The organism is Luteibacter aegosomaticola (assembly GCF_023078475.1).
Lineage (GTDB): Bacteria > Pseudomonadota > Gammaproteobacteria > Xanthomonadales > Rhodanobacteraceae > Luteibacter > Luteibacter aegosomaticola.
In genome coordinates this window covers 338,623-1,261,368 of record NZ_CP095741.1, presented here as the reverse complement: position 1 = coordinate 1,261,368, position 922,746 = coordinate 338,623, and the positions used below count along the sequence as shown (strand labels likewise).

Sequence of the window (922,746 nt, the reverse complement as noted above, 5' to 3'; positions counted from 1 at the left end):
CGAGCGTGGCGATCTTTTCGTTCGCCAGCTGGCGGACGTGGCGCGCAGTAATACGCTTGCCGGCTTCGACCAGCACCTTGCCGTCGACCACGAGGTCGAACGAGAGGGTTTCACCGCGCAGGCGCTCGGCGACGAGATCGAGCGTGACAGCGCCCTTCTTGCCCAGGTGGAACACGTTGTGCTCGAAGAAGATGCTGAGCATTTCTTCGTTGTTGTAGCCGAGCGCGCGCAGCAGCACCGTGACCGGCAGCTTGCGGCGGCGGTCGATACGGGTGAACAGCGCATCCTTCGGGTCGAACTCGAAATCGAGCCACGAACCACGGTAAGGAATGACGCGGGCGGAGAACAGGAGCTTGCCCGAGCTGTGGGTCTTGCCACGATCGTGGTCGAAGAACACACCCGGCGAACGGTGGAGCTGCGAGACGATGACGCGCTCGGTACCGTTGATGATGAAGGTGCCGGTGTCGGTCATGAGCGGAATTTCGCCCATGTAGACTTCCTGCTCCTTCACGTACTTCACGGCCTTCTTCGAGGCCGGGCTGTCCTTGTCGTAGATGACCAGGCGCACGGTAGCGCGCAGCGGCGCACCGAAGGTCATGCCACGGTTGCGGCACTCGCGCTCGTCGAAGGCCGGCTCGCCGAGGCGATAGTCGACGTATTCGAGGGCGGCATTGCCGGAATAGCTGGAAATCGGGAACACCGACTTCAGGGCGGCGTGCAGGCCGCGCTCTTCACGTGCCTTCGGGTTGGTGTGCTCCTGAAGGAACTCTTTGTACGAGTCGGTCTGGATCGTCAGCAGGTTGGGCACGCCCAGCACGGGCGGGCGCTTGCCGAAATCCTTGCGGATGCGCTTCTTCTCGGTGAACGAGTAGGTCATGTGTGTTACCGCCTCGGTAGTGCCACCGTCTCGCGGACGGCAGCTGAAGGTGAATCGAAAATCGGAGATCGGGATTCGAACCGCGGAGCCCTGTGGAGGCGGCTCTCGAATCGCGATGTCCCATTTGCGACAGGTTGGAACAACGCACTAACTCTGGAACGGCCAAAGCCCGGGGGCTTTCGCCCCCAGGCCTGGCGTGACGCTAAATCAAACTCGGGGCGCGCAAGGCGCCAATTACTTGAGTTCGACCGTGGCGCCAGCAGCTTCGAGATCCTTCTTGAACTTGGCAGCGTCGTCCTTCGACGCAGCTTCCTTCACGACGCCACCGGCTTCGGTGAGGTCCTTGGCTTCCTTCAGGCCCAGGCCGGTGATGGCGCGGACGGCCTTGATCACGTCGACCTTCTTGTCGCCAGCGGACTTGAGGATGACGTCGAACTCGGTCTGCTCTTCAGCAGCCGGGCCGGCAGCGGCCGGGCCAGCAACGGCAACCGGGGCAGCAGCGGAGACGCCGAAGGTGTCTTCGATCGACTTCACCAGTTCCATGATTTCCGTCAGGGACTTGGCCTTGATGGCTTCAACGATCTGTTCGGTGGTCAGGGTGGACATTGTTTCTTACCTTCTGAAATGGGTTTCGATGAGAAAAGAGTCAGCGAGATCAGGCTTCAGCCGGGGCTTCGGCAGCGACTTCAGCGCCACCACCCTGCTTGTCCGCAACGGCCTTGACGGCGCGAGCGAACATCGTGACCGGCTCGGCCAGCACGCGGGCCAGCATGGCCAGGGCTTCTTCGCGGGTCGGCAGCGAGGCCAGCACTTCAACGTGCCCGGCACCGAACAGCTTGCCCTCGATGGAAACGACCTTCGGCTTGAGCTTGTCGTTGGTCTTCGCGAATTCCTTGATCAGGCGGCCAGCGGCGCCCGGTTCCTCGGTCGAGAAAGCGTAAAGCAGCGGACCGGTCAGGGCGTCGGAGACGACCTCGAACTCGGTACCAGCCACAGCGCGGGCAGCAAGCGTGTTCTTGACAACTTTCAGGAACACGCCCGACTCGCGGGCCTTCTTGCGCATCGCGGTCATCTGAGAGACCGTGGTGCCTGCGTATTCGGCAGCGACCAAGGAGTGTGCCTTCGCGGCAACCTCAGCGAGCTCGGCGACTACTTCTTGCTTCTGAGAAAGATTGAGAGCCATTGCACTCCTCCAATTGAATTCCGCTTACGACTCCTGCCGCTTGCGGTCCTGGGCGACATCATCCTGACGTCGGGGACGGGATACGTCCCGGGGGTGGTGGCCATTCCAGAGTCGAAACGATTCCAGAAGGGGCTGCACCATCTACGCCGGCTGGGCCTTGGGACCCGATTAAGCGAACCCGCTAGCGATGACGGCGGTTCCTTGCCAACACGAGCTCCCTGCTCGTCGCCATCGCGCGCTGATCGCGCCTGCGGTCTTTGACGGCTGCCTGGTGTTTCAACCGGGCTGCCCTCAAAAACGTGCCCCCGCCGGCAAGCCGGCGGGGGTCGTAACACTTACTTGGCCGAGGTGTTCACGGTCGAGGTATCGACCGGCACGCCCACGCCCATGGTGCTCGACAGCGCAACCTTCTGGATGTACTGGCCCTTCGCGGCGGCCGGCTTGGCCTTCACGAGGTCGCCCAGCAGGGCATTCAGGTTGTCGGCAAGCTGGGCAGCGTCGAAGCTGGCCTTGCCGATGGTGGCGTGGATGATGCCACCCTTGTCGTTGCGGAACTTGACCTGGCCGGCCTTGGCGTTCTTGACGGCCGTGGCGACGTCGGCGGTGACCGAGCCGTCCTTCGGGTTCGGCATGAGGCCGCGGGGACCGAGGACCTGGCCGAGCTTACCGACGACGCGCATGGCGTCCGGCGTAGCGATGACGCGGCCGTAGTTCAGGTCGCCAGCCGCCATCTTCTCGGCGAGGTCGTCCATACCGACGGCGTCGGCGCCAGCGGCGAGCGCGGCGTCAGCCTTTTCACCCGCCGGCACGAACACGGCGACGCGGACGGTCTTGCCGGTGCCGTGAGGCAGCAGCGAGGAACCGCGGACGCCCTGGTCCGACTTCTTGGCGTCGATGCCGAGGCGGATGGACACGTCCACCGACTCAGCGAACTTGGCCTTGGCGTTGTCCTTGACGATCTTGAGAGCTTCGTCGAGGCCGTAGGTCTTGCCCGGCTGGACGGCGGCCGATGCGGCCTTCATACGCTTGGTGATCTTTGCCATGTCTTAACCCTCCACCACCAGACCCATGGAACGCGCGCTGCCTGCGATGGTACGCACGGCGGCATCGAGATCAGCAGCCGTGAGATCCGGCTCCTTCTGCTTCGCGATTTCCTCGAGCTGGGCGCGGGTGACCTTGCCCACCTTATCGGTGTTCGGCTTCTGCGAGCCCTTGGCCACGCCCGTGATCTTCTTGAGGAGGATCGAGGCCGGCGGGGTCTTCGTGATGAAGGTGAAGGTACGGTCCGAGTAGGCCGTGATCACGACCGGGATCGGGAGACCCGGCTCGAGCTTCTGCGTGGCGGCATTGAACGCCTTGCAGAATTCCATGATGTTCAGGCCGCGCTGACCGAGGGCGGGACCCACCGGCGGCGACGGGTTGGCCTGACCGGCCTTCACCTGCAACTTGATGTAACCAATGACTTTCTTTGCCATTTTAGTTTCCTTGCGAGTGCTGACGCCTTGCGGCTCCTCGCTGTTGGCCATCCCTGGGAATGATGGAGTCCGCGCCTGCGGACCCCTTAAACACGGGCACGCCGGAGCACAAAGCTCCAGCGTGAACCGGGCATTATAGGCACTTCACACGGCTTATGCAAACGCCGTGCCGGTCGGGAGAGGCTTAGGCCTTCTCGACCTGGCCGAACTCGAGCTCGACCGGGGTGGAGCGACCGAAAATGAGCACCGCGACGCGCAGGCGGCTCTTTTCGTAGTTCACTTCCTCGACCACGCCGTTGAAGTCGTTGAACGGGCCCTCGGTGACACGGACCATCTCGCCTGGCTCGAAGAGAACCTTCGGGCGGGGCTTTTCAACACCTTCGCGCACGCGGCTCAGGATGTTATCGGCCTCGGAGTCCCGGATCGGGTGCGGGCGATCGGCGGTGCCGCCGATGAAACCCATGACCTTCGGGGTCTCCTTGACCAGGTGCCAGCACTCGTCGTCGATACGCGGCGTCTTGCCGTTGGTATCGGTTTCGATCTGGACCAGGACATAACCAGGGAAGAACTTGCGCTCGCTGCGGCGCTTCTGGCCGCCGCGCATCTCGATGACTTCCTCGGTCGGAACCAGGATTTCACCGAACTTCTCTTCCATGCCCTCGCGCTTGACGCGCTCTTCGAGGGCCTTGCGAACCTGCTGCTCGAACCCCGAATAGGCGTGAACGACGTACCAGCGTTTGCTCATGCCTTACCTCAATGTCCGATCTTGAGCAGCCAATCGAGCACGATCGACTTCAACAGCCAGTCGATGAGCCCCATCAGCAGCGAAAGAATGATGACGACCACGATGATGATACCGGTGGTCTTCAGCGTTTCGTCGCGCGACGGCCAGACGACCTTGCGCAACTCGAACTGCGACTCCGCAAGGAAGCTACGCAGCTTACGGCCCGGAGCCGTAAATGCACCGATCGCCAGGGCGGCGACAACGGCAACGACGACACCCACGCCACGGGCAAGGCCCGGAACGTTCGGGTTATCGGCGTAATAGTAGAAGCCGACAATGCCGGCCGCGAGAACGATGAAGGCAAGCAGGAGCTTGCCGATGTCGGCCGGGCTGGTGCCCTTGGCTTCTTGTGCCTTCGTGTTCATGCGCGCTCGAAAGTGGCACGCCAGGAGGGACTCGAACCCCCAACCTGCGGTTTTGGAGACCGCTGCTCTGCCAATTGAGCTACTGGCGTACAGGTGAAACGGTTGTACCACGAGGGCGGCCAGTCATGGACTGAGCCGCCCCGTAGCGGGAGGCCGACCCAGGAGGGCCGGCTTCACGGATCTTACTTGATGATCTTGGCAACCACGCCGGCGCCGACGGTGCGGCCACCTTCGCGGATAGCGAAGCGCAGGCCTTCGTCCATGGCGATCGGGAAGCCCAGGGTCACCGAGATCTTCACGTTGTCGCCCGGCATCACCATCTCGGTGCCTTCCGGCAGCTTGATGGAGCCCGTCACGTCCGTGGTACGGAAGTAGAACTGCGGACGGTAGTTGCTGAAGAACGGGGTGTGACGGCCGCCTTCGTCCTTCGACAGGACGTAGATCTCGCCCTCGAATTCCGTGTGCGGGGTGACCGAACCCGGCTTGGCCAGGACCTGGCCACGCTCGACGTCTTCACGCTTCAGACCACGGACCAGCACGCCGACGTTGTCACCGGCCTGACCCTGATCCAGCAGCTTGCGGAACATTTCGACGCCCGTGACCGTGGTGTTCTGCGTGTCGCGGAGACCGACGACTTCAGCAGCATCACCCACCTTGATCACGCCGCGCTCGATACGGCCCGTGACGACGGTGCCGCGACCCGAGATCGAGAACACGTCTTCGACCGGCAGCAGGTACGGCTTGTCGATTTCGCGAACCGGCTCCGGGATCCAGGTGTCAAGCGCGTCAACGAGCTTGATGATGGCCGGCACGCCGATGTCGGACTGGTCGCCGTCGAGGGCGAGACGGGCCGAACCGGAGATGATCGGGGTATCGTCGCCCGGGAACTCGTACTTCGACAGCAGTTCGCGAACTTCCATCTCGACGAGCTCAAGGAGCTCGGCGTCGTCGACCATGTCGGCCTTGTTCAGGAACACGACGATGTACGGCACGCCGACCTGACGCGAGAGCAGGATGTGCTCACGGGTCTGCGGCATCGGGCCGTCAGCGGCCGAGCAGACGAGGATCGCGCCGTCCATCTGGGCGGCACCGGTGATCATGTTCTTGACGTAGTCAGCATGGCCCGGGCAATCGACGTGACCGTAGTGACGGGTCGGCGATTCGTATTCCACGTGGGCGGTCGAGATCGTGATACCGCGCGCCTTCTCTTCCGGCGCTGCGTCGATCGAACCGTAGTCCTTGAACTCACCACCGAAACGCTCTGCACCGACCTTCGTCAGCGCGGCGGTCAGCGTGGTCTTGCCGTGGTCGACGTGACCGATGGTGCCGACGTTGACGTGCGGCTTGGTGCGCTCGAACTTACCCTTTGCCATGAGACCTAAACTCCCGTTGGAGTCAAATTGAAGAAAGAAAGGAACCGTCGCGGACGACGAAAGTGGTGCTCATGACTGGAATCGAACCAGCGACCTCTTCCTTACCAAGGAAGTGCTCTACCGACTGAGCTACATGAGCACATAACGTAGTTTGCGGAGATTCAATGGAGCGGGAGACGGGAATCGAACCCGCACAATCAGCTTGGAAGGCTGAAGTTCTACCATTGAACTACTCCCGCACTACGCGGAACTCGTATGGTGGAGGAAGGTGGATTCGAACCACCGAAGGCGTAAGCCAGCAGATTTACAGTCTGCCCCCGTTGGCCGCTTGGGTATTCCTCCAACAAAGAACGCCTATTGTCGCGAGCACCCCGGAAACTGTCAACAACTTCCGCACATTTCAAACACGTGCGATGACAGCCTGGGAGGCCCTGACAACACCGCCAGTACGGGTGGCTGGCAGGTGGGCCGCGAACTATACAAGGGTGTTACCCCTTTGTGAAGCGCACTCGTCAGATTTCGCGCGTTTTCTGCACCAGAGGCTCCATCGCACGGGACATTTCCATCAGCTTGAGCGCGTATTCCTGCAGGCGCAGGTCACGCTCCTCCACCGGCACCCACGCGGGCACCGGCGTGGGCTTGCCGCCATCAGGCTTGTCCATGGCCACGAACACCATGACGCAACTGGTGGCCAGGCGCGGCTCGCCGCTACGGAGGTCCTTCGCAAGGACGTCCACCGCGAGGTGCATGCTGGAGGTACCGGTATGGATCAACCGGGCGCGGACGGTGACCAGGTCGCCGATATGGATGGGCGCCAGGAACTGGATGCCACTGACCGAGACAGTGACGCAGTACGCCCCGCTCCAACCCACCGCGCAGGCATAACCGGCCTGGTCGATCCATTTCATCACCATCCCGCCATGGACCTTGCCGCCGAAGTTCACATCGGTGGGCTGGGCCAGGAATCGGAATTCAACGTCACGCTGGGTACCGGGCATGCCCTTACCTTGCTAGGGGAAAGCGCACATTATGCGGCCCGGACAGCTTGTCGCGGGGGCCGCGCAGGCATAGATTCAAGCTAACCCACCCCCGGAGCCGTCGCCCCATGGTCCTTCGCAGCATCGCCTCGCGACTGGCCCTTGGCGTCCTGGTGGGCTCGGCCATCGTGCTGGTCGTGACCGGCGGCCTGCTCCTGAACCATACGCGGGACCAGATGCTGGGCCAGACCCGGCAGGAAGCCGAGGCTGTCGCCGATGCTGCGGCCACCCGTATCCAGGGGCGGATCGACGCCGTAGCCAAGGTGGCGCAGGTGGTGGCTGGCGTGCTCAGCACCCGCCGCGAGCAAGCCCCGGGCGTCATCCACGACGTCCTCGCCGTCAATCCCGAACTGGTCGATGTCAGCGCGGTCTTCATTCCCCGCGACGTGAACCACCTTCGCCCGGAGGACGCGCCGGTCGCCCGCCGCCAGGCCGATGGCAGCCTCGTCGCAGACGACCGCCTGGGTGATCCGGAACCCTACTGGAGCTCCACCTGGTTCGTTCGCGGCCTGAACTGCGACCACGGCTGCTGGCAGCCGCCCTTCCGCCGTGCCGGGCGCGACGACACACTGATCGGCTATTCCGTCGCGATCCCGGGCAAGGACGTGCCGGTCATCGGCGTCGCCGACGCCACGATCAGCCTGGGCTGGCTCCAGCAGCTGCTGGGCGAGCTCGCCAAGCCCGAGCACGCCTCCGCGTTCGTCGCGGATGCCAACGGCGATTTCCTGGCCCACGACTGGCGCTCCTACATCGGCACGCGCGGCAGCAAACCCCTGCTCGATGCGATCGCCCGCAACCAGAACCCGGTGCGGATCACCCCCGAGGACGGCGGCCGGGTCAGCGAGCCCGTATGGGTCTACTTCGTACCCATCAGGGGCACGCACTGGACCTTCGGCCTCTCGATGCCGGAGCGGCAGGTGTTGGCCGATCTTCGCCGCACTTATCTCGTCGATGTGCTGCTCGGCGTCTTCGCCCTGGTGGCCGTCTCGCTTATCACGCTCATCATCACCCGCCGGCTCATGGCGCCGTTGACCGTGCTGGCGGATCGCGCGGAAAACGTCTCGCGCGGCGATCTGGACTTCGAACTACCGAAGGTAACCCGCGACGACGATGTCGGCCGGCTGACCCGCGCCTTCGACCAGATGCGCCACCAGCTGGCCGGGCATATCGACACGGCACAGCGCATCGCCCGCGACCAGGCGCGCATGACCAGCGAGCTGGAGATCGCCGGGCAAATCCAGCTTGCCCTGATCCCCGATCCACACTGGATCGCGGATGACGGACGCCTCGAAGTGCATGCCGCGCTACGTCCCGCCAGCGCGGTGGGTGGCGATCTGTACATGTACTTCGCGCTTGGTGCGAAGCACGTCTGCGTCATGGTGGGCGACGTCTCGGACAAGGGCATCCCCGCCGCGCTGTTCATGGCGCGCACCATCACCCTCGCCCGCACCATCGCCACCCATGCGCGCTCGCCCAGCGACATCCTGGGCACGCTCAATCGCGAACTGTGCAAGGGTAACGACACCTGCATGTTCGTCACCCTGCTCTGCGGCGTGATCGAAACCGAAACCGGCCTGCTTTCCCTGGCCAGCGCCGGCCACGAGCAACCGGTGCTGCATGCTGGCGGCAGCGCCATCCTCGTCGATGTGGAAACCGGCCCCGCACTCGGCCTCGACCGCGAAGCGCGCTACCCTGTACGCGTACTTACGCTGCTGGGGGGCGATACCTTGCTCATGTACACCGATGGCGTCAGCGAAGCCCACGCGGGCAACCAGCGCCTGTACGGCACGCACGCACTGCTGGACAGCGTCGCGCGGGTCGATGAAGGCGCGCACCCGGAGACCTACGTGGAACGCGTGCTCGAGGACGTCGATGCCTATACCGCGGGTGCACCCGCTTACGACGACATCGCGCTGCTTGCGCTGACATGGCACGACACCGGCGTGGAAGGAGCGCGGATCCATGCGGTTGTGCATTCCTAACCGTCTGGAGGACGTGTTCACGGCGCTGGAGCACGCCGAGACCACGCTCGGCCGCGCCGACATCGATGATGCCTGCCGCGCGGACGTACGCCTGGTGCTCGAAGAGCTGCTCGTAAACACGGTACGCCACGGGTACCCCGATGGCCGCCACGGCACCATCGAGATCAAGCTGGAAGCGTGCACCGACGTCGTTCGCCTGGAATTGCGCGATGACGCGCAGCCATTCAACCCACTGGAACACGATCCACCCGATCTTCCGGGCGACCTCGCCGATCGCGAGGTCGGCGGTCTCGGCCTGCACCTGGCCCGCAGCATCGCCAGCGATTTCGAGTATGCACGCGACGCACACGGCAACCGTGTCGTGATTCGCTTCGACCCCACCCTGTCCGACGAGCCCTCCCCATGACCCTCATCGTCCGCAGCGAAAGCCCCACGCCGGCGCGCAGTACCGTCTGGCTCGAAGGGCGGCTGGATGCCAATACCTTCACCGATCTCGATGAGGCCCTCAGCGATATCACGCCGATGGTCGACAACGGCGGCACGCTCGTCCTGGATCTCTCGCAGCTCGATTACATCAGCAGCGCCGGCCTTCGCAGCCTGGCGCAGCTACGCAAGAAGATGAATGACCGCGGCGGCCGCACGCTGCTGCTCAACCCGCAGCCGCAGGTGAAAAAGGTCTTCGATATCGTGAAAGCAGTGCCGGTAAAAGAGGTGTTCGCGAGCATCAACGAGCTCGACCAATACCTCGACCACATCCAGCGCACGGTAACCGGCCAGCACTAACCGCCCTTGTAGGAGCGCGCTTGCGCGCGACATCTTTCGTCTCACGGTCACAGGCCCTGAGGCGTTCCGGCCGCACCCATCGCGCGCAAGCGCGCTCCTACAGGGCTTCGGCCTTACTTCGTGCTATCGGCCAAGTTGCCGCGCAACATCTCGAGCTGCTGCTTCAACGAGCCCAACGTCTCGATATCGCAACTCATCGCGCAAAACAGATCGACAGGCACATCAGCCGCCTTCGCCTGCAGCGCCCTGCCCTCATCCGTCAGCGTCACGATGACCTGGCGCTCGTCCGAGGTGCTGCGGTTACGCGCCACCAGACCCGCCGCCTGAAGGCGCTTGAGCAATGGCGTAAGCGTGGCGGAATCCAGGAACAGGCGATCGCCCAGTTCCGACACAGTCACCCCATCGCGCTCCCACAGCACCAGCATCACCAGGTACTGCGGATAGGTCAGGTCCAGCTTCGCCAGCAACTGGCGGTACACCTTCCCCATGGCCAGATTGGCCGAATACAGGGCAAAGCAAAGCTGCCCGTCCAGCGTACGCGGGGGCTGCAGGCCTTCGGTGGAGGATTTCTCGCTCATGGCCGGAATGTAGGGTCGCGACTATTCAATTGCAAGCGATTGAATTGCGTAACCGGCTGATGCCCAGACAAGTCTGGCACGATCGCCCAAAAGGGGGGGCGCATGAACCTATCGGATGGATTCTACGGCTGGACGGACCTCGTCGACGTGATCAATAGCGTGGTGCGTGCTGTGCCGGCCGCGCTCACGCTCCCCATCGTCTTCATCATCGTCCAGGCGCTGATGACTGTGGGCGACGCCCACGACCTTGGCAACGCACCCGCCATCCGTGCCACCCTGCATGGCGCCCACATGGATGCACACGGCCTGGCATGGTCACTCGGCATAGCGACGTTCCTGACACTCTGGGGCGTACTTGCGCGGCGCCTGCACAGGGACTGACGCGGCCACGAGTACATGGCACCATCACCTGACAACACGCAGGGAAGCCATGCATGATCAGCAATGACGTTAGGGAAGAAGTAGCGCGCCGACTCCGCCGCGCCGAAGAGGAACACGACGTCAAAGTGCTCCTGGCTGTCGAATCCGGTAGCCGCGCCTGGGGCTTCGCCTCACCCAACAGCGACTACGACGCCCGCTTCATCTACGTGCACCGCCCCGAGTGGTACCTCTCGGTCTCGCTGGAAGAGCAGCGCGACGTCATCGAGTACCCAATCGTCGACGAGATGGACATCAACGGCTGGGATGTGCGCAAGGCGCTGCGGCTCTTCCGCCGCTCGAACCCGGGCTTCGTCGAGTGGATCCAGTCACCCATCATCTACGAGCGCAGCGGCCCGTTTCACGACGAAGCCAGGGCACTCCTGGGTGAGGTCTACTCCGTGGAGCGCGGTACCTACCACTACCGCAGCATGGCGAAGACCAACTACCGCGGCTATCTGCGCGATGAACTGGTGCCGTTGAAAAAGTACTTCTACGTCCTGCGTCCATTGCTCGCCGTACGCTGGCTGGAACGCTACGGCAAACCGGCACCCATCGAATTCGAGACCCTGCGTACCGTGATCGACCCAGGCACATCGCTGCAAAAGGCAATCGACGATTTGCTGGCGGTCAAACGCGAATCCCCTGAAATGGGACTCTCACCGCGCATTCCCCCGATCCAGTCATTCATCGAAGACGAACTGGAACGACTGGAGCACACCGTGCCACCGCATCAGGTACGCCTATCGGGTAGCAAGGAAGATACGGCGCTGTCGTCACTGTTCCGACGCGTGCTGCGCGATACCTGGGCCTGAATCCGCGACTGGCAGCCCCCAAGGGCCTGACCGTCTCCGACCCCAGCGGACATCCAGCCTAAGGCGACGCAAGCCGCTCAGTACATGCATTCGCGCCAGCGAATGAACCGACCCAACAGCGCGTGGTGCAGCGGATGGTCCCGGAAATGCGTGTAGAACCAAAAAAAGCCCCGGCATGGCCGGGGCTTTTTTTGATCAGACGTTAAAGCGGAAGTGCAGCACATCGCCTTCTTTCACGATGTACTCCTTGCCTTCCAATCGCAGGCGCCCGGCTTCCTTGGCGCCCTGCTCGCCCTTGAACTTGATGAAGTCGTCGAAGGCGACGGTTTCTGCGCGGATGAAGCCGCGCTCGAAATCGGTGTGGATGACACCTGCGGCCTGCGGCGCGGTGGAGCCGGCGCGGACCTGCCAGGCACGGACTTCCTTCTCGCCGGCGGTGAAGTAGGTCTGCAGGCCGAGCAGCTTGTAGCCAGCGCGGATCACGCGATTCAGGCCCGGCTCGTCGAAGCCCATTTCCTTCAGGAATTCGTCGCGGTCGGCGTCGTCCATCTGCGAAAGTTCTTCTTCGATAGCGGCGCACACCGGCACCACCTCGGCACCCTCTTCCACCGCGCGGGCGCGGACGGCATCGAGGTGCGGGTTATTTTCGAAGCCATTTTCCGCCACGTTGGCGATGTACATCAGCGGCTTCATGGTGATCAGGAACATGTCGCGGACGAGCGCCTTTTCCTCGGCATCGAGGCCAGCGGAACGCGCGCTGCGGCCCTGGTCGAGCACCTTGGCAAGCTTCTCGAGCACCGGCTTGCGGGCCATGGCGTCCTTGTCGTTGGCCTTGGCCGAGCGCGTGGCTCGGTCGAGCGCCTTCAGCACGGCTTCCAGGTCGGCCAGCGCCAGCTCGGTATCGATGGTTTCGATATCGGAGATCGGATCGACCTTGTTGGCGACGTGGATGATGTTGTCATCCTCGAAGCAACGCACGACATGGGCGATGGCATCGGTTTCGCGGATGTGCGCGAGGAACTTGTTGCCCAGGCCCTCACCCTTCGAGGCGCCAGCCACCAGGCCCGCGATATCCACGAATTCCATGGTGGTCGGGATGATCTTCTGCGGCTTGACGATCGCCGAGAGCTCATTGAGGCGCGGGTCCGGCACGGGGACGATGCCGGTGTTCGGCTCGATCGTGCAGAACGGGAAATTGGCCGACGCGATGCCCGCCTTGGTGAGCGCGTTGAACAGGGTGGACTTGCCGACGTTAGGCAGGCCGACGATGCCGCATTTGATGCCCATGGCGAACTCTGTATCCGGTAGGTATTTGAAAGAGGTCAGGCGACCGTGTGCAGGCGTTTCATCGCCTCTTCGAACTTGCCTTCCTGCGCCAGCGGCAGCACGTCGAACGCGCGCCCGATGCCGTGCATGATGGCGTCTTCGTCAGCCGCGTTGGGCCGGCCGAGCACCCACGGGGTGACCTTGTCGCGGTGCCCCGGGTGGCCGATGCCGACCCGCAGGCGGTGGAACTTGCCGTGGCCCAGATGGGCCATGATGTCGCGCAATCCGTTCTGGCCGCCGTGGCCACCATCGAACTTCATGCGGACGGTGCCGGGCGAGAGATCCAGCTCGTCGTGGGCGACGAGGCACTCATCCGGCTCGATCTTGTAGTAGCGCAGCGCGGAAACCACCGCGATGCCGCTCTTGTTCATGAACGTGGCCGGCTTCAACAGCCAGACAGCCTCGCCGCCGATGCGCACCTTGCAGGTTTCGCCGTGCAGCTTGCCATCGAACGACCAGCACTCGCCCTGCTCATGGGCCAGGGCATCCACACACCAGAACCCGGCATTGTGCCGGGTCCTGACGTATTCGGCCCCGGGGTTACCGAGGCCGACGATAAGACGTAGTGACGCCATGCGAAGTAAACGTGCCACCCGCGGCGCGAGGCGCCGCGGGTGGCAAGCCGATTACTTGGCTTCGTCCGAAGCGCCCTCGGCGCCTTCGGCCGTCGGGTCCACTTCTTCCTGGATCGAGGCGACGGTGACGACAGCGACGTCGTGCTCCTTGCCCAGGCCCAGTTCCGGCACTTCCACGCCCTTCGGCAGCTTGAGGTCCGAGAGGTGGATGATGTCGCCGGCGGCGAGCTTGGCGAGGTCGAGTTCGATGAACTCCGGCAGGTCCTTCGGCAGGCACGACACGGTGACTTCCGTGAGGTTGTGCGAGATGACCAGACCAGCGGTCTTGCCAGCCGGGCTCTTTTCCTGGTTCAGGAAGTGGAGCGGCACGGCGACGCGAACGGCTTCGTTCTCGTTAACGCGCTGGAAGTCCATGTGCAGCATGAGCTGCTTGAACGGGTGCTTCTGCCAGTCCTTGATCAGGACCTTCTGAGCCTTGCCGTCGACGGTCAGTTCGATGACCGAGGAGTAGAACGACTCGAAACGCGAACCGAGCAGGATGTCGTTGTGCAGGACCTGGATGGCCTGCGGCTCGGCGCCTGCGCCGTAGACGATAGCCGGCACGTAGCCCGCGGTACGAAGGCGGCGGCTCGCACCCTTCCCTTCGATCTTGCGGCTCGTGGCGGTGAGCTTGTGATTGGTAGCCATGATGGTGTTGCCTCAAGTAAACCGCCTCGCGGCGGTGGTAAAGGTCTTCCCCGCGACCAGGGAAGACCGAAAAACGGTGGATCAGTCGATGTAGAGCGAGCTCACCGATTCGCCATAGGCGATGCGGCGGATCGTCTCCGCGAGCAGTTCCGCGACCGACAACTGGCGGATTTTCGCACAGTTACGGGCGTTATCGCGCAGCGGCAGCGTGTTCGTGACCACCAACTGGTCGAGCTGGGAGTTCTCGATATTGGTAATCGCGGCGCCCGAGAGCACCGGATGCACGCAGTACGCGACGACCTTGCGGGCGCCCTTTTCCTTCAGTGCCGCCGCGGCGGCGCAGAGCGTACCGGCGGTGTCGACGATGTCGTCCACCAGCACGCAGGTCTTGCCGTCCACGTCGCCGATGATGTTCATGACCGTAGCCACGTTCGCCTTCGGGCGGCGCTTGTCGATGATGGCCAGGTCCGCGTCGTCCAGGCGCTTGGCGAGCGCACGCGCACGCACCACGCCGCCGACGTCCGGGCTGACCACGATCAGGTCGTCCATGCTGTGGTGACGCCAGATGTCGGCCAGGAGCACCGGCGAGGCGTACACGTTGTCGACCGGGATATCGAAGAAGCCCTGGATCTGGTCGGCGTGCAGGTCAATCGTGAGCACGCGATCAGCGCCAGCCGTCGCAATCATCTTGGCCGCGAGCTTCGCCGTGATCGGCACGCGCGCGGAGCGCGGGCGGCGATCCTGGCGGGCGTAGCCGAAATACGGCATCACCGCGGTGACACTGCCGGCCGAGGCGCGCTTGAGCGCATCCACCAGCACCAGCAGGTCGAAAAGATTCTCCGCGCTGGGTGCGCCCGTCGGCTGAATGACGAACACCTCCTGCTTACGGACGTTCTCCTCGATCTCGATCTGTGCCTCGCCATCGCTGAAGCGGCCGATGAGGGCCTTACCCAGCGGGATGCCAAGGCGTGCGGCGACATCGTCGGCAAGCGCGCGGTGCGCGTTACCGGTGAAAAGCATCGGGGTGGACGTATCCACGAGGACTCCTAGGGGAACAGTTAGGTTGAAATCGGCGCAGTGCCATCCGGTGTGGATGGCTGGGGCGGCAGGATTCGAACCTGCGCATGCGGGAATCAAAATCCCGTGCCTTAACCAGCTTGGCGACGCCCCAACAATTTCGTGATCACATGCCGCAGCCCGCGGCCCTTTCCGTCCTTAACTACACGAAGCCCCTTGTCCCGATCCTTGCGCGCATAGCCAGCAGCGGCGATGGATCGATACCCGCCGCCACGTGGGCCGTAAAGCCTGACGGGCAGCGCGAAGCGACCGCGAGGGCCGCTTCGAAGGTTCTCGTTTCCAGGAAGACGCAGCCACCACTGCCGGAAAGGCGGGCCAGGCCGAAGCCTGCCAACCAGTCCAACGCTGCGGCCACCCGCGGGTGGCGCGCTCGGACTACCGGTTCGAAGGCGTTCTCCGCCGAATCCCCGGAAACAAAGGCCGAAATTGTCGCCCGAGGGGCATTTCGAGTCAATTCGGGTGCGGCGAACAGCGCCGGGGTGGGCACATGCTCGGCCGGGTCGACCACCACGTACCAGCGCCGCGGCAGCTTGATCGCCTCGAGTCGCTCGCCCACGCCCTCGGCCCAGGCCGAGCGGCCGCGGACGAAGACCGGCACGTCGGCACCCAGCTTCAGGCCCAGCGCGGCCAGGGCGTCTTCGTCGAGCCCGGTGTCCCAAAGCACGTTGAGACCGACCAGCACACTGGCCGCATCGGAGCTGCCACCGCCCAGGCCGCCGCCCATCGGGATGCGCTTGGCCACTTCGATTTCCGCACCGAGCCGGGTGCCCGTGGCCTCGGCCAGCAGGCGCGCCGCACGCACGGTCAGGTCAGTGTCTTCCGGAACGCCGGGGATGTCCTTCGGCCGGGTGATCTGTCCATCGTCACGGACGCGCAGGCGGATCTCATCGCCCCAGTCGAGCAGGCGGAAGACCGTCTGCAGCTCGTGGTAGCCATCGGCGCGGCGGCCGACGATGCGCAGGAACAGGTTGAGCTTGGCCGGGGCCGGCCAGACGGTCCAGTCGCCCCGGGCCAGCGGCGCCAGCGTGCGGCTCATGAACACGCGCAGGTGGTCAGGAAAGCCGTTGTCGCGATCGCGGGCCAGCGCCTCCGCGAATTCGGGTGCGCGCTTATCGACCACCGCGAAGCCGTGCTTCGCATAGAACGGGGCGTTCCACGGCACATCGGCCAGGGTGCCCAGATCGACCCGGGCGTACCCGGCTTCCCGGGCCCAGGCGCAGGCGTGCTCAAGCAGAGCGGCGCCGATACCGCGGCCACCGAAGGCCGGCAGCACGTCGATCTCAGCGATACCGATGGCGCCTGGATTGCCGTCGGTATCCAGGCAGACGAAGCCGACGACATCGCCCTCGACCACCGCCACCCAACACAGGCCACGGGTGATCAGCTGGCGGACCATGTCCGCAGGCAACGCCATGCCGGAGTACGACGGCCACGCCTCATGCCCACGGAAGAGCTCCACCGCCTCGCGCTCAATCGCGCAGAGGCGCTCGGCGTCGTCAGGATGGGCGCGGGAGATCGTGAAATGCATCGCGTGGCCGGTGAAAGCGCGAAAGGGGCGCATTATCGGGGATGGGCGCCCCCGCGTCACGGTTGCATACGCGTCACGCCCGCATACACGTCACCGGTGCCTGCGCGTCACGTCTGCATACACGTCACCGGTGCCTGGGTGCTGCAGGTAGGAGCCCACCCTGTGGGCGACGCCGTTCGCGGAAGCGCACAAGGTCATATACCGAGGCGAAAGATGTCGCCCACAGGGTGGGCTCCTACTGACCCAGCTACGCCGTTCGCGGAAGCGCCGCAAGGTTACGTACCGAGGCGAAAGATGTCGCCCACAGGGTGGGCTCCTACTGACCTAACTGCCAGGACTCGATGGCGAGGCGCACCTTGTACGGCGGCTTCTCGGCGAACACCTTGCTCGGCATGGCCGGCTGGCGCGTGGCGTCCCACGCCTTGTAATCGACGGTCCAGCCATCCTGTACCAGCTGCGACGGCAGCCGGTCGTCGCCGAAGCGGATGTCGGCCGGGCCGGCGTCGGCACGCAGGCCCAGCACCCAGCTCTTTAGCTCCGCCATCGGCAACTGCCAGCCCACCGTCTGCGCCATCAGCGTTTCGGCGTTGGGGCCACGGCGCGGGCCGCCATCAAGGCCATCCAGCTCGGCGCCATCCGGGCCGCCCGTCAGGCGAAAGCTGCGCCCCGTGACCGGCGCACGGATCGTGAACTCATAACGGTCGCCGTCCTGTTTCCAGGTAAGGCCGCCGGAATGGTTGTCGTTACCGTCGGACACCGAGAGCTTGCCCTGCAGGGTCCAGTGGTTCGTGTCAGCGAGCACACGCTCACGATCCGCCTGCTGTCCCAGGGTGACGCCATCACCCTCGTGGTGCGTAACGGGCCGCGTCGTGGCGCAGGCCGAAAGAAGAACCACCGAAACCAGGCCAAGCCCGCGAAACCAACCAGTCATACAGAATCCATGTCATCGGAGCAGGCCCGGCAAGATCAGGGCCAGCCCCTTGTAGGAGCGCGCTTGCGCGCGATCGGGCGAAGCGAAGAGGTGAAGCGACCGTGTGGCCCAATCGCGTGCAAGCACGCTCCTACACGGGCCTCGGATGTCAGGGTTTGAGCTTCTGTTCCGTCTTCAGCAGCGAAGCGTTCTTCGGATCGATACGGCGCACTTCGTTGAGCACCTTACGCGCCTCATCGTGTTCACCGCGCTGCCAGAGCACTTCGGCCAGATGCACGCCGATATCGCCATCCTTCTGCTTCGCCCATGCGCCACGCAGGGTGCTCTCAGCCTGGTCGAGCTGGCCCTGGCGGAATTTCAGCCAGCCCCAGGAGTCCGCCACGGAGGGGTCATCCGGGCGGGCTGAGCGGGCGGCTTGCAGCAGGGTCTGCGCTTCGGCGAGATCGCGGTCGTTGTCGGCCAGGGTGAAACCGAGGGCGTTGCTGGCCTCGATATCGCCGGGCTTCAGCTCAAGCACCTTGCGGAAATCGGCCACGGCCTGGTCCACCTGGTTGGCTTCGGCGTAGGCCAGCCCGCGGCCGTAGAGCATGTCGGTGTCATCCGGCTTCACCCGCAGCGCCTTGTCATAGGCGGCCGCGGCGGCATCGAAGCGGCGCGCGTCCATATACAGCTCGGCATCTACCGCGAACGCCTTCATCAGCGCCTCGGGGCGGTCGGCATAGGTCGTCTGCAGGTCGGCCACGATCTGGTGGGCATCGTCGTCCTTGCCCTGCAGGTGCAGGATCACGGCGCTGCGCACCGAGGCGTCGAAGATGTGCGGATCGTCATCGCCCACGGCCGCGTACCAGTCGAGCGCGTCTTCCTTCTTGTCGAGCAGTTCGGCGATCTGGCCCAGGGTGAAGGCGTTGTCGGCCTGGACATCGTCGGATTGGCGGCGCATCTCGGCGTAGAGCCGTGCCAGCGCGGCCTTGTCAGCCGAGCGCGCGGCAAGCGTCATCCGCATGTTGTAGGTATCGGCATCCTGCGGGCCCACGGCCACCACGGCAGCCGCGGCCTTCTCGTCGCCACCCTGGGCCAGCACGCTGGCGTAGGCCAGGCGAAGACGCGGATTCTTCGGATCCTTCTGAACCGCTTTGGCGAACAACGCCTTCGCGCCGGCCTTGTCACCCGCGCGGAACGCCTTCTGGGCGGCCCAGGCGTAGGTGGCACCGTCGTGGAAACGCTTCTGCGCCTCATCGCCGATGCGCTGGGCGTAGTCGTGACGGCCGAGGTTCTCACCCAGCTCGGCCATGGCCAGCCACGCGGTCGCCTCGTTGGGGAGCCGCTGCGGGGTAGCGATGCGTTCGAGCAGCACGCCGGCCTGGGCGGCGTCACGGGCCTGCACCAGGGTACGGCCGAAGGCGCGCCAGGCGTCCTTGTCACCCGAGGCCACGAGAAGCTCCAGCTGGTGCTGGGCATCGGCGGTGTCGCCGCGGTCCAGCGCCATCCGCGCCCGGCCCTCGGCCAGTTCGGCGGGCTTGGCGCCCAGTGCGGCCCAACGCTCCAGCGCCTTCCCGGCGGCGGCCTGGTCATGGATGGCAAGCGCCAGTTCGGCGGCCCGGCTGGCCACGGTCGGGTCGTCGCTCAACCAGGCGGCTTTGCCGTACGCGTCTGACGCGGTCTTGAGATCGTTCGCGGCAATGGCAAAATCGCCCGCCATGACCTGGGCCTCCAGGTCGCGTTCGGGCGGCACGATAGCCACCTGCAGGCGGTCGAGCGGCTGCACGCCGGTACGCACCTGCTTGGGTTGCTGGCCAGCCTGGGGCGCGGTGGTGGCACAACCCGCGATGGCCATGACGGCACCCACCATGACCACAAAATGCCGCACTTGCTTGAACTTGGACCCACCGGTCAGCACACTACTCTCCGTTGTTTTTCCGCTACGGACAGGCCCGTGCAAGCGCCCGAAGCCTTGTCAGCGCACAATGCGCCCTTAGCTTAGCCGACGCCACCCCTGCCGAGCGCAGCCGACGACATGCCACTGATCGCCCTTGGGCTCAACCACCTCACCGCGCCGGTCAGCCTGCGCGAGCAGGTTGCGTTCGACGCTGCGGTGGCGCCCGAGGCGTTGGGCGACCTCACCCGGCAGCCGGGCGTGGAAGAGGCCATGATCCTCTCGACCTGTAACCGCACCGAGCTCTACGTGAGCGTGGCCGACGGTTTCCAGGCCGTACCGGGGCAATGGCTCTCCCGGCAGCACCGATTGACCCCGCAACGGCTCGATGAGTTCCTTTACCGGCACGACGAGCAGGAAGCCGTGCGGCACATGTTCCGCGTGGCCACCGGCCTGGACTCGATGGTGCTGGGCGAGCCGCAGATCCTCGGCCAGGTGAAGGACGCCTACCAGCAGGCCCGCGGCGCCAACGCGCTGAAGGCCCCGATGGAGCGCCTGCTCCAGCACACCTTCGCCGTGGCCAAGCGCGTGCGCACCGATACCCGGATCGGCGCCCACACCGTCTCCGTGGCCTACACCGCGGTACGTCTGGCGGAACAGGTCTTCACCGACCTGCGCCAGGCCTGTGTGCTGCTGATCGGCGCGGGCGAGACGATCGAACTGGCCGCCCGTCACCTCGCCGACAAGCAGGTGCGCCGGCTGATCGTGGCCAACCGCACGCTCGAGAACGCCCAGGAACTGGCCGGCCGCTACAGCGGTTACGCCATCGCCCTGGCCGATCTGCCCCGCCACCTGGCGGAAGCCGACATCGTCATCAGCTCCACCGCCTCGCGCCAGCCGGTCGTCACGAAAGCCATGGTGGCCGACGCCATCGCCCAGCGCCGACGCCGCCCGATGTTCATGGTGGATATCGCCGTGCCGCGCGATATCGAAGCCGAGGTGGCGCAGCTCAACGACGTTTACCTCTACGGCATCGACGACCTGAAGCAGGTCATCGACGAAAACCGGCGCTCCCGCGAGCTCGCTGCCCGCGAGGCCGATGCCATCATCGATCTCCAGGTCGAACGCTACATGTCGTGGCGGCGCGCCCTCACCCTGCGCAACCCGGCCGTAGACATGCGCGTAGCCGCCGAAGCGCAGCGCGACGAGGTGCTGGCCAAGGCCCAGGCCATGCTGGCCAAGGGCCGCAGCGCCGAGGAAGCCCTGGCCTTCCTGGCCAATACGCTCACCAACAAGCTGCTCCACGCCCCCAGCGCACGCCTGCGCGATGCCGCCCTTTCCGGCGACCTGGACCTGCTCCACGCGGCTGGCCGCCTTTATGGACTGGACCCGGACGACGACGTTTCCGCATGATGTACGGCTTGAGCCGTCCTTCGTGCCCCTAGATGACCCCGTCGATCCGCCGCAAACTCGAAGCCCTCGCCGAACGCCATGAAGAGGTGGGCCTGCTGCTGGCCCAGCCCGAGGTGCTCGCCGATGGCAACCGCTTCCGCGATCTCTCGCGTGAATACGCCCAGCTGGAACCCGTCGCCGCCTCGCTGAAAGAGCACGACCAGGCCGAGCGCGAACTGGCCGAAACGAAGGCCATGCTTGACGACCCCGACATGCGAGAGATGGCGGCCGATGACATCGAGCGGATCGAAAACCGCCTGACGGAACTCGATGGCGAGCTGCAGATCCTGCTGCTGCCGAAGGACCCGCGCGACGAAGGCAACCTGTTCCTTGAAGTACGCGCCGGCACGGGCGGCGACGAGGCGGCGATCTTCGCCGGCGACCTCTTCCGCATGTACGCCCGCTATGCCGAGCGCCAGCGCTGGCACGTAGAGATCCTCAACGCCAACGAAGGCGAACACGGCGGCTACAAGGAAATCGTGGCCCGTATCGAGGGCCGCGGCGCGTATTCGCGGCTGAAGTTCGAATCGGGCACCCACCGCGTCCAGCGCGTACCGGAAACGGAATCGCAGGGCCGCATCCACACCTCCGCCGCCACGGTAGCGATCCTCCCCGAACAGGATGAAGTCGGCGAGATCGAGATCCGCGACGGCGACCTGAAGGTGGATACCTTCCGCGCCTCCGGCGCCGGCGGCCAGCACGTGAACAAGACCGATTCGGCCATCCGCATCACCCACCTGCCCACGGGCACGGTGGTGGAATGCCAGGATGAGCGCAGCCAGCACAAGAACCGTGCCCGCGCGATGAGCCTGCTGAAAGCCCGCCTGCTCGACGCCGAGCGCAGCAAGCAGAGCGCCGCCCAGGCCGAGGAGCGCCGCCTGCAGGTGGGCTCGGGCGACCGTAGCCAGCGCATCCGCACGTACAACTTCCCGCAGGGCCGCATCACCGACCACCGGATCAACCTCACCCTCTACCGCCTGCTCGAGGTGATGCAGGGCGATCTCGATGAACTGGTCGACACGCTCACCCGCGAAAACCAGGCCGACGAGCTGCAAAGCCTGACCGCCGGCTAACCGTAGGAGCCCACCCTGCGGGCGACGCCGTTCGCGATAACGCCACAGGGCCTGTAGCGGTGGGACGAAAGATGTCGCCCACAGGGTGGGCTCCTACTTGTGGTGAGGCGAAAGATGTCGCCCACAGGGTGGGCTCCTACCACGGTGTCGTGACGCGGTCTGGTGCATGATGGCTGCCTGTTCCCAAGGAAGCCGCCCCATGGGCAAGAAGAAAAAGCAGTACGAACACGACCTCGCCGACCTGCAGGTCGAACTCGTCGGTCTTACGCGCTGGCTGCGCCGCACCGGCAAGCGCATGCTGGTGATCTTCGAAGGCCGCGACGCCGCCGGCAAGGGCGGCACCATCAAAGCCATCACCGACAAGCTGGATACGCGTTCCTCACGCGTGGTGGCCCTGGGCAAGCCCACGCCGGACGAGGAAACCCAGTGGTATTTCCAGCGCTATGTCGAGCACCTGCCCCACGCCGGCGAACTCGTGCTGTTCGACCGCAGCTGGTACAACCGCGCCATCGTTGAACCCGCCATGGGCTTCTGCACGCAGGCGCAGTACGACGCCTTCATGAAGGCCGTGCCTGCCTTCGAAAAGCTGCTGACCGATGACGGCATCATCCTGCTCAAGTACTGGCTGGCCGTGGATCAGGCCGAACAGGAAGAGCGCTTCGCCGAACGTGCGGCCGATCCGCTGAAGCGCTGGAAGCTCTCCCCCGTGGACATCAAGGGGCGGCAGAAATACGAGGAAATGGGCGACCTGCGCGACGCCATGATCCAGCACACGCATACCGACGATGCGCCGTGGTTCGTTGCCAACTTCAACGATCAGAAGGCCGGACGGCTCGACCTGATCCGCCACCTGCTCGACCAGATCCCCGACAAGCTCGTGCCGGATGAGGAGATCGACCTGCCGAAGCTGAAGGGCAAGCCGCAGAAGGAACGGATCACCGCTAAGGCGGTGAAGGTACCGAAGGTCTACTGACCCGGCGCACCGGCGGCGGCCGCTTCGGCAGCCGCCCCGTGCGCGACAGGCGCAGCCACTGGCGCATCGCCAGCAAGCCACCAATCGATTCGATGATCGCCGCGGGCACCCACATGATCACGCCGCCGATCAGCTGGCCGGTCAGCACGTTCATGGTGAACGCCCGGCCACACACTTCGAAGATCGGATAAAGATCCGCCTTCGAGAACGTGACGATGGCGCCGGCCACGATTTGCGGCGTCATGGTCAGTGCCGGCGAAAGCACGCGGATGCCCGGGGTCATCCGCCCAGGCGGCTTCGGCCGGTGGTCGAGCACGAGCCACCAATACGCCAGGCCCGATAAGATCATCGACCAATTCATGAAGCGATAGATGCGCCAGTCCAGCATGGCCAGCGTCTGCATGTCCGGGATCAGCCACACCACGATCAGGCCGACGAACGACAGGGTGACGAACGCCGGATTCAGCAACACCGCCGCCAACGCACGGCACGCAATGCCACGCCCGATCCTGCGCAGGCGCACGCGCCAGCGCAACGGCAGGCCCGCGCGCAACACCGTGCCCGGATAAGACGCCACGATAAGCAGGGGCGCCAGGTGGTGCAGCAGCACCTGCTGGATCCGGTGCATGAAGAACTCATGTTCGAAGAAGTAATCGAGGTACGTGTGCAACGACACGTAGACGATGGCCATGCCTGTCCAGAAGGCGGCCTGGCGCCCCCACGGCACATGCAGGCGACGGGTACCCGAGACGTAGAGCCACGCGGCGGCCACGAAGAGGGCCAGGAAGCTCCACGAGAACTCCCACGGCACGATCCACTTCAGCAGCCCCCCGGCCAGCATGCTAGAGCTCCTGGCGGACGCGGCGCGTGCGCCGCCAGCCGAACACGAGGCCGACGATCGCCACGAGCAAGGGCACGAGCACGATATTGATGAACTTCAGCCGCATACCCAGTGCATCGATCTCCGCATTGAGCTGATGCTGCACATCGCGCAGCTCCTTGCCGATCGCCAGCTTGCGCTGCAGGTACTGCTCCACTTCCTTGCGCTGCTGCGTCGTCAGGGTGGTGGGTGCGGTTGCCGAGCCCTTGGCGGGCTGCAATTCAGCCAGACGGCGCTGGGTTTCGTAGAGCTCATTCTCCAGCTCGCGCTTCTTCACGATGAACTTCCGGTCGGCGGCCGCCTGCATCGCACGGACGCGCGTGAACGGCCGCTGCAGGTTGGCGCGGCCGCGGATCGAAAGCAGCGCGGTGGAGCCGCCCAGGTTGTCGACGATATTGGCGATGAAGTCGCCGTTGTTCGCGAACGGCGTGAGTTGCTGCTGGCCCAGCAGCGGCTGCACGTCGAGCCAGAGCCGATCGGAGAGCAGGTCGGTATCGCCCACCAGGATCACCTCACCCGGTGCGGCGGCCACATCGAGGTGCCCCTTGCCCTTGCGCTCGGGAAACGCCGTATGGAACGTATCGCGCAGGCGTGCGGCGAGCACATAGCGATCGTGGCTGGGTTCGTAGTTCTCAAGCAGGGTCGACGGATCGGCGACCGCATCGCGCACGCGCTGCGACGGGACCACCATCGCCTCATCCGAGGTCTGCACCAGCGGAAGCATGCGGGCCTTGGTATTCGGCGATAGCTCAAAGAATCCGGCGCTGGAGAAATTGATCCGCTGCAGGCTCGCCGTCACCACGTCATCGTGGTTAAGGTCCTGCATCGAAAGCCCCAGCATCGCCGGATGCGGCACGCTGTTGCCATTCAACTCGATAGTGAGGGCCTGCGAACGGTCGAGCACCACCTTCGTCGGGTCATATTCGACACCCCATGCCTCGAACAGGCGGCGCAGGTCAGAATCGTGATCGTCCACGGTGCCGCTGGAGTCGATGAGCGGCGCGGTATCCAGCTCGGCATCCGGGTCGACGAACACCACCAGGTGGCCGCCGTGCAGCACGTACTGATCGATCGCGTACTGCGCGTCCTCCGGCAGCTTCTTCGGGTGGATAAGCAGCAGGACGTTGATCGACGGATCCACCTGCTTGAGCGTATCGCCATCCAGGCTGGTGACGTTGGCCAGCTGGTCAAGCTGGCGAATCACGGCCCACGGCTGCTCGCCGATCACCATGTTGCCCTCGACGGGCAACGAACTCAGCACGCCGATCCGCGGCTTGCGCGGCGCACCCAACTCGTAGAAGAGCTTGGCGATGTCGTATTCCACGAACGCCTCGCGGGCCGGATCGAAGAACGGAATCGCCTGCGACGTAGCGGCCTCGCCCGTGCCAGTGGTGCCGACCAGGCCGAAGAACACGCGTTCGCCGTTGCTGCCGCCACTCGCCGGTGTCAGCCCGTAGCTCTCCGCGGCATCCTCGTCATCGGAATACGGCACCGGATCGATCACGCGGAAGCGGATGCGGCCGTGGGCACGTACGGCGATCTCGCGCAGCATCTCCTGCACGCGCTGCTCGTAGCTACGCAGCTGGGGCAGTTCGCGCGTGGCATGCTCGGAGAAATAGAGGGTCACGGTCATCGGCTTCGCCAGGCCGTCCACGATCTCCTGCGTGCCGGGGGTAAGCGTATAGATCCGGTCTTCGGTGAGATCGACGCGCGCCGTGCGCAGCGAAAGCGAGCTCAGTCCGATCACCGCCATGAACAGGACGGCGATCGCGGCCAGGCCGACACGGAGGCGATTGGCACGCGAAAGCGAAAAAGACAGCCGCTTCATCAGCGCGTCCTCTTCAAGTCGAGCACAAGCACCGCCGCGCCCAGCCACGCCACGATCATGGCGCCGAAATACATCAGGTCGCGCAGGTCGAGCACCCCTCGCGCGATCGCATTAGCGTGGCGCACGATCGAAAGCTGACCCATGGCGCCAATGAGCTTCGGTGGCACCGCATCCTGGAAGAAATCGAGCACCTGCGATTGCCCGATAAGAAGCAGCACGAAGCACACCGAGGCAGTGAGGATGAACGCGATGACCTGGCTGCGCGTCGCCGTGGACATGCACGCGCCGACGGCCAGGAACGCACCGGCCATCAGCCAGCTGCCGATGTAACCGGAGATCACCACGCCGTTGTCGGGGTTGCCGAGATAATTGACCGTGATCCAGATCGGGAAGGTCAGGACCAGGCAGATGCCAATGAACCCCCAGGCGGCGAGGAACTTGCCCAGCACCGCTTGGGAAATGCTGACAGGCAACGAAAACAGCAGCTCCAGCGTCCCCGAGGCGCGTTCCTCGGCCCACATGGACATCGTCACCGCAGGCACCAGCACGAGGTACAGCCACGGATGCATATCGAAGAACGGCTGCAGATCAGCGAGTCCACGGTCGTAGAAATCACCCGTGTAGAAGGTGAGCACGCCGGCCATGACCAGGAAGATCACCATGAACACGTACGCTACCGGCGTGACGAAGTAGGAACGCAGCTCGCGACGAGCGATGGCGGATACCGCGCTCATGCGTTACCCCCGCGCGGCTGCGTCGTGATCTGCCGGAACACCTCGTCGAGGCGCCCCTGCTCCAGCTGGATCTCGGTGATACGCAGGTTCTGCTCACGCAGCAGCGCCTGCACGTCGTCCAGGATCGCCTGCCCGGGCTTGGGGAAGACCGTGACACGCCCATCGAGCGGGTCGACCTCGGTCATCGACACGCCCGGGATGCGCGCGAGCATCTCCCGTGACACGCCGCTGCCTTGCGCACTGAACGACACCGCGCCGTGGTAGCGCGAACGCGCCTCAAGCTCCGCGGGCGTCGCGTCGGCCAGTAGCTTGCCGTTGGCGATGATCGCCACGCGGTTGCACAGCGCATGCACTTCTTCGAGCAGGTGGGTGGAAATGAGGATGGTGCGTTCGCGCGCCATGGCGTCGATGAGCATGCGCACGGAGTGCTTCTGATTGGGGTCGAGACCGTCGGTGGGCTCATCGAGCATGAGGACCGGCGGGTCGTGCAGGATGGCCTGGGCGAGGCCGACGCGGCGGCGCAGGCCTTTGGAGAGCGTACCGATGGGCGCTTCGAGAACTTCGTCGAGTTCGAGGCGCATGACGACTTCGTCGAAGCGGCGCCGGGCGATGTCGCGGTCGAGGTTGCGTACGCGGATCATGAACGTGAGGAATTCCCTGACGGTCATTTCGGCGTAGCTGGGGGCGCCTTCGGGGAGGTAGCCGAGGGCGCGTTTGGCGGCGAGCGGTTCGCGGCGGATGTCGTGGCCGCAGACGCGGGCGGTGCCGGAGGTGGGGGTGAGGAAGCCGGCGATCATGCGCATGGCGGTGGATTTGCCGGCGCCGTTGGGGCCCAACAGCCCGACGACCTGCCCTGGCTCGGCGCGCAGGGTGAGCGAGTCGACCGCGATCAGCGGGCCATAGCAACGGGTGAGTCGTTCGGTCTCGATCATGTCCACTCATTAACGCACGGGGGCCGTCCCGCGTTCCACCCTGACGGGCTGCGTGCCTTAGGCAGCGTGGCTTTGCATCGGTTCACTATCGAGACGGCTCGCCTTCGGCTTCGCGTTGCTCGGCTTCGCCATCGCGTTTGCGCTCGGACGTCTCCGGAAAGAGCCCTTGGCGCCCACCCTCGCTGCTCAGACAAGTCTCCAACGTTCGACAGGGATGCCCCTCCGGGGCCATGTATCTGATTGGCCTACGGCCGCGAACCGGCGTGCGGACGGGGGTTTGAAACTCGCCTTCCCTGGCTCGGTTTCAAACGACCGGCCATCCATGGCCGGCCCCGCCTGCGGCGGCTGTTCCCGTCCACCCGCCTCGTCTCCGACAACTCGCCTCGAGGGTGGGCGCCAAGGCCTCTCGGACACACTGAGGCAAACCGATGGGAAAGCCACCGCCAGCAACACGGCCGCCCTCGCGGCACCTCACACCTGACAAACGGCCGTAGGAGCCCACCCTGTGGGCGACATCTTTCGCCTCAGCGCTCAGGCCCTCTCGTACGGCACGATCGATCAAGAGCCAAGCGCCGCAAGACCTGGAATGTGCCGCGAACGGCGTCGCCCACAGGGTGGGCTCCTACAGGAACGTCGCGAGCACGTCGGTGGGTTTGTACCTCGGGCGACAAGGTCGGCCGCTACGACCACGGTGCTGGCTCTCCCATCACGCGCCCTCAGTGCCTCGGAGAGCCCTCGGCGCCCACCCTCGAGGCGAGTTTCGCAGGCGAGGGCGACGGGCGGGAACAGCCGCCACAGGCGGGAGCGGCCATGGAGGGCCGCTCGTTTGAAACCGAGCCAGGATGGCGAGTTTCAAACCCCCGCCCGGCGACCGGTTCGCGGCCGTAGGCCAAATAAGTACATGGGCCGCGCAGCGGCCAACCTTTTCGAACGACGAGGACCTGTCTGAGCAGCGAGGGTGGGCGCCGAGGGCTCTTTCCAGAGACGTCCGAGCGCTACCGCGATGGCCAAAGGCCGAGCCAGCCCAACGCGATGCCGAAGGCGAGCCTTATCGAGCAAGCACAAAAAAGGCCGCGATTGCTCGCGGCCTTTTTTGGTGCCCTAAGCCAGGTGGCTTAGTTGGCGGCGGTGCTGGCCGGGGCCGGGGCGGTGCCCGCGGCGGCCGGGGCAGCGGCCGTGGAGGAAGCGGCCGGAGCCGAATCATCCAGGCCAGGCTGCTTCATGCCAGCTTCCTGCTCCGGGGTCTGGTCCGGGAGGTTGTCGCCCTGCAGCGGCAGGTAGATCTCGAACTTCTGCTCGTCGTAACCCTCGATGGTGCCGTGGTTGTTCACCGGCGCCTTCGTCTGGATGTCGTACGGGCGGAACACCACGTCGTCGAACTTGTAGCCGTGGGTCTGCGAGTAGGCAGCCATCATCTGGCGAGTCTGCGGCAGGCCTGCGCCGGTACCGCTCCACTCAGCCTTGAGGGCCTTGCCACCGAAAGCGAGGACCGCCTTAACGTTGCCATCGACCACGACGCGACCCAGCTTGTCCTTGCTGCCCGGAGCAGCGGCATCGGCCGGAGCAGCCGGAGCGGCGGAGGTCGAAGCCTCGGCCGGAGCGGCGGCATCGAGCGACGGGCGCTGGGCGGCGGTCAGTTCAACGTCCTGACCATTGATCTTCAGCGTGGTGGCGTCGATCTCGGCAGCCACGTCGAACGTGTAGTTCTGATCACCCCAGTTGGTGGTGAACGTGATGCGCGGGCTGACGATGTTCACGCCCAGCTTCTTCGCGGCAGCCTGGATCTCGGCCATGGCCTTGTCCGAAGCGGTGTCGACGTCGTCGAGCGTGCGCGGAGCCGTGGTGGAGACGAACAGGATGGGCTTGGCCGGCTGGTCGACAATCGACGGAACCATCTTGCTGTAGTCGATGTTGGGGATCGACGCCATCAGGTTCTGCAGGTTCGACAGGCTGAACTGGATCAGGGAATCCGGATCGCCGTGGATATAGAGGTTGCTGAAGCGGTCAACCAGGTTGAAGCCGTAGTCGACGTCGTAAGCCCAGACCACGTTCACCAGCTTCTGGCTACGGCCAGTGCGGGCGAGGGTGATCGTGAACTTCTTGTCGTGGCCGCGCCAGTTGTTCTCGAGGTTCCAGACGATGGTGCCCTTGCCAGCATCGCTGATGGCGGCAAAGCCCGGATCGATCGAGGCGATTTCGAGGGAGCCGTCACCCGTCTTCGGGTCGGTCGAGGTCCAGGAAATCTTGGCGCCCGGGCCGTAGGCCTTGCCGGACAGTTCGTACTTGAGCTGCGGGTCCAGCGTACGCTGGACGCTGAAGTCCGGGTAACGACGGAAGTTACTGAAGACGTCGTAGACCTGGCGCAAATCCTTGCTGATCACCAACGGGCGCTCGACGTGTCCGGTCGAGGGCATGGCCACGCCAACCACGACGCCAAGGACGGCGACGATGACGATAGCGACAAGAAATTCTAACAGACGCGTCATTCCACGGTTCTCCGAACGTCTTTGAACAGGCAACCCCCGGCTGTGGAGTCCGCGCGGTCACCCCTGAATAATCGGCCCGTGACATGGGTATGCCAGTGCCGAAAGAACCGATGGTAGCCGGTCATGGCGCCGAGCGCCATTGGGTCCCCTGCCCTTTTTCGCAAGCGGGCACAACCCGAAAAATTCCGGGTCGAAATGCCGCGGTCAGCCAGCTGTCAGACGATTCCCAGTTCCAGGGCCTTGAGAACGGCCCGGGTACGGTCGCGAACGCCCAGTTTGGAGAGGATATTGGACACGTGGTTTTTCACCGTGCCCTCGGCCACGCGCAGGGAATTGGCGATTTCCTTGTTGCTATAGCCCCCGGAAAGCAGGCGCAGGATCTCCGTCTCCCGCTCCGTGAGCGGATCCGGCTGTTCCAGGCTGGAAAACTGGTTCTGGATACGGCCCACGCCGGCCAGCAAGCGCTGCGTGACCATGGGCGCCACCAGGGAGCCACCGGCGGCCACCGTGCGCACCGCCTCGACCAGCTGGTCGAGCGACACATCCTTGAGCAGATAGCCCCGGGCACCGGCCTTCAGGCCCGAAAGCACGAGCTGGTCGTCGTCGAAGGTGGTCAGGATGATGGTCGGGGGCAGCTCATTGCGGCCACCCAGGGCCTGGAGCACCTCGAGGCCGCTCATATTGGGCATGCGCAGGTCCAGCAGGACCACGTCGGGGCGCACCTGCGGGATCATCTGGACCGCCTGGGCGCCATCCGCGCATTCGGCCACCACGCGGATATCCCCGGCGAGGTCGAGCAGTGAGCGGATGCCCTGGCGAACCAGGTTCTGATCGTCAACAAGGCAGACGGAGATCATGAAGGATCCTCGGAAGGAACGGGGATGGTGGCATGGAGAGGCGGCAGCGGGCTATCGGCCAGCGCCTGACGTGTGGGTGCGTGTGCCAGGACCTGCGCCTCGCCCAGGGGCAGGCGCGCAGTGAGGGCGAAGCCCCCTTCGGGCACATCGCGGAAATCAACGGTGCCGCCGAACTCGGCCAGGCGCTCGCGCATGCCGTTCAGGCCATTGCCGGGGCGGAAGGTGCCGGTGACGCTGGCAATGCCACGGCCATCGTCGCGCGCGTCGAGGCAGAGCTCATCCGGGCCGGAATGGCGGAAGGTGAGCCAGAGGTTGCGAGCGTTGGCGTGGCGGACCGTGTTGGTCAGGATTTCCTGCACGCAGCGCAGCAGCATCTGCGCACGGCGCGGGTCTTCCACGCCAAAACGCGGCGGAATCGCCAGATGGACGTTGAGGCCCGGCACACCCTCGGTCAGGCTGCGCAGGGCCTGGGTCAGGTCGATCGCATCGTCCTGGCGCAGTTCGCTCACTACCTCGCGCACATCGGCCAGCAAGAGCTTGGCCGTGCTCTGCCCTTTCAATACGTGTTCGCGCGCCACGTCGTTGGTGAGGTGGCTGGCCACTTCGAGGTTCAGGGTGAGCGCCGTGAGGTGGTGCCCGACCAGGTCATGCAGGTCGCGGGCGATGCGCATGCGTTCGGCGATGCGGGTGGATTCGGCGAGCAGGGCCCGCGTGGCGCGGAGCTCCGAGTTCAGCTGGCGCAGCTCCTCGCGCTCATCCGCCTGCTGGCTCGCCACCATGGAGGTGATGAACATCAGCGCCGAGAAGCCGAAATACAGGCAGGCCTGCATGATCGAGTAAATCAGGCCGAAGGCAGGCAACTGCATGAGCACGGGGATGAGCGCGAGATGCGCCACCACCATCCACACCATGCCCACCGGAAGGCTGACCAGCCAGGGGACCACGGCCGCCACGATGACCAGCAGCAGCGCCGAGAGACCGCTTTTGCTGAGGACGCCGATAGCCAGCGCCGTCCCGGTGAGGATCACCAGCACGGTCACCCGGGTCGGGCCATCCACGCGCGAGCCCAGGCTGCGTGTCAGCAGCCAGTAGACCAGGCCAAACAGGAGGTAACAGCCGGTCCAGGCCAGCAGGGCCACATTCGGAATCTGGCCCGGCTCCGAGCCGGCCCGTTGCAGCGAGAGCGGGAGGCCGACACACAGGTACACGAAGTACGTGGCGTACCGGAGCAGGCGGACGTGGTTGAACTGGACCTTGGACATGCACGCATCATAGGCCTTCATGGCTCGCGCACCACCTGACTGAAGTCATGAGGGCGCACACGGCAAGCACCGGCTTTACAACGGTTTTACATCCGCACGAACGCCCCCGGCCGGGGCCGGGCGTGTCATAATCCGCGCGTCGGGCGGCCCGGGGGCTGCCCTCCTTGAAACACATGGATCGGAGTAACGAATGGCCCTTGCCATCCGCGACGTGCGCGAGCACGACCTGGATGCCGTGCTGGCGCTGAATAATGAAGCGGGCACCGGCATTCTCGCCACCGATCGCGCCCGGTTGCGCCACCTGTACGAGATCGCGCACTACTTCCGCGTCGCCGAGCAGGATGGGCGCATCGTCGGTTTCCTGATCGCCATGCGCCCGGAAGCCGATTACCAGAGCCCCAATTTCCGCTGGTTCCAGACCCATTACGAGTCCTTCGTGTATATCGATCGCATCGTGATCGAACACGATTTCCGCGGGCATGGCCTGGGCCGGATTTTTTACTGTGATGTGCAAAGTTATGCCGAGGTACGCGTGCCGCTCCTGACCTGCGAAGTTTTCCTTGAACCCCGCAACGACCAGACCGTGCTGTTCCACGGCACCATGGGGTTCCAGGAAGTGGGCCAGCAGCAGATGGGCGAAGACGGCCCCAAGGTGAGCCTGCTCGCCCGTGAACTGCCGAGCTTCCCGTTCGTGCGCGAGCGTTATCTCGAGCAGGGCGGCCTCCCGGCCGTTGCGTGGCTCGCCGAGCGCGACCGCCCGGCCGATCGTGGGGTGGCCGCATGAACGCCCGCGCCGAATCCCTCGAAGCCGCCTGCGACCTGCGCTTTGGCCAGGTTGGTATCGCCTGCGTGCGCGTGCGCCGCGTCGATGCCGCCGCCCTGGTGGAAGAACTCGAGCGCCGCGTGCGCTCTGCCCCGCAGATGTTCAACCGCGCTGCCGTGGTGCTCGATCTCTCGCACCTGCCCAAACTGCCGGACGACGGCATGGTCGATGCCCTGCTCGAAGCCATCCGTAGCGCCGGCATGATGCCGGTAGGCATCGCCTACGGCACCAGCGAGACCGAAGCGCTTGCCGAGCGGATGAACCTCCCACTCATCGCTAAGTTCCGCGCCCAGTACGAGCCGGGCCAGGGCGAATCCGCGCCGGCCGCCCCGGCCCCGGCGGCGCCCGCGATGTCGCGTGCGGAACCGGCTGCCAGCCTGGAAACCGGCGCGACCATCACCGCGCAGCAGCACACCGGTAGCGCCGTACGCTCCGGCCAGCAGATCTACGCCCGCGAGCGCGACCTCGTCGTCGCCGCCGCGGTGGCCAACGGCGCCGAAGTCATCGCCGACGGCTCCATCCACGTCTACGGCACCCTGCGCGGTCGCGCGATGGCCGGCGCACAGGGTGATGAGACTGCACGCATTTTCTGCTCCGATTTCCGCGCCGAACTCGTCGCGATCGCGGGGCATTACCGGGTGTTCGAGGACATCCCGAAGGAATTCGAAGGCCAGGCCGTGCAATGCTGGCTCGATAATGGAAAACTCATGATCGCGCGCCTCTGACGCCGGTCCCAACCGTTTTTTGCGGAGACATCTCTTGACTGAAATCATCGTCGTCACCTCCGGCAAGGGCGGAGTCGGCAAGACCACCACCAGTGCCTCCCTCGCGACCGGCCTCGCCATCGAGGGCAAGAAGGTCGCCGTCATCGACTTCGACGTCGGCCTGCGCAACCTCGACCTGATCATGGGCTGCGAGCGCCGCGTGGTGTACGACTTCGTCAACGTCGTGCACGGCGAGGCAACGCTCAAGCAGGCCCTTATCAAGGATAAGCGCCACGAAAACCTGTACGTGCTCGCCGCGTCGCAGACGCGCGACAAGGATGCGCTGACCCAGGAAGGCGTGGAGAAGGTGCTCGACGAACTGACGAAGGAAAACTTCGACTTCGTCGTGTGCGATTCGCCCGCCGGTATCGAAAAGGGCGCGCACCTGGCCATGTACTTCGCCGACCACGCTGTCGTCGTCGTGAACCCGGAGGTTTCCTCCGTGCGCGATTCCGATCGCATCCTCGGCCTGCTCTCCAGCAAGACCCGCCGCGCCGAAAAGGGCGAAGCGCCGATCAAGCAGCACCTGCTGCTGACGCGCTACAACCCGAACCGCGTCGAAGCCGGTGAAATGCTCAGCGTGAAGGACGTCGAGGACATCCTCGGCATCTCGGTCGTGGGCGTTATCCCGGAGTCGGAGAACGTGCTGGCAGCGTCGAACGCGGGCGTGCCGGTTATCCTCGATGACAACTCGAACGCTGGCCACGCCTACAAGGACACCGTCGCCCGCATCCTGGGCAACGAGCGCCCGCTGCGCTTCCTCGAGCCGGTCAAGAAGGGCTTCCTCAAGCGCGTGTTCGGAGGTTAAGCATGGGTATCCTCGATTTCCTGAAGCGGAAGCCCGAGCCGAGCGCGGGCGTGGCCAAGGAGCGCCTGCGCATCATCGTGGCGCAGGAACGCTCTACGCGTGGCGCGCCTGATTACCTGCCGCTGCTGCGCAATGAGCTGCTGGAGGTCATCCGCAAGTACGTGAACGTCGATGTCGATGCGGTAAACATCAACCTCGAGCGTGATAGCGGCCACGAGATCCTGGAACTCTCCGTCGCCCTGCCCGACGGCAAGCCCGCGTCGGCATGAGCGCGCCCGATCCCGCCGACGCGGTGCTCCGCGTCGGCGACATCGGCTTTGACGAACCCCGTTCCCTGCTCGCGACGTTCGGCCTCGCCCTGATCCCGGTGGCCGATGGCGAGGCGATCCCTGGAAGCTTCTGGGGCGATACCGAGGCGGGCATCATTGGTACGACGGTTTATGCACGGGCGGATACGCCGGTGCATTCGCTGTTGCATGAGGCTTGTCACCTGATCGTGTTGCCGGAAGAGAAGCGCGCGCTGGTGCATACCGATGCGACGGATTCGATCGAGGAGGAAGATGCGACCTGCTATCTGCAGATCGTGTTGGCGGGGCACCTGCCTTCGGTGGGTTCGTTGCGCCTGATGGAGGACATGGATCGCTGGGGGTATACGTACCGCCTGGGCTCCACCCGTGCCTGGTTCGAGCAGGATGCGCCTGAAGCACGCGCCTTCCTCGAAGCTCGCGGTTTGCCGGTCGGCTGACGCGTCGATAGGGCTCGCCTTCGGCCTCGCGGGGCTCGGCCTTTGGCCATCGCGTTGGCGCTCGGACGTTTCCGGAAAGAGGCCTTGGCGCCCACCCTCGCTGCTCAGACAAGTCTCCAACGTTCGAAAAGGATGCCCCTCCGGGGCCATGTATCTGATTGGCCTACGGCCGCGAACCGGCGTGCGGACGGGGGTTTGAAACTCGCCTTCCTGGCTCGGTTTCAAACGACCGGCCATCCATGGCCGGCCCCGCCTGTGGCGGCTGTTCCCGTCCGCCCGCCTCGTCTCCGACAACTCGCCTCGAGGGTGGGCGCCAAGGCCTCTCGGCCACACTGAGGCGGATCGATGGGAAAGCCACCGCCGACAACACGGCCGACCTCGCGACGCCCCACACCTGACAAACGACCGTAGGAGCCCACCCTGTGGGCGACATCTTTCGCCTCAACGCTCAGGCCCTGTCGCACGGCACGATCGATCAAGAGCCAGACGCCGCAAGACCCGGACTCTGCCGCGAACGGCGTCGCCCACAGGGTGGGCTCCTACGCGGCCCTTGCATGCGCTTTGTCCTGCCAACCACTGCGTGTGCCAGCTGTTGCTGCGGTACGCGATCCCCGGATACCTCACCGCTCGTTCTGATCACTCGCTGTCTGCTGACTACCATGCGGCCGAAACGTGCCGTGGCAGAATGCGCCTTTCGGGTTGGACCTGATGCCGTGGACACTTTGATTTCCCTCGCTGATCTAGGCCCACGCATTTGCGTGCTGGGCCCATCGAACAGTGGGAAATCGACGCTGGCGGATGCAATCGGGAGGCCGCTTGGTCTGCCTGTCGTGCATCTCGATCAGCTGCATCATCTGCCGCACACCGCCTGGAAGCCACGCCCGCGCGAAGAGTTTCATGCGTTGCACGATGAGGCGATCGAGGGAGAGCGCTGGGTCATCGAGGGCAACTATTCATCGTGCATGCCTCAGCGATTCGCGCGCGCGACGGGCGTAATCCTTCTCGACGTATCGACATTCACAAGCCTGCAGCGCTACGTACGCCGTACGTTGTTTGATCGCCAGCGTATCGGCGGCCTCGAGGGCGCGCGTGAGCGGATCCACTGGGCAATGCTGCGTCACATCGTCGTGGCAACCCCCGCAAACCGAAAGCGCTACGCGGCGCTGGTCGAGACCCTGGCAATGCCGAAAGTGAGTCTGACATCAGCTCAAGCTCTGCAAGACGCATACAAAGCCTGGTCTTTAGCAAACCCGCAGCTGTAGGAGCCCACCCTGTGGGCGACGCCGTTCGCGGCAGATTGCGGATCTTGCGGCGTTTGGCCCTTGATCGATCGTGCCGTACGACAGGGCCTGAGCGTTTGGGCGAAAGATGTCGCCCACAGGGTGGGCTCCTACGATTGCGGTTGTGTTGTCGGGCGGTGGCTTTCCGACCGATCAACCTCAGTGTGTCCGAGAGCCCTTGGCGCCCACCCTCGAGGCGAGTTGTCGGAGACGAGGCGGGCGGACGTGAACAGCCGCCGAAGGCGGGAGCGGCCATGGATGGCCGGTCGTTTGAAACCGAGCCAGGATGGCGAGTTTCAAACCCCCGTCCGCACGCCGGTTCGCGGCCGTAGGCCAATCAGGTACATGGCCCCGAAGGGGCATCCTTGTCGAACGTTGGAGACTTGTCTGAGCAGCGAGGGTGGGCGCCAAGGGCTCTTTCCGGAGACGCCCGAGCGCTAGCGCGATGGCCAAAGGCCGAGCCCCGCGAAGCCGAAGGCGAGCCGTCTCGACGCCTTAGCCGACCGCGCGCAAAGAACAGTCAGCCTGGCTCGTTGCGCTCGATCTGCGAAACGACTTCCGTAGCCGCGGCGGCCGGCGTAAGCGCCACACGGCGCCGCTCCATCGAGCGATACCACAGCCAGCCCACCAGGCCCACGCCACACAACGACGTCGCGCCCAGCGCCAGGAACAGCATGCTCGACGACAACATCGGCGACAGCACACCCGCCACCAACGCCGTCATGATCAAGCTACCAAACGCCTGCACCGACGACACACCACCACGCTGCTCCGGAAAACGATCCAGCAACAGGATCGTCAACGTCGGGAACGCCAGCTGCACGCCACAGCCATAAAGCGCCAGCGGCAAGGTAGACCACGGCACCCGCGGCGCATCCAGCACCAACGCAAAGAACAAGCTAAACGCGCAGCTCGAAAGCATGCACACATAACCCCAACCCACCGTCCGCGCCGCGCTCACCCGCCCCGCCACGCGCCCCGAAATAAACGCACCCGTCACCATGCCCGACACCGTCGGCACGAACAGCCACGGAAAACCATCCGCCCCCAGATGCAACACATCACGAATCAGATGCGGCGCCGACGCGATATACAGGAACAAACCCGAAAAATTCACCGAGCTCGCGATGGCCAGCGGCCAGAACGGCAGGTCACGCGCAATCGCCATATAACCGCGCAACAGCGGACGCGGCCGGAACACCGTCCGCTTCTCCACCGGATGGGACTCCACCAGGAACCGCACGATGCCCGCCACCAGCAACACGGTAAACGCCGTAAGTGCCCAGAAAATACCGCGCCAGCCATCGATACCCAGCAACCACGCACCCACGATCGGCGCGATCGCCGGCGCGATCCCGAAGATCATCATCACCTTCGACATCATCCGCTGCGCATCCTCGCCATGCATGGTGTCGCGCACGATGGCACGGCCCACGACGATACCCGCGCCGCCGCACAAGCCCTGGACCACGCGGCAGGCCAGGAGAAAACCAAAGCTCGGCGCCAGCGCCGCGCCCATCGAGGCCAACGCGTAGATACCCATGGCCACCACGATCACCGGCTTGCGCCCGTAAGCGTCCGAGATGGCCCCATGGAACAGGCTCATCACGGCATAGGCCAGCAGGTACACACTGAGCAGCTGCTGCAACGCCACCTCGCCCACGCCGAAGGCATGGCCGATATCCGGGAAGCCGGGGAAGATGGCATCGATCGAGAACGGCCCGATCATGCTCAGGGCCGCGAGGATCAACGGAAGATGGCGCCGCGGGTCGCGGGTCGCGGAGGTCATGGACCTTCAGTCTGTACCGGGGGAGACGATCAGTATAGCTGTAAGTGGTGCTTGCCCTTGGGCCTCGCCCGGTGCCCATAATCGGGCCGGAGGCAGCGCCACGCCGCGCGGGGCGGCGAGCAGGGTCACCGGAACCGCACATGAGCCACGATACAGCTTCGCTGAAGGCACGCGCTCAAGGCCTGCTCGAACAGGCAGGTATCACGATCAACGGCAAACGCGCCACGGACCTCACCGTCCACGACGAACGCACCTACGCCCGGGTCTTCGCCCACGGCTCGCTCGGCCTGGGCGAAGCCTATATGGATGGCTGGTGGGATTGTCCGGACCTGGCCGGCCTCATGTCCCGCCTGCTCAGCTCACGCGTCGACGATTCGCTGCGTACCGTCGACACCCTGCTGGCCCACCTCAAGGCACGCTTCTTCAACCTGCAGCGCGGCGACCATGCGTGGGATGTGGGGCGCCAGCACTACGACCTGGGTAACGATCTGTTCGAAGCCATGCTCGGCAAGCGCATGGTGTACTCCTGTGGCTACTGGGCCGACGCCTGGAACCTGGATGACGCCCAGGAGGCCAAACTCGACCTGATCTGCCGGAAGCTCCGCCTCACGCGGGGGCAGCGCATCCTCGACATCGGCTGCGGCTGGGGCGAGGCGCTGAAGTTCGCTGCGGAACGCTATGGGGTCAGCGGCGTGGGCATCACGATCTCGAAGGAACAGGCCGAATACGCCCGCGAACTCTGCCGTGGGCTGCCCATCGAGATCCGCCTGCAGGATTACCACGAGGTGGACGAGCGCTTCGATGCCATCCTGTCCGTGGGCATGTTCGAACACGTGGGCGGGAAGAATTACCGCCCCTGGTTCGACGTCGCGCGCCGCTGCGTACGCCCCGAAGGACTCGTGCTCCTGCACTGCATCGGCAGCAACGGACCGCCGTCGCGGCCGGATCCGTGGATCCAGAAATACATCTTCCCCAACTCGGTCATACCCGCGATGAGCCAGGTCGCCACCGCGCTGGAGAACCTCTTCGTCGTGGAGGACTGGCACAACCTCGGTGCCGATTACGACCGTACGCTGATGGCGTGGCAGGCCAACATCGATGCCGCGTGGCCCGAGCTGTCGGCGCGCTACGACGAGCGCTTCCGGCGCATGTGGCGCTTTTATCTCGGCTGTTCGGCCGGTATCTTCCGCAGCCGGCGCGACCAGCTGTGGCAACTGACGCTCTCGCCGCAAGGCGTCCCCGGCGGGCTGCGCGTACCGCGGTAGACAAAACGACGACCTCCCGGCCCGTAGGGTCGGGGGATGAGTGGCCCCCGCGACGCCATCGTCGAGACCGACGTGCCCGCCCGCCTTGATCGGCTCCGCTGGGGCCGCTTCCACACGCTGGTCGTGGTAGCGCTGGGCATCACCTGGATCCTCGACGGCCTGGAAGTGACCATTACCGGCTCGATCGCCGGCGCGCTGAAATCGAGCCCGGTGCTTCACCTCAGCGATACGCAGGTGGGCCTGGCCGGGAGCGTGTACCTGGCCGGCGCCGTACTGGGTGCGCTGTTCTTCGGCTGGCTCACGGACAAACTGGGGCGGAAGAAGCTGTTCACGCTGACGCTCGGCCTTTACCTTGCCGCGACGGCCGCCACGGCGCTCTCGCCCAACTTCGCCGTGTTCGCGCTGTTCCGCCTGCTGACGGGCGCAGGCATCGGCGGCGAGTACGCCGCCATCAACTCAGCCATCCAGGAGCTGATCCCCGCGCGCTACCGCGGCCATACCGACCTGGTGATCAACGGCAGTTTCTGGATCGGCGCGGCGCTGGGCGCGTTGGCTGCCGTGGCTTTGCTGGATACGGGCTGGTTCACCCCGGAGATCGGCTGGCGGCTCAGCTTCGGTCTCGGCGCGATCCTGGGGCTGGGCATCCTGTTGCTGCGCCGCTGGATCCCGGAGAGCCCACGCTGGCTCATGCTGCACGGGCGCGTCGCCGAAGCCGAGGTCGTCATCGCCAGCATCGAACAACGGCTGGGCGTGCCGCCACCCAGCGCGCCCCTGCCCCGCCTGCGCCTCCAGCCGCGCGCCCTCAGCATGGCCGACGTCGGGCGCACGCTGTTCCGCGACTACCCGAAACGCACGGTGCTCGGCCTGGTGCTCATGGCGACCCAGGCGTTCTTCTACAACGCGATCTTCTTCACCTACGCACTCGTGCTGGGGCACTTCTATGGCGTGGCGGATGCCGACGTCGGCCTCTACCTGCTGCCGTTCGCCGCGGGCAACTTCCTCGGCCCGCTGTTGTTGGGACGTCTATTCGACACGGTAGGCCGCCGCCCGATGATCGCGCTGACCTATGCGATGTCGGGTCTGCTGCTTTTCGCCACCGCGTGGCTGTTCGTCCACGGCGTGCTCGATGCGCGCACGCAAACCATGGCCTGGAGCGTGGTGTTCTTCTTCGCCTCGGCCGCCGCCAGCTCCGCGTACCTCACGGTAAGCGAGAGCTTCCCGCTGGAACTGCGCGCGCTGGCGATCGCCTTGTTTTACGCCTTTGGTACCGCGCTGGGTGGCGTCGTGGGTCCGTGGCTGTTCGGCACCCTCATTGGCACGGGCGGTCGCGAACCCATCGGCTGGGGTTATGCGTTTGGCGCGGCACTGATGCTGGTGGGCGCGGTGGCCGCCCTACTGCTTGGCATCGCCGCCGAGCGGCGGCCCCTTGAGGACGTGGCCCGCCCCCTCGCCCGCGTCGACTGACCGCCCGAAGCGCTTACGCCACAGGCAGCGGATCGCGTGTAGCGCCGGCTTGGGGTCATCCATGCGGAACACGTGCAGATCCGCCTGAAACCATTGGCCGATGAGGCCGAACACGGGCACCGGTTGCCGGCGGGTGCTTGCGATATCGTGATAGAGATCGACGCACAAGGCGCCATCGTCGTAGGTGCGTGGCGCGTGCGGTACCGGCATACCCTGCGCGTCGCGCCACGCCATCTCGCACACGTTCACACCGTGGCGTGCGGCAAACTCCACGTAGGTCCAGGCGCGCGTGTTCACCTCGATGATGCGGAACGTGCCATCACGGGGATCGCGCTTGAACTCGGCGCTGAAGATGCCGCGGTAATCCAGGCCATCGAGCAGGCGGCACACGTCGCGCACCGCGTCGGGCACGCTCGCGAGAGGCACCGCCTGCGAGCACGAACTATTGCCGAAATCCGGCGGCGACATGCGCAGGCGCTGCCGGGCGAACAGGCCGGTATACGCCCCACGGCCGTCGCGGAAACCGTCCACGAAGAAGTGCCCGGACGCGGGACCGGGTACGTACTCCTGCGCCATGACGGAAAAACCCTGGGCATGGAAACGCGCCCACGTATCACGCAGCGCCTCCCGGCTGGCAACCCAAACGCCCTTGGCACCCACCACATCGCTGAACCGCTGCGAGTTCACCGGTTTGATGAAGATCCGGCCAAGCTGTGACATCGGTACGGCGGCGACATCCGCCAGGTTACCCAGCCGGAAGGTACGCGGGTGCGGGATGTGCTCGGCGGCGAGATGCGCGGCAAACACCGACTTGTCCTGCAGCAGCTCCTGCGTGGCACGCGACGCCGTGCTGACAAGGAAACGCTGACCGAGATCGCTGGCAGGCAGATCCGTGAGCCACATAGCGGCATCGTCGGCGCCGGGGATGATGACGGCGCGTTCCAGCGGCATGGCGCGCAGCGCCTCGAGCGCTTGCGGGCCGGGCTTGCCATCCCACGGCACGCCAGGGGGCGGACGGAACCAACGTGAATGCGCCGCAAGGTCATCGGCTGGGCAGGCGACATACGCCGGGATGCCGGCAAGCACCAGGCTACGGAGGATGCCAAGCGCGGTCGGCCCACGCCCCATCACGATAGCCGGGATCCGGCCCGCTTCGACGTCCACCATCGCGTTCCCCTGCCAGGAGGAGGACACCCCGATGGTGGCCTCGTACGCCTATCTGAGCGTACGCAGGCCATGCCGCCTAGCCGAACGGACGGCCTATGCGCTTTGCCTGCGGATGGCGAAAGGCGTACGAAAGCTCAGGGGGTCTCGTGCCCACGCTGTTCCGCAAGCGCGGCATCGATGGCCGCATCCATCGACAGCGCGTTGGCACGGGCCGCCGCGTTATCCAGCATATCGAGCACATTGGCGACCGCGGCATCGGTGACGGCATCAGCAACCGGCGCTGCCACCGTCGGTGCCACGGCGGGCGCCGCCTGCATCGCATCGGCGCTCATCTCCACGGCGTATTTCATGATCTTCACCGGCCGGCCATCGGCGTCGAAGATGGGGTTATAGGTCGCCTGGATCCAGACCACGCACTGGCCCTTGCCCAACCGGCGGTACACGCCCGCATCGTGCAAGCCCGAGCGCAGGCGCCGCCAGAAGCCCATATAGGTATCCGACTGGCTTTCGCGTTCGTCGACGAACAGGCTGTGGTGCTTACCCTGGATCTCGTCCAGCCGGTAGCCCGTGATCTTGAGGAACGCGGGATTGGCGTGGAGGATCATGCCGTCGAGCGAGAACTCGACCACGCCCTGGGTTTCGTCCGCGTTCTGCTGGCGCTGGCCCACGCCCGCCGCCCGGCTACGCTCAGCGGTGATATCCACACCGTAAACCACGACGGCATCCAGCCGGTTGCCACGTCCCATGCGCGGAACGTAGACCGCCTGCAGCCAGCTGTCCTGCGTGGCACCCTTGATACGGACCACGTCGGCCACCTCGTCGCCGCGTGCAAGGGCGCGCCAGAGATGCTCGGCATCGTCCACGGCAAAGACCGCCTGGAACGGCTGGCCCACAACGGCCACCCCGCCCTGGCCCAGCGCGGCAAGGAACGCCTTATTGGCCGAACGCACGGTGCCATCGGCCGCCAGCTCGGCCACGGCGAAACGCCGCTCCAGCGCGGCAAGCGTCGATTGCGCCAGGCGGGCTGCACGCCCACCCCAGAAACCCATGCCCATCGACACGCCCTGCCCTTCATCAGATTCAGTGGAGTTTATCGGCCGGGGCATGGCCGGGCTTTAGTCCGGGCGAAACCTACGTCACGCCTTTTTCTTCACGCCCCGGCTAAACTTGCCGCACGCAATCATCCGGTAGTCAGGGGATCCACGCCGTGCAGGCACGCAATTTTGAAGTATCCGTCGTCCAGCCCAACGGCAAGGCCGCGGTCGAGATCACGTTCAACGAAAAGGTGCTCGGCCTGTCGGGCGATACCCTGTGGCTGTCCCTGGACGATGCCGCCAGCGTCGAGGACGCCGAGGCGCTGCGCACGCTGCTCGAGCGCGTGGGCCACCGCCTTACGGTCACCAACGTCCGCTGATCAGCGGGCGCTTCGAACCCCGGGCGCGGCACCGTCGGTGACCGCGACCTGGAGGGGCACCACGCGTGCGGCCACCTGGTGGTTCACGCCATGCACCTTGCCGCAGCCCAGGCACGGCCGCACGCGGCCCAGCCCACCCCGTCCCGTGCGGGCTGGCGCCAGCAAGCACCCACACACGTAGCACGAAGCGAGCGCACCCCGCTCCCATAGCCGCACGCGCAACGCCTGGACCGCCGTGATCGCGAGCCCCGCGCACACGCTCGCGACCAGCAGCCAGCGGGGAAGATGCGAATACAGCGAGAAGTTGCCCACGTCGCCCGGGAATTCCTGGGCGGCACGCATGGCGGCGGCCGCGACCGAGCCCGTGCCGAGGGCGAGCAGGCCCGGCGTAAACATGCGCAGATACATGCGACCCACATAAGACATGGCTGCTTCCCTCCCCTGGCCGGCGCACCCGGCAGCAGGGGAAGGTTGTCCGTAGACGGGTCTACCCGCCGTGAACGCACGGCGGGTAAGCGTTTTCAGAAGGTCATGTTGAGCGACACCCGGCCGCCATGGTCCGCCACCTTGCCGGCAAACTGGCCGGCATAACTGGCATCCAGACGCAGCGTCGGGGTGAGCCGGACGACCAGACCGGCATCGAGCAACCCGGCCTGACGGGCCAGCGGTGCGCCAGCAACATCGAACATCGGGCCGCCTTCGGCAAAACGCACGCGGGCCTCCGGCGCTACGTCGCCCCACCCCCGCTGCCATGCCAGCGTCGCCTGCAGGCCGAACCGCGCATCGCGGTCCAATGCCGTGCCCAGGTGCACGCCGACGCGGCCGGCCGTCGTATGCGCCTCGTTGCCATCGATCACCAGCACGCCGGTACCCCCGCGCTCACTCGCCTTATCACCGCTCCAGTACACCGCGGCCGCCTGCACGAAGGGCTCGACCTTCCACACGCCAGTACGCCCGAAGTCGTGGCCCAGCTCGACGAAGCCCTGCGTCGTGTCTGCATCGCGGCTTGCGTATGCCCGCGTCGAGTCCATCCCGATCGTGATATCGCGGCGCGTGTCGATCGCGTGGTGGGCACGTACCACGCCACCCGAAAGATGCAACGCATCGAACGCCATGTCGGCATAAAGGCCGAACTGGTTGCCTTTCACGTCGGCCGACCCAGCGGACGCCCGCTCGTGGATGGTCTCCTTCATATGACCCAGTACGGCGCCGATCCGAGCGCCGTCGCCCACGGCAAGATCAGCACCCAACAGGATGCCGCTGTCACTGCTATTGACCTTCGCGGCATCCGCGTTTCCGTCGTAGTTCGCATCGCGGCCCAGAACACTCAGCCACGTCGATACACGGCCGTTATCGGCACGCTGCCCGCCTGGCAGGTCGGCGTCGCCAAGGTGGCGCATCACCGCATCGCGCACCTGCCGCTGGCTATCCATGACGACTCCCTGCACGCTTGCGTGCAGCGTGCCAGCGAGCGAATCGAACGCCCGCTGCCCTGACCCGGCGTCGAGCGTAATCAGCCGATCATAGACGGCGTGGCCGGCGCCCAGGCCCTCGGCAGCGGAAGCCACCGCACGCTGATTGGCCGTCACCGCGACCTCTTCAAGGGCCACGGCATTACGCTTCAGGATCAGGCTGATGTTACCGCTCGCGCTGTAGGCGATGAGCGTGTTGAGGAACGCGAAGTTGCTGTTGGCGGCGGCGAAGGTGCCGCTCACGCCACCGACTGCCGTGAGCAGGTCGTATTTCTGCTCCGCCACCCAGCGTGAACCATGCGCATCAACGACGAGGCGCGCGCCCGGCGCGATTGTCACCGCCCCGCCCACTGCGAGCCGCGCGGCCGACGAATCACTCGTATCGACCATCAGCGCACTGCCGCTTTCAAAAGCCACGTTGCCGTTAACGGTCAACACATCGCCAGGGGAGGCCGGCAGCACATAGCCCTGCACGGAGACGTCACCCAGAAGGATTCCGTTGCCTGCGAGCGTAGCGCCCGGTAGCACGTCGATATGGCCACCCAGCCTGGCGCGGCCGCCGGAGTCCGCGCCAACGACGAGCGTGCCGGCCTCGACACGGGTGGTCCCCGCCAGGCTAGAGCCATCGCCCCTGTAAGTCAGGGTACCGGCCCCTCGCTTCGCGAAGGTGCCGGCGCCGCGTAGCGGACTCGTCATCGTGTTGTCGCGGTCCACATCGATGGCCAGGATGCCATCGATCGAAACGGAGCTCAGATAGAGCGCCATCGGGTCGGCAACCAGCGTTCCCCCTCGCACCCATAAATCGCCGGAGAAAGATGCCTGGCTGCCACGCAACGCCAGCGTGCCCGCACCGTCCTTGATGAATTGCCCGGTACCGGAAAGGGCGCCCTGGCCGATGGAGAAGGTGTTATTCGCATCGGCCACATCGATGCCGCCGGCGTTGACGATCGCAAAGTGGTTCTGCAATCCATGCAGATCCGTGCCCGTCACCTGAAGCAGGCCATTGGCCAGACGGACATCCCCAAGGCCGATGTTGTAAGCCGCTGAGATCGAAAGCTTGCCGCCGCTGATCGTGGTCCCGCCGGTCCAGCGGTTGTGGCCACTGAGCACCAACGTGCCACCGTCGCTCTTTTCGAAGCCGTTATCACTGGTGAGGTCGTTCGCAATGGCTACGGTCAGGTTCACCGGCGTCGCCGAATCACCCACGCGAATCGTCGGCGTCGCGTCGAAGACGGACGCGAGGTGGATCGCCGAACCATCAAGCGTATAAGGGCTGAGGAATTGCATGCCGGTGACATCGATGGCACCGGTACTGTTATCGACGTGCACGCTACCCGCCTGCCCGGCAAAGACCACGAATGCAGGGCGTGGCCCCATCGGAGCGGCAGCGACACCATCCTTGTTTGCCCAGTTGTGCGCAGCTGTGGTCCACGTACCGGATCCACCACCAGGCGTGCTGCCGCTGGCCTGGCCGTTCCCGTTCCATAGGTTGAATCCGCCGTCGAACCAGACCGGCGTGTACAGCAGGTCGATGCTCTTCTTCGCTACGTCGCGGATAAGGGTGTAAGTCAACGGGCTATCGGTCTGCAGGCCCCCGCCCGTTTCGAAGAGGGAGCCGCCATAGCCGAGCACGTGATAGAAACCTGGCGTGAAATAGCCCTGGTGCGAAGGATCGATACCGAGTGTCACGGGGCCATTGAAGTGCACATCGCCCGCGACGGTAATGCTATCGCTCTGGCCGTAGGTATCCAGCGTTGGCGCTGCCGTGTCGAGGCTGTAGCTAAGCGTGCTACCGCCATCCATCGAAAGACTCCCCACGGAAAGGCTACCGATTCCGTTGCCGGGTGAAAGCCTTGCACCGGAAGCCACGTTCACCGCACCGTCAATCATGGCGTTGCCACTCAGCGATCCCGCCGGATTGACGGCCACGTTAGCGCGGACGTGTTGCGCCGCCGAGGTACCGTCGCCAAGCACGAGCTGGCCGCCGTCCACGCGGATATCGATCCCATCGATCTCGCCGTTGAGGACCAGTGTGGTCGGCCCCGCCTGAACCAGGGTGCCCGTGCCGCGAATCGCGTTGTTCAGCCACGGCACCTGCGTCTGTGCCGATGCAAAGGTGAGCGTACCCTGCATATCGATCGCACCGGGCAGCGGCCCGATGTTCGTCCACACGATGTGGCCGCGGGTCTTGAGCAGCGGCGTCGTGATCCAGCTGTCCGCCGTAAGGACCGAGTCGGGATCGGCACCCGAATCAAGCAGCACGCTGTTGGCACCGCTCAGGAAGCCCACCGTCTGCCTGCCGTTCAGCTGGATCCGAACGTCGCGACCAAAGATATCGGTGCGGTCCGTGAGCGAACCGCTGAGCCACACATCGCCGCTACCCGCGACGATGTGGACGGCGCCGCCGAAGTCGCCCGCTAGCTCGACGCGGCCACTATCGGTGCGGAGATTGGTATCGCCGCGGACCACCAGCGAGGTGTCCACGCCCACGAGATTGTCGATATCGCCCGTGGCGGTCACCGATAGGTTATCGGCATCGATATCCACCAGATGGACCGTACCGCCATTCACCAGCGATACGTTCCGCCCGGTCGCCGACAGTGCGCTGATCCGATTGTCTGCGCCCGTGAGGTTGATGTCATGCCCAACGGCGCGCACCTTCATCCAGTCCGAAACGACGACGTTCGCGCCGCTGATGTCCTTGCTGTTTTCGAGCGTGACCAGGGCCGCGTTCAGGCCGTTGAGCGCGCCTATTTGGTTCTGCCGTCCCCACAGCGCGTACTCATCGGCTGTGCCGCCCAGTGAGTCGGTGATGATCGCGCTACCGTACGGTTGCTGCGTCTGGGCGAAGCGCCAACCCACCAGTTCCACGCGAGGCGCGACGATGGTGCCCAGCAGGTCCGCCGACGAATTCGGTGACTCAAGGCGGACCTTGCCGGTGGCGGTGAGCAGCGCACCGTACTGCTCGACCATCCACGAGTTGGCGTGCAGGAGCAGATCGGCCACTGGCCCACCCTGGGTGCCGGCCCGCAGGATCGTGTCGCGGTAGATATCGTTCCCGGTACCCACCATGATGCCGGTGCCCGACACCTTGATACTTCCGTCGGCGGCCACATCGCTATAAATGCCCACGGATGCTCCAGCGTACAGGTCGAGCCCTCCGTGCACGCCATTGAGCGTCTGTGCTGCCACTGCGGAGGCAAAGTTCACCGGCAACGTACCCGTCTCCGGGTCCATGACCGACGTGACCGTATCCGATACATACATGTCCGAGCGGGTGCTCAGGTGCAACGTACCGCCCAAGCCCGAACCCAGGTCGATCTGGCCGCCCACGAAGAGATAGTTATCGGCTGAGAGCGTAACGTCGCCACCTTGCGTCGCGATGCTTCCGGTGAAGGCAAGGGCGTTGCCCGCGTGGAGGGAAAGCGAGCTGCGCGCCCCGCCGATACCGGCGTAGGCACCCGCCATGCCGATGCTGCCGGCACGCTGGTCAAACGCCACGGTACCCGTGCCTAGCCACGTGCCATCCAGGCGGGAGATGCCGCCGCTGGCCACCGCGTGGTTCGACGTGGCGCTGCCGGGAAGATTGAACACCAGGGTACCGCCCGGACCGATCGCGAACGTGGCCCAGTCGATGGAAGCAGCCTGGCTCGTCTGATCGACGGTGAGCGTATCGGCGCCCGGCGTGACGGTCGCCAGACCGCTGAGCACCGAAGGACCGGTCGGGAGCACAGCCGCAGCCTGTGCGCTGCTCATGATGGCCATGGCGATGGCGGCGGCAAGCGCCTGCCGCACGCAGGTGCGCGCGTACGAACGAGTCATCCGGATTGTCCCCCGACCGTCTCCCTGGGGCGGGGGCTATCCTCGCCCTCCCTGACGGATCAGCCGCGACAATACACGAACCTCGCAATTTCTTGCCATGTGCGGTGCGGCATAGGCCGGGCCACACGGCACGGGTGCTGCCAGACAGGAGCGCAGCCGCGCTCCTGTCTGGCATCCCGCCGGAGCGGAAGGTCAGATGCCTGGGCTGGCAATGTAGCTGGCCCAGTTCTGATCGACCGTCGAGCCGGTGATCTGAACCCAGGTCTGGTCGGTGTAGCTGCGCCCGCGTAGCGCCGCATCGAAGCGCTGGACCGCGCCCGGGTGGTGTTCTTCGATCCAGACCAGGAACCGTGCGGTCACCCGGTAGCTGTCGGTGTAATTCTGGCCCGACTGGTAGGCGGGCAACGACCAGCCTGCTGCCGCGTTGTTCACTCCATACCGGTAGCGCGCGTAGTCCGCGATGCCCTCGACCAGCCAGCCCGGGATGTTCTGCTGGCCGTAGTCCTGCACGATGTGCATGGATTCATGGGTCACGGTATCCGTATCGGCCGGGTTCGATTTCAGGTAGTTCGCGCTATAGGTCTCGGTGGCGTTCGCCGTGGCAGCGACGCCGTCGTATGCCGGGTCGAGGATGATGTTCACCGTCTTCGAGGCATCCGGGTTGAAGTCGCGCGACTCCTCCGGGTAAATGGTGAAGAACGTGCTGACCATCGTATCCACCGTGGACTGCGCCACGCCGGAGTTCTTGTCCGTGACGTTGAGGGTGTAGCCGTTGGATTGGTAACTGACGGTGGTATCGGCCAGGGCCGGGCCCGCGACGGTGAGCGAGAGGGCGATGAGCGCGAGGGCGCCTTGGCGCGTCACATGCTGCATGGGCATTGCTCCTGCTGTGGTTGGGGTCCATCGATGGTGGACCCCATGGCCGCAGGATTTTGCAAGCCACGTCACATAGCTAATAGCCGTCTAGACGGCTATTACGCAAAAACCGAGTGGCATGCAGGTACACGAAAGGACCGGCCAGATTCCGGCAGATCAAAAGACAAGGGCGGCCTAAGCCGCCCTCTTCCTTATGCCTTGGCTTGCGCGCCGAAGCTCGGCGGGCGGTCTTCCGGGGCCTTGCCGAAGGCTTCGTTCGGCTGGGCGCCCATGGTGAACACCAGGGTGCCACCGGCCGTGATGTCCTTGTGGCTGATCCAGCTCTTCGTCCAGGGCTGGCCATTCCAGGTCACCGACTGGATATACGGCTTGCCTTCGCCATTGCCCGTGGTTTCGATCGTCAGCACCTTGCCACCGCCGACGTGCACCTGGGCGCGGTCGAGGATGGGGCTGCCGAACACGTAGTTCGTGCTGATCGGATCCACCGGGTACAGGCCCATGGAGCTCATGATGTACCACGCGCTCATCTGGCCGCAGTCCTCATTGCCCGGCAGGCCATCCGGTTCCGGCAGGTACATCGTATCGAGCATCAGGCGGACCTTTTCGGCCGTCTTGTGGTGCGATCCGGTGTACGCGTACAGGTACGGCATGTGGTGGCAGGGCTCGTTACCGAAGGCGCACTGGCCGACCATGCCCGCGATATCCGGCGGGGCGTTGTCCGGCAGCTTCGGATCGGCGGTGAAGAACGCATCGAGCTTCTTCTCGAAGCCTGCCACGCCACCGAACAGATCCATGTAGTTGTACACGTCGTGCTGGTTCAGGAACGTAGCCTGCCACGCATTCGATTCGGTGAAGTCGCGCCACTTCTTCGAATGGCCGATCTGGATCGGATCGAACGGCTGCAGCCACTCACCATCGTCGCCCTTCGGGCGCATGAACTGCGTGTCCTTGTCGAACACGTTGCGGTAGTTCTGCGAGCGCGCACGCAGGGCCTTGGCCTCGTCGGCGTGACCCAGGTGCTCGGCCATGCTGGCCATCGCCCAGTCGTCGTAGGCGTATTCAAGCGTCTTGCTGACCGCCTCGCCTTCCTTGTCGCTGGGGATGTAGCCCTTGGCGCGGTAGTACGGCAGGCCGAAGTAATCATCCTGCATGGCGCGGCGACGGAACACCGGCCAGCCCTTCTGGTAATCGATGCCAGTGAAGCCCTTGGCCTGGGCCTCGGCGACGACAACGGCGGAGTGGTAACCGATCATGCAGACCGTTTCGATACCCTGCAGCGGCCACACCGGCGCGCCGCTCGGGCTTTCCGAGGCGAGGCGCACGATACCGTCGACCAGGTCGGGGACGCGATCCGGCTGGTACAGCGTGTACAGCGGGTGCGCGGCGCGGTAGGTATCCCACAGCGAGTAGGTGCTGTAGTTGTGGCGGCCTTCCGGCAGCGTGTGCACCGCCTTGTCCATGCCGCGGTAACGGCCATCGATGTCGCTGAAGACGGTCGGCGCGAGCATGGTGTGGTACAGCGAGCTGTAGAAGGTGCGCTTGATCTTGTCCGAGGTGCTGTCGATCTGGATCTTCGACAGCTCGGTGTTCCACTCGGCCTCGGCGGCCGCACGGATACCGTCGAAATCCCATGCCGGCATTTCGCTATCGAGGTTGCGCATGGCGCCATCGATGTCGACGCCGGAGATGCCGACCTTCACCAGCAGCGGTTCGCTGTTGGCCTTGTCCAGGTGCAGCGCCGCCTTGAGGTTGATGCCCTTGGCTTCGGTGGTGCCCTTCGGCAGCGCCTTGTCATCGGAGTACAGCGTGATGTCCGACGCCGGACGCGAAAGCTTCATCGCGAAGTAGATGACGCGGCCCGAAGCCCACTGCCATACGCGACGGCCACCCACGAGGGTGTCGTTGCCAACCACGCGCAGCTCGACGTCGGTGACGCGGCAGTTTTCCTTCGGGCTATCGGAGTAGCCGTGGGCCAGGTCGAGCAGGACGTGCGAATCGCCCGCCTTGTTGAAGGTGTAGCGGTGCATGCCGGCGCGCAGCGTCGCGGTGAGCTCGGCCAGGATGTCGTGCTTGGTCAGGCGGGCGGTATAGTAGCCCGGGTGCGCCTGCTCGGCGGTGTAGTGCGAGCGGTAGCCCTTGATCCCGGTCTTGTAGCCCTTCGGGGCCTTCTCGCCGCTGATCTTCTGCGCATCGAAACGCGACACGTAGTTCACGCCGTCGAAATCGCGATCGCCCGGCTGCAGCAGCACCTCGCCCATCGAGGGCATCACCAGGAAATCGAGCATGTCGGCCGCGCCGGTGCCCGAGAGGTGGGTGTGCGAGAAGCCCATGATCGAGCCATCGCCCTGGTGGTAACCGGACGAGCCGTCCCACTGGGCGTTATAGGTATCCGGGCTGAGCTGCACCATGCCGAACGGCCGCGTCGCACCCGGGTAGGTGTGGCCGTGGCCGCCGGTACCGACAAAGACGTCGACGTAACGCAGGACGCCATCCGGGGTGGTGCCGCCACCCGTGGTTGGCGTTTCAAGACCGTGCTTGACGCCCGCGGCCATCGCGGAGAGGGTGCCGAGCTGACCAACAGCCGTTGCGGCGGCCATGCCCTGCAGAAAACGTCGACGTGTAACCATGGAAAACTCCGGCAGGCGGCGGGTCCTTAGACCCGGCGCAGTGAATCAGGATTTTTGTCTGCGAGGTGGACAACCAGCTCGCCGAACAAGGTGTTGGCCCAGGCGAACCACGAACGGGTGAAGTTCTTCGGATCGTCCTGGTCAAATGCTTCGTGCATGAAGCCCGTACCGCCGTGGGTGGTCTTCAGCATGTGCAGGCACTGGCGCTGCTCGGCCACGTCGGTGGTGGTAAAGGCCTTCATCATGATCGACATCGGCCAGATGTAGCGCAGGCCTTCGTGCGGACCACCGATGCCTTCGCCGGCCGTGCCCTTGAAGAAGTAAGGGTTCTTGTTGCTCCAGACCAGCTCACGGGTGCGTGCGTAGCGCTTGTCGTAGCCGACGGTCTCGAGATACGGGAGGGCCAGCAGGCTCGGGACGTTCGCGTCGTCCATGAACAGCTGGTTGCCGTAACCATCCACTTCGTAGGCCCAGTATTCGTCCTGGCCGTTGCGGATGACGCCGTACTGCTCGACGGCCGCGGCGACTTCGTCAGCGAATGCCTGGCATTCGGCAGCGAAAGTCTGGTCGCCGTAGAAGGTGCCGTGCATCTGGGCGAGGCGACGCAGGGTCACCACCGCGAACAGGTTGCCCGGGATGTTGAACGGCAGCGTGGTGGCATCGTCCGAGGGGCGGAATTCCTGAACGATCATGCCGACCGGCTTGGCCGGCGGACCGAAGCCGTGCAGCATCTGGCTATCGGTCGGGTTCAGCGCCGGGCGCTGGAAGTGATACGGGCCCAGACCATCCTTGCGCTGCTGCTCACGGAAGGTCTTTACGATCAGCTTGGTCGCCTCGCGCCAGCTATCGTCGAACGGCTCGCGATCACCCGTAGCCTGCCAGTAACCGTGCGCCAGACGCACCGGATAGCAGAGCGAATCGATTTCCCACTTGCGCTCGGCCACGCCGGGCTTCATGTCGGTCTGGTCCTGCTGCGACCAATCCATGTTGCTCTTGGCCTTCGGGTCGGGCATGAAGGCGTTGGCGTACGGATCGATCGAGATGCAGCGGGCCTGGCGACGGATCAGGCCGCGGAACAGCTTGCGCAGGGCTTCATCCTTCGCGACCAGGGGCAGGTACGGCCACACCTGGGCGGAGGAATCACGCAGCCACATGGCGTCGATATCGCCGGTGAGCACGAAGGTGTCTTCGAAGCCGTCGAGCTTGCCGACTTCCACCGTGGTATCCAGCGTGTTCGGGAAGCAGTTCTCAAACAGCCAGGCCAGCTCGGGGTCGGCGATCTTCTTCTTGGTCGAAACGATCAGCTTTTCGACAGCTTCGCTGGTGAATTTGCGCTTGCCCACCGGCGGGCGCTTGCTCTCGAAGCGCTTGGCCGCAAACGCGGCGGTGCTAACGCCTCCGGCCAGCGCGACGCCAGGTGCCAGGGACAGCCACTTGATAAGGTTGCGGCGGCTCGGGTTCACGGATGGGTCTCCTTCAGGGCGTCGACGAGCGACATGGCCGTCACAGCATGACGGAGCGTTGCGACATCCACCTTACCAGTGACGACGACGTCACGACTTTCGCCAGGCAGCAGATCGAACGCGTTGTCGGCGAGGCGCACGTCCACATCGCCGGTGTCGATCCACACGGCGCGCGCCAGGCGCTTCGCGGTCACGGTGATCACCGCGCCATCGGCGGTTTCACGGACGCTGGTGGTGAGTTCGGGCTTGGCCGGCAGGGCAAGGTCCTTCGCCGCGCCGAAGTACAGCAGGTGGTGAGCCAGGGTGTTGCCGCCTTCCACCAGGTCGAAGGCGACCACGGTGTGCTTCGGATCAGCACCCTTCAGCAAGGTGGCGTCATCGGCCTTGAGCACGGAGGTGCTCGTCAGCGCAGCGGCCTTCACCGGCTGACTGGTTTCACGCAGCAGCTTGCCGTCCATCGCATACACGCGGGTGCGCAGCGTGGCGTCGAAGTCCTTCACGCGATCCGAGACCGCGAATACCTCAGTGTGGCCATCGCGACGCAGCGGCACCACGTCCACCGGCGCGTAGAAGCGCTTGGCGTGGAACTGCAGGGCCTTCCAGCGGTTGAAGTAATCGACGCTGGCCCAGGACGCGCCCGGCCACACGTCGTTGAGCTGCCAGTACAGCGTGCCCATGTTGCGCGGGCGGGCGCTGCGCAGGTGCTCGGCCGCCAGCTCGATGCCTTCGGCCTGCATGACCTGGCTCAGGTACACGAACGACGGGAAATCCTTCGGTTCACCGTAACCCGCACGGATGTAGAGCAGCAGGCGCTGGTTACCGTCGCCGTTGGCGAACTTCTGGTGCGCACGCATCACCTTCGATTCCGGCTGCATGTCACCCGGCTCGGCGAAGGCCTTGATCGTGGCCATCACCGGGAACGACTGCAGGCCGTACTCCGACTGGAAGCGCGGGGTCATGTCCAGGTAATGGTCGATCGGCTCGGAGCCGGACCACACCTTCCAGTAATGGAAGTCGCCGTCGTTCTCGACGTTGGCCGGGCCTTCGTAATCCGTGCTGGGCGAGCTGGCCCAGTACGGCACGTTCGGCGAAAGATCCTTCACCACGGTACGCAGCGTCTTGCCAAACAGCTCGCGCATGCCGTCGTCGATCTTCTTCACTTCATCGGCGTTGACGAACTTGCGGAAGTCCTGGCGATCCGGCCAGTCGTCCCAGCCGGTCTGCACTTCGTTGTTGCCCGCCCACAGCACGATCGACGGATGGTCACGCAGGCGGGTGACCTGCTCGATCGCTTCGATGCGGGCGGTGTCGTTGAAGGCCTTGTCGTACGGGGTGATCGCACCGCCATACATGAAGTCCTGCCAGACCATGATGCCCATGCGGTCGGCCGCGGCGTAGAAGGCATCGGGCTGGTAGGTGCCGCCGCCCCACATGCGCAACATGTTCATGTTGGCGTCGCGGGCCGACTGCAGGATCGCTTCCATCTTCGCCGTGGTGACACGGGTCGGGAAGCTGTCGAACGGAATGAGGTTGGCGCCCTTGGCGAAGATGGGCACGCCATTGACGACGAAGGCGAAGCCCCTGCCCCACTGATCCTTCTCGCGGCGCAGCTCGACGCTGCGCAGGCCGGTGTCCTTGTCGGCGGACGCGACAGGCGCGCCATTGGCCGCGACATCAGCGTGGAAGTGATAGAGGTTGGCGTCGCCGTAGCCGACCGGCCACCAGCGCTGCGGATGGGCGATATTCACCGGCACGGCGAGGTGGTTCTCACCCTTGGCCAGCGTGACGGCACGCTCTTCATGGCCCTTCGTGCCATCGGGCGCGGTCCACTCGACCTTCAGCTGGGCGGCACCGGCCTTGTCGGCGCGCACATCGAACTGCGCCTGCAGGTTCGCGGCGTCAGCGTCGACGTGGTCCTGGGCGACATGGAAATCGGCCAGGCGCAGGTCATCCCACGCTTCGAGCCGCACCGGCTGCCAGATACCGGCGGTGAGGTAGCGCGGACCCCAATCCCAGCCGTACTGGTAATTGGATTTGCGCACGTAGTTGGAGGTCTGCTTGCCCTTCGGCTCATCGCCGAACGAGGAATCGAACTCGCCGGGCAGCGAGTACGGCTGCTTCATCAGCCAGGGCAGGAGCTTGCCCACCGGCGAGGCGAAGCGGACCGCCAGAGTGTTCTTGCCCGGCTTGAGGGCGCCCTTCGCGGGCAGGCGCCACTGGCGGAACATGTTGTTCGCGCGAAGCACTTCCTTGCCGTTGAGGCTGACGTCCGCGAAGGTATCGAGGCCGTCGAAAACGAGGTCGACGTGGCCGCGCGCGAGCATCGCGGCGTCCACGTCGAAGTCCAGCTGGTAATCCCAATCCGCCAGCCCGATCCATTGCAGGCTGGCTTCGTTGTCACGCCAGAACGGGTCCTGGACCCGTCCGAGCGCAAGCAGGTCGGTCTGGACGGCACCCGGCACGGTGGCCGGCTGCCAGTCTTTTGCTTCGGGATGCGCGTCGCTGCCCGCCGCGCCAGGGGCGAGGCGGAACCGCCAGCCGGCGGAGAGATCCTTCTCCGCGGGCGTCGCGGCACTGGCCGCTCCCGCGGCGAGCAGGAGGGCGAGGGCCAGCGACGCGCGGCGCATCACAGCTTGAAGCCCAGGGTCACGGTGTAGGTGCGACCGTTCTTGTAGGAGTTCAGCGGCTCGGCCGGGGTGTTGTTGTAGACGAAGTAGGTTTCGTTCAACAGGTTGGTCCCATCCAGTGATACGCGGATATGGTCGTTGATCTGGTAACCGATCGACGCATCCAGTTCGCGGAAGATGCCCGTGATCTGCTGCGACTGCAGCTGGGCGATGGAGGTGAAGTACGACGAACGCCAGCTGTAGGTCAAGCGCGCGCTCAGCGGGCCCTGCTCGTAGAACGGCGAGATGGTGAACGCGTTCTTCGAGTTGTACGGCAGCGGGAAGTCGTTGCTGGTGTCCGCATCGGAGTACGTGTAGTTCGCCAGCATGCCGAAGCCGAGGCCGAAGTTCTGCTGGTAGCTCAGCGAAGCGCCCTTCACCTTGGCCACGCCTGCGTTGATCGGCACCTGCATCTGGTACACGTCGTCACGCTGGTTGGTCAGGTTGTAGTGCGTCTCGGCCACATTGGTGTTGAGGATGTAGCCCGAGATGCGGCGGAAGAAGAACTCCGCGGCCAGCACGCTGTTTTCCGAGAAGTACCACTCGGCCGAGGCGTCGTAGTTGGTCGACTTGTACGGGCTCAGGTCGGTGTTGCCACGCGAACCGGTGAGGGTACGGTCATCCAGCGCCACGTACGGGGTCATCTGCTGGTAGCGCGGGCGGGCGATCGTCTTGGCGGCGGCGAAGCGCAGCGTCAGGCTATCGGTCGCGTCGTACGCGAAGTTAAACGACGGCAGCCAGTCGTGGTACGTGCTGCGCTTGTTCACCGGGTCGTACTGGTTGTTGCCGACGAACTGGTAGCCGTTCACCGTGTCGCGGGTGCGGAAGTAGCGCACGCCCAGGTTGCCGCGGTAATCGTCACCGGCGAAATCACCCTGGATGTAGAACGCGCGGTTCTGCTCGGCAACGCTGTACGTGGCCTTCGGGTCGAGCGAGACGGTGCCGTCCTTGATGCTCTGGATGTAAGCCTTCATGAGGCCCGGATCGATCGTCGTCCAGTCACCCATGTTGCCCGACGCGCTCAGGCCGTTGAGGAAGCCGCTGGGCGTGCCGCCGTTGGCGAAGTTCGCCAGCGAGAGGCCGTTGCCGTCCTGGGTCGGCAGGGTGGCCTGGTAACCATCCTGGCCGTCGATGTGGTTCGTCGCCTTGATACCCACTTCGATCTGGTTCAGCGGGCCCCACTGCACGTCGTGCGCGAAGTCAGCCTGGAAGTAACGCTCGCGATCGTAGCTCGGTGCGTAGCTGTAGCCCGCGCCGTGCGCCAGCATCGCCGACGGGTTATCCGGCGTGTTGTAGTTGATCTGCGGGTGCTGGCCATCGAGGTTGTAGTTGAAACCACCGAAGCCCTGGAACTGCATGTTGTAGATGCCGTCCGAACCACCCGTCGAGCCGGTGTAGCCAATCTGCGACGACGCGGTCCAGCCATCACCGAACCAATCGGCGCGCAGCTGGGCGACACCGGTGTTCACGGTCGAGTCGCGCTCGTAGCCGTCGAGGTAGGTGCTGGTGTTGGCGTTGTAGCTACCGCTGGTCGCCACGCCGTTGTTGAAGCCCAGCGCGGTGGCGTTGGCGGCCGAACCCGACCACTCGCCGTAATGGCTCTGGTTGAAGTTGTTGAACTTCTCGGTGACGTACAGGCCGGTGAAGTTCAGCTCGAACGCATCGTTCGGCTTCCACTGCAGGCCGGTCGACACGCCATCACGCGTACGGCGCTGCTGGAACCATGCCGTGTTCACGGCGGTCGGGTACACGCCCTGCTGGTTCGGCGAGACGACACTCGGGTTGAACTGGTGATCCGGGTTGGTATCGGTCGGATCGTTGACGCGCTGGTAACCGAAGATCTCGGTGCCCTGGCGGTCGATGATGCGGTCGGAGTGCATCAGCGAGCCGATGACACCGAAGGTGCTGTCCTTGTTCTTCCAGCTGTACAGCACGGAAGCGTTCGGCTTGCCCTTGTCAGCGTTGTCGTTATAGCCGTAGCTGACGCTGCCCGTGAGCGTGTTCGCCGGGAGGTCGAGCGGGCGACGGGTGTTCACGATGACCGTGCCACCGATCGAGCCTTCGTCGATGTTCGCCTGCGGGGTCTTGTAGACCTGGGCGTTACCGATGATTTCCGAAGCCAGCAGGCTGTAGTTGAACGAGCGGCTATCCGGGTTGTTCGGATCCGAGGTCCAGTTGGTCGACGCCACGGTCTGGCCGTTGAGCATCAGGCGGTTCAGCGCCGGGTCGGTGCCCAGGATGCTGACCTTGTCGCCTTCGCCGAAGTTACGGTCCACCGAGAGGCCCGGCAGGTGCGAGAGCGATTCGGCGACGTTGGTGTCCGGGAACTTGCCCACGTCTTCGGCCGAGATGGCGTCGACGATGGAATCGGAGTTGCGCTTGAGGTCGAGCGACTTCTGCAGCGAGGCACGGATACCGGTGACGGTCACGCCCTGCAGGTTGGCGGCATCCTGCGCGTTCGCGTCGGTGGTGGCCTGGTCGGTCTTCTTGGTGGTCTTGGCCGGCGGGGTCGCCGTGGCCGCGTCCTGCGCCATCACGCTGCCGGTGGCAAAGAGCCCGGTCAGGATGGCGAGGGAAAGCGCGCTGATACGGTGGTTCACATCGAACTCCTGGGGGATACGGATAGAGGCTTGGGGAAGCCTTTTTGCAGGACGCACGCCGCCGCACGGGCTTGCGCCCGCGTTCGTCAGTCGTTCGGCCTACGGAGTTTTTTTATTGCCCTGCGCCCTGCCGCGGCGGCGGTGTTTCGCCGTGTCGTCGAACCGCGTCGTGTTCGCTGTTGCAGCTGTATTACTCGATGGATTTTTAGGGCCGCTGACAACGATGTCAACGCTTTTTTTAACTCGATCTAAAGACAACCATTGAGACCTACATCACTGTTTTTACTTGTAAATCACAAAAAACCAGTTTCGTGCAGTGCGGAAAATTCTCAAGGCCATTTGGATCGATCCACTAGAAAGCTGCCGCGTACCCTGAAGTCGCTAACCCACGGCGATAACGAGGTTTTTTTCCTTGCATCCCCCGGCGACCGCCATCCCAACCAACGGTTGCCAATGTTTGCTGCACTGCAACGCAAAATTCCCGTGTAGGAGCGCGCTCGCGTGCGACCTCCTTCCGCCGGGCGCAGCGGGGTCGCGAGCTCTTCCGCCGCCCCCGATCGCACGCAAGCGCGCTCCTACAAGTGCGTGGAATCGCAGGGTTTTGCGAAGTCCAACGCGCAGGTAAACGCGGTTTGGCGAGGGCCGTTGCAGACAGCGGGCAGTAAGCGACCACGCGAGAAGCTCGGCCCACACAACCAAGGAAAGGCATCCCCGATGTCGCGAACATTCCTCAACGTTTCCCTCAAGACCCTGCTCTCGGCCGCCATCGTCACGGCCCTCGCGGCCTGCAACCGCGAAGCGCCTCCCGCTACGGCGGATGCGCCAGCGGCTGCGGCGAGTGCGCCGGATGTGCAGGCCGCGCCGTATCAACGGCCGACCGCCGACCAGTTATATGCGCTGGTCGCCCCGATCGCCCTGTTCCCCGATAACCTCGTGGCGCAGACCCTCGCGGCATCGACGCACCCCGATCAGGTCGACGACGCCCGCCAGTTCGTGCAGGGCAATCGCAATCTTACGGGCGCGGCCCTCATCGACGCCGCTGACGGCCAGCCCTGGGATCCCAGCGTGAAATCGCTGGTGGCGTTCCCGGCCGTGCTCGACCAGATGGCGAACAACGGCGAGTGGACCGACGCGCTGGGCCAGGCGTATGCCAACGAACCGTCCGACGTGATGAACGCCATCCAGGTGATGCGCTCGCGTGCGCAGGCGAAGGGCAACCTGAAGACCACCGCCCAACAGAAGGTGCAGGTGGTCGATCGCGGCGAACCCGTCTCGCAGACCACGGTGGTCGAGCAGGACGAGATCGTCGGCCCACCGGCGCAGACCATCGAGATCGAGCCCGCCGACCCGGGCGTGGTGTATGTACCGGACTACGACCCTGACGTGGTCTACGGCGAGCCGGTGTATTCGAGTGTGTACGAAACGCGCTACGTCGAACGCGGCCCCGATTACCACGACGCCATCGTGGCCGGTGCCATCGGCTTCGGTGCGGGCATCGTGGTGGCCGAGTTGTTCGCACACCATGAACACCACGACCGGCCGTGGGGCTGGGATAGCTGGCATGCCTCGTGGGGTGGCCACCGCGACGGCGGCCGGCCCGCTGTCGTGTACGACAACCATCCGTATGTCGTGAACCGCACGGTGGTGAACAACCGCTACGTCGATCGCTCCGTGCACATCGACAACCGGCATAACTTCGGCAACACCTATAACCGCCCCGGCCCGCCGCCTCCGGGCCAGGGGCCGCGCCCCGGCTTCGGCCCGCAAGGTGCGGGCGGCCCGCCACAGCGCCCGGCCCAACCGGATTACGCGCACATGCAGCGGCCGAACTTCACCCCGGGCGCCATGCATGCGACCGCGCCGAATGCGCATCCCGACCTGCCGCCGCCGCGGCCGGGGCAGCCGAATGTGGCGCAGGGCGGGCGGCCGTTCCCGGGTGCACCGGGGCAGCCGGGTCATGAGGGTCAGCCGCCCGGCGGAAATCCGGGCGCTGGCGGACGGCCTTCGTTCGCGAACGCACCGCAGGGCCAACGGCCTGGCGAGAACCATGTGCCGCTGCAAGGCCGCCCCGCTGCGGCGCAGCCAGCCGCTGCGGGACAACCGCCCCATCCGACGGCGCAGGTGCCTCACGAGAATCCCCAGCAGCGTCCGGGTTCGTCGTTTGCCAATGCGCCGCAGGGCGCCCACAACGATCCGCAGCGGCACGACGCGTCGCGCTTCCAGCCGTCGCCGCAGAACGCGCCGCGGCCTACGCCTCAGCCCGAGCAGCAGCATGCCCAGGCCCCACGGCCGCAGCCGCAGCCTGAACAGCACTTCCAGGCACCGCGCCCACAGCCTCAGCCCGAACAGCACTTCCAGGCGCCGCGTCCGCAGCCCCAGCCCGAACAGCACTTCCAGGCACCACGTCCGCAGCCCCAACCGGAGCAGCACTTCCAGCAGCCCCGCGAGATGCCGCGTCCCCAGCCGCAACAGCGGCCGGAACCGCAGCGTCCGCAGCCGCAGGAACACCACGAACAGGCGCGTCCCGCTCCCCAGCAACAGCACCACGACGACCACAAGAAGCACGACAACTAACGGCCTTGCGCCCCGCCTCGCCTTGAAATGATAATTATTCTTATCTATTGACGGGCGAAGGCGGGCTACGTGGGGGTGGGAAGCGGTTTGCAGGAGGAAGCGCCGGCGGTGCAGGGCCCTGCCCCGCTCCTGCGTGTCCTGCAGCACCATTACGAACCACTGCGCCGCTTTGTCGAGCGGCGCATGCGTTCGCCCGAGATCGCCGCCGACATCATCCAGGAGACCTGCGTGAAGGTCGCCATGCTGGATGAGCGCACCGTCATCCAGAACCCGCTGGCCTTCCTCTACCGCATCGCCGGCAATCTCTCGCTGGACTGGCTGCGCGAGCGCGAGGTCCGCGAGCGCCATATCGAAAGTGGCGAACTGCCTGAGGTGGCCGACGGCGCTCCGGATAGCGAAGCGCATATCGCTGGCCACCAACGCCTGCGCATCCTGGCCGATGCGGTGGCCGAACTACCGCCGCGCTGTGGCGAAGTGTTTCGCCTGCGCAAGATTGAGCACCTCGAGCCCCAGGAGATCGCCGACCGCCTGGGCATCAGCCGCAACATGGTGGAGAAGCACCTGCGCAAGGCCCTGACCCACTGCCAGGCACGCCTCGACGAGGCGGGGGCATAATGCGCCCTCCTCGCCACCGGCTCGCCGCGACCGCCATGCCGTCATCCACTTACAGCGCAGACGCACGCCAACAGGCGGCCGGCTGGGTCATCCGGCTCGATGCCGGCGACCTGACGGCGCCCGAGCGTGCCGCGTTCGATGCGTGGCTGGCGGCAGACCCCACCCATGGGGCTGCACTCGAGCGCGCGCGAACGACGTGGCGCGAACTCGACCTGCTCGCGAGCGGTTTGAACGACATGGAAAGCGTCGGTCACGTAACGCCTGCTCCTGGCGGCGCGAAGGGCACACGCCCACGGGCGGTCCACGCTGGCGGTAGGACACCACGCAAGCGGCGGCATCCCGCCTTGATTGCGGCATGCGCACTACTCGTCGTGGCGATCAGCGCATGGCAATACCCGCGCGTCAGCATCGCGCTGCGCGCCGATGCCCGCACCGCCGTGGGCGAAACCCAGCGCATCGCGCTCGTCGGCGGTGGCGTGGCCCAACTCGATTCCGGCAGCGCCATCAGCCTGCACGACGACGCCCAGTGGCGCGATGTGCAGGTGCTCAGCGGTGCCGTCTCCTTCGAGGTCGGCCACGACGATCCGCGCCCGTTCCGCGTGCGCGCCGGGCGTGTCGTGGTCACCGACGTCGGCACCACGTTCCAGCTCAGGCTGGATGGCGATGCCACCGACGTGGTCGTCGCCAGCGGCGAAGTGGAAGTCGCGGCGCCCGGTGGCAAGGTCGCCGTGCACTCTGGCGAAAGCGCTAGCCTGGCCAACGACAACAAGGCGCCTTCCGTGTCGCCCGTCGACGCCGATGCCGCCATGGCCTGGACCCGCGGCCGCCTGATGTTCGTCGACCGCCCGCTCAAGGACGTGATCGCCGAACTCAACCGCTACTACCCCGGCCACATCGTGCTGGCCGACGACGCCGCAGGAGACCGTCGCGTCAGCGGCGTCTTCCGCACCAACGATCCCCTGGCCGCCCTGCGCGCCATCGAAGCCAACCTGGGCCTCCACGCCACCCACGTCGCCCCCGGCCTGATCCTGCTCTAATCCACCCCTCGCTCGTCCCCTTCAGAAAAAAATTCTCACAACGACATCCTCATCTGCGCGGCTCATCCGTCATAGGAATGAGATTGATCCTCATTTCTTATATCGGACAACCCCATGCCCTCTCGCTTCACCGGCTCACCGGCCGCTCCTTCGCCCCGCCTGCGCCGCCTTAGCCTCGCCCTCGGCCTGCTCCTCCCGCTGTCGGCCATCGCCGCCGCCCCGGCATCGCTCCAGGCAACGCATGATTTCCACATCAGCGCCGGCCCCCTTGCCCAGGCGCTGAACCGCCTGGCCGAACAGAGCGATACCGTGCTGGTGTACGACGCCTCGCTCACTGCGGGCCTGCAGGCGCCGGCTGTAGATGGCTCGCTGGCGACCGGTGATGCGCTCAAGCGCGTCCTGGCCAACTCGGGCCTGGCAGTGCAGGCTGGCAACGACGGCTCGGTACGCCTCGTACGCAACGGGTTCTCGCGGAGCTCGGCTCCGGCCGCTGCCGCCACCGCCACGCCGCGCGCACCGCGCCGACGTAGCGCCGGCGACAACAAGGTGGAAGACCTCGAAAGCGTCAACGTGCACGGGGTGACCGAAGGTTATGCCGCCAACGAAGTCTCGTTCGGCAAGCTCGCCCTCTCCCCACGCGAAATGCCCAGCTCCGTCTCGGTGGTGACCCGCCAGCGCATGGACGACCAGAACATGGTCAGCGTGTACGACGTGCTTAACCGCACCACCGGCATTACGGCCGTGCCGTACGGCGTCGGCACCTCGTACTTCCAGTCCCGCGGCTACCAGCCGGATGTGCAGTTCGACGGCATCGCCGCGAACAACGGCCTCGAGTACCAGTCGCAGTTCGACCTCGCGATGTACGATCGCCTGGAAATCTTCCGCGGCCCCGCCGGCATCCTGCAGGGCCAGGGCAGCCCAGGCGGCACGGTGAACCTCGTGCGCAAGCGTCCGCTGGAACAGGCCGGCTGGGGTGGCAGCGTGTCCGCCGGTTCGTGGAACACGTACCAGGCCACGCTCGATGGCAGCACGCCGTTAAACGCCGAAGGCACCATCCGCGGCCGCGCGGTGATCTCCGCGCAGGATCACGATTACTTCTACGACAAGGCGAACTCGCGCCACCAGTTCTTCTACGGCGTAGTGGAGTTCGATCTCTCGCCGGATACGATGCTGACGCTCTCGACGGCGTACCAGCACGAACACAACGGCCCGCTCGACTGGGGCCAGTCGGTCTATGCGATCCCGCCGCACGGCCAGGTGCTCAATGCGCCGCGCTCGCAGTTCTATGGCACGGACTGGAGCTACGACAAACCGAACCTCAACGACTACTACGCCGAGCTCGACCATGACTTCGGCAACGACTGGCACGGCAAGGTCAACATCGACCGCCGCTCGACCACCGATGCCTCGAAGTACGGCTATATCGACGGCCTCGTCAGCCCCAACAACCAGGCGGAATACTGGCTGCAGCGCCAGTACACCGATGGCACCTGGACCGGCGCCGATCTGAATATCTCGGGCCCGTATGAACTCTTCGGCCGCACCCAGCAGCTCATCGTCGGCTTCAACTACGCACGGCAGACCGCCGATAGCTGGAGCGGCGGCGGCGACGTGCCGGGCGGCGTGGATGTGATGGACCTCGGTGGCATCGCCTACCCCGACATCCCGTTCGACAACCGCAGCCTCACCGAGACCACGCAGTACGGCTTGTACGCCGCGACGCGTATCCATCCGGCGGAAAACTGGAGCGTGCTACTCGGCAGCCAGTTCACCTACTACCGCAGCAAGAGCCGTGTCGGCGCACCCATCCCGCTGGGCGAATGGACCGACGCGCCCGATGTAAACCACAAGGCATCGCCTTACCTCGGCGTGGTGTACGACATCAACAGCTGGCTTTCGGCGTACGCCAGCTACACCACGGTGTTCGTACCGCAGAGCAACCTCACCTTCAGCGGCACGCCGTTGAAGCCGCGCACCGGCAAACAATATGAGACCGGCCTGAAGGCGGAGTTCCTCGACGGCCGCCTGACCGCCTCGTTCGCCGCGTTCCGCCTCCGCGACGAGAACCGCGCCTACGACGACCCGAACCACCCGAACTACTACATCGCCGCGGGCAAGGCACAAAGCCAGGGCTGGGAAACCGAAGTCAGCGGGCGCCTCGCTGCGGGCTGGGATCTGCAGGCCGGCTATACCTATCTGCTCACCCGTTACCTGAAGGACCCGAGCAACCAGGGCCAGGTGTTCGACGCGGAAGAGCCGAAGAAGACCTTCAAGCTGTGGAGCGTGTACCGCTTCGAAGGCGATAACCCGCACGGCTTCCGCGTGGGCGGCGGCGCGCGCGTGCTGAGCAGCACCACGCGCGGCACGATCACGCAGAAGGGTTACGCGGTGTTCGATGGCCAGGTGGGTTACCAGTTCGATCGCGACTGGCTGCTGACGCTCACCGTCAACAACGTATTCGACCGCAAGTACTTCGCCCGCGTACCTGCGTCGTACTTCGGCATCTACGGAGACCCGCGCAACACCATGCTCACGATCCGCAAATCGCTGTGACCCGCCCGCGCCGCGCGTTATCCGCCACCGCCCTCCGGCGGTGGCGTGCCGTGCACACGTGGTCGAGCCTCGTATGCACGGTGTTCCTGCTGGTGTTGTGCCTGACTGGCCTGCCGCTGATCTTCCAGGATGAGATCGGTGACGCGCTGGGTACGCCGCATTCGGCGGAAGTCGTGGCGGGCACGCCTGCCCTGCCGCTGGATACCCTGCTCGCCTCGGCGCAGGCAAGGTATCCCGGCGATGCGACCAACTTCATCGCGCTGCCGGATGACGATCCGGGCATGGCGACGGTTGGCTTGATCGACCATGCGGGCGGTGCGTTTCATTGGGTGAAGTACGACCGGCACACGGGCACGGTGATCGACGACCAGCGCCAGGGTGGTGCGCAGAAGATCTCGTTCATGGATGTGATGCTTGCGATCCATGGCAGCCTCACCGTGGGTCTACCCGGTACGTTACTGCTCGGCGTGATGGGACTGTTGTTCGTCGCGGCGCTGGTCTCCGGCGTGATGCTCTATGGACCGTTCACACCGCGCACGGGCGCGGGGTCGCTACGCCTGCGTGGGAATCGCCGCCTGCGTTGGCTCGATTTGCACAACGTCATCGGCACGGTGCTGCTGGCGTGGCTCGGCGTGGTCGGCCTGACTGGCGTGATCAACACGCTCGAAAAGCCGTTGTTCGGCCTATGGCAGGCTACCGACGTCGCGAAGCTGCTTGCAGACACCGCGTCGTCGAAGGGCCCCGTTGCCCACGCTGCATCCATGGGATCGCCGCTCAACGACGCGACGTCAACGGCACAGCGCGGTAAATCAACGCAACCCGTCCAGGACGCCATCAACGAAGCGCTCAAACGCCACCCGAACGAAACGGTCGCCAGCATTCTGTTCCCTAGTGAAGCGCGGCATCATCCGCACCACTACCTCGTCTGGCTACACGGCGATAAGCCACTCACCCGCGAGCTGCTGGTACCGGTACTGATCGATGCCACATCGGGTGCGGTACTCGACGGCGCGAAGTTACCCGGCTACCTCACCGCGCTGGAAGTCTCTCGCCCACTGCACTTCGGCGACTACGGCGGCCTGCCGCTGAAGCTGCTATGGCTCGCCTTCGACCTCGGCGCCATCCTCGTGCTGATTACTGGCGTCTACCTGTGGATCAGCCGCCGCCGCACGCGCACCGCGCCTGCCGTCACTGAGGTGATCACATGAGCGCGCGTCCGAGAGGGCTTATCACGCTGCCGCTAGGCATGGCCGCCTGCCTGCTAGCGGGCCTGCTGCTCGCGTTGCTAGCCGGGCCGGCATGGCAGATCGCTGCGTGGGCCCTGCTCGCCGTACCCGTCGTCACGATCGCCCTCCTGATCCGCAAAGCGCTCCTGTAGGAGCGAGCTCCTACAACGGCCTGCGTGCAATCACCCGTCGGTCGAAACCGTCAGCGCTTCCCACTCACGAACAGACGCTTCCGTCGCCGCCAGCTTGTCACGCACCAGCTTCAACGCATCACTACCCAGCAACAGATGCGCAGGCGGATTCGGCGCATCGATCACCGCCAGCATCGCCTTCGCCGCCTTGGCCGGATCACCCAACTGCTTGCCGCTCTTCTCCTCCCGCGCCTGGCGGATCGGATCGAACAGCGCGTCGTAGTCGGCGATCGAGCGCGGCGTACGCGCCATCGAACGCCCCGCCCAATCGGTACGGAACGACCCGGGTGCCACGGCTGTCACGGCGATACCGAGTGGCGCGACTTCTTTACCTAGCGTCTCGGAAATGCCTTCGAGCGCGAACTTGCTACCGCAGTAATACGCGATACCCGGCATCGTGATGTAGCCACCCATCGAGGTGATGTTGAGGATGTGCCCGCGTCGGCGCCCGCGCATGAACGGCAACACGGCCTTCATCATCGCCACGGCACCAAACACGTTCACGTCGAACTGGTGGCGCATCGCGCTGAGCGGCGATTCCTCCATGATGCCTTCGTGCCCATAGCCCGCGTTATTCACGAGCACATCGACAGGCCCGACGTTCTGCTCGATCTCCGCTACGACACCGTCGATCGCATCGAAGTCGGTGACATCCAGCACGCGGCCAAACGCCGCCTGCGGCGCCAGCGCCTCGAACTCAGTTTTCGCCGCCGCGCTACGCACCGTACCCACGACGGTGTGCCCCTGGGCCAGGGCCTCCTGCGCCAGGGCACGACCGAAGCCGCTGCTCACACCGGTGATAAGGATGATTTTCTGGGTTGCCATCGGGATCTCCCTTCAGAGGACGAGGAGTGCATAATCCACCCATACGCCTCAGCAGATAAGCTCCGATAGGCTCATTTTCTTGCCTATTCCTATGACCAAGAAGAAACCCAGCCAACTCGCCGGATCCGCCCCCGTGCCAGCCCAGGCCCGCACGGTTGAGCTACTGCGCGGGCTCGCCCCGGATGAGGGCTACAACCTCACCGCCATCCCCAGCGTCCGCATCCTGCGCTCCGATCGCGCGCTCGCCCGTACCCCGGTGCTCTACGACCCCGGCATCGTCATCGTCTGCCAGGGCCGCAAACGCGGCTACTTCGGCGACGAGCTCTACCTCTACGACGAACACCAATACCTCGCCGTCTCGGTCCCCGTGCCCTTCACCATGGAAACCGACGCCACGCCCGAACGGCCGCTCCTCGCGCTTTACCTGCACCTGGATTTCGCGCTCGCCGCCGAGGTCGCAGAACAGATCGACCGTGAAGGCACGGCCGAACCCGTGCAACCGCCCCGCAGCATGATGTCCACGCCGATGGACGACGCCATGCAGAGCTCGGTCCTGCGCTTCCTCGAAGCCCTGCAACGTCCTCTCGACGCCGCGGTACTCGGCCCCGCCCTGCTCCGCGAGCTCTATTTCCGCGTACTCACCGGCGCGCAAGGCAGCGCCATGCGCAACGCCCTCGCCCTGCGCGGCCAATTCGGCCGGATCAGCCAGGCACTGCGGCTCATCCACGCCTCCTACGCCGAGCCCCTCGACGTCGCGCAGCTCGCCAGCGAAGCCGGCATGAGCGCCCCCAGCTTCCATAGTCATTTCAAAGCGATCACCCAGGTCTCGCCCATGCAGTACGTCAAATCGACGCGACTGCATCAAGCGCGGCTACTCATGGTCCGGCAATCCCTAACTGCCGAAGCCGCCAGCCACGCCGTCGGCTACACCAGCCCCTCCCAATTCAGCCGCGAATTCCGCCGCCTCTTCGGCACCACGCCCGCGGCAGAAGCACGCCGCATGCGCGAAAGCTTCGCCCTCCCCGAAGCCTTCGCCGACGCCATCTACGTCTCCTCCCACTAACCCGCCGCTCGCCCGCCCCGTACACGAACCCCATGTAGGAGCGCGCTTGCGCGCGATCAGGTCTTGAGGTATCCGTGAATCGCGCGCAAGCGCGCTCCTACAGGCGACTGATGAGAACCTTTCCGCTGACCAAGGCCGGCAAGACATTTGCCTTCGAGATAGAGCACACGTACGTCTCGCGACGGGCGGTTGCAAAGCTTTTGAAGCAAGCGGAGGACGTCACGGACGTTCGCCTGCGCAGGCGCTTCGGGAGTTCCGACGATGTGCGCGTCGACTTCAACTACCTCGGTTCCACCTATGTCGTCTGGGAACCCTTTGGTGACAACAGCCGGTACTGGATTGGACCGAAGGAACCAGGGCCGCGCGATCCAGATATCCGTTGCCTCGAAGCCCTGTTCGACGGATATCAGCCGTGGCTGCTTCGCTCGTTGGTAGGCGATGTATTGACCTTGAATCTGTTCAAGCGCCTGGTGCGGCGGCGTTGATGGGGGTGGCTGGATCGCGCGCAAGCGCGCTCCTACGACGTGCGTGCGTCCGCGTAGGTCGAAAACAGGTCTCCGTCTTGAATGGCTTCTAGCGCCAATCGCACATAGGGCACCGTGTTCGCGGGCAACGTGTCGACTGCGAACCACTCAACAGCCGCGTGCTTCTCAGGCTCTATCACCGCGGGTGAACCCGTGACGTCAGACGCTTCGAAGTAAAGACCCAGCCATTCATCGCCGTGGGTGAAGTTCTGCTGCGTGTGCGCCAGGGCCAGCGCTCCGGACGCCGCCACAAGCGACACCTCTTCCCTCAGCTCCCTCGCCGCGGCAACCGACGCCACTTCACCGCCGTCCATCGCACCTGCAGGCAAGCTCCAGTAGCCATCCATCCAACCCGTACCGGAACGAAGAAGCATCAATACCCGATCGTTCCGACGAACGATGGCGAACACAGACACCGAAGCCTTGAAACGATCGCGCATGACATGAGTTCCATGATTGGCCAATGCCAAGCGATACCGGAATATACACGTCGAGCTACCGTCGCTCTCACCATCAAGCCACCGAACCGTCCGCAGCCGTGACCGCCAAGGCCCTTGGTGGGCGCGGCTTCCCAAGGCGTACGAGCGCGAGGCAACGGTAGCCGCATTCGGCATGCACTCGCCGCCGAAGCACGCCGCATGCGCGAAAGCTTCGCCCTACCCGAGCCCTTCGCCGACGCGATCTACGTCTCCTCACACTGACACAAGGCCCCCGTGTAGGAGCCCACCCTGTGGGCGACGCCGTTCGCGACAAAGCCTGAAGAACTGTTGTGGTGAGGCGAAACATGTCGCCCACAGGGTGGGCTCCTACGAAAGAAGAAGGGGCCCCGGAGGGCCCCTTTGGCTTATTTCTTCGTGGTGCGTTTCTTGGTGGCTGCCTTGCGGACTGCCGTTTTCTTCGCGGGCGTTTTCTTGGCCGCGACGACCTTCTTCACCGCCGCTTTCTTCACGGTCGCCTTCTTGGCAGGTGCAGCCTTCTTCACCGACGCCGCGCGCAATACCTTCTTCGCCGCTGCACGCTTCGTGCGCGTCGGCTTTGCCGGCTCCTTAGCCGCCGCCACTGGTGCGGAACCCGCTTCAGCCTTCTGACGCGCCGCGCGGCGTGCCGGCTCGGTGCCGGTGTTCAGCGGACGCCACGAACGGCCGCCCATCGCCAGCAACGTATCCGACGACGCCGGACCCGCGCTGCCCGAGGCATAGTTCGGGAAATCCGCCGGCGTGCGCTGGTGCCAGTCATCGATGACCGGCTGCACCGCGCGCCAGCATGCCTCAACCATGTCCGCGCGCTGGAACAGCGTCGCATCGCCGGTCATGCAATCGTAAAGCAGGGTCTCGTAGCCCACGTTCGGCTCCGCGCGGAACCAGTCGGCGTACTTGAAATCCATGCGCACGGGAGCGAGCTCCACGCGCGGGCCGGGGCGCTTCACGTCGAACTGCAGCGAGATGCCCTCATCCGGCTGGATCTGCAGCACCAACCAGTCCGGCCCGAACGCATCCATGCCCGTGCCGCGGAACGGCGCCATCGGGGCGGACTTGAAGCGGATCGCGATCTCGGTGGTGCGACGGCCCATGTGCTTGCCGGTGCGCAGGTAGAACGGCACGCCCGACCAGCGCCAGGTGTCGATCGAAAGCTTCATGGCCACGAAGGTTTCCGTGACCGAATCCGGCGCCACGTCCGGCTCGTCGCGATACGCGCGGGCCAGCTGGCCATTCACCGCGCCCGGGCCGTACTGGCCCCGCACGGCATCTTCCGGTGCGATCGGGCGGATCGCCTCGATCACCTCGGCCTTGCGCGTGCGCACGGCTTCGGCATCGAACGAGGTCGGCGGCTCCATCGCCACCATGGCCAGCAGCTGGAACAGATGGTTCGGCACCATGTCGCGCATGGCACCGGTCTGCTCGTAGAACGAGCCACGGCGCTCGACGCCCACGGTCTCGGCCACGGTGATCTGCACGTGGTCGATGCGGTCGCGGTTCCAGATGGGCTCGAACAGGCCGTTCGCAAAGCGGAAGGCCATGATGTTCTGCACCGTTTCCTTACCCAGGAAGTGGTCGATGCGGTAGATCTGGTCTTCGCGCAGCACCTTCAGGATGCGCTCGTTCAGCGCCTGGGCCGAGGCCAGGTCGTGGCCGAACGGCTTCTCGATGATGACGCGGCGCCAGTGGTCGCCATCCACGCCGCCATCGTCGGTGAGGCCGGCCTTGCGCAGCTGCTCGATTACATCGCCGAAGAAACGCTCCGGCGTGGCCAGGTAGAACAGGACATTGCCCTGGGTGCCACGGCGGCGATCGATGTCCTTCAGCTTGGTGGCAAGCGAGTGGAACGACGCGGCATCGTCGAAATCGCCGGCGAAGTAGGTCATCTGGCTGCTCAGCCAGCCCCAGGCCTCTTCATCGAGGCGCTGGCCCGCACCGGAGACGTAGCGCTCCAGCGAGGTATGCAGGTTTTTCTTCCAGGCGTTGTCGGACATCTTGCCGTGGTTGAAACCCACGATGGAGAAGTTATCCGAGAGCAGGCCGGTACGGCGCATGTTGTACAGCGCGGGGACGACGAGGCGGCTGGTGAGGTCACCGGCGGCGCCGAAGATCACGACGGTACACGGGTCGGCCGGATGAGCGCGGGAGGTCGCGCGCTTCGGTTGGGCTTGGCTCATGCACTGACTCCTTGGGGAACGTTGGATTCGGGGGATGCGTGGATATCGGCTGTCGCGCTGTATCCGTGCGCCAGGCTAAAGGCGGCATTAACCAACGCGACGTGCGAAAAGGCTTGTGGGAAATTGCCCAGGAGCCGTTTCGAACGGGGATCGTACTCCTCCGAGAGCAGCCCGAGGTCATTCGTGAGTGCGGCAAGGCGTTCGAAGAGCGCCCGCGCTTCGTCCATCCGGCCCAGCATCACGTAATTTTCGACGAGCCAGAAGCTGCACGGCAGGAACTCGCCCTCGCCCGGCGGCAGGCCATCGACGCCCGAGCGGGTGTCATAACGGCGGACAAAGCCCTCGACCAGCAGATCTTCTTCGATGGCGCGCACGGTGGCGATGATGCGCGGATCGTCCGGCGGGAGGAAATCGGTAAGGGTCACCAGCAGCAGGCTCGCATCGAGCTCTTTGGACCCGTAGGACTGGGTGAAGCAGCCACGCTCGGGATCGACGCCCTTGGCCAGGATATCGGCCTTGATCTCATCGGCGATGCTTCGCCAGCGCTTTACATAATGCGGGTCCAGGCCCTCGCGCTGCTGCTCGGCCGCGCGGGCAAACGCCAGCCAGGCCATGACCTTGGAATGGACGAAGTGGCGTGATTCGCCACGGATTTCCCAGATGCCCTCGTCGGGGTGGCGCCAGATCTCGGCCAGGTGGTCGAGGAACACGGCCTGGACGTTGTCGGCCTCCGGATGCAGCACCACGCCGTGTTTCATCGCATGCGAGAACGCGCCGACCAGTTCACCGAAGATATCCAGCTGGAACTGGTTGGAAGCGGCGTTGCCGACGCGAACCGGGCGTGCGCCCTCGTAGCCTTTCAGCCAGGTGAGTTCGTATTCCTCGAGCCGGCGTTCGCCCGCCAGGCCGTACATCACCTGCAACTGGCCGGGGGAGCCGGCCACCGCGCGGCGGACCCAGTCGCGCCAGGCGCTGGCTTCGTCGTGGTAGCCCGCGTTCACCAACGCGGAGAGCACGAAGGTGGCATCGCGTGCCCAGCAGAAACGGTAATCCCAGTTGCGTTCGCCACCGAACTGTTCCGGCAACGACGTCGTCGGAGCGGCGACGATGCCGCCCGTGGGTTCGTAGCTCAGCCCTTTCAGCACGATGAGCGAGCGGCGGACGAGATCGCTCCACTCACCGCTGCCATTGCATCGGTTGGACCAGGCTTCCCAGTAGTCCAGCGAATCCTTCAAGGCCTTCCGCGGATCCAGGGGTTCGGGTGGCGGCAGGTGCGACGGGCCCCAGGCGAAGACGAAGGGGGCGGATTCACCGGCCGCCACCTGGAAGCGGCCAACGCTTTCCATGCCCTCGCCTTCCATCTCGACCGGCGTGCGCAACGCCACCATGTCGGGGCCGGCCACGGCGGTCAGGGTGCCGTCGTCGCAGGTCGTGACCCAGGGCAACGCGTTGCCGTAATCGAAGCGGACCGTGAGGCGGCTTTCGAAGTCGACGCGGCCTTCCAGCCCCTCGACGATCCGGGTGATGCCGACCTGGTCGCCGGCGAACGGCATGAAATCGATGACCCTGGCTTTGCCAGTAGCCGTGGTCCACACCGTCTCCAGAACCAGGCTGCCATCGATGTACTGGCGTGTACTCGTGGCGTCGGGGTCGGCCGGGGCCAGTGACCAGCGGCCATTGCCTTCGTCGCCCAGCAGGGCGGCAAAACAGGCGGACGAGTCGAAGCGTGGCAGGCAGAGCCAGTCGACGGAGCCGTTGCGCCCCACCAGGGCCGCGCTCCGGCAGTTGCCGAGCATGGCGTAATCTTCGATCCGGGATGCCATCGTGCCTCCGTTTTCGCTAGTGCTAACCCGTTAACGGTAGCCAGCGAAACGTTAGGGCGATGTGTCCGGCAATGTCTTGCGAATGCGCGCCGCCGCTGTTGTAGGAGCGCGCTTGCGCGCGATGGAGCTGGCGGCAGCGTGGATCGCGCGCAAGCGCGCTCCTACAAGAGCTATGGGGTTAGCGGGGTTCGGGGAAGATGGGTTTGCCCCTCGGGTCCCAGCTCAGTGGCTGGGCGTGGGGTGCGCGGCGGGCGGTGCATTTCCAGTCGGGGCCGCCGTTGGCGTGGTAGATGATCCAGTCGGTCTTGCCGTCGGGCGATTTGAAGAAGCCGTTGTGGCCCGGGGCGTAGACGTTGTTTCGCGGCGAGCTGGCCATGACCGGCTTCGGGGACTTCACCCAGGTGGCGGACGCAAGCAGGTTCGCTCCCTTTGCCGCGGTCAGCAGGCCGATCGAGTAACCATCGGCCCAGCATGCGCTACCGGAGTAGCTCAGGTAGGCCGTGCCATCGGGGCCTTCGATGAACTCGGGGCCCTCGAGGATCTTTCGACCCCCCTGCATTTCCCAGGTGAAAGTCGGCGTGGCGATATCCACCTGGGGTTTGCCAAGGGTCCACGGGTTCGGCATAGGCGCGAGGACCAGGTCGCTGTGGTCGCCCACATAGGCCGAGTACGCGAAGTAGCGGTTGCCCTGGTACTCGAACACCGTACCGTCGATGCCGTTGAGATGCGTCGCCAGCATGCCCTTGTCGACCCACGTCCCCGTGGTCGGATCTGCTGCGGCGTTCTCCAGCACGAAGATGTGCCGATGGGCGTCATCGTTGTGTTGCTTGTCGGCGGCCGTGTAGTACAGGTACCACTTGCCGTCGAGGTAGTGCAGCTCCGGTGCCCAGACGGCCGCCGAATTCGGGCCGGAAGCCGGCGGCGTCCAGACGGTGACCGGCGGCGCATCCCTCAGCTTCTGCAGGTCCGTCGTCTTCCGGATCGCGATGCGGTCACCCATCGTGTTCATGTAGTAATACACGCCATCGCGCTGCGCGACCCACGGATCGGGACCGGAAGGCAGCAGCGCCTGTGCGCGGACGGAGGCACCTCCCGCCATCACCCCAGCCGCCACAAGCAATGCGCCGATCAGCGGCCGCATCAGGGACTCACCTGCAGGAAATCGATATCCAGCACGTGCGCGCCGCCATCGATATCGATGGTGTTGCTACCTGGCAACAGCTTCACCCGCGTCTCCAGCATCGACCATCCATCATGGTCATCGCGCACTGTACCTGCTGGCTGGCGAGCGCCGTTGACGGCGAGCGCCGGCACGCCCGGCAAGCCGACGGTCTGGAAGCGAACGCGCAGCGTGCGCTCACCGGCCCCGGTATTCACGTCAAACGTCAGCCGGCCATCGCGGCCCGCACCGAGCCGCGCCTTGCGCCCGTTCGACGCCTTCGGATCAGGGATGGCAACACTGCCTTCCCGCGCGGCGTCTTCCGCTTCAAACCGCTCGAAATCCAGCGCGGCCGATTGATAGAGCACTTCATTCGCCCATTCGGAGGTGGGCTCGGTGGGCGACGACGAGGTCGTCACATGCAGGAAACGCCCATCCGCACGGCGAATCAACGCCTGTGTCCAGCCAGCGTGGATGTTGCCGGTGCGCTTCTGCACCGGAGCCGGTGCTTCCCACCACGGCCCGCGACCTGAAGCGTTGTTCCAGTACAGCGAACGTCCACCTTCATCGCCACCACCGCCCGCGCGCTCGGCGGAGATCACCAGCGTGCCCTCCGGGCCACCGATCGGGAACCACTGCACGACAGGGCATGCCGACGGCCACGCGCCCGAAGCGGTCGCCACCGGCAGGCCATGCCGTTGCGGATCACCCCAGTCGAGGCCATCGCGGCTGAACTTGATGTGCACCTGGCCATTGTTCGGGCCGTCGATGTTTTCGTAGGTCATGGCATAGCGGCCATCGCCGAGGCGCGTGACAACGGCCATGCCTGGCCGCTCGACGCCACCCGGAATGGCCACATCCAGTACTTCGTTGCCCCAGGTCTTGCCGCCGTCGGTGGACAGCTTGTGCCCGAGCGCCTGGTTATAGCCTTCAGCCTTGTGCTGCTCGGTGGAGTAATACGCCACCATGCGGCCATCATCGAGGATGTGGATGTTGGTCTCCCACACTCCCTTGTTGTCCTTGTCCTCGGGTTTGCCGCCGCCACGAATGACCGAGCCGCGGTAATGCCACGTCGCGCCCTGGTCGGTGGAGGCGTAGACCTGCAGATCCTCCGACGACACCCTGCCCTCGGCGTTATTGCCTGTGGCATTCGCCGAAAGAATCAACGTGCCCGCGGGCAGGCCGCCACTGGCGCGCGGCATCCGCATCAGGTGCGGCTGCCAGCGCAACTGCCATGCCGGGTCCTTGTGCACCTGGTCGGTGACGTTGCCCACCGATTGCCAGTGGTCACCACCATCATCGCTACGCCACAGCGCGATACCCGCCATGCCTTTCTGCTCGAATGCCATCAGCAGGCGGTCGGTGCCCTCGCCGATGGGCGTGACGGTGACATAACCCGAACCGTCGGCGAGATGCGTACCGACCACCTCCGGCATGGCCGGCGCCGCGCAGGCACCGGTGGTGACGGAAAGCAGGGCCAGGGCGAGCGCGTGGCGCTTGAACGACATCATGATCGTGTTATCCCTCGTGAAAAAAAGAAGCGTATCGGGACGCAATGCCCGATACGCCAGGGAAGAAAACGTCAGAGCTTGAGACGGATACCCACGCCGACGCTACGATCCTGGTAGCGGATATCGCGCGGGCGGCTGGTGCCGTCACCGAAGTACTGGTGCAGGTTGGCGCCAAGGATATTGGTGGCGTTGAACACACCCGTCAGGTTCTTGGTGAAGTCATAAGCCAGCGAGAAATCGACCTGGTTGGCGGGCTTGATCCAGTCGTTCACACCGGCGACGTTCACCGCGTTGAAGCCATCGATGTAGTGGCTGCGGTAGTTGTAAGCGAGACGAGCCGACACGCCGTACTTTTCATACATCAGCACGGCGTTGCCGTTGTTCTTCGACACGTTCTGCAGCGGCGCGGCCACCACCGGGCCACCGATGTACTGCGGCGAACGCGTGCTGCCTTCGATGTACGTGTAGTTCAGCTGCACGCCCAGGCCATTGAACGCACCCGGCAGGAAATCGAAGAACTGCTGGTAGGCGACTTCGGCACCATCGAGGTGGCCGGAACCCGCACTCTGCGGCGACGACAGCTGGTACGGCAGGCCGCCGATCGTCACGTCCGTCACGTAGTTCTGGATGTAGCCCTTGATGTCGCGATAGAACGCGTTCGCGCTCACATAGCTCGACTGACCGAAGTAGTACTCCAGCGAGGCGTCGTAGTTGGTGGACTTGATCGGCGTGAGGTTCGGGTTACCGCTGGCGGCCGCACCGGCACGATTGATCGTCGGCGGGTTCAGCGAGATCGACGGATTCAGCTGGCCGAAGTCCGGGTACGTGATGGTCTTGGCCGCGACCAGGCGCAACTGCAGCTGGTCGGTCATGTGCAGGTTGAAGCTCAGATTCGGCAGGTACACCGGCGCATTCGTGCCGGCGCTGATCGGCGTGTAGATGTTGGTATCGGCGTTATAGGAGTACGCATTCAGGCGACGCAGGTTGCGCTCCATGCGGAAACCCATCAGGCCGTCGAACGGCATGCCGAACAGATCGTTGCCATAGGCCACCTGCAGGTAGCCGGCGATCGCCTGCTCCTTGATCTGGTAGTAACGGCCCGGATTCTCGGGCGCCAGGCCGGTCGGCAGGCCGTACAGCGCGCGCAGGGCGTCGGCATTGTTGGTCAGGTAGCTATACGAACCCGTCAGCCAGTTCGTCGGCAGCGCCGAGGTGCTGGGCATGGCCGTGAAGTAATCGCTCGGGAAGCGCGCGACCACCTGGTTGGCCGGGTTCGGATTGGCCGGGATGTCACCCGTACCACCCGGCGGCGGCGTGGAGATTTCCACGCTGCCGACGTACTGCGCCTTGTGGTTCGAATAGCGCAGGCCGAAATCCGCGTACTGGAAGAAATCGCCAGCAAAATCGTAGTTACCGTCGGCGCGCCAGGCGAACTGCTTGGCCTTCTGGTTATTCCAGGTCTGGAACAGGCCGTTGAGGTAGAAGTTCGACGGATTCGTTTCGGGATTTCCGGCCAGGCCCCAGTTGGTGTGATCGCCCTGGTTACCGCTCCACACCGTCGTGATCGGCCCCTTCAGGAAGGTATCGATGATGAAGGTCTGCTCGTTGAACGAGGTAGAGTTCCACGAGAAATCCGTGGAGAGGCTCAGCTTGTCCTCATGCCACTTCGCACCGATCGAGTTCTGGATATCGTGGCCCCGTTCCTGGTGGGCCTGGGTGCTAGTCGCCGCGTAGCTGTTGCCGCTCCATGTGGCGCTGGTGGCATCGCAGATGCGCTGGCCGTAATAGGCCGAGCCGGTCTGCTGGTTGGCGTAGCAGTTGTTGCCGACGGTCACCGAACTCGGGTCGATGGCACCGGTGGGGAAGCTGAAGAAGAACGGCTGGTTGTACTGGTCGTTCATCCAGTCATACAGGCCTTCCACGTAGAACTCGGTGTTGTCGTTCGGCTTCCACTGCAGCGCGTAGTTCGCTTCCTGGCGCTTGCGCTTGCCGAGGTTGTAGTCGGCGCCGAAGCCGTTCGGTGCCGAGATCAGGTCGCCGCCACTGGAACGGATCGGGTCGCCGTTGGCGCCCGTCAGCACCTTGGGATAGTCGGCCCAGACGGCGTTGTAGTCGTAGTGTTGCTCGCTCGCGCCTACGTTGAGCAGCGCGCCGAATTCACCGGCATCGGTGTGCCAGCGGTTGCTCAGCAGCAAGCTGCCCTGCGGGTCGTTCTTGTCGGCGTAATGGCTATGGGTTTCGTTGAAGGTCGCCGAGACGCGCGAACCGTCGAAATCCAGCGGGCGGTACAGCTGCATGTCGACCACGCCGGCGATGCCGCCGTCGATCATGCTGGCTTCGCTCGACTTGTAGACGTTCAGCGCCTTCACCGCCGTGGCCGGCAGGTTCTGGAACGCGAAGGCGCGGCCGACGCCGGAGAAGATCTCGCGGCCGTTAAGCGTGGTGGCCACATTGGGCAGGCCGCGGATCACCACCGAGGTGGTTTCGCCCTGGAAGCCCTGCGCCACCTGCACACCGGTGATGCGCTGGAGCGCATCGGCCACGCTGTTGTCGGGCAGCTTGCCCACGTCTTCCGCCACGATCGAATCGACGACCATGCGCGAGTCCTGCTTGATCTGCTGCGCGCTGGAAAGGCTCTCGCGCAGGGCCTGCACGGTCACGCCATTAAGGTTCACCGCGTTCGCGGCCGCATCGCGCTGCGCCGTGGCGGCGGGCTTCTTGCCGTCCTTACCGGCCGCCTGGTCGGCAGCCTGGTCGGTGGTTTGCGGGGCGGGCGTGGCGGTCTGGGCGACAACACCGGCGGGTGCCTGGGCAGTGGAAGCAGCCGGGGCGTCGGCGGCGTACACCGGCGACAAGGCAGCAGCGATCATCGACGCGAGCAGCGTCGTTGGGATGGACAAGCGCTTCATGGAAATCTCCCCTCAGAGATTAGGTATCAGCGAACGTTCTTGACGGCTTGGAGCGGATACGACACGGCGTCTGGCGGCACCACACCCCGTGGCGAGGTCGAAAGCAGGCGGACAATCTCGACTTCACGCTGGCGGTACGGCGTGCCGTCGGTATGCAGCAGGTCGTGGAACCAGAGCACGGGCGGCTTGGTCACGTAAGGCTTGTCCCAGGAATCCCAGGGCATGGTGGTCTGCGTCTTCCCCTCGACGAAACCCCACTGGATCATGCCGACATCCAGCTTCTTGCCCAGCGGCAGGATGCCGTCGATGGTGGAACCGGCGCCGCGGGCCATGTATTCCGTACAGATCATCGGACGGCCGTACGGCTTCAGCTGCGCGACACGGGAGACGAACGTCTCCGGCCAGTCGTAGCTGTGGAAAGTGATGATGTCGGAGCGCTCGAGCTGGGTGGTCTCCACCGCGTTGAGCTTCGCACCCGGCGCCCAGTTATCGTCATGCCATACGCCGCTGGTGAGTGGCTGCGTGGGTGCCGCACTGCGCGCCCAATCGAACACCTGGGGCAGCAACTGGGCGACGCGATCAAACTTGTCCTTCGGGTTGGTGGTGTAGTTGCCACCGCCGGGGTTATCCGGTTCGTTCCACACGTCCCACGCGAGGATGCGCGGATCCTTCGCGAAGGTTTTGACGATATCGACGGTGTAGTCCTTCAGCCGGGGATACTGGCTGGGATCGTCCATCGCTACGCCAGGGCCCTGAACCCAGCCGGAGTTGTGCACACCCGGCACCGGCGCGTGCTGCTTGCCGAGCTTCGGCGTGGGATCCCAGCAGGAATCGAACAGGACCAGCACGGGCTTGATGCCGTGACGGGCGGCGATGGCAAGGAAGGTATCGATGCGCTTCTTGAAGCCTGCGGCGTCCTGCTGCCAGAGCTGGTCGTGCAGGAACACACGCATGGTGGTCATGCCAAGCTTCTGGGCCCAGCCAAGCTCTTTGTCGATACGGGCGGCATCGAAGGTATCGGCCTGCCACATCTCGAACTGGTTGATCGCATCGGCGGGGATGTAGTTGCTACCGACAGGCCATGCCTGCTTCGCGTACCAGGCGTTCGCCTGGGCGGGCGTCCAGCGCGCCGCGTCAGTCGCCGAAACCATCGGCGCCACCAGCGCGATCGCCAGCCCCACTGCCTGTGCCCAACATGCCTTCGCCATGCTGCCCTTCCCTCAATGGCCGCGCTTTTTGTCAGCGCGGGCATGCCTTCCCCATGGGCGGCCTGACAGGTCACCCGCTCGTCGCTTGTGTTGTCCCCACACCCGCCTGACTCGGCGGAACATCAGTCAAACATATTGTCCTACAAAGTCGCAAGTGTCCGATTTTACTTAGGTTCTTTTGCCGCACTGCGGCAAAAGAAGGTTTGAGTGAGAAAGTTCGGAGAATGCGACGCGTTTTCGTCGATGCGGGACGTTAGGTGATGTAATGCGCGGGCCTCCCTGTCGCAGCGCCGCACGAAAAGCACCGATGGCGCTTACGAAACTCGCCGGGAAGACGTCCACCATCTGGCGGTATTCGTCCCGATCTGCATATAGTCCGTTTATATGACTAAGTGCATGTCACAGGGCGGCCTTCAGTGAAAAAACCAGGTACGGCGCGCAACCTGCACGGCCATGTCGTGCAGGAGCTTGGACAGCGCATTGTCGGCGGCAAAGTGCGGCCAGGCGAGATCTTTCCCCGCGAGGAAACACTGGCGGAGAGCCTGCATGTCAGCCGCACCGCGTTGCGCGAAGCGCTGAAAGTGTTGTCGGCAAAGGGCCTCATCGAATCCCGCTCGGGCGTTGGCGCGCGCGTGCTCGACGAGCGCTACTGGAACCAGCTCGACCCCGACGTGCTCGCGTGGCGTTGCGCCTCGATGCCGACGGATGACTTCGTCCACAAGCTGGTGCAGATGCGCAAGATTATCGAACCGGCCGCCGCGGCCGCCGCAGCGAGTCACCGCAGCGAGGAACAACTGGCGAGCATCGAAGCCGCGCTCGGCCTGATGGAAGCATCGACCACGCTCGACGAGTGGGCCGATGCCGACCTGAAGTTCCACGATGCGGTACTGCGCGCCACGGGCAATGAATTACTTTCATCGCTCTTTACCGTGATCGAAACCGCGCTGGGCACGTTTTTCGTGCTGTCCGCGCGCACGACGGCGAATTTCAAATACTCACTGCCGTACCACCAGCAGGCATTCCACGCGATCCGCGATAGCGACCCGAAGGCGGCGAGCGACGCCATGCTGGCGATGATCAACGATTCGGAGAAAAACCTGCAGCCCAGCGCGGCGGCACGCCAGGCCTGAAACACCTGGCGCTACGCCGGGCACAGCACGTCGGGCCTAGCGTCGATCGCACTCAGTGACCGCCGTGCCCCGCGGCTGCGACCTTGGGCTGAGCGGCTTCGAACATGCTGTGGGCCAGTTCCTGCTCGCCATAGATCACCTCGCTGGCACCCAGGCCCGCCAGGTGGCTCACGCATTCGGGTGAGTGGGCGCGGGCTACGATCGGCAGATCGGGACGCACGGCACGCGCCGCACGCACGACCTGGCCGCCTTCAAACGGATCGGGCACCGCGACGATCAGCGCACGCGCCGAATTGAGGTTGGCCTCGGCCAGTACCGGTGCTGCGGCCGCGTTGCCGATCACGATATCCGCCCCGCCCTGTTCGCGAAGATCGCGCACCGCGTCTTCGTCGGTCTCGATCACCAGGATGGGCGACCCCGCCGCGCTCAGCTCCGCGAACACACGACGACCGACGCGGCCAAAGCCCACGAGCACCGTGTGGCCACGCATGTTCGGGTGCTCTTCCGGCGCGTCGGCATCGTGTTTCGCCACCCAGCGATCGAGGGCGACGAACAGCAAGGGGTTCACCAGGATCGAAACGATGGCAGCGGCGAGCAGGATGTCGCGCGCTTCTTCACTGAGCAGGCCGAGCGACACGCCGAGGCCTGCCAGGATGAAGGAGAACTCGCCGATCTGCGCAAGGCTGGTAGCGATGGTCAGCGCGGTCTTCTTCGGCCGGCCGAACATCCGCACGATGAAGAACGCAGCGGCCGACTTACCGACGATGATGATGAGGCACGCGGCAAGGACGAGCCACGGCTGCGAGATGAGGATGTGCGGATTGAACAGCATGCCGATCGAGACGAAGAACAGCACCGCGAACGCATCGCGTAGCGGCAGCGTTTCTTCCGCCGCCTGCTGCGAGAGTTTCGACTCGCCCATCATCATGCCGGCGAAGAACGCGCCCAGCTCGAACGACACGTCGAACAGATGCGCAGCGCCGAACGCCACGCCCAGTGCAATGGCGAGCACGGCGAGCCGGAACAGCTCGCGCGAGCCGGTACCCGACACTGCCTGCAGCATCCACGGAATGGCGCGCTTACCGATGATCAGCATGACGGCGACGAAGAGGACCACTTTGCCGATGGTCATGGCGACGGTCTGCACGAGTTCGCCCATGCCCGGCGCCGGACCTTCGTGGCCTTCGCCCAGGAAACCGGCCAGCGCGGGGAGCAGCACGAGCGCAAGCACCATCGCGAGATCTTCCACGATGAGCCAGCCGACCGCGATGCGACCGCGGTCGCTATCAAGCAGGCGGCGTTCCTCCATCGCACGCAGCAGCACCACGGTGCTTGCGACCGACAATGCCAGGCCGAACACGAAGCCCTGCGCCATGGGCCAGCCGAGCGCCCAGCCCAGCAACATGCCAAGCCCCGTCGCCACGCCCATCTGCACGGCGGCACCGGGGATCGAGATGTTCTTTACCGCGAGCAGGTCTTTCAGCGAGAAGTGCAGGCCCACGCCAAACATGAGCAGGATGACACCAAGGTCCGCGAGTTCCTGCGCGATATGCGCGTCCGCGACGTAGCCCGGCGTGAACGGCCCGGCCACGACGCCCGCGACCAGGTAGCCGGCGATGACCGGCAGGCGGATGCGATTGGCGATGGCCCCGAAGATGAAGGCGAGGACGAGTCCACCGACGATGGTGGCGATGAGTGGCGTGGCGTCGTGCATGGGCGGCTCCCTGAGTCGTCGTTAGCCGCGGCGGCGCGCCGCGGCATGCACCCTCGTCTCGTCACGTCGGCGAACGTATCGATGTGGGGCTAGCCCCTAAGGTTTGGGGACACCACCCCTGCGATGCAAGCGTTTCGGCCGGATTTTTTTCAACGCTGGCGCGGGTTTGAGAATACTCTCAAACCCGCGCCAGCCAACCCATCTCATTCGGCGGCCGTGAGGACCGCAAGGAAATCCTTGCCATAGCGCTTGAGCTTGCTTTCGCCCACGCCACTGATGGCCGAGAGCTCATCCTCATCCTGCGGCAGCGCACGCAGCATGGCGAGGAGCGTGGCATCGTGGAAGATGACGTACGCCGGCACGCCGTGTGCCTTGGCCAGCTCCGCGCGAACACGGCGCAGGTCGTTCCACAAGGGTTCTTCCGTCGCCTCGATACCAAGCGTACTGCCCGCGGCGGGCGCCGAGCCTTTCGTGCGCCGGCCTTTTGCAGGGCGGGCATCCTCGCGCAGTTGTACGGTGCGCTCGCCCTTCAACACCGGCCCGCTCTGCGCCGACAGACGTAGCGTGCCGTACCCCTCCGGATCGGCCTCGATCAACCCCGCTGCAAGCAACTGGCGGAAGACGGAACGCCACTGCGTGGCATCCATGTCGGCGCCGACACCGAAGACACTGAGCTTGTCGTGGCCCAGGTCGCGTACGCGCTCACCGGCCTCGCCGCGCAGGATTTCGATCAGATGACCCGCGCCGTAGCGCTGGCCGCTTCGGTAAATGGCCGACATCGCTTTTTGCGCGGCGAGCGTGGCATCCCAGGTCTTTGGAGGGACGAGGCAGTTATCGCAGTTGCCGCAGTTTCCACCATGGCTCTCCGCGAAGGCTTCGAGCAAGAGCTGGCGGCGGCAGCGTGTCGCTTCCGCATAACCGAGCAGGTTATCGAGCTTGAGCCGCTCGATGCGCTTGCGATCGTCGCCCGATTCGGACTGCGCGATCATCTGGCTCATCGTCACTACGTCGCCCAAGCCGTAAACCATCCAGGCTTCGGCAGGCAGGCCATCGCGACCGGCGCGGCCGGTCTCCTGGTAGTAGCCCTCCATGCTGCGCGGCAGGTCGAGGTGTGCGACGAAGCGTACGTCGGGTTTATCGATACCCATGCCGAACGCGACGGTGGCGACCATGACGATGCCATCCTCCCGCAGGAAACGCTGCTGGTGGCGCTGGCGGGTCTCCTGGTCGAGGCCGGCGTGGTATGGCAATGCATCGACACCCGCTTCCGCGAGCCATGCCGCGGTTTCATCGACCTTGCGCCGGCTCAGGCAATACACGATGCCTGCGTCGCCGCGGTGCGCGTCGAGCAGATCGAGCAGCTGGCGGCGTGCGTTCTGCCGAGGTGCCACGCGATAGCGGATGTTGGGGCGATCGAAGCTGGAAACGAAGCGTTTGGCCTCGCCCAGGCGCAGCCGGTCAACGATTTCCTCGCGGGTCCGCTCATCGGCGGTAGCGGTGAGCGCAATGCGCGGCACTTCCGGGAAGCGCTCGTGCAACAACGTGAGCTCGCGGTACTCCGGGCGGAAGTCGTGGCCCCACTGCGAGACGCAGTGGGCTTCGTCGATGGCGAACAACGCGATGGGAATACGATCGAGCAGCGCGAGGAACCGGCCCGTCAGCAGTCGCTCGGGCGCGACATAGAGCATGTCGATCTCGCCGGCGAGCAACTGGTCTTCCACTTCGCGCTGGGTCAGCGCATCGAGGCTGGAGTTGAGATAACGCGCCCTGACGCCTGCTTCGAGCAGGGCATCGACCTGATCCTGCATGAGCGCGATGAGCGGCGATACCACGATGCCGGTGCCATAACGCATGAGCGCCGGGATCTGGTAGCAGAGCGATTTGCCGCCGCCCGTAGGCATGAGCACGAGCGCGTCGCCGCCACCGGCGACTTCCTCGACGATGGCTTGCTGCTGGCCGCGGAACGCGGGGTACCCGAAAACGGAATTTAGGATGTCAGAGGCGGAAGACTGCATGCGCCCATGCTAACAAACCGGGTCCTCCGGCCTGAACGGGAACCCTCCCAAATCAGCGTAGGCCTACACCGTATTCAGCCGTAAGCGCTTGTCCCGTCTGCTGGCGAAGGCGCGTAATGGACGTGGGCTAAGTGCCCGCCAGCCACCGGCTTTTTCCGGGCACCCAAGGGGACGACATCATGCGCACCGTATTGCCCTTCCTGACGCTGCTCGCCTGCACAGCGTCACCCGTTCTGGCCGCCGACGGCGGTGCGATCCGCTTCTCCGGCGCGATCCTGGAGCCCACCTGCCCTGCTGGCGACCCCGCGACCGCCTGCGAACGCCAGGCGGCTGTCGAAACCACGACACGGTCCACAGCAAGCCTGGCCCGTGTGCCGCTATTCGCATACGCCATGGAACGAGATCCCGCCACGCGCTGGCGCCTCCTTGAGGTGGTGTACCGCTAAGCGCCCGGGAAACCCCAGATCGCGCGATCCAGATCATGGTCGAGGCCGAAGGCACTCATGGGCACACGGCCGTCCTTCACCGTGACGCCTTCGGCTTTCAATCGGCGGCACTGCTCCCGGTAGCCCTGGGTGCCTGCGGGGATGCCAATGCGGCCATCGGCGCGCAGCACGCGGTGCCACGGCAGGTCGAGGCGGCCTGGCGCCTCGCCCAGCACCCGCCCGATCAGGCGCGCGCGTCCCGGGTAGCCGGCGCGTGCGGCAATCGCACCGTAGCTTGCGACCCGGCCACGGGGTATTGCGGCGACGGCCGCGATGATGCGCTGGGCGCGCAGGGCGCGGGCTTCGTCGTCGTCGAGTTCTTCAGCCATGGTGGATTCGTGCATGCCAAACGAAACATGGTGAGCGTACCATCGGGGGTCCAAGTTAGAGCCCAGGGCAAGACCATGCGTCACTTCGAGGCGATCCGCTCCCATGTCGGCGGCATCCACAAGCTGCGGCAGAATGAGCCTTACGTCATCAGCTTCGATCTGGAGCTGCCGGATGGCCGCCATCAGGGCATTTACCTGGCTGAGCTTGAGGATGGCGATGGCCAGCGGTTCCTACGCCTTTCGACGCCGATTGGGCCGCTTTCGGGCCTGGATGCGCGGCGTTGCCTGCGTTTCAACTGGGAGCAGCGTACGGGTTATCTGGCGGAGGCCGATCTGGATGGCTCGCCGTATCTGCACCTTTGTGAGAACCGGCCTTACGACTACCTGGATGAGCGCGAGTTGGCGCGGATCATCGAGGAGCTGGGCGCCACGGGTGACCAGCTGGAGCAGGTCGTGAATGGTGAGGCTGACGCGCTGTAGGGGTTCTACGGCTCGCCTTCGGCATCGCGTGGCTCGGCTTTCGCCATCGCGTTCGCGCTCGGACGTCTCCGGAAAGAGCCCTTGGCGCCCACCCTCGCTGCTCAGACAAGTCTCCAACGTTCGAAAAGGATGCCCCTCCGGGGCCATGTACCTGATTGCCCTACGGGCGCGAACCGGCGTGCGGACGGGGGTTTGAAACTCGCCATCCATGGCTCGGTTTCAAACGACCGGCCATCCATGGCCGGCCCCGCCTGCGGCGGCTGTTCCCGTCCGCCCACCTCGTCTCCGACAACTCGCCTCGAGGGTGGGCGCCAAGGGCTCTCGGACACACTGAGGCAAACCGATGGGAAAGCCACCGCCAGCAACACGGCCGCCCTCGCGGCACCCCACACCTGACAAACGGCCGTAGGAGCCCACCCTGTGGGCGACATCTTTCGCCTCAGCGCTCAGGCCCTCTCGTACGGCACGATCGATCAAGAGCCAAGCGCCGCAAGACCCGGAATGTGCCGCGAACGGCGTCGCCCACAGGGTGGGCTCCTACAGGAACGTCGCGGGCACGTCGGTGGGTTTGTGCCTCGGGCGACAAGGCCGGCCGCCACGACCATGGTGCCGGCGGTCCCATCACACATCCTCGGTGCCTCGGAGAGTCCTCGGCGCCCACCCTCGAGGCGAGTTTCGCAGGCGAGGGCGACGGGCGGGAACAGCCGCCGAAGGCGGGAGCGGCCATGGAGGGCCGCTCGTTTGAAACCGAGCCAGGATGGCGAGTTTCAAACCCCCGCCCGGCGACCGGTTCGCGGCCGTAGGCCAATCAAATACATGGCCCCGGAGGGGCATCCTTGTCGAACGACGAGGACCTGTCTGAGCAGCGAGGGTGGGCGCCGAGGGCTCTTTCCAGAGACGTCTGAGCGCTAAAGCGATGGCGTAAGCCGAGCCCGCGATGCCGAAGGCGAGCCGTCCAGGCTTGTTAGAACAAATGTCCGAGCTTGACGAGGCCGTAGCCGATGCCCGCGGTGATCGGCAGGGTCAGGATCCATGCCCACACCATGCGCTCCACCACCGACCAGCGGATCGCATTGAAACGCTTCGCCGCACCCACGCCCATGATCGACGCCGACACGTTATGCGTCGTCGACACCGGGATACCCAGCACCGACGCCGTCAGGATCACCGCCGCCGAACTGCCCTCCGCCGCGAAGCCATTGATCGGATGCAGCTTCACCATCTTGTGGCCCAGCGTCTTGATGATGCGCCAGCCACCACCCGCGGTACCGCCAGCCATCGTCAGCGCGCAAACCACCTTCACCCACACCGGGATCGGGAAACCACCCGGCGCCGACGGATCGTGCTCAATACGCAGGAACGAAAGGAACGCCGGCAGGTGGTCGAAGTGGCCCGCCGCCGTCGCACCCGCCAGGGCCAGGGCGATGATGCCCATGCTCTTCTGCGCATCGTTCATACCGTGCGACAGACCCATGGCGCTGGCCGACACGATCTGAGCCTTGCCGAAGAAGCTGTTTACGAACGGCGTACGGCCGAAACGGTGCAGGTAACCCTTCTGGCTCGAGAACCAGCCCAGCAGCGCGTACAGCGCGCCCATCAGCAGGAAGCCGATGACGAAGCCCAGGAACGGCGAGACGATCATCGGGACGATGACCTTGGGGACGACGCCCTTGCCCAGCCACCAGTGCGCCCCACCCTGCCACCAGATGATCGAATGGATGTTTTCCTGCGAGGCCGCCAGAGCAGCGCCCACAAGGCCACCCACCAGGGCGTGGCTGGAGCTGGACGGCAGGCCCAGCCACCAGGTGATCAGGTTCCAGATCGTGGCGCCCAGCAGCGCGCTGATCAGCAGCTGCGAGCCCACTTCCACCACACCGGTATCGATCAGGCCCGAGGCGATGGTCGCCGCCACCGCCGTGCCCCACAGGGCGCCCGCGAGGTTGGTAACCGCCGCCAGCAGCACGGCCTGGCCTGGGGTAAGGACCTTGGTAGCGACCACGGTGGCGATGGAGTTCGCCGTATCGTGGAAGCCGTTGATATAGGTAAAGGCAAGGGCGATCAGGACGACCGCAATAACCATGCTCATGGGACGCCTGCCGTCAGGAGTTCTTGAGGACGATGGCGTAGACGACGTTGCCCACGTCGCGGCACTTGTCCACCGCCTTCTCGATCAGTTCGAACAGGTCCTTGGTGAGGATGGCGCGCAGCGGATCCGAGCCCTCGGCGTAAAGCGTGCGGTAGGGATCGAGCAGGAGGCGGTCGGCCTCGGCTTCCAGCGCATGCAGCTGGTCGCGCAGCTTCTTCACGGGACCGATCTTCAGGCCCTGGCGGAGCTGGGCGATCATGTCGACCACGACATCGGCGGACTGCTCGAGCAGCACGGCGCGCTGGCCGAAATCGACGCCCTGGAGGCGATCAGCGACGATAACGTAGCGTTCGGCGAACTTCTCGATGGTCTTGGGGATCTTGTAGAGCGCCGAGTTCAGCGCCTCGATGTCTTCACGGTCCAGGGCGGTGACGAAGGTGTTGACCAGTTCTTCGCCGATCTGGGCGTGCAGCGCCTTCTCGCGGGCCCGGGTGGTGGTGAAGGCGGCCATGACCGGGGAGCGGTCGGCGCGGGTCACCAGCTGGTGCATGGCTTTCGCGCTCTCGCGGGCGGCTTCGGCGCTTTCTTCGAGCAGGCCGTAGAACTTGTCGCCCTTACCGAACATGGTCTGGAGTGAAAACATGGGGTTGCCTGGGGGATCATCGGGGAATATGACGCTTATGTTACCGGACCTCGGCCCACCCTTGGTGCATCCGCCCGGCAAGACCTTACTGGCCGTGTCTGGTATATAGCCCTGCACATGCTCACCGAACTCCTGCTCGTCTTCGTCCTTTCCCTCGGCAACGCGTTTTTCGCCTTGTCCGAGATGTCCGTGGTGGCTTCGCGCAAGAGCCGCCTGAAACAGATGGCCCGCGACAGCCGGCGTGCCCGGGTGGCGCTCCAGCTGGCCGAAGCGCCGGAGCAGTTCCTCTCGACCGTTCAGGTCGGCATGACCCTGATCATCCTGATCACGGGCGCCCTGGCCGGCGACCAGCTGGCCGAGCACTTCGCCGAGCTGATCCACGGCGACGGCCCCCAGTGGCTGGAGCCCTACATGCGGGTGCTCGGCTGGCTGATTGGCTTCCTGCTGATGTCCCTGATCCAGATCATCGTGGGCGAACTGGTGCCCAAGCGCGCCGCCCTCACCGCGCCCGAGCGGATCGCCAGCCAGATCGCCATGCCGATGCTGGTGGTATCGCGGATCACCCTGCCCCTCGTATGGCTGCTCAACCACGTGTCCACCGGGATCCTGCGGGTGCTCGGCCTGCACCGGAAGGGCGCGAACGCGGCGACGGAAGAAGAAATCCGCCTGCTGGTGGCCGAAAGTGCCGAACAGGGCATCCTGGACAGCGACGAGCGCAACATGGTGAACCGCGTGCTGCGCCTGGGCGACCGCACCGTTGGCTCGGTGATGACCCCGCGCATGAAGATCGCGTGGCTGGATATCGCCGCGCCGCGCGAGGACAACCTCGAGGTCCTCCGCCAGACGCCGTTCTCGCGCTACCCGGTGTACCGCCGTGACGAAAGCGAGGTGATCGGCACGGTAGAGGTCAAATCGCTCATCCGTTTCCTCCAGACCGGCGACGTCGACCTGTTCGCCCATGTGGCCCGGCCACTGTTCGTGCCGGCCACGGCACGTGCCCTCGACCTGCTGGAGTCGTTCCGTGACGCGGATACCCAGCTGGCGCTGGCCGTGGACGAATACGGCGATATCGAGGGCCTGGTGACGCTGAACGACCTGCTCTCCGCGGTGGTCGGCGCGACCGCGCCCGCGGTGGACGACGCGGCCCAGGACGGCCCGATCATCCGCCGCGACGACGGCAGCTGGCTGCTCGACGGGGCGCTGCCGGCCGATGACCTGCGTGAACTGCTCCAGCTGGATCGCCTGCCCAACGAAGAAGAGCACGACTTCCGCACCGTGGCGGGCATGGTCACCACGGCGTTCGGGCACATCCCGCACGCGGGCGAATCCTTCGCCTGGCAAGGCCACCGCTTCGAGGTCGTGGACATGGATGGCGCGCGCATCGACAAGGTGCTGGTCAGCAGCGTGCCCGACGAAACGGTGGTCGAGGAGTAACCGCTCATCCTCGGTTCAAGGCCCGCTGGCAACGCTCGGGCCATGACCGACAAAGAGCCCCGCGAAGAAAAGACCGCCGCCCTGCTCCGGGCGGCTGCGCTTTCCGCGCCGGGCGAGCGGATCACCGTCGAGCAGTTGCTCGAACCCTTGAAGCGGCGCGCGTTCGGCTTCCTGCTGCTCCTGCTCGCCATCCCCAACTTCATTCCGGTACCCGTGGGCATCGGCGGCATCATGGGCGTGCTGGTCGTCGGGCTGGGTCTGGAGATGCTGATCGGGCTGGAACAGCCGTGGATTCCGGGATTTCTCAAACGACGCACGATGTCGAGAGACGGGCTTCTGCGCTTCCTTGACCGCATCGCGCCCTTCAGCGGGCGGCTGGAGAAGGCCTGCAAGCCGCGACTGCAGCGGCTCACCCGTCGGCCTTTCACCTTCATTTCGGGCGCGGTGATGATCCTGATCGGGCTCCTGCTCGCGCTACCGATCCCCTTCACCAACTACCTGTTCGGCGGCATGTTGGTGGCGTTCGCGTTTGCGCTGGTGGAGCGGGATGGGGCTCTGCTGCTGGCAGTGTGGGCCTCGACCCTGGCGGCCGTGGCACTTTCGGCCACCTTCAGCCACGCGCTACTGAAATTCTTCCGCGACCTGGTGTGACCTGCCCCTGATGCGAAGCGTCAGTCGCCCTTCTTATGGGCCATATCGGCCATGCGCTGGGCGTCGGCCAGGATGCCGTGGAGGATGCGCAGCTCGCGCAGTTCCGGGCGGGCGCGGAGGAACAGCTTGCGCAGCTTGAGCATGATGGTGGTCGGCGAGCGGCCCTTGTGGAACTCGATGTCGTCCAGCGTCTCGCCCAGGTGGGTGAAGAAGCGTTCGACCTGTTCGGCGTCGGCCGGCACTTCATCTGGATCGACCTCAGCCGGCTCTGCCACCGGCGCAGCCTGCGCCTGCTCCGCCAGCAACGCCGTACGGATCTCGTAGGCCACGACCTGGACCGCCTGTGAGAGGTTCAGCGAGCTGAAGTCGTCCACGCTCGGGATGCGCACCATGGCGTGGCAGCGCGAAAGCTCATCGTTCTCCAGGCCGGTACGCTCGTTGCCGAACACCAGGGCCACCTGCTCGCCCCGGCGTGCGGCGGCGATCGCCTGGGCAGCGCCCTCGCGCGGATCCAGCTCAGGAATGTTCACCCCGCGGCGGCGCGCCGACAGGCCCAGGGCGAAGGTCGTGCCGGCCAGGCCGCCGACCACGTCATCGACCACCACGGCGTTGGCCAGGACATCGTCCGCACCGGCCGCCAGCGCGGTGGCTTCGGGGTCGGGGAAGCGATTCGGCGCCACCAGGGTCAGCCGATCGAAGCCCATGGTGCGGATGGCGCGGGCGGCCGAGCCGATATTGCCCGAATGCGAGGTGCGGACGAGGACGAAGCGGAAGTGGTCGTAGGGCGTGGGGGCCATGGGCGCCAGCTGGGAATCATCAGGACCGGAAAGTCTACACCGGCCCGTGACTTGGGCGGGACGGCCCCCGGTGGTAGACTCCCCGGCCGACGCGGCTTTCGACCGCCTCCCCTGTTCTTTTGCCAAGCCGATCCCCATGCCAAGACCCGCCGTCAACGTCGCGGCGCGCGCCGCGCGCTCCGCAGGAAACATCATCCTGCGCTACATGAACCGCATCGAAGGCCTCGCGGTCGTCGAGAAGCAGCGGATGGACTTCGCCTCCGAGGTCGATCGCCTCGCCGAAGCCGAGATCGTCAAGGAACTCCGCCGCGCCTACCCCACCCACGCCATCGTGGGCGAGGAATCCGGCCAGACCGGCAAGGGCCCGCTGGTGTGGGTCATCGATCCGCTCGATGGCACGCATAACTACCTGCGCGGCATCCCGCACTTCTCCGTCTCCATCGCGCTGCTCGACAAGGGCGAGCCGGTGTACGGCGTGGTGTTCGACCCGCTGCGCGATGAGCTCTTCACCGCCAGCAAGGGCGATGGCGCGTACCTCAACGACCGTCGCATCCGCGTCGGCCGCCGCGATAGCCTCAACGGCGCCCTGCTCGGCACGGGTTACCCCTATCGCGTGCGCAACCACCTCGAATCGCAGCTGGGCATGACCCAGGCACTGCTCCGCGAGGCGGAAGATATCCGCCGCATGGGCTCGGCCGCGCTCGACCTGGCCTACGTCGCCGCCGGCCGCCTCGATGGTTACTTCGAGCCGGGCCTGCAGCCGTGGGACATGGCCGCTGGCGCCCTGCTCGTTCGCGAGGCGGGTGGCGTCTACAACGATTTCGCCGGGCGCGAAGGCCTGCCCGAGAGCGGCAACATCATTGCCGGTAACCACAAGGTCGCCGCCGCGATGACGGAAGTGATCACGGCCAACGCGACCCCGCGCCTGCTCGGCACCGAGTAAGCGTCAGCTTTACCTGACACGGAATGAGGGCATTACCCTCATTCCGTATCGGCCATTCCCTCGCTAACGTGTCAGTCGCGGCCTATACCTCGCCGCGCCCTCTCAATGACACAAGGAATGTGCCATGCGCCAACGCGCCACCCGCCGCCTGCTTGCGGCCACCCTTCTCTTCACCGGCTTCGCCACGGCCCACGCTGAAACGCCGGCCATCATGGTGGTCACCTCCGATCCACAATACCCGTGGACCGACGAGACCGACCGCGGAGGCGATACGGATAACGCACGCGCCGAAGCGCTGGTGCGCGAGCAGTACGAAAGCATCGCCCGCTTCCGCGAGGCGCACCCCTTCCAGCGCATTCCCGTCATCGTCAATGGCGACCTGACCTCGCACGGGTTCGTATGGGAGCACCAGAAGATGGATGAGCTGCTGCGCATCCTGGGCGACAACGTCTACCTGGGCTTGGGCAACCACGACTACCAGAACAACCTGAGCAACAACGTTCCGTGCAGGATCCTCACCTGCGCCATGGAATCGCTGGACCTGCTGTCAGCTCACGTGCGCGGCCACCAGATGCAAAACCGCGTGCTGGGCATGGATCAGCGCACATACGACGCGGGCGGTGGTGCCATCGGCAAACAGGGTAGCTGGGCATACGGCTTCGTCCCCGATGGATGGAGCCGCGTCGTGAACATCCAGCTCAACAACTCCCCCACGTACAGCGCCGACATCTTTTCCGCGCGTTATGAGTACCACGTGACTCCGTCAGTCCCCTGGCTCGCCCAGAAGCTCCCGGAATGGGACCAGCCCACCACGGCGGACTTCGTGCTGCTGCACGCCCACAAGCCGTCGTACTGGACGAATCCGCCATCGGCCGAGCTGGTGGAGCTGATCGGCAAGCACAGGGTAAAGGCCGTGTTTGCGGGCCATTTTCACCGTGACATGGGCGTGGAGGTCCTCCCGTCCTTTTGGAGTTTCGTCCCTGTGTTTAACAGCGGCTCGGCATCGCAACGCACCTATCTCATCGTCGAGCACTGGCCCGAATCGCGACGACTGAAGGTCTACGGCGTGCGCGACAACGATTGGCAAAGCAAGGAGCTGCTGAAGGAGATCGAGGTCTAATCGGGCTTCAACAGGTTCTTCAGGAACGGGATCGTCACGCGACGCTGGGCAGCCAGCGTCGCACGGTCCAGCGTATCCAGCAGATCCAGCAAGGCACCAAGATCACGTGCGTGGTGCGCGAATAGCCAGTCGAGGACGTTGTCGTCCAGCTCGATGGCACGGCTGGCGGCATGGTCCTTCAGCGCCTTGCGGCGCTCCGCATCGTCCAGGGGCTTCAACACGGCCTGGGTCAGCGAGCCGAGCCGCGAGCGCAGGTCGGGCAAAGCGATACCCAACGCAGAGGGCGCCACGTTGGCAGCGAACAGCAAGGTGCAGCCATCCGCCTTGTAGCTGTTGAACGTGTCGAACAGCGCATGCTCGCCGTCGGGGTCGCCCGCGATCGAATCGAGATCGTCGATCGCCAGCAGGTCGCTGCCCGCGAGGCCGCGAATCGCCGCGGCACGGGTTCCACGCAGGCCTGCCAGGGGCAGGTACTGCGCGCTGCGCCCGGCATCGATCGCCGCCTGGCAGGCGGCCACGAGCAGGTGCGTACGGCCGCTACCGAGCGGGCCCGAGACGTAAACCCACGGTGCGGCAGCGTCGAGAGCCGCTGCATGCAGGGCCTCCACGGCCACTGCGTTCTCGCTGGCATGGAAATGTTCGAAGCGCTGGCGACGGGGCCAGCGCAGCGCGAGGGGAAGCTGGGTACTCATGGACCGTTGCCGGGTATCCGTGGCGAGCCTGGGTGGGTATTCACCGTCACATCGACATCCACGTCGACATCAAGCGCCTGGCGTTCGGCCTCGGGCGCGGGCCTCTTGTACAAGTCGCTTTCGCGGTAGCGCGCGAAGACGTAGCGCAACAGCACGACGACGACCGAGGCGGCGGGCAGTGCCAGCAGCACGCCGAGGAAGCCGAACAGATGGCCGCCTGCCAGGACGGCGAAGATGACCGCCACCGGGTGCAGACCGATCTTGCCGCCAACGAGGCGCGGGACGAGCACGTAACCTTCGAGCAGCTGGCCGACGGTAAACACGCCGCACACCAGCAACACGTGGGTCCAGTCACCGTACTGCACCAGCGCAGCGACCAGCGCGGCCACGAAGCCGATCATGAAGCCGAGGTACGGCACAAAGCTGAGCAGGCCGGCGACCATGCCGATGAGCGGGCCGATCGAGATGCCGACGAGCGTGAGCGCCAGGCCGTAGAAGACGCCAAGCGCCAGCATCACCAGCAGCTGGCCGCGCACGAAGGCACCGAGAACCTGGTCGGATTCACGCGACAGGCGCACCACGGTCGGCTCGATCGAGCGCGGGATGAGGCGCTGGATGTGCGCGATCATCGTGTCCCAATCGCGCAACAGGTAGAACGCAACGACCGGGATCAGCACGGCATTGGTCATCCACGTGATGATGCCCATGCCCGACTGGGTCACGCGGGTAATGGCGCGCGCGGCGATGCTGCCGATCGAGCCGATGTGCTCGCGGATCGTGGCCAGTACCTTGTCCGTATCGAAGGTATCCGGCTCGAGATGTAGACGCTGCTGCACCCATGGCAGGGCCACGGTGCGTGCCCACTCCACGTAGTGCGGGAGGTTATCGATCAGATTGCTCACCTGGCGCTGGATCAGCGGCACCAGCAGCAGCATCACGCCCACGAGGATCACGGTGATCACGGTAAACACGATGCTCACCGCCCAGCTGCGACCCATGCCCAGGCGTTGCAGGCGGTCGGCCAGCGGATCGCCCAGGTAGGCCAGCATGGCGGCCAGCGCGAACGGCATGAGCACCGGCGCGAGCCCCCAGATCACGAAAATGACGACGGCGGCCAGCGCCAGCATCTGCCAACGGCGCGAAGTGTCCTGGGTCATGCGTCAGGGCACCCAGCGCACGGCCAGGTCGGCCCCGTCGTGCGCGTCGGCGGCCAGCACGTGGCCACCCGCCGCGTAACCCGCGACAAGGCGCGCGAGAGGGGCACCGGCGCTGACATTGAAAAGCACGCCATCGGGCGTGGCGCTGACGGGCACCACCGACTTCACCGACGGATCGTTCTGGAACGTGGCGAGCAGGCCCGCGTAGTCCGTGGCCGAGCGCAGGCCCGAGACCCACACCTTGCCGCTGGTGCTGCCGCCCGCGTTTACCGCGAACGAGCGATCCAGCTTATCGGCCATGGCGTTGGCGCCATTGCTGAGCAGCGCCGCACGGGCTTCGCCGCTATCGGACCAGTTCGAGGTCCGGCCCGCGTTGACGAGCGTCCACTCGGTGCCGTCGTCGCGCACAGTGCCCACGAGCACGGTGGCGGTGTTGTACTGGCGGGCCACGTTGGCCACGGCCGAGGTGTCGCCGCCAGCGATAGCCTTGGCATCCACCGGCGTATCGGCCTTCGGGGTCACGATCTGGTAGCCGCGGGTGTCGGCCATCTGGGCCAGCGGTGCCAGGTCCTGCATGTTGAGGATTTTGCCGGTGGCGTCATGGGCGATCACCAGGACGGGCGGCTTCGGTGCCGCCGCGGCGGCGTCGCCGACGGCCAGCACGCGGCGGATAGCGCCCGGGTCGAAGGTGATCTCAAGCGCCAGCGGGGCCCCATTGGCGCCGCCGGTGCGCTGGTACTGGTACTGCTGGACGAGCCCACCCGGCTGCTTCATGGCATCGGCGTAACCCGGCTTGGTCCGGGGGTCCGCGCCGTTCGTCGCGCGGGCCAATACCTGGGTCAGGCCGTTGGAAAAGGCCTGATCGCGGACCGCCGCGCTGGTGTCGGGCACGGGTACGGAAACCGTATACATCGCGGTCTGCGCCGCTGCCGGGCCGATGGCGGCCAGCAGGAAAAGCATCGAGAGGGCGAGGGCACGGGCTGCGCGCATGGGCATGGCATCGCTACTGTGAAGGCGGGAAGTCTGCCCAAACCTTGGCATAACGTCCATCCAGACCGTGTGCAGGGCCGGTTCGGGGGCGGGCTTGCTGCTATCATTACGCGTTTCCAATCAGCGCCGGAACCACGTATGTCCTCCGACCAGGGCTCCCTCACCTACCGCGACGCGGGCGTCGACATCGATGCCGGCAATGCCCTCGTCGAGCGCATCAAGCCGATGGTCAAGCGCACCCTCCGCCCCGAAGTCATGGGCGGGCTGGGCGGCTTTGGCGGCCTTTTCGACCTTTCGGGCCGCTATAAGGAGCCCGTGCTGGTCTCGGGCACCGACGGCGTGGGCACCAAGCTCAAGCTTGCCCACACCCTGGGCCGCCACGACACGATCGGCATCGACCTGGTGGGCATGTGCGTCAACGACGTCCTGGTCCAGGGCGCGGAGCCGCTGTTCTTCCTCGATTATTTCGCCACCGGCAAGCTCGATGTCGACACGGCCGCATCGGTCGTCGGCGGCATCGCCAAGGGCTGCGAACTGGCAGGCTGTGCCCTGATCGGCGGCGAAACCGCTGAAATGCCGGACATGTACGCGCCGGGCGAATACGACCTGGCCGGCTTCACCGTTGCCGCGGTTGAAAAGTCCGAGATGAACGACGGCTCGAAGATCGTGGCCGGCGACGTCATCCTGGGCGTGGCTTCCTCGGGCCCGCATTCGAACGGCTACTCGCTGATCCGCAAGATCCTCGAGCGCGCCGGTTCGCCGCTCGACACCGACGTGGGCGGCGTGAAGCTGGCCGATGCACTGATGGCACCGACCACGCTTTACGTGAAGCCGGTCCTCGAGCTGCTGAAGAAGGTGGATGTGCATGGCATGGCCCACATCACCGGTGGCGGCCTGAAGGAAAACATCATCCGCGTCGTGCCCGATGGCCTCGGCCTGTCGATCGATGCCTCGTCGTGGGAACTGCCGCCGGTGTTCCAGTGGCTGCAGCGCGAAGGCAACGTGGCCCGCGAAGAAATGTGGCGCACCTTCAACTGCGGTATCGGCTTCACCGTGCTGCTGGACAAGGGCCAGGTTGAAGCGGCCAAGGCCGTCCTCGCAGCCCATGGCCTTGATACGTGGGTGATCGGTTCGGTCGTTGCCGCCAGCGGCGACGAGCGCGTCCACATCGCCTGAGCCACCCCGTGGATCGTCCCCTGCGTGTCGCCGTGCTCGCCTCCGGGCGCGGCAGCAACCTGGCTGCGCTGATCGCTGCCAGATTGCCCGTGGAGTTCGTTCTGGTCGGCAGCGACAAGAGCAAGGCCGGTGCCCTCCAGGTTGCCCGCGATGCCGGCATTCCCACCGTGGCGATGAGCCCGAAGGATTTCCCGGACCGCGTGTCGTTCGATCGCGCGCTGTTTGGCGCGGTGGCCGAGGCGACGCCCGACCTGCTCGTGCTTGCGGGCTACATGCGGATCATCGATGCGTCGGTGGTGTCGGCCTGGGAAGGTCGCGCGATCAACATCCACCCTTCGCTGCTGCCGAAGTACCAGGGGCTGCACACCCACCGCCGCTGCCTTGAGGCAGGCGATGCCGAGCATGGCGCCAGCGTGCATTTCGTCACCGCTGAGCTCGATGGTGGCCCGGTCGTGGCGCAGGCACGTATCAACGTGGGCCCTGCCGATACGGAAGAAACCCTGGCCACGCGCCTCCTCGCGGAAGAACATGCGCTTCTGCCTGCCGTCGTCCGCGCCATCGCCATGGGCCGCCTGCGCTGGGACGACGCACCGCTCTTCGACAACCACCGCCTAACCTCGCCCCTGACGCTCGCACACCTGTAGGAGCCCACCCTGTGGGCGACGCCGTTCGCGAAAACAGCACAAAGCCCCGCTGCCTCGAGGCGAAAGATGTCGCCCACAGGGTGGGCTCCTACGGGGTTGACGCGCGGTTCCATGACGTTTGACCCCGCATTCAGCCGCCGGGTTTAAACTCGGTGGCATGAAGACCACCCTCCTCCGCGCCAGCCTTGGCCTGGCCCTCGCCCTGCCCGCCGCCGCGTTCGCCGCGGACGTGCCGCAGTCCTTCACCGCCACCTACAACGTGCTGCAAGGCGGCTCGCCGCTGGGCAATGCCACGCTTACGCTCAAGCCGGCGGGCAATGGCCAGTTCGAATACAGCAATAAGATCACCGGCACGTCCGGCCTCGCCGCCGCCATTGGCGCCAGCAGCTCCGAAGTGTCGCGCTTCACCTGGTCCGGCAAGGTGCCGCAGGCCGTCTCGTACAAGTACGACCTGCAGTCGGCCTTCAAGCCGAAGAGCCGCACGCTCACCGTCAACGGCAACACCGTGCAGGTCCAGGACAACAGCAAGTCGTTCTCCTACACCGCCCAGCCGGGCATGGTCGATCGCAACACCCTGCCGCTTGCCCTGGGCATCGCGCTGCACGGCGGGGCGAAGGAAGCCACGTTCCCGGTTGGCGTCAAGCAGGCCGTGGAGACCCAGACCTTCAAGGTGGCCGCGAACGAAAAGGTGAACGTGCCCGCTGGCGCGTTCGATGCCGTGCGCGTCGACCGCACCGATCAGGACCGCGGCTTCAATGCCTGGTACGTCCCGGCGAAGTACCCGGTCCCGGTCAAGCTCGCCCAGAAGGATGGCGGCGACCTGACCCTCGAACTGGTCAAGTTCGAAGGCAAATGAGCCGATGAAGCCCGCCCTTTGTGGCGGGCTTCGCGTTTGCGGCAACTGGCGCCGTTAGCATCGCCTTCACCGGCGATCAGTACGCTACGCTTCCGGCTTCATGCCCCTAAGGAAGATGTCATGCTCTTGATGCGAGCTGCCCCCGCCGTGCTCCTGCTTGCCTGCCTTGTTGGCACAGCGCATGCCAGCCCTGCCGAAGCCATCAATGGCGTGGCCATCATGCCGGGCGTGGAACGCCTGTCTTACATTTCGACGAAGTATTACGGCGTGCGTCCGGCTTACGACAGCTGCGTGGCCGCCACGCAGGGCCGCGTACCCGCGCAGGGTGATTGCGCGGATGAGGAATTCAAGTTCCAGGACGCCCGCCTGAACAAGGCTTACAAGGCGCTGCTCGGGCAATTGGCTGGCGATAAGCAAGCTATCGGCGACACTCAGGCCGCGCAACGCGCCTGGCTCGCCTTCATTCAAAAGGACTGCGCCGCTCGTGCCGATCGATTCGGTTCCGACGCCGCGCCGGCCACCCAATCGATCTGCATGATGGAAGTCACGGCACAACGCGCGCAGCAGTTGGAAGACTGGCACACGTCGCTGGGAAACCGTAAGGCAGATTGACACCACGCGGCGCATGAGAGCCAGCGATCGATGGCTCAATAAAAAAAACCGCCTCACGAGGCGGTTTTTTTATCTCCTACAAAATGCGGCTTAGCTAGCGAGGCGGCGGATGCGGGCACCCAGTACGCCGAGCTTTTCCTCGATGTTCTCGTAGCCGCGATCGATGTGGTAGACGCGATCGACCGTGGTATCGCCTTCGGCCACGAGGCCGGCAAGCACGAGGCACGCCGAGGCACGCAGGTCGGTGGCCATGATCGGCGCGCCGCTCATCTTCGGCACGCCGGTGATGATCGCCGTGTTGCCTTCCAGACGGATATCCGCACCGAGGCGCTGCAGTTCCAGCGCGTGCATGAAGCGATTTTCGAACACCGTCTCGGTGATCACGCCCACGCCTTCGGCCACGCAGTTCAGCGCGGTGAACTGCGCCTGCATGTCGGTGGGGAACGCCGGGTACGGTGCCGTTACCAGGTTCACGGCCTTCGGGCGGCGGCCCTGCATGTCGAGCTCGATCCAGTCGCTACCGGTGCTGATGTGCGCACCGGCTTCTTCGAGCTTCTGCAGCACGGCATCCAGCGTATCGGCACGCGCGCCGCGCGCGCGCACCTTGCCACCGGTCATGGCGGCACCGACGAGGAAGGTGCCGGTCTCGATGCGATCCGGCAGCACTTCGTAATGCGCGCCGTGCAGGCGTTCGACGCCTTCCACGACCAGCGTGGAGGTGCCCACGCCCTCGATCTTCGCGCCCATCGCCATCAGGCAGTGGGCCAGGTCGACCACTTCGGGTTCCTGCGCGGCGTTTTCGATAATCGTGGTGCCCGAGGCGAGCGTGGCCGCCATCAGGATGTTCTCGGTACCGGTGACGGTGACCATATCCATGACGATGCGGGCGCCCTTCAGGCGGCCGGCCTTCGCCTTGATGAAGCCGTTCTCTACCGTGATCTCGGCGCCCAGCGCCTGCAGGCCACGGATGTGCTGGTCGACCGGGCGCGAGCCGATGGCGCAGCCACCGGGCAGCGAGACCTCGGCCTTGCCATAGCGCGCGACGAGCGGGCCAAGCACGAGGATCGAAGCACGCATGGTGCGGACCAGTTCGTACGGCGCGACGCAGCTGTTTTCCGGGCGCGGGTCGATGTGCATTTTCATGCGGTCGTCGAGGACGACGCGCACACCCATGCGGCCCAGCAGTTCAATAAAGGTGGTGACGTCGTGCAGGTGCGGCACGTTGCCGATGCTGACCGGCTCGTCGGCCAGGAGGCAGGAAGCAAGGATGGGGAGCACGGCGTTCTTGGCGCCGCTGATGCTCACCTCACCGTTAAGCGGCACACCGCCGCTGATAAGGATCTTGGCCATGGATTTCTTGGATGCCTTCGAAATGCGGAATAAGGGGCGCGGCGCGATCAGGGGCGGCCGGCGGCTTCTTCCGGGGTAAGGGTTTTGAGGCCGAGCGCGTGGATGGCGCCGCCCATCAGGTCGCCAAGGGTGGCGTAAACAAGGCGATGGCGGGCTAGCGGCAGCTTGCCGGCGAACTGGGCCGAGATGACCTCAGCCTCAAAGTGGACGCCGTCGTCACCGCGAACGTCCACCCGGGCGCCGGGCAGGCCGGCTTCAATCAATGCCTGGATGCGGGCAGCGTCCATGGATTCTCCGTGGGAAAGGGGTCGCCGCGGCCCAGGGTTCCGAAACGGTCCCTGAATCACCACTCGATGGCAGCGACGATAAAATGAGAATATGTAATGGTAATGGAAATCCGGTGTCGCAGAAATGGACATCCCGGGTCATCCAGGGACAGCCCCCACCCGGACCCAAGGCCCGCATGAACGCCCGCACCGCCCCGCCCACCGGCCCCATGCTCGTGAACGCCGATACCGTCGTGCGCAGCGCGCGCACGGTTATCGCCACCGAGGCCGCCGCGATCCGGGCGCTCGAACGCCGCGTCGACGCCTCGTTCGTCCGCGCCTGCCAGATGATCCTGGACTGCAAGGGCCGCGTGGTCGTCTCCGGCATGGGCAAATCGGGCCATATTGCCCGGAAGATCGCCGCCACCCTGGCCTCCACCGGCACGCCCTCCTTCTTTGTTCACCCGGGCGAAGCCAGCCACGGCGACCTGGGCATGATCCAGCCCTCGGATATCGTCCTGGCCATCTCGTACTCCGGTGAAACGGACGAACTGCTGTTCATCCTGCCGGCGATCAAGCGCCAGGGCATCCCCCTTATCGCGATCACCGGCAACCCGAAATCCTCGCTGGCCAGCCAGGCGGATGTGAATATCGACGGCAACGTGGCCTCCGAAGCCTGCCCCCACGGGCTGGCTCCGACGGCCAGCACCACGGCGGCCCTGGTCCTGGGCGATGCCCTTGCCGTGGCGCTGCTGGATGCCCGCGGCTTCACCTCCGATGATTTCGCCCGTTCCCACCCGGCCGGCAGCCTTGGCCGCCGCCTGCTCCTGCACATCGCCGACGTGATGCACAGCGGCGACGACGTGCCCCGGGTCCCGATCACGGCTTCGCTCAGCGAAGCGCTGGTCGAGATGACCCGCAAGCACCTGGGCATGACGGCCGTGGTCGAACCCGATGGCAAGCTCATCGGCGTGTTCACCGACGGTGACCTCCGCCGCGCGCTCGACGACGACGGCGTGGACTTGCGTGGCGCCACCGTGGCCCAGCTGATGACCCGCGGCCCCAAGACCATCGGTTCGGACAAGCTGGCCGTCGAGGCCGCCCAGATCATGGAAAAGCACCAGATCCACGCCCTGCTGGTCACCGACGCCGACGGCTGCGTGGTCGGTGCCCTGAACATCCACGACCTGCTACGCGCACGCGTCGTCTGACGCGCCCGCCCGGCGCGCCGCACCGCGCCGGAGCCGCCCCTGTATCCTTCACGCCATGGCCTATACCCACTACACCGAGATTCCCGCCGACGTCCTCGCCCGCGCCGCACGCATCCGCGTGGTCGTGTTCGACGTGGATGGCACGCTGACCGACGGGCGCCTCTGGTACGCCGAGGACGGCCGTGAGACCAAGGTCTTCCACGTCCATGATGGCCTGGGCCTCAAGCGGCTGCAGGAGAACGGCATCAAGGTCGCCATCATCACGGCCCGCATCAGCCACCCTGTGTCGCTGCGCGCCGAGGAACTGGGTATCCAGCACGTTTACCAGGGCCAGAAGGACAAGCGCGCCACCCTTAACGCCCTGCTCGAAGCCCTGCACCTGGAGCCGGCCGAGGCTGCGTTCGTCGGCGACGACCTGCCCGACCTGCCCGCGATGGGGATCAGCGGCCTGGCCGTCGCCGTGGCCAACGCCCACCCCTGGGTCGCCGAGCGCGCGCACTGGCGCACCCGCCTGACCGGCGGCTATGGCGCCGCCCGCGAAGTGGCTGACATGATCCTGGCCGCGCAGGGCAAGGCCGAAGCCGAGCGGGATCGCTGGCTGTGAGTGTCTTCAACCTGTTCAAAGACCGCAGCGCCGCCGGGACGCTGGGCATCCTGGCCGTCGCGCTGGGCGCCAGCACCCTCCTCTATTACTGGGTCGCCCCCGAGAAGAAGGTCGATGATTTCATCGGCCCGCCGCGCTCGGGCTACGTCCTGACCAACTTCGACCTGGACTCGTACAACGAGGAAGGCCAGGCTGCCTTCAAGCTCATCGCGCCCCATCTGGAGCGGCGCGAAGGCGACGAATCGCTGTATATCAACGCTCCGAAGTTCGTGCTGCCGCCGACCAAGGACACCACGGCGCCGCCGTGGACGGGCCACTCCGAGTACGGCTGGGTCAACAAGGACGGCACGCTGCTCAAGCTGCAGGGCCTGGTCCATATGGACCGCGTGGCGTTCGATACCAACCCGCCGGCCAGCATCGATACCTCCGAGGTCACGGCGTGGCCTAAGGAAAACCGGCTAGAGACCGCCGAGGCAGCCCGCATTGTGCAGGGAACCTCTACAATGAACGGCATTGGCATGCGCGCCAACCTCGATACCAAGCACCTGGAGCTCCTCGATGCAGTCCACACCCAGTACCAGCCACGCAAGCGCTAAGGCACTGTTCGCGGCCTGCGGCGTGGCGCTCCTCGCGCTTGCCACCCCGGCCATGGCGAAACAATCCGATCGCCAGCAGATCATGGACGTGACGGCCAAGAGCTTCGATGGCCGCCAGCAGCCCCAGGGCATCGCGATTTACACCACCAATGTGGTGATCACCCAGGGCACGCTGAAGGTCACGGGCGCGAAGGCCACGGTGTATTTCGACGACCAGAACCAGGTGACGCGTGCGGTCATCGACGGCAGCCCGGCGACGGTGCAGCAGCAGGACGATGACGGCAACTGGATGCACGGCCATGCCAAGAACATCGATTACCACAACGATACGGGCATCGCGATCCTGACCACCAATGCCCACATCGACCAGCCCACCAAGGGCACGGCCGATGGCGACAAGCTCACCTACAACACCAACGACAGCACGATGACGGGCGAGAGCAACGGTGAAGCCACCGTGCACATGACCTTCCAGCCGAAGACCCAGCCAGGCGCCGCACCGGCCGCCAAGCCGGGCGCACCGGCTGCACCGGCCACGCCGCCCGCCGCCCCTGCCGACACCCAGAAGAAGCCCTGACCCGATGCTTTCAGCCCAAGGCCTGCAGAAGCGGTTCCGCGCCCGCCAGGTAGTGCGTGATTTCGCTTTTTCCATTCGCGAAGGCGAAGTCGTGGGCCTGCTTGGCCCCAACGGCGCCGGCAAGACCACCTGCTTCTACATGGTGGTGGGCCTGATCCAGGCCGACGCGGGCCAGATCAAGCTCGATCAGCAGGACATCACCGGCCTGCCGATGCACTCGCGCGCCAAGCTCGGCATCGGTTACCTGCCGCAGGAAGCCTCGGTGTTCCGCCGCCTCAGCGTGTCCGACAACATCCTGGCCGTGCTGGAACTGCGCGACAACATGACGCAGAAGCAGCGCGAGGATGAACTCGAAAGCCTGCTCGACGAACTCAAGATCTCGCACATCGCCGAACAGAAGGGCATCAGCCTTTCAGGTGGCGAGCGCCGACGCGTGGAAATCGCACGCGCCCTCGCCGCGCGTCCGCGCTACATGCTCCTCGACGAGCCGTTCGCAGGCGTCGACCCCATCTCGGTGGGCGAGATCCAGCGCATCGTGCGCCACCTTAAGGAACGTGGCATCGGCGTGCTCATCACCGATCACAACGTCCGCGAAACGCTCGGCATCTGCGACCGCGCCTACATCCTCAACGATGGTGAAGTGCTTTCGCGCGGCACGCCCCAGCACATCCTGGCTGACGAAAAAGTCCGCGAGGTGTACCTGGGCCGTGAATTCCGGATTTAACGCGCGGCACAGGTTGCGCAGAATCGGCCAGCTGGCCTAGACATGCGGGGCGCTGGTTTCAAAGGGCCGCGTGGGGTTACGATGGGTTGTAACCCGATCTTGCGAAGGTAATGAAACCTGGACTTCAGTTTCGCCTGCATCAGCAGCTCACGCTGACGCCACAGCTCCAGCAGGCCATCCGCCTGCTGCAGTTGTCGCAGCTGGAGCTTGAGGCCGAACTCCGCCAGATAGCGGAAAGCAACCCACTCCTCGAGTTCGCGGAAGATGCCGAATCCGAGCCCGAGGCTGCGGAAGAATCCGCCAGCTTCGACGAGGCCATGGAATACCGGGCCCGCGACGAGCAGCCCGCCAAGGCCACCCGCGAGGAAGAATCCACCGCGTCGCCTTCCGAGGATCTCGCCCCTGAATGGGACGACGACCGTTTCCACGGCGAGGCGGGGGATTACGCCGGCGCGCCGTCGCGTAACGGCGGCGGCGATGAAGAAGGCTTCGAGCCCCAGAACGCCGCGCCGGAAAGCCTCCAGCAACACCTGGAATGGCAGCTCAACCTCTCGCAGTTCACGCCGCGCGACCATGCGATCGCCACCGCGATCATCCACGTGCTGGATGAGGACGGGTACCTGCGTGACGGCCTGGAGGCGGTGCAGAGCGCCCTGCGCGAGTTCCATTGCGACCTCGACGAGATCGAGGCGGTGCGCAAGCGCATCCAGCGCTTCGACCCCACGGGCATTGCCAGCCTCGACCTGCGCGATTGCCTGCTCTGCCAGCTGAGCCAGTTCTCGGACGAGACGCCCCAGCGCAACCTGGCGGTACGCATCGTCACCGACGAAATCGAGTTGCTGGCCCGCAACGACACCAGCAAGATCGCCCGGCGCCTGAAGGCGGCCGAGGCCGATGTCGCCGTGGCCGCCTCGCTCATCCGCAGCCTCGATCCCCGCCCGGGCGCGGCGCTTGACGCCACCCCGGTGGAATACGTGGCGCCCGATGTCTACGCGCGGCGTGAGAACGGCCGCTGGCGGGTCAGCCTGAATCCCGATGCCCAGCCCCGGCTAGGCCTCAACCAGCATTACTGCAACCTGATCGCCCGTGCCCGCGGCGATGACGCCACGTGGATGAAGGGCCAGCTGCAGGAGGCCCGCTGGCTCCTGAAGAGCCTGCAGTCGCGCGCCGAGACCCTGACCAAGGTCGCCGAGGTCATCGTCCGTCGGCAGAGCGCCTTCCTCGATTACGGCCCCGAAGCCATGCACCCCCTGGTCCTGCGCGAGGTGGCGGAGGAAGTGGGCATGCATGAATCGACCATTTCCAGGGTAACCACGCGCAAGTACATGCATACGCCGCGCGGTACCTTCGAGCTCAAGCACTTCTTCTCAAGCGGCGTCGCTACGGAAGACGGTGGCAGCGCGTCTGCCACGGCCATCCAGGCCATGCTGCGCAAACTGGTCACGGCGGAGGATCCGCGCCGCCCGCTGTCCGACCAGGCGCTCGCGGAGGAATTCCATCGACGCGGTATTCAGGTCGCACGCCGTACGGTGGCCAAGTACCGCGAGGCGATGCGGATCCCCAGTTCCAGTGAACGCGTGCGAGCCGGTTAAGCCACACGCGGAACCCCATCGGAGGATCACGGTCCCACGTTTGAAAGGTTCAGGAGCGGCAATCGCCACTCCCCTCTCGCCGCCCCAGCGGCGGCACCCTCAGTAAGAAGGAGGCGTCATGCAAATCCAGATCAGCGGCCAGCACATCCAGATCACCCCTGCCCTGCGCGAGCGCGTGGAACAGCAAATTGGCCGCTTCGAACGCCTTTTCGACAACATCACCGCCCTGGACGTCGTGTTATCCGTGGACAAGGCCGAGCATAAGGCCGGCGGCACGCTCCACTGTTCGGGCACCCGCCTCCACGCCGAGGGCCTGGCCCGCCAGCAGGACGGCACGATCAGCGACCGCATGTATGCCGCGATCGACGAAATGATCACAAAGCTGGCCGACCAGCTGAAGAAGCATAAGGAAAAGCTCAAGGATCACCACAACAGCGAGGTCCGCGAGGCCCGCGCCGCCACCTGAAGCCCCTGAGCGGGCCTGTGGCACAATATAAGCAAGCCGGCACCCCCGTGTGCCGGCTTTCTTTTTGACAGGAACCCCCGCGTGGATCGGCTTACCGCCCGACAACTCTTCGACGGCGTCCATGAACGCATGGCTTTGCGCTGGGTCGCAGGCATGCGGGGCGAATCCCGTGTCCTGGAGCCGAATACCAAGCAGAGCCGCCGCCCGTCCCTGGTCGGCTACCTCAACGTGATCTACCCCAACAAGGTGCAGATCATCGGTACCGAGGAGCTCAACTACCTCGACGGCCTGGATTCGCGCCAGCGCTGGGAGGCCATCCACAAGATCGCCGCCTACCAACCGGCTGCACTCATCGTCACGAAGGACCAGGCGATCCCGCCGGATCTTCGCGAGGTGGCTGAAGAAACCGATACCCCACTCTGGCAAAGCACCAAGCGCGGCCACGAGCTGCTCACCTACCTGCAATACCACCTGGCACGCACGCTTGCCCCGCGGGTCACCCTGCACGGCGTGTTCCTCGAGGTGTTCTCCATCGGCGTGCTGATTACCGGCGACCCGGGCTCGGGCAAGAGCGAGCTGGCGCTGGAACTCATCAGCCGCGGCCACCGGCTCGTCGCCGACGATGCCACCGAGTTCACCCTGATCGCCCCGGATGTCATCGACGGCGCCTGCCCCGAGCTGTTGCAGGACCTGCTCGAAGTGCGCGGCCTCGGCGTCCTCAACATCCGCGAGATGTTCGGCCATACCGCCGTCAAACCATCGAAGTACCTGCGCCTGGTCATCCATCTCAAACCGATGAAGGATGGCGAGGAAACCGACGCCATGACCCGCCTCACCGGCGATGTCAGCCGGCGCAACGTGCTGGACGTGGACGTGCCCAAGATCACCATCCCCGTGGCACCTGGTCGCAACCTGGCGGTGCTTGTGGAGGCGGCCGTGCGCAACCATGTACTGAAGAGCAAGGGCATCGATCCTGCCCAGACCTTCATCGACCGGCAGGCGCACCAGATGCGCCGCTTCTCTCCATGGTGAGTGCGGTGAACAACGAGCTACCCAAAGGCCCCATCGTCGAAGCCGGCGCCATCCACCTCGTCGTCCTCACCGGCATGTCCGGCGGCGGCAAGACGGTGGCCCTGCGTGCGCTGGAGGACCTCGAGTTCTACTGCGTCGACAACATGCCCGCGGAGCTCATCCCGCAGCTGGTCGCCGCCGTCAGCCAGGGTGAACACGGCCCGCGCCGACGCATCGCCGTGGGCGTGGATGTGCGCAACCGGCGCTCCGACCTGGAGCGGATGCCGCATGTGCTGTCCGAGCTCTCGAGCGCTGGCGTACACGTACACCTGATCTTCCTGGATAGCCGCGATGACGTGCTCATCAAGCGCTATTCGGAAACGCGCCGCCGCCACCCGCTGGCCGCCGAGCGCCTTTCCCTGGCGGATTCCATCGCCGAAGAGCGCCGCCTGCTCCGCCCGCTGGTCTCGATCGCCGAAAAGGTGATCGACACCTCCGAGCTCAATGTGCACCAGCTGCGCCGCCTGTTCGCCACCGGCTATGCGGCCGCCAGCGATGGCACCACGCTCCTATTCGAATCGTTTGCCTACCGGCGCGGCCTGCCCTCGGATGCGGATTTCGTGTTCGATGCGCGCTGCCTGCCCAACCCGCACTGGGACCCGCGCCTGCGCCCGTTCTCAGGCAAGGACCAGCCGGTTCGCGAATATCTCGACGCGCAGCCCATCGTGGGCGAGTACTATGCCGACGTGGCGCGCTGGCTGGACACCTGGCTGCCGCGCTTTGAGGGCGAGGACCGCAGCTATGTCACGGTCTCCATCGGTTGCACGGGCGGTCGCCACCGCTCGGTGTACCTGGTGGAGCGCCTGGCCCGGCATTTCCGCGAGGGACGCGGCAACGTACTCACTTTCCACCGCGAGCTCGAATGAGCAACCTAGCTACCCCCATCCATCCGAGGCACCTGTCATGAGCGTTGGCGTGCTCCTGATGACGCACGAAGCCGTAGGCCAGGCACTGGTCTCCGCCGCGCGTCATGTCATGCCCAAGCTGCCGCTCACGGTCGATGCCGTGGAGGTACCTCCCGGCGCCGATCCCGACATCATGCGTTCGCTGACCGCGAAGCATGCGCGCGAGCTGGATACCGGTGACGGCGTGCTGGTGCTGGCCGACCTCTATGGCGCGACCCCCTGCAATATCGGGCTCTCGCTGGGCGCGCTGGGCGTAAAGCTCCGCTGCGTCTCCGGGCTGAACCTGCCGATGCTGCTGCGGGTCCTCAACTACTCTGAAAAATCGCTGCCCGAACTGGCGGAAGTCGCCGCCACCGGGGGCCGCGGAGGGATCTTCATCGATCATGCTTGAACAGGAAATCACGGTATCGAACCGGCTCGGGCTGCACGCCCGCGCATCTGCCAAGCTCGTCCAGCTGGTGAGCAGTTTCAAGTCCACCGTGCACCTGATCAGCAAGGGTCGCGAAGTGAACGCGCAGAGCATCATGGGAGTCATGATGCTAGCCGCAGGCATGGGTACCCAGCTGGTGGTGCGCGCCGAAGGCGATGATGAAGCGGCCGCGCTGGCCGCCGTCATCGCCCTCTTCAACAACAAGTTCGACGAAGGGCAGTAACAGCATGGGCGCCAGGGGGGCGATGTACGCATGAGGTATCAACTGACCGGCAACGCCGCATCCCGGGGCATGGCCCTGGGCCGGGCGCGTCTGGTCCAGCCGAGCTTGTATACGGCTGACATGCGCATGCTCGAGGACGCCGAGATCGCTCCCGAGCTCGACCGCCTGCACAAGGCCCTGGACAACGCCCGCGCCGAGCTGCGCGAATTGCGCGGCAAGCTGCACGGCGCGCTCGCCCGCGAAGTAGGCGATTTCATCGATGCGCATAGCCTGCTGCTCGATGACGAAGAGCTGCTGCGCGGCCTCGATGAACTGATTTCCGTCGGCCATTACACCGCCAGCGCCGCGCTCAAGATGCAGCGCGATCGGCTCGCGGCGGTGTTCGATGCCATGAACGACCCGTACCTGAAGAGCCGCGGCGAAGATATCGACCAGGTCATCGGCCGGGTCATGTCCGCCCTCTTCCAGCAATCCAGCCGCGAGGAGCGCAAGCTCGCCGCGCGCGTGGGCGAGATCATCGTCAGCGACACCGTCGCGCCCGCCGACATGGCCAGCCTCGCTGGGCAGGGCATGCTCGGCGTCGTCGCCAGCGCCGGCAGCATCTATTCGCACAGCGCCATCCTGGCCCGTAGCTTCAACCTGCCGATGCTGGTGGGCACGAAGGATGCGCTCGCCACCATCAACGATGACGACCTCGTCCTGATCGATGCCGAACACGGCGAGGTCATCGTCCACCCGACCGCGCAGGACCTGGCCCGCTATCGCCAGTGGCAGCGCCAGGCCGCCGCGGAAGGCCGCCGCCTTGCCGCGCTGGCCTCCGCCCGCACCCTCACCCGCGATGGCGCCCACGTGCGCCTGTACGCGAATGCCGAGCTGCCGGGCGATGTCACGCTGGCCCGCGCACGCGGTGCCGACGGCGTCGGCCTTTACCGTTCCGAATTCCTGTTCCTGCGCCAGCGCGGGCTGCCGAGCGAAGACGAACAGTTCGCGGCCTACCGCGACGTCGTTCTTGGCATGGGCGGCCTGCCCGTCACCATCCGCACGCTCGACCTCGGCGCCGACAAGGCCGACGCCGCCGGCCTCGCCATCCGTGGTGAAGAGAACCCGGCGCTCGGCGTGCGCGGCATCCGCCTTTCGCTGCGCTATCCCGATATTTTCCTGGTGCAGCTGCGCGCCATCCTGCGCGCTGCGTGCTACGGGCCGGTGCGCGTGCTCGTGCCCATGGTCACGCACCTCGGCGAACTCACCGAAGTCCGCCGCCTGATTAAGAAGGCCCGCGAGCAGCTCTCGCTCGAAGGCCACGAACTACCCGAGCGCCTCGATATCGGCGCCATGATCGAAGTCCCCGCCGCCGCCATCGGCGTCACCTCGATCCTGCAGAAAGCCGACTTCCTCGCCATCGGCACCAACGATCTCGCCCAGTACACGCTGGCCGCCGACCGCAACAACGACGCACTGGAAGGCATCTACGACCCGTTGCAGCCGGCCTTCCTGCGCCTGATCGCCCACGTGATCAGCTCGGCCCGCCGCGCGAAAAAGCCGGTAAGCCTCTGCGGCGAAATCGCTGGCGACACCCAGTTCACCGCACTGCTGCTCGCTATGGGCCTCGAAGAATTCTCGATGCACCCTGGGCAGCTACTGCAGGTCCGCGACCGGCTGACCACCCTCGACTGCGCCGCGCTACGCCGGGCCGCGCCGCACCTGTTCCGCGCACATACGCGGGATCAGGTGGAAGAGCGGTTGCTGGCGGTTGTGGCGAAGCAGGATGGGTGCGCGGGCGCGGCCTAGAACTCGTCGCGTCCTCCGAACAGACATCGCATGGTGGCGGTTACATTTCGTTTCTCGAGCACCATGATCAGCGTGTTATGCACGTAATGACACACTCCGGTGTCGTCGGGCATGCTGTATGGCTCCACGCGTCCATCGAAGTCAACGACCATTTCGCCCCGAGCCACGTCCAGCTTCAGCGTCGCACCGATGGGCCACGGGTAATCCTCAAGTATCCGATGATTGGCCAGCAAATCATCCATGTCCTGCCGCATGACATCCAACATCGCTTGCCGCTCCACAGGAGTCATCATGGCAAGGGTCTTCGGAGGCACCCCGTCGGCTAAAGCAAGTTGAGCCATGGTTAGGCTGGCGACTGCAAGGATTGAAGACACGCTGCTTCTGAAAACTCTCCGCTTCATCGACTCATTCCTACGACGCCGCGCATCGCGGCCATGAAATGATCGAGGCACACGGAATCGAGTTCAGTCACCGAAGCCCGCGACAGTCCGAAAGCCGCATCGGCCGCTACATGTCAGCGTCGACTGACAACGACGTAGGGCTTGCACGCCTCAGCGATCGAATCGACGGACCGCAAGCATGACGCAAGGGGAGCACGTTACAAGACACACCGCCAGCATCTTCAAGTCAATCACATGTCGGAAGCGGGCATGGATGCCCGAGATTCCGAGGGTGATTCCGCAGTGCGATAGCCCGAGCAAACAGCTAGAAAGATCGCCGCATTCGCAAGCCCGAAGATGGCCCCGTAAGCGGTACCCGTCCACGAAAGAGCGAGCATCCCCGCAACTGCACCGTAACCACACACCGGTGCCCAGCGAAGCGCATTTCGACGGCGCAACCAAAGCGCAAACGGCAAGCCAACGACCAGCGTAACGAAGGCCGACACAAACCACGCGAAACAAAAGAACAACAGCAAGGGATAGAAACTGTCACGCCAGGGATAAGGAAAAAGCGCCGTTACATAGGCCAACGCAAGAAGGGGCGATGCAAAGGAGCACGCCGCAGCGGCATGCGACAGGTGGCGTTCGGGGATGGAGTTCGCTGGTTTCGACATTTCCAGCAAGGTAGCCGACAGGTATGGCATGAAGGGCTACGCATTGTGGCGTGATCAGGGCGAACTAGCTGTCGGCTGCGGACATCGCGTGGCGCGCTGCCATGGCACAACCGACGTGACTTCCAATCATGCCGCGCGAAGATGGAAACCCAGCGCGCGCATCACACGCATTACCGTGGCGAATTCGGGATTCCCATCCGTCGCCAAAGCTCGATAGAGTCCCTCGCGAGAGATCCCGGCGGCCCGGGACACCGAACTCATGCCACGGGCTCGGGCGATATCACCTAATGCAGCACGGACGAGGCTCCCGTCACCGGGGTCTTCCTCCAGGCATGCATTTAGGTACGCAACCTGATTGGTCTCCGTATGAAGATGATCGACGGGATCCCAACGCGTAAATTTTTCTTTCATCAGCTCTCGCCCCATGAGTTAGCGATGTCATGCGCCTTGCGGATGTCCTGCTGCTGGGTCGACTTGTCGCCCCCACATAGCAGAATGATCAAATCGCCGCGCCGCTGCATGTAGTACAGGCGATACCCGGGGCCGCAATCGATCCGCGCTTCTCGAACACCCCCACCGACATGCTTGACGTCACCAAAGTGACCGAGCGCCATACGACGAAGTCGCGCATCAATGCGCAGCATGGCGAAGGGGTCCCGGACTCTGGCGTGCCAACGCCTGAACGTCGTGGATTGTTTGATTGCGTACATTCCGCAACCGTAACCCATAGATTACGCCTGTGACCCATGGACTACAACGGCCGCGCACGATCCTTACGAAACGTGGGGGCGGCCGGAACAGGCCACTATCTGTGTGCGGCGAGGGCGAGGCCAAGACATCGTTCGGCAGGCGAAACATCCACCGGAAACAAAAAAGGGCCGGCGATTAAGCCGGCCCTTCCCGTCACTCAGCTATCGAACGCCATCAAGCCGCGCGCGACGCTTCCATCTTCTCCGCCTTGGCGGCAACGCCCGCCTTCAGCTCATCGCTATCGAAGTCATCCACCGAGATGAACTCGGCGACGGCATCGCGCACGCGCTGCAGCAGCTCGCGCTCGGCAGCGGTGATAGCACCGAGCTTCTCGGCCTCCGCCAGCTGCTCGTTGTAGGTGTGAGCGTGGAGCTGGCCACCCTTGAACGCCTTGAGGAACTTGCGCTCCACCGGCTCAGCCGCGATCACATCCGGCAGCACCGCGTTCATGCGGCCCACGGTGTTGTTCGCCGTCGGGGTCAGGTAGCTCCACGTCGTCAGGCGATCACGCGCTTCGCTCGGCGCGGTGATCAGCGCAGCGACGCGGCGGCCCAGGCGATCGGACGGCGGCACTTCGCGGCGGCCGAACGGGAACACCAGCGCGCGGAGCAACCACGCCACCGGGCGGGCCGGGAAGTTACGAATGACGCCATCGAGCGCCATCTGCATGCGCCACACGCACTCGTGGAACGCCCAGGCCAGCAGCGGACGATCCGCTTCCGGGCGACCGGTGTCTTCATAACGCTTCAGCATGGCGCTGGCGATATAGAGGAACGACAGGGTATCGCCCAGGCGAGCCGAGAGCTTTTCCTTGAACTTCAGCTTGCCACCCAGCACGCCCATCGAGACGTCCGCGCACAGCGCCAGCGCCGCCGAGTAGCGGTTTAGCTTGCGGTAGTAACGGCGGGTGTACGCATCGCCCGGGGCATCACCGATGCGCGCGGCGGTCAGGCCGAGCACGAAGCTGCGCACCGCGTTCGAGAAGCCGAAACCGATGTGGCCGAACAGGGCCTTATCAAAGGTCTTCAGGCGCTCACGGTAATCCGAGATGTTCAGCGCCTGCATTTCCTTGAGCACATAAGGATGGCAGCGGATCGCACCCTGGCCGAAGATCATGAGGCTGCGCGTCATGATGTTCGCGCCTTCCACCGTGATCGCGATCGGCACGCTCTGCCAGCCGCGACCCATGTAGTTCTTCGGGCCGAGGATCACGCCCTTGCCACCGTGCACGTCCATCGCATCGGAAGCGATCTGACGGCACCATTCGGTAGCGTGGTACTTGGCGATGGCCGACGGCACCGCCGGCTTCTCACCGCGATCTACCGCAGCCGCCGTGGCACGCGACAGCGCCTGCGTGGCGTAGGTCAGGCCGCCGATACGGGCCAGCGCTTCTTCCACACCCTCAAAGCGGCCGATAGCCAGGCCGAACTGCTTACGCATACGAGCGTAGGCGCCGGTGGCGGCGACGGCCATGCGCGACGCGCCGGTGGCGTTCGACGGCAACGAGATGGCGCGGCCCACGGAGAGGCACTCGACCAGCATGCGCCAGCCCTGGCCAGCCATGTGCGGGCCGCCGATCAGCACGGACAGCGGGACGAACATGTCCTTGGCGTGGATCGGGCCGTTCTGGAACGGCGTGTTGAGCGGGAAATGGCGGCGGCCGATTTCCATCCCCGGGGTTTCGCGCGGCAGCAGCGCCAGCGTGATGCCCAGGTCTTCCTTGTCGCCCAGCAGCTTGTCCGGGTCGTACATGCGGAACGCGAGGCCGACGATCGTGGCGACCGGAGCCAGCGTGATGTAGCGCTTGTCGAAGGTCAGGCGGATACCCACTGTCTCTTCGCCGTTGTGCATGCCTTTGGTGACGATGCCGAAGTCCGGAATCGACGTCGCATCCGAACCAGCGTACGGACCCGTGAGGGCGAAGCACGGTACTTCGCGGCCGTCGGCCAGGCGCGGCAGGTAGTGGTTCTTCTGCTCATCGCTGCCGTAGTGCATCAGCAGCTCGCCTGGGCCGAGCGAGTTGGGCACGGCCACGGTGGAAGCCAGCGTCTGCGACATGCTGGAGAGCTTCTGCAGCACGGCCGAGTGGGCCAGCGCGGAGAAGCCCAGGCCGCCGTAGCTCTTCGGGATGATCATGCCGAAGAATTTGTTCTTCTTGATGAAGTCCCACACTTCCGGCGGCAGGTCGGCCAGCTCGTGGGTGATCTGCCAGTCGTCGATCATGCCGCAGAGTTCTTCGACGGGGCCGTCAAGGAAGGCCTGCTCTTCCACCGACAGTTCCGGCTTCGGCTGCTTAAGCAGCTCCGACCACTTCGGCATGCCCGAGAACAGCTCGCCTTCGAACCCGACGGTGCCGGCTTCCAGCGCGGTCTGCTCGGTTTCCGAGAGCTTGGGCGTGACCTTCGCGAACATGGAGAGCAGCGGCGCGCTGATCTTCTTGCGGCGGAAATCGACCATGAGCAGCGGCACGGCGACGAGCGCCAGCAGCACCAGGAGGATGACGGTGGTGACCGGCGCACCGGCGAGGAAGCCGACGACCAGGGTCGTGGCCGCCGTGGCGATGGCCCACGTCTTCAGGGACGTGCGGTGGTAGGCACATGCACCAGAGGCAATCAGTGCCGCCAGTACAACCAGGATCGCAGACATGGGTATCACCTCGTAACGTCGTCGTAGTGCTTAAGGGGTGTTGCTTAAAGGGTTTGCATGAACGCTGCGATTTCGCGTGTGAACGCGTCGTTCGCATCGCCGGCGACCATGTGCGTGGCATCGGCGAGCGATACGTGGCGCGCATGGGGAACCAGGCGGAGGAATTCTTCAACGGTGTGGCTGGAGACCACATCGCTGTGGGCGCCAGAAAGCAGCAGCACCGGCACCTGCACGCGCGCGGCGGCGGCGAACAGGCGGGGCTGGTAGCGCTCGCTTTCTTCGACCAGGCCATCGAGCAGGGCCGGGTCCCAGTGCCAGCGCAGGCGGCCGTCGGCTCCCTGGCGCAGTAGCGGCTTCAACTGGTCTTCGGTCTTGCGCTCACGGCGCTGCGGCAGGTACGCCCCGATCGCCGAGGCGGCCTCGTCGTAGCTGGCGAAACCGTCGGGGTGGGCGCGCATGAAACCGAGGATACGTTCCACGCCGCGGGTTTCCCATCGCGGCGTGATATCCACCAGCACGAGTGCCGAGAACGGGCATTCGCCATCCGCTTCGCCCGCCGCGACGAGCGAAAGCAGGCCGCCCATCGAAGCACCGACCACGACCGGACGCGGGCCACCATCAGGGGTGGCCTCCTCGGTGACAGTCAGGAGATCGGTGACGAACTGCTCCATGTGGTAATCGCCGCGCGGCTCGCGCTCGCTTTCACCGTGGCCACGGGCGTCGAACGTAACCGCCGAAAAGCCCTGCGCCGCGAGCGCCCGCGCGCTACCCGCCCAGGCGTGGCGGGTCTGGCCGAAGCCGTGGGCGAACACCAGCGCGGGCTGGCGCTCGCCTTCCCAGCGCTCACCAGCCAGCAACAGGCCGTCCAGCGCGGTTAGCCGGAGGGGCGAGGAAAGGGCGATAGTGGGCTCTGCAACCATACGGGCGAGTATGTGTGGGTCAGGAGGCTGCGTCAATACGGCTCCGTACGGTCACGTAACGCACGGAAAGTCAAGGTCTTACGCAGCACGTACGGGAGCGGATGGATTGCAAATAAGCCACTACCGGCTACCATGCGGCGATGAACGATGCCAAGAACGAACGAGTCCGCCTCTCCGCTGAAGATTGGGAGGATGGCGCGCTGGCCTTGATCGCCGAGCAGGGCGTGGGTGCACTGGCCGTAGAAGCGCTCGCCCGCCGCCTCGGCGTGACCAAGGGTAGCTTTTACTGGCACTTCCGCACCCGCGAGGCCCTGCTCCAGGCCGCGCTGGAACGCTGGGAGGAATTCGGGGAGCGCGAGGTGCTGGCGGAGATCGAGCGCATTGTCGATCCGCGCAAGCGCCTGCCGGAATTGTTCCGCCGCGTCGCCCACGAGCTCCAGCCGCACCGTGTCTATGCGGCCCTGCTGAAGGCGCTGGACCATCCGCAGGTCGTGCCGGTCATGGCCCGCGTTTCGCAGCGGCGCATGGAATTCCTGACCCGCATGTACGAGGAAGCAGGCCTGGAGCCCGTCACCGCCCTACACCGTGCACGCCTTACCTATGCGGCGTACGTCGGCTTCCTGCAGCTCAATTTCACGCTGGGCCTGCCGCGCCTGTCCCACGAGGAGTTCGATGCCTACGTGGAACACGTGATCAGCACGCTGACGCCCGACAAGCCCGCGGAATGACCTGAACGGCGCCGCAAATTTGCTGCGCCGTGCCTTGTAAATACCACGAACCGCAAACTACTGTCTCTACAGGCAATTACGTGGAGACCACACCGGTATGGGTTCGCAAGGCAGTTCACTGGAAGCACTGAATCGATGGGTTGATGATGTCGCACGCCTGACGGAGCCCGCCTCCGTCGTGTGGTGCGATGGCTCCGATGCGGAGTACGCCCGCCTCGTCGAAACCATGCTCGCCAGCGGTGATCTTCTCCCGCTCAACGAGAAGACCAACCCACGCAGCTACCTGCACCGTTCGCACCCGTCGGATGTGGCGCGCGTGGAGCACCTGACCTTCGTGTGCACGCCGGAGGAAGACGACGCCGGCCCGAACAACCACTGGATGGCCCCGGCCGACGGCCACGCGAAGATGGACGCCCTGTTCGAAGGCGCCATGCGCGGGCGCACCATGTACGTGATCCCCTACTGCATGGGTCCGATCGATTCGCCGATCGCCCGTTGCGGCGTCGAGATCACCGACAGCCCGTACGTCGTCGCCAACATGCGCATCATGACCCGCATGGGCGCAGCGGCGCTGGCGCGCATCGAGCGCGAAGGTGTATTCGTGAAGGGCCTGCACTCCACCGGCGAACTCGATCCGGAACGCCGCTTCATCATGCATTTCCCCGAAGAGCTCTCGATCAAGTCGTACGGCTCGGGCTACGGCGGCAATGCGCTGCTCGGCAAGAAGTGCCACGCGCTGCGCATCGCCAGCTACCAGGCGCGCAAGGAAGGCTGGCTCGCCGAGCACATGCTTATCGTCGGCATCGAGAATCCGCAGGGCGAGAAACACTACATCGCCGCCGCATTCCCCTCGGCCTGCGGTAAGACCAACCTGGCCATGCTCATCCCCACCGGCGGTTACAAGAAGGACGGCTGGAAGGTGTGGACGGTCGGCGACGACATCTGCTGGATGACCCCGGGTGCCGATGGGCGCCTGTGGGCGATCAACCCGGAAGCCGGCTATTTCGGCGTGGCGCCGGGCACCGGTGCGGGCACCAACCCGGCCGCACTCGCCACGCTCGGCCACGATGCCATATTCACCAACACGGCCATCACGGCCGATGGCCGCCCCTGGTGGCAAGGCCTGGGTGAAGGCGAACCGGTGACCGACTGGCAGGGTCGCCCGTTCGATGCCGCCAACGGCCCCGCCGCACATCCGAACTCGCGCTTCACTGTCTCCGCAAAGCAGTGCCCCAGCTGGGCACCGGAATCGGAAGACGCTAGCGGCGTTCCCCTCTCCGCCATCGTGTTCGGCGGCCGCCGGCCCTCGCTCGTACCGCTGGTCTTCGAGGCGAAGGACTGGGCGCATGGCGTCCTGGTCGGCGCTTCGATGGGTTCCGAAACGACGGCCGCGGCGACCGGGGCCGTCGGCGTACTGCGCCGCGACTCCATGGCGATGAAGCCGTTCTGCGGCTACAACTTCGCGGACTACTTCGCCCACTGGCTGTCGTTCGACAAGCCCGGTGCGAAGCTCCCCCGCATCTTCCACGTGAACTGGTTCCGCAAGGATGCCGACGGCCGCTTCATGTGGCCCGGCTACGGCGAAAACCTCCGCGTACTCGACTGGATGATCCAGCGCGTCGCAGGCCACGCCACGGGCAAGGCCACACCCATTGGCGTCGTGCCGGCCAAGGGCGAGCTCAACACCGACGGACTGGACGTCAGCCCCGCGGTGGTCGATGAGCTGCTCCATGTGGATGTCGACGGCTGGGTCGAGGAGCTGAATGCCATCGGCACCTACCTCGACGGTTTCGGCACCCGCATGCCCGAGCGCCTGAAGGCCGAACGGGCCCGGGTCAGCGAGGCCCTGGAAGCCGCCGTGGAGCGCCGCGGCGAACGGGTAGCCTGACGCCCTTGCCCCTGTAGGAGCGCGCTAGCGCGCTCCTACAGGGGCCCCGGTCACATGGCGGTCTCGTGACCGATTAAACCGTTTTACCCGTGGCGGCATCCAAGCTGGCAAGATGAACGCCCTATGCCTCGCCGCCACTTCCTTCATGCAGCCTGAGCTGCCCGTCGCCACGACGTCGGATGACGACACTGTGCGCGCGGCGAAGGCCGGCGACCGCAAGGCCTTCGAAATCCTGTACCGCCGCCACGCCGATCGCGTGTACGGCGCCGTGCTCCGCCTGGCCGCCTTCGACCACGCCCGCGCGGAAGACCTCACCCAGGAAGCCTTCATCCGCGCCTGGCAGAAGCTGGACAGCTTCCGCTTCGAGAGCGCGTTCGGCACCTGGGTTTACCGGCTGGCGGTCAACGTGGCGCTCATGTCCATACGCGCCCGCAACGCCGATCCCGTCAGCATCGTCGACGACGAACATCTGCCGGACATCACCGACCCCGATCATCCGCTGCGCGCCATCGAGCGCGATGAACTGGAAAAGGCCATTGCGGGTTTACCCCCGCGGGCCCGCGCCGTCCTCGTGCTGCATGACGTGGAAGGCTGGAAGCACGAGGAGATCGCCATCGAACTGGAGATGGCGGTCGGTTCCTCAAAAGCACAGTTACACCGTGCGCGCGGCCTGCTCCGCCGCGTGCTGGGAGAAAGGCCATGAACGAACTCGATTACCTGCGCCAGATGCGCTCACTCAACCGCCCTGCCGCGCCCCGACGCGACCTATGGGCGGATATCGAAGCCCGGCTCGATGAAGCCCCGGTGGCCACGGCACCGTCGCGACACCGACGTGCACAGCCCTGGCTGATGGCAGCCGCCATCGCGGCGGTCGCCGTCATCAGCGGCGGCATCGGCCTGCATCTGGCGCCCGGCGGCAGCGATGCCATCGCCGAGGCCCACACGAACTGGAAGCCCGCCGATCCGCGCCTTACGGGTGCCGCGGTGGAACTGGATGCCGCTCGCATGGAGCTCACCCAGGCCATGCAGGATTCCCCGCAGTCCGCCGCACTCCAGCGGCTGCTGCAGAAAACCGAACGCCAGCGCGATCGCCTGCGCAACATCGATAAGCAGGCCGGCTAAAACCGCGACCAACGCCAGGATCCATCCCCATGAAAACGCTCTACCTCACTCCCCTGCTGCTGGCGCTGTCGATCGGTCAGGCGTATGCCTCGACACCGATCAACCTGTCGAAAGATATCCGGCCCACGGCAAAGATCAGCATCGACAACACCAAGGGTGAAGTCACGGTCACCGCCTGGGACAAGAACCAGGTGCAGGTCACCGGCACCCTCGGCGATGGCGCGAAACCGCTCGAACTGGAAGGCGACGGCGGCAACATCGATATCCGCGTAGAAACCGGCAGCGGCAAGAACGGCTGGTTCGGCAGCTGGGGCAATGACACCCGCATGCAGCCCACCGTCCTGAACGTGCGCGTGCCGCGCTCCGTGCAGATCGACATCAACGTGGTCAGCGCGCCCGTCAGCATCGACGGGCTCGACGGCGGCAAGGTCTCGGTCGATTCCGTAAGCGGGCGCATCCGCGCCAACGTGCGCTCACCGGATGTCAGCATGCAGACGGTCAGCGGCACGATCGACCTGGCCGGCAAGGCTGGCAAGGCCGATCTGCAGACGGTGTCTGGCGACATCACCGCACCGTCGATCAGCGACAAGATCGAGGCGCAGACCGTGTCGGGCCGCATGACGATCGGCGGCGGTCCGTGGAAGGATGCGAACTTCAGCACCGTATCGGGCGACACCAAGATCCTCGGCGGCATCAGCGATGGCGGCAAACTCACGGTGGATTCCATGAGTGGCGATGTGGAACTCGGCCTGCCGGGCAACACCTCGGCGCGCCTGGAAGCCTCCACCTTCAGCGGCGACCTGCGCAGCGATTTCGGCACCCCGACCAAGGGTGATGATGGTCCGGGCAAAGAGCTGAAGACGACGATCGGTAGCGGTGCCGGCAACATCCACCTGGAGGCGTTCAGTGGGGATGTGAAGGTTCGGCGGAACGGGAACTGAGGGGATCGCCACCAAAAAAAGCCGCGAATCTCGCGGCTTTTTTTTATAGATCCTGGTGGTACTGCACGTACGGCGTACGTGACTGATCGGGCTCACGCAAGTTGGGCCCGGCGGCGGGCTCACCCGAACCCGAGGACCACACGTTCTGCGCACCGACCGACAGCTCACCGCGCCACGGCAGGCGGAAGGTGACACCCAGGTCGATGGCGTTCCAGCGACGGTCGCCATTGAGGGCGTTTACCGTACCGGCTTCCGGCTGCATGGTGCGGCCGGTGATGGCGCCATACAGCGGACCACGATCAACACCGAGGCTAAGCGACTTCTGGTCGACGGCCCCCATGCCAAGCAGGTTGCCTGGCACCAGGCGGACCCGGCCCACGCTGGCGCCAAGATCGATGCCACTGCGCGTACCCAGTTCGAGGCGGCCGTGGGCATTGAGTTCGGTGCTCGAGGAAAGTGCACTGAACGGCAGGCCCGACGCGGTGGTGAGGCCCGGCACGACGCGCGGAAGCGCGGCGCCCGCACCCGTGGGGCGCGACGAACCCACGCCGATACCGACGCTGTAGCCGGCACCGCTGTACGTGGCACCGACTTCGCTACCGACGATACGCGGCGGCGTACCCGGCGTGCTGCAGCGATCGCCGCTGCGCGCGGCGGCAGCCGGCGTACCACAGGATTCCGACGAATTGATCCAGCTCTGCCCGCTGACGTTGGCGTGCGCGGAAACGCGCGGGCCGAGATCGTACTGGAGGCCGCTGGACAGGAACGGGCCCGACTGCACGGGGCGTACGCCCAGCGGATTGGTCGTATCGGGGCGGCTTTCCGTCGTCGCGGAAAGCGTGCGGCCGTCATCCGAACGCCACAGCGGCACGTTGCTCTGGCCGGCATCGCCCTCCACGGGCGCCGCCAACAGGCGGGCCGGCGAGGTATCCGAACCCACAGGCACGACCTGCCCTGCCGCGGCGAGCGGCATGAACAGCAACGTGGTGAGCAAGGACTTACGCATGGCGACCGTAATCAACCGTATCTACAAGGGTGGCTGGCTTTCCCCGTTCCCCCCGCACCAGCCATGGCGGGATGGCGTCAGCATACCCCATTTTACTTTTTACTAACACCCAATCAGGGGCCTCTTAAGAAAAAAGCTGGGCTGCCGTTTATGCAGATAAGGGGAGAAGCCACGGGGGTGGCGCAGGCGCCGTGAGACTGGCGCCCCGGCGCCCCGTCGCGCCTTGGCCTGAACGCATATAGACTCAACCGACCACGACCGGAAACCACGCAGGCGATGACCATCGCTCCATCACAAAGCCCCTCGTTGCAGGCGCCCGGTCACGGCGAGATCGAGCCCTTGCACGATGCCGTGGAGCGCCTGTTGCGGGCCGCGGACGCCGAGAGCGTGCGCAATGAATGCGAAGCGTTTGCCCGCTGCCTGCTGCCGGAGGCCCGTATCGCCTGGCGCGATGCCGCCGGCGCCGGGCTGGAGCAGGGCCCGCAGGCCGTCGAGCTGGGGAGCGATCCGCAAACCGAGCGTTTCCTCGAACTGCATACCACCGAGCAGGATGCCGCGCCCTGGGCCGACATGATCGGCTGGCTCGGCCGCCTGGCCACGGCCCGGCTGCGTCAGCTGGCGGAAACCGCGAACCTTTACGAAGCGATCTCGCGCCTGGCCCTGGCCGAGCGGCTCCAGCGTGCGCTCTACGCCATTGCCGAACAGGCAGGCGCCGAGCACAACATGAACGACATGATGAGCGCCCTCCACGGCATCGTGGGCAGCCTCATGTACGCCGAAAATTTCTTCATCGTGCTGTACGACGCGCAGAACCGCACGGTGCGCTTTCCCTACTTCGTCGATTCGGTCGATCCGGATATCCCGGATCCTGAAGGTATCCGCCCCATCGAGGCCATCGAGAACACGCTCACCTGGCATGTGCTGAAGAGCGGCAAATCGATGATGGGCGCCAGCACCGAGCTGGAGAAGAACCTGCCGGGTCCCCGCGTGCCGATCGGGCCGCCCAGCGACGACTGGCTCGGCGTGCCGATGAAGCGCGGTGACGATGTGGTCGGGGCGCTGGTGGTACAGAGCTACCGCCCGGATACCCGCTATACGCAGAATGATCGCGAGCTGCTCACCTACGTGGCGCAGCATGTGCAGACCGCACTGGAGCGCCGCCAGGCCCACGAAGAGCTGGAGCGTCGCGTCACCACGCGCACGGCCGCCCTGCGCGAGGCCAACCGCGTGCTGCGCCAGCAGGTGCTCCAGCGCCAGCGCGGCGAACGTCTCCAGGCCGCACTTTTCCGCATCGCCGAGCTGGCCAATACCTCGGACAGCATCGAGAATTTCTACGCCGCCGTGCATCGCGTCATCGGTGGCCTGCTCTATGCGCGCAACTTCTACATCGCCCTGCTCTCCGAAGACCAGAACAAGCTGACCTTCCCGTATTCCGTCGATGAACTCGATGGTGTGCGCGAACCGCGCGAACTGGGCCGGGGCCTCACGGAATACGTGCTGCGCAATGGCAAGGCGCTACTGGCGGATCGGGAGGAGATCGATCGCCTCAATCGTGAGCAGGTGCTCCAGGCCAGCGGCGCGCGTTCACTGCACTGGCTGGGCGTGCCGCTCATCTGGAACGAGAAATCGATGGGCGTGCTCGCCGTGCAGAGCTACACGCCCGAGCACACCTACAGCGCACGCGACCAGGAGCTGCTCACGTTCGTGAGCTACCACATCGCGAACGCCCTGCAGCGCAAGTACACGACCGAATCGCTGAAGCAGGCCTACGCCAGCCTCGAACGCCGCGTCACCGAGCGCACCCGCGCGCTGGCCCTGGCGAACCGCGACCTGCGCGAGCAGATCGCCGAGCGCGAGCGCGTCGAGCGCCGCCTCAAGTACGAAACCCTGCACGATTCGCTCACCGGCCTGCCCAACCGCACGCTGCTCCTGCAGCGGCTCGAGCAGGCGCTGAACCACTACCGCGAAACCCCGACGGATCTTTTCGCCGTCCTGTTCATCGACCTCGACCGCTTCAAGGTGATCAACGATTCGGTTGGCCACCTCGTTGGCGACGATCTGCTTTTCCAGGTGGGTGGCCGTGTGCGCGCCTGCCTCAAGACGCGCGACGTGGTCGCACGCCTGGGCGGTGATGAGTTCGCCGTGCTGGTGGAAGGTATTACCGATCCGGCGGCCGCCACGCATATCGCCGAGCGCATCATCGCGCAGCTGCAGACCCCGTTCCGCCTGGGTGCGAAGGAAATCTTCACCTCGGCGTCGATCGGCATCGCATTGCCCACCCCGGATTACACCCGGCCGGAAGAGCTGCTGCGCGATGCGGATTCGGCCATGTACCGCGCGAAGGCTGAAGGTCGCCATCGCGCCGCCGTGTTCGATGACCGCCTGCGCCGCGAGGCGTTGCTGTTGCTCGAGCTCGAGGGTGACCTGCGCCGGGCGATCGCCCGCAATGAGTTCGTACCGTTCTTCCAGCCCATCGTGGACCTGGAAGAAAACCGCGTGGTGGGCTACGAGGCGCTGCTGCGCTGGCGCCACCCGGAACGCGGCCTGCTACCGCCTGCAGAGTTCCTGGCCGTGGCCGAAGACACCGGCTGCGCCGAAGCCATCGACTGGCAGATCTTCGAGCAGGTCGCCCGCCAGGCACGGGCGCTCACGCGCGACGAAGGCTTCATCAGCATCAACGTGAGCGGTAGCCATTTCCGCTCGCCAAACCTCGACCAGCGCCTGCTCGATCTTTTCGCCGAGCATCAGGTGCCGGCACGCTGCATCCGCGTCGAGGTCACCGAACGCGCCCTGCTCGAGAACCCGGCCCAGGTGAAGCGGATCCTGGAAAACCTGCGCCACCATGGTGTCGGCGTCGCGCTCGACGATTTCGGCACGGGCTATTCGTCGCTGAGCTACCTGCACCAATACCCGATCGAGACGCTCAAGATCGATCGCTCGTTCGTGATCGAGCTGCCCGCCGAGGAAAGCGAGGGTCACAGCACGGCCGTCGTCCGCGCCATCCAGGCACTGGCCAACTCGCTGCGGATGCAGGTGATCGCGGAAGGCATCGAGACGGAATCGCAGATGCGCGCCCTGCGCCGCATCGGCTGCCGGTTTGGGCAGGGCTTCCTGTTCGCCCAGCCGGCGCCGGCGAGCAAGTGGCTGGGCTCGCCGCTCTCGTTGGACGCCTAGCGGGGATCGCGCGCAAGCGCGATCACGCCGCCACGGCGGCCGTTATTGCAGGGTCTGCGGCGCCGGCGGTGTATCCGGGCCAGCGAGCAGTTGCTCCGCATCGACGCGGTCGAACGCGTAGCGCGTGGCGCAGAACTCGCAGATCACTTCGATTTCGCCGTCGCGATCCTTCAGGGCGGCCTCGACTTCCTCGCGGCCCAGCGCACGCAGCATGCCTTCCACGCGCTCGCGCGAGCAGGTGCAGCCGAACGCCAGCGGCCTCGGGTCGTACACGAGCACGCCTTCTTCGTGGAACAGGCGGTACATCAGCTCTTCCGGACGCGTCGAGAGCATCTCCTGCGCACCCAGGGTCGCCGTGAGGTGGCCCACCCGCTCCCACGCGTCGTCGTCCGCATCCGCCGCGCTGTGGCCACCCTCGCCCGGTACGGGCTGGAGCATCAGGCCCACGGCATGCTCACCGTCCGCAGCCAGCAGGATACGGGCAGGCAACTGCTCCGAGCGTTCGAAGTAGCCCTCCAGCGCGTCACGCAGCGAGGACGTGTCGTCCAGCGTCACCACACCCTGGTAACGCCCTTTTTCAGCGTGGCCCACGGTGATCGCCAGCATCGCCTCATCGAGCGAGACGAGATCGACCTTGTCGCCCAGGGTCTTCGCATCGCGCAGGGCTTCCGCGTTGAAGCGCGCCAGGCCGCGCACGCGGCCCTTGTCGGTGGTTTCGGCGAACAGCAGGCGCACGGCGCCCTGGCTCTTGAACTCCAGCGACAACGAGCCCTCGAACTTGATATTGCCCGTGAGCAGCGCACTGGCCGCCACAGCCTCGCCCAGCGTATTCCGCAGGGCTTCCGGGTATTCAACGCGTGATGAGATCTCCTGCCAGCTGTGGCCCAGGCGCACGAGCACGCCGCGCACGCCCGCCTTTTCGAGCATGAAGCGGTGCAGCACGTCGTCGGAAACGAGGGTTTCGACAAGGGAATCGGTCACGATGGTCTCCTGATGATCCGACGGAACATGGGGGCATGGCACATCACCGACAAGCCCGCCGTCGTTGCCCCTTATACTGCGCCATCCTTCGCCACCGCGCCGCCATGCCCTCGACGCCCCGCTCGCTGCCCCGCCGCATCGTCCGCCTCGTCGCCATCCTGGCCGTCGGCTGGCTGGCCCTCTCGTGGCTGGTCGTACTGGTGCTTCGCTTCGTTCCACCGTGGACCAGCGCGTTCATGATGGAGCGCCGTATCGAAGCCCTCTTCTCCGGCGAGAAGGATTTCACGCTACGCCATCGCTGGGTCGCCTGGGACGACATATCCCCACAGGTCGGCATCGCGATGGTCGCGGGCGAGGACCAGAAATTTCCGTTCCACCATGGCTTCGACGTCGATGCCATCCAGGATGCGATCGACGCCGCCGATGAGGGCAAGCGCCTGCGCGGTGCCAGCACCATCAGCCAGCAGACCGCCAAGAACCTGTTCCTGTGGAACGGTCGCAGTTTCATTCGCAAAGGCCTCGAGGCCTACTTCACCGTGCTGATCGAGGCCACCTGGCCCAAACGCCGCATCCTCGAGGTGTACATGAACACCGTTGAGCTGGGTGATGGCGTGTACGGCGTGGGCGCGGCAAGCGATACCTTCTACCACGTGCCACCGTCACGCCTGAGCGCGGCCCAGGCAGCCCGGCTCGCTGCGGTCCTGCCGAACCCACGCCGGTTTCGCGTCGATGCGCCAAGTGCTTACGTCATGCGCCGGACCGCATGGATCACGCAACAGATGGGCCAGCTGGGTGGCCCGTCGTACCTTAGCCGCCCGGCACCCGAGGCCCGGCGCGCCCGATGAGTACCCCTATGCCGTATTCGCTCGCCGTCATCGTCCCTGCCTACAACGAGACCGATGTGCTCGAACGCTTTCATGCGCGTCTTGCGGCGGTGTTCGACAGCATGGCCCTGTCCGCCTCCGTCCTGTACGTGGACGACGGCAGCGCGGACGATACGTGGGCGATCATCGACCGGCTGTCGCAGGCCGATGCACGCGTCACCGGACTGCGCCTGTCACGCAACTTCGGCAAGGAAGCCGCGATGACCGCCGGCCTGGACGCGGTCGACGCCGACGCCGTGGTGGTGATCGATGCCGACCTCCAGGATCCGCCCGAACTGATCCCTGAGCTCGTCGCCCGCCTGCGCGAAGGCAATGACGTGGTCTACGCCACCCGTGCCGACCGCGCCGGTGAAACGCGCCTCAAGAAATTCACCTCGGCCGCCTTCTACCGGGTGATGGAGCGTCTCTCGGACAACCCCATGCCCCGCGATACCGGTGACTTCCGCGCGCTCTCGCGTCGCGCGGTGGACGCCTTGCGCGAACTGCGCGAACGCCAGCGCTTCATGAAGGGGCTGTTCGCCTGGATCGGCTACCGCCAGGTCTCGCTCCGCTATCAGCGTGACCCGCGCCTGGCCGGCGAGACTAAGTGGAACTACTGGCGGCTCACCAACCTGGCGGTGGAGGGCATCACCTCGTTCTCGGCCGCGCCGTTGCGCATGGCGACATGGCTGGGCCTGTGCGCCGCCGTGGTTTCCTTCCTCTACGGGATGTGGGTGTTCCTGAAAGCCCTGGTCTGGGGCGATCCCGTACCCGGTTTCCCGACGCTGATGATCGTTATTGTGTTCCTGGGCGGCGCGCAGTTGCTCGCGCTGGGCGTGATCGGTGAATACGTGGGCCGTACCTACGCGGAAACGAAGCGGCGTCCGCTTTACTACGTGGAAGACCGCCGTGGCGCGGCCAGTCCTTCACCGAAGCATGACCCCCATCGGCCCGGGCCGGCGTAGACTGCAGGTATCGCGGCGACCCGCGCCGCGCCCATCCGGGGAGTCGAGCATGCAGCAGGTCAAGCATCTCCTGGGAACGAAAGGCAGGGAAGTGTTCGCCGTGGCGCCCGATGCGCCCGTCATCGATGCGATCCGGCAAATGGCCGACAAAAACGTCGGCGCCCTCGTCGTCATGAAGGGGAGCGAACTCGTCGGCATCATCTCCGAGCGTGACTACGCGCGAAAGGTGATCCTGAAAGACCGCTCATCGCGCGACACGCCCGTCGCCGACATCATGACCGCCAGTGTCGTCACCGTCGCGACCGATGCCACCGTGGACGAGTGCATGCGCCTGTGCACGGATGGGCGCCTGCGCCACCTGCCGGTGATCGACGGCGGCCGCGTGGTGGGCGTCGTCTCCATCGGCGACCTGGTCAAGGCCACCATCAGCGAGCAGAAGGAGACGATCAACCAGCTCGAGGCTTACATCACGAGCTAGTTGTCCTGGTTCTCCGGCAGCAGGTCGGGCGAGGTTGCCGCCCGCCGTGCCACTTCGGTGGCTACGGCCGCCAGGCCGGCGCATACCAGGCCAATGGCGGCAATGCCCACGCCCGCGCTACGCGCGGCGGTCAGCGAGGTCGTGACCACCAGGTCGCCGAAGCGCCACACCGCCGTCTCGATGAAGTTCTTGCCCTTGTAGCGCGCCTCTCGAGGCATGCGTGTGTAGAGCGAATCGGAGGCGGGCTTGGTCATGCCGTAGGTCATGCCGCGGGTACCGATCATCACGAGCGCGATAAGCGGCACGGCATGCCCGGCCAGTCCGATATCCACCGGGCCCAGCCACGCCAGCAAGGCGAGCAGGATGAAGTTCGCCAGGCTAGGCAGCACCATGGCCCAGACCACGCCCGCGCCACGCAGGATCAACGGCGTGAGGGTTAGCTGCAGCACCGCGCCAATGCCGTTCACCCACAGATCCAGGTCCGCATAGAACGCGGTACGCGCCGCGTTGTCGATGAAATGCACCTTGGCGTAGTCCGCCACCAGCGCGTACGCCAGCGTGCCAATGCCGTCGCTGAGCAGCATGAGCACGGCCATGTAGCGAAGGAACGGCTGGGCAAAGGCTGACTTCGCGCCCTCGAGGATGGAACCACCGACCGGCTCGTCCGGCGCCGCCCCGGCTTCCGACGGGCGTGACGACAGCGCAAGCAAGGCACCGAGCGCCAGCAGCAGGCCCGTGGCGGAAATCACCAGCATGGCCGGCACGCCCAGGCGCTGTACCAGCAGCCGGGTGATCAGCGGCCCGAGCAGTGCGCCCCCCATCCCGCCGAACGCGATAAACGGAAACACGAGGCGCGCCTGCGCGCTCCGGTAGATGTCCGCCATGTAGCTCCAGAACAGCGACACCACGAACAGGTTGAACACGCTGGCCCAGACGTAGAAGACCCTGCCCAGCGCCACGGCACCGATCCGGTCCTGCGCTGCGAATGCCGGGACGAACGCCAGCAGGCCGGCGATGAAGAAGAGATAGCTCACACCCACCACGCGCTTGCGCGGGAAGCGCGCCACAAGCCACCCGAAGACGGGTGTAAGCACCAACATGACCACGAGCACGATGGCGTAGAAACCCGGTAGCGACGACGACCCTGCGGCGCCCACGAGCTGGTCGCGAACAGGCCGGAGCAGGTAATACGAGGTCATCACGAAGAAAAAAGCGATGACCGAGAGCGCGAGGGTCATGCCCTCGCCGGGGGCGGGTCGGCGTGCGTTCACGTTGGCCGGTGGTTCCGGAGGAGGCGCGACAAAGCCTAGCACGGCTTTCGTGCCGTTCTTGCGGATGTGATGGCCTTCACATCCGCGTTGTGGATGTGGGGGAAGTACACGACAATGCGGGAAGGTTGCCTGCAGTACGATCCACCAAGCCGCGAGATCCGCATGCCGTTCCGTCCCACCTCCCTGCTCGCCTGCGCGCTTGCCGCCGCCCTTGCCACCCCGCTCGCCTACGCGGCCCCGCCGCCCAAGCCCCCGGTGGTGCACGTGGATCCGGCGTCCGCCAAGATCCCCGCCGATCGCGTCAAGCAAACCGTCGATGATTACAAACGCTGGCTCGATGCCGCCGAAGAGCGCGATGCCGCTCCCGCCATCGTCACGGCCATCATCGTGGACGACAAGGTGGTCTACGAGCGCGCGATTGGCTATGCCAACGCAAAAACGAAAGAGCCTGCGACGCCGGAGACCGTCTTCCGCCTGGCGTCCCTTTCCAAAGCGTTCGCCACCGGTGTCACGGCCGTGCTCGTCCGTGATGGCTTCCTCAGCTGGGATACCAAGCTGAGCGACACCCTGCCGTACTTCAAGCTGAAGGACGCCCAGGCCGGCGAGCAGGCGACGGTACGCGACATTCTGGGCCAGCGCCTGGGCTTGCCGCGCAACACCTACGACGCCATGCTCGAAGCCGATGCGCCCTACGAAGAGCTCGTCCGCAAGCTCGACGAAGTGGACATGTCGTGCAAGGTCGGCGCCTGCTACGGCTACCAGAACGTCGCTTTCAGCATGATCGGCGATGTCATCTATGCCACCACCGGTGATTATTTCTTCCGCCAGGTGGAGCGCCGCATTTTCGGCCCGCTAGGCATGAATACCGCCAGCTACGGCCGCGACGCCCTGGAATCCAGCAAGAGCTGGGCCCGTCCGCACCGCGGTGGCCCGCATAACTGGATTCCTTACGAACCGAACGACGCCTACTACCGCGTCGCTCCCGCGGCCGGCGTGAACGCGAGCCTGCGCGACATGGAACAGTGGCTCATGGCACAGATGGGCGGCCGCCCCGACGTGCTGCCGACGCCGTCGCTCGATGTGCTGCACGCGCCAGGCGTGCCGACACCCGGTGAAGAACACTCACAGCCGTGGCGCCGCGCGCGCGTCACCGATGCGCACTATGCGCTGGGCTGGCGCGTCTTCACCTATGCCAACGAAGACCTGGTCTACCACGCAGGTGCCGTATCCGGTTACCGCACCATGATCGGCTTCTTCCCCAAGTACCACGCGGGCGTGGTGACGATGTGGAACGCGGCCGCCCCGATCCCCGCCGGCCTCATGCCGATGGTGTTTGACGACCTGCTCGGCCTGCCGCACGTGGACTGGGCCGGCGTGGAAGGCCCCGTCCACGCGGCGCCGGCGGCGAAGGCAGCACCGGCAAAGTCGAAGGCCAAACCGAAGGCCGCCCCCGCCAAGAAGAAAGCCGCGACCAAGAAGAAGTGACGCCCCGACAAACGCAGCGCAGAAAAAAGGCCCCGTGAGGGGCCTTTTTCTTTAGCGACCGAGGTTGAACTGCAACCGTCGGCGCAGGGTCACGGTCATGGGTTCGCCGTTGCGCATGGCCGGCTTGAACTCCCATTTGCTCACCGCGTCGATCGCCGAACGGTCGAAGATATGCTTCGGCTGCGCATCGACCACGTTCACATTGCTCACCACACCGTCGGCACCCACCGTCAGCTCGACATCCACCCAGCCTTCCTGGTTGGAGCGCATGGCTGCCGTCGGGTAGCGCGGGTTCACCTGACGGACCAGTACGGCGTCGGTGATCGCTTCACCGTCGTTGCGGGCTGCCGCAGCCGGCTTGGCCACCGCGGCCGGCGCCTGTGCCGCCTGCTGCTGTGCCACGCGAGCTGCCTGGTCGCGAGCCGCCTGCTGGCGCTGCGCTTCCGCCGCAGCGGCCGTTGCCTGCTGTTCGGCCTGGAGCTTGGCAGCCGCTGCGGCGTTCTGCTGGGCCAACTGCGCCTTCTGCGCATCCTGGGCCTGTTGCTGCTCACGATCGAGCGTCTTACGCTGTGCGTCGAGCTTGGAGCGGAGAATGGTCAGGGTGTAGTTCGCGGGATCGGCTTTGGCGAGCAGGTCGATTTCGCGCTGGGCTTCATTGAAGTCGCGGCTGTTGATCGTCTGCTCGGTGGCTGCCGCACCGTACGAGAACGTTTCGCGCAGCGCATCGGCCGCGACAGCGTTGCCCGGCTGCTTCTGCAGCACCTTCATGTAGAACTCGAACGCATTGTTGCCGGCAGGCGCGACCAGGCGTTGGTCGTTCATGGCCGTACGCGCCTCGGCGAGCAGCTGGTCCACGCTTAGCGCGTCGACGTTGGCCGGCGGCGCTTCGCGGGAGGCGCCCTGCTTGGGCGTACCGGCGGCACTCTGCTGGGCCAGGTCCACGTTGGCATCGTGGTAGGGCTTGATGATGAGGAAATACGCAGCCACGCCAAGTGCCACCACGATGGCAAGGACGACGAGGGTGACGGGATTGACGGCACCACGCATGCGGTGGCGCATCGGGATGCGATGACGGGTATCCATGGCGGCAGGACGACTCCGGATGAACGCGCGCCCCCTGATGGCTTGACGCGCGGGACCCCCCGTCCCACGCAGCGCGTGGCCTGAAAGGTAACCGTAATGGCCGTGTGAATCCAGCCTGCAGGCCTAGGAGCTTTTCCCGGACGTGAACTACGGCCCGTAAAAATGAATAACCCCGGCCAGGCCGGGGTCAAGTTTCGAAGTGGCTCCCTGCGCTGGGCACCGCAGGGAGCTAATTCGCAAACAGCTTTCTTATTAGAAGGTAACGCGTACTTAGACCTTGGCGGCCTTCGGTGCGCGCGGGGCCTTCACGGCCTTGGGGGCCTTGGCAGCCTTGGTCGCACGAACGACCTTGGCAGCAGCAACCTTCTTGGTCGCAGCCTTGCGCGGAGCAGCCTTGCGGGCAGTCTTCTTAACGGCAGCCTTGCGGGCAGTCTTCTTGACCGCAGCCTTCTTCGGCGCAGCCTTGCGGACGGCCTTCTTGACGGCCTTCTTGGCAGCGACCTTACGGGTCGAAGCCTTCTTCACCGCAGTCTTGCGGGCAGTCTTCTTGACCGCAGCCTTACGGGCGGTCTTCTTCACTGCGGCCTTGCGGGCGGCAGTCTTCTTCGCCGGTGCCTTGCGGGCAGCCGTGCGCTTCACGGTGGACTTCTTGGTCGCCTTTTTGGCGGCCGACTTCTTGGCAGTGGCTTTCTTGGCAGTGGCCATGGTTCGTCTCAGCTCCTCATCAGTTGGCAGTGGTTGCCCAGTAAAAGCATGTAGGAACGCTTCAACCAGCAAGTCGCTGTTCGTCGCGTGCCTTAAATTGTTCACCTGTCGGCGGGTTCTTTCATCGGAAAGCAGGCGGAGGATGTGCAGCGGAATCGATACCGTGATCTTGCGTACCGCTCCCGCTTTTGAACCGTGCTCCACATACGGTCGGACGAATTCTGGTGTTTCCATTTCCGGGTTCCCCGTCAATTGACGCAAAAGCTATTCCTGAACAAATCCGCTGTCAATAAATTTTGGCTCTAAATTGAAGACGTTGCGGGTAGATCACACCACCCCGGCGGACGCTCCGACATAACCGGGGGGGCGATTTTCCGAGCTCCCGATTTCGATTTTCGGATTCATCGCGAATCATTTTTCGCGATTCACTGCGTTAAGAAAACATCTTAAATAAAGGCATTTCGTGAACCGTTTTCCGATTTGCGTATGGACCCGCACGCGTGATATCGCGCGGCCGAACGACGCACCGCGGGGCAGCCCGAAGGGGTGTTCGCGGGGATGAACGGCACTCGACTGAGGGCCAAAAAAAAATTTCCCCAAAGGGGGTGTCGCGGACAAAAAAATGCCGGTCGAGGACGACCGGCACAGGTTGAAGCGATCCGAACGGGTGTCAGTGATCTTCGTTTTCGATCAGTTCGGCATACGCGTCGGGCGTCAAAAGTTCGTCGACTTCGTTCCGGTCGCTGTACTTGATCTTGAAGATCCAGCCACCTTCGTACGGCTCCGAGTTGATCGTCTCCGGCGCGTCCGACAGCGCGTCGTTCACGGCGACCACTTCGCCCGACATCGGCGAGTAGATATCCGACGCGGCCTTCACGGATTCGACAACGGCGACGCCCTTGCCGTCGCCCGCCTCGACGCTGCTACCCACTTCCGGCAACTCGACGTACACCAGATCGCCCAGTGCGCCCTGCGCGTGGTCGGAAATGCCGACCGTAGCCGTGCCGTCGTCGTTGATGCGCACCCACTCGTGGGACTTGAGGAAGTGCAGGTCGCCTGGGATTTCGTTGCTCATGGGGTAGGCCTCGTAAGGGAGTGGGCGGTGGTGACCCGGTGATTGTACCGGTCCGCGCGCGGCGCGTAAGCCTGCCCTCTTTCACAGGCGCCGCCTGAGCGCCATCGGCAGCACACCGATACAAACGCCGCGCGATTCCGACGCGTTGTGTAGGCATCCGGCGACGCAGCCCGCCACCGGCCCTTTCTAACCTATGCAGGCCGGCACCAGGACGGTGGCGGCGCCCTCCCCCAACGAAAAGGACGCACAATGAATACCCCCACCATCACCCAGACCCAGGGCAACGAAGAACTCACCATCATCCAGAACATCCGGGTCGAGGACATCCGCGAATCCTTCCCAAAGGGCAAGGCCGAGGTCGTTGCGATCGTCTCTGGCATCGGCCTCGACGGCGCGCCGAAGCTGGATATCCGCTCGCTGCCCTTCCTCACGAAGGCGGGCGAACTGCGAACCCCGAACATGGATATCGTGAACTGGACCCAGTTCGCATCCAAGTACGTGAACATCGAGTTCTGGGAACTCGATGGTGACCTGGACTTCAACTACCTCGTCCGCGGGCTCGTCGATTCGATCGGCGACATCCGCGAGCTGGTGGCGCCCGGCGCGATCAAGCCCGGCACGCCAGCGGCCGAAGCCGAACAGCTCATGGCGATCGTGACGGCGCGCTCCAAGGCGGCCGTCTCCGTCATCACCAAGCTCAGCGAAGCTGTGCTGAAGACGATGGGAAGCGGTAGCTGGCTGAAGGACGACCACGACTACCTGGACACCTTCTATACGATCGAGCGCGGCGAGTACTACCGCGACCGCCTCGGCGCCAACCGTAATGTCCGGATGACGCTCAAGGTCCAGTAACGCCCTGGGTTAGTCCGCGATGCCCGGCATCGGCTGGCCATCGCGGACGAACGGGAACTTGACCACGCGGACCGGCACTTCCTTGCCGCGGATGTCGACGCGGACATCGCCCGGCTCACCCGCCGGGATACGGGCAAAGGCAATGGACTTGCCCAGCGTCGGCGCGAAGCCGCCGGAGAGGATTTCGCCCTCGCCATTCGCCGTGAGAACTTTCTGGCCGTGGCGCAGCACGCCCTTGTCGTCCATGACCAGGCCGACCATGACGCGCTTCACGCCATCGGCCTTGTGCTGTTCCAGTGCGGCGCGGCCGATGAAGTCACGGCCTTCGTCCAGAGAAATGGTCCAGGCCAGCGCGGCCTCCCACGGCGACACGGTTTCATCCATGTCCTGGCCGTAGAGGTTCATGCCGGCTTCGAGGCGCAGCGTATCGCGCGCACCCAGGCCGGCCGGCGCGACGCCCGCGGCGTGCAGGTGCTTCCAGAGCTCCACCACGCGGCTGTTCGGCACGACCACTTCGAAGCCGTCTTCACCGGTGTAGCCGGTGCGGGCGAGGAACAGCGGCATGCCATCCGGGCCTTCGGTTTCGATCGCGGCAAACTTGCCGAGCTTGCGTGCCTTCTCCTGCACCTCGGCCGGAAGCAGGCCGATCAGCTTCTCGCGGGCATTGGGGCCCTGCACGGCGATCATGCCGAACTCCGGACGCTCGCGGACGCTGACGCCGAATGCCGCGGCCTGCTTTTCGATCCAGGCCAGGTCCTTCACGCGGGTCGCGGCGTTCACCACCAGGCGGAAGAAATCCTCGCGCAGGAAATAAACGATGAGGTCGTCGATGACCCCGCCCTTCTCGTCCAGCATGCAGGTGTAGAGGGCCTTGCCCGACTTGGCCAGCTTGTCGACGTTGTTGGCGACCAGGTGACGCAGGAACGCGCGGGTGTTCTCACCGGTGAGGTCCACGACCGTCATGTGCGAGACGTCGAACATGCCGGCGTCCTTGCGGACGGCATGGTGCTCCTCGATCTGGGAGCCGTAGGCGATGGGCATGTCCCAGCCACCGAAATCGACCATGCGGGCGCCGAGCTCGCGGTGGGTGGCGTTGAGTTCGGTCTTATCGGTCATCGTCGTACCTTCATGGGGATAGGGCATGGGGCCAGCCCGTCATTATCCCGGCAGCGAGCGCCAAGTCCAAGCGCGCCGCAACATCTTCCTGCTAGCCTTCCGATCCATGGCGACCCCCTCCCTGCCCGGCACGGCCACCCTTACCCGCGATTCGGGCGGCGAGCGTCTCGTGCTGCGCGGCGACTGGACCCTCGTTTACTACGAGGCGCTGCAGAAACGCGCCAACGAGATGGCCGGGGCGATCGGCGCCGGCGTCACCGTCGACATCCACGATATCCAGGCGATGGACACCTCCGGGGCGTTCGTTATCGCCGAACTGCTGGGCAGTTCGCGCACGCAGGCGCTTGCCCAGGACGAGGCCCTGCCTGCCGCCCGCCGCGCCCTGCTGAAGACCGTGGGCGATGCGATCGACACGTACTGCAAGGGCGTGCGGCGCAAACGTGATGCTGGCTTCGTGGTCATGCTGGAACGCATCGGCCGCGCCATGTCCTCGTTCTGGAAACAGACGCTCAAGCTCCTGGCCTTCATCGGGATCACACTGCAGGGGTTTGCGACGACGGCCTGGCGGCCATCGCGCTGGCGGGTCACCTCACTGGTGTCGCACCTGGAGCAGACCGGCCTGGATGCGGTGCCCATCCTGGCCTTGTTGTCGTTCATGGTCGGCGCGGTCGTCGCCTTCCTCGGTTCAACCGCACTAGCCGCCTACGGCGCCAGTGTCTTCACGGTCGACCTGGTGGGCTTTGCCTTCCTGCGCGAGTTCGGTGTGCTCCTCACCGCCATCCTGCTCGCCGGCCGCACCGCCAGCGCGTTCACCGCGCAGATCGGCTCGATGAAGGCCCGTGAGGAAATCGATGCCATCCGTACCCTCGGGCTCGATCCCGTAGAACTACTGGTGCTGCCGCGCGTGCTGGCCCTGCTGATCGCCCTGCCCTTGCTCACCTTCGTCGCCATGATCGCGGGCATCACTGGCGGCGGCGTGGTCTGCCTGGCCACGCTGAAGATGTCGCCCTCGATGTTCCTCACCATGTTCCAGGCCGACATGCAGCTGCGCCAGTTCCTCGTCGGCATCGCCAAGGCCCCGGTGTTCGCCTTCATGATCTCGGTCATTGGCTGCATGGAAGGCTTCAAGGTGTCGGGCAGCGCCCAGTCGGTGGGCGAACACACCACCTCGGCCGTCGTGCAATCCATCTTCGTGGTGATCCTGCTCGACGCGGTCGCCGCCCTCTTCTATATGGAGATGGGCTGGTGAACGCCGAAACCGTCATCCAGGTCAAAGGCCTGACCAACCGCTTTGGCACGCAGACCGTCCACGAGAACCTGGACCTGGACGTACGCCGCGGCGAGATCATCGGGATCGTCGGCGGTTCCGGCACGGGCAAATCCGTCCTGCTGCGTACCATCATCGGTCTCGTGCGGCCGGTGGCTGGCGAGGTGCGCGTCTTCGGCGAAAACCTGCTTTCGCTGCCGGAAGAAAAGCGCTCGCTCGTGGAGCGACGCTTCGGCGTGCTGTTCCAGAGCGGCGCACTGTTCTCGTCGCTTACCGTGGCCGAGAACGTCGCCCTGCCGCTGGTGGAGCACGCGAAGCTCGACCGCGCCGATGCCACCCGACTGGCGGGGGTGAAGCTGGCACTGTCCGGCCTGCCGGTGGATGCCGGGCGCAAATGGCCGTCGGAACTTTCCGGCGGCATGATCAAGCGTGCCGCACTGGCCCGCGCGCGCGCGCTCGATCCGGAAATCCTCTTCCTCGATGAGCCGACCGCCGGCCTGGATCCGATCAGCGCCGCGGCGTTCGATAGCCTGATCGTGACCCTGCGCGATGCGCTGGGGCTTACCGTGTTCCTCGTCACCCATGACCTCGACACCTTGTATTCCACCTGCGACCGCGTCGCGGTGCTTTCCCAGCGCCGCGTACTGGCCGTAGGCCCGATCGACGAAGTGGCCCGCACCGACGATCCCTGGGTGCAGGCGTACTTCAACGGACCGCGCGGCCGCGCGGCCACCTTCGCCGCCCACCAAGGCAAGGACTGATACCCATGGAAACCCGAGCCCACCACATCCTTATCGGCCTGTTCACCGTCATCATCGTCGTCGGCGGCCTGCTCTTCGGCGTCTGGCTGGCCAAGGCCCACTCCGACCAGGAGTGGAACTACTACGACGTGGTCTTCAACGAGGCGGTCACGGGCCTCTCGCGAGGCTCGGCGGTCCAGTACAACGGCATCCGGCTGGGCGACGTGAACCTGTTGCGTCTGGATCCGAACGATCCGCGCCGCGTGCTCGCCCGCATCCGGGTCAGTGGGGATACCCCGCTCCGCAAGGATACCCACGCGAAACTCGCGCTCACCGGCGTCACCGGGGTCGCGATCATCCAGCTGTCGGGTGGGTCCCCGGATAGCCCGCTGCTGGTGGGGCACGACGGCGAGGTGCCGATCATCACCGCGGATACCTCACAGCTCGCCAAGCTGTTATCCAACAGCGAAGACCTGATCACCAACATCAACCAGGCCGCCGCGCATGCGAGCGAGCTCCTCTCGCCTGAAAACGTGCACCGTATCGAGCGGACGCTGGATCACCTGGATAAGACCACGGGCGTCATCGCTGACGAACGCGAGGACATACGCTCGTTGATCAAGCAACTCGATATCGCGACGAAGCAGGCGAATGAAACGCTGGCCGAAAGCAAGACGCTGGTTCATAACGCCAACGGCCTGGTCGAAGGCCAGGGCAAGGCCACGCTGGAAAGTGCCCAGCGCGCCATGGCCTCGCTGGAACATTCGATGGCGTCGATCGATCGCCTCATCAACGACAACAGCGATGCGTTGAACGGCGGCGCGGCCAGCCTGGGCGACCTCGCGCCGGCCCTGCGCGAACTGCGCGATACGCTTTCATCGCTGCGCTCGATCACCCGGCGCCTGGATGAAAACCCCAGCGGCTACCTGTTTGGACGCGAGAAAACCAAGGAGTTCACCCCATGAGCCGCGCACGGTTCGTCCTTCCCTTTGTATTCGCCGCCCTTGCGGGTTGCTCGATCCTGCCGAAGGCGGAACAGCCGAGCGTGTACACCTTGCCCGCGTCGCCGGGTGGGCGGCCGATGGCCACTGCGCCGGTGCCGTGGGCGCTGCGCATCGCGACGCCCAATGCGCCCCGTTCGATCGATAACGCGCGGATCGCCGTCGTGCCTTCCAGCAACACGATCACGGTGTACGCCGGCGCACGCTGGAACGACAGCGCGCCGCACCTGTTCCGCGACCGTCTGGCCGACGCGTTCCGCGACAGCGGCCGGGTGCCCGCGCTCAGTACGGACGACAGTAACCTCGCGGCGGATTACGAGCTGGGCGGGAACCTGGCCGATTTCCAGACCGACTATGCCGACGGCAAGCCGGTCGTCGTCGTCCGCTTTGACGCGATGCTCGCCAACTCGCGCAAGCACGCGATCGTCGCGAGCCAGCGCTTCGAGGTACGCGAGCCCGTCGATGGGAAAGAGGTCCCGCAGGTGGTCCAGGCCTTTGGCCGCGCCATGGACAAGCTCTCGCGGGATATCGTGCAGTGGACCTATACCGCCGCACCGTCGCCTTGAGGCGCTTACAGCCCCTGTAGGATCTTTATTTGGGTTCTACGGGGTAGCTCGGCTCGGCGTCCAGGGACGAGGCGCACACCGCTGCCAGTTCGAGCAGGCGCAGATCGGAACCGCGGGCACCCACGAGCTGCATGCCGATGGGCATACCGTTGGGTAGCGTGCCCATGGGGATGCTTACCGCCGGACAACCGGCAAGACTTGCGAAGCTGCACAAATCGGCCTGCGAGGCCGGCGCGGGCTGGTCGAGCGGGAACGCACCCTGTGACGTCGTGGGCAACACGAGCACATCCACCTGGGCGAACAACCTACGCATTTTCAGGGTGGCGGCGTCCAGCACGAGATCCGCTGCCACATAGTCGGCCGCCGACTTCTTCGCAGCGAAGTCCACCATCTGGCGGAAAGCCGGGGAGACCGGGTAGGCCTCGTCGGCCAGTTCGTCGGCGAAGGTGTTGAGCATCTCCGCTTCCATCAGGAGCAAGCCCGCGCGCCGCGTCCGCGCGAAATCCCAATCGGAGAAATCGACGGTACGGCGTTCGCCCAACTCGCCCTTCAGCTGCGACAGCGCGTTTTCGAACACGTCAATCACATCACGCTCCACGCCCACGCCCGCCAGATCAGGCAGGAAGCCCGTGCGCAGGTTGCCCGGCTCCCAGTCCGGCGGCTGGAACGCGACGCGGCGACGGCGTGAACGGGCATCGTCGGCGTCATACCCCGCCAGCGTCTGGAGCAGGACGGTCAGGTCGTCAACGCCGCGCGCCAGCAAGCCGACCGCATCAAGGCGACGCGCGGCGGGGACAAGGCCCCGCGCGGAGATCTCGCCATGGGTCGGCTTGAGCGCGTATACCCCGCAGTAACTGGCGGGCACCCGCACCGAACCGAGCGTGTCCGAACCGATGGCCGCCACGGCCAGACCGGCGGCCACGGCGGCTGCGGCTCCACCGGACGAACCGCCCGCTGTGTAGCCGAGTCGGTGAGGATTGTGCGTTGCGCCATGGAACGGGTTGTTCGTCGCGAGGCCGAGCGCACCTTCATCCATATTGGTTTTGCCAAGTAGCACCGCGCCGGAGGCTCGCAGCCGTGCAACGGCATGCGCGTCCTGCTCTGGTACGACGGTGCGCCGCCGCATACCCGCGCGCGTCGGCACACCCGCGACGTCGAAATTATCCTTGATGGCGATCGGCAGGCCATCGAGACGCCCCATGACGCCATCGCGCCGGCGCCGGTCGGCGGCCAGGGCCTGCTCCTGGATCAACGACACGCTGACGTCGGTGTAGGCGTTCAGAACGGGGTTCAGGCGCTCGATCGCGTCCTGGTACACGTCCGAAAGGGCCTGCGGCTGCGCCCGGCCTATCGCCAGCCAGTGCATGATCTGCAGGAGGCTGGCCCGGCGCATGTCCGTGGCGGAGACAGGCAACATCGTATTCATGGAATCTCCTAGCGCTTGGAGACGACTATAAACCCCCTATGTGAAAGCCGTGCAACCCCGGCGCACATTGTTTCAAACGGCGATTTGCCCGGTATGGGGGGAAACGGGACAATAGCCGACTGATCCTGCCAGCCAGACTCGAGAGCCAGCGATGAGCGAACGCGAAACCATGGAATACGATCTCGTCGTCGTCGGGGCAGGCCCCGCCGGCCTCGCGTTCGCGATTCGTACGAAACAGCTCAATCCGGACGTTTCTGTCTGCGTGATCGAGAAGGCCTCGACCATCGGCGCACAGATTCTCTCCGGTGCCGTGATTGAGACCGCCCCGCTCGATCGCCTGCTCCCGGAATGGCGCAAGGCCCCGCCGCCGGTCTGCGTGCCGGTAACCAGGGACGAATTCTGGTGGCTGCGCGATCACCAGTCGGGTATCAAGGCCCCGGTGGCTCCGCCGCAGATGAACAACCACGGCAACGTGATCGTCAGCCTGGGCGCCATGTGCGCGTGGCTGGCCCCGCAGGCCGAAGCCCTTGGCGTGGACGTGTTCCCGGGCTACGCAGCGGCCGAAGCGCTGTTCGACGAAAGCGGTGCGGTGAACGGCGTGCGCATTGGCGACATGGGCATCGCTCGCGATGGCACCCACAAGCCCGGCTACACCGAAGGCATCGATATCCGCGCCAAAGTCACCGTGCTGGCCGAGGGCTGCCGTGGCCATATCAGCAAGGCGCTGATCAAGCAGTTCGATCTCGACGCGAACAGCGATCCGCAGACCTACGGCATCGGCATCAAGGAGCTGTGGCAGCTACCCGCCGGCCGCGGTGAGCCGGGCAAGGTGGTGCACACCACCGGCTGGCCGCTCGCCAACGATACCTATGGCGGCAGTTTCCTCTATCACCTGGATAACGATCGCGTGGCGGTCGGCTTCGTCGTGGGCCTGGATTACCCCGATCCGAACTTCTCGCCGTTCGAGGCGTTCCAGCAGTTCAAGCACCACCCGAACGTGAAGGGCCTGCTCGAAGGCGGCAATATCGTCTCGGCCGGCGCGCGCGCCATTATCGAAGGCGGCTTCCAGTCGCTGCCGAAGGTGGAGATGCCCGGCGCCATCCTGATCGGCGATTCCGCCGGCCTCGTGAACGTGCCGAAGATCAAGGGCACGCACCAGGCCATCGCCTCGGGCATGCTCGCGGCCGAGCACCTCGTGGCCACGCAGCTAAATCCGGCGGGGTGGGATGCGAAGCTGCGCGACTCCGCCGTCGTCGCCGAACTGAAGAAGGTGCGAAACATCCGCCCCGGCTTCAACAAGGGCCTGTGGCGCGGCCTGATCAATGCGGCCTGGGAGACGCTCACGGGCGGCGCATCGCCGTGGACCCTGAAGAATCACGCCGACTGGTCATCGCTGGCGAAGCTGGGCAAGTACGAAGCGCCGAAGAAGGATTACGTGGACCGCACGCTCGCACCGCGCGACCGCCTGGCATCCGTATATTTTGCAGCCACCGAACACGACGAAGACCAGCCGGTGCACCTGAAGGTGGCCGATACGTCGATTTGCGTGGATCGTTGCACCACCGAGTACGGCAACCCCTGCCAGCGCTTCTGCCCGGCCGGCGTGTACGAAATGGTCGAGGATGAGGGAGGCCGCCGGCTGCAGATCAACTCGGCGAACTGCGTGCATTGCAAGACGTGTGATATCAAGGACCCTTACCAGATCATTACCTGGGTTACGCCTGAGGGCGGGTCTGGGCCGAATTACCAGGGATTGTGATGGAGCTTGGCTGGAGGCTACGGCGGCTGGCTCGCCTTGCGCAGCGGGTGAAAGGCAGCATTGCGATCCGGGGATGGAGCGGCACTTTCCGGCGTGCACTGCGGCCGCGGACCGAGAGTGGCGCCGCTCCAGCCGACGTTACCGTGCGCGAGCTGGCTACGAGCTTGCCGCGCCGACGCATCCTTGTCATCGAGACGATGACCCCGGATCCATCGCGCGATTCCGGCTCGGTACGGCTCTCGCAGATTTTCGCCCTGCTCCATGCCGATGGCTGGCAGATCGATTTCCTGGCCGACGATGGCGACGCATCGGTGGCCGACGCGGTTCGGCTGGGAGCGCTCGGTGTCCGCATCGTGCGCGAGCCGGCCCTACGCTGGCTCTCCCGCGAGGGGGCTACGCTTGATGCCGTGATGTTGTGCCGCCTGCCTGTTGCGGATCAGTACATCGATGTAGTCCGCCGCTTCGCGCCACGCGCACGCACGGTTTTCGATACCGTCGACCTGCACTTCATTCGGGAGCGTCGTGCTGCCGATCTTACCGGCAACCCTACGTTGATGCGCCAGGCCAACCGTTCGCGCGAGCGCGAACTGGCGATGGTCGCGCGCTGCGACATCACACTGGTCGTAAGCGAGGAGGAGCGCGACGTACTCGCCCGTGAGGCCCCCGCAGCCAATGTCGAGGTTCTCAGCAATATCCATGATGCCCATGGACGGAGACATGGTTTCGGTGGACGCCACGGCATGCTCTTCGTTGGCGGCTTTGGGCACCCGCCCAACGAAGATGCCGTGCGCTGGTTTGTCACCGAGGTGCTGCCGCGCGTGCGCGGCCACCTTCCACACATGCAACTGCACGTGGTCGGCGATATCGACCCAAGCGCGCGGCGAGCGATTGAGAGCGATGCCGTGATCGTTCACGGGCGCGTTGCCGACCTCGCCCCCTTACACGAACAAGCCTTGGTTTCCATCGCTCCACTGCGCTTCGGCGCAGGGGTGAAGGGTAAGGTTAACCAAGCCATGAGCCATGGCCTGCCCGTCGTCCTGACCACGATCGCCGCCGAAGGCATGCATTTACGTGATGGCATCGATGCCTTGGTTGCCGACACCCCCGAGGCATTCGCAGCTGCCATTATCCGGCTGTCCAGCAATGAAGCGATCTGGTCCGCGATGTCGGATGCCAGCGTAGAAAACGTACGCCGACATTTCTCCGTCGAGAACGCTCGCCACGCCCTTCGCCATGCCCTGGGTGCGATCGCATGACGAAAACGCCGCGAAGGCTGCTCCGATACCTGCTGGGCAGTGTCGCGCGCCATCCACGCGTGAAGCGAGCCCTGGTCGACATGGCGTATCGCATTCCCTGGATGGATACGCGTTTGCGCAACCTGGCTTACCGTGTTGAACACCCTGAGGCAATGCTCGACGTGGACCCCGCGCAACTGGCCGAGGGAAGTCGGCGATCCCTGGCACGCATGCGTGCACGGGCACCGCGATGAAGATCCAGATCGATATGCAAGGGGTGCAGACCGCCAGCCGCCATCGCGGCATTGGCAGGTACACCCGGGCCACGACGCTCGCATTCCTGAGGCTTGCCGAAGACCGCCACCAGGTAGAACTGCTGTTCAACGCAGCGCTTGACGGCGTGGACGACATGCTCGATGGCCTTGCCGATGCTGGCCTGCGTCCACATCGACGGGCCTACGGTCCGCTGCGGGACACCTCCGCCGACAAGGCAGGGAACGATACGCGGCGAGAGGCGGCCGAGCGCGTGTTCGCGCACGCGCTGGACGTAGGCGGCGCGGACGTGGTCTGGCTGAGCAGCTTGATCGAAGGGTTCGGTAGCGATGCGCTCATGCCCCACAGCCTCCCGCGCCAGTTCACGGTTGCCACGCTCTACGACCTGATTCCCCTGCACGAACCTGCGCAGCTTGGCCAGTCACGCGCGCGGGACTGGTACATGCGCCGCATCGAGGCGCTACGCACCTGCGATCTCCTGCTCGCGATATCCGAGTGGGTTCGTAAGGACGCGATCGAGCGCTTGGGCATCGACCCATCGCGCATCGTCACGGTCGGCGCTGGCGTCGATGTCCAGTTCCAGCCCAGCGCGGCGGAAGCGGGATACTGCGACGGCCTGGATCGCCCACTGGGCATCGACCGCCCGTTTATCCTCTACACCGGCGGCACGGATTCGCGAAAGAACGTGGAGAAGCTGTTCCCGGCGTTCGCGCAACTGCCGCAGGCGATGCGTGAGCGGTATCAACTCGTCATCGCCGGTAGTCTGGATGACACTACGCGGATCCGCCTCGACATTGCCATTCGCGACGCGGGGCTGCAGCCAAACGAGGTCCGCTTCACGGGTTTCGTGGCCGACGCGGACCTGATACGCCTCTACCAGACATGCGATCTATTTGTCTTCCCGTCCGCGCGCGAGGGCTTCGGCCTTCCGCCACTGGAGGCCATGGCCTGCGGCGCACCGGTCATCGCGAACAATGCCACCAGCCTGCCGGAAGTCATTGGTAACCCTGCGGCGTTGTTTGACGCGGAGGATCCCGCCTCACTGAGCGACGCTATGCATCGAGTCCTCAATGACCCGGCATTCGCTGCGACCTTAAGGGAGTCAGGACGGACACGCGCCGGTTACTTCACATGGGCGAAGGTCGCCGAACGGGCACTTGCTGCCATCGAACAGGCAGCCATTCGACAAGGACACCCGCGCCCCCGGCAGGTACCAGCCTGGCGAGCGACCACGCCCGACATCGCCCCTGCGGAGGAAGCACAGGTGCCGGTGTACCTCGCGGAAGCGGCGACCGTCGGTGCACTGCAAACCCGCCTTCGCGACTGGCCGGGGCTGGTCGAGTGGCAAGGCCCACCCGCCCCCGCAAGCGCCGTGAGTGCGCTTGATGCCTACCGGGCTTTCGGCTGGCACGCGGTCGCTGCGCCCGATTCGGTTGATTGGGCGAATGCCTGGGCTACCGAAGCCATCGGCGTTAGGTCGGTACCAACACATGCCGACGGCGAGCCATCCCGAGCCACATGGATAGCCGGCTTTGCCGACCATCCGATGGTATGCCAGAGAGTGGTCGAGGACACGATCGCCACGCGACTTGCCGCCCAACTTGGTGACGACGACCTGGCACGTATCGCAGATGCGCTGGACCGCGCACGGCCGCGAACAGGTCAACGCTGGCTCGTCGATGTCACGCACATCTCGCGGCACGACCTCAAGACGGGCGTGCAGCGGGTTGTGCGCAACATCCTCACCCGATGGCTGGTTTCCCCTCCATCGGGCGTACGCATCGAACCCATTGCGTTCCGCGACGGACGCTATGAACATGCGCACGCCTATGCTGCGGCACTGCTCGATATCGAGGTGCCGAATGGCCTTTCTACGGAGACGGTGGCTGTCACGGGCAGTGACGTGTTTGTCGGTCTCGATTGGGCCATGGAAAGCCTGCCATCGAGCGCCCCGCTGCTGCAAACGTGGCGCCGCGCCGGCGTAGCGATGCATTTCATCGCGAACGATTTGCTACCGGTAACCCTGCCTGAGGCGTTCCATCCGCAAACGCGTGAGGCCTTCCTGCGTTGGCTACAGGCCATGGCAAACCTGGCAGATGTAGTGCACTGCATATCGCAGAGCACGGCAGATGATTTCGCTCACTGGTTCAGTACGGAACACCCAGGCCATCCGCCGCGCCTCGGCGTTTTCCCACTGGGTGTCTCACCGGTGCTGCCACTTGCGCACGGCGCTTTGCCGAGTACGACGGAAGAGGCCTTTGCCGCACGGCCGACCCTACTCATGGTCGGTACGATCGAGCCGCGCAAGGGCCACGAACAGGCCCTCGATGCCGTCGAACTACTCTGGGCATCCAATGCCGACCTGAACCTTGCAATCGTCGGAAAGCGCGGCTGGCTGGTCGGCCCACTCATCGAACGCATCGAGCGGCACAACGAACGCGGTAAACGCCTTTTCTGGTTCGAGGGCTGTGACGATGCCACGCTGGATGCCGTCTACGACGCCAGCACGGCGCTCCTGGCAGCTTCGCTCGGTGAAGGCTTTGGCCTGCCGGTGATCGAGGCCGCGCAACGAGGGAAGCCAGTCATCGCCCGATCGTTGAAGGTATTTCGGGAAGTCGCAGGCGACTACCCCTCGTACTTCACCGGCACGTCGGCCGCGACGCTTGCCACTTACATTGCACGATGGCTCACCGAGCGCACCATGCAAACGCCTCGCACGGATTGGCCTGGATGGGACCAATCCGCCACCATACTCGCGCAGCATATCATCGACGACCGCGATTAGCGGGCGATCACGTTGATCCGGGTCAACGACACGCCAAGTACACGCGCATCAACGCTCATCCCCAGTGCGGCCGGCGATGTAGCGCCATCCACTTCAAGGGTGAGCGACACCGCATCCTGCCCAACCGGCAAGGGCACATTTACGACGTGGGGCACGTCATCCACGAACCGCACGGGGGACGTAGCATCCGCTGTTGACCCCGTGGCAGAGATTCGGAGCGTGACTGGCCGTGCCGTGTTCGCGGCAAACGCGGCCAGCGTCAATTGGGCTACGCAACCGGTAAGACGGCACGCTTCCGGCTCTGGCAGCGAAAGCGTCGCACGCCCTGTCGACCATCGGCTCAGCGGCTCGCGATGATGCCAACCAAGGCCGAAGATGCGATCCGCCATATCCTGCTGAGTCGCGACATCCACGGGAAGCGTGATGCCAGCGACGCGAAGTGCCAGCGCATGCGCACGTCCATTGACCCCACGCCCCTTGGGCAGCAGCTTAATCACAGCAAACAGTGGCGTCTCGGTAATCGCCAGCATCGGATCAGCATGCAATGCCGCCATGGCCGGGGCAAACCCAGCTCGGATCTCGGCTGGGCAAAGGAAATCCGCGCGTGACTCGAACAAGGCCAGCGTCCCAGCGGAATAACCTTTCGCCTCGGCGAGGCAGGGCCACACATGAGCCGCATACAGCGAGTTGAAGTAAGGCACGATAATGGCATCGACATCCCCGCTAAAGAGCAGCTCGCGCGCTGCCGGCACGTCGTCGACGGTAAACCGGTTAAGGCTGAAAGACGCCATGCTGAGCGGCCATGCTGCACTGGCGATCTTGAGCTGTTTGTCGCCGCCCACGTTGTAGCTGGTCACATGTAGCTTCGGGCTGAGGTAATTTGCCATGACATCGTTGTTCCATGGCATGAAGAAGACCCGCGAACCAGCGGATACTTGCGCGGAAAGGGGTTCGGCCAGCTCACTGTCGATTCGTTTGAACGCGGTACGGAACGTGCGGTAATCCCCCCATTGCGTGCCAAGGTGCGGAAGCAGTGCCGCGATGATCGCAATGTACGTCGCCGCCCACAGCCCTCGCCGCGGCGAGCGCGCGGCACCGAGTGCCACGATGGCCCACAAGCCAAGGAACGTGAGGGCTTCCCAGCGATACGTAGCGCGCATGCTCTTGAAGCCAGGAATGTGCGCGTAGATGAACGCATTTCCGGTCGGAATCCGGCCTTCGCTCACCGGCATGTTCTGATTGAGCGTAGCCGTCGGCTTCGTGCTGCCCGCCTTCAGCGTCGGGCCAAACGCCATGTACAAGCCGAACACGGCAATCGCCAACAGCGGCCAAACGCGCCGATCCCTCCGGCCGAGCACGAGCACACTGATGCCACTCGCCAGCAGTAGCGGCAGGATGAAGCTTGTGTTCCAGACTGATGCATCACCGTAGAACAACGTTTCATTGCGTACGCCATGCCACCCCAATGCATCCCATAACCAGAACTCCCCGGTAGGTGGTTTACCGAGGAAGAGCACGTCGAGCCCCCAACCACGGAAGAAGTCCAACGGTGCCGGCTCGAACGCCGACACTCCCATGAATCGCGTATAGATGAAGTACGCACCGCCGAAACCGACCAGATACACCGGAAGGGTGTACCTCAATGCACTGCCTCGAGTGGAGGCGGCGGCGACGCGTGAAATCCAGAGTAGCCCCGCAACCACCGCGAACATCATGAAGGTATAGCCATCCATGAAGAGGGCAAGACTGCATGTTGCGAGAAACAACGCCGCCACGCTCATTTGGTATCGACGCGTCGGCCCGATCACGCCGCCCGCCAAGACGGCTGTCCACGTGTAAAAGGGCAACATCGCCATACCAAGCGCTAATGACGAATAGCCCTGGTGTGCCCATACCATGGGCGTACTCAACCAGGTGGCGGCCGCCAGAATTGACAGCCCGGCGCGGAGACCGAGGCGCATAGCGAGTTTCCACGCGCCGAAAAAGGCTACAACGAGCCAAAAGGCAATCGTCGCCGCATACGCGTCGGCCGCATAGAACCCAAAGCGCAGGAACCAGCCCGCTACCCATGCAAGTGGCAAGCCAGTGGCAAGGGACATGGGCACTGGGTAGCCAAACGATCGCGCGTGAATCGCGTACCAATGCTGGTCGGCGAAGGCCTGAGCGTACCCCATCATGGACATCGCCTGGCCGAGGGTCGGCGTGCCGACGCCGGGCACAGCGCCATTCACCATGAGGCTCCACAACACGCCAGCGAGCAGGCCGACGAGGATCAGCAGACGCCGGCCGGCGCTCTGCGTGAGATTAGGTTGCATCATGCGTACCCCTGGTTTTCGATGTATTCCTTGCCCTGCCCCGGGCACGCGCAAGCCACCCCAACGCAAAGGCAATCACGTCCGCCGCAATCGCACCGAGGCGCAAGGTGATTCCCAGTGCGATAGCGGTCGACTCGCCATACATGGGCGAAAACAGCACGAGCATCAAGCCCTCACGCACGCCCAGTCCAGCCGGGGCGCCAGGCAGGAGATATCCGGCCAGCCAGGCCATTGCACAGAAGCCACTGGCTTCCAATAACGGTATGTCAGGTGCGCCGTAGAACACCTTCGCCTGTAGCGACAGGGCCATCCCCATGCACAGGTAGTTGGCCAGATAAAGTGAGGAGACACGAATCGCCGTCCCCCAGCCCGGTGGACGCAATTCACTCGAGGCGAAGACACGAGCCACCAAGCCCGGAAAAACGCGGCGCAACAAGGTGATACCAATCCACGGGGCGGCAAGCAAGGCAAGAAATCCGAGACCTAAGCCAGCAGTGTCCAGCCATGGCGGAAAAGCCGTCAGCTTGTTGCCAACGAACAGGTAGATAGCCAGCGCGGATAATCCAAGGCCGGTGCCGACGTTCCACAACACTTCGGTCAGCATGGTGGCGAGCGTCGCGGGGATGGCGATGCCGATGTCACGCGCCATGACGACGCGGCCGATGAACTGCCCGACATTCCCGGGAAGATACTTACCGAACTGGGACACGGTGAAAAGTGCAAAAACGTCGCGGTTTCGACGCACAATTCCCTGGTCGCGCAGAAGCAGCTGCCAGATGACAGCCGAAAGGTAGACGACGATGAGCGGCAAAATAACCGTGGCTGTCGCAGTGGCGCCGGCTGCCGCATCCCAACGAATGTGCGGTATATGTGCGGCGTTGGAGACCGCGCGCTGGACAAAAAATACGATGGCGACGGTGGCAACAAGCCAGCCAAGTAAACGCCGGATCCAAACTGTGCGTGTCGTGCTCAAGCGACCGCCCGCGTTGACTCGTAAGCCGCCAACGTCCGTTCGGCGACGACTGGCCACGCATAGTGGTCGCCGATCGCCGCCTGACAGGATGCGATGAACCGTGCCCTGCGTGTCAGCTCCCAGGCTGCGACCTCCAGGATCTTGCCCACCCAGGCACTCGCATCACCTGCTGGCAACAGGAAACCCGTCGTGCCATCGATCACCGCATCCACGATGCCTTCGATACCACTGGCGAGGAGGACGCCCCCATCCGCACCCGCTTCCACGGCGGTCAGGCCGAACCCTTCGACGTCCGTACCTCCCGAAGGGATGTTAGGCATCACGACAACCGTTGCCGAACGACGCAAGGCGAATAGTTCGGCCGAACTTACGACTTCGCGGTAGTCCACCCGCGAACTTTCCCGCAGCGCAGCCACCTCATCCGGATCCCAATCCTTTCCCACTACCAACAGACCCATGGCATCGGGCAGCAGCGGGAGTACCTCGCGAATGAACCATGCCGCCCCTTTCCGACGCACCAGACGGCCAACGAAAAGAATGAATGGGCCGGGCGCTTCATCGGGCGGAGGCGCGGACGTCGGCAAATCAACGCCCAGGGTGACAACGACGACATCGGCGAAGCCGGCGTCCCGGCACAAACGCGCCGTCTCTTGGGAGATGGCAATAATGCGCACGCGCTGGCCGATCAGACGGACGCCGAGGGCAAGGTACGTGGCGTAGATCCTCGGCAGCAGACCCTTGCGCTGACCATAGATCACGTCCAGGCCATAGGCGGTAATAGCCACGCGAGGCGCACTGCGGAACCAGCGTGCCGCGAGCGCAAGCGGCCAAAGCACCAGATCGCCGACATGCACGACGTCGGCGCGGCGCCGGAAAAGGAAGCCGATCGATCCAATGAGAAAAATCGTAAGGCGAAATAGCGTTGGCGGCACCCCGTGTGCACGGCCCGGCAATACGCGCGTTAGAAGAGAGCAGCGTGGCGCGAGACCTTCGCAGAGTTTGAGGGCATAGGTCTCCATGCCTCCAATAGCAGGGGGCCACTTCCGCGAGATAAAAAGTACACGCCGCATGCCTTCTCCGTACGACAACAGGATGACAATCCCCTGCGCCAATCTAATATAGTCATGTTTGTTATTTTCGGACCCGGGATTTTACACACCGGATAGCGTGGCCGAGCCGAGGGGCGCCCGTCACGAGGAGTATGGACCTTGAAACTGATCATTCAGATCCCCTGCCTAAACGAAGCCGAGACCCTCGGCATTGCCTTGAGTGATCTGCCGCGCGCGGTAGAGGGGTTCGACAGCGTGGAATGGCTCATCATCGATGACGGGTCGACTGACGATACCGCCATGATCGCCCGCAAGTTGGGGGTGGACCATATCGTCCGCCATCCGGTAAACCGAGGCTTGGCCGAAGCCTTCATGACTGGCATCGAGACTTCCCTGCTTCTGGGAGCGGATGTCATCGTCAACACCGATGCCGACAACCAATACTTCGGTGGGGACATCGCCACGATCACGACCCCTATCCTCGCGAGTGAGGCTGAGATCGTGATCGGCGCCCGTCCGATCGCCGAGACTGAACACTTCTCCTGGATCAAAAAGCAGCTTCAACGGCTTGGCAGCTGGGCAGTCCGTGTTGCCAGCCAGACCGACGTGGCCGACGCACCCAGCGGCTTCCGCGCCATTTCCCGCGAAGCAGCCATGCGTCTGCATTGCTTCAACGGTTACACGTACACGCTGGAGACGATCATCCAAGCCGGCCAGAGCAACATGCGTGTTCTTTCGGTACCGGTCCGGACCAATGCCGACCTGCGCCCCTCGCGCCTGGTCAAGAGTATCTCGAGCTACGTGAAGCGCTCTCTGCTGACCATCCTGCGCATGTTCGTGGTCTACCGACCGCTCGCTTTCTTCAGCTGGATCGGCGGCGTGTTCCTGGCGGCGGGCTTCATCGCAGGCATCCGCTTCCTGTTCTTCTATGTCACCGAATCCGGCGAGGGCCATGTCCAGTCGGTGATCTTCAGCGCCCTTTGCATCATCGTCGGCCTGTTGCTGACAATGATGGGCCTGATCGGCGACCTGATCGCGACTAACCGCAAGCTACTCGAGCGCATCGAGGTCCGCCTTCAGCGGATCGAACGCTGGAAGAAATAGCCGTCACACGCTCTTGGACGTGACCTAAGCCGTCTCGCTCGCGACGGACGGTCGTCGCGTACATATAACTCACTGTTTTTCATAACATTCTCGTGATTGTCGTAAAACTGTCATGTTTGCTTTATGCTTAGTGAATGCTTAGTGAATGCTTAGCTTGGGCTTAGCGCACTGCATTTGCGCAACTCTAAAGTTGTGAAGTGCATCACAGGGGACAACACGGATGATGGTTTTGAACAACCTTCGGTGGACGCTACTGGCGTCCGCCGTTTCTTTTGCTTTCGCTTCGCCGGCCATGGCCGTGGACACGACCATTACGGCAACCTCCGGAAATACGACGCCCTTAAGCGTCGGGGGCACCGATCACGTGGTCGTCGACGCCGACGCGGTGTGGGAGGCTGATGACACCGTCATCAAATGGAAAAACCCGTCGACAGCGCTTGTCATCGACAACGCGGGGGTTATCCGCTCCACAGAGGATGATGGCCGGGCCTTCAATGCGAGTGGCGATGGCACAGCCACGCGCTATCTGATCTTGAACAACCTCGCCGGCGCCACGATCGAAGCGCAGAATGACGCTTTCCGTATCAACACCGACTTCACCGAGGGCACGGTGGTCGTCAATAACGCCGGCACCGTCCAATCGACGGTCGATGGCCAGGCATTGGATTTCGATGCGTTCTACGGCAACGGTACGTCCAGCGCCAGCATTACGATCAACAACCTCTCGGGCGGGGTGATTCGTTCGGCCGACGCGGATGCCATCCGCCCCGGCGAAGGTGCCGTCATCAATAATGCAGGCACCATCTACGCCAACGGCAACGCGGGCGAGAAGAATGATGGCATCGATTTCCAGGCACACGCAGGTACTGTGGTGAATCTGGCTGGCGGCCTGATCTCGGGCCAGCGACATGGCATCACCTCAGATACCAACGTTGACGTGTACAACGCGGCCGGCGCAACCATCATCGGCCGCAATGGTTCAGGCGTTGGTTCCGATGGCAATGGGAAGGTCGTCAATTATGGAACCATTACCGGTGCTTACGACGGCTCCGGCACAGGTGATGGTGATGGCGTCGACATCGATTATTACGGCGAAGTCGAGAACTGGGGGCTGATCCAGGGTACCGGCGCCGCAGGCTACGACTCCACCGGTAATGCCAACATTTCCGAGGGAATCGTCATTACGGTGGGCGGCAAGATCTACAACCACGCATCGGGCGTTATCACCGGCATTCGCGATGGCATTACCGCGTTCAACACGTTCGAGATCACGAATGAGGGTCGTATTGACGGAGGCAACGCCGGAATCGCTTTTATCGGCAATAGCACGTTGACCAACTCCGGTACGATCACGTCCGATAACGAAGCCGTCTGGTACGGTGCCGGGAGCACTGCAACACTGATCAATTCCGGCGTGATCTCCGGCACGAACTACGCCGTGCACTTCGCCGAAGGCAACGACACACTGGTGATCGACCAGGGATCGTCCATCAAGGGTCTGGTAGACGGCGGCGATGGGTACGACACACTCTGGCTCCGCGGCGGAACGTTCGATAGTGCACGTAACTTCGAGTACCTGCATGTCACCGGCTCGGCCGTACTCGCGGGCGACAACGAGTTTTCAACGACCCTGCTGGAAGGCACCCTACAGTTGGGAACCGGGGGCTCGACAGGCTCACTGGGCAACGGCAACGTCGTCGACAACGGCCTGCTAAGGGTCAACCGTGCCGACACCATGACCTTGGCCAACAACATTTCCGGTACCGGAGGTGTCGAGCAGATCGGCGCCGGAACGACGGTACTGACGGGAATCAATACCTACACAGGACCCACCAGGGTGCTTGGTGGCAGTCTGGTCATCGGCGTGAATGGCCAGGGATCGATCACCGGCGACGCCGTGGTTGGATCCGGTGCCGCGGTACGCGGCACCGGATCGATCGGCGGCAACCTTGCCGTGCAAACGGGTGGCACCCTCGTAAGCGGCAATGCCGCTGAAACCGGAGCGCTGCGGGTCGGCGGGAACGTCGATTTGCAGACGGGCGCTACCGTTCGTATTGACTCAGCGGAGGATGGCGTCCGTGCATCAGGCCGGATGACCATCGCCAGCGGGACCATGCTTGCCATTGCCAGCGCAACAGCCGTGCCTATTGGCGCCGAGTTTGCAGCACTTTCGGCCGAGCAGGGCGTTACAGGCCAGTTCGACGGCATCGTGGTCAATGGCACCTCGCTTCATTTCCTGACGCCCGACGTGACGTACGATTCCCACAATGTAATCGTTGACCTTAAGCGAAATGACGTCGCCCTGGCTTCCGTGGCAACTACCCACGACGAACGCGCTACCGCGAACGCTATTGACGCGCTCGCCCTGACGAATCCTGTCGCCACAGCGGTACTGCAAAAGGACGCCGCGGCGGCCCAAAAGGCCGTCTCGGAACTATCAGGCACCCAGTTTGCGGATACCCGCTCCGCGATCATCAATGACAGCCGGGCACTCCGATCCTCGATCGATCGCCACATGATGGGCTTCGACGACATCAGCTCGGGCGGCCGCGCGGTGGCACGCCAAGATGTCACCACATGGACAAGCGCTTACGGATTGGACCGTTCAGAGTCACGCGGTACCTCCCCGCACCTCACGAGTAGCGCGACCGGGCTGATCGTCGGTGCCGACCTGGCCCTCGAAGATAGTCACTTAGGCGCCGTGATCGGCCGCGAACAAGGGAATGCACGGATCCGAAGCCTGGCGTCATCGTCGCAGCAGACCCGCACCGATGTCGGCATTTACGGGGATACCCTCCTAGACCATTGGCGGGTACGCGGCGCCGTTACCTACTCCGGGCTAGACGTAGACACGACCCGCCACGTCGAGATCGACACCACCCCATCGCGCCTGACGAGCAAATTCGATGCAAACGTGACCCAGGCATTCGTGGAGGCGGGTTACCACATCGATCTTGGCCCACGCCAATGGCTCGAGCCATTTGCAACGGTGAGTCGCGTGCGTCTTGATACAGACCGGGCATCCGAGGGGAACGCCACGGGAGCGCTCGACATCGCTGGACGCGCTAGCACCGTGAACAGCCTCAGCCTTGGCCTCCACCACGCCATTGCTCTGGGGGCGTCGGGTCGTACCCAAGTTCATGGGAGCATCGCGTGGCAGGGTACTTCGGGCGATACGGATACGGAGTCGGTCCAGCGATTCGCTGGAGCGAGCGGTGAGTTCACCGTCCTGGGTACACCGATAGCACGGCAGGCCGCCGCGATCGAGGCGGGGCTAGACGTGGCGCTGTCCGCCCGGAGCTCGTTGGGCGCGAGTTACACCGGCCTTTTCGCCAGCCACGCCAGGGAACAGGGCGGACGTATCCAGCTTACGGTCCAGCTTTAAGCAAACGGGCCGGCCCTGCTGAACGGGCCGGCCTTGTCCCCGCGGCGCACCATGCGCCCACGGACAGTTTGGTTAGAATAGGGGGTCATCCCGGAGCATGCCGCTTGATACCGGCTGCCCATCGAACAGGAACCCCTGAATGAAGATTCTGGTCGGCTACAAGCGCGTCGTGGACTATAACGTCCGCATCCAGGTGAAGCCGGACGGCACGGGCGTCGTCACCGACGGCGTCAAGCTCTCCGCCAACCCCTTCGACGATATCGCCCTCGAGGAGGCTCTGCGCCTGCGCGAGAAGGGCGTGGCGGAAGAGGTCATCGTGGTCGGCATCGGCCCGGCGGATCTCACTGCCCACCTGCGCAATGGCCTGGCCATGGGCGCCAACCGCGCGATCCACGTGCAGACCGCCGATGCGGTCTCGCCGCTCACCGCGGCGCGCACGTTCCTCAAGCTGGTCGAAAAAGAACAGCCGGGCCTGGTGATCCTGGGCAAGCAGGCCATCGACGACGACGCAAACCAGACCGGCCAGATGCTGGCTGCCCTGTGGGATCGCCCGCAGGCCACCTTCGCCAGCAAGGTCGAGATCGCAGACGGCAAGGCCACGGTCACCCGCGAGGTCGATGCCGGCCTGGAAACGATCGAAGCCGACCTGCCGGCCGTCATCACGACCGACCTGCGCCTCAACGAGCCGCGCTTCATCAAGCTGCCGGACATCATGAAGGCCAAGTCCAAACCCATCGATGTGATCGAACTGGGGGCGCTGGGCGTCGATGCCGCTGATCACGTGAAGACCACCCATTTCGCCGCGCCGGCAAAGCGCAGCAAGGGCGTGATGGTCAACGATGCCGCTGAACTGGTCGCGGCCCTCAAGCAGAAGGGCCTGCTGTAAGGCAGCCGCACAGGAGCACTTAACATGAGCAAGATCCTCGTTATCGCCGAGCACCTCGACGGCAAGCTCAACGCCGCGACCGCCCGTGCCGTGAGCGCCGCCGCTGCCGTGAAGGCGGATGCCATCGACGTCATCGTCCTGTCCGATGCCCCGGACGCCATCGCCGCCGAAGCCGCGAAGATCGACGGTGTCAGCAAGGTGCTGGCCGTTGCTCGCCCGGAGAACGCGCACGCCCTGGCTGCCATCCTGGCGCCGCAGGTGGCCAAGGCCGCCGCAGGCTACTCGCACGTCTTCGCCCCCTCGACCACCTTCGGCAAGGACCTCGCCCCGCGCGTCGCCGCCCTCCTGGGTGTGTCACAGGTCAGCGACGTCATGACCGTGGAAGGTCCGCACAGCTTCAAGCGCCCGATCTACGCCGGCAATGCCATCGTCACGGTCGAAGTGGATGCAGGCTCGATCGTCGTTGCCACGATTCGTACCGCTTCCTGGTCCGCGGCGGCGAGCAACGGCAATGCGCCGGTCGAAGCACTCTCGCTCGACGTCACCCTGCCCTCGCACACCCGCTTCGTGAACCTGCAGCAGGGCAAGAGCGATCGCCCGGATCTCCAGGGCGCCGCCAAGGTCGTGTCCGGCGGCCGCGGCGTCGGCTCGAAGGAGAACTTCGAGGTCATCTACCGCTTTGCCGACAAGATCGGCGCCGGTGTCGGTGCATCGCGTGCCGCCGTCGATGCTGGCTATGTCCCGAACGAGATGCAGGTCGGCCAGACCGGCAAGATCATTGCGCCGGAGCTGTACATCGCCGTGGGGATCTCGGGCGCCATCCAGCATCTGACCGGCATCAAGGATGCAGGCACCATCGTTGCAATCAACAAGGACGGCGAGGCGCCGATCTTTGAAATCGCGGACATCGGGCTGGTAGGGGATCTGTTCAAGATCCTGCCAGAGCTGGAAGCCGCACTTTGATATTGGCTTTGAACGAGACGGTCGTTAGCGACCGTCTATTGAAGGGGAGCTAGGCATCACATGGAGACCGCACGTCCCCTATGCATCGATCTCGACGGGACACTTGTCCATACCGACCTGCTCGTCGAATCGGCACTTGCACTCCTGCACCGCAATCCGCTTTATGCGTTCTGTTTCATCGCGTGGCTGTTGCGCGGAAAGGCACGCCTGAAAGCCGAGATTGCAAAGCGCGTTGTCCTCGACGTGTCTTTGCTCCCATACAATCATGCGCTCACTGAATGGATCGCCGAGCATGGCAAGGGCAGGCAGGTCACCCTCGTCACGGCTTCGGACGCGACCCTCGCCAAAGCGGTAGCCGGGCACCTCGGCATTTTTTCGACGGTGATGGCGAGTGATGGCACGCTCAATCTCGCCGGGAAGCGAAAGGCCCAGGCCTTGGTCGAACACTTCGGCGAACGAGGCTTTGATTACGCTGGCAACCACCGCGTCGATCTCGACGTCTGGAAACATGCGCACACGGCCATCGTGGTGTCATCCTCGCATACGCTTGCCGGCCAGGCCGGCAAGGTCGCACAAGCGACGATAGCGCTGCCTACCCTGCGCCCCACGTTGCGCACGTGGGCCAAGGCGTTGCGCGTGCACCAATGGTTGAAGAACACGCTGGTGTTCATCCCCTGGCTTGCTTCACATCGCCTTTTTGACACGGCTGCCGCGACCCACGCGATCGCGGCGTTCTTTTGCTTCAGCTTCTGCGCTTCCGGTGTGTACCTGCTGAATGACCTGCTCGACCTGGATGCCGACCGCGCGCACCGCAGCAAGAAGCACCGGCCATTCGCCGCAGGGCGGCTTAGTCTGGTCTACGGGCTGGTGGGCGTTCCCGTGCTTACCGTGGCCGCATTCGTCCTGGCCATCCTGGCCACGCCACCTGCATTCGCCATCGTTCTCGCGGCGTACCTTGCCGTGACCTTGCTTTACTCGTTCAAGGCGAAGGCTATCGCCGGCCTTGATGTGATGTTGCTTGCCGGCCTCTACACCGTGCGGATCGTTGGCGGCACGTTCGCCATTATCAGCCCACTCTCCTTCTGGCTGCTCGCCTTTTCTATGTTCATCTTCCTCAGCCTCGCCATCCTGAAACGGTGCGTGGAACTAGGCGCGCTGGTAGCGTCGGGGAAGGAAAAGGCGAAAGGACGCGGCTACGTGGCCAGCGACCTCGCATTGATCCTGCCCATGGGCGTGGCCAGTGGCTACCTCAGCGTGCTGGTGCTTGCCCTTTACATCAACAGTAACGCCAGCATGGCGCTCTACCGCAAGCCGGAGTTCCTCTGGCTTGCCTGTCCGTGCCTGCTGTACTGGGTAACACGAGCATGGCTCGTCGCCCATCGCGGCAAGATGCAGGATGATCCCATCGTTTTCGCCGTGACCGATCGCGTTAGCCAGATCACCCTGGCTATCGCTGGCGTCCTGGTTTTGCTCGCCGTATAACCCGACTGCCATGCCCTTGAGCGCCACCATCATCCTTCTGTTTTGCGCAGCCGTTGTCTTGCCGCTTCTCGGCTATCCCCTGGCCATGGCGACATTCCGCGAGCCGAGTGCTCGCCGGCTACTTTGGTCGTACCCACTCGGGCTCGCGCTCCTGCTTGTCGTCGCGCGCACCTGCGCGACGCTCTCGTCGATGCAGGCCGCAGCGTGGCCGGCCTGGCTGGCCATGGCCGCGTGGGCCGTCGTAACGTGGCGCAGCCCGCGCGTGCGTACGGCGTTTGCGAACGATGCCTCACGCATGCCACCGCTCTCCGCGGTTGTGATCCTCGTCCTCGTCGTCATTGCCGCCTGGGGCTCCGTATTCCCGCTGGCTCACCACGGCATGATCCTTTTCGAAGGCACGCCCAATCACGACAGCATCTATTACGTCTCCAACGCGCGCTGGCTGGTCGGGCATGCCGTGGGGGAGCCCCTCGTATATTCGCCAGCATCCCCTGCGATGTCGGTCTCTGCCCTTGCGTTCGGGCCCCACGCGAAACTAGGGCGGCTAGGTAGCGAAGCACTGCTGGCACTCATCTCAGCCATGTTCCGCCGCGACCCGGTATACCTTTACAACGCGGTACAAACCCTAGGCATTGCGGTAGCATCGGTCACTGCGCTGTGCGTGCTGCCGCGTCGCGTCCTTGGCGAACGCGCGCACCTCTCCCCACGCGTACTTCTGGTCATGGTCGCCACCATGTTGGCACCGCAGATACTCCAGATGGCGGTGAACTCGAACTTCGCAAGCCTATTTGGCACGGTCTGCCTCGCGGTTCTCGTCGGCGCGAGCTTCCAGGCGCGAGACCGCTGGCTAAACCCAGCGGTGTTTATCGGTAGTGCCGGTGCAATTGCCTCGTACGTGGAAGAAGTGCCGATCGCTCTGGGTGTCGTCGGTGCGGTGTGCCTGGTCGCGTGGGTGGCTCGTGAGCGCAACTTCCGGGAGAGCGTACTGGATGGCTGCCGCTGCGGTGCCAGCGTGCTCGCGGCAGCCGTGCTGTTACCGTGGATCTCGCTTCCCGGCCTGGCCGTGCTGAAATCTGCGTATTTCGAAATATCTTCGAACGGTGCGGCATGGCGCGACCTGTACGCCCCCTTCAGCGGCGCCCGCTATGCATATGCCTACCTGACGACCAGCGGGAACACCGCAGCACACCTGCCCGCGTGGTCGATTTATCTCGGCGCCATCGCACTTTGCGTGGGAATCGCTGCCGCAAGACGCCGGCGCCACGATACGGTCTTTGCCGCAGGCATCATGCTGGGCTTCGGTGTCCTGACGATCCTGATGTTTGCCACGAGCTACAACTACGGCAAGCTGAAGATCGTCGAGTACTTTGCCATGGTGCTCTCGCCCGCGATCGCCGCACTGGCTTTCCACGACAACGATGAGGTCCGCTCACCGTGGCGGAGCGGGCTATCCGGGCTGGCGCTACTAACGCTTTGCGGGTTCAATCTGGCTGGGTTTGCCGGTCTCTGCTTCGATAGTGCTCATTTTGCCCACCACAAGCGGATCACCCGCGATTTCGTGAAGCTGGCGCACGACACCTCCGCCGTGGCAGGAGATAAGGCCGTCGCTGTGCGATTCACGGAAAGCCCGTACTTCTTCTCCATGTGGTATGCGTATTTCTCCACCTCGCCAGTAGTGTTTTCACCTGAGTTTGGTGCGGGCGGCTACATACAGAGCTACTCCATTCCGCACCCGTTTGCCCCGTTCGAGTCGGCACCGTTTGGCGTGAGCGAGACCACCACCTGGCAGGGCGTCAGCCACGCGTTCAAGCCATTGGTACGGCGCGGCAGTTACGCCGCAGTGCGGATGGAAGATGTCCAATCCATCTCATTCGAGGGCAACTACGGCAATGAAGGCACGTGGTTCTGGATGGGACCGGAACTGCGGATCAATGTCTCGGCCCGTGGCGCACGGCAGATCCGGGTAAGCGTACGCGACCGCTTCGCGCCCACCACCCCGAACGAGAACGTCCGGATTTCGCTTGATCACGCGTCCTGTGTGGTCAGCGTTCCATCGCAGCACGCAGACCTCATCATCGATCTTCCGAGTACACCGAAGCAGACCCTGGTCATCGACCCGACGGGACCCGCGCGCTCGCCGCTGGACGTCGGGCTTTCGGGCGATACCCGCAAGCTCACATACCGGGTTTCCGATGTCTCCCTCGCCGCCCCAGGCACCCTGGGCCACCCCACCTGCGAGCTCCATTGACCATGCCCATTACCGTTCTCCTGCCCATCGTGTTCCTGGGTGCCCTGCTCAGCGCTATCGGCGGCATCTTGCTCAAGCTTGGCGCGGTGCTCTTACCGCCCATCCATGACCTTCGCAGCCTGCTTGCCATCGCTCTCAACTGGCGGATCATGGCCGGCCTTTGCATGTACTTCATCCCTGCGGTCATGTGGATCATCCTGCTTCGCAAGGTCGAGCTCAGCCTCCTGCAGCCGCTCATGTCGATGGTTTACGTGATCACGCCGGTCATGGCCATTTTCATGTTGAACGAACAGGTTTCCCCGCAGCGTTGGGCCGGCATCGCCGTGATCGTACTTGGCGTCATCATCATCTCGAGGTCGTGATGCGTCGTTATCGGGTCCTGATTGTCCTTAGCTACTACCACCCCTACATCAGTGGGGTGTCGGAGTACGCCAAGCACCTGGGCGAGCTACTCGCGCCGCATTGCGACGTCACGGTACTCACGGGCCGGCACGACCCAGCACTGCCCGAGCACGAGGTGCTGAACGGCGTGACGGTACGTCGCGCTCCCGCCAGCATCTTTCTTCACAAGGGCTACCTCAGCGCGGCCCTGGCGCGCGACTTCCGCGAACTCGTCCGCCAACACGATGTCGTCAACTTCCATCTACCCATGCTTGACGCTGCGTGGCTGACATCGCTTATACCGCGTAGCACCCCGGTTATTTCCACGTACCAGTGTGACGTACAGCCCGTCGGGGGCCTGCTGGACCGTGTTGCCGTGGCAGCCGTCAACGTCGCCTCACGGCGCATCCTCCGTCGCTCGGACCGGATCGTCGTGCTGTCACTGGATTACGCCGGAGGCTCGCGCATCCTTCGGGGGTTTGAGCACCGCCTGATGGAAGGCTACGCACCTATCCGCGACACCGGCGCATCGCATCGCACACCCAACGCTTCACCCGTGATTGGTTTTCTGGGCCGATTCGTCGAAGAGAAAGGCATTGGCGTGCTGGTCGACGCATTCGCCAAGGTGCTCCACCGCTTCCCGGATGCCACCCTGCGACTAGCTGGCGATTACGCCAACGTCGCGGGTGGCTCAATCTACCCACAGATCCGTCCCGCCATCGATGCACTGGGCCCCCGGGTCGAACTGCTGGGCAGGGTGGACGACGAAGGCATCGCTCGCTTCTACGCCGGGCTGGACGTCTTCGTGCTACCAAGCATCAACGCCTACGAAGCCTTCGGCATGGTCCAGGTCGAGGCCATGCTGGCGGGCGTGCCGGTGGTAGCTAGTGACATGCGCGGCGTACGCGTGCCGGTCGAGAAGACAGGCAACGGCTGGCTCAGCCCGCCGGGAGATTCCGATGCCCTGGCTAGCACCCTGGTGGCAGCGCTCGAAGCCCGGGGCAGCCGTGCCCCCGAAACGATCCGTCAGGCCGCGCTGGATGCCTTCGCGAATGACGTATTTATAGCCAAGTACCTCGGCATGGTGCAGCAGCTGGCTAGCTGAACGCCGGTTAGGCCTTTGCTGGGGCAAAGTTAGCTAAAATGGCCGCCTGCCCCGCCCGATAAGGGCGGCATGGGGCCACCAAGTACTCTTTAAGGAGCTGGACATGCTTATTCCTGTGATTCTAAGCGGCGGCAGTGGCACGCGGCTGTGGCCACTTTCCCGCAAGAACCGGCCTAAGCAGTTCCTTGCGCTGATGGGCGAGAATACGCTCTTCCAGCAGACGGTCTTGCGGACGACCAAGCTCGACCAGGCGCAAGCACCGATCATCGTTTGCAGCGAGGATCACCGCTTCACCGTCGCCGAACAGTTGCAGGAGCTACGGGTCGGTGGGGCGTCAATCCTGCTCGAGCCCGCCGCGCGGAATACTGCGCCAGCCATCGCCCTGGCGGCCATGCAGGCCGCTTCGTCCGACCCTGAAGCACTGCTGCTCGTCCTCCCCGCCGACCACCTTATCGGCGACGAGGCCAGCTTCACGGATGCCGTGCGCCGCGCCGCACCACTCGCCGCCGATGGCTGGCTGGTGACCTTTGGCATCCGCCCCGAGGCGCCGGAGACGGGCTTTGGCTATATCAAGCGCGCCGAGTCCGTGTCGCCGGATGGTTTCAAGGTGGCTCAGTTCGTCGAGAAGCCCGATTCCGCCACCGCAGAGCGATACGTCGCGAGTGGAGAGTTCGACTGGAACTCGGGCATGTTCCTGTTCAAGGCCGGGCGCTTCCTCGACGAGCTAAAGGCCTGTTCCCCCGCGATCCATGATGCCGTCGCCAGCGTATACGCAACGGCCAAACCGGACCTGGACTTCGTTCGCTTCGACAAGACAGCGATGGCAGCCGTGCCCGAAGATTCGATCGACTACGCGGTGATGGAGAAGACCAAGCACGCCGCCGTGGTGCCCGTCAGCTGCCGGTGGAGCGATATCGGCTCCTGGTCCGCGCTCTGGGACGCCTCTGAAAAGGACGCCGACGGCAATGCAACGCAGGGTGATGTTGTCACCTACGACACCCGTAACACACTCGTTCGCTCGCATGACCGCCACATGGTCGCAACCATCGGCCTCGATGACGTGGTCGTTATTTCGACACCGGATGCCACGCTAGTTGCCAGCCGCGACAAGGTCCAACACGTGAAGCAGGTGGTCGACGGCCTGAACCGCGCGGGGCGATCCGAGCACCTTGCCCATCGCCAGGTGTACCGCCCCTGGGGTAGCTACGACTCGATCGACATGGGCGAGCGCTTCCAGGTCAAGCGAATTGTCGTCAAGCCGGGTTCGGTACTCAGCCTGCAGATGCACCATCACCGCGCGGAACATTGGATCGTCGTATCCGGTACCGCCGAGGTCACCTGCGGCGAAAAGGTGTTCCTGCTGACCGAAAACCAGAGCACCTACATTCCGCTCGGCGTTACGCACCGTCTTCGCAACGTAGGCAAGGTGCCCCTTGAGCTGATCGAAGTGCAGTCCGGCAGCTACCTGGGCGAGGACGACATCGTCCGGTTCGAAGACGTCTACGGGCGCGCCTGAGGTCAATCGACGGCGCCGCAACGCTCCGTGGCAGGTCGGCCACGGAGCGCGTTACGAAAGAGATGAATCAAGCGGCCAGACGGTGCTCGTAGCGCGCGTGGAAAGCCGCGAGTGCTGCCGTATCGAATGAGCCGACCAATGTAACGTAACGCATGTGCAGGATGTGCTGGTACATCACCGCATAACTCTCATTAGGGTCATGCAGATTAAGATACGTACTACCTTCCACCGCATAAAGTGTCGGAAAGACTGCACGTAGGTAGTCGAAGAAGTCAGGGACGCTCGTCCGCTGGAATGCGTTGAGGCACCAGTGATTCAACTCGAGGGCAACGACGGGGCGCGCGGCAGCAAGGGTGCGCTCGCCGCCACGGATCACGCTCCCCTCGAACCCCTCGACGTCGATTTTGATGAAGTCAATATTGCTGCCGACCAGCGACGGCGCGACATCATCGAGGGTCCGGATCTCGATCTTCTCCACGGTGTGGCCCGCACTTGCCTGCGTCTGGTTCGACACAAAGCCACCTGAGCGATTGGTAGGCGCGAAGGTCAGTTCGAATGCACCCGCCGCATCGCCTAGACCGTAGTTGTGCCGTTGCACGTTGCCGACGACTGACGTGTTCGTAGCCAGTAATTCAAAGGTGGATGGCGAGGGTTCGAAGGCATGGACGATATCAGCCATGCCTGAGAATGCGAGTGCAGTACAGCCGATATTGGCCCCGATATCGAGAACCGTCCCCTTTGCAAAACACTCGAACAGCCTGACCATTTCCGGCTCGAACGTCGCACCTAATGCCCCCAGGTACGCGTCATCGGACGTCAGCGTGAACTGACGCCCGGCAATATTGACATCGGCTTCCATCGCATCCCCGCGCATCGTGTCTATCCCCGAATCGTGCCATAGATTCGGCAGACTTAGCTAGCGCGAGGAGACGGACGTTTCAGGCAGACGCGCCCCCGATCAGCGCGCGAAGTTCGTCGGTTTTTGCGGACATCAGTGCAGCATCGCCTCGCGCCTCGACATTAAGACGAAGCAGCGGCTCTGTGTTCGACGAACGCAGGTTGAACCGCCAGTTTCCGAACGACATGCTCACACCATCGACGTTTTCGATGTTATCCGCCGATGCCCGGAAGTGCTCGACGATTCGTGCCACCGTGGACGCTGCATCGTCCACGCGGAAATTGATCTCACCGCTGCACGGAAAAGCCGCCAGACGTTCGGCAAGCATGTCGGTCAGCGACGTACCCGTCTTCCCGATGCGTTCCGCCACAAGCAACCAGGGAATCATCCCTGAATCACAATAGGCAAAATCCCTGAAATAATGGTGCGCACTCATTTCACCGCCATAAACGGCGTCTTCAGCGCGCATCCGCTCCTTGATGAAGGCATGGCCGGTCTTGCTTTGCACGGGAATGCCACCCGCCGACGCCACCATCTCCACCGTGTTCCAGGTGAGCCGCGGGTCATGAATGATGCGTGCACCCTTGTGCTTTTCGAGCATCTGCGCAGCCAGAAGGCCTACGATGTAGTAGCCCTCGATAAACTCACCACGCGCGTCGAACAGGAAGCAACGATCGAAATCGCCATCCCACGCGATGCCCATGTCTGCCCCAGACGCAACGACCGCACGTGCCGTGGCATCGCGGTTCTCCGGAAGCAGCGGATTGGGGATCCCGTTGGGGAAGTGGCCATCCGGTTCATGGTTAATGCGCACGAATGTGAAGGGAAGATGGGGTTCCAGCAGATCGATGATAGCGCCGGCCCCGCCGTTGCCGGCGTTGACGACGATCTTTAACGGCTTCAGCGCAGCGACGTCGATATAGCCCAGTAAATGCTCGATATACGCCGACTTGTCGTGATCGCGGCGCAGCTCGCCGCGCCCAGTTACCGGCTCGCCGAACGCATCGTCTTCAACCATGCGTTCGATATCACGCAGGCCGGTATCGCCGCTGATTGGGCGCGCGTTCTCACGAACCAGCTTCATGCCGTTGTAGTCGATCGGGTTGTGGCTGGCTGTGACCATGATGCCGCCGGCGACACCACGATGGGCCGTCTGGAAGTAGACCTCTTCAGTGCCGCAAAGACCGATATCGATGGCGTTTCGCCCTTCGTCCATCAACCCTCTCGCCACTTCCGCGGCAAATGCTGGGCTATCAAGGCGGATGTCATAGCCGACCACGACATCACCGGCACCGACCGCCCGCGCGAAGGCGCGACCGATACGGTAGGCGATATCAGCATTTAACTCGTCAGGCATCCGGCCCCGGATGTCGTAGGCCTTGAAACACTTCATGGTGTGGATCCTTGGCGCCTCAACGCGCCAGCGTGTGGTTTTCGTACATCCATTCCAACGTAGCACGCAGCGGAATGATATCGAGCGGCCCGATGAGCGAGCGGAGAAGACGGTTGTCGCCGGTGAGGCGTGCCACCTCATTGCCACGAATGAATGCCGGATTCACGCGGACTTCAATCTCGTAACCCGCGATGTCCTGCATCATCCCGATGACCTCCATCAACGAAACCGAGGTTCCTGAGCATAAGTTCACCGTTGCACCAGCGGCATCCGCGGCAAGCAAACGGGTATATGCATCAGCGACGAAGCGCACGTCCTGGAAATCGCGCGCCACATCGATATTACCCAACTCGATGACGTCGGCCCGGCGCTGAAAATGCGACACGATCTTAGGCAGCAGGAAGTTTTCGGCCTGGCCAACACCGGTGTAATTGAACGGCCGTGCCAGGGTGATCGGCAAGCGATCTGTCCACAGCTTGGCCATGTATTCCATTGCGAGCTTGCTCACAGCGTAGTCGTTAGCTGGTGAGGCTACGACACGCTCATCAAGCAATTCGACATCACTGTTGCCATAGACGTTGGCGCTGCTCGCCAGCAGGACGGCGCGGGGTGCTTGCGCCTGTGCCGCGAGCGCTTCAAGCAGGTTACGCGTCCCGACGACGTTGGTCCGGTACATCTCTTCGGCATCGCCATGCGCAACGAAAGCAATGGCGGCCAGGTGCACGACCGCATCAGGCCGTGCGTCGTCCACCGCGCGGCGCACGGCCGCACGATCAAGGAGATCGACACCCGGCGCAGTGAGGTCAGCCGGCTGCGTGGAGAGGCCGAGCACGTCGTAACCGGCCGCGTGTAGCGCGGCCGTCACGTAATGACCTGTGAACCCCCGATGGCCGGTGACCAGTACCCGACCGGGGGCGCCATCAGAACGAAGCGTCACGTTCATTTCGGCGCAGGTCGGACTCCACCATCATCTTGCACAGCTGCTCAAGCGTGGTATCCGGCTTCCAGCCGAGCTTCTCGAACGCCTTGGCGGGATCGCCGATCAGCAGCTCCACTTCGGCCGGACGGTAGAACTTGGGGTTGATACGCACGAGGGTCTTGCCGGAGGCCTTGTCGACGCCCGTCTCGCCCTCTTCCTTGCCCTTCCACTCGATCTCGATATCCACGGCCTTGAACGCAAGGGTGACGAAATCGCGCACCGTCTCGGTGCGATTGGTGGCAAGCACGAAGGTATCCGGCTCATCAGCCTGCAGCATGCGCCACATGCCTTCCACGTATTCCTTGGCGAAGCCCCAGTCGCGCTTGGCATCGAGGTTGCCCAGCTCGAGCGTCTCGAGCTTGCCCAGCTTGATCTTGGCGACGGCGTCGGTGATCTTGCGGGTGACGAACTCACGGCCACGCAGCGGCGATTCGTGGTTGAACAGGATGCCGCTCGAACCAAAGATGCCGTACGACTCACGGTAGTTAACCGTAATCCAGTGGGCGTAAAGCTTGGCAACGCCGTACGGGCTACGCGGGTAGAACGGCGTGTCTTCCTTCTGCGGCACGGCCTGCACCTTGCCGAACATCTCCGAGGTCGATGCCTGGTAGAAGCGGATCTTCGGGTTGACGATACGAATGGCCTCGAGCAGGTGCAGTGCACCGACGCCGGTGATAGCCGCGGTGGTCGCCGGCTGATCGAACGACACGCCCACGAAGCTCTGCGCCGCAAGGTTGTACACCTCGGTGGCGCCCGTCTGCTGCAGGAGACGGATGGCGGAACCGCCGTCGGTCAGATCGAACTCGACCAGCTCGAGGTTGGGGTGGTTCTGGATGCCCAGCTCCTCGATGCGCCAGAAATTGACCGAACTGGTGCGCCGGTAGGTACCGTATACACGGTACCCCTTGTTAAGCAGGAGCTCGGCAAGGTAGGCGCCGTCCTGGCCCGAGATTCCGGTGATCAGTGCTGTCTTCATCGTATCCGTCACTTCAAATGGTTGTTTATTCTAGCAAAGCTTTGGGCCTGCGGTACGGAATATCCCGAGCTCAGGTTGGCATGGCAGGGCCGTCCCATGGCGAAATTTCGAGGCTTTCGAAGACGAGGTCCGTGTCGGCGTCGACCATGAGCCGAAGCTGGAGATCCTCCACATCCTGGTGCAAGGCCACCCGCATGTGAGCAAGGACACCTCCATCCCCCTTGAGGTCGTTCGATGCCACGCGCCAGCGCCCTTGCTGGGCGACCACATCGAGCCAGCCGCCGTTCACCGGGCCGTGGTGACCACGGACAGTGATCCGGTAATCGCCACGTGCCAGCGGAAACGCCACCGAACCATAGAGCATGCCGGGCACGCCACTGGTGAGCAGACGGCCCTTGCTAAACACTCCCGTCGTCGTGTCGGCACGATAGTCGGTCGCCAGGAAGCACCTGCGCGAATTGGACGACCAGGCATCCCTCCAGTCGCCCAACGCGACGACATCCATGAGTTGCTGCGTGGCCTGCTGCCACGTAATCCACGGCATACCCGCTGAGCGGGGGTGGGCTGAAGCAACGAATAGATCCACCCAGGCGTCGACCGCATCTGCCAGGTCTCGCGGCTCGAAACCCGAGAAATACGCGGCGTGCTCGCCAGCCACCTCGCGGAACACGGGTAGGTCGCGCGCGATAATCGGGAGACCGTACTGGGCCGCCTCGATCAGGGGCAGGCCGAACCCCTCCCCCTCGGACGCCGCAAGTAGAGCCGACGCACTGCCGTACATGGCGACGAGCTGGTGATCGTCTGCCTTTTCCATCCAGAACAGCCGGCGCCCCGCTTCGGCATGGCCGCGCAGACGCGACATCAACGTCTCGGTCCGCCAACCAGGCTTGCCGATGATCACGAGGTTCACGTCGCGCCCGCGGCTCCACAAGTCCTCGAACGCAGCAAGTACCTGGGCGTGCCCCTTGCGCGGCTCAATGGTGCCGACCATAAGAAATGTCGGACGACTCCCTAAGGACGGCAAAACCACCTCTGCAACCTCGCCCGCGGGCGCTGCCGGCACGAGATCGGCTCCGAGGTGGAACCAACCCAACCGCAACGGCCGGTCACGACGTGGCGCACTCTGGTCTAGCCAGGCTTTGAATTCATCTGAAACCGTGCGCGAAATCGAGACGATTCCGTCGGCGAGTTCGGCGATAGCCTCATACCACGCGCGAAACACCGGCAAGTGGATGGCGTCAAAACAATCGGGGCGCAGCAGCGGGAGCAAATCATAGACAACGAACGATACTGCGACGCCACGCGCGCGCATGCCGACGAACGCCTCCCTGAAGGCCGGTACAAGGTGCGCCGCAAGGTCCAGCCCAAGAAAAATGTCCCCAGGGCGAAAATCGACCGGCTCGTCGTCGGCAGGCGCAACATCGGGATAGAAGCGCTCGGTGGTAAATGTCCGGGCGTAGCGAAAGACCTCGTGCGCACGGATGTAGATTGGCTCAATTCGGAATCCGTCGGGAGGGCTAGCCAGAAGCTCAGTGAGTACATGCCGCACGACGCGCTGAATGCCGGTCTTGGCATCCGTCATGACGAGGTTCGACACATCAACATAAAGGGCGCGCTGCGGCGCGCGCTTAGGCAAATTGCCGGCTACCGCTGCGGCGAGCTGCGTAAGATCGTTGGTACCCCACGACTTTACCCCCGGCAGCTCGATCAATTCGCCCACCAGTACCTCTGCCGACCGGCGCTGAAGTGGCGTGCTTGCTTCGTGTAGCGTCCAATGGGCAGAACCAAACGCCAATACACTGACCGGCGTCGCGGCGAGCAGCGCATCGTCCTCCAACCGCGCCAGCGCGGCGTAGCCACCCCACCCGTACAGCATCTGCGCGAGCAGGTGCCTATCGAGCACCCGCAGCCGTTGGCCCAATTCGCCAATGACCTCGTCGCCAGCAACAATGAGCGCACGACTACTACGCAAGGCGGTCAACAAGGGCGCCGTCGCCACCAGGCCAGCCGCGTCCACGATGACAACATCAAATGCGCGCGGATCCAGCCCGGATAGGGGTCGCCACGACCAGCCACCAGGCAGCGCCATCGACTCAGGCGTGCGGGCTGCCGGCGTGAACATCGTCACGGCCGCGCCTTCGCAAAGCGTCGCGATCGCAGCGGGCAAAGTGTCCCGCCCACTCAGCACCGCAAGCTTACGTCGGGCATGGGCGGACGAACGCTCGACACCCAGCACGCGCGGAGGGTGCGCGTGCGCCGCTTCAATTGCCCTCCAGGCGGCGTCGGCGCTCATTTCCCATGAAAAAAGCTTGACCTGCTCGACCGCATGGGAACGCATGGCGTCACGGAACGTGTCGTCGACCAACCCCTGAAGAAGCTTACGCGCGATCGCCTGAGGGTCATAAGGCGAGAACAGCGCCTCCGGCGCCCCAATGACTTCCGGCAGACTGGTCGTGTTCGAGCCGACGACCACAGCGCCACATGCCATGGCCTCTAATGCGGGCAGGCCAAACCCCTCATGTGTCGAGGGAAACGCGTAAAGCGCGCAGGCATTGTAGAGATTTACCAACTCATCGTCGGACACGAACCCCGTGAAGACGAGATCGTCTGGGGAGAGACCATGGGATGCGCTTACCTGCTCAAGAGCACCCCGCTCGACCGAACCAATGCCGCCGACCAGAACCAGTTGGTGCGCATCGCGAACTTCGGCCGGCAGGAGCGCAAACGCCTCGATCAGTCGAGCCAGGTTCTTGCGGGGATCGAACCCACCGGCATACATCACGAAAGGACGGGAGATACCGTGTTTACGCACGGAAGATGCAGCATGCACGTCACCGAGATTCCGGAACTCGGGTCCAACTGCCGCGGAAATGTTTACAACCCGCGCCGGATCAACGCCAAGGATCTCGGAAGCCTCGCGACTGGTAAACTCGGAGATACCGAGCAGCAGATCGCACTGGCGCAGGTGTTGCAACTTTCCTGCATACCAATCGGCTACACCCTGCCTTGCCAGATATACCTCAGGCATGAGAAACGGGATGAAATCAAACGCGATAGCGACCTGGAGCGCGGAGGAACCCGCACGAACGGACGTTACAACAGAGTCCGCGTAGCCATCGATCATGCTCATGGTCAGCACGACGTCGGCGCCGACCTCGTCGAAGAAGGACTCGCGCAGGTGTTCGGCGACACGGTTACGCTCAAGGTTCCCGTCATCCATCGATGCCGTCGGGCCGATGCTTTCCCACATCAGCACCCGTTCGTCAGGCAGGAGATCGCGGAAGGTGTCGCGAATATGGGCCACGGATGCGGGCATGGCACCGTTAACCGCGATGACCACCTCATGGCCACGATCCTGACGGATCATGGCCTCGGCCAAAGCAAGGCAGTAGCGCCCAACACCGCGTACGCGGCCACTAGGGGATTGACACGCCTGCAGATCAATAAGAATTCGCATCCCCCGACCCTCCATCTACCTTAGCCTTCCGTACGTCTGTTTATCATTCGTTTCAGCAATACTTCCATTGCCTGACCCTGCTCCGTCAGCGCCTCCGGTGCGACAAATGTTGCATCACCCGGGTGTGGGGCTGGCGCAAAGAAAGCGCGAATACGGCGACCGATCCGGGTATGCGGTCCAAGGGCCCTCGCCACGACGGGCCGTACCCCTGGGATCCGGAGCATCGCGCGCATCGCCGGAATCGCGGCACGCACCACACGGACCACGACAGGCCGCACTAGCCGCCAGCTACCCCTCGCCACCTTATTGGCCACCAGCCTGATGCCACGCCAGGGTGCAGTGATTCGCCAAGACGAGCTCGTGAGCAACGAGTGGATATAGTCATCCCGACGAGAAACTTCTGCGTGGAAAGCCGCCTCCCGCGCCCGCAGGTCCGCGATCGTCCGTTCCGCCTTACGGCGTTCAGCATCCATATGATCGGCTCCAGTCTCCACACGCAGGAGCGCCATGGCATGCTCGAGGTCAGTGACCCGCGCCGACGCGGAGGCTGCCTGCTCGGCCAGGGAGTCGAGCCCTGATCGCAGATCGGCCTCCTTAGCCACCGCAAGTGCAATACGCTCGTCGTGTTGGCGGTTGGCGGCATCAAGGCTGGCGGCAAGCTGCGCGACGGTCGGGCGCAGGCTCGTCAGCTCCTGCACCATGTCGTGCGCACGGAAGTGCAAATCGTGCAGGGCGTCATGTGCCGCCTGATCCCTCGCGCGAATGAAATCGTCGAACACGTTGGGAGGCGCCGCGAACGATGCCAGGAGCGCATCACGCTCGCGCGGCACATAGTAACGGTTCAATCCGTCGTAATACGCGAGGATGTAAGCGTGATCGAGCAGGATATCTTCCCACTTCTCCTCGTTCCCGATCTGGCTATTAGGCTCAGTGGCCTCGACGACCACCACCCACGGCCGCACCCTATCGAACGAAAACGACGCTAGCGCCGCACGCTCAGCACCTTCACAGTCAACCTTGAGGAAGTGCACTTCGTCGACACCGTGCTCCGCTAGCACGCTGTCCAGGGTGACCGCAGGGACGACGTGCTCGAACACTTCCTTACCGCTAGCCTGATAGCGTGCAGCAAGCTCAGCATCGGTCGTGGACAGGCCCGTACCCTGCACCTCGAACAAGCGCAATTCACCCTTCTCACCAATAGCGACGTTCAGATTGAGGTCGTGCGGCCGGTCTGATACCAACATATCGAACCACTGCCGCACCGGCTCGATGTTGATTCCACGCCATCCGGCGACCGAGAACGCCTTTGTAACTGAATCATCAATCGGGTGCTGCGCTCCGATATCAACATAGAAACCGCGGGCAACGTGACCCAGGACGCGATGAAGCATCACGTCCTCGAAGTTCTGGGCGTAACTAATGAATGTCATGGCAGGCGCCTCGATTCGATAATTGGCGGGATCCAAGCGCTACCCACGAAGTGCGGGTGCGAGTGGTTGCCCACGGTGAAGATCAAAGCGAGGTCGCGCCACTCATAGTTATCCACCAGATGGGTATCCGTACTCACCAGAGCCGTCGAGATCGAATAGGAGCCCGCGCCAATGTTCATCGGGAACCTGGCCGTGTAAGAGACGATGGAACCGGCGGCCACATCAGTGACGACCTGCTTTGTATGAAAGGTGTTGGTGCCAAAAACCGGTTGCCCAAGACGGTCTTTGATCATGTAGCCCAACACGAGGCGCGGGATGTCAATTCGAGCCTCGACATCAATCCGCAACTCAACGTCCTGTCCGACGTCGACAAACTCGACCGGCTCGCCAGCTGGCCCGTAGAGACGAATATCCTTGACGACGGCCTCGAACGTCCCGGAAATGGTCTGGACTTGACCGGAATCCAGGCGCTCGACCCTCATGGTCGTATTCTCACGCTCGGCAATCAGTGCATTGTACGCATCCATGACCTCGACCGGGTCGCCATCCTTCAGCACCCGGCCCGCTTGAAGCAGGATGGCACGATCGCACATATTCTGAATGGCGCCGCTATCGTGCGACACGATTAGCAAGCTGGTGCCCAGCTCACGAAATTCCTTGATGCGCTTGAAGCACTTGTGCTGGAAGTAGGCATCGCCCACCGAAAGCGCTTCGTCCACGATCAGAATGTCGGGACGAAAAGCCGTAGCGACACTGAAAGCCACACGCATCTGCATCCCGCTCGAGTACGTGCGGACATACTCATCAAAGTATTCGCCAATCTCGGCAAACGCCTCGATATCGGGCATAGCCGAATCAATTTGCTCTCGCGAAAAGCCCATGAGGCCCGCCGCGTGATAAACGTTCTGGCGACCGGTCAGATCGGGGCTGAATCCCATACCAAGCTCAAGGATGGCCGCAATCCGTCCATGGACAGCGATGAAACCTTCGCTAGGCATGAGCGTCCGCGTGATGAGCTTCAACAGCGTGCTCTTGCCTGCGCCATTCTGCCCCACGATCCCAATAGCTTCGCCTCTTCCGACTTGAAACGAAATACCGCGCAATACCCAATGTTCTTCGCGCGGCTTGACGCGCAAGCCAAACCAGGTGGCGATGCGCTTCAATTCGCTGCCATAGTCCCTGAAGGCCTTGCCCACACCGCTCACTTCCAACATGACCGACATCAGAGCACATCCACCATTTCGGGAGCCGCACGACGAAACAGGAAAAATGCGAGCGCTAGCACTGCAAACGATCCGATCGCCGTAATAGCCAGTGGCAACAGTTCGGGCGCCTTTCCAAACAGGAGAACTGATTGATAGCTCGATACGATGTAATACATAGGATTAGCGCGAATGATGCCGCCAAACCCCGAAGGAAGAATGCTCGGCATGTAGACGATGGGTGTGACCCAGAACCACAACTGCAGAACGACGTTCATGACCTGACCTACGTCACGTACGAACACGTTGACCACACCAAGCAGCAAGCCGATGCCGAGCGAGAAAACGATCGTCACGCCCATCAGAAACGGTATCCACAGCACCGCGGAGCTCGGCATATGGCCGGCAATGCCGAAGATGAGCAGCGTCGCAATAAAAAGAAGGACGCTACTGACCAGCGCCGAGCCAACGGCGATAAACGGAAGGGTAGCCCTCGGGAAGAAAATCTTCTTCATGAGGTTTCCGTTATCAACAAACAACGTGAGCGACCGCGTGACAATTTCGAGGAACAATGACCAGGCAAGCATGCCCGACATCAGATAAATCGAGTAGGCGTACTGATTGGTCGTGCCGGGCAATTTCGCGCCCATGACACGCGACAGCACCAACGAGTAAATCGCCACCTGCGCCAATGGCTGCAGCACCATCCAGGCTGCACCCAAACGGCTTCTGGCGACGCGCGCCTTCAGGTCGTTTTTGACGGACGATACGATAAAATGCCGGTAGCTCCACACAGCACGGACGAGTTCACTCATCTTCGTGCCTGCTCAGCGCTTGAGCGCGGAGTCGAGTTCCGCACGCAAATCTTCGATGTCTTCCACACCCACCGACAGCCGGATCAGGCTATCGCTGATACCCAGCCGCTTGCGCGTCGCCGGCGGGATCGACGCGTGGGTCATGATCGCCGGATGCTCGATCAGGCTCTCCACGCCGCCGAGCGACTCGGCCAACGCGAACAGCTCGCAGCGCTCGAGCATTTTGCGCGCGGCGCGCAGGCCGCCCTTCACTTCCGCCGAGATGATGCCGCCGAAGCCATCCATCTGGCGGCGGGCGAGCGCGTGCTGGGGATGGGATTTGAGGCCCGGGTAGATCACGCGATCGATGCCGGGATGCTTTTCCAGCCAGCGCGCGATATCCAGCGCCGACTCGCAGTGGCCCTTCATGCGCAGATGCAGGGTCTTCAGGCCACGCATCGCCAGGAACGAATCGAACGGGCCGGATACGGCGCCGACGGAGTTCTGCAGGAAGGCCATCTGCTCGGCCATCTCCTTGTTTGCAGCCACCACGATGCCGCCCACCATGTCCGAATGGCCATTCAGGTATTTCGTGGCCGAATGCAGAACCAGGTCGGCGCCGTACTCGATCGGGCGCTGCAGGATCGGCGAGCAGAAGGTGTTGTCCACGACCAGGATGAGGCCGTGCTTCTTCGCGAACGCCGAGAGCTTGGCCAGGTCGACCAGCTTCAGCATGGGGTTCGTGGGCGTCTCGGCCCAGATCATGCGGGTGTTCGGCTTCAGCGCCGCCTTGAGGGCCGCTGTGTCGTTGAGATCGACGAACGAGAAATCGAGGCCTGCCGAGCGGCGGCGGACCCGTTCGAACAACCGGTAGGTACCGCCATAGAGGTCGTCCATGGCAATGACGTGGCTACCGGTATCGAGCATGTCGAGCACCGTAGCGGCGCCAGCGAGACCAGAACCGAAGGCGAACCCGGCGACACCGCCCTCGAGCGCCGCGACGCAGGCCTCGTACGCCATGCGGGTCGGGTTCTGGGTACGGGAATATTCGTAGCCCTTATGAACACCGGGGCTCGACTGCACGTAGGTCGATGTCGCATAGATCGGGGTCATGATCGCCCCGGTGGACGGATCCGGGTGCTGGCCGGCATGAATGGCGAGGGTACCCAGGCCATACGCACGAGGTGTCTTTTTGGAAGCCATTGTTTTTCCCGCAATTCCAGACCAAACCCCCGGATAGGGGGCGGAGCAAAGCGACCTATATTACCGTTTCGCCGCGCTGGAATTTCGCGAACGGCTGAAGCCGCATTCATCTAGGGCGTGCGTCATAATCCCTGCGCTCCTCGCCGCAATGACGTGGCCAGGCCATAAGGTTTTCCATGCATACTTTGCTTGTCACCGGCGGCGCCGGCTTTATCGGCGGAAACTTCGTCCATTTAGCGGTTAACGCCGGCCATCATGTCGTCAATTTGGATAAATTGACCTACGCAGGCAACCTTGCGACCCTTGCGGGTCTCAGTGGCCCGGGAGACCATCGGTTCGTCCATGGCGATATCGGCGACAAGGCCCTCGTCGCCAGCCTGCTGCGCGAGCACCGCCCCACGGCGATCATCAACTTCGCCGCCGAATCGCACGTCGACCGGTCGATCGACGGGCCGGCCGCCTTTGTCGAAACGAACGTCACCGGCACCCTTGCCCTGCTGGAGGCGGCACGCGAGTACCTGGCTTCGCTCCCAGCTGCAGAGGCCGCGCTATTCCGGTTCCTGCACGTCTCCACCGATGAGGTTTATGGCTCGCTAGGCAACGAGGGACGCTTCAGCGAACACACACCGTACGCGCCTAACTCTCCCTACTCGGCGAGCAAGGCCGCGTCGGATCACCTGGTCCGCGCCTTCCACCACACCTATGGATTGCCGACCTTGACCACCAACTGCTCGAACAACTACGGCCCCTGGCAGTTTCCCGAGAAGCTGATTCCCCTGGTCGTTCAGAAAGCATTGGCCGGAGAAGCGCTCCCGGTTTACGGCGATGGCCGAAATATTCGCGACTGGCTGTTCGTGGAGGATCACTGCGAGGCGATTTTCGCGGTGCTCGCCGGCGGCCGCCCTGGTGAAACCTACAACGTCGGCGGAGACAGCGAGCGGATGAATATCGATGTGGTCCATGCGATCTGCGACCTGCTCGACGAACGCATGCCCGCCGAACGCCCCCGGCGTGAGCTCGTGCGCTTCGTGCGCGACCGTCCGGGCCACGACCGCCGCTACGCGATCGATGCCAGCAAGCTCCAGACGGAACTTGGCTGGCGGCCTCGCCACGATTTCACCCAGGGGCTAGCGCGCACCATCGACTGGTACCTGGCAAACCAGCCCTGGGTCGCAAGCATTCTCGACGGCAGCTATCGCATGGAGCGTTTAGGCGCATGAAGGCACGCAAAGGCATCATCCTGGCTGGTGGCGCAGGTACCCGGCTGCATCCGATCACGCAAGCAGTAAGCAAACAGCTTCTGCCCGTGTACGACAAGCCCATGATCTATTACCCGCTGGGCACGCTGATGTTGGCGGGCATTCGCGACATCCTCATCATCAACACCCCGCATGAGCAGCATCTGTTCCAGCGACTGCTTGGCGATGGCTCGCAGTGGGGCATTGCCATCCGTTACGAAGTGCAGCCCTCGCCGGACGGACTCGCCCAGGCGCTCCTTATCGGCCGCGACTTCCTCGACGGCGCGCCGAGCGCCCTGGTGCTTGGCGACAATATCTTCTACGGCGATGGCCTTGTGGAGCGCATGCGCCGCGCTTCGGCGCGCGATACGGGCGCCACGGTCTTCGGCTACCAGGTGAAAGACCCCGAACGTTACGGCGTCGCCTCGTTCGATGCCGAAGGCCGGGTCACCGATATCGTCGAAAAGCCAACGCAACCGCGCTCGAATTTCGCAGTCACCGGGCTGTATTTCTATGATGAGCACGCGTCGGATTACGCTGCGGAGCTCACGCCATCGCCCCGCGGCGAGCTGGAAATCACCGACCTCAACCGGCGCTATCTTCGCGACGGCAAACTCAACATGGAGCAGCTTGGCCGCGGCCATGCGTGGCTCGACACAGGTACGCACGAATCCCTCATGGAAGCCGGCAATTACATCCAGACGATCGAGAATCGCCAGGGCCTGAAGATTTGCTGCCCCGAGGAAATCGCCTTCATCCACGGCTGGATCGACCGGCAGCAGCTCGAGGCACTGGCGGCGCCGCTTGCCAAGATCGGCTACGGGCAATATCTGCTCCGGCTGGCCGAGCAGGGGCCGGGCCGATGAAATGCCATGACACCGAACTGCCGGGCGTCATCCTGATCGAGCCTGCAGTCTTTGGCGACGAACGCGGTTTTTTCTACGAGGCATTCAACCAGGCGCGCTTCGCCGCGGCAGGCATCGATGCCACCTTCGTCCAATCGAACGTATCGCGCTCAAGCCGCGGCGTGTTGCGCGGGCTGCACTACCAGTGGCCAAACCCGCAGGGCAAGCTAGTCAGTGTGCTCGAGGGCGAGGTGTACGACGTGGCCGTGGATATCTGCCCCGATTCGCCAACGTTCGGGCGCTACGTCGGCGCCATGCTTTCGGCGGACAACAAGCGCCACCTGTGGATTCCGCCGGGGTATGCGCACGGCTTCTGTGTGGTATCCGAGTTCGCCACGTTCACCTACCAATGCACCACCGCCTACGATAGGGCAGCTGACGCCGCCATCCGCTGGGACGATGCCAGGTTCGCGATCGACTGGCCATTGAGCCACCCGGAGCTTTCGGAAAAGGATCGCCGCGCGCCGTTCTTCGATGACGTGCCGCGTGATCGCTTGCCGGATTACATCGCGTGACGATCCTGCTCCTAGGGGCCGACGGACAGCTTGGGGGATACCTTCGATCCACTCTCGCCCCTTTGGGAAGGGTGGTTGCCGTTACACGGCGCGGGGCTGGCGGCAGTGACATTGCCTGCGACCTCACCGATCGCAACGCGGTCCGCGAACTGCTGCTAGCCGAACGCCCGTCACTGGTCGTGAACGCGTCGGCGTATACGGCGGTCGATGCGGCGGAACACGACATCGAAGCAGCCCGGGCAATGAATGCAACGCTGCCCGGGCTGCTGGGCGAGATAGGTCGCACCGTCGGAGCAGGCATCATCCACTACTCCACCGACTATGTCTTCGCGGGCGACGCCCGGCACTCCTATCGCGAAGCGGACGTAACGGTTCCAGTGAATGTCTATGGGCAAACCAAGCTCGAGGGCGAGCAATCACTCGCCGCATCGGGCGCTGATCACCTCATCCTGCGAACCGCATGGGTGTATAGCCTGCAAGGCCGCAATTTCCTGACAACCATGCTCCGGCTCGCACGCGAGCGCGGTGAGCTGAGCGTGGTGGCAGACCAGCATGGAAGCCCCACAAGTGCGCCCTTGCTAGCTCGCAGCACGGCACACATCGTCAAAAACTGGCACCCTGGACGTGGGCGCCAGCAAGGCGTTTACCACCTGACAGCGAGCGGTAGCACGACCTGGCACGGCTTCGCCGAGGCTATCATCGCGAACGCCGTAGCCGTTGGCGCGCTATCCCACCCCGTGCCCGTGAAGGCCATCACCACGTCAGCGTTCCCTACTCCGGCACGGCGCCCCGCGTGGTCGCTATTGGATACGCATCGTATTAAAGCCGACTTTGCACTCGCTTTGCCGCGCTGGGAGGACGATCTCGCGGAAGTGATGGCACCGCTGCCTAGCCGTGCCTGAACACCCAGAACTTCGCGCCGACGAAATTGAAGACCATGCCGACCCCGACACCAGCAGCCACGGCGACCAACGGCGCCCATACGGCATGCGGAAGCACCAGGATAGCGGCGCTGTAGACGCCGTAATTGGCGACCGCACCGATAGAACTGGCGGCCAGGTAGTGTGCAAACTCGGATAGCAGACCTCGGCCCTCCGGAGGACGAAAGGTAATCGTACGGTTGATTACCCAGGTCGTGATAATCGCGCACAGAAACGATATCGAACGTCCCCAAAACGGCCCGAACCCACACGCGAGCGCGGCGTACAACACACCGGTATCGACCAGGAAACCGGCCACGCCGGCCACCGCGAACCCGGCAAGCTGCCGCCTCAACCCCGACGCTCCGAATCGACGTGCAACATCATTTCGCCTTTATCGGCCGACTCAGGCCACATAGCGCACGATACGCGCAGGGTTTCCTACCACGACAGCCCGCGGCGGCACGGATCGCGTCACAACCGCCCCCGCGCCCACCATCGCGCCCTCACCAATCTCGATACCGGGAAGGATCGTCGCATTGGCACCGATGGATGCCCCCCGGTGCACGATCGTTTCCAGAAACCCTTCCTCCGGATACACGCGCGAGCGCGGATGCCGGTCGTTGGTAAACGTCGCATTGGGGCCGATGAACACATCGTCGCCCACGCGTAAACCATCCCACAGTTGCACACCACTTTTCACGGTGACCCGATCCCCCACCACGACATCGTTTTCGATGAAGCAGTGGGAACAGATATTGCAATCCGCCCCGATCACGGCGCCGCGCAGGATAACGACGAACTGCCAGACGCGCGTGCCGTTGCCGATGGCAGACGACTGCACATCGGCCGAAGGGTGAATGCCCGGGCCTGTCACTCCACCGTCACCGATTTCGCCAGGTTACGCGGCTGATCCACATCGGTGCCGCGCAAGACCGCCACGTGGTACGCCAGCAGCTGCATCGGCACGGTAAACACGGCCGGGGCGATCAGGTCGCCACCACCATCGACCAGGACCGTGGCCAGGCGCTCCGTATCGGTATCCAGGTCCGCGCGTTCGTCGGCAAAGACGATCAGCTCGCCGCCACGCGCCCGCACTTCCTGCAGGTTCGATTTCAGCTTGTCGAGCAGCGGGCCGTTCGGTGCCACGGCGACGATCGGCATGTTCTCATCCACCAGTGCCAGCGGGCCATGCTTGAGCTCGCCTGCCGGGTAGGCTTCGGCGTGGATATAGGAGATTTCCTTAAGCTTGAGCGAGCCTTCCAACGCCACCGGGAACTGTGCGCCACGGCCCAGGAACAGGGCGTGCTGCTTGGCGACGAAGTGGTCGGCGATGGCGACGATCTGGTCTTCGCTCTTAAGCGCGTTCTCGATGTAGCGCGGCAGCGACTGCAGTTCCTGGCAGTGTGCCAGGTAAGCGGCACGATCCAGCCCACGGCGGCGGCCCAGGTCGAGCGCCAGCAGAGCGAACGCCGTGAGCTGGGTAGTGAACGCCTTGGTCGACGCCACGCCGATCTCCGGGCCCGCGCGCGTCATCAGGCGCAGGTCGGATTCGCGCACGACCGACGATTCCGGCACGTTGCAGATCGCAAACGTGGCGAGGTAGCCACGGCGGCGCGATTCGCGCATGGCGGCCAGGGTGTCGGCGGTTTCGCCTGACTGGGACACCGCCACGAACAACGTATCGTCCGGCACCACGACGTCACGGTAGCGATATTCGCTGGCCACTTCGACCACGACGGGGATACGAGCCAGTTCTTCGATCCAGTACTTCGCCACCATGCCCGCGTGGTAACTGGTGCCGCAAGCCACGATATGGATGGCGCGAGCCTTGTCCAGGATGGGGTCCGCGTCGATACCAAAAATATTCGGCAGCACGCCGTGGGGGCCAATCCGGCCTTCCAGCGTATCGGCCACGGCACGCGGCTGCTCGAAGATTTCTTTCTGCATGTAGTGGCGGTATTCGCCACGCTCTACCGAGTCGGCGCTGATCTCGCTTTCGTGCGCGGCGCGATCCACCGGGTTGCCGTGGATATCGAACACCTGCACGTCGTTGCGGGTGATCTCGACGATGTCGTCTTCTTCCAGGTACATCATGCGGTTGGTGACCTTGATGAGCGCCTGGGCATCGGAGCCCAGGAAGTGCTCACCAATGCCGATGCCCACCAACAAGGGGCAACCGCGGCGCGCGCCGACGATGCGGCCCGGCTCGTCCAGGCTCATCACCGCAATGGCGTAGGCACCTTCCAGCTCGCGCACGGCGGCCGTGACCGCATCGCGGAGCGACTTGCCTGCCTGCACGTGCTCATCGATGACCGCACCCATCACCTCGGTGTCGGTTTGCGAATGGAACGTGCGGCCCTTGGCCTGCAGCCCTTCGCGCAGGCTGGCGTAGTTCTCGATGATGCCGTTATGGACGATGGCGATGCGGCCCTGCACGTGCGGGTGCGCGTTCACCTCGCTGGGGACACCGTGGGTCGCCCAGCGCGTGTGCGCGATACCCGTGCCGCCCGGGATCGGATCGGCGTCGTAAAGGGCCTCCATTTCGCGGACCTTGCCCTTGGCACGGACGCGGCGGATTTCGCCTTCATCCGCAATGGCCATGCCTGCGGAATCATAGCCGCGGTATTCGAGGGCCTTGAGGCCCGCAATCAGGATGGGCGCGATATCACGCTGTGCAACGGCAGCAACGATTCCACACATGGTCTTTCCCCTTGATCCTTAATTGACCTTGCGACGCAGGTAGTTGAGCAAGTCGATGCGGGTAATGAGGCCGAGGAACTGCTCGCCATTGACGACGATGGCGACGTGCCCCTTTTCGAACACTGACATCAGCGATTCGATCGACGAGGTGACCTGGATCATCTCGGGCGAGGCGATCATCGCGGTCTCGACCCTGTCACGGAACCGCGATTCATCGGCATGGACATGCAGCAGCACATCCGATTCATCGAGGATGCCGACGATACGGTCGCCCTCCATGACCGGCAGCTGGGAGACGTCGTACAGCTTCATGCGGTTGTACGCGGTGACCAGCAGGTCATCCGGTTTGACCACCACGGTGTCGCGCTGGGCGTACGGACGCAGGATGAGATCGCGCAGATCGCCGTAGTGCTCACGCTCGATGAAGCCGTTATCGAGCATCCAGTAATCGTTGTACATCTTCGACAGGTACTTGTTACCCGTATCGCAGACCAGCGTGACCACTCGCTTGGGCGTGGTCTGTTCGCGGCAGTACTTGAGTGCGGCAGCCAGCAGGGTGCCTGTCGAGGAGCCGCCGAGCACGCCCTCTTTCGAGAGCAGCTCGCGCGCGGCGAGGAAGCTTTCCTTGTCGGAGATGGCGAACGCCTTCTCCACCATCGAAAAATCGCTGATCGACGGGAGGAAATCCTCGCCGATGCCTTCGACCATCCACGAGCCCGACTTCTCGGAAAGCGTGCCTTCGTTGATGTACTGGGCCAGGATCGAACCGACCGGGTCGGCGAGAACGATCTTCGTATCCGGCGAATGCTCGCGAAGGTAAGCGGTGAGGCCGCTCATGGTGCCCGAGGAACCACAGCCCACGACGATGGCGTCAACCTTGCCATCAAGCTGGTCGAGGATCTCCGGGCCGGTGGTCTGCACGTGGGCGGCGGGGTTATCCGGGTTGCCGAACTGATTGATGAAGTACGCGCCCGGCGTTTCGCGGGCGATGCGCTCCGCCATGTCCTGGTAGTACTCCGGGTGGCCCTTGGCCACGTCCGATCGGGTAAGCACCACTTCGGCGCCCATGGCCTTCAGGTTGAAAATCTTCTCGCGGCTCATCTTGTCGGGTACGACCAGGATCAGGCGGTAGCCTTTCTGCTGGGCGACCAGGGCAAGGCCCAGGCCCGTGTTGCCGGCCGTACCTTCGACCAGGGTGTCACCCGGCTTGATCTTCCCGGCGCGCTCGGCGCCCTCGATCATGGACATGCCGATGCGGTCCTTCACCGAACCGCCCGGGTTGGCGCTTTCCAGTTTCAGGAACAGCTCGCAACAGCCGGTATCCAGGTGCTGGGCCCGCACCATGGGTGTGCGGCCGATCAGATCGAGGACGCTGTCATGAACCTTCATTGGAACTCCGTAGGTGTGCTGGCGGGGCCCCTTCGACCCTGCCCGATGGGCGCCCATGATAGTGGGTGCCGCGACCGTTCGAGCCCCCGCTGTTCAGGCTACGGCGAAACGATGTATGCGAGACCTCTCATTCGGCACACGGTTCCTTATGCGGCGCAACAAAAAGGGCGCGACATGCGCGCCCTTCCTTTACCTGTTGTTCGACTCAGTGCGGCCGTGAGGCCTGCCAGGAATCCCACATTCGTTCGAGTTTTTCCTTGGCGTGCAGCTTATCCCGCTTCATCTGGGTGAGGTCCCGGTCGCTGAGCGGAAGACATCCGCGACCCGCTTCCTCAAGCTTCTTGTTCAGTTCCTGATGTTGGGAATAAAGACGACGGGTTTCGACGCTGGCATGGATGAATTTCTCGACGTCGTCACGCTGCTGGTTTTCGAACATTGCAGATCTCCTCGCGGTGGGGCCGGCCCATGGCATGGGGCGGTCGTGAGGGGAGCCATGCGGGCACGCTGTGGCATCGGAAGCGGAATGGTTCGCGATGGGCGGGCCTATGAACTTCAACGCATGCTCCGGCAGGAACCCGACACGTGAATTCTGGGTGTCGGGAGATCCAACCTACTCCGCTGTCCGGAGGGCTGCAAGGGAGAATTTTCGCAAAAACGCGCGCAAAAACGGTTGCACTGGCAACGGCTTACGCGGCAGGCAAAGGGCCGGGCGTTGCGGCAGGCGGGCGGCCGCCCTTGGCGGCCATCGCGTGCAAGCACGCTCCTACATAGGTGTCGCTGGCTTGTAGGAGCGCGCTTGTGCGCGGCGGGGCGTCAGTTACCGCCCGAGGCCTTCTTCTTGGACGAACCGGTGGCCGGCGTGTTGGCCGGGGCACCGCCGTCCGAGGAGTTCAGATCACGCATGGCGCGCGCGGCCGATTCGGCCAGGGCGGCCTGCTTCTTGGCGGCGTTGGCGACGCGAGCCTGCGCGGCGGCGACCTGACGGGCCTTGTCGCCCTCGGCCTTGGCCTGTTCCAGCGCCTGGGAATACTCCACGCCCTGCTGCTGCAGGCGGGCGGCTTCTTCCTGGATCATCTGGTTCTGCTGGCGCTGCTGCTCGAGCTGGCGACGGGCCATCTCGGTATCGAGGCGGCTGGCTTCCAGCAGGATGGCGTCGTGCTCGCGGTCAAGCTGAGCGCTCTTGGCCTGGGCGTCCTGAAGCTGGGCCATCGCCTTGGCGATGTCGACCCGGCGCTCGGCCACGTACTGGTAGTGGGCGTGCTCCTTGTCCTTCGGCTTGAACTGGGCCATCTGGTTGATGGCTTCGCGGGCCCGGGCCTGCTCGGCCTGGGCGTAGCTGCCAAGGGTCGGATCGCTCGAGAGCTGGTCCAGGCTGGTGTTCAGGCGGCGCACGTCGAGGTCATCGGTGGCGGCCACGGCCACGCCGGCCGAAAAGGCCAGCGCGAGGGCGGAGAGGAGGATCGTGTAGCGCTTCATCACTGGCCTCCCTGGTTATTCGGCTGCGGCTGGTTGTTCTGCGGCTGGATGTAACCGCCACCATTGTCGTTCAGCGGCTGGGTCTGGCCGCCCACGGGCGGCGGGGTGCTATCCGTGGCTTCCGGCAGGACGGATTCCGTCTCCTGCACGTTGTTCGGGATGGGCACCGTATCGTTCTGGTGGTTGTCGATCATTTCGACGCGCATCTGCGCGTTTTCCTTGCTCTTGGCAGAGTTCTGGGCGCGGGCGGCACCCAGGCGGGCCTTGGCGCGGGCCAGTTCGCTATCCGCGCGCGACTCATCGGCGAGCACCGACGCATCGTCGTACTTCTTCGACGCCATCGCCGCCTGTGCCTGGCGGAACTTGCTTTGGGCATAATCGAGATCGACCGGCGCGTAATCGGCAGCGCCGGCATCGCGAGCGGCCTGTAACTGGGCCAGGGCCTGGTTCATGGGACCATCCGGCGGCGGCGTGCTTGCGCAGCCAGCCAGGGTGGCGAAAGCCAGGGCCAGAGCGGCCTGGGCAAGGAGCCGGCGGCCCTTCGGCAGGGCGTTCGACGGCAAGTTGTGCACCATCACTCGTTCCTCTTACAGCTTTGCGAGATATTGTCGATATAGAAAGTCGGGAGACCGTCGTCTCGATTGTAATGCGAACCAACGGGGGTTTAGGTGGATATCGGTTATTTCCTGAAACTGATGGTGGACAAGGGCGCGTCGGACATGTTCCTGACGACCGGTGCCCCTGTGAACATCAAGGTGGAAGGCAAGCTTTACCCGCTTGGTAACACGGGCCTGCCCAGCGGCATGGTCAAGAAGATCGCCTATTCCCTGATGGACGAGGGCCAGGTTCCCCAGTTCGAGCGCGATCTCGAGCTGAACATGGCGCTGGCGGTGAAGGAAGCCGGCCGTTTCCGTATCAACGTTTTCAAGCAGCGTGGCGAGATCGGCATGGTTATCCGTGCCATCAAGAGCGAGATCCCGTCCCTGGAAGAGCTCCAGTTGCCGGGTATTTTCCGCGACCTGATCATGGAGCCGCGCGGCCTTATCCTGGTCGTCGGCGCCACCGGCTCGGGCAAGTCCACCACCCTGGCGGCCATGCTCGACCACCGCAATACCAATAGCTCGGGCCATATCCTCACGATCGAGGACCCCATCGAGTACCTGCACCGCCACAAGCGCTCCATCGTGAACCAGCGCGAAGTGGGCCTGGATACGCACAGCTATCACGAGGCGTTGAAGAACGCGATGCGTGAAGCGCCCGATGTGATCATGATCGGCGAAATTCGCGACACGGAGACGATGGAAGCCGCCATCGCCTTCTCGGAAACCGGCCACCTGTGCCTGGCGACCCTGCACTCTAACAATGCGGACCAGACCCTCGAGCGCATCCTGAACTTCTTCCCGGAATCGGCACACAAGAACGTGCTGATGAACCTGGCCCTGAACCTGCGCTCGGTGATCAGCCAGCGCCTGGTGCTGGGCAAGGACGGCCGCCGCATGCCGGCGACCGAAGTGCTGCTGAACACCCCGCTCATCCGCGACATGATCCGCCGTGGCCAGATCCACGAGGTGAAGGACGCCATGGATCGCAGCCTGCAGGAAGGCATGCAGACCTTCGACCAGTCGCTCTACCGCCTGTACAAGGAAGGCCGGATCACGCTCGAGGAATGCCTGAACAAAGCAGATTCGCGTGATGGCCTGGCCCTGAAGATCCGCCTGTCCGAGGGCGCGACCGGTAACGAGTTCGCTTCGAGCGATCCGTACGGGATCGGCGTTTAATTCGTAGCGCCTCGCGGATCGCGCGCGAGCGCGCTCCTACAAGAGCCTTCGCAGGTCTTTTGTAGGAGGGCGTCTGCGCGCGATGCCTTCAGGTCCGCGGCGCGTCGGCCTGCACCTCGGGCGCCGCCGCCTGGAACGCCTCAAGCGCCTGGCAGTTAGCCACCACCCGGCGGATCAGCGGGTACGGACCCAGGTCGAGTTCCCAGCGCACCGCGTTGTAGTACTGCGGCACAAGGCACGCATCGGCGATCGTCGGCGTATCGCCCCAACAGAACGTGCCGCGCGGCCCCTGCGCCAGCAGGGCCTCGATACCGTCGAAGCCATGCCCGATCCAGCGCCGGGACCACGCGGCCTTGGCCGCCTGATCCGCCCCGAACCGTGCTTCGAGCTCCTTCAGCACCCGCAGATTGCCCAGCGGGTGGATATCCGTGCCCACAGCGAGCGCCAGCTCACGGACGCGCGCACGGTGGCGCGGATCGGCAGGCAGCAAGGAAGGCGTCGGGCGAGTCTCTTCCAGATACTCCAGGATGGCCATCGACTGGCGAACGACAAAGTCGCCATCCACCAGGGTCGGGAGCTGGCCCTGCGGCGAAACCTCGCGATAACCCGGCTTCAGATGGTCGCCCCCCTCGTTCACCAGGCTGATGAACCTCGATTCATAGGCCAGGCCCTTCAGGTTCAGGGCGATGCGGATCCGGTAAGCGGCGCTGGAACGCCAGTACGTATAGAGAGCAAGGGCCATGGGACTTCCTTCTGTGGTCCGCCGATTCTAGCGGGGACGCTACAATCAGGGTTTTCCTGACATCCCCAGCTGGAGTCCCACCGTGTCCGTCATCCGCATGCAAGACCTCGACCTGCGCGGCAAGCGCGTCCTGATCCGCGAAGACCTGAACGTGCCGGTCGAGAACGGCAAGATCACCTCCACCCAGCGCCTGGATGCCTCCCTGCCCACGATCGTCGCCGCCCGCGACGCCGGTGCGAAGGTCATGGTCATCTCCCACCTGGGCCGCCCGAAGGAAGGTGAATTCGACGAGGCCTCCTCGCTCAAGCCGGTGGCCGAGTGGCTGGCCCATAAGCTGGGCAACGAGGTGCGCCTGGTGCGTGACTACCTCGACGGTGTCGATGTCGCCGATGGCGAAGTGGTCGTCCTCGAGAATTGCCGCATGAACGTCGGCGAGGGCAAGGATGACGAAGCCCTGTCGAAGAAGTACGCCGCCCTGTGCGACGTGTTCGTCATGGATGCCTTCGGTACCGCGCACCGCGCGCAGGCCTCGACCCACGGCGTGATCCGCTTTGCCCCCATCGCCGCCGCCGGTCCGCTGCTGGCGAAGGAGCTCGACGCGCTGGGCAAGGCCCTCGAGAATCCGCAGCGCCCCCTGCTCGCCATCGTCGCCGGCTCCAAGGTGTCCACCAAGCTCGAGCTTCTGCAGAACCTGGTCGGCGGTGTCGAACAGTTGATCGTCGGCGGCGGTATCGCCAACACCTTCATCCTCGCTTCCGGTTACAAGGTCGGTAAGTCGCTCGTGGAAGCCGACCTGCTCGACACCGCGAAGAAGATCATGGCCGACGCCAAGGCGCGCGGCGCCGACGTGCCTGTGCCGACCGACGTGGTCGTCGCCACCGAGTTCTCGGCCTCAGCCAAGGCCACGGTGAAGGCCGTCGACCAGGTGGCGGACGACGAGATGATCCTGGACATCGGCCCGGACACCGCAAAGCGCTATGCCGACCTGATCGCGAAGGCCGGCACGGTCGTGTGGAACGGCCCGGTCGGCGTGTTCGAGTTCGACGCGTTCGGCAAGGGCACCGAAACGCTCGCACGTGCCATCGCCGCCTCGAAGGCGTTCTCGATCGCCGGCGGCGGCGACACGCTCGCCGCCGTCGACAAGTACGGCATCGAAGACGGCGTGTCCTACATCTCGACCGGCGGCGGTGCGTTCCTGGAATTCCTCGAAGGCAAGGAACTCCCGGCCGTCGCTGCGCTCAAGGCCCGGGCGGACAAGAAGTAATGCTTTTTCTCTTCGATCTCGATGGCACGCTCATCGATTCCGAGGTCGGCATCCTCGCCGGCATCCGCCACTCCATGGCGGCTGTCGGCGCCGAGCCGCCCGACCACGCCACGATGCGCTCGTGGATCGGCCCTCCCCTGCGCGTGAGCTTCGGCGCGGTTCTCGATGGCGATAGCGAACGCGTTGAAGCGGCCGTCGCCGCCTATACCGAGCGGTTCCACGAAGTGGGCTGGTCCGAGCACACCGTTTACGATGGCATCCCTGAGCTGATCGCCGGCCTCGCTGCTCGAGGTCATCAGCTTGCCGTCGTGACGAGCAAGACCCGCGCACACGCCGAACGCATCCTCGCCAACCTGCCGTTCGCAGCGGCATTCGAACGCGTTTACGCACCAGGCCCGCTCAGTGCGCACAGCGAGAAGGCCGAGATGGTCGCCGCGGCGCTCGCCGACTTCGGCCACGTGGAGTCGGAGACCTTCATGATCGGCGACCGCCGTTACGACATGGATGGTGCCGTCGCCAACAGCGTGCGCGGCATCGGCGTGCTGTGGGGCTTTGGTGACCGGGCCGAGCTGGAAGCGGCCGGTGCGTGGAAGGTCGTCGAGACGCCTGCGGAGATTCTTGCGCTGGCGTAACCAACAAGGGCGTTATCCACAGCGAATGTGGATACGCCCTGCATAACCGTGTGGATAACCCGGACCAGACCTTTTCCTGCAATGACTTAGGTCATGCTGGTCACGACGCGACCACGGCACTTTCGTTCGCGCCCTTCCCGAGCTACCGTTACGGCATGCTGCATCGCGACTGTCACGGAGGAAATATGCGCGCTGTCCTGTTTCTGTCGGCACTCTCCGCCGCCTCGTTGCTCCCCGCTCATGCCGCCGAAAGTCAGGCGACTCCAGGGAGTTGGACGCCCCCACTTCATAGCGTCGATACGAGCACGCCGCCATCGGCAAAATCGCCTTTTGCGGACGGATTTGCTGCGAAGAAGCTGGGTCCGGGCGCGCGGCTGCTCACCGCGGCCACCGTCATGGCTCTACAAAGCACCAGCTTTGCTCACATCGAGGTCGTCGACCAGTCGAACGTCATGGGCTACGGACCCTCCGGCAACCCCGGCCGCTCCGGTGACCGCAGCTTTGTGGGAGACAAGTCGATGGATAAGGGCATTCGCTGAGCCTCAGCGTAAGAGCCTTTGGCGATCGTCTGGAAGTCGAACCCGCCGGCGCATTTCGAAGAGCCGAGGCATCTGCGGATGTTGTGTGCATCATCACCAAGTGGCGTTATCCACAGCGAATGTGGATACGCCCTGCACAAACCTGTGGATAAGCGAGAGAAGCCCCTTCGCCTCAGCGACTTAGCTTTCGCTGATTAATGATTGCCCACACTGCTCGCCGCCTGGCGCATCGCCTCAGTGAAAGGCCCAAGCAACAAGCGATCGCCAAACGCGCTGACGTGGTCGCCATCGAAGAACAGCGGCTTGCCGTCCCTGAAGCCCTCGCATACGGCGCTATCCGGGCACATCACAGGAAACGGGTCGAATACGCTTGTGCGCGGAAGCCCCTGCGTTGCTGTCGCGATAGTCTTCAACATGGGCGCGCGAAGCCGCTCGATCTCGTTTCGATCGACGGCAGGGCCACCGCGGCACATCGGGTTGCTTTGGGTCCACGGGTCAGCGCAACGATAGAGCGGTGCGTTAAGCAGGAGGTTGGGTGCCTCCATGACGATCGAAGCGCCCGTTTTCGCCAACAGGTCGAGGCTTTCCCTGCCCTCTACGGCGGCCTTCGCTCTGGTTGCGGATGCGCTATCCGAGAGCCAGGCCGAGATGACATCTGCGTGCGGATAACGGACCCATTGGTCGACAAAGCGCGGCATGCGTAACGACGGCAGGAAGACGACATCGCCTGCCTTCAGCCGTGGCACCAAGTCCGCGACGACGGCCTGGATGCTCGCCTGGCAGCGCGGCGTGCTTTCCACACCCCCCTGGAAAGCAAGGAAGGAGCAACCTGCATTGTTGTAGAGCGTCACCGTGGCGCCCGTGTCACGAGTGTAGTCGGCGAACATCGAGCCGAACGCCATGGCATGGGAATCACCTACGACGAAGACCGCGGGAGCCGATATCGGGCTCGCACACGCGGCGCGCGTGTAGGTAATTCGCACGCCTTCGGCGACACGATCTACCGTAGGCGCACCCACCCCGCAAGCTGGCGGCGCTGTCTTACGCACCAGTTTCGTGGGATACCAGTCATCCGCGTGACGGGCCACCGTGCTCAACGACCATTCGGGTTGCTTATGGTCGATGCCGCGGAAAACGTGGGTTCCGGCGTAAAGGCCCAACAGGCCACACGCCACGACGGCGATGCGCGGGAGATTCCGCACCCTGGCCGAACGGCGCACGGGATTCTCGACAAACCGCCAGGAGAGCACGGCCAGGATCAGCGACAGAGCAATAACCGCGATCTGGTGACTTGGCTGGTCCAGACCAACCGTCCAGCGGAACAGGACGACGACAGGCCAATGCCAAAGGTAGAGCGAGTAGGAGATGGCGCCGACGGCTCGCACTGGCCGCAGCGTCAACAGTCGCACCAGTGGCGACGCCACAGGCTGCTGGTGAAGGGCCCCGAGGAGAAGCAACGTACCGGCTACGGCAGCGAATGCATCGGGTATGGGGAATCGCTCCGTTTTCGCAGAGACCAGCGCGAACACCACAAGCGCCAGGCCCACAGCTCCCAGCACGGTCCGCCACGGGTGATGGCGCTGCGTCGCTTCGTGGTCGAAGCGCTTCCCGCTTAACGCCATCAGCTGGTAAAGGAGTACGCCTGCACCCAGTTCCCAGAGCCGCGCGGGAAGCAGATAGAACGCATGCAGCGGCGCCACCGGCTGTACATGCACCGCATATCCGAGCGACGCGACTATCGCCACGACCGCCAGGGAGACGGCCAGATGCCGCCAGCGGCCGCCCAGCGTCCACACCCAGCACAGCAGGGGAAACAGCAGATAGAACTGCTCTTCGACGCCAAGTGACCAGGTATGCGTGTAGGGGTTGTACTCAGCCGTCGGCGAGAAGTAGCTATTGGCATTACGCGACAGGATCAGGTTGCTGAACCCGAAGAACGCATACCTGCCCGTTTCCTGGCTGTTCTCGCTTAGCCACGCGTCCGGGATAAACAACGTCGCCGCGAGGCAGGTGACCAGCAGGCAGACGACGAGGGCCGGCGCAATGCGCTGGATGCGACGGGAGAGGAAATACAGGAAAAAACGGTGCGGAGGACCCGGCGGCCGCTGTCCCACCGATGCACTGACGACAAACCCTGAGATGACGAAGAACACATCCACACCCGCGAACCCACCCGGCAGCCAGGCGCTGTTGAGGTGGTACGCCAGCACCGACAGCACCGCGATGGCACGGAGGCCATCGATATACGGGAAATAGGCGTGTCGCTCGCGGCGCGGGTGGCTCATGGGGCTCGGGTCATCCATGGAAACCGGAAGATTAGCAGGCAGGCGGTCCCCGCGCCCGTCAGCCAAGGCCTACACGCAACAGGCCTTAGCGCCGACACAAGGACCCGCCAAACCCTCTCGGAGATTTCCTGACCCCTCACTAAGCTTTGGCGACACCAATGGGGTGCCATGGAAGGACACCGTGTGATGGACACACACCGCAATCGCTGCCGCATCTTATTCGCTGGACTTCTTCTCGCCGGGACCGCCGCCGATGCGGCAGTCTTGGGGCCAGGCCAGATCATGACCGCTGGTGATCGGCTGTACTCCTCGAACGAGCTCTACTACGCCATGCTCAATGCCGAAGGCGAGTTCGCCGTCTATCGCCGCGACGGCACGCGCACCTGGACCGCAGGTACGCGGGGAAGCGGCGTCATCCGTGCAGCCATGCAACGTGATGGCCACTTTGTGCTTCAAGACCTCGCCGGGCATATCGTGTGGTCGACCGACACGCATGGCCGCCATCGCGTCTTCGGTGTGAACTCCTGGGGAGCGGCCGTCGTCATCAACGCCCGTCGTTGGAAGCCACGCGACAAGCGAGCAGAACCCCTTGTCGAAGAGATGCTGCGTCGCCGCGCCAAGCTTGACTGGGTCTCGCCGACCTTCGATAGCGCTGCCAATCACCAACGCCGCCGCTAGCGACTCATCCGTGGTTATCCACACGCCATGTGGATACCGCCTGCATAAGCGTGTGGATAAGTCCGTTCCACACAACGCCACCAATGACTTAGCTCACGATGCTTAAAAACTAAGCACTGCAGCAAGACAACAAAGCCGTTATCCACAGCCCGTGTGGATACGCGCTGCATAACGCTGTGCATAAGTCCCATCTCCGCCATGGAGACAACGACTTATGTTCGGGCGATCAATCGCTAGCCAACAAAGGAAGAGACAACATGAAACGGAGAATCACGAACAACGGCTCGTTTGCCGCCGCCATAGCGGCGATAGCACTTCTTGCCACGACCGTCTCAGAGGCCGCCGTGCTACATCCAGGCCACAATCTAACCGCCGGTCAGGCACTCCCCTCCTCCAGCGGTCGCTATCACGCGGTTATGCAGCACGACGGGAACCTTGTCGTCTATCGCAACGATGGCGCCGCCATCTGGGCAACGTGGACACAAGGATCCGGTGCGGTCACGGCGAACATGCAAGCGGACGGCAATTTCGTTCTCTACACCGGCAATGGCCACCCGGTTTGGTCAACGGGTACACACGGGAGAGACAGCATTTTCACCGTCGACGACTGGGGGCGGGCAATGGTGCTTAAGGTCAAGAAGTGGGACGCAAGCGGAAATGTCGAAGTGCTGCTGCGAAAGGGTGCAAAGCGTTCATGGGTCGCTCCTCAATGGGATGCTCCGCCGCCTCGGGGGCGGCCCGGAACTCCGCACTGCATCGGCGACCCGAAGGTTTGCGGAGGAATAGCACAGGGCCGCTACCTGGGCCGCGACTTCAAGACGCCGTTGCCTTGACGCACGCGGCCTTCTTGTGAACTACTTAAAACTCGCACTCCTGACTTCATTTGCATGGCTCGATGAACGCGTAAATCACACTGCGCCGAACGCTTACAATGCCCCCGACTGGACATCGCCACTCTTCCCTGCCTCCGCAGAGCAAGGTGGCCGCCGGAGGCCGGCCTCACCCCTAGCGTTTCGTCAAGCTATTCCGGATTCACGCGTCTACTGGGCACTCTGGACAGCAACAGCTGCACTTGCCACCAAGGGCTACGGCGGCATGACCTGTATAGAAGAACCCCTTGCCCGGGACGAGAGAAAACGATCTCGTTTCTATTCATCCGCTCATCCCGGCGTCTGCGGCGACTAGGTCTCCTCTTCACGCCGAAACAAAAAAAGCCCCGGGTTCCCACCCGGGGCTTTTTTTCATTCCGTACAACCAGACGCTGACTTACTTCGCGACAGCCTTCACCGCATCGATCACCGCATGCGCGGTGATACCGAAGTGCTCGTAGAGCACCTTGATGGGAGCCGAGGCGCCGAACGTGGTCATGCCCACGACCTTGCCGTCGAGGCCGACGTACTTGTACCAGAAGTCCACGGCAGCGGCTTCGACCGCCACGCGGGCGCGGCACCACGACGGCAGCACGCCTTCGCGGTATTCCGGCGACTGTGCGTCGAACTCTTCCGTGCAGGGCATGGAGACCACGCGGGTCGGCGTGCCCTGGTCGCCCAGTGCCTTCGCCGCTTCCACCGCCAGGCCCACTTCCGAACCGGTGGCGATGATGATGGCCTTGAACTTCTCGCTCGGCTCGAACAGGACGTAACCGCCCTTCTCGATGTTGGCGACCTGCTCTTCCGTGCGCGGGTTATGTTCGAGGTTCTGGCGCGAGAAGATCAGCACCGACGGGTTGCCGGCGCGCTCGATGGCCTTCTTCCACGACACGGCGGATTCCACGGCATCGGCCGGGCGCCACACGCGATTGTTCGGGATGAGGCGCAGCGAAGCGAGGTGCTCCACCGGCTGGTGGGTCGGGCCGTCTTCGCCCAGGCCGATCGAATCGTGCGTGTACACGTGGATGGCATGCGCCGGGATCAGGCACGACATACGCACGGCGTTGCGCGCGTAATCCGAGAACACCAGGAAGGTCGCGTCGTACGGGATGAAGCCGCCGTGCAGCGCGATGCCGTTCGAGATGGCCGACATGCCGAACTCGCGCACGCCGTAGTGAATGTAGTTACCCTGGTCGCCACCCGTGGAAATGTTCTTCGAACCCTTCCAGATGGTGAGGTTCGACGGGGCAAGGTCAGCCGAGCCGCCGATCAGTTCCGGCAGCAGCGGGCCGAACGCGTCGAGCGACATCTGCGAGGCCTTGCGCGAAGCAACGACCGGACCTTCGGCCTGCAGCTTCTTGATGAAGGCGGCGGCGCCGTCCTTCCACGAGGCCGGCAGTTCGCCGGAGAGGCGACGCTTCAGCTCGCCAGCCAGTTCCGGGAAAGCCTTGGCGTACGCATCGAACTTTTCGTTCCATGCCTTCTCAGCCTTGCCACCGGCATCCTTCGCGTTCCACGAGCTGTAGATCTCTTCCGGAATCACGAACGGCGGGTAGTTCCAGCCGAGGCGCTCACGGGTGAGGGCCACTTCCTTCTCGCCGAGCGCAGCGCCGTGGGACTCTTCCTTGCCTTCCTTGTTCGGCGAACCGAAGCCGATGATCGTCTTGCAGATGACCAGGCTCGGCTTTTCGCTCTGCGCGGTGGCCGATGCGATGGCGGTCTTGATCGCTTCCGGGTCGTGGCCATCGACGGGCTTGCCGTCGGTGCCGACCACCACGTTCCAACCGTAGGCGCGGAAACGCTCGGCGGTGTCATCGGTGAACCAGTCGTGGACTTCGCCGTCGATCGAAATGCCGTTGTCGTCGTAGATGGCGACAAGCTTGCCGAGCTTTAGCGTACCGGCGAGCGAGGACACTTCGTGCGAGATGCCTTCCATGAGGCAGCCGTCGCCGACGAACACGTAGGTGTGGTGGTCGACCACGTCGTGGCCCGGACGGTTGAAGCGCTCAGCGAGCACCTTCTCGGCGATAGCGAAACCGACGGCGTTGGCAAGGCCCTGGCCCAGCGGGCCGGTGGTGGTCTCGACACCCGGGGTGTGGCCGTATTCCGGATGGCCAGCGGTGTGGTGGTCGAGCTGACGGAAATTCTTCAGGTCCTCGATCGGCAGGTTGTAGCCGGTGAGGTGCAGCAGCGCGTACTGCAGCATGGAGCCGTGGCCGTTCGACAGGATGAAGCGGTCGCGGTTGGGCCAGTGCGGGTTCGTGGGGTTGTGGTGGAGGAAATCACCCCACAGCACTTCAGCGATATCGGCCATGCCCATCGGCATGCCCGGGTGGCCCGAATTGGCAGCTTGCACACCATCCATGGCCAGGGCGCGGATCGCATTGGCGCGTTCGCGGCGTGTCGTCATCGGCGTTCTCCAGTTCACAAGGGCGGGTGAAAGCGCCCATTGTCGCCTATCGCGTATCACGTTGTCGTGGACGTTCATGCCGCAGCCGCGAAGTTAACCCCGCCTTAATCTTTTGGCTTCGATTTTTGAATCTCTTCAGGTTCGGATCGCTCTAATGGACCAAGGCAACCGACATCCCCCACTTCCCCGTGGTCGGTCGCCCGCCCCGAAAATAAGAGGAACACTCCCATGAAGAAGGCAATCCTTGCCCTTGCAGTTTCTTGCGTCTCGTTTGCGGCCGTTCCGGCCTTTGCACAGGACAACACCGCGGTTTCCGGCAACTACCAGCCGAGCCAGTCCGTCGGTAGCGGCAACTGGTTCATCGGCGCCAACGTCGGCCGTACCAACGGCAGCGACACCGGCGGTTTCGGTAGCGATACCAACGGTTTCAACTTCCTGCACGGCGAAAAGGGCCGTCGCACCGGCTACGGCCTGCTGGGCGGTTACCGCTGGAAGGTCGGCCCGGATCTGGGCATGGGCCTTGAAGCGGGCTACACCGACCTCGGCAACTACCGGGTCAAGAACGTCTTCGAATCCGGCCAGGACGTCGATCAGAAGAGCCAGCGTGATGCGCTGCGCGGCTGGATGCTCGGTGCCAACATGAAGCTCAACCTCGTGCCGCAGTGGTACATCACCATGCACGGCGGTTACTTCCGCGCCAACGACAATGGCCGCAGCTACAACAACTCGGTGGGCCAGGATCTTGGCTTCTCGAGCGGCGGTCGCCCGAACCGCGGCAGCTGGTACGCCGGTATCGGTACCGGTTGGGATATCAACGAGCACTTCGGCGTCGGCGTCACCTACGACTACTTCCACGCCAATGCCGGCAAGATCGTCGACAACACCACCGGCACGACGCAGCCGGACCTGAAGCGCTCGACGGGCCTGCTCTCGCTGGCCGGCGAATACCGCTTCTAAGCCTCCCCCTTCAACGGGCAAGTCTCGGTGCCCCGGGCGCCGAGACTTAACTTCGGCTTAATACTGAACTAATCGGTATTGAATCTATCCGAAGGCGCCATATCTAGGTATTCGAGCACGACACCCCCGCCGTGCGGAGCACGAGGCCGATTCCCCCATGCGGCCCGTGCCACAAAAATAAAAAGCAGGAGAGTTCCACCATGAAGAAGACCCTTATCGCCCTTGCCCTTGTTGCCGCTGGCGTCGTTGCCGCCCCGGCCTTTGCGCAGGACGTGAACCCGGCCGCAGGCTGGTTCGTGAATGGCAACGTTGGCCGTACCTCGGTCGACAAGGGCAAGTACGACGGTCATGACACCGGCTACGCGCTCAACGGCGGTTACCGCTGGGGCGTGACCCCGTGGGCCGCGCTGGGTGTTGAGGTGGGCTACAACGACCTCGGCAATATCCACGCGAAGAATTTCTTCAATGACAATCGCGTGGTGGATCGCCGCAAGTCCGAGCTGCACGGCTGGACTGCCGGCGTGAACGGCAAGTTCAACATCGATCCGCAGTGGTATGTCAGCGCTCGCGCTGGCCTGTACGCCTGGAAGGGCCACGGCACCAGCAACGATGACATCACCCGCAGCAACCTCGACAAGACCAGCTGGTACGGTGGCGTCGGCGTCGGCTACGACTTCACGAACAACTGGAGCCTGGGCCTGAACTTCGACCACTACGATGCGAAGAAGGACAACCTCAACCTGTCGACCAACATGACGTCGGTGCAGGCTGAGTACCGCTTCTAAGCAAGCACGTTGTTGAGTACGTAGCTGTAAAAAAACCGGGCGCCCTAGGGCGCCCGGTTTTTTTGTGCCTTTCTGTAGGAGCGCGCTTGCGCGCGATTGGGTGCTTGCCGCATCCGTGAATCGCGCGCAAGCGCGCTCCTACAAGAGCGGGGCTTACTTCTTTTTCCAGCTGCCCTGGGCGGCGAGGCTGTTTTCCTTCGCGCGCTCGACCACGGTCTTCTGGGCCGCGTCGTAGTTGCCCTTCTGGTCCTTGGCCCAGGTTTCCAGCGCGGCCGAGACCAGCGCACGGCCGTACGAGAAGCTGATCGGCCAGGGATGCGGGCCGAGCTTGTTGATCTCGTTGAGGTTCTCGGTCGCCTGCTGATCGCCCTGGCCACCGGAAAGGAACACGATGCCCGCGACGGCGGCCGGCACGGCGTACTGGAACACGCTGACCGTCGCGTTGGCGATGTCTTCGGCGTCGACCTGGTCTTCCTTCGGCGCGTACTTGCCCGGAATGACCATGCTGACCTTCAGGATCAGCGCCTTGAGCTCAACGTTGTGCAGCTCGAGCTGCGCGAACAGGCTCTGCAGGACTTCCTTGTGCACGGTGAAGCTCGTGTCCAGGTCCTGCACGCTGTCCTTGTCGTCCATCAGGATTTCGGGCTCGACCATCGGGACGAGGCCGGCTTCCTGGCAAAGCGCCGCGTAGCGCGCGAGGGCATGCGTGTTGGATTCCACCGCGGTGGAGGTCGGCGTGTCGTCGGTGATCTTGATGACCGCGCGCCACTTGGCGAACTTGGCGCCGAGCTTCGCGTACTCCTGCAGGCGCTCACGCAAGCCATCGAGGCCCTCGGTGACCACTTCGCCCGGGCAGCCGGCCAGCGGGTGCGTGCCCTTGTCCACCTTGATGCCCGGCAGGATGCCGGCGGCATTCATGGCCTCGACCATGCTGCGGCCATCGTCGGTCTTCTGGCGGATGGTTTCGTCGAACAGGATGGCACCGGAGATGTATTCGCCCAGGCCCGGCGCCGTCAGCAGCAGCTGGCGGTACTTGCGGCGGTTTTCCTCGTTGTTCTCCAGGCCCACGGCCTCGATGCGCTTCTTGATGGTCGTGGCGGATTCGTCGACGGCGATGATGCCCTTACCCGGGGCGACCATCGCCTGCGCGATCTGTTCGAGGTCTTCGATGCTCATGGGAACTCCAATGGAAGTAGTGGTATTGCCAGGCCTTGCGGCGGGGCGAGTGCAAAAAACCGGCGAAGTATAGGGCTATACCTCGGGAAAGGCGTTGTGCGGCGCGGTCAGCCGATCAAGTGGTCTGGTAACCCGGGAGGGCGCACTGCTTGAGGATCGCGTCTTTGCGTGCGCGGTCTTCCGGCAGGTTGAAGCCCACGACGTAATAGGTCACCACGGGCTCCTGCGCGCGGTTGACGCCCGATGCGGCATAGCGGAAGTCCTTCACGGCGCTGACGGCGACCTGGGCGAGATCGCCCCGCGGCAACGTCTTGGCGGCCACCACGTTCTGCGGCAGGCCGTTCGAGCCGATCATGTAGGTGACCGCGACGCAACCTGGCTGGTCGAGATTCTTGCCCGTGTTCGGCACATCGGCGTTGACCGAGGTGTTGGTCAGCGTCCAGTAGTAAGGCAGGCGGTCGGGGGCGACCTTGCGGGTGGTCTGCGCCGCGGCGGGGCCGGCGGCGAGGAGGAGGACGGCGGCGGCGATGGCGCCGGCGTGGAAGGCTGTTCGGATCATGACGTCCTCATGGGTTTGCCAGGGCGAAGAGTGTACCGCCACGGACGTAAGCCGGGCGTGTGGAATCGTGCGCGGCCGATTTTGTATGAGCGGACCCTCTGCGACGTTAGCGCACCCCGGGGGGCCACCCGCGCGGTTCTCCGCCCCTCTCGGGCAGACTACAATCCATGGCTGCGGCGAACCCGCCGAAAGGTACAAGGACCTCCATGAAAGTCACGATCTTCGGCACCGGCTACGTCGGCCTCGTCACCGGCACCTGCCTGGCGGAAATGGGTAACCACGTCGTGTGCGTCGATGTCGACGCCGGCAAGGTCGAGCGCCTGACGAAGGGCGAGATTCCCATCTACGAGCCGGGCCTGGAGCCCATGGTCCTCAGGAATCATGCCGACGGCCGCCTCGATTTCACGACGGATGCCGCACCGGCCATCGCCCATGCCGATATCGTGTTCATCGCGGTGGGCACTCCGCCGGATGAAGATGGCAGCGCCGATCTCCAGTATGTATTGGCGGTGGCACGCACCATCGGCGACCACATCGATCGCTATACGGTGGTCGTCAACAAATCGACCGTCCCCGTCGGCACGGCTGACCGGGTCCGGGCGGCCGTGGCGGAACGCCTCCAGGCCCGTGGTGTCGACGTGCCCTTCGATATCGTTTCCAATCCCGAATTCCTGAAGGAAGGCGATGCCGTCGAGGATTGCATGCGCCCGGATCGCATCATCGTAGGCGCGTCCAGCCAGCGTGCCATCGGTGTGCTGCGCAAGCTCTACGCACCGTTCAACCGCAACCACGACCGCATGGTGGTGATGGATGAGCGCTCGGCGGAGCTCACCAAGTACGCCGCCAATGCGATGCTGGCGACGAAGATCAGCTTCATGAACGAGATCGCCAACATCGCCGAACACGTAGGCGCCGATGTGGAGCTGGTTCGCCAGGGCATCGGCGCGGATCCGCGCATTGGCTACCACTTCATTTACCCGGGTGCCGGGTACGGCGGCTCATGCTTCCCCAAGGATGTGCAGGCACTGGCTCGCACGGCGCACGCCGTCGGCTATGACGCCAAGCTGCTGAACTCGGTCGAAGCGGTGAACGATGCGCAGAAATCGCGCCTTTTCGCGTTGCTGTCGAAGCATTTCGACGGAAAGCTGAAGGGCCTGACCGTTGCCGTCTGGGGCCTGGCGTTCAAGCCAAATACGGATGACATGCGCGAAGCGTCGAGCCGCCGCCTGATGGAACAGCTGTGGGATGCCGGTGCCAAGGTCCGCGCCTTCGACCCGGAAGCAGCGGAGGAGACGCACCGCATCTACGGTGACCGCCCTGACCTCGCCCTCGTCGGCCGCCCTTATGAAGCACTGGAAGGTGCCGATGCGCTGGTGATCGTCACGGAGTGGAAGGCGTTCCGCAGCCCCGATTTTGCCCGCGTGAAATCGCTGCTCAGCACGCCGGTGATCTTCGATGGCCGCAACCTGTACGACCCGGCAGCCGTCGAAGAAGCCGGCCTGGCCTACTACGGCATCGGCCGCGGCCGCAGCCTGGCCGGCAAGCACTAACAAAACGGTAGGAGCGCGCTTGCGCGCGCTCCTACAAGAGCGATTACAGGTCGCGCAGGCTATCCGGGATGCCGTCGTCGCCGATCACCAGCAGCTTCAGCGTGTTGGTACCGCCGTGGCGGCCGATATGGTCACCGTGGGTCAGGACCACGCGATCGCCCTTGGCCAGCTTGCCCAGCGAGAAGAGGTGCTGGAGCGCCGCGCGCGCCGTGTGTGCCGGATCGAGGTTGCCGGTTTCGAAGGCCACCGGCTGCACGTCGCGCAGCATGAGCATGCGGCGGCGGGCGACGTCGGACGGGCTCATCGCGTAGATGGGCACGGCGAAACGGTAACGGGACAGCCACTGGGCGGTGGCGCCCGATTCGGTCAGCGACACGATGGCGCGAACGCCGACCTGCGAGGCCAGCTGCATGGCGGCCAGGGCAATCGCCTGATCGGTGCGATCGAGCGTGGCGGCGTTCGGACGCAGGTCGTCACGCGGCTCGAACTGACGCTCGGCACCCAGGCAGATGCGGCGCATGGCGGCCACGGCCTTATCCGGGTGGGCGCCCGCGGCGCTTTCTTCCGAGAGCATCACGGCATCGGTACCGTCGATGACGGCGTTAGCCACGTCGAGCACTTCGGCGCGGGTCGGGATCGGTGCGCGCACCATCGACTGCAGCATCTGCGTCGCGGTGATCACCGAGCGGTTGCGCATGACCGACTCGCGAATGATCTTCTTCTGCAGGCCCGGCAGCTCGGCATCGCCGATTTCCACGCCGAGGTCGCCACGAGCCACCATCACGACGTCGGAGGCGTCGATGATTTCGCCGAGGACCGGGATCGCGTCCGCGCGCTCGATCTTCGAGACGATGGCGGCATCGCCACCGGCTTCGCGGAGCAGGCGGCGGGCTTCGTGCAGGTCTTCGGCCGTACGGACGAACGAGACGGCGAGGAAGTCGGCGCCCATTTCAGCCGCCAGCTTGATGTCGTTCTTGTCCTTATCGGACAGGGCCGACACGCTGAGGCCACCGCCCTGGCGGTTGAGGCCCTTGCGGTTCGAGAGGCGGCCGCCGATGACCACGCGGGTGTGGATCTCGCTGCCCGCCACGTCGATCACGGAGAGCGCCACCAGGCCATCGTCGAGCAGCAGGATGTCGCCGGCGACCACGTCCTTCGGCAGGTCGTAGTAGCTCACGCCCACGCGTGTGTGGTTGCCATCCGGCGCATCCGGGCGGCAATCGAGCACGAAGCTGTCGCCCGGCAGGAGGTCGATCGGGCCATCGACGAACTTCTCGATGCGGATCTTCGGGCCCTGCAGGTCGGCGAGGATGCCAACTTCGCGGCCGACGGCCAGCGCGGCGGCGCGCACGGCGTTAGCGCGGGCACGGTGGTCATCCGGCGTACCGTGGGAAAGGTTCAGGCGAACGATATCCACGCCCTCCTCCAGGATCTTCTCGAGCATGCCCGGCGCGTCGGTGGCGGGGCCGAGGGTGGCAACGATCTTGGTGCGGCGTACCTGGATTTCGGTCATCTCTCTCTACCTTGGTCTGTGTTCTCGAAAGGGGGACGAGCGCTGGGGATCAGTCCAGCGTCTTGTTCAGCAGGTCGGCCAGGCGCTTGCCGGCTTCGCGAAGGCGCAGCTCGGCGGTCGGCAGGTTCTTCGCGACGTAGGCGTCGTCGACCTTGTGGTTATCGGGGTAGAAGCCCGGCTGGGCGACGACCTGGCAGGATTCCTCCGCCCACTGGGCGTACGGGTTATCCAGCGGCGCGATGGGCTTGGGCAGGGTCACCGGGCCTTCGGCGGCCAGCTTGTCGGCGTAGGCGTCCCACTTGAGGTTGCTGGTGTAAAGCAGCTTGGAATCCCACACGCTGTGCAGGTTGGTGCCCTTGCCGTCGAACTGCACCTGGTATTCGTTGCCACCCTTGTCGTCGCGGTTACCGGCGTGGAGCGGCTGGTGCACGTCACCCACGAAGTGGACGACGAACTTCAGCGCTTCGGCACGCTCGGCGTTGGACTTGTGCCGGTCTCCCAGGATGGCGACGTACTTTTCCAGGCCGCCGATCACGCACTTGCCGTCGGCGCAATCCACCGGCGGGTTGTAGTGGCACTTGGGGTCGTGGAAGTCGGCGTAATGCAGCGGGCCGGTGGCCTTGCCCAGATCCCGGGTCTCCGGGTTGTCGCGCAGGCGGTCCGGCCAGCTGGCGATGTCCGGGAGGGAATCGTCCCCATCCGCCTTCAGCAGGCGCTCCACCTCGGCCTTGGCCGACGGGTCGAGCTGGCGCCAGGCCAGGTCAGCGACGATACGGTGGCCAATATCGCCCCAGGCACCGGCCGTACCGGCCATGGCGGTGAGGGACAGGGCCACGAGGGTGGCGATGGTGCGGCGCTTATGGGGCGTCTTCATGGGACAGTAAACGTTTCCGGGGCGGGCCAACGGCCAAGTGTGCCACACCCGGGCTGAGGCACGAATGACAAATCGCGGCATTGCAGCAAGCAGGGCCCTGCGACCTTCCGTTACCATGGAGGTTTAGGCCCCTAGCCCTCACCTCATCCGCAATTCCCACCCGGAGGCTGCACATGACCATCAAGGTCGCCATCAACGGTTACGGTCGTATCGGTCGCAATGTCCTGCGATCGCTGTATGAGTCGAAGAAGAATGGCCAGGATATCCAGATCGTCGCGATCAACGATCTCGGCGATGCCGAGACCAACGCGCACCTGACCCAGTACGACACGGCCCACGGCCGGTTCCCGGGCGAAGTGTCGGTGGACGGCGGCGACCTGATCGTCAACGGCGACCGCATCAAGGTGTTCGCCGAGCGCGACCCGGCCAAGCTGCCCTGGGGCGAGCATGGCGTCGACGTGGTCCTGGAGTGCACCGGCTTCTTCACCTCCAAGGCCAAGGCCAGCGCGCATATCGCCGGCGGCGCCAAGAAGGTGATCATCTCGGCCCCGGGCGACAAGGACGTGGATGGCACGTTCGTCATCGGCGTCAACGACGACAAGCTGCACTCGGGCCTGCAGGTCATCTCCAACGCCTCGTGCACCACCAACTGCCTGGCCCCGCTGGCCAAGGTGCTCCACGAGAAGGTCGGCATCGTCCATGGTCTGATGACCACGATCCATGCCTACACCAACGACCAGGTGCTGACGGACGTCTACCACTCCGACCTGCGCCGCGCCCGTAGCGCCACGCACAGCCAGATCCCGACCAAGACCGGCGCCGCCGCCGCGGTGGGCCTGGTGCTGCCGGAGCTCAACGGCAAGCTCGATGGTTTCGCCATGCGCGTGCCGACGATCAATGTCTCGGTGGTCGACCTGACCTTCACGGCCGCCCGTGAAACCACCAAGGAAGAGATCGACGCCGCCATCAACGAAGCCGCCAACGGCAAGCTGAAGGGCATCCTGGGCGTGAACACCAAGCCGCTGGTGTCGATCGACTTCAACCACAACTCGCACTCGTCGATCTACGACGCGACGCAGACCCGCGTCATGGGCGGCACGCTGGTGAAGGTCCTCTCGTGGTACGACAACGAGTGGGGCTTCTCGAACCGCATGCTCGACATGGCCAAGGCCCTGATGGCTGCGAAGTAATCGCACCCTTGTAGGAGCGTGCTTGCACGCGATCAACCTACAACGCGATAAAGAAAAAGGGCCCGCTGCGAAGCGGGCCCTTTTTTTATTGCCTGATTTTCCAGCTCATCCCACCGCTCGTCGCGTGCAAGCACACTCCTACAAGAGCAACGCAGGTCACGTGTAGGAGCACGCTTGCGCGCGATGGACGTTACGACGAACTCAAGCCTTCTGGATCGCCTGCTCGATCGACCCAAAGATCGAGCGCCCTTCCTTGTCGGTAACGTCAATGCGGATCGTGTCACCGAACTTCAGGAACGGCGTAGTCGGCTTACCATCGCGCAGGGTTTCCACCGTGCGCTGCTCGGCCAGGCACGACGCACCCTTGCCGGTATCTTCGTTGGCGATGGTGCCCGAGCCGACGATGGTTCCTGCGGTGAGCGGGCGCGTCTTCGCCGCGTGGGCCACGAGCTGGGCGAAGTTGAACTGCATATCGACGCCGCATTCGGCTTCGCCGAACCACTGGCCGTTGATCCACGTGCGCATGGGCAGGTGCAGTTTGTCGTCCTGCCACACGTCGCCAAGCTCATCCGGGGTCACGAACACCGGCGAGAGCGCTGAGCGCGGCTTGGACTGCAGGAAGCCAAAGCCCTTGGCCAGCTCGTTCGGAATCAGCCCGCGAAGCGAGACGTCGTTGATCAGGCCGACCAGCTGGATGTGGTTCGACGCGGTGGCCGCATCAGCAGCCATCGGCACGTCATCGGTGATGACGACCACTTCGGCTTCCAGGTCGATACCGTATTCCTCGCTCGGCACCACGACCGGATCGCGCGGCGCGAGAAAGCCGGCGCTGGTGGCCTGGTACATGAGCGGGTCGGTGTAGAACGAGGCCGGCACTTCCGCACCGCGGGCGCGGCGCACGCGCTCCACGTGCGGCAGGTAGGCGCTGCCGTCGACGAATTCGAAGGCACGCGGCAACGGAGCGGCGAGCTTGCCGATGTCGAGCGCGAAGGCGCCCTCGGCCTTGCCGGCTTCCAGGTCCTCGGCCAGCGCATTCAAGCGCGGTGCGGCGACGTGCCAGTCATCCAGCGCCGCCTGCATGGTGCTGGCGATACCGGTGGCCTTGACGGCCTTCGTCAGGTCGCGGCTGACCACGACGAGCGTACCGTCGCGACCACCTTCCTTCAGCGAAGCGAGTTTCATGCGTTTCCTTGGTCGATCAGGCGGCGTTCGGGTCGAAGTGCTTCTTCAGCCCGCGCCAGCATTCGTAGTAATTGCCCTGCAAGGCTTCCGAGGCCAGCGCCTGCTGGCTGGCATGGATGACCTTGCGGGTTTCGAACATGAAAGCCATCGTACCGGTGATGTGGTCCGGCTTGCTCACGTCCGCGCTGGAGGCTTTTTCGAAACTCGCGTTATCCGGGCCGTGGCCGCTCATGCAGTTATGCAGGCTGGAACCACCCGGCACGAACCCGCCGGCCTTGGCGTCGTACGCACCCGTAATCAGGCCCATGAACTCGCTGGCCACATTGCGGTGGAAGTACGGCGGGCGGAAGGTGTGCTCGGCCACGAGCCAGCGCGGCGGGAAGATCACGAAATCCATGTTCGCCACGCCCGGCGTATCGCTGGCCGAGGTCAGCACGGTGAAGATGCTGGGATCCGGATGGTCCACGGCGATCGAGCCGATCGTATTGAAGCGGCGCAGGTCGTACTTGTACGGCGCGTAATTGCCGTGCCACGCCACCACATCCAGCGGCGAGTGGTTGATATCGGCCTGCCACAGCTGGCCCTGGAACTTGGCGATCAGGGCGAAATCACCGTCGAGATCTTCGTAGGCCGCGACCGGCGTGAGGAAGTCACGCGGATGGGCCAGGCCGTTGGCACCAATAGGACCCAGGTCCGGCAGATGCAGCGGCGCGCCGAAGTTCTCGGCGATATAGCCGCGCGCCTCGCCATCCGGCAATTCCACGAGAAAGCGGATGCCACGCGGGACGACAGCGATCTCCAGCGGCTCGACCTCGACCACACCCAGTTCGGTGCGGATGCGCAGGCGGCCGTGCTGCGGAACGATCAGCAGCTCGCCATCGGCGTTGTAGAAGTAGCGGCCCGCCATATCGCGGTTGGCCAGGTACTGGTGGATGCCCACGCCACCCTGCTCCGCCGGGCCGCCATTGCCGCCCATGGTGAACAAGCCATCGATGAAATCCGTGCCAGCCGGCGGCATCGGTAGCGGATCCCAGCGCATCTGGTTCGGCGTGGGCGGTGCGTCGTTGAAGCGGTTGTGGAACGTGGCGTGCGCGAGTTCGCGGAACGGCGAGTGCTGCGCCGCTGGCAGGATCCGGTACAGCCAGCTACGCAGGTTGCGATGGCGCGGCGCGGTGAACGCGCTGCCGCTCAGCTGCTCGGCGTAGAGGCCCTTACCCACTTTCTGCGGCGAGTTCTGGCCCGTCGGCAGCACGCCCGGCACGGCCTCCGTGGCGAACTCGTTGCCGAAGCCGGTCTGGTAGCCGTTGGTGTCGTCGGTGTGGCTCATCGTGAAATCCCGAAGCGATGCCAGCCTAATGATGCCGTAGGAGCCCACCCTGTGGGCGACATCTTTTCGCGAAAGAGCCACAGGTCGTGTGGCGTTTGTACGAAAGGCGTCGCCCACAGGGTGGGCTCCTACGGTGGGGGCCCGGCGTCATGGGAGCCGGGCGTTCGAGCTTAGATCACGCCGCGGCGCATCTGGTCGCGTTCGATCGACTCGAACAGCGCCTGGAAGTTGCCGTTGCCGAAGCCTTCGTTGCCCTTGCGCTGGATGATCTCGAAGAAGATCGGCCCGATGTTGTTCTGCGTGAAGATCTGCAGCAGCAACTTCTTGTGCGTTTCCGGGTCCGCGTCGATCAGCAGCTTGTTCTTCTGCAGGCGCGGCACGTCTTCGCCGTGGTTCGGGATGCGGACATCGATCACCTCGAAATACGTATCAGGCGTATCCAGGAAGGCCACGTCCTTCTCACGCATGGCTTCCACGGTGTCGTAGATGTTGTCCGTGAACAGGGCGATATGCTGGATGCCTTCGCCGTTGTATTCGCGGATGTATTCGTTGATCTGCGAACCGTGGTCCGAGCTCTCGTTCAACGGGATACGGACCATGCCATCCGGCGCGGTCATCGCCTTCGAGACCAGGCCGGTCTTCGCGCCCTTGATGTCGAAGTAGCGGATCTCGCGGAAGTTGAACAGGCGCTCGTAGTAATCCGACCACTTCTGCATGTTGCCGAAGTGCAGATTGTGGGTCAGGTGGTCAATGAACGTGAGGCCAAAACCCTTCGGGTGGCGATCAACGCCAGCGAAGAAATCGTACTCGGCATCGAAGCAATCGCCCTTCGCGCCGTAGGTATCGATCAGGTACAGGCAGGCGTCGCCAATGCCCTTGATGGTCGGGACATTCAGGGCCAGCGTATCGGTCAGGCTATCGAGCAGCTCCGCGCCGTTCGAGAGCGCGGTCTTCTGCACGTCGGTGGCCGGGCGGTTGAAGCGGATAGCGAAGCCGCAGGCCGAGGGGCCATGCTTCGACACGAAATCGGCAGCGAAGGAGTTCGGCTCCTCGTTGACCAGGAAGTTGCATTCGCCCTGGCGGTACAGGGTGATGGCCTTGGTCTTATGCTTGGCCACGGCGGTAAAGCCAAGGCGGGGGAACAGATCGTGGAGCAGCTTCGCCTCCGGCGCGGCAAACTCGACGAACTCGAAGCCATCGACACCCTGCGGGTTTTCGAAGGTGGTGACTTCCATACCGATATTGGGCTGGGCGCTCATAAGCGATACTCCTGGCTGGGGGGCGGCTTGCGCCGTCTACCGGCACCTTATAGTTTCACTTGTAACCATTTGCAAGGATCGGCGCAGCAATGACCCTCGAACCCGTCCCCGCCCACGCCCCGCTGGAGCTGGAACACTTCCTGCCCTATCGCCTGTCGATCCTTTCGAACACGGTCAGCCAGTCGATCGCGGACGAGTACCAGGGCCGATTCCAGCTCAGCATGACGGAATGGCGCGTGATGACGATCCTGGCCCGGTTCCCGGCCAGTTCGGCGACCCAGGTGGTCGAGCGCACCCGCATGGACAAGGTGGCGGTGAGCCGCGCCGTGGCGCGCTTGGTGGAAGCCGGCCGAATCGACCGGGGCACCTTCGACGGCGACAAGCGCCGCTCGGTGCTGAACCTTTCCGAGGCCGGCTGGGCCATCCACGACGAAGTGGCCCCCCTCGCCCGCGCCCATGAGCGCGAATTGCTGGAAAAGCTCAGCGAGGACGAAAAAGCCTGGCTAGAGAAAATCCTCGACAAGCTACTGGGCCCGTAGGAGCCCACCCTGTGGGCGACATCTTTCGCCCCAGCGCAACAGGCCCTGCGGCGTCACCGCGAACGGCGTCGCCCACAGGGTGGGCTCCTACGGGAAAGCCATCCGCAGGCGCGGGTGGATTTCGATCATTTGATCCCGTGCATCAGCTTGTTGATCAGCGGGGCGATCAGGAACAGCACCACGCCCGCGCCGAGCAGCAGCTCGAAGCTGAAGGTGAAGCCGGATAGGGCCGAGGCCACCGTCATGCCGCTGTCGCCACTGATGTGGCCCGCGAGCAAGCCCGAGAGGTTGTTGCCAATGGCGGTGGAAAGGAACCAGCCGCCCATGGCCAGGCCCACCACGCGCAGCGGCGCCAGCTTGGTCACCATCGACAGGCCGATCGGCGAGAGGCACAGCTCACCGATGGTCTGGGCCACGTAGCAGGCCGCCAGCGGCCAGAACGGGATGAGGCCGTGGCCATCCACCAGGCTTTTCAGCGCATACATCAGCACCAGGAAGCCGATGCCGTTGAAGAGCAGGCCCAGGCCAAACTTGCGCGGAATCGACGGCTCGGCGCGCACCTTCGCCAACAGGCCCCACGCCAGCGCCACGACCGGCGCGCAGACGAGGATGGCGGCGGAGTTCACCGACTGGAACCAGCCGGTGGGGAATTCCCAGCCGAACATCTGGCGATCGACGAGGTTTTCCGCGAGGAAGTTGAACGAACTGCCGGCCTGTTCGAAGAACATCCAGAACAGCACGTTGAACGCGAACAACAACAGCATGGCGATGACGCGATGGATCTGGATCGTGTCGTGGCGCACGGCCTCAAGCACCAGCATTACCGCCACGCCGATGAACAGCACGCCGAGCAGCCATGCGATGACGATGGCGCCCGCCTTGGCCATGAGCAGGTAAACCAGCGGCACGGCGATGATGATGCCGATGATGACCGCGAGCAGGCTCTTGCCCTCGTGGCGCTCCGGCGGCGGCACGCCCACGCCCTTGAGCTGACGCTTGCCGATCAGGAACCAGATGAAGCAGATGACCATGCCGACGCCCGTGGAGGCGAAGACGGCGCGATAGTTCTGCTGCAGCGGGGTGTCGGTCATTACCGACGCGACCCAGCCGGTAAGCAGCGGCGCAAGGAAGCCACCGAGGTTGATGCCCATGTAGAAGATGGTGAATCCGCGGTCGCGGCGGTCATCGCCCACCGGGTAAATCTGACCCACAAGCGACGAGATATTCGGCTTGAACAGGCCGTTGCCGACGATCACCGTAGCGAGACCGGCAAGGAAAATATCCTGCTGCGGCACCATCACCATGAAAAGGCCCAGGCCCATCACAGCCGCACCGACCAGGATGGACCGCTGGTAACCCAACACGCGATCGGCCACATAGCCACCGAAGATGGCCGATGCGTACACCAGCGCGAGGTACGCGCCATAGGTACGGCTGGCATAACCCTGACCGGACGCCTCACCGTTGAAGAACTCGGCGACGATATACAGCGTGAGCGCCCAACGCATGCCGTAAAAGGCAAAGCGCTCCCAGAATTCCGTCATGAACAACATCCACAACGGACGCGGGTGGCCCATGGTCTGCGGGTAATCGGGCACGGGCCGTGCCTGGCTGGGGGCGGATGAAGTCATGGCTTCCCTTGGCGTAGATCGATGTGGGTGTTTAGCGGGCGCGGCCCATGGCGTCAATCGTGCAGTGCCGTATGGTGCGCCGCCTGTAGGAGCGCGCTTGCGCGCGATGGCTCTTGCCGCGAGCACCCATCGCGCGCAAGCGCGCTCCTACAGGGCGGGCGTCGCGGGTCAGGTGCCCAGCAGCGTGCGAACTTCGATGAGTTCGGGGAAAAAGCTCTGTTCCAGCGCCTTGCGCAGGAAGGCGACGCCGGAGGAGCCGCCCGTGCCGGGCTTGAAACCGATGATGCGCTCCACCGTTTTCATGTGGCGGAACCGCCAGAGCTGGAAGTTCTCTTCGATGTCGACCAGCAGCTCACTGAGATGATACTCAGACCAGTACGCGGCCGTATCTTCGTAAATGCGCTTGAAGATGGGCAGCAACGCCGGCTGGCTTCGCCAGGGCTGGGTGACATCGCGCTCCAGCAATTCTACCGGCACCGGATGGCCGCGGCGGGCCAGGAAGCGCAGGTACTCGTCGTACAGGCCGGGCGCTTCGAAGACGGCTTTCAACCGGGCGTGATCCGCCGGATCGTGTTCGAACACCGCCAACATGCTGCCGAGCTTATTGCCGAGCATGAATTCCACGATGCGGTACTGCAGCGACTGGAAACCCGAGGACGGCCCCAGCACATCGCGGAATTCCAGGTATTCGGCCGGAGTGAGCGTTTCCAGCACCGCCCACTGCTCATAGAGCTGCCGCTGAATCTGCTTGACGCGGGCAAGCACTTTCTGGGTGCCACCCAGGTCGTCGGCGCGCAGGCGCGCCAGGGCGGCATCCAGCTCATGGATCATCAGCTTCAGCCACAGCTCGGAGGTCTGGTGCTGGATGATGAAGAGCATTTCGTCGTGGTGCTGGGGCTCGGTCAGCGGGTGCTGGGCCGACAGCACCTGGTCCAGGCGGAGGTACGAACCGTAGGTCACCCGCCCTTCCAGGTCGGTGTGGATACCGGGTTCGAGGTCGCGCTGGGGATGGGCCATGGGCGTCTTCACATAGTGGGTGGATAGCGCAGGAACCGCGCCACAAAGCCATTTGAGGGGCCTGAGACGTTTTGGTCATGCTGCGGCGTGCCTTGCCGCGCCATAATACCCCTGATATCTAGTCCGGCTCGCAAGACCTGATAAGCCGTTCGTGCCCCGCTGGATGGGCCGGCCGCTTCCCCCATCGTGCGTGTCGTTTCTAACCTTCCCCTGGGAGCGAGTCGTGTCCATCGCCGCCAAGTTTGAAATTGAATACCTGCAGTACCTTGACCAGGATGGCAAGGAAACCGGCAAGGAAATGCCCGCCTTCGCCAAGGATCTCGACCACATGGTCGAGCTCTACAAGCTCATGGTCTCCACCCGCGTGTTCGACGCCAAGTCGATCGCCCTGCAGCGTACCGGCAAGCTCGGCACGTATGCCTCGTGCCTAGGCCATGAAGCCGCGCACGTCGGCATCGGCAGCGCCATGCGCCGCGAAGATTCGCTGGCGGTCTCCTACCGCGAATACGGCGCCCAGCTGTACCGCGGCGTGAAGCCGCGCGAGGTCTACACCTACTGGGGTGGCGACGAGCGCGGTAACGACTTCAAGGATGCCCCGGCGCACGATTTTGCCTGGTGCGTTCCTATCGGCACGCAGTGCCTGCACGCCGCCGGCTCGGCGCTGGCGTTCAAGATCCGCAAGGAACCGCGCGTGGCCGTGTGCACCATCGGTGATGGCGGCTCGTCCAAGGGCGACTTCTACGGCGCGATCAACGTCACCGGTGCGCAGAACCTGCCGCTGGTCGCCGTCATCGTGAACAACCAGTGGGCCATCTCGGTCCCGCGCCGCATCCAGAGCGGTTCCGGCACGCTGGCCCAGAAGGGCATCGCGGCCGGCCTGTTCTGCATCCAGGTCGACGGCAACGACATCATCGCCGTGCGCAAGGCCATGGAAGACGCGCTCGAGCGCGCCCGTTCCGGCCAGGGCGGCACGGTGATCGAAGCGGTGACCTACCGCCTCGGCGACCACACCACCGCCGACGATGCCCGCCGCTACCGCGGCGAGCAGGAAGTGAAGGACGCCTGGGAACGTGACCCGGTGCCGCGCCTGCGCAAGTGGCTCGAAGCCAAGGGCAAGTGGGACGACGCGAAGGAAGAGGCCTGGAAGGCCGAGTGCGACGACTGGATGGATAACGAGGTCAACGCGTACCTGGAGACGAAGAACCAGCCGGCAACGGCGATGTTCGATTACCTGTACGCCGAAGTCCCGGCCGACCTCGAAGCGCAGCGCGAGCTCGTCGCTTCCCTCGATCGCAAGTCGTAAGGAGCCCTTCCCATGGCACAAATCACTCTTATCGAAGCCGTGACCCAGGCGCTCGCCTACGAAATGCGCAACGACGATAGCGTCGTGGTGCTCGGCGAAGACGTCGGCGTCAACGGTGGCGTGTTCCGCGCTACCCAGGGCCTGCAGGAACAGTTCGGCGAAGAGCGCGTCATCGACACGCCGCTGGACGAAGGCACCATCGCCGGCCTGACCATCGGTCTCGCCGTGCAGGGCATGAAGCCGGTCGCCGAAGCGCAGTTCGAAGGCTTCATCTACCCGATGATGGAGCACATCGCCTGCCACGCCGCGCGCATGCGCAACCGTACCCGCGGCCGCATGACCGTGCCGGCCGTGTGGCGCGCCCCGTGGGGCGGCGGCATTCGCGCACCGGAGCATCACTCCGAGGCGAACGAGCACCTGTTCACCAACATCCCGGGCCTGCGCGTGGTCATGCCGTCGTCGCCGGCGCGTGCCTACGGCCTGCTGCTCGCCGCCATCCGTGACCCGGATCCGGTGATCTTCTTCGAGCCGAAGCGCATCTACCGCCAGTACAAGGAAGAAGTGCCCGATGACGGCGAGGCGCTGCCGCTCGACGTCTGCTTCGTCCTGCGCGACGGTACCGACGTCACCCTCGTCACCTGGGGTGCGCAGGTCAAGGAATGCCTTGAAGCCGCCGATGAACTCGCCCAGCAGGGCATCAGCGCCGAAGTCATCGACGTCGCCACGCTGACCCCGCTCGATTTCGACACGATCGCCGAATCGGTCACCAAGACCGGCCGTTGCGTCATCGTGCACGAAGCGCCGAAGACCGCTGGTTTCGGTGCGGAAATCGCTGCCCGTCTGTCGGAAGAATGCCTGTACAGCCTGCTCGCGCCGGTCGAGCGCGTCACCGGCTTCGATACGCACATCCCGCTGTTCCGCCTGGAAATGAAGTACCTGCCCAGCGTCGAACGCATCGTCGAAGCCGCCCAGCGCACGCTGGCTGCCTCCTGAGGAACCTCTAGACATGGCCGATATCAAGACCTTTTTCCTGCCGGACCTCGGCGAAGGCCTGCCCGACGCGACCGTCGTCGAGTGGCACGTCAAGGAAGGCGACACGATCAAGCTCGACGCCCCGCTGGTGTCGATGGAAACCGCGAAGGCCGTCGTTGACGTGCCCTCGCCGTACTCCGGCACCGTGAAGAAGCTGCACGGTGGCGTGGGCGACATCATCGAGACCGGCGCCTCGCTGGCCGATTTCGAGATCGACCCGAATGCCCGCCAGCGTGCCGAAGCGGAATCCACCGGCCACCATCACGGCCCGAAGAAGGGCGTCGGTTCGCCGGCTACGGATGATCCGTCGAAGGTCGTCGCTTCCGATGACGGTGGCGAGATCGATCCGCCGAAGGCTTCGGCCGATCGCGAAGACGAAGGCACCGTCGTGGGCGCCATGGTCAGCGGCAATGCCGTGCACACCGAGCAGGTCTCCAGCGCCGGTGGCGTCAAGGCCGTGCCGGCAGTGCGTGCCGCTGCCAAGAAGCTCAAGGTGGACCTCACCCGCGTGCAGCCGACCGGCGCCGGTGGCGTCATCACCATGGCTGACGTGAAGAACGCGGCCGCCAATGGTTCGGCTGCCGTGGGCGCTGCCCCGGCCCGCTCCGCTGCCGCCCAGCACCTCGCGCCGTCGCTGCCGGAACCGGGCCCCGCCCCGACCCGCACGCCGGTGTCGCTGGCTGGCAAGGCCGTTCGCACCGCGCCCCCGGGCAAGGAAGCGATGGGCCAGCCGGAACAGCTGAAGGGCGTTCGCCGCAACATGGCGCGCGTCATGGCCGATGCGCATGCCCAGGTCGTGCCGACCACCATCGTGGACGACGCCGACCTGCACGCCTGGATCGGCAAGCAGGACATCACCGCCCGCCTGATCCGCGCGATCGTCGTGGCCTGCAAGGCCGTGCCGGCGCTCAACGCATGGTTCAACGGAAAGGACCTGACCCGCACGCTGCATCCGCATGTGGATATCGGTATCGCGGTAGATACGGAAGACGGTCTGTTCGTGCCGGCCCTGCGTAACGCCGACGTGCTCGACGGTGCCGGCGTCCGCGCTGCCATCAAGCGCCTGCGCGCTTCGGTGGAAGACCGCAGCATCCCGGCCTCGGAGCTTTCGGGCTACACGATCAGCCTGAGCAACTTCGGCATGTTCGCCGGCCGTTACGCCACCCCGGTGGTCGTGCCGCCGACCGTCGCCATCATCGGCGCCGGCAAGCTCAGCCACGATGTGGTCGCCGTCATGGGCGGTATCGAAGTGCACCGCCGCATGCCGCTGTCGCTCACCTTCGACCACCGCGCCGCCACCGGCGGTGAGGCTGCGCGCTTCCTGAAGGCCATGATCGACGACCTGGGCCTGCCGAACTAAGGCCTGATTTTTGGTTGAAAAGCGAACGCCGCCCCCAAAAAGGGCGGCGTTCTGCTGTCGTAGGAGCCCACCCTGTGGGCGACATCTTTCGCAGAAGAGCAGCAGGGCCACTAGCGGTACCGCAAAAGATGTCGCCCACAGGGTGGGCTCCTACCGTGGTTTGGGGGTTTTGGCGGTATCCTTGGCGCCATGCTGAACAACGATACCCTGCGTAGCATTCGCTACATGCTCGACCTGGGCGACGTCCACGTCGTCGAGATCCTTGCGCTTACTGGCCACAAGGCGACCCGCGAAGAGGTCGAGGCCTGGCTGAAGAAGGACGAGGAAGATCCCGGCTTCGCCGCCATGCCGGATCTGGTCATGGCCCATTTCCTCGACGGCCTGATCATCCACCGTCGTGGCCGCGACGAGAGCCAGCCGGCCCGTCCGGTCGAGGCGCGCATCAACAACAACACCGTGCTGAAGAAGCTGCGCGTCGCCTTCGAACTGAAGGAAGACGACATCATCGCGATCATGGCCGATGCCGGTTTCAAAGTGTCCAAGGGCGAAGTAAACGCCCTCTTCCGCCAGCCCAAGCACAGCAACTTCCGCACCTGCGGCGATCAGTTCCTGCGCAACTTCCTCAAGGGCCTGACGCAGCGGCTGCGCGGCGCCAAATAACAGGCTCGCGTAGGAGCGCGCGCGCGCGCGATGTACTTGCGATAACGTGCCGCCTGCCGGCGGATCGCGCGCAAGCGCGCTCCTACAACATGCTTCGTATCTGGCCTGGCCTGGCCCGGGCCCGGGAATCGCGCGCAAGCGCGCTCCTACAGCGGGCGGCGTTTCCAGATGAGGTGGCGGGCTACCAGGGCTACGGCCAGTACCGCCACGAACGCGCCGTAGCCGTATAGCGCGGGCACGACCTGCTGCCAGATCGCGCCGCTTTTCGGGCCGAACTCGTCGGCTGCGGGGAGCTCTACCGCGTCGTACGCAACGAGCGCGGCCTGGATGGAGAGGATGACCGATGCCACCAGTGCCAACGCGTCGAAGGCGCGCCGCGCGGCGGTGCGCGGCAACGTCTTCGGGTAATGCCAATACGCCCAGCCAAGCACGATGAGCCACGGAGCGAGCAACATCAGTGCGAGGTAGCGCATGGGCGTTTAGTCCTGGGCGGCGGCCAGCGCGTCGAGGGCGGCGCGCAGTCGGAGGATGGCGGCCGCGCGGGCCACCTCGTCGGGATAGGGCTGGCCGTTGGCGACGATCTCGCCATTCACCAGCAACGCCACGTGATCACCCTGCGATTCGATCAGCGCAGCCGTGCCACCCAGCGTCGAGAGCACCTGGCGTGCCGTACCGGCCGCCTTCGGGTCCGCGTAGGCCACCGACAGCAACAATTCTTCGCCATCGGCGCCGAACAGGCGGAAGCGGAAGCTGCCATCGGCCTCGCGGAAGCTGGCGAAGCGCGGTGGCTTGGCCTTCGACGCCGGCTTGGCCGCTGCGGGCTCAGCCTTGACGGCCGGGCGGAACGTGCGCAGGCCCACCGCATCACGCAGCTGCTCGAGCAGCGGCACGGCGATCGCACGGGCCTTGGCCGCACCGGCAAGCAGGATGTCTTCCATATCGTCCGGGCGCGCCATCAGGGCGTCGTAGCGCTCACGCATCGGTGCCACGTCGGCTTCGATGCGCTCAAACAGCACCTGCTTGGCTTCACCCCAACCCAGGCCGCCGTGCAGCGCATCGGCGAAAGCAGCCGTTTCGGCCGGCGAGGCGAAGGCCTTGAAGATGGTGAACAGCGCGGAATCGTCCGTGTCCTTCGGCTCACCCGGCGCGCGTGAATCGGTCACGATCTTCATGATCGAGTCGCGCAACGCCTTCGAACCGCCGTCGAACAGCGGAATGGTGTTGTCGTAGCTCTTGGACATCTTGCGGCCATCGAGGCCGGGCAACGTGGCTACCTGCTCTTCGATCTGCACCGCCGGCAGCACGAAGAAGTCGCGGCCGTAGATGTGATTGAAGCGCTGGGCGATGTCGCGCGCCATTTCGATGTGCTGGATCTGGTCGCGGCCCACCGGCACCTTGTTGGCGTTGAAGGCCAGGATGTCGGCCGCCATCAGCACGGGGTACATGTACAGGCCTGCGGTCACGCCGGCATCGGCGTCTTCCTGCTCGGCGACGTTCTTGTCCACCGCGGCCTTATAGGCATGGGCGCGGTTCAACAGGCCCTTGGCGGTGACACAGGTCAGCAGCCACATCAGCTCAGGCACTTCCGGGATGTCGGACTGGCGATAGATCGTCGCGGTGGTCGGGTCCAGGCCACCAGCCAGCCAGGTGGCCGTGATCTTCATGCGCGAGGCAGCCACGCGGTCGGCGTCATCCGCCTTGATCAGCGCGTGGTAGTCGGCCATGAAGTAGAAGGCATCCACGTTGGGATCCTTGCTGGCGACGATGGCGGGACGGATCGCCCCGGCGTAATTGCCGAGGTGCGGCGTGCCGGTGGTGGTAATGCCGGTAAGGACGCGGGTACGCATGAGGGCCTTGATACGAAACGGACGAAAACCATCCGAGTGTAGCCCGCGCCCCCGCCCCCGGCGACCCCCTGCTGTTGTGGGAGCGCGCTTGCGCGCGATCCCCTCACCGCATGAGGGTCGACTTCCCGAACAGGGACTCCACCAGCTCCACCGCCAGCTTCGCCGTCTGGTTTCGCTTATCGAACGCCGGGTTCAGCTCGACGATATCCAGCGAGCCCACCCGGCCGGTATCGGCGATCATCTCCATCACCAGCTGGGCCTCGCGGTAGTTCGGGCCGCCCCGCACCGTGGTACCGACGCCCGGCGCGATGCTCGGGTCCAGGAAGTCCACGTCGAAGCTCACGTGCAGGTGGGTGTCTTCATCGACGCCGGCCAGCGCTTCTTCCATCGCCGCCTTGATGCCGATCTCGTCGATATAACGCATATCGTAGATATCGATACCCACCTCATGGACCAGGCGCTTTTCGCCCTCATCCACCGAGCGGATGCCGATCTGGCGGATCATGTCCGGGGAAATGGCCGGCACCGTGCCCCCGATGCTGGTCAGCTCGCTCGGCCCGTGGCCGCACAGGCAGGCCACCGGCATGCCGTGGATGTTGCCCGACGGGGTGATATTGCTCGTGTTGAAGTCCGCGTGGGCGTCGAGCCAGAGAATGCGCAGATTCTTGCCCTTCTCGCGGCAATGCCGCGCGACAGCCGAAATCGACCCGATGGCCAGGCAGTGGTCACCGCCCAGCATGATCGGCAGGTGCCCGTCGTTCAGAGCCGAGTAGATGGCCTCATGCGTCGCGGTGTTCCAGGCCACTGCCTCGGGCAGGTGGCGGTAGCCGTTGGTCGGCGGCTGCCATGGATTCAGCGGACCAGCGACATTGCCGCGATCCACGACCAGCATGCCGCGCTTCTCCAGACGCTCCGCCAAACGGGCGACACGCAGGGCCTCGGGGCCCATGGAACTGCCGCGGTGGCCGGCGCCGATATCGGTGGGGACGCCAACCAGGGCGACCGAACGGGTGGTAGGGCTCATGGGGTCAGGCTCAGTGATTCGGGCTTTCTTTCACCAGCGGGCGGCCATCGGCGCGCCAGGCGTCGGCACTGCCTTCCAGCAGGTGCACGTTGGTGTAGCCCAGGGATTGCAGGGTGTCGCGGGCGCGCGCGGCGCGCTTGCCCGATTTGCAGTACACGACCAGCTCCTGATCGCGCTTCACGCCGATGGCACCGTTGCGGGCACCCACCTCGTCCACCGGCACGTTCAGGGCGCCAGCAAGGTGGCCGTCGCGGTATTCGGCGGGAGTACGCACATCGAGCAGCACCGGAGCGTCATGCGCGGCCATACGGGCCGCCATGGCATCGCGGGACACATCCTGCGCCCAGGCCGCCAGCGGCAGGGACAACAGGGCGCACACAAACGACACGCGGAAAGTTCTCATTCCGCAAGTTTACACCGGGGTGGATCACAGCCACGTTGCACTGCGGCAGGGGACTTCCCTGACATTGTTCGCGGCCGACGCCTACGACGGGAGACTCCCGGCGCTGATTCACATCCAACCCCGTGAATCAGACCATAGGCGTGCGTCAGCAACACCCCTCAATGACAGGTAAAGCCTGGGATCACCGCGATACCCATGAAGGCGTCGTAAGCGCGCTGCAAGCGCGGCGGCCCCAGGGTCTGTCACCTTTCTTCTTGGTCAACCGCAGATTCATCAGTCTTCTCAACACACGTGCTGTATATACGCGAAGGAAACGAAGCAGCAACCTCTTGAGGTTCCTCAAGCAACGGCATCGACCAAAGAGCGGGCCGATTCACTCCGTAATCGCCCGTTCGCCCGAAGTGCCACCCTCAGACCGCGATGGGATCACAAGCCCAATGCGAACACCCGGAAAATCTTCACGAATCATCCGAAGCGCAGGCGAGAGGTCCGAGTCGTTCGACACAAGAATGATCTGATCGACCAGGCCCAGCGCGACATCTCGATACATAGAAACGGCAAGACTCACATCCGTTTCCTTCTCTTCAAGGCGCCATGTAGCCACTCGCTTATCAGCCCTAGGCGGCCTGCAGAAGCGCATCGCCCTGAACTTCACAGCCGTATATCTGCCAAGTGTCACATGCACATCCGGCTGCGCATCCAGCGCTCGCAAATAGGCCAGCTGAGCAGCTTCGGATTTGGTTCCATGCGGACTGAATTTAGGCATTACTCGCGACGTGAAGTAACGAGTACCTAGAAGCGTCGACGCCGGGTCCTGCACACGCAAGATACCTCGAAGAAGCTCGCCAAGATCAAGCCACTTGAATAACGAACCACGCAAGCATCCATAGAACAGGTTGTAGCCATCAACATACGCAAACGTCCTCAAGCCCTGACCTCCATGTCGGGAACGTACAAATGAAAACACCGGCGCGATGGCCGGTGTTTTCGCCCTGAGCGCGGTTGCGAACTTAATCGTCCGAGCAAAGGGTGAGTCGTGGGGCGGACGTTAGTGTTGCCAGCGCGCACTGTCAACCGGTGTTGTCACGAATTTGCGGCCGAGCCGCACCCTGCCATTGTCTTAGCTACCCAAGTCGTCAAGAGGAGCACATCGCCAAGTGCTTCCATCGGGTCGCGCTGATACGAACTTTCGTACCACTGATCTACTCTCGCAGCGCCGCACACATCTGCTCGCTCGAAAGCATCGTGTTGTGGCCAGCATCAACGTGCAGCCAGGCCGTGGGCGCTTGCGGCAACGCGCGCACCAGTTGCTCCGTGCGAGCTGCCGGAATCTCTTCATCATGGTTCGCCTGAAGGATCAGCGTAGGCACACCGCTCAGCTGCCGTGCGGCCGCTTCGCTATCGAACGCATCACGCATGATCAGGCTTACCGGCAACCCGCCCATCGTGTCGTTCGCGACACGCGTTAGCTTGTCGTACGGCGTCACCAACCAGAGTCGATCGGGCTTGCGTGCCACAGCCACCTGCGTCGCCACGCCCGTGCCAATACTGATGCCAAGGATCCCGACACGCGCGTGCTTCTTCCGCGCCTCATCGACCAGCGCGATGCCGTCCGCGACGAAATCGCGTTCGTGTGGCTTGCCCATCTGACCCTCGTAGCCGCGATAAGGCATGAGGTAAATCGCGCGGCTGGAGCAGGCAGCAAGATGCGGTGCGTAGCGGGAGAGGCTCATGGCATTGCCACCGAACACGATAAGGGCATCCTCAGCTTCCGGGTGGATCACCCAGCCGCGCATCACGCCATCGGGCCGCTCAACACGAAGATCGCCAAAGGGCATGGTCGCCTGGGCGCCGGGATACAGGAGCTGGTCCTGCGCGACGTAGAGCGAAACGCCCGCGAGCGAAACGGTGAGGCCGAGAAAGGCCAAAAGCAGCACGAACCAGCGAACCGCGCGTTTCATATCACCCCTCCCTGACACGAAAAAAGCCCGCATCACTGCGGGCTTTTTTCGTTGTTTGGTGCCGGCACCCGGCACCGAAAAGCAAACCTAACTGCATGACCAATATAATTAAAGACCACCAAAAAGCCTCCCCGTACCGACCTGTGTACCCCTTCCAAGTTGAAGGCCGATTTTGCAGTAGCTAGCTACGCATTGAGTCATGTTCAAGATACCGCCGTCTGGCCGATAGACCGTAAGATGATCCCGACTTCCTTCTAGTCGCCACTTTTTCACGAGCATGTTCATCTGCTCAACTTCAATCCCACCCCCCGCCACAAATCGCAGGCTTAGGGCAATCTCCCTCGCAGCCGAACGAATGGTCAGACGGTCAGCCACTAGCTCAACGTCCCAGTGCTTCATCGATGGCCGCCACTCATTTCGGTCAATTGTGAGCGCTAATCGGCCTTGATCGTCGTAGAACGTAGCGGATATTTGGTGCGGTGCGCCAGGTTGTTCGGGCGGGTCAATCCGCATGAGCGGTTGATCTTCGACCTGGACGGGAATGGGGGTGTTGTGGGTAGTCAGGCCGGCAAAAACGATGTAGGGATGTGCCTCGCCCGGGTCGAGCGTCTCAAAAGAGAAACCTTCTCTCTTGCAAAATGGATCTGCCGACGCACGAGCGATGCGATCTTTTGACCAAAGCTTGCGAGTAACTTTACCGTGGCAAGACGGGCACAGCGTTGCCATACAGTCTGGGTCATGTCGTTGCGCCTCAGCGTAGGTCGGCTCAATGTGTTCATATTCGTAAACACTTGACCCGCAGACAACGCAGCCGAAGCCACATCGTTGTCTGATCGCACGCTTCACATCCGCGGGAATCGACCTGCGTAATCCGAATCTATTCAATTGCGCCACTCCCCTGTATCCGTTGGCAGGCAAGGGCTTTAGATTATTTGGCCGTATGGCATTAATCAAAGAGAGGATTTTTTCTCTCCATGAGAGGACGGTCGGCTTCCAAGTCGAGGGCCCAAGGATTGCCCCCCTCCCCTCCCACGAGAAAGCCCCGAGGGGCGATCCCTCGGAGCTTGGGTTGCTCGGTCACCACGCCACTCTCCGCCCGTGGCGGCCCCCTACGCGGGGTTGGCACTGCTCGAGCTGACGTGGTTGTTGCGGACACTCACGCCTTGTCCGTGCCCACCGGCGAACGCGGGCCGCTCGATTAACCGCCAGCCTCGATCGTGCCCAGGCTGAACTTGTGCACTGCGTTCATATCCAGCACCTCGAGGCCGGCGCGCAGCTCGCCCAGCAGCGCCACGAGGTTGCGTACGAAGTAGTCGGCATGCGAGTCGGACGCCACCACGCTCGTCTGCTCGCGGTCGAGCACGGTGGTGAACGACGTATCGATGGTCAGCGCCGAGCCAGGCGACACGCTCGGCGTGGTGACGATGGACGTGTTCCACAGCGCGGGCGGCACGGGCACGGTCGGCGACCCGAACACGTATTCCTCGTCGTCTTCGCTCCACATTCGCCAGCTGCCATTCGATGACACCGGGCGGCCAGCCGAGCTCGTTCAACCTGGTGCTGGCCAGTGCGCGGAAGCCGTGCCCAGTCATCACCTCCTTGTCGTATCCCAGGTTGCGCAGTGCAGCGTTGACGGTGTTCTCACTCATGAAGGCTGAGGCGCCGCGAATGCTGGGGAACAGGTATCGCCCCGGGCGCATATCCGAAGGACCTGTGACTAGACGTAGATCGGCCAAGGCGACGAGCGCCTGTCGAGACAGCGGCACGATGTGCTCGGCTTTCATCTTCATCTTGGCGGCGGGTATCCGCCACTCGCCGGCAGCGACGTCGATCTCCGCCCATTCGGCGCTGCGAAGCTCACCCGGGCGAACGAACGTAAGTGCCGCCAACTGCAGGGCTGCGCGCGTGATCGGGCTACCCTTGTAGGTGTCGAGGTGGTGCAGCAGCTACGCCACCTGGGCAGGATCCGTCACGGCTGATCGGCTCCGCGTCACCAGCGGGGCCAGCGCGCCGCGAAGGTCACTTGCCGGGTTTGTGGTGGCTAGGCCCGACGCAATCGCGTAACGGTACACTTGGCTGACCCGTTGTATGAGCCGGTGAGCGGTCTCGATCGTGCCCCGCTCTTCTACCTTGCGGACAGCGGCGAGGACGACTGCCGGCGTCACCTCGGTTAGCGGAAGCTTGCCGAACCGAGGGAACGCCAACTCGCGAAGGCGTCCATTTGGCCTTCTCGAACGTCGATGCGGCCAGTGCCGGCAGCTGCTGCTCGAGCCAGGCAAGCGCGACGGACTCAAATGTGGTCAGGCTGACCAGCTGGGCACGCGCCCGCGATGCCTGACGCCCCCCCCCCCGGGATCACGACCATCCCGCATTTGTCGCCGGGCCTCCTGGTGACGCGTGCGGACTTCCGCAGCGGTGACCTCGGGGAACCGACCATAGCTGAGCGATTTCTCCTTACCGGCGATGCGGTACCTGTGGACCCAGCGCATCGACCCATCTGGTCGAACGAGGAGGTACAGCGCGTTGCCATCGGCCACACGATACGGCTTCTCGCACGGCTTAGGCGCCTTGATGGCGACCTGGGTAAGCATGGGTACTCCGGTGTGCGTACTGGGCGAGCAAATTGGGCACCGAATGGGTGAGTACCCACTCCATTACCCAATACTGCTCCGCGCTGCCATGCTATGACGTGTTAGGTCAGGACACAAAAAAGCCCGCTGCGAAGCGGGCTTTAGGGTATTTCTGCGTCATCATGCGACGGTATGAAATGAGGCTCTGGTGCCGGCACCCGGATTCGAACTGGGGACCTACCGCTTACAAGGCGGTTGCTCTACCAACTGAGCTATGCCGGCGAAGGCGGGGAGTTTATCAGAAGCAGCCCGTGGGTCGAGCCGTAGCGCCCGGGGTGCGAACGGCGCGCCGGATCTCGCTGTTGGCGTCGTCCGGGACCACAACGTCCAGCCACCAGACCGGTGTGGTTTCGGTGCGCTCGCTCATGCGCGCAGGGAAGCCGGCAGCGATGACTTCATCGCGGCGCTTACGCGCATTGGCCGGGTCGTGGAACAGGCCGAGTGCCACGGAGTTCTGCAGCTCGCCCTGCGCGCTGACCACGAAATAATCCTTGATGCCCTTGGCTTCCAGGCGCTTGGCCTGGGCCAGTGCCTGTTCACGCGTCTCCTGCGCAGGGAGAAAGACGCGCCAGCCATGGGATTCGGTCGTCTGCTCCTGACGCTGGCGGCTACGCACGGTATGTGCGGCCAGCGCGGCGCGGGTGTTACGGAGATCCACCTGGGTGGGAAAGGGACCGACGGCAAGGCAGCGATAGCTGCGCTTGGCGGGTGGAAGCTCAGGTGCGGACGGCGGGGCTGCCTCCGCCACGGCCTTGGGAGGCGGTGATGCGGCGGCCGTCTCGGCGGGATGCTTAGCGGCAGCCGCCGGTTCCGCGGAGGCCAACGTCGTCTTCGGTGCCACGGCCGTGCTCGCCTGGGCCGGCTTTGCCGCCACGCCAACCGACGAGGGCACCGGCAGCGCAGCCGTTGTCGCGGCCACCGGCAGCTCGGTCAGCAGCTTCAGTTCCGGCACGCCCTTATCCGCCGCTTCCACTGCATGCGAGCCGCTTTCGCCAAGCAGCAGCCAGGCGGCCACCGCAATATTGAGGGCGATCAGCAGTACGAACAGCAAACGCAGCAGCATGGTGGCCTTGGCTCGTGAAGTGGGCCTGCGCGCGTTCCCCTGTAAGAACCGGCAGCGACTGGATTCTAGGGGATTTCGGCGGTCCCGGCGTACGTCCGGGCCCACACGGCGAGACCGCGCAGCACGGCGTCCGGCACGATGCTGACCTCGTGCTCAAGCAGGGGCGCCAGCAATTCGGCGTCGCCGCCGCCGAGGGTGATAGCCGGCGCGCCCCCCAGTTGCGGGGCAGCGCGGCGGACGAAACGATCCACCAGCGCGGCGCTGGCCTGCCAGCAGCCGGAGGCGAGACCATCGGCCGTGTTATCTGCCAGATCGCGGACGGCGCCCGCCTGGGTGGGGCGCACCTGCACGGTGGCACCCAACACGGATTGCTGCATCAGCAGGGGGCCCGGCGCGATCCAGCCACCAAGATGGCGGCCTTCGGCATCCAGGGCATCAAGCGTGAGGGCCGTACCGACACTGGCAAGCACGCACGGTGCCCTGCCCGCATCCCACGCATCGACAAGGGCGAGGAAACGATCGACACCCAGACGGCCGGGCTCGGCGTACGCGTTGCGCACGCCACAGGCCTCCGCCGGGGTGCGCACCCAAACGGGCTCGCAACCAAATGCCTTACCCGCGGCGACTGAAACCGCCGTCTCGCGGGCGCCGTCAACCACGGACGCACCCACGACCCGCTCAGGCCGCGGCCAGGTCGCCCACAGGGTGGCCAGTTCGTGCGCGATATCCGCATCCCATGCGAACGCACCCCGATGGGTGAACTCGGCGCCGTCGCACAGCGCAAATTTCAGACGGGTATTACCGAGGTCGAGCAGCAGGATCATGCGCCACTCCGGCGCACGGAGACTTCCGCGCTATCCACCGTGACCGCCTCGCCATCGGCGCGGCGCACACGAAGCGCGCCGCGTTCGTCCACGCCCTCGCCTGTCGCGAGGTATTCGCCGCGCGGATCGATAATCCGCAGCGGCTGGCCGTGCAGAAGATCACTGGCCGCATATTCCTTGGCGAATGCCGCGAAGCCCTGGCGTTCGAACAACCGCAAGCCTTCCGCGAGCTCGCCCACCACCGCCGCGGCGACCACGTTACGGTCCGGCGGCTGGCCACCGGAAAGCGCGGCGAGGTCGGTGATCGGCTGGCCGGCCCGCTCATGCAGGCTATCGGGGAGGCGGATGTTGAGACCCACCCCGATCACGGCCGCGCACGGGCCGGAATATTCGCCGGAAAGCTCGACCAGGATCCCCGCCAGTTTGGCATTGCCCGCCAGCACATCGTTGGGCCACTTCAGGCCTGCCGTGCGGATACCGACCTTATCGAGCGCACGCATCAGCATCACGCCAACCGCCAGCGACAAGCCGGACAAGGAAGCGAAACCGCTGTCGAAGCGCTTCAGCACCGACAGATAGAGGTTCATGCCCGGTGGCGAGAGCCACGTGCGGCCACGGCGACCGCGCCCGGCGGACTGGGTCTCGGCCAGCACAAACGACAGGTCGTCCAACACGGGATTGCGCCGCGCCAGCTCGCTAGAGGTCGAATCGATCTCCCAATGCACTTCGAGCATGCCGATATGCGGCACGATCTCGGGCGCACAGGTCGAGCGGATGGTCGGGCCATCGAGCAGTTGGGTCGGCCAGGGCAGGCGGTAACCGCCCCCCACCTTGGCTTCCACGGGCACGCCTTTCAGGCGCAGGGCTTCCATCTGTTTCCAGACAGCGGCGCGGGTGACGCCCGCCTGGCGGGCCAGGGAGGCACCGGACACGGCGTCGCCGCCGGCAAGGGCTTCGAGGAGGTCGCGTGCGAGCATGGCTACCGTCAGGCCGTCAGGCGGCCCCTGCCGGGGATGGGGGAAACGGGGACATGTGCTGATTCTAGGGCAGCCGGAAGGATTTCGCCCGGGTTCCTGCGCCACGATCTCGCGGGCCGACGAAACACACTGGCGCCCCCGTGAATTTTCTGCGAGGATCGGTCGTCCCCCCGTATCGTCTGGGGGTTTTTGGGGTTTACCGATGAACGCCAGACCATACATCCTCGGATGTCTGTGCCTCGTCGGTGCCACCGGCACCGCCGCCGCTTCCGACATCGCCCTGACCTCCGGCCTGTTTTCCATGGGCGGGGTTGCGTCGTCGTCGTTTGAAGGGTCCAGCGGCCGGTCCCAGGGCGGCAGTTCGCACGAAAGCAGCACCACTGGCGGCGATGTCATGTCCACCCGCCCCGGCAATTCGTCCAGCCGCTCCAGCGGCGGCTCGTCGGGCTCCTCGTCGCCGACGGTCGATGGCGACGATCCGAACCGCGAGGGCGCGGCACCCGTCCGTGCACCGGCACCGAGCTGGCAGTCGCTGCTCCCGGGGTCCATGCTCTGATTTTTCGCGGTTGGCCGTCGTTCCTGGCGCGGTTCCGTGCGCCCGTCCCGCCGATCGATGACGCTCGCTGGAAAGAAGCCGTGGCCCGCGTGCCACTTGCCCGCGCGCTCGATGCCCCACGGCTGCACTACCTGCGCCAGCTGGCCGCCCTGTTCCTGCATACCAAGCGCTTCCACGCGCTCAATGGCGCTGTGCTGGACGACTTCTGGATGCTGGTGATCGCCATGCAGGCCAGCCTTCCTGCGCTGCCCCGTGGCCCGAAAGCGTTCAAGGGCTGGACGAATGTCCTGGTGTACCCCGGCGAATTCAACGTCCGCCGCAGCCATTACGATGCGCACAGCGGCGTCGTGTCCGAGAGCGACGACACCCTCATCGGCGAAGCCTGGGACCGCGGTCCCATGGTGCTCTCGCTGGCTGATGTGAAGCTCGATGTGGAAGCGCCGTGGGATGGCTTCAACGTTGTCATCCACGAGATGGCACACAAGCTCGACATGCTTGCGGCACCCGCCAATGGCGTGCCGCCACTGCTTTCCGGCATGAACCGGCGTGAGTGGATCGCGACCATGCAGGCGGGCTTCGATCGCCTCGTGAAGCAAGCCGAACGTGGCCGGGAGACGGCGATCGATCCTTACGGTGCCGAGGCACCTGAAGAATATTTCGCGGTAACGAGCGAGCTCCACTTTTCACGACCTGCGCTATTGCGCCAGGCCGAACCGAAAGTGGCCGCGCTGCTCGATGCTTTCTACGGCCCCTCACCCGCCGCCGCTTAACCCGGCGGGATCGTCACGCTAAAGCGCGCGCCGCCGAGCTCCTCGGAATGGTCGACGTGCAAGGTGCCCTGGTAGGCCTTGATGATGTCCTGCACGATCGACAGGCCGATGCCATGGCCCTGCACGCGTTCGTCGCCACGCACGCCACGCTGCAGGATCTTTTCGATCTTCTCATCGGGAATGCCCGGGCCATCGTCTTCCACGATCAGCTCCAGGCCACTCCGGCCGTTCTTACCCTGGCGCTGCGCGCGCGCGGTAAGCAGCACACGGTGCGACGCCCACTTGAACGCGTTTTCCACCAGGTTACCCATGAGTTCAAGCAGGTCACCCTGCTCACCCGGAAACGCTACGCCATCTTCCAGCTCGAACTCGCACAACACGTTCTTCGCGGCGTAGACCTTCTCGAGGCTCTGCACGAGATCCTCGGCGTGGCCGGCAATCGGTTCCACCGAAGCGATGGTGCGGCGGCCCGAGGTCGCGGCACGCGAAAGCTGGTAAGCGACGATCTCGTCCATCTTGCGCACCTGGTCGAGGATATCGCCGCGCAGGTTGCTCGCGTCGCCACTGATTTCCAGCTGCGAGCGAATCACCGCCAGCGGCGTTTTCAGGCTGTGTGCGAGGTCGGCCAGGGTATCGCGGTAACGCGTGCGCTGTTCGCGCTCGCTATCGATAAAGCCATTGAGGCGCCGCGTCAGCACGGTGAGTTCCACCGGGTACGGACCATCGAGATGGTCCCGCGTGCCGCGTTCGATGTGGGCCAGGTCGCTGGATACGCGGCGCAGCGGCAGCAGGCTCCAGCGCAGCAGGAACAGCTGGAGCAGCATGAGCATCATGCCGAGCATGGCCAGCCACAGGAACTGCGTGCGGCGATAGGTGGCCACCTGGCGCTCGAACTGGTCTTCCGTCTGGGCGACGGCGAAGGTCAGCGGAACGCTGCGTTTCTCCGTGCTATCCAGCGATACGCCGTAGCTGAAAACGTACAGTTTGCCGCTGCGTGTCTCGACCGGCTCGAACGCTGTCTCGCCCGGCGACAACATTCGCACGAAATCGAAGTCGCGACCCAGGGCCGAGGATGATTCCCAGCGAAAGCCGTCGTTTCCGAGCACGATGGCATAGAGCCCCGAGCCTGGCCGCGAGAAGTCGGGATTGGGCTGGCTATCGGGCGTCGTGACCTTGCCCGCACGGGTGATGTCGGTGCCGGTGATGTACGCGATCGCGTAATTGTGCAGCCGGTCGTGCATGGCTGACAGCTCGGAAGCGTAGTTCGCCTTGTTCTGGGCAAGGCCGGTCAGGCCGAGGAACGCCGCCAGCGCAAAGCCGGTGGCGAGCGCCGCGCGCGCGGCCAGCGACAGGGGGCGGCGCTTGGTCGGGGCAGCGGTTTCCATGCTTCGTAACGATACCTTCGGGGCGGCGAGGCGTCGTGCCACGCCGCCACGATAGTCTTAGTCTTCGTCCGCTTCGTTGCGCGGGATCGCGAAACGGTAGCCACGGCCGCGCACGGTTTCGATCGGCTTGAGCGCGCTCTCTGGGTCGAGCTTACGGCGCAGCCGGCCGATGAACACTTCCAGCACGTTCGAATCGCGGTCGAAATCCTGCTGGTAGATGTGTTCGGTAAGGTCGGCCTTCGATACCAGCTCGCCGGCGTGGAGCATCAGGTACTCAAGCACCTTGTACTCGTAGCTGGTGAGGTCCACCTGGCGGCCTTCGACGGTAACCGTCTGAGCCGTGGTATCCAGCTTGATGGGACCACAGGCCAGCACCGGCTTGGACCAGCCGCTCGCGCGGCGGACCAGGGCATTGATGCGCGCCAACAGTTCCTCGACGTGGAACGGCTTCACCAGGTAGTCGTCGGCACCGTGCTTCAGGCCCTCAACCTTGTCCTGCCAGCTGCCGCGGGCGGTAAGGATAAGGATGGGGTAGCGCTGGCCGTGCTCACGCAGGGCCTTCACCAGGTCCATGCCGGAAAGCTTCGGCAGGCCCAGGTCGATAATGGCCAGGTCGAACGGGACCTCGCGGCCGAGATAGAGACCTTCTTCGCCATCCTGGGCGGCATCGACGGCGAAGCCATCACGCTTCAGGCGTGCGGCGAGGGTCTCGCGCAGCGGGGCCTCGTCCTCAACGAGCAGGATTCGCATTAATGTCTCTCCTTGGTATCCCCGGCGGTAGCGTCCAGGGGTTTGGCGGTTTCAGTTCGTAGGGGCACCACTTTCACGTGCCCGTCCAGGGTGAGGACCTTGACCCGGTATTCGGTGATGCGGCCGCGCTCAACAAGGCGGGTATCCGCTGAAAGCACCTTCCCCCCGGTATCCTTCTGCACCTTGGCCACCGCCTGTTCCAGCGTCATCGACTGCTGGGCCAGGGCGGCAAATGGCGCGCCGGCGCAGATGGCGGCGAAAATTAGCGGGCGGAACGTGATTTTCATGTCAGGCGCGGTGTCATGCGAGTCGGCCGATCATGCCGACCCCCTCCCCGCCCGAAGCTGAACGAAACTTAGGCCGCCCGGCGGAGGGGGGCCATGGCGGCTTCGATCAGGGCCCAATCGGCCCCCGGAAGGTGGGCACCCTCGCTCAGCTGGCGGCGGAAACCCCGCGCGCCGGCCTCGCCCTGGTACAGGCCGAGGATGTGCCGGGTGATGTGCTTCAGCGCCGTGCCTCGGGCCAGCTCGGCCTCGATATAGATACGCATCCGCTCCAGAACGTCGTTGCGATCGGCCAGAGGCGCGCCGTAAAGCGCGGTTTCCAGCTGAGCCAGGACGAACGGATCGTGGTAGGCGGCGCGGCCGAGCATCACCCCATCCACATGGGCCAGGTGCTCCTGGACCGCCTCGACCGTGGTGATACCGCCATTGATGACGATGGTGAGGTCGGGGAACTCCTGCTTCAGCCGGTAGACGCGGCTGTAGTCGAGCGGGGGGATCTCGCGGTTCTCCTTGGGGCTGAGGCCCTCGAGCCATGCCTTGCGGGCATGGACGATAAGGATCTTCACCCCGGCCTGCACCATCACCTGGGTGAAGTGCTGGAGGTCGGCGTATTCATCCTGGTTATCGACGCCGATGCGGCACTTCACCGTCACGGGCACGTCCACCACCTCGGCCATGGCGCGAACGCACTCCCCGACCAGCTCCGGCTCCCGCATCAGGCAGGCGCCGAATTTGCCTGACTGGACGCGATCCGAGGGGCAGCCCACGTTGAGGTTGATCTCGTCGTAACCCGCCTGGGCACCCAGGATGGCCGCCTTGGCCAATTCCGCCGGATCGCTACCGCCCAGCTGGAGGGCCACCGGATGCTCCTCGTGGCTGTGCTCCAGCAGCCGCACCTGCCCACCCCGCACCAGCGCGGCACTGGTCACCATCTCGGTATACAGGCGCGCATGCGGCGACAGCAGACGATGGAAGTACCGGCAATGCCGGTCCGTCCAATCCATCATGGGGGCTACGGTGAGGCGAAAGGCTGAGGGGTCAATGGGTTGCATCGGGGTATTTTAGCAACCCCGGTGAGGGCGCGCTTGTCCGTCGCTCCCCCCAATGGCAGCCGCATCATTTTGCGAGCACACTCATGAGACGGCCGCAACGGTAGCGGCCGGCCGTCCAATCGCAAGGGAGAGTCATGGTGCGCACATTGATCGTTGCAGGACTGCTTTGCCTGGGGCTTCCCACCCTCGTATCCGCTGGGGAACCCGTCACCCGTACCTCGCCGACCACCAGCTTCAGCACAACACGCAGCCCCGACGCGTTTGTCGCGTGCCTGCTGCCCGTGGTCCAGAAGACGTACCCACAGAGCAGCGCCGCCGCGAAAGGCGACGACCGCGAGATGCACGTAGTGGATTCGTCCACGCCCGGCAACCTGGCGGAGATTGATGTCCGAAACGATGGACGCCTGAGGTCCCTGGTGCTCATTCGGACAGAGTCGCCGCAAGCGGCGACCGGCCGTCGCCTCATTACCGCAGCCCGCCAGTGCAGCTAGCCGTCCGTTGAATTCGTTCAAGGCGCGGGGCGACTGCTAGTACTCGACCTGAATTCGTGCAGGTAGGCGCGCCTTCAGCTGGTTGAAGCAATCCCGGAAGCCCGGGATCTGGTTTGAGAACGCTACGCGACGCCCGCCTTCCTCATAAACCCTGACCACCGATGATCGCGTACCAAGGAAATACGTGACGCGCACAATGTCTTTGAACTCCACCGCTTTAAGCCTGTAGGCACCCACTTTGACGGAGACGTCGCTGATCACGACGCGATAGAGACTGGTGTAATTCAGCATGACGGCGAAAACGCATGCGAATACCGCAATCTCGATGTTCGACCCGAGCGGGTGTCGAATTTTTGGCGTTGCGGTGGCAAGGAGGATGCCTGGCACCGATGAAAAAACCAGGAGTGTGACGACGGTGCTTTTTGCGTAGCCAAAGACACTACGGCCGTCGATAGGAAGCCTTTGTATGTTGCGCTGGATGAACCGAAGAATCAGGTACATGCCTGCGGCCGCACCAAGGTAGACAAGCAGGCTGATCACACTGATCACCACAACATCTCCTCCCTCATCCTACGCATGGTCATGTTCAGTGCGCCAGCCAGGCAGCGGCAGCCACGACGCCCACTGCCAGTGTCCCCAGCGACGCAACGATCATTCGACTCAGAGCCGGACACTGGTTCACCGGCTATGCAGGTGCTTTAACTCCAAAGTCGCCAACTCAAACCACTGGTAGAAAACATCACCGTACGCCTCATCGTCGCACTCAGCCGACGCGAGGGCATTCAGTGCCTCTAGGTGATTATCTGCTGCGAACGCGGCAAGCTTTTCCAAAGCCTCCGGATACAACTCGGTCATCGGGAAAAGGGTTCCAGAGTTGCGCACGGAATAGTCAACCACCCACATGGCATAGATGGCCACTTCAATAGTTGACAGGCCATCGAGTCCAACGTTGGCCTTCTTTTGAATGACGTAGTCACCCACCTCTATTAGCCAGTCTTCCATATCATCAGTCATGCGGCATGTCCTGGCGAATCTTCGGCGACAGCAACAACTATCGTAACCTTCGGCATCCCATATTTCCGACTTGCCCCACTCCCGCCAAGCCAAACCTCCTTTTTCATTGTTCGAGTCCCCGGCCCATCATCCGCACCAGTGGCTTCGCCACGAAGATCACCAGAAGGCCGAAGACCATATAGCCAACATTGCCGATCACCGTGTGCAGGGGATAGTGCTGGACTTCGACACCCAGGGCAGTTTCGACCAGATAGACACTCCATACAAAGACGAAGAACAACGTCCAGAGTGCACCAATAAGCCGAAGAATCAGTGCGGCGATTCGCTGATGGTTTGTCATGGGCCTACTCGACGCTTTGACATGGCGGGGTCCGCAGCGACGGGCTTCACGACCTTGCCATCGGCATCTGAACGCTGATCTGATTGAGCGCCGAACATGAACTCCTCCCTGTTTGATTATCCGCCTGCGGGCGGTTCCCAAAGCTCCACCTTGTTCCCCTCGGCGTCGATCACCCAGGCGAACTTGCCGAACTCGGATTCGTCGATCTTCTCGAGGACGTTGCAACCCTCTTCGCGCAGGGCCTTCACCAGGGCGTGCACATCGGCCACCCGGTAATTGACCATGAAGTTGGCGGTGCCCGGGTCGTAGGGGCCTTCATCCAGCGAGCCGATGAACCAGGCCGTGGTCCCCCCGACGGGGTTGCCGTCGTCATCCTTCCAATCGAATGTCGCGCCACCCCAAGACTGCACATCGACACCCAGGTGGGTCTTGTACCAGGCCTGCAGTGCCTTGGGGTCTTTCGCCTTGAAGAAAATACCGCCAATACCGGTGACACGCTTCATGGGACAACCTCCGGCGGGAAGGATGGGAGGTGCAAGCGTAGCGCAAGGCGGCGGCGTTTCGGTGACCACCGATACCTAGGTGCAATCGATGCAGGTTGCCAGGACTGAGATCCTACCCGACGCCCCAGAAGAAACCCGGAGCCCGGTCATGAAACACCTCCCTTCGCTTGCATTGCTGGCCGGCCTCGCGGCCATGGCTGTGCATGGGCACGCCCGTGCGGGTGCGGCTCCCCCGTTCGACGGGGCAACGGGTTGGCTCAATGCCCAGCCCGTTGCCAGCGCAGACCTGCGCGGGAAAGTGGTCGTGGTGAATTTCTGGACGTACTCCTGCATTAACTCACTCCGCCAGGTGCCCTATGTACGCGCCTGGGCGGAGAAGTACCGGAAACAGGGACTGGTCGTCATCGGCGTGCACTCCCCGGAATTCGGCTTCGAGCGCGACCCAGCCAACATCCGTCGTGCGCTGGCTCGCTATACGGTGAATTATCCCGTCGCTATCGATAGCGACCACAAGGTATGGGACGCCTTTAACAACGAGTACTGGCCTGCCCTCTACTTCATCGACGCCGCCGGCAAGGTGCGCCACGTGGAGTTCGGCGAAGGAAATTACGATAAGTCAGAGCTTGTGATCCGCAAGCTGCTCGAGGAAGCGGGAAATGCGCCGAGCGATGGGCCACTTGTCGATCCCACAGGCGTCGGCGCCGAGGCCCCGGCGGACGTGGACGACGAACACTCGCCGGAAACCTACACGGGATACGCCCGCACCGAGCGCTTCGCGTCACCCGGCGGTGTGGTCCGGGACCAGGCCCATCGCTACGAAGCGCCAGCCCGTCTGGGGCTGAACGACTGGGCGCTCAGTGGCGGCTGGTCGATCGCGCGCGAGGCCGCCACCTCGACCGAGGCCAGCGGGAAGATCCGCTACACGTTCCACTCGCGCGACCTGCATCTGGTTCTCGGCCCGGCGAACCCGGGGAAGCCGATACGCTTTCGCGTCACGATCGACGGCAAGCCGCCCGGCGCTGCCCATGGAGTGGACACCGACGCGAACGGCATCGGCAGGCTCGACGAGCCGCGCATGTACCAGCTGATCCGCCAGACGCCGCCCATTGGCGATCACGTGTTCCAGATCGAATTCCTCGATCAGGGTGCGCAGGCGTACTCATTTACGTTTGGCTGAGCGCGGCGCCGATCAACATTTTGGCGCAGGTTGCTGACGATGCCGCAATCTCGTCGACCATTCTGTCGACAACTGGGTGATGCATATCGTCCTGCGCGACAGCTTGTGCGACCTGTGATGCGAGATCAGGCAATCCTTCAGCAACACCTTCCAATATTGCTCGGCACTCCTCCTCATCGACACCCATGAGGTCAGCCTGGTTGATCCAGTCGGCGAGGCGTATGTCGTGCCAACGGTAGGCAGAGCCAATTTTCATCGCGAGCTTCATCTTTCGGCGATTGATCGTCGGGTAAGGAAGCGAGCTTGAAATGTCATAGAGCGGTGCCAGTCGCGCGGTTTGTTGCGCACCCAGGAGCAACGAGTAATTCTTGGCGTGCGCATCGGATCCCCCAATGAGCCAGTTGAACACCAGGGCAGAGAAGAACGCGAGCCGGTCTTCGTCTTGCTCCACGGAATAATTCCGGAGAAGGTGGTCGATATCCTGAGGCGAGGGGCCTCCTTCGTTTTGATATTTTGCCTCGGGCCTTACGCCGAGCGCCTGGCACATATCTTCCTGATGCAGGCGCTGCCACCGGCCGCCGACGAAGTTGCGGTCATACCGTTCAACGCATATGGCTAACTCATCTTCAGCGCGCAGGATGCTGGAACGGCACGTACGAAAGCCCACGGCAGTAGCAAGCTGGAGACAGAAATGTTCGTTTTGGGCATAGCCCAGGTAGGCACCCGTGGGAGGCTTGAGAATATGCGTCGTTGGGATTCGTCCCGAGGGGATACCCCACTGCCCATCCTGACCGAGCAGCGCCATTTTCGGCTGGGCGCCTGGCAGGCTGAACTGGCCCTGGTCGGTGCTGCGACGCATGGCACCGGCATCATCACGCAAGAGGCGTAGACGCTCGGCCAGTTCAGATTCAGTCAACCAATGAATACCGTCCTGACGACCTTCCAGCACGGCGTCGAGACGCGCGGTCGGGATGAACTGGACCGCTCCGGCGCAGTCTTCGCCGACATGTGACAGCAACGCCACCGCATTGCGCGGGGAAACATGGAACTGCCTGCCCCACGATTGCAGCACGCGCTCGTTATCAGGCAAGAGGCCCCAGATAACAGCCTCGACGGTACGCCACGCGTGTTCTCGTGAGGCAAGTGGGAGGCTCAACGAAAGTGGGATCGCGTCATCACGCTGTCGCCATGCTTCGTCGTACGCGAAGTGAGCATGCCCTTCGCGGTCCGTCGAAAGATGGCCGACGGTGGAATCGCGCAGCAAAACGACGAGCGCCATTATTTGTCCTTACGGCGGGCGACCGCCAAGCGCTTTAGGATCGGCAAAGGCGAATCACCCTGGGTCTCCCCCGCGGCATCGAACCTACGTACGATCTCGTTTGCGGTAGCCAGAGGCTCGGCATCTTTGCGGCTAGCGAGGTTTGGCGCCCGCGTCCCCTCGACCATGACCGTAAGCCCGACGGCATGAAGCGCTCGCATGACGAGCTCCAACTCAGCGCGCGGCTTACCCTTCTCAATATCAATGACCCACTGGCGGGAAACGCCGATCCGCCGGGCGAGCGTCGCTTGATCCCATTTAAGGGCGCGACGGCCGCTGCGCAAAGCTAGACCAAGGTCCGAAGGGGTGCGGACGGCAGGCATGGGAATCCTATGTCAACGATCGGCGACATTACTAGAATGTCACTGTTCGCTGACATTGTCCATATGTCTCCGAACGCCAACATATTTAAAATGTCAACGAACATTGACATATTACGTCGAATGAGCGAGCAGGCGACCAGCTACCTCGACAAACGAGGCGCCAATCCGCTGCAGCGTGCTGGACCGGACCGCCGCACACTGCCAGTAAAGCGGGACATCCAGCGTCCGGTGCTTGTCCACAATGACGACCTCGCCCGCCTGCAGCGCAGGCTGGAACAACGAGTCGGTCGCCAGACACCAGCCGAGCCCACGCGCCGCCGCTTCGACGAAGCCCGTTGACGTGGGTAGATAGTGAATAGGCGGCGCAAGTTGCGCCCTGGTCACGCGACGCACGTAGCGCCACTGCAGCTCGTCCTTTCGGTTAAACACGATCATGGGAGCCGTCGCAAGCGATTCTGCGTCCATCCCCTCTCGAAAGTGCTTTCGCGCAAAGCTGGGCGAGGCAATCGCGTGGTAGCGCATACGCCCCAGCGGATAGACGTTACAGCCCTGCAACGGCTTGCGCTCGGACGTGATGGCACCGAGCACGCTGCCTTGCCGCAGGTGATCCAACGTATGGTCCTGGTCATCGACGCGCACGTCGAAGAAGTATCCGTACCGGTCGTGTAGGGCGGCCAGCGCCGTGAGCACCCACGTATGCAGCGAATCGTCGTTCACTGCGATTGCGATGGGCCGTGATACAGATTCGCGAGCCTCCTCCGGCAGGAAATCCACCATCGCTTCAGCTTCCAGCGCCTGCATGGGGCGCAGGCGAAGCAGCAGGCGCTCACCAGCCGCCGTGGGCTTGCACGGGGCCTGCCGCACGACCAGCACCTGGCCAAGGCGGTCTTCCAGCGCCTTGATTCTCTGAGAGACCGCCGAGGGGGTAACGGCCAGCCGGCGTGCTGCCGCCTCGAAGGTACCTTCTTCGATGATGGCGGCGAAGGCCGAAAGCTGGGGGTGCAGGAGATCCATGACCCGAGGTTAGCAAAGCTAACGTGGCGTAAGGATCTTTAGTTTGTCTAATGCCATGCCATCCCCCACCATTTGGCCATCCGTTTCCTGGAAGCACCTTCATGTACCTCACCACCGCTCTCGCCGGCTTCCTGGCCAGCGCCGGACTCATCATGGCCATCGGCGCCCAGAACGCCTTTGTCCTGCGCCAGGGCCTGCAACGCTCGCACGTCGGTGTCATCGTGGCGATCTGTGCCACCAGCGACCTGTTGCTCATCCTGCTTGGCGTCGCCGGTATCGGTGCACTCGTGGAGCGTGCGCCATGGCTACTCCAGGGCCTGCGCTTCGGCGGCGCAGCCTTTCTTGCCGTCTATGCACTCATGGCCGCCCAGCGCGCCTGGCGCGGTGGCGGTGGCATGGCCCCGGACGGGAGCAGCCAGCCGGCCTGGTACAAGGCCGCCCTCGCCTGCCTCGCCTTTACCTTTCTCAATCCACACGTCTACCTCGACACCATGATCCTGCTCGGCAGCCTGTCGACGGGCTATCCCGGCGCGCTGCGCTGGGTCTTCGCGGCCGGGGCCTGCGCGGCGAGCATCACCTGGTTCCTCGCCCTCGGTTACGGCGCACGGCTGCTGACGCCCGTGTTCCGCAACCCCACCGCGTGGCGAGTCATGGATGCGGCAGTCGCCCTTTTCATGCTGTTGCTCTGTGTCGTCCTGCTCGTTCGCCCACTGCACTGAGATTCGGCTACATTCCAGCATCCGCGGCCCCATGGCCGCCCGGGGGGAACGGGATGAAGAAAGCAGCGATGCTGGGGGCACTGTGCATTGCCCTTGCGAACGTGGCACCCATGGCACACGCCAATAGCGACGTGCCGCTTGCGGCCGCGTGCAAAGGCAAACCCGGCAAGGTCGACAGTGCGGAATTCATACGTATCGGCGGCATCGAGCAGTGGGTCACCGCCAAAGGCGACAGTTGCGCCAACCCCGTCGTCCTCTTCATCAGCGGGGGCCCCGGCAATCCGCTCAGCCCGCTTTCCGATGCGATGTACGGCGCGTGGTCGAAAGACTTCATCGTCGTCCAGTGGGACCAGCGCGGCGCGGGTATGACCTACGGCCGCAGCCCGCCGGCAGAGGGCGAAACGCTCACCATCGAGAAGATGGCGCAGGATGGTAACGAGCTGGCCGAATACCTTGCCCACCGATACGGCAAGCCCAAGGTCATCCTGTGGGGTAGCTCATGGGGCTCGATCCTCGGCGTCTACATGGCGAAGGCCCGTCCGGATCTCTTCTACGCGTATGTCGGCACATCGCAAGTAGTGAACTCACTGGAGAACCAGGCCGAGAGCTACAAGCAGCTCATGGCCCTGGCATTGGCGGCGCACGACCAGCCTTCGCTGGATGTGCTTAAGCAAGTGGGCACGCCGCCGTGGACGGACCCGCGTAGCTTCGGCAAGGTGCGCCGCGTCATCCGCGCGTACGAGGCCAAGGTCACCACGCCGCCCCCCGCACACTGGACGATCGCGCCGGAATACGCGACGCCGAAGGCGCAGGAGGATTACACGAACGGTGAGGACTATTCCTTCATCAACTTCGTGGGCCTGCATGGCGATGGCATGCTGGCCCACGCGAACCTGCCGGCACTCGGCACCGAATTCGCCATCCCGGTCTTCCTGATCGAGGGCAAGCACGATCTCCTTGCGACCACCGATGTGGCGCGACGCTATTACGATCAGATCAAAGCACCGGAAAAAGGCTGGGTGCTGGTCGAACACGCGGGCCACGACCCGAACCAGGATGTCGTGGATGCGGAATACAAGGTACTGCGTGAGCGCGTCCTGCCACTCACCCGGAAAAACTAGGTAGAACGACTGATGTACACGCCGCCGCTTTTCGTCGAGACCCAGGCCAGCGAACTGACAACCCTGCTGCGCGCGAATCCACTGGGCATTCTCGTCACCCATGCCGGTGGCGGGCTCGATGCCAACCACATCCCGTTCCTCATCGATGAGGAGCGGGGCCCTGCCGGGATGCTCGTCGCCCATGTGGCGCGAGCGAATCCGGTCTGGCAGAAGGTGGTCGAAGGCGACGACGTGCTCGTCATTTTCCGCGGCGCCAACGGCTATGTCTCGCCGAACTGGTACCCCAGCAAGCAAGTGACGCATCGGCACGTGCCCACGTGGAACTACGAGGTCGTCCACGCGCACGGCCGCATCCGGGTGATCGACGACGAAAAGTACGTGCGTGGCGTGGTTGCCCGGCTTACCCGCGAGCACGAAGCACGGTTGCCCGAGCCCTGGAAGATGACCGACGCGCCTGCGGATTACCTGGCGGAAGAGCTGGCCCATATCGTCGGCATCGAGGTGGAGATCACCCGGCTCGAAGGGAAGCGAAAGCTGAGCCAGAACCGCACGGCGGAAGATTTCGAGGGCGCGGTGCGCGGGGTAGAGGGGAGCGGAAACCCTGCCCTGGCCGAGGCGATGCGGCGGACGCGTTAAACCTTTAGCCACCGCCATGCGTCGAAGCCGGACTTCATTGCGTGTGGGGCGGCCATGCTTAAGCGATTCCTCTTCCGATGCCTCGGCGTGGGGCTGCTGTGCCTCACGGGCAGCGCGACGGCGGAGGAATGTACTGCCTGCGCCCATGCCGCCCAAACCTTCGCGTCAGCCGAACATTTCAACGGCGTGGTACTGGTCGGCCGGGGAGGCGCCCCTGATTACGCCGAAGCCTTCGGCGTCGCTGACGTAACGCGGCGAACGCCGCTGACAACAGCCACCCGTTTCGACACGGGGTCGATCAGCAAGTGGATCGCCGCCATCGTCGTGATGCGCCTCGTCCAGCAGGGCGAGCTCTCGCTCGATGAGCCTATTACCACCTACCTGCCGGACTACCGCCACGACACCGGCAGCAAGCTTACCCTGCGCCTACTCATAAGCCACTCGAGCGGCGTACCCAACCAGATCGATGAAGCCATCAAACGCGATCCGAGTACACGGAACGAGTCCCTCGACAACACGACGGCGGTGAAGCGGTATGCCAGTGGCGACCTGCGTTTCGAGCCGGGCAGCGAGTGGGATTACTCCCACTCCAACTGGCTGATCGTCAAAGCCATCACCGAGAAGGTCTCGCAGCGCACCTATGCGCAGCTCGTCGAGGATTTCATCGTGAAGCCGCTCGGTCTGCACGACACCGGAACATGGACCGGGCCGTCGTTGAGCGTGCCTGGCATGGCCATCGGCTATAGCCTGCTATCGCCACCCACGCCGATCGAAAAGGCATCGCCCGATTTCATGATCATGGCCGGCGGGTTCTACACGAGCGCCAACGACATGCTGCAGCTGCTAGATGGGTTGTTCGGTGGCAAGGTACTGACGCCACCCACGCTGGCCACCCTACTGAAGGTTGAGCGGCCAGCTCAGAACTATGCCCTGGGTGGCCGCACGCGCGTGATGGAAATCGCCGGGAAGAAACGGACGGTGGCATGGGAGTACGGTTCCAATGGCGCGTTCCGCGTACTGGCCTGGCGTGTTGTTAATGACGGGCACACCGTGATCATCATGAACAACACGAGTTTCGATCATATGAAGATCGGGGCGTTGGCTACGCAGTTGTTGGAGGCTTCGTATCCTTGATCGCGCGCAAGCGCGCTCCTACAGGGGCGCTTTTCGCGTGGATTTTGCCGTGACCTTCTTCGTGGCCGCCTTCTTCGCGGCCGTTTTCCTGGGGGCCACTTTCTTTGACGCAGCATTCTTCACGGTCGCCTTTGTCGACGCGGCCTTTTTAGCTGCCGGCCTCTTCGTCGCGTTGAGTGCTGCCGCGGCTTTGATGAGCGCTTTGAACTTCGTCGCGTCAACCTTCTCGCCTTCGAAGATATCCAGCGCACGGCGCGCGTTGCCATCGAGGCTGGAGTTGAAGAGCTTGCCCGGGTCCGGTAACGATGCGCCCTTGGCGAACGTGAGCTTCACCTTGTCCTTGTAGCTTTCGCCGGTACAGAGGATGCCGCCGTGCTCCCATACCGGCGTGCCCATCCACTTCCACGTCTCGATCACATCCGGCAGCGCCTCGTGGATGAGCTTGCGCATGCGCGCCAGCGTTTCGCCGCGCCAGTCATCGAGACTCTCGATGCGCGCGTCGATAAGGACCGAGGGATCGACCGCTACTGCTGTGCCGTTTGTCGCTTTCATACCTGGCTTCCGTGGCTTAGTGGGGTGAACCAATGTTCGTGCCGATGCGCCAGAGCACACCGGACGGATCCGCGATAACGAAGTCCCGGATCGCCCAGGGCCGATCGGCCGGTGGATCCGCACGGACGCCGTACTTCGCGACGAGACCCGACTCCACGACATGCTGCCACCACGCATCCACGTCGGCCACCAGCATGTGCATCATGAAGTTTTCGGCGTGCTCCTTCACGTAGAAGGCTTGCAGCAGGAAGGCGCATTCACCCGCCTTCAGGTAGGCCATGTCATCGGATGAGAAGCCCACCTCAAATCCAAGATCGATGTAGAACGCCTTGGACAATCCAAAGTCCCGGGCAGGGACAAATGCCTTGATCTCGACGGTTTCCATGTTCATCCGAACGGCTTCCTCGAAAAAGGGAGCGGGGCTGCTACCATCCGGCAACTCCGCACAGGGAAGCGTAGCGATGGCAGTGACCGCTGAACAGCCCATGGTTCGCAAACGGCGCCCATGGATCGTACATACGGTATGGGCCCTCGTGGCCCTCGGCTGCCTGGCCGGTGGTGTAGCCCTTGGATTTCGCTGGTGTGGCCAAGCGTTGGCCGGACTCACTTCGACGAACCGTCAAAGCGCGAGCTTCGCACGCATTCGGATCACACTTGCCGCCATTGAAAGCGACGACCCCGTGAAGCTTCGGCATGCGAACGCCGTCCTTCTCTATGAAGCTGTCGACACCCTCGGTTATCTGCCCCGATACACTGAGTGTCGACCGTCGGACCGCGGGCAATTGGCGCATGCCATCGCATGGCTCGATAGCCACCCGGTCGGTTATGGGGATACGTTCAAGGACCTGCGCAAGATGGCAGCGACGTTCTGCGACAAGCCGCCATCTGAGGTCAACCTTCCCTGACATATCAAGGTTTCCGGCCGTGGTCGCTGCACATGAGACCCGCAGGCACTAGAATGCGCGGCCGCCCGTCCGCTACTGCGTCCAGTCCATGCATATCGTTGTCAACGAAGACCTCAAGGCCTATATCGACCCCCTCACCCCGGATGAGCACGAGGCGCTGGAGCGCAGCCTGCTGACCGAGGGTTGCCGCGATGCGCTGGTGCTGTGGGGCGATACGCTGGTGGACGGGCACAACCGCTACGGCATCTGCAAGAAGCACGATATCCCGTTCAACACGGTGCAGAACGAGCGTTTCCAGTCCATGGACGACGTGCACCTGTGGATGATCGAGCAGCACCTGGGCCGGCGCAGCGTCTCGGATTTCCAGCGCGGCGTGCTCGCCCTGCGCAAGCGCGAGATCCTCTCGGCCCGCCGGGCCGGCGAGGAGCCGGCCAAGGACGAGAACGACCTGCCGTTCGACGCCGAAGGCTCGGCCCCGGCCAAGCCCAAGGCCCCGCGCCCGAACCCGAACGAAAGCCGCAAGGAAATCGCCCGCGAAGCCCGGATCAGCGCCAACCAGGTGGGCATGATCGAAAAGATCCGCAAGGAAGCCGCTCCCGAGGTGGTCGCCGCGGTGAAATCCGGCACCCTCTCCATCAGCGCGGGTGCGGCCGTGGCCTCCCTGCCCGAGGACGAGCAGCGCGCCGCTGCCACCGCAGGCGACCAGGAACTCAAGGACGCCGCCAAGCGGGTGCGTGAATCCAAGCGCAAGCCGCGCGAGAAGCCCTCGGGCGACGTCGTGGCCCTGCGCGAGCAGGTCGCCGAGCTGGAAGCCGAGAACCGCAACCTGCGCCGCGAGATCGACGCCCTGCGCGCCCGCCTGGGCGAGCCGCCGCTCAGCGAGCCCGAAGAGGGCTGAGCGCGGCCCGGGGGCGTCCCAGGGAACTCCACCCTGAACGTGCGATCCAAGCCCGGTACACCCGACGCTCCCCAAAAGCGTTAAATGGCACGTCCCCCGGAGCGCTCCATGAAGTCCTTCCTCGCCTTTACCGCCCTTTCCCTGCTTGCCGGCGCCGCCATGGCGCAGGATGCCGGCAAGCCGCTCAACCTCAACCTGCCCGCGAATTACGTGCCGGCCCCCGCCAGCACGGCCCCGGCGCCCGCCAAGGCCGCTGACGTGGCCGACAGTGGCTCGAAGAACGGCACCACCTCGATGAACCACGCAGGGCCAGCGCCAGCCCCCGCTGCCGCAAACGGCAAGGAAAGCGTCGCCGTCACCCCGTCCCGCGCCAAGGACCCGCCGGGTACCTACTACGGCGACACCAGCGGTCAGATCGCGGGCGCGGATGTCGAGGACGATGGCCCGCATTGCGACGACGCTACCTACAACCAACCGCAGGTGCACGGCAGCGTGACCACCGGCGTGGTCAGCGCCAGCCACGGTGGCAGTGGTAGCTACCAGGGCGGCGCCGTGAGCCTTTCGCAGGCGTTTGGCAGCTGTGAGCATCCGACCGGGGGCGTGAGCATTTCGGTGGGTGGTGCTACGGGGCGGTTCCACGGGCGGTGATCGCGCGCAAGCGCGCTCCTACACGGAGTTGAAGATCACGATGCGGTCCGCCGCTTCGGGCTCGGCACCGTCGGCCTGAAGCCATGGCTGGCGGGCGAAGGTGCGGGTGCACGGGCCGAGGGCCACGACGCGTATCGGCCTTTGCCTGGCTTCCGCCTCGATGCGGGCGACCACATCGCGCAGGACGGTACCGATGAAGGGTGTGAACAGGTAAAAGACGTTCGCCGTGGCGTAGTCGGCCTCGCGGGCATCACCGCAGGCGAAGGCCACGTCATGCAGCCCAAGCGATTCGGCGGCGGCCACTGCGCTGGATACATACGCCGGCTCCCGTTCCACTCCCGACACACGGGCATCGCTCAGTATCCGGACGAGGAGCGGCACGTGCCCAAGCCCCGAACCGAGATCCAGCACATGGTCATTCGCCGACAACGCCGTGCGGCGCACCGCATCAACGATGTGCCGCGCGGGCGTGGGCTGGTAGAAAACCATATCGGTCGGCGGCCGCGGATCGTCGGGCATGGGCTCTTCGATACCGAGCACGCCCGCCAGTAGCGCATCCAGCGCATCGTAGTGCGCACCCACCGGCTCGCCGATCTCCAGCCACGGCGCCAGCACGGTTCTCCCCTGTCCCGATCGAATCGCAGCCCGCATCGAAGCAAACAAGGCGTCGTCGGCCGCCGCCATGGCCTCGAACAGCGCGTCGGCCCGCTGCCGTTGCCGCGCATCGGCCATCGTCAACGCCAGCAAATCGAGCCGGTCGGCCGCATCAGCGCGCCAGCGAAACGCGCCGGGCTCACGCCAGGAAGCCTCGGTTTCCAGAAAATCGAGAAAGTCGGAAGTGACGTCGGTCATGGCCGCCATGGTAATGGGCGTTTGCGTTGACGCGGTTCTCACGCTGGCCGCGTCTTCCTTGAGCGGCCGCGCAAGGCTGTGGAATGCTCGGCGTCCCGGCCCATCCGCTCCAGGAGCCCCCATGCACACGCCGCACCGACTCGCCGCCGCCCTCATCACCGCGTTCGTCGCCGTGCCGGCCTTCGCCACGCCACCCCTGGCCACCGTCGTCTTCCGCGATGGTGGCCGCCCCGTCCTGAGTGTCACCGACCCGCAAGGGCAGACGCTGGTCGATGCGACGCTCGGCCTACGTACGGCGGGCAGCGACCTCACCCACGACCTGCACCTGATCGGCACCACCCAGCGCAACCTCAACGAAAACTACCGGATGACGACGGGCAAACGCCTTGTCCGCAACGCGAACCTCGCCGAGACGCGCTACGCCCTGCAGAACGATAAAGGCGAGAAGCTCGATGTCGTCGTACGTGTCGCCAACGATGGCATTGCGTTCCGCTACGAGCTGCCTGGCGCCACGCAGGCGACGGTCACCGGCGAGGCGACGAGCTACAGCCTGCCCGCGAATGCGCGAGCGTGGCTCCTCCCGTACGACCCCAGCAACGAGAAGGAACGTATCGAGACCACGGCGGCCACGGCGCCGGGTGGCGATTACGGCTACCCGTCGCTGTTCCTCGCCGGCCAGAGTTACGTGCTGATCACCGAGGCCAATGCCGACGGGCGTTACGACGGCAGCCGGCTCACGCACGCGGCCAACAGCCCGGCCTATCAACTCACCCTCGCTGACAGCCGTGTCGACAGCACAGGCGTGACACCGTGGCGCACCGTGATCACCGGCGATCTCGCCACCGTCACGCAATCGACCCTTGTGGATGATCTCGCGGACCCATCGAAGCTCACCGACACCTCGTGGATCCACCCAGGTCGCGTCGCCTGGTCGTGGATCAGCGACCACGACAGCCCGAAGAGCTTTGAACGGCAGAAGGCCTTCGTGGATTTCGCCGCTGCCAACCGCATGCCGTTCATCCTGCTGGACGAGGGCTGGAGCGAGACATGGGCACCGCAGCTCATCGCCTATGCGAACGCGAAGCACGTGGACGTGCTGATGTGGTTCCCCTGGACAAAACTCGACACAGCCGCCAAACGCCAGGCATGGCTTACGCGCGTCAAGGGCTGGGGCGCTAAGGGCGTCAAGATCGATTTCATGGGCTCCGATAGCCAGGCGCGCTTCCGCTGGTACGACGACACCCTCGCCGATACCGCGCGCCTCCAGCTGATGGTGAATTTCCACGGCGGCACGATCCCGCACGGCCTCGCACGCACGTGGCCTCACCTGATGACGATGGAAGGCGTGCGCGGTGCGGAGAACGACCCGCCACCGGTCGGCAATACCATCCAGCCATTCACGCGTAACGTCGTCGGTTCGATGGATTACACACCGGTGGCCTTCGACGTCGGCCGCCAGGAGGCAACGATCGCGCATGAAGTCGCGCTGCCCATCGTCTTCGAATCGGGCTGGACGCATCTCGCGGATAGCCCCGAGGCGTACCAGCGCCGGCCGAACGCGCTCACGTTCCTCGATCAGATCCCGACGGTGTGGGACGAAACGAAGCTGATCGCCGGCACGCCTGGGCAAGAAGCCATCTTCGCGCGGCGCAGCGGCGATCGCTGGTTTATCGGCGCGATTGCCGCTGGGCCCGCGCGCCGGCTGAGCGTGCCCCTGGCGTCGCTGGGTGTCGGCCCATGGCGCGCAGACATCATCCGCGACGGCAGCGGCCGCGGCGATGTGGCCCGCTCGACGCAGAACGTCACGGCGGATGGGACGCTTTCGTTCGACGTGCCCGCCAACGGCGGTTTCGCCGCCATTCTGTGCCCCCTCGCGAAGGGCCAGTTCACGTATGGGTGTTACCGCTAGCCCTCACGCATCCAGCGCCGCCACCAGGCGGGCAAGGGCATGACTCTGGCGAGCGGTACGTGCACGACCACCTGCGTGCCGCTCGCCGGGGACGACGTAATGGTCGTGGTCCCGCCCATGTTCTCGGCGCGCTCACGCATGCCGCGCAGGCCCCAGTGACCCGGGCGCCCACTGGCGAGTATGGCCGGCGCGATGCCCTGGCCATCGTCGTGGATGCCCAGGACCACGTCGGGGCCTTCCCGGTAGAGGGCGACGCGGATGCGGCTCGCTTCGGCGTGGGCCACCGCGTTGTGCACGGCTTCACGCGCGATGCCATACAGCTCGTCACGCGCCAGCGGATCCATCCCACGCCAGACAGGCGCCGCGTCGACGGTCACGGGCACGGTGTGTTCATCGGCGTAGGCGCGCGCGAGTTCAAGTAAACCCACGTCAAGCGCCACGGTATCGCCCAGGTGGTCGCGCAGGTCACGGACCCGGTCGCGCGCCTCCACGAGGGCAAGCTCGGCACGGTCCAGCGCACGCTCCATCGATGTGCGCAACGGATCGTCCTGGGATACGCGGTTGGCGACCGCCTGGAAGCGCATCATCAGGCCCTGGATGCTTTGCAGCAGCGTATCGTGCAGTTCGCGAGCGATCCGCTCGCGTTCCGCGTGGCGCTCGTGCAAGCGCTCGCGTAACTGATGTTCGATACGGTGGATACGCATGACCACCAGCATCCACACGATGCCCGCAACGAAGATCGCAAGCAGCACCGCGAACCAGGCCGTCTGGTAGAACGCCGGCGCCACGTCGATACGCAATGAGGCGCCCTGTTCGTTCCAGACGCCATCTTCATTCGCGGCGGAAACGCGGAACACGTAATGGCCGGGCGGCGGATCGGTATACACCGCTTCGCGGTCGGTCCCCGCATCGCGCCAGCGTGTATCGATGCCATCCATGCGGTAGCGAAAGCGCACCCGTTCCGGCATCGAAAGGCTGGTCGCCGTGTAGACCACACGCAGGCGCTCGGTCTTGGCCGGCAGCTGGACGGGCGCCATGGCATCGAACCAGCCCGAGTCGGTCGCCACACCGTGGATGTTCACGGGGGGCGGCAAGGTGTTGTGTGGCACGTCGGCGGGATCGATCGACACGACGCCGCTGGTGGTCGCGAACCATAGGCGGCCATCATCCGCGGCGACGGCCGTTGGCAAGGGCCTGAATTGCGCCGGCGTACCTGGCAAACCATCCAGCGAATCGAAGAGCGTGACCGGTACGCGGAACCCGGCATCGGTGCGCGCATGGGCAACATCGGCCGCGCGCAGTCGGACGATGCCCTGCGATGCATTCGCCCAGTAATCGCCGCTGCGATCACGCACGATGCCCGACACACCGCGCAGATCCATCTGCAGGGCGAGCGGGTAAACGCGCCCCCGCTGCACGAGGTTGATCCCGCGTTCGCCGCCCACCCACATGACCTCGCCATCGGCGAACAGCGCCGTCACGTTGCCGACATCAAGCCCTTCCCGGGCACCCAGCACCGTATCCCGGCCTCCCTCGTCGCGGACGATCAGGGTTTCCCGTGCAAAGCCCATCCAGAGCCGGTTGGCGCGGTCGCGTACGAGCACCAGCGGAGAAGGATCGTTAGCGACGGCGGGCAACAGTTCGCGATGCCAGCCGCCCTGGCTGAAGTGATACACGCCGGGGCGATTGATCGATACCCACGCACCGCCATGGCCATCGCCGGTAATTGCCTGCACGCCGGTGAAATCCTGCACGGGCAACGGCGCGAACAACCGGGGCGTGTCACCCTCGAGCGTCCAGACGCCGTTGGGGCCGCCAAACCACGTGGTCGTTCCGTCACGGGTAGCCGCTGTGATCGCCTGCGGAAATTGCACTGCCGACGCGCCAGCGACATCCACGCGCATCAGCGGGCGATTCTTGGTGCCGATCCAGATGCCCTTCCCCACAGCCGGCACGATCGCGAAATCGGTGGCACCGGAAGGCGTAGGTGCCGGAAGGAGGCGACTCGCGCGGAACCGATCCAGGCCCCGGCTTCCTCCCACCCAGATGTTCCCTTCGCGGTCCTGGAGGATCGCGGTGATGGCATCGGAGGTGAGCCCATCCCTCTCGACAAAGCTCTGTGCCGCGCTACCGTCCGCGTCGATGATCTGCCGCGGGAGTTCGTCCACGCGCGGCACCCGTCGTAGCCCGTCACCCAGCGTGGGGACCCAAAGCGCGCCGTCGCGGTCGAATAGCAAACCCGACGATGAAACGCGCACATTTGGCCCGGCCGCCGCCGGGTCACCGGTTGCCCGCCAGGCGGGCAACACACCGCGGTCGACATCGGCTACCCACACGGTACCGTCGGGCGCTTCGGCGATCCGGTTGATCTTGCCGACATCGCGCGTCGCCACGTGGAAGCGATCACCGCCCGGCGGCAACCACGAAAGCGCAACGTCCGAAGCGACCCACAGCCGGCCCTCGCGGTCCACGGCAAGGTTCCGAGCACGGGCGCCCGGCAGGCCCATGTCGGCGCCCACGAGATGCCACCGGCCGCCACGAAGCTCCACGAGGCCATTGAAGGTCGCGCCCCACAACCGTCCATCCGGTGTACCGGCGATCGCGTAGACCGTCGCAGTCGGCAACCCCGACGCAGCGCCATAGTGCGTCGCGTGATCACCCTCGATAAAGCTGGCGAAGCCATAGCGGAAGCCCACCCACAAGCCCCCCTCGGGTGGCGCATAAAGCGAAGCCACGCTGGACGCCGGGAAGTCGCCGCCGCTACGGGGACGGAAGCGCTCGAAGCGCACGCCATCAAATCGATAAAGGCCCGTCTGCGTACCCAGCCAGAGGTAACCATCGGCGGTCTGGGCAAGCGCGGTCACCTGCCCGGGCGCGCCTTCGCGCACGGTCCAGGCCGTGTGATAGAACTGGCCGATGCTGCGGTCGCGGGTATCCGTGCCCCATGCAGCGCCTGCAAGCGCCACCCAGCCAACCAAGGCCCACATTACCGCGCGCATCACGGCGATCGCCCGTTCGAACCGCATCCCCACCCCGTCGTATCCAGGCTGCAAAGATAACGGTTACGCGCGGCCGCGTCGCTGCGACCTATGGCCGATGACGCTAGCGAGCGAGGCCGTGCCCGGCAAGGAACGCCTGCGCATCGGCCAGCACCCGTTGCGCAGCTGGCGAACGGTACGGGTTCGCAAGAACGTGTGCGGCATGGTCGTAGGCGATGAAGCGGCGCTGGTCGGGCAACGTGCCCAGCCAGCCGAAAGCCTCACGCATCGCCGCCACCGACGTCAGCGTATCGCTATCACCGGGGCCGCCATCCCAGGCACCGACCAGGACCGGGCAGCGCACCCGGCTCAGATTCGCCGGCTGCATGCGCTCGATAAACAGACGGGCGATGGCCCGGTAAGCATCCGAGTGCACCACCGACGACCAGTACTGGCGCTGGTAAGCCGTGCGCTCGCCCGGGGGAACGACCGGCCCTTCGAGCAGCGTCGCCGCGCGGAGCTGTTCCTCGTCGAAAACACGGATGCCCGGTGACCAGACGACGACGGCCGCCACGGTGTCGGGATGCGCCGCAGCGAGATCCAACGCGAGCGATGCGCCCATGGAGGTACCGACGAGAACGATGCGCTCACCCAGCGCGAGCCCCGTCTGGAATGCGGCCGCCACATCCTCGCGCCACGCCTGTGGCGAAGCACCTGCCATGGCCATCGGCTCATCGGTGCCGTGGTCGTGGAGGCGGTTGACGTAGAGGTGCGCGGAGCAGGCCGTCGCAAGGGCGCGGTGAGCCGGATCACCCTCCGCCTGGCTCGCCGTAAACCCATGCAGGTAAACCATGGCCAGCGGGCGGCGCTCGCGCGCAACTCCGTCAAGGAAGATGACGCGCGCTTCGTTATCGGGTTTCAGGCCTGGTGTAGCGCGCTCGCGCTGTTCGATATCGCGCGCCAGCGCCTCGAGCGATGTCACGCAGCGCTATCCGCCGGCACGCCCGCCTGGCGCCGTTGCAGCCGGACATAGTGGCCGACCGACCGGCACAAGGCATCCAGCTCCGCCACGGCGGGGCGCATGTCACCACCGGCATCGATAAGCACACCGAGGTCATCGCATACACGGCTCGCCCCCGGCACCCCAAGGTTGCCGAGCACATTGCGCAACGCGTGCAAGGATTCTGATGCACCCGCGATATCACTGGTCAGCATCGCGTCGCGAAGGGCGTCCACGTGCCCGTCGGAAGCCACCGAACACAGGTCAAGGAAAGTCGCGAACTCCGCGGGGCTCGCCAGTACGCGCATTTCATCCAGCGGCGTCGTTTGTGTGCCGCGCGGCTCCATGCCCGGCAGCTCCGGCTGCCACGCTTTCGCGGCCGTCGCCAGCGAGCGCTCCGCGGCGATGGTCTCGATGATATCGAGCAAGCGTTGCGCGGCGATGGGCTTGGTCAGGTACGCACGCGCACCCGCCTTGAACGCGATACGCACCGCATCCTGGCTCGAATCCGCGCTGAGCATCACGATGGGCGGCACCGCCTGGGTACGGCGCAGGCCTTCAATCCGGCCCAGCACATCCCATCCGGAACTACCCGGCATGTGCAGGTCCATGAAGATCAGGTCGAACGTGCCACGATCCATCCGCGCAAGGGCTTCGTCGCCACTCGCACTGAACACGCAGTGGTGCCCTGCACGTTCCAGGATCCGCCCGACGATTTCGCGGTTAGCGGCGTTGTCGTCGACCACGAGGCACGCCTGCGGTGCGACGCGGAGGCGATGCGCATCGAGCATTTCCACCAGCGGCACATCCGCCATGCTGCGCGCGCCCTGGGCAGCGCGCGGCATGGGGAAGCGCCAGGTAAAGACCGACCCACCCAAGGGGTTGTCGGTCACCTCGAGGTGGCCATCCATCTGGCCTGAAACGTTGCGCACGATGTAGAGCCCAAGGCCCACGCCTTCCTGGCGGCGGCTCTCACCCACGCTCACCTGCTGGAACGGATCGAAGATGCGTTGCTTATCGGCATCGGCGATACCGATGCCGGTATCCGTCACCGTGCAGGTGATGATGGGATCGCGGCCACCGACGGCCTCGGTCAGTTCCACGCGCACGTCCACGCTGCCGCCGGGCGGTGTGAATTTCAGGGCGTTCGAGGCGAGATTCGACAGCACCTGCTCGATGCGCCCCGGATCCCCGGTGAATACGCCTTCCACCGACGCATCGCGCGAAACGCTGAAGCCGATGCGCTTCTCGGCCGCCGAGGGGCGGCAAACCGCGCCGACGGTGGCAAGGACTTCATCGAAAGCGAAGGTGTGCTGGCGGAGCATGAAGCTGCCACCGGCGAACGAGGCCACGTCGAGCACGGCGTTCACGCGGTGAAGGAGCGCGTTGGCGCTGGTCGAAAGCAGCGCCACCAGCCGGCGCTGGTCATCGTTCATGACCGAGGTATCGATCAGTGACGCGGCGTGGATCACTGTGCTCAGCGGCGTCCGCATCTCATGGCTCATCATGGAGATGAAGCGGTGCTGCGCCTCGCGGGACGCGATGGCTTCCGCGGAGACCTCGCGCAAGGCATCGATCATGCGATAGAGCGTCATCGGCAGGACGACCGTCAACGCCAGGGCATACAGCGCGTACGCCGGGCGGCTGACCCAGTAACCATCCGGCGCGGCGACCGCCAGGATCACCACCGAGGCCACGACGCTCGCGGCGAAGGCGCGCCGGCTATAGCGCATGCCCACGGCCACCGAGAGGAAGGGCAAGACGGTCGTCACGGTGATGACGAGCATGAAGCCCGCCTTCAGCAGCAGGGCCGCCATCACGAAGTTCGCTACCTGGCCCACCGTGTCCAGCCTGGGGGTGACCTTCATCCACCCGGCACGCAGGAACAGCATCCAGAACGTACTGGCGACAAACAGGATGAGGGCGAGCGGGAAGACGGCGCGCGACTCACGCGCCATGGCCAGCGGACCGTGGAGCCAAGCCGCGGTCCACACGACGATGAAGCCGAGCAGGACCGTGCGCACGAGCGATACGTGATGCTCGCGGAAGCTCGCCACGATGCGGTCGATGCGCGGATTGCGCAACCGCTCGGCGACCTCGCTGAGCATCACCGGCCCGGCACGCTTGCCGCTACCGCGATCGATCTTCATGCCAGGCTGACTTCCACTACTCCCCCAATACCGGCCTAGTCTATGTTCTGCGGCGAGACTGGCAAGTGCGCCGCTGCGTAAGCTTTCGAATGGCCGAAACCGACTTGCGCCTGCTTACGCAGGCCTTCATCAAGTGGTTTTCGTACCCAGGATCTCTTTCGATTCACCAAGACACCCCTGCCGGGGCACGAAAACGCACCTAGTTTTCGCAGCATCTCACGCCGCACGGTCAATTCTACCCGGACAGTATGACATCTGTCGCATGTTACGTGAGATTTGACACGATCCAAATGTGGATGAAATGGGTGTCTGGAGACGGGTCCAGATGGCGCCATCGAAATTATCTTTCGGTGTTTTCCATGCATGGACGTAATCGTTTTCACGCGGCAGTTTTCGCAGCATGAAAATACACAAATACCCATAGTTACACGCGTTTCTGCTGCGACGCACCAATGCATTCAGACGGCTATACGGCCAGGCATGCATCGATGAAAGGCGCTGGACATCACCCAGCCCCTGCGGTAAACCTTTCGATCAACCCATTTGGATCGAGGCAAATGGGTTTTTTGCGATGGAGCGCGGGGAGGGCCTTCTGCATGGCTCCAGCAAACGAAAGTCGTGGGCATTGCACCCGCGGCTGCGGCCCCGTGTTGCCGTCATTTTTGATTTTGATCATTTCGGGGAAGCCATGAAGCACCAGTTTCTGATTCGCAGGACCGCCCTGGCGTTAGCCTTGGGCACATGCCTGGGTGGCGTCGGTAGCGCATACGCGCAGTCGACCACCGGTAACCTCAACGGCTCCGTGCCGGCGGGTGGCAACCAGACCATCGTCGTCGACAGCACCAATGGCCTCCATCGCGAAACCGCCGTGGACGACCGCGGCCACTACTCCCTCACCCAGCTCCCGCTCGGTACGTACACCGTCACGCTCATGCGCGATGGCGCCGTCGTGGATTCGCGGAAGAACGTGCAGCTGCGCGTCGGCGCCAGCACGGATATTTCGTTCGCCGCGCCGGCCGCCGCCACCGCTGCCGATGCCACGTCGCTTAGCGGCGTGACCGTGACCGGCACGGCGATCCCGCCGATCGACGTCACCTCGGTCGATTCGCGTACCGTCATCACCTCCGAACAGCTTGCCAAGCTGCCCCTCGGCCGCAGCGCCGAAGCGGTAGCCCGCCTGGCTCCCGGCGTCGTGAACAACGGCGGCGGTTTCACCAGCGATACCGGCCGCTCGCTCGCCAGCTTCGGCGGCGCCGCTTCCAACGAGAACGCGTATTACGTCAACGGCTTCAACACCACCGACCCGCTCAACGCGGCCGGCGGCATCCAGTTGCCCTACGGCGCGATCGACCAGCAGGAAATCTATACGGGCGGCTACAGCGCCAAGTACGGCCGCTCCGATGGCGGCGTGATCAACCAGGTCGGTAAGCGCGGCACGAACGAATGGCATTTCGGCGCGCAGATCCTGTGGGAGCCGAACTGGGCCCGCGCCTCCGGCCCGAACCTGCACTACAACAACACGCCGTCGTCGGCACCGGCCGGCGATCTCTACCAGCCGAAGAGCCAGAACGATAAGTGGGCGACCACCGTCAGTGCGTATGCCGGCGGCCCGCTGATCAAGGACAAGCTGTTCTTCTTCGCGGCGGCCGAGTTCGAGAAGGACGGCCTGCGCAACGTCAACGCCGTCGACAACAGCACGCCTGCCTCGACCAACACCTACGAGAACCCGCGCTGGTACACCAAGCTCGACTGGAACATCACCGATAACCACATCCTCGAGTTCACCGATGTCGGTGACAAGCGCTCGGGCAGCGGCACGCGCTACGGCTATGACTACGTCAACATGTCGCGCACCAACACCATCGGCCCGGTGAACAACACCAAGGTCGGCGGCGATTTCTGGAACGCCAAGTACACCGGTTACATCACCGATAACCTGACCATCAGCGCCCAGTACGGCAAGATGTCGGTGAAGAACTATGACCAGGCCGGCAACTACGATACGGATCTCGCCCGCGTCGATGGCTCGGGCAACCAGAACCCGGCACTGAACGGCGGCAGCGCGATCAAGAATTCGCAGGTCGCTGACATCAGCTCGCCCGGTCGCGGCAACAAGACGAACAACCTCCGCTTCGACGTGCAGTACATCGCGGGCGACCACACGCTGTCGGCCGGTATCGATAACGTCAAGTCGCAGGTGCTCGATTTCGGTACCTTCAGCCCGGGTCCGGGCTACAGCTGGAACTACGGTTTCCAGAAGGATCCGAACGAAGAGATCAACAGCACCCCGGGCCGTAACTACGTGCCGGCGCCTGCACAGTTCGCCAATGGCCAGAGTGGCTACTGGGTGAGCCGCAACATCAACTACAACCTGGTCAACGTGCGTTCCGACCAGAAGGCGCAGTACATCGAAGACAAGTGGCAGGTCAGCGACCGCTGGCTGGTCACGATCGGCCTGCGCAACGACCAGTTCACCGACTACAACCAGTTCGGCAAGCCGTTCATCGAGCAGACCCGTCCGCAGTGGGCGCCGCGCCTGGGTGCAGCGTGGGATGTGAATGGCGATGGCAGCTTCAAGATCTACGCCAACGCGGGCCGCTACTACCTCGGCCTGCCGCTTAACCCGGCCACGGGTGCGGCTGCCGGCTATATCGCGACCCAGCAGTACTACACCTACTCGGGCATCAATCCCGATGGCTCGCCGCAGGGCCTCACCCAGATGAGCGGTGTGGTCTCGGGCAACAACTCGTACGGCATCCCGCCTGACCCGCGCACCGTCGCTGGCAAGAACCTGAAGGCGGAAAACCAGGACGAATACATCCTCGGCTTCGACAAGCTGCTGGGTGAGAACTGGTCGTACGGTGCCAAGCTGACCTACCGCAAGCTCAATACCGTCATCGACGACTTCTGCGATATCGACCTTGTGACGTCGAAGGCCGAGGCTGAAGGCCACACGGTTGGTTCGACCAACAGCTGCTACCTGGTCAATGGCGGGCACGCCAACACGTTCACCCTGCTCGACCCGTCGGGCAACCCGTTCACCGTCGATCTCTCGCGCAAGGAAATGGGCATGCCCGCGACCAAGCGTAAGTACTACAGCGCCGAGCTCTACATGGAGCACCAGTTCGACGGCACGTGGTACGGCAAGTTCGACTACGTGTTCTCGCACTCCTACGGCAACACCGAAGGCCAGTCGCGTACCGACTCGCGCCAGAACGGCGCCGCCGGCAGCATGGACTGGGATAACAGCTATGTGATGGATTACGCGAACGGCCCGCTGGGCAATGACCACCCGCACGTGTTCAAGGCGTTCGGTTACTGGCAGTTCGCGCCGGAATGGCAGCTCTCGAGCAACTTCCAGATCGCCTCGGGCGCGCCGGAAGTCTGCCTTGGCTACTACGGCCCGGGCCAGACCGATCCGGCCGGTTACGGCAGCGCGTACCACTGGTGCGATGGCCAGCCGTCGCCCCCGGGTGACAAGGGCCGCCTGCCGTGGACCTACCAGTGGGATCTGGGCCTGACCTGGCGTCCGAGCTGGGGCAACGACCGCCTCGCGTTCGCCGCTAACGTGTTCAACGTGACCAACCAGCAGCGCGCGGTGTTCCGTTACCCGACCGAGTGGCAGTCGCGCGGCACGCCGAACGCGATTTATCGCGTGCCGCTGATCACCCAGGACCCGCGTTACGCCCGCCTCTCGGTGTCGTACGACTTCTAAAACCGTTTTACCGATCCCTGTGTGACGCTTGCGCCCGCCTCCCGAAACCGGCACCTCCCCTGCCGGCTTCGGGGGGACAGGGCGCTCTTTTTTTGCCTGGCGTTATTTTTCGCCTGACGCGGCCACGACCTTTTCGATGTAGCCGAGGATCTCGGCCACGGGGATGTCGAAGACACCGGCGTCGCCGCGATCGTAGGCGTGGCGCCATACCTCGTAGCCATCCATCCAGGCCTCGTCTTCGTTGCCTTCACCCACGCAGTCGAGCAGGCTCTGGTCGAGCGTCGCCCGGGCCACGGCCGCGTGGTGCATGGCGTGCTGGATGCCACCGTCGACCCGGTGGTTACGCAGCCGGGCATCGAGGATAGAGATATGGAAGACCTCGCCATCCTCGGGCTCGATGTCTTTCTTGCGGATAACGACGCGCGAGGCTTCCTCACCGGGTCGCGTGCGATAGGTCCAGGCCTGGCCCGGGGTGTACTCGGGTCGAGTCATCGGTGGAAGATCCGTCGGTGAATGAGCCCCGATCTTAGACCACGGCGAGACTCCTTGTAGGAGCGCGCTTGCGCGCGATAGGTGCTCGCGGTAACCCCGATCGCGCAGGCGCGCTCCTGCAGGGGCTCCGGCGCGAAATCGCGGGATGCCGTATCCTTATATGCCTGAGCCCGCACCCACCCCATGGGGAGCGGCGCCACGCGCCAGGCAGCGCGGCCCGCGGGTCGCTTCCCCAGCTGATTCCAAGGCTTGCCGCGCGGGGCGCGGTGGCTTCGTCCCTATTTGTTCAGAGGCAACGCACACCATGGTGGCACTGGCGACCGAGCACGTCATCGACGTACATCACTGGAACGACTCGCTTTTCAGTTTCCGTACCACGCGCGATCCCGGCTTCCGCTTCGAAAGCGGGCATTTCGTGATGATCGGCCTGGAAGTCGATGGCCGCCCGCTCATGCGCGCGTATTCGATCGCGAGCGCGCATTACGAAGAGCATCTGGAATTCTTCAGCATCAAGGTCCAGGACGGCCCGCTGACCTCGCGCCTGCAGCACCTGAAGCCCGGTGACCCGATCATCGTCAGCCGCAAGCCCACCGGCACCCTGGTCCTTAACGACCTGAAGCCGGGCAAGCGCCTGTACCTGCTGGGCACCGGCACCGGCCTGGCCCCGTTCCTGTCGATCATCCGCGACCCGGAAACCTACGAGCGCTTCGACAAGATCATCCTGGCCCACGGCGTGCGCCATGTGAACGACCTCGCCTACTCGGATTACATCGAGAAGGAACTGCCGAACCACGAGTACCTGGGCGAGCTGGTGCGCGAGAAGCTCGTCTACTACCCGACGGTCACCCGCGAGGAATTCCGTAACCGGGGCCGCATCACCGATGCGATCGCCGACGGCGAGATGGCCCGCGCCACCGGCCTGCCCCAGCTGAACCCGGCTGAAGACCGCGTCATGCTGTGTGGCAGCCCCTCAATGCTGGACGACATCTGCGTCCTGCTCGATGGCGAAGGCTTCCAGGCCTCCCCGCGCACCCGCGAGCCGGGCGATTACGTCATCGAACGCGCCTTCGTCGAAAAATAACCCCCGCGCCGCTGTAGGAGCCCACCCTGTGGGCGACGCCGTTCGCGATAACACCACAGGACCTGTAGCGGTGAGGCGAAAGATGTCGCCCACAGGGTGGGCTCCTACCTATGGTGAGGCAAAGGATGTCGCCCACAGGATGGGCTCCTACCTGCGGATGCGGCCCTGGCCTTCGTTGTCCCAGTAGCCGAAGATCCTGCGGGCGATCAGTTTGTACAGGCGTTTGCCGGTAGCCCGCCACAGCCGTGAATGCGGCGCGGGCTGGGCGAGGATGTTGCGCTGCCTCACGCTGAGCCGATCGGCTGCGTAAGTCCGCTTGTGCTTCAGCAGGTGGCGCAGGTCCTCCCGCGCCAGCAGGCGGAATAGCGCGCCACGACGGCCTCGCGTCCAGGCGATCTGGAAATCCACCAGGCCCGGGCTGCCATCTTCGCGCACGAGCCAGTTGGGCTCTTTGGCCAGATCGTTGTGGACGATGCCGCGGCGGTGCAACACCGCCAGCAGGCGCAGCGCATCGCGGTAGTACGCCGGGTCCAGAGGGCGGCCTACCTGCATCGGTTCGCCAGCCATATAGCTGCGTTCCAGCACGTTCCCATCCCACGCCAGCAGGCGCGGCACGCCGTCGATGCCATCCAGCCGCGCCAGCGCACGTGCTTCACGGGCCGCGGCACGGCGCGCAAACGCGCGCGCCCACCAGCGCGCCGCTGCGATATCACGGCGGATGAGCGCGGTGCCGCCCCGCTCCACGCGTTCGATGCGGCCGAGCTCATCGGCCTTGAGCAGGGTGACGGTTTCCGTCATCGCCTTGTGCACGCTATTCCTTCGTTACGTTGACGTCCTCTGCGCCATGCGATGTCTACGCTAAGATGCGAGCCTTGCAGGGAGAGAATGCCGAAATGCTGGTGCGACACATCCTGTCGCTGGTTATCGCTACCGCCGGGCTTGCCGCCTGCCGCGACGGCGCCGACCGGACGAACGGCGGACAGACGCCACCGCCCACGCGGGCGAGTGCCGACAAGGATAACCGTTCCGGCCAGGATGGCCTCTATACCATGGAGCTCTCACTCCCCCAGCTGCCCGCCAGGGCCGACCCGCTGCGCCACGCGATCGACCGCTACGTCGACGGGCAGAAACGCGCCTTCCTGGATAGCCTGGACGCACCGGGTGCACGTGCCCGCGCTCGAGAAATCCCATGGGATCTGAACCTCCATATCGCCATCTCCGCCCGTACCGATCGTTTCATCAACGTGCAGGTCGATGGCCAGGCCTTCACCGGCGGCGCCCACCCCGCGCCCATCGTGGACAGTTTCACCTTCGACAAGGACGCAGACCGCGTGGTGGGCATCCGTGAGCTATTCAGCGACCCCGAAGCGGCCGAACGCGCCTTCGCCTCGGAGGCACGCCGCCAGCTCATTACCCAGCTGGATGACCAGGATGAGCCGCTGGCCTCGGATACGCGGCTTATCGAGGAAGGCACCGCGCCAGGCAAGGACCATTACCGGGTTTTCAGCCTGCTGACCGGCCCCGATGACAAGGTGCACGGCCTGACCTTTATCTTCCCGCCTTACCAGGTGGCGGCGTACGTCGCAGGCCCGCAGGCCGTCGACGTGCCCAGCGAGGCGTTCTCCGCCTACCTCAAGCCGGAATACCGCGAGGCGTTCCGCTGATGGAGTTCGCCCTCTACCTGCTCGCCGCCGCGCTCATCGTGGGCGGCGTCGCGGGGGCGATCCTGCCTTTCCTGCCGGGCATCCCCATGATCTTCGGCGGCATCTGGCTTGCCGCGGCCGTCGACGAGTACCACCACCTTGGCTGGGGCTGGCTCGTCGCGATCGGCATCGTGGGCTCGTTCGGCGTGGCGCTGGATTTCATCTCGGCCTCGCTCGGGGCGAAGAAGATCGGCGCGACACCACGCGCCCTCTGGGGTGCCGGGGTCGGCACGACCGTCGGCATGTTTTTCGGCATCCCCGGGCTTGTCATCGGCCCCTTCGCCGGTGCGGTGGTGGGTGAGCTTTGCTCCGGCAAGAGCATCCTGCGCTCCGCGCATGTCGGTGTAAGCACGTGGGTCGGCATGCTGGCCGGCATGCTGGCCAAGGTGGTCATCTCGTTCCTCATGCTCGGCATGGCGGGCGTGGCGCTGCTGTTCGCCTGACCCATCCGGTGGCACATGGCGCCTTCGAGGCGTCCGGGCTAGTCTCCGGGCACTGACCTGGGGAGATGCACATGTTCCGACGACTGACCCTCGCCGCCGCGATCACGTTCGCGGTGGGCAGCCTGCATGCCGAAGCGGCCCAACCGGCACAACCCGCCTGGATCGCACGCAGCAATGCCGACGCCCAGCTGCTGCTGGATGTCACCGCCCGCTTCAGCCCGGAATCGGCCACCGATATCGGCGTGAAGGGCTACGACGAAAAGACCGCGGACCTCGGTCCCGATGTGGACAAACGCCAGCGCGATGCGCTCGTGGAGGTGCGCGGCAAGTTGCAGAAGCGCCTCGCCGAAGAAAAGGACCCCAACGTCCACCAGGACCTGCAGATCCTCCTCAAGCAGATCGATGGCAACATCAAAGGCATCGACCTCAACGACAAGTACCTGCTGCCGTGGTTCGATGCGGGCCAGATGATCTTCAGCGGTGAATTCTCGCTGCTCAATGCAGAAAGCACGCCGGAGCAGAACCAGGCCGCACTGAGCCGCCTCAAGTGCTACACCGGCCTCACCAAGGGCTGCGCTGCGCTGGTCGACCAGGCGAAGGCGCGCACCACCGAACGGCTGGGCGATAAGCAACTGCTCGGCCCGGTCAAGGCGGATGTGGAGCAGAAGCTTGGCAACACGCAGCGCTACGTCGACGGTATCCGCAAGCTCTTCGCGGAAAAGAAGATCAGCGGCAGCGACGAGGCCATGGCCACGCTCGATAAGCAGCTCAAGGATTACAACGCCTGGGTAAAGAAGACCGTGCTGCCGCGCGCACGCACCGATTTCCGCCTGCCCGAGCCGCTATACGCCTATAACCTCGAGCAGGTCGGCCTCGATATCGCGCCGCGCGATCTCATCGGCCGTGCCGAACTCGAGTTCATGGAAACCTCGTACGCGCTTCAGCAGCTCGCACCCGTGGTCGCGAAAGCCGAAGGCCTGCCCGATGGCGATTACCGCGATGTGCTGAAGGCGCTGAAGAAGAAGCAGCTGCCGAAGGACAAGGTCGTCCCGACCTACCACGAGGTCATCGGCAAGATCGAAGACACCATCCGCAAGCAGCGCATCGCCGAACTGCCCAAGCGCGAACTGGCCATGCGTCTTGCGTCGGAAGCCGAGAACGCGCGCACGCCGGCGCCGCACATGGATCCCCCGCCCTTCATCAACAATACCGGGCAGCGCGGCACGTTCGTGCTCACCACGGGTAACCCGCCGACCAACGGCGATGCGTCGCAGGTGTATGACGATTTCACGTTCGAAGCCGCCGCATGGACGCTGACCGCGCATGAAGGCCGCCCGGGCCACGAACTGCAGTTCGCCGCGATGGTGGAACAGGGCGTGTCGCTTACGCGCAGCCTGTTCGCGTTCAACAGCGTGAACGTCGAAGGCTGGGCGCTCTACGCTGAAGCGGAGATGGTGCCGTACGAGCCGCCGGCGGGTCAGTTCATCGCACTGCAGTTCCGCCTGCTGCGTGCCGCCCGCGCGTTCCTCGATCCCATGCTCAACCTCGGCATGGTCACGCGTGAGCGCGCGCACGAAATCCTCGTCCATGACGTAGGCCTTTCCGAGCCGATGGCACGCCAGGAGCTGGATCGCTACACGCTCAATTCACCGGGCCAGGCCACGGCGTATTTCTATGGCTATTCGCGGATCTTGCAGCTGCGTGCGGAAACGCAGGTACAGCTCGGCGACAAGTTCGATCGCAAGGCCTTCAACGATTTCCTGATCGCCCAGGGCCTGCTGCCACCTGACCTGCTCGCCGAAGCCGTGCGCACCCGCTTCATCCCGGAACAACAGAAAAAGAAGTAACCCGTAGGAGCCCACCCTGTGGGCGACATCTTTCGCGATAACGCTACAGGGCCTGTAGCGGTGAGGCGAAAGATGTCGCCCACAGGGTGGGCTCCTACCGGCGGGATGCGGATCAGTGCGGGGCGTCGGGGATGACGTAGAGCAGGATCGCGAGGTAGTGCAGCACGCTGCCTGCCAGCACGAAGAGATGCCATATGGCGTGCCCGTACGGCATCTTCCGCGAGATGTAGAAAGGCACGCCGCCGGTATACGCAAGGCCACCGGCGAACAGCAGCACGAGCCCACCGGTCTCGACGTTTTCACGGAGTGGCTCGATCGCCACGATCGCGACCCAGCCCATCAGCACGTACATGACGACGGCGGCTTTGCGGTAGCGCTTCAGCAAGCCGAGTTCAGCCGCGCTGCCCAGGATCGCCAGGCCCCAGATGGTGCCGAACAGGCCCCAGCCCCACGCACCCGGGAGCGCCAGCAGGGTGAACGGCGTATAGGTACCGGCGATCAGCAGGAAGATCGCGATGTGGTCGAGCGTGCGGAACACACGCTTGGCGACCCCGCCCGGCGGCACCGAGTGGTACAGCGTGGAGGCGGTGTAGAGCAGGATGAGCGTGGCGCCAAACACGGAACTGGCCACGACCGTACGCGTACCGCCGTACATCGCCGAAAACGCCACCAGCACGGCCAGCCCGACGATGCTGAGCACGATTCCCAGGCCATGGATCACGCTGCTCGCCACTTCTTCGGCGAAACCGTAGCGCGGCTGGGCGCCTTCGAGGGTCATGATGCTTCCGCAGTGCACAAAGTAGCCTCCGAGGGTACCCCATGCCACGCCCCGATGCGACGCATTCGCAACTGGGGCTTGCCTCAGGGCACCGGGCGGTGTTCCATGCGGGGTATGACCCTCGAACTCCTCCTCCATGTCCCGCGCCTGCCGTTGCAGGGCGCCGGCCTGCGTGCCGCGCTCGCCATGGCCGAACGGATCGGTGCACGTCTCGATGCCATGCACGTCGTCGACATGCCCGCTGCCGCGTTCACGGTCCCGGAAGCCGTACCCATGCAGCTCGACGCGGTGCGCCAGCGGGTCACCGACGCACGCGCGGTGGGCAACGACTGGGGCGATCTGCTCGGCACCAAGGGCCTCAAGGGCAAATGGCGCGTAGGCAACGGGGATACCGTCACTTTGCTTACCCACGCCTCCGCGGGTTACGACCTGGTGGTGATGGAACGGTCGTCAGCCATGCGCGGCGATGCACCCATCGGCTTCGGCGTGGTCTCGCGCACGGTATTCGGCGCCAGCCGCGGTGTGCTGGTCGTACCCGATACGGCACCGGTCGAGACGCTGGGCGAGAACGTGCTGGTCGCATGGAGCGGCAGCCGTGAATCGGCGCTGGCCCTGCGCTCTGCCCTGCCCTTGCTACGCAAGGCCGGCAAGGTCACGGTCATCGACGGCAGCCGGGATGAAGATATTGGCACCTGCGCGCTGCCTGACACGGATATCTGCGGCTGGCTGGACACGCATGGCGTGAAGGCTGACGTGCGCAAGCTCGACGAGGGTGCGCTGTCATCACCGGGACCGGAGCTGTTAAAGATCGCCCATGAAGCGGGGGCTGATCTGATCGTGATGGGCGCATGGGGGCGTTCGCGGTTATCCGAACTGGTCTTGGGCGGGACGACCCGGTACCTGTTCATGCAGTCCGACGTGCCGATGCTTGTCGCGCATTGAGGCGCTGATCGGTCAGCGCTGACCAAAATAGAAGGCCAAATGAAACTATTGCAAGTTTCTTCGAACCCTGCCTAATCTGAACCCGGACCTGAACACGATCCCCGCCAGTCCCCACTGGCCGTGCTCCCGGCCCACACAACACGCAACCACTACGCAGCACCTTCACCCACATCGAAGGAGGTCGCTCATGTCGTTCGCTCGCCCGCAGGCCCTGTCCGGGATCCATCCGGATGCTGTTCGCATTGCCGCCATGAGTGCGGCCATCGCCCTCAACACCGCCGCGCTCATCGCCGTCATGCGGCCCATGGTGGCCGAGATGGCCACGTTCGTACCCACGGCCCAACCGATCACGATCATCGATCACCCCACGCCACCGAAACCGGTGCCCGTGCCGGATATCGAACTGAAGCCATTACCGAAAGCCGTGCCCAGAACCCCGGTCACGGTGCACGACGTGGCACCACATCCTCCAGTGGAAACGGCACCGCCAACGGACGAGGGAACCATCCAGGCACCGCCTGTCGTGCAGGCACCGGCCACGCCCGCGCCAGCGGCGGATGCCGCTCCCGTTGAAACCACCCTGGCCTATGTCGCCGCGCCCGCGCCCAAATACCCGACGCAAGCCATCCGCGGCCGCATGCAGGGTACGGTCACGCTACGCGTACTCGTTGATGAAGCAGGCAAGCCGCTCGATGTGGTTATCGAATCAAGCAGCGGCCACAAGGTGCTCGATGACGCGGCCAGGAGCCAGGTGCTGGCGAGCTGGCGTTTTCAACCGGCGGTGCAGAACGGCCAGCACGTAAAAGCGTGGGCAAGGATCCCGGTCACGTTCGACCTTCATTCCCTTTAACCAGAGGCGGTTCGATCGAACTGTAGGAGCGAGCTTGCTCGCGATGGGTGCTTGTCGTATCCCCCATCGCGCGCAAGCGCGCTCCTACAAAGACATGGCGGCACTGGCTTAACGCGGAGCCGGCATCACCACGACGTCGGGCTTGCGGGTCGCGCGGGCGATGAGCCACACCAGGCCGACCACGAAGGCCACCGGGATGAGCACTGGCAGCAACGCAAGTGCCACGACCGGTGCGACGGCCAGCATCAGCACACCGCCGACGAGGGCGCCGACCAGGCTGGCGACGATATGGAAGACGCCGCCGATAATGCCGAACACCAGCTTGAGCAGAGCGCCCACGAGGGCGAACGCCAGCCAGAAACCAGCGAAGAGGACGACGAGCGAGGTCAGGACGATCATGGTGTGTCTCCGTGCATCGGCCGCCAGGTGGGCGGTGCACAGGTTCGATGCGGGGATTCTCAAAAGGGTTTAACGCCTATCTGAAAGACCGGGGTTACGCCTGTTTAACAGGTGCCATGGTCCACTGGCGCCAGTCGATTTACCGGGCGGCCCGCTCCATGGGTAAGCGTTCAACCATCATCAAAACCTTGCGAGACATCGCGTTCGATCATTCGGATGCCGGTGTCCCCGATCTCGCCTCCATGGGGCGGGAGCTCGGTAGTGCGCTGCACGCCCGGCACGATGAAGTCACCGAAGCGCTCGGCGCCCTGCGCGAGCGCCGCCGTGGCTTCGAGCGCTGGATGCTGGCCGAGCGCGCCAAGCCAGCCGTCAGCGTACTGGTCCTGGCCTGGCCCCCCGGCTACGCCACTCCGGTTCACGACCACGGCGGCTTGTGGGGTCTCGAAGCCACCATTGCGGGCGCCATCGAAGTTGAGTCGTTCCTCAAGGATGGCACCGACGAAACCCTGCGCAGCATCGGCCGCACCTGGCTGGGCCCAGGGGATGCCACGTGGTTCGAGGGCGCCGGTGACCACGCCCACCGCTGCCGCAATTTGTCGCGGCATGACACGGCCCTCACGCTTCACGTGTACGGTGGTGATCTGGCACAGTACCTCGCGTATGAGCAGCCCGGTCCTTCGGGACACTGGATCGCACGACCGAGGCAATCGATCATCGCGGGACGCCTGACGGCCTGACGGTCTCACGGCCCTCACCCCAACCTACGGGCGAAGGACCACTACACATGTTTCAGAAAGTCGCCATCATCGGCGGTGGCGCGGCAGCGGCGACGCTGGTGAGCGAGCTCCTCGAACGCAGGACGCCGAAGCCACTGCATCTCACCTGGTTCGCGGGCAGCGCAGAGCCCGGCCGTGGCGTCGCCTATGGCACGCCCTCCGATCGCCACCTGCTCAACGTCCGCGCGGCATCCATGGGCATGTTCGTCAGCAAGCCCGGTGGGTTCCTCGAGTTTGCCCAGGCCGCCAACCCCGCGGTGAAGGGCTCCGATTTCCTGCCGCGCCGGCTGTATGGCGATTTCCTGCGCACGCGCGTGGATGCCGCCATCGCTGGCGCACGCCAGCTGGGCCACGACATCAACCTCGTGCCCTTCTGTGCCCAATCCGTGGTGCCTTCCAGTGAAGGCGTCACCATCGGTTATGGCGAGGGCGAAGAAGCCCACGCCGAGGCCGCCGTGCTCGCCATCGGTTCGCTGCCGCCCCGTCCGCTCTCGGGTGTACAGGATGCCGCGTTGGCGAGCGGCCGCTATGTCACCGATCCCTGGCCCTACCTTGCCGCTGCCGAGGGCGATGATCGCCCCTTGCGCGTGCTGGTGATCGGCCTTGGCCTTACCGCGGTCGATGTGGTGCTTGAGCTTTCGGCGCGCTGGCCCAACGCTCATTTCACCGCGCTCTCGCGGCATGGCCACCTGCCCGAACCGCATCTCGCGGCCGCCTCCGCGCCCAGCGACGACGGCAACGACCTTGCCGAACAGATGCGCGACGACCCGAACATCCGCACCTGGCTGCACCGCCTGCGTGAAGCCACCGAGGGCGCCGACGATTGGCGCACCGTGGTCGACAGCATGCGCCCGCATACCCAGGGGCTCTGGCAGGAGCTGCCCGACGCCGAGCGTTCGCGTTTCCTTCGCCATGCCCGTTGGGCCTGGGAGCGTGCTCGCCACCGCATGCCGCCACAGGTGGCAGGCAGCGTCGGGAAGCTGGAGAAGGCCGGCAAGCTGCATCGCCTGCGCGGCCGCATGCAATCCGTGTCGCTGCGCATGGATGGCGATCTCGATGTCGTGCGCCGCGAAACCGGTACCCACGATACGGTGACGGAGACCTACGACATCGTCATCCAGACGGTGGGCCTCAACACCGATACGCTGCGCACCGACCACACCTTGATGCGCCAGTTGGTCATCGACGATCTGGTGACGCCCGACCGCATGGGCCTGGGCCTCGCCGCCCAGCCCGATGGCCACCTGCTCGATGGCGAGGGCAAACCGCGCGGCAACCTGTTCGCCATCGGTAGCCTGTTGCGCGGTGCGCTGTGGGAATCCACCGCCATTCCGGAAATCCGCAAACAGGCGCAGTCGCTGGCGAATCTGCTGGTCAAATAGAAACCTGTAGGAGCGCGCTTGCGCGCGATGGGGGTTGCGGCACTGCCCATCGCGCGCAAGCGCGCTCCTACAACGGCATTAGAAGCCTTCTAGTACCAGCTTGCCGATGGCGGTGCCGCTTTCCAGGATCTCGTGGGCGCGGCGCACGTTCGCTGCATGGATCGCGCCCAGGTTCTCGCGCAACGTCGTGCGGATCACACCCGCATCCACGAGGTTCGCGACTTCATCCAGCAGATGGCCCTGCTCACCCATGTCGTCGGTATGGAAGGCCGAACGCGTGAACATCGATTCCCAATGCAGTGAAATGCTCTTCACCTTGAGCAGGCGTACGTCGATGGGTTCCGCCGGATCGTCGATGAGGCCGATCTTGCCCTGCGGCTTCATCAGCTTGGGGAAGGCGGCGAAATGTTGTTCGGTCTTGGTCAGGCTCAGCACGTAGTCCACGCCCTCCGGCGCCACCGCCAGCACTTCGCCATCCAGCGGCCTCGCGTGGTCCACCACGTGGTGCGCCCCCATGGCCTGCACCCATTCGCGCGTCTCGGGGCGTGAGGCCGTAGCGATGACGGTCAGGCCGGTAAGCCGCCGCGCGAGCTGTACCGCCATCGAACCCACACCACCTGCCGCACCAACGACCAGCAACGTCGCGGGCCGGCCCGAGGTGCCGCGCGGTATGTCCAGCCGGTCGAACAGCAGTTCCCATGCGGTAATCGTGGTCAGCGGCATCGCCGCTGCCTCGGCCATGCCCAACGTGGAGGGTTTGCGCCCCACGAGACGTTCGTCGACGACGTGGTATTCACTGTTGGCACCGGGACGGTTGCGGTCACCGGCATACCACACTGCGTCGCCGACCTTGAACCTGCGCACTTCCGGGCCTACGGCGACGACCGTACCGGTGGCATCCCAGCCCAACACGTGATCCGCACCTTGGGGGTCCACCCGCTGGCGCACCTTGGTATCCACGGGGTTGACCGAAATCGCCGCCACCTTCACCAGCAAGTCACGGCCCACTGCCTCAGGGCGTGGAAGGTCCACATCGAGCAGGCTGTGCACATCATCGATCGGCAGGGGTTTGCGGTACGCGACAGCTTTCATGGGCACAACTCCACAGGAGACGGGACGATGACGAACCCATAGGATAGGCTGCCAAGAGGACCACCGGAGCGCTTTGGGCATGATCACCACCTTCATCGCGATCGCGGCGTTGGCCTTGCACGCCGCGGGCGTCATGGCGGCCATGCATGCGGTGATGAATACCCGCACAGCCCAGGGGGCTTTCGCGTGGGTGCTGGGGCTCGTGCTCGTACCCTACGTCACCCTCGTGCCCTACCTGTTCCTGGGCGCCAGCCGCTTTGGCGGCTACGTGGATCTCCACCGCCAGCGCCAGGCCCGGTTCTTCACGCTGCATGCCGAGGCTGAACACGCCGCGCGTCCGGGCGTGACGCCCCACCCCCAGCCTGTCCATGATCCGCGTTACGCCCCCATCGGCCACATGCTGAAAACGGCCATGCACGCTGGCAACAACCTCTCGCTGCATATCGACGGGGAAGCGGCGTTCGAAGCGATGTTCGCGGCGATGTCGCGCGCCGAACACTACGTGCTGGTGCAGTTCTTCATCATCCACGACGATGGCCTGGGCCGCCGCCTTCGCGATGCCCTGCTCGAATGTGCCCAACGTGGCGTGCACGTTTGCCTGCTGTACGACAGCATCGGCAGCCACGCGCTGCCGGATGCGTACGTCGACACCCTGCGCAACGGCGGCGTCTGGGTTCGCCGCTTCGCGACACGGCGCTTCCGCAATCGCCTGCAGCTCAATTTTCGCAACCATCGCAAGGTAGTCGTGGTCGATGGCGTGCGTGGTTTCGTCGGTGGCCTTAATGCGGGTGATGAATATCTCGGCCTGAAGCCACCGCTCGCGCCGTGGCGCGATACGCACATGCAGATCGAGGGACCGGCCGTCGCGGATCTGCAACGCGTGTTCGGCGAAGACTGGTACTGGGTAACCGGCGAACGCCCGCCCTCGCTGCCGCCGCCGGAACGTTGCGGCCGCGCCAGCACCATGATCGTTGCAACCGGCCCGGCCGATCGCCAGGAAAGCTGCTCGTTGTTCTTCACCCAGGCCATCCACGCCGCGCAGAAAAGGGTTTGGATCACCAGTCCCTACTTCGTGCCCGACCAGGCCGTGTTCGGCGCGTTGCGCCTGGCGGTCTTCCGCGGCGTGGACGTGCGCATCCTGATTCCTTCGCGCCCCGACCACCGCACGGTGTACATGGCCTCCACGCTGTATGCGCACGACGCCACCATCGCTGGCATCCGCATGTTCCGCTACCTGCCGGGCTTCATTCACCAGAAGGTGATGCTGATCGACCACGACACGGCCGTGGTGGGCAGCATGAACCTCGACAACCGCAGCTTCCGCCTGAATTTCGAAATCTCCGCACTCAACATCGACCCGCTGTTCGCCGCCGAGGTGGAAACGATGCTGAAGGACGACTTCGCCCAGGCCGATGAAGTGAACCCCAACGACTACCGCCGCCTGCCCTACCTGAAACGCGTCGCGCTCCATGTCGCCCGCCTCTTCGACCCCGTGCTCTGAAGCCACTTGCCGTAACACGGTTACTCCGCTCCACTCCAGCGTTACCAAGACCCTGTAGGAGCGCGCTCGCGCGCGACATCTTTCGCCTCGACGCACAGGCCCCCTGGCCTCTTGCGCACGGCGGATCGCGCCCAACGCGCTCCTACACTTACACAGGAGATGTATCGCGATGCTCCGTACCCTCGCTTTCGTTACCGCCGCCATGCTGGCGGGCACGGCCAGTGCCGCGCCGGCGCAGTTCGCCGAACGCACCGTCGACCTGCACGGCAAGACCTACCGCTACCAGGTGTTCATCCCGGCGGATATCAAGCCGCACCCCGCCGTCGTGCTGTTCCTGCATGGCAGCGGCGAGCGCGGTAGCGATAACCAGAAGCAGCTAAGCCAGGGCCTGCCGCCGTGGCTGAAGGAGCACATGGATTTCCCGGCCGTCGTCGTGATCCCGCAGGCACCGGATGACACCGAGTGGACGGACCCGGATGACGCGAACATGGCCCTGGCCGCGCTGGAAAAGAGCGTGAAAGAGTTCCATGGCGACCGCAAGCGCCTGTACCTCACCGGCCTGTCCATGGGCGGTTATGGTTCGTGGCAGCTGGCCGTCGACTTCCCCGACAAGTTCGCCGCGGCCGCGATCATCTGTGGCGGCATTACCCAGTTACCGGATCCGGAAGGCCGCCGGCTGTTCCTGCAGGGTGTCCCCGCCGGCAAGGATCCGTTCGCGTGGGCGGCAGAGAAGATCGGCAAGACGCCGGTGTGGATCTTCCACGGCGGTGACGACAACGTGGTGCCCACCGAGCAATCGCGGAAAATGAACGCGGCGCTGGTGAAGCGCGGCGCCGAGGTGAAGTACACCGAATTCCCGGGCGTGAACCACGGATCGTGGATGAAGGCCTACGCCACGCCCGACCTGTGGGAGTGGATGTTCCAACACCACCGCTGACCCGTAGGAGCCCACCCTGTGGGCGACATCTTTCGCCTCACCGCTACAGGCCCTGTGGCGTTATCGCGAACGGCGTCGCCCACAGGGTGGGCTCCTACAAGTGCTGTGGCGTTATCGCGAACGGCGTCGCCCACAGGGTGGGCTCCTACGGGTTGCGGATATGGCCGATGAGGTCTTTCAGGCCGCCTGAGAACGTCGCCCAACCGGCGAATGCGCCCACCAGCGCACCGAGCATCTCGAACAGCACGCGCAGGCCCATCGAATCCGGATCGTGCACCGCGGCCAGCTTCACCCGCAGCAGCTGCGGCGACTGGATCGGCACGAAGTTGAAGTAGAACGAATTCCAGATGTCCTCGCCGCCGGCGAGAAAGAAGGCAACGAGCACGGCAACGGTCAGCTCAATGCCATGGCTCCAGCCGTTAGCCTTGCCAATCAGGCGCACCACAAGGTAAGCAACGATGCCGGCCAGCAGCGCGATGCCGCCGACCTGCAAGGCACCTTCGATGCCATAACCCATCCAGCTGCGATCAAAAGGCATGGTGCCGACTCATGGGGATCAAGCCCGCATTATGCCCGTGCGTCGGCTCGTTCGGTGCGGGGAATGCGGCCATGGCGCGCATACAGCACGAAGGAAAGTACGGCGGCCGCCATGGATGCGCCGCTAGCCGCAAGGAAGATAGCCGGGTAGTCGTAATGTCCCGCGATCCAGCCACCGACCGGGCCGGTGAGGCCAAGCGCGACATCGAGGAAGACCGAGTACGCGCCCAGCGCCGCACCGCGGTTATGGTTGCTGACGCGGCTGACCGCTTCGACGCCCAGCGCGGGAAACACCAGGGCGAAGCCCGAGCCCGTCAATGCCGCGCCCGCCAGCGAGGCTTCCGGCGTGGTGCCAAACCAGAGCAACAGCAGGCCCATGGCCTCGACCACCAGCGACACGATGGCCACGCGGTAGCCACCGAACTTGTCGATGGCATTGCCGAAGACCAGGCGGATACCGATGAAGCAGCCGCCGAACAGCGATAGCGAAAGCGCGGCGTCCTGCCAGCCGCGGCTTGCGTAGTAGAGGGCGACGAAGGTGGAAAGGGAACCGAAGCCGATTGAGCCCAGCGCCAGCCCGATGCCGTACGACGACACCCGCGACAGCACGCTCTTGAAAGGCAGGCGTTCGCCATGGCTCGGTGCCACGCGGGCCTTCATCATGGCCAGCGGCAGCGCCACGGCGCCCAGGACAAAGCCGACCACGCCCAGTGAAATCAGGCCAAAGTGCTGCGACAGGGCAACGCCGAGCGGCGCCCCGAGCGCGATGCCGCCGTAGGTCGCGATACCGTTCCAGGAAATGACCCGCGCGGTGTGCTCCCCGCCGATCCCGCCGATACCCCAGGTGATCGAACCCGTGCTGACCCAGCTCTCGGCAAAGCCGAGGCCAAGGCGGCTCATCAGGATCAGCGCCAGCGAGAGCGCCGGCATATGTGGCACCAGTGCGCCGAGCGCCAGGAACAGGCCCGATAGCGCCAGCACGATCAAGCCGGCGATCACGGTGCGCTTCGGGCCCATGGCATCGGCCATGCGCCCCGCATGCGGCCGGCTCAGCAGCGTCGCAAGATACTGCGCGCTGACCGCAAGGCCCGCGAGGACGGTGGTGTAGCCCAGGTCGTTGTGCACGAAGCCCGGCAACACCGCGAGCGGTATGCCGATGCTGAGGTAGCAAACGAACGAAAAGACGACCGCGGAAAGGATCCGGGCGGTGACGGCGAAGCGCCGCCCACGATGGGGGACAAGGGATGGCAAGGACATGGCACGCTCATTATAGACGCTGATGCTGCACTGCGGCATCGCGCCGCATGAAGCCTTTTTCATCCAGGCACCCCGTAGGAGCCCACCCTGTGGGCGACGCCGTTCGCGATAACGCCACAGGGCCTGTTGCGGTGAGGCGAAAGATGTCGCCCACAGGGTGGGCTCCTACCGGGCGGTGGTTAGCCCAGGAACACGGGCTGGCCGGATTGCTGGGATTCGCGGAGGGCTACCGCGATGCGCGTGGCTTCCACCGCATCGTCCATGGTCAGGTCGAACGGCGTGTCGTCGAGCACGGCATCCACGAAGTGCTTTGCCTGGGTCACGAAGGCCGGAGCGAAGCGCTCGTAGAACGACGGCACCACGGCATTGCGCACGCCCGCGGCGTCCGAGATCTCCACGCGATCGGCGCGCGGATTGCGGCCGACGCTCACCTTGCCGCCCGTGCCGGTCACATCGGTATGCGTATCGTGCCCATGAGCCTGCGTGCGCGAGGCGTAGAACATCGCCATCTGGCCACCTTCGAATTCAACGATGGCGATGCCGTTATCCACGTCCTTGATCGCTTCCAACGGCGGATACATGGCGACCGTGCCGGTGGCATACACCTTCTTCGCCTTCGGCCGGCCCAGTAACCAACGGGCGAGATCCACATCGTGCACGCTGCAGTCGAGGAAGATGCCGCCGCTGGTGGGGGCGAACTTCAGGAACGCACCCGTCGGGTCCGCCAGATCCGTCGTCTGCGAATACACCAGGAACGGCCGTCCGATACCGCCGGCCTCGATGTGCATGAATGCATGCCGGTAGCTTTCGTCAAAGCGGCGAACGAAGCCAACCATCGCGCGTTTGGACGACTTTGCCGCATGCGCAGCGGCGCGGCGGCAGTCCTCCAGCTCCAGCGACAGCGGCTTCTCGCAGAACACGTGCTTGCCGGCATCCAGCGCCTGCTCGATCTGCGCGGCATGCAGGGACGTTGGCGTCACCAGCACCACCGCATCGATATCCGGCGCCGCCAGCATCTGCTCATAGGTGTCGTAAACCGTGGTGATGCCCAGGGATTCACGCGCCCAGGCACGCTCGCTTTCCACGGGGCTGCACACTGCCACCAGCTCCGCACGGGGTACCGCACGGGCGAGGTTTTCCGCGTAGCGCTGGCCCAGCCGGCCGAGGCCGGCCAGCCCGATACGTAGCTTGCTCATGGCTCAGTGCTCCGTCAGATGTTCACGGCCACGGCCTGGCCTTCGCGCCACGACCGCGCGGCAGCCTCGGCCAGTTCCAGCGCCTTGATGCCGTCGGCAATGGTCGTGCGCACCGGCGTACCAGCGGCAAGTGCATCGAAGAAGTGCGCGATCTCCGCAGCGTACGCCTCGCGGTAACGCTCGAGGAAGAAATGCTCCGGCAGGTCGTGCGCGATATTGGCCGCGGTATGCGAAACCACCTGCGTCGGCGTGACATTGCCCGCCTGCAACATGCCCTTGCTACCGAGCACTTCGAAGCGCTGGTCGTAACCATAGGCCGCGCGGCGCGAGGTATTGATCTGGCAGAGCTTGCCGCTCTTCGTCCGGATCGTGACGGCCGTGGTATCGATATCGCCCGCGCCTTCGATGGCTGGGTCGGTGAGACAGCTACCGGCAGCATGCACGCTCACCGCCTCCTCGCCGAGGATCCAGCGGAAGATATCGAAATCGTGGATCAGCATGTCCTTGAACACGCCGCCCGAGCTCTTGATGTAGTTCACCGGCGGCGCGCCCGGATCGCGGCTGGTCACGATCAGCACTTCGGGTGTACCAACTTCGCCCGCATCAAGGCGCTTCTTCAGCGACGAGAACGTCGGATCAAAGCGGCGCTGGAACGCGATCATGCAGACCACGCCCGCCTTCTCGACCGCGGCATGGCAGGAGCGCGCACGCTCCACGTCCAGATCCACCGGCTTCTCGCAGAAGATCGCCTTGCCCGCCGCCGCAGCGCGGTGGATCAGATCGGCGTGGGTATCGGTGCTCGAACCGATCACGACGGCACCCACCGCCGGATCGTTCAACGCCTCCTCGACACTGGCCACCTTCGCGCCGTGCTTCGCTGCCAGTTCCTTTGCCGAGGGTTCATGCACATCCACCACGTAGCGCAAGCGCGCTTCCGGGTGGCGCGCCACATTGCCTGCGTGGATCTTGCCGATGCGACCGGCACCAAAGACCGCGACTTCAATCATCGTATTCTCCTCGGGGAAGCGTTTCTTCGACGGTTAGTTCGAGCTTGTAGGCGAGCGCGACGAATAGCGCCTGGCATAGGCACATCGTGCTGGTGAGGCCACGGAAGGCGAACGCGCTGCCCTCCTTCACCTTCAACAGCACATCGGAATGCCGGGCCAGGGGGCCCAGGTCGCTTTCGGTAATGGCCAGCACCTTCGCGTGGTGTTGCTGCGCGACGCGCATGGCGTAGAGGGTTTCCTTGCCGAACGGCGGGAAGCTGATGGCGATGAGTGCATCGCCCTTGCCGATGCTGCGCAGCTGCTCGCGGAACATGCCGCCGAGCCCACTCACAAGATGCACGCGCTTCTGCGTGTGCTGCAGCGCATAGGCGATATACGTGGCGATGGCGAATGAGCGGCGCACGCCGATCACGTAGATGTTTTCCGCCGCGGCGAGCGTGTCCACCGCGGTCTGGAAGCGTGCCTCATCGATCTCCGCGGCGAGTTCGTCGAGACCCATGCGACTGGCGTCGATAAAGCGCGAGGCGATCTCCGCGGCAGGCACGCCACCGGAGCGGTTTTCGATGACGGTACGGATGCGCTGCTGGTAGCTGCGCGACGGGGCCGCCTGCGCGGTGAACGCATCGCGGAACACGGCCTGCATTTCGCTGAAGCCGGAATAGCCAAAGCGCTGGGCGAACCGGACCACCGCCGACGCATGCACGCCCGCGCCTTCGGCAATCTCACCGACGCGCTGGACCATGATCGAACTGCGATGTTCCTCAAGGTACCGGGCCACCCCCTGCAACTGGCGTGGGAGGGCCTCGAATTCCTCGGCGATGCGGGTCATCAGGGCATCGGCTTCGCTGCGTTTAGCCATCGGTGGCTCCAGGAGGGGTCCGGCGGCATTGAAGCACCCATGGAACATATTTTCCATTTATTTCGATGTTGCAATGCAAGTTGCAACCGTGGAACGGCAGGTCCATGCTCGGCCCGCTTTTCGGCAAAACAGCGGCCGCCAGGCCGTTATCGCTCAGACCGTCACCCATCCCGACCGGCCAGGCCGGTCACACGTGGAGGCAATATGCGATTCAAACCGTTCCAAGCCGCGCTGGCCGCCGCACTCGCCCTTGGCCTTGGGCTTGCCGCCCCCGCCTCCCAGGCGGCCCCCGGCGACCGATATGTCCTCGTCACCCACGCCGCCGATTCGGACTCGTGGTGGAACACCATCAAGAACTCGATCAAGCAGGCCGGTGAAGACTTTGGCGTTGCCGTCGATTACCGGGGCTCCGGCAATGGCGACCTGGCCGAGATGGCCCGCCAGCTCGAATCCGCCGCGGCCCGCAACTACAAGGGCGTGGCCTTCGATATCGCCAACTTCGACCAGTTGAAGGGGCCGGCTGCCAAGGTCTCGGCCAAGGGCATCCCCATCGTCACGATCAACTCCGGTACGCCGGATGAGAGCAAGAAAATCGGCGCGATCATGCATGTCGGCCAGGGTGAGTACGACGCGGGCAAAGCCGCCGGCGATCGTGCCAAGGCCGCCGGGATCAAGAGCTTCGTGTGCGTGAACCACTACGCCACCAACAACGCCTCGTTCGAGCGCTGCCAGGGCTTTGCCGATGCCATCGGCGTGAAGGACTGGCGCCAGACCTCGATGATCGATACCGGCATGGACCCGACCGTGGTCTCGTCCAAGCTCACCGCTTACCTGCGCGCTCACCCGAAGACCCAGGCCATCCTGGCACTCGGTCCGAACGCTGCCGAACCGGCCATCAAGGTGGTGGAAGACCTGCACCTGAAGGGCGCCATCAACTTCGGCACCTTCGATCTTTCGCCCGCGATCATCGAAGGCATCAAGTCCGGGACCATCCAGTACGCGATCGATCAGCAGCCGTACCTGCAGGGCTACATGGGTATCGCCGCGCTGGTGATCGCGCATGACCAGAACACCAAGGACCCGGCCAAGATCATTGCCGCGCTCAAGGCCAACCCGAAGTTCCAGGCGCGCCTGAAGGAATACGACCTCAAGCCCATCTACACCGCCAACGGCGTGAGCTCGGGCCCGGCCTTCGTCACGAAGGACAACGTCGCCACCGTCGAGAAGTACGCCGGCCAGTATCGCTGACCGCCGGGAGTAAACCATGAGCGCCATCAACGAGAGCGTTACCAACATGATCCAGCGTCAGCGCGCGAATGCGCAGGAAGCCGCCAAACCCACGGATGAACGCGTCCGGAAGATTTCCCCGTGGCGCGTATTGCTCGATCGGCCCGAACTGGGCTCCATCGCCGGCACCATCCTGGTGTTTGTCTTCTTCGCCTTCACTGCGGGCGATTCGGGCATGTTCGCCCTCGATGGCGTCATCAACTGGGCGAAGGTGGCGGCGTACCTCGGCATCCTTGCCGTGGGCGCCTGCCTCCTGATGATCGCCGGCGAATTCGATCTCTCCATCGGTTCCATGATCGGTTTCGCCGGCGTCGTCGTCGCCATCCCACCCATGTACCTGGGCTGGCCGTTGTGGGCCTCGGTCATCGCGGCCTTCGTGGTCTGCATGGCACTAGGCGCCCTTAACGGCTATCTGGTCATCCGCACCAAGCTGCCGTCGTTCATCGTCACCCTCGCCTTCATGTTCATCCTGCGCGGGCTTACCCTCGTGCTCTCCACCACCTTCGCCAACAGCACGATCGTCAGTGGCGTGGGCAGCAAGTTCGAAGCCTCGCCGCTGGTTTCCGGGTTGTTCTCCGGCACCACGCTGCATGGCCTCTTCGCCTTCCTCGCCTCGCACGGCATCATCGAATCGTTCCCCAACGGTGAACCCGTGGTCGGCGGGATTCCCAAGGTGTTGCTGTGGTGGGTCGCCCTCGCCGTCGTCGCCGGATTCGTCCTGGCTCGCACCCGCTTCGGCAACTGGATCTACACCGTGGGCGGCGATGCCAACGCGGCGAAGAACGTGGGCGTACCCGTACGCCGGGTGAAGATCTCGCTGTTCGTGCTCACCGCCTTCTGCGCCTGCCTGTTCGGCGTGCTCCAGGTCGCCGAGTTTGGCTCCGCCGCCTCCGATCGCGGCCTGCAGAAAGAGTTCGAAGCCATCATCGCCGTGGTGATCGGCGGCACGCTGCTCACCGGCGGCTTCGGCTCCGTGATCGGCGCGTGCTTCGGCGCCATCATCTTCGGCGTGGTGCAGATCGGCATCTCTTACACCAACATCGATTCGGATTGGTATCGCGTCTTCCTCGGCGGCATGCTGCTGATCGCGGTGCTGTTCAACCACTACATCCGCAGCCGCGCTGCGAATACGAAGTGAGGAGCGCCCCCATGGCCGACGATTACATCCTCGAACTCGATAACGTCAGCAAGTTCTTCGGCACGGTGATCGCCCTGCAAGGCGTGACCCTGCGCCTGAAGCGCGGCGAAGTGCATTGCCTGCTGGGCGATAACGGCGCGGGCAAGTCCACGCTCATCAAGACGCTTGCCGGCGTACACCAGCCGAGCAGCGGCGACTATCGCGTGGACGGCGAATCGGTGAAGTTCGCTTCGCCGCGCCAGGCGCTGGACCGCGGCATCGCCACCGTGTACCAGGACCTCGCCCTGGTGCCGCTGATGAGCGTGGCACGCAACTTCTTCGCAGGCCGCGAGCCGCGCCGCCGCTTCCTCGGTGTGCTCAATGTCATCGACATGAAGTACGCGAACGAGACGGCACGCGACAAGCTGGCCGAGATGGGTATCAACGTGCGTGACGCTAGCCAGCCGGTCGGCACCATGTCCGGCGGTGAACGGCAGTGCCTCGCCATCGCCCGCGCCATCCATTTCGGCGCCAAGGTGCTCATCCTCGACGAACCTACGGCGGCGCTTGGCGTCAAGCAGAGCTGCAACGTGCTCAAGCTGATCCACAAGGCACGCGAGCGCGGCATCTCGGTGATCTTCATCACCCATAACGTCCACCACGCCTACCCCATCGCGGATAGCTTCACCCTCCTCAACCGCGGCCAGTCCATGGGCACCTTCGCCAAGAGCGATATCACGAAGGAAGAAGTGCTCGACATGATGGCCGGCGGCACCGAGATCCAGAGCCTCGTCGATGAACTGGAAGGCCGCGCGGCCTGAAGAACACACATACCTATGCGCACTCCCCAGCCCCGCTCCACTTCCCGCCCCATCGACGTCGCCTGCCTCGGCCGGCTCGCGGTGGATCTCTATGCCCAGCAGATCGGCGCGCGCCTGGAAGATGTCACCAGCTTCGCCAAGTACCTCGGCGGCTCGTCGGCCAACGTGGCCTTCGGCACCGCGCGGCTCGGCCTGCACTCGGCGATGCTCTCGCGCGTGGGTGATGACCAGATGGGTACCTTCCTTCTGGAAACGCTAAGCAACGAAGGCTGCGATGTCAGCCAGGTGAAGGTCGACCACGAGCGGCTTACCGCCCTGGCCATCCTCGGGATCAAGGACAGCACCAGTTTCCCGCTGCTGTTCTATCGCGAGAACTGCGCAGACATGGCCTTGCAGGCCGACGATATCCACGAGGCGTTCGTCGCCCGCTGCCGCGCGCTCGCCATCACCGGCACGCACCTCTCGCAGCCCGGCGTTCTGGCGGCAAGCCAGCGCGCCCTCGAGCTTGCCCGCAAGCACGATGTGCGCACCGTGCTCGATATCGATTACCGCCCTGTGCTGTGGGGCCTGACCGGTCGTGGCAACGGCGAGCAGCGCTTCGTCGCCGCCGAGCATGTGACGCAGCACCTCCAGGCCATCCTTCCTTCGTTCGACCTGATCGTGGGCACCGAGGAAGAGTTCGCCATTGCTGGCGGCAGCGAGGATCTGCTCACGGCGCTACGCGCGGTACGCGCGGTCACCTCGGCGGCACTCGTCGTCAAACGCGGTCCGCTCGGATGCTCCTTCATCGAAGGCGCGATCCCGGCCAACATCGACGATGCACCCACTTACCAGGGCGCACGCGTCGAGGTGCTCAACGTGCTTGGTGCGGGCGACGCGTTCCTCTCGGGTTTCCTGGCGGGCTGGCTCAGCGGCGAATCCATTGAGCGCGCCTTCGCATGGGCGAATGCGAGCGGCGCCATCGTCGTGTCGCGGCATGCCTGCGCACCCTCCATGCCCGGGCGCGCGGAACTCGATGCCTTCCTCGGCCGCGAGGGCAGCATCACGCGGCCGGATCTCGATGCCGAGCTCGCGCACCTGCACCGCACCGCGGTGCCGCGCAAGGCGTGGAACGAACTTTATGTGTTCGCCTTCGACCACCGCACGCCGTTCTTCGAGCTGGCCCGTGAGGCCGGTGCCGACGAATCGCGCATCCCGCGCCTGAAGACCCTGCTCGTCGAGGCCGTCGCCGCTACCGAGCGCGCCAACCAGCTCGAAGGCCATATCGGCCTGCTGCTCGATGACCGCTACGGCCAGGACGCCCTCAATGCCGCCACCGGCCGTGGCTGGTGGATCGGCCGTCCCGTGGAGGTGCCCGGCTCCAACCCGCTGGAATTCGAGCGCGGCCGTTCCATCGGCAGCCAGCTCGTCAGCTGGCCGCGTGAGCATGTCATCAAGTGCCTCGTGCAGTTCGATCCGGATGCCGAACCGCTGCACCGCGTGGAGCAGGAGACCCAGCTGCTCGCCCTGTACGACGCCGCGAAACTCAGCGGCCACGAGTTGTTGCTGGAAGTCATTCCCCCGGGCTGCACCAGTCAAGGCCAGCGCGATGACCTCGTGCTGCGATCCATGAAACGCATCTACAACCTCGGGATCAAGCCCGACTGGTGGAAGCTGTGCCCGCCGCGCAACGAGGCATGGGCCGCCATCGATGCGCTCATCGCCGAGCGCGATCCGTTTTGCCGCGGCGTGCTGCTGCTTGGCCTCAACGCACCGGCGGACTCCCTCGCCGCCGGCTTTGCGGAAGCGGCCAACAGCAGCACGTGCCGTGGCTTCGCTGTCGGCCGCACGCTGTTCAGCGAACCGGCAAAGGCATGGCTGGCCGGGAGCATCGACGATGCGACCCTCATCGACCAGGCACGCAGCGCGTTCGAGGCCATGATCCGCGCATGGCAAAAAGGTGCGCGCCACACACAGGGCAACCCGGTAAAGGAAGGCGCCGCCGCATGAGCGAGACGATCCGCCTAACCACCGCCCAGGCCCTGGTGCGCTACCTGCAGGCGCTGTACGCCCGCGACGCGGATTCGGATGAAGCCGAGCCGCTCTTCGGCGGCATCTTCGCGATCTTCGGTCACGGCAACGTGGCCGGCCTCGGCGAAGCGCTGTACGAAGTGCGCGAGACCTTCCCGACGTTCCGTGCACACAACGAGCAGGCGATGGCGCATGCCGCCATCGCGTACGCCAAGGCGAGCATGCGCCGCCGGATGATGGCGGTGACCACCTCGATCGGCCCCGGCGCCACCAACCTGGTGACCGCCGCGGCGCTCGCGCATGTGAACCGCCTGCCCGTGCTGCTCCTGCCCGGCGATATCTTCGTTTCGCGCGCACCGGACCCCGTGCTCCAGCAACTCGAGGATTTCAGCGACGGCACGGTATCGGTGAACGACTGCTTCCGGCCTGTATCGCGCTACTTCGACCGTATCGTACGGCCGGAGCAGTTGCTTACCGCGCTGCCGCGTGCAGTGCGCGCACTTACCGATCCCGCGCTGTGCGGTCCGGTAACGCTCGCCCTGCCGCAGGATGTCCAGGCCGAAGCGTATGACTGGCCGCTGGCGTTCTTCGAGCCACGTGAAATCGTCTTCCGTGCGCCGCAACCCACCGACGACGAACTGATGGCGGCCCTCGACGCCATCGAGGCCTCGGAGCGCCCGGTGATCATCGCTGGCGGCGGCGCGTTGTATGCGAAGGCCACCCCCGAGTTGCTGGCATTCGCCGACAAGCACGGCGTTCCCGTCTGCGAGACCCAGGCCGGCAAGGGCGCCATGCCCTGGAACCATCCGCTCCAACTGGGCCCCGCGGGCGTTTGCGGTTCGACCGCGGCCAACGCCCTCCTCCGCGAGGCCGACCTGATCATTGCCGTCGGCACACGGCTGCAGGATTTTACGACCGGCTCGAACGCGCTGTTCCGGCACGTGCCGATCCTGTCGGTGAACGTCAACAGCTTCGACGCGCTCAAAGGCGATGGCCTCGAAGTGATCGGCGACGCGGCCCAGGTGCTCGACGACCTGAGCTTCGCGCTCGAAGAATGGGCCGCGCCGGAAAGCTGGACCCAACGTGCCAGCGAAGCGGCGCTTGGCTGGGTGGACATCGTCTCGCAGATCACGTCGCAGCGTGCACCACCCCCGGGCCGCTTGCCCTACGACGGCGAAATCATCGGTGCCGTGCAACGCTCGTCCGCCACCTCCGCCATGAGCGACATCGTGGTCTGCGCGGCAGGCACGCTCCCGGCGGAACTGGAAAAGCTGTGGCGCACGGAGACGCCGGGCGGCTACCACATGGAATACGGCTATTCGTGCATGGGCTATGAGATCGCCGGCGGTCTCGGCGTAAAGATGGCCGAGCCCGACCGCGAGGTCATCGTGATGGTGGGCGATGGCAGCTACCTGATGATGAACTCGGAGATCGCCACTTCGGTGATGCTCGATGCGAAGCTGATCATCGTGCTGCTCGACAACCGCGGCTATGGCTGCATCAACCGCCTGCAGCAGGCCACGGGCAGTGCGCCGTTCAACAACATGTTCGACAACTGCCTGCAGGGCCCGCACGGCGCGCCACCGATCGACTTTGCCGCGCACGCCCGCGCACTCGGTGCCATCGCCGAACACGTCGCCGACATCCATGGGCTGGAAGCCGCCCTGGAACGCGCCCGTGCCGCCGACCGCACCTATCTCATCAGCATCGATACCGACCACACACGCACCACCGAGCAAGGCGGCGTATGGTGGGATGTGGCGGTGCCGGAAGTCTCCACGCGGGATGCCGTACGCGATGCTCGCGCCGGCTATGAAACCGCCATCGTGGGCCGCAAGGCCGGGAACACGCTAGCATGAAGAACGATCCCATCCGCATCGGCATCAACCCGATCTCGTGGAGCAACGACGACCTGCCCTCCCTGGGCGGCGAGACCCCGTTGTCCACGGCGCTCAGCGAAGGCAAGGCCATCGGCTACGAAGGCTTCGAGCTGGGCAACAAGTTCCCGAAGGAACCGGCCGCCCTGCGTGAGCTCATGGCTGGCTACGGGCTCGACGTGGTCAGCGGCTGGTATTCCGGCCGTGCCGCGGCCCGGCCTGCGAAGGAAGAAATCGTTGCCGTCGGCAAGCATCTGCGCCTGCTCGCGGAGAATGGTTGCAAGGTGATGGTGTACGGCGAAGTGGCCAATGCCATCCAGGGCGAACCGCAGCCGCTGCACAAGCGCCCGCGCTTCCGCACGCCGGACGAGTGGAAGCGTTACGGCGAGAACCTCACCGAGTTCGCGAAGTTCACGCTCTCGCATGGCGTGCGCCTGGCCTACCATCACCATATGGGCGCGTACGTCGAATCGCCCGATGATGTCGATCAGTTGATGGCGCATACCGGCGATGAAGTCGGCCTGCTCTTCGATAGCGGCCACACGTATTTCGGCGGCGGCGATCCCGTGGCCGTGCTTGAGAAGCACATCGGCCGCATCTGCCACGTGCATTGCAAGGATGTGCGGCCAGGCGTCGTTCGCCTCGCGCGCAACCGGCACTGGACGTTCCTTGAATCGGTACTCAACGGCGCGTTCACCGTACCGGGCGATGGCGTGATCGACTTCGCCGGCATCATCGACCGGCTCAAGGCGCATGGTTACCAGGGCTGGCTGGTCGTCGAGGCCGAGCAGGATCCGGCCGTGGCACCCAGCTACGCGTTCGCCGAAAAGGGCTACCAGACGCTGCGGTCGCTGCTCGATCGCCAGCCGGTGAAGGAGGTCGCATGAGCCTGCTCGTGAAGGCCGCGGCGCAGGGCCCGGCTATCGTCACCGTCACGCCGGAATCCGCGCACTGGAAGCACGTCGGCTTCGAAGCACGCCGGGTCAAGGCTGGCGAAACGGCCACGCTCACGCTGCCGGCCGATCGCGAAGGCTGCCTCGTCGTGCTTACCGGCACCGTGGATATCCGCGTTGGCGAACACGCATGGAACGGCCTCGGCGGCCGCACCAGCGTCTTCGATGACCGCTCGCCGCACGCGGTGTACGCGCCACCCGGCTCGGTCTATACCGTCACCGCGCATGACGACGCCGAGCTCGCCCTGGCGTCCGCGCCAGCGTCGGGCCGCTTCGCCGTACGCCTGATCGAACCACAGAGCATGAAGCGCTCGGTGCGTGGCACCGGCGCGAACACGCGCTACGTCTGCGACATTCTCCCGGAGACGGAAGAAGCCGAATCGCTGCTGGTCGTCGAAGTACTCACGCCTGCCGGGCATTCTTCCAGCTACCCGCCGCACAAGCACGACACCGACAACCTGCCGGAAGAGAGCGTGCTTGAAGAAACCTACTACCACCGCGTCGATCCACCGCAGGGCTTCGCCTTCCAGCGCGTGTATACCGACGAGCGCGACATCGATGAATCGATGGCCGTGGGCAATCACGATGTCGTGATGGTGCCGCGCGGTTACCACCCGGTGGTGATGCCGCATGGCTATCGCGGCTACTACCTCAATGTCATGGCCGGCCCGCGCCGCGAATGGCACTTCCGTAACGATCCCGCCCACGAATGGATGATCGCGCGCTAAGCGCGCGTCCGGAGAAAGACGAACCATGTCCGCCCAGCCCGAAAACAGCACCGTTTACCGCATTGGCCACTTCATCGCCGGCGCCACCTACGCGGGTTCGCCGAGCGGCACCGCACCGGTGTACAACCCCGCGACCGGCCGTGTCGCCGCCGAAGTGGATCTCGCCTCCGTCGCAGACGTCGATACGGCCGTTCAGGCCGCCCATGCCGCATTTCGTGCGTGGTCGGAGACGCCGCCGCTCAAGCGCGCCCGCGTCATGTTCCGCTTCAAGGAACTGATCGAACGCGATATGGACAAGCTGGCACGCGTCATTGTCGCCGAGCACGGCAAGGTGCTCTCCGATGCGAAGGGCGAAATCGTACGCGGCCTCGAAGTGGTCGAGTACGCGTGCGGTATCCCCGAGCTGCTCAAGGGCGAGTACACCGAGCAGATCGCCAACGGCATCGATGCCTGGACGATGCGCCAGGCCATCGGCGTATGCGCGGGCATCACGCCGTTCAATTTTCCGGCGATGGTGCCCATGTGGATGTTCCCCATGGCGATCGCCTGCGGCAACACCTTCGTGCTCAAGCCTTCCGAGCGCGATCCGTCGCTAGCGATCGAGCTGGCCGTACTTCTCAAAGAGGCTGGTTTGCCGAACGGTGTGTTCAACGTGGTGAACGGTGACAAGACGGCGGTGGATGCCTTGCTCGACCATCCGCTGGTCCGCGCCGTCAGTTTTGTTGGTTCCACGCCCATCGCGGAGTACATCTATGCCCGCGGCACCGCCAAGGGCAAGCGCGTCCAAGCCTTGGGTGGGGCGAAGAATCATATGATCGTCATGCCCGATGCCGATCTCGACAAAACCGCCGATGCCCTCATGGGCGCAGGTTATGGCGCCGCTGGCGAGCGTTGCATGGCCATTTCGGTGGCCGTGGCCGTCGGCGAAGCGACCGCGGATGCGCTGGTTGCGCGCCTGAAGCCGCGCGTGAAAGCGCTGCGTATCGGCCAGGGCCTCGATGAGACCGTGGAGATGGGCCCCGTGGTAACGGGCGCGCATCGCGATCGCATCACCGGTTATATCGATGCAGGTGAAGCTGCGGGCGCGGAGCTGGTTGTAGATGGCCGCGGCTATCAGGTTGCAGGTTGCGAACAGGGATTTTTCGTAGGCGGAACCTTGTTCGATCGTGTTACACCCGCCATGACGATCTACAAGGAAGAGATCTTCGGACCCGTGCTTTGTGTGGTCCGCGTCGCAGATTTTGCAAGCGCCCTGAAGCTTGTGGATGAGCACGAATATGGCAACGGAACCGCGATCTTCACGCGGGATGGACAGGTCGCGCGCGAATTTGCGCATCGGGTTCAGGTAGGCATGATCGGTATCAATGTGCCCATTCCTGTACCGATGGCGTTCCACAGCTTTGGTGGCTGGAAGAAGAGCCTCATGGGTGATCACCACGCGCACGGACCTGAATCCGTACGTTTCTACACCCGACAGAAAGCCGTTACACAGCGTTGGCTGAACCACGATGAAAGCGCTGGCGCCGAATTCGCGATGCCCACGCATTAGTATGACAAAACGTATATATTGCGTCGGTTGTGTGCACGGAAAATGTTGTGCATCGCAACTGAGATAAACAAAAACCAAGTACGAAAAAGCGTAATTTTTTTTCAGGGAGAAGGGTTCATGCTTACGAATCTGATCAAGCGTCCACTCGCCGCAGTCATGCTGGCGGGCATCGCGTTCGCCGGCACTGCCCACGCCGACGACGCATCCAGCAGCAAATATCTCTTCGGCGACTGGAACGGGGAGCGTACCCGGCTCGCAGAGAAGGGCATCACGTTTGACTTCGGCTACGGCTTCGAAGCCGCACACAACTACTCGGGTGGCGATCGCAATCTCACCCGTTACACCGATCAGTGGAAGTTCGGCGCAACATTTGATCTCGACAAGCTCTGGGGTTGGAACGGCGCGAAGTTCAACATCATGATCACCGATCGCAACGGCCGCAATCTCGGTGCTGACGCGAACATCGGCAACAACCAGCTCATCCAGGAAGTGTACGGTCGCGGCCAGACCTGGCACCTCACGGTCCTCTCGCTCGAACAGAAGTTCTTCGACGGCCGCCTCACCTGGAAACTCGGCCGCCTGCCGGTCGGCGAGGACATCAACAACTTCTCGTGCGACTTCATGAACCTGTCGTTCTGCGGTGCGCAGCCGGGTAACGTGGTTGGCGACTACTGGATCAACTGGCCGACCAGCCAGTGGGCGACGGTGCTGAAGTACAACACGTCCGACGACACCTTCGTGCAGTTGGCCGGTTACCAGGTGAACCCGAAGTACGCCGACGACGGCTACGCCGAACGCAACGGCTGGAAGCCGGGCTTCCCGGGCGGCACCACCGGTGCGCTTATCCCGCTGGAATTCGGCTGGAAGCCCAGCCTTGGCGGCCTGCCGGGTTCGTACCGCGTCGGCGTCTGGTACAACACCTCGCACGGCGATGACCTGTACCTCAACACCGATCACCAGCCGCTGGTCGAGTTCGGCGGCACGCCGCTGCAGCACGATTCCCGCCAGGGTGCGTGGATCACGTTCCAGCAGCAGGTCACCGGTGTGGCCGGCGGCGAAGGCATGACGGTGTTCCTGAATGCCACCGCGGCGGATCATTCCACCTCGGCGACGCAGAACCAGGTCTCGGTCGGCATGGAGTACAAGGGGATCTTCAATCGCCCGAACGACATGGTCGGCGCTGCATTCGCTTCCACGCACGCCAACGGCCTCACCGCCCGCGCGCAGCGCCTGCAGAACGAGCTCAACCCTGCCGACCCCGTGTTCGTGAACTCGGGTTCGGAAAAGGTAGCTGAAGTGTTCTACAGCTGGTCGCCGATCCCCTCGATCGCGATCCGCCCGAACCTGCAGTACATCAAGGATCCGGGTGGCAGCAAGCAGCGTGATGACGCGTTTGTCCTGGGCCTGAAGACCAGCTTCGCGTTCTAAGCAAGCTCTTGTAGGAGCGCGCTTGCGCGCGATCGGATCTCGCGCAAGCACCCATCGCGTGCAAGCACGCTCCTACAGTTCGATCGGTCAGCCGTCGTTTTCGGCGAAGGCGGTGAGGTCGAAGGTGTCATCCCCCTCGTCCACCACCAGTCGCATCACGATGGGGCGGCAGCACACCTGGCAGTCTTCCGTGTAAGTCTGGCTACCGGCCGAGGTGTCCACGGCCACCTCGATGGTTTCCCCGCAATAGGGGCAAGCGATATCAGTGAATTCGTACATGGCGTTATCCTAGCGCGGTACGAGACACGAGATTCCTCCATGATCGACCTTATCGGCTTCGACGGCGACGATACCCTCTGGCACAGCCAGGAGTTCTACGACCGGGCGCAGGACGCCTTCGAGGCTATCCTGGGCAAGTACATCGACCTGGAAAGCGGCGGCCTGCGCGATAGCCTGCTGGCCACGGAACGCGGCAACATCGCCCTGTTCGGCTACGGCGCCAAGGGCATGGCTCTCTCCATGATCGAATCCGCCATCGAACTCACCGACGGCCGGATCGAGGCCCGCGATATCCACAAGATCGTACGATTGGGCAAGGACGTGCTGTCCCACCCCGTCGAACTGCTCCCGGGCATCCGCGAGGCCGTGGAACGCGTGGCGGAGAGCCACCGCGTGGTGCTGATCACCAAGGGCGACCTTTTCCACCAGGAATACAAGGTGGCGCGCTGCGGGCTGGCCGACGTCTTCCACCGCATCGAAATCGTCTCCGAGAAGGACCCTGCCGCCTACGAGCGCCTGTTCCGCGAGTTCGAGATCCCGCCGGGCCGCTTTGCCATGGTCGGTAATTCGCTGAAATCCGACATCGCACCCGTGATCGAGCTGGGTGGCTGGGGGGTCTACATGCCGTACCACAGCACCTGGGCCCACGAGGTCGTCACGGGCTTCAACATGACCGACCGGGTCATCGAGGTCCGCGGTGCCGAGGGCATCCCGGCCGCCATCGAGCGGATGGATCTCGCAGCCTGAGGGCGCCAGTCCACGTTTTTTTCGCACGGCACCGCCCACCCTGTCCCTGATTGAACGAAAGGAGCCCCGGTGGACCGCAGGATCAACCTCGGCTGGCAAGTGGTGCGGACCACGGCCAAAGGCTTCAGCGACGACGAGCTGATGACCCGCGCGGCCGCCCTCGCCTTCTATTCCGCCCTGTCCTTCGCGCCCTTGCTGGTACTCCTGCTTTGGGTAGTGGCCTCGCTGCGCCCCGAATGGCAGGCCCAGCTCGTGGACGGCCTGAACGGACTGGTCGGCTCCCGCGCCTCCGACGCCGTGAAGCTGGTGATCGAGAACGCCAAGCAACGGCCCAGCGTGGGCAGCGTGGCCGGGCTGATCGGCCTTGGGATCACCCTGGTGGGTGCTTCGGCCGTGTTCGCCCAGCTGCAGGGCGCCCTCAACCGGGTGTGGAGCCTGCAACCGCGGCCGGGCAACACCAGCCGCGCGATCCTGGGCTGGCTAAGGGCACGCCTGCATGCGCTGGGCCTGCTGCTGTCACTGGCCTTCCTGCTGGTCATCTCGTTCTCGGCCAGCGCCCTGATCGCCGTGTTCGTCCGCGGTGGCACGATGGGCTGGCACATCCTGGAGATGGTGATCTCGTTCGGCGTGTTCATCCTGATCTTCGGCGCCATCTATAAGGTGTTGCCGGACGCCATCATCGAGTGGCGCGATGCGTTCATAGGGGCCTCGCTCACGGCCCTGCTCTTCGTCATCGGCAAATACGCCATTGGCATCTACCTGGAACGCAGCAACGTCGGCGGCCCATATGGCCCGGCCGGTGGCGTCGTGGTGCTACTGGTCTGGGTGTACTACTCCGCACTGATCCTGCTGCTCGGCGCTGAACTGACCGAGGCGGTCGCCGAGGCTCGTGGCACGCCGATTAAACCGCGCCCATACGCCATGTCGACCCGCACGCCACTGACGCCCCCTGTTGACCCCTCCATCACGACACCGGCGGTATCCCTGAAAGCCGTCGATACGCCGTCTGAGAAGGAGGAGCGATCATGAAGAAGCCTCTCATTGCGCTGGCCACCCTGGCCGTGACCCTGGGGGTTGCCGCGCCGGCCTTCGCCCGCCACGAGGTGTGCGAGGACGTCCAGGTCAAGCAGATCAATTCGAAGGATGACAACCGCCTGATCGGCACCGGCGTGGGCGCCGTGGCCGGCGGCCTGCTGGGCCACCAGGTGGGTGGCGGCAAGGGCAAGACCCTGGCCACCGTGGGCGGCGCCGTCGCGGGTGGTGTCGTGGGCAACCAGGTGCAGAAGAGCCACCAGGACAAGAATGCGACGTATCACACCGAACGGCGTTGCCATTGGGTGGATGACTGAGGGGATCGCGCGCAAGCAGAACGGGTGTAAGGCACGGGCGCCTGGCCCGGTCTTTTGGGAAGGGTGCCTTGGGCGCCCTTTCCTGCTTCCGGAGGTTCCATGCGTAGCAATGATCCTGATCGCCGGCGGTTCCTGGCCGTGTTCGCCGCCACGGCGGCCGCGTCGATCTCCCTGCCGTTCATCTTCAAGGCCACCCAGCCGGTCATGGCGGCCGATGCGCCCAAGCCCATCCAGCCAGGGAATGTCACCCTCGACTGCTACGCGCCGGACAAGAAGCCGCTTGGCACCTGCGTGGAGCCGAAAGTGGTGCTCACTGACGAGCAATGGAAGGCGAAACTGGACTCGCGCTCGTATTACGTGACGCGCCACGAAGGCACCGAGCCGCCGTATACCGGCCCTGGCTGGAACCGCCACGACAACGGGCTATACCGCTGCATCGGCTGCGACACCGCGCTGTTCGATTCGGCGACGAAGTTTGATTCCGGCACGGGCTGGCCGAGCTTCTACCAGCCGCTGTCCAAGCGGAACATCGTGCAGACCGACGACACGAGCCTGATCGAAGACCGTACGGCGGTGAGTTGCGCCCGTTGCGGTGCGCACCTGGGGCACGTGTTCGACGACGGCCCGGATCCGACGGGGTTGCGTTACTGCATGAACGCGGTGGCGATGCACTTCGTGCCGGTCCCCGGCGTGCACATCACGCTTTCCTGAACCCAAAAACGTCGTAGGAGCCCACCCTGTGGGCGACGCCGTTCGCGAAAGAGCCACAGGGCCTGAGGCGTTCTGGCGAAAGATGTCGCCCACAGGGTGGGCTCCTACGACAGCGGCGCGCGTTAGTGCGTCGCGTCCAGCGGGGTCAGCTTGAACTCTTTCGGCGGGGTGCCGCCGGCGAGGTAACGCACGAAGTAATCCCAGCGGCGGCGCGTCATGTACTGCGTGGCGGCACCGTAGCCGTGGTGGGCGTTGGGGATCAGGACCAGGTCGAAATCCTTGTTGGCCTTGATCAGCGCATCCACCACCAGCAGGGTTTCGTACGGCGGCACGTTATCGTCGAAGGTACCGTGCGCCATCATCAGGTGGCCCTTCAGGCCATCCACCCACTTCTGGTTCGCCTGGTCGTCGTAGTTGGACTTGCCGTCCTTGTCCTTGACCAGCAGGCCCTGCCACTTCTCCGCCCAATCGTCTTCGTAGTTGCGGTTGTCGTGGTTGCCCGATTCCGAGATACCGACCTTGAAGGTATCGCCATAGCGGAACATGGCCGTGGCCGTGGCATTACCGCCACCGGAATGGCCCCAGATACCGACGCGGTCGCCATCGATCCACGCATTCTGCTTCACCAGCTGCTTCACCGCGGCGACCTGGTCGGGCAGCGTGTTGTCGCCGATGTTCTGGAAATACGCATCGTGGAACGCCTTCGAACGCAGCGGCGTGCCCATGCCGTCGACAGCCACCACGATAAAGCCGAGTTCGGCCAACGCCTGGTTATCGCCATGCGAAGGCGTGAAGCTGCGCGTGCGCACCGAACCCACCTGCGGACCCGGGTAGATGTAGACGACCAGCGGGTACTTCTTCGAGGCATCGAACTTCGACGGCTTGAACATCTGGCCGTAGAGGTCCGTCTTGCCGTCACGCGCCTTCACGGTGAACGACGTCGGAGCGACCCAACCCGCGGCCTTCAGGCGCGAGATATCGGCCTTGGCGACTTCCTTCACCACGGCGCCGGTGTCGCTACGGCGAACCACGGACACGGGCGGCGTATCGATCGTGCTGTAGGTATCGAAGAAGTAGGTGCCGTCCTTCGACATGCTCACGTTGTGGTCGAGCTTCTCCGGGGTCAGCAGGGTGAGGTTCGAACCATCGAAGTTCACCTTGTAGAACGACGAGTAGTACGGATCGACGCCCTTCTCACGGCCGACGCCACGGAACCAGATGGCCTTGGCTTTCGGATCCACATGCAGCACCTGGGTGACGTTCCAGTCGCCCTTGGTGATCTGGTGCTCCAGCTTGCCGGTCTTCAGGCTGTACATGTACAGGTGGCCCCAGTTGCTCCGTTCGGAGAACCAGATCACCTCGTCGGTTTCGGGCACGTACTGCCAGTTAGCCTTCTCGAAACCACCTTCGAAATAGGTCTTGGCCTTTTCGTCGAACACGGTGCGCACGTCACCGGTCTCCGGGTTGGCGATGCGCACCCATTCCTGCGTGTGGTCACGCGCGGTGGAGACGAAAGCGATGCTCTTGTTATCGGCCGACCAGCGGACGTCATCCCACACGCCGGGGCTGCACGACACGTCATCGCACACCGTCGAACGGTGCTGGTCCGGCTGCATCTTGAAGCGAACCATTTTCTTAGTCGGCACGTCGATCACGACGCGCTCGATCATGGTCACGTCCTTATCGCCCGGCAGCGGGTACTTCCACGTGTCCACCTTCGGGTGGCCCACGTTGGTGCTGACCAGGGTCATTTCGCCGGTCTTTCGCTGGTCCTGCTGGAACGTGGCGATCTTCTTCGAGTCCGGCGACCACACCGCGATCGCGTCGTCGGTGTGCTTCCAGCCGGCGTTATCGGTGGCGTAGCCGTAATCCTTGATGCCGTCGGTAGTCAGCTGCGTTTCGGCACCCGTGGCGACGTCGCGCACCCACAGGTTCCAATCGCGCACGAAGGCCTCGGACTTGCCATCCGGCGAGGCCAGGCCCGGCTCGTCGCCGTACGCCTTGCCGTTCGCGTCCTTCTTCGCGGCAACGGCTTCGCACTTCGCAGCGGCGCTGTCGCAGAGGTAATGCTTGCCACCCGACGTGATATCCAGACCGCCGTTCGCCGTGGTGGTGAAGTCGGTCACCGGCAGCTTGGCCGGGTCGACCTTCTTGCCCGTCGCATCGGTGAGCGCCTTGGCCACCTTATCGCGATCGAACGCGCGCGTGGCCTGGCCGGTGCTGGCATCCATCACCAGGAACTGATCGCCATCCTTGTCATGGTCGCGATACCAGAAGTGGGTATCGTCGATCCACTTCACCCGCTGGACCGAGTGGTCCACCAGCGGCATGGTGTTGTTCGCCAGCATGGAATCAGCGCGGCGGTAGTCCTCGGTGCTGACCGACTGGGCCGAAGCGGCCCCGGCCAGGCCGAGGAAGATGGCACCGGCCAGGGCCGGGTAGTGCTTATACATGGGAAACCCCTTGGCGGAACGCGTCGGCGCGGAGGGCGCCGCGAACCGGACGAGGCTAGCCCCCGGCATCGCCCCCGGCGTATGCCAGAGGTCATGGTCAGCCCTGGCCGGCCGGCCCCGCCCCGCCGTGCACCCGGAACCGGCGGCCCTGGCGCTCGGTCAGGGCCAGGCCCACCCGATCGGGCAGGAGCTTGAAGAGCGACTTGATGAACCCGTTCACCCGGCCGTTCACATAGACCGGCGTGCCCGCCTCCACCGCGTCCAGGCCCTGGCGGGCCACCGTCGCGGCATCCATCCACATGAAGCCCGGCATCTTCGAGACCAGCGGCCGCGCGCCATTCACATCGTGGAATTCGGAATAGGTGAAGCCCGGGCAAAGCGCCGTGACATTCACACCCGTGCCCTTCGTTTCCAGCGCCAGCGATTGCGAAAACTTGATGAGGTAGGCCTTGGACGCTGCGTACAGCGTGTGCCCGGCCGAACCCGGCACGTGTCCGGCAAGCGAGGCCACGTTGATGACCCGCCCGTACCCACGAGCCTTCATACCGGGGAGCAGGCGCCAGGCCAGCTCGGTGGGCGCGGTCATGAGCACCTGGATAAAGGCGGCGTGCGCAGGCCAGGGCTGCTCATCGAAGTAGCCGGTGAGGCCGTAACCGGCATTATTCACCAGCAGATCGATGTGCAGGCCTTGCTCGTCCAATGCGCCGACGAGCGCTTCGGCGGCGTCCGGCCGGGCGAGGTCGAGCGGTGCCACGACCGCCTCGATCGCATGGCGCTCGCGCAGTTCCGTCGCGAGCGCTTCGAGACGGTCGGCGCGCCGGGCCGTAAGGACCAGGTCGAAACCACGGCGCGCGAGCTCCCGCGCGAAGGCTTCGCCGATGCCGGCAGAGGCGCCGGTGACCAGGGCACGACGATTCGAAGCCATGGGACTACTCCTGTAAGAAAACGTGACGGTTGAGTATGCCTGCCGCGAGCATGAACGCGCGCTTCGTGTGGTGATGCACCCGACACGATGTTCACGGAATGCACCCGCCCACGAACGCGATGCTGGCCCCTCACCCACCCAGGAGCCACGCCCATGACTGCCACGACCGAACACGACATCAAGGTGCTCAACAACCTGATCGAAACCACGATCGATAGCGCCGAGGGCTATGGTGAAGCCGCGAAGGATGCGCACAACACGCGCTACGCCGCATCGTTCCAGCAGCGCGCTTCCGAACGCCGTCTCGTCGCCCAGCGCCTGCAGCAACAGGTCCGCTCGCTCGGTGGCAACCCGGAAGATGACGGCACCGTCCTCGCCAAGGCCCACCGCATGTTCGTCGAACTGCGCGCAAAGATGGGTTCGAAGGATGACGTGGCGATCGTCGACGAAGTCGAACGCGGCGAAGACCACATCAAGGCGAAGTACGAGCACGCCCTGAAGGATAACGACGTCACCGCCGGCACCCGGTCACTCATCAACGAGTCGTATGTATCGGTGAAGACCGGCCATGACCAGATGCGCGACCTGAAGCACGCGCTTCACGGTACGAACTGATCGTGTGTTGAGGCGATAAAAAAGGCCCCGGTCTCGCGACCGGGGCCTTTTTTATCGAACCACTGTAGGAGCCCACCCTGTGGGCGACATCTTTCGCGGAAGAGCCACAGACCCTGTGGCGGCTGTACGAAAGACGTCGCCCACAGGGTGGGCTCCTACGATGTTATTTAGCGGCGCCGTCGTCTTCGCTCATCAGCTGGTTGATCTTGGCCTTGTGCGTCTCGTAGAAGGCCACGTTCTTCTGGTTCACCTTCGACTGGTCGACGTACTGCGCCATCTGCGGGTTGTTCTTCGCTTCGGAGGCGATGGCGGCGTTGGTCAACGCAAGGTTCGCCAGCATGAAATCACGCGGGGTGAAGCCATTCTTCTGGATCAGCGGCGCGATGCGCGGATCGGAATCGGTCACCGTCTTCGCAAGATCATCCAGCGAATGGATCTTGGAGAAATCGGCCTGCGCATCCTTCGGCTTGATGCCCTGCTTCTTCGCTTCCTGCGAGACCGCAACCAGGCGGTTGAACACATCGTCACTCAGGTTGTAGTTCTGGATCGCGGCGCGATCGGCCGCAGGGATCTGCGAGGCCGGGTTCGCGGCCGGCGCGGGCTGCTGTGCAGCGGCCGCCTGGGCGAAAGCGCCCGGAGCGATCGAAGCGGTGGCCAGCAGCGCGGCGAGGATATAACGAGACTTCACGGGCATCTCCTTGGGTCGGTCCGTGGCTGGACGGTGAGCCAGCATAAAGGGCCAAATGTTAGCTATGTGTCTGCGTAGTCACGTTTTCTTCAGGAACTTTGGGCACGTTCCAGCCCATCGCGTTGTATAGGTGGTAACGCCACACGCCCACGTATTCGTGCAGCGCGAAGTCGGCGAAGAAGAGGTTTTCGGTGCCCGGCAGCCAGTCGTAGCGGGCGCGGACATAATCGCCACGCACCGCCTCGCCGCGGATGCCGAAGTGGGCGAAATACAGTACCGCGCGCTTCAGGTGGATCGCGGACGACACGATCACCACCTTATCGGCATGGTACGCATCGAGCAGCGGCCGGCTGTTCTGCGCGTTCTGGAACGTGTTCATGCTGCGCGATTCGAGGATCATGTCGGGGCGTGGCACGCCAAGCCGATCAAGCGTCAGCGCGTAGGTATCGGCTTCCGCATGGCCGTTATGCATCGGATCCCCACCGCTCACCTCAAGCTTGCAATCCGCACCGGTGGCCTTGCATGCGCGGTACAGCGATACCGAGGTCAGGATCCGGCCGTTGGCGTAGAGACTCGGCTCCACGCTGCCATTGCCGCCGCGCACCGTGCCGGCACCCAGCAGGATGATGACGTTGCGCTGGCCCCAGCCGGTGACATCCGGCGCGAACCCGGACTGCAGGTTGCCGAGTAACAGGCTGGTCAGGGGGCCACAGCCCGCGAAGAAAAGCCACGCGATGGCGAGGACTGTGAAGGTGCCGGCGGCGGCACGACGACGGCGCCAGCCGAACAGCAGCGCCACGACGAGAAGGATCAGGAAGAGGGTCAGGATCATGGGGCCGGAGCGTATCAGACCCCGATGAAAAGCATGCTACCGGGCGGCCAGTGCACGCTCCAGGCAACTGGCGAGCGCATCGCCGGCGAACGGTTTGCCGAGATAGCAGAAGGCTCCTGCCGCCATCACGCTGTTGCGCACGGCATCGTCCAGGAAGCCAGAGACAAACACGATGGGATACGTGCGCCCACGCTCGAGCAACTTCCGCTGCAGGTCGGTGCCATCGATGCCCGGCATATGCACATCCGTCACCAGGCAATCGACGCCCTCGTCGCCACCGGGGCGGAGGAAATCTTCCGCGGAGGCGAAGCCCCGTGCGTCGTGTCCCAGCGACCTGACCAGGCTTACGGTGGCCTGGCGCACCGCGTCGTCATCGTCAACGATCGCCACAATCCTGTTCGCGGCCAAACCTGTGATCCTCGTCACGCGCCTTAGCGGTGTGGTCTTACAGTGCGCCCGCGCCCACGGGATGGGAATCATACGGAGGTGTGCGGTCCCGGGCGCCGTTCAGGCGGGGTCGCCGAGCGCCTCGGCCTGGCGCACAAGATCTGCCAGCGAGCGAACACCCATCTTGCGCATGACGTTCCCGCGGTGGATCTTGACGGTGATTTCCGACAGGCCAAGCAGCGCGCCCACCTGCTTGTTCATCAGCCCGGCGGTCACGTGGCGCATCACCTCGCGTTCGCGTGGCGTCAACGAGGCATAGGCGGTGCGTACCGTTGAGAGCGCATCGGCATCGCGGCGTCCCGCGGCGTCCCGTTCGATCGCCGCGGAGACCGCGTCGAGCATGTCCTGGTCGCGAAAGGGTTTGGCAAGGAAATCAAGCGCCCCGGCCTTCATGGCGCGAACGGACATCGGGATATCGCCGTGCCCGGTCATGAACACGATAGGCAGCCGGTTCTCCATGCCGGAAAGCTGGGCCTGGAAATCCAGCCCGCTTACCCCGGGAAGCCGCACATCGAGCACCAGGCAACCGGGCGCATCGGCGTTATCACGGGCAAGGAAATCCGCCGTGCTCCCGAACGTAGCGACCGTCAGGCCCACGGACCGAAAGAGCGAACCCAACGCCTCGCGCACGGCCTGGTCATCGTCGACGACACAGACGATCGGCGCCTGGACGACGGCGTGCAACGGTCGATTCATGCGCGGGCCTCCTCGGCCACCGTCACGGGCAGCGTGAAATGGAAGGTCGCTCCCCCCTCAGGGCGATTGGTCGCCCAGAGGCGCCCGCCATGAGATTCCACGGTCGAACGGCAGATGGCAAGCCCCATGCCCATGCCACCACCGCGGCTGGTCACGAACGCATCGAAAAGGCTGGCAGCGATATCGTCGGGGATACCCGTTCCGGTGTCTTCCACTTCAATCAGCAAGGTCTCCTGGGAGGCTTCGCGTGCCCGCAACGTCAGTTCGCGGCGGCCCGGTACGCTGCCCATCGCGCGGATCGCATTGCCCATCAGGTTCATGACCACCTGCTGCAGCTGGACGCGATCACCCCGTGGAAACGGCGCATCGCGATCGATATCGATGGTAAGGCCGACGCGATGGCGCGCCATCTCGCCATCGAGCAGCAGCGCGCACTCGTCCGCCAGGGCACGCAGATCGAAGCGAACGTGCTGGCGGGGTTCCTTGCTGGCCAGGCTGCGCACCCGGTTCACCACATCGCTGGCTCGGCGCGCATCGCGCACTAGCCGCTCGATGCCGTCGCAGGCCTCGCCCAGGTCCGGTTCGCCACGGCGCAGCCAGCGCAGGGCCGCCTCGCCGTGGGTCACGATGGCGGCGAGCGGCTGGTTCACCTCGTGCGCGATCGTGGCGCTCATCTCGCCCAGCGCCGTGACACGTGCGGCCTGCGCCAACTCGGCCTGCATCGCCATCAGCGCGTGTTCGGCGCGCTTGCGGTCGGTGATATCCACGACGCTGACGAGCACGCGGTCGTAGCGCGAGGCGCCGAGCGGCATGCTCAGGGCGAACAACACGTTGAGGCGTTCGCCCTTCAGGTTGACGAGACTCGTTTCCCCTTCCGCCGCACCCGTTCCTTCGAACACGGTGAGCAGCACGTTGGCGAAGGTACGGTCACTGCCTGGCAGGAAGCGGTCCAGGGGGCCCAGCAGGTCTTCGCGACGTTGCGCGCCCAGCATGCGCACGGTCGCCGCGTTCACGTCGGTCACCAGGGTCAGCGAACAGGCATCGCGCACGAACGATGGATGCTTCTTCAGGTAGGCCGCGAGGTCCACGACGCCCTGCTGGCGAAGCGCCACGATGCGCTCCATCACCAGGGTGTAATCCTCCTCCCAGAACGAAAACCGGGCGCTTTCGAAGATCGCCCGGTAACGGCGCTCGCTTTCAGCCAGCGCGGCGTCGGCCGCACGGCGGGCGGTGATATCGGTGCCGGCTTCAAGGATCTGCTGCGCGCGACCCGAGGCATCACGCAGGAGCGCACAGCGTGCTTCGACCAGCACGATGCGCCCATCCCGGTGTTGCTGGATGAGTTCGCCTTCCCAGCGGCCCTCGGAAAACAGCTGGGCATCCATGTCGGCGCGATGGCCGGTGAACGCGGTGGCGAGCAACTCGCTGGCCCGGCGACCGAGCGCCTCACGCGCCGTCCAGCCATACAAGGCCTCCGCGCCACCGTTCCACTCCACGATCACATCGTCGGTATCGCGAACGTAGATCGAATCGTGGGTGAGGTTGATCAGGCTCGCCTGGCGGATGATCGTGGCCATGCGCTCACGCGCGCGCAGCGAGAGCACGCCGGTAACGACGATAGCGGCCAGGCTGACCACGCAACGCAGGAGCGCCGCATCCGGCTCGGGCCAGCCGTGCCCGCGCACGTACGAGGCGACGGTGAGCAGGCTGCAGCCTGCGACGGCCCCCATGATCCCGGTGCGGCTCCCGGAAGCGGCAACCAGCAGGACCACGACCAGGTAGACAACGGCCACCGCACCCTGGAGTGGGGTGAAGGTATCCACGACGAATACCGCCACGGACAGTAACGCACCCGCGAGCGCTAACCAGCCGGACGCGCGGCGCGACCCGATAAGGGGTGCGGCACTCGCGTGGCTGAAAGGTGTCGTCGGTGGCATCGATGGCTCGCGCGTCAGCAGACTGGTGCAGATTCGGCCAGAATCGTGTCTAAACACGTCATGGCAGTCTTGCACGCCGGTGATGGTTTTTGACCGTTACGGCATGACCGTTACAAGAAAGGTGTCAAACCTCCAAATCATCCTTAGGTATGGGCTCCCAGAGCCCTACGTAGAATTCAGTCCACCCCCGCATCGCGCATAGGCTGCGATGGTGGGCGCGCTGCCCATGTCCCTGCCCCCCTGCGGAGCCAGACCATGCGCTACGAATCGAATGCCTACGCCACGCCCGTCCCGACCGCCGAGGCGGTGCATGCCCTCAACACGTTTACCGTGACCTCCCCCGCGGACGAGCCGACGGTAGCCCGTCTGCTCGAGCAGGCCCTCACGGCCGTGGAAACCGACCTCGCTACCACGCGCGCCTGCGTGGCTCGAGTGGCTGCCTTGCTTGAGCAGGCCGAAACACCCGCCTTGCCGGTGCCCAGTGTGGTCGCTCGCCGGCGCGTAGGTGCCGGGCTGGCACCGTGGCAGGCACGCCGTGTCGCCGCACACGTCGACGAGAACCTCGGCTTCCCGATCACGATCGACCACCTGTCGACACTGGCCGGCCTTTCCAGCAGTTACTTCTGCCGCGCCTTCAAGGACACCTTCGGCGAGCCGCCGCATGCGTTCATCATGCGTAAGCGCGTCGAGCGTGCCCAGCAGTTGATGCTGCAGACACGTGAGCCGCTCAGCCAGATCGCGCTGGCCTGCGGGCTCTCGGACCAGGCGCACCTGTGCAACCTGTTCCGCCGGCTTGTGGGCCAGAGCCCCAGCCACTGGCGCCGTTCGCAGTGGCAAGAAGCCTGAGCATGGCTTGATCAGCGCGCCTGAAAGGGTCGGGACAGGGAAAGCAGGCAGTTTGCCCTCGAGGTCATCCGTGGACCGAGGTTATCCGTATGTCATTCGCCCCGATTATCGCTTTCCCTCCGGCGACGCTGGCGCCAGCCACCAAGGCGCATGCATGGCAGGTGCTGCGCGAGGCATCGCGCATCGAACCGGATGAGGCCGCGCGCATCGCGTGGTATCGCGACGAGCCGATCGTGGCGCTCGATCGTCACACCGCTGAAACGCTGGTGACGATGGGGCGCTATGTCGAGGTACTGGCCTTCCTGCGCGGTGTGCGCATGGACCTGGGGCTCGAACCCTCCCATGGCTTCGGCGCATTCTAGGTAGGAGCCCACCCTGTGGGCGGCGCCGTTCGCGAAGGCGTCAGAGAGCTTGCTGCCACGAGGCGAAAGATGTCGCCCACAGGGTGGGCTCCTACGGAAATACCTGCTGCGATATCCTGCGGGCATGTCGATCGACGAAGCCCTGCTGCCCGACAGCGATGAACGCCTGAGCGCAGAACGCGCCTACGAGCTGTATTGGGCCGAACTCCTTGGCGAGGAGCCACGCTTCACCTGCGTGGGCACCGGCTGCCATGCGCCGCTCACCTGCGCATGCCTGAAGAAGCCCGAGCAGACCCTGCTTATCCGCCCGTATTACCGCTCGCACCGGCTGGAGGACCACGCCGATACCTGCGAAGTCGTCCATGGCCGCGGCGAGGCCCGGCCCGCGAAGGGTGCGGATATCTTCGAAGCGGAACGTCCCGCCAACCATTTCCGGCGCGAGCCTGGTACCCGCGTGCCCGGCGCGCCACCCGCGCCACCCGCGCCACCCGTGGAGCGTAGTGCGCCGACGTTGGGGGGCGGGACGCCGCCCTCGGCTCAGAGTGCACCGGCACCGAGAGGCGGTACGTCACCTGCCGCGCCGCGGCCCAGCCACTTCTATCGCCTGTCGTCGCTCGTGCAGAAGTTCCTCGAGCACCGCCGCGACAAGGATCTCGCCGACGCACCGGTCACCATCGGCGGCGATACCACCACCTACGAGGCGCTGTTCCGCAACGTCTACCGGCAGAAGGTCGCCGACCATTTGCAAACGCGTGCGGTCTGGTGGGGTACGGCCTCGTTGCGGGCGACGAAGGAAGGCGGCTACTACCTGCGTTTTACGCGCCCGTTCCGCCACGGCGATGAGCTGCTGAAGCCGACGATCACGCTCTCCGCGAAGGATATTGACGCCTACCCCGTGCGCAAACTGCTGCGCGCCCGCCTCGACAAGCTCATCGCGGAGCACGAGGGATACTGCGTGGTGTTCGCCTGGGCCCGACCCTGGATGCCAAAGGATGCGGAGAAGCCTTTTGTCCGCTTCTACATCGATAACCTCGACCACATCGACGTGCGCGGCCCGGACATCCTCGAAGAACTGAAGAACACGTCGCGCGTCACGTCCTCTGATCACTAACCGCCGCCATGCCTCGTAAACGCCGCCTGCGCCTCCCCTTTATTCGCCACCCCCACGATGCCTCGCACGAGTTCGACGATGCGAGTTACGACGGCGGGGTCTCCGGCGGTCCCTATGCGCGGCATCTGGTGGTGGGCGCGCTCGTGGTCATCGTGATCCTGGCACTTTGGCGCTGGGTGCTATAAGCGGCATCCCTGTGTGATACCGAATCTGGTTAATTCGGTTACCTAGGAAATTGTCCCGCGACAAAATGCAATCGATTGCACATTTCACATGACGTATACCCCTTTAGGGGGTAGGCGCAGATCCTTGCGTGCGCAATGCTTCAATCTTCATCCGATACCGAGAGGGTCGGCCATGTACCGCGCCGAGACTGCCTGCTCCGTCAGAATCCCGCGCACGCCCACGCTTGTGATCGACCTCGCGCAGCGTTCGGCCGCGCTCGACAGGCCGTCCGAGGTCACCCAGGTACAGGCATGGCGGGATCGCCTGGCATTAACCGAAATCGTGATCGGCCCCGACGACGGTGCCGATGACGACCTGTTGCTCGTCTACCGCACGGTGGGCGCGGCAGATCCCGGGGCGGGCGCCATTCTGTTTCGTCGCGCGCCGGACAGCAGCGATATCGTGCACCCACCCGCCGTGCGCAGCCTGGCGCAGGTGCTGTTCGATACGCTGCGTGCCGAACAGCCCAACGCTCCCCTCATGGCGCATGTGGCGCTGGCCTTGCGCGCCATCCTGCCCGCCCCCCAGCGCGAGGATGCCGGTGCCATCCGCGGTGGCCTGGCGAACTGGCAGGAACGTCGCGCGCTCGCCTTCATGGAGCAGCGGCTGGACCAGAGCTTTCCCGTCTCGGATGTCGCCGATGCATGCGGCCTGTCGGTGAACCACTTCTCGCGCGCCTTCCGCCGCAGCCTCGGCAAGCCGCCGCACCGCTGGCTGCTCGAGCGGCGGATCGGCCGGGCCCGTGAACTGCTGCAGACCACGGAGCTTTCGCTCGCCGATATCGCGCTGGCCTGTGGCTTCGCCGAGCAGAGCCATTTCACCCGGGTATTCACCCGGCTGGTAGGGATGCCGCCCGGCGCCTGGCGGCGCGCGGCGGAGTAAAAAGTTCAAACACCGCCGGTTATTTGCAAAGACAACCGGTTTCAGTCAATTCCCTCTGCCCCCGGGCTGCGTATGATGGCCGCCATACCATCGGCAGGAACCACCCCATGAGCGGCGAATCCGCCACCCCCGCCGCGACGCTGCATCTCGGCCGCGACCTGATGCTTGCCGGTTCGCGCCTGCGCGATGCGGTGGGCCGTCGCGCCCAGCGGGAGTTCGGTATCACCGCCCTGCAGGGCGACATGCTCCTGTTGCTCGCTGTCCACGGCAGCATGATCTCGACGGAGCTGGCGGGTACCTGCGGCGTGAATGCGAGCACGGTGACCCACGCGGTGGATGCGGGGATCGAGCGCGGGCTGATGAAGCGCACGCGCAACAATGCCGACCGCCGGCTGGTGGATATCGGCCTGACCCCGGCAGGCAAGCGCATGGCCGAGCGGGTCCGTGCGCTCATCGCCGACGTGGCCCGCAACGCCCTCGAAGGCGTCGGTGCCCCGCATCTCCTGGTCCTGGCCGAGAGCCTGGCCCAGGTCAGCCGGAACCTCGACCGCGATTAGACCGCGCGGCGACCCAGGATCAGATGGAGGCCGAACAGGGTGAAGATCGCTCCCGCCCCGCCATCGATCCAGCGGCTTGCGCGGACGTAGCCGCGGCGCATGGCCGGCATGGCGAAGATCGCCGCGACCACGCCGAACCACAGCACCGTCTCGGCCGTCACCATGGCCCACAGGCCCCAGCGCGCGCCGGCGTCCACGCCATCGCCAATGAAGGCCGAGAAGATCGAAGCGAAATAAATGGCGGCCTTGGGGTTGGCCAGGTTGGTCAACAGGCCACGGAGCAACGCCCTTCCCGGGCTGGAATCGCGCACGTCGACGACAGGGACCGCCGCATCGGGTTTTGCCTTCCAGGAGGCCCGGAGCATCTGGAAACCCATCCAGCAGAGATAGGCGCCGCCGGCCACGGCGATGCCCCGCTCCAGCCAGGCCAGGCGGTGCAGCAGGAGCTGCAGGCCCAGCAGGGCCAGCGCGGCCCAAACAGCCACGCCCAGAGCGATACCCACCACGCCCGCGGCGGCCTCGCGCCGGGAGCGGCTCGCCGCCAGTTGGCTGACGAAGAAGAAATCGGGGCCGGGGGTGACCAGGGCCACCAGCTGGACCACGGCCAGGGTCAGGAAGATATGTGCCATGCCCCTAGCTTAGGCAGGACGGCGCCCGCGCGCGAGCCCCTCCCGGCCCGGATTTCACGTCTTTTTCGCAGCGCGCCTTGCCCCCACGCCCCCCGTCCCGTAACCTCCCGTTTTTTAAGCGGTCACGGGGCGACCCCCGGGCTTTAAAGGGGTACGTCACGATGCTCGATCTGCTGGGCCACATTCTGTTTGGCCTGTTCGGTTTGGCGGTGCTCGTGGGCATCGCGTTCTGCTTCTCCAACAACAAGCGCTCGGTTGACTGGAAGCTGGTCGCCACCGGCATCACCCTGCAGATCGCTTTTGCCGCCATCGTGCTGAAGGTGCCGCTGGGCCGCGACGTGTTCGACGCGATAGCGACCGGCTTCGTGCGCCTGCTCGATTACGTGGAAGTGGGTTCGCGCTTCATCTTCGGCAGCCTGCTCGATACCGACAAGTTCGGCGTGATCTTCGCCGTGAAGGTCCTCCCCACCATCATCTTCTTCGCCTCGCTCACCGGCGTGCTGTACCACCTGGGCGTGATGCAGCAGATCGTAAAGGGCATGGCGTGGGTCATCACCAAGGTGATGCGCGTCTCCGGCGCGGAGACCACCAGCGTCTGCGCCAGCGTGTTCATCGGCCAGACCGAGGCGCCACTCACGATCAAGCCGTACCTCGAGCGCATGACCCAGGCCGAGCTCATGACCGTCATGATCGGCGGCATGGCGCACATCGCCGGCTCGGTCATGGCCGCCTACGTGGCCATGCTCGGCGGCGACGATCCGGCTTCGCGCATGTTCTACGCGAAGCACCTGCTCACCGCTTCGGTGATGGCGGCTCCGGCCACCATGGTGCTGGCCAAGATCCTCGTCCCGGAAACCCAGGAACCGCTCACCCGCGGTACCGTCAAGATCGAAGTCGAGAAGACCACGGCCAACGTGATCGACGCCGCCGCCACCGGCGCGGGCGATGGCCTGAAGCTGGCGCTCAACGTCGGCGCCATGCTGCTGGCCTTCATCGCGCTGATCGCGCTCATCAACGGCCCGGTGCAGTGGATCGGCACGATCGGCGGCGAGCACAGCATCAACGCTTACCTCTCGGCCAATGCCGGCCATGCGGTCACCTTCAGCCTCGAAACGATCTTCGGCTGGGTGCTGGCCCCGATCGCCTGGCTGATCGGCGTGCCCTGGCACGATGCGACCGTGGTCGGTAGCTTCATCGGCGAGAAGGTCGTCATCAACGAGTTCGTCGCCTACGCCGACCTCGCGAAGCACCTGCCGGACCTGATGCCGGAAAGCCGCCTGATCGCGACCTATGCGCTCTGCGGTTTCGCCAACTTCTCGTCCATCGCCATCCAGATTGGCGGTATCGGCGGCCTCGCCCCGAACCGTCGTGCCGACCTCGCACGCCTCGGCCTGCGCGCCGTGCTCGGCGGCTCCATCGCCACCTTCATGACGGCGACCATCGCCGGCGTGCTGGAGCGCTTCTGATCCATGACGGGTATCCGCCTGCTGGTCGTTGGCGGGTATAGCGAGGAAGAACGCTGGCGCGTGCCGCGCCTTCCTCGCGCCGGCGAGCCTGTACACGCCGAGTCGTTTGAACGGCGGCCCGGCGGCAAGGCCTTCCACCAGGCCGTCGCCGCCGCCCACACCGGCACGGGCACCGGCCTGATCGCCGCCATCGGCGACGACATCATCGACCCTTCGGGGCTGCCGCCGCTGGTGGACGCGCGCTGGCAGGTGGTGTCCGGCACGCGTACCGGGCGCACCGGTCTGTTCGAAGAACCGCGCGGGCAGTCGCTCGCCGTCCTCTCCTCCGGCGCCAACGAACACCTCGACGCGGCCTTCGTCGCCGCACAGGGCGACCTGTTCGATGAGGCTTCGGTGCTGTTGGCCTCCGCGGAGGCCAACATCGATACCATCGCCGCTGCGCTGGAATTTGCGGGCGCCAAGCGCCTGCTGCGCATCCTCGATCCCGGCCCGTTGCCGCCGCGCCTTTCCGTTCGCGAGTTCGCGAGCACCGATGTGCTCCTGCTCGGACTGCACGAGTTCGCCCACGCCTGCGGGCGTTTCCTCAATATCGATGTCACCGCCCAGGCGGTGACAGGCATGGGCGACGCCACGATCAACGCCCTGGCCCGCCGGCTATGTGCCGGCACGGTCGTGATCTCCCTGGAAAAGAGCTGCCTCGTCTCGCATGGCGCTGACCGCCACGACGATCCCACCGACCTCTACCGCCTGCCCGCCTGCGGCCACGGCGATGCCTTCAAGGGCACGCTGGCCGCACGCCTGACCACACCCGGCAGCTTCAAGGAAGCACTAACCGCCGCCTGCGAGCGCACCCCGCCCTTGTAGGAGCCCACCCTGTGGGCGACATCTTTCGCGATGTTGTAGGAGCCCACCCTGTGGGCGACGCCGTTCGCGAGAACGTCACAGGGCCTGCAGCGGTGAGGCGAAAGATGTCGCCCACAGGGTGGGCTCCTACAGCTTTCAGGGTTTGATCTTGATTTCGTAGAGGTTCGACCAGCGCTTGCCGGTGATGAACAGGCGGTCGTGTTTGGCATCGTAGGCGATGCCGTTGAGCACGGCATCGGGATCGTTACCGACGTGCTGCTCCTTGACCAACGGGGCCAGTTCAATCCAGTCGATGACCTTGCCGGTCTTCGGGTCGATGCGGGCGATACGGCTGGTCTGCCACACGTTGGCGTAGATCGCGCCCTTCACCCACTCCAGCTCATTCACCATCTGGACCGGCACGCCGTCGTCGGTGACGGTGATGCTGCCGGTCTGCTTGAACGTATCGGGGTCCAGCACGCGGATCACCGGCGTGCCATCGCTCATGTAGAGATGCGTGGCGTCGCGGGTGAGCGCCCAGCCTTCGCCGCTGTAGCGCAGCGTGCCCTTCAGCTCGAAAGAGCTGCGGTCGTAGAGGAAGCCGACGCCCTGTCGCCAGGTGAGCTGGAGCAGGTAGGGGCCGGCGAACACGATGCCTTCGCCAAAGTATCCCTGCGGCACATCGCGCTGCTGCACCACCTTGCCGGTGTCGAGTTCCACCTTGCGCACGCCGGCGCCGTCGTACTCGCCCGTGCTTTCGTAGAGGAACCCGTCTTCGTAGAAGAGGCCTTCGGTGAAGGCCTTCGGATCATGCGGGTAGCGGTGCACGACGGTGTAACCGCGTACGGGCGTGGCTTCCCTGGCACAGGCGGGCAGTACAGCGGCGGCCGCGAGAAGGAAGACCAGGTGTCGTAAGTTTCGCATCGTAAGAATTCATGCAGGAGCGCGCTTGCGCGCGATGGGGCTTGTCGCAACCCCTATCGCGCGCAAGCGCGCTCCTACAGGGGCCCGAAGGCCCCTTACCTTACCGCATCAGCCGTTCTTCTTGAGCCATGCGTCCACGGCCGGGAGGCGCTGGTCGCGGACCATCATGCGGTACGTGATGCTGCTGACCGTGGTCTCCGCATCGCGACGCGAGCCTTCGGCGATGTACTTGGCCGAGAACGCGTTGATCTTGTCGATCGTCGCCTTCTGCATCGACATGCCAGCGATCGCCGGGTAGTAGCGCGCCGTGGAGGTCGAGTCGACGAACTTGTCGACCTGGTCCTTGTGGGCGACGGCGAAGTCGAAGGCCAGTTCCGGGTGCAGGCGCGACACGCCGCGGATAAGGCCAGCGCTGTTGGTCGCACCCGGCTCGTCGGTCAGGGCGAGGTCAAGCGCGCGCTGGGCGAGCGCATTGTCGCGGGCGGCCGCGAGCATGCCGTACAGGCGATCCTTCACCAGCGGGGTCTTCTCCGCCTTGGCCTGCTCGTGCAGCTTGTCCCACGTCGCAGCATCGGCGTTGGTCGCCACGACGCCCAGGATGGTCTTGCGCAGTTCCGGCGGCATGCTGTTCTTTTCGAAGCGGCTACGCGCTTCCGCCACCACCTTGGCGTCGCCAAGGAAGCCGAGCGTGCCGATCAGCGAAGAACGCAGGATCGCGACCGGCACTTCCTCGCCCTGCTTCGCTTCCCAGCCCACCTGGTCGAGCTTGGGCGAGAGACGGCTGATGGCGAACTTGCGGAATACCGCCTGGCGCGCCGCGTCACCCTGGTAATAGGTATCGAGCATGGCCAGGTTGCCGGCCACTTCCTGCCACAACTGCGGCGAAGCATCGAGCGGCGTGGCCTTGATCAGGTCGAGCCCATCGGAGGTCGGCTGCAGGCCCACCATGCCCTGCGCCCAGGTATCGCTCATCACGCCGAGCTGGTCGATCGGATCGAGCTTGGTGAACGCGCCCAGCAGCTGCTTGACCAGTGCCGGGGTGTACTGCGTGCGGTAGTAGCCGGTCTGGCCGGCGTTGACGATGACCGGGCCGCAACCCGCGACGGTGAGCGTTCCCTTGCCGTCGAGCAGGGTGGAAGCAGGTGCGCCACCCAGCGTCTTCGCGATCACCGGCACGTTCCAGTGCAGCGGCTTCTTGTCCGGGCGATCGCGGGTGAACTCACCCTGCGACAGGGTCAGCGTGGTCGAACCATTCGCACACGACACCGACTCCACCTTCACCAGCGGGATACCCGGCTGCAGTGTGAAATCATGCGCGATCTGCGTGACCGGCTTGCCAGCGGCCGCATCGATTTCCTTCCACAGGTCGTCGGACACCGTGTTGCCGTATGCGTGGGCCTTGATATACGCCTGCACGCCCTTGCGCCATGCATCCGGACCCACGTAGGCCTCGAGCATGCGGATGACGGACTCACCCTTGGCGTAAGTAATCGAGTCAAACGCCTGGCTGGCCTGCTCCACCGTGGCCACGCGCTGCACCACCGGGTGGGTGGTGACGACGCTGTCGCGGGCCATCGCGCTTTCGCGCGTGCCGACGTTTTCAAGATTGGTGTGCCATTCCGGATGCAGGCGCTCGGTGGTGCGCGCGGCGAGCCAAGAGGCGAAGCCTTCGTTGAGCCACAGGTCGTCCCACCACTGCATGGTCACCAGGTCGCCGAACCACTGGTGCGCCATTTCATGCGCCGCCGTGTTGAACACTTCCTGCTTGTCGGCCTGGGTGGAAATGGTCGGGTCGAGCAGCAGCGCGTATTCGAAGGTGTAGATCGCGCCCCAGTTTTCCATGGCGGCGAAGAACTGGCTCTGGCCCGGGCTGGCGATGTTATCGAGCTTCGGCAGCGGGTACGGCACGCCGAAGTAGTTGTTGTATTCCTTCAGCACGGCGCTGCCGGAGTCCAGCGTGAACTGCGCCTGCGAGGTCAGGCCCTTCTGGGTGATGACGCCGATCTCGACGCCTTCGCTCTTGGTGGTGATGCGGTCGAACTCGCCCGCACCAAAAAACACCAGGTAGGTCGACATCTTCGGCGACTGGCCGAAGCTCCACTTCACCATGCCATGGCCCACATCCTTCTTCGATGCGGCGGGCATGTTGCTCACGGCCATATCGGCGGACGGCACGGTGGCGTCGAGGGTGAAGGTAGCCTTGTAGTTCGGCTCATCCCATGACGGAATGAAACGGCGGGCATCGGAATTTTCGAACTGCGTGTACAGCGCGCGCTTCTTGCCCGAGGCCTTGGTGTCGTAATCGATCGCGAACAGGCCGTTGGCCTGGGTGCCGATCTTGCCGGTGTAATCCATCGACAGGCGGTACGCGCCAGCGGCCAGCGGCTTGGCGAACGTGAACGTCGCGGTCTGGTTTTCCGCATCGATCGAGACCTTCGGCGCACCGAAGCCGGCCTTGCCCTTCGCGGCGGCCAGCGTCACGTTGGCGAAGCTCATGTCGATCGCGTTCAGCGTGATCGTTGCCGTGGGTTCCAGGACCTCGATATCAATGCCGACCTTGCCATCGAAGGTGAGCTTGTCGGCGTGCGGTACCACCGAGACGTCGTAATGCGACGGGCGCACGGTGCGCGGCAGCTGGGTGGTCGCCTGCTGGGCGGCGGCGACGGTGGACAGGCCGGCGAGCGCCACGGCGATCGCGCTGACGAGAGTTTTACGCATGGGAAACCCCTGGTGGTGGACCCGCCGATGGTCCGCCCGCAGGGGTGGGGTTAGCTAGCGCCGGAAGTCACGCTTGCGCGGACCCTGGCGGCGGGTTACCAGAACCGCCACCACTGGCGCTTCTCGAGCCTTTTCAGGGCCTTGAGGTGCCCGCGGGAGGCTGCCTTGCGATACCAGGCACGGGCAATGGCGGTGTTGGGTTGCACGCCATCCCCCTCCTCGTGCAGGCGACCCAGTTCGTACTGGGCCTCGGGCAAACCTTGCCCGGCAGCCAGGCGGAGCAGGCGCAGCACTTCCTCGATATTGCGCTGGACGCCGCGGCCGCCATCGATCATCCGGGCGAGCGCGTGCTGGGCCTGGGGATGACCCTTTTCCGCGGCCAGCGCCAGCCAGCGCACCGCGTCCGGGTCGTTGCGGGCCACGCCATCGCCGGTAGCCAGGCGCATGCCCAGCTGGTACTGACCCGCCGCGTCCTGCGGGCCGCTGGCCGCCTGGCGGGCGGAGACTTGCTCGGGTTCATAGCCTTCCGCATCCAGTTCCGCAAGGCGCTGCTTCGCTTCGTTATCGCCCTGCTCGGCCGCCCGGCCAAACCAGTAGCGTGCCTGCTCGCGATCAGCGGCGAGGCCGCTGGCTTCGAGGTACATCTTGCCCAGGGTGAACTGGGCGATGCTGTTGCCCAGTTCCGCGGCGCGACGGTAATGGTGGGCGCCCATGGCGGCATCGGCGTGCACGCCAATCCCGTCGACGTACATGTGCGCGACGCTGCACAGGGCGTCGGCATAGCCACGGCTGGTGGGGTCGCCGCGCTCGATCGCCTTGTTGTAGAAGGCGAACGCCAGCTCGGCGTCACGCGGCACGCCACGGCCGAAATAATGCGACACCCCCAGGTTGACGCAGGCCTGGGCATGGCCCTGGTCGGCGGCCATGCCCCACCAGTGCAGCGCCTGCTGGCGGTCCGCGGCCACACCGTGGCCACGCGCATACAAGGTGCCCAGCGCGCATTGCGCCTCGGCGTGGCCGACTTCCGCGGCCCGGCGCAGCCACTCGGCCGCTTCGGCAGGGTCCCGAAGCACGCCATGGCCTTCGGCGTACTGCATGGCCAGGCGGAACTGCCCGTCAAGATGGCCCTGTTCGGCGGCGCGGCGCAGCCAGTGGGCCGACCGCGTGCGGTCCTGCGCGACGTGTTCGCCGTCGAAATACATGACGCCGACGCGAAACTGCGCCTGCGCGTCGCCTAGCTGCGCATCTTTCTCCAGCCGGCCGAATTTCTGTAATGCGTCCATCTCGGCGACAAACCGATGGTCGCCGAGGACGCCGCCCCGTGTTCCTTCCGACATCCCGTTCCCCTGAAAACGCCTGTCGTCGTTGTAGGCCGCATCATAAGTGGTTGCGGGGCCGGGGGATATCGGCAATTTCGGATAGCTTGCTAGCCCAGCGCGCCACGCACGCGGTCCAGCAGCGTCCCCACTTCGAACGGCTTCAGCAGGATCTCCATGCCCGGGCCGAGGAACCGGCTGGGGTCGGCGGCATTTTCCGCGTACCCCGTCATGAACAGGACGGGCAGCTCCGGCCGCCAGGCGCGCGCGGTCCTGGCGAGTTCACGCCCGTCCATGTCAGGCATGCCCACGTCGGTGAGCAGCAGATCGATGGGATCGTCGCCACGCAGCATCCGGAGTGCTTCGCCGATATCGCCCGTCTCGGTGCACGCGTAGCCCGCCGATACCAACGCCGCACAGGCCAGTTCGCGCAGCGCATCGGTATCTTCCACGATGAGTACCCGCTCGCCGTGCCCGCCTTCGGAGCGCGCGCGCCGCGGCTTCACGGGCTCGATATCGCCCTCGTCCACCGGTAGCCACAGGGAGACTTCCGTGCCTTTCCCCACTTCGCTGGCGATGCGCACGCCACCGCCAGACTGCCGGGCGAAGCCATAGATCATGGACAGGCCGAGCCCCGTACCCTTGCCGATGGGCTTGGTGGTGAAGAATGGCTCGAACACCTTTTCCAGCAGCGCGGGCTCGATGCCCGTCCCCGTATCCGAAACACCTAGCACCACATAGGCACCGGGCTGCAACTCGTCATTCGTGCCGACCGTCTCGAGCCGCGTCGACACCGTGATGGTGCCTCCAACGGTCATCGCATCACGCGCGTTGATCACGAGATTGAGTAACGCGTTATCGAGCTGGTTGCCGTCCACGCTGGCCACCATGCGGCCATAGGCCAGGTGGGCCTGCAAGGTCACGGCCTCACCAAGCGTCCGGCGCAACATGTCTTCCATCGCGCTCACGCGCTCGTTCACATCGATGGCCTTCGCATCCAGCGGCTGTTGCCGCGCGAACGCCAGCAGCCGATGGGTGAGCGCCGCGGCACGACGCGCGGCGCCCATGGCCGCATCCGCGAAACGTTCGACCCCTTCCGGCTTACCCGAACCCACCTGGCGGTTGATCAGGTCAATGCCCGTGATGATGCTGGTCAGCAGGTTGTTGAAGTCGTGGGCGATGCCGCCGGTGAGCTTGCCCAGCGCATCCATCTTCTGCGCCTGGAGCAGCTGCGACTCGGCACGCTCGCGCACGGCGACTTCCGCGGCAAGCTGGGTCGCTGCTGTATCGATCTGTTCAAGCTGATCGCGCTCGCGACGGCGCTGTTCGGTCACGTCTTCGACAGAGACCATGCCCGCACCATCGCGATAAGGCGTGACGCGCCATTCGGTCTCACGCACCATGCCGCTGGAGCGGATGGACAACAGACCGCGCCAGCGTCGTTTGCCGCCCAGGGCGATACGCATCGCCTCGATCGTTTCGTGCTGGCCGGGCTCGAACCACGCATCGAGCGCCTGCCCTTCCATGCGTCCATCAAGAAGACGGGCAAATGCATCGTTGCTTTCATTGACGTGCAGGTCGCCATCGACGACCGCCATGGGCGCGGCGATCGTGGTGAAGATCTCGCGCACACGCGCCTCGGCATCGCGTAGCGCACGCTCTGCATCGCGTACACGTAGCAAGGTACGTATCGTCGCCAGCAAGATACCGGGCTCGGTCTGCTGCGAAAGATAGGCATCGGCGCCGTTATCCAGACCTGCGACGATCTCCGCGGTATCGACCGCCGCGGCAGATACGAGCACGACAGGCAGCAACTGCGTTTCGGAATGGGCGCGCACATCACGGACGATGTCGAAGCCAGTCACATCCGGCAGGTTCACATCGAGGATCAACGCATCGATAGCGCTTCGCGAAAGAAGCCGCATGCCTTCCGCGCCCGTTCCCGCCTCCATCACCTGGTAGCCGGCGTGCTCCAGGGGCGCGCGAAAGGCCTCCCTGATCGCCGCGTCATCATTCACGACGAGTAACGTGTCACGCCTTGCCACGTGTCATCCCCGCTGCAAATGGCGACCTGCCCGCGCTTCTTTCCTTTGATTCCGACATAGGCGGCGCGACTTTCCCAAGGGTCTGGAAAACCCTATGATGCGGCGCGTGACGCAGCAATGGAATAGCATGCGCATGCACGCACCCCTTGACGGCGCCTTCACGCTGCGCACGTTATTTGCCTCGCCGATTCCCTGCGAAACCTGAGCCATGACCACACGCCCCCTGGTCGTCCTGCTTGTCGAGGACGATGACGCCATCCGCGAGATTTCCGCCATGATCCTGGAGGGCGAAGGGCATACCGTGCACACCGCACCAAACGGCGACGAAGCCGAACGCTGGCTCGAAAACGGCACGGCAGATGTTCTTTTCACCGACGTACGCATGCCGGGCACGGTATCTGGCCAGGAACTCGCGACGCGACATGCCGACATGCGCGTGCTGGTAGCGTCGGGTGAGATGCGTGAACAGCACGACTGGCTGCTGCCGCGCATGGAATACCTGGCCAAGCCGTATGACCGCAAGAGCCTGCTGGCCGCGGTGGCACGCCTGGCGAACTAAACGCTCAGGCGCGGTCAATCACCTTGCAGATCTTGCCGTGCGGGGCGAAACCGAATTCGGTGGTGCCCTGCATCTCGATAATGGTGCCTGCGCGCGGGCCTTCGGGAATGTCTTCGGCGATCTCGCCGTGGAAATCGATGGTGGCCACGATGTCGCTGCCACGCTCCTCGAGCTCGACGATTTTCTGTTCGCGAGCGGCGAATAACTGAGCGCCCACGCGCGCCAGCTTCTCCAGGTCGGCCTTGCCGTCGGTGGCCACGCTCAGCTCGCCACCCTGATGGTGTTCGAAACGCACGTCGTCGGTGAGCGCGCCGAGCATGCCGGGGATATCGAAGTGATTGTACGCGGCAAGGTAGATCTCGATCAGTTGCCGGCGTGCGGGGTCGATCATGACGGTCTCCATGGGCGCTTACGTGGCGTGGCGCTGGCGCAGGAAATCGATGAACACGCGAAGCTTCCTGGGCATGTGCACACGGCTTGGATAGTACAGGTGGAAGGCGCCGAAAGTTGGCCAGTAGTCCGTTAGTACCGGTACCAGCGTTCCAGCGGCGAGATCGGCCGCGACGATCCCCTCCATGTGGCAGGCCACCCCCAGGCCTTCGCGGGCCGCGGCCAGCAACAGGTCGCCATCGTTGCTGATGACGGCCGCGCCCACCTCGATCTCGATATACCGGCCATCCACCGTGTAGTCCCAGCGGGCCACGCTGCGCTCAGGGTCCAGGCGGATGCACAGGCAACGATGGTGCAGCAGGTCGGCCGGCGTCTGCGGCGCGCCGTGCGCGGCAAGGTAGGCAGGCGATGCAAACGTGGCGATGCGGAGCGGCTCGCCAATCGGCACGGCGACCACGTCGTTGGCCAGGCTCTCGCCCAGGCGGAAGCCGGCGTCGAAGCCCATGGCGACCAGATCGATGAAGCGGTTTTCGCAGTGCAGTTCGACGGTGACGTCCGGGTAGGCCTTCGCGAAGTCCGCCAGGTGCGGAATCACGGCGATATCGGCGACGGACTTGGGCAGGTTCAGCCGCAGCAGGCCCGCGGGCGCTTCGCGTGAATCAGTCACCGCCTCCACGGCGCGGCCGATAGCGCCCAGGCCGGCCTGCGCTTCCTCGAGAAAGCGCTGGCCTATCTCGGTCACGCCCACCCGGCGCGTGCTCCGGTCAAGCAGGCGCACGCCCAATCGGGCTTCCAGGCTGCGCACGTTCTGCGACAGCGCCGAAGGCGACACACCAAGTTCCCGGGCGGCCCGGGTAAAGCTCGCATGGTGCGCCACGCGGGCAAATGCCGCGATGGCGGGCAAGAGGTCGTTCTGCATCCGGCGCATCCATTATGAAGCCACACTTCAAAGCGTATGCGCCCAAGGTCGATTTATCCAGCACTATCCCGGCGCCTAAGGTAGCCCCATTCCCTCCCACACCTGAGGCACACCCCATGGCTCTGCACCTGGATAGCTACACCACCCTCGGCCGTTCCGGCCTGCGCGTCAGCCCGGTCTCGCTGGGCACCATGACCTTCGGCGAGACCTGGGGCTGGGGCTCCGGCGAAGCCGAATCGCGCACGATCCTGGATACCTACCTGGAACGCGGCGGCAACTTCATCGACACCGCCAATTTCTATACCGGTGGCACCTCCGAGACCCTGCTGGGCAAGTTCCTGGAAGGCCGCCGCGACCGCGCGGTGATCGCCACCAAGTACAGCCTCAATACCGAGCCGGGCAACGTGAACACCGGCGGCAACCACCGCCGCAACATGGTGCGCGCGGTCGAAGCGAGCCTTAAACGCCTGAATACCGACTACATCGACCTGTACTACCTGCACGTGTGGGACTACACCACGCCGGTCGACGAAATCATGCGTGGCTTCGACGACCTCGTCCGCTCGGGCAAGATCGTGTATGCCGGCATTTCCGATGCCCCGGCCTGGCAGGTCTCGCGCATGCAGATGCTCGCCGAGCTGCGTGGCTGGGCGCCGTTCGTCGCCCTGCAGATCGAATACAGCCTGATCGAACGCACGGTGGAGCACGATCTGCTGCCCATGGCGGACGCACTCGATCTCGGCGTGCTCGCCTGGTCGCCGCTGGGCAGCGGCGTGCTCTCCGGCAAGTACAGCCGCGCGGATATCGAGGCCAACAAGGGCAAGGACATGTTCAACGGTGGCCGTGCGGCCGTTGCGGCGGGTACGGGCGCGCTGAGCGAGCACAATCTCGATATCGTCGATGCGCTGAAGCAGGTCGCGGAAGACGTGGGCCATTCGCCCGCGCAAACCGCCATTGCCTGGCTGCTCGCCAGGCAGGCGCCCCGCGTCATTCCGATCCTGGGCGCGCGTACCGCGAAGCAGTTTGAAGAGAACCTGGCCGCTCTCGAGGTGAGCTTCACGCCCGAGCAGATCCAGCGCCTCGACGCCGCCAGCGCCATCGACCCGATCTTCCCGCACCGCTTCCTGCCCATGGTGCAGGCCTCGGTGAGCGGCGGCTCGAGCATCACCCGCGGCTGGTAAGCCCAAACCCCGGCGGTTTGCTGGATGGGGGGAAGGCGTCTATGGTGCTGCCTTCCGTCCCACCGCGAGCCGCTGTCCGATGAGCCATCCGCAGGAATCGAACCCCGACCACCTCAGGCGTAGCCTGTCCAACCGCCACCTGCAGCTCATCGCGATCGGCGGTGCCATCGGCACCGGCCTGTTCATGGGTTCGGGCAAGACGATCAGCCTCGCGGGGCCGTCCATCCTGTTCGTTTACCTGATCATCGGCGTGATGCTGTTTTTCGTCATGCGTGCGATGGGCGAGCTGCTCCTCTCGAACCTGGACTACAAGTCGTTCATCGATTTCTCCACCGACCTGCTCGGCCCCTGGGCCGGCTTCTTCTGCGGGTGGACGTACTGGTTCTGCTGGATCATCACCGCGATCGCGGACGTCATCGCCATCGCGAACTACGCCCAGTTCTGGTTCCCATCGCTGGCACCGTGGATTCCCGCGGTGCTGTGCGTGCTTTTGCTGCTCACCCTGAACCTGACGACGGTACGCCTCTTCGGCGAACTCGAATTCTGGTTCGCACTGATCAAGATCATCGCGATCTGCGCGCTCGTCGTGACGGGCTTTGGCATGGTGGCATGGGCGTTCCGTTCGCCCGATGGACACGTGGCGTCACTCGCCAACCTCTGGAATGACGGTGGCATGTTCCCCATGGGCATCGGCGGGTTCTTCGCTGGCTTCCAGATCGCGGTGTTCGCCTTCGTCGGTATCGAACTGGTCGGTACGACCGCCGCGGAAACGGCGGACCCGGAGCGCAACCTGCCCAAGGCGATCAACTCGATCCCCGTGCGCATCATCGTGTTCTACGTGCTCGCGCTCATCGTGATCATGTCGGTGACACCGTGGCGCCAGGTGCTCCCGGGCAAGAGCCCGTTCGTGGAATTGTTCGTGCTGGCGGGCATCCCTGCCGCCGCGAGCCTCATCAACTTCGTGGTGCTCACCTCGGCAACGTCATCCGCCAACAGCGGCATCTTCTCCACCAGCCGCATGCTGTTCGGCCTGGCCGAAGAGAACCACGCACCTTCCGCGTTCAAGCGCCTGTCGAAGGCCGCCGTGCCCTCGCGTGGCCTGCTGTTTTCGTGCGCGTGCCTGCTGGGCGGCGCGATGCTGGTTTATGTCGTGCCTAACCTCGTCACCGCGTTCACCCTCGTGACCACGCTCTCCGCGATCCTCTTCATGTTCGTGTGGTCGCTGATCCTGTGCTCGTACATGGCGTACCGGAAGAAGCGGCCCGAGCTGCACGCCGTGTCGTCCTACAAGATGCCGGGCGGCGTGTTCATGTGCTGGGTGTGCCTCGCGTTCTTCGCCTTCGTGCTGGTGCTGCTCACCCTGCAGGCGGATACCCGCCAGGCGCTGATCGCCAGCCCCGTGTGGTTCGCGATCCTGGGCGTAGCCTACCTGGCCCGCCGCAAGCGAGCCTGAAAGCTCCTACAACGGCGGTTGGCCTTCACGGGTGTGAAGGCCTTCACATCCGCTGGCACAGGCATTGCTGCGTTCCCCGGTATGGGAAGCCCGCGTCGGTTTCCCACCGCATCACACCGGGAACCCAGCGCCCATGCCCTTTCCGTGCCCTGCCGCGTCGCGGCCAAAAGTGTCCCTCCTCGCCACCCTCGCGGCAGGTATCGCCCTGCTCGCGGCTCATCCGGCGCAGGCTGCCAATGACCACCCGGGCCACCCCAGCTGGGTAGCGGGCGCCCCGGTGAGCGATGGCTGGCAATACCGGAGTTCAGCCGTCTCGGAGTCGGCGGACGATGGCGCGCACGCCACTAAGTCCTGGCTGGCTAGCCAGGACTACCATTTCTCCGTTGCGCGTGGGCCGAGCTACCCGAATACGTTCGGTGGCGGCGCCAAGGACCAGGCGGTGCGAATGAGCCTCACCGTGAAGTGGTGAGGCTCCGGATCAACGCCGGCCGCGGCTGGCGATCGTCACATTCAACGCCTGGTGCACGGCCGGCAGGCCCGCCAGGTTGTACGTGTACGGGAAGAACGACGGCGCCCGCATGTGCAGCACGGGGTGGCTCGCCAACAGCGCTTCAAACACCTGGCGGGTCGGCGTGCTGCGCGGCACGAAGGTAAACGTGCCATTGACGCATTCGCGGCGGAAATTCAGCCGCTGCCCTTCGATATCGAACGTGGCACTCCGGCCGATCGAGCCAGCGGCGCAGTTGGAGCGCTGCGGCAGTTCGCGGAATCCGTAGGACACGCGGTGCGTCGGGCGGTCGACATACGCGACCAGCCCAAGCTGGGCACCATGCTCATCGGGCAGGACATAAACGCCGCGACTCTGGTCCCAACCCTGGGTTTCCGTAGCGAAGCTCGCGGTGGCGAAGGTGCAGAGCGCCAGCGCGCCTGCGACGAGGGGGAACATCCGTGAAGCACGTGCCATGGTGTCGGCTCCTGCCGGTGGGGATATTTCGTGTATACCACCGAGCCGCAATTTCTTGCTACCTCGCCCCAGCCTAGTTCGAAAGCAGCGCCCCCTCGCCAACAGCCGCAGCGATAAAGGCCTGCGGATCATCCAACGAAACCACGACGGCGCGGCCACTCGGTGGCTGGATGACCACACCGTGGTCGCGATGGCGCGCCGCCACTTTCACCATGCCGAGGCGGCGCGAGTAGAACAGCCCGTCGAACGCGAAGAACCCGCCGTTGCCGATCACGCGTACAAGGCCCTTGAAAGCCTCGCTATCCGGACGGATGACCGCGCCGCGCAGCTCGACCGTCGAGCGCCCCACCTGGCGGCGGATGACCAGGCGGCCACCGCCGATCTCATAACGTAGCGGCGAGATGCCGTAGGCCAGGGCAAGCGCCAGAGCGAGCACACCCGCGAGCGGCACGCCGATGGTCGCCGGTGCGTCCCGGTTCATCACGATCGCAATGGCGACCACGGTGATCATGACGGTGGAGATGCCGATCCAGCGAGCGGCATTCGACATGCTGGTAGCAAAGGTGTGCATGGCGCGCGTTATCTCAGTGGGTTTCGGCCGGCGGCTCGGGTACGGGTGCCGCCAGGAGGAGCTTGTCACGGTTGACCGAGATATACGCCGCCGCAGCCGCTTCCGGCTTTCCGTTCTTCAGGCGCCAGGCAGCCACCAGCCAGTCGTTGTTCTCGCGCCAACCCACGTGGCCGTGGTCGATCAGGCCGAGCAGGGTTTCGCCACGGAACACCAGCGGGAACACCTCGGCATCGCTGCTGAAGCCGGCCATCTTGCCGGTGTCTTCCAGCAAGGGGAGTTCCGGCGGCTGGCCATCCTTTTCGAGGGGGCCGCCGGGCCCGCGCGCCGCTTTGACCAGGGCGGCATACGCCGCCTTGTCATAAGGCGCGAAGGCGGTGTCGAGCACGCCCTTCTGCGGGCTGCGGTCGTAGCGGGTTGCCGCCGACATCGCCAGCTTCGCGAAGTCGTCGCACGCGCCCTTGCTGCCCGCACACGCGCTGCCGTCGATTGTCAGCACATGATCAAAGCGCATCACGAGCTGCTTGCCCGGATCGAACGCCTTGCCATTCCATACGGCCGCATCGAGCGTCACTTCATCGGCGCGGCCATCGCCGACCACGTACGCGACGTACTGGCCAGCGATGTGCGCGATGCCGTGATCCGTCATGCAATCGCCGTCGCCCCACACCGTCGGCGAGTCCACCGCGATGGCCTTCTTGCCCTCGATGCGGAACGGCACCTCGGTCCAGCAATGCGCCGTGCCGCCGAGCGACCACACCGAACTAATCGGCGAGCCTGCCAGCTTGCGGTAACCGCCGTAGCTCTCGAGATCCTTCAGGCCGTCGCGGACATTCGCGTCCGCTTGCCAGGGGAACGCATCCGCTTTCTCCAGAGGCACATCCTCGGAGAGCGTGATATCGACACCCGCCTTCGCGAAGTCAGCAGGGATTTTCACACCCGACGTGGGCAGCTTCGCCAGCGCAGGACGCAGGGCATCAAAGGGCTTGGGCCACGTCGTGTCATCCAGGCCGCGAAGGAAATTCATGCGCGCCTTGTAGAGCGCGAGAACGCCGGATTCCGCTTCCTTCACCGAAGGGTACGCAGACAACGTCGCATCACGCTCCGCCAGCCAATGCCGCTGGTCCAGCTTCAGCAGCTCGGCCTGGCCAGGATGGTTCTTCAGCGCCGCACGGAACACGTCGCCCAGCTGCCCATCCAGCGCCGACACCTTCGGCGACGCGCAGATCGCTTTCTCCACGCCGGTGCCTGCCTTCGCGCAATCGAACCCCGCGCCGTGCGCCCATGGCGCCACCAGGGCCAGCACCAGCCCGAATCCTGCCTTGCTCTTCCGCACACCGTTCTCCTTCTTCGCCTGGGGAATGGCGAACCCGGGCATTGTACGAAGCCTTGGCTTTATCGGCCCCTGATTTCACGGATCCTTCGCGTTTTTGAAGGAGTTGTCCGTTTGTGTGTAGGCGTTGGACTACAGCAATGTGGCCGAATACCCGCTAGATTCAGGCGGACCGTCAGACCCGGCGCGGGGGCGCCAGCGGACGGCATACAGGGGAATCGTCATGGAAGTCGTCCGGGGTGCCGGTGGGCACCGTGTATCACTGTTCCGCCGACAGGCGAACGCCGCGTGAGCGCGGCCTTCAAACCTGTCCAGCATCGTTACGACGACGCGCTCAGCCGGGTGTCGTGGCGTGAATTCCAGCAGCGCATCGCGGGGCATTTCGAAGCCGCCGGCTTTGCCGTGGAATGTTCGGGTGTCGGCGATAACGCCGAGCGGGGCATCGACCTGATCCTTCGCCGCGGCGACGAGATCATCGTGGCCACGTGCCGGCACTGGACCGCGTTCCAGGTGCCGCATAGCGATGTTCACCGGCTGATCGGGCAGATGCCCGCCGTCGGTGCGACCGGTGCCGTGGTCATCACGTCCGGGGAGTTCACTCGCCAGGCCGTCGATGCCGCCGCGCGTTTCCGTCACATCAGGCTCGTGGATGGCCGTGCGCTGAGGGCCCTGCTTGGCCCGATCGAAGACCCGCAGGATACGAGGCCCGCGTCGGCCGAGCCCAGCTTATGGACACCCCTCGCCGCGGCGGGCGTGATCGCTGAGGGCGCCGCCGACGGTCGCCAGACAAGCCGTGCCGCCGCCATCGCCGCCGTCGCGGCGGTACTGGTCATGGCGCTGGCCATGCTGACCCTCTACACCTGGTACATCCGCGATATCCACGCCGCGCGCGTGGGTAGCACGGCGCACGCGGGCGACGTTTACAGGCACGCCGGCGCCCTCCCCGCACCGCCGCCCTTTGCCCAGGCCGAGGCGCAGGCGAAACCCAGGGACCTATCACTTTCGGGCACTAGCGGAGCGCCCTGAAGCCACTTACGATCCGCACGTCCGCCCATGCCGCGGATCTCAGGGGACAATGTATGGATAGCCAGCGCAGTACCGCGCAGGACACGGATCGCCCGACGGCCGGCCACCCGCACGTGGGCAGGCACCGGCGCGCCCGCGCCGAGCGCGCGCTCACCGAAACCGGTTCAGCACGCCGTCCCCGCCGCCTTTCGGCCAAGGTTCGGCGCTACCTCTGGTACACCGTGATCGCAGCGGGCATCTACCTTGCCAGCCTGGCCTACGCGCACCTCGAAGAGGCTTCGCACGCGGCGGTTCAGGCGACAAACACCGCCCACTGACGGCCGAACCGGGGGAACCCACGCTTTCATGCGAAAATCCCCGGTATGAACACCTTTACCCAGCTCCCCCTCTCCCCCGCGCTCCTGGCCGCCGTCGAAACCATCGGCTATACCGAGATGACGCCCGTGCAGGCCGAAAGCCTGCCGCCCATCCTCGCCGGCCGCGATGTGCTCGCCGAGGCGCGCACCGGCAGCGGTAAGACCGCGGCCTTCGGCCTGGGCCTGCTGCAACGCCTGGACCCGTCGGAGATCCGCCTGCAGGCGCTGGTGCTCTGCCCCACCCGCGAGCTGGCCGACCAGGTCGCCAAGTCGATCCGACGCCTTGCCACGAACATCCCGAACGTGAAGCTGCTCACCCTGTGCGGTGGCATGCCGCTCGGCCCGCAGCTCGCGTCGCTGGAGCACGACCCGCACATCGTCGTCGGCACGCCCGGCCGCGTGCAGGAGCACCTGAAGCGCGGCAGCCTGCACGGTGGTGGCATCAACACCTTCGTGCTCGATGAAGCCGACCGCATGCTCGACATGGGGTTCGAGGAAGCGATCGACGACATCATCAAGCGCATTTCGAAGCATCATCAGACGCTGCTGTTCTCTGCTACGTATCCGGACGAAATCCGTGCCGTGAGTGGCCGGGTGCAGAAGGATCCGGTGCTGGTGACGATCGACGAGCCGCATACCGAGAGCACGATCGAGCAGCGCCTGGTGGAAGTGGAGCCGCCACTTAAGGTGGACGTGCTTGCACGCATCCTGCACCACGAGAAGCCGGAATCGGTGCTGGTGTTCTGCAATATGCGCAAGGATACCGATGAGCTGGCGGCGGCCCTCGATAAGCTGGGCTTCAGCGCACTGGCGTTGCACGGTGACCTGGAACAGCGTGATCGCGACGAGGCACTGGTGAGGTTTGCGAACCGCAGTTGCAACGTACTGGTGGCGACAGACGTCGCGGCACGCGGTCTGGATATCGCCGGCCTGCCGATGGTGGTGAGCTTCGACGTGGCACACGATCCCGATACGCATACGCACCGTAGTGGCCGTACGGGCCGTGCGGGCGCCAGCGGCCTGGCGATCACCCTTGCGGGTTCGCGTGAACTGAACAAGGTGCGGGCGATCGAGGAGCGTTTCGGCAAGCCGTTTGCGCGTTACCCCGCCAAGCCCGGCGATGGCCGCAAGGTACTAAACCTCGCACCGATGAAGACGCTGGTCATCGACGCAGGCCGCAAGGACAAACTGCGCCCGGGCGACATCCTCGGCGCGCTCACCGGCGACGCCGGCCTCCAAGGCAACGACATCGGCAAGATCGACGTCTATGCGACCCGCGCCTATGTCGCGATCAAGCGCGACCTCGCCAACAAGGCGTTGAACCGTTTGCGCGAGGGCAAGATCAAAGGCCGCAACTTCCGCGTTCGGTCACTTTGATTGCGATCGCATGCGCGCTCCTACAGCGAGGTTAGGCGTTCGGCGGCTTCGAGGGACGCTTTGTCGCGGTTGACGGTGGCTACGGCGAGTTCGCGGCCGTTTTTCTTGTAGCGGACTTCGGCGTCCTTGTTCGCAATGGAGCCCAGTACTTCGATCTCGTCCCACGCTAACGCATGGCCTACGTAGCGTATGCTCGTGTCGTAATGCATGCTCCAGAAGAACGGCGCTTCGTTGTAAATTTCATCGAAGCCCAGCATCGCAGCCGCCGCCACCTGCCCCTGCCGCTCCGCCACTACCCAATGCTCCACGCGCTGACGCGAATCATCCAGGCCGGGGAAACGCGCGATATCACCCGCCGCGTAAATATCCTCATCCGAGGTACGCATCGTCGCATCCACCAGCACGCCGTTATCGATCTGCAGGCCCGCCGCCTCGGCAAGATCCGTCCGCGGATGCACACCGATACCCAGCACCACCTTGGCCGCGCGCACCTTGTCACCGTTATCCAGCGTTACGTGGCCATCCACGTAACCCGTCGCCTTGCGTCCGAGGTGAAAGCGCACCCCGCGCGCTTCGTGCAAACCGCGGATCATCGTGCCGAACTCCTCACCCAGCACGCGCTTCAACGGCACCGTATCGGGACTCACGACGTGCACCTCGACCTTGCGCTCGCGCAACGCCGCCGCGACCTCCATGCCGATAAAGCTGCTGCCGATCACCGCCACCGGTCCGCCATTTTCAATCGCCGCGATGATCGCCTGCGCGTCTTGCATCGTGCGCACGGTGAAGACCTCGGCATCATCGAAGCCAGGACCATCAGGACGGATCGGCTCCGCGCCCGTGCACAGCAACAACGTGTCGTAATCGAGCCGGTCACCGGTATCCAACGTCACCGTACGATGCTCGGCGTTGACGTGATCCACGGTGACATCCAGGCGAAGGTCGATCCGGTTATCCGCGTAGAACGCCTTGTCCTTCAGCGGCATCCACTCGGGCTGCGCTGTACCGGCCAGGTAATCCTTGGACACATTCGGGCGGTCATACGGCGCATCGGGATCGTCACTGATCATCGTAAGCAAGCCGTCGAAACCGAGGTCGCGCAGACGCTGCGCGGCGGCGAAGCCAGCCGCACCGCCGCCGACGATCACGATATGCCGTTCAGGGGTATCCGTGGGCTCGGCTGGCTCGGGTGCGGGGAGCTTCTCCTGGATGAACACCTTGCCGTCGCGCTCATCCACCCGCCAGCGATCCACGGGGGATAGCGCAGGGGCTCGCAGCGCGCGGCCCGTGAGCAGGTCGAAGCAGGCGTGATGCAGCGGACAGTGCACGGCGTTATCCACGCGCAACCCTTCGCTGAGATCGCCACCGTAGTGGCTGCATGATGCACTGATCGCCGCGAAGCCGCCCGCGATACGACCGATAATGACCGCGTCGTCACCGACGCGTCCCTTCAGCACGCCCTCGGCGGGGATGTCGCCCACGGGCACGCCCTGGGTGAAATCAGGGCCAGTGGGCTTCTCGGACGACTCGGACATGGCGGGCTCCTGGGGGCGCTGCGACGCCCGAAGCGGCTGGTGTCGAAAAAAATACGGCGCCGCCGAGTCTGGCTAAGCCGGGGCGCCGGGGATTGAAGGAATCCGGCGTCCACTATGACCGCCCGCGCGTGTGCGATTCGTTAGCGCCTAGAGAACGACGCAGGTATTACGGCCGGCTCGCTTGGCCGCATAGAGGGCCCGGTCCGCACGGTCGAAGGCGGCAGCGGCGCGCTCATCCGCACCGAAGCGGGTGAGGCCGCCCGACATGGTGACCTTCACCGGTTTCTGGCTTGCGTGGAATGCCAGGCCCTCGACCGTGGCGACGAGTTCGCGGGCAAGCACGAGCGCCTCGTCAACCGTGAGCCCGGCAAAGACCACGGCAAACTCTTCACCGCCGTAGCGGGCGACGAACGCCCGGCCTTCCAACGCCTTGGCGAGCGTGTTGCCGACAATGCGCAGCACGGCGTCGCCTGCGGCATGGCCGTAGGTATCGTTGATCGTCTTGAAGTGGTCGATATCGAACGCACCGATGCAGGCCTGTGTGCTGCCCTCACGCACGTCGGCTTCCAGCTCGGCCATGCGCCGTTCGTAGGCCAGGCGGTTGGGCAGCGCGGTCAGCGGATCGGTCAACGCCAGCTCGTGCTCGCGGCGGAGCGAATCCTGCAGCGTCGTGGTCTGCGTCTCGAGTTCTTCGACGCGATCGCGCATGCGTTCCGCACGCTCGCGGTACGAGGCCGTGCGGGCGTCTTCGCGCTCGCGGTAATCGCGGAAATGCTGGTCGATGACCGCCAGGCGCGCCGTCACCTGGTCGCGCAACGCGGAAACATCGCTCGCTTCCAGGGTCTGCGCCGCGAGTTGGCGCATCTCTTCACTCACCTGCTCACCCAGCGTCCGGCCTGGGTCACTGGCCGCCGTAGCGTCTTCGAGTTCGGCGACGAGATAGCGGGTCATATCACCCAGCCGGCCGCTGACTTCGGCCAGGAGGTTTTGCAGCTTCGCCACATCGGTGCGCAGCGCCGCGATGGCTTCGGCGTCTTCTGCCGAAGGCACCGCCTCGACGACAGCAGGAGCCGGTTCGTCAGCGGGAATGGCAGCGATGGCCGCCGTCGGCGCTTCCACCAGGCGCGGTTCCAGCGCGGCGACGGCTTCCGCCAGGCCATCAAGCAGAGGCTCCAGCGCTTCCGGCGAACACGCTTCGCGCAGGCCTTCGCCAAGCTGATCGAGCAGGCGATCGGCCGCATCGCTCTGGCCGCGGGCCAGCGCGGACAGGCGCAAAACGAGACGGCGCAGGCTCTCCTCGATGGCGCGGAAGTCGCGCTCATCGCGCTCCATCCGCTCCAGGGCGAGGTTGTATTTGCGCTCCCAGATGTCCAGCTCCACGCGATGCCTCGGTCTCAGCGATGTGGCTCGGGCGGGTGCCCGCGGCGCCACGATAAAGGGTGTGCGGTCAGTACAACAACCGCGCCAGTAGTTGCACCTGGTTGCCCCGCTCGCGGGGTGCCAGGCCGAAGTCCAAACGACCCGCCCGGCTCGCGTCCACGCGAAGCCATTCGGCGGTCAGGCGCAGCCAGTCCAGTGGCCGCCAGTTCAACGCCGCGGTGAGCGCGTGCCCACGCTCGCCGTCGGCCCAGGTGCGGAAGGTTTCGTAGCGCAAAGTCGGGCGCCACGCGCCCCGGTTCCAGCCGGCCAGCAGGAAGGCGGACTGGAAGCGGTAGCGAAAACAGCGATACGGCGGGCAGGCCTCGGTATCGCCATCCATGTCCTGGGCGATCCAGGTGACCGGACCGGTCTCCAGCTCGGCGCCGAGCGACCAGAAATGGGTACGCCACGCGTACAGGTGCTCGTCGCCGTTATACAGTCGGGAGGCTGCGGGATCGGCCCGGTTCTCGTAGCGGAGCACGCGCAGCTGGAAGCCGCGAGGCGAGGCCCAGCCGGCGTCGGCGTACCACCCGGTGCGCCCGCCGACGGACTGGTACGGCGCGTAACGTTCGTGGCCGCCTTCATCGTCCGGCTCGGGCAACCGGCCGCCGAGGCCCAGCGTGACATCGCTCAGCGACCAGCCACGTGCCGCGAGCGCCTGGCCCGCGACATCGTTATGCCGCACCAGGCCACCACCAAACGTCGCCGTGCCGGTTTCGCCGCGCCACTCCTCGTGGGCATCCACGCCGATGCCGCGAATCTCTTCGCCCACCCAGCTGTTGATCGCGGACGGCGTGATGGTCCACGGACTGGTCCAGCCGATGCCATCGTTCTCCAGCGAAATGGGCAGGAAGTAGACGCCTCCCTTTAGCGCGAAACGCCAGGCGCTGAGCGACAGCGGCCGGTAGCGCACGTAGACCTCGGGCACCTGCCAGTCGTTGTGGTCGGTGCGCTGCACCTGCACGTCGGCCAGGGCGAATACGGCGGGCGTGATCTGCGCGGTCACGACGATGCCGGCCGCGCCGAAGCGCAGGCCGTGCGCGTCATCGCCATAGCGTGTGCGGCCGGGGCCGCTATCGATGAAGCTGGTGTCGTCCGGTGCATCGACCAGACGCGCATCGGCGAACGCATGCACCTTCACCTCCTGCGCGTGGGCGAGGGAGGCAAAGCCGAGGGTGATGGCGAGCGCGAAGAGGTACGACCGCCTGGTCACGCCCCACCCGGCCCCCGCGCTCCCAGGCGCGCCACGAAGGAAGCAAAATCCGTCGGGCGGCCGATATGGAATCCCTGGGCGTGGTCGCACCCCGCCGCAGCGAGGAAGGCCATGCTCTCCGCATCCTCGACACCTTCGGCCGTCACCTGGTACCCCAGGCGATGGCCGAGCTCCACCAGCGAACGCACGATGGTCCGGTCGGTGGGGTCGGTGGCGAGGTGCTGGACAAACATCTTATCGATCTTCAGTTCACGGACGGGCAGCCGGCGCAGGTAAGCGAACGAGGTCTGGCCGATGCCAAAATCGTCGATCGCCATCTCAATACCCATATCGGCGAGCCGGCGGAGGACTTGAAGGGCGGCTTCGGGTTCACCGATGACGGCGCTTTCGGTCACCTCGAGCGCGATGGCCGTGGGCGGGACCCCGTGCGCGTGCAGCAACTCCGCCACCCGGTCGGGCAGCGTCGGATCGCCGATATCGCGGGCACTCAGGTTCAGCGACACGCGCACGGCGTGGCCGGCGTGGGCCAGCTCGGCCGCGTGGGCGATGCCGTGGGCCAGGACCCAGCGGGTGAGCCGGCCGATGTTGCCCGTCTCCTCGGCCACGGTAATGAACAGCTCGGGCGGCACCATGCCGCGGCCCGGGCGGTGCCAGCGAATCAGCGCCTCGGCGGCATCCACCCGGCCGTCGGACAGATGGAGCTTGGGCTGGAACCAGAGTTCGAGCGCATCGGCGTCGATGGCCGCCCTCAGCTCGCTCATGAGCGACAGCCGCTCGGGCCGGTGCGGATCCGATTGCGGGTCATACACATCGACGCCGCGCGTTGAGCGCAACGCCGCGAACTCCGCGACCTCGGCACGCCGGAGCAACGGGGCCGCGCGCTCACCGTGCGCCGGAGCCAGCGCAATGCCCACCGCCGGCCCCATGTCCATGCTCACATCGGCTTCCTGGTACGGCTGGCCCAGCGCATCCACCATGCGGAACGCCGCGGCGATCGCTTCGGCACGATCGGCACCGCGCAGCCACACCGCGAACTGGGTGTCCGTGGCGCGGCCGACGAACTGCTGGCCGGCCACGTGGCACAGGCGCTCACCGGCGTCGCGCATAAGCCGGTCGGCTAGCGCATGGCCTACGGTTTTTACGATGTCCGGCAGACGGGTCACACCGACAATCAGGAGCGCCCCCGTTTCACCCGGCGCGGAGGCGAGGTCGCTGTCGATCGCGTCCTCGGCCGCCGCGCGGTTGGGCAGGCCAGTGACGTCGTCGTGCAGGGCCTGATGGCGAATGCGCAATTCGCGTTCGCGAACGGCGTCGCCCATCGTGCGGAACGCCGTCGCGAGCTCACCGATCTCGTCACGCCGGCGCACATCCGGCGCATCATGGTAATCGCCGCCGGCAATGCGCCGCGCCGACGCGGCCAGGGCCTCCACGGGCCGCGACACGCCGCGGGCCACCAGCCATGCCACGAGCAAACCCGCACCGAGCGCCAACAGGAACAAGGCCAGCCACGCGTTCCACACCGGCTGGAACGGATGCAAGGCATCATCGAGCGAATAACCGAGCACGGCGTACACCGCGCCGCCCCCACGCGGTTGCGAGAGGGGCTGCGCCAGCACGAGGTATTCACGGCCCGCGATGCGGGCAAGGCGCGGTTCGGACGGCAGGTGTAGCCCCGCGCCCTGGTACTGCGCCGTCAGCTCGGAATGCGAGCTGCCACGCGCGATCACCGTATAGCCGTCCGTCACCGGTGTCGCCAGTTCCACGTCGCGCGGCAACGCGGAAAGCTGTTGCATGTGCGCGATGAGCGCGTCATCGACCGGAATGCTTGCCACCACGAGCCCCACGGGCTGCGGCGCATACACCGGCACGACGACGATCCACGAGGCTTTGCCGCCCGACACCACGATCGCCGCGGTGCGTTCATCGTACGCACGCGCGAGCAGGTCGGGCCATGTGAATGGCTTGCCCTCGTCAGCACCCGCGGTATCTACCTGCACCGTCCCGTCCAGGTGCAGCAGCTGCATGCGCGACGCGCCCACGCGGCGGCCATGGTTGCGCAGCACGGAAAGGATGGTGTCGCGATCGCTGGCCGCGATCGCAGAGCGCAAGCCGTAATCCAGCGACATGATCTGCACGCCGCTGGCCACGCTGGCGGAGAGGTCGTTCATCTGCGCGACGAAGGCCCGAGCGTTCGCCGCGAGCTGCCGGCCGCCTTCCTGCACCAGCTCCTGGCGCGCGACCGTATAGCCGAGCACGGCCGTGACGCCTTGCACGAAGACGAGGGTGGCGACGAAGAACAACGCCAGCCGCGTGCGGAAACCGGGCACCCGCATGGGCGGCTCAGTACCCGATGTGCTCGCGATCCATGGGCCCGCGCGGGTTTGGCAACAACGCAAGCACGAAACGCAGCGTGGTCGGCGAGCCTTCCGCCACCGTCACGCCCTGGATGGGCAGCGTGATACCGGGGCGTAGCTGCGGGTGCCATGCGTGCGCCGTGTACGGACCAGCAGCCACGCCATCGATACTTGCCCTGCCCTTCGCGTCGGTCACCGCGATCTCCTGGTCTTTCGTGACATAGAGGTATGTGAGCATGTGGTCATGAATGTTGCAGCCGACGGCGGCATTACCGGGATTCTTCATCACCAGCGGCGTCGAGCTTTCCCCCGGCGCGAGCATGTATTCGAATTTCTCGAGTGCCGAGAACGAGTACACGTGGTGCCGGGTGATGTCGCTGTTACGGAACACCACGCTGTCGCCCGTGCGCATCGCCGTCACGTACGGGATGAAGGTTTCGTCTTTCTGGTCGACGTAGCGTGTTTCCGCCGCCGGTGACCGGGCGGGCGTGCCGGCGTTCGGCGCGAGCGTCACCACCGCATCGGGGATGGGCTTGCCCGCGGGGTCGACCACCTCGATGGCGATGCGGCCCGCGAACGCGGGCATGGCGGTAAACATCGATAGCGTTGCGACAGCGAGCAGGCAGCGCATAGGGACTCCCCAGGTGATGGGGACCTAGCCTAGCCCACTTGGGGGGCTAACTTCTGACGGGACGCAGCATCCGGCAGATCCCCGCGATGGGTCGATAGGGGCCGCAGGGGTCGCTATGCCAGGGATCGGGGCGGTGACGTGCCGCGAGCGTATCGAACGAGGGCTGGCCGAGCCCACCGGCCGCGCCACAGGCCAGCGCGAGCGCCATGCCCGTGAAAAGAGTACAGATCGTGTGCCTGGCTACCATGTCGGCGGTCCCCCCCGCTGTCGTCGCCACCGACGTTAGGCCGGCCGGCGTGAAGGAACAATAGTCCGAATGGGAGGGAGCGTCTCTACGTTCGCCCGATCGCCGAGCACGTTCACATGCACATCGGCCAGGGCCGCCACCGCATCGCGGTGAGCCACCACCACGATCACCGCGCCCGGCAGGCTTGCCCGCACGCCGGCCAGCACGGCCAGTTCTGCTGCGGCATCCAGCGCGCTGGTAGCTTCATCCAGCACCGCCAGCACCGGCCGGCGCAGGATGACCTGGGCGAGCATCAGGCGTTGCAGCTCGCCGCCGGAGAGGCGGCTATCAGCGCCCTGCACCGCAAGGTCGAGACCCTGTCCTGACGCGTCGACCCGCTGATCCAGGCCCACCGTGCGCAGGACTTCATGGAGCGTGGTTTCGGAAGCGTCGGGATCCGCCCAGGCCAGCACGTCGCGCACGGTGTGCTGCCAGGGACGCACGCCCTGGCTCACATACGCGCCGCGGGCCACGTGTGCCTGCCACGCGGCGAAGGCCAGTGGTGCGCCATCGCGCGTCGCCGTGAACGCTTCCGGTACCGCCATGCCCGACAAGGCATCGACCAGGCTGCTCTTGCCGATGCCGGAGGCACCGGTGACGAGGATGAGTTCGCCGGGGCGCAGTCGCAGTCCCTCCAGCGTGAGGCCTTCGCGCGGCGGCTTCACGCGCAGATGATGGATCACCACCTCGCCGTTTGCGTCCTCAAGGGGAACGGGTGGTGTGCGTGCATCGAGCGCCATGTAGCGCTGCCACAGCGCGAGCGCCGGCTCCGCGGAACGCAGTTGCTGGAAACCTTGCCGAGTGGAAACGAGATACGGCAGGAGGCGCGCCAGAAGCAGACCGACCGCGATAAGGGCGGCGCTGTCCACGCCATGCCAGCGCTGTGCAAGGACGAATACCGCCGGGATACCCAGCGCCGCGCCGAGCTCCAGCACCATGCGGCTCGAGGCCACCAGCTCGAGCTGGCGCCGGTATCCCTCGCCAAGCCGGGCCGACACGTCGCCGTAGCTTGCCCGCTCCGCCGCCTCGCGACCGAACGAACGCACATGGCGCAGGCGCCGCGGGAAATCCTCGCTGTGCCAGAACAGACCGGTCATGTCGGTAACGTAGCGGCGACTTACGTCGGCGAATTCGCGACCCGCGATACGCGACGTGATGAGGATGGCCAGCAGGAGCGCCGGTATGGCGAGCATTAGCGTCGGCGATATCCACAGCGCGAAGGCGATGCTCACCAAGGCCGTGAGTACCGCTACCGCCAGCTGTTGCATCGCGCTGAAACCCTGCACGAGAAGCTCGCTGTTGTAGGTGAGCACGTTGGCGATCTCCGCCGAGCTCGAACCCGCGAGCCCCGGCAGCGTCGCCCCCAGCAAGTGCGCGTGCACATCGCGGCGCAAACGCACGGCGAATCGGGCAACCTGCGCCGCGCCCAGCCGGGCGGCCTGCCAACGCAGAAGCGCGAAGAGCACGCCGCTCACGGCGAACCAGCCCGCGTTCGTGAGAACGTCATCGCTCGCGAAGGGCACCGCATGGCCGGGTTGCACGAGGGGAACGAGCAGTACGGCGGAGACACTGCCACATACCGCCGCACCCGCCGATAGCAACGCATACGCCACGATGGAGTAACGCTCGCCCTGCGGCAGCAACGCCAGCAGCCCACGCCAGGCCGTCGGCATGCGCATACCTAGCCCACCGCTTCCTGCAAGCTGAGCCACGAGGCAAGCGCCTCGAGGGTCGCCCGCGGATCGGCACCGCGACGCAGTACCCACACACCACGCAGCAACGCCGTGTCCACGAAGCGGCGCCACCCCGGCTGCCGGGCCGCATAAGGCTGGTCGGCGGCGAGCTTCACCATCGCATCGTCGCGTGCGATCGGTTCGAGCAAGGGGCCATCGGTGCGTTGCGCGGAGAGCAGGATGGTGGCGACGATGTCCAGCGGTTCGGGCGCGGGGCGTAGTGCGCCTGCGCGCAGGTCGATCTCGAATTTCTCCACGCCACTGCGGCGCTGGATACGCGGCGACGCCATGACCATACGGCGTGCGGCCGGATCCAGCCAGCGCAGACTCTCGTCAGTGACATGCAGGTAATTGGGCACGCCCGTCGCGCGCAGCCGCTTCGGCTCCACGAAGACGCCGTCTTCGGCCATCACGTCGTAGCCATCGAGCGCGGCCTGCAGTGTGAGCGTGGATTTGCCAGCACCCGATGGCCCTAGCAGCAAGACACCACGGCCTTCGCCGCCAATGCAGGCCGCGTGCAGCGAAACAAGGTCCTGGCCACGTGCGGCCAGCAGGTACACCGCGAATTCGATCAGCTCGTAACGCACGTGGTAGGGATAGGCGAGGCGATCCTCGGAGACCGTGACCACGGCGCGTCGCTGCGCGGGCGAGACGATCACATGGTTCGATGCGTCGACCATACCCATGACCATGCCGCCACCGGACGAGGTCTGCACCGGCCCAGGCTCGCCATGGCTCCCGCTGGCGGAGGCCGGAACGAGCCGTAGCTCGATATGGAACACAGGCGGTACCGGCGCCAGGCGGTGGGCCGGGAGGCCGTCGTAGGCCGCGGCGGCAAGCGCAAGCAGCGCCTCGCTGTTGCTGGCGAAGACGAATGAAGCGCCCAGCACGGGCCAGCTCCGGGCGTAAGCCAGGCGCATCCGTTCGCCGAACGGGTCGGCGGCGAACTCGGGGGTATCGAATGGATCAGGGATGGCCATGGTCGAGATCGCCGGGATAACCGCCGTAGGTGCCGGCGGGCCCGGCGAAGGTTGTGCCGCCGCGCCCGGCAACCTGCCCACCGCAGCGCGGCACTCACGCCTAACCCGCATGACGCGAAAGGCGTTTACCCCATGCTGAATATCCTCGTTGGCCACTCCTACTTCCTGCGCTACGACCGCAAGCAGTGGGACCGCGGCAAGCCCTACCCGCCGCTGGCCACCCTGCAGATCGCCGCCCTGCTGCGCCGCATGGGCCACGCGGTGGGCTTGTTCGATGCCATGCTGGCCGAGGGCGTGGAAGAGTTTGCGCCGGTGGCCCGCGCCCAGCGCCCCGCTCTCGTGGTGTTTTACGAGGACAACTTCAACTTCCTGACCAAGATGTGCCTGGGCAACATGCGCGAGGCCGCGTGCCGGATGATCGCCGAGGCCAAGGCCGATGGTGCCCGCGTACTGGTTGCCGGCTCGGATGCCTCGGATCATCCGGAGGCTTTCCTCGATGCCGGCGCAGACGCCGTGCTTACGGGTGAAGGTATCGGCGCGCTGATCGAGTTGGCCAATCGGCTGGAACGCGATCCGCTAATCAGCTCTGAAGCATGGACGGATGGCCTGCCCGGTATCGCTACGCATTCGCCCACGGGCCCACGCGTGACGCGCCTTGGCATCGTCCCGCCCGATCCGCGAATCACCGGCCTGCCGGCGTGGGATCTGGTCGATATCCCGCGCTACCGCGAGTTCTGGATGGAGCGCCACGGCTACTTCAGCCTGAACATGGCCGCTTCACGTGGCTGCCCGTTCCGCTGCAACTGGTGCGCCAAGCCGATCTGGGGCAACCACTACAACCAGCGCTCACCGCTGGATGTCGCGGCGGAGATGACCTACCTGAAGCGCACGTACGCGCCCGACCATATCTGGATGGCCGACGATATTTTCGGATTCCACATCGATTGGGTGAGCGCGTTCGCGGATGAACTGCAGGCCACGAACGGCTCCATCCCCTTCATGATCCAGACCCGCGCCGACCTTGCCAGTGATCGCATGGCCAACGCGCTCGCGCAGGCGGGCTGCGTCGAAGCGTGGATCGGCGCAGAGAGCGGCAGCCAGCGCGTGCTCGACCGCATGACGAAGGGGACGAAGGTGCCCGATCTCATCGCCGCGCGGCAGCGCCTCGGTGCGCGCGGCATCCGCGTGGGCTTCTTCATCCAGCTGGGCTATCTGGGCGAAGAACTCGATGACCTGTTGGCGACACGTACGCTCGTGCAGGCCGCAGCACCCGACGACATCGGCGTCAGCGTGTCCTACCCGCTGCCCGGCACGAAGTTCTTTGAGGAGGTGCGCGCGCAACTGGGGCGCAAGACGCACTGGGACGACAGCGGCGATCTCGCCATGATGTTCCAGGGCGCCTATGACACGACGTTCTACCGCGAAGTCCGCGACCTGCTGCACCGCGAAGTGACCGACCCGGGCCATGCGCTCGATGATGACTGGTGCGAGCTCCTGGCGCGCGAGCACATGCACCGTAACGCCGAGCCCACGCAGGCCGCCTGGGCCCGCCGCGCAACCGGAGGGTGCTGACCATGTTGCCGCCGCTGCCTGTCCTGAAACGTGGCCTGGCCCTCACCACCGAGGCGCTGGCGGCGGAACTCGCGCTGGGCCGTTCCGGCACGGCACAGCCCGCGTGGAGCGAGCTCGAGTGGCGCCTCGCTGGCGCCGCCGCCGTAGCGCACGGCGTGTCACCGTTGCTGGCGGGCTTCTCCACCTGGGCGCCCGACGGCTGGCAGGATTTCCTCGCTACCCAGCGCGAGCATGTCGAGGTTCGCCAGCAGCGCATCGCCGCGTTGCTTAACGCGATCGATGAGCTCGCGCGGCGCATGGCGTTGCCGCTCGTGGCACTGAAGGGCGCCACGTTGCACGGGCTTGGCATCTACGTGGCGGGTGAGCGGCCCATGGCCGATATCGACCTGCTGGTACGCCCGCGCGACGTGCCCGTGGTGCAGGCGCTGCTCGGCGAACTCGGTTATGAGGAATCGTTCCGGCAGTGGAAACATCGCGTGTTCAAGCCGCGCGATGGCGTGACCGTACGCGGTCTCGGCGAACACCGGGATACGCCGGTGAATATCGAAGTGCATACGCGCATCCAGGAGCGGTTGCCCGTACGCACCGTGGATATCACCGAACAGATCTGGCCCGCCGACGCGCAGCCAGGCATCAATCCTTACCCTAACCGCGGTGCGCTGATGGCCCACTTGCTGTTGCATGCCGCGGGTAACGTGTGCGGGCGCAGCCTGCGATTGCTTCATCTGCACGATATCGCGCAGCTGGCACGGCGCATGCCGCGCGATGAATGGGCCACCTTGTGGCAAGGGAGCGAACTACCGTGGTGGGCGTGGCCGCCGCTGCGCCTCGCTGCGCGCTATTTCCCCGGCACCGTGCCGCGCAGCGTGCTCCGCCACCTGCGTCGCACCAGCCCGCCACTGCTCCGCCTTGCGGCACGCCGACAGACGATCACCAGCGTCTCGTGCTCGCATCTGTGGCTCAACCTGCTCCCCGGCGCGGAATGGTCACGCACGCCCGGCGACCTCACACGGCTGCTCGTCCAGCGCATCCGCCCCACCCAGGAAAGCCGCGAAGAGCGCGCCGACATGCTCCGCACGCAGGTATGGCTACAAGGCCAGGCGTGGGTCCGCCGCAACCACCTCACCCGCCTCATCACCGGCCTAACCCGCCCGGTACCGCGCATGGACACCCTCTACGTCGTCCGCGCCGCCCTGGGCGAACTCGCCTAGCCAGACACCCTTGCCGGAACACCCGTTGTAGGAGCGCGCTTGCGCGCGACATCTTTCGCCTCACGGCCCAGGCCCTCAGCTCTTCCGAGGACATCACCACGCAGGCAACCCCAGGCAACGCGCATTCACCAATTCCGAAGAATCTCAGCCTCTCTTGAAGAAACGGCGAAGCGCCGAACTGACGAAGAATTTGAGAACTCAGGACATCCGAACTCCAGCTCACGCGTAAGTTCGTGATCTACCTCTGGCACGCCTCTTAACATTCTCAATCCATCGATTTGAGAATCCGCGTGCTAGAAACGAAGCGCTCGAATACGCCCTAGACTCCGCGCCCTTTCGTACAACGGGCGAGGAGTACACATGCCAAGGAAACTAAGAAACTACGTCGGGATTTCCGCGCTTGCGGTGGCCGTGCCGAGTACGGCCACCGCCGTCGACATCCGACCGTATCTAGAGTACGAAGTCCCACGAAAAGGGCTGCCGACGCTTTGGTATACCGATGTGACCGAAGCCGGCACTGCCCTGGCAGAACAGGCGTGCCAGGAACGCGGCTGGACCGGTTGCACGCTAACAAGAACCTGGTACTTCAATTCACTCTACTTCGCCGAATACAGGTACACGAATGCCCAGGGTCGCGAACTGACTGAATCAAAGTATGCCTATCACTACTTCACCTGCGACGCACCTCCATCCTTGTACGTCATCAAAGGCAATCAAGAATGGGGCCCTTATCCCAACAGAAACCTCGCGCCTCCTTATCCAGCCTGGGGCGATAAGATCGTCTGTCGAGTCTCGTGGGACGCTGAGCAGGCCGCGGAGCGCCAGTCGGAACTGGGGTCAGGCGACTGCCTGACCCGTCCAAGCGTCGGAAACCCGATCAATGCCGGGCTGAACAACAAGTATCAAGAAGTCCTCGACATTGGCGCGAGCGGAGGTTCCGCTCTTGGCTTTACTCGCTACTACAACAGCGGCGCGGTTCTCGATGACGCGTCCAACCCAGACCTCGACCGGAAGACGATCCCAGCCACGGCCCGTCTGGGAGCCCACTGGCGTGGCACCTACGACCGTTCGGTTTTCGTGGCAGATGACGGCACATCCGTACGCCTGCTTCGTCATACGGGTGAACGCATACCGTTCGTGCTGAAAGATGGACGCTATCAGAGTAGCGTCGATGCACGCGGCCGCCTTGAGCGGATGGCCGATGGTTGGATGTATTACGGCAAGAATGGCCTGGTCGAACACTACAGCGCCCAGGGTCTTCTTACGGACATAAATCCCGGTGTTAGAGATCACATCCGCCTGCAATATGCTGCCGATTCACTTCAAGCATTCGATACTCAGGGCCGATCACTACGATTCACCTACGACGCCGTCGGCCGAATTGTCTCTGTGCATGACGATGCGGGCGTAGCTGTTTCGTACACCTATTCGAGCCCCGGCGATCTCCGCAGCGATTTGGTCGAAGCGACCTACGCGGACGGAAAATCCCAGCGATACACGTACAACGAGACGTCCTACGTCGGCGCAGACCTCCCTCATGCCCTCACCGGGATCTTTGACGAATCACTTCTTCGCTTCGCCACCTTCCGATACGACAAGGTGGGTCGCGCCGTTGGTAGCGAGCACAGCAATGGTATAGACCGATTCTTCCTCGCGCGACAGGCAAGCGGCGACGTGAAAGTCACCGATGCCCTCAATACTGAGCGCATCTACCGCTACGCCGACGTCAAGGGGGTCCGCCGCCTGGTAGGCGTCGACCAGCCTGGCGGTGCCGGCTGCGGCGCGGCGTTCTCCAAACTGGAATATGACGATCAGGGCGCGCCGAGTCGCACCACCGACTTCGACGGTCGCATTACCCAATATACGCACGATGAAGACGGCCGACAGACCAGCCGCACCGAAGGCGCGGGCACACCGCTTGCGCGGACCATACGCACGGAGTGGCACTCGACCTTCATGCTTCCCGCGCGGATTACATATCCCGGCCGAGAGGAGCGTTTGACCTATGACGACTCGGGCAATCTGACGCGCCGCGAGCTATGGGCGGCCATCGACCCGGCGCAGAAGGATGCCCCACTCACGCTCTCGCGGACCTGGAAATTCACTTACGATCCCGAAGGACGCCTCCTACAAGAGGAAGGTCCGCGCAGTGATGCCGCGGGTATGGCGGTGCTCCGGCGCTACAATTACCGTACCGCGCCGGCCGCCAACTGTGGCGCTTCTGGCCCGTGTGACTACCGCAAGGGCGATCTTGCTTCCATCGAGAATGCCCTCGGGCACAAGGACGAGGTCCTGCGTTATGACCCGGCGGGCCGCGTTCTTGCCAGGCGCTTGGCGAACGGCACGCTGATTGAAGACGAGTACACCAAGCGTGGGTGGCTCGCTGCGACGAGAGAGGCGCGCGCTGACGGCACCATCGCTACCACGTCCCTGACTTACGATGAACGCGGAAACATCACGTCCGTCAGCGACCCCGATGGCGTGACCCTTCGCTTCGAGTACGACGCCGCCAACCGGCTGGTGAAGTTGTTCAACCCGTCCAACCACAAGCTCTTCATCGAGCTGGATAAGGCGGGGAATCCCACCACCGAAACAGCGTACGACAGCTTCTTCCAACAGGCACAACTCAAGCGAACGTTCGATGCCCTCGGTCGCATGGCGACCGAGCAAAGGGCCGATGCCGGCCTGGAAAGCTTCGCCTACGATGAGGTGGGTCGCCCCACCGGTGCCACCGACGGTGATGGCCTGCGTAGCAGCGCGCGTTACGACGCACTTGGCCGGCTTCAGGAGACAATCGGTGACCTGGATGGCCGCAAGGCCACCATCAAAGCCACCCATGATCCGCTCGATCAGGTGAGCTCACTCGCTGACCCGGATGGCTTGACCACCCGCTACCTCACCACAGGGCTGGGTGACCTGGCGCACGTCGACAGCCCCGACGGCGGCGAGGGCTACGATGAGTACGATGCCGCCGGATTGATATCCCGGCACGAGGGTCCCGCCGGCGTCGGCAGCTTCCGCGTGTCCCGTGATGCACTCGGCCGGCCATTGACGCTCCGCTACTCCGATGCCACGTTGGATACCACCTTCATATACGACACACCTGACGCCGCATGCCCCGGCGACAAGCGGCATGGGCTCGGCATGCTCTCCTCGATGCGAACAAGCCGGGCGAGCACCGTGTTCTGCTACGACGCGGCGGGAAACATCAGTCGCAAGATCCAGCAATGGGGCACCGTGCGCAAGGGAATCGCCTATAGCTACACGGCTGCAGGTCGTCTCGCTACCATGAGCGTGGAGGGCGGCGCCACGGTGATCTATCGGTACGACATCGATGGAAAGGTCAATGGCGTGTCTGTCGATCAATCTGGCAACCGCCAGGACTTGATCACCCAGGTCGCCTATCGACCGTTCGACACCATCGAAAGCTGGACGTACGCGAATGGCTGGTATCTCTCAAACAGCCACGACAAGGGCGGCCGGCTCACGGGCTGGGGCGCTATCAATCCCAAGGGCTCGTCGTACTGGCTTGATCCATCGCCAGGCGGTCGTCTTCGAAAGGACGCTTCTCGACCGTATGCCTATGCTTTTGACTACGACGGATTGAACTACCTCAATGAAGTCTTGGACGACAAGACCGGGAAAAGCTTGCGTGCGTTCGACTACAACTTGAGTGGCGACCGCCTCGCCGTCCGGGCCAACGGCTTGACCGACGCCTATGCCTATCAGCCGGGCTCCCATCGCCTGACGCGCGCCGACGGAAAGGCACGGGAATACGACGCCGCTGGCAATTTGACGAAGATCGGGAGCGCCGTCCTAACCTACGATGCCACCGGTCGCCTAGCCTCGGCCAGCGAGCAGGGGAAGCTTCTCGTCAGCTACGGCTATGACGGCAAAGGCAACCGCATCGCTCGAAAGGTGGCCTCGACGACCAAGACCACCCTCACGCTTTTCGACGAGACCGGGCAGTGGATCGCCGACTACGACGAAGCCGGCAACGTCACGCAGCAAGCCATATGGATGGGCGACATGCCTGTGGGCCTCGTGAATGGAGGTAAGCTTTTCTACGTCGGTCCGGGCCACCTCGGCTCGCCCCGCGAGGTGCTTGATCCCGTGCGGAACGAGGTCGTATGGAATTGGTATCACAACGCCGACCCGTTCGGCTCAACACCTCCCAATGAGGATCCGGACGGTGATGGGAAGACTTTCGTGCTCGATATGCGATTCCCTGGCCAGCGGTTTGACAACCTGACGGGGCTGCATGCGAATGGGGCGCGTGATTACGATCCGGTGACTGGGCGATATATTCAGGTCGATCCTATCGGACTAGCGGGAGGTCCCAATCCTTACCTCTATGCAAAGGCTCAGCCACTCTTATATATCGACCCGTCGGGCAGAAATCCTGCAGTCTTCGCGCTCGTGATGGCAGCCGTAGGCGCCACTACGGCTGCCGCTGGCGACGCAGCGATCCAACTCGTCGGCATGTACCGGAGCAAATGGTGTAAACGGTTCAGTTGGCGCGAACTAGGTATTGCGACAGCGGGTGGCGCTTTATCGGGGGCAGCGCTCCCGATGTTTGCCTCCACGAGTCCTGTAGTAGCGGCTGCGGGTGCTGCGGGCGTGGGAGCGACGAGCAACTACGCTGTTCACGTCGCAAACGGAGGAGAGTCACTCGACAGGACCGCCGCGTGGGCAGTAGGGACTGGCGCGCTCGGCGGCGCGATCGCCGGACCCGCAGTCAGATTCTTTCCATACGGGACGGCGGGGACCGCGGCCTCGGCTCAAATGGTTGCAAGAAGTAACGCCGCAGCAGACATCCGGCTAAACGTAACCGTCGGCAACACGATACGCGGCGTCGGCGGCGCTACTGCTTCCGGGGCACCAGGCCCGTCCGGGACGTCGAATCCCGATTGCGGCTGCGAGAACTGACGCAATGAGTCATCGAATGGAACGCTCAACTGCTTTGCCCCAGCCGAGCCGGATTCTCGGCATTATTTTTCTGGGTATCATTTCCGTGCTCGCTGGAATTCCGCTCTGGGGCATCGCAACTGGAGAATCAAACATACCATATGTTCGTTATTTCGCCGCAGGCGCGGTCATTATTTTTATTACATGGATGTCAATCAAATGGGCGATCACGTTCTCAACGAGATTTTCTGACGACTCCATTGCACAACATCAGTTCTCCTGGCGCTCTTTCCCACCCCTGAAGAGAAAGACAATCTGTTGGGTTGATGTCACCTCGGTAGAGCTCGCTGGAATACTTCTCATAGTAAACGCGCGAGATAGAAAGATCGTCGTCAATTTATCTGCCTATCTACGATCAAACGACGTCACAAAGTTCGTCGATGAACGCTTCTCGGCCGCGAATTCAAACCCGGATCGACCGCATTGACTACTGAAACCACGCGGGTCGAGCTAATCCCGTGTTGGGAGCGTAGCCGACGACACCAAGATGGATCTCACACATACGATAGCCACTGTCTATCCGTTGGTCGTCGCTCCAAACGTCAGCTGTTCGCGGGTTACATCGATCGCGTCGCACGGTAGGCGAAGCGACCTCGGCCGGGATAGTTCTTGTTCTGCCGAACGGCACAGAGCCGAGCATCCTTTAAAGGTCGATCTACCGATTCCGATGTCAGGTATTAACAAAAACGAACGGGCCGGTCGCTAGTGAATATGAGCCACATGAAAGAAGCTGGGCGGACAAACATTTCTCCGAGCAAGATCTCGATGCTGGTAGTGAGCGCATCCAGCCTCGCGTTTCTTGCCGGAGGGTTATGGCTTCACGCCGTAGCGATCACCGCCAAAGCGCCACTGCTTCACGCAATTGGCCTTGTTTGCCTTGGCCTCCCGCTGTCAGCCATCAAGAAGTCAGTGGAGGCTTACTCCGTGGAAATTACAGCCTCCGGAATCAGTCAGCTATCAATTTCCATTCGACACCTAAGGATCATTAAGTTGAAGGTGGTTTGGTCGGACGTCATCCGCGCACAGCGAGACAATGAATACTTCTCTATCTCATCGCGCTCGACGACCTTAAAGATTGACATGACAGAATTCTGGAACGCACGCCTCGTAGAAACGTACATCACAGATCAACTCGGCTCGGCAGGGGTTCTCGTTGAAAGTACGTAGTCGGCTCTTGCAGCCAGACAACCGGCGTCCTTTGACTGAGAGGCTCGCAATGACGCTACCACGGTGGGTAACGGAATAATGAGGAGGGTATGGATCTACACGGCATTCGCCACCCCGTTGTGCTTCGCTAGCTACTGGCTCGAACACAAACTCGGTACGCTCGCACTATTCGCTCTGGCGGTCCCCTATCTCATCTTCTCACGTTGGATAGCGAATCGATCTGGGAGGTGATCCCGTACCTTCTCGACGCCCCCTGTACGAGCGCGCTTGCGCGCAACATCTTTTGCGGAAGAGCTCAGGGCCTGAGCCGTGAGGCGAAAGATGTCGCGCGCAAGCGCGCTCCTACAGAAGATCTGCGTTGGTGGTGGCGGCTTTTTGGGGGCGGGGGCTGGCGTACTGGCGGATGAAGGCGGCAGCTGTGGCGTCGGCGTCCTCTGTTTGGGCGCGGTAGTGGGCGGCCGTCGCGAGGCGTTGGCGTAGGGGTTCGTCGTGGGCGATACGTGCGATCGCGTCGGCGAGGGCGTGGGCGTCGCCCGGTGGCGCGGTGAGTGCCGCGTGGGGTGCCCATTCCACGTAGTGCCCGACAGCGGTGCCTACGGAGGGAACCCCGAGGACGGCGGCTTCGAGTAGGACCAGCGGGCCGGCTTCATGCCGGGACGACATGACGAGCAGGTCGGCATCGGCCAGCAACGGGCGTAGCGCGGACTGCGTGCGGAAGCCGATGAAATGAACGCAGGCGGCGAGGCCGAGGTCTTCCGCCAGCCGCTGGATCCGTCCGTTGAGGGTATCGACGCCCACGACGGTCATGTCGAAGCGCACGCCCTTCCCTTTCAGCAAGGCAAGAGCGTGCAGCAGCGTCGTCTGGTCCTTCACCGGGTTGAGGCTGGCTACGTGGATGAGTTTGATGGCGTCTTGCGTGCGTGGGCGTGGCGCAAGCGGTCGCCAGCGGTCGAGGTCGACGCCCAGCGGAATCCGTGTGGCGTGGATGCCGAGCTTATGCAGCGACTCGAGGATCGGCGTGCTTGCGGCGGTGACGCCACCCGCGCCACGTAGCACCGCGGCTTCGCTTACGCGGCTACGCACACGGCGGCGGCCGCCGTAGCCGATGTCGTTGAGCGCGACCAGTTCGCCGCCTGCGATATGCACGTGGTACGGGATGCGCAGCAAGGTGCCAGCGATGGCGGCGACCTGGCCGCAGGTGCCGGAGAAGAGGGACTGCATGGCATTGAAGGGGGCGGTGCGGTGTTCCTTGAGGATCGCTAAGGTGGTGCGTAGGCGGAGCCAGCCGGTGGGGCGTCTCCACCTCGGAGGTTGATCGCGCGCAAGCGCGCTCCTACCAGGAGCGCTCGGCCAGTGGTCGCCTATGTTGTGGATATGGGCGCCGCGGAGCATCCAGCGGGCGGGCTCCGGTTCCTGGTGGAAGACGAAGACGTGTACCTCGTGTTCGCGGGCCAGGCGTTCGATGAGCGCGAGGAAAGCAGGGATCACGCGCTCTTCGCCGCTGCGATCCACGCCGCCTGGCAGGATGATGCCCAACTTCATGCGCGCACCGGTTCGGCGGATGCGAGCTGCGCATAGGCAGAGGCCCAGCGGCGGCCGAGGGCGCGAAACGAAAGGTGGGACTGGAAATGGTCGCGGATGAGTTCGCGCGGTGAAGGGCTTCGCGCAAGCGAGAGCAGCGCATCCCCGCAGCGCGCGGCGTCGGCCACCGGGTATAGCCGGCCTACGGCGCCATTCCCGGTAAGTTCGCGAAACGACGGAATATCGGTCACGACGGGCGCTGTCCCGCAGGCGAGCGCCTCGAGCAACGCGAAGCCGCAGCTTTCAGCGTGGCTACCGCTGACGTAGATATCCGCCGCCCGCATCCAGGTCTCCACGGCTGCATGCGGTACCGGACCCACCAGCGACACGCGATCGCGGAGAAGGTCGTCGCCATCGACGCGCGCCTGCACGGATTCGCGCAGCGGGGCACTGCCGAAGAGCAGGCAGAGCCGTGCCGCCGGCACCCGAGCCGCAAGGCGCGCAAATCCTTCCAACACGGTTAAAGGATCCTTGTTCTCGTTGAGGTGGCCCACCCAAACCACGAGCGGCGCACCGCTGGCACCGGCAGCCTCTCGTGCGATTTCGCGGCTCCCTGGCGTGAAACGGCAGCTGGACTCGGGGATGGCGAAGACACGCATCGTCGGCGGAAAGAGCCCGGCGACGTCGAAGCGTTGCGCGAGCGACGGTGCGGTGAATGCCACGGCGTCTACGCTACGCAACCAGCGACGCCATGCGGGGCGCCGCCACCACGCCGGCACGCGGTCGGCATGATCCTGCAACACGAGAGGTAACGACGGCATCGCCTGGGCGATCACGTAAGCCTCTTCCGCACAGGCGAGGCTATGGATATGCAGCACGTCCGGCACGCCGGTACGCAACAGCTCGACGACGCGCCGGGCGCGCGCATGCGCTGTCGCGAGACCCCCGACCGGAAAGAAGTGGTAGTCGACGCCGTGGCGGCTGAAGCGTGCTTCGTCGTGCGCAGCTTGCAGCACCGTGACGCGTGCCCCTCCCTCGGCCACGGCTTCGGGAATATCCGCGAGCGAGGGCCAGCGCACGAACAGTTCCGCCGGCGACACGCCAGCGGGCGCGGTGTGCAGGTTGAGCTGGGTGACGCGCACGCCCCACCCCACCTAGATACCGGAGACTTGCGGCAGGCGCAGCTTCACGAGGCGATTGGCCAGGTTCAGCTCCCAAGGCTTGTCGTAACGACGGCGCTGGTAGCGCCAGGCGGCCAACGCGCTCAAGCCACGCTTGGCCCACGTCGGTGAGCGCATGTCCTGCACGGTCGGGAACCGGCAGCGCAGCACGGTGACGAAATCCTGGATATGCCGGCGCAGGTCGTCGGTAAGCCACGGGGCATCCGCATGGCACGCGTAATCGACCCAGCGCTTTTCGGTCCATTCTTCCGGCGAAGACGGAAACACCATCGGCTCACCATTCAGATCCAGCAACGGCATCGACGCGCGCTTGCCACGATCCTTCTCGTGCTTGCTGCTCTCCGGAAGCGGCGTGTAGATGTAAACAATGATTTCAGACGCCGGATTGATCCGCTTCAATTCGCGGATGAACTCGAACGTGTGCTCGGTTTCTTCCTCGGTGTTCTCGGGCGGGGCGACCATGAACGAGAGTTCCGGAATCACGCCGTGACGCCGGCACAGCTCGGCCACTTCGAGCGTCTGGTCCGGGCGCGTGCCCTTGCGGATCTCCTTCAGCATCGCGCCGCTCGGGGATTCCGCCCCGATGTACGCCATCTTCAGCCGGCTCTTGCGCACCAGCTTCCAGCTGCTCTCGGAGAGCTTCAACAGCGCGTCCGAACGCGCATAGCACCACCACGGCATTTCCATCTTCGCCATGACCTCCAGCAACGGCACCATCTCTTCCTCGCGATCGAAGAAGTTGTGGTCGAAGTACTGGATGGAATCCGCGCCGAGTTGATGCTTCAGGTAAGAGAGATCGCGCTCCAGGCGTGCCGCCGCGGGAAGCTGCGTGGTGCCGCCGAACATGGCTGCCACACCGCAGAAGGTGCATCGGAAGCGGCAACCGATCGCCGCCTGGTGCGCGGCGGTACGCCGACCGAGAAAGGTGCGGGCCAGGTAACGGCGGGGGTCGCCCAGCTTGTCGTACGGCAGCACCACGCCCGGGTCGGTGAGATGGAACTTGCGGTTCGGGTTGTGCACGACGTTCCCCTCCGCATCCTTCCATGACATGCCCGCAATGCGCGAGACGTCGCGATCCGGCCGCGCCAGCGCGGCGATGAGGTCAGGCATGGTTTCCTCGCCCTGCCCGCGCACGGCGTAATCCACGTACGGGGCTGATAGCGCGGTATCGGTGTATAGCGTGGGAAAGTAGCCGCCCCAGATGATCGGCAGGTGCGGGAAATGCTCGCGCACCGCCTTCGACACCTCGATGGAAGGCGCCATCTGCGGACCGCCCATGACACTAATACCTACGGCATCCACACGCTGGGTGGCGATGGCGCGCAGCGTGGCATCGACGACATCGCGGTCGACATTGCCATCGACGATCGTGCTCTGGCCGTGGCGATCCAGCGCGGACGACAGGTTCAGCAACGCGAGCGGAAAGCGCGCGCCCTGGCGGGAGGTGATCGTCGGGTTGACCAGCAGGGTATGGGACATGGTGTCGTTCGGTTAATCAGGCAGGCGGCGCAGGCGAAACACCAGCGCTACGGGAACATCCAGCGCCACAGGATCGAAACGGGCGCCCGGCGGGATATCCGCCGGGTCGAGCATGGGCTCGGCGACCGCGTCGATGGCCAGGCCCACGCGGGCGCAGGCCGTATGCCAGTGGCTGTAGTAGTGAGTGGCATGGCGGACGGCATAACGTTGCCCTTCCGCGCGGAAATCGCGCTGCCAGCCCAGCGCGGCACCCACGGGATGGAAGTCGCTGACCACCAGGGTGGCGCCCGGCCGCGTCACCCGGGCGAATTCGCGAAGCACCGGCTCAAGCTGCGGCACGTGGCCCACGGCCAGCCCGCACAACAGCACATCGGCGCTCGCATCCGGCAGCGGCAATGCCGTGAGATCCCCTTGCGCAAGGGCGATGCGCGCCATCGCCGGCGCGTGTTCGAACAGCGCGGTGGCGCGCGCAAGCATCGGCGCCGAGAGGTCGACACCCACCAGGGTGGTGGCACCGCGCGCCATCGCATGGCGTAGATAACGGCCGCTACCGCAGCCAGCATCCACGACGCGCTCGCCATCCAGGCTCGGCGGCATGAGGGCGAGCATCGCGCGCTCTTCCGCATGCATGACCGGGTTGTGCGCCTGCGCGGGGTACGAGGCAGCCCAGAGCGCATAGGCCGGCGCGGGATCGAGCGTGGGGATGGCGGTATCCATCTCAGTGCACCTTGCTTGTCACGCGCTCGAGGCCTGGCTCAAGGGCCATGAGCGCCGGGTCGGCGAGCGCCGCGGCGATGAGCTTGGGGCGGCCGTCGAGCGTGACGGCGATCGATTCCACACCGGTGGCGTCGAACCAGGGAGCAAAGTCGGGGTCGGCGATACAGGGACGGCCGGCACGGACCACGGCGCGGAGGTCGGCGCGGCGGAGGTGGTCGAGGAGCGTGGCGTGGTCGCTAGGGCGACCGCGCGCAAGCGCGCTCCTACAGACGATGAAATCGGCGTGGGCGCCGGGGTTCAGGGTGCCGCGGCCTTCGAGGCGGAAGATGCGGGCGGCGTCGGTGGTGACGAGGCCGAGTAATGTGGATGCCGGGAGTTCATCGCGCTCGCGGATGCCGCAGAGTTCGTCGAGGAGATCGCGGGCACCAGAGAGGCGCGAATCACTGCCTAGCGTCAGGCGGCCCGCCGCGGCGAGCGCGCGCGGGTCGAGCGTCGTGCCCAGCAGGTTGCGGTTGCTTGATGGGCACCAGACCACGGCGGCGCCGCGGTCGATCACGCGCGCGACGCCGGAAGCATCCAGCCCCACGGCGTGAACGAGCACGCTGTTCGCGCCGAGGCAGCCCATCGCATCCAGTACATCGAGTTCGCCGTGCGCGACGGCGTCGCTGCCCTCGGCCAGGTGGATGATCCACGGCGCGTCCGCAGGCGTGGCGGCGTAGCTCTCACGCACCGGTGGGCCGAAGGCCGGACCACCCAGTGCGTAGCTCCACCCGTGGTCCCGCAGCAGCGCGACAGGGAAATCCGGGGTGTCCAGCTCCGCGTGCCATGGATCGTGATGAACGACGCAGGTCGTGCCGGCCAACAGGTTCTTCAACGCACCGTGGCGCATCCGTAGAGCCTTCGGCACCGCGAGCGCGGCCTGCACGTCAGGCGCGTCGAAGTGTGCCTGGAACGCATCGATCCAGGCGTAGCTGTTCGGGAATACCTGCCCGCCGGGCAAGGGTGGCACGCCATTCACCTGCAGGTGCTCGTGCCCGTTGATAAAGGCAGGCACCACCACGTGGCCACGCAGGTCGATCTCCACGGCGCGGCGTGGCGGCCGGTCCGCGAAGTACGCCCCATCGATCGCGGGCGCATGTGGATGCAGCCCACGGGACGTCAACGCCATCGCGCCGCGTAGTACCGCACCCGTGGCATGCCGCCCGCTCAACGGCGGTGCATCACGATCAGGAAGTGGTCGCCCATGTCGCGTAGCAGCGGCAAGCCACCCCAACGATCATCCGCGCGACCCAGGCGTTCGTAGAACGCAGGCCGCCGGCGCACGCGATCCACCATGTACGGCGGCGGCAGGAACAGGCTGAGCGCACGATAGCGGCTCAGCGTGAAGTGCTCGGAGAACGCCGCGTAAAATTCGCGTGGCAGGTAGTACCACGTCCAGATCGTGTGTTTGTTCATCCCCACCGGGGTAACCCCACGCGCACCGCGCACGAGCGCGCGGCGGAAGCGGCCGCGCATGGCGTAATGGCCTACTTCCCACGGGACGATCCGGCCCATCACCGAGAACACCAGCGACCCACCGGGACGTACCAGGCGCGCGCATTCGGCAGCTACGCGGCGCAGGTCGGGCGCGCAGTTCAATGGACCGAAGTTCGAATAGATGCCGTCGAACTCGCCCTCGATCTGGTCGAGTTCCTGGATACCGACGTGTACGGCGTTGAGTCGCGCGGAGACACCTGCCGCTTCGGCACGCTCACGCGCGCGCTCCACCATCCGTGGCGACCAGTCGCTCGCCGTCACCTGGAAACGGCTGCGGGCAAACTCCACCGCATCAATGCCGGTACCGCAGCCGAGATCGAGCAGGCGCGACCCCGCCGGGAGTTCCTCGCGCACCGTCGACCACAAGGTCTGGCGCATACGCTGGATCAGTTCGTTGTTTCCACGTGGGCCGTCGTAGTCAGCGGCCACGCTATCGAAGGCTAGCTGGGTTTCATGCAGGCGTATGTCGAGCGGCGTCCGCGCTGCCGTGTCGTGCCTCGTAGTCATCGCGTTCTCCGCCGTACGGGTTATCTGCCCAGTGAGTGCCCTCTGCGGGCCCGGCGGTTGAACGGCGGCGTGCATCCGCAGCGATCGACACCAGCACGCCTGCCAACAGGCCACCCAGTACGCCCAGGCCTGCGACCAGCGGGATCATCGGCACCACGGGCGCCTCCGAAACCTGCACCGGCCAGGGCATGGAGGTGTCGAAGGTGTAGTTGCCTTCCAGCCGTGTACGGATCTCACCGCGGGCCTGCTGCAGGTCACGGATGCCTGCGTCGGTGCCGGCTAGCGAGAAGCTGGCAAGCGCGCCATCGCCATGCCCGACACCCAGCTCACCGCGCAGACGCTCACGGTCAGCCAGCGCCGCGTCCAGCTCGCCGTCGATTTCCTGCAAGCGCTTTTGCGCCGTGGCTAGTGGAACGACACCGAGCGACTTGTGGATCCCACGCAGATGATCCACGGTGGCGATCGCCAGCTGGCGCGCATCGCCGGGGGAATAAGCACGCACGGTGATGTGCATGAGGTTGGCGTAGGGCTGGGCCTCGAGCTTCATGCTGCCCCGGTACAAGCGGGCTTCAGGGCTCTTCAGGGGAATACCGATGCCAGCGAGCACTTCGTTCTTGAAGCCATTCGTCTTCAGCCGCTCCATCACGCGGATCAGCGATTCAAGCTTCGGGTCCTGTCCCACGGGTGCCGTGCCGTTCTGCCCCACCTGCACCCAGGCATCCACTTCCCACTGACGCTTCGCCGTGGCGAGGTAGCCCACGACGAGCGCAAGCACGATCACGAAGACGCCAAGGAACCACCAGCGTTGCCTGCTCAGCAGCCGCCACATGTCGATAAGGTAGATCTCGTCCTGTTGCATGGGGATATCGTCGTCAGTGAGTGAGGGTAAGGTCGTGCGGTTCGGCCCGTGCCCGCGAGGGCAGCCAGGCCGCGACCACCTGCAGGACAAGGCACAGCCCGAGGAAGCCGAAGTTCATCCAGATGAACGCCTGGGGCGCGAACGGCGCCATCACGCAGACGTAGGCCATGCGCAGGAAGACCAGCAGGGCGAACAGCGAGTGGGATCGCGTGAACCGGCGTACGCTCCAGCACATCAGCGCATAGAGCACGGCCATCGCCGCGAGCGCGCCGCCGGGGCCCCAGGCCACGAGGAATGGCATGAATTCGCTGCCGACGTTGACGTTGGAGGCATCCAGCGGCAGCAGCACGGTCGCCGCGGCACCTGCCCCCGGCACCATCTGGGCGAGCAGGATGTCGGCATTCTGGAAGCCCTTCGCCATCATGGAAGCGAAGTTGTAGGGGCCCGCGCTGATATACAGGAGCAACCATTGAATCCCGGCTGGCGCGGCGCGGTAGACCTTGCCGAATGGCAGGTCGACGGTATCGACGGAGCCGGAACGCAGGATGCCGAGGAGCGAAAATGCCGTGGCGCCAGCCAGACCAAGGACCAGCATGGAACGCCATGGCAGCGGCCGCTTCGGATCGCGGCGGAACATCGTCACCATGGCCAGCCCAATGACCGCGGCGAACAGACGGTTACGGTCCACGACGAGGATGGGAAAGGCGAATCCCGCAAGGATGAGCGCATAGCGAAGCGGCCGGTGGTGCGTGCAGAGCATGCCGACGACGGGAAGGATCCAGCACATATCGGCGATGCGCCGAATGTGTTCGTGGCCGCCTTCCATCGTGGCGTACAGCGAAGGATCGTGGATCAGCGCCACCGGAAACAGCGTGACATCAAGCAGGCAGAAGCCCAGCACGCCCATGGCGAGCGCGAGCGCCACGAAGCCCTCACGCGTCCCCGCATAGTCGACCGCGACGGCACCCGCCCATGCGGGCAACCGGTCGGTGCCAAAGGCATCGGCGATCAAGGAGCCGGTCGCGCCGAGCGCGAGCGACACCAACCCATCGCCATAGCCTGCGGGCAAGTCATAGATGGCCGCCGTCACCGCGCACGCGACCAGCATCGGCCACGCGATGTACGTGGAAGGCAGCCGGAGCAAGCGTCTCATGCGCGTTCCGCATGGGGGTGGACGGCCACCGGCCGGACCGCTGCCCAGGCTCGCAACAACGCATAGCAGGCGAGCCGCAGCGCGACGGTGGCGAGTTTGCCCTGGAGGTAGGCCACCTTCGCACCGATGTAATGCACCTGCGCGCGCAGCAAGGTGCGCGAGGGTTCATCGAACAAGACCATCCGCTGGATGGCGACCTGGCGCGATTCCTCGAGATTCACGATGCGCGTGGCGCGGTGTCGCGTCTTGCTGAAGTTCGCGCCATGCAGCCGGTAGGCACATACCGGCACGTCGATGAAACCCAGCGCATCGTGCGCAGCCAGGCGCAGGAACAGATCCCAGTCATCGATGCGCAGGCCTTCGGTCCAGCGTGCGACCGTTTCCAGGGCGGTGCGGCGCAGCAGCGTGACAGGACCGCCTACGGCCCAATGGGTAATCACCGCACGGCGGATACCCTGGTCCGTGGCGTACTGCCGCTTGTCCGCATGGTGAAGCTCGGTCATCCCGCTCGCATGCAGGCGGTGCCCGTCGCGATCGACCACGATGGAATCGCCAATGACGGCTCCCTTGTGCGGGTGCGCCAGGAGGTACGCCATCTGCGCATCCAGCCCGCCAGGCAACAGGTAATCATCACTCGCGCCCAGGCGGTAGAACTCACCATGCGCACGCGCCGCCAGCTCGTTGAGCGTGGCCGTGATGCCCTTGTGCTCGCGCTGGGCGAACTCAATGCTGATCTCATGGCCATGCCGGTCGATCCACGCGAGGATCCGCTCACTGGTCTTGTCGGTGGAGCCGTCATCGATGATGACGATCTCCTTGGCCGGATAGCCATCCTCCAGCACGCTGTCGAGACAGCGCTCCACGAAGGCTTCGTGGTTATAGGCGGGGATGAGGATGGATACGAGTGGCGGCGTCCTCATGCAGGCAGCCCTCCGAGATAACGTCGCGCGACGATCAGGTTGAAAACAAGGTAGGCGAGATAATTCAGCGCAAACGCGATCATCGCGCCCGGCAGTCCGTAAGCCGCCGTGGCCACGTAGACCAGGCCGAGGTAACTCATGGCGAAGACGCACTCGGACACGATGTAAAGCCCCGTCATCGCCTTGGCCAGCATGATGTACGACAGTACGAACGCCGCGATCTTCATCACGTCGCCCACGAGCTGGGCCGCGTAAAGGTCATTCGCCGGACCGAAGTCGGCACTGAAAAGGAGCCCGGTGATCCAGGCGCGAAGCAGGTAAACCAGTAGCGCGCTCACAACCACCGCGGGGAGCAGCACGCGCGCCGCGGCTTTCAGCTCATCCATCAGCGCGGTGCGATCATGCGTGGAGGCGAGCCGCGGCAGGTAATAGATGTTGATCGCGGTGACGAAGAACAGCAGGTAGGCATCGGAAACGCGCGTCACCGCCTGCCAGTAACCCACGTGATCCCAGCCGAAGTTCGCCGCGAGGTGGTCGCGCACGGCGATGTTCACCAGCGGCGAGAGCAATGCCGAGGCGAGACTCATGGCCGAGAAAGCGGCGAGCCGTTTCACCATGGCCGCATCGAAGCGCATGCGCAGCATGCCGGTACGGAAATACGGGCTACGCCACCATGCGGGCAATCCGACGACCAGCCAGAGCAACTGCCCGGCCACAACGGCGAGCAACACGCCATACAGCGCCAGCCAGTGTGCCAGCCACAGCGCCATCACGACGCTCAGGAACGAACCCAGCACCTGTACCAGCGCCAGCCGGCGCACGTCCATGAACCCGTTGATCACGGCGAGGATGTAGTTGGCCAGCGCGATGCCAAACTGCGCGCACGCCAGGAGACGTACCAGGCTGGCGTACGCCGGATCACCCAGCAGGGCGACCGCCAGCGGCCGGGAAAAGCACAGGGCCGCGACCGCCATGATGCATGACGCGACCATCGCGTAGCCGAGGGCGGACGCGAGCAGGCGTGAAAGCCGCTCCGGGTCGTCACGGTACTCGGCCACGTATTTCACGACGCCAGCGCTGATACCGCCACCCGCAAGCACCGCAAGAATGGAGACGAGGCTCATGAACTGACCCAGCCGACCGACGCCAGCCGGCCCGGCGGTTGCAGCAACCAGCTTGACCAGGACGAGAGCCGCACCCAGCCGTGCCGCCGTACCCAACGCCGACCATGCACCCGCCCGCACGATATTCATGCGGACTGCTCCGGGAACGTGTTGCAGGCATCGATCACCTGCTGTACCTGCGCATCGGTGAGCACCGGGCTCATGGGCAGGCTCAACACCTCGCGATGCATCTGCTCGGTCAGGGGCAGGGAGCGATGGGCCAGTTCGGCGTAAGCCGCCTGGTGATGCGGCGGCACGGGGTAATGCACCTGGCTCTGGACACCCTGGTCACGCAGGTGCGCCTGCAGCGCATCGCGTGCCGCACAGCGCACAACAAAGAGGTGCCACGCGTGGGCTTCCCCGGGCACAAGCTCAGGCAAGGCAATGCCTGGGTGCACGATCCCCTGCTGGTAGTGCCGGGCGATCTCGCGCCGGCGGTTCGTGTCCGCATCGACATGAGGCAGCTTCACCCGCAGCAGCGCGGCCTGGAGTTCGTCGAGGCGGGAATTGACGCCGCGCATCGGGTGGTCGTATTTCACCTCGGAGCCGTAGTTACGCAAGGCCGTGACATACGCCGCAAGCTGGTCGTCATCGGTGACCACCGCCCCGGCATCACCCAACGCGCCAAGGTTCTTGCCGGGATAGAAACTGAACGCCGCGGCATGACCAAACGCGCCGGCACGCACACCGTGTTCGCGCGCGCCGTGTGCCTGCGCCGCATCCTCGAGCAGGAGCAGGCCGCGGCGGCCAGCGATCTCGCCCAGTGCGGCCATGTCGGCCAGGCGGCCGTAGAGGTGTACCGGCATGATCACCCGCGTTCGCGGCCCCACGGCCGCATCCACGCGTGCCGGATCGAGCGTGAACGTCACGGGATCGGGCTCCACGGGTACCGGCTGCAAGCCATTCGCACTGATGGCAAGGAAACTGGCGATGAACGTGTTCGCCGGAACGATCACCTCGTCACCTTCGACGAGCTCGCCCATCTCACGCCACGCACGCAGGACGAGCGCCAGCGCATCCAGCCCGTTGCCCGTGCCCACCGCGTGACGCGTGCCGCAGTACGCGGCGAATTCGGTCTCGAAGGCCGCGACCTCGTCCCCAAGCACATAGCGCCCCGAGTCGATCACGCGTGCCGCTGCGGCCTTTAGCTGGTCGGCGTAACGTGCGTTCACCTCGCGCAGGCTGAGGAACGGCACATCCTCCCGGCTGACCGGGCTGAGCATGTTCAGCGCCGTGGCCATGCACCGGCGACCTCGTGACGGGCTGGCGACTGGACCTCGCGCAGGAACTGCTCGTAGTCCCCGATGTAATCGGTCGGGTCGTACCACTGGTCGGCCAGCACCATCACAACGCAGTCTTCGCTGAAGTGATGCAGCTCGCGCCAGACCATGGGACCGATCAGGACGCCACTGGTCGGATCGTCGAGCGTCACCTCGGCGGGGCCGGTCCCGTCATCCAGCAGGAAGGTCACCGAGCCGCGCACGGCGACAGCAAGCTGCGTGAGCGAACGGTGCGCATGCTGGCCACGCCGGACGGCGTCCTGGGTGGCAAAGATGTAGTACACGCGGCGGATCTCGAACGGCACATCCCGCGCGCCTTCAAGGGCGACGAGCATGCCTCGGCTGTCGCCGTGGGTCTGGAACGGTATACGAGCAATATCCATGGCGAATCCCGGCGTGCCGCGGTGGTCATGGATGAGTGCGGGCCATCCCTGAAAAAGGTTGCGCAGGGGAGGGGCGCAACCTTTCGGCACCCGCCCGGGCACTCATGGTCACGCGTCGCCCGGCTGGCGGGCGCCCTGGGGAATGCCCTGCATGGCCTGGAACACCCAAGACGATCGTCCGGTAGCGTGGCCGCGCTCTTTGCGCGTGCTGCACTGGCTCACCGTACTGTGCGTCATCGGCGCCGCCGCGCTGATTCTGCTCCGCGATGAAGTGTCGGGCCGCGCGCTGCGCATGTGGCTGCTGGAAGGCCACCGCCATTTCGGCCTGCTGGTGCTTGTCCTGTTCGTCGTCCGCGTCGTCCTGCGCCTGCGTACCGCGCGGCTACCGCCCAGCCCCATGCCGCGCGTGATGCATATCGCCGCCGTGGCAACCCATGTGGCGCTTTACCTGTTGCTGCTGGCGATGCCCCTGATTGGCTGGGCGATGAGCGGCGCCGGCGACCACGACGTCCACTTCTTCGGCCTGACCCTGCCGCGCCTGCTCGCGCCGGACGACGACCTGGCAGATCGCCTGGAGGCCCTGCATATCGACGCCGCGTGGGCCCTGCTCGGCCTGGTCTGCCTGCATATCGGCGCCGCGCTCTTCCATCACTTTGGCCGTCGCGACGGCTTGCTGCACCGGATGTGGCCACGCAAGGGCGCCTGAGCGCCTGCCGCCACCTTAACCCCAAGGAGTTCCATCCCATGCCACTGTTACCGTTCCGACGTCGACCGCGCGCCTCCGGCCACGCCGCGTGGTGTGCGGCTCTTATGCTCGTCTTGTCGTTCGTGAGCCACACCGCGCAGGCGATCCCCGCGTACGCGCGGCAGACCGGCTCGGCATGCGCCGATTGCCACGCTGGCGCCTATGGCCCGGCGCTCACGCCCTACGGCATGCGCTTCAAGATGAACGGCTATACGGATACCGACGGCCAGGGCACCAAGATCCCTGTCGCGGTGCAGCTCACCGAAAGCCATGTGAATCCGAAGACCGGCCCGAGCGATACCACGCTCAGCGAAGGCGATCTTTATCTCGCGGGCCGCCTGACCGACAACATCGGCGGCTACGTCAAAGTGGAAGCGGATCACACCGGCCACAACACGTACAACACGCGGCTCAGCAATGTCGACCTGCGCTATGTCGCGAAGGAACTGAAGATCGCCGGGAAGGACACGATCGTCGGTGTCACCGTGAACAACAGCCCGGGCTTCACTGACCCGCTTAGCGTGCTCCCCAATGCGTCATTCCTGGCACCAGGTGGTGCCACGGGCACCCTGCTGAGCCCCGGCGCGCCCAACACGCTCACGAATCGCGTGATCGGCGCGAGCGTGTACGCCCTGTACGACAAGAACTGGTACGCCGAAGCCGGCACCTACCGCTCGTTCCAACGCGGCACGCAGGATGATCTCGGCTATTCGCTGGGCGGCGACCCCGGCAAGCTCAGTGGCACCGGTTATTTCCGCTTCGCGTACATGAAGGACATGCGCACGCAGTTCTTCTCGGCCGGCGTGGTGGGGCTGACCACGAAGCGCGAGCTGCCGCGCGGCGCACCGAAGGACAACATCAACGACTTCGGTTACGACCTGACCTACCAGTACCTCGGCAACCGCGAGCACATCGTGCAAGCGAGCTACGTGAACATCTACGAGCGCCGCAAGTACGGCCAGGCCCTGCTCAACCCGCTCGTACCCGGCTCGCTCGCGTCGAACCGTGGCTCGGCACGCGACCAGGTCGGCTCGGTCACCTACACGTTCAAGCAGACGTACGGCATCCAGGTCTCGCAGCTGAAGAGCACCGGCGATAACGACAACGTGCGCTTCCCGCCATTCGGTAACCCGGATAGCACCATCAATCTCTTTACGCTGTTCTGGGCGCCGTTCGGCAAGGACGATAGCTGGATCACCAAGGGCAACCTGAAGCTGGCCGCCACGTGGTTCCGCGTCACCCGCTTCAACGGCCGCAGCTCCAACGTGTTCGGTGCGCCACCGGGCGTGCGCGGCACCAATGCGTCCGACCTCAACGCTTTCACGCTCTCCGCGAGCATCGCCTTCTAGCCATGCAGGAAACCGACGAGTGACTCCCCCACACCTCCCCACCCTGCCCGCGCGCCTGATCGCCGCGGGCCTCCTCACCGGCTGGTTGCTGGCTCCCCTGCCCGCCACCGCCGGTGATGCCAAGGCAGGCCAGGACGTCTTCAAATCCGAATGCGCCGAATGCCATAGCGTCGCCGAGGGCCGCAACAAGAAGGGTCCCAGCCTGTTTGGCATCGTGGGCCGGAAATCCGGCAGCCTCCCCGACTACAGCTATTCCGATGCCCTGAAGAACATCGGCTGGACGTGGACGCCGGAACAGTTGCATACGTATCTATCGCAGCCTGCCAAACAGGCGAATCCCGGCACCAAGATGAAATACGATGGCCTCGACAACGCAAAGGACCTCGACGACCTGTTGTCTTACCTGGCCACGCTGCACTAAGGAAGGAACGAGCGCGGCGCCGGTGCGAAGGCGTGCGATGCGCAAGACGAACTGATGCCAGACAACCTGCCCTCCCACGAGCCAGGCACGGCCGAGGCCCGCCGCGACGTCGCCACGCCGCGACGCCGGCTGGCCGTGCTCGTGGCGCTTTCCGCGGCAGGCGCCCTGCCCGCGCATGCCGGCGACTGGACCGGCACCGTGGCCGTAAGCTCGCAACTGGTGGATCGCGGCGTCGCCGTGACCCCGCCGGCGCCCATCGCGCAGGGTGCGGTCAGTTGGGTGTCGCGCAATGGCTGGTCGCTGGGCGTTTCCGCCAGCTACCAGACCCGTGACCCGGGCCGGCTGGCGGAGACCCTGGCCCAGGTGGCGAAGTCCTGGACCCTTTCCGACGACTGGCAGGTCCAGGCCGGCCTCCTCGATTACCGCTACCCCGGCGGTGGCACCGGCGTACGCACCTACGACCGCACCGAGCTCGGCGCCAGCCTGATCTGGCGCGACGTGCTCACGGCCAGCGTCTCGGCCATCAAGCTCGCCCACCGCAGTGGCGGCCTGCGTGGCGCCGCCGATCTCGGCTTTCGCTGGCCATTGGCGTGGCATGTCTCAGCCACCGGTGGGATCGGCCTGGCCCAGTACCTGGCCCCGCTCAGCCAGTACTATCCCAACCGCCCCAACCGCTACAGCTACGGCCATGGCGGGCTGGTCTGGCAGGCGGATGGCTGGCGTGTCGAGCTGATCCATGTGTTCACGAACCGCGAGCGAAACCGCGGGGAACAGCGGGTTTCCCCCTGGACGGCCACGGTAGCGCTAACCTTCTGAGGCCATGGCAACCATTGGCGCCTTCGAGCGCACTTACGGTCCAGGCAACCGAACGTAACACCCAGACCATGCCCCAGGCCGATACCGACGCCCAAGATCGCCAGCTGCTGCAGCGGATGTCCGCAGGAGACCGCGCGGCCCTTTCGGTGATGTACCGCGGCTACCACGGCCGGCTCACCCGGTTCCTGGCCCGCCTGACCCGCCGCCCCGACATCATCGAAGAAGTGATCAACGACTGCTTCTGGATCGTCTGGCAGAAGGCGGCGAGCTTCCAGGGTGAATCCCGGGTCTCCACCTGGATCATGGGCATCGCCTACCGTTGCGGCCTCAAATCCCTGCGCCAGCACGGCAGCGAGCCAGTGGATGAGGATAGCGTCCCCGAGGAGCGTGTTCCCTCGCACGATCCCGGTGACGACCGTGAGCTGCGCGACTGGCTGGGCCGGGGCATGGAGCGCCTTTCGGCCGACCAGCGCGTAGTGGTGGAACTGGTTTACGGGATCGGGCATTCACTCGATGACGTGGCGGCGATCATGCAATGCCCCGTCGGTACCGTGAAGGCACGCCTTTTCCACGCGCGCGTGAAGCTGCGCAACGTACTACCGGGCCTGGCGGGTGAAGCCGCCATGTCCAAGGAGAAACTGCCATGACCCGCCCCACCCCAGCCGGCAGGGACTGTGCCCGCGCCTGGGAAGCGATGCCCTGGATCCTCCAGGCCACCGCCAGCCGCGAACAGGAAGCCTGGCTCAACAGCCACCTGGCCACCTGCGACAACTGCAGCGCCGAGTTCGAGCAGCAGCAGAAGCTCGCTCGCGCCGTGCAGCTGCCGCCCGAACTTGAACTCGATGCCGAACAGGGCCTGCAACGCCTGTTCGCGCGCCTCGATGTCGATGACCCGCAGCAGGCCGCGCCACCCGAGCGCCCCGCCAGCCACGGCTGGCTGCTGCGCAGCCTGGCTGCGGCCGTGGTGTTGCAGGCCATCGGCCTCGGTGCGCTGGGCCTGAAATTGTGGGCGACGCCGGAGCACGCCGCGCCGGCCGCCTACCGCACGCTCAGTAACGATGCACCGGCCGCGCCGGCCGGCGCGATCCACGTGGTGCCGGACAAGAGCATGAACATGTCGGCATGGAATGCACTGCTCCAGGCGCAGCACCTGCGCGTGGTGGATGGCCCGAACGGCGTGGGCGCCTTCACCGTCGTGTCTGAAGATGCATCGATCACGGCGAAGCAGGCCTCCGATCGTCTGCGTACCAGCGCCGGCATCCGCTTCGCCGAGCCGGTCACCGGGACGCCATGAAGAAAAGCGTGCTCCTGTTGATGCTGGGCGCGGCGGCACTCGCGGGCTGCGCCAGCACCCGGCCCGCCGGCGCGGCGTCGACCACGCCCACGCAGGCGGCAGCGCAGGATCCGGCCACGGTGGCCGCCAGCATGGATAGCTCGCGCGATATCGTGCTGGCCGTGTCCAATCCCCTGGAACCGGCGGCGACGCACGCGGGCTCCAGCTTGCTTGGCTACGCACCCGCGCCGAATTACGGTGCCGGGCAGCGTGCGCGTTCCCTCCTCTCCGACCTGCGCCACCAGTACGGGTGGAACGAAGTGGGTGGTTGGCCGATCCGCGCGCTCGGCGTGTACTGCATCGTGCTGCGCCCGCCGGCAGGCATGGATCGCGATACGCTGATCGCTGCGCTCTCGAAAGACCAGCGCGTGGAGCTTGCCCAGCCGCTGCAGGAATACGCGGTGTATTCGTCGCCACCGCAAGCGCAAACGACCGACGAAGAACACTACAACGACCCGTACACCGATCTGCAGCGTGGTTTCGTTGAAACGCACGCGGCGGAAGCGCACGCGGTAACCCAGGGCGATGGCGTGCAGGTAGCCGTCGTCGACACGGGCGTCGATACCTCGCACCCCGATCTGAAGGGCCATCTCGCCGGGATTCGCGACGAAGTTTCCGACAACGACAAGGCCTTTGGCACCGACCGCCACGGCACGGAAGTCGCGGGCATCATCGCGGCGGTTGGCAACAACCACCAGGGCATGGTGGGCATGGCGCCGAAGGCGAGTGTCAGCGTCTACAAGGCCTGCTGGTACGCCGATGGCAGCAACGCTGCGCGCTGCAATTCCTTCACGCTGGCCAAGGCGCTCGCGGCGGTGAACGACACCGATGCGCGCATCGTGAACCTCAGCCTCGGCGGCCCCGCTGATCCGCTGTTAGGCCGTTTGCTTGCGCAGCTACTATCGCAGGGCCGCATTGTCATCGCCGCCCTGCCGCCGGATGGCAAGGTGGGTGGCTTTCCGGACAGCGCACCCGGCGTCATCGTGGTCCGCAGCAGCGCCAACGGACCCGCGCCACCGGGCGTGGTGAGCGCGCCCGGCAACGACATCCTCACCACCCAGCCGGGCGGCGGCTACGACTTCACCTCCGGCTCCTCGATGGCCACGGCCCACGTCAGCGGGATCGTGGCCTTGCTGCTTTCGGTCGCCCCGGGCCTGGACGCCAACGGCGTCCGCGACATCCTGCTACGCACCAGCGCCCCGACCAACGGTCTGGTCCAGGTCGACGCGGCCGCCGCCGTAGACGCCATCCCCAAAAAATCCCTGGCCAAGCGCTGAGGCCCTTGCAGGAGCGCGCTTGCGCGCGATCCAGGGCCGCCGCAAGCCCCCATCGCGCGCAAGCGCGCTCTTACGGGGGTAAAATGGCCGGATCATGCGTATCGGCCCCTATTCCATCGCGCCCGCCGTGGTCCTCGCGCCCATGGCCGGTGTCACCGACAAGCCGTTCCGGCTCCTGTGCAAGCGCATGGGGGCCGGTCTCGCCGTGTCCGAGATGACCACCGCCGACCCGCGCCTGTGGAATACCCGCAAGTCGCTGCGGCGCATGGATCACGATGGTGAGCCGGAGCCGGTGAGCGTCCAGATCGCCGGCTACGACCCGGGCATGCTCGCCGACGCCGCCCGCTACAACGCCGATAACGGCGCGCAGATCGTCGACATCAACATGGGTTGCCCGGCCAAGAAGGTGTGCAACGTGTGGTCGGGTTCGGCGCTGCTGCAGGACGAGCCGCTGGTCGCGCGCATCCTCGATGCCGTGGTGAAAGCCGTGGATATCCCGGTGACACTGAAGATCCGCACCGGCTGGGATCGCGATAACCGCAATGCACTGACCATCGCACGCATCGCGGAAGACGCCGGTATCGCCGCGCTCGCCGTCCATGGCCGCACGCGCGCGGACAAATACGAAGGCGATGCGGAATACGCCACCATCGCGGCGGTGAAGGCGAGCGTCTCGATTCCCGTCCTGGCAAACGGCGATATCACCACGCCGGACAAAGCGCGCGAAGTGCTTGCCGCCACCGGCGCCGATGCCGTCATGGTCGGCCGCGGTGCGCAGGGGCGTCCGTGGATTTTCCGCGAGATTGCCCACCATCTTGCCACCGGCGGCTATCTTGCCGAGCCCACGCCCGACGAAGTGCGCGACATCCTCGTCGGCCATCTGGAACATCTCTACGCTTTTTACGGCGAAGTGATGGGCGTGCGCATCGCGCGCAAGCACCTCGGCTGGTACGCAAAGGATCGCCCGGAAAACGCTGCGTTCCGCCACGTGGTGAACCGCGCCGAAGACGCCGCTACCCAGCTCAGCCTCACCCGCGATTACTTCGACGCGCTGGCCACCGGCACCTCGCTGGCCGCCTGACCGCCCACACCGCTCCCCGCCCTTTTTCCTCACACCGCTCCCCGCCCCTTTTTTGTAGGAGCCCACCCTGTGGGCGACGCCGTTCGCGAAAAAGCCGCAGGGTCTTCAGCGCCGTCGCGAAAGATGTCGCCCACAGGGTGGGCTCCTACAGGGCGGTGCGAACGAGCTGTGAGGTTCTGCGCGTCAGGTCGGGAGGCGTGCGAGCCAGCGCGCGATGTTTTCCGCGTAGAGGCGGATGGAGCGCTGTGCTTCGGGTGAGCCCGCAATACCGTCACCGGGCGCTTCGCTCACGAAGCTTGGGCAGCCGAGCGACGGGTCCCAGTTGTAGTCGGCGAAGTGATGGAACGTGGATTCGGCAATCGCAGGGCCGTTGCCATCATGCGGCTCGAAAGCGACGGCGATGTTGAAGCGCCGACCGCTCACCTGGCTTCGCCCGGTCGCGATGACGCGTGCGGTGGCGTCGTTGTCCGGCTTCCCCACCGCGCCTTCGTGCGGATGCGCAGGAAGGAGCCGCAGCGCGCCATCTGCCGCGGCGCTATCACGCAACACGGGATGCACCGGCCCGTCCACTTCGATCGTCTGGAAATCGCCGTTGGCGCCCGAGTGGTAATTGGGCCAGGAGATATTCGTGGTCACGGTATCGTCGATCTGATGCCGCGATGGATCAGGCTCCTGGTTCCTTGAATGGAAAAAGTGCGCGGCGCCAATGCCACCCAGCGTGCACACGGAGCTCCCCAGGTCCATGTGATCGCGGGCGACGAACAGGCCGCCGCCACGCTGCCGGAAGCGACCGATCGCTTCGCAATCCTCGGGGCTCAAGCCATCCCCGACATCCACGGCGAAGAGCCACACCTGGTCGTAGCCTGATGTATCGAGCGTGGCGAGCACCGGATCCGGCGCGTCGACCGGCCCCCGATCGCGCGCGGTGACGTCGAACAATGCCTGGCCGTCCTCGCCGCGGATGCTCGCCAGCGTCTCGCGCAACAGCGAGAAGCGTCCGATATGCCAGTCGTCGGCCGTCGTGGGAATGGTGGACTGCAGGAGGATGCGTTTCATGGGCCCGTACTCGCTACCAATGAGCCCGAGCGTACTCGGATTCGTGCAGCCAGGTCGCGAAGCCGACCGTACATGTTTGTGCCGCTGCGCAGGGAACCAGGGAGGATTCTTCCAAGACGGCGCCGAAATACGGCTCCGCCGCGTCGACGACCACCTCGTAGGGTGATTCGATGTCTTCCAGAAAGCGCTTTACGATGACCGACAATCGCTCGCGCTCGGGGCCGGCCAGCTCAACCGTGGCATTCAGCGGCCGCCCACACGCGATCTGCGCCAGCGCTTCCGCGACATCCCGCGATGCCACCGGCTGGATATACGCGGGCGAGAGCCGCAACGCCTGCGCAGCCACTCCACTGGCCTCGATGATCGCCAGCAGGAATTCATAGAACTGCGTCGCGTGCAAGATGGTGTACGGGACGCCGGACGCGCGGATCATGTCTTCGGCCGCCGCCTTGCCACGGAAGTACGGACTCGAACGCAGGCGATCGGTGCCTACCACGGAAATCGACACGTGGTGCCGCACACCGGCCTGTGCTTCGGCCGCCAATAAGTGGCGAGCACCTGCGCTGAAGAACGCATAGGAAGACTCGCCATAAGGCGCTTCCGAATTGCTTGCGTCGATCACCACCTGCGCGCCGCGCAGGACCTCGTGCAAGCCGACACCGGTGACGATGTCCACACCCGTCGCACGGGATGCCGCGATGGCTTCGTGGCCCCGTGCGGCCAGGAGCGCAACGACCTGCCGGCCGACCAGGCCGGTACCGCCTATCACGACGATTCTCATGGGGGGCTTACCTGTTGCGTAGTCGCGGATCGCGCGCAAGCGCGCTCCTACAACGGCAGGTTAGGCCCTTACCGCACGGCGGCGGTAGCCTCGGGAGGGGACATAGGGTGTTGCCTGTGAAGCGACAATGGGCCCGCCGGCCCTGCCATTCCCCTGTAGGAGCGCGCTTGCGCGCGATCGCCTCACGAAGCGGTGAGGCGGCGGGTGATCGCGCGCAAGCGCGCTCCTACAAGGGCGAAGATCAGGCTTTCTTCAGGGCCGCGGCGAGCTTCTCGCGGTCGAGTTCTTTTTCCCACGCGCAGACCACGATCGCTGCCACGCCGTTGCCGACGAGATTGGTCATGGCCAGCCCGGTGCCGAGGAAGCGGTGGATGCCGAGGATCAGCACCATGCCGGCGACCGGGACGACCGGTACCACGCTGAGCGTGGAGGCGAGCATCACCAGCGCCGCGCCGGCCACGCCGGAAGCGCCTTTCGAGGTGAGCATGCCCACGATGGCCACGGTGATCTGCTGCTCGATGGTCAGGTCGATGTTCAGCGCCTGGGCAATGAACAGGATCGACATCGTCAGGTAGATGTTCGTGCCATCAAGGTTGAACGAGTAGCCGGTCGGGACGACCAGGCCCACCGTTTCCTTCGGGCAACCGGCTTCTTCCATCTTGCGCATGAGCGGGGCCAGCACCACTTCGGACGACGACGTGCCCAGCACGATCAGCAGTTCGTCCCGGATGTAACCGCAGAAGCGAATGATGCTGAACCCGCAGATACGCCCGACGATGCCGAGGATCAGTACCACGAAGATGATGCACACGACGTAGAAGCTGCCGATCAGCTCCATGAGCGGCACGAGTGCGACCACGCCGTACTTGCCGATCGTAAAGGCAATGGCACCGAACGCACCGATCGACGACACCGCCGTGATGTAGTGGACGATCTTGAAGAACACCTGCGCGCCGGCTTCGATCACGTCATAGACCGGCTTGCCCCGCTCACCCGTAGCGGCCAGTGCGCAGCCGAACAGCACGGAAATCAGCAGGATCGACAGCACATCGCCCTTGGCGAACGCGTTAACAAACGTCGTAGGGATGATGCTGAGCAGGAAATCGATTGATTCGATGTTGTGGCCCTGGGCCACGAACGAAGCGACTTCATTCGACTTCAGCGTGGAGGGATCGACGTTGAAACTCGAGCCAGGATGAAAGATGTGACCCGCCACCAGGCCGAAGAACAGCGCCACCGTCGAGATAACCTCGAAATACAGCAGCGCCTTGCCTCCCACACGGCCGACCTTGCGCATATCGCGCATGCCGGCGATACCGGTGACCACCGTGCAGAAGATGATCGGGCCAATCACCATCCGGATCAGCGCGATGAACGCATCACCGAAGGGCTTCATGGCCACGGCGTACTTCGGCGAGAGGTAACCGAGGATGACGCCAATGACCACCGCCACCAGCACCTGCACGTAGAGCTGGCGATAGAGCGGCTTGCGCGGGCGCGCTGGCGGGAGGGCGGTGGTATTGGGCATGGTCACGCTCTTCAGGCGAAGTCGTACAGGCGCGCGGGGTTATCCACGAGCAGGCGGTGGCGCAGGGCCTCGTCGGGGCAGAAGCGGAACATCAGGTCCACGAGGCCACCATCGTTCGGCATATCCTTGGAAATGTTCGGATGCGGGAAATCGGTACCCCACAGCACGCGATCCGGTGCCGCCTCGATCAAGGCCTGGGCGAACGGGATGGCATCATCGAACGGGCGCTTGCCTACCGAGACGCGCTCGGCGCCGCACACCTTGACCCAGGCCAGCGGATTATCGCGCATAAGCGCCAGCAGCAGGCGGAACGGCTCCTGCTCCACGCCCTTCGCGGCCTGCACGCGGCCCATGTGGTCGATGACGAAGGGTACACGGATCTTCGCCAGCACATCCTGCAGTTCCACGATGTCCTGCGCATCCAGGTGCAGCACCACGTGCCAGCCCATCTCGGCCACGCGGTCGAGCACGCGCCAGAACACCTTCATGTCCGGGCGGCCACCCAGGTGCTGGACGAAGTTGAAACGCACGGCCCGCACGCCGCCGTCGTTGAGCACCGCGAGGCCCTTCTCGTCGATACCGTCATCGACGATGGCCACGCCCTTGTAGCGGCCGTTGCTGCGCGCGATGGCGTCGAGCATCGCCGTGTTATCGGTACCATGGCAGCTCGCCTGCACGATCACACCGCGGTCGAAGCCGAGGAAATCGTGCAAGGCCACGAGGTGTTCGTACGGTGCGTCCGGCGGCGTGTAGCTGCGATCCGGGGCGTACGGGAAGCGATCGGCCGGACCGAACACATGGCAGTGCGCGTCGCACGATTTCGGCGGCATCGCCTGCAGCGGCCTGGTCGGGTTCGGGTCGGGCGGCAGGCAGCCCTTGAGCGGATTATTCATTCGGCAGGTCGTCCACATAGCGCAGGCCGGCTTCCGCCAGGCGCGGGCGCATTTCGTAAATATCCAGGCCCAGCTCGCCCGCCGCAAGGCGTTCGCGCTTGGCTTCTTCGTTGAGCACGCGCTTGCGCGAGGCCGCGATGGCGCGTTCGACCGAGGCGTGCGGCACCACGACGACGCCATCATCATCGGCCACGATCGCATCGCCGGCCTTCACAAGCTGGCCGCCGATCACCACCGGCACATTCACCGAGCCGAGCGTCGCCTTGACGGTGCCACGCGCATGCACGGCTTTGGCCCACACGGGGAAGCCCATGCGGCGCAGCTCGGCGCTATCGCGCACACCCGCATCGATCACCAGGCCGACGACCCCGCGCGCCATCAGTGAGGTGGCGAGCAGGTCCCCGAACATGCCATCGGTGTTCTCGGTGGTGCAGGCCACGACGAGCACATCGCCGGGACGGCACTGCTCCACCGCCACGTGCAGCATCCAGTTATCGCCCGGCTGGGCCAGCACGGTGACGGCCGAGCCGGCGATGGCGCGATCCTGCTGGATCGGCGTGATCGGCGGCAGGAACAGCCCCACGCGGCCCTGGGCCTCGTGCACGGTAGCCACGCCCATGGAGGCGAGCGTATCGGCCTGTTCCGGCGTGATGGAGGGACGGTTGCGAACCACGACGCCCATCATGCCAGCGTGCCCTGGGTCACGTGCGGGAACACGCGCTGGAACGCCTCGGCGTACTTGATCTTGAAATCGGAGTTACGCGTCGCCTGGGCGCCGCGCTGGAGGCCTACGCGGGTGTAGTACTCCCACAGGTGCTCCTGGGCACGCATGGTTTCGAACGCGGCCTGCTTCTTTTCCCACACCGAGCTGATGTCGAGGAACAGCTCCGGCTTCCACTCGCACTGCTCCGGCTGGTGCGGCTCGAACAGGTACACCGGCGGCGCGCCGATCACCGGCACTTCGGGATCGTGGCCGTGCGCCTGCGCGACGACGCGTGCTTCCTGGGCGATATGCGTGGCGAGCGGGTGGTCGAAGTTGTACGGGTCCTTCAGCGAATGGCTGAGCACGAACGAGGGGCGCAGTTCGCGGTAGACCTTCGCCAGGTGGAAGACAACATCGAGATCGGCGCGCATCGGGTAGTCGCCGATATCGAGGAACTCCACGCTCGCGCCGAGGATGCCTGCGGCTTCCTGCGCTTCGGCGCGGCGGTCGGTCTTCACCTTGTCCATCGTCATGCCAGGCTGGCGCCACAGCTTCGCGGATTCACCGCGCTCGCCGAACGAGAGGCAGACGATATGCACTTTCCAGCCTTGCTCGGCATGCAGGGCGATAGCACCGCCGGCGCGCCAGACGAAGTCAGCGGAATGGGCGCTGACGATCAGCGCAGTCTTGTTCTCGGACATGGGGATAGAACTCCGTGGGAGGGTATCAGCCGGCGGGGCCGGACCAGATCGAAGGGGAAACCGGCACCGTGCCGCGCATGAGCAGGCGGGCGGTGCGGAGCAAGGCGGCGCGGACGACACGGCCGTTTTCCAGGCCGAGTTCCACGCTGAATTCGCCGGTGGGGTGTTCGATGGACAAGGTGCGTGCGTCGCCCTGCCCGGCCACCGCGACATCGGCGGCGACGGTGCCAGGCATCACCGCGGCGGTTGCCACGGTGACCGCACCAAGAACGCCGATCGACGTGTGGCAATCGTGCGGAATGAACGTGCGCGTACCGAGCGCGCCGCCGTGGCGCGGCTTCGATACCAGGGTAATTTTGGGCACCGGCTTGCCGGAGACATCGCCGAGGTTCATCAGCGGACCGGCTTTAAGGCGCAGCGCTTCGATGCGCGCTTTGAGCGCGGCGTCCGCATCGAGGTCGGCCGGCTTTTCTTCACCTGTGATGCCGAGGTCGGCGGCAGCGATCAGCATCACCGGCATGCCGTTATCGATCAGCGTGACTTCGACGCCATCGAGGATGTCGCGCAGGTTGCCCGTGGGCAGCAGCGCGCCGGCGAGCGAGCCCTCGGTGTCGAGGAACCCACAGGTCACCGGTGCGGACGGACGCGGTACGCCATCGATACGCGCGTCGCCGTCATAGACCGGGCGACGGCCGGGGGTCTGGATCGTGATCTCGGCGATCACCCCGGTGTTGACGGTGCGGACCCGGCGGGTGGTCGTGCCTTCATCGGCTTCGAGAAGCCCGGCTTCGATGGCTGCCGGCAGCGCCGCCGCAAGCATGTTGCCGCAGTTCGGCGTGGTATCCACCTTGCCCTCGGCGATACCCACCTGGCCGAACAGGAAATCGAGATCGGCCGCGCCATCGGTCGGGATCGAGAGGATGCCGGTCTTGCTGGTCAGCGGCTTGGCGCCGCCGAGGCCATCGATCTGGCGCTCATCGGGAGAGCCCATCGCGGCGAGGATCACGGCATCGCGGGTTGCGGTATCGGCGGGAAGGTCGGCGGCGCGGAAGAACGGCCCCTTGGAGGTGCCGCCGCGCATGTACCAGCAGGGAATTTCGTGCGACATCGGGTTTGCATCACGCTATGCCAGGAACAGGGACGATGGTCCTCACCCCGGGCTGCCCGAACAACGCGATACGCCGCCTTTCAGTTATGCGTGAATTGCATGCCTTTGCCTATCGCATGCAATTGTTGCATTGCACAACCTAGCGACCGGGGTTGAGCCGGCCTTCGCTGATCAGCTCGTCGACGATCTCCAACGCCTTTTCGGTAATGGCGCTGGTCGGGCGCTGGGTGGGCGTGGCCACCACGAGACGGGTACTGATCTGCGGCATGACGATGGGCGCCGCACGCAGGTCGTGCTCGCCACGGCGGCTGAGCAATGCGTTGCGCGAAAGCACGCCGTAGCCCACGCCCCGCTCCACCAGATCGAGCAACGAGCGCACGGAATCGATTTCCAGGCGGATATCGAGTGCCACACCGTAACGCGCGGCATCGGCTTCGATGAGCTGGCGTACCGAATGCAGCGGCGAAGGGATAATCAGCGGGTACTGGCCCAGCGTGCCCAGCGGTACCGCGTCGGGCAGCGTCCGCCCGTCGCGCGTGGTGCCGATGAGGTTGAGTTCTTCGGAATGCACGTGGCGGAAACGCATGTTCGCGTTCACCGCGGGGTTGTAGAGCAGTGCGCAATCCAGGCGGCCCAGCTGCAGCCATTCCAGCAAGCTCGCGCTGAGCGCTTCGACCACGCTGATCTGGGCCTGCGGATAGCGCTCGCGGAAGCGCATCACCAGTTCGACGGTCAGTGCGGAGCCCACGCTGGGGGGCAGGCCGATGGCCAGCTTGCCGGCGTAGACGCCGCGGCTCTGGCCCAGCGAAAGCCGGGCCACCTCCACCTGGCGCAGGATGCCGCGGCCATGCTCCACGAGTTCACGTCCCGCTTCGGTGGGCACCACGCCGCGTCCGTTGCGCTCCAGCAGGTGGGTGCCCAGCTCGATTTCGAGCTGGCGCACCTGGCGGCTGAGCAGCGATTGCGAGACATCGAGGGTCGCCGCGGCACGCGTGAGGCTGCCGAATTCGACGATACGGATGAAGCTCTGGAGATGTTTCAGATCCAAGGTCACGGCGCGCGGCAGCCTGGGTCACTCGATTATGGGGGTTTTACTGGCTGCCGGGGCCGCCAAGCCAAAGCATGACGCGCAGGCCGATCACCAGCGCATTCGCCGGTACGCGCTTGACGCCCACCGTATTGCCCAGGACATCGGGGTGCACGATGTACTGCAGGTTCGGCGTGATCCGCAGCGCTGGGGTTAGCTTGTAGGTGTAATTGAGCTCGGTCATCAGCTCATCGCGCTTGAAGTGCCCGTCACCCTTGTTCCTGGTGATCAGGTCATCCTCGAAACCCACCGCCTTGCGGCTGAAACGGAACCAGGTGGCCTGGAGGCCAATAGAGTCGGTCGGGCGGGCGCTCGACAGGCCGGTCCAGAGGAAACCACCCGTCGACTGCAGCGTGTAGTTTTCCGCGTTATCCAGCGGGCCGGTGGCGGAAGCGAAAACGGCGAGGTTACGCGTATCGCTGTTTGGGTCGGGCTTGTACACCACCTTGTCGGCGAGCACATACACGCCGTAACGGCCGCCGTCGTAGCTTCGCGCGGTACCGCCCACGAGGCCGCGGTGCAGGCCCTTCGTGTTGAGTTCCGGATCGGTGAACGGTGCGGAGTTGTACCAGCCACCAATCTTCAGGTGCTTCGGATACGGGTCGGTCTTGAAGCTGGTTTCGTAACCCACTTCGACGGGGATCAGCACGCCGGTGGAATCGTTGAGGCCGAAGTTCAGGCCGTTGTTGTTACGGCGCTCCGGGTTGATCTCGAACGCGCCGATCGACACATAGCGCGCATCCGGCTGGTATTTCACGCGCGCGCCCCAGTTCACGTACGGGAAGCCGGTGAAACCGCCCGAGGTGTTGGTGAGCTGGTACGGGCAATCCGGTGCGCTCACGAAGCGGCAACCGTACGTCGAGCGGCCGAACTGCCAGGTGGCATTGATCCGACCGGCCAGCACATTGATGTGGCTCGCCTTGAAGTCCTGTTCCCAGGTCAGCTGGGCCAGTTCCCACTGGCGTTTGGGATACCAGTAGCCCTGGATCTTCTGCAGCACGCCGATATCGTCGGCGGCGACGCTGTGGCCGTAATAGCGCGAAAAGGTGAGGTGGATCTTGCCGCCTTCGATACCGGCAAGCTTGGCCATATCGAAATCGGCACCGCCGACGGCGCCACCGCCATTGGTCGCACCGAGTCGCTCGCCACCGCGCACGCTGGCTGCCCAATCGTTCGCCCAGACAAAGCGAAGCGAAATACCTTCGTCGCGAAGCTTGTCGACGGGGCCTTGCTTACCCTTCGGCGCGTCCGGCGTGGCCGGCGTGGCCTGGCGCGGCGCCTGGGTATCGTTATCGGGCGTGGTCTGCGCGACGGCGCCGGAAGCGGCGAGCGCGGCAAGAAGGGCGAGCGTGGTGCGGCGTAGCGTCATCGAATCAGGTCCCCATGCCGTTGAATCGGCGAAAGCGGGGGCGATGCTGGCGGCCCCGCCCCGTGGGAACAACGCGATACGCCGCCTTTCAGGTATGCACGTTATGCATGTTTCGGCTTACGCCATGCATTTTGTGCATTGCACAATGGATTCTTGCGCCTCGGCGGCGGCGCGGAGGACGTCCGGGAGGCCTAGTGTGCCGTAGCGCAGCACGTAAGCCTCGAGCGTCTGGCGGAACAGCGCATCGGACGACCAGCGGTCGTGAACACTGCCTTCCGTACCATAGGCCTGGACCAGCAAGGCCGCGCACTCGCCGCGGTAGCCCAGCGCAAGGAAGGTGGCCGCGGCCCGGGTGGCGTTGCCCAGGGGGGCGGGCATGAAGCCGGCCACGCCCGGCTCGTCGGCATGGAACGTGCCCTCGCCGAAGGCAAGCTTCAGCCCCAGCGCGTCACGCAGGCGCTGATCGAAATCCTCGCCCTTGTAACGGCAGCGGTCGCTCCACCAGGTCCAGTAATGAATGGTCTCGCCCAGCGCATGCAGGGCGGTCGCGGAAAGCGCAGGGCCGCCTTCCAGCGGCGTGCCGCTGATGACGAAGGCGACGCTTTCGCCCGCCGCCAGGCGCACGTGCGTGGCGACCACGTCGGCGCCCGTGCCCAGCGGCCGGGAGCTCGCGAGATACCAGCCATCGACCGCCTGGGCCTCGTGCTTGCCCGCCGAGGCGAGTTGCGCCGCGCAGACGAGGCGGAACGAGGCCTCGCCTTCGGTGCAGGTGATGATGCGGACGAAACGGCCCGCCGCCACGGCCTCGGCCTGGCCCGGCCGGCCCTCGGCCACGGCCATGAAGTCGGCCACGCGCAGTTCGGCGCCCTCGGCGTGGCCCACGGTCTCCAGCACGTTCGTGCCGGGCACATAAGCACTCACCCAATGCACATCCCCATCCATCTGCAGGCTCAGCAACGCCCGCTCCGGATGGGATGGGCGCAGCAGCCCCGCCTGACGATCGAGTGCCAGCGAGGCAAGCGCGGCATCAGCGGTCACCCGCCCATGGCCACGCATATCGCCAATGGCAAGGCCGCGCGGGGCCGGGGCGCACGCGTGGACGGCCGCAAGCCGGGACTGTGGCATGGACATAGCGAGGGTTCCGTGGCGCCTGGGGAGGGACGCCGAGCGGCGCGGAGGTTGGGGGTTCAAGCGAAAAATCCGCGTGAATCTTTTGTTCTTTCCTTACGCGGCTGTTTATTTCGCCCCGAGCGCCCGGCGTAGAATGGCGGCACACCAGAACCTCTTGTGAATCAGGCCCATGAGCGACAAGCGCGTCCCCGGCATCGACGATTACGACGGCCCTGCTGGCGGGTGGGGTGCCCTCGGCGCCGTGGCCCGTGCCCTGAGTGGGCAAATGGCGATCGCGCGCGAATCCATCGCCCTGCACAAGGTGAACCAGCCGCATGGTTTCGACTGCCCCGGCTGCGCGTGGCCCGATCCGAAAGAGACCTCGTCGTTCGAGTTCTGCGAGAACGGTGCCAAGGCCGTGTCGTGGGAAGCCACCGCCAAGCGTGTGCGCCCGGAGTTCTTCGCAAAGAACACCGTGGCCGAGCTGTGGAAGCTCAGCGATTACACGCTCGAGGGCCTGGGCCGCCTGACCCATCCCATGGCCTACGACGCGGGCTCGGATACCTTCCAGCCGATCGCATGGGAAGAAGCCTTCCGCCGTATCGGCGCCGCGCTGCAGGCGCTGCCCAATCCGAACATGGCCGAGTTCTACACCTCGGGCCGTGCATCGAACGAAGCGGCCTTCCTCTACCAGCTGTTCGTTCGCGAGTACGGCACCAACAACTTCCCCGATTGCTCGAACATGTGCCACGAGGCCACCAGCGTCGGTCTGCCCAAGTCGCTGGGCTCGGGCAAGGGCACGGTGTTGCTCGAAGACTTCGACCACTGCGATGCCATCTTCTGCATCGGCCACAACCCCGGCACCAACCACCCGCGCATGCTTTCCACGCTGCGTGAAGCGTCCCTGCGCGGCGTCCCCATCGTGGTCATGAACCCGATGCCCGAGCGTGGCCTCGAACGCTTCACCTCGCCGCAGCACGCGTCCGAGATGCTCACGGGCAAATCGGTACGCATCGCCTCCACCTACTACAAGGTGAAGATCGGCGGTGATGTGGCCGTGCTCAAGGGCATGATGAAGTACCTCGTGGAGGAGGACACCATCGCTCGCGACGCCGGGCTTCCTCCGGTGATCGACCACGCGTTCATCGCGGAAAACACCGAAGGCTTCGATGCGCTGGTCGCGGACGTGAGCGGCACGGAGTGGGCCGATATCGAGCGCACGAGTGGCCTGACCCGCGGCGAAATCGAATACGCCGCCTCCATCTATGCGAAGGCCAAGGCAGTGATCGTGTGCTACGGCATGGGCATCACCCAGCACCAGCACGGTACCGAGAACGTCCAGCAGATCGCGAACCTGCTGCTCATGCGCGGCAATATCGGCCGCCAGGGCGCAGGCATCTGCCCGCTGCGTGGGCATAGCAACGTGCAGGGCGATCGCACGGTGGGTATCACCGAGAAGCCGAACGCCGATCTCAACGAAGGCATTCGCCGCACGTACGGTTTCGAACCACCGGTTGAACACGGCCACGATGCGGTCGCGTCGCTCCTCGCCATCCGCGATGGTCGCTCGAAGGCGATGATCGCACTGGGCGGCAACCTCGCCGTCGCCATGCCGGATACCGAAGAAACCTTCCAGGCGATGCGCAAGCTCGATCTCGCCGTGCACGTGGCGACCAAGCTCAATCGCTCGCACCTGCTGCTGGCGAAGGAATCCTTCATCCTGCCCTGCCTGGGCCGTACCGAACTGGACGAACAGGCCACCGGCCCGCAGGCCGTCACGGTGGAAGATTCCATGTCGATGGTGCACGCCTCGGCCGGCACGCTCACGCCTGCCTCTGAGCACCTGCGTTCTGAACCGTGGATCGTCGCCGGGATCGCAAAGGCTGCTCTTCCGCACACCCGTGTGGCATGGGACACGCTGGTGGGCGATTACAACCTGATTCGCGACGATATCGAGAAGGTCTTCCCGATCTTCTTTGACTTCAACAAGCGCGTGAACGTGCCGGGTGGCTTTCGCCTGCGTGTCGCCGCCAGTGAGCGCGACTGGGCGACGCCGAGCAAGAAGGCCCAGTTCCTGCTGGCGCGGGGCCTCGATGAAGACGACCGCGTGGAGGAAGGCGGGCTCATGCTCACTACCATCCGCTCGCACGACCAGTACAACACCACGATCTATAGCCTCAACGATCGCTACCGCGGTGTCACCGGCCGGCGCGATGTCGTGTTCATGCACGCCAGCGACCTCGCGGCGCGCGGCCTGAAGCATGGCGACCGCATCGATATCTTCGCCACCGGGCGCAACACCGCGGATGGCCGCCAACGCGCGGTGCGCGGCTTCACCGCCGTCGCTTACGACATCGCCGAAGGCTCGGTCGCCATGTACTACCCGGAAGGCAACGCGCTTATCTCGCTGGAGAACCACGATAGCCATTCCGGCACGCCCACCTACAAGTCGGTACCGGTGCGCATCGTGGCATCGACGGAGCCAGCCGGCTCACCGCGGCGGAAGAAGGCCACCCATGCAGCATGACCTGACCCCACCCGCCGGTAGCGCACGGCGCACCGTCACGCGCTACGAGCGCGGCCGTCGCGTCGAGGACCAGGACCGCCTGGCGGAAGAGGTGCCGGTGGCCCTGCACTTCGACGGCAAGCCCTTCGCGGTGATGATGGCGTCGCCGGTCGACCTTGAGGATTTCGCCCGCGGTTTCGCGCTGACGGAAAGCCGCGTCGACGATGTGCGCGATATCGAATCGATCGAGATCCACGAGATGCTCGAGGGTATTTCGATCGATGTGCGAACCCGCGCTCCGACGGATGCCAGCGTCGCTGCAGCCAACATGGCGGCCGTTGAACGCATGGCCGCCGAAGCGGGGTCCATGGCCGATACGGCCGTGGCCATCGAAGCGGCGGCTGACGAGGCCTCCTCGTTCGGCGCGCGTGAGATGACTGGACGTAGTGGCTGCGGCATCTGTGGCACGCGTGAACTCGAAGATGTGATTCGCCGCCCTCGGCCGGTTGCCGCGGGCACGAGCGTGTCACCGGACGCGATCGAACGCGCCCTCGAAGCGCTCCGGGCGGAGCAGCCGATCAACGCGTTCACCGGCTCGGTACACGCCGCGGCATGGGCTCGGGCCGATGGGTCGCTGATGGTCGTGCGCGAAGACGTGGGCCGGCATAACGCACTGGATAAGCTGATTGGCGCCATGACCCGGCGCGGCATCGATCCGCGCGAAGGTTTCGCCCTGATCACCAGCCGCGCGAGCTACGAGATGGTGACCAAGGCCGCCGTGGCGGGCATGACCGTACTGGTTGCGATCTCCGCCCCCACCGCTCTGGCCGTCAGCCTGGCCACCGAATGCGGCCTTACCCTGGTCGGTTTCGCCCGGCCCGGCCGCTTCAACGTCTATAGCCGCCCCGAACGCATCTATTCCCCCCCGCTTTGATGTAAACCGCCCTTGTAGGAGCGCGCTTGCGCGCGATCGGGGGCTTGCCGCAAGCACCCATCGCGCGCAAGCGCGCTCCTACAAGGGTGCGGCGTTGTCCGGGGTGCGGCGGCGTCAGGGGTTACGGCGGCGTTTGATGCTGTCTTTGACGTCGACGTCGAAGAGGACGGTGGTCGCGACGGTGTCGTGGCCGGGGATGTCGAAGACGAGGCCGTCCTTGCTGGGAAGGCGTGCCTTGAGGTCGAGGAGCTGGGCGCGCGGCACGGCGAGGCGCCACTCATGCGCATCGCCCTCCAGCGCGCAATGGCCCGCATCGGTAGCGTCGATCGCATAGCGCATGGTGAAGGCGCGGCCGAACGCCGTGGAACCGAGCAAGGCGACATCGCCGAGCAGTTCGGCCAGTTCATCCTCATCGATGCGGACACGGATCGTGTCGTTCTCCAGTTGCACTCTCATGGATTCGCCTCACGCCATTCATCGGGGGTGTTGCAGTTGGCCAGCGCCGTCGTGTCGACCTGGTCTAGGGAAAGCGTGGCGACGCCGATGCGTGCCTGCAAGGCAGAAACGGAACACGCCCTGCCCTCGAGCTCCACGAACTCGGCCAGGACCGCGCGCGTGGTGCCATCCAGCCTGAGCCGCATAGGCAGCGGATGACCCGCCCAACGCGTGGCGCGCATGCGCCGCTCATCGCGTAGCGGCGCGAGCGTGGCGGCATCCAGGTGCGGCATGTCGACCGGGACCACGAGCAGTTCGTCATCAATCAGCTCGGCGACCACGCTGGCGATGCCGCCGATGGGACCTTTATCTGGCCAGCGGTCGGCGATGCCATCGTGCGCTGCACCGCTGATCACGACGGCACCCGCGCCAGCTTCCAGCAACACGTCCCGCGTGCGCTCGAGCAACGTGCGCTCACCGACGCGCAACAGCGCTTTGTCTTCGCCCATGCGCGACGAACGGCCGCCGGCGAGGATCACCCCGATCACGGCGCGTGCGCCGGGTCGAGCGGCCAGGCATCGACGACCTCGCCAAAGGCACTGTCCGCCGTCAGCCACGCGTTGGCCTGCGTGAACGGCACGATGCGGTAAGCGGCCTGGTTGCGCTGCACGCGGGCGACCTGGCGGCCCGCTTCGTCGGCCTCGAGCCGGCCCAGCGCGAAGTGCTGCAGGCCGGGACGTACGTCGTGGCTCTCGGCGAGACGCACGCGGCTGGGTACCTCGGGTGGTAGCGCGGCCATCGCGCGCAGCACGGGCGCCACGAAGAAGCGGTGGCCGACGGCGACGGCAATGGGATTGCCGGGCAAGCCCAGCACCAGCGGGCCGCCGTCGAAACGCGCCGCGAGGATCGGTTTACCCGGACGGATGGCTACCTTGTGGAAGAGCTCGCGTGCGCCCATCGCGGCCAGCGCCGAAGGCACGAAATCAAAGCGGCCCGCTGAAACGGCACCCGTGCTGAGAATGAGATCGGCACCGCTGGCGCGCATGGATTCGACCGCTATGCGGAAGGCATCGCCTGTATCCGGAACCCGGTGGCGTGCGAGGAGTTCGACGCCCCACGTGGCCAGCATCGCTTCAAGGAACGGCCCGTTCGAATCGTGGATGCCGCCTTCCGGCAAGGGACCGCTCGCGTGCAGTTCGCTGCCGGTGTTGATGATGGCCACGCGCGGGCGGCGCCGCACGAGCACCGTCTCGATGCCTAAGGCGGCCAGCAGCATGATGGCCGCCGCGTCGATACGCCGGCCGGCGGGAAGCGCCGTGTCGCCCTGCCCGACGTCACCTCCGGCTGCGCGGATGTTCTGGCCACGCTTTTCCGCCTGCAGCAGGCGAACGCGTTCACCATCGCGCTCGCAGCGCTCGACGGGGATCACGGTATCGAAGCCATCCGGTACGCGGGCACCCGTGGCGATTTCGCATGCCTCGGCGCCTGGGTAGGCGGTGGTGTGGTCACCCGCGGCCTGCATGCCGGCGATGGTGAAGACCGCGCCGACCGGGAGGTCGCCCTCGCCCTGGCGAATCGCGAAGCCATCCATCGCAGCGTTATCGAAGGAAGGCAGTGAAAGCGGGCTGCGCACCGGTTCGGCGAGGATCCGGCCCATGGACACGGAAAGGCCCACCCGCTCGGTCTCGAGCGGGTGGGCCTCGTTCATCAGTACGGCAAGTGCTTCGGCATAGGTAAGCATGTTGCCAAGCCTACCCTGTAGGAGCCCACCCTGTGGGCGACATCTTTCGCCTCAACCCGCCGCGGGCCCTGTGGCGGCGTCGCGAACGGCGTCGCTCACAGGGTGAGCTCCTACAAGTGCGCCTTTAGGCTTGCTTGCGGGCTTCTTGGACCGTGGCCGGGCGGTAGGCGTGGAACGCTACCGTCGCGGCGGCGCGGCCCTGGCTCAGGCTACGCAGCGCGGTGCTGTACCCGTCGAGCTGGGCCAGCGGCACATCGGCTTCGATCTCCGTGCGTTCCTGCTTGTCGGTCAGGTTCACGATCTGGCCGCCACGGCGCTGCAGGTCGCCCAGCACATCGCCCACCGCCACACCCGGCGCGGTCACCGATACGCGCATCACCGGTTCGAGCAGCACGGTACCGGTCGCCTCGAGGGCAGCCTTCACCGCGATCTGCGCGGCACGATGGAACGCGCCTTCGTTCGAGTCCACGGCATGCGCCTGGCCATCGAGGACGAGCACTTCCGCGCCCACCACCGGGAAGCCACGCGGGCCTTCCAGCAGGGCCTGTTCCGCACCCTTCTGCACCGCCGACTGGAACTGCTTCGGGATCACGCCACCCGTGGTGCGATCCTCGTAGCGGTTCGCATCGCCTTCTACCGGCGATACCGACAGCACCACTCGCGCGTACTGGCCGCTACCACCGGTCTGCTTCGCGAGCTTGCCTTCGATCGGACCCGACGGACGGGCCGGCGTCTCCTGATAAGCCACGCGCGGCGAACCCGTTCGCACCTGCACACCCCATTCGCGGCGCAGGCGCTCCACCATCACTTCCAGATGGAGTTCGCCCATGCCCCAGACGAGGGTTTCGCCGGTTTCCGGATCGGTGCTGACGCGGAAGGACGGATCCTCCTGCGCCAGGCGCGCCAGCCCGTTGCCGAGCTTGAGCAGGTCGGCCGAACGTTCCGGCGAGAGCCGCCACGACAACACCGCGGGCTGGGCCTGGATGGTTTCCAGGCGCAGTTCATGGTGCGGATCGGCGAGCGTTTCACCGGTAGCCACGTCCTTCCAGCCCATGATCGCGACGATGTCGCCCGCCTCGGCGATGTCCACCGCTTCGGTGTCGTCAGCGCGCACGACTGCCAGGCGGCCGATGCGCTGCGTGCGATCGGTGCCGCTATGCCACACGGCGTCGCCCACATGCAGGCGCCCCGAATACACGCGGAGGAAGGCCAGCGGACCATGCGACTGGTTCACCACCTTGAACACGAGTGCCGCGAACGGGGCGTTCGCATCGGGCGCGACCTGCACATCACCCTTGTCGGTGTGTGCGACCACGGACGGACGATCCACCGGTGAAGGCAGATACGCGACGAACGCATCCAGCAGCGGCTCGATACCGACGTTGCGGAACGCCGAGCCCGGCAGCACCGGCTGACCGATGCCCGCCAGCGTCCCGCGGCGCAGGGCTGCCGTCAGCGTGGCCGCATCAATGGGTTGTTCCGCCAGCCAGAGTTCCGCCAGGGCTTCGTCCTTGTCGGCCACGGCCGCTACGAGTTCCGCGCGCGCATTCGCATGCATCGCACGTTCCGCGTCGGTCCACGGCGTGATCACCGGCGTGCCCTTTTCGTCGAACAGCCAGGTGCGCTCCGCGACGAGGTCGTAGAGGCCCACGATGTGTTCACCCTCGATCACCGGCTGGGCGACGACCCACGGGTTGGCGCCGAGCTTCTCGCGCATCTGTTCGAGCGTCGCGTCGAAATCCGCGCCGGGGCGATCCATCTTGTTGACGAACGCCATCAGCGGCACGCCATGCCGGCGCGCCTGGTGCCATACGGTTTCGGATTGCGGCTGCACGCCGGCCACGCCGGAGAACACGACCACGGCGCCGTCGAGTACGCGCAGCGAACGTTCCACTTCGATCGCGAAATCGATGTGTCCCGGGGTGTCGATCAGCGTCAGGCGATGCGGCAGGCCACCTTCCGGCGTCCAGTTCGCGCGCACGGCGGCGGCGCCGATCGTGATGCCACGCTCGCGCTCGAGTTCCATGTGGTCGGTGGTGGTCGCGCCATCGTGCACCTCACCGGTGCGATGGATCGTGCCGGTCTTATAGAGGAGGCGCTCGGTGAGCGTGGTTTTACCAGCGTCGACGTGGGCGATGATGCCGAGGTTGCGCCAACGGCCGACGGGGATGGTGGTTTCGCGGGTACTCATGGTTAAACGGTTCCATTCAGGGCGCCAGGGGCTCGACGTCATGTCTTCGAGCGAGGCATTCCCCGAGGCTTTCCCGTCGCCCCTGGCGTGGATGGGGACGGGTCAGGATCGGGGATCGCGGCAGTTCTTCATGGCACGGTGCTCCGGTAACGGGCTTGGAAATTCGGGGTTCGGGAAAATTCGGGACAAAAAAAAAGCACCCTTGCGGGTGCTTTTGGTGTTGCTGCGAGGTCCGGCGCCTTACGGCGTACGGCCTGCCACGGCGCGCGCGCACCCGCGACGCGCCCATGGGGCGTTCGTAGTCAGGTGGATCAATGCGTGCTTGCAGGCAGACATGGCGGATCTCGGTGAATTGGGGGCGGATCGTACGCCTGGGCCCGTGGGGCTGCAAGCGCTCCCTGTCAGGTGGGGTTGGGGTTCGTGGTTTCAAGGGCCATGTACGCTATGCAACATCCTTTGATGACCCACACGGAGTTCCCCCATGCAATACGTGAAGTTGGGCAAGACCGGGCTTGATATTTCGCCGGTGATCCTTGGCTGCATGACCTATGGTGTGGCCGAGCGCGGCAACCATGCCTGGACGCTCGACGAAGAGCAGAGCCGGCCTTTCATCCGCAAGGCGCTCGATCTCGGCATCAACACCTTCGACACTGCGAACATGTATTCCGATGGCACGTCGGAAGAGATCGTGGGCCGCGCACTGAAAGATTTTGCGAGGCGCGATGAGCTGGTGATCGCCACCAAGACGTTCTACCCGTGGCGCAAGGCGCCGAACACGGGAGGCCTCTCGCGCAAGGCGATTTTCCAGTCGGTCGATGATTCACTGGGCCGCCTCGGCACGGATTACATCGACCTGCTGCAGATCCATCGCTTTGACCCGCATACGCCGATCGAGGAGACACTCGAGGCGCTGCACGATGTCGTGAAGGCCGGAAAGGCTCGTTACATCGGCGCATCATCGATGCACGCGTGGCAGTTCGTGAAGATGGTTTACACCTCACGCCTGCACGGCTGGACAGAGTTCGTCAGCATGCAGGACCACTACAACCTGATCCAGCGCGAAGAAGAGCGCGAGATGATTCCGTTCTGCCAGGACCAGGGTATCGGCGTGATTCCGTGGAGCCCGCTGGCACGTGGCCGTCTTACCCGCGATTGGGATGAGTCGAGCGAACGGCAAGAGAAGGATGTGTTCGGCGGCACGTTGTATAAGGCGACGGAAGATTCCGATCGCGCGATCGTGGCGGCGGTGAAGAAGCTCGCCGATGAGCGTGGCGTGCCGCGCGCGCAGGTGGCGCTGGCGTGGGTGGCGCAGCGGCCGGGGATTACCGCGCCGATCGTCGGCGCCTCGAAGGCGCATCATCTCGATGATGCTGTCGCGGCATTGAGCCTGAAGCTGACGGCGGATGAGATGAAGGTGTTGGAAGAGGCGTACGCGCCGCACCCGATTGCTGGATTCGCGTAAAACCAAGCCCTTGTAGGAGCGCGCTTGCGCGTTCCTACAGAGGGTTTCTGCGTTCCATGGCGTTTTCGATCGTATCGGCGGCCACGCGGGCGCCGTGTTCGGCGCGGAGCGATGCGCCGATGGCGGCGGCGCGGGTGGCATATGCCGCGTCATCGAGCAGAACGCGCAGCTTCGCCGCGGCGCGGTTTGCGTCGTAGCGTCGCGCGGGAAGGATCTCTCCTACGCCAAGGCGTTTCACGCGTGCAGCGTTATCGGGTTGGTCGAAGCCGTGGGGCACAACGAGTGCCGGACGGCCTGCGCGCAGTGCTTCGTGGGTGGTGCCGATGCCTCCGTGGTGCACGACGGCGCAAGCTCGCGAGAACAGCGCGCCGTGGGGTGCGTAATCCACAGCCAAGATGTCATCGTCCAAAGGCCCCAGCTTCTCGCGCAACACAGGTGAACCGGTGAGCAGGACGGCGCGACGTCCCAGTTGCCGCACCGCGGCCATGCTCTCGCGGAGAAAGGTCTCGCCGGCGTGCACGGCCGCCGAGCCCAGGGTGAAGACGACGGGGAGCGCCCCCTCATCAAGCCAACGCGCCAATCCCGCCTCGAGCGTATCTGCCGATGGGAGATAGCGGCACTGCCCCGTCATGATCGTCCCCGCAGGGGCATCCGGCGGCAACGCGCCCAGCACGGGCGAATACATCGCGAGCACCCCATCACGCCCGTGCTGCCCTCGATGGAAGGGATCGCCACCGGCGGCAACCGGTGGCAACCCCAGATGGCGGCGAAAAGCACGCACATCGGCCGTCCACGGGCTCGTCACCGTCTCGACCAGACGCACCAGCCCGCGCGCCCGCATCGGCGACACACGTAACCAGCGATCAAGCCACGCCACACCCGTAGCCGGTGGATCAAACGGCGACAGGAACACCGACGGCGAAAGCACCGCCGAGAACCACGCCACGGGCAAGGTCTCGCCCAGGATCTGGCCCGCGAACGCCAGCGTCGTCGTGACGACGGCATCCGCTTCGCCGCAGAAGGTTTTCAGTGCGTGATAGCTCGCCGCCACATCGGCCGCCGCCAGGTCACGCACCACGAAGCGCGGTCCGCGCCACGGATGGAATGCCCGCGCCGCGAACGCCGCCTTGTCCTCCGGCTCGGCGATGCCGCTGGCCATGACGAAGTCCAGCCCGGCATCCAGCACCGCATCGCGATGGATCGCATGGGCACCCACGGTCACGCGGTGGCCGCGCGCGACCAGCTCCTGGCCCACGGCCAGCAGGGGGAACAGGTCGCCCTGTGACCCCACCGTCGCGAACACGATGTGCCGTTCCGCCATGCCTGCCTCCGCCCGATGCCTGCCGCCATGGTGGCGCATTTGGCCCCAGCGTAGCGTTAGTCATGAGAATCAATAATTTAGGACAATCACAACGACGCAATGGGGATGAAATCTTGCCCGATCCGGCGCAGCACCCCACCCGCCCGGAGGAGGCACGTTCGCGGGCGACGGGGCTGAATGTCCATGCAATCGTCACCCTCGGGGCGTACCCTTGCCGCTGCAAACCGGCACAGGTGCGTGTATCATGGCGCGCTCTTTTATCTCTTTATCCGTAAAGAAGGATATATACCCGCGATGAGCAACTACCTCTTCACCTCCGAGTCGGTCTCCGAAGGCCATCCGGACAAAATCGCCGACCAGATCTCCGACGCCGTCCTCGACGCCATTCTGGCGCAGGATCCGCGCGCTCGCGTGGCCTGCGAAACGCTGGTGAAGACCGGCGTGGCCATCGTCGCGGGTGAGATCACCACCAGCGCCTGGATCGACCTCGAAGCGCTCACCCGCAAGGTCATCCTCGACATCGGCTATGACTCCTCGGAAGTCGGCTTCGACGGCGAGACCTGCGGCGTGCTGAACCTGATCGGCAAGCAGTCGCCGGACATCAACCAGGGCGTGGACCGCAAGAAGCCGGAAGAACAGGGCGCTGGCGACCAGGGCCTGATGTTCGGCTACGCCACCAACGAAACCAGCGAGTTCATGCCGGCCGCCATCCACCTGAGCCACCGCCTGGTGGAACAGCAGGCGAAGATCCGCAAGAAGAAGAACTCGCCGCTGCCGTGGCTGCGTCCGGACGCGAAGAGCCAGGTCACCCTGCGCTACAACGAAGCCGGTGAAGCCATCGCCATCGACGCCGTCGTGCTCTCCACCCAGCACGATCCGGGCGTGAAGCAGAAGGACCTGATCGAAGGCGTGCGCGAGCTTATCCTGAAGCCGGTGCTGCCGGCGAAGCTCCTGCACAAGGACACCAAGTTCCACATCAATCCGACCGGCAAGTTCGTGATCGGTGGCCCGGTGGGCGATTGCGGCCTGACCGGCCGCAAGATCATCGTCGACACCTACGGCGGCTGGGCCCGTCACGGTGGTGGCGCGTTCTCGGGTAAGGATCCGTCGAAGGTCGATCGTTCGGCGGCCTATGCCGCGCGTTACGTCGCCAAGAACATCGTGGCTGCCGGCCTGGCCGATCGCTGCGAAATCCAGGTCAGCTACGCCATCGGCGTGGCCGAGCCGACCTCGATCTCGGTGACCACCTTCGGCACCGGCAAGATCTCGGACGACAAGATCGAGAAGCTGGTCCGCAAGCACTTCGACCTGCGCCCGTTCGGCATTATCAAGATGCTCGACCTCGTACACCCGATGTACCAGGCGACGGCATCCTACGGCCACTTCGGCCGCAAGCCGTACGAAGTGAAGGCCGCCGATGGCAGCACCTTCACCGCCTTCTCGTGGGAAAAGACCGACCGCGCCGAGCTCCTCCGCGACGCGGCTGGTCTGGGTGGCAAGGCTGCACGCAAGGCCTAAAAGGCCTGCCGGGTAGGAGCTCACCCTGTGAGCGACGCCGTTCGCGATAGACCCACAAGACGTGTGGGGCTAGTGGCGAAAGATGTCGCCCACAGGGTGGGCTCCTACAGTAAATAGCGATTCAGACGGGCGCCCGCGAGGGTGCCCGTTTTCGTTTCATACCCGCGCAGGTCACGGCAGTTTCATCGGCAGGATGAGACACCGGGGGTCGTTCCACACGGAGACATCCCCATGGCCATTCGCCTCCCGCGCCTGCTGCTCGCGGCCAGCTTCGCTGCCACCCTGCCCTTCGCCGCGCTAGCCGCGCCCCAGGAGAAGGACAGCCAGGGCGGCACGCCCACCGATGCGGCGTTCTACCAGAACGCGACAGGCGCCAACGTCAGCGAGATCGCGCTCAGCCAGCTTGCGGTGAAGCAAGCCTCGTCGGCCAAGGTGAAGGCGTTCGCGCAGAAGATGGTCGATGACCACACCAAGGCCAATGACAAGCTGGTAAGCCTGCGCAATGGCGACAAGGGCTACAGCACCACGACCGAACCCGTGCCGGATGCGCAGAAGGAGCTCAACGCGCTGAAGCTGCTCAACGGGACGGACTTCGACCGTGAGTATGCGAAGACGATGGTCGCCGACCACGAGAAGGCCGTGGCGATGTTCGAGGTAGAAGCCGAGAAAGGCTCCAACCCCGCACTGAAAGCCTTCGCAAAAGAAACGCTACCGACCATCAAGGAACACTACAAGATGGCCAAGGCCCTACCCAAGAAGTAGCCCGCCACCCGTAGGAGCCCACCCTGTGGGCGACATCTTTCGCGAAAACGTCACAGGCCCTGTGGCGATATCGCGAACGGCGTCGCCCACAGGGTGGGCTCCTACGATTAGTTGTGGGGGATCAGGCGTTGCGGTTGCTGCCGGAGAGCACGTCGACCCATACGGCGAGTACCAGGATCACGCCCTTGATGATCATCTGCCACGAGTTGTCGACGTCCATCAGCTGCATGCCGCTGTCGAGGCTGGCCATGACCAGCGCACCAATCAGCGCGCCGTAGACCGTGCCGGAACCGCCACGCATGGAGGTGCCGCCGATGAAGCACGCCGAGATGGCATCCAGCTCACCGCCCGTGCCGGCCGAGGGTGAACCGGAACCCGTACGCGCCACGGTGATGATGCCAGCGAAGGCGCACATCAGGCCCATGATCGCGAAGACCACCAGCTTCACCCGGGCGACGTTCACGCCCGAGAGGCGCGTCGCCTCCATGTTGCCGCCCACTGCATAGATGTGGCGGCCAAACACGGTCTGCGTGGAAACGTAGGTAAACACGGCGAGCAACGCCAGCAGGATCATCACCGGGATGGGGATGCCGTTGGCATCATTGAGCATGCGGATGAAGCCAAAGATCACGGCCCCGATCACGACAAGACGGACGACATCGATCCAGAGCGCAGCCTGCTGCAGTCCCAGCTTCGTGCGGCGCATGCGGCGGCGCACCGTGATGGCCACCATGGCGAGGAAGATCAGGCCGCCCACCCACTGCGACAGACCCACCGGAACGAAGCCCTGGCCCAGCTGCACCAGGTCGTCCGGCGCCGGCGCGATCGTTGAGCTACCCGTGATGTAAAGCACGATGCCGCGGAAGGCGAGCATGCCACCCAGGCCGACGATGAAGGATGGCACCCGCATCTTCGTGACCACGAAGCCGTTGAACGCGCCGATCAGCATGCCCAGCACCAACACCGCGCCGATGGATGGCCAGGTGCCCCAGCCCATGTTCACGGTGAGGATGGCGACGACGCCACCGAGCAACCCGAGCTGCGAGCCGATCGACAGGTCGATCTCGCCGGCGATAATGATGAACACCATGCCGCAAGCCAGCATGCCGGTGATCGCCATCTGGCGGAACAGGTTGGAAAGATTGTTCGGGGTGATGAATGCCTGGTCGGTCTTCACATGGAAGAAGACCCAGATCACCGCCACCGCGATAAGCAGGGCGAGGATCTTGTAACGAACGAAGAGTTGCTGGATTTTCTGGGACTGCATGGAAGGCTTCCCTGGTGACGCGTGGAATGGTGGAATGGATCAGGCCGCGTGCGCGGGCCCTTCGGCGGCATGCGAAATCGCTGCCGCAAGGACCTGCTCCTGGGTCAGGCCAACGTTCTTGAAATCGCCGCGCAGCTTGCCTTCGCCCACGACCAGCACGCGATCGCTCACGCCCAGCACCTCGGGCATTTCCGACGAGACCATGATGATGGCCACGCCCTTCGCGGCCAGCTCGAACATCAGCGTGTAGATGTCGTACTTGGAGCCGACATCGACGCCACGGGTCGGCTCATCGAGGATCAGCACTTTCGGCTCGGGCAACAGCATCTTGGTAAGCACGGCCTTCTGCTGGTTGCCACCCGACAGCCCCTGGATGGCGAGTTCGGGGCTGGCCGTCTTCACCCGCAGGCGCTTGATCTCCTGGTCGACCACCTGCATTTCTGCCTGGCGGTCGATCTGGCCCGCGTGCGCATAGTGCGAAAGCGTGGCGAGCGTGATGTTGTCACCCACGCCGAGCAACGGAACGATGCCCTGGCGCTTGCGATCTTCCGGCACCAGCGAGAGGCCCGCCTTGATCGCCTGCTCGGGGTTCTTCACCTTGATCGGCTTACCCTCGAGTACGAGCTCCGCCTCGTAGCGGCCCGGGTAAGCGCCGAAGATGGCCGAAACCAGCTCGGTTCGCCCTGCCCCGACGAGGCCCGCGATACCCAGGATCTCGCCGCGTCGCACCTGGAACGAGATGTCGTCCACGCGCTTGCGGTTCGGGTTGGCGACATCCCAGCAGGTGACATGCTTTGCTTCGAAGATGACCTCACCGATATCGTGCTCCATCTTCGGGAACAGGTTTTCGATTTCCCGGCCAACCATCGCGGTGATGATGGTGTGCGTCGTCATCTCGCTCATCGGCTTGGTCACGATGTGCTTGCCATCGCGAATCACCGTGACGGTATCGCAGACACGCGCCACCTCGTCGAGCTTATGCGAGATATAGACGCAGGCAACGCCGTCGCGCTTAAGATCTTCGATGATTGACAGCAGCGTATCCGTCTCGGACGAGGTCAACGACGACGAGGGCTCATCCAGGATCAGCAACCGGGCATTCTTCACCAGTGCCTTCGCGATCTCGAAGAGCTGCTGGTAGCCGCCGCCGTAGTTCATGACGGGCGCAGCGACGTTCACGTCTTTCAGCTTCAGCCGGGCCAGCAGCGCCTCGGCCTTCGCGTACATCGCGTCGTAATCCATGACGCCGCCGAACTTGCGGATTTCATTGCCGAGGAAGATGTTCTCGGCAACGGAAAGCTGCGGCACCAACATCAGCTCCTGATGGATGATGACGATGCCGGCATCTTCGCTATCGCGCACCGAGTGCGCTTTCAGCGGCTTGCCATCGAACAGGATCTCGCCTTCCCACGTGCCGTACGGGTATACGCCGGAAAGGACTTTCATGAGGGTGGATTTGCCGGCACCATTTTCGCCGCACAGGCCCACGCACTCGCCTGGCCGCACGGCCAGGTTGATGCCATTGAGCGCGCGCACGCCGGAGAACTCCTTGACGATGTTGCGCATCTCGAACAGGTATTCGCTCACCTGGATACTTCCTCAGCTACGCGACCAGCCCACTGTGGTAGGAGCCCACCCTGTGGGCGACGCCTTTCGCGAAAGAGCAACAGGGCCTGTTGCGGTTGGGCGAAGGGCGTCGCCCACAGGGTGGGCTCCTACGGGGGAGTTCGCTTTAGTTACCGACCTGCGCCTGGGTGTAGAAGCCGTCCTTCACCACGAGGTCGACGTTCTGCTTGGTCAGCAGGGTCGGGGTGAGCAGGATGGTGTTGATGTCCTTCGAACCGTTGTTCATCTTCGACGTGAACTTCGGGGTCTCACCCTTGGCGAACTGGACGGCCAGATTCGCTGCATCGGTGGCGATGGTCTTGATCGGCTTGTACACCGTCATGGCCTGGGTGCCTGCCTTGATGCGCTTGACCGCGGCAAGATCGGCATCCTGGCCCGAGACCGCCACCTTGCCGGCGAGCTTCTGGCCGTTCAGCGCGGCGATGGCGCCGCCGGCCGTACCGTCGTTGGAAGCCACGATGCCCTGGATGTTGTTCTTGTTGGCCGTGAGCGCGTTTTCGATGATCGACTGCGCCTTCGATGCCAGCCACTCATCGGTCCACTGCTGGCCGACGATCTTGATGGCGCCGCTCTTCACCAGCGGATCGAGGACCTTCATCTGGCCCTCGCGCAGGATCTTGGCGTTGTTATCGGTCGGCGCGCCGCCGAGCAGGAAGAAGTTGCCCTTGCCGCCGGTGGCATCGACCACGCCCTTCGCCTGCATTTCGCCCACCTTCTCGTTATCGAACGAGATGTAGGCATCGACGTCGGCGTTGAGGATGAGGCGATCGTAGGAAATCACCTTGATGCCCGCCTTCTTCGCCTCGGCCACGACCGTGGTGAGCGTCTTGGCGTTGAACGGCACGATGACGATCACATCGACCTTGCGCGAGATGAGGTTCTCGATCTGCTGGATCTGTTTCTGCTCGTTCGCATCGGCCGATTGCACCGAAACGGTGCCACCCTTGGCCTCGACGGCCGCCTTGAAGTAATCGCGGTCGCGGGTCCAGCGCTCGACGCGCAGATCGTCGATCGAGAAGCCGATGACCGGCTTGTCCTTGCTTGCGTGGGCCTGCGGCGCGAAGACGCCTGCGGCCACCATCGATACGGCCAGCAACGTGTGTAGGGCCTTTTGCTTCATGCTGTTCTCCATCTTCTTATGGATCGCCCTTTCAGGACGGGCGGAATGCGTCGCCAAGGGCGGCGTCGATATACAGCGGCTTGAGTTGTTCGTAGGAGCGACGGAACAGAGGGTGGCGCGTTTGCAGGAAATAAGCATGACGCGCTGCATCGGGCTCACGCACGGCTAACGTTTCCGGCATGGGGCAGACCTCGTCCAGCGAGGCATCGGGCTCTACGGCCAGCCGCGCCAGGCGAGCAGCGCCCAATGCAGGCCCCACCTCGCCGCCGGCACGCAGCACCAGCGGCTTGCCGAGGATATCGGCCAGCATCTGGGTCCAGTAATGGCTGCGCGAGCCACCGCCGATCACGGTGATCTGATCCGACACCAGCCCCGTGCCCTCCACCGCCAGGAGGCCATCGAGAAGGCCCAGGCCCACGCCTTCGAGCGTGGCATGGGCAAGGTCGGTGCGTTCGGTATCCGGGCCCAGGTTCGTGAACGAGCCGCGGGCATGGGCGTCGTTGTGCGGCGTGCGCTCGCCGGTGAGGTACGGCAGGAACAACGGGCCATCCTGGCGCCAGCCGGTCCGTTCAGCGTCAGCGAGCAACGCCGGCACATCCGCATACCCCGTAAGGCGCGCGGTGAAGTCGAGGCAGCTTGCCGCATTCAACATCACCGACATGAGGTGCCAGGTCGACGGCAGCGCATGGCAGAAACTGTGCACCGCCGTTTCAGGGCTGGCCCGGAAGCCGTCCGACACCGCGAAGTACACCCCGGACGTGCCGAGCGAAAGCATGGCCTGGCCGTGGCGGACGATGCCAACGCCCACGGCACCCGCCGCGTTATCGCCACCACCGGCGGCGACCGGGACGGGACGCATACCCCACCGTTCGGCCAGTTCCTTGCGCAGGCGTCCGGCGGGCTGGCTACCCTCGAGCACCTCGGGCATGTGCGAGCGATCCAGCCCCGTCGCGGCAAGCATGGCGTCGCTCCACTGACGCTTGCGCACGTCCAGCCACAATGTGCCGGCGGCATCCGACGCGTCGGTCATGTAGTCGCCGGTGAGCCTGAGCCGCAGGTAATCCTTCGGCAGGAGCACCTTCGCCACGCGGGCGAAGATGTCCGGCTCGTGCTTGCGTACCCACGCCAGCTTCGGCGCGGTGAAGCCGGGCATGGCGAGGTTACCGGTGACCTCGCGGAAGCCGGGCACCTTTTCCAGCTCGGCGCATTCCACGTCCGAACGACCATCATTCCAGAGGATGGCCGGGCGGAGGACCGTATCGGAGGCATCGAGCAGCGTCGCGCCGTGCATCTGGCCCGAAAGGCCAATGGCGGCGACGTGCTGCGCATTGACGCCCTTGAGCACCTCACCCACCGCGGCTTCCGTGGCTGCCCACCATGCAGCGGGATCCTGTTCGGACCAACGCGGCCTGGGGTGGGAAACGGTAAGCGGAGAGGAGGCGCTGGCGCACACAGCGCCAGCGTCGTCGACGAGTACGGCCTTGACCGAGGAGGTGCCGAGATCGATGCCCAGGTACAAGCGTGCTTCCATGACGGGTTTCATATCACCCATAGATATAACGGTTGACGATATTTTCGAGCAACTCCTGCTGGCCCGAGACGTGCTTCGGGTGCAGATCGCGCGCAATAGCCTCATCGCTTAACGAAGCGAGCGTGAAGCCGCCGTTGAGGATCTTCGTACCGAAGTCCGCATCCCACCCGGCATAACGCTTTGCCTTCAACTCGGCGAGGGTGTCTTTCTCAATCATCTTCACCGCGCGTTCCAGGCTCAGCGCCAGCGTGTCGATGGCACCGATGTGGCCGTGGAAAAGATCGGCCGCGTCGTGGCTCTGGCGGCGGACCTTGGTATCGAAGTTATAACCACCCGTGGTGAAACCGCCGGCCTTGAGGATCTCGTAAGTGACCAGGGTCATTTCTTCCACGCTGTTCGGGAACTGGTCGGTATCCCAGCCATTTTGCGGATCACCGCGGTTGGCATCGATGGAACCGAAAATACCGAGGGCAATGGAGGTGGCCACTTCGTGCTGGAACGAATGCCCGGCCAGGGTCGCGTGGTTGGCCTCAAGGTTGGTCTTTACTTCGTTTTCCAGACCGTAGGCCTTGAGGAAGCTGTAGACCGTGGCGGAATCGTAATCGTACTGGTGCTTGGTGGGCTCCTGCGGCTTGGGCTCAATGAGGATCGTGCCCTTGAAACCGATCTTGTGCTTGTGCTCCACGACCATCTGGAAGAAACGGCCGAGCTGGGCACGCTCGCGTTTCAGGTCGGTATTGAGCAGCGTGTCATAGCCCTCGCGGCCGCCCCACAGGACGTAGTTCGCGCCACCCAGGCGGTGGGTGGCTTCCATCGCGTGGCGCACCTGCGTGGCCGCATAAGCGAAGACTTCCGGCTGCGGGTTGGTCGCGGCACCCGCGGCATAACGCGGGTTGCTGAACACATTGGCCGTACCCCACAGCAGCTTCACGCCCGTTTCGGCCTGCTTCTTTTCCAGCACATCGACCATGGCCGCGAAGTTATTGCGGTAATCAGCGAGGCTGTTGCCCTCCGGCGCGACGTCGGTGTCATGGAAGGTGTAATAAGGCGCGCCAAGACGGGAGAAGAAATCGAAAGCGGCATCGGCTTTTTCGCGGGCCTTGCCCATCGGATCGCCCGCCTGCTGCCATGGGCGCTCAAACGTACCCGCACCGAACACATCAGAGCCCGGCCACACGAACGTGTGCCAATAGCAGACCGCCAGGCGCAGGTGCTCGGCCATGGTCTTGCCCAGCAGGGTGCGATTGGCGTCGTAATGGTGGAACGCCAGCGGGTTATCAGACCCCGGACCTTCGTAGCTGATCTTCGGGATGCTGGAGAAGTACGACATAACGATTCCTTGACGAACGAGGGGACGAAGCCCACTGATGCTCGCCAGCGGCGCGTTTTGGCGCAATTGCGATTTCCGTTGAGCCTGCCTGCCTTTTTCCTGCCGCGTTGCGTCATGGCCTCCAGCGCCATTCTTTGCTAGTTTTCCTGTTCATGGCACCGCATCGCATCGCACTGCTGTTCAATGCCAACAAGGTCTATGACCGTCAGGTCATCGCGGGTATTGGGCATTACCTCAATAGCACCCGTGTGGAGTGGGATCTCTTCCTCGAAGAGGATTTCCGCAGCCGCATGCGCGACATCCACCAGTTCAAAGGTGATGGGGTCATCGCTGATTTCGACGACCCCGAAGCCGAGGAAGCGCTGCGCGAGCTGCACATCCCGGTGGTCGCCGTCGGCGGTTCCTACCACGATCCATCGCATTACCCGGTGGGCGTCCCGTATATCGCCACCGATAACGCGCGCCTCGTGCGCCTGGCCTATGATCACCTGATCGAGCAGGGCCTTAGCCGGTTCGCGCTCTACGGGATCCCGACCACCACGGCGAGCCGCTGGGCCCAGGAACGCGAGCACGCGTTTCGCCACATCGTGGCCGCCGAGAATGTCGAGGGGATCCTCTACGAGGGCTCGCCCACCAGCGCGGGTGGCTGGGGCGAAGCCGTGGAGCACCTCGTCGAATGGCTGGCCGGCCTGCCCAAGCCCATCGGCATCATTGCCGTCACCGATGCCCGGGCGCGCCAGCTCCTGCAGGCCTGCGTGATGGGAGGCATCGCCGTCCCCGAGCAGGTGGCCATCGTCGGCATCGACAACGACCCTATGGCGCAGCTGCTCAACCGGATCCCGCTCACCTCGGTGATCCAGGGCGCGGAAGAAATGGGCCGCACGGCCGCCCATGTGCTGCACCAGATGTTGCGCGGCATGGATTGCTCGACCACGCGGGTGATCGTGCCGCCGGTCGGTATCAACGTGCAGACCTCCAGCCGGTTCCAGCCCATGCGCAGCCCGCACGTGATGCGAGCCAGCCACTACATCCGCCAGTACGGCTGCCTGGGTATCAAGACCGAGCAGGTGGCCGATTACGTAGGCGTCTCGCGCACCGTGCTCGAAGAGCACTTCAAGCGCGAACTGAAGCAGACCGTGCACCAGGCCATCCTGAAGCACAAGCTCGATACCGCCTGCGACCTCATCGTGCACGGCGATACCACGCTCGCGGATATTGCCGTGCGCTGTGGTTTCACCTCGCTGCAATACATGTATGCGGTATTCCGTCGTGAGTACGACTGCACGCCGCGCCAATACCTTGAAACCCACCGAACGACGACGGCCGACACCTGAACGACGGCCGGCACGGAACGCTTTCCCCGATGCCTATCTCTGAACCCACCGCCTGGGGCCAACTGCCCGACGGACGCCCCCTCCATCGCTGGACCCTGCGCAATGCGCGCGGTGCGCGCCTCGATATCACCGACCTCGGCGCCACCCTGCTTTCGTGGCAGGCACCTGATCGCCAGGGCGTCTTCGGCGAGGTGCTCCTCGGCCATCCCGACGCCGCCCATTACCTCGCGGCGAACGCGTTCATGGGCGGGATCGTCGGCCGCTGGGCCAACCGGATCCGTGGCGGCCGTTTCACGCTTGATGGCATCGACTACAAGATCGACCGCAACGATGGCGACAACCACCTGCACGGCGGCCACGACGGCTTCCATGCGCGCCGCTGGGATGTGGAGCCCGAGGGCGATGCGTTGTTGCTGCGGCTTACCTCGCCCGAAGGCGACGGCGGCTTTCCGGGTGAAGTGCAGGTGCAGCTGCGCGTGGCGCTGGACGATGACGGTGCGCTCGACCTGCGCTATGCAGCGACCACCGATGCCCCGACCCCGCTCAGTCTTACCGCCCATCCGTATTTCAACCTGAACGACCGCCGGGCTGATATCCGCGATCACGTGATCCGTATCGATGCCGAGGAATTCCTCGCGACCGACGAGCAGGCGATCCCCACCGATCGCCAGCATGTGTCGGGGACGGCCTTCGACTTCCGCGAAGCGGCGCCGATCGGCTCCCGGCTGCACTGGCCCGATACGCAGTTGCGCGCAGCCGGTGGGTTCGACCACTGCTATATCCCGCGTGGGCCGTCGAATGCCGCGCCACGCGTCGTAGCGGTGGTGACCGAGCCGTCGAGCGGGCGCCGCCTCACCGTGGCCAGCGACCGACCGGGCCTGCAGTTCTACAGCGGGCAGAAGCTGGCCGGCCAGGTGAATCGCGAAGGGCGGCCGTACAGCGCCTTCGCCGGCTTCGCCCTGGAGGCCGAGGCGTTCCCCGACCAGGTGAACATGCCCGAGGCGGAAGGGGCCATCCTGCGCCCCGGTTCCACCTACCACCAAACGACCCGATACCTGCTGGACACCCTGTAGGAGCGCGCTTGCGCGCGATGGGGCCCGCGGCAAGCCCCGATCGCGCGCAAGCGCGCTCCTACGAGAACCGACGCGCGTTTGGGTCCCGGGCCGGGTAAAATGCCCGGATGTCTCTTATCCAGATCCTTGGCCTCGACTACAGCGTCGGCGGCCCCCTCCTGCTTGAACACGTCGATCTCTCGCTCGACCTGGGCGAGCGCGTCTGTATCGTCGGCCGCAACGGCGCCGGCAAATCCACGCTGATGAAGCTGATTGCGGGCGAGCTGAAGCCCGACGACGGCGAAATCCGGCTCCAGGGCGGCACGCGCGTGGCGCGACTTACCCAGGAAGTGCCCCAGGACACAGCAGGCACCGTGTTCGACGTGGTGGCCGAGGGCCTGGGCGAGCTGGGCCACCTGCTGGCCCGCTACCACCACATGCTCGACGCAGGCGATATGGACGGCCTGGGAGAGGTGCAGTCGCAGATCGAGGCCCATAACGCCTGGGATCTCGATGCCCGCGTCGAAGCCATCATCGAGAAGCTGGAACTGCCGGGCCACACCGACTTCGCCGACCTCTCCGGCGGCATGAAGCGCCGCGTGCTGTTGGGCCAGGCCCTCGTGCGCGACCCGAACCTGCTCCTGCTCGACGAGCCCACCAACCACCTCGATATCGAGGCCATTGCGTGGCTGGAAGGCTTCCTGAAGAGCTTCAGCGGCGCCATCGTGTTCATCACCCACGATCGAAGCTTCCTGCGCGCGCTGGCCACCCGTATCGTCGAGATCGACCGCGGTGCGGTTTCCAGCTGGCCGGGCGATTACGACAATTACCTGCGCCGCCGCGAAGAGCGCCTGCACGCGGAAGCCCAGGCCAACGCGCACTTCGACCGCAAGCTGGCCCAGGAAGAAGTGTGGATCCGCCAGGGTATCAAGGCGCGCCGCACCCGTAACGAAGGCCGCGTACGCGCGCTGAAGGCGATGCGCAACGAGCGCTCCGAGCGCCGTGAAGGCCAGGGCAACGCCAAGATGACCATGGCCAACGCGCAGGCGTCGGGCCGCAAGGTCATCGAAACGAAGCACGTGACCCAGGCCTACGATGGCCGCACGCTGATTCGCGACTTCTCGACCACGATCATGCGCGGCGACCGCGTGGGCATCATGGGGCCGAACGGCGCCGGCAAGTCCACCCTGCTGAAGATCATGCTGGGCCAGCTCGCACCTCAGGAAGGTACCGTGGTGCTGGGCACCGGCCTGGAAATCGCGTACTTCGACCAGCATCGCATCGCGCTGGACGATCGCATGAACGCGCTCGATAACGTGGCCGAAGGCCGCGAATACATCGAGCTCAACGGCCAGCGCAAGCACATCATCGGTTACCTGCAGGACTTTCTGTTCTCGCCGGAGCGCGCCCGCGCGCCGATCACCCGCCTCTCCGGCGGTGAGCGCAATCGCCTGTTGCTGGCCAAGCTGTTTGCCCAGCCATCCAACCTGCTGGTGATGGACGAACCGACCAACGACCTCGATGTGGAAACGCTGGAGCTGCTCGAAGAGCTGCTCGGCGAGTACACCGGTACGTTGTTGCTCGTGTCCCACGACCGTGACTTCATCGATAACGTCGTGACCAGCACGCTCGTGCTCGAAGGCGAGGGCGAGATCGGCGAGTACATCGGCGGCTATAGCGACTGGCTGCGGCAGAAGCCGGTGGTCGCGGCAGCGAAGGCCGCGGCGGCTGCGACGGCGAAGCCCGTGGCAGCACCCGCGCCGGCACCTGCTGCGGCACCTGCCCCGGCGAAGAAGAAGCTCTCGTTCAAGGAGCAGCGCGAGCTGGATTTGCTGCCGGCGAAGCTTGAAGAGCTGGAGACCGCGATCGCAAAGCGCACCGAAGCGATGAACGATCCGAAGTATTACCAGCAGGATGCCGCGGCGATTACGCGGGCCAACGATGAGCTGGCGAAGTTGCAGGCTGAGCTTGATACGGCGTTCGCACGATGGGAGGAGCTCGAGGGCTGATTGCCCTCGCGGCTGCCTCGCTTCGTTGGCTTATCGCGCGCAAGCGCGCTCCTACAAGAGATCTGCGGTGTTTTTGTAGGAGTGTGCTTGCACGCGATCGATGTACCTCAACGCCAATTAAAGGCGGAACACTTCCACCACGCGCGCCAGCTCGGCCGCCTGGTCCTCCAGGCTCTTCGCCGCTGCCGCGGCTTCTTCGACCAGGGCCGAATTCTGCTGGGTGGAATCGTCCATCCGCGCGACAGCCTGGTTAATCCTGCCGATCTGGTCGGACTGATCGGTCGATGCGCGGCTGATATCGCCCATGAGGTCCGCCACGTCGCGGATGCGCCCGATGACCGCCTGCATGTTGTGGCCCGCTTCGGTGACCAGGCCATGGCCCGCGTCCACCTGCGCAACGGATTCAGTGATCAGCGCTTCAATCTCCTTCGCCGCCGTGGCGCTGCGCTGCGCCAGGTTGCGCACCTCTTCCGCCACCACCGCAAAGCCCCTACCCTGCTCGCCGGCGCGCGCCGCTTCCACGGCCGCGTTCAACGCCAGGATGTTCGTCTGGAACGCGATGCCGTTGATGATCCCGATGACGTCAGCGATGCGCTGCGCCGAGGCCTGGATACCGTTCATCGAGGCCACCGCCTCCGCCATCGCGCCGGCTTCCTGCTGCACGGCCACGCTCGCACCCTCCGCCAGTTCGCTCGCGCGCGAGGCGTTGTCGGCGTTGTCACGTACCGTGCGGGTGAGCAGGTCGAGGCTGGCGGCGGTCATCTGCAGCTCGGCGGCCTGGCGCTCCGTACGCATGGAAAGATCGGTATTACCCGCCGCGATCTCCGAGGTGCTGCTGGTCATGCTGCCGGTGGCGCGACGTACCGAAAGGGCGATCGAACCCAGCCCATCGCCGATCCCGTCGATGGCGTTCATGAGCTGGCCGATCTCGTCGCCACGGGTTGAGCCAAGGCGGGCCGTGAGGTCGCCTTCGGCCAGGCGGCTGGCCGCCTGCACTGCCGCCGATAGCGGACGCGTGATCCGCACACGGATGGCAATGAACAACAGCACGCAAAGCACGGCGATGATCACGACGCTGCTGATGATGGCCGCGTTTCGCAGGTGGCGCACAGGCGCATACAGTTCATCGGTATCGACCGTGCCTGCGACCATCCAGTGCCATGACGGATCGGTAGCAAAGACCGCAAGCCGTTCGACCTCGTTGCCATCCATCACCATGCGATAGCGCGCCTCGCCCTTGCCGCCGGTGAGCATCGGCGCGTACACCGGCTTGCCATCCACGCCCAGCACCTTGAGCGCGGCACCGTCGGCCTTCGCGGCAGGATCGGCGAGCGCAGGGTCGACGATATACGAGCCATAACGCTTGCCGGCGCTCGCGTCGAGCACCGAATAGTGCCCCGTCTCGCCAATGCGGATGGACGAGATCTGTTGGCGCAGCGCGTCCATTTCCTTGCTGATTTCCACGCCGACGAACCACGCGCCGATCACGTTGCCGGCGGCATCGCGGATGGGCTCGTACCGCGTGATGTAGGGCTTGTCGAAGAGAATGGCCGGGCCGCCGTAGCCCTTGCCGGACAGCAGCAGGGGGAAGGCGGGGTGGGCGTGGTCGATCGAGGTGCCGACGGCACGCGAACCATCCTGCTTCTTCAGCGACGTGGTGACGCGGATGAAGTCCTGGCCATCGCGGACGAACATCGTGGCCACGACGTGCGCGCGGTCGGAAAACTCGTCCACGACCGTGAAATCGCCATTGATCGGCTTGCCACCGAGCGACATCGTCGGCACGGTGCGGTCACCCATCTTCACCCGGTGCATGGTGTCGGTGGCGAGCTTTTCGGCGGGGAAATAGGTTTCGAAGACGGCGAGGAAGCGATCGGATTCCGCCAGCAAGGCGCCGCTGAAGGTATTCACCATGGCGATGATGGACTGGCTGCCGCGACCGAGGTCATCACGCGAGCGGGTCTCCAGTTCACGTGAGACCTTCGTGGTAACGAGCACGGTCAGCAGCGCAATACCTAGGGAAACGATGGCCACGACCAAAAGCGTGAGGCGTGCGCCCACGCTGAGGCCGCGCCAGCGGGCACGACTGAGGGTGTCTTTCATGATGAGCCTGCGGAAAGCTGAGGGCCCGCAAATTTCGGGCATGTAAACCCGTTTTCGGCAAGGTTTTACCCAGCTTTAATCGCATGGCGCCGTGAGACGCGTATCGCGCGCGGATGCGTATCGCACACATATAGGAGCCCACCCTGTGGGCGACGCCGTTCGCGTAGGAGCCCACCCTGTGGGCGACGCCGTTCGCGAAAGAGCCACAGGGCCTGCGGCGTTATCGCGAAAGATGTCGCCCACAGGGTGGGCTCCTACGGGCGACCCAGCGACCCAACAATGCAACCCGGCGACCCGGCGACCCAGTGACCCAGCAATGCAACCCGACAAGCCGGCAACCGGGCAACTGGTGCGTAGGGTTAACCGGTGTTCTGCAGGCCCTGCGAAACGCCATTGACGCAGGCCACCAGGGCACTGAGCAGCGCGTCGTCCTTGCCGCCGGTGGCGCGCCAGCGCTTGAGCAGATCGACCTGGAGCAGGCTCATCGGGTCGACATACGGGTTGCGCAGGCGAATGGAGGTGGCCAGGCGCGGCTCGCGCTGGAGCAGTTCGTCCGCCCCCTTCAGCTTCAGCACCCAGCGCACCGTGCGCTCGAACTCCTCGCGGATCTTCGGGAAGAACCGCTGGTGCAGCGGCCCGGCCAGTTCCGAGAACGCCTCGGCAATCGCGATATCCGCCTTGGCCAGCACCATCTCGACGTCGTCGAGCATGGTGGCGAAGAACGGCCACTCATGGGCCATGCGTGCCAGCACATCCTCGCCGCTTTCCTTCGCCACGGTGTCCAGGGCGCTACCGAGGCCGTACCAGCCGGTGAGTACCGCGCGGCACTGAGTCCACGAGAACACCCAGGGGATCGCGCGCAGGTCTTCCACACCCTTCATGCTGCGGCGGCGTGCCGGGCGCGAGCCCAGGGTCATACGTTCGATCACGTCGATGGGCGTGGCACCGCGGAAATAATCGACGAAGCCATCCATGTCGACGAACGCACGGTAGGCCTTGCGGCTTTCATCGGAGAGCCGGACCATCACGTCCTTCCACCCTGACTCGCGCACCTCGGCGACACGTGGGCGCAGCGAAGCGCGCATCACGGCCCCGAGCGTCTGCTCCAGGTTGCGCACGGCGAGCGCGCGAATGCCGTACTTGCGGTGAATCACTTCGCCCTGCTCGGTCACGCGCAGCACGCCGCCTACCGAACCACGCGGCGAAGCCATCAGTGCTGGGGTAATACGCGAACCACCACGGCTCGCCGAGCCGCCACGGCCATGGAAGAACGCCACGCGAATGCCCGCCTTGGCCGCCACCTCGAGCAGTTCCACCTGCGCGCGTTGCAGGCTCCACTTGGAAGCGACCGTGCCGCCATCCTTGCCGCTATCGGAATAGCCCAGCATCACCCACTGGCGATCGCCGCGGGCCTTCAGGTGCGCGCGATACACAGGGTCATCCAGCAGCGCCTGCAGGGTGGCCGGGCCGCCCTTCAGGTCGTCGATCGTTTCGAACAGCGGCGCCACGTCGAGCGGCACGCGGCCGTCTTCGAGCAGGCCGCCGCGGCGGGCAAGGGCCAGCACGGCGAGCACATCGGCTGCGGTCTCGGCCATGCTGATGATGTAGAGCCCGGTCGCTTCGGTGCCGTAGCGCTTGCGCGCATCCGCCAGCGTGCCGAAGACACCGCGCAACATGCCGGCCGCTTCGTTCCCTTCCCCGGCCACGAAACTGCGCTCACCCGCGGCGAACGGGCGGAGCGTCTTCACCCGTGCATCGACATCGCGATCGGCCCAGCCGGCATCGTCGAGCAATGCCGCCAGCGCCTCGTCGTGCACGCGCGCATCCTGTCGCACATCCAGCCGCGCGAGATGGAAGCCAAACGTGCGGGCCCGCCACAACAGGCGACCCACCGCGTAAGCGCCCGCGTGGCGGCCGCCGTGGTCGAGCAGGCTCTTTTCGACCAACGCAATGTCGTCGATGAACTCGCCCGCCGATGCGTAAGCATCGTCGTCCTCATGCAGCGTGGCATCGAGACGCGCCGCCACGAAGGTGAGGAACGCGCGATACGGCATATCCGCATGCCGTGGGCGGATGCGCGCGGCCGCGTCGGGTAGCCGCTCGCGGTAGTCATCGAGGCGGCGGCCCAGCTTGTCGTCGAGCTTCACGCGGTCGCTGGTCTGGCTCAGCAGGCGGCCCAGTTCGTTTACGCCCTCGGTGTAGCGCTCAAGCACCAACGCGCGCTGCGCGGCGAGCGTGGCGGCGATGGTATCGGCGTTGACGTTCGGGTTGCCGTCCATGTCGCCGCCCACCCAGGTGGCAAAGCGCAGCACGCGCGGCACGGCGACGTCATCGCCGTAATGCTCGGCGATGGCCTGCTCCAGCGCTTCGTACAAGGCGGGCAGCACGCGGTAGATCGGGCGGGCAATGTAGAAGCCGACATGGTCGAACTCGTCGGAGACGCTGGGCCGCACCGGCGACGCTTCGGCCGTCTGCCAACCCGCGGAGAGCGCCATCAGGATACGGGCATCGTCATCGCGCAGTTCCTGCGGGGTGCGCGTCGGGTCGAACTCATCGACGAGGGCGCGGACGATCTCCTGCTCTTTCTCGAGCAGCGAGCGGCGCACGGCCTCCGTAGGGTGGGCGGTGAAGACGGGCTCCACATCGAGCTTGCCCAACAGGGTAGCCAGCTCGTCGCGGGTAACCCCCTCGGCCTTGAGCTGGCCGAGCACGGCGGAAAGCGACTCGGGCTGGGGCGCCTGGCCTTCGCGCTGGTAATCGCGGCGGCGGCGGATCCGGTGGACGCGCTCGGCCGTGTTCACCGCCTGGAAGTAGGTGGCGAAGGCCCGGGCCAGGGCCTCGGCATCGCCGGCACCCAGGCCAGTCAACGTACCCGCCAGGGCGTCTACGGCCGCGCCGCTGCGGCGGCGGTGGATGGCGGCGGTGCGGACGGCTTCGACCCGCTCGAAAAAGGCTTGCCCGCCCTGCTCGGCCAGCATCTGGCCTACCAGGGCGCCCAGGCGGCGTACGTCCTCGCGCAGGGGGCCGTCGTGGGGGAGGAATTCGGGATCGCGTGCGGCTTCCATCAGTCACTCTGCTGGGGGACGAACCCCGAGAGTACATAAAAAAATGTATTCATCTGATCATCCGGATTCCGAGATATACTCAGGGACTGTTCTTGCCCGCCGAGGGGCGCTGCGACCGGAGGGGTTTTCCCCCTGTGGCCAGGCTCGGCACGGCTTCCCGTAGAACGGCGCCCCCGTAACCATCCGGAGCTACGCCACCATGAACGCTGTCACCAAAGACAACGCCTCGCAGGACTTCAAGGTCCGCGATTATTCCCTCGCTGACCTCGGCCGCCGCCGCATCCGCATGGCGGAAGAGGAAATGCCGGGCCTGATGCAGATCCGCGCCCGCTACGCCGCCGAGAAGCCGCTCAAGGGCGTGCGCCTCTCCGGCTCGCTGCACGTCACCAAGGAAACCGCCGTGCTGGCGGAGACCCTGCGTGAGCTGGGCGCCTCGGTCCGCTGGGCTTCGTGCAACATCTTCTCCACCCAGGACGACGTCGCCGCCGCCCTGGCCGCTGGCGGCCTGCCGGTGTTCGCCTGGAAGGGCGAGTCGCTGGAAGAGTATTGGGACTGCACGCTCGACATGCTGACCCACCCGGGTGAGCTCGGCCCGCAGCTCATCGTGGACGACGGTGGCGATGCCACCCTGTTCATCCACAAGGGCGTCGAGCTCGAAGACGGCAGCGACTGGGTCAACACCCCGAGCGGCAACCACGAAGAGCAGGTCATCAAGGATCTGGTCAAGAAGACCGCCGCCGCCCGTCCGGGCTGGTTCAAGAAGATCGCCGCTGAGTGGAAGGGCGTCTCCGAAGAGACCACCACCGGCGTGCACCGCCTGTACCAGCTCGCCGAAGCCGGCAAGCTGCTGGTCCCGGCCATCAACGTCAACGACTCGGTCACCAAGTCGAAGTTCGACAACCTCTACGGCTGCCGCGAATCGCTGGCCGACGGCATCAAGCGCGCTACCGACCTCATGGTCGCCGGCAAGGTCGCTGTCGTCTGCGGCTACGGTGACGTGGGCAAGGGCTGCGCGCACTCGCTGAAGGGCTTCGGTGCCCGCGTGATCGTGACCGAGATCGATCCGATCAACGCCCTGCAGGCCGCGATGGAAGGCTTCCAGGTCACCACGATCGAAGACACGCTGGGCCTCGGCGATATCTACGTGACCACCACGGGCAACAAGGACATCATCACGCTGGAACACATGGCGAAGATGAAGAACAACGCCCTGGTCTGCAACATCGGCCACTTCGATAACGAGATCCAGATGGATCGCCTGAACGCTTCGAAGGATGCGACCCGCGAGAACATCAAGCCGCAGGTCGATCGCTACACCTTCGCTTCGACGGGTAACAGCATCTACATGCTGGCCGAAGGCCGCCTGGTGAACCTGGGCTGCGCCCACGGCCACCCGAGCTTCGTCATGTCGAACAGCTTCTCGAACCAGACCCTCGCCCAGCTCGACCTGTGGGCGAACAAGGACAAGTACGAGAACACCGTATACCGCCTGCCGAAGAAGCTGGACGAAGAAGTCGCCCGCCTGCACCTCGCGCAGATCGGCGTGAAGCTCACCGTGCTGACCCAGGACCAGGCCGATTACATCGGCGTGCCGGTGGAAGGCCCGTACAAGCCGGACCACTACCGCTACTAAGCGGTACGGCAAGGCTCGATACGAAGAGGCGCCCCATGGGGGCGCCTCTTTTTTTGTGCGTTATCGCAGCGCGTATCGCGTGCTTGTACGGCCCTACAGTTGGCCGGGCGGGACGGGGCCACCAGTGTGCGAGAGCGGGGATTGTTCGAAGGGGATGGGTGCTGCGCCTTCGCCGCACAGGTGACCTTGCAGACCGGTGCGCAGGACCAGCTTGCCGAAGGTGACTTCGACGGCTGTCGCGTCGACGCAGCGCCCCTGGTCATAGACGTCGCCCGATACCCAGCGCAATGACATGCGCGCCGTCGCGCCTGGCTCAAGGCGGACAGGTACGACCACCGGCCCGGGATGCATGCCGACCGGTGCCTGGCGCTTCACCGGCAGCACGAGGCCCTTCGTGTCCTTCATCGCCACCATGGGCAGGCCGATCAACGTGCAGGCCTGGCTGCCGCGGTTAGCCACCACCAGCCAGGTGCCGCTGTGGGACATGCCGTTGAAGTCGCCCTCGCTGGCGTCGACAGACAAGCTGACCATGGCCTGGGTGCAGGGCGGAACGGCAGGAGTAAACGCGGGCATGGGCATTCCAGGGGATTCGTGGCGATACCCGCATCTTGCCTTGCGCGGCTGAATCCCCGATTAGCCATCTTTCCATCTGGATGGAAAGATATATACTCAACGCATCGCTTCCAGGTGCCTCGCCATGCCCGCCGTCAGCTTCGAATTCTTCCCGCCCAAGACCGACGAACAGCGCGACCAGCTCAACAAAGCCGTGGAACGGCTAAAGAGCCACGCGCCTGACTACGTTTCGGTCACCTTCGGTGCGGGCGGTTCGACGCTGAGCTACACCGGCGAAACCGTGCGCCAGCTACGCGCGGACCACGGCCTGTCGGTCGCGCCGCACCTTTCCTGCATGGGCGGCAGCAAGGCCGAGATCCGCACCCTCCTCGATGAGTACAAGGCACGTGGCTGCCGCCGCATCGTGGCGCTGCGTGGCGACCTGCCCTCGGGCATGGCCACGCCGGGCGATTTCCGCTACGCCGCCGAGCTGGTCGCCTTCATCCGCGAGCACAGCGGGGACCACTTCCACATCGAAGTGGCCGCCTACCCGGAAACCCATCCCCAGGCCGAGAACGCACTGGATGACCTGCGCCACTTCAAGGCGAAGTGCGATGCCGGCGCCGATGGTGCGATTACCCAGTACTTCTTCAATCCCGATGCCTATTTCCGCTTTGTCGACGACGTGACCCGGCTCGGCGTGAAGCTGCCGATCGTCCCGGGCATCATGCCCATCGCCAACTTCAGCCAGCTGCGCCGGTTCTCCGAACAGTGCGGCGCGGAAATCCCCCGCTGGATCGTGAAGCGCATGCAGGCCCACGGCGACGACGCCGCCGCAGTACGCGAGCTGGGTGCCGATGTCGTGGCAGAGCTTTGCCGCCGGCTGCTCGATGGCGGCGCCCCGGGCCTGCACTTCTACACGATCAACCGTGCCCGGGCGACGACGGCGGTCCTCGAGCGCCTGGCGTGATCGCGTGACGGCAAACGTGCGCGCCGTCACCTATCGCTAAGCTCCGCTCGCGGATGATGGCGGCTCGTGCCACCACCTGCCGCCACCGTGAACCGCGCCGCCCTCCTGCTCCTATCGCTCATCCTGCTGTTCACCGCCCTGCCCGCCGCCGCCCAGACCGAGGTCCACCGTTGCGTGGGCAAGGACGGCAGCCCGGTGTTCACCGACCAGCCGTGCAGCAACCTGGGAGCGCGCTCGATCGCCCCTCCAGCCGCCTCCAGCACGGCGGCGCCCGAAGGCACCGCACCCAGCACTGGGCTACTTTGCGCCCAGGACATGGCGACTCTCCGAGTGGCGGTGGCTGAGGCGTTTAACCGGCGCGACGCCAACCGCATCGGTGGGCTGACACTGTGGAATGGCTACGGCAGCGACGGCGCGGTCGACAACATCCGCACCCTGGACGCCCTCGTGAAGCAGACCCTGCTCTCCCTGGAGGGCGATGAAGCCTCGGGTATCGAAGCCGTCACCCGCGTCCCCGGAGGGGGCGGCGCCTCCCGCCATGTCCACTTCAGCGTGACCCGGGAATCGGGCTGCCTCTGGCTGCGCCCACCGGCCTGAGGCCCGATGGCGCGATGCGCCATGTAGGCGGCCCCGCTAGCCGTTATCATGGGCGGTCCCCACCGGAGCGCTCCCATGTCGCAGAACTACCCCGAATGGATCTGGCAGAACGGGCAGATCAAGCCCTGGGCTGAAGCCACGACCCATGTCATGGCCCATGCCCTGCACTACGGCTCGTCCGTCTTTGAAGGCATCCGTAGCTACGAGACGCCCGACGGCGCGGCGATCTTCCGCCTCACCGATCATCTCAATCGCCTCTTCCTGTCGGCCAAGATCTACGACATGGAGCTGCCGTACACCGTCGACGAGCTGGCTGAGGCCTGCCGCGCGGTCATCAAGAAGAACAACCAGCGCGCCTCGTACCTGCGCCCGGTGGCTTACCGTGGCCTGGGCGGCTTTGGCCTTTCGGCGGAAACCCCGATCGACGTGGCCGTGGCCACCTGGCCGATGGGCCCGTACCTCGGCCCCGAGGCCCTGCAGAACGGCATCGACGCTTGCGTATCGAGCTGGCAGCGTTTCGCTCCCAACACCATCCCGGCGGGCGCGAAGGCCGGCGGCAACTACCTCTCCGGCCAGCTGATCGCGCGTGAAGCGCGCCGCCTGGGCTTCGGCGAGGGCATCGCCCTGGCCTCCACGGGCCTGCTCAGCGAGGGCGCCGGCGAGAACCTGTTCCTCGTGTTCGACGGCGTACTGCACACCACCCCGGCCAGCGCATCGATCCTCACCGGCATCACCCGCCACACGCTGATGACGCTGGCTCGTGAGGAAGGTATCGAGGTGGTCGAACGCGACCTCCCGCGCGAGTACCTGTACCTCGCCGACGAAATCCTGATGTGCGGCACCGCCGCCGAGGTCACCCCGATCCGCTCGGTGGATGGCAAGAAGGTCGGCACCGGCAAGGGCGGCCCGATCACCCGCCGCCTGCAGGATCTGTACTTCGGCCTGTTCAATGGCAAGACCCAGGATCGTTGGGGCTGGCTCGAACCGGTCTGACCCCTTGTGCCCCTCCCCCGGCGCCGCGTTACGATGCGCGCGCCAGGGGAAAGCCAACCAGGACTGGCTAACAGGGGAGTCAAACCATGAAACGTACCTTTTTCGCCGCCGCGGCCCTCGCGGTGGCGCTTCTCGTGAGCGGCTGTGCCAGCGTGCAAAAGGCCAGCGAGGCCGATAGCGAACACGCCAAGGTGTTCAGCCCGATCGCCGACAAGGCGGTCCTCTACATTTACCGCGACGAGAGCTTCGGATCTGCCATCAAGATGCCTGTCTCGGTCGACGGCGTGATCGTTGGTGAGACCGGACCGAAGTCGTTCCTCGAACTAGCCGTCGCACCCGGCCACCACACCATCATGTCGCACACGGAGACCAACCCGACCCTCGACATCGATGCCGAGGCGGGAAAGGCGTACTACGTCTGGCAGGAAGTGAAGATGGGCATGTGGGCCGCGCGTAGCCTGCTGCATCGCATGTCCGACAGCGAAGGCAAGGTCGGCGTAGACAAGTGCGAGCTGCTCAAGACCATGGCGCCCGCCATGAAGATGAACGCCGCCGCCGCGGCGCCAGCTGTCGAAGCACCCGCGCGTGATGCCGAGCCCGCACCTGTAGCCGCGACAGCGCCTGCTACCGCGTCCGCGACGGTCGCTCCGCCTGCGCCCGCAGAGGAACCCGCGACCGCCGCCGCGACGCCTGCCCCGGTCGCTGAGCCCGCCGTGGCTGCAGCGCCGGCCCCGGCTGACGAGAGCACCACCGCACCGGCGACCCAGCCGGCATCGGGTGGCATCGCCGCCCTGGACGATCGCGTCAGCAAGCCGATGTTCGACGCGGCCCAGGATCTTGCTTCGATGCACCAGTGCGAGCGCCTGCTGCACGTGCGCAGCATTGTGGGTGATGAGGCACATTTCTACAGTGCCTGCCCGGGCACCAGCACGCCGATTGAGATCGCGTGCCATGCGGCCGCGTGCACCGAGGCCGCGCCGCACGGTTGAGCGCTGATCGCGCGCAAGCGCGCTCCTGCAAGAGCGTGCTTGCGTGCGATGCTCCTACGTTACTGGCAGAACCCGTTCGGGTACGCCGACGACTTGTACGCGTAAAGCCAGCTGGTCTTGCCACCATCGTTGGCAAGGTTCCAGCCATTGCCGATCGAACCGATCGCCTGGTTCAGCACCTGCGAACGCTGGAGCACTGGCGTGGTGAAGTACTTGTCTGAATCCGCCTCCACGCGGAACGACAGCTCCGCGAGCGTCGGCGTGCTGGCGCCGTCCACATACCAAAGCGTGAGCGTGAACTCCGCTTCCGACTGACCGATATCGGACGTCGGGCCATCATATTCCTGCTGGGTAACGCTGACGCCTGCGACTTTCGACAACGCGCTTCCCGAGAGATCCGAAAGCGCCGACGCGCCCGGGAACTGCTTGATCAGGTCGGCTACCGTCGCCGGCGTGGTGGTCGCATCCTGCTTCGTCGAATGGGCCAGCACCAGGTTACCCGGCGTCACGTCCGTCTCGAGCTTAGTGGACTTGTTCTTGCCCGCACCCGACACATCCGTCCAGTACGAGAGCTCCTCATCCGGGTGACGGAACTTGAACTGGATATCGTTGTGGTCACCGGCGCGCGTGCGCACGGAATAGCCGCGGCTCATCAGCTGGCAGGTATGCGGCGTATCGATATAGGTAAGCGTGTCGCGATCGCCCGCGCTGAACGAGCCGGTGATCGTCTTGTCGAAGCCCAGGGTCGAAAGGCGCGCCGACAGGTTGCTCAGCAGCGTCGCCGCGGCGCTCGACGGGTTGGAGGCAAAGCGCGAGGGATCAATGAGCGTCTTGTATTCCTTGCTGTCGACATACGCCGGTGAATTGGCATGCGCGGCGGCCGAGCCGAGCAGGAGCGCGGCGGCAAGGAGGGACGGAAGCTTACGTTTCATCATGCGCGGAACCCTTTTCAGTGGTGGGGAGCGGTGGTGGAACGCATGCCCGGCAAGGTCAGCCGGTACACGAGGAGCCGGTTGTCGTTATCGATGGGCGAATCGCAAGGCTGGCCTTCCATGACGCAGTGCTTCGCGATGAAATCGTTGTCGTTGCCGACGATCAGGAACCAGTCGTCGGGATGCGCGTCGTCGAGCACGGGCAGCAGGTCCATCGCCTCCCATTTCTCGGAGAGCTGGGCAAGGCCTTCACGGCCCGGCTCCAGCGCGACACCCGCGCGCGCGAGATCGGCCGGGTCGAGCAGGTTCACCAACGGCTTCCACGTCGCGGCATGGATCCCTGCGCGGAGCACCCTGCCCTCGCCCAGCACAGACTTCGTGGTGGTCTCGTAGGGCGTGCCAGCCAAATTGGTCGCGCCGTCGGTATCGACGATGACAATGCTCTTGAAGACGATCGGCTTGCCGCCATCCGCACCCCAGCCGTTGCCATCGCGCGTAAGCATGATGAAACGATGGTTATCGAGCACGCGGATCTCGCTCTGCGCCGCGGTGCGCGTCGGTGCGCCGCCCTTACCCATGTCGTCGTACACGGGGAGCTGCACCACGTAGTGGCCCACCGGCTTGGCCGGCGTCTTGTTGCGGCTGACGTCGTACACAAGCACGCGGGTCAGCGCCCGGCCAACGCCTTCCTTACCGTAGGAGTCCTGCAGCAAGGCGCTTTGCAACATCACGAAAAGGCGCGTGCCATCCGGCGACAGCGCCATGCCTTCGACGCCCTGGTTATTGCGCCGGCCGGTGACCGGCGGCTTGAGCGAGGTGAAATAGGCCTTGCCGTCCTTGTCGACCGGACGCACGGCCTTGGGCGGAACGAGGATGCCTTTGAGCTTGCCCGAGGCGTCGAAGCGATAGACGTTCGCCGCGTATTCGTCGCCGATGTAGAAGCCACCGCCGGGCAGGAATTGCAGGGATTCCGCGTCGAGCGAAATCTTGCCTGCGCCGATGCCTTCCGCCGGGGACGGAAGCAGGACACCGTGCTGGGTCAGCGTGCCGGCGGCGGGTTCGGCACCGGTGAAGGGCTTGCCGGTAATGTCCTTGAGTTCGATGCCGCCGTCGGGGGTCAGGGTGATCTGGCCGGGACCGGGTGACAGCTTCATCGTGAACTGCATACGGTTCACGCGGCCGGCGTAGTCGTAGAACAGGTTGTGTTCGGGATCGTTGCGGCCGCGATCCGGAAGTGTCCACAGCACGCCGGTATAGGTGTCACCTTCGCGCTTCCAGGTGCCTGGCTCGATCATCAACGAGGAGAACGAACCCAGCGTGTCACCCAGAAAATCGACGGTGCCGGCAGGCAGCGTGCCGGACGCCACCAGCCCATGATCGACATAGGTGGTGCCACCCACCTCGACGCTGCGTGGCAGCGCCGAGGTGGCGATATCCGGCTGGCGCACCTCGAGGGACTGCGCGACGGCGCTCCCTACCAGGCACGCCGCGACCAGCCCTGCGAGGGACGCGCGCATCAGAATCGGACGTCCAGGTTGGCGAAGTACTGGCGCGGCGCCGACGCGTGGAACACGTAGATCGAACCGGTCGGATCGCTAGGCGCGAACACGCTGTTGTCGAAGTTGCTGGCGTAGCGCTTGTCGGTGAGGTTGGTGACGTTGACCGACAGACGGATATCCTCGGCGAACCATGCCTTGCCGAAGTCGTAGCCGCCGGAAAGATCCCACGTGGTGAAGCCACCAAAGCCACGATCGTTGGTGTACGTGTAGTAGCGCTTGCCGGTGTACTTGCCGCGCAGCGAGGCGAACCACGGACCCTGGTTCCAGTCGATCTGCGTAGCAAACATCTTGGTCGGCGTATCGGTCTGGATCTTGCCCTTGGTGTGCTGCACCACGCCGGCCTGGGTGTAATCGCTCGCGTAGGTCGAGCGGTTGTACGAGGCCGAGTTGTACCAGCGCAGGCTGTCGATCGGGGTCCACACCAGGGTCAGCTCGACACCGTGGCTATCGACGCCGCCCACGTTATAGAAGCGGTTGCCGCAGGTCGGTCCGACCGGGCTGCGCGAATCGCACGGGTTGTACTGAAGCAGGCGGTTATCGAAGCGCACGGTGTACGCGGCAGCCGACGCCGCGATCGAGCCGGCTTCGATGCGGTAGCCTGCCTCGAGGCTACGGGACTTCTCGGGCTTCAGCGAACCCTGCGAATCCCACGTCGCCTGGCTGACGGCCTGCGGGCCTAGCTTGAAGCCGCCCTGGAACATGGCGATGTTCTTGGCGAAGCTGGCGAACACTTCCTGCTTATCGTCCAGCTTGTAGCGCACGCCCACCTGCGGCAGGAGTGCCTTGCTAGCGCTGAGCTTGCCGGTCGCGAACTGATTGTTCGAGCTGGCGGCGATCGGCTTCTTGGCATCACCCGGCAACGCGCTGGCGTCGGAGGTGACGTGCGGGCTCTTCACACCCACGTCCACGGTGAGGCGATCATCCATGAAGTTCATGGTGTCCTGCAGGAAGGCCTGACGCGTGTTCCACACCGTGCGCTGGTCGAAAACGCCGAGGTCGGGCTGCGTATCGATCGGCGCGCTGAGATCGCGCGGGCCACTCACATAGCTGCTGTAGCGCGAGGCGGACGAGATATTGTGCTCGTACCACACGCCACCTTCGATATGGTGGTTGCCGATATCCCAGCCAGCGGAGAGGATCGCGCCGCTGCGGTTGATGGTGTAAAGCGTGTTGCGGAAGATGATCGGCAGCTGCTGCGCCGTACCCGGGTACGAGTACGTGCCGCTGTTCCAGTTGTGACCTTCGCCCGCATCCTCGTGGTGATAGGCCATCGCATGGATGGTCACGGCGTCGCTGGGGAAGAAGTCACCCGCGAGGTAGTAGAGGTCGTCGTTGCGCAGGATCTGGCCGGCGGTGAAGGCGCCATCTGCGTCGGTATCGGCGCCTGAGCGGTCACAGAGCTTCGCGTTGAACGTACCCGAGTTGCAGTAGGCCTTGCCGACGGCACGGTTCCAGTCCGGCGCGTAGCCACCCCAGTCCCAGCCAAGACCACGGGCCATTTCACTCTTCGACAGGTAGAAGTCATCGGCCTGGCTGGTGCGCGAAGTATCCGCGAAGCCGGTGATGCGCGCCCAGTCGAAATCCCACACGGCCTTGCCGTTGAACTGCTTGGTGGTCGACTTGTTGTAAGCCGACTGGTCGTTCCACAGATCCGACTCGGTACGGGCACCGGAGAGATACATCGAGAAGCCGTTGTACTCGCCCGTATCGAATCGCGCGAAGGTGCGGCGGTTCGAGTCGCTGCCCACGCTCTGCACAACGCGGCCGCCCATCTTCTTCAGCGGGTCATTGGAGGTGTAGCCGATGGTGCCGCCCAGGTTGCTGGTCGACGGCGTACCGAGATTGCCGATGCCTTCGGAAAGCTCGGCACCAGCGAAGTTTTCGGAGATCAACGCGCGGTTGATCGAAAGACCGTTGTAGTTGTTGTAAGCACTATCGCCGAGCGGCATGCCGTCGAGCGTGTAGCCCAGGCGCGTGCCGCTGAAGCCGCGCAGGCTGAGCGTCATCGACTGTTCGTTCGCGCCGAGCGCATCGATCGACTGCGCGTTCACGCCGGGTAGCGTGTTCAGCACCTTCTGCAGGCTGGTGCCGGGCGGCAACGACTTCTGGTCCTGCGGCCGCGAACGCTGCACCTGGCGCGATTCGCCTGTGCCGATCACCGAGACCGCATCGAGGTCCTGGGCTTTCTCGCGCTTGCTCGCGGTGGTGGTATCTACCGCATCGGTGGCCGCGGTGTCCGTCGCATGGACGACGGGAGAGAGGGCCATGGCTAGCGCCATGACCAGGACGGTCTGCTTCAACAAGGCTCTGCATCCTTTCAATGCAGGCGCATCGCGGCCAGCCTCCCCTGAGGCGACCCATCACGCGCCGTGGAAGCCCGTGATATTCAGACGGCTAAATGAAGTCTTTATGACAACTGAGACTACAATCGCGAAAACGTGCGCTGCGGCACGCGGGAATCGCGCGCGAGCGCGTTCCTACACGGACACTGCGCTAGCGTGGCGAATGAGAATTATCGGAAATCGATGGTAGAGATGGCGCCAGCCATTTCAGCTCGCGGGCGCAGCGACACGTCCCAGCCGTACAGCTCGCAGAGACGGCGCACGATGGCCAGGCCCAGGCCCGCGCCACCGCCGGTGGCGCTTTCGCCACGGATACCGCGCTGGAACAATTTCTCGGCATCCTCGGGCTTGATGCCCGGGCCGGTGTCGAGCACATCGATACGGCCATCGAGGACACGGACCGTGACCTGCCCTTCCATCGTGTACTTGATGGCATTGCCGATCAGATTGGTAAGCGCCACCGAAAGCACGGACGCAGGTGCATTCACCGCCACCGTGCCATCGGAGATGAGTTCGATCTCGATGGGCTTGCCGCCCATCTGCGGTCGCTGGCTCTCGATGACATCGCTCGCCACCTTGGCCACGTCGGTGACTTCGCCACGCGTGGGACCACGACGCTCAGCACGCGAGAGCAGCAGCAGCGCCTCGATCAGCTCGGTGGCCTGGCGCGAGGCACGCTCGATGCGCTTCAGGCGCTCGCGCAGCTTGTCGGTGAGGTCCGGCGACCCCTGCAGCAATTCGGTGGTGCTCGCGATAACCGCAAGCGGCGTACGCAGTTCGTGGCTCACATCGGAATTGAATTCGCGATCACGCTCCACCACGCCGGTGAGGCGTGTGGCGTATTCATCGAGGGCAACCGCCAGCTCGCCCACTTCGTCATCGGCGAAATGCGGTGCCAGCGCCTCGGCCTTGCCGACGCGGCGGAAATCGCGCAGCCGCCGCGCCAGGTCGGTGACCGGACGCAGAACGCGCGAGGAGAGCCACACGCCAAGCACGAGCGACAGCAGACCGAAGAGGAACACGGCCGCGATAACGCTGGTGAGCAGCTGGCGCTTACCCAGCTCGTCGCGCGACACATCGAACTGCAGGAAGTTGATGATGCCGCCTTCCCGGCGGACCGCCACCTTGTAGTGGTGGGGCTTGTCGTCCTTCCCATCCTCAAAGATGTCGTGGACGCCGGTATCAAGGTTCTGCCAGGCCAACGGCGCCTTGTAGATCGTCCGGTCACTGAAGGTCGCCGCCTTGACGATCTCGATCGCCGGCGGCTCGTTGGGGTTGGCCCGGACCTTCTGGTTGATCGAATCCACCTCGTCCTGGAGCGCTGAGTTGATCAGCTGCTCCTCGACGCGGGTACGGATATTCAGTGCCGCGAACGCGAACAGCGCACTCAGGCTGAACCCGAACAGCGTGAACGTGACGACCAGGCGAAAGCGAAGCTTACGTCGGGACCGCATCCGGGTCGACCATGCGATACCCGATACCGTGGCGGGTGTGGATCAACGGCTTCTCGAACGGTTTGTCGATAGCGGCGCGCAGGCCGTGGATGTGGACTCGCAGCGAATCCGAATCGGGCAGTTCCTCGCCCCACACGCGCTGCTCGAGATCCTGGCGCGTCACCACGGACGGGCTGGCCTCCATCAACGCCTGGAGCAACTTCAGGCCGATCGGGTTCAGCTGGATGGACTTGCCTTCACGGGTCACCGTGAGGGTATCCAGGTTGTAGGTAAGGCCGCCCACCTTGAGCACGCGGCTCTGCGGGCCCTTGCCGCGGCGTGCCAGCACTTCGAGGCGGGCCGCCAGTTCCTGCAGGGCGAACGGCTTGGTCATGTAATCGTCCGCGCCGGACTCGAAGCCGGTGAGCTTGTGCTCCAGCGAGTCGCGGGCGGTGAGCATGAGTACCGGGGTCTGCTTGTGGGCTTCGTGGCGCAGTTTCTTCGCGACATCGAGCCCATCCATACCCGGCAGGGTAAGGTCGAGCACGATCACGTCGAAATCGTGGACCACGGCCAGGTGCAGGCCGGTAACGCCGTCGCCGGCAAAATCGACGACATGGCCCCTGTCCTCGAGGTAGTCCCCGATGTTGGTGGCGATGTCGGTGTTGTCTTCGATGACCAGGACGCGCATTGCGGCACTCCGTTGTGCTGTCGCAAGAGTATTGCGACAACAAGCTTAACGGGGAATCTGTGAACCGGACAGCATTAAAAGAAAGGCCCGGGCGGAAACCCGCCCGGGCCGAAAGAACTACTGCCCCGATACCGTCACTCCGTCTCGCGGAATCACAGTGGGATCTTTATAGGGGGTAAGCGTTTAAATCGCTGTTAACCCCTTGGGAGACCTGGCCTTGCGGGCCTTCGGGGTCACCGGCCGGGCGGCGTGGCGGGCTTCGCAATGGGCGATGATGGCCCCGGCCACGTCCACCCCGGTGCTGCCCTCGATCCCTTCCAGGCCCGGCGAGGCATTGACCTCGAGCAGGAGCGGGCCACGCGAGGAGCGCAGCAGGTCCACGCCGGCCACTTCCAGGCCGAGGGCCGAGGCGGCCTCGATCGCTACCCGGCGCTCCTCGTCGGAGAGCTCCACCGACGCGGCGCTGCCACCCCGGTGCAGGTTGGCCCGGAACTCACCCGGGGCCGACGACCGCTGCATGGAGGCCACCACCTCGTTGCCGACCACGAAGCAGCGCAGGTCGCTGCCGTTGGCCTCGCGAATGAACTCCTGGACCAGGAAGTTGGCGTACAGGCCGCGGAAGGCCTCGATCACGCTCTGGGAGGCCGAGCGCTTCTCTGCGAGGACCACGCCGGTGCCCTGGGTACCCTCGTTGAGCTTGATGATGTGCGGCGGCTCACCGAGCATCGCCAGCAAGTCGCTCGTGTCGTCCGGGTTATCGCCAAACGCGGTCAGCGGCATGTCGATACCGCGGGTGGCCAGTATCTGCAGGCAACGCAGCTTGTCACGGGCGCGCAGCACGGCATCGGAGGGGTTGGGCGTCATCACCCCCATCAGCTCGAGCTGGCGAAGCACGGCCGTCCCGTAGAAGGTGCTCGAGGCCCCGATGCGCGGGATCACGCAATCGATGGGGCCAAGCGGCTTGCCCTTGAAGTGGATGGCAAACGACTGCGGCGCGATGCTCATGTAGCAGCGCAGCGGATCAAGCACCTTCACCGTGTGCTTGCGCTTGCGCGCCGCCTCGACGAGGCGCTGCGTGGAATACAGCCGCGCGTTACGCGACAGGATGGCGATCTTCATGTGGGTTCCCGGACGGCGCGGCGCGACGTCTGCGAGTAAGAGAGCGAGGGGTCGACCTGGAAGCGCCCTAACAACGCGGTCCGGCCAAGCAAAAGGGGGAAGAGCATGTGCCGGCGATCGGTCAGGTTCACCTCGGCCAGGAAACGCTGGCCGGCCAGTTCGATCTCGGCTTCGATAAACCACCGCTGGGTCGTGTGCCCACCCGAATCCGTGACCGCCCGACGGCCCAGGGCACGCGCCTCGCACGGCGCGGAGACCCCACCCTTGCGGGTGGTGCGCACCTGGAAGCGCAGCCACGTGCCGTCCTCACGCTCGTCCACTTCCAACCACTCGACGTGCAACGACGACGAGCGCGCGCCCGTATCGAGTTTGGCCTTGAGAACGGAAACCCCTAGCGACGGAAGAGCGAGCCGTTCGCGCCAGCCGAGGGTGATGACAGCGGTCATGGGTCTGGTGCGCGTGGGGGTGGGGGAACGACAAGCCGTGGGGTACCGGCGGGTTACGTTGCGAAGCATGCCGAACGCCCAGCGCTGAATGCAACTACCCCCGGGTGACGGCCCCGCCACAGGCCGTCACGCCGATGAAGCACCCGTGAAACCGGGGGCGGTCTCAGTCGAGGAAAAAGCGCCGGCGGGTGGTCAGGAGATAGACGCCACAGCCGATGCCGACCAGGGCGACAGCCCCCACGTAATGCGCCGGGCCAAGGCCACCGGCCGACTTGGCCAGGAAGCCGACCAGCAGCGGTGTCGCCGCGCCGCAGATGGCGTAGGCGATGTTGTAGGACAACGAGATGCCGGAGAAGCGGATAGCCGGTGGGAACGCCGCCACGAGGACAGCCGGGATGATGCCGGCCACGCCAGCGAACAGGCCCGCCAGCGGGTACAGCAGCATAAGGTTGGCCCCGCCCGCGCGCAGGTCGAAATAGAGGGCGTATGTGGATACCGCCAGGCCGATCGAGCCGACGAGCATGGCCAGGCCACGCCCCACCTTGTCGACCAGCAAGCCGCCAAAGAAGCAACCGAAGCACAGCGCCAGCGCGGCCAGGCTGCCACCGCTGAATGCACGCGCCTGCTCCACCTTGAAGGCCGTCTGCATCAGGGTCGGGGTCATGAGGATATCGACGACGATAGCGGCCGTGAGCACCCAGGTGACCAGCATCGACAGGATGGTGCCCGCGCGGTGGTCGCGGAGCACGACCCACGCCGGTAGCTCAGCGCTCAGCTCTTTACGCTCCCGCATACGAGCGAATACCGGGGTTTCGCTCAACCAGCGGCGCACGTACACGGCGAAGAAGCCAAAGATGCCGCCAAGCACGAACGCGATGCGCCAGCCGTACGAAAGCATGTCTTCCGGGGCAAGCCGCGCGCTGAGCCCGGCCGCCACGAGCGAGCCAATGAGGATGCCGGCGGTGAGGCCCGAGGTGAGGCTGGCGCAGGCCAGGCCCACGCGATTCGGTGGCACGTGCTCCGCCACGAAGACCCAGGCGCCCGGGATTTCGCCACCGATGGCCAGGCCCTGAACGACACGGAACAGCGTAAGGAGGATCGGTGCGAGCAGGCCGATGCTCTCGTACGTGGGCAGCAGGCCGATGAGCAACGTAGGCACGGCCATAAGGAACACGCTGAGCGTGAACATGCGCTTGCGGCCCACGCGATCGCCGAAGTGCGCCATCACGATGCCACCAAGTGGTCGTGCGAGATACGCCACCGCAAACAGCCCGAAGCCCTGCAACTGCGCGATGAAATCCGATGCGCCCGCAGGGAAGAACAGATGGCCAATAGTCTTCGCGAAGTAGACGAAGATCACAAAATCATAGAATTCCAGCGCGCCGCCAAGGGCCGCAAGAACCAGCGTTTTCGCATCGCTGCGGCCGAGGGGACGGTGGTCGGCGAGATCGGTATCGAGGGTTGCGCTCATGGGGAGTAGATAAGAAACCTGCGTGGATGGGCCGGCTATTGGACCAAGGTATTAGGGTTCGGACGTCCAGACGGCCTTGCATGCAATATAGCTGTCATGACTAGAATGCAGTCAAGTATTCGATGGAACCACTGATGCATTCACGTTGTCGCCTGCTCGCCATGGTGTCGTTCGCGGCACTCTCGTCTTCCGCCCTGCATGCTACGGACTTTACCCTTGCAGACGGCGAGGTGAAAGGAACTCTCAAGACGCGCGTGGTGGCCGGTGCCGGCGTCCGCCTGAACGACCCGTCGAAACATCTTGTAGGCAAGGGTTTCCGCTCCGATGGCAAGCCCAAGGGCGGCGATGGCGCGGATACCGCCGACGACGGCAACCTGAACTACGGCAAGGGCGATGTGTATTCCAGCCTGTTCAAGGTCGTGAGCCAGCTCGATCTCTCGTACCGCAACGTCGGCATCGTCGCCAGCGCCCGCACCTGGTACGACAACACCCTCGAGAACAAGGACGTGCCCCAGGGCAGCGGCGCGAGTGGCTTTGCCGCGAACCAGCCGCTGGATGACCACGGTTTGTCGAAGTCCAACCATTTCTCCGGCTTCATGTGGCTCAATGCGTACGCGTACGGCCACTTCGCGATGGGCGACGAGAGTGCGCTGGATGTCCGCGTGGGCAAGCAGACGGTGAAATGGGGCGAGGGCCTGTTCCTGCAGGGCATCAACCAGGTGAACCCCACCGATTACACCACCCTGCACCGCCCCGGTACCGATCCGGTCACCGAAGCGCAGCTGCCGGTGGAAATGCTCTGGGGCAAGATGACCTTCAGCGAGCACTGGAGCGCCGAGGCGTTCTGGCAGTGGAAATGGCGGCCTTCCGAACTGGATCCGTGCGGCACCTTCTTCGCCGGCACCGATCTCGGTATCGACCCGGGCTGCGGTGGCATCGAGAGCAATGCGTACTACCCGATCAACGCCTACAGCCCCGGCGCTGGCCAGTGGCTGAGCGATGGCTACCAGTATTCGGTGGGCGGCGTGTTGCCGCGTTACGCGAACATCCAGGGCAAGAACAGCGGCCAGTATGGCGCCACGCTGCGCTACACCTTCGATCGCCCGGCCACGTACCTCGCCGCGTATTACATGCGTTACAACTCACGCAACCCGATCCTCGACGCCACGACAATCGATCCGGCGATCCAGAACAACAACGTTGTGCCGCTACTGGTCGCCGCAGGCGCGCCGCTGAGCGATGCGCAGCTCTCGGCCCGCCTGTCGTCGATCCACGTGCTGTGGGAATACCCGAACGATATCCGCCTGTGGGGCCTCTCGGGCAGCACCACGGTAGGCGGCTGGAAGATCGGCGGCGAACTGAGCTACACACAGGATCTGCCCGTGCAGATCAACACCGCAGACATGTTCGCGGCACTGACGCGCAGCGGTGGGCCGATCGGTGTGCGCAATACGCTGATCGCGCCGGGTGGCATCCTCTACGGTTACGATCGCTATGACCGTACGCAGTTGCTGATCAACACCACGCACGCCTTCAAGGATGTGCTTGGCGCCGATACCGCCACACTCGCCGCCGAAGCCGTCTACAACCACACGGACCTGCCCAGCCTTGGCGACGTGCGTTATGGCCGCGGCTTCCACTGGGGCTTCTCGACCGAATTGAACGGCGGCGGTTGCCCGGCAATCCAGAATCCCGCAGGCTGCCGCAACGGCGGCTTCTACACGAGGGATGCGTGGGGCTGGCGTGCCAAGGGCACCCTGAACTATGCCGTCGGCCGCTGGGCCCTCAGCCCCTCGCTCGGCCTGGGCCAGGATGTGCATGGTTACTCGGTAGACGGCCAGCTCGTTGGCGGACGCAAGCAGGCCAGCCTGGGTTTCATCGCCACGCTGGACAAAACCTGGTTCGCCAACCTCACCTACACCAACTACCTCGGCCACCAGACCTACGACAACCTCGCCGACCACGACTTCGCGACCCTGTCGTTCGGAGCGAACTTCTAACCAACGCAAAGCCCGCTGTTGTAGGAGCGCGCTTGCGCGCGATTCGGGGGTGCGGCTAGCACCCATCGCGCGCAAGCGCGCTCCTACAGGGGCTGTTAGCTGTCGAGCAGGTCGGCTACCGAGTTGAGGATCTCTGCGGGGCGGAAGGGGTAGCGTTCCACTTCTTCGCGCGTGGCGATGCCGCTGAGGACCAGCACGGTGTGCAGGCCGGCTTCGATGCCTGCGACCACGTCGGTATCCATGCGGTCGCCGATCATGCCGGTGTTGTGCGAATGCGCGCCGAGCTTGTTCATCGCAGAACGGAACATCATCGGGTTCGGCTTGCCGACCACGTACGGCTCGCGGCCTGTGCACTTGGTGATGAGCGCCGCGACGGCGCCCGTCGCCGGCAGCGGGCCTTCCGAGCTCGGGCTGGTGGCGTCGGGGTTGGTGCAGATGAAGCGGGCGCCGTTGCCGATCAGGCGGATGGCCTTGGTGATGGCCGCGAACGAATAGGTACGCGTTTCGCCGAGCACCACATAGTCAGGCGCCGTGTCGGTCATGATGAAGCCCGCCTCATGCATGGCGGTCGTGAGGCCAGCCTCGCCCATCACGAAGGCCGAGCCGCCCGGCGACTGGTCCTTCAGGAAGGCTGCCGTAGCCAGCGCCGAGGTCCAGAGCTGCTCTTCGGGTACGTCCAGCCCCGAGCGGCGCAGGCGGGCGCTGAGGTCGCGCGGCGTGAAAATGGAATTGTTGGTGAGTACCAGGAACGGTGTGCCACCGTCGCGCCACTGGCGGATCAGTTCGGGGGCACCGGCCAGCGCCTTGTTTTCATGAACGAGCACGCCGTCCATGTCCGTCAGCCAGCAGGTAATGTCTTTGCGGTCGACCACGGGAACTCCTTGGGGAAAGTGAGGCCTTCGATCCGGAAGCATAACGCCATCACCCCTCTGCAACCTTGGCCGGACGCGTCCTTGCACACGAAAAGATCTCAGGTGTGGTAAAGGTGGCCTCCGCGGCCCCGGGGGGAGCCGCATCCATGGCCCGCCTCCAGGGCGGGCACCGGAACCAGCAGGGGCTTCATGGCAGATCTAGCATCGCGCCAATCCATCCGCCTGATTCGCACGGCGGGCATCGTCGTGGGCGTCGCGCTCGGCCTCGTACTGGCGACGGTGCTGATCCATGACCACACCCGGCGCACGGCGGCTGCGCGCAGCCAGAGCCTGGCCCTGGCCCGTGGAGCCCAACGGCTTCTCATGGCGCAGCTCCACGGCTTGCAGCTGGCGATGCAGGGAATTGCTCGCGACGCCCAGGATATCGACCGCACCGCCCCCGCGCAGGCCGTCCAGCTCATCGCCCAAAACATCGCCGGAGTCAGCGCGCGCAAAGCCGAGCTAAGCGACCTCATGCTGGTGGATGCCAGCGGCCACGCGATCACCACCGGCCTCCCCGACCCCCACCTTGCTGAATGGGCCACGACCCAGCCGGCCTCGTCCGGCGCTCTGGCCATGGGGCCGCTGGTACGCGACGCCGACGGCCGCTGGAACATGCCGATCGCGGTCCCGGTCGCGTCGGGGGGCTGGGTCTTCGCCCGGCTACGCCAGGCCCAGTTCCAGGATGTCGTCGATCACGTGGATGCGGGGCGCCACGGGGTCATCGCCATCATCGACCGCTTCAACACCATCGTGGCCCGGTCCGCCGACACGGACCGCGTCATCGGCCAGCCATCGAGCATGCTCTGGACCCCCTCCAGGCCTGGCGCCGACATCGGCACCAGCAAGATCGATCACACGGAACGGCTGGTGGCGTCGTCGCCCTGGGGCGAATATCCGATCGGGGTGGGCGTGGGGATCGCCGTGCGCGATTACATGGGCCCGTGGTACAGCTTCCTCGGCGTAAGCATCGCCGTGTGGGTGTTGTACTGGCTGGGATTTGCTTTTCTCATCCGGCGCGTTAGCGACGCGAACGTCGCGGAGCGCCGGCATGTGGCTGAGCTTACCGATGCCACGGAACGCTGGCGGCAAGCGCAGGTGCTCGGCAACACGGGCACCTGGCGTGCCGACGCACGGCGTAACCGGCTCACATGGGATACCCAGGTGGAAGCCATGCTGGGCCTGGCGGCTCGCGGTGAGGGCGTCGACGACACGACGTTCTACAGCCATATCCATCCCGATGACGTGGAACGCGCCCGCACGGCTTTCGTCGGCGCCTGGAAGAGCGGCGCCACCCTGAACCTCGACTTCCGCTGGCTACGCCCGGACGGTACGCAACGCTGGATCTCGGGCACGGGTGCCATCACCAGCACCGATGGCGAAAAGGCGATGACGGGCACCGTCGTCGACGCCACCGACCGCATCGAAACCCAGCGCCAGCTCGCAGAGGCCGAACAGCGCTTCCGCCTCATGTTCGAACGAACCCCGCTACCCTCGTGGGTGTTCGATATCGACAGTCTTGAGTTCCTCGAAGTCAACGCCGCCGCCGTGCGCAACTACGGCTACTCGCGAGCGGAATTCCTGCGCATGGCGGTCATCGATATCCGCCCCGAATCGGAAGTGGCGCCGCTGCAGCACGCGCTCGCCACCCAGGACACGGCCACGATGATGAGCCGCACCTGGGTCCACCGGCGCAAGGACGGTAGCCTGCTCGATGTGCGCATCCACACGACCCCGCTGGAATTCATGGGCCACCATGCACGGCTGGTGCTGGCCGAGGACGTGACGGAACGCAGCCGGGCCGAGCGCGACCTCGCGTGGCGTGCGACTCACGACCTGCTGACGGGCCTGGCCAATACCGAAGCCCTGACCGATTTCCTCGACCGCCGGTTTGGCACGCGGCGCTGGTATGAGGTGATCTACGTACACCTGCGCGGGCTCGACCTGATCGCCGATACCTACGGCCTCGAAGCCGGCCGCACTGTCCTGCAGCAGGTCGGCCGCCGCTTCGCCACGCTAGGCACCGATTTCGGCATGGCAGCACACCGCCCCAGCGAACGCTTCCTGCTGGCCGTGATGCATCCGGACAAACGCCAACGCGCGATCGAGGCGCTCACCGCGGCAGTCACCGAGCCCGTCCTGCTCGACGGTACGTGGCATGCGCTTGATCCAGAGATCGGCGTGGCCACGCACCCCACCGATGGCACGAGCGCGGAGCAGATCATCGCCAGCGCAGCCATGGCGGCACACTTCCATGGCGAGAGCTCGGGCCTGCCCCGCCCTTTCGAGGCTTCGATGGCCGAGCGGTCGATCGAGCGTCTGCGCATGGCTTCGCGGATCCGCCAGGGTATCGAGCAGAATGAATTCGTACTGCACTTCCAACCCATTCTCGATGCGACGACGGGCCGCGTGCAGAAGCTCGAAGCCTTGCTGCGCTGGCCCGGTGCGGATGGCATTTTCGTGCCGCCCGAGGACTTCATTCCGCTGAGCGAAGAAACCGGGCTGATCGTCGATATCGGCCGCTGGGTGTTCGATGAGGCGGCGCAATGCCATGTCGCCCTCGCCCGTGCCGGTTACGGTGAACTCGCGATCGCCGTGAACGTATCCGCCGTGCAGTTCCAAAGGACGGACGTGGCGACCGACGTCGGTGCCGTCATCGCTCGGTACGAGCTACCGCGAGGCGCGCTGGCGATCGAGCTGACCGAGAGCAGCCTCATGGCCAACCGCCGCTCGGCCATGGCGGCCATGCGCCGGCTTAGCGCCCAGGGCACGCATGTGTCCCTCGACGACTTCGGTACGGGCTTCTCCAGCATGGCCTACCTACGCGACCTGCCGATCGATTCGCTGAAGATCGATCGGGTGTTTGTCAGCGACGTGGCAACGCACGAACGTTCGGCATCGATCTGCCGGGCCATCATCACGCTGGCCCATACCCTGGGGATGACGGTCGTAGCCGAGGGCGTGGAAACGCAGGCTCAACTCAACTGGCTGGTCACTGCGGGGTGCGACAGCGTGCAGGGATTCCATCGCGCCGTACCGATGGCATTTGATGCGCTGGTGGATTTCCTGCGTGCGCGGCCCACTGGAAACGCCGCATTGACGAACTGATCAGGCCTGCAACGTACTACGTTCGCGCATGCCGGCCGCCACGCGGTTGCGGCCCTCCCGCTTGGCAACATAGAGCGCAGAGTCCGCGTCGCTACGCAGCTGCTTCAAGCTGTAGCCGGAGTACTGCGTCGATGAAACACCCGCACTGGTCAGGCAGGAAACAACCTGACCGTCGACGTGCGCACTGCTCTGAGCCAGCGCCTCGCGCATGTCCTCTGCGATCCTCATACCCTCATCGGGCGTACAGTCGGGCAGCAGAACGCCGAACTCTTCGCCACCGAGGCGCCCGAGAAGATCTCCGCGACGAAGGCATGCGCGGCAAACCTCAACCACGTGCTGCAACACCGCATCACCTACCGCGTGCCCGTAGCGATCGTTTACCAGCTTGAAGTGATCAAGGTCGAGGAGGATCACGCAGCCAGGCGCCCTCCTTCGCGCCAGATCCGCCAACGCCGCCTCGAGCTCCACCATGAAGTGCTGGTGGTTGGCGATTCCGGTCAGGCCATCGTGGTGCGCCAGCCATTCGAAACGGCGCCTCGACCGACGGACACGGAACAACCAGAGCACGACGGAAAGCACCACGATGACGAGCAAGGCAATATAGAGGCGGCCGATCTCAAGCGACTTGGTCGCCAGCTTCTGCTCGGCGCGTAGCACATCGTTCTTCCGGGAGAGGTTCTCCGATTCGACCTTGTCTACCAGCTTGCGCTGCTGCACGGTCTGATAGGCGAGCGCACGGGCGCGCTCGTCGTCCAGGTGGCCGTGATCCTGCTCGGAGAACTTCTCGAAATAATCAAGCGCCGCGGAGGCATCGCCGCGCTTCTTGGCCACGTTGTAGAGAATCTCGTAGGCATCGCGCAGCCACCCGTCGATGTCGGCATTACCGTACATGCTCAACACGTTGAGCGCAGCCAATCGTGCTTCTTCGTCACGGCCCAGCGCATAAAGCGCCTGCGCGCGCGTCTCCGTGAGCGATGTGAGCGCCGCGTGGAAGTTCGTCTTGACGATGGACGGAGCGATACGGTCGAGAATGGCCAGCCCTTCGGCCGGCTTGTGCTGTTCGATCGCAAGGGCACTCTTGGTAAGCAAGATCATGTTGGTGAAAACAGGATCCTTCTTGCTTTCGCACGCGTCGATGCCGCGCTTGAAAAGAGGATCGTCCCAACTAAACGTGTGCGTGCTGTACTGCGCAGCGATCTCGGTTGCGATCGGCACGCACATGTTGTCGCCCTCCGGATCCACATCGGCCATCATCCGCGCATAGCGGATGGCGATCTCGGGCTGGCCCGAGAAATTCAGCGACTGCGACAGATCGGTGAGCAGCGCGAACCGGGCGACAGGATCCTGGGTGTGGTCCAGCACGGCGACCGCTCTCTCTGCCAGGGAAAAGACATCCTCGTAGCGCTTGTTGAACGCATAACCCGAAAGCATCTTGCCCATCGCCCTGGCGGCCAGGGTCGGGTCACCCGAGTGATCCAGGATATCCTGGTAGATGACCAACGCTTCCGAATAACGACCGTTATAGCTGTTTTCCCAGGCATCGAGGTAGCGCAGCTGCCAACGCTGGGTTTCGGTCAGGACGGGGTTATCCGCGTGAATCTTTGCCAACAGGGCGGCGAAGCGCGGATGATCCGCAAGCTGGATGTTCTTCGCGGTGGCGATGAACGCATCCACCGATCCCTCGGTCGACGAGGTGCCCGCGGCGACCAGCGCCAGCAGCACAGCCAGCACCCTGCAGAGCACGGTTCGCTCGCGATCGGACAGCAAGAACAGCCTCACGCGCTAACGAGCCCGATATCCTGGAAATCGGTCATCACGCGGTTGCGCCCCATGCTTTTTGCGCGATAGAGCGCGGCGTCCGCTTCACGACGGATGTGTTGCAATGCGTATCCCGAGATCCGCGTGCACGCTACGCCGATACTTGCGGAGTATTGCACCACGTGGCCATCGACCGTGACCGGCGCCGCTTCCATCGCGGCGCGGATGCAGTTCGCGATGACGAGACCCTGCTCCCCCTGGCAGCCGGGCAACAGGATGCCGAACTCCTCACCTCCGAGGCGGCCGAAGATATCTACCGGTCGCAGCTGCTGACGGCAGGTGGCCGTAGCGCGTTTCAGCACCGCATCGCCGATGGCATGGCCGTAGGTATCGTTGACGAGCTTGAAATGATCGAGATCGAGCAACACGAGACACGCGGGCGTAGCGTGCCGTTCAAGATCATGCAGCTCTCGCTCGAGCTCGGTCATGAAGTACTGATGATTAAACACGCCGGTCAACCCGTCTTGCGACGAAAGGCGCTTGAAGCGCAGCTGCGAACGCTTGGTACGGACGAGCCAAAGTAAAACGGAGGCCAGGAGCAGGACGAGGAGGACGATATAGAGCCGCCCTGTTTCCATAGCTTTGGCTGTCAGCGCCTGTTCCAGCTGCAGCAAGCTGTTCTGGTGGGCAAGCTTCTCTGATTCGATGCCTTGCAGGAGTGCGCGCTGCTGTACGGTCTCGTAGGCCAGGGTGCGCGCCGTCATGTCATTGAGGTTATCGCGTTCCTGGTCCGTGTACTGCTGGTAGTACGCAAGCGCGACGGTATCCCGCTTAGCGCGCTTCTCCACTTCGTAGAGGACGTGGTAAGCGTCCATGAGGAAGTTATCGATATCGCCAGGATGGAACAGCGCTACCGTCGCGAGCGCCGCCTTCCGCGCATCGGCGTCTCGATTCATGGCGAGGTAGGCATCGGCACGCACGCTGTACAACGATGCCTTGGCCGAAAAATAGCCGACTTTCTCGATGGATGCCGCGACGCTGTCGAGAAGAGCCAGGCCGGCAGCCGGCTTGCCTTCTTCGACCAGGCGTGTCGCCTTTGTCAGCGCCAGCATGTTGCTCATTACCGCGACGCCATGGGCATTACATGCGTCAATCGCCGTTGCAAGCCGGGGGCTATCGGACGGCAACGCCTTCTGCATATAAAGGGCGGCGATTTCATCGGTCATGGACAGACACGGAGAGTCGCCCGGCGCAAGATCGGCGCGCATCATCGCCGCATACTGGATGGCGATCTCGGGGTGGCCTGCGAACGTCATGGACTGCGAAAGCATATCCAGCAGGGCCCGGCGAGCGACGGGGTCCTTCACCGAAGGCAGCAACGGAACGGCGCGCCGCGCGATCGTGAACACTTCCTCGTAGCGGTGGGTCGTGCTCAGAAGCTTCATGAGCTTGCCCATGGCCAACGCAATCATCCCGGGGTGCCCGGAATGATCAATGATGTCGCGAAGGCCCTTCTCTGCCTCCGGGTAGTGCCCGGTAAACTGCGCCTGGGCCGCATCCAGGTAGCGCAGGCGCCACCGCTGGAGTGGCGTCATCGGTGGCTGTTCCGCATGTACCTGCGCGAGCATCGCAGCAAAACGCGCGTTATCCGTCAAACGGATGGCATCAGCTTGATCAAGGAAGGTAGTGACATCCGTGATCGCCACCGCGGCACAGACAGGCACAACCCACATCGCCAGAATGGCCCCGGCGAACCACGCTATAGCGTACTTGCGAAGGGCCATCAGCATGCTCGTACCTCAATGTACTCGTTCTAGAGCCGGCAGGCTTTGCTGCGGGGCATCGTCCTCCCCCTCATCGTCCTGATCTTCACCAGGCGAGGGGACCTTGAGCGGTTTCGGTGCTTCGCGGAACGGCGAGTCTGTGCCGTTCGGGTGGTACATGACGCGGACGCCAAACTCCTCGCAGAGAAGATTGCTATCGCGTGCCTCGGCAGCTCGTGCAAGCACGTCGGAGGCACCCGCCTCCTTAAGCCGGCGAGCGAGTTCATCCGGACGCAGCCGACGCAACGATGCGTCGCGGCCAATGGCTTCGAGGAAATCGATCGAATCGGACATCTGTTTGTACCCCTGGAACGCGGAAGGCCCCCTGCCCCCCTTGCGCTTTGCCGATTATGTCACGATTGCGTGACGGTCTCCCCTTCCTTATCCAAGGCCTCTACACGAGCCCATACCTCCGGAAGCCGGCGCATTTCCCGCGCTGGCGGCAAGACAACGGTGTCGGCGACGCTCAGGTCCGCTTGCGGCAGGTCGGCCAGCGCAAGGTACTCGATCCGCGGATCCTGGATAGGCAAGGTCGCCCCTCGGTAAATGATCACCTGATGGTCTAGCGGATAGTCCTTGGCCAGGCGGTCGACGAGCACTTGCCGATACGCCGCCCCGGTTGAACTTAACCGCGCCAGCGTGGTGTCGCCCGCGAGAGCGACTTGCCACAACACGACGTAGCCCGCGTTATCGAGCTGGCGGTCGTAAAGGATGAACTGACTCGCCTCGAAATGCTGGCAGCCATAGCGGCCCGGGTCGATGCCAAGATCGGCATAGAGACAGTCCTCCGAGGACACCCCGGGCTCCATATGCGCCGCGAACCCCTCGGCACGCGCCGTGGCGATGGCTTTATGAGGAGTCCAGGCAAAAATGCCGGGGTGGCCGTAGAACACCGTACACACCTGCCTGCCCGCACGCACCTCGGCCATGATGAGATCAAGCCACTCCCAATAGGTGTCCATGCGTGACTTACCTTCAGCGTAGTAGCCCTGCAGGCTGCGCACGTCGGGGTTCATCCGCATCAGCCATTCCTCGACCAGGTTGTCGGAGAGTGCCGCGAAGACGACGTCCGCCTGCTCGATATAACTGCGCGAAATGGGGGTCAGATGGGAGCCCAGGGTCATGCCCATGCCAACCACGGCAAGGCTACCGACCTTCTGGCTCGTTTGAGTGGACGTTTCCATCCCGGGATCGTAGGACAAATTCGGCGACAGCCCTATAGGCCATTTACATAGGCCATTCTTCATGTTCCCAAGATGCCGGGTTGGCGATCCTTTGGCAGATATCGCTCCATCGATAGAGCCAGCCTCTTGTCATCATAAGATCAATCAATTTCTGCAATGTTCAAACGGCGCCTATGATCGAGCTATTGCGTTAGTCACGAGCCGTGGCCCTGCCCGCGGCTCCGAAGCCAACCCCAGTGGAGAAACGCGATGTCGAACGAATCGAAATGCCCGTTCAACCATGCCGCGGGCGGCGGCCAGACCAACCAGGACTGGTGGCCCAACCGGCTGAGGGTGGATCTGCTTAACCAGCATTCGTCTCGCTCCAACCCCCTCGACGAGGATTTCGATTACGCCAAGGCGTTCGGGTCGCTGGATTACAAGGCGCTAAAGAAAGACCTCGAAGCGCTTATGACCGATTCGCAGCCCTGGTGGCCGGCCGACTTCGGCCACTACGGCGGCCTCTTTATCCGCATGGCCTGGCATAGCGCCGGCACCTACCGCATCGGCGATGGCCGTGGCGGCGGTGGCCGCGGCCAGCAACGCTTCGCCCCGCTGAACAGCTGGCCCGATAACGTCAGCCTGGACAAGGCGCGCCGCCTGCTCTGGCCGATCAAGCAGAAGTACGGCAACAAGATCTCCTGGGCCGACCTGCTCATCCTGACCGGCAACGTCGCCCTGGAGAGCATGGGCTTCAAGACGTTCGGCTTTGCCGGCGGCCGTGAAGACACCTGGGAACCCGATCACGACGTGTATTGGGGCGCCGAGACCGAGTGGCTGGGTGGCGATAACCGCTATGGCAAGGTCACCCCGAAGGACGATGGCGTCCTGGTGGCCGACCCGCACCTGCACGGCAAGGAAGAGGACCGCACCGAAGGGGGCCGCAACCTCGAGAACCCGCTCGGCGCCGTCCAGATGGGCCTGATCTACGTGAACCCGGAAGGCCCCGAGGGCAACCCGGACCCGATCGCCGCGGCGCACGACATCCGCGAGACCTTTGCCCGCATGGCCATGAACGACGAAGAGACCGTGGCGCTGATCGCCGGCGGCCACTCCTTCGGCAAAACACACGGTGCGGGTGATGCGAAAAACGTGCAGGCGGAGCCCGAAGCCGGATACCTGGAACAACAGGGCCTGGGCTGGCACAACGAGCTGCGCAGCGGCGTCGGCGCCGATGCCATCACCAGCGGCCTGGAGGTCACCTGGACTCAGACCCCCACGAAATGGAGCAACCTGTTCTTCGAGAACCTGTTCGGCTTCGAGTGGGAGCTGACCAAGAGCCCGGCTGGCGCGAACCAGTGGGTGGCCAAGGATGCGGAAGCTTCCGTGCCTCACGCCTTCGACAAGAGCAAGAAGCAGCGGCCCACCATGCTGACGACCGATCTGTCGCTGCGGATGGACCCGGCTTACGAAAAGATCTCCCGCCGCTTCCTCGAGCACCCGGAGCAGTTCGCCGACGCCTTTGCTCGCGCCTGGTTCAAGCTGACCCATCGCGACATGGGCCCGCGCGCCCGCTACCTGGGCCCGGAAGTACCCCAGGAAGTACTGATCTGGCAGGACCCGCTACCGAAGGCCGAGCACGGCCCGCTCAGCGACAGCGATACCAAAGCCCTCAAGGAAAAGGTGCTCGCCTCCGGGCTTTCGGTCGGTGAGCTGGTGTCGACCGCATGGGCTTCGGCTTCCACCTTCCGCGGTGGCGACAAGCGCGGCGGAGCAAATGGCGCCCGCGTCCGTCTCTTCCCGCAGAAGGAATGGCGCGCGAACAACCCCGCCCAACTGGCAAAGGTGCTCGATAAACTCGAAGGCATCCGCAAGGACACCGGCGGCAAGATATCGCTGGCGGACCTGATCGTGCTGGCTGGCGGCGCGGCGATCGAGAAGGCGGCGAAGGACGCGGGCCACGACATCACGGTGCCTTTCTCGCCGGGCCGCACCGATGCGACCCAGGAACAGACCGACGTTGAATCGTTCGAGTCGATGGAACCGATCGCCGACGGCTTCCGCAACTACGTGAAGGGGCACTACAGCGTGCCGGCGGAAGCGCTCCTTATCGATAAAGCCCAGCTCCTGACCCTTACCGCGCCGGAGATGACGGCACTCGTGGGTGGTTTGCGCGTGCTCGGTGCCAACTTCGATGGCGGCTCCACCGGCGTACTCACCGATCGCCCGGGCCAGCTCACCAACGACTTCTTCCGCAACCTGCTGGATATGCGGTTCGAATGGAAGCCCACCTCGCCCGCCCGGCATGAGTTCACCGGCAGCGAGCGTGGCGGCGGCAAGTCCCGCTGGACAGCAAGCCGCGTCGACCTGGTATTTGGTTCCAACTCGATCCTGCGCGCCCTCTCGGAGGTCTATGCGCAGGACGATGCCGGCAAGAAATTCGTGGGTGATTTCGTGGCGGCGTGGGCCAAGGTGATGGACCTCGACCGGTACGACCTGAAGCGATAACCCGGAAACACGTACGGCACGAAAGGGCCGCCCGGTGAAGGCACCGGGCGGCCTGCAAAAGCTACCTAAGCTGCTATTCCGGCAGCATAGGCGCAGATTCGGCACAGCTTTCCAGAAGTGCGGGATCGACCGCGTTTTCGCAGGATTTTCTTCCCCGGTTCATGGCACGCTTGGCACGTAACGACACTCATTGGGAGTAGACGTGAACGGAAGCACGGCTAACAGGGCTACCTGGGGACAGCTTTTCGCCATCGCAGCGGCCTATGCGGCCTGCTATGAGCTGGCGCGTTATTTCACGAACTCCCACTGGGCACTCACCGCGGGCCTGCGCCTTGCCTGCCTATTCCTGGTACCTCGCCGGTTCTGGCTCGCCCTGGTCATTGGCGAGACCCTGCCCTCGATCGAAAACGCCCTGCTGCATGGCCCCCAGTTCGGGGCCGCATGGGCGTTGGCTGCCGCAGTGCCGATGGTGCTGCTGTGGATCCCCGTGGTGGGCCCCCTGCGCCGGCGCTGGCCCTTGCGGGCACCGGACGGGAGCCTGCGGGTCGGTGTGCTGCTTACCGCCACATTGGGCTGCGCGATCGTCACTGCCGTGTCCACCACGATGCAGTTGGAGGCCGCGCTGATGTCCAACCCCGGCGCATGGCCGGAGATTTCCGCGTACGCCTATTTCTGGTCCTACCTGCTCGGCGCGTTCCTGGGCGCGCTCACGCTGACGCCAACGGTGCTGGCCATGCACGAGCGCGTCAGCGCCGCAGCCGCCCTTAGCCTGGCCCAGTTGTGGCGTAGCCCACTCGCCCGCGATCTGGCGGCGTGGGCCGCACCGATGCTTGTCGGCCTTGCCTGGGTAGCGTTCGCCACCGATCAGGACATGCTCCGCCAGACGGCGAGGCTCTCCCTCGTGCTTCCCATGTTTGGCCTGGCATGGCGCCACGGATGGCACGGATCCGCTGTCGGCGGCATGCTGGCCAGCATCGCACTGGCCATGACAGGCGGCGAGCTCCTCGATGCATCGGTTATCCGTTGCCAGGCCGTATTGGCGCTCTGCATCTCGGGCACGCTGCTGATGGGCGCCCGCTGGCGCCACCGCCACGCCATCGCACCACCGGCCGCTCACGCGAACCGGTGATGCAGGAAGCAGTGGCAACGGGATGGGTTAGTTCCCCTTGGTGCTGCACTCAGCCGGATTCTTGCAGTTGACCGGCAGGTCGAACGCCTGCGCGTGGTGAACACCCGAGGCATGAGCGGTGACGGCCAGCGCGTTGCCGGCGGCGAAGGTCATGGCGATGGCGACGAAAGCAACAGCCGAACGGACGAAAGTACGCATGGTGGATCTCCTGCTTCATGGTGGGTGGAGACCCTAGCGTAGCGCTCGTTTCAAGCGGATTGGTCACGTTTTGACCAGCCCGGAATGAGCGTATTCGGCAGACGATGAGTATGCGACTGCCGCCGCTGGCGAGAACGTTTACGCCGTCACGGAGGTGCGCGCGCGAATGTCGCTTACCACCCGGCCCGACTCCAGCTTTACGACGCGATCGGCGAGAGGAAAGTAGCGGTCATCATGGCTTATGGCGATCACCGTCTTGCCACGTGCTTTCAGCTCAGGGAGCAGCGTGCGATAGAAGTAATCGCGAAAATGCGTGTCCTGATCCGCGGCCCATTCGTCAAAGAAGAAGATGTCACGATCCTCGGCATAACATTGCAGCAGAGCGAGCCGTTTGCGCTGCCCGGTAGACAGCGCAAGGCGCGACAACTCACCCGACGTGACGCTCACGTGCGCGCCAAGACCCAGAGCTTCAAGCCACGCCATCACACGTGCGTCGTCTACCACATGCCCCGCATCGTCAAGCACGTGGGGGAAGAGGAAGAAGTCACCAAACACACCGGTGAAACGTTGGCGATGCGCGGCAACCGACGTTGCAACCGGGTGTCCGTCCACGAGCACCTCGCCGCTGGTTGGCGTCAACAGCGATGCAAGCACAAGCAACAAGGTTGATTTTCCGCTGCCGTTGCCACCCACGATAAACAATAGCTCGCCGCGCTGGATGTCCAGATCGACCGGACCCAATGCGGACCTCTCGTCACTCACATCCGGGTAGCGGTAGCTGACGCCGCGCAAGCTCATTGACCGCCACGACGGAATATCGACACGCAGGCCATCATCGCCGTGATCGACGGGCTCGCCGTGCAAATTCAGACCCGTCTTTTGCAAATGCCGCAGGCTGGCCGTGCCGACACCCACCTGGCGGGCGGCGCTGGTGATGAACGCCACGGGGCCGCCGAGGAACAAGGCTCCGATGACAAAGCGCGTGACGGTGGCGGGCGGCAATCGCAAGGCGACGTAGCCGACATAGACCACGACGAAGACGGCGGAGTAGACCACCGCCGACGACCACGCCTCGTTGATCCCAAGACCTGTATGCACCTGAACCATCAGCTTCCTGGCGCGGTAGATTGCGGGTCCAAGCAGCGCATCACTGACATGACGCGCTCGTGCAGTATGCAGAGCCATCTCCTTCTTGCCATCACTCAGGTAACGGAAGAACTCGAAGACCTTTTCGTTGGCATCGCGTAGCGCATCGAAGCGCCGACGAAGGAAACGTTCGAGGACGACAGAGGCGGCGGCCGTACAGGCAAGAAAGGTGACCAGTATCCCCAGCAAAGGTGCCGACACCTGCGCGAGGTATCCCGCATAAAGAACGACAAGGAGCGCGTTATAGGCCAGCATGGGCGCAACCAGTACCAGCGGCGCTATCGCCGCGACGTCTTCGATGAGCGAATCGACCACGGCGTGGCGATCGCGCGCCAGCGCCTCGTACTCCATCCGAATGACACGCGCTGAAAGATCCATGCGAAGCTGCGCCACGAGATCACCGCCTAAGCGGGCCAGGATGAACTGCGAGGCAGTACTTGCGAGAAGCACGGCCGCTAGCCACGCAACGCCGGACAGCCAGCGCATCGATCCCGCAGCAACGCCTTCCGCGGCGAAGCGGTTGATATGAGCAAGCAGCATCATCGTGCACACCGCACTCACGCACGAAAGGCCGACTGCACTGGCGACGAGCGCGCGATGTCGCAAGATAAAACGCCAGACGATCATTACAACGCCTCCGTACGTTTCATCACTGCCGAGTCTTCGCATCGTGCCAGAGTGCGTACGCGCGTGTGGCGTTGGTTCGCGACGCAAAAACGGCACGACATGTGGCATACGAACCGATCAAGCGCAGAATCGGCGGGCGTCGCCGCGGACGCGCCCGCTGCGGGCCGACAGTAAAACTACTGGGCGCATACCCGTTACACACCAAGGAGTTTTCCATGCAGACCGACAAGATTCTGGCCGGGTGGCTGAGCGGTGCGGATAGCGTAGGTGGGTATGACAATCCTGCTGGCTCCCTCTACACCGAGGGTCAGGCACAGACGATGGTGGCGATGACCAACGCCGAGATGGCGCTGGCTTCGAACTGCAGCTCGTGTACGGCTTCCCGGCCGGGCCTCTGCTGCTAACACGCAGTAGCGGCGATAGCCGTGGCCAACCACCACGGCTATCTCTCTCCCTCCAACCGATACCCAGGACCGCCCATGGATGCTCCGGCGCCGCAGAATGCTTTCGCTCCCGTCATCGCCTTTCTGATCGCCGATAGCCGCCAGGCACTTTCTACCGCCATCGCGAATCAACCAATGCTCGGAGCGGATGAGCGCACGCGTATTGGCGAAGCCGCCGATGCCGCCCTCCTTGAGAATGCTTCTCGCAAGCTCAACCGCGTACTTCTCCTGGAGCTTCACGCCGCGAGGCTCTCCGGCGATTTGCCCCCTGGCGAGACAGAAGGTTTCGACGCATTCATTCGCCACGCGACATCGCCCACCTTTGCCAAGGCCATCGCGCAACGCTACCCCGCGCTGACGCCGCGGCTCCATCGCGCCCTTGACCAGCAGGTCGGCGCCATCGCCACGTTGCTCAAGCGCCTTAGCGATGACCGTGCCGCACTCAGCATGTTCGCAGGCATGGACCTGGGCGCACTGGAGTCCATCAACTTCGGCGAGGGAGACGTGCACGAGGGCGGCCAATCCGTGGCATGCCTGCATTTCGCTAACGGCACCGTGATGTACAAGCCGCGCTCACTCCGCGTCGACGCGGCTCTCGACGGTTTCCTGGAGGCGCTGATGCCCGGCGACGCCTACCGTATCCGCGTGCCGGCGATTCTCGATCGAGGGGATTACGGGTGGGCCCGTCACGTGGCGCACATCCACTGTGTCGATGACATCGAACTCGGTTTGTTCTACCAGAACATCGGCCGCTGGCTAGCGGTCATGCGTCTGTTGGGTGGCACCGATATCCACTACGAGAACCTTATCGCCTCGTCGGTCGTTCCTTATGTGGTCGATGTGGAAAGCCTGTTCGTCACCGAAGTACCCACGCCGCCCACGGGCAAGGGCGAGGCCGTCGACCTCGCCCAGGCACTCATCCGCTCTTCCGTGCTGCGTACCGGACTGGTCCCGTTCCGCGCGCCCGTGCTCGGACTCGATGGCGTGGATATCTCCGCGATCGGCGCGCTGCAGGGCGAGCAGCCAAGGATCCGCGTCCCCGAGATCATCGATGGCGGTACGACGCGCGCCCGCCTCGGCCTGGTCAGCGTCGATATCGATATCGGCAAGAACCACCCCTGTATCCATCCAGATATCTCGCGGTTCTGGGAGGACATCGTCGCGGGCTTCCGTGGCATGACCGATGTGCTGGCCGCTCGCCTGCACGACGGAACCCTTCTCCCATTGATGCAGCCGTTCATCGGCACGCGTATCCGGCGTATCCGCCGTCCCACACAGGTGTACGTGGAGATCATGCGTATGCTCTGGCATCCCGCGTCGCTGCATGACGAAGCAGCAGCGATCGAGCGCGCCCGCGACCTCCTCTCACGCCACGCCGTCGCACAGCCGATCGCCCCTTCCGAACCGGCGCTCATCATGGCCGAAATCGAAGACATGCGATTCGGCGATGTCCCCGTGTTCGTCAACATCCTGGAGCAGGCCCAACAAGATGAGGTGTTTGAAGCGTGGACGGCCATGCGCATGGAACTCGAGGAGCTGACGATCCGCGGCGCGCTGGTGACGGCGCACCTCAACGTGCGCCTCAACGACGACAAACGCTCACCCTATAATCTCTCCGCGAAGAACCTCCATAGTGGCGACATCGACCACCGTCGACGCACGATGGCACGCGAGACCGTGGAACAGTTGTTGAAACTATCGGTGCGCGGCGACGATGGCACGATGACCTGGATCAGCCCGATCCTTGGCCGAGGCGGATGGACCATGCGCACGCTGCAGCCGAACCTTTACGTCGGGCTGGGTGGTATCGCGCTCGCGCTCGCTGGCTACGTGGAAGAAGCGCGCCATGGCCGGGTCGACGAGATCGACGGCGTCGTCGATGCCTTGCGCGGTGTCCTTCGCGTCATGCGCACGGCGGAGGACACGGACGAGCCCGAAGCGATTGGCGGCTTCATCGGCCTCGCGTCGCAGGTACAGATGTGGCTGACACTGGACCACCTCCAGCCCGGCGAAGGTTTCCTCGACGACGCGTTACGCCAGGCCTCGCGCATGGAGACATGGGATATCGATAACGAACGCGTGCTCGATATCCTCGAAGGTGTAGGTGGCGCGATCGTTCCGCTCCTCAATCTTGCGGAAGCGAGCGGCGAACGCCGCTGGCTCGATCTTGCAAGGCGCGCAGGCCTGCGCCTTGAGGCCACCGCCATTGTCGATGCACGCGGCGCACGTTGGCCCGCATCCATATTCGATGAACCGATTGGTGGGTTCGCCCATGGCGCCACGGGGACGGGCTGGGCACTGACGCGACTGGGGCTGAGCGACGCCGGTGACGCCGACGACCGGCACCGCTGGCTCGACCTGGCCGAGCGCGCGTTCGACTTCGAGGAATCGCTCTTCCTCAGCGACGCCGGCAACTGGACCGATGTGCGCAAACCCGAAAGCCGCGACTTTGCCGACACCTGGTGCCACGGTAGTGTCGGCATTGGCTTTGCAGCGGCCGACCTTTACGAGCGCACGCATCATCCCCGGCATCTCGATACCCTGCGCCGCGCGGTGCGTGCTGCCGCGACAGGCGGCTGGGGGCATAGCCACACGCTCTGCCACGGCGACCTCAGTACCTGGGAGCTCATGGCGAGGGCCGCGCGGGTCGCTCCCGGCATCGTGCCGGAGGGCACCCCCAGCGGCATCGCGCTCATTCTTTCCAGTATCGAGGAGCACGGCATCGTCGGCGGCCTGGCGCGCGATGCATTCACACCGGGCCTGATGAGCGGCGTCTCCGGCTCGATCGTGCAGCTCTGCCGCATGCACCCCGCCTGCCGCCTGCCCTCGTCTCTGTTGATGGAGTACTGCCGCGCCGCTTGATCTTTGCAGCACCCCCGGTCATTGAGGATATACTTTTATTGACTGTATATCCGAGGCGAGTACGATGCGCGTATCCAAATGGGGCAACAGCCTTGGCATCCGGCTTCCGGCTGCCGTCGTGGAGGCACTGGGCTTGAGAGAAGGAGACGACGTCGTGTTGTATGCAAAAGGAGCTCGCGAATTCGCCGTGGAGCGTGGCCCGCGCGATGAAGAAGTCCTCGAGCGCCTGCGCGCACTGAAGGGCCGGCTGCCCGCCGATTTCCGCTTCGATCGCGATGATGCCAACGAGCGCTGATGGAAGGGCTCACCTTCCTCGATAGCAACGTGGTGCTCTACCTGCTTTCCGAAGATACCGAGAAGCACGACATCGCGATGGACCTCCTGTCGCGGCGGCCGGCGGTTAGCGTGCAGGTGCTGAACGAAGTCACCAACGTTTGCCGCAAGAAGGCTGGCATGTCGTGGGAAGAGGTTGCGGCATTCCTTGCCAGCATCCGGCATTTCTGCCCCGTGGTCAGCCTGACAGCGGATATCCACGACAGCGCGCGCCGGCTCGCCGCGCGGCACAAGCTGTCGTTTTATGATGCGAACATCGTTGCCGCCGCCATCGATAGCGGCGCGGCCGTCGTCTGGTCAGAGGCCATGCACCACGGCCTGGTCATCGAACATACCGTGACCGTGGTGAATCCCTTCAAGGGGTAAAGTTCGGCGCGTAGCCGCATTCGGCCATGGTGTTCGCGATCGCCGCTTCTACCTGCGCGAAGACGTTTTCCAGCGGAAGATTCGTGTCGATATCCGTGATCGGCGCGCCGCCATAACTAAGCAATGGCGTCACGGCGATCTTCTTCGCGAGGGATTCGCGGCGATGATCCGGCTTGCGCGCGCAGGCGACATCCAGATCCACATTCAGTCGCAACACGAGATCCGGCTTATGGCTCGCCATCCACTCGAACACTGAGTGCTCATAGCGCGCGAGCTGCCTGACCAGCCACGAGCCCTGCGAGGCATTAGGAAAACCCGGGCCATCGTACGCACCGGGAATCGCCACCTGCGGAAAGCGATCGGTGACCACGATGAGGCCCTGCTCACGCATGGCCAGCATGCGCTTGAAGCGGAGCTTGCGGCGCATCGTAAAGCCAATGATGACCAGCGCAGGCAGCAGCGTCGGCTGCTTGTCGACCTTCATGCGGTCGTTGACGGTATCGACCTTGCGCGTAATGGCCCGCTCGAGCACCGGCCCGATGAGCGGCCAGGCGGCCATGGCGCGGGCGATGTTGCCGGACTGCTTACCCAGGTGGGCCCGGCCCGCGGGACCATAGCGGGTGATCCAGCCGGCGACGTGGTCGGACACCGTCGATTTGCCCGAGCCATCAGTGCCGATGATCGCGATCAGGGGAGCCATGTGGCCGGGCTTTGCGGGCATGCGGTTTCCGTCGGTGAAGGTAAGTCCATCGGAAAGGATAGCAGCGCGCGCCCGGGAGGGCGTCAAGGGACGCCAACGTAGACGTGCACAAGCACCCGGGCATACCATAAAAGGTATTGTCTGCATCGCCCTGTCCGGTGGGCCCTCCGTGTCCAAACACCTCGATCCTTCCCAACGCCTGCCGGTCGTTGCCCTTACCGGCTGCGACGGATCGGGCAAATCCACACTGGCTGATTCACTCGTGGCACGCCTGCGTGAGCGCGGCCCGGTTGAACAACTCTACCTGGGCCAGTCGTCGGGGCGCATCGGTGAGTGGATCCGCGAACTGCCCGTGATAGGCGGCCCGCTGGGGCGTTACCTCACCCGCAAGTCTGATCGGGTACACGATAAGCCGAAGCAGGCACCCGGCGGCGTGACCGCCTTTGCGATCTACTTGCTCTCGCGTTGGCGAGCCCATAAGTACAAGCGCATGCTGCGCGTGTGCGCGACGGGAACACTCGTTGTCACCGACCGCTATCCGCAGGCGGAGATCCCCGGCTTCCTCTTCGACGGCGCCGAGCTGGCGAAGACCGAAGGTGGCTCCTGGTGGGTGCGCTGGCTGCGTGGGCGCGAGCAGGAGCTCTATGCGTGGATGGCTTCGGGCGTCCCCATGCTCGTCATCCGCCTGAACGTGGATGAGGCAACCGCCCACGCGCGAAAACCGGATCACAAGCTGTCCTCGCTCCGCGCGAAGATCGCCAATATCCCTCTTTTAACGTTCAACGGGGCCCACATCGTGGATCTCGATGGCCGCGACAACGCCGGCTTCGTCCTGGACGAAGCACTGGAGGCGGTGCGCGCGGCGCAGGAAGCTCACCGCTCATGACCACGCCAGACCACGACGACGCACCTCTTCCGCCGATCCCCAACCTGATCGCGGTCGTCGGTTGCGACGGCACCGGCAAATCCACGCTCACGCACGATCTGCAGCGCATCGTGGGGGCCCATGTGCCCACCGTGCGCCGCTACCTGGGCCTTATTTCCGGCGAGAGTGGTGCCAAGATCAAGGACCTGCCCCTGATCGGCCCGCGCCTCGAGAAGCGGCTCGCCGCCAAGGCCGCCCATGCGCAGGATATGAAAAACAAGGCGCCCGGCTTCTGGGGAGCCCTCGTCATGGTCGGGCTCTCGATCTGGCGCGAAGCGCACCTGCGCAAGGTGTGCCGGCTGGCCGAAAGCGGCACGGTGGTTATCACCGACCGCTATCCTCAGGCCGAGGTGAGCGGCTTTCGCTACGACGGCCCCGGCCTTGGCCTCGAACGCAGCAAGGGCTGGCTGGTGCGCAAGCTGGCCGAGCGCGAGCAGCGTTTGTACAAGCGCATGGCCCGCTACCGGCCGATACTCGTGATCAAGCTCGATATCGACCTCGCGACCGCCTATGCGCGCAAGCCCGATCACAGCCGCTCGGAACTCAGCGACAAGATCGCCGTGATGGCCCGGCTCCAGTACAACGGCGCACCGCTGTTCGATCTGGATACGCGCGCCCCCTACCCCGATGTACTGCAGAAGGCACTGCGCGCCGTCGCGACCGTCGTGCCCTCGCTGCCATCCACCCTTTAACCTGCCCAGCACCCCGAGGCGACGTGAACACGACCCTTTCGAACGCTCCCCAGGCCCCACTGTGGCGCCGGATGCTCATCCGTGCCGGCAAGCGCTTCCTGCGCTGGAGCGGCCGTTTCCAGGCGAAGCACTCGCTGGTCGCCACCACGCCGGTGCTGCCGAACGATACGTTTGACTGGGTACCGCGCCTTGAGGCCGCCTGGCCGGAGATCCGCCAGGAACTGGAGCATCTTCTGGAGCACCCGGAGGATATCCCCGCGTTCCACCAGATTTCCCCGGACCAGAAGCGCATCTCCAAGGGCGATAACTGGAAGACCTTCGGCTTCTACGTTTACGGCAACCGCGTCGATGAGAACTGCGCGGTCTGCCCGCGCACGGCTGCGGCGCTGGACGCCCTGCCCGGCATGCGCAGTGCGATGTTCTCGATCCTGCAGCCGCGTTACCGCATCGCGGCGCACAAGGGTCCGACCAAGGCCGTGATCCGCGCCCACCTCGGCCTGCGCGTCCCACAGGACTGGGAGAACGTCTGGATCCGCGTGGATGATCAGATCCTCCACTGGCACGAGGGCAAGGTCGTACTTTTCGACGATAGTTTTGAACACGAAGTTCACAATGATACGGACGAGCTCCGGGCCGTCCTTTTCATCGATATCGACCGCCCCTCGGACAAGCTCGGAACAGCCTTTAACCGATTGATTTTCTGGCTAATCAGCATCAGTCCGTACGTGCGCCAGCCGATCAAAAACATGGCGAAATGGAACAAGGAACGGGGCCAGAAGTAGGGGCGGATTCGCCATTTCTTCACATAAAATTTACAAGACAAGCCCCATAGGGCTTACGAAAATCTGAGTAAATTCTTAACATAGCCGCCAATTAGGGTACCATTAGGTTCAGTAATGGCCTTGCAACACCCCCGTGTTGCCCCCAAAGACGCGGTCTGGCGTCGAAAAGCGGTAAAAACATGAGCGCAGACGGAAGCATCTTTACTCGCACTGGGTCACCGACACCCACGATCAACTCGATGCCGTTGCGTCGGGGTGACTTCGACACGCTTGCCGAAGTCCTCGACTACGCGGCGACGGGTACGACCGGTGCGAATTTCTATGCGGGCGGCAAGCTGGCAACGGCGCTGCCCTATAAGACCTTGCGAACGCAGGCGATCGACCTTGCGCAGCGTTTGGCTTCGCTCGAGCTGCCGCGTGGCGCTCGCGTGGCCATCATCGCGGAGACGAGCCCGGAGTTCCTGCGCTTCTTCTTCGCCTGCCAGTACATCGGTCTCGTGCCGGTTGCCGTCCCTTCCGCAGTGAACCTCGGCGGGCATGACGCCTTCGTCAAGAAGCTCCGTGGCATGCTGCAGGCGTGCGACGCCGCCGTGGCCGTGGCATCGGAATCCTTCCAGGGTTTCCTGGAAGAAGCCGTGCGTGGCCTGGGCGTGGTGATGTGGGGCGAGCCGTCGGCCTTCGACGAGTTGCCGGCCGATACCTCGCCGATGCAGCCGCTGCGCGCCGACGAAGTGGCCTACCTGCAGTTCACCTCGGGAAGCACCGGTACGCCGAAGGCAGCGGTGATCACCGAGGGCGCGTTGCTCGCCAACCTGCGCGGTTCGATCAACCACGGCCTCGTGTTGAACGAGCAAGACCGCTTCGTATCGTGGCTGCCGTTCTATCACGACATGGGCCTGGTCGGCTGCCTGCTGACCGTGATGGCAGGACAGCGCTCCATCGATTACATGGACACGCGCGAATTCGCGATGCGTCCGCGCCGCTGGCTCGAACTCATGAGCCAGTCGAAGGCAACGATCGCTTACAGCCCGCCGTTCGGTTACGACATGTGCGCACGCCGCGTGCGCCCAGGCGACATCGCTTCGTACGACCTGTCTAACTGGCGTATCGCCGGTGTTGGCGCCGAGCCCATCCATCCCGAAGTGATGGAGAAGTTCGCCGAGCTGCTCGGCCAGTCGGGTTTCAACTCGAACGCCTTCGTGCCGTCGTACGGCATGGCCGAAGCTGCGCTGGCGGTGAGCTTCTCGCCGCTCGGCAAGGGCATGCTGGTTGACTGGATCGACCCGACCGACCTGGCCGACCACCTGCGCGCGACGCCGGTGGCCAAGGGCCAGGGCACGCCGTTCGTCCGCTGTGGGCCGGTGCTGCCGGAACACGAACTCGAGATCCGCGACGACGCCGGCCACCTGCTGGCCGATCGCCACGTAGGCAAGATCATGGTTCGTGGCCCGAGCATCATGTCGGGCTACTACGAGCAGCCGGAACTCACCGATGACGTCCTCGCCGGTGATGGCTGGCTCGACACGGGCGATATCGGCTACCTCATCGATGGCGAAGTCGTGATCACGGGCCGTCACAAGGACATGATCATCGTCAACGGCCGCAACATCTGGCCACAGGAGATCGAGCGCATCGTCGAGCGCCAGCCGGAACTGCGTTCGCAGGACGCTTCGGCGTTCAGCGTGCCGGGCCCGACGGGTGCCGAGATCGCCGTGGTCGTGGTCCAGTGCAACACCGACGACACCGCCATTCGCGTGGCGCTGGTGCAACGCATCCGCCGCGAACTGCTGGAAGAACTGGGCGTGGATTGCCTGATCGAACTCGTGCCGCGCCACACGCTGCCGCGCACATCCTCGGGCAAGCTTTCCCGCTCGGCCACCCGCAAGGGTTACCTGGAACGCCAGGCGCAGGAGCACGTCCTTCGGGTCGCGGGTTCGCGATGAGCGAAACGCCAGACGACGGGAGGCCGGTCGTTGCATTGACCGGCGCCACCGGCTTCATTGGCGCCGCGCTTAGCGAACATCTTGTCCGCGCGGGTTACCGCGTGCGGGCCCTGTACCGGCCGCGCCGCGGCCGCGTGATGCACAGCGCATCGGGCCTGAAGTGGATCGCCGGCGACCTCGACGACAAAGACGCGCTGGCCGCCGTCATGGATGGCGCGCACGCTGTCATCCACTGCGCGGGCAGCGTTCGCGGCGCCAGCCAGGCGGATTTCGACCGGGTCAACGAACGGGGCGTGATCAACACGGTGGAGGCTGCCCTGCTGGCGCCCTCGTGCGAACGCTTCCTGCTGATCTCCTCGCTCGCCGCACGCGAGCCCCAGCTCTCGGATTACGCGCGCAGCAAGCATCTCGGCGAGCAGGCGCTCGCCGCTCGTGCGGGCCGCCTGACGTGGGCGGCCATCCGGCCGCCGGCCGTCTATGGCCCCGGCGATCGCGAGATGCTTCCGCTGTTCCAGGGCATGGCTCGCGGCATCGCGGCTATCCCGGGAGCGGGCGACGGACGTTTCTCGCTGATCCACGTGGCCGACCTGGCCTCGGCCGTCGTGGCCTGGCTGGGCACGGAGGGCGCCAGCGGCGCCATCTACGAGCTCGATGATGGCCACGCCCGCGGCTACGATTGGGATACCGTGCTGGGCACGGCGGCCCAGGTGCTGCGCGATGGCGCGCCCATCCGCCGCCTGCACATCCCGGTGCCGGTCCTGCGTTTCGTGGCTCGCGCCAACCGCCTGGGCGCGCGCCTGTTTGGCTACGCGCCGATGCTGACCCCAGGCAAGGTGCGTGAAATCACGCATGCCGACTGGGTATCGAACAGCGCTCCCTTCATGCAAGCCACCGGCTGGCAGCCCGCCGTCCCGTTCCGGGAAGGCCTGGCCCAGACCCTCGGCAAACCCCTTACCGCTTTGAACGGAACACCCCCATGACCCACGAAGAAGTCGTTGCCGAAGTGATCAGGCTGGTGAAACCCCACGCCGAAGGGCGCGTGGCCAACATCACCGCGGATACCGGGCTTACCGGCGAGCTGGCGCTCGATTCGCTGAAGGTGATGGACCTCATCACCGATGTCGAGGATCATTACGAGATCTCGGTGCCGCTCAACACCCTGGCGGACATCAAAACCGTCGGCCAGCTGGCCACGCTGATCCAGACGCACGTAGGCAAAAAAGCATGAAAGAGAACCCCCGGCTCCGTGCCGTGCGGGAGGTCCGAGGCGAACTGGCGTCCCTGGGCGTCGATCCGTTCGGTATCCAGATCGATGAGATCCTGTCGCCCACCGAGGGCCTGATCCAGGGTCGCAAGACGATCCTCGCTGGCACCAACAATTACCTCGGGCTCACCTTCGACCCGGATTGCATCGCGGCGGCCCGCCAGGCGCTTGAGAGCGCCGGCACGGGCACCACGGGCTCGCGCATGGCCAACGGCAGCTACGCGGCACACCGCGAGCTGGAGCTCGATCTCGCGCGCTTCTACGGCAAGCGCGACGCCATCGTGTTCTCCACCGGCTACCAGGCCAACCTGGGCATGATCTCGGCCCTGGCTGGCCCGGGCGATACCGTCATGATCGATGCCGACAGCCACGCCAGCATCTACGACGGCTGCAACCTGAGCGGTGCGAACACGATCCGCTTCCGCCACAACGACCCGGATGACCTGGCCAAGCGCATGCGCCGCCTGGGCGACGAGGCGGCCAACGCCCTGATCGTCGTGGAAGGCGTGTACAGCATGCTGGGCGATCGCGCGCCGTTGCGCGAGTTCGTCGAGGTGAAGAAGCAGTTCGGCGCCACCCTGCTCGTCGACGAAGCCCACTCCATGGGCGTCCTCGGCGCGAAGGGCCAGGGCCTGTGTGAAGAGCTGGGCCTCCTCGACGATATCGATTACGTCGTTGGCACCTTCAGCAAGAGTCTCGGCAACACCGGCGGCTTCTGCGTCGGCGACGCCGATGAAATGGAAGTGCTCCGTTACGCCAGCCGCCCGTACGTGTTCACCGCTTCGCTGCCCCCGGCAACGATCGCGGCCACCCGCATGGCCCTGCGCAAGCTCGAGGCCGCCAGCGACCTGCGCCAGCGTATCCGCGAGAATGCCGCGCGCCTGCACGCCGGCCTGGCCGCCCTGGGCTTCCGCCTGGGCGCCCCGGCCAACGCCGTGGTCGCCGTGCTCGCGGGCGAAAAGGTGGAGGCCCTGCGCTTCTGGCACCACCTGCTCAAGCAGGGCGTGTACGTGAACGTCATGGTGCCGCCGGCTACGCCGGGCAACGAATCGCTGCTCCGCTGCAGCGTCAGTGCTGCCCATACGCCGGAACAGATCGATGCCATCTGCGCCGCGTTCGCCAGCTGGCCGGCGCGCGAGAGTGTCATGGCCACGGCCCCTACCGCGCTCGAGCGATGAAACACTGGTTCTCCGATGGCGCCTTCCGCGCCATCGTGCGTAACGCTACCTACCTGGGCTCCAGCAACGTCGTCGGCGCGTTGCTGGGGCTGCTGGCGCTCGCGTGCGCCGGCCGTGCCCTGCACCCGGCGTTGTTCGGCGTGCTGGTCGTGGTGCAGGCCTACGGCAAGAGCGTCAGTGACTTCGTCAAGTTCCAGACCTGGCAGTTTGTCGTGCAGTTCGGCACGCCAGCCCTGGCGCACAAGGACCTGAACCGGTTCCGCGACGTGGTGGGCTTCTCGTTCGGCCTCGATCTCGCCAGCGGCGCCATCGCGCTGGTCGGCGGTATGGTCCTGCTGCCCTTCCTCAGCCATGCCGTGGGTATTCCGCCCGGGGATTTCTGGTGGGCGCTGGCTTACTGCACCCTCATTCCGACGATGACGGCGGCGACGCCCACCGGCATCCTCCGCTCCATCGATCGCTTCGACCTGATCGCCGTGCAGCAGGCGATCACGCCGTTCCTGCGCGCCGTCGGCAGCGTCGTCGCCTACTTCGGCGACCTGGGCTTCCCGGGCTTCATCGCGACCTGGTATCTCTCCAGCCTGGCCGGCGACGCCACGCTGTGGTGGTTCGCCGTGCAGGAGCTGCGTCGACAGAACATCCAGGATGCGCTGCGGCCCAAGCTCATGAGCGCCGCCCGGCGTATCAAGGGCGCGTGGGATTTCGTCTGGACCACCAATTTCGCCCATTCGATCTGGTCGGCGCGCAATGCCGGCAGCAACGTGCTGGTGGGTATCGTGCTCGGCCCGGCGGCAGCGGGTGTGTTCAAGGTGGCGCTGACCTTCTTCGACGCGGCCGGCACCCCCGCCTCGCTGATGCAGAAAAGCTTCTACCCGGAGATTCGCCGCCTCGACCCCGCCAGTGATCGCCCCTGGAAGCTGGGCTTGCGCGCGGCCGCTCTGGCTGGCGGCCTTGGCGTGCTCGTCGCCATCCTGGTCATCGCCGTCGGCAAGCCACTGATCGGCTCCGTGTTCGGCAAGCAGTATCTGGAAGCCTACGATCTGCTACAGGTGATGTGCGCCGCCCTCGTCGTCTCCATGGCCGGCTTTCCGCTCGAATCCCTGCTCTACATCGCCAGCCGCCAGCGCGCCGCCCTCGTGGCCCAGGCGCTTGCCGCGGTGGCCTATGTGGCCCTGCTTATTGGCCTTAGCCACAGCTTTGGCATCATGGGTGCGGCGGTCGCCTATTTCGGCGGCCAGTGCCTGGATGCGCTGTTCTCCCTGATCCCAACCATCGGGGCGTATCGCAACCGGCACGCGCTGACGTTTTACGCGCCCGAGGAAGCGAAGTCATGAACGGCATCAGTGGCCTGCGCTGGCAGCGGTTCCCGAAGGAAACCCTTCGGCGACTGTTCGATGCCGTCGATACGGATGATGTCGTCGACGCGCACGTCGACCTGCCCGACCCGATCGTCCTGGCCTGCCCGGACGAGTGGATCGAGCGCTGCTACGCGCTGTGCCTGCAGTTCTGGGAAGACGGTGTCACTCGCGCAGAACTGATGCACCTGGTCGAGAAGCTGCTGCGCAACGAAGGCCTCAGCGCCGACGACCGCATCCAGTACAAGAACATCCGCGCGCGCTACAAGCACCTGCGTTTTGCGCAGCGCCTGTATGGCAAGCGCCATCGCTCCGGCTACGTCTTCGACCTGATCACGCGTGTCATGGGCCACCTGCAGGACGCCTTCCGCGGCGGCCAGCGCGGCGCCGTGGTGCGCCAGGGGCTGAAGCTGAAATTGCTGCTCTCCCGCCCGGTCTGGCGCATGGTCCGCCGCGGCCTCATCGATATGGAACTCGACAACGAGGCGGGCTTCATCGCCCATCAGCGTGCGGAGATCACTCGCCTGAAGAAGGTGATGGGCCGCACGATGTTCGCCGGCCACCAGTTCCATACCGTGCGCAAGATCATCAGCATGCAGGTGTCGTACTACGACACCCTGCGCTCGTTCGGACCGAATGAGCACGCGTTCCGGATGTCGCGCTTCCTCGCCGCGATCAATGGCCTGATGGGCGCGCGGCACGACGAGATGGTGGCCGACCAGCTTTCGGGCCGGCGCGATTACCGCACGCCGTCGCCGCTCTCGACGCAGACGCGCACCCGCCTCGAAACCCTGGTGACCCACTACCCGCTTTAGCGGGCAGCGGTCGCCTCTTTCGCGGGTTCAGCCTCGGGCTGCCAGCCGCCGCCCAGGGCGACGATCAGGTTCACGCTGGCATCGAGCCGGCGGCGACGGACGTCAAGGTCGCCACGCACGGCGTTGAGCGCCGTATTCGCGGCATCGACCACGGCCGGGTAATCCGCTACGCCTTCGCGGTACTGGTTCTGCATGACGCGATCGGCTTCGGTCGCGGCCTTTGCCGCGTCGGCATGGAGCTGCGCCGTGCCATCCAGCGTGCTGGTCACGACCAGGCCATCTTCCACTTCACGGTAGGCGTCGAGCACCGTCTGGCGATAGTTCGCCACGGCTTCGCTATAGGCCGCGTTCGCATTCTCTTCGCCCGCTTCGAGACGGCCACCGGCGAACAGCGGCGCATGCGCGTCCACGGTACCCGTGGGGCCGCGGCGCACGCCGATGCCTGCGGCCAGGCTGATCGAAGGCAGCGTTTCGGCCTTGGCCACGCCGATGCGCGCGTTCGCCGCGGCCATGCGCCGTTCGCTCGCCACCACGTCGGGGCGGCGCTCCAGCAAGGTGGCGGGGACGCCGGAAGGAATCGACGGTACGGCGACATCGAACGGTGCCGGGGCAATCGAGAAATCGGCCGGCGCCTTGCCCAGCATCACCGCGATGGCATGCTCAAGCTGTGCGCGGCCGCTCTTCGCATCGGCCAGCTGCAACTGCGCCGAGCTCGCGCGGACGAGCGCATCCGCGACATTCGCGCTGGACGCCTGGCCCTGGGCGTACTGGTTCTGCACCATGGTGTGCCAGCGGGTACCGACATCGGCGGCGCGCTCCAGCAACGCGATGGACGCATCGTCTTCGCGCAGCGCGAAATAGCTCTGCACCAGACGCGCCTGCATCGAGAGCGTCGCGCCGGCCAGATCGGCCTGGCTGGCCTGCGCTGAGGCGCGGTGCGCTTCCACGTCGCGGCGGATACGGCCCCACAAATCCAGATCCCAGCTCACGCCCAGGCCAAAATCGTTCTCGTTGCGCTGGCCCGATTTGAACGAGCCCACGCCCACCGACGGATACGCCGGGCCACCGGCAGCCTTCGCAAGCGCCTCGGCTTCACGCACGCGCGCGGCCGATGCCGCCAGCGACTGGTTGTTCACCTGCACCTGCGAAACCAGCTGGTCGAGCGTGGCGTCGTTGTAGATCGACCACCACTTGCCGGCGGGCAACGCCGCCGTGCTCGCCTGGGCCGGTGCTTCTTTGAATGCGGCCGGCGTCGGCGCCGAGGGGCGCACGTAATCCGGGCCGACGGTGCACGCGGCAAGGGCGACGACGACACCCGCCGCGGCCAGTGTGCGCACCAGGGCATTCACAGGCAGTGCGCTCATGCGAGCGGCCCCTTGCCGGTCGTGTATCCCGCGTCGCGCCGGGTCCCGATGCTGTGCAGCCATTGGCTTGTCCACCTGCTGAATCGATCAAGGTAAAGGTACACAACCGGGGTCGTGTACAGGGTCAGCACCTGGCTGAGGATGAGGCCACCGCCCATCGCGATGCCCAGCGGCTGGTGCATCTCGGAGCCGTTGCCGCGCGACAGTGCCAGCGGCACCGCGGCCACCATCACGGCGAGCGAGGTCATCAGGATGGGGCGGAAACGCAGCCGGCACGCCTCATGGATCGCTTCCAACGGGTCCAGGCGCCCTTCGCGGGCGGCGGCCAGGGCGAAGTCCACCATCATGATGGCGTTCTTCATCACGATGCCCACGAGGGCGAAGATGCCGATCAGCGCGATCACGTCCAGGTCCGTGCGGAATAGCAGCAGCGCGAACACCGCGCCCACGGCCGCCGAAGGCAGGGTGGACAGGATGGTGATCGGATGCACGCAGCTCTCGTAAAGGATGCCCAGCACGATGAAGAGCGTGAGGAACGCGCCCAGGATCAGTGCCGGCTCGCTATCCGCTACCTGGCGCGCCGCGCCTGCCGAGCCCTGGTAGCTGCCACGCACCGAGGTGGGCATGGCGATCTTCTTCAGCGCCGCTTCGATGAGACTGGAGGCCTTCGCCAGCGAGATGCCCGGCGCACGGTCAAACGAAATCGTCGCTGCCACGGTCTGCCCGTAGTGCGCGATATCCAGTGGTGTATCGAATTGGCTCACCCGACCAAGCGCCAGCAAGGGCACGCTGCTGCCGCCCGTGCCGGGAACCGTCAGGCGGTCAAAAGCCTGCGCCGATTGCGCCTGCGCCGGGTCCACGCCCATCACAACGGGGATCTGGCTGGATGGCGTGAAGACGGTGGTGACACGGCGGTCCGCGAACGCATCGCGCAGCACGCCGTCGATACGCGAATAGCCGACGCCAAACTGGGCTGCGGTGTCGCGGTCCACGTCCAGCGACGTCGCCGTGCCGACGTTACCCGCCTTGCCGTGCACATTCGTCAGCTCAGGGATGGCCAGCATGGCTTGTACGACGCGCGGCGTCCACAGGCGCAGCAGTTCCGGGGAATCCGCCTGCAACGTGAACTCGTTCGAGGCGCGGCTGCGGCGGCCGCCCACGCGGATGTTCTGCACCGAGGTCACGGTGTAGACACCGCCGGTCTTCTTCGCGAGCTGCGTGTTCAGGCGAGCGGCGACTTCGTCGGCGCTGGATTTACGTTCGGAGAACGGCTTCAGCGTGACGAACAGCGAGCCATCGTTCTGCTCGAGATAGCCGGCCACCGATGCCACGGCCGGATCGGCGCGCACGGTGTCGATAAACTCGCCCAGGTACGCCTTGGCCAGCGGGAACGCCATGCTGCCACCGGCATCGAAATCGCCCGTGAGCTCGCCGGTATCCTGGCGCGGGAAGAAACCTTTCGGCACCACGATGTACAACACCACGCTGAGGCAGAGCACGGCGAGCAGCGACAACATGGTGAGCGGCGCATGGCGAAGCGCCCACACGAGGCTCTTGTCATAGCCCTGGGCCAGACGCGTAAGCGTGCGGTCGCTCCACTGGTAGAGACGCCCATGCAGGCGCGAGTCCCGGGCCGGTCGCAGCCACTGCGAGCACCACATGGGTACGACGGTAAGCGACACCAGCAACGAAATCGCGATGACCGTGGCCAGCGTCACCGAGAATTCGCGCACGAACAGGCCTACGTAGCCGCCCATGAACAACATCGGGATAAACACGGCGATCAGCACGGCGCTCATCGAGACGACGGTGAGGCCCACCTCGCCCGCGCCCACCCGCGCCGCTTCCCGCGGCGGCAGGCCGGCTTCGAGATGGCGCGAGATGTTCTCGACCACCACCACGGCGTCATCCACCGCGAAGCCCACCGCGATGGTCAGTGCCATCAGCGAGAGGATATCGAGGCTGTAACCCAGCGCCTTCATCACGATCATGGCGCCCAGCATGGCGATCGGTGCCACGGCGCTGGCGATCAGCGCGGCGCGCCAGTCGCGCAGGAACAGCAGCATCACGACGACCACGAGCACCACCGCAAGCGCGAGCGTGTGCTCCGCGGCGCGCAGCGACCCGCGCACGGTGGCCGCCCGGTCCACGATCACGCTCACCTGCATATCGCCCGGCAGCGACGCGCGCAGCAGGGGCAGGCGCTGCATCACGCCATCGATGACGGCAATGGTGTTCGAGCCCGGCTTGTGACGGACCAGTGCCAGCACAGCCGGCGTGCCATTGGCGATCGCCGCCGTATGCGGATCGCGTACATCCTCGGTGGTCCGGCCCACGTCACCCAGGCGCACCACGGCGCCATCGCGGTGCGCGATCACCAGTGCCTGGAACGCCTGTACCGAGTTGAGCTGGCCATTGGTGGCCACCTGCAACGCGCGGTCGCCTACCTCCACCACACCGGTGGGCTGGTTGGAGATGGCGGCCGCGAGCGCGTGGCGGACATCTTCGAAACCCACGCCGCGCTGGCTCATCGCCTGCGGATCCAACGCGACGCGGAATGCCGGCACGGAGCCGCCCACCAGTTCCACATCACCCACGCCATCCACCTGCGCGAGCGTCTGGCTGAACGTGGTGGAGGCGGTGTCGTACATCTGCCCCGGCGTCGCGCGCCGCGAGGTCAGCGCGAGCACCAGCACAGGCGCATCGGCCGAGCTCACTTCGCGGTAGCTCGGGCTACCCGGCATATCGGGGGGGAGGTCGCTGCGCGCCGCGTTGATCGCCGCTTGCACGTCGCGCGCGGCACCGACGGTGTCGCGCGACAGATCGAAGCTGAGGCGGATATCGGTCTGCCCGGCCGTGTTCACCGAGGTCATCTCGGTCAGGCCGGCGATGCGGCCCAACGAACGCTCGAGCGGCGTGGCGACAGCCGACACCATCGTGGCCGGGCTGGCGCCGGGCAGCGCCGCAGAGACCTTGATGGTGGGCACATTCACCTCGGGCATCGAGGCGATCGGCAGTAAACGCCACGCGAACGCGCCGGCAATCACCAGACCGAGGCACAGCAGCGTCGTCGCCACCGGTCGATCGATGAACAGCCGGGACAGGTTCATGCCGCGCGCCTCGCGCTCAGCACGCGCTCGAACGCCAGGTAGATGACCGGCGTCGTGAACAACGTGAGCAGCTGGCTCACCAGCAGGCCCCAGAAGATGCCAACGCCCAGCGGATGGCGCAGCTCCGCGCCCATGCCGCCACCTAGCATCAGCGGCAACGCGCCAAGCATCGCGGCGAGCGTCGTCATGATGATCGGACGGAAACGCAGCAGGCTCGCCTGCACGATCGCATCGCGCGGCGTCAGCCCTTGCTGGCGCTGCGCGTCGATCGCGAAGTCGATCAGCATGATCGCGTTCTTCTGCACGATGCCGATCAACAGGATGATGCCGATCAGCGAGATCACATCCAGCTCGAAGCCACCGATCCACAGCGCCAGCAAGGCACCGATACCCGCCGAGGGCAGCGTCGAAAGAATGGTGAGCGGGTGGATGAAGCTCTCGTAGAGCACGCCCAGCACGATGTACACGGTGATCAGCGTGGCGAGGATCAACCAGGGCTGGCCTTCACGCGAGACCTGGAACGCCTCGGCCGCGCCTTCCCAACGAAGCTGCGTGCTCGCCGGGAGCTTCAGCTGCTGGTGCACCTTATCCACGGTGGCCATGGCGCCATCGAGCGCTACGCCGCGGGCGAGGTTGAACGACACCGTGGCGGCGGGAAGCTGATCGAGGCGGGTGACCACGAGCGGTGCCGTGCGCTCGCTGACACGAGCCACGGAGGAGAGCGGCACGAGCGCGGCGGACGGATCGTTCGCGTTGGCCTTGGCGTCGCCCTGCCCTGCAAGGTAAATACCGCTGATGGCTGACGCCGGCGTATCCGCCCCCGGCAGCGCCTCAAGGATCACCCGGCGCGGGTTGGCGAGCGAAAGCAGCGTGCTCACCTGGCGCTGGCCGAACGCGTTGTACAGCGCATCGCCCACCGCGGCGGACGTGATGCCGTAACGGCTCGCCTGATCGGCGTCCACCTGGACGAACGCTTCCAGGCCGAGGTCGGCCTGGTCGCTGCTGACACCGGCCAGGTCACGCTGTGCACGCAGCGGTTCAACGACACGCGGCACCGCTTGCGCGAGCAGCGCGGGATCGGCGTTTTCGATCGAGAACTGATACTGGCCACGGCTGACGCGATCGTCGATGGTGAGGTCGGGCACAGGCTGAAGGTGCAGCGTGATCCCATCGACCTTGCGCACGGCGTCGGCAAGGCGGGCCATCACGGCGGGTACGCGATCGCGCTGCGACAACGGCTTCAGGTGGATCAGCACCTGGCCCGTATTGATCGCCGCGGCAGCGCCTTCGCCGCCCACGAACGACGCCACGCTGGCCACGGCGGGATCCTGCTGGATCACCTTGGTCAACGCCTGCTGGCGGCGGCTCATGGCCGCGAACGACACCGTCGGCGAGGCCTCGGTGATGCCCTGGATATCGCCGGAATCCTGCGTGGGGAACAGACCCCGCGGCATGGCCACGTAAAGGCCGACGGCCAGTACGGCCATCACACCCACGGCCACCAGCGTGCCCGTCTGCCGTGCCAGCACCCAGTGCAGGCCACGCCCGTAACGGGCAAGCACGGCATCCAGCCAGGCGCGCCCATCGCGCGCGCTGCGCGCCGGCTTCACGTCCGGTACCCGGCGCAACATGCGTGCGCACATCATCGGCGTCAGCGTGAGCGAGACGACGCCCGAGATCAGGATCGCCACCGCCAGCGTCACCGCGAACTCGCGGAACAGGCGGCCCACCAGGCCACCCATGAACAGCAGCGGGATCAGCACCGCCACGAGCGACACGGTCAGCGACACCACGGTGAACGCGATCTGCCGTGCGCCATTCAACGCGGCGGTAAGCGGCGTTTCACCCGCTTCGATGTGCCGCGAGATGTTCTCGATCATCACGATCGCATCGTCGACCATGAAGCCGGTCGCGACGATGAGCGCCATGAGCGTGAGGTTGTTGATCGAGAACCCGGCGAGATACATCACCGCGAAGGTACCGATCAGCGAGAGCGGCACCACGACACCCGGGATGACCGTGGCCGTGCCGCTACCGAGGAACAGGAAGATCACCAGCACGACCAGGGCCACGGCGAAGAGCAGCTCGATCTGCACATCGCGCACGGCGGCGCGCACGGTCTCGGTGCGGTCGGTGATCGTCGCGATATCCACCGCCGCCGGCAACGTCGCATTGAGCTGCGGCAGCACGGCGCGGATGTGGTCGACGACATCGACAACGTTGGCGCCCGGCTGGCGGCGGATCCGCAGCACGATGGCCGGCGCATCGCCCGACCATGCGGCCTGGCGGGTGTTTTCGACACCATCGCTCACGCGAGCGACATCACCCAGGCGCACCACGGCGCCATCACGATGGCTCACGACGAGATCGCGGAAACCATCGACGCTATCGACCGGATGGTTCAACGCGATGTTGGACGTACGATCCGGGCCCTCGAGGCTGCCCTTGGCCTGGTTCGAATTGGCATCGCGGATCGCGTTGCGCAGATCGTCCAGGGTCAGGCCCTGCGAGCGTAGCCGGGCAGGATCCGCCTGCACCACCACGGCCGGCTGCTGGCCGCCATCAATGCTGACCAGGCCAACGCCGGAAACCTGCGAGAGCTTGGGCACCAGGCGCGTATCAGCCAGCTCGCGCAGCGTACGCAGCGGCAGCGTGTGCGAGGTCAACGCCAGCGTCATCACCGGCGCGTCGGCCGGGTTCACCTTGCGGTACAGCGGCGGCTGCGACATATCCGGCGGCAGGGACGGCGCGACGGCATTGATCGCCGCCTGCACTTCCTGTTCGGCCACGTCCAGCGGCAGGCTGAGGTTGAAACGCAGCGTGATCGTGGCCGTGCCGCTGGCACTGGTCGACGACATCTGGTTCAGTCCGGGCATCTGCCCGAGCTGGCGCTCGAGCGGCGCGGTGATCGACGAGGCGACCACCTGCGGTCCGGCGCCCGGATACGCGGTGACCACTTCGATGGTCGGGAAATCGACCTCAGGCAGCGCGGAAACCGAAAGGAAGCGGTAGCCGAACAGGCCCACCAGCAACACCGCGACGGCCAGCAGCGATGTCGCCACCGGCCTCAGGATAAAGAGGCGGGAAGGATTCACGGGCGCACGGACGACGCGGCAGCGGGGGCAACCTCGGCCGGGCATGCGACCGGCGTGGCCGACGCGGCGGCCGGGGCCTCCGGCGCGACCGTGGCGGTGACACTGGTACCGACGCGCAGGCGGTCGGCGCCTTCGACCACCACCTGGGCGCCCGCCGAAAGGCCGGAACGGATCACCGTGGTGGTCGCATCGGCCGGGCCGAGCACCACCGGTACGGCATCCGCCGTCTTGTCACTCTTGATCACGTAGACGAACGCGCCCTGCGCACCCTGCTGGATGGCCGCGGTGGGCACCAGCGTCGCGCTAGCCAGCACGTCCACCGGCAGCTTCGCGGTCACGAACTGGTTGGGCAGCAGCTCATTGTTCGCATTGGCGAACTGGGCCTCGAGCTTCACCGTGCCCGTGGCCGGATCGACCTCGTTGTTCGCGGCGAGCAGGCGGCCCGTGGCCAGCGGCTGGGTCGGGTCGTCGCCATAGGCGGTCACCGGGATGCAGGCACCGCCACGCAGGCGCTCAAGCACATGCGGCGCATCCTGCACCGAGACCGCGAATTGCACTTTGCTCGGCTGCGACTGGGTGACGACGGTGATGCCACGCGCATCGGCCGGGCCCACGAGGTTGCCCGGGTCGACGCGACGCAGGCCTACCGTGCCGCTGATCGGCGAGGTAATCCGCGTGCTGGCAAGCTGCAGGTTGGCGCTGCCGATACGGCCCTGCTCGGATTTCACTTCGCCGGCGTACTGGTTCACCAGCGCCTGCTGGTCGGCCACGCGCTGGCGGGAGATCGAATCCTGGGTGAGCAGCGCCTGGTAATGCTTCAGCGTCTCCTGCGCGTTCGCCAGCTGTGACTGGCTGCGCGCCAGATCACCATTGGCGAGCTGCAACTGTGCCTGGAACGAGCGCGGATCCACTTCGGCCAGCAGGTCGCCCTGCTTCACCTGCTGCCCGCCGGTGAAGTTCACCCGGGTGAGCTCACCATCCACGCGGCTGCGCACCAGCACGCTGTTGGCCGGCGTGACGGTGCCGGGCTGCGAACGCGACACGGCGAAGCTGCCCTGGCGGGCCACGGCGGTCGTGACCGGTACGGCCTGCCCGTCATCCGGGCTTCCTGCCCCCCGGCGGTGGCTCACCCACCACACCAACGCCACGAGGACGATGATGGCTAGTACGACGACACCTGCGCGGGAGGTTGGCTTGCTCATGAAAGGGTCTTCTCGTAGACGCGATAACGCTTGTAGTCCCGGCCGCCGATGGTCTCGACGATGTTCCGCATGCCTTCGTTGTCTTCAAGGATCCACGACAACTCCACCTGCTCGACGCCTCGGGCGACCAGATGATGCCGCACGGCATCGATGACAAGGAAGGCCAGGCCCGGGCCAAGCGGGGTGTTATGGAAGCTGCGGCGCACACCCATCAGCGGCACGCGCGAGGACTTCGGGAACTTCTTCTTCAGGCCCCAGAGCAACTTGATCCAGTTGAACGGGAGCAGCTTGCCGTTGAAGCCCTTGATCACTTCGTTGACGTTGGGCAGCGCGGCGATGAACGCGGCCGGCTTGCCATCCACTTCGGCGATCTGGATCAGCTCCGGCGCGATCAGCAGCTTCAGGCTGTGGCCCAGGTCCTTGAACTCGGCTTCGGTAAACGGCACGAAGCCCCAGTTGTCGGCCCACGCGTCGTTGAAGATCTCGCGCAGCGTCGCCAGCTCTTCGTCGTAGCGGCTGGCATCGAGCGGGCGCACGCGCACCGGCTTCTTCGAGCTGCGCAGCAGGCGGTGCATCACCTTCGGTTCCGGGAAGTCCGGCGCCACCATGTAGGCCAGCATGTCCTTGGCCTTCGTATAGCCGGCGTTTTCGATGTGCTTGCCGTAGTACGGGTAAGCGTGGCCCATCATGAAGACGGGCGGCGTGTCGAAGCCATCCACCAGCAGACCCACTTCATCGTTGATCGAAAGGCTGAGCGGGCCGCGCACGCGCTTCACGCCTTCGCTGCGCAGCCAGGTCTCGGCGGCATCGAACAGCGCGTTGAAGGTCTCGGGGTTGTCTTCCGCGTCGAGCATGCCGAAGAAGCCGGTGGCGTCCTCGTAGCGCTCCAGGTGCAGGTAATCGATCTGCGCGCTGATACGGCCCACGAGCTTTTCACCGCGGTAAGCCACCCAGCCCTTCCAGCGGGCGTGCTCGAACCACGGGTTGGTCTTGGCACCCAGATGCAGGCGGCGCTCGAGCAGCAGCGGCGAAATCCAGTTCGGATCCGAACCCAGGATGGCACTGGGCACCTTGAGGAAGCGCCCCAGTTCCGCCTTCTTTTCAAGCGGGACGATGCGCAGCGGAGCGGAAGTGTTCAAGAGCGGGATTCCCGAGAAGCGAATGCGAAAAATCTGAAAGATAAGTGTAATGACGGCCGCAAGGATTTGGTATACCCATTGGTATAGAAAGTGGTACGGTCGATGGATTTTGCACCCCAATGGCGGCAATCTCTTGGCAATGGCCCTCTTCAACCCTGAGACCGGCGCGCCAGCCCGCCCCTTGCGGGTCATCCTCATGGATGACGACGACCTGCTGCGCGACCGGATCCTGGCGCCCAGGCTGGTCCAGTTCGGCTTCGAGGTCACGGCGACCGGTAGTACCGCCGAACTGCACGCCGCGGTAAAGCGGGGTGCGCCCGACCTGTTCGTGCTGGATATCGGCCTGCCCGATGGCGATGGCTTCACCGTGGCCCGCACGCTCCGCGCCACGCTGCCCGGCGCCGGCATTGTCATGCTCACGGGGCGTGGCGATACGGGGGACCGCGTGCGTGGCCTGTTCGAGGGGGCGGACGCCTACCTGGCCAAGCCGGTCGAAATCGATGTACTGATCGCTACCTTATATAGCGTCGCCCGGCGCCTGCAGCCCGCGCTGGCGTCCCAACCCCCACGCGGTCGCTGGACGCTCAGCCCTGACGAATGGTTCCTGCTCTCACCCACCGGCGCCCAGGTCATGCTGACCCGGAGCGAACGGCGCCTGCTCGAGGCCATGCTCCAGCACGCTGATGAGGTCGTACCCCGCGAGACCCTGATCGCCGCACTGACCGACGACGTGCTCGCGTTCGACCCGCACCGGCTCGATTCCATGGTGCACCGCCTGCGCCGTAAGGTCCTGGCCGCGCTCGGTGAACCATTACCCCTGAACGCCGTGCACGGCACGGGTTACGTCCTGGAAGCCTGAGCTCAGGCAACGGCTCGGTGGCTTTGCGCGCTGAGCGGCAGGAACACCTGGATCACCGTGCCCTTGCCGGGCTCACTCTGGATCACGGTATTGCCACCGGCTTGCAGGACCAGCCCATGGACGACGCTGAGGCCAAGCCCGGTGCCCCGCTCCGCCGGCTTGGTCGTGAAAAACGGCTCGAACACCTGCGCCCGGATCGCCTCCGGCATGCCGATGCCGGTGTCGCTTACCGAGAGCAGCACGTAGCCGCCCGCGTCTTCCAGCGCGATCGTGCAGCGGCCGCCCTCTGGCATCGCATCGCGTGCATTGGTCACCAGGTTGATGACCGCCAGCTCGAACTGGCTGCGGTCGAACCAGATCAGTCGCGCACCGGGTGGCAGTTCCATCTGCAACTCACAGCATGGCGGCAGCGATTGGCGCGCGAGCGGACGCAGCTCGTTCAACGCATCCACTACGTCGAACTCCTCCGCTTCCGGCACATCGCGCCGGCTGAAGTTAAGCAGCTTGCGACACACGGCCGTACCGCGCCGCGCCGCCAGCTCGATCCCCTCCAGCGCATCGGCCACCGCGCGCATGTCGCCCTCGGGGGGTTCGTCATCGACGAGCAGGCGGTCACGCTCCATGGAGAAGCCAAGGATGATGTCGAACACGTTGTTCACGTCATGCGCCACGCCACTCGCCAGCTGGCCTACCGCATCCATCTTCTGTGCATGTAGCAGCTGCGCTTGCGTGCGCTCGCGCTCGGCGATCTCGTGCGCCAGCTGCAGCCCGCGCTGGTCGGATTCAAGCAGGCTATCGCGCAACGCGTGGATGCTTCGATCCACGATGAGTGCGATCAGCAGGTAACTGGTAAGCGCGCGCATCGGCAGCAGGTTGTAGAACGCCACGATCAGCGCAGGCAAGTGCGTTTCCGTCGATAACTTCAGCGGCTGAAGATCCACGCTCATGATGAGGATCAGCGCTTCCGCTGCGTACGTGATCCACAGCGCGCGGCGGCCAAGCATGAGACCGCTCAATGCGAGGATCATGATCAGGGTGAGGTTGCCGTCCGTCGCGCGATAACCAAATGCCGCATAGGCGACGGCGCCACAAACCAGCATGGTGCCGACGAACTGGGCCACGGCGAGCGGGAACCGGCCCACGCGGATCAGGTAGAAGCCCAGCCATGCCGAGACGGTCATCGCCAGATCCGTCCCGATGTCGATGCCCATGGCGGCGGGTGCGCCGATACGTGCCTTCGCATAGAAGTGCTCATACAGGTACGAGCCGTAAGCGCCGAACAGATAGAACTTGGTCGCGGGAATGCGCAGGCCTTCGAACAACAACAGCAGCTGCATGAAGGTGGCATTGCGCCGATCGACGGGATCAACGATCGGCGTATCAGCGAGCCATTGCCGGATGCGGGACATCATCATCGTGCACTCCCCTGGCACCCGGCGGCGATGGTGAGGAATCGGTGAGAACCGGGCTAGTCGAGCGTGTGTGACTTTTCGGCGGTTGTAAAGCTAGTCTGGCGCGTCCCGCACGAACTTGTGGCGTGCGGACGCGTGCCAAGGGGCAGCTTCTTGCGAGCTGGGCGCGAGGAATTACGGGCCAAACCGGACTCTTTTCCTTCGAGGGCACTATGTCATTCATCATCTCTCGTCCCTGGCGGGTGGGCACGGCCGTGCTCATCGTCGCCGGCGCCACCTGTACGGCGCACGCTGCCACGACCACACCCGGCAGCACCACGGCCACTCCCCTGCTCACCAAAGCGGTCAATGCGCGCCAGATGACCACGCTGCAAGGCAGCGTGCCTGCACGGGTGGCGACCAGCACCGACAGCGGTCCCATGGGAACCGCCGAAGTCATCCCTTCGATGACCCTGGTGATGAAGCGCAGTAGCGACCAGCAGAAGCGGTTCGATGCCTACCTGGCCTCGCTGGATAACCCGGCCTCCGCCAACTATCACAAGTGGCTCACCGCGCAGCAGGTGGGCGAGCAGTTCGGCCCGAGCACGAAAGATATCGCCGCCGTAAAGCAGTGGCTCGGAGGCCAGGGCCTTGGCGTGAAGAGTGTCTCTGCCGACGGCATGCTCATCCGTTTCTCCGGCTCGGTCGGCGCTGTGCAGCAGGCCTTCGGGACGTCGATGCACCGCTACCGCGCTGAAGGCAAGGTGCACTTCGCCAATGCGTCGGAACAGAAACTGCCCACCGACCTCGTACCCGTGGTACGCGGTGTCGCCTCGCTGACGGACTTCTTCCCGAAGCCGCAGATGCGCAACGCGCAGCCCGTACGGCGTGATGGCAAGGGCGCGTGGGTATCGGCGGGAACGCCATCGAGCGATTTCAACTTCGTCTACCAGGGCTCCACCTTCTTTGACGTGGTCCCCGCGGATTTCGCCACGATCTACGACGTGAATCCGCTATGGAACCAGCCGACGCCCGTGCGGGGTGCCGGACAGAACGTGACGGTGCTCGAGCGCACCAATGTGCTCGACGCGGATGTCGCGACGTTCCGCCAGACCTTCCTGCCCAAGAATGCCGCAGGCGTATTTGCCCAGGTGCATCCGGCCGGCCCGGCGGGCTGCTCCGATCCTGGCACCAACGGTGATGAAGGCGAGGCCGCGCTGGATGCGGAATGGGCCGGCGCCGCCGCACCGGATGCAAACATCACGCTCGCATCGTGCGCGGATACCGGTGCTGACTTCGGCGCGTTCCTTGCTGCGGAAAACGTGCTCGAGCAAGCTGCACCGCCCCAGATCCTCAGCCTGAGTTACGGCGAATGTGAAATCGTCAGCACGGCGGTCGGTGATAACGATGTCGTGACGGCGCTGTGGTCTACCGCCGCCGCGGAAGGCATCACGGTATTCGTCTCCACGGGCGATGCCGGCGTGGCCGGTTGCGACCAGAACCAGGCGGCGTCGACCTTCGGCATCGCGGTGAATGGCCTCAGCAGCACGCCATATAACGTCGCCGTGGGTGGCACCGATTTCGACGACTACAAGAAGACCAGCAAGTACTGGCTCGCGGGCAACGGCGAACTCGGTGCAAGCGCCATCAGCTACATCCCCGAGCAGACGTGGAACGACTCGTGCGCGAGCGCCCAGCTGGATGCCGTCCTCGGCTACAAGGACCCGAACACGGCCTGCAACTCAAGCAAGGGTCTCGACTTCCTCAATACAGCAGGCGGCAGCGGTGGCCCGAGCTATCTGTGGAGCCAGCCCACGTGGCAGCAAGGCCTGGCGGGCCTGGACCAGAACGTCACGCGCGCCACGCCGGATGTGTCCTTGTTCGCGGCCAACGGCATCTACGGCCATGCGTTGATCTTCTGCATGTCCGATGCCGACCAGGGCGGCACGCCGTGCAACTACCTCGACCCGACCGACTCGGTCTTCAACAGTGCCGGCGGCACGTCGTTCGCCGCACCGGCCATGGCGGGCGTCCAGGCCCTGGTGAACCAGGCCGCGGCGGATCGCCTTGGTAACGTCGCACCGACGCTGTGGGGCCTGGCACGCCTGCAGTACGGCACCAGCGCCACGCCAGCCGCCGGCTGCAAGGCGAAAGACACCACGTGCGTGTTCCACGACGTGGCGACGGGCGATATCGATGTGCCCTGCTTCGCCGGCACCGCCGATTGCTTCGTGAAGAAGGGCCAGCAGTACGGCGTTGTAAGCGATGGCGGGCGCGCGTCGCTTGTTACCGCGTGGAAGGCCGGCAAGGGTTACGACTACGCCACCGGCCTCGGCTCCCTGGATGTCACGAACCTCGCCCATGCCATCGCGGCGAAGACGGCACGCGGCAACGCCATCTCGCGCACATGGGATCTTGCCGGCTTCAACGACAGCGGAAACCCAGGCGTGGGCCTGAACTCGATCCTCGACGGCAAGAGCACGCTGTTGCTGGTGGGGCCGAAGACGGGCAATACCACGCTGGTGCGCATGAACGGCAGTACGGTCCTCGATACCGATACGTGGCTGCCTGTGCAGCGTGGCGATCAGATCGTCGACGGATTGCAGCCCGGTGACCAGGTGAAGGCCATTCCTTACGATATCTTCGGCGGCAAGCTCGTCGGCCAGAACGTGATCGAGAGCGACAACCCGACCGACAACACACTGAACCTCGCGATCTACAGCTACGGGTGGATCAACTTCCGCTTCCCGTATGCGGCGGGCTGGAGCATGGTCGGCGCGGGCCTCGTCGATGGCTCGGGCAAGTCGCAGGAAGTGTGGTTCAACAGCAAGACGAACCAGCTGGCGTTCTGGACCATCAATTGCACGGGCACCATCACCTTTGGCCGCCTCGACCAGGTGGATTGCCAGCAGGCCGTTGGTAGCTCCGTGGCTGCGCCCACCGGCTTCACGCCGCATCTCGCCGACCTGAACGGCGATGGCATCCTCGACATCGTGTGGACCGGACCGAAGCGGGCGGTCCACTACTGGATCAACGACGGCAAGGGCGGCTTCGCGAAGACCACGGGCGCAGATCTTGCTCCTTCGGGCTTCGACCTTATCGGCGCCGGTGAAATCGCCGGAAGCGGCCGCACCGACCTGGTGTGGTTCAACAGCGCGACCGGCAAGCTGCGCTGGTGGGATATGGATGGCACGACGATCGCCAGCCAGAACACCATGGCCGCGCCGAGTGGCTACAGCCCGGCCACGATCGAAGACTTCGATGGCGATGGCCTCGCCGATCTCCTGTGGACGAATGCGAAGGGTAAAGCCTTCCTGTGGCAAGGCACGGGTGATGCGTTCGTGTCGCAGCAGGTCGCGGACGGTACAGGTACCGCGTTCGTGGTGCCTAGCGGTTATGCGGTGCAGTTCAACCGGTTGCAGGGTGTGGCCAATGCCGTTGCGCCCGCCGCTGCGGGTCAGGTCGCATCGGTCGGCACGCACTGACCGTACGCGTTTTCGGCAACCCATAGAAAGGCGAGCGGGCAACCGCTCGCCTTTCTTCATTTCTGTAGGAGCGCGCTTGCGCGCGATGGGCCTTGCCGCAAGCACCTATCGCGCGCAAGCGCGCTCCTGCAGGGGCAGCTCAGTCGCAACTTCTTGCGACGGCAATAATGTCCTCCTCTAGGAAAAAGTCGCATAGACAGTATTACTGACGAACTTCTAACTTCTTACGGCAAAGACGGGCTGGAGGGCCTTTCTTGCGTTAAGCCTTTGGGGTTTTGCGTTTCAGATCGATTTTTCGTACGGGCGCGCCACGTTCGTACGCTGCGGCCGAAAGGCCATCTGGGGAGTCTAAAAATCATGCTTCGTAACAATGCACAGGCGCACTTGCTGCGTCGGTCAACGCTGGCGCTCGCCTTGGCGGCGGGTCTCGGCATTACGGGTGGTGCTTACGCGCAGGCCACGACCGGCGCCATCGCTGGTTCGGTCCAGCCCGGCTCCGCCACCACCGTCCAGGTCTCGGGCACCAACGGCCTGACCCGCGAAGTCCCCGTGGATGCCCAGGGCCGCTACAACATCAGCAACCTGCCGCTCGGCACGTACACCGTGAGCACGAAGAACAACGGCGCCGTGGTCGACTCGCGCAAGAACGTCTCCATCAAGGTCGGCGGCAGCACGGACGTCTCGTTCGTCGCCGCAGCCGCGTCCGCCTCCGAAGCGCAGTCGCTCGAGTCGGTCACGGTCTCCGCCAACACCCTCCCGCCGATCGATACCTCGCAGGTCGACTCGCGCACCGTCGTCACCTCCGAGACCCTCGCCCGCCTGCCGCTGGGCCGCAATGCCGAAGCCATCGCGCTGCTCGCACCGGGCGCCGTACCGGGCTCCAGCACGCTGGGCAACGGCCGCTTCCGCACCGTGTCGTTCGGCGGCTCGGGCGCATCGGAAAACGCGTACTACATCAACGGCTACAACACGACCGATCCGTACAAGGCGCTCGGCGGCGTCGGCCTGCCGTACGGCGCGATCGACCAGCAGGAAGTCTATACCGGCGGTTACTCGGCGAAGTACGGCCGTTCCGACGGTGGCGTGATCTCCCAGGTCGGTAAGCGCGGTACCAATGAATGGCACTTCGGTGCGCAGGTGCTGTGGGAGCCGCGTTTCGCCGCTTCCTCGCTCGGCACCGAGTACTACGGCACGCGCGGGCTCCCGCCAGGCTACGGCTACCAGGATGAGAGCAAGGTCGGCACGCCGTACCGCGATTACAAGGACAACACCAAGTGGACCACGACGTACAGCGCGTATGTCGGCGGCCCGCTGATCAAGGACAAGCTGTTCTTCTTCGTCGCCGCGGAAGCGGAAAAGTCGGAGGGCGACAGCACTTCGTCGGTTGAAGCGAACCCGGTGGCGACCAACCACTACACGTACAACCTGCCGAAGTACTACGCCAAGCTCGACTGGAACATCAACGATTCCAACATCCTCGAGCTGACCGGCATCCACTCGACCGATGAGCAGCGTGGCGTCTACACCGGCTACGACTACGACACCCGCTCCCATACCGGCCTGACCGGCGCCGATGCCAACACGTCGAAGATCACCTCGAAGTTCGCGATCGCCAAGTACACCTCGTACATCACCGACGACCTGACCTTGTCGGCAACGTATGCCAAGGGCTGGACCGACGATTACCTGAACAACCCGACGCCGAACATCGATAGCCAGCCGTATATCAACTTCCCGGAAAACCAGAATCCGGCGATCACGGGCGGCACCCCGATCACCAACCTGAACCCGTCGAACCAGACCCAGGATCCGCGTGCGGGCAGCCGTACCCACGGCCTGCGCATCGACCTCGACTGGCAGGTCGGCGACCACCACCTCGCCGGTGGTATCGACAACATGCACTACCGCGGCATCGACGAAGGCATCGCCACGAGCGGCCCGGGGTATTACTGGCAGTACGGCCATTCCGCGAACCCGGACACGCCGATCAGCGGCGCCCTGGGCGCCGGCGCACCGGGTGGCGATGGCTACTACGTCAGCCAGCGCATCTTCTCGTCGGTGACCAACATGTCCCTCGACCAGCGTGCCCAGTACCTGGAAGACCGCTGGCAGGTGACGGATAAGGTGCTCGTCAGCATCGGTATCCGTAACGATGGCTTCAAGAACTTCAACGACAAGAACAAGCCGTATGTGAACAACCAGGCGCAGTGGGCTCCGCGCATTGGTGCCACGTGGGATGTCTTCGGTGACTCGAGCCTGAAGATCTACGGCAACCTTGGCCGCTACTACCTGGCGCTGCCGAACAACGTGGCTGTCCGTGGCGCTTCGCCGTCGACGCTCACGTACGAGTACTTCAACTACACCGGCATCGATCAGTACGGTCGTCCGACCGGCCTGACCTCGCTGAGCGCCAACGGCCCGGCCTCGCCCGATGGCGAGTACGGCCAGGCGGTGGATGCGCAGGCCGTGGCTGCCCGCGATCTGAAGAGCCAGTACCAGGATGAAGCGATCTTCGGCTTCGACAAGCAGTTGGGTTCGGCATGGGTCACCGGCGCCAAGGTGACGGTACGTAAGCTCCGCACCGCCATCGATGACGTCTGCGACACCGCCAAGATCGGCGACAAGATGACGCGCGAAGGCCTGGATCCGGATTCGGTGAACATCCCGGGCTGCGTCATCTTCAACCCGGGCTCCACCAACACGTTCAGCCTGGCCAACCTCGATGGCAGCGGCCGCACCGAAGTGAAGATGAACCAGGAAGACTGGGGCTTCTCGCAGAAGGCGAAGCGCGCTTACTACGCCCTCGACCTGTACCTCGACCATCCGTATGACGGCAAGTGGCAGGGTCGCATCGACTACACGTTCTCGCGCTCGTACGGCAACACCGAAGGCCAGACCAAGTCGGATATCGGCCAGACCGATATCTCGAAGACCCAGGACTGGGATTCGGCCGAGCTGATGCGTTCTGCGAATGGCCTGCTGTCGAATGACCGCACCCACCAGCTGAAGGCTTACGGTGCCTATTCGCTCACGGATGAGTGGATGGTCTCGGGCAACCTGCGCCTCGCGTCCGGTTCGCCGAAGGAATGCCTGGGTTACGAAGACGCCCTGGCCGATTCGGATCCGATCGGTTACGGCTCGTCGTACCACAACTGCAACGGCAAGCCGTCACCGCCGGGTGTCAAGCGTAACCCGTGGTTCAAGCAGCTTGACCTCGCGGTCACGTACCGTCCGGCCATCTTCGACGGCAAGGCTGCCTTCGGCCTGCAGGTGTTCAACGTGAGCAACGAGCGTAAGCCGCTCAACAGCTTCTCGACGTATGAATCGGATACGCCGATGACCGTGCTGAACAACTACGACCTCGGCCAGTTCTATCAGGCTCCGCGCTACGCCCGCCTCACCGCGACGTACGACTTCTAAACCGTAACCTAGACCGGCGTCTCTCTCCCAGGAGACGCCGGGACGGCCATAACAATTCGCCAGGGATGGATCGGGAATCTCCCCTCGCCACCGCCGAAATGCGGTGGCGTTTTTTGTGCACGCAACGCAACGATAGAAACCGTGAATAAGAATCTCTGTTGCACGTAGAAATGAAGCGAAAAGAATCAGAATTCCCCTACAGACGTCGCTACTGAAATCCCGCGAATATGTATGTGCACCACTCACGACTTAAAGGAGTGGCGCCGACGCTGCAAGAGGCGCGTCCCCAGCACACAAATCCGGCCAGTCGGCGGCCCGCCGGAGGAAGCGCTCGGTTTTTCATCCATGTAGAAAAGGAGTTTTCTGATGAAAGCACTAACTATTGCTGCTCTTGTTGCAGCGGCAATCTGCGGGACTATTTCGAACGAATCGCATGCTGCGGCGTCGAACGCCGTACAACGCGTCTACTTTGATGCGTCGGATCACATTATCGGTGAGTCGCTGCGCTACTGCAGTTCTAACCAGCAACATTGGGGCACGGCGCCACGGAGTTCCGGGAACTGGGTAGAAGTGTTCTACGCTTGCTCGGATGGCCCGCAGGCCAGCGTCGTTTATGCGTACGTGTCGCCGAACATTCGTGCCACCTTCTGCACGACCTATGCCGACGTCTGTCTTGGCGACGGACCCACACCGCAATACGACTACGTTGTCGGCCCTATCACTCAGGGCTTCTTTTCTGACTGAAACGTAGTTCCGGGATAGACGACAAGCCCCAGGGACGGGGCGACCGGACCGTGTGACGGCGGCGAAAATCAACGCTCTCGCAACGAGAAAACAACGGGCACCACGACGTCGACTGGCGCCGTTCCCAGTGCTTCGGGAGGTGGCGGCACGGGACTCGCGCGCTGGACCGTGACAAGGGTTTCATCGTCCAGTACCGCATAGCCGGTCGTACGTTCGATACGCACGGCAGACACCCGGCCCGTGTGATCAACGGTGAAGCGAACCCAGGCCGTACCTTGTTGACGCGAGCGTTCGGCACGCGGTGGGTAGTGACGGTAACTCGCCAGGTGGCCGAGCAACACGCTTTCCCAGGTGAGCCTGACTGCGCTTCCCTGCCCTTCACTGCGTGCGGGTGCCGCGACAGCACCGGCTACGTTTGCCTCCGAGCCAGGAGGCGCCGTCGCCACTCCAGACGCGTGGGCCATGTCAGCAACGTCCGTGGCCGCCTCTGCGACCACTTTCTCTTGCACCGGTGCATCTCCCTTCGGAGGAACCACCGGCGCAGGCGGTATCGTCCGCGGCTTCGGCTTCGCCATGCTCGGTGCCTGTTCCCTTTGACGGGGACCTGGCGCGGCAGCAACAGCCGGTTGCGGCGGCGCCGTGGGCACCGGAGCCAGCTGCAGCATCACGGCCTGCATCGGCGCCGCATCCGGGCGCGGCGAACGCGACGGCGCATGGATAGCGACGCAAAGCACGGCCGCGTGCAAGGCTAGCGCCAGCGTGCCGCTGACGATCCAGCGCCGGCGGTCGACCGACGCACTCATCCCTGCCCGCGCTCCAACGCCAGCAAAGCGACGTGCAGGTAGCCCGCATCACGCAAGGCATCCATCGCTTCCATCAAGGCTTCATACGGCACGTCCTTGCCCGCACGCACGTAGACGCGCTGTGTGTTGTCATCGTGCGATGCGCTATCGAGCGCCGCCTTCAGCTGGTCTCGTGCCACCGCTTCGTCGCCCACGCGCCACGCGTGGCCTGCGTCCACCGTGAGGTACAGCGGCGCCTTGTCATCGGGACGGGCCGAGGCCGTACTTCCGGGTAACTCCACCGGGACATCCACCGTGGCCAGCGGCGCGGCCACCATGAAGATGATGAGCAGCACCAGCATCACGTCGATGAAGGGTGTCACGTTGATCTCGTGGTGTTCGCCGGGCTCGTCATCGTGCGAGCTTTCGTGCATACCGAAGGCCATGACGTCAGGCCACCCCGCCTTGCATACGTTCCATGTCGCGGGAGACCAGGATCTGTACACCGACGACAAGGTCACCCGAGATACCGCGCAATGACGCGAGCGAGCGGGTGAAGTGGTTATAGATGACGACCGCGGGAATCGCCGCGGCAAGACCGAACGCAGTCGCCAGCAATGCCTCGGCAATGCCGGGAGCCACGACGGCCAGGCTGGTCGCATTGGCCCGCGCGATACCCACGAAGCTATTCATGATGCCCCACACCGTGCCGAACAGACCGACGAACGGCGCCGTCGCACCGATCGTCGCCAGCACGCCGATGCCGCGCCGCGCCTGTCGCGACCATGCGAGTTCGATGCGTGCCAACCGCATGGCCACGCGCTCAGTGAGGCCCGTGGCCACGGCATCACCGGACGACAGCCGGAACTCGCTGGCAGCCGCACCGAGCAGCGCTACGGGAAGCGCGCCGCCCAGCCCCTCAGCCGTGCGCGCTTCGCCAAGGGTACCCACCTCCAGCAACGCACGCCGGGCCGCGCCGAGTTCGCGCGCTTGCCGGCGCAGCTCCCAGGCTTTCGCAAAGAGAACCGACCACGTGGCAAGCGAAGCCAGGGCCAGCAAGAGCATGACGGCCTGCACCAGGCTGTCGGCATGGCGCACCATCGCGAGCGGGCTGAAATCGGGTGCCGTGTTCAAGAGCATGGTCGTTGCGTACCTCGTCAGAAAGCGTGTTCAAGTTTCAGGCTGAAGGCGTTCTTGTCGTAGCTGTAGAGCCAATCGACGTTGCTGTGGATACGGTTGCGGCGCGCCGTCAGTACAGGCGTGAATCCTGCGAAGGCGAAGCGGCTAGCCTTGATGACCACGGTGTAGGCCTGCTCGTGGTCATTGCGCCGCTCACCGAGGACGCTGCTATAGGCCCCGTAGTCGCGATGACGGAACGAGGCGAACACCGTGGACGTGAAACCGGCAGGCCATTCCCACGATGTGCCAAGGCGGATGCCTTTCTGGAGATAAGCGTTCACCCGTTCGACGGCGCCGCTGTCGACAAGGTCCAGGCCACCGAAGACCGTGCCTCCGCCACCGATGCCCTGAAACCACGTCGCATACACCGAGCGCATGACGCCGTCATACTGGCTGGCGTAGTCCGGCCGCCTGTAGCGCATGCGCTTGATGTCGCCTTCGATCTTCAATAGCGAGTTCGCCGACAGCGTATCGGTCCATTCCGCATGCGCCCCCACCGCGCCGTACATCGCCCGATTGCCCCACGCGTAGTAGTCGAACGTGGGCGCGATGGCGAATGTCTGGCGTCCGCTGCGGAAGCTATAGCCCGCCTGGAAGGTCCAGGTAAGCTCGTTGTACTGCGCCTCGCCTCGATAACTTTGACCAAATGCCAGCGAGCGGAGGTAGATGCCGTGATGCCCTTCGAGCGCCCAGCGCTTGTCGACGCTCGCGTCGAAGTCCACGCCCATGGCGCGCACGGCATCGGGCAGTTTACGGTTCACGTAGCAAAAGCCCGTCGTATCCGCGAGGAGGCAGGTCTCGCTGGCCGAACTGCGGTTGACGTTGTCGCTCCACAACGGGCCAGCGGAGAACGATCCCGTCCACCGGGCGCGTGTCGCGAGGGCTTTCTGGAACGCTTCGACCGTGCGGGCGACACCCGCCGTGCGCTCGTCGCTTGCGTCGAGCGAGGCGGCAATGGCCGTAAACAGGGCGGCTGCCGCTTTATCCTGCTGGTCCTCGAAATACACTCGCGCGAGTTCAAGGCGCCCGAGAAGGAAATCCGGCTGCCTTGCCAGCACGGCCTCGAACGAGGCCTGCGCTTCGCGGTAATGCCCGCGCAGCCGAGCAAAGACGCCCTGGGCATAATCCACCAGCATGGGATCGCGATCGGCGAGCGTCAGGTAATCCGTGAGGAAGGCCTGTGCGGCATCCCACGCCTTGTTCTGTAGCGAGAGATAGAGCGCTCGCCCTACGTCATTGGCATTGTGAGCCACGGTGTAGCTTTTGCCGTCCAGGGTAAGCGTCGGACGGCCCTCATCACCTTCGCCTTGCAAGGCCTGTTTTTCCTGTGCGGCGGCCTGGCGCTGGACGCCCTGGTCGAGCATGCGGCGCATGTTGTCCTGCTCCTGCGCAAAGCTGCACATCGGGAGCGCGATACACGCAATGGCTAGCACCAGTCGCGCGGACGCGCGCCAGTGACGGAATAACGGAAGCAACGCAGAAAGAACCATGATCCGGACCGGTAGGGGCATGCCGCGGGCAAGGACTGGCTGGCCAGGCTTGTCCTTGCCGCGCGATGCTTACTTCTTGGTGCCGCCGAACGCGGTGCTGTACTGGTTGTTCGCGAAGGTCGCCATGCCCGCCAGCGCCGTCTGGTTGCTGTAGAACTGGCCGGAGACGGCACCGCCCGTGGCGACGGCGGCACCCGATTGCAGGGCCACGGCGGTCGTGCCAGAGATGCTGGCGTTCGAGTTGATGTTGGCCGAACCGATGTTCACCGAGAAGCCAGCGCTGTTCGCGATGGTGCCGGTGAGCTTCGCCGTGGCAAAGTTGGCGGTGAACGTGCCGGAGAGCAGGTTCGCTCCGCTGAAGTTGTTGATGCCCGCGACGTTGTACGTGGCCGTGCCCGAGGTCGGGACGCTGGTATCGGCGTTATCACCGATGTAGTACACGGTGTGGGTCGCCAGGCCATCCGCCGTGTCCTTGCGCGAATTCCACTCGCCGAACCAGACATCCTGGCTACCGACCTTGGCAAACGAGAACACGCCGAGGTTATCGTGCGTGGTCGGCGCGCCGCTGTACGGGAAGTTCAGGCCGTACACAGTGGCGGTGCCGTCGCTCACACCATCGCGGTTGTAGTCCACCGAGGCGGCCGACTGGGTGCTATAGGCGGTCAGGCCGGTGAAATCGACAGGATTGTTCAGGCCAGTGGAGTTCACGGCAACACCGGCAAAGCCGGCATGGTGCGGCCCGCCGTTCACGGTGGAGGCGCCCACCGCGACATAACCCGTGTTGCTCGAACCGCCCTGGAAATTGGCGGCGTGCGAAGCGCCAGCCACGGTGAGGGCGAGTGCTGCGGCAAGGAACGTAAGCTTGGTGTGCTTCATGGTGTGATCCTCAAAGTTGGGGGACGTGCGGCATCCGAGCCGCCAGCGCAGTCGCTCCAGTAAGGGGCGTGGCCACTCAGAACCGGGCCGAAAGGCTCAGCTTCAACGTGCGCCCGGGAGCCGCCATGGGTGATCGTGTCGCCGGGTCCACGTAGTACCGGTCGGTCAGGTTGGTGACGGTGAGTTCGGCCGAGAGGTCGTCGGTGAAGTGGTAATCCGCATACGCGTCGACCAGCACGGTCTTGCCCCACGAGAACGGCACGTTGAACGTATACGTGGGCAAGCCCGCGCAGCTCGCCTGGCCACTGGCGTAGCACGCCTGGATTGAGTGGTCGCGGAACCAGTCAAGATCCTTGTTGCGGTACTGGCGGAAGTACGTCACGCGCGTACCGAGTTCCAGTTTGCGCTGGAAGAAGCGGCCGCCAAGCGATCCGTTGGCGGATAGCTTCGGCGTGGACTGGGTGAGCAGATAGCCGCCAACGAAGCCGTAATCCACGCAGGTCGGCACCACCGCATTGCCGATGATGTATCCGTTGCTGGTCGTCAGGACCGCAGCCGTGCTTTCGTCGCACACGCGGTTCTTGAGCTGGTAGTTCAGGGCAACGTCAGTGAAGAAGCGTCCGCCGTCGTAGCGCGCCTGGAAATCGAGCCCGCGGATGGTTTGCCGGTCGATATTGGAGAACTTAAAGTTCGCGTCGCGCTCGATCACGTTGCGCGTGGTGTTGGCATACCAGGCGAGCTTGACGTCTGCGAGGGTTCCTTCGCTGAAACGACGACTCAGGTCGTGCACGTATGCCAGTTCCCAGTTCCGGCTGTGCTCTGCCTTCAGACCCATCGGCGTCGTCGCCGCCGAGAACGCGATCGTGCTTTCGAACATGCTGGGGTAACGGAGCGTTTCGCCGTAACGCACATAGGCCCGGCTGTAATCGCTGAAGTGCGCGGTCGCCGAGAAGAACGGAACCCAGCCATGGTCTTTCTGGTGCGTGGCCTTCGGCTCATAGCTGGTGAGCTCGGGCGTGGACTGGCAGAGCACGCCCTTGGCACCTCCCGCTGCGGCAAGGGCGGGATCCAGGCAAGGGTTCCCCGCCTTCGTGAACTTGCCATTGGCGTCGGGCTTCCATTCGCCGAGATCGTGGCTCGTCTGATGCGTGGATGGGGTCGTATCGACAATGCTCTTCGCGATCGCGTCGTATTCCTCGGGCGTAAAGACGCCCAGGTCCGCGAGTTCCTTGTAGACCGCGAGGTCGTCGGCCACCATGGCTTCGCGCTCGGCCTCGGTGTACGTGTCGGTCGTGGTGTAGCCGGTCTTGTACCCCGTGACGTAGTTCGCCCCATGGGGGAAGATCTTGCTGCCGTTCTCATGCAGGAAATCGTCGAACGCCCAGTACGACGAGTAGCGTGCGCCTGCGGTCAGCGTGATGGCCTCTACCGGGCGCCACTCCAGGTTGAAGTAGCCCTGCCACTCATTGCGCCGCCCGGCGCGCGGATACATGCGCCAGCCGTCGGAATCACCAAAGTACGGATCGTTTGAGGTCAGCTTTTCATACTGGGCGCTGCCGCCCACGGTAAGATCCAGGTTGTCCAGCAGGCGGAATTTGTTGCTAAGCGTGAGCCCATCGCGGCCGTTAGTGGCATTGCCTACCGCGGTATTGCGTATCGTCGGATCGAAGCCAAATGACGGATTGCCCTGGGCGAAGTTCGGAAAACCACCGGCCGTGTAGGTATCGCTGATGGTGTTCGTGCGCCAGGCATTGGCGTACAAATCGAGCCAGCGGCTGTCCTCGGGGTTCCACTTGTACTCGAGGTTGTAGGCCTTTGCGTCGACCCGGCTCAGGGGCCACTGGATATCGCCGCGGTATTCCGACTGCATGATCCGCGAGGGCATGATCTCGCCGTAATGCGAAAGGCTGCTGCGATAGCCGAACTGCAGCGCCTGGTCCGTGGTGGGCCGCCAGGTCGTCTTGAACAGGAACGATTCGGTCTGGCTCGAGGTGTTGGGCACTTCATCGCCAGGCTCCCAGTAGTTCGCCATGGACCAGATGTAGTCATCGGCATTGCTGCTCTTGGCGTGGCTGTAGTAGTCAGCGCCTTTCTTGCCGGAGAAGTAGTTGCCGCGCTGCCGGTAGGCGTAGGCAGCAAGCACATCGATATCATCCGTCGGGCGCCAGCCCAACGCGAGGCGATAAGCGTGGTCGCCGCCGTTGAAGACGTTGTAGCCACCACCACCGTGCTTCGGATCTACCAGCAGCGTTTTGTCGGTGTATGGCGCCGAGGGTGATGACTGGGGGAAGCCGTCCACGTCACGATAGTCTTCACCGGTGTGCAGGGTAGGCAGCCGCGGGTGTGTGGAGTTGCTGCTTCCCTCTACCTTCAGTTCGAGACCGAATGACTTGCCCGGCTTGACGAAGTCATTCACCGATAAGGTGTTCACCACCATCGCGCCGCCGATGCCGGTGGTGACGTTCGGCGTGAGCGACGGCCCCTTCAGCACCTGGATGCCGCCGATCAGGAACGGGTCGATGTAGTTGCGGTTGGTGGCGCCGTTGTAGCCACGCCACACGGTCAACGCCTGCTCGGTGCCGTCGATGGTCACCGGCACGCGCCCCGGCCCCTGGATGCCGCGGATGTTCACATCGAGCGCACCGCTGTTGCGCGCATCGCCGCTAAAGACGCCGGGTACGCCGTTCAGCAGATCGGAAGGCGTGGTGCCCTTGAAGCGCTCAACCTCCTTGCGCCCGATGTAGGAGCTGGAGAGGTCGCGATCATAGACATCGTTGTAACCACGTGTGTCGCGCGCGCTACCGCTATCGGCGTAGGTCGATTCCACCGATAGCGTGCCGGTCACCACGGCGCCTTTCGCCGTGGGCACGCGCTCGAGGGTCACGACACCCGGGCGAACTTCACGCCAGCGCAAGCCACTGCCCAGCAGGAGTGCATCGAGCGCTTGCGCCGGGGTGTAATCCCCCTTGAGTGCGGGCGCAGTCAGGTCGTAAGGCGAGGCATCGGTATAGACCACCTGCGTGTGACTCTGCGCCGCGAACGCGGCGAGGGCGGCCGGCAGCGGCTGCGCCGGAATATCGAGCGCGGCGGCGGCGTGCTCCTGCGCGTGGACGCCGGGCATGGATGCGATGACGAGCAGGATGGCGGCCGCAAGGCGGCGCAGCGGCGCTGGGTTGCGTCGCGGGGTGTGGACATGGGGCATGTGGAGCGAAAGTCCCTGGCAGTCGAATATCGGTGATGCGAATGATTCGCATCACGCCTCTGCCAGAGAAGACGAACGGGGACCGACGAATCCCCTAGTACGTCGAGTACAAAAGATCGGCTCAATAAACCACGGTGAGCCACGGGCCGAGATCGACGCGCCCGAGGTTCAGCGCCGAGACCAGGCTATCGAGAGCGGCATCCGGAGCCTGTGCATCGAACGCGCCCGACACCGGTGGAGCCTGCAATGCGCGCCCGCGTAACAGGATGACGCCGTGCCTTGATCGCCCGATGCGGGCGACCACGTCCGCCAGCGGGCGCCGGTAGAAGACCCACTGCCCCTTCGTCCACGCCAGCTGTGCGGCCGCCTCGTTGCGGGCCAATGCGTGGACACCGGTGGCATCGATCGCTGCCGCTTCATCGGCGACAAGCTGCAACGCCTCGCCGCGCGAATCACCCACGGCCACCCGGCCTTCAAGCACGCCGACGCGGACGCCACCTGTCGTGCGCTCGACATCGAACACCGTACCCAACACGCGCGTGTGGCCGGCACCCGCATCAACCAGGAAGGGCCGCGCCGCGTCGTGGGAGACGTGGAAAAGCGCTTCGCCTTTTACCAGCGTGATGCGCCTTTCGTGGGGCCGCAAGTCGACGTCGATCGCGGTATCGGGGCCTAGCGTCACCGAGGTGCCATCGGCAAGCGTGACGAGGCGTGTCTCGCCGACGCGCGTCTGGGCATCATGGTGGGAGCGTTGCGCGATAACGGCGATACCGGCGACTAGCACCACGGCCGCCGCCGCGGCAAAGCGCATGCGCCGAGCTCGGCCACGCCGCGTCGCCGCGATCTGCGGCGTAGCAGAGGCGATGGTTTTCAATGCGCCGAACAGCGCCTCGGCCTCCTCCATCGCCTTTCCGTGCCGCCAATCGGTTGCCAGCCAATCCGCATATTCGCGGTACAAGGCGGAATCGTCCTCACCGCGGAGCCGCGCATGCCAACGCACGGCCTCCTCGAAACAGTGATCGTCAATGTCGTCGTAGCTCATCTGCCTATCCGTCATGCGGAATGGGTGTGCGGCAAGCACCGCGGCGCGGTCGTTGCCCGTCATGGGACTAGACGAACGGGCGCGCAGGAATCCCCTAGCCTCATCGCCCGTGCCCCGCTTCGCGCAAGCGCCGGCGGCAGGCCAACATGGCCTGGGCGATATGGTTTTCCACGGTCTTGGGGCTGATCGCCAGCCGAAGGGCAATCTCCCGCATGGTCAGGTTCTCGCCGCGATAGAGCAGGAAGACCTCGCGGCACTTGGGTGGCAACGCCTGGATCGCTGCCTGTAGCAGCGCGTATTCCTGCTGCCCCGCGACAACCTGGTCGGGGGTGGGCGCGCCATCCTGAATGTGTTCTGCCGGGGTGTCGCCATCGACGTGGCGCTCATGCGCGGCGCGCTGGCGCTGGCGGTCGATGACGAGGTTAGCCACGACCCGGTAGACGTAGGCAAGCCGGTTGCCCACGGCCGTATGCGGCTCGCGCGACAGGCGCAGCCAGGCATCCTGCAGCACATCGTCAGCCATGCTGGGCGAGCCGCCGCGGCGCAAGGCAAAGCGCCGCAACTCGTCGTAGCGGCTTTCAAGCAATGAGGCAAACGACGCCACGTCCGCGGCGTCCGCGTGACGATCGGGCATCCCTGGAAGCCTCGCGTGGAACCTGACGTCCAAGCGTACGCTTGTTGCGAATGATTCGCAATAACATCCGAGACGACGCGACGGCGGTGGCCGAGGTGTGTCCGGCCCGATTGTCCGCGGACACCCCGCCTGGGCACGGCAGACGGCGATAAGGCGCATCATGCTTCGCTTCTCACCGTGGCACGGGGTTTGCTATCCCGTCCTCCATCGAATATCCGCAGGGATCGGAAGCAATGTTTTCCTATTACCTCGACCTCGCGTTGAGGAGCTTGCGACGGCACAAGGCCGTCACCGCGCTGATGATCGTGGCGATTGGCCTGGGCATCGGCGCGAGCATGACCATGCTCACCTTGCTCCACGTCATGTCCGCCGACCCGTTACCCGGCGCCAGCAGCACCTTGTTCTACCCCCAGCTGGAGCCGCGCAGCCACGAGCAGACAGACGGCGACACCGAGATGCTCGGCCAGATGACCTGGGCTGATGCCATGAACCTGCTGCACGCCAGGCGTGGCAGCATGCAGGCAGCCATGAGCAGCGGGCGCGTCGCCGTGACGCCCCCAGGCGGCAACGCGCGTGCGTTCTTCGCCGACGCACGCTACACAAGCGCGGATTTCTTCCCGATGTTCCGCACGCCGTTCCTCAACGGACAGGGCTGGACGCACGACGACGACGACCGGCGCAGCCATGTCGTCGTGATCAGCCGAGCGCTGGCCACGCGGCTGTTTGGTGTCGACGAAGCGGTGGGTAAGACCCTGCGCCTGGGCACGGCCTCGTTCCAGGTGATCGGCGTCCTTGACCACTGGCAACCCGTGCCGCTGTTCTACGACCTCACCATGGGTGGCTACGCAAAAGCCGAAGAGGTCTTCATGCCCATGGAGACCGCTGTCGACACACATATGCCACTGACCGGCTCGATCACGTGCTGGGGCACCGCAGGTCTGGATCGTGGCGGCCTGACGCATGCCGACCAATGCGCATGGACGGAGTTCTGGGTGAAACTGGATACACCTGCGCAGGTAGAGGCCTACCGTGCGTTCCTTGATCACTATGCGAAGGAACAGCATGCACTCGGGCGTTTCCCCGCTGTCTCGCGAATCCAGCTGACCGACCTCAAGGGTTGGCTTGATACCAACCACGTGGTGCCTGGCAGTGTGGAGCTTCAGGCGCTGCTGGCATTCGGCTTTCTGATCGTGTGCCTGGTCAATACCGTAGCCCTGCTGCTGGTGAAGTTCTCACGGCGCATGGGTGAGCTGAGCGTGCGTCGCGCGATGGGTGCGGCGAAGCGCGCGATCTTCGCGCAGTTGCTGATCGAAGCCGCGACCATAGGCGTCAGCGGTGGCGTGCTCGGTCTGATGCTCGCCTCGGTCGGGCTCTGGGTCGTGCGCCAGCAGCCAAACGATTACGCCGCCTACGCGCGCATGGATGGCTCGATGCTGCTCCTCGCCATCGTGCTATCGATCGCCGCATCGCTTGCGGCTGCCATCTTCCCCGCCTGGCGCACCTGCCGCGTCGCGCCCGCCCTCGCCCTGAAGGTGCAGTAATGGCCCACCCGATCATCAAGGCCTTGCGGCACCATAAGACCGCCGTGGTGCTGATCACCCTGGAAATCGCGCTCACCCTGGCCATCATAGCCAACGCGCTGCTCATCATCGGCAGCCATGTCTCGCTGATGCAGGTGCCGACCGGGCTGCCCGATAACGAACTGGTATGGATGAAGACCACGGGTATCGACGAGCAGATGCCTGCCGCCGAGCGTGCGAGCCGCAGCGCGGCCGTCCTGGCCGCATTGCGCACACAACCCGGCGTGCGCGGTGCGGCAATGGTCAACGGCCTGCCGCTCAGCAAGATCGGTTCGTGGACCATGTGCCTGTTCCGCCAGCCGGAGAAGAAGAACGAGGTGTGCCAGGTGAACATGTACGCCGGCACTCCAGGCTATCTCGACGTACTCGGCGTACGTATCGCAAAGGGGCGGCCATTCACCGCTGACGATGTCACCGATTACGATTTCGGGGGCCACAACCAGGGCAACCCGCCGCCGGTCATTGTTTCCCGCTCGCTCGCCGATCAGATGTGGCCGGAAGAGGATCCGCTCGGCAAGCCCGTCTATCTTGACGTGGAAGGCCTGCACGTCAGCCACGTCATCGGTGTTACCGAGCATCTCGCGAATGCGAGCCTTCAGACAGGCGTACCCAACGATCTGAACATCCTGGTACCCGCCAGGGCACTCCCCGTGGGCAGCTTCGTCGTGCGCACCGCACCGGGCGCGGCAAACAAGGTAGCCTCCGCCCTGCCAACGGTGCTCGCCAAGGTCGACAGCAACCGCGTCGTGAGCGGCGTCGGGACGCTTAAGGATTCGGTCCACGAGTACTTCCGCGACGACCGCGCGCTGGTATGGCTGCTCGTCGCGGTGATCAGCAGCCTGCTGCTCCTCACCGGGCTCGGCGTATTCGGTCTCACGGGCTTCTGGGTCCAGGAACGCGTGCGCTACATCGGTATCCGCCGCGCACTGGGCGCCACCGAGGCCGACATACGCCACTACTTCCAGCTCGAGAACCTGGCGATCGTGTCGTTCGGGGTGGCGCTGGGCGCCGTAACGGCCGTGTGCCTGAATTTCTGGCTGCTGGTGCGCTACGAGCTCCCGCGCCTGCCCTTGCTTCCCCTGCTGGGTGGCGCGCTGCTGCTCTTCGCCATCGGCCAGCTCGCGGTGCTGCAGCCAGCGCGGCGTGCATGCCGTGTGCCGCCCGTGGCTGCGACGCGCGCGGCCTGATCAAAGGCGTGCGGCAGGACGCTGGCTAGAGCCGCCCCGTGTGCTACGGTCCCCCAGGCAGGGGGACCATGCATCGTGAGGGATGGCTAATGGCTGTCACGCTTGGGATGGGCCGCAAGTTATTGCGGGTAATGGCTGCACTCGTACTTCCGTCGTTCGCTACCGTGGGGGCCGCCGCGGCTAGCGCGCCCGGCTTCACGCCAGGATCGCCCAATGTCGCCGTCGCGGATCCCGCGGTACCCCGGCCGGCCGGCCGCTCCTGCGTGGTTCCGCTGTTCAACGGTACGCAGTTCACGGATTTCTCGAATCACCCCTATACGTACGCGCCGCCAGCAGGCTGCGGGCGTGCGTGGTCGAAGGTCGTGCTCGAGGCCGACTTCGCGGTCACGGCGGGGCGGCAGTTCGACCGCACGGCATCGCTGTGGCTGGGTGGGGCGAACATCTACTTCGGCACGACACAGGAACCATCGTCGACGGTCGCACCGAGCTGGCATATCGAGCGTGACGTGAGCGACTTCGCCAGCCTGCTCGCGAACCCGCAGACCGGCCAGGCGATCCTCGGCAACATCGTCGATAGCACCTACACCGGCGTGATCAGCGGATCGGCAAGGCTGGTGTTCTATCCGGCCAACGTGCTCGCGCCGAAGGTGGATGCACCGGATGCGGTCTTCCCGCTTTCCGACGGCACCGCAGGCGGCCCCGTGACGCTCAACACTGGCACCGATACGCTTTCCCGCACGCTCACCCTGCCGACCAATGTGGAACGCGCATACGTCGATGTGTTCGCGCAAGGCCAGGGTGGCGACGAGTTCTGGTACTCGTGCGTGCCCGATGAGTTCGCCGACCAGCTGCAGAGCTGTGGGGGCGGCTCGTTCCGGGAAACCGAAGTGTCGATCGACGGACAAGCTGCGGGCGTCGCTCCCGTCTATCCATGGATCTTCACCGGCGGCATCGATCCGTACATGTGGCGGCCGACGCCGGGCGTGCAGACACTTAACTTCCTGCCGTACCGCGTGGACCTGACCCCGTTCGCTTCGATGCTCAACGATGGCTCGCCGCACACCATCGCGCTGACGGTCACCGGGGCGCACGGGTATTTCGCCGTTACCGGCAACCTGTTCGTCTACCAGGACCACGGCCGCAAGCAGCTCACCGGCGCACTCACCGCGAATACGCTGCAAGGCCAGGCACCGAACGCCGTCATCGGCAACACGGTGACCGACACGAACGGCATAGTCGGCGGCGGAGTCACGACCAACGCCTCGCGTACGTTCCGCACTTCAGGTTATGTCGACACTTCCCACGGGCGTATCACCACCGATGTGCAGCAAACGGTCGCCTTCGCCAACACGCAGAACTTCACCATCGATGCCACGCAATACGTGCAGGCCATCGACCAGAACACGACGGTGAACAGCACCACGAAGACACGCCAGGGCCCGCTGGGTATCGGTACGACCAGCACGGCGACGTACGCGTTCCCGCTGACGGCGAAGTTCGCGTACACGTTCGATGCGGATGGCAACATCGTGACGTCGCCGAGCCAGGTGACCCAGGGCTTCACGCGGCACGTCGCGAAGAAGCTGGGCGCGCTGACGCTCTACCGCAGCGATGTGGATAACCACATCAGCACCAGCGACACGCTGGCCTTCACGGACAATGCCGTGACGGGCCACAGCAACCAGGCGAGCACGCAGAGTTTCCGCTTCAGCGACAACCTGGGCAGCTGCTACGGGCGGGATGTGGTGACGACCACCGGCACGCTCACCTCGGCGACCGATGGCGGTGGCTGCGCGGGCGGGCGTAACCGGTTGCTGTGGTTCACGCATCCGGATGGGTCGCCGGATACGTCGCGCACGGAAGATCCGGGCGCGTTCTGATCGTGGGTTCGTCACGCATGGCTCCGGGACGTCGTCGTTCCGGAGCCATGCGTGCCTTAGAACGCCGTGAGTACCGCCTTCGTACCGCCGGGCCCGGCATAAGCCAGCGCCTCGTCGATCGCTTCGTACGTGAAGCGTTGCCCGAGTCGCGTCCGGAAGAGTGGGTCCCCGATAACGTCCTGCAGATATCGCAGGGCCTCCTGCAGCTTACCGGGCTGCTTCACCGTGGCGCTTTCGAAGTTGCTGAATCGCTTGAGCGTCAGGTTCTTCGCCATCACCAGCAGCGTCGTCAGGCTGAAAGGTGCCTGGCCGCCGAGGAAGCCGTAGAAGTACATCGCCGAGTTAACGGGAAGCAAGGGAGCGATGCGCCCTGGTAGATCGCCGCCCACGCCTTCGAAGACAGCGGTCGTGCCTAGCGCCTCGGTCAGGCGCTCGAACGTGTCGGCGAAATCGTCGGTGCTTGTATCCACGACATGCTCGATCCCCTGCTCAATCAACGCTACGCGGGCACCCTCACTCCGTACCAGGAAGATCGAAGGCATGCCGCGCCGACGAGCGAGCGCTGCCATGGCAAGTCCCGTGGCTGAGTTACCCGCCGTGACGACGATGCCGCGGTGCCCTTCCTTCGTGACTTCTTCAATGAAGGCGTACGCGGTCATCACGTTGACCAGGGAGCCTGAGTAATCGACCGCGTCGACCTCCTCGGGAAGGATCAGGCAGGTGCTGAAGTGCATCTGGGCCTGCTCGCTCCACAGACCGAGCGTTTCTGGCGTGCGGCGCAGAGAGCGGTAGATCGCCACCTTGCACCCGAGGTACTCGGCGGGCACGCCCTCGCCCACGGCCGTGACCCGGCCTGCACCGGACGCACCCCAGACATCGTGCTGGGCTGCCTTAAGAGCGGTACCGACGGCGGCAGGACTTCGCAGGAAGGTGATGTCGCCGTGGTTGATCGCCGAGGCTTCCATGGTCACAAGCACGTGCTCTGCGGCCGGCTGGATGGGCGGCGGGACATCGCGCAAGGCGAGGTGACGTTCCGGGGTGACGCAAAGCGCTTTCATAGTCTGGACCTCTGTATTCGGGGCTGATGGCCAAAGCTTAGGCAGAGCGCACCATTGCCGAAACGCATGGCGCGGGCATAGCATTCATTCCATCTTGGAATGCATGGGTGGGCCGTGGATCGTCTGGATGCAATGCGCCTGTTCGTGCGGCTGGTCGAGCGCGGCAGCTTCTCGGCCGTCGGGCGCGAGGAGAGCATCGGGCAGCCTGCGGTGAGCAAGCAGATCGCCGCCTTGGAACGGCACCTCGGTGCCCACCTGGTGCTACGTACCTCGCGGCAGGTCGCCATTACCGACGCCGGGCAGACGTTCTACCAGGCGGCAAAGCGTTTGCTGGATGATCTGGATGCCGCGGAGTCATCCGTCGGCGAACGGCATCACTCCCCTCGCGGTATGGTCCGCCTGAGCGTCGCGCCGGGACATGGCCGGCTTTGCATCACGCCGTTACTCGGCGCGTTCTTCGAGCGCTACCCTGATGTGTCGGTCGAAATCTCGGCGTCCGAGTTTCCGGTCGACCTTATCGCCGAGGGCATCGATGTCGGTGTACGGCATGGTGCACTCGCCGACTCCAGCCTGATCGCGCGCAAGCTCAGCATGACGCCCATCGTGCTGGTCGCCAGCCCTGCCTACCTGAAAGCCCACGGCGCGCCCTCTCGCCTGGCGGACCTCGACGAGCACCGTTGCATCGTCTTCGCGAGGGGCCGCGAACGCCGGCCATGGCAGTTGCGCGCGGGCGGGCGAGCAGTGAGCTACACGCCGCACGGCTCGATCTATACCGGCGATGCGGAACACATCCGCGCGTCCGTACTGGCCGGACTCGGCATCGCACAGGCGCCACTATGGTTGTTCGAAGACCAGGTTCGCGCGGGTGCCTTGCAGGTGCTGCTGCCGCAGCTACAGCCACCCTTGCTGCCCGTGCATCTGGTGTACGCGGCCGGGCGGCAACTGCCGGCACGCGTGAAGGTACTGATCGATTACCTGATCGCCAACTACCGGCATCCCGGGTAGAGCCGCCCCGGCCTCGGCCGGGGCGGACTCCACGGTGCTTACCGGCTCTCGACGAAGCTGATATGCGGCGAGCTACCGCCGCTGGCGGAGCAGGTACCCAGGGTCAGGTTGTTCTGCTCGTAGGTGGTGCCGGCGTTGCCAAGGCAGGTCGGCGCGTTGGTGGTGCCATCGTTCACCGCAAGGTTCACAGTCACGTTAGACCCGTTGTTGAACGACACCACGGGATTGTCGCTGCCGTTCCCGAAGATGTTGAACTCGGACTGGTTCCAGATCTTGTTGATGTTGAGCGTGGTCGCCGTCTGGCTCACGCTATGCGCCGTGCCGCTCACCGAGAAGGTAACGGTATCCACGCCACCGGACGTCGCCGAGCCGGTGAGCTTGATCGTGCCGATATTTTTCACCTGCACCAGCGGCACGCTCACGGCATTGCTGTTGCGATAGCACGCGAGCTGATCGGGATACGAATACCAGCCCGAGGGGCAACCCACCGAGTTGTACTGCGACTGGCTACCGGCGAAGAACCAATCCTGAATAAAGGCGACCGGCGTGCGGCCATTGCTGGCATCACCATCGCTATCGGTGGAGTAGATGAATTGCTCCCAGGTCTGGCACGACGAATAGCCGAACTGTGAGCATGTGGTCGGGTTGCTGCCAATATTGGTGTTGATCTGCAGTGAGTAATCGGCCGTACCGGTGGTCACGCCGGTCACGGTGGGGAAGGTACCCACGGCGGATTTCGTCAGGCTGCCGGTACGCGCCGCGTAATCGTTGCCATTGCCTACCGTGAATACGCTGGCACTACGCGCTGACGTGGTCAGGCCGTTGCCGTTGGTTTCCGGTGGGACGGAGACGAATGACGGGGGCGCTTCGCAGCGCTCGGATTCCCACGCGTTATTCGGGAACGTCGCATGGAAGCAGCCTTCCACTTGCGGCGACTGTTGCCTGATCGTCTCGTTCCACGATGAAACCGCCTGCGCTTGCGCAGCGGCGGCGATGTTGAACGACTGCTCGGCAGCAAGTACTGCCGAAAACGGGCCTACGCTAATCGTGGCAAGAACGCATGCGGCGACCAGGTATTTCGTACGAAACGTCTTCATCGATGCCATGTAACTGCCCTTACATAGAAGTTGATGTCGACCATCCTGTGACTCCCCTGCCATCCTTGATACCACTGGGGTCTCGTCGGATTGCGGAAGGGAGTCACAGTTTTTTTCTTCACCTGTCGAGGCAATGATTCTCTGTTCAGAACGAGATCAACGAGCCTTTGTTCTTTTTTGCCAGGTCATACAGCGTGCCTTCGCCGCACTGCAGGTGCTTTTCTTCACATATCGACTTGCCGCGCTCGCGTGCCGACTGAGCAGAGGTTCCCCAGAAATTAAAGTATTCACCCGTGGACGCGCGAACCATCAGCACGAACTGATCGACGCCGTCATCGCCATCCTTTGGATTGGCCACGCATTTCGATCCACTCTCTTTTTCGCAGAGCGCTACGGCGGCTGCCTGCGCTTCGAGCACGGTAGCCTGGCCCGATGCCACGGCACGCTTGCTCCACCGCTTCTCCACCTGGTCATCTTCAGGCCGTGCCAGCGAAAAGTAGCCACGGATAGGAGCCTTCGACACGCTGATCTCGACGGTGGTGACAGCGCGAGGCTTTACGTCGAAGGTGTCGACAAGGCGACAGGTATCACCCTTCGCGCATGCGTTCTTGAGGCCCTTGTCGAGCATCTCGAGCGACGACGCATTGAACCAATACACGTTCCCCGTGTTATTCACGATGCGAGCGATGTAGCCACCGCCGACACTGATGCGCACCTCGCAATCCAGCTTGGTCGCCTCGTGACATGCGTTCAGTGCAGCGGATTCGGCTGCCTTGTAGCCATCCTGGCCCGTCGCGAGCCACGCCAGATCATCTAGCGGCTCCGGGGCCTTGGTCTTCGGACGAGCCAACGCGCCCCAGAGACGTCGCGTGACCTCGCCTTTCGGCCCCTGCACCTCCTCACCGCCACCGCCGTCGCTGAAATCATTCGTCAACGTCTCCAGCTTGTGGCAGCCAGTGGAATACTTCTCGCAGTCGGAACGAGCTGCTCCCCACGCGCTAAAGAAGTTATTTCCGCCCTTGACGAACAGGTTACCAGCGACATCTTCCATCACCACGATACGTGAGCCGCCGTACCACCCATCTGCGTAGGAGCAACCATCCCCCATGGCCTGGGTACACGCCTTCATGGCGCTCGCTGTCGCAGCATCCCCCGATCTAAAGCCCCTGGCGAACCAGTACTTGTCCGTGTCTGGATGGACGACGACGGACATATAGCGCGTAGGCGCCTGCTGAACGGGCGCCTCGGCGTAACCGTCACCCGTGTCCTGGCAGATCGGTGTTTGTGCTATGCCCTGGCCACCGGGCGCGATACCGACAACGACCCGGCCTGGGCCCGGCCCGCTGCACGGATAGGTCTGTGCGTGGCTGCGAGTGGCAAAAAAAGTAAGTGGTAACGCAAGCATGAGCGCCAGGAACCTGGCGTTGCGGCTGGACATATCCTTGTTCCCCAATGATCGGCCCGTTGCGGGCGGGGGGCAGTTTACCGAGCCGCACGGACCCTGTCAGTCGGCAAATAGCCGATCGCGTCACACGTACGTCCTGAGTGACTGGATGCTCCCTGCCCCGTCAGATCAGCGCGCGTCCCCCGCTGCGCCGCAGTCGAGCTTCCACGCCATACCCGCCACATGCGAGCCCTGCTCGCCCGCCACGATATCGCTCCGTGCGCCCCGCAGACAGGCACCAAACGCGTTTGGTGCAGGGAAAATAACCGAGCCAGCCATCATGGCCCGCCAATCGGTTACGGCCCAGGCGCCAGCACGACGACGGAGAATGTCCACCCACGTATCGGCCGACGTCGTTTTTCCGCTCTCGACGATGTCGCTGAGTTCGTTAACCAGATCGATCGCCCCGATCTTCAGACCGTGCTGTTCAAGCTTCGCGTTCAGGTCGGCGAAGTAGAGCGCGCCTCGGGTGTAAGGGATCAACCAACCCTTGGGGCTACGCCACATCACATCGGCAATGGCGCTATTGGGAATGGAACGATCCGGGCTGCTGTAATAGGCGTCGCTCTCCTTGCGCACGAGGTCGAGGTATTCCTGATGAGTGTACAAATCCGCGCTGTAGGGAATGACCAGACTGAAGTAATCCGCAATGCCTTCGGCGTACCAGTCATCGGAGTCATCGGCGGAATCACCGCGCAACATGCCTGTCAGGCTATGCACCATTTCGTGGGCGACGACACGGCGCAGTGCCTTGTCACCGGCATCGTAACCGGGGCGCATGTAAAGCAGGAACGAACTATGGCCACCGCGGCCGCTATAGGTCCCGCCGCCGTCGAACGATCGCACCATGAAGCGGTAGGGCAAATCGCCCTTCGTTTTGAACGCCGTCCGTTCGGCAGCGTAAGCCTTCGCGGCCCACTGGCCCAGGTCAGCGAAGTCATCGGCCGGCATGCCCAGGGTATAGACGTGCATGCCATGGTCAGGACCGGACTTCTCAGGCGAGAACTCGAGTACCTTGCCCGCGAGGAATAGCGTGTCGCCGAAGTTTCCCGTGGTGAAGGTGCCACGGTAATCGTTAACGCCGTACGAGGTGACGGCACGCTCGCCCTCGCGCATGTGCCAATGCACCTGCGCGTCGTAATGCGCATCCGGCAGCATGGGTAGCAAGAGGAAACTGATGTAAGCACCGGAGATACCCTTCCCTGCCTGCTGCAGATCTTCCTGCGGGCCACGCTTGCGATCCCGTGAGGCGACCGGCACGCGATAACTCACTGTGATGGCGCCATTCGCAGCGCGCGAACTTTCCCACACCTGGTAATCGTGTGAGCCATCGTGCTTCTTTACAGGTGCGTTCATGGACAGGGCGCCACTCGCATCCGATACCTGAAGATCGGTGATGACATCCGTGGTTCGTACCAGAGGCGTCGGCATGGCATCAAACGCGAGGCTTAGCGTCTGGCCATTTTGAACGCCGGTGGCCACGTACTTCACGGCGACGCCATCGGCGCTGCCGTCTGAGCTAAAGGTTGGGGTCAGATCCATCTGCAAGCGGGGGTTTGAAGCGGCGGCGCTCGCGGAATGCGCCAGGGTGAAGAGGGTTCCTAACAGGACCCATGGGTGGAGGACTCGCTTTCTCATCGAGCGGCATTCTCTTTGAACGATGTGATGCAACGATGGGGAATTCGATGCACCCCTACGGCCTACGGTTTAGCCACGTCATCGGCGCGATCACTTTGACGACAAACCTACTAGAAGGTAGGCTCCAGGTCAAATAGGATCAGCCCCGCAATTCATGCCACTCGACGATCTACCTGATGATCGTGCACCTGGATGCCAGCGGTGAACCGCGCAGCCTGCCTAACCACGGCGTCTCGCCGGGATACCGCATCCACCGCGCCGTGGTGAACCGCTGAGAACTCGAGCGGCATGACGGGCGGTGGATGATCGCCAGACGCACGTTACTCCCCGTGGACGGCACCCATGAGCCTCTGGAGCTGCTTCGCCGAGGCCTTGACGGAATCCAGCACTAACGCCGTCCGGGTACCACGCCGAACCCACGCGAGTTCATGGCGTCGTACCCGTGGCTGCGATCAGTTACCACGCATCCGGGAGAATGCGGCATTCGCGTTGTAACGGCGCGAGGCATCTGCCATTTCCGTGCTGACGATCGTCTTGCCGATAGGTGCCAGGGCGATGCCAGCGAGCTTCAGATGCTGAATGCCGAAGGGAATACCGATAATCGTGATGCAGCAGGCGATCGCCGACACCACATGGCCAATCGCAAGCCAGAGGCCGGCGAACAGGAACCAGATGACGTTGCCGATGAAACCCAGGCCGCTCGTGCCGATATCGTGCCTACCGGAATATTCCGCACGATTAATCGCCTCTTTGCCGAAAGGGAAGAAGGCGAACTGGCCAATCACGAAGCAGGCGCGCGCCCAGGGAATGCCCACGATGGTGATCATCGCGACCAACCCCGCCAGCCACCAGCCCAGGCCCATCATCAGGCCGCCCAACACAAACCAAAGCAGATTGAACAGCGTTCTCATCTTGCACTCCTTGTCAGCGTGATGCGGAGGCTAGCGAGGCCTCGCGGCTCACGGCCAGTGCTGGAAGGCCTAGCGCGGCCCCGCCTCCCGATGGCCTGTTCCATCGGATTCATTTTCGCGCCTTATCCAGTGGAACCGACAGGCAATGGCGAAGCGTTGCCAACACGTCCGACAGTGGCGGGGCAACGAGTCCATTCTTGGCAAGGAAGGCCTGCCATTGTCTCTGCCTCTGAGAATCGGCTGCAAACTCGTCGGTTAGACCTACCGGCCATTCATCCCCGATGGGCCGCTTCCGGCGGTTGAAGGTAGCAGCGATAGCAGATCCAAGCATATCGTCGTCCATGTCGCGTGGTGTCAGGAGCAACCACATATCGTAGAAGTCCTTCAGGCGCGTATTCGCCATTCCCAATGCGCTTATCGCCTCAAGTTTTTCCGCACATACGGTGTACTTCGGGTAGACCCGTAGGATCGGTGCGGGAAGGTCGGCGAGGACGACCGGAAATACTTCCTCAGATGCGGCAGGAGTCACGGCATCGCCGAAGCCCACATCGACCTGCACGTGAAGCCGGACATTCTTCAGCTTACCCAGCAGCGTTATGCGGACTCCGCCGTACCCTGCCTGCTTGCGGATGGTCGCCCCTCTGACTGATGCCGGCTCAAAGACGACCGCATCGGAGGCATCGATCGCGCATACCTCCCGAAATATCGACTCGATGGACTCCACGTCTTCCTCTCCGAAACCCAGGAGATCGATATCACGGGTCGGACGTTCAGGAAGGTCATGCCATAGCAGGAAAAGCAACGCACCCTTCAGCAGGAAGCTCTTGGCGTGTTCCGACTGCGACAGACGGAAAAGAAGACGCTCAGAGGCAAATCGCGTGAGCACCGCATTGAAGTCTTGCTGATTTTCAGCCGCGTGATTCCGCAGCCGATGCGCGATAGAGACGGCGAGGTCCATCATGTAGGCACTCCATTTATACGGTCAGCGACTCAAGGTACGGCCGCATGACGTTGGCAACCCGATCGATCTTCGCAAAGCGCCAAAGGTCGTCCATGGAAACAAGATCTCGGCGCCAGGCGTCCGCCAGCGCCTCGACGGCGACGTCCAGTCCGATCTTGTTTCGAAACTTGAAGCAATCGGCAATGGTCTTCGCGATGCTGAAGACTTTCACGCTGACGCCTTCGATGTTGACCTCAGTTACGCCTTCGGTGAGGGGCGAGGGTGTCATCCATACGTAGCGGATCCGCACGTGCGCGAGACGCGGCGTAGGCGCTTGAGATGGAATAGCGACCCAAACGGCAAGAGGCGACTGCGTCCCTATGCCGTAATACCTTAGCGCCGTCAGCAGGCATACGACGCCCGAAGGAATGCGGGCCGCCACCTCGGCAAGCGAACGATGCTCGCTAGGCGAGGTGCCGGGATGAGTGTAGAGGCCACGAGACACCCGCTCGAGTTGACCAGCAGCCACCATACGACTCAGGACTACCGTCGGGATTCCGCGGGCCGCGATATCGCGCGCACGGATCACACCCACGTCGCGCGCGAGAGCAAGGATCTGATCTTCTGCGATTTTTCTGGGCATGACCGGCGCACTATGTTGCAATTCGTAGGTACTTAAATACAAATACCTTGAAATTGCAACTCGACGTAGAACGGCGCTGGACGTCAGCCCGTCGTCGTATATGCATAGCCGCCACAACACGTCGAACCCGTCCGCCGACGGGTCCCGTTCGTCCGCGGACACCACTACACGCACGGATGTCGGCGCCAACGCGCGTGGCACGGCCCTTGCTGCCTCATGGCACAACCACCCAGGAAGGACGCCGCATGATGTTTTTCGCCCCACCCGTCGTACCCATCCCCGATCCCGTCATCGTGGAGCGCGAGAGTTTCTATGTGATCCGCGCCGTCGACGAACCTGGTCTTGTGCAGGAGATGAAAGACAAGGGGCCCGCTGATACCACCGGTAACTATTGGGGGTACACGTTCGCCAACCAGGGATTCGGTTACGACACGCGGATGGAGGGTGGCGTGTGCGTGCTAGTCAAACCCTGGGTACACGTATCGATCAACACGGTCTATCCGTCGTGGGACCAGCCCGTGCATGCGCGCGCTTCCGCCGTGGCGAAGTGGACTCCGTTCTACCAAGCGATGAGGCGACATGAGGGCGAACATGCGACCTTCGCGCGAAACGCAGGCGCCGAGTTAGTGACAGTGATGAGGAATCATCCGAGCGACGAAACCTGCGCGAAACTCGATGCCTATATTCAACACGAATGGGCCACCATCAGCGCAAGAAGCGCGAAGGCGAACAAAGATCTTGATGACCGGACAGGTCACGGATCGACGGAAGGGGTAGCCATCTCCTGGTGAAGGACTCAAGCGGAGGGTGACGGCCGTCATGAACGCTTTCGCGCACGGCCGTCGCTGTCATGGCAGCATGGGGGCTCTCGATTCGCAACGACCACAAGGACCCAGGTATGCGATGCACGCAATCCGCGCTACAAGGATATAGAGGAAGCCTGGTGCGACCTGCCCACAAGCACGGGCTGATCACGCGATGACCGCGAGCCGGCGGACGACATCGTGAACATGCGCTTCGTTGGCTTTTTGCTAGCCGTTGCCGCAGCGGCACTAGCGCCTATGCGTGCTTCCGGTAAAGACGCACTACAGCCGATGTCGCTTTCCGAGTTCATGGTCGGTGCAGTCGCGCTTATTCCAGCGAGCTCGGCGGCCTCGGACGCGTTCTTTCACTCCCATAGCGAAGCAACGTGGTCGGACCGGTCCGGCTGGCAACGCGTCCCATTTAGCTATCGGACCCGCGATGGCTACGTTCTCACCGTTCACCTTGTCTCGGATTGGGAGAACGCCAAGGCGCCCGATGTCGTGCGAGTGTTTGCCACCATCGCGGCAAGCCAGTGCATGGATGCTGGCAAACTTCACGATGACCTCGCTCGCGACCACGGCATCCCGTGGACACCGATCGGCAGCGATCAAGGATGGATCGCCAGCTACAACGGCAAATACCTGGCTATCAGCCGAAGCGGCCGGTGCGTGGTCTCAGTGGCCGCTGACGTCCGTCTCCAACCGCGCGTTGCACCGCCTACCCGGGCACTGAGGATCGATGCCTCCGGACGGGTCGTTCCGGCCAATCGGCCAGGACACTAAACGGCGCATTACTCTTTGGCGGAAGCTTCCGCTATCGCGGTATTCGTCGGCGACCAGCGCGAATCCAGGGTGAATTCCCTATGGATGAAGAACAACGCGCGAACCGTCACGTCGGCCCAAATGTTAACCGCATGCATGACGGCGCCGTCCGTGGAAGGCGCGTAACCGAAGGCCAGATCCATTGTCTTCAGACGACCGATCAGCGGCCCGCTCGCATGGCGCATGTGCAGCTTGATCTGACCAACATAGGGGCGTTGCTGCGCGTCGCGAAGCACCTCGGCCGTGCCATCAAAATCGAAGTCGTCGCTATCGTCGATCTTCACGCCCTTGGGCGTCGATTTACCGCTAGGCACGCGATGCGTCCTGAACTTGTAAAGCATGCGGCCATCGGTCGTGGCCACGCGCTCAGCCTTCGTGCCGATCACGTCCTTCAATTGATCGTATGAGCCATAACCTTCGTCAGGCTTCTTCGAAAGGTCGATCGTCTCGTGCTCGACCTCGGGCTCAGAGCCGCCGGTAAGCGTGTTCGTATTGACGATAAACCCGCTGACGGCGCCCTTCGGCTGCCCCGGGCGCGCCAGCGCCTCATCCAGGAGTGCGTCGTTAGCCAACACCTGAGCCGCCGGCAGCAACGCCAGCAGTACGACGAGCGCACGATGCTTCATGAGTCGATCCTTGGCTGCACGGCCCCTCCGTGCTTGTGTGCTGACGCTACCCCTGAGTGGCACGGGCGACACGGGCCATTCGTCACACCGGGCCTTGGGCGCCCTTTCTGCCTGGCACCGCTAAGGAAATGGCCTCGCCGTCACGTTCTTCCGCTCCGAGGACCCACCCTTCGTCGCCGATGGCAGCTCCATCGGCGAGGCGGCCACTTAAACAATTCTTCATCGGACGGACTAAACCCGGCTTTCCGGATGCGGGACTCACGCGCTGACTGAATGCTAGTCATTCGCATTTCCATCAGCTTCGCGTGCCCTCCTGCCGACTCAAGGAATGCCAAATGCCGCAAGAACGTATCAGGCGAAACCCCATTTCTTTCGCCCTGTTCGTGGCGCTCGCCAGTACGGGCGCGAGCGCCCAAGACACCGTGAACCTCGCTCCCGTGGCTGTGCACGGTGTGTCGACCGTCAGCGAAAGCGACCGCGTGAATGGCCCGGATCAGAAGCCTTCGCTGGGCAAGACCGATACGAAGCTTGAAGACCTTCCCGCCAGCGTACAGGTGATTCCTCGCGCCCTGCTTTCCGAACAGGGCGCGACGATGTTGCGCGACGCGGTATCGAATGCCAGCGGCGTAAATTCCGGTGGCCAGGATTCGAAGGGTTACTACGATCACTTTCTGATCCGCGGCCTGAACGCGCAGGTCTACAGCGACGGCTTTTCCGATGGCGACCAGTTGAGCGGCCTTTCTCATTCGCTCAATGGCGTCGAACGCATCGAGATTCTCGAAGGCCCGGGCTCCGCTTTGTTCGGCAGCGGGCCGCCGGGAGGCACGATCAACGTCGTGCATTACACGCCATCATCCATTTTGCATTACGGCGGCAGCCTGCAGGCAGGCACGTATGGCGCGCTCAATGGCAGCGCCTACATCACCGGCCCGACCGGAGTGAATGGGCTGGATTACCGCATCGACGCGACCGCGTCGCATACCGATGGCTTTCGCAAGCTCTCCGGACGCAGTCGGGAGGTGCGGCCCGCGTTCCGTTGGCAGTGGGGTAACCACGTGACCGATCTTGCCTTCGACCTTCGCCATATCCACGAGTCACCGGATTCCTACGGCCTGATCTACTTCAACGGCACGCCGATCCGCGACGTGTCACGCAACGCGAAGTACTCGTCGCCATTCGCAGACGCTCATTCGGATTTCTTCCGCACCACTTTGTCCGACCAGTGGACCGTGAGCGATCTTCTCACGATCAACAACCGTTTTTCGTTCCTGCATCGAACGCTCGATGCCGTGGTCAACGGCGACAGCTCGAGCACCAAGGTCACCGACGGCCAGGTGGTGAATCGACAGCTTCGCGAGCAGGACGACAAAGACCGCAGCATCGATTACCAGTTTGAGCCCGTGTGGCGTTTCAACACGGGCTCGGTGCACCACACCTTGCTGACCGGTTTCGAATACCAGCAGCAGAAGCTTTCGTCGAACCGGCAGACGGCCGACCTGCCCAACATTCCCGACGCGTTCTCGCCGGTGCCGCCCGAGAGCTCGCTCGACCAGGTGCATTTCCTCTGTGACGCCAAACATTCGTGCGACGACGACCGTCTCGGTGCCCGCTATTACAGTGCGTACGCTACCGACCAGATCGACGTCACCGATGCGCTGAAGGTGCGTGCAGGCGTGCGCCAGGACTGGTGGCATACCTCGCTCACGCCGCTGATCACCGTGCCCGGCCGCTTCGGCACGGATGCGCGCCCGTTGCTTGCCGGTGTCGAAGACGCCCGCCACGACGCGCCGGTGAGCTGGAATATTGGCGCGCTTTACAAGCTGCTTCCGTGGATGTCGCCCTACGTCGGCATCTCCCGCAGCCACCTGACCAACTTCAATTCGGAGAACACGCAGAACGGTGTGGGCGAACCCGAATCCGCCCTGCAATACGAAGCTGGCATCAAGTTCGCCTGGCTCGACGATCGCGTGGTGCTGAACGTGGCCACGTTTGATGTGAAGCGGGATCATGTCGCCACGGCCACCACACTCGACGGCGTGGAAGCGGTCGTGTTCGACAGCCAGAAAACCCGGGGCGAGGAAGCGTCCGCCGACGTGGCGGTAACGGAGCAATGGCACCTGCTGGCCAACGTCACGCACCAGAACGCCTACATCACCGACAACCCGCAGGGCATCGCTTCGGTGGGCCACCGCCCGCAAGGCGCACCCGACGTGTTGGCAAACCTATGGACCACCTATAGCTTCCGCATCGCCGACGTGCCCGGGTTTCGCGTGGGCGCTGGCGTGAACTACCAGGACAAGACCTATAGCGATATCACCAACGCCAATTCGATTCCGTCGTTCGCCGTGGTCAACATGCTGGTCGGCTTCGACCAACCCGGCTGGGGAATCGACGTCAATGTGCACAATGTCACCGACCGCCGCTACATCATCGCCGCCAACGGCGCTGGCGGCTTCGTCGGCGAACCGCGCAGCGCATTCGTCAATCTGCATGCGAGCTTCTGATCAGACGCTTCGCTCGCCGCGGAACTTGACACGGAGCGACGGCGAAGGCATTCCTAATGCGGCAATAATCTCGGAATCGAGGACTTCCTCTTCCTTCGGAGGGGTTGATCAATTGGCATAGGAGCGCGAGAGAACCATGGAAAAACGCAGGATGGCGTTACGGGGGCTACAGGCGCTTACCTATCTGCTCATGCCGACCATTGGGCTGGCGGCCTCCGCACCGGCGAAAGCGCCGCATCCCGATTGGAACGGCGTGCTTCGCCTTCTCGGCTCACCGTCCGGGCCCATCGAGGCCGGCACGGTCGAACGCGCGCTCGGCGTAACCATGACCCGCAAGGGAGGTAGCGCGGACGATTACCACGCATGGATCGAAGGGCAGGAAGGCGACAAAGGCCCTTCGAGCGTGCAGCTCACGTACACGCCGTCCCTCCGCAAGGGCCAGGCAGGCCGGCACGAGAGCACGCTGCAGATCTTCGTTCGCGACATCGAATGCGTCGCGCCCGAGCGAATGCGGGCGGACCTACTACATGCCGGTTTCGTCGCTACTTCGCCGCGAACGTCAACAACCACCTTGGAGTTCTATCGACTGGGCGACCACCGCGCCCTCCGGGTCACCTATCCGCCTGGGCGAACCGGCGCAGCCCGTCAACTCTGGGCGCTCCGCCACCACACCGCCGACGAGGACACACGTTGCGTGGGAGACGTGCTCGTTACCGAGACGGGCTGAAGCCGTCGCGTTCTCTTCAACGATAATCCGCGTCGTGAAGCGGCGACTCGTCGCGAAGATCGAGAAGGTTCAATGAGCGCATTGGTACTTGGATAGCAATACCCGGCATCGCGGCGCAGTTGCCCAACCACGGCACCGCCTCCAGATGTGCACGAGGGAAAGCCGCGCGTGCCGCGTAGCAATAAGAACGGCTGACAAGTCAGCATGCCCGACATGGCACGACGACCTCAACGCGGCCGCTCCGCGTCCTCCTCGTTCCACAGCGTCATCGTGCAGTCCTCGCCGAACTCGGCGACCAGTTGAGCATTTGCGTCGTCGAGACTTGTTGCGAGAATTTCGCGACGCACTCCGACAGCGTCAGGTTCCGATGTCCAGACGATCGCTTTGTAGGGCCTCACGACAGAATCAGCCATCTCCGTTCCCCTTATAAGATGCCAGACAAGCACCGCTGTTGCGGAAGCTGCCGATGATTGTATCGGGTAAATTCATGAGCGCTCGAAGCTGACTCGAAGGCACGTTTTCTCTCGACACGGAACTCCTGTCGACATCTCTCAGGAAGATGGCAAGGGCGCTTTATTTCCACCATCACGGAGGACGGCAGAAACTTTCCGGGGAACTGTTTGCTGTTCCCCTATTCATCCCCTTTAACAAAATGGTCGACCCGGATTTTGCACACGCTGTCGCCACGGTGCGTCGTCGGACATTCTCAGACTTTGCTATGTATAAGAAGCATGGTGGTCACCCTGGCATCTTCGCCTACCAAGTCATCGAGAAACCTGGGACGGTGAACATCAACATGGAGTTCTATGGCGCGCAGCATGTTTCAGTAACAGCGCCTCTGGATCGTATGGATAGCCGCGAGGAGGCCCTCATGAACTGGGCGACGATATGAGTGACTGAGGACCGGCAGCAATGTGCCCGGCCGATTTGTCGACGGCTCGCCATTCAACCCGAGGGGCAGCATCCGTGACACTCAAAAGAAGGCTAGTGTCGCTTATGGTTACCCCTCGGGCGCTGCCGTAGCCTCCTTCACTGCGAGAGCTTCAGCGACCACCGACCGGCGGTAGGCTGCCCGGTTCAGAGAATGCCGACTGAGCGTCGCTACGAGGGCAAGGAATGCCACCATCGAAACCAAAATGACCGCCAATGTCCCTGCTGGACGACCATCCGGTCTCGCATCCCACAACAGCTTGGCAATGCCTGAAACCGCACCCAGTGTCGCCAGGGTGGTCACGCCACTTCCAACCAATGAACTCATGAAGCCGAGGACACCAGGAGACCTCTGTTCATAAAACCGGTCGAGAGACCGAAGAATGGGAAGAGGAGCCGTGAGCAGTGCGTCCACCTGACGACTTCTGTGAATGTACTCACCTCCGATGTGCCGGGCGCGGTCTGCGTCGCGCTTGCCGAACCGAGTAACGAAGAGCATGGGATAGGCAAGAAAAGGCACCGCACAGAGACCGATTGTCCAGTCTGCAATGACATCGGCCGCCTCACTCCAGAACCAATCGGAGTAGCCCGTCATCGATGCTTCAATTCCGCAAGCTGCGACAAGACTCGCACCGGTCACCATCAAGCCAAGGGAGAGGAAGATGGCGATGGCAGTGTGCCTCTCACTAGGAATGGCGTTCGCCAGCGGGTTGTATGCTCGGAATCCTTCGATAACGCTGATGAAATCTCCGGTCAGCCTCTCTGAGCCGTCAGTCTTCTGGTTTGCGTCCTTCATGCGTTCCCATTTTTCGAATGTGTAACGAGTGCCCGCAGGTTCTGGTGTCCCGACTTCTCCAGGAGCGCCCGGACTTGGCTCCGGACAGTGTTGATTTTGACGCCCCACCCTTCTGCGTGTTCGGCTGGGCTCGTGCCAACCGCCAGCGCCGGGTGGCAGGAATTCAGAAGACCGATATTATCGGCCTCATACCAGCGATTAAATAGGGCAACGGAGATGCAGAAAAGAGAGGCGGGGAAATGGCAGCGATATCGATAGGTGTTGAATGCTGGCATGAATTGACCGCTTAATCTTTTAAAGCGTGTAGCTCACCTTGGTTCCATCCATGGCCGCGTGACCAGCCTTTGCCAGTTCGGCCAAAATCGCCTTGATGTCCCCCTCCACAAGCTGCTTCTGAAACAGGGACCCGATGGTGCTGGAGAGGGTCTTGACCGTGCGCGGACGGGAAGCGCCCCGCTGTCGCAGGTTTGCCAGGACGACGTCGACCTTCTCAGCGAGGGTCTTTGAATTTGCGGCCTTCAGCAGCGGGATGTCAGTGACGTCTTTGTGGCGGGCCGCCAGAATCTTCTTTGATTTGAGGTGGGCAATGAGAGGGTCAAAGCCCGCGTCCTTCGAGATGATGTGGAAGAACGCTGTTGGGTCCTCGCAAGAAATCCGACCGATGTAGTAGGCCACGTGGAAATCCAGGGCATTCGACCCATTGCCACTAATTTTGACGTAGCTGGCATTGGCACCGAGTGCCTGCATGGACTCAGCCACCTCAAACGTCACCTTCGCCTGACTCGCCCCGACAAATAGGAGCACCTTGAACGGATGGTCGCCCACGAGCGCAGTGAGGGATTTCGGCTGGACGTTTTCATAATCCACCAGAACGTAGTTGGTTCGTATCATGACGCCTTCCTCTTGGCTCTCTGGACGACCCGCAATGACCGTTAAAGCGGCAGGCACGATAGATGGGCACGCCGACCTTAGCCTCGAACTGAGCAAGCGCCCGGCACACCGTGCAGGCTGGGCATCTATGTCGAACTACACCCCCTGAAGATCACGGCCACTGCTTCGGCGAACTGTGCCGTGCCTATCCCCAGCACGGCCAAGCCGTAGCGCGAGGGCACGCCGGCACTTACGAAAACCGACGCCACGATGGTTGATACCACGCGCGCTGATTCAGGTCGAGAACCACGGGCTCGGCTGACGGCCGAAACTATTCCCGTCTGTATTTGGCAGCAAGTTGGAACCGCCACTCACGTCCGCCAGCCGCTATATCATCGACAAACGCTATGACACCGGTATCTAGGACGTGAACAACGACATCCTCGATTACTCCATTGGGATCGCGGCACCGATGCATCGAATTGAAGATGCCTTCAAGCAAGGTGCAGTCGACTTCGTAAGCCGCAACGTTCGCCGCGCCCCACTCGTCCGGATCGACACTACTCCAGCCGATCTCATGATATGAGTACGCTGGTACCTGGGTAGCAATACGAATCGTCGGCGACGCCGTACTTGTCGTTCGTCACACCGGATTCCGGCCAGCCTTCTTCGACGTCAACGCGGCAGGAGCACTCTTCCCGCTCATTTTAGGCAGCACGGAAAAGCCCTCCAGACGAAGGCTGTTCGCGTAGTTGGTCTCGCGAACCCTGGCGTAGTAGGAGGCTTTGTCTTTGAGGCTAGGTGACTTCATCGGCGCGCTCCGGACATTCGGGCCACAGCCCTTTACGTCTCTATATCAATGATTTGCGCGCGGACCCAGCACTACTTGGCAGCTATGAAGGCGGGTTGCTGACTGGAGCGGGTGAAGGGAATCGAACCCTCGTCAGTAGCTTGGGAAGCTACAGCTCTACCATTGAGCTACACCCGCGTCAGGCCACGGATGTTAAACGACATGGCGGCCAGGGGAAAGGTGGCGGCTGCCTGAACGGGCCGGATCCGCTACACACGGGCGGTCGGGCTGCGGCGCATAATCGTGTCGGGGAATTCTTACGAGGACCGCCGCCATGCGCTTTGCCACGTTGTCGCTAGCTGTCGTGCTTTCGCTCAGTGCCGTTTCGGCGCTGGCGCAGTCGCGAACGGTTTCCACGGCCAACATGCCGAAGCCGGGTGTGAGTTACATCTCAGGGCCGGGGGCCCCGGAGCGCCAGGAGACGGTGAGCACCGGCACCCTGCCCACGCCGGCGAGGCTCTATGTCGGCGGTCAGGTGAACACCGGCAGCTACGAGTCGTCGAGCAGCCAGGGCGGCGACTATGTCGATGGCGGCTACTACGTCGGCGCCCCGCCCTACGGCGGCGGCTACCCGGGTGGAAACTACCCCGGCAACGGCTACCCCGATCGCGGCCACGACCGCCCCGGCGGCGGCTGGCACGACGGCGACCACGATCACGACCACGGCGGCCAGGGCCACGACAACCGCCCCAATCCGGGCAACACGGTGGTCGTGGGCGGCAAATCCAACCCGAACCGCGACTACACCCGCTTCAACGTCGCCCCGGTTCAGGACAACAACGGCCGCCACGACCACGATCACGGCGGCGGCAACGGCGGCTGGAACAACGGGTTCAACAACCCCAACGGCCCCCGTCCGAGCATCAACGAGCCCCCGCCGCGCGCCTACAACCCCGGCGCTGGCCAAAGCAGCGTACCGCTCTACCAGCAGCCGGGCTCCGGCCCACCGCCACAGATCCCCCGCGGCGCCAGCGTGCCAACCCGCAGCCGCTAGGCCGCCAAGCCCCCCGCCGATAAGCGATCGCGACAGGCCCGACCGGCCGGCCCGCCAGCGCCCCCACCGGCTACAATGGGCGAATGCAGATCACTCTTAACGGCGAAGCGCGCGATTGCGCGCCCGGCACCTCGGTGACCACCCTGCTCGACGCCGCTGGCTATGCCGGCAAGCGGGTGGCGGTGGAGGTGAACCTCGAGATCGTGCCGCGTAGCGCACACCCCACCCACCTGCTCGCCGAGGGCGACAAGGTGGAGATCGTCCATGCCATCGGTGGCGGCTAAGCCGCGCCCCTCGACGGAAGACCCCGCATGAACCACTTTTCCCCCGCTGGTGATGATGCGCTCGTTATCGCTGGCCGCACGTTCCATTCGCGCCTGCTGACCGGCACCGGCAAGTACAAGGATTTCGACGAGACCCGCCGCGCCACCGAGGCCGCGGGCGCGCAGATCGTCACCCTCGCCATCCGCCGCGTGAACATCGGCCAGGATGCCAGCCAGCCGAACCTGCTGGATGCGCTGCCGCCCGATCGATTCACCCTGCTGCCGAACACCGCGGGCTGCTACACGGCCGACGACGCCGTGCGCACCTGCCGCCTGGCGCGCGAGCTGCTCGATGGCCACAACCTGGTGAAGCTCGAAGTGCTCGGCGATGAGCGCACGCTCTACCCGGATGTGGTGCAGACGCTCACCGCGGCAGAAAAGCTCGTGGCCGATGGCTTCGACGTCATGGTCTACACCTCCGATGACCCGATCCTGGCCCGCCGCCTCGAAGAGATCGGCTGCGCCGCGATCATGCCGCTGGCCGCGCCGATTGGCTCGGGCCTGGGCATCCAGAACCGTTACAACCTGCTCGAGATCGTCGAGAACGCCAAGGTGCCGGTCATCGTCGATGCCGGCGTCGGCACCGCCTCGGATGCCGCGATCGCGATGGAACTGGGCTGCCATGGCGTGCTCATGAACACCGCCATCGCCGGTGCGAAGGATCCGGTGTTGATGGCGCACGCGATGAAGCTGGCCGTGGAAGCCGGGCGCGCCGCGTTCCGCGCGGGCCGTATCCCGCGCAAGCGTTTTGCCTCGGCTTCGAGCCCCGTGGAAGGATTGGTAGGTTAAACCGCATGACGCACGACGACGACACCCCGGGCGAAGGCCCGTTCCAGCGCCGCATCCGCAGCTTCGTGCTGCGCGAGGGCCGCATGACCCCGGCCCAGCAGCGCGCCTTCGATGACCACTGGGCGCGCTTCGGCCTGGACTACGCGGCCACGAACCGCGACCTCAATGCCACCTTCGGCCGCGAGGCACCGCGCGTGCTCGAGATCGGCTTCGGCAACGGCGAGGCCCTGGCCTGGGCGTCGGAGCACGACCTGGCCCGCGATTACATCGGCGTGGAAGTGCATGGCCCGGGCGTGGGCCGGCTGATGAACGCGTTGGCCGCACGCGATGCCAGCAACGTGCGCATCTACAAGCACGATGCCGTCGAAGTGCTGGAAAACGAGATCCCGCCGGGCAGTCTTTCCGAGGTGCGCATCTGGTTCCCGGACCCGTGGCACAAGAAGCGCCACAACAAGCGCCGTATCGTGCAGCCGGCCTTCGTGGCCTTGCTGGCCTCGCGTATGGCACCGGGCGGCCTGCTCCACCTGGCCACCGATTGGGAGGCCTATGCCGAGCACATGCGCGAAGTGATGGAAGCCGCCCCGGGCTGGCGTAACCGCGTGGGTCCAGGCGAAACCGCCGAGCGCCCGGCATGGCGCATCGAAACCCATTTCGAACGCCGCGGCCTGCGTCTTGGCCATGGTGTCTGGGATTTCCTCTACGAATGGCACGGTTAGACAAGCCGTAGACCCCGGAATAGGCACACTTGGGCTTTCGTGTCCCCACGGAGCCCCGCATGTCCATTTCCACCCTGGCCGACCTGTTCGCAGAAACCCTGGAAGAGGCCGGCATTCGCCGTATCTATGGCGTGGTTGGCGATAGCCTCAACGCCATCACGGATTCCCTGCGCGAGCGCAACCGCATCGATTGGGTGCACATGCGCCACGAAGAAGCCGCCGCGTTCGCCGCTGGCGGCGAGGCCCAGCTCACCGGCGAGCTTGCGGTATGCGCGGGCAGCTGCGGCCCCGGCAACCTGCACCTGATCAACGGCCTGTTCGACTGCCAGCGCACCCGCACACCGGTGCTGGCCATTGCCGCGCACATCCCCAGCGCGGAAATCGGCAGCGGCTACTTCCAGGAAACGCATCCCGTCGAACTGTTCCGCGAGTGCAGCGTGTACTGCGAAATGGTCTCCGACCCGGCGCAGATGCCCTACGTACTCGATTCGGCGATCCGTGCCGCGGTGGGCCAGCGCGGCGTGGCCGTGGTGGTGATCCCGGGTGACGTGGCCATGCGCAAGGCACTGACGAAGAAGGTGACGCCAGCAGCTGGCCTGCTGCCGCCCGCGCCCAAGGTGATCCCCGGCGAGCGCGAGCTCGATGCATTGGCGGCGCTGCTCAACGCGGGCAAGCGCATCACCCTGCTCTGCGGCCGCGGCACCGCCGGCGCGCATAGCGAACTGATTGCTCTCGCCGATGCGCTGAAATCCCCGATCGTCCACGCGCTCGGCGGCAAGGAATACGTGGAGTACGACAATCCCTTCGACGTGGGCATGACGGGGCTGATCGGTTTCAGCTCCGGTTACCACGCGATGGAAGATTGCGACACGCTGCTGATGCTCGGCACCGATTTCCCCTACCGCCAGTTCTACCCGGAAGAGGCGAAGATCGCGCAGGTCGATATCCGCCCGGGCAACATCGGCCGTCGCTGCCGCGTGGACCTGGGCGTGGTCGGCGACGTGGGCGAAACGCTGCGTGCCCTGCTACCGCGCATCGAGCCCAAGCGCGTGCGTGGCCACCTCGACCGCTGCCTATCCCACTACGCCCGTGCTCGCGAGGGCCTGGATGAGCTGGCCGAGATCAAGCCGGGCCATGAGCTCATCCATCCGCAGCAGGTGAGCCACCTGGTGAGCGAGCTGGCTGAGGAAGATGCCGTGTTCACCTGCGATGTGGGCACGCCGACGATCTGGGCCGCCCGCTACCTAAAGATGAATGGCAAGCGTCGGCTCGTCGGCTCCTTCGTGCACGGCTCCATGGCCAATGCCATGCCGCAGGCCATCGGCATCCAGGCCGCCTTCCCCAAGCGCCAGGTGATTTCGCTGTCGGGCGATGGCGGCTTCGCCATGCTCATGGGCGATTTCATCACCCTGGCCCAGGAGAAGCTGCCGGTAAAGATCATCGTGCTGAATAACGGAACGCTGGGCTTCGTGGAACTGGAGATGAAAGCCGGCGGCTTCATCGAAACCGGCGTCGAACTGCAGAACCCGGATTTCGCCGCGATGGCGAACGCCATGGGCATCCATGGGCGCCGGGTCGCCAGGGCCTCGGACCTGCCGGCGGCCATCGCCGAGGTGCTCTCGCATGAGGGGCCTGCCTTGCTTGATGTGGTGAGCAACCGTCTCGAGCTTTCCATGCCGCCGAAGATCAGCGGTGAGCAGGTGAAGGGCTTCAGCCTCTATGCGTTGAAGGCCGTGATGAGCGGGCGCGGCGATAGCATCGTGGACCTGGCCATCTCCAACCTCAGCCGCTAACACACCGCCCCCCGTAGGAGCCCACCCTGTGGGCGACGCCGTTCGCGAAAGAGCTACAGGCCCGTAGCGCTATCACGAAAGATGTCGCCCACAGGGTGGGCTCCTACGGTGACGGGGGCAGCTTGCTGGGCAGAAATGCTGGTTTGCTTCAGCCTCTAGCCACCCCTAGCGCGTATACTCGTCCGCCATCGACAGCAGCCTGGCGCGCCAATGCCACCGCATGCCCCCATCGACCGGAACGGGACTGCCGGCTAGTGGCACTCACACTCACGCCTGAAATGATCCTTGTGCTGGGCCTGGTGGGCTTCACCATGCTCATGCTCGTGCTGGAGTGGATCCGGGCGGATATGGTGGCCCTGCTGGTGGTGGTCACCATCGGCCTTACCGGCCTGATCCCCGGCGAACAGGTGTTCAACGGCTTCGCCGGTAACGCCGTCATCGCGATCATCGCCATCATGATCATGGGCGCGGGCCTCGACCGCGCGGGCGTGCTCAACCTCACGGCATCCTTCGTCATGCGCATGGCGCGTGGCATGGAATCGCGCCTGGGCGTGGTGGTGAACAGCGTCACCAGCCTGTTCAGCGCGGTGATCCCCAGCCAGGCCCTGGCGGCCCTGATGATCCCGGTGACCTCGCGCCTCTCCGCGCGTACCGGCGTCCCCATGTCGCGGCTGCTGCTGCCCATGGCCTTCTGCATCCTCACGGCCACCAACACCACGCTCATCGCGAACTCGCCGCTGATCGTCCTCAACGACCTGATCGCCAGCGCCAACAGCAACCTGCCCCCAGGCGCCCACACCATCCCGAAGTTCGGCCTTTTCAGCGTCACCCCGGTCGGCCTGATCCTCGCCCTCCTCGGCATCGCCTTCTTCTGGCTGTTCTCGAAGAAGCTCCTGCCCGAGCGCGAAGACGAACGCCTGAAGGTGACCCCGGGCCGTACCGAGAGCTACTTCGCCGATACGTATGGCATCGCGGGTGAAACCGCCGAGCTCACGGTCACCGCCGAGAGCCCGCTGGTGGGCATGAGCATTGGCGAGGTGGAACAGCTGCATGGCGCGCCGCTCATCCTGGCGATCAAGAACGGCAATGAGAGCCGCGTGGCCCCGCCCTCCGACCAGATGATCTGGGTGGGCACGGTGCTGGGCGTGCTGGCGCCGAAGGATGCGATCAACGCGTTCGCCAACAACCAGCTGTGCCGGGTGTCGTGGCGCATGCGCCAGCTGGGCGAGCAGTTCAACACCACCCGGGCCGGTATTTCCGAGGCCGTGGTGCCGCCGAGTTCGCGCTTCATCAAGCAGAGCGTGGGCGAGCTGCGCCTGCGCAAGCGCTTCGGCATCTCGGTGCTGGCGGTGAACCGCGGCGATGAGGTGTTCCGCGAGGATGTGCGCGCGGTGACCCTGCGCGCGGGCGATACCCTCGTGTTGCACAGCAAGTGGCGCGACCTCATGCTGGCCGAGGAAGACCGCGATATCGTCGTGGTCACCGATATCCCCAAGGAAGAACAGCGCCCCGGCAAGATCTGGCAGGCCGTCGGCTTCTTCGTGCTGGCCAAGTGCCTTGCCCTGTTCACCCACCTGGATCTGTCGGTGGCCATGATGACGGGCGCGGTGGGCATGCTGCTCACCGGCGTGCTGAACATGGACGAGGCCTACAAGGCCATCAACTGGAAAACCATCTTCGTCACCGCCTGCCTGATCCCGCTGGGCTGGTCGATGGACTCCACGGGCACGGCCAGCTGGATCGCGCAGGAAGTGCTGGCGGTGCTGGGCCATGCGCCGCAGTGGACCCTGCAGTTGTCGATCGCCGTGCTCACGCTGCTGTTCTCGCAGGTCATGTCGAACGTGGGCGCCACGGTCATGATGGTGCCGATCGCGATCAGCGTGGCGGTGACCACCGGCGGCAACCCCTCGGCCTATGCGCTGATCGTGGCCGTGTCCTCGTCGAATACCTTCCTGCTCTCGTCCGGCCACCCGGCCCTGATGATGGTGGCCGGCCCCGGTGGCTACCGCGCGAAGGATTTCCTGCGCGCAGGCATCCCGCTGACGGTGGTGATGCTGATCGTGACCCTGGTCACCATCAACCTGATGTACCGCTAACGGTAGGAGCCCACCCTGTGGGCGACATCTTTGCGCGAGAGACCCCCAAGACCCTGTGGCGTTATCGCGAAAGGCGTCGCCCACAGGGTGGGCTCCTACGAGGATTCTCAGGTTAGGTGGACGGTGCCGTGGGTGACGGCTACTGGCACCGCGCGCAGGCGGTCGCCCTTGCAGGGGCCGGTCTGGCAGTGGCCATCGCCGGCCGTGAAGGTGGCGCCGTGGGCGGCGCAGATGATCAGGCCGTTACGGACCAGGAAGCGGCCCGGGGCGTAGTCCAGCCGGCGGCCCGCATGGGGGCACACGTTGAGAAAGGCACTCACCTCGTCGCCATTCCGGTAGACCAGGAGCGATTCCGGCTCGCCGGCGACCATGGCCTCCACTTCGATGGCATGGCCATCGGGAATCTCATCGAGCTGGCAGAGGGGGGCGGTTTCGGTGGTGGGCGTCATGGCACTTGTCTATGAGGGTCGGATGCCCCAAGGTAAAGAGGCTCAGATGCATGTCATTGTGCCATACGGATTTTTAACCCATGCGCTTCGTCTTCCCGCCCATCCGCCGCTCGCGTAACCCGCTGGTCCGTGCCCTGTCCATCGTGGCAGGCCTGGCTGTGCTCGGTGTGCTGCTGGTCTTCGGCGTGGTCGTGCTCGGCGTTCTGGTCGCCGGCGGCCTGGTGTTCCTCGCCGTGCGCCAGTGGAAGCTCGCTACCGCCCGTGCCCATGGCACCGCCGAGCCCCAGCAGGCCCAGGGCCAGGCCCGTTCCCAGGATCCCAATGTGCTCGAAGGTGAGTTCACGGTGATCCAGCAGGGGCGGCCGGTTCATCACCACTGAGCTGCCTTAGGGGCTGTTGCGCCTCGCGAAAGGCGTCGCCCACAGGGTGGGCTCCTACATGTGTGGGGTGGCGCAAGGTTCGGATGGTTTGGGGTGGGCGGTCGCCTTACGCTGGTCTCCCATGAAGGAGGCCACCATGAACTGTCTCGCCCTCACCATGCCTACCCGCACCGACGATGCCCTGGAACGCGTGCGCCTCGCCCTCGAACAGGACGACGCGCCGGCCGATCTGGCGAGCCTGGCTGCGATCGCGGGCCTCAGTCCCACCCACCTGCAACGCGTCTTCCGACGCCGCTACGGCGTCAGTCCGGCGGAATACGCCCGCGCACGCCGCTTTGGCCAATTGCGCGAAGCGCTGCGCAGCGGCGCGGCGGTCACCGATGCGGTGTACGACGCCGGTTTCGGCTCGGGCAGTCGCGTGTACGAAGAAAGCGACCGCCGCCTGGGCATGACCCCGGCGAGCTATCGCGCCGGTGGCGCAGGTGCCGCCATCCGCTACACCACGACACCCACGCCCCTGGGCCAGATGCTCGTCGCCACCACCGCCCGTGGTATCTGCTCGGTGACGCTGGGCCACGACGATGCCGAACTGGAAGCGCGCCTGGCCGATGAATTCCCGCTCGCCTCCCGTGAGCGCGTCGATGCCGGCCGCGAGGAATGGCTCGATGCCGTCATTGCCCGGGTCGCGCATGAACTGGGCTGGAGTGATCGCGATGCGCCGGCCATGCCGCCGCTGGATGTGGCGGCGACGGCGTTCCAGTGGCGTGTCTGGGAGGCGCTCACCCGCATCCCACGCGGCGAAACCCTGAGCTATGGCGAACTCGCTGCCGCGCTGGGCGTGCCCAAGGCCGCACGGGCCATCGGCCGGGCCTGCGGCAGCAACAAGCTCGCCCTGCTGGTGCCGTGCCATCGGATCATCCGCGAAGACGGCAGCCTGGGCGGCTGGCGTTGGGGCATGGAGATCAAGCGCCAGCTGCTGGCCACCGAGCGCGCCGTGAACGCCGTTCAAGGCTGACCCGCGAAGGATTCGCTACCGGCGCCCGCACAACGGCGATATCGTTGCTCGCTGGCGCCCTCTCCCCGCGGCGCCCCCACCCTGGTCTGCCCTGCCATGTCCGACGCTGCCTGTCCTGCTACCCCCGCCACGAATGGCGCCGATACCCGCTGGCTCGTGCCGCTCTCGCTGTTCGCGCTTTACGTGATCTGGGGCTCCACCTACCTGGGTATCCGCTACGCACTGGTGAGCTATCCGCCGTTCCTGCTGGCGGCCCTGCGCTTCGCGATCGCCGGCGTGCTGCTGTTTAGCTGGCTGCGCCTGCGCGGCGCGGCGTTGCCCACGGCAAGGCAGTGGCGCAACGCCGCTATCGTGGGCACCTTGCTGCTCGCCGGTGGTAACGGGCTGGTCTGCTACGCCGAGCAGTCGGTGAGCTCGGGTATCGCTGCCGTGGCAGTCGCCAGCATGCCGTTGTTCGCGGCGGTGTTCGGTGGCATGTACGGCGAGTGGCCCTCGCGCGCGGAATCGGCGGGCCTGGTGCTGGGTTTCATCGGCGTTATCGTGCTGAATCTCGGCGCGGGCCTTTCCGGTTCGCCGCTGGGCGCGATCGCGCTCATCGTGGCCGCATCATGCTGGGCCTTCGGCTCCGTGTGGTCGAAGCGGCAGGACATGCCGAAGGGCCCGATGAATACCGCCGCACAGATGCTTTGCGCCAGCGTCTCCCTGGGCATCCTTGCGCTGCTTCACGGCGAGCGCCTGCCGGCCCACCCCCAGGCATCCTCCACCGCCGCGCTGCTCTATCTCGTGGTGTTCGGCTCACTGATCGCCTTCAGCGCCTACCTGTACGTACTGAAGACCGTGCGCCCGGCACTCGCCACGAGCTATGCCTACGTCAACCCACCCGTCGCCGTACTGTTTGGTGTGGCGCTGGCGGGTGAACATGTCGGCCCGTTCGATCTCGCCGGGATGGCGATCATCCTGGTCGGCGTGGGCATCATCACGATGATGCGCACGCGCAAGGCGTAGCCCCGCGATGTGACCTGTGTCGCAATAACGGGGTTGGCGACGTTTTTTCAGAATCGTCTTATGTTCGTAGCCAGTGACCGCACCTAGGCTTTCCTGCTGACCCCGCAGGAGAGCCCATGGACGGCCTGACGCATACCCTTCGTTCGCAATGCTGGCGCCGCTGTGGCGCCCGCCTGGCCACGCTGCTCTGCCTCGGCATCGCAGCGCTGGCTTCGTGCCAGCCATTCCGCGACGACGACGCGGTGTTCTACGCGCCGCTGACCGATTTCGCAGACTACGACGCGTGCGTCGACCGCGGCGGAAGCTGGTTGACGCAAGCGCATCGCTGCAAGGAACCGCCCGCGGGCGATGCCGGCGTTCCGGCACCGCCCTGATCAGCCATCAGAGCTCGCGCAACGCCGTGGTGACCGGCACCCGCGCTGCCCGCAGCGCGGGGAACAGGCCGCCGATGAAACCGATCGCGAGCGCCCACTTCAGCCCGGTCCAGAGCAAGGCGGGCCCCACCTGGAACTGGAACACCACCTGGCTGAAATTGGCCCCGAGCGTCGACGCGGTGTAGTTGTGGAAGATGAGCCACACGACGCCCGCGCCGATCACCCCGCCGAGTAGCGCGAGCAACATGGTTTCCAGCATCACCGAGACGACCACGGGCACGCCGCGGAAACCGATCGCCCGAAGCGTCGCGATCTCACGTGCCCGCGCCTGGATCGCCGCGAACATGGTGTTCAACGCGCCAAACACGGCACCGATCGCCATGATGATGCCTACCGTGATGCCGACGATGCGCAGCGTCTTGGTGAGCGCCTCCGACTGCTTGCTGAAGTAGGCCTGCGTGGTGCTCACGTCGACCTTCAGGCGCGGATCGGCGGCCAGGCTAGCCTTGAACGTGTCGAAAGCCTGTGGCGAATCCAGCAGCACCGTGACCGACTGGACGGTGCTTCCGCGCCGATAGGCCGATGCGACGCTCTGCGTATCACCCCACAGTTCGGAGTCGAGCGCATCGTGCGAATCGAACACACCGACGATCGTCCAGGTCTGTCCCGCCAGGCGCAACGATTTGCCGACATCCAGGCCTTCGAACTGCCCCTTCGCGCCCTTGCCGACGATGAGTTCACGCAGGCCCGGCTTGAACGCGCGGCCTTCGATGATCTTCACGTTCTCGCGCAGGGCCCACACATCGTCGCTCACACCGCGGATGGGCACGTTGGAATCGCTGTTCGGATCGCCCTTGCGCGGCAGGTTCGCCACCACCACGAGTTCACCCGAGGCAATGGGACGGCCCTGCGGCCCCTTCTTCACGCCGGGCGCCTGCACCACCACGTTCGCGCTATCGCGATCGAGCACCGAGTTGAGTTCAGCCTGCGAGCCGCCGCGCAACACGATCGCCGTGTGGTCATTGCCCGAAGCACGCAGTGTCTCGGCAAAGCCCTCGCTCATGGCCAGCATGGCCACCAGCACGCCCACGACGCCGGCGATGCCCACGACGACGACGGACGATGAACCGATGCGCTGTGAGACGGTGGACAAGCCGACACGCGTCACCTGCCAGGTCTGCCGGCCGCGCCGCGTCGCCACCATCCACACGGCCAGGACCACCGCCAGCAGCACGACACCCTGCCACGGGATGGCCGTCCACGCGACGAGGAACGCCACGACGATCACGAGCAGCAGTACACCACCGAGGAACTTCTTGAAGGTCTTCATGGCCGTTCCTCAGCGCCCGGCAAGGGCATCGACAATATTGAGGCGCATCGCACGCAAGGCGGGCAATGCACCGACGATCGCACCGATCACCAGCATCAGCACGGCACCAAGCAGCCAGGTCTGCGTACCCACGGGCGGAAGGTTGAGCATGCCGCCGCTCCCCTTGGCCACGATCGGCACGATCACACCGGCAAGGCCCAGTCCGAGCACGCCGCCGATGACCAGGAGCAGCACGCTCTCCGCGAGCACCATGTAGAGCACGCTGTGGCTGGAGAATCCGATCGTCTTCAGCACCGCAAGCTCGTTGGTCCTTTCGCGAACCGCCTGCGCCATGGTGTTGCCGGTAAGAAGGATCAGCGTGAAGAACACGGCACCCATGATGGCGGTGACGATCAGGCCGATATCGCCGATCTGCTTGGCGAACGAGGCGTTGAACGCCTGTTCGGTCTGCGTTTTGGTCTCATGGTCGGAGTTGGCGGAGAGCGCATCGATCGCCTTGGCCACGCGGTCCGCATCGTTGGCCGAGTTCAGCCTCACGTTGTACCAACCCACCGTCGTACCAATGCTGCGGAACGCGTTGGCGTCCTCGAAATACTTGTGGTGGAAAAAAAACTGCTGATCGGTACCGTTGGCAGCGCCCGGCGCAGCAGTGTAGATGCCCACGATATCGAAGGGCCACGTCTTGTCACCATTGCGCTGCGGAAAGATGGTGGACTGCAGCGGGATCTTGTCGCCGATTTTCCAGCCAAAACGCTTGGCCAGGGCTTCACCGACGATCGCGCCGGTACGGGTGTTCTCGTATGCCTTGCGTTGCTCCGGTGCGAGCTGGATCTCGTGGTAGATATCGAAGTAGTTATCGCTGACAGCGAAGCTCAGCACGAAGTTCTTCGGGTCCTGGTAGATGCCGCCAAACCAGTTCGACTCTCCCACGTCCTTCACGCCCGGGATCGCCTTCATCTGCTCGCCAAGGCTGACGGGTAGCGACTGGATGATGGAATACCGCGATGTGGTAATCAGGCGATCGACGCCAATCACGCTATCGCCCGAATCGAATGCCGAGCGCGTGGCATCCAGCATGCCGAACAGCAGGAATGCCGCCAGGATCGATATCAGCGTGAAGAACGTACGCGCTTTGCGCCGGAACAGCGCCGCCCATATGAGATGAAAGTATTTCATCGCGCCGCTCCGTTACGCCGTGGCCTGCTCGACAAGGCTGCCCTTGTCGAGATGCAGGGTGTGGTTGGCGTAGTCGGCCGCCTTCGGGTCATGGGTCACCATCACGATGGTCTTGCCATGTTCGCGGTTCAGCTCGCGCAGCAAGCCCAGGATGTCTTCCGCGGACTGGCGATCGAGGTCACCCGTGGGTTCGTCGCACACCAGCAAGGTGGGGTCTGAGACGATGGCCCGCGCAATGGCGACGCGCTGCTGCTGGCCGCCCGAGAGTTCCGACGGCTTGTGCGTGGCACGGTCGGCCAGGCCGACCAGTTGCAAGGCGATCGCGGCGTTCTGCGCACGCTGCTTGCCCGATAGCTTGGTGAGCAGCAGGGGCAGCTCCACGTTCCGCTGCGCGGTGAGCATCGGCATGAGGTTGTAGAACTGGAACACAAAGCCCACGTGTGCGGCACGCCAGCGAGCCAGTGCCCCGGCACCCAGCGTATCGATACGCTCGCCGGCCACGCTGATGCTGCCGCCCGTCGGCGTATCGAGGCCGCCGATCAGGTTGAGCAGGGTCGTCTTGCCGGAGCCCGAGGGCCCCATCAGGGCAAGGAAGTCGCCTTCTTCGATTTTCAGATCCACGCCGTGCAGCACTTCGACCTTCTGCCGGCCGCGCTCATACACCTTGGACAGATCCTGGATGTCGATCAGGGTAGCCATGCTGTTGCTCTCCTTGGGCCGGTCAGGGCGTGGATGGGTTGATATGGACGGGGGTGCCATCGACGACGGTGTCGGCGGGCGCGGTAATCACGGTGTCACCGGCATTGATGCCTGCGGTGACGAGGCGCATGTCGTTGTTCACGGGCGGTGCGAGCGTGACGCTATGGCGGCGCGCTTTTTCGTCGGCAACCACGAAGGCGACGTCATGGCCATCGCGCTGCACGATGGCGCTCGACGGCACCATGACGCCCTTCGGCGCGTCCGCGTGCGCCTCACCGCGCCGCTCCAGGAAGGACACGCGAACGCCCATGTCCGGCACGATGCGCGCATCTTTCTGCTCAAGCGCCACGCGCACCTTCACCGTGGCCTTGCCGCGATCGGCTGCCGGGACGATGGCGATCACGTGTGCGGGAATGCGCCAGTCAGGATAGGCATCGAGCACGGCTTCCGCGGCCATCGCGGGCTGCACGCGGCCGATGTAGGCCTCGTTGACGTCCACGTCGATCTCGAGCGAATCCATGTCGACGATCGTGCCCACGCCCGTGCGGGTGAAACCACCGCCAGCGGAGAGCGGCGAAACAATCTCGCCCACCTGCGCGGCCTTGTCCGTGATCACACCATCGAAGGGCGCGCGGACCACGGTGTAATCGAGATTGACCTGCGCGACACCCACCTGCGCATCCGCGGACTGCGCCTGGCGACGTGCCGTATTGAGCTGGGCCCGGTACGTGTTCGCCTGGGTGCGGGTCTGCTCGGCAATCTGCTTCGATACCAGCCCACGCCCCACCAGTGCTTCCTGGCGGGTGGCGTCACGCAGCGCCTGGTCGAGCTGGGCTTCGTTCTGCGCCACCGTAGCGTGGGCCGCCTGTGCGCTCGCCTGCGCCGAAGCCAGTCCGGCGCGCAGCGCATTGTCATCGAGCCGCGCGAGTACCTGGCCCTTGGCCACCCGGTCGCCCTCCTCGATCAGCACCTCGGTCAATGCACCGGTGATCTGGGCCGAGACGGTGGCCTCGCGGCGCGCGGTGACATACCCGGTGGCCTGGAGCACGGCCCCGGCCGTGGCCGCGGTGCTGGGCGCCACGGCCGTTGCCACCTGCACATCGACCGGGCGGCGGGCGAAGAACCCCCATGCCCCGACGCCGACGGCCAACAGCAGGACAATGACGCCACCGATGGTAGCGATCCGCCCCCACGGCGGTCCGCCGCCTGGGGCCTCCTTATGTGCCTTGTCGATCTTCAGCTGCCGGAGCAGTTCCGTGTTCGAATTCATGTCCCCTCGCATCCCCTGGGCGGTCTACGTGCAGCATCATGCGAACCTGGCGGACCGTGCGCCATTTGGACCCATCAGTCATCTGCCGTGACAGGTGTCACCTGCTAGGCTTGGGCCCATGAATACCGTCATCCCCCAGCCGGCACAGCCGAGCCTCCCCGTCACCGGCCAGTCCGGTCGTTTCCCCATCCGCCGCATCTTCTGCATCGGCCGCAATTACGCGGACCATGCGAAGGAGATGGGCGCCAGCGTCGACAAGGCGAACCCCATGTTCTTCACCAAGCCGGCCGATGCCGTGGTGACGGACGGCGCGGACGTGCCCTACCCGACCGCCACCAGCGACCTGCACCACGAAGTGGAGATGGTCGTGGCGCTGGGCGCCGGTGGTGCCAACCTTACGCCGGATGCCGCCAGCAAGCTCGTCTGGGGCTATGCCGTAGGCCTGGACCTCACCCGTCGCGACCTGCAGGCGCAGGCCAAGGCCAAGGGCGCGCCCTGGGATGTCGCCAAGGCCTTCGATCATTCCGCCCCCGTCTCCGCGCTGGTGCCGGCCAGCGAAGCCCACCCCACCGCGGCGACGCAGATCACGCTGGAAGTGAACGGTCAGGTACGCCAGCACGCCACCCTGGGCGATATGGTGCTGGACGTGGGCGAGATCCTCGCGGCACTCTCCACCCTGTTCGAGCTGAAAGCAGGCGACCTCATCTTCACCGGCACGCCGGCGGGTGTATCAGCCTTGCAACGCGGTGATACGTTCCGCGCCACGCTGGAAGGCATCGTGGCCTTTGAAGGCCGCATTTCGTGAATTCGCGCGATCCTTACATCGGGATCGTTAGCTTGGTTGATTCGACACGACGCAACGAGGAGTGCATTCGATGGGCATGATTGCGGAATTCAAGAAGTTCGCCCTGCGCGGCAACGTGATCGACCTGGCCGTAGGTGTGGTGATCGGCGCCGCCTTCGGCAAGATCGTGACGTCGCTCGTGGACAACATCATCATGCCGCCCATCGGCATGCTGATCGGCGGTATCGATTTCTCGGACTGGAAGTGGGTGCTTAAGCCCGCCGATGCCGTGGCGAAGAAGGCGGAAGTCGCGATCCAGTACGGCGTGTTCATCAACGTGCTGATCCAGTTCCTCATCGTCGCCATCGCGATCTTCCTGGTCGTCAAGGCGATCAATAAGCTCACCCGCCACGAAGACGCCCCGGCCGCCACGCCGCCGGACGTAGTTGTCCTGCAGGAAATCCGCGACCTGCTGAAGCAGCAGCGGAACCCGTAAAAAAAAGGGCCGCTGGTCGGGAAGAGCCAGCGGCCGATCTGGGGAGATTTGGCGCCCGGGAGGTGAGCCTCACGGCTCGGGCGCCTTATTGTTGGTATGCGGTTAAAGCAGGTGCTTAGAAGTCGTACGTGATACCGAAGCGGGCGTAACGCGGCGTGCTGTAGTACGTGACGCGGCCGTAGTTGGTGTTCGGCGACGCCGTGGTGCCGTAGCGCACGTAGTCCGCCGTAGCCTTCGACTCGTTCAATACGTTGTAGACCATCACATTGAACGCAAGTTTCTGGTTGGCCCACATCGGGCGATATTCCGCCGAGAGCGAGATGATGTGCTGCCACGGCTGGCGGCCGGCCGAACCCGGGGGCGAAGGCTCGCCAGCGCAGTAGTGGTAGTAGCTGCCGTAGCCGACCGGGTTGGTTTCATCCGCACCGTAGTAGCCCAGGCAGGTCTTCGGGGTACCCGACATGATCAGGATGTTGCCCGAGAGCATCCACTCCGGGGCGACCTGCCAGGAGCCGTAGGCCTTCAGCTGGTGCTTGCGGTCGTTCGAGAGCAGGCCGTTGGAGTACTCCATCAGCTTGCCGAAGTCCCAGTCCACCGTCGCCGAGACGTCGGTCTGGCCGATATCCGAACGCACCTGGCCCTCGGTGTTGCCGTAGCTCTTCGAGTACAGGTAATCGATCTTGCCGGTCCACGTGCCATCGAACGGATGCTCGAGGTAGGTTTCGAGCGCGTAGTAGCTGCGCTTGGCCTGCGGCATACCGAACTCGGCGGCCGACACCGTGACGCTATCGTAGCCACCGTTCGCATCCGGGATGCGGTACGTGTTGCTGCGGCCCGGGTTGGACAGGTAGCAACCATTCATCGACGACGTGTCGATGTTGTAGCCGAGGGACGCAGCCTTGTCGGCGATCGTGGTGGTGTCGCAGATATCGTCCAGGATGTTACGCAGCTTGCGCACCTGGCCCTTCATGCCCCACACCCAGTCGCTGTTGATCTGCTGATCGAAGCCGAGCTGGTACTCGTCCTGGTATTCGGACTTGATGTTGCTCGATGCCACGGTCTTCGCATCCGGCGCGACGCCGTACTCGTTGTTGGCCGAGACCGCGCCACCGGTGGACGACGCGAGCTGGGTCAGGCCGGTCGGGTAGCCGTTCGAGTCAATACCGGTATAGGTGTAGTACTCGTTGGTATACGTCGAGCCCGCCGCGGCACGCAGTGCCACCGACGCCGGCATGGCGAGGTAGTAGCGGCCTGCGTTCGCATAGACCTTCAGCGACGAATCGCCGTGCACGTCCCACGCGGCGCCCAGGCGCGGTGCCCACTGCGGCTTGGTCAGGCGCAGGAAGGCTTCGCCGTTCGGGTTGTAGTTGGTGAACTGGTCGTTGCGGATACCGACCTTCACCAGCCAGCGATCGTCCACCTGCCAGCTATCTTCCAGGTACTCGGCGCGCTGCTTCACGCGAACCGACGCGGACGTGCTGTAGATGTACTTGTTGACGTAGTAACCGGTCTCACCACCCGCACCCGTTTCCGGCGCAGCCACGTAGGGGCTGTCATTGATAGGGTTGGATGCGGTGCCATAGCCGTACTGCCAGGCGGTCGCGGTCTCGCCATCATCCTTGTCGTGCGAATCGAGGTTATCGATACCGCCGGTGATGGTGTGGTCGCCGACCTTCCAGGAAAGATCGATACGCAGGTTACGCGTCGTGGCCTGGTGATCCGGGTTGGAGATCGTCAGCGCGGACTGCGCGTTGTTGATCGACGAACCGCCGGTGATCGCCGGGTTCTGCAGTTCCGGGTTCAGGATGTACGTCAGCGACGGGTCGTAGCCCGGGGTCTCGCTGTAATACGTCATCTTCTGCTTACCGTACATGGCGGTCAGCGTGATGTCGTCGGTGATGTAGCTGGTGTACTTCGCGATCGCGACGGTGGCGTTGTTCTTCGTCGACGTATCCTGGCTGTTCAGCGAACCCGTCTGGCCAGTCGAGTAATCGTAGTTGTAGAAGTTACCCTTGTACTGGGTCTTGCTGCTGGCACCCGTGAGCTCAAGGATATTGTTGTCGTTGATGTTCCAGTCGATCTTCGCGTACCACTTCGGATTGTGGTACTCGTACTGATTGTTGTACGAGGTCGTCACATCCGTCACGGAGTTCGAATGCTGCTTCTGCTGCTCGACCGCAGCGAAGAAGAACAGCTTGTCCTTGATCAGCGGGCCGCCGACGTACGCGCTTTCGGTCTCCGACCAGCTGTTGTTCTGCGAGTAGCGACGGTAGATTTCACCCGCGTTGGTGCCGCTCACATAGTACGAGTTGGGGCTGGTGCCACGCGCGAAGGCCGGCTCCCACAGCACCTGCGCACCGAAGTGCCATTCGTTCGTGCCGCGCTTACCGCTCTGGCTGATCACACCACCATCCGAACGGCCGTACGCTGCGCCGTAACCGCCACTCAGGATTTCCTGCTGATCGATGGCGCCATACGGAAGGGTGATGCCGCCAAAGCCGCTGAGCGGATCGGTCGTGTTGAAACCGTTGAGGTAGTACGCGTTCTCGGTCACCGACGAACCGCCGATCGAGACCAGCGAGTTGCTGTTCGTCGTACCGGTGAAGCCGCTGTAGCCCGGGACCACACCCGGAGCGAGGAGCGCGATGGCCTCGGCGCTGCGCGCCAGCGGCAGCTTGGCGAGCTGGGCCGAGGTAATCACGGTACGCGAATCGACGCTCGACACGTCAACCGGCGGCAGGGCATTCGCCGAAACCGTAACCGAACCCAGGCTGGTCGCCGCAGCGGACGACGCGGCGGCGGCGAAGGACACTTCCGTACCGGAACCGACGCGAAGGTTCACGTCGTTGCGCGAGTCGACTGCCTTGCCGCCCTGCATCAGGCTGACCGTGTACGAACCGAGCGGCAGCGAACCGATGGTGTAGCGGCCGTCGGCGCCGACGGTGACTTCGCGGCTGATGCCGCTGGCGCTGCGCGCCACGACGGTCTCGCCCTCGGCAACCGGCGCCTGGCCGAAGATGCTACCGGTGGTGGACTGGGCCAGCGCGGCGCCGGCACCCAGGGCCAGGGCGAGCGCAAGACTGATCCGGCTAAGCCGGACCTTGGGTGAAGGATGCTTTGACACGACGGGACACTCCCCAAAGATGAAAAGAAGGCCATCCTTCCGACGCAACGCCTGGCGTTGCGCCATCCCCACTGCGTCGGTAGATGGCTCGCGCGCCCCCTTGGCATGGAGGGGCGGCGCACTAGCAATGTAGTGTTAAATCGCTGTAGCCACGTGGCGCGAAACTCCGCCATCGCTCGGCGATTCCTTGGACGGATGGACGTCCATACGCGATGCCTGGCGCCAGGACCGCGGCGACAGACCATAGGTCTCGCGGAAGCTGCGACCGAAGTGGGTCATGTCGCCAAAACCCCACGCCTGGGCGATGTGGGCGATGCTGCGATAGCGCAGCGTCGGGTCGGCAAGCTCGCGGCGGCAACGCGCGAGGCGCTCGGAACGCACCCAGCGCATGAGCGTCATATCTTCATCGGCGAACAGCTCGAACAGGTAGCTCGTGGAGAGGCCCACGCCCTTACCGATCATTTCGGCGCACAGCGCCGAATCCGCAAGGTGCTCGCGCACATAACGGCGGACCTGCTCCTTGTGGTGCTGGCGAAGCTGCGATGGTGGCGGCGCGACGTCGCCGACCATCGCGGTGGCGGCGGCCAGCATGTGCGGCATGGCTTCCACCAGACGGTCGGCAACGGCTTCGGTCATCTCTTCCGCCCGATCGAACAGATCGCGGAACAGGCTGCGCAGGAAGGCAGCGGCGGCGACATGCCCGTTCAGCGGCATGGCGGTGACCTGTTCCAGACGTGGTACCGCATCGCGCAGCACGGCCAGCGGCAGGTACGCCGCCTGGATCAGGGAGCGCCCCGTTTCCACGCGGAACGGGCGGGACAGATCGACGAGCCCGAAATTGCCGGGCGTAATCGAGCCCCGGCGGCCATGCTGCTCGATACGGCTCTCGCCCTCCAGCTGGAGGACGAGCAAGGCGGCGTGGCGGTGTTCGCGCGGCAGGTGGTCACTACTGAACACGTGCGGCGTGTGGCTTAGCGTGGCGAAGCGCAGGCGGTTGCCTGCATAGCCATCCAGCAGCATCGTCTGGCCGGGTTGGCGGGCCGATCCCTGGCCGAATTCGTCCCAGAAGCGCTGCGCCGCAAGCAGGTGCTCACGGGGAGCGGCGATGGGGTGCGCAGCGCGCAGGGCGGTCGGCGAATACGGCATCTTCGGGATCCTCAGGGGCCGGCGAACGGAGTGAAATCGTCGTCATCGTCATCCCCGGGCGGGATGTCGCGTGGCGGCGGGGGCGGTGGCATGTGCCGGGGTTTCGGGAAGCCCTTCGAGGCCATGCAATCGGCCATCATGTCGGGCGGCACCGGGTCATCAGGTTCCCCGCCGTATTCCACCCAACAGTCATCCATGGCCGCCTCGAATGCCGGATCGTGCGGCGGGGGGCGCGGAGGGTCACGATCCTGGGCATAAGCGGCGGCCGCGGCCGTCATGGCGAACGCGAAGAGCGTGGTGGACCAGCGGGGAAAAACGTACATCGGGCAGGAACCTGCGTAGCGACGAATAGCAGGCAGGCTACTGGCCGCACGTCACCCGGCGTTGTCGTCGTGTGTCTGGTTTGTGTCAACCGATGTCATTCCAGACACGCGCGCAGGCGCGGTTTCTGCTATCAAACACCCATGGCCATGGAACCAAACGCCCTCATTCTTGTCGTCGACGACGATCCCGAACTCCGCAACCTCATCGCCAGCTTCCTCGGTGGGCACGGTTATCGGCTTCAGGTCGCGGAGAACGCCACGCAAATGGATCTTGCGATCGCTCGCGAGCGTCCCGACCTCGTCGTGCTCGATGTGATGATGCCGGGTGAGGACGGCCTTTCGGCCGCGCGCCGGCTGGCAGCCGAGAAAGGCCCGCCGGTCATCATCCTGAGCGCGCTGGGCGGTGACACCGACCGCATCATCGGCCTGGAGGTGGGTGCGGACGATTACCTGGCCAAGCCATGCAACCCACGCGAGCTCCTGGCGCGCGTGCGTGCCGTGCTGCGTCGTAGCAGCTCAAGCGAACCGGCCGAACCCGGTGATGCCCGGCCCTATCTGTTCGCGGGATGGCGGTTCGATGTGACGCGGCGCGATCTACGTGACCCAACCGGTATCTTCATCAACCTTTCCGATGGCGAGTTCGCGCTACTGCGTGCCTTCGTGGACCATCCGCAACGCATCCTTACCCGTGACCAGTTGCTCGACCTGGTGCACGGTGGGCGTACGGAGGTGTATGACAGGGCGATCGATACGCAGATCAGCCGCCTGCGGCGCAAGCTCAATGATCGTGCGTCGATGGAGATGATCCGCACCGTGCGCAACGAAGGTTACATGCTGGTCCCCAAGGTAGGCCGCCCATGATCCGCCCACCACGCCTGTCGATCTTCGCGCGCAGTTTCCTGATGATGGTGTGCGCGCTGCTGATCGCCGAGGCGATCGGCTTTCTCGTGTTCACCCTGCGTCCGCCCCGCCCTGCGCCATCGGCGGGCTTCTTCGATATCGTGAACGCACTGCGGCCCGATCCCCAGCCAGGCCCGATGGGCCGCCCGTTCTTTGGTGGTGGCCACGCTCCCGACGACGGCGGCCGCCCAGGCGACATGGGTGGTCCCGGCGGTCCTGGCGGTCCCGGCGGCTTCGGCTTCCCCCACGGGACCGACCTGGATGTGACGGTGCAGAAAACCGCGCCGACGGCCCCTGACGGTACCGACGCAAGTGCCTCCGCGCACCTCGCCGATCGCCTGGCCGGGGCACTCAACGTGCCGCGCGATCACCTGCGCGTCTTCATCTCGCAGGATGGCCTCGGCCCCATGAACGCCTTCATGCGCGCCGTGGCAGGGCCGGGCTCGGTCGTCGGCCTGGAACTGGACGACGGCTCTTGGCGGGTGATGAGCGTACCCCTGGCGCCGTTTGGCGACACCGTGACCGCTCGCCTCATGTGGATGCTTGGCCTCGGCGTACTGATCATGCTGCCGCTCGCGGGGCTTTTCGCTCGCGCATTGTCCTCGCCGATCCGCCGGTTCGCTGAAGCCGCACACCGGCTCGGCGGCGACACCGGCGCGCCGCCCGTTCCCTCCGAGGGTCCCACGGAGATGCGCCAGGCCGTGGACGCCTTCAATGCCATGCAGGCGCGCATGAACCGCATGGTGCAGGAACGCACGCACATGATCGCCGCCATCGCGCACGACTTGCGGACGCCGCTCACGCGGCTGTCGTTCCGCCTTGATGGCCTGCCCGATCCGCTGGGCGACAAGGTCGATGCCGATATCCGCGAAATGAAGACCATGATCTCGGCGGCGCTGGATTTCATCCGCGACCGCTCGTCGGGGCCGAACCGGCAGCCTCTCGATTTCCGGCTGCTCGTGGAAAGCGTCGCCGATGACCTCGTGGATATCGGCCACGATGTCTCGGTGCAGGCCGGCCAGGCGGTTACGGTGGACGGCGACCCCGTCGCCCTGCGCCGGGCCGTGGAAAACCTCGTGGATAACGGCCTGAAGTATGGCGACCGGGTGCGCATGCGCCTGCGCTTCCAGGGCGAGAACTGCGTGCTGGAGATCGATGACGATGGCCCGGGCATCCCCGAGGCCATGCAGCGGCAGGTCTTCGAGCCGTTCTTCCGCCTGGAGGCCTCGCGCAACCGCGATACCGGCGGCATCGGCCTGGGCCTCGCCAGCGTGCGTGCCATCGTCTCCGAACACCAGGGCTCGGTGGATATCCGCAACCGCCGCGAAGGCGGCCTGCGCGCCTCGGTGATCCTCCCCGCGCGCCGGCATGCATGACTTCTTACCTAGGGACCGGCGCTGGGTGCCCGGTCCATAGTCGAGGTTTCCGTCCCCAGGGGTTCCACATGCGTCCTGCTCTCCGTCTCCACGCGCTTGCCGCGTGCATCGCGTTTGCCTGCTCCGCCCACGCCGCCGACAAGGCCACCACGATTCCGGCGAAGGCCGTGGCCGCCGCGACCACCCTGCGCGACAAAGCCATGGCCGACAACACCGGCTACGAGTTCGTCTCTGGCCTGACCACGGAAGTAGGCCCGCGCCTGGCTGGCAGCCCGGCGGATAAGCGCGGCGTCGACTGGACCGTGGCGAAGTTCAAGACCATGGGCTTCGACAAGGTGTACACCGAGAAGGTGAGCTACCCGCTGTGGGAGCGCCACAGCGAGCACGCCGCCATCGTGGCGCCGTTCCCGCAGCCGCTCTACGTCACGGCATTGGGTTACTCGGCCGGCACGCCTGCGGGCGGCCTCACGGCCGAGGTGGTGGGTTTCGATACGCTCGACGCGCTGAAGGCGGCTGATCCGGCCAGCGTGAAGGGCAAGATCGTCTACGTCAGCACGCACATGACCCAGCAGAAGGATGGCCACGACTACGGCATGGGTTCGGCGACGCGCACGCGCGGCGCGGTGCTGGCAGCGCAGATGGGTGCCGCGGCCTACCTGCTCCGCTCGGCCGGTACCGATCCGCATAGCCGTACGCCGCACACGGGCGTCACGGGCTTCACCAAGCCCGAGGAAGCGATCCCGGCGGCCGCCCTCTCGCTGCCCGATGCCGACCAGCTCGAGCGCGTGCTGAAGGAAGGCAAGCCGGTCACGCTGAAGCTCGATCTCGATGTCGGTTTCAAGGGCACGTACGAAGGCACCAATGTCATCGCCGAAGTCACCGGCCGCAAGAAGCCCGATGAAGTCGTCGCCATCGGCGGCCACCTCGATTCGTGGGACCTGGGCACCGGTGCGATCGATGACGGCGCAGGCGTCGCCATCGCCGCCGCGGCCGCGAAGCTGATCAAGGACATGCCGCAGCGCCCGGACCGCACCATCCGCGTGATCGCTTTCGCCAATGAAGAGATGGGCCTTTGGGGCGGCCGCGCGTATGCCGAAGCCCATGCAAAGGAGGTCTCGAAGTTCCAGCTCGGTACCGAGTCGGACTTCGGTGCGGGCAAGATCTGGCGCATGTCGGCCTCGGTGAAGCCGGAAGCGCGTGGCGCGATCGAGCAGATCGCCAAGGTCATCGAGCCGATCGGCGTGGCGTACGACGCCACCAAGCCGGGCGGTGGCGGATCCGACCTCTCGCAGATGCACGCGAAGGGCATGGCCGCGCTGTCGCTTACCCAGGACGGCACCGACTACTTCGACTACCACCACAATGCCAACGATACGCTCGACAAGATCGATCCGAAGGCGATCGCACAGAACGTGGCGGTGTATGCCACCTTCGCGTACATGGCGGCGCAGGCTGATGGCAACTTCGGCTCTGCGCCGGATGCCTTCAAGAACGACGGCGCGCACGACTGATGCTACGCCTGTAGGAGCCCACCCTGTGGGCGACATCTTTCGCCTCACCGCATACACCTTGCGAGCGACGTCGCGAACGGCGTCGCCCACAGGGTGGGCTCCTACGGGATCAGTGGCCTGGGGCGGGCTCGGCTTCGATCTGCTTCGGTGCGACGCGATCCTGCAGGCGGTTCATGTAGAGGTAGATCACGGGCGTGAGGTAGAGCGTCAGGATCTGCGAGACCACGAGGCCACCCACTACCGCGAGGCCTAGCGGGCGCCGGGTTTCCGCGCCGGCGCCGATGCCCAGGGCGATGGGCAACGTACCTGCGAACGCGGCCATCGTCGTCATCATGATGGGGCGGAAACGCACGCGGCACGCTTCGTAGATCGCATCGAACGGGGTCATGTCGCCGTCGCGCTGACGCTCCAGGGCGAAGTCGATCATCATGATCGCGTTCTTCTTCACGATACCCACCAGCATCACGATGCCCACGAAGGCGAACAAATCGAGCGATGCGTGGAAGATCACCAGCGTGAGCAACGCGCCCACGGCCGCGGCAGGCAGGCCGGAAAGAATCGTCAGCGGATGGATGAAGCTCTCGTACAGGATGCCTAGCACCAGGTAGATCACGAACACGGCCAGCAGCAACAGCAGACCCATGCCCTTGATCGAATCCTGGAACGCCTGCGCCGTACCCTGCACGCTACCGCTCAGCGTCGCCGGCAGCTTCAGTTCCGTCGTGGCGCGATCGATGCTCATCACCGCATCGCTGAGCGACACGCCCGGCGCGAGATTGAACGACACCGTCACCGCTGGCAGCTGGCCCTGGTGGTTCACCGTCAGCACCTGGGGCTTGCGCTCGAAGCGGGCCACGGTATCCAGCGGAATCAACTTGCCGGAATCCGACGTGACATAGAGCTTGGAGAGCACGGCGGGATCGTCTTGAAGGCCACGATCTACCTGCAGGATCACCCAGTACTGCGTGGCCGAACCGTAGATCGTCGAGATCTGGTTCTCACCAAAGGCCGTGCCGAGCGCGGTTTGCACCTGGTCCATGGTGAGACCCATCGGCGCCAGCTTGTCGCGGTTCACTTCAACGACCAGCGACGGGCTGTTCAGATCGAGATCGGTGGTGACATCCTGGAAACCAGGCAGCTTCTGGAAGGCATCGACGAGCTTGCCCGACCACGCGTACAGCAGCTGCAGGTCCGTGGACTGCACGGTGTACTGGTACTGCGCCTTCGACTGACGACCGCCCACCTGGATGGCAGGTGGGTTCTGGATGTAAGTGCGGATGCCCGGTACCTGGGCGAACTTGTGCCGAAGCTCCTGGATGATCTCATCCGGTGTCGTGTGCCCGCGCTCCGCAGGGTCGCGCAGCGTCAGCAGGATCGAGCCCGAATTGATCGTGGCGCGCGCGCCACCGGCGCCCACGCTCGACATGTACCCGCCGATGTTCGGATCCTTGCCGGCGATCTCGGCAAGCGCCTGCTGGCGAGCCGACATCGCGGCAAACGAAATATCCGTGGGGCCTTCCGTCGTCACGCGGAGCTGGCCGCTATCACCCGCAGGGATGAAATCCTTTGGCGTCACGGCGAACAACACACCCGTGGCAGCGAGACTCAGCGCAAACACACCGAGCACCACGCGAGGATGGCGCATGCACCAGGCCAGCGTACTCGTATAGCCCGAGGTCAACGCACTGAAGCCCACGTCGAACCACACGACGATACGGCTGCGCTTGTCATGGGCGTGCGCCTTGACGAAGCGGCTGCACAGCATGGGCGTCAGGGTGATCGAAACGAAGCCCGAGATCAGGATCGAAACGCTGATGACCACCGCGAATTCGTGGAACAGGCGTCCAACGATACCGCCCATGAACATGACGGGGATGAACACCGCCACGAGCGAGAGTGTCATGGAGAAGATCGTGAAGCCGATCTCATTGGCGCCCTTCACGGCCGCATCGAAGGGTTTCTCACCCATTTCGATATGCCGCATGATGTTCTCGAGCATGACGATGGCATCGTCGACGACGAAGCCGACGGCCAGCGTGAGCGCCAGCAACGAGAGGTTATCGAGGCTGTAGCCCAGCGCAAACATGGCGCCAAACGTGCCCAACACCGAAATGGGCAGGGCCACGGCAGGGATCAGCGTGGCCGACGCGTTGCCGAGGAAGAGGTAGATCACCAGCACCACGAGGATGCCCGCCAGCACCAGGGTGAACTGCACGTCGTGCACGGACTCGCGGATGGACACCGAGCGGTCGTACATCACGTTGAGCTTGACCGATGGCGGCAGCGTGGCCTCGAAGCCGGGAACCAGCGCAAGGATGCGATCCACGGTTTCGACGGTGTTCGCACCCGGCTGGCGCTGGATGGCGAGCGTGATGGCGCGTTTACCGTTGAACCAGCTGGCCTTCTGGTCATCCTGCACGCTATCGCGCGGCGTGGCGATATCGGAAAGCCTGACCGGTGCGCCATTGCGATACGCGAGCACTACCTGGTTGTAGTCAGCGGCGCGCATCAACTGGCCGTCGGATCGGATCGACAACAGCTGGCGGCTACCGTTGAGCGCGCCCGTGGCCTTGTTGACGTTGGCCGCCGCGATCGCGCTGGCCATCTGGTCCACGCCGATACCCGTGGCGGCGAGGCGGTCCGGGTTCACCGCAATACGCACGGCGTACTTCTGCGAACCGTAGACGTTCACCTGCGCCACGCCTTCCACCATGGAGAGGCGCTGGGCCAGCTCGGTCTCGGCGTAATCATCCACCGTGTAGAGCGGCAGCGTCGACGATTGCATCGTCAGGAACAGGATCGGTGCATCGGCCGGGTTTACCTTGCGGTACGTCGGCGGCGTGGGCATATCCTGCGGTAGCTGGCGCTGCGCAGCGGAGATCGCCGCCTGCACGTCCTGCGCCGCGCCATCGATGCTGCGATCAAGCGCGAAGCTGACGGTGATCGTCGTCGAGCCGAGCGAGCTCGACGAGGTGAGCGAGTCGATGCCGGCGATCGTCGACAACTGCGCCTCGAGCGGCGTCGCCACCGACGACGCCATGGTTTCCGGCGACGCACCGGGCAGGCTCGCACTGATGTTGATCGTCGGGAAATCGACGTTGGGCAGCTCGTTGACCGGGAGCTTGGGATAGGCCGCGATACCGAAGATCACCAATGCTGCCATCAGCAGCGTGGTCATCACCGGGCGGCGGATACACAGTTCAGGCAGGTTCACGCCGCGCCCCTCCTCAACCCTTGTCGATGCGCACGCGTGCGCCGTCCACCAGGAGCATCTGGCCTTCGGTCACGACGCGCTCGCCTTCCGCAAGACCCTTGTCGATCACCACGCGCGCTGCCGTGCTGGCGCCGGTAGTCACCGTACGCTGCTCCACCGTCTGGTCGGGCTTCACCACGAAGACGAAGGTGCCCGACGTGGAACTCTGCAGCGCGATCACGGGAATGCTCACGGCATCGGCCAGGCGCGTGGTCGGCAACGTGACCTGGGCGAACTGCCCCGGGGTGAGGCGTCCATCGGCGTTGGCGAAACGCCCCTTGAGCACGATGGTTCCCGTGGTCGCATCGACCGCGTTGTCGACGAACTCCAGCTCGCCCTTCATGGGTTCACCGTTGTCACCCGGAATCTTCGCTTCCACCGGCAACGCACCGCGGCGCTGGCTCGCGCGTACGGCAGAGAGGCTGTCTTCGGGGATCGCGAATGCGACACGGATGGGATCCACCTCGTTCAACACCACGATGTCCGTGGTGTCAGCAGTGAGCGTTGCACCCGGGTAGGCGAGCGGTGCGCCGGTCACGCCGTCGAACGGCGCGCTGATCGTCGTGAAATCGAGCTGCACCTGCGCAGCACGTGCCGCGGCGCGGTCGCTTTCCAGCGCGGCGCGCGCCACACCGAGATTGGCCTTGTACAGATCGAAATCCGCGCGGCTGACGAAGCCCTTGCCGAGCATGTTCTGGTAGCGCGCGAGATCAGCCTCGGCCTTCGTGAGCTGCGCCTGGTCGCTGGCGACCTTGCCCTGCGCTTCGTCCAGCGCGGCCTTCAGGGGCCGCGGATCGACCTGCGCGAGCAGTGCACCCTTCTTCACGTGCGCGCCCGGCGTGAACGCGAGCGTTTCCAGCTGGCCATTGACGCGCGAACGGATGTTCACCGTGGAATACGCTTCGGCACGGCCGATGATCTTGAGCGAAAGATCGATCTCGCCACGCGTCGCGACGGCGGTGTTGACCGGCGTGCCCGCAGGGCTAGCGCCCTTGGTGGGCTGCTTCTGCGCATCCTTACCGTCGGCGGCGTGGCGCCATACACCTGCGCCAATGGCCGCGACCGCGACCAGGCCGGCGATGAGGAGGAGTTTCTTCCCTGGGGATCGTTGCATGTAAGGCTCCGGCCGAAACCGTCAGGTCCGGTCGCCGCGCCAGTGCGTGCGCGGACATAGGTTTAGTCGAGACATCCATGTAGCAAACGCAGTGCCCGCTATCGCGTTGACACGCGTTCAGCCTTCGTCGGACGGCTCGTCGAGTGCCTGCAGGTTGCCCTTGATGAGCTCGAGGACCGCCAGGGTCTTTTCCAGATCGGCCGCAGAGATGCCCTGGGTGGAATCACGGCGCAGGCCACGGGAAATCTCTTCCATGTCGTCGATGACGCCACGCGCCTGCTCGGTATCGTGCAGGCGCCACGCACGGCGGTCCTTCGGATCGGGCCGGCGCTCCACGAAGCCGGCCGCCTGGAGACGGTCGATGACGCGCCCCACGGCGATGGGTTCCATGTCCAGTTGCTCCGCCAGCTCGTTCTGGCGCATGCCCGGGCGGCGGTGCAGCCACTTGAGGGCGCGCCACTGGGCCCGGGTGAGCCCGAATTTCACCGCCCGACGGTCAAAGTGCTTCCGGAAAAGCAGCGTGACGTCGTTGAGGAGGTACCCGAACGAGATATCTTCGACTTTGAGCTGGTCGGCCATGAGGTTAGGAACGATTCGGCTGGCAATGCGATGGAGATGCATCGTATCCACCTGTGCCCACTAGTCACAAGCGAGGAATGACGATGAGTCTGGAAGTCGTCGAGGCGGACATCACAAGCCTGGCGCTCGACGCTATCGTCAACGCCGCCAACGAGTCCCTCCTGGGTGGCGGAGGGGTCGATGGGGCGATCCACCGGGCGGCCGGCCCGGGGCTGCTGGCGGCGTGCAGGGCGCTCCCGGAGGTACGGCCCGGCGTCCGCTGCCCCACCGGCGAGGCACGAATCACCGGGGGCTTCGCCCTGCCCTCACGTTACGTCATCCACACCGTTGGCCCGGTGTGGCATGGCGGCGACCAGGGCGAGCCAGGCCTTCTGGCCGCCTGCTATCGCCACAGCCTCGCGCTGGCCCGGGAACACGGCCTCGCAAGCATCGCTTTTCCCTGCGTAAGTACAGGGGTTTACGGCTATCCGGCCATGCTCGCTGCCGCGATTGCGGTGCGCACGATACGCGAGGCCGCATGGCGGCCACGCGAGGTGCTGTTGTGCGCTTTCAGCCCCGCCATGGCGGGGCATCTTCGCGCTGCCCTCGCGGGCTAGCGCGGGTAAAGCGGCGGCAAACCGCCCTGGTCCGCAGGTCCGACTGATGACGGCGCCCAGTCGAAGCCACCAGCGAACGCTGTCCGTATACCGGCGGTATCCAGCCCACCCTGGCCGAAGCGCGCGCGCTGCAAGGCGCCGATGGCTTCACGCTGCAGGCCGGGGCGCAAGGCCGCGGCAAGGTCGCCCAATGAGCGGATGCCCGGACGTATCACGCGTGCCCAACCGAGCAGTGCGCGCTCGATGGAAACGGCGTCACCGGCGTCCGTCGCCTTGAGGAAATCCTCACGGGCAGGCCCCGGACGACGTGCTTCCGGTCGAACGGCAGGCGCACCGGCGGGAACCGTATCGCGGCGCCGACGGGCCCAGACCGCCCAGGCCAGAAGGGTCAGCACCCAGAGCGCGGCGAGCCCAACAGCAATCCAGCGCCATGACGTCAGCCCGGCTACCTGACCCACGGGTGCGGCGACCGTGCCCGCCGTGGCGGGACTGCCTACCGGCTGCATACCACCCGATGCAGGGGATGCTGGCGGCGCCACGGGCACACCGCTACCCGCCGCTACGACGATGTCGCGGGCAGGAAGCGTGGCGGTCTCAGGCTTGTCCGTCACCACGTTCCACCAGTGCAACGTGGTCTCCGGGATGTGCAGCGTGCCGGGCCGGGTCGGCACGACGGCGAACCCCTGCTGGCGGCGACCGGTGATCCACGGGCCACTCGAACTGCTCCCGGTCACCGCTTTGTCGGGATAGACATCCGCGCCATCAAGCTTCGGCAACGACAAGGCAGGCAGCGCTTCGAACGGCAGGCCGGTGGCATCCAGGCGCATGCCCAGGGTCATCGGCTGGCCCACCCGCGCGGTGCCATCGGCCGGAAAGCCATCCAATGAGAGCTTCAGGCTGCGCGCGGGTAGCCACGCACCATCGGGCGCATTGGCGGGGCGTGCCTGTACGTCCACGTTCTGAGGCTGCGCTACCGCGTTTACGGGTGAACCCGCGCCAAAGAACGAGTTCATGTCGGTGGGATCCACCGCCGTGCCCTGGAAGCCAGGCGCCTGCACCACCAACCGGCCAGGATGCTGCGGAATGATCGCGTAGTGGCGCTCGACCACGTTGAAGCGGCGGCCACCGCGCTCGGTCTGGTAGTTGGCATCGGAGCCAATGCGGCGAATTTCCGCGCCTTCCGCGGAGGGATCGCCTAACTGGCCGTCGGCCAGGTTCACTGCGAAATACAAACGCAGCGTGTAGTCGAACTGCTGGCCGACATAACCCTGCGCCGGATCGACCTTACCCTCGAGTACCACCGGACGATTCGAGGCATCTGCCGGTGACGTGCTCGTTGCTTCCACCGTCAGGGGTAGCGGCTGCGTCGCCTGGCCGCCGATGGTGAGCGCGGGAACGGTGAGTTGCCCTTCATGTTTGGGCCGTAACGCCACGCCAAGGATGGTATGCGCTTCGCGGCGGCCATTGATGATGCTCAGCGTGTGATTGGTCGATGTACCCAGCACCTGGAAGTCCGCCGACAACGGAGAGAGATCCGGGTTACCCAGGTCGTCATCACCCACGTCGATATTGAGCGTGACCGTCTCGCCATTCCCGACGTGGCTGCGGTCCAGCGACGCCACCGGCGCGCTGGCCTGGGCGTGAGCGACCGTCACGGCCAGTGACAGGGCAAGGGCCAGCCATGCATGGCGCATCATCATTCCTCCGGCTCCGCGCCATGGCGGCGCTGGTATTCGAGCATGAACTTCCTGCGCAGCAGGCCACCCGGGTCATCGGGCACGCGCATCAGCTGGCGGCGGACATCGGCGGGCAACTTCGAGGAAGCCTCTTCTTCGGACAACTGGCCAAGGTCGTGCTGGTCACCCTTGTCGCCCTTCTCCTTACCCGCGAGCGCCGCATCCATTTTCTGTTTCAGCGCTTGCTGCGCCTGCTCGGCCTGGGCGCGCTCGGCGGCGGATTTGCCATTGGCATCGCCCTGCGGTGGCTGCGCCTTGCCTGCGTCGGTGCCTTTGTCCTTGCCCTCGCCCTCGCCGGCCTGGCCGGGCGTGCCTTGCTGCTGTGGTTGCTGATCCTGGCCACCAGCGGACTGCCCACCCTGCTGGCCCTTCGATGCATCGCCCTGCTGGCCTTGTTCGCCTTGCTGGTTCTGCTGATCCTTGCCCTGCTCGCCCGGTTTCTTGTCCGGCTGGCCGTTTTTCTGGCCTTTGGCGCCCTGATCGTCCTTTTTTTGTTTCTGCTGCTTCATGAAATCTTCCACGGCCTTGCGATTGGCCGTGGCATCCGCATTCGCCGGGTTCGCTTTCAGCGCGCGATCGTACGCAGCGATCGCCTGCTCGTACTGCTGCTGCTTAGCGAGCGCGTTACCCAGGTTGTACTGGCTATCGCTGTCGTGGGCTTCCTGCAGGGCGGATTCGGCTGCGGCGAAATCACCAGCGCGATACGCCGCCGCGCCGCGCAGCCCGGCACTGCGGGCTAACGCCTGCGCCTGCTTCGCATCACCCTTGGCGAGCGCCGCGGCGGCCTGCTGATCGCGGGTATGAAAGATGTCCTGCACCGTGGCCGCGCGCGACGGAGCGAACGGCACGAGCGTAAGCAACACGAGAAGCAGCCAGCCACGGCGGAAACCGAGCGCCACGAGTGGAAGCAACGGCAGGAGCAGCCACGGGCCACGGTCCTCCCAGCGCGATGTGCTCTTACCGTCTTCCGCTGTCGTTTTGCCCGCATCGCGCAGTGCCGCGACCATCGCCGTGATATCGGACCGATCATCGCCGGCCACCGCGAACGCGCCCGATCCCGCCGTGGCGAGCGCGCGCAACGAAGCGTCGTCGCGCGGCGCCATCACGATGGTCCCCTGCTCGTCCTTGAGGAACTGGCCATCGTCGGATGTGATGGGGCCACCGCGCGGGGTGCCAATACCAAGAACGGAAACGCGATCGCCTGCGGCCACCGCACGACGCGCGGCCGCCTGTGCACCCGCATCGGCGTGATCGGTGACGACCACGATCGAACCGCCGCGTACATCGGCATGACGGATCAGATCCACCGCCTGGTCGATCGCCTTGCCTGCATCGTCGCCACCCACCGGCATCGTATCCGGCGAGAGTGCCGCGAGCAGATCGTCGACGCTATGCGCATCGGTCGTGAGCGGCGCGACGATGAACGGTTCGCCGGTATAAGCCACGAGCGCATTCATGCCGTCGCTATTGCCCGCGTACAGTTCGCGCACCTTGTAGCGCACGCGGCTGAGTCGATCAGGTACCACGTCGCGCGCCAACATGCGCGGCGACATCGACACGACGACGACCTGTGCGGCGCGCTCGCTGAAAAGCTGCTCCGAGGAGTGATCCCACGCCGGGCCCGCCAGCGCGACGATGGCAAGGACGGCTGCCACGGAGACGGCCCACGCGGGCAGCCTCGATGCGCGCGGCGTGCCGTCGAGCAGATACGGGAGAAGCCCCGGATCCGCCAGTCTGGAAAGCACCCGGACCTCAGGCGAACGGCGCAACATCGCCCAGGCCAGGAAGGGGACCAGCAGCAACAGCCACAGCCAGTGAGGCTGGAGGAAATGGAACTGTGCGGCGAAAGCACTCATGCGGTAACCCTCGCAGGCAACCAACGCGGAACCAGCGCGATAACAAGCAACGCCAGTGCAGCCAACAGCGGCCAGCGGAACAGTTCATCGCGCGGCCGCAGCGACGCGCCCTGCTGCGGCACGGGCTCCAGCTCGTCGATCTGCCGGTAGGCCTTGGCCAATTCATCCGTGTCGGTCGCGCGGAAGAAGCGGCCACCGGTCTGGTTCGCGATATCGGTAAGCATGCCCACGTCGAGGTCGGCTGACGGGTTCTCGATACGCGATCCGAAGAAGTCGGGAACGCGCATGGCGGTAGCGCCGATGCCGATGGTGTAGACGCGCACACCCGCTGCTTTCGCGGCGCGCGCTGCTTCGCGCGGGGCAATGGAGCCGGCGTTGTTCACGCCATCGGTGAGCAACACGAGTACGCGTGCCTGCTGTGGCAAGTCGGCGAGGCGCTTGACTGCCACGGCGATAGCGTCGCCAATCGCGGTTTCACGGCCCGGCAAGCCGACGACGGCGTCGTGCAATTGCGCGCGTACGGCATCCAGGTCGTAGGTCAGCGGTGTCACGAGGTAGGCCTGCGAACCAAACAATACGAGCCCCAGTTCATCGCCTGCGCGGCGATCGATGAAGTCGCCTGCGATCGCTTCCACCGCGGCGAAACGCGTGACCTGACGCCCGGCAAGCTGCATGTCGTCCAGCGACATGCTGCCCGACAGATCGACGGCGAGCATGGTGGCGCGACCGCTGCGCTTTTGGGGCTCGGGAGGCCCCAGGTGCTGCGGACGGGCCGCCGCCGTCACGAGGCACACCCATGCCAGCAGCATGAGCGCGGAGCTCGCGAACGAGGCGCGATTTGCCGATGCCGGCACCAGGGTGATACCTGGCTGAGGCAGGTTCAGCGCCTGTGCCGGGCGAACGGGCCGCAAGAGCTTCCTCATCAGCCACGGTAGCGGCAGCGCAAGGAAGAGCCAGGGCCAGGCAAACTCAGGAAGCGGCATGCTGCCTCCCTTTGCCCCGCACAATCCGGTGCGAGAGCACATCGCGGACCCAGGCGTCGACATCGTTGGCGACGGCATCGACATCCAGGCTTGCGCGCGGCTGATACATCACATGATCCAGCTGGGCAAGCCGTGTTACATCGCGCGCCGGTGCCATGGCGGCAAGCGCCTCGTGCCACGCGCGCGCAGAGAGGGTCACACTGGCGGGATCGCGTGTACGGGCAACGCGCCGAACGAGTTCATGAGCACTCGCGGCGAAGGCCGCGTTATCGCCGTCGGCCGCGTGGCGCGTGCGCGCATCGCGCAGGCCCGTGAGCAGCCGGTCGATATAGCGGCGACGATGGACGCGGCGGCGCCACCGCCATGCCAACACGATGAGCGCGGCAACGATGATGCCCGCCAGCAACCACCAGCCGGGGGCAAGAGGCCACCAGGAGACGTGGGGCACGTGGATATCGCGCAGTTCAGGCCCTTGTGGCGGCATCAACGGCCCCTCGCTGCGCCAAGCAGATCGATGATGGCATCGAGCGGCTCGGCAGAGGTATCGATCGTACGGTGACGAAGCCCCAAGCGGTTGGCGAGGGCATCGAGGCGAAGGCGGCCATCGCCAAGCGCACGGGCGAAGTCGGCACGCTGGCGCTCGCCGTGCAACGCGATGTCGTAGTGCACGCCACGGTGGGCGAATGGGTAACGCCCGGGCGGCGGCTCGCCCATTTCGAGTGGGTCGGCCACGGTCAGGACACGGACTTCAGCCTTTCCGGCCAGCCCAAGCATACGACCGTGGGCCGCCTCGTCCACGGCAAAGCCATCGCTCACGAGCAGCACGCGCGAAGCGCCATGCATGAGACGGCCAGCACGTTGCACGGCGGCCGAGAGGCTTTCGTCCTCGCCCGGCGCCAAGGCATCCCAGGCCGCGAGCGCACCACAGACAGCGAGCGCACCGCGCGGGCCGGCTTGTGGGCGGAGCAGGTGTCGCTGCGCGCCAAAGGCGAGCACCCCCACGCGGTCGCCGCCACGGATCGCGTACCACGCGGCGGTAGCCGCGGCGCGCGCCGCTTGCACCGATTTAAAGCGGGTACGCGTGCCGAACCGCATGCTCGCATTGGTATCCAGCAGCACGAGCAGGCGCCCTTCGCGTTCTTCCTGGAACAGCTTGGTATGTGCGACGCCGCTACGTGCCGTAAGGCGCCAGTCCATGCGGCGGACATCGTCGCCCGCCTGGTATACGCGGGATTCGGCGTAGTCCATGCCGCGCCCGTGCAAGCGCCCCGGACGTTGGCCGCTGCGAGGTGCGCGCGACACCACCTGAGGCGGCGGCGCGCGCATGATCCGTGAGCGCAGGGCCAACAGGTCAGGCAGCGCGACGTTGACGCGCGGGTCGACGACGGAAGGAACAGCGCTCACGGCAGCGGCACGAGATCCAGCAGGCGGTCGATGACGGTATCGACGCGCACGCCTTCGGCTTCGGCCTCATAGCTGGGCAGCACGCGATGGCGAAGCACTTCATGCGCGATGGCGTGGACGTCTTCAGGCAGCGCGTAATCGCGGCCGGCCAACCACGCATGGGCGCGGGCGCAGCGATCGAGCGCGATGCTGGCACGCGGGCTCGCACCCCATGCGATCCAGCGCGCGAGCTCGGGACCGTAGCGGCCCGCATCACGCGTGGCGACGACCAGCTGCGTGATGTACAGCTCCAGTGGTGCGGCCATATGCACGGCGAGCACGGCATCACGGGCCGCGAAGACATCTGCCGGGCGCAACAAATGCGCTGGCGGCGGTACGGGATGCATGGACTCGCGTGCCTGATCGCGGGCAAGGCGGAGAATGGCCAGTTCGGCTTCCGCATCGGGATAGCCGATGGTGACGTGCATGAGGAATCGATCGAGCTGGGCCTCGGGCAGCGCGAACGTGCCCTCCTGCTCGATGGGGTTCTGCGTCGCCATCACCATGAACAGCTCGGGCAACGGCCAGGTCCGGCGGCCGATCGTGATCTGACGTTCCGCCATAGCCTCGAGCAGGGCCGACTGGACCTTGGCCGGCGCGCGGTTGATCTCATCGGCCAGCACGATGTTGTGGAACAGCGGGCCGCGCTCGAATTCGAACGTACCGGTCTGGGGCCGGAAGATATCCGTGCCGGTGAGGTCGGCCGGGAGCAGGTCGGGGGTGAACTGGATGCGGTGGAAGTCCGCTTCAACGCGGGTGGCAAGCGCCTTGATCGCCGTGGTCTTGGCCAGGCCCGGCGCGCCCTCCACCAGCAGGTGACCGTCCGCCAGCAAGGCGATCAGCAGGCACTCCACCAGGTGGGGCTGGCCAATGATGCCGCGGGACAGCTCTTCACGCAGGTGGACGAAGGCCTCCTGGAGGGGCGTCGTGGCGGCAGGCAGGGTCTCGGGCATGGCGATGGCTCGTAAAAAGCGGACGACAGGTCCGATGAGACCACAGCAGCGCCCTAAAGTTTAGGGCCGGAAGTTGGGCACAAAAAAAGGGCGGCCCTTGGAAGGCCGCCCCTGGGTACTGCCGGAAACGATTTTGCGGTTACTGCAGCGTGCTGCTGAGGATGCGCGGCGTCACGAAGATGAGCAGCTCAGCCTTGTCGTTCTGGCGCGAGGTATTGCGGAACAGGACACCGATGCCAGGGATATCGCCGAGACCCGGGACCTTCTTGGTGGTGTTGGACTTGGTGATCTCGTAGATGCCACCCAGGACCACGGTCTGGCCGTTATCCACCAGCACCGAGGTGTTGATTTCGCGGGTATCGATCGACGGGACGAAGCCACCACCCGGCGACGGCGTATTGCCGGCGAGAGCGTCCTTCTTCACGTTGATCTTGAGGTATACGCGGCTGTCGGCGGTGATCGTCGGGGTCACGCGCAGCTCGAGCACGGCGTCCTTGAACTGCACCGTCGCATTCGATGCGCCACCACCCGTGCTCGAGGCCTGGTAGGTGACGTAACCGATCTCGGTACCCTGCTTGATCACGGCTTCCTGCTGGTTGGCGGTGATAACACGCGGGCTGGAGATCACTTCGCTGCGGCCCTCGGTCTGCGCGGCCGAGAGTTCCAGGTCCACCAGGTAGTTCGAGCCAAGAATCGCCAGGCCCAGGCTACCGGCCGGGTTTGTCACCGGCAGGTTGACGTTGTAGCCACCCGGATAGGTGATGGTGCTCTGCGTACCGGCAGCGGCGTGGTTCGCGTTCCAGACCTGGGTCGCCAGGCCAGCCGTGCCCTGGTTCGGCGCCGTACCGCTGGTGAGGTCAGGCGTGGTGCCGATGACCTGGCCGCTCGAGTTGGTCTGCGTGGCCTGCACACCCCAGCGCACGCCGAGGTCACGGGTAAACGTATCGGTCGCGACGACGATGCGCGATTCGATCAGCACCTGCTGCACCGGCCGGTCGAGCGTGCCGATGAGTTCGCGCAGGTCACGGATCTTGTCCGGCGTATCGTTGATCAGAAGCGTGTTGGTGCGCTCATCGAACGAAACACTGCCGCGAGCGGAAAGGAAACCACGCGTCGTGTTGCCGCTTGTGCTGCCGCCGCCGCCCGTCATGCTGCCCTGGGTGAGCAGCTTGGCGATGTCTTCGGCCTTGCCGTAGCTGATCGGAATGTAATCCGCCACGAGTTCAGCATTGTCCTCTGCCTTCTGGCGTGCATCTGCCAGGCTCTGCTCGTAAGTAGCCAGCTCCTGCTGTGGCGCGATCCAGATGACGTTACCGCTGCGACGCTTATCCAGGCCCTTGGCGCGGAGGATGACGTCGAGCGCCTGATCCCACGGCGTGTTGACGAGGCGCAGGGTCACGCTGCCGCCGACACTGTCAGAGGCGACCAGGTTGAGCTTGGCTTCGTCAGCGATGAGCTGCAGGGCCGAGCGCACCGGGATGTCCTGGAAGTTGAAGGTCAGGCGCGAACCCGAATACGTCGGTTCCTGCCCCTTCGCGGCCTTGCCCGACACCGGTGCGGCCTTCTTCGGCGCCACTTCCACCACGTACTCGGTACCGTTCTGGTAAGCCGACACATCCGTGTCGCCCTTGGTACGGATTTCCATGCGGGTGCCACCAGGCACCGACGAGGACTGGATGGACTGCACTGGCGTGGCGAAGTCGAGCACGTCCAGGCGCTGCGCCAGCTTCGTCGGCAGCGTAGCGCCGGTGAAGCTGACCACGACGCGGTCGTTCTCGCGACGCATTTCCGGCGTGGTGCCTTCGTTGCCGAGCGTCACGATGACGCGACCCTGGCCGTTGTCGCCACGGCGGAAGTCGATATTCGACAGCGGCGTGCCGGCGCTGGAAGGCAGTGCCTTGGTCGGATCGGAAACCACGGCCGTCGTGGTCGTCGCACCGGTCGGGCCGTTGTTCACGGTCACGATCAGGTTGTTGCCGTCAACTCGGGTCTTGTAGGCCGAATCGCGGAACAGTTCGACGGTGACGCGCGTCCGGTCACCGGCCGCTACCACGGACACGCCGGAGGTCGAGCCCTTGCCCACATCCAGGTGGCGGGTGGAGAAGGCGTTCGTGGTATCCGGCAGGTCGATGGCGATGCGCGGCGGGTTCGTGGTCGTGAAGACCTTCGGCTCCGGTGCATGGCCCGAGAAGGCGAGCGTCAGTTCAACGCGGCCGCCAGGCTGTGCGTCGTAGGTGACGTTCTTGAGCGCCGTCGCGGCCGCCGCGGTGCCGGCGAACCCGCAAGCCGCGACCAGCGCGACTGCGAGGGTCCAGCGGCGCATGCGGACACGCGCGCTACCCGGCAGATGAGTGGAATTGGTCGTCATGTGCTTCATCCCCGAGTTCTTATTTGTCGCCGACCGCGATGCTTGCCGGACGCTCCATCCAGCCGCCGGTACCGTTCGGTACCAGTTCGACCAGATCGATGCGGTCTTCCCCCACGGCCGTGACGCGGCCGTACGACTGCCCCATGTACTCATTGCGATGCACCCGATGAATGACACCACCCGGGTCCTTCACGAGGGCCTCCAGGCTGGGTCCTGCACCTACCGTGCCAACCATCTTCAGCGTATCCAGGGAGAACATCTCCAACGGCTCCTTCGGACGGTTCTCGTCCGGCCGGGGGCCGTTGGCCGCCGAGTTATCCATTTCGGCCGTGCTCGGGCTGAACGGATCACGTGCGGTCTGGTCCTGGTACGCAAACGTTTCGAAGGTGCGGATCACCGGCAACGGCGGGATCGGCTCACCCTTCTTGTGCTTCTCGGCGTCGACCCAGTCACGCAGGTCGGACTGGCCGCGCGTGCAGCCGGCCAGCGCCACCAGGGCGAGGCTGGCCGCCGCGAGGCGGAGGTGGAGGTGACGGGCGCTGGTCACTTGGCACCTGCCTTTTGGTTCGTCTTCTGCTGGGCCGCCGCCTCGTCATCTTCGAGGTAGCGGTACGTCTTCACGGTGCCCTGCAGGACAAGCTGACCGGAGCCTACACCGCCCTTGCCTGCATCCTTCGGCTTCAGCGAAACGTCGTGGAGCGTCAGGATAACGACACGCGGAAGTGACGCGACGCCGCTGATGAACGTACCGAACTGGTGGTAGGTACCCACCATACGGAGCGTGATCGGCTTTTCGGCGTAGAAGTCCTTCGGGGTTTCCGGGCCAGGCTGGAACAGGTCGGATTCCAGGCCGGCGGCCAGGGCCGTCTGCGAGATATCCACCAGCAGCTCAGGCATTTCCGTCTTGCTCGGCAACTGGCGGAGCAACTGGCGGAGCATGTCCTGCATTTCAGCCAGCTGCTGCTCAAGCGCCTCGAGGTTCGCGGACTTGGCTTGCTTCTGGGAAAACTCTGACTTCAGCGAGACTTCCTTGGCCTCGGCGCTGGTGAGTTCATCCTGCTGCGAGCTGATCTCGAAGTACCAGCCAGCCAGGACGACGACAACGAACACCAGGCCGGTGAAGAACATCTTCACCGTCTTCGGCCAGCCACCGACGTTGTTGCGATCGAGATTACGCAGATCGTCAAGGAAACTCATGGCTTGGCTCCTGCCGGTGCGGCTGCAGCGGTCGCCGGCTTCGCAGCGGCGGCCGATGCCGCAGGTGCGACGGCCGGGGCGGCGCCAGGCTGTGCGGCCGGCGCAGGCGCGCCGGTCACGGCCGTTGCGGCGTTAGCGAGCGGCGCCGGTACGGCGGGCGTCGCCACAGGGGCCACGCTCGACGACGATGCCGGGGCATCCGCGCTAGGCGTATTCAGCTTCACATCGAGGCCGAACGAGTACGGCATGCGCGAGTCATCGTGCGTGTTCTCCGTCTTGCGGAGATCCGCATGGCCCATCCAGGGCGAGGTCTCGATGTTGCGCATGTACTCGGCCACGCTGGAGTTCGACTGAGCCACGCCGTCGAGTGACATCGAATCACCGGACTGCTTCATCGAACCCAGGCGCGCGCTGGCAGGGATCGTCTTCACCAGCTCGTCGAACAGGTGGACCATCTGCGAGCGGTTCGCCTGGAGCTGCTCGATGATCTGTTTGCGCTGGAGCAGGCCGGCACGGACCTTCTCAAGGTCCTTGATCTTGGCGATGCGGTCATCCAGCTGCTTGATCTCGCCCTGCAGGTAGGTGTTGCGCTCGCCCTGGTTATCGATCCGGGCGCCCATCCAGTAGGACCAGCCAATCAGCACGACCAGGGCCGCCGCAAAGGCGATACCCAGCTGCATGTAGAACTCGCGTTCCCGCTGCTTGCGGCGCTCGGCGCGCCACGGAAGTAGGTTAATGCGCGCCATCAGTCGAAGCTCCGCATGGCCAGGCCGACGGCGATCATCAGCGCGGGGGCATCCTGGGCGAGTGTCTGGGCCTGGACCTTGCTGGACAGGGACATGCGAGCCAGCGGGTTGGCCACCACGCAGGGCACGCCAAGCTGCTGCTCGAGGATTTCGGTAATGCCTTCGATGGCCGCGCAACCGCCCGCCAGTACTACCTGGTCGACGCGGCTGTACTCGCTGCCGGCGAAGAAGAACTGCAGGAGGCGGCTGACCTGCTGGACCAGCGACTCCTTGAACGGCTCGAGCGCTTCCATCTCGTACGACTCGGGCAGGCCGCCCTTGCGCTTGGCCCGGCCCGCTTCCTCATAGGAAAGGCCGTAGCGGCGCATGATCTCGTCGGTGAGCTGCTTGCCACCGAACACCTGCTCACGCGAATAGATGGTGCGCTGGTTCTTGAGGACCGCGAGGGTCGTCATGGTCGCGCCGATATCCACCACGGCCACCAGGGCATCGCGGGAAACCGCCAGCTGGTCAGCGACCATGGCGAAGGCGTTCTCCATGGCGAAGGCCTCGACGTCGATCACCCGGGCGGTCAAGCCGCCGAGGTCGAGCGCTGCGATGCGCATATCGACGTTTTCCGTCCGCGAGGCGGCCAGGAGGATGTTGTTCATCTCCGGGTTGTCGCGAACAGGGCCCATCACCTCGAAATCGAGGCTAACTTCCTCGATCGGGTATGGAATGTACTGGTTAGCCTCTACCTGGATCTGGCCCTCGAGGTCGTCCTCGGAGAGGTCGGCCGACATGGGTATGATCCGGGTAATAACCGCCGACCCCGCGACAGCCGCGGCGGCGTGCTTCACCTTGGCGCCGGAGCGAGCGAGGGCGCGGCGGATAGCCTCGCCAACCGCCTCGACCTCGACGATGTTCTTTTCGACGACGGCATTGGGCGGCAACGGCTCAACGGCATAGTGCTCGACGCGATAGCGCCCGCCTGCCTCACTGAGCTGTAGCAGCTTTACTGCGGTCGAACTGATGTCGACGCCGATCAACGGCGCCGCTTTGGGTGTAAAGAGCCCCACTGTGTCCCCCTTCCCCGCGCCTTGTCGGAATTTGGTCTTCGGCGCGAAGGCATTAAATCTAAAACTTAACGGATAAGCAACGGCCCATCGGGGCCCTTATCGGCACTAATTCACAAATCCTGACGCTGGGTTAGCGTTCTCCCTTCAGACCGGGTCGAACCCCGCCCGGCCGCTCCCGGAGGTGGCTAGGCTCTATACTCCGGCTCGACCTAGATGGCGGTGACCCCTCCCCTTCATGCGAATCTTCAAGCGTCTGCTGCGTATCGCGCTGTACCTGACCCTGGCTGGCATCCTGTTCGTCGCGGGAGCCATCGGCGTCGCGTACTGGCTCCTTGCCCCGCGCCTGCCCTCGGTGGCGGTACTGCGCGATTACCACATGCAGGTCCCCCTGCGCGTCCTCAGCGCCGACGGCAAGCTCATCGCATCCTTCGGTGAGACCCGGCGCATCCCGGTGCGTATCGCCGACGTGCCCGCACGCCTGAAGAATGCTGTCTTATCGGCAGAAGATGGCGATTTCTATAGCCACCCTGGCGTGGACTGGCACGGCATCGCCCGCGCAGGCATCCACGTCATCGTATCGGGCGGCGACAAGGGTCCTGGCGGCTCCACCATCACCCAGCAGGTCGCGCGCAACTTCTTCCTTAGCCCGGAGAAACTCTATTCGCGCAAATTGACAGAAATGTTTATCGCGCTGCGGATGGAGAACGAGCTCACCAAGGACCAGATCCTCGAGCTCTACCTTAATAAGATGTTCCTGGGCCATCGCGCCTACGGCGTGGCCGCCGCCGCTTCGTATTACTACGGAAAGACGCTCGACCAGCTGACCGTGGCCCAGTGCGCCACCATCGCGTCGACGTTCCAGCTTCCGTCCGTGGTCAACCCCCTGAACAACCCCAAGCGCATGATCGCCCGCCGCGACTGGGTGCTGGGCCAGATGCTCGCCAACCGCTTCATTACGCAGGCAGAGCACGACGAAGCGGTGAAAGAGCCGAACGACGCGTATCCGCACGAGCAGCAGATCGAAGTCGATGCGCCTTACCTCGCCGAAATGGTCCGCCAGCAAACGCTCGAGAAGCTCGGTAACGACGCACTCACCGAGGGCTACGTCGTACACACCACGGTGCCGAGCGAAAGCCAGGCCGCGGCAAACGACGCGCTGCGCGGCCGCCTCTCCGCTTACGACCGCCGCCACGGTTATCGCGGGCCCGAAGGCCACGAGGAACTGCCCGCCGGCGCCGGTCCTGAGGATTTCGACCGCGTTCTCGCCAGCTACACGCCGGTCGCGGGCATGATGCCCGCCATCGTCACGGCGACCGGTGCCAAGGAGGCCACGGTGTACCTCAACGCGAAGGAATCGGCGACGCTCAGCCTCGAGTCCATCGCGTGGGCCCGGCCTTACGTCAATGAAGGCCGCGCAGGCGCCACGCCCACCCGCGTCGATACGGTCCTCAAGCGCGGCGATATCGTCCGCCTGATCCGCAGCGAGAAGGACGATATTTCCGAAGACGCGAAGGCCTCGGATACCGCAGCGACCACGACCGAGGCAAAGCCTGAGTCGAACAAGGGGCCGTGGCGCCTCACGCAGATCCCGGCCGTGCAGGCTGCGCTGGTTTCGGTGGATCCGGAAGACGGCGCCGTACGCGCACTGGTCGGCGGCTTCAGTTTTGCCCGCTCCAAGTTCAATCGCGCCGTGATGGCCGCACGCCAGCCGGGCTCCAGCTTCAAGCCTTACCTCTATTCGTCGGCCTTCGAGCGCGGCTTTACGCCCGCTTCGATCGTGAACGATGCGCCGGTCGCATTCCCCGACCCGAGCCGTCCGGATGGCGTATGGACACCGTCCAACGACGACAACAAGTTCAGCGGCCCCATGCGCTTGCGTGAAGCACTGGTGCAGTCGAAGAACCTCGTGTCCGTGCGCCTGCTCGACGCGATCGGCGTGCGCTATGCGCGCGACTACATGACCCGCTTCGGCTTCACGCCCGATGCCTTGCCGCAGAACCTGTCCCTGGCGCTGGGCACGGCGTCCGTATCGCCGATGAGCATGGCACGCGGCTACGCGGTCTTCGCCAACGGCGGCTACCTGGTCACGCCGTACTTCATCTCGCGGATCGACGATCGCGATGGCAACCCGGTGTACGTGGCCAACCCGGAACGCGCCTGCGCCGATTGCCAGGAGCGTCTGCTCAACCCGACCCCGCCCGGCCCGCCGAACCAGCCCAGCACGGCAGCCATCCCGGCCAAGCCCGCCTCTTCCGCCAGCGCCGGTATCGCCGCGACGGGCGATGCGGTGCTGCCGGCCGATGCGCACGACAACGCCTCGCAGGCGCCCAAGCTTGCACCGCACGTCATCGACGTGCGCAACGACTACCTCGTGACCTCGCTCATGCAGGATGTCGTCAAGCGCGGTACCGGTTCGGCGGCACGTGCCCTTGGCCGCGACGACATCGCTGGCAAGACAGGCTCGACCAACGACCACCGCGATGCGTGGTTCGTCGGCTTCAACGGTGACGTATCCACGGCCGTGTGGGTGGGCTTCGACGATTTCAGCTCGCTGGGTCGTGGCGAGTTCGGCGCCAAGGCGGCGCTGCCCATCTGGATGGATTACATGGGTGCGGTACTTAAGGACAAGCCTTCGCACACGCTGGCCATGCCGCCGGGCATCGCGACGGTACAGATCGACCCGGCCACGGGCCTTCCCTCGCCGGGCGGCATGAACGAGATCATGAAGGTGGAGGACGTTGACCGCCTCCGCGAACAGGCGCAGCAAAAGCAGCAGGAGGAACAGCAGGACCACGCCTACGACATCTTCTGACGCGGCAACTCTTATCACCATACGGGGGTGAGTCATGGCACGAGGCGAACACCACAAGATCCATGCCCAGGACAGGACGCAGCGCAACCGCGTCCTGGTGGCCCAGGAGGCTGCACGCCTGATGAGCGAGCATGGCATTCGTGACTTCCACCACGCGAAACTGAAAGCCGCCGAGCGGCTGGGCATCGTCGATACGCAGGCCCTGCCCCGCAACCAGGAAATCGAAGACGCGCTGCGCGAGCACCAGCGCATCTTCCATGGCGAGACGCAGCCCCAGGCGTTACGCGCGCGCCGCGAAGCCGCCGTGGAAGCGATGCGTTTCCTTCGCAGCTTCGATTCACGACTGGTCGGCGCCGTGCTGGAAGGCACCGCTGATGAGCACTCCGCCGTCTGCCTGCACGTCTACAGCGACGACCCGGAAGCCCCAGGCTTGTTCCTGCAGGAACAGGGCATCCCCCTCGAGACCCAGACCCGCCGACTGCGCTGGTCGAACAGCGACCAGAGCGAACACACGGTGCTCCTGTTCGGCGCCGACGGCATTCCCTTCGATATCACGGTGCTACCGCTGGATGCCCTACGCCAGGCACCGCTTGATCGCGTGGATGAACGGCCGATGCGTCGCGCCACGCGGGCGATGGTGCAAGAGCTGCTGGCCGAGGAAGATATCGCAGCCTTTAGCAGTTGAGCCCGAAAGCGTCGCTAAAGCCTCGCCATTGACGGGGCTTTAGCGGCAAGTTATTCGTCGCAATTGTCCAATTCACTGGTCGCCTCATCGATCGAGGCATCGCTCCTTCGACCAATTATCAGTGAGTGCTGAGCGCAACTCTTCATCGGCCGCAACTCGGCAGATGTAAGCAAAAAAGTCTTCGCGCTCGCTCGATTCGGGCACCGCGAGAGCTATCAACGGCCCCTGGTCCTTCCACCAAGCGGGGTACACCAAAGCCCGATCACGCGGTTCTACACCTACCGAGAATCTTGTTGTACCTGCCTCGATATCGTGCGCGTACGAAAGGCTCACCTTTCCATCCATCAGCCAACGCATGCCGTTGACTTCAAGATAAAGCGCGGCATTCTCGACATACAAAGCCGCATAGCCTTGGTAAACAAAGTGAATGCATCCAACGGAGTTCTCGCCCCACTCTTGCGAGACTTCGTGAAAGATTTGCAGTAAGGGCAAGAAACTTACAACGCGGTCTTGCTGGAACAGCATCTTGAGGATCATGCTTGAACCTTCCTTTGCGTTCGCAACGGATGCCCCCGATGAATTCGCGCCACGATACAGGCCAACCAAACAAGGCTGCCGGATTCATCAACCCCCGAGCAAAAAAAAGCCCGCTTTCGCGGGCTTTTTTCTTCTTAGCGCTTGTCGCTCGGAGTGTAGTCGCGGACGTCTGCGCCGGTGTAGATCTGGCGCGGGCGGCCGATGCGCGACCCCGGGGTTTCGTGCTGCTCGATCCAGTGCGAGATCCAGCCGGACGTGCGGGCGATCGCGAACATGACGGTGAACATCTCGGTCGGGATGCCCAGGGCCTTGTAGATGATGCCCGAGTAGAAGTCGACGTTCGGGTAGAGCTTGCGCTCGACGAAGTAATCGTCCTTCAGTGCGGCTTCTTCCAGCTTCATGGCCACTTCGAGGAGCGGATCGTTCACGCCCAGCTCGTTGAGCACGTTGTGGCATGCCTCGCGGATGATCTTGGCGCGCGGATCGAAGTTCTTGTACACGCGATGGCCGAAGCCCATGAGACGGAACGAATCGTTCTTGTCCTTCGCGCGCTTGACGGCGGTCTCGACCTTGTCGGCCGTACCGATCTCTTCAAGCTGCAGCAGTACGGCTTCGTTCGCGCCACCGTGGGCCGGGCCCCAGAGCGCGGTGATGCCGGCGGCGACCGAGGCGTACGGGTTCGCACCGGTGGAGCCCACCAGGCGGACCGTCGACGTGGAAGCGTTCTGCTCGTGATCGGCGTGCAGGATGAACAGCAGGTCGAGCGCCTTCGCGACGACCGGGTTCACGTGGTACGTCTCGCTCGGCACTTCGAACATGGTGTGCAGGAAGCGGGTGACGTACTCGAGGTTGTTGCGCGGGTAGCGGTTCGGCCAGCCGATCGAGTGGCGGTAGATGGCCGAAGCGATGGTCGGCATCTTCGCGATGAGGCGGATGGCGGCCAGCTTGCGGTCTTCCGGGTTCTCGACGTTCAGATCGTCGTGATAGAACGCCGAGAGCGACGCCACCGAGGCGGCCAGCATGGCCATCGGGTGTGCGTTGTGGTGGAAGCCCTTCAGGAAGTCCTTCAGGTTCTCATGCATCATCGAGTGATGCGTGATGTCGTTCGAGAACTTTTCGAACTGCGGCTTGGTCGGCAGTTCGCCGTTGAGCAGCAGGTACGAGGTTTCGAGGAAGGTGGACTTCTCGGCGAGCTGTTCGATCGGGTAGCCGCGGTACAGCAGGATGCCGTTATCACCGTCGATATAGGTGATGGCGCTCTTGGTGCTGGCGGTGCTGCCGTAGCCCGGATCGTAGGTGAAGTAACCGGTGTCCTTGTAGAGCGTGCCGATGTCGACGCACTCGGCACCCAGGGTGCCGCCGATGACCGGCAGTTCACTCACGGGCTTGTTGGATTCATCGACCAATTTGACGGTTTTGGCGTCGGACACGGCGAGCTCCTCTTTAACTTTTACGGCACTAAGTGGGGTTGGAAACAGTGGCCTGGGGAAGCCACCGTACCGGCCGCTAGACGCGACCGAAGTTCCCCATTATCGCACATTGCCCGGTCAAACGGCCGTTCGAGCATCTGGAACGCACGCACGCAAAAAGACACGGGGCAAGCCATGGGCTCGCCCCGTGTCCGTCTATCCTCGCGAAACGCCACCCCGCAGGCGGCGCGCGGAAAGCGCCGGCTTACTTCTTGCCGTAGCGCTGGCGGAACTTGTCGACGCGGCCGCCCACGTCGAGGGTCTTCTGCTTACCCGTGTAGAACGGGTGCGAGTGGCTGGTGATATCCAGCTTGATGACCGGGTATTCGTTACCGTCTTCCCACTTCACGGTTTCCTTCGAGGACATGGTCGAACGCGTCAGGAACGCGAAATCCGACGACAGGTCCTGGAAAACCACCGGCTGGTACTTCGGATGGATGTTCTCTTTCATGGTCTTGATTCTTGAATGGCGGGGTGAAAAGAGCGGCATTGTAGCCCGGGGCTGGTCACTCCGCAACCAGCCCCCAACCACCGCCGCTCTACCGTACGGGCGCGCTTGAGCGCGATCCCCGAACCCTCAGGCCCCAAGGGCCCCGGCAATCAGCGCATTGAACCGCGCCTGGTCCACTTCCAGCACGATCCGCGCATTGGCCTTGCCGCCCAGCCGCTTATGCCAATCCACCACGGTGGCCCCGCGGGTCAGCCGGCCGTCCAGCTCGATCGCCACGTGCCGCGTCTCGGCCCGGGTGACCATGGCCGGATCCAGCGCCACGGCCATGGCCAGGGCATCGGCCGCGATGAAGCCGGTGCGCTCATGCTCGGCATTGAACTTGCGCGCCGTGCCGAAGACGTCGTGGAAGAACGCCGCGCGCTTGTCGCCCTTCGCGATCCAGCCCTCGTAAACGTCATCAGGGAACGCGTGGCGCACCGTCGCTTCCCAGTCGACCAGGTCGAACATCTCGAACGCCTCGAAGACCACGTGGGCCGCCTCGGGATCGAAGCCGATGTTGAATTCGGCCGGGACCTTGCCGGTGTTGCCATGGCCGGTGACGGCGCCTCCCATGATGACCAGGCGCTTCACGCGCTGGGGGAAGCCGGGGTCGAGGCGCACGGCCAGCGCGAGATTGGTCAAGGGGCCAAGGGCCACCAGGGTCAGCTCACCCGGGCGCTCCTTCGTAAGGCGAATGAGCGCCAGTGCGGCATGCTCACTCTCCGCCGCGTGCTTCGGTTCCGGGAACCCCACGTCGCCAAAGCCATCCTCGCCATGCACGAAGGCGGCATCTTCCTCGGGCGCGCGTACCAACGGCGACGGGCAACCGGCGAAGACCGGCGTCGTGGCGCCCACCAGATCGACCAGGGTGCGCGCGTTGCGCACCGTATGCTTCAGGCCCACGTTACCCGCGGCCACGGTCAGGGCGGCGACATCGGTATGCGCATGGGCCATGAGGATGGCGAGCGCGTCGTCGACACCGGGATCGGTGTCAATCAGGAGCGGCAGTCGTGTCATCTTGCGGTTGCATCCGTTGATGGCCGGACAGCATAGCGCCGCCGCGCCCGTTCAGACAGCCTTGGCCTCCGCGACCGCGCTTTCCCCGAAATCGAACCCCAGTTCAGTGATAACGCGCGCCACGGCCGCGCATAGCGCCTCCAGCTCCGGCGTACGTGCGGCCACGCGCGAGCGCAAATCGAGCGTGCAGGTGAGCCCCATCTGCAGCAGGTCGGCATGGGCCACATGCAGCGTATCGGCCTGGGCCTGGGTAAACAGGCCAGCGGCACGCATCTCGTCGATAAGCACGCTGTTTGCCGTGGTCCCCAGAAGGCCGGGATGCTCCGCCGCATGCGCGAGCACGAGGCCTTGCAGCACGAACTCAATGTCGATCAAAGCGCCCCTGCCCTGTTTCAGATCGATCTGGGCGGCATCGGAGCGATCGCGCTCCGCACGCCAGCGGGCCCGCATGGAACCCACTTCGGAAAGCACGCGCGCCTTTTCGCGCGCGGCACCGAGGATCTCGCGGCGCACACCCTCGAGCATCGCCCCAACCGCGGCATCGCCTGCCACGAAGCGGGCGCGCTGCAGCGCCTGGTGCTCCCAGGTCCATGCCCGGTCACGCTGGTAAGCCTCGAACGCATCGACGCTGGCGACCAGCAGGCCCTTGGAACCATCAGGGCGTAAGCGGGTGTCCACGTCATACAGGCTACCCGCATGGGTCTGTGCGCCCAGCCAGTGCATCACACGCTGGGCGAGCCGCTGGTACCAGCGGGTCCCATCGACAGGGCGTGGGCCGCCACTCATCGCGTTCGCCCGCTTGCCGTCGTACACGAAGACCAGATCGAGATCGGATGCAAAGCCCAGTTCTTCGCCGCCCAGGCTGCCATAGCCGAGCACGGCGAAGCCAAGGCCGTCGCCAGGAAGACGGCCGTGCTGCGCTGTCATTTCCCGCGCGGCAAGTGCGAGCACGGCGCCAATCACCGCCTCGGCCAGGCCTGCGAGCCGGCGCGCGGTCGCGGGTGCATCGGCGCGGCCATCGCTAAACGCGAGGCCAAGGCGAAAGGCGATGCTGGAACGAAACTCGTTGATGCGCTCAAGCTCGCGCTCGGCATCACGCTCATCCAGGGTTCCCAGCGAACGGGCAATCTCCGCGGCGATATCCGCACGTTTCAACGGGATCTGGTCGATCCGCGGATCCAGAACGTCATCCAGCAGCAACGGCTGCGCGATCACGCGCTCGGCGAGGAATGCGCTTTCCGCAAACACGCTGGCAACGCGCCGGCGCGCACTAGGCTGTTCGTCGAGCAGGGCCAGGTAGGACGAACGCCGTGCCACGGCCTGCACCAGCCGCACCATGCGCAACAGGCTTGGCGCTGGCGAGGCACTGGCGCGCGCCGCGGCGATGAGGTGTGGCATCAGGCGCTCGAGGCGCTCGCCCGAACGCGCCGACATGGAACGGACCGAACCTGCGCGGGGTAACTTGCCAAGCTCTGCCGCCACTTCGGCACCCGGCACAAAGCCCGATGCCTCCATCGTTTCCGCCGTGAGCGTTTCATCGCGCGCCGCTTGCCACAATTCAACATCTGCAGCGGGCACGCTTGCGGTCTGGCCGCCTTGCGGTACGAGCACGGCCGCGAACTCCGCCGACACTTCCGCCCGATGTTTCGCCAGTTCGACCGCCAACGCATCCCACGACGGGTAATCGAGGCCGAGCGCGAGGCGCTCGCGCGAAAGATCATCATCGGGAATGTCATGGGTTTGCGCATCGCGCAGCATCTGTACGCGATTCTCCAGACGGCGCAGGAACACATAGGCGTTACGCAGCAGCGTCGCCCGCGCCTTGGGGATGTAGCCGCGCGATTCGCAAGCACGCAGCGCTGGCAGCAAACCGCGCACGCGCAGCGCGGGGTCACGACCGCCGCGGATCATTTGCGTGAGCTGCACGACGAACTCGATCTCGCGGATGCCGCCCGGACCAAGCTTCAGGTTGCCTGCCAGATCCTTGCGTGCCACCTCCGCATCGATCAGCGCCTTCATCTCACGCAGGCCAGCGAAGGCGGTGTAATCGAGATAACGGCGGTAAACGAAGGGACGCAACATATCCTGCAGTTCACGTCCCGCCGTGCGATCGCCCGCGACCGGCCGCGCCTTGATCCACGCATAACGTTCCCAATCGCGGCCTTCGCGCTGGTAGTACTGCTCCATCGCCGAGAACGGCAGCGCCAGTCGCCCCGCGTTGCCGAACGGCCGAAGACGCAGGTCGACTCGCGCGCAAATGCCGTCGACGGTGGGCTCGGCCAACAGGCGGACCAACTGCCGGGCTTCGCGAATGAAGTACTCACCATTATCGAGCGGACGGCTGCCATCGGTCTCACCGCCAGAGGCATACGCGAGCACGAGGTCGATATCCGACGAGAAGTTCAGTTCGTTGCCGCCGAGCTTGCCAAAGCCCAGCACCACCATGCGCTGCTCTTTGCCCGCGGGATCGCGCGGCATGCCGTAGCGCGCGTGCATCGCGTTCTCGGACCAGCGCAGGGCAACCGCCAGCAACGTTTCGTATAGCGCACTCGTGGAGGAAAGCGTCTCGTCGATGTCGTCCAGGCCGTTCACGTCACGGAACACGAGGCGCACCGCCTCCGCGTGCCGGAACCGGCGAAGCACGGCCATGCAACGGTCTTCGTCCGCCGGCAGTTCCAGCGTGCTGCCGCGCGTCGACGCGTCGGTGTTCGCACGAAGTTTCTCAAGGCCGGCGGGCGCGAGTAGCTCCGGTTGCCGGCGCAGGATGTCGTACGCGAAGTCCGACGCCATAAGCGTCCGGCGGACACGCTCGGCGACGCCCGCATCATCGTGCAGGGGGATGCGGGCGGCACGGCATGCCGCCATCACGTCGGCGTAACGCTGATCGATCAGGGCGCGAAGCTCGGCGCTCTCGCGTGGTGCGGCTGAGGATTCATTCATGAGGCAGTCATTGTGCCTGACTTGGCGGTGAGGGCGCCGTGGCGCCGTTTGCAGACTTTTTCGGCACAAACATACGAAAAATCGTAGATGAAAGATGCGTTTAGCCTGACAACCGGTTCATGTCCACTTCGTTACAGTTCGTGTCCCCCTGCGACAGGGGCGTGACACGAGGGATTTTATGAAAGGTAATTCAACGGGTTGGCGTGCCACCCTGGGCCGGGCCCTCCTTCCGGTGAGCCTGGCGCTGGTGTTCGTGTTCTATACGGGCTTTCTCGACGGCAACCCCGGCGTCGCGTCATCGGCATGGGATACCCAGCCGCTGCACCTCTTCGCCAACGCGCTTCCCGGCCTGCTCTGCGCCACGCTGCTCCTTGTACTCACGCGAAGAGCCCTGCTGTCTTTCGCCCTCGCCTTTGTCGCGCAAGGCCTGGTGCTAGCGATCAGCGCCATCAAGATGAAGAATCTGGGCTCTCCATTGTTGCCCGCAGACTTCCGCATGGTGGGGCAGCTGAAGAACGGCGGCCTCCACCTCCTCGGCGGTTACCTGCCCGCCAGCCCTTGGCCCTACCTCGCCATCGCCGCTGCCATCGCCCTCGTCGTCGCCGTCGCGAAGTACGAGCCGCCGTTGTTCGCCCGCCGCACCCACGGCCTGCGCTTGTTGAGCGGCGTGGCGCTCGTCGCCCTGATCGGCACCCTGGTTGCTGGACAGCCGGCCTGGGCGCACATGTACAACAACGGCACGCTGAGCATTCAGCCGTGGTCTGCTCCTGCCAACGCCCGAGATAATGGGGTGGTCACCACGCTCGTGCAGTTCCGGCTGCAGAACGCAGGCAAGAAGACAAAGGCCGATCCCGCCGAAGCAAGCCAGTTCATCGCGGCCAGCGATAGTTTGTTGCGCCAGCACATGGCCACCGCAGCGACCAATCAACGGCAGACACCGGATATCGTCGTGGTACAGAGCGAATCGTTCTTCGATCCCTCTGTGATCAACGGTCTGCAGAACGACGACTTCGCACCCAACCTGCACCGTCTGGCCCAGCACGCCAGCTCCGGCCAGTTGCACGTACCGACCTACGGTGGCGGAACCATCCGGACCGAGTTCGAGGTGCTCACGGGTCTGTCGCTGCGCTATTTCCCGACCATGCAGTTCCCCTACCTTGAGATGCACACGGGCGTCGTGCCAGGCATGGTGCGTGCACTGCGTTCGCACGGCTACGAGACCATCGCGGTTCACGGTAATGACCCCGGTTTCTGGAACCGCACCGCCGCGTTCAAGTCGCTCGGCTTCGACCGCTTCGTGTCGCAGAACGATTTCCCCGCCGATGCGAGGAAGCACGGCGAGCTGATGCCGGACAGCGCGATGACCGACCAGATCATGGCGCAGCTGAAGAACGATGGGCCACCACAATTCGTGTTTGCCATCAGCATGGAAGCGCACGGTCCCTACGATAAGTCGTACATCGAGGATACGGCCGAGCGGGATGCCATCCCGGTACCGCAAGGGATCACTGATGAAGACAAGCTTCAGCTCCGCAATTACATCTACCACATGCGCCATGCCGACGCCGAACTCGGCCGCCTGGCCGATCTGCTCAAGCAGCGCGAACGCCCCACCCTACTGCTGTTCTATGGCGACCACCTCCCGGCCCTTACCGACACCTACGCCAAGCTGGGCTTCACCAGCGGCAAGGACATGCTGGCGCAGACCGTCCCTTACATCCTGATCGATGCGCACGGCGACGGCCCAGCGCCAAAGAACGGCGATCTCGCGGCGTGGATGCTTCCGGGTCGCCTTATGGAAGACGCAGGCGTGCATGACGACGCTTACTTCGCATTGACCCAGGTGGTAGCACCGCAACTGGCCGCACTCACGCACGCGCCCGATGCACCGGAGTCGGCAGAGGACAGCCAGCTGAAGTACACCGATGTGTCGATGCGCAATGTCGCCATGCTTCGCATGAAGCGCAAGCTGGATCCGTTCGTCGCGCAGTTCAACGCCCCTGATACGACAGCCATCGCTCGACAGTCGGACACTCAAGAGGAAGATGCAGCCGCAGGCGCGCATCAGTAGCACGCTCGCGGCAAGGTGGCCGCTAACGCCACATACGTCACAGTTCCCACGTCTTCGCGCCACTAGCCTTCGTTCTTCCTTCGCGATGCGAATGGCGGAACGGGGGCGCATGCCAGCCGGGGCCGGCGGGCGTGCCATGGACTCTACCCAACAGGCAGGAGTCATACGCATGAAGAGGTTCGCTTCACTCGGCAAGAGCGTGGCGTGCGCGGGCATCATCGCGTCCATGTTCTTCTTCGCTCTGGCGGCAAGTGCCGCTGACGCGCCCACCAACAACACCGCACCCACCCTGCAACTCACGCGCGTCGGCGCGCTCCCTGCGCAGGCAAAACCTGCGGGTGTGCCTGATGATTACGTCGTCACTCCCAACGGCTATTTCTCGCCCGATTGCGTCGCCACCGTGCACCAGGGCGACGAACTGCAGTCCAACGGCATCATCCGCCGCGCTTCGGGCGTCGCGGAAAAAGCCCCGACCTGCGGCAAGGCGAACTTCTCACTGCAAGGCGAACGTGTCGAGCCTAATGGACACCGCACGCTCACTACCACGCCCCCACCCGAACAGAGCGGATGGGTACAGGCGGCGAACTATTCCAGCGGCACACCGATCGGGCGCATCGTCGCCAGCTGGACGGTGCCTTCCGCACCCTCCGCCAAGAACGATCAGGTGATCTACTTCTTCCCCGGCCTCGAGCAATTGCCCACCGTGCAATCCATTCTCCAGCCCGTACTCGGCTGGAACGGCTACGGTGACAAAGCGTGGACCCTTGCCAGCTGGAACTGCTGTGTCGACGGCACCACGTTCCACAGCGACCCCATCGCGGCGAAGGCTGGTGACAAGGTGGTCGGCGACACGTATTCCACCTGCGCCGCAGGCCAGTCCTGCTCCACGTGGAAGATCGATTCGAAGAACACCACCACGGGACAGACCAGCACGTTGACGACCAATCCGTACGCCGACCTCACCTGGGTCTTTGGTGGCGTACTCGAGGTCTACAGCGTCGCCTCATGCAACCAATATCCCGGCGGGCCCATCACCTTCAGCAACATCCAGGTGTATGACCGGAACAACAACCGTGTATCGAATCCGCCCTGGCAGGGTAGCGATACCTCCGGTATCGACCCGCAATGCAATTACGGGCTGAGCACGACGGCGACGTCTGCCACCATCTCGTACTGAACGTCCGGGCACAAAAAAGGCCCCGCATTCGCGGGGCCTTTTTCTTGTAGCAACAACGTTGGAAGCAGGACTTAGAAGTCCATGCCACCCATGCCGCCCATGCCACCCGGGGCACCGTGGCCAGCGCCGTCGTCCTTCTTCGGCACTTCGGTCACAGCAGCTTCGGTGGTGATGATCGAACCGGCGACCGAGGCAGCGAACTGCAGGGCCGAACGGGTGACCTTGGTCGGGTCCAGGATGCCGAAGGCGATCATGTCACCGAACTCACCGTTGGCAGCGTTGTAACCGAAGTTACCCGAGCCTTCCTTCACCTTGTTCACCACGACCGAAGCTTCTTCGCCGGCGTTCGTGACGATGGCGCGCAGCGGGGCTTCCAGCGTGCGACGGGTGATGGCGATGCCGAGGTCCTGGTCCTGGTTGGCACCCTTCAGGCCTTCCAGCGCCTTGAGCGCACGGATCAGGGCGACGCCGCCGCCCGGGACCACGCCTTCTTCAACGGCTGCGCGCGTAGCGTGCAGGGCGTCTTCGACGCGGGCCTTCTTTTCCTTCATTTCGACTTCGGTGGCAGCACCGACCTTGATGACCGCAACGCCGCCGGCCAGCTTGGCCACACGCTCCTGCAGCTTCTCACGGTCGTAGTCCGACGAGGTCTCTTCGATCTGCGCCTTGATCTGGCCGATGCGGGCCTGGATCTTCTCGCCTTCGCCGGCACCATCGATGATGGTGGTGTTTTCCTTCGTGATCACGACGCGCTTGGCACGGCCGAGGTCATTGATGGTGGCCTTGTCGAGCTGCAGACCCACTTCCTCGGAGATCACGACGCCGTTGGTCAGCGTGGCGATGTCTTCCAGGATGGCCTTGCGGCGATCACCGAAGCCCGGCGCCTTGACGGCGGCGACCTTGACGATGCCACGGATGGTGTTGACGACGAGGGTGGCGAGGGCTTCGCCTTCCACTTCTTCAGCCACGATCAGCAGCGGCTTGCCAGCCTTCGCGACGGCTTCGAGTGCCGGGAGAAGCTCGCGGACGTTCGAGATCTTCTTGTCGTGGATGAGGATGAACGGGTCGTCCAGTTCAACCTGCTGCGACTGCTGGTTGTTGATGAAGTACGGCGACAGGTAGCCGCGATCGAACTGCATGCCTTCGACGACGTCGAGCTCGTTCTCGAGGCCCGAGCCTTCTTCAACCGTGATCACGCCTTCCTTGCCGACCTTCTTCATCGCGGTGGCGATGATGTCGCCGATGTTGGCATCGGAGTTGGCCGAGATGGTGCCGACCTGGGCGATGGCCTTGTCGTCAGCGGTGGGCTTCGAGAGCGACTTCAGCTCGCCGACAGCGGCCACGACGGCCTGGTCGATACCGCGCTTGAGGTCCATCGGGTTGATGCCGGCGGCAACAGCCTTCAGGCCTTCCTGGATGAACGCCTGGGCGAGGACCGTGGCGGTCGTCGTGCCGTCACCGGCGACGTCCGAGGTCTTCGAGGCGGCTTCCTTCACGATCTGGGCGCCGATGTTCTCGTACTTGTCGGCCAGTTCGATTTCCTTGGCGACCGAGACACCGTCCTTCGTGACGGTCGGGGTGCCGAAGCTCTTCTCGAGCACGACGTTGCGGCCCTTCGGGCCCAGAGTGACCTTGACGGCATTGGCGAGGGTGTTGACACCCTTCAGCATGCGGGCGCGGACGTCTTCGCCGAAGCGGACTTCTTTAGATGCCATGGGATAAATCCTTGGTATTCGAATAGGAGGAAGTGGGAACCGTCACGAGGCGAGCGAAGCTCAGCCTTCGATGACTGCCACGATGTCGTCTTCCTTCAGGAAGACCAGCTCTTCGCCGTCGATCTTGATTTCCTGGCCGGCGTACTTGCCGAACAGGACGGTGTCGCCTTCCTTCACCGACATCGGGCGGACCTTGCCGTCTTCCTGGATGCGGCCATTGCCGGCAGCGATGACCTTGCCGCGGGTGGGCTTTTCGGTGGCGCTATCCGGGATAACGATACCGCCGGCGGAGACGCGCTCCTCTTCCAGGCGCTTGACGATGACGCGATCGTGCAGCGGGCGAAGCTTGCTCATGAGTGACTCCAAAGCAGGTGGTTGTTATTAAAAAGAAATTGGCCACCCCGTTAGCACTTGGCCGGGGTGAGTGCCAGAATTCTAGCCAAAGCACGCCCCAGATCGGAAGAGCTATGGATGGCCGAGAGATGGCGCCACTACGAAACGGTTCAAGTGCTGGCGGTACAAAAAAGCTCCGTGCAAGCGAATCGGCACTCACCCGGTCATAATCATCGACGCACCTGATTCCCGGAGCCACCATGCCGTCGTTTGCCCGCCTGCTGCGGAACCTGGCCGCCCTGGCCAGCCTCAGTCTGTTCGCCCTGCCGGCCCTGGCCCAGGATGAAGACAACCTCCTGCCGGTCACCCAGGCTTTCCATCTCACTTCGGATGCGAGCCAGCCGGGCACGGTGAAGCTGCACTGGCGGATCGCGCCCGACTATTACCTTTACCGGGGCCGCATCAAGATAAAGGCGGCCGATGTCAGCGCGGTGAAGCTGGGCGAGCCGGCCCTCCCCGATGGCATCAAGAAGCATGACGAGTACCTCGGCGACGTGGAGATCTACCACGGCGATATCGAGGCCACCGTGCCGTACACGCTGGCCGATGCGGCCAATAAGGTGCTGGCCCTGGATGTGCAGTACCAGGGCTGCCACGAGGTGGAGCCGAAGATTTGCTACCCGCCGAACACCGAGCACCTGAAGCTCACGATCGGCGGCGCCTCGACCATTCCGACGGATGCGGCGCCCGCCAGCGGCACCCCGGCCCTGGCCAGCAAGGGCAACGGCGCAGCCCTGCTCGGCGCCCCGGCGGCCACCCCCGGCACCGACGCCCAGGCCCTCCCGGCCGACCAGGCGTTCCGCTTCGAAGCGCTGGCGAAGGACGGCAAGAGCCTGCTCCTGCGCTGGACGATGCCGAAGGACTACTACCTCTACCGCGACAAGACCGAGATCAAGGTGAGCTCGCCGGCTGGCGTGACCGCGGGCGAGCCCGACTGGCCGAGCGGCATTGCCCACCACGATGAGCACTTCGGCGACACCATCGTCTATTTCGACCAGGTGGAAGTGCCGGTTCCGCTCAACGGCGCGGACCCCACGAAGAAGGTGGAACTCGATATCGCCTACCAGGGTTGCCTGGAGAACGGCATCTGCTATCCGGTGATGACCCGCCACCTGAGCGCCGATCTGGCTTCGGGCGCGGTCACCGTGGGTAACGCTGCCACGGCCGCTTCTGCGGCGGCCCCGTCGGCTACCCCAGCCGAAGTCGCACCCACCCCGCCGCCCGCCAACCTGATGCCGGGTGGTGAGGAGAAGGTCGGCTTTATCGCCGCGATCGGCCTGGCCCTGCTGGGCGGCCTCATCCTGAACCTCATGCCTTGCGTGCTGCCGGTGCTGTCGCTGAAGGCGATTACCGTGCTGGAAAGCGGCGAGAGCCCGGCGGCCGCACGCAAGCATGCCCTCTGGTACACGGCGGGCGTCATGCTCTCGTTCGCCTTGCTCGGCCTGGTGGTCGTTGGTATCCGCGCGGCGGGCCACGGCCTGCAGTGGGGCGCCCAGTTCCAGCAGCCAGTGATCGTCGGCGTGCTCGTCTACGTGATGCTGGCCATCGGCCTGTCGATGTCGGGCGTGTTCGAGGTGGGTGGCTCGCTGGGTAACGTCGGCAGCGGCCTTGCCTCGCGCTCGGGCCCAACCGGTGATTTCTTCACCGGCGTGCTGGCCGTGGTCGTGGCCAGCCCCTGCACCGCGCCGTTCATGGGTTCGGCCATCGCGTTCGCCTTCGCGGCGCCGCTCTACGTGGCCTTCCTGATTTTCGTGGCGCTGGGCCTGGGCCTGGCCCTGCCCTTCCTGCTGATGGGCTTCGTGCCCGCCGTGGCGCGGATGCTGCCGCGCCCGGGTCGCTGGATGGAGACCCTGAAGCAGGCGCTTGCCTTCCCGATGTACCTGACGGCCGTGTGGCTGCTCTGGGTGCTGACCAAGCAGCGTGGTGCCGATGCGGCTGCGCTGGTGCTGGCGGGCGGCGTGCTGCTGGCGATGGCCTTGTGGTGGTACGGCCGCAGCCGCGGCGCCCGCTTCTCGTGGGTGTTCACCTCGGTACTCGCCATCGGCGCGGTCGCTGCCCTATGGACCGTCCACGGCCTGCCTGCTCCGACCATCACGCAGGTAGCGTCGGATGGCTCGGTGCCGTATTCGCCGGAGAAGCTCGCCGAACTGCGTAGCGCGGGGACACCGGTACTGGTCGACATGACGGCCGACTGGTGCATCACCTGCAAGGCCAACGAGCGCGCCGTGCTGGATACGGATACCTTCCGCGACCTGCTCAAGCAGACCGGCACCGTCTATATGAAGGGCGACTGGACCGACGTGAACACCACCATTGCCGCCTTCCTGGAGCAGTGGCACTCGGTGGGCGTCCCGCTTTACGTGGTGTATCCGAAGGGCGGTGGTGAAGGCCACAAGCTCTCCACCGTGCTGACCCAGGATTCGGTGAAGCAGGCCCTGGACGCCGCGACCGGCCAATGAAGCGCGGGCCCACCTTCTGGTTCGTGCTGCTGGCGATGGCCGCGGCAGCCCTGGGCCTGTGGGTCGAGCACCGCCGTGAACACCCGTCCGAGGTTAACGGGGTCTCGATCGCCGTCGTCGGCGACGAGGCCCCGGAGACGGCCTGGCTAAGTGTCGACGGCAAGCCGCGCCGGCTCTCCGATTGGCGGGGCAAGCGGGTGCTGATCAACTTCTGGGCCACCTGGTGTGCGCCGTGCCAGCGTGAGATGCCCCTGCTGAGCGAGGCGGCACAGCGCTTTGCCGGGCGGAACGTCGCGGTGATCGGCGTCGCCGAGGACACTGCTCCGGCCGTTCGGGCCCACCTGGCCGCCCACCCGGTCGCTTACCCCACTGTCGTCAGCGCCACCGATGCCCCCGGCGGCTCGCTTTCGTTCGGCAATACCCGGGAAGTGCTGCCGTATAGCGTCCTGGTCGGCGAGGATGGGCGTATCCTGCGGCGCAAGATGGGCACGTTCAGCGAGCAGGAGCTCGCCGAATGGCTGGCGCCCTGAGCCTCTAGGAACCCCCGATGGAAACCCTGCCCTCGCACGAGGAAGCGATCGACGCCACCCGGAACTGGCTCGAACGTGCCGTTATCGGCCTCAATCTGTGCCCGTTCGCCAAGGCCGTTCATAAGAAGGGCCAGGTGCGTTATGTCGTCAGCGATGCCACCCAGCCGCTCCAGTTGCACGAGGACCTGGTCCGTGAGCTCGAGCTCCTGCGCGACACGAACCCCGAGCAGGTCGACACCACGCTGCTGATCCACCCGGCCGTGCTGACGGATTTCATCGACTTCAACGAGTTCCTGGAAGTGGCCGACGATACCGTCGCCGACCTGGATCTCGAGGGCGATATCCAAGTCGCCAGCTTCCACCCGGACTTCCAGTTCGAGGGCACGGCGCCCGACGACATCACCAATTACACCAACCGCTCGCCCTTTCCGACGCTTCACCTGCTGCGCGAGGCCAGTATCGACAAGGCGGTCGCCGCGTTTCCGGATGCCTCGAAGATCTTCGAAGCGAACATGGAAACGCTGGACAACCTCGGGATCGAAGGCTGGAAGAAGCTGTTCGCTTCTTGATCCGCTGCGGGGCTCTATCGCGGGACCATCGCGCGCAAGCGCGCTCCTACAGGAGCCCCGGACCATACGGGGGCGTGTGGATTGCTGCGATCTACCGCGAACTGCGGCGAACTCCACCGAACTGGACAACGCGCCGGGACAGGCGCACACTGCGCGGCGTTCCGGCATTCCGGATCACAGGCAAGGTGAATAGTGGCCAGGATCCTCGTCCTGCACGGACCCAACCTCAATCTCCTCGGCGTGCGCGAGCCGTCGGTCTACGGGCGTGAAACCCTGGCCGACATCAACGCTTCGCTGCTGGCCCGCGCCCAGGCCGCCGGCCACGACCTGACGTATTACCAGTCGAACGCCGAGTGGGAGCTGATCAACCGCATCCAGCAGGCCCGCGACGAAGGTACGTCGTGGATCCTGTTCAACCCGGCGGCCTATACCCATACCTCGGTGGCCCTGCGCGATGCGCTGGCGGCCGTGGCGATCCCGTTCATCGAGATCCACCTCTCCAACCCGCACGCCCGCGAGCCGTTCCGCCACCACTCCTATATGTCGGACCTGGCCAGCGGCGTCATCTGCGGTTTCGGCGGCGATAGCTACCGCCTGGCGCTGGAAGCGGCGCTGCTGCGCCTCGCCGTTCCCGCGGCCTGAATTCCCTTTTGCGGTGCCCTCGAGGCGCCCGTCCCACCACAAGAAGGTTTGTCCCATGGACCTGCGCAAGATCAAGAAGCTTATCGACCTGCTCGAGGAATCGAACCTCGCCGAGCTGGAAATCAAGGAAGGCGAAGAAGTGGTCCGCCTGTCGCGCGTGCCGAAGGGTGGCGTTGTCGCCGCGGCCCCGCAGGTGTACGCCGCGCCGGTCGCCGCCGCGCCCGTCGCAGCTGCCGCCCCGGTGGCGGCTGCCGCTGCCGCTGCCGCCGCTCCGGCCGCTGATGCCGGCCTGCCGGCAGGCCACGTGGTGAAGGCCCCGATGGTCGGCACCTTCTACGCGGCCTCCACCCCGGGCGCTCCGGCGTTCGCCACGGTGGGCCAGCAGGTGAAGGCCGGTGAGACCATCGGCATCATCGAAGCCATGAAGATGTTCAACCAGATCGAGGCCGACGTGGCCGGTACCGTCGTCGCTGTGCTGGTCGAGAACGGCCAGCCGGTCGAATTCGACGAGCCGATGTTCGTCATCGCCTGAGGCCAGACCCATGCTTGAGAAGGTCGTCATCGCCAACCGCGGCGAAATCGCGCTGCGGGTGCTGCGCGCGTGCCACGCGCTCGGCATCAAGACGGTCGCGGTGCACTCCACCGTGGATCGCAACCTGAAGCACGTCGGCCTGGCCGACGAATCGGTGTGCATCGGCCCGGGTCCGTCGGTCGATAGCTACCTCAACATTCCGCGCATCATCGCTGCCGCCGAGATTACCGACGCAGGCGCGATCCATCCGGGGTACGGCTTCCTCTCGGAGAACGCGAACTTCGCCGAGCAGGTCGAGCAGTCGGGCTTTGTGTTCATCGGCCCCACCGCCGATGTGATCCGCCTGATGGGCGACAAGGTCGAAGCGATCCGCGCCATGAAGGCTGCCGGCGTGCCGTGCGTGCCCGGTTCGGGCGGCCCGCTGGGCGATGATGTGGAAGAAAACATCCGCATCGCCCGCGAGATCGGCTACCCGGTCATCATCAAGGCCGCCGGTGGCGGTGGTGGTCGCGGTATGCGCGTCGTGCGCACCGAGGCCCACCTCGCCAACTCCATCGTCATGACCAAGCAGGAAGCGAAGGCTGCTTTCAGCAACGATCAGGTCTACATGGAGAAGTTCCTGGAGAACCCGCGCCACGTGGAGATCCAGGTGCTGGCCGATGGCCAGGGCAACGCCATTCACCTCGGTGAGCGCGATTGCTCCATGCAGCGCCGTCACCAGAAGGTCGTGGAAGAAGCACCGGCACCGGGCATCACCCCGGAAATGCGCGCCGAGATCGGCAAGGTCTGCGTCGATGCCTGCCTGCGCATCGGTTACCGCGGCGCCGGCACGTTCGAGTTCCTGTTCGAGAACGGCCGCTTCTACTTCATCGAGATGAACACCCGTATCCAGGTGGAACACCCGGTGACGGAACTGGTGACCGGCATCGACCTCGTTCGCGAGCAGTTGCTGATCGCCGGTGGCGAGAAGCTTTCGATCCGCCAGGAAGACATCGTGCTCACTGGCCACGCGATCGAGTGCCGCGTGAACGCGGAAGATCCGGATACCTTCATGCCGAGCCCCGGCACGGTGAAGCGTTTCGAAGCCCCGGGTGGCCCGGGCGTGCGCGTGGACACCCACCTGTACGACGGCTACCGCATCCCGCCGAACTACGATTCGATGATCGGCAAGATCATTGTGCACGGCCCGGATCGTGCCACCGCGATTGCGCGTATGCGCATGGCGCTGAACGAGACGGTGATCGAAGGCGTGAAGTGCAACATCCCGCTGCAGCAGCGGATCATGGCCGACGTGGGCTTCCAGCAGGGTGGGCAGAACATCCACTACCTGGAAAAGCGCATGGCCGAGCAGAAAGAAAAGGAAGCCCCGCACTCCGCGGAGTAACCCAAAAAAATCCCGCCAACTGGCGGGATTTTTTTGTCCTGTAGGAGCCCACCCTGTGGGCGACGCCGTTCGCGGTAGAGCCACAGGGCCTGCAGCGGTACGGCGAAAGATGTCGCCCACAGGGTGGGCTCCTACGGCAGTGCGGTTATGCGAGTTTGCGGTTGCCGCTGATGCGTACCCAGTCTTCGAGCTGGCGTACTTCGAGGTTTTCGAACCACTCGGCGTAACGCACCAGCAGTTCTTCATGCTGGCCGAAGAGGATGCCGGAGCTCGCGAACGGTGCACCCGGCTTGATCGCAGCAGCAAAGGTCGGCGCCAGCTCACCCAGCGGGCCAGCAAGGATGTTGGCAACAAGCACATCGGCCAGTTCGACCGGCGCCTCGCCAGGCAGGTACACCTCGAGCGCGTTATCCACGCCATTGCGTTCCGCGTTATCGCGGGACGCCAGCAACGCCTGCGGATCGTTATCGATGCCCACGGCACGTGCCGCACCGCACTTCAGCGCGGCGATGGCGAGGATGCCGGAACCACAACCGTAATCGAGCACGAGCTGCCCGGCCATCTGCTGGCTATCCACCCACTCCAGGCACATCGCCGTCGTCGGGTGCGTGCCGGTGCCAAACGCCAGGCCCGGATCGAGGCGCACGACGACGATGCCGCCATCCTCCGGCGGCTCGATATTCCACGGATACACCCACAGGCGGCGACCAAACGGCATCGGCTTGAACTGATCCATCCATGCGCGCTCCCAGTCCTGATCTTCGACTTCGCGCCAGCTGATGTGGGCTGGCTCGATGAACGGCAGGTCGTCGGCGATCGCGGCGGTCAGGCCGCGGCGATCCGCCTCGATATCGAACAACGCGTTCAGCACGATCTGGTTCCACAGCGGGATCTCGCCCACGCCCGGCTCGAAGATCGCTTCCTCGTCCGGCGTCTCCGCATCGGCGTCCTGCAAGGTGATCGAGAGGGCGCCCAGGTCTTCGAGCGCAGCTTCCACGCGCGGCTGTTCGGCGGCGCGGATCGTGAGGGAAAGTTCGAGCCAGGGCATCGTCGGGCCAGCAAGACAGGGTAGGACCGACGATTCTACCGGGCGCGCACGTTATGATCGAACGATGTACACCCAGTGCCCCGAGTGCCTCACCGTCTATAAAGTGGAAGCAGAACTGCTGGTGCCCGCCTGCGGCTGCCTGCGCTGCAGCCATTGCGGCAGCATTTTCAATGCCCTGGGCACCCTGGCCGCCCAGCTTCCGCCGGAGCCGTTCACCCGGCTCGTCGCACATGCGCTGGACCAGGATCCGCCCGTGGCGGACGTCGCGGTTTTCCGCCCCCGAGCGGAGGAACCTGCCCCGGCGGAACCCGCGGCGCCAGCCGACGCGCTGGCGGAGACAGCAGAATCCGCCCCCGTCGGCGAAGATTTTTCCGGACTCACCTTCACCCCTCGCTTCGCTCGGTCCGGACGGCGGCGCTCCTGGCGCACGGCGGCCTGGGTGACGGTATGCCTGTTGCTGGTGCTCGGCCTCGGCGCGCAGCTTGCGTGGGCCAAGCGCGATTCGCTGGTGGCCGATCCCACCTTCGGCCCGGTGCTGCAGACCGCATGCACGATGCTTGGTTGCCAGCTGCCCCTCGTTGCGGCACCGGGGCAGCTCCGGTTGATGGCGCGCGATGTCGAACAGCATCCGTCGGTACCCGATGGCCTGCTCATTACCGCGAGCGTGCATAACGATGCGCACTACGCCCAGCCGTATCCCGTCGTCACGATCGTGCTCTCTGATGCCAACGGCCAACGCCTGGCCATGCGCCGGTTCCAGCCGGACGATTACGTGAGCGATGCGGCGGCTCGTGCCCACGGCCTGGCTGCCGGTGCCACGACGGCCATGGTCTTCGAGGTGCAAGACCCAGGCCAGCATGCCGTGGCCTTCGCATTCAGTTTCGAGTGACCATTCGAAAAAATTTCTTTTTGCAAGCCTGCACTTCGGCCCGGCAGGCGAGTACACTCAATCCCCTTCGCGACTTTCGGCCAGCCTTGCGCGGCGCCCATGTCGCATCCGCGATCATGAGAACAAGAACCGCCCGGGGTCCAAGGCTCCGAGCGCAAGAGGGACATGCCTTGAACGCTGTGAGACTTACTGCCGCCGAGGCCGCCAACGAAACCTCCATGCAGAGTGCTCTCAGCGAATGCGTCAGCCGTACCGTCCGCCGTTACCTGGCGGATATTGGTGACACCGAGGGTGGTGAAGGCCTGCACGCGCTGGTCATCCGCGAGGTCGAGGGTCCCCTCCTCCGCGAAGTCCTGGCCTTCCACGAGGGCAACCAGAGCCGCGCCGCCGCTGCACTGGGCATCAACCGTGCCACCCTGCGCAAGAAGCTGGCCGCCCACGGCATTTCCTGAGCAAATCGGCCGCCCGCCGTTTAGGCGGCTATAATGGCGCGCTTTCCCCTCCCGGAAAGTGCCCATGGCTTCCCCCGATCTCGTCCCCGTCCGCCGCGCCCTTATCAGCGTCTCCGATAAGAACGGCCTGACCGAGCTGGCCCGCCGCCTCGCCGCGGCCCAGGTTGAAATCCTCTCCACCGGCGGTTCCGCCAAGGCGCTTCGTGACGCCGGCATCCCCGTGCGCGATGTGGGCGACCTCACCGGCTTCCCCGAGATCATGGATGGCCGCGTAAAGACGCTGCACCCGAAGGTGCATGGTGGCCTGCTGGGCCGCCGTGGCAAGGACGACGGCGTGATGGCCGAGCACGGCATCGTGCCGATCGACCTGTTGGTGCTGAACCTGTACCCGTTCGAGCGCACCGTTGCCAACCCTGAATGCACGCTGGAGGACGCGATCGAAAACATCGATATCGGCGGTCCGGCCATGCTGCGCGCAGCGGCCAAGAACTGGAACGATGTCGCCGTGCTCACCGACCCGGCGCAGTACGACGAAGCGCTCGCGGAAATCGAAGGCAAGGGCGGGCTGTCGCGCGCATCGCGGTTCAAGTATTCCGTTGCCGCGTTCAATCGTGTGTCGAACTACGACGCGGCGATCAGCGATTACCTCTCGGGTGTCACGCTCGACGAGACACACACCGCCGTGGCCGGCCACGCGGAATTCCCCGCGCAGTCGAACGGCCGCTTCGTGAAGGTGATGGACCTGCGCTACGGTGAAAACCCGCACCAGGCTGGCGCGTTCTACCGTGACCTGTACCCGGCAGCGGGCACGCTCGCCACGTTCCGCCAGCTCCAGGGCAAGGAACTCTCGTTCAACAACATCGCTGATGCCGATGCGGCGTGGGAATGCGTGCGCCAGTTCGATGCGCCGGCCTGCGTCATCGTGAAGCACGCCAATCCCTGCGGTGTCGCCGTCGCGGCCGATCCGTTGGCAGCGTATGAACTGGCTTACGCCACCGACCCGACCTCGGCGTTTGGCGGCATCATCGCCTTCAACCGTCCGCTCGATGCGGAGACGGCGAAGATCATCCTGAAGCGCCAGTTCGTCGAAGTGCTGATCGCACCGGTCGTCGAGGCGGGCGCCGTCGAGGAAGCCACGAAGAAAGCCAACGTGCGCGTGCTCGAGATCCCGCTGGGCGATGGCCGCAACACGCACGATATCAAGCGCGTGGGCTCGGGCCTGCTGGTGCAAACCGCCGACCACCGCCAGGTGACGCGCGATGAACTCAAGGTGGTGAGCAAGCGCCAGCCGACCCCGACCGAACTGGACGACCTGCTGTTCGCCTGGCGCGTCGCCAAGATGGTGAAGTCCAATGCGATCGTCTACGCGAAGGACCAGCGCACGATCGGCGTGGGTGCTGGCCAGATGAGCCGCGTGGTCAGTGCAAAGATCGCTGCGCTGAAGGCCGAGGAAGCCGGCCTCGTGGTGCCGGGTAGCGTCATGGCGTCCGATGCGTTCTTCCCGTTCCGCGACGGTATCGATGCGGCCGCGGCCGCTGGCATCGCGGCGGTGATCCAGCCAGGCGGTTCCATGCGCGATAGCGAAGTCATCGCCGCCGCCGACGAAGCCGGCATGGCGATGGTCTTCACCGGCATCCGCCACTTCCGCCACTAAGAAAAAAGGCCGCCCCAAAGGCGGCCTTTTTTTATGCCGTTGCAGGAGCGCGCTTGCGCGCGATCCACGCGGCACCGATCGGCATCACCAAATCACCGATCGCGCGCAAGACGCGCTCCTACAGGGTCTGCGGCTAGCTCGCGGCGAACCGCATACTTCCGCGCCAGCACCGCACACGTCATAAGCTGGATCTGGTGAAACAGCATGATCGGCAACACGATCAGCCCCAGCGGATGCCCGGCGAACAACACCTTCGCCATCGGCACGCCCGAGGCCAGGCTCTTCTTCGAACCACAAAACACGATGGTGATTTCGTCCTCGGTCTCGAAGCCGAGCGCACGTGCGCCGTAGCGCGTGGCAAGCAACGCCGCCGCAAGCAGCACGATGTTCACGACCACCAGGCCACCGAGCACCGGCAGCGGCAACTGGTGCCACAGGCCCTGCAGCACCGCCGCGCTAAACGCCGTATAGACCACCAGCAGGATCGAGCCGCGATCGACGAAGGTCAGCAGCTTCGCATGCTTGCGCACCCAGCCACCAATCCAGCGCTGTGCGATCTGGCCCGCAACGAACGGGATAAACAACTGCACCACGATGGCGCCGATCGAATGCCATGACATGGCGCCCTGCCCCGAGCCCGCGATCATCACACCCACGAGCAGCGGGGTAATGAAGATGCCGAGCAGGCTGGACGCAGAGGCCGAGACGATGGCGGCCGGCACGTTACCGCGCGCGATCGAGGTGAATGCGATGGACGACTGCACCGTGGAAGGCAGCGTGCAAAGGAACAGGATGCCCAGGTAGAGGTCCGGCGTGACCAGTGGCGAAAGCACCGGCTTGAGCAAGAGCCCCAGCAGCGGAAACAGCACAAAGGTGCTGGCGAGCACCGTGAGGTGCAGGCGCCAGTTGGTCATGCCTGCCACCACCGCCTCGCGCGACAGCTTCGCGCCATGCAGGAAGAACAGCAGGGCAATCGCGATATCAGTCAGCACCTCGAACGCCTGGGCGGCGGTGCCGCGGCAAGGCAGGAAGCTCGCCAGCAGAACCGTGGCGATCAGCGAGAGGGTGAATCCGTCGGGGAGGAAGCGGCGCATGGCGGTCGGCGGGAGCGATGGCTAAGGGATAGGGCCTATTGCACCGCCAGCGCGTTGATAAGGCAAATCGTTTTATCTTATCCAGTGATACGCTATACGCATGAATGTCTCGATGCGCCAGCTTCGCGCCTTCCTCGCCGTGGCGGGCCAGCGGCATTTCCGCCGTGCTGCCGATGCCCTGCACCTCACCCAGCCGGCCGTGAGCCGCCTGATCGCTGATCTGGAGGCCGAGCTCGACGTGCGCCTGTTCGACCGGACAACGCGGGAGGTGGTCCCCACCGAGGCCGGGCGCTACCTGGAACAGGCGCTGGGGCGCGTGCTGGACGAACTCGACAGCGTGCTGGGCCACGCCCGCGCCCAGGCCGACCCGCTGCGCGGCCGGGTGCGCATCGCTGCCGTGCCCACCCTTTCGGCGGGGCTGGTGCCCATGGCGATCGCCCGCTGCACGTCTGAGCACCCTTCGCTGGAGTTCATCCTGCGCGACCAGAACCAGGCCCAGGTGCTGGACGCCGTGCGTGGCGGCGAGGTGGATTTCGGCCTGACCGTGGAGCCCGCCACGCATGAAGAATTCGATGCGGAGACCATTCTGCGCGATCCGTTCCGGCTGGTGTGCCGGGCCGACCATCCTTTCGCCCAACGCAGCGCCGTGCCGTGGGCCGCTCTGTCAGGCGAGCCGCTGGTGCTGCTCGACCACGCCTCGGGCAGCCGCCGCCTGATCGACGCCCTGCTCGCCGCGCATGGCGTGGAGGCGCGGGTAGCGATCGAAGTGGGCCACCCGCACACGGCCTTCCGCATGATCGAGGCCGGGCTCGGTATCACCGTGACGCCCGCGCTCTCGCTCGACGCCCTCCGGCCAGGCCTCGTCGTGCTCGACCTCACACCCGTAGAACATCGCAACGTCACGCTGCTTCGCCGCCGCGCACGCTCCCTGTCGCCACCCGCGCAGACCGCGTGGGATACGTTCCGCGACGTGGCGCTCACGCTGGCTTGAACGCCGCTGGGCGATCCTCTCGCGTTCACCGCAGGAGATCGCGCATGACCTATCAGCTCTACTACTGGACGGGCATCCAGGGCCGCGGCGAGTTCGTCCGCGTGGCGCTGGAGGATGCCAAAGCGCCTTATGTCGATGTCGCCCGAGAAGAAGGCGACGGCGTCATGACCGCATGGCTCGATGGCGAGCATGAAGGCGCCCTACCCTACGCGCCGCCCTTCCTGAAAGCCGGCCGGCTTGTCATTGCCCAGGTCGCCAACATTCTGCATTACCTCGCGCCACGACATGGCCTGGTGCCTGAGGGCGAAGCCAAAAGCATCTACGCAAACCAGCTGCAACTTACGATCACCGACCTCGTGGCCGAGGCGCACGACGTGCACCACCCAGTGGGTGCAGGGCTCTATTACGAAGACCAGAAAGATGAAGCGAAGCGCCGGGCCGGGGAATTCCGCGAATCGCGCATCCCCAAGTTCCTGCAGTACTTCGAGAGCGTGCTGGAGCGCAACGGCGGCAAATACGCCGTGCGCGACTTCAGCTACGTCGACCTGTCACTGTTCCAGGTGATGTCGGGGCTCGAGTATGCGTTCCCGAACTGCATGTCGAAGCAAAAGCTGCCGTTGCTAAGGGATCTGGCGAAACGCGTGGCCGACCGTCCCAACCTCGCGGCCTACCTGGAAAGCGACCGGCGCATGCCCCACAGCGAAAACGGCATCTTCCGCCACTACCCCGAACTCGACGCCTGAATCAATCGGAGCCGGCGGGCTTCGGCGCGGCGCCCCACTCGTAAACCTTGTAGTACACCGGGCTCACGTTGCGGGTGCCCGAATCGCGGACCAGCTTGCCGTTTTCGTTCGCCATCACCGTGTACGGCACGCCGTTCTTCGGGGTGACGCGGATCATGGTCAGGCGGCCAGCCGTACGGTATTCCTCAACCGTATCGGTGCCTTCGGTGTGCACCGTCACCTGGGGGGCGGTGTTGCCGTTGGCATCCACCTGGCCATTGTCCTGCATGGCCGGCAGGTTGGCCGCCGAGACCTTGCTGCCCTGGGCATCGGAGGTCGCCGGGCTGGACTGGGTCGGCGGGGCCTGGTCGTAGGGCACCGGCTTCTCGATCGGCTTCTGGCCGGAGCGGTCCGGCTCGCCCGGCTTCACGCCCGGATCGTTCAGGCTGGGCGGCGGCAAGACCTTCAGGTTGGGCTCCTGGGCGGTCTGCGCCGCGGCCGGCAAGGCCAGGGCGAGTGCCAGCGCTGCGACAAGGGCGTGCATGCGGTTCATGGGGGTTCTCCGTACGGGGCTGGAAGCATAGCAAGGCGCAGGTCACACGCCACGTGAACAGGCGGTCCACGACGGCCCGTGAGAGAATCCACGGATGCCTACGCTTACGCTTATCGACGGGTCCTCGTACCTGTACCGCGCGTTCCACGCGCTGCCGCCCCTGACTAACGTGCACGGCGAACCGACCGGCGCGTTGTTCGGCATCGTCAACATGCTGCGCACCACCATGAAGGGCGGTTCCGACTACGTCGCCTTCGTGTGCGATGCCCCGGGCCGGACCTTCCGCGACGACCTGTACCCCGAGTACAAGGCCAACCGCCCGTCCATGCCTGACGACCTCCGCGCGCAGGTCGAGCCGATGATGAAGATCGTCGCCGCCCTGGGCTTCCCCATTCTTTGCGTACCTGGGGTGGAAGCCGACGACGTGATAGGCACCCTGGCCCGCCAGGCCAGCGCCGCCGGCATCCACACGGTGATCTCCACCGGTGACAAGGATTTCGCCCAGCTCGTCGGGCCGGACATCCTGCTGGTCAACACCATGACCAACACGACGATGGATACCGACGGCGTCATCGCCAAGTTCGGTGTGCGGCCCGAACAGATCGTCGACTACCTGACCCTCGTGGGCGACAGCATCGATAACGTGCCCGGCGTGGAGAAGTGCGGCCCGAAGACCGCCGCCAAATGGCTGGCCGAATACCCGGATCTCGACGCGCTCATCGCCCACGCCGACAAGATCGGCGGCAAGATCGGCGAGAACCTGCGCGCCGCCATCCCGCGCCTGCCGCTTTCGCGCGAGCTGGTCACGATCCGCGTGGACGTGCCGCTCGACCAGGCGCCGGCGGAACTCGCCATGCGTCCGCGCGATGTCGATGCGCTGCGCGAGCTGTTTGCCCGCTACGACTTCAAGGCGGCGCTGAAGGAGCTCGACAGCGGTGCCGAGACGTCCGCACCGTCTGATGCACCTGCCGCCGCGCCGGCACCGGCCGCACCGGTGGTCTCGCCCGACGTCTTCAGTGGCCCCGGCGAATACGAGCTCGTCCTCACCGAAGATCGCCTCGCAGCGTGGCTCGAGAAGCTCGAGACGGCACCGCTGATCGCCTTCGATACCGAGACCACCAGCATCGACGCGATGCTCGCCGATATCGTCGGCGTCTCGCTCTCGGTCGAGCAGGGCAAGGCCTGTTACATCCCGCTGGCGCACGATTACCCGGGTGCCCCGGCCCAGCTCAACCGCGAGCATGTGCTCGGCGCGCTCAAGCCCATCCTCGAAGATGCCACGCGCCCCAAGGTAGGTCAGCACGGCAAGTACGATATCAACGTGCTTTCCCACTACGGCATCGCGGTGAAAGGCCTCGCGCACGACACCATGCTCGAGTCGTACATCTTCAACGCCACCGCGACGCGCCACGACATGGATTCGCTCGCGCAGCGCTACCTCGGCTACACCACGGTGAAGTACGAGGAAATCTGCGGCAAGGGAGCGAAGCAGATCTCGTTCTCCCAGGTGGATATCGAAACCGCCGGCAAGTACGCCGCTGAAGATGCCGATATCACCCTGCGCCTGCACCACGCGCTGTGGCCGCGCCTCGAGGCCGAACCGTCGCTACGCTCGGTATATACCGATATCGAAATCCCGGTGGTTCCGGTGCTGGCTTCGATGGAACGCACGGGCGTGCTCATCGATGCGAACGAGCTGCGGCTGCAGAGCCAGGAGCTCGGCAAGCGCATGCTTGAGCTGCAACAGAAGGCTTACGCCGCCGCTGGTCACGAATTCAACATGGATTCGCCTAAGCAGCTGCAGGCTGTGCTTTTCGACGAGCTGGGTTTGCCAGCGAAAGTGAAAACCCCAACGGGCCAGCCGTCGACCAACGAAGAGGCGCTGGAAGCGCTGGCGGATTCGCATGAGCTGCCGCGGGTGATCCTGGATTACCGCGGCCTGGCGAAGCTGCGTTCCACGTATACCGACAAGCTCGCCGGTATCGTGAACCCGCGTACCGGTCGCGTGCATACCAGCTACCACCAGGGTGCCGTCGCCACCGGGCGCATCAGCTCATCCGATCCCAACCTGCAGAACATCCCGGTACGCACCGAGGAAGGCCGACGCATTCGCCAGGCCTTCGTGGCACCGCCGGGCTGGCGCATCCTCGCCGCTGACTATTCGCAGATCGAACTGCGGATCATGGCCCACCTGTCGGCTGATGAAGGCCTGGTACGTGCCTTCACCGAAGGCGGCGACGTGCATCGCGCGACCGCGGCCGAAGTGTTCGGCGTGACGCCCGAGGAAGTGACCGGCAACCAGCGCCGTGCGGCGAAGGCCATCAACTTCGGCCTGATGTACGGCATGAGTGCGTTCGGCCTCGCACGCCAGCTGGGCGTCGATCGCGGCGAAGCCTCCGACTACATGGCGCGCTACTTCTCGCGCTTTGCCGGCGTGCGCGCCTTCATGGACGCTACGCGTGAACAGGCCCATGAGCGCGGCTACGTCGAAACGCTGTTCGGCCGCCGCCTCTACCTCGATAACCTGAAGTCGCGGAACCAGGCGCTGCGTGCCGGTGCGGAACGCGCCGCCATCAACGCGCCTATGCAGGGCACGGCGGCCGACATCATCAAACGCGCGATGATCGCGGTCGCCGCGTGGATCGAGGGTCGGGACGATGTGCGACTGCTCATGCAGGTGCACGATGAACTGGTCCTCGAGGTTCGCGAGGACGCCGTGGATGCTGTGAAAGTTGCGGTTGAAACGAATATGAGCGGTGCAGCGACGCTTAGCGTTCCCTTAGAGGTCTCTGTCGGCGTCGGCGCGAACTGGGATGAAGCGCACTAAACGCCATTTAGACGTCTAAATCGTAAGATTTCCGTTTTGTCGTTCAGGTTGGGCCGCGTCAAGGCATTGATTTCCATGGCCATGAACGCGGCCTGACTTTTTTTCGAAATTCATTGCAACTTCTGCCCCGTCCGGACGTCTATATCTTCGGACGCACGCAACGGCGTCCCATCGGTGGGCCCCACCTCCCTGGGGCCACCTCCGTGGATAGTCAGTCTTCCCCTGGGCCGACTATCCCACCCCGCCCCGGCAGCTCCCCTGGCTGCCGGGGTTTTTTTATGCGTTGTCGTCAGGGGTCGAGGCGTACCCAGCGCTTGTCGACCTTCGCGCATACGTGATCGCCGCCACCGGGGCACTGGCTAAGCCTGCCCGCTGCTTGCGCCGCATTGATCTGCCGCACCCAGCGCGTCTCGCGCAGCGTGTGTTGCGCTTCCCAGATCGCGTAACCCGCCGTGCCGATCACGGCAAAGGAACCCAGCGTCGAGGCAATGAAGGCTTTCCACGCGAACGCCGTGTACCACCGGTCGCCTGCATCCATTCGCGATGCCAGCCGAGCCGCCGCTTGATCCATGCGCTTCTCAAATCGAACTATCGCTGCCGCGAGCTGCGCCGTCAGCAATCTCGTATCGTCGTCCATGCTACCCAGCGCTCCTTACATCGCCTTCGGCCCCGGCGGCGCTTGCGTACGCCATTGCGACAGCATCCATGGCCATCGTGGCCACCACGTTCACCTGCATTCCATTCTCCATCATCAAGCCCGGAAGCATGCCGGTGTTGGTCGCTGCTGTAAACATGTAAGTACTTGAGATACATGGACATTAATGGGCATGGCATGAGAAAAATGCTCGCCATGCGCCAACGCGACGCGTCACGCCTGCCCGTGGATGCCCCTGCTGCGCCCTGACTTGACACCGGTGTCAGTCCCGTTACACATTGATGTCGAAATCGGTGCGGGGGCACCGCTAACGCGGCTGGGGAAGTCGGGGATGCTCTTTCTTGCGGGCGATATCGGCGGCACGAACGGTCACGTCGCGCTTATGCGCGGCGCGGACGACGGCTCGGGTGAACTCGAGACGCTCGCCTATCGTGTATACGCCTGCGCCGCGTTCCCCTCGCTCGCCGATCTGCTCAAGACCTTCATCGCCGCCGAGGTGCACGTACCGGTTTCGCACGGTGCGCTGGCGTGCGCGGGCCAGGTGATGGGCGACGAGGTCGCGAACGACAACCTCCCCTGGCCTATCCACCTGGATGCATTGCGCGCGTCGCTGGGCTTTGCCGAGGTCGCGGCCCTCAATGATTTCGAAGCGCTGGCCTACGCCATCGAAGGGCCGCTCGCCGCCAGCGGACGTCACCTCTGTGGGCCAACTACGCGTGGGCAGGGACCCTCGCTCGTCGTCGGACCCGGCACCGGCCTGGGCGCCGCCATCTACGTGCCGAGCGCGGCAGGCGGCATCGTGCTGACCTCCGAAGCCGGCCAGATGGACTTCACGCCGCACTCGCTTCGCGACCGCGCGGTACTCGCGTGGCTGGCCCCGGAAGGCGGCTACGTCCCCGTCGAATACATCGTCTCGGGGCCCGGCCTGCTCACGGCCTACCAGGCGCTGTGCGCCATTGATGGTGAAGTGGCCACGCTCACGACGCCCAAGGAAGTCACGGCCGCGGCTGCCGGGCTCGGCGACGAGCACGCGGTGGAAGCCGTGGAGTTGTTCTGCGCCGCACTGGGAAGCTTCACCGGCAACCTCGCCATGACTTACATGCCCACGGGCGGTGTTTTCCTCGCAGGGGGTTTCCTGTCGTCCATTTTCGATCTGCTGAAAGGCAGCGCATTCGAAGAGCGCTTCCTGCACGGGCGTAGCGTGCGAGCCATGTTGGCGCAGGTGCCGGTGTGGGTCACCGAACACGGTTGTCATGGCGTACAGGGTGCCGCTCGCTGGTACATGTATCAGCGCGCCGCGAATGGCGCAGCCATGCCCGAGGGGGCCGCCGCATGAAGCAGGGTGCGCCGCTGAAGCATGCTCGTTGGCTGGCAAAGGCAGGATTAGCCGTTGCGGCTGGGGCGTTCGCCTTGGGCGCTTGCGCAGCGGAAGCCGCGAAGCCAGCGTGGTCCCTCCTGCCTGCGCCAGTGGTCGCGAAGCCTGCAAACACCGGCACGCTCGATATCGCCAGCGGTGCCACCATCGCGGTGCATGGCGGGGATTCGGCCGCCATGACGACCGTGGTCGACAACTTCGTGCAGCGCCTCGCCAGTGTGCGCGGCCTGGTGCTACGGAAAGCCGCGGACAACGAGACGTCGGCGGCCATCACCTTCGATATCCGTCCCGACGCGGCCATCACCGGCGACGAAGGCTACGCGATCACCATTGGCAAGACCGGCATCGTCGTGACGGCCCGCACCGCGCGTGGCGCGTTCTACGGCAGCGTGACAGCGTGGCAGCTCCTCACGCCGCCGGGCTGGACTCGCGGCGCCGTGGCGCACGTACCCTATGGCAACATCGAAGACCACCCGCGCTTCGCGTGGCGCGCGCTGTTGCTCGACTCGAGCCGGCACTACCAGAGCGCCGCCGAGATCAAGCAGCTAATCGACTGGATGTCCCTGGACAAGCTCAACGTCCTGGTCTGGCACATCACCGACGACCAGGGCTGGCGCCTGCCAGTACCGAAGTACCCCAACCTCACCATCACGGGCGCCTGCCGGGAAGCGGTCGGCAATGACGGCGAAGTAACGGGCGGCCACGATAAGCCTTACTGCAAGGCCTATACCGAAGCCGAAATCACCGACATCGTGCGCTATGCCGCCGAGCGCCAGGTCGACATCGTGCCGGAGATCGATCTCCCCGGGCACTCGCAGGCCACCATCGCTGCGTATCCGTGGCTGGGCGTCACCGGCAAGCGCCCGGCGGTGTGGACCGACTGGGGCGTGAGCCCGTGGTTACTGAATCCGAACGCAAAGACACTGCGCTTCGTCAACGATGTCATGGACGAGGTGATGCGCCTGTTCCCGTCGCGCTACGTCTCCTACGGCGGCGACGAGGCGGATAAGGAGCAGTGGAACGCGTCTCCCGCCGTCAACGCGCAGAGGAAGGCGCTGAAGCTGGCCAACATGGATCAGCAGCAAGGCTGGTTCATGCAGCAGGTGGCCGACTATCTGGTCGCCCATGGCCGCACGCCGGTGGGCTGGGATGACGAGATCGATGCTGGCGTCGCGCTGCCCCGTTCGCAGCTGGTGATGTCGTGGCATGGCGATCACGACGAGCGTATTGCGCTCGCCGCGTTGCGGCAGGGCCACGACGTGGTCATGACCCCACAGGAATACCTCTACTTCGATCATCGGCAATCCGGCCACCCGGATGAGTGGGCTGGCCCTCCGCCCGAAGTGACGCTACGCCAGGCCTATGACGCCCCCCTCGTACCCCCGGGTACCACTTCGGACGAAGCCAAACATATCGTCGGTGTGCAAGCCGGCCTCTGGGCCGAGCAGATGCTCACCTTCGCGCATACCCAGCACGCCACGTTCCCGCGCATTGCCGCGCTGGCTGAGCTCGGCTGGTCGACATCGGCAAGCCATGACTGGAACGCGTTCACGGCGCGCCTGCCGGCCCAGCTCGCACGGTATCGCGCGCTCGGTATCGTGACCGCCGATACCGCGTTTGCACCGGCCTTCGCCTTGTCACCGGTCGCAGGCGGCGCCTACCAGGTCACGATCACCAACCAGACGCAGGTGGGCGAGATCCACATCACCACCGATGGGACCGAACCCACCGCCCATTCGCCGACGTACACCCAGCCGCTCACGCTCCCTGCTGCCACGACGCTGCGTGCCGCCACCTTCGCCACCGACGGCAGCGTGCTCGCTGCCGCCCGTGCGACCACGGTGGACGATGCCACTTTCATGAGCCGCGACAGCGCCACCCTGCAGACCTGCTCGGGTGAACCGCCCTCACGCTTGCAAGGTGCCCGCCCCGCTAACGGCGATAGCCCGGTCTACGCGGTAGAGATCGGCAACGCCTGCTGGAAGTGGCCCGATGCCGCGCTACAAGGCGCGACGCATGTCAGCGTCACCGCAGAGCGGCTGGCATGGCGTTACGGCGACGAACGGCGCGGCGCCATCGTACGCAAAGGCCATAGCGCGGGCGATGCGCTCGAAATTCATACGAACGGCTGCGAGGGACCGCTGATCGCGGCGCTGCCGTTCGCCAACGCTAAGGCAACGCATGGGCAAGTGACCCTGGACGGCGCGCTGTCCGCGCCGCTACCGGCTAATGCCCAGGCGTTGTGCGTGTTTGCGACGGGCGATCCACGCAAGGGGCAGTGGGCGCTGGGACGGCTTTCGTTTTCTAAGTAAGGCGGTGCGCAGGGGCGCACCGTAGTTCGGGGAAAAAACTGCATTTGCACCACAACGGCAAGCGCCACCGGGCGCGGCCGGGTATGACGCGTTCCCGCAAAACGAGGTTCCGCAGTTTCGACAGGCACCAGTCACGAGGTCACGGCCCATGTCCAAAGCACTTCGCAAGCATCCCTTGTCGTTCGCCATCACGGTGACCCTGCTCGCCGTCGCCTCGGCGCCGGCGGCCGCATCCACCTTCTTCGACGTGCAGCAGGACGGGCAACCGACGTCGCAGACGACGACGCAAACCTCGCCACCGCCAGCAGCGACGAAGAAGACGACGGCCCAGGATACCCAGGGCGATAGCGCCCAGAATGCCGTGGATCTCTCGGGTGTCACCGTCACCGGCGTGCGCGCTTCACAGATGAAGGCCATCGACGTCAAACGCGATGCCGACAAGATCCAGGACAGCATCACCGCCGAGAACATCGGCGCCCTGCCCGACACCACCATTACCGACTCGCTCCAGCGCATCACCGGCGTGCAGATCAATCGCGATGCGGGCGTGGGCACCTCGGTGGACGTGCGCGGCTTGCCGCAGGTCGGCACGATGCTGAATGGTGAAGTGTTCATCACCGCCGATCAGATCGATTCCCAGCAGCCGGACTTCAGCATGCTGCCTTCGACGCTGTTCCACGGCGCCGACGTCGTCAAATCAGCCACTGCCGATGAGACCGACGCGGGCATCAGCGGCGCGATCGACCTTCACACCTACCGTCCCTGGGACCTGCCGTCCGGCTTCACGTACAGCTACTCGGCTAACGGCGAGCGCGGTTCGACCACCAAGCACACGGGCCCCGAGGCCAATGGCCTGTTCTCCTATAACGACAACGGCCGCTGGGGTTTCCTGATCTCCGGCGACTACTCCGATACCCGGCGCATGAACTCCACCGAGGGCCTCGACCAGTACGGCGTGGTGCTCAACGGCGAAAACGCCGCGAGTGCCGGTGGCTATAACGGCTTCCTCACCCCGTGGAATGGCGCGCCCATCCCTTCGCAGATCGTCCAGAACGCGGATGGCAGCGTCGACGTGAACGGTGATGGCAAGTCCAACGGCGTGTTCATGGGCAGCCAGAACTTCGGCATCAACCAGATCATCACCGAGCGCAAGCGCAAGTCGGGCAATGCATCGTTCCAGTTCGACATCGGCAACGGCTTCAGCCTGACCACCGACTACTTCTACTCGCAGCAGCACGAGTTCGACCGGAACGTCGGCGTGCAGTTCAACTCGACCAACTGGCAGGGCGCGACATACGTGCCACTGCAATCGCAGGATACGGGCAAGCCGGCGCTGGGTTCGTACGGCACGCCTGAACCGGGCTGGGAAGGCTCGAACATCTACACCACGCAGGTGTACCAGAAGTGGCCGGGGGATGTGGAATCGTATTCGCAGATGATCCGCAAGTTCTCCCAGGCGAAGAACCTGAACATGCAGCTCGACTACGACGACGGCGGGCCGTTCACGGCAACCCTGCGCGGTATCCACGACACCGCCTCGCAGTCCCTGCAGGAAACCGACGTCAATATCTCCGACTCCGACGGCGCCCTGTGGCCTAACGTCCTGGCCGACGGCGTATCGGATGATGCGGTACCGCCCGGTACGATGGTCTATCCCGCCGAGCTGGGCGGCAATCGAGTATTCAACCCCACGGGCATACCGCAGAACACGATACCCATCACCGCGGACTTCCGCGGCCGGTACCTGAAGATCGGCACGCCCGCCGAACTGGCAGCGGCGTTCGCGGATCCCAACGCCTGGACGTTCAAGACGCTGGAATCTTCGGGTAACTACGACCGCAAGGTGGCCCTCAACGCCCTGCGCTTCGATGGCAAGTTCGAATTCAACGATGGGTTCAAGCTCAAGTTCGGTGTGCGCAACAGCATCCGTACGGCGGACAACAAGGGCTATACGTTCGAGACGCCGGTGTATGCCGGCATGGGCGCCAGCGATCCGGGCGGCTGCCTCGTGCGCTACGTGGGCGCCGACGTCGTACTGAACAGCGGGACGTGTACGGCCGGTAATGACCAGGGCTACTTCCGCGCGGGCCCGTTGTCAGCCATCTCGATGCCCAAGACAGCGGCGCCACTGGCGGACAATTTCAAGCAGTACAACAACCTCCTCGGCTCCGGCATCAACTTCTGGGCCATCGATCCCAACGCCATGAAGGACCCGGAGGCCTACTGGAAGTCCCTCTACCCCGATACGGTCAGCGTGGGTGAGCCCGGCACCACCTGGGGTGTGCGGCTCAAGGAGCTCTCCGGCTACCTGCAGGGCGACTTCAACGGCACCATCGGCGACATGCCCTATAGCGGGAATATCGGCGTTCGCCTGATCCGCAGCAAGCTCGATGTCACCCAGCACCTCAGCGGCGACCCCGGCGCTTACGGCGATGAGCCGGCAGACGTCGGTGTCGACATCACCAAGCGCTCGTACCAGGACATCCTGCCCTCGGCGAACTTCGCGCTGGACGTGACCGATAGCGTGAAGGTGCGCCTCGCCTATTCGAAGAACATGATGCCGCTGGACCTGAGCACCTGGGCGGGCGGCTTGCAGCTGAACTACTCGCTGTCCGAGACACCGGACGGCCCGGTGTTCCGCGTCGCCAACGGTACCTCCTCCGGCAACCCGAACCTGGATCCGTGGCGGTCGACCAACTTTGGCGCGTCGGCGGAGTGGTATATCAACCCGTCGAGCATGGTCAGCCTCGCGCTGTTCCGCATCAACGTGGATAGCTTCATCAAGAACGGCAGCGTCACGAACTGTACGCTGCCCGATGAAGACGGCGTCGTGCGCGACCATTGCATCGTGATCACGCAGCCTGTCCAGGGCACGGGCAACAGCATCAAGGGCGCGGAATTCGATTACCGCCAGGGCTTCACCTTCCTCCCGGGCATCCTGTCGAAGACGGGTATGGAGGTGAACGCGACGTACGCCCCCAGCAATTCCGGTGAAAAGGACCTGGCGGGCAAGAAGATCCCCTTCCAGGACAACTCGACCAAATCGGGCAACTTCATCCTCTGGTACCAGGATGACCGCTTCCAGGCGCGCGTGGCCTATAACTACCGTTCGCGCCGCGCCGTGATGGATAGCGTAGGCGGCATCACCGGCCTGGAGATGTACGAGGCGCCGCAGAAGTACATCGATGCGTCCATCTCGTACAAGTTCGCCAAGCAGCTGGAAGTGTTCCTCAACGGCACCAACCTCACGAACGAGTACCAGAAGTACTATCTGGTCTTTCCGAACCAGCCGGGGCACTCGACGTTCTCCGAGCGCATGTTCATGTTCGGCATCCGTGGCCAGTGGTAGGGGACCCCATGAGCGAGCGTAGCTTCCACCGATCGATCGGCGTGTTCTCGGGCACCGCCATCAACATGACGCAGATGTGCGGCATCGGTCCGTTCATCACCATTCCGTTGATGGTGGCCGCCATGGGCGGGCCGCAGGCGATCGTGGGGTGGATTGTCGGTGCGCTGCTGGCAATGGCCGATGGCCTGGTCTGGGCGGAGCTGGGCGCGGCGATGCCCGGCTCCGGCGGTACCTACGTGTACCTCCGCCGGGCCTTCCAGAAGAGCTCAGGCAAGCTCATGCCTTTCCTCTTCATCTGGACGATGCTGCTGGCCATCCCGCTCCTGATGTCGACCGGCATCATCGGCATGGTGGAGTACCTGCAGTTCTTCTTCCCGAACATGGGCTGGTGGACCACGCATATCGTGGGCGTGATCGCCACTGCCCTTGTCACGTGGATGCTTTACCGCCGGATCGAGTCGGTGCGCGTCATCACCATCGCGCTGTGGGTGATCATGCTGGTGTCGATCATCGGCGTGGCGGCGGCGGGTTTCTCGCACTTTGATCCCCACCTCGCCTTCGATTTCGCACCCGACGCCTTTGGCCCGCGGTTCTTCGTGGGGCTGGGCGCGGGCCTGATCATCGGCGTCTACGATTACCTGGGCTACAACACCACGGCATACATCGGCGATGAACTGCGTGATCCGGGCCGGACGATGCCGCGCTCGATCATCATCTCGATCAGCGCCATGATGGTGGTCTACCTGCTGCTGAACATCAGCGTGCTGGGCGTGGCTCCGTGGCAGGAGATCGCGACATCCAAGTCCGTCGCGTCGCTCGTCGTGGAGCGTAGCTGGGGCCACGCCGCCGCGGCGATCATGACGACGCTCATCATCATTACCGCACTGGCCTCGGTGTTTACCGGCCTGCTCGGCGGCTCCCGGGTGCCGTTCGAAGCGGCGCGGGACAAGGTGTTCCTTTCGACCTTCGGGCGTCTGCACAAGAACGGGTTTCCGCATATCGCCCTGCTGACCATGGGCGTGGTCACGGCCATCGGTACGTTCTTCGACCTGACCGAAGTGATCAACATGCTGCTCACCGCGACGATCCTGGTGCAGTCCATTGCCCAGGTCGTCGCCCTGATCGTCCTGCGCCGGCGCGAACCGGGGATGCCACGACCCTACCGCCAATGGCTCTATCCGGTACCCTGCATCATCGCGCTCGTCGGCTGGGTCTACGTGTATGTCTCGGCGTCGACCTTGTCACTGCTGCTATCCGGCGCGTGGATCCTTGCCGGCCTGGTGGTGTTCGCGCTGTGGGCCCGCGTGAATGCCGCGTGGCCGTTCGCGCCCATTGAAACCGACCGTGTCGCCACCGGGGAATCGTAACGCCATGCCGACTGCTGCCCGTACCGCTTTCGCAGCGGCCATCTTGCTAGGTTTCTCCTGCGGCGAGGCCCTTGCGGCGCATGCCACCTACGCCGACACGCGCGTGCCTGCCGAGCCTGGCTCGGTCAGTCCGATCAACCGCTGGGAGATCCAGGACACGGCGAAGGCGCAGGAGGATGGAGCCGCGATCTCCGCGCGCGGCTTCGCAACGAAGGAGTGGTTCCCCGTCACGGGGCGCGCCACGGTCATGGCCGGTTTGCTCGAGAACGACGTTTTCAAGAACGACGTGTTCTACAGCGACAACCTGCGCGCCGTGCAGGTGCCCGATGCCAGCGGCACCGTGTTCGTGACGCCATGGTGGTATCGCGCGGGTTTCGATCTCTCGAAAGCTGGCGGTGACCGGCACACCCTGCTGCGCACCCACGGCATCATCGCCAGCGCGGACCTCTGGGTGAACGGGCAGAAGGTCGCCGACCACGCCGACATCGCGGGCGCCTACCCCGTGCGCGATATCGAGGTGACGCGCTGGGTACGTAGCGGCGCCAATGCCGTCGCCTTCAAGGTCTATCCCGCCGACCCGCGCATGAGTCTCTCGATCGGCTGGGTCGACTGGAACCCGACGCCGCCCGACAACAACATGGGGCCTTGGCGCGGCGTGGATATCGTGCAGACCGGGCCAGTCGCGCTGAGCGCGCCGCTGGTCCTTCCGACCCTTTCCGCGGATCTGAAGCAGGCCACCCTGACGGTGAAGGTCACCGCCAGCAACCTGGATACGGCAGCGCACGACGTGACCGTGTCCGGCACCGTAGCCGACAAGCCGGTCCAGCAGAAGGTCCATCTCGGCCCGGGCGAGGTGAAAGTCGTTTCCCTCGCCGCGGGCGATACGCCAGCCGTCACGCTGGATAACCCGAAGGTCTGGTGGCCGATCGGCATGGGCGATCATCCGCTGTACGCGATGTCGGTGACGGCCAACGTCGACGGCACCGTATCGGACCGTGCGGCAACGAGCTTTGGCGTGCGTCGCGTGGAGTCGAACATCACCCCACAGGGCTACCGTCAGTTCACCATCAACGGCCAGCCGCTATTGATCCGCGGCGGTGGTTGGGCGCCGGACATGTTCCTGCGTGACGACCCGGCACGGATGAAAGCCGAGTTTGACTACGTGGTGAACCTCGGTATCAACACAATCCGCAGCGAAGGCAAGCTGGAGAACGATCGCTTCTACGACCTCGCCGACCGTCACGGCATCCTGATCCTTGCCGGCTGGGAGTGCTGCGACAAGTGGGAGGCCGCGGCAAAGACCGGCGGCCAGCCGTGGAACGACGCCGACATGCGCGTTGCTCAGGCCTCGATGGCCAGCGAGGCGCGTCTGCTGCGCAACCATCCCTCCGTGATCGGCTTCTTTATCGGCAGCGACCACGCCCCACCGCCGCCGCTGGCGAAGATGTACACCGATACGCTGCGCGCCGAGGATTGGACGCTCCCGGTTATCTCGGCGGCCGTCGATGAGAAGACCGCCGAGGCGGGCCCCTCTGGCATGAAGATGGCCGGACCTTACGACTGGATCCCGCCGTCGTATTGGTATGCGGATCAGTACGGTGGCGCCTTTGGCTTCGATTCCGAGGTGAGCGCTGGCGCGGTCATCCCCCGCCTGGAGGATGTGCAGCGGATGCTTTCACCGCAGGAGCAGGAGGCGCTATGGAAGTACCCGGAGGCCCGCCAGTACCACGCCTCGGCCGACTGGTCGACGTTCGCCGTGCTGACGCCCTTTGATAACGCGCTGGCCCATCGCTATGGCACGCCGACGGGCCTCGCCGATTACGTGGCGAAGGCCCAGCTCGACAACTACGACAACGTGCGCGCGCAGTTCGAAGCGTTCAACGCGCATATGAACGCCGCGAAGCCCGCCACCGGCGTCATCTACTGGATGCTCAACAACGCCTGGCCGTCACTGCACTGGCACCTCTACGACTACTACATGAACCCGGCGGGCGCGTACTACGGCGCCAAGAAGGGCAACGAGCCGCTGCATATCCAGTATTCGTATGACACGCACGACGTCGTGGTGGTGAACCACACGCTCGATGCACAGCATGCGCTGCAGGCGCGGATCCGCGTGCGCAACCTGGACGGCAGCGTGCGCTTCGAGAAGCAGGTGCCGGACATCGACCTTGCCGGCAACCACGCACAGTCCGTCCTGGCGATTCCTGCGGTGAAGGGGCTCACCAAAACTTACTTCGTCGAACTGGACCTCGCTTCGGCCGATGGCAAGCCGGTCAGCCGCAATGTCTACTGGCTATCGACGCAGGCGGACGAACTCGACTGGGCGAAGTCGAACTGGTACCTCACGCCGGTCACGAAGTACGGTGATCTGACGGCCCTCGCCTCGTTGCCCAAGGCAACGCGCGAAGTACGTGTATCCACGATCCACGATGGAAGCGATGAGGTCACCACGGTGACTCTCGCTATCCCGGCATCCTCGCCGGCGGCAGCGATCCAGGAACATCTTTCGATCCGCCGTGGCGCCAGGGGCGAGCTTGCGCTGCCCGTAAGGTGGACTGACAATGACATCACGCTCTGGCCTGGCGAATCCATCGTGCTGACGGCGCGCTACCCCGCACAGGGCGGCGCAGGCACCGTGGTCGAAGTGGCTGGTTGGAATGCCCCGGTGGCGCAGTACACCGCAGGGGTCACCCAGGGAAAGAAGCATTGAAGAGGCCTTCATGTCGCGCGTGACCATCAACGATGTGGCTCGTGCGTCCGATACGTCGAAGAAGACCGTCTCGCGCGTGCTCAACCAGGAACCGGGCGTGCGCAAGGAAGTGCGCGACCGCGTGATGGCGGCGGTCACTGAACTCAAGTACCGGCCGCTCGCGTCGGCGCGTAGCCTGGCCTCCAACCGCTCCTTCATGATCGGCTTGCTGTACGACAACCTGTCGCCCAGCTACGTCATGGAAGTGCAGGCCGGCGTGCAGGAGGCGTGCGAAGCGCGTCAGTACAGCATGATGGTGCAGCCCCTGGATTCCACCGCGCCGGACTTCATGGAGCGCGTGGAAGGCATCCTGTGGCGCCACCATCCGGACGGCCTGATCCTCACGCCGCCCATTACCGACCACGCCGCCCTGCTCGCCCACCTGCGGGCGACCGGCCTGCCTTTCGCCTCGATCGCGCCACGCAAGCCCAAGGGTATCGCCGGTGTGATCCTGCGCGAGCGCGAGGCCGCCGCTGCCATGGTCGAGCATCTCGTCGGGCTGGGCCACCGGCGCATCGCACACATCATCGGCGACCCGAAGCATGGCGCCGGCGTGTGGCGCCTGGCCGGGTTTCGCGACGGCATGAAACGCGCTGGCATCGAGGAGCGCCCGGACTACATGGTGCAGGGCCGCTTTTCGTTTGATTCGGGGGTCAAGGCGGCGCGCCAGTTGTTGGCGCTGAAGGATCGCCCCACCGCGATCTTCGCCGCCGACGACGACATGGCCGTTGGCGCGATCTGGGCGGCTGCCGAAGCTGGCGTTGCGGTCCCGGGCGAAGTCTCCATCTGCGGCTTCGACGACACCACCATCGCCACCCAGGTCTGGCCCCCGCTCACCACCGTGCACCAGCCGGTGCGCGACATGGGCAAGCGTGCCACCGAAGAACTCCTGCTGGGCCTCCTGGGCAAAGGCGAGCCCCGCATGGTCGAAGTCGAATACCTCATGCGCCTGCGCGCCTCCACCGCGCCCGCGCCCCGATAAAGGAAGCACCGCATGTCTGACGCCGCCAAGCCCCAGCGCCGGTTCCACTTCATCTCCGGCCTGCCGCGCGCGGGCACCACGTTGCTGGCCGCCATCCTCAACCAGAACCCACGCTTTCGCGCCGGCATGACCAGTCCCGTCGCCGACATCATGGGCGTCGTCGTGGCCGAGGCCAGCAGCAAGAACGATTTCGCCTTCGATGTCACCGACGCGCAGCGCGCCGCCGTGCTGCGCGGCCTGGTGGAGAACTTCTACTCGGTCGACCAGGGCCCCGAAGCCATCTTCGACATGAGCCGCCTGTGGTGCAGCCGCATGGGCCTGCTCACGGCACTCTTTCCCGACGTCAAGGTCGTCGCTTGCGTCCGCCAGCTCGCCTGGGTGCTCGACAGCATGGAACGCCTGGTGCAGAAGCAACCCGTCAGCGTCAGCAAGGTCTTCCGCTACGACACCAACACCACGGTGTATTCGCGCGTCGAAGCACTCACCGACCCACGCGGCATGGTCGGCTTCGCTTACCAGGCAACGAAGGAAGCCTTCTACAGCGAATACGCCCACGACCACCTGCTCCTGCTTACCTATGAGAGCCTCGTGAGCGATCCTGAAACGTCGCTCCGCGCGGTCTACCGTTTCCTTGGTGAGCCCTGGTACGAGCACGACTTCAACCACATCGAGTACAGCGCCGACGAATTCGACGCCCGCGTCGGCATGGCCGGCCTGCACACGGTCCGCGCCAAGGTCGAAGCCGTCGAACGCCCGCCGGTGCTTCCCCGCGAGGTCTTTGGCCGTTTCGCCAATGAGGCCTTCTGGGCCGATCCGAAGAACAACGTCCATCAGGTCACCATCGTTTGACCGGGCTGCTGCGTCACGCTCGGTGAGCGGTTCATTCGCTGGAGCGAATGCGTGTCTTAAGCGGCATTCGCCGCCTCGTCCTTGAAGGATTGAGGAAGCTGCGGGTGGGTAAGCCCTGGGGGCCGCCAGTCGCGGACCTTCGGACCGGGCCGTAGCGCCGCTTTCGCGAGAGGCGTAGCGCTTGGCGGCCCTCCGCTCATGTCGGCCCCCAGGGCTTACCCACCCGCACATCCAGCGCTGAGGTTGATTGGAGGAAAGCTCGCCGCGTGCTGCGGCACGCCGACAGGACGCAGCGCTTCGGTGTACAGGCTTGTGCCCCACGCAACGAAACGTGTGGACTCGGGGGCGGTCAGGGCCTTGCGGCCGACATGAGCGGAGGGCCGCGCAACGTAACGCGTTTCGCGAAAAGGGTGCCTACGGCCCGGTCCGAAGGTCCGCGACTGGCGGTCGCAAGGCCCTGACCGCCCCCGACCCCAACAAACCCCCAGCCTAAGGCGGCGCTAGCCGCTCAAAACACGCATTCGCGCCAGCGAATGAACCGGTTAGATAGGCGGCCATATCGCGACGCGTTAGACAAGATGAACCATTCTCCGGCGTGCCCACGCCGCCCTCACATTCGTCAACGCATGCTCCGGCCACTGATCCTTACAGGGGTATTCCCATGCGCGTAGGCCTCATCATCGTCGGCGTCATCCTTCTCGGCCTGGGTATCTGGGTCGTGGCTGGCAACGGCAGCTACAAGAAAACCGATACGCTCGTGCAAATCGGCTCGGCCAAGGTCGAAGCCACCCACGACAAGGCACTGCCGCAGTGGGTGGGTATCGCCGGTATCGTGCTGGGCGGCATTGTTGCCGTGGCGGGGATTGCGCAGAAGCGTTAAGGGCATCGTGCGCAAGCGCGCTCCTACCGGGGCGCGCCGTGCCGGAAGGGGTCTGGAAGCCCCTCCTCCGGTACAATGGCGGGATGGACGTATCCCACCTTCTCGACGGCCTGAATGACGCGCAGCGCGAGGCCGTCAGCGCCCCGCCGGGCCACTACCTGATCCTCGCGGGCGCCGGTTCCGGCAAGACCCGCGTACTCACCCACCGCATCGGCTGGCTCACCCAGGTCGACCGCGTGCCGCCGTGGGCCATCCTGTCGGTCACGTTCACCAACAAGGCGGCGGGCGAGATGCGCACGCGCCTCGATGGCATCGTTGCCGGCGGCACCCAGGGCCTTACCGTGGGCACCTTCCACGGCATCGCCCACCGCCTGCTCCGCCGCCACTGGCGCGAGGCCGGGTTGGTCGAAGGCTTCCAGATCCTCGATTCGGATGACCAGCAGCGCCTGATCAAGCGCGTCATCGCGGGCATGGGCCTGGATGAAGCGCGCTTCCCGCCGCGCCAGGCCGCCTGGCAGATCAATCAGTGGAAGGATGAAGGCAAGCGTCCCGATAGCATCGAGCATCGCGACCATCCGGTAACGCGCACCTTCGTCGAGGTCTACAAGGCTTACGAACAGCAGTGCCAGCGCGCGGGCCTCGTCGATTTCGCCGAGTTGCTGTTGCGCGCGCACGAGCTGTGGCTGAAGGATCCGCATGTCCTCAAGCACTACCAGGACCGCTGGCGCTACCTGCTGATCGACGAGTTCCAGGATACGAACACGCTGCAATACGCGTGGATCCGCGTGCTCGCCGGCAGCACCGGCCAGGTCTTCGTGGTGGGCGATGACGACCAGGCCATCTACGGCTGGCGTGGTGCGAAGGTGGAGAACGTGCAGCAGTTCCTGCGCGATTTCCCGGGCGCGAAGACCATCCGCCTGGAACAGAACTACCGTTCCACCTCGACGATCCTGAATGCGGCGAACGCCGTCATCGCACGCAACGGCGGCCGCCTCGGCAAGCAACTGTGGACCGATGGCGACGAAGGCGACCGCATTGCCCTGTACGCCGCGTACAACGAGCAGGACGAGGCACGCTTTGTCATCGAGCGCATCCGCGAATACATCGCCGAGCACGGCAATGCCCGCGACTGCGCCATCCTCTATCGTTCGAACGCCCAGTCGCGCAACTTCGAAGAACAGCTGATCCAGCGCGACCTGCCCTACCGTGTGTACGGCGGCCTGCGCTTCTTCGAGCGCGCGGAAGTGAAGGATGCGCTGGCCTACCTTCGGCTAGCCTCCAACCGTCACGACGACGCTGCATTCGAGCGCGCGGTAAACACGCCGCCGCGCGGTATCGGCGATCGCACACTGGATGAGCTGCGCCGCCGTGCCCGGCAGGAAGGCAGCTCCATGTGGGAGGCGGTGCTCAGCGAGATCGCCACCGGCTCGCTCGCGGGCCGCGCGAAGAACGCGCTGCGTGCGTTCATCACGCTAATCGACGAGATGCACCGGACCTTCCGCGGCGGCGATGCCGAAGGCGACGAGGCCCCCTCCGGCCTCGATCTCGCCGAACAGATCGAACACGCGATCACCCACACCGGCCTGCGCGATTTCTACGAGAACGACAAGCGCGGCAATGGCGAGGCCCGGGTCGAGAACCTGGACGAACTCGTCAACGTCGCCAGCCGCTTCGAGATGACGCCGGAAGACACCGATGCCGGTCTCAACGAACTCTCGGCCTTCCTTTCGCACGCCTCGCTGGAAGCCGGCGAAGGCCAGGGCGAGGCCTGGGACGATTGCGTGCAGTTGATGACCCTGCATTCGGCCAAGGGCCTCGAATTCCCCGTGGTGTTCCTCGTGGGCATGGAAGAGGGCCTGTTCCCCAGCCAGCGCTCCACCGAGGAAGAGAACCGCCTCGAGGAAGAGCGTCGCCTGGCCTACGTGGGGATCACCCGTGCCCGGGTGAAGCTGTACGTGTCCCACGCGGAGTCGCGCCGCATGCACGGCACCGAAATGCTGGCCCGTCCGTCGCGGTTCCTGGGCGAGATCCCGCCTGAGTTGATCGACGAACTGCGCCCCCGCGTGCAGGTCTCCCGCCCGGCCTATGCTGACCGCTTCGCCGGTGGTGGCGCCAGCCTGCAGGAGCAGACCGCCGTGCGTCTGGGCCAGCGGGTCAGCCACCCCAAGTTCGGCGAGGGCACCATCGTCAGCGCCGAGGGCGCCGGTGCCCATATGCGGGTACAGGTGAATTTCGAGGATGAAGGTTCCAAGTGGCTGGTTTACGCTTACGCGAACCTGACCGCGCTGTAAGGGGCCCACGCGGCGCGCGGCAGGCTTAAGGCCGGGCCGCGCCTGCCGCTAAACAGGGGAGCGTGCGTCAGCAGGATGCGCGCATGACAGGGAAAACCATGATCGTCGGTATCGACCTTGGCACCACGAACAGCCTCGTCGCCGTCTGGAAGGACGGCGGCCCGCGCCTTGTGCCAAATCCGCTCGGAAGCTTCCTCACGCCCTCGTGCGTGGGCTTCGATGCCGATGGCCATGTATTGGTCGGTGAGGCGGCACGTGAGCGCCTGCAGACGCATCCCCACCTTACGGCCGCGCTGTTCAAGCGCTACATGGGCAGCACACGTACCATGCGCCTGGGCGACCGGGACTTTCGTCCGGAGGAGCTGTCAGCGCTGGTTTTGCGCGCGCTCAAGGCCGATGCCGAGGCCTTTCTTGGCGAGGAGGTTACCGAGGCCATCATCACGGTGCCCGCCTACTTTTCTGATGCCCAGCGCAAGGCGACGCGCGTATCGGGCGAACTGGCCGGCCTCAAGGTAGAACGCCTGCTCAATGAACCCACGGCAGCGGCCCTTGCGTACGGGATCCACGAGGCCCAGCGCGAGACGCAGTTCCTCGTGTTCGACCTGGGCGGCGGCACCTTCGATGTATCCATCCTCGAGATGTTCGAAGGTGTCATGGAAGTGCGCGCAAGCGCTGGCGATAACATGCTCGGCGGCGAAGACTTTGCCGTATTGATCGCCGACCTGGCATTTGCCAACGGCATCCCCGAGGCAGCGCGAAGCGATGCAGGCTTCATGCAGCGGCTTGCCGCGCGAGCTGAAACCGCAAAGCGGCAGCTAGGTGCCACCGGCAAGACCTCGTTTGAAGTGAGTTGGCAGAACGACCAGGCCGTGATTGAACTGGATGCGGCCGCGTTCGAGAAGCTGGCCGAGCCCCTGCTCAACCGCCTGTGGCGGCCGATCGAACGCGCCCTGCGCGATGCGCGCATCCGTGCGGCCGACCTGGATAATGTCGTGTTGGCGGGCGGCGCGACGCGTATGCCCATGGTCCGCTCGCTGGCCACGCGTATGTTTGGGCGCTTTCCCGCCGTCGGCCTTAACCCGGACGAGGTAGTCGCCTTGGGTGCGGCCGTGCAGGCTGGCCTGAAAATGAAGGACAAGGCGCTGGACGAAACCGTCATGACCGACGTATGCCCCTACACGCTGGGTACGGAGATCGTGCGGACGCTGGACAAGAACGTGGCGATGGAGGGCTACTACGCGCCCATCATCGAGCGCAACACGGTGGTACCCGTGAGCCGCGTGCAGCGGTTCTTCCCCGTGCACGCCGAGCAGCGCGAAATCCTCATCGCCGTGTACCAGGGTGAATCGCGCATGGTCCGCGACAATATCCGCCTGGGAGAGGTCAAGGCACCGATCGAGCCAGGCCCGGCGCATGCCGGTGGCGTCGATGTTCGTTTCACGTATGACGTGAATGGCCTGCTTGAGGTGGAAGTCACCGTCGTGGCAACCAACGAAACACGGCGGCTGGTCATCGAGAGCGGACAGGCCCACATGTCCGCGGCGGAGATCGCTCGACGGCTCGAGGCGCTATCAGCGCTGAAGATTCACCCGCGCGATACCCTGGAGAACCGGACGCTCCTCGCCAGGGCGGAACGTTTGTACGAGCAGCTCCTTGGCACGCCGCGTGACCACGTCGGGCAGATGATCCTGCGCTTTGAACAGCTACTGGCGACACAGGACGCACGGCTGATCGCTCGCGATGCAGCGCAGTTCCGCGACGCATTGAAGGCCATCGAAGCGGAAGGCCATTTCACGCCTGACTACGCGGACTGACGGCCATGGAAACGACCTGGTTCCTGGACTGGCTTGCGGTTGACGTGAGTGCCGACGAACGTGCGATCAAACGCGCCTACGCCGCAAAGTTGAAGCAAATCGATCCTGCCGCGGATCCGGAGGGTTTCGCGCGCCTGCGCGAAGCTTATGAACGCGCTCGCGACTGGCTGGCACGGGTGGAGCCCGACGAGGCATCGGACGAGCCGCTGCCGGCTACTGGTACCGCCGCCAGTACTGTCCCGGCAAACGCGATGCCCAGCCAGCAGGAAGGACCTGCGGAAGCGGCGGAACGCAGCGTACGCGGACTGGCGCACAAGCTTGCTGCTGGCGAGCCAGCCGACATCGCCGCTGAACTCGACGCTAGCGGCGCCGCCCTTCGCCTTCATCACGCCGACGCGATATTTCATTTCGAGCGCAGCTTACTGGCCGTGCTGGCAAGTGCGAGGATCATGCAACGCCCTGCCGTGTTTGCCGCAGCGTCGGTGCATTTCGAGTGGAAGGAATACCTGAGGCTGAAATCGCTCGGCGCGCTGGGTGCCTGGGTCGAATCGGTCGAGCAAGAGCGTCAAGCCTTTGCCGCGATGGACATCTCCCGGCGTGAAGACATCTTGCACTGGCTGTCGAATTACGGGGATGGCGGCGACGAGATTCCCGTGCCTGCGGCGCTCACGTGGCCCCGGCTGGAAGGCGCGCTCGCAAAATTTCCACGCTATCTCGGCCTGTATGTGTCCGCCCAGCGCGCCGACGCGTGGAAGGCCCGGTATACCGAAGTCGTTGCCGCGCCGGACTGGTCCGCCGAGAGCGATGCAGAACGCGAGTCACGGTTCAAGACGATGCCCCAGCCGATGGCCCCGGCCATCCGGTGGTTAGGCCGGCTCGTCGTCGCCTGCGCGCTGATCTGCTTCGTGGTCTACGCGTACTCGCTATGACCGGCAATCCCTGGCACCTCGAAGCCCTGGGCCTGCCAGCGCACGCGGACGCGGTTGCCGTGCGGCGAGCGTACGCCACACGCCTGCGCCAGATCGATCCGGCTGAGGATCCGGCCAGCTTCCAGGCTCTGAGGGATGCCTACCAGGCGGCGCTCACCTGGTGCGACGAACACCCGGCCGATCCTCATGCGGAAAGCGCTGACGCATCGCTGGCCTATGTCGAGCCCTCCGATCCGCATCCCAGCTCAGTGGAGGCACCGCCGAAGGATCAGGCAGCCGACGACGCCATGCGCCATCTTCGCGATGCTGTTAGCCAGATCGACGACAGCCGCGTGGATGGTCTGCTCGACGCAACGCTCGCTGGCTTGCGACATGGATACATCGATGCGCCAGGGCAGTTCGAAGATCTGCTGGTGGATGCACTGCGCGCTTGCCGCATCGAACGGCGCGCCGCGCTGTTCCATGCCGCCACCCACGCATTTCACTGGCACGAAGTGGGGCGCCTGCGCGTTACCGATCCGCGCGCAGCATGGATCGGCCGAGTGCTGGCCCAGTCGGAGGACTGGCTAACGCTAGACGTGGCTTGGCGCTCGACATGGTTGGCCCTGATCGAGCGAGCCCAGCGCGGCATGGATGATCACACCACACGACGCTGGCCGGATATCGGCAAGCTGCGCGAGCGGCTTCCGGACTGGCTCACCCTGCATCTGGCACCCTCACAGCTACAAACGTGGGAAGACGCGTTCAATGGCTTGCCGGCCACGACGCGCGACGAATTCCAACGGCGTGCCGCGCCCGATGCTGCCACCCGGCCGCAACGTACCGCGGCCAGGGCACCACGTCGGCGCCTCGGCTTGCCGCCTGCCGCGTGGGCGATCGGCTGGTTCGCGCTCATGTTGGTTTACCTGATCGGAAACGGCATCTTTACCGCGCGTCAGCACGATCAGGGCGAGCCATTACCCCACTTCAACGAGGCACCGCTGACGCCACAGGCTTGCATGGCCTTGTACGAGCGCTTCGATTCACCCGATGCGTTTGCTGGCATGGCACCCGCTGACGTCGTCCAAGCGAAGCGGCGGGCCCAGCGGTGCGCGCTGGATGGCCACTGGAAGCCATCTCAGCCGTAACGCTTGCCTACGGCGATAGCCGCGGCACCCCGTGCTGGTCGCGCTCTTCAACGGCCGTCACGCGCGTATCGATGCGTTTGCCTTTCGATTCGGGGAGACTTTCGGCCAGTTCACCACGCGCCAGCGCGAACGCATTCCGATAGCACCGCTGTGCCAGTTCGGGCTGCTGTTCGCCGAGATACACATCGCCCAGCGCTTCCCAGGCATCGGCATGGGGCTCGATCGCGAGCGCGCGCTCGAGGTACGGCTTGGCCTTACCCCACAAATGAATGCGCACGCACATGCGGCCCACGGCGGTGAGCAACGCGACGTCGTTGGGATGCGTGTCGATCCATGCTTCCGCACGGCGCAGGCGCTGCTCGAGATCTTCCGAGCCCATCGTGCCGTAGGTCGTAACCAACGCGGGCGACCATTCGCGACGCAGGGCCGATTCGATCTCGTCCATCGCCGCCATGGATTGACCGAAACGCATGGCCTGGCGGGCATAGGCATCGACGGCGGCAGGCAGACGACGCTGCCCCTTGGGCAACTGCGACCACAAGGCGGTGAGCGATGCGCCATCCGGCGTGGCGAGAATGGCGGCAGCCACGACACGCGATTCCAGCGCATTGAACGCGGGTGCGCCGAGCTCACCACTCTTGCGCAGCGGCTCGAGCGCGCGCATGGCGCCACGGCCGTCGCCGCTTTCCAGCGAGGCCTCGGCGAATTCCACCCAGCCTGCCGGCGTCAGCGCACCGCTGTTCGCTTCCGGCGCCAGCAAGGTCGCTGCTTCAGCGGCACGGCCCGTACGACGCATCAGGCGCGCACGCATGATGCGCGCGGCACGCGGTGTCTCTTGCGCGGCGAGGTCGAGGGTTTCGATAGCGCGCGTGGATTCGCCATGGCGCTCGGCCGCTTCCGCGGCAGCAAGCAACGCGGGGCCGCGCACGGAGTCATAACGAGCGGCGCGGTTGAGATCACGCTCGGCTTCACCGTGGCGCCCTTCGATCAGCGCAACGAGCCCATCGGCGAGACGGCGCCGGCTCAGGTGGCGATGACGGCGGTTCATCGCGCCAAACGGCCAGCGAATGAGCGCGACGAGGAAGGCGATGGCGGCCCATGCCACCAGCAACAACACGACCGCCGTGACGACGGTCATCTGCAGCGTGGTGCCACGCAGGTGGATCAGCACATAGCCCGGATCATCCGCGACCCAGTGCCACGCAAACGCCGCGAGCACTGCGACAAGGATGAGCCCAACGATCCAGCGCCAGAGCTTCATGGCGAGACCTTCGCGGCCGACGATGCGGTGGCAGGCGCCGCCGGTGCCGTCGACGAGGCATGCGCAGGCGCCGTCGCCGGGGTGACAGCCTTCAGCGCGTGAACGGAGCGGAGGTTACGCAGTTCTTCCAGGGCGGCACCGAGCTTCGGTTCGTTGCCCTTCGCCTGGCTGGCCAGCAACGTGGCGATGCGCTGGCGAGCGGTCTGCACGGACGGTGCCTGGCTGTTGAAATGCGCGACCAGCGTGGCGTCCACGCGCTTAAGCGCATCGGCACGCGCACGGTCATCGTATGCGAGCACCGCGGCTTCGGCGTGCGCCACGTCGAGCGCAGCCAGTTCGCGGGCAAGGCGATCGTCGGCCAGGCCGAGCGGCGTGCCTTCGTCGTGGCTGATGCGCACGATGCTACCGAGCGCATTGCCTGCACGCTGCCAGAAGCTGCGGTCTTCATCCGCGCCGGCCTGGCTATCGATGTTCTTCAGCGGCAGGGTGGGAATCTGCGCGCGCAGATCGGCGAGCACGGCAAGATCATTCGCGCGCGCCTTGGGCTGCACGGCCTCCAGCGCTTCGCGCTCGGCGGTGAGGTTTTGGCGGACGGCGGCGAACGCACTATCGTTCACGCCCGCGAGGCTCTTGTCGGCAAGGTCGTAGGCGCTGAGCGCGCCGCTGGCATCGCCGAACAGGGCGAAGCGTTCCTTTGCCATGCGCAGCAGGGATTCGGCTTCGTCGAGCAGCAAGGCATCGTGGCCGTTGAGGCTGCGCTCTGAAAGATTCGCCACCGCGTCTTCGAGATTCTTGGTGCGCTCGGCCATGCCGAGCACTTCTTCGCGCGCCGAGCGGTTCACACCATCGGCATCGCTTAGCCGGCGACGGAGGTTGGCGTTGTCGTCGCGCAGGCCGTCGACGGCCGTTTGCAGCGTATCCACCTGGCCTTTCAGGCCCTGGGTCGCGCCCAGTTCCTGGCGCATGTTCCACACGGTCCACGCCGTGTAGCCCGCCGCACCGGCGGCAGCCAGCGATAGCAGGACCGCGATGGCCAATGCGCCACCACCCCGGCGCGGCGCCGGATCAGGCGCCCGGCGGGCGGTGGAAGCGGCGGCGGCCGGGGCCGGCGTGGCCGGGGCGGATTCGGTCGGAGGCGTCTCGGTCGTCATGCCGGGCATGCTAGCAGGCCATACGCCAACGCACGGAATACATCCTTCAACGGCGGGTGAACGAGACCTCGGCCGCGGCAGCCAGGAGGTCGGTGGGGAGGGCCGAACGGGCCACCACCACCCGCTCGAAGCCCATGCCTTCGGCCGCTGCGCGCAGGCGCTCGCTGCTCACCACGGCAACCGCCTGGACGAGGCGGCGCCACGCCGGGGCGATCAGGGCCCGATGCAGGTGGTCCAGGGCTTCCGCGCTGGAGAGCAGCACCGCCGAACGGCGGGTCAGTTTCAGCAGCGGGTCGATATGGCGGCGGTCGATACGGGGCGCCACGCGGTGATAGACGTGGACCTCGTCGAGGAGCGCCCCACGGGCGGCCAGCGTCTCCCGCAGCAGCCCACGGCCACCGGGCGCACCGATAAGCGCGACCCGGCGCCCTGCCACATCCTCCAGAGCGGGAAGCCCCAGCACGCCCTCGCTATCTTGCGAGGTTTCCGGGAACAGGGCGTGGGCGACCCCCACGGTCTTCAGCGCACGGGCTGTACCACGCCCCACGGCGACCACCGTGGCGCGGGTCGCCAGCGGCAGCACATCGGCGGCGAAGCGCACCGCCGCGGGGCTGGTGAAGATCAGCAGATCGCCCTCGAGGGCGCGGCGCAAGGCGGCATCGACCGCGCTGGCGTCTTCGGTCGCGCGCAGCGACAGGCCGGGCACGCTCACGGGAATACCGCCCAGTTTACGGACGCGCCGGGCCAGCGGCCCTGCGGTGCCGGCCGGACGGGTAATAACGACAGTGACATTTCGAAGGGGATGCGAACGACTCACGAGGCTTCCTGCAAGGGGCATCGACGCGGGGGGACGCTCGAGGATAGGAAGGCTGGCGCCCGGCCACCAATGCCGAAGGTTGGGGCAACCCGTACGGATGCGAACGGTTACATGCGTTCCGTAGACTCCCGAATCTATGACCACGCCCGACCCCACTTTCGCCACCCTCGAACGCTTCATCCTGGACAGCATCCCCCTCGCGCAGGCCATGGAGATCCGTATCCCCGGATGTGATGGCGAGCGCCTGGTGATGACCGCTCCGTTGCAGCCCAACATCAACGACAAGGGCTGTGCCTTCGGCGGCAGCCTGGCCAGCCTGATGACCCTCGCCTGCTGGGCGCTGGTCGAGGCCAACCTGCGCCGTCGCGGTGACGATTGCGACCTGTTTGTCGCCGATTCGTCCATCCGCTACCTGGATCCGGTGTGGGACGACCTGCACGCGGAGGCCACCCTGGCCCCCGGCGGCAGCTGGGCGACTTTTTTCCGGACGCTGGATGCCCGTGGCAGAGCTCGTGGCGACCTGGTCTGCACCGTGCCTGGCACCGGTGACAAACCCGCCGCCACGTTGTCGGCGCGCTTCGTGGCCAAACGCCGGGCATAATGCGGCCCGACGCCACGTTGGAACCCGCCATGCGCCGATTCGCCCGTACCGCCCTGCTGCTTGCCACGGTTACCGCCCTGGCCGGTTGTGCCTCCGACGTCCGCAGTGACTCGCTCACGCGCACCCTCAACCAGTACGCCTCGGCCATCCGCTGGGGTGATTACGCTGCCGCCCAGTCACTGGTCGACAAGGATTACGCCGCCGAGCACCCGATGAGCTCGCTGGAGCAGGCCCGCCTCGGCCAGCTGCGGGTCACCGGCTACGACGAGGGCGCCGGCCCCCGCCCCGATGGCGACGATGAAGTGGTCCAGACCGTCCAGATCAGCGTGGTGAACGTGAATACCCAGGCCGAGCGCAGCTTCATCGACCACCAGCGCTGGCACTACGACAAGGACAAGTCGCGCTGGACCCTGATGACCGGCATGCCCGACTTCTCGCCGCACTGAAGCCTATATAATCGCCGGTTACCCCCACGGGACGAGCAAGCCCTCGATGAACGACGTACTCCACAAGCTGCCCGAATTCGCGCACAACCACCTGGCCTGGGTGGCGCTGTTCGTGGTGATCCTGCTGGCGCTTATCGCCACGGAAATCAGCACCCTTTTCCGCAAATGGAAGGGCCTGACCCCTGCGGGCCTCACGCAGCTGATCAACCGAGACAACCCGCTGATGATCGATCTTTCGGCCTCGGCCGATTTCGAGAAGGCACATGTCCCGGGCGCGAAGCACGTGGCCGTGAGCCAGTTCGATCCGGAGCACAAGGATCTGGCGAAGGCGAAGGACCTGCCCGTGGTGCTGATCGACAGGGATGGCCGCACGCTTTCCAAGCCGGCCGCCCGCCTGGTCAAGGCCGGTTTCACCCGCGTGTACGTGCTGGATGGCGGTACCTCCGCCTGGCAGAGCGCGCAGCTGCCCACGGCGAAGGGCAAGAAGTAAGAGCTGGAGACCGTGCGGCGCCGTCGCGAACGGCGTCGCGCCCGAGCGCGCTCCTCCAAGAGCACGCCAGCATGGGATGTCGACTGACCCGCGTGTGACGCGGGCTGCGGCTGTTGTAGGAGCGCGCTTGCGCGCGATCCCCTCGACGTCACAAGCCGTGAATGCCCGCCCGTCCGCGCAGAATGGCCGCCAGCACATCCGGCGCCACGTCGAACGAGTCATAGAACAGGCGGTCTTCCGGAAGCTTCGCTTCCAGGAACAGATCGCGCCCCGCGGCGATCATCGCCGGCGGCCCGCTCATGTACAGGTCGACCCCCGACAGATCGGGATGGTCCGCGAGCAAGGCCTCGTGCACCAGACCTTCGCGCAGGCCCGCCTCGCGCGCCGCTTCCGGATCCGATAGCACCGGCGTGAACGTAATGGTCGGCACCGCGGCCACCCAGCTACGCGCCAGGTCCGCCAGATACAGGTCTTCCACCGAGCGCACGCCCCAGTAAAGGTGCATCGGCCGCCGGGTGCCTAGTGCGATGAAATGCTCGACCACGGCTTTCACCGGCGCAAAACCGGTACCGCCCGCCATGAACAGCATCGGCCGTTCGGAATCCTCGCGCGGCACGAAGGTGCCCAGCGGTGCTTCGATCACAAGCCTGTCGCCCACCTTCAGCGAATCGTTCACCCATGACGTGAAGCCGCCGCCCGGCACATGGCGCACGTGCAATTCGATCAGGCCATCGGCGCGCGGGCCGCTCGCGATCGAGAACGGCCGATGCTTGCCATCCGGCAGCACCACATCGAGATACTGGCCCGGCAGCCAACGCAGGGTGTCGCCATGCAGCGGGCGCAGCCACACACCCACCACATCCGGCGCCAGCATGCGCCGCTCGGCTACCTCGGTTTCGACACGCCGGTGCGGGATGTCTTCCACTGAGGCGATCTCGCGCGCCTGGATGGCGATATCGCCACAGGGCACCGCCTGGCACATCAGGATGCCGTGGTGCGCGCGCGCCGAGGCTGAGAGGCCCACGGGCGGGTTGTAGGGATAGGCACACGTGCCTTCCACCAGGGTGGCCTTGCAGCTGCCACACACACCGCCACGGCACGAGTACGGGAGGGCGATTCCCGCGCGCTGGGCGGCTTCGAGGATGGTTTCGTCCTCGGCGGCGTCGAAGCGCTTGCCGGAGGCGATCAGGGTTACGTTAGGCACCGGCGCATTGTAGGACAATGAGCGCTTTCCCATCGGAACGAGCCCGTCATGGCCATCTGGAAGCACCCCCTCGATCTGGACCGTATCAACGGCTGGAGCCGGAACACCATGATGGAAACGCTGGATATCCGCTTCACGGCCTTCGGTGACGACTGGCTGCGCGGCACCATGCCGGTGGACCACCGCACCCAGCAGCCGTTCGGCCTGCTCCACGGCGGCGCATCCGTGGTCCTGGCGGAGACGCTGGGTAGCTCGGCCGCCTTGCTCACGCTGGATGTGGAGAAGGAAATCGCGGTGGGGCTGGATATCAACGCTAACCACATCCGCGGCGTGCGCGGCGGCCTGGTCACCGGCACGGCAAAGGCCGTGCACCTGGGCCGCACCACCCAGGTCTGGGAAATCCGCATCGAAGAAGAAGGCGGCAAGCTGGTGTGCCTCTCGCGCCTGACCATGGCCGTGATCCCGTCCCCCGGCGGCGCCCCGGGGAACCTGCGCTCGTGAGCCATGCCGCGCCCTACGCCGCGCTTTCGCCCGACGTGGTCCTGGCGGCCGTCGATGCCGTGGGCACGTGGAGCGATGGCCGCTTGCTTACGCTGAACAGCTACGAGAACCGCGTATTCCAGGTGGGCCTTGAGGATGGTGGCTTCGTCGTCGCGAAGTTCTACCGTCCGGGGCGCTGGAGCGACGCCGCGATCGGCGAGGAGCATGCGTTCGCGCTGGAACTGGCCGCGGCCGAGATTCCCATGGTGGCGCCGCTCGTCTTCAACGGCCGTACCCTGCTCCGCCACGAAGGCTTCCGTTATGCGCTCTATCCGCGCCGGGGTGGCCGTGCCCCGTCGCTGGAGTCCGCCGACCAGCTCGAGTGGCTGGGACGCTTGCTGGGCCGGATGCATGCCACGGGTGCCCGTGAGCCGTTCCACCACCGTGCCACCCTTGATCGCGCCACGATGATCGACGGCCCCGCGAAGGCCGCGCTCGGCTCCGATCTCCTTCCCGCGCACCTGTTCGATGCCTACCGCCAGGCCGTGATGCGTGTGGACGATGCGGTTTCCCTGCGTTTCGAAGCGGTCGGCCCCGTGCATCGCCTGCGCCTGCATGGCGATTGCCACCCAGGCAACGTGCTGTGGACGGACGCGGGCCCGCATTTCGTCGACCTGGACGATGCGCGCATGGGCCCCGCCGTGCAGGATCTTTGGATGCTGGCCTCGGATGACGCGATGTTCGATGCCCTGCTCGAAGGCTACGGCCAGTTCCGTGATTTCGACCCCACCGAACTGGCCCTGGTCCCTGCCCTGCGCGCCATGCGCCAGGTGCACTACGCCGGCTGGATCGCCGAGCGCTGGCACGATCCGGCGTTCCCCGCCGCCTTCCCGTTCGCCGCCGAAGCGCGCTGGTGGGAGCAGCACATCGCCGACTTGCACGACGCCGCCGACGCACTCTGAACGAACCGTTCGGCCAGCCGGGGCCGCGGACCGCCATAATGCGCCGTCCGCACCCTGGGAGTTCGCATGCATTCGTTCTTTACCCGCGTCATCGCCGTGTTCGAGATCGCCGGTGGCCTCTACGGCCTGGTCCGCCAGATCGATCACCTGCTCGGCTCACGCATGTCGGGCCTGGACGCCGTCGCCACCGTGCTTGGCGTGCTCCTGTTCGCGTTCATCCTCGTTGCCGGCGTGCTGCTGGCGAGCAATGACGGACGCGGCACCCAGATGTCGATCTGGGCGCAGTTTCTCCAGGCGCCCCTGATCGCCACCTCGTTCTTCAGCTACGCGCTCTCGTCGGGCGCCTACGCCAACCTTTCCATGACGATCCAGCGCTCGCCGCGCCTCGGTTTCGACTGGGCCATCGCCGAGCACGGCTGGCTGTTCGCCCTGGGCGGCCCCTCGGCACCACATATCGGGATCAACCTGCTGGCGCTCGCCTCCTGGCTCATCCTGCGCTTCGGCCGCTAAGGGCCGGTATCATTCCCGTATGAATACCCCTGCCATCCCCCAGATCCAGCTCAAAACCGATCGCATGCCCGGCCACCCGTGGGTGTGGTCCGCCCAGGTCGTCAAGCCGGCCGAGCGCATCCCGCCTGGCAGCGTCGTCGACGTCGTCGACGCCAAGGGCCGCTTCATCGGCCGCGGCTTCTGGAACGGCCACGCGCGCGTCGCGTTGCGCCTGCTCACCACCTCGCCGGACGAGGCGATCGATAACGACTGGATCGCTGCCCGCATCACGCGCGCCGTGGGCCTGCGCCGCGAGCTGCTGAAGCTGGATGAGGTGAGCGACGCCTGGCGTGTCGTGCACAGCGAAGGCGACGGCCTCTCCGGCCTGGTCGTCGACCGCTATGCCAACCACCTGGTGGTGGAATACTTCGCCGCAGGCATGTGGCGCTTCCGCGACACCATCCACGCGGAGCTGCAGAAGCATTTCCCGGGTGCGTCGCTCTACTGGTTCGCCGAGCAGCACGTGCAGCGCCAGGAATCGTTCGATGTCCGTTCGAACGACGCTCCGGCCGCGGTCGACGTGCACGAGCACGGCCTGTCCTTCCACGCCGCGCCCGGCCTCGGCCACAAGACCGGTTTTTTTGCCGACCAGCGCGATAACCGTGCACGTTTCGCCCAGTTGGCCCGCGGTCGCCGCGTGCTCGACCTGTGCTGCAACGCCGGCGGCTTCGCGGTACACGCGATGAAGGCTGGGGCGCTCGAAGCCACGGGCGTCGATGCGGATGCCGCTATTCTTGAGGTTGCCCGCGAGAACGCCCGCATGAACGGCGTCGAGGCCACCTTCGAGCAGGGTGATGTGTTCGAGTGGCTGCGCGCCGCGATCGCCCGCGGCGAGACGTGGGATGCCGTGGTGCTCGACCCACCCAAGCTCACCCGCGACCGCAACCAGGTCGTGAACGCGCTCAAGAAATACTTCGCCATGAACCGTACGGCGCTCGACGTACTGGCACCCGGCGGCATCCTGCTGACCTGTTCGTGCACCGGCCTGGTGGGCGAGGATGATTTCCTTGAAATGATCCGCCGCGTTGCCCTCAACGCCGGTCGCGACATCCAGGTGCTGCATGTCGATGGCGCAGGCGCGGATCACCCGGTGGCCAGCAACGTCCCGGAAAACCGCTATCTCAAGGCGGCCTTCTGCCGGGTGGGCTAAGGACTGACGAGGCGTTCACCGCGCCTTGATCGCGGGCCGGCACACACTGCCGGCCATGCCCGGAATACCTGTCACCGACACTGTATGGATCGACGCGATAGCGCGGCGGTTGGATGCGTTTATCGTCGCTTTCATCCAGCCGCACTGGCGTGCGGAAGACCGCTCCCCATGAGGCATGCGGCTAGCTATAGTGCGCGCACGGGGTTCGCGTTCGATCTTGCAGGGGTTGTGTTGACGATGTGGCGGTGGAGTGTGATTCCCGTACTGGCCCTTGGGCTGGCCAGCACCCCCGTGGGCGCGCAAAGCGCGCCTACCGCGCCCCCGCTTGCGCCGGTGGATGCACAAACGCACCGTGGCGTCGTGGATGACACCTGGATCATCGCCCCGCGCCGTCTGGCCGATGCCACGTTGCAGGCCGTGAAGAACTACGCCGACGAAGGCGATATCGCCGCCGGTGTCTCGCTGCGCTATGGCATCGACCATGCCGAATGGGTGGTTGCCGATGTCTTCATCTACCCCGCGGGCCAGGGCGATGAACCTAAGATGCTCGCGCAGGCCGTGCAGGATTTTCGCGAGTCGGTGGCGTTCGCGGAGCGCCAGGAAATCTACCGGAACGTCTGGTGGGGTGATGAAGCGCCGTACACCGCAAAGCTGGCCGGTGGCCGCAAGCAGGCCGGCCGTTTCCTGCCCATCGTGTTCGATTCGCAGAACGATATGCTCACGTCGCGTACCTACCTCTTCTACCGGAAGATGTACTACGTGAAGGTTCGCCTGAGCACGACCGTGGATGCCGTGGACTCCCTCTCCGACAATGCCGATCGATTCATCGCCAGCCTGCTCGATGGGATCGACATCGTCAGCGTCGGCAGCTGCGGCCGAAAGCTCGATATCGTTGCGCTTGAACCCGGGCAGTCACCGCCTTCGGACATGGCGGACGACGTGAGCGCCGATGGTTACCGCGTGGCACTGAAGACGACGAAAGCAGGGACACCGGCCTATGGTGCCCAGACGGCGAAGACCATGGCCCTTGCGCTAAAACGGCAAGTGGCAACGGGCTGCACGTCGCTTCAGTACAACCCGCCATTGGAAGACGACAACCGCACGGTACTGCACCTGCAGTTCGGCCCCGACGACTGGGGCTCCTCGGCGCACCCTGCAAACTGAAGCGGCCGGGACGCGTCCCACGTCCCGGCCGCTGCCGGGCAGGCCCCAGCGGCACACCCCTATCCGTGGGCGACCAACCGGGCTGCGACGACCCGCGAATGATGCGGCTTCGCCTTGGCGTTGGATATGGAAGGATTCTGAAAAATCGAACTAATCCTTCTCCGCCACGATCGCCCTGAACCGGCATACGCCGCCAAGGTGAGCTCGAGCATCAGGTGAAAGCCAGCCCAGCAGTTCCACGAGTGCCCGATGCTTGTCGTACAGGTCTGTGCGCTGCACGACCGGGACATGGTGGAAAACGCGGTTGCGCAAGGCGCGAGCTTGTTCGAGACGCTCCCCCACCCTTGCGCGCGTCCTGTGCGCACGCGGGACTGCCGGTGCAACGTCGCGCAGGGCAGCGGGCCATGGTCCGTTTCGGCACTCATAGCCTCCTCCGAACATCGCGCACCAGAACCCAAACGTCATGGCGGAGACCACTGCGCCAGGCGCCACCTGCTCACCGCGGCCGGCGATCTTGGCCTTTGCCTGTTGGACAAGGTTGGCGTGCGCCCCCTTCATCCAGCTCCCGTCATACCACTGGTTGGTGCCGAAGTGAGCAGAGAACGCGGCATGAATCTGGTTGCGGGTGACGATCTCCAACATATGTAACGTTGGATAAAGCGCTTCTGAGATCTCGATGTTGCGCTGATGCAATTTGAGAAGCCCCTCAGCCGTCTCAGTTGCCGAGGCGCACGCACGCAATCGTTCAAGCGTGATCACGTGAATCAATTTGCCTGTTTCCGGGGCCTCTGAACCAAACTCGGCCCCATCCCTCTTGAAATCTTCCATGGATCGTTCCTAGACTCCGTTCCGCAAACCCCGGAGTGCTCCCCTCCTCACATGTTTGACGTGAGTGATGGGCCCCGGGGTATCTTTTTGTGGGAACGAAATTCTAGGGACGTTGCCTCAGTGCGCCTGTCATCCCTGACTGGCACCAGCGTCTTCCTTCAGCTCGAATCGCTGTAGGCGATGCCTTACGTCGTGGCAATCACCTCTCGCTCTCGAGTCCACGCGCGCCAGCCCATGGCGGCGAGGACGACGAAGCCGGCATAGAGCACGGCGGTGATGGGGAGGGATTTGTACACGTATTCCCCCACATAGATCACGTCCACCGCGATCCATAACCACCACGCAGCCGCGTGGCGGCGGGCCTGCCACCATTGTGCGACCAGACTGAACGCCGTGAGCGCGGCATCCAGCCAGGGCAACGAAGCGTCGGTCCAGCGGTGCATGACGTAACCGAGAGCAAGCGCGGCCGCTGTACCTACCGCCAGGTGCAACCACGCACTGCGCGCATCCAGCGATGCGACGCGCACATGGCCCGTGTCGTCCAGGTTGCGCATCCAGCGATGCCACCCATAGAGGATGAGCAGCGCGAAGATCACCTGCAACAAGGTGTCCGAATAGAGCTTCGCGTCGACGAAGATCCACGCGTACGCGATCACGGAAACCAGCCCCACCGGCCAGCTCCACGGACTGCGCCGCGCGGTGAGCCAAACGCCCGTGGCGCTTACGAGGGCAGCGGCAAACTCGAAGAGGGAGAGTTCAAAGTTCATACGTCATCGAAAGGCGCGCAAGGCGCGGCATGCCGGGGAACAGGTAGCTATCGCCGCCCGAGGTGCCGGTATCGCGCCAGTAGAAGTGGTTGAACACGTTATCGACATTGAGCCGCCAGGTCATCGCGTGGCCGCCCAGCGACGTCGCAAAGCGGAGGCCGGCATCGAAGACGTGATAAGCCGGAACACGGGTGGCGCCATCCGGTGTGGCGACGTTGCTGCTGGCGTAGCGCCAGCCACCGAGCACGGCGAGCCCCGGTACAAACGGCAGGCTGTAGTCGGCGTAGACCGCCGTGCGGTAGCGCGGCACGTTCACGACCTGGTGGTCTTCGTAGGAAGGCGTACCCGTGTTTTCCGCGCGCGCCCGGATAATGTTGGCGCTGGCGGTGAGACGCAGGTTGTCGGTGACACGGCCCGCCAGATTCAACTCGATGCCCGTATGCACCTCCTCGCCGTGCTGCACGAAGGTGAAGCCTTCCGGACTGCTGTCAGGCTGGGCGTACTGATAGGGCTGGCGGATGCGATATAACGCGGCCTGCAGGTCCAGCGCGTCGTTAACGGCGTACTTCGCGCCGAGCTCGAGCTGGCGTGAGTGCAGCGGCGGCAGGTTCGTACCGCCATTCGCCGTCCAGTACGGTGCCTCGCGACCCAACGAGAGACCTTCGCCGTAACTCACATACGTGGTCAGCGCCGACACGGGCTGCCAGAGCACCGCTGCCTGCGGCAACGCCTTGGTCATGCGCGTGTTGCGCTCAAGCGCCCCCGTGTCGTCGTACGCACGCTCATCCAGCTTCACGAGGCGCGTGCCAGCGAGGACCTGCCAGGCATCGGAGAGATGCACCCGATCAATGGCGAAAATCGTGCGCTGCCAGCTGGTCAGGCGGCGCTCGGAAGGACCCGGCTGGTTGGGTGAGGAGGGGAACACCGGGACCACGGCATCATCGATGTTCGCCGTGCCTACGTAGTCGTAGACATCGGCGCGTTGATCCACGGTGCGTCGGAACGAGGATGCGCCGATGTTGAGCTCATGATCGACCGCACCGGTCGCGAACGTACCCGTAACCGTCGCGCGCAATTCGTCGTTCTGCCGCGTATCGTCAGGGCTGCGGTAGTCGTAGACATCGTAATCGCCGTTCGGGGCGAAGAAGTACCCCGGCGTGGCGCCGCTCGCGCACGAGGCAGCGTAAAAACAGCCATACGCGAACGCCACGTTATCGTCGATGACGGTATGGCTATGCCCTGCCGATACCTGCGCATTCCACTGATCGCTAAAGCGGTAATTGAAACGCAGCGACGTGTTGCTCGAATGGATGCCGACCGGGCGCTGCCACGGCTGATAGCCAAGGAGACGCGTGCGGCTCGGGTGTTGCGGAATCTCGGTACCACCCAGCAGCTGGTAACCCGATGCCGAACGGCCACCACTGGTCTGGTAATCCGTATCGAGCAGCAGGGTCGCCGCATCGGTGATCTTCCAGTCGGCCGCGACGGATACGAAGCTCCGCCGCCCATCCGTGTGCTCCACTGGACCGTGCGTACGTTCGTTCGCTGCGTTCACACGCATACCGAAATCGCGCGTGAACCAGGTACCCAGATCGAGTGCTTCGTACGTGGAGCCGTGCGAATCGGTCCCCACCGTGAGGTTGTGCACCTCGGCGGGCCGCTTGCTCACGTAGTTCACCAGCCCGCCCGGCTCGACCACGCCAGCTTCGAGCCCACCGAGTCCCTTCAATACTTCCACGCGCTCCTTACCTTCAAGCGCAGACAACTGCTCAGCCGACATGATCATGCCGTTGAAACGAAAGCCCGTCGCCAGATCCAGCGGAAAGCCGCGGATCGATACATCCTGGTAGTAGCCGGCGGGCGCGTAGTTGTCGTTGATGGCGGCATCGCCGCGGACGAGTTCGCTAAGCGATCGCGGCTGGCGGTCGTCGATCTGTGCACGCGTGATGACGGTGATCGCTGCCGGCGTGTCGTGCAACGGCGCGCTGCCGAAGCTGCCGAACGTATCCAGCTGGGAATCCGCGGCACGGTAGCCTTCCGTGGTGGTGGCACGGACATCGATGGACGGTAGCGTGCGCGCCTGCTGGGGGGTGTCATCGGCCGCGTGGGCAGCAGCAATGAACGACAACAGGGCAAGGGCAAGCGGGGTACGTTTCGGGATCATGGTCGTCTTCGTGGCGAACGGACGAAGCGACGGCCGGCCACGGACCGCCCAACGACGGATGCCATGGCTCTGCAAGCTCCCTACGCCGGTACTAACCGGGTCAGGTTCCAAGGGACTCTCTCAGCCTGGCAACGCCAGGCACCCCCGCTTCAAGACGCCTATTGAAGCACGAATCGGGCGCCCGCGTGGCGAATGGCGTCGAGCAGCCGCTGGCCCGGCGGCGTGGCGAACCACGCGGCGTGCCCGTGCAGGAAGGTATGCCAGGCCACGTCGGCGTGGTCGCGCCGCCGGGTCATGCCCTCGAAGTACTCCACTTCCGAAAGCGCGAAATCGACATGGACCACGGGCAGCACGCTGGCCAGGACGTCGAGATCGTCGTCACTCAACGGCTTCACGGCGTGATAGCCCTCGAGCAGCGCCAGCGCGAGGTCCGCATGGCCGATCTCGCCCTGCGCGATCTCCAGCCAGGCGATGGCGTTGCGCTCGATCGCCGTGGCCAGGTCGAACAGGGCGAAGGTCGCCGCACTGAGGCCCAGATCGAGAACGTCGATAATGGTCGCGGCGTCGCTCGCATCGCTCCAGCAGAGGTTGGAGACATGCCAGTCCCCATGGGTCCAGAGCCGGGGCTGCCTGCGTACACCTGCGTGGGCCGCGCCCTGCCAGGGCGCCATCGTCGCACTGAGCTCCGCACGCCAGTCGCGGTCGCCGAGGTAGGCCGCGAGCGCCGGGCGCTCGGCAAGCTCCGCCTCTACGGCGGCGACGGGGTCACGGGCACCCAGGATGTCCGCCCGCGCCACCAGGATATGCGTCGCCCGCTGGGGTGCCACGTAGCCTTCCGCGGCCTGGTGCAGGCGCGCCAGCATGGAGCCTGCCGCCCGTGCATGCCGCAGGCCGCCCACCGGTGACCACGAAAAGGCGTCGCGGTAGATATCGTTGCCCTGGGCAGGCGCCTGGATCTCGTAGACCCACTCCCCCATGGCCATGGCGGTATGGCCGGTGACATCCGTGAAGAGCGGCGGCAACGGAATGCCGTGGGCCCGCAGATGGCTGGCGAACGCGTGCTCTTCCGCCAGCGTGGCTGCCGAGCGCACGCTGGCGTGGTGGCGCTTGACGAATACGCGCCCGGAGGCGGTTTCCACCAGGGCGGCGGCCGAAAGGGGCCGCGGTGACCGCCAGCGAATGGCTCCCGTGGCGCCCAGCTTTGGAACGCGGCTGAGCAGCTGCGCCACCTCGCGTTCGGTCAGTGCCGGCCAGTCCGGGGGCAGCTCATCGCCAGCGAGGCCATGGGTAAGGTGGGCGTCGTCAATCATCCCGCCAGTGTAACGGCGGCGGCGCCACCCGCCGTTCAGTCGCCGACGAGCGAATCCACGATGCCGTCCTCGACCCAGCTACGCAGCAGGGCACCCGCCTGGCGGGCGGCGGTATCCGGCTCATGCAGGCGTGTCAGTGCCTCGCACATCTCCCCGAACGAGCCACCGGCCAGGGCCAGGTCCAGGCAGGTGCACTCCGGCGACAGCATGCTGGTAAAGCGCGGGGAGCAATCCCGGCGCCAGATGCGCACGCCGGCATCCACATCGAAAACCTCGGCCGCGGGCGGCATGGTCTCGTTGGCCAGGGCGCGCCAGATCGCGGCAGCATTGCTCCGCGTCCACCGGAAACGGAGGGTCGGGACGAAGCGAATCTCCACGGCTTCCCAGTCCGCGGAGACGAGCCCGTCCAGGCCGATGGGGCGAGCATCCGGGCCCGACCAGGTCCGGCTCAGGTGCCAGTCCAGCCAGGCGAGCTCCGCAATCTCCGGATCGGCCGGGTAATGCGCATGCAGCCAGGCCATGTAGCTCTCGCCGTAGTTGCTGAGGGTCCAGGACGCCGGGGGAGTGGCCGCCACGTAGGCTTCAGCCTGCTCGTCGAAGACGCCATCGCCCAGCCACAACCGGGTCTTGGCATAGGTATCCCGGAGCGATGCCACCAGCTGGGAGCGGAACTGGTTCGTGTAGACCGCCATACCCCGCCCATCGAGGCCCTCGACGGCGGGTCCGCCGCGGAGGGTCGACGCGAATTGGGTCTGCAGGTCACGAAGATTCATGCCCGGACGGTAGCACCGCATTTGTGCAGAAACTGCGTGGTCCGGCACGGGACGCCGAACCGAATGCTATTTCGGCAAATCTTTGTGTGGGCTCTGTATTCCGGCCCATGGCTGCCGCTATATCATTCAACCAGAAAGCGTCAGTCGTAACGGGATCGTTCCGGAAGGCTGGCATCTGAATGGCCGCTACCGCGGCATCGAGGGATGGCAGTGGGCAGTTCAAACCGGGATCCGCTGGCGTGGGGCCGCTATCTGGCGGTCGCGGGCGCGTATGCCGCTTGCTACGAGCTTACCCGCAACATCTCGTTCTCCCACTGGATGCTGCCCGCAGGCCTGCGCCTTGCCTGCCTCCTGTTGGTGCCGCGCCGCTACTGGCCGGCCCTGGCCGTGGGCGAGGCCTTGCCGATCGCCGAAATGGCCGCCCTGCACGCCAGTAGTTTCGGCGTGCTCTGGGCCTTCATGGCATCGTTCCCACCGATCGTCGTGTGCATGCCGGCCATGGCCTGGCTGCGCAGCCGCTACACGCTCGTGCGCCCCGATGGGCAGGTGAACATGGGGCTGATCCTGGCCGCCACGCTGCTCTGTGCCGCCTTTACGGCGGGTGCCAACGCGCTCGTACTTTCGACCGTGCAACTGGCTGACGGCTCGCCGGCGCCTTCGGTGACCCTGCCGATCCTGCTGGCGTGGGTGCTCGGCTGCTACCTCGGCGCCCTCACCCTCACGCCGCTGATCCTTGCGATCCGCGAACGGATGGCAGCGCTCCCCGGCGGCGTGGTCACCTGGCCGGCGCTGCGCGATAGCCCGCTCCTCCGTGACGCCCTGCTGTTCGTGGTCCCCTGCCTGGCCCTGCTCCTGCTGGTATCCGACGGGACGGGCGACGACAACGGTTTGCTCACCTGCGTGCGTATCGGCATGGCCGTCCCGGTCATCCTCATGACCCTCCGGCACGGCTGGCACGGGGCCGCCGTGGGCGGCATGCTGGCGAGCGTGGCCCAGGCCAGCACCTCGTTCCAGTTGCAGGATCCCGCGATGATCCGTTCGCAGGCGATCCTGGCCTTCATCGCTTCAACCGCGTTGATCTTCGGCGTCCGCATCGCACAGCGCATCGTGGCGGCTCGGGCCGCTGCGCACCCGGGGATGGCCGTGGCGCCCGCACCCGCACCTTCACCGAGGCACTGAACCTCAAACGATATCGCCGGGCACATGGCCCGGCGATATCCCTGCGCACGCCTTACGGCCCGCGCGACGAGCACTCCACGGGATTCTTGCATTCCACCGCGACGGCCATCACGCGCGCGGTACCGTCGGCCTGCGGCGCCACCGCCACCTGGGTGGTGCCGTCGGTGTACACCGTCTGGCTCGTCGTGCTCGCTGGTGCGGGCAAGGGATCCTCGGATGTAGCGACATTCGAGCCATCACTACCCACGGGCGTACCGTAGCGGCCTGTCGGCGTGATCATGACAGCGGCGCGCACATTGCCGTTGGCATCATTCACCTGAACGTATTTGGTGCTGCCACGCTGGAAGACGTACACGTGGAAGTTCGGGTTGCTGCTGACGTCAGTCGTATTCGGCCACTGCTGGCCTAGACCGGACGTTGCCGATTGCGCATGGGCGGCCCCGATGCCAAGGGCGAGGAAGGAAAGTGAGACGGCGAGCGTGCGGAGCGGGAAGGACATGGCGGAATCCCCATCAGTGATGCCGGGCCACCGCACCATGCGGCGGCTACCGGTGGATCGACGTTGGGGGCGCCCATAGGCGCTGGCCCCATGGTCGATGCTCCCGACTTTCCCCCAACGGTTTGAGGATAGCGGCCCCACGTGCCGAATCCGCGCACTGGTGGGGGCGCCTTGGTTCAGGCGCCCCCGTCGCACAGGCTTAGGGACAGGCCGGCTCCGCCGCCGCCATATGGAGGCGCGTGGCCCACCGCCCCATCAGCACTGCCAGGCCGATATCGACCAGCACCTCGCTTGGCCACACATCACCGTAGAAAAAGCCGTCTACGTTCGCGAGCATGCCGTAGATACCGATCGTGTTGACGCAGGCGCCGGCCGCCAGCAGTGCACACGCAACGCGAGCGAGACGCGACAGCAGCCGCTCGGTGACCAGCCAACCGGAAGCCACGGTCACCACCGTACATGCCGCCAGATCAACCACAAGCAAGGCAGCGCTCATTTGCCACCTCCCGTGACGCGCGCTATCAATCGATCAGCCACACCGTCACCGTGCCGATCGAGCAGGCGTTGCGCGATCGTGGTGAGCTTCAAACCGAAACAGCCTACGAGGAACGACACACCCGCCTGGACTTCCACGCCTTCATCGGGAAGAAAATGACGCTGGATGGCGGGGGCCACGAACAACGCGATGAGCATGCCGCATACCACCTGCACCACGGCACGGCTTCGCGATTCCAGTGCACTCATGGCGACAGGCAGCACAGCGCCACCGAGTGCAGCCAGCAGAAGCCAGAAACGATTGAGCAGAAGGGAATCCATCACGGTCTCCTTTGCGCCACGGGTGCGGGCTTCAAGGTGCCGGACCATGCACGGCCGGCGCGTTCAAACGAAACATCGACATCCACATCCTTGCTCTCGATACGTATGTCGCCGGGATACATCCCTACGCAAAATGCACCGCCGTTTGGCGACGGTCCAAACCGAAAATCCGACACTTCCGCATGCTCATCGAGCAACTCCGCAGGAATGGAACAGCTACCAGGCTCACTGAATTGCAGATGCGCCTTTTCTCCCTTACGGATCAACTGCACGCGTATCACGTCACCCTCGGACCGCACCACGCCCTTCCATTGCCCGTCTGGCACGGCGGCATGCGCCGTACCCATGGCTACCATCAGGGCGCAAAGCACGGCCGAGGTTCGCCGCTTCGTCAACATTCCATGTGACATCTCGCTCTCCTTTCTCGATGGGGCATTACCCCGTGGCATCGGCGGCCACGCCGTCGATGTAGAGCCGCGGCGACCATCCGTTCGAGGCATCGCAGAAGACTTCGAACCGATGGACACGCGACGGCATAAGCCAGGCGAAGAACGGCCGCCCGGGCGTGATCTGAAGCATCGCCCCGCCACCACGCGACGTCCCGTCGAACGCCAGGCAAAGCTCGGCCAGCAGGGGCATCCAGGCCGCGCGCCCCGTCGGTCCGTCGAGTACCGCTTCACGCCGCTGCAGTGACGCCGCCTGAACCGAGATAGCGGTAGCCTTCGCGCGGGCAAGCAGGGTCGCTACGGGCACGGCTCGCCGGATCATTCAATCCACCAGCCAGGAAGGTTTTCGGGGAAACGCCACGTGGTAGCAGATCCACTGGAGCACCACCTGGTGTTCTCCGATCTGCAGGATCGTGAAACTCTTCTCCGTCGCCAGGATGTGGCCACGCGGTGCCTCGTTGAGGCAGCGATTCAACAGCGCCCGCGCGCCTTCGATCTGCTCTTCCGAGGCCATCTGGCTGGGGTTGTTACTCCCAACGATGATCCGCTTCACGAACCGCACATCAGTGACATCGACCATGACTGTCTCCCTGGCTGGTCGTGGCGCCGGGGCGCCACGACCATTACTCAAAAAATCTTAAGGGTCCAAGGGACCCTTACCCGAGCCCGAAGGCACCGCGACAGGCTTTTCAACGACAGCCGACTGCAGGATATCCATGACGCGCGCGAGGCCTTCAGGCATGCCACCATCGCGCGCCTGCAGGTTGACGTGATACTTCGCGGAATTGTCGGACGTACGCGTGTTTTCCTTGTGCGATGCGATCGATCCTTGCACCGACACCTTGGCACCGAAGCCGCTCCACGAAGCGTCGACCGTGGCGCCGATATCCAGCGAACTCTTGTCGTGCGTCGCCGACTTCACTTCCATATCAAAGGTGATATCCACGTTCTCGACGGAAAGGGTCGGCACCTTCACGATCGAGAGGAGCGGCACACTCATTTCGACCTTTTCGTCATGCCAGTTCCCCTCGGCGTCCTGCACCGGCCGCGAGAAGTGGAAGGCGGACGTACGGGTCTTGAGGTTACCCTCGCCGTCGTCCTCGAAGCCCACCTTGTTGATGAAATCGGCCGTCGCTCGGGCCAGGCTGACCTGGGCTTCACAGGCGGCAATCAGCGGTGCGCCCACCAGGTCACCCATCGGCAACCCACGGAACTGTTCTGCAATCGTCATAACGTCACTCCTTTACGTATCGACATTGGCCCCCGGCGCTTCATGCACCAGGGAGTTCGGCCGGGTGTGGGGGAGGGTTAGTCGCCCGGCCGGAACGTCTGGAAGACCCCTTGGGTCATCGCTAAATGGTTGGTGAGCCGCGAGACGCCGTCGGTAGGTTCCACACCTTCGACGCGCAACTTGACGTGGACGTTGCCAGTGTCTCGGGAACGTTGGCTAGCGTTGGTATCCAAAGCCACTGAGCCTTTTCGTACCCGGGAAAGAAAGGCCCAGCGCCCTTTATCGATAGCCTGTATGCCATCCTCGTCCGCGTTATCGGCTGCGAAGAAGGCTCCGAGTTCGGCATCGAAGCTGATCTCCACGTCCTTGATGCGCAACGATGTCGTGGGAACGAGTGGGAGCAAGGGCGCACGGTAGAGATCTTCATCGTTCTCGCCTGCGCCCGCTTGCATCGATGGCATACGGATCACCACGCTCTTGGGTCGGTTGTCTTCATCGAAGTAATCCGCCAGATGCGCCACCTGCGCTTGCTCGATCCTTGTCTGCGCTTCGACCACGGCGCCAGCCATGGCTTCGATAAGGCTCTCAAGTGGGGTAGTTGTCATCGGGCGACGCACACACCGCTGAACGTCCTGTTCTTCTTTCGCATCCGTGTCTCCTTCTTGGCGTGTGCGCCGCTGTGTTCGAACTATGGACTTTCATGGAGCTTTCAGGCTATCGGCGATGAGCTGATATGCGTATCGGTCATGCGTCGAGCGCTATCAGGCCCGTACGCAAGGCGTAGCGCGTGAGATCTGCGATGCCCTCCAGCTCGAGCTTCGCGAGTATGTGCTCGCGATGCGTCCCTACCGTTTTCATGCTGATATGCAAACGCTCGGCGATCTGGCGCGTGGAATGCCCTTCTGCATAGAGCTGCGCCACCTCTTTCTCACGCGGCGTAAGCGCGGATGCCGGGTCATGGCCCTGGCAGAACGCTTCGACGAGTACGTGTGCCAGTTCGGGGCTGACGTGGTATCGCGATGACAGGACACTGTCTATCCCATCGACAAGGTTCGCGAATGTGCATCGCTTCAGCACATACCCATGCGCGCCCGCGTCGAACGCAGCACGTACGCAGGGCCGGTCCGCACTCTCTGAAAGGCACAGCATCCGCGTTTGCGGGCAACGCGACGCGACCCTTCGCGCTGCCTCGATGCCATTGAGCCCAGGCATATTCTCGTTGAACACCAACAGATCCGGCTTGCGATCGACGCATAACCGCAGGCAATCGCGCCCATCTCCCGTGGTCCCAACGACCTCGAACCTGTCTTGCTGCGACAACAGCGCCGCCAACCCTTCCCTCATCAGCTCCTGCTCATCTGCCAGCACAACGCGAACGGGCCGCGCGGCGCCATGTGACAGAATGGGGTTTCCTTGCATTGACCTACTCCTGGTTTGGGCAGGCGCGTACCGTTGACGAGAGAACATTCTCACGTCCTTCCGGAAACCTTACGGCCAGCCAAATAACCGATAAATCAACTGGTTGCCTATGCCGGCACCAACTGCCGGCGGCATGTAGTACGTGTTCGCGTCTTCTCCCTTTCTCATTGCCGACTGGATCGTGGACCCAAAGCAGCGGACCATCACGCGCCGCGGCGTCCTGCGGCAGCTCGAGCCTCGGCATATGGACGTGCTATGTGCGCTGGCGCGACGACGAGGCCAGGTGGTCGGTGTCGAAGAACTACTGGACGCGTGCTGGCGTGGGGGCTTTTTCGGCGATAACCCCGTGCACAAGGCGGTGGCCATGCTTCGCCGCACGCTTGGCGACAATGCGAAGGTCCCCCGCTATATCGCTACGGTGCGCAAGCGCGGGTACCTTCTCGTTGCCCGGGTAGGGCCCGTGCGCCATGCCGAAGACCGGCTTGAAGCGGCGATCCGCCGGTGGGGAGCCGCGCCGGCGTTCCAGCGGCGCATGCGCGCACTCGGCCCCAACGATGCGGACGAGTGGCAAACCCTGGCGGCCATCCTGTTGCGCATAGCGGCCACCCTGGTGATCGACGGCGCCCTGCCGCACGCGCTGGGCGCCGTCGATGAGGCGCGCGACTGGCTCGCCGCGCAGGTGCAAGTCACGTTACCTGGTGAACGACACAACCCAGGCGCTGAAGGGCGGCAGCGTCGTCCCATCCAGTGAGGCCGCACCTGACAGCGCGGGCGTGCTGGCGGCGAGTGTATGGATCGTCTTCGCCTCAAGTCCCGTCTTGAGCACGCGCGGCTTATCGCTGAAATTCATGGCGACCAGGACCGGCACCTCGCCTTCGCGCACCCAGGCCAGCACATCCGGATTAGTGCGGTCGACGAAGACCATGCGGCCATCTCGGATGGCCGGGTTATCCTGGCGCAGCGCAATAAGCGTGCGGTACCACTGAAGTAGTGACTGCGGATCCTTAAGCTCGGAGGCCACGTTCACCGTGCTGTAGTTCGTCGCGACGGGAAGCCAGGTAGCAGGGTTAGTCGAGAAGCCAGCCTGCGGCCCGGCGGTCCACTGCATGGGCGTACGCTCGCCGTCACGTCCCTTGTCGTTCGGCCAGTTCGCGATGCCAACAGGATCGCGCACGTCTTCCTTCCGCGCAGGCACCGACGTGGTCATGCCCAGGGGTGCGCCGTAATAGGTCATGGCGACGCCACGGTTCATGAACAACAAGGCCGCAAGCACCTTGGCCCGGTCGATGTCGTGCTTGCCATCGCCATAGCGATCGATGGAGCGTTCGTTGTCGTGGTTGTCGAAGGCCATGAGGGGCGTACCACCCTCGAGTTGCACTTGCGCGTCCTCAAGGTGCTTGCGGAACCACGCGGCATCGAACTTCGTGCCCCAGCCGAAGCCCGGCAACATGTCCATCGGCAGCTGCAGCTCATCCTGCGCCTTGCCGCCATACCAGGGCACAAGCGCTTCGGTGGTGGGCTCATAGGTCTCACCGATGAGTACGCGGTCACCAGGGTACGCATCGACCAGCTTACGCAGGCGGCGCATCACATCATGGACTTCGGGCAGCTTGTCGCTGTACGCGTAGTGCAGGTTGGGATCACCGTGCGGATTGGTACCACCGCGCTCGGGATCGTTGCGCAGCTTCGTGTCCTCGAACAGTGTGGAAATCGCATCCAGCCGGAAGCCGTCCACGCCACGATCGAGCCAGAAGCGGATCGCGCCAAACATCGCCTTCTCCACCGCCGGATTGCGCCAGTTGAGATCGGGCTGCTGGGGGTAGAAGCGGTGGTAGTAGAACTGCTTTCGTGAAGGTGCCCATTCCCACGCCGTGCCACCGAACATGGATTGCCAGTTGTTCGGGGGCACCTTGCCATCATGCACGTAGCGTTTCTGGAACGCCGTCACCCCGGGCGCGTTCACATCAACGCCATCATTCCAGACGTACCAATCGGCATGCGCGCTGGTGCGGGAACGAGCCGAGTCAACAAACCACGGATTTTTATCCGAGGTGTGGTTCATCACCATGTCGAGTACGACGTGCACATGACGCTTCTTTGCCTCGGCCACCATGCGGTCGAAGTCGGCGAGCGAACCATACTGCGGATCGACGGCCTGGTAGTCCGCGATGTCATATCCGAAATCCACCTGCGGGGATGGATACATCGGGGTGATCCAGATCGTGTCTGCCCCGAGGGACACCACATCATCGAGGTGCGACGTGATGCCATTCAGATCGCCCACGCCGTCGCCGTTGCTGTCGGCGTAGCTGCGCGGATACACCTCGAGCACCACCGCATGCTTCCACCACGGCGAGATAGAGGAGGCCTCGGCAGTGAGGCCTAGCGCGGGTGCCAGCGTAAGGAAGGTAGCGGCGGCGAGGCGTCGCGCAGCGTGGCGCATGGTTCAACTCCCTGGGGCAAGCTCCCGATAAGAGCCTGCACAGCCGCATGCGTCAACCGGCACAAGTCACGGAAGCACCCTTAGCGACGGCGTGGCTTCGGCTTTGCTGCGGCCACGCGTTGCCAGCCATCCCAATACGGTGGCTCACCGATCGATTCGCCCAGCCACTGCAGGAAGCTCTGCGTCTTGCGAGACCGCTGCCGATTCGCTGGATAGACCGCATGGATGCCCAGGGCATCCGGCTCGAGCGCCCACGTCATCTCGCCCAGCAACGGCACCAGTTCGCCACGCTCCAGATAACGGCTGGCGAGCCAGGTCGGGAAGCAGACGATGCCTTTCCCACCGCGCACCATCTCCAGGAGGTATTCGATGTAGTTGCTGCGAACGTTGCCACCGGCATCCACCGGGACGAACGGCGCGTCGCCCGAACGGTAGTGCCATTTCTGCGGGCCGTAGGTGGCCTGGTAGACCAGGCAGTTGTGGCTGCTCAGTTCCGCAGGATCCTGCGGCGCACCGCACGCTTCGACGTATGCGGGTGCTGCGCAAAGTACGAACGATTGGATCGCCAGCAAGCGGGCGAGCATCCGCGAGTCATTCAGCTCGCCGATCCGGATGGATACATCGATGCCCGCTTCTACCGGGTCCGAGAACGTATCGGTGAGCCACAGGTCGAGTTCGACCGCCGGATGCCGTTCCTGGAAGCGCATGAGTATCGGTGCAAGATGGCGGCGCGCGAACGCCGGCGGTGCGCTGATCTTCAGGCGGCCTCGCGGCTCATCTTCTTCGCCGATGTGTTCGCCCGCCTGGTCGATTTGTTCGATCGCTTCACGGATGGATTCGTAATAGCGCTGCCCCGCGTCCGTCAGGCGCACGGCACGCGAGTGGCGGGTAAACAGTGCCTGGCCCAACGCGTGCTCAAGCGCCGCGATATGCCGCGAGGCCGATGACGGCAGGAGGTTCAGCTCCGCGGCGGCCTGGGAAAAGCTGCCGTGCGTGGCCACGCGCACGAACAGGCGCAGGGCGAGAAGGTTCACGTTCTTGTGCATGGCAGGCCGCCTTGCTTGCCGGGTCGGCAAGGTTGGTTTGTCGAAATAACAATTGTATGCCTGACAGGGCAAGCGTAGATTGTCATTCCAGCAAAGCAGACGGCTGGATCGCCGTCAAAACGGCATAAGGTCGCACCCAGCGGCCTTGCTCCCCGAGGGAGCCGCCCCTTTGCACCCCAACCGGCATGCACCCCTCCCCCGGCCGCTTATCGCGCGCTGGATGGCGTCGTGCGGCCTGCGATCTGCCAGGTGAAGTCTATGCAATGCAGTACCCATACCACCGTACGCGGGCCGCGCCACCGCCGGCGAGCGGTGTGGAGCGCCGGCGTCCTGATGGCCATGGCCTCCTACGGCGGCAACGCCATAGCCGAGGATGCGGATGCGCCCGATGCACCCACGGAGTCCGTCACAACCACGCGGAGCCGCTGGGAGAAGCAGGGCGTGACGCTGCGCGGTGACTACGTCTCCGAGACCTTCCGCGTCGCCAGCGGCGGCCTGCGCCAGGGCACGCGTTATGCGCAGCAGCTGCGCTTTGGCGCCGACCTCGATATGCGCAAGCTCGCCGGCTGGGCGCAGGGCACGTTCCACATCACCCTCAACGATCGTGCGGGCCGCGGCGCTACCACCGACCTGGCGGGCAACCGCATGCCCATCCAGGAGGTCTATAGCAGCCAGTTCCTCAAGCTCACCGAACTCAGCTACGACCAGGACATCGCGGGTTCGCGTGCCAACATCAAGCTGGGCCTGTGGGCGATGGGTAACGATTTCGGTGGCCTGCCCATCCTTTGCGAACTGGTAAATGCGGCGTTCTGCGCGCACCCGCTCGCCATGTCAGCCGGCAGCGGCTGGGGCAACTACCCGAACGCGCGTCCCGGCATCCGGGTGAACTGGCACCTCGCGCCCACCGCCGATCTGCGCGTCGGCGTCTTCGAGGTCAACCCGGGCTACAGCACCGAAGACCACGGCTTTTCGCTGCACGCGCGTGGATCCACCGGCAGCATGGTGCCGGTCGAACTCGACCTGCATAGCCGCGATCCACAAGCGATGCATGCGGCGGAACTGAAGCTGGGCGCCTACTACGACAACAGCCGCGTAGCGCGCCAGGGCCGTGATGGCGAAACCAGCGGCCGCTATGGCGCGTATGCGCTGGGCACGGTTCGTGTTCACCAGGAAGCGCGCGACCCGCGCCGCGGGCTCGTGCTGGCCGGTGAAGTGATGAAGGCCGATGCCCGCACGGCCCAGATGACGTCCTGGTATTCCATCGATGCCATCTACCAGGGCACGTTCCCAAGCCGCCCTCTCGACACAGTGGCCCTTGGCTACGTGCGCGCCGTCATCAACCCGCGCATCGATCGCGCGTGGCGCGCCGCGCAGATCGCGCCTGCGCAGGATGCGTTCCTCAACACACTGCCGGACGCGGAAAGCGTCGTCGAGCTCAGCTACGGCTGGCGCGTGAACCGGTGGTTCCTCGTGCGCCCGGATGTCCAGTACGTCAAGGATCCGGGCGCCTTCTCGCAACGTCGCACGCAAAACGTGATCGCTTTCGGCCTGCAGCTGAAAGCGACGCTCTGAGAGACAGGTGACTACGATGAACAAGAGCAAGGGCGCATCCGTTGCGCTGGTCTGGCTAGCCCGCCTCCTCGGCGTGCTGGTCGTGCTGATGGGCGCAGGGCTGCTGTGGGGTGGCGTGAAGCTCGCCGCGCTGGGCGGCAGCTGGTACTTCATCGCCATGGGCCTGGCACTGCTGGTGTCCGGCGTACTGTTGGTAGCCGCCAGGCCATGGGGACCCAAGGCCTATGCGATCGCGCTCGTGGGTACCCTCGTGTGGTCCCTTTACGACACCGGTTTCAACTACTGGGGCCTGATCTCGCGTCTGCTCACGTTCGCTGGCATTGGCGTACTGGTGGGTGCGGTCTATCCCGCATTGAAGCGGCGCCATGATGGGGGCGTAAGCCGCATCGCGCCGCTCACCACCGTCCTGCTGGCGGTCGCGGTCGCCGTGGCGTTTGGCTCCATGTTCACCCGCCACGGCACCACCCTCGACAGCGCTCAGGTGCCGGCCACCGACGGCTCCGCCGATACGACCACGGCTGACTGGACTGCCTGGGCTGGAACCCCCGCCGGCACGCATTACAGCGCGCACACGGCGATCAATAAGGCGAACGTCAAGGATCTCCAGCTTGCCTGGACGTTCCGCACTGGCGATATCCCGAAGAGCAATGGCTTTGGCGCCGAAGACCAGAACACGCCGCTGCAGGTGGGCAATACGCTTTACGTTTGCACGCCGCACAACGAAGTCATCGCACTGGATGCCGATTCTGGCGAACAGCGCTGGCGGTTCGATCCGAAGAGCGAAGCGCCGAACTGGCAGCGTTGCCGCGGCCTCGGCTTCCACGCTGACGATGACACCACCGCTTCCGCGACTCCCGTCTCCACGGGTGCCATGGGCGAATGCCACAAGCGCATCATCGAAACCACCATCGACGCACGCCTGATCGCACTCGATGCTGATACCGGCAAGCGTTGCGACGGCTTCGGCACGAATGGCGAAGTAAACCTGCACGAAGGCATGGGCCTGGTGAAGCCAGGCTTCTATACGCTCACGGCGGCTCCGCTGGTGGCAGGCAACCTGGTCATCGTCGGCGGCCGCGTCGCCGATAACATCGAAACTGATGAGCCGACCGGTGCGATCCGCGCATTCGATGTCCATACGGGCCAGCTGGCCTGGGCGTGGAACCCCGGCGACGAAGACGTGAAGCTGCCGCCGCTTCCCAACGGAACGTACACGCGCGCCACGCCGAACGTGTGGACGTCGATGGCCTACGATCCGAAGCTCAACCTCGTCTACCTGCCGACCGGCAACACCACGCCGGACCAATGGGGTGGCGAGCGCACGCCGGCCGACGACAAGTACAGCTCGTCAGTCGTCGCGCTGGACGCCGCGACCGGCAAGGTGCGCTGGCACTTCCAGACAACGCACCACGACCTGTGGGACTACGACCTGCCGGCACAGCCCGCGCTCATCGACGTACCCGATGGCAAGGGCGGCACGCTGCCCGCACTCGTCCAGGTCACGAAGCAGGGTCAGATCTTCATGCTGAACCGTGCGACCGGCCAGCCGATCGCCGATGTCGTGGAGAAGCCGGTGGCCGTGGGTCACGCGAAGGGCGAGCGCTATTCGCCGACGCAGCCATTCTCCGTGGGCATGCCGTCGATTGGCACGCAGCGTCTCACCGAGTCGTCAATGTGGGGCGCCACACCGTTCGACCAGCTTTACTGCCGCATCCAGTTCAAGCAGATGCGTTACGACGGTCCGTTTACCGCGCCAGGTGAAGACGTTTCGCTGCAGTGGCCCGGTTCGCTCGGCGGTATGAACTGGGGTGGCGTTTCGATCGATGAAGCGAACCACCTGATGTTCGTCAACGATATGCGCATCGGCCTGTGGACGCGCCTGATTCCACGTAACGCGGTGAAGGGCAGCGGCGGCGGTGTGGAGATGGGCCTCGCCTCGATGTACGGCACGCCGTACTGGTCGGATCGCAACCGCTTCATGTCGCCGGGCGGCATCCCCTGCCAGGAACCGCCGTTCGGCACCATGACCGCGATCAACCTGGATACGCGCAAGATCGCGTGGCAGGTACCCGTCGGCACCGTGCAGGACACCGGCCCCATGGGGGTGAAGCTGCACCTCCCGATGCCGATTGGCATGCCGACGCTCGGTGCCTCGCTGGCCACGCGCTCGGGCCTGGTCTTCTTCGCCGGCACGCAGGACTACTACCTGCGGGCGTTCGATGAATCGACTGGCAAGGAAGTGTGGAAAGCACGCCTGCCGGTCGGCAGCCAGGGTGGTCCGATGACGTTTGTGTCGCCGAAGACCGGCCGCCAGTACATCGTGCTGACCGCTGGCGGCGCACGCCAGTCGCCCGACCGCGGCGACTACGTGATGGCCTGGGCACTCCCCAAGGCGAAGTAAAAAGAAGGGCGCGGTGACAATCACCGCGCCCTCTTTCTTTTCATGTAGGAGCGCGCTTGCGCGCGATCCCCTCATCACTCAATAAAGAACGCAGCATCCTCAGCACCCGCATACCCGGTAAGCGCCGTTAGTACCACGCGCCGCGTCTGCGCCAGCCGCTCTTCGACCCATGCTTCCAACACCGGATCGTTCGGCAACACGAACTCCGCGATACGCGCCGGCGTCAGCTTGCGACCGTAGGAGAAGCGCCACTTCTCTTCGTGCAGGCACGCGGCCGCGATGACCAGCATCGCTTCGCTCAGCGTCTTGCGCGGCAGTAGCACCAGGCAGTCATCGTTCACCGCGCACGGCTCGAACTGCACGAACGCCTCGCCAATCGATCCCGTCTGCGCCACCGTGACAAACGGCGGCTGCATCACCTGGCCAAACTCCAGCCAGCCATAGCATCCGTTATAGGCTTCGGTCGGCGAGATCACGAGGGTCTCGCCATCGGCGATGCCATCGCGGCTGTGCAGTTCCTTCATGCCATAGACGATATCGAACGCATCGCCGATGGTGCCCGGACGCGCGGCATCGCTGAGCGCCTTGGCATTGTCCTTCTTCGCCTGCGACATCAGGCTGCGGTAACCCGCCATGCGGATAGCGCCCTGGCGAACCTGGTCCCGCTGCACGGTGACCTCGCGCGCGTAGCGCGTGTAGAACGAAGCCAGCCGGCGCAGGTGGACATCCACCGCCTCCTGCACTTCCTCGCGGCTGGGCGGCGCGGATGCCACGTACGCACCCGCTGCCCATTCGCGCTCACCGGAGACGTGGCCAAGACCCGAGAAGCCCGGAATGGCACGCTTGTTGACGATGGCGTCCACGGCCTGCGGGATATCGTTCGGCTCGGTCGGCCTCTCCACGCGTATGCCCTTGCGCAGGGTCAGGCCGTCGTGGTGCAGGCGAACGAATACCGTCGCGACGCTCGGGTCGTGCTTGACGCCCTTCTCCAGCACCACCACTGACGTGGTGGCCGAGGCATAGGGCTGGAACAATTCATCGGGCAACTGGCACACCGCGAGCAAGCGGTGGTGCTTCAGGATCTTCTGCCGCCACGCGCCCTTGCTCTTCTTCACGATCAGGCTGGTGGGCAGCACCACGGCTACCTTGCCACGATGCTTCAACGCCTCGAGCGCGCGATCGACGAAATCTTCCGACGGCGTGTCGGAGGCTTTGTGCGGGAATGGCGGGTTCATGAGCACCACGTCCACGTTCCCCTCGGGGAAATCGGGCGCGGTGAAGCAGTCTTCCTGGTGGATCTGGGTGGCGCCATCGCCACGCAGGATCATGTTCGCGACGCACAGCGCAGCCGTGACGGGCTCCGTCTCGAAACCGTAGAGCTGCTTGCGGGCGACCTTCACCATCTCGGCGCGGCTCAGATCGTGCGCGCGAAGGAGACGATCCATCGCAGCGACGAGGAAGCCGCCCGTACCACAGGCCGGATCGAGCACGTGATCGCGCGGGCCCACTTCGCACACATCGGCCATGAACTGGGCGATGTGTCGCGGCGTGAAGTACTGGCCAATGGTGTTGCCGCCGGTGTAGCGGAAGAAGGTCTCGTACAACTGGCCCAGATAGTCGTGCTCGGCGGTGAGCACGCTGACGTTGAGCTTCTCGAGGATGCGGGCGATTTCCACCGCGCGCGTGGCGAGCTTGGCGTTCGCCTCTTCCACGTGCAGGCTGCGGCCAAGCGCGGGCTTGCCGGCCTTTTCGAAGGCACGCAGGCATTCCGCGTTGATATCGGAAAGGATGTGGTCCTCGTCGCGGCGGATCCGGCCCTTGGAGCTCGCCAGCGCCAGCATGATCGCGGCGACGACAGCGGGACGGAATTCGTCCTTGATCTTGGCTTCGCGCAGGAGACGGTTGATCTCCTCGGCACGGCGCGCCAGCACTTCCGGCGGCGGAATCGTCGGGCGCAACTCGGGACGGCCATGCGGCGAGGCCACGCGCTCCAGGTCGGCGCGGTTCGGAATCCAGGAAACCGGCTTGCCACCGTAGGTGACGATGGACCATTCGCCGTCGGCATAGCGCGACACGCGCAGCTCGAAGCTGTCGTCCGAGGTGCCTGCCAGGCCGATCGCCAGCGGGGCGTAGCCCTTCTGCTTGAAGCGCTCGGCGTAGTGCTGGGCCTCGCGGAGGGCCTTGCCGTGTTCGCTGCTGAGCTTCTTGGCCTCGACGACGGCCAGGACCTTTTCGGTGACCTTATCGACCAGCAGCGCTTCGGGATAGCCACTGCCACCACCGGTCTTGCTGGCCTGCTTCAGCGCCTTTTCGATGAGCGGGAACGCCGCGTATTCGTTCTGCAGCAGGACATCGCCCACCGGCGGCTTCTTCGGGGACCACCCCTGGGCGCTCAGCAGCTCGTCGAGCAACTTTTCGCTGCGCCGTTCGGAGATTCCCTTGGTCTTGCTCATCACGACTCCGCTGCCGTCCGCTGTGCGGCAGAAAACAAATACGGTAGGGGGCGGACGTCTCAGGGGGCGAGACAGGCCCTAGCGGGCGGCCCGGGGCGCCAGTTGGCGGAGCGCTAGGCTAGCATGCTTCAGCCTGCGAGGCGCTCCGGACGCGGACAGCCGGGCGCCACCGCGCCCTTGGCTACGGCCAGGGGTTGTGGTCGCGGGCATGTGGATCTCTTCCCGTCGATGTGCTCGTGCAGGCTGTCTGGCACGGGCAGCCACATGGGGTCCAGAACGAAGTCCACGCCCTCGCGGCGGGCGAGTTTCGCCGCGGGCACGAAGTCCGCATCGCCAGCCATGAGGACGATCTGGTCCACCTGACGTTTGAGCGCGAGGGCGGCGATATCTAGCCCGATACGCATATCCACGCCCTTCTGCTTGAGCTGCAGAGTGACGTCCCTATCTGTGAGGCTGGTGAAATCCCGCTTGCCTTTCAGGAGCTGGGCGATGACCTGTGGCTTGATAGTCCATTCAGTGGCGCCGCCGAGGTGCCCCAGGCGCAGTGCCATCTTTCGCTTAGAGCGCAACCGCTCGTGGAGTTGGCGACGAAAGATAGCCTCGTCTGACGCCTCGAAGTTCACGGCGCGCCTGCTGATTGGATTGTGCATCTGCTTCTCAAACGGAGGGCAGTCATAGAAGAAGATGCGGTAGAGCTCATGCTTTATGCCCTTCTCACGCAGGTGGGCAACGGCCCATCGCCACGCAATGTCGGCGGCCCGAGCCGCGTTGAAACGATTCTGCGGTTCGATCGCTCGAAACCGCTTCAGAAAGAAGGCCCCATCGATCAGGATGGCCGTGCCCATGTGCTGCTCCTATTTTTTCCAGCCAAAAAGAAACCCCAAGGTTCGGTTTGCCCTGGATGAGTAGGGGCCGAACGCAGGGGGCTGGATGGAGCGAATGATACGGGAAAGAAGGGTGATGTCAATATATTTTGCAACAAAGTCAATGTGTTAAGTAATTTCTCATTGTCTAGCATCAGCCAGCCGTGACACACCAGGAGAGGCAGCTTCGGCAGGCAAGGCTCTCGCGAGCCGCAGGCCTGCTGCGCGGGTGACGTGGAGGAGCAAGGGCTTCTCGATCCAGTGGTAGCTGAGCAGGGCGAACGCCAAGCCAGCGGCGACCATGCCGGCCCTCAACAGGATGGGATCGACGACGCCAAGCCAGCCAAGGCGGGTGAAAACGGCGGCGACCAGCTCGAAGACGATCAGATGCCAGAGGTAGATGGAAAACGACGCATCGCCGAGGTATTGAAGGGCCCGCGGCATGATCCAGCGTCCGCGCAGCTCAAGAACCACAAGGCCGTAGACGAACAACGCTGCTGGGGCGGCCCACCCAACGACGCGGAGCGGATACGACATCGGGTCGTGAACGACAAACCAGGTTCCCACCAGCATCCAGAGGCTGGCGACTATCCAGGAAGCCCCGTGGAACCGGCGGATGCCTCGCTGCACCAGTAAGCCAATCACCACGCCGAATGAGAACTCGAGCAGGATGGGCGCCAGCAGGTAGTTCCATGGGGACGAAGCGTGCCCGGCGCCCGCGACGGCGGCCACAACGAGAAGCGCGAACCACGCCGTGAGGCCGAGCACGGCCCTCCTCCCGAGCAGCAAAAGGCTAAGCGCGACCACAGCGTAGAAATACACCTCATAGGTCAGCGTCCAGGCGACTCCCACGATGTAGTTGGGCGCGCCGTTGACCAGCGTCAGCAGCTCGATAAGCGGCTTCTCAATGCCCCGCGGCAAGGGCGGCGCCCACAGCATGACCAGAAAAGCTGCCGCGAACGCGATCCAGTAGAGCGGGTAGATGCGGATGAAGCGCTTGATCGCGAAAACGAATACGGCCCTGCCCCGCCCCACCTGTTCAAGATCGGTGATCGATCGCTGCAGGACGTTGTAGATGATGAAGCCGGAGATGACGAAGAAAATATCCACGCCAGCGGGGCCAATCGCCGCGAAGAAGGGCTTGATCCAGTAGCTGCGCGTCGCCCCGAGGTTCCAGAACATGTGGCACGACACCACCATGAGGGCCGCGACGGCACGCAGGCCTTGGATATTGCGGTATGTCATGCCACGCCATTCCCGAAACCGGTGATGTAGGTGCCTCTCGGCGGCCACCGCGTTGCACCGGCGGGTTGCCCGCCCAGTGGCACCCCTCCCACAATCAAGGGTAGGCCCCTCCTGCGCGGACACCCCTCCATGCCCCATCAAGAGCTACCCACCGGCGGTGAACTCGGCCGCATGCTCAAGGCCTGGCGCGGCGTGCGCGGGCTGAGCCAGTTGGGGCTATCACTGGAAACGGGCGTCTCGCAAAAGCACCTCAGCTTCATCGAGAGCGGGCGCACGGTGCCCAGCCGGCAGACCCTGATGGCCGTCGCCGATGGGCTGGACATGCCATTGCGGGAACGAAACCAGCTGCTGCTCGCAGCCGGATACGCGCCGCAATTCGCCGAGGAGAGCTGGGACGCGGCGGACATGGCCGTCGTACGCCACGCCCTGGAACGCATGCTTCGCCAGCATGAACCTTTTCCCGCTGTAGTAATGGATCGCTGGTGGAACGTCGTGATGGCAAACAGCGCCACCACCCGGCTGTTCAATGCGTTCATCGATCTGGATCGCTGGCCACGTCCGCGGAACCTGTTGCACCTGTTCTTCGATCCGGCCGGGTTGCGCCCGTTCGTTCCTGACTGGCCGCGTTTCTCCGCCGCACTGCTACAGCGGGTGCGGCGGGAAGCGGTGGCGGGTGTGATGGATGAGGGAACACAGGCGTTATTGGCGCAGCTGCGTGCTTATCCTGGTGTGGATGACACGGCGGCATTCGAGTCTTCCGCACCCGATCTTCCCGTCATCCCGCTCACCCTGAGCGATGGCGAACGCCGGCTCAGCTACTTTTCGCTCGTTACAACCGTGGGCACGCCGCGTGCGCTGGGGCCTGAGGAGTGGCGACTGGAGTGCATGTCGCCGGTGGATAAGGCGACGGAGGCCTGGCACGCCGCCACTATTCCTGGCGCGTAATTGCTGGTCCTACGCCCGCCGCACAGACTGGCCTCCACACCCAACGCGATGCCTGTGGAGGCACTCATGACCCGCACATCTTCCCGCTTTAGCGACTACGTTTTCAGCGCCCAGCCGGGCTACGACGAACCGAGCCTGCGAGAGGCGTTCTCGCACGCGGTGCCGCTAACGTCAGTCGTGATCTATTGCTATGACCCCCGCGTCCGCGAGATTCCGCAGGCCGTAGCGACGTTCCTGGGCAACCAGGTCTACCCCGGCGAAGTTATCCTCGATGCGAACGGCAGCCGCGTAGGTTCGACGACGACCATGGGCACCGTCTCGGTCGCCGCTGGCCGGGCCGTGGACGCGATTCGCTCCGTCACCGTCGGCGAATATCTGTTCGGTATCGAGACCGTCGTGGTCGTCCACCATTCAAATTGCGGCGCCACGTCGTACACCGCCGACCGGATGGTCGCGAACTATGCGCACGAACACGGCGGCGCGGACATCTCGAAGGCGTATGACGCAGGCTCCGTGAGCATCAGCGATTACGAAGCCTCGCTAGCCTATGACGTGGCGCTACTGCGCGCCGCGCCGGGTGTACCGAGGCATGCCGAGATCCTTGGCTTGTTCTACAACACGGATACGGGCGAGCTTACGGAAGTGGTACGTGATGCCGCTGTTCGCGGGTGATGTGCAAGAAAAGGGGCCCCGCTAGTTCGGGGCTTCCGCTTCTCGACCACGATCAAACGCCCCTCGGCAGTGCGTGCCCGAGCTGAAGACGTTAGGTAGCCATCGCGTCACTTGAGCTGGCGCCAGGCACTCCCCCTTCAGGCGACGCTGGTTTCTTCCTGCGTCTTGGCTTCTTCCTTACCGGGCTCTGGCGGTGGGAAGTGATACCAGGCCTCGTGGGGTGAAGAACGCTTGCAAGACGGGCATGCGGTCTTCGACCAGAAATGGCCACATCCCGGACAGCATCCGGCTGTCCAGAACGTGTTCCATACGGTGAGGCATCCCGAACCTGGCTCACCCGGTGCACACACCCAACGACTTTCAGCCTTTGGCTCCCACTCGCAGAGCGGACAATGGATGTGAGCTTCCTTGTTCATGGAGAGTCCGCTTTTGGTAGGGAGGCATATCAAGAGTGCTTCGGGGACGGGTATAGCGGCGGCCAAGAGGCACCGCGACCTAGAGTGACAGGCGCCCAAGTCCCGGTGCTATTAGAACCGCAAAAAGCACGAATGTGATCAATGCGACGCCGACGAACGCGTGATTCCGGGAAATGGCACCTTCCGGCGCCCGCTTGCGATCGATAGAGGTGAGCAGCATCAGATGACCGAAGGGCGCGATCGCAAAGGTCAGAAACCCGTCGAGCGCGGACGCGGTCGCTCCGCCATGCCACAGCGCACCCAGAAGCGGCGCCGAAAGTGCCGCGGCAAGATAGGGGATGATCAAGCGCGGAGGCTGGCCGTCGACGATGGAGACGGCTAGCTGCCTCATCAGCCTGAGCGTAAGCACATAGCCGATGACGCCAATCACGGCGACGAACAGGTGCCATTCGCTGGGCCAGTGTAGATCCCGGGCAACGTGGCCCCAATCGTCGCTCCCATCGAATGCCTCCCGCACCATCTGGGCGAATACCCAGAAGAGAAGCACGCTCGCGACCGTGAACGAGGAAAGCCTGAGCAGCCCGGACCCTGTTCGACTCACGTGCGCTATCAGTAGCGCGAAACATCCCACTGCGAATGCGCCGATCGGACCGCCGCCATCGGCAAGCCAGCTCGCTCCATCGCAGCGAAACACGAGAAACGTCACGAGGGTGATCGTTCCGCCGTCCAACGCACATCCCAGGCCATGACCGATGACCTCATGCGCTACGGAGCCAATCATCACCACGAGCATGCCGATCGAAGCCAGTACGGCCCAATCGTCGCGACCGGTACATAGCGCCCTGATGCTCTTGGGAGCCCGGCCCATCATTCCGCGCGGCTCGATCAACGCGGCTTCTTCCCAGGCTTCTTCTTTGCCGCCGGCAATTCGCTGGCAGTGATGGCCACCAGCTGGGACATCCATTCCTGGTCGTCCCACATCTCAGGCGGAACGACCGGGCACGGCTTCGCACCCGGATAGGGCGGCGCCTCCTCGTACTCCCCAAGGAAAGCTTTCCCACCAGCCGTCGGCTTGATGAAAAACTGGTCGTCGCAGATCAGGGCGACCACCTTGTCCCCGTGATAGATCGCGTATTCGCCGAACATCTTCTTCGCCGAGATGTGCCCGGCTGATGCGAGCTGGTCGACGATGTAGTCGACGGTGGCCTGTTTCGAACCCATGGTGGCTCCCCCTTTCGACTGCATAGTCTCAAAGGCTGGCCTCAAACGCGACGCAAAAAGAAAGGGCCCTGATTGCTCAGGGCCCTTTCCGGTTTGGCTGGGAGACTAGGATTCGAACCTAGATAAACGGAGTCAGAGTCCGTTGTCCTACCGTTAGACGATCTCCCAAGAAACCTGTCGACGCGCTCTGACCTTGGAGCGTCGAGTAGAAGCGGATTAGCGCTTCGAGAACTGGGTGGCGCGGCGGGCCTTGTGGAGACCGACCTTCTTACGCTCGACTTCGCGGGCGTCGCGGGTCATGAAACCAGCCTTACGCAGCGGCGACTTCAGCGCTTCGTCATATTCGACGAGTGCACGAGCGATGCCGAGGCGGATGGCGCCGGCCTGGCCGGTGATACCACCGCCAGCAACCGTGACCATGATATCGAACTTGTCGCTGTTCTCGGTCAGCTCGAGCGGCTGACGGACGATCATGCGCGACGTTTCGCGGCCGAAGAAGATGTCGAGCGGCTTGCCGTTGACGACGATGCCGCCAGTGCCCTTACGAAGGAACACGCGAGCTGCCGAGGTCTTGCGGCGACCGGTACCGTAATTCTGCTGGATAGCCATGGCGTTTCCTTAGATGTCCAGCTGCTGCGGCTGCTGGGCGGTGTGCGGGTGCTCGGCACCGCCGTACACCTTGAGCTTGCGGTACATGGCGCGACCCAGCGGGTTCTTCGGCAGCATGCCCTTGACGGCGATCTCGATCACGCGCTCCGGGTGCGTAGCCAGCAGATCCTTGAGACTCGTGGTCTTCAGGTTGCCGACGTAGCCGGTGAAGCGGTGGTACATCTTGTCGTCCAGCTTCGCACCGGTGACAGCCACCTTCTCGGCGTTGATCACGACGATGTAATCGCCGGTATCGACGTGCGGGGTGAACTCGGGCTTATGCTTGCCGCGGAGACGGCGCGCGACCTCGGTCGACAGACGACCCAGGGTCTTGTTCGTGGCGTCAATCACGAACCAATCGCGCTTGACGCTCTCCGGCTTGGCGCTGAACGTTTTCATTTCGAAAATACCTGGTTTGCCGCCCACCAAAGGGACGGAACACGGAATCGGTGAAAGCAAAGACGCGAGAGAATATCGATTTATCCTGCATCGCGCAAGCCCACCTATCAGGTGAGCTTCGGGCCGACAATCATAGCATGATGACGCCGCCTTTACACAAGGGGTGCCAGTGGCAAGGGACGCTCGGCGCGACAAGCAGCCGCAGCACGATCACCCCGCCGGGGCACCCGCCCATTGTAACGTGTGCAGGTCCCCACATTCAAAGGAGCCGCCCGTGTCCGTCCGCACCCTCACCCCGTTCGACCGCCTGCTTGCCGGGCTGGAGCGCGCCATGGAAGCCGTCGCAGGCTCGCCCGAGGCCCACCGCGCCTCCCCGGGCGATGCCGTGCCCGATGCCCCGTTGGACGACGCCGAGCGCCGCCACGCGGCCGGCCTGATGCGGATCAACCATGTCGGAGAGGTTTGTGCACAGGCGCTCTATATGGGCCAGGCGGCCCTCGCCCGCACGGAAGACACGAAGGCGCACCTGCTCCACGCGGCCCAGGAAGAGACCGACCACCTGGCCTGGTGCGCGGAGCGGCTGAAGCAGCTGGATGCCCGCCCGAGCCTGCTGAACCCCCTCTGGTACGCCGGCAGCTATGCCATTGGCGTGGCCGCCGCCGCGGTGGGCGACCCGATCAGCCTGGGTTTCGTGGTGGAGACCGAGCGCCAGGTGGAGGCCCATCTGGCCGAGCACCTGGAGCGGCTGCCGGCCCAGGATGACCGTTCACGGGCCATCCTGAAGCAGATGCAGGAGGATGAGATCCGGCATGCGGATGCGGCGCAGGCGCGGGGCGGGATTGATCTTCCGTTCCCGATTCCGGGGCTTATGCATGCGGCTTCGGCGGTGATGAAGGCCGTTGCCTATCGGATCTGAGGCGGGCGGGGATCGCGCGCAAGGGCGCGCCGGTGACGCCACCCGCAACGAAAAAGCCCCGCTTTCGCGGGGCTTTTTGTTACATCAGGTTGCGGCCGTGGAAGAGTTCCTCGATCTCGCGGCGGAGCAGCGATTCGATGCGCTGGCGCTCCTTGAACGAGAGGTCGTCGGCCTGAGCCTCGAACAGGTAGGTGTCGAGGTCGAAGTCCTTGATGTGCATCTTCGTGTGGAAGATGTTTTCCTGGTACACGTTCACGTCGAACATCTCGTACTTCTGGCGGATGTGCTTCGCCAGGTAGTCCTGCACCGAGTTGATCTTGTGGTCGATGAAGTGCTTCTTGCCCTTCACGTCACGGGTGAAGCCGCGCACGCGGTAGTCAGCGATGACGATATCCGACTCGAAGCTGTCGATCAGGTAGTTCAGGGCCTTCAGCGGCGAGATGACGCCGCAGGTGGCCACGTCGATATCCGCGCGGAAGGTGGCAATACCGTTGTGCGGGTGCGTTTCCGGGTAGGTATGGACGGTGATGTGGCTCTTGTCCATGTGGGCGACGACGGCACCGGAGATGGTGTCGCGGCCCAGCTTCTCGACCACCGGCTCCTCGGAAATGAGGATGGTGACCGACGCGCCCTGCGGGTCGTAGTCCTGGCGGGCGATATTCAGGATGTTGGCGCCGATGATCTCGGCCACGTCCGTGAGGATCTGCGTCAGGCGGTCAGCGTCGTACTGCTCATCGATGTACTCGATGTAGTTCTGGCGCTGCTGTTCGGAAACGGCATAGCAGATATCGTAGATGTTGAAGCTCAGCGCCTTGGTGAGGTTGTTAAAACCCTGGAGGCGAAGGCGGGGAAGCGGTTTGACCACAGCGACTCTCCGAGGCCGGGTGACGGCCAGCAGCAGACACGGGTTAGCAGCAAGGGTCCCCGCAACAAAGAAATTGGATGGTGCACGAGCAGACGACCAGTCTGCCCCTCGTTTATGAACAGCCCGAGACAGGGGCTGGGTGCCGAGGGGGTAAAATTATGGGGCAAAGTGGTGAGGATTTGAACAACTTGGGCTCAATCGTCATTTATGGTGGATTTTGGCCCTAGGTTGTCTGCAATAATCCCCCCGGGGACATGGCGAGTCGGCGTCGCCTGACGGAAATCCGTCGGCCGGCCGCTCGATTTGGGGCGCCATGCCATAGAGGCTCAACGGAATCAGCTGTGGCTCAACTCAAATATCTGTTGCAACAGGCGTTCGAACGGTCGCAGGCTCCGCTGAGCTTCGCACCCGATCCGGCCTCCATGAGCCGTTTCCTCGATGCCTGCCATCGTCGCCGTTATCCGGGGAAAACGGCCATCATCCGCCCGGGCGATCCGGCCAACACCCTTTACTACGTGGTAGATGGCTCGCTTGCCGTCTGCACGGAGGATGAGGAAGGCCGCGAACTGATCCTTGCCTACATCAACCGTGGGCAGTTCATTGGCGAGATGGGGCTCTTTGTCGAGCAGGCCCAGCGTGAGTCGCTGGTCCGGACCCGTACCGCGGTGGAAATGGCCGAAATCAGCTACGAGCGCCTCTTCCAGCTTCTGGAAGGCCCGCTTTCCGCCGAGTGCCCGAAACTGCTGTTCGCCATCGGGTCTCAACTGACCCACCGCCTCCTGCGCACCTCGCGCCAGGTAAGCCGCATGGCGTTCATGGACGTGACCAACCGGGTATCGCGCACCCTCCTGGACCTGTGCCAGGAACCGGATGCGATGACTCACCCGGATGGCACCCAGATCCGCATCTCCCGCCAGGAAGTGAGCCGGATCGTCGGCTGCTCCCGCGAGATGGTCGGCCGCGTCCTCAAGCAGCTCGAGGAAGAGCGCATGATCGACGTGTCCGGCAAGACCATCGTGGTTCGCGGCACCCGCTAAGCCGCGGCCCAGACCCCTCAGGGGGTCTGGAACACCATGTACACATCCGCCCGCTCGTAGTGCGAGCCCGGGCGGATGGCGTGTTGGCGGACGAAACCCGCGCGCTCGTACATCCCGAGTGCCCGGCCGAGGCGGCTGTTGGATTCGAGGAACAGACGCGTGCCGCCCCGCTCGCGGAACGCCGCGATCGCAGCATCCAGCAGCAGGCGCCCGGCACCGAGGCCGCGGAAGTTCTCGTCCACACCCATCTTCGACAGCTCGTACACGCCCTCGCCTTCGTGCAGCAGCGCGCAGGTGCCGATGACCTCGCCCGCGTAGAGCGCGAAGAAAATGGCCCCACCCGGCTGGATCACCAGGCGTTCGGGCTCGGCGAACAGCTCGCGATCCACGTCTTCCACGCGGAAGTGCCGCTCCAGCCACTGCTGGTTGAGCCGGCGGAAGTGATCGGCGTAAGCCATATCCCACGGCACCACCTGCACGCCTTCACGCGACAGCGCGGCACGCTGCTCGATGACGGCGGCAACCAGCGGTTTGGCTTCAAGGGCCTGCTCGCAGCCATCGATGGCGTCGAGCAGATCAAGCATGCGCGGGCCCATGGATTCCGCCATGCCACGGCGTAGCGCCAGCCACACCGGGCCGAGGGCGCCCAGCGCCCGCTCGCCCGCATCGGTGAGCGCCAGCACGCTGCGCCGGCCATCAGCCGGGTCACGTTGGCGAACCACCATCCCGGCCTCCACGAGGCGGTCGGCCAGCTGGCTGACCGCGGAGTGCGTCTGCCCGATGGCGGTAGCCACTTCGGTGACCGTCGTGGGGCCCACGTCGCGCAGGAAGCGCATGACCGGGAACCAGCGCGATTCGATGCCCGCCCCACTCGCGCGGTAAACCTCGTCCACCGCCTGGTAGAAGTAGTCGCTCAGCGCTTTGAGGCGGCTGCCAATGGCGAGCTCACGCAGGGAAGACAGGTACATCGGACATCCATGAAGGGGGACGGGGTGCAGAAAGTGAGGCTAGCGTTCGCGGGCCGGGGCGTGCAAGCGACATTGCAGCATGTGGAACATTGAGGGGAGCGCGCGCAAGCGCGCCCCTACAAGGGCAAGGCAGGTTTCGTGTGGGTGCGCATTTGCGCGATCCCGGTTACCTCAGTACCAGCCGAGGACCTCGAGCTTCTCACCCAAAGGCTTACGCATCTTTTTCAGCGTCTTCGGGCTTGGGTTGACGAGCTTCGCCGCTTCGGCCGCCTTCAGCATGGCGAGGTCCGAGGTGGAATCCCCGTAGGCCACCGCCCAGGGCCGCGGGATACCCGCGCGCTCGACGGCCTTCACCTTCATGCCGTCGACGTTGTGCTGGGTGAAGTGCACGCCGAACAACCCGCCGCGCACCTTCGAAGCCAGAAGCTCGGCGCCCTGGAGGTTCACCTCATCAAGAATGGTCTGCACGAGGGTGCCGTCGTTGCCGGTGACGATGAGCACGCGATCGCCCGCCTCGACATGCCGGCGCAGCGTCGCCACGCCATCGCGTACGAACACGCCAGGGCGGCGGGCATAAGCACGGCCGAACTCGGTGAGCAGCCGCTTGTAGGACGCCTCACTTCGCCCGAACGTCACGACGCGAAGGAAGACGCGGCCGAGGATCCGCGACCCAGCGGCACTGCCGCGCATGAACGGGACCAGCGGCAGCCAGGGCAACCCCAGCAACAGGCGCCAGCGACCGAACCCCGCGAGGCGTTCGCGGAAGAACAGCTCCAGCGTCTGGTGGCGCACGATCACGCCATCGAAATCGAACAACACGACGCGTCGTGCGTCGGCGGAGGTGGCAGCCACCTCCGGCTCATGCCCCTGTTCCATGTCTTGCTCAGTGTTTGTGCGGGTGGGTCGGTGCGTGGACGCCGAACAACTTCTGCAGCTCAGCGCCCGGATCGGCAGCGCGCATGAACGCCTCGCCGACAAGGAAGGTATGGATACCCTTCTCGCGCAGCGTACGCACATCCTCCGGCGTGTGGATGCCCGACTCCGCGACGATCGCGGTATCCGGGCCCACGCGATCCTTCAGCTTCAGCGACGTGCCGAGCGAGGTTTCGAAGGTGCGCAGGTTGCGGTTGTTCACGCCGATCAGGGGCGCCGGCATACCGAGTGCAATCTCGAGTTCTTCTTCGTTATGCACTTCCACCAGCACGTCGAGATCGAGCTCGGCGGCGAGAAGCGAAAGCTCGGTGAGGCGGCTCTCGTCGTAGATGATGTCGCCGTCGCTTTCCTTGGAACCGAACGCCGACACGATGAGCAGGATGCAATCGGCGCCGATCACACGGGCTTCGTACACCTGGTACTCATCGATGATGAAATCCTTGCGCAGGATCGGCAGGTTGCATGCTTCGCGGGCCTGGCGGAGGTAATCCTCGTGGCCCTGGAAGAAATCAGCGTCGGTGAGTACGGAGAGGCACGTGGCGCCGCCGGCTTCGTAGCTGCGGGCGATGGCGGCCGGATCGAAATCGGGACGGATAAGCCCCTTCGACGGACTGGCCTTCTTCACCTCGGCGATAACTGCAGGCTTGTTCTCGTACAGGCGCGCATCGATCGCGGCGACGAAGCCGCGGGTTTCCCCGAGATCGGCGATCTGCGCGGCAAGGTCGTCCATCGTGCGCTTGCGGCTGCGCTCGGCGATCTCTTCTACCTTGCGGTCGAGGATACGGTGGAGGATGTCGGGCATCGGTGTCGCTTCCTAGGGTAAGGCCGGGGGTGGGGTAACCCGACGATATCAGGCGCCGAGCCGCTGCGTCGCGGCCACGAACGTGTCGATTTTGGCACGAGCCGCGCCACTTGCGATGGTCGCCCGCGCCAGATCGATACCCGCCTGGATGCTGGGCGCCACATCGGCCGTGTACAGGGCCGCGCCCGCGTTCAGGCAGACAATGTCATGGGCCACGCCCGGCACGCCGGAAATGGCATCCAGCAGCATGGCCTTCGATTCTTCCACGTTCTCGACGCGCAGGTTACGGCTGGAGGCCATGGAAAGGCCAAAATCCTCCGGCTCGATCTCGTATTCGGTGACCTTGCCGTTACGCAGCTCGCCCACGAGCGTGGCTGCGCCAAGGGAAATCTCGTCCATCCCATCGCGACCCCAGACCACCATGGCGTGGTTCGCGCCCAGCGCCTGGAGTACACGCACCTGGATACCCACCAAATCCGGATGGAACACACCCATGAGAATGTTCTGGGCACCAGCCGGATTGGTCAGCGGGCCGAGGATGTTGAAGATGGTACGGACGCCCATTTCGCGGCGCACCGGCGAGACCACCTTCATGGCCGGGTGGTGGTTCGGCGCGAACATGAAGCCGATATCGACTTCGTCCATGCACACGGCCACCTGGGCCGGGAGCAGCTCGATCCGGGCGCCCAGCGCCTCAAGCACATCGGCGCTGCCGGATTTGGAGGACACGCTGCGGCCACCGTGCTTGGCGACACGCGCACCAGCGGCCGCGGCCACGAACATCGATGCCGTGGAAATATTGAATGACGACGCACCGTCACCGCCGGTCCCGACGATATCGACGAAATGCGGGTGCGGGCTCGCCTCCACCTTCGCCGACAGGTCGCGCATGACGCGCGCCGCGCCTGTGATCTCGCCGACCGTTTCCTTCTTCACCCGCAGGCCGGTAAGGATCGCAGCGGTCATGAGCGGGCTGACATCGCCGCGCATGATCTGGTGCATCAGCTCGATCATCTCGTCATGGAAGATCTCGCGGTGTTCGATGGTGCGCTGAAGCGCCTCGGAGGGGGTAATCGGCATGGAACGTCCCGGGCGGTGGATCAGGCGGCAGGCGGCAACGGCATGCCAAGGAAGTTACGCAGCAAGTCGTGGCCATGCTGGGTGAGGATGGATTCCGGATGGAACTGCACGCCTTCGATATCGAGCGTGCGGTGACGCAGGCCCATGATCTCGTCGATGGAGCCATCCTCGCGCTCGGTCCACGCGGTGACTTCCAGGCAATCCGGCACCGAATCCTTTTCGACCACCAGCGAGTGGTAGCGGGTGGCTTCGAACGGGTTGGGCAGGCCGGCGAAGACGCCCTTGCCCAGGTGCTTCACCGGCGAGGTCTTGCCGTGCATGATCTCGCGCGCCCGGATGACCTTGCCGCCGAATACCTGGCCGATGGCCTGGTGACCGAGGCAAACGCCGAAGATGGGCAGCTCGCCAGCCAGTTCCTTGAGGATGTCGATGGAGACGCCCGAATCATCGGGCGTGCCCGGCCCCGGGGAAATCATGATCCGCGAAGGCTTCAGCGCGCGGATATCCGCCACGGTCAGCGCATCGTTGCGGACCACCTTCACTTCCTGCCCCAGCTCGCCGAGGTACTGCACGAGGTTGAAGGTGAACGAGTCGTAGTTATCGATCATCAGGAGCATGGGCGGCCTAAATCGTTGGATTGGCGTGGGTGCCTTGCGGGCGCCCCTCGGGTTGCGCCATGAAGGGGAAGCGCGGCCCGGGGGTAGTTGGCCATTGTATGCCAAGGGTGCGGCCGGGGTTCACGCCTGCGGCACCGGGCGCGCATGGGCCTGCAGGCAGGCGGCCAGGGCGTCGAAGACCACCTTGTGGCGGCGGCTGGTGCGGAGATCGCCATGCATGGCGATCCACGTTTCCAGGGGGAAGCCGATGTGGGGCAGCACGCGCTTGAGGCGCGCGTCACGGCGGGCCAGGGCCACCTGGCAGCCGCCGATACCCGCACCGGCGCGGATGAGTGCCATCTGGACCAGATCGCTATCCGAGCGGAACGCGAATGCCTCGCGGCGCCAGCGGGGCCAGGCCTTGCTGGCTTCGCGGAGGAACGGGGTTTCGTGGTCGTAGCCGATCAGGGCGTGGTCGGCGAGGTCGTCGTCGCGCATCGGCGTGCCGGCGCGGGCCAGATAGTCCTCGTGGGCGAACAGGCCGATATCCACGCTGCCGACATGGCGTGCCACCAGAACGTCCTGCTTGGGCGGGGCCATCCGCACCGCGATATCCACCTCGCGCTGGAGCAGATCCTGGACGGCGTTGGTCGCCACCATTTCGATGCGCAGGGCTGGATAGTGCTTGCGTAGTTCGGCAATGGCGGGCGGCAGCACCTCCATGCTGACCACTTCGCTCGCAGAGACGCGAACGGTCCCGCTTACCTCACCCTCGCGGTAGCCGGTGCCGGCGCGCTCGAGCGCGGCCGCTACCCGCTCCATCGCTTCGGCGTGGCCGTGCAACACGAGAGCCGCATCGGTTGGCTTCAGCCCTGTCTGCGTTCGCGTGAACAGGCGTTGGCCAAACGCGACTTCAAGCTGGTCGACGTGCCGGCCCACGGTGGGCTGGGTAATCCCGAGGCGCCGGGCCGCGCCCGACAGCGAGCCCTCGCGGGAGACCGCGAGGAAGGTTCGGTAGAGCTCCCAGCTGAGGTCGGTAGCCATACGTAAATGTATAGCTGATGGGCTGTGATCGCCAATTCCTTTGCATCGAGGTGGCCTCGACACTGTGTTCCACCCTGAAGCCGGAACCGCACCCATGAGCCTCGATGAAGAAACCCGCGCGAAGACCGCCCTCGTCCTTGGCGCCACCGGTGGTATCGGTGGTGAGGTCACCCGCCAGTTGCTCGCTTCTGGCTGGACGGTACGCGCGCTCACCCGCCGCCCGCCCGCCGAGGCCGCGCAAGCGGCGGGCGCCGAAGGCATCCACTGGATCGCCGGCGATGCCATGCACGCAAGCGATGTGGCCGCAGCTGCCGAAGGCTGCGCGGTCATCGTCCATGCCGTGAACCCGCCCGGCTACCGGAACTGGGCAGGCACGGTGCTACCTATGCTCGACAACACCATTGCCGCCGCGATCGCCCAGCGCGCGACCGTCGTGCTGCCGGGTACCGTCTACAACTTCGGACCGGACGCCTTCCCGGTTTTGCACGAGGACTCGCCCCAGAACCCCGTCACCCGCAAAGGCGCCATCCGTGCCGAACTGGAAAAGCGCCTGCGCGACGCCACGATGCGCGGCGCCCGCGCCATCGTCGTCAGGGCCGGCGACTTCTTCGGCCCGCGCGCTGGTAGCAGTTGGTTCTCGCAGGGCCTCGTCGTACCAGGCAAACCGGTGACCACGATACGTACGCCTTCAAGCCGCGGCGTCGGCCACCAATGGGCGTACCTCCCGGACGTGGCGCGCACCATGCTCGCCCTGCTCGAGCGCCGGGATACCCTCCCCGCCTTCTGCAGCGTCAACATGGCCGGCCACTGGGACGAGGACGGTACTGAGATGGTCAACGCTATCCAGCGCGTCGCCGCGCGGCACGGCCAGCAGGCCGCCATCAAACCGTTTCCCTGGTGGGCGATGCCGCTGATCGCGCCGTTCCAGCCGACGATCAAGGAACTGCTGGAGATGCGTTACCTGTGGAAGACGCCGGTGCGGATGTCGAATGAAGTGCTGGTACGCACGCTCGGGACCGAGCCACACACCCCGCTGGATGAAGCCGTCGAGCACACGCTGGCTGGATTGGGTTGCCTCCCGACGCACGTTGCGCGGAAATAGTACGGTCGGGGCTCACACCCCTTTCGCGACACAGCCGACAGGATGCCCGCCATGCGCAACCTCGACTTCAGCTCCTGGCAGACCCTGCTCTCCACCTTCCTGGGGCTGGCGCTCATCACGCTCATCGGCGTCGGTATCCGCTTGCTGGCGATGCAGGTGGTGCAGCAGCGAAGGGAGCGGGCGAACCGGCAGATCAACGAGCGGTTGCGGACGTTGATCTCGGCGTACAAGACGCTGGGTGGTTCGTTCACCGGCAACCTGGCGGTGGATCCGACGCATTTGCGGCAGTTGCGTGAGCAGGGCGAAGCCGATCCTGCCGCGGCGCTTTTGCTCGCGGCGGCTACCGGTAACGACCGCGCGCGACGGGTGCGGGATGCCGTGGAGGCCGCGCTTTCTGACATCGTGCTGCTTGGCACGGAGAAGCAGGTGGAGCTGGCGGCGCACGCCGCGAACGAATTGGTGGCGGGGCGCACGGTGCACACCGACGAGCTGGTGGTATCGCTGCGCGACTTCATCCGCGAGGTGCTCGACCTCGATCCCATTCCGCGTAGTGTCGCTATTCCTAAGCAGGGCCCGGCTCGCGTCTCGGCTCAGGGCGGCAAGGGTGGCGGAAATAAGGGCGACGGCGGTGGTGCTGGCGGTGGTGGAGGCGGCAAAGGGGCCGGCGGTGGCGGCGGTGGTATGGGCGGCGGCTTCGGCGGCGGCATGGCCGCTGGGGCCGGCATCGGCATCGGTGGTGGGCTCGCCACGGATGACGACACCCACCACACCTGACGATCGACCCTGTAGGAGCGCGCAAGCGCGCTCCTACAACAGCTTTAGCCGATCTTTGCGAGGAGCTCTTCGGTCGTCGTGGTTTCACCCAGACGCGGGAAGATGTTCTTCAGGCTGTTTTCGTGTGCGTCTGCCTTGAGGTCGGCCATGGCGTCGGTGACGAGCACCACGTTGTAGCCGAGCTCGCTGGCGAAACGCGCGGTGGATTCGCAGCCGATGCTGGTGGCGATACCCAGGATCACCACCTGCTCCACGTTGACGCTACGCAGCCAACGGTCGAGGTCGGTGGTCTGGAACGCACCCCAACGCTTCTTCGTCACCACGTGGTCAGTCTCCGCACGCTCCAGGCGCGGGTCGAATTCCTTGAACGACGCATCGTGCGGCACCTGAGCCACACCGGTATCGGTACGGCCCGGGGCGCCGGCATCGACGTTCACCAGCACCACGTGGCGGCCGCTCTGGCGGAACGCACGGGCGATCTTCGCAGCCTTCTCCACCACGGGATCGGCAGCCGACGCGAGCGGGAGGTTGATGATGCCGTGCTGCAGATCGATCACGATCAGCGCGGCGTTCGCATCGAGTTGGGTAAGTGCCATGGGAAAGCTCCTTCAGGAGTGGGGTTTGGAAACATCATCCGCACGCGGCAGCGTGCGATCGAAAAGCGTGGCGACGAGCAGCAGGCCGGACATCACGGCCATGCCGATCGCCAGCGAATGCAGGCTCTGGTCCGTGGGGCGATGGCCGTAGCACACGCCGATCACGACGGTGGCAGCCATGGCACCAATGTACGAAAAGGTGCGTTGCAGGCCCGACGCTGCGCCGAGCTGCTCGGCTGGCGCCTGCATGTAGACGGCAGCCTGTGTCGTAACCGATACGAGACCCTGTGGAATACCAAACAGCGCGACGGCGGCCGCCATCAGCCACAACGGCGAGGCCGAGTGAATGCAGAGCAAAGCCACGGCGCCGACGATTGAGCAGCTGAAGGCGAAAAGGAACGGCCCACGCAGGCCTCGCGTACGCGCACCAAGCATCGACGACACGCCTGCAAGCAGCGAAAGCGGCACGGTCGCTATACCGGCCTGCGCGGCCGAATAGCCACCAGCGCCCTCCACCCATTGGGCGAACCCGTAGAAGATGCAGTAGACGACAGTAAATGCGATGGCCGCGCGCAAGTAAGTCACGCTCAGCGGCATGTTCTTCGCAAGCATGCGCAGATCAATGAAGGGATCCGCGCGACGCAACGAGTGCCACACCATCAATGCGCCGAGAACCGCAGCGATCGGCAACGCTATCCATTGCGGATGCTCGATATCCAGCAGGAACACCATCACCGACAGCAAGGCGCCGGAAAAAAGCGCGATACCCGGCAGATCGAGTTCTTGCCAAAGCGAACGACGCACACGGCGCGGCGGGTCCCTTGGAATCCACGCAAGCACGAGTACCAGTGTGATCAGCGCCAGCGGGACGTTCACCGTAAAGATTGCATGCCAGCCGAACATCCCCGTCAGCACGCCGCCGAGCACCGGACCCACGGCGGCCGTTGCCACGCCCATCAGCGAAAGCAGGCCCATTGCCGTGCGAGGCGGCGGGCTGCCTGTGGCATCCGCGCGCTCGCGAAACAAGCGCATCGCAGAGGGATAGGCGCCCGAGGTGCCGATACCCAGCAGCACGCGAACCACCACCAGCCAACCCAGCGAAGGCGCCACGCGGCCAGCGAGCCCCGCGATCATCACCATGACCAACGAAGCCACGTAGACACGGCGCGCACCAAGCAGATCGGCAAGACGTCCCAACGTCGGCTGGGCCACCGCGCAACACAGGTACAACGCAGCGATCAGCCAGCCCGTCTGCGCCACGCCGGCATGGAACTCCGTCGCGATCGGCACCAGCGCGGTGGCGATCATCGTCGAGTTAATCGGGTTGAGGCAGGAACCTAGCGCAATGGGCAGGAGGAAACGAAACCCGAACGGCTTGGCAGCCGCGGCATGATCTTCGGGGTTACCGCTCACGGTGCGTCCTGTGTGCTCACTTCCGCCAGGTTGCGAATGACACGCGCCGCAACCGCGAGGTCATCGCGATCATGCGAAGAGAGCCGCGAGATCGCCTCCGCCAGCCAGGCGTGCTTCGCCTCTTTCACGCGACGCCGCGCTTCCATGCCGTCGGCCGTCAGGCCGTAAAGAAACTGCCGCCCATCGGACGGGTGTGGCTCACGCGCAAGCAACCCATCCTGCTCCATGGTCGCGAGCGTGACGCCCATCGACTGCGGCTTCACCGCCTCGGCCCGGGCCAGATCAGCCGTGGACATCGGCCCACTCATCTCCAGCCGGCCAAGCACGGCCGCCTGCGACCAGGTCAGGCCGAGATTGTTGGATTCCGCACGCACGCGGCGTACGAGCAGGCCGCAGGCCGTGAGGAGATCACTGGCGGCGACGTCTACGGGCGACGGGGTGTGCTTGGGCATGAACCCAATTTAGGGACCGCCCGTGACGATTACAAGGCAAACTTCCAAGTTTGGCTTCGAAAGTTCCTGCGCTTGCACGAACGTTTTCAAGCGCACCTATCGCCCGCCAGTAAAAGTCCGCCTTGACGGTGCGCTACTCGCCTTGGGCTCCCTGGCCCTGCGGCCCGGCAGATTCCGCACGAAAAATATGGAAGGCGACACCGACAGCCGTGAGTCCGAGGAGCAATCCGATGACTGAACCCGTCGCTGACAAGCTGTTCCCGTGCTTTCCAAACACCGCAGCGACCAGTCCCGACGTCGCGCCGAGCCCTCCGAGCCAAGCCAGGTACATTTTTCGATGACCTGGATTGATCGTAGTCACCGTAATACCAACCGACATGGCGACCACGACCAGTACCTGCCAGAAGGCCGGGTACAGCATGCAGGCCACCAGACCTGCCAGCGATGAATTCGCCGAGTAGAAAACCATCAGGTTGCGATGCATTGAGTCCTCTGTCGGCTATCTGGCGAAAAGACTATCGAACATGCCGCGGATTTGGCTTGCCAGGGGCTGTGACATCGCTATACCCGTATCGTCGAGCCCCGAGCCCAGAATGGGAAGGGTGATGGATGCCTCGTCGAGCACCTGGGCGGCCATCGTGCGCAGAGTTTCCTTCAGCGCCTCGTCGGCATGCGTCGCACGGGGCGACGCGTTCAGTACCGCCACCGGTTTTCCAGCGAACGGCTCAAAGCCGACCAGCCAATCCAGAGCATTCTTGATCGTCCCGGTTACGCCATGCGCATACTCGGGGCTCGCGATGATAAGCACGTCGCAAGCATCGACCCTCGCATGGAAATGGCGCACGACCGGCGGCGCGTCCATTTCGATATCGGGATTGAACAAAGGTAGCTCACCCATCCGCTCGAAGATGTCTATCTCCCAACCATCCGGTGCCAGCATACGGATCGCGCGCAGCAAGGCGGCATTGTACGAGTCGCGGCGAAGGCTACCGCAGAGTGCGAAGCAGCGCATCGCATGTCTCAAAAAAGGGGAAGGCGTCACTATAACCGATCTATTTGTAGTGCTTTTCGCTGGTTACCTCGAAGCTCGTGCCGTCAACATGGTAGAGAGCGCCGCCCCCGTTCAGCAGCGCGCCCTCATAAGGCACTGGCTGAAATTCGACCACATAGCCATCGCGATCAGATTTAATCTTTACTTTGTAATTGTTGATATCCGACAGGAATCTTCCCAGGTCGCCATCAGGTCTTAGCCTCCCAATGAAGTAGGAAAACTTCTCGCATGCCACATACCCCGCCTTGATGTCGCCTGCTCGCAGACTTTCCTCTTGCGCCACGACACCTTGTGGAAGCGCCGCGGACGTCACAAGAAGCGTGGAAATAGCTATGAATGCGATACGCTTCTTAAAAATAGTCATTCCCACCCCTCTTAAGACCAGACGACTCCACGCCGACGATTGATCCCTACCATCACAGTGACGAACAGAAATCCGCCACGAAGCCATGGTAATCGGCTCGATTTCAACGACGGAACTTGTCCCCCACCTTGGATTCAATGAACCGGGCAACCATACGCCGGTCACCGAAGTACCCAATATTGATCGGAAAGGCTTTTGCGCCCTTTCCGCCCCCAGAGAGACGAAAGGTCATCTGGCGATAGGAAACCTCAAGCACCTCGTCCCATCCCAACGACTGCTTCGCTAGAACTCCCCTCGATGAAATCAATACGCGCCTTTGCATCCGATCATCCGTGAGACGAATGCTCAGAACGCTTATGGACATTGAGATGAAGATCACGGTGAGGATAGACATGGAAGATGCAACGATCGATCCGAGATATTGCTGCTCCCCGGTCGCATACCAAGCCATACGACTCATCCAGGCCGTCGCGGCCACGACAGCGAGCGTTACCACGATCGTCGTCACGCGTCCGACGAAGCTAGCCTTTAGGGTCTGATTGTTCACCGCGCCTCTCTCTATTCGAACAGCCGAAATGATCGTCGGATTACGGCTCTGCAATGCACTCGCCGCCCGCTACCACGCCATCCTCACGGTGCCAATTTGAGCCAGAGCGAAGCGAAGCGCCCATCGCAAGTCAGCTCGAAGATCAGGCCCGGGAAAATCATCACCGCCGCGGAAGGGGAAAGATCTCCCTTCACCTGAACCCAACCCAGGCTGCGGTCGACGTATACGGGAAAGTTCTTCCCCTGGTTAAGGCGGACTGATACACCGCGCTCAAAGGGTCTATCACTGCTCACGACCAGTGACGCCCCCTCAGCAGCGGGCGGCGTCAGGTCGCGATCTATCCAGCGCGTATGCGGACACACCCCCCATACCCCTACAACGCAGTTCGAAGCATTCATCTCCACATTCAGGTCGTTTATCAAGACCGATGTGAATCCTTCAGACAGCAGCGTATCGAATGAATATTCGTCATAGCGATACACAAGACCTCGCCCAAGAACAGGATCGGCGGTGGGCCCGACCTTGAAGAAAATCATCGTCAATTCCGGCGTCGGATTGCCAGGCAGAGCGGCGATTAAAGCCTACGGATCTTAGTCTTAAGAAGACTGGCGGCATCATCGATATGACTCAGATATCCAGAGATGCTGACCTTACCCGTCGTGGTCTTGATGACGAGCATCCGGTTGCCGCGGCCGACGTCGGTCATGTCGGCAGAGACGATGTCCTTGTAGAAGAGGCTGGTCATCTTAAGCGTCCCGTAGGTCAAGCGATCATCCCAGAAGGTCAGGACGTATCTGTCGGTGTACACGTAAGTTCCTACGCCAACGATCGAAATGCCTATCGAGAATATCCAATCCGCCAACTCCATATGGACGTGTGGCCACATGATCAAGACCTTGGCTTGCGCAAGAACGAGCAAACTGATCGAGAGGCAGATCCCTAATACTTTGGAAAACCGAAACGCCGGGTGATCTCCCGTAGGCATCTTGCCGGATCTGGAAGCCATGCTCTGGATAAGCAAACACGTCAACGACACCAGAACGGGTAAAGCAAACGCTCGCAACATTTGACGCTCCCCCCAGAACCCGGATTACACCGGTTCGCCATTCGGCGCTCGCGGCTGCCGGTTACGAATGCTACCGCGACCCTCGCCGGATATATATCTCCGCATCTACGGGGCCGGCTGACCACGCAGGCATGACTACTATTCCTATAGTTGACATGCATGCCAAGGCCACCTATATCTACTACACATCTAGTAGATAACTGCCTGCAGGGGTTGCCCCCACGCGGCACAACAAGGGAGCAGACGATGCAAAGGGTTCAAAAGCTCGTGCTACGCGGCTCGGTGGTGCTCGCCGGGATGCTCACCGCCCCAGCCTTCGCCCAGCCCGGGAATTGCCCTGCCCCCGATGTATCCGCGGGTGGTCCCAGCAATGCCCACACACGCTACGTCGAAACGCACCTGCAGCCGCCGGTGATCAAGCCGGGCGATAAGCCCTTTAGCCTGAGCGAACGCATGCGGTATTACGACGTGCCTGGCATCAGCGTCGCGGTGATCCACAACGGCAAGCTCGAATGGGCACGTGGTTGGGGCGTTCGCGACATCGCCAGCTGCGCTCCCGTGACACCCGAGACCGCGTTCCAGGCGGCATCGATCAGCAAGGTGGCCACGGCTCTACTGGCCCTGCGGCTGGTCGAGCAAGGAAAGATCGGGCTGGATCGAAACATCAACGACGCGCTCCAGTCCTGGAAGCTGCCCGTAGATCCGAAGCTCGCACCCAACGGCGTGACCCTGCGCCAGTTACTCAGCCACACGGCCGGACTTGGTGTGCACGGGTCCGGTGGCTACCTGCCGGGCGCGCCGTTACCGACGCCCGTCCAGATCCTGGATGGCGCACCGCCGGCCAATAGTCCGCCTGTGCGTAGCGAGCTACCAGCCGGCGCTCAGTTCGAATACTCCGGAGGCGGTTATGTACTGACACAAGTCGCCCTTTCCGACGTGACCGGCGTGCCCTTTCCCGAACTGGAGCAACGCGAGGTCCTCCGCCCACTCGGCATGGCCCACAGCGCCTTTGATCAACCCCCATCCGCAGCTATCAAGGCCAACATGGCCTTCGGCCACGAGAATGGCCACCTCATTGAAGGGAACTACCTCGTCGCTCCCGAACTGGGCCCCGCGGGGCTATGGTCCACAGCCGGCGACCTCGCCCGAATGCTGATCGATATACAGGCAGCCGCCGCAGGGAAGACAGGCCATCTTCTTTCCCCTGCCATGGCACGACAGATGCTCACGCCGGTCAAAGACAACTGGGGTCTCGGCGTCGCCCTCTACCCGGATGGCGTCCCACGCTTCGGACACGATGGCGTGAATAAAGGCTTCCTGTCGTTCATGAGTGCGTACATAGGTAAGGGCGATGGCGTCGTCATCCTGACCAATGGCGGCGACGGCCATCGCCTCATGAACGAAGTCGTCCGCGCCATCTCCGCCGATTATGGCTGGACAGATTTCGCAGCGCCCGCGACCGAAGAGAAGACCTTGTCGCTCGCCCAGCTAAACAAAGCAGCGGGGCGTTTCGTGGGCGGTGGGCTTAACGTCGTGCTCGAGGCACGCCCGGACGGGCTGTATGCGAACGCCGGTGCCCCCGTCGCCGAACGGTTGATCGCACTGTCCCCAAGGCGCTTCCGCGCCGAGTCCCTGCCCGTCACGGTTGAGTTCAGCCCGGATTTCTCGAGCTGCACGATGATCGACGGGGCCCCGCCGATGAAGCTGGTGAGGGTAGAGCCGGCGCCTCCCATGGCAAAGACGAACTGATCCGGCTTCAGCGCCCCAAGGACCGGCATTCCGTCGGGAATCCTTGGGGCGTGAACGTTAGCTCGAACCCCTAACGGATTTGTCGGTATATCGGGATAGTCCTATGAACCTGGCTCACGAATAGCTTGCGCGCGCGGTGTTAGCCTCACGGCTATTCCGTCACACCGTCCGAAGGTTCATCTCCATGTCTACGTCCAACGTTTCGTCTGCGCCCTCCATGGACGAGATTCGCGCCGTATCGCCGGCGCTAGCGCGCTACACCACCGAGGGCCTCGTAGGTGAGGTATGGGCACGCCCGGAGCTGTCGACGCGCGATCGTTGCATAGTCACTGTGGCGGCACTCGTCGCCAAAGCCCAGACCACCCTGCAGCGCGCTTACTTTGAGAAGGCACTCGATAACGGAGTGACCCCAGGGGAGCTCTCAGAAATCGTGACACACCTGGCGTTCTATACCGGCTGGGGCAATGCGCTCGCGGCTGTCGCGCCACTGAAAGCAGTCTTCGACGCGCGAGGTGTCGACCAGGACGCACTTCCTGCCGCCTCGCCAACACTGCTTCCGCTTGATGAGGTGAATGAATCGAAACGGGCCACGACCGTGCAAGGCCTCTTCAGGGAGGTCGCGCCCGGCGTCGTGAAGTACACCACCGATTTCCTGTTCCGGGATCTCTGGCTTCGCCCCGGCCTTGCCCCGCGCGATCGCAGCCTGGTCACGGTCAGCGCGCTGACGGCCACCACGCAGGTGGCGCAGATCACCTTCCACCTCAACCGCGCGATGGATAATGGCCTGACGAAGGCCGAAGCCTCAGAGGTGTTCACGCATATCGCGTTCTATACCGGCTGGCCTGCCGTGATGTCGGCACTGCCTGTCGTAAAGGATGTGTTCGCGTCGAGGACCTAAACGTTAGCGGGCACCGTGACCGGGCGAAAGTTCTTGAGGGAACGACATGCGCTACGCTCTCACGTTCAGGGAAGAAAGGGCGCCATGAAGACTCATCATCTGCTTTTCGCCGCCGTGGCATGCGTCACCAACCTCGTCCACGCCGAGAACAAACAACTCTCGGCCGTGCCGCTTAGCGAATTCACCCACGCGCACTGGCTCGTCGATGTGGATCACGGCCGCAAGCTCAACGTCTTCTGCATGGGCAGCGGCTCGCCGACCGTCATCTTCGAAGCAGGTGGTGGCGACGACAGCGCGAGCTTCCGTTCGGTGCAGCCCGCTATCGCGGCCACGACACGCACCTGCACCTACGACCGTGCTGGCATCGGCTTCAGCGATCCGACGAGTCGACCAGCAACCGCCGTGAATGTCGTCGCAGACCTCCATCGCTTGATCGAGGCCATCAGCCCGCATGAGGCCGTCATCCTCGTCGGGCATTCCGATGGTGGCCTCTACGTGCCGCTCTATGCCGCCACCTACCCCGGTGATGTCGCCGGCATGGTTCTGATCGATCCGTTTACCGTAGGCGCGGACAAGGTCGCCGCTGCGCTACTGACACCTGCGCAGCGCAAGGCGTGGTATGCCTCGGACGAGCGGGATGTGGAAACGGCGAGGCGCTGTCTTGCCAAGGCGAAGGCCGGCCAGCTGGCACATCCCTCAAGGGAAGACGAAGCCTCCTGCCTGGATAGCTCACCGAACCCGGATGCCGGTAGGCACGCGGTGTTGAACGCGCAGCTCGCCCGCCCGACGGAGCAGGAAGCTTTGCTTACCGCGATGCTCGACACGTATCCCACCAAGGAACATGGCATGTCCGGCGGTGAAATCGCGCTGCAGCGTGCCAATCCGAACTTCGGCGACACGCCGCTGATCGTTCTCACCTCTGGCCTGAGCGAACAGACCGACCTGCCTGTCGCCACTCAGGAAAAGATTGCCGCTGCCTGGAAGCATCTGAACGACGAGCTGGCTACTCGTAGTACGCGTGGAAAAAACATCCTTGTTCTCGATAGCCACCACTATATTCAGGATGAGCATCCCGCCGCGGTAATTGATGCGGTGCTTGAGGTGGTGAAGACGATCACCGCGGCGGCGGCAACACGTTCACCGTAATCCGGGCAAACGGCCCATCGGCGGCGACCGCTGTGACCTGATGCGTCCCGGGGGCATCCAGCGCGATCTGAACTGGAGCGTCGCCGACGGTATCCGCTTGCCAGCGCCCATCGAGCAGCCACGCCACATTGCGCGTCGTACCCACAGCACTGAGCGTGGCATGGAGCGGGCGAGTGGCGTTGGCCGGCTGACGTAACGTCGTCTGGTCAGCAAGACCGGCGATGCGGATGGGGCCGACGGCGTCGAGCGAGTCGGGGGCGCAGCCCGGCGCTAGCGGCGGTAGCGCGCTGGCGGCGAGGTCGTCCTGCGAGAGCCACGGCGTGGCAAGCGCGGGCCAACGCGCGACCTGGCGCGTGGCGGTCACCTGCGGCTGGCACGTGCCACTGAGTCGGCGGCCGTGCGTATCGACACGTAGCGTCACCAACCCGCTTGCCCACGCCGTGACGCCACGTTCCGCGAGCGTCGGTGGCACCGCGCCTTCCAGCGACCACCCCGAGACACGACGGCGGCAATCGGCGGGCGCTGTCTTTCCGACCACACCGCCCAACGGCCAGCAGATATCCACGGCGCGGACACTGGCCGGGCGTGCATCGAACCGACCGCTGTGGGTCACCGGCAACATGGTGTCCAGCGCGAACAACAACGGCAGCGCTGTCACCGCGCCGTACTGGCCGGGTGATGGCGTGCCGTCGGGTCGGCCGATCCACACGCCAAGCGTCCAGTCGTCATTCACCCCGACAGCCCATGCATCGCGATAGCCGTAACTGGTGCCCGTCTTCCAGGCGAGGGGACGGCGCGTGCTGGCACTACCCTGGATGGGGGCACCTTCGACGTCCGCCGGATTGTTGGAGAGGATGTCGCGGATGATCCATGCCGCGCCGGGCGAAAGCATGCGGCGCTCACGTTGCGGATCGTCAGGCGTGTAGCGAACGGCGCCTGCGACGCCACGGTTCGCGAAGGCAGTGTACGCGCCCACGAGATCCTCGAGGCGTGCCGCCGTGCCACCAAGGATCACCGAGAGATTCGGCGTAGCGCCATCGGGCAAGCGCAGATTGAGGCCGCCGGCGGCAAGGCGCGCGGTGAAGCGCGTCGGCCCGACGTGGTCGAGCATGTCGACGGCCGGCACGTTCAACGAGCGCTGCAAAGCTTCGGCCACGCTCACCGGCCCATGGAAGCGCTCGTCGAAATTGGCGGGACGGTAGCCATCAAAGTCTTCCGGTCCATCGACCAACAGGCTGGCGGAACCCACGGTGCCATCGTCGAATGCCAGGCCGTAAAGGAATGGCTTGAGCGTCGAGCCTGGCGAACGCCACGCTCGCACCATGTCTACGTGGCCCAGTCGGATCGGGTCCGCGAACGCGGCGGTACCCACGTATACCCGCGCTTCGTGCGTCGCGTTATCGACCACGAGCACGGCGGCCGATGTACGTGGCGGAAGCCGCGACAGATACGATGCCACGCGATCTTCCACCGCTCGTTGCAGCGGGGCATCAATGGTGGTGGTGATACGGCGCTTGTCCGGTGAAGCAGCATGCAAGCGCTCGGCCAACAATGCCGCATCCAGCGGCGAGCGCAGCGAGCGGGCCACCACCTGTTCGATAGCCGCATCCTTCGCTTCGGCCGGGCTCCACACGCCCAGCGATTGCATGCGCTTGATCACCTTGTCGCGCGCAACGCGAGCTGCCTCAGCGTGACGATCAGGGCGCAGGCGACTCGGCGATTGCGGCAGCACGGCAAGCAACGCCGCTTCGGCATGCGACAGCCGCGAGGCAGGCTTGCCGAGATACGCCCACGATGCCGCTTCCACGCCTTCGATCGGCCCACCGAAAGGCGCGTGGTTGAGATAGAGATCGAGGATCTGCGCCTTGCTCAGGTGCGCTTCGAGCTGCAACGCCCGGAAAATCTGCACCACCTTGCCGCCCACCGTGTGCGGGATCGGCATGATGCTGCGCGCCACCTGCATGGTCAGCGTAGAGCCACCCGAAACGACACGCCCATGAAGGGCACCACCCACGGCACCACGCAGCAGCGCCCAGGGATTCACACCGGGATGCCGCCAGAACCAGCGGTCTTCGTAGGTAAGCAACGCTTGCAGGTACAGCGGCGACACCTGCTTCGCCGTAATCTGGTAGCGCCACACGCCATCACTATCAGCGAAGGCGCGAAGCGGTGTGCCATCGCGTGCCACGACCACGCTGCTCAGCGCGCTAGGCGCTGGCAGCTTCAGCGGAAAGATCCTGTCCAGCACCACCGCCAGGATCACGACGGCGGTGAGGATCAGGAGAGCGGCCCGGCCTAAACGCCGGGCCCTTGCGAGTTTCACGGTTCGACCACCGTGATCGAAGCTGGCACGCCCTTGCCGACGCCACGGATCGCCGGGCGATACATGTCTTCGACCAGCGGCGGCGGCACCACATACGTACCCGGGGTCACTGCGCGCACGATGTAGAACAGCTTGATCGCTTCACCACGGCGCAGCTTCACCGCAGCGGCATAGCGATCGTCGCGGTATTCCTCGTGCTCGGCATCGTCGGCCGACGCGTGCTCGGCGAGGTCGATCCCGTCGATCACGGTGCCTTCCCACTGGCGTGCGCCACCGAGGTTGAGGTTCTCCACTTCGAGGCCGCCCGGCACGAGGTCGGTCACCAGCGCGTCGGGCATGTCCTGGCGTGCTTCGATCGTGAGCTCGGCAATCAGCGTGTCGCCTTCCTTGAGCTTGTCGCCGTCCCAGGCCTTGCCGTCTGTCGTGAACCACGCGCGGCGCACATCCACCTGGCTCGGATCAGCCGCCGGTGCCTTGAGCGGGATGCCGGCGATATCGAGCGTGGCGAACACGGTGTCTTCGCTACCCGGCTGCACGGTGACGCCACCGGCGGCTTCCGCCGAGGTGAGGTCACGCACCCACATCGTCTTTCCAGCGGGGGCGCTTTCCGATGCGCCACCCACCTGCAGCGATACGTTCAGCGGGCGTCCGCCGCCGGCATCGAAGGTGTGGGCGACACGAGCGATCGCTACTTGCTCCTGCGTGCTGAGGTAGGACCACGACCAGTGGTAGTACGGGGTCTTTTCTTCCGCACCACGCGCACGGTTGGTCGCGTTACGCGCCCAGTCGACGAGCTTGGCGTCGTATTCCGGCTTGCTCATGCCAAAGGCATGGGTCAGTGCCACCATCTGGCCCAGGTCGCGCAGGTCGGAGCCGTAGTCGCCCACGTACCACGGACGCTCCTTCGACCAGGCGAAGGCTTCGTCCACCGCCTTGCGGCCACGCTCTTCATCGCCCATGAGCTTGAGGGCGATACCGAGGTGGACCAGCGGCAGCGGACCGACCAGCTTGCTGCGCTCGTTGTCGTACAGCGTACGCAGCGTGCCGAGCGGGGCACGGTTCACGCGGGCCAGCACGAAGCCGCTGTAGGCCTCATCGGCGATACGCATGTGGTCGTGCTGCTCGTAGCCGTAGTACGGGTGGCCACCGGCGAGCAGGTCGTCGTTCAGTGCTTTCAGCGCCTTCTGCAGCACTTCCTGCGGGACGACGAAGCCAGCGTCGCGGGCATCCAGCATGAAGTCCACGACGTACGGCGTCATGAACGTCTGGATCGGGCTGGTGCCGCCCCAGAAGCTGAAGTGACCCTTGTCGGCCTGGAACGAAGCGATGCGTGCCAGCGCCGACTCCACGGCCGACTGGCGGGCCGCCGGACTCAGGCCGGCCACACCGAGCGCCTTGCCCGTTGCGTCGTCCATGAACAGCGCCGCGAAGCCCTTGCTGGTGGTCTGCTCGATGCAGCCGTACGGGTACTTCACCAGGTCACGCAGCGCCTTGTTATAGGGCAGCGGCGGCAGCGTGCTCAGCGTCACGCGGGCATTGACCGTGGAAGGCGCGTACTGGCCGGCCAGGTTGCCGTCGATCTTCGTGGCCTTGCCGCCTTCGATCGCCATGGGCACGGTCTGCACGTCTTCGGGCCAGCCGCTGCGCACGGTGAATTCGAAGTGGCGATCGACCGCGAAGTCGTTGAGCTCCGCATGGATATCCACCGTGGCCACGCCGACGCCCGCCGAAGCGGTCACGGGCATCGTCAGCACCGTGCCTGCGCCATTCTTCAGGTTGGCCTGCTGGGTCGCGTTGTCCACATGGACCAGGCCATCGGTCTTCACCGTGACCTTGGCCACGCCATCCTTGCCGGACATGTTCTTCAGATCGACCGTGATGCGGGCCTTGTCACCGCCCGCCATCACGCGCGGCATGCCGGGCTCGACCACGAGCGGCGCGCGCACCACCACCGAGCCGTCGGCATGGCCGAAACGCTGGTCGGTGAAGGCGAGCGCGGAGACGCGCAGGGTACCGTTGAAGTCCGGCACATCGACGCTGACCTTCGCATTGCCGCTGGCATCGAACTGCACGGGGCCGGCGAAGAGATCGACGATCTTGATCTTCGGATTCGGGCGCTGTGCATGCGGCAAGCCATCGCCGGACATGTCACCACCGTAGCGCACCTTGGCGACCGCACCATCCATGGCTTCGATCACGCGGCTGTACAGGTCATACGCATCGATGACCATGGCGCGCGGGGCGAACATCCATGCCCACGCATCGGGCACCGGGTAGTTGGTGATGTTGAGTACGCCCTGGTCCACGGCAGCCAGCGTGACGAAGCCCTTCTGCCCTGCGATGCCATCGGCATGCACGGTAACGGCGAGCGGCTGGCCCGGACGCATCGTGGCCGGGGCCTGCAGCGTCAGCGGCAGCTGGCGGTCGTTACGGTCCATCGTGACGTGCTCGATACCCATGGCACGTGCGGGTGTGGTCTTGTCCGTGGCCTTGCCACCACGGAACACCAGCGCGACGACGTGGACGTCGTGGCGCTCCCAATCGGCCGTGACCGGGATCTCGAAGGTGCTGCCAGCCTTGGCGTCGATGTCCTTGGTGTAAAGCAGATGGTCGCTTTCGACGAGCAGGACGCCCGGGCCCGGCTGCGGCGGCGTCACGGTCACCTTCAGCGTATCGCCGGTGCGGTAGCGGGCCTTGTCCAGGGCAAGCTTCACCTTGTCCGGGCGGGCTTCCTTACCCAGGTTCTGGTCTTCCCAGCTGTAGCCGGCGAAGAACGGGAAGTTCGTGGTGAGCTTGGTGGCCGGGTCGTAGACCTCGAGGCGGTAGCCACCCCATTCCACGGGGAAATCCACCTTGGCCCGCTGGCCTGCGGCCACATCGATGTCACGCTCTTCAATCAGCTGCAGGGAGACATTCTGGTTGGATTTCCAGTCGTCGCCGTGCTCGTACATCCAGTAGAAGTCGCGCACTTCGCGCTGCAGGCGCACCTTGAGGTGCTGGCCGGCGACGAGCTTGCCGTCCACATTCGCGCGGACGATTTCGAACGAGGCGTTCGCCTCGCTCTCCGCACCCTGCTTCGGATCGAACAGCGGGCGCACGCCCACCAGCTCCGGCGCGGGCCAGAAGGTGCGGTTCAGCACGCGGGTCACCGCGCGGCCGCCGGATTCGTAGACGCTGCCCGAGACCACCATCGCGTAAGGCGTCGTGGCCGGCAGGTCGCTCGGCATGGCGAGCTCCTGCGTGGTCTCGCCCTTCTCGTCCAGGTGGACGTCCACCGCATCTTCGCTGGGCGTGCTGCTGGGCGCGAGCGGGTCACCGAAGAAGGTGTCCTTCATCGCCGCGACCGGGTGCTGCTCTGGCTTCACGAACAGGCGTGCGGTGAAGCGGTTATCCGAGGCCGGCGCACCGAACAGGTAGCTCGAGGCCACCGACATGTTCAGCGCTTCGCCCGCCATGACGCGCGCCTGCTGCGCGTCCAGGGTGACCTTGAGGCGCTCGGGCAGGAACTCTTCCACGTGGAACGGGAAGGCCTGCACGGATTCCTTGCTGGCCGGGTCCAGGCGGAACTCGAGCTGCCACAGGCCCGTGGCCGCATCCGCGGGCAGGGTCTGCTTCAGCTCGAAATAGTTGAGGTCGCGCGGTTCGATCTTCGTATCGGCCAGGGCACGGCCATCCGGCTGCTTCAAGCGCACGTAGACGGGCTGGGCCTTCATGGCCTTGCCGTCGTAGTCGCGGAGCAGCGCGGAGACGCGCATGTCTTCACCCGGACGGTAAAGATCGCGACCGGACCACGCATACACCTCGAACGGCGCCTGGCGGCGGCCGCTGACATCGAAGTTGGAGACGTCGAGCGCCGGGCGGTTGAACGGCAGCACCGACACGTCCTTGTCGTGGCGGGCGATCAGCACGTCATTGCGGTCGGGCTTGTACGCCAGCAGCGCGTTGCCGTCCTTGTCGGACTTGGCGTGCAGCTTCGAGGCGCCTGTTTCGTCGGTGATATCGATATCGACGCCCGAAATCGGCGTGCCGCCTTCCAGCGAGGCCACGTGCAGCAGCGCGTTGTCCTTGTACACGCGCAGGTGCAGGCCGATATCGCTCACGAAGAACGTGGCGGTGTCGTACTCATCGCGGAACACGCCGCCACGGCGGAGCACCGCCATGTACACGCCCGGCTGCTTCAGCTGGGCGATGTCCTGCACGGGGATGTAGCTGACGGTGCGCGCGTTCGGCTCACCCTTCAGGGTGTAGTGGTTCGCGTAGACCGAATCGGCGATGCGGGTCAGCGCCTCGGGCGTCTGGTCACCGTCGTTGCAGTGTTCGTAGTTGTACGGATCGTGGTCGAGCTCATAGTCGCCGCGACGCTTCTGGCCGGGGTAGCTGCAGAAGAGCTTCGACAGCGCATCGTCATGGATGCGGAAGAACTCAATATTGGCGTCTTCCACGTTCATGGAGACCACCGGCAGGCCACGTGCGCCGCGTGCGGGCAGCACGCTGCCGTGCGAGGCGAAGCCCAGCGCGGGTGGCAGGTCGCCGGAGAACACATCCTTGCGCTCATCGGCGCTCAGGGCGTGGCCACTGGCGGCGAGCAGCGAGGGGTGCACGGTGACACCGTAGTGCTGGTTGGCCTGCACATACGGGAACACCAGCGTCTGCTGGTCATCCTCGAGCTGCCAGCTGCCCTTCACCGGCGCGCCGTCCTTGTCGACGACATCGATGCGGGAGTCGAACTCCTGCGACGACGCGAGCTTCTCGTTGAACTTCAGGACCAGTTGCGACTGGTTGTCCTGATAGCGGCTGGCCGCCGACATGATGACGAGGCGGTCAGTAGGTACTGCGTTGGCCTTGCTGGCGGCAGCGCCCTGAAGTTCGGGCTTGTCACCTTCGTTCTTGCCGCAGCCGCTGGTGACAGCGATGACGGCAAGCAGGACGCACACGACGAATCCGCCGCGAATACGGCGGGTCTTTCCTTGGATCGACATGGTTGTTTCCCCGGTTACTGCATACAGTGTCGCAGGAAATTATGGCGCAGGCGAGGCGGCCGGATGGCTGTTCACGTGCTGCGGGCAGACCTGGAAGGGATAATCAGACATCCCCTAGACGGCAGCACCCTGTGATGACCCGCACCCTCCCGATGATGACGGCAGCGGCCGTGGCCGCCCTTGCCTTCTCCGTTACCTTTAACGCATCGGCCGCCGACGGGCCCGCTTCCGCTCCGGTCTACGGCCCGGAACTCGAGGGCTTCGATTACCCCTACCCGGTGCAGCGCTTCGCCTTCCGCTCCCAGCGCCAGGATCTGCAGATGGCGTACATGGACGTGCCCGCGGCAGGCGGCAAGGCCAATGGCCGCACCGTCGTCCTCCTGCACGGCAAGAACTACTGCTCGGCGACCTGGGGCCCCACCATCGGCGTCCTCGCGAAGGCGGGCTTCCGCGTGATCGCGGTCGACCAGATCGGCTTCTGCAAGTCCAGCAAGCCGGAGGCCTACCAGTTCACCTTCGCCCAGCTGGCGCGCAACACCAACGACCTGCTCCGCTCGCTGCACATCGACAAGGCCACGGTCATGGGCCACTCCACGGGTGGCATGCTCGGCATCCGCTACGCCCTTAGCTATCCGGACCAGGTGGACCAGCTCGTACTGGTCGATCCGATCGGCCTGGAGGACTGGCGCGCCAAGGGCGTGCCGCCTATCTCGGTCGACCAGTGGTACGAGCGCGAGCTGAAGACGACCGACGAGCGGATCCGCAATTACGAGAAGGCCACGTATTTCGCAGGGCAATGGCGCGACGCCTACGAGCCCAGCGTGCAGATGCTGGCCGGCATGTACCGCGGCCCGGGCCGTGAGCGCGTGGCCTGGAACTCGGCATTGCTCTACGACATGATCCTGACCCAGCCGGTGGTCTACGAACTCAACCAGCTGAAGATGCCGACGTTGTTGATGATTGGCGATAAGGACGTCACGGCCATCGGCAAGGACTTCGCCCCGCCGGCCATCCAGGGAACGCTGGGGCATTACCCCGAGCTCGCGCGCGCGGCGGTGGCCGCCATCCCGAAAGCCACGTTGGTGCAGTTCCCGGATGCAGGCCATGCACCGCAGATGCAGGAGCCCGAACAGTTTCATGAGAGCTTGCTCAAAGGGCTTGTGGGCAAGCCCCAATGAAACATAAAAAAACCCGCTAATTTGCGCGTGCAGCAGACAAATGCTGTAGAGGCGTAGCGGGTGTATTGAATTTGACGATAGCTGGATTCGGAGAAAACGGCCAGAGGCATACGCCCCTGGCCGCATAGCGTTACTTCGTAGCCAGGCGGTGACTGCCCTGGAAACGGTTGGCGGGCACGGTGGCGCTTGCGGCCAGCGTGAGCGGGGTACCGAAGGCATCGGCTACCTTGGCAGCGGTGAAGCTGTTGCCGTTGCCTTGCCAGTCGACGAGGCTGCCGTTGGCACCGCGCCACAGGATGTCAGCCACGCCGTCACCGTCGTAATCGCCGATGCCTGCGAGCGACGCACCTGCCGGGATCGCCTGGCTGTGCTGGCCGGTGACCTGGAAGCCCTGCATGTTCCACCAGGTGAGCTGGGTGCCGGCACTGTCGGTCCAGATCAGGTCGGTGGTGCCATTGCCATCCACATCGCCCACGCCGACGAGCACGGCGCCTGCCGGATGCGCCGGCAGCGCGTGTTCCACGAAGCCGTCGCGACGATCGCTCAGCCACAGGGCGGTGCCGGTGGAGTTGGTGCGCGTCCACACGATATCGGTGTAACCATCGCCATCCACATCAGCCAGCACCGGATGACCGCCGGCGATGCCCTGCTTCGGCCACGACTGCCCGGTCACGATGATGTCGTTCTGGGTGGTCGGATCAAGATCCAGCGCCCACCACACGATGGACGACGTAGCCGTATCGAACCACACCAGCTTCTGTACGCCGCTGTCGTCATGGACGCCCACGCCGACGAACTGCCAGGTGGCCGGGATATCACGGTTCACCACAAAGGTGTAATAACCGCCGGTACCGGTCGACACCCACACATTGAGCTTGTGGTTTCCATCCAGCAGCAACAGTTCGCCGGACTTCAGCGAGAGCGCATCCAATCCCGGCACGACATCGCCATAGCCCACCACAGTGAGCGACGGGTCGATCGCCTGGGCCTGGTCGTACAGGCTTACCGCGCCCTTCATCGACACCGAATGCAGCATGCCGCCATCGACATAGGCGAAGTCGCTGTAACCATCGTTGGTGAAGAGGTTATTCAACGAGAGGAAGTCTGCGGGCGCGGCGTAGTTCCGCTTGGCCGGAGCACTCCATGTCTTCACCGCGTCGGCGAGGTTGCTGGCATTGATCGAGCCGAGACCCGTAGCCATGCTGTAACCCACGTTTGCCTTCCACGCCGGGACGAGGGTGTGCGTGGTGGTATCACCACCTTCGACGATACCCACGATGTTGTTGAGCTTGCTCCCGGTATCGCAGTTGATCGAACCTGTACCGCAGGGCTGCACGATGTCGCCTTCGATCACGTTGTTGAACACGCACGAGGCGGCGATGGTGTTGCCGTTGTTCGCGTTGCATGCGGTGAGCACGGCGTTGTTCGGCGAACCAACCGTACCGTACTGGCGCGCAGCGATACCGTAGAACGCGTTCAACGGGTTGCCGATGCGCTCACCGTTCACCTGGTTGAGCAGGGCTTGCACGCCAGCCATGGCCGGTGCGGCGAATGAGGTACCGCCAGCCGAATTGGCGAACACCGAGTCCGGATCGCGGAAATCGCAAGCCGTCCCGCCGTTGTCGGTATCCGACATGCAGAACACCAGCGCATGGCCATACAGGCCGTTGGCCGAGAACAGCGAGATATCCGGAATGGTGCGCGAGGTGTGGTTGGTGGAACCATGGATGCCGATCTGGGCTTCCGGCTGGGTGAACAGCGTGCTCGGGCCACCGCCCGCGCCACCGACCTGCAGGAAGTCCTGTCCACGGCCCTGGCTATCGTTACAGGCGGTGATGCCATCCTGGTAACCGAGCAGCGTGTACAGGTGGCTGCTGGCGCAGCTGTTGTTCCAGGTCATTTCCGGGATATAGCTCACCGCCGACTGGTACTTCGGCAGGTTGGTCGAGGTCCAGTAGGTCGACTGCTTACCGCGGTCGTTGAAGTCCGTACCGCCGATCGCGACCGCCGAGGTGGATGCCGCGAGGCCATTGATCGCCGCGCCGCTCTGCGACCAGAACAACGCGCCCTGGTCGCACTGGGTCGAACCGCCATCACCCGACGACACGTAGACGCTAACGCCCTGCGCCGCAGCCGACGACCAGATGATGTCGGCGAGGTAGGCATCGGAAGCATCGGCGCTTTCGCAGGCACCGTAGCTCAGGCTGAAGATCGGCGGCGGCAGGTCCGTCGTCGTATCCAGCAGGCGGATGGCCGCGATGAACGGGCCGAAGCTAGCACCGGAATCCGCGCACGAGGCGAGCACGATGTTCGCGTCCGGCGCAGCCGCGCCAGCCCACTGCGCATCAAGCGCGGCTTCACCTTCATCACCGTTCAGGCCGGGATCCGTACAGGGCGAGCTCCCGGAACCCGTCGGATGAACGATGGAGAACGTGCCCGCCGCGTTGTTCGGCAGGAAGGCGGCACGGAAGTGAGCCACGTCGTCGGGCTGCACGTTGGTGCGCTCGAGCACCACCACGGTCTGGCCGGCGCCGCGCACGGGCGTGTCGCGCTGCCAGAGCGGATTCACGTTGTACACGGTATTGAAGTCGGCCGGCACCATGTCGTACGACGTCGCGGTGTTGACCGTGCCCGGCGGCACCGTGAAGTTGGGATTATCAGCCGCGGCGGTCTTGAACTTGCCGGCCTTGCTATCAAGGCGCGCTTTGGCGATCGGCGTGTGCTGGGCAACCGGGAAGAAGTTGTGCAGCGACACGCCCTGCACCAACGGTGCGACCGCCGCCGGAACACGCGCGTCGGTGGTATTGGCGAAGCGCTGTGCCCCATCCGCGGTGTAGCTGTGGATCTCGGTGGCGAACGCCTTGGACACGGCAGCCGCGCTACCGGACAGCGACACCGTCATGCGGTCTTGCGACACGCTGTTGACGGTCAGGCCCTGGCCTTGCAGCCACGTCTTCAGGCCCTGGATATCCTGGGTGGAAGGCCCGAAGCGCTCGCCGATCTGCTTGCCGGTGAGCCACTGGTGGAAATCGGGCGATGCCGGGTTGGTCTGCCGCGCGAGCAGCGCACGGAAGGCCTTCTCATGGTCATCGTCACGCTTGAGCGTGAGGGTGATGTTGCTGATCGCCTGGCTGGCTGGTACGGCGCCAGCATCTTTAGCCGCGGCGGCCTGTCGCGGGCGCGATCCGACGAGGGTAGCCGTACTGGCACCGCTGACGGCGGTGGTGAGTCGTGGCGTGGCGGGATTCGCGGCGGATTTCACCGAGGTACTGAAATCGGCGGCGACGAGGGGCAACGACAGGGCGCAACCTGCCGTCAGGCTCGCTAAAGCGAGCCATGCTGAAGACCTGCGAGACATGCAACCAACTCCCTAATGGGCCAAGTGAAGGATCTGGATCTCCACCGAGCTCCCTGCTCCCCATCCGGGCACCCCTTTGGCACTGCCTGGCGTCAGAGTGATCAGCTCCGCCAACTTACGCCGGCATTCGCAAGAACGGTTTGACGGGCATCACATTTGGCCGTCCAAATGCGTTTAGCTTTGTGAAGGCGCATAATGACTTTTTTCATTCAGGAAAACCTCCCCATGTCGTCACTTGGCGCCATCGCCTTCCTCGTCCGCGATTATGACGAAGCCATTGCGTTCTTCACGCAGGCCCTGCGCTTCGAATTGCTCGAAGACACACCGCAGGGCGCGGGCAAGCGCTGGGTCACCGTGGCGCCGCGCGGCTCGCAAGGCACGCGCCTGCTACTGGCCAGGGCGGTGAATGATGAACAGCTCGCCCACGTGGGCAAGCAAGGGGGCGGCCGCGTGTTCCTGTTCCTCGAAACGGAAGATTTTGCGGGCGATCACGCGCACATGCTGGCCCATGGAGTCACGTTCCGCGAAGAGCCGCGCCACGAGCCCTACGGCAGCGTCGTCGTGTTCGAGGATCTCTACGGGAACGGCTGGGATTTGATCCAGCCAAAACGTTGAGGGCCGGAACATGAACGAGCGACTCCGCGTAGCCGTACTGGATGACTATCAGCACGTAGCAAGGCAGAGCGCCGATTGGGGCCCGCTTGATGCGCTGGCCGATGTCGTGGTGTTTCACGACCATGTGGCGGATGAGGCCGCGCTGGCGCGGCGCCTCGCACCCTTCGATGTGGTGTGCGTGATGCGCGAGCGCACGCCAGTGACCGCCACGTTGATCGCCGCCCTGCCCCGCCTTCGCCTCATCGCGTCGACCGGCCGTGCCAATGCGTCCATCGATCTGGACGCCGCGGCGGCTCGCAACATCAAGGTCGTCAACACGAACTACGCCTCCACGCCCACGATCGAGTTCACCTGGGCCGCTATCCTGGGCCTCGCACGCAACCTCGCCAACGAAACCGCGTCCGTGCGTGCGGGCGGCTGGCAGCAAGGCATGGGCGTGGAGCTCGCGGGCAAGACCCTGGCCCTCCTCGGGCTGGGCCGGATCGGTTCTGCCGTCGCCCGCATCGGCCAGGCCTTTGGCATGAACGTGATCGCGTGGAGCCAGAACCTGACCAGCGAACACGCCACCGAACATGGCGTGGAACGCGTGGAGAAGGATGCGCTGTTCGCCCGTGCCGATGTCCTCAGCATCCATGTGAGGCTCAGCGAGCGGACGGAAGGCCTCGTGGGCCGCAAGGAGCTGGCCCTGATGAAGCCCACGGCACGCCTGGTGAATACCTCGCGCGGCCCCATCGTCGATGAGGCGGCGTTGATCGAAGCGCTGACTACCGGCCGGCTTGCCGGCGCGGCGGTCGATGTATACGAGCCCGAACCCTTACCGTCCGACCATCCGTTCCGCCGCCTGCCCAACGTGCTGGCCACGCCGCACATCGGTTACGTCAGCGAAGAGATGTACCGCACGTTTTACGGTGACACCGTACGCAACGTGGTCGAGTGGATCGGCAAGGTCAATCCATAGCGACCTTCTTGCCTTCCTTGCTGCTGTCCTTCGGCTTGATCGTCATGAGCTCGAGCGGCTTGCCGTCGGGAAGGCGAATGGACCAGCCCTGCTGAAGATCAGCAAGATCGTTGACGCGCGGGCAGATGCCATTCGCCCGTGCCTCAAGCTCCTTGGAGCGCTTGTCCATTTCCTGGTTGAGGCTCTTGTCCAGCGCGTCGGCGCGCGCGGTTAGCGCGGCTACCTTGGTGCTATCGCCCGAGAGCGCGGCGGATACCGCACTGGACGTCACCGAGCCCACGAGTTCGCCCACCGAATCCGACACCGAACCTGCGACGGTCTCGGTCATGCGGTCGGACGACCAGTGGCCGCTGCCGACGCCTTCGTCGATCTCCTTGATGGCCTGGGCCTGCTTTCGCTTGATTTTGGCCAGGATGGCATCGCGCTGATCCGGCTCGGCGAAGGTCATGGTGACGGTGGTCATGGCGTCGAAACCCAGGACCACGCCCCGGCGGGATACGTCGGCCACCTCGGGCATCAGCTTGCGGACGCCGTCTTCGTAACGCCGCAGCGCCTCGGCGTCGCGGGACGAGACGGCCACGTCGCGCCCATCCACCTTCAGGGCACCATCGTGGAGGAAAACCTTGTTCGGGGTGCCATCCGTACGATGAAAGCTCAGGCCGGCGGCCGTGACGTCGACATCGTAGGGCGTCGAGTAGTCGTGCTTGCAGGTATCGGTGCTGAAGCTGAAGTTGGCGGCCATGGCCGATCCGGCGCTAAGCGCCAGGGTGGCGGCGAGGCCGGCGGTCGCAAACAGATGGCGCATGGTCCTTCTCCCCAGGGGTGTCGCGGGCTCTGATGCCGGCGGCTCACGCTTGGTTTAAGCCCGTGCGGCGCGGATTACATGGGCGGTTGGTCACCCCCTGACTTCCGGCAGGGTCAGGACGCCAGGCCACGCTCCCGGGCGTACTCGGAGAGCCGGCTGTCGTGGTCGATACCCAGCTTGCTCATGGCATCGCGCTTCTGCCGGCTCACCGTCTTCACGCTGCGGCTCAACCGGTCGGCGATCTGGGTGATGGACATGCCGCTCACGTAGAGCCGTACGACCTCGATTTCCCGGGCGGAAAGACGCACGTCAGCCAGGGGATCTTCAGCGCATTTTTCCTGGAACTGATAGCGAATCGTCTCGCTGAAGAACGAGCGGCCCGCGACGGCGTGGCGCACGGCCACCGCCACCTCGCGCAGCGGGGCGCGCTTGTCGCACAGGCATGAGGCGCCGCGCGCATGCATCGTCTGCAGCACGGCCGTGTTGTTCACCATGGTGAGAATGACGATCGGCAAGCGTGGGTAGCGGCGACGGATGGTGTCCAGCAACAGCAAGCCATCGCCATGGCGCCCGCCAGGCATGGAGAAGTCGGTAACGATGACATCGCATGGGCGTGTCGCCAGCAGGTCGAGCAACTGGTCGCCATTGGCGGCCTCGCCGATAACTTCGATATCGCACGCCTCGAGCGCCGCGCGCGTGCCCATGAGAACCACGGGGTGGTCGTCAGCGATGATCGTTCGTAGGAGCATGGATCCGGCTGCCCTCCGTGAGCCCAATGCATGAAGAGCGCGGAGAGTAGCGCAAATGCAGCGCACGTATCCGGCTCGTGCCGCGTATGCGTGACACCCGGCGAGGCGGTTACGAATTACCTCAAAACTTCGCGCGATTTTTCAGATTAGTCTGATTCCATCGTCATTCGCAGCGCCCGAAGCTCATGGACGTGAGCAGTAGAGGGTCACCGAATGAATGAGCACCATGTCGATTACCACATCGCCACCGTCGATAGTGGCTGGGGCATTTTCAGGGACGGCACGCAGATTGGCATGCGCGAAGACGCCGCCGATGCGATTGCGTTCGCCAATTTCTTCGCCGATCGTGAGACGTTGATCGCACCCGTGCCCGTTCGGGTCACGGCGGATATCGCGTTGCAACGGGCCATGGCCGAATGGCGGCTTGCCGCCTGACAGGCACATCGCGTTTCCGGCGCCGTTGGCTACCGGCCGGTGACGCCGCCAAGGTTGGTCATGTCCAGGTGGAGCAGGCGCAGGCGGGCGATATGGCGACCGATGATCGCGCGATCACTGGACGAGGCCTCCAGGCGCAGGAACACCTCCAGCAGGCGTCGCTCCATGTGCTCCAGGGTACGGATATAGGTGACATCCGGGTCGCTCGAAAGCTTGACCGAAGCCTCCATCATGGTCCGCCGTACCCCGCTGAGGGGGCCACCGGCACGGGCCGGACGACCACCCGTCGCTTCGACGGAAGCCTGGAGCTCGGCGGCAATGGAAGCGAGGGAGTCGGCGGACTCGTTAAGAATCGCCTTAAGACCGGGCTCCCGGACACCCCGGGCAGCCTGTTGATAGAGGTCGCGATCCGCAATGACTCGGCGGATGAGGCCATTCACCACACGGTTCGAGCTGCGTTCCATGGGTGAAACGTTAGCGCTGCCGTACTTAGCGGCCCCTAAACGGCGGCATACGCGGTTATCCGCCGGTCATCCACCGGTTTCGAGCAGGAGTAGGGGGCGGCCGGACGCATCGCGCAGCCCGGACTGGAGCTCACCCAACTGCCTTACCTGCGGGCACAACGCCTGCACCCGCGGCTTGAGCGCGGCCGTCACCTTGGCGGCCACCCGCGCCTGGGCGCCGGTCGACACCGACGCTACGCGGTCACGCAGATCAGCGGCCCCCTGGAGATCGCCATTCATGGCCAGCTGCATCGCCTCGCTGCCCACGTCCTGGGTCAGCAGGGGCATGATGTCCGAGACGATTTCCTGCGCGTACTCGCGCATGGCGTCTTCCTGCCAGTCGCGGGTGCTCTGGCTGGAGGCAATCCGCCGCTTGATGTCGGCCACGCGGGTATTCAGTACCTGGTCGAGCTCACCACTGGCGGCCGCGCCCGGTGCGGCCGTGGCAGCCTCCTGACGCACCGCGCGGGCGGCGATATCCACGCCATCGCTGGCGATGGCCTTCACCTTCGGCAGCAGCACCCGCACGTTGCTCTCGAACAGCGCCACGCGGTCCTGCTCGTCGGGGCGGAGGGTCACCGCACGGCCATCGGTGCTGAGGCTGCCGTCATGCATGCGCACGTTCCGGGGAGCCACATCGGCGCGGTCGAACGACAGGCTGTCCGGCCGCACCGTGAGGTCATACGAGCTTGCAAGGTTGCACGTGGTGCCCAGGTCCTGGGCAGCCGCGCCGCCCGCAAAGCAGGCGGCGACGGCAAGAACCAGCAGGCGAGCCGCGGCCGGCGCCATCACAGGGCCGGCGCCGCGAACTGCTGGCGGACGCGGAGCGTCCCCAGCACCCACGAGAGCCACGCCAGTACAGGCACCGAGACCACCTTCAACACCATGCCGATAAACAGGATGTTGCGGTGTTTCATGCCTGCAGCGAGCAGATCGGCCGGAAGCCCGGCCTGGCCGAGCACCACGCCGAGCTGCTGCCACTGGCCAAAGGCGATCCAGGCCGTCCACGCCGCCCATACCGCCAGGACCAGCGCAATCACGCGCATGGCCCGCCGGGCCTTCTCGCGCCAGCGCAAGGTGGCCAGGGCGATCGCCATGGTGGCGAACGCGGCCAGCGCATACCCCACCGACCAGGCCAGGGCGATGCGCGGGTTCATGTCGGCCGCATCCGCACTGGACATGGCGGCAGCCGCCTGCCCGATCACCACGGAGGCGTAGCCGTTGATGACGAAGCCGACGGCGGCCAGCAACATCACCATCCACACCACGATGCGGAAGAACGCGAACGGACGGGCCCGGTTAGGCGCCTTTTTGGCTTCGAACACGCTTAGCCGCCCTTACCCTTGAGCTCGGCGAGGTCGGCCAGGACCTGGCCGGAGTTCTTTTCCGGATCCACGTCCTTGTAGACCTTGGCGATCTTGCCGTCCGGGCTGATCAGGAAGGTTTCGCGGCGGGCGTACTTCATGCCCATCTTGTCGGTGAGCACGCCGTACTTCGTGGCGACCGAGCTATCGGCATCGGAGAGCAGCGGGAACGGCACGTGGTACTTCTCGGCGAACTCGGCGTGCGACTTCACGTCGTCCAGGCTCACGCCGAGCACTTCGGCGCCGGCACGGTGCAGCTTCACCGTGTCATCGCGATAGGTGCAGACCTCGGTGGTGCAGCCGGCCGTGAAATCCTTCGGGTAGAAATACAGCACCAGCCACTGGCCCTTATGGGTATCGAGGGTGTGCCATTCGCCCTTCTGGTCCTGCAGCTTGAAATCAGGGGCCTTGTCGCCGGCGACGGGCGAAGCCGCCCAGCTGGCAAGGGAAACGAGACAGAGGGCAGTGAAGCTAAGCAGACGGCGCATGGGGACAACCTCCCGAAAGTGATGCTGTGAGTGTACTCGCCACGGGGCGAAGGTTGCCCGCGTGCAAGAAAAAGGGCGCCCCGTGGCGGGGCGCCCTTTTTTCAGACCGGACGAGGCCGGTTCTTCTTTCAACCCACGCTTACTTCAGCTTCTCGATCTCGAAGTTGCTGAGGTCCACGCCGAGGTTGAAGCCACGGCCGGTGCCGCTGACGGCCAGCGAGACTTCGCCCTTGGTCATGGCGGCGCTTTCAGCGCTCTTGACCACGCCGGCATTGGCGCCGCCGCTGGCATACGAGCCGTAGATCTCGCTGATGCCCTTGACGTTGGTGAATTCGCCCTTGCCGCCTTCGATGCTGAACTTGCCGGCGGTGAGGCCGCCGCCACGGACGTGGATGATCACCTCGGCGCTCTGGCCGTTATCGCAGCGCACGTGGCCGCGACCATCGGCCTTCTTGTAGATGGCCGCCCAGCCCGTGGTGCTGAAGGTCATGTGGCACTTGGTCGCAGCTTCAGCCGCCTGGGCCGGCTGGGCCGCGAAAGCACCCACTGCCGCCAGAGCCAGGACAGCCATACCCGTAATGCGCTTGATCATGAAGATTTCTCCTAACTGTGTTGGTGGCAGGGAACTGCGGTGGGGGGATTCTCCACTCACGAATGTGAAGAAACACGGAGTCGCGTTCCGGGTGTTCAGGAATGAAACGGTTTGGTGGACTGGCCGTGAATCCACTCGCCGCAGACAAGGCAGCGGCCTACCATCGTCCCCAGTCTCACGAAACAGGGAGCACCCGCATGCCCAGGCACATCCTCGTCGGCTATGACGGCTCGGAAACCGCCCGCCGCGCTTACCTTTTCGCCCTGGAACTCGGCGCCTGCGCCGGGGCCCGGGTCTCCGTGGTCTCGGTCTACCAGCTGGAAAACGGGGCCGACACGGCCGCCCTGGCCATGGCCGATAACGGCCGCGACCGGCTGGCCGCGATCCGTGCCGAGCTGGAAGGCTTGAAGGCCAATCCCGGCGTCACGCTGGATGTCCAGCTCGTCCATGGCAGCCCCGGCGACGCCCTGCTGACCTACGTCGCCCAGAACGGCGCCGACCACATCGTCATCGGGCATACCGAGCGGGGCGCCCTCGCCCGGTGGCTGGTGGGATCCACCTCGACCGACGTCCTCGCCAAAGCCCGGGTCCCCGTCACGGTCGTCCGGTAAGTCCCCCGAAAGCCCCGGCTGGTCCAATTCCATAGCCACGTTCGCGTGGCTTTGTCACAATTCGGTCAGACGCCCCCAAGAGGGCGACCCGGTACAGCGATCGAGGACCACCAGCAGTGAGCTACGTTGCCACCTTGCCATGGACGCTAGAGTCATTGGACTTCTCGCGGATCGACGTCGCGAAGGTTCGGGAAAACGAAGATCTTTTCTTCCTGTTATGCAGTTCGTCGTTCGTCGAAAGCGGCTCCGACCTGTACACGCACAACCTCGTCGACCATTTCGCCGGCGATGATGAACTCCAGGGCTGGCTGCGCGACCACTGGGAGCATGAAGAACTCCAGCACGGCCGCGCGCTGGCCGCCTACGTGCGCCATGTCTGGCCCGAGTTCGATTGGGATACGGGCTTCAAGAACTTCTTCGCCCACTACGGCTCCGTCTGCACGGCCGAAGAGCTCGAGCCCAACCGCGGCCTCGAGCTGGCCGCGCGTTGCGTGGTGGAGACCGGTACTGCCAGCCTGTACCGCGCGCTCAACGATGTGACCGACGAGCCCGTGCTGTGCGACCTCACCAATCGCATCAAGAGCGATGAGGTGCGGCACTACAAGCACTTCTACCAGGCGTTCCGCATTTACCGCGAGCGCGACCGCATCAGCCGGTTCAGCACGCTGCGCACGCTGGTCAAGCGCCTTAGCGAAATCAAGAACGAAGACAGCGACATCGCCCTGCGCCACGTGTTCAACACGCGCTACCCGGAGAAGGCGCACGACGATGCCGAATTCCGCCGCGTGACCACGAAGGCGGAAGGCATGCTCAAGCGGCATATCCCGGCAGAGATGACGGTGAAGATGTTGCTGCGGCCGCTGGATTTGCCGGCGCGGGTGAATAGCTTCCTCGAAAAGCCGCTCACGCGTATTACCGAGAAGCTGTTCCTGCATTAAGCCCCGCGCACGTAGGAGCCCACCCTGTGGGCGACATCCCTGCGGTAGGAGCCCACCCTGTGGGCGACATCTTTCGCGGAAGAGCTGCAGACCCTGTGGCGGCTGTACGAAAGGCGTCGCCCACAGGGTGGGCTCCTACCGAAAGGCGTCGCCCACAGGGTGGGCTCCTACGGGTTACTTCTTTTTCTTGGGCAGATCTTGCCACTTCGCCGGATCGAAACCACCGGTCTCGAACGTCAGCGTCGTTTCGCCACGCGACACGGTCACCACATCGATCGTGAGCCGCTTCGTCTTCGCGAGGTCCTTCAGGAACTGCGCGTCGTTGCGGAACAGCAGCGCCGGCTCGCCGGTAGGCGGCCGGAAGGCCTTAATGACCTTCGCCTTGCCATCGAAGCTCGCCTTCAGCGAGCAATCGCCCTTGCAGACAAACCCCTTGCCTGCCACGGCGTAGAGAAACACGCTCTGCCCCCAATCGGTATGCCGGCGCAGGATCAGGCGCACCTGCTCTTCGCCCGTGGGGTGCGAGGACTGGATGGTTGCCGTACTTTGCGTGCCGCCCTGCATGGGCGAGACCTGGTAAAGCCACAACGCGGCGAGACGGTTGGTCTCCGTCGTCTCCTTGAACGCCTTCTCCATCGGGTCGAGGGTTTTCTTCACCTCGGTAGCCGCCGGGGAATCCGGATACTTGTCGATGATCTCGTGGCCGATCTGCACCGCGGGGCCGTCGTTATGCAGCTTTAGGAGCTGCTGGTAGATCTCCAGCTTTTTCGCCGCTTCGGCGTTGCTGTCGGTCGCGGCAGCCTGCGGCTGCGCGGCTTGCGAATCGGGCTGCTGCGAGCACGCGCTGGCCAGCGCGGTAAGGGCGATGAGGGCGGCGATGCGGCGCATGATATTGCGATTCCCGGCGACAAAGGCCGTAGCTTGGCGCGCGAATGCCGCCACTGGCAAGGCGGCCCACGAAACGGGCGTAAAATCGGCAGACGCCCCAAGGATGCCCCATGTCGTCGACTTCATCCGAAACCTCCCTCTTCCGCTACCCCGCCTTCATCCAGTTCTGGTTCGCCAAGAACGCCTCCAGCTTCGGCTTCCAGATGATGTCGGTGGCTGTCGGCTGGCAGATCTACAGCATCACGGGCCGCGCGCTCGACCTGGGCCTGATTGGCCTCGTCCAGTTCATTCCTTCGGTACTGCTGGCGCTGCCCGCCGGGCACGTGGCCGACCAGTTCGACCGCCGGCGCATCGTCCGGCTCTGCCAGATGGTGGAGTGGCTGGGCATCGCGTTGCTGGCGGCTTTCAGCTTTAGCGGACACATCAACGAGGCCGGCATCCTTGGGTTGGTCTTCGTGGTCGGCGTGGCCAAGGCGTTCGAATTCCCGGCCATGCAGTCCATGTTGCCTGCGCTGGTACCGCTTTCCATCCTGCCCCGGGCCACCGCCTCCAGCGCCGCTGCGGGCCAGGCGGCCATGATCGCCGGCCCCGCCCTGGGCGGCCTGCTCTATGTCGCTGGCCCCGCCGTCGTTTACGGCGTCTCGGCCCTGCTCTACCTGGGCGCCCTGGTCTTCATGTCGCGGCTGCGCTACGACCACGCCCCACCGCGTCGCGAGCCCGCCACGCTCAAGACCTTGTTCGCCGGGGTCCACTTCATCCGCAGCCGGCCTGCCGTGCTGGGCGTGATCTCGCTTGACCTGTTCGCCGTGCTGCTGGGCGGCGCGACGGCGCTCCTGCCGATCTTCGCCAAGGACATCCTGCACACGGGCCCCTGGGGCCTCGGCCTGCTCCGTGCCGCACCGGCGGTGGGCGCCCTGCTCATGTCCATCTGGCTCTCCTCGCACAGCCTGAAGCGCCGGGTCGGCCCGATCATGTTTGCCTCGGTCGCGGGCTTCGGCCTTGCCACCCTGGTCTTTGCCGTCTCCACGTCGATCTGGCTCTCCATGGGTGCGCTTTTCGCCCTGGGCGCCTTCGACATGGTCAGCATGGTGATCCGCGGCGCCCTGGTGCAGCTGGATACGCCGGATGACATGCGCGGCCGGGTCAGCGCGGTGAATGCCATCTTCATCAACACCTCGAACCAGCTGGGTGAGTTCGAGTCCGGCATCCTCGCCGCGGCCCTTGGCGCCGTGAATGCCACCCTGATCGGCGGCCTCGGCACGCTGGTCGTCGTAGGCCTGTGGATGTGGTGGTTCCCGTCCCTGCGCCACCGCCAGGGGCTGGCCAACGATCCTGAGCCGGTCGAGGGCGCCAGCAGCACGATCTGACGCAGCGCAAAAAACGTGGTATGAATTGGACGTCTATACCGCCAAGGGGATGTCTGTCATGAAGCACGTGCTTGCCGCCGCCCTCCTAGCCGCCGTCGCGCCCGCCTGGGCTGCGCACGAAGGCCCCGCGAGCCTGGACGCCGCGCTTGCCCAGGGCAAGCGTGAGCACAAGCCGGTTCTGGTCGATTTCCAGGCGGTGTGGTGTTACTCGTGCTATTTCATGGCCAGCCACGTGCTCAACGGCAAGGAATGGGATGACCTTTCGAAGAAGGTCATCTTCTACGAAGCCGATGCGGACAAGCCGGCCGACAAGGCCTGGATGCAGAAGTGGACCGTGCACTTCCTGCCCACGTACGTCGCCATCGGGCCCGATGGCGAGGAGCTCGGTCGCATCCTCGCCGAGCGTCCGCGTGAAACGTTTTATCCCGAGATCAATGGCATTCTTTCGGGCGACGCCAAGCTGTCCAAGCTGAAGGCCGATGCGAACAAGGGCTCGATGGCCGCCGTGGCCGAGGTGCTGGAGACTTACAACCTGCGCTATGCCGGCACCGAGGGCATGGCGTGGTTCGATACCTTGCCGCCGATGGTTCGCAATGTCTCCGATAAGGACAAGCGCGTCGCCGTTGCCAAGCAGCGCCTGTTGCTGCTGCAGGCGAAGGACAAGAAAGATGACGCGGGCATTCGCGATGCCGCGACAAAGCTGCTTGCCAGCGATATCGACTGCGACCGTCCGTACGTACTCGACGATCTGCTTGGCGCGACCGAGTCGCAGCCGGCCGACGCACGGAAGACGCTGCTAGGCCCGCAGAAAGCGGCCTACGATACGTTCCTGTCCACGCAGGTGTTCACGGCGACGCCGCATTGCGCGGATCAGCGCAGCTCAGTGCTCGCCGGTGCCGATCTCGAAGCCGCCCTAGGCAATACGGCTGCTGAGCAGGCTGTGCTTAAGCAAGGCGTCGATTCCAGCCGCACGAAGCTGCATGGCGATCTGAAGAGCGATCGCAATGCGGCCGATAACCTGCGTGTGTACCTCGTGCGGGCCAAGGCTGGCGACGAGCTGGATACGCTGGAGAAGCAGCTGATCGCCGCGTATCCGGACGATTACGTCTACAACTACCGCTATGGCCGCCGGCTCGTCGAGAGTGGAAAGGCGGCGGATGGCCTGCCGTACCTCGAGGCCGCTGCGAAGAAGGCCTATGGCGCGAATCGCTTCTCCGTTGCGACATATCGGGTGAAGGCGCTGCGTGCGCTCAACCGCGATGCGGATGCGAAGAAGCTGGTGGCGCAGACCGTCGCGGCGGATGGGAAGGCGTTTCCGGAGCAGTCGAAGAAGCTTGAGGAGTCGTTGAAGTCGTAGGCGTCATCGTCAGGTCTGGGATGTACCGTAAACCACGCTGTCCAGGTGCTCCACGCGCGCGATGGTGTCGAGGGAAACGGTAGCCGACCACTCGGGCCTATCGTTGTCAATCAGCTTTACCACCCCGTTCACACCTTCGGTGCCCGTCGCATCGACAAAGTTCTGAACCGTCGGCACGACGGTGACGATGCCTGTCACCGTCGTACCGTCACGCAGGTGCAGCCGCACCTTTGCATTGTCGGGCAGGTCTTTCACAAGGGCCTGCAGGCGTGCAATGGATCCCTGGTCGGTGTGGATCGTATCGGCTTCGCGGCCCATGGCGGTCTCCCGTGGCTGTCAGACCCCCGACACTACGCTCGCTGCGTCGATGGCATGTGGACGTTATGCACTGGTACGCTGCATGCCCTTATACGTGCCGGGCGTTGCCATGATCGTTGTTCACCACCTCAACAACTCCCGCTCCCAGCGCGTGCTGTGGCTCCTGGAGGAGCTGGGCGTGCCCTACGAGCTGAAGCGCTACGAGCGGGATCCAAAGACCATGCTGGCGCCCAAGGCGCTGCGAGAGGTGCATCCCCTGGGCAAATCGCCTGTTCTGGTCGATGGCGACCTGGTACTCGCCGAATCCGGTGCGATCGTTGAGTATCTGGTGGCACATTACGGCAATGGCCGCCTGAAGCCTGCCGCTGGCACGCCTGAGAGCCTGCGCTTCACTTATTTCCTGCACTACGCGGAAGGCTCGGCCATGCCGCCGCTGCTGCTCAAGCTCGTGTTCCAGCGCATGGAATCCGCCCCCGTGCCGTTCTTCGCCAAGCCCGTCGCGCGAATGCTGGCGCGCGGAGCCCAGAAGGCCTTCGTGGACCCGCAGCTAAAGACCCACCTGGATTACCTCGAGGGGGAAATCGGCAAGACCGGCTGGTTTGCGGGTAGCGAGTTCAGCGCCGCCGATATCCAGATGAGCTTTCCGGTCGAAGCCGCCTCGGCCCGTGGCGGCCTCGACAGCTCACGCCCCCACCTGTGGCGCTGGCTGGAGGCGATCCATGCGCGCCCGGCTTACCAGGCTGCCCTCGCCCGTGGCGGCGAATACGCGTTCGCCACGAAGGCCTGACGCTGAATCCTCGCTCAATCGGGCGAGGCGTGTTTACACGGCAATCACGGACGCCCCCGCAAAGTCATTACCCATCGTAATGCCTGCAGAGGAAGCCATCCGATGAGCAGAAACCGCGAGTTTGCGCGCCAGGTCGAAAGCGCCGTCAACGGCGTGTCGGGTCGCGTCCGTCATTATGGCGATGAGGCGATCGATACGGGCCGGGATCTTCTCGACCGCACGCGCCGGGTGACCAACAAGATTTCGAGCCGCCGGAATAACCAGAAGCTGCGTTACATGGCTGAGGATTTCGCCGACGAAGCCACCTACCAGTACCGCCGCCTGCGCAAGCAGGTGCGTCGCAACCCGGCCATTACCATTGGTATCGCCGCAGCCGCCATTGGCACGTTCCTGCTTATCCGTCACGCGCTGCGCGACGACGATTGAACCTGTCGCTAGGGGCAGGGAAAGGCCGGGAGCAATCCCGGCCTTTTTTTATGCGCTGCGTACCGAGCCTCAGGGCACCGGCGGCTTATCCACCGGGTGCTGCTCGACGATCTTGTCGACGCGCCAGCGCACACGCGAGGCATCGGCCGGCGGGTTCTTCACTTCCACCTCGGTGACCTTCACCAGGTATTCGTTACCAGGCTTCCACTCGAAGTTATCCACCGGCGCGTAGTTCAGCTGCCACGGCTGGTTGGGCTGCTCGCGGTACTGCAGGCACTCGGTCTTCATCGCGCCAGCACTGCATGGCGCCTTTTCTGCGGAAATGTAGAGCGTGCGCTCGCGCGAGCCGTGGTGGTCGCCAGTGGTGGCGCACCCGGCGAGGGCAAGGGCGGCGGCGGAAAGGAGTGCGATGCGCATGACGCGTAGTCCAGAACGAGCGAGTGTTAGGAATACCAGCTTCACGCGGGCCCTGCCATCCACGCGGCGTGACGATTCGAGGGCAAAACAATGGCAATGCCCAAAAAAAAGGGCGCCCGGAGGCGCCCTTTTTCTTCATGCCTTGTTACATCAGGCGTACAGCGGGTTCTGCTTTTCCGTGTCCAGCTTGTATTCCTTGATGGCGCGGCTGACGTCCTTCGCGTTGACCTTGCCATCCTTCGCGAGGGCGGCCAGGGCGGCGTGGGCGATCCAGTAGCGGTCCACTTCGAAATGCGAACGCAGGTTGGCGCGGGTATCGCTACGGCCGTAACCGTCGGTACCGAGCACCGTGTAGCGCATGCCGTCCGGCATGAACGCACGGACCTGGTCGGCGTATTCACGCACGTAGTCGGTCGCGGCGATGGCCGGGCCCTGGCGGTCGGCAAGCAGGCCCGTGATGTACGGGACGCGCTGCGTCGCTTCCGGGTGCAGGCGGTTCCAACGCTCGGCATCAAAGCCTTCGCGGCGGACTTCCGAGAAGCTCGGCACCGACCAGATATCGGCGCTCACGCCGAAATCCTTCTCGAGCAGTTCGGCGGCGGCGATCACTTCGCGCAGGATCGTGCCCGAACCGAACAGCTGCACGCGCGGCTCGTTCTTCTTCGCCTTGCCCGCATCCTTGAACAGGTACATGCCCTTGATGATGCCTTCCTCGCTGCCCTTCGGCATGTCGGGGTGGGCATAGTTCTCGTTCATCACGGTGATGTAGTAGTAGACGTCTTCCTGCTCCTGCATCATCCGGCGCGTGCCATCCTGCAGGATGACGGCCAGCTCGTAGGAGAAGGTCGGGTCGTACGAGATCACGTTCGGGATCGCGCCCGAGAGCAGGTGCGAATGGCCGTCTTCGTGCTGCAGGCCTTCACCGTTCAGCGTGGTGCGGCCCGAGGTGCCACCGATGAGGAAGCCACGCGCGCGCATGTCACCAGCGGCCCAGCAAAGGTCGCCGATGCGCTGGAAGCCGAACATCGAGTAGTAGATGAAGAACGGCAGCATCGCCACGTTGCTGATGCTGTAGCTGGTGGCAGCCGCCAGCCAGGCGCTCATGCCGCCGGCTTCGCTGATGCCTTCCTGCAGGACCTGGCCCTTCTGGTCTTCGCGGTAGTACAGCAGCTGGTCAGCATCCTGCGGACGGTACTTCTGGCCGAACGGCGCATAGATACCGATCTGGCGGAACATGCCTTCCATACCGAAGGTGCGGGCTTCGTCGGCGACGATCGGCACCAGGCGCGGGCCAAGCTCCTTGTCACGCAGCATGAGGTTCATGCCACGGACGAGGGCCATGGTCGTGGAGATCTCGCGATCGCCCGTGCCCTTGGTGATCTGCTCGAACGCTTCAAGCGACGGCGCGGTGAACTGCTTGTCGGCCTTGCGGCGGCGCTGCGGCAGCGAGCCGCCCAGCGCACGGCGGCGCTCCAGCATGTACTGCACTTCCTCCGAGTCCTTGCCCGGGTGGTAGTACGGCACTTCTTCGAGCTTGTCGTCGGACACCGGGATATTGAAGCGATCGCGGAATGCGCGGATCGCATCGGTATCCATCTTCTTCTGGTTGTGCGCCGGGTTCTGCGACTCACCCGCGGCGCCCATGCCGTAGCCCTTCACCGTCTTGGCGAGGATGACGGTCGGCATGCCCTTGGTGTTCACTGCCGCGTGGTAAGCCGCGTACACCTTGTGCGGGTCGTGGCCACCGCGGTTCAGGCGCCAGATGTCGTCGTCGGACATGTTGGCGACCAGCGCGGCCGTTTCCGGGTACTTGCCGAAGAACTTTTCACGCGTGTAGGCGCCACCGAAGGCCTTGCAGGCCTGGTACTCGCCGTCCACGGTTTCCATCATGAGCTGGCGCAGCTTGCCCGAGGTATCGCGGGCGAGGAGCGGATCCCAGTAGCTGCCCCAGACCACCTTGATGGCGTTCCAGCCGGCACCACGGAACACACCTTCCAGTTCCTGGATGATCTTGCCGTTGCCGCGCACCGGGCCGTCGAGGCGCTGCAGGTTGCAGTTGATGACGAAGATCAGGTTATCGAGGCCTTCGCGACCGGCCAGCGCGATCGCGCCGAGCGATTCCGGCTCGTCCGACTCGCCATCGCCCATGAAGCACCAGATCTTGCGATCGGACTTCGGAATGAGGCCGCGGTGCTCGAGGTACTTCCAGAACTGCGCCTGGTAGATCGCCTGGATGGGGCCAAGGCCCATCGAGACGGTCGGCACCTGCCAGTAATCCGGCATGAGGTACGGGTGCGGGTACGAGGAAAGGCCCTTGCCCTTGCCTTCCACTTCCATGCGGAAGAGGTCCATCTGGTCTTCACCCAGACGGCCTTCGAGGAAGGAGCGCGCGTACACGCCCGGAGCCGAGTGGCCCTGGTGGAAAATCAGGTCGCCCGGGTGGTCTTCGCTCGGGGCGCGCCAGAAGTGGTTGAAGCCCACGTCATACAGCGTGGCCGACGAGGCGAAGCTTGAGATGTGGCCGCCGAGGTCGCCCGGCTTGCGGTTGGCGCGCACGACGGTGGCCAGCGCGTTCCAGCGGACCAGCGAGCGGATGCGCCATTCGATGGCGGCATCGCCCGGGCTGCGCGCTTCCATGTGCGGCGGGATGGTGTTGACGTATTCCGTGGTCGGGTCGAACGGCAGGTAGCCGCCGGCACGACGCGTGGAATCGACCATGCGTTCCAGGAGGTAGTGGGCGCGTTCCGTGCCATCGTGGTTGATGACCGCATTGAGCGATTCGACCCATTCCCGGGTTTCGGTGGGGTCGAGGTCCTGGTTAAGCACGTCGTCGATCTGGTCCATGGAAACTCCGGCTGCGCCCGTGGCGCGCACATGGGGACTGAAAGAGCCGCTGGGGTGCGGGAAAACCTGCTGATGATATCGCATCGATCCGGCATACGCGGCCGTACGGCCCACCTGAATCGATCAAAATTCACATAACTGCTTTGCTGGCAGGCGGTTGGGCCGTTCTGTAGGAGCCCACCTTGTGGGCGACGCCGTTCGCGATAACGCCACAGGGCCTGTGGCGGTGGGGCGAAAGATGTCGCCCACAGGGTGGGCTCCTACGGGGGCGTTGTCGCTTGCCTTTTCAATAACTTACTACGACCTGCGATTGACGCCCGCGCGGATCTGGGCTTCGACGCAGGCGACCGAGGTCATGTTCACCACCCGGCGGACCGTGGCCTGCGGGGTGAGGATGTGGGCCGGCTTGGCCACGCCCATGAGGATCGGGCCGATGACCACGCCGTCGCAGAGCACCCGGACCATGTTGTAGGCCGTGTTGGCCGCATCCAGGTTCGGGAACACGAAGACGTTGGCCTTACCTTCCAGGCGCGAGTTCGGGAAGATCCGCTCGCGCAGTTCGGGGGTGAGGGCCACGTCGGCCTGCATCTCGCCTTCCACTTCCAGCTTGGGCACGCGCTCGCGGATGAGCTTGAGCGCCTCGCGCATCTTCCGGGAGTTGCGCGTCTCGCGGCTACCGAAATTGGAGTTCGAGAGCAGCGCGATCTTCGGCTGGATGCCGAACAGCTTCAGGCGGATCGAGGCCTGCAGGGTCGCTTCGGCGATCTGTTCGGCGGTCGGGTCTTCCTGCACGTAGGTATCGAGGAAGAAGAAGGTGCCCTTCTCGGTCGCCACCGCCGCCATGGCCGAGGCCTCGCAGACGCTGTCGTCCAGGCCGATGATGTCGCGGATGTAGTCGAGCTTGCTCTGGTAGGTGCCCACCAGGCCGCAGATCATGGCATCGGCTTCGCCGCGCTCGACCATCAGCGCCGCGATCACCGTGGGACGCGAACGCACCACCGCCTTGGCCGACGCCGGCGTGACGCCGCGGCGTTCCATGATCGAGTGATAGAGCTTCCAATAGTCTTCGAAGCGCGGATCCGAGTGGATGTTGCACATCTCGAAATCCACGCCCGGCTTCAGGCGCAGGCCGGCACGGGCGATACGCTTTTCGATGACATCCGGGCGACCGACCAGGATCGGCCGGGCCAGGCCTTCATCGACCACCGTCTGCACGGCGCGCAGCACGGTTTCTTCTTCGCCTTCGGCGTAGACCACGCGCTTCGGATCGGCCTTGGCGCGATCGAACACGGGCTTCATCAGCAGGCCGGTGCGGAACACGAAGCTGGTGAGCTTCTCGATGTACGCCGGGAAATCCTCGATCGGACGCTCGGCCACGCCGGAATCCATGGCGGCCTGGGCGATCGCCGGCGGCAGCTGGATCAGCAGGCGCGGATCGAACGGCTGCGGGATGAGGTACTCGGGGCCGAAGCTCGGCGGCTTGCCACCATAGGCGCGCGCGCTGACGTCCGAGGATTCACGGCGCGCGAGTTCGGCGATGGCCTTTACGCAGGCCACCTTCATGTCCTCGTTGATGACCGAGGCGCCCACATCGAGCGCACCGCGGAACAGGTACGGGAAGCACAGCGCGTTGTTGACCTGGTTCGGGTAATCCGAACGGCCGGTGGCCATGATGCAATCCGGGCGCACGGCCTTGGCGTCTTCCGGCAGGATCTCCGGGTTCGGATTGGCCAGCGCGAAGATGATGGGACGGTCGGCCATGGTGGCGACCATCTCCGGCTTCAGGATGCCGCCAGCGGAAAGGCCCAGGAAGATATCGGCGCCTTCGACGATCTCGGCCAGCGTGCGCTTGTCGGTATCGCGCGCGTAACGCTGCTTGTCCGGATCGAGGTCGGTGCGGCCGGTGTGAAGCACGCCATCGCGATCGAACGCGAGGATGTTCTCCTTCTTCATGCCCAGGGTCACGAGCATGTCGACGCAGGAGATACCCGCCGCGCCCATGCCGGTGGTTGCCAGCTTCACGTCTTCGATCTTCTTGCCGGTGACCAGCAGCGCGTTGAGCACCGCGGCGCCGACGATGATGGCCGTGCCATGCTGGTCATCATGGAACACCGGGATTTTCATGCGTTCGCGGAGCTTGCGCTCGACGACGAAGCATTCCGGCGCCTTGATGTCTTCGAGGTTGATGCCACCGAAGGTGGGCTCGAGGCTGGCGATGATATCGACCAGCTTGTCCGGGTCGGTCTCGTTGATCTCGATGTCGAACACGTCGATACCGGCGAACTTTTGGAACAGCACGCCCTTGCCTTCCATCACCGGTTTGCTGGCGAGCGCGCCGATGTTGCCCAGGCCGAGGACCGCCGTGCCGTTGGTGATCACGGCAACGAGGTTGGAGCGCGCGGTGAGTTCGGCGGCTTCCTTCGGATCGGCCACGATGGCATCGCAAGCAGCAGCCACGCCAGGGGAATACGCCAGGGACAGGTCGCGCTGGGTAAGCAGCGAGGTGGTCGGCGTCACCTTGATCTTGCCCGGGCGGGGAAGGCGGTGGTACTCGAGGGCAGCTTCCCTCAGTTCCTCTGAAATGGCCATGGGATCCTGTGCGACAGATAGGTAACAGGGGGCGCGGCCGGGCCGCGCGGCATACCCGATGGTACCACCGCGCCAGCACCGCCCATGGCCCGCGGTGTGTTGCTTTGCGACAAGCAGTGATAGCTAACACCTACGCATCACGGCGGTGCATACCTGCATTGCGCTTCCGTGCGCCTGCGTACGCTGACCTCTTGCCCAAACGACACGAGGTCACCATGCCGCACCCGTTACGCGCCTTGCTCTTTCTCCTGCCCTGGCCCGCCGCCACGGCTCTCGCCGAAGTGCCTGGGCCACGCATGGCGGCGCACGGCAACGTGCGCTACGAGTTCCGCATTGCCCTGGCGGCGGGTAGCGAGTTCACAGCGGCCCATGGGGGCACTCGCGACGGTGCGCTTACCGCGATGAGGCACATGCTTGAACGCGCCAACGCGGTACTCGAAAACGATCTGGGCGTTCACCTCACCCTGGCTGCCGGTAGCGAGAAACTCATCATCACCGACCCCGACGGCGATCCCCTCAGGTACGGCGAGCCGCGTACGGCGGCCGCGATGCTCATCAAGGGCCGCTTGCCGGCCTCCTCCTACGACCTGGGCCACGCCCTGATGGGCCTCGACGGCGGCGAGACCGACACTGGCACCGTGTGCAGCGACGCACTCGATGCCGACTATCTGGCGACGCACAAGGCGGCCGCCTGGAGCGGCGGTGCCGATGCCGATGGCGCGCTTGCCAACTTCCTGCTCGTGCTCGGCAACCAGCTCGGCGCGCCCTTTCGGGACAACCGTTGCTCGGATTGCCTGTCGTTCGATGGCAAGAGCATCGAACGCGTGCGCGCCTGGCTGGCTTCGCGGGGTGGTCGATGCGCAAAGAAGCGCCTGGTGACCGGCATGGCACCGTGGATCGACCCGGATTCGCTGGCCGAGCCTCAGCTCATCCCTGCACGCACGCCGTTCTGGCTGGACGCGCGGGTCGAACCCGGTACGGATGGGCGGCGGCTCTCTTTCGCGTGGGATGACATCAGCTTCGAGCCACTGGTCCGCGCCGAAGCGCCCCGCTCCACCGCACGCCGCGAGGTCGTCAACGCGCTACCACAGAGCGGCCGCGACCTCGATTTCCGCCTTACCGTCCGCGATAACGCGGGTAAGCAAGCCACACGGGCGAGCGCTGATACGCGCTTGCGGGTGATCGATACCGGGCGTGCCTTCGCCATCGAGCCGATCGGCACCGCCACGGCGGGTGCGCCGCTTGGCATTCGCTGGGACCCCGCCAACACCACGCAGGCCCCGCTGTCGTGCCATTTCCTCCAGGCCACGCTCTCGCTTGATGAAGGCGCCACGTGGCAAACCCTGGCTGACGATGTGCCCAACAGCGGTGCGGCCGTGGTCACTCTGCCCGATGCGTTGGCAGACGCCGCGCGCCTGCGCCTGGCCTGCGACTGGCGTCCCTTTTTCGCGGAAACGCCGGCGCCTTTCCCGATCCGCTGAGCGCCTTACAGGCCGAGGGAAATTTCCTCGGCCTCGACGCCCGCCATGTGGATATGATTCACGAACAACGAGAACGCCAGCTTGCCCGCCAGGCCATGCACATGCTGCATCCAGGGCGGCAGATACCGCGGAGCGGCGATGTCGCCATTCTCGAAATGCGCCTCAAGCGACATCACATCGTGCAGGGCCAACTTGCCGGCGAACAGGTTGCGCAGCAGATCCAGGCGGCGCTGGCGCAGCGCCCAGCGGAAGAACGTATGCACCGCCAGCAAGCCGGTGAGGTACACGTTGTCCTTGGCGAACGCGGAACCGCCGGTCAACGGCACGCCACGGAAGACGCGCTGTGCCGAATGGAAGCTATCGGGCACGCTTTGCCCGCATACGCGGAAATAGCGGAAGACTTCGACGAAATCCGCGCCGTTCATTGCCATGTCGATGGCCAGGATGCGCAGGCTGATGCGCTTCAGGCGCGAGATATCGATGGCGCCCGACATCAGCTCGGCGAACACTGCCAGGCCTTCCTGAGTGGCAGTCACGCGCGGCGAGGTACGTGCCAGCGATGCCAGTACCGGCTGTTCGCGGCCGTTCAAGGCCGTCAGCGAGTGAACGAAGGCTTCGTGCGCCAGCAACTGGTGGCGGTCGTATTCGGTAAAGCGCGCGCCACCACGCAGGCGGATGCGGGTCGCGCCGGCCGCAGCCTTGGCCGTGAGCTCGGGATCCACTTCCACCGCGATGGTGCCGGGCTCGAAGAAGGCATCCAGCTTCGCCGTCATGTCGCGGCGCAGTTCCTCGGCACTGATGTGGCCGGCAGCGTCCTCGGTTTCGAGGTCGGCACCGAGCTCATCGGCCAGGTTCACAAAATAAGCGGCGGCGTCGAGGTTGCTCCGGCTGCTGCCCGGGATCGCGTCGCCGGGGCGGCCATAAAGCAATACCGAGGCCTCGGTGACGCCGTCGGTGCCGGCGGCCTCCAGCATCCGCGACGCAACCCGCCATGATTCCGCCGTGCGGCGAAGGTACTCAGCGATCGGATGATCTTCACCCGCTTCCGTCTCGATCGCTTCCAGTTCGGCGCGTGTTTCCGACAGATCGGGGCGGTTATAGCGAATTTCCGGAACCGAGACCCGCCCGGCACCGAACTCCTCGATCAGCCGTTCTTCGACCGAGGCCGGCCAGGACACGGTGGGCAGGATCCGGATGTTGCGGACGGCGACCAGCAACCGGTGGTCGAGGTCCGCGAAACGGCGCATCTCCGGGGAAAGCGCGTCAATATCAGCCTTGGCATGCATGGGTGGGAGTATAGGACCCCCTACCCGGCCATGCGTATCAGCGGGATGAGATGTATTTCTCGCGCCGGATATGCTGCACGGCCAGCCCGTGCTCTTTCAGTGCGGCGAACGAGGCATCCACCATGTTCGGGTTGCCGCACAGGTAAGCGATATCCTGGTCCGCGGTGGGCTGCAGTTCGGCCAGCATGTCCTGCACGTAGCCCAGGCGGTCGTGCGGGCGCGGGTTCGGCCGGGCCCCACGGCTGAAGCACGGGTGGAAATCAAACCCCTCGTGCTTACGGGCAAAGGCGTCGAATTCCTCGCCGTAAAGCAGCTCACCCTCGTTGCGGGCGCCATAAAGCAGCACGAAGCGGCAACCGCGCGAGGCGATCAGGGCTTCGATCTGCGGCAGCATGGCCCGGTATGGGGTCACGCCGGTGCCGGTAGCAATCAGGATGTAGCGCTTGTTCTGGTCACCATCCATGAGGCAGAACCGGCCGTAGGGGCCGCTGGCGTCAATGGTGCCGCCCTCTTCCAGCCCGCTCAGCAGCTTGGTGGCCGCCCCGCCTTCCACGTAGGAAACGGCGATTTCGATCTGCTGGACGGGGCTCGACCCATCGCCGACCGTCCCCACGGAATAGCTGCGCTTGGTGGCCTTGCCGTCGTCGTACTGGAAATGCACCTGGAGGAACTGGCCGGGCACGAAGGCCAGCGGCTGGCCATCCACCCGCTCGAAGGACAGGTGGCGCACCGCGGGGGCGAGCATGAAGCTGTCGGCGAGGCGGAGCTGGAATTGTTCGGCCATGGAAAGTCTCTGTTGACGCCAGGGAACAAGGTCGCCCGGCAAAGCCCGGTATAATAGGCGGCTTGTCATCCCGGCGCAGCCCATGACCACTCCTGCCTTACACGTCAAAGATTTACGGAAAACCTACGGTAACGGTGTCGAAGCCCTCAAGGGGGTCTCGCTCACGGTTGAACCGGGGGATTTCTTCGCCCTGCTCGGCCCGAACGGCGCCGGCAAGTCCACCCTGATCGGCATCCTGTCGTCCCTGGTCAACGCCTCATCCGGCGATGCCGAGGTCTTCGGGGTCTCGATCCACAAGCAGCGCAGCGAAGCGATGCGCCTGATCGGCCTGGTCCCCCAGGAGATCAACTTCAACCAGTTCGAGAAGCCGTTCGACATCTGCGTGAACCAGGCCGGTTTCTACGGCATTGGCCGCGCCGAAGCTTCCGTGCGCGCGGAGAAGTACCTGAAGGAGCTGCGCCTGTGGGATAAGGCGCACCAGCAGGCGCGCACCCTCTCGGGCGGCATGAAGCGCCGCCTCATGATCGCCCGCGCGATGATGAACGAGCCGAAGCTCCTCATCCTCGACGAGCCCACCGCTGGCGTGGATATCGAGATCCGCCGCTCCATGTGGCAGTTCGTCAGCGGCATCAACGCTGCCGGCACCACCGTGATCCTCACCACGCATTACCTCGAGGAAGCGGAGCAGCTCTGCCGCAACATCGCCATCATCGACCAGGGCCGCATCGTGAAGAACACCACGATGAAGAGCCTGCTCTCGACGCTGGATGTCGAAACCTTCGTGCTGGATGTGAACCGCGCGGGTGGCGAGCTGCCTTCGCTGCCGGGCGTCACGCTTCGCATCCTCGATGACCACACCCTGGAAGCCGAGATGTCGCGCGCGCACGATCTCAACTCGCTGTTCGCCGCCCTGTCGGCGCACGGCATTACCGTCACGTCGATGCGCAACAAGGCCAACCGCCTCGAGGAACTGTTCGTCCGCCTGGTCGAGCACGGCCGGGAGAACGTGGCATGAGTACGCATCTCGTCGCCCTTGGCACCCTCGTCCGCCGCGAGATCGTCCGCATCCTGCGCATCTGGACGCAGACGCTGATCCCGCCGGCCATCACGATGACACTGTACTTCGTCATCTTCGGCAAGCTCATCGGCAGCCGCATCGGCACCATGCATGGTTTCACCTACATGCAGTACATCGTGCCCGGCCTGGTGATGATGAGCATCATCACCAACAGCTACGGCAATATTTCCTCCTCGTTCTTCGGCGCCAAGTTCGGCCGTTTCGTCGAAGAGATGCTGGTCTCGCCCATGCCCAACTGGGTGATCCTGCTCGGCTACGTGATCGGCGCGGTGACCCGTGGCCTGATCGTCGGTGTGCTGGTGCTGTTCATCGCCCTGTTCTTCACCGACCTGCACGTGGCGCATCCGCTCACCACGTTCTTCTCGGTGCTGCTTGGCGCCACGGTGTTTTCGCTGGCCGGTTTCGTCAACGCGGTGTTCGCCAAGAAGTTCGATGACATCGCGCTGGTGCCGACTTTCGTGCTCACCCCGCTCACCTACCTGGGCGGCGTGTTCTACTCGGTGGACCTGCTCAGCGAGCCGTGGCACAGCATCTCGCTGGTGAACCCGATCCTGTACATGGTGAACGCGTTCCGCTTCGGCGTGCTCGGCGTGAGCGACGTGCCCATCGTCACTGCCTTCGTGGTGATGCTGGTGTTCGTTGTCGGCCTCAGCGCCGTGGCCCTGCGTCTGCTCAGCCGCGGCGTCGGCCTGCGCTCGTAATGCGCGTCAACAAGTACATTGCCGAGTCCGGCCTGTGCTCCCGCCGTGAGGCGGATGAGATGCTGCAGGCCGGGCGCGTCATGATCAACGACGAAGTCGTCGGCATGGGCGCCAAGGCGCTCGACGGCGATGTGGTGAAGGTGGACGGCGACGTGGTCGTCGCCCGTACCGTGGCACCCGAGTCGGCAAAGAACCGCGGCGTCTATATCGCGCTGTACAAGCCGGTCGGCATCACCTGCACCACCGACACCACCGTGGACGGCAACATCGTCGACTTCGTGGATCACCCGCAGCGCATCTTCCCGATCGGCCGCCTCGACAAGGATTCCGAAGGCCTGATCCTGCTCACCAGCAACGGTGACATCGTCAACGAGATCCTGCGCGCGGAGAACCACCACGAGAAGGAATACCTCGTGGCGGTGAACAAGGCCGTGACCGACGAGTTCCTGACCGGCATGGCGCGCGGCGTACGCATCCACAATCAGATGACCAAGCCATGCAAGGTGCGCAAGATCGCCAAGTTCGGCTTCGGTATCACGCTGACCCAGGGCCTGAATCGCCAGATCCGTCTGATGGCGGCCGCGTTCGGTTACCGGGTCACCCAGCTGCGCCGCGTGCGCATCATCAATGTGAAGCTGGGTCATCTCAAGCCGGGGCAGTGGCGGAACCTGACCGAGGCTGAGTTGAAGGGGCTGCTGCCGAATCGGACGCGGTGGTAGGCCTACACAGCGTCAGTCAAGGCGCACGTCGGATCCGCCAAAATCTGACCGCGCGTGTAGGAAAGGGCTTACAGCCCGAATAGCCACTCCCGCGCAACACTATAGCCAACGGATGGATTCCCCCCGTGCAAAGGAGTGCACATGTTCCGTCGTTCGCTATCGCTGGCCGTCATGGCCGGCCTGCTTCCCCTTGGGGCTATCGCCTCGCCGCCCGATATCATCGAAACCTACATCCGTGCACGCACGGAGGTTGCGCCGTCGGCCGCGCGTATCCAGGACACGCCGACGTTCCTCGCGGCCTACCTGACACAACCCTCGTCACCGTATAGCGACCTGATCGCCAGCCCTGACGACCTCAATGAAGTGTGGTGGAGCGATTACACCCGCCGCCTGCTCGGCCACGAGGGTGATCCGGAAGCCGCCCTCGCGCTTCTGCAAAAGGCCGCAGGCCTTACCAAGGCTCGCCCTGGCATCGAGGTCACGGTGACCGCGGCGGACGCAGCCAATTACCGCGGCGCGGAAGCTGCGGCGGCTGCCATCAAGGCGGGCATCGATCTCGATATCTATAACCACGCACTCGATCTCAACCATCCGCATGTAACGGCCGCCGCAGGGCAGGCTGTCGCGTTGCAGATGCTGCGAGAGCAGATGAATCGCTACCCCGCCGACCAGTACGAATCGCATGGCGTCCGCACCGACGTATTTGTCCGAGTGATGTCCGCCCGTAGCCATGACGAGGTAAGCGAGGACGATGATCGCTACCTGGGCGCCATACTGCGCTTCGCCATGGACCTGGCACACACCTCCTCGGATCACCTGCCCACGATCTACCGCGTCGCTCGTATCGCTGCGTCGTATAAGGACCGTGCAGGTTACTTCGGCGCTCCCCTGTGCAGCGGTGATGGGCCGTCGCCAAACATGCCGACAGACTATGCCACTGCGCTTGCCGACCATCGCCCGCTCTGCTTCAAGGCGGCAACCGATCGCGGCGTGCACGCGTGGTTCCGCGAGGAGCTGCGTCTCGAGGCGTCGGGCTTGCGGATTCATGAAAACCACCATAACGGGTGGTCCCGGCTCATCTACTGGATCGGCGTCATTCTTCCGCTCGCCGACGTCGTGTCCTTGCTGGAATTCACCAACGCGGCGATCGCCGGCGACCTCGTCGAATCCGGTGGTCTCGCCGCCGAAGAGGGCGAAATCGTTGTCGGGCGCGCTAGCAAGCTCACCTGTGGGATCCGTAAGCCATGACTGTGACATTGCAACGCAAGGCGGTCCTGCTCGCCGGCCTCCTGGCCGGTTTCACGAGCCACGCGCAAGCCGCTATCGAGGCGGTTCCCGGCGCGGGCAACCACCCTGGCACCCTGCTGGATGATGCCATCGCGTTCACCGATGCGATGATCAATTACACGATCGACCATGTCGCCGCGGAATCCCGCGCCAGTCTGGCGGGCTCCCTGAGGCGTGAAGCGAAAATCGCGACGATCGCGCGCCTCGAGTACACATGGGAGGCGAATGGACATACGAATACGGTGGTCATCCATAGCCGCAGCGGCAAGCCCATCAGCTCGATGCTCGGTCCACGCGACGGTAGCAGCAGCGGTGGCGGCTCTTTCGAATGGTCCGATGCGCAAGTGCAGGAAGAGCTGGCCGAAGTCAGCTACTACCCGCAGATGCAAGGCCACTTTCGCGCGACTGCCGCGCGTCACCCCCATACCGTGCTCGAAGCCACCGATGCCAAGTCGCGAGGTGATGCCGAACTGAAGGCATTGCAGAAGCTGGAGATTGAGTTCGCGGAGGGCCGCATTCCGCAAGGTGGCAGGCTGCTCGGCATGGTCAGCAAAGGGGTCTGCCCTTCGTGCGATGCCAACTTCGACATCTTCAGCCGAACGTATGATGTCGATGGAAAGGTGTACTACCTGGCCAACAGGAATGAATGCGCGGCAGCGGTTGATGAGGGGCTGGCGAGCGAGGAACTGGCAAGCGAGAGCATCAGGGGGAATGGCGGTTTCTACGCAAGCCGTGGCAGCTATGTCGAGCGCTCCATGCACGGAACCGTCAACGAATGGCAACGCATGGACCGCGGCACGTGGAACCGAGGTATCGACCTGGGCCGTCTGACTGAAGCGGAGAGCGGCTCGATCCTGGCGGAGGGCTGCCCGTGAAGAAGCCACCTGGCTCGCCGTGGTACGGGGCGGCGTGCCGGGTGGCGTGGCTCGCCGCTTGCGCCACGCTCGCCTCACCTTGTACCTGGGCGGGTGATATCGCCGTATTGCATCGGGTCCATGCTTCGCGCCTCGCCGGAGCGGACCTGCCATCCCTAGCCGCACTGAGCGAAGGGCTGCTTGCCGGATCCGGCTCGGCCTATAGCGCGATCGTAAGCCGCCCAGACTTTACCAACGACATCGCATGGATCGACTTCCTCGATAGCCTGCCCGGCCAGCCTGGCGAAGCCGAGGTAATCGGCGAACTTGCGCTTGAATTAGGCCTTACCCGGGCTCGCCCGGGTAAGGACGTCCCGGATCGACCCGGGTATCGTGATCCCTTGGTCGCTGCGAACGCGACCAAGGCCGGCGTGGACCCGGACATCTTCTGGCACATGCTCGACCTGGGCGGATTCCGGCATTCAGCACGTACGGCAGGCTATGCCGTCGCGCTGCAAGCGTTGCGTCGACAGATAGCCGCCGTACCGACAGATCGTCACGTGGCCAATGGTATCGATGCATCGGTGCTCGCCCGCGTCATGGCGGCGCGATATTGGGATGATGTGACTCCGTATGACATGGATTACCTCGGCAACCTGGCTCAATCGTTGTTGATCCGAAGCCATGTACCAACGCGGGGGTCCGACGGCACGCCCCTGCCGCCGACCGCCTATCGCGTAGCGCGGCTCGCAGCAGCCTGGCGTGATACAGAAGGCTACTTCACCAACCCACCCTGCGACCGCAACGGAACACCTCGCGAGCCAGCGAGGGAAGATGCCATGCTTTGCTTCGTGGGTGCGAATGATCGCGCGGTACACGCGTGGTATATCGACGAGCTTCGCCGGCAGGCGCTGCTTCCCACACCCGATGCGCACAAATCAGGTGTAACGCGTCTACTCACCGGTGTCGCCCTGCTTATGCCGCTGCTGGATATTGCCGCCCTGGCCGAAGTGGTCGAGGCAGCCATTGCCGACGATGTCGCCTTCGACGGCATGGCCCAGGAAGCAGAAGCCGCTGAACAACGCGCCGCCGCGATCACCTGCCGTCTTAGAGGCTGACCACCCGTGCCAAAGCGCAAGCTATTTCTTTCTGCCGTCCTATGGATCCCTGCCGTATCGCCTGCGGGTTCGTTCACGCGTGAAGCCCTTACGCTTGATGAAGGCAATGCCAGCGCACAGCTGGCGTCAACAGGGCAGCGCTATGTCGATGCCATGCAACGCCTCATCGATGCCCGTTGGCACGATGCCTACTCGGCAAGACGATGGGAAACCCTCGAGTTGAGCATGGCCAACACCCCCGTGGCGCGCCTGGAGTACCGAGGACCTGATGGTGCCGTCGCGCGCATCTATCACGCCATGGGCGGCTCCCCCATTAGTGACCTTGCAGCGGATATCTTCACAGGGAAAAGTCGCCCCGTGACGCCCGATAGCATCGACGAGTTCGAGCTGGAAGAACCCGCGCCCGATGTCCGTGCGGCCTCCCTGGCAAGATATGTCGCGCATGATCTCGAGGATGCGTCAATGTTCACACCTGACGACGCGTTGAACGTTAGGGCGAGGCTTCGCCCGATGGAGGATTCGCGCTTCCATCCCTATGTCATCGATGGCATGGATCGCGCGCTGGATGCGGAGTTCAAAGCCGTGGCCGCGCTCGAAAACGATCTGTCGGCCAGCAACGTTCAGCGCGGCGGCAAAGCGACGATCCTGCTATCGGGCGAAACGTGCAGTTCCTGCGAATACGCCCTCAAAGCGGCCGCACGACACTACGACATCGACATTCACCTCGTCCGCATGATGCCGACGACATCCCCCGCGGAAAGCAACCGGCTGATCAAGGAAGGGATCGCGCGCTGGAGAGGCGCCCGCCTGGTGGATCCGGCGACGGGCCGCCCGCTGCTCGCGGCCGATGCACTGGGCAGCTTGCGCGAAGGCCAGGTAAGGCAGGCCATCACGCCGGCGGCAATGAAGCGCCGCTTCGCGAACATTCCGTGGGAGCCGCGTACGTTCCGTCTTGAGCCGGCCGGGGAAAGTGGCGCAGGCCCATCGACCGGCGCCACTAAACCGCCACCGGGATGTTGAACCCGGCAGTGTCATGCCCTATCACTTCTTAGTAAACAGAAAGGCCGCTGCACCCGGCCGCAAACGCCGCGCTTCGCGAGGAATCGTCGAACGGTTCGGGCGAGCTCGAACCCGAACGGGTTGATGAGGGCACGTTACGCAGGGCGAGGTCGCATTGCAGGTTATCTATGAGCTCCTTGCGCCGCCGTTTGAATGCCCTGCGGATGTCACTCTCGGGGTCACGTGATAGAGCCCGGATGTGGATGTCGACATCCCTATCGGCAGCAAATCGCTGAATGGCGATCTCGCAGGAATCACAGACCTTGGTGCTCACGTAGATATCGAGCCTGCCGCGCCGACCCGCCGTCGCATCGCGCATGTCGCGCTCAAGGCTGCGCAACATTCGGATCTCGGCATCGGCGCGGTGCGTGTCGGGATTTCGTTCACCAGGCAACGAGGTATGGATGACACTACTTCCTTCATCGCTGCCCAGCGTGGCATGCACCAGGCCCTGGCTCGATTCAAAATAGCTCACGAACGCTGACCCCGGTGGCGATACGGTGCCGGGAACCCATGGCTGTTCTGGTCCACTCGCGGCGTGGTACATCCTGGAGTGAGCCGCGCCCGTCCGCTCATCCACCCACGTATAGCGTGCCGTGAGGAACGTGCCCGTGAGATACGGCCTGGCGAAGCGGTCGAAATCGGCACGAGTCATCGTCTCCGCTCCCTCCGCGGCATGCAACCAGCGCGATACGGCCAGTGCGTGGTAGCGGTAGCTGGCATCGACCCACGTCTCCACCATGTCGTTGCCATCGCTTTCCTCCAGTTCTGGATGCAGGGTGACACTGCCCGCAAATGACGGGCACGGGACGAGGCTGAGGAGAACCAACCCGATGTTGAGTACGTGACGGAGCCTCATGGCTTGGGCACCTCCATGAGCAGCTTGCGAGCGCGCCGGGTCAGGATGTCATCAGCGAGCTCGCTGCGTGCGTCGAGTGCGTGGCCCCGCAACGCCAGGTGCTGGATAACCTCGACGTGTGCCGCCGCCGAGATAGCCCAGGGACGTAACGGCGGCACCCACAAGGGATGGACGAGACGCATGGCGGCCAGCAGATGGCTATGCGCCCCGGCGCCTGGGTGCTGAGGCATCTCTCTTTCGTACAAGCGGCGATACCAGCGAAACAGATCCTGGTCGGTGTAATCGACCAGGCAGGGCCGATACCCGGCATCGGCTTCACCCGAGCCCGATCCGGTGCCCGACGAAACCCACCGACCGTCGGTAGTTGATACGCATGGGCTAGCCCGTGGATCGACCCTGTCATCGCTGTAGGCCGCCGCCGCGCGTGCCAGGCGAAGCATGACCGGGAGCTGCCGCGCGTTATGCGCGCTGGGACGCCCACCGCGCCAGCGGTTCATCTCGCCCTCGAGCACAGCCATGAGGTACACGGCGTCGTCGGCACCCACGTCTGCCGGCCCCGACGCCGCAAGGAAGCGCCGCAGGACGCCATCATCAAGGCCACGCACCGTTCGCTCCGGCGCACCCCGAACCGCCGCCAGCTTCTCCCGCAGCAGCATCGCGGCAACCGCATAACTGGCGGGCAATGCCACCAGGCTGCCTGGCATGGTGATGCGCGCACGGAGAAAGACGTCGTCGTCGAGGCCCGCCTTCTTCGCGTGGGCCTGTGCAAGCGCACCCACTGATAGCCACGTCGCGGTGCGGGGAACCTCCCAGGCGTGCGCCGCCTTGGTCATGCCATAGTCCCACGCGAGGGCACTGGCCGCCTCCGCCTGGCTCATCCGCGTCTCATCACGGTACATGTGGTCGCGCGCCGCGTACCACGCTTCACCATCGAGACGAAGCAGGGACGTATCGATCTCCGAGGTGGGCGAGGTGGGATCAGCGAGGAAGCGAACGCGCGTCGTGGCATTGTTGCTAAGCCGGATCGCCTTACCTTCGAAGCGAGCACGGTGAACCATGTAGCTGCCGAGGACGTCACCCGGTGGCGGCGGCTCCGCGGCCGATGCCTCAACCAGGCTGGAGATGCAAAGCAGGGCCGCAAACGTTCGCGACAGGCGGCTGCAGCGGCGCGCCTTCCTTGGGAATGGCGTACTCATCGTTTGGTTTCCAGAAATGGGGCTGCGGGAGGAATGGCCGCCGGGCACGCGAAGTTCGCCTTGCCGGATGCAGCCGGCAGCGAGGCCCAGACCGTCGAAAGGAACGCGCGGCGATCACGAATGAACCGCTCGGATAACGGCGAACCCGCATCGGCAATCCGATGCACCCGCGTGTCGGAGGCGTAGCGTCTGGCGAAATAATGGATGGCCGATTCGCACACCTTGCACGATGGCCGGCTGATGAAAAACACGGCCTGGCCCTGGGGCTCCACGAGCTTCGCTTCGATATCGCGTTCGACGCTACGCATGGCCTTGTACTCCGCCGACGCCGTGTAGATATCCAGCGGCATGTCGTCGACCAGCGGCGAACTCTCGATCGAGGTGGTCTCACCGTCGACACGCCTCGCCCAAATCTCTCCCCGGCGTGGTCGCACATAAAGCCGGTAGTCGAGCAAAGGTGTCATGCCCTTGACCGACCACGGCGCGTCGTCACCCGACATAGCGTGATAGATGCGGGTCTGCTCCTGACCATTGCGCACGAAGGTGTAGTGCAGCGACGCAAACGTTGCGTCCATGTATTGCTCCGCGAACAGATGGATGGCACGGGGCGTGACCGGCGCTTCCCACGTCCCATCGACCAGCCAGCGGCTCGCGGCACGCGCGTGCAAGGCAAAGCTCGCGCGAAGTGGGCCGACCAGGGTGTCGTGCGGGTCGGCATCCCACTCCACGAAGGTGACGTTCCCTGCATTCGCTACGCCGGGCATGAAGAGGCACACCACCACGAAAGCGCGCGCGTTCATGGCGCGCTCCCCAGGCACAGGCTACGGGTGGCCGCGGCGAACATCGCCTCCGTGACCGTCTCGGGATACAGCGTGGCGTCGCGTGCGTGGGTCGCCACCCACTGCGTCACCAGTTCTGTAGACACAGGTGCCAGCCTGGTCTGCGTGGATAGCGCGCCAACCCAGAAAGGCAAGACACTGTCGACCGCCTCGACGAAGCGGATGCCATCCACATCCAGCCCCGGGCCGGCACGCCAGTGCGTGATGCCCGACCGAAACATACCCGCGTACCACGCCGCAACCGCACGATCCGATGCCGTATCGATGCATTGCGCCGTCGTGGCGGCCGCCGTGGGCTTGCCGTGGCCATCACATAGCGCCACCGCCCCGGCGGGGCGCTGCTCCTCATGATAGGCCGCGGCCAGCCGCGCAAGGCGAAGGACGCCGGGGAGCTGGCGGAAGCCATGGACCGACGCTGTACCACCCGGCCACTCCGCCAACACCGTTTCCAGCTCACGCATCAGGGCGGCGAGGTCGCTGTCGGACACGCTGCCCGCTGACGTCGCCGCGGCGACACGGTCGAAGACTCCCTGCGAGACCGCGACGGCCGACGGATCGCGCGTCCGCGCAAGCCGCTCCTTGAGCGATTGCATGGCCAGCGCCACGTGCGCCATGACGACGACGCTCCCATCCGCCACCAGCCGGCGCGCATGCTGGTAGATCCCCGGCTCAACGCCGGCCTTGATCATGCTGGCGCGTGCGTGTGGATTGGCCGGCAGCGTAACCGCCTTCCTGCGCGTCGTGATCCATGGAACCGAAGGCGTAAGACCAAGATCCCAGGCCATGGCTGTCACCGCCGCAGCGCGGCTCATGGGCGTGAGCACCGTTTCCAGAAGCGTGCGAGCTGTCTTGCCGGCCTCATCGCCGAACAGGTTCGTTCGCCGGTTCAGGACGACGTAGGGCCCATCAACAACCACCATGCCGGCGAGCATGCGTGTATCCGATGAAAGCGCATTGGCGAGCTGCGGATAGATGAGATGAGCCGTCGTCCATTCGCGCAGTACGTCACCCGCCGGCGGCGACGGATAGAACACCCCGTCCGCATAGCGCGGCTCATCGTGGTCGTCGTCATCATCGGCAACGCATGCCAGGGGCTTGCCAAGAAGGTCGGTGCCGCAGCGACCGGCAGCAGCCGCATGCCCACCCATAGGGGCGAGCACGCAGAAACCGGCGACAACGCCATTACGAAGAACCCATCGCACGCAGGTCATTCGGCGAAGATCCTTGCGCACATGCCGGCGGGCGGTGGCGGCGTGGGCCCCGGGCCTGGCCCCTGCCCCGTGCCAGGAGCCGGCCTGGCTGCCCCGCGGACGCGGACCAGCAGCGTGTTGAGGAAGCCTTGCACCACGCCACGAAAGCGGTAGTACGACTCGCTCATGTTGCCTTCGAGGTGGTTCACGTTGATATCGACGCCATAGATATCCGAGAACCGGTGCATGACGTGTTCGCACGAATCGCACATGGGCTGGCTGATGAATGCGTGCAGGGTGCCACCACGCGTCACCGTGTGCCGCTGGATATCGCGCTCGATCGTGCGCAGCGCCTTGAACTCGGCATCGCGTGCGTGGATCGCCGAACTTGGCTCGTCTTCCAGCTGCGTGGCCATGAGCGTCGTTCTGTCCGCGCTGCTGGCGAAGGAGTACACGCGAGTGGCATCCTCCACAACGTAAGAGGACAAGTGGGGCGGCGCGCCCGCCAGCCCGGTACGCGGATCGTTCGGTCCCGACATCGCGTAATAGATCCGGGTACGGTTTCTCCCGTTCTGCATGAAGGTGTACTCGAACGCCGCGTAGGTGGCGCGCGATAGTTCGCCGTGGAAGATCATGAACTTGTTATAGGGAACCAGGGCACCGTTGAGCTGCTCGAGGTACCACACGGATGCGGGCTCGGCATAAAAGCGGAAGGCGTCAAGTACCGCCGGCATCACCACGTTGTTCGGATCGCTCCCGAATGACTGCACGCGCCAGTCATGTGCGATCGCAGGCGCGGTTACCAGGCAGGCAACGACGCTAACAAGGAACCGTTTCGCGATCATGCGCCGAACTCCTTGCTGCAGAGGAACAATGCACGACGCTCGGCATAGCGGCTGGAAGATTCGCTGCTCATGTCCGAGTCGGTGACCCCATCAGCGACAAGGGATTCCACCACTTCGACGTGGGACGCATAGGCTCGCAGCGATTTATCCAGCACGCCAAGCCACAAGGGGCGCATAGGCCGAAGGAAGCGCGTCATCGCCAGTGCCGGTGAAGTGACGAAGTTGCTGTGATCCGGATCCACCTGCGCATCCAGTTTGTCGAGGTACCAGCGGAGCACCGCGCGGTCGTTGGCGGCGACCAGGCACATGGGTTGCCCCTGCTCGGGGTCGAGGCCGGCAATGCCGACGCGCGCCTGGCCGTCGGTCGAGCAAGGATCATCCGTGTAGCCCTGCATATCCCTGTAGGCGGCCGCCACGCGGGCGACACGCAACGCCGCAGGTAATTGCCGGCGGCCGAGTTCGGTGATTTCGCCGCCATTCCACGTGGACATGGCCGTCTGCAAGAGGCGAACGAGGTAGATGAGGTCGTAGTCGCTGAGGTCGGCGAGCGATTTGGCCATCATGTATCGTCCCAGCACATCGGAACGCAAGCCGAGGGCCGCCCACAGGCCAGGGTCGTAACACGCCAGCTTCTCGACAAGAATCTGCACTGCGACCGCGTAGTTCGCGGCCACCGCGAACGCGCCATGCCCCGCCAACGCGAGTGACTTACGCGCCACATCTTCCGAGACGCCCGCCTTAACCAGTTGGGTGCCGGCCCACGGTGCGCCAAGATCCGGCAGATCGCTGAGTTCTCCGATACGCGGATAGCCGTTGGTCATACCAAGGTCCCACGCGAGAGCCTCGGTAGCCTCCAGACGGGTAAGCGGCGTGCCTTGCGTTGACAGGTCGGAGAGCGCGCGCTGCCAGATCGTCCCTCGAAAAGCGTACGGCGTGTGGCGCAGACGGCTGTAAATACTGCTGGGGGCCGTCACCATGTCGCCCGTTACGGCTGTGTCGGAGACGAGGTCGTCGGCGATGGCCGACTCCGTGAGGCGTGCCTTGATCCACGCCGAAAGGATGTCGCCCGCAGGTGGGCCGACGCGTGTATCGGCGCGGGCCGTTTCAGGCAGTGCAAGTGAGATGGCGAGCGCGATCAGAACGCCGCCGTAGCGCAGCTTGGGGTTTCGCATGGCACTTCCTTATGTGTCGTGACCACCGGCGCCATGCCGGTGGTCCGCACATTGGAAGATGTCGCCGCGCAAACCGATGCCAGCGCATGCTGCTGACCAGCGTCAGACAAATCCGGCCCGTCGTCAGCGAACCCTTATGGACAAACGCGGAATGACTCAGGTACCGCGTGGCTTCGCACGGTGCGTGGCGGCAGCCGTCCACGGGTCATCGGGCCAGGGATGCTTGGGATAGCGCCCCTTCAGTTCCTTCTTCACCTCGGGGTACGTACGGTTCCAGAAACCCGAGAGATCCTGCGTCACCTGGATCGGCCTGCCCGCGGGCGAAAGCAGGTGAAGCATCACGGGAATGCGGCCATCGCCGACACGTGGGGTATCCGCAAGGCCAAACAGCTCCTGCAGCTTGACCGCCAGGACGGGCGCCGCACCAGGTTCGTCATCGCGCGCTCCGTATTCGAGGCGGCGACTCATGCCACTGGGGACGACCAGCTCTTCCGGTGCGTGCGCATCGAGTGCGCGCCGCTGATCATAGTCAAGCATCGCTGACAACGCGTCGGATAAATCTGACGGTTGGATGGCGTCAAGCCTACGCTTGCCCGAGAGGTAGGGCCCAAGCCAGTCGGCCAGCGTGTGCGCGAGTGCATCGTCGCTGACGTCAGGCAAGCTGAGTTCGGGGCGCCATGTCCTCAACGCTCCCATGCGTGCCCGCAGCCGCCGCGCGTGATCCGTCCACGGCAACGCATGAATGCCACGTGCACGAATCGCGGCAAGCAGTACCGGAAGTGCATCCGCTCCATCGACCGGCACGGCTTTGCGCGAGATCACCAACGCATCAAAGCGCCGCTCCTCGAACGCTTCGGCGATCTGGCGATCGTCGTCCCAACGCAGTACGCGTTCGGTGACGAAGCGATCGCCGTGCTCGCGCTCGAGGACATCGGGGTCGAGCGGCGCGGCCGCGAAGATCAGGCTATCGCGTGCTTCCAGCCGCAGATCGATCACGACGAGCCAGGGCTCGCCATGCAACGCGCTGTTTTCGTGTAGACGTGCGCCGCGACCACTAGCCAGCTGGTAGCGCATGGACTGCGTGTCGTCACGCTTCGCCACGCGGTCCGGGAAGGCATGCGCCAGAAGATCACCCACGGCGTGGGCGTCGGGCACGCCACTCGCGGCGCTACGCGCCTCCAGGCGGCGGCGCCAGCCCGAGGCGGCCTTGTCGATGGCCACCAGCGCGCCGGCGTCCGCGGAGCCAATCCGCGCACCGCGCGCGCCACCATCACGCCAGAGGTGCAACGCGTGCACCCGCTGCCGGAAATCATCGTTGCGTGATGCCTCACCACGCAGCGGTGAACGCGCCTCGGCCAGTGCCAGCAGGTCTGCCACCAGGGGGCGCTGGGTGGCGTGTGCGCGCATCGCAGCGGCGCCCAGCCGGGGCGCCGCGCCTAGCGCGAGCATCTCGCGGCCGAGCGCGGTGAGGTTGGCGTCCTCATCGAGCGCACCCAACCGGCGCAACAGATCGCGTGCCTGGCCAAGGGCACCGGCCGGTGGCGGGTCGAGCCACGGAAGCGTCGCGCTACCCCACCCGGCAAGCTCCAGCGCCAGGCCGGAAAGCTCCGCCTGCTCGATCTCCGCCATGCGCGACGGTTCGAGACGGCGGCTTTGGGGCCACAGCCGGTAGGCGCGGCCCGCCGCGACGCGCCCCGCGCGGCCCGCGCGCTGGTCGGCCGACGCCTGCGAGATGACCACCGTCTCCAGCCGGGTGAAGCCTGACGGTGGATCGAAGCGCGGCTCACGCGCGAGCCCGCTATCCACCACGGCGCGAATGCCTGGCAAGGTCACGCTCGACTCGGCCACGTTCGTGGCGAGCACGACGCGACGCGTGCCGGGCTCCGCCGGGGCGAGGGCCAGTTGCTGCTCCGCGAGTGAGAGCTCGCCGTGCAGGGCGACGACTTCAACATCGCCATCCAGGCGCTCCAGCATCCCGCGTGCGCGCTCGATCTCGCGGCGCCCGGGAAGGAACGCCAACACATCACCGTCGTTCTCCCGCAGCGCCAACTGCACGGTACGCGCCAGGTGCTGCTCCACCGTCTCCTGCGTGCGTGCGGGCGGATACTGCACGTCCACCGGGTAGCTCCGGCCGGGGCTGGTGATGCGTGGTGCATCGAGCCAGCGCGCGATGCGCTCGCCATCGAGCGTCGCGGACATCACGACCAGCCGCAGATCGGGACGGAGGCTGGCGTGCACATCCAGTGCGAGCGCCGCGCCCAGGTCGCCGGCGAGGTGACGCTCGTGGAATTCATCAAACAGAATGGCTCCAACGCCCTCGAGTAGCGGGTCGTCCTGGATCATCCGGCCGAGGATGCCTTCCGTCAGCACTTCGATACGGGTGCGCGGGCCTACGCGGGATTCAAAGCGAATCCGATAGCCCACCGTGCCACCCACTTCCTCGCCCAACTGGCTCGCCATGAAGCTCGCTGCCGCGCGGGCCGCGATACGACGCGGTTCAAGCATCAGGATGCGCTGGCCAGCCAGCCAGGGAGCATCCAGCAACGCCAGCGGCACCTGGGTGGTCTTGCCCGCGCCCGGAGGCGCTTCCAACACCAGCCGCGGCCGCTCCGCAAGCGAGGCGACGATATCCGGAAGTAGCGCGGTAATGGGGAAGGTGGGGCTCATGCACCGCGTATGGTACGCAACCCCGGCCCAGCCTGCCCGCTTACCTGTAGGAGCGCGCGAGCGCGCCCCTACAGGGGTCTTTCAGCCTTCGTCGGGTTTGGCGAAAGGCGCCAGGGAGCGGAAGCGCTTGCGGTAGTCATCGGCTACGCGGCGGGCATCGTCGGCGCTCGCGATGACCCGGGGCGTGATCAGCACGATCGTCTCCGTGCGATGGTTGTTGTCCCAGCGGTTGCCGAACAGGTGGCCCAGCACGGGAATTCGCGAGAGGCCGGGGACGCCACTACGCCCATGCGCGCCCAGTTCACGAATCAGGCCACCCAGCAGCACCGTCTGCCCGCTCTGCACCGCGACCTCGGTCGTGAGCTTGCGCTTCTCGATCGGTGCATTGCCCGATGCATTCGCGGCCTCACCCACCTTGCTTACCTCCTGCGCCACTTCGAGATAGACCAGGCCACCGGGATTCACACGAGGGCGCACATTGAGGATGACGCCGGTCTTCTTGTAGGTGACCTGCCCTACTTCATTGCTGCCACCCAATTGCGTGTTCACGTAGGTCTGCGTCACCGGCACCTCGTCACCCACCAGGATGGATGCACGCCGGTTATTGACCACGACCAGCGACGGTGCGGAGAGCGTACGCGCATGCGTATCCTCTTCCATGGCCCGCACGATGGCCTGGATATCCTTGTTGACGAACGAATAGAAGAACGTGTCCGCACCACCCCGCGCTGGCGGGTGCCGCCCGATGCCCCACGCCTGCTTATTGCCTGGTTGCGCAGGCGTGCCGTTGCCACCGCTGCCCGCGAGGCCTTCCAGATACCACTGCACGCCGAAACGGAAGTTGTCCTGCAACGAGACTTCGAGGATCCGTGTTTCGATCTGCACCTGCAGCGGCAACGTGTCCAGTCGCGATATCGCGTCACGAATGGTCGCCCACTGCGAGGGTCGGGCGTGTACCAGCACCTGATTGTTCGCGTCGACGGCCGTTATGCGCAGGCCATCCTGTGTGGCCGGGCCGATGGGGGGTTCGGGTGGCTGGTAGAACGAGCTGTCGCTTTCGCCCTGACCTTGTGAGCGCGGGTCGGCCGCGTCGTCCAGGTCTTCTTCGCCACCGTCGAAGGTGGTGGCCGAAAGGCCGGGACCAACGCTACCGCCGTGATCGACCGCCGACGCCTGGTAACCCCCATAGATCTGGCCGATGTGCCTGGCGACGTCGCTGGCGGGCAGGTTACGAACGTCGTAGACATATAAGCGTGGCGCGTTGCCGCCACCGACGTCGATCCGCTCGATCCACTCACCGACATGCTCGAGGAACGCAGGCTGCGTCGCGATCACGACGATGGCGTTGCTCCGCTCCACCGGAAGGAAGCGCACGAGACCAGCGGCCGGCGATTTGCCCTTGGCGCCGAAGACCGACTCCAGGCCTGGCAGCAGTTCCTTCGTGGTCGCATGCTCCAGGGGAAACACACCGACCGACATGCCACCGACCCAATCCACATCGAAGGTTTCGATACTGGCGGCATAGTTTTCGAGCTCATCGGGCGTGCCGGCCATGACCAGGAGGTTGCGGACGGGATCCACCAGCAACAGTGCGTCCGGCGCGGCGAACGGCGCGACGAGCTTTTCCATCTCGTTCGCGGATACGTAGCGCAAGGGAAAGAGCCGGGCCGCGTGGCCGTCACGCGGTGCCGACGCGGCAAGGCGCGGCGCCAGGATGCCTGCGACTGCCTGGCGCCGCGGCACCACGTCGTAGCGGTCGCCCCGCTGAACGAGGGCATTGCCCGTCCACGACAGAAGCGTTTCGAGGATCGGCAGGGCCTGCTCTCGTGCCACGGGTTTGGCGGTTGAGAAGGAGATGGTGCCTTGCACGCCCGGCGTGATCGCGTAGTTCGCATCGAGCACATCGCCGAGGATCGCCCGGACGACGGCTTCGACAGGCTGGTCTTCAAAGTTAAACGTGAGCGTGCCTTCGCCTTTCACGTCGGGCCGCGGCTTTTTCAGCGCTTGCGGCATGACGAACTGGCCGCTTCCACGCGTGATGGACGACGCCACCTTGCGTGGTGGATCGGCGTCAATCGTCGTGACCAGCGGTGCGGTGTCAGGTACGGGACGCGCGAGGTCTTCGAGTGCCTCGCGCTCAAGGTTTCCAGAGAGGCGCGACGGATTCGACGTGCAGCCGGTCGTCGCCATGGCCATCATGATGGCCATGCCCAGGGTCAATCGTTGCATGGTGGTTTCCTCTTTCCATGAGGTAAGGCGCGTGTGCGCCGGTTAGCGCGAATCCTGCTGGCGTTGCTGTTGCTGTTGTTGTTCAAGCCGGCGCTTTTGCACCGCTTGCTTCAATGCCTCGATGCGGGCCCGCTGAAGGTCGGCATCGTCCTGGCGCGGCGGCGCATTGCGTTCGCCGCCGTTGGCCCCTGGCGGGTGGGGCAACGTGGGGCCGGTCATGCCACCGCCCTGCGGCTGGATCACCCGGACGCCATCGTCAGCGGACGCTTGCGGGGGCCGTGCCGGCTGCTGCCCTGGCGGTGGCGGCGTGCCCGGCTTCTGCCCGGCAAGTGGCTCAGGCGCAGCCACTTTGAGAGCGAGTTCACGGCGTTGCCCGGCGTTATCGAAGACCGCGCTGCGCGGCGTCAACGAGGCGAGCGTCCAGTGGCCCTCGAGCGCGGCGCCTTCCTTCACGCGCACCGTGGTGTTCTTGCCTTTGTCCCGCAACAAGGCCATGTGCAGGTCGGAGGTCATGATGATACCGGTGAGCTCGAGGTCACCGATGTTGCTGCTGTCGTCATCGCCGCCTGCATTGACCACCGGCTTGCGATCCGCCATGAACAATGGACGCTGCCACACCTCGGCATACTGGTCGAGCGGGCTGGGCTTGGGCATGGCGGCGGCGCGCATCGGCGGCAATGGCTCGGCGGCGGAGGGGTCGTCCCAATGCACGCCGCGGCCGATGCCCAGTGCGAACGCAGCCGTGGTACCCGCCAGGGCGATGGCGATACCTGCAAGGATAGGCGTCAGGCGACGCTGGCCTGCGGCGTTCATGTCGAGGCCTTTGCCGCGCGCGCGGCATGGATGTAACCGGAGACGGTGAACTGCACTTCCAGCGGTGCGCTGCCGCCGTTACGCGCGGCGACGGGATTGCGATAAATGCTGAAATCCTCGATGAAGAGATAGGGCGCCTCTTCTTCGATATCGTGAAGGACGGCGGCCATCGGCTGCATCTGGCAGCGCAGGCTGATGTTCACGGTGACCTTGCGGTACGGGTCGCCCGCCTTCTCCTGGCTGGGCACCGGCATCTTCTGCACCACGTCGCACGCGCCGTCTTCCTTGTGCGCGGCGGCCACGTCGACGATGCGCTGCATGAGGCCTGCGGCGGCGGCATTGGTGTCATCGCCCGAAAGGAAGGCATCGCTGCGCGTTTGCCCTTGCTCGACGGCGGCAAGGCGCTTCTCCAGTTGCGGCCGTTCGGCGATCGCCGTGGCATAGCGGCGCTGGGTGTCGCGCAAGTCATCCATTTCGTCGCCCATCGCCAGCTGCGGCGCGACGAACCACCAATGGATGAAAAGGAAGTACGCGACGACGAGGACGATGGCCAGCAGCAGCACCGCCGCAGCGCGCGATTCCGCAGGTTTCATCTTGCCGAGTGCCATCATGGCGCATCTCCCTTTGCCGCGCTGCCCGCGCGCGCGGGTGCCGACGGTTTCGCTGCCGCGGCGGGCTTCGGCGTCAATGCCTTGGCTTGCATGTAGAAGCGCTCCTTGCCTGAGGTGGGATCCGTCTGAATGGTGCCCTGGAAACTGGGTTCTCCGATCGTCTTTGCGCCCTTCAGCGCATCGATGAGCTTGGCCGCCTGCGGGCTCTGCCCCTGGAAACCGATCTGGCCGCTGGCATTCAACGTGAAACGCTCCAGCCAGGTGTCATCCGGCAGCCGCGTCGTCAGTTCACGCAGCACCGGCAGGATCGCAGGTGATTCCACCTTGCGCCTGGCCAGGAAGCCCGACGCTCCCGCACTTTCCGTAAGGCGCTGGCGAAGGGCGCTCACGCGTTTCGCATCGGCCTGCATCGCATCCACCTCGCTGCGCATGGCATCGAGCGTGGCCTCGCGATTGTGCAACCAGGTAGCCATGGCCACGATGGCCAGCACGACGATGCCGACGACCAGCGCGATGTTGAGGCGACGGCGTCGATCGACGCGGCGCGGCGCACGCTGCGGTGGCAACACATCCAGGCCGGCGAGCGCGGCACCGTCGGCGACATCGACGCGATCCGGCGTGATGCCGAGACCCGCCAGTTCATCCAGCAAAGGATCGAGCGTGGCGCGTGGCGTCGCCGCGAGCTCCGCGGCAAAGCGGCCTTCGCCCGCTGCCTCACCCAGGTCGCGCACACCGTAGTGGATATCGGCGGCACGAAACGGCGTCTGCCGGTCGAGGTCGAAACCCACGACCTGGCGCAGGTTGTCGCGCGCCGCTACAGGCATCACCAGCCGACGGCGGAGCACCTGGGCGGCTGGAAGCACCAGTGCGATGTAGCGATCGGCAGGATCGCTGGCCGCAAGAGCACGTTGCAGTTCGGTGGCACGCTGTTCCGCCGGCTCCGCATCGTCGGCGCTGGCGAGGGGAATGGATTCACCCGCACGGCGAAGCACCCAGCGCGTGCCCTGGCGCTCCAGCGCGTACCACTGCTGCCCACCGGCGAACGCATAGCGCCAGCGCGGCGGCACGAGGCCGGCGAGCTCGCCACCCCACCAGCGCAGGAAGCCTGGCAAGGCACTGCCGCGCCAGGCACGGCGCAGGCGGTCGAGCTGTAGCTGGGAAGCATCCTGCAGGGCGGTCATTCGGTATCTCCTTCGCGCCAACGCAATATCGCGTAGGGCTGGTTGCCGGATCTTATCCCACGCAGTCGGATCGTTGATGTCAGGGCACTCCGTGTCCCGTCCTCAAGCGTCGCTTCCGCGTGGATCGTATGGGTAACACCATTGCCGCCAGCGACAGCCGCACCACCCGCCTGGGCGCGCGCGGCGAGAATCGCCTGGGCACCCGAGCCGTCCAGCCCCGGGATGGCAGCGAGCGCGAGAGGCTGCGCATGTTCCGTGTTGGGCCGTTCGCGGCCCGACCAGATGGTGATGGCCGGCGCGATGGCGGCCCATACCCTCTCGTCCATGCCGAGCACCATGCGCGCTTCTTCCACGGTCGCGAACGGGCCGTTGCGCGGGCCGTAGTCCAGCCCCGCGGCTTCATACTGCGGGCGCTTGGCACCGTTGGGCGAAGCGGCGTCGCCGGGGCGACGCCAATCCTGCACGGCGCCGGAAAGCTTCGTGGCGCGATCGTCATCCACACCGGCTGCCTTGAACAAGCCTGTCAGGACATCCGCCGAAGCCGCGTTGAGATCGACCTTGCCGTCCTCATCGACAATGGTGATTGCTACCTGTGCATCGTCGAACGCGAACGTATACATACGTCCATCAGCGATCCAGCGCGCCTGCGGGTCGGGTGTCTGCAAGCCATCGATAGCGCGCATGATGCCCGCCTCCGCCGCGTAGTGCGCGCGCGTCTGCGCGAACTGATAACGCGCCTGCAGGCCTTCGGTGCGCGCCAGCGCAGCGAAACCGCCAAGCATGATCGCCAGCAACGTGCAGCCCCACAGCACGATGAGCAGGGCCACGCCGCGTTGCGAACGCTTCGCGCTCATTGCACCACCGGCCTGCGCGAACCACGCAAAAGGGAGAAGCCGTTGCGCGACGCCGAGGGGTCTATGCGCAAGGGTGCGACCAGCGTGGGAAACACGGTCTGGCCGTCCACGTCGAGCGCGATCCGCACCAGCGAGGGTGTACGCCGCCCATCGCCCCACGAGGCCTGCCAATCCGTGGGTTTGTTCTGGTCATCCACACCGCGATAGCTGAATGCCCCCTTGCGAATCCCGTGCATCAACACCTGTGGCTCACCCAGGGCTTTCGGCTCGCTACCGTCGGGCGGTAGCAGGTACAGGCTGACCTCGAGGCGGTAGCTACCGTGATCCTCCTCGACCAGCGATACCGTTTGCATCTGCGGCCCAAGCCGGGAGAGGTACCCCGGCATGGGAGCGACAAAGGTCAGCTTGTCGGCGGCTCCCTGGAAGACGATCGGATCACCATCGTCGGTTTCGCCAAATGGCATGACCAGCGCCTGGGCCAGTTCGCTGCGCAGATAAGCCTGCGCCGAACGGACTTCATCCATCCGCTCAATCGCCTGGTCGCCACTTCGGACAATACGGCCTGCCGTACTGATCCCCGAGTACACGCCAAGTAGCACGATGGAAAGCAACGCCAGCGCCGCCAGCACCTCCATCAGGCTGAAGCCACGCGCGCGGATCACTGGGCACCACCCTGTGCACCAGCCAGGCGCAGCGTGGAGAAGTGCGCGCGGCGCTCGTGGCTGGGATCACCCCAGAAAACATCCAGATCGAGCCGGAACAAGCGGTTGCCCCCGTTACCGTCCGACGGGGCATCGCCTACGTTGAACGGCGACACGTTGAGCTGCCAGCGATAGGTATCGTCGAAGCGGCCATCGGTGCTGCCGGCCTGCAGCGGATCGACGATGAACGCGCCATCGAGCAGGGTGCGTGCGCGCAGCGCCGCCTGGGTCCGTTCGTTGGCCCGGGCCGTCAGGCTCATGGCGCTACCGGCCACCTGCATCAATGCCGCGAAGGCAATGGCGAGCACGGCGATCGCAGCGATCACCTCAAGCAGACTGAAGCCACGCGTATGCCGGCGGGCGGGAAGTCGGCGCACGATCATCTCGGCGCCACCACGCTGACCGCGCCCGTGAGCCAACCCACGTTGACATGCCATTCGCGCTGGCCGCGCTTCAGGGTGATACGGCCGCCCGTGGAACTGCCATCGGGAAAGAAACGAATGCGGCCTGTCGTGCTGCTGGCCTGGTCTTCACGGGCACTCGTTATGGACACGCGCATGTCACGCGGCAGGTGCACGTCACCCTTGCCCGGCGGGTGATAGGTCGCCGCCGAGACATTCACTTCGAGCGCCTGGCTTTCGCCTTTGACGATGGCCTGCGTGCGCGTATAGCGCAACGCGGCAGCCAGCTCACCGCTAGCCGCATTCACGCGCGCGCTGGCGAGGCCCTGGGTGACGGGGATGGACACTGCCGCCGCGGCCAGGCCAATCAGGAGGATGACGGCCAGCATTTCAAACAGCGTGAAGCCGCGCACACGCATGGCCGTCGTCCTTCCGTGTTACTGCCAGTTGCCGACGTCGGCCGAGTAGCCGTCGCCGCCAGCCTTGCCATCCTGGCCGTAGAACACCAGGTCGTACTGGCCGTGCTCGCCCGGGTACTGGTAGCCGAACGCATGACCCCAGGGATCCTTCAGGTCGGACGGCTTCGCGTACGGACCCTGCCAGTTCTGCGCGTCGGCAGGCTTGGTTACCAGGCCGTCGAGCGACGCCGGGGGCGTGCCGTTATCGAGTGCGTAATTGTCGATCTTCTGGGTGAGCGTCGTGAGCTGGGCCTTGCCGGCTCCGTACTTACCCTTGTCGACATTCTTGCCGACCTGGGTCACGACGATGGCGCCGATGATGCCGATCAGCACGATCACCGCGAGCATTTCCAGCAGCGTGAAGCCGCGGGCGTGGCTGTGTCGCAGGGTACGGGGCGAGCGCATGGGCAAAACTCCTGTGGAACGGATGGGTCAGTTGATATTGCTGGTAAGGCTGAGCAGCGGCAGCAGGATCGCCGCCATGATGAAAGCCACCATCACGGTCATCACGATGGTGAGCGTGGGCACCAGCGCCGCCAGCAGGCGATCGATGGCGCGCTTCGCTTCCACGTCGAACGTATCGGCCACTTTCAACAGCATGGTGTCGAGGGCGCCGGCCTCCTCGCCCACCTGGATCATCTGCAGGGCGAGGCGCGGAAAGCGCTCTGTCTGTGACAACGCGCTGCCAAGGCCGGTTCCGCCCTTGACGCGATCCGCCGCCTGCTCGAGCGCGAGGTCGAGCGCACGGTTGCCGGTGACCTGTCGGGCGATGGAAAGCGCGCCCAGCAGCGGCACGCCATTCTTCAGAAGCGTGCCGAGGGTGCGGGCGATGCGGGCCGTCTCGACCTTCAGCAACAAGGGGCCTGCGACGCGCATGCCAAGCAGCCGGGCGTGAAAGCGCAGTTTCGTGTCGGGGTCGCGCAGCCGGACCTGCATGAGCACGACGCCCACGATCAGGGCCAGCATGACCGCCCACCACCAGTCGCCGATGACGGTGCCCATGGCCAGCACGACCTGGGTAATAAGCGGAATCGGCACCTGCATGTCGGCGAAGATCGGGACGAACTGCGGCACCACGTAAGCAAGCAGGAGCACCAGCGAGCCGAGCACACCGACCATCAGGAAGGCAGGATAGATCAGCGCATTGATGATGCTGCCGCGCAGGGCCTGCGCGCGTTCAAGGTAATCGGCGAGCCGGCGCAGGGTTTCGTCGAGCGAACCGCCCGCTTCACCCGCGCGCACGAGGCTGATGTAGAGGCGTGGGAACACGCCGTTCTCTTCATCGAGCGCCGTGGAAAGCGTGGTACCCCCGCGGACACGATCGCGGATGCGTTCCACCATGTTCTTCGCCCGCTCGCCCTCGGGCAGATCGAGCAGGATGCCGAGCGCGCGGTCGAGCGGCTGGCCCGCGCCCAGCAGCGTTGCCAGCTGGTGGGTGAACTGCGCTAGCTGGTCACCGGTGAACGGGCCCTTGCGAAACAGGGCGGCAAGACCGCCGCCTGACGCTTCGCCATCGGCCGGCGCCGCCTCCAGCGGCACATGGCCCTGGTCCTGCAGGCGCGCGACGACATCTTCAACGGATGTCGCTTCCATGCGGCCGGCCAACATCTCGCCTGCTGCACTGATCGCCCGGTAACGGAACTGGCTCATGGTCAGCTCTCCTGCGTGACGCGCAGGACTTCCTCAATGGTGGTGACGCCGGCGACGGCCTTGGCCAGGCCATCCTCGTACATGGTGCGCATGCCCTCGGCGCGCGCCTGGCGCTCGATCTCACCCGCATCGGAGCGCTGCATGACCAGGCGGCGGATCGGGTCACTCATCACAAGGAATTCCATGATCGCGCGACGCCCGCGGTAGCCCGTGGGATTCGCCGCACTCGAGCCGGGCTTCCACAGGCGGATGGGGCGCTCGTCGGTGTACTTGTGCAACTGGAATTGCTCGACCACTTCGGGGAGCGCCTCGTACGGGACCGCCGTCTCCGGGTCCAGGCGGCGCACGAGGCGCTGCGCCAGGATGCCGTTCACCGTGGAACCGAGAAGGTAGTCCTCTACACCCATATCGAGCAGGCGCGTAACACCACCCGCCGCGCTGTTCGTATGCAGGGTGGAAAGTACGAGATGGCCGGTGAGCGCGGACTGGATGGCGATGCGGCAGGTTTCCAGATCGCGCATTTCGCCGATCATGATCACGTCCGGATCCTGGCGCACGATGGAGCGCAGCGCGCCGGCGAAATCGAGACCGATCTGCGGCTTCACCTGGATCTGGTTGATGCCTTCGATCTGGTATTCCACCGGGTCTTCGACGGTGATGATCTTCACGTCGGGCGTATTGATCTGCGACAGCGCCGTGTACAGCGTGGTGGTCTTACCCGAACCGGTCGGGCCGGTGACCAGAAGGATGCCGTGCGGGCGGTCGAGCACTTCCACGAAGCTATCGCGGAAGCTGTCCGTGAAGCCCAGCGATTCGAAATCGAAGACCACCGATTCACGATCGAGGATACGCATCACCACCGATTCACCAAAACTGGTAGGTACGGTGGAAACGCGCAAATCGAGCTCCTTGCCCTGCACGCGCAACTGGATGCGACCATCCTGCGGCAGGCGGCGCTCGGCGATATTGAGCCGGGCCATGATCTTGACGCGTGAAATGACCGCGGCGGTCGAGCTCGACGGTGGAGCTTCCACTTCGTGCAGGACGCCGTCGATGCGGTAGCGCACCTTCAGGCGGTTCTCAAACGGCTCGATATGAACGTCGGAGGCGCGCTGTTCGACGGCACGCTGGAGGATCAGGTTCACCAGGCGGATCACCGGCGCTTCGGACGCCAGGTCGCGAAGGTGCTCGACGTCATCTTCGACGGCCGCGCTGCCATCCAGGCTCTCGACGATGCTGCCCATCGCCGACCGGCCCTGGCCGTAATAGCGTTCGATCAGGTCGTCGATCTCGGAGCGCAGGCCAACCCGCAACTGCACGTCGCGCCCGGTGGCCAGATGCACGGCCTGGAGGGGATAGGGATCGGCCGGATCGGCGACGAGCAGCGCGAGGCCGTCGTCACCTTCGCGCACCGGCACCACGTGGTACTGCTTGAGAAAGCGAACCGAGAGTTCGACGTCGGCCGGCGGCATTTCGGGCGCATCCTTCGCGGCCAGCAGGGGCAGGCCAAGCAAGGCGGCCCAGGCATCGGCGAGATCGCGTTCAGAAACCAGGCCAAGCCGGGCCATCAGCGCCGTGAGGGTGCCCTCGGGCGTCTCATCGTGAAGGCGCCGCGCCCGCGCGAGGTCGGTGTCCTTCAGGCGGCCGTGCGCAACGAGATACGCACACACCTGGGCTTCGCCGGGTTCCCCGGTCAGCATGTCCCTATGCTCGGTAATCGCAGACATGCTTTCTTACGCTCCGTTCGTTGCGGTATCGATGCTCCCGTTCCTGGGAGCCATGGGCCGCTATTGGTAGCACAGACCGTGCTTCCGGGGCGACCACGCCGCACGCATCCTGCGACGCGCTGCAACAAAGCAAAGGCCGGCGAAGCCGCCGGCCTTGCAAGGGTTTACTGCCTCCGTGTAGGGGAACCCCTAGGCGATTACCAGCCGATGCCTACGCCGACACCCCCCGAACTCTCACCGCCGCTGACGGCGGCGCCGAAGGTCAGGGCAGCGTGTGATGTCAGTGCCCGCGAGTAACCCACCGACAACGCCCCCTGGCCCTTGTAGCCGCCGACACCCACGCCGAGGCGGTTATCACCGCTGACGCCCTGGGCGCTGAAGGCCATCTGGGACATGGCGGCGCCCATCGCGCCCACCTTGTTCAAGCGGTCATTGAGGTTGTTGAAGCGATGGTCGACTTCGCGCTTGTACTCATCGAAGGCGCCGCCACTCACGATGTCGCCAAACTTCTGGTCGGTATAGGCCTTCGCCTGGTTCAGGGTGCTCGCATCCCCCTGGTCCGCGTAGGATTTCGCCGTCGTGAGGGCCTGGTCCACCTGGCCGACGTTGGCGGCATCGGTGGGTGCCGTGCCGGCCGCCACATTGGTAACGCGACGCTCGGCGCCTGCCGCGCCCACCGAGACTGTGTTCGCCTGGTCGGCGACCGAGTTGGCACCCAGCGCCACACTGTTGGTCGCCGCGGCCGTGACCGTGGCTCCCGTTCCCACCGCGGTACCGTTGGCGGCACCGACCGAAGCGTTGTTGCCGACCGCGAGATCGGTGGTGTCCTTCGCGTAGCTGCCCGTGCCGATGGCCGTACCGTCGCCCGTGCCCTCGACGATGGCTTGTGCGACGGGTGCTGCCGCCGGAGCCACGGGTGCGGCAGCGACGGTCGGTGCGACAGAAGCCGGCGCCATGGCCGCGTTCACCCGGGCCCGTGCCGGGCTCGTGCCCGCCACGCTCGTGGAACCGGTACCCGATTCGAGGTTCCCCACGCGGCTGTTCAACGAGGTGAGCGCACCATCCAGGGCGCCGACCGCATCGCCGACCGTGCTGTACGAACCGCCCTGCACGCGGTAGACCGGGCCAACGAAGCCTGTGGCACCCATCGTCGCCCCGCCGCCGAGTGCCATGGCAACCGCATTACCCGCCGCGTTCCCCGTGCTGGCGAAGGCATTGCTCATCGCGGAGGTCAGCTGGTTGAGGTTGACTGCGTCGGTGCCCTGCGTACCAGCAGCCACGTTGGTGATCTGGCGATTACCGGAAGCCGAGCCCACCGACACGGTATTCGCGCGCGTTGCGAGTGAACCCGCACCGAGGGCGACCGAGTTAGCCGCCGTGGCCCGTGCGCTGTCGCCGATGGCCGTGGAACCAACGCCAGCCGCATTGGCCGAGGCACCGATGGCCGTGCCGGATTCCTTGCTGGCCGTCGCAAACGAGCCGATCGCCGTGGAAAGATCACCCGAAGCGCTGCTGCCCGCACCGACGGCGGTTGCGAACGCACCGGTCGCCGCCGCATCGTCGGAACCATCCTTCGCACCATCGGCCGCCACGTAATGCGCGGCACTGCTCACGCTATCGGCAAGGGTATCCAGCTGGCCCTTGTTGACGGCGTCGGTGGCCTGCGTCGCCGCGGCGACATTCGTTACCTGACGCTCGGCACCTGCCGTGCCCACCGAGACGGTGTTGTCGCGCTGGGCGACGGAACCGGCGCCAAGAGCCACGCTGTTGGCGCCTGCCGCTTCGGACTGCGCGCCGATAGCAGTACTGGTCGCACCCGTGGCCGTCGAGGACGTACCCACGGCCGTGGCGTTACCGCCATTGGCGAAGGCACCGCTGCCGTAAGCGCTATCGCCCGTGCCGCCGGCAAATGCACCGGAACCCGCAGCAGTGGCGAGGTCGCCAGCGGCGGTGGCGTCATCGCTACCATCACCCGTGCCGTTGGCCTTGAAGTAATGGCTGGCGTCGCTGACGCTGCCGGCCACCGCATCCAGCTGGTTCTTGTTCACCGCGTCGGTGCCCTGCGTGCCGGCCGCGACGTTGGTGATCTGCCGCTCCGAACCCACCTTGCCCACCGACACCGTGTTGTCACGATCGGCGTAAGAATTCGCACCGAGCGCGACGGTGTTGTCACCGATGGCCGATGCGCCCGCGCCAAGTGCCGTCCCGCTGTCACCGAGCACCCAGCTGTTCGTGCCAAGTGCGACCGCGTTGGCCGCCTCGATACCGAAGAGCGCGAAGCCGGTTTCGGCGTACTGGCCGATGGCAACACTGCCCGTGCCGGCAGCGCTCGCACCACCACCGATCGCCACAGCGCCATCGCTATAGGCGGCCGTGCCGTAACCCACCGCCGTCGAGAGTTCGCCCGGTGCATACGCCTGGCCACCCAACGCGGTGGAGCCCGAGCCGGAGGCTTCCGAAAGGAAGCCGCCCGCGAGCGACTGTTCACCCTGGGCGAACGCCGCGGTACCGAGTGCCGTAGCGAACTGGCCTTCGGCCTGGGCGCTCGCGCCCACGGCCGTGGCCGCAAGACCCGAGGCCGTCGCCGGACCCACCGGTTCACCCGTGGCATTCAGCGTGATCAGCGGATCACCGTTCTCATCCACCGCCTGGCCGCCGATCGCCGTGGCACTGTTGGCCGTGGCCTGTGCACCACTGCCGTAAGCGGCTGTGTTCTTGCCCTGCGCCGTCGAACCGTAACCGCCGGCCGTGGCACCATCGCCCTGTGCAAAAGCCGCGGCTCCCAGCGAGGAAGCGCCCAGGCCATTGGCACTGCTACCGTTGCCTACCGCGGTGGCGTAGTCGCTATCCGCCACGCTGCCCGCACCCACGGCCGTCGCACCGCTGCCGTCAGCGATGCTGCCGCTACCGTTCGCCGTGCTGTCATCACCGAATGCCGCGCTCGATGCACCGGTCGCCGTGGAGCGTGCGCCCGACGCTTCGCTGTTCGCACCCGTCGCGGTGCTGCTATCCGCCGTGGCTTGCGCATTGGCGCCATAGGCTGCGCTGTCCTGCCCGGTGGCGGTCGAACCATAGCCACTGGCCGTACTGTTGACGCCGCTCGCAAACGCGCCGCTGCCATAGGCCGAAGCACCGTTCGCGAGCGCAGCGGCGCCGGAACCGGCGGCGACTGCATAGTCACCCACGGCGGTCGCATCGTCGCTACCGTCGCTCGCGCCATTGGCCTTGAAGTAATGGCTGGCATCGCTGACGCTGCCGGCCACGGCATCCAGCTGGTTCTTGTTCACCGCGTCGGTGCCCTGCGTACCGGCAGCGACGTTGGTGATCTGCCGCTCGGAGCCCACGTCACCGACCGACACGGTGTTGTCACGATCAGCGTAAGAATTGGCGCCGAGTGCGACGGTGTTGTCACCGATGGCCCAGGCGCCCGCGCCGAGTGCCGTGCCGCTATCGCCGAGCACCCAGCTGTTCGTGCCGAGTGCGACCGCGTTGGCTGCCTCGATACCGAAGAGCGCGAAGCCGGTTTCGGCGTACTGGCCGATCGCCACGCTACCCGCGCCGGCAGCGCTCGCACCGCCACCGATCGCCACGGCGCCATCGCTATAGGCAGCCGTACCGTAGCCCACCGCCGTCGAGAGTTCGCCCGGCGCGTACGCCTGGCCACCCAATGCCGTGGAACCCGAGCCGGAGGCTTCCGAAAGGAAGCCGCCCGCGAGCGACTGTTCACCCTGGGCGAACGCCGCGGTACCGAGTGCCGTAGCGAACTGGCCTTCGGCCTGGGCGCTCGCGCCCACGGCCGTGGCCGCAAGACCCGAGGCCGTCGCCGGACCCACCGGTTCACCCGTGGCATTCAGCGTGATCAACGGATCACCGTTTTCATCCACCGCCTGGCCGCCGATCGCCGTGGCACTGTTCGCCGTGGCCTGAGCACCACTGCCGTACGCCGCGGTGTTCTTGCCTTGTGCCGTCGAACCGTAGCCGGTCGTTGTCGCCCCGTCGCCCTGCGCAAACCCGCCTGCGCCGAACGAAGAAGCGCCGACGCCGTTGGCACTGCTGCCATTGCCCACTGCCGTGGCGTAATCGCTATCAGCCACGCTGCTGGCACCCACGCTGGTGGCGCCGTTGCCGTCCGCGATGCTGCTGTAACCGTTCGCCGTGCTGTCATCGCCGAACGCTGCGCTCGATGCGCCGGTGGCCGTGGAACGCGCGCCCGACGCTTCACTGTTCGCGCCCGTCGCCGTGCTGTCCTCGCCCGTGGCGTTCGCAAGAGCACCGACTGCCGTGGCGTTGTTCGCGCCGGCATAGCTACCGCTACCGATCGCAGAAGCGAAGTCACCGTTGGTCGTCGACACGGCACCGACCGCCGTGGACTGCGTGCCTACGGCGATCGCTTCCGCACCCAGCGCGCTCGCGCCGAGATCCTGCGCCGATGCCGATTCACCGAGCGCTGTGCTGCTGTCCGCGGCGGCGTAGGTGTTCCAGCCGATGGCCGTGGCGTAGTCCGCCGTCGCCCACGCACCGGCACCCAGCGCGGTCGCGGCGTAGCCCGTCGCCTGCGCGGTGAAGAAGCCGAACGCGCTACCACCCACGGCAACGCTTTCATCGCCCGTGGCCGTGGCGCTTTCACCGACGGCGACGCTGCTCACGCCACCCGCCGTACTCTGCGTACCGACGGCCGTCGAGTAATCGCCGAGCGCGTTGGCCACGGCACCGAATGCCGACGACTGTGCGCCACTCGCATAGGCACCCACGCCCACGGCCGAGGCCGCGAAGCCACTCGCATTGGCGCTGGCACCCACGGCCGTACCGCCCACATCCGCGCTGGTCGCACCGGTGTCGACTGCCACACCGCCATTCGTGATCAGCGGATTGCCGTCTGCATCGACCGCCACGCCACCCACGGCCACGCTGCCAGGACCATTGGCCTGCGAACCCGCGCCATAGGCAGCACTGTTCTGGCCGGTGGCCGTCGAGCCGTAGCCCGTGGCCGTGCTATTGACGCCTGTGGCGAACGCGCCGCCGCCGTACGCCGAGGCACCGTTCGCACCCGCGAAGGCACCCGATCCGGACGCCACGGCATAGTCGCCCACGGCCGTCGCGTCGTCGCTACCATCGTTGGCACCGTTGGCTTTGAAATAGCGCGTCGCGCCATTCACCGCCGCGTTCACCTGGCCGACGTTCGCCGCGTCCGTATCTTCGGTACCAGCAGCGACGTTGGTCACCTGCCGCTCGGCGCCCACGTCACCCACCGAGACGGTGTTATCACGGTCCGCGACCGATCCCGCACCCAGGGCGACACTGCCCTGCCCGCTCGCCTGGGCGTTGGCTCCGATCGCTGCGCTGTTGGCGCCGGTGGCCGTCGCACCGTAACCGGCCGCCGTGGCGTTTCCGCCATTCGCGAACGCACCGCTGCCATACGCGCTATCGCCCACGCCGCCTGCGAAGGCGCCTGAGCCCGCTGCCGTCGAGAACTTTCCGGCCGCCGTGGCGTCGTCGCTACCGTCGCTGGCGCCATTCGCCTTGAAGTAGTGCTGCGCATCGGCCGTCGCCGCATCCACCGCCTTGACCTTGTCCGACACCTTCGTCACGTCTTTCGCCACGGTGTCGACACGCTTGTTGACGGTATCGACGCGTCCATTCGCGCTCGATACGCCGTCATTCACCTTGTCGAGCTGGCGCTTGTTCACCGCATCGGTGGCTTGCGTGCCGTCGGCCACGTTGACGACCTGGCGTTCGCTGCCGCTGCGGCCCACGGACACCGTGTTCGCGCGGTTGGCGATCGAATCCGAACCCACGGCGACGGCATTGTTGGCGATCGCGCGCGCGCCGCGGCCAAGCGCCGTGCTTCCGGTATTCGCTGCGTTGGCGCCCTGGCCCACGGCCACGCTATCGGTCGCCGTCGCGCGGGCACCCTGGCCCACCGCCGTGGCAAAGTCACCCGTGGCCTGCGCGTCGTTGCCCACCGCGGTGCTGTAATCGCCCTTCGAATTCGCTGTCGTACCCAGCGCGGTGCTGCTATCACCCGCCGCCTTCGCCTGCGCACCACACGCGAATGCCTGGTAACCCTTCGCGACGGGCGCGAGCAGGGAGGAGAAACCGCTGCAGATGTTGCCGCCAGGCGCGTTGCTGCCTTGCGACGAGTGTGCGGATGCCGAGGGACTTGCCAGCACGAGCATCGTGCCCACGGTGAGAGGGAGTGCAGCCATGGCCGCACGAATCCGTCGGGAGGCGCCGCCCTTGCCACTCGCCCGAGCATGCTCGGAGGCGACGACCAGGATGCCGAGCGACTTGTTCCATACCTTGCTGTAGATCGTATTCACGTAACTTCCTCCCGTGGGTGCCGCCGATGTCGGCCGACGACGGGGCGCGCTGCGCGCGGCCTCCAGTGCCTGCCGTTTCTATGGAACCCGGGCCGCACGTGGCGGCCCGGGGTAGCGCGCTTACTTCGTGTAAACCGCCTGGACCGTGACGCCGCTATAGGCCTTCACGCCGGTGACCTGGAGGTACCAGGTGCCCTGGGCAGGCGTGGCCTTGGTGTAGACCTCGGCGTTGCCGGCGCGGTTAGCCACGGCGGTAAACGCCGTCGCACCCGGTGCCTGCACCGCGATCGAGACATCACCGGAGCCACCTGCCGTACGGAAGGTCAGCGCCTTCGCGCCGGCCGGCACATCGAGCGAGTACACCTTGGTGCTACCCGCCGCGCCCGACTGGTTGCCGAGACCCACGTTGTTACCGAGGCCAACGGCATCCGGGATGGCGACATGCCACGCGGTGTACTGCTTCTGCGTCTCCGCATCGCTCAGGCACGCATTGAGGCTGGAAGCCTGCGCCGCGGTGATCAGGCCGGAGCCCGCCAGGGTCGAGGCGTAGCCGCGCACGCCGGTGCGGTACACCGCGAGCGTGGCGGCATCACCGGCGATCGTCTTCGCGTTGGAGATCACGTTCGCACCGACGATCACGCCGCCCGGGACGAGGGTCGGAATGCCGGTGTTGCAGGTGAGCAGCAACTGGCCCGTGGTGTTCAGGCCCCAGCCTTCGTCCTTGAACAAGGCCGGCGTCAGGTCCACGTCGATCTGGCCCATCAGGTCCTGGTTGATCGCGTATTCCATGATCGCGTTCGGCGTCAGGCGCGTGTCGTAATGCGAGAACGACGAGCCCTGGGCGAGCACGGTCGGTGCATAGAGCTGGACGTTGCCCTGCGCATCGGCGCCAGCGAGGCCGGTGCCCTTGCCGACGGCACCGGTCAGGCCCGTGAGGTTGGCCTTGAGCTTGTTGCCGTCCACCTGGCTCACCGCGATCGTCGGGATATTGATCGTGGTGGTCGGGGTGCCACCCGGGGTGATCGCACCCGCCTGGTTGTTGGCGACGAGCACGGCCTTCGCACCGGCAGCCTGCGCGAACGCCACCTTGTCGGTGAAGTTGCAGGTGCCGCGATCGATCAGGGCAATCTTGCCGCTGATAGCCGCGCCGTTGGTGATGGCCGTGCATGCATCGGCCGGAGCGGCCTGCACCACGCTGCCACTGAAATTCGCGGCGGTCGCGGTCGGGCCGAACGCGCCCTGGGCGTACTGGTAATCTCCGGCCGCTGCAGCTGGTGCCGACACGCGGAACACATCGGGCAGGCCGAGGGCGAGCGGTGCTTCGGCCTTCACCGTCGGGCCGGTGAAGACGAGGTTGCCGTCATCCAGTGCGGCGGTGACGCGCTGCGCGTTGGTCAGGTCATACCACTTCTTCTTCTGCGTATCGTTGTAGACGAAGGTGGAATAGATGTCCGGACGCGCGACGCCATCGTCACCGACGTACGGCGAACCGCTGGTGAGGCTGTTGAAGCCGGAGAAGCCGAGGCCGTGTGCCATTTCGTGCAGCACGACGTTGAGGAAGTTGATCGATCCCGCCGGCGTGTTGCCATCCAGGCCGAAGTACCACTTGGATCCCTCAAGGCAACCGGTGGAACCCAGTGCGCCGTTGAACTGGCTCTGGATATCAGCCTCACCGGGTGCACCATCCTCACCGCTCAATGCATCGAACAGCGCCGAGTGGTACCAGGTGTTACGCACGGCGCGCGGCGGCAGCGTGCTGGTGTCGTCGAAATAGAAAATGTAGGTGGTGCCGGAGGAGCCAAGCACGCCCGACGTCGCATCGCACGAGAGCTTCTCGAAGGTCGCGTTGTTGACGATGGTGACGTCGCTCTGCAGGACGGCGCCCCACACGTCGGCGGCGAACTGATAGACGTTGAGCGCCTGCTTGCCGACGGTCGTGCCCGGGTTACCACCCACTGGCGTGGCCGGGGTCGGATCGTCGAGGCCCTTGCCGGTGCCGACGTCCTGGTTGACGATCTTGATCTCCGCGGCGCTGGCGCCCATGGCGCAGAACAGCCCGGCGGCGGCGATAGCGGTGAAGAGAAGGCTGCGACGGATCATTTCACCACCTCCGGCGCCTTCGGCGCGGCCTGCACGCCATGGTCGTCGTGGTGGATGCTGACGCTGCCATCCGGCTGGCGTTCGGCGACCACGCTGCTCATCAGTTCCTGCGGCACGCGCACGGCCTTGGCGCGGACGCCATTGCTGAGCGACACGCTACGGAAGGTGGACTTCGCCTCGGCCGCGGTGCGCGGCTGGCCGGCAGCGAGCTTCGATGCCGACACGCTCTGCTGCTGAACGCCAAACGCCTTCGACAAGGCGGCGCGTTCTTCAGCGGTGGGTTCGCGAAGCCGGCCGGTGGCCGGATCGATAGCGACCTGCACGCCTTGTACGACGACGGTCTGCGGTGCGGCGGTCTTCGGTGCGTCGGCGGCCTGCGCCGCTGTCGCGAGGGTGAAGACGCCCGTCAGCACCAGGCCGACGGCCTGTGCCAGTGTTCGTGAATACATTGCCCTTACCTCCCTTTTGCGGCGGCGAGGACCCCTCCTCGCACGCCACGCCAGCGAAGACCCCTTCGCTGGCGCACTGCGAGAAGCCCGCCCCCCGGCCAGGGCTCCCCACGCCCGCCGGCACGTGGCCGGCGGGCGGTATTCCCCTTACGGCGCGGTAAAGCGCACGAGGACGTTGACGTTGGCGTACGAAGCCGGGCTGGTCACCGTGAGGTACCAGGTGCCTGCAGCCGGACGCGCGACCGTGACGGTCTCGTTGTTCGTGGCCTTCTTCGCCGACACCGTCTCGGTGCCCGCGCTGCCGTTCTTCACGGCAATCGAGACATCACCGCTGCCGCCCGAGGTGGTGAACACCAGCGTGCGTGCGCCAGCCGGCACGTCGATCGAATACACCTTGGCCGAACCATCGCCCGACGCCTTCACGCTCGTGCCATTGGTGAGCGCGGTGACATCCGGCTCGCCCGGGCCCGTATCGTTACCGAGCGCCTTGTTCACCGCGGCGTAGGCATCGACGATGCCGGCACCGATCGGCTTGCTGGCTTCCGTGGACGAGAAGCTATGCGCCGTGGAAGTGAGCAGCGCCTTGATCTGTGCGGGCGTCGGCGTGGGCAGGCTCGCGCCCTTCGTTGCCGCGAGCATCAGCGCCACGGTACCCGCGACATGCGGCGTAGCCTGCGACGTACCCGCCATGCCGCCGTAATCGGCGGTGGTCGGCTCGTGCGTGCCGTCGTTGATCGCCGACCACGAGAAGCCCGCGGAAACCGGCGTGCCGGACGAGGCATCGTTCGGATACACACCACCACCCGGCGCGGAGATCGTCACGCCCGTGCCGTAGTTCGAGTAGAACGCGCGCTTGCCGGTGATGCCGTTCGAGGCCACGGCGATGACGCCCGGGCAGCTCGAAGGCGAGTAGTTCGCCGTGTCGTCATCTTCGTTGCCGGCTGCCACCACGACGGTGGTGCCGCGCGAGATCGCGGCGGTGATCGCATCCGCGGTCACGTCGTCGTCGCTGCACTTGCCCTCGCCACCGAGGCTCATGTTGATGACCTGGGCAGGATGGGTGTTATCGGGCACGCCATCGACATGGCCACCCGACGCCCAGACGATGCCATCGGCGATGTCGGAGCTATAGCCGCCGCAATGGCCGAGCACACGGACCGGAAGGACCTTCGCCTTGTAGGCGATACCGGCCATGCCGGTGGTGTTGTTGGTCAGCTCGGCGATGTTGCCGGACACGTGGGTACCGTGCCAGCTGGAGTCTTCGGCCGGATTGTTCGCGTCGACGCAGCCGCCATTCGTGGCGAGGTACTTGTCGTCGGTGGTCCAGTCGCCGAGATCCCAGCCGCCGGAAACACGACCGTCCGTAGCACGGCCGGAAACATAGGCGTCGGAGATGAAGTCGTAGCCGGCGTCGGCGAGCGACAGGTCGATGTCTGGGTGATTGGTGATGCCGGTATCGAGGACGGCAACGGTCACGCCCGTGCCGTCGGAGAGGTTCCACGCGTTCGCGACGTTGCTACCACCCTTGTTGGCGTAGCTGTTCGCATCGGAGCCGATCTTCTCAGCGGTGCCATCCGGCGCGCGGAAATGCCACTGGTAGCGCGCGTAGTACTGGTCGTTGACCACCACCGGACTCACGGCCGCCGCGGCCGGGATATCGCGCACCTTCTGCATCATCACGTCGGCCTGGACGTGGGCAACGCTGGGGTCGGTGGCGATCTGGCGGATCAGGGCCTGGGCCTCGGTCGCGGAAAGCTTGCGTGAGACACGAACCAGGTCGGCACCCGTGCCGAGCTTGCGGGCGTAGCTGGCCACCGGTGCGGCCGCGGCCTTGCCCGCGCGGAGCGAGGCGGTGGTACCGGCCGCCCGCGAGAGCGCCGCGCTCACGGCCTGGGTGGCGGCGGCATGGTCACTGCGCTGGGTGGTGCCATCACGATACGTGACGATAAAACGGTCGTAACCGCTCGACGCACGCAGTGTGCTGACGTTGTAGGTGGCGTGGGGCGCGGCCCCAGCGGCGAAGACGGCCGGCGCGGTCGCCAGCACGAACGAGGCGACCAGCGACCTCGCAAACATACGATTTCCCATCTGCACTACCCCTTTGCCCGTGGTACTGCCTGGGCGGCCGATTGCGGGCCGCCTTCCATGTTTTCGATGCCCATAGCGGGCATCCCCTGCGAAACTGACATTTGAGATCCTTCTCAAAACCCTCCTGACGACGACTTCTTGGCATGTTTTTGCCAGCCGTCGCAGGAACCTAGCAGCAGGAAAATACGACCGTCAATATTCTGACGCATGAAATCGCTTCGTCCGAACGGCCTACCGGCCGAAGCTTGCCGAGGCGGGTTTGGACGTCCCTATATGTTCTAATTCATGGCCTTGCGTGGCGATATCGCACCGCGCGCGCACTCCCCAATCTTTTCATATTGCGAAGCAAATCATGGACTTGATCGATATCGGCGCGAACCTCACCCACGAGTCGTTCCGCGCCGACCTGCATGACGTCCTGGACCGGGCCACGGCCCACGGCGTCGGGCGGATGATCGTTACCGGAGCATCCCGGGAGGGCAGCGAGCACGCGCTGGAGCTGGCCCGGGCCAGCGGAGGGCGCCTGTTCGCCACTGCCGGCGTGCACCCCCATCACGCGATCGACTACGACGATGCGACCGACGCCCTGCTCCGGCGGCTGGCGGCCGAGCCGGAAGTTCGTGCGATCGGCGAGACCGGACTGGACTACAACCGCAATTATTCGCCCCGCGACGTTCAGCGCGAGGTTTTCGAACGGCAGCTCACCATCGCCGCCGAATTTGGCATGCCGCTGTTCCTGCACCAGCGCGACGCGCACCACGATTTCCTGGCGCTACTCAAGCGCTACCGCGATCGCGTGCCCGCAGCGGTCGTGCACTGCTTCACCGACACCGGTGAAGCGCTGCGCGACTACCTCGACCTGGATTGCCACATCGGCATCACGGGCTGGATCTGCGACGAACGCCGCGGCGCCCACCTGCGTGAACTGGTGAAGCAGATTCCGGCGGATCGCCTCATGCTCGAGACCGATGCGCCGTATCTGTTGCCACGGACGCTGCGGCCGATGCCGAAGGATCGCCGCAACGAGCCGATGTACCTGGCGCATATCCGCGATGAAGTGGCAAAGGATCGCGGCGAGTTACCCGCGGCCGTCACCGAGGCCTCGACGCTTACCGCCGAGGCGTTCTTCCGGCTCCCCTGAACAGAGGCGCTTAGCCGGCGTGCAAGCCGGTAAGCGCCGCTTCGGCCAAGTCGACTTCACGCACCAGCGTGACCAGCGTCTCGTCGTTGATGGTGTGATTGCGGCGCAGCTCGTAGAGCTGCTTACGCTCCGCGCGCAACGCGGCGAGGCGCATCACCCGTTCGGTACCGGCCTCTGCCCGCGCCTTGCCAGGCACATCACCTTCTTCGCCAGCGGCTTCCAGGCGCTGCTGGTAGTCGGCCGACACACGTGAAGCCACGCGAGAAGCAAGCGCGATCGCATCCGGGTCGCCCCCGTCATCCACCTTTTTCTGCTCATCGGCAATGCCGCGTAGCGCAGCCTCCGCGGCGAGCGCCCGCGCGGTGCGCTCCTCACGCACGCGTGGGTCTTCGCCGGGAAGTTTCAGGCCTTTCACCGTCAGCGGCAAACCGATCGCGGCAAAGATGAGCGTGCAGAGGATGACGCCGCTCGCGAGGAAGATCATGAGATCGCGAACCGGGAACGGCACGCCAGGCGCTTTCAGGAACGGTAGCGACAGTACGCCGGCCATCGTGATCGCTCCGCGGACACCGGCCAGCGCGGTCGTCCACACCAGCCGCGTACCGACTTTGGGCCGCTTCTCACCACGATGCAGGGCTCGCATGAGCACGAAGCGAAGCGACACCCACACCCAGATGAAACGCAGGACGACCAACGCCAGCGTAATCGCGACGATGTAACCACCGAGGTACCAGAGTTCACCGCCACCGGCCTGCTGCAGGTCCGTTTTCGCGCCGCCCACGATGTTCGGCAGCTGCATGCCGAGCAACAGGAAGATCATCCCGTTGAAGCTGAACTCCACCATCGACCACACCGCGCTGTTCTGCATGCGCATGGCAACGTAGCCACCTTTCAGCACATCGGTGTAGTTCATCATCATGCCGGCCGCCACGGCTGCGAGGATGCCCGACACATCAAAGTGTTCGGCCAGGAGATACGCGGCGAACGGCAGCAAGAGCAGCAGCGCCACCTGGCTGGCGGAATCCACCTCGCCACTCCAGCGCACGAGGCGGCGACGGAACAGGCCGAACGTCACCGACACCAGGGCACCCGCGGCCAACCCACCCAACGCGGTGATGCCGAAGTCGCGCGCGGCGTGCAGTGCCGAGAACCGCCCGGTCACCTCCGCCGCCACGGCGAACTGCAGTGCCACCAGACCCGATGCGTCGTTGAGCAATGCTTCGCCGGAAAGAATGTGCATGAGCCGTGGCGGCATTTGTTGCCCGCCAGTCACCGACGATGTCGCGACGGCATCCGTCGGCGACAACACGGCCGCGAGTGCAAACGCGACGGCCAGCGGCACGGTCGGAATCATCCAGTGCACGAAGTAACCCACGCCGACGATGGTGAAGATCACCAGGCCGATGGCAAGCGCGAGGATCGGTCCGCGAAGCAGGAAGAGTTCGCGCTTTGGGATTCGCCAGCCATCCGCGAACAGCAACGGCGGAATGAACAACAGGAAGAAGAGCTCTGGGTCGAACTCCACATGCACGCCGAAGGGCCGCGCCAGGATCGCGCCTAGCGCGATCTGTACGAGCGGCAATGGCAGGCGAAAGGGAAGGATGCGAACGACGGCACCGGAGAGTGCGACGACCAGCAGGAGGACGAGGATAGTGATGACGAGTTCCATCCCGGAAACGTACCCAGACAGGGCCGGAATGGGCAAGCGCAATATCACGAAATTCGCAGGTATTTTCGCCTTTGTTTCGCAAGTAACTGCTTAGGATTTATTCCTATTGTTTACATGTATTTCACGGGTTTACGTTGTTTTCACGCGCTGGAATCCGGCGCTGCCGAACACCGCCTCCAGGGGATATACGAAGGCGGTCCGGCTTTCACGGCAGAACCTTCTTGTCGTCTATTTTTGGGGAATCCGACATGCCAGCTTCGCTCCGGTTTGTACTCCCTTCCAAAGGCACGGGTAACCGCTTGCCTTGACCGCGTGATGCCGTCCGCCCGCCAGAAGGCAGGCGGCACCGCGTAGCCGTGCTTTTCGATCGAACCCGCCGCCCCCGCGGCGACCATCCGCGTGCCGCGTGGATGCGGGTTCGCTCGTTCCGCCATCCGTCATCCGTGTCTTTCAGGAGGGTAGGTTCATGCAGTCCGTCTCGCGTATCGCGGTGCCACCGCGCCGCAAACTCACACTTGCCGTGGCGTTCACCGTCGCGGCCGCCGCCAGCGGCGGGGCTTTCGCCCAGAGCAACGCCACCGGTGCCATCTACGGTTCGGCAACGCCTGGCGACGTCATCCACATCGAAAACAGTGCCACAGGCCTCAAGCGCGACATCACCGTCGACAGCAGCGGCCGCTACCGCGCCAACTCGCTGCCCATCGGCTCGTACGACGTCACGCTGATGCACAACGGTACGGCCACTGACACGCACAAGAACGTGCAGACGCAGATCAGCCAGGGTACCGATGTCTCGTTCGCCGCGGCCGCCACCGCCAGCAACGCGACGGAACTGGGCAGCGTGCAGGTCACCGCCAACAGCCTGCCGAGCATCGACGTAAGCTCGGTCGACTCGCGCACCGTGCTGAATTCCGACCAGCTGGCCAAGCTGCCCATCGCCCGTACCTCGATCAGCTCGATCGCCCTGCTCGCTCCGGGTACCACATCGGCTGCGCGCGGCTACGGCAATGCGCTCTCCTTCGGCGGTTCGTCTGCTTCTGAGAACGCCTATTACATCAACGGCTTCCAGGTCACCAACCCGCTGACCGGCGTGAGCTCCCGCCAGCTCCCGTACGACGCGATCGACCAGGAGCAGGTGCTGATCGGTGGCTACGGTGCGGAATACGGCCGCTCCACCGGCGGCGTGATCAACGTCGTCTCCAAGCGCGGTTCGAACGAGTGGAAGGGCGATGTGCAGGTGCTGTTCTCGCCTTCGTCGCTGGCCCAGGAGCCGCGCAACATCTACTACCGCGATGGAACCAAGTACCAGCGTGGCAACCCGTATACCTGGCGTGACCAGGAAAACCTGCAGTACTCAGCGTCGATTGGCGGCGCGCTGATCAAGGACAAGTTGTTCATCTTTGCTGCGGCCGACTGGATCAAGCAGACCGGCAATTACACCGCGCCCAGCGGTGCGAACGACGATGAACACGATACCGGTAAGACCAAGCGCTGGTTGACCAAGCTCGACTGGAATATCACGGATAACAACATCCTCGAGCTCACCGGCATTGGCGACACGGAGACCACGGACGCTTCGATCTTCGGCTACAACTACAACACCGGGCAGGGTGACTACCTTGGCCACCAGTACACCAAGAACTACAACAACACCCAGACCAACGCGACGCCCGGCGGCGACACCTATATCGCCCACTACACCGGCTACATCACCGACGACCTGACCATCAATGCGATGTACGGCCGGGCCAACTCGAAGCACTCGCAGGTGGTGGATACGGCTGGCGGCCTGACCTGTACCTCGATCCTCGACCAGCGCGCCGCGTTCGCATCCGATCCGCAGAGTGGCTGTCTCGTGGGTGCCTCCACCCAGTTGACGCCTGGCTCGAAGGACAGCACCAAGGGCTGGAGTGCGAACATCGAATACCGCCTGGGTGACCACGACCTCCGCGGCGGCGTCGATAACTATGTGCTGCGCGCCACCTGGGGTGCGGTACCGGTCGGCGGCACGGGCTACATCTACAATGATGTGGGTGATGGCTCGTCGATCCAGCAGCGCCTGACCAACCTCGGCCTGGATCCGGGCCTCTACAACCCCGCGAACTTCGCCAACGGCTACTACGTCGAATCGACCGCGCTCTCGACCGGTACCTCGGCACGCACGAACCAGCGCTCGCAGTTCGTGGAAGATAACTGGCAGGTCACCGATCGCTGGCACGCCTATATCGGCCTGCGTAACGAGCAGTTCTCCAACTACAACGGCGTCGGTGAAGCCTATGCCCGTTCGCGCCACCAGCTCGACCCCCGCCTGGGTGTGTCGTGGGACGTGTACGGCGACAGCTCGCTGAAGATCTACGCCAACGCCGGCCGTTACCACCTCGGCCTGCCCACCTCGGTGGCGGTGCGCGGTGCCGGCCCGTCGACCTACCCGTCGCAGTACTTCGGCTTCACCGGTATCGATCCGGTGACGGGCGCCCCGACCGGCCTGGTCACCGGCCCGTTCTCGCAGACCTATTACCTCAATGGTGCCAACGGCACGCCACCGGACGCGAAGACGGTCTCGGCGCAGAACCTGCACTCCTACTACCAGGATGAGTACATCCTCGGCTTCGATAAGCAGCTCGAGAACAACTGGGTGGTTGGCGCGAAGGGCATGTACCGTCGCCTGCGTAGCCTTATCGATGACATGTGCGACTCTTCAGCCCTGCAGACCTGGGGTGACGAGAATGGCCTGAGCGACGAGGTCAAGGCCGGTATCAACCGAAGCACGGGTTGCTGGCTGTTCAACCCGGGCCGTGCCAACACCTTCACGCTCTCGCCGGCCGCTGGCCAGTACCTGAGCGTGCCGGTGAGCGCCGCCGACCTTGGGTTCCCCAAGCCGAAGCGCTCGTACTACATGCTCGACCTGTACGCCGAGCACCAGTTCAGCGACCACTGGTACGGCAAGATCGACTACACCTACTCGCGTAGCTACGGTAACTCGGAAGGCCAGCTGGATTCCGATATCGTCCAGGCCGACGTCTCCACCACCGAGAGCTGGGACTTCCCGGCGATCATGGAGAACACCAACGGCGACCTGCCGAACGACCGCAAGCACCAGCTCCGCGTCTATGGCACCTGGGCACCGAACGACGAATGGCAGCTGTCGACCGTCACGCGCATCACCTCCGGCGCACCGGTCAGCTGCATCGGCACCCGCCCGGCTTCGGTCGGCGGCGACCCGTACGGTTATGGCAATGCGTACTTCTGGTGCAACGGCGAACCGGCCCCGCGTGGCTCCTACGGCCGCACCCCGTACACCTATACGGTGGACGTCAGCGGCGCGTGGAAGCCGGCCTTTGCCGACCACAAGCTGACCTTCTCGGTCGATGTGTTCAACCTGCTCGGCAAGCAGCAGGTCACGCAGTACTACGAAGTGGGCGAGCTGCCGAGCGGCGATCCCAACCCGCAGTACAAGCGTGCCCGTTCGTTCCAGGACCCGCGTTACGTCCGCCTCGGCGCGCGTTACGACTTCACCCTCTGATGCACCAGGCATAACAACAACAGCAGTATTTCCCCGGATCTTGGCCGTTCCCCTGGAGGGGAACGGCCATTTTTTTGCCTGTTTTGCGCGCAACAACGCCCCGCTAAAACCCGCATTTCATGAAACCTTTTTAATGAAGTGCTTAACGAATGCCGCAAGAGCGTGCGTGATGAAAGGTTAGGCCCGCATCGCAGGCCGACTCCGCTTCGCAAGGCCAGGCTACGGCCTATACGTTTTGCCATGATGCAAGACATCCAATTCCCTGCGTTCATGAATCGCGCATTGAGTGCGATTCGCCGCCGCGCGTAGTTTTTGCTCGCTTGTTGCCGTTTTGTTAACGCAGCTTGCGGGGCAACCACATCAGCCGGCCGTAGACCCCGCCAAGGTAGGCGGCCGGTTTGCATCATTTGGCCAATGGCCGGGGAGAATGAATGAATACGCGTTACCACCACAGGCAACCAGGCCGTCGCACGCTTGCGCTCGCCGTCGCCGTAGGGCTCGGCTTCGTGACAAGCGCCGCCATGGCGCAAAGCACGGCCGGCAGCATCTTCGGCACCGGCCAGCCCGGCACGACCGTCACGGCCACCAATACCGGTAGCGGGGTGAGCCGCTCGGCCACGATCGGCAACGACGGACGCTTCAATATCGTCTCGCTGCTCCCGGGCAGCTATAAGGTCACCACCAGCGGGGGCAGCGGCGCCACCACCTCACGCGATGTGCAGGTCGTCGCCGGCCAGGGCTTCAACGTGAACCTAGCCGCGGCCGCCACCACCGCCAGCAACGCGGAAGACCTGTCTGCCGTATCCGTGACGGCAAACTCCCTGCCACCCATCGATGTCGCTTCCACCCAGACCAGCACGGTGATGACCGCCGCGCAGATCAAGCAGCTCCCCCTCGCGCGTAACCAGACCGCGGTCGCGCTGCTCGCGCCGGGCGCCACCAAGGGCGATAGCGCCTTCGGCAACCTGGCTTCGTTCAGTGGCGCATCGGTCGCCGAGAACAGCTACTACGTCAACGGCTTCAACGTCACCAACTTCTTCCAGAGCCTGACCTATTCGCAGGTTCCGTTTGAGGCGATCGATTCGGAAGACGTGCAGGACGGCGGCTACGGCGCGCAGTACGGCAACTCGACCGGTGGCGTGATCTCGGTCAACACCAAGCGCGGCACCAACACCTGGCAGGGTGGCATCGATTTCACCTGGAACCCGTACCAGCTGCAGGCGAACCAGCCAAACGTGTACCTGCAGAACGGTGCCCTGCTGCAAAACAACCGCCACAACAGCAACTACCTGATCGGCAACAACGGCTCGGGCAATGCCACCGATTTCGGCCAGCGCTGGAACGCCTGGCTCGGCGGCCCGCTGATCAAGGACAAGCTCTTCATGTTTGCGCTGGTCGGCGGCACGCGCACGGCCGATGAGCACTACGGCGATACGACCGGCGGCGGCAACTTCAACAAGACCACCATCAAGGATCCGCGTTACCTGGTGAAGCTGGACTGGAACATCAACGAGAACAACATCCTCGAGTACACCGGCTTCAGCGATACCAGCACCCAGCAGCAGAGCATCTACGGCTACGGTTACGACGATAACAACCAGCCGTACCGCAGTGACTACCTGGGCCAGGTGTACGACAAGACGGGTGGCATGACCAACATCCTGAAGTACACGAGCTACATCACGGATGATTTCACCCTGACCGCGCAGTACGGCAAGAGCACGAACAAGCGCGTGAGCACCGCGACGGCCGCCGACGGTACGGTGGAATCGTACGATGGCAATATTTTCGACGCCGCCAATTCGCCGGGCTGTCCCGCGATCACCGATTCGCGTACCCCTGTAACCAATGGCGCCGTCGGCTACCCGCACTGCTCGTTCACGCCCACCGGCTCACTGGATACGCCGAACGGCGAAGACAAGCGCGAAGCCGGCCGTATCGATTTCGAATACCACCTGGGCGATCACGAACTGAAGGCCGGCTGGGCCCGCGATCACTTCAAGACCGATACCGGCACCGCATACGAAGGTGGCGCGCTCTACCAGTACAGCTCGATCCCGGAAGACATCCTGGGCCACGCTCCAGGCCTCGATCCCGCCGACAGCGTCGTACGCCAGACCGTGTTCGCCACGGGCGCCAAGGTCGGTATCACGCAGAAGTCCTACTACCTCGAAGACAACTGGCACGTCACGGATAACTTCATGGCACGCATCGGCGTGCGCAACGACGGCTTCGAGAACACCAACAGCCTCGGCCAGACCTATGTGAAGCAGGTGCATAGCTGGCAGCCGCGCCTGGGCTTCTCGTGGGACGTGCACGGCGATTCCTCGCTGAAGATCTATGGCAGCGCAGGCGATTACTCCCTGCCGCTCGACGGCAACGTGGCCCTGCGTGGTGCCTCGGCCTCGCTGTACCAGATCAAGTACTTCAGCTACACGGGCGTCGATCCGATCACGGGTGCACCGCTCGGCCTGGGCGCCTTGCCAGCGGCTTACGCGGCGGCCTTCCCGGCACGCACCGGCACCACCTACGCGAATGGCGAAGCGGGCGTCGTCCCCAACCCCACCGCCGTGGCTACGCAGGATCTGAAGCCGTTCAAGCAGCGTGAGTTCATCCTGGGCGCGCAGCAGCAGGTCGAGGACTGGACGCTGGGCGTGAAGGCGATCTATCGCCGGATCCTCACCGGCATCGACGACTCGTGCGATTTCCGCCCGATCGCCAAGGCGGCGAACGCGCAGTACGGACTGAACCTTGACACCACCAGCCTCACGCCAGCCGATGCCAACGTGCCGGGTTGCTACATCTTCAATCCGGGTAGCGCGGTCACGCTGACCACGCCGGTCGACGCGACAGGCCAGCTCTACAAGATCCACCTCACCGGCGATGACGTGGGCGAGCCGAAGTACAAGCGCGCTTACGAGGCCCTGCAGCTCACGGCCGAACGAAACTTCGACAACACCTGGTACCTCAAGGCGTCGTACGTGTGGTCGCACCTGCGCGGCAACTCGGAAGGTGGCGTGGATTCGAGCAACGGCCAGGCTGATACCGGCACCACCGAACTGTTCGATTACCCGGAGATCATGGCCGGCTCGAACGGCTACCTGCCTAACGACCGCAAGCACACGCTCAAGGTCTACGGTGCATGGCAGATCAACGACGAATGGCTGGTCGGCGCGAACGGCGTCTTCCAGACCGGTCGCCCGGAGAACTGCTACGGCCTGAACCCGATCGACGCCGTGGTGAACGGTGGTTACGGCTCGGGCGCGTACCTGTACTGCGACGGCATGATCGTGAAGCGTGGTTCGGTGGGCCGAACGCCGTCGTACTGGAACATCGACCTGAACACCTCGTACAAGCCGCAGTGGGCGAAGGGCGTCACCTTCTCCGCCAGCGTCTTCAACGTGTTCAACAAGCAGCACACGCTGACCATCAACGAAGTGGGCGAAGACCCGAACGGCGCGCCGCTGACCGATAGCACGTACAAGATCCCGACGAGCTATCAGTCGCCGCGCTACGTGCAGGTCTCTGCCGAGTACGACTTCACCCTGTAAGGACAACGACAAGAAGACAGGGCGCGCGGCCACTCCCAAGCCGCGCCGCCTTGCGAGCCTCCCCAGATCGCCGCCCGCTCACCCGGGCGGCTTTTTTTGTGCATCGGTTCATTCGCTGTCGCGAATGCATGTGTTGAGCGGCTTACGCCGCCTCGTCCTTGAGCGGTTGAGGAAGCTGCGGGTGGGCAGGCCTTGGGGGCCGCCAGTCGCGGACCTTCGGACCGGGCCGTAGCGCCGTTATCGCGATAGCCGAAGCCTTTGGCGGCCCTCCGCTCATGTCGGCCCCCAAGGCCTGCCCACCCGCGCCCCCAGCGTTGAGGTTGATTGCAGGAGAGCTCGCGGCGTGCAGTGGCTCTGCCGACAGGACGCCGCGCTTCGGCGTAAAGGCTTGTGCCCCACGCAACGACACGTGTGGACTCGGGGGCGGTCAGGGCCTTGCGGCCGACATGAGCGGAGGGCCGCGCAACGTCACGCGTTTCGCGAAAAGGATACCTACGGCCCGGTCCGAAGGTCCGCGACTGGCGGCCGCAAGGCCCTGACCGCTCCCGACCCCAAACAAACCCCCAGCCTAAGGCGGCGCCAGCCGCTCAAAACACGCATTCGCGCCAGCGAATGAACCGACTGCCGTGCACCTGCCGTGCCGCCCCGCTTTTGCGCGAAGGATCTTCTTGTGTGCGCTTACATCGCAGCCGCTCGCCTAAAGCGCGGCGCAAGAACAAAGACAGCGATGCCGGCGAGAATCATGAGCACGCCGAGCCAGACGGTGGGCGGGAAGCGCTCGCCGAACGCAAGCCACGACGTGGCCATGCCGGAGACGGGAACCAACAGCGACAGCGGTGCGACCGACGACGCCGGGTACGTCTTCATCAGGTGGTTCCACACGGCGTAGCCGAAGATCGTGGTGATGTACGCCTGGAAAAGCACGGAGCCCGTGGCGGCCCAGGTGAGCGAGGCCGGGACGCTTTCAAACACGGCCGGCCCCTTCGCCAACAGGGTAAGCACGACCAGCGCGGGGACCGCGAACACGCTGGTCCAGACCACGAAGGCCAGCATGTCGGGCGGACGGAAGCGCTTCACCAGCAGGTTGCACAGGCTCCAGTTCAAGGCGGCGAGCAACACCAGCACCGTCCCTACCGTGCTCGCGGTGCCGGGGGCTGCGTGGATCACCGCGATGAGGCCGCCCACGCCCAGCACCATGCCGATCACCTGCGGGGCCTTCACCGGCTCCCGGAACGCCACAGCGCTCAGGATCACCGTGATGAACGCTGTGAACTGCAGCACCAGCGACGACAGCCCCGGCGACATCCCTTGCGACATGGCCAGGTTCACGACACCCCACAGGCCGGCGCCGAACAAGACACCGTAGGTCGCCATCGCCCATAGCGGCACCTCGCGGGGCCTGCGTACGAAGAACACGAGCGGCAAGGCCGTGAACACGAACCGCAGCGTCGTCAGTACGAAGGGATCGAGCGCGCGCAGGCCCACTTCGATCACCGAAAAATTACTACCCCAGATAAGCGTCACGAAGACACCCAACAGGATATGCACAGGCCGCATGGTGTGCCCCTTCGCCACCAGAAAAGGCAGAGCGTACCTCAACCCCCTGTAGGAGCGCGCTTGCGCGCGATGGGTGCTCGAGGCAAGGCCCATCGCGCGCAAGCGCGCTCCTACACGGGAGGGTTACCGAGCGATGGCTTTGTCTTCGCGGCGGGAGATCGCGTAGTAGATGAGGTTGCCGATTCCCGTGCAGGCGGCGAGGACGGCGACGACGCCGGGGTTCACTTCATCCCAGCCGGAGACCTGGATGATGCCGAAGCCGACGGCCAGCAGGACCAGCACGGTGCCCCAGCGCAGGGCCGATTGACGGCGCTGGTTGAGTTCTTCCTCAAACCATTGGCGCTGCAGGTCGCCCGTCACGCCCGACTGGACCATCTTGTGGCGGAAGCGGGCATCGACGATCCACTTGATCACGAGCGCTATCGAGATGAAGAGCGTGATGGGGACGAGGACTTCGACAGCGTTCATGGCGGGGCTCCTGTTGAGCGGGTGGTCTTGGCATCATGGATACGGGCAACCCCGGGGTGGTTGCACTGCAACCGTTCGCCGGGAGGGCGTATCCATGATCCGCATGGACGATATCGCGAGATGACCGAGGACCGTGCCCTGGTAGAGGCCGTACTGGCGGACGCGCCAGGTGCGTTCGCGCGCCTGGTCCGGACGTACCAGGGCCTCTGCTGGCATATCGTGCAGCGCATGGTGCGCCAGCCGGAGGACACCGCCGAGCTTTGCCAGGAGGTGTTCCTGCGGGTGCACCGCACCCTGCACCAGTTCCGCTACGAGAGCCCGCTGCGGGCCTGGATCGGCCGGGTGGCCTACCACATGGCCCTGCGCCACCTGGAACGCAAGCGGATCGACATCGTGGATCTGGGCGAGGATGACGACGGCACAGCCTTCGTCGAGAACGTGGGCGATGGGTTCGACCTGGAGGGGCGCCTGGGCCAGGACCAGGCGGATGCCCTCCTCCATGCCGCCATTGAACTGTTACCCCCGGTACAGCGCACCGTGCTCACGCTTTACCATCTGGATGAACTCTCGATCGCCGAGATCGCCCAGGTGACTGGCATGGCCACGGGTACCATCAAGAGCCATTTGTTCCGGGCCCGCCTGCGCCTGCGCGGCGAACTCGAATCCCGCATGGGAGTGACTGCACCATGAAAGACATCGATTTCGGCAAGCAGCCGGCCGCCGAGCGCGAATGGCAGGCCCAGGAGCGGGGCGAAGGCCCCTACGCCGCCGTTGCCCGGGTCGCCTCCCAGGCGGACGCTCCGGCACTACCGCCCGACTTCGCCGAACGCGTCGCCACGATGGCCCAGGTGCGGCGCAAGGCGTTGCAGCAGCCTGCCCGGCTCGAAGCGTGGCTGATCGGCACCCTGCTGGTCGCGTTGGTCGTAGGGGGCGCGGTGTTCATCGCCCTGGACGTGCGCTCACTCGACGGCCTGCGGCAGCCGTGGCTGATCGGACTGGCCGCGTGCCTGGCCATCAGCCAGGGCGCGGCGTGGCTACTCCGCCCCGCGCATCGGCGGGGCTAGCGCTTACTCGTTCTCGCCCTCGAAGCGCAGGTGCTTCACGCTGCGGCCGTGGCGGCGCACCAGTTTCAGCGCTTCCACGCCGACCTTGATGTGCTTCTCCACGAACTGCGCCGTCACCGTGGCGTCGCTGGCTTCGGTCTTCACGCCTTCGGGGATCATCGGCTGGTCGGAAACCAGCAGCAGTGCGCCGCAGGGGATGTGGTTGGCGAAGCCGGCCGCGAAGATCGTGGCGGTTTCCATATCGATCGCCATGCTGCGGGTCTTGCGCAGGTATTCCTTGAAGGCCTCGTCGTGCTCCCACACCCGGCGGTTGGTGGTGTACACCGTGCCCGTCCAGTAATCGTGGCCGAGGTCGCGGATCATCGTGGAAACCGCGCGCTGCAGCTGGAACGCCGGCAGGGCAGGCACTTCCGGCAAAAGATAATCGTTAGAGGTGCCTTCGCCACGGATCGCCGCGATCGGCAGGATCAGGTCGCCAATGGCGTTCTTGCGCTTCAGGCCACCGCACTTGCCCAGGAACAGGGCCGCCTGCGGCTGGATAACGCTGAGCAGGTCCATGACCGTGGCGGCATTGGGGCTGCCCATGCCGAAGTTGATCAGGGTGATGCCATCGGCCGTCGCGTTGGGCATGGGCCGGTCGCGGCCGCGCACTTCGACGCCGTTTTCCTCGGCAAAGCGCTCGACGTAATGGCCGAAGTTGGTCAGCAGGATGTGCTGGCCGAATCCATCCAGTGGCGTGCCCGTATAGCGCGGCAGCCAGTTGGTGGTGATTTCATTCTTGGTTTTCATGGGGAACCCGGTGCCGATGCGCCGGCAAGGGGCGGGCCTGGCAGGCCTGGCCGGCGCGGTTACCGGCGACGCCACGCCGGCAAGATGCCAAATTCATTCGCGCAAGTGTAGCATCCGCCGACAGCGGAGTGGGCAGGGCGCAATGGGTGCCCGGCATGCCGCCAGGCCTTGCCGGGCCTGACAGGATGGGGGTACGACCCGATGCGGATCGGTGTGGCAATTGATGCGGCCGTCGACGTGCCGCAGGACTTCGTGGAACGCAATGGCATCGCCGTGATGCCGATCACCGTGAAGGTGGATAACCAGAAGTTCAAGGACGACCGCGACCCTTCGGAAATCCTTCGTTTCCGTAACCAGAACCTTGGCAGCAAGAGTCATTCGGCCGAAACCGAAGCCAGCAGCGTGGAGGACGTGCAGAACCTGTTCCTCAATCGCCTGGTGAAGGATTACGACTGCGTGGTGTGCCTGACCATCATGGCGACGCGCAGCCCCATCCACGACAACGTGATCAAGGCGAGCTTCGGCATCCTGAAGAATTACCGTCCCGTGCGCGAAGCGGCCGGCGTTAGTGGCCCGTTCCTCATGCGCGTGGTCGACACCCGCAACATCTTCGCCGGCTCGGCACCTGCCGTGGCCGAAGCCGTGCGCATGATCCAGGCGGGCAAGTCGCCCGCCGAAGTGCGTGAACGCGCAGCGCATATCGCCGACTGCTCGTACGGTTACATGCTGCCGCGTGACCTGAACTACCTGCGCTCACGCGCCCGCAGCAAGGGCGACCGTAGCGTGAGCTTCCTCAGCTCCATGCTCGGCACCGCGCTCGATATCAAACCGATCCTGCGCGGCTACCGCGGCGAGACCGGGCCGGTCGGCAAGGTCCGTGGCTTTGAACACGGCGCGCAGACCCTGTTCGAGTACACCGCCAAGCGCGTGCAGGCCGGCCTGCTCGTGCCTTCGCTCACCCTGAGCTATGGCGGCGACCTGGACGACATGCGCAACCTGCCTGGTTACACGGCCCTCACCCGCATCTGCGGCGACGCGGGCGTGGAAATGCTGGAGACGCCGATGAGCATTACCGGCATGGTGAACGTCGGTGAGGGCGCCATGACCCTGGGCTTCGCGTCCGAAGAGCACGTGGCGGACTTCTGATCGTGAAAATGGCCTGGCTCGTTGTGGTGATGCTCGCGCTGCCCTGGTCGGCGGCGCGAGCGGAGACCGTATACAAATGCGTGGCCAATGGCCAGACGATCTACCAGCAGACGCCCTGCACGAAACAGCAGCACCAGGATGTGCTTGAGCTCACCGACTCGGCGCCGGCCGACGGGCACGTGGCCCCGATGCCCACGCCTGCCCCGGGGCAGCTCACCGTCACCGACGAAACACCGCCGCGCCCCGCCGCACCGTTACCGACGATGTACCTGTGCGTCCGCGCGACGGATGGCAAAACCTACACCAGCAGCAACGGGCATCCTGATGCTTACGCCGCGCCCCTCGGCGTGCTCGGCGCCGTCGACAATGGCCTGGCCAACACCTACGGCAGCCGCAACGCCGCCGTGTCGTCCTTCCCGGAACTCAACCGCGGCAAGGGCAACGCCGCAGCGGTGGCCACGAGCAACTATGTGTGGGTGCGCGACGAGTGCCGCCCGATGTCGCCCGGCGAAACCTGCGCGGCGTTGCGCGACCAGAACGATGCGAATCAGAAAGCGATCCGCAATGCGTTCAAGAGCGAGCGTGCGCCGCTGGATGCGAAGGATGCACAACTTCGTTCGCAGCTGCAGGGTTGCGGCTAGTCAGAAGCCGTGGTTCAGAAACCCGCCATCCACGCCAAGCACCTGCCCCGTGACGTAGCTGGATGCAGGAAGGCACAGGAACGCCACGGCGCCCGCGACTTCTTCCGGCTCGCCAATGCGGCCGATGGGTGTGTGGTCCAGCACTTCATCGAGGTAGTCCGCATCGGCCAGCGCGGGATCGGTGCGTTGCGTGCGGATGTACCACGGCGCGACGGCGTTGACGCGGATGCCATCTTCGCCCCATTCGCAGGCGAGGTTGCGGGTGAGCTGGTGAATCGCCGCCTTGCTCATGCCGTAGGGCGAGCCGGTACGCACGTGCGTCATGCCGGAGACCGAGCCGATGTTCACGATGGCAGATTGCGTGTGCTCAACCAGGTGCGGATGCGCCAGCCGGCACATCTCGTACGTCGAGAACACGTTGAGTTCGAAGACGCCGCGGTAGTCGTCTTCGGTGTACGCCAGCGTGGACTTCACGACGTTGCCGCCGACGTTGTTCACCAGGATCGAGAGCTCGATGCCGATGTCGTTGATCCAGTCGAAGACGGCGAGGCGGTCTTCCGGGTCGGTGAGGTCGGCGGCCATCGCCAGGATATCGACCTCGGGGCATTCATCCGCGAGTTCCTGCGCGGCCTCATCGAGCGCTTCTTCATCGCGCGCCACCATGAGCACGTCGGCACCGAGCAGGGCGAGCTCACGTGCACAGGCCAGGCCGATGCCCTTGCTCGCGCCGGTGACCAGGGCCGTACGGCCATCGAGCCGCCAGGCGGCCAGTCGTGGATGCATCTGATAGTCCTCCATGCGCCGATCGTACCGTATGCTCGGGGGCATGGATGCCACGACCCCGCTGCTCTCCATCGACCGTGCCACTGTCCTGCGGGATGGGCGCGCCCTCCTCGACCGCCTTTCGCTGGATATCGCGCAGGGCCAGCACACCGCGATCCTGGGCCCGAACGGCTCGGGCAAATCGACGCTGGTGAAACTGGTGGAACGGAGGCTTTATCCGCTGGTACACGACGACGGGACACCGGTGGTGCGGATCTTCGGCCGCGACCGCTGGAACGTCGCGGAGCTGCGTAGCCTGCTCGGCGTGGTCTCTTCCGACCTGCGCCGCGAGTTCGAAGCCACGCACGAGCGGGCCATCGATACGGTGATCTCGGGCTTCTTCGCCTCGATGACGCTGGGCCTGGATCACGTGGTGGATGCTTCGATGCGCTCGCGGGCCAAGGAGGCGCTGGAGCGCGTGGGCGCGGCGAAGCTGGCCACGCGCGATGTTTCGACGCTATCGACGGGCGAGGCGCGCCGCGTGCTGATCGCCCGCGCGCTTGTCCACCAGCCGCGCGCCGTGCTGCTTGATGAGCCCTGCGCAGGCCTCGATCCGGGTACGCGCCGCCGCTTCCTCGACCTGCTGCGCCAGCTAGCTCGCGAGGGCACGACGCTGGTCCTGGTCACCCACCATGTCGAGGAGATCGTGCCGGAGATCGGCCATGTGGTGATGCTGCGCGACGGAGCGCTGCACGCGCAGGGCCCAAAGCACGAACTGCTCGCGGACGAGCACCTTTCCGCCCTTTTCGACTGGCAGATGGAAGTGGCGCGGGTCGACGGTTTCTACGACGCGCGATTGCGCTGAGGGCCACGGGGCGGGAGACTCACCGCCTGACTGAAGGGGAGCCCGCCCATGTTTCGTTACGCCCTGCCACTGGCGCTGATCGCCACCTGTGCCGCCTGCTCCAAGCCACCCCAGCCCGACCAGGCCCCGCCCGCGCCCCAGGCCCACGTGGAAACCCCGTGGGACAGCATGGAGGCACAGAAGAAGAAAGCGCAGGACGTGCAGAAGACCGTCGACAAGCAAGCCGCTGACCAGCGGAAAGCCATCGACGATCAGACGCAGTAAGCGATGAAACTACCGCGGCGAGCAGAAGCAGTAAGCGTAAACATGCGGCTTGCCCGCCTCGGCCGTGCGGAACAGCGCGAACTCCGGCGCGAGCTTCGGCAGTTCCGCCACCCATGACGGCAGCTGGAAGCCCCACGACACGGCGACACGTGCCTCGGTGCTGTCGCCTACGCTGGTGAGGAAGCGCTCGAACGCACCCATCGGCTTCTCGGCGTAACGCACGTTGAAGTCGCCCTTCAGCTGAGCCATCTCGGCCGCATCGCGGATGGCGTCATCAAGGCTACCCAGCTTATCGACGAGACCACGCTGCATCGCCTGCTCACCGGTCCACACGCGGCCCTGGGCGATGTTATCGATAGCGGCGAAATCCTTGCCGCGCGCACGCGCCACGCCACCGACGAAATCGCGGTAGCCCTTGTCGATGATGCTCTGGATGAGGATGCCGACCTTCGGATCGAGCGGGCGAGTGACATCGAACGCACCCGCGAGCGGGCTGGTGCCGACGCCATCGCTCTTCACGCCGATCTTCGCCAGCGTATCGGGCACCGTATAGAACATGCCGAAGATGCCGATGGAACCGGTGATCGTATTCGGCTCGGCGTAGATCCGGTTGGCGTTCATCGAGATCCAGTAGCCGCCACTGGCCGCCACGTCACCCATCGAAACCACGACCGGAATGCCACTCTCACGGGTGAGCTCGACTTCACGGCGGATCTGCTCGGCGGCATACACCTCGCCACCCGGCGAGTTCACGCGCAACACCAGCGCGCGCGTGCGCTTATCGTGGCGCACGCTACGGATGAGTGCAGCGGTGGAATCGCCACCGATCGTGCCCTGCGCCTGCTTGCCGCCGGTGATCTCGCCTTCAGCCACGACGACGGCAACGCCCGGACCGGTCTGCAACATATCCACGGTGCCGAGACCACGATCGGAGAGATAGGTGCCTAGCTCGACGTGGCGGAAGCCGATGTCCTTGGCGCCTGCTGGCACACCCTGCTTGCGCAGCATCTGGACCACTTGCTGGTCGGTAGCGATGCCATCGACCAGCTTCTCATCAACCGCGAGCTGCGCGAGGCTGCCCTTGGCATCGCGGACGCGCTCCGCCAGGCCATCGACATCGCCGCGCAGCGCCGCCGGATCAAGATGGCGCAGCTTCGCTACTTCGTCGATCCAGGTACCCCACAGGCCACCCAGCCAGTACGCATCGGCTTCCTTCGATTCCGGCGAGGCATGGTCGAGGATGAAGGGTTCTGCCGCGCTCTTGAACTGGCCAACGCGGAACAGGTGCACCTGCACGCCGAGCTTGTCGAGCAGATCCTTGTAGAACAGGCGGTAGTTCGCGAGGCCGGTGGCGATCACGCCACCCTGCGGATCGATGTAGATCTTGTCGGCGTGCGCGGCCAGGTAGTACTGGCCCTGCTCCAGGTTCGCACCCCAGGCGATCACCGGCTTGCCGGCGGCACGGAAGCGATCGAGCGCGGCACCGACTTCGCGCAGCGCGGCGAAGCCGCCGGCCTGCAGCTTGTCGGTATTGAGCAGGATGCGGCTGATGCGATCATCCTTGGTCGCGCTATCGATCGCGCGGACGAGGTCACGCACCTGCACCTGCTTCACGCCGTCGCCCGACATGCGCGAGAACGCGCGCGATACCGGGTCGGCGCTGTACTGCTCCACCAGCGCGCCATCGGGCGCGATGACGAGCACCGTCTTGTCCGCGATCTGCTCGCTGCGGTGGCCCACGAAGACCAGCAGGAAGAACACACCCAGCACGCCGAAGAACAGCACGTTGAGGATGACGAGCCGCGTGATGTTCAGGCCACGGCCCAGCCCGCGCAGGAACCGGCCGAAACCGTTGCGGCGGGGCGGCGGTACCGGCGGCACGGGCGAGGGGCGTCCGGGCAGGGGCGGCGGCGTGGTGTTCAGCGGATCCGGCATCGTGGATGTTCCTTCCAGGTTACGCGCAGCGTAGCGCGTTGCCCCGTCGGCATCACGTGTGGAATGGCAGGGGATCGCTACCTACGTCGGCGGGCCAGTCGGCGCGGCCGCTGGTCCGCCAGAACCTTGCGAACAGGAGCACCGCCGCGACGGTGAGTCCGGCCACCAGGCCCATCCACATCCCGCGTGCGCCCAGCCCCCGGTCGAAGGCGAGGTACCAGCCCACGGGCATGCCCACCATCCAGTACGCGAACATGGTCAGCCCCATGGGCACCCGGGTGTCCTTGAGCCCACGCAGGGCGCCGTTCGAGGCCACCTGGATGCCATCGGCGAACTGGAAGACGCCCGCGAGCAGCATGAGCTGCGCGGCCGTGGCCACCACCGCCGCGTCGCTCGTATAGAGCTGCGCAATCTGCGTGGGCAGCAGCACCATGATCCCGGACGAAAACAGCTGGGTGAAAAGGACAAGGAGGAGGCCCGACAGGCCGGCATAGCGGACGCCCTGCGCATCGCGGCGCCCGGCGGCGTTGCCCACCCGCACGGTGATCGCCATGGAGACGCCGAGCGGGATCATGAAGGCGACCTGCGCGACGTTGAGCGCCACGTGGTGCGCAGCCGAGACGGTTTCGCCCAGCCGGCCAATCAGCAGTGCCACGGCGACGAACAGCCCTGCTTCCATCAGCAGGGTCACGGCCATGGGCAGGCCCACGTGCAGCAGCTGGCGGATCTGGACCCAGTCGGGCCGCGCCATGCGCTGGCGCAGGTTGAGATCGCGATAGTTACGGTGCAGGAACACGTAGGTAGCGAAGCCGATCAGTTCGAGCCACAGCACCGTAGCCGTGGCGATACCGCTGCCGCGCGCGCCCATCGCCGGCAGGCCGAGCTTGCCGTACATCAGCACATAACCCAGCGGCGCCAGCACCACGGTGCCGCCGAGGCTGAAATACATGGAGGGACGCGGCATCGATAGCCCATCCGATAGACCACGCAAGGCGAAGTACACCGTAAGCGCAGGCGCGGCAAAGGCGATGGCATGCAGGAATGCCGTAACGTCCGCCCGCATCGATTCCACGACATGGAACAGCCCCATGAGCGGCGAGGCATGCCACACGGCCACGCCCAGTACGATGCCCAGCACCAGCGCGATATAAAGCGCCTGGTGGAATACCGCGCCGATCTCACCGCGGCGGTTCGCGCCATCCAGCTGGGCCACCGTAGGCGGTACCGCCATCATGGTGCCGATACCGGCCACGATCGCCAGCACCCAGATGTTCACGCCCGTGACCACGGAGGCCTGGGTATGGGCCCCCTGGTGGCCAGCCAGGATCGCGTCGACCACATTGGGGCCAACGGAAGAAAGCTGCGCGGCGATGATCGGCAGGGCCAACCGGGTGGTGGCGCCGATCTCGCGCCGGGCGCGGGCGCGGTCGATAGGCATGGGGGGGAGATAGGGCTTTGGGCCGCCCATTGTACCCGGGGCCATGCCATCATCCGCGGGGGAAGGGGATAAATCGGGGAAACCAGCGGATGAACGAACTCAAGCCGTCGCCGGCCTTACTGTGCGCGAATTGCGAAACCGCGCTCCAGGGCGAGTTCTGCCACGAATGTGGCCAGTCGATCCACAGCGTGCTCAAGCCGGTATCGCACATGCTGGAGGACGCGGGCGACATCTTTTTCCATATGGACGAGCGCATCGTCCATACCGTGCCGCCGCTCTACACCAAGCCCGGCTTCCTCACCCTCGAATACTTCGCCGGCCGCCGGGTGCGTTATATCGCGCCGTTCCGGCTGATGTTCGTGTTCTGCCTGATCTCGTTCTTCTTCATGCACCTGGCCGTTAACGCGGTGAAGTTCGGCAACGGCGAGGGCGGCAATAGCGATACGTTTGGCCAGATGGCCAAGGCGACCACGGCGGACGAAGTGCACGAAATCTACCGGAGTGAGGTGCGCTCCATGCTCACCACACAGGCCGACCCGAATACGCCGGGGGTGGTCAAAACCAGCCTGACGGCAGTTCAGGGAATGCTACGCGACGCCGCCAACAGGCGCCTGAGCGAGCTGAAGGCCCCGCCGATCGCCGAGCCGGGAAGTGGCGGCGAGGATGACATCAAGCTCAAACACGCCAACGTCCTGAATTCCGAAGACCTCCAGTTCAAGGTCGCCTGGTTGCCCACCGCTGTGAACGCCCGGCTTAATGAGGGGCTGGATCGGTTGAAGCTCAACTTCGTCCAGGCCAGCAACCCCGGCCCACAGCAGAAGGAAGCGATCCACCGCATGTTCGAAGGCGTGTTCGGTGTGCTGCCGCAGACCATGTTCATCATGGTGCCGGTGTTCGCCCTGATGCTGAAGCTGTTTTACGTGTTCCGGCGTCGGCTGTACGTGGAGCATCTGATCGTTGCCCTGCACAGCCATGCCTTCCTGTTCCTGTCCCTCATGCTGCTGACCCTGCTGGGCTTCGCGCGCAACGCCCTTGCGCCGCACCTGGGGTTTGTCGGGGGCGTTATCAGCCTGGTCGAGTTCGCAGTGTGGATTTGGATGCCGGTCTATCTGCTGATCATGCAGAAGCGGGTGTACCGCCAGGGATGGGGAATGACTATCCTTAAGTATTGGTTGATAGGCAGCGTCTATTTCTGGCTTCTGCTTTTCGCGCTGACCATCGCCATCGTCATCGGTATTTCCCACTAAGATTTTTTCCTACGCAGCAAGCGGTTGTACACAGGCCGCGAGGTCCCTTCGCCTTTGTCAAGGTTTTGCGGACGTCTAGTGAAGCGACTCGGCGTCGCATTTGTAACATGTTGATTTCAAGCTATATTTCAGCTTGGTTAAAATGTGTTCAAGCTAACCGCCGTGGCTTAACCAAGCGCCTGGAGGGGCTCCATCCGAAGCTCATCCACAGACTTATCCACAGCACTTGTGGATAACCCTGAAAGCCCCCAGTGGGCGGGCACTTAGGCCAGCTTCCTCGCGCGGATGACGTCATTCCCCTCCAAGCCCTCGCCACTGTGGTTAATCATTGACCAGCGAAATCGCTGGACCTCGTTAAACTAGGCCTCGCATGACATCCGTTCTTCGCGTCGCCCTACCGGTTCCCCTGCTCACCCTTTTCGACTATCTGCCGCCCCTGGCAGGCGTCGCCGGGGCGGGTTCGCGCGTGCGCGTGCCATTTGGTCGCGGGGAGATGGTCGGGATCGTGATCGACCCGGCCGCCGAGGCGGCCGTCGGCGCCAAGCGGCTGAAGCGGGCCAGCGAGGTGCTCGATGAAGCCCCCCTGCTCGACGCCGAGTTGCTGGCGACCCTGGCCTGGGCAGCCGACTACTGGGCCGGTGCGCCGGGCGAAGCCGTGACGAACGCCCTGCCCCTGGCGCTGCGCGAGCCCAAGCCCTTGCCGCCTACCGGGCGCGAGGTGTGGGCACTCACCCAGCAGGGCCGTGCGGCGCGCGATGCGCGCAGTCGCAAGGGTGGTTCGGCGGCACTGCTCGATGCGCTTTATGACGGCCCGCGCGCCGCCGACGAACTGGGGTTCGCTCTGCCCGACTGGCGCGCCGCCGCGCGAAGGCTGATCGAAGCCGGGCTCGTTGAGAAGCTCGAGCTGAAGGAAGGCGCGTTGCCCGCCACGCCCGCGCCTGGCCCCGCGCTAAGCGAGGAACAGGCTGCCGCGGTGGCCGCCATGGCCGAAGGCCTGGGCCGATTCCAGCCTTACCTGCTGGATGGCGTCACGGGTAGCGGCAAGACCGAGGTCTACCTCGCGCTGATCGAAAAGGCGCTGGCCGAAGGGCGGCAAACGCTTCTGCTCGTGCCTGAGATCGGCCTGGCGCCACAGACCGTGCGCCGCTTGCGCGAACGGCTGGGCATCGCCATCGAAGTGCTGCACTCCAACCTGGCCGAGGGCGACCGCGCCCGGGCCTGGCTGCGCGCCCGCGATGGCAGCGCCCGGGTCGTCATCGGTACGCGCTCGGCGGTGTTCACCCCACTGCCCAACGCCGGGCTGATCATCGTCGACGAAGAGCACGACCCCTCATATAAGCAGCAGGAAGGCTTCCGCTACCACGCCCGCGACCTCGCCCTGGTGCGCGCCCGCGCGTTAGGTGTGCCCGTGGTGCTGGGCTCGGCTACCCCGTCGCTGGAAAGCCTGGCCAACGTGGATGCCGGCCGTTACAAGCGGCTGGTGCTGCGTGGCCGCCCGGGCGCCTCGCAGCCGACGCGCGTGCAAATCGTGGATATGCGCGCGCAGCGCCTGGATCACGGCCTGTCGCCGACGCTCGTCAACGCCGTCGCCGCCTGCGTCGGTCGCGGCGAGCAAGCGCTCGTGTTCCGTAACCGCCGCGGCTACGCACCCATCCTGCTTTGTTACGACTGCGGCTGGCATGCCGATTGCCCGCGTTGCGAACGGCCGATGACGCTGCACGCCGGGCGCCGCCGGCTCATTTGCCACCACTGCGACAACACCGAAGCGCAGCCCACGGCCTGCCCGGCGTGTGGCTCCGCAAACCTCAGCCCGCAAGGCCAGGGCACCGAGCGGCTGGAAGAAGCGTTGGCCGAGCGCTTCCCCGACGTGCCGGTCGTACGCATCGACCGCGAAACCACCCGCCGCCGCGAAGCGTTCGGCGAGATCCTGGATGGCCTGCGCGAGGACAAACCGGCGATTCTTGTCGGTACGCAGATGCTGGCGAAGGGCCACGACCTGCCGAACCTCACCCTCGTCGCGATTGTCGGCGTGGACGAAGGGCTGCACAGCATCGATTTCCGTGCCAGCGAGCGGCTGGCCCAGCTCGTGGTCCAGGTGGCCGGCCGAGCGGGCCGTGCCGCGCGCCCGGGCAGCGTGCTGCTACAGACGCACCATCCCGACCACGCGATGCTGCATGGCCTGCTACGGGGCGGTTACGCGACCGTCGCCGCCGAGCTGCTGACCGAACGGCGGCTGCTCGAACTGCCGCCGTTTTCGCACCAGGTACTGCTGCGGGCGGACGCGCATGGCCGTGCCGAGGTGGATGCCTTCCTCCATGAAGCGCATCTCGCCATCGGTGAGCCCGGTGACCTGCGCCTGGCCGGCCCCATGCCCGCACCCATGCCCCTGCGTGCGGGCCGGCACCGTGGCCAGCTCCTTGTCGAGGCCTCCACCCGCGCGCGGCTCCACGCGTTCCTGCGGCCCTGGCAGCACGCCCTTACGGGCCTGCCATCGGCCCGCAAGGTCCGCTGGTCCCTTGATGTGGACCCCATCGACCTATATTGAACAAGCAACCCGATACCATCGGATGCCTATCCCCGCTGCCGTCCCCGGCGCGACAATCTCTTTCCCCACAGGTAACGGAAGCTGCAAACGTGACCAGCCAACTCGAACAACTGCGCAAACTCACCAAGGTCGTCGCCGATACCGGCGACATGTCGGCCATGAAGACCTTCAAGCCGGAAGACGCGACCACCAACCCGTCCCTGCTGCTGAAGGCCGCTGGCATCCCCGAGTACGCCCCGTACATCGATGAGGCCGTTAAGTGGGCCAAGGAACAGAGCTCCGATCGCTCCCAGCAGCTGATCGACGCCGGCGACCGCCTGGCGGTGCTCGTGGGCCGCGAGATCCTGAAGATCGTCCCGGGCTACGTCTCGACCGAAGTGGATGCCCGCCTCTCGTTCGACAAGGAAGCCTCCATCGCCAAGGCCAAGCGCCTGATCGGCATGTACAAGGATGTCGGCGTCGACCCGAAGCGCGTGCTGATCAAGCTCGCCTCCACCTGGGAAGGCATCAAGGCCGCCGAGCAACTGCAGAAGGAAGGGATCAACTGCAACATGACCCTGCTCTTCAGCTTCGAACAGGCCCAGGCCTGCGCCGAAGCGGGTGCGTTCCTGATCTCGCCGTTCGTCGGCCGCATCTTCGACTGGTACGTCAAGAACACCGATAAGAAGACCTACGCACCGGACGAAGATCCGGGCGTGAAGTCGGTCCGCCGCATCTACGATTACTACAAGACCCACGGTTACAAGACGATCGTGATGGGTGCGAGCTTCCGTAACATCGGCCAGATCCAGGCCCTTGCCGGTTGCGACCGCCTGACCATCGCGCCGGATCTGCTGAAGCAGCTCGACGAAACCGATGCGCCGCTTTCCGCTGCCCTCAAGGACAACGGCAAGAAGGCCGAGCCGCCGGCGAACAAGCTCACCGAAGCCCAGTTCCGCTGGGGCCACAACGAAGACGCGATGGCTACCGACAAGCTCGCCGAAGGCATCCGCAACTTCGCCAAGGACCAGCGCAAGCTGGAAGAACTGCTGGGCGCGAAGCTCTAAGCCAACGCGTTCCACGAGTTCGACAAAGGGCCCCTCGGGGCCCTTTTTTTGCCCACGCACGACGCCCACGCACGACGCCACGCACGACGCCACGTCCACGCACGACGCACGGCGCACGGCGCACGAATCGTAGGAGCCCACCCTGTGGGCGACGCCGTTCGCGATAACGCCACATGGCCTGCGCGGTGAGGCGAAAGATGTCGCCCACAGGGTGGGCTCCTACAACAACCTTCGCGCGTGAGGGCGGCACCCACGGATTTAACCGGGGAACCTCTGCGCCATGGCAACCATCGCATCGACCACGCGGCCGCAGCGCTGGCAGGACAAGCTGAAGCCGGGCGCCCTTCTACGCTCTGCCCTGGCCCGCCGCGGCTCCATGCAGGCCCATCTGGGCCCCGAGTGGCACGCGAACCTGCGCACGATCCACGAGACGCGGCAGATGACCGCCATCCTGCTAACGGATGCCGCGGCGTTGCAGATCATGATCGCCGTGCGTGCCGCCGTTCGGCTGGGCGGTGCGATGGCCGAAGCCGGGGTGTTCAAGGGAGGCAGCGCGCGGCTCATCTGCGAGGTGAAAGGTGAGGCCACGCTGCGCCTGTTCGATGTGTTCGAGACACAACAGCACGCGTCCGACGTGCCGGCGACCGAGGTTCGCAACTACTTCGGCACAGTGCACGGCACCATGGGCCTCGTCGAGCGCATCCTCGCGCCGTATCCGAACGTGCATTTCCACCCCGGCTGGTTTCCCGCATCGACCACCGGCGTGCCTGACGAGCGGTACAGCTTCGTCCATCTCGACATGGATCTTGTGTCCAGCACCAACGCGGCGCTCGATTACTTCCTGCCGCGCATGCTTGCCGGCGGCATCGTGATCGGTGACGACTACTACGACCCCGGCGTGCGGCAATGCTTCGCCGAGCACTGCGGCCAGGGCGGCTACACCCTCATGGAACTGCCCTGGGGCCAGGTGATGGTGATCAAGCACCTGTAGGAGCGCGCTTGCACGCGATGTGCTTGCCGCAGGCTGGCCGCCTGCCGGCGGATCGCGCGCAAGCGCGCTCCTACAAGGCGCCCCTTAAACGGTTAGGGCACAGGAGGCATCCAAGCGCGACTTACCGTCTCGAAGGGGCCACCATGATGAGCACTACCCGCCACGCGCTGGGCCGCCTCGCCTTGGCCGCGTCCCTGGCCACCGGTGCCACGGGTGCGTTGGCTACCGAGGCGCCCGAGGCAGCGCAACGCCATGCCATCGAGAACGGCTTGCGTCCGAAGATCGATATCGCCGGTCAGGCGCCGGTGCGCTGGAATGTCTACGAGCGCATGCGCAGGTACCGCGTTCCGACGATGAGCGTGGCGGTGATCAAGCAAGGGCGCATCGCGTGGTCGGCGACGTATCGAAGCGACGGGACGGTGAGCGTGCCTGCCACCCGAGAGCGGTTCCAGGCGGCGTCCTTGAGCAAGGGTGTGACAGGTAGCCTCGCTGCGACGCTGGCAGACCAGCACCTGATCGATCTGGATGCGCCGATCGACACGTGCCTCGCACCGCTCAAGCTGCCCCCGGGCAAACAGGATGTGACGCATCCGGTCACGCTGCGCAACCTACTTCACCATACCGCGGGTGCAACGGTGAACGGTTTTCCTGGGTATCCGGCCGGCACGCCCACCGCCACGCCCGAGCAGGTCATCCTGGGCCAGCCACCTTCCAATACACCCGCTGTCACCATCGAGTCCACGCCCGGCAGCACCTACGCTTACTCGGGCGGCGGTTATACCGTCGCGCAACTCGCGATCGCACACTGCACGAAGCAGCCGTTTGCCGAACTCATACAGCGAGTCGTGCTTAAACCTGCCGGGATGGACGACAGCAGCTTCGCCCAGCCACTGCCGCCCGGCATCGCCCATGCCTCGGGACATACCGCAAACGGCGATGTCATTCCCGGCGGCGCCAACACCTATCCCGAGCTGGCAGCGGCGGGCTTATGGACAACAGCCGAGGATCTGGCCCGGTGGCTTATCGCCGTACGCCAGGGCGATCGCGGCGAGAAGGCATTCTTCTCGAAAGCCGCCGCCGCCCTCATGCTCGAACCTGGATTAAATCACTACGGTTTAGGCGTTTTCGTCTCGGGCGACGGCCTTACGCGTCACTTCATGCACGAGGGCGGCAACGCCGGCTTCAAGAGCAAGTACGTGATGTACCTCGACAGCGGCGACGGCGTCGTCATGCTCACCGATAGCGACAACGGCCGCTGGCTCAATGTGGAGTTCACGAAAGCCGTGGCGGATGCATTTGGCTGGGAGGGTTTCGCGCCGCGCGTCGTGGCGAAAGGCGAGTTGAACAAAGCAGCCATGGAAGCACGTGTGGGCCGTTACGCCATCGACGACGAGGATTACGAAGGCGACCGCCAGATCACACTCGCGCGCGAAGGCGATGCCTGGTTTCTCGTTCTTCCCGATACAGCACGAACCGCCCTCGTGCCGACGGGTGCGAATACCTTCGTCGCGCCGGACCTCGGCTACGCGGTATCGCTTGATCCCTCGGGTGGCCTGACCGTGGGCACGCTACACGCGCGGCCCCTGTAGGAGCGCGCTTGCGCGCGATCCACGTTGCGGCAAGCGCGCTCCTACAGGCTAGCGGCGGATCTTGAAGGACAGCAGCCGTTCGATCGTCTTGCCGTACGGCGGACGGAGCATAGCGGTGATGTCGAAACGCGACTGACGGTAGACGGCGCGGGCATGACTGAAGGTTTTGAAGCCGTCATAGCCGTGGTACGCGCCCATACCCGAAGGGCCGATGCCGCCGAAGGGGAGATTGTCCTGGGTGAGGTGAACGACCGTGTCGTTGAGCGTGACGCCGCCGGCTACGATGTTAGCCAGCACGTGTTCCTGATCGGCGCGACCATTGCCGAAGTAGTACAGGCTGAGCGGTCGCGGATGTGCGTTGACGTAGGCGATCGCATCGTCGAGGCGGCCATACGGCACAATGGGCAGGATCGGCCCGAAGATTTCTTCGCGTAGCACGGCCATGTCGTCCGTGGCTCCGAGCACCACCGTCGGGGCCATGCGGCGTCCATCCAGCGCTTCGTTCGACGGATTCAGCGCGCGAACGGATGCGCCGTGGGCAACCGCGTCATCGAGATAGCCTTCGAGTCGAGCCTTATGGCGTTCGTTGATGATCGACGTGTAATCGGGGTTGCCGCGAAGCGTCGGGAACATCACGGCGACGTTGCGTGCGAGTGCTTCGACGAAGGCTTCGACCGCATCGCCCGGCACCAGTGCGTAATCGGGCGCCACGCAGATTTGCCCGGCGTTGAGCGTCTTGCCGAACAGCAACCGTCGCGCAGCGAGATCCAGATCCGCATCGCGGCCGATGATGGCGGGTGACTTCCCTCCCAGCTCAAGCGTGACGGGAACAAGATGCTCCGCCGCCGCACGCATGACATGCTTCGCCACCGAGGTGGCCCCGGTAAACAACAGATGATCGAATGGCAGCGCGGCGAACGCTTCGCCCGCCGACTGATCACCCGTGATGACCGCGACCTCCGTCTCGTCGAACGCGGCCGCCACCATGCGCTGCATGAGCGCCGACGAGCGCGGCGTGAATTCCGACGGCTTGATCATCGCGCGATTGCCCGCGGCGAGAATGCCGGCAAGTGGCGCGAACGTGAGATTGAACGGGAAGTTCCACGGTGCGATGACACCGACGACGCCCTTGGGCTGGTAGTCCACCCAGGCGCGGGCGCCGAGGAGCGCCAGGGGCGCGGGCGAGACCGGGCGGTAATCGCGGCGCATCCACCGTTTTACGTGGTGCTTCGCGTGCTTCAGCGGCTCGATGGAAGCCGCTACATCGCTGACCAGGGAGCCCTGGCGGGAACGATGGCCAAAGTCGTCGTTCAGCGCATCGGCGATGTCACTGGCATGGTCGACCAGCAGACCGATGGCGCGATCGAGGCGATCGATGCGGATGGCCGCCGGAGGCGTGCCTTCACGGCGTTGGGCGGCTTGCTGGCGGGCGAGAAGAGTCTCCATACCCGCATCATAGAGGCTGTTTTGGGAGCGCGCTTGCGCGCGATTGGGGCCTGCGGCGAGCACCCATCGCGCGCAAGCGCGCTCCTACAAGAGCGAGTTTTTGACGTCCATGGGCGGGATGGTCGCGCCCATGGACGGGTTTACGTTGTCGCGGGGGCCTGCCAGCCGCCGCCCAGGGCGCGGATGAGGGCCACGCTGGCGCGGAGCTGGCGGGTTTCCAGATCGATCACGCTGCGGCGAGCGTCGAGCTCGGCGGTCTGGGCCTGCACCACGTCGAGGTAGCCGACGGCGCCTTCGCGGTAGCGATCGAGCGACAGGTCCACCGAACGCTGGGCGGCATCCGCCGCGGCGCGCTGGTCGTTCAACGCAGCGCCGAGGTCGCGTAACAGGGTGAGGTTGTCTTCCACCTGGGCGAACGCATTCAGCACGACGTCGCGGTACTTCGCACCGGCTTCGTCCGTCGCGGCCTTCGCGGATTCCACGGCGGCCTTGCGGCGACCGCCGTCAAACACGTTCAGGAGCACGGTCGGGCCCAGCGCCCAGAAGCGGTTCGGCGCGGTGGCGATGCTGCCCCACGCCGAACTCTGCCAGCCGCCCTGCCCGTCCAGCGTGATCTGCGGGAAGAACGCCGAGCGTGCGACGCCGACACGGGCGTTGGCGGCAGCCGTGCGGCGTTCCGCGGCGGCGACATCCGGGCGGCGCTGCAGCAGCGCGGACGGCACCTCGAGCGGAATGGTCGGCACCTTCACGGCGTCGTCCTTCGTTTCGAGCGTGAACGTCGAAGCGCTATCGCCCACGAGCACGGCGATGGCGTGCAGCACGAGGCCACGCTGTGCCTGCGCCTGGGTCAGCTGCGACTTGGCGCTCGAGAGCTGCGTCTGCGCGCGGGCCACATCAAGGCCCGATGCGATACCGCCTTCATGGCGCGACTGCGTGAGCTGCAACGCCTTGGTGAAAGCATCGATGCTCTCGTTCAGCACCTTGATCTGGCGATCCTGGCCGTTGAGCTGCAGGTAGCTGTCGGCAAGCTGCGCCTGGAGGCTCAGCTGCGCACCGGCGAGGTCAGCCGCCGAGGCGGCCTGTTCGGCCGTACCCGCCGCAACGGTGTCACGCACGCGACCCCACAGGTCCACTTCGTAATCGAGCTGACCACCGATGGTGTACGAGTTGTACCAGGCCGGCGAGGTGGCACCACGCAGCGGACGCGTATCCGATTCGCGGTTACGCGTGGCGTTGCCATTCAGGCCGAAGGTCGGGAACAGCCCCGCACGCGCCTGCTTGGTGAAGGCTTCAGCCTGCTCGTAGTGCGCGTACGCGGCCGCGAGCGTGGCGTTGTTCTTCAGCAACTGGCCCTGCAGGCCATCAAGACGCGAGTCGCCATAGAGCGACCACCAGCTGGCCCGATCAAGATGATCGGCCGGCTTGGCTTCGACCCACGGTGAATCGGTGTTGGCGAACTGCGGCGCGACCGGCACTTCCGGCGTCTTGTACGTCGGGGCCATCGAGCAGGCCCCGAGGCCTGCCGAGAGCAGCAGGCCTGCCAGCAGCCGCAAGGGTTCACGCCTTGCCATTGCCGCCTTCCTTCTTCGGAGGAATGACCTTCACCGTGTCGCCATTCGCCAGACCATCCGGCGGGCTCTCGATCAGACGGTCGCCGGCGTTGATGCCCGAAGCGAGCTGCACCGTCTTGCCGAAGTCCTGCGCGATGGTCACGTCCTTGAACGTCACCTTGTTCTGCGCATCGACCACGGCAACACGGAGACCGCTGCCGTCGTACACGAGGGCGCTGGCCGGTACGCGATAGAGCGCGGCGTTGGCCGGCAGGTCGAACGTGACGCTGGCGTAGCTGCCCGGGAGCAGCTTGCCGTCGTTGTTATCGACGGCGACCTGCACGAGCGTGGTGCCGCTGGCCGCGTTGATCGCCGACGAGCTCGACTCGATCTTGCCTTCGAAGGTCTGGCCCGGGTATTCCGGCACGGTGAGCTTCACCGTCTCGCCCTGCTTGATCGCCGGCGCGTAGTTCTGCGGCACGTTCACGTACATGCGCAGCTTGTGCGTGTCAGAGACCACGAACAGTTCCTGGCCACCGCCGCCGGCGTTGATCAGCGCACCGACATCGGTCTCGCGAGCCGTCACCACGCCATCGAACGGCGCGACGAGCTTGGCGAAGCCCTTGGTCGCCTGGATGCGCTCAAGGTTCGCCTGAGCTGCCGCAGCGAGTGCGTGCTTGGCGTCGTAGTCGCCGGTCTTCTCGTCCACTTCCTGCTTGGAGACCGAATCCGAATCGCGCATGGACTGCCAACGCTTGGCGGTGGTCTGCGCAAGGGCTTCGTTAGCACGTGCACTGGCGAGGTCGGCCTTGGCCTGCAGCAACTGCTGGTCGAGATCCGGGGTTTCGATTTCGCCCAGGATGTCACCAGCCTTCACTTTCTGACCGATGTCGTACTTCCACGACTTCAGGTAACCGCTGGTACGCGCATAGATCGGCGCACGCGCATAAGCCTGGAGGCGACCCGGCAGGTTGAGATCACCACCGCCCTGCCCGCCTTGCGGCTTGACCAGGTTGACCGACGGCGTGGCCTGGTCGTCGGTCCACTCGCGCAGGTTGCGCGATTCGTTGGCGCGGGTGGCCACGCCGGCAACGACGATGGCGAGGACCACGATGGCGGCGATGATGCCAGCGAGGCGCAGGCGACGCGGCGGCGGGGTATGGATCGTATCAGGCGACATGGACGGGCTCTCCGGAAGCGTTCGCCGGGGTTTTGGAGGCGTGGCCGCGACGGCCATGGATGATGTTGAAGACCACCGGCACGAACAGCAGCGTGGCCGTGGTGGCGAAGATGAGGCCGCCGATGACGGCGCGGCCGAGCGGTGCGTTCTGCTCGCCGCCTTCGCCCATGCCCAGGGCCATCGGCAGCATGCCGATGATCATGGCCAGCGCGGTCATCAGCACCGGGCGGAAGCGGACGAAACCGCCTTCCGATGCGGCGATGTACGCATCACCGGTGTCCGCGAGGCGCTCGCGGCAGAAGCTCACCACCAGGATGGAGTTGGCGGTGGCCACGCCCATGCACATGATGGCGCCGGTGAGTGCAGGCACCGAGAGCGGCGTATGCGTGGCGAACAGCATCCAGATGATGCCGGCGATAGCGGCGGGCAGCGCGGTGACGATCACGAACGGATCCGCCCACGACTGGAAGTTCACCACGATCAGCAGGTAGATCAGGACGATCGCGCCGAGCAGGCCGAGGATCAGGCCGGTGAAGGCGCTGTTCATCGTCTGCACCTGGCCGAGCAGCGCGGTGCTCGATGCCTTCGGCAGATCCTTCTCGTGCGCCTTCAGGATCTTCTGGATATCCGTCGCCACGCCGCCCAGATCGCGATCCTGCGTGGTGGCGAAGATCTCGACCATCGACTGGATGTTGTACTGGCTGGCCACCGTGCTGCTGGTGGTGCGCGAGAACGAGGCCAGGCCGCCAAGGATCTGCGAGCCGGCCGCGCCGGTGCTCGGGCTGATCGGCACGTTGGCGAGATCAGGCAGCGTATCGATCGCGTACTGCGGGGTCTGCATCACGATCGGGTACGACACGCCGTTCTGCGGGTTCAGCCAGAAGGTCGGGGCGATCTGGCTGGAACCGGCCAGGTTCACGCCGAGGCTGTTGGTGACGTCGCGCTCGGTGATGCCGACTTGCTGTGCACGGCTGCGGTCCACGTCGACGTTGAACGTCGGGCTGGCGTTCGACTGCTGGATGCGCGCGTCGACCACGCCCGGCACGCGGCGGATCTCGCGCAGCAACATGTCGGCGTACTTGAAGTTCGCATTGACGTTGGGTCCACGGATCTGCAGATCGATCGGCGCAGGCGAACCGAAGTTCAGGATCTGGCTGATGATGTCCGCTGGCGGGAACGAGAACGTCGCGGTCGGGAACAGACGCGGCAGCTTTTCACGGAGCTCGCGCACGTAGTCAGCTGTCGGCTTGTGGTCTTCCTTCAGCGCGATCTGAAGATCGCCGTCCGACGAGCTCACGGTACCGGTGTTGTTGTAGGTGTTGTTAATACCCGACGACGACAGGCCCATGTTGTCCACCACCGTACCGAGTTCTTCGGCCGGGATGATCTTGCGCACTTCCTTGGTCACGGCGGCAAACAGGTTCGCCGTCTCTTCCACGCGGGTACCGGCCGGCGCACGGACGTGCATCAGGATCTGGCCCGAATCCACCGAGGGGAAGAAGTTTCGGCCCAGCATCGGCACCAGGCCGAACGAGAGGATCACGAAGGCCATGAAGCCGATGACGAACGGCTTGCTATGGCGCAGCGCGAGTTCGAGCAGGCCGTGGTAGCTCTGGCGCAGGCTTTCGAAGCGCTTCTCGAAACCGCGCTGGAAGCGGACCAGCGGGTTGCGCGAGACCTTGCCATGCTCGCCGTGCGGGTCGTCGACCGAGTGCGGGTGCAGCAGATACTTCGCCATCGTCGGCACGAGCGTACGCGAGAGGATGAACGAGCAGATCATGGAGAACATCACCGCTTCGGCCATCGGCACGAAGAGGAAGCGGGCAACGCCATCCAGGAAGAACATCGGCACGAACACGATGCAGATGCAGAGCAGCGAGACGAAGGCGGGCGTCACGATCTGCGCCGCACCGTCGAGGATCGCGGTTTCTACGTCCTTGCCGTGCTCGAGATGCCAGTTGATGTTCTCGATGGTCACCGTGGCGTCATCCACCAGGATGCCCACCGCGAGTGCCAGGCCACCCAGCGTCATGATGTTCATGGTTTCGCCGAACGCGGACAGCATCGCGATGGCGCCAAGGATCGCCAACGGGATCGACGTGGCAATGATCACCGTCGAGCGCCAGCTACCGAGGAACAGCAGGATCATGAGACTGGTGAGCGCCGCAGCGATCACGCCTTCGCGGGCCACGCCGGCGATCGCGCCACTGACGAACAGCGACTGGTCACCGATCGGGCTGATCTTGAGGTTCTCGGGCAGAGCATCCTTCATGCTCTTCACGCGATCCTTGATGCCCTGGATGATCGCCAGCGTCGAGGCCGAACCGTTCTTCAGCACGGTCATCAGCACCGAGCGGTTGCCGTCGACGTGCACGATATTGGTCTGCGGCGGCGAGCCGTCGCGCACATGGGCCACGTCGCGAATGAACACGGTGGCACCGTTGACGACCTTCACCGGCAGGTTACCCAGCTCATCGACCACCGAGGGCGAGTTATTGAGCTGCAGCGTGTACTCGTAATCACCGATCTTCTGTGTACCGACCGGCGTGATCAGGTTCTGTGCCGCGAGCGCGTTCGCCACGTCCTGTGCCGATAAGCCGCGCGCCTGCAGCGCGGCCGGATCGATATCGATCTGCACCTGGCGGGTCTTGCCGCCGAACGGATACGGGATCGCCGCGCCGGGCACCGAGGTGAGCTGCGGGCGGATCGCGTTCAGGCCAAGATCGGCCAGGTTCTGTTCGGTCAGGCCATCGCCCGAGAGCGCCAGCTGGATGATCGGCACGGTCGAGGCGCTGTAGTTCAGGATCAGCGGAGGCGTGGTACCGGCAGGCAGCTGCTTCAGCAGCGTCTGCGCCACGGCGGTCACCTGCGCGTTGGCCGTGCGGATATCCACCGTGGGCTGGAAGAAGATCTTGATGATGCCGAAGCCGGAGATCGAGTTCGCCTCGATGTGCTCCACGTCGTTCACCGTGGTGGTGAGCACGCGCTCAAACGGCGACGACACACGGCCCACCATCTGGTCGGGCGGGAGGCCGGTGTACTGCCACACCACCGCGATCACGGGGATCTTGATGTCGGGGAAGATGTCGGTCGGCGTACGCATCGCCGACAGCGGACCTACGATGAGGATCAGCAGAGCGAGGACGACGAAGGTATACGGCCGCGTGAGGGCGATCCGGACGATGCCAATCATGAGGGGGACGGTTTCCGAGCGCGATGTTGCGTCGCGGCGAATTTTGCCCCCGCGTGAACCTGCGGCGTAGTTAAGATTTATTTAGGCGTTTTCGGCTACGCGGCCGGGCAGGTGACCGAGAACACCGCGCCGTCGTCGTTTCCGCCCACCGCGAGCGAGTATCCGTGCAGCCGTACGATGGCACTGACGATGGCCAGACCCAGGCCGCATCCGGGCTTGGAACGGGTCTCATCGCTGCGGTAGAAACGGCGGAAGACGGCTTCGCGCTCACCCACGGGGATACCGGGCCCGGTATCGGCGATATCGACCCGGGCGTCGCCCGTCGGGTCCGTCAGCGCCACCAGACGGATAGCCCCGCCATTCGGGGTGAACTTGATGGCATTGCCCACCAGGTTCGCGAACGCTTCGAACATTAGCTGAGGATCACCACGAAGGTGCGGCAATTTGCCGACATCCAGCTCGAATACCTGGTGGCGGTCTTCGGCCAGCGGGGCGTAGAACTCGTGCACATTCTTCAGCACGGTGCCGAGGTCCATGCTTTCGAAGCAGGCGCTGCGCTGGCGGTCTTCCAGCTCCGAGACGCGCAGCAACGCGCGGAAACGCGCCAACACCGTGTCGATCTCTTCCACGGCGGCTTCGAGCTGTTCGGCTTCCGGGGTGCCTTCAATCTGCTGCTGCACGCGGTACAGGCGGGTGCGCATGCGGGTGAGTGGTGTACGCAGGTCGTGGGCGATGTTGTCCGTAACGCCCTTGACCTCGCCGAGCAGGCGCTCGATCTCGCCAAGGGTGGTGTTCACCGTGCCCGCCAGCAGGTCGACCTCGTCGCCTGTCCGGCTGACCGGCAGGCGCACGCTGAGGTCGCCTTCGCGGATGGGCTCCATGGCCAGCTGGATCTCGCGCACACGGCGCGCGGGGCGCCGGGCGATCAGGATGCCACCCAGCACGCCCGGGATCAGGGTGAGGGACAGCCCCCACAGCGCGCCTCGGCGAATGATGGCGCCGAGGCCATCGATGACCGCGCTTTCCTTGACCACCACGAGGCGCTCGCCGTCGGGCAGCGTATTGGCCATGCCGCGTGCGCGACGGGCTGGCTCGTCGGAGTTTTCATCGACGCGCGCCTGCACAGCGTGGATGACCCCGTCCTCGTCGAGGCCCGCCGGCACTTTTTCGATATTGCCGGCGATGCGCTGACCCTTGGCGTCGAACAGGCCTGCGGCCATGAAGCCCGTCGCGTCGATCGCGCTGGCGGCATCGACGGTATCGCGCAGGCGGTGCGGGTCGGTACGCTCGAGGTAATGCAGGCGGGCGGCCAGCATGCCGTCGACGACATTGGTGAGGTAGCGCGAGGATTCCCACTGGACCACGCCCAGCAGCACCACGCACCAGATGGCGAAGAGCGCGCCGTAGATGAGGATCAGGCGCGAAGTGGCGGAACGCCAGGCGTCAGTCAGCGGGCGCAAGGACGTACCCCGAGCCACGCACCGTACGGATGAGCGGCACCTGGCCGGCGCCGTCGATCTTGCGACGGAGGCGGCCGATATGGACATCGATCACGTTGGTACCCGGATCGAAATGGAAACCCCAGACGTGCTCGAAGATCATCTGGCGCGTGACGACCTGACCGGCGTTGCGCATGAGGAATTCGAGCAGGCGGAACTCGGTGGGCAGCAGCGTGAGCGGCTGGCCGCCGCGCAGGGCGTTGTGCTTGACCAGGTCGAGCTCGAGATCTTCGACGCGAATCCGCGTCTCGCCCGTCTCCGGCCGGCGATGCCGGCGCAGCAGCACCTCAGCGCGGGCCGCGAGCTCGTCCGGGGCGAAAGGCTTGGTGAGGTAGTCGTCGCCGCCAGCGCGCAGGCCGCGGACACGCTCGTCGACATCGGAGAGCGCGCTGATCATGAGCACCGGGGTCTCGACCGCGCGTTTGCGCAATTCGGAGACGACATCGATGCCGTCCATGCCAGGCAGCATGCGGTCGAGGGTAATAATGTCGTAGCCGTTCTCGAGCGCACGGGCCAGGCCGTCGCGACCGTTGGCGACCCACTCGGCGTTGAGGCCGTGCGCGCCAAGCTCCGCGACGATATCGCGGGCGGTGACTTCGTCATCTTCGATGACCAGAGCCCTGGGCATCCTTCTCACTCCACGGTCGGGGCAACGGAAAACGGCCCCACGAGGGGGCCGTTCCGGATCTTACGCCGTTCGCAGCCCTCAGGCGGCGATGGCGACGCGCATCTTCTTCATGGCATTCGCCTCGATCTGGCGGATGCGCTCGGCCGAGACGCCGTACTCGTCAGCCAGATCCTGCAGGGTGGCCTTGTTTTCGTCGGCCAGCCAGCGGCGCTGGATGATGTCGCGCGAACGGGCATCCAGGTTGGCGAGGGCAGAACCCAGGGCGCTCATCTGGTTGTCCGAGGCATCGGCTTCGGCCAGGTTGTCGTACGGATCGGCGCCTTCATCGACCAGGAACGCGGCCGGTGCCGGCTTCTCGTCGTCATCGGCGTCGGCCGGGGCTTCAAAGCCCACGTCGCGGCCCGACAGGCGGGATTCCATCTCACGGACGGTCGCTTCCGGCACGCCCAGGTCATGGGCGACCACGCGCACTTCCTCGGCATTCATCCAACCCAGGCGCTTCTTGCTCTTGCGCAGGTTGAAGAACAGCTTGCGCTGGGCCTTGGTCGTGGCGACCTTGACGATGCGCCAGTTACGCAGGATGAACTCGTGCATTTCGGCACGGATCCAGTGCACGGCGAAGCTGACGAGGCGCACGCCCTGATCCGGATCGAAACGCTTCACCGCCTTCATGAGGCCGATGTTGCCTTCCTGGATCAGGTCGGAGAGCTGCAGGCCGTAGCCGTTATAGCCACGGGCGACATGCACCACGAAGCGAAGGTGGGACATCACCAGCTGGCGGGCGGCGTCGAGGTCGGCGTCGTCGTGGAAGCGCCGCGCTAGCGTCTGCTCCTCGTCAAGGCTGAGCACCGGGATACGATGGACGGCCGCGATGTAGGAATCCAGACTGCCAACGACGCTCGGTAGCCCGTAGTTACGGGTGGCGAGGGCTTGAGACATGTGTGGAACCTCCTGAAAGGTATCGGTGCAGGTTAGCAGTCCCAGGGTGGGAGTGCTAACCCCTACCGAAGTTCAATCTTGGTTAGCTGTACTCAATGGTACAGAAATACCCCCTCGGTGTCCAGTGGGGACTTGGGGGTATTCAGGAGGCAGACGGCTGGCCAGAGTGCCCTGAAGCCGTCAGGCAGGCGTATGTGCCTGCCCTCAAAGGAAATAGTGTTCGGGCGGCAGGAATTCAAGCCCCAAACTGAAGTCAGGGAACCCGGACGCGGCCCGTCGGAATGCGCCTACGCGCTGCGCCGCCATCCGCTGACGCGTGGCCGTCGGCCTGGGGGCTAATCTATGCGGGTCGATCGGCTCGCCGATCAAAGACCTCACGGAAACCATCCGGATGGGCCGTGAGGCGGGCCACGTCACGATGACAAGTATGTGGTTGCTAAAGCCTGCGAGCCTCGGCCGCAGGCTTCTGTCACTTCAACCTGCGAAATCTGCGCGACGCGGCAGTGACCAGTCGATGGGCTGCTCGCCGCGCGCAACGAGGTACTCGTTTGCTTGGGCGAAATGTCCGCACCCCATGAACCCGCGATGCGCAGAAAGTGGCGAGGGATGCACGCTGCGCAGGATGCAATGGCGCTTGCCGTCGATGAGCTGGCCTTTCTTCTGTGCGTGGCTACCCCACAGCATGAAGACCAGGCCTTCGCGCTCACGGTTCAAGGCATCGATCGCGGCATCCGTAAACCCTTCCCAACCACGTCCCTGATGTGACGCCGCCTGCCCCGCTTCTACCGTGAGCACGGCGTTGAGCAATAGCACGCCACGATCAGCCCACGGCGTGAGGCATCCATGATCGGGGCGAGGAATACCGAGACAACTCTCGATTTCCTTGAACATGTTCTGCAGCGACGGCGGTACACGCACACCGGGCCGCACGGAGAAGCTCAAGCCGTGAGCCTGGCCGGGGCCGTGATACGGATCCTGGCCAAGGATGACGACACGTACCTTGTCGAACGGCGTGTGTTCGAACGCGTTGAAGATCTCGGGGCCCGGCGGATAGATTTCTTTCCCGTGCGCCTTCTCATCACGCAGGAACGCGGAGAGCTGAAGCATCTCCGGCCGGTCGAGGTAATCGCCGATACGCTCCTTCCAGGAGGCCTCGAGCTTCACGCGATCGTTCAAGCTTCCGCCTTCGCGCGCAGGTGCAACGCGACACGAAGCTGGAACAGCAGCTTCGTGATGAGCAACTTTTCTTCCACCGGCTTCTCGACCAGATCGTTCGCGCCGGCACGCAAAAGCGCCGCCTGGTTCGCGGGATTTTCGTCACCGGTCATGATCAGTGTGGGCAGCTTCCCCTTGCCGTAACCGAATTCATTGCGGATGCGTTCAACGAGATCGCCGCCAGTGAGTTCGCCCTTCAGGCTTACGTCGGTCAACACCACGTCCGCACCGACCTTCCCTTCCGCCTTCGCGGCACGCAGGAATTCGATCGCATCTTCCGCGCTGATGACGTGATGCACGGTAAGACCATACTTCTCCATCATGCGGCGCGTGGCCAACGCGACGACGCGGCTATCTTCCACGTAAAGCACTTCGCCTTCCGCACCGCCCTCGGGGCGCACGTAGCCGCGAATGAATTCGGCAAGCGCTTCGAAGCCGAGCGATTTGTCGAAGTAGTCGGTGACGAACTCGCCCAGCTCGCGGCGATGCAGGCGCTGCTCGACATCGCCCGACACCACCACGATGGGCATGTAGATCTGCGGCGCTGCTTCGCGCACGAAGCGCGCGACATCCAGCCCGTCCATGTCGGGCAGGCGCAGGGCCACGGTCACGAAGTCGAACACGCCTTGCTGCAGCTCCATCTGCGCTTCCGCGCCGGTACCCACGCCGACGATTTCGACGCCCGGCACTTCGGCCGAGACCACGCGCGAGATAAGCGAGCGGACCACCTTGGAACCATCCACCAGCAGGATCCGCGGCGTGGCGCCAGCGACGCCTGATCCGATATGCGATGCCACCCCCTGGCCTCCCCTTAAACCGCCGCCGCGCGGCGGATCTGTCGTGCGCTGACCAGCCGCGCGCCGAGCCAGCCAAGCACGGCTGACGCGAGCGGTACTGAAAGAAGCAGCCAGGCGGGCAACCCGCCGAACTGGACACTGCCATCGTAAGCGGCCGCGAGGCGGCCAACCGGGCCCGCCATCGCAATTTCGATCACCACCGCGAGCGCGACGGCGAGGATGCCGGCGAACAGGCCAAGCCAGATACCCGTGTACAGATAAGGACGGCGCACGAAGGGCCGGCTTGCCCCGATCAGCAGCAGCACGCCGATTTCCTCGGCGCGGCTCTGGATATCCACACGGATGGTGTTGCCGACCACGAGCAGCGCGGCAATACCGAGAAGGAATGCCAGCATGGTGGTAGCACGCGTGCCGACACCCAGGATGGCATCGAGGCGCTGACGCCACGCCCCGGTATCCTGGACCATGTCCACGCCCGGCGTCGCCTTCATCGATTCGACCAGGCGGCTCACCTCATCCGCCGAGAGGTTCGGCTTCGGCTGAACGGAAAGAACGTACGGAAGCGGGTTCTCGTCGAGCGACTGTAGCGCGCCCGAGAACCCCTGGACTTCGGCCAGTTCGGCCAGGCCATCCTTCGGCGTGCGGACCGTGATCTCCTGCACCTCGGGCCGGCCGCGCAGCGCGGACGCCGCGGTTTCGGCCATGGCCACGGCCTGGCCCGGCTTCATGAACACGCTGATGGTCTGGTTGCGCCCAAGCGCATCGCCCATGCGCTCGACGTTGCCTAGCAACATGTAGAACGCCAGCGGCAGTGCGAGCGCGACACCCATCACCGCGACGGTAAGCAGCGTGCCGAGCGGGCGCGCGGCGAGGCGGCGCCAGCTGATCGAGAGGCTCCAGCTGTGGTGCTCGCGCCAGGCACCGATGTGGTGCGGCGTGCTACGGCGGGTTTTTTCCGGCTCGGGCGCGCGGCGTGGTTCGCGGACGGCGTTCATACCACCTCCGTCGCGGGCACGTCGGCGATGAGCTTGCCGTGGTCGAGCACCACGACGCGTTTCTTCATGCGCTTGATCAGCATCAGGTCGTGGCTCGCGACGAGGACAGCGGTACCCACCGCCTGGAATTCGGCGAACAGGCCCATGATTTCCATGGCCAGCTGCGGATCGAGGTTGCCGGTGGGCTCATCGGCGATAAGCACGGCGGGCTTGGCAACAATGGCGCGGGCGATGCCCACGCGCTGCTGTTCACCCGTGGAGAGGGTGCCGGGCAGCTGCTTCTCATAGCTCAGCAGGCCCACCTTCTCCAGCGCGGCACGTACCCGGCGGGCACGCTCGGTCGGCGAAACGCCGGCGATGACGAGCGGCAGCTCCACATTGGCGAACACGCTGCGATCGAGCAGGAGCCGGTGGTCCTGGAAGACCATGCCCAGCTTGCGGCGGATGCGGGGGATATCGGAGGAACGGACGGTGTTGAGCTTCTGCCCGTCCAGCGTGACCACGCCATTGGTGGGCCGCTCGATCATGGCCAGCAGCTTGAGCAGGGTGCTCTTGCCTGCACCGGAATGACCGGTGACGAACGCCATCTCGCCGGCGTCGACCTGGAAGGAGACATCCGTAAGGGCCTGGTGGTCGCCCTCGTATCGTTTGCTCACCAGATCGAAACCGATCACCGCGCTACCCGTTGGCCCGTGAAGCCTAGAGGATAAGGGATGTGGCGGTGTTTGGGCCGGGTTTGAGTCGCGAATTGGTGGCGTGAATCGCGCTTGCGCGCGATTCACGCCACGAAGGCGTTACTTACCGCCGAAAATCCGGCCCAGACGACGGAAGAAACCTTCCTTCTTAGCCGGTGCTGCCGCCGGGGCCGGCGTAGCGGCCGGACGCGACGCGGCCACATGGCGCGACGGACGGCGGTTGCCGTTGGCCTGCGCACCCTCGGCGCCAGCAGCGCGCGGGGTCGCGGCGGTGTTGTTGTCCTGGATGCGCACCTGCGGCGCGCCCTCGGCACCACCCTCGCGACGGCCGCGACCGCGACCACCACGGCGGCGACGCTTCTTCGGCGCCGAATCGGCAGCCATTGCCTCGGCTGCGGCCGGCAGGTCGGCCACCGTCTCGGCCACGACCACGGTCTTCACCGGGACTTCGGTCGAGCCCGTCGCCGGCGCGTCCTGGCGCGGACGGCGCTCACGGTTACCGGAACGCTCGCCCGAGCGCGGGCCGGAACGCGAACCCGAGCGCGAACCCGAACGCTGGCCATCACGGCCACCGCGGCCACCCTTCTCGGGCGGCGCGCCACGGGTCGGCACGTGGCCGCCGGTGTCGTTCGGATCTTCCACTTCATCCTGCACGCCGTCGGCACGCGGGCGCGCCGCCGGCATCACCAGCATCCGCGCTTCGATCGAAGCGGTCGGGATCTTCTGGTTGATGTAGGTCTCGATGTCCGGCAGGCCCATCGCGTAGAGGTCGCAGGCGAAGCTGATGGCATCGCCTTCGGCACCCAGGCGCGCGGTACGGCCGATGCGGTGGACGTAGTCCTCGGCATCCTGCGGCAGGTCGTAGTTGAAGACGTGGCTGACGGCCGGGATATGCAGGCCGCGGGCGGCGACGTCGGTAGCCACCAGCATGTCGATCTGGCCGTCCTGGAAGCGCTGCAGCAGCTTCTGGCGCTTCACCTGCGGCACGTCGCCCGAGATGGCGCCGACACGGAAGTTATGGCGCTTCAGGCGGTCGGTGATGCGCTCGGCGGCGGCCTTGGTGTTCACGAAGATGATGCTGCGCTCGGCCTTGCTCTCCTCGAGCAGGTTCAGCAGCAGCGGCATCTTTTCTTCCTTCGAAGGGAAGTAGACCACCTGGCGGACGCGGTCGGCCGTGACGTTCTCGGTTTCCACCACGAGCTTTTCGGCTTCGTGCATGTGCTCGTAGGCCAGCTCGAGCACGCGGTGGCTCAGGGTGGCGGAGAACAGCAGGACCTGGCGCTTCTCGCGGGCCGGCAGGCGGCGGAAGATGAAGCGCACGTCCTTGATGAAGCCGAGATCGAACATGCGATCGGCTTCGTCGATGACCATGACCTCGACGCTGCCGAAGCCGAAGACATCCTGCTTGTAGTAATCGAGCAGGCGGCCCGGGGTGGCGATGATGATGTCGCAGCCGTCGCGGAGCTGCTGGCGCTGCTTGTCGTAATCGACGCCGCCGTAGATCAGGGCGCTGCGCAGGCCGGTGCCCTTGCCGATCGTCTGGAAATCCTTCTCGATCTGGATGGCCAGTTCGCGGGTGGGCGCGATGATGAGGGCGCGCGGGTCCGAATCCTTGCGGTCGGCCGCGGCCGGGTTCCGGAGCAGGCGATCCATCAGCGCCACGAGGAACGCGAAGGTCTTGCCGGTGCCGGTCTGGGCCTGGCCTGCGACATCACGGCCGGTCAGGGCCACGGGCAGGGTCAGCGCCTGGATGGGCGTGCAACGGGTGATGCCGGCGGTGGCGAGCCCCTGGTGCAGGAGCGGATGGAGGTCGAGGTTTTCGTAAAAGACGTCGGTAAGTACGGTCTGGGACATGGATAGGCCTGGAAGCTTGCGCCGCGAGTACGCGGCGCCGTCCCTGCGGCAACGAATGCACCACGGGACGGGTGGTTGATCCGGCCGGCGCCACGGGAGGGTCGGTGGCCCCCGGTTGCCAGCCCGGCGGCGTGTCGACGCGCCCGGCGCACGTTGGCCGGAGGCGGTGGTGCCTGGCCCGACGGCTCCCGCTGGCATAGCTGAACCGGCTTCTCGAACCGGTTTACCTATGTCAACGGAAACCACCCGCTGGCACCTTGAATCGCTTGTATCGCGCCCCTAGTTCGGTTGGAATGAGGGCCACCGGCTGCAACGGCCAAGACCTTCGGTTCCGGTTGGACCCGCGACATGGGGCTCCTAAGTGTAGCCGATGCCAGCGTCACGGTCGTCAACTCCCCTATAACCCACTTTGGAGACCACGGTGAGCGACAAGATCACCCACACCAGCGACGCCGCCTTCTCGAAGGACGTCCTTGAATCCGACACCCCCGTCCTGCTCGATTTCTGGGCGGAATGGTGCGGCCCGTGCAAGGCCATCGCCCCGGCGCTCGACGAGCTGGCCGGCCAGTACGAAGGCAAGGTCAAGATCGTCAAGATCAATATCGACGAGAACCAGCAGACCCCGCGCCAGTTCGGCGTGCGTGGCATCCCGACCCTCATGGTGTTCAAGGATGGCAAGGTCGCCGGCACCCAGATCGGCGCCGTGAGCAAGGGTCAGCTCGATCAGTTCATCCAGAAGTCCATCTGAAGCCGTTAGGCTTCCGTTAGCCGCCGTGTGGGGCGCTTTACCTCGCGCCTCACACGATGCTAGGCTCTAGGCGTTCGCCCCGGGACACCTCGCTGTCCCCCATCCCGCGAACCCTCCCACCTTCTTCTTTTAACGGCGCCCCGTGAGGTTTGCCCGTGTCCGATATCGAAACGAAAGACTCCATCGACGCCAAGGGCGCCGGCGACCAGCCTGCGACCGAGCCACGTCCCCGCACCCGCCGCAAGGCACCGGCTGCGGAGGCCCCCAAGGTTGAGACGAGCGCTCCGGCGCCGGCTCCCGCCCCGGCGCCCACGCCGCCCTCGCCTCCGCCACTGCCGCCGGTCCCCGCGCCGCAGGCCGAACTCCAGCTCAATAACCCGGCGCCCTCCGGTGAGGCACGCGCCCCGCAGGAGCCCCGTGAAGGCGGCCAGTCGCAGGGCCAGAACCAGGGCCAGCAGCAGGGCGGCCAGGGGAACAACAACCAGGGTGGCCAGGGCGGCCAGCGCGAACGCGAAGGCCGTGGCCGTCGCCGCCGCAATGACCGTAACGACCGCAACGACCGCAACAACAACCAGCAGCGCCAGGGCGGCGGTGGTGGTAACGGCGGCGGCAACTATCAGCAGCGCAACAACAATAACAACGGCTACCCGGTCGACGACGACGAGAATGCCGATGCCGGCAGCAACGATCGCCTGATCAACCTGACCGAGCTCAAGCGCAAGAACTCCATCCAGCTCCTGGAATTCGCCGAGTCGCTGGGCATCCGCGAAGGCGTCGCCCGCCAGCGCAAGCAGGATGTGGTCTTCAGCGTCCTCAAGGCCCACGCCCGTTCGGGCGGCGGCATCTGGGCGGAAGGCGTGCTCGAGATCCTCCAGGACGGCTTCGGCTTCCTGCGCTCGGCCGATGAGTCCTACCTGGCCGGCCCCGATGACATCTACGTCTCGCCCAGCCAGATCCGCCGCTTCAACCTGCGCACCGGCGATTACATCACCGGACGCGTCCGCCACCCGAAGGAAGGCGAGCGTTACTTCGCCATGCTCAAGGTGGACGACATCAACGGCGATCCGCCGGAAGCGTCCAAGAACAAGCTGCTGTTTGAAAACCTGACCCCGCTGTTCCCGCGCAAGGCCTTCAAGCTCGAGCGTGGCAACGGCTCCACCGAAGACATCACCGGCCGTATCCTCGACCTGGTGGCGCCGATCGGCCGTGGTCAGCGTGGCCTTATCGTCTCCCAGCCCAAGTCGGGTAAGACGATGATGCTGCAGAACATCGCGCAGGCCATCCAGTACAACCACCCCGACGTCCACCTGATCATGCTGTTGATCGATGAACGTCCGGAAGAAGTCACGGAAATCGCCCGCACGGTTCGCGCTGAAGTTATCAGCTCGACCTTCGACGAGCCGGCCGTGCGCCACGTGCAGGTCGCCGAAATGGTGATCGAGCGCGCCAAGCGCCTGGTCGAGCACAAGAAGGATGTGGTGATCCTGCTCGACTCCATCACCCGTCTGGCCCGTGCCTACAACACCGTGGTCCCGAGCTCCGGCAAGGTGCTCACCGGCGGTGTGGATGCCAACGCCCTGCAGCGTCCCAAGCGCTTCTTCGGCGCGGCACGTAACGTGGAAGAAGGCGGCAGCCTCACCATCATCGCCACGGCGCTGACGGACACCGGCTCCAAGATGGACGAGGTGATCTACGAGGAGTTCAAGGGCACCGGCAACATGGAAGTGCACCTGTCCCGCCGCATCTCCGAGAAGCGCGTGTACCCGGCCATCGACATCAACCGCTCCGGCACCCGTCGCGAGGACCTGCTGATCGATCCGGACCTGCTCGCCAAGATCTGGATCCTGCGCAAGCTCCTCCACCCGATGGACGAGCTGGCCGCGATGGAATTCATGCTCGACAAGATGAAGAACACCAAGTCGAACGACGAGTTCTTCAACTCGATGAAGCGCTGATCGAGGCTGCTCGCGGGGCGTCCGGTCACGGGCGCTCCGCAACAACCACGGAGCAGCCCCTTCACGGGTTGAAATGCCACTCCGGGACGACTAAAGTGCTGGACAAGTGGACTGGGGGTACCCGGTCGGCGTCAAAGCCTCGGTGATTTCACCGGGGCTTTTTCGTTAGTTGATACTCAAGAGTACAGCCGTGACGGCACAATTTCGCTCGCAACGTTCGCCTATCAACAATGAGCGTAGCGGAGCGAGGCTAAATTGGCGGACGGCTAGCTCTTGATGACACTGACAACAGCACACCTCACCGGGTTCTCAAATTTTCTCGAGGCCACCGGTTAAGCCCAAATTCTTCATTGCGGTGCGAAACGGCGGGATCTTGCGAAGGCCTTCTAGGAACCCGTGTCGGCAGTCTCGATACTTTTTTGCTGCCTGCTCTTTGTTCTTTGGCGTATGGTGCGCCGTATTTCGGTACTCACTGATATAACTCTGCGCCCCACCGATCGCAGCGGCGGCGTTTTTGAACTTTTGCGACTGCTGCATAGCCAGTAACGTACTCGCTGGCGCACCCGCTTTCGCATCACTCTTAGAAAGCCAGCCCTTTTTGACAGCGTCACGCCCAGCCTTCAGGACAAGCCCCTCAAATACCTCTGCAATATCCGACACACCCGACAACGGATCGCTGTTGTAACGTTCAAATGATTCGGCCAGTCGCGCGCGAATCGAACCAGGCAGCCCCTTCATCGCGTCAGCAAATTCATTCGCAGGGATCAACTGAATTAGAGGCACACACGAGCTTCGCCGCGTGACGATCCCGGCTGCATCAACCGTCAGCAATCCATATCCGTGCGACATGAGCTCCTTAACTTGAGCCTGATCATCTAGATATGCCTGCTCAGGACACACTGAATACACAGCAATGGGCATATTGAGGCCAAGAATATCCGCACGCCTCATCCTCAGAATCAGGGGATAGGGCTTATCGGGGGAGACTTCAGCCACGATCATTCGATGACTATTCGTTTTGAAGCTGAGGGACGGACTCCAATTCAAGTCACGATCAATCGGCTGTCCCGAACTTATCGATTTCGTCTGATAGGTGTGTTCAAAAAACGCCTGCGCGGCGACCGACAGAAAGGTTGAACCCGACGTGATTTCCCCTGAGGACATCTTCAGCTCCCCAGTACGGCTTCGATATGAGCATGAAGCTCACGCAATGACGTCTTAAGCTCTGCATCGAGCTCTTCGGCGCGCTCCTCGTCTTCGACTGCCTCCAAGAATTCAGTCAACCCAACGACGAGCCGAGATGCGCGCTTTTCGACATATTCGAACGCGACCGTCGATTCATACGCCTCTCGGATGCTTGTCGACTTTCCTGCATCGAATACCTTATCAAGTGCTTTTCGAGCCACCCTCTCCTTAAGGCCGAGCGAGTGAACCGCAGTCGCGATCTTCGAAAGCTGCCGGAAATCGGTGACCGCCGAAATCACTCCGCCTTGAAACTTCTCGACAAGTACATCTCGGATGTCGTCGATGTTCTTGGCGTATTCGGGCAGCCGACGAGTAACCGTCTTCAGCGACCGCTCCATCTCGATGAAAAAATCCTCTGAAAGCCGCTGACTCGACTTCGGCTTCTCAAGCTCCTGAAGGAGAAGATCTTTGAATCTGGACGGTAAGTCGATAAGTAACTGACAGCGGCGAATCGCCCCCCTGGTTAACCCGGTCAACTCGGACAGCTTGATTTCGTTCGGCACCTCACTGAACTCAAGCGTGTACAGCTCGATAACCCGCTGAAGCTTCGAGGCAATCGTGTAATAGTCCCACTGCTCCCGCAGCGAATGAATGTTGTACATCAGAACCAGATTCTCTAGCTCGGATGGTCGTGCTTGGATAATTACAGGTACAACACGAAGATTCAGCTTAGTAGCGCAGCGCCATCGCCTCTCGCCGTCGAGAAGCGTGTAGTGGTCTCCATCCTTGTAGACCGTAAGCGGCACCTGAATTCCATGCCGGTCAATGGAGAGCATCAAGCTTTCCATCTCCTCCTGACGAAAAACAAGTCGAGGATTTTCCGGATTCGGGCGGATATCTGCAGGTGCTACTTGCTTGAGCTTCTGTGCTTCGCTCATCTGAATTTCGCCCTGTATAGAATCTCAGTCACGGCTTGGCGCTGCGTACCTTTGGATGCGCCCATCGTAGAATGTGAGTAGTCAATCTCCAGCACCTGCGGCCGACACTTAAAGTGACGCGCCATCAAAGCTGGAATCTTTCTTCTTGAGTCGTCAAGCAGCCCATTCGCGGGATAGCTAATAATGAGGTCCGCTCGCAAGTCGGCCGCCTGTCTAACGAGCTCCTCGAACGAACGCTCAACCGACGTCTTATGGGAGAACGATGACGCATGCCGGTTTTCGCGATACATTCCACGCCCCGCTGCGGCGGGATAGTCGTACAACAAGGCCGTCTCGTACACATGGTAGTAGCGCGAATACTGATCGGCCGTGTAGGGGGGATCAGCGTAAATGACAGACGGGGTCTGGCTACGGCGCGTGACTTCCGCGAGAAGCTCGAGGGCATCGCTACGAAAGGCTTGATTTCTAGCGCGCCACTGGCGTGAGCCTATTGGCAAAAGCTGATCCATCGCCCGAATCCACTCAAGACGCAGCGACCTCAATCGCTGGGCTCTAAATCGACGGAAAGTCTGATCCTTCGGGCGAAGTGCCTGAGCGAAGTGCCCCGTGGTCGTCGAGCACCTTGACAGTGCGACACATAAACCAATTACGGACCAGCGATGCTCCTCATAGCAGATCCGACCGGCGGTTCGAAGATTGTCGAGCGCCATACGGAGCGCATCGAAATCAATAGCTTGCTCATAGCCGAAGTAGGTGCCACCGAACCGTCGCGTGAACAGATCATACGGTAGCTGGCCCAGGCCGCTCATGAGGGAGTTGGCGCGCTCGACTGAATAGTCAAATACGCGCTCATAGCCGGAAGCACCTCTTAAAGACAATGCTATCCGTTCCGCTTGAAGCTCCTCCGAAAATTCGCCCCGAAGCCTCGCCAATTGCCCAAGATAGACTGATGAGCACAGGTCGTGGATAGAGGCTCCTGTCGGCGCCAGCTTTGTCGAACAAAACGTTGCCCCCGCAACCGCATGGGCGAAGTGCTGTACATCATTCGTCCATACGGGACGTGTTGTTCCTACGGCGCGCCCAACAGCACACATTCCGGCGAACACATCCAATAGTGGCCCAGGGCCACTCTCTCCGACGAGGGCGGCGACGGCGCCTGCCAAATTCCTTTTAGTCCCCATGTAGGGAATTAGCTGCGTCATAGCTAGTCCGTGCCGTTCCCTGCTGCCCTGGGTCCAATCCTAGCGAATTCTTGCTTCGTGAGTAATAAGCTATGCCGCCGGACGTCCACGAACCGACCTTATCGAAGGTCAGGCCATTAGTGCGCGAACGGGCAACCCCGAGCTTCGGCTAGGTCGAATCATTTACAGAACTCAAATAGCTAACTCGTTCAGTATAGGCCGACCTTCCTTGCGAGCTTGATCTACTTTTGGGGCTGCACATGAGTGCGCGTAGCGCGGGCAACTTTTGTTAACCTCCGCCGCGGGCATGACACCTTTTCCCGGGCGACATGCGCCCCCATGTGGGGCGGCTACGGCCCCTGCCGTCTATTGCCAAGGAAAGTGAAGTGTCCATTCCCAGCGCCGCCAAGAGCACGCCCATCGGTGACCGTAACGATCTGGTCGCCAACCTCGCCGAGGGCGAAAAGCCGCGCGAGCAGTGGCGCATTGGCACCGAGCACGAGAAGTTCGGCTTCTATACCGATGACCTGACCCCGCCGCCCTTCGAAGGCGAGCGCCCCGGCATCCGGGCCATTCTCGAGGGGCTGGCCGAGCGTTTCGATTGGCAGATCGCCCGTGAAGGCGAGACGCCGGTCGCGCTGACCAAGGGTAAGGCCAACATCACCCTGGAGCCGGCCGGCCAGCTGGAGCTCTCTGGCGCGCCGCTGGAATCCATCCACCAGACCTGCGACGAAGTCAGCACCCACCTGCAGGAAGTGCGCTCGGTGGCCGACGAGTTCGGCATCGGCTTCCTCGGTATGGGCTTCCAGCCGAAGTGGCGCCGCGACCAGATGCCTTGGATGCCCAAGGGCCGCTACAAGATCATGCGCGAGTACATGCCGAAGGTCGGCTCGCTCGGTTTGGACATGATGACCCGCACCTGCACCGTGCAGGTCAACCTGGATTACGCGACTGAAGCCGACATGGTGAAGAAGTTCCGCGTGGCCCTGGCCCTGCAGCCGATCGCCACTGCGCTCTTCGCCAACTCGCCGTTTACCGAAGGCAAGCCGAATGGCTACAAGTCGTTCCGTTCGCATGTGTGGACGGATACCGATGCCGACCGTACGGGCATGCTCGATTTCGTGTTCGAAGACGGCTTCGGCTACGAGCGCTACGTGGATTACATCCTCGATGTGCCGATGTATTTCAGCTATCGCGATGGCAAGTACGTCGACCTGTCGGGCCAGGATTTCAAGAAGTTCATGCGCGGCGAACTCGCGGCGCTGCCGGGCGTGAAGCCCACGATCAAGGACTGGGCCGACCACCTCACCACCGCCTTCCCGGAAGTACGCCTCAAGCAGTACCTGGAAATGCGCGGCGCCGATGCGAGCCCGTGGAACCAGCTGTGCGCCCTGCCCGCGTTCTGGGTGGGTCTGCTGTACGACGACGTGGCGCTCGATGCCGCATGGGATCTGGTGAAGGATTTCAGCAAGGCCGAGCGCCACGCGCTGCGTGATGGCGTGCCGAAGCATGCGCTGGATCTCGAGTTCCGTAACCACACGGTGCGCGAGCTTTCGCTCGAAGCACTGAAGATCGCCGACCACGGCCTGAAGCGTCGCAACGTGCTCAGCTCGCGCGGCGCGGATGAGTCCATCTACATCGAACCGCTGCTGGAGATCGCGCTCTCGGGCAAGACCCAGGCGGATACGAAGCTGGAGCAATTCCACGGCAAATGGAACGGCAGCGTGGATCCCGTTTTCAAGGAATACGCCTACTAATCGTAGGAGCCCACCCTGTGGGCGACATCTTTCGTACAGCCGCCACAGGGCCTGCGGCGCTTTCGCGAAAGATGTCGCCCACAGGGTGGGCTCCTACACGGTAGGCATAAAAAAACCTCCCCGTTGCCGGGGAGGTTTTTTTTCAGCTGCTGGTCGCCTGAGCGATCAGAACTGGTACTTGGCCGACAGGCTGAGCAGGTTGCCCTTGTCGTCGTTCTCGCCCACGAGCGTATCGTTCGTGGAGCTGTTGACGCCGTTCATGTGCGCCTTGTTCACGAAGATGTGAGCGTAGCCAGCGTTGATCTCGAACTTCTCCGACACCTTGTAGCCAGCACCGAAGGCGAGCCACTTGCGGGTCGAATCCGGCACGCGCGGGGAGCGGGTGTCAGCGTAGGTCGGGGTGGTGTCGACAGCGATACCGCCACGGACGGTGAACTTGTCGGTGACGTAGTACTCGCCACCCACCGACGCGAACCACGTGTTACGCCACTCGTAAACTTCGCTGGTCGGCGGCTGGTTCGGGTTCGAGTAGTTCACCGTGAGGTTCTTGAACGAATCCCACTTGGTCCACGACAGGTCGAAGCCCAGGCCGAACTTCTCATCCTGGTGCCAGAAGCTGGCGGTCGCGACGGCCGGGGTTTCGAAGCCCGCGGTGCCATCGGTGTGGGTGAACGGCGGCTGGCCCTGGAACAGGCTGGCAAACGCCGGGTTCGACAGCAGGCCCGAGACGTTCGACGGCACGGTGAAGTTGCCGGTGCCTTCCAGGTGGTGCTTGATCGAGCTGCGGTAGTTCAGCGCCAGGCGATCCTGGCCGGTGAGCTTCCACAGGGCGCCGAGCTGCCAGCCGTAGGCCCAGTCGTCACCCTTGATCTTGGCGATGCCATCGCTGCCCGGGGGCACGACGCTGTTGATCAGGCCGAGGTAGGTCGGGGCAGCGGCAGCCGGGATGGCGCCAGCGGCCACGCCCTGCTGCAGCACGCCGAGGGCGGCGCTGTTGTAGTTGATGGCGCTGGTCAGTTCAGCCGTGGTCTTCTGCGCGATGAAGCTGGCGCCGAGGGCGAACGTATCGGTGACATCGAACGAGGCCGACAGCGTGGCGTCGTACGACTTGAAGTCGGACTTGATGGCGTTGTAGCGGCCCTTCCAGTCAGCGTCGTAGTCGGTCTTGAAGCCGAACGGCGCGGTGAGGCCCAGGCCGAGGTGCACGCGGTCGCTCACCTTGGTGGCGAAGTAGAACGCGGGGACCGGGATGGTGGTGCCAGCGTCGCCGCCGTTGCCGCCGGAGATCGGGCGACCCTGCGCATCCGTGGCCGTGCCGTGGAACTTGGTGCTGAAATTGATGCCGGTGACGTCGGCCTGGAAGGTGTTGCCTTCCAGCATGGACATGGCGGCCGGGTTGTTCACGATGACCGAGGCATCGTCACCCGCGGCGGCGGAACCGGCGAACGCGCGGCCGAGGGCCTTGGCGCTGTTTTCCTTGAGCTGGAACGCGCTGGCGTGCGCCGCCTGCGGCGCCACGAGCGCGCCGGCGATAGCCAGCGAGAGGGCGGCGATAGCCAGCGGGCGGGTGTGAAGTTTGATCTGCATGCGAAGCGGCTCCTGCTTATTGTTCTGACGGGATCGAACGGGGCGGAAAACGTAAAAGTTAGCCGTTTTCATACGCGCGTTTAACAATCTGGCGTGGAACTCTGGACGACTTGACCAAGAATTTGCAAGTGCACGTGCAACAAACCTGAAACAGCCCACGGTTTCGGCCCAACGCGCCGGCCCGGGATTTGATAAATTAGGGTACCGAGCCGCCGCGAGACCTGCCGTCATGCACTGCTTCGTCTACGCCAGTCAGCGCAAGCCCGATACCTACGTGTGGCTTACCCGCCGGGAAGGCTTCGATGTCCTCCCGGAGCCGCTTGTCCTCCTGCTCGGCGAACTCCGCTTCGTGCTTGAGGTGGAGCTCACACCCCACCGCAAACTTCCGCGGGAAGACACTGAGAAAGTTCTCGCCAACCTGGGGGAACTGGGCTGGCACCTGCAGGCGCCGCCCAAGGAAACGCTGAGCGTCTGCAACCAGCCGAACCTAAACCGGGAAATCGACCCGGACGCCTCGATCGTTCGGGCCTGATCTGGCCGAAACCGCGCATAGGCGGAACGTGGAGCGCAGGTTAACGCGAGGTTACCGCGAGGGCCTTCCACGGTCCGTATACTCGCGCGCATGGCCAATCCCAAACGTCGACGACCGCCGCTGATCAAGGCGCTGCCCTGGTTCCTCCCCGCCCTTGCCGCCGTGGCGTGTGCCGGCCTTACCGCCTCACCGCTGGCCCTTATTCCGCTGCTGTTGGCCAACACCCTGGCCATGGCGGCGGTATGCCATGCGATCGGTTTCGATCCCGAGCCGAATTACCTGCGCACCGCGCTGCGCCGGGGTTCGGCGTATGTCGTGATGTTCACCGTCTACACCTTCGTGGTGTTCGTGCTGGTGGCCTGGCCCCTGCTCAAGCTCACCCAGGCCCCCAGCCTTGGCGCCGCCCTTCTCCTGGCTGCCACGCTGGTGATCGCCCTGGGCGCCTTGTGGCGTGTCTGGCCGGCCTTTGGCCTGGTCTACCTGTGGGATGACGCCTACCCCGAAAGCAGCGGTGACGGCTCGTGGATCTTCACCGCGATGGCCCGCTCGGTCAGCTTCGGGCGGCATCTCTCGGCGGAAGAGCGCTTCTTCAGCCATTTCCTCCCGGCGGCGCTGGGCCTGCTGGTACTGGCCTTCTGTGCCGTCGCCCTGTCGGGTCTTTACGGCGTGCTCCCCGCCGAGATGCGCATCGCCGCACTCGGCCTGTATGCCGTGGTGCTGCTCCCGGCCTGCTCGCTGCTGATCGCCAACCGTACGTTGCGCGCCCTGCTCTGCGACCGCCGCGGGCACATCCGCACCGCCCGTGCAGATACGCGTCGTGAACCCGCTATCAGTGATGCGCACCGCGTGCCGACGCCCGAGCCGATTCCCGAACTGTCGACGGAAGAGCGCCAGCCCGAGATCCGCGATGGCGCGTTGCTCGCCGCCATCCGCTCCGGCGATGTGGCCCGTGCGGTCGCGCTCGTCGAAGCCGGCGCCAATCCGAATACCGTGGCCGAGCCCGGTGATCGTGACCAGCGGCCCGTGCTCACGCTCGCCGCCCTTTCCGCGGATACGCGCCTGCTGCGCGCACTCATCGCGCGTGGCGCCGACGTCAACCGCGCGCACCAGGGCGTTACCGCGCTGCTCGCCGCGTGTCGCGATAGCTGGCACGGCCGCCCGGACGCGGTGCTCACCCTGGTATCGAATGGCGCCAACGCAGCGGCGACCGATGCGGAAGGTAATACGGCCTTGCATGGCGCGGTGCTAAGCGCCGAACCCATGGTGGCCGCCATGCTGCTTGATGCGGGCGCTCCGGTGGATGCCGTGAACGCCGCTGGCGAAACGCCACTCGCGATCGCGTGCCGCGCCGCCAACTGGGCGCTCGCCCGTTTCCTGCTGGAACATGGCGCCAAGCCAGCACCGGTCGGTGCCGAGCCCGCGCTCGTGGCTGCGGCTGGCATCGCGGATGACGACGCCGAGGGTGTCCGGGTGCTCCTGCGCCACAAGGCGCCGGTGAATGCAGCGAATGCTCACGGCCGCACCGCGCTCCTCGCTGCGGCAAGCGAAGGCCACGAGCAGATCGCGCGCGTCCTGATGCAGGCCCACGCCAACCCAAATCTTGCCGACCGGCATGGCACCACGGCGCTGATGGAGGCCTCGCGCGCCGGTGCCACGGGCATCGTGCAGGTCCTCGCCGATGCCCAGGCCGATGCGTCGCCTCGCGACAGCCACGGCCGCGACGCGCTCACGCTCGCATGCCAGTCGCCGCGCGCGCAGGCTGCGACGGTGCGCGCCCTGCTCGCCATGGGCGCGCAGCCCAAGGCCACGGGTGCGGACGGACGAAGCGCGCTTGACCACGCCACCGCCGGCGGCCGCTGGGATTTCGTCGCCCTGCTCGACCCGGATACACCGCTACCCACATCGCTTAGTGAATCGGTCCTGCCTGAAGCGGGCGCGGATTCTCCGTTGCACCTGCACGACGCCCTGCGCTTCGGCCATTGGGCCGTCGCGTCAACCTTCGCGAGCAAGGTACGCGAATGGCCCGTCGAAGAACTCGCCGCGCTGTATGTCGATCTGGCCGCACCGGGATGCGATGCCGCGCGCGCATGGCTGTTCGATCACGGCCTCTCCGCCGAGGCGCGCCTTGCACCGCCTGCCGACGACGAAAGCGACGCGCAGGGCCGCCGCCTCTTCGATGCGCTGCTCCCGCAACTGCCGCAGTCGGCAGACGCGCTACTGCAGCTGATGCATGCCGGCGCGAGCCCGGCCGGTGCTGGCCTGCTCGGCCAGGCCATCTGCCGTCTGGATGGTGAGGAAGAACGGCTCACGCTGGCGATGCTCGACGCGGGCGCCGACCCGTTTGGCGCCGATGCCCGCGGCCGCACGCCCGTGCACATGGCGGCGGCCACCGGTGCGATACGCCTCCTCACGGCATTGCTTGCGCGCGGCCTCGACCCGAATGTCCGCGATGCGGGCGGGCGTACACCGCTGCATGCCGCGCTGGAACATGGTGGGGACGCGCTGCCGCTGGTGCGCCTGCTGGTGGCACACGGCGCCGACCCCGAAGCGGCCGACGTGAATGGTGAGACCCCGTACGGCCTGGGGATCGGCCATGGCGATGTCGAGCGTTGGCTCAACTGGCACCTCTGGCCCCTGCCGGGCCGCTCGCTGCGTGCCTCCGATCTCCCGGCGGCCGCGGCGGCAGGCGACATGCAGGCGGTCGACCGCCTGCTGGAGCTTGGCTTCGATATCGACACGCGCGACGCGCAGGGCGCCACCGCGCTGTTGCGTGCCGCGGGCGCCGGCCAGGCCGACGTCGCCACGCACCTGCTCGATGCCGGCGCCGATCCGGCGACGGCGGCCGCATCGGGCGTAACTCCCCTAGCCGCAGCGGTTAACGCACGGCGCGATGCCGTCGTCGAACGCCTGCTCGCGCGCGGCGTCGCAGTCGACCAACGCCTGCCCGGCGACACCACCGCCCTCATGATCGCTGCGGCCCTTGGCTATCCCGACATCGTTGAGCGCCTGCTTGCCGCGGGCGCCGATACCAATGCGGAAGATGCCCATGGCCACACGGCGCTCCACGCTGCCGCGCAGTACTGCTTCGGCAGCAACGACAGCCTGCGTGCGCGCCGCCTGCTCGACCTGCTGATCGGCAGGGCCGCCGACGTCAACAAAACCGACAAGGACGGCGCCACGCCGCTGCTCCTGCTGCTCGGTTCGCACATGCGCCCCGGCACACCCGCTGATGCCACGCATCTTGGTGCACTGGTTCCTGTGTTGCTGGATGCGGGCGCGAAAATCGAACACGCCGACCAGCGCGGCGTCAGCGCCCTGCACGCCTGCGCCATGCATGCCTTGCTGCCACCGGCACGCGTGCTCCTGCACCGTGGCGCCAACCGCAACGCCGCCGATGCGTTCGGTCGTACCGCCGGCGATGTGGCGCGGCACCTGGGCTACGTGGATATCGCGCACGAGCTGGGGGTACGCGCCAACGCGATCCCGAGCGTGCGCCAGACCCTACGCCAACCCGCCCAGCCCGAATAACTCGCTCTTGTAGGAGCGTGCTTGCACGCGATCCGCCGGCAGGCGGAGTGTCATCGCAAGCGCGCTCCTACTTTTCTTCGGCGCGCTCGCGCTCTTCGGCCGCATCGGCTTCGAACAGATGCTGCAGGTCGTTCAGCGCTTCCTTCGAGCTCTGGATAAGCGCCGCATCGTCGTCGTAGACGAGGTACTGCTGGCGCAACACCTGCTCATCGAGCTTGCGGAAGCGTGCGATACGCGCTTCGACCACTTCGGGCGGCATGTCCAGCGCCTCGAGCACGTGGCGCGTCATCATCAGGCTCGAATAGAACGTTTCGCGCACTGGGTCGTCCACGCCGATATCCATCAGGCGGAACACGTGCTGGCGGTTGCGGGCGCGCGCGACGATCTTGAGGTGCGGGTACTGCCGGCGCACCAGCCGCGCGGTGCGCAGATTGGCTTCCGGATCATCCGTGGCCAGCACGAACACCGAGGCCTTGTCCGCCTGCGCGGCGCGCAGCATCTCCGGGCGGCCCGGGTCGCCGAAGAACAGCGAGGTGCCACCGAAGCGACGCGAGGTCTCCACCTGTTCCACCGAGCTTTCCAGCGCGACGAACTGGATGCCCTGCGCACGCAACACACGGGCGACGATCTGGCCCATGCGGCCGAACCCGGCAATGATGACCCGCGGCGTATCGGCTTCGATCTGGTCGAACTCGCGGTCGGGCTTGCGCGCGCGCTCATGGACCAGACGTGCCGCCAACAACACCAGCAGCGGCGTGAGTGCCATGGAAAGCGAAATCGTCATCACCATCAGGTTGCGCTGCGGGTCGGTGATGATGTGTTGCTGCTGGGCGAGGTTAAGCACCACGAAGGCGAATTCACCACCGCTGGCCAGCACCGCCGCCAGTCGCACGGAATCCGCGTTGGTCAGTGCACCCACCAGCTTGCCCAGCGGCATGATGAGCACCGCCTTCACCGCCAGCAACGCCGCCACCAGGCCGATGACCAGCAGGGGTTGCGCGAGCAGCAGCGCGAGATCCACCGACATGCCCACGCTGATGAAGAACAGACCCAGCAACAGGCCCTTGAACGGCTCGATATTGGATTCGAGTTCGTGGCGGTATTCCGAATCGGCCAGCAGCAGGCCGGCGAGAAAGGCACCGAGGGTGCTGGAGATGCCAGCCAGTTCCATCAGCCACGCCGTGCCCATCACCACCAGCAGGGCCGTGGCGGTCGAGACTTCGGCGCTCTTGGCGCGCGCCACGAAGCGGAACACATGGCGCAGCACGAGACGGCCACCGACGATCACACCCAGGATGGCACCCACCACGCGGATGACGCTCATGATGTCGGGCGTGGCATGCGCGTCGCGCGCCAGCGCGCCACCGAGCAGCGGCACGGCGGCGATCAGCGGAATGGCGGCGAGGTCCTGGAACAGCAGGATGGCGAAGGCCTGGCGGCCATAGGCCGTGCCTGCTTCCTTGCGCTCAGCCAGGATCTGCAGACCGAACGCGGTAGAAGACAGCGCAAGGCTGCCGCCGACGATGACCGCAGCCTTCCAGGTCAGGCCAAACAGGTAGTAGCCGACAGCGCCCAGTGCGAGGGCACACACGATGACCTGCAAGGTACCGCTGCCGAAGACGGCGCGGCGCATGACCCACAGGCGCGAAGGCGATAGCTCGAGGCCGATGACGAAAAGCATCAGCACCACGCCGAAATCGGAGATCGTCGCGACACCGGCCGTATCGGCCACCAGGCCGAGCATCGAAGGCCCGATGACCACGCCCGCCAGCAGGAAACCCAGCACGGCGCCAAGCCGGAAACGTTTGGTCAGCGGAACGGCGATCACCGTCGCCAGCAGGAAGACGACCGCCGTTTCGAGGAAATGATGTCCGTCCATCTGCCGCTCCCGGAAAACTGGCTCGGATTATGTCATGGGCGGAAGCGCCCAGTTTGGACGAAACACCTGTTCGGGCCGTTGCAGGAGCGAGCTTGCTCGCGATGGGACTTGCCGCAAGCGCGCTCCTACAGGGTCAGGCTTTGAGCCAGCGGGCGACGTCGATGGCGAAGTAGGTCAGGATCGCGTCGGCACCGGCGCGCTTCATGGCCACCAGCGATTCGAGGACGACCGCCTTTTCATCCAGCCAGCCGTTCTGCGCGGCGGCCTTGATCATCGCGTACTCGCCGCTCACCTGGTAAACGAAGGTCGGCACGCCGAAGGTTTCCTTCACCCGGCGGACGATATCGAGGTACGGCAGGCCCGGCTTCACCATGACCGCATCGGCGCCTTCGGCGATATCCAGCTCCACTTCGCGCAGGGCCTCGTCGCTGTTGCCGACGTCCATCTGGTAGGTGTGCTTGTTGCCCTTGCCCAGGTTGGCCGACGAGCCCACCGCGTCGCGGAACGGGCCGTAGAAGCTCGAGGCGTACTTCGCCGAGTAGGCCAGGATGCGGGTGTGGATAAAGCCCGCCGCTTCCAGCGCGTCGCGGATCGCGCCGATGCGGCCATCCATCATGTCCGAGGGCGCCACGAAATCCATGCCGGCTTCAGCCTGGGCCAGCGACATCTTGATCAGCGCTTCGACGGTGGGCTCGTTCATCACGTAGCCCTCGGCATCGATCAGGCCATCCTGGCCATGCGTCGTGTACGGGTCGAGCGCCACGTCGCCGATGAGGCCGAGCTCCGGGAAGCGCTGCTTCAGCTCACGGGTAGCGCGCTGGAACAGGCCATCGGGATTCCACGCCTCGCGGGCGTCTTCCGTCTTCACCGAGCCATCCACCGACGGGAACAGCGCCAGCGCGGGGATACCGAGGGCAACGCACTCGGCGCCGAGCTTCACCAGCTCATCGATCGACAGGCGTTCCACGCCCGGCATGGACGGCACCGGCTGGCGTACGCCTTCACCTTCCACCACGAACGCGACCATGATCAGGTCGGCACTGGTGAGGACGGTTTCGCGCATGAGGGCGCGGGAGAAGGCGTCGCGGCGCATGCGGCGCATACGGACAGCGGGGAAAGTCATGGGACGTGACCTGTGCGTGGGGCGATCCCACCATTTTACGCCCCGCCGGGATCCCGAGGGGCGGCAGGTCGTCGCAGGGCGGCCTCAGGCCACGTCGATCCCGAACGTCCGGCCCAGCGGTATCCCGTAGATCTCCGAGAGCAGCGCCGTATCCAGGGCCTCCTGGGGCGACCCGTGGCGGCGCAAAGTACCGGCGGCCAGCACGGCGACCTCGTCGGCGTAGCGCGCGGCCAGGTTCAGGTCGTGCAACACCGCGATAACGCCAAGGCCCATGGCGGCACAGGCCCGGGCACGGCGCAGGATGAAATGCTGGTGGGCGATATCGAGGCCCGCCTCCGGCTCGTCGAGCAACAGCCACGCCCCCTCGGGCCCGCCCTCCCAGACCTGGGCGAGCACCCGGGCCAGTTGCACGCGCTGTTGCTCGCCACCGGAGAGCGCGGTGTAGCGGCGATCGCGAAGTTCCCACGCATGGGCGGCGCGCAAGGCCGCCGTGGCGATGACGTCGTCGCGCACCGCGTCATGCCGATGCGGGCTTCGGCCCAGGAGGACGACCTCGAGCGCGGTAAAGCCGAAGGCCAGGTCCACGCGCTGCGAAAGCATGGCGCGCCGGCGTGCCAGCGCGCGCGGGTCCCAGGCGTGTAGCGGGTTGCCGTCCAGGCTGACGTGGCCGGCATCTGGCCGCATCCGGCCGGATAGCACCGCCAGCAGCGTGCTCTTGCCCGCACCGTTCGGCCCCACCAGCACCAGCACGCGGCCGGGCGACGCGGTGAGGGAAACATGGCCGAGGATCGTGCGGCTCTGGCGAACCACGCCGACGCCTTCGGCCACAAGCAAACCCTGTACGTCGTGGCTCATGACATGGACTCCCCGACCCGGCGGCGCAGCAACAGCCACAGGAAGAACGGGCCGCCGACCAATGCGGTCAGGACGCCGATCGGCAGTTCACCCGGTGCCACCACGGTGCGTGCCAACGCATCGGCAGCGACAAGGAGCGTCGCGCCACCCAGGGCCGAGGCGGGCAGCAGGAAACGGTGGTCGGGGCCGAAGACCATGCGCAGCAGGTGCGGCACAACCAGACCCACGAAGCCGATGACGCCAGTGAAAGCGACCGACGCCCCCACCGAGAGGGCCACCAGTCCGACCAGGAACGGTTGCAGACGCTCTGGCCGGAAGCCAAGCAAGGCCGCCTCGCTGTCGCCGAGCAGGAGCGCATTCAACGCACGAGCCGCACGCGGCAGGCAGAGCAGCGGCAGCACGATCCACGGCGCGACGATGCCGAGCCGCGACCAGCTGGCGCCGCCCAGGCTGCCAAGCGACCAGAAGGTGAGATCACGCAGCTGGTTCTCGTTGGCCAGGTAAGTGAGCAGGCCCACGCCCGCCATGGCGATGGCGTTTATCGCTACGCCGGCCAACAGGAGATTGGCAACGCCAGGCCGACGCTTGCCGAGCAGAAACACCAGCACGGTAGCGACGAGGCCACCGAAAAAGGCGGCGACCGCCACGAGCCATGAACCCGACTGGCCGCCGAGCACAATGGCGGCTACCGCGCCGAGCGCCGCACCCGCCGACACGCCGATCAGACCCGGATCCGCCAGTGGGTTGCGAAACAAACCCTGCATCGTGCTGCCACCGGTCGCCAACGCCGCGCCCACGGCGACGGCGAGCAGCAGACGTGGCACGCGCAACGCAAGCACGATGCTGTCATCGCCACGTGCTGCGGTCCCGTCGATCCAGCGGAGCAACGCGCCGATCACCTCACCTGGCGCGATCGCCATCGCGCCGCGCGTCAGGCTCCACAAAGCCGTCGCGAAAAGCAGCGCGCCGAGTGCGCAAAGCACCACCGGGTGCCCGGTGCGCCGCCGCGGCAATGACGCGGCGACGCTATTCACGGCCTGGCCCAACGCGCCTGCAGCGCCGCTGCGTTCTCTGCCGTGCGCGGACCAAAGCCGAGCAACGCCTGGCCTTCGACGAAGTCGATGCGTTTGGACTTTCCAGCCGGGGTATCGCCCACGCCAGGCATGGCCAGCACGCCAGCGACACCACCGACGGCGTCTTCGCGCTCCTTCATCAGAAGGATCACATCCGGCTTCATCGCCACGAGCGCTTCGGGCGACACCGCCTTGTAACCCGGCACATCAGCCACTGCATTTACGCCACCGGCCAGTGCGATGGCACGATCGGCCGCCGTGTCATGTCCCGCCGCCATCGGACTGCCCTGCCCCGTCGACATCAGGAACACCACGCGCGGGTGATGCGGCATGGCTGCCACCGCTTTTGCGAGTGCGTTGAAGCGCGTCGCCACGTCCGTGGCCAGCGCATCCGCGTCCTTCGTGTGCGCCGTAAGTTCGCCGATGCGGCGGATCTTGGCTTCGATGTCTTCCGGTGTGCGTGAGGCGGGCAGCGTTTCGATGCGCACACCGGCGCTGCGAATCTGCTCGATAGCCGTCGGCGGCCCGGCATCGTGCGTCGCCAGGATCAGGTCGGGACGCAACGCGAGGACGCCTTCAGCGCTGAGCTGACGCACGTAGCCCACGTCCGGCAACGCCTTCGCAGCCTCCGGCCAGGTGCTGGTGCTATCCCTGGCGGCAAGCTCATCCTGGGCATGGATCGCATAGACGATCTCGGTGACGTCGCCACCGAGCGATACGACGCGCGTAGCCGCCGTGGCTACCGCAGCAACGCACGGCAACGCCACGAACGCGGCGGCCAGCAAAAGACGACGCGCGCTCATGCCACCACCTCCACCGTACCGAGCAACGCACGCCAGTCATCCCGCTCGGGAATACCCGGCTTGCGCTTGCCGAACACCTGCACGATCTGCGTGCCATCTTCCGCATACAGCTCCAGCGAGGTCACGACGCCTTCGGGCACCGGCTTGCGCACGATCCAGCTGCTTACGATGGCGTCCGTACGCAGGTGCAGGTTGAAGCTGGGATCCATCACGTTGATCCACGGGCCGGCCATGACGATGTTGTTCACCGGGCCGGTGTGAATCTGCACCACGCCCGGCGAACCGACGAACACCATCAGCGGTGTACCGGTCGCGGCGGCGCCTTCCAGTACGGTACGGATGGCGTTGTTTTGCACCGGCGTCGCGAACTCGCCGCCCACCACACGCAAGGCCTGCGTACGCGTCACCTTGTGCTTCTTCAGCATGGCGAAGAAATCGTGCGGATCGCGCAGCGCGCGCCAGTGGTCCCGCAACGAATCCGCATCCACCTCGCTGTCGGCGAGCGTCTCGGGCAACGGTTGCTCCACGGCCACGATGTCGATCAGCGGCGACTGCACCGCTGCGGTGTAGCGATGCAGGAGCGCACGCCATGCCGAGCGGTTCGTCTCTTCCGTGACATATACCTTGTGCACCGCGGTGCCGTCGCCATCGAAGAACTGCAGGCTCTCCAGCTCGCGACCGCGCGACACTTCCTTCACCGCGAAGCCATAGCGCCAGTGTTTGAGGAACAGCCGCAGGTCGATGTCTTCCGCGAGCACGATGCCCATGACCCCACCGATATCGATGTGGTCGTAGGCACCCTTCTTCTCGTGCACGCAGTAGCTATTGCGGGTCAGGGCCATGACGTGGCCAAGCGCCGGCAGGTCGCGGATGATCGCCGGCAACTCGCCGGCGAGGCGGGTCACGCCATCGCCGACGCGGCTGGCGACCAACGCGCCTTCACTGACGCCCAGCCGCTCGGCCGCATCGCGGGCGCGCAAGCCTGGCTCGGCTTCGCGGAGCTCGCGGTAGCCGGTGATAAGCGCCGGTATATCGATGCGCGGCGCGGTAGCGGTCTGGACATCCTGCATGACGAGCTCTCCTCAGAAGGTGTAACGAGCGGAAACGACAAGCGCGCGGCCCGGCATGGTCAGCCGTTCGATCTGCGCGGTGCGGGCCTGGGCGTCATCGACGCCAGCACCGGTAGCCACGTTGGTGAGCACGCCGCCGTGCAGCGAACCCCAATCCCAGTACTTGCGGTCGGCGATATTGGTGACGCCGGCCATCAGTTCCAGCGGCTCCCACGGCTTCCAGTGCGCGTAGAGATCCAGCGTGGCGTAGCCCGGGGCACGGAAGGTGGTGGTGTCGTCCAGGCGCGACTTGCGCTGCACGCCCTTACCGATCAGTTCGGCGCCCCAGTCCTTCGCGTCATACGCCACGCCAAGCGTCGCGGTGAGCGGGTCCACGCTGTTGAGCGGCGACCAGCCCCCTTCGTAGGTCTTCTTGTCCCCCTTCGACGCGGCGAGATTGCCCTCGACACGCCAGCCGGCCAGCGCATCGCTGAGCGAACCGAGCATCAGGCCACCCGAGGCTTCCACGCCCTTGATCGTCGCCTTCGGGAAGTTCACCGCCTGCATCACGATCAGCAGGTTCTGGCTCACCGCCCACTGCGGCCACTCGTCCTTCGGCAGGGTGAAGCCACCGAAGATGAAGTTGCGGTAGCGGTTGTAGTACGCGCTGGCGCTGAAGTAGCCCAGCTCACCATTGCCGCGCACACCGATCTCGATACCCTTGCTCGTCTCCGGCTTGAGGTTCGGGTTCGGTACGATGCCGTAGAGGCGCGCCGTGCCCCATGCCACCGCCAGTTCGTTGTACAGGGGCGGGCGGAAGCCCTGACTGTAGTTGCCGAACAGCTCGATGTTGTCGTTCAGCGACCAGGTCACACCCAGCTTCGGCGAGAAGCGGTTTTTCTTCACGTCATCCAGGCCTTCCTGCACGAAGGAGCTCTGGTAGTACGGATCGTTCTGGTCCGGCTTGAACGCGTAGTGATCCCAGCGCACGCCCGGGGTGATACGCAGGCGGCCGTCGAGCAGCGCGATCTCGTCCTGCGCGAACACGGCGTAACGGTCCGTGTCGTTGCGCGGGAAGAAGCGCAGCGGGTAGTTCTCCGGCATGTACGGCGAGCTGCTGGAAGTCACGCCGGTCGCGAGGTTCGTGCCTTCACCGCCGAGCTGACCTGTCGGCGTGGTGCGCGACGCCTCGATACCGTAAGCGATGTGCTGCTGCACGCTGCCCGAGTCGATCGTCTTGCCGAGCGTCAGGTGGCCGCCGTAGACCTTCTCGTTGAGATCGCTGAGGTAGAGGCGGTCATACGTCGCGTTGCGCGTCGGCACGTTGGCCAGCGTGCGCGTCTGCGATTCGGTTTCGGACTTCTGGTAGTACGCATCCCATTCGAGGGTGTCGGCGATACCCATGTCGATCGTCGGGAAGCGCTGGCCCACCGATACGCGCTGGCGGGTCGCACGGTCGTTCGCGGTGTCGGTCAGCAGACGCGTGGTGCCGGCCTGGCCCACGGCGCTGAGCACGTTGGTATCGACGTTGTTGCGGTAGAAGTCGGCCGTGACACGATCTTCGCGGCCGCTGTTCGCCACGTGGACGTACTTGGCGAGGATGCTGGTGGTGTTCTGGGTAAGCGGATCCGGGCGCGTGCGCGTGTAGTTCTGCGCGGCGACATCGCCCTTGTTGCTCAGGTCGTGGCCTTCGATGTGGTTGGCCACGATCACCAAGCCGTTATCCGGGCGGCCGCCGGCGAGGGTGAGCGAGGTACCCAGCGAACGGTCGGCGCTGTCATAGCGCTCACGCACGGACACGTAGGTGTCCTTGCCGTCCTTCAGGTAATCGGCCGGGTCCTTGGTGGTGTAGCGCACGGTGCCGCCGAGCGAATCCGAGGGATTCAGCGCCGAGGCGGGGCCACGGGTGATTTCCACGGCCTTGAGCGTATCGGGGTCGACGAAGCTGCGGCCCGCGCGCATACCGGTGGTCGAGAAGCCGAACGAGCTGGATGCCGGCACGCCATCGGTGAGGATGGAGACGCGGTTACCGTCCAGGCCACGGATGTTGTAGCTATCGAGGCCCCAACGGCCGGCCGTGCCGACGACCGAGACGCCCGGTTCGTACTTCACCAGGTCACGGATGTTGGCCGCGAGGTGGCGATCCATCTTCTGACGGTCGATGACGGTGACCGTGGCCGGGACGTCGAAGCGCAGGGACGAGCCGATGGCCGTCACGGTGATCCGAGGCAGTTCGTCGGTCGTCGTCGCCGCCATGGGCGTAGCCGGGGCGTCGGCGGCGTGGGCGCCTTCGGCCGCGGTGGCACAGAGCAGCGCCGCGCCAACGGCAGCGGCGAGGAGGTTCTTCCGGGTGGCGAACACGTGGTTCTTCCTTCGCTAGGGATCGGGAGCTTGCGAAGGAGGAACGAGCCTCCGGGCTGGCGGCCGGGGTTATCGGGGGGTGGTGTGCCGCCTCTTTATGGGCAGCTACCGCCTAGCTTATTGAGAATGGATCGCATTCGCAACATGAGATGAAACTCAGGCCTCTCAGGCGGTCCTGGTGTGCGCTCGTAACGTCACGCATTGGTTAGGTCGCCCACAACTGCATGTTGCGAACCGAGCCGTGCTAGCCGAACTACCCCGGAGCTATCCGCTTATTCGCACGACTCTTTGACGAAGGCCGGAAAGAACATAACTTCATTACCGCTGATGATCGCCCCTGGAATATCCGCGCAGGCCGTAACAAGTGCCTGGAATCTACTAGCGTATCCCGAAGAATCAGCCGACCACCGTGAAACCGCCGGAACGCAAAGCCAGTCAACGTCCGAATAGCTCACCGGACCAGATCCGAACCCCGGATCTGCCACCCCGTCCATACCGACCCTTTCCTCACGGAGCCAGGACCGTTCGTCATACACAGATCTATCACCCCGGTACTTAACGCACACGTCGAGTACGCCATCTGATGCATGCTCCGCGTTCACGATTGCCCGAAGAAACGATCTCGTAGCGTCGGTATTCACTGAGCGATCATCGCTCCCTGATGCGTTGGAAAGGTCTTGGGCGTGGGAAGCGAACCTCAAGCCTAGCCCGAGACGATTCAGTTCACCGATCAGCTGCGGGGAGAGAGTTCCGCCCGCATCGAGAACCCGCCCAAAGTCGATGGACACCTCAGCGTTGTCACCCAGTTCCTCTAATTGCCGAAACAGGTTTCGATGGTCGGATAGCTCACGCAACGCTTTTTCCAGGGCATCCGCCAGTGAGACGCCACCACCCTGGAAAAGATCGAAAATCGCAAACGAGTTTTCTCGAAATCCAGCCATGTGCTCCCCATCAGGGCTGAACCGGTGATCTCCCGGCCCCCAACAAAAACTTGCCCGACGTCCCAGGGCGAGCTCGAAATCGTCGACGGTCAGATGCGTACTCTTCAGTCGGAGGCTGATCGTGATGGTCATTGATGCGATCCAAGAATTCCTTAACCGGACACCACGCTATTAATACCAGCCCCAGGCGCCCCCAGCCCATCCGAAACCACAAAGGCAACGGGCAGCATTCGTTTACGAACGGAAAGTCCGAATTGACTGCCAGGACCATCAGGGGCAGGATCGCAACGATCTTCAGGGGAGGAAGTCATGGGTCACCCACTGCTACTGGTGCAATTACTGGTCATCCTGCTCGTGTCGCGAGCGGTGTCATGGCTCCTTCGCTACCTTGGGCAGCCGGCGGTGATTGGCGAGATGATCGCAGGCTTGGTGATGGGCCCCATGGTCTTCGGTGCGCTGGCCCCAGATGCGCAAGCTGCGCTGTTCCCCAAAGAGAGCCTGTCCTCGCTTAACAGCCTGAGCACCCTCGGGCTCGTTCTGTTCATGCTCGTCGTCGGCGCCGAGCTGCGTCTGCCTGGTGGACTCAAGGCGCAGCTGAAGACCGCAGGCTGGATCGGTGGGCTCGCTGTACTGCTTCCCATGATTCTCGGGTTTGCTGCCGCTCCGCTGCTCTACGATGGCTTCGCGCCCGCTGGCGTCGGGTTCTTCCCCTTCGCCGCCTTCATGGCCACGGCCGGCGCGATTACCGCCCTTCCCGTGATGGCTCGCATCCTCAAGGATCGAAACCTCACGGATAGCTTGCCGGGACGCCTGGGAATCGGGGCCGCCGCGCTCGCCGATGCGCTCGCCTGGCTCTTGCTGGCCGTCGTGGTTGCCCTCATCAGCGCCCACGGGGATTGGATGCCGTTCTGGCGCACGGCTATTGGCCTCGTTGCGCTGACCGTGATCGCGTTTGGCATCATCCGGCCGCTGAGCCAGCGTCTCCTCGATCGACATGCTCCCGATGGTAAGCCGGATCGCGCGGTACTAGCTTTTCTGTTGATCGGCGCGCTGGCCTTCGCTGCGGCGACCGAGTGGCTGAACCTTCACGCGGTTTTCGGCGCTTTCGTTTTTGGCCTGAGCCTGCCGCGTGACGATCGTCTTCTCAAGTCACTGATCGAGCGTATTGAGTACGTCGCGATCGTGGCCCTGCTTCCCGTCTTCTTCGTCCTCGCAGGGCTAAGCACGACCGCGCATATGTCCGGGGCCGACGCTGGCATTGCGCTATTGCTCGTGTTGGGCGTGGCGATCATCGGCAAGCTGGTCGGTGGTACGGCGGGCGCTCGGATCTCTGGCCTGTCCTGGCGCAACAGCTTTGCCGTGGGCTCCCTGATGAACGCCCGGGGCCTCATGGAACTTATCGTGATGAAGGTGGGACTGGATGCCGGCGTGATCGACCAGCGCATGTTCACACTGCTCCTTATCATGGCCATCGTGACCACCATGATGACGACGCCGATGGTGTTGGCCTTTACGCGCAGCAGGAAAGATGCGACCGAAGTGTCGTCGTATGGGCACAAGCTCCGTGACCAGGAGTAAATCGGGCTGCGAGCCTGATGCCCATGGCGTGCACCAGGTACCGCGCACCTACGAGTGAGGCAGTGTCACCCTTGGTGGCCTGAGCGGCGGAGCCGTTCAGCCTGGAACTGAAAGTTGATGACTGGTTCGTCGAGCAGCGCTTTCGGCACCGGGATCCCAAAAGATCCAATCTCAAGGCATTGCGGCACACCAGACGCCAGGAATAGGAGGAAATCCAGTCCTCCGGGGGCATCTTTATGAGATGCACCCATGCCTTGATGCGTCGGTGGCGAGCTGACCGGTAATCCTTCGGCTGGCGAAAAGTAGACAAACCGGCCGACGCACATGTCTTTATCAGACACATCTTCGCTCCACTCTCGCCGGTCGACATCCAGCCCAGTCACGATTGGGCCTACGTCAGGTGCAGGGACGCCGAGCACAACCAATATCTCTGAAAGCGCCTTGCGCTCGATATCCGTCATCTTCATGGGATAAACGCCGCTCCAATGGTGAACTCCCTTGGGACGCCCTCGCATTCTTATAGAATAACGGCTGCGAGACTGCGTCCAACTTCGGTGGATGTGCCAGCTTCGTAGTCCAGGCGAAATAGCCGAGGCATGTTGCCACCCTGGATGACAGCAAACCCCGAACGCCCCTCTTTTTCGGCCAAGACGTAATAGTTAGCCTCGTCGCACGCGACCAGCCGAATGTGGCGCGGATCGTAAATGATCAGGCCGCCACTCCCCGTCCATGCGCTGAGAACCTGAAGATAGTCATCCGGCAGCGCCGCATCAATGCGGCCACTGTTCAGCTCGCTGTTCCAGGCTTTCCAGATACTAGATGGGATGTTGCCCGGCGGATTCGCGGGCGATCCGTCGAAGGCCACAGTCTTCGCGGACGCTTCCGCCGTCAACGCTATCTCTGGCTCGATCTCGCTGGGATCTCTCCAAAGATTGACCTTGATTACTCGCAGATATTTCGCAAACCGACTTGTCCCACCTGGCGGCCTCGAAAACACCATCGAGAAGAGTTGCCCATCGACCATCGACACACGTGCCGAGTTCGGTTGACTCCCTCCGTCGACGACGAAATGAACATCCGCAAGATCGAGCTCTCCCAGCAAAGGAAACAGCAAAGCATCTGGAAACTGGGCCCGCCCACGCCGCATGCAGTAAAGATCGACCTCTTTTCCCTTCGCCAGCCGCTGAACGCGATTGATCACTGCAATCTGTGTGCGAAGCCGTTGCTGGGTTGCATCGCATGTTGCCTGAACGACCGCATCCAGGATCAACCGCTCGAGCGCAGTAAACGGATAGTCCGGTCGGATCAGCCTAATTAAGCTACGCATCATTTGCAGTCGCATCCAGGCTAGCTTATGACGTGATCACGGCTCATCAACCCGCTGGCGAAGAGGCCACGAAGGGCTCGAGGCACACGGCAACCATCGCTGACCAAAGATCAGCGTAGCAGCCATCACAACGAAATACGCGCCGTGGTCTCGGGATCAAAGAAGTGCAGCCGTTCCGCATTGAAACCGAGGCCTACATCGGTACCCGGCTGGATCGACGAGTGCGGCGGCACGCGCGAGACCAGCTCTTCGCCGGCGTGGCGCATGTTGAGGAACACTTCGTTGCCCACCGGTTCGACGACTTCGACATGCGCGCGCAGGCGCTCGTCGATTCCAGCGTGGTCCGCCACTGTCAGCAGGTCTTCCGGGCGCAGGCCGACGATGAGTGGCTTGTCGATGTACGCATCGAGTGCGGGTGAATCGACGCCGAGCGCGATGCTACCGTCCTTCATGACCAGCTGCAGGCCGTTCTCGCGGCGCAGCGTGCCGTGGAACAGGTTCATCGCCGGGCTGCCGAGGAAGCCGGCGACGAACAGATTGGCCGGCTTGTTGTAGAGGTTCATCGGCGTGTCGAGCTGCTGAATCACGCCACCATTCAGCACCACGATGCGCTGGCCGAGGGTCATGGCCTCGATCTGGTCGTGGGTGACGTAGACCATGGTGGCGCCGACGCGGCGATGGATGCGGGCGATTTCCACACGGGTGGACAGGCGCAGCTTGGCGTCAAGGTTCGAGAGCGGCTCGTCGAGCAGGAACACCGAGGGATCGCGCACGAGCGCACGGCCCAGGGCCACGCGCTGCCGCTGTCCACCCGAAAGCGCGGCCGGACGGTGATCGAGGCGTTCGTTCAGGCCGAGCATGTCGGAGGCATCGGCCACGCGGCGATCCACTTCCGCCTTGTCGACACCGCGCAGGCGCAGGCCGAAGCCCAGGTTCTCGCGCACGGTCATGTGCGGATACAGCGCGTAGTTCTGGAACACCATCGCGATATCGCGATCCTTCGGTGCCACGTCGTTCACCACGCGGTCACCGATGGTCATGGTGCCCCCGGAGATCGATTCCAGGCCGGCGATCATGCGCAGCAAGGTGGTCTTGCCGCAGCCCGAGGGGCCTACCAGCACCAGGAGCTCGCCATCGGCGATCTCGAAACTTGCCTCTTTCAGGGCCACGTGGCCATTGGGATAAACCTTACGCACCTTGTCGAGGCGGACCGCTGCCATCAGAACTCTCCGAATATGCCAGCCCTGCCCGCAAACGCGTGCCAAGGACCCGGCTGATAGGGTATTCTGCCAACGTAATCGTTTACGTCAAAGTGTCGGATCCACGGCCCCTCACAGGACTCCCCGGCCGTGTCAACGGAGTGAAGAGCAAACCGTCACTAGACGTCTGGCCCCGCAAGAGGCACCCTTGCGGGCTTCCGTGACACGACAGGTTTCTCATCATGGCTAACGTTAGCGCCGCGGCGCCGACCCTGCTCGCCGACCTCGGCGGCACGAATGTCCGCTTTGGCATCGCCCACCCGGAAGAAGACCAACCCCTCGTCCAGGAAAGCATCCGCCGCTACCACGTGAAGGACTACGCCTCGCTGGCCGACGCCGCAAAGCAGTACTTCAAGGAAACGGGCCACCAGGCCCAGCGGGCGATCATCGCCGCCGCCGGCCGTATCGATAACGGCGAGACCGTCAAGGTCACGAACAACCCCTGGGCCATCAACGCCAAGTCGCTCGCCGGCGAACTGGACCTCGAATGGGTCCACCTGGTGAACGACTTCGCGGCGCAGTCCATGGCCGTGATGCTCATGAGCCCGGACAAGGTCATCGATGACAAGGGCACCACCGAGCTCATGGCGGTCGGCAACGTCGCCGTGCCGCGCATTGGCGCGAAGGAAGAGCAGACCTTTGTCGTGGTCGGCCCGGGCACCGGCCTGGGTGTCGGCGGCCTGCTGATCCGCGGTGACAAGGTCAGCGTGCTGCAGACCGAAGGCGGCCACGCCGGTTTCGCCGCGCACAGCGCCGAAGACATCGAGATCCTGAAGGTGCTGAACCTGCGTTACGGCCGCGTCTCCAACGAGCGCCTGATCAGCGGCGGGGGCCTGCAGAACCTGTACACGGCGATCTGCGAGATCTCGGGCCAGAAGCCCGATGAAAAGATCACGCCGGAAGAGATCACCAAGCGCGCCACCGACGGCACCTGCCCGATGTGCCAGCGCGCCGTCGAGACCTTTGCGGGCATCTTCGGCAGCGTCGCGGGCGATCTCGTGCTCACCCTGGGCGCGTGGGACGGCGTGTACCTCACCGGCGGCATGACCCCGATCCTGATCCCCTGGATCCAGAAGCACTTCCGCGAGCGCTTCGAAGCCAAGGGCCGCTTCCGCGACACGATGGAACAGGTACCGACCCAGGCCATCATGAACCCGGAACCGGGCCTCATCGGCGGCGCTGCCCTCGCCATCGTCGAGGCTGGCGGTACCCCGCTCCGTCGCTGATCGCGCGCAAGCGCGACCTAGCAAACAAAAACGCCGCGGTGCCATGCGCCGCGGCGTTTTTTGTTGGACTGGGGCGATCGCGCGCAAGCGCGCTCCTACAAAAGCCTGCGCAGGTCTTGTGTAGGAGCCCACCCTGTGGGCGACGCCGTTCGCGGAAGAGCGGCAGGAGCTGTGGCGTTGTCGCGAAAGATGTCGCCCACAGGGTGGGCTCCTACACGCGCGATGATTAGCTTGAGGGGGCTAGTAGCGCGTCCAGGTCGCTTTCGTCGAAGCTCAGGCGTTCGCGGCTGCCGCCGCCTTCGAGGACGGCGTCGGCGAGCTGGGCTTTGCGGGCTTTCAGTTCTTCGATGCGCTCTTCGACGGTGCCGGCGGTGATCAAGCGGTATACGAAGACCGGCTTGTCCTGGCCGATGCGGTGTGCACGATCGCTTGCCTGTGCTTCGGCCGCGGGGTTCCACCACGGGTCGTAGTGGATGACGGTGTCGGCACTGGTGAGGTTGAGGCCCACGCCGCCGGCTTTGAGCGACAGGAGGAACAACGGCACCTCGCCATCCTGGAAACGCTGCACAGGTTCCGCGCGATCGCGCGTTTCACCGGTAAGCGTCACGTAGCTGAGGCGACGACGATCCAGCTCATTGGCGATGAGCTTGAGCATCTCGGTGAACTGACTGAACAACAGTACGCGCCGGCCTTCGGCCAGCAACGCGGGCAGCATGTCCATCAGCAGTTCGAACTTCGCCGATTCACGTACGCCACGCGCAGCTTCGAGCTTCACGAGGCGCGGGTCGCAGCAGACCTGACGCAGCTTCAACAGCGCATCGAGCACGACGATGCCGCTGTGCGCGATACCGCGCTGTGCGATGACCTCGCGCAGCTCTTCGGCAAGCGACAGGCGCAGGCTTTCGTACAGATCGCGCTGGCGCGGCTCCATAACCACGCGGCGCGTGATCTCGGTCTTTGCAGGCAGCTCCGACGCGACCTGCGCTTTCGTACGGCGCAGGATGAACGGTGCGATGCGCCGGTTGAGGCGCTCCTGCACGTCGGTGTCCTGATGCTTCTCGATCGGCGCGCGATAGTGACGACGGAACGCGCCTTCATCACCGAGCAAGCCGGGTACCGCAAGATCGATCTGCGACCACAACTCGCCGAGATGATTTTCCAACGGCGTGCCGGTGAGGCACAGGCAACGCGGGATCTTCAGTGCAAGCAGGGCGCGGCGCGCCTGCGTGCGCGGATTCTTCACCTGCTGCGCTTCGTCGAGCACCACGAGCGAGAACGGCTGCTTCTTCAGCGCCTCCACATCGCGCGGCAGCAGCGCGTACGTGGTGAGGATGACGTCGTTCTCCGCCATGCGGGTGAACGTTTCCGCACGCTGCGGGCCATGCAGCGCCAGCAGGCGCAAGCTCGGCGCGAAACGCGCGACTTCGGAAGCCCAGTTCGGGACCAGGCTGGTCGGCACGACGACGAGCGCCGGCGCTTCCAGTTGGCCGCTTTCCTTCAGCGCCAGCAGATGCGTGATGAGCTGCAGCGTCTTGCCGAGGCCCATGTCGTCGGCGAGCACACCACCGGTACCGGCTTCAGCGAGCGCATTCATCCAGCGCAGGCCGTCGCGCTGGTAACCGCGAAGTTCGGCTTGAAGGTTTTCGGGCACGGCATCGCTGGCACGCTCAGCGGCTTCGCGCAGACGCTTGGTGAAGCCGCGCAGGCGCTCCGGCGCTTCGAACGAACCGCCGCTGGGCAACGCCTGCACGAGCTCTTCGAGACGGCCCGCCTGCACGCGCGGCAGGTGCAGCTGTTGGCGCGGCTTCTCGAGGTACTCGGCCAGCGGCGCAAGCAGGTCGCGCAGTTCTTTCAGACGCACCGGCACGCGGCGGCGATCATCGACCGGCGCATACCACACGGAATCTTCCGCCTCACCCGGCATCGGGCTGAGGCTTAGCTGATGCTCGGCCAGCGCCTGCGCCACGGCGGGCAGCAGGTTCACACGTTTGCCTTCCACCTCGATACCGATCTCGAGATCGAACGCGCGGTCCGCATCATCCTCGCGCGCCTGCCCGTACCAGTGCACCGGGCCTTCCAGCACCTCGAACGGGAAGCTGGGCGCGTAATCGAGCATGAAGCCATCGGCTTCGAGCTTCGGCCGCAGCGCCAGCCAGCGTGCGGGCGTGTTCACTTCGAGCGCGCCGGCGTAACCCTTGCCGGGGAACAGCCACGCGTCGTCAGGCAGCGTGTCGGCCATATCCCACGGCAGACCTTCGGTATCCACGGCGGGATTCAGGCCAGCGGTTTCCAGCGTTTCCATGCTGGCGAGTTCTTCGGCGCGACGGCGGGTGATTTCGAGCAGCACACCGTTGCGCACGCGGCGCACCAACGGCTCACCACCACGACCCGGCAAGCGCTCGCCCGCGTAATCGAACGAGAGACGCCCGTAGGCCAGGGGCGGCGTACCGGCGGCGAGGCGAGCGTGGCGCGTCAGCGCATGCAAGGTGAGGACCGGACGCGGCGAGACCTCCGCGCGGCGCATCTCGCCGAATACCTGCGGGGCCGGGATGCGCTCGCTCAGGCCAGCATCGCCGAGGCCAGAAACAAACGTACCGGTGCTCTCGGGCGGCAGCGGCGGCAGATCGAGCCAGCCGCTTTCGGACGGATCGCTTTCCAGCGGGCCGACTTCGGCGTGTTCGGCATCGAGGAACCACAAGGTGCCGACGCGGAACAGGCGCTGGCTGGCCGGCACATCCGGCAGGAGCTTCTGGCCGCCGTCTTTCTCGACGTTCCAGCGCCAGCGCAGGGCATGCGGGGCGCCGCGCGAGAGACGCAGGCCGGCCACGCCACCGAAGAAGCACGGCGCAGCATCGAGGATCTGGGCGAGCAACTGGTCGCCAAGCAGGCCAGCGAAGCGAGCGTAGCTGCGGCTCTTGCGCAGGGTCTGCGGCAGGCCGAGCACGGTGGCGGCGAGCCGCTTCTCATCGATGTTGAGAACGGACTCAGGCAAATGGCGGCTATCGAGCGGCAGGGGACGCGAGAAACGCCCGTCTTCGCCCAGGGTCAGCAGGACCGGCGCCACATCCAGGCGCGCAGCCGGCTCGTGGTCGTCATTGACGCCCTCGAGGAAGAAGCCAAGGACGGTGCGATCCGCCGAGGGGGCCTTGGGCGTGATGCCGCCCAGGGCGCGTTGCCACGCCACCGGGAGGTCACCCGCCGGTTCGGCTCGCCTGCGCTTGTCGTCCGGTTGATGCATCCGTATCGGCCTTGCCTGCGCGACCAAAACAGGAAGCTTAGCAAACGCACGGTGACGTGCCCGTAGGACTTTTTACCCGGGACCGTCAGGGTTCAGCGAAGCGGGAGGTCAGTGAACCCCTACACGCGGCGGCCGGCGAAGAGATCCACCGGGTATTCCGCCTTCTGTTCACGCCCCATCAGCCGGCGCACGCCTTCTTCCGGGGTGACCTTGCCATGGAGTACATCGCGGACGGCGGCCGAAATCGGCAGATCCAGGCCATGCTTGGCCGCCAGGCGGTCCACTTCATCGGCGGTGACCACGCTTTCGACCACCTGGCCGATCTGGCGAACCGCTTCCTGAAGGGGGATGCCCTTACCCAGGGCAAGGCCCAGCCGGCGGTTGCGGGACAGATCGCCCGTGCAGGTCAGGACGAGATCGCCCAGGCCCGCCAGGCCCATCAGGGTTTCAGCGCGAGCGCCCAGGGCTACGCCCAGGCGGAGCATCTCGTTCATGCCGCGAGTGATCAGGCCGGCGCGGGCGTTGAGGCCCAGTTCCATGCCATCGGCCACGCCCGTGGCCACGGCCAGCACGTTCTTCATGGCACCGCCCAGTTCCGCGCCCAGGATGTCGTGGCCGGTGTAGGCACGAAAATTCGGAGCGTGGAGCAAAACCGCCAATTCCTTGCCGAACGCCTCGTCGGTGGCATGCACCGTCACGGCGCTGGGCAGGCCAGCCGTCACTTCGCGGGCGAACGACGGGCCGGTGACGACCGCCGCGGGGTGCCCGGGCAGTTTTTCGTTCACCAGCTCGTGCAGGAAGCGGCCCGTGCCGGTCTCGAAACCCTTGGTAGCCCAGGAAATCCGGGCACCGGGGTCAAGCATCGGGATGATCTCGTCGAGGACCGAGGCAAACGCATGGCTGGGGACCACGATGAGCACGATGCCCGCGCCGCGCACGGCGGTAGCGAGATCGGCCTCGTAGGCCAGCTCGGGCGGCAGGTCGAGATCCGGGAGGTAGCGCAGGTTACGCCGCGCCGAGGCCATCTCGGCCAGGGCGGCGGCGTCACGTCCCCACAGGCGCGTGGGGACGTCGTTACGCGCCAGCAGGGCGGCCAGTGCGGTGCCCCAGGACCCGGCACCGAGGACGGCGACGGTGGGTCGGGAAGGCGCGGTCACGGCTTAGCTATTGAGCGTATGGGTACCGGCGCCTTCGACCTGCTGGCGCTGCTGCTCGGCGTACAGGGCGTCGAAGTTGATCGGCTGGAGCAGGAACGGCGGGAAGCCACCTTCCTGGATCATGGCCGAGACCATCTGGCGGCCGTACGGGAACAGCAGGTTCGGGCAGTACGAACCGAGGATGCCGTCGCGGTCTTCGTCGGTGAAGCCGGCGATACCGAAGATGCCGGCCTGGTGCACTTCGGCCAGGTAAGCGGTGCGCTCGCCCAGGGCGCAGGTGAGCGTGAGCGACAGGACCACTTCGAACAGATCGTTGCCGAGGTCGACGGCCTTGTGGCCCAGGTTCAGCTGGACCTGCGGCTGGGCTTCAGTCTCACCCATCTCCTGGAAAATCTGCGGCGCGTTCGGGGCTTCGAACGAAGCATCCTTCACGTAGATCTTCTGCAGCACGAGCTGGGGCTGGCCGGCCTGGCCGTTGGCGGTGATGTCTGCCATGGTCTGTTCCTCGAAAATAGGCGTCGTTGGGTAAGGATTCACGCCAGCGGCGCGAAAGCCGGGATTGTTTCACACAACCCGGGCAAGCGCACATCCTGCTTGCGTGAAGCGGGGGTGATCTGGGAGAATGCCCGGCTCCCCTATGCCAACCCGCTTTGTCGGGCAGGCCCATCACGCGATGTGGGCCTCGAACTGGTGGGATAGCTCCAACTCCAGCCATCGCGTGGCACCCCTGTTTCCACGGGCCGTGTCGCTGGGCCGTTGCCTCCCTGGCCAAAGGGTGGTCAAACCGAATCTATAAGGAGGCCCACATGGCCCGTAGATGCCAAGTCACCAATAAGGGTGTGCAGACCGGTAACAACGTCTCGCACGCGAACAACAAGACCCGTCGCCGCTGGTTGCCGAACCTGCACGAGCGTCGCTTCTGGGTCGCCAGCGAGAACCGTTGGGTCAAGCTGCGCGTTTCTAACCACGCCCTGCGCACCATCGACAAGAACGGCATCGAAGCCGTGCTGGCCGACCTCCGTGCCCGTGGCGAGAAGATCTAAGGAGTCCGACAATGGCTGGCAAGCGCGATAAGATTCGCCTGATCTCCTCTGCGGGTACCGGGCACTTCTACACCACGGATAAGAACAAGAAGAACACGCCGGAAAAGATGCTGATCAAGAAGTACGATCCCGTCATCCGGAAGCACGTGGAATACAAGGAAGGCAAGATCAAGTAATTGATCTGCGAAGAAACCCGCCGAAAGGCGGGTTTTTTTCGCCCATCGACATCGCATGGGTACAAAAAAAGCCCGCCAGATGGCGGGCTTTTTTTTCATCGCATGCTGGGAGGATTACGCGCCGACGGCGGAGTAACCCTTCAGCCGCTGGGCGAACTGCTGCAGCGAGCGGATGCCGCTTTCCTCGGCTTCGTGGATCCACTGCTGGAGCGCGCTGAGTGCCTTGTCGGCACCACGCTCTTCCATCAGCGCCATGAGGCGTGCGCGGAAATCACAAACGGTCTGCAGCGCCGGGCGGTTGGCCAAAGCGGCATGCATGCGCTCGCGGGCATCGTTATCGAGCCAGCGGCCGCCATCAGCCAGGGCGCGGCGCAGGCGACGCGGCACGGACTTCATGCGATCGCCGGCCTGCTCCATCTCTTCGCGCATCGTCGGAAGGATGACGTTGCGGTAGTAGTCAGTGGTGGCCTGGAAGCGCAGGGTGAGCACGCCCTTCAGCGTTTCCGCATCGGGCAGATGCACGTTCGGGCGCAGGTTGAGCGTGGGTGCCACGCGCAGCACCTTGGCCATGCGCACCGTACGCAGCGCGCAGATCACCGCCCAGCCGATATCGAACTCCCACTTGCGCAGGGCGAACTTCGCCGAGCTCGGGAAAGCGTGGTGGTTGTTGTGCAGCTCTTCGCCACCGATCCAGAAGCCCCACGGCGAGATGTTCGTGGCCGTGTCGCTGCTTTCAAAATTGCGGTAACCCCACCAGTGGCCAATGCCGTTGACGAAACCGGCGGCCCAGAACGGGATCCAGAGCATCTGCACCGCCCACAACGCCATACCAATCACGCCGAACAGCGAGACGTTGATGATGGCCATGAGCACGGGACCCCAATAGGGATGCTTGCCGAACAGGTGGCGCTCGAACCAGTCATCGGGGGTGCCTCTGCCGTACTTCTCCATGTCGGCCTTGTTGTAGCTGGCCTCACGGTAGAGCGACACGCCATCCAGGAACACCTTCTTGATGCCGAAGATCTGCGGGCTGTGCGGATCTTCCTCGGTCTCGACCTTGGCGTGGTGCTTGCGATGGATCGCGACCCACTCCTTCACGACCATGCCGGTGGTGAGCCAGCCCCAGAAGCGGAAAAAGCCGTTGAGCGTCCAATGGAAATCGACGCCGCGATGGGTGGCGCTGCGGTGGTAGTACAGCGTCACCGTAAAGATGGTGAGCTGGGTGACCACGAGCATATAGACCAGCATTTCACCCCACGACGCGCGGGAGAAGCCGTTGGCCAGGAAGTCGAGCACCGTGTCGAACATCGAGTCGTTACCGCTTGGGTAGTGAAGGGGATGTACAGTTGTGCAGTCTATATGCGGGGTTCCGTACCTGCCAGCACGGATCGCGGCAAAATGTGAAGCCCGAGGTTGTGGGAAATGCAGGGCTTTCCGCACAATCGCAGGATGACCGCGACCCGCCCTGTTCAGCCATGTGAAGACCGCCGGGCGCGTTGCCCGCAGGTTCCCGCGCGTTGCGCGACGATGGGCGATATAGCCGCATGATCGATACCGGTTTGCTGAATGTCGCCGGCGTTTCCCGGCGCCGGGCGGGGCGCGCCGCCGTCTCCGACGTGAGTTTCACGCTGAACCGGGGCGAAGTGCTCGGCCTGCTGGGCGTCAATGGCGCCGGTAAGTCGACCACCTTGCAGATGCTCGCCGGGGCCCTGAAGCCGGACACCGGCAGCATCCAGCTCGAAGGCCGTGATTTCGTGGCCGAACCGGGACTCGCCCGCCGCCTGATCGGCTGGCTGCCGGAAAGCGCCCCGCTCTGGCCGGAACTCACGGTGGAAGAACACCTGCGCGCGTTCGCGGCGCTCCGTGGTGCTTCGCGCCGGGATGCCCGCCAGGCCGCCGATCGCATCATCGAACGCCTGCAGTTGGGCGAATTGCGGCGCCGGCTGGCCGGCGTCCTGTCGCAAGGCCAGCGCCAGCGACTCGGCCTGGCCTGCGCCCTGGTCCACGAACCTGCCCTGCTCATCCTCGATGAGCCCGCGAATGCCCTGGACCCGGTGCAGGTGGGCGAGCTGCGCAAACTGATCCGCGAGCGTGCCGCTGCCGGCAGCGCCGTGATCCTTTCCACCCACGTGCTCGCCGAAGTCGTCGCTGTCTGCGACCGCATCGTGATCCTGCATGAGGGCCGGCTACGCCACGATGCCCCACTGGGCGGCACCGAAGGTGGCAAGGCCCTCGAAGCCACGTTCTTCGGCATTGCCACGGGAGCGGCCGCATGAGCCTCGCCGCCGTCACCCACTTCGAACTGCGCCGCCTCGCCGTGCGCCCGCTCGCGTGGGCGCTTGCCGCGCTCACCATCGCCTGGCTCGCATGGACCTTCGTCCTCGGCCTCGGCCAGTTCCTCGGCATGCAAGTGAAGCTGGCCGCCGTCGCGGATGCCCCGGGCTTCACCGATCTGGTCGCCATCCCCCTGCTCGCCGAACTGGTGAAACTCTCCTTCCTGGTCGTGCCGCTGATGACGATGTCGCTGCTTGCGGGTGAACGCCGCACGGGCACGCTTGCCCTCCTTGCGTCGACTGGCCTTTCGCCCTGGCGCATCGTCGTCGGCAAGTACCTCGCGGTCCTCGCGTGGCTCGGCCTGTGGCTGCTTGCCACGCTGGCCATGCCTTTGATCGTGGGTGCGAGCGGCAGCGCTGATTGGGGCAAGCTCGCGGCGGCTACGCTGGGCACCGCCCTCGTCCTTGCCACACTGGCTGCCATCGGCCTTGCCTGCTCCGCGGCTACCAACTTCCCCGCGATCGCCGCCGCGATGGCACTGATCATCACGCTCGCCCTGTGGACGATCGACCGCGGCGCGCAAGCAGCGGGCCTCAGTGGCGGCTTCCTCGAGTGGCTCACGATGGCCACGCACCTGCAGAACCTCTTGCGCGGCCTGGTGACCTCGGTGGACGTCCTCTGGTTCGTGCTGGCCATCGCGCTCTCGCTGACCCTCGCCATCCGCCGCCTCGGCGCCGACAGGGAGCGTCAGTAATGCGCCGCCTTGATCGCTGGCTCGTCGCCATCGGGCTGTTCGTCGCCGCTGGCTGCATCGGCTACCTGAGTTCCCGCCATGTCTGGACAGCCGACTGGACCCGTGGCGCGCGCGCCAGCCTCGCGCCGGAAAGCGTGGCGGTCCTGTCGAAGCTCCCCGGCGATGTCGACGTCGTGGGCTATCTCTCGCCGACGGGGCCTCTGCGCGAACAAACCGCCGCTGTCATCGAGCGCTACAGCCGTGAGAAGCACGACCTGAAGCTCTCGTTCGTCGACCCCGACCTGGACCCGGCTGCTTCACGCCAGCTGGGCATCAGCGGCAATGGCGCCCTGCTCATTCGCTACAAGGGCCGCGAAGAACGCGTCGAAAGCCCGATCAACGAACGCAACCTCTCGAACGCACTGGAGCGGCTCGCGCGCGGCGGCGAGCGCATCGTGGCGTTCGTCACTGGCGATGGCGAACGCCAGGCCGACGGCGTCGCCAATGCCGATCTCGGCACCTTTATGCAGCAGATGGAGCGCCGCGGCATGCGCGCGGTGCCACTGAACTTCGCCCAGACGCAAGGCGTGCCGGAACATACCGACCTCGTCGTACTCGCCAGCCCCACGGCCGCGCTCACGCCGCAGGCCGTTGGCGCGCTCGTCGATTACATCCATGGCGGCGGCAACCTGCTGTGGCTTACCGAACCGGGCAATAGCGATCTGGGCACCGGCGCCCTCGCTGACGTGCTCGGCGTACGCGTGCTGCAAGGCGTGCTGGTCGATGGCCAGGGCAGCACGCTCAACGTGCAGGACCCGCGCATGGTCGTGACGGCGGATTATCCGTTCCACGCGATCACGCGTGCCTTCCGCGACACCACGCTGTTCCCGCAGGTGTCCGCGCTCGCCCAGGTCTCGGACCACGACTGGGCCGTCGTGCCCTTCCTGCGCTCTGGTGAGCGTAGCTGGACCGCGTTCGGCGGCATCGACAACGACAGGCCCTCGACCGTGGCCTTCCACCCCGAAGCCGGTGAGCTGAAGGGTCCGCTGGATTTCGGCTTCGCGCTTAACCGGCTCTCGCCCAGCCCGGACAAGAGCGAACAGCGCGCGGTGGTCATCGGCGACGGCGATTTCCTCTCGAACACCTATGTGGGCAACGGTGGCAACCGCGCCCTCGGCGAGCGCATCTTCAACTGGCTGCTCGGTGATGACGTACTCGTGGACCTGCCCGCCCGTGGCGCGCCCGACCGCGTGATCACCGTCTCGCAGGAGGGCCTGAATGCGCTCACCTTCGGCTTCCTCGGTGCGCTGCCGGTGTTGCTGATCGCGATCGGCGGGTTTATCGCCTGGCGCCGCAGGAGGCGCTGAGCATGCGCGCACGGATCATTGGCATCGCGCTGCTGCTCGTGCTCGTGGGAGCTGTCGCGTGGCAGATGCGCACCGACGATGCCGAAGCCCGGGCCTATACCCTGACGCCGATCGATCCCGCCACCGTGCAGCGCATCGATATCACCATGAAGGGCCTGCCCGACCAGCACTTCGCGCACGAAGGCGACCACTGGAGTGGTGACGATCAGGGACGCCCCGCCGATCTCGCCGCCCTGGCCTCGACGCCGGTCGCCGAATGGAAGCCCGCCAGCGACTTCGTGGCCGCCAAAATTGGCCTGGCTCCGCCCCTGGCCGTTCTCACGCTCGACGGCACGCGGATCGAATACGGCGAACTGACCGCGCTCGGCCGCCAGCGTTACGTGCGCGTCGGCGGGCGCGTCGCCTTCGTTCCCGCCCAGGCCATGCCCCGCCCTCCCAAAACCAAGGCGTTGCCCACCCAACCCATGTAGGAACGCGCTTGCGCGCGGTCCCGCCCAGCCCCACATTCAGGCCATGCCCGAATTACCCGAAGTCGAAACCACCCGCCGCGGCATCGCACCCCATATCGAGGGGCGGCGCGTCACGGGCGTGGTGCTGCGCCGGCCTGACCTGCGCTGGCCGATCCCGCCCGAGGTCTCGAGCCTGCTGCCGGGGCAGGTGGTCGAGAGCGTGGATCGTCGCGCGAAATACCTGCTGCTGCAGACCAGCGCGGGTACCGCGCTCCTGCACCTGGGGATGTCGGGCATGCTCCGAGTGTTGCCTGCGGATACGCCCATCGCAAAGCACGACCATGTCGATATCGCGTTCGACACCGGCAAGGTGCTGCGCTTCACCGACCCTCGCCGGTTCGGCGCGCTGCTTTGGCAGAACCCCGGCGAAACCCACGAACTGCTCGACGGCATCGGCCCCGAGCCACTGACGGATGAATTCACCGGCGAGCGGCTGTTCCAGCTTTCGCGCGGACGCAGCGCCGCGGTGAAAACCTTCATCATGGATAACGCCGTCGTGGTGGGCGTGGGCAACATCTACGCGAGCGAAGCGTTGTTTGCCGCTGGCATCGATCCGCGCCGCGCCGCAGGAAAGGTGTCGTACGAACGCTACGAGCGCCTCGCCGCAGAGATCAAGCGCATCCTCGCCTACGCCATCACGCGTGGAGGCACGACGCTGCGCGATTTCCTCGCGCCCGACGGCGCCCCAGGTTACTTCTTCCAGGAGTTGTTCGCGTACGGCCGCGCGGGCGAAGCGTGCAAGGTTTGCGGTACGCCCATCCGTGTCGTCACCCTTGGGCAGCGCGCCTCGTTCTGGTGCCCGAGCTGCCAGAAATAGCTGCACGCGCTGAAGCACGCATCGGCTAACACCCGATTCCCCCGGCGCAGATCCGTGGGTACCCTGCGCACTCCCCACCAACGCAAGGATGCGTATGAAGAAGTACCTGTTTGCCGCGCTTTTCGGCGCGACCTCGGCCGCGCACGCCGATGTGCCCTTCGCCACTGACATCGATCGCCCCTTCCACGAATACACGTGGCTTACGGCGCACAACGCGTTCGCTACCACCCTCGTTCCCAACCAGACGCTGCCGATTGGCCGGCAACTGCAGCTTGGGGTTCGCGGGCTCATGCTCGACCTGCATGAAAGCGCCGGGCGCGTGAGGCTCTGCCATGGCGCGTGCATCGGCACGGAGCCGACGCTTGCCGACACGCTGAATAACGAGATCCTGCCCTACGTACACAGTCACGTGCATGCCGTGGTCACGCTGCATCTGGAGGATCACATCAGCCGCGATGCACTCGCCGATGAACTTTCGCGTGCACCCGAGGCCATGGCCCTCTCGTTCAACCCGGATCACTGGGAAACCGACACCTGGCCCACGGTCCGCCAAATGGCGGAAGCAGGCCAGAAACTCGTGATCTTCACTCAGCAATACCGCAATGCGGGCCAGCTCGACACGTCCGCAGGGCAGGCCACGCTCCTGTTCGACCAGGATTACACCGCTGAGAACTATTGGAGCATGGGTCCGCTCGCCACGCATGATCGAACGTGCCGATCGCGCTGGGACAACCTGCCACTCACGCTACCCGGCGTTTCCGGACGCTACGCGTGGCCGCGGCTATTCGTCATGAACCACTTCCACGATACGCCGTACGGGCCGCACGCGTGGCACGACAACCGTTACGACGAACTGCGCACGCGCGTCGATGACCACTGCCTGCCGGCGGCCGGGCGCAAACCGAACTACATCGCCGTCGATTTCGTGGAGGCGGGTCAGGCGGGGAGCGTCATTGCCGCCCTGAATCTCGGGACGATCGAGTTCTTCGATCGCGAAGATGGCCAGGGGGAACGCCTATGCGCGATCCACGCCGGTGCACGCCGCACGGTGGACCTCAACGAAGACGAACTCGACCGCTGTCCACCTTACCGGGTGCGCTCCGCGGTCGTGCGCGATGTACCCGCCGGCACGCGTGTCACGCTGGCCGAGCGCGGAAAGAACGCCTCGCCGGCGATCACCATTGAGGTACGTCGCGACCTGCACGGGGAGCGTGCGCTCATCGCACGGTTCAATCAGTCGCAGATCGATGATCACGTCACGGCAGTCACCGTGGATGGCGGCCCGAAAGGTGGCGTAACCCACGCCACCTTCGAGCCACCGGCTCGCTGACGGAGCGGGCCTCGATCAGCCCGGCCAGCGCATCGCCGCGTGGGAGTTATTGAAGCGCGGATCGTTCTCGTCGCCGTGCAGTTCGACCGTCAGGTCGACGGGCAGGCCGTCCACTTCGATGGCCTGTCCGTTTTCGAAATGCGCACCCAACGCGCCGAGGTCAACAAAACGCTCGGCGAGGGCGCCGACGCGGTCGATCTCGTTGTCCGGCACGTTGGTGATGCTCACATCCGGGCGGCCGAACTTGCGCATGCCGCGCGTACGGATCCACGAGCGGCCCTTCGTCTCCTCCGGGCTGCACAGGATGAGCACGTGGTGGCGCGTCGGCGCGCCACCTTTGATCAGATAGTGGTCGCGCCATTCAGTGGCACTGAACAGCGTCAGGATCTGCGGGTCGACGACGACCTGGCCGCCCACATCGGTGAGCGCAGCGACCACGCCCAGCGTATCGCGCAGATAACCGAGGTCATCCTTATCCGGGAAGCGGCCACGGATCGCCATGACGTGCGGGGCATCCTTGGCAGCCTGGAAAGCGTCCGGGTTGTCCTCGCGCAGCAGGTCACCCAGGGCGCCAGCCAACGGGTAGCCTTCCCACCGCGCCAGCACGCTGTTCTGGAGGCGGCGCATCTCGATGCCCTCGGGCAAGCCGGGGCTGCCGTACTTCATGGCAGGGATCGCCACGTCTTCGGCGAAGCTGCCGAACACGAAGAACAGCAGCACGCCCTGCTCATCGCTGGGCTGCCAGTAGGGGCGCGGCCATTCGGCGGCGGGGGTCGTCGTCTCGGTCACGCGTCTTGTCCTTCGTCGGGTTCGCTTTCGCCCAGCGGCAGCACGGGTTGCTGCAGCTCGATGCGGCCTTTTCCGGCGGTAATGCTCTTGAACTCGCCGCGGCTCACGGAGACATAGCGGTCATTGCCGCCGATCTCAACCTGGGGGCCTTCGGTGACGGCACGACCGTGTTCATCCACGCGGACGACCATGGTGGCCTTCTTGCCCGAGTGGCAGATGGTCTTGATCTCGTCGAGGTTGTCCGCCCAGGCCAGCAGGTAGCGGCTACCCTCGAACAGTTCGCCGCGGAAATCGGTACGCAGGCCGTAGGCCAGCACCGGGATCCCGAGGCGATCCACCACGTCACTGAGCTGCCAGACCTGGTTCTTCGTCAGGAACTGGGCTTCGTCCACCAACACGCAATGGAGGGGGCCGCGCTGGGCAATGTCCTTGTCCACCACGGCGAAGACGTCTTCATCGCCCGCGAAACGCATGGCGCGGGCCTGCAGGCCGATCCGCGAGGCCACGATGCCTTCCCCGTAGCGGTTGTCCAGCGCCGGGGTGAGGATGAGCGTCCGCATGCCGCGCTCATGGTAGTTATGGGCGCTCTGCAGCAGGGTCGTGGTCTTGCCGGCGTTCATCGCCGAATAATAGAAATACAGCTTGGCCATGCCGGTTCCTGGTCGCGACCGGGCATTTTAGCGAATCCGGCCCAGGGTCGGGGTCCTGATGCCGGGCCGGGCGGTCCCCCGGCGGTCCTGCTACCATCGCCCCCTCGTCCGTTCGCCTGCCCGCCCGGGCCGATCCCGATGCTGAATCCGCAACAACACGCGGCTGTCGAGTACTGCGACGGCCCCCTCCTTGTGCTCGCTGGCGCCGGCTCCGGCAAAACCCGCGTCATCACGGAGAAGATCTCCCACCTCATCTCCCGGCGCCATCTGGCCGCCGAGAAGATCGCCGCGATCACCTTCACCAACAAGGCGGCGAAGGAAATGCGCGAGCGCGTGAGCAAACTCATCTCGGATGAGTCGGCGCGCGCCCTCACCGTGTGCACCTTCCACGCCCTGGGCCTGAAGTTCCTGCAGATCGAGCATGCCCGCGCACAGCTGCGCCGCGGCTTCTCGGTGCTGGATGCCGACGACAGCGCGAACATGATCAAGGAGCTTTCGCCGAAGGGCGTGAAGCCGGACGTGATCCAGGGCATCCGCAATCTCGTCGGCAAGGCCAAGAACGCCGGCCTCACCCCCGACGAGGCCATGGCCGCGGCACGCACGGCGCGCGAGATGGAAGCGGCGACGATCTACGGCCTGTACCAACAGCGCCTGGCCGCGTTCAACGCGGTGGATTTCGACGACCTGATCCGCCTTCCGCTCAGCATCCTTGAGACCGACGACGACGCCCGCGCCATCTGGCAGGAGCGCCTGCGTTACCTGCTGGTCGACGAATACCAGGACACCAACGACGCGCAGTACCGCCTGCTCAAGGCCATCGCCGGCCCCAAGGCTCGCTTCACCTGCGTGGGCGACGACGACCAGAGCATCTACGCCTGGCGTGGCGCGAACCCCGAGAACATCGACCAGCTCGGCCGCGATTACCCGCAACTGCAGGTGATCAAGCTGGAGCAGAACTACCGTTGCGCGAAACGCATCCTGCGTGCGGCGAACAAGCTCATCGCCAACAACCCGCACGTGCACGAGAAGAAGCTGTGGAGCGACCATATCGAAGGGCCGCCCATCCGCGTCATCGAGTGCAAGGACAGCGAGCACGAAGCGGAGAAAGTGGCCGCCATCGCATCGAGCCTGCACGAGCGCTACAAGGACAAGGGCTGCCGCTGGGATGATTTCTGCATCCTGTACCGCGGCAACTTCCAGGCGCGCCCCATCGAGAAGGCGCTACGCCTGGCGCGTGTGCCGTACCACCTGAGCGGTGCGTTGTCGTTCCTTGATCGCGCGGAAGTGAAGGACATCCTGAGCTACCTGCGCCTGCTCACGAACCCGACGGACGATGCGGCGTTCCTGCGCATCGTGAACACGCCGAAGCGCGAGATCGGCGCCACCTCGCTGGAGAAGCTCGGCGAGATGGCGCAGGCACGCAATGCCTCGCTCCTCGACGCGGCACGCAGCGACAGCGCGCTGAAGAACATCGCTCCGCGCCCTGCCTCGGCACTGGCGGGCTTTGCGCGCCTGATGGATGAACTGCGCAGCCACGCCGTACACGAAAGCGCCGCGGACCTCGTCACCACCGTGATCGAGAAAACCGGCTACGGTGCGCACGTGGCCGCAAGCACCACCGATGAAGTGTTGCGCGAACGGCGCATGGGCAACCTGCGTGAACTGATCGACTGGTTCCGCGCCATGGGCCGCGACGGTGGGCGCACAGGCGATATCGCCCAGCAGCTCGCCCTGCTCAGCCACGCCGATCGAGATGACCCGGGCAATGCGCTGCGCATGATGACCCTGCATTCGGCCAAGGGCCTCGAGTTCCGCTTCGTCTTCATCGTGGGCTGCGAGGACGGCACCCTGCCGCACGAAGGCGCGATCGACGAAGGCCGCCTGGATGAGGAGCGCCGGCTGATGTACGTGGGCATCACCCGCGCCAAGGAAATGCTGACGTTGTCGTTCTCGGCACGCTCGCGCAAGTACGGCGAGGTGTTGAACAACGACCCCAGCCGCTTCCTCGACGAACTGCCGGACGACGATCTGCACTGGGATGGCCAGGACCCCGAAGCCGATGCCGAAGTGAAAAAGGAAACGGCCGAATCGCACATGGCGCGCATCCGCGCGATGTTGGCGGGTAACGGCTAAACAGCGCGAACGCGCGGTAGGAGCCCACCTTGTGGGCGACATCTTTCGCGATCGCGCTACAGGCCCTGCGGCGTTCTCGCGAAAGATGTCGCCCACAGGGTGGGCTCCTACATAGCGGTTAGATCAGGTTTTCGGCTTCCAGCTCGCTTTTCAGGTAGGCGTAGTAGATCGGCCCGGCGACCAGGCCGCCAATGCCGAACGCGGCTTCAAACACCAGCATCGCCACCAGCAATTCCCACGTGCGCGCGCGGATCTGTCCGCCGACGATGCGCGCGTTGAGGAAGTATTCCAGCTTGTGCACGACGATGAGGAAGCCGAGTGCCGCCACACCCACCCACAGGCCCACGGACAGCGCGGCGATCGTCACCAGGGTGTTCGAGATGAGATTGCCCACCACGGGCAGCAGGCCTACGACGAAGGTGACGATCACCAGTGTCTTGGCCAGCGGCACATGCACACCGAGGATCGGTAGCGCCACCAGCAGGAATCCGGCAGCGAGCGCGGTGTTGATGGCGGAGATCTTCAGCTGGGCGAAGATGATGTTGTGGAACGCGTCAGCGAGGCGCGTCGTGCGCACCGAGAGTTCGTAGGACAGCGGGCGCGAGGGGCGGCCGCCGCTGCCATGCGAAATCGCGACGATCGCGCCCAGCACGAGGCCGATCAGGATGTGGGCGAACACGCGCGCCGCCGTGGTGCCCATCAGGCGAAGATCGCCCGAGTGATCGTGCGCCCAGCCCACGCCTTGCGAGCGGAAATCCGCGAAGCTGTCCGGCAGGTTGCTGGTGATCCACCCAGGCAACTGCTCATGCGACTTATCCAGCAGCGGCAGGAGCTTCTCGTCCCATAGCTGCTGCGGATCACCCAGGTCATGGCGGTAGAAGCTAAGGCCGGAGACCACCAGCAGCACGATCACACCCACCACGACGACCGCCACGACACCCACCGCGATGAAGCGGGCGCGCTCGCCGGGGATGGCGCGGCGGATCAGCGGCGTCATGCCTTCCACCACCTCGTACACCAGCAGCCCGGCCAGCAGGGCCGAGATCAGGTGCAGCATGAGTATGCCCCAGAGCGCGAGCGCGGCGAGGACATAGGTGGCCAGGCGAATGGCGCGGGAATCCCCGGGGACGCGGACCATGCTGAAACTCCTTGGTATGTGGCGGGATTCCAGCAGCCGGGCGATGAACGCTAGATCAAGCGCTCGGCTTCCAGTTCAGCCTTGATGTAAGCGTAGAAGATGGGGGCCGCCACCAGGCCAGGCAAGCCGAACGCCGCCTCGAACACCAGCATGGCCACCAGCAGCTCCCACGCACGCGCCCGGATCTGCCCGCCGACGATACGCGCGTTGAGGAAGTATTCCAGCTTGTGGATCAGGATGAGGAAGGCCAGCGCACCCAGGCCCACGTAGAGGCCGACCGACAGGCCGACGATGGTGATGGCCGTATTGGAGAGCAGGTTGCCAATGACCGGCAGCAGGCCCACGATGAACGTGACGACGATGAGCGTCTTGGTGAGCGGCAGGTGCTGGCCGAACAGCGGCAGCACGATCACCAGGAAGATCGCGGTGAAGGCCGTGTTGACGAGCGAAATCTTGATCTGGGCGAAGACGATGTTGTGGAACGCATCGGCGAGGCGGGCGCAACGCAGGCCCAGTTCCGCGGCGAACGGCCCGATCTGGTGCGTGGGCCGCGCGCGGCTGAGGGCCACGAACGCGCCGAGGATCAGGCCAAGCACGATGTGGACGAGCACCCGCGCCGCCTCCTTGCCCGCCAGCTGGAGGGTCTCGGTGTGCGAGCGCACCCAGTCCAGCGCCGTGACGCGCAGCGCATCCACGCTATCGGGGAGCATGCCCACCACCGTGGGCGGCAGTTGCTGGCGCGCGCGCTCGACCATCGGCATGAGCTTGTTCTGCCACAGGTCGGCCGGGTTACCGATCTCGGTACGGAAGAAGCTGATCGCACCCAGGATCAACAGGGTAAGCAGGCCGACCACGATCACGCCCACCAGCGCCACGGCCAGGATGCGCGCGCGCTCGCCCGACAGGCGGCGCCCCATAAGCGGCGCCACGGAGAGCACCACCTCATAGACCAGCAGGCCTGCGAGCAACGCAGGCAGCAGGCGCAGGAACATCACCAGCAAGAGGGCGACGCCGGCAAGGATGTAACTGGCCATCCGCACGGCGCGGGTCCGGGTTTCAGCGTCCATGGACAAGCTCTTCAACGATGAGGGCGCAGTCTGTCAGTACATGGAGGTATGCGCCATAGGCGTGCCGCCAGTCGTCACCCTGTCGTAAACTGCCGCCACAATCGCCGGCCCTCGGGCATTGGCGCCCGATGTCACAGGGGATCCCATGATGAAGTTCACCCCGGCTGCGCTTGCAGCCGCCCTCGTTCTCGCCGGCTGCGCTTCGGCGCCGCACGCGCCTGCCGCCAGCACGCCCGTCGCCGAAGCCGCCACGGCTGCCGCTCCCGCCGCTCCGGCCAGCAAGGGTCCGGCCGGTGATGACAACCTGAATGCCGTGCTCTGGTCGCAGACGTCGAACGAACACGATTTCATCTACCTCCAGGCGTACCGCAATGCGCAGGAGAAACTTCTCAAAGCCAAGGCGGACCCGAACTGGGATGCCCTGGCCAAGGACGACCGCGCCGCCCACCCGTCGCTCAAGGGCCTGAAGCCGGCCGTGGTGCTCGACGTGGACGAAACCGCGCTGGATAACTCGCCCTACCAGGCGCGCCTGATCCGCTCGGGCGGCGAGTTCAACGAAGCCGAATGGGCCGCGTGGTGCCAGGAACAGAAGGCGAAGCCGATGACCGGCGCCGTGGCCTTCACGAAGTTCGCCGCCGACCACGGCATCGCCGTGATCTTCGTTTCCAACCGCGCGAAGGATCTCAACGACGCGACGCTGGCTAACCTGCGTTCGGCGGGCTTCCCCGTCGCCGGCAAGGAGTCGTTCCTCGGGCTGGGTACCTTCGTCGAGGGCTGTGAGCAGGCCGGTACCGAAAAGGGCTGCCGCCGCCAGCTGATCGCCAGCAAGTACCGCGTGCTCATGCAGTTCGGCGACCAGATCGGCGATTTCGCCAACGTTTACGGCAATACGGCCGAGGGCCGGGCGAAGGCCATGGCGCCTTATACCGCCTGGATCGGCGAGCGCTGGTTCGTCCTTCCGAACCCCACTTACGGCAGCTGGGAACCCGCGCTGTTCGATAACGACTACACTCTGCCTCGCGAAGAGCGCCGCCAGAAGAAGATCGGCGCGCTGCGTACCAATTAAATCAATTACTTAGGCATAGTTTCCTGACGTATTGCTTTAGCAATGTCAGTTAACTATCATTTGCCTCGCCGAAACCTGCGGTGCCCATAGCAAAGCAGGCAAGGCCATTTCCCTTACCGGCTTCGGGCCGGATAACCCCGTGAGACGGTTCGTCTCCGGGGTTTTTCTTTATGCGGCGCCACTTGCCGCCCGCCCTCGCGCCTCGTAACCTCGCCATCCCCCGACGTATGGACGACCGCTGCCATGAAGCGCTTTCACCCCACGGCCTGGGTGCTGGTGTCGATGCTGGCGCTGGTGGCGTTGGTCGCTGGCTGTAACCGGCACAAGGAAGCACCCGGCACACCCGGTGGCGGCTCGCCCGAAGACGCCATGCGCGATTCGCTGGAGCTGATCCGCGACGGCAAGTTCGACATGTTCTGGCAGCATGCCCTGCCCCCGGCCGATTTCGCCGCGCTCAAGGCCGACTGGCCGCGCCGTAACACCGCCGCCGAACCCATCAACGACGACGACCGCGCCAAGTTTGCCAATGGCGTGAAGCGCCTGACCGAGCCCGACGCAGAGAAGAAACTCTACGCTGACGTGCGTCCGACGCTGGTTCGCTTCGATAAGGAATACAAGGACCAGATGCCGCTGGTCACCGGCGTGGCGCAATCGATGGCGCTCACCGCGATCGATCAGTCCACCGACCTCACCATCCCGCAAAAGCGCCAGCTGCGCGAAGCGGTGGATGTCATCGCGCCGTGGGCGCAAACCGTGGCATGGGGCGACCAGGACAAGGCGAAGCAGGCGATCGCGGCCCTCGTGGATGCCGCCCGCAAGGCGCACCTCACCACGCCCGAAGCGCTGCACAGCATGGATTTCAACCAGTCGATGGTCGCGTATTCGGCCATGTGGCTTGGTTTCAAGAACTTCTTCAACGTGTACGGCCTGTCGCTCGACAAGAGCTTCGATTCGATCAGCATCGATACGCTCGAGAACACGGGCGGCACGGCGCACGTCAAGATCACTTACACCCTGCTCGATAAGCCGATCCAGACCGATGCGACGCTGGTGCTGCTGGATGGCCGCTGGTACGACAGCGATCTGCTGCAGAGCGTGCGCAACCAGCATGTGAAGCTGAACCCGCCGGCGCCGGCCAGCAGCCCCGGGCCGGCGCCCTCGGCCACCGCCGCACCGCCGCCCCGAGACCCGGCCGCGCCCGTCGCGACCGCCAAGACCCGCTAAGGCCGTACAATCCCACGATGTCCGAATTACCGATGAGTGCGGATCCGCACGTCCGCGTCGCCCGCTCCCCCTGGTGGTTCAAGCTACTGGGGCGGGTCCTCGAACCGTGGGTGCGCATCAAGCGCGACCCCGCGGAGCCGGCGACCCTGCTGAAAAGCGACGCTGCCGTCTGCTACGCCATCGAGCGCGATGGCACCTCCGATGCGCTGATCCTCGAGCGTGCGTGCCGCGAGGCGGGCCTGCCGAGCCCCATGCAGTTGCTGGGCCTGCCCGGCCGCCGCCGTCGCTCGGTGTTCTCGCTGAGCCGCCAGAGGGGCTGGCTGTTTGGCCGCACCGATACGCATGGTCCCAAGGAGCCGATCGGCCAGCTCATTCGCGCGATCGAAGAAGACCCGTCGCGCGACATCCAGGTCATTCCGGTATCGATTTACGTAGGCCGCGCACCTAACCGCGAAAGCGGCTGGTTCAGCGTGCTGTTCGCCGAAAACTGGCTGGTCGTCGGCCGGTTCCGCCGCATGCTGGCCCTGTTGTTGAACGGCCGCGACACCGTCGTGCACTTCTCCGAACCGGTATCGCTGCGCGCGGTGCTGGCCGAATCGCAGGGCCTCACCAACGAGCGCCTTACCCGCAAGATCGCTCGCGTGCTGCGCACGCACTTCCGCCGCATCCGTGCGGCCGTGATCGGCCCCGATCTGTCGCATCGCCGCACGGTGGTCGATTCGGTGCTCACGGCGCAGCCGGTACGCGATGCGATCGCCGCGACGGCCAGCAAGGAAAACATCAGCCAGGCGAAAGCCGAGCGACGCGCGCGCGATCTCACCCTGGAGATCTCGGCCGACTATTCGCACCCGGTGGTGCGCTCGACCTCGTTCCTGCTGTCGAACTTCTGGAACAAGCTGTATGACGGCATCGCCATGCACCACTTCGACAAGGCCCGCGCCGCCGCGCCTGGCCACGAAGTGGTGTACGTGCCCTGCCACCGCAGCCATACCGATTACCTGTTGCTGTCGTACCAGCTGCATCACTCCGGCGTCGTGCCGCCGCATATCGCGGCGGGCGTGAACCTGAACCTGCCCGTGGTCGGCCCGATCCTTCGCCGTGGCGGCGCGTTCTTCCTGCGCCGCAGCTTCAAGGGCAATGCGCTCTACTCCGTCGTCTTCAACGAATACCTCGCGCAGCTCGTCGATCGTGGCGTGCCGCTGGAGTACTTCATCGAAGGCGGGCGCTCGCGCACGGGCCGCCTGCTGGCGCCGCGCGCCGGCATGCTGGTGATGACGGTGCGCGCCTTCCTGCGCGCGCCGCGCCGCCCGGTGCTCTTCCAGCCGGTCTACATCGGCTATGAAAAGCTCATGGAAGGCAAATCCTACGTCGGCGAGCTCTCCGGCAAGCCGAAGGAAAAGGAATCGCTGCTCGGCCTGATCCGCGGCCTGAAGGTGCTTCGCCAGCGCTACGGCCACGTCACGCTGAACTTTGGCGAGCCCATCTACCTCACGCCGATGCTCGACAACGTCGCGCCCGACTGGCGCGAGACCACCGCCGAAGCCGATTCGAAACCCGAGTGGCTCAACGGCGTCGTGGACGATCTGGCTGAGAAGATCCAGATCAACATCAACCGCGCCGCGGACGTGAACCCGATCAACCTGCTCGCGCTCTCGCTGCTGGCCACGCCCAAGCACGCGATGGCCGAGAACGACCTGCTGACCCAGCTGGAGCTCACCAAGGCGCTGTTCCAGGAACTGCCTTACTCCGACCGCATCACGATCACCGCGATGAACCCGCAGGGCATCATCGCTTACGGTGAGCAGATGGGCTGGATCCGCCGCGTGCGCCACCCGCTGGGCGATGTGCTGGTGACCGAAGGCGAGCAGGCCGTTCTGCTTTCCTACTTCCGCAACAACGTGCTGCACCTGAACGCCGCCGCGGCATGGGTGGCCGCCTGCTTCCTCAACAACCGTCGCATGTCGCGCTCGTCCGTCGTGCGCCTAGGCAAGATCATCTACCCGTTCATCCAGGGCGAGTTGTTCCTGCCGTGGGACGAGGAAGGTTTCGCGCAGCAGGTACAGGACACGATCGAATTCTTCGTGCGCCGGGGCATGCTCGAATCGTCGTCCGAAGGCCGCGTGCTCGAGCGCGGGCCGGGCCAGGATGATGGCGCGTACCAGCTGCGCGTAATCGCCCGCAGCATGTTGCAGGCATTCGAGCGCTACTACATCGCGATCGCCGCGCTGGTGAAGAACGGCCCGCACGTCATGTCGGCCGGTGAACTCGAAACGGCCTGCACGCTGACAGCGCAACGCCTCGGCATGCTCAACGAGCTCTCCGCCCCCGAGTTCTTCGACAAGGCCCTGTTCCGCGGCTTCATCCAGAAGCTGCGCGAAGTGAAGATCGTCTGGACCGACGAGAACGGCAAGCTCGATTTCAGCGACGCACTGGTGGACATGGTGCGCGACGCCAAGGTCATTCTTGCCCGCGAAGTCCGCCATTCGATTCTCAAGATCACCCCCGGTGGTGACAACGACCGCGATCTCGACGCGCGGCCGCCGACGGATCCGGGCGAAACCACCGGCGAGTCGCTGCATGATCGCCACGTGGCCAACGAGAAGCAGCGGCATCACTCGCCTGAGTAGATTCTGACATCGCGCGGCTCACGACGAGCCGCGCGAATCGCTGACACGGCGTGCAGGTTTTCCCCTACATGATCCCGCGATTCGGCCGCGTACCTTGGCGTTCCCTCCAACGCCAAGGATTGCACCGTGGACATGCTCCCACCGCAGGCACCGCCTGCGTCCATCCAGCACGCCAACCAGGCGGCGCGCGACACGCTTAGCCGGCTCGGCGATGCCCAGCAGTGGCTCGCACGTCAGCAGGGCGAACTGCCCGAACCGCCCTATGAATCACTGGGGCGCCTTACCCAATCGTTAGACGCGTTCTGGTCCACACCGGTCGAGAGCGCTCCCGGCGCTGATCCCGCGGCGCGCCGCCGCGCATTTGCCCAGCGCCTTGCGCAGGTCGCCCGCGACGATGCGTCGTTGCGTATCAGCGATGGGACCTTACCCGGGACGGTGGCTGACACGATCAGCGCACTCACGGGCCCAGCGCCCAATGCGGCATCTCCACTCACGACCAGCGAACTCCTTGTCGCGGGCAAAGCCTATGCTGGCGCGCTCATGGTCGAAGACGTCCGCCACCCGGAACGCGTGCTGCTTTTTACAACGACCGGCGGGTGGGAGGTCTTCGCGTCCTACACCGACCTTTATGCCGGAACGCTTCACCGTCTGGGCCAGATGTTGTTTTCCCAGGACGACCTGCCGGGCATGGTCGGCGGGATTCCCGAGGTGAACGACGTGCTGGCGGCGCGGCCTGTCAACGGCGACGCTTTCGAAACGCTCACGACCCGCATCCTGCAGCACCAGTACGAGAAGGCGCATCACGCGTGGCAGCGCCAGCTTTCCGCTACGCCCGCTAGCGGTGACGACGACAGGGTCCGCAGCGCGCTCGACCTGCATGCGTTGCTCGACGTGCACGGGATGGTCGCCCATCGCGACATCGCCTTGCTTAATCTCATGACCGAATCACGCCTGGCCAGCGTTCCCGCGCACGTACGCGAGGCGTGGGAACGCGCCGCCATCGAGTACGACACCGCACTCGTACGTGACGACTGGAAGCGATACGCCGGCGGCATCGCGGCGCCCTCCTCCCTGATGGCCTTCGCAGCCCAGGCGTTGAACACGCGGCTCGCCGCACTCGGGATCCATGCCGACGCCGCGGGCATCCGACTGCAACTGACGACGATGCCGGATTCCGCGCTCACCTTCCTGTTCAATGGGCGCGACACACGCGAGGTGACGTTACTTGAGCTCGCCTACCTCAATACCGATTGCGCGCGCGACAGTGTCCGCATCGTTGAGAGCGACGACGGCGTCCATGGCGGCCAACTGACACCCGCCGCTGTATGCGCCATGGTTCGCGAGCTTGACCTGGGTAGAAGCTATCTGAACTACCTCGCGGACCTGAAGGGGCCGTCCATGGCGGCTCAAACCGACCGCGCGCTGCATGGCGACCTGCTCCTTGCCCGGATGCGTTTTGAGGCCGAAGATGCGCGGCTCTCTTATTACCGCCCAGGCGAGCCGGTGTCATTCCTCGCGGCACCTGAGGCTACGGTCCCGAGCGAGCAAGGCTACCGCTGGGTAAAGAACATCCTCGACCACCCCTCGCCGTATGCGCGGCCGGGGGCAGATGGCGTGCCGCTCAAGGTGCAGCAGCTGACCTATCGAGGCGCAACGGCAGGCGATATCGTTTTGATCAGCGCCCACGACGAGCATGCGCAGCCACGCATCGTGGTCTACGCACCGGGCGCGCCGCAGGGCATGGTGTTTCGCGAGTTCGCCGATCGCGCCACGATGGAACGCGAGTTCCTGCTCAATGGTGCTTTTGAGCCGTACCTGGCCGAACGGCTTCCGCTCGCGTTCTCGCATATCAGCAGCAATGGAACGCGGCGCTTCACCCTGTCGTACCTGGCGGAACTGGGCTACAAGATCAGCCCCGATACCAGCTGCGGGTTTTGCACCCGGCTGGAAGAACCATTCGGCTACAAAGAGGTCACCACCTCGTTCCTCGAAGACCTGTATTTCACCCAGGTCGACACCTCGAAACTCGATACACGGCACCTCACACGACAGACGCGCGAAGCCGACGACGACGCGCTGCTGGCGACGATCCGCTTTACCCGCATCGGCGATGACCTGATCTACGAGTTGGCCAAGGGCACGATCATGGCCATCCCGCATGCCGTGCAAGCAGCATGGCGCTTCGAGGACAACATTCGCCAGCGTGACTACACGGAGGCTTTCCTCGCCAGCGTGGCCGGATATACGAGCGCGCTCAACATCGTGCCTATGTACAGCACGCTACCGGCATCCTTCGCGGGCACGGTGCTTCGACGTGCTGGTGCCACCATGGGTGTCGAGATGGTGGCACGGACCATACGCCCCGCCGACACGCTGTTCGACCAGCGGTTCATCGCCCGCGGCGTCCAGCTGCCACGTGGTGCCGCGGCGGTCGAAGGCGTGTACGCGCTGGGCGATGCCCGCTACATCCGCCAGGGAGAATCGCTATACAAAGTGCGCTTCGACAACACGGCGAAAGGGTGGCGCCTTACGCGGGACAGCGCTCCCAACGCGATCGCCAATGGCCCGCTTATCGAACTGGCTGGAGGCGGACAATGGCGCTTCCGACAGGTTGGCCTCCTGGGCGGCAAGACCGACCTCTTCGGCGAATGGATGCAGTCGCTTCCCGAGATGGTCCCGGAGGCCAGGGGCCTCACCTTTCCCCAGTACGCCGCCTTGCGGTCGCGCCTTGCCGAGAGCCTTGATCCCATGGCTGCCGCGCGGATCTATCGTGCTTACGGTCTTAACCGTCCCACGTCGTCCACCGCGATTACGCCCGCGCAGCAGCGCGCCTGGCACGATGCCTTGCATCACGCGCGTACGGTCGCGCGCGATGCGGACATTCCGTTGTCGGTTCGCGTACTACCGTCGCGTTCGCCAAACGCGCCCCGTGCACGTGCGCTGGTCATCGATACGGCGACAGACGATGTACTGCAACAACTCAGGGAATCCGCGGTTCCCCAGCTAGCCGACTTCTCGGCGGTTGAATTCGACCTTCTGGTCAATCGCCTGAACAACCACCTGGGCACCGCAGCGGAACGCGTCTTCCGCAGCCTTGGTGTGGTGCGGCCCGCATTCACGGGAGCCGCCCCGACCCTCACTGAACGCACCATCTGGCGCGAAGCCGTCGCGTGGGTACATAGCCTGCGGCCTATCGGCTCGCCGCCCCTGCCCGCGTTCCTCGACTGACCCCCCACTGCTAAGGAAAGCACCATGGATACCACGCCACCACAGGCACCGCCTGCGATCGTGGCCGCCGCTGACCAGGCGACGGCCACCACCCTTCAGCGCCTCTCCGATAGCCAGCAATGGCTGGTCGATCAACAAGCGCTTCTTCCCGACGACTTTTCGCTTGGTAAGGACAAGTACCTCGATGCCATCGATGCGTTCTGGCACGAAGCCGTCGTGGTCGACGATACAGCGATGACCCGCCAACAGGCCCTTGCACGGGTGGTGGCTCGCGTCGCACGCGACGATGCCGCATTGCTCGTCGGCGATTCGCTCCTGCCGACGGAAGCGCTGAGCATGGTGCGAGCGGCGACGGCGGCAGAATCCACGCTGCCACCGACACTCCACGCCCGCATGCTACGCGTAGGCGACATGCCACTGGCCGGTTCGCTGGTATTGCACGACGACCAGGTACCCGACCTCGTCCTTCTCTTTGCCCCGCACTCGGGATGGCACGCTTTCGGCTCCCTGGAGCAGGCGCTCGGACACGTGGTGCCGACGTCAGACACGCACGAGGTGTTTTCGGAACCGCAGGACGGCCCGCTGTTCGGTGCGCTGGCTATCCAACTGGTGACCCGATACACGGCAGGCGTCGAACAGGTGTGGGAACGCTATGCCCCTCTCGGCCAGCAGGCTCTCGCCGACGCCCTGCACGGCGCGCTCGATCTCCACCAGTTCGTGGATATCTACGATATCGCTGCGTGGCGGACGACGATGGCCGACGCGGCATTCCTACGGCATGCGAACGCGGTGGTCGGGATCGGCGATATCGTGCTGCCACACGCGATCGAGACTTCCTACGTATCGTCTGCCGGCAGCGCATGGGGTCGGCGCATAAGCTTGGGGCTGCGTACGCCCGCACTTCGCCGTGACTTCGCACACGCGGACACGCTGTTCGACAAACGCTATATCGCGCGCGGCGTCGCCGCAGCACAGGGCGCCGAATCGGCGGAGGGCATCTTCCGCATTCGCCAGGCGAACTACATCCGCCAGGATGGCCAGTTTTACCAGGTGCGTTTCGACGCAGGCATGCGCGGCTGGCGTTTGACCCGCGCCGGCGCGCTGGATGCGCAATTCAGCGGGCCCCTCATCGAGCGCCTGCCCGGCGGCCGATGGCAGGTCCAACGCGCGGGTTTGCTCGGCGGCCAGCCGAAGGGCACCGGCCCATACCATGTCTCGGCGGAAGACTGGGAACTCTATCGAGGCTATCTCTCCGAAGCGCTGGGTGACTTCCATGTCACCGAATACATGCTGCTTCGCCAGCGAATGGCCCGTGCGCTGGGGACGCGTGAGGAAACGGTATTCAACGCGCTTGGCATGCGCCGTCCGGTCAATGCGGCCCCTATCCACGTGGCGGCGGAAGAAGCCGAGCTTTTCCAGACCCACGTGGCCGGCATCCGCGAGCTTCGCTCGACCCGCCAGACGGGCTATGGCACGTGGCGTCCGGAACCGGCCGCGCTCGAGAGGGCGCAAGCGCAGATCATGTTCCCGCCGTTGCTGAACGTAACGCCGGATGACTTCTTTCTCGAGTTCCGCGCCAGAGCGATGCCCCTGGTCGCCGACCTTTCCCCCAATGAGTTACGCGAGCTGATCGGTGACCTCCAGGTACGTGCCGGCGAGGCCAACGCGATACGTATCTTCACGACCCTCGGCCGCCGGCCGCTTCCGAACGAAACGCTGCTCCAGGTATCGCCCGAAGAACTCACGCACTGGACCGCTGCACTCAACCATGTGCGAGCGATGCGCAGCGCAAACCCGAGGCTTGGCGAGTTACCGGGCCCATCCACTGCGGCGCCGCTCGCCCCTGCCCCGCGACTGGAACTGGTGCCGGAAAGCGAATGGCCTGACGTGGCCTATTACTACGCCACGGCGTACGAAATGGAACACTTCCGCCATGCACGAACCCTGACACTCTCGCAGGTGCGCCCGGCACAGAGCCCCGTGCAAGGCATACCGCTCATGACCCAGTCGCCCGAAACCCTGCTTTCGCAAACGGGCAGCGTGCCCGATGCATGGCTACCACGCACACCGATGTCCCGCGCGACGCTACCACCCGCGACAACGTCACTTGGGCAAGCGTCGGGCGCCTGGATCCGCATTGAGCTCCGGCGCCTGCTACCGCCGCCCACGGCGTTGGGCGCGCACCTCGGCCACCCGTATCGCCTGTACCGCCAGCACACCGTCGACGGCCCCATGCTGGTGTTACGACAAACCAATCCGCCGGCCCTTGGCTGGTGGAACCCCGCGGTCTTCTTCCACGAAGGCAATTTCTCGATCCACTTCTGGCCTGCGCCCTAGCCAGTCACTCCACCCATCAAGGAAGCACCATGGACATGATGCCCAACCAGGCGCCGCCTGCCCTCAGCGGCAACGCGAGCCCCGAAGCACAACAGGCCACTGCAGCCCTCCAGCGGCTCATCGCCGCACGGCGCCAGCTCAGCACGTGGCAACAGCAACTCCCTGAGCCACCCGCACCGGGAAGCGCAGCAGGCGTATCGCCTTACCTGGTCGAACTCGCGGACTTCTGGGCCAGCACCGATGAAGGCACCGGCATGCTGCGTCGCTCTGCCCTTGGCCGTCTGATGGCGGAGACCATGCGCGATGAGGCGGCGCTGCGGGCCCTCGATGGTTCGCTCGATGAGCGCTCGGCAAACCTCGTGCGATACGCCATCGCCAACTACGATGCAGCGCCACCACCGCATGTCGAAGCGCGCGAGCTCACCTTCGGCAACGCGGCCTACGCAGGCGCGCTGATCCTGCGGGACGATCGCCAGCCCGACCTTGCACTCCTGTTCCTCCCCGACCGTGGATGGGAGAGCTTCCTCTCGCTCGAACAGCTGATCGACCATGCACGGCAGCGCTTCGAAAGTAGCGCCGGCCACCTTGGCGATGTGGCCGGACTGGCCCTCGATGATCTCGCCCAGGGCATCGAAGACCGTACCATCGGCTCACGCCCCGTCAGTGAGCCGCCCTTCGAGCGTGCGGCGGCGCGTCTGATCGAAGTGCAGGCCGAAAAGCTGGCCCACGCATGGAGCGATTACCGCATCGATCTGGAGACGCCGGCAGCGGCTACGCACCTCGCCGACCGCATGCGCGATGTGCTGCGCCTTGGCCAGCAGTTCGATGTATCCGCCATGCTTGACGCGCGTGAAGCGCGCCTCATCGACGTCGTCAACGCCGAGCGTCTGGACCGCGCGCCCGTCTCCTTGCGCCACGCCTGGGAGGATGCCGCGCGCGGCTACGACAACGCGCTTTACCTTACGGCTCGCCTGCGCGCACAAGCCGGCATCGAAGCGCCCGATACGCTGATCGGCTTCACGACCACCAGGCTTCGCGCCGCGCTCAAGGCTGCCGGCATCGAGGACGACCCGCAAGACATCGTGGTCTCGGTGTACCACGCCCTCAACCCCGCCGATCCCGCAGGCGCACTCAACTACGCGTTCAACGGACCGCCGAAGAGCCAGGTGCCGCTGCTGCAACTGGCTTTGCAGAACATCGGCCGCTTCAGCGCGGATAGCTTCCGGGCCCATCGCGGCGATGGGAGCGCGCTGGGTGCCGACCTGTCGAACACCACGCTCCGTAGCGTCCTGTCCGGGCTGGATATAGCCGCCTCATTCGATGCGCATCTGACGTCGACGCTTCAGGAAGGACCACGCGGGACGCTCGCGCGGCTGCTCGCCATCGATCTCGAAGCCGCGCAGATGCGTTTCGAGGCGGAAGACGCACGGGTCGGTTACTACACGGGCGATCGGCCCGGCACGTTTGTCGATGACCACAACGAACGCGGCTTCAAGTGGGTGCAGGCAGCGCTGGCCTCGCGCGAAGCCGACGGTCGCGAGAAAGTGGAAGGCCACGAGATCCTGGCGAACCAGATCACATACCGAGGAGCGCCCGTAAGCGGCATCCTCATGTTTGGCGTGCGCCAGCCCGGCGCCGTGTCGCGCGTGGTGCTCTATACGCCCGGTGCGCCCGATGGCGTCATGTTCCGCGAGTTCTCCGATCGCCAGGAAGCGGCGCGCCGTTTTCTGCACCACCCGGACTTTCGCGAATACCTGCTCGACCGCTTGCCGATCGAGTTCGCGACGGTCCTCCCGAATGGCGCCATGCGCGAATTCAGCGACGTCGACCACCGCGCGGCCTTTATCTTCGACGTTAGCCCGGGTGACACAACGCGTTATACGCGCACGGCCGAACCGTTTGCCGAACGCGAGATTCGCAGCGATTTCCTTGCAACCCAGTACGACGCCAGCGTGGCGCAGCATAAACGCGATGCCCGTTACCTTGCGCGCACGGACAGCGAGAGCGCATGGCAATCCTTCGTCGACCATCCGCTGGCCAACATCAACCCGGCGCAGGTCAGCAAGGCGCTCATGGAGATCCCCGCCAGCGCACTGCGTGCGGTGCACGCGGCATGGCGCATAGAGGATCACCTGCGCGCCGGGAGCGTCGGCGAAGCCTTCGTCGCGTTTACCGAGGCCTATACCCACGCGCTGAATGTCGCGGTGCCCTACCAGATCGCCGGGATGGCTCGCACGACGGCGGCGCGCAGTTCTGGCCAGGCCACAAGGCTCGTTAACGTACCCGCGCGCGCTGGCAATCCGACCGTGGCGTTCGATGCCCGCTACCGCGCAAGCGCGACGGTTCGCCCGCGAGGCGCAGCCAACACCGAGGGCATCCATGAAATACACGGCAAGCATTATGTGAAGCACGAGAACCAGTTCTACGCGGTTCGTCGCGACACGGACCTCGGCGTATGGCGCCTGACACGCGCAAACGAGCCCTTCGCGCACGCCACCGGCCCGGCGATTGAACGCGTGGGTGGCCAATGGGTGTTCGCACGCAACGTCGGATTGTGCGGTGGCATGCGGCGCAGCCTTTGCAATCGATTCTTCGATGCACTGAACCTGGCGGACGAGGGAGCGCAGGCGCCCGCTCCACGCGCCCCGCAGCCGGGGCAACCCACCAGGCCCGGCGGGTTCCACATGGATGACCTGGACCTCGTCGGCCCCATGCCGCCTGCCGCCGAACACCTGCGCCCCGCGGTGAGGGCCGCGCTACGCGATAACCCGATGGGCCACGCCATGGTCCGTTCCGACGGCGTGAGATTCCATATGCGCGCACCGGTCCGTGAAGCGGTGTGGCAAGAGCCCAACCTGCATCCGGACCTGGCGGCGCTATCGCGCCATCAGCGTCGTGAGTTCCACCAGGCGCTGGAACGCCTGTTCCCATCTACCGGTGATCGGGCGCAGGTGATCGCAGAACTGGGCTGGGCGCGTTCGGGCGGCCGCCGCGTGCCTTCGCCGGAACGGCCGTTGAACGGTGCGGCCGCGCGGCCTGACGATGGACAGGATCCGACCATCACCTCCTCCACGGATCCGGTCACGCCAGAGCCGCCGGTACTGACCACAGGCCAGATCGAACGCTGGGAAATCGCGCTCGCCGCGGCGCGCGCGGCACCACGGATACCGGTGCGCGTCTCCGCCAGCACCGGAGCCCTCCCACAGTTGCCAGATATGCCGGGCGCGTCCGAGGTCGTCGCGCGTGGCGAATGGCCCGCCCAGCTCTACCACTACGCCGAGGCACTTCCCCAGGTGAACGCCATCGGCGCCCCACGCCCCGGCTACCTTGAGCTGGGCAGTTCGTTCAATCCACTGCGCCCCTCCGAACTCCAGCTCACCTCCCTCGCACCCACGGCTCCCACCAACCAGCTCGATACCGTCCTCGGCATCGCCCGCTGGCAGCGCATGCGTGGCCGTGACCCGCTCGCTCGCTGGGCCCGGGTGAACACGGGGCCCCTCTCCCGCGCCGTCACCCGGGATGGCACCCTGCGCTATTCGCTGCACCGCCGCGCCATGCCCGGGGGGGAATACGAGTACACCCTGCGTTCGGTCGACCCCGAGATCAGCGTCGTCCCGGGCGCCTTCACCACCGGTGGACGGTCCGGAGCGGGGGTGACCTTCGATACCGCGCCGGGCGCGCCGTAAGCGGGCCGGGTGGCACGGGGCCGTAAGGGGCTCGTGCCACCCGGATGAGGTACCATGCGGGGCATGGATTCCCGTCAGACCACCCATTTTGGCTTCCGCGATGTACCCGTCGCCGACAAGCAGAAGCTTGTCGGTGAGGTGTTCACGTCCGTCGCGCGTAATTACGACCTCATGAACGACCTCATGTCGTTCGGCGTGCATCGCCTGTGGAAACGGCATTTCGTCGCCGTCAGCGGCGTGCGCCGGGGCGATCGCGTGCTTGACCTCGCCGGTGGCACGGGCGATATCGCCGCGTTGCTCAAGCCCGTCGTGGGTGACGAAGGCGAGGTGGTCGTCGGTGATATCAACGCCGCCATGCTCGGGGTCGGCCGTGACCGCCTGACGGATCGTGGCCTCGTCGCCGGTCTGCGCTGGGCGCAGATGAACGCCGAGGCGCTGCCGTTCCCGGACAACAGCTTCGACGCCATCACCATCGCGTTCGGCCTGCGCAACGTCACCGACAAGGAAAAGGCGCTGGCCGACATGGCGCGCATCCTCAAGCCGGGCGGCCGCCTGCTCGTGCTCGAATTCTCGAAGGTGCAGAGCCCGCTGCTGTCGAAGCTGTACGACGTACATTCGTTCCAGATCCTGCCGCGCCTGGGCAAGCTGTTCGCCAACGATTCGGACAGCTACCGCTACCTCGCCGAATCGATCCGCAAGCACCCGGACCAGGGCACGCTCCGCGACATGATGCTGGGCGCCGGTTTTGGCCACGTTGAAGTGCGCAACCTTACGAACGGCATCGTCGCCATCCATCGCGGCTACAAGCTGTAACAGGCCGCCTGCTGGCGAATAGCGCCGCAGGCCCTTGAAATGGCGTCCGGAGGCCCCGTCCCGGCCCCGGCCCTTCCGGTGGCATACTTGGGGTTCCTGATCATGGAACCCGCACCATGCGCCTGCTTCCCTTTGCCGCCCTCACGGTGGCCTTCCCCGTGGTGGCGTTCGCCGCCGATCCGCACTCGTACGCCCAGCCCACCATCGTCAAGGTCACCCACCTCGACCTCGACCTGAAGGTGGACTTCAGCAAGCGCGAGCTCGCCGGCAATGCCACGCTGAAGCTGGACTGGAAGGACGGCAAGGCACAGGCCCTGGTACTCGATACGCGTGACCTCAAGATCGCCAGCGTCGATGCCGTCGATGCCGGCGGCAAGGCTTCGCCGCTGAAGTTCGCCCTTGCGCCGCGCGACAAGGAGCTGGGCTCGAAGCTCACGATCCAGGCGCCGACGCACCCGGCGAGCGTCCGCATCACGTACACCACGGTGCCCGAGGCCTCGGGCCTGCAGTGGCTCACCCCCGAGCAGACCGCGGACAAGAAGCAGCCCTTCATGTTCTCGCAGTCGGAATCCATCCACGCGCGTTCGTGGGTGCCGCTGCAGGATTCGCCGGCTATCCGCTTCACCTACGATGCGCATGTGACCGCGCCGAAGGATGTCCGCGTGGTGATGAGCGCGATCAACGACGCGAAGCATCCGCTCGACGGCGATTTCAAGTTCGACCAGCCGCACCCGATCCCGTCGTACCTGCTGGCGATCGCCGCCGGCGATATCGCGGTGAAGGAAACCGGCCCGCGCAGCGCCGTGTATGCCGAGCCCAGCGTCGTCGACAAGGCCGCGCATGAGTTCGAAGATACCGAGAAGCTCATCGCTACCACCGAGAAGCTGTACGGCCCGTACGCGTGGGGCCGCTACGACCTGCTCGTGCTGCCGCCGTCGTTCCCGTTTGGCGGCATGGAAAACCCGAACATGACGTTCGCCACGCCCACCGTGCTGGTCGGCGACAAGAGCCTCGTCTCGCTCGTGTCGCACGAACTCGCGCACTCGTGGTCGGGCAATCTGGTGACCAGCGCCGCGTGGCGCGACATCTGGCTCAATGAAGGCTTCACCACTTACGTGCAGGGCCGCATCACCGAGGCCGTGTACGGCAAGTCGCAGGCCGACGAGGAAGCGCTGCTCTCCGCGCGCGAGCTCGAGAAGACCATCGGTTCGATGGAGCCCAACACGCAGAAGCTCACCCCGGATCCGCGCGGCGTCGGCGCCGACGATTCGCTGTCGTCCGTCGCATACGATAAGGGCTCCTGGTTCCTGCGCACCCTGGAACAGCGGTTCGGCCGCGAAACGTTCGATGCCTACCTCAAGGGCTACTTCGCCCACTTCGCGTTCCAGAGCATCGATACCGACACGATGTTCGCCTACATGAAGGCCAACCTGCTCGATAAGTACCCGGGCAAGATGAGCGAGGCCGAAGCGCGCGCATGGATCTGGCAGCCGGGTATCCCGAAGGATGCACCGCTTCCGACCTCCGCACGCTTCGACTACATCGACAAGGAGCGCACCGAGTTCCTTGCCGGCAAGCTCGATGCGGCCAAGCTCGATGCCAAGACCTGGAACACCCAGGAATGGATGTACTTCCTTGACCGCATGCCGGACGTGCCGCCGCTCGACAAGATGAAGGCCATCGACGCCGCGTGGCACCTCACGGGTACGCCGAACGCCGAGATCGGCATGCGCTGGTACGCCCACGCCATCGCCGCTGGCGACAAGGACGTGTGGACGGCCGCCGCCGAGCACATGACCCGCATCGGCCGCCTGTACCTCACCACGCCGGTCTACCGCGCTTTCGCCCGCACGCCGGAAGGCCTGGCGTTCGCGAAGGAAACCTATGCGAAGGCGAAGTCGGGCTACCACCCGATGACCCAGCAGGCGGTGGAGAACATCCTCGCCGGTAAGTCGAAGAAGAAGTGAGATGGCCAAGACTCCTGCTCCCGTAACACCGGCCTCCACCCGCCCGCTCTGGCAACGGCTGCTCCTGCGTCGCCTGAAGTTCCTGATCGTGGTCGCGGTGGTGCTCGGTGCCAGCGCAGGCCTGGTCTATCTCCTCGCGCCGCAGCTGCTCGTCAGGGCCGATGCGGCGCGCATGGCGATGCAGGCGCACGTCGACAAGAAGACCGTCGTCGCCGGTGACACCACGTGGTCGTACTACGAAGGTGGCCAGGGCCCGACGATCGTGCTGCTGCACGGTTTCGCGGCCAATAAGGAAACCTGGCTGGAAATGGCCAAGGGCCTTACCGACCACTTCCACGTCGTGATTCCGGACCTGCCGGGCTGGGGTGAGTCGTCGCGCAATGAGGGTGGCGATTACGGCATCCCCGCACAGGCCGCTCGCCTGGAGGATTTCGCCAAGGCCGCTGGCCTGCAGCACTTCCTCCTCGTGGGCCAGTCCATGGGCGGTGCGATCGCCGGTGTGTATGCCGCCGATCATCCGGAACGCGTCGCTGCGCTCACGCTCATGAGCTCGCTGGGCCTTACCTTCAAGGAAAACGACTTCGTCCGTGATGTGAAGGCTGGCAAGGATCCATTCCTGGTCAGCAACCGTGAAGAGCTTGAAGCGCTGTTCGCGCGGATCTTCACCAAGCCGCCGCACATCCCGGGCCGCATCGAGGATGCCCTGGTTCGTCGCAACGTGGCCGATCGCGCGTTCATCGAGCGCACGTTCGCCGAACTGAAGCAGCCGGAGCAGGCCTTCGCGCTGGATCCGATCCTGGTGAAGCTGCAGATGCCGGTGCTGGGCATCTGGTGCCACGATGACAAGATCATCGATGTGTCGGCACTGGATACGCTGCGCAACGGCCTGAAGAGCAGCCCGTCGATCGGCGCGACCGTGATGAACGGTTGCAACCACATGCCGATGCTTGAGAAGCCGGACGAAACCGCGCGGATCATCACCGGGTTCGCGCTAGCGCACTGATCGCAAGAGCGCCCCGTAGGAGCCCACCCTGTGGGCGACATCTTTCGCGATACCGCCACAGGCCCTGTGGCTCTTTCGCGAACGGCGTCGCCCACAGGGTGGGCTCCTACACATGCGGGGTAGGAAACCTTTGCTAATCGGCTACGTCGGCGATCAACCGATCCAGCTGCGCCTTCAACGCACTGCCATGCGCGCGCAGCCACGCACGCTGCTCCTTGTGCTCCGGCAGGATGCTTTCCACCCAGTGCCAGAACCGCGGCGAATGGTTGCGCACCTTCAGGTGACACAGCTCGTGCACCAGCACGTAACGCAGCGCCGCCGGTGGCGCGAGCGCCAGCGCGAGATCCAGGTTGATGCGATCGCGCGTATCGAGGCTGCCCCACAGACTTTTCAGCGGCCGGATGCGCAACGCCGTCGGCGCCGCGTTGATCTGCGGGATATAGCCCGGCAACCACCGCGATACATCGCGACGGATCTGCGCTTCGAAGAACGTGGCCAGCAGGCCGCGCGCCACCAGTAACTCACGATGATGCGGGCCGGGGATCACGAGCGTGATGCTGCCCTCGTCATGCTGCACGCGCGGGTACGGGCCTTCGGCCCAATGCAGGGTGGTTTCTTCGCCGCGAAACGGGAACGTCGCGGGCACGCCCACGCGCAGCGCGGGTAGCGGCTCGGCGTCCATGTGGAACTCGCCGAGCTTCTGTTCCAGCCAGTCCGCATGATGGCGCAGGAACGCCGTCATCTGCGCGACGTGCGTTCCGTTCGGGTAGGTGAGCCGTGCGCCCTTGGGGGTCACGGTAAGGCGAAGTCGGCGCGCGCGCGGGTGCGCCGACTTCAGCACCCGTATGGTGCCCCCGGTCGGGGTGGAGAGTTCCAGCCAGTCGCCTTGTTCTGATGCCATGTCGCCAGTCCCGAACCGATCCCGACAACCATTCCATCCCGGTGTATCAACCACTGCGACCGGCCCGGCGGATCACTCCGGACGCGGCAGCTTGAACCATTCTTCCAGCTTGCCCAGCAGGCGCTCGTACTCAAGCGCCATCAGGGCGAAGGTGGCGTCCATTTCGGCGGCGGCGTTCTCGTGGCTATCCGCCTGTTCGTCCAGCACCACGTCCGTGAACTTGATTTTACGCAGGATGAGGTCTTCGCCAAGCACGAAAGAGATGCGGTCATCGAAGACCAAACCAAGCTGGAACACCTGTTTACCGGTGCGCAGGTGCTCCCGGATCTCATCGGTATCGAGATCCTGGCGGCGGCAGCGGGCAATGGCGCCCGAGGCCGTGGCCGGATCACGCAGCTCGCACTCGTCGCCGAGGGCCAGGCCGCCCGGCAGCTCACCCGTGGCCACCCAGTGGGTCATGAGAATCCGGGGCGATTCTTCCGGCGCCAGCGGCACGGCCGGGAAGCTGCCCAGGGCCTCGCGGACCTGACTCAGGGTGTTCTCAGCGGACTTGCGACTGGACGTATCCAGGATGAACCAGCCGTTCTTCTTGTCGGCGTAGGCCTTCATGCGCGAGCTGCGCACGAAAGCGCGCGGCACCAGCTCGTTCAGGACGTTGTCCTTGATCGTCTTGCGCTCGCGCCCGCCGACCTTGCGGCCTTCTTCCTCGGCGATCTTCTGTACGCGGTTGGCCACCTCGTCGTTGATGACGGAGGACGGCAGGAGCTTATCTTCGCTGCCCACGGTGACCATCGTGTTGCGGGCCACGTTGTGGGTCAGGCCTTCCTCGTTACGGCCCAGTGGCGAAACAAAGCCACGCGCGTTCAGCTCCATCGGACCGACAGGACGCAGGCGATGTTCCGGAAGAACTTCGTCCAGGCGGTCCAGGTCGGCGGCGACGGATTCGGAAAAGCGGAACAGCGTCAGGTTGCGAAAGAACATGTATCAGTAATTCTCATGCAAAGGGTTAGCCGTGGCGGGCGCGAGGCGCCCGCCGGCAGCAAAAGGTAACGGTGGCTCAGACCACCTTCGCGATGGCGTCAGCGACGCGATCGATGTTCTTGTCGTTAAGCGCGGCGACGCAGATGCGGCCCGTGCCCACGGCGTAGATACCGAACTCTTCGCGCAGGCGATCGACCTGGGCGCTGCTGAGGCCGGAATACGAGAACATGCCGCGCTGCTCTTGAATGAAGCCGAAATCGCCCGCCTTGGAAAGGCGTTCGACGAGGCCGCGGCGCATCGCACGGATGCGGTCACGCATTTCGCCCAGCTCGGCTTCCCAGGTGGCGCGCAGGTCGTCGTGGTTGAGCACGGCCGACACGATCGCCGCACCATGGGTCGGCGGGTTCGAATAGTTCGTACGGATGATGCGCTTCAGCTGCGACTGCACGCGCACGGCTTCATCGTGCGAACCGGTGACGATCGACAGTGCACCCACGCGCTCGCCGTACAGCGAGAACGACTTCGAGAACGAGCTGGCCACGAAGAACGGCACATCGGTCTGTGCGAACAGGCGCACGGCCACGGCATCGGCTTCGATGCCATCGCCGAAGCCCTGGTAGGCGATGTCGAGGAACGGCACCAGGCCGTGCTCGCGCACAGTGGCGATCACGCGCTTCCAGTCGGCTTCGGTGAGATCCACACCCGTCGGGTTGTGGCAGCACGCGTGCAGGACGACGACTGCGCCCTTCGGGAGCTTGGCCAGGCTGGCGAGCATGCCTTCCACGTCCACGCCATGGGTGGCGGCATCGTAGTAGGCGTAGTCGACCACATTGAAGCCAGCGCCTTCGAACAGCGCACGGTGGTTTTCCCAGCTCGGGTTGCTGATGGCAACCGGCACATCGGGGTTCAGGCGCTTGAGGAAATCGGCACCGACCTTGAGCGCGCCCGTGCCACCGAGGGCCTGCGCGGTGACCACGCGGCGATCGGCCAGCAGCGGCGATTCGGCGCCGAACAGCAGCTTCTGCACCGCGCTGTCGTACAGGGCGATGCCATCGATGGGCAGGTAGCCGCGCGGCAGCTGCGCTTCGACGCGCGCCTTCTCGGCTTCGCGCACGGCGCGCAGCAGCGGCACGTGGCCGTTCGCGTCGTAGTACACGCCGACGCCGAGGTTCACCTTGTCCGCGCGGGTATCCGCGCCAAAGGCTTCGTTGAGGCCAAGGATCGGATCGCGCGGTGCGAGTTCGACAGCAGAGAACAGGGTCATGATCGAAAGGCCTTGAAGCGGTGGAAGGGAAGGATCAATCGTTATCTTCAGCGGTGTCGCTGCCGCCAAGCCACGCATGCGTGTCGGCGCGCACCGCGCCTTCGCGTGCGCCGAGGCCCGCGAAGTCGAACAGGTTTCGGTCCATCAGCTGCGACGGGGCGATATTGCCCAGCGCGCGGAACATGGTTTCGCTACGGCCGGGATGGCTCTTTTCCCAATCTTCCAGCATGCGCTTCACCACCTTGCGCTGCATGTTCTCCTGCGAACCGCACAGGTTGCACGGAATGATCGGGAAGGCCTTCGCCTCGGCGAACGTCGCGATGTCGTCTTCGCGGCAATACGCCAGCGGGCGAATGACCACGTGCTTGCCATCGTCGGACTGCAGCTTGGGCGGCATGGCCTTCAGGCTGCCCTGGTAGAACATGTTCAGGAAGAACGTGCCCAGGATGTCGTCGCGATGGTGGCCGAGCGCGATCTTCGTTACGCCGTTATCGGCGGCCCACTGGTACAGGGTACCGCGGCGCATGCGCGAGCACAGGCTGCACATGGTCTTGCCCTGCGGGATCACGCGGGTAACGACGCTGTACGTGTCCTGCTCGATGATGTGGAACGGGATGCCGCGCTCGCTGAGGTATTCCGGAAGCACATGGGCCGGGAAGTCCGGCTGCTTCTGGTCCAGGTTCACCGCGATGAGCTCGAAGCGCACCGGTGCCTTGGCCTGCAACAAAAGCAGGATATCCAGCATGGTGTAGGAATCCTTGCCCCCGGAGAGGCACACCATCACCTTGTCGCCGTCCTCGATCATCCCGTAATCGGCGATGGCCTGGCCGACCTGGCGGCGCAGGCGCTTGGCCAGCTTGCCGGCTTCGTAGCTCTGCTTGCGGGTGGCATCGGGGTTGGCGGACATGTCGCTGGGTGCTTCGGAAGGGACGAGCCTCCTAGTGTAACTGCTGCGGCGCGGCACGCCGGGGGGTAAACTTGCGGCTTCCCCCAACCGCCGGCCGCCGCTATGCAGGTTCAGGATCCGACCCAGCTATCCCAGCGCCTTGCGGAGCTCAAGGTGGAGCACCGGGACCTCGATGCCGCCATCGAGCACCTCGCCCAGGCCATCAGCCGGGACGAACTCCAGCTGACTCGCCTGAAAAAGCGCAAATTGCTGCTAAAAGACGCGATCGCCCGCATCGAGAGCAACCTGATCCCCGACCTGGACGCCTGAAAGGAGCCGCACGCATGGCCGATCGCCTGGAAAACGCCTGGGTCGCCCTGGAACCGCTGGCCCTCGAGCACGTCCCCGCGCTGGAGCAGGCCGCGGCCGATGGCGACCTCTGGGACCTCTGGTTCACCTCCGTCCCCCGCCCCGGCAGCATGGCCGCCTACGTCGAGAAAGCCCTGCGCGGGCACGTCGAAGGCCGGATGTCACCGTGGGTGGTCCGTGAGAAGAGCTCCGGCGAGATCGTCGGCACCACCCGCTACTACGACATCACCCCGGACCCGTACCGCGTGGCTATCGGCTACACCTGGTACGCGAAGCGCTGGCAGCGCAGCCACCTGAACACGGCGTGCAAGCACCTGCTGCTGGATAACGCGTTCCAGAACCTGGGCGTGGTCGCCGTGGAATTCCACACCGACGCCTACAACCAGGATTCCCAGCGGGCCATTGAGCGGATCGGCGCCAAGCGCGAGGGCGTGTTGCGCGCCCACAAGCGCCGCGAGGATGGCTCCCTGCGCGATACCGTCTGCTACAGCATCCTCGCCACCGAGTGGGCCGACGTAGACAAGTGGCTACAGCTACGCCTAAAGCGCCTCACACCGTAGGAGCCCACCCTGTGGGCGACATCTTTCGCGGAAGAGCCACAGACCCTGTGGCGGCTGTACGAAAGGCGTCGCCCACAGGGTGGGCTCCTACGAGGGGCGGTTAGCGGGCGGCGACCTGGTCGGGGTGCGACGGGCGCACCACCAGGGTCGCGGTCATACCCGCCGCCAGCACCGTGCCTTGCGGCATCTGGCTCGCATCGATTTTCACGCGCACCGGCACGCGCTGGGCCAGGCGCACCCAATTGAAGGTGGGATTCACGTCGGCCAGCATGTCGGTGCCGGTCGGGTTATCCGCATCGGTGATACCGCGGGCGATGCTCTCCACGTGGCCTTGCAGGCGCACGCCACCGCTCATCAGGCGGATATCCACCGGATCGCCGATGCGCAGGCCCGGCAGCTTGGTTTCTTCGAAGTAACCGTAGATCCAGTACGAGTGGCTATCGATCAGGGCGAGACGCGCGGTACCGGCGCTGGCGTAATCGCCCACGCGCACGTCGAGGTTGGTCACATAGCCATCCACCGGCGCGCGCACCTCGGTGCGATCGAGGTTGAGCTGGGCCGAAGCCACTTCCACTTCGGCCTGGGCCACCGCGGCAAGCGCCTGCTCCTGCGCCGCGGACGCCTGCTTCGTGCTCGCCTGCGCCGCCTGCCAGCCTGCCTTGGCGGCATTCGCCACGGCCACGGCATTGGCCTTGTCTTCGGCCGAGATCACGTTGTTGATCAGCTTCTGGCGGCGATCGGACTGCGCGGCGTACATCTCGAAGTTCGCATGGCTCTGCTGCGCGCTGGCAGCCGCGGCATTGATGCTCGCCCCCGACGCGCGCGCTGCCGCTTCCGCCGCGTGAAGGTTCGCATTCGCCTGATTCAGTGCGTTGATGTAACGCGCCTTATCCACGACGAAGAGGAGATCGCCCTTCTTCACCGTCTGGTTATCGATGACCTTCACGTCGGTCACCAGGCCCGCCACATCAGGGGCGATGCGCACGATCTCCGCGCGCACACGGCCGTCGCGGGTCCAGGGCGAATACATGTAGTGCTTCCACAACGCGTGCCCGACGAACGCCGCGATAACGATGATAACGGCGGTGATGGCGAAGCGGATGATCGTGGTGAGTTTCATGACGGCATCACTCAGATAAGGAACAGCGCAAACGCGCCGAAGACACAAACGAACACGCCCAGGCGGAACAGCGGCGGGTGCCAGACGAAGCGGTAAAGGCCGAAGCGGCCTGCCAGCGAATCAAGCAGCCACAAGGCCAGCAAAGCCAGGACAAAGAGGACGAGCAGCCCGGGAACCAGGGCGTCGCCGAGTGCAATCTCACGAGGCATGGACGATCTCCTTGGCAAGCGGGGCGGAAGGCATGTACGCGGCGAGGACGGATTCGCCATCCAGCAGCGCCATGCGCACCAGGTGTAGATGTTCGAGCAGATGGGCCTGGCCCTCGTGCTCGCCGACGCTGGCGATGGCCGTGGCCACCGCATCGCGCGCCAGCAGGTAACCGGCCGGGTCGGGCTTCTCGTAGAAGCGCGCCAGCGTGCGCAGCGCTTCCTGCAGGTACGGCAGCAGGGTCGACGGCACGTCGCGGCGGGCCATGTCGTGGCGCAGCTCGATCAGCGCGCGGCCGGTCTCATGCACCGCCAGCGCCCAGGCGATCAGCGCACGCGAATCCGCGCCACCCGGCTGGGTCTGCGCGACGACCTGGCTCACCAGATCGTGGTTCACGCTCTCGAAGCGATGGCGCAGGCCCGGCAGCGGAGCTTCGGCAGCAAGGGCCACCTGGCCGCGCAGGCGAGCCAGCTGGCGGCGGCGCAGCCAGGCGCTACCGATGGCTGGCGGGATCACGACGAACGACACCGCGGCGGCACCCAGGCCAACGACCTGCGCGATCGCGTCATTGATGAAGTGCACCGGGTCGTACGTCTGCGGATTCTTCAGCGCGAGGATGTAGGCCAGACCCATGGCCCAGCCGAGGCCGAACGAACCCAGCGTACGGCTCATCATCATGACCAGGCCAATCGCCAGGAACGGCGCGATGCTCGCCACCATCAGGCCGTAGCCATCCATCTGCGTCAGCACGAAGAATTCGCAGATGAAGCCGACGGCCATGCCGCTGAGGTAGCCCAGCATCACGATCCACGTCACCCGGGTGGGGTTGGGCGTCGCGGCGAACAGGCCGGCGAAGATCGTGGCGAGCAGCATGGCGCTCGAGCCGAGCGGCCAGGCGCTCGCAATCCAGTAGGTGCCCAGCACCAGCATGGTCACCGTGGTGCGCAGCGTGGCAATGCCTGCACCGAGCCAGTCATTGCCGCGGTCGAAACGCACGCGCTCAGCCGAGCCGCCGATGACACCGGGCGCTTGCAGCGAGGCAGCGGCATCAACATAGGCGTGCAGTTCGTCGACAAAGCGCATCAGCAGCGACGCGCCCGTGTCGAAATCGCGCAGGTCCTGCGCGTCGGTCAAGGAAGCACGCAGTTCCGGCTGGCGCGCACGCATCGTTGTGCGCGCCTCGACCAGGCGCGGCAGCAGCACGCGTGCCGCCATGCCGGCTTCGATCGTCACGTCGAGCGCTTCGCCGATCGGCGCATAGAGATGGATGAGCGTATCCGCGGCGAGCTCACGCTTCGCGCGCTTCAGGCGGTTCACCAGATGGTGCAGCGATTGGAAGCTCGTCGATGCCGCCATGAAGCGCTGATTGAACAGTCTCAGATGGTTGCTGCGTGCACGCGCTTCGGCGTCTTCGAAAATCACCGAGCTGCGCAGATCTTCCAGCGTCACGGCATCGCGGACAAAGCGCAAATGCGCCTTCTCCATCGCCTCGCGCGGGATCGAGCCGCCCGTTGCGCCGCGCACGAAGCCCACGAAATGCGCGAACTGTTCGCGCGCCGAGCGGCGCAGTACATCGCGCATGCGGCTGGGGAACACCACATCACTGACGACGCCGCTCACCAGCAGGCCGAGCAGCACTTCGGAAAGACGCGCCACGGCGGAATCGAACACGCCCGGCGGGTTGTCGATGACCGGCAAGGCCACGATCGCCGCGGTGTAGCCACCGAGCACGAAGGCGTACGACTTGAAGTTGCGATACAGCGTGGCGCCACCGGCACACACGCCGATCCACAACGACAGCGCGAGCAGGAAGAGATCGCGCTCTTGCGGGAACGACGCCACGATAGCCACTGCTGCTGTCGCGCCACCCACGGTACCAATGGCACGGTAGAAGCTCTTCGCCAGCACCATGCCCGACTGGCGGTTGGCCACGATGATCGTGGTCAGCATCGCCGTGGACGGCGCCGGCAGCGCGAAGCGCATCGCCAGCCAGCCCGTGCCGAAGAACGCGATAAGCGTCTTCAACACGAAGAGCCAGATCGAGGCCTCCTCGCGCAGGGTCTCGACCACGACCTGGCGTGTGTCGGGAGTGGCAGCGGTGGGGTTCACGGCGGACATGGCGGTGCCTCGTTACTCCCCGAACCCGGCCAGCATCTTCTTCAGCAGGCCTTCCAGCAGACCCTGCTCATCGACGCTGAGATTACGCGTCTGCCGGTGCAGCAGCTTGATGATATCCGGCAGGAAACTGTCGATCAGGGCGATGCCGGCGGGCGTGAGGGTGAGCTCGACCTTGCGGCGGTCGTCCTCGCTGGCCGCGCGGGCGATGTAGCCCATATCGGTCAGGCGGGTGGTCAGGCGGGTGACGTTGGCCAGCTTCTCGCCCGCCGCATCGGCCAGCTGCGAGGGGTTCAGCGCATGGCCCGGCGCCCCGTACAGCATCATCAGGATGTTGTACTCAGGGTGGTTGAGACCGTAGGGCTTCATCACGCCGTTGGCCTGGTCGTGCACTTCCTTATAGATGTGCTTCACCAGGCGGACCAGCACGGCCGGCTCCCGCGGGAAGGCGGGGTAGTTCTTGATCGTGTTCTGGAGCCGCGCTTCGGTGGGGGCGAAGTCACTCATGGGGAACTGCCTATGGCGTGGTTACACCATAAGTATATAGTTCATTTCTGTATTATCAATATGCAGACTTTTTCATTGTTCATCGGTGGGCTATCCAGGCGTCAGGCCTGGCAGCCAAACCTCCAACGCGACACCTGCGCCGATCACGAGCAGCACGCCGGCCGAGCATGCGACGTACGGGTAGTCCTTGATACGAATGAACGTAACAAGTGTCCAGGCCACGCGTGTAACCGGCAACAAGGAAAACATCGCGATTCCGATCAGGGACAGCTGATGGCTCCAGCGATCGTCAGCCATGCCCGTCACCATGCCCGCCAACAGCACGGTCGTGGCCATGCAGGTGCCAAGCCAATAGAGATGCGCCAGGCCTCGTTTGCTTCCGTCCATCGAACGCTATCCTCGAATGGCGCTGATCGCCATCATCGCCATCATGGCCACCAGCACACCCACGAAGCCCAGGCGTAGCTTGTCGGCGGGAAGCGCCGAGAGCAGTTTCGCTCCGACCAGGGCACCCAGAACGGAGCCGAGCGCGATGGGCGCAGCGAGCGTGACATTGAGATCCCCGCGAGCGATGTAGGCGCAGGCGCCGGTGGCGGCGGTCACACCGATCATGAAGTTGGATGTCGCCGACGACGCCTTGATGGGCATGCGCAACGCCATGTCCATCGCGGGAATCTTGAGGACGCCCGAGCCGATCCCGAGTAATGCGGATAACACGCCGGCGACGTACATGAGCACCAGTGCCACGGGTACGTTACCCACCCGGTAGGCCACGGGTCGATCCGTTCCGGCCTCCGCGTAAACATCGTGCAAGCGCAGCCGGGTTGCCAGGGTTAAGCGATCGGACGCGGCCTCAGGAACGGGATCATTGCGCTTAACCATCATCTGCCGAGCCGAAATGCCAAGCACACCGACAAAGAGCAGTTGCAGCAACCGCACGGGCAACCAACCGGTCAGAAGCACGCCGCACAAGGCGCCGGTCGTTGTCGCGGTCTCGAGCACGACGGCAAGGCGCACGTTCGTCCATTCGCGTTTGATGAAGGGCGCGGCGGTCGCACACGAACACGCAATGACCGACACAAGGCTGATGCCCACGGCGTCATGCATATCGACACCAAAAAACAATGTCAGCGCAGGCACGATGAAGATTCCGCTTGCCATGCCGAGTACGCCACCTAGCGCGCTCGCCCCGAATGCGGCGAGAAGCATCAAAAACACGGGACTGCTCACGCAGGCTTTCGACGCTGTAGCCGGGTCGCAAACCGAATCAGGTCGCCGCGGTAGTAGAGGCGCTCGTAATCCACGGGACGGTCCGCGTCGCTGTACGTCGTTCGGTCAATAAGGAACACGGGCGATCCAGGGGCAATGCCGAGTGCCGAGGCGATGGGCTCGCTGGCCACCGTCGCCTCCAACTCATAATCGGCACGGAGCAGGGGCACGTCGTATTTCCCCTCAAGCAGCGCGAAGATCGGCTCCGCGTCCAGATCGTTCTCGACCACCTTGCCACCGATATCAAGCGGCAGGTACGTCTCGTCGAACGACATGGCGATACCGTCCGCAACACGCAGCCTGGTGATGCGATAAACGGACGTGCCTTTGAGAAGCCGCAGGCGCTCGGCGACGACCTCGTCTGCTTCGACCACCTTCTTGTCCAGCAGTTTGGAGCTGGGGCTCTTGCCCAATGCGATCATGTCTTCGGCAAACCCCGTCAGCTCGGTCAGCTCTTGCCGAAGCTGGGGACGGGTGACGAAGGTGCCGCTACCCCGCCGTATCTCGACCAGGCGCCGCGCAACCAAGTTCTCAATGGCTTTCCGGAGAGTGGTGCGGCTGACACCGTATTTCGCGATCAGTCGATCTTCCGGGGGGAGCTGCCCTTCAACCGGCAAGGCGCCCGATGCGATGTCTGCCGCTATCGACGCCTCGACCTGTGCGTACAGCGGGAGGCTGCTGAGATGGGAATCCATGGGCTGATTATAACATCATGACATCATGATGTCTCGCTAGCACGCGTCGAATCGGCGTCTCAGATGTGGCGATTCGATCAGGATGTCGCTAACTCATTTCCGGCATCGCCATCCATGTAGGCCGCCCGTTCGGCGCGGCGCCCAAAAAACGAGAGCCCAGTGACCCATGGGAAGCATGAATCGCGTGCCGGCGATCTCTCCGGCATCATCCGCAGGTAGCAGCGACCGACCGTTTCCCTCGACCCATGCCGCCAGCGTGTCGAGCGAGACATCGAGAGGGGGAGATTGAAATGAGGTGCATAAATCTATGCGCTGCGCTCGCATTCTTAGCGCTTCCAGGAATGACCGCATCGGCATCCGAAAGTAGCTGCTCACCACGGACAAGCCGTTCCGCCGGGATCACACCGACAGAGGCACGCACGATCATGGATAGGGTCGTGTCGCAGGGTTACTACAGAGGGGGCGCCTACGAAGAGGTTCCCAAGGATGCGGGCGAGCCAAATTTTTACGTTTATCAGCTACTACGAAAGAACGCGTCGGCAGGCGAATCGGATGTCCTCGGATTCATCGCCGTCAGTCGGAAAACAGGACGAATCATCGAAGTAGACGCTGAATGGTGCCACCAGTATCCCGTTCATAAGGGCGATAAGGCACTCAAGCCCTATCCGGGCGCGGATCTACCGGGAAGCTGCGAGGACCCCGCGTTAGGCAAGTGACCATAGATGCAAGCGAGCCGGAGTTGAGCCTTTGCGGCTTCGCGCTCGCGCCACGCTACTCGTTAGGCGTGAGGATTCATGAGGGGGCCGCAACACTAGCCTCTCCATGGGCCCGGGCCAGTTCGAAGAACGCGGTGACATAGTCCGTGCCCAGTTCGGTCTCGCGAACGCCGAGGTGGATCTGCTTGGCGATGCCTTCCTTACCCAGGCGTAGCGCCACCAGAGGCATCTTTGCTGCGTATTCCTCGGCAAGCCAGCGCGGCAGGGCCGCGACGCCACGGCCACTGGCGACCATCTGCATCATGATGTCGGTGGTCTCGATGGCCTTTTGCTTCCGCGGGCTGATGCCCGCCGGCTGCAGGAACTGGCTGTAGACGTCCAGCCGATCCAGCGTCACCGGGTAGGTGATCAGCACTTCGTTGGAGAGTTGCTCGGGCCGGAGCCAGGGCTCGCCCGCAAGCGGATGCCCCTGACTAACCACCAGCACCTGTTCGTAATCGAACACCGGCTCGTAGTGAAGCCCGGTTTTGTACAACGGGTCGGGCGTCACGAGCAGATCGATTTCATGCCCGAACAACGCGCCGATGCCGCCGAACTGGAATTTCTGCTTCACGTCGACGTCGACCTCTGGCCAGGCCTTGAGGTACGGCGACACGATCTTCAGCAACCACTGGTAGCAGGGGTGGCACTCCATGCCGATACGGAGCGTCCCGCGCTCTCCCTGGGCGAACTGGCGCAGGCGCGTTTCCGCCAGTTCAAACTGCGGAAGCAGACGGTTTGCGGCGGCGAGCAAGTACTCGCCCGCCTGCGTCAGGCGCATCGAACGGCCCTGGCGCAGCCATAGTTCCGTGCCCAACTCCCGCTCCAGCTTGCGCATGGTGTGGCTCAGTGCGGACTGGGTCAGGCACAGGAACTCAGCCGCCTTCGTCAAAGACCCCTGCTGCTCGACGGCTCGAAGAATGGTTAGGTGTCCGCGTTCCAGCATGATCCAAATCGATAAATGAGCGAAGAAAGGCCACTTTACTTCAGGTGAAAGCGAGGCTGGTGCCAAGGGCAACCGGCGTGGTCACTCGCCCGGTGCAGCCAGCTTGATGACGCTGGAGAAATCGAGCCCACCGCGCCCCGCCTTGCTGTTCAGCGCGTAGAGATTGCGTGCCAGTTCGCCCAGCGGGATGGCCGCGCCCACGCCCATCGCGGCCTCGGCGGCGAGGCCAAGATCCTTGAGCATGAGGTCGTTGCCGAAGCCGCCGGTATAACCGCGCGATGCCGGGGCGTTTTCGAGTACCCCCGGCCACGGGTTGCACACTTCCGTGGCCCAGCTGCGCCCGGTGCTCACGGCCATCATCTGCGAAAGCACCGCGGGGTCCAGGCCATGGGCGGCACCCAGGGCCAGCGCCTCGCCGGTGACGGCCATGATGACGCCCAGCGCCATGTTGTTGCAGAGCTTCGCCACCTGCCCCGCGCCGCTACCGCCCACGTGGAAGATATTCCGGCCCATCGCGCCCAGCAGCGGACGTGCACGTTCCAGCGCCTCCTCCGCGCCGCCGACGATGAAGGTCAGCGTACCTGCGGCGGCTCCGGCGGTACCGCCCGAGACCGGCGCATCCAGCATAGCCATGCCGCGCGCGGTGACGGCCTCGCTCACCTTCTTCGCTACGGCGGGCGCGATCGTGCTGCAGTCGATCACCAGCGCGTTGGCGGGGATGGCGTCGAGGATGCCTTGCTCGCCCAGATACAGCGCTTCGACATGGCGGCTGGCGGGTAGCATCGAGATGACGACGTCGGCACCCTCCAGCGCATCGCGAGCGCTGGTGGCGGCCACGCCACCCTGCGCTACGGCGGCGGCGACAGCCCCCGGCACCAGGTCGAAGACGCGCAGCGCGTGCCCCGCCTTCAGCAGGTTCGCCGCCATGGGGCCGCCCATGTTGCCCAGACCGATGAATGCGATGCGTGTCATGCGGGGATTACTCCTGAAACGGGGGGAACGCCCAAGCCGGCGAGCGGGTGCTGCGCGGGCGGCCAGGGCGACTGGAAGAAGGCGTCTGCCCACGTGGCGGAGGCATCTGCCAACGTGGCCGGCTGCCAATGCGGCTGCCGGTCCTTGTCGATGAGCAACGCACGGATGCCTTCCATGAAGTCACCGTGGGCCGCGCAATGCAGCGAGACGATGTATTCCTGGCGGAACACGTCGGCCAGCGACATGTCAGCCGCGCAGCGCTGCAATTCGAACGCCAGGCGTGCCGATCCCGGCGCACCCGCGCGAAGCGTCTCCCGGGCGGTGACTAGCCACGGATCATCGTTATCCATGGCGAGGATGCCTGCGACCACATCGTCGAACGCGGGCTGGCTCGCGACCGTGGCGATGCTTGCCTGATGGGCCTGAAGCGGTCCCGGTGCAGCGGGCGTGGCGAAGCGCGTCAACACATCGGTCACAACGGAAGCGTTTCGCGCAGGATCGGCGCTCCATGCGGAGTCCGTTAGCGCGGCCAGCACGGCATCGCGCTGATCGCTCGCGATATGGAGGTCGGCCATGTTCGCGTAGATAGCATCACCCGCCGTGAGTGGCGCGCCCGTCAGTGCGAGAAAGAGGCCTGCATGCAGCGGTACGCGATGCAGCAGCCAGCTACCACCGACGTCCGGATACAAGCCGACGGTGATCTCGGGGAACGCCAGCTTCGAGCGCTCGGTCACGACGCGATGGCTCGCCCCCGCCATCAGGCCCATGCCACCACCCATCACGACGCCGTGCCCCCAGCACACGATGGGCTTGGCATACGTGTGGATGCGGTAGTCGAGGCGGTACTCGACGGCGAAGAATTCGCTGACGTAGGCGTTCTCGCGGATATCGGTGTGGCCCGCTTCGCGATACGCCTGCATGGCTTTATGCAGGCTGTGCAAATCGCCACCCGCGCAGAAAGCCTTCTCGCCAGCCCCCTGGAGCACAACCAATGCGATCGCCGGATCAGAAGCCCACGTCACCAGCTGCTCGTCGAGCAAGCGGGCCATCTCGAGCGACAGGCCGTTGAGCGTGCGCGTCGCGTTGAGCGTGGCGATGCCGATCCGGTGCGCCCCCGCGGCGCGCTCTTCAAAAAGTACGGGCGCCTCGTTCGGCACGTCGCTAGCGGGAGCGTTCATGCGTTGGTCCATTCGGGAGCACGCTTGTCGAGGAAGGCCTGCACGCCCTCACGCTGGTCCGCCGTATCGAACAGGTCAACGAATGCTTCGCGCTCGGCGACCAACGCGGTCGACAACGGCTGTGCCCGCGTGGCCTGGACCAGCCGCTTGCACGCGGCGAGGCTGACAGGGCTTTGCTTCGCCGCCTTTTCCGCCCACGCCAGTGCCAGCGCCCTGCCCTCGCCCTTCGGCGCGGTGGCCTCGACCAGGCCGATGCGTTCGGCGGTCGCGGCATCCACGCGCTCGCCAAGCAGGATCATGCGTTTGGCCCAGCCTTCGCCCACCAGGCGCGCGAGGTTCTGGGTGCCCCCGGCGCAGGGCAGCAGGCCGACGCTCGCCTCGGGTAACGCCATTTGTGCGTGCGCTTCCGCGATGCGCAGGTCACAGGCCAACGCGCACTCCAGGCCGCCACCCATCGCATAGCCGTTGATGGCGGCGATGCTCACGCCGCGGAACGCCGAGAGCGCTTCAAACGCTTCGCCGAACCGCCGTGCGGCCTCGCGGGCCACGGCCTTGTCGCCGTCGGCGAACTGTTTCAGGTCGGCGCCCGCCGAGAAGAACTTCTCGCCGTCGCCGGTGATGACCAGCGCGTACACCGACCGGTCGGCGTCCAGCGTGCGGACGAGGTCACGCAAGCCCGTCAGGCTTTCGCGCGTCCACGTATGCGCGGGTGGGTTGGTGAGCGTGATGATGGCGGTATGCCCTTCGTGGGCAAGATGCAGACCCGGCCAGCGCGTATCAGCGTCACTCATCGCAATTCCTCGTCAGTGTTGAGCAGGTGGCGCGCCACGATCACGCGCATGATTTCGTTCGTGCCTTCCAGGATCTGGTGCACGCGGCAATCGCGCAGCAAGCGCTCGACCGGGTATTCGCGGACGTAGCCGTAGCCGCCATGGATCTGGAGGGCGTCGTTGCAGATGCTGAAACCCGCATCGGTGGCGAAGCGTTTGGCCATGGCGCACCACACGGTGGCGTCATGGCTACCCGCATCGAGCTTGCGCGCGGCGGTGTGCACCATCTGGCGCGCGGCGACCAGTTCCGTGGCCATGTCGGCGAGCTTGAATTGCAGCGCCTGGAAATCGGCCAGCTTCTTGCCGAACTGGCGGCGCTCGCCCATGTAACGGCGCGCGGCGTCGAGCGCGCCCTGCGCCGCGCCCAGTGAACAGGCGGCGATATTGAGCCGGCCGCCATCAAGGCCCTTCATGGCGATGCGGAAGCCCTCGCCTTCTACACCCAGACGATGGTCAACGGGAATGCGCGCGCCGTCGAACGTCACGCTGCGCGTGGGCTGGCTATGCCAGCCCATCTTTTCTTCGTTGCGGCCATAGCTGATACCCGGCGTGTCAGCCGGCACCGCAAACGCGGTGATACCCCTGGGGCCATCGCCACCGGTGCGCGCCATGACCACCAGCATGTCGGTCGCGCCGGCACCGGAGATAAAGGCCTTGCTGCCATGCAGGACGTAGTGGTCCCCGTCGCGCACGGCACGCGTGCGCAGCGAACCGGCATCGGAACCGGCACCCGGCTCGGTGAGGCAGTACGACGCCAGGCGGGTGCCGCTGGCAAGCAACGGTGCCCAGCGCTCACGAATGACACCGGAAGCGTGCGCCGCCAGCATCCACGTGGCCATGTTGTGGATGCTGATGAACGCGGCCGTCGACGGATCCACCGCCGCCAGCTCTTCGAACACAATGGCCGCATCCAGGCGCGCCAGCCCCGAACCACCGGCGGCCTCCGGCACATAGAGGCCACAGAAACCCAGCTCGCCGGCCTTGCCGATCGCCTCGCGCGGGAACTCGCTTTCGGCATCCCAGTGCGCGGCGTGAGGGCCAAGTTCGGCCAGCGCGAACTCCCGCGCGGCCTCCCGATAGGCCGCCTGGTCGTCACTAAGCCCCGCCTGGCCGAGGGCGGCATGCATATCCATCGCGGCGGCCATCAGCGCAGATGGATCGTGGTGTTGACGCCGGCGTTCACAGTGTCGTCGTCGAACCAGCGCTGCGTCACCGTCTTGGTCTGGGTATAGAACTGGATCACCTGCTTGCCATACGGGCCCAGGTCGCCCAGCTTCGACGCACGCGAGCCGGTGAAGGAGAAGAGCGGAACGGGCACGGGGATCGGCACGTTGATACCGACCTGGCCGACATCGATCTCTTCCTGGAACCGGCGTGCAGCCGCACCGCTCTGGGTGAACACCGCGGTGCCGTTGCCGTTCGGGTTGGCGTTGACCAGCTCGATGGCCTCATCAAGGGATCCGGCGGTCAGCACGACGAGCACGGGGCCGAAGATCTCTTCGTCGTAGATGCGCATGCCGGGCTTCACGCCGGTGAAAATCGTCGGCCCGACGAAATTGCCCTCTTCGAATCCAGGAATGGAAGGCTTACGACCATCGAGCTCCAGCGTGGCGCCTTCTTCGATACCTGCGGCGATGAGTGCCTCGACACGATCCCGCGCGGCGCAGGAGATCAGCGGGCCCACGTCGGTGCCTGCCTCCGTACCGGCGTTGACCTTGAGGCCGCGCGCCTTGGCGACCAGCTCGGGAATCCATGCCTGGGCATCACCGACCAACACGGCAGTCGATGCCGCCATGCAACGCTGGCCCGCCGCGCCGAACGCGGCGCCGGCCAGCGCATTGAGGGTCTGTTCTTTGTTAGCGTCGGGCAGCACCACGGCGTGGTTCTTCGCACCCATCATGCACTGGGCTCGCTTGCCGGCGAGCGTGGCGCGCTGGTAGACGTGCGTGCCCACGCGGGTCGAGCCCACGAACGAAATCGCTTTGATGGTCGGGTGATCGCACAGCGCGTTGACCACGTCCTCGCCACCGTGCACGACGTTGAGCACGCCCTTGGGGATGCCCGCTTCCAGCGCCAGCTCCACCAGCCGCATCGTAACCATCGGGTCCTGCTCCGACGGCTTGAGCACGAAGGTGTTGCCCGTCGCGATCGCCATGGGGAACATCCACAGCGGGATCATGGCCGGGAAATTGAAGGGAGTAATACCCGCGCACACGCCCAGCGGCTGGAGCAGCGTGTAGGTATCGACACCGTTGGCGACATTGTTGGCCAGCTCGCCGAGCTGGAGATTGCCGATGGCCGCGGCGTGCTCGACAACCTCGAGACCACGGAACACATCACCCTCGGCATCGGGCAACGTCTTGCCCTGTTCAGCGGTAAGTAGCGCGGCGAGCTCACCCATGTGCTCACGGATCAGCTGCTGGTACTTCAGGAAGATGCGTGCGCGCGTACCGATGGGCGTTTTGCGCCAGGTCTTGAAGGCCTCGGCGGCCGCCGCGACGGCCGCATCGACCTCGGCCATGGTCGCGAACGGCACCCGCGCGAGGACGGCTTGCGTGGCGGGATTGGTGATGGGGCGCCACTCGGTCGTGGAGGATTCCACGAAGGTGCCGTTGATCAACAGTTTCACCGTCTCGACGGTGGGATTTACTTGCTCAAGCCTGGTCATGGTCGTGTCTCCAAATCGCACACCCGCGAATGAGCGGGCGGAGGAGACAAGACGACACCGGACAACGGGCAACCGCGGCCTGGATCAGCTCGCCTGGTTGCCCTCCGCAACACCCGGGAACAGCGCTTTCGCGCCGGCACAGGCCGGTCTCCGGGCTCACGAGCAGGGCGCCAGCCCTACCCCGGCGCCTTCCCGCGCATGTGCGCAGTGGCCAACCGCCGGGTTTTCTCGCCTACCGTTGCGGGGGCAGCGCCGGCTTGGGGTGTTTGCACCCGAACCGGCTTCCCGTTTCACCCTGCCCACTGAACCAGTGGCAGGACACCTGTGATTCGCCGAGTCTGGCCGGGATACCCACGAGGCGGCAAGCTGCACTGCGGAAAAACGCCGTGCAGCCGCTCGGGCGATCAGGCCGACAGTTCCTTGCGGACGATCTCGGCACCGGCACTCAGGGCATTGAGCTTGCCCCGGGCCACCTGGCGAGCGAGAGGGGCCATGCCACAGTTGGTGGATGGATAAAGCTTGTCAGCATCCACAAAGCGCAGGGCCTCGCGCAGCGTGGCGGCCACCTCTTCCGGCGTTTCGATCGTATCGCTGGCCACGTCGATCGCACCTACCATCACCTTCTTCCCGCGCACCAGTTCAATCAGATCGATCGGCACGTGCGAGTTCTGGCATTCCAGTGAAATGATGTCGATGCTCGACTGCTGCAGCTTGGGGAATGACTCTTCGTATTGGCGCCACTCGGAACCGAGCGTCTTCTTCCAGTCCGTATTCGCCTTGATCCCGTAGCCGTAGCAGATGTGCACGGCGGTTTCGCACTTGAGCCCTTCGATGGCGCGCTCGAGGGCGGCGACGCCCCAATCGTTCACTTCATCGAAGAAGACATTGAACGCCGGTTCGTCGAACTGGATGATGTCGACACCCGCAGCCTCGAGCTCACGAGCCTCCTGATTGAGGATCTTTGCGAACTCCCAGGCCAGCTTTTCGCGACTCTTGTAGTGGCTGTCGTAGAGCGTATCGATCATGGTCATGGGGCCAGGCAACGCCCACTTGATCGGCTGCCGGGTCTGCTGGCGGAGGAACCGGGCGTCGTCCACGAAGACCGGCTTCGGGCGGCTCACCGCGCCTACGACGGTCGGCACGCTCGCATCGTAGCGATCACGAATCCGAACGGTCTCGCGCTTTTCGAAATCCACGCCGCTCAGATGCTCGATGAACGTGGTCACGAAGTGCTGGCGGGTCTGCTCGCCGTCGCTGACGATATCGATGCCCGCCAGTTGCTGCTCGTGCAGGGAGAGGCGCAGCGCGTCGCGCTTACCTTCAATGAGCTCTTCGTCTTGCAGCTTCCAGGGCGACCAGAGTTTCTCCGGCTGCGCGAGCCAGGAGGGCTTCGGCAGGCTGCCGGCGGTAGAGGTGGGGAGTAGCTTTTTCATGAAAGGTCTTTTTTTAGGGTTTTCGTGGATCAAAGAGCGCACTCGGCAGCCCATTGCTCAAGGATGTGCTTGTAAGGCTTGATGAAATGCTCTTCCGTAAACCGGCCCTGCTTGACGGCAAGCTGGCTACGCTCCTCACGGTCGTAGACGATCTTGGTCAGGGAATAGTCCTGGTGCTTCAGGCTCGGCTGATACGAAGGCCCCGCCGCGGAATTCGCGTTGTAGATTTCCGGGCGATAAATCTTCTGGAACGTTTCCATCGTGCTGATGAGGCTGATCAGCTCGAGGTTGGTGTAATCGCCAAGCAGGTCACCGACGAAGTAGAAGGCTAGCGGCGCAACACCGTTGGGTGGCATGAAGAAACGCACATGCAGGCCCATCTTGTCGAAATACTGGTCGGTCGATGAGAGTTCGTTCTGCACGTATTCCGCACCCAGGATCGGATGCTGCAAGCCCGTCCGGTGATAGGTCTTGCTGCTCGAGGCGCTGATGCAGATCACCGGCGGCTTCTGGAAGCTTTCCTTGTACGCACGGGAGTTCAGGAAATGCTTGAACAGCTTGCCGTGCAGGTCACCGAAGTCGTCGGGGGTGGCGAACGTGGCCCGATCCTGGTTGTACTCGGGCAACAGCACGCTGAAGTCGTAGTCGCGCACGTACGATGAGAAGTTGTTCCCCACCATGCCTTCAATGCGCTGGCCGGTCTTCCTGTCGATGACGGCGGTTTTCAGGATTTCGATCAGGGGAAACGCACCGTGCTGGTCCTCTGGGTCGATGGTCATCTCCACGGAGATGATCTCGAGCGCCACCGAATAACGGTCCTGAGTCGGGTTATCCCAATGGGCAAGGCTATTGAAGCGGTTGTCGATCATCCGCAACGTATTGCGCAGGTTCTCCTCGCGGCTTTCCCCACGGGCGAGATTGGCAAAGTTGGTCGTCGCACGCGTGGCATCCGACGGGTGGTAGTGCTCGTCGAAACACGTGCTTTTGATGTTGAAGGCAAACTCTGTGTTCATGGTGGCCTGGCGCTGTAGGTTGTTCAATCAAGTCAGGCGGCTGCTATGCCAGCAGCGGCGTTACGTGCGGTACCGCGAGTCAAATGAAGCAGCGGCAATGCGCGCTCGATAGCCAGCTTTGCTCGTTGGATCAATGCTTCGTTTTGCAACCGGTGATCGAGGTAGTCCGTCTCGGTCGCGTAAACGCCCAAGGGCAAGGTGCGCGCCTGGAAGAAGCTGAAGAGCGGCCTCAACTGGTGATCGATCATCAGCGCGTGGCGCTCGCTGCCCCCGGTCGCGGCGAGCAAGACGGGCTTATCGACCAGCGCGTCCTGATCCACGAAATCGAAGAAGTGCTTGAACAGGCCCGTGTATGAGCCGCGATAGACAGGCGTGGCCACCACCAGGATGTCGGCGTGTTCGACGGCGGCGAGTTCCCGCTCCACGGTCTCGGGAAGCTGGTTGCGCCAGATCGCGCCTGCCAGGTCCGGGGCAAGGAGGCCCAGTTCGACCAGGTGTTGGTCGCACGGCACTTCTTCGGCGATAAGATCCGAGAGATGCGCAGCGAGCGTGGCGGCCCGCGAGGGACGTTGCAGGCCGCCAGAGACGGCGACCACGCGGAAAGGACGTGTCATGTTTCCAGTCGTTCCAGGTGTTCGAACGGTAGTGATCTTCGATCCTAGCGACGGGAATCCATGAAATAAAATGGTTATATTTCACCGATCCATGAATATGAATCATCTGATGGACGGCTATTCGCTGGAGGTCAGCGCCAAGGCGATACCTGCGCTGGCCAAGGCGGCGTCACGCATCGCCCCGGGTTCGATCATTTCGATTCCGTACCTGCCGAACGAAGATGACGAGGCGCGGCTGGCTGCCGCCCGGGCCGTGCGCGCGCTGGGTTTCACGCCCATGCCTCACCTTGCCGCGCGCCGCATCACCTCGCAGGCCGAGCTTGAGTCGTTTATCCACCGCGCCGTGACCGAAGCAGGCGTCGAGCACTGCTTCGTCATTGCAGGCGACCCGGCAACGCCCAAAGGACCCTTCCCGGATAGCGCCTCGCTGATTGAGTCGGGCTTGTACGAACGCGCAGGCATCAAGGTCCTGGGCGTAGGCGGCCACCCTGACGACCATCCCGTGATGGATGTGGACCATCGCTGGGAGGTACTCGAACAGAAGTGCCAGAGCATCGCCCGTCGCGGCATGGCGCCCTTGATCGTCACCCAGTTCACGTTCGACGCGGATATCGCCCTGGCCTGGCTGGCGACGCTGCGCGAGCGTGGCATCAACTACCCGGTGCGACTCGGGGTGCCAGGTCCGGCCGGCATCGCGGTGCTGGCGCGATATGCCGCCATGTGCGGCGTGGGTGCCTGCGCGTCCATGTGGTCCAAGTACGGCATTTCACTGGGCAAGCTGCTCGGCACGGCCGGGCCGGAACACTTTGTCGATCGGCTGGCCGCCGGCCTTACCGCCGGGCACGGCGACGTGCGCCTGCATTTCTTCCCGTTCGGCGGGGTCGAGCAATCGGTGAAATGGATTTCAGAATACCGGTCGCATCACGGCCTTTCGCAGCACTGAACTCCCCCTTGCAAGGCTCTGCCAGACGGCATACAGTGAACCATATGGTTCAGTATCAAGCTCGCCTCGATGCCACGTTCGCCGCGCTCTCCGATGTCACCCGACGTGGCGTCCTGGAACAGCTAGGGGAATCCCACGCCTCGATTACCGATCTGGCCCAGCGGTTCCATATGTCCCTCACGGGCATGAAGAAGCACGTGAGCGTCCTGGAACAGGCGGGGCTAGTCGTTACGGAAAAAGTCGGGCGCACCCGTACCTGCAAGCTCGGGGCGCGCCTCCTGGAAGAAGAAGCGGCCTGGATCGAACAGCACCGCAAGCTTTGGAGTGCCCGCTTCGACGCGCTGGACCAGCTCGTCGAGCACCTGAAACGCGAGGAGAAGGTCGATGAGCGCAAGCAACGAAGGTAGCACCGCCGCCAAATCCCGCACCGTGGTGGAAGCCCGATCCGACCGCGAGCTGGTCGTGACGCGGACGTTCGATGCCCCGGTGCATATCGTATTCAAAGCCTGGAGCACGCCCGACTTGTTCGCGAGCTGGTGGGTACCGAAGTCGGTAGGCATGTCGCTCGAGTCGTGCGAGATGGATATCCGTACCGGGGGTACGTATCGTCTCGTGTTCCGCCACCCGGATTTCGAGCAACCGATGGCCTTCTTTGGCACGTACAAAGAAGTGACACCGAACAAGCGCATCGCCTGGTCGAATGAAGAAAGCCCCGACGGCGCTCTCACCACCGTGACGTTCGAGGAGCACGGCGGCAAGACGCAGATCACGCTGCACGAGCTCTATCCGACGACCGCGGCGCGCGACGAAGCTATCGCTGGCTCCGCCGAGGGCCTGCCCGAGCAGTTCGAACAGCTGGATACGTTGCTCGAAACTCTGGATTGATATCGGGCGCCGTCAGTCGCGCGCCAGCACCACGTGTGTGGCGCGCGCTGTCGGTACGTGTTCGATCGTCTTGTAGCCCATCGCACGCAGGTCGAGGCCAGCGAATAGCGCCTCGCCCTGCCCCATGACAACGGGCGCGATCGCCAGGTGCATTTCGTCCACGTGGCCGGCTTCGATGTACTGCCTGGCCGTGGAGACACCGCCGCCAATCTTGATGTCCTTGTTGCCCGCAGCTTCGCGCGCACGCTGCAACGCTTCCTCGATGCCGCCGGTCACGAAATGGAAGACCGTACCGCCTTCCATCGTGATGGACTCACGCGGGTGGTGGGTGAGGATAAAGGTGGGTGCGTGGTAAGGCGGGTTATCGCCCCACCAGCCTTTCCATGTGTCATCCGGCCATTCGCCGCGGATGGGCCCGAACATGTTGCGGCCAAGGATGAAGGCGCCGAAGCCGTCCATCGAGCGATAGGCGAAGTTGTTATCCGGCCCCGTCTCGCCATCGTCCTTGCCGATCATTTCGTGGAACATACGGGTCGGGAAGAACCACTGGAAGATGCTCGGGCCGTTCTCTCCCAACGGATTTTCGAGGCTCTGGTTCGGGCCGGCGGCGTAGCCGTCCATCGAAACGTTGAACCCGGCGATGCGCACCTTCGACATGGCAGCTCCTGGAGTGACCGTGGGGCGACTTTAGCCCAAGTGCGGCACAGGTCTCATTTCCGACCCCCATGCCCCCTGGGCCAGGCGCAATTTCCCGCATTTTTGCCTTTTCCGGCGCGTTCCTCTTACCATCGTGTCCGGGATGCGGCCGCCCTCCGGGCCTGGTTCGCATGCCGTAACAGGGGGAAGTCTTCCAGTGCAGATACGGTGCTGACGCCAGCTGCCGCTTTTCCCGCGTTCGCACGTCTGAATTGCAGCAAGACTTATGGAGAGGTCATCGTTCATGAAAATCAAATCGCTCGTCGCCATGTCGGCGCTCGCCCTGCTCGCAGGTTATGCCCCGCTTTCGTTCAGCGCTGGCGCTGGCGCCGGTGGCAAGAGCTCGGATGACAAGGTGGAGTTCGTTGGTACGCCGGCCCCGGGCAGCAAGTTCAGCAAGCTGCAGGATGGCATGTACGAGAAGGAAGTCATCGACCTGATCGGCCCGCCGACGGACCAGACCTCCTACCAGACCGGCAAGGCCTTCATCCCGTTCCATTTCGGTGGCGACAACTATCGCACCGCGTTCCGCTACAAGGGCGAGGGCGAGCTGACCTTCTCCGGCGGCGGCATGGGCTCAACTTCGCTTAAGCTGATCAAGGTGGAAGTGGATACCAAGTCGACGGGTTATTTCCGCGATTGATGGTTCCCGGCTGCGGCGCGCCGTCCGGCGAGCCGCAGCCCTCTGTCCTGCGTCACTGGAACAAGTGCTCGCACAGGAAATCCACGAACACCCGCACCTTCGGTGACAGCTGCCGGCTCGAGGGCCAGAGCACCGAGAACTGGCTCGGCTGGCTGAGCCAGGCTTCGAGCAGTGGTACGAGCTCGCCTTTCTCAAGGCTCTCGTGGGTGAGGAAATCCGGCATGTAGGCGATGCCCATGCCACCCAGCGTTGCCGCACGCAGCGCTTCCATGTTGTTGCAGGTGAGTGCCGTCGGCACTTCCGCGCCTGCGTCACCCTCGATACCGAGCAGCCGCCACGGCTGCAGCTTGCTGGTCGTCGGAAAGCGAAAGCGCAGGGCGTGATGGTGTCGCAGCGCGTCCGGGTCGAGCGGTTCGCCGTGTCGTGCGAGATACGCGGGCGAAGCACACAGGGTGAATCGAAACGGCCCGAGCAGACGCGAAACAAGGCTGGAATCCGAAAGGATGCCGCTGCGGATCACCACATCCAGACCGCTATCGACGATATCCACGATGCGGTCGTTGAAGTCCAGGTCCAGCTCGATATCCGGGTAGCGCTCGCGGAACAGCGGTAGCACCGGCAGCAGGAATCGATAGCCGATGATCGGCAGGCCGACGCGCAACGTGCCGCGTGGCGCCTCCTGCGTGCGCGAGAGCATGTCTTCGGCATCCTGCAGCTCATCCAGGATCCGTCGACAGCGCTCGAGGAACAGCCGCCCCTCGTCGGTGACCGAGACCCGGCGCGTCGTGCGATGAAGCAGGCGCACGCCCAGCTTCTGCTCCAGCGCGGCGATGCGCTTGCCCACGGCCGATGCGGAGATGCCCAGGCTATTGCCCGCGGCAACGAAACTGCGTGCCTCGGCGGCGCGGACGAAGACGGTGATGGCGGAGACGTGGTCCATGCCGGCTCATTGAGGAATTCTTCTCCTCAATCTACGGAGGAATGCCCGGTTTTTCCATCACTGCGGCCGGGATAGCCTGAATTATCCCTTCGACGGACCTCTCCGATGCCTATTCACGCAGCCCCAGCGCCGCGTGGCGCAGCCGCGCGCGCCCTGCTCGCCGTGTGCCTCGCCGCCCTCGCCCTTCCCCTCAGCTTCTCTGCCGGCGCCCTCGCCGTGCCCGCCATCGCCCGCACGCTGGGTGGCAGCGCCTCGGCCCTGAACTGGGTGACGAATGCCTTCATGCTCGCCTTCGGCGGCCTGCTTCTGACTGCCGGTGCGCTCGCGGATCGGCATGGCCGGCGTCGCTTGTTCCTGGGCGGCGCCGGCGGCTTCGCGCTGGCTTCGCTGGGCGTGAGCCTTGCGCCCAGCGTCGTACTGCTCGATGTCCTGCGGGCTGCACAGGGTGCGGCGGCGGCTGCCGCGCTTGCCGGTGGTTCCGCCTCTCTGGCCCAGCTCTTCGAGGGGCATGCGCGGACACGTGCTTTCAGTTTGCTGGGGACGACGTTCGGCATCGGCCTGGCGCTGGGCCCGTTGCTGGCAGGCAACCTGATCGCCTGGCTCGGCTGGCGTGCGGTCTTCGCCTCCGGCGTGTTGCTGGGTACGGCGGCCTGGTGGTTCGCGCTGCGTGCGCTACCTGAAACCCACGGGCCGCGGCATGGCCGCATGGATTGGGCGGGCTCCGCGACGTTTACCGCTGCGATCGCCTTGCTCACCATGGGCTTGATGCAGGCCGGGCAAGCTGGGTGGATGGCCGTACCGACGCTCACTTCACTAGTGGCCTCGATCGCCGCCTTCGCCCTGTTCGTGAAGACGGAACACCGCGCGGAAGCGCCGTTGCTGGATCTTTCCCTCTTCCGCTATGGCCGCTTTGTCGGCGTGCAGGTGCTGCCGCTCGCCACCTGCTACGGCTACGTGGTCCTGCTTGTGTTGATGCCGTTGCATCTCGTCGGCACGCAAGGCATGCCCGAAGCGCACGCGGCGCTGCTGATGCTGGCGCTGACCGCACCGATGATGGTGGTGCCCGTGATCGCTGGTTATCTCGCGCGACACTGGGAGAGCGGCACGCTGTGCGCTGGTGGGCTGCTCGTCGCCGCTGCAGGCCTGGCGTGGCTTGCCAAGGTGATCGATGGCCCGGCTACCTCGTTGGTAGCGCCTATGCTCTTCATCGGCATCGGTACTGGCTTGCCGTGGGGACTCATGGATGACCTCTCCGTGAGCGTCGTCCCGGTCGAACGCGCAGGGATGGCCGCGGGTATCTTCGGCACCACGCGCGTGGCTGGCGAAGGTATCGCGCTCGCACTGGTCACTTCGTTGCTGAGTGCGTTCACAGCACGCTACCTGCCCGGCACACCGGACGAGGCGATGCACGTGGCCTCGATGGTCTCCGCAGGGAATCTTCCGGCCGCCGCGGCCATCGTGCCCGCAGCGACGCTGCAATTCGCACACGGCACGGCGCTTCACCAGTTGCTTTGGCTACTGGCCGCCATCACGTTCGCCGCCGCCTTGCTCGTCGCGGTGATGCTGCGGCGCCCCGCCGCGCTGCGCGAGGCCACCGCATGATTCCCCTTCGTCGCTACGTCACCGCGTCGACGAGACCTCTGCCAGCTCAAGCACGCCCGGCTCGCGCTTCGCGAACCGGTCGAAGGCCAGATACACCACGGGGGTGGTGTACAGCGTAAGCAGCTGCGACACCACCAGGCCACCACAGATCGCGATGCCGAGCGGCACGCGCAACTCCGCGCCGGCACCATGGCCAAGCGCAAGCGGTACGGCACCGAGCAAGGCCGCCATCGTGGTCATGAGGATCGGGCGGAAGCGTAGCTCGCAGGCTTCGCGAATCGCGTCCAGCGGTGTCGCGCCATGCCGCTCACGTTCGATGGCGAAGTCGATCATCATGATCGCGTTCTTCTTCACGATGCCGATGAGCAGGAGGATGCCGACCAGCCCCATCACGGACAGATCCTGGCCGAACGCCTCCAGCGCGAGCAGCGCCCCGAGGCCCGCAGACGGCAACGTGGAAATGATGGTGAGTGGATGAATCGCGCTCTCATAAAGCACGCCAAGCACGATGTAGATCACCACGACGGCGGCAAGGATGAGCCACGGCTGGCTGGCCAGGGAATCCTGGAAGGCCTGCGCCGTGCCAGCGAACGCACCGGTGACCGACGGCGGCATGCCGATGCGCTGGGTCGCCGCGTGGATCGCGGTGACCGCATCGCTGAGCGATACCCCCGCACTCAGGTTGAACGAGAGCGTGATAGAGGGGAACAGCCCCTGATGGTTCACCGTGATCGGTGCGACACCATCGACGACGCTGGCCACCACGTTCAAAGGCACCAGGTCGCCACTGGAAGCGCGGACGTAGAGGTGAGACAGCGCCGCCGTATCGAGCTGGAAGTTTGGCGGCACTTCCATCACCACGTGGTACTGGTTGTTCTGCGTGAACATCGTGGCGATCTGACGCTGGCCGAACGCATCGTAGAGCACGTCGTCGATCGCCTGCACACTCACACCGAGGCGTGAGGCGGTATCCCGATGGATATCGACCGTAGCCGTCTTCGAGGCGGGCTGCTGGTCGGAATCCAGGTCGCGCAGCTGCGGCATGCGGCGGAACTCGGCCATGAGGTCGGTCGAAACCTTGGCCAACGCGGCGACGTCGGTGGACTGCAAGGTGTACTGGTACTGGGCCGCGCTGGACCGTCCTCCGATCTGAATATCCTGGCGCACCTGCATCTTCAGCTTGATGCCCTGCACGCTGGCCGTCGCTTCTTTCAACTGATCGAGCACCACCGGCGCGCTGTCGTTACGCTCAGACAGCGGCTTCAGGTTGATCATCATGCGGCCCTGGCTAAGCGTTGGGTTGGGACCGATCCAGAAGTACACGTTATCCACGTTCGGATTCCGCCGCACGATGGCGCCTACCTGCTGGATGCGCTGTGACATGGCCTCGTAGGAGACACTTGACGAAGCCTGCGCCGTACCCACGATGAGGCCCGCATCCACCTGCGGGAAGAAGCCCTTCGGAATCTGTACGAACAGTCCTACGGTGAGAGCCACGGTCCCCACCAGCGACATCAACACGACGCGGCGATGGCCGAGCGCCCAGCCAAGCGTGCGCGCGTACAGGTCGTTCACGGCATTGAAGGACCGTTCCAGCGCGAGATAGACCTTCCCGTGCGGCTTCTCGTGATCCGGCCGGACCAACCATGCGCACAACATCGGCGTGACCGTCAGCGACATCACACCCGAAATCAGGATCGTCGCGCTGATCGTCACCGCGAATTCGCGGAACAGGCGCCCCACGATACCGCCCATGAACAGGATAGGGATGAAGACAGCGATCAGCGACACGGTCATCGAGACGATGGTGAATGCCACCTCGCGCGTTCCCTCTACCGCCGCCATGAGCGGCTTCCTGCCCAGCTCCATATGTCGCACGATGTTCTCGATGACGACGATGGCATCGTCCACCACGAAGCCTACCGCGATCGTCAGGCCCATCAGCGAGAGGTTGTCGAGGCTGTAGCCCAGCACGTACATGATGGCGAAGCTGGTCACGAGCGACAGCGGGATCGTCGCGGCGGGGATCACCGTAGCCCACACGTTGCGCAGGAACATCGCAATCACGGCGACGACCAGCACGATGGTGGCAAGCAGGGTGTACTGCACGTCGGCCACGGAGGCACCGATGGTCTGGGTGCGATCGCCGACGACGCGTACATGAACCGAGGGCGGCAACGCAGCTGCCAGCGCTGGCAACCTGGCATTGATCGCCGCGATGGTATCGACGACGTTGTAGCCAGGCTGCTTGTGGATATCCATGATGATCGCGCGCTCGCCCTGAAGCCACGCCGCGCTGCGCACATCTTCGGAAGCCTCAACGACGGTACCCACATCGCTAACGCGGATCGGCGCGCCGTTGCGCCACGCGATCACCAGGTCCCGATACGCCGCTGGGTCGAGCAGCTGGTCCGTCGACTTGAGCGTGATGGTCTGGTGCGGGCCGTCGAGTGAGCCCTTGGGGGCGTCCACGGTCTGGGTGGCCACGACGGTACGCAGGTCGTCCAGGCTCAGCCCAAGCGCAACGAGCTTGTCGGGGTCGGCACGAATGCGCACCGCGGGACGCTGCTGGCCGTGGTAGTCGACCAGGCCCACGCCCTTCATCTGCGAGACCTGGGTCGCCAGACGCTCTTCCATCGCCTTGTCCAGCTCGGTCAGCGTGAGCGTCGGCGACGTGAGCGCGATGGACATGATGGTGAAGTCGGCGGGGTTCACCTTGTGGTACGTGGGCGGGTTGGGCAGGTCCTTGGGGAGAAGACCACCCGCCGCATTGATCGCGGTCTGTACATCCTGCGCAGCCGCATCGATGTTCTTGCCGAGGTCGAACTGCAGCACCAGCTGGGTGCGGCCGAGCGAGCTTGACGAGGTCATCTCGGTGACGCCCGGTACATCCGACAGCGAGCGCTCCAATGGCGTGGCAACGGAAGACGCCATCGTCTCGGCGCTGGCGCCGGGGAGATCCGCGCTGACTTCAATCGTCGGGAAATCGACCTGCGGCAGCGGTGCCACCGGCAGCAGGCGGTAGGCCACGGCGCCGATGAGCAGGCAGCCCACGGCGAGCAGTAACGTACCGATGCGCCGCCGGATGAAGGGCGTGGAAATCATCATGCGCCCGATGCTCCCGCTGCCGGCTTCGGTGTCGCCTCGGCCACGTGCGTGCCGGGCTGGATATCACCCTGCCCTTCCACGACCACGCGCTCACCTTCATTGAGGCCATGGGTGACCACCGTGACGCCATCGGCGGAAAGGCCGGTAGTGACGCGGCGCTGCTGTGCCACGTGCGATGCATCGATGACATAGACGAAGTCACCGACCTGGTCGCGCTGCACGGCTTGTGCGGGCACAGTCACGACCTGCGACTGCGTGGCGAGCAGCATGCGTGCAGCGACGAAGGCGCCGGGCCAGAGCGCGTGGTCGTGGTTGTCGAACTGCGCCTTGAGCAACACCTGCCCCGTCGTTGCCGACACCTGGCTATCGATGAAGGTCAGTACGCCCGAGCCAAGCGCCGCCGTACCGTCACGCGCGGTGGCCTGCACCTGGAGCGGCGCGCGCCGCTGCGCGGCCACCACGGCCTGGAGCTGGTCTTGTGAAATGGGGAACGCCACGGTGATCGGTTCGATCTGCGTGACCGTGACGAGGCCCGCCGCATCGGAGGCATGCACCTGTGCGCCCTGATCGACCAGGCGCTGGCCGAGACGGCCCGCGATCGGCGCCGTGATCCGGGTAAACGAGAGATTGAGGCGCGACGCATCGACGGCACCACGATCGGCCGCTACCGTCGCCAGTAAACCTTCAGCCTGCGCCTTCTGCGCATCGAGCTGCTGGCGCGGCACCACCTGCAATGTCGAGAGCTTCTGGTAACGCGCGAGGTCGAGTTCCGCGTTGTGGCGTTGCGCATCATCGCGTCGCGCCGCTGACTCCGCCTGGACGAGCGCAGCGCGGTAGGGCCGGGGGTCGATCTCCGCAAGCAGATCGCCCGCCTTCACCATCTGCCCTTCCTCGAACGCCACGCGATCGAGCTGGCCATCCACACGTGCCTTCACCGCCACTTCGTTCAGCGGCGTCACGGTGCCGACGCTGGAAATCCACTGCGGCACGTCGCGCCGCGTTGCAGCAACACTGGTAACCACGGTGGCCGGCGCGGCCGGCTTCGCGACCGAGCCGCCACGCGGCCCCATCAGGACGAATACGACGCCCGCGAGAACGATGGGCACCATCCACAGGCACCAGCGGAGACGACGGGAGCGCGGCGTACGCGCAGGTGACGCAGGAGACATGAAACGATTCCGGGAACGGCTTTCCCGCAGCGTGGGGCACCTGCCTTAGCAAGCCCTTTAGCGCGTCCTTGCGGATCATGAATTAACTTTCATGTGGCAAACGGCGGCATTCGCACACCTGCTCGCTAAGGAAAAAATAAGCAAGCAGAGTAATCAGTCACCTGGCGCGCTTTTTCTTAATTCGTTCTCTTTTTTTGCGATTCAAATGCCCCGAAGGCGTTGCGCCCCAACGCTCTGGCGTCGCAGCATTTAATTGCGAATCATTATCACATGCATTACCGTGATGCGCTGTTGATACGCCCTCCTGTCCCGCGAACGCGAACGATGCCTGATGAAAAACAGGTGTCGCTGGACTCGCTTTGCCTGCGGCCAGGCGAATAAGAAAACCAAGGACTCCCAGCCATGTCGTCTCACATCACATCACGCTCCCTTCCGCCCCTGCGCCTTGTCGCCAGCGCCGTCGGCCTGGCCATGGCGGGCTCCGTCGCGCACGCTGCCGATGTGCAAGCCACGCCGCCTCCCGACAAAGCCAAAGATCGGAAGACGGAAAACCTGGAAGGCATGCATGTGCAGTCGACCGTGGTGAACAGCACCTCGCCGAAGTTCACGGCGCCGCTGCTCGATACGCCCCGGTCCGTCACGGTGGTGCCGCAGGAGATCATCCAGCAGACCAACGCCACGTCGCTGCTCGATGTATTGCGCACCGTGCCCGGCATCACGTTCGGCGCTGGCGAAGGTGGCAATCCGAACGGCGATCGCCCCATCATCCGCGGCTTCGATTCCGAGAGTTCGATCTTCGTCGATGGCGTGCGCAGCTCTGGCTCGCAGCAGCGCGAGATCTTCGATATCGAACAGGTGGAAGTCACCAAGGGCCCCAGCTCCGCTTACACGGGGCGCGGCTCCGTGGGTGGTAGCGTCAACCTGGTGACCAAGGCGCCAGAGGCCAGGAACTTCATCGCAGGCAGCGTTGGCCTCGGCACGGATAGCTACCGCCGCGGTACGGCGGACTGGAACCAGCAGTTCGGCGACGATGCAGCCTTCCGCCTCAACGTCATGGGCCACGAGGCCGATATCCCCGGGCGCGACGGTCCCGACCAGAGCCGCTGGGGTATCGCGCCGTCGGTCACGTTTGGCCTGCATGCCGATACCAGCGTCACGCTCAGCTACTACCACATGCAAAGCGACGACACGCCCGAAAGCGGCATCCCGTACAACAACCCGAACAACGCGCCCAATCGCAGCGGCAGCCCGATCGACGTGCCGCGCGACACGTACTACGGCCTGGTCGACCGCGACTTCCAGAAGCAGAAGAACGACATCGGCCAGATCGTCATCCGGCACAGCTTTGCGGACGGCTGGCAGCTGCGGAACACCTCCGTCTACGGCCGCTCGACCAACGACTACCTGTGGACACAGCCCGACGACAGCCAGGGTAACTTCCTGGTCAACGGCGGTGTCTGGCGGCGCGCGAACAACCGCGATAGCAGCACCAGCTCGATGACCAACCAGACGGACCTGACCGGTTCGTTCGACACGGGAAGCATCAAGCACACGATCGCCGCCGGTATCGAGATCTCCAACGAGAAGACCGATCGCACCCAGTATCTGGTCGATCCTGCGACCAGCGCTTCGGATACCCACAACATCGGCGCCGTCAGCAACGGTGCCTGCTCCGCGAAGTACGGCATCGGTGCCCCGTCGAACTATTGGTGCGCCCCCGTGATCGATCCGAACCCGCACGATCCGTGGGAAGGCGCGCTCATCGGTGGCCAGAACCCGACCCACGTGACCACGAACACCCGTTCCGCATGGGCGTTTGACACGCTGGACCTCAACGAGATGTGGCAGCTCAACCTGGGCGCCCGCTACGACCACTTCGAAACCAAGTCCACCGCACTGACGACGGCTACCAATGCAACGGTACGTGTCGGCAACAACGCGTCGTTCTGGAACTGGCAGGCAGGCCTCGTCTTCAAGCCCGCCGAGAACGGCAGCATCTACGCGTCGTGGGGTACATCGTCGAACCCCCCGGGCGTGGACGCAGGCGACGGCGCTGATGGCATTGCCGTCACCAACGACGCCCTGAAGCCGGAAACCAGCCGCAACCTGGAAGTCGGTACCAAGTGGGATCTGATGGACCAGCGCGTGTCGCTTACCGGCGCGGTGTTCCGCACCGAGAAGAGCAACGCCCGCGTGGCGACGGGTGGCCGCGGCAGCACCATGATCAATGCCGGTGAGCAGCGTGTCGACGGTGTCGAGATCGGCGTGAGCGGCCAGGTAACCGCGGCGTGGAATGTCTTTGCAGGCTATACCTGGCTCGATAGCGACCTGGTGAAGCCGGCCCCGGCCGATGCCGCAAGCAAGGGCAACCAGTTCCCGAACACGCCGAAGAACAGCTTCACGCTCTGGACGACGTACGCCTTCACGCCGCGCTTTACGCTTGGCGGCGGCGCCTTCGCCATGGACCGCGTCTACGCGAACACCGCCAACACGAAGTACGTGCCGGGCTATACCCGCTACGACCTCATGGCCTCTTACGTGCTGAATCCGCATGTGACCCTGCAGCTCAACGTACAGAACCTGACCAATAAGTACTACTTCGACAAGGCGTTCACGGCGCACTACGCCAATGTCGCCCCGGGCCGCGTTGGCATCGTCAGCGCCAATTTCCGCTTCTGAAGAGGAACCACCCGGGCCGCCATGTGGCGGCCCGGGCTTTACCACATGCTCTTGCAGATTGATAACGTACTCTCACCCGCCGACTTGGCGGCCATCCATGAGCGACTCGCGAGCGCGTCATGGAAGGATGGTCGCGTCACCGCGGGATACCAGTCGGCGCAGGCCAAGAACAACGCGCAGGTGGCTGAAGATGACCCGATCGCGCGTGCGCTCGGTGACACGCTGGTCGAGCGCCTGCTCGCACAGCCCACGTTCTTTGCGGCCGCGCTTCCCTTGCGTATCTACCCGCCGCTTTTCAACCGCTATGCGGGCGGGCAGTCGTTTGGCATGCACGTCGATAACGCCATCCGCTACGACCGGCGCAGCGATCCTGCGGTCGCGGTACGCACGGACCTGTCGGCCACGCTGTTCCTCGACGATCCCGACAGCTATGACGGCGGTGAGCTTGTCATCGAAGATACCTACGGGTCACACACCGTCAAGCTGCCCGCAGGCCACATGGTCCTCTACCCAGGCAACAGCCTGCACCGGGTCGAACCGGTCACGCGCGGTACGCGGACGGCGTGCTTCTTCTGGGTCCAGAGCATGGTGCCCTCTGCCATGCACCGCCGCCTCCTGTTCGACATGGATGTGTCGATCCAGGCGCTCACCGCAGCCGCCGGCGATCCCGATGCACTGGTTCGCCTCACCGGCGTCTACCACAACCTGCTGCGCGAGTGGGCGCAGACGTGAGCGGCTACAACGCGGATGCGTTTGCGGGAGCGGTCGGGCAGTCGGCCGCCAACGGCTTCGCTTACCTGCAACCCCTCGCACACGAAGGGGATGCAGCGGCGCAGACCATACTCGGTCAGATGCTGCTCGACGGGGCGGGCTGCGACGCCCAGCCCGGTGAGGCGGTCTACTGGTTCATGCAAGCCGCGCACCATGGCTCGGCCATGGCGATGAACATGCTGGGACGTTGCCACGAAAACGGTTGGGGCACGAAAGTCGACGACGAACTGGCAGCGGTCTGGTTCCGGAAGGCGGCCCAGGGCGGCCTCGACTGGGGCATGTACAACTACGCGCATACCCTCGAGCAGGGGCGAGGCCTTCGCGCCGATCGGGCCGCTGCCTTCGCGTGGTTCACCCGCGCAGCGGAACTCGGCCATGCGCGGGCGAAATGCTTCCTGGCGCGCTACTTTGAGCACGGCTGGGAGACGGCACAGGATCTCGCCCGAGCGCGCGAACTCTATGAAGCGTCGGCGCGAGCGGGAGACTACCGTGGCGAATGCGCGTGGGCCTCCCTACTTGCCGAGGACGGCCGCCTCGATGTAGCCAGCGCGTTCCTGCGGCGTGGGTTAGCCAAGGCACCCTTGGCATTCGTCGAAGCCATGCGCACGCGGCTGCAAAGCCACCCTGACGCGCGCGTACAAGGATTAGCGTCGGCCTGCCCCTGACGTATCGACACCGAATCGGCGCTCGATCGTTGCCAGCGCCCGGTCGACCAGGGCAGTCGACTCTGGATACTGGCGAACCAGTTCGGCCATGCGCGTCGTCAAGGCATCGATCGGCGCATCCGCCCCACCCACGGGCAGCGGGATATCGAGGCACGCGCACAAGCGGCGCGCGTTTGCCGTCAGCGTCAGCGCGAGACCGCGCTCGATCCGCGATATCTGCGAGCGGTGCACACCACTCAGCGTGGAGAGATCCTCCAGACGCATATCGGCGCGCAGGCGTGCCGAGCGAATCCGTGCCCCAAGCGCTTTCGCACCGGCTGTCCCAAGGGGAAGCCGGGCGTGGACACGCTCGGGTTTCGTCGTACTGATAGTCACGGGCGCTACGTTATCCATCGTGCCTTAGCGTCGACTTAGGTACGGCATCAGCTTCGGTAACGAAGTGCATCCACCAACCGGGAGAGCGCGGGCGAGCCTTCCCTTCGGTTGGGGTAATAGAGGTGATAGCCGGGGAACGGCTGGCACCACTTCTCGAGGACGCGCACCAGCGAGCCATCGGCGAGATGCGGCAACACGATGTCTTCGGGCAACCAGGCAAGTCCCATGCCTTGCAGTGCGGCGAACAGGATCTGGCTGACGTTGCTCGCGATCACCTGACCCTCGACACGCACCTTGATTTCGCGATGGTCCTTCTCGAAATCCCACACGGCCAGGTTACCGCGCGTCGGCAAGCGCAGGTCGATGCAACGATGCTCGGTAAGGTCTTGTGGCGAGTGCGGCTTGCGCCGGCCGTTGAAATAGGACGGTGTCGCGACGACCGCCATGCGCATGTCCGGGCCGATACGTACGGCGATCATGTCCTTCGCCACCTGCTCACCAATACGGACACCGATATCGAAGCGCTCGGAGACGATGTCGATCAGCTCGTAGTTCACGCTGACCTCTACGGAGATATCGGGGTACGCCGGGAGGAACGTGGCCAGCGCAGGCCAGATAATGGTGTTGGCCGCATGTTCCGCGGTCGTGATCCGCAGGTTGCCCGAGGGGCGCTCGCGCAGTTCGCTGAGTGCATCCACTTCGATCTCGATCTCGTCGAGCCGCGGGCCCACCTTGTGCAACAGGCGCTCGCCCGCTTCGGTGGGTGCAACGCTGCGCGTCGTACGGGTGAGCAACCGTATACCCATACGGCTTTCAAGGCCACGGACGGTGTGGCTCAACGCGGACTGCGAGGTGCCAAGCCGGGCTGCAGCACGGGTGAAGCTCCGCTCCTGCGCCACGGCGATGAAGGCGATGATGTCCTGGATATCGCGGCGAATCGGGGATCGCGCGTGAGCGGGCCCTGCAGCTGGGCGCTTAGCCCTGGTCACCCAGCACCTCCAGCGTATCGACCGCATCGCCCTGGCTGTACGCGAACCACAGGCTACCGATGCCCATGAGCGAAACGACGGCCGCTAGCGGAAGCGAGGTACCGTCCGCGCAGAGGCCCACGAGTGCCGAGCCAGCGATGCCCGAACCGTACTGGATGGCACCGATCAAGGCCGATACGGAGCCCGCGTGCTCAGGGGCGGTATTCAGCGCGCCCGCGATCGCATTGGCCACGATGAAACCCGTGGAGGCGACAAACAGAAACAACGTCGTTGCCAGCGGCCAGAGCATGTGCGGGAACAGGCCGACCACGGCGACAGAGGCAATGCCCGCCGCAGCGGCGCCCGCCGCGCCCCAACGCATCAGGGTATCCGCGCCGAAGCGTCCCACCCAGCGTGCGTTCAACAGGTTCGTGGCCATGATGCCGACGATGCCGGCGGCAAACAGGATCCCGTAGTGCTGGGGCGATACGCCGTAATAAGCGATATAGGCGAACGGCGTGCCGGCCACATAGGCGTAGATGCCACCGTAGAACAAGCCACTGGCACCCGCGTAAGCGCGAAAGCGCGGATCAGCGAGCAAGCGGCGATATTCGCGAAGCGCGGACGACAACGGCTCGGTGCGTCGGCGTGCTTTCGGCAAGGTCTCTGGCAAGCTCGCCACCGCCACTAGCGTCGCCACACCGACGGCCACCAGGGTCCAGAAGATGACGCGCCACGTGCCCACCGTCAGGACCTGCCCACCCAGCGTGGGGCCAAGCAAGGGCGCGACGGCCATCACCGTCATCAACGTGGAGAGCATGCGCGCCGCGGCCGCACCCGCATAGAGATCACGGACCATGGCTCGGGCGAGCACGACGCTTGAGCACGCGCCCACGGCCTGCACGACGCGAGCCGCGATCAGTGCATGCGTCGATGTCGCGAGTGCACACCCAGCCGAGCCCACCGTAAAGATCACCAGCCCGAGCGCGATGGGAAGACGGCGCCCCACGCGGTCACCGACGGGACCCCACAGCAACTGACCCAGGCTAAAGCCGACGAGATAAGCCGAGATCGTCCACTCCATGGCGCCGGCGCCAGCGCGCAGGTCCCGGCCCATGACGGGCATGGCCGGGAGATAGAGATCGGTGGAGACGGAGGCGAACGCCATCAAGGCACTCAACACCGTCAGCACCCAGATCGGATGGCGGTCTGCCACAGGGGTGTTCATGGCGCGCCACGCTCCGCCAGGGCAATAGCGGCATCGAGGGCATCGCGTGCCGTGGGCGCGCTGCCACCGGCGAGATGGCGATCTTCCGCCTCATCGAGCATTTCCCATTCCCACTGTTCAGCCGTGCCGTCTTCCCATACGGCCAGCACCACGCTGCCGACGGCCGAGGGCGCTGAGCCGAGGCGGCGCGACCACGCTTTACGGCCGTCCCAGGCGAGGGGCGACCATTCCGCGGCAAGAGGCAGGACACGAACCATGGGGGAATCCGGGAGGGAATGGCCGCCATTGTGCGTCGCAGCACGCAGCAGATTAAGTAGGCTGGGTGGCATGGACTCATGAATTCCCAGCATGAATCTCTCAGCGTTCGCGCGAACGCGAAGCCGCTGCGCACTCACTCGATTCATGCGCATTCTTCATAAGCCTTAGCTGGACAAGGCGACTAGTCCACACAATCGGTCGCGACTAGATTGCGAGCCTGTCCCATCCCATCCGAGCGCTTTTGCGCGCTCCCGAGGAGAATCCCATGCTAGGCACCATGATGTACGGCCCCGGCGATGTGCGCCTGGAAGACGTGCCCGAACCGGCCATCCTCGAACCCACCGACGCGATCATCCGGCTTTCCGCCAGCTGTATCTGCGGCTCGGATCTGTGGCCGTATCGTGGCCACAACGATTTCAACGGCGGTCCGAAGGCCATGGGCCACGAATACTGCGGCATCGTCGTGGAAGTGGGCTCGGCGGTTACCTCGGTGAAGCCCGGCCAGTTCGTCGTCGGTTCGTTCTGCCTCTCGGACAACACCTGCCCGCATTGCCAGTTCGGCTTCCAGTCCTCGTGCGAACAGCGCCAGTTCATGACTGGAGCCCAGGCACCGCTCGCACGCATTCCGCTCGCCGACGGCACGCTCGTGGCCACGGCCGACATCCCTGCCGACGATCTCATCCCCAGCCTGCTCGCCGTCTCCGACGTGCTCGGCACCGGTTGGTATGCCGCCGATGCCGCACGCGTACAGCCCGGTTCGACCGCGGTCGTCGTGGGTGATGGCGCCGTGGGCCTCATGGGCGTGCTCGCCGCAAAGCAGATGGGCGCGGCGCGCATCATCGCCATGAGCCGCCACAAGACCCGTCAGGATCTCGCGCTGGAATTCGGTGCAACGGACATCATCGCCGCCCGCGGTGAGGAAGGCATCGCCGCGGTGAAGAAGCTCACCCGGAATATCGGCGCCGATGCCGTGCTGGAATGCGTCGGCACGAAGGAGTCCATGCAGCAGGCCATCGAATGTGCCCGCCCGGGCTCGATGATCGGCTATGTAGGTGTGCCGCACGGCGTGGAGTTCGATGGGCAGCAGCTGTTCTTCGCACAGAAGGGTCTGCTCGGCGGCCCGGCACCGGTACGCCGCTTCCTGCCGCACCTTATGGATCTCGTGCTCGAGCGCAAGATCAACCCGGGGCGCGTGTTCGACCTGACGCTGCCGCTCGCGGATGTCGCACATGGTTATAAGGCCATGGATCAACGCGAGGCCATCAAGGTCCTGCTGCGGACGAACTAAGCGAAACCCGGCTCCACCGGCCCACCTTCCGCTATTAGCGCGCGCGTTCACCGCGCGCTTTCCGCATGCGCGGAGGGTGGACTGCACCGCACAGTAAAGGCTCAGAGACATCGCATGCGCACCACGCAGCGCCAAACCAACCACCATCGCGTCCTGCGGGCCGCCTGCGCCCTGTTCTGCCAGGATGCCTACGACATCAGCATGGATGCCGTGGCGACGCAGGCGGGCGTATCCAAGCAGACGGTCTACTCGCACTTCGATAGCAAGCAGATCCTGTTCCGCGCCGTTGTCGAGGAACTGCTCAAGCCGCTCCGCGCCGCGCTGAGCGAACCCGACGCACCGCTCGAGACCGTGCTCCGCTCGTTCGTCCAGGTGTACCGGGCCGGTAGCGATGGCCACGGCACCAGTGCGATCGCGCGCGTGTTGCAGATGGACCCACCCAAGACCCTGCCTGCGGTGCGCGATGTCGTCGACGCCGCCTGCTTCGACTCGCTGTCGCGACTATCGGCGCGCATTCGCGTGGCGATGGAACGCGGCCAGTTGCGCGATGACGATCCCGACGAAGCCGCCCAGCTCTTCTTCGCGTTGGTGCGAAGCCTGCGTGGCGGGCCGGACCTGGTCGATCCCGTCGTGCGCGTCTTCCTGAATGCCTATCGCAACCCGCGTCCCGCTTCCCCTCTTTTTACCTAGGACCTGTCACCGGATGAATCCCCTGCCCCACCGCACTCCCCTGCTTGCCGCCGGTCTGGCACTGGCCCTGGCCGCGTGCCACAAGCAAGAAGCCGCCCAGCCACCTCCGCCGCCGCAAGTGGGCGTCGTTAAGGCCGAGCCGCGTGACGTCCCCCTGGTCCAGGACCAGGTCGGCCGCATCTCCGCGTTCCGCACCGCCGACGTTCGCGCACGCGTGCCTGGCATTCTCCAGCACCGGCTTTATGCCGAAGGCACCGACGTGAAAGCGGGACAACCGCTCTTCGCGATTGACCCGGCACCGCTGCAGGCAGAACTCGATGCGCAGCTGGCCAATCTCGCCTCCGCGCGTGCCACCGCGGTGAACGCAAAGGCGCAGGCGGATCGCGCGCGCAGCCTGATCGGCAAAAACTACGTCTCGCGCTCCGACCTCGACACGGCGGAAGCCACCGAACGCACGTCGATTGCCGCCGTAAAGCAAGGCGAGGCTGCGGTGCAGTCGGCACGCATCAATCTCAGCTACGCGCGGGTCGTCGCACCGATCGACGGCCGTGCGGGCAAGCAGCAGGTGACCGAGGGCGCGCTGGTCGGCCAGGGCGATACGACCCTGCTCACCCAGGTCGACGAACTCGACCGCGTCTACGTGAACTTCAGCATGTCCGTGACCGATCTGGACCGGCTACGTGCTGCTGCCGCGCAGGGCACGGCGACGCTGACCTCGACCGACCAGGCCACCGTGCGCATCCAACTCCCGGATGGCTCCGATTTCGGTGAAACCGGCCAGCTCGATTTCTCGTCGGCGACCGTCAACCCGCAGACCGGCACGGTCGATCTCCGCGCCTTGCTGACCAACGCGAACCAGCGCCTGTTGCCCGGCCAGTACGTCACGGTGAAGGCGACCCTTGGCGACCAGCACCACGTCTTCCTGCTTCCGCAGGCCGCCGTGCAGCGCGATGCCAACGAAACGTTCGTACTGGTCGTCGGCGAGGGCAAGACCACCGGCGCCGACGGCAAGACCATCACCGTGCCCTCGGCTGCGGTGCGCCGCTCCGTGACCGTCGATCGCACCGATGGCCCCAACTGGGTCGTCACCAGCGGCGTGCAGCCGGGGGACCAGGTCATCGTCGAGGGCATTCCGCAGGCGCGCGCCAACGCCCCCGTCAAAGCCGTGGCCGCGAGCCACGCGCCGTAAGGAAGGACATCCATGCCAAGTTTCTTTATTGACCGCCCGGTCTTTGCCTGGGTGGTCGCGATCCTCATCACCCTGTGCGGCACGATTTCGCTGCTGAACATGGGCATCGAGTCGTATCCGAACATCGCTCCGCCGCAGGTCGTCGTCACCGCCAACTTCCCGGGTGCCGGCGCGGATACCACGGAAAAAACGGTGACCCAGGTCATCGAGCAGCAGCTGACCGGTATCGACCACCTGCTCTACTTCAGCTCGCAGTCCAGCTCGTCGGGCCAGGCGCAGATCACGCTCACCTTCGAAACTGGAACGGATCCGGATATCGCCCAGGTGCAGGTGCAGAACAAGGTGTCGCTTGCGACGCCGCGCCTGCCTGCCGAAGTGACCCAGCAGGGCGTGGTGGTGGCCAAGTCCAACCCGGACTTCCTGCTGTTCGTGGCACTGACGTCGGATAATCCGGCCATCAACTTCCAGCGCCTGAACGACATCGTCGCTTCGCAGGTACTGGACCAGGTGGCCCGTATCCCGGGCGTGGGTAATACCCGCCAGCTCGGCGCCGAGTACGCGATGCGCGTCTGGCTCAACCCGGACAAACTGCGCGGCTACGGACTGTCCGCCACCGATCTGCAGAACGCGTTGAGTACGCAGAACGTGCAGTTCGCGGCGGGCTCCATCGGTACGGATCCCGCTGTGGACGGCCAGGGCTTCAGTGCCACCGTGTCCGCGGAAGGCCGTTTCAATACCGCAGACCAGTTCGCCAACATCATCCTGCGCGCCAATAACGACGGCACCACGGTGCGCCTGAAGGATGTGGCACGCGTGGAGCTCGGCTCCCAGCTCAACGGCTTCGCCACCTCGTACAACGGCAAGCCCACCGGTGCGTTTGGTGTGCAGCTGCTCCCGGGTGCGAACGCACTGGACGTAGCAGGCGCGGTGCGCGCCAAGATGGCCGAGCTGGCGAAGAGCTTCCCCGAGGGCGTGACGTGGTTCGAGCCGTACGAGACGACCAAGTTCGTGACGCTCTCCATCGAGGAAGTGGTCCACACGCTGGTGGAAGCCATCATCCTCGTGTTCCTGGTGATGCTGCTTTTCCTGCAGAACTTCCGCGCGACACTGATCCCGACCCTGGTGATCCCTGTCGCATTGCTGGGCACGTTCCTCGGTCTTTCGCCGCTGGGCTTCACCATCAACCAGCTCACCCTGTTCGGCATGGTGCTGGCTATCGGTATCGTGGTGGATGATGCGATCGTCGTGATCGAGAACGTCGAACGCATCATGACCGAGGAGCACCTCCCACCGAAGGAGGCGACGCGCAAGGCCATGGGCCAGATCACCGGCGCCGTGGTTGCGATTACCGTGGTGCTCGCCGCCGTGTTCGTGCCGTCGGCACTCCAGCCGGGTGCCTCGGGCATCATCTACAAGCAATTCGCGCTGACCATCGCTGTTTCGATGGGCTTCTCGGCCTTCCTCGCGCTGTCGTTCACGCCAGCGCTGTGTGCCACGATCCTGAAGCACACCCCGCCGAAGAAGAACATCGTCTACCGGAAGTTCAACGACTTCTTCGACTGGACGACGCACACGTACTCCGGCCATATCGGCTCGGCCATTCGCCATGCGCCGCGCTGGATGATGGTGTTCGTGCTGCTATGCGTGCTCTGCGGCTTCCTGTTCACCAAGCTGCCCACCAGCTTCGTTCCCGAAGAGGACCAGGGTTACGCGCTGGCGATCGTGCAGTTGCCGCCCGGCGCCAGCCTTCAGCGGACCGAGCGGGTCATGAAGGATATCCGCGGCGTCATGCTGAAGGATCCGGCGGTCGAGGGTGTCTTCCAGATCTCCGGCTTCAGCTTCCTCGGTATCGGCGAAAACGTGGGCATGAGCTTCGTCCGCCTGAAGGACTGGTCGCAGCGCAGCGAAACGGCGCCCGAGTTCATCCAGCAGATGAATGGCAAGCTCAAGGTGGTGCGCGATGCCACGATCTTCGTGGTGAACCTGCCGACCATCCGCGGCCTGTCGCAGTTCGGCGGCATCGACATGTACTTGCAGGCCCGCGCCGGCCAGTCGCGCGATGAACTCACCCAGGCACGCAACACCGTGCTCGGCGAGGCGGCGAAGAACCCCGCCCTGGTCGCCGTGCGCCCGAACACCCTGGAAGACTCACCGTTGATGCAGCTGGCGGTGGACCGTACCCAGGCGCAGACCCTGGGGCTTTCGGTCAGCGATATCTATACGGCCATCCAGCTCACCCTGGCGCCGGTGTATATCAACGACTTCCAGTACGGCGGCCGCGTGAAGCGCGTGATGGTACAGGCCGATGCGCCGTACCGCATGGGCACCGATGCGTTCAACCACATCTACACGCCAAGCACGCTCTCCTCGGCGAGCACGACCACGACCTCCGGTGTGGCCAGCGCGTCGACGGGTACGGATAGCCGCATGATTCCGCTGAGCACGGTGGTCCACGCTACGTGGCAGAACGCGTCGCCCAGCCTGACGCGCTACAACGGTTACTCCGCTGTGGAAATCGTGGGCAACAATGCACCGGGTTACTCCACCGGCCAGGCCATGGACATCGTGGGCGGCATCGTGAACGACAAGCTGCCACCCAGCTTCGGCTACGACTGGAGCGGCCAGTCCTACCAGGAGATCCTGGCGGGCAACTCGGCCACGATGCTCATGGTGTTGTCGATCGTGATCGTCTTCCTGTGTCTCGCGGCTCTGTACGAAAGCTGGTCGATCCCGGTGGCGGTGCTGCTGGTGGTCCCGCTGGGCATGCTTGGTACGGTGGTGTCGACGATGCTCCGTGGCCTGCCCAATGACATCTTCTTCAAGATCGGCCTGATCACCGTGATCGGCCTGGCCGCGAAGAACGCGATCCTGATCGTGGAGTTCGCGGTGGAGCAGCAGCAATCGGGCAAGACGCTACGCGAGGCGACCATCGAGGCGGCCCGCCAGCGCCTTCGCCCCATCCTGATGACGTCGCTGGCGTTCATGCTGGGCGTGATGCCGCTGGCGATCTCGACCGGCGCCGGCGCGAACTCCCGCCATGCGATCGGTACGGGCGTGATGGGCGGCATGGTGTTCGCCACGGTGCTGGGCTTGCTGCTCATCCCCGTGTTCTACATCGTCGTCCGCCGCCTGCTCGGCGATAAGCTGGACGAGGTGTCCAGGAGCATGCCGCATCACGGCGAGCATGCCGAGGCGCAGCTTCCACACCACGAGTAATGCGCACGGCAAAGGGGGCGGTATGCCGCCCCCTTTGCTTCGTACTGCTTTCTAGAAGAGCGCGTAGCCCGATAACGCGAGGGCTGTGAGCTCAAGCACCATGGCAACGGTGGCCATGCTCGCCGTACGTCTGGTCATCACGCACCCGGTCGTTTTCCAAAAGACAGGTATTCCCATGCCCTGGCCGTCGCGGGATCGGCGACGGCGCAGGCGTTTTCATGCAATGCGGCCACCGTTACCGCGTTATCCGACGCAAGCCGCCAGCGCTGCGCCGGGCGGCTAACGTCTTCTTTGCGGACCGTGGCGCCCGCCAGTGTCCACGACAGCAGCGCCGGTGCCGGCCGATGGATTGCGGCACCTTCGTTGGCGAGGCCGGCGATGTCGATACCGAGCATCTCGACGATGCGCTTCTTCCTGAGCGTCTCCTCGGCTGCAAATGAACGCATCGTCTCGACGGCGTGGTGCGTCTCTCCGTCAAAGCCGGCGGTGTCGTCGCCTTCACGCCAGGCTTCCGGCGGACAAAGCTTCTGCGCCACCTGCAGCGGGATGAACGGATTGACCTCAGCAGGATAGATGCGGCACGCGAGCGGCCGCTGCTCGTAGATACGGCAGGCATTCGCCTCATCGAGATTAGGGCAACGGCGGTCGAAGGACGCCATCAGGTTGACCGTCACCCGGATCGGCAAGTCGCCGCTCACCGCATCGAATGAGCGCTCCTTTCGATAGGCTACGAGCGCCCCGTCACCGATCGGGTCCGACGGCCAGGGAATCGCCTCGCAGAAGATTTCAACTTCGCCCCCCCGGGCGAGCCATGCTCCGGCTTCGCCCACGGCGAGAGGCAGGCGGAGCCCATGGCAGCATCGGCCACAACCGACGCACGCAAACGATCGATTCATAGCTGCCTCTTGGCGAATCTGGATAAGCGGCAGAGCCATGAGCGCCAAACCACAGACGGCGCGCTGACATTATGCAAATTCCTGTTTGTCGGATTAGGACGGCTTTTGGGATGCCCTTATGAGCGTTTCATATGAATCACGCCCGTGACCGGGCGCGAAGCCGGTTGACCGCTGCGCCGCGTGACCACACGATGGGGCGCATCAAGACCTACGGAGCCGCACCCGGTGCCCTCACGAATCGGCATAAACGACATCGCCGCAGCGGCTGGGGTAAGCACCGCCACGGTCGATCGCGTGCTCAATGGCCGGCCCGGCGTCTCGGCCGCCACGCGTAAGCGCGTGCTGGATGCCTCGCGCCAACTGGGGGCGCGCCGGCACATCGCTTCGCCGGCCGATTATCGGCTCCGGGTGCTGGTGATCCGCACAGGCCTCGACGATGAATTCTTCATGCGGATCGAAGCAGCGCTGGACCAGGTAGCGGCCGAGTCGCAGCCGCCGATCCAGCTGGAGCGGCTGGTGCGCGTGCCCACCTCGAAGCTTCGCCAGGCGGTACGCGAGGCTAGTGAGCGTTGCCACGGCGTCATCGTGCTCGCCCATGATGGCGGTGAACTGCGTCTGGCGGTGGAGCGCGCGATCCGGCGGAAGATTCCGGTCGTGGCGATGATGAGCGACCTGGGCATGGCGAACCACAGCGTCTATGTCGGTATCGATAACGTCGCCGCGGGCAGGACGGCGGCGTGGCTGATCAGTCGCTACCTGCATAAACCGGGGCGCGTTCTGCTGCTGACCGGCTCACACACCTATCTGCTCCATCGGGAGCGTTCGCGCGGCTTCGTCGACGGCCTGGCCCAATGGGCGCCCAAGGCCACCCTGGTCGGCCCCATCGATATGGACGATATCGATACGAAGGCCGCCAGCGCGGTACGGCTCGCGCTCGCACGAGGTAACCGCATTGCGGCGATCTATAACAGCGGCGGTGCCAATGAAGGCATTCGGCAGGTCGTGGCTTCACTTCCAGCTGCCGAGCGGCCCGTGTGGATCACGCACGAGACCCATGCGTCGCTCGTCGAGCTCTTGCAGGAAGGCCTCATCACCACGCTGATCGACCAACGCCCGGAAACGCAGGCCTTCGTCGGCTTGCAGACGATCCTGCACGCGCAGGGCGAACTCGACGCCGCGCCACCCCCGTTGATCGAGTTCCGCTTGGTCACACCGGCAAACATCTAGGGCAATACGCCTCATGCGCTTTCCGCGTTTTTGATGGATTTCCATCAGAAACCGGCAAAGCGCGGCCGGGCCAGGGGCTTGCGTTGGTCTAGCATCTCGTCCGCGCTTGAGGGCGCGCCCCGCTAAGACACTCACCCGGAGTGCGGCTCGCTGCCGCGCTGACGGTTTCGCCTTGCCTGACGCTTCCCTCTCGCACCGCTTATTGAAGAGGTGTCGAAATGAAGAAACTCATGGTGGGTGCGGCCGTCCTGGTCGGCATCCTTTTGTCGCTCGCGGGGCTTGGTCTCGCGGGCGGCGGTTTTTATCTCATCAGCCTCGGCGGGTCGTGGTTCTACGCCCCGGCGGGTCTGGCCCTGGCCGCGGCTGGCATCGGCCTGGCGCTGCGCCGTGCGTGGTCGCTGTGGGTCGCGCTGGCCTTGCTGGCTGTCTCGGTCATCTGGGCGCTGGCGGAAGTCGGCCTTGATTTCTGGCAGGTGTTCCCGCGCATCATCGTGTTCCTGATCGTCGCGCTGCTGACCACGATCGCCTCGCCGATCCTGCGCAAAAAGAGCGGCGGCACCGCACTGCCGTGCCGCGTTGCTGGCGTGCTCGGCGCACTGCTGGCCATCGTGGTCGTCGCGCTGTTCGGCCAGATGTTCCGCCCGCACGCGACCGTCGTGGCGAAGGACGATACGCCTGCCCGCGTGCTTAACCCCGACGCAGGCAAGGCCGATGGCAACGACTGGTCGGCCTGGGGCCGCAATACGCTGGGCGAGAAGTACGTCCAGTTCACCCAGATCAACAAGACCAATGTGAAGGACCTCAAGGTCGCCTGGACGTACCGTACCGGTGACCTCGCCATCGATGGCTCCGAGTACCAGGTGACGCCACTCAAGGTCGACGACACCGTGTATCTCTGCACGCCGTTGAACAAGGTGATCGCGCTCGACGCCACGACCGGTAAGGAGAAGTGGCGCTTCGACCCGAAGCCGCAGATTTTCGAGAGCACCAAGGGCTGGAAGCGTTGCCGCGGCCTCGGTTATGCCGACCTCGATAAGCTTCCGGCACCGGACGTTGCTAACGCACCCGCAGCCCCCGTCGGCAACGCGGCACTCGATGCCGCCGCTCCGGCGCTCTGCCGCAAGCGCATCATCGAAACGACCATCGATGCGCGCATCCTCGCGCTGGATGCCAAGACCGGTGCGCTCTGCGAAGGCTTTGGCAACAAGGGCTATGTGAACCTTGAAATTGGCCTTCCGGGCGATGCGAAGGGTGGCCAGCAAGGCAGCTACAACGTCACCTCGGCGCCGCTCGTGGCCGATGGCGTGATCATGGTGGGCGGCCGTCTGAACGATAACCTCACCGTCGGCGAGCCCGGCGGTACGGTGCGTGGCTATGACGTCGTCACGGGTAAAAACCTGTGGGCATGGGACCCGAAGCGAGGAGCGACCGATAGTAGCGTGCTGCCGGCCGGCGAAACCGCACCGATCGAGACCCCGAACTTCTGGGGCACCGCGGCCTACGATCCGAAGCTTGGCCTGGCCTACTTCCCCACCGGCAACCAGACGCCGGATTTCTGGACCGGCGATCGTCATCCGTATTCCAACGAGTACACCGATGCTGTCGTCGCGGTGGACCTGAAGACCGGTAAGGAGCGCTGGCACTTCCGCACGGCCAACATCGACCAGTACGACTACGACGTCTCCACGCAGCCGATCCTGTACGACATGCCGCAGAAAGATGGCACCACGCTTCCCGTGCTGATCCAGGGCACCAAGCGTAGCCAGATCTTCGTGCTCGATCGCCGTACGGGCAAGCCGGTGTACCCGGTGGAGAACCGCAAGGTCCCGACCGATGTGATGCCGGGCATGCAGGTTTCGGATGTGCAGCCGTATTCCGCCCTGTCCATCGGCGTGGATCGCTTGAAGGAATCGGATATGTGGGGCGCTACGATCTTCGATCAGCTCTACTGCCGCATCGCGTTCAAGAAGCTGCGCTACAAGGGCGAATGGACGCCGCTCTCGGATAAGCAGGACACGCTGATCTGGCCGGGTTACTACGGCGGCCAGAACTGGGGCAGCATGGCCCTCGACCCGGCGACCGGCACGCTTTACGTCAACGACATCCGCATGGCCATGGTTGGCCGCTTCCTCAAGCGCGAGGAAGCCGCCAAGGGTGGCCTGAAGCCGTCGACCGAAGGCGAGTACTCCGAGCAGCTGGGCACGCCGTGGGGCGTGGAGCGCGGCATGTTCCTGTCGCCGCTCGGCACGCCGTGCTTCAAGCCGCCGTTCGGTTCGCTGAGCGCGGTGGATCTCGCGACCAATACCGTGAAGTGGCAGGTGCCACTGGGCGGCATCCAGGACGCGCCGATCCATAACAACTTCGTACCGAAGGCCGGCATCGTGCCGCACCTGAACATCCCGGTCGGCATGCCCAACCTGGGTGGCCCGCTGGTGACGGCCGGTGGCCTGAACTTCTTCCACGGGACGCTGGATTACTACCTGCGCGCGTTCGATAACGACACGGGCAAGCAGGTATGGAGCGCGCGCCTGCCGGTAGGTGGCCAGGGCACGCCGATGAGCTACATCGGTAGCGATGGCAAGCAGTACATCGTGGTGGTAGATGGTGGCGCGACGCGTACCGGCACCAACGAGCATCGCGGTGATTACGTGATCGCGTATTCGCTGCCGGATGCAGAGGTGAAGTAAGCACTAGTGCATGGATGAAAAAGCCGACGCTCGCGAGCGCGTCGGCTTTTTCGTATCAAGCGTCACCAGCGATACGACATGCCCGCGTAGGCCTGGCGATCCGCGGTAGCGTTGTTCAGACCCATGTTGGCGCCTATATCCAGCTGGAACGTCCGGCTCACGGCGTACGTCAGCGCGACGTCGCCGGATTCCTGCTTCACCCGACCCGAGGGGTCGTGGTTATCCTGTCGCCAGTACTCCACGGCGATGGAGAGTTTGCTCGTCAGTGCATGGCCGATGTTCACGAGGTTAGTAATGGCGATATGCCGTCCGTGGCCGTCCGTGTCCGCGAGCGCATCGAGCTCGGGGCCGAGGGTCACCGTGAAGCCTGCGCCCACCACCATGCTCACTGGCACAGCCACCCCACCCTCCCACCGGTAGTTACCGAGACCACGCGAGGCCGTGGGTGCCTTCACGAACGGGATGATCGAAGCACTGACGTTATCGCCGCTGTAGAGCGCCGTCTTGATCCGGAGGTAGGTGTCGCCACTACCGCGCTCGGTATGGCGCTCACTATCGACCTTGCTGCGCACGCGTAGCGCGGGCGCCCAGTTCACTTCGATATCCGTATGCGCGCCGATGCCGTACTTGAGGTACGGGTTCACGTAATACAGCGTATCGGTGCGGCTTCCCGGGTGGGCATCACGCGTGCCATTACCCAGGTCGGTCTCGAACTGCCACGCGCCCTCGGGCACGGTACACGTCGCATTGGCCTTGGTGGGTCGGTCGGTACAGATCGACGGCACGTCATCCGCGCGAGCGGCAAACGTGGATACCGCGGCCAACAGGGCCACCGGGAGGAGGATGGAACGGAACGTCATGGTCATGCCTGCGAATCAAGAATGACCGCCCATGCTAGGCACCGGCGTCTATGGGCGGCGCGATAATCGCGCACCGCCCATCAAGGCGGTATCAAGATAGCGCTCAGGCCAGGCCGGCGAGGCGATAGCCGACTTGCAGCTCGGTGACGAGATGCCTGGGGCGTGCCGGTTCGTCTTCGAGCTTCTGGCGAAGGTTGGCCATGTAGACGCGAACGTAGTGCGGGCGTGTGGCGTACCCCGGCCCCCACACGTCCAACAACAGTTGCTTATGCGTGAGCACCTTGCCTTGCGCGCGAACGAGCGCGCCGAGCAGGCGAAATTCGATAGGCGTAAGGTGCACAGGCTGCCCCGCCTTGCTGACCTCGTGCGTGGCGAGGTTCACGACGATCTCCCCGAACACCACGCGCGCACTGGCCGCGCCTTTCTCGCCCGTGAGGCTGGCGCGACGCAGTTGTGCCCGCACCCGAGCCACCAGCTCGGGGACGCCAAAGGGCTTCGCAAGGTAGTCATCGGCACCCGCTTCCAGCGCGGCGACCTTCTCCGCCTCGCCATCACGTGCGGAGAGCACGATGATCGGGCACGACGACCAGCCACGCACCTCCCGGATCACGACCTTGCCGTCTTCGTCTGGCAGGCCAAGGTCGAGCACGATCAGATCGGGCTGGCGGCTGGCCGCTTCGATGCGTGCCCGTAACGCATCATCCGCTTCGAACACCTGCATGTCCTCGCGCTCCAGCGCCAGGCGCAGGAAGCGGCGGATATCGGATTCATCTTCCACCACGAGGATGCGGGGCCGATTCATGGCAGGTCTTCCATATCGATCGCGGGCGGCTCGCCCAACGGCAGGGTAAGGGTGAAGACGGCACCCGATGGGGTGCGCCGCGATGCGACGATACTTCCACCATGCGCTTCCATGATCCGGCGCGCGAGGGAGAGGCCAAGCCCAACGCCTGGCACCGCGGATTCGCGCTCACCGCGGGCGAAGGCGGCGAAGAGCTGACTCGCGTTAACTCCGGCGGGAAAGCCTGGGCCGTTGTCTTCGACGACGACACGCAGATGGCGTAGCTCACGGAGGCCGCGGATCCATACCGTCGCATCAGACGGGGTGTACTTGATCGCGTTATCAAGCAGGTTGGCAAGCACGCGATCGAACATGACCGCATCCAGTTCGACCAGCGGAACGTCAGGTGCAAGCTCAACGACGATATGGCGCGTGCCGGTATCGACGTTGGCCAGCGCGGCGCCCACCAGTTCATCGAGCGCATGCCATTCGCGCTGCAGATGCGTACCGCCATCCTGAAGGCGCGCGGCATCGAGCAGGTTGGCGATCTGCCGCTGCATACTATCGGCCTGTGCGGCGATAGCGCGCGCAAGCTCGCCATCACCCATGACATCCGCCATGCCCCGGATCGCGGCCAGTGGCGTGCGAAGGTCGTGGGACACGGCGGCGAGCAATGCGTTGCGCAGCTTCTCGCCTTCCATGTGCAACTGGGTTTCGTGCGCGATATCGACGAAATGCACGCGCTCGACGGCCAGCGCCACCAGCGATTGGCAGGCCTGCAGAAGGTCGCGCTGTTCCGCCTCGAGCGGGCCATGCCGGTCATCGCGGAGCATAAGCACGCCGCGCGTACGCAGCGGTGTGATCAGCGGGAGGTAGGTCGCCGCATGCGCCGTCAGCGTGTCCGTGTGCCGCCCTGCTGGCTTGCCTTCCTCCAGCACCCACTGGGCCACCGCGGGATCGGCAAGCGTGGCACTGACCAGGATGTGCTCGTCCTTGTCCGGCAAAAGGAGGGTGGCTGTGCTGTCGAACAAGGGACCGATGCGTGACGTGCAGACCTGGGCGATGTCCTCCGACCTAACCGCCGCGGAGAGATCGGTAGCGACCATCGCCAGCGCGCTTGCCCGGCGTTCACCGGCCACGGCACTGAGCGCCTTCTCCCGCAGCCGTGCAGCGAGTTGGCCCGTGACGAGGGCCACGACCAGCATGAGCACGAAGGTAAACAGGTACTGAGTATCCGAGACGTGGAACGACCACACCGGTGGCACGAAGAAGAAATCGAGGGCGGCGACACTGACCAGCGCGGAAAGCGCTCCCGCACCACGGCCCCAACGCAACGCCGCAAGCACCACGTTAAGCAGGAACACCATCACCACGTTGGAGAGATCGAAGACGCGAAGCAGCTGCGAGGCGATCAGGGTGGTGGCGGCGCAGCCGACCAGCACGAGCGCGAGCGTGCGGCCACGCGAGGCAGGCGGCGAAGCGGGGAGGAAGCGGTCAGCCATCGCCCGGCATGATAGCCGCACGCCGAAGCGGGCGGCTATCAGGAGGTGCACCGGCAGGATCACATCAACGGCGTCAGGATCAGATCGATCAGCTTGATGCCGATAAACGGCGCGATCAGGCCGCCTACCCCGTACACCAGCAGGTTCCGGGTGAGCAGGTCTTTAGCCGGCGCCGGCCGGTAGCGCACTCCGCGCAAGGCCAGGGGGATGAGTACCACGATGATCAGGGCATTGAAGATCACCGCCGAGAGGATCGCGGAGGCAGGCGTGTGCAAATGCATCACGTTGAGCGCGTCGAGCGACGGGTACGTGGCCACGAAGGCCGCCGGAATGATCGCGAAGTACTTGGCCAGATCGTTGGCCACGCTGAAGGTGGTCAGCGCGCCCCGGGTCATGATCATCTGCTTGCCCACCTCGACCACCTGCAGCAGTTTGGTGGGGTTGGAGTCCAGGTCCACCATGTTGCCGGCTTCCTTGGCCGCCTGGGTACCGCTGTTCATGGCGACGGCTACATCGGCCTGGGCCAGCGCCGGCGCATCATTGGTGCCGTCTCCGGTCATCGCCACGAGGTGGCCTTCGTCCTGGTAACGGCGGATCAGGGCCAACTTGTCTTCTGGAGTGGCTTCCGCAAGGAAATCGTCCACGCCCGCTTCAGCGGCAATGGCCGCGGCGGTCAAACGGTTATCGCCCGTAATCATCACGGTCGCGATGCCCATCTTGCGTAGCTGCGCAAACTGGGTCTTGATGCCGTCCTTGACGATGTCCTTCAGCTCGATCACGCCGAGGACACGATGGCCGTCCGCCACGACCAGGGGCGTCGCGCCACGGCGGCTCACCGTATCCACGCTGCGCTCGACATCGGCGGGGAACACGCCACCGAGCGATTCCACGTGGGCGCGTACCGCCGTCGCCGCGCCTTTACGCAACAGGCGCTCGCCGATGTCGACACCACTCATGCGCGTGCGCGCTGTGAACGGCACGGCGACGTGCGAAGGAGGCAGCGCGTCATCACCAGTGGACCCCGCGCCGCGCCCTCGGGCCAGAACGACGACCGAACGGCCTTCCGGCGTATCGTCAGCCAGCGAGGCCAGCCGTGCCGCCTCGGCGAGTGCCGGCTCGGCAACGCCGCTCGCGGCGTGGAAGGCGGTGGCCTGGCGATTGCCCAGAGTAATCGTGCCGGTCTTGTCGAGCAGCAGCACATCCACGTCACCCGCCGCTTCGATCGCCCGTCCGGAGATCGCGATGACATTGGCCTTCAGCATGCGGCTCATGCCCGCGATACCGATAGCCGATAGCAGCGCACCGATCGTGGTGGGGATCAGGCACACGAGCAGCGCGACCAGGACGGTGACGCTGACAACCTCGCCGTGCCCACTCAAGGCGACGCTAAGGCTGGAGAATGGCAACAGGCTTGCGCATACCATCAGGAAGATCGCGGTGAGCGCGACGAGCAGGATGGTCAGCGCCACTTCGTTCGGGGTCTTGCCGCGGCGTGCGCCCTCGACCATGGCGATCATACGATCAAGGAACGCCTCGCCCGGGTTGGCCGTGACCCGCATGATGATCCAGTCGGAGAGCACTCGCGTGCCGCCGGTCACCGATGAAAAGTCGCCACCGGACTCACGAACCACGGGTGCCGATTCACCGGTGATGGCCGATTCGTCAACAGAAGCGATGCCCTCCACCACCTCGCCATCGGCGGGAATCACTTCGCCGGCCTCGACGAGCACGAAGGCGCCGGCGGTAATCTCGTCACTGCCGGCGATATGCCAGGTGCTCTCATAGCGCGGTTCGCGCAGCACCTTCGCATGCACGCGTTTCTTCGCCGCACGCAGGGCCTCTGCCTGGGCCTTGCCGCGGCCCTCGGCCAGCGCTTCCGCCGCGTTGGCAAACAGCACGGTAAACCACAGCCAGCCCGCGATGGCGAAGACGAAGCCCGTTGGCGCGTCCGCATGGCCGCGCAACGCCTGGATGCCAAGGATCGTGGTGAGAATGCTGCCGAGGTAGACGACGAACATCACGGGGTTCTTCCACTGCGTGGCCGGGGCCAGCTTGGCGAACGCCGCGATGAGGATGGCCCCTATGCCGGGCTGCGCGATGACAGGCCGGCCTTCGAGATTCGTAGGGACAGTAGGTTCCAGGGTGCTCATGGTCGTATCCGGGTCAGTGCGCCGCATCGAGCGCACGGTTCAGGGCAAGGACGTTCACGCGGGGTTCGCCGAGGAAGCCCCACTGGCGGCCCTGGCGCTGCTGCGCCACGAGGTCCGCCACGGTAGCGGCTGGTACGTGTCGCGCGGCAGCCACGCGGGATACCTGCGCCAGCGCGTTGGCGACGCTGATATCGGGATCCAGCCCTGAGGCGGAAGCGGTCACCGCGTCCACCGGCACCGGAGCACTCGCAGGGAGCTGGTTTTCCTTGCGGTAGGCAGCAGCGCGTTCGGCCACCGCGTCGCGCAATTTGGCGCTCGTCGCGCCCAGGTTGCTCGCACCACTGGCCGCCGCGTTGTAAGGCGTATCACCGGTCACGCTCGGACGTGGGTGGAAGTAACGCGGCTGGGTGAAGTTCTGGCCAAGCTGACCGGAGCCAACCACGGTATCGCCGTTGCGCACGAGGCTACCTGCCGACTGGCTCGGAAAGAACGCCGTGGCGAGCGCGGTACTCGCCAGGGGATAGGCCACGCCCGTGATAGCCATGAACAGCACGGCCGATACCAGAGCGGGACGAACGAGGGAATGTGTCATGGTGGCTATCTCAGAAGAACTGCCCGGCAAGCATGGCGAGATGCTCGACGATGGGACCAAGGGCAAGCGCTGGAAGGAACGTGAGACCACCCACCACCAGCACGACGAACACGAGTAGCGCGGTAAACAACGGCGTGGCCGTCGGCAATGTGCCAGCGCTTTCAGGTACCGTGCGCTTGGTAGCCAGGCAGCCGGCGGCGGCCAGCATCGGCAGCAGCGTGAAGTAACGACCGAACAGCATGGCGAGGCCGATGGTCGTGTTGAAGAACGGTGTGTTCGCATTAAGCCCAGCGAACGCCGACCCGTTGTTCGCCGTACCCGAGGTGTACGCGTAGATCAGCTCACTGAAGCCATGCGGACCAGCATTGGCGAGGCTTGCCTGTGCGCCAGGCCATACCGACGCTAGCGCCGTGAACCCAAGGATGATGAAGGGGTGGGCAAGCACGGCGAGCATCACGAGCTTGATCTCGCGCGCTTCGATCTTCTTGCCGAGAAACTCAGGCGTGCGGCCAATCATCATGCCCACGAGAAACACGGTGAGGATGGCGAAGCCGGCAAGGTTGATGAAGCCGACCCCCACGCCGCCGAACACGTCGTTGAGCATCATCAGGAACATCGGCACCAGGCCGCCCAACGGCGTCAGCGAATCGTGCATCGCATCCACCGAGCCCGTGGTAGCCGCTGTCGTGGTAGCGACGAATGCACTGGTCTGGGCGATACCGAAACGCAGTTCCTTGCCCTCCATATTGCCGCCCGGCTGCAGCTCGCCACGTGTCTGATCCACGCCTAGCGTGGTGAATACCGGATTGCCCTGCCTTTCGGCGCTGTACTCCAGCGAGAGGAAGCCGATGAACATGACGAGGAACGCGGCCAGGAACGCCCAGCCCTGGCGACGGCGCGAGAGCATGCGCCCAAACGCGTACGTGAGCGCCGAGGGGATCAGGAACATCGCCAGCATGTGCAGGAGGTTGGTGAGCGGCGTCGGATTCTCGAAGGGATGCGCGGCGTTGGCCCCATAGAAGCCGCCCCCGTTGGTCCCGACATGCTTGATCGCCTCAAGGCTGGCAACCGGCCCGACAACCATGTGCTGGACGGGGCCTTCGAGGGTCGTCGCATCCACGGAGCTGGTTAGCGTCTGCGGCATACCCTGCCATACATAGGCAAGCGAGAGCACCAGGCAGATCGGCAGCAGGATGCGCCAGATGATCCGGCTGAAGTCGACCCAGTAGTTCCCAACGTCGTTGCCGCCACGCTGCGCAAGCCCACGGATAAAGGCGGCGCAACCCGCGATACCCGATGCCGCGCTCACGGTCATCAGAAAGGTGATCACCGCCATCTGCGAGAAGTTCGACAGGCTGGATTCGCCCGAATAGGACTGCCAGTTCGTGTTGGTGATGAACGACGCGGCCGTATTGAACGCGAGGTCCGCCGACTGCGCCGGGCGTTGCAGCGCATCAAACGGCAAAAGTGCCTGCACACGAAGCAACACGTAGCCGAGCACCATCATCGCCGCGTTGCTGGCCACGAGCGCGAGACCATAGGCTTTCCAGTCCATGCCCCGCGTCGGCTCCACACCAAGCAGCCGGTAGCCGATCCGTTCCGGCAGGATATGTCCGTGCTCGGTTAGTACGCGGGTTAACCAGCGGCCCGCGACGAACACGAGCCCGGCCATGCAGGCCAGGACCACGGCGAATTGAAGAAGATCGATGGACATAAGGCGCTCAGACCTTGTCCAGGGCGACGACGAAACCCGCCGTGACGGCGAAGAAAAGCGCCGCCACCGCCAAAAAGACGATGTCGTTCATGGATTCCTCGAAACAGTGGCGTCAGAAACGCTCGGGTTTGACAAGCGCGTACAGTAGGTACGCGAACAAGGCCAGGACTAGCAGGCCGCCAATGACGGTCATGGGCGCTCCAGAGGGGAGTGGGACACCCCATGGAATGCTAGTGAGCGCCGGCTCAAGGCGCGGCGCAGATGACTGGCTTGTGTATCAAGACCGTATCAAGGCCCGCCGGGCCCTGCTTCGGGGAACGTGGCGCGACCGCCACTGCGGACCGCGCCAGGGGTGCGCCTGGCCGTCAGGCTCCGGCGTTCGTCCACCCACCGCCCAGCGCACGCACCAGGTCGATGCTGGCCTGGAGACGTCGTGTCCGCACGAATTGGGCAGCTCGTTCTGCCTGCAGGTAGCTGGTCTGGGCGGTGACGACATCGAGGTAGCTGACCACGCCTTCGCCGTAGCGGTGCGTGGCCATGCCGGCGGCTTCCTTCGCCGCCGCTGCCGCATCGTCTTCGTCGGCGGCTTCGCGGGTGAGATTGCCGACCAGCGAGAGATTGTCTTCGACCTCTTGGAAGGCCCTCAGCACCGTGACGCGGTAGGCACCGGAGGCTTCATCGAAGACGGCGCGTGCTTCGCGGGTCTGCGCGCGGCGGAGCCCGCCGTCGAAGAGAGAACCGACCAGCGAGGGGCCGACGGCCCAGATGCGGTTGCCCGCGTTGACCAGCTGGCCGCCACCTGCATCCTGCCAGCCGAATAGGCCGCCAAGACTGAAGGTCGGGTAGTACGCCGCGCGGGCTACGCCGATGTCGGCATTCGCCGCGAAGGTGCGGCGCTCCGCCGCTGCGATATCGGGACGACGTTGCAGCAAGGCGGACGGGACGCTGGATGGCGTCATCGGCACGGCGAGTGCCGAGGTATCGGCGGGAAGCGTGAACGTCGAGGCGGATTCACCGAGGAGGCTGCCGATCGCATGTTCAAGCAACGCGCGCTGCGCCTTCACTTCGTCGGCCTGCGCGCGTGCATCGGAAAGCTGGTTCTTTGCGCGAGCGACGGACAACCCGGAATCCACGCCCACGGCGAGGCGGCGCTGGGTCATGGCCAGGCCCTTGGCGTACTCGCCCAACGAGTCATCGAGGATATGCGCCTGGATGTCGTCGCCGCGTGCCTGGACGTAGAGATTGGCGAGCTGCGCTTGCAGGCTGAGGGTCACGGACGCAAGGTCGGCCTTCGCTGCGTCGGCACGTGCATGGCCGGCGGCCACTTCATTGCGCACGCGACCCCAGAGGTCCACCTCGTAGTTGAGCGACAGACCCAACGCACGCGCGCTGTATGTATCCGGCTGGTTGGCACCACGCAACGGTTTGTTGTCCGACTGGCGCGTGCGCAGCGGTTGCGCGCTATCGTCGACCTGCGGTGCCATCGCCGAACGTTGCTCGGCCTCGTACGCGGCCGCCTGGTCGTAGTGCGCAACAGCGACGGCGAGCGTGGGGTTGTTCGTCACCAGACGCGACTCGAGGTCATCGAGCGTCTTATCGCCATAGGCGGTCCACCACGTGCCACGCATCTGCTCATCAGCAGGCGCCGCGTCCTTCCAGAACGGATCGTCGGACGTCTTGTAGGCAGCCGCTACCGGCACCTGAGGCGTGTGGTACACCGGCGCAAGCGAGCAGCCCGCGAGCAGCACGGCCATACCCGCACCCGCGCAAAGCGGACGGAGCGAACGCTCAGGCCTTAGCCACTGGGCCATGGCCGTTCTCCTCGGTGGCGACGTGAACCTTCTGGCCCTGCATCAGGGAATCCGGCGGATGGTCGATGACGCGATCGCCCGGCTTCAGGCCGCGATCAACCACAAGGGTCTCGCCGTAGTCCGCACTGATATGGATATCGCGCAGCGCCACGGTATCGCCGCTACCAAGCACGGCAAGCTGCGGGCCCTGCGCACGGAACAGCAGTGCCGAGGCTGCCACCGTATGTGCGTTGACCTCCTGCGTCACGGGCAACTGCACGTCGGCGTAATCACCGGGCAGGAGCTGGCCGTTCTGGTTGGGCACCTCGAACTGCGCCAGGATCGATCCGGAAAGCGGGTTCACCGCGCCGGACGAGCCGATGAGCGTGGCGGTGAGCTGCGTGCCCGGATGCTCGAGCACACTGAGTGTGACGGTCATGCCCGGCTTCACTGCGTCGGCGTACGCCTGTGGAATGCTGACGTACAAGCGCATGCGCGAGGTATCGGACACCGTGAACAGCGCCGGCGCGGCAGCGTTCGTGGACGAAACGAGGTCACCTACATCCGTCTGGCGGCTGGTGATGGTTCCCGCGAATGGCGCGACCACGGACTTGAAGGCCTCCAGCGCGGCGAGGCGATCGACATCCGCCTGCGCCGCCGTGACGTTCGCCTTCGCCACTTCGGCGTCGCTCTGCTTTTCGTCCGCCTCCTGCTTCGAGACCGAGTGGTCGTCGAGCAGATCCTGCCAGCGCTGGCTGGTGGCCTGGGCCAGTTTTTGTGAGGCTGCGGCCTTCACCAGCGTGGCCTTCGCCATGGCGTACTGCTGATCCAGTGCCGGCGTGTTGATCACACCGAGCACATCGCCCGCGGCCACCTTGCTGCCGATGTCGTGCGTCCAGCTCTTCAGGTAACCACTGACCTGCGCGTGGAGCGGCGCGCTGGTCCAGGCATCGATGTGACCAGGCAGCGTCATCGGCTGCGCGGTACCCGCAGCGATCGGGGCCATGAGCGCGACGGTTGGGATCTCCTGCTCGTGCGACCAGGTCGCCAGCTGGTGGTATTCAGAGGCGCGGATGGAAAGACCCGCGGCAACCGCGACGCCCGCGCCCACCACGATCGCGATGATCAGGGGGCGCAGTCGCGGTGCCTTCGGCACCGGTGCGGAGGCTTCAGTGGACATGGGAGGCTCCGGTCGAAGGAAGGGCTTGGAGGGAACGCTTCTTGGCGTCGTTGGCGTGCACGATGCTGAAGATCACCGGCACGAAGAACAGGGTGGCCGTGGTGGCGAAGATGAGGCCGCCGATCACGGCGCGACCGAGCGGTGAGTTCTGCTCGTGGCTCAGGGCCATCGGCAGCATGCCGATGATCATGGCGATGGCGGTCATGCACACCGGGCGGAAGCGGGTAAAGCCGGCTTCCATGGCGGCCCTCATCGCGTCGCCGTGTTCGGCCAGGCGCTCGCGGCAGAAGCTGACCACGAGGATCGAGTTGGCTGTCGCCACGCCCATGCACATGATCGCGCCGGTCAATGCGGGCACCGAGAGGCTGGTGTGCGTGATGAAGAGCATCCACACGATACCGGCCAGCGCGGCGGGCAACGCGGTGATGATCACGAACGGGTCGACCCACGACTGGAAGTTCACCACGGTAAGCAGGTAGATCAGCACGATGGCACCCGCCAGGCCGAACACCAGTCCGGTGAAGGCTTCATTCATGGTGTCGCTCTGGCCATGCAGCGCGACCTGCGTGCCCTTCGGCCGGCTTCCCGCGAACTGGGCCAGCACCTTGTTGATGTCAGCCGAGACGGCGCCAAGGTCGCGGCCCTGCAGCGAGGCGTAGATGTCCAGCGACGGCATGATGTTGTAGTGCGAGACCATCGCGGCCGTGGTGTCGCGGCTGAAGCTGGCCAGGCCGCCCAGCACCTGCGAATGCCCGTTGCCGGAGGTGACCGGCAAGCCGCTCAGGTCTGCCATGGAGTCCATGTGGTACTGCGGGGTCAACGCGACGATCGAGTACGACACGCCGTTCTTCGGATTCAGCCAGAACGTGGGAGCGACCTGCGAGGTGCCAGCGAGCGTCGAGACCAGCGAATTAGTGACATCACGTTCGTTGAAACCCAGCTCGTCGGCGCGTGTGCGGTTCACGTCCACACCGAGTTCCGGATAGCTATCGCTCTGCTGCATGCGGACGTCGGCGATGCCCGGGATGGCCTTCATGGCCTGCATGATCTTCAGCGCGTAATCGTGGTTGCCCTGCAGGTTGCGGCCCATGATCGACACATCGAGCGCGGCCGGCGCGCCGAAGTTGAGGATCTGGCTGGACATGTCCGCGGGCAGGAAAGCGAAATCAGTGCCTGGGAACTGCCTGGGCAGCACTTCGCGCAGGCGCTTCACGTAATCTGCCGCCGGTTGGTGGCCTTCCTTCAGGGCGATCTGGATATCGCCATCCTGCGGGCCGATGGTGCCGTCGTTGCTGTAGGCCATGTTGATGCCGCTGACCGGCAAGCCGATGTTGTCGACCACGGTGCCCAGCTCGCCCGGCGGAATCACCTGGCGGATCGCGTTCTCGATGTGATCGAATTCGGCGGCCGTTTCCTCGATGCGCGTACCCATGGGGGCGCGCACGTGCAACGACAACGAATCGCTGTCCACGGCAGGGAAGAAGTCCTTGCCCAGCGTGGGGATGAGGACGAAGGAAGCGAGCACGAAGGCGAGGAAGCCCACGATGAAGCGTTTGCGGTTGGCGAGTGCCGCGGCCAGCGTACCGTAGTAGGTATCGCGGACCTTCGAGAAGCCCTTTTCGAAGTTGCGCTGGAAGGCGCGGGCAAACGCCATGAGGCCGCGGTGCCGGGTGCCCTCGTCGCCGTTATGGTGGTTGAGGAACGCATCCTCCGGGTGTTCTCCGGCGCCACCTTCGACGTGATGCGGCTTGAGCAGGTACATCGCCAGCGTAGGGACCAGGGTACGCGACAGCACGAACGACGAGGCCATCGCGAAGATCACCGACAGCGCCATCGGCCGGAACAGGAAGCCCGCGATGCCCTTCAGCAGGAACATGGGCACGAACACGATGCAGATGCAGAGCAGCGAGACGAACGCCGGGCCTACGATCTGCTTGGCGCCATCCATGATCGCCGATTCGACGTCCTTACCCTGCTCCAGATGCCAGTTGATATTCTCGATGGTGACCGTGGCGTCATCTACGAGGATGCCGACGGCCAGCGCGAGGCCTCCCAGGGTCATCACGTTGAGCGTTTGCCCCGATATGGAGAGCAACGCGATGGCAGAAAGAATCGCCAGGGGAATCGACACCGCGATGATCACGGTGGAACGCCAGCTACCCAGGAACACGAGGATCATGACCGAGGTGAGCAGCGCCGCGATGATGCCTTCGCGCGCCACCGAGGTGATCGCATCCTTGACGAAGGTGGACTGGTCGTTCATCAGCTCCAGCTTCAGGCCCTTGGGCGCGGTCTCCTGGATCATCGGCATCATGGCGCGGGCACCGGCCACCACGGCAAGCGTGGAGGCGTCACCGGTCTTCAGCATGGACATGAGCACGGCGCGCTTGCCGTCTACACGCACCACGTTGGTCTGCGGCGGGGAACCGTCTCGCACGTGGGCCACGTCGCCAATGGTGATGGTGGCGCCATTCACCGTTTTGATCGGGAGCTTGTTCAGCGCCGCGATCGCGGTGGGGCTATCGTTGAGGCGTACGTCGTATTCGAACTGCCCGATCTTCGCCGTGCCCACCGGGATGATCTGGTTCTGCGCAGCCAGCGCCGTGCCGACATCCTGGGCGGACAGGCCCTTGGCGGCCAGCGCACTGGGATCGAGATCGAGCACGATCTGGCGCAGGCGGCCACCGTACGGCGCGGGGATGGCGATACCCGGCACCGACACCAGCGAAGGCATGATGAAGTTCTGCGCCTGGTCGCGGATGTTGGCCTCGCTGAGCTTGTTGCTCGACAACGCCATCTGCAGCACCGGCACGGTGGACGCGTTGTAGTTGAGGATCAGCGGTGGCGTGATGCCCGGCGGCATCTGCTTCAGCACCGTCTGCGATACCGACGTCACCTGCGCGGTTGCGGTGCGGATATCGACGCCCGGCTGGAAGAAGATCTTGACCACGGCCGCGCCGTTCACCGACTCGGACTCGATGTGCTCCACGTTACTGACCGTGGTGGTAAGCGTGCGCTCGTAGTAGTAAACGACGCGGCCCGACATATCCGCCGGCGGCAGGCCGGTGTAGGTCCACACGACGCTGATCACCGGGATGCCAATGTTGGGGAAGATATCCGTGGCCGTATTGAGCGCGGCAAGCGGGCCGGCGATCAGGATGGCCAGTGCAAGGACGATGAAGGTGTACGGCTTGGAGAGCGCTATGCGCACCAGGTTTAGCATGGGCTTGTCCGGGGAATCGCTGCGTACAGTCTTCAACCCCGTGCGCTGCGCGAACCGCCGCCCGGCTCAACTCCACCTTTTCCTCAGGTTAACAATGCCCGGTACGCGGTGTCGCAAGGCGCTGATGGCGCGTAAAGACAGCGCTCGTCGTGCGACACGATCACGCGAGGTGCGGCAACGTGTCCGCAAGATGGTCGAGGAAAAGCTTCACGCGATGCGAGCCAAGGTGACGTCTGGCATATAGCGCGTGGATACCACCACCGGGCATTTCCCAATCGGGAAGCACTTTCACCAGGCGTCCGGCCTTCAGGTGGTGATCAACGACCCATCCCGATCGCTTGACGATGCCGAGACCGGCCAGCGCCCATAGCACCGCGGATTCGCCGTCATTCGTGGCAAGGCCGCCCCGGATCTTGATGACTTCCGGTTCGCCCTGCACGGGATCCGTGGGAAACATTCGCCACGGCGCGCAGGCATCCGGGCCCTGCTGCACGTCGATGCAATGGTGATGGTACAGGTCCCTCGGATGCGTCGGCGTGCCATGCCGGTCGAGATACGCGGGAGACGCGCAGAGCACACCCTCATTGGAAGCAATGCGTCGCGCGATGACACGAGTCTCTGGCGGCTCGCCGAACCAGAAGCCAATATCGAAGGCATCTTCGGCGAAGGGCTGCGGCGCTTCGGTAAGCACCAGGCGGACATCGACGTCCTGGTATTTCTGCGTGAAGCCGATGATCGCGGGTGCCACATGGATACGCCCAAAGCCGAATGTGGCATTGATGCGCAACAGGCCACGTGGCGATTCGCGGTTCGCTTCCATGAGGTCATCGAGCGCCTCGATATCCGCGAGGATCCGGCGAGCATGCAGGAGTAGCACTTCTCCTTCCGGCGTGACACTCAGCCGGCGCGTGGTCCGGTTGACCAGTGGCATGCCGAGCCGCGCTTCCACCGCGGCGAGACGCTTGCTCACCGCCGCTGTCGTCACACCGAGCTGGCGGGCGGCCGCGCTTAGCGAGCCGGCCGTGGCGAGCGCCACGAAGAAGGGAAGTTCGGCGGGCTGGATTCCGGCTGGCATGAGGTTGCTGGCGTCGAAAAGCAGGATTTTGCCGCGTGCACCTTTCGCCCGCGTTCCAGCGAGGAAAGGTGGCGGCCGAGAGCCGCCACCTTCCAGGTCTTACTGTTCCGGCAGGCTATAAGCGATAACGTAATCGCCCAGCTTGGTACCGAAGCTACCGTGGCCACCCGCGGCGGTCACGATGTACTGCTTGCCGTTCTCCGAGTAGGTCATCGGTGTGGACTGGCCGCCGGCAGGCAGGCGATCCTGCCAGAGCAGCTTGCCGGTGGTGACGTCGAAGGCGCGGATGTAGTTATCCATCGTGGCGGTCAGGAAGGCCACGCCACCGCCGGTCACCATGGTGCCGCCGAGCATGGGCATGCCCAGTTCGAACGACAGCGGCAACGGCGTAGAATCGCGCGTGGTGCCCACCTTGTGCTTCCACAGGATTTTGTTCGTGCGCAGATCGATGCCTGCGATGTAACCCCACGGCGGTGCCGGGCACGGCAGACCCATCGGCGAGAGGAACACGTGCAGGTCCACACCGTACGGCGTGCCGTACATCGGCTGCACACCGACTTCGCTACCCGGCGGATGCTGCGCGTTCGGGGCGGCCGGGTTATCCGGGCCACGTTCCTTCAGCTGCGAAACGAACGGCATGGCCATGGGATTGGCGATGGCGATCTGGCGATCCGGATCTACCGCGATACCACCCCACTCGAACATGCCCACGTTACCCGGGTACACCAGCGTGCCCTGCAGGTTCGGCGGCGTGAACGGGCCGTCGTAGCGCATCTTCTTGAACATGACGCGGCACGCGAGCTGGTCGAGCATCGTGGCACCCCACATGTCCGCATCGGTCAGCTTCTGCGTCGGCTGGAACGTGAGCTGCGAGTACGGCTGCGTGGCAGAAGTCCAGTCACCCTTGGCAGCGCCCTGCGGCACCGGCGTTTCCGGCGCGGGCACGACGAGCTTGCCGGTGCGGCGGTCGAGCACGAAGATGTTGCCCGTCTTCGCCGGCGCGTAGATCGCCGGGATCACACCCTGCGGCGTCTTCAGATCCACGAGGCTCGGCTGCGACGGCAAGTCCATGTCCCACAGATCGTGGTGCACGGTCTGGTACGACCAGATGCGCTTGCCCGTCGCGATATCGAGGGCCACCAGCGAGCTGGTATAGCGCTCCATGGTCGGCGTGCGATTGCCGCCCCAGATATCCGGCGTGGACATGCCGACCGGTACGTACACCATGCCGAGCTTTTCGTCGGCCGACATCACCGTCCAGGCATTCGGCGAGTTCGGCGTGTAGTGATGCGTCGCCGACGGCAGCGCGTTTTCATCCTTCGCGCCCGAATCCCATGCCCACACCAGCTTGCCTGTGTAAACATCGAAGCCGCGGATCACGCCCGACGGTTCGACCGTTGAGTAGTTGTCGGTGACCGAGCCGGCCATGATCACCATCTGCTTCGTCACGACCGGCGGCGAGGTACCTTCGAAGAAGCCACGTGTCTTCACGGTCATGCCATCGTTGAGGTCGATCTCGCCATTCTTGCCGAACGAGGTGCAACGCTCGCCGGTATCGGCATCGAGGGCGATGAGGCGGGCGTCGTTCGTGGGCAGGATGAGGCGCTTGCGGCACTCGGCCGGCGGCTCCGCGCCGTCGGTCGTACGCGCCATATCCGGCGTTTCGTGATACGAGACACCGCGGCAGGTGAGATGCTGCCAGGTCGGGTCGTCCTTCACTTCCGGATCGAACTTCCACTTCAGCTGGCCCGTGGCGGCATCCAGTGCGTACACGCGCTGGTGCGGGCTGCACAGGTACACCGTGTGGCCGACTTTCAACGGGGTCACTTCGAAGGTGGTCTCGACCGGATCGTCCTTGCCGGGCATGTCGCCGGTACGGAACGTCCAGGCCACCTTGAGCTTGCTGACGTTGTCCTTCGTGATCTGCTTCAGCGGCGACGAGTGGTCGCCATACGACGTGCGTCCATAGGCGTGCCAATCGGTATCCGGCACATCCTTCGTATCGCCCTGCGCGACACCGTCGAACGGTACGTCCGGCAGGTTGCCGCGGATCTCGTCGTGGTGGATGAACATCGACACGAGCAACACGATGGCCGACGTACCCACGACGCTCGCGAGCGGCTTCCACGCCGACGTGCGGGCGCGCGTGAGGCGGCGGAACACGAAAGGCAGCAGCATCCAGATGCCCAGGATCACGAGCACGTCGAGGCGCGGGGCGAGCTTCCAGAAGTTGAAGCCGGCTTCGCAGATGGCCCACACCAGGGTGCCGAGCAGCACCAGTGCGAACACGCTGTACGCGTGGCGGCTTCGACGCCACATGAGAATGCCAGTGACCAGCAGCAGCGGGCCGACCACGGCGTAGTAGAACGAGCCACCCAGGGTGGCCAGCCAGACGCCGCCGACGGTGACGGCAGCGCCGAAGAGCAGGGTGACGACCGAGGTGATCCTGGCCAGCCAGGGACCTTGCGTGTCTTCGGATGAATCGGGATGCGCGGCGGAAGCGCCGGATCGTTGTGCGGGTAAGTTCACGTTTTCCTCTGTGCGGCCGTGGCGCGTCGCCTTGCCCCCCGCCGGTCAAGGGTCGCCACGTCGGTCCGAAAAAGGCTGCGCCGATTTATGTTGCAGAGCAACAAAATGGGTCAATTTGCCGCACGGGCAGTGATGCCGCACCGCTGGGGTCTTACCCACCGGATGAGAAGCAGGCCACAGTTTCTTGCGACGCCTCTCCGCATTCGCACAAACGTTCAATGCCAACCCACCAGCCGTTCCTAGCCTCGGCCGCACCTTCCCTGCCCTGGCGCCTTCCGGATGGCTCTCGCCCGCCCCCTCGTCCTGGCCGCTGTTGCCAGCCTCGCCGCCGTCACCCTGCCGTCGAACGCGGCCACGGTCACCGTGCCCATCGAGGTGCTTGGCGCCGGCCTGCCCACCAGCCCCACGGTGCGCACGGTGACCCTCGACCTGCCTGCCGCTCAAGCCGGCACCACGACGAGCCTGTGGTTCACCTGCCATCGCTGCGGTTTCTATGGAGCACCCGAATACGAGGCCGTAAACGCGCCACCACCCAAGGTGAAAGCCAGCGTGCGCGTTCTGGGCGCCGCCAGCACCGATGCCGCGGCATGGGTGGATATCGATGACGCACACGTCGTGCTCGATCCGGCCGAACGCCTGCATGGCGGCATCAATGGTGGCCTGTATACCGCACACATTTCGCTCGCTCTCGACGCCGCGACCCGTGGTCGCCTGGCGGCGGGCGCGAACCGCGTGCAGTTCCGTTTCAACGGTACCGACGGCGAGACCGATGGGTTTCGCGTACTCGACCTGCAATTCCGCAACGACGGTGGCCAACGCACGGACGACACCACGATCGTGCACACCGATCCTCAGCGCGAGCGAGCGGCCGGCAGTGCATGGTCGGCCGATGCCGATGCAGGCCGCACGCTGTGGTACGCCGCCGACCAGAACATCAAGTCGCCCATCGTGCCGCGCACGCTGCATGCGTCGTGTTCGTCCTGTCACGCGGAAGATGGCCGTGACCTGCAGTACTTCAACTATTCGAACAACGCGATCGCTACGCGTGCCGCGTTCCACGGCCTGACAGCAAAACAAGGCAAGCAGATCGCAGCGTATATCCGCTATTCGCAACGCGATGTGCCCTATGCGGAAAAAGGCCGGCCTTGGAACCCGCCCTACCAGCCGGGTCCGGGCCTCGATTGCACGGGCACCGGCTGCGAAACGCAGTGGGCCGCCGGCGCAGGCCTGGAAGCCGTACTGACGACGCCGCGGCAAGCGGTGCGCGCATTGTTCGGTAAGGCACCCGATGGGACTGATCCGCTTACACAGGCGGATATCGACCGCGTCATGGACCCGGCCGCGACGCTTAACGTGCGCGAGACGCCGGTGCCGCTGCAATTCCCCGACTGGAACGCGTGGCTGCCCACGATTCATCCCGACGATATCTGGGAGCCGGGTGCGGCCGATGGCTCGTTCCACGACGGTGCGCGTTTCAGCGGCAGCGGCGATCACGTGTACGTGCCGGATGCGCAGTATGAGGCCATCACGGCGTGGCTGCAGGCGCACGCGCCGATCACCACCGGCGACTGGTCCACGCTATCCGCAGCGGACCGCGATGACATCCAGACGCGCTTCACCGCGTTTGGATGGGAGGCGTACGGCTTCCTCGGCGGCGGCCGCGGCAACCACATCGCGGGGAATGGCGTCTATGGCGCACAGGTCGGCGCCGATCACCTGCAGGCACGTGCTTCCACCGCCACCATGGCGCTCGCACCGGCGTCCGGCTTCACCAACGAAGCGTTCATCGAAAGAGCCATGGCAAGCGTGATGCACTGGACCGCAGTGAAGCAGTGGGAGTGGTCGCAGGCGTTCCACCTGGAAGGCGACCAGCGCCACTTCATCGGCGATCGCGAAACGCAGACCGGCGCGTGGCAGGGCCGTGGCGAGGCGCACGGCTGGCCGTTCAATACGCCGGGGCCGTTCTACCTCGCACCGCACATGCTCTACCAGACCGAGTTCAATCCCGATGGCTCGACGAAGCGCGACCTGATCCTTGGCTGGGAAGCAGGCCAGGTGCCGGCCTCTTACTACCGCACCAACCAGTGGTACCAGTTGCAGATGACGGTGAACGCCGGTGCGCAGAGCGGTTGGGTGAACTACCCGATGGACTGGCCGTACCTGACCGGCTTCGACGAGTACCTCGGCAACCTCGTGGGCGATGCAGATGCCACCGCGCGCGACGAGCAATCGACACACTTCACGCGCCTGCTCCAGGCACGCATCAAGGCGGCGCAGTACGTCCACAACGATCTGCCGCTCTACGATCCGAGCCAGCCCGACCTCGTTGCCAACATTGGCCGCTACGGGCGCGCGCAGGCGGAGAAGCATCTCAGCCCGGTGGTGTTCATGGATAACGACGTGCTGCTGGGTGTATGGCCGTCGAAGTTCCGCTACCTGGATAACATCCAGCCGGGTCTCTTGCTCGAAGTCGTCAATGGTGCGATCGCGCAGTTCAACGGCCTGTACGCCTCGACCGATGCCTCCGCGTGGCGTCGCTGCGATCCGGCCAACACGATGCTCGGCGATTCAGAGACCTATTCGGGCTTCCGTTATTGCCTGGATGCCACGCGCGAGCCGCTCGGCGTAGCGAGCGATGGCCGTCTCTATATGCGCGAAGATCCTTACTATCGCCGCACCACGGAACAGACCGATCTTTACGGCGTGGTGAAGGCGAAGCAGATGGGAGCGGAGCCCACGCGCGTCGCTACGTACGAAGCATGGGTCAACCGGATGTGGCCCGGCTCGCCCTAAGGCGCGAGCTCGCGCTCAGGCATGGTCGCGAAGTATCGCGGCCATCGCCACGAGTTCGGCCAGCGAGCGCGTGCGCATCTTGCGCATGACCTTGCCGCGGTGGGCCTTGACCGTGATCTCGCTGATGCCGAGGTCCACCGCGATCTGCTTGTTCATGCTGCCCGCCACCACCATGGCCATGACTTCGCGCTCACGGGTCGTGAGCGCTTCGAACGCTTCGCGAAGGTGGCGCGTGGCCCGGCGCGCCTCAAGCACGTTCCGGCTCGTGTCGATGGCGCCGGCAATAGCGCTAAGCAGCGCATCCGCGTCGAACGGCTTCGTAAGGAAGTCGACGGCACCGGCCTTCATGGCGCGCACGGTGATGGCGACATCACCGCAGCCGGTAATGAAGATGATCGGCATCGTCCGGGCGTCGCCCGCGACGTGGTGCTGCAGCTCGAGTCCGCTCAGCCCAGGCATGTTGATATCCAGCACGAGGCAGCACGGTACGTCTTCCCGCACATGGTCAAGGAACGCGGAGGCACTGGCGAAGAGCAACGGCCGCCAGCCCGCGAAGCGAAGCAGGGCTTCGAGCGATTCGCGGATGGAGACGTCATCGTCCACGACGTAAACCACGGGAAGCGCCGGCTGTGCCGTGACGCGCCGGCGCACGCTGGTCTGTTCACACGCCCGTGGCATCACGGTGGCCTCCTCGATCGAACGATCGCCGTATCGCCTCAACACCGCGGCCGGCATCGCCGAACGGCTTCCACGGGCATGCTACCGCGCCTTCCGCCATCAACGGCGCGAACGAGGCGGAATCCGCCTATGGCGTGATAAAGACGATAGGAATCGACAACCGTTCCAGCCCGTAACAGGCACCGGCCGCCAAGCATGCGCCCTGCCACATGTGGTGCCCATGATACTTAGGTGTCGATGCGGGGCCTGCAGCGCCATGATACGTTGGTATGGTCGATACCAAGGTGCAATCGCCGCGTCCCGTGGCGTCTGCTGTGATCGTTCTTCATCCCCATGGAGAACACCGAATGCGTGCAGCCATCCTCGCGCTGGGCCTCGCCCTGCTGGGCACCGCCAGCATCGCGTCCGCCACGGACGACACGTCGATCCGGCCTTACCACGTCCACGTCTCCGATAAGGACCTGGCGGACCTGCACCGCCGCATCGCGGGAACGCGCTGGCCGGACAAGGAAACGGTCAATGACGACTCACAGGGCATCCAGCTCGCCAAGGTGCAGGCCCTGGTCACCTACTGGGGCAAGGGCTACGACTGGCGCCGGTTCGAGGCACAGCTCAATGCGCTGCCGCAGTTCGTCACCACGATCGACGGCGTGGATATCTATTTCATCCACGTGCGCTCGAAGAACCCGAACGCGTTGCCGCTCATCCTCACCCACGGCTGGCCCGGCTCCCCGATCGAATTCCTGAAGACGATCGATCCGCTGGTGAACCCGACCGCGCATGGCGGGAAGGCGGAGGATGCGTTCGACGTCGTGATCCCCGCGATCCCGGGCTACGGCTTCTCCGGCAAGCCCAAGGGCACGGGCTGGGGTCCGGATCGCGTGGCGAAGGCGTGGGATACACTGATGCATCGCCTGGGCTATACGCGCTACGTCTCCCAGGGTGGCGACCACGGCTCGGTGATTTCCGATGCGCTCGCGCGCCAGGCGCCGCAGGGCTTGCTGGGCATCCACCTGAACATGCCGGCCGCGATCCCACCCGAACTGGTGAAGCCGATCTTCGGCGGCGACCCCGCGCCGGCAGGCCTCGCGCCGGATGAGAAGCGCGCATTCGACGAGCTCAGCCAGTTCTTCGGCCGCAACGCGGCGTACGGCGCCATGATGGTGACGCGGCCGCAGACCATCGGCTACCCGCTCGCCGATTCGCCCAGCGGTGAAGCCGCCTGGATGTACGAGAAGTTCGTGCAGTGGAGCGATAACCGCGGCCATCCCGATGGCGTGCTCACCCGCGACGAAATGCTCGACGACATCAGCCTTTACTGGCTGACCAACACCAGTGCCTCGGCGTCGCGCTTCTACTGGGAAAACAATAACAACAACTTCAGCGCCGAAGCGCAGAAGACCCGTGACATCAAGGTACCGGTAGCGATCACCGTATTCCCGTACGAGATCTACCGCACGCCGAAGAGCTGGGCGCAACGCGCCTACCCGTCGCTCTATTACTTCCACGAAGTCGACAAGGGCGGCCATTTCGCCGCGTGGGAACAGCCCCAGCTCTTCGTCGAAGAGATCCGCGCCGCCTTCAAGACCCTGCGTTAACGGAGACTTCCCCATGTCCTCAGAACACAACTTCACCCGTCGCCGCTTCCTCGGCGTAAGCGCCATGGCCATGGCCGCGGGCCAGCTCGGGCTCACCAGCATGGCTAGCGCCGCACCCGCAACGTCAGGTGGTGGCGCGGGCGCCGCTGCGTCATCCAGCGGCACGGCAGCGTTCCCCCCGCTAAAGCAGATCCGCGCCGGCGCGCTCGATGTCGGCTATGTGGATATGGGCCCCGCCAAGGGCCCCGTGGTGATGCTTCTGCACGGCTGGCCGTATGACATCTACAGCTTCGCGGAAGTCGCGCCGATCCTCGTGGCGAAGGGCTACCGCGTGGTGATCCCGTACCTGCGCGGTTATGGCAGCACGCGCATCGTCGATGCCGCTACCCCGCGCAACGCCCAGCCGGCTGCGCTGGCAACCGACATCATCGACCTGATGGACGCGTTGAAGATCAAGAAGGCCACCTTCGGCGGGTACGACTGGGGCGGCCGTACGGCGGATATCGTCGCGGCCGTGTGGCCGGAGCGCGTGAAGGCGCTGGTCGCGGTCAGCGGCTATCTCATCGGTAGCCAGGAAGCGGGCAAGAAGCCGCTGCCGCCGAAGGCTGAGCTGCAGTGGTGGTACCAGTTCTACTTCGCGACCGAACGCGGCCGCGAGGGGTACGACGCGAACCGCCATGACTTCAACAAGCTGATCTGGAAGCTTGCCTCGCCGAAGTGGGACTTTGACGACGCGACGTATGATCGCAGCGCGGCCGCGTTCGATAACCCGGATCATGTGGCGCTGGTGATCCACAACTACCGCTGGCGCATGGGGCTCGCAGAAGGCGAGGCGAAGTACGACGCGATCGAAGCGAAGCTGGCAACGGCGCCAGTGATCACCGTGCCGACTATCACGATGGAAGGCGATGCGAACGGCGCGCCACATCCGGAGCCTGCGGCGTACGCTTCGAAATTCACCGGCAAGTACTCGCACCGCACGATCAGCGGCGGCATCGGCCACAACCTGCCGCAGGAAGCGCCGAAGGACTTTGCGCAGGCGATCATCGACGTGGACAAGCTGGCATGAACCGCCCGCTGATCGCGCTGTTTGCCATCGCCGCCGGGGCGTTCGCCACGGCGGCGACCCTGGCCGCGAGCGCCGATAACCAAGCGGAGAAGTCACCCATCTACGGCGTGACGGTTCCGGAGGGCTACCGGCATTGGGAGTTCATCGCGCCAGCGCATGAATCACCGCCGCTCGATGAGCTCCGCGTGGTCGTGGGCAACGATATCGCCGTGAAGGCCTATCGCGACGGCACCCTTCCGTTCCCGGACGGCTCGGTGCTGGTCAAGCTGGCCTGGAAGCACGTGCAGTCGAAGGAGTTCGCGCCGGCCTACGTGCCCGGCGCGGCCACCACGGTGCAGGTCATGGTGAAAGACTCGAAGAAGTACGCTGCCTCAGGCGGCTGGGGCTTCGGTCGTTTCATCAACGGCAAACCCGCCGACCTCGCCCAGCACCAGTCGTGCCTCGGCTGCCACAAGGCGAACGTAAAGGATCACGATCTCGTCTTTACTCGCTACGCGCCCTGACGGACAGGTAAAACGCGCGCGTTTACCTCGAACACACCGTACGGCCCATCCACACTCGAGTAGCTCCCGTTTGCATTGCGCCTCAACATGACGAAATAGGTCTTGCCCAGCTCGCAACATTCAGGATCAAGTTCAGCGATTCCCTCGTGAAATACCATGCGGACGGTCGGCCCAGCATGTCCTTTCAGCAGAGTGGCGATGGCAAGTGTTGCGAGCTGCGGCTGCATTCCCCGGGCTTCATCCAGATCTTTGATCGACACGACTGCCACGAGATCCGCCAGGCGCACGCGCTCTTCGAGCGTGCGCTTGGGGACATCGTACGCCCAAGCCTGGCCGGGCCACCCACCGAAAGCCATGGTCGCGCCGGCGATCATCGCCATGATGCAAAGCTTGTCAAACAGGACTCTCACGACCCGGCCTCCTTCTGATCAGGCTCAGTGGCATGCTGGAGCCCATTGATTGCCGCTCGCGGGTCATTCTCATCGACCAGCCGGCGACGCGCATTCGACGGGATCACGGTAACCGCAACGCTCGGTATCCTTGCGTGTCGATGCGTTCCAGCACCCATGTCACAAGCTCGCTCCTTTTGACAGGTGCGCTCTGAAGCGCCGAGAGGTCGCTCTCCAGGAAGGCTACCTCCTCGGTTACAAAGGGATGCGACACTTCACTACCGATGAATTCATCAGGAAGCATCATCCAGACCGTATCCTGTCGGCGCTCCACGCACTCCACTAAGCCTGCCGTATCGCCGCTCTCCAGGAACGCGAGAAGATTGCAGGCCATATCGACCGTATCGATCGCGGCAGAGACATAGGGTCCGAAGTCTTCCGAATCGGGCAGTGCCCGGTCACAGTGGTCTTCGGTAAGGAAGCGGAGGTATCGATCATCATCCGCCTCGAGTGCGGCCCATACTTGCGCCAGGGCCGCACGGACCAGGCCACCCCCGCCTGTCCACCCCACCTCCTTCTGGAACTGCATGAGTAGCGGCATCGCGCGTTCAAGCATGAAGATACCGAACGCGATCTGCCTTCCTCTGTCGAGCAGCTCGAGTTGGGGGAGCACGATCTGGGCGGTCAATGCATGAGGCATGGTGTCATCGCACTGCGTGTGATCGCGGGAATCTAGGTGTTCGACTAGCCCTTAGCCAATGAACTTTAAGTTACGAATGGCGATGCAACCGATGGTTAGCCAGGTGGCACTCACGCGGCTTTCCAAGCGCCATCAGACAGAGGCACGCCCGCTTTAGGCGTGCCTCTGTCTGGCCATTGCTCGTCGGCATGGGGAGCTTCACACCACCGGCGCGAGCAGCTCGTCGATGCCTGCGCGGTAGAACAGCTCGCGACGCACGCGGTCGGCCACACCATTGACGATCTCCGCGCCGTCCTGCGAGGGGTCGACGTGAACGCGGAACGGACGCTTGCCGAAGGGCATGTCGACCACTTCCACGATCTTCGTGGCGACGACGGCGGCGTCGGCATCTGCGGGCTCGAGTGCGGCAAGACCCTTGAGGATGCGGTCTGGCATGCCTGCATACGGGCCTTCCATGTAGGCCGCTTCGATCGCGGCATCGGAAGGCTTGCCCGCGTGGAGGAAGTGGTTCGTGCCCTTGGTAAACGCACCAGGCACCATGATCGAGGTTTCGATGCCCCACTTCGTGAGCTCACCGGCGTAGCTCACCGCGAGCGAATCCATGGCGGCCTTCGCTGCGAAGTACGGTGCGAGGAACGGCGGCGTACCACCGCGCGTGCTGCTCGACGAGACCCAGAGCAGCAAGCCCTTGCCCTGCTTGCGCATGACCGGCAGCGCGGCGCGATTGACCCGCTGCGTGCCAAGCACGTTGACGTCGTACAGCTGGGCGTATTGTTCCGCCGTGAACGCCTCTGCCGGGCCGAACACCATGTGGCCGGCATTGTGCACGAGCACGTCGAGGCGGCCCGCTTCACGCAGCACCGTATCGATGGCCGCCTGCGCCGAAGCATCGGACGTGACATCGAGTTCGACAACGCGCAGATCAACTTTGCGCTCGCGCGCTTCGGCGAGCACGGCCTCGGCCTGCTGCGCATTGCGGCCGGCGATATCGCGCATGCTGGCGTAAACGGTGTGGCCAGCGTCGGCCAGGGCGCGTGCCGTGAGCAGGCCGAAGCCGCTGGAAGCGCCCGTGATCAGAATGGTCTGTTTCATGGAAGATGCTCCTTTGCGAAGGGGACGCGAATCAGATGATGCCGCCGTTGGCACGCAGGACCTGGCCATTGATCCAGGCACCGTCCGAGCCAGCGAGGAAGGCCACCGCGGCAGCGATGTCATCCGGCGTACCCAGGCGCTCAAGCGGCGCCAGCTTGGCGAGACGATCGATCAGTTCATCGGACTTGCCGGTGAGGAAGAGATCCGTAGCGGTCGGACCGGGAGCCACCGCATTCACGGTGATCTCGCGGCCACGCAGCTCACGCGCCAGCACCATCGTGGTGGCTTCAATCGCGGCCTTGGTCGCGGCATAAGGCGCATACCCCGGCTGCAGCAACCCCACCACGCTCGACGAGAAGTTGATGATGCGGCCGCCATGGCGCAGACGCTTCGCGGCTTCGCGCATGGTGTTGTAGCTGCCCTTCACGTTGATGTCGAAGAGGCGATCAAAGTCTTCGTCCGTCAGATCAGCGACATTGGCGAGGGCCATGACGCCAGCATTGTTCACCAGCACATCCACGCCGCCGTAAACCTCTGTGGCCTGGTCGAACAGACGGCGCGCGTCAGCCGGCTTGGAGACATCAGCCTGCGCACTGATCGCCTTGCCGCCAGCAGCCGTGATCTCGCCGACCACTTCCTCGGCGGCCTTCGCATTGCCCGCGTAGTTCACAACGACGGTGAAGCCGTCACTCGCCAACCGCTTGGCCACCGCTGCGCCGATACCCCGCGAGGCGCCCGTGACGATCGCAACCTTGGTGTTCGCTTGCTCGTTCATCTCGATTCTCCGGATCCGGCGACAGTGCCGGGCGACGAGAAGCATGCGCGTTGTAGCGCCACGGATAATCAGGGTAGATTGGGCATCACTATTCCATTCAATGGAACAAAGCCATGTCCATGGACCGCTTCGACACCATGCGGCTCTTCGTCCGGATCGTGGAACGGCGCAGCTTCACGGCCGCCGCGGCGGACCTGGACCTGCCCCGATCCACGGTGACTCAAGCGATCAAACGGCTCGAAACGCGCCTGGGCGTGCGCCTGCTCCAGCGCACCACGCGTACGGTCACGCCCACCCTGGATGGCGAGGCCTACCACCGCCGTTGCGTGGCGATCCTGGCTGATGTGGAAGATGCCGAAGCGGCGTTCACCGATGCCCGGCCGACCGGGCTGCTCCGGGTAGACATGCACGGGATCCTGGCCCGCACCTTCGTGCTGCCCGCGCTGCCGGATTTCCTGGCCCGTTACCCCGGGCTGCACGTGCATATCGGCGAGGGCGACCGCTGGGTCGACCTGGTCCGCGAGGGCGTGGATTGCGTGCTGCGGGCGGGCGACCTGGCCGATAGCAGCATGGCCGGCCGGCGGCTGGCGATGTTGCGCGAGGTCACCCTCGCCAGCCCCGCCTATCTCGAGCGCCACGGTACGCCGCGCACGCCCGATGACCTCGACGGCCACCAGGCCATCGGATTCTTCTCGAGTGCCACGGGCGGCACGTTGCCGCTGGAGTTCGTCGAGGATGGCCAGGTGCGGACGGTGCAGCTGCCTTCCGTCGTGTCCGTGACCGGCGCGGAAACCAACAAGGCGCTCGCGCTGCTCGGCCTCGGCATGATCCAGGTGCCGTACTACAACGCGATCCGCGATATCGCCGAAGGCCGGCTGGTGGAAGTGTTGCCGGCCTACCCACCGACCGAGACGCCGGTGTCCCTGTTGTACCCGCATAACCGGCAGCTTTCGCCGCGGGTTCGGGTGTTCATCGACTGGGTGGCCACCACCTTCGCCGCGCGTGCGGGCGAAGGGGTGCGCATGCTGTGACTCAGTTCTTGAGCGGCACGGTCTCGAAGCCGGCCTGCGGCGTGCCGTTCTGCGGCGGGGGCGGAGGCGGCGGGTTGTTGCCCTGCGGGCCGACGACGCGGCTGCCACAGGTGTAAGCACCCCAGTCCTGCGAGCCGTCGCGCGGTTCGCCGAGCGGCTTCACGGTATCGGCGCCGAGCTTGGCGGCTTCGTTGCGGGCAAGCACTTCGAGCTCGTCGCGCACCTTCAGGTCGCTGCGATCGACGGGGCCGACGCGGCTGGTGACCGAGACGCTGACCTTGCCCTGTTCCTTGCACTGGCCGACATCACCGTTCCACGCCGTGCGCACGTTACGCGCCTTGTCGTCGAGCTTGATGCCCCAGTCGCACGCACTGAGCGCGAAGGTGGCGAGGGGGATAAGAAGAAGGACGGCTTTACGCATGGGTGGCTCCGGAGGGGTCGCGTTACGGGGCAATGCTAGCCCGTGCGAAGCGAAGGCGCGATGAGAATCCTCAGCGCGCCTTCGCGATCAGTCACTTGCCAGCCGGTTTCGCGGCCTTCACCGGGTTGCCGTCGGCGTCGATGACGTGCACCTCACCCAGGTTCAGGGCACGCACCGGTGCTTCGATCTTGCGCAGGTCGCCGATGATGACCCAGGTGAACGCGTCCGGCTTCAGCACCGCGGACAGTGCGGCCTCTGCCGACTTCTGGTCCACCGCGTCCACACGCTGCTTCAGCGTCTGCACGTAGTCGTCCGGGCGGTCGTAGATGAGGATGCCATTCATCGCACCGAGCACCGCCGAGGTCGTTTCGAAGCTGCCCGGCAGGGCACGCACGCGCTGCGAACGGATCTTGGCGATTTCATCGGCGGTCAGCGGCTTGTCACCGATGACGGCACGCGACTCCTTGAGAATCTCCGCAGCCGACTCGGCCGTCTTGTCGGTCTGGACCGGTGCGTAGAACAGGATCGGCCGCTGGCCCTGGGCATCGAGCAGGAAGCTGCCGGCGCCATAGGCCCAACGCTTGTCTTCGCGCAGGTTCATGTTGAGGCGCGAGGTGAAGCTGCCGCCGAACGCACCGTTGGCGATGCCGAGCGGCAGCGCATCCTTCGCCTTGGTCGACGGCGCGATAAGGCCGGCGAGAATCAGCGACTGCGACGCATCGGTGCGGTTGATCAGGTACACGCGCGGCTTCGGCTGGATAGCCACTTCGCCGACGTTGCGCTTCGGCACCGGCGTGGCCGGCGGCGTCCAGTCGCCGAACACTGCATCGAGCTGCGGCAGGATCTCGGCGAGCGTGGTGTCGCCAGCGACGAGGATGCGCGCGTTGTCGGGCCGCAGGTAGTCGTGCTGGAAGGCCGTCAGGTCAGCGGCGGTGAGCGAGGCGATGGCCTTCTCGGTGCCGCTACCGGTGAACGGGATGCCGTACGGATGGTTCTTGCCGAAGAGCAGCGGCGGCAAGGTACGCAGCGCCATGCCCTCGGGCTCGGTCTTCTCCTGCTGGATGCCTGCGATCCACTGGCCACGCACGCGCTCGATATCCTCGGCCTTGAACGCCGGGTTGCGGACCACATCGGCGAAGAGGTCCAGCGACGGACGCAGGTCGGTGTTCAACGCATTCAGCGACACGCTGCAGGTATCCAGCGCGCAACCCGCCCCCACGATAGCGCCGAGGCGCTGCTTGCGGCGTGCGATCTCGACCGAGTCCAGCGACTTGGTGCTTTCTTCGAGCAACTGCGACGTAAAGCTCGCGGTGCCGAGCTTGCGGCCCTCGTCCGCCGCGTAGCCGCCGTTGAACAGCAACTGCACCTGGGTCACCGGGATGGTGTGGCGCTCGGCCAGGACCACTTCGATGCCGTTCTTCAGCTTGCCGCGCTGCAGTTTCGGGAAGGTGAGGTCGGGGAAGGTCGTGACGGAGGGCACGCCCGACGCGCGATCCACCGTGGACTTGTCGGTGGTGTAGGTCTTTGCCGCCGGCATGACCGCCGCCGGGCGGCCGGTGGCGTCCGCGAGGCCCTTCACCGCCTTGTCTTCAGCGGCCGGATCGAAGCCCGGCGGGGCCGGCAACACGGTCAGCGTGTAGCTGCCCTTGCCCAGCCATGCCTTGGACGACGCGAGCACCGAGGCCACCGTGGCGGCCTGCGCGCGCTCCAGGTCCTTCTTATAGGCACCCGGATCGTTCTGGTACACCTGGCCCTCGGCGAGGATGGTGGCCTTGCCAGCGCCACGGCCACCGACCTTTTCGAGGCCGCGCACGAAGGCGGCACGGTTGATGGTCTTCGCACGGGCGAGTTCGTCTTCCGTCGGGCCCTTCGCGAGGAAGTCCTTCCACACGTCGGCGATCGCGGCGTCGACCTTCTTCTCGTCGACGCCCTTCTTCACATCGACCGTGAGCTGCACCTGGCTGGCCAGGGCGAACGGCGCGATGGCGACGCTAACGTCATCGGCGAGCTTGTCCTGATAGACGAGGCGCTGGTACAGGCGCGAGGTCTTGCCACCGCCAAGCACCGTGGTGGCGAGATCGAGGCTGACCGAATCATCCGTGCCGAGCTGCGGCGCGATCCAGGTGCGGACGATGCGCGTCTGCGCGACCTGGTCGTGCTGGACGGCGGTGGTGTTCTTTTCCAGCGGCGTGATCCACGCCTGCTGGCGCGGCACCGGCGGGCCGGCGGGGATGTCGCCGAAGTACTTCGCGACCTTTTCCTTCGCCTGCGCCACCGTGATATCGCCAGCGAGCACGACCGTGGTGTTGGCCGCGCCGTAGTAATCGTGGAACCACTTCTTCACGTCGGCGAGCGAGGCCGCATCCAGGTCGGCCATGGAGCCGATGGTGTCGTGGTGGTAAGCGTGGTTGGCCGGATACGTGTTGAGCAGCACGTTTTCGTCGACGCGGCCGTAGGGGCGGTTTTCATCCTGGCGCTTTTCGTTCTGCACCACGCCGCGCTGGGTATCCAGCTCCTTCTGGCCGATGGCGCCGAGCAGATGGCCCATGCGATCGGATTCCATCCACAGCGCCATGTCGACCGCGGTGGTCGGGACGGTTTCGAAATAATTGGTGCGATCGAACCAGGTGGTGCCGTTCAGATCGGTGGCGCCCGCCAGCTCGAACGGCTGGAAGTAGGTGCCCTTGTGGTTCTCCGAGCCGGAGAACATCAGGTGCTCGAAGAGGTGCGCGAAACCCGTCTTGCCGGCCGGCTCATCCGCCGAGCCCACGTGGTACCAGACGCTGACGGCAACGACTGGCGCCTTGTGGTCTTCGTGCACCACGACGGTCAGACCGTTGGGCAACTGGAAGCGGGTGAAGGGGATATCGGGGATGGTATCGCTGGAGGGGGAAGCCGCTGAGGCGGCACCGACGAAGGTCATCATGCCTGCGGCCAGCAGGGTGAGGCGTTTCTTCATGCACGGCTCCTTGGGGCCTTCGTGGCCCGTTACCGCACTGAGGCTAGCCGTTGCAGTCCTTCGGGCGCAATCCGTGGCCCAACGGACGCCCGGACGGTGTCCGCTGGGCGCGTGGCCGTGTCCGCGGACACCTTGGCGACCATGTTCAACCTGACAAACCTCATGCGAATCAGCTGATTGGCGGCTCTGACCACATGGCACGGCGTTTGCCTTAATACCCATGCCCGGGGCGATGCCCCATCCAAGGAACCGATGCCATGAAACACGAACTGCTTGTGCTGCGTAGCCTGCTGGTCGCCTCGCTGCTGGTCTGCGGCCTGATCCTCGGCAACATGCTCACCTACCAGGGCAAGCCGGTACAGCTGGCCCACGACGCGAAGGTCGCCCCGGGTGCGGTGGGCATGGTGACGGCCCCGGCTTGCGCCCTGCCGCCGGATGGCATCGTTTGCCCGCTCACGGCCTCATAATGGGCGCATGCCCCACGTCATCCTGTTCCGACCCGAGATCCCGCCCAATACGGGCAACGTCATCCGCCTTTGCGCCAACACCGGCGCGAGCCTGCACCTCATCCGCCCCCTGGGCTTCGAGCTGGACGATACCCGGCTGAAGCGCGCGGGCCTGGACTACCACGAGTTCGCCAGCGTGGCCGTGCACGATAGCCTCGATGCCTGCCTTGCCGCCCTGGGCCAGCCACGTGTGTTCGCTTTCTCCACCCGGGGCAAGCACCTGCATACCGAGGTCACCTACGCCGAAGGTGATGCGTTGTTGTTCGGCTGCGAGACCGCCGGCCTGCCGGACGATGTGCTCGATGCCATCCCGGAGCCCCAGCGGATCCGCCTGCCCATGCGGCCGGGCAACCGCAGCCTCAACCTTTCCAACGCGGTGGCCGTGGCGGTATTCGAAGCCTGGCGGCAGGCCGGCTTCGACGGTGCGGGCTAGGCGCGACATCCTGGATACGTCGGCTAGATAGCCACGGGCTACAATCGTGGGATGACCCCCGACCGCTCCCCGGCCGACGCTGGCCCCAATCGCTTCCTGCCCCGCCCCCTGCGCGTCCTTGCCGGCCGCGCCATGGAGGCCGCGCTTAACCGTGCCGTCGATCTCGATCCGGACACCCGCGCCCGCCTCGATGTGCTCGATGGCCGTAGCGTGCAGGTGCACCTGAGCGGGCCGGAGCTGGCCCTGCGCATCACCGTGGAGAAGGGCCGCCTGCGCGTCGGGCCGCCGGAAGACGGTGGCAGCCTGCGCGTCACCGCCTCGCCGGGCAGCCTGCTGGCCATGGCCCTACGCCGCGATGACGATGGCGTAGCCCCGGGCAAGGTCGATATCGCCGGCGACGCCGAACTGGCCCGCCGCCTGGAACGGCTGGCCAGCCAGTACGCCCCGGATGTGGAAGAAGCCTTCGCGAAGACCTTCGGCGACACGCTCGGCGTGGCCCTGGCCAAGGCATTGCGCGAGGGCCTGGCCCATGCGCGCGAATCCGGTAAGCACCTGGTGGAAGACGGCGCCGACTGGCTCCGCGACGAAGGCCGCGTGGCCGTGGCCCCGGGTGAAGTGGAAGCCTTCCTCGATGGCGTGGATGCCCTGCGCGAACGCACTGAGCGGCTTGAGGCACGCCTCACCCGCCTTGAGCGTGCACGCAAGGGGACCGGCGCATGACGCCGCTTCGTCTCGCCCCGCGCCTGCTGCGCGTTGCCGCCATCCTGCTCAAGTACCAGCTCGATGAACTGGTCGATGGCGCGCATCTGTTCCGTCCTTTGAAGATGGTGCGCCTGTTCTTCCCGAAAGCACCGGCCGACGTTCGGAACCTCCCTCGCGGCGCGCGCCTGCGCCTGGCGATGACCGAGCTGGGCCCGATCTTCGTGAAAGCCGGCCAGGTACTGTCCACTCGCCGCGACCTTGTCCCGGCGGATGTCGCCGACGAGCTGGCCCTGCTCCAGGACCAGGTGCCACCGTTCCCCGGTGCCGAGGCCCGCGCGATCATCGAGCGCGAGCTGAAGGCGCCGGTGGCGACGCTGTTTGCCCAGTTCGACGAAACACCGCTCGCATCGGCATCCATCGCCCAGGTGCACGCCGCCACGATGCACGATGGCCGTGAGGTGGTGGTCAAGGTGTTGCGCCCCGGCATCGACAAGCGCATCGCACGCGACATCGACCTGCTGCACTCGCTCGGTGAACTCGCCCAGCGCTGGCACCCCAATGCCGACAAGATCCGCCCGCTCGAAGTGGTGGCGGAAGTGGAGAAGATGCTCGACAACGAGCTGGACCTGCAGCGCGAAGGCGCCAGCGCCAGCCTGCTCCGTCGCAACTTCGCCAGCGGTATCGATCTTTACGTGCCCGAGGTCATCTGGGATCTGAGCACCGAGCGCGCGCTCACGCTGGAGCGCGTGCGTGGCGTGAGTGCCGACGATATCGCCGCGATCGATGCGGCCGGCCTCGACCGCAAGCACCTCGCTGAAAAGGGCGTGCGTCTCTTCTACGAACAGGTGTTCCGCGACAACTTCTTCCACGCCGATGCGCACCCGGGCAACATCTGGGTGGACACCGCGCGGGTCGACGAGCCGCGTTTCATCGCGCTCGATTTCGGCATCATGGGTTCGTTGCCCGAAGCCGACCAGTACTGGCTGGCCGAGAACTTCATCGCGCTGTTCGAGCGCGACTATGCCCGCATCGCGCAGCTACACGTCGCGGCGGGGTGGATGCCGTCGACGATTCGCCTGGATGAACTGGAAGCCGCGGTGCGCACGGTGTGCGAGCCGTACTTCACCCGCCCGCTTTCGCAGATCTCCATCGCCGAACTGGTGGTGAAGCTGTTCCAGACCGCGCGCCGTTTCGAGCTGACCCTGCAGCCCCAGCTGATCCTGCTGCAAAAGACCCTGCTCAATATCGAAGGCGTCGGACGCATGCTCGATCCCGAGATCGATATCTGGGCTGTCGCCCATCCGGTGCTGCGGCGGATCCTGCGCGAGCGCTACAGCGTGCGCGCCACGCTGCGCGACGTGCGCCGTCGGCTGCCGGAGTGGATCCACACCGCGCCGCGCGTGCCTGAACTGGTGCGCGATGCGCTGCGCCAGGTGGCGAGCGGCGAACGCCGTGAGATCGCCGACCCTCGCGCGCTGGTACTGGCGCAGGACGAGGCTCGGCGCACGCGCCGGCTGCTGGCCTTCGGCATGCTTGGCTCGTCGCTGCTCATCTGCGCCGCGCTGGTCGGCACGCTGGCACCGCGGGGCATGTGGCCTGCGGCCGTGGCCGCTGTACTGGGTGTGGTCGCCTTCATCGCGGGCTGGCCGCGGCGCCATCCCTGAGTCTGCCGACCGTGCTTGAGATCCTTTACCAGGACGACGACATCGTCGCCGTCAACAAGCCCGCCAACCTGGCGGTGCATCGTTCCAAGTTCGTCGGGCCTGACGATGCGTTCCTGATCGACCTGCTCCGCGAGCAGGTCGAAGGCCGTCTGCATCTGGCGCACCGGCTGGACCGCGCGACGTCGGGTGTCTTGCTCGTGGCGCGCTCTTCCGAAGTCGCCAGCCAGCTCGGCGAACAGTTCATGGGCCGCACGGTGAGCAAGCGCTACCTCGCGGTGGTGCGTGGTTGGCCGGAGCCTGAAGAAGGCACGGTGGATTACCCGCTACCGGGCTCACGCGATACCGGGCCCCGTCGCGATGCGACGACCGACTACCGCCGCCTGGCTACTGTCGAAGTGGATATCCCGCTGGGCCGCTACGACAAGCAGCGCTACGCCTTGGTCGTGGCCGAACCGCGTACCGGGCGTTTCCGCCAGATCCGCAAGCACTTCGCGCATATCCATCACCCGATCGTCGGCGACAGCCAGCACGGCCGCGGCGACCACAACCGCCTGTTCAAGCAGCACTTCAGCTCCCACCGCTTGCTTCTGCATGCGCAGCGGCTGACGTTCACCCACCCGGTGACGGGCGCGCCCCTGGCGATCGAGGCGGGGCTCGATGCCACGTGGCTGGCCATCGCTGCGCGGTTTGGATGGGAAGAGGCGCTTTCCGCCGTAGAGCACACCTCCACCGGCTAGGCATCGCCGTTACGGATTGCGCCGCGTCATGACGTTTTGCCGCACGCTGCTAGAATTTGCGCCGTCATGCTTATCGTCACCCCCTCCATCGCCATCCCCGACTCCGAGTTGATCGAGCGCTTTACGCGTGCCGACGGCCCAGGCGGGCAGCACGTCAACCGCACGGAGAGTGCGGTGGAACTCCGATTCGACGTCGCCAACTCGCCGTCGCTGCCCGAGGCCGTGCGCGAGCGGCTGCTCGCCAAGAGCGACCGGCGGATGACGGATGCGGGCACCCTGGTCATCCAGGCCCGCCGCTTCCGTGACCAGGCCCGTAACCGCGACGATGCGCGCGAGCGGCTGGTTGAGATCATCCACGCCGCGACCCTCGTGGCGAAGAAGCGGGTGGCAACGAAGCCTACCCGCGCCTCGAAAGAGCGCCGCCTCGCCGGCAAGTCCCAGCGTAGCCAGACCAAGAAGACGCGCTCGCGTGACTGGAGCCGCGAATGAACGGCGTGCCTACCGATCTCGCGCCGAACATTCCGCGGCTACCCGACACCCGGTTCCGCCGGTTTTGCCGCTGGGCGATCAAACGCACCGGCTGGCACTTCGTCGGCACCATGCCGAACGAGAAGAAGCTTGTGGTCATCGGCGCACCGCACTCCTCGTATTGGGATGGCGTCTACGGCCTGCTGATCATGCAGGCTGTCCGTCTTGATCTGGGCGTGATGATCAAGCGTGAAGCCTTCGATGGCTTCTTCGGCCCCATCCTCCGCTGGATGCGCCTGATTCCGATCGATCGCAAGGCAGCCACCAATGTAGTCGAGCAAATGGTTGCCCGCTTCGCCGCGAGCGATAAGCTCTGGCTGGGCATTGCGCCCGAGGGCACGCGCAAGCCGGTGAAGCAGTGGAAGTCCGGCTTCCTGCGCATCGCGCGCGCGGCGAATGTGCCGATCCTCCCCGTCTTCATCGACTACCCGACAAAGTCCTTCACGCTCGGGCCGCTCGTGCACACCACGGACGACCCCGAAGCCGACATGGCGCGCATCCGCGCCATGTTCGTGGGTTATCACGGGAAGCATCGGGACGCGTGATCAACCTCGGCCGTACTTGACGCTGACGGCATAGTCCGAGGGTATGCCGTAAGGGTTAGTGACTACGAGCCTGTAGGTTCCTGCGGGGGCGACAGGCACGATCGTGGATATGCCTTCTTTCACCTTCTGCCAGACGCCGTTCTCGAAAACGAGAAGCGTCAAACGGCCCTTCGCCGCCGAGGCATTGATCGCGCCCTCGCAAGGGCTCTTCCACTCGGTGACGAGTCTGGCTTCGCCGATGGCCAGCTTCCCGGTGTAGCTGAGCCGATTCGTATACGCGCGGCAACGTGCCACTGCGGTGCTCGCGGTGACAATGCTCATGGTCAGGGCTAAGACTGTAATAAGCGCACGCATGCTCACTCCTTGGTTGATGGACAAGGAGAACGGTACGTACCTGATGGGCACGGTGCACCGTGATCGCGGATATCGAGGCGAAACCTGACACGCATTTCATCCTCGCCCGCTGAAGCCGCAAAGCGAGGCAATGAAAAGTCCTACAGGCCACGGAGTAAAAAGCCTACGTTCAACGATGACGATTCGGGCGAGGATCTACGGAGATGGAGGACTCTCGTATGCGATCTTCGTTCCCTTCGATGTATGCAAAATCGCCGCCGATTTATGGAAAGCTCTCGACAGCATCGCGCGCTCGCGTGGATCGACTGAATCCCAGGCAAGTTCGACCGAGCGAGCTCAAAGCTCTCGCGTCGGCACTACATCGCGACGGTGCGATCTCAGCGAGCCAGAAAATGGAGCTGGACATGATTCGCAAGCCATACGCCAGGTTAGATAGCGATGAGCCGTTCGATCTGGTGAAATCCATGGAATCGGCCGCTGCATTCACCGCAGGCTTTGAACGCTATGTACCGGGCTCTGGGTGTGCCGCGTACTACAAGACGATGGTGCAATTCGCGCAATGGCTGGAAAGCACCGCCACACTCCACCGCCGCGCGCCTGCCTTCAGCAAATGGGCATGACGTGGGTCACCGCTCTGAATGCCCCGACTCATCGTAATCCCGATGCGTCAGCAAACCCGGCTTGATGAGGTCGATAAACGCACGCGCCTCCGGGCTGAGGAACTTACCCTTCCGCATCACCACGCCGTAGCTCCGCTGCGGGAAGTACTGCCGCAGGTTCCGCACCACGAGGCGCTCGCGGTCCGCATCGGTGATGCAGATGCCAGTGACGATCGAAATGCCGAGGCCCATCGCGACGTATTGCTTGATCACGTCCCAGCCGCCGACTTCGATGGCGACCGTATAGGGAACTCGGCGCTGCTGGAACACCATGTCGACGAGGCGGAACGTGGTCAGGCGCTGTGGTGGAAGAATCAAGCCGTAGGGTGAAAGATCTTCGAGCCGGATGGTCTCGTGCGAAGCCAGCGGATGATCCGGTGGCATGATCAGCATCGGGTCGTAGTGGTAGACCGGTGCCCAGGCGATGTCGTTAGGCACGTCGAGCATGGAGCCAATGGCGATATCGGCTTCGTCCGCGCGCAACAACGCCATGCCGTCCTTCCCGGTGACGTTGGCGAGCTGGAGGTGCACGTCGGGGTAGCGCTCGCGGTAGGCCTTCACCAGATCGGGCAGCAGGTACTGGATGGTCGAGGCACCCGCGGCCACTGTCAGGCGACCGGATTGTTTGCCGCGTGTCTTCGCCAGGAATTCCCGATCGAGGTTTTCAAAGCCCTCGACGAGCGGCCGGGCCATTTCGTACAGGGCCTCGCCGGCATCCGTCAGGGTGATGCGCCGGCGGGTCCGTTCAACCAGAGGCATGCCTAGCTCCCGCTCGAGCGCTTGCAGCTGCAGGCTCACAGAGGGCTGAGACAGAAACAGGGCTTCCGCCGCCCGGCTGAGCGTGCCGAGGCGGGTGATGTAGACGAACGCCCGCAGCTGCTTGAGGCGGTTGCCCTTGTAGTAGAAGCGGCCCGACGGGTCGTCGGCCGAAGCCGCTACTCGGCCCCCCTTGGTGCGTGGCGAAGCTTTCTTCGGCGCATTCAGCTTGCGGACCACTGATTTTTCCTCAACAAAAACAGTTATCTA

The 922,746-nt window shown here is 64.9% G+C and carries 798 protein-coding genes, 8 tRNA genes, 5 pseudogenes and 3 riboswitches (1 of these 814 only partly in view); of the genes and pseudogenes, 355 read left to right on the top strand and 456 right to left on the bottom strand.

What is annotated here, in order from left to right:
• The 13 genes from rpoB to L2Y96_RS05540 form a co-directional block, all read right to left on the bottom strand.
• Positions 1-877, bottom strand: the start of a protein-coding gene (gene rpoB, locus L2Y96_RS05600; protein ID WP_247333688.1) for a DNA-directed RNA polymerase subunit beta. The gene continues 3,296 nt to the left of window position 1, outside the view; only the first 877 of its 4,173 coding nucleotides appear in the window; the start codon lies at positions 875-877; its stop codon lies beyond the left edge, outside the window.
• Between the two features lie 234 nt (positions 878-1,111).
• Entirely contained in the window at positions 1,112-1,483 is a 372-nt protein-coding gene (rplL, locus tag L2Y96_RS05595) for a 50S ribosomal protein L7/L12 (RefSeq protein ID WP_247333679.1), read from the bottom strand.
• A gap of 49 nt (positions 1,484-1,532) precedes the next feature.
• On the bottom strand, positions 1,533-2,060 hold the full coding sequence (gene rplJ / locus L2Y96_RS05590; RefSeq protein WP_247333677.1) for a 50S ribosomal protein L10: 528 nt from the start codon (positions 2,058-2,060) through the stop codon (positions 1,533-1,535).
• 335 nt (positions 2,061-2,395) lie between these two features.
• Positions 2,396-3,103 carry a 50S ribosomal protein L1 gene (rplA, locus tag L2Y96_RS05585; RefSeq protein ID WP_247333636.1) on the bottom strand — a complete coding sequence of 236 codons (708 nt, stop codon included), beginning with the start codon at positions 3,101-3,103 and terminating at the stop codon, positions 2,396-2,398.
• Positions 3,104-3,106: 3 nt separating this feature from the next.
• Positions 3,107-3,535 carry a 50S ribosomal protein L11 gene (gene rplK / locus L2Y96_RS05580; RefSeq protein ID WP_045829444.1) on the bottom strand — a complete coding sequence of 143 codons (429 nt, stop codon included), beginning with the start codon at positions 3,533-3,535 and terminating at the stop codon, positions 3,107-3,109.
• A 184-nt stretch (positions 3,536-3,719) separates the two neighbouring features.
• Positions 3,720-4,280, bottom strand: a complete 561-nt coding sequence (gene nusG / locus L2Y96_RS05575; RefSeq protein ID WP_247333634.1) for a transcription termination/antitermination protein NusG — start codon at positions 4,278-4,280, stop codon at positions 3,720-3,722.
• 8 nt (positions 4,281-4,288) lie between these two features.
• Positions 4,289-4,684, bottom strand: coding sequence for a preprotein translocase subunit SecE (gene secE, locus L2Y96_RS05570; RefSeq protein WP_247333632.1), 396 nt, complete (start codon positions 4,682-4,684; stop codon positions 4,289-4,291).
• Positions 4,685-4,697: 13 nt separating this feature from the next.
• Positions 4,698-4,773, bottom strand: a tRNA-Trp gene (locus L2Y96_RS05565).
• Positions 4,774-4,866: 93 nt separating this feature from the next.
• On the bottom strand, positions 4,867-6,057 hold the full coding sequence (tuf, locus tag L2Y96_RS05560) for an elongation factor Tu (RefSeq protein WP_247333630.1): 1,191 nt from the start codon (positions 6,055-6,057) through the stop codon (positions 4,867-4,869).
• A 63-nt stretch (positions 6,058-6,120) separates the two neighbouring features.
• Positions 6,121-6,196: transfer RNA gene (locus tag L2Y96_RS05555), tRNA-Thr, on the bottom strand.
• A gap of 26 nt (positions 6,197-6,222) precedes the next feature.
• Positions 6,223-6,296: transfer RNA gene (locus L2Y96_RS05550), tRNA-Gly, on the bottom strand.
• Between the two features lie 17 nt (positions 6,297-6,313).
• Positions 6,314-6,399: transfer RNA gene (locus L2Y96_RS05545), tRNA-Tyr, on the bottom strand.
• 170 nt (positions 6,400-6,569) lie between these two features.
• Positions 6,570-7,055 carry an acyl-CoA thioesterase gene (locus L2Y96_RS05540; protein ID WP_247333628.1) on the bottom strand — a complete coding sequence of 162 codons (486 nt, stop codon included), beginning with the start codon at positions 7,053-7,055 and terminating at the stop codon, positions 6,570-6,572.
• A 107-nt stretch (positions 7,056-7,162) separates the two neighbouring features.
• On the opposite strand from L2Y96_RS05540, the gene L2Y96_RS05535 reads away from it, so the two are divergent.
• The 3 genes from L2Y96_RS05535 to L2Y96_RS05525 are packed head-to-tail and all read left to right on the top strand — an operon-like array spanning position 7,163 to position 9,859.
• Positions 7,163-9,076, top strand: a complete 1,914-nt coding sequence (locus L2Y96_RS05535; protein ID WP_247333627.1) for a SpoIIE family protein phosphatase — start codon at positions 7,163-7,165, stop codon at positions 9,074-9,076.
• A complete protein-coding gene (locus L2Y96_RS05530) occupies positions 9,057-9,482 on the top strand; it encodes an ATP-binding protein (protein WP_247333625.1) in 426 nt (141 codons plus the stop codon). Before L2Y96_RS05535 ends, L2Y96_RS05530 begins: the two co-directional genes overlap by 20 nt.
• A complete protein-coding gene (locus L2Y96_RS05525; protein WP_247333624.1) occupies positions 9,479-9,859 on the top strand; it encodes an STAS domain-containing protein in 381 nt (126 codons plus the stop codon). The genes L2Y96_RS05530 and L2Y96_RS05525 overlap by 4 nt, the downstream gene beginning before the upstream one ends.
• A 113-nt stretch (positions 9,860-9,972) precedes the next feature.
• Here the strand turns inward: L2Y96_RS05525 and L2Y96_RS05520 are convergent, their stop codons facing one another.
• Entirely contained in the window at positions 9,973-10,437 is a 465-nt protein-coding gene (locus L2Y96_RS05520; protein WP_247333621.1) for a MarR family winged helix-turn-helix transcriptional regulator, read from the bottom strand.
• 102 nt (positions 10,438-10,539) lie between these two features.
• Between L2Y96_RS05520 and L2Y96_RS05515 the strand changes: the two genes are divergently transcribed.
• Positions 10,540-10,818 carry a hypothetical protein gene (locus L2Y96_RS05515; protein WP_247333618.1) on the top strand — a complete coding sequence of 93 codons (279 nt, stop codon included), beginning with the start codon at positions 10,540-10,542 and terminating at the stop codon, positions 10,816-10,818.
• A 53-nt stretch (positions 10,819-10,871) separates the two neighbouring features.
• Entirely contained in the window at positions 10,872-11,669 is a 798-nt protein-coding gene (locus L2Y96_RS05510; RefSeq protein ID WP_247333615.1) for a nucleotidyltransferase domain-containing protein, read from the top strand.
• Positions 11,670-11,864: 195 nt separating this feature from the next.
• Here L2Y96_RS05510 and ychF read toward each other — a convergent pair whose 3' ends face one another.
• The 8 genes from ychF to L2Y96_RS05470 all read right to left on the bottom strand — a co-directional run bounded on the left by ychF (position 11,865) and on the right by L2Y96_RS05470 (position 19,690).
• Positions 11,865-12,956, bottom strand: a complete 1,092-nt coding sequence (gene ychF, locus L2Y96_RS05505; protein WP_247333613.1) for a redox-regulated ATPase YchF — start codon at positions 12,954-12,956, stop codon at positions 11,865-11,867.
• A 35-nt stretch (positions 12,957-12,991) separates the two neighbouring features.
• The gene (gene pth, locus L2Y96_RS05500; RefSeq protein ID WP_247333611.1) at positions 12,992-13,570 is read right to left on the bottom strand and encodes an aminoacyl-tRNA hydrolase; all 579 of its coding nucleotides are present in this window, start codon (positions 13,568-13,570) and stop codon (positions 12,992-12,994) included.
• Between the two features lie 51 nt (positions 13,571-13,621).
• Positions 13,622-14,257 (bottom strand): 50S ribosomal protein L25/general stress protein Ctc, encoded by a 636-nt coding sequence (locus tag L2Y96_RS05495; protein WP_247333610.1) that lies wholly within the window; start codon positions 14,255-14,257, stop codon positions 13,622-13,624.
• Between the two features lie 81 nt (positions 14,258-14,338).
• Positions 14,339-15,277 carry a ribose-phosphate diphosphokinase gene (locus tag L2Y96_RS05490; RefSeq protein WP_247336926.1) on the bottom strand — a complete coding sequence of 313 codons (939 nt, stop codon included), beginning with the start codon at positions 15,275-15,277 and terminating at the stop codon, positions 14,339-14,341.
• A gap of 74 nt (positions 15,278-15,351) precedes the next feature.
• Positions 15,352-15,428 (bottom strand) — tRNA-Gln (locus L2Y96_RS05485).
• A gap of 48 nt (positions 15,429-15,476) precedes the next feature.
• Positions 15,477-16,862, bottom strand: a complete 1,386-nt coding sequence (gene ispE, locus L2Y96_RS05480; RefSeq protein WP_247333608.1) for a 4-(cytidine 5'-diphospho)-2-C-methyl-D-erythritol kinase — start codon at positions 16,860-16,862, stop codon at positions 15,477-15,479.
• A 316-nt stretch (positions 16,863-17,178) separates the two neighbouring features.
• Entirely contained in the window at positions 17,179-17,793 is a 615-nt protein-coding gene (gene lolB / locus L2Y96_RS05475; RefSeq protein ID WP_247333591.1) for a lipoprotein insertase outer membrane protein LolB, read from the bottom strand.
• 148 nt (positions 17,794-17,941) lie between these two features.
• Complete coding sequence (locus tag L2Y96_RS05470; protein ID WP_247333580.1) at positions 17,942-19,690, bottom strand: tetratricopeptide repeat protein; 1,749 nt, start codon at positions 19,688-19,690, stop codon at positions 17,942-17,944.
• A gap of 117 nt (positions 19,691-19,807) precedes the next feature.
• Here L2Y96_RS05470 and hemA point away from each other — a divergent pair, with 117 nt between their 5' ends.
• From hemA to ppk2, 3 genes are all read left to right on the top strand, one after another.
• Positions 19,808-21,079, top strand: coding sequence for a glutamyl-tRNA reductase (hemA, locus tag L2Y96_RS05465; RefSeq protein ID WP_247333579.1), 1,272 nt, complete (start codon positions 19,808-19,810; stop codon positions 21,077-21,079).
• A 32-nt stretch (positions 21,080-21,111) separates the two neighbouring features.
• Positions 21,112-22,191 (top strand): peptide chain release factor 1, encoded by a 1,080-nt coding sequence (prfA, locus tag L2Y96_RS05460; protein ID WP_247333569.1) that lies wholly within the window; start codon positions 21,112-21,114, stop codon positions 22,189-22,191.
• A 199-nt stretch (positions 22,192-22,390) separates the two neighbouring features.
• The gene (gene ppk2, locus L2Y96_RS05455; protein ID WP_247333567.1) at positions 22,391-23,164 is read left to right on the top strand and encodes a polyphosphate kinase 2; all 774 of its coding nucleotides are present in this window, start codon (positions 22,391-22,393) and stop codon (positions 23,162-23,164) included.
• Here ppk2 and L2Y96_RS05450 read toward each other — a convergent pair.
• From L2Y96_RS05450 to L2Y96_RS05420, 7 genes are all read right to left on the bottom strand, one after another.
• Positions 23,133-24,002 (bottom strand): cytochrome c oxidase assembly protein, encoded by an 870-nt coding sequence (locus L2Y96_RS05450; protein WP_247336923.1) that lies wholly within the window; start codon positions 24,000-24,002, stop codon positions 23,133-23,135. The genes ppk2 and L2Y96_RS05450 overlap by 32 nt on opposite strands.
• Before the next feature lie 4 nt (positions 24,003-24,006).
• Positions 24,007-25,872, bottom strand: coding sequence for a GldG family protein (locus tag L2Y96_RS05445; RefSeq protein WP_247333565.1), 1,866 nt, complete (start codon positions 25,870-25,872; stop codon positions 24,007-24,009).
• The gene (locus L2Y96_RS05440; RefSeq protein WP_247333564.1) at positions 25,872-26,606 is read right to left on the bottom strand and encodes an ABC transporter permease subunit; all 735 of its coding nucleotides are present in this window, start codon (positions 26,604-26,606) and stop codon (positions 25,872-25,874) included. The genes L2Y96_RS05445 and L2Y96_RS05440 overlap by 1 nt, the downstream gene beginning before the upstream one ends.
• Positions 26,603-27,538: an ABC transporter ATP-binding protein gene (locus tag L2Y96_RS05435; RefSeq protein WP_247333562.1), complete on the bottom strand. Its 936-nt coding sequence runs from the start codon at positions 27,536-27,538 to the stop codon at positions 26,603-26,605. Before L2Y96_RS05435 ends, L2Y96_RS05440 begins: the two co-directional genes overlap by 4 nt.
• Positions 27,539-28,653: 1,115 nt before the next feature.
• A complete protein-coding gene (locus L2Y96_RS05430; protein WP_247333560.1) occupies positions 28,654-30,024 on the bottom strand; it encodes an SRPBCC family protein in 1,371 nt (456 codons plus the stop codon).
• A 215-nt stretch (positions 30,025-30,239) separates the two neighbouring features.
• Positions 30,240-30,881, bottom strand: coding sequence for a response regulator (locus L2Y96_RS05425; RefSeq protein WP_247333558.1), 642 nt, complete (start codon positions 30,879-30,881; stop codon positions 30,240-30,242).
• Positions 30,878-32,143, bottom strand: a complete 1,266-nt coding sequence (locus tag L2Y96_RS05420) for a sensor histidine kinase (RefSeq protein ID WP_247333557.1) — start codon at positions 32,141-32,143, stop codon at positions 30,878-30,880. Before L2Y96_RS05420 ends, L2Y96_RS05425 begins: the two co-directional genes overlap by 4 nt.
• A gap of 190 nt (positions 32,144-32,333) precedes the next feature.
• Between L2Y96_RS05420 and L2Y96_RS05415 the strand changes: the two genes are divergently transcribed.
• The 6 genes from L2Y96_RS05415 to L2Y96_RS05390 all read left to right on the top strand — a co-directional run bounded on the left by L2Y96_RS05415 (position 32,334) and on the right by L2Y96_RS05390 (position 36,545).
• Positions 32,334-32,927, top strand: a complete 594-nt coding sequence (locus L2Y96_RS05415) for a GNAT family N-acetyltransferase (protein ID WP_247333555.1) — start codon at positions 32,334-32,336, stop codon at positions 32,925-32,927.
• On the top strand, positions 32,924-33,691 hold the full coding sequence (minC, locus tag L2Y96_RS05410) for a septum site-determining protein MinC (RefSeq protein WP_247333554.1): 768 nt from the start codon (positions 32,924-32,926) through the stop codon (positions 33,689-33,691). Before L2Y96_RS05415 ends, minC begins: the two co-directional genes overlap by 4 nt.
• Before the next feature lie 34 nt (positions 33,692-33,725).
• Positions 33,726-34,538 (top strand): septum site-determining protein MinD, encoded by an 813-nt coding sequence (minD, locus tag L2Y96_RS05405; RefSeq protein ID WP_247333552.1) that lies wholly within the window; start codon positions 33,726-33,728, stop codon positions 34,536-34,538.
• Between the two features lie 2 nt (positions 34,539-34,540).
• Positions 34,541-34,807, top strand: coding sequence for a cell division topological specificity factor MinE (minE, locus tag L2Y96_RS05400; protein WP_247333550.1), 267 nt, complete (start codon positions 34,541-34,543; stop codon positions 34,805-34,807).
• Positions 34,804-35,283, top strand: coding sequence for a hypothetical protein (locus L2Y96_RS05395; RefSeq protein ID WP_247333548.1), 480 nt, complete (start codon positions 34,804-34,806; stop codon positions 35,281-35,283). The genes minE and L2Y96_RS05395 overlap by 4 nt, the downstream gene beginning before the upstream one ends.
• A 713-nt stretch (positions 35,284-35,996) precedes the next feature.
• The gene (locus L2Y96_RS05390) at positions 35,997-36,545 is read left to right on the top strand and encodes a P-loop NTPase family protein (RefSeq protein ID WP_247333547.1); all 549 of its coding nucleotides are present in this window, start codon (positions 35,997-35,999) and stop codon (positions 36,543-36,545) included.
• A 538-nt stretch (positions 36,546-37,083) separates the two neighbouring features.
• Here L2Y96_RS05390 and L2Y96_RS05385 read toward each other — a convergent pair.
• The gene (locus L2Y96_RS05385; protein ID WP_247333545.1) at positions 37,084-38,352 is read right to left on the bottom strand and encodes a multidrug effflux MFS transporter; all 1,269 of its coding nucleotides are present in this window, start codon (positions 38,350-38,352) and stop codon (positions 37,084-37,086) included.
• Between the two features lie 140 nt (positions 38,353-38,492).
• Here L2Y96_RS05385 and cfa point away from each other — a divergent pair, with 140 nt between their 5' ends.
• Both cfa and L2Y96_RS05375 read left to right on the top strand, forming a co-directional pair.
• Positions 38,493-39,617 (top strand): cyclopropane fatty acyl phospholipid synthase, encoded by a 1,125-nt coding sequence (gene cfa, locus L2Y96_RS05380; protein ID WP_247333543.1) that lies wholly within the window; start codon positions 38,493-38,495, stop codon positions 39,615-39,617.
• A 36-nt stretch (positions 39,618-39,653) separates the two neighbouring features.
• Entirely contained in the window at positions 39,654-41,081 is a 1,428-nt protein-coding gene (locus L2Y96_RS05375; protein WP_247333542.1) for an MFS transporter, read from the top strand.
• Here L2Y96_RS05375 and L2Y96_RS05370 read toward each other — a convergent pair.
• A complete protein-coding gene (locus L2Y96_RS05370; protein WP_247333540.1) occupies positions 41,010-42,248 on the bottom strand; it encodes a carboxylate--amine ligase in 1,239 nt (412 codons plus the stop codon). The genes L2Y96_RS05375 and L2Y96_RS05370 overlap by 72 nt on opposite strands.
• A gap of 134 nt (positions 42,249-42,382) precedes the next feature.
• A complete protein-coding gene (locus L2Y96_RS05365) occupies positions 42,383-43,354 on the bottom strand; it encodes a PAS domain-containing protein (protein ID WP_247333538.1) in 972 nt (323 codons plus the stop codon).
• A gap of 101 nt (positions 43,355-43,455) precedes the next feature.
• On the opposite strand from L2Y96_RS05365, the gene L2Y96_RS05360 reads away from it, so the two are divergent.
• Positions 43,456-43,662, top strand: a complete 207-nt coding sequence (locus tag L2Y96_RS05360) for a hypothetical protein (RefSeq protein WP_247333531.1) — start codon at positions 43,456-43,458, stop codon at positions 43,660-43,662.
• Here the strand turns inward: L2Y96_RS05360 and L2Y96_RS05355 are convergent, their stop codons facing one another.
• From L2Y96_RS05355 to L2Y96_RS05325, 7 genes are all read right to left on the bottom strand, one after another.
• A complete protein-coding gene (locus tag L2Y96_RS05355) occupies positions 43,663-44,088 on the bottom strand; it encodes a hypothetical protein (RefSeq protein ID WP_247333529.1) in 426 nt (141 codons plus the stop codon). It lies immediately after the preceding gene.
• Positions 44,089-44,183: 95 nt separating this feature from the next.
• Entirely contained in the window at positions 44,184-48,956 is a 4,773-nt protein-coding gene (locus L2Y96_RS05350) for an autotransporter domain-containing protein (RefSeq protein WP_247333527.1), read from the bottom strand.
• A 192-nt stretch (positions 48,957-49,148) separates the two neighbouring features.
• Positions 49,149-49,829: a basic secretory family protein gene (locus tag L2Y96_RS05345; RefSeq protein WP_247333525.1), complete on the bottom strand. Its 681-nt coding sequence runs from the start codon at positions 49,827-49,829 to the stop codon at positions 49,149-49,151.
• 194 nt (positions 49,830-50,023) lie between these two features.
• Complete coding sequence (locus tag L2Y96_RS05340) at positions 50,024-52,459, bottom strand: GH92 family glycosyl hydrolase (protein WP_247333522.1); 2,436 nt, start codon at positions 52,457-52,459, stop codon at positions 50,024-50,026.
• A gap of 26 nt (positions 52,460-52,485) precedes the next feature.
• A complete protein-coding gene (locus tag L2Y96_RS05335; RefSeq protein ID WP_425492540.1) occupies positions 52,486-53,922 on the bottom strand; it encodes a glycoside hydrolase family 125 protein in 1,437 nt (478 codons plus the stop codon).
• Positions 53,919-56,549: a beta-mannosidase gene (locus L2Y96_RS05330; RefSeq protein WP_247333498.1), complete on the bottom strand. Its 2,631-nt coding sequence runs from the start codon at positions 56,547-56,549 to the stop codon at positions 53,919-53,921. Before L2Y96_RS05330 ends, L2Y96_RS05335 begins: the two co-directional genes overlap by 4 nt.
• Positions 56,549-59,122, bottom strand: a complete 2,574-nt coding sequence (locus tag L2Y96_RS05325; protein WP_425492616.1) for a TonB-dependent receptor — start codon at positions 59,120-59,122, stop codon at positions 56,549-56,551. The genes L2Y96_RS05330 and L2Y96_RS05325 overlap by 1 nt, the downstream gene beginning before the upstream one ends.
• A gap of 780 nt (positions 59,123-59,902) precedes the next feature.
• Between L2Y96_RS05325 and L2Y96_RS22950 the strand changes: the two genes are divergently transcribed.
• The 6 genes from L2Y96_RS22950 to L2Y96_RS05290 all read left to right on the top strand — a co-directional run bounded on the left by L2Y96_RS22950 (position 59,903) and on the right by L2Y96_RS05290 (position 67,345).
• On the top strand, positions 59,903-61,762 hold the full coding sequence (locus tag L2Y96_RS22950; protein WP_283248864.1) for a DUF3300 domain-containing protein: 1,860 nt from the start codon (positions 59,903-59,905) through the stop codon (positions 61,760-61,762).
• A gap of 108 nt (positions 61,763-61,870) precedes the next feature.
• Entirely contained in the window at positions 61,871-62,377 is a 507-nt protein-coding gene (locus tag L2Y96_RS05310; RefSeq protein WP_247333485.1) for an RNA polymerase sigma factor, read from the top strand.
• Positions 62,377-63,414 (top strand): FecR family protein, encoded by a 1,038-nt coding sequence (locus L2Y96_RS05305; protein ID WP_247333483.1) that lies wholly within the window; start codon positions 62,377-62,379, stop codon positions 63,412-63,414. Before L2Y96_RS05310 ends, L2Y96_RS05305 begins: the two co-directional genes overlap by 1 nt.
• Before the next feature lie 114 nt (positions 63,415-63,528).
• The gene (locus L2Y96_RS05300; protein ID WP_247333482.1) at positions 63,529-65,967 is read left to right on the top strand and encodes a TonB-dependent siderophore receptor; all 2,439 of its coding nucleotides are present in this window, start codon (positions 63,529-63,531) and stop codon (positions 65,965-65,967) included.
• Between the two features lie 50 nt (positions 65,968-66,017).
• Positions 66,018-67,175: a PepSY-associated TM helix domain-containing protein gene (locus tag L2Y96_RS05295; RefSeq protein ID WP_247333480.1), complete on the top strand. Its 1,158-nt coding sequence runs from the start codon at positions 66,018-66,020 to the stop codon at positions 67,173-67,175.
• On the top strand, positions 67,172-67,345 hold the full coding sequence (locus L2Y96_RS05290; RefSeq protein ID WP_247333479.1) for a hypothetical protein: 174 nt from the start codon (positions 67,172-67,174) through the stop codon (positions 67,343-67,345). The genes L2Y96_RS05295 and L2Y96_RS05290 overlap by 4 nt, the downstream gene beginning before the upstream one ends.
• Positions 67,346-67,375: 30 nt before the next feature.
• Here L2Y96_RS05290 and L2Y96_RS05285 read toward each other — a convergent pair whose 3' ends face one another.
• Complete coding sequence (locus L2Y96_RS05285) at positions 67,376-68,209, bottom strand: oxidoreductase (protein WP_247333477.1); 834 nt, start codon at positions 68,207-68,209, stop codon at positions 67,376-67,378.
• A gap of 133 nt (positions 68,210-68,342) precedes the next feature.
• On the opposite strand from L2Y96_RS05285, the gene L2Y96_RS05280 reads away from it, so the two are divergent.
• Together L2Y96_RS05280 and L2Y96_RS05275 are read left to right on the top strand one after the other, a co-directional pair.
• Entirely contained in the window at positions 68,343-69,272 is a 930-nt protein-coding gene (locus L2Y96_RS05280; protein ID WP_247333474.1) for an AraC family transcriptional regulator, read from the top strand.
• A 110-nt stretch (positions 69,273-69,382) separates the two neighbouring features.
• Positions 69,383-69,757, top strand: a complete 375-nt coding sequence (locus L2Y96_RS05275) for a hypothetical protein (protein WP_247333472.1) — start codon at positions 69,383-69,385, stop codon at positions 69,755-69,757.
• 32 nt (positions 69,758-69,789) lie between these two features.
• On the opposite strand, the gene L2Y96_RS05270 is transcribed toward L2Y96_RS05275, so the two are convergent.
• From L2Y96_RS05270 to L2Y96_RS05240, 7 genes are all read right to left on the bottom strand, one after another.
• A complete protein-coding gene (locus L2Y96_RS05270) occupies positions 69,790-70,236 on the bottom strand; it encodes an NUDIX hydrolase (protein ID WP_247333452.1) in 447 nt (148 codons plus the stop codon).
• Positions 70,237-70,640: 404 nt separating this feature from the next.
• On the bottom strand, positions 70,641-72,449 hold the full coding sequence (zwf, locus tag L2Y96_RS05265) for a glucose-6-phosphate dehydrogenase (protein WP_247333443.1): 1,809 nt from the start codon (positions 72,447-72,449) through the stop codon (positions 70,641-70,643).
• A complete protein-coding gene (locus tag L2Y96_RS05260) occupies positions 72,446-74,272 on the bottom strand; it encodes a glycoside hydrolase family 15 protein (protein ID WP_247333441.1) in 1,827 nt (608 codons plus the stop codon). Before L2Y96_RS05260 ends, zwf begins: the two co-directional genes overlap by 4 nt.
• Positions 74,273-74,450: 178 nt before the next feature.
• Positions 74,451-75,413, bottom strand: a complete 963-nt coding sequence (locus L2Y96_RS05255) for a glycoside hydrolase family 43 protein (protein WP_247333439.1) — start codon at positions 75,411-75,413, stop codon at positions 74,451-74,453.
• A complete protein-coding gene (locus L2Y96_RS05250; RefSeq protein WP_247333437.1) occupies positions 75,413-76,942 on the bottom strand; it encodes an exo-alpha-sialidase in 1,530 nt (509 codons plus the stop codon). Before L2Y96_RS05250 ends, L2Y96_RS05255 begins: the two co-directional genes overlap by 1 nt.
• A gap of 71 nt (positions 76,943-77,013) precedes the next feature.
• Positions 77,014-79,851, bottom strand: coding sequence for a TonB-dependent receptor (locus tag L2Y96_RS05245; protein WP_247333436.1), 2,838 nt, complete (start codon positions 79,849-79,851; stop codon positions 77,014-77,016).
• Positions 79,852-79,877: 26 nt separating this feature from the next.
• Positions 79,878-81,059, bottom strand: coding sequence for a glycoside hydrolase 5 family protein (locus L2Y96_RS05240; RefSeq protein ID WP_247333426.1), 1,182 nt, complete (start codon positions 81,057-81,059; stop codon positions 79,878-79,880).
• A 416-nt stretch (positions 81,060-81,475) separates the two neighbouring features.
• On the opposite strand from L2Y96_RS05240, the gene L2Y96_RS05235 reads away from it, so the two are divergent.
• Entirely contained in the window at positions 81,476-82,189 is a 714-nt protein-coding gene (locus L2Y96_RS05235; protein ID WP_247333408.1) for a FadR/GntR family transcriptional regulator, read from the top strand.
• A gap of 52 nt (positions 82,190-82,241) precedes the next feature.
• Here the strand turns inward: L2Y96_RS05235 and ybaL are convergent, their stop codons facing one another.
• Together ybaL and recQ are read right to left on the bottom strand one after the other, a co-directional pair.
• Positions 82,242-83,903 carry a YbaL family putative K(+) efflux transporter gene (ybaL, locus tag L2Y96_RS05230; protein WP_247333406.1) on the bottom strand — a complete coding sequence of 554 codons (1,662 nt, stop codon included), beginning with the start codon at positions 83,901-83,903 and terminating at the stop codon, positions 82,242-82,244.
• A 203-nt stretch (positions 83,904-84,106) separates the two neighbouring features.
• A complete protein-coding gene (gene recQ / locus L2Y96_RS05225) occupies positions 84,107-85,918 on the bottom strand; it encodes a DNA helicase RecQ (protein WP_247333404.1) in 1,812 nt (603 codons plus the stop codon).
• 179 nt (positions 85,919-86,097) lie between these two features.
• Here recQ and L2Y96_RS05220 point away from each other — a divergent pair, with 179 nt between their 5' ends.
• Positions 86,098-86,364, top strand: a complete 267-nt coding sequence (locus L2Y96_RS05220) for a hypothetical protein (RefSeq protein WP_247333394.1) — start codon at positions 86,098-86,100, stop codon at positions 86,362-86,364.
• Here the strand turns inward: L2Y96_RS05220 and L2Y96_RS05215 are convergent.
• On the bottom strand, positions 86,361-86,732 hold the full coding sequence (locus L2Y96_RS05215) for an MGMT family protein (RefSeq protein ID WP_247333392.1): 372 nt from the start codon (positions 86,730-86,732) through the stop codon (positions 86,361-86,363). The two genes, L2Y96_RS05220 and L2Y96_RS05215, sit on opposite strands and share 4 nt — an antisense overlap.
• Before the next feature lie 75 nt (positions 86,733-86,807).
• Between L2Y96_RS05215 and L2Y96_RS05210 the strand changes: the two genes are divergently transcribed.
• On the top strand, positions 86,808-87,212 hold the full coding sequence (locus L2Y96_RS05210) for a hypothetical protein (RefSeq protein WP_247333391.1): 405 nt from the start codon (positions 86,808-86,810) through the stop codon (positions 87,210-87,212).
• A gap of 964 nt (positions 87,213-88,176) precedes the next feature.
• Here the strand turns inward: L2Y96_RS05210 and L2Y96_RS05205 are convergent.
• On the bottom strand, positions 88,177-89,298 hold the full coding sequence (locus tag L2Y96_RS05205; protein WP_247333390.1) for an inorganic phosphate transporter: 1,122 nt from the start codon (positions 89,296-89,298) through the stop codon (positions 88,177-88,179).
• Between the two features lie 13 nt (positions 89,299-89,311).
• Complete coding sequence (locus L2Y96_RS05200; RefSeq protein ID WP_247333388.1) at positions 89,312-89,941, bottom strand: DUF47 domain-containing protein; 630 nt, start codon at positions 89,939-89,941, stop codon at positions 89,312-89,314.
• Positions 89,942-90,058: 117 nt separating this feature from the next.
• Here L2Y96_RS05200 and L2Y96_RS05195 point away from each other — a divergent pair, with 117 nt between their 5' ends.
• Together L2Y96_RS05195 and L2Y96_RS05190 are read left to right on the top strand one after the other, a co-directional pair.
• Positions 90,059-91,375 (top strand): hemolysin family protein, encoded by a 1,317-nt coding sequence (locus tag L2Y96_RS05195; protein WP_247333386.1) that lies wholly within the window; start codon positions 90,059-90,061, stop codon positions 91,373-91,375.
• A 42-nt stretch (positions 91,376-91,417) separates the two neighbouring features.
• Positions 91,418-92,026, top strand: a complete 609-nt coding sequence (locus tag L2Y96_RS05190) for an exopolysaccharide biosynthesis protein (RefSeq protein WP_247333384.1) — start codon at positions 91,418-91,420, stop codon at positions 92,024-92,026.
• A gap of 20 nt (positions 92,027-92,046) precedes the next feature.
• Here the strand turns inward: L2Y96_RS05190 and L2Y96_RS05185 are convergent, their stop codons facing one another.
• Positions 92,047-92,823: an RNA methyltransferase gene (locus L2Y96_RS05185; protein ID WP_247333373.1), complete on the bottom strand. Its 777-nt coding sequence runs from the start codon at positions 92,821-92,823 to the stop codon at positions 92,047-92,049.
• Between the two features lie 136 nt (positions 92,824-92,959).
• On the opposite strand from L2Y96_RS05185, the gene L2Y96_RS05180 reads away from it, so the two are divergent.
• Both L2Y96_RS05180 and L2Y96_RS05175 read left to right on the top strand, forming a co-directional pair.
• A complete protein-coding gene (locus tag L2Y96_RS05180) occupies positions 92,960-93,766 on the top strand; it encodes an inositol monophosphatase family protein (protein WP_247333371.1) in 807 nt (268 codons plus the stop codon).
• Positions 93,767-93,890: 124 nt separating this feature from the next.
• Positions 93,891-94,886, top strand: coding sequence for a metallophosphoesterase family protein (locus tag L2Y96_RS05175; RefSeq protein WP_247333369.1), 996 nt, complete (start codon positions 93,891-93,893; stop codon positions 94,884-94,886).
• On the opposite strand, the gene hda is transcribed toward L2Y96_RS05175, so the two are convergent.
• Genes hda through L2Y96_RS05160 form a run of 3 tightly spaced genes read right to left on the bottom strand, consistent with a single transcriptional unit; the run spans position 94,883 to position 97,725 of the window.
• Positions 94,883-95,578 (bottom strand): DnaA regulatory inactivator Hda, encoded by a 696-nt coding sequence (gene hda, locus L2Y96_RS05170; RefSeq protein WP_247333367.1) that lies wholly within the window; start codon positions 95,576-95,578, stop codon positions 94,883-94,885. The genes L2Y96_RS05175 and hda overlap by 4 nt on opposite strands.
• Positions 95,575-96,735 carry an AI-2E family transporter gene (locus L2Y96_RS05165; protein ID WP_247333366.1) on the bottom strand — a complete coding sequence of 387 codons (1,161 nt, stop codon included), beginning with the start codon at positions 96,733-96,735 and terminating at the stop codon, positions 95,575-95,577. Before L2Y96_RS05165 ends, hda begins: the two co-directional genes overlap by 4 nt.
• 3 nt (positions 96,736-96,738) lie before the next feature.
• On the bottom strand, positions 96,739-97,725 hold the full coding sequence (locus L2Y96_RS05160; RefSeq protein WP_247333364.1) for a DUF2066 domain-containing protein: 987 nt from the start codon (positions 97,723-97,725) through the stop codon (positions 96,739-96,741).
• Positions 97,726-97,863: 138 nt separating this feature from the next.
• Here L2Y96_RS05160 and purM point away from each other — a divergent pair, with 138 nt between their 5' ends.
• The 4 genes from purM (at position 97,864) to L2Y96_RS05140 (ending at position 101,013) form a co-directional block, all read left to right on the top strand.
• Positions 97,864-98,901, top strand: a complete 1,038-nt coding sequence (gene purM / locus L2Y96_RS05155; RefSeq protein WP_247333362.1) for a phosphoribosylformylglycinamidine cyclo-ligase — start codon at positions 97,864-97,866, stop codon at positions 98,899-98,901.
• Positions 98,902-98,909: 8 nt separating this feature from the next.
• On the top strand, positions 98,910-99,545 hold the full coding sequence (gene purN / locus L2Y96_RS05150; RefSeq protein ID WP_247333360.1) for a phosphoribosylglycinamide formyltransferase: 636 nt from the start codon (positions 98,910-98,912) through the stop codon (positions 99,543-99,545).
• A gap of 157 nt (positions 99,546-99,702) precedes the next feature.
• Positions 99,703-100,401 (top strand): DUF3108 domain-containing protein, encoded by a 699-nt coding sequence (locus L2Y96_RS05145; RefSeq protein WP_247333358.1) that lies wholly within the window; start codon positions 99,703-99,705, stop codon positions 100,399-100,401.
• Positions 100,402-100,521: 120 nt separating this feature from the next.
• Positions 100,522-101,013: a lysozyme inhibitor LprI family protein gene (locus L2Y96_RS05140; protein WP_247333356.1), complete on the top strand. Its 492-nt coding sequence runs from the start codon at positions 100,522-100,524 to the stop codon at positions 101,011-101,013.
• A gap of 90 nt (positions 101,014-101,103) precedes the next feature.
• Here L2Y96_RS05140 and murA read toward each other — a convergent pair whose 3' ends face one another.
• The gene (gene murA / locus L2Y96_RS05135; RefSeq protein WP_247333354.1) at positions 101,104-102,363 is read right to left on the bottom strand and encodes a UDP-N-acetylglucosamine 1-carboxyvinyltransferase; all 1,260 of its coding nucleotides are present in this window, start codon (positions 102,361-102,363) and stop codon (positions 101,104-101,106) included.
• A 47-nt stretch (positions 102,364-102,410) separates the two neighbouring features.
• Positions 102,411-102,650, bottom strand: a complete 240-nt coding sequence (locus L2Y96_RS05130; RefSeq protein WP_247333343.1) for a BolA family protein — start codon at positions 102,648-102,650, stop codon at positions 102,411-102,413.
• Positions 102,651-102,826: 176 nt separating this feature from the next.
• On the opposite strand from L2Y96_RS05130, the gene L2Y96_RS05125 reads away from it, so the two are divergent.
• The 12 genes from L2Y96_RS05125 (at position 102,827) to ptsP (ending at position 112,816) form a co-directional block, all read left to right on the top strand.
• Complete coding sequence (locus L2Y96_RS05125; protein ID WP_247333341.1) at positions 102,827-103,840, top strand: KpsF/GutQ family sugar-phosphate isomerase; 1,014 nt, start codon at positions 102,827-102,829, stop codon at positions 103,838-103,840.
• A 55-nt stretch (positions 103,841-103,895) separates the two neighbouring features.
• Positions 103,896-104,444 (top strand): KdsC family phosphatase, encoded by a 549-nt coding sequence (locus L2Y96_RS05120; RefSeq protein WP_247333339.1) that lies wholly within the window; start codon positions 103,896-103,898, stop codon positions 104,442-104,444.
• Positions 104,441-105,040, top strand: coding sequence for an LPS export ABC transporter periplasmic protein LptC (gene lptC, locus L2Y96_RS05115; RefSeq protein WP_247333337.1), 600 nt, complete (start codon positions 104,441-104,443; stop codon positions 105,038-105,040). The genes L2Y96_RS05120 and lptC overlap by 4 nt, the downstream gene beginning before the upstream one ends.
• A complete protein-coding gene (gene lptA, locus L2Y96_RS05110) occupies positions 105,003-105,617 on the top strand; it encodes a lipopolysaccharide transport periplasmic protein LptA (RefSeq protein WP_247333329.1) in 615 nt (204 codons plus the stop codon). Before lptC ends, lptA begins: the two co-directional genes overlap by 38 nt.
• Before the next feature lie 4 nt (positions 105,618-105,621).
• Positions 105,622-106,341 carry an LPS export ABC transporter ATP-binding protein gene (gene lptB, locus L2Y96_RS05105; RefSeq protein ID WP_247333327.1) on the top strand — a complete coding sequence of 240 codons (720 nt, stop codon included), beginning with the start codon at positions 105,622-105,624 and terminating at the stop codon, positions 106,339-106,341.
• 110 nt (positions 106,342-106,451) lie between these two features.
• Positions 106,452-107,933, top strand: a complete 1,482-nt coding sequence (locus L2Y96_RS05100; RefSeq protein ID WP_247333317.1) for an RNA polymerase factor sigma-54 — start codon at positions 106,452-106,454, stop codon at positions 107,931-107,933.
• A gap of 118 nt (positions 107,934-108,051) precedes the next feature.
• Complete coding sequence (gene hpf, locus L2Y96_RS05095) at positions 108,052-108,399, top strand: ribosome hibernation-promoting factor, HPF/YfiA family (RefSeq protein WP_247333315.1); 348 nt, start codon at positions 108,052-108,054, stop codon at positions 108,397-108,399.
• Between the two features lie 129 nt (positions 108,400-108,528).
• Entirely contained in the window at positions 108,529-109,431 is a 903-nt protein-coding gene (hprK, locus tag L2Y96_RS05090) for an HPr(Ser) kinase/phosphatase (RefSeq protein WP_247336917.1), read from the top strand.
• Complete coding sequence (gene rapZ, locus L2Y96_RS05085) at positions 109,425-110,336, top strand: RNase adapter RapZ (protein WP_425492539.1); 912 nt, start codon at positions 109,425-109,427, stop codon at positions 110,334-110,336. The genes hprK and rapZ overlap by 7 nt, the downstream gene beginning before the upstream one ends.
• Before the next feature lie 37 nt (positions 110,337-110,373).
• Positions 110,374-110,766: a PTS sugar transporter subunit IIA gene (locus tag L2Y96_RS05080; RefSeq protein WP_247333268.1), complete on the top strand. Its 393-nt coding sequence runs from the start codon at positions 110,374-110,376 to the stop codon at positions 110,764-110,766.
• Positions 110,759-111,028 (top strand): HPr family phosphocarrier protein, encoded by a 270-nt coding sequence (locus L2Y96_RS05075; RefSeq protein ID WP_247333258.1) that lies wholly within the window; start codon positions 110,759-110,761, stop codon positions 111,026-111,028. Before L2Y96_RS05080 ends, L2Y96_RS05075 begins: the two co-directional genes overlap by 8 nt.
• 30 nt (positions 111,029-111,058) lie before the next feature.
• A complete protein-coding gene (gene ptsP / locus L2Y96_RS05070; RefSeq protein WP_247333257.1) occupies positions 111,059-112,816 on the top strand; it encodes a phosphoenolpyruvate--protein phosphotransferase in 1,758 nt (585 codons plus the stop codon).
• Here ptsP and L2Y96_RS05065 read toward each other — a convergent pair.
• The 6 genes from L2Y96_RS05065 to L2Y96_RS05040 form a co-directional block, all read right to left on the bottom strand.
• The gene (locus L2Y96_RS05065; protein ID WP_247333255.1) at positions 112,813-113,190 is read right to left on the bottom strand and encodes a hypothetical protein; all 378 of its coding nucleotides are present in this window, start codon (positions 113,188-113,190) and stop codon (positions 112,813-112,815) included. The genes ptsP and L2Y96_RS05065 overlap by 4 nt on opposite strands.
• A 257-nt stretch (positions 113,191-113,447) precedes the next feature.
• Entirely contained in the window at positions 113,448-113,900 is a 453-nt protein-coding gene (locus L2Y96_RS05060; protein WP_247333253.1) for a hypothetical protein, read from the bottom strand.
• 96 nt (positions 113,901-113,996) lie between these two features.
• On the bottom strand, positions 113,997-114,281 hold the full coding sequence (locus tag L2Y96_RS05055) for an addiction module antidote protein (RefSeq protein ID WP_247333251.1): 285 nt from the start codon (positions 114,279-114,281) through the stop codon (positions 113,997-113,999).
• Complete coding sequence (locus L2Y96_RS05050) at positions 114,281-114,514, bottom strand: type II toxin-antitoxin system RelE/ParE family toxin (RefSeq protein ID WP_247333249.1); 234 nt, start codon at positions 114,512-114,514, stop codon at positions 114,281-114,283. Before L2Y96_RS05050 ends, L2Y96_RS05055 begins: the two co-directional genes overlap by 1 nt.
• Before the next feature lie 280 nt (positions 114,515-114,794).
• Positions 114,795-117,266, bottom strand: coding sequence for an acyl-CoA dehydrogenase (locus tag L2Y96_RS05045; protein ID WP_247333248.1), 2,472 nt, complete (start codon positions 117,264-117,266; stop codon positions 114,795-114,797).
• Between the two features lie 44 nt (positions 117,267-117,310).
• Positions 117,311-118,186 (bottom strand): alpha/beta hydrolase, encoded by an 876-nt coding sequence (locus L2Y96_RS05040; RefSeq protein ID WP_247333246.1) that lies wholly within the window; start codon positions 118,184-118,186, stop codon positions 117,311-117,313.
• A gap of 140 nt (positions 118,187-118,326) precedes the next feature.
• Between L2Y96_RS05040 and L2Y96_RS05035 the strand changes: the two genes are divergently transcribed.
• From L2Y96_RS05035 to L2Y96_RS05015, 5 genes are all read left to right on the top strand, one after another.
• Entirely contained in the window at positions 118,327-118,914 is a 588-nt protein-coding gene (locus L2Y96_RS05035; protein ID WP_247333244.1) for a TetR/AcrR family transcriptional regulator, read from the top strand.
• A gap of 97 nt (positions 118,915-119,011) precedes the next feature.
• Positions 119,012-120,802 (top strand): phosphoenolpyruvate carboxykinase (GTP), encoded by a 1,791-nt coding sequence (locus L2Y96_RS05030; RefSeq protein ID WP_247333242.1) that lies wholly within the window; start codon positions 119,012-119,014, stop codon positions 120,800-120,802.
• Positions 120,803-120,947: 145 nt separating this feature from the next.
• Entirely contained in the window at positions 120,948-121,505 is a 558-nt protein-coding gene (locus L2Y96_RS05025; protein ID WP_247336914.1) for an RNA polymerase sigma factor, read from the top strand.
• Complete coding sequence (locus L2Y96_RS05020; protein ID WP_247333240.1) at positions 121,502-121,924, top strand: hypothetical protein; 423 nt, start codon at positions 121,502-121,504, stop codon at positions 121,922-121,924. Before L2Y96_RS05025 ends, L2Y96_RS05020 begins: the two co-directional genes overlap by 4 nt.
• Positions 121,925-121,953: 29 nt before the next feature.
• A complete protein-coding gene (locus L2Y96_RS05015) occupies positions 121,954-122,865 on the top strand; it encodes a DUF4097 family beta strand repeat-containing protein (RefSeq protein ID WP_247333239.1) in 912 nt (303 codons plus the stop codon).
• Between the two features lie 43 nt (positions 122,866-122,908).
• Here L2Y96_RS05015 and L2Y96_RS05010 read toward each other — a convergent pair whose 3' ends face one another.
• Positions 122,909-123,871: a hypothetical protein gene (locus tag L2Y96_RS05010; RefSeq protein ID WP_247333236.1), complete on the bottom strand. Its 963-nt coding sequence runs from the start codon at positions 123,869-123,871 to the stop codon at positions 122,909-122,911.
• Positions 123,872-124,147: 276 nt separating this feature from the next.
• On the opposite strand from L2Y96_RS05010, the gene L2Y96_RS05005 reads away from it, so the two are divergent.
• A complete protein-coding gene (locus L2Y96_RS05005; protein WP_247333235.1) occupies positions 124,148-127,045 on the top strand; it encodes a bifunctional diguanylate cyclase/phosphodiesterase in 2,898 nt (965 codons plus the stop codon).
• A gap of 42 nt (positions 127,046-127,087) precedes the next feature.
• On the opposite strand, the gene hslO is transcribed toward L2Y96_RS05005, so the two are convergent.
• On the bottom strand, positions 127,088-127,972 hold the full coding sequence (gene hslO, locus L2Y96_RS05000) for an Hsp33 family molecular chaperone HslO (RefSeq protein ID WP_247336911.1): 885 nt from the start codon (positions 127,970-127,972) through the stop codon (positions 127,088-127,090).
• A 158-nt stretch (positions 127,973-128,130) separates the two neighbouring features.
• Between hslO and mtgA the strand changes: the two genes are divergently transcribed.
• Genes mtgA through L2Y96_RS04985 form a run of 3 tightly spaced genes read left to right on the top strand, consistent with a single transcriptional unit; the run spans position 128,131 to position 130,332 of the window.
• Positions 128,131-128,871: a monofunctional biosynthetic peptidoglycan transglycosylase gene (gene mtgA, locus L2Y96_RS04995; protein WP_247333233.1), complete on the top strand. Its 741-nt coding sequence runs from the start codon at positions 128,131-128,133 to the stop codon at positions 128,869-128,871.
• Positions 128,868-129,854, top strand: coding sequence for a glycosyltransferase family 2 protein (locus L2Y96_RS04990; protein WP_247333231.1), 987 nt, complete (start codon positions 128,868-128,870; stop codon positions 129,852-129,854). Before mtgA ends, L2Y96_RS04990 begins: the two co-directional genes overlap by 4 nt.
• 49 nt (positions 129,855-129,903) lie before the next feature.
• Positions 129,904-130,332 (top strand): CBS domain-containing protein, encoded by a 429-nt coding sequence (locus tag L2Y96_RS04985; protein WP_247333229.1) that lies wholly within the window; start codon positions 129,904-129,906, stop codon positions 130,330-130,332.
• Here the strand turns inward: L2Y96_RS04985 and L2Y96_RS04980 are convergent.
• Positions 130,329-131,603, bottom strand: a complete 1,275-nt coding sequence (locus tag L2Y96_RS04980) for an NTP/NDP exchange transporter (protein ID WP_343218437.1) — start codon at positions 131,601-131,603, stop codon at positions 130,329-130,331. The genes L2Y96_RS04985 and L2Y96_RS04980 overlap by 4 nt on opposite strands.
• Positions 131,604-131,672: 69 nt before the next feature.
• Here L2Y96_RS04980 and L2Y96_RS04975 point away from each other — a divergent pair, with 69 nt between their 5' ends.
• The gene (locus tag L2Y96_RS04975) at positions 131,673-133,088 is read left to right on the top strand and encodes a serine hydrolase domain-containing protein (protein WP_247333227.1); all 1,416 of its coding nucleotides are present in this window, start codon (positions 131,673-131,675) and stop codon (positions 133,086-133,088) included.
• Between the two features lie 51 nt (positions 133,089-133,139).
• On the opposite strand, the gene L2Y96_RS04970 is transcribed toward L2Y96_RS04975, so the two are convergent.
• From L2Y96_RS04970 to gcvH, 3 genes are all read right to left on the bottom strand, one after another.
• Entirely contained in the window at positions 133,140-134,171 is a 1,032-nt protein-coding gene (locus L2Y96_RS04970; RefSeq protein WP_247333225.1) for an energy transducer TonB, read from the bottom strand.
• Between the two features lie 270 nt (positions 134,172-134,441).
• A complete protein-coding gene (gene metJ, locus L2Y96_RS22995; protein ID WP_343218436.1) occupies positions 134,442-135,110 on the bottom strand; it encodes a met regulon transcriptional regulator MetJ in 669 nt (222 codons plus the stop codon).
• A gap of 436 nt (positions 135,111-135,546) precedes the next feature.
• Complete coding sequence (gene gcvH / locus L2Y96_RS04960) at positions 135,547-135,951, bottom strand: glycine cleavage system protein GcvH (protein WP_247333223.1); 405 nt, start codon at positions 135,949-135,951, stop codon at positions 135,547-135,549.
• Between the two features lie 249 nt (positions 135,952-136,200).
• Here gcvH and L2Y96_RS04955 point away from each other — a divergent pair, with 249 nt between their 5' ends.
• Positions 136,201-136,803: a DUF3103 family protein gene (locus tag L2Y96_RS04955; RefSeq protein WP_247333221.1), complete on the top strand. Its 603-nt coding sequence runs from the start codon at positions 136,201-136,203 to the stop codon at positions 136,801-136,803.
• A gap of 9 nt (positions 136,804-136,812) precedes the next feature.
• Here the strand turns inward: L2Y96_RS04955 and gcvT are convergent, their stop codons facing one another.
• Positions 136,813-137,919 carry a glycine cleavage system aminomethyltransferase GcvT gene (gene gcvT / locus L2Y96_RS04950; RefSeq protein WP_247333220.1) on the bottom strand — a complete coding sequence of 369 codons (1,107 nt, stop codon included), beginning with the start codon at positions 137,917-137,919 and terminating at the stop codon, positions 136,813-136,815.
• Positions 137,920-138,025: 106 nt separating this feature from the next.
• Here gcvT and L2Y96_RS04945 point away from each other — a divergent pair, with 106 nt between their 5' ends.
• From L2Y96_RS04945 to L2Y96_RS04930, 4 genes are read left to right on the top strand one after another with little or no spacing between them, the layout of a single operon-like run.
• Positions 138,026-139,168: an MlaE family ABC transporter permease gene (locus L2Y96_RS04945; RefSeq protein WP_247333218.1), complete on the top strand. Its 1,143-nt coding sequence runs from the start codon at positions 138,026-138,028 to the stop codon at positions 139,166-139,168.
• Entirely contained in the window at positions 139,165-139,947 is a 783-nt protein-coding gene (locus L2Y96_RS04940) for an ABC transporter ATP-binding protein (protein ID WP_247333204.1), read from the top strand. Before L2Y96_RS04945 ends, L2Y96_RS04940 begins: the two co-directional genes overlap by 4 nt.
• A gap of 5 nt (positions 139,948-139,952) precedes the next feature.
• On the top strand, positions 139,953-140,891 hold the full coding sequence (locus tag L2Y96_RS04935; RefSeq protein ID WP_247333194.1) for an MlaD family protein: 939 nt from the start codon (positions 139,953-139,955) through the stop codon (positions 140,889-140,891).
• Positions 140,888-141,493, top strand: coding sequence for an ABC-type transport auxiliary lipoprotein family protein (locus L2Y96_RS04930; RefSeq protein WP_247333193.1), 606 nt, complete (start codon positions 140,888-140,890; stop codon positions 141,491-141,493). The genes L2Y96_RS04935 and L2Y96_RS04930 overlap by 4 nt, the downstream gene beginning before the upstream one ends.
• A 25-nt stretch (positions 141,494-141,518) precedes the next feature.
• Here L2Y96_RS04930 and L2Y96_RS04925 read toward each other — a convergent pair whose 3' ends face one another.
• Positions 141,519-142,919 carry an amidase gene (locus L2Y96_RS04925; protein ID WP_247333191.1) on the bottom strand — a complete coding sequence of 467 codons (1,401 nt, stop codon included), beginning with the start codon at positions 142,917-142,919 and terminating at the stop codon, positions 141,519-141,521.
• A 151-nt stretch (positions 142,920-143,070) separates the two neighbouring features.
• Here L2Y96_RS04925 and L2Y96_RS04920 point away from each other — a divergent pair, with 151 nt between their 5' ends.
• From L2Y96_RS04920 to L2Y96_RS04910, 3 genes are all read left to right on the top strand, one after another.
• A complete protein-coding gene (locus tag L2Y96_RS04920; protein ID WP_247333189.1) occupies positions 143,071-144,678 on the top strand; it encodes an electron transfer flavoprotein-ubiquinone oxidoreductase in 1,608 nt (535 codons plus the stop codon).
• Positions 144,679-144,842: 164 nt separating this feature from the next.
• The gene (locus L2Y96_RS04915; RefSeq protein ID WP_247333187.1) at positions 144,843-145,934 is read left to right on the top strand and encodes a glycosyltransferase; all 1,092 of its coding nucleotides are present in this window, start codon (positions 144,843-144,845) and stop codon (positions 145,932-145,934) included.
• A gap of 379 nt (positions 145,935-146,313) precedes the next feature.
• Positions 146,314-148,971 (top strand): glycosyltransferase family 4 protein, encoded by a 2,658-nt coding sequence (locus L2Y96_RS04910; protein WP_247333178.1) that lies wholly within the window; start codon positions 146,314-146,316, stop codon positions 148,969-148,971.
• Here L2Y96_RS04910 and L2Y96_RS04905 read toward each other — a convergent pair.
• From L2Y96_RS04905 to L2Y96_RS04895, 3 genes are read right to left on the bottom strand one after another with little or no spacing between them, the layout of a single operon-like run.
• Positions 148,968-151,289: a hypothetical protein gene (locus L2Y96_RS04905; RefSeq protein ID WP_247333176.1), complete on the bottom strand. Its 2,322-nt coding sequence runs from the start codon at positions 151,287-151,289 to the stop codon at positions 148,968-148,970. The genes L2Y96_RS04910 and L2Y96_RS04905 overlap by 4 nt on opposite strands.
• Positions 151,276-152,259, bottom strand: coding sequence for a lysylphosphatidylglycerol synthase domain-containing protein (locus L2Y96_RS04900; RefSeq protein ID WP_247333166.1), 984 nt, complete (start codon positions 152,257-152,259; stop codon positions 151,276-151,278). The genes L2Y96_RS04905 and L2Y96_RS04900 overlap by 14 nt, the downstream gene beginning before the upstream one ends.
• A complete protein-coding gene (locus L2Y96_RS04895) occupies positions 152,256-153,278 on the bottom strand; it encodes a glycosyltransferase family 4 protein (protein ID WP_247333164.1) in 1,023 nt (340 codons plus the stop codon). Before L2Y96_RS04895 ends, L2Y96_RS04900 begins: the two co-directional genes overlap by 4 nt.
• 189 nt (positions 153,279-153,467) lie before the next feature.
• Between L2Y96_RS04895 and L2Y96_RS04890 the strand changes: the two genes are divergently transcribed.
• From L2Y96_RS04890 to L2Y96_RS04850, 9 genes are all read left to right on the top strand, one after another.
• The gene (locus L2Y96_RS04890) at positions 153,468-154,412 is read left to right on the top strand and encodes a glycosyltransferase family 2 protein (protein WP_247333162.1); all 945 of its coding nucleotides are present in this window, start codon (positions 153,468-153,470) and stop codon (positions 154,410-154,412) included.
• A gap of 220 nt (positions 154,413-154,632) precedes the next feature.
• Positions 154,633-157,797, top strand: coding sequence for an autotransporter outer membrane beta-barrel domain-containing protein (locus tag L2Y96_RS04885; RefSeq protein WP_247333161.1), 3,165 nt, complete (start codon positions 154,633-154,635; stop codon positions 157,795-157,797).
• A gap of 139 nt (positions 157,798-157,936) precedes the next feature.
• A complete protein-coding gene (locus L2Y96_RS04880; protein WP_247333159.1) occupies positions 157,937-158,683 on the top strand; it encodes an electron transfer flavoprotein subunit beta/FixA family protein in 747 nt (248 codons plus the stop codon).
• A gap of 24 nt (positions 158,684-158,707) precedes the next feature.
• Entirely contained in the window at positions 158,708-159,646 is a 939-nt protein-coding gene (locus L2Y96_RS04875; protein ID WP_247333157.1) for an electron transfer flavoprotein subunit alpha/FixB family protein, read from the top strand.
• A gap of 60 nt (positions 159,647-159,706) precedes the next feature.
• The gene (locus L2Y96_RS04870) at positions 159,707-161,128 is read left to right on the top strand and encodes a UbiA family prenyltransferase (RefSeq protein ID WP_247333156.1); all 1,422 of its coding nucleotides are present in this window, start codon (positions 159,707-159,709) and stop codon (positions 161,126-161,128) included.
• A 10-nt stretch (positions 161,129-161,138) separates the two neighbouring features.
• Positions 161,139-163,376, top strand: coding sequence for a hypothetical protein (locus L2Y96_RS04865; RefSeq protein WP_247333155.1), 2,238 nt, complete (start codon positions 161,139-161,141; stop codon positions 163,374-163,376).
• A 2-nt stretch (positions 163,377-163,378) separates the two neighbouring features.
• Positions 163,379-163,738 (top strand): EamA family transporter, encoded by a 360-nt coding sequence (locus L2Y96_RS04860; RefSeq protein ID WP_247333153.1) that lies wholly within the window; start codon positions 163,379-163,381, stop codon positions 163,736-163,738.
• Entirely contained in the window at positions 163,738-164,862 is a 1,125-nt protein-coding gene (locus L2Y96_RS04855) for a glycosyltransferase family 4 protein (protein WP_247333151.1), read from the top strand. Before L2Y96_RS04860 ends, L2Y96_RS04855 begins: the two co-directional genes overlap by 1 nt.
• A gap of 97 nt (positions 164,863-164,959) precedes the next feature.
• Positions 164,960-166,378, top strand: a complete 1,419-nt coding sequence (locus tag L2Y96_RS04850) for a mannose-1-phosphate guanylyltransferase/mannose-6-phosphate isomerase (RefSeq protein WP_247336905.1) — start codon at positions 164,960-164,962, stop codon at positions 166,376-166,378.
• 67 nt (positions 166,379-166,445) lie between these two features.
• Here the strand turns inward: L2Y96_RS04850 and L2Y96_RS04845 are convergent, their stop codons facing one another.
• The 9 genes from L2Y96_RS04845 to L2Y96_RS04805 form a co-directional block, all read right to left on the bottom strand.
• Positions 166,446-167,252: an FkbM family methyltransferase gene (locus L2Y96_RS04845; protein ID WP_247333149.1), complete on the bottom strand. Its 807-nt coding sequence runs from the start codon at positions 167,250-167,252 to the stop codon at positions 166,446-166,448.
• Between the two features lie 64 nt (positions 167,253-167,316).
• Positions 167,317-168,669 (bottom strand): phosphohexomutase domain-containing protein, encoded by a 1,353-nt coding sequence (locus L2Y96_RS04840; RefSeq protein ID WP_283248863.1) that lies wholly within the window; start codon positions 168,667-168,669, stop codon positions 167,317-167,319.
• A gap of 19 nt (positions 168,670-168,688) precedes the next feature.
• Positions 168,689-169,612: an NAD-dependent epimerase/dehydratase family protein gene (locus L2Y96_RS04835; RefSeq protein WP_425492538.1), complete on the bottom strand. Its 924-nt coding sequence runs from the start codon at positions 169,610-169,612 to the stop codon at positions 168,689-168,691.
• A complete protein-coding gene (gene gmd, locus L2Y96_RS04830) occupies positions 169,590-170,624 on the bottom strand; it encodes a GDP-mannose 4,6-dehydratase (RefSeq protein ID WP_247333136.1) in 1,035 nt (344 codons plus the stop codon). The genes L2Y96_RS04835 and gmd overlap by 23 nt, the downstream gene beginning before the upstream one ends.
• Before the next feature lie 70 nt (positions 170,625-170,694).
• Complete coding sequence (locus L2Y96_RS04825; RefSeq protein WP_247333134.1) at positions 170,695-174,081, bottom strand: glycosyltransferase family 4 protein; 3,387 nt, start codon at positions 174,079-174,081, stop codon at positions 170,695-170,697.
• A gap of 20 nt (positions 174,082-174,101) precedes the next feature.
• Positions 174,102-175,511: an FkbM family methyltransferase gene (locus tag L2Y96_RS04820; protein ID WP_247333132.1), complete on the bottom strand. Its 1,410-nt coding sequence runs from the start codon at positions 175,509-175,511 to the stop codon at positions 174,102-174,104.
• Positions 175,508-176,734, bottom strand: a complete 1,227-nt coding sequence (locus L2Y96_RS04815) for an ABC transporter ATP-binding protein (protein ID WP_247333130.1) — start codon at positions 176,732-176,734, stop codon at positions 175,508-175,510. The genes L2Y96_RS04820 and L2Y96_RS04815 overlap by 4 nt, the downstream gene beginning before the upstream one ends.
• Positions 176,734-177,528 (bottom strand): ABC transporter permease, encoded by a 795-nt coding sequence (locus tag L2Y96_RS04810; RefSeq protein WP_247333128.1) that lies wholly within the window; start codon positions 177,526-177,528, stop codon positions 176,734-176,736. The genes L2Y96_RS04815 and L2Y96_RS04810 overlap by 1 nt, the downstream gene beginning before the upstream one ends.
• A gap of 12 nt (positions 177,529-177,540) precedes the next feature.
• A complete protein-coding gene (locus L2Y96_RS04805; RefSeq protein ID WP_247333126.1) occupies positions 177,541-178,710 on the bottom strand; it encodes a trans-sulfuration enzyme family protein in 1,170 nt (389 codons plus the stop codon).
• Positions 178,711-178,886: 176 nt separating this feature from the next.
• On the opposite strand from L2Y96_RS04805, the gene rfbB reads away from it, so the two are divergent.
• From rfbB to rfbD, 4 genes are read left to right on the top strand one after another with little or no spacing between them, the layout of a single operon-like run.
• Entirely contained in the window at positions 178,887-179,930 is a 1,044-nt protein-coding gene (gene rfbB / locus L2Y96_RS04800; protein WP_247333125.1) for a dTDP-glucose 4,6-dehydratase, read from the top strand.
• Positions 179,927-180,814 carry a glucose-1-phosphate thymidylyltransferase RfbA gene (rfbA, locus tag L2Y96_RS04795; RefSeq protein ID WP_247333123.1) on the top strand — a complete coding sequence of 296 codons (888 nt, stop codon included), beginning with the start codon at positions 179,927-179,929 and terminating at the stop codon, positions 180,812-180,814. Before rfbB ends, rfbA begins: the two co-directional genes overlap by 4 nt.
• Positions 180,811-181,368, top strand: coding sequence for a dTDP-4-dehydrorhamnose 3,5-epimerase (gene rfbC, locus L2Y96_RS04790; protein ID WP_247333121.1), 558 nt, complete (start codon positions 180,811-180,813; stop codon positions 181,366-181,368). Before rfbA ends, rfbC begins: the two co-directional genes overlap by 4 nt.
• Positions 181,365-182,270, top strand: coding sequence for a dTDP-4-dehydrorhamnose reductase (rfbD, locus tag L2Y96_RS04785; RefSeq protein ID WP_247333120.1), 906 nt, complete (start codon positions 181,365-181,367; stop codon positions 182,268-182,270). The genes rfbC and rfbD overlap by 4 nt, the downstream gene beginning before the upstream one ends.
• On the opposite strand, the gene L2Y96_RS04780 is transcribed toward rfbD, so the two are convergent.
• The 7 genes and pseudogenes from L2Y96_RS04780 to L2Y96_RS04750 form a co-directional block, all read right to left on the bottom strand.
• Positions 182,257-182,607, bottom strand: a complete 351-nt coding sequence (locus tag L2Y96_RS04780; protein ID WP_247333112.1) for a GtrA family protein — start codon at positions 182,605-182,607, stop codon at positions 182,257-182,259. The genes rfbD and L2Y96_RS04780 overlap by 14 nt on opposite strands.
• A 90-nt stretch (positions 182,608-182,697) precedes the next feature.
• Positions 182,698-183,150 (bottom strand): annotated as a pseudogene (locus tag L2Y96_RS04775) (acyltransferase); the annotation flags it as partial.
• Between the two features lie 11 nt (positions 183,151-183,161).
• Positions 183,162-184,991, bottom strand: a complete 1,830-nt coding sequence (glmS, locus tag L2Y96_RS04770; protein ID WP_247333110.1) for a glutamine--fructose-6-phosphate transaminase (isomerizing) — start codon at positions 184,989-184,991, stop codon at positions 183,162-183,164.
• Positions 184,992-185,009: 18 nt separating this feature from the next.
• Complete coding sequence (locus tag L2Y96_RS04765) at positions 185,010-186,380, bottom strand: pyridoxal-phosphate dependent enzyme (RefSeq protein WP_247333109.1); 1,371 nt, start codon at positions 186,378-186,380, stop codon at positions 185,010-185,012.
• 205 nt (positions 186,381-186,585) lie between these two features.
• The gene (locus tag L2Y96_RS04760; protein ID WP_247333107.1) at positions 186,586-186,816 is read right to left on the bottom strand and encodes an HP1242/YdcH family protein; all 231 of its coding nucleotides are present in this window, start codon (positions 186,814-186,816) and stop codon (positions 186,586-186,588) included.
• Positions 186,817-187,193: 377 nt separating this feature from the next.
• Positions 187,194-187,856: a DUF4398 domain-containing protein gene (locus L2Y96_RS04755; RefSeq protein ID WP_247333105.1), complete on the bottom strand. Its 663-nt coding sequence runs from the start codon at positions 187,854-187,856 to the stop codon at positions 187,194-187,196.
• Complete coding sequence (locus L2Y96_RS04750) at positions 187,856-188,431, bottom strand: DUF4398 domain-containing protein (protein ID WP_247333103.1); 576 nt, start codon at positions 188,429-188,431, stop codon at positions 187,856-187,858. The genes L2Y96_RS04755 and L2Y96_RS04750 overlap by 1 nt, the downstream gene beginning before the upstream one ends.
• Positions 188,432-188,524: 93 nt before the next feature.
• Here L2Y96_RS04750 and L2Y96_RS04745 point away from each other — a divergent pair, with 93 nt between their 5' ends.
• Positions 188,525-189,634 (top strand): PilT/PilU family type 4a pilus ATPase, encoded by a 1,110-nt coding sequence (locus L2Y96_RS04745; protein WP_283248862.1) that lies wholly within the window; start codon positions 188,525-188,527, stop codon positions 189,632-189,634.
• Between the two features lie 88 nt (positions 189,635-189,722).
• Here the strand turns inward: L2Y96_RS04745 and maiA are convergent, their stop codons facing one another.
• Positions 189,723-190,376 carry a maleylacetoacetate isomerase gene (gene maiA / locus L2Y96_RS04740; RefSeq protein WP_247333101.1) on the bottom strand — a complete coding sequence of 218 codons (654 nt, stop codon included), beginning with the start codon at positions 190,374-190,376 and terminating at the stop codon, positions 189,723-189,725.
• 82 nt (positions 190,377-190,458) lie between these two features.
• Between maiA and L2Y96_RS04735 the strand changes: the two genes are divergently transcribed.
• The 3 genes from L2Y96_RS04735 to L2Y96_RS04725 are packed head-to-tail and all read left to right on the top strand — an operon-like array spanning position 190,459 to position 192,811.
• Positions 190,459-191,640 (top strand): phosphoglycerate kinase, encoded by a 1,182-nt coding sequence (locus L2Y96_RS04735; protein WP_247333099.1) that lies wholly within the window; start codon positions 190,459-190,461, stop codon positions 191,638-191,640.
• On the top strand, positions 191,640-192,272 hold the full coding sequence (locus L2Y96_RS04730) for an HAD hydrolase-like protein (protein ID WP_247333097.1): 633 nt from the start codon (positions 191,640-191,642) through the stop codon (positions 192,270-192,272). The genes L2Y96_RS04735 and L2Y96_RS04730 overlap by 1 nt, the downstream gene beginning before the upstream one ends.
• A gap of 50 nt (positions 192,273-192,322) precedes the next feature.
• On the top strand, positions 192,323-192,811 hold the full coding sequence (locus tag L2Y96_RS04725) for a hypothetical protein (protein WP_247333095.1): 489 nt from the start codon (positions 192,323-192,325) through the stop codon (positions 192,809-192,811).
• Between the two features lie 194 nt (positions 192,812-193,005).
• Here the strand turns inward: L2Y96_RS04725 and L2Y96_RS04720 are convergent, their stop codons facing one another.
• Positions 193,006-195,096: an acyltransferase family protein gene (locus L2Y96_RS04720; RefSeq protein WP_247333094.1), complete on the bottom strand. Its 2,091-nt coding sequence runs from the start codon at positions 195,094-195,096 to the stop codon at positions 193,006-193,008.
• A 282-nt stretch (positions 195,097-195,378) separates the two neighbouring features.
• Here L2Y96_RS04720 and L2Y96_RS04715 point away from each other — a divergent pair, with 282 nt between their 5' ends.
• Positions 195,379-195,774 (top strand): hypothetical protein, encoded by a 396-nt coding sequence (locus tag L2Y96_RS04715; RefSeq protein WP_247333092.1) that lies wholly within the window; start codon positions 195,379-195,381, stop codon positions 195,772-195,774.
• Positions 195,775-196,031: 257 nt separating this feature from the next.
• Entirely contained in the window at positions 196,032-196,607 is a 576-nt protein-coding gene (locus L2Y96_RS04710; protein ID WP_247333090.1) for a hypothetical protein, read from the top strand.
• A gap of 433 nt (positions 196,608-197,040) precedes the next feature.
• Here the strand turns inward: L2Y96_RS04710 and tkt are convergent, their stop codons facing one another.
• Positions 197,041-199,053 (bottom strand): transketolase, encoded by a 2,013-nt coding sequence (gene tkt / locus L2Y96_RS04705; protein ID WP_247333088.1) that lies wholly within the window; start codon positions 199,051-199,053, stop codon positions 197,041-197,043.
• A 228-nt stretch (positions 199,054-199,281) separates the two neighbouring features.
• Here tkt and L2Y96_RS04700 point away from each other — a divergent pair, with 228 nt between their 5' ends.
• On the top strand, positions 199,282-200,010 hold the full coding sequence (locus L2Y96_RS04700; RefSeq protein WP_247333087.1) for an outer membrane beta-barrel protein: 729 nt from the start codon (positions 199,282-199,284) through the stop codon (positions 200,008-200,010).
• Positions 200,011-200,210: 200 nt separating this feature from the next.
• Positions 200,211-200,795 (top strand): porin family protein, encoded by a 585-nt coding sequence (locus L2Y96_RS04695; protein ID WP_247333085.1) that lies wholly within the window; start codon positions 200,211-200,213, stop codon positions 200,793-200,795.
• Between the two features lie 153 nt (positions 200,796-200,948).
• Here L2Y96_RS04695 and L2Y96_RS04690 read toward each other — a convergent pair whose 3' ends face one another.
• Positions 200,949-201,971, bottom strand: a complete 1,023-nt coding sequence (locus L2Y96_RS04690) for a class I fructose-bisphosphate aldolase (RefSeq protein ID WP_247333076.1) — start codon at positions 201,969-201,971, stop codon at positions 200,949-200,951.
• A gap of 115 nt (positions 201,972-202,086) precedes the next feature.
• Positions 202,087-202,530 carry an energy transducer TonB gene (locus tag L2Y96_RS04685; RefSeq protein ID WP_247333074.1) on the bottom strand — a complete coding sequence of 148 codons (444 nt, stop codon included), beginning with the start codon at positions 202,528-202,530 and terminating at the stop codon, positions 202,087-202,089.
• A 206-nt stretch (positions 202,531-202,736) separates the two neighbouring features.
• Here L2Y96_RS04685 and L2Y96_RS04680 point away from each other — a divergent pair, with 206 nt between their 5' ends.
• On the top strand, positions 202,737-204,080 hold the full coding sequence (locus L2Y96_RS04680) for a UDP-glucose dehydrogenase family protein (protein ID WP_247333072.1): 1,344 nt from the start codon (positions 202,737-202,739) through the stop codon (positions 204,078-204,080).
• Positions 204,081-204,123: 43 nt separating this feature from the next.
• On the opposite strand, the gene pyk is transcribed toward L2Y96_RS04680, so the two are convergent.
• On the bottom strand, positions 204,124-205,593 hold the full coding sequence (gene pyk, locus L2Y96_RS04675; RefSeq protein ID WP_247333071.1) for a pyruvate kinase: 1,470 nt from the start codon (positions 205,591-205,593) through the stop codon (positions 204,124-204,126).
• A 49-nt stretch (positions 205,594-205,642) separates the two neighbouring features.
• Positions 205,643-206,467: a S1/P1 nuclease gene (locus tag L2Y96_RS04670; RefSeq protein ID WP_247333069.1), complete on the bottom strand. Its 825-nt coding sequence runs from the start codon at positions 206,465-206,467 to the stop codon at positions 205,643-205,645.
• A 173-nt stretch (positions 206,468-206,640) separates the two neighbouring features.
• Between L2Y96_RS04670 and gap the strand changes: the two genes are divergently transcribed.
• Positions 206,641-207,657, top strand: coding sequence for a type I glyceraldehyde-3-phosphate dehydrogenase (gap, locus tag L2Y96_RS04665; RefSeq protein WP_247333067.1), 1,017 nt, complete (start codon positions 206,641-206,643; stop codon positions 207,655-207,657).
• A gap of 201 nt (positions 207,658-207,858) precedes the next feature.
• On the opposite strand, the gene L2Y96_RS04660 is transcribed toward gap, so the two are convergent.
• From L2Y96_RS04660 to hppD, 3 genes are all read right to left on the bottom strand, one after another.
• Positions 207,859-208,839 (bottom strand): fumarylacetoacetate hydrolase family protein, encoded by a 981-nt coding sequence (locus L2Y96_RS04660; RefSeq protein WP_247333065.1) that lies wholly within the window; start codon positions 208,837-208,839, stop codon positions 207,859-207,861.
• 16 nt (positions 208,840-208,855) lie between these two features.
• Entirely contained in the window at positions 208,856-210,166 is a 1,311-nt protein-coding gene (gene hmgA, locus L2Y96_RS04655; protein ID WP_247333050.1) for a homogentisate 1,2-dioxygenase, read from the bottom strand.
• 170 nt (positions 210,167-210,336) lie between these two features.
• A complete protein-coding gene (gene hppD / locus L2Y96_RS04650; protein ID WP_247333048.1) occupies positions 210,337-211,425 on the bottom strand; it encodes a 4-hydroxyphenylpyruvate dioxygenase in 1,089 nt (362 codons plus the stop codon).
• A gap of 89 nt (positions 211,426-211,514) precedes the next feature.
• On the opposite strand from hppD, the gene L2Y96_RS04645 reads away from it, so the two are divergent.
• Complete coding sequence (locus tag L2Y96_RS04645; protein ID WP_247333046.1) at positions 211,515-211,964, top strand: MarR family winged helix-turn-helix transcriptional regulator; 450 nt, start codon at positions 211,515-211,517, stop codon at positions 211,962-211,964.
• Between the two features lie 125 nt (positions 211,965-212,089).
• Here L2Y96_RS04645 and L2Y96_RS04640 read toward each other — a convergent pair whose 3' ends face one another.
• Positions 212,090-213,595, bottom strand: a complete 1,506-nt coding sequence (locus L2Y96_RS04640; RefSeq protein ID WP_247333045.1) for a peptide MFS transporter — start codon at positions 213,593-213,595, stop codon at positions 212,090-212,092.
• Between the two features lie 168 nt (positions 213,596-213,763).
• Positions 213,764-214,612: a tryptophan 2,3-dioxygenase gene (locus L2Y96_RS04635; protein WP_247333043.1), complete on the bottom strand. Its 849-nt coding sequence runs from the start codon at positions 214,610-214,612 to the stop codon at positions 213,764-213,766.
• A 223-nt stretch (positions 214,613-214,835) separates the two neighbouring features.
• Between L2Y96_RS04635 and pdhA the strand changes: the two genes are divergently transcribed.
• The 4 genes from pdhA (at position 214,836) to L2Y96_RS04615 (ending at position 218,967) form a co-directional block, all read left to right on the top strand.
• Entirely contained in the window at positions 214,836-215,915 is a 1,080-nt protein-coding gene (gene pdhA / locus L2Y96_RS04630; RefSeq protein ID WP_247333041.1) for a pyruvate dehydrogenase (acetyl-transferring) E1 component subunit alpha, read from the top strand.
• Positions 215,916-215,927: 12 nt separating this feature from the next.
• Positions 215,928-216,908: an alpha-ketoacid dehydrogenase subunit beta gene (locus L2Y96_RS04625; protein ID WP_045828010.1), complete on the top strand. Its 981-nt coding sequence runs from the start codon at positions 215,928-215,930 to the stop codon at positions 216,906-216,908.
• 13 nt (positions 216,909-216,921) lie between these two features.
• Complete coding sequence (locus L2Y96_RS04620; protein WP_247333032.1) at positions 216,922-218,307, top strand: dihydrolipoamide acetyltransferase family protein; 1,386 nt, start codon at positions 216,922-216,924, stop codon at positions 218,305-218,307.
• 189 nt (positions 218,308-218,496) lie between these two features.
• Positions 218,497-218,967: a YehS family protein gene (locus L2Y96_RS04615; protein ID WP_247333023.1), complete on the top strand. Its 471-nt coding sequence runs from the start codon at positions 218,497-218,499 to the stop codon at positions 218,965-218,967.
• 146 nt (positions 218,968-219,113) lie between these two features.
• Here the strand turns inward: L2Y96_RS04615 and L2Y96_RS04610 are convergent, their stop codons facing one another.
• The 15 genes and pseudogenes from L2Y96_RS04610 to L2Y96_RS04555 form a co-directional block, all read right to left on the bottom strand.
• Complete coding sequence (locus L2Y96_RS04610; protein WP_247333022.1) at positions 219,114-219,440, bottom strand: hypothetical protein; 327 nt, start codon at positions 219,438-219,440, stop codon at positions 219,114-219,116.
• A gap of 6 nt (positions 219,441-219,446) precedes the next feature.
• Positions 219,447-220,814, bottom strand: coding sequence for a tryptophan--tRNA ligase (locus L2Y96_RS04605; protein ID WP_247333013.1), 1,368 nt, complete (start codon positions 220,812-220,814; stop codon positions 219,447-219,449).
• Positions 220,815-220,917: 103 nt separating this feature from the next.
• A complete protein-coding gene (rocF, locus tag L2Y96_RS04600) occupies positions 220,918-221,838 on the bottom strand; it encodes an arginase (protein ID WP_247333011.1) in 921 nt (306 codons plus the stop codon).
• A 10-nt stretch (positions 221,839-221,848) separates the two neighbouring features.
• Positions 221,849-222,241: a rhodanese-like domain-containing protein gene (locus L2Y96_RS04595; RefSeq protein WP_247333009.1), complete on the bottom strand. Its 393-nt coding sequence runs from the start codon at positions 222,239-222,241 to the stop codon at positions 221,849-221,851.
• 373 nt (positions 222,242-222,614) lie between these two features.
• Complete coding sequence (locus L2Y96_RS04590; protein WP_247333007.1) at positions 222,615-223,169, bottom strand: NYN domain-containing protein; 555 nt, start codon at positions 223,167-223,169, stop codon at positions 222,615-222,617.
• A gap of 274 nt (positions 223,170-223,443) precedes the next feature.
• Positions 223,444-224,202, bottom strand: coding sequence for an alpha/beta hydrolase (locus L2Y96_RS04585; protein ID WP_247333005.1), 759 nt, complete (start codon positions 224,200-224,202; stop codon positions 223,444-223,446).
• Between the two features lie 108 nt (positions 224,203-224,310).
• Positions 224,311-225,048: an HNH endonuclease gene (locus L2Y96_RS04580; RefSeq protein WP_247333003.1), complete on the bottom strand. Its 738-nt coding sequence runs from the start codon at positions 225,046-225,048 to the stop codon at positions 224,311-224,313.
• A gap of 352 nt (positions 225,049-225,400) precedes the next feature.
• Positions 225,401-225,706, bottom strand: a complete 306-nt coding sequence (locus L2Y96_RS04575; protein ID WP_247333001.1) for a phage major capsid family protein — start codon at positions 225,704-225,706, stop codon at positions 225,401-225,403.
• A 67-nt stretch (positions 225,707-225,773) separates the two neighbouring features.
• A pseudogene (locus L2Y96_RS23035) lies at positions 225,774-226,091 on the bottom strand (tyrosine-type recombinase/integrase); the annotation flags it as partial.
• A gap of 57 nt (positions 226,092-226,148) precedes the next feature.
• Complete coding sequence (locus L2Y96_RS23030) at positions 226,149-226,406, bottom strand: tyrosine-type recombinase/integrase (RefSeq protein WP_425492537.1); 258 nt, start codon at positions 226,404-226,406, stop codon at positions 226,149-226,151.
• A 96-nt stretch (positions 226,407-226,502) separates the two neighbouring features.
• Entirely contained in the window at positions 226,503-226,793 is a 291-nt protein-coding gene (locus L2Y96_RS23025) for an Arm DNA-binding domain-containing protein (protein ID WP_425492536.1), read from the bottom strand.
• A 185-nt stretch (positions 226,794-226,978) separates the two neighbouring features.
• Positions 226,979-227,054, bottom strand: a tRNA-Thr gene (locus L2Y96_RS04570).
• 16 nt (positions 227,055-227,070) lie between these two features.
• Positions 227,071-227,895, bottom strand: a complete 825-nt coding sequence (locus L2Y96_RS04565) for an SPOR domain-containing protein (RefSeq protein WP_247332999.1) — start codon at positions 227,893-227,895, stop codon at positions 227,071-227,073.
• A gap of 65 nt (positions 227,896-227,960) precedes the next feature.
• Positions 227,961-228,719 (bottom strand): type III pantothenate kinase, encoded by a 759-nt coding sequence (locus tag L2Y96_RS04560; protein ID WP_247332997.1) that lies wholly within the window; start codon positions 228,717-228,719, stop codon positions 227,961-227,963.
• Positions 228,716-229,696 (bottom strand): biotin--[acetyl-CoA-carboxylase] ligase, encoded by a 981-nt coding sequence (locus L2Y96_RS04555; protein ID WP_247332996.1) that lies wholly within the window; start codon positions 229,694-229,696, stop codon positions 228,716-228,718. The genes L2Y96_RS04560 and L2Y96_RS04555 overlap by 4 nt, the downstream gene beginning before the upstream one ends.
• A 202-nt stretch (positions 229,697-229,898) precedes the next feature.
• On the opposite strand from L2Y96_RS04555, the gene L2Y96_RS04550 reads away from it, so the two are divergent.
• Together L2Y96_RS04550 and L2Y96_RS04545 are read left to right on the top strand one after the other, a co-directional pair.
• Positions 229,899-230,252, top strand: a complete 354-nt coding sequence (locus L2Y96_RS04550) for a hypothetical protein (RefSeq protein WP_247332994.1) — start codon at positions 229,899-229,901, stop codon at positions 230,250-230,252.
• A gap of 80 nt (positions 230,253-230,332) precedes the next feature.
• Entirely contained in the window at positions 230,333-231,022 is a 690-nt protein-coding gene (locus L2Y96_RS04545; protein ID WP_247332992.1) for a M90 family metallopeptidase, read from the top strand.
• Here the strand turns inward: L2Y96_RS04545 and L2Y96_RS04540 are convergent.
• The 4 genes from L2Y96_RS04540 to dusA form a co-directional block, all read right to left on the bottom strand.
• Positions 231,019-232,407, bottom strand: a complete 1,389-nt coding sequence (locus tag L2Y96_RS04540; RefSeq protein WP_247332990.1) for an ATP-binding protein — start codon at positions 232,405-232,407, stop codon at positions 231,019-231,021. The two genes, L2Y96_RS04545 and L2Y96_RS04540, sit on opposite strands and share 4 nt — an antisense overlap.
• A gap of 57 nt (positions 232,408-232,464) precedes the next feature.
• On the bottom strand, positions 232,465-233,157 hold the full coding sequence (locus L2Y96_RS04535; protein WP_036115892.1) for a response regulator transcription factor: 693 nt from the start codon (positions 233,155-233,157) through the stop codon (positions 232,465-232,467).
• A complete protein-coding gene (locus tag L2Y96_RS04530; protein ID WP_247332988.1) occupies positions 233,157-233,444 on the bottom strand; it encodes a PepSY domain-containing protein in 288 nt (95 codons plus the stop codon). Before L2Y96_RS04530 ends, L2Y96_RS04535 begins: the two co-directional genes overlap by 1 nt.
• Before the next feature lie 68 nt (positions 233,445-233,512).
• On the bottom strand, positions 233,513-234,448 hold the full coding sequence (gene dusA / locus L2Y96_RS04525; RefSeq protein ID WP_247332987.1) for a tRNA dihydrouridine(20/20a) synthase DusA: 936 nt from the start codon (positions 234,446-234,448) through the stop codon (positions 233,513-233,515).
• Positions 234,449-234,627: 179 nt separating this feature from the next.
• Between dusA and L2Y96_RS04520 the strand changes: the two genes are divergently transcribed.
• Positions 234,628-234,984, top strand: coding sequence for a hypothetical protein (locus L2Y96_RS04520; RefSeq protein WP_247332985.1), 357 nt, complete (start codon positions 234,628-234,630; stop codon positions 234,982-234,984).
• 36 nt (positions 234,985-235,020) lie between these two features.
• Here L2Y96_RS04520 and L2Y96_RS04515 read toward each other — a convergent pair whose 3' ends face one another.
• The 4 genes from L2Y96_RS04515 to L2Y96_RS04500 all read right to left on the bottom strand — a co-directional run bounded on the left by L2Y96_RS04515 (position 235,021) and on the right by L2Y96_RS04500 (position 236,841).
• Positions 235,021-235,533, bottom strand: coding sequence for a hypothetical protein (locus L2Y96_RS04515; RefSeq protein WP_247332983.1), 513 nt, complete (start codon positions 235,531-235,533; stop codon positions 235,021-235,023).
• 129 nt (positions 235,534-235,662) lie between these two features.
• Positions 235,663-235,998, bottom strand: a complete 336-nt coding sequence (locus L2Y96_RS04510) for a hypothetical protein (protein WP_247332982.1) — start codon at positions 235,996-235,998, stop codon at positions 235,663-235,665.
• A 103-nt stretch (positions 235,999-236,101) separates the two neighbouring features.
• The gene (locus L2Y96_RS04505) at positions 236,102-236,338 is read right to left on the bottom strand and encodes a hypothetical protein (RefSeq protein ID WP_247332980.1); all 237 of its coding nucleotides are present in this window, start codon (positions 236,336-236,338) and stop codon (positions 236,102-236,104) included.
• Between the two features lie 116 nt (positions 236,339-236,454).
• Complete coding sequence (locus L2Y96_RS04500; protein ID WP_247332978.1) at positions 236,455-236,841, bottom strand: VOC family protein; 387 nt, start codon at positions 236,839-236,841, stop codon at positions 236,455-236,457.
• Positions 236,842-236,989: 148 nt separating this feature from the next.
• On the opposite strand from L2Y96_RS04500, the gene L2Y96_RS04495 reads away from it, so the two are divergent.
• The gene (locus L2Y96_RS04495) at positions 236,990-238,018 is read left to right on the top strand and encodes a thioredoxin family protein (protein WP_247332976.1); all 1,029 of its coding nucleotides are present in this window, start codon (positions 236,990-236,992) and stop codon (positions 238,016-238,018) included.
• Here L2Y96_RS04495 and L2Y96_RS04490 read toward each other — a convergent pair.
• The 3 genes from L2Y96_RS04490 to L2Y96_RS04480 form a co-directional block, all read right to left on the bottom strand.
• A complete protein-coding gene (locus L2Y96_RS04490; RefSeq protein ID WP_247332975.1) occupies positions 238,005-239,297 on the bottom strand; it encodes a type II toxin-antitoxin system HipA family toxin in 1,293 nt (430 codons plus the stop codon). The genes L2Y96_RS04495 and L2Y96_RS04490 overlap by 14 nt on opposite strands.
• Complete coding sequence (locus L2Y96_RS04485) at positions 239,297-239,659, bottom strand: helix-turn-helix domain-containing protein (protein ID WP_247332973.1); 363 nt, start codon at positions 239,657-239,659, stop codon at positions 239,297-239,299. The genes L2Y96_RS04490 and L2Y96_RS04485 overlap by 1 nt, the downstream gene beginning before the upstream one ends.
• Before the next feature lie 111 nt (positions 239,660-239,770).
• Positions 239,771-240,673 (bottom strand): LysR family transcriptional regulator ArgP, encoded by a 903-nt coding sequence (locus L2Y96_RS04480; RefSeq protein WP_247332971.1) that lies wholly within the window; start codon positions 240,671-240,673, stop codon positions 239,771-239,773.
• Between the two features lie 101 nt (positions 240,674-240,774).
• On the opposite strand from L2Y96_RS04480, the gene L2Y96_RS04475 reads away from it, so the two are divergent.
• From L2Y96_RS04475 to L2Y96_RS04460, 4 genes are read left to right on the top strand one after another with little or no spacing between them, the layout of a single operon-like run.
• On the top strand, positions 240,775-241,392 hold the full coding sequence (locus L2Y96_RS04475) for a LysE/ArgO family amino acid transporter (protein ID WP_247332970.1): 618 nt from the start codon (positions 240,775-240,777) through the stop codon (positions 241,390-241,392).
• A 53-nt stretch (positions 241,393-241,445) separates the two neighbouring features.
• Positions 241,446-242,513: an alpha/beta fold hydrolase gene (locus L2Y96_RS04470; protein WP_247332968.1), complete on the top strand. Its 1,068-nt coding sequence runs from the start codon at positions 241,446-241,448 to the stop codon at positions 242,511-242,513.
• Between the two features lie 12 nt (positions 242,514-242,525).
• Entirely contained in the window at positions 242,526-243,149 is a 624-nt protein-coding gene (locus tag L2Y96_RS04465) for an FMN-binding negative transcriptional regulator (protein ID WP_247332967.1), read from the top strand.
• Between the two features lie 54 nt (positions 243,150-243,203).
• A complete protein-coding gene (locus L2Y96_RS04460) occupies positions 243,204-244,283 on the top strand; it encodes a serine hydrolase domain-containing protein (protein ID WP_247332966.1) in 1,080 nt (359 codons plus the stop codon).
• Between the two features lie 159 nt (positions 244,284-244,442).
• Here the strand turns inward: L2Y96_RS04460 and L2Y96_RS04455 are convergent.
• Together L2Y96_RS04455 and L2Y96_RS04450 are read right to left on the bottom strand one after the other, a co-directional pair.
• Positions 244,443-244,835, bottom strand: a pseudogene (locus tag L2Y96_RS04455) (DUF1801 domain-containing protein); the annotation flags it as partial.
• Between the two features lie 16 nt (positions 244,836-244,851).
• On the bottom strand, positions 244,852-245,226 hold the full coding sequence (locus L2Y96_RS04450) for a VOC family protein (RefSeq protein WP_247332956.1): 375 nt from the start codon (positions 245,224-245,226) through the stop codon (positions 244,852-244,854).
• Positions 245,227-245,296: 70 nt separating this feature from the next.
• Here L2Y96_RS04450 and L2Y96_RS04445 point away from each other — a divergent pair, with 70 nt between their 5' ends.
• The 3 genes from L2Y96_RS04445 to L2Y96_RS04435 all read left to right on the top strand — a co-directional run bounded on the left by L2Y96_RS04445 (position 245,297) and on the right by L2Y96_RS04435 (position 247,286).
• Positions 245,297-245,740 (top strand): hypothetical protein, encoded by a 444-nt coding sequence (locus L2Y96_RS04445; protein ID WP_247332954.1) that lies wholly within the window; start codon positions 245,297-245,299, stop codon positions 245,738-245,740.
• Between the two features lie 88 nt (positions 245,741-245,828).
• Entirely contained in the window at positions 245,829-246,638 is an 810-nt protein-coding gene (locus tag L2Y96_RS04440) for a plasmid replication/partition related protein (RefSeq protein WP_247332944.1), read from the top strand.
• A 108-nt stretch (positions 246,639-246,746) separates the two neighbouring features.
• Positions 246,747-247,286 (top strand): hypothetical protein, encoded by a 540-nt coding sequence (locus L2Y96_RS04435; protein WP_247332942.1) that lies wholly within the window; start codon positions 246,747-246,749, stop codon positions 247,284-247,286.
• An 18-nt stretch (positions 247,287-247,304) separates the two neighbouring features.
• Here L2Y96_RS04435 and L2Y96_RS04430 read toward each other — a convergent pair whose 3' ends face one another.
• A complete protein-coding gene (locus tag L2Y96_RS04430; protein ID WP_247332933.1) occupies positions 247,305-248,138 on the bottom strand; it encodes a methyltransferase domain-containing protein in 834 nt (277 codons plus the stop codon).
• A gap of 121 nt (positions 248,139-248,259) precedes the next feature.
• On the opposite strand from L2Y96_RS04430, the gene L2Y96_RS04425 reads away from it, so the two are divergent.
• Positions 248,260-250,047, top strand: coding sequence for a glycoside hydrolase family 97 protein (locus tag L2Y96_RS04425; protein WP_247332931.1), 1,788 nt, complete (start codon positions 248,260-248,262; stop codon positions 250,045-250,047).
• On the opposite strand, the gene L2Y96_RS04420 is transcribed toward L2Y96_RS04425, so the two are convergent.
• The 3 genes from L2Y96_RS04420 to L2Y96_RS04410 form a co-directional block, all read right to left on the bottom strand.
• On the bottom strand, positions 250,044-253,073 hold the full coding sequence (locus L2Y96_RS04420; protein ID WP_247332929.1) for a sensor histidine kinase: 3,030 nt from the start codon (positions 253,071-253,073) through the stop codon (positions 250,044-250,046). The two genes, L2Y96_RS04425 and L2Y96_RS04420, sit on opposite strands and share 4 nt — an antisense overlap.
• Positions 253,074-253,149: 76 nt before the next feature.
• Positions 253,150-254,007, bottom strand: a complete 858-nt coding sequence (locus L2Y96_RS04415; protein ID WP_247332927.1) for an alpha/beta hydrolase — start codon at positions 254,005-254,007, stop codon at positions 253,150-253,152.
• Positions 254,004-256,175 (bottom strand): hybrid sensor histidine kinase/response regulator, encoded by a 2,172-nt coding sequence (locus tag L2Y96_RS04410; RefSeq protein WP_247332925.1) that lies wholly within the window; start codon positions 256,173-256,175, stop codon positions 254,004-254,006. The genes L2Y96_RS04415 and L2Y96_RS04410 overlap by 4 nt, the downstream gene beginning before the upstream one ends.
• 688 nt (positions 256,176-256,863) lie before the next feature.
• Between L2Y96_RS04410 and L2Y96_RS04405 the strand changes: the two genes are divergently transcribed.
• Positions 256,864-259,890, top strand: a complete 3,027-nt coding sequence (locus L2Y96_RS04405; protein ID WP_247332916.1) for a TonB-dependent receptor — start codon at positions 256,864-256,866, stop codon at positions 259,888-259,890.
• A 102-nt stretch (positions 259,891-259,992) separates the two neighbouring features.
• Here L2Y96_RS04405 and L2Y96_RS04400 read toward each other — a convergent pair whose 3' ends face one another.
• Positions 259,993-260,382: a hypothetical protein gene (locus L2Y96_RS04400; protein ID WP_247332914.1), complete on the bottom strand. Its 390-nt coding sequence runs from the start codon at positions 260,380-260,382 to the stop codon at positions 259,993-259,995.
• A gap of 304 nt (positions 260,383-260,686) precedes the next feature.
• Here L2Y96_RS04400 and L2Y96_RS04395 point away from each other — a divergent pair, with 304 nt between their 5' ends.
• Positions 260,687-261,463, top strand: coding sequence for a ferredoxin--NADP reductase (locus L2Y96_RS04395; RefSeq protein WP_247332905.1), 777 nt, complete (start codon positions 260,687-260,689; stop codon positions 261,461-261,463).
• Between the two features lie 147 nt (positions 261,464-261,610).
• On the opposite strand, the gene L2Y96_RS04390 is transcribed toward L2Y96_RS04395, so the two are convergent.
• Positions 261,611-262,261: an RIO1 family regulatory kinase/ATPase domain-containing protein gene (locus tag L2Y96_RS04390; RefSeq protein WP_247336898.1), complete on the bottom strand. Its 651-nt coding sequence runs from the start codon at positions 262,259-262,261 to the stop codon at positions 261,611-261,613.
• 95 nt (positions 262,262-262,356) lie between these two features.
• Between L2Y96_RS04390 and L2Y96_RS04385 the strand changes: the two genes are divergently transcribed.
• From L2Y96_RS04385 to L2Y96_RS04375, 3 genes are all read left to right on the top strand, one after another.
• Positions 262,357-263,127 (top strand): RsiV family protein, encoded by a 771-nt coding sequence (locus tag L2Y96_RS04385; RefSeq protein ID WP_247332903.1) that lies wholly within the window; start codon positions 262,357-262,359, stop codon positions 263,125-263,127.
• Complete coding sequence (locus L2Y96_RS04380; RefSeq protein WP_247332901.1) at positions 263,127-263,609, top strand: DUF456 domain-containing protein; 483 nt, start codon at positions 263,127-263,129, stop codon at positions 263,607-263,609. Before L2Y96_RS04385 ends, L2Y96_RS04380 begins: the two co-directional genes overlap by 1 nt.
• A gap of 71 nt (positions 263,610-263,680) precedes the next feature.
• Positions 263,681-265,456: a DUF885 domain-containing protein gene (locus tag L2Y96_RS04375; protein WP_247332899.1), complete on the top strand. Its 1,776-nt coding sequence runs from the start codon at positions 263,681-263,683 to the stop codon at positions 265,454-265,456.
• 112 nt (positions 265,457-265,568) lie between these two features.
• On the opposite strand, the gene trhA is transcribed toward L2Y96_RS04375, so the two are convergent.
• A complete protein-coding gene (gene trhA, locus L2Y96_RS04370) occupies positions 265,569-266,234 on the bottom strand; it encodes a PAQR family membrane homeostasis protein TrhA (RefSeq protein ID WP_247332897.1) in 666 nt (221 codons plus the stop codon).
• A gap of 114 nt (positions 266,235-266,348) precedes the next feature.
• Here trhA and L2Y96_RS04365 point away from each other — a divergent pair, with 114 nt between their 5' ends.
• Positions 266,349-267,176, top strand: coding sequence for a universal stress protein (locus tag L2Y96_RS04365; RefSeq protein WP_247332890.1), 828 nt, complete (start codon positions 266,349-266,351; stop codon positions 267,174-267,176).
• A gap of 187 nt (positions 267,177-267,363) precedes the next feature.
• Entirely contained in the window at positions 267,364-268,026 is a 663-nt protein-coding gene (locus tag L2Y96_RS04360; RefSeq protein ID WP_247332888.1) for an energy transducer TonB, read from the top strand.
• Between the two features lie 108 nt (positions 268,027-268,134).
• Here the strand turns inward: L2Y96_RS04360 and L2Y96_RS04355 are convergent, their stop codons facing one another.
• Complete coding sequence (locus L2Y96_RS04355; protein ID WP_247332886.1) at positions 268,135-268,425, bottom strand: hypothetical protein; 291 nt, start codon at positions 268,423-268,425, stop codon at positions 268,135-268,137.
• Positions 268,426-268,583: 158 nt separating this feature from the next.
• Between L2Y96_RS04355 and L2Y96_RS04350 the strand changes: the two genes are divergently transcribed.
• Both L2Y96_RS04350 and L2Y96_RS04345 read left to right on the top strand, forming a co-directional pair.
• Positions 268,584-269,162 (top strand): cysteine dioxygenase, encoded by a 579-nt coding sequence (locus tag L2Y96_RS04350; protein ID WP_247332884.1) that lies wholly within the window; start codon positions 268,584-268,586, stop codon positions 269,160-269,162.
• A 47-nt stretch (positions 269,163-269,209) separates the two neighbouring features.
• Positions 269,210-270,583 carry an FAD/NAD(P)-binding protein gene (locus L2Y96_RS04345; RefSeq protein WP_247332882.1) on the top strand — a complete coding sequence of 458 codons (1,374 nt, stop codon included), beginning with the start codon at positions 269,210-269,212 and terminating at the stop codon, positions 270,581-270,583.
• A 78-nt stretch (positions 270,584-270,661) separates the two neighbouring features.
• Here L2Y96_RS04345 and L2Y96_RS04340 read toward each other — a convergent pair whose 3' ends face one another.
• Positions 270,662-271,675, bottom strand: a complete 1,014-nt coding sequence (locus tag L2Y96_RS04340) for a zinc-binding alcohol dehydrogenase family protein (RefSeq protein WP_247332880.1) — start codon at positions 271,673-271,675, stop codon at positions 270,662-270,664.
• Between the two features lie 79 nt (positions 271,676-271,754).
• Between L2Y96_RS04340 and cls the strand changes: the two genes are divergently transcribed.
• Both cls and L2Y96_RS04330 read left to right on the top strand, forming a co-directional pair.
• The gene (gene cls, locus L2Y96_RS04335; protein WP_247332878.1) at positions 271,755-273,176 is read left to right on the top strand and encodes a cardiolipin synthase; all 1,422 of its coding nucleotides are present in this window, start codon (positions 271,755-271,757) and stop codon (positions 273,174-273,176) included.
• 169 nt (positions 273,177-273,345) lie between these two features.
• Positions 273,346-274,113, top strand: coding sequence for a carboxylesterase family protein (locus L2Y96_RS04330; protein ID WP_247332876.1), 768 nt, complete (start codon positions 273,346-273,348; stop codon positions 274,111-274,113).
• A 145-nt stretch (positions 274,114-274,258) separates the two neighbouring features.
• Here the strand turns inward: L2Y96_RS04330 and L2Y96_RS04325 are convergent, their stop codons facing one another.
• The 5 genes from L2Y96_RS04325 to L2Y96_RS04305 all read right to left on the bottom strand — a co-directional run bounded on the left by L2Y96_RS04325 (position 274,259) and on the right by L2Y96_RS04305 (position 278,969).
• Positions 274,259-274,651, bottom strand: a complete 393-nt coding sequence (locus L2Y96_RS04325; RefSeq protein WP_247332875.1) for a hypothetical protein — start codon at positions 274,649-274,651, stop codon at positions 274,259-274,261.
• Between the two features lie 29 nt (positions 274,652-274,680).
• The gene (locus L2Y96_RS04320; protein ID WP_247332873.1) at positions 274,681-275,907 is read right to left on the bottom strand and encodes an MFS transporter; all 1,227 of its coding nucleotides are present in this window, start codon (positions 275,905-275,907) and stop codon (positions 274,681-274,683) included.
• A 179-nt stretch (positions 275,908-276,086) separates the two neighbouring features.
• Positions 276,087-277,103 carry a Gfo/Idh/MocA family oxidoreductase gene (locus L2Y96_RS04315; protein ID WP_247332871.1) on the bottom strand — a complete coding sequence of 339 codons (1,017 nt, stop codon included), beginning with the start codon at positions 277,101-277,103 and terminating at the stop codon, positions 276,087-276,089.
• Between the two features lie 14 nt (positions 277,104-277,117).
• Positions 277,118-278,110, bottom strand: coding sequence for an inositol 2-dehydrogenase (gene iolG, locus L2Y96_RS04310; protein WP_247332869.1), 993 nt, complete (start codon positions 278,108-278,110; stop codon positions 277,118-277,120).
• Positions 278,103-278,969 (bottom strand): MurR/RpiR family transcriptional regulator, encoded by an 867-nt coding sequence (locus L2Y96_RS04305; protein ID WP_247332867.1) that lies wholly within the window; start codon positions 278,967-278,969, stop codon positions 278,103-278,105. The genes iolG and L2Y96_RS04305 overlap by 8 nt, the downstream gene beginning before the upstream one ends.
• Positions 278,970-279,173: 204 nt before the next feature.
• Between L2Y96_RS04305 and L2Y96_RS04300 the strand changes: the two genes are divergently transcribed.
• From L2Y96_RS04300 to L2Y96_RS04260, 9 genes are all read left to right on the top strand, one after another.
• A complete protein-coding gene (locus L2Y96_RS04300) occupies positions 279,174-280,217 on the top strand; it encodes a sugar ABC transporter substrate-binding protein (RefSeq protein WP_247332865.1) in 1,044 nt (347 codons plus the stop codon).
• A gap of 16 nt (positions 280,218-280,233) precedes the next feature.
• Positions 280,234-281,394 carry an ABC transporter permease gene (locus tag L2Y96_RS04295; protein ID WP_247332864.1) on the top strand — a complete coding sequence of 387 codons (1,161 nt, stop codon included), beginning with the start codon at positions 280,234-280,236 and terminating at the stop codon, positions 281,392-281,394.
• Positions 281,395-281,405: 11 nt separating this feature from the next.
• On the top strand, positions 281,406-282,194 hold the full coding sequence (locus L2Y96_RS04290; RefSeq protein ID WP_247332863.1) for an ATP-binding cassette domain-containing protein: 789 nt from the start codon (positions 281,406-281,408) through the stop codon (positions 282,192-282,194).
• Between the two features lie 15 nt (positions 282,195-282,209).
• Positions 282,210-284,183 carry a bifunctional 5-dehydro-2-deoxygluconokinase/5-dehydro-2-deoxyphosphogluconate aldolase gene (locus tag L2Y96_RS04285; RefSeq protein ID WP_247332861.1) on the top strand — a complete coding sequence of 658 codons (1,974 nt, stop codon included), beginning with the start codon at positions 282,210-282,212 and terminating at the stop codon, positions 284,181-284,183.
• Positions 284,180-286,063 carry a 3D-(3,5/4)-trihydroxycyclohexane-1,2-dione acylhydrolase (decyclizing) gene (gene iolD, locus L2Y96_RS04280; RefSeq protein WP_247332859.1) on the top strand — a complete coding sequence of 628 codons (1,884 nt, stop codon included), beginning with the start codon at positions 284,180-284,182 and terminating at the stop codon, positions 286,061-286,063. Before L2Y96_RS04285 ends, iolD begins: the two co-directional genes overlap by 4 nt.
• On the top strand, positions 286,060-286,968 hold the full coding sequence (gene iolE / locus L2Y96_RS04275; protein WP_247332851.1) for a myo-inosose-2 dehydratase: 909 nt from the start codon (positions 286,060-286,062) through the stop codon (positions 286,966-286,968). The genes iolD and iolE overlap by 4 nt, the downstream gene beginning before the upstream one ends.
• Complete coding sequence (gene iolB, locus L2Y96_RS04270) at positions 286,965-287,762, top strand: 5-deoxy-glucuronate isomerase (protein WP_247332849.1); 798 nt, start codon at positions 286,965-286,967, stop codon at positions 287,760-287,762. Before iolE ends, iolB begins: the two co-directional genes overlap by 4 nt.
• A 25-nt stretch (positions 287,763-287,787) precedes the next feature.
• Positions 287,788-289,311, top strand: coding sequence for a CoA-acylating methylmalonate-semialdehyde dehydrogenase (locus L2Y96_RS04265; RefSeq protein WP_247332847.1), 1,524 nt, complete (start codon positions 287,788-287,790; stop codon positions 289,309-289,311).
• A gap of 117 nt (positions 289,312-289,428) precedes the next feature.
• Complete coding sequence (locus L2Y96_RS04260) at positions 289,429-290,739, top strand: carbohydrate porin (RefSeq protein ID WP_247332845.1); 1,311 nt, start codon at positions 289,429-289,431, stop codon at positions 290,737-290,739.
• An 87-nt stretch (positions 290,740-290,826) separates the two neighbouring features.
• On the opposite strand, the gene L2Y96_RS04255 is transcribed toward L2Y96_RS04260, so the two are convergent.
• Positions 290,827-291,018, bottom strand: coding sequence for a CPXCG motif-containing cysteine-rich protein (locus L2Y96_RS04255; RefSeq protein ID WP_247332843.1), 192 nt, complete (start codon positions 291,016-291,018; stop codon positions 290,827-290,829).
• Positions 291,019-291,057: 39 nt separating this feature from the next.
• On the opposite strand from L2Y96_RS04255, the gene L2Y96_RS04250 reads away from it, so the two are divergent.
• From L2Y96_RS04250 to msrB, 4 genes are all read left to right on the top strand, one after another.
• Complete coding sequence (locus L2Y96_RS04250) at positions 291,058-291,765, top strand: HAD family hydrolase (protein ID WP_247332841.1); 708 nt, start codon at positions 291,058-291,060, stop codon at positions 291,763-291,765.
• 69 nt (positions 291,766-291,834) lie between these two features.
• Entirely contained in the window at positions 291,835-292,794 is a 960-nt protein-coding gene (locus L2Y96_RS04245; protein WP_247332840.1) for a YihY/virulence factor BrkB family protein, read from the top strand.
• A complete protein-coding gene (locus tag L2Y96_RS04240; protein WP_247332838.1) occupies positions 292,791-293,114 on the top strand; it encodes a glycine zipper 2TM domain-containing protein in 324 nt (107 codons plus the stop codon). The genes L2Y96_RS04245 and L2Y96_RS04240 overlap by 4 nt, the downstream gene beginning before the upstream one ends.
• A gap of 99 nt (positions 293,115-293,213) precedes the next feature.
• Positions 293,214-293,825, top strand: a complete 612-nt coding sequence (gene msrB / locus L2Y96_RS04235) for a peptide-methionine (R)-S-oxide reductase MsrB (RefSeq protein ID WP_247332836.1) — start codon at positions 293,214-293,216, stop codon at positions 293,823-293,825.
• 122 nt (positions 293,826-293,947) lie between these two features.
• Here msrB and L2Y96_RS04230 read toward each other — a convergent pair whose 3' ends face one another.
• Both L2Y96_RS04230 and L2Y96_RS04225 read right to left on the bottom strand, forming a co-directional pair.
• Positions 293,948-296,278 (bottom strand): S9 family peptidase, encoded by a 2,331-nt coding sequence (locus tag L2Y96_RS04230; protein WP_247332834.1) that lies wholly within the window; start codon positions 296,276-296,278, stop codon positions 293,948-293,950.
• Positions 296,279-296,375: 97 nt separating this feature from the next.
• Complete coding sequence (locus L2Y96_RS04225) at positions 296,376-297,203, bottom strand: SDR family NAD(P)-dependent oxidoreductase (RefSeq protein WP_247332832.1); 828 nt, start codon at positions 297,201-297,203, stop codon at positions 296,376-296,378.
• A 153-nt stretch (positions 297,204-297,356) separates the two neighbouring features.
• Here L2Y96_RS04225 and L2Y96_RS04220 point away from each other — a divergent pair, with 153 nt between their 5' ends.
• The gene (locus L2Y96_RS04220; RefSeq protein ID WP_247332830.1) at positions 297,357-297,818 is read left to right on the top strand and encodes a PA2169 family four-helix-bundle protein; all 462 of its coding nucleotides are present in this window, start codon (positions 297,357-297,359) and stop codon (positions 297,816-297,818) included.
• 163 nt (positions 297,819-297,981) lie between these two features.
• On the opposite strand, the gene L2Y96_RS04215 is transcribed toward L2Y96_RS04220, so the two are convergent.
• The 5 genes from L2Y96_RS04215 to L2Y96_RS04195 all read right to left on the bottom strand — a co-directional run bounded on the left by L2Y96_RS04215 (position 297,982) and on the right by L2Y96_RS04195 (position 302,319).
• Positions 297,982-298,506 carry a hypothetical protein gene (locus L2Y96_RS04215; protein WP_247332813.1) on the bottom strand — a complete coding sequence of 175 codons (525 nt, stop codon included), beginning with the start codon at positions 298,504-298,506 and terminating at the stop codon, positions 297,982-297,984.
• 58 nt (positions 298,507-298,564) lie between these two features.
• Positions 298,565-299,338 carry a YdcF family protein gene (locus L2Y96_RS04210; protein WP_247332811.1) on the bottom strand — a complete coding sequence of 258 codons (774 nt, stop codon included), beginning with the start codon at positions 299,336-299,338 and terminating at the stop codon, positions 298,565-298,567.
• Between the two features lie 36 nt (positions 299,339-299,374).
• A complete protein-coding gene (locus tag L2Y96_RS04205) occupies positions 299,375-299,728 on the bottom strand; it encodes a response regulator transcription factor (RefSeq protein WP_247332809.1) in 354 nt (117 codons plus the stop codon).
• 117 nt (positions 299,729-299,845) lie between these two features.
• Positions 299,846-300,481: a response regulator transcription factor gene (locus L2Y96_RS04200; protein ID WP_247332799.1), complete on the bottom strand. Its 636-nt coding sequence runs from the start codon at positions 300,479-300,481 to the stop codon at positions 299,846-299,848.
• Positions 300,478-302,319 carry a PAS domain-containing sensor histidine kinase gene (locus L2Y96_RS04195; RefSeq protein ID WP_247332797.1) on the bottom strand — a complete coding sequence of 614 codons (1,842 nt, stop codon included), beginning with the start codon at positions 302,317-302,319 and terminating at the stop codon, positions 300,478-300,480. The genes L2Y96_RS04200 and L2Y96_RS04195 overlap by 4 nt, the downstream gene beginning before the upstream one ends.
• Positions 302,320-302,673: 354 nt before the next feature.
• Between L2Y96_RS04195 and L2Y96_RS04190 the strand changes: the two genes are divergently transcribed.
• The 6 genes from L2Y96_RS04190 (at position 302,674) to L2Y96_RS04165 (ending at position 306,401) form a co-directional block, all read left to right on the top strand.
• Complete coding sequence (locus L2Y96_RS04190; protein WP_247332788.1) at positions 302,674-303,264, top strand: helix-turn-helix domain-containing protein; 591 nt, start codon at positions 302,674-302,676, stop codon at positions 303,262-303,264.
• Between the two features lie 89 nt (positions 303,265-303,353).
• Positions 303,354-303,626 (top strand): hypothetical protein, encoded by a 273-nt coding sequence (locus tag L2Y96_RS04185; RefSeq protein ID WP_247332786.1) that lies wholly within the window; start codon positions 303,354-303,356, stop codon positions 303,624-303,626.
• A 124-nt stretch (positions 303,627-303,750) separates the two neighbouring features.
• The gene (locus L2Y96_RS04180) at positions 303,751-304,737 is read left to right on the top strand and encodes a hypothetical protein (protein WP_247332776.1); all 987 of its coding nucleotides are present in this window, start codon (positions 303,751-303,753) and stop codon (positions 304,735-304,737) included.
• A gap of 8 nt (positions 304,738-304,745) precedes the next feature.
• The gene (locus tag L2Y96_RS04175) at positions 304,746-304,922 is read left to right on the top strand and encodes a hypothetical protein (protein WP_247332774.1); all 177 of its coding nucleotides are present in this window, start codon (positions 304,746-304,748) and stop codon (positions 304,920-304,922) included.
• A 172-nt stretch (positions 304,923-305,094) separates the two neighbouring features.
• Positions 305,095-305,844 carry an AraC family transcriptional regulator gene (locus L2Y96_RS04170; RefSeq protein WP_247332772.1) on the top strand — a complete coding sequence of 250 codons (750 nt, stop codon included), beginning with the start codon at positions 305,095-305,097 and terminating at the stop codon, positions 305,842-305,844.
• A 107-nt stretch (positions 305,845-305,951) separates the two neighbouring features.
• A complete protein-coding gene (locus tag L2Y96_RS04165; RefSeq protein WP_247332770.1) occupies positions 305,952-306,401 on the top strand; it encodes a MarR family winged helix-turn-helix transcriptional regulator in 450 nt (149 codons plus the stop codon).
• Here L2Y96_RS04165 and rhtC read toward each other — a convergent pair.
• Complete coding sequence (rhtC, locus tag L2Y96_RS04160) at positions 306,398-307,030, bottom strand: threonine export protein RhtC (RefSeq protein ID WP_247332768.1); 633 nt, start codon at positions 307,028-307,030, stop codon at positions 306,398-306,400. The genes L2Y96_RS04165 and rhtC overlap by 4 nt on opposite strands.
• A 161-nt stretch (positions 307,031-307,191) precedes the next feature.
• Here rhtC and L2Y96_RS04155 point away from each other — a divergent pair, with 161 nt between their 5' ends.
• Together L2Y96_RS04155 and L2Y96_RS04150 are read left to right on the top strand one after the other, a co-directional pair.
• Positions 307,192-308,496 carry a NupC/NupG family nucleoside CNT transporter gene (locus L2Y96_RS04155; RefSeq protein ID WP_247332767.1) on the top strand — a complete coding sequence of 435 codons (1,305 nt, stop codon included), beginning with the start codon at positions 307,192-307,194 and terminating at the stop codon, positions 308,494-308,496.
• A 3-nt stretch (positions 308,497-308,499) separates the two neighbouring features.
• Positions 308,500-309,360 (top strand): PfkB family carbohydrate kinase, encoded by an 861-nt coding sequence (locus L2Y96_RS04150; protein ID WP_247332765.1) that lies wholly within the window; start codon positions 308,500-308,502, stop codon positions 309,358-309,360.
• A gap of 135 nt (positions 309,361-309,495) precedes the next feature.
• On the opposite strand, the gene L2Y96_RS04145 is transcribed toward L2Y96_RS04150, so the two are convergent.
• From L2Y96_RS04145 to L2Y96_RS04130, 4 genes are all read right to left on the bottom strand, one after another.
• Positions 309,496-310,263, bottom strand: a complete 768-nt coding sequence (locus tag L2Y96_RS04145) for a glutaminyl-peptide cyclotransferase (RefSeq protein WP_247332763.1) — start codon at positions 310,261-310,263, stop codon at positions 309,496-309,498.
• Positions 310,264-310,371: 108 nt separating this feature from the next.
• Positions 310,372-312,981 (bottom strand): M1 family metallopeptidase, encoded by a 2,610-nt coding sequence (locus tag L2Y96_RS04140; protein WP_247332762.1) that lies wholly within the window; start codon positions 312,979-312,981, stop codon positions 310,372-310,374.
• Positions 312,982-313,076: 95 nt separating this feature from the next.
• Complete coding sequence (locus L2Y96_RS04135) at positions 313,077-314,318, bottom strand: tetratricopeptide repeat protein (protein WP_247332760.1); 1,242 nt, start codon at positions 314,316-314,318, stop codon at positions 313,077-313,079.
• A gap of 89 nt (positions 314,319-314,407) precedes the next feature.
• Positions 314,408-316,342, bottom strand: coding sequence for a response regulator (locus L2Y96_RS04130; protein WP_247332750.1), 1,935 nt, complete (start codon positions 316,340-316,342; stop codon positions 314,408-314,410).
• A 208-nt stretch (positions 316,343-316,550) separates the two neighbouring features.
• Here L2Y96_RS04130 and L2Y96_RS04125 point away from each other — a divergent pair, with 208 nt between their 5' ends.
• Positions 316,551-316,901: a response regulator gene (locus L2Y96_RS04125; protein WP_247332739.1), complete on the top strand. Its 351-nt coding sequence runs from the start codon at positions 316,551-316,553 to the stop codon at positions 316,899-316,901.
• A gap of 4 nt (positions 316,902-316,905) precedes the next feature.
• Here L2Y96_RS04125 and L2Y96_RS04120 read toward each other — a convergent pair whose 3' ends face one another.
• On the bottom strand, positions 316,906-317,292 hold the full coding sequence (locus tag L2Y96_RS04120) for a nuclear transport factor 2 family protein (RefSeq protein ID WP_247332737.1): 387 nt from the start codon (positions 317,290-317,292) through the stop codon (positions 316,906-316,908).
• Positions 317,293-317,310: 18 nt separating this feature from the next.
• The gene (locus tag L2Y96_RS04115; RefSeq protein WP_247332735.1) at positions 317,311-318,210 is read right to left on the bottom strand and encodes a LysR family transcriptional regulator; all 900 of its coding nucleotides are present in this window, start codon (positions 318,208-318,210) and stop codon (positions 317,311-317,313) included.
• Between the two features lie 116 nt (positions 318,211-318,326).
• On the opposite strand from L2Y96_RS04115, the gene L2Y96_RS04110 reads away from it, so the two are divergent.
• The 3 genes from L2Y96_RS04110 (at position 318,327) to L2Y96_RS04100 (ending at position 321,313) form a co-directional block, all read left to right on the top strand.
• Complete coding sequence (locus tag L2Y96_RS04110; protein WP_247332733.1) at positions 318,327-319,391, top strand: aldo/keto reductase; 1,065 nt, start codon at positions 318,327-318,329, stop codon at positions 319,389-319,391.
• 79 nt (positions 319,392-319,470) lie between these two features.
• Positions 319,471-320,844, top strand: a complete 1,374-nt coding sequence (gene cycA / locus L2Y96_RS04105) for a D-serine/D-alanine/glycine transporter (RefSeq protein WP_247332732.1) — start codon at positions 319,471-319,473, stop codon at positions 320,842-320,844.
• Between the two features lie 169 nt (positions 320,845-321,013).
• Entirely contained in the window at positions 321,014-321,313 is a 300-nt protein-coding gene (locus L2Y96_RS04100) for a hypothetical protein (protein ID WP_247332730.1), read from the top strand.
• Positions 321,314-321,322: 9 nt separating this feature from the next.
• On the opposite strand, the gene L2Y96_RS04095 is transcribed toward L2Y96_RS04100, so the two are convergent.
• From L2Y96_RS04095 to L2Y96_RS04085, 3 genes are all read right to left on the bottom strand, one after another.
• Positions 321,323-321,808: a hypothetical protein gene (locus tag L2Y96_RS04095; RefSeq protein ID WP_247332728.1), complete on the bottom strand. Its 486-nt coding sequence runs from the start codon at positions 321,806-321,808 to the stop codon at positions 321,323-321,325.
• 73 nt (positions 321,809-321,881) lie between these two features.
• A complete protein-coding gene (locus tag L2Y96_RS04090; protein WP_247332726.1) occupies positions 321,882-322,379 on the bottom strand; it encodes a PH domain-containing protein in 498 nt (165 codons plus the stop codon).
• Positions 322,380-322,392: 13 nt separating this feature from the next.
• Positions 322,393-323,754 (bottom strand): lysozyme inhibitor LprI family protein, encoded by a 1,362-nt coding sequence (locus L2Y96_RS04085; protein ID WP_247332724.1) that lies wholly within the window; start codon positions 323,752-323,754, stop codon positions 322,393-322,395.
• A gap of 243 nt (positions 323,755-323,997) precedes the next feature.
• On the opposite strand from L2Y96_RS04085, the gene L2Y96_RS04080 reads away from it, so the two are divergent.
• The 3 genes from L2Y96_RS04080 to dbpA are packed head-to-tail and all read left to right on the top strand — an operon-like array spanning position 323,998 to position 326,468.
• Positions 323,998-324,735, top strand: a complete 738-nt coding sequence (locus L2Y96_RS04080) for a restriction endonuclease (protein WP_247332715.1) — start codon at positions 323,998-324,000, stop codon at positions 324,733-324,735.
• Positions 324,736-324,788: 53 nt separating this feature from the next.
• Entirely contained in the window at positions 324,789-325,052 is a 264-nt protein-coding gene (locus L2Y96_RS04075) for a hypothetical protein (RefSeq protein WP_247332714.1), read from the top strand.
• 45 nt (positions 325,053-325,097) lie between these two features.
• Positions 325,098-326,468: an ATP-dependent RNA helicase DbpA gene (dbpA, locus tag L2Y96_RS04070; protein WP_247332712.1), complete on the top strand. Its 1,371-nt coding sequence runs from the start codon at positions 325,098-325,100 to the stop codon at positions 326,466-326,468.
• Positions 326,469-326,488: 20 nt separating this feature from the next.
• Here dbpA and L2Y96_RS04065 read toward each other — a convergent pair whose 3' ends face one another.
• From L2Y96_RS04065 to L2Y96_RS04035, 7 genes are all read right to left on the bottom strand, one after another.
• On the bottom strand, positions 326,489-328,003 hold the full coding sequence (locus L2Y96_RS04065; protein ID WP_247332710.1) for an FAD-dependent oxidoreductase: 1,515 nt from the start codon (positions 328,001-328,003) through the stop codon (positions 326,489-326,491).
• 147 nt (positions 328,004-328,150) lie between these two features.
• Positions 328,151-329,383, bottom strand: coding sequence for a GGDEF domain-containing protein (locus L2Y96_RS04060; protein WP_247332708.1), 1,233 nt, complete (start codon positions 329,381-329,383; stop codon positions 328,151-328,153).
• Between the two features lie 67 nt (positions 329,384-329,450).
• Entirely contained in the window at positions 329,451-330,635 is a 1,185-nt protein-coding gene (locus L2Y96_RS04055) for an OprO/OprP family phosphate-selective porin (RefSeq protein WP_247332692.1), read from the bottom strand.
• Positions 330,632-332,968, bottom strand: coding sequence for a putative bifunctional diguanylate cyclase/phosphodiesterase (locus tag L2Y96_RS04050; protein WP_247332690.1), 2,337 nt, complete (start codon positions 332,966-332,968; stop codon positions 330,632-330,634). Before L2Y96_RS04050 ends, L2Y96_RS04055 begins: the two co-directional genes overlap by 4 nt.
• Positions 332,969-332,975: 7 nt before the next feature.
• Positions 332,976-333,620 carry a carboxypeptidase regulatory-like domain-containing protein gene (locus tag L2Y96_RS04045; protein WP_247332688.1) on the bottom strand — a complete coding sequence of 215 codons (645 nt, stop codon included), beginning with the start codon at positions 333,618-333,620 and terminating at the stop codon, positions 332,976-332,978.
• Between the two features lie 282 nt (positions 333,621-333,902).
• Positions 333,903-335,585, bottom strand: a complete 1,683-nt coding sequence (locus L2Y96_RS04040) for an ATP-binding cassette domain-containing protein (RefSeq protein ID WP_247332687.1) — start codon at positions 335,583-335,585, stop codon at positions 333,903-333,905.
• 2 nt (positions 335,586-335,587) lie between these two features.
• Positions 335,588-336,619 (bottom strand): serine kinase, encoded by a 1,032-nt coding sequence (locus L2Y96_RS04035; RefSeq protein ID WP_247332685.1) that lies wholly within the window; start codon positions 336,617-336,619, stop codon positions 335,588-335,590.
• 132 nt (positions 336,620-336,751) lie between these two features.
• On the opposite strand from L2Y96_RS04035, the gene L2Y96_RS04030 reads away from it, so the two are divergent.
• From L2Y96_RS04030 to L2Y96_RS04010, 5 genes are all read left to right on the top strand, one after another.
• Positions 336,752-338,191, top strand: a complete 1,440-nt coding sequence (locus L2Y96_RS04030; RefSeq protein ID WP_247332684.1) for a B12-binding domain-containing radical SAM protein — start codon at positions 336,752-336,754, stop codon at positions 338,189-338,191.
• Positions 338,192-338,193: 2 nt separating this feature from the next.
• Entirely contained in the window at positions 338,194-339,402 is a 1,209-nt protein-coding gene (locus L2Y96_RS04025) for a nucleotidyltransferase family protein (protein WP_247332682.1), read from the top strand.
• A gap of 360 nt (positions 339,403-339,762) precedes the next feature.
• On the top strand, positions 339,763-344,331 hold the full coding sequence (locus tag L2Y96_RS04020; protein WP_247332680.1) for an RHS repeat-associated core domain-containing protein: 4,569 nt from the start codon (positions 339,763-339,765) through the stop codon (positions 344,329-344,331).
• Positions 344,332-344,347: 16 nt separating this feature from the next.
• The gene (locus tag L2Y96_RS04015; protein ID WP_247332678.1) at positions 344,348-344,797 is read left to right on the top strand and encodes a hypothetical protein; all 450 of its coding nucleotides are present in this window, start codon (positions 344,348-344,350) and stop codon (positions 344,795-344,797) included.
• 293 nt (positions 344,798-345,090) lie between these two features.
• The gene (locus L2Y96_RS04010; RefSeq protein WP_247332676.1) at positions 345,091-345,537 is read left to right on the top strand and encodes a hypothetical protein; all 447 of its coding nucleotides are present in this window, start codon (positions 345,091-345,093) and stop codon (positions 345,535-345,537) included.
• Positions 345,538-345,879: 342 nt separating this feature from the next.
• On the opposite strand, the gene L2Y96_RS04005 is transcribed toward L2Y96_RS04010, so the two are convergent.
• The 12 genes and pseudogenes from L2Y96_RS04005 to L2Y96_RS03950 form a co-directional block, all read right to left on the bottom strand.
• The gene (locus L2Y96_RS04005; protein ID WP_247332675.1) at positions 345,880-347,079 is read right to left on the bottom strand and encodes a glycosyltransferase family 4 protein; all 1,200 of its coding nucleotides are present in this window, start codon (positions 347,077-347,079) and stop codon (positions 345,880-345,882) included.
• Complete coding sequence (locus tag L2Y96_RS04000) at positions 347,076-348,200, bottom strand: glycosyltransferase family 4 protein (protein WP_247332673.1); 1,125 nt, start codon at positions 348,198-348,200, stop codon at positions 347,076-347,078. The genes L2Y96_RS04005 and L2Y96_RS04000 overlap by 4 nt, the downstream gene beginning before the upstream one ends.
• A gap of 12 nt (positions 348,201-348,212) precedes the next feature.
• The gene (locus tag L2Y96_RS03995) at positions 348,213-349,718 is read right to left on the bottom strand and encodes a B12-binding domain-containing radical SAM protein (protein WP_247332671.1); all 1,506 of its coding nucleotides are present in this window, start codon (positions 349,716-349,718) and stop codon (positions 348,213-348,215) included.
• 12 nt (positions 349,719-349,730) lie between these two features.
• Positions 349,731-350,435: a class I SAM-dependent methyltransferase gene (locus L2Y96_RS03990; protein ID WP_247332669.1), complete on the bottom strand. Its 705-nt coding sequence runs from the start codon at positions 350,433-350,435 to the stop codon at positions 349,731-349,733.
• A 1-nt stretch (position 350,436) separates the two neighbouring features.
• A pseudogene (locus L2Y96_RS03985) lies at positions 350,437-351,486 on the bottom strand (amidohydrolase family protein); the annotation flags it as partial.
• 155 nt (positions 351,487-351,641) lie between these two features.
• The gene (locus L2Y96_RS03980; protein ID WP_247332661.1) at positions 351,642-352,478 is read right to left on the bottom strand and encodes a class I SAM-dependent methyltransferase; all 837 of its coding nucleotides are present in this window, start codon (positions 352,476-352,478) and stop codon (positions 351,642-351,644) included.
• On the bottom strand, positions 352,423-353,337 hold the full coding sequence (locus tag L2Y96_RS03975; RefSeq protein ID WP_247332659.1) for a Wzz/FepE/Etk N-terminal domain-containing protein: 915 nt from the start codon (positions 353,335-353,337) through the stop codon (positions 352,423-352,425). The genes L2Y96_RS03980 and L2Y96_RS03975 overlap by 56 nt, the downstream gene beginning before the upstream one ends.
• A 13-nt stretch (positions 353,338-353,350) precedes the next feature.
• Positions 353,351-354,490: a hypothetical protein gene (locus L2Y96_RS03970; protein ID WP_247332657.1), complete on the bottom strand. Its 1,140-nt coding sequence runs from the start codon at positions 354,488-354,490 to the stop codon at positions 353,351-353,353.
• Entirely contained in the window at positions 354,487-355,410 is a 924-nt protein-coding gene (locus L2Y96_RS03965) for a glycosyltransferase (RefSeq protein ID WP_247332656.1), read from the bottom strand. The genes L2Y96_RS03970 and L2Y96_RS03965 overlap by 4 nt, the downstream gene beginning before the upstream one ends.
• Positions 355,407-356,663: an O-antigen translocase gene (locus L2Y96_RS03960; protein ID WP_247332654.1), complete on the bottom strand. Its 1,257-nt coding sequence runs from the start codon at positions 356,661-356,663 to the stop codon at positions 355,407-355,409. The genes L2Y96_RS03965 and L2Y96_RS03960 overlap by 4 nt, the downstream gene beginning before the upstream one ends.
• On the bottom strand, positions 356,660-357,814 hold the full coding sequence (locus L2Y96_RS03955; RefSeq protein ID WP_247332653.1) for a DegT/DnrJ/EryC1/StrS family aminotransferase: 1,155 nt from the start codon (positions 357,812-357,814) through the stop codon (positions 356,660-356,662). Before L2Y96_RS03955 ends, L2Y96_RS03960 begins: the two co-directional genes overlap by 4 nt.
• A complete protein-coding gene (locus L2Y96_RS03950; protein ID WP_247332651.1) occupies positions 357,799-358,236 on the bottom strand; it encodes a sugar 3,4-ketoisomerase in 438 nt (145 codons plus the stop codon). The genes L2Y96_RS03955 and L2Y96_RS03950 overlap by 16 nt, the downstream gene beginning before the upstream one ends.
• 142 nt (positions 358,237-358,378) lie before the next feature.
• On the opposite strand from L2Y96_RS03950, the gene L2Y96_RS03945 reads away from it, so the two are divergent.
• The 8 genes from L2Y96_RS03945 to dusB all read left to right on the top strand — a co-directional run bounded on the left by L2Y96_RS03945 (position 358,379) and on the right by dusB (position 365,258).
• Complete coding sequence (locus L2Y96_RS03945; RefSeq protein WP_425492532.1) at positions 358,379-358,942, top strand: cytochrome b; 564 nt, start codon at positions 358,379-358,381, stop codon at positions 358,940-358,942.
• Positions 358,943-358,986: 44 nt separating this feature from the next.
• The gene (locus L2Y96_RS03940; protein ID WP_425492615.1) at positions 358,987-360,330 is read left to right on the top strand and encodes a cytochrome C; all 1,344 of its coding nucleotides are present in this window, start codon (positions 358,987-358,989) and stop codon (positions 360,328-360,330) included.
• 19 nt (positions 360,331-360,349) lie between these two features.
• Positions 360,350-360,751, top strand: coding sequence for a c-type cytochrome (locus L2Y96_RS03935; protein WP_425492531.1), 402 nt, complete (start codon positions 360,350-360,352; stop codon positions 360,749-360,751).
• A 54-nt stretch (positions 360,752-360,805) separates the two neighbouring features.
• Positions 360,806-361,567, top strand: a complete 762-nt coding sequence (locus L2Y96_RS03930; protein ID WP_247332646.1) for a TorF family putative porin — start codon at positions 360,806-360,808, stop codon at positions 361,565-361,567.
• Between the two features lie 68 nt (positions 361,568-361,635).
• Positions 361,636-362,214: an RNA polymerase sigma factor gene (locus L2Y96_RS03925; protein WP_247332635.1), complete on the top strand. Its 579-nt coding sequence runs from the start codon at positions 361,636-361,638 to the stop codon at positions 362,212-362,214.
• The gene (locus L2Y96_RS03920) at positions 362,211-362,861 is read left to right on the top strand and encodes a zf-HC2 domain-containing protein (RefSeq protein WP_247332632.1); all 651 of its coding nucleotides are present in this window, start codon (positions 362,211-362,213) and stop codon (positions 362,859-362,861) included. The genes L2Y96_RS03925 and L2Y96_RS03920 overlap by 4 nt, the downstream gene beginning before the upstream one ends.
• Positions 362,858-364,177: a S8 family serine peptidase gene (locus L2Y96_RS03915; RefSeq protein WP_247332630.1), complete on the top strand. Its 1,320-nt coding sequence runs from the start codon at positions 362,858-362,860 to the stop codon at positions 364,175-364,177. The genes L2Y96_RS03920 and L2Y96_RS03915 overlap by 4 nt, the downstream gene beginning before the upstream one ends.
• A 94-nt stretch (positions 364,178-364,271) precedes the next feature.
• On the top strand, positions 364,272-365,258 hold the full coding sequence (gene dusB / locus L2Y96_RS03910; protein ID WP_247332627.1) for a tRNA dihydrouridine synthase DusB: 987 nt from the start codon (positions 364,272-364,274) through the stop codon (positions 365,256-365,258).
• Positions 365,259-365,441: 183 nt separating this feature from the next.
• Here the strand turns inward: dusB and L2Y96_RS03905 are convergent, their stop codons facing one another.
• The 10 genes from L2Y96_RS03905 to L2Y96_RS03860 all read right to left on the bottom strand — a co-directional run bounded on the left by L2Y96_RS03905 (position 365,442) and on the right by L2Y96_RS03860 (position 375,615).
• Positions 365,442-366,314 (bottom strand): hypothetical protein, encoded by an 873-nt coding sequence (locus L2Y96_RS03905; RefSeq protein ID WP_247332611.1) that lies wholly within the window; start codon positions 366,312-366,314, stop codon positions 365,442-365,444.
• Positions 366,315-366,327: 13 nt separating this feature from the next.
• Positions 366,328-367,134 (bottom strand): SDR family oxidoreductase, encoded by an 807-nt coding sequence (locus tag L2Y96_RS03900; RefSeq protein WP_247332609.1) that lies wholly within the window; start codon positions 367,132-367,134, stop codon positions 366,328-366,330.
• A 202-nt stretch (positions 367,135-367,336) separates the two neighbouring features.
• Complete coding sequence (locus L2Y96_RS03895) at positions 367,337-368,623, bottom strand: dicarboxylate/amino acid:cation symporter (RefSeq protein ID WP_247332606.1); 1,287 nt, start codon at positions 368,621-368,623, stop codon at positions 367,337-367,339.
• A gap of 11 nt (positions 368,624-368,634) precedes the next feature.
• Complete coding sequence (locus L2Y96_RS03890; protein WP_247332604.1) at positions 368,635-369,516, bottom strand: amidohydrolase family protein; 882 nt, start codon at positions 369,514-369,516, stop codon at positions 368,635-368,637.
• Positions 369,509-370,198, bottom strand: coding sequence for a 4-carboxy-4-hydroxy-2-oxoadipate aldolase/oxaloacetate decarboxylase (locus L2Y96_RS03885; RefSeq protein ID WP_247336893.1), 690 nt, complete (start codon positions 370,196-370,198; stop codon positions 369,509-369,511). Before L2Y96_RS03885 ends, L2Y96_RS03890 begins: the two co-directional genes overlap by 8 nt.
• A complete protein-coding gene (locus L2Y96_RS03880) occupies positions 370,198-370,920 on the bottom strand; it encodes a PIG-L deacetylase family protein (protein WP_247332601.1) in 723 nt (240 codons plus the stop codon). Before L2Y96_RS03880 ends, L2Y96_RS03885 begins: the two co-directional genes overlap by 1 nt.
• 25 nt (positions 370,921-370,945) lie before the next feature.
• A complete protein-coding gene (locus L2Y96_RS03875; RefSeq protein ID WP_247332598.1) occupies positions 370,946-372,028 on the bottom strand; it encodes a 4-oxalomesaconate tautomerase in 1,083 nt (360 codons plus the stop codon).
• Positions 372,029-372,167: 139 nt separating this feature from the next.
• Positions 372,168-373,082, bottom strand: a complete 915-nt coding sequence (locus tag L2Y96_RS03870; RefSeq protein WP_247332595.1) for a LysR substrate-binding domain-containing protein — start codon at positions 373,080-373,082, stop codon at positions 372,168-372,170.
• Positions 373,083-373,119: 37 nt separating this feature from the next.
• A complete protein-coding gene (locus tag L2Y96_RS03865; protein ID WP_247332593.1) occupies positions 373,120-374,484 on the bottom strand; it encodes a carbohydrate porin in 1,365 nt (454 codons plus the stop codon).
• Between the two features lie 117 nt (positions 374,485-374,601).
• A complete protein-coding gene (locus L2Y96_RS03860; protein WP_247332590.1) occupies positions 374,602-375,615 on the bottom strand; it encodes a glycoside hydrolase family 15 protein in 1,014 nt (337 codons plus the stop codon).
• Between the two features lie 169 nt (positions 375,616-375,784).
• Between L2Y96_RS03860 and L2Y96_RS03855 the strand changes: the two genes are divergently transcribed.
• Complete coding sequence (locus L2Y96_RS03855) at positions 375,785-378,121, top strand: FdhF/YdeP family oxidoreductase (RefSeq protein WP_247332587.1); 2,337 nt, start codon at positions 375,785-375,787, stop codon at positions 378,119-378,121.
• Positions 378,111-379,034: a formate dehydrogenase accessory sulfurtransferase FdhD gene (gene fdhD, locus L2Y96_RS03850; RefSeq protein ID WP_247332584.1), complete on the top strand. Its 924-nt coding sequence runs from the start codon at positions 378,111-378,113 to the stop codon at positions 379,032-379,034. Before L2Y96_RS03855 ends, fdhD begins: the two co-directional genes overlap by 11 nt.
• 114 nt (positions 379,035-379,148) lie before the next feature.
• On the opposite strand, the gene L2Y96_RS03845 is transcribed toward fdhD, so the two are convergent.
• From L2Y96_RS03845 to fusA, 4 genes are all read right to left on the bottom strand, one after another.
• Positions 379,149-379,490 carry a hypothetical protein gene (locus L2Y96_RS03845; RefSeq protein ID WP_247332565.1) on the bottom strand — a complete coding sequence of 114 codons (342 nt, stop codon included), beginning with the start codon at positions 379,488-379,490 and terminating at the stop codon, positions 379,149-379,151.
• A complete protein-coding gene (mobA, locus tag L2Y96_RS03840) occupies positions 379,487-380,017 on the bottom strand; it encodes a molybdenum cofactor guanylyltransferase (RefSeq protein ID WP_247332562.1) in 531 nt (176 codons plus the stop codon). The genes L2Y96_RS03845 and mobA overlap by 4 nt, the downstream gene beginning before the upstream one ends.
• Positions 380,014-381,210: a molybdopterin molybdotransferase MoeA gene (locus L2Y96_RS03835; RefSeq protein ID WP_247332559.1), complete on the bottom strand. Its 1,197-nt coding sequence runs from the start codon at positions 381,208-381,210 to the stop codon at positions 380,014-380,016. The genes mobA and L2Y96_RS03835 overlap by 4 nt, the downstream gene beginning before the upstream one ends.
• A gap of 124 nt (positions 381,211-381,334) precedes the next feature.
• Positions 381,335-383,401 carry an elongation factor G gene (fusA, locus tag L2Y96_RS03830; protein ID WP_247332557.1) on the bottom strand — a complete coding sequence of 689 codons (2,067 nt, stop codon included), beginning with the start codon at positions 383,399-383,401 and terminating at the stop codon, positions 381,335-381,337.
• A gap of 481 nt (positions 383,402-383,882) precedes the next feature.
• On the opposite strand from fusA, the gene L2Y96_RS03825 reads away from it, so the two are divergent.
• On the top strand, positions 383,883-384,863 hold the full coding sequence (locus L2Y96_RS03825; RefSeq protein WP_247332554.1) for an aldo/keto reductase: 981 nt from the start codon (positions 383,883-383,885) through the stop codon (positions 384,861-384,863).
• A gap of 34 nt (positions 384,864-384,897) precedes the next feature.
• Here L2Y96_RS03825 and L2Y96_RS03820 read toward each other — a convergent pair whose 3' ends face one another.
• The gene (locus L2Y96_RS03820) at positions 384,898-386,184 is read right to left on the bottom strand and encodes a glycosyltransferase (RefSeq protein WP_247332551.1); all 1,287 of its coding nucleotides are present in this window, start codon (positions 386,182-386,184) and stop codon (positions 384,898-384,900) included.
• A gap of 294 nt (positions 386,185-386,478) precedes the next feature.
• Between L2Y96_RS03820 and metK the strand changes: the two genes are divergently transcribed.
• Entirely contained in the window at positions 386,479-387,702 is a 1,224-nt protein-coding gene (metK, locus tag L2Y96_RS03815; protein ID WP_247332533.1) for a methionine adenosyltransferase, read from the top strand.
• 231 nt (positions 387,703-387,933) lie between these two features.
• Positions 387,934-388,464 (top strand): DUF4142 domain-containing protein, encoded by a 531-nt coding sequence (locus L2Y96_RS03810; RefSeq protein WP_247332513.1) that lies wholly within the window; start codon positions 387,934-387,936, stop codon positions 388,462-388,464.
• A 121-nt stretch (positions 388,465-388,585) separates the two neighbouring features.
• Here the strand turns inward: L2Y96_RS03810 and L2Y96_RS03805 are convergent, their stop codons facing one another.
• The 5 genes from L2Y96_RS03805 to xylA all read right to left on the bottom strand — a co-directional run bounded on the left by L2Y96_RS03805 (position 388,586) and on the right by xylA (position 395,338).
• Positions 388,586-389,731 (bottom strand): sugar ABC transporter permease, encoded by a 1,146-nt coding sequence (locus tag L2Y96_RS03805; protein ID WP_247332510.1) that lies wholly within the window; start codon positions 389,729-389,731, stop codon positions 388,586-388,588.
• 39 nt (positions 389,732-389,770) lie between these two features.
• Entirely contained in the window at positions 389,771-391,318 is a 1,548-nt protein-coding gene (locus L2Y96_RS03800; protein WP_247332507.1) for a xylose ABC transporter ATP-binding protein, read from the bottom strand.
• A 145-nt stretch (positions 391,319-391,463) separates the two neighbouring features.
• Positions 391,464-392,477 carry a D-xylose ABC transporter substrate-binding protein gene (gene xylF, locus L2Y96_RS03795; protein WP_247332488.1) on the bottom strand — a complete coding sequence of 338 codons (1,014 nt, stop codon included), beginning with the start codon at positions 392,475-392,477 and terminating at the stop codon, positions 391,464-391,466.
• 31 nt (positions 392,478-392,508) lie between these two features.
• A complete protein-coding gene (gene xylB, locus L2Y96_RS03790) occupies positions 392,509-394,008 on the bottom strand; it encodes a xylulokinase (RefSeq protein WP_343218434.1) in 1,500 nt (499 codons plus the stop codon).
• 13 nt (positions 394,009-394,021) lie between these two features.
• Entirely contained in the window at positions 394,022-395,338 is a 1,317-nt protein-coding gene (gene xylA, locus L2Y96_RS03785) for a xylose isomerase (protein WP_247332486.1), read from the bottom strand.
• A gap of 152 nt (positions 395,339-395,490) precedes the next feature.
• Between xylA and L2Y96_RS03780 the strand changes: the two genes are divergently transcribed.
• From L2Y96_RS03780 to L2Y96_RS03770, 3 genes are all read left to right on the top strand, one after another.
• Positions 395,491-396,672: a XylR family transcriptional regulator gene (locus L2Y96_RS03780; protein WP_247332467.1), complete on the top strand. Its 1,182-nt coding sequence runs from the start codon at positions 395,491-395,493 to the stop codon at positions 396,670-396,672.
• A gap of 29 nt (positions 396,673-396,701) precedes the next feature.
• A complete protein-coding gene (locus tag L2Y96_RS03775) occupies positions 396,702-397,745 on the top strand; it encodes an aldose epimerase family protein (RefSeq protein WP_247332464.1) in 1,044 nt (347 codons plus the stop codon).
• 107 nt (positions 397,746-397,852) lie between these two features.
• Positions 397,853-399,733, top strand: coding sequence for an ATP-binding cassette domain-containing protein (locus tag L2Y96_RS03770; RefSeq protein ID WP_247332461.1), 1,881 nt, complete (start codon positions 397,853-397,855; stop codon positions 399,731-399,733).
• A 117-nt stretch (positions 399,734-399,850) separates the two neighbouring features.
• On the opposite strand, the gene L2Y96_RS03765 is transcribed toward L2Y96_RS03770, so the two are convergent.
• Both L2Y96_RS03765 and ppc read right to left on the bottom strand, forming a co-directional pair.
• A complete protein-coding gene (locus L2Y96_RS03765; RefSeq protein ID WP_247332458.1) occupies positions 399,851-401,836 on the bottom strand; it encodes a methyl-accepting chemotaxis protein in 1,986 nt (661 codons plus the stop codon).
• A gap of 359 nt (positions 401,837-402,195) precedes the next feature.
• A complete protein-coding gene (gene ppc / locus L2Y96_RS03760; protein ID WP_247332456.1) occupies positions 402,196-404,901 on the bottom strand; it encodes a phosphoenolpyruvate carboxylase in 2,706 nt (901 codons plus the stop codon).
• Between the two features lie 95 nt (positions 404,902-404,996).
• A riboswitch (S-adenosyl-L-homocysteine riboswitch) is annotated at positions 404,997-405,081 on the top strand.
• Between the two features lie 19 nt (positions 405,082-405,100).
• Here ppc and ahcY point away from each other — a divergent pair.
• A complete protein-coding gene (ahcY, locus tag L2Y96_RS03755; RefSeq protein ID WP_247332454.1) occupies positions 405,101-406,534 on the top strand; it encodes an adenosylhomocysteinase in 1,434 nt (477 codons plus the stop codon).
• A gap of 93 nt (positions 406,535-406,627) precedes the next feature.
• Here the strand turns inward: ahcY and L2Y96_RS03750 are convergent, their stop codons facing one another.
• Positions 406,628-407,107, bottom strand: coding sequence for a DUF4232 domain-containing protein (locus L2Y96_RS03750; RefSeq protein WP_247332451.1), 480 nt, complete (start codon positions 407,105-407,107; stop codon positions 406,628-406,630).
• A 124-nt stretch (positions 407,108-407,231) separates the two neighbouring features.
• Between L2Y96_RS03750 and metF the strand changes: the two genes are divergently transcribed.
• The 4 genes from metF (at position 407,232) to L2Y96_RS03730 (ending at position 410,635) form a co-directional block, all read left to right on the top strand.
• Entirely contained in the window at positions 407,232-408,056 is an 825-nt protein-coding gene (gene metF / locus L2Y96_RS03745; RefSeq protein WP_247332448.1) for a methylenetetrahydrofolate reductase [NAD(P)H], read from the top strand.
• Between the two features lie 66 nt (positions 408,057-408,122).
• Positions 408,123-408,653: a DUF4124 domain-containing protein gene (locus tag L2Y96_RS03740; RefSeq protein WP_247332446.1), complete on the top strand. Its 531-nt coding sequence runs from the start codon at positions 408,123-408,125 to the stop codon at positions 408,651-408,653.
• Between the two features lie 75 nt (positions 408,654-408,728).
• Positions 408,729-409,646: a branched-chain amino acid transaminase gene (locus L2Y96_RS03735; protein WP_247332444.1), complete on the top strand. Its 918-nt coding sequence runs from the start codon at positions 408,729-408,731 to the stop codon at positions 409,644-409,646.
• 86 nt (positions 409,647-409,732) lie between these two features.
• The gene (locus L2Y96_RS03730) at positions 409,733-410,635 is read left to right on the top strand and encodes a DUF2846 domain-containing protein (RefSeq protein ID WP_247332435.1); all 903 of its coding nucleotides are present in this window, start codon (positions 409,733-409,735) and stop codon (positions 410,633-410,635) included.
• Positions 410,636-410,694: 59 nt separating this feature from the next.
• On the opposite strand, the gene L2Y96_RS03725 is transcribed toward L2Y96_RS03730, so the two are convergent.
• The 8 genes from L2Y96_RS03725 to L2Y96_RS03690 all read right to left on the bottom strand — a co-directional run bounded on the left by L2Y96_RS03725 (position 410,695) and on the right by L2Y96_RS03690 (position 420,628).
• Positions 410,695-411,570, bottom strand: coding sequence for a hypothetical protein (locus tag L2Y96_RS03725; RefSeq protein WP_247332433.1), 876 nt, complete (start codon positions 411,568-411,570; stop codon positions 410,695-410,697).
• Between the two features lie 14 nt (positions 411,571-411,584).
• Positions 411,585-413,084: an esterase-like activity of phytase family protein gene (locus L2Y96_RS03720; protein WP_247332431.1), complete on the bottom strand. Its 1,500-nt coding sequence runs from the start codon at positions 413,082-413,084 to the stop codon at positions 411,585-411,587.
• Entirely contained in the window at positions 413,084-415,405 is a 2,322-nt protein-coding gene (locus L2Y96_RS03715) for a TonB-dependent receptor (RefSeq protein WP_425492613.1), read from the bottom strand. Before L2Y96_RS03715 ends, L2Y96_RS03720 begins: the two co-directional genes overlap by 1 nt.
• Before the next feature lie 233 nt (positions 415,406-415,638).
• Entirely contained in the window at positions 415,639-416,922 is a 1,284-nt protein-coding gene (locus L2Y96_RS03710) for a sensor histidine kinase (protein WP_247332427.1), read from the bottom strand.
• Positions 416,906-417,592 (bottom strand): response regulator transcription factor, encoded by a 687-nt coding sequence (locus tag L2Y96_RS03705; protein WP_089975032.1) that lies wholly within the window; start codon positions 417,590-417,592, stop codon positions 416,906-416,908. The genes L2Y96_RS03710 and L2Y96_RS03705 overlap by 17 nt, the downstream gene beginning before the upstream one ends.
• A gap of 183 nt (positions 417,593-417,775) precedes the next feature.
• Positions 417,776-418,711, bottom strand: coding sequence for a 30S ribosomal protein S6--L-glutamate ligase (gene rimK, locus L2Y96_RS03700; protein WP_247332425.1), 936 nt, complete (start codon positions 418,709-418,711; stop codon positions 417,776-417,778).
• The gene (locus L2Y96_RS03695) at positions 418,708-419,157 is read right to left on the bottom strand and encodes an ATP-dependent zinc protease family protein (RefSeq protein WP_247332423.1); all 450 of its coding nucleotides are present in this window, start codon (positions 419,155-419,157) and stop codon (positions 418,708-418,710) included. The genes rimK and L2Y96_RS03695 overlap by 4 nt, the downstream gene beginning before the upstream one ends.
• Before the next feature lie 163 nt (positions 419,158-419,320).
• Entirely contained in the window at positions 419,321-420,628 is a 1,308-nt protein-coding gene (locus tag L2Y96_RS03690; protein WP_247332421.1) for an MFS transporter, read from the bottom strand.
• 134 nt (positions 420,629-420,762) lie between these two features.
• Here L2Y96_RS03690 and L2Y96_RS03685 point away from each other — a divergent pair, with 134 nt between their 5' ends.
• Complete coding sequence (locus L2Y96_RS03685) at positions 420,763-422,628, top strand: DUF1302 domain-containing protein (protein ID WP_247332414.1); 1,866 nt, start codon at positions 420,763-420,765, stop codon at positions 422,626-422,628.
• A 95-nt stretch (positions 422,629-422,723) separates the two neighbouring features.
• On the opposite strand, the gene L2Y96_RS03680 is transcribed toward L2Y96_RS03685, so the two are convergent.
• Positions 422,724-423,500: an HAD-IIA family hydrolase gene (locus L2Y96_RS03680; protein WP_247332412.1), complete on the bottom strand. Its 777-nt coding sequence runs from the start codon at positions 423,498-423,500 to the stop codon at positions 422,724-422,726.
• Positions 423,501-423,689: 189 nt separating this feature from the next.
• Here L2Y96_RS03680 and L2Y96_RS03675 point away from each other — a divergent pair, with 189 nt between their 5' ends.
• Complete coding sequence (locus tag L2Y96_RS03675; RefSeq protein WP_247332410.1) at positions 423,690-426,647, top strand: bifunctional diguanylate cyclase/phosphodiesterase; 2,958 nt, start codon at positions 423,690-423,692, stop codon at positions 426,645-426,647.
• Here L2Y96_RS03675 and L2Y96_RS03670 read toward each other — a convergent pair whose 3' ends face one another.
• From L2Y96_RS03670 to L2Y96_RS03655, 4 genes are read right to left on the bottom strand one after another with little or no spacing between them, the layout of a single operon-like run.
• Positions 426,648-428,426 carry a tetratricopeptide repeat-containing diguanylate cyclase gene (locus L2Y96_RS03670; RefSeq protein WP_247332399.1) on the bottom strand — a complete coding sequence of 593 codons (1,779 nt, stop codon included), beginning with the start codon at positions 428,424-428,426 and terminating at the stop codon, positions 426,648-426,650.
• Positions 428,423-430,195 carry a sensor domain-containing diguanylate cyclase gene (locus L2Y96_RS03665; protein WP_247332396.1) on the bottom strand — a complete coding sequence of 591 codons (1,773 nt, stop codon included), beginning with the start codon at positions 430,193-430,195 and terminating at the stop codon, positions 428,423-428,425. Before L2Y96_RS03665 ends, L2Y96_RS03670 begins: the two co-directional genes overlap by 4 nt.
• Before the next feature lie 9 nt (positions 430,196-430,204).
• Positions 430,205-430,522, bottom strand: coding sequence for a hypothetical protein (locus L2Y96_RS03660; protein ID WP_247332393.1), 318 nt, complete (start codon positions 430,520-430,522; stop codon positions 430,205-430,207).
• 59 nt (positions 430,523-430,581) lie between these two features.
• Positions 430,582-431,412 carry an SAM-dependent methyltransferase gene (locus tag L2Y96_RS03655; protein ID WP_247332390.1) on the bottom strand — a complete coding sequence of 277 codons (831 nt, stop codon included), beginning with the start codon at positions 431,410-431,412 and terminating at the stop codon, positions 430,582-430,584.
• Between the two features lie 249 nt (positions 431,413-431,661).
• Between L2Y96_RS03655 and katG the strand changes: the two genes are divergently transcribed.
• Both katG and L2Y96_RS03645 read left to right on the top strand, forming a co-directional pair.
• Positions 431,662-433,899 (top strand): catalase/peroxidase HPI, encoded by a 2,238-nt coding sequence (gene katG / locus L2Y96_RS03650; RefSeq protein ID WP_247332388.1) that lies wholly within the window; start codon positions 431,662-431,664, stop codon positions 433,897-433,899.
• Positions 433,900-434,101: 202 nt separating this feature from the next.
• The gene (locus tag L2Y96_RS03645; protein WP_247332386.1) at positions 434,102-435,028 is read left to right on the top strand and encodes an MASE1 domain-containing protein; all 927 of its coding nucleotides are present in this window, start codon (positions 434,102-434,104) and stop codon (positions 435,026-435,028) included.
• 27 nt (positions 435,029-435,055) lie between these two features.
• Here the strand turns inward: L2Y96_RS03645 and L2Y96_RS03640 are convergent, their stop codons facing one another.
• Together L2Y96_RS03640 and L2Y96_RS03635 are read right to left on the bottom strand one after the other, a co-directional pair.
• A complete protein-coding gene (locus tag L2Y96_RS03640; RefSeq protein ID WP_247332383.1) occupies positions 435,056-435,226 on the bottom strand; it encodes a hypothetical protein in 171 nt (56 codons plus the stop codon).
• Between the two features lie 138 nt (positions 435,227-435,364).
• Positions 435,365-436,999, bottom strand: a complete 1,635-nt coding sequence (locus L2Y96_RS03635; RefSeq protein ID WP_247332380.1) for a cyclic peptide export ABC transporter — start codon at positions 436,997-436,999, stop codon at positions 435,365-435,367.
• A 215-nt stretch (positions 437,000-437,214) separates the two neighbouring features.
• Between L2Y96_RS03635 and L2Y96_RS03630 the strand changes: the two genes are divergently transcribed.
• The 4 genes from L2Y96_RS03630 (at position 437,215) to L2Y96_RS03615 (ending at position 441,003) form a co-directional block, all read left to right on the top strand.
• Positions 437,215-437,403, top strand: a complete 189-nt coding sequence (locus L2Y96_RS03630) for a DUF6229 family protein (RefSeq protein WP_247332377.1) — start codon at positions 437,215-437,217, stop codon at positions 437,401-437,403.
• Positions 437,404-437,478: 75 nt separating this feature from the next.
• Positions 437,479-440,304 carry a type 2 lanthipeptide synthetase LanM family protein gene (locus L2Y96_RS03625; protein ID WP_247332374.1) on the top strand — a complete coding sequence of 942 codons (2,826 nt, stop codon included), beginning with the start codon at positions 437,479-437,481 and terminating at the stop codon, positions 440,302-440,304.
• 64 nt (positions 440,305-440,368) lie between these two features.
• Positions 440,369-440,599 (top strand): AbrB/MazE/SpoVT family DNA-binding domain-containing protein, encoded by a 231-nt coding sequence (locus L2Y96_RS03620; RefSeq protein WP_247332372.1) that lies wholly within the window; start codon positions 440,369-440,371, stop codon positions 440,597-440,599.
• Entirely contained in the window at positions 440,599-441,003 is a 405-nt protein-coding gene (locus L2Y96_RS03615; protein ID WP_247332369.1) for a PIN domain-containing protein, read from the top strand. Before L2Y96_RS03620 ends, L2Y96_RS03615 begins: the two co-directional genes overlap by 1 nt.
• Here the strand turns inward: L2Y96_RS03615 and L2Y96_RS03610 are convergent.
• Positions 440,993-441,724 (bottom strand): nucleoside/nucleotide kinase family protein, encoded by a 732-nt coding sequence (locus L2Y96_RS03610; RefSeq protein ID WP_247332366.1) that lies wholly within the window; start codon positions 441,722-441,724, stop codon positions 440,993-440,995. The genes L2Y96_RS03615 and L2Y96_RS03610 overlap by 11 nt on opposite strands.
• 148 nt (positions 441,725-441,872) lie before the next feature.
• Here L2Y96_RS03610 and L2Y96_RS03605 point away from each other — a divergent pair, with 148 nt between their 5' ends.
• The 9 genes from L2Y96_RS03605 to L2Y96_RS03565 all read left to right on the top strand — a co-directional run bounded on the left by L2Y96_RS03605 (position 441,873) and on the right by L2Y96_RS03565 (position 450,657).
• Entirely contained in the window at positions 441,873-442,589 is a 717-nt protein-coding gene (locus L2Y96_RS03605; RefSeq protein ID WP_247332364.1) for a nucleoside/nucleotide kinase family protein, read from the top strand.
• On the top strand, positions 442,586-443,320 hold the full coding sequence (locus L2Y96_RS03600; protein ID WP_247332362.1) for a nucleoside/nucleotide kinase family protein: 735 nt from the start codon (positions 442,586-442,588) through the stop codon (positions 443,318-443,320). Before L2Y96_RS03605 ends, L2Y96_RS03600 begins: the two co-directional genes overlap by 4 nt.
• A gap of 23 nt (positions 443,321-443,343) precedes the next feature.
• Positions 443,344-444,102, top strand: a complete 759-nt coding sequence (locus L2Y96_RS03595; RefSeq protein ID WP_247332359.1) for an aspartyl/asparaginyl beta-hydroxylase domain-containing protein — start codon at positions 443,344-443,346, stop codon at positions 444,100-444,102.
• Positions 444,103-444,341: 239 nt separating this feature from the next.
• Complete coding sequence (locus L2Y96_RS03590; protein WP_247332356.1) at positions 444,342-446,045, top strand: fatty acyl-AMP ligase; 1,704 nt, start codon at positions 444,342-444,344, stop codon at positions 446,043-446,045.
• On the top strand, positions 446,042-447,025 hold the full coding sequence (locus L2Y96_RS03585; RefSeq protein ID WP_247332353.1) for an NAD-dependent epimerase/dehydratase family protein: 984 nt from the start codon (positions 446,042-446,044) through the stop codon (positions 447,023-447,025). The genes L2Y96_RS03590 and L2Y96_RS03585 overlap by 4 nt, the downstream gene beginning before the upstream one ends.
• Complete coding sequence (locus L2Y96_RS03580; protein WP_247332350.1) at positions 447,022-447,273, top strand: acyl carrier protein; 252 nt, start codon at positions 447,022-447,024, stop codon at positions 447,271-447,273. The genes L2Y96_RS03585 and L2Y96_RS03580 overlap by 4 nt, the downstream gene beginning before the upstream one ends.
• A complete protein-coding gene (gene spt / locus L2Y96_RS03575) occupies positions 447,270-448,487 on the top strand; it encodes a serine palmitoyltransferase (RefSeq protein ID WP_247332348.1) in 1,218 nt (405 codons plus the stop codon). The genes L2Y96_RS03580 and spt overlap by 4 nt, the downstream gene beginning before the upstream one ends.
• Positions 448,484-449,821, top strand: a complete 1,338-nt coding sequence (locus tag L2Y96_RS03570) for a lipopolysaccharide biosynthesis protein (protein WP_247332346.1) — start codon at positions 448,484-448,486, stop codon at positions 449,819-449,821. Before spt ends, L2Y96_RS03570 begins: the two co-directional genes overlap by 4 nt.
• Entirely contained in the window at positions 449,818-450,657 is an 840-nt protein-coding gene (locus L2Y96_RS03565; RefSeq protein ID WP_247332344.1) for a hypothetical protein, read from the top strand. The genes L2Y96_RS03570 and L2Y96_RS03565 overlap by 4 nt, the downstream gene beginning before the upstream one ends.
• Here L2Y96_RS03565 and L2Y96_RS03560 read toward each other — a convergent pair.
• Genes L2Y96_RS03560 through L2Y96_RS03540 form a run of 5 tightly spaced genes read right to left on the bottom strand, consistent with a single transcriptional unit; the run spans position 450,654 to position 460,567 of the window.
• Positions 450,654-452,021: an efflux transporter outer membrane subunit gene (locus L2Y96_RS03560; protein ID WP_247332342.1), complete on the bottom strand. Its 1,368-nt coding sequence runs from the start codon at positions 452,019-452,021 to the stop codon at positions 450,654-450,656. The genes L2Y96_RS03565 and L2Y96_RS03560 overlap by 4 nt on opposite strands.
• Positions 452,018-455,131 (bottom strand): efflux RND transporter permease subunit, encoded by a 3,114-nt coding sequence (locus L2Y96_RS03555; RefSeq protein WP_247332339.1) that lies wholly within the window; start codon positions 455,129-455,131, stop codon positions 452,018-452,020. The genes L2Y96_RS03560 and L2Y96_RS03555 overlap by 4 nt, the downstream gene beginning before the upstream one ends.
• Positions 455,128-458,226, bottom strand: a complete 3,099-nt coding sequence (locus L2Y96_RS03550; protein ID WP_247332336.1) for an efflux RND transporter permease subunit — start codon at positions 458,224-458,226, stop codon at positions 455,128-455,130. Before L2Y96_RS03550 ends, L2Y96_RS03555 begins: the two co-directional genes overlap by 4 nt.
• Positions 458,223-459,428 (bottom strand): efflux RND transporter periplasmic adaptor subunit, encoded by a 1,206-nt coding sequence (locus L2Y96_RS03545; RefSeq protein WP_247332334.1) that lies wholly within the window; start codon positions 459,426-459,428, stop codon positions 458,223-458,225. Before L2Y96_RS03545 ends, L2Y96_RS03550 begins: the two co-directional genes overlap by 4 nt.
• Positions 459,425-460,567 (bottom strand): hypothetical protein, encoded by a 1,143-nt coding sequence (locus tag L2Y96_RS03540; RefSeq protein WP_247332331.1) that lies wholly within the window; start codon positions 460,565-460,567, stop codon positions 459,425-459,427. The genes L2Y96_RS03545 and L2Y96_RS03540 overlap by 4 nt, the downstream gene beginning before the upstream one ends.
• A 139-nt stretch (positions 460,568-460,706) precedes the next feature.
• On the opposite strand from L2Y96_RS03540, the gene L2Y96_RS03535 reads away from it, so the two are divergent.
• Positions 460,707-461,426 carry a response regulator transcription factor gene (locus tag L2Y96_RS03535; RefSeq protein ID WP_247332313.1) on the top strand — a complete coding sequence of 240 codons (720 nt, stop codon included), beginning with the start codon at positions 460,707-460,709 and terminating at the stop codon, positions 461,424-461,426.
• Between the two features lie 2 nt (positions 461,427-461,428).
• Here the strand turns inward: L2Y96_RS03535 and L2Y96_RS03530 are convergent, their stop codons facing one another.
• Entirely contained in the window at positions 461,429-462,841 is a 1,413-nt protein-coding gene (locus L2Y96_RS03530) for a sensor histidine kinase (protein WP_247332310.1), read from the bottom strand.
• A gap of 209 nt (positions 462,842-463,050) precedes the next feature.
• Between L2Y96_RS03530 and L2Y96_RS03525 the strand changes: the two genes are divergently transcribed.
• The 3 genes from L2Y96_RS03525 to L2Y96_RS03515 all read left to right on the top strand — a co-directional run bounded on the left by L2Y96_RS03525 (position 463,051) and on the right by L2Y96_RS03515 (position 470,466).
• Positions 463,051-466,302 (top strand): protease pro-enzyme activation domain-containing protein, encoded by a 3,252-nt coding sequence (locus L2Y96_RS03525; protein WP_247332290.1) that lies wholly within the window; start codon positions 463,051-463,053, stop codon positions 466,300-466,302.
• Positions 466,303-466,659: 357 nt separating this feature from the next.
• Positions 466,660-469,722, top strand: coding sequence for a TonB-dependent receptor (locus L2Y96_RS03520; RefSeq protein ID WP_247332288.1), 3,063 nt, complete (start codon positions 466,660-466,662; stop codon positions 469,720-469,722).
• Between the two features lie 366 nt (positions 469,723-470,088).
• Entirely contained in the window at positions 470,089-470,466 is a 378-nt protein-coding gene (locus L2Y96_RS03515; RefSeq protein WP_247332276.1) for a hypothetical protein, read from the top strand.
• A gap of 68 nt (positions 470,467-470,534) precedes the next feature.
• Here the strand turns inward: L2Y96_RS03515 and L2Y96_RS03510 are convergent, their stop codons facing one another.
• From L2Y96_RS03510 to L2Y96_RS03475, 8 genes are all read right to left on the bottom strand, one after another.
• Positions 470,535-471,269 (bottom strand): energy transducer TonB, encoded by a 735-nt coding sequence (locus L2Y96_RS03510; RefSeq protein ID WP_247332274.1) that lies wholly within the window; start codon positions 471,267-471,269, stop codon positions 470,535-470,537.
• Complete coding sequence (exbD, locus tag L2Y96_RS03505) at positions 471,266-471,694, bottom strand: TonB system transport protein ExbD (protein WP_247332272.1); 429 nt, start codon at positions 471,692-471,694, stop codon at positions 471,266-471,268. The genes L2Y96_RS03510 and exbD overlap by 4 nt, the downstream gene beginning before the upstream one ends.
• A gap of 4 nt (positions 471,695-471,698) precedes the next feature.
• A complete protein-coding gene (gene exbB / locus L2Y96_RS03500; protein ID WP_247332270.1) occupies positions 471,699-472,388 on the bottom strand; it encodes a tonB-system energizer ExbB in 690 nt (229 codons plus the stop codon).
• Between the two features lie 17 nt (positions 472,389-472,405).
• Positions 472,406-473,800, bottom strand: a complete 1,395-nt coding sequence (locus L2Y96_RS03495) for a surface lipoprotein assembly modifier (protein WP_247332268.1) — start codon at positions 473,798-473,800, stop codon at positions 472,406-472,408.
• 186 nt (positions 473,801-473,986) lie between these two features.
• Entirely contained in the window at positions 473,987-474,793 is an 807-nt protein-coding gene (locus tag L2Y96_RS03490; RefSeq protein WP_247332267.1) for a Slam-dependent surface lipoprotein, read from the bottom strand.
• 76 nt (positions 474,794-474,869) lie between these two features.
• A complete protein-coding gene (locus L2Y96_RS03485; RefSeq protein WP_247332257.1) occupies positions 474,870-477,995 on the bottom strand; it encodes a TonB-dependent receptor in 3,126 nt (1,041 codons plus the stop codon).
• Between the two features lie 121 nt (positions 477,996-478,116).
• Positions 478,117-479,037 carry a FecR family protein gene (locus L2Y96_RS03480; RefSeq protein ID WP_247332255.1) on the bottom strand — a complete coding sequence of 307 codons (921 nt, stop codon included), beginning with the start codon at positions 479,035-479,037 and terminating at the stop codon, positions 478,117-478,119.
• A 100-nt stretch (positions 479,038-479,137) separates the two neighbouring features.
• Entirely contained in the window at positions 479,138-479,671 is a 534-nt protein-coding gene (locus L2Y96_RS03475; protein ID WP_247332254.1) for an RNA polymerase sigma factor, read from the bottom strand.
• Between the two features lie 233 nt (positions 479,672-479,904).
• Here L2Y96_RS03475 and L2Y96_RS03470 point away from each other — a divergent pair, with 233 nt between their 5' ends.
• From L2Y96_RS03470 to L2Y96_RS03460, 3 genes are all read left to right on the top strand, one after another.
• A complete protein-coding gene (locus tag L2Y96_RS03470; protein ID WP_247332252.1) occupies positions 479,905-481,212 on the top strand; it encodes an ABC transporter permease in 1,308 nt (435 codons plus the stop codon).
• Positions 481,212-482,438 carry an FtsX-like permease family protein gene (locus L2Y96_RS03465; RefSeq protein WP_247332250.1) on the top strand — a complete coding sequence of 409 codons (1,227 nt, stop codon included), beginning with the start codon at positions 481,212-481,214 and terminating at the stop codon, positions 482,436-482,438. The genes L2Y96_RS03470 and L2Y96_RS03465 overlap by 1 nt, the downstream gene beginning before the upstream one ends.
• 89 nt (positions 482,439-482,527) lie before the next feature.
• Entirely contained in the window at positions 482,528-484,318 is a 1,791-nt protein-coding gene (locus L2Y96_RS03460) for a peptide-N4-asparagine amidase (RefSeq protein ID WP_247332248.1), read from the top strand.
• 56 nt (positions 484,319-484,374) lie between these two features.
• Here the strand turns inward: L2Y96_RS03460 and L2Y96_RS03455 are convergent, their stop codons facing one another.
• Positions 484,375-485,376 (bottom strand): MDR/zinc-dependent alcohol dehydrogenase-like family protein, encoded by a 1,002-nt coding sequence (locus tag L2Y96_RS03455; RefSeq protein ID WP_247332246.1) that lies wholly within the window; start codon positions 485,374-485,376, stop codon positions 484,375-484,377.
• Between the two features lie 114 nt (positions 485,377-485,490).
• Here L2Y96_RS03455 and L2Y96_RS03450 point away from each other — a divergent pair, with 114 nt between their 5' ends.
• On the top strand, positions 485,491-486,381 hold the full coding sequence (locus tag L2Y96_RS03450; RefSeq protein WP_247332244.1) for a LysR family transcriptional regulator: 891 nt from the start codon (positions 485,491-485,493) through the stop codon (positions 486,379-486,381).
• Positions 486,382-486,419: 38 nt separating this feature from the next.
• Here L2Y96_RS03450 and L2Y96_RS03445 read toward each other — a convergent pair whose 3' ends face one another.
• From L2Y96_RS03445 to L2Y96_RS03420, 6 genes are all read right to left on the bottom strand, one after another.
• Positions 486,420-487,478, bottom strand: a complete 1,059-nt coding sequence (locus tag L2Y96_RS03445) for a hypothetical protein (RefSeq protein ID WP_247336888.1) — start codon at positions 487,476-487,478, stop codon at positions 486,420-486,422.
• Positions 487,479-487,623: 145 nt separating this feature from the next.
• On the bottom strand, positions 487,624-488,916 hold the full coding sequence (locus L2Y96_RS03440; protein ID WP_247332236.1) for a DUF4189 domain-containing protein: 1,293 nt from the start codon (positions 488,914-488,916) through the stop codon (positions 487,624-487,626).
• Between the two features lie 135 nt (positions 488,917-489,051).
• Positions 489,052-490,464: a gluzincin family metallopeptidase gene (locus L2Y96_RS03435; RefSeq protein ID WP_247332234.1), complete on the bottom strand. Its 1,413-nt coding sequence runs from the start codon at positions 490,462-490,464 to the stop codon at positions 489,052-489,054.
• A gap of 548 nt (positions 490,465-491,012) precedes the next feature.
• Positions 491,013-491,471, bottom strand: coding sequence for a YccF domain-containing protein (locus tag L2Y96_RS03430; RefSeq protein ID WP_247332232.1), 459 nt, complete (start codon positions 491,469-491,471; stop codon positions 491,013-491,015).
• A gap of 109 nt (positions 491,472-491,580) precedes the next feature.
• Entirely contained in the window at positions 491,581-492,432 is an 852-nt protein-coding gene (locus L2Y96_RS03425) for a nucleotidyl transferase AbiEii/AbiGii toxin family protein (protein WP_247332223.1), read from the bottom strand.
• Between the two features lie 13 nt (positions 492,433-492,445).
• Positions 492,446-493,054: a type IV toxin-antitoxin system AbiEi family antitoxin domain-containing protein gene (locus tag L2Y96_RS03420; RefSeq protein WP_247332221.1), complete on the bottom strand. Its 609-nt coding sequence runs from the start codon at positions 493,052-493,054 to the stop codon at positions 492,446-492,448.
• Positions 493,055-493,299: 245 nt separating this feature from the next.
• On the opposite strand from L2Y96_RS03420, the gene L2Y96_RS03415 reads away from it, so the two are divergent.
• Together L2Y96_RS03415 and L2Y96_RS03410 are read left to right on the top strand one after the other, a co-directional pair.
• Complete coding sequence (locus tag L2Y96_RS03415) at positions 493,300-493,845, top strand: DUF922 domain-containing protein (RefSeq protein WP_247332219.1); 546 nt, start codon at positions 493,300-493,302, stop codon at positions 493,843-493,845.
• Between the two features lie 213 nt (positions 493,846-494,058).
• Entirely contained in the window at positions 494,059-494,640 is a 582-nt protein-coding gene (locus tag L2Y96_RS03410; protein WP_247332217.1) for a hypothetical protein, read from the top strand.
• 8 nt (positions 494,641-494,648) lie between these two features.
• On the opposite strand, the gene L2Y96_RS03405 is transcribed toward L2Y96_RS03410, so the two are convergent.
• The gene (locus L2Y96_RS03405) at positions 494,649-495,305 is read right to left on the bottom strand and encodes a hypothetical protein (RefSeq protein WP_247332215.1); all 657 of its coding nucleotides are present in this window, start codon (positions 495,303-495,305) and stop codon (positions 494,649-494,651) included.
• Positions 495,306-495,640: 335 nt separating this feature from the next.
• On the opposite strand from L2Y96_RS03405, the gene L2Y96_RS03400 reads away from it, so the two are divergent.
• Both L2Y96_RS03400 and L2Y96_RS03395 read left to right on the top strand, forming a co-directional pair.
• A complete protein-coding gene (locus L2Y96_RS03400) occupies positions 495,641-497,809 on the top strand; it encodes a TonB-dependent receptor (protein WP_247332213.1) in 2,169 nt (722 codons plus the stop codon).
• Positions 497,810-497,945: 136 nt separating this feature from the next.
• Positions 497,946-498,536: a hypothetical protein gene (locus tag L2Y96_RS03395; protein ID WP_247332203.1), complete on the top strand. Its 591-nt coding sequence runs from the start codon at positions 497,946-497,948 to the stop codon at positions 498,534-498,536.
• Between the two features lie 227 nt (positions 498,537-498,763).
• Here the strand turns inward: L2Y96_RS03395 and L2Y96_RS03390 are convergent, their stop codons facing one another.
• Positions 498,764-498,949, bottom strand: a complete 186-nt coding sequence (locus tag L2Y96_RS03390) for a hypothetical protein (protein WP_247332201.1) — start codon at positions 498,947-498,949, stop codon at positions 498,764-498,766.
• Between the two features lie 146 nt (positions 498,950-499,095).
• Here L2Y96_RS03390 and L2Y96_RS03385 point away from each other — a divergent pair, with 146 nt between their 5' ends.
• Positions 499,096-499,428, top strand: coding sequence for a hypothetical protein (locus L2Y96_RS03385; RefSeq protein ID WP_247332192.1), 333 nt, complete (start codon positions 499,096-499,098; stop codon positions 499,426-499,428).
• 108 nt (positions 499,429-499,536) lie between these two features.
• Here the strand turns inward: L2Y96_RS03385 and L2Y96_RS03380 are convergent, their stop codons facing one another.
• Both L2Y96_RS03380 and L2Y96_RS03375 read right to left on the bottom strand, forming a co-directional pair.
• Positions 499,537-500,262, bottom strand: a complete 726-nt coding sequence (locus L2Y96_RS03380; RefSeq protein ID WP_247332191.1) for a hypothetical protein — start codon at positions 500,260-500,262, stop codon at positions 499,537-499,539.
• Between the two features lie 294 nt (positions 500,263-500,556).
• Positions 500,557-501,153, bottom strand: a complete 597-nt coding sequence (locus tag L2Y96_RS03375) for a PIN domain-containing protein (protein ID WP_247332190.1) — start codon at positions 501,151-501,153, stop codon at positions 500,557-500,559.
• A 406-nt stretch (positions 501,154-501,559) separates the two neighbouring features.
• On the opposite strand from L2Y96_RS03375, the gene L2Y96_RS03370 reads away from it, so the two are divergent.
• Positions 501,560-501,718, top strand: a complete 159-nt coding sequence (locus L2Y96_RS03370; protein ID WP_247332188.1) for a hypothetical protein — start codon at positions 501,560-501,562, stop codon at positions 501,716-501,718.
• A 57-nt stretch (positions 501,719-501,775) separates the two neighbouring features.
• On the opposite strand, the gene L2Y96_RS03365 is transcribed toward L2Y96_RS03370, so the two are convergent.
• The gene (locus tag L2Y96_RS03365) at positions 501,776-501,943 is read right to left on the bottom strand and encodes a YhfG family protein (RefSeq protein ID WP_247332186.1); all 168 of its coding nucleotides are present in this window, start codon (positions 501,941-501,943) and stop codon (positions 501,776-501,778) included.
• Positions 501,944-502,046: 103 nt separating this feature from the next.
• Positions 502,047-502,120, bottom strand: a tRNA-Gly gene (locus tag L2Y96_RS03360).
• A gap of 136 nt (positions 502,121-502,256) precedes the next feature.
• On the opposite strand from L2Y96_RS03360, the gene L2Y96_RS03355 reads away from it, so the two are divergent.
• The 6 genes from L2Y96_RS03355 (at position 502,257) to L2Y96_RS03330 (ending at position 508,693) form a co-directional block, all read left to right on the top strand.
• Complete coding sequence (locus tag L2Y96_RS03355) at positions 502,257-502,976, top strand: hypothetical protein (RefSeq protein ID WP_247332185.1); 720 nt, start codon at positions 502,257-502,259, stop codon at positions 502,974-502,976.
• A gap of 83 nt (positions 502,977-503,059) precedes the next feature.
• Positions 503,060-503,260: a sulfur carrier protein ThiS gene (gene thiS, locus L2Y96_RS03350; RefSeq protein ID WP_247332183.1), complete on the top strand. Its 201-nt coding sequence runs from the start codon at positions 503,060-503,062 to the stop codon at positions 503,258-503,260.
• A 27-nt stretch (positions 503,261-503,287) separates the two neighbouring features.
• Positions 503,288-504,088 (top strand): thiazole synthase, encoded by an 801-nt coding sequence (locus tag L2Y96_RS03345; RefSeq protein ID WP_247332173.1) that lies wholly within the window; start codon positions 503,288-503,290, stop codon positions 504,086-504,088.
• 5 nt (positions 504,089-504,093) lie between these two features.
• Positions 504,094-504,804 carry a tRNA (guanosine(46)-N7)-methyltransferase TrmB gene (trmB, locus tag L2Y96_RS03340; protein ID WP_247332163.1) on the top strand — a complete coding sequence of 237 codons (711 nt, stop codon included), beginning with the start codon at positions 504,094-504,096 and terminating at the stop codon, positions 504,802-504,804.
• Between the two features lie 74 nt (positions 504,805-504,878).
• Positions 504,879-506,597 (top strand): ubiquinone-dependent pyruvate dehydrogenase, encoded by a 1,719-nt coding sequence (poxB, locus tag L2Y96_RS03335; RefSeq protein ID WP_247336885.1) that lies wholly within the window; start codon positions 504,879-504,881, stop codon positions 506,595-506,597.
• A gap of 278 nt (positions 506,598-506,875) precedes the next feature.
• Complete coding sequence (locus L2Y96_RS03330; protein ID WP_247336882.1) at positions 506,876-508,693, top strand: SLC13 family permease; 1,818 nt, start codon at positions 506,876-506,878, stop codon at positions 508,691-508,693.
• Positions 508,694-508,800: 107 nt separating this feature from the next.
• On the opposite strand, the gene L2Y96_RS03325 is transcribed toward L2Y96_RS03330, so the two are convergent.
• The gene (locus L2Y96_RS03325; RefSeq protein WP_247332162.1) at positions 508,801-509,142 is read right to left on the bottom strand and encodes a Rieske (2Fe-2S) protein; all 342 of its coding nucleotides are present in this window, start codon (positions 509,140-509,142) and stop codon (positions 508,801-508,803) included.
• Between the two features lie 80 nt (positions 509,143-509,222).
• Here L2Y96_RS03325 and L2Y96_RS03320 point away from each other — a divergent pair, with 80 nt between their 5' ends.
• The 4 genes from L2Y96_RS03320 (at position 509,223) to L2Y96_RS03305 (ending at position 511,916) form a co-directional block, all read left to right on the top strand.
• The gene (locus L2Y96_RS03320) at positions 509,223-509,522 is read left to right on the top strand and encodes a hypothetical protein (RefSeq protein WP_247332160.1); all 300 of its coding nucleotides are present in this window, start codon (positions 509,223-509,225) and stop codon (positions 509,520-509,522) included.
• 136 nt (positions 509,523-509,658) lie between these two features.
• Complete coding sequence (locus tag L2Y96_RS03315) at positions 509,659-510,537, top strand: methylated-DNA--[protein]-cysteine S-methyltransferase (RefSeq protein WP_247332149.1); 879 nt, start codon at positions 509,659-509,661, stop codon at positions 510,535-510,537.
• A gap of 96 nt (positions 510,538-510,633) precedes the next feature.
• Entirely contained in the window at positions 510,634-511,542 is a 909-nt protein-coding gene (gene yedA / locus L2Y96_RS03310; protein ID WP_247332147.1) for a drug/metabolite exporter YedA, read from the top strand.
• Between the two features lie 116 nt (positions 511,543-511,658).
• Positions 511,659-511,916 carry a hypothetical protein gene (locus L2Y96_RS03305; protein ID WP_247332145.1) on the top strand — a complete coding sequence of 86 codons (258 nt, stop codon included), beginning with the start codon at positions 511,659-511,661 and terminating at the stop codon, positions 511,914-511,916.
• Positions 511,917-511,923: 7 nt separating this feature from the next.
• Here L2Y96_RS03305 and L2Y96_RS03300 read toward each other — a convergent pair whose 3' ends face one another.
• From L2Y96_RS03300 to L2Y96_RS03285, 4 genes are read right to left on the bottom strand one after another with little or no spacing between them, the layout of a single operon-like run.
• Positions 511,924-513,246 carry an ABC transporter permease gene (locus L2Y96_RS03300; RefSeq protein ID WP_247332144.1) on the bottom strand — a complete coding sequence of 441 codons (1,323 nt, stop codon included), beginning with the start codon at positions 513,244-513,246 and terminating at the stop codon, positions 511,924-511,926.
• A 9-nt stretch (positions 513,247-513,255) separates the two neighbouring features.
• Complete coding sequence (locus L2Y96_RS03295) at positions 513,256-514,422, bottom strand: ABC transporter permease (protein WP_247332142.1); 1,167 nt, start codon at positions 514,420-514,422, stop codon at positions 513,256-513,258.
• A gap of 12 nt (positions 514,423-514,434) precedes the next feature.
• Positions 514,435-515,121 (bottom strand): ABC transporter ATP-binding protein, encoded by a 687-nt coding sequence (locus tag L2Y96_RS03290; protein WP_247332140.1) that lies wholly within the window; start codon positions 515,119-515,121, stop codon positions 514,435-514,437.
• A gap of 22 nt (positions 515,122-515,143) precedes the next feature.
• Complete coding sequence (locus L2Y96_RS03285; RefSeq protein WP_247332138.1) at positions 515,144-516,391, bottom strand: efflux RND transporter periplasmic adaptor subunit; 1,248 nt, start codon at positions 516,389-516,391, stop codon at positions 515,144-515,146.
• Between the two features lie 118 nt (positions 516,392-516,509).
• Between L2Y96_RS03285 and L2Y96_RS03280 the strand changes: the two genes are divergently transcribed.
• Both L2Y96_RS03280 and mscL read left to right on the top strand, forming a co-directional pair.
• Entirely contained in the window at positions 516,510-517,196 is a 687-nt protein-coding gene (locus L2Y96_RS03280; RefSeq protein WP_247332136.1) for a fumarylacetoacetate hydrolase family protein, read from the top strand.
• Between the two features lie 70 nt (positions 517,197-517,266).
• Positions 517,267-517,671, top strand: a complete 405-nt coding sequence (mscL, locus tag L2Y96_RS03275; protein WP_247332128.1) for a large-conductance mechanosensitive channel protein MscL — start codon at positions 517,267-517,269, stop codon at positions 517,669-517,671.
• 115 nt (positions 517,672-517,786) lie between these two features.
• On the opposite strand, the gene L2Y96_RS03270 is transcribed toward mscL, so the two are convergent.
• From L2Y96_RS03270 to L2Y96_RS03260, 3 genes are all read right to left on the bottom strand, one after another.
• Entirely contained in the window at positions 517,787-520,795 is a 3,009-nt protein-coding gene (locus L2Y96_RS03270; protein WP_247332126.1) for a TonB-dependent receptor, read from the bottom strand.
• Between the two features lie 135 nt (positions 520,796-520,930).
• Entirely contained in the window at positions 520,931-521,941 is a 1,011-nt protein-coding gene (locus L2Y96_RS03265) for a helix-turn-helix domain-containing protein (RefSeq protein WP_247332116.1), read from the bottom strand.
• Positions 521,942-521,952: 11 nt separating this feature from the next.
• Positions 521,953-522,264, bottom strand: a complete 312-nt coding sequence (locus L2Y96_RS03260; RefSeq protein WP_247332114.1) for a hypothetical protein — start codon at positions 522,262-522,264, stop codon at positions 521,953-521,955.
• Positions 522,265-522,411: 147 nt separating this feature from the next.
• On the opposite strand from L2Y96_RS03260, the gene L2Y96_RS03255 reads away from it, so the two are divergent.
• The 3 genes from L2Y96_RS03255 (at position 522,412) to L2Y96_RS03245 (ending at position 526,051) form a co-directional block, all read left to right on the top strand.
• Complete coding sequence (locus L2Y96_RS03255) at positions 522,412-523,125, top strand: response regulator (protein WP_425492612.1); 714 nt, start codon at positions 522,412-522,414, stop codon at positions 523,123-523,125.
• Positions 523,122-524,540 carry an ATP-binding protein gene (locus L2Y96_RS03250; RefSeq protein WP_247332110.1) on the top strand — a complete coding sequence of 473 codons (1,419 nt, stop codon included), beginning with the start codon at positions 523,122-523,124 and terminating at the stop codon, positions 524,538-524,540. Before L2Y96_RS03255 ends, L2Y96_RS03250 begins: the two co-directional genes overlap by 4 nt.
• A 68-nt stretch (positions 524,541-524,608) precedes the next feature.
• The gene (locus L2Y96_RS03245) at positions 524,609-526,051 is read left to right on the top strand and encodes a M20/M25/M40 family metallo-hydrolase (RefSeq protein WP_247332108.1); all 1,443 of its coding nucleotides are present in this window, start codon (positions 524,609-524,611) and stop codon (positions 526,049-526,051) included.
• Positions 526,052-526,160: 109 nt separating this feature from the next.
• Here L2Y96_RS03245 and L2Y96_RS03240 read toward each other — a convergent pair whose 3' ends face one another.
• The 3 genes from L2Y96_RS03240 to L2Y96_RS03230 form a co-directional block, all read right to left on the bottom strand.
• Positions 526,161-529,265, bottom strand: coding sequence for an efflux RND transporter permease subunit (locus tag L2Y96_RS03240; protein ID WP_247332106.1), 3,105 nt, complete (start codon positions 529,263-529,265; stop codon positions 526,161-526,163).
• Positions 529,266-529,278: 13 nt separating this feature from the next.
• Positions 529,279-530,418 carry an efflux RND transporter periplasmic adaptor subunit gene (locus L2Y96_RS03235; RefSeq protein ID WP_247332096.1) on the bottom strand — a complete coding sequence of 380 codons (1,140 nt, stop codon included), beginning with the start codon at positions 530,416-530,418 and terminating at the stop codon, positions 529,279-529,281.
• Positions 530,419-530,535: 117 nt separating this feature from the next.
• Positions 530,536-531,039, bottom strand: a complete 504-nt coding sequence (locus L2Y96_RS03230) for a MarR family winged helix-turn-helix transcriptional regulator (RefSeq protein ID WP_425492526.1) — start codon at positions 531,037-531,039, stop codon at positions 530,536-530,538.
• 41 nt (positions 531,040-531,080) lie between these two features.
• Here L2Y96_RS03230 and L2Y96_RS03225 point away from each other — a divergent pair, with 41 nt between their 5' ends.
• The gene (locus L2Y96_RS03225) at positions 531,081-531,593 is read left to right on the top strand and encodes an O-acetyl-ADP-ribose deacetylase (protein ID WP_247332094.1); all 513 of its coding nucleotides are present in this window, start codon (positions 531,081-531,083) and stop codon (positions 531,591-531,593) included.
• Here the strand turns inward: L2Y96_RS03225 and L2Y96_RS03220 are convergent.
• From L2Y96_RS03220 to L2Y96_RS03170, 11 genes are all read right to left on the bottom strand, one after another.
• Positions 531,590-533,293 carry a BatD family protein gene (locus tag L2Y96_RS03220; protein ID WP_247332092.1) on the bottom strand — a complete coding sequence of 568 codons (1,704 nt, stop codon included), beginning with the start codon at positions 533,291-533,293 and terminating at the stop codon, positions 531,590-531,592. The genes L2Y96_RS03225 and L2Y96_RS03220 overlap by 4 nt on opposite strands.
• Positions 533,290-535,185 carry a VWA domain-containing protein gene (locus L2Y96_RS03215; RefSeq protein WP_247332090.1) on the bottom strand — a complete coding sequence of 632 codons (1,896 nt, stop codon included), beginning with the start codon at positions 535,183-535,185 and terminating at the stop codon, positions 533,290-533,292. The genes L2Y96_RS03220 and L2Y96_RS03215 overlap by 4 nt, the downstream gene beginning before the upstream one ends.
• Complete coding sequence (locus L2Y96_RS03210; protein ID WP_247332089.1) at positions 535,182-536,168, bottom strand: VWA domain-containing protein; 987 nt, start codon at positions 536,166-536,168, stop codon at positions 535,182-535,184. The genes L2Y96_RS03215 and L2Y96_RS03210 overlap by 4 nt, the downstream gene beginning before the upstream one ends.
• Positions 536,155-536,652, bottom strand: a complete 498-nt coding sequence (locus L2Y96_RS03205; RefSeq protein ID WP_247332087.1) for a DUF4381 domain-containing protein — start codon at positions 536,650-536,652, stop codon at positions 536,155-536,157. Before L2Y96_RS03205 ends, L2Y96_RS03210 begins: the two co-directional genes overlap by 14 nt.
• Positions 536,652-537,572 carry a DUF58 domain-containing protein gene (locus L2Y96_RS03200; protein WP_247332085.1) on the bottom strand — a complete coding sequence of 307 codons (921 nt, stop codon included), beginning with the start codon at positions 537,570-537,572 and terminating at the stop codon, positions 536,652-536,654. Before L2Y96_RS03200 ends, L2Y96_RS03205 begins: the two co-directional genes overlap by 1 nt.
• Complete coding sequence (locus tag L2Y96_RS03195) at positions 537,569-538,564, bottom strand: AAA family ATPase (protein WP_247332084.1); 996 nt, start codon at positions 538,562-538,564, stop codon at positions 537,569-537,571. Before L2Y96_RS03195 ends, L2Y96_RS03200 begins: the two co-directional genes overlap by 4 nt.
• 139 nt (positions 538,565-538,703) lie before the next feature.
• On the bottom strand, positions 538,704-540,932 hold the full coding sequence (locus L2Y96_RS03190; protein WP_425492525.1) for a type IV pilus secretin PilQ: 2,229 nt from the start codon (positions 540,930-540,932) through the stop codon (positions 538,704-538,706).
• A gap of 19 nt (positions 540,933-540,951) precedes the next feature.
• A complete protein-coding gene (locus L2Y96_RS03185; protein ID WP_247332083.1) occupies positions 540,952-541,479 on the bottom strand; it encodes a pilus assembly protein PilP in 528 nt (175 codons plus the stop codon).
• On the bottom strand, positions 541,476-542,129 hold the full coding sequence (locus L2Y96_RS03180; protein WP_247332081.1) for a type IV pilus inner membrane component PilO: 654 nt from the start codon (positions 542,127-542,129) through the stop codon (positions 541,476-541,478). The genes L2Y96_RS03185 and L2Y96_RS03180 overlap by 4 nt, the downstream gene beginning before the upstream one ends.
• On the bottom strand, positions 542,126-542,875 hold the full coding sequence (locus L2Y96_RS03175) for a PilN domain-containing protein (protein WP_247332079.1): 750 nt from the start codon (positions 542,873-542,875) through the stop codon (positions 542,126-542,128). Before L2Y96_RS03175 ends, L2Y96_RS03180 begins: the two co-directional genes overlap by 4 nt.
• Positions 542,875-543,933, bottom strand: coding sequence for a pilus assembly protein PilM (locus L2Y96_RS03170; protein WP_247332077.1), 1,059 nt, complete (start codon positions 543,931-543,933; stop codon positions 542,875-542,877). Before L2Y96_RS03170 ends, L2Y96_RS03175 begins: the two co-directional genes overlap by 1 nt.
• Positions 543,934-544,168: 235 nt before the next feature.
• On the opposite strand from L2Y96_RS03170, the gene L2Y96_RS03165 reads away from it, so the two are divergent.
• Together L2Y96_RS03165 and L2Y96_RS03160 are read left to right on the top strand one after the other, a co-directional pair.
• Entirely contained in the window at positions 544,169-546,745 is a 2,577-nt protein-coding gene (locus L2Y96_RS03165; RefSeq protein WP_247332075.1) for a penicillin-binding protein 1A, read from the top strand.
• 34 nt (positions 546,746-546,779) lie between these two features.
• A complete protein-coding gene (locus L2Y96_RS03160; RefSeq protein WP_247332074.1) occupies positions 546,780-547,430 on the top strand; it encodes a hypothetical protein in 651 nt (216 codons plus the stop codon).
• A gap of 84 nt (positions 547,431-547,514) precedes the next feature.
• On the opposite strand, the gene L2Y96_RS03155 is transcribed toward L2Y96_RS03160, so the two are convergent.
• The 5 genes from L2Y96_RS03155 to glnE form a co-directional block, all read right to left on the bottom strand.
• Positions 547,515-547,967: a hypothetical protein gene (locus tag L2Y96_RS03155; RefSeq protein ID WP_247332040.1), complete on the bottom strand. Its 453-nt coding sequence runs from the start codon at positions 547,965-547,967 to the stop codon at positions 547,515-547,517.
• A 134-nt stretch (positions 547,968-548,101) separates the two neighbouring features.
• Positions 548,102-549,397 carry a citrate synthase gene (locus L2Y96_RS03150; protein WP_247332038.1) on the bottom strand — a complete coding sequence of 432 codons (1,296 nt, stop codon included), beginning with the start codon at positions 549,395-549,397 and terminating at the stop codon, positions 548,102-548,104.
• A 244-nt stretch (positions 549,398-549,641) separates the two neighbouring features.
• A complete protein-coding gene (locus L2Y96_RS03145) occupies positions 549,642-549,887 on the bottom strand; it encodes a type B 50S ribosomal protein L31 (protein ID WP_045827588.1) in 246 nt (81 codons plus the stop codon).
• A gap of 126 nt (positions 549,888-550,013) precedes the next feature.
• A complete protein-coding gene (locus L2Y96_RS03140) occupies positions 550,014-550,943 on the bottom strand; it encodes a nucleoside hydrolase (RefSeq protein WP_247332023.1) in 930 nt (309 codons plus the stop codon).
• 51 nt (positions 550,944-550,994) lie between these two features.
• A complete protein-coding gene (gene glnE, locus L2Y96_RS03135) occupies positions 550,995-553,883 on the bottom strand; it encodes a bifunctional [glutamate--ammonia ligase]-adenylyl-L-tyrosine phosphorylase/[glutamate--ammonia-ligase] adenylyltransferase (RefSeq protein WP_247332021.1) in 2,889 nt (962 codons plus the stop codon).
• A gap of 178 nt (positions 553,884-554,061) precedes the next feature.
• Here glnE and L2Y96_RS03130 point away from each other — a divergent pair, with 178 nt between their 5' ends.
• Positions 554,062-555,954: an LTA synthase family protein gene (locus tag L2Y96_RS03130; protein WP_247332019.1), complete on the top strand. Its 1,893-nt coding sequence runs from the start codon at positions 554,062-554,064 to the stop codon at positions 555,952-555,954.
• A 169-nt stretch (positions 555,955-556,123) separates the two neighbouring features.
• Positions 556,124-557,131: a hypothetical protein gene (locus tag L2Y96_RS03125; RefSeq protein ID WP_247332017.1), complete on the top strand. Its 1,008-nt coding sequence runs from the start codon at positions 556,124-556,126 to the stop codon at positions 557,129-557,131.
• Positions 557,132-557,202: 71 nt separating this feature from the next.
• Here L2Y96_RS03125 and groL read toward each other — a convergent pair whose 3' ends face one another.
• Both groL and groES read right to left on the bottom strand, forming a co-directional pair.
• Positions 557,203-558,846, bottom strand: a complete 1,644-nt coding sequence (groL, locus tag L2Y96_RS03120; protein WP_247332015.1) for a chaperonin GroEL — start codon at positions 558,844-558,846, stop codon at positions 557,203-557,205.
• A 60-nt stretch (positions 558,847-558,906) separates the two neighbouring features.
• Positions 558,907-559,200, bottom strand: a complete 294-nt coding sequence (gene groES, locus L2Y96_RS03115; RefSeq protein WP_139979471.1) for a co-chaperone GroES — start codon at positions 559,198-559,200, stop codon at positions 558,907-558,909.
• 239 nt (positions 559,201-559,439) lie between these two features.
• Here groES and L2Y96_RS03110 point away from each other — a divergent pair, with 239 nt between their 5' ends.
• The 6 genes from L2Y96_RS03110 (at position 559,440) to accC (ending at position 565,355) form a co-directional block, all read left to right on the top strand.
• Entirely contained in the window at positions 559,440-561,698 is a 2,259-nt protein-coding gene (locus L2Y96_RS03110; RefSeq protein ID WP_247332014.1) for a protein-disulfide reductase DsbD family protein, read from the top strand.
• Positions 561,695-562,228, top strand: a complete 534-nt coding sequence (locus tag L2Y96_RS03105; RefSeq protein ID WP_247332012.1) for a TlpA family protein disulfide reductase — start codon at positions 561,695-561,697, stop codon at positions 562,226-562,228. The genes L2Y96_RS03110 and L2Y96_RS03105 overlap by 4 nt, the downstream gene beginning before the upstream one ends.
• 17 nt (positions 562,229-562,245) lie before the next feature.
• Positions 562,246-562,797: a DUF1415 domain-containing protein gene (locus L2Y96_RS03100; protein WP_247332011.1), complete on the top strand. Its 552-nt coding sequence runs from the start codon at positions 562,246-562,248 to the stop codon at positions 562,795-562,797.
• 192 nt (positions 562,798-562,989) lie between these two features.
• Positions 562,990-563,439, top strand: coding sequence for a type II 3-dehydroquinate dehydratase (gene aroQ, locus L2Y96_RS03095; RefSeq protein WP_247332009.1), 450 nt, complete (start codon positions 562,990-562,992; stop codon positions 563,437-563,439).
• A 55-nt stretch (positions 563,440-563,494) separates the two neighbouring features.
• Positions 563,495-563,971: an acetyl-CoA carboxylase biotin carboxyl carrier protein gene (gene accB / locus L2Y96_RS03090; protein WP_247332007.1), complete on the top strand. Its 477-nt coding sequence runs from the start codon at positions 563,495-563,497 to the stop codon at positions 563,969-563,971.
• Positions 563,972-563,981: 10 nt separating this feature from the next.
• The gene (gene accC, locus L2Y96_RS03085; protein WP_247331980.1) at positions 563,982-565,355 is read left to right on the top strand and encodes an acetyl-CoA carboxylase biotin carboxylase subunit; all 1,374 of its coding nucleotides are present in this window, start codon (positions 563,982-563,984) and stop codon (positions 565,353-565,355) included.
• Between the two features lie 145 nt (positions 565,356-565,500).
• On the opposite strand, the gene prmA is transcribed toward accC, so the two are convergent.
• Positions 565,501-566,403, bottom strand: a complete 903-nt coding sequence (gene prmA, locus L2Y96_RS03080) for a 50S ribosomal protein L11 methyltransferase (RefSeq protein ID WP_247331979.1) — start codon at positions 566,401-566,403, stop codon at positions 565,501-565,503.
• 64 nt (positions 566,404-566,467) lie between these two features.
• On the opposite strand from prmA, the gene L2Y96_RS03075 reads away from it, so the two are divergent.
• The 3 genes from L2Y96_RS03075 to purH all read left to right on the top strand — a co-directional run bounded on the left by L2Y96_RS03075 (position 566,468) and on the right by purH (position 569,398).
• A complete protein-coding gene (locus tag L2Y96_RS03075) occupies positions 566,468-567,292 on the top strand; it encodes a zinc-ribbon and DUF3426 domain-containing protein (protein WP_247331968.1) in 825 nt (274 codons plus the stop codon).
• 218 nt (positions 567,293-567,510) lie between these two features.
• Positions 567,511-567,744 (top strand): helix-turn-helix domain-containing protein, encoded by a 234-nt coding sequence (locus L2Y96_RS03070; RefSeq protein ID WP_247331966.1) that lies wholly within the window; start codon positions 567,511-567,513, stop codon positions 567,742-567,744.
• Positions 567,745-567,808: 64 nt separating this feature from the next.
• Positions 567,809-569,398: a bifunctional phosphoribosylaminoimidazolecarboxamide formyltransferase/IMP cyclohydrolase gene (purH, locus tag L2Y96_RS03065; protein ID WP_247331964.1), complete on the top strand. Its 1,590-nt coding sequence runs from the start codon at positions 567,809-567,811 to the stop codon at positions 569,396-569,398.
• A gap of 92 nt (positions 569,399-569,490) precedes the next feature.
• On the opposite strand, the gene L2Y96_RS03060 is transcribed toward purH, so the two are convergent.
• A complete protein-coding gene (locus tag L2Y96_RS03060) occupies positions 569,491-570,492 on the bottom strand; it encodes a bile acid:sodium symporter family protein (RefSeq protein WP_247331962.1) in 1,002 nt (333 codons plus the stop codon).
• A 112-nt stretch (positions 570,493-570,604) separates the two neighbouring features.
• Between L2Y96_RS03060 and L2Y96_RS03055 the strand changes: the two genes are divergently transcribed.
• On the top strand, positions 570,605-571,483 hold the full coding sequence (locus L2Y96_RS03055; RefSeq protein WP_247331960.1) for a LysR family transcriptional regulator: 879 nt from the start codon (positions 570,605-570,607) through the stop codon (positions 571,481-571,483).
• Positions 571,484-571,527: 44 nt separating this feature from the next.
• A complete protein-coding gene (locus L2Y96_RS03050; RefSeq protein ID WP_247331958.1) occupies positions 571,528-572,226 on the top strand; it encodes a glutathione S-transferase in 699 nt (232 codons plus the stop codon).
• Between the two features lies 1 nt (position 572,227).
• On the opposite strand, the gene L2Y96_RS03045 is transcribed toward L2Y96_RS03050, so the two are convergent.
• Positions 572,228-572,758, bottom strand: a complete 531-nt coding sequence (locus L2Y96_RS03045; RefSeq protein ID WP_247331956.1) for a DUF2782 domain-containing protein — start codon at positions 572,756-572,758, stop codon at positions 572,228-572,230.
• Between the two features lie 94 nt (positions 572,759-572,852).
• Here L2Y96_RS03045 and polA point away from each other — a divergent pair, with 94 nt between their 5' ends.
• Complete coding sequence (gene polA, locus L2Y96_RS03040) at positions 572,853-575,585, top strand: DNA polymerase I (protein WP_247331955.1); 2,733 nt, start codon at positions 572,853-572,855, stop codon at positions 575,583-575,585.
• A 289-nt stretch (positions 575,586-575,874) separates the two neighbouring features.
• Here polA and L2Y96_RS03035 read toward each other — a convergent pair whose 3' ends face one another.
• The gene (locus tag L2Y96_RS03035; RefSeq protein WP_247331953.1) at positions 575,875-576,222 is read right to left on the bottom strand and encodes a hypothetical protein; all 348 of its coding nucleotides are present in this window, start codon (positions 576,220-576,222) and stop codon (positions 575,875-575,877) included.
• A 349-nt stretch (positions 576,223-576,571) separates the two neighbouring features.
• Between L2Y96_RS03035 and L2Y96_RS03030 the strand changes: the two genes are divergently transcribed.
• The 12 genes from L2Y96_RS03030 to L2Y96_RS02975 all read left to right on the top strand — a co-directional run bounded on the left by L2Y96_RS03030 (position 576,572) and on the right by L2Y96_RS02975 (position 596,267).
• Entirely contained in the window at positions 576,572-577,576 is a 1,005-nt protein-coding gene (locus L2Y96_RS03030; RefSeq protein ID WP_247331951.1) for a glucokinase, read from the top strand.
• Positions 577,573-579,927 carry a beta-N-acetylhexosaminidase gene (locus L2Y96_RS03025; protein WP_247331949.1) on the top strand — a complete coding sequence of 785 codons (2,355 nt, stop codon included), beginning with the start codon at positions 577,573-577,575 and terminating at the stop codon, positions 579,925-579,927. The genes L2Y96_RS03030 and L2Y96_RS03025 overlap by 4 nt, the downstream gene beginning before the upstream one ends.
• A gap of 148 nt (positions 579,928-580,075) precedes the next feature.
• Positions 580,076-583,276 carry a TonB-dependent receptor gene (locus tag L2Y96_RS03020; protein WP_247331948.1) on the top strand — a complete coding sequence of 1,067 codons (3,201 nt, stop codon included), beginning with the start codon at positions 580,076-580,078 and terminating at the stop codon, positions 583,274-583,276.
• Between the two features lie 8 nt (positions 583,277-583,284).
• A complete protein-coding gene (locus L2Y96_RS03015) occupies positions 583,285-584,643 on the top strand; it encodes an APC family permease (protein ID WP_247331946.1) in 1,359 nt (452 codons plus the stop codon).
• A gap of 4 nt (positions 584,644-584,647) precedes the next feature.
• Positions 584,648-587,356: a glycosyl hydrolase 2 galactose-binding domain-containing protein gene (locus L2Y96_RS03010; protein ID WP_247331943.1), complete on the top strand. Its 2,709-nt coding sequence runs from the start codon at positions 584,648-584,650 to the stop codon at positions 587,354-587,356.
• 10 nt (positions 587,357-587,366) lie between these two features.
• A complete protein-coding gene (locus tag L2Y96_RS03005) occupies positions 587,367-588,377 on the top strand; it encodes a LacI family DNA-binding transcriptional regulator (RefSeq protein ID WP_247331935.1) in 1,011 nt (336 codons plus the stop codon).
• Between the two features lie 12 nt (positions 588,378-588,389).
• Complete coding sequence (locus L2Y96_RS03000; RefSeq protein ID WP_247331933.1) at positions 588,390-589,226, top strand: sulfotransferase family protein; 837 nt, start codon at positions 588,390-588,392, stop codon at positions 589,224-589,226.
• A gap of 661 nt (positions 589,227-589,887) precedes the next feature.
• Entirely contained in the window at positions 589,888-590,106 is a 219-nt protein-coding gene (locus L2Y96_RS02995) for a hypothetical protein (protein ID WP_247331931.1), read from the top strand.
• Positions 590,107-590,189: 83 nt separating this feature from the next.
• A complete protein-coding gene (uvrD, locus tag L2Y96_RS02990) occupies positions 590,190-592,397 on the top strand; it encodes a DNA helicase II (protein WP_247331929.1) in 2,208 nt (735 codons plus the stop codon).
• 83 nt (positions 592,398-592,480) lie between these two features.
• Positions 592,481-594,211: a molecular chaperone HscC gene (locus tag L2Y96_RS02985; RefSeq protein ID WP_247331928.1), complete on the top strand. Its 1,731-nt coding sequence runs from the start codon at positions 592,481-592,483 to the stop codon at positions 594,209-594,211.
• A 5-nt stretch (positions 594,212-594,216) separates the two neighbouring features.
• Positions 594,217-595,140, top strand: coding sequence for a J domain-containing protein (locus L2Y96_RS02980; RefSeq protein WP_247331926.1), 924 nt, complete (start codon positions 594,217-594,219; stop codon positions 595,138-595,140).
• Positions 595,137-596,267 (top strand): hypothetical protein, encoded by a 1,131-nt coding sequence (locus tag L2Y96_RS02975; protein WP_247331924.1) that lies wholly within the window; start codon positions 595,137-595,139, stop codon positions 596,265-596,267. Before L2Y96_RS02980 ends, L2Y96_RS02975 begins: the two co-directional genes overlap by 4 nt.
• A gap of 7 nt (positions 596,268-596,274) precedes the next feature.
• On the opposite strand, the gene L2Y96_RS02970 is transcribed toward L2Y96_RS02975, so the two are convergent.
• Genes L2Y96_RS02970 through L2Y96_RS02960 form a run of 3 tightly spaced genes read right to left on the bottom strand, consistent with a single transcriptional unit; the run spans position 596,275 to position 599,496 of the window.
• Positions 596,275-597,528 carry a heme biosynthesis protein HemY gene (locus L2Y96_RS02970; RefSeq protein WP_247331922.1) on the bottom strand — a complete coding sequence of 418 codons (1,254 nt, stop codon included), beginning with the start codon at positions 597,526-597,528 and terminating at the stop codon, positions 596,275-596,277.
• Complete coding sequence (locus tag L2Y96_RS02965; protein WP_247331914.1) at positions 597,525-598,679, bottom strand: uroporphyrinogen-III C-methyltransferase; 1,155 nt, start codon at positions 598,677-598,679, stop codon at positions 597,525-597,527. Before L2Y96_RS02965 ends, L2Y96_RS02970 begins: the two co-directional genes overlap by 4 nt.
• 46 nt (positions 598,680-598,725) lie before the next feature.
• A complete protein-coding gene (locus L2Y96_RS02960; protein WP_343218433.1) occupies positions 598,726-599,496 on the bottom strand; it encodes a uroporphyrinogen-III synthase in 771 nt (256 codons plus the stop codon).
• A 136-nt stretch (positions 599,497-599,632) separates the two neighbouring features.
• On the opposite strand from L2Y96_RS02960, the gene L2Y96_RS02955 reads away from it, so the two are divergent.
• Genes L2Y96_RS02955 through L2Y96_RS02945 form a run of 3 tightly spaced genes read left to right on the top strand, consistent with a single transcriptional unit; the run spans position 599,633 to position 601,033 of the window.
• Positions 599,633-600,097, top strand: coding sequence for a YiiD C-terminal domain-containing protein (locus L2Y96_RS02955; protein WP_247331902.1), 465 nt, complete (start codon positions 599,633-599,635; stop codon positions 600,095-600,097).
• 29 nt (positions 600,098-600,126) lie between these two features.
• The gene (locus tag L2Y96_RS02950; protein ID WP_247331900.1) at positions 600,127-600,543 is read left to right on the top strand and encodes a hypothetical protein; all 417 of its coding nucleotides are present in this window, start codon (positions 600,127-600,129) and stop codon (positions 600,541-600,543) included.
• A 46-nt stretch (positions 600,544-600,589) separates the two neighbouring features.
• Entirely contained in the window at positions 600,590-601,033 is a 444-nt protein-coding gene (locus L2Y96_RS02945) for a rhodanese-like domain-containing protein (protein ID WP_247331898.1), read from the top strand.
• A gap of 148 nt (positions 601,034-601,181) precedes the next feature.
• Here the strand turns inward: L2Y96_RS02945 and L2Y96_RS02940 are convergent, their stop codons facing one another.
• Positions 601,182-602,237 (bottom strand): 2Fe-2S iron-sulfur cluster-binding protein, encoded by a 1,056-nt coding sequence (locus tag L2Y96_RS02940; protein WP_247331897.1) that lies wholly within the window; start codon positions 602,235-602,237, stop codon positions 601,182-601,184.
• Positions 602,238-602,285: 48 nt separating this feature from the next.
• On the opposite strand from L2Y96_RS02940, the gene L2Y96_RS02935 reads away from it, so the two are divergent.
• The 5 genes from L2Y96_RS02935 to L2Y96_RS02915 all read left to right on the top strand — a co-directional run bounded on the left by L2Y96_RS02935 (position 602,286) and on the right by L2Y96_RS02915 (position 606,542).
• Positions 602,286-602,738, top strand: coding sequence for a hotdog fold thioesterase (locus L2Y96_RS02935; protein WP_247331895.1), 453 nt, complete (start codon positions 602,286-602,288; stop codon positions 602,736-602,738).
• Positions 602,735-603,679, top strand: a complete 945-nt coding sequence (locus L2Y96_RS02930) for a serine/threonine protein kinase (RefSeq protein ID WP_247331893.1) — start codon at positions 602,735-602,737, stop codon at positions 603,677-603,679. The genes L2Y96_RS02935 and L2Y96_RS02930 overlap by 4 nt, the downstream gene beginning before the upstream one ends.
• Before the next feature lie 66 nt (positions 603,680-603,745).
• Positions 603,746-604,189: a hypothetical protein gene (locus L2Y96_RS02925; protein WP_247331891.1), complete on the top strand. Its 444-nt coding sequence runs from the start codon at positions 603,746-603,748 to the stop codon at positions 604,187-604,189.
• Between the two features lie 19 nt (positions 604,190-604,208).
• Positions 604,209-605,378: a class I SAM-dependent rRNA methyltransferase gene (locus tag L2Y96_RS02920; RefSeq protein WP_247331889.1), complete on the top strand. Its 1,170-nt coding sequence runs from the start codon at positions 604,209-604,211 to the stop codon at positions 605,376-605,378.
• A 252-nt stretch (positions 605,379-605,630) separates the two neighbouring features.
• The gene (locus L2Y96_RS02915; protein WP_247331887.1) at positions 605,631-606,542 is read left to right on the top strand and encodes a hypothetical protein; all 912 of its coding nucleotides are present in this window, start codon (positions 605,631-605,633) and stop codon (positions 606,540-606,542) included.
• Positions 606,543-606,692: 150 nt separating this feature from the next.
• Here L2Y96_RS02915 and L2Y96_RS02910 read toward each other — a convergent pair whose 3' ends face one another.
• The 5 genes from L2Y96_RS02910 to L2Y96_RS02890 all read right to left on the bottom strand — a co-directional run bounded on the left by L2Y96_RS02910 (position 606,693) and on the right by L2Y96_RS02890 (position 612,384).
• Positions 606,693-607,370: a hypothetical protein gene (locus L2Y96_RS02910; RefSeq protein ID WP_247331885.1), complete on the bottom strand. Its 678-nt coding sequence runs from the start codon at positions 607,368-607,370 to the stop codon at positions 606,693-606,695.
• Between the two features lie 185 nt (positions 607,371-607,555).
• Complete coding sequence (gene pnuC, locus L2Y96_RS02905; protein WP_247331883.1) at positions 607,556-608,137, bottom strand: nicotinamide riboside transporter PnuC; 582 nt, start codon at positions 608,135-608,137, stop codon at positions 607,556-607,558.
• Entirely contained in the window at positions 608,127-610,301 is a 2,175-nt protein-coding gene (locus L2Y96_RS02900; RefSeq protein ID WP_247331881.1) for a TonB-dependent siderophore receptor, read from the bottom strand. Before L2Y96_RS02900 ends, pnuC begins: the two co-directional genes overlap by 11 nt.
• A 60-nt stretch (positions 610,302-610,361) precedes the next feature.
• Positions 610,362-610,457, bottom strand: a riboswitch (TPP riboswitch).
• A gap of 2 nt (positions 610,458-610,459) precedes the next feature.
• On the bottom strand, positions 610,460-611,611 hold the full coding sequence (locus L2Y96_RS02895; RefSeq protein ID WP_247331872.1) for a phosphotransferase enzyme family protein: 1,152 nt from the start codon (positions 611,609-611,611) through the stop codon (positions 610,460-610,462).
• Positions 611,612-611,646: 35 nt separating this feature from the next.
• A complete protein-coding gene (locus L2Y96_RS02890) occupies positions 611,647-612,384 on the bottom strand; it encodes an HvfC/BufC N-terminal domain-containing protein (RefSeq protein ID WP_247331870.1) in 738 nt (245 codons plus the stop codon).
• 210 nt (positions 612,385-612,594) lie between these two features.
• Between L2Y96_RS02890 and L2Y96_RS02885 the strand changes: the two genes are divergently transcribed.
• Complete coding sequence (locus tag L2Y96_RS02885) at positions 612,595-613,563, top strand: MASE1 domain-containing protein (RefSeq protein WP_247331869.1); 969 nt, start codon at positions 612,595-612,597, stop codon at positions 613,561-613,563.
• 52 nt (positions 613,564-613,615) lie between these two features.
• On the opposite strand, the gene L2Y96_RS02880 is transcribed toward L2Y96_RS02885, so the two are convergent.
• The 9 genes from L2Y96_RS02880 to L2Y96_RS02840 all read right to left on the bottom strand — a co-directional run bounded on the left by L2Y96_RS02880 (position 613,616) and on the right by L2Y96_RS02840 (position 617,974).
• Entirely contained in the window at positions 613,616-614,062 is a 447-nt protein-coding gene (locus L2Y96_RS02880; RefSeq protein ID WP_247331867.1) for a hypothetical protein, read from the bottom strand.
• Positions 614,063-614,261: 199 nt separating this feature from the next.
• A complete protein-coding gene (locus tag L2Y96_RS02875; RefSeq protein WP_247331865.1) occupies positions 614,262-614,558 on the bottom strand; it encodes a hypothetical protein in 297 nt (98 codons plus the stop codon).
• Positions 614,555-614,878: a hypothetical protein gene (locus L2Y96_RS02870; protein ID WP_247331864.1), complete on the bottom strand. Its 324-nt coding sequence runs from the start codon at positions 614,876-614,878 to the stop codon at positions 614,555-614,557. Before L2Y96_RS02870 ends, L2Y96_RS02875 begins: the two co-directional genes overlap by 4 nt.
• Positions 614,878-615,288, bottom strand: a complete 411-nt coding sequence (locus tag L2Y96_RS02865; RefSeq protein WP_247331862.1) for a hypothetical protein — start codon at positions 615,286-615,288, stop codon at positions 614,878-614,880. Before L2Y96_RS02865 ends, L2Y96_RS02870 begins: the two co-directional genes overlap by 1 nt.
• A gap of 25 nt (positions 615,289-615,313) precedes the next feature.
• Positions 615,314-615,646 (bottom strand): hypothetical protein, encoded by a 333-nt coding sequence (locus L2Y96_RS02860; protein WP_247331860.1) that lies wholly within the window; start codon positions 615,644-615,646, stop codon positions 615,314-615,316.
• Entirely contained in the window at positions 615,647-615,904 is a 258-nt protein-coding gene (locus tag L2Y96_RS02855) for a hypothetical protein (RefSeq protein WP_247331859.1), read from the bottom strand.
• 57 nt (positions 615,905-615,961) lie between these two features.
• Complete coding sequence (locus L2Y96_RS02850; protein ID WP_247331857.1) at positions 615,962-616,555, bottom strand: DUF2589 domain-containing protein; 594 nt, start codon at positions 616,553-616,555, stop codon at positions 615,962-615,964.
• 77 nt (positions 616,556-616,632) lie between these two features.
• Positions 616,633-617,160, bottom strand: coding sequence for a DUF2589 domain-containing protein (locus tag L2Y96_RS02845; RefSeq protein ID WP_247336874.1), 528 nt, complete (start codon positions 617,158-617,160; stop codon positions 616,633-616,635).
• 139 nt (positions 617,161-617,299) lie between these two features.
• A complete protein-coding gene (locus L2Y96_RS02840) occupies positions 617,300-617,974 on the bottom strand; it encodes a response regulator (protein WP_247331855.1) in 675 nt (224 codons plus the stop codon).
• Between the two features lie 142 nt (positions 617,975-618,116).
• On the opposite strand from L2Y96_RS02840, the gene L2Y96_RS02835 reads away from it, so the two are divergent.
• Complete coding sequence (locus tag L2Y96_RS02835; RefSeq protein ID WP_247331853.1) at positions 618,117-618,725, top strand: winged helix-turn-helix domain-containing protein; 609 nt, start codon at positions 618,117-618,119, stop codon at positions 618,723-618,725.
• On the opposite strand, the gene L2Y96_RS02830 is transcribed toward L2Y96_RS02835, so the two are convergent.
• Together L2Y96_RS02830 and L2Y96_RS02825 are read right to left on the bottom strand one after the other, a co-directional pair.
• A complete protein-coding gene (locus L2Y96_RS02830; RefSeq protein ID WP_247331851.1) occupies positions 618,666-620,417 on the bottom strand; it encodes an alpha-glucosidase in 1,752 nt (583 codons plus the stop codon). The two genes, L2Y96_RS02835 and L2Y96_RS02830, sit on opposite strands and share 60 nt — an antisense overlap.
• An 80-nt stretch (positions 620,418-620,497) precedes the next feature.
• A complete protein-coding gene (locus L2Y96_RS02825) occupies positions 620,498-621,463 on the bottom strand; it encodes a LysR family transcriptional regulator (RefSeq protein ID WP_247331849.1) in 966 nt (321 codons plus the stop codon).
• A 333-nt stretch (positions 621,464-621,796) separates the two neighbouring features.
• Here L2Y96_RS02825 and L2Y96_RS02820 point away from each other — a divergent pair, with 333 nt between their 5' ends.
• Positions 621,797-623,035: a carbohydrate porin gene (locus L2Y96_RS02820; protein ID WP_247331847.1), complete on the top strand. Its 1,239-nt coding sequence runs from the start codon at positions 621,797-621,799 to the stop codon at positions 623,033-623,035.
• Positions 623,036-623,051: 16 nt separating this feature from the next.
• Positions 623,052-625,436, top strand: coding sequence for a membrane-bound PQQ-dependent dehydrogenase, glucose/quinate/shikimate family (locus L2Y96_RS02815; protein WP_247331845.1), 2,385 nt, complete (start codon positions 623,052-623,054; stop codon positions 625,434-625,436).
• A 74-nt stretch (positions 625,437-625,510) separates the two neighbouring features.
• On the opposite strand, the gene L2Y96_RS02810 is transcribed toward L2Y96_RS02815, so the two are convergent.
• The 3 genes from L2Y96_RS02810 to L2Y96_RS02800 form a co-directional block, all read right to left on the bottom strand.
• Positions 625,511-627,889 carry an HsdM family class I SAM-dependent methyltransferase gene (locus tag L2Y96_RS02810; RefSeq protein ID WP_247331843.1) on the bottom strand — a complete coding sequence of 793 codons (2,379 nt, stop codon included), beginning with the start codon at positions 627,887-627,889 and terminating at the stop codon, positions 625,511-625,513.
• Positions 627,890-628,017: 128 nt separating this feature from the next.
• A complete protein-coding gene (locus L2Y96_RS02805) occupies positions 628,018-628,734 on the bottom strand; it encodes an NYN domain-containing protein (RefSeq protein WP_247331841.1) in 717 nt (238 codons plus the stop codon).
• Positions 628,735-628,893: 159 nt separating this feature from the next.
• Positions 628,894-629,934, bottom strand: coding sequence for an acyltransferase family protein (locus L2Y96_RS02800; protein ID WP_247331840.1), 1,041 nt, complete (start codon positions 629,932-629,934; stop codon positions 628,894-628,896).
• 192 nt (positions 629,935-630,126) lie between these two features.
• Between L2Y96_RS02800 and L2Y96_RS02795 the strand changes: the two genes are divergently transcribed.
• Positions 630,127-630,942 (top strand): helix-turn-helix domain-containing protein, encoded by an 816-nt coding sequence (locus tag L2Y96_RS02795; protein ID WP_247331838.1) that lies wholly within the window; start codon positions 630,127-630,129, stop codon positions 630,940-630,942.
• Between the two features lie 66 nt (positions 630,943-631,008).
• Positions 631,009-631,614 carry a carbonic anhydrase gene (locus tag L2Y96_RS02790; RefSeq protein ID WP_247331836.1) on the top strand — a complete coding sequence of 202 codons (606 nt, stop codon included), beginning with the start codon at positions 631,009-631,011 and terminating at the stop codon, positions 631,612-631,614.
• Positions 631,615-632,109: 495 nt separating this feature from the next.
• On the opposite strand, the gene L2Y96_RS02785 is transcribed toward L2Y96_RS02790, so the two are convergent.
• From L2Y96_RS02785 to rplM, 5 genes are all read right to left on the bottom strand, one after another.
• Positions 632,110-632,994, bottom strand: a complete 885-nt coding sequence (locus L2Y96_RS02785) for a hypothetical protein (protein WP_247331835.1) — start codon at positions 632,992-632,994, stop codon at positions 632,110-632,112.
• Positions 632,916-633,251 carry a TfoX/Sxy family protein gene (locus L2Y96_RS02780; RefSeq protein ID WP_247331833.1) on the bottom strand — a complete coding sequence of 112 codons (336 nt, stop codon included), beginning with the start codon at positions 633,249-633,251 and terminating at the stop codon, positions 632,916-632,918. The genes L2Y96_RS02785 and L2Y96_RS02780 overlap by 79 nt, the downstream gene beginning before the upstream one ends.
• Positions 633,252-633,345: 94 nt before the next feature.
• Positions 633,346-633,419, bottom strand: a tRNA-Gln gene (locus L2Y96_RS02775).
• Between the two features lie 48 nt (positions 633,420-633,467).
• Positions 633,468-633,860, bottom strand: coding sequence for a 30S ribosomal protein S9 (gene rpsI, locus L2Y96_RS02770; RefSeq protein WP_247331831.1), 393 nt, complete (start codon positions 633,858-633,860; stop codon positions 633,468-633,470).
• Between the two features lie 9 nt (positions 633,861-633,869).
• Complete coding sequence (gene rplM / locus L2Y96_RS02765; protein ID WP_045828717.1) at positions 633,870-634,298, bottom strand: 50S ribosomal protein L13; 429 nt, start codon at positions 634,296-634,298, stop codon at positions 633,870-633,872.
• A gap of 331 nt (positions 634,299-634,629) precedes the next feature.
• Here rplM and coq7 point away from each other — a divergent pair, with 331 nt between their 5' ends.
• Entirely contained in the window at positions 634,630-635,214 is a 585-nt protein-coding gene (gene coq7, locus L2Y96_RS02760; RefSeq protein ID WP_247336872.1) for a 2-polyprenyl-3-methyl-6-methoxy-1,4-benzoquinone monooxygenase, read from the top strand.
• 79 nt (positions 635,215-635,293) lie between these two features.
• Here the strand turns inward: coq7 and speD are convergent, their stop codons facing one another.
• Positions 635,294-636,079 (bottom strand): adenosylmethionine decarboxylase, encoded by a 786-nt coding sequence (gene speD / locus L2Y96_RS02755; RefSeq protein ID WP_036109987.1) that lies wholly within the window; start codon positions 636,077-636,079, stop codon positions 635,294-635,296.
• 341 nt (positions 636,080-636,420) lie between these two features.
• Here speD and crp point away from each other — a divergent pair, with 341 nt between their 5' ends.
• A complete protein-coding gene (gene crp / locus L2Y96_RS02750) occupies positions 636,421-637,116 on the top strand; it encodes a cAMP-activated global transcriptional regulator CRP (protein WP_247331815.1) in 696 nt (231 codons plus the stop codon).
• A 17-nt stretch (positions 637,117-637,133) separates the two neighbouring features.
• Here crp and L2Y96_RS02745 read toward each other — a convergent pair whose 3' ends face one another.
• From L2Y96_RS02745 to L2Y96_RS02720, 6 genes are all read right to left on the bottom strand, one after another.
• Positions 637,134-638,084 carry a bifunctional helix-turn-helix transcriptional regulator/GNAT family N-acetyltransferase gene (locus tag L2Y96_RS02745; protein ID WP_247331806.1) on the bottom strand — a complete coding sequence of 317 codons (951 nt, stop codon included), beginning with the start codon at positions 638,082-638,084 and terminating at the stop codon, positions 637,134-637,136.
• Between the two features lie 171 nt (positions 638,085-638,255).
• Positions 638,256-638,960 carry a haloacid dehalogenase-like hydrolase gene (locus L2Y96_RS02740; protein WP_247331804.1) on the bottom strand — a complete coding sequence of 235 codons (705 nt, stop codon included), beginning with the start codon at positions 638,958-638,960 and terminating at the stop codon, positions 638,256-638,258.
• Between the two features lie 7 nt (positions 638,961-638,967).
• Positions 638,968-639,819 carry an indole-3-glycerol phosphate synthase TrpC gene (gene trpC, locus L2Y96_RS02735; protein ID WP_247331796.1) on the bottom strand — a complete coding sequence of 284 codons (852 nt, stop codon included), beginning with the start codon at positions 639,817-639,819 and terminating at the stop codon, positions 638,968-638,970.
• 48 nt (positions 639,820-639,867) lie between these two features.
• The gene (gene trpD / locus L2Y96_RS02730; protein ID WP_247331795.1) at positions 639,868-640,899 is read right to left on the bottom strand and encodes an anthranilate phosphoribosyltransferase; all 1,032 of its coding nucleotides are present in this window, start codon (positions 640,897-640,899) and stop codon (positions 639,868-639,870) included.
• Between the two features lie 20 nt (positions 640,900-640,919).
• Positions 640,920-641,516 (bottom strand): anthranilate synthase component II, encoded by a 597-nt coding sequence (locus L2Y96_RS02725; RefSeq protein ID WP_247331794.1) that lies wholly within the window; start codon positions 641,514-641,516, stop codon positions 640,920-640,922.
• Positions 641,517-641,636: 120 nt separating this feature from the next.
• A complete protein-coding gene (locus L2Y96_RS02720; protein WP_247331793.1) occupies positions 641,637-642,539 on the bottom strand; it encodes a LysR family transcriptional regulator in 903 nt (300 codons plus the stop codon).
• A 94-nt stretch (positions 642,540-642,633) separates the two neighbouring features.
• Between L2Y96_RS02720 and L2Y96_RS02715 the strand changes: the two genes are divergently transcribed.
• Both L2Y96_RS02715 and L2Y96_RS02710 read left to right on the top strand, forming a co-directional pair.
• Complete coding sequence (locus L2Y96_RS02715; protein WP_247331791.1) at positions 642,634-643,641, top strand: SDR family NAD(P)-dependent oxidoreductase; 1,008 nt, start codon at positions 642,634-642,636, stop codon at positions 643,639-643,641.
• A gap of 51 nt (positions 643,642-643,692) precedes the next feature.
• Positions 643,693-644,415 carry a hypothetical protein gene (locus L2Y96_RS02710; protein ID WP_247331790.1) on the top strand — a complete coding sequence of 241 codons (723 nt, stop codon included), beginning with the start codon at positions 643,693-643,695 and terminating at the stop codon, positions 644,413-644,415.
• 44 nt (positions 644,416-644,459) lie between these two features.
• Here the strand turns inward: L2Y96_RS02710 and L2Y96_RS02705 are convergent, their stop codons facing one another.
• The 9 genes from L2Y96_RS02705 to L2Y96_RS02665 all read right to left on the bottom strand — a co-directional run bounded on the left by L2Y96_RS02705 (position 644,460) and on the right by L2Y96_RS02665 (position 649,904).
• On the bottom strand, positions 644,460-645,011 hold the full coding sequence (locus L2Y96_RS02705) for an isochorismatase family protein (protein WP_247331789.1): 552 nt from the start codon (positions 645,009-645,011) through the stop codon (positions 644,460-644,462).
• Between the two features lie 12 nt (positions 645,012-645,023).
• Positions 645,024-646,424 (bottom strand): MFS transporter, encoded by a 1,401-nt coding sequence (locus L2Y96_RS02700; protein WP_247331788.1) that lies wholly within the window; start codon positions 646,422-646,424, stop codon positions 645,024-645,026.
• Positions 646,421-646,876, bottom strand: coding sequence for a MarR family winged helix-turn-helix transcriptional regulator (locus L2Y96_RS02695; protein WP_247331786.1), 456 nt, complete (start codon positions 646,874-646,876; stop codon positions 646,421-646,423). The genes L2Y96_RS02700 and L2Y96_RS02695 overlap by 4 nt, the downstream gene beginning before the upstream one ends.
• Before the next feature lie 133 nt (positions 646,877-647,009).
• Positions 647,010-647,360, bottom strand: coding sequence for a hypothetical protein (locus tag L2Y96_RS02690; RefSeq protein WP_247331777.1), 351 nt, complete (start codon positions 647,358-647,360; stop codon positions 647,010-647,012).
• 15 nt (positions 647,361-647,375) lie between these two features.
• Complete coding sequence (locus L2Y96_RS02685; protein WP_247331775.1) at positions 647,376-647,834, bottom strand: NADPH-dependent FMN reductase; 459 nt, start codon at positions 647,832-647,834, stop codon at positions 647,376-647,378.
• A gap of 94 nt (positions 647,835-647,928) precedes the next feature.
• On the bottom strand, positions 647,929-648,291 hold the full coding sequence (locus L2Y96_RS02680) for a hypothetical protein (RefSeq protein ID WP_247331766.1): 363 nt from the start codon (positions 648,289-648,291) through the stop codon (positions 647,929-647,931).
• Positions 648,292-648,394: 103 nt separating this feature from the next.
• Positions 648,395-648,838 (bottom strand): hypothetical protein, encoded by a 444-nt coding sequence (locus tag L2Y96_RS02675; RefSeq protein WP_247331764.1) that lies wholly within the window; start codon positions 648,836-648,838, stop codon positions 648,395-648,397.
• Between the two features lie 83 nt (positions 648,839-648,921).
• Entirely contained in the window at positions 648,922-649,374 is a 453-nt protein-coding gene (locus L2Y96_RS02670) for a hypothetical protein (RefSeq protein ID WP_247331755.1), read from the bottom strand.
• Between the two features lie 38 nt (positions 649,375-649,412).
• Positions 649,413-649,904: a hypothetical protein gene (locus L2Y96_RS02665; RefSeq protein ID WP_247331753.1), complete on the bottom strand. Its 492-nt coding sequence runs from the start codon at positions 649,902-649,904 to the stop codon at positions 649,413-649,415.
• Positions 649,905-650,150: 246 nt separating this feature from the next.
• Here L2Y96_RS02665 and L2Y96_RS02660 point away from each other — a divergent pair, with 246 nt between their 5' ends.
• From L2Y96_RS02660 to L2Y96_RS02650, 3 genes are all read left to right on the top strand, one after another.
• Positions 650,151-651,653: a serine hydrolase domain-containing protein gene (locus tag L2Y96_RS02660; protein WP_247331751.1), complete on the top strand. Its 1,503-nt coding sequence runs from the start codon at positions 650,151-650,153 to the stop codon at positions 651,651-651,653.
• Between the two features lie 184 nt (positions 651,654-651,837).
• Entirely contained in the window at positions 651,838-652,551 is a 714-nt protein-coding gene (locus tag L2Y96_RS02655; RefSeq protein WP_247331749.1) for a carboxymuconolactone decarboxylase family protein, read from the top strand.
• A gap of 84 nt (positions 652,552-652,635) precedes the next feature.
• Positions 652,636-653,697, top strand: coding sequence for an alpha/beta fold hydrolase (locus tag L2Y96_RS02650; RefSeq protein ID WP_247331747.1), 1,062 nt, complete (start codon positions 652,636-652,638; stop codon positions 653,695-653,697).
• On the opposite strand, the gene pbpC is transcribed toward L2Y96_RS02650, so the two are convergent.
• Positions 653,666-656,020, bottom strand: coding sequence for a penicillin-binding protein 1C (gene pbpC, locus L2Y96_RS02645; RefSeq protein WP_425492519.1), 2,355 nt, complete (start codon positions 656,018-656,020; stop codon positions 653,666-653,668). The genes L2Y96_RS02650 and pbpC overlap by 32 nt on opposite strands.
• Positions 656,017-660,999: an alpha-2-macroglobulin family protein gene (locus tag L2Y96_RS02640; protein WP_247331745.1), complete on the bottom strand. Its 4,983-nt coding sequence runs from the start codon at positions 660,997-660,999 to the stop codon at positions 656,017-656,019. The genes pbpC and L2Y96_RS02640 overlap by 4 nt, the downstream gene beginning before the upstream one ends.
• Before the next feature lie 134 nt (positions 661,000-661,133).
• Here L2Y96_RS02640 and L2Y96_RS02635 point away from each other — a divergent pair, with 134 nt between their 5' ends.
• A complete protein-coding gene (locus tag L2Y96_RS02635; RefSeq protein WP_247331743.1) occupies positions 661,134-662,177 on the top strand; it encodes an alpha/beta fold hydrolase in 1,044 nt (347 codons plus the stop codon).
• A 130-nt stretch (positions 662,178-662,307) separates the two neighbouring features.
• Here the strand turns inward: L2Y96_RS02635 and L2Y96_RS02630 are convergent, their stop codons facing one another.
• Positions 662,308-665,535, bottom strand: coding sequence for a protease pro-enzyme activation domain-containing protein (locus L2Y96_RS02630; RefSeq protein WP_247331733.1), 3,228 nt, complete (start codon positions 665,533-665,535; stop codon positions 662,308-662,310).
• A gap of 225 nt (positions 665,536-665,760) precedes the next feature.
• On the opposite strand from L2Y96_RS02630, the gene L2Y96_RS02625 reads away from it, so the two are divergent.
• Positions 665,761-666,150, top strand: coding sequence for a VOC family protein (locus L2Y96_RS02625; protein WP_247331731.1), 390 nt, complete (start codon positions 665,761-665,763; stop codon positions 666,148-666,150).
• A gap of 10 nt (positions 666,151-666,160) precedes the next feature.
• Complete coding sequence (locus L2Y96_RS02620; RefSeq protein WP_247331729.1) at positions 666,161-667,108, top strand: D-2-hydroxyacid dehydrogenase family protein; 948 nt, start codon at positions 666,161-666,163, stop codon at positions 667,106-667,108.
• Here the strand turns inward: L2Y96_RS02620 and L2Y96_RS02615 are convergent.
• Positions 667,098-667,913 (bottom strand): DUF2884 family protein, encoded by an 816-nt coding sequence (locus L2Y96_RS02615; RefSeq protein ID WP_247331727.1) that lies wholly within the window; start codon positions 667,911-667,913, stop codon positions 667,098-667,100. The genes L2Y96_RS02620 and L2Y96_RS02615 overlap by 11 nt on opposite strands.
• A 113-nt stretch (positions 667,914-668,026) precedes the next feature.
• Positions 668,027-668,662: a response regulator gene (locus tag L2Y96_RS02610; protein ID WP_247331726.1), complete on the bottom strand. Its 636-nt coding sequence runs from the start codon at positions 668,660-668,662 to the stop codon at positions 668,027-668,029.
• Between the two features lie 213 nt (positions 668,663-668,875).
• On the opposite strand from L2Y96_RS02610, the gene L2Y96_RS02605 reads away from it, so the two are divergent.
• Positions 668,876-669,097 (top strand): hypothetical protein, encoded by a 222-nt coding sequence (locus L2Y96_RS02605; RefSeq protein WP_247331724.1) that lies wholly within the window; start codon positions 668,876-668,878, stop codon positions 669,095-669,097.
• A gap of 29 nt (positions 669,098-669,126) precedes the next feature.
• Here the strand turns inward: L2Y96_RS02605 and L2Y96_RS02600 are convergent, their stop codons facing one another.
• From L2Y96_RS02600 to L2Y96_RS02580, 5 genes are all read right to left on the bottom strand, one after another.
• Positions 669,127-669,561, bottom strand: coding sequence for a PA2169 family four-helix-bundle protein (locus tag L2Y96_RS02600; protein ID WP_247331722.1), 435 nt, complete (start codon positions 669,559-669,561; stop codon positions 669,127-669,129).
• Between the two features lie 66 nt (positions 669,562-669,627).
• Entirely contained in the window at positions 669,628-670,389 is a 762-nt protein-coding gene (locus L2Y96_RS02595) for a DUF2884 family protein (RefSeq protein WP_247331720.1), read from the bottom strand.
• Positions 670,389-670,925 carry a hypothetical protein gene (locus L2Y96_RS02590; RefSeq protein WP_247331719.1) on the bottom strand — a complete coding sequence of 179 codons (537 nt, stop codon included), beginning with the start codon at positions 670,923-670,925 and terminating at the stop codon, positions 670,389-670,391. The genes L2Y96_RS02595 and L2Y96_RS02590 overlap by 1 nt, the downstream gene beginning before the upstream one ends.
• Positions 670,926-670,927: 2 nt before the next feature.
• The gene (locus tag L2Y96_RS02585; protein WP_247331717.1) at positions 670,928-671,452 is read right to left on the bottom strand and encodes a peroxiredoxin; all 525 of its coding nucleotides are present in this window, start codon (positions 671,450-671,452) and stop codon (positions 670,928-670,930) included.
• 139 nt (positions 671,453-671,591) lie between these two features.
• Positions 671,592-672,044, bottom strand: a complete 453-nt coding sequence (locus tag L2Y96_RS02580) for a hypothetical protein (RefSeq protein ID WP_247331716.1) — start codon at positions 672,042-672,044, stop codon at positions 671,592-671,594.
• Positions 672,045-672,241: 197 nt separating this feature from the next.
• Between L2Y96_RS02580 and L2Y96_RS02575 the strand changes: the two genes are divergently transcribed.
• Together L2Y96_RS02575 and L2Y96_RS02570 are read left to right on the top strand one after the other, a co-directional pair.
• Positions 672,242-672,655 (top strand): universal stress protein, encoded by a 414-nt coding sequence (locus L2Y96_RS02575; RefSeq protein WP_247331714.1) that lies wholly within the window; start codon positions 672,242-672,244, stop codon positions 672,653-672,655.
• A 116-nt stretch (positions 672,656-672,771) separates the two neighbouring features.
• Positions 672,772-673,593 (top strand): ferritin-like domain-containing protein, encoded by an 822-nt coding sequence (locus L2Y96_RS02570; protein ID WP_247331712.1) that lies wholly within the window; start codon positions 672,772-672,774, stop codon positions 673,591-673,593.
• Between the two features lie 174 nt (positions 673,594-673,767).
• Here L2Y96_RS02570 and L2Y96_RS02565 read toward each other — a convergent pair whose 3' ends face one another.
• On the bottom strand, positions 673,768-674,481 hold the full coding sequence (locus L2Y96_RS02565) for a hypothetical protein (RefSeq protein ID WP_247331710.1): 714 nt from the start codon (positions 674,479-674,481) through the stop codon (positions 673,768-673,770).
• A gap of 110 nt (positions 674,482-674,591) precedes the next feature.
• Here L2Y96_RS02565 and L2Y96_RS02560 point away from each other — a divergent pair, with 110 nt between their 5' ends.
• Positions 674,592-675,848, top strand: a complete 1,257-nt coding sequence (locus tag L2Y96_RS02560; RefSeq protein ID WP_247331708.1) for an MFS transporter — start codon at positions 674,592-674,594, stop codon at positions 675,846-675,848.
• A gap of 58 nt (positions 675,849-675,906) precedes the next feature.
• On the top strand, positions 675,907-677,205 hold the full coding sequence (locus tag L2Y96_RS02555; protein WP_247331707.1) for a thioredoxin family protein: 1,299 nt from the start codon (positions 675,907-675,909) through the stop codon (positions 677,203-677,205).
• 9 nt (positions 677,206-677,214) lie between these two features.
• Here L2Y96_RS02555 and L2Y96_RS02550 read toward each other — a convergent pair whose 3' ends face one another.
• Complete coding sequence (locus L2Y96_RS02550) at positions 677,215-677,523, bottom strand: DUF3247 family protein (RefSeq protein ID WP_247331705.1); 309 nt, start codon at positions 677,521-677,523, stop codon at positions 677,215-677,217.
• Between the two features lie 109 nt (positions 677,524-677,632).
• Here L2Y96_RS02550 and L2Y96_RS02545 point away from each other — a divergent pair, with 109 nt between their 5' ends.
• Both L2Y96_RS02545 and L2Y96_RS02540 read left to right on the top strand, forming a co-directional pair.
• Positions 677,633-678,310 carry a glutathione S-transferase gene (locus tag L2Y96_RS02545; RefSeq protein WP_247331704.1) on the top strand — a complete coding sequence of 226 codons (678 nt, stop codon included), beginning with the start codon at positions 677,633-677,635 and terminating at the stop codon, positions 678,308-678,310.
• Between the two features lie 102 nt (positions 678,311-678,412).
• Entirely contained in the window at positions 678,413-678,736 is a 324-nt protein-coding gene (locus L2Y96_RS02540) for a hypothetical protein (protein ID WP_247331702.1), read from the top strand.
• A 69-nt stretch (positions 678,737-678,805) separates the two neighbouring features.
• On the opposite strand, the gene L2Y96_RS02535 is transcribed toward L2Y96_RS02540, so the two are convergent.
• The 3 genes from L2Y96_RS02535 to L2Y96_RS02525 form a co-directional block, all read right to left on the bottom strand.
• On the bottom strand, positions 678,806-679,153 hold the full coding sequence (locus tag L2Y96_RS02535; protein ID WP_247331700.1) for a DUF4377 domain-containing protein: 348 nt from the start codon (positions 679,151-679,153) through the stop codon (positions 678,806-678,808).
• A gap of 150 nt (positions 679,154-679,303) precedes the next feature.
• A complete protein-coding gene (gene aceE, locus L2Y96_RS02530) occupies positions 679,304-681,997 on the bottom strand; it encodes a pyruvate dehydrogenase (acetyl-transferring), homodimeric type (protein WP_247331699.1) in 2,694 nt (897 codons plus the stop codon).
• 297 nt (positions 681,998-682,294) lie between these two features.
• Positions 682,295-684,586 (bottom strand): NADP-dependent malic enzyme, encoded by a 2,292-nt coding sequence (locus tag L2Y96_RS02525; RefSeq protein WP_283248860.1) that lies wholly within the window; start codon positions 684,584-684,586, stop codon positions 682,295-682,297.
• 215 nt (positions 684,587-684,801) lie between these two features.
• On the opposite strand from L2Y96_RS02525, the gene L2Y96_RS02520 reads away from it, so the two are divergent.
• Entirely contained in the window at positions 684,802-686,067 is a 1,266-nt protein-coding gene (locus L2Y96_RS02520) for a reprolysin-like metallopeptidase (protein WP_247331697.1), read from the top strand.
• 5 nt (positions 686,068-686,072) lie between these two features.
• Here the strand turns inward: L2Y96_RS02520 and L2Y96_RS02515 are convergent, their stop codons facing one another.
• The gene (locus tag L2Y96_RS02515) at positions 686,073-687,314 is read right to left on the bottom strand and encodes a peptidase MATCAP family protein (protein WP_247331695.1); all 1,242 of its coding nucleotides are present in this window, start codon (positions 687,312-687,314) and stop codon (positions 686,073-686,075) included.
• 76 nt (positions 687,315-687,390) lie between these two features.
• Positions 687,391-688,137 carry an FAD-binding oxidoreductase gene (locus L2Y96_RS02510; RefSeq protein ID WP_247331693.1) on the bottom strand — a complete coding sequence of 249 codons (747 nt, stop codon included), beginning with the start codon at positions 688,135-688,137 and terminating at the stop codon, positions 687,391-687,393.
• Positions 688,138-688,219: 82 nt separating this feature from the next.
• Between L2Y96_RS02510 and L2Y96_RS02505 the strand changes: the two genes are divergently transcribed.
• From L2Y96_RS02505 to L2Y96_RS02475, 7 genes are all read left to right on the top strand, one after another.
• Entirely contained in the window at positions 688,220-689,152 is a 933-nt protein-coding gene (locus tag L2Y96_RS02505) for an ABC transporter ATP-binding protein (RefSeq protein ID WP_247331692.1), read from the top strand.
• Positions 689,149-689,916, top strand: a complete 768-nt coding sequence (locus L2Y96_RS02500) for an ABC transporter permease (protein WP_247331690.1) — start codon at positions 689,149-689,151, stop codon at positions 689,914-689,916. Before L2Y96_RS02505 ends, L2Y96_RS02500 begins: the two co-directional genes overlap by 4 nt.
• Entirely contained in the window at positions 689,916-690,635 is a 720-nt protein-coding gene (locus L2Y96_RS02495) for a pseudouridine synthase (RefSeq protein WP_247331688.1), read from the top strand. The genes L2Y96_RS02500 and L2Y96_RS02495 overlap by 1 nt, the downstream gene beginning before the upstream one ends.
• Before the next feature lie 141 nt (positions 690,636-690,776).
• On the top strand, positions 690,777-691,883 hold the full coding sequence (locus L2Y96_RS02490) for a hypothetical protein (RefSeq protein WP_247331686.1): 1,107 nt from the start codon (positions 690,777-690,779) through the stop codon (positions 691,881-691,883).
• Positions 691,880-692,797, top strand: a complete 918-nt coding sequence (locus tag L2Y96_RS02485; protein WP_247331684.1) for a hypothetical protein — start codon at positions 691,880-691,882, stop codon at positions 692,795-692,797. Before L2Y96_RS02490 ends, L2Y96_RS02485 begins: the two co-directional genes overlap by 4 nt.
• On the top strand, positions 692,794-693,894 hold the full coding sequence (locus L2Y96_RS02480; protein ID WP_247331682.1) for a hypothetical protein: 1,101 nt from the start codon (positions 692,794-692,796) through the stop codon (positions 693,892-693,894). Before L2Y96_RS02485 ends, L2Y96_RS02480 begins: the two co-directional genes overlap by 4 nt.
• A gap of 240 nt (positions 693,895-694,134) precedes the next feature.
• Positions 694,135-694,914, top strand: a complete 780-nt coding sequence (locus tag L2Y96_RS02475) for a hypothetical protein (RefSeq protein ID WP_247331680.1) — start codon at positions 694,135-694,137, stop codon at positions 694,912-694,914.
• A 28-nt stretch (positions 694,915-694,942) separates the two neighbouring features.
• Here L2Y96_RS02475 and L2Y96_RS02470 read toward each other — a convergent pair whose 3' ends face one another.
• The 22 genes from L2Y96_RS02470 to L2Y96_RS02365 form a co-directional block, all read right to left on the bottom strand.
• Positions 694,943-695,812: a hypothetical protein gene (locus L2Y96_RS02470; protein ID WP_247331678.1), complete on the bottom strand. Its 870-nt coding sequence runs from the start codon at positions 695,810-695,812 to the stop codon at positions 694,943-694,945.
• Positions 695,809-697,008, bottom strand: coding sequence for a hypothetical protein (locus L2Y96_RS02465; protein ID WP_247331677.1), 1,200 nt, complete (start codon positions 697,006-697,008; stop codon positions 695,809-695,811). The genes L2Y96_RS02470 and L2Y96_RS02465 overlap by 4 nt, the downstream gene beginning before the upstream one ends.
• Positions 697,005-697,808 carry a hypothetical protein gene (locus L2Y96_RS02460; RefSeq protein WP_247331675.1) on the bottom strand — a complete coding sequence of 268 codons (804 nt, stop codon included), beginning with the start codon at positions 697,806-697,808 and terminating at the stop codon, positions 697,005-697,007. The genes L2Y96_RS02465 and L2Y96_RS02460 overlap by 4 nt, the downstream gene beginning before the upstream one ends.
• Complete coding sequence (locus L2Y96_RS02455) at positions 697,805-699,058, bottom strand: hypothetical protein (RefSeq protein WP_247331673.1); 1,254 nt, start codon at positions 699,056-699,058, stop codon at positions 697,805-697,807. Before L2Y96_RS02455 ends, L2Y96_RS02460 begins: the two co-directional genes overlap by 4 nt.
• Complete coding sequence (locus tag L2Y96_RS02450) at positions 699,055-699,882, bottom strand: hypothetical protein (RefSeq protein ID WP_247331671.1); 828 nt, start codon at positions 699,880-699,882, stop codon at positions 699,055-699,057. The genes L2Y96_RS02455 and L2Y96_RS02450 overlap by 4 nt, the downstream gene beginning before the upstream one ends.
• On the bottom strand, positions 699,879-701,054 hold the full coding sequence (locus L2Y96_RS02445; RefSeq protein ID WP_247331669.1) for a hypothetical protein: 1,176 nt from the start codon (positions 701,052-701,054) through the stop codon (positions 699,879-699,881). The genes L2Y96_RS02450 and L2Y96_RS02445 overlap by 4 nt, the downstream gene beginning before the upstream one ends.
• Positions 701,055-701,210: 156 nt before the next feature.
• Positions 701,211-703,721, bottom strand: coding sequence for an ATP-dependent helicase HrpB (gene hrpB / locus L2Y96_RS02440; RefSeq protein ID WP_247331668.1), 2,511 nt, complete (start codon positions 703,719-703,721; stop codon positions 701,211-701,213).
• 81 nt (positions 703,722-703,802) lie between these two features.
• Positions 703,803-705,950 carry a type II secretion system secretin GspD gene (gene gspD / locus L2Y96_RS02435; RefSeq protein ID WP_247331667.1) on the bottom strand — a complete coding sequence of 716 codons (2,148 nt, stop codon included), beginning with the start codon at positions 705,948-705,950 and terminating at the stop codon, positions 703,803-703,805.
• A gap of 42 nt (positions 705,951-705,992) precedes the next feature.
• Positions 705,993-706,763: a general secretion pathway protein GspN gene (locus tag L2Y96_RS02430; RefSeq protein WP_247331665.1), complete on the bottom strand. Its 771-nt coding sequence runs from the start codon at positions 706,761-706,763 to the stop codon at positions 705,993-705,995.
• Complete coding sequence (gene gspM, locus L2Y96_RS02425) at positions 706,760-707,374, bottom strand: type II secretion system protein GspM (RefSeq protein WP_343218432.1); 615 nt, start codon at positions 707,372-707,374, stop codon at positions 706,760-706,762. Before gspM ends, L2Y96_RS02430 begins: the two co-directional genes overlap by 4 nt.
• Positions 707,371-708,555 (bottom strand): PilN domain-containing protein, encoded by a 1,185-nt coding sequence (locus L2Y96_RS02420; protein WP_247331663.1) that lies wholly within the window; start codon positions 708,553-708,555, stop codon positions 707,371-707,373. The genes gspM and L2Y96_RS02420 overlap by 4 nt, the downstream gene beginning before the upstream one ends.
• Positions 708,552-709,409 (bottom strand): type II secretion system minor pseudopilin, encoded by an 858-nt coding sequence (locus L2Y96_RS02415; protein ID WP_247331661.1) that lies wholly within the window; start codon positions 709,407-709,409, stop codon positions 708,552-708,554. Before L2Y96_RS02415 ends, L2Y96_RS02420 begins: the two co-directional genes overlap by 4 nt.
• Positions 709,406-710,071 (bottom strand): prepilin-type N-terminal cleavage/methylation domain-containing protein, encoded by a 666-nt coding sequence (locus tag L2Y96_RS02410; protein ID WP_247331659.1) that lies wholly within the window; start codon positions 710,069-710,071, stop codon positions 709,406-709,408. Before L2Y96_RS02410 ends, L2Y96_RS02415 begins: the two co-directional genes overlap by 4 nt.
• Positions 710,068-710,487: a prepilin-type N-terminal cleavage/methylation domain-containing protein gene (locus L2Y96_RS02405; RefSeq protein ID WP_247331657.1), complete on the bottom strand. Its 420-nt coding sequence runs from the start codon at positions 710,485-710,487 to the stop codon at positions 710,068-710,070. The genes L2Y96_RS02410 and L2Y96_RS02405 overlap by 4 nt, the downstream gene beginning before the upstream one ends.
• 2 nt (positions 710,488-710,489) lie before the next feature.
• Complete coding sequence (locus tag L2Y96_RS02400; protein WP_247331655.1) at positions 710,490-710,930, bottom strand: GspH/FimT family pseudopilin; 441 nt, start codon at positions 710,928-710,930, stop codon at positions 710,490-710,492.
• A gap of 18 nt (positions 710,931-710,948) precedes the next feature.
• Positions 710,949-711,374, bottom strand: a complete 426-nt coding sequence (gspG, locus tag L2Y96_RS02395) for a type II secretion system major pseudopilin GspG (RefSeq protein ID WP_425492516.1) — start codon at positions 711,372-711,374, stop codon at positions 710,949-710,951.
• Positions 711,375-711,401: 27 nt separating this feature from the next.
• A complete protein-coding gene (gene gspF, locus L2Y96_RS02390) occupies positions 711,402-712,619 on the bottom strand; it encodes a type II secretion system inner membrane protein GspF (protein ID WP_247331654.1) in 1,218 nt (405 codons plus the stop codon).
• Between the two features lie 2 nt (positions 712,620-712,621).
• A complete protein-coding gene (gspE, locus tag L2Y96_RS02385) occupies positions 712,622-714,319 on the bottom strand; it encodes a type II secretion system ATPase GspE (RefSeq protein ID WP_247336858.1) in 1,698 nt (565 codons plus the stop codon).
• A 224-nt stretch (positions 714,320-714,543) separates the two neighbouring features.
• Positions 714,544-720,666 (bottom strand): ESPR-type extended signal peptide-containing protein, encoded by a 6,123-nt coding sequence (locus L2Y96_RS02380; protein ID WP_247331652.1) that lies wholly within the window; start codon positions 720,664-720,666, stop codon positions 714,544-714,546.
• 120 nt (positions 720,667-720,786) lie between these two features.
• Positions 720,787-722,766 carry a PA domain-containing protein gene (locus L2Y96_RS02375; protein WP_247331650.1) on the bottom strand — a complete coding sequence of 660 codons (1,980 nt, stop codon included), beginning with the start codon at positions 722,764-722,766 and terminating at the stop codon, positions 720,787-720,789.
• Positions 722,763-723,215 carry a post-PEP-CTERM-1 domain-containing protein gene (locus tag L2Y96_RS02370; protein ID WP_247331648.1) on the bottom strand — a complete coding sequence of 151 codons (453 nt, stop codon included), beginning with the start codon at positions 723,213-723,215 and terminating at the stop codon, positions 722,763-722,765. Before L2Y96_RS02370 ends, L2Y96_RS02375 begins: the two co-directional genes overlap by 4 nt.
• Before the next feature lie 147 nt (positions 723,216-723,362).
• Positions 723,363-725,291 carry a S8 family peptidase gene (locus L2Y96_RS02365; RefSeq protein WP_247331646.1) on the bottom strand — a complete coding sequence of 643 codons (1,929 nt, stop codon included), beginning with the start codon at positions 725,289-725,291 and terminating at the stop codon, positions 723,363-723,365.
• A gap of 364 nt (positions 725,292-725,655) precedes the next feature.
• Between L2Y96_RS02365 and L2Y96_RS02360 the strand changes: the two genes are divergently transcribed.
• Complete coding sequence (locus tag L2Y96_RS02360) at positions 725,656-726,444, top strand: TatD family hydrolase (RefSeq protein WP_247331645.1); 789 nt, start codon at positions 725,656-725,658, stop codon at positions 726,442-726,444.
• A 10-nt stretch (positions 726,445-726,454) separates the two neighbouring features.
• On the opposite strand, the gene L2Y96_RS02355 is transcribed toward L2Y96_RS02360, so the two are convergent.
• Positions 726,455-728,113, bottom strand: a complete 1,659-nt coding sequence (locus L2Y96_RS02355) for a Na+/H+ antiporter (protein ID WP_247331643.1) — start codon at positions 728,111-728,113, stop codon at positions 726,455-726,457.
• A gap of 466 nt (positions 728,114-728,579) precedes the next feature.
• Between L2Y96_RS02355 and L2Y96_RS02350 the strand changes: the two genes are divergently transcribed.
• Positions 728,580-731,636, top strand: coding sequence for a TonB-dependent receptor (locus tag L2Y96_RS02350; RefSeq protein WP_247331641.1), 3,057 nt, complete (start codon positions 728,580-728,582; stop codon positions 731,634-731,636).
• 431 nt (positions 731,637-732,067) lie between these two features.
• Positions 732,068-735,187, top strand: a complete 3,120-nt coding sequence (locus tag L2Y96_RS02345; RefSeq protein WP_247331639.1) for a TonB-dependent receptor — start codon at positions 732,068-732,070, stop codon at positions 735,185-735,187.
• Positions 735,188-735,865: 678 nt separating this feature from the next.
• Here the strand turns inward: L2Y96_RS02345 and L2Y96_RS02340 are convergent.
• Together L2Y96_RS02340 and L2Y96_RS02335 are read right to left on the bottom strand one after the other, a co-directional pair.
• A complete protein-coding gene (locus L2Y96_RS02340; RefSeq protein ID WP_247331637.1) occupies positions 735,866-736,744 on the bottom strand; it encodes an EamA family transporter in 879 nt (292 codons plus the stop codon).
• 123 nt (positions 736,745-736,867) lie between these two features.
• Positions 736,868-737,212, bottom strand: coding sequence for a DUF6249 domain-containing protein (locus L2Y96_RS02335; protein WP_247331635.1), 345 nt, complete (start codon positions 737,210-737,212; stop codon positions 736,868-736,870).
• 120 nt (positions 737,213-737,332) lie between these two features.
• Between L2Y96_RS02335 and L2Y96_RS02330 the strand changes: the two genes are divergently transcribed.
• Entirely contained in the window at positions 737,333-737,902 is a 570-nt protein-coding gene (locus L2Y96_RS02330) for an RNA polymerase sigma factor (RefSeq protein ID WP_247331634.1), read from the top strand.
• Positions 737,899-738,276 carry a hypothetical protein gene (locus tag L2Y96_RS02325; RefSeq protein WP_247331632.1) on the top strand — a complete coding sequence of 126 codons (378 nt, stop codon included), beginning with the start codon at positions 737,899-737,901 and terminating at the stop codon, positions 738,274-738,276. Before L2Y96_RS02330 ends, L2Y96_RS02325 begins: the two co-directional genes overlap by 4 nt.
• Before the next feature lie 3 nt (positions 738,277-738,279).
• Here L2Y96_RS02325 and L2Y96_RS02320 read toward each other — a convergent pair whose 3' ends face one another.
• Positions 738,280-739,065, bottom strand: coding sequence for an AMP nucleosidase (locus tag L2Y96_RS02320; protein ID WP_247331630.1), 786 nt, complete (start codon positions 739,063-739,065; stop codon positions 738,280-738,282).
• A gap of 201 nt (positions 739,066-739,266) precedes the next feature.
• On the opposite strand from L2Y96_RS02320, the gene L2Y96_RS02315 reads away from it, so the two are divergent.
• Both L2Y96_RS02315 and L2Y96_RS02310 read left to right on the top strand, forming a co-directional pair.
• Complete coding sequence (locus tag L2Y96_RS02315) at positions 739,267-740,211, top strand: DegV family protein (RefSeq protein WP_247331628.1); 945 nt, start codon at positions 739,267-739,269, stop codon at positions 740,209-740,211.
• A gap of 8 nt (positions 740,212-740,219) precedes the next feature.
• Complete coding sequence (locus tag L2Y96_RS02310; protein WP_247331627.1) at positions 740,220-740,852, top strand: DUF4124 domain-containing protein; 633 nt, start codon at positions 740,220-740,222, stop codon at positions 740,850-740,852.
• Here L2Y96_RS02310 and L2Y96_RS02305 read toward each other — a convergent pair whose 3' ends face one another.
• On the bottom strand, positions 740,853-741,635 hold the full coding sequence (locus L2Y96_RS02305) for an SDR family oxidoreductase (protein WP_247331625.1): 783 nt from the start codon (positions 741,633-741,635) through the stop codon (positions 740,853-740,855). It abuts the gene before it with no gap.
• 13 nt (positions 741,636-741,648) lie between these two features.
• Here L2Y96_RS02305 and L2Y96_RS02300 point away from each other — a divergent pair, with 13 nt between their 5' ends.
• Both L2Y96_RS02300 and L2Y96_RS02295 read left to right on the top strand, forming a co-directional pair.
• Positions 741,649-742,479 (top strand): ABC transporter ATP-binding protein, encoded by an 831-nt coding sequence (locus L2Y96_RS02300; RefSeq protein WP_247331622.1) that lies wholly within the window; start codon positions 741,649-741,651, stop codon positions 742,477-742,479.
• A 48-nt stretch (positions 742,480-742,527) separates the two neighbouring features.
• On the top strand, positions 742,528-742,743 hold the full coding sequence (locus L2Y96_RS02295) for a hypothetical protein (RefSeq protein ID WP_247331620.1): 216 nt from the start codon (positions 742,528-742,530) through the stop codon (positions 742,741-742,743).
• A 9-nt stretch (positions 742,744-742,752) separates the two neighbouring features.
• Here L2Y96_RS02295 and sppA read toward each other — a convergent pair whose 3' ends face one another.
• Both sppA and L2Y96_RS02285 read right to left on the bottom strand, forming a co-directional pair.
• Positions 742,753-744,678, bottom strand: a complete 1,926-nt coding sequence (gene sppA / locus L2Y96_RS02290; RefSeq protein ID WP_247331618.1) for a signal peptide peptidase SppA — start codon at positions 744,676-744,678, stop codon at positions 742,753-742,755.
• Positions 744,679-744,730: 52 nt separating this feature from the next.
• Positions 744,731-746,116, bottom strand: coding sequence for an MATE family efflux transporter (locus tag L2Y96_RS02285; RefSeq protein ID WP_247331616.1), 1,386 nt, complete (start codon positions 746,114-746,116; stop codon positions 744,731-744,733).
• An 89-nt stretch (positions 746,117-746,205) separates the two neighbouring features.
• Between L2Y96_RS02285 and L2Y96_RS02280 the strand changes: the two genes are divergently transcribed.
• The 5 genes from L2Y96_RS02280 to L2Y96_RS02260 all read left to right on the top strand — a co-directional run bounded on the left by L2Y96_RS02280 (position 746,206) and on the right by L2Y96_RS02260 (position 753,534).
• On the top strand, positions 746,206-747,363 hold the full coding sequence (locus tag L2Y96_RS02280; protein WP_247331614.1) for a DUF3667 domain-containing protein: 1,158 nt from the start codon (positions 746,206-746,208) through the stop codon (positions 747,361-747,363).
• A 370-nt stretch (positions 747,364-747,733) separates the two neighbouring features.
• Positions 747,734-749,908, top strand: coding sequence for a primosomal protein N' (locus L2Y96_RS02275; protein ID WP_247331612.1), 2,175 nt, complete (start codon positions 747,734-747,736; stop codon positions 749,906-749,908).
• Positions 749,909-749,997: 89 nt separating this feature from the next.
• The gene (gene tal / locus L2Y96_RS02270; RefSeq protein ID WP_247331610.1) at positions 749,998-750,954 is read left to right on the top strand and encodes a transaldolase; all 957 of its coding nucleotides are present in this window, start codon (positions 749,998-750,000) and stop codon (positions 750,952-750,954) included.
• A gap of 280 nt (positions 750,955-751,234) precedes the next feature.
• A complete protein-coding gene (locus L2Y96_RS02265; protein WP_247331608.1) occupies positions 751,235-751,945 on the top strand; it encodes a TylF/MycF family methyltransferase in 711 nt (236 codons plus the stop codon).
• Positions 751,946-752,088: 143 nt separating this feature from the next.
• Complete coding sequence (locus L2Y96_RS02260; protein WP_247331606.1) at positions 752,089-753,534, top strand: serine hydrolase domain-containing protein; 1,446 nt, start codon at positions 752,089-752,091, stop codon at positions 753,532-753,534.
• A gap of 48 nt (positions 753,535-753,582) precedes the next feature.
• Here L2Y96_RS02260 and L2Y96_RS02255 read toward each other — a convergent pair whose 3' ends face one another.
• The 12 genes from L2Y96_RS02255 to L2Y96_RS02200 form a co-directional block, all read right to left on the bottom strand.
• Positions 753,583-754,980, bottom strand: a complete 1,398-nt coding sequence (locus tag L2Y96_RS02255; protein ID WP_247331605.1) for a coniferyl aldehyde dehydrogenase — start codon at positions 754,978-754,980, stop codon at positions 753,583-753,585.
• Between the two features lie 140 nt (positions 754,981-755,120).
• Positions 755,121-756,551, bottom strand: coding sequence for an efflux transporter outer membrane subunit (locus L2Y96_RS02250; RefSeq protein ID WP_247331603.1), 1,431 nt, complete (start codon positions 756,549-756,551; stop codon positions 755,121-755,123).
• Complete coding sequence (locus L2Y96_RS02245) at positions 756,538-757,710, bottom strand: efflux RND transporter periplasmic adaptor subunit (RefSeq protein WP_247331602.1); 1,173 nt, start codon at positions 757,708-757,710, stop codon at positions 756,538-756,540. Before L2Y96_RS02245 ends, L2Y96_RS02250 begins: the two co-directional genes overlap by 14 nt.
• The gene (locus L2Y96_RS02240; RefSeq protein ID WP_247331600.1) at positions 757,700-760,903 is read right to left on the bottom strand and encodes an efflux RND transporter permease subunit; all 3,204 of its coding nucleotides are present in this window, start codon (positions 760,901-760,903) and stop codon (positions 757,700-757,702) included. Before L2Y96_RS02240 ends, L2Y96_RS02245 begins: the two co-directional genes overlap by 11 nt.
• Before the next feature lie 95 nt (positions 760,904-760,998).
• Positions 760,999-762,363: a sensor histidine kinase gene (locus L2Y96_RS02235; protein WP_247331598.1), complete on the bottom strand. Its 1,365-nt coding sequence runs from the start codon at positions 762,361-762,363 to the stop codon at positions 760,999-761,001.
• Positions 762,347-763,030: a response regulator transcription factor gene (locus L2Y96_RS02230; protein WP_247331596.1), complete on the bottom strand. Its 684-nt coding sequence runs from the start codon at positions 763,028-763,030 to the stop codon at positions 762,347-762,349. Before L2Y96_RS02230 ends, L2Y96_RS02235 begins: the two co-directional genes overlap by 17 nt.
• A gap of 78 nt (positions 763,031-763,108) precedes the next feature.
• The gene (rpoH, locus tag L2Y96_RS02225) at positions 763,109-763,969 is read right to left on the bottom strand and encodes an RNA polymerase sigma factor RpoH (protein WP_247331595.1); all 861 of its coding nucleotides are present in this window, start codon (positions 763,967-763,969) and stop codon (positions 763,109-763,111) included.
• Positions 763,970-764,443: 474 nt separating this feature from the next.
• Positions 764,444-765,145 (bottom strand): uracil-DNA glycosylase, encoded by a 702-nt coding sequence (gene ung, locus L2Y96_RS02220; RefSeq protein WP_247331593.1) that lies wholly within the window; start codon positions 765,143-765,145, stop codon positions 764,444-764,446.
• A complete protein-coding gene (locus tag L2Y96_RS02215) occupies positions 765,142-765,981 on the bottom strand; it encodes a response regulator (protein WP_247331591.1) in 840 nt (279 codons plus the stop codon). The genes ung and L2Y96_RS02215 overlap by 4 nt, the downstream gene beginning before the upstream one ends.
• Before the next feature lie 14 nt (positions 765,982-765,995).
• Positions 765,996-766,976 carry a permease-like cell division protein FtsX gene (gene ftsX, locus L2Y96_RS02210; RefSeq protein WP_247331589.1) on the bottom strand — a complete coding sequence of 327 codons (981 nt, stop codon included), beginning with the start codon at positions 766,974-766,976 and terminating at the stop codon, positions 765,996-765,998.
• Entirely contained in the window at positions 766,973-767,650 is a 678-nt protein-coding gene (ftsE, locus tag L2Y96_RS02205) for a cell division ATP-binding protein FtsE (protein WP_247331587.1), read from the bottom strand. The genes ftsX and ftsE overlap by 4 nt, the downstream gene beginning before the upstream one ends.
• Before the next feature lie 120 nt (positions 767,651-767,770).
• Positions 767,771-769,525: a DEAD/DEAH box helicase gene (locus L2Y96_RS02200; protein WP_247331585.1), complete on the bottom strand. Its 1,755-nt coding sequence runs from the start codon at positions 769,523-769,525 to the stop codon at positions 767,771-767,773.
• A 421-nt stretch (positions 769,526-769,946) separates the two neighbouring features.
• Between L2Y96_RS02200 and trxA the strand changes: the two genes are divergently transcribed.
• A complete protein-coding gene (gene trxA, locus L2Y96_RS02195; protein ID WP_247331584.1) occupies positions 769,947-770,273 on the top strand; it encodes a thioredoxin TrxA in 327 nt (108 codons plus the stop codon).
• Positions 770,274-770,428: 155 nt separating this feature from the next.
• Complete coding sequence (gene rho, locus L2Y96_RS02190) at positions 770,429-772,228, top strand: transcription termination factor Rho (protein ID WP_247331582.1); 1,800 nt, start codon at positions 770,429-770,431, stop codon at positions 772,226-772,228.
• Positions 772,229-772,537: 309 nt separating this feature from the next.
• On the opposite strand, the gene L2Y96_RS02185 is transcribed toward rho, so the two are convergent.
• Genes L2Y96_RS02185 through L2Y96_RS02175 form a run of 3 tightly spaced genes read right to left on the bottom strand, consistent with a single transcriptional unit; the run spans position 772,538 to position 775,553 of the window.
• The gene (locus L2Y96_RS02185) at positions 772,538-773,392 is read right to left on the bottom strand and encodes a hypothetical protein (RefSeq protein ID WP_247331580.1); all 855 of its coding nucleotides are present in this window, start codon (positions 773,390-773,392) and stop codon (positions 772,538-772,540) included.
• A 2-nt stretch (positions 773,393-773,394) separates the two neighbouring features.
• Entirely contained in the window at positions 773,395-774,351 is a 957-nt protein-coding gene (locus L2Y96_RS02180; RefSeq protein WP_247331578.1) for a ParB/RepB/Spo0J family partition protein, read from the bottom strand.
• The gene (locus L2Y96_RS02175) at positions 774,348-775,553 is read right to left on the bottom strand and encodes a DNA adenine methylase (protein ID WP_247331576.1); all 1,206 of its coding nucleotides are present in this window, start codon (positions 775,551-775,553) and stop codon (positions 774,348-774,350) included. Before L2Y96_RS02175 ends, L2Y96_RS02180 begins: the two co-directional genes overlap by 4 nt.
• Before the next feature lie 365 nt (positions 775,554-775,918).
• On the opposite strand from L2Y96_RS02175, the gene L2Y96_RS02170 reads away from it, so the two are divergent.
• Positions 775,919-777,289: a glutamate--cysteine ligase gene (locus L2Y96_RS02170; protein WP_247331574.1), complete on the top strand. Its 1,371-nt coding sequence runs from the start codon at positions 775,919-775,921 to the stop codon at positions 777,287-777,289.
• 165 nt (positions 777,290-777,454) lie between these two features.
• On the opposite strand, the gene L2Y96_RS02165 is transcribed toward L2Y96_RS02170, so the two are convergent.
• A complete protein-coding gene (locus tag L2Y96_RS02165; RefSeq protein WP_247331572.1) occupies positions 777,455-778,876 on the bottom strand; it encodes an OmpP1/FadL family transporter in 1,422 nt (473 codons plus the stop codon).
• Positions 778,877-779,105: 229 nt separating this feature from the next.
• Between L2Y96_RS02165 and L2Y96_RS02160 the strand changes: the two genes are divergently transcribed.
• Both L2Y96_RS02160 and L2Y96_RS02155 read left to right on the top strand, forming a co-directional pair.
• A complete protein-coding gene (locus L2Y96_RS02160; RefSeq protein WP_247331570.1) occupies positions 779,106-779,408 on the top strand; it encodes a YcgL domain-containing protein in 303 nt (100 codons plus the stop codon).
• A 90-nt stretch (positions 779,409-779,498) separates the two neighbouring features.
• Positions 779,499-782,936 (top strand): ankyrin repeat domain-containing protein, encoded by a 3,438-nt coding sequence (locus L2Y96_RS02155; RefSeq protein ID WP_247331569.1) that lies wholly within the window; start codon positions 779,499-779,501, stop codon positions 782,934-782,936.
• A 67-nt stretch (positions 782,937-783,003) separates the two neighbouring features.
• Here the strand turns inward: L2Y96_RS02155 and L2Y96_RS02150 are convergent, their stop codons facing one another.
• The 8 genes and pseudogenes from L2Y96_RS02150 to L2Y96_RS02115 form a co-directional block, all read right to left on the bottom strand.
• Positions 783,004-784,815, bottom strand: a complete 1,812-nt coding sequence (locus L2Y96_RS02150; RefSeq protein WP_247331567.1) for a monovalent cation:proton antiporter-2 (CPA2) family protein — start codon at positions 784,813-784,815, stop codon at positions 783,004-783,006.
• A 133-nt stretch (positions 784,816-784,948) separates the two neighbouring features.
• Complete coding sequence (hemB, locus tag L2Y96_RS02145; protein ID WP_247331565.1) at positions 784,949-785,938, bottom strand: porphobilinogen synthase; 990 nt, start codon at positions 785,936-785,938, stop codon at positions 784,949-784,951.
• Positions 785,939-786,022: 84 nt separating this feature from the next.
• A pseudogene (locus L2Y96_RS02140) lies at positions 786,023-786,712 on the bottom strand (heme ABC transporter ATP-binding protein); the annotation flags it as partial.
• A 77-nt stretch (positions 786,713-786,789) separates the two neighbouring features.
• Complete coding sequence (locus L2Y96_RS02135; protein ID WP_247331562.1) at positions 786,790-787,827, bottom strand: FecCD family ABC transporter permease; 1,038 nt, start codon at positions 787,825-787,827, stop codon at positions 786,790-786,792.
• The gene (locus L2Y96_RS02130) at positions 787,824-788,669 is read right to left on the bottom strand and encodes a heme/hemin ABC transporter substrate-binding protein (RefSeq protein ID WP_247331560.1); all 846 of its coding nucleotides are present in this window, start codon (positions 788,667-788,669) and stop codon (positions 787,824-787,826) included. Before L2Y96_RS02130 ends, L2Y96_RS02135 begins: the two co-directional genes overlap by 4 nt.
• A complete protein-coding gene (locus L2Y96_RS02125; RefSeq protein ID WP_247331558.1) occupies positions 788,666-789,739 on the bottom strand; it encodes a hemin-degrading factor in 1,074 nt (357 codons plus the stop codon). The genes L2Y96_RS02130 and L2Y96_RS02125 overlap by 4 nt, the downstream gene beginning before the upstream one ends.
• Before the next feature lie 12 nt (positions 789,740-789,751).
• Entirely contained in the window at positions 789,752-792,079 is a 2,328-nt protein-coding gene (locus L2Y96_RS02120) for a TonB-dependent hemoglobin/transferrin/lactoferrin family receptor (protein WP_247331557.1), read from the bottom strand.
• Between the two features lie 272 nt (positions 792,080-792,351).
• The gene (locus L2Y96_RS02115) at positions 792,352-793,152 is read right to left on the bottom strand and encodes a hypothetical protein (protein WP_247331555.1); all 801 of its coding nucleotides are present in this window, start codon (positions 793,150-793,152) and stop codon (positions 792,352-792,354) included.
• Between the two features lie 177 nt (positions 793,153-793,329).
• Here L2Y96_RS02115 and L2Y96_RS02110 point away from each other — a divergent pair, with 177 nt between their 5' ends.
• Positions 793,330-794,598, top strand: a complete 1,269-nt coding sequence (locus L2Y96_RS02110) for a cation:proton antiporter (RefSeq protein ID WP_247331553.1) — start codon at positions 793,330-793,332, stop codon at positions 794,596-794,598.
• 65 nt (positions 794,599-794,663) lie between these two features.
• Here the strand turns inward: L2Y96_RS02110 and L2Y96_RS02105 are convergent, their stop codons facing one another.
• From L2Y96_RS02105 to L2Y96_RS02095, 3 genes are all read right to left on the bottom strand, one after another.
• Positions 794,664-795,065: a hypothetical protein gene (locus L2Y96_RS02105; RefSeq protein WP_247331551.1), complete on the bottom strand. Its 402-nt coding sequence runs from the start codon at positions 795,063-795,065 to the stop codon at positions 794,664-794,666.
• A 50-nt stretch (positions 795,066-795,115) separates the two neighbouring features.
• On the bottom strand, positions 795,116-795,928 hold the full coding sequence (locus L2Y96_RS02100) for an MDR/zinc-dependent alcohol dehydrogenase-like family protein (protein WP_247331549.1): 813 nt from the start codon (positions 795,926-795,928) through the stop codon (positions 795,116-795,118).
• Positions 795,929-796,050: 122 nt separating this feature from the next.
• A complete protein-coding gene (locus L2Y96_RS02095) occupies positions 796,051-797,145 on the bottom strand; it encodes an ABC transporter ATP-binding protein (protein ID WP_247331547.1) in 1,095 nt (364 codons plus the stop codon).
• Positions 797,146-797,366: 221 nt separating this feature from the next.
• On the opposite strand from L2Y96_RS02095, the gene glk reads away from it, so the two are divergent.
• The gene (gene glk, locus L2Y96_RS02090) at positions 797,367-798,410 is read left to right on the top strand and encodes a glucokinase (RefSeq protein WP_247331545.1); all 1,044 of its coding nucleotides are present in this window, start codon (positions 797,367-797,369) and stop codon (positions 798,408-798,410) included.
• A 226-nt stretch (positions 798,411-798,636) separates the two neighbouring features.
• On the opposite strand, the gene L2Y96_RS02085 is transcribed toward glk, so the two are convergent.
• The 3 genes from L2Y96_RS02085 to secB all read right to left on the bottom strand — a co-directional run bounded on the left by L2Y96_RS02085 (position 798,637) and on the right by secB (position 803,300).
• Positions 798,637-801,648, bottom strand: coding sequence for a DEAD/DEAH box helicase (locus L2Y96_RS02085; protein ID WP_247331543.1), 3,012 nt, complete (start codon positions 801,646-801,648; stop codon positions 798,637-798,639).
• Between the two features lie 119 nt (positions 801,649-801,767).
• Positions 801,768-802,805 carry an NAD(P)H-dependent glycerol-3-phosphate dehydrogenase gene (locus L2Y96_RS02080; protein ID WP_247331541.1) on the bottom strand — a complete coding sequence of 346 codons (1,038 nt, stop codon included), beginning with the start codon at positions 802,803-802,805 and terminating at the stop codon, positions 801,768-801,770.
• 3 nt (positions 802,806-802,808) lie between these two features.
• Positions 802,809-803,300, bottom strand: a complete 492-nt coding sequence (gene secB / locus L2Y96_RS02075) for a protein-export chaperone SecB (protein ID WP_247331540.1) — start codon at positions 803,298-803,300, stop codon at positions 802,809-802,811.
• Positions 803,301-803,611: 311 nt separating this feature from the next.
• Between secB and rpmB the strand changes: the two genes are divergently transcribed.
• Together rpmB and rpmG are read left to right on the top strand one after the other, a co-directional pair.
• A complete protein-coding gene (gene rpmB / locus L2Y96_RS02070) occupies positions 803,612-803,848 on the top strand; it encodes a 50S ribosomal protein L28 (protein ID WP_216156715.1) in 237 nt (78 codons plus the stop codon).
• Between the two features lie 11 nt (positions 803,849-803,859).
• Positions 803,860-804,024 (top strand): 50S ribosomal protein L33, encoded by a 165-nt coding sequence (gene rpmG, locus L2Y96_RS02065; RefSeq protein ID WP_045829048.1) that lies wholly within the window; start codon positions 803,860-803,862, stop codon positions 804,022-804,024.
• 114 nt (positions 804,025-804,138) lie between these two features.
• Here the strand turns inward: rpmG and L2Y96_RS02060 are convergent, their stop codons facing one another.
• Entirely contained in the window at positions 804,139-805,332 is a 1,194-nt protein-coding gene (locus L2Y96_RS02060; RefSeq protein ID WP_247331538.1) for a DesA family fatty acid desaturase, read from the bottom strand.
• A gap of 236 nt (positions 805,333-805,568) precedes the next feature.
• On the opposite strand from L2Y96_RS02060, the gene L2Y96_RS02055 reads away from it, so the two are divergent.
• The 6 genes from L2Y96_RS02055 (at position 805,569) to L2Y96_RS02030 (ending at position 811,054) form a co-directional block, all read left to right on the top strand.
• Entirely contained in the window at positions 805,569-806,300 is a 732-nt protein-coding gene (locus L2Y96_RS02055) for an ABC transporter ATP-binding protein (protein WP_247331536.1), read from the top strand.
• Complete coding sequence (locus L2Y96_RS02050; RefSeq protein ID WP_247331534.1) at positions 806,297-807,052, top strand: ABC transporter permease; 756 nt, start codon at positions 806,297-806,299, stop codon at positions 807,050-807,052. The genes L2Y96_RS02055 and L2Y96_RS02050 overlap by 4 nt, the downstream gene beginning before the upstream one ends.
• Positions 807,052-808,398, top strand: coding sequence for a GldG family protein (locus L2Y96_RS02045; protein WP_247331532.1), 1,347 nt, complete (start codon positions 807,052-807,054; stop codon positions 808,396-808,398). Before L2Y96_RS02050 ends, L2Y96_RS02045 begins: the two co-directional genes overlap by 1 nt.
• 2 nt (positions 808,399-808,400) lie before the next feature.
• On the top strand, positions 808,401-808,868 hold the full coding sequence (locus tag L2Y96_RS02040) for a hypothetical protein (RefSeq protein WP_247331530.1): 468 nt from the start codon (positions 808,401-808,403) through the stop codon (positions 808,866-808,868).
• Positions 808,869-808,911: 43 nt separating this feature from the next.
• Complete coding sequence (mutM, locus tag L2Y96_RS02035; protein WP_247331529.1) at positions 808,912-809,724, top strand: bifunctional DNA-formamidopyrimidine glycosylase/DNA-(apurinic or apyrimidinic site) lyase; 813 nt, start codon at positions 808,912-808,914, stop codon at positions 809,722-809,724.
• Between the two features lie 94 nt (positions 809,725-809,818).
• The gene (locus L2Y96_RS02030; RefSeq protein WP_247331527.1) at positions 809,819-811,054 is read left to right on the top strand and encodes a phosphoinositide-specific phospholipase C-related protein; all 1,236 of its coding nucleotides are present in this window, start codon (positions 809,819-809,821) and stop codon (positions 811,052-811,054) included.
• Positions 811,055-811,069: 15 nt separating this feature from the next.
• On the opposite strand, the gene L2Y96_RS02025 is transcribed toward L2Y96_RS02030, so the two are convergent.
• The gene (locus tag L2Y96_RS02025) at positions 811,070-811,843 is read right to left on the bottom strand and encodes a hypothetical protein (protein WP_247331525.1); all 774 of its coding nucleotides are present in this window, start codon (positions 811,841-811,843) and stop codon (positions 811,070-811,072) included.
• Complete coding sequence (locus tag L2Y96_RS02020; RefSeq protein ID WP_247331524.1) at positions 811,840-812,493, bottom strand: thymidine kinase; 654 nt, start codon at positions 812,491-812,493, stop codon at positions 811,840-811,842. The genes L2Y96_RS02025 and L2Y96_RS02020 overlap by 4 nt, the downstream gene beginning before the upstream one ends.
• A gap of 138 nt (positions 812,494-812,631) precedes the next feature.
• Here L2Y96_RS02020 and L2Y96_RS02015 point away from each other — a divergent pair, with 138 nt between their 5' ends.
• Positions 812,632-814,626 (top strand): UvrD-helicase domain-containing protein, encoded by a 1,995-nt coding sequence (locus tag L2Y96_RS02015; protein ID WP_247331522.1) that lies wholly within the window; start codon positions 812,632-812,634, stop codon positions 814,624-814,626.
• A 118-nt stretch (positions 814,627-814,744) separates the two neighbouring features.
• Here the strand turns inward: L2Y96_RS02015 and L2Y96_RS02010 are convergent, their stop codons facing one another.
• Positions 814,745-815,764: an AI-2E family transporter gene (locus L2Y96_RS02010; RefSeq protein ID WP_247331520.1), complete on the bottom strand. Its 1,020-nt coding sequence runs from the start codon at positions 815,762-815,764 to the stop codon at positions 814,745-814,747.
• Positions 815,765-815,814: 50 nt separating this feature from the next.
• Entirely contained in the window at positions 815,815-816,831 is a 1,017-nt protein-coding gene (locus L2Y96_RS02005; RefSeq protein WP_247331519.1) for an AI-2E family transporter, read from the bottom strand.
• 145 nt (positions 816,832-816,976) lie between these two features.
• Between L2Y96_RS02005 and L2Y96_RS02000 the strand changes: the two genes are divergently transcribed.
• From L2Y96_RS02000 to L2Y96_RS01960, 9 genes are all read left to right on the top strand, one after another.
• A complete protein-coding gene (locus L2Y96_RS02000; protein ID WP_247331517.1) occupies positions 816,977-817,897 on the top strand; it encodes a 5'-nucleotidase, lipoprotein e(P4) family in 921 nt (306 codons plus the stop codon).
• A 243-nt stretch (positions 817,898-818,140) separates the two neighbouring features.
• Complete coding sequence (locus tag L2Y96_RS01995; protein ID WP_247331515.1) at positions 818,141-819,121, top strand: hypothetical protein; 981 nt, start codon at positions 818,141-818,143, stop codon at positions 819,119-819,121.
• A 17-nt stretch (positions 819,122-819,138) separates the two neighbouring features.
• Positions 819,139-821,748: a glycerol-3-phosphate 1-O-acyltransferase PlsB gene (plsB, locus tag L2Y96_RS01990; RefSeq protein ID WP_247331514.1), complete on the top strand. Its 2,610-nt coding sequence runs from the start codon at positions 819,139-819,141 to the stop codon at positions 821,746-821,748.
• A 132-nt stretch (positions 821,749-821,880) separates the two neighbouring features.
• A complete protein-coding gene (locus L2Y96_RS01985; RefSeq protein WP_343218449.1) occupies positions 821,881-824,976 on the top strand; it encodes a dermonecrotic toxin domain-containing protein in 3,096 nt (1,031 codons plus the stop codon).
• A gap of 24 nt (positions 824,977-825,000) precedes the next feature.
• Positions 825,001-827,313, top strand: coding sequence for a hypothetical protein (locus tag L2Y96_RS01980; protein ID WP_247331510.1), 2,313 nt, complete (start codon positions 825,001-825,003; stop codon positions 827,311-827,313).
• A 29-nt stretch (positions 827,314-827,342) separates the two neighbouring features.
• Positions 827,343-830,999: a dermonecrotic toxin domain-containing protein gene (locus L2Y96_RS01975; protein ID WP_247331509.1), complete on the top strand. Its 3,657-nt coding sequence runs from the start codon at positions 827,343-827,345 to the stop codon at positions 830,997-830,999.
• 63 nt (positions 831,000-831,062) lie between these two features.
• Positions 831,063-831,812 (top strand): bifunctional demethylmenaquinone methyltransferase/2-methoxy-6-polyprenyl-1,4-benzoquinol methylase UbiE, encoded by a 750-nt coding sequence (ubiE, locus tag L2Y96_RS01970; RefSeq protein WP_247331507.1) that lies wholly within the window; start codon positions 831,063-831,065, stop codon positions 831,810-831,812.
• A 116-nt stretch (positions 831,813-831,928) separates the two neighbouring features.
• Positions 831,929-833,779 (top strand): M1 family metallopeptidase, encoded by a 1,851-nt coding sequence (locus tag L2Y96_RS01965; protein ID WP_247331505.1) that lies wholly within the window; start codon positions 831,929-831,931, stop codon positions 833,777-833,779.
• Between the two features lies 1 nt (position 833,780).
• Complete coding sequence (locus L2Y96_RS01960; RefSeq protein ID WP_247331503.1) at positions 833,781-834,782, top strand: alpha/beta fold hydrolase; 1,002 nt, start codon at positions 833,781-833,783, stop codon at positions 834,780-834,782.
• 133 nt (positions 834,783-834,915) lie between these two features.
• Here the strand turns inward: L2Y96_RS01960 and L2Y96_RS01955 are convergent, their stop codons facing one another.
• From L2Y96_RS01955 to ttcA, 4 genes are all read right to left on the bottom strand, one after another.
• The gene (locus tag L2Y96_RS01955) at positions 834,916-835,683 is read right to left on the bottom strand and encodes a M48 family metallopeptidase (protein ID WP_247331501.1); all 768 of its coding nucleotides are present in this window, start codon (positions 835,681-835,683) and stop codon (positions 834,916-834,918) included.
• Between the two features lie 72 nt (positions 835,684-835,755).
• Positions 835,756-836,664, bottom strand: a complete 909-nt coding sequence (locus L2Y96_RS01950; protein WP_247331500.1) for a recombination-associated protein RdgC — start codon at positions 836,662-836,664, stop codon at positions 835,756-835,758.
• Positions 836,665-836,740: 76 nt separating this feature from the next.
• A complete protein-coding gene (locus L2Y96_RS01945; RefSeq protein ID WP_247331498.1) occupies positions 836,741-837,928 on the bottom strand; it encodes an amino acid aminotransferase in 1,188 nt (395 codons plus the stop codon).
• A gap of 34 nt (positions 837,929-837,962) precedes the next feature.
• The gene (ttcA, locus tag L2Y96_RS01940; protein ID WP_247331496.1) at positions 837,963-838,835 is read right to left on the bottom strand and encodes a tRNA 2-thiocytidine(32) synthetase TtcA; all 873 of its coding nucleotides are present in this window, start codon (positions 838,833-838,835) and stop codon (positions 837,963-837,965) included.
• A 102-nt stretch (positions 838,836-838,937) separates the two neighbouring features.
• Here ttcA and L2Y96_RS01935 point away from each other — a divergent pair, with 102 nt between their 5' ends.
• Positions 838,938-839,144, top strand: coding sequence for a YdcH family protein (locus L2Y96_RS01935; protein WP_247331495.1), 207 nt, complete (start codon positions 838,938-838,940; stop codon positions 839,142-839,144).
• A gap of 14 nt (positions 839,145-839,158) precedes the next feature.
• Positions 839,159-839,743 carry a GNAT family N-acetyltransferase gene (locus L2Y96_RS01930; RefSeq protein WP_247331493.1) on the top strand — a complete coding sequence of 195 codons (585 nt, stop codon included), beginning with the start codon at positions 839,159-839,161 and terminating at the stop codon, positions 839,741-839,743.
• Positions 839,744-839,843: 100 nt separating this feature from the next.
• Here the strand turns inward: L2Y96_RS01930 and L2Y96_RS01925 are convergent, their stop codons facing one another.
• The 7 genes from L2Y96_RS01925 to L2Y96_RS01895 form a co-directional block, all read right to left on the bottom strand.
• A complete protein-coding gene (locus L2Y96_RS01925) occupies positions 839,844-840,863 on the bottom strand; it encodes an HlyD family secretion protein (RefSeq protein WP_247331491.1) in 1,020 nt (339 codons plus the stop codon).
• Between the two features lie 11 nt (positions 840,864-840,874).
• Positions 840,875-841,072, bottom strand: a complete 198-nt coding sequence (locus L2Y96_RS01920; protein WP_247331489.1) for a DUF1656 domain-containing protein — start codon at positions 841,070-841,072, stop codon at positions 840,875-840,877.
• The gene (locus tag L2Y96_RS01915) at positions 841,062-843,188 is read right to left on the bottom strand and encodes an FUSC family protein (protein WP_247331488.1); all 2,127 of its coding nucleotides are present in this window, start codon (positions 843,186-843,188) and stop codon (positions 841,062-841,064) included. The genes L2Y96_RS01920 and L2Y96_RS01915 overlap by 11 nt, the downstream gene beginning before the upstream one ends.
• 12 nt (positions 843,189-843,200) lie before the next feature.
• On the bottom strand, positions 843,201-843,692 hold the full coding sequence (locus L2Y96_RS01910; RefSeq protein WP_247331486.1) for a MarR family winged helix-turn-helix transcriptional regulator: 492 nt from the start codon (positions 843,690-843,692) through the stop codon (positions 843,201-843,203).
• A 90-nt stretch (positions 843,693-843,782) separates the two neighbouring features.
• Positions 843,783-844,079: a DUF1634 domain-containing protein gene (locus L2Y96_RS01905; protein ID WP_247331484.1), complete on the bottom strand. Its 297-nt coding sequence runs from the start codon at positions 844,077-844,079 to the stop codon at positions 843,783-843,785.
• A 6-nt stretch (positions 844,080-844,085) separates the two neighbouring features.
• A complete protein-coding gene (locus tag L2Y96_RS01900; RefSeq protein ID WP_247331482.1) occupies positions 844,086-844,922 on the bottom strand; it encodes a sulfite exporter TauE/SafE family protein in 837 nt (278 codons plus the stop codon).
• Entirely contained in the window at positions 844,919-845,656 is a 738-nt protein-coding gene (locus L2Y96_RS01895) for a GntR family transcriptional regulator (protein WP_247331480.1), read from the bottom strand. The genes L2Y96_RS01900 and L2Y96_RS01895 overlap by 4 nt, the downstream gene beginning before the upstream one ends.
• 437 nt (positions 845,657-846,093) lie before the next feature.
• Here L2Y96_RS01895 and L2Y96_RS01890 point away from each other — a divergent pair, with 437 nt between their 5' ends.
• The gene (locus L2Y96_RS01890) at positions 846,094-846,372 is read left to right on the top strand and encodes a hypothetical protein (RefSeq protein WP_247331478.1); all 279 of its coding nucleotides are present in this window, start codon (positions 846,094-846,096) and stop codon (positions 846,370-846,372) included.
• A gap of 76 nt (positions 846,373-846,448) precedes the next feature.
• Here L2Y96_RS01890 and L2Y96_RS01885 read toward each other — a convergent pair whose 3' ends face one another.
• The 9 genes from L2Y96_RS01885 to msuE all read right to left on the bottom strand — a co-directional run bounded on the left by L2Y96_RS01885 (position 846,449) and on the right by msuE (position 856,065).
• Complete coding sequence (locus L2Y96_RS01885) at positions 846,449-847,357, bottom strand: LysR family transcriptional regulator (protein WP_247331476.1); 909 nt, start codon at positions 847,355-847,357, stop codon at positions 846,449-846,451.
• 81 nt (positions 847,358-847,438) lie between these two features.
• Positions 847,439-848,329, bottom strand: a complete 891-nt coding sequence (mmsB, locus tag L2Y96_RS01880) for a 3-hydroxyisobutyrate dehydrogenase (RefSeq protein WP_247331475.1) — start codon at positions 848,327-848,329, stop codon at positions 847,439-847,441.
• Positions 848,326-849,507, bottom strand: a complete 1,182-nt coding sequence (locus tag L2Y96_RS01875) for an enoyl-CoA hydratase/isomerase family protein (RefSeq protein WP_247331473.1) — start codon at positions 849,505-849,507, stop codon at positions 848,326-848,328. Before L2Y96_RS01875 ends, mmsB begins: the two co-directional genes overlap by 4 nt.
• A complete protein-coding gene (locus L2Y96_RS01870; RefSeq protein WP_247331471.1) occupies positions 849,504-850,298 on the bottom strand; it encodes an enoyl-CoA hydratase in 795 nt (264 codons plus the stop codon). The genes L2Y96_RS01875 and L2Y96_RS01870 overlap by 4 nt, the downstream gene beginning before the upstream one ends.
• Positions 850,295-851,470, bottom strand: coding sequence for an acyl-CoA dehydrogenase family protein (locus L2Y96_RS01865; RefSeq protein ID WP_425492611.1), 1,176 nt, complete (start codon positions 851,468-851,470; stop codon positions 850,295-850,297). The genes L2Y96_RS01870 and L2Y96_RS01865 overlap by 4 nt, the downstream gene beginning before the upstream one ends.
• Before the next feature lie 11 nt (positions 851,471-851,481).
• Positions 851,482-853,005 carry a CoA-acylating methylmalonate-semialdehyde dehydrogenase gene (locus L2Y96_RS01860; protein ID WP_247331468.1) on the bottom strand — a complete coding sequence of 508 codons (1,524 nt, stop codon included), beginning with the start codon at positions 853,003-853,005 and terminating at the stop codon, positions 851,482-851,484.
• 124 nt (positions 853,006-853,129) lie between these two features.
• Positions 853,130-853,346, bottom strand: a riboswitch (cobalamin riboswitch).
• A 63-nt stretch (positions 853,347-853,409) separates the two neighbouring features.
• Positions 853,410-854,438, bottom strand: coding sequence for a methionine synthase (locus L2Y96_RS01855; protein WP_247331466.1), 1,029 nt, complete (start codon positions 854,436-854,438; stop codon positions 853,410-853,412).
• A 29-nt stretch (positions 854,439-854,467) separates the two neighbouring features.
• Positions 854,468-855,451, bottom strand: a complete 984-nt coding sequence (locus L2Y96_RS01850; RefSeq protein WP_247331465.1) for a DUF1852 domain-containing protein — start codon at positions 855,449-855,451, stop codon at positions 854,468-854,470.
• Positions 855,452-855,483: 32 nt separating this feature from the next.
• Positions 855,484-856,065, bottom strand: coding sequence for an FMN reductase (msuE, locus tag L2Y96_RS01845; RefSeq protein ID WP_247331463.1), 582 nt, complete (start codon positions 856,063-856,065; stop codon positions 855,484-855,486).
• Between the two features lie 91 nt (positions 856,066-856,156).
• Here msuE and L2Y96_RS01840 point away from each other — a divergent pair, with 91 nt between their 5' ends.
• The 3 genes from L2Y96_RS01840 to L2Y96_RS01830 are packed head-to-tail and all read left to right on the top strand — an operon-like array spanning position 856,157 to position 857,893.
• Positions 856,157-857,008, top strand: coding sequence for a methylenetetrahydrofolate reductase (locus L2Y96_RS01840; protein WP_247331461.1), 852 nt, complete (start codon positions 856,157-856,159; stop codon positions 857,006-857,008).
• Between the two features lie 44 nt (positions 857,009-857,052).
• Positions 857,053-857,415, top strand: coding sequence for an ArsR/SmtB family transcription factor (locus L2Y96_RS01835; protein WP_247331459.1), 363 nt, complete (start codon positions 857,053-857,055; stop codon positions 857,413-857,415).
• Positions 857,393-857,893, top strand: a complete 501-nt coding sequence (locus L2Y96_RS01830; RefSeq protein WP_247331458.1) for an SRPBCC family protein — start codon at positions 857,393-857,395, stop codon at positions 857,891-857,893. Before L2Y96_RS01835 ends, L2Y96_RS01830 begins: the two co-directional genes overlap by 23 nt.
• Positions 857,894-857,905: 12 nt before the next feature.
• Here L2Y96_RS01830 and L2Y96_RS01825 read toward each other — a convergent pair whose 3' ends face one another.
• On the bottom strand, positions 857,906-858,550 hold the full coding sequence (locus tag L2Y96_RS01825; RefSeq protein WP_247331456.1) for a dihydrofolate reductase family protein: 645 nt from the start codon (positions 858,548-858,550) through the stop codon (positions 857,906-857,908).
• A gap of 283 nt (positions 858,551-858,833) precedes the next feature.
• Here L2Y96_RS01825 and L2Y96_RS01820 point away from each other — a divergent pair, with 283 nt between their 5' ends.
• Positions 858,834-859,232, top strand: a complete 399-nt coding sequence (locus L2Y96_RS01820) for a hypothetical protein (protein WP_343218431.1) — start codon at positions 858,834-858,836, stop codon at positions 859,230-859,232.
• A gap of 52 nt (positions 859,233-859,284) precedes the next feature.
• On the opposite strand, the gene L2Y96_RS01815 is transcribed toward L2Y96_RS01820, so the two are convergent.
• The gene (locus L2Y96_RS01815) at positions 859,285-860,172 is read right to left on the bottom strand and encodes a LysR family transcriptional regulator (protein WP_247331454.1); all 888 of its coding nucleotides are present in this window, start codon (positions 860,170-860,172) and stop codon (positions 859,285-859,287) included.
• A gap of 105 nt (positions 860,173-860,277) precedes the next feature.
• Between L2Y96_RS01815 and L2Y96_RS01810 the strand changes: the two genes are divergently transcribed.
• Positions 860,278-861,774, top strand: a complete 1,497-nt coding sequence (locus L2Y96_RS01810) for an MFS transporter (RefSeq protein WP_247331452.1) — start codon at positions 860,278-860,280, stop codon at positions 861,772-861,774.
• Between the two features lie 18 nt (positions 861,775-861,792).
• On the opposite strand, the gene L2Y96_RS01805 is transcribed toward L2Y96_RS01810, so the two are convergent.
• Both L2Y96_RS01805 and L2Y96_RS01800 read right to left on the bottom strand, forming a co-directional pair.
• Positions 861,793-864,882: an efflux RND transporter permease subunit gene (locus tag L2Y96_RS01805; RefSeq protein WP_247331450.1), complete on the bottom strand. Its 3,090-nt coding sequence runs from the start codon at positions 864,880-864,882 to the stop codon at positions 861,793-861,795.
• Positions 864,879-866,051 (bottom strand): efflux RND transporter periplasmic adaptor subunit, encoded by a 1,173-nt coding sequence (locus L2Y96_RS01800; RefSeq protein WP_247331448.1) that lies wholly within the window; start codon positions 866,049-866,051, stop codon positions 864,879-864,881. Before L2Y96_RS01800 ends, L2Y96_RS01805 begins: the two co-directional genes overlap by 4 nt.
• 402 nt (positions 866,052-866,453) lie before the next feature.
• Between L2Y96_RS01800 and L2Y96_RS01795 the strand changes: the two genes are divergently transcribed.
• Genes L2Y96_RS01795 through L2Y96_RS01785 form a run of 3 tightly spaced genes read left to right on the top strand, consistent with a single transcriptional unit; the run spans position 866,454 to position 870,166 of the window.
• On the top strand, positions 866,454-868,730 hold the full coding sequence (locus tag L2Y96_RS01795) for a TonB-dependent receptor (protein ID WP_247331447.1): 2,277 nt from the start codon (positions 866,454-866,456) through the stop codon (positions 868,728-868,730).
• Between the two features lie 45 nt (positions 868,731-868,775).
• Positions 868,776-869,462, top strand: coding sequence for a Fe2+-dependent dioxygenase (locus tag L2Y96_RS01790; protein WP_247331445.1), 687 nt, complete (start codon positions 868,776-868,778; stop codon positions 869,460-869,462).
• On the top strand, positions 869,459-870,166 hold the full coding sequence (locus tag L2Y96_RS01785; protein WP_247331443.1) for a tetratricopeptide repeat protein: 708 nt from the start codon (positions 869,459-869,461) through the stop codon (positions 870,164-870,166). Before L2Y96_RS01790 ends, L2Y96_RS01785 begins: the two co-directional genes overlap by 4 nt.
• Here L2Y96_RS01785 and L2Y96_RS01780 read toward each other — a convergent pair.
• From L2Y96_RS01780 to L2Y96_RS01765, 4 genes are read right to left on the bottom strand one after another with little or no spacing between them, the layout of a single operon-like run.
• Positions 870,146-870,541 (bottom strand): helix-turn-helix domain-containing protein, encoded by a 396-nt coding sequence (locus L2Y96_RS01780; protein WP_247331441.1) that lies wholly within the window; start codon positions 870,539-870,541, stop codon positions 870,146-870,148. The two genes, L2Y96_RS01785 and L2Y96_RS01780, sit on opposite strands and share 21 nt — an antisense overlap.
• Before the next feature lie 47 nt (positions 870,542-870,588).
• A complete protein-coding gene (locus tag L2Y96_RS01775) occupies positions 870,589-871,530 on the bottom strand; it encodes a LysR family transcriptional regulator (protein WP_283248859.1) in 942 nt (313 codons plus the stop codon).
• The gene (locus tag L2Y96_RS01770; protein ID WP_247331440.1) at positions 871,517-872,737 is read right to left on the bottom strand and encodes a multidrug effflux MFS transporter; all 1,221 of its coding nucleotides are present in this window, start codon (positions 872,735-872,737) and stop codon (positions 871,517-871,519) included. The genes L2Y96_RS01775 and L2Y96_RS01770 overlap by 14 nt, the downstream gene beginning before the upstream one ends.
• The gene (locus L2Y96_RS01765; protein WP_247331438.1) at positions 872,734-872,994 is read right to left on the bottom strand and encodes a hypothetical protein; all 261 of its coding nucleotides are present in this window, start codon (positions 872,992-872,994) and stop codon (positions 872,734-872,736) included. Before L2Y96_RS01765 ends, L2Y96_RS01770 begins: the two co-directional genes overlap by 4 nt.
• Positions 872,995-873,260: 266 nt before the next feature.
• Here L2Y96_RS01765 and L2Y96_RS01760 point away from each other — a divergent pair, with 266 nt between their 5' ends.
• The 4 genes from L2Y96_RS01760 (at position 873,261) to L2Y96_RS01745 (ending at position 879,378) form a co-directional block, all read left to right on the top strand.
• Complete coding sequence (locus L2Y96_RS01760) at positions 873,261-874,283, top strand: zinc-dependent alcohol dehydrogenase family protein (RefSeq protein ID WP_247331436.1); 1,023 nt, start codon at positions 873,261-873,263, stop codon at positions 874,281-874,283.
• 114 nt (positions 874,284-874,397) lie between these two features.
• The gene (locus L2Y96_RS01755) at positions 874,398-874,973 is read left to right on the top strand and encodes a TetR/AcrR family transcriptional regulator (protein WP_247331434.1); all 576 of its coding nucleotides are present in this window, start codon (positions 874,398-874,400) and stop codon (positions 874,971-874,973) included.
• Positions 874,974-874,986: 13 nt separating this feature from the next.
• Positions 874,987-876,162: an efflux RND transporter periplasmic adaptor subunit gene (locus tag L2Y96_RS01750; protein WP_247331432.1), complete on the top strand. Its 1,176-nt coding sequence runs from the start codon at positions 874,987-874,989 to the stop codon at positions 876,160-876,162.
• 12 nt (positions 876,163-876,174) lie between these two features.
• On the top strand, positions 876,175-879,378 hold the full coding sequence (locus L2Y96_RS01745) for an efflux RND transporter permease subunit (RefSeq protein WP_247331430.1): 3,204 nt from the start codon (positions 876,175-876,177) through the stop codon (positions 879,376-879,378).
• Between the two features lie 137 nt (positions 879,379-879,515).
• Here L2Y96_RS01745 and L2Y96_RS01740 read toward each other — a convergent pair whose 3' ends face one another.
• Positions 879,516-880,274, bottom strand: coding sequence for a YkgJ family cysteine cluster protein (locus L2Y96_RS01740; RefSeq protein ID WP_247331429.1), 759 nt, complete (start codon positions 880,272-880,274; stop codon positions 879,516-879,518).
• 225 nt (positions 880,275-880,499) lie between these two features.
• Between L2Y96_RS01740 and L2Y96_RS01735 the strand changes: the two genes are divergently transcribed.
• Both L2Y96_RS01735 and L2Y96_RS01730 read left to right on the top strand, forming a co-directional pair.
• Complete coding sequence (locus tag L2Y96_RS01735) at positions 880,500-881,501, top strand: LacI family DNA-binding transcriptional regulator (protein ID WP_247331427.1); 1,002 nt, start codon at positions 880,500-880,502, stop codon at positions 881,499-881,501.
• 218 nt (positions 881,502-881,719) lie between these two features.
• Entirely contained in the window at positions 881,720-884,188 is a 2,469-nt protein-coding gene (locus tag L2Y96_RS01730) for a membrane-bound PQQ-dependent dehydrogenase, glucose/quinate/shikimate family (RefSeq protein ID WP_247331426.1), read from the top strand.
• 62 nt (positions 884,189-884,250) lie between these two features.
• Here L2Y96_RS01730 and L2Y96_RS01725 read toward each other — a convergent pair whose 3' ends face one another.
• The 12 genes from L2Y96_RS01725 to L2Y96_RS01675 form a co-directional block, all read right to left on the bottom strand.
• The gene (locus L2Y96_RS01725; RefSeq protein WP_425492511.1) at positions 884,251-885,054 is read right to left on the bottom strand and encodes a transporter; all 804 of its coding nucleotides are present in this window, start codon (positions 885,052-885,054) and stop codon (positions 884,251-884,253) included.
• Between the two features lie 97 nt (positions 885,055-885,151).
• Positions 885,152-885,850, bottom strand: a complete 699-nt coding sequence (locus tag L2Y96_RS01720) for a response regulator (protein WP_247331422.1) — start codon at positions 885,848-885,850, stop codon at positions 885,152-885,154.
• Positions 885,847-887,331 carry a DUF4118 domain-containing protein gene (locus tag L2Y96_RS01715; protein ID WP_247331420.1) on the bottom strand — a complete coding sequence of 495 codons (1,485 nt, stop codon included), beginning with the start codon at positions 887,329-887,331 and terminating at the stop codon, positions 885,847-885,849. The genes L2Y96_RS01720 and L2Y96_RS01715 overlap by 4 nt, the downstream gene beginning before the upstream one ends.
• Positions 887,332-887,390: 59 nt before the next feature.
• Positions 887,391-889,481, bottom strand: a complete 2,091-nt coding sequence (gene kdpB / locus L2Y96_RS01710; RefSeq protein WP_247331418.1) for a potassium-transporting ATPase subunit KdpB — start codon at positions 889,479-889,481, stop codon at positions 887,391-887,393.
• 13 nt (positions 889,482-889,494) lie between these two features.
• Entirely contained in the window at positions 889,495-890,073 is a 579-nt protein-coding gene (kdpC, locus tag L2Y96_RS01705; RefSeq protein ID WP_247331416.1) for a potassium-transporting ATPase subunit KdpC, read from the bottom strand.
• Between the two features lie 10 nt (positions 890,074-890,083).
• The gene (kdpA, locus tag L2Y96_RS01700; RefSeq protein ID WP_247331415.1) at positions 890,084-891,787 is read right to left on the bottom strand and encodes a potassium-transporting ATPase subunit KdpA; all 1,704 of its coding nucleotides are present in this window, start codon (positions 891,785-891,787) and stop codon (positions 890,084-890,086) included.
• A 112-nt stretch (positions 891,788-891,899) separates the two neighbouring features.
• Complete coding sequence (gene kdpF / locus L2Y96_RS23020) at positions 891,900-891,980, bottom strand: K(+)-transporting ATPase subunit F (RefSeq protein ID WP_425492639.1); 81 nt, start codon at positions 891,978-891,980, stop codon at positions 891,900-891,902.
• A gap of 172 nt (positions 891,981-892,152) precedes the next feature.
• Positions 892,153-893,598: an efflux transporter outer membrane subunit gene (locus L2Y96_RS01695; RefSeq protein WP_247331413.1), complete on the bottom strand. Its 1,446-nt coding sequence runs from the start codon at positions 893,596-893,598 to the stop codon at positions 892,153-892,155.
• On the bottom strand, positions 893,576-894,757 hold the full coding sequence (locus tag L2Y96_RS01690) for an efflux RND transporter periplasmic adaptor subunit (RefSeq protein ID WP_247331411.1): 1,182 nt from the start codon (positions 894,755-894,757) through the stop codon (positions 893,576-893,578). Before L2Y96_RS01690 ends, L2Y96_RS01695 begins: the two co-directional genes overlap by 23 nt.
• Positions 894,747-897,980 (bottom strand): efflux RND transporter permease subunit, encoded by a 3,234-nt coding sequence (locus L2Y96_RS01685; RefSeq protein WP_247331410.1) that lies wholly within the window; start codon positions 897,978-897,980, stop codon positions 894,747-894,749. The genes L2Y96_RS01690 and L2Y96_RS01685 overlap by 11 nt, the downstream gene beginning before the upstream one ends.
• Before the next feature lie 160 nt (positions 897,981-898,140).
• A complete protein-coding gene (locus L2Y96_RS01680; protein WP_247331408.1) occupies positions 898,141-899,055 on the bottom strand; it encodes a LysR family transcriptional regulator in 915 nt (304 codons plus the stop codon).
• 99 nt (positions 899,056-899,154) lie between these two features.
• Positions 899,155-901,584, bottom strand: a complete 2,430-nt coding sequence (locus tag L2Y96_RS01675; protein WP_247331407.1) for a glucose/quinate/shikimate family membrane-bound PQQ-dependent dehydrogenase — start codon at positions 901,582-901,584, stop codon at positions 899,155-899,157.
• A 279-nt stretch (positions 901,585-901,863) separates the two neighbouring features.
• Here L2Y96_RS01675 and L2Y96_RS01670 point away from each other — a divergent pair, with 279 nt between their 5' ends.
• Positions 901,864-904,377, top strand: coding sequence for a hypothetical protein (locus tag L2Y96_RS01670; protein ID WP_247331405.1), 2,514 nt, complete (start codon positions 901,864-901,866; stop codon positions 904,375-904,377).
• Positions 904,378-904,392: 15 nt separating this feature from the next.
• Here the strand turns inward: L2Y96_RS01670 and L2Y96_RS01665 are convergent, their stop codons facing one another.
• Positions 904,393-905,055, bottom strand: coding sequence for a response regulator transcription factor (locus tag L2Y96_RS01665; protein ID WP_247331403.1), 663 nt, complete (start codon positions 905,053-905,055; stop codon positions 904,393-904,395).
• A gap of 347 nt (positions 905,056-905,402) precedes the next feature.
• Here L2Y96_RS01665 and L2Y96_RS01660 point away from each other — a divergent pair, with 347 nt between their 5' ends.
• Genes L2Y96_RS01660 through L2Y96_RS01650 form a run of 3 tightly spaced genes read left to right on the top strand, consistent with a single transcriptional unit; the run spans position 905,403 to position 908,225 of the window.
• Positions 905,403-906,653 (top strand): epoxide hydrolase family protein, encoded by a 1,251-nt coding sequence (locus L2Y96_RS01660; RefSeq protein WP_247331402.1) that lies wholly within the window; start codon positions 905,403-905,405, stop codon positions 906,651-906,653.
• Positions 906,654-906,666: 13 nt separating this feature from the next.
• Positions 906,667-907,722, top strand: coding sequence for an alpha/beta fold hydrolase (locus L2Y96_RS01655; RefSeq protein WP_247331400.1), 1,056 nt, complete (start codon positions 906,667-906,669; stop codon positions 907,720-907,722).
• On the top strand, positions 907,719-908,225 hold the full coding sequence (locus tag L2Y96_RS01650; protein WP_247331398.1) for a cytochrome P460 family protein: 507 nt from the start codon (positions 907,719-907,721) through the stop codon (positions 908,223-908,225). Before L2Y96_RS01655 ends, L2Y96_RS01650 begins: the two co-directional genes overlap by 4 nt.
• Here the strand turns inward: L2Y96_RS01650 and L2Y96_RS01645 are convergent.
• From L2Y96_RS01645 to L2Y96_RS01630, 4 genes are all read right to left on the bottom strand, one after another.
• Positions 908,213-908,635 (bottom strand): hypothetical protein, encoded by a 423-nt coding sequence (locus L2Y96_RS01645; RefSeq protein ID WP_247331396.1) that lies wholly within the window; start codon positions 908,633-908,635, stop codon positions 908,213-908,215. The genes L2Y96_RS01650 and L2Y96_RS01645 overlap by 13 nt on opposite strands.
• 103 nt (positions 908,636-908,738) lie before the next feature.
• The gene (locus L2Y96_RS01640; RefSeq protein WP_247331394.1) at positions 908,739-909,314 is read right to left on the bottom strand and encodes a DUF416 family protein; all 576 of its coding nucleotides are present in this window, start codon (positions 909,312-909,314) and stop codon (positions 908,739-908,741) included.
• 198 nt (positions 909,315-909,512) lie between these two features.
• Complete coding sequence (locus L2Y96_RS01635; protein WP_247331393.1) at positions 909,513-910,406, bottom strand: SDR family oxidoreductase; 894 nt, start codon at positions 910,404-910,406, stop codon at positions 909,513-909,515.
• A gap of 31 nt (positions 910,407-910,437) precedes the next feature.
• Positions 910,438-911,181: an SDR family oxidoreductase gene (locus tag L2Y96_RS01630; protein ID WP_247331390.1), complete on the bottom strand. Its 744-nt coding sequence runs from the start codon at positions 911,179-911,181 to the stop codon at positions 910,438-910,440.
• Positions 911,182-911,300: 119 nt separating this feature from the next.
• Between L2Y96_RS01630 and L2Y96_RS01625 the strand changes: the two genes are divergently transcribed.
• Positions 911,301-912,212, top strand: a complete 912-nt coding sequence (locus tag L2Y96_RS01625) for a LysR family transcriptional regulator (protein WP_247337243.1) — start codon at positions 911,301-911,303, stop codon at positions 912,210-912,212.
• A gap of 1 nt (position 912,213) precedes the next feature.
• On the opposite strand, the gene L2Y96_RS01620 is transcribed toward L2Y96_RS01625, so the two are convergent.
• Together L2Y96_RS01620 and L2Y96_RS01615 are read right to left on the bottom strand one after the other, a co-directional pair.
• A complete protein-coding gene (locus tag L2Y96_RS01620; RefSeq protein ID WP_247331388.1) occupies positions 912,214-912,633 on the bottom strand; it encodes a DUF4156 domain-containing protein in 420 nt (139 codons plus the stop codon).
• A gap of 91 nt (positions 912,634-912,724) precedes the next feature.
• On the bottom strand, positions 912,725-915,592 hold the full coding sequence (locus L2Y96_RS01615; protein ID WP_247331387.1) for a M16 family metallopeptidase: 2,868 nt from the start codon (positions 915,590-915,592) through the stop codon (positions 912,725-912,727).
• 257 nt (positions 915,593-915,849) lie between these two features.
• On the opposite strand from L2Y96_RS01615, the gene L2Y96_RS01610 reads away from it, so the two are divergent.
• The 7 genes from L2Y96_RS01610 to L2Y96_RS01580 all read left to right on the top strand — a co-directional run bounded on the left by L2Y96_RS01610 (position 915,850) and on the right by L2Y96_RS01580 (position 920,707).
• Positions 915,850-916,059, top strand: a complete 210-nt coding sequence (locus L2Y96_RS01610; RefSeq protein ID WP_247331385.1) for a hypothetical protein — start codon at positions 915,850-915,852, stop codon at positions 916,057-916,059.
• A 7-nt stretch (positions 916,060-916,066) separates the two neighbouring features.
• Positions 916,067-916,531 carry a tRNA (cytidine(34)-2'-O)-methyltransferase gene (locus L2Y96_RS01605; protein ID WP_247331384.1) on the top strand — a complete coding sequence of 155 codons (465 nt, stop codon included), beginning with the start codon at positions 916,067-916,069 and terminating at the stop codon, positions 916,529-916,531.
• A gap of 51 nt (positions 916,532-916,582) precedes the next feature.
• Entirely contained in the window at positions 916,583-917,251 is a 669-nt protein-coding gene (locus L2Y96_RS01600; RefSeq protein WP_247331382.1) for a ubiquinone biosynthesis accessory factor UbiJ, read from the top strand.
• A complete protein-coding gene (gene ubiB / locus L2Y96_RS01595; RefSeq protein WP_247331380.1) occupies positions 917,248-918,897 on the top strand; it encodes a ubiquinone biosynthesis regulatory protein kinase UbiB in 1,650 nt (549 codons plus the stop codon). The genes L2Y96_RS01600 and ubiB overlap by 4 nt, the downstream gene beginning before the upstream one ends.
• A gap of 11 nt (positions 918,898-918,908) precedes the next feature.
• The gene (locus L2Y96_RS01590; RefSeq protein WP_247331379.1) at positions 918,909-919,634 is read left to right on the top strand and encodes a pseudouridine synthase; all 726 of its coding nucleotides are present in this window, start codon (positions 918,909-918,911) and stop codon (positions 919,632-919,634) included.
• A 66-nt stretch (positions 919,635-919,700) separates the two neighbouring features.
• A complete protein-coding gene (gene arfB, locus L2Y96_RS01585) occupies positions 919,701-920,123 on the top strand; it encodes an alternative ribosome rescue aminoacyl-tRNA hydrolase ArfB (RefSeq protein ID WP_425492507.1) in 423 nt (140 codons plus the stop codon).
• Entirely contained in the window at positions 920,120-920,707 is a 588-nt protein-coding gene (locus L2Y96_RS01580) for a 1-acyl-sn-glycerol-3-phosphate acyltransferase (protein WP_247331376.1), read from the top strand. The genes arfB and L2Y96_RS01580 overlap by 4 nt, the downstream gene beginning before the upstream one ends.
• On the opposite strand, the gene L2Y96_RS01575 is transcribed toward L2Y96_RS01580, so the two are convergent.
• Positions 920,708-921,061: a hypothetical protein gene (locus L2Y96_RS01575; RefSeq protein WP_247331374.1), complete on the bottom strand. Its 354-nt coding sequence runs from the start codon at positions 921,059-921,061 to the stop codon at positions 920,708-920,710.
• A gap of 404 nt (positions 921,062-921,465) precedes the next feature.
• Here L2Y96_RS01575 and L2Y96_RS01570 point away from each other — a divergent pair, with 404 nt between their 5' ends.
• Positions 921,466-921,681, top strand: coding sequence for a hypothetical protein (locus tag L2Y96_RS01570; RefSeq protein WP_247331372.1), 216 nt, complete (start codon positions 921,466-921,468; stop codon positions 921,679-921,681).
• A 6-nt stretch (positions 921,682-921,687) separates the two neighbouring features.
• Here the strand turns inward: L2Y96_RS01570 and L2Y96_RS01565 are convergent, their stop codons facing one another.
• Positions 921,688-922,716, bottom strand: coding sequence for a LysR family transcriptional regulator (locus tag L2Y96_RS01565; RefSeq protein ID WP_425492506.1), 1,029 nt, complete (start codon positions 922,714-922,716; stop codon positions 921,688-921,690).
• Positions 922,717-922,746 lie beyond the last annotated feature (30 nt).

What these genes read in the sequence shown, in the direction of transcription:
- rplL (WP_247333679.1), bottom strand. Translation starts at nt 1,483, where the DNA reads ATGTCCACCCTGACCACCGAACAGATCGTTGAAGCCATCAAGGCCAAG.
- rplJ (WP_247333677.1), bottom strand. Translation starts at nt 2,060, where the DNA reads ATGGCTCTCAATCTTTCTCAGAAGCAAGAAGTAGTCGCCGAGCTCGCT.
- rplA (WP_247333636.1), bottom strand. Translation starts at nt 3,103, where the DNA reads ATGGCAAAGATCACCAAGCGTATGAAGGCCGCATCGGCCGCCGTCCAG.
- rplK (WP_045829444.1), bottom strand. Translation starts at nt 3,535, where the DNA reads ATGGCAAAGAAAGTCATTGGTTACATCAAGTTGCAGGTGAAGGCCGGT.
- nusG (WP_247333634.1), bottom strand. Translation starts at nt 4,280, where the DNA reads ATGAGCAAACGCTGGTACGTCGTTCACGCCTATTCGGGGTTCGAGCAG.
- secE (WP_247333632.1), bottom strand. Translation starts at nt 4,684, where the DNA reads ATGAACACGAAGGCACAAGAAGCCAAGGGCACCAGCCCGGCCGACATC.
- tuf (WP_247333630.1), bottom strand. Translation starts at nt 6,057, where the DNA reads ATGGCAAAGGGTAAGTTCGAGCGCACCAAGCCGCACGTCAACGTCGGC.
- L2Y96_RS05540 (WP_247333628.1), bottom strand. Translation starts at nt 7,055, where the DNA reads ATGCCCGGTACCCAGCGTGACGTTGAATTCCGATTCCTGGCCCAGCCC.
- L2Y96_RS05535 (WP_247333627.1), top strand. Translation starts at nt 7,163, where the DNA reads ATGGTCCTTCGCAGCATCGCCTCGCGACTGGCCCTTGGCGTCCTGGTG.
- L2Y96_RS05530 (WP_247333625.1), top strand. Translation starts at nt 9,057, where the DNA reads ATGCGGTTGTGCATTCCTAACCGTCTGGAGGACGTGTTCACGGCGCTG.
- L2Y96_RS05525 (WP_247333624.1), top strand. Translation starts at nt 9,479, where the DNA reads ATGACCCTCATCGTCCGCAGCGAAAGCCCCACGCCGGCGCGCAGTACC.
- L2Y96_RS05520 (WP_247333621.1), bottom strand. Translation starts at nt 10,437, where the DNA reads ATGAGCGAGAAATCCTCCACCGAAGGCCTGCAGCCCCCGCGTACGCTG.
- L2Y96_RS05515 (WP_247333618.1), top strand. Translation starts at nt 10,540, where the DNA reads ATGAACCTATCGGATGGATTCTACGGCTGGACGGACCTCGTCGACGTG.
- L2Y96_RS05510 (WP_247333615.1), top strand. Translation starts at nt 10,872, where the DNA reads ATGATCAGCAATGACGTTAGGGAAGAAGTAGCGCGCCGACTCCGCCGC.
- ychF (WP_247333613.1), bottom strand. Translation starts at nt 12,956, where the DNA reads ATGGGCATCAAATGCGGCATCGTCGGCCTGCCTAACGTCGGCAAGTCC.
- pth (WP_247333611.1), bottom strand. Translation starts at nt 13,570, where the DNA reads ATGGCGTCACTACGTCTTATCGTCGGCCTCGGTAACCCCGGGGCCGAA.
- L2Y96_RS05495 (WP_247333610.1), bottom strand. Translation starts at nt 14,257, where the DNA reads ATGGCTACCAATCACAAGCTCACCGCCACGAGCCGCAAGATCGAAGGG.
- L2Y96_RS05490 (WP_247336926.1), bottom strand. Translation starts at nt 15,277, where the DNA reads ATGCTTTTCACCGGTAACGCGCACCGCGCGCTTGCCGACGATGTCGCC.
- ispE (WP_247333608.1), bottom strand. Translation starts at nt 16,862, where the DNA reads ATGCATTTCACGATCTCCCGCGCCCATCCTGACGACGCCGAGCGCCTC.
- lolB (WP_247333591.1), bottom strand. Translation starts at nt 17,793, where the DNA reads ATGACTGGTTGGTTTCGCGGGCTTGGCCTGGTTTCGGTGGTTCTTCTT.
- hemA (WP_247333579.1), top strand. Translation starts at nt 19,808, where the DNA reads ATGCCACTGATCGCCCTTGGGCTCAACCACCTCACCGCGCCGGTCAGC.
- prfA (WP_247333569.1), top strand. Translation starts at nt 21,112, where the DNA reads ATGACCCCGTCGATCCGCCGCAAACTCGAAGCCCTCGCCGAACGCCAT.
- ppk2 (WP_247333567.1), top strand. Translation starts at nt 22,391, where the DNA reads ATGGGCAAGAAGAAAAAGCAGTACGAACACGACCTCGCCGACCTGCAG.
- L2Y96_RS05445 (WP_247333565.1), bottom strand. Translation starts at nt 25,872, where the DNA reads ATGAAGCGGCTGTCTTTTTCGCTTTCGCGTGCCAATCGCCTCCGTGTC.
- L2Y96_RS05440 (WP_247333564.1), bottom strand. Translation starts at nt 26,606, where the DNA reads ATGAGCGCGGTATCCGCCATCGCTCGTCGCGAGCTGCGTTCCTACTTC.
- L2Y96_RS05435 (WP_247333562.1), bottom strand. Translation starts at nt 27,538, where the DNA reads ATGATCGAGACCGAACGACTCACCCGTTGCTATGGCCCGCTGATCGCG.
- L2Y96_RS05430 (WP_247333560.1), bottom strand. Translation starts at nt 30,024, where the DNA reads ATGACGCGTCTGTTAGAATTTCTTGTCGCTATCGTCATCGTCGCCGTC.
- L2Y96_RS05425 (WP_247333558.1), bottom strand. Translation starts at nt 30,881, where the DNA reads ATGATCTCCGTCTGCCTTGTTGACGATCAGAACCTGGTTCGCCAGGGC.
- L2Y96_RS05420 (WP_247333557.1), bottom strand. Translation starts at nt 32,143, where the DNA reads ATGTCCAAGGTCCAGTTCAACCACGTCCGCCTGCTCCGGTACGCCACG.
- L2Y96_RS05415 (WP_247333555.1), top strand. Translation starts at nt 32,334, where the DNA reads ATGGCCCTTGCCATCCGCGACGTGCGCGAGCACGACCTGGATGCCGTG.
- minC (WP_247333554.1), top strand. Translation starts at nt 32,924, where the DNA reads ATGAACGCCCGCGCCGAATCCCTCGAAGCCGCCTGCGACCTGCGCTTT.
- minE (WP_247333550.1), top strand. Translation starts at nt 34,541, where the DNA reads ATGGGTATCCTCGATTTCCTGAAGCGGAAGCCCGAGCCGAGCGCGGGC.
- L2Y96_RS05395 (WP_247333548.1), top strand. Translation starts at nt 34,804, where the DNA reads ATGAGCGCGCCCGATCCCGCCGACGCGGTGCTCCGCGTCGGCGACATC.
- L2Y96_RS05385 (WP_247333545.1), bottom strand. Translation starts at nt 38,352, where the DNA reads ATGACCTCCGCGACCCGCGACCCGCGGCGCCATCTTCCGTTGATCCTC.
- cfa (WP_247333543.1), top strand. Translation starts at nt 38,493, where the DNA reads ATGAGCCACGATACAGCTTCGCTGAAGGCACGCGCTCAAGGCCTGCTC.
- L2Y96_RS05375 (WP_247333542.1), top strand. Translation starts at nt 39,654, where the DNA reads ATGAGTGGCCCCCGCGACGCCATCGTCGAGACCGACGTGCCCGCCCGC.
- L2Y96_RS05370 (WP_247333540.1), bottom strand. Translation starts at nt 42,248, where the DNA reads ATGGTGGACGTCGAAGCGGGCCGGATCCCGGCTATCGTGATGGGGCGT.
- L2Y96_RS05365 (WP_247333538.1), bottom strand. Translation starts at nt 43,354, where the DNA reads ATGCCCCGGCCGATAAACTCCACTGAATCTGATGAAGGGCAGGGCGTG.
- L2Y96_RS05355 (WP_247333529.1), bottom strand. Translation starts at nt 44,088, where the DNA reads ATGTCTTATGTGGGTCGCATGTATCTGCGCATGTTTACGCCGGGCCTG.
- L2Y96_RS05350 (WP_247333527.1), bottom strand. Translation starts at nt 48,956, where the DNA reads ATGACTCGTTCGTACGCGCGCACCTGCGTGCGGCAGGCGCTTGCCGCC.
- L2Y96_RS05345 (WP_247333525.1), bottom strand. Translation starts at nt 49,829, where the DNA reads ATGCAGCATGTGACGCGCCAAGGCGCCCTCGCGCTCATCGCCCTCTCG.
- L2Y96_RS05340 (WP_247333522.1), bottom strand. Translation starts at nt 52,459, where the DNA reads ATGGTTACACGTCGACGTTTTCTGCAGGGCATGGCCGCCGCAACGGCT.
- L2Y96_RS05330 (WP_247333498.1), bottom strand. Translation starts at nt 56,549, where the DNA reads ATGCGCCGCGCGTCGCTGGCCCTCGCCCTCCTGCTCGCCGCGGGAGCG.
- L2Y96_RS05325 (WP_425492616.1), bottom strand. Translation starts at nt 59,122, where the DNA reads ATGGCGCAGGACGCGGCCACGGCGACCCCGCCGGCCAAGACCACCAAG.
- L2Y96_RS22950 (WP_283248864.1), top strand. Translation starts at nt 59,903, where the DNA reads ATGTCGCGAACATTCCTCAACGTTTCCCTCAAGACCCTGCTCTCGGCC.
- L2Y96_RS05305 (WP_247333483.1), top strand. Translation starts at nt 62,377, where the DNA reads ATGCGCCCTCCTCGCCACCGGCTCGCCGCGACCGCCATGCCGTCATCC.
- L2Y96_RS05300 (WP_247333482.1), top strand. Translation starts at nt 63,529, where the DNA reads ATGCCCTCTCGCTTCACCGGCTCACCGGCCGCTCCTTCGCCCCGCCTG.
- L2Y96_RS05290 (WP_247333479.1), top strand. Translation starts at nt 67,172, where the DNA reads ATGAGCGCGCGTCCGAGAGGGCTTATCACGCTGCCGCTAGGCATGGCC.
- L2Y96_RS05285 (WP_247333477.1), bottom strand. Translation starts at nt 68,209, where the DNA reads ATGGCAACCCAGAAAATCATCCTTATCACCGGTGTGAGCAGCGGCTTC.
- L2Y96_RS05275 (WP_247333472.1), top strand. Translation starts at nt 69,383, where the DNA reads ATGAGAACCTTTCCGCTGACCAAGGCCGGCAAGACATTTGCCTTCGAG.
- L2Y96_RS05270 (WP_247333452.1), bottom strand. Translation starts at nt 70,236, where the DNA reads ATGCGCGATCGTTTCAAGGCTTCGGTGTCTGTGTTCGCCATCGTTCGT.
- zwf (WP_247333443.1), bottom strand. Translation starts at nt 72,449, where the DNA reads ATGAGCCAAGCCCAACCGAAGCGCGCGACCTCCCGCGCTCATCCGGCC.
- L2Y96_RS05260 (WP_247333441.1), bottom strand. Translation starts at nt 74,272, where the DNA reads ATGGCATCCCGGATCGAAGATTACGCCATGCTCGGCAACTGCCGGAGC.
- L2Y96_RS05255 (WP_247333439.1), bottom strand. Translation starts at nt 75,413, where the DNA reads ATGCGGCCGCTGATCGGCGCATTGCTTGTGGCGGCTGGGGTGATGGCG.
- L2Y96_RS05250 (WP_247333437.1), bottom strand. Translation starts at nt 76,942, where the DNA reads ATGATGTCGTTCAAGCGCCACGCGCTCGCCCTGGCCCTGCTTTCCGTC.
- L2Y96_RS05245 (WP_247333436.1), bottom strand. Translation starts at nt 79,851, where the DNA reads ATGAAGCGCTTGTCCATCCCAACGACGCTGCTCGCGTCGATGATCGCT.
- L2Y96_RS05240 (WP_247333426.1), bottom strand. Translation starts at nt 81,059, where the DNA reads ATGGCGAAGGCATGTTGGGCACAGGCAGTGGGGCTGGCGATCGCGCTG.
- ybaL (WP_247333406.1), bottom strand. Translation starts at nt 83,903, where the DNA reads ATGCACGACGCCACGCCACTCATCGCCACCATCGTCGGTGGACTCGTC.
- recQ (WP_247333404.1), bottom strand. Translation starts at nt 85,918, where the DNA reads ATGCAGTCTTCCGCCTCTGACATCCTAAATTCCGTTTTCGGGTACCCC.
- L2Y96_RS05220 (WP_247333394.1), top strand. Translation starts at nt 86,098, where the DNA reads ATGCGCACCGTATTGCCCTTCCTGACGCTGCTCGCCTGCACAGCGTCA.
- L2Y96_RS05215 (WP_247333392.1), bottom strand. Translation starts at nt 86,732, where the DNA reads ATGGCTGAAGAACTCGACGACGACGAAGCCCGCGCCCTGCGCGCCCAG.
- L2Y96_RS05210 (WP_247333391.1), top strand. Translation starts at nt 86,808, where the DNA reads ATGCGTCACTTCGAGGCGATCCGCTCCCATGTCGGCGGCATCCACAAG.
- L2Y96_RS05205 (WP_247333390.1), bottom strand. Translation starts at nt 89,298, where the DNA reads ATGAGCATGGTTATTGCGGTCGTCCTGATCGCCCTTGCCTTTACCTAT.
- L2Y96_RS05200 (WP_247333388.1), bottom strand. Translation starts at nt 89,941, where the DNA reads ATGTTTTCACTCCAGACCATGTTCGGTAAGGGCGACAAGTTCTACGGC.
- L2Y96_RS05195 (WP_247333386.1), top strand. Translation starts at nt 90,059, where the DNA reads ATGCTCACCGAACTCCTGCTCGTCTTCGTCCTTTCCCTCGGCAACGCG.
- L2Y96_RS05190 (WP_247333384.1), top strand. Translation starts at nt 91,418, where the DNA reads ATGACCGACAAAGAGCCCCGCGAAGAAAAGACCGCCGCCCTGCTCCGG.
- L2Y96_RS05185 (WP_247333373.1), bottom strand. Translation starts at nt 92,823, where the DNA reads ATGGCCCCCACGCCCTACGACCACTTCCGCTTCGTCCTCGTCCGCACC.
- L2Y96_RS05180 (WP_247333371.1), top strand. Translation starts at nt 92,960, where the DNA reads ATGCCAAGACCCGCCGTCAACGTCGCGGCGCGCGCCGCGCGCTCCGCA.
- L2Y96_RS05175 (WP_247333369.1), top strand. Translation starts at nt 93,891, where the DNA reads ATGCGCCAACGCGCCACCCGCCGCCTGCTTGCGGCCACCCTTCTCTTC.
- hda (WP_247333367.1), bottom strand. Translation starts at nt 95,578, where the DNA reads ATGAGTACCCAGCTTCCCCTCGCGCTGCGCTGGCCCCGTCGCCAGCGC.
- L2Y96_RS05165 (WP_247333366.1), bottom strand. Translation starts at nt 96,735, where the DNA reads ATGACCCAGGACACTTCGCGCCGTTGGCAGATGCTGGCGCTGGCCGCC.
- L2Y96_RS05160 (WP_247333364.1), bottom strand. Translation starts at nt 97,725, where the DNA reads ATGCGCGCAGCCCGTGCCCTCGCCCTCTCGATGCTTTTCCTGCTGGCC.
- purM (WP_247333362.1), top strand. Translation starts at nt 97,864, where the DNA reads ATGTCCTCCGACCAGGGCTCCCTCACCTACCGCGACGCGGGCGTCGAC.
- L2Y96_RS05145 (WP_247333358.1), top strand. Translation starts at nt 99,703, where the DNA reads ATGAAGACCACCCTCCTCCGCGCCAGCCTTGGCCTGGCCCTCGCCCTG.
- L2Y96_RS05140 (WP_247333356.1), top strand. Translation starts at nt 100,522, where the DNA reads ATGCTCTTGATGCGAGCTGCCCCCGCCGTGCTCCTGCTTGCCTGCCTT.
- murA (WP_247333354.1), bottom strand. Translation starts at nt 102,363, where the DNA reads ATGGCCAAGATCCTTATCAGCGGCGGTGTGCCGCTTAACGGTGAGGTG.
- L2Y96_RS05130 (WP_247333343.1), bottom strand. Translation starts at nt 102,650, where the DNA reads ATGGACGCTGCCCGCATCCAGGCATTGATTGAAGCCGGCCTGCCCGGC.
- L2Y96_RS05125 (WP_247333341.1), top strand. Translation starts at nt 102,827, where the DNA reads ATGAACGCCCGCACCGCCCCGCCCACCGGCCCCATGCTCGTGAACGCC.
- L2Y96_RS05120 (WP_247333339.1), top strand. Translation starts at nt 103,896, where the DNA reads ATGGCCTATACCCACTACACCGAGATTCCCGCCGACGTCCTCGCCCGC.
- lptA (WP_247333329.1), top strand. Translation starts at nt 105,003, where the DNA reads ATGCAGTCCACACCCAGTACCAGCCACGCAAGCGCTAAGGCACTGTTC.
- lptB (WP_247333327.1), top strand. Translation starts at nt 105,622, where the DNA reads ATGCTTTCAGCCCAAGGCCTGCAGAAGCGGTTCCGCGCCCGCCAGGTA.
- L2Y96_RS05100 (WP_247333317.1), top strand. Translation starts at nt 106,452, where the DNA reads ATGAAACCTGGACTTCAGTTTCGCCTGCATCAGCAGCTCACGCTGACG.
- hpf (WP_247333315.1), top strand. Translation starts at nt 108,052, where the DNA reads ATGCAAATCCAGATCAGCGGCCAGCACATCCAGATCACCCCTGCCCTG.
- hprK (WP_247336917.1), top strand. Translation starts at nt 108,529, where the DNA reads ATGGCTTTGCGCTGGGTCGCAGGCATGCGGGGCGAATCCCGTGTCCTG.
- rapZ (WP_425492539.1), top strand. Translation starts at nt 109,425, where the DNA reads ATGGTGAGTGCGGTGAACAACGAGCTACCCAAAGGCCCCATCGTCGAA.
- L2Y96_RS05080 (WP_247333268.1), top strand. Translation starts at nt 110,374, where the DNA reads ATGAGCGTTGGCGTGCTCCTGATGACGCACGAAGCCGTAGGCCAGGCA.
- L2Y96_RS05075 (WP_247333258.1), top strand. Translation starts at nt 110,759, where the DNA reads ATGCTTGAACAGGAAATCACGGTATCGAACCGGCTCGGGCTGCACGCC.
- ptsP (WP_247333257.1), top strand. Translation starts at nt 111,059, where the DNA reads ATGAGGTATCAACTGACCGGCAACGCCGCATCCCGGGGCATGGCCCTG.
- L2Y96_RS05060 (WP_247333253.1), bottom strand. Translation starts at nt 113,900, where the DNA reads ATGCCATACCTGTCGGCTACCTTGCTGGAAATGTCGAAACCAGCGAAC.
- L2Y96_RS05055 (WP_247333251.1), bottom strand. Translation starts at nt 114,281, where the DNA reads ATGAAAGAAAAATTTACGCGTTGGGATCCCGTCGATCATCTTCATACG.
- L2Y96_RS05050 (WP_247333249.1), bottom strand. Translation starts at nt 114,514, where the DNA reads ATGCTGCGCATTGATGCGCGACTTCGTCGTATGGCGCTCGGTCACTTT.
- L2Y96_RS05045 (WP_247333248.1), bottom strand. Translation starts at nt 117,266, where the DNA reads ATGTCTGCGATCCTGGTTGTACTGGCGGCACTGATTGCCTCTGGTGCA.
- L2Y96_RS05040 (WP_247333246.1), bottom strand. Translation starts at nt 118,186, where the DNA reads ATGGTTGCAGAGCCCACTATCGCCCTTTCCTCGCCCCTCCGGCTAACC.
- L2Y96_RS05035 (WP_247333244.1), top strand. Translation starts at nt 118,327, where the DNA reads ATGAACGATGCCAAGAACGAACGAGTCCGCCTCTCCGCTGAAGATTGG.
- L2Y96_RS05030 (WP_247333242.1), top strand. Translation starts at nt 119,012, where the DNA reads ATGGGTTCGCAAGGCAGTTCACTGGAAGCACTGAATCGATGGGTTGAT.
- L2Y96_RS05025 (WP_247336914.1), top strand. Translation starts at nt 120,948, where the DNA reads ATGCAGCCTGAGCTGCCCGTCGCCACGACGTCGGATGACGACACTGTG.
- L2Y96_RS05020 (WP_247333240.1), top strand. Translation starts at nt 121,502, where the DNA reads ATGAACGAACTCGATTACCTGCGCCAGATGCGCTCACTCAACCGCCCT.
- L2Y96_RS05015 (WP_247333239.1), top strand. Translation starts at nt 121,954, where the DNA reads ATGAAAACGCTCTACCTCACTCCCCTGCTGCTGGCGCTGTCGATCGGT.
- L2Y96_RS05010 (WP_247333236.1), bottom strand. Translation starts at nt 123,871, where the DNA reads ATGCGTAAGTCCTTGCTCACCACGTTGCTGTTCATGCCGCTCGCCGCG.
- L2Y96_RS05005 (WP_247333235.1), top strand. Translation starts at nt 124,148, where the DNA reads ATGACCATCGCTCCATCACAAAGCCCCTCGTTGCAGGCGCCCGGTCAC.
- hslO (WP_247336911.1), bottom strand. Translation starts at nt 127,972, where the DNA reads ATGCTCGAAAAGGCGGGCGTGCGCGGCGTGCTCGTGCGCCTGGGCCAC.
- mtgA (WP_247333233.1), top strand. Translation starts at nt 128,131, where the DNA reads ATGCCCTCGACGCCCCGCTCGCTGCCCCGCCGCATCGTCCGCCTCGTC.
- L2Y96_RS04990 (WP_247333231.1), top strand. Translation starts at nt 128,868, where the DNA reads ATGAGTACCCCTATGCCGTATTCGCTCGCCGTCATCGTCCCTGCCTAC.
- L2Y96_RS04985 (WP_247333229.1), top strand. Translation starts at nt 129,904, where the DNA reads ATGCAGCAGGTCAAGCATCTCCTGGGAACGAAAGGCAGGGAAGTGTTC.
- L2Y96_RS04975 (WP_247333227.1), top strand. Translation starts at nt 131,673, where the DNA reads ATGGCCTTCACATCCGCGTTGTGGATGTGGGGGAAGTACACGACAATG.
- L2Y96_RS04970 (WP_247333225.1), bottom strand. Translation starts at nt 134,171, where the DNA reads ATGGATACCCGTCATCGCATCCCGATGCGCCACCGCATGCGTGGTGCC.
- metJ (WP_343218436.1), bottom strand. Translation starts at nt 135,110, where the DNA reads ATGGAAACACCAGAATTCGTCCGACCGTATGTGGAGCACGGTTCAAAA.
- gcvH (WP_247333223.1), bottom strand. Translation starts at nt 135,951, where the DNA reads ATGAGCAACGAAATCCCAGGCGACCTGCACTTCCTCAAGTCCCACGAG.
- L2Y96_RS04955 (WP_247333221.1), top strand. Translation starts at nt 136,201, where the DNA reads ATGAATACCCCCACCATCACCCAGACCCAGGGCAACGAAGAACTCACC.
- gcvT (WP_247333220.1), bottom strand. Translation starts at nt 137,919, where the DNA reads ATGACCGATAAGACCGAACTCAACGCCACCCACCGCGAGCTCGGCGCC.
- L2Y96_RS04945 (WP_247333218.1), top strand. Translation starts at nt 138,026, where the DNA reads ATGGCGACCCCCTCCCTGCCCGGCACGGCCACCCTTACCCGCGATTCG.
- L2Y96_RS04935 (WP_247333194.1), top strand. Translation starts at nt 139,953, where the DNA reads ATGGAAACCCGAGCCCACCACATCCTTATCGGCCTGTTCACCGTCATC.
- L2Y96_RS04930 (WP_247333193.1), top strand. Translation starts at nt 140,888, where the DNA reads ATGAGCCGCGCACGGTTCGTCCTTCCCTTTGTATTCGCCGCCCTTGCG.
- L2Y96_RS04925 (WP_247333191.1), bottom strand. Translation starts at nt 142,919, where the DNA reads ATGAATACGATGTTGCCTGTCTCCGCCACGGACATGCGCCGGGCCAGC.
- L2Y96_RS04920 (WP_247333189.1), top strand. Translation starts at nt 143,071, where the DNA reads ATGAGCGAACGCGAAACCATGGAATACGATCTCGTCGTCGTCGGGGCA.
- L2Y96_RS04905 (WP_247333176.1), bottom strand. Translation starts at nt 151,289, where the DNA reads ATGATGCAACCTAATCTCACGCAGAGCGCCGGCCGGCGTCTGCTGATC.
- L2Y96_RS04895 (WP_247333164.1), bottom strand. Translation starts at nt 153,278, where the DNA reads ATGGAGACCTATGCCCTCAAACTCTGCGAAGGTCTCGCGCCACGCTGC.
- L2Y96_RS04885 (WP_247333161.1), top strand. Translation starts at nt 154,633, where the DNA reads ATGATGGTTTTGAACAACCTTCGGTGGACGCTACTGGCGTCCGCCGTT.
- L2Y96_RS04880 (WP_247333159.1), top strand. Translation starts at nt 157,937, where the DNA reads ATGAAGATTCTGGTCGGCTACAAGCGCGTCGTGGACTATAACGTCCGC.
- L2Y96_RS04875 (WP_247333157.1), top strand. Translation starts at nt 158,708, where the DNA reads ATGAGCAAGATCCTCGTTATCGCCGAGCACCTCGACGGCAAGCTCAAC.
- L2Y96_RS04870 (WP_247333156.1), top strand. Translation starts at nt 159,707, where the DNA reads ATGGAGACCGCACGTCCCCTATGCATCGATCTCGACGGGACACTTGTC.
- L2Y96_RS04865 (WP_247333155.1), top strand. Translation starts at nt 161,139, where the DNA reads ATGCCCTTGAGCGCCACCATCATCCTTCTGTTTTGCGCAGCCGTTGTC.
- L2Y96_RS04860 (WP_247333153.1), top strand. Translation starts at nt 163,379, where the DNA reads ATGCCCATTACCGTTCTCCTGCCCATCGTGTTCCTGGGTGCCCTGCTC.
- L2Y96_RS04855 (WP_247333151.1), top strand. Translation starts at nt 163,738, where the DNA reads ATGCGTCGTTATCGGGTCCTGATTGTCCTTAGCTACTACCACCCCTAC.
- L2Y96_RS04845 (WP_247333149.1), bottom strand. Translation starts at nt 167,252, where the DNA reads ATGCGCGGGGATGCGATGGAAGCCGATGTCAATATTGCCGGGCGTCAG.
- L2Y96_RS04840 (WP_283248863.1), bottom strand. Translation starts at nt 168,669, where the DNA reads ATGAAGTGTTTCAAGGCCTACGACATCCGGGGCCGGATGCCTGACGAG.
- L2Y96_RS04835 (WP_425492538.1), bottom strand. Translation starts at nt 169,612, where the DNA reads ATGAACGTGACGCTTCGTTCTGATGGCGCCCCCGGTCGGGTACTGGTC.
- gmd (WP_247333136.1), bottom strand. Translation starts at nt 170,624, where the DNA reads ATGAAGACAGCACTGATCACCGGAATCTCGGGCCAGGACGGCGCCTAC.
- L2Y96_RS04825 (WP_247333134.1), bottom strand. Translation starts at nt 174,081, where the DNA reads ATGCGAATTCTTATTGATCTGCAGGCGTGTCAATCCCCTAGTGGCCGC.
- L2Y96_RS04820 (WP_247333132.1), bottom strand. Translation starts at nt 175,511, where the DNA reads ATGACATTCATTAGTTACGCCCAGAACTTCGAGGACGTGATGCTTCAT.
- L2Y96_RS04815 (WP_247333130.1), bottom strand. Translation starts at nt 176,734, where the DNA reads ATGTCGGTCATGTTGGAAGTGAGCGGTGTGGGCAAGGCCTTCAGGGAC.
- L2Y96_RS04810 (WP_247333128.1), bottom strand. Translation starts at nt 177,528, where the DNA reads ATGAGTGAACTCGTCCGTGCTGTGTGGAGCTACCGGCATTTTATCGTA.
- L2Y96_RS04805 (WP_247333126.1), bottom strand. Translation starts at nt 178,710, where the DNA reads ATGGCTTCCAAAAAGACACCTCGTGCGTATGGCCTGGGTACCCTCGCC.
- rfbB (WP_247333125.1), top strand. Translation starts at nt 178,887, where the DNA reads ATGCATACTTTGCTTGTCACCGGCGGCGCCGGCTTTATCGGCGGAAAC.
- rfbA (WP_247333123.1), top strand. Translation starts at nt 179,927, where the DNA reads ATGAAGGCACGCAAAGGCATCATCCTGGCTGGTGGCGCAGGTACCCGG.
- rfbC (WP_247333121.1), top strand. Translation starts at nt 180,811, where the DNA reads ATGAAATGCCATGACACCGAACTGCCGGGCGTCATCCTGATCGAGCCT.
- glmS (WP_247333110.1), bottom strand. Translation starts at nt 184,991, where the DNA reads ATGTGTGGAATCGTTGCTGCCGTTGCACAGCGTGATATCGCGCCCATC.
- L2Y96_RS04765 (WP_247333109.1), bottom strand. Translation starts at nt 186,380, where the DNA reads ATGAAGGTTCATGACAGCGTCCTCGATCTGATCGGCCGCACACCCATG.
- L2Y96_RS04760 (WP_247333107.1), bottom strand. Translation starts at nt 186,816, where the DNA reads ATGTTCGAAAACCAGCAGCGTGACGACGTCGAGAAATTCATCCATGCC.
- L2Y96_RS04755 (WP_247333105.1), bottom strand. Translation starts at nt 187,856, where the DNA reads ATGAAGCGCTACACGATCCTCCTCTCCGCCCTCGCGCTGGCCTTTTCG.
- L2Y96_RS04750 (WP_247333103.1), bottom strand. Translation starts at nt 188,431, where the DNA reads ATGGTGCACAACTTGCCGTCGAACGCCCTGCCGAAGGGCCGCCGGCTC.
- maiA (WP_247333101.1), bottom strand. Translation starts at nt 190,376, where the DNA reads ATGGCCCTTGCTCTCTATACGTACTGGCGTTCCAGCGCCGCTTACCGG.
- L2Y96_RS04730 (WP_247333097.1), top strand. Translation starts at nt 191,640, where the DNA reads ATGCTTTTTCTCTTCGATCTCGATGGCACGCTCATCGATTCCGAGGTC.
- L2Y96_RS04720 (WP_247333094.1), bottom strand. Translation starts at nt 195,096, where the DNA reads ATGAGCCACCCGCGCCGCGAGCGACACGCCTATTTCCCGTATATCGAT.
- L2Y96_RS04715 (WP_247333092.1), top strand. Translation starts at nt 195,379, where the DNA reads ATGACCGCTGGTGATCGGCTGTACTCCTCGAACGAGCTCTACTACGCC.
- L2Y96_RS04710 (WP_247333090.1), top strand. Translation starts at nt 196,032, where the DNA reads ATGAAACGGAGAATCACGAACAACGGCTCGTTTGCCGCCGCCATAGCG.
- tkt (WP_247333088.1), bottom strand. Translation starts at nt 199,053, where the DNA reads ATGACGACACGCCGCGAACGCGCCAATGCGATCCGCGCCCTGGCCATG.
- L2Y96_RS04700 (WP_247333087.1), top strand. Translation starts at nt 199,282, where the DNA reads ATGAAGAAGGCAATCCTTGCCCTTGCAGTTTCTTGCGTCTCGTTTGCG.
- L2Y96_RS04695 (WP_247333085.1), top strand. Translation starts at nt 200,211, where the DNA reads ATGAAGAAGACCCTTATCGCCCTTGCCCTTGTTGCCGCTGGCGTCGTT.
- L2Y96_RS04690 (WP_247333076.1), bottom strand. Translation starts at nt 201,971, where the DNA reads ATGAGCATCGAAGACCTCGAACAGATCGCGCAGGCGATGGTCGCCCCG.
- L2Y96_RS04685 (WP_247333074.1), bottom strand. Translation starts at nt 202,530, where the DNA reads ATGATCCGAACAGCCTTCCACGCCGGCGCCATCGCCGCCGCCGTCCTC.
- L2Y96_RS04680 (WP_247333072.1), top strand. Translation starts at nt 202,737, where the DNA reads ATGAAAGTCACGATCTTCGGCACCGGCTACGTCGGCCTCGTCACCGGC.
- pyk (WP_247333071.1), bottom strand. Translation starts at nt 205,593, where the DNA reads ATGACCGAAATCCAGGTACGCCGCACCAAGATCGTTGCCACCCTCGGC.
- L2Y96_RS04670 (WP_247333069.1), bottom strand. Translation starts at nt 206,467, where the DNA reads ATGAAGACGCCCCATAAGCGCCGCACCATCGCCACCCTCGTGGCCCTG.
- gap (WP_247333067.1), top strand. Translation starts at nt 206,641, where the DNA reads ATGACCATCAAGGTCGCCATCAACGGTTACGGTCGTATCGGTCGCAAT.
- L2Y96_RS04660 (WP_247333065.1), bottom strand. Translation starts at nt 208,839, where the DNA reads ATGAAACTCGCTTCGCTGAAGGAAGGTGGTCGCGACGGTACGCTCGTC.
- hmgA (WP_247333050.1), bottom strand. Translation starts at nt 210,166, where the DNA reads ATGAGCCACACCGACGACACCAACGGCTACCAGACCGGCTTCGGCAAC.
- hppD (WP_247333048.1), bottom strand. Translation starts at nt 211,425, where the DNA reads ATGAGCGCCCAGCCCAATATCGGTATGGAAGTCACCACCTTCGAAAAC.
- L2Y96_RS04645 (WP_247333046.1), top strand. Translation starts at nt 211,515, where the DNA reads ATGACCCTCGAACCCGTCCCCGCCCACGCCCCGCTGGAGCTGGAACAC.
- L2Y96_RS04640 (WP_247333045.1), bottom strand. Translation starts at nt 213,595, where the DNA reads ATGACTTCATCCGCCCCCAGCCAGGCACGGCCCGTGCCCGATTACCCG.
- L2Y96_RS04635 (WP_247333043.1), bottom strand. Translation starts at nt 214,612, where the DNA reads ATGGCCCATCCCCAGCGCGACCTCGAACCCGGTATCCACACCGACCTG.
- L2Y96_RS04625 (WP_045828010.1), top strand. Translation starts at nt 215,928, where the DNA reads ATGGCACAAATCACTCTTATCGAAGCCGTGACCCAGGCGCTCGCCTAC.
- L2Y96_RS04620 (WP_247333032.1), top strand. Translation starts at nt 216,922, where the DNA reads ATGGCCGATATCAAGACCTTTTTCCTGCCGGACCTCGGCGAAGGCCTG.
- L2Y96_RS04615 (WP_247333023.1), top strand. Translation starts at nt 218,497, where the DNA reads ATGCTGAACAACGATACCCTGCGTAGCATTCGCTACATGCTCGACCTG.
- L2Y96_RS04610 (WP_247333022.1), bottom strand. Translation starts at nt 219,440, where the DNA reads ATGCGCTACCTCGCACTGATGTTGCTCGCTCCGTGGCTCATCGTGCTT.
- L2Y96_RS04605 (WP_247333013.1), bottom strand. Translation starts at nt 220,814, where the DNA reads ATGCGTACCCGCGTCCTTACCGGCATTACCACCACCGGCACGCCGCAC.
- rocF (WP_247333011.1), bottom strand. Translation starts at nt 221,838, where the DNA reads ATGAGCCCTACCACCCGTTCGGTCGCCCTGGTTGGCGTCCCCACCGAT.
- L2Y96_RS04595 (WP_247333009.1), bottom strand. Translation starts at nt 222,241, where the DNA reads ATGAGAACTTTCCGCGTGTCGTTTGTGTGCGCCCTGTTGTCCCTGCCG.
- L2Y96_RS04585 (WP_247333005.1), bottom strand. Translation starts at nt 224,202, where the DNA reads ATGAAACGCGCGGTTCGCTGGTTCGTGCTGCTTTTGGCCTTTCTCGGC.
- L2Y96_RS04575 (WP_247333001.1), bottom strand. Translation starts at nt 225,706, where the DNA reads ATGTGGAGCGAAGACGACGAGGAATACGTGTTCGGGTCGCCGACCGTG.
- L2Y96_RS23025 (WP_425492536.1), bottom strand. Translation starts at nt 226,793, where the DNA reads ATGCTTACCCAGGTCGCCATCAAGGCGCCTAAGCCGTGCGAGAAGCCG.
- L2Y96_RS04565 (WP_247332999.1), bottom strand. Translation starts at nt 227,895, where the DNA reads ATGCTGCTGCGTTTGCTGTTCGTACTGCTGATCGCCCTCAATATTGCG.
- L2Y96_RS04560 (WP_247332997.1), bottom strand. Translation starts at nt 228,719, where the DNA reads ATGATCCTGCTGCTCGACCTCGGTAATACCCGTCTGAAATTTGCGCTG.
- L2Y96_RS04555 (WP_247332996.1), bottom strand. Translation starts at nt 229,696, where the DNA reads ATGCTCGCACGCGACCTCCTCGAAGCCCTTGCCGGCGGCGACGCCGTG.
- L2Y96_RS04550 (WP_247332994.1), top strand. Translation starts at nt 229,899, where the DNA reads ATGAACGCCAGACCATACATCCTCGGATGTCTGTGCCTCGTCGGTGCC.
- L2Y96_RS04540 (WP_247332990.1), bottom strand. Translation starts at nt 232,407, where the DNA reads ATGGAAACCGCTGCCCCGACCAAGCGCCGCCCCCTGTCGCTGGCCGCG.
- L2Y96_RS04535 (WP_036115892.1), bottom strand. Translation starts at nt 233,157, where the DNA reads ATGCGAATCCTGCTCGTTGAGGACGAGGCCCCGCTGCGCGAGACCCTC.
- L2Y96_RS04530 (WP_247332988.1), bottom strand. Translation starts at nt 233,444, where the DNA reads ATGAAAATCACGTTCCGCCCGCTAATTTTCGCCGCCATCTGCGCCGGC.
- dusA (WP_247332987.1), bottom strand. Translation starts at nt 234,448, where the DNA reads ATGATGGATTGGACGGACCGGCATTGCCGGTACTTCCATCGTCTGCTG.
- L2Y96_RS04520 (WP_247332985.1), top strand. Translation starts at nt 234,628, where the DNA reads ATGGTGCGCACATTGATCGTTGCAGGACTGCTTTGCCTGGGGCTTCCC.
- L2Y96_RS04510 (WP_247332982.1), bottom strand. Translation starts at nt 235,998, where the DNA reads ATGACTGATGATATGGAAGACTGGCTAATAGAGGTGGGTGACTACGTC.
- L2Y96_RS04505 (WP_247332980.1), bottom strand. Translation starts at nt 236,338, where the DNA reads ATGACAAACCATCAGCGAATCGCCGCACTGATTCTTCGGCTTATTGGT.
- L2Y96_RS04500 (WP_247332978.1), bottom strand. Translation starts at nt 236,841, where the DNA reads ATGAAGCGTGTCACCGGTATTGGCGGTATTTTCTTCAAGGCGAAAGAC.
- L2Y96_RS04495 (WP_247332976.1), top strand. Translation starts at nt 236,990, where the DNA reads ATGAAACACCTCCCTTCGCTTGCATTGCTGGCCGGCCTCGCGGCCATG.
- L2Y96_RS04490 (WP_247332975.1), bottom strand. Translation starts at nt 239,297, where the DNA reads ATGGCGCTCGTCGTTTTGCTGCGCGATTCCACCGTCGGCCATCTTTCG.
- L2Y96_RS04485 (WP_247332973.1), bottom strand. Translation starts at nt 239,659, where the DNA reads ATGCCTGCCGTCCGCACCCCTTCGGACCTTGGTCTAGCTTTGCGCAGC.
- L2Y96_RS04480 (WP_247332971.1), bottom strand. Translation starts at nt 240,673, where the DNA reads ATGGATCTCCTGCACCCCCAGCTTTCGGCCTTCGCCGCCATCATCGAA.
- L2Y96_RS04475 (WP_247332970.1), top strand. Translation starts at nt 240,775, where the DNA reads ATGTACCTCACCACCGCTCTCGCCGGCTTCCTGGCCAGCGCCGGACTC.
- L2Y96_RS04470 (WP_247332968.1), top strand. Translation starts at nt 241,446, where the DNA reads ATGAAGAAAGCAGCGATGCTGGGGGCACTGTGCATTGCCCTTGCGAAC.
- L2Y96_RS04465 (WP_247332967.1), top strand. Translation starts at nt 242,526, where the DNA reads ATGTACACGCCGCCGCTTTTCGTCGAGACCCAGGCCAGCGAACTGACA.
- L2Y96_RS04460 (WP_247332966.1), top strand. Translation starts at nt 243,204, where the DNA reads ATGCTTAAGCGATTCCTCTTCCGATGCCTCGGCGTGGGGCTGCTGTGC.
- L2Y96_RS04450 (WP_247332956.1), bottom strand. Translation starts at nt 245,226, where the DNA reads ATGAACATGGAAACCGTCGAGATCAAGGCATTTGTCCCTGCCCGGGAC.
- L2Y96_RS04445 (WP_247332954.1), top strand. Translation starts at nt 245,297, where the DNA reads ATGGCAGTGACCGCTGAACAGCCCATGGTTCGCAAACGGCGCCCATGG.
- L2Y96_RS04440 (WP_247332944.1), top strand. Translation starts at nt 245,829, where the DNA reads ATGCATATCGTTGTCAACGAAGACCTCAAGGCCTATATCGACCCCCTC.
- L2Y96_RS04435 (WP_247332942.1), top strand. Translation starts at nt 246,747, where the DNA reads ATGAAGTCCTTCCTCGCCTTTACCGCCCTTTCCCTGCTTGCCGGCGCC.
- L2Y96_RS04430 (WP_247332933.1), bottom strand. Translation starts at nt 248,138, where the DNA reads ATGACCGACGTCACTTCCGACTTTCTCGATTTTCTGGAAACCGAGGCT.
- L2Y96_RS04425 (WP_247332931.1), top strand. Translation starts at nt 248,260, where the DNA reads ATGCACACGCCGCACCGACTCGCCGCCGCCCTCATCACCGCGTTCGTC.
- L2Y96_RS04420 (WP_247332929.1), bottom strand. Translation starts at nt 253,073, where the DNA reads ATGCGGTTCGAACGGGCGATCGCCGTGATGCGCGCGGTAATGTGGGCC.
- L2Y96_RS04410 (WP_247332925.1), bottom strand. Translation starts at nt 256,175, where the DNA reads ATGAAGATCGATCGCGGTAGCGGCAAGCGTGCCGGGCCGGTGATGCTC.
- L2Y96_RS04405 (WP_247332916.1), top strand. Translation starts at nt 256,864, where the DNA reads ATGAAGCACCAGTTTCTGATTCGCAGGACCGCCCTGGCGTTAGCCTTG.
- L2Y96_RS04400 (WP_247332914.1), bottom strand. Translation starts at nt 260,382, where the DNA reads ATGACTCGACCCGAGTACACCCCGGGCCAGGCCTGGACCTATCGCACG.
- L2Y96_RS04395 (WP_247332905.1), top strand. Translation starts at nt 260,687, where the DNA reads ATGGTGGCACTGGCGACCGAGCACGTCATCGACGTACATCACTGGAAC.
- L2Y96_RS04390 (WP_247336898.1), bottom strand. Translation starts at nt 262,261, where the DNA reads ATGACGGAAACCGTCACCCTGCTCAAGGCCGATGAGCTCGGCCGCATC.
- L2Y96_RS04385 (WP_247332903.1), top strand. Translation starts at nt 262,357, where the DNA reads ATGCTGGTGCGACACATCCTGTCGCTGGTTATCGCTACCGCCGGGCTT.
- L2Y96_RS04380 (WP_247332901.1), top strand. Translation starts at nt 263,127, where the DNA reads ATGGAGTTCGCCCTCTACCTGCTCGCCGCCGCGCTCATCGTGGGCGGC.
- L2Y96_RS04375 (WP_247332899.1), top strand. Translation starts at nt 263,681, where the DNA reads ATGTTCCGACGACTGACCCTCGCCGCCGCGATCACGTTCGCGGTGGGC.
- trhA (WP_247332897.1), bottom strand. Translation starts at nt 266,234, where the DNA reads ATGACCCTCGAAGGCGCCCAGCCGCGCTACGGTTTCGCCGAAGAAGTG.
- L2Y96_RS04365 (WP_247332890.1), top strand. Translation starts at nt 266,349, where the DNA reads ATGACCCTCGAACTCCTCCTCCATGTCCCGCGCCTGCCGTTGCAGGGC.
- L2Y96_RS04360 (WP_247332888.1), top strand. Translation starts at nt 267,364, where the DNA reads ATGTCGTTCGCTCGCCCGCAGGCCCTGTCCGGGATCCATCCGGATGCT.
- L2Y96_RS04355 (WP_247332886.1), bottom strand. Translation starts at nt 268,425, where the DNA reads ATGATCGTCCTGACCTCGCTCGTCGTCCTCTTCGCTGGTTTCTGGCTG.
- L2Y96_RS04350 (WP_247332884.1), top strand. Translation starts at nt 268,584, where the DNA reads ATGGGTAAGCGTTCAACCATCATCAAAACCTTGCGAGACATCGCGTTC.
- L2Y96_RS04345 (WP_247332882.1), top strand. Translation starts at nt 269,210, where the DNA reads ATGTTTCAGAAAGTCGCCATCATCGGCGGTGGCGCGGCAGCGGCGACG.
- L2Y96_RS04340 (WP_247332880.1), bottom strand. Translation starts at nt 271,675, where the DNA reads ATGAAAGCTGTCGCGTACCGCAAACCCCTGCCGATCGATGATGTGCAC.
- cls (WP_247332878.1), top strand. Translation starts at nt 271,755, where the DNA reads ATGATCACCACCTTCATCGCGATCGCGGCGTTGGCCTTGCACGCCGCG.
- L2Y96_RS04330 (WP_247332876.1), top strand. Translation starts at nt 273,346, where the DNA reads ATGCTCCGTACCCTCGCTTTCGTTACCGCCGCCATGCTGGCGGGCACG.
- L2Y96_RS04325 (WP_247332875.1), bottom strand. Translation starts at nt 274,651, where the DNA reads ATGCCTTTTGATCGCAGCTGGATGGGTTATGGCATCGAAGGTGCCTTG.
- L2Y96_RS04320 (WP_247332873.1), bottom strand. Translation starts at nt 275,907, where the DNA reads ATGTCCTTGCCATCCCTTGTCCCCCATCGTGGGCGGCGCTTCGCCGTC.
- L2Y96_RS04315 (WP_247332871.1), bottom strand. Translation starts at nt 277,103, where the DNA reads ATGAGCAAGCTACGTATCGGGCTGGCCGGCCTCGGCCGGCTGGGCCAG.
- iolG (WP_247332869.1), bottom strand. Translation starts at nt 278,110, where the DNA reads ATGATTGAAGTCGCGGTCTTTGGTGCCGGTCGCATCGGCAAGATCCAC.
- L2Y96_RS04305 (WP_247332867.1), bottom strand. Translation starts at nt 278,969, where the DNA reads ATGGCTAAACGCAGCGAAGCCGATGCCCTGATGACCCGCATCGCCGAG.
- L2Y96_RS04300 (WP_247332865.1), top strand. Translation starts at nt 279,174, where the DNA reads ATGCGATTCAAACCGTTCCAAGCCGCGCTGGCCGCCGCACTCGCCCTT.
- L2Y96_RS04295 (WP_247332864.1), top strand. Translation starts at nt 280,234, where the DNA reads ATGAGCGCCATCAACGAGAGCGTTACCAACATGATCCAGCGTCAGCGC.
- L2Y96_RS04290 (WP_247332863.1), top strand. Translation starts at nt 281,406, where the DNA reads ATGGCCGACGATTACATCCTCGAACTCGATAACGTCAGCAAGTTCTTC.
- L2Y96_RS04285 (WP_247332861.1), top strand. Translation starts at nt 282,210, where the DNA reads ATGCGCACTCCCCAGCCCCGCTCCACTTCCCGCCCCATCGACGTCGCC.
- iolD (WP_247332859.1), top strand. Translation starts at nt 284,180, where the DNA reads ATGAGCGAGACGATCCGCCTAACCACCGCCCAGGCCCTGGTGCGCTAC.
- iolE (WP_247332851.1), top strand. Translation starts at nt 286,060, where the DNA reads ATGAAGAACGATCCCATCCGCATCGGCATCAACCCGATCTCGTGGAGC.
- iolB (WP_247332849.1), top strand. Translation starts at nt 286,965, where the DNA reads ATGAGCCTGCTCGTGAAGGCCGCGGCGCAGGGCCCGGCTATCGTCACC.
- L2Y96_RS04265 (WP_247332847.1), top strand. Translation starts at nt 287,788, where the DNA reads ATGTCCGCCCAGCCCGAAAACAGCACCGTTTACCGCATTGGCCACTTC.
- L2Y96_RS04260 (WP_247332845.1), top strand. Translation starts at nt 289,429, where the DNA reads ATGCTTACGAATCTGATCAAGCGTCCACTCGCCGCAGTCATGCTGGCG.
- L2Y96_RS04255 (WP_247332843.1), bottom strand. Translation starts at nt 291,018, where the DNA reads ATGTACGAATTCACTGATATCGCTTGCCCCTATTGCGGGGAAACCATC.
- L2Y96_RS04250 (WP_247332841.1), top strand. Translation starts at nt 291,058, where the DNA reads ATGATCGACCTTATCGGCTTCGACGGCGACGATACCCTCTGGCACAGC.
- L2Y96_RS04240 (WP_247332838.1), top strand. Translation starts at nt 292,791, where the DNA reads ATGAAGAAGCCTCTCATTGCGCTGGCCACCCTGGCCGTGACCCTGGGG.
- msrB (WP_247332836.1), top strand. Translation starts at nt 293,214, where the DNA reads ATGCGTAGCAATGATCCTGATCGCCGGCGGTTCCTGGCCGTGTTCGCC.
- L2Y96_RS04230 (WP_247332834.1), bottom strand. Translation starts at nt 296,278, where the DNA reads ATGTATAAGCACTACCCGGCCCTGGCCGGTGCCATCTTCCTCGGCCTG.
- L2Y96_RS04225 (WP_247332832.1), bottom strand. Translation starts at nt 297,203, where the DNA reads ATGGCTTCGAATCGTCGTGCCCTGGTCACCGGCGCCTCTGCCGGCATC.
- L2Y96_RS04220 (WP_247332830.1), top strand. Translation starts at nt 297,357, where the DNA reads ATGACTGCCACGACCGAACACGACATCAAGGTGCTCAACAACCTGATC.
- L2Y96_RS04210 (WP_247332811.1), bottom strand. Translation starts at nt 299,338, where the DNA reads ATGATCCTGACCCTCTTCCTGATCCTTCTCGTCGTGGCGCTGCTGTTC.
- L2Y96_RS04200 (WP_247332799.1), bottom strand. Translation starts at nt 300,481, where the DNA reads ATGAATCGACCGTTGCACGCCGTCGTCCAGGCGCCGATCGTCTGTGTC.
- L2Y96_RS04190 (WP_247332788.1), top strand. Translation starts at nt 302,674, where the DNA reads ATGCGCTACGAATCGAATGCCTACGCCACGCCCGTCCCGACCGCCGAG.
- L2Y96_RS04185 (WP_247332786.1), top strand. Translation starts at nt 303,354, where the DNA reads ATGTCATTCGCCCCGATTATCGCTTTCCCTCCGGCGACGCTGGCGCCA.
- L2Y96_RS04180 (WP_247332776.1), top strand. Translation starts at nt 303,751, where the DNA reads ATGTCGATCGACGAAGCCCTGCTGCCCGACAGCGATGAACGCCTGAGC.
- L2Y96_RS04175 (WP_247332774.1), top strand. Translation starts at nt 304,746, where the DNA reads ATGCCTCGTAAACGCCGCCTGCGCCTCCCCTTTATTCGCCACCCCCAC.
- L2Y96_RS04170 (WP_247332772.1), top strand. Translation starts at nt 305,095, where the DNA reads ATGTACCGCGCCGAGACTGCCTGCTCCGTCAGAATCCCGCGCACGCCC.
- L2Y96_RS04165 (WP_247332770.1), top strand. Translation starts at nt 305,952, where the DNA reads ATGAGCGGCGAATCCGCCACCCCCGCCGCGACGCTGCATCTCGGCCGC.
- rhtC (WP_247332768.1), bottom strand. Translation starts at nt 307,030, where the DNA reads ATGGCACATATCTTCCTGACCCTGGCCGTGGTCCAGCTGGTGGCCCTG.
- L2Y96_RS04155 (WP_247332767.1), top strand. Translation starts at nt 307,192, where the DNA reads ATGCTCGATCTGCTGGGCCACATTCTGTTTGGCCTGTTCGGTTTGGCG.
- L2Y96_RS04150 (WP_247332765.1), top strand. Translation starts at nt 308,500, where the DNA reads ATGACGGGTATCCGCCTGCTGGTCGTTGGCGGGTATAGCGAGGAAGAA.
- L2Y96_RS04145 (WP_247332763.1), bottom strand. Translation starts at nt 310,263, where the DNA reads ATGCGAAACTTACGACACCTGGTCTTCCTTCTCGCGGCCGCCGCTGTA.
- L2Y96_RS04140 (WP_247332762.1), bottom strand. Translation starts at nt 312,981, where the DNA reads ATGCGTAAAACTCTCGTCAGCGCGATCGCCGTGGCGCTCGCCGGCCTG.
- L2Y96_RS04135 (WP_247332760.1), bottom strand. Translation starts at nt 314,318, where the DNA reads ATGTCGGAAGGAACACGGGGCGGCGTCCTCGGCGACCATCGGTTTGTC.
- L2Y96_RS04125 (WP_247332739.1), top strand. Translation starts at nt 316,551, where the DNA reads ATGACCACACGCCCCCTGGTCGTCCTGCTTGTCGAGGACGATGACGCC.
- L2Y96_RS04120 (WP_247332737.1), bottom strand. Translation starts at nt 317,292, where the DNA reads ATGATCGACCCCGCACGCCGGCAACTGATCGAGATCTACCTTGCCGCG.
- L2Y96_RS04115 (WP_247332735.1), bottom strand. Translation starts at nt 318,210, where the DNA reads ATGCAGAACGACCTCTTGCCCGCCATCGCGGCATTTGCCCGCGTGGCG.
- L2Y96_RS04110 (WP_247332733.1), top strand. Translation starts at nt 318,327, where the DNA reads ATGGCTCTGCACCTGGATAGCTACACCACCCTCGGCCGTTCCGGCCTG.
- cycA (WP_247332732.1), top strand. Translation starts at nt 319,471, where the DNA reads ATGAGCCATCCGCAGGAATCGAACCCCGACCACCTCAGGCGTAGCCTG.
- L2Y96_RS04095 (WP_247332728.1), bottom strand. Translation starts at nt 321,808, where the DNA reads ATGGCACGTGCTTCACGGATGTTCCCCCTCGTCGCAGGCGCGCTGGCG.
- L2Y96_RS04090 (WP_247332726.1), bottom strand. Translation starts at nt 322,379, where the DNA reads ATGCACACCTTTGCTACCAGCATGTCGAATGCCGCTCGCTGGATCGGC.
- L2Y96_RS04085 (WP_247332724.1), bottom strand. Translation starts at nt 323,754, where the DNA reads ATGCCCGGGTTCGCCATTCCCCAGGCGAAGAAGGAGAACGGTGTGCGG.
- L2Y96_RS04075 (WP_247332714.1), top strand. Translation starts at nt 324,789, where the DNA reads ATGGATAGCCAGCGCAGTACCGCGCAGGACACGGATCGCCCGACGGCC.
- dbpA (WP_247332712.1), top strand. Translation starts at nt 325,098, where the DNA reads ATGAACACCTTTACCCAGCTCCCCCTCTCCCCCGCGCTCCTGGCCGCC.
- L2Y96_RS04065 (WP_247332710.1), bottom strand. Translation starts at nt 328,003, where the DNA reads ATGTCCGAGTCGTCCGAGAAGCCCACTGGCCCTGATTTCACCCAGGGC.
- L2Y96_RS04050 (WP_247332690.1), bottom strand. Translation starts at nt 332,968, where the DNA reads ATGCGGGTGCCCGGTTTCCGCACGCGGCTGGCGTTGTTCTTCGTCGCC.
- L2Y96_RS04045 (WP_247332688.1), bottom strand. Translation starts at nt 333,620, where the DNA reads ATGCGCTGCCTGCTCGCTGTCGCAACGCTATCGATGTTTACCGCCATG.
- L2Y96_RS04040 (WP_247332687.1), bottom strand. Translation starts at nt 335,585, where the DNA reads ATGCGCATGCCGACGGCCTGGCGTGGGCTGCTGGCGTTGCTGCCGCAG.
- L2Y96_RS04035 (WP_247332685.1), bottom strand. Translation starts at nt 336,619, where the DNA reads ATGGCCATCCCTGATCCATTCGATACCCCCGAGTTCGCCGCCGACCCG.
- L2Y96_RS04030 (WP_247332684.1), top strand. Translation starts at nt 336,752, where the DNA reads ATGCTGAATATCCTCGTTGGCCACTCCTACTTCCTGCGCTACGACCGC.
- L2Y96_RS04025 (WP_247332682.1), top strand. Translation starts at nt 338,194, where the DNA reads ATGTTGCCGCCGCTGCCTGTCCTGAAACGTGGCCTGGCCCTCACCACC.
- L2Y96_RS04020 (WP_247332680.1), top strand. Translation starts at nt 339,763, where the DNA reads ATGCCAAGGAAACTAAGAAACTACGTCGGGATTTCCGCGCTTGCGGTG.
- L2Y96_RS04015 (WP_247332678.1), top strand. Translation starts at nt 344,348, where the DNA reads ATGGAACGCTCAACTGCTTTGCCCCAGCCGAGCCGGATTCTCGGCATT.
- L2Y96_RS04010 (WP_247332676.1), top strand. Translation starts at nt 345,091, where the DNA reads ATGAAAGAAGCTGGGCGGACAAACATTTCTCCGAGCAAGATCTCGATG.
- L2Y96_RS04005 (WP_247332675.1), bottom strand. Translation starts at nt 347,079, where the DNA reads ATGAAGTTGGGCATCATCCTGCCAGGCGGCGTGGATCGCAGCGGCGAA.
- L2Y96_RS03995 (WP_247332671.1), bottom strand. Translation starts at nt 349,718, where the DNA reads ATGTCCCATACCCTGCTGGTCAACCCGACGATCACCTCCCGCCAGGGC.
- L2Y96_RS03990 (WP_247332669.1), bottom strand. Translation starts at nt 350,435, where the DNA reads ATGGATACCGCCATCCCCACGCTCGATCCCGCGCCGGCCTATGCGCTC.
- L2Y96_RS03980 (WP_247332661.1), bottom strand. Translation starts at nt 352,478, where the DNA reads ATGACTACGAGGCACGACACGGCAGCGCGGACGCCGCTCGACATACGC.
- L2Y96_RS03975 (WP_247332659.1), bottom strand. Translation starts at nt 353,337, where the DNA reads ATGCAACAGGACGAGATCTACCTTATCGACATGTGGCGGCTGCTGAGC.
- L2Y96_RS03970 (WP_247332657.1), bottom strand. Translation starts at nt 354,490, where the DNA reads ATGAGACGCTTGCTCCGGCTGCCTTCCACGTACATCGCGTGGCCGATG.
- L2Y96_RS03965 (WP_247332656.1), bottom strand. Translation starts at nt 355,410, where the DNA reads ATGAGGACGCCGCCACTCGTATCCATCCTCATCCCCGCCTATAACCAC.
- L2Y96_RS03960 (WP_247332654.1), bottom strand. Translation starts at nt 356,663, where the DNA reads ATGAATATCGTGCGGGCGGGTGCATGGTCGGCGTTGGGTACGGCGGCA.
- L2Y96_RS03955 (WP_247332653.1), bottom strand. Translation starts at nt 357,814, where the DNA reads ATGGCCACGGCGCTGAACATGCTCAGCCCGGTCAGCCGGGAGGATGTG.
- L2Y96_RS03950 (WP_247332651.1), bottom strand. Translation starts at nt 358,236, where the DNA reads ATGGATATTGCTCGTATACCGTTCCAGACCCACGGCGACAGCCGAGGC.
- L2Y96_RS03945 (WP_425492532.1), top strand. Translation starts at nt 358,379, where the DNA reads ATGCCCTGCATGGCCTGGAACACCCAAGACGATCGTCCGGTAGCGTGG.
- L2Y96_RS03930 (WP_247332646.1), top strand. Translation starts at nt 360,806, where the DNA reads ATGCCAGACAACCTGCCCTCCCACGAGCCAGGCACGGCCGAGGCCCGC.
- L2Y96_RS03925 (WP_247332635.1), top strand. Translation starts at nt 361,636, where the DNA reads ATGCCCCAGGCCGATACCGACGCCCAAGATCGCCAGCTGCTGCAGCGG.
- L2Y96_RS03920 (WP_247332632.1), top strand. Translation starts at nt 362,211, where the DNA reads ATGACCCGCCCCACCCCAGCCGGCAGGGACTGTGCCCGCGCCTGGGAA.
- L2Y96_RS03915 (WP_247332630.1), top strand. Translation starts at nt 362,858, where the DNA reads ATGAAGAAAAGCGTGCTCCTGTTGATGCTGGGCGCGGCGGCACTCGCG.
- dusB (WP_247332627.1), top strand. Translation starts at nt 364,272, where the DNA reads ATGCGTATCGGCCCCTATTCCATCGCGCCCGCCGTGGTCCTCGCGCCC.
- L2Y96_RS03905 (WP_247332611.1), bottom strand. Translation starts at nt 366,314, where the DNA reads ATGAAACGCATCCTCCTGCAGTCCACCATTCCCACGACGGCCGACGAC.
- L2Y96_RS03895 (WP_247332606.1), bottom strand. Translation starts at nt 368,623, where the DNA reads ATGCCCAATACCACCGCCCTCCCGCCAGCGCGCCCGCGCAAGCCGCTC.
- L2Y96_RS03890 (WP_247332604.1), bottom strand. Translation starts at nt 369,516, where the DNA reads ATGAATAATCCGCTCAAGGGCTGCCTGCCGCCCGACCCGAACCCGACC.
- L2Y96_RS03885 (WP_247336893.1), bottom strand. Translation starts at nt 370,198, where the DNA reads ATGGGCGTCGTGGTTCGCAACCGTCCCTCCATCACGCCGGAACAGGCC.
- L2Y96_RS03880 (WP_247332601.1), bottom strand. Translation starts at nt 370,920, where the DNA reads ATGTCCGAGAACAAGACTGCGCTGATCGTCAGCGCCCATTCCGCTGAC.
- L2Y96_RS03875 (WP_247332598.1), bottom strand. Translation starts at nt 372,028, where the DNA reads ATGTCGCACGAAATTCCCTGCTGGTACATGCGCGGCGGCACCTCCAAG.
- L2Y96_RS03865 (WP_247332593.1), bottom strand. Translation starts at nt 374,484, where the DNA reads ATGACGCTACGCCGCACCACGCTCGCCCTTCTTGCCGCGCTCGCCGCT.
- L2Y96_RS03860 (WP_247332590.1), bottom strand. Translation starts at nt 375,615, where the DNA reads ATGTCCATGCCACAGTCCCGGCTTGCGGCCGTCCACGCGTGCGCCCCG.
- L2Y96_RS03855 (WP_247332587.1), top strand. Translation starts at nt 375,785, where the DNA reads ATGAGCGACAAGCGCGTCCCCGGCATCGACGATTACGACGGCCCTGCT.
- fdhD (WP_247332584.1), top strand. Translation starts at nt 378,111, where the DNA reads ATGCAGCATGACCTGACCCCACCCGCCGGTAGCGCACGGCGCACCGTC.
- L2Y96_RS03845 (WP_247332565.1), bottom strand. Translation starts at nt 379,490, where the DNA reads ATGAGAGTGCAACTGGAGAACGACACGATCCGTGTCCGCATCGATGAG.
- L2Y96_RS03835 (WP_247332559.1), bottom strand. Translation starts at nt 381,210, where the DNA reads ATGCTTACCTATGCCGAAGCACTTGCCGTACTGATGAACGAGGCCCAC.
- fusA (WP_247332557.1), bottom strand. Translation starts at nt 383,401, where the DNA reads ATGAGTACCCGCGAAACCACCATCCCCGTCGGCCGTTGGCGCAACCTC.
- L2Y96_RS03825 (WP_247332554.1), top strand. Translation starts at nt 383,883, where the DNA reads ATGCAATACGTGAAGTTGGGCAAGACCGGGCTTGATATTTCGCCGGTG.
- L2Y96_RS03820 (WP_247332551.1), bottom strand. Translation starts at nt 386,184, where the DNA reads ATGGCGGAACGGCACATCGTGTTCGCGACGGTGGGGTCACAGGGCGAC.
- metK (WP_247332533.1), top strand. Translation starts at nt 386,479, where the DNA reads ATGAGCAACTACCTCTTCACCTCCGAGTCGGTCTCCGAAGGCCATCCG.
- L2Y96_RS03810 (WP_247332513.1), top strand. Translation starts at nt 387,934, where the DNA reads ATGGCCATTCGCCTCCCGCGCCTGCTGCTCGCGGCCAGCTTCGCTGCC.
- L2Y96_RS03805 (WP_247332510.1), bottom strand. Translation starts at nt 389,731, where the DNA reads ATGCAGTCCCAGAAAATCCAGCAACTCTTCGTTCGTTACAAGATCCTC.
- xylF (WP_247332488.1), bottom strand. Translation starts at nt 392,477, where the DNA reads ATGAAGCAAAAGGCCCTACACACGTTGCTGGCCGTATCGATGGTGGCC.
- xylB (WP_343218434.1), bottom strand. Translation starts at nt 394,008, where the DNA reads ATGGAAGCACGCTTGTACCTGGGCATCGATCTCGGCACCTCCTCGGTC.
- xylA (WP_247332486.1), bottom strand. Translation starts at nt 395,338, where the DNA reads ATGTCGTACTTCTCCAGCATCCCGAAGATCAGCTACGAAGGTCCGGGG.
- L2Y96_RS03780 (WP_247332467.1), top strand. Translation starts at nt 395,491, where the DNA reads ATGGCACCGCATCGCATCGCACTGCTGTTCAATGCCAACAAGGTCTAT.
- L2Y96_RS03775 (WP_247332464.1), top strand. Translation starts at nt 396,702, where the DNA reads ATGCCTATCTCTGAACCCACCGCCTGGGGCCAACTGCCCGACGGACGC.
- L2Y96_RS03770 (WP_247332461.1), top strand. Translation starts at nt 397,853, where the DNA reads ATGTCTCTTATCCAGATCCTTGGCCTCGACTACAGCGTCGGCGGCCCC.
- L2Y96_RS03765 (WP_247332458.1), bottom strand. Translation starts at nt 401,836, where the DNA reads ATGAAAGACACCCTCAGTCGTGCCCGCTGGCGCGGCCTCAGCGTGGGC.
- ppc (WP_247332456.1), bottom strand. Translation starts at nt 404,901, where the DNA reads ATGGAAGCCGCACGCGATCCCGAATTCCTCCCCCACGACGGCCCCCTG.
- ahcY (WP_247332454.1), top strand. Translation starts at nt 405,101, where the DNA reads ATGAACGCTGTCACCAAAGACAACGCCTCGCAGGACTTCAAGGTCCGC.
- L2Y96_RS03750 (WP_247332451.1), bottom strand. Translation starts at nt 407,107, where the DNA reads ATGCCCGCGTTTACTCCTGCCGTTCCGCCCTGCACCCAGGCCATGGTC.
- metF (WP_247332448.1), top strand. Translation starts at nt 407,232, where the DNA reads ATGCCCGCCGTCAGCTTCGAATTCTTCCCGCCCAAGACCGACGAACAG.
- L2Y96_RS03735 (WP_247332444.1), top strand. Translation starts at nt 408,729, where the DNA reads ATGTCGCAGAACTACCCCGAATGGATCTGGCAGAACGGGCAGATCAAG.
- L2Y96_RS03730 (WP_247332435.1), top strand. Translation starts at nt 409,733, where the DNA reads ATGAAACGTACCTTTTTCGCCGCCGCGGCCCTCGCGGTGGCGCTTCTC.
- L2Y96_RS03725 (WP_247332433.1), bottom strand. Translation starts at nt 411,570, where the DNA reads ATGATGAAACGTAAGCTTCCGTCCCTCCTTGCCGCCGCGCTCCTGCTC.
- L2Y96_RS03720 (WP_247332431.1), bottom strand. Translation starts at nt 413,084, where the DNA reads ATGCGCGCGTCCCTCGCAGGGCTGGTCGCGGCGTGCCTGGTAGGGAGC.
- L2Y96_RS03715 (WP_425492613.1), bottom strand. Translation starts at nt 415,405, where the DNA reads ATGGCGCTAGCCATGGCCCTCTCTCCCGTCGTCCATGCGACGGACACC.
- L2Y96_RS03710 (WP_247332427.1), bottom strand. Translation starts at nt 416,922, where the DNA reads ATGCGGTCCCGACGTAAGCTTCGCTTTCGCCTGGTCGTCACGTTCACG.
- L2Y96_RS03705 (WP_089975032.1), bottom strand. Translation starts at nt 417,592, where the DNA reads ATGCGCGTCCTGGTCATCGAAGACAACACCGACATCGCCACCAACATC.
- rimK (WP_247332425.1), bottom strand. Translation starts at nt 418,711, where the DNA reads ATGAAGATCGCCATCCTGTCGCGTAACGCGCGGCTGTATTCCACGCAG.
- L2Y96_RS03695 (WP_247332423.1), bottom strand. Translation starts at nt 419,157, where the DNA reads ATGACCGCTGTCATCACCCTCGGCTGGCGCGAACGGCTCGCTCTTCCG.
- L2Y96_RS03690 (WP_247332421.1), bottom strand. Translation starts at nt 420,628, where the DNA reads ATGAGCGCAACCCTCGATACCGATCTCGCCGACCACCGTCCCCTCGGC.
- L2Y96_RS03685 (WP_247332414.1), top strand. Translation starts at nt 420,763, where the DNA reads ATGCATTCACGTTGTCGCCTGCTCGCCATGGTGTCGTTCGCGGCACTC.
- L2Y96_RS03675 (WP_247332410.1), top strand. Translation starts at nt 423,690, where the DNA reads ATGGCAGATCTAGCATCGCGCCAATCCATCCGCCTGATTCGCACGGCG.
- L2Y96_RS03665 (WP_247332396.1), bottom strand. Translation starts at nt 430,195, where the DNA reads ATGCTGATGGCCCTTCGCAAGTACGCTATAGCGTGGTTCGCCGGGGCC.
- L2Y96_RS03660 (WP_247332393.1), bottom strand. Translation starts at nt 430,522, where the DNA reads ATGTCCGATTCGATCGATTTCCTCGAAGCCATTGGCCGCGACGCATCG.
- L2Y96_RS03655 (WP_247332390.1), bottom strand. Translation starts at nt 431,412, where the DNA reads ATGGAAACGTCCACTCAAACGAGCCAGAAGGTCGGTAGCCTTGCCGTG.
- katG (WP_247332388.1), top strand. Translation starts at nt 431,662, where the DNA reads ATGTCGAACGAATCGAAATGCCCGTTCAACCATGCCGCGGGCGGCGGC.
- L2Y96_RS03640 (WP_247332383.1), bottom strand. Translation starts at nt 435,226, where the DNA reads ATGCGTACTTTCGTCCGTTCGGCTGTTGCTTTCGTCGCCATCGCCATG.
- L2Y96_RS03635 (WP_247332380.1), bottom strand. Translation starts at nt 436,999, where the DNA reads ATGATCGTCTGGCGTTTTATCTTGCGACATCGCGCGCTCGTCGCCAGT.
- L2Y96_RS03630 (WP_247332377.1), top strand. Translation starts at nt 437,215, where the DNA reads ATGCAGACCGACAAGATTCTGGCCGGGTGGCTGAGCGGTGCGGATAGC.
- L2Y96_RS03625 (WP_247332374.1), top strand. Translation starts at nt 437,479, where the DNA reads ATGGATGCTCCGGCGCCGCAGAATGCTTTCGCTCCCGTCATCGCCTTT.
- L2Y96_RS03620 (WP_247332372.1), top strand. Translation starts at nt 440,369, where the DNA reads ATGCGCGTATCCAAATGGGGCAACAGCCTTGGCATCCGGCTTCCGGCT.
- L2Y96_RS03615 (WP_247332369.1), top strand. Translation starts at nt 440,599, where the DNA reads ATGGAAGGGCTCACCTTCCTCGATAGCAACGTGGTGCTCTACCTGCTT.
- L2Y96_RS03610 (WP_247332366.1), bottom strand. Translation starts at nt 441,724, where the DNA reads ATGCCCGCAAAGCCCGGCCACATGGCTCCCCTGATCGCGATCATCGGC.
- L2Y96_RS03600 (WP_247332362.1), top strand. Translation starts at nt 442,586, where the DNA reads ATGACCACGCCAGACCACGACGACGCACCTCTTCCGCCGATCCCCAAC.
- L2Y96_RS03590 (WP_247332356.1), top strand. Translation starts at nt 444,342, where the DNA reads ATGCCGTTGCGTCGGGGTGACTTCGACACGCTTGCCGAAGTCCTCGAC.
- L2Y96_RS03585 (WP_247332353.1), top strand. Translation starts at nt 446,042, where the DNA reads ATGAGCGAAACGCCAGACGACGGGAGGCCGGTCGTTGCATTGACCGGC.
- L2Y96_RS03580 (WP_247332350.1), top strand. Translation starts at nt 447,022, where the DNA reads ATGACCCACGAAGAAGTCGTTGCCGAAGTGATCAGGCTGGTGAAACCC.
- spt (WP_247332348.1), top strand. Translation starts at nt 447,270, where the DNA reads ATGAAAGAGAACCCCCGGCTCCGTGCCGTGCGGGAGGTCCGAGGCGAA.
- L2Y96_RS03570 (WP_247332346.1), top strand. Translation starts at nt 448,484, where the DNA reads ATGAAACACTGGTTCTCCGATGGCGCCTTCCGCGCCATCGTGCGTAAC.
- L2Y96_RS03565 (WP_247332344.1), top strand. Translation starts at nt 449,818, where the DNA reads ATGAACGGCATCAGTGGCCTGCGCTGGCAGCGGTTCCCGAAGGAAACC.
- L2Y96_RS03560 (WP_247332342.1), bottom strand. Translation starts at nt 452,021, where the DNA reads ATGAGCGCACTGCCTGTGAATGCCCTGGTGCGCACACTGGCCGCGGCG.
- L2Y96_RS03555 (WP_247332339.1), bottom strand. Translation starts at nt 455,131, where the DNA reads ATGAACCTGTCCCGGCTGTTCATCGATCGACCGGTGGCGACGACGCTG.
- L2Y96_RS03545 (WP_247332334.1), bottom strand. Translation starts at nt 459,428, where the DNA reads ATGAGCAAGCCAACCTCCCGCGCAGGTGTCGTCGTACTAGCCATCATC.
- L2Y96_RS03535 (WP_247332313.1), top strand. Translation starts at nt 460,707, where the DNA reads ATGGCCCTCTTCAACCCTGAGACCGGCGCGCCAGCCCGCCCCTTGCGG.
- L2Y96_RS03530 (WP_247332310.1), bottom strand. Translation starts at nt 462,841, where the DNA reads ATGATGATGTCCCGCATCCGGCAATGGCTCGCTGATACGCCGATCGTT.
- L2Y96_RS03525 (WP_247332290.1), top strand. Translation starts at nt 463,051, where the DNA reads ATGTCATTCATCATCTCTCGTCCCTGGCGGGTGGGCACGGCCGTGCTC.
- L2Y96_RS03520 (WP_247332288.1), top strand. Translation starts at nt 466,660, where the DNA reads ATGCTTCGTAACAATGCACAGGCGCACTTGCTGCGTCGGTCAACGCTG.
- L2Y96_RS03515 (WP_247332276.1), top strand. Translation starts at nt 470,089, where the DNA reads ATGAAAGCACTAACTATTGCTGCTCTTGTTGCAGCGGCAATCTGCGGG.
- L2Y96_RS03510 (WP_247332274.1), bottom strand. Translation starts at nt 471,269, where the DNA reads ATGAGTGCGTCGGTCGACCGCCGGCGCTGGATCGTCAGCGGCACGCTG.
- exbD (WP_247332272.1), bottom strand. Translation starts at nt 471,694, where the DNA reads ATGGCCTTCGGTATGCACGAAAGCTCGCACGATGACGAGCCCGGCGAA.
- exbB (WP_247332270.1), bottom strand. Translation starts at nt 472,388, where the DNA reads ATGCTCTTGAACACGGCACCCGATTTCAGCCCGCTCGCGATGGTGCGC.
- L2Y96_RS03495 (WP_247332268.1), bottom strand. Translation starts at nt 473,800, where the DNA reads ATGCGCCGCATGCTCGACCAGGGCGTCCAGCGCCAGGCCGCCGCACAG.
- L2Y96_RS03490 (WP_247332267.1), bottom strand. Translation starts at nt 474,793, where the DNA reads ATGAAGCACACCAAGCTTACGTTCCTTGCCGCAGCACTCGCCCTCACC.
- L2Y96_RS03485 (WP_247332257.1), bottom strand. Translation starts at nt 477,995, where the DNA reads ATGCCCCATGTCCACACCCCGCGACGCAACCCAGCGCCGCTGCGCCGC.
- L2Y96_RS03480 (WP_247332255.1), bottom strand. Translation starts at nt 479,037, where the DNA reads ATGAGCTACGACGACATTGACGATCACTGTTTCGAGGAGGCCGTGCGT.
- L2Y96_RS03475 (WP_247332254.1), bottom strand. Translation starts at nt 479,671, where the DNA reads ATGCCCGATCGTCACGCGGACGCCGCGGACGTGGCGTCGTTTGCCTCA.
- L2Y96_RS03470 (WP_247332252.1), top strand. Translation starts at nt 479,905, where the DNA reads ATGTTTTCCTATTACCTCGACCTCGCGTTGAGGAGCTTGCGACGGCAC.
- L2Y96_RS03465 (WP_247332250.1), top strand. Translation starts at nt 481,212, where the DNA reads ATGGCCCACCCGATCATCAAGGCCTTGCGGCACCATAAGACCGCCGTG.
- L2Y96_RS03460 (WP_247332248.1), top strand. Translation starts at nt 482,528, where the DNA reads ATGGCTGTCACGCTTGGGATGGGCCGCAAGTTATTGCGGGTAATGGCT.
- L2Y96_RS03455 (WP_247332246.1), bottom strand. Translation starts at nt 485,376, where the DNA reads ATGAAAGCGCTTTGCGTCACCCCGGAACGTCACCTCGCCTTGCGCGAT.
- L2Y96_RS03445 (WP_247336888.1), bottom strand. Translation starts at nt 487,478, where the DNA reads ATGAAGACGTTTCGTACGAAATACCTGGTCGCCGCATGCGTTCTTGCC.
- L2Y96_RS03440 (WP_247332236.1), bottom strand. Translation starts at nt 488,916, where the DNA reads ATGTCCAGCCGCAACGCCAGGTTCCTGGCGCTCATGCTTGCGTTACCA.
- L2Y96_RS03435 (WP_247332234.1), bottom strand. Translation starts at nt 490,464, where the DNA reads ATGGATCTGACCCCAACCTTTAGCTCAGACGGCAGCGCCGATGGCGTC.
- L2Y96_RS03430 (WP_247332232.1), bottom strand. Translation starts at nt 491,471, where the DNA reads ATGAGAACGCTGTTCAATCTGCTTTGGTTTGTGTTGGGCGGCCTGATG.
- L2Y96_RS03425 (WP_247332223.1), bottom strand. Translation starts at nt 492,432, where the DNA reads ATGATGGACCTCGCCGTCTCTATCGCGCATCGGCTGCGGAATCACGCG.
- L2Y96_RS03420 (WP_247332221.1), bottom strand. Translation starts at nt 493,054, where the DNA reads ATGCCCAGAAAAATCGCAGAAGATCAGATCCTTGCTCTCGCGCGCGAC.
- L2Y96_RS03415 (WP_247332219.1), top strand. Translation starts at nt 493,300, where the DNA reads ATGATGTTTTTCGCCCCACCCGTCGTACCCATCCCCGATCCCGTCATC.
- L2Y96_RS03405 (WP_247332215.1), bottom strand. Translation starts at nt 495,305, where the DNA reads ATGAAGCATCGTGCGCTCGTCGTACTGCTGGCGTTGCTGCCGGCGGCT.
- L2Y96_RS03400 (WP_247332213.1), top strand. Translation starts at nt 495,641, where the DNA reads ATGCCGCAAGAACGTATCAGGCGAAACCCCATTTCTTTCGCCCTGTTC.
- L2Y96_RS03395 (WP_247332203.1), top strand. Translation starts at nt 497,946, where the DNA reads ATGGAAAAACGCAGGATGGCGTTACGGGGGCTACAGGCGCTTACCTAT.
- L2Y96_RS03390 (WP_247332201.1), bottom strand. Translation starts at nt 498,949, where the DNA reads ATGGCTGATTCTGTCGTGAGGCCCTACAAAGCGATCGTCTGGACATCG.
- L2Y96_RS03385 (WP_247332192.1), top strand. Translation starts at nt 499,096, where the DNA reads ATGGCAAGGGCGCTTTATTTCCACCATCACGGAGGACGGCAGAAACTT.
- L2Y96_RS03380 (WP_247332191.1), bottom strand. Translation starts at nt 500,262, where the DNA reads ATGAAGGACGCAAACCAGAAGACTGACGGCTCAGAGAGGCTGACCGGA.
- L2Y96_RS03375 (WP_247332190.1), bottom strand. Translation starts at nt 501,153, where the DNA reads ATGATACGAACCAACTACGTTCTGGTGGATTATGAAAACGTCCAGCCG.
- L2Y96_RS03365 (WP_247332186.1), bottom strand. Translation starts at nt 501,943, where the DNA reads ATGAAGTCACCTAGCCTCAAAGACAAAGCCTCCTACTACGCCAGGGTT.
- L2Y96_RS03355 (WP_247332185.1), top strand. Translation starts at nt 502,257, where the DNA reads ATGCGCTTTGCCACGTTGTCGCTAGCTGTCGTGCTTTCGCTCAGTGCC.
- thiS (WP_247332183.1), top strand. Translation starts at nt 503,060, where the DNA reads ATGCAGATCACTCTTAACGGCGAAGCGCGCGATTGCGCGCCCGGCACC.
- L2Y96_RS03345 (WP_247332173.1), top strand. Translation starts at nt 503,288, where the DNA reads ATGAACCACTTTTCCCCCGCTGGTGATGATGCGCTCGTTATCGCTGGC.
- trmB (WP_247332163.1), top strand. Translation starts at nt 504,094, where the DNA reads ATGACGCACGACGACGACACCCCGGGCGAAGGCCCGTTCCAGCGCCGC.
- L2Y96_RS03330 (WP_247336882.1), top strand. Translation starts at nt 506,876, where the DNA reads ATGATCCTTGTGCTGGGCCTGGTGGGCTTCACCATGCTCATGCTCGTG.
- L2Y96_RS03325 (WP_247332162.1), bottom strand. Translation starts at nt 509,142, where the DNA reads ATGACGCCCACCACCGAAACCGCCCCCCTCTGCCAGCTCGATGAGATT.
- L2Y96_RS03320 (WP_247332160.1), top strand. Translation starts at nt 509,223, where the DNA reads ATGCGCTTCGTCTTCCCGCCCATCCGCCGCTCGCGTAACCCGCTGGTC.
- L2Y96_RS03315 (WP_247332149.1), top strand. Translation starts at nt 509,659, where the DNA reads ATGAACTGTCTCGCCCTCACCATGCCTACCCGCACCGACGATGCCCTG.
- yedA (WP_247332147.1), top strand. Translation starts at nt 510,634, where the DNA reads ATGTCCGACGCTGCCTGTCCTGCTACCCCCGCCACGAATGGCGCCGAT.
- L2Y96_RS03305 (WP_247332145.1), top strand. Translation starts at nt 511,659, where the DNA reads ATGGACGGCCTGACGCATACCCTTCGTTCGCAATGCTGGCGCCGCTGT.
- L2Y96_RS03300 (WP_247332144.1), bottom strand. Translation starts at nt 513,246, where the DNA reads ATGAAGACCTTCAAGAAGTTCCTCGGTGGTGTACTGCTGCTCGTGATC.
- L2Y96_RS03295 (WP_247332142.1), bottom strand. Translation starts at nt 514,422, where the DNA reads ATGAAATACTTTCATCTCATATGGGCGGCGCTGTTCCGGCGCAAAGCG.
- L2Y96_RS03290 (WP_247332140.1), bottom strand. Translation starts at nt 515,121, where the DNA reads ATGGCTACCCTGATCGACATCCAGGATCTGTCCAAGGTGTATGAGCGC.
- L2Y96_RS03285 (WP_247332138.1), bottom strand. Translation starts at nt 516,391, where the DNA reads ATGAATTCGAACACGGAACTGCTCCGGCAGCTGAAGATCGACAAGGCA.
- L2Y96_RS03280 (WP_247332136.1), top strand. Translation starts at nt 516,510, where the DNA reads ATGAATACCGTCATCCCCCAGCCGGCACAGCCGAGCCTCCCCGTCACC.
- mscL (WP_247332128.1), top strand. Translation starts at nt 517,267, where the DNA reads ATGGGCATGATTGCGGAATTCAAGAAGTTCGCCCTGCGCGGCAACGTG.
- L2Y96_RS03265 (WP_247332116.1), bottom strand. Translation starts at nt 521,941, where the DNA reads ATGCCGTATTCGCCGACCGCCCTGCGCGCTGCGCACCCCATCGCCGCT.
- L2Y96_RS03260 (WP_247332114.1), bottom strand. Translation starts at nt 522,264, where the DNA reads ATGTACGTTTTTCCCCGCTGGTCCACCACGCTCTTCGCGTTCGCCATG.
- L2Y96_RS03255 (WP_425492612.1), top strand. Translation starts at nt 522,412, where the DNA reads ATGGAACCAAACGCCCTCATTCTTGTCGTCGACGACGATCCCGAACTC.
- L2Y96_RS03250 (WP_247332110.1), top strand. Translation starts at nt 523,122, where the DNA reads ATGATCCGCCCACCACGCCTGTCGATCTTCGCGCGCAGTTTCCTGATG.
- L2Y96_RS03245 (WP_247332108.1), top strand. Translation starts at nt 524,609, where the DNA reads ATGCGTCCTGCTCTCCGTCTCCACGCGCTTGCCGCGTGCATCGCGTTT.
- L2Y96_RS03235 (WP_247332096.1), bottom strand. Translation starts at nt 530,418, where the DNA reads ATGCAACGATCCCCAGGGAAGAAACTCCTCCTCATCGCCGGCCTGGTC.
- L2Y96_RS03230 (WP_425492526.1), bottom strand. Translation starts at nt 531,039, where the DNA reads ATGCATCTCCATCGCATTGCCAGCCGAATCGTTCCTAACCTCATGGCC.
- L2Y96_RS03225 (WP_247332094.1), top strand. Translation starts at nt 531,081, where the DNA reads ATGAGTCTGGAAGTCGTCGAGGCGGACATCACAAGCCTGGCGCTCGAC.
- L2Y96_RS03220 (WP_247332092.1), bottom strand. Translation starts at nt 533,293, where the DNA reads ATGATGATGCGCCATGCATGGCTGGCCCTTGCCCTGTCACTGGCCGTG.
- L2Y96_RS03215 (WP_247332090.1), bottom strand. Translation starts at nt 535,185, where the DNA reads ATGAGTGCTTTCGCCGCACAGTTCCATTTCCTCCAGCCTCACTGGCTG.
- L2Y96_RS03210 (WP_247332089.1), bottom strand. Translation starts at nt 536,168, where the DNA reads ATGCCGCTTCCTGAGTTTGCCTGGCCCTGGCTCTTCCTTGCGCTGCCG.
- L2Y96_RS03205 (WP_247332087.1), bottom strand. Translation starts at nt 536,652, where the DNA reads ATGCCGCCACAAGGGCCTGAACTGCGCGATATCCACGTGCCCCACGTC.
- L2Y96_RS03195 (WP_247332084.1), bottom strand. Translation starts at nt 538,564, where the DNA reads ATGCCCGAGACCCTGCCTGCCGCCACGACGCCCCTCCAGGAGGCCTTC.
- L2Y96_RS03190 (WP_425492525.1), bottom strand. Translation starts at nt 540,932, where the DNA reads ATGACGACCAATTCCACTCATCTGCCGGGTAGCGCGCGTGTCCGCATG.
- L2Y96_RS03180 (WP_247332081.1), bottom strand. Translation starts at nt 542,129, where the DNA reads ATGAGTTTCCTTGACGATCTGCGTAATCTCGATCGCAACAACGTCGGT.
- L2Y96_RS03175 (WP_247332079.1), bottom strand. Translation starts at nt 542,875, where the DNA reads ATGGCGCGCATTAACCTACTTCCGTGGCGCGCCGAGCGCCGCAAGCAG.
- L2Y96_RS03165 (WP_247332075.1), top strand. Translation starts at nt 544,169, where the DNA reads ATGCGAATCTTCAAGCGTCTGCTGCGTATCGCGCTGTACCTGACCCTG.
- L2Y96_RS03160 (WP_247332074.1), top strand. Translation starts at nt 546,780, where the DNA reads ATGGCACGAGGCGAACACCACAAGATCCATGCCCAGGACAGGACGCAG.
- L2Y96_RS03155 (WP_247332040.1), bottom strand. Translation starts at nt 547,967, where the DNA reads ATGATCCTCAAGATGCTGTTCCAGCAAGACCGCGTTGTAAGTTTCTTG.
- L2Y96_RS03145 (WP_045827588.1), bottom strand. Translation starts at nt 549,887, where the DNA reads ATGAAAGAGAACATCCATCCGAAGTACCAGCCGGTGGTTTTCCAGGAC.
- L2Y96_RS03140 (WP_247332023.1), bottom strand. Translation starts at nt 550,943, where the DNA reads ATGACACGACTGCCGCTCCTGATTGACACCGATCCCGGTGTCGACGAC.
- glnE (WP_247332021.1), bottom strand. Translation starts at nt 553,883, where the DNA reads ATGAATGAATCCTCAGCCGCACCACGCGAGAGCGCCGAGCTTCGCGCC.
- L2Y96_RS03130 (WP_247332019.1), top strand. Translation starts at nt 554,062, where the DNA reads ATGAAAGGTAATTCAACGGGTTGGCGTGCCACCCTGGGCCGGGCCCTC.
- L2Y96_RS03125 (WP_247332017.1), top strand. Translation starts at nt 556,124, where the DNA reads ATGAAGAGGTTCGCTTCACTCGGCAAGAGCGTGGCGTGCGCGGGCATC.
- groL (WP_247332015.1), bottom strand. Translation starts at nt 558,846, where the DNA reads ATGGCATCTAAAGAAGTCCGCTTCGGCGAAGACGTCCGCGCCCGCATG.
- groES (WP_139979471.1), bottom strand. Translation starts at nt 559,200, where the DNA reads ATGAGCAAGCTTCGCCCGCTGCACGATCGCGTCATCGTCAAGCGCCTG.
- L2Y96_RS03110 (WP_247332014.1), top strand. Translation starts at nt 559,440, where the DNA reads ATGCCGTCGTTTGCCCGCCTGCTGCGGAACCTGGCCGCCCTGGCCAGC.
- L2Y96_RS03105 (WP_247332012.1), top strand. Translation starts at nt 561,695, where the DNA reads ATGAAGCGCGGGCCCACCTTCTGGTTCGTGCTGCTGGCGATGGCCGCG.
- L2Y96_RS03100 (WP_247332011.1), top strand. Translation starts at nt 562,246, where the DNA reads ATGGAAACCCTGCCCTCGCACGAGGAAGCGATCGACGCCACCCGGAAC.
- accB (WP_247332007.1), top strand. Translation starts at nt 563,495, where the DNA reads ATGGACCTGCGCAAGATCAAGAAGCTTATCGACCTGCTCGAGGAATCG.
- accC (WP_247331980.1), top strand. Translation starts at nt 563,982, where the DNA reads ATGCTTGAGAAGGTCGTCATCGCCAACCGCGGCGAAATCGCGCTGCGG.
- prmA (WP_247331979.1), bottom strand. Translation starts at nt 566,403, where the DNA reads ATGCCCTGGCTCGAACTTTCCCTCACGATCCGCGCCGCCGAACAGCCG.
- L2Y96_RS03075 (WP_247331968.1), top strand. Translation starts at nt 566,468, where the DNA reads ATGTACACCCAGTGCCCCGAGTGCCTCACCGTCTATAAAGTGGAAGCA.
- L2Y96_RS03070 (WP_247331966.1), top strand. Translation starts at nt 567,511, where the DNA reads ATGCAGAGTGCTCTCAGCGAATGCGTCAGCCGTACCGTCCGCCGTTAC.
- purH (WP_247331964.1), top strand. Translation starts at nt 567,809, where the DNA reads ATGGCTTCCCCCGATCTCGTCCCCGTCCGCCGCGCCCTTATCAGCGTC.
- L2Y96_RS03060 (WP_247331962.1), bottom strand. Translation starts at nt 570,492, where the DNA reads ATGCGCCGCTTCCTCCCCGACGGATTCACCCTCTCGCTGATCGCCACG.
- L2Y96_RS03055 (WP_247331960.1), top strand. Translation starts at nt 570,605, where the DNA reads ATGCGCCAGCTTCGCGCCTTCCTCGCCGTGGCGGGCCAGCGGCATTTC.
- L2Y96_RS03050 (WP_247331958.1), top strand. Translation starts at nt 571,528, where the DNA reads ATGACCTATCAGCTCTACTACTGGACGGGCATCCAGGGCCGCGGCGAG.
- L2Y96_RS03045 (WP_247331956.1), bottom strand. Translation starts at nt 572,758, where the DNA reads ATGAACCGCATGCACGCCCTTGTCGCAGCGCTGGCACTCGCCCTGGCC.
- polA (WP_247331955.1), top strand. Translation starts at nt 572,853, where the DNA reads ATGCCTACGCTTACGCTTATCGACGGGTCCTCGTACCTGTACCGCGCG.
- L2Y96_RS03035 (WP_247331953.1), bottom strand. Translation starts at nt 576,222, where the DNA reads ATGGACGACGATACGAGATTGCTGACGGCGCAGCTCGCGGCAGCGATA.
- L2Y96_RS03030 (WP_247331951.1), top strand. Translation starts at nt 576,572, where the DNA reads ATGCTCTTTCTTGCGGGCGATATCGGCGGCACGAACGGTCACGTCGCG.
- L2Y96_RS03025 (WP_247331949.1), top strand. Translation starts at nt 577,573, where the DNA reads ATGAAGCAGGGTGCGCCGCTGAAGCATGCTCGTTGGCTGGCAAAGGCA.
- L2Y96_RS03020 (WP_247331948.1), top strand. Translation starts at nt 580,076, where the DNA reads ATGTCCAAAGCACTTCGCAAGCATCCCTTGTCGTTCGCCATCACGGTG.
- L2Y96_RS03015 (WP_247331946.1), top strand. Translation starts at nt 583,285, where the DNA reads ATGAGCGAGCGTAGCTTCCACCGATCGATCGGCGTGTTCTCGGGCACC.
- L2Y96_RS03010 (WP_247331943.1), top strand. Translation starts at nt 584,648, where the DNA reads ATGCCGACTGCTGCCCGTACCGCTTTCGCAGCGGCCATCTTGCTAGGT.
- L2Y96_RS03005 (WP_247331935.1), top strand. Translation starts at nt 587,367, where the DNA reads ATGTCGCGCGTGACCATCAACGATGTGGCTCGTGCGTCCGATACGTCG.
- L2Y96_RS03000 (WP_247331933.1), top strand. Translation starts at nt 588,390, where the DNA reads ATGTCTGACGCCGCCAAGCCCCAGCGCCGGTTCCACTTCATCTCCGGC.
- L2Y96_RS02995 (WP_247331931.1), top strand. Translation starts at nt 589,888, where the DNA reads ATGCGCGTAGGCCTCATCATCGTCGGCGTCATCCTTCTCGGCCTGGGT.
- uvrD (WP_247331929.1), top strand. Translation starts at nt 590,190, where the DNA reads ATGGACGTATCCCACCTTCTCGACGGCCTGAATGACGCGCAGCGCGAG.
- L2Y96_RS02985 (WP_247331928.1), top strand. Translation starts at nt 592,481, where the DNA reads ATGACAGGGAAAACCATGATCGTCGGTATCGACCTTGGCACCACGAAC.
- L2Y96_RS02980 (WP_247331926.1), top strand. Translation starts at nt 594,217, where the DNA reads ATGGAAACGACCTGGTTCCTGGACTGGCTTGCGGTTGACGTGAGTGCC.
- L2Y96_RS02975 (WP_247331924.1), top strand. Translation starts at nt 595,137, where the DNA reads ATGACCGGCAATCCCTGGCACCTCGAAGCCCTGGGCCTGCCAGCGCAC.
- L2Y96_RS02970 (WP_247331922.1), bottom strand. Translation starts at nt 597,528, where the DNA reads ATGAAGCTCTGGCGCTGGATCGTTGGGCTCATCCTTGTCGCAGTGCTC.
- L2Y96_RS02965 (WP_247331914.1), bottom strand. Translation starts at nt 598,679, where the DNA reads ATGACGACCGAGACGCCTCCGACCGAATCCGCCCCGGCCACGCCGGCC.
- L2Y96_RS02955 (WP_247331902.1), top strand. Translation starts at nt 599,633, where the DNA reads ATGACCACGCCCGACCCCACTTTCGCCACCCTCGAACGCTTCATCCTG.
- L2Y96_RS02950 (WP_247331900.1), top strand. Translation starts at nt 600,127, where the DNA reads ATGCGCCGATTCGCCCGTACCGCCCTGCTGCTTGCCACGGTTACCGCC.
- L2Y96_RS02945 (WP_247331898.1), top strand. Translation starts at nt 600,590, where the DNA reads ATGAACGACGTACTCCACAAGCTGCCCGAATTCGCGCACAACCACCTG.
- L2Y96_RS02935 (WP_247331895.1), top strand. Translation starts at nt 602,286, where the DNA reads ATGGCCATCTGGAAGCACCCCCTCGATCTGGACCGTATCAACGGCTGG.
- L2Y96_RS02925 (WP_247331891.1), top strand. Translation starts at nt 603,746, where the DNA reads ATGCATTCGTTCTTTACCCGCGTCATCGCCGTGTTCGAGATCGCCGGT.
- L2Y96_RS02920 (WP_247331889.1), top strand. Translation starts at nt 604,209, where the DNA reads ATGAATACCCCTGCCATCCCCCAGATCCAGCTCAAAACCGATCGCATG.
- L2Y96_RS02910 (WP_247331885.1), bottom strand. Translation starts at nt 607,370, where the DNA reads ATGGAAGATTTCAAGAGGGATGGGGCCGAGTTTGGTTCAGAGGCCCCG.
- pnuC (WP_247331883.1), bottom strand. Translation starts at nt 608,137, where the DNA reads ATGAACTTTGAACTCTCCCTCTTCGAGTTTGCCGCTGCCCTCGTAAGC.
- L2Y96_RS02900 (WP_247331881.1), bottom strand. Translation starts at nt 610,301, where the DNA reads ATGATCCCGAAACGTACCCCGCTTGCCCTTGCCCTGTTGTCGTTCATT.
- L2Y96_RS02895 (WP_247331872.1), bottom strand. Translation starts at nt 611,611, where the DNA reads ATGATTGACGACGCCCACCTTACCCATGGCCTCGCTGGCGATGAGCTG.
- L2Y96_RS02890 (WP_247331870.1), bottom strand. Translation starts at nt 612,384, where the DNA reads ATGAATCTTCGTGACCTGCAGACCCAATTCGCGTCGACCCTCCGCGGC.
- L2Y96_RS02880 (WP_247331867.1), bottom strand. Translation starts at nt 614,062, where the DNA reads ATGTCCTTCCCGCTCCGCACGCTCGCCGTCTCACTTTCCTTCCTCGCC.
- L2Y96_RS02875 (WP_247331865.1), bottom strand. Translation starts at nt 614,558, where the DNA reads ATGAGCGCTGCCTTGCTTGTGGTTGATCTGGCGGCATGTACGGTGGTG.
- L2Y96_RS02870 (WP_247331864.1), bottom strand. Translation starts at nt 614,878, where the DNA reads ATGGATTCCCTTCTGCTCAATCGTTTCTGGCTTCTGCTGGCTGCACTC.
- L2Y96_RS02865 (WP_247331862.1), bottom strand. Translation starts at nt 615,288, where the DNA reads ATGTCACATGGAATGTTGACGAAGCGGCGAACCTCGGCCGTGCTTTGC.
- L2Y96_RS02860 (WP_247331860.1), bottom strand. Translation starts at nt 615,646, where the DNA reads ATGATCCGGCGAGCCGTGCCCGTAGCGACCCTGCTTGCCCGCGCGAAG.
- L2Y96_RS02855 (WP_247331859.1), bottom strand. Translation starts at nt 615,904, where the DNA reads ATGGTCGATGTCACTGATGTGCGGTTCGTGAAGCGGATCATCGTTGGG.
- L2Y96_RS02850 (WP_247331857.1), bottom strand. Translation starts at nt 616,555, where the DNA reads ATGACGATTGCAGAACAGTTCCGTGGGTTGCCGATGGGTGACCTGGTG.
- L2Y96_RS02845 (WP_247336874.1), bottom strand. Translation starts at nt 617,160, where the DNA reads ATGACAACTACCCCACTTGAGAGCCTTATCGAAGCCATGGCTGGCGCC.
- L2Y96_RS02840 (WP_247331855.1), bottom strand. Translation starts at nt 617,974, where the DNA reads ATGCAAGGAAACCCCATTCTGTCACATGGCGCCGCGCGGCCCGTTCGC.
- L2Y96_RS02830 (WP_247331851.1), bottom strand. Translation starts at nt 620,417, where the DNA reads ATGCGCCACGCTGCGCGACGCCTCGCCGCCGCTACCTTCCTTACGCTG.
- L2Y96_RS02825 (WP_247331849.1), bottom strand. Translation starts at nt 621,463, where the DNA reads ATGCACAAGAACGTGAACCTTCTCGCCCTGCGCCTGTTCGTGCGCGTG.
- L2Y96_RS02820 (WP_247331847.1), top strand. Translation starts at nt 621,797, where the DNA reads ATGGCCATGGCCTCCTACGGCGGCAACGCCATAGCCGAGGATGCGGAT.
- L2Y96_RS02815 (WP_247331845.1), top strand. Translation starts at nt 623,052, where the DNA reads ATGAACAAGAGCAAGGGCGCATCCGTTGCGCTGGTCTGGCTAGCCCGC.
- L2Y96_RS02810 (WP_247331843.1), bottom strand. Translation starts at nt 627,889, where the DNA reads ATGAGCAAGACCAAGGGAATCTCCGAACGGCGCAGCGAAAAGTTGCTC.
- L2Y96_RS02805 (WP_247331841.1), bottom strand. Translation starts at nt 628,734, where the DNA reads ATGGGCACGGCCATCCTGATCGATGGGGCCTTCTTTCTGAAGCGGTTT.
- L2Y96_RS02800 (WP_247331840.1), bottom strand. Translation starts at nt 629,934, where the DNA reads ATGTTCTGGAACCTCGGGGCGACGCGCAGCTACTGGATCAAGCCCTTC.
- L2Y96_RS02795 (WP_247331838.1), top strand. Translation starts at nt 630,127, where the DNA reads ATGCCCCATCAAGAGCTACCCACCGGCGGTGAACTCGGCCGCATGCTC.
- L2Y96_RS02790 (WP_247331836.1), top strand. Translation starts at nt 631,009, where the DNA reads ATGACCCGCACATCTTCCCGCTTTAGCGACTACGTTTTCAGCGCCCAG.
- L2Y96_RS02785 (WP_247331835.1), bottom strand. Translation starts at nt 632,994, where the DNA reads ATGGATGTCCCAGCTGGTGGCCATCACTGCCAGCGAATTGCCGGCGGC.
- L2Y96_RS02780 (WP_247331833.1), bottom strand. Translation starts at nt 633,251, where the DNA reads ATGGGTTCGAAACAGGCCACCGTCGACTACATCGTCGACCAGCTCGCA.
- rpsI (WP_247331831.1), bottom strand. Translation starts at nt 633,860, where the DNA reads ATGGCTATCCAGCAGAATTACGGTACCGGTCGCCGCAAGACCTCGGCA.
- rplM (WP_045828717.1), bottom strand. Translation starts at nt 634,298, where the DNA reads ATGAAAACGTTCAGCGCCAAGCCGGAGAGCGTCAAGCGCGATTGGTTC.
- coq7 (WP_247336872.1), top strand. Translation starts at nt 634,630, where the DNA reads ATGGAAGCCGTCGCAGGCTCGCCCGAGGCCCACCGCGCCTCCCCGGGC.
- L2Y96_RS02745 (WP_247331806.1), bottom strand. Translation starts at nt 638,084, where the DNA reads ATGTACCTGTCTTCCCTGCGTGAGCTCGCCATTGGCAGCCGCCTCAAA.
- L2Y96_RS02740 (WP_247331804.1), bottom strand. Translation starts at nt 638,960, where the DNA reads ATGGAACAGGGGCATGAGCCGGAGGTGGCTGCCACCTCCGCCGACGCA.
- trpC (WP_247331796.1), bottom strand. Translation starts at nt 639,819, where the DNA reads ATGCCCGACATCCTCCACCGTATCCTCGACCGCAAGGTAGAAGAGATC.
- trpD (WP_247331795.1), bottom strand. Translation starts at nt 640,899, where the DNA reads ATGCCGATTACCCCCTCCGAGGCGCTTCAGCGCACCATCGAACACCGC.
- L2Y96_RS02725 (WP_247331794.1), bottom strand. Translation starts at nt 641,516, where the DNA reads ATGCTCCTGATGATCGATAACTACGACTCGTTCACCTTCAACCTCGTG.
- L2Y96_RS02720 (WP_247331793.1), bottom strand. Translation starts at nt 642,539, where the DNA reads ATGGCTACCGACCTCAGCTGGGAGCTCTACCGAACCTTCCTCGCGGTC.
- L2Y96_RS02715 (WP_247331791.1), top strand. Translation starts at nt 642,634, where the DNA reads ATGAGCCTCGATGAAGAAACCCGCGCGAAGACCGCCCTCGTCCTTGGC.
- L2Y96_RS02710 (WP_247331790.1), top strand. Translation starts at nt 643,693, where the DNA reads ATGCGCAACCTCGACTTCAGCTCCTGGCAGACCCTGCTCTCCACCTTC.
- L2Y96_RS02705 (WP_247331789.1), bottom strand. Translation starts at nt 645,011, where the DNA reads ATGGCACTTACCCAACTCGATGCGAACGCCGCGCTGATCGTGATCGAT.
- L2Y96_RS02695 (WP_247331786.1), bottom strand. Translation starts at nt 646,876, where the DNA reads ATGCCCAAGCACACCCCGTCGCCCGTAGACGTCGCCGCCAGTGATCTC.
- L2Y96_RS02690 (WP_247331777.1), bottom strand. Translation starts at nt 647,360, where the DNA reads ATGCATCGCAACCTGATGGTTTTCTACTCGGCGAATTCATCGCTGGCA.
- L2Y96_RS02680 (WP_247331766.1), bottom strand. Translation starts at nt 648,291, where the DNA reads ATGACTATTTTTAAGAAGCGTATCGCATTCATAGCTATTTCCACGCTT.
- L2Y96_RS02670 (WP_247331755.1), bottom strand. Translation starts at nt 649,374, where the DNA reads ATGATTTTCTTCAAGGTCGGGCCCACCGCCGATCCTGTTCTTGGGCGA.
- L2Y96_RS02665 (WP_247331753.1), bottom strand. Translation starts at nt 649,904, where the DNA reads ATGTTGCGAGCGTTTGCTTTACCCGTTCTGGTGTCGTTGACGTGTTTG.
- L2Y96_RS02660 (WP_247331751.1), top strand. Translation starts at nt 650,151, where the DNA reads ATGCAAAGGGTTCAAAAGCTCGTGCTACGCGGCTCGGTGGTGCTCGCC.
- L2Y96_RS02655 (WP_247331749.1), top strand. Translation starts at nt 651,838, where the DNA reads ATGTCTACGTCCAACGTTTCGTCTGCGCCCTCCATGGACGAGATTCGC.
- L2Y96_RS02650 (WP_247331747.1), top strand. Translation starts at nt 652,636, where the DNA reads ATGAAGACTCATCATCTGCTTTTCGCCGCCGTGGCATGCGTCACCAAC.
- L2Y96_RS02640 (WP_247331745.1), bottom strand. Translation starts at nt 660,999, where the DNA reads ATGTCGATCCAAGGAAAGACCCGCCGTATTCGCGGCGGATTCGTCGTG.
- L2Y96_RS02635 (WP_247331743.1), top strand. Translation starts at nt 661,134, where the DNA reads ATGACCCGCACCCTCCCGATGATGACGGCAGCGGCCGTGGCCGCCCTT.
- L2Y96_RS02630 (WP_247331733.1), bottom strand. Translation starts at nt 665,535, where the DNA reads ATGTCTCGCAGGTCTTCAGCATGGCTCGCTTTAGCGAGCCTGACGGCA.
- L2Y96_RS02625 (WP_247331731.1), top strand. Translation starts at nt 665,761, where the DNA reads ATGTCGTCACTTGGCGCCATCGCCTTCCTCGTCCGCGATTATGACGAA.
- L2Y96_RS02620 (WP_247331729.1), top strand. Translation starts at nt 666,161, where the DNA reads ATGAACGAGCGACTCCGCGTAGCCGTACTGGATGACTATCAGCACGTA.
- L2Y96_RS02615 (WP_247331727.1), bottom strand. Translation starts at nt 667,913, where the DNA reads ATGCGCCATCTGTTTGCGACCGCCGGCCTCGCCGCCACCCTGGCGCTT.
- L2Y96_RS02610 (WP_247331726.1), bottom strand. Translation starts at nt 668,662, where the DNA reads ATGCTCCTACGAACGATCATCGCTGACGACCACCCCGTGGTTCTCATG.
- L2Y96_RS02605 (WP_247331724.1), top strand. Translation starts at nt 668,876, where the DNA reads ATGAATGAGCACCATGTCGATTACCACATCGCCACCGTCGATAGTGGC.
- L2Y96_RS02600 (WP_247331722.1), bottom strand. Translation starts at nt 669,561, where the DNA reads ATGGAACGCAGCTCGAACCGTGTGGTGAATGGCCTCATCCGCCGAGTC.
- L2Y96_RS02595 (WP_247331720.1), bottom strand. Translation starts at nt 670,389, where the DNA reads ATGGCGCCGGCCGCGGCTCGCCTGCTGGTTCTTGCCGTCGCCGCCTGC.
- L2Y96_RS02585 (WP_247331717.1), bottom strand. Translation starts at nt 671,452, where the DNA reads ATGCGCCGTCTGCTTAGCTTCACTGCCCTCTGTCTCGTTTCCCTTGCC.
- L2Y96_RS02580 (WP_247331716.1), bottom strand. Translation starts at nt 672,044, where the DNA reads ATGATCAAGCGCATTACGGGTATGGCTGTCCTGGCTCTGGCGGCAGTG.
- L2Y96_RS02575 (WP_247331714.1), top strand. Translation starts at nt 672,242, where the DNA reads ATGCCCAGGCACATCCTCGTCGGCTATGACGGCTCGGAAACCGCCCGC.
- L2Y96_RS02565 (WP_247331710.1), bottom strand. Translation starts at nt 674,481, where the DNA reads ATGCGCCGCATCGCCGCCCTCATCGCCCTTACCGCGCTGGCCAGCGCG.
- L2Y96_RS02560 (WP_247331708.1), top strand. Translation starts at nt 674,592, where the DNA reads ATGTCGTCGACTTCATCCGAAACCTCCCTCTTCCGCTACCCCGCCTTC.
- L2Y96_RS02555 (WP_247331707.1), top strand. Translation starts at nt 675,907, where the DNA reads ATGAAGCACGTGCTTGCCGCCGCCCTCCTAGCCGCCGTCGCGCCCGCC.
- L2Y96_RS02550 (WP_247331705.1), bottom strand. Translation starts at nt 677,523, where the DNA reads ATGGGCCGCGAAGCCGATACGATCCACACCGACCAGGGATCCATTGCA.
- L2Y96_RS02545 (WP_247331704.1), top strand. Translation starts at nt 677,633, where the DNA reads ATGATCGTTGTTCACCACCTCAACAACTCCCGCTCCCAGCGCGTGCTG.
- L2Y96_RS02540 (WP_247331702.1), top strand. Translation starts at nt 678,413, where the DNA reads ATGAGCAGAAACCGCGAGTTTGCGCGCCAGGTCGAAAGCGCCGTCAAC.
- L2Y96_RS02535 (WP_247331700.1), bottom strand. Translation starts at nt 679,153, where the DNA reads ATGCGCATCGCACTCCTTTCCGCCGCCGCCCTTGCCCTCGCCGGGTGC.
- aceE (WP_247331699.1), bottom strand. Translation starts at nt 681,997, where the DNA reads ATGGACCAGATCGACGACGTGCTTAACCAGGACCTCGACCCCACCGAA.
- L2Y96_RS02525 (WP_283248860.1), bottom strand. Translation starts at nt 684,586, where the DNA reads ATGGCCATTTCAGAGGAACTGAGGGAAGCTGCCCTCGAGTACCACCGC.
- L2Y96_RS02520 (WP_247331697.1), top strand. Translation starts at nt 684,802, where the DNA reads ATGCCGCACCCGTTACGCGCCTTGCTCTTTCTCCTGCCCTGGCCCGCC.
- L2Y96_RS02515 (WP_247331695.1), bottom strand. Translation starts at nt 687,314, where the DNA reads ATGCGCCGTTTCGCGGACCTCGACCACCGGTTGCTGGTCGCCGTCCGC.
- L2Y96_RS02510 (WP_247331693.1), bottom strand. Translation starts at nt 688,137, where the DNA reads ATGGCCGAACAATTCCAGCTCCGCCTCGCCGACAGCTTCATGCTCGCC.
- L2Y96_RS02505 (WP_247331692.1), top strand. Translation starts at nt 688,220, where the DNA reads ATGACCACTCCTGCCTTACACGTCAAAGATTTACGGAAAACCTACGGT.
- L2Y96_RS02500 (WP_247331690.1), top strand. Translation starts at nt 689,149, where the DNA reads ATGAGTACGCATCTCGTCGCCCTTGGCACCCTCGTCCGCCGCGAGATC.
- L2Y96_RS02495 (WP_247331688.1), top strand. Translation starts at nt 689,916, where the DNA reads ATGCGCGTCAACAAGTACATTGCCGAGTCCGGCCTGTGCTCCCGCCGT.
- L2Y96_RS02490 (WP_247331686.1), top strand. Translation starts at nt 690,777, where the DNA reads ATGTTCCGTCGTTCGCTATCGCTGGCCGTCATGGCCGGCCTGCTTCCC.
- L2Y96_RS02485 (WP_247331684.1), top strand. Translation starts at nt 691,880, where the DNA reads ATGACTGTGACATTGCAACGCAAGGCGGTCCTGCTCGCCGGCCTCCTG.
- L2Y96_RS02470 (WP_247331678.1), bottom strand. Translation starts at nt 695,812, where the DNA reads ATGAGGCTCCGTCACGTACTCAACATCGGGTTGGTTCTCCTCAGCCTC.
- L2Y96_RS02465 (WP_247331677.1), bottom strand. Translation starts at nt 697,008, where the DNA reads ATGAGTACGCCATTCCCAAGGAAGGCGCGCCGCTGCAGCCGCCTGTCG.
- L2Y96_RS02460 (WP_247331675.1), bottom strand. Translation starts at nt 697,808, where the DNA reads ATGAACGCGCGCGCTTTCGTGGTGGTGTGCCTCTTCATGCCCGGCGTA.
- L2Y96_RS02455 (WP_247331673.1), bottom strand. Translation starts at nt 699,058, where the DNA reads ATGACCTGCGTGCGATGGGTTCTTCGTAATGGCGTTGTCGCCGGTTTC.
- L2Y96_RS02450 (WP_247331671.1), bottom strand. Translation starts at nt 699,882, where the DNA reads ATGATCGCGAAACGGTTCCTTGTTAGCGTCGTTGCCTGCCTGGTAACC.
- L2Y96_RS02445 (WP_247331669.1), bottom strand. Translation starts at nt 701,054, where the DNA reads ATGCGAAACCCCAAGCTGCGCTACGGCGGCGTTCTGATCGCGCTCGCC.
- hrpB (WP_247331668.1), bottom strand. Translation starts at nt 703,721, where the DNA reads ATGAGCCCCACCTTCCCCATTACCGCGCTACTTCCGGATATCGTCGCC.
- gspD (WP_247331667.1), bottom strand. Translation starts at nt 705,950, where the DNA reads ATGCAACGATTGACCCTGGGCATGGCCATCATGATGGCCATGGCGACG.
- L2Y96_RS02430 (WP_247331665.1), bottom strand. Translation starts at nt 706,763, where the DNA reads ATGAACGCCGCAGGCCAGCGTCGCCTGACGCCTATCCTTGCAGGTATC.
- gspM (WP_343218432.1), bottom strand. Translation starts at nt 707,374, where the DNA reads ATGATGGCACTCGGCAAGATGAAACCTGCGGAATCGCGCGCTGCGGCG.
- L2Y96_RS02420 (WP_247331663.1), bottom strand. Translation starts at nt 708,555, where the DNA reads ATGACCGCCCTGCAGGATGCTTCCCAGCTACAGCTCGACCGCCTGCGC.
- L2Y96_RS02415 (WP_247331661.1), bottom strand. Translation starts at nt 709,409, where the DNA reads ATGAGCGCGAAGCGTTCGCAACGCGGCGTGGCCCTGCTCATCGTGCTG.
- L2Y96_RS02400 (WP_247331655.1), bottom strand. Translation starts at nt 710,930, where the DNA reads ATGCGTGTGCGCGGCTTCACGCTGTTTGAAATGCTGGCCGTCATCCTC.
- gspG (WP_425492516.1), bottom strand. Translation starts at nt 711,374, where the DNA reads ATGCGCTCGCCCCGTACCCTGCGACACAGCCACGCCCGCGGCTTCACG.
- gspF (WP_247331654.1), bottom strand. Translation starts at nt 712,619, where the DNA reads ATGAGCCAGTTCCGTTACCGGGCGATCAGTGCAGCAGGCGAGATGTTG.
- gspE (WP_247336858.1), bottom strand. Translation starts at nt 714,319, where the DNA reads ATGCTGACCGGGGAACCCGGCGAAGCCCAGGTGTGTGCGTATCTCGTT.
- L2Y96_RS02375 (WP_247331650.1), bottom strand. Translation starts at nt 722,766, where the DNA reads ATGATCCGTCGCAGCCTTCTCTTCACCGCTATCGCCGCCGCCGGGCTG.
- L2Y96_RS02370 (WP_247331648.1), bottom strand. Translation starts at nt 723,215, where the DNA reads ATGTATTCACGAACACTGGCACAGGCCGTCGGCCTGGTGCTGACGGGC.
- L2Y96_RS02365 (WP_247331646.1), bottom strand. Translation starts at nt 725,291, where the DNA reads ATGTTTGCGAGGTCGCTGGTCGCCTCGTTCGTGCTGGCGACCGCGCCG.
- L2Y96_RS02360 (WP_247331645.1), top strand. Translation starts at nt 725,656, where the DNA reads ATGGACTTGATCGATATCGGCGCGAACCTCACCCACGAGTCGTTCCGC.
- L2Y96_RS02355 (WP_247331643.1), bottom strand. Translation starts at nt 728,113, where the DNA reads ATGGAACTCGTCATCACTATCCTCGTCCTCCTGCTGGTCGTCGCACTC.
- L2Y96_RS02350 (WP_247331641.1), top strand. Translation starts at nt 728,580, where the DNA reads ATGCAGTCCGTCTCGCGTATCGCGGTGCCACCGCGCCGCAAACTCACA.
- L2Y96_RS02345 (WP_247331639.1), top strand. Translation starts at nt 732,068, where the DNA reads ATGAATACGCGTTACCACCACAGGCAACCAGGCCGTCGCACGCTTGCG.
- L2Y96_RS02340 (WP_247331637.1), bottom strand. Translation starts at nt 736,744, where the DNA reads ATGCGGCCTGTGCATATCCTGTTGGGTGTCTTCGTGACGCTTATCTGG.
- L2Y96_RS02335 (WP_247331635.1), bottom strand. Translation starts at nt 737,212, where the DNA reads ATGAACGCTGTCGAAGTCCTCGTCCCCATCACGCTCTTCATCTCGATA.
- L2Y96_RS02330 (WP_247331634.1), top strand. Translation starts at nt 737,333, where the DNA reads ATGACCGAGGACCGTGCCCTGGTAGAGGCCGTACTGGCGGACGCGCCA.
- L2Y96_RS02325 (WP_247331632.1), top strand. Translation starts at nt 737,899, where the DNA reads ATGAAAGACATCGATTTCGGCAAGCAGCCGGCCGCCGAGCGCGAATGG.
- L2Y96_RS02320 (WP_247331630.1), bottom strand. Translation starts at nt 739,065, where the DNA reads ATGAAAACCAAGAATGAAATCACCACCAACTGGCTGCCGCGCTATACG.
- L2Y96_RS02315 (WP_247331628.1), top strand. Translation starts at nt 739,267, where the DNA reads ATGCGGATCGGTGTGGCAATTGATGCGGCCGTCGACGTGCCGCAGGAC.
- L2Y96_RS02310 (WP_247331627.1), top strand. Translation starts at nt 740,220, where the DNA reads ATGGCCTGGCTCGTTGTGGTGATGCTCGCGCTGCCCTGGTCGGCGGCG.
- L2Y96_RS02305 (WP_247331625.1), bottom strand. Translation starts at nt 741,635, where the DNA reads ATGCATCCACGACTGGCCGCCTGGCGGCTCGATGGCCGTACGGCCCTG.
- L2Y96_RS02300 (WP_247331622.1), top strand. Translation starts at nt 741,649, where the DNA reads ATGCGCCGATCGTACCGTATGCTCGGGGGCATGGATGCCACGACCCCG.
- L2Y96_RS02295 (WP_247331620.1), top strand. Translation starts at nt 742,528, where the DNA reads ATGTTTCGTTACGCCCTGCCACTGGCGCTGATCGCCACCTGTGCCGCC.
- sppA (WP_247331618.1), bottom strand. Translation starts at nt 744,678, where the DNA reads ATGCCGGATCCGCTGAACACCACGCCGCCGCCCCTGCCCGGACGCCCC.
- L2Y96_RS02285 (WP_247331616.1), bottom strand. Translation starts at nt 746,116, where the DNA reads ATGCCTATCGACCGCGCCCGCGCCCGGCGCGAGATCGGCGCCACCACC.
- L2Y96_RS02280 (WP_247331614.1), top strand. Translation starts at nt 746,206, where the DNA reads ATGAACGAACTCAAGCCGTCGCCGGCCTTACTGTGCGCGAATTGCGAA.
- L2Y96_RS02275 (WP_247331612.1), top strand. Translation starts at nt 747,734, where the DNA reads ATGACATCCGTTCTTCGCGTCGCCCTACCGGTTCCCCTGCTCACCCTT.
- L2Y96_RS02265 (WP_247331608.1), top strand. Translation starts at nt 751,235, where the DNA reads ATGGCAACCATCGCATCGACCACGCGGCCGCAGCGCTGGCAGGACAAG.
- L2Y96_RS02260 (WP_247331606.1), top strand. Translation starts at nt 752,089, where the DNA reads ATGATGAGCACTACCCGCCACGCGCTGGGCCGCCTCGCCTTGGCCGCG.
- L2Y96_RS02255 (WP_247331605.1), bottom strand. Translation starts at nt 754,980, where the DNA reads ATGGAGACTCTTCTCGCCCGCCAGCAAGCCGCCCAACGCCGTGAAGGC.
- L2Y96_RS02250 (WP_247331603.1), bottom strand. Translation starts at nt 756,551, where the DNA reads ATGGCAAGGCGTGAACCCTTGCGGCTGCTGGCAGGCCTGCTGCTCTCG.
- L2Y96_RS02245 (WP_247331602.1), bottom strand. Translation starts at nt 757,710, where the DNA reads ATGTCGCCTGATACGATCCATACCCCGCCGCCGCGTCGCCTGCGCCTC.
- L2Y96_RS02240 (WP_247331600.1), bottom strand. Translation starts at nt 760,903, where the DNA reads ATGATTGGCATCGTCCGGATCGCCCTCACGCGGCCGTATACCTTCGTC.
- L2Y96_RS02230 (WP_247331596.1), bottom strand. Translation starts at nt 763,030, where the DNA reads ATGCCCAGGGCTCTGGTCATCGAAGATGACGAAGTCACCGCCCGCGAT.
- rpoH (WP_247331595.1), bottom strand. Translation starts at nt 763,969, where the DNA reads ATGTCTCAAGCCCTCGCCACCCGTAACTACGGGCTACCGAGCGTCGTT.
- ftsX (WP_247331589.1), bottom strand. Translation starts at nt 766,976, where the DNA reads ATGAACGCCGTCCGCGAACCACGCCGCGCGCCCGAGCCGGAAAAAACC.
- L2Y96_RS02200 (WP_247331585.1), bottom strand. Translation starts at nt 769,525, where the DNA reads ATGTCCCAGACCGTACTTACCGACGTCTTTTACGAAAACCTCGACCTC.
- L2Y96_RS02185 (WP_247331580.1), bottom strand. Translation starts at nt 773,392, where the DNA reads ATGTCCTCAGGGGAAATCACGTCGGGTTCAACCTTTCTGTCGGTCGCC.
- L2Y96_RS02180 (WP_247331578.1), bottom strand. Translation starts at nt 774,351, where the DNA reads ATGAGCGAAGCACAGAAGCTCAAGCAAGTAGCACCTGCAGATATCCGC.
- L2Y96_RS02175 (WP_247331576.1), bottom strand. Translation starts at nt 775,553, where the DNA reads ATGACGCAGCTAATTCCCTACATGGGGACTAAAAGGAATTTGGCAGGC.
- L2Y96_RS02165 (WP_247331572.1), bottom strand. Translation starts at nt 778,876, where the DNA reads ATGCAGATCAAACTTCACACCCGCCCGCTGGCTATCGCCGCCCTCTCG.
- L2Y96_RS02160 (WP_247331570.1), top strand. Translation starts at nt 779,106, where the DNA reads ATGCACTGCTTCGTCTACGCCAGTCAGCGCAAGCCCGATACCTACGTG.
- L2Y96_RS02155 (WP_247331569.1), top strand. Translation starts at nt 779,499, where the DNA reads ATGGCCAATCCCAAACGTCGACGACCGCCGCTGATCAAGGCGCTGCCC.
- L2Y96_RS02150 (WP_247331567.1), bottom strand. Translation starts at nt 784,815, where the DNA reads ATGGACGGACATCATTTCCTCGAAACGGCGGTCGTCTTCCTGCTGGCG.
- hemB (WP_247331565.1), bottom strand. Translation starts at nt 785,938, where the DNA reads ATGACTTTCCCCGCTGTCCGTATGCGCCGCATGCGCCGCGACGCCTTC.
- L2Y96_RS02130 (WP_247331560.1), bottom strand. Translation starts at nt 788,669, where the DNA reads ATGAGCGCGCGTCGTCTTTTGCTGGCCGCCGCGTTCGTGGCGTTGCCG.
- L2Y96_RS02125 (WP_247331558.1), bottom strand. Translation starts at nt 789,739, where the DNA reads ATGCAGGATGTCCAGACCGCTACCGCGCCGCGCATCGATATACCGGCG.
- L2Y96_RS02115 (WP_247331555.1), bottom strand. Translation starts at nt 793,152, where the DNA reads ATGACCATCACGATCAGCCTCCGACTGAAGAGTACGCATCTGACCGTC.
- L2Y96_RS02110 (WP_247331553.1), top strand. Translation starts at nt 793,330, where the DNA reads ATGGGTCACCCACTGCTACTGGTGCAATTACTGGTCATCCTGCTCGTG.
- L2Y96_RS02105 (WP_247331551.1), bottom strand. Translation starts at nt 795,065, where the DNA reads ATGAAGATGACGGATATCGAGCGCAAGGCGCTTTCAGAGATATTGGTT.
- L2Y96_RS02100 (WP_247331549.1), bottom strand. Translation starts at nt 795,928, where the DNA reads ATGATGCGTAGCTTAATTAGGCTGATCCGACCGGACTATCCGTTTACT.
- L2Y96_RS02095 (WP_247331547.1), bottom strand. Translation starts at nt 797,145, where the DNA reads ATGGCAGCGGTCCGCCTCGACAAGGTGCGTAAGGTTTATCCCAATGGC.
- glk (WP_247331545.1), top strand. Translation starts at nt 797,367, where the DNA reads ATGGCTAACGTTAGCGCCGCGGCGCCGACCCTGCTCGCCGACCTCGGC.
- L2Y96_RS02085 (WP_247331543.1), bottom strand. Translation starts at nt 801,648, where the DNA reads ATGCATCAACCGGACGACAAGCGCAGGCGAGCCGAACCGGCGGGTGAC.
- secB (WP_247331540.1), bottom strand. Translation starts at nt 803,300, where the DNA reads ATGGCAGACATCACCGCCAACGGCCAGGCCGGCCAGCCCCAGCTCGTG.
- rpmB (WP_216156715.1), top strand. Translation starts at nt 803,612, where the DNA reads ATGGCCCGTAGATGCCAAGTCACCAATAAGGGTGTGCAGACCGGTAAC.
- rpmG (WP_045829048.1), top strand. Translation starts at nt 803,860, where the DNA reads ATGGCTGGCAAGCGCGATAAGATTCGCCTGATCTCCTCTGCGGGTACC.
- L2Y96_RS02060 (WP_247331538.1), bottom strand. Translation starts at nt 805,332, where the DNA reads ATGTTCGACACGGTGCTCGACTTCCTGGCCAACGGCTTCTCCCGCGCG.
- L2Y96_RS02055 (WP_247331536.1), top strand. Translation starts at nt 805,569, where the DNA reads ATGATCGATACCGGTTTGCTGAATGTCGCCGGCGTTTCCCGGCGCCGG.
- L2Y96_RS02050 (WP_247331534.1), top strand. Translation starts at nt 806,297, where the DNA reads ATGAGCCTCGCCGCCGTCACCCACTTCGAACTGCGCCGCCTCGCCGTG.
- L2Y96_RS02045 (WP_247331532.1), top strand. Translation starts at nt 807,052, where the DNA reads ATGCGCCGCCTTGATCGCTGGCTCGTCGCCATCGGGCTGTTCGTCGCC.
- L2Y96_RS02040 (WP_247331530.1), top strand. Translation starts at nt 808,401, where the DNA reads ATGCGCGCACGGATCATTGGCATCGCGCTGCTGCTCGTGCTCGTGGGA.
- mutM (WP_247331529.1), top strand. Translation starts at nt 808,912, where the DNA reads ATGCCCGAATTACCCGAAGTCGAAACCACCCGCCGCGGCATCGCACCC.
- L2Y96_RS02030 (WP_247331527.1), top strand. Translation starts at nt 809,819, where the DNA reads ATGAAGAAGTACCTGTTTGCCGCGCTTTTCGGCGCGACCTCGGCCGCG.
- L2Y96_RS02020 (WP_247331524.1), bottom strand. Translation starts at nt 812,493, where the DNA reads ATGGCCAAGCTGTATTTCTATTATTCGGCGATGAACGCCGGCAAGACC.
- L2Y96_RS02015 (WP_247331522.1), top strand. Translation starts at nt 812,632, where the DNA reads ATGCTGAATCCGCAACAACACGCGGCTGTCGAGTACTGCGACGGCCCC.
- L2Y96_RS02010 (WP_247331520.1), bottom strand. Translation starts at nt 815,764, where the DNA reads ATGGTCCGCGTCCCCGGGGATTCCCGCGCCATTCGCCTGGCCACCTAT.
- L2Y96_RS02005 (WP_247331519.1), bottom strand. Translation starts at nt 816,831, where the DNA reads ATGGACGCTGAAACCCGGACCCGCGCCGTGCGGATGGCCAGTTACATC.
- L2Y96_RS02000 (WP_247331517.1), top strand. Translation starts at nt 816,977, where the DNA reads ATGATGAAGTTCACCCCGGCTGCGCTTGCAGCCGCCCTCGTTCTCGCC.
- L2Y96_RS01995 (WP_247331515.1), top strand. Translation starts at nt 818,141, where the DNA reads ATGAAGCGCTTTCACCCCACGGCCTGGGTGCTGGTGTCGATGCTGGCG.
- plsB (WP_247331514.1), top strand. Translation starts at nt 819,139, where the DNA reads ATGTCCGAATTACCGATGAGTGCGGATCCGCACGTCCGCGTCGCCCGC.
- L2Y96_RS01985 (WP_343218449.1), top strand. Translation starts at nt 821,881, where the DNA reads ATGCTCCCACCGCAGGCACCGCCTGCGTCCATCCAGCACGCCAACCAG.
- L2Y96_RS01980 (WP_247331510.1), top strand. Translation starts at nt 825,001, where the DNA reads ATGGATACCACGCCACCACAGGCACCGCCTGCGATCGTGGCCGCCGCT.
- L2Y96_RS01975 (WP_247331509.1), top strand. Translation starts at nt 827,343, where the DNA reads ATGGACATGATGCCCAACCAGGCGCCGCCTGCCCTCAGCGGCAACGCG.
- ubiE (WP_247331507.1), top strand. Translation starts at nt 831,063, where the DNA reads ATGGATTCCCGTCAGACCACCCATTTTGGCTTCCGCGATGTACCCGTC.
- L2Y96_RS01965 (WP_247331505.1), top strand. Translation starts at nt 831,929, where the DNA reads ATGCGCCTGCTTCCCTTTGCCGCCCTCACGGTGGCCTTCCCCGTGGTG.
- L2Y96_RS01960 (WP_247331503.1), top strand. Translation starts at nt 833,781, where the DNA reads ATGGCCAAGACTCCTGCTCCCGTAACACCGGCCTCCACCCGCCCGCTC.
- L2Y96_RS01955 (WP_247331501.1), bottom strand. Translation starts at nt 835,683, where the DNA reads ATGGCATCAGAACAAGGCGACTGGCTGGAACTCTCCACCCCGACCGGG.
- L2Y96_RS01950 (WP_247331500.1), bottom strand. Translation starts at nt 836,664, where the DNA reads ATGTTCTTTCGCAACCTGACGCTGTTCCGCTTTTCCGAATCCGTCGCC.
- L2Y96_RS01945 (WP_247331498.1), bottom strand. Translation starts at nt 837,928, where the DNA reads ATGACCCTGTTCTCTGCTGTCGAACTCGCACCGCGCGATCCGATCCTT.
- ttcA (WP_247331496.1), bottom strand. Translation starts at nt 838,835, where the DNA reads ATGTCCGCCAACCCCGATGCCACCCGCAAGCAGAGCTACGAAGCCGGC.
- L2Y96_RS01935 (WP_247331495.1), top strand. Translation starts at nt 838,938, where the DNA reads ATGCAGGTTCAGGATCCGACCCAGCTATCCCAGCGCCTTGCGGAGCTC.
- L2Y96_RS01930 (WP_247331493.1), top strand. Translation starts at nt 839,159, where the DNA reads ATGGCCGATCGCCTGGAAAACGCCTGGGTCGCCCTGGAACCGCTGGCC.
- L2Y96_RS01925 (WP_247331491.1), bottom strand. Translation starts at nt 840,863, where the DNA reads ATGAAACTCACCACGATCATCCGCTTCGCCATCACCGCCGTTATCATC.
- L2Y96_RS01920 (WP_247331489.1), bottom strand. Translation starts at nt 841,072, where the DNA reads ATGCCTCGTGAGATTGCACTCGGCGACGCCCTGGTTCCCGGGCTGCTC.
- L2Y96_RS01915 (WP_247331488.1), bottom strand. Translation starts at nt 843,188, where the DNA reads ATGTCCGCCGTGAACCCCACCGCTGCCACTCCCGACACACGCCAGGTC.
- L2Y96_RS01910 (WP_247331486.1), bottom strand. Translation starts at nt 843,692, where the DNA reads ATGAGTGACTTCGCCCCCACCGAAGCGCGGCTCCAGAACACGATCAAG.
- L2Y96_RS01905 (WP_247331484.1), bottom strand. Translation starts at nt 844,079, where the DNA reads ATGGACGGAAGCAAACGAGGCCTGGCGCATCTCTATTGGCTTGGCACC.
- L2Y96_RS01895 (WP_247331480.1), bottom strand. Translation starts at nt 845,656, where the DNA reads ATGGATTCCCATCTCAGCAGCCTCCCGCTGTACGCACAGGTCGAGGCG.
- L2Y96_RS01885 (WP_247331476.1), bottom strand. Translation starts at nt 847,357, where the DNA reads ATGCTGGAACGCGGACACCTAACCATTCTTCGAGCCGTCGAGCAGCAG.
- mmsB (WP_247331475.1), bottom strand. Translation starts at nt 848,329, where the DNA reads ATGACACGCATCGCATTCATCGGTCTGGGCAACATGGGCGGCCCCATG.
- L2Y96_RS01875 (WP_247331473.1), bottom strand. Translation starts at nt 849,507, where the DNA reads ATGAACGCTCCCGCTAGCGACGTGCCGAACGAGGCGCCCGTACTTTTT.
- L2Y96_RS01870 (WP_247331471.1), bottom strand. Translation starts at nt 850,298, where the DNA reads ATGAGTGACGCTGATACGCGCTGGCCGGGTCTGCATCTTGCCCACGAA.
- L2Y96_RS01865 (WP_425492611.1), bottom strand. Translation starts at nt 851,470, where the DNA reads ATGGATATGCATGCCGCCCTCGGCCAGGCGGGGCTTAGTGACGACCAG.
- L2Y96_RS01860 (WP_247331468.1), bottom strand. Translation starts at nt 853,005, where the DNA reads ATGACCAGGCTTGAGCAAGTAAATCCCACCGTCGAGACGGTGAAACTG.
- L2Y96_RS01855 (WP_247331466.1), bottom strand. Translation starts at nt 854,438, where the DNA reads ATGAAAAAGCTACTCCCCACCTCTACCGCCGGCAGCCTGCCGAAGCCC.
- L2Y96_RS01850 (WP_247331465.1), bottom strand. Translation starts at nt 855,451, where the DNA reads ATGAACACAGAGTTTGCCTTCAACATCAAAAGCACGTGTTTCGACGAG.
- msuE (WP_247331463.1), bottom strand. Translation starts at nt 856,065, where the DNA reads ATGACACGTCCTTTCCGCGTGGTCGCCGTCTCTGGCGGCCTGCAACGT.
- L2Y96_RS01840 (WP_247331461.1), top strand. Translation starts at nt 856,157, where the DNA reads ATGAATATGAATCATCTGATGGACGGCTATTCGCTGGAGGTCAGCGCC.
- L2Y96_RS01835 (WP_247331459.1), top strand. Translation starts at nt 857,053, where the DNA reads ATGGTTCAGTATCAAGCTCGCCTCGATGCCACGTTCGCCGCGCTCTCC.
- L2Y96_RS01830 (WP_247331458.1), top strand. Translation starts at nt 857,393, where the DNA reads ATGAGCGCAAGCAACGAAGGTAGCACCGCCGCCAAATCCCGCACCGTG.
- L2Y96_RS01825 (WP_247331456.1), bottom strand. Translation starts at nt 858,550, where the DNA reads ATGTCGAAGGTGCGCATCGCCGGGTTCAACGTTTCGATGGACGGCTAC.
- L2Y96_RS01820 (WP_343218431.1), top strand. Translation starts at nt 858,834, where the DNA reads ATGAAAATCAAATCGCTCGTCGCCATGTCGGCGCTCGCCCTGCTCGCA.
- L2Y96_RS01815 (WP_247331454.1), bottom strand. Translation starts at nt 860,172, where the DNA reads ATGGACCACGTCTCCGCCATCACCGTCTTCGTCCGCGCCGCCGAGGCA.
- L2Y96_RS01810 (WP_247331452.1), top strand. Translation starts at nt 860,278, where the DNA reads ATGCCTATTCACGCAGCCCCAGCGCCGCGTGGCGCAGCCGCGCGCGCC.
- L2Y96_RS01805 (WP_247331450.1), bottom strand. Translation starts at nt 864,882, where the DNA reads ATGATGATTTCCACGCCCTTCATCCGGCGGCGCATCGGTACGTTACTG.
- L2Y96_RS01800 (WP_247331448.1), bottom strand. Translation starts at nt 866,051, where the DNA reads ATGTCTCCTGCGTCACCTGCGCGTACGCCGCGCTCCCGTCGTCTCCGC.
- L2Y96_RS01795 (WP_247331447.1), top strand. Translation starts at nt 866,454, where the DNA reads ATGTCGTCTCACATCACATCACGCTCCCTTCCGCCCCTGCGCCTTGTC.
- L2Y96_RS01790 (WP_247331445.1), top strand. Translation starts at nt 868,776, where the DNA reads ATGCTCTTGCAGATTGATAACGTACTCTCACCCGCCGACTTGGCGGCC.
- L2Y96_RS01770 (WP_247331440.1), bottom strand. Translation starts at nt 872,737, where the DNA reads ATGAACACCCCTGTGGCAGACCGCCATCCGATCTGGGTGCTGACGGTG.
- L2Y96_RS01765 (WP_247331438.1), bottom strand. Translation starts at nt 872,994, where the DNA reads ATGGTTCGTGTCCTGCCTCTTGCCGCGGAATGGTCGCCCCTCGCCTGG.
- L2Y96_RS01760 (WP_247331436.1), top strand. Translation starts at nt 873,261, where the DNA reads ATGCTAGGCACCATGATGTACGGCCCCGGCGATGTGCGCCTGGAAGAC.
- L2Y96_RS01755 (WP_247331434.1), top strand. Translation starts at nt 874,398, where the DNA reads ATGCGCACCACGCAGCGCCAAACCAACCACCATCGCGTCCTGCGGGCC.
- L2Y96_RS01750 (WP_247331432.1), top strand. Translation starts at nt 874,987, where the DNA reads ATGAATCCCCTGCCCCACCGCACTCCCCTGCTTGCCGCCGGTCTGGCA.
- L2Y96_RS01745 (WP_247331430.1), top strand. Translation starts at nt 876,175, where the DNA reads ATGCCAAGTTTCTTTATTGACCGCCCGGTCTTTGCCTGGGTGGTCGCG.
- L2Y96_RS01740 (WP_247331429.1), bottom strand. Translation starts at nt 880,274, where the DNA reads ATGAATCGATCGTTTGCGTGCGTCGGTTGTGGCCGATGCTGCCATGGG.
- L2Y96_RS01730 (WP_247331426.1), top strand. Translation starts at nt 881,720, where the DNA reads ATGAAGAAACTCATGGTGGGTGCGGCCGTCCTGGTCGGCATCCTTTTG.
- L2Y96_RS01725 (WP_425492511.1), bottom strand. Translation starts at nt 885,054, where the DNA reads ATGACCATGACGTTCCGTTCCATCCTCCTCCCGGTGGCCCTGTTGGCC.
- L2Y96_RS01720 (WP_247331422.1), bottom strand. Translation starts at nt 885,850, where the DNA reads ATGAATCGGCCCCGCATCCTCGTGGTGGAAGATGAATCCGATATCCGC.
- L2Y96_RS01715 (WP_247331420.1), bottom strand. Translation starts at nt 887,331, where the DNA reads ATGGCTGACCGCTTCCTCCCCGCTTCGCCGCCTGCCTCGCGTGGCCGC.
- kdpB (WP_247331418.1), bottom strand. Translation starts at nt 889,481, where the DNA reads ATGAGCACCCTGGAACCTACTGTCCCTACGAATCTCGAAGGCCGGCCT.
- kdpC (WP_247331416.1), bottom strand. Translation starts at nt 890,073, where the DNA reads ATGACACATTCCCTCGTTCGTCCCGCTCTGGTATCGGCCGTGCTGTTC.
- kdpA (WP_247331415.1), bottom strand. Translation starts at nt 891,787, where the DNA reads ATGTCCATCGATCTTCTTCAATTCGCCGTGGTCCTGGCCTGCATGGCC.
- kdpF (WP_425492639.1), bottom strand. Translation starts at nt 891,980, where the DNA reads ATGACCGTCATTGGCGGCCTGCTAGTCCTGGCCTTGTTCGCGTACCTA.
- L2Y96_RS01695 (WP_247331413.1), bottom strand. Translation starts at nt 893,598, where the DNA reads ATGGCCCAGTGGCTAAGGCCTGAGCGTTCGCTCCGTCCGCTTTGCGCG.
- L2Y96_RS01690 (WP_247331411.1), bottom strand. Translation starts at nt 894,757, where the DNA reads ATGTCCACTGAAGCCTCCGCACCGGTGCCGAAGGCACCGCGACTGCGC.
- L2Y96_RS01685 (WP_247331410.1), bottom strand. Translation starts at nt 897,980, where the DNA reads ATGCTAAACCTGGTGCGCATAGCGCTCTCCAAGCCGTACACCTTCATC.
- L2Y96_RS01680 (WP_247331408.1), bottom strand. Translation starts at nt 899,055, where the DNA reads ATGCCAGCCGGAATCCAGCCCGCCGAACTTCCCTTCTTCGTGGCGCTC.
- L2Y96_RS01670 (WP_247331405.1), top strand. Translation starts at nt 901,864, where the DNA reads ATGGCTCTCGCCCGCCCCCTCGTCCTGGCCGCTGTTGCCAGCCTCGCC.
- L2Y96_RS01665 (WP_247331403.1), bottom strand. Translation starts at nt 905,055, where the DNA reads ATGCCACGGGCGTGTGAACAGACCAGCGTGCGCCGGCGCGTCACGGCA.
- L2Y96_RS01660 (WP_247331402.1), top strand. Translation starts at nt 905,403, where the DNA reads ATGCGTGCAGCCATCCTCGCGCTGGGCCTCGCCCTGCTGGGCACCGCC.
- L2Y96_RS01655 (WP_247331400.1), top strand. Translation starts at nt 906,667, where the DNA reads ATGTCCTCAGAACACAACTTCACCCGTCGCCGCTTCCTCGGCGTAAGC.
- L2Y96_RS01650 (WP_247331398.1), top strand. Translation starts at nt 907,719, where the DNA reads ATGAACCGCCCGCTGATCGCGCTGTTTGCCATCGCCGCCGGGGCGTTC.
- L2Y96_RS01640 (WP_247331394.1), bottom strand. Translation starts at nt 909,314, where the DNA reads ATGCCTCATGCATTGACCGCCCAGATCGTGCTCCCCCAACTCGAGCTG.
- L2Y96_RS01635 (WP_247331393.1), bottom strand. Translation starts at nt 910,406, where the DNA reads ATGAAACAGACCATTCTGATCACGGGCGCTTCCAGCGGCTTCGGCCTG.
- L2Y96_RS01630 (WP_247331390.1), bottom strand. Translation starts at nt 911,181, where the DNA reads ATGAACGAGCAAGCGAACACCAAGGTTGCGATCGTCACGGGCGCCTCG.
- L2Y96_RS01625 (WP_247337243.1), top strand. Translation starts at nt 911,301, where the DNA reads ATGGACCGCTTCGACACCATGCGGCTCTTCGTCCGGATCGTGGAACGG.
- L2Y96_RS01620 (WP_247331388.1), bottom strand. Translation starts at nt 912,633, where the DNA reads ATGCGTAAAGCCGTCCTTCTTCTTATCCCCCTCGCCACCTTCGCGCTC.
- L2Y96_RS01615 (WP_247331387.1), bottom strand. Translation starts at nt 915,592, where the DNA reads ATGAAGAAACGCCTCACCCTGCTGGCCGCAGGCATGATGACCTTCGTC.
- L2Y96_RS01610 (WP_247331385.1), top strand. Translation starts at nt 915,850, where the DNA reads ATGAAACACGAACTGCTTGTGCTGCGTAGCCTGCTGGTCGCCTCGCTG.
- L2Y96_RS01605 (WP_247331384.1), top strand. Translation starts at nt 916,067, where the DNA reads ATGCCCCACGTCATCCTGTTCCGACCCGAGATCCCGCCCAATACGGGC.
- L2Y96_RS01600 (WP_247331382.1), top strand. Translation starts at nt 916,583, where the DNA reads ATGACCCCCGACCGCTCCCCGGCCGACGCTGGCCCCAATCGCTTCCTG.
- ubiB (WP_247331380.1), top strand. Translation starts at nt 917,248, where the DNA reads ATGACGCCGCTTCGTCTCGCCCCGCGCCTGCTGCGCGTTGCCGCCATC.
- arfB (WP_425492507.1), top strand. Translation starts at nt 919,701, where the DNA reads ATGCTTATCGTCACCCCCTCCATCGCCATCCCCGACTCCGAGTTGATC.
- L2Y96_RS01580 (WP_247331376.1), top strand. Translation starts at nt 920,120, where the DNA reads ATGAACGGCGTGCCTACCGATCTCGCGCCGAACATTCCGCGGCTACCC.
- L2Y96_RS01575 (WP_247331374.1), bottom strand. Translation starts at nt 921,061, where the DNA reads ATGCGTGCGCTTATTACAGTCTTAGCCCTGACCATGAGCATTGTCACC.
- L2Y96_RS01570 (WP_247331372.1), top strand. Translation starts at nt 921,466, where the DNA reads ATGATTCGCAAGCCATACGCCAGGTTAGATAGCGATGAGCCGTTCGAT.